At 67.6% G+C, this 908386-nt stretch carries 817 protein-coding genes, 6 tRNA genes, 3 rRNA genes, 2 other RNA genes, 17 pseudogenes and 2 riboswitches (2 of these 847 cut by a window edge); of the genes and pseudogenes, 359 read left to right on the top strand and 486 right to left on the bottom strand.

Translation table 11 applies throughout. From position 1 onward, the window contains the following. Nucleotides 1-62, top strand: a protein-coding gene (locus BTH_RS19615; RefSeq protein WP_085952878.1) for an IS3-like element ISButh2 family transposase; it begins 1149 nt to the left of the window's first position. Within the gene, nt 1-62 belong to an annotated coding region that runs on past the window's edge; the region does not span the whole gene. Here the strand turns inward: BTH_RS19615 and BTH_RS19610 are convergent. From BTH_RS19610 to BTH_RS33775, 3 genes are all read right to left on the bottom strand, one after another. After that, a complete protein-coding gene (locus BTH_RS19610; protein ID WP_127446400.1) occupies nt 54-863 on the bottom strand; it encodes a hypothetical protein in 810 nt (269 codons plus the stop codon). The two genes, BTH_RS19615 and BTH_RS19610, sit on opposite strands and share 9 nt — an antisense overlap. A 344-nt stretch (nt 864-1207) precedes the next feature. After that, on the bottom strand, nt 1208-1456 hold the full coding sequence (locus BTH_RS33780) for a hypothetical protein (protein WP_127446401.1): 249 nt from the start codon (nt 1454-1456) through the stop codon (nt 1208-1210). A gap of 284 nt (nt 1457-1740) precedes the next feature. After that, entirely contained in the window at nt 1741-2430 is a 690-nt protein-coding gene (locus BTH_RS33775) for a hypothetical protein (RefSeq protein ID WP_127446402.1), read from the bottom strand. Between the two features lie 233 nt (nt 2431-2663). On the opposite strand from BTH_RS33775, the gene tnpA (BTH_RS19600) reads away from it, so the two are divergent. Genes tnpA (BTH_RS19600) through BTH_RS35895 form a run of 4 tightly spaced genes read left to right on the top strand, consistent with a single transcriptional unit; the run spans nt 2664 to nt 5857 of the window. Continuing rightward, nucleotides 2664-3071, top strand: a complete 408-nt coding sequence (gene tnpA / locus BTH_RS19600) for an IS66-like element accessory protein TnpA (protein ID WP_009888727.1) — start codon at nt 2664-2666, stop codon at nt 3069-3071. After that, entirely contained in the window at nt 3068-3415 is a 348-nt protein-coding gene (tnpB, locus tag BTH_RS19595; RefSeq protein ID WP_009889515.1) for an IS66 family insertion sequence element accessory protein TnpB, read from the top strand. Before tnpA (BTH_RS19600) ends, tnpB (BTH_RS19595) begins: the two co-directional genes overlap by 4 nt. 29 nt (nt 3416-3444) lie before the next feature. Next, entirely contained in the window at nt 3445-5016 is a 1572-nt protein-coding gene (tnpC, locus tag BTH_RS19590) for an IS66 family transposase (protein ID WP_009889500.1), read from the top strand. Nucleotides 5017-5062: 46 nt separating this feature from the next. Then, nucleotides 5063-5857 (top strand): TniQ family protein, encoded by a 795-nt coding sequence (locus BTH_RS35895; protein ID WP_080511475.1) that lies wholly within the window; start codon nt 5063-5065, stop codon nt 5855-5857. 267 nt (nt 5858-6124) lie between these two features. On the opposite strand, the gene tnpC (BTH_RS19585) is transcribed toward BTH_RS35895, so the two are convergent. The 11 genes from tnpC (BTH_RS19585) to BTH_RS19540 form a co-directional block, all read right to left on the bottom strand. Continuing rightward, nucleotides 6125-7648, bottom strand: a complete 1524-nt coding sequence (gene tnpC / locus BTH_RS19585; protein WP_407637878.1) for an IS66 family transposase — start codon at nt 7646-7648, stop codon at nt 6125-6127. 77 nt (nt 7649-7725) lie between these two features. Beyond that, nucleotides 7726-8073 (bottom strand): IS66 family insertion sequence element accessory protein TnpB, encoded by a 348-nt coding sequence (gene tnpB / locus BTH_RS19580; protein WP_009889515.1) that lies wholly within the window; start codon nt 8071-8073, stop codon nt 7726-7728. A 103-nt stretch (nt 8074-8176) separates the two neighbouring features. Further along, nucleotides 8177-9748, bottom strand: a complete 1572-nt coding sequence (gene tnpC / locus BTH_RS19575; RefSeq protein WP_011402069.1) for an IS66 family transposase — start codon at nt 9746-9748, stop codon at nt 8177-8179. 29 nt (nt 9749-9777) lie between these two features. Next, complete coding sequence (tnpB, locus tag BTH_RS19570; RefSeq protein ID WP_011402068.1) at nt 9778-10125, bottom strand: IS66 family insertion sequence element accessory protein TnpB; 348 nt, start codon at nt 10123-10125, stop codon at nt 9778-9780. Beyond that, nucleotides 10122-10529: an IS66-like element accessory protein TnpA gene (gene tnpA / locus BTH_RS19565; protein ID WP_009888727.1), complete on the bottom strand. Its 408-nt coding sequence runs from the start codon at nt 10527-10529 to the stop codon at nt 10122-10124. The genes tnpB (BTH_RS19570) and tnpA (BTH_RS19565) overlap by 4 nt, the downstream gene beginning before the upstream one ends. 182 nt (nt 10530-10711) lie before the next feature. Next, nucleotides 10712-11311, bottom strand: a complete 600-nt coding sequence (locus tag BTH_RS35250; protein WP_009889514.1) for an HAD family hydrolase — start codon at nt 11309-11311, stop codon at nt 10712-10714. 24 nt (nt 11312-11335) lie between these two features. Next, nucleotides 11336-14098 carry an ATP-dependent helicase gene (locus BTH_RS31510; RefSeq protein WP_011402067.1) on the bottom strand — a complete coding sequence of 921 codons (2763 nt, stop codon included), beginning with the start codon at nt 14096-14098 and terminating at the stop codon, nt 11336-11338. A 126-nt stretch (nt 14099-14224) separates the two neighbouring features. Next, on the bottom strand, nt 14225-15556 hold the full coding sequence (locus tag BTH_RS33765) for a hypothetical protein (protein WP_127446404.1): 1332 nt from the start codon (nt 15554-15556) through the stop codon (nt 14225-14227). Continuing rightward, nucleotides 15547-15975, bottom strand: a complete 429-nt coding sequence (locus tag BTH_RS33760; protein WP_127446405.1) for a hypothetical protein — start codon at nt 15973-15975, stop codon at nt 15547-15549. The genes BTH_RS33765 and BTH_RS33760 overlap by 10 nt, the downstream gene beginning before the upstream one ends. A 43-nt stretch (nt 15976-16018) precedes the next feature. Continuing rightward, entirely contained in the window at nt 16019-16495 is a 477-nt protein-coding gene (locus tag BTH_RS33755) for a DUF7665 family protein (RefSeq protein WP_127446406.1), read from the bottom strand. Then, nucleotides 16492-17118 (bottom strand): hypothetical protein, encoded by a 627-nt coding sequence (locus tag BTH_RS19540; RefSeq protein ID WP_009889505.1) that lies wholly within the window; start codon nt 17116-17118, stop codon nt 16492-16494. The genes BTH_RS33755 and BTH_RS19540 overlap by 4 nt, the downstream gene beginning before the upstream one ends. Before the next feature lie 78 nt (nt 17119-17196). Here BTH_RS19540 and BTH_RS35720 point away from each other — a divergent pair, with 78 nt between their 5' ends. From BTH_RS35720 to tnpC (BTH_RS19525), 6 genes are all read left to right on the top strand, one after another. Further along, nucleotides 17197-18084, top strand: coding sequence for a helix-turn-helix transcriptional regulator (locus tag BTH_RS35720; protein ID WP_326924348.1), 888 nt, complete (start codon nt 17197-17199; stop codon nt 18082-18084). A gap of 135 nt (nt 18085-18219) precedes the next feature. Then, nucleotides 18220-19161, top strand: a complete 942-nt coding sequence (locus BTH_RS31500) for a toll/interleukin-1 receptor domain-containing protein (RefSeq protein WP_080511473.1) — start codon at nt 18220-18222, stop codon at nt 19159-19161. Nucleotides 19162-19631: 470 nt separating this feature from the next. Then, on the top strand, nt 19632-20063 hold the full coding sequence (locus BTH_RS33750; protein ID WP_127446407.1) for a hypothetical protein: 432 nt from the start codon (nt 19632-19634) through the stop codon (nt 20061-20063). A 49-nt stretch (nt 20064-20112) separates the two neighbouring features. After that, a complete protein-coding gene (gene tnpA, locus BTH_RS19535; RefSeq protein ID WP_009888727.1) occupies nt 20113-20520 on the top strand; it encodes an IS66-like element accessory protein TnpA in 408 nt (135 codons plus the stop codon). Continuing rightward, nucleotides 20517-20864 (top strand): IS66 family insertion sequence element accessory protein TnpB, encoded by a 348-nt coding sequence (gene tnpB / locus BTH_RS19530; protein ID WP_009889515.1) that lies wholly within the window; start codon nt 20517-20519, stop codon nt 20862-20864. Before tnpA (BTH_RS19535) ends, tnpB (BTH_RS19530) begins: the two co-directional genes overlap by 4 nt. Nucleotides 20865-20893: 29 nt before the next feature. After that, entirely contained in the window at nt 20894-22465 is a 1572-nt protein-coding gene (tnpC, locus tag BTH_RS19525; protein ID WP_009889500.1) for an IS66 family transposase, read from the top strand. Nucleotides 22466-22692: 227 nt separating this feature from the next. Here the strand turns inward: tnpC (BTH_RS19525) and BTH_RS19520 are convergent, their stop codons facing one another. Next, nucleotides 22693-24075 (bottom strand): hypothetical protein, encoded by a 1383-nt coding sequence (locus tag BTH_RS19520; RefSeq protein ID WP_009889492.1) that lies wholly within the window; start codon nt 24073-24075, stop codon nt 22693-22695. A 405-nt stretch (nt 24076-24480) separates the two neighbouring features. On the opposite strand from BTH_RS19520, the gene BTH_RS34560 reads away from it, so the two are divergent. Next, nucleotides 24481-24927, top strand: a complete 447-nt coding sequence (locus BTH_RS34560) for a hypothetical protein (RefSeq protein ID WP_154659999.1) — start codon at nt 24481-24483, stop codon at nt 24925-24927. Nucleotides 24928-25141: 214 nt separating this feature from the next. On the opposite strand, the gene BTH_RS19515 is transcribed toward BTH_RS34560, so the two are convergent. Further along, complete coding sequence (locus BTH_RS19515; RefSeq protein ID WP_009889490.1) at nt 25142-25567, bottom strand: winged helix-turn-helix transcriptional regulator; 426 nt, start codon at nt 25565-25567, stop codon at nt 25142-25144. A gap of 267 nt (nt 25568-25834) precedes the next feature. Between BTH_RS19515 and BTH_RS19510 the strand changes: the two genes are divergently transcribed. Next, the gene (locus tag BTH_RS19510) at nt 25835-26842 is read left to right on the top strand and encodes a zinc-dependent alcohol dehydrogenase family protein (protein ID WP_009889489.1); all 1008 of its coding nucleotides are present in this window, start codon (nt 25835-25837) and stop codon (nt 26840-26842) included. A 55-nt stretch (nt 26843-26897) separates the two neighbouring features. On the opposite strand, the gene BTH_RS19505 is transcribed toward BTH_RS19510, so the two are convergent. The 6 genes from BTH_RS19505 to BTH_RS19480 form a co-directional block, all read right to left on the bottom strand. Continuing rightward, a complete protein-coding gene (locus BTH_RS19505; RefSeq protein ID WP_009889488.1) occupies nt 26898-27917 on the bottom strand; it encodes a hypothetical protein in 1020 nt (339 codons plus the stop codon). A gap of 490 nt (nt 27918-28407) precedes the next feature. Beyond that, nucleotides 28408-28923 (bottom strand): hypothetical protein, encoded by a 516-nt coding sequence (locus BTH_RS19500; RefSeq protein ID WP_009904186.1) that lies wholly within the window; start codon nt 28921-28923, stop codon nt 28408-28410. A 116-nt stretch (nt 28924-29039) separates the two neighbouring features. After that, entirely contained in the window at nt 29040-29864 is an 825-nt protein-coding gene (locus tag BTH_RS19495) for an OmpW/AlkL family protein (RefSeq protein WP_009889485.1), read from the bottom strand. A gap of 78 nt (nt 29865-29942) precedes the next feature. Beyond that, complete coding sequence (locus BTH_RS19490) at nt 29943-31196, bottom strand: DUF2957 domain-containing protein (RefSeq protein WP_009889484.1); 1254 nt, start codon at nt 31194-31196, stop codon at nt 29943-29945. 59 nt (nt 31197-31255) lie between these two features. Continuing rightward, a complete protein-coding gene (locus tag BTH_RS19485; RefSeq protein WP_009889482.1) occupies nt 31256-32854 on the bottom strand; it encodes a DUF2957 domain-containing protein in 1599 nt (532 codons plus the stop codon). Between the two features lie 733 nt (nt 32855-33587). Next, nucleotides 33588-34034 carry a winged helix-turn-helix transcriptional regulator gene (locus BTH_RS19480; protein ID WP_009889480.1) on the bottom strand — a complete coding sequence of 149 codons (447 nt, stop codon included), beginning with the start codon at nt 34032-34034 and terminating at the stop codon, nt 33588-33590. 285 nt (nt 34035-34319) lie between these two features. On the opposite strand from BTH_RS19480, the gene BTH_RS19475 reads away from it, so the two are divergent. The 7 genes from BTH_RS19475 to BTH_RS19445 all read left to right on the top strand — a co-directional run bounded on the left by BTH_RS19475 (nt 34320) and on the right by BTH_RS19445 (nt 41823). After that, nucleotides 34320-35552 (top strand): MoaF-related domain-containing protein, encoded by a 1233-nt coding sequence (locus tag BTH_RS19475; RefSeq protein WP_080511470.1) that lies wholly within the window; start codon nt 34320-34322, stop codon nt 35550-35552. A gap of 148 nt (nt 35553-35700) precedes the next feature. After that, nucleotides 35701-36279: a helix-turn-helix domain-containing protein gene (locus tag BTH_RS19470; RefSeq protein ID WP_009889478.1), complete on the top strand. Its 579-nt coding sequence runs from the start codon at nt 35701-35703 to the stop codon at nt 36277-36279. After that, entirely contained in the window at nt 36276-36803 is a 528-nt protein-coding gene (locus BTH_RS19465) for a GNAT family N-acetyltransferase (protein WP_009889467.1), read from the top strand. The genes BTH_RS19470 and BTH_RS19465 overlap by 4 nt, the downstream gene beginning before the upstream one ends. A 344-nt stretch (nt 36804-37147) precedes the next feature. Then, entirely contained in the window at nt 37148-37762 is a 615-nt protein-coding gene (locus BTH_RS19460; RefSeq protein WP_009889466.1) for a LysE family translocator, read from the top strand. A gap of 354 nt (nt 37763-38116) precedes the next feature. Then, nucleotides 38117-39253 carry a glycerophosphodiester phosphodiesterase gene (locus tag BTH_RS19455; protein ID WP_009889465.1) on the top strand — a complete coding sequence of 379 codons (1137 nt, stop codon included), beginning with the start codon at nt 38117-38119 and terminating at the stop codon, nt 39251-39253. Between the two features lie 130 nt (nt 39254-39383). Next, the gene (locus BTH_RS19450) at nt 39384-40826 is read left to right on the top strand and encodes an MFS transporter (protein WP_009889464.1); all 1443 of its coding nucleotides are present in this window, start codon (nt 39384-39386) and stop codon (nt 40824-40826) included. 202 nt (nt 40827-41028) lie between these two features. Beyond that, the gene (locus BTH_RS19445; RefSeq protein ID WP_009889462.1) at nt 41029-41823 is read left to right on the top strand and encodes a sulfite exporter TauE/SafE family protein; all 795 of its coding nucleotides are present in this window, start codon (nt 41029-41031) and stop codon (nt 41821-41823) included. Nucleotides 41824-42120: 297 nt separating this feature from the next. Here the strand turns inward: BTH_RS19445 and BTH_RS19440 are convergent, their stop codons facing one another. The 3 genes from BTH_RS19440 to BTH_RS19430 form a co-directional block, all read right to left on the bottom strand. Beyond that, on the bottom strand, nt 42121-43962 hold the full coding sequence (locus BTH_RS19440; RefSeq protein ID WP_009889459.1) for a S10 family peptidase: 1842 nt from the start codon (nt 43960-43962) through the stop codon (nt 42121-42123). A 604-nt stretch (nt 43963-44566) separates the two neighbouring features. Continuing rightward, nucleotides 44567-46663 (bottom strand): D-(-)-3-hydroxybutyrate oligomer hydrolase, encoded by a 2097-nt coding sequence (locus BTH_RS19435; protein WP_009889457.1) that lies wholly within the window; start codon nt 46661-46663, stop codon nt 44567-44569. A gap of 120 nt (nt 46664-46783) precedes the next feature. After that, complete coding sequence (locus tag BTH_RS19430) at nt 46784-47152, bottom strand: BON domain-containing protein (RefSeq protein ID WP_025369802.1); 369 nt, start codon at nt 47150-47152, stop codon at nt 46784-46786. Nucleotides 47153-47564: 412 nt separating this feature from the next. Between BTH_RS19430 and BTH_RS19420 the strand changes: the two genes are divergently transcribed. From BTH_RS19420 to BTH_RS19410, 3 genes are all read left to right on the top strand, one after another. Beyond that, complete coding sequence (locus BTH_RS19420; protein WP_011402059.1) at nt 47565-48899, top strand: TAXI family TRAP transporter solute-binding subunit; 1335 nt, start codon at nt 47565-47567, stop codon at nt 48897-48899. Nucleotides 48900-48996: 97 nt separating this feature from the next. Further along, nucleotides 48997-49635 (top strand): 2-hydroxychromene-2-carboxylate isomerase, encoded by a 639-nt coding sequence (locus tag BTH_RS19415; RefSeq protein ID WP_009889447.1) that lies wholly within the window; start codon nt 48997-48999, stop codon nt 49633-49635. Between the two features lie 73 nt (nt 49636-49708). Then, nucleotides 49709-50656, top strand: coding sequence for a LysR family transcriptional regulator (locus BTH_RS19410; protein WP_009889446.1), 948 nt, complete (start codon nt 49709-49711; stop codon nt 50654-50656). Nucleotides 50657-50727: 71 nt separating this feature from the next. Here the strand turns inward: BTH_RS19410 and BTH_RS19405 are convergent, their stop codons facing one another. The 8 genes from BTH_RS19405 to xdhA all read right to left on the bottom strand — a co-directional run bounded on the left by BTH_RS19405 (nt 50728) and on the right by xdhA (nt 62073). Further along, complete coding sequence (locus BTH_RS19405) at nt 50728-51828, bottom strand: FecCD family ABC transporter permease (RefSeq protein ID WP_009889445.1); 1101 nt, start codon at nt 51826-51828, stop codon at nt 50728-50730. Continuing rightward, entirely contained in the window at nt 51825-52859 is a 1035-nt protein-coding gene (locus BTH_RS19400; RefSeq protein ID WP_009889443.1) for an ABC transporter substrate-binding protein, read from the bottom strand. The genes BTH_RS19405 and BTH_RS19400 overlap by 4 nt, the downstream gene beginning before the upstream one ends. After that, nucleotides 52853-53644: an ABC transporter ATP-binding protein gene (locus BTH_RS19395; protein ID WP_009889441.1), complete on the bottom strand. Its 792-nt coding sequence runs from the start codon at nt 53642-53644 to the stop codon at nt 52853-52855. Before BTH_RS19395 ends, BTH_RS19400 begins: the two co-directional genes overlap by 7 nt. Before the next feature lie 41 nt (nt 53645-53685). Next, a complete protein-coding gene (locus BTH_RS19390; RefSeq protein ID WP_009889439.1) occupies nt 53686-55959 on the bottom strand; it encodes a TonB-dependent receptor in 2274 nt (757 codons plus the stop codon). Nucleotides 55960-56411: 452 nt separating this feature from the next. After that, complete coding sequence (locus BTH_RS19385) at nt 56412-56816, bottom strand: nuclear transport factor 2 family protein (protein ID WP_009889438.1); 405 nt, start codon at nt 56814-56816, stop codon at nt 56412-56414. Between the two features lie 189 nt (nt 56817-57005). Then, nucleotides 57006-57788, bottom strand: coding sequence for a substrate-binding domain-containing protein (locus BTH_RS19380; protein ID WP_009889437.1), 783 nt, complete (start codon nt 57786-57788; stop codon nt 57006-57008). 373 nt (nt 57789-58161) lie between these two features. After that, nucleotides 58162-60525 carry a xanthine dehydrogenase molybdopterin binding subunit gene (gene xdhB / locus BTH_RS19375; protein ID WP_009889436.1) on the bottom strand — a complete coding sequence of 788 codons (2364 nt, stop codon included), beginning with the start codon at nt 60523-60525 and terminating at the stop codon, nt 58162-58164. A gap of 30 nt (nt 60526-60555) precedes the next feature. Then, nucleotides 60556-62073, bottom strand: a complete 1518-nt coding sequence (xdhA, locus tag BTH_RS19370) for a xanthine dehydrogenase small subunit (protein WP_009889433.1) — start codon at nt 62071-62073, stop codon at nt 60556-60558. Between the two features lie 293 nt (nt 62074-62366). Between xdhA and BTH_RS19365 the strand changes: the two genes are divergently transcribed. Further along, complete coding sequence (locus BTH_RS19365) at nt 62367-63581, top strand: MFS transporter (protein WP_009889432.1); 1215 nt, start codon at nt 62367-62369, stop codon at nt 63579-63581. Nucleotides 63582-63659: 78 nt separating this feature from the next. Here the strand turns inward: BTH_RS19365 and BTH_RS19360 are convergent, their stop codons facing one another. Continuing rightward, entirely contained in the window at nt 63660-64550 is an 891-nt protein-coding gene (locus BTH_RS19360) for a DMT family transporter (protein WP_009889430.1), read from the bottom strand. A gap of 132 nt (nt 64551-64682) precedes the next feature. Here BTH_RS19360 and BTH_RS19355 point away from each other — a divergent pair, with 132 nt between their 5' ends. Beyond that, nucleotides 64683-65639 (top strand): helix-turn-helix domain-containing protein, encoded by a 957-nt coding sequence (locus BTH_RS19355; protein ID WP_038707897.1) that lies wholly within the window; start codon nt 64683-64685, stop codon nt 65637-65639. Nucleotides 65640-65663: 24 nt separating this feature from the next. On the opposite strand, the gene BTH_RS19350 is transcribed toward BTH_RS19355, so the two are convergent. Next, on the bottom strand, nt 65664-66878 hold the full coding sequence (locus tag BTH_RS19350) for a pyridoxal-phosphate-dependent aminotransferase family protein (protein WP_009889427.1): 1215 nt from the start codon (nt 66876-66878) through the stop codon (nt 65664-65666). Nucleotides 66879-67770: 892 nt separating this feature from the next. On the opposite strand from BTH_RS19350, the gene BTH_RS19345 reads away from it, so the two are divergent. From BTH_RS19345 to BTH_RS19325, 5 genes are all read left to right on the top strand, one after another. Next, a complete protein-coding gene (locus tag BTH_RS19345; RefSeq protein ID WP_009889425.1) occupies nt 67771-68751 on the top strand; it encodes a LysR family transcriptional regulator in 981 nt (326 codons plus the stop codon). Nucleotides 68752-68797: 46 nt separating this feature from the next. Next, complete coding sequence (locus tag BTH_RS19340; protein ID WP_009889423.1) at nt 68798-69802, top strand: 2-hydroxyacid dehydrogenase; 1005 nt, start codon at nt 68798-68800, stop codon at nt 69800-69802. A gap of 534 nt (nt 69803-70336) precedes the next feature. Further along, complete coding sequence (gene bluB, locus BTH_RS19335; RefSeq protein WP_009889421.1) at nt 70337-70996, top strand: 5,6-dimethylbenzimidazole synthase; 660 nt, start codon at nt 70337-70339, stop codon at nt 70994-70996. Between the two features lie 115 nt (nt 70997-71111). Next, nucleotides 71112-72281 (top strand): MFS transporter, encoded by a 1170-nt coding sequence (locus BTH_RS19330; protein WP_009889419.1) that lies wholly within the window; start codon nt 71112-71114, stop codon nt 72279-72281. Between the two features lie 251 nt (nt 72282-72532). Then, nucleotides 72533-73702 (top strand): MFS transporter, encoded by a 1170-nt coding sequence (locus tag BTH_RS19325; RefSeq protein ID WP_009889417.1) that lies wholly within the window; start codon nt 72533-72535, stop codon nt 73700-73702. Between the two features lie 361 nt (nt 73703-74063). Here the strand turns inward: BTH_RS19325 and fahA are convergent, their stop codons facing one another. The 6 genes from fahA to BTH_RS19295 are packed head-to-tail and all read right to left on the bottom strand — an operon-like array spanning nt 74064 to nt 80976. After that, entirely contained in the window at nt 74064-75371 is a 1308-nt protein-coding gene (gene fahA / locus BTH_RS19320) for a fumarylacetoacetase (RefSeq protein WP_009889416.1), read from the bottom strand. After that, on the bottom strand, nt 75368-76702 hold the full coding sequence (gene hmgA / locus BTH_RS19315; protein ID WP_009889415.1) for a homogentisate 1,2-dioxygenase: 1335 nt from the start codon (nt 76700-76702) through the stop codon (nt 75368-75370). The genes fahA and hmgA overlap by 4 nt, the downstream gene beginning before the upstream one ends. 18 nt (nt 76703-76720) lie before the next feature. After that, nucleotides 76721-78076, bottom strand: a complete 1356-nt coding sequence (locus BTH_RS19310) for an MFS transporter (RefSeq protein ID WP_009889414.1) — start codon at nt 78074-78076, stop codon at nt 76721-76723. Continuing rightward, entirely contained in the window at nt 78073-78303 is a 231-nt protein-coding gene (locus tag BTH_RS19305; RefSeq protein WP_004538687.1) for a DUF2783 domain-containing protein, read from the bottom strand. The genes BTH_RS19310 and BTH_RS19305 overlap by 4 nt, the downstream gene beginning before the upstream one ends. A gap of 35 nt (nt 78304-78338) precedes the next feature. Beyond that, the gene (locus BTH_RS19300) at nt 78339-80000 is read right to left on the bottom strand and encodes an FAD-dependent oxidoreductase (RefSeq protein ID WP_009889413.1); all 1662 of its coding nucleotides are present in this window, start codon (nt 79998-80000) and stop codon (nt 78339-78341) included. A 19-nt stretch (nt 80001-80019) separates the two neighbouring features. Then, on the bottom strand, nt 80020-80976 hold the full coding sequence (locus tag BTH_RS19295) for an MBL fold metallo-hydrolase (protein ID WP_009889411.1): 957 nt from the start codon (nt 80974-80976) through the stop codon (nt 80020-80022). A gap of 259 nt (nt 80977-81235) precedes the next feature. On the opposite strand from BTH_RS19295, the gene BTH_RS19290 reads away from it, so the two are divergent. Continuing rightward, nucleotides 81236-82042, top strand: a complete 807-nt coding sequence (locus BTH_RS19290) for an EAL domain-containing protein (RefSeq protein ID WP_009889409.1) — start codon at nt 81236-81238, stop codon at nt 82040-82042. 171 nt (nt 82043-82213) lie between these two features. Here the strand turns inward: BTH_RS19290 and BTH_RS19285 are convergent, their stop codons facing one another. Next, a complete protein-coding gene (locus tag BTH_RS19285; protein ID WP_009889407.1) occupies nt 82214-82621 on the bottom strand; it encodes a GFA family protein in 408 nt (135 codons plus the stop codon). Between the two features lie 206 nt (nt 82622-82827). Further along, complete coding sequence (locus tag BTH_RS19280; RefSeq protein WP_009889405.1) at nt 82828-83619, bottom strand: IclR family transcriptional regulator; 792 nt, start codon at nt 83617-83619, stop codon at nt 82828-82830. Between the two features lie 76 nt (nt 83620-83695). Here BTH_RS19280 and BTH_RS19275 point away from each other — a divergent pair, with 76 nt between their 5' ends. Next, nucleotides 83696-84883 carry an acyl-CoA dehydrogenase gene (locus tag BTH_RS19275; RefSeq protein ID WP_009889403.1) on the top strand — a complete coding sequence of 396 codons (1188 nt, stop codon included), beginning with the start codon at nt 83696-83698 and terminating at the stop codon, nt 84881-84883. Between the two features lie 215 nt (nt 84884-85098). On the opposite strand, the gene BTH_RS19270 is transcribed toward BTH_RS19275, so the two are convergent. Beyond that, nucleotides 85099-85737 carry a peroxiredoxin gene (locus BTH_RS19270; RefSeq protein WP_009889399.1) on the bottom strand — a complete coding sequence of 213 codons (639 nt, stop codon included), beginning with the start codon at nt 85735-85737 and terminating at the stop codon, nt 85099-85101. 330 nt (nt 85738-86067) lie between these two features. Between BTH_RS19270 and BTH_RS19265 the strand changes: the two genes are divergently transcribed. The 3 genes from BTH_RS19265 (at nt 86068) to BTH_RS19255 (ending at nt 87398) form a co-directional block, all read left to right on the top strand. Continuing rightward, nucleotides 86068-86370 (top strand): DUF883 family protein, encoded by a 303-nt coding sequence (locus BTH_RS19265; protein WP_009889398.1) that lies wholly within the window; start codon nt 86068-86070, stop codon nt 86368-86370. Nucleotides 86371-86497: 127 nt separating this feature from the next. Next, entirely contained in the window at nt 86498-86887 is a 390-nt protein-coding gene (locus BTH_RS19260; protein ID WP_009889397.1) for a phage holin family protein, read from the top strand. A gap of 103 nt (nt 86888-86990) precedes the next feature. Beyond that, a complete protein-coding gene (locus tag BTH_RS19255) occupies nt 86991-87398 on the top strand; it encodes a DUF3318 domain-containing protein (protein WP_009889396.1) in 408 nt (135 codons plus the stop codon). Between the two features lie 82 nt (nt 87399-87480). Here BTH_RS19255 and BTH_RS19250 read toward each other — a convergent pair whose 3' ends face one another. The 7 genes from BTH_RS19250 to glyA all read right to left on the bottom strand — a co-directional run bounded on the left by BTH_RS19250 (nt 87481) and on the right by glyA (nt 92218). Continuing rightward, nucleotides 87481-87933, bottom strand: a complete 453-nt coding sequence (locus tag BTH_RS19250) for a type IV pilin protein (RefSeq protein WP_011402046.1) — start codon at nt 87931-87933, stop codon at nt 87481-87483. Between the two features lie 17 nt (nt 87934-87950). Beyond that, nucleotides 87951-88454, bottom strand: a complete 504-nt coding sequence (locus BTH_RS19245) for a pilus assembly protein (RefSeq protein ID WP_011402045.1) — start codon at nt 88452-88454, stop codon at nt 87951-87953. A 95-nt stretch (nt 88455-88549) separates the two neighbouring features. Further along, nucleotides 88550-89335, bottom strand: coding sequence for a type IV pillus assembly protein (locus BTH_RS19240; protein WP_009889391.1), 786 nt, complete (start codon nt 89333-89335; stop codon nt 88550-88552). Next, the gene (locus BTH_RS19235) at nt 89332-89742 is read right to left on the bottom strand and encodes a hypothetical protein (RefSeq protein ID WP_009889389.1); all 411 of its coding nucleotides are present in this window, start codon (nt 89740-89742) and stop codon (nt 89332-89334) included. The genes BTH_RS19240 and BTH_RS19235 overlap by 4 nt, the downstream gene beginning before the upstream one ends. Continuing rightward, nucleotides 89739-90299 carry a GspH/FimT family pseudopilin gene (locus BTH_RS19230; RefSeq protein WP_011402043.1) on the bottom strand — a complete coding sequence of 187 codons (561 nt, stop codon included), beginning with the start codon at nt 90297-90299 and terminating at the stop codon, nt 89739-89741. The genes BTH_RS19235 and BTH_RS19230 overlap by 4 nt, the downstream gene beginning before the upstream one ends. A gap of 185 nt (nt 90300-90484) precedes the next feature. Beyond that, nucleotides 90485-90964 (bottom strand): transcriptional regulator NrdR, encoded by a 480-nt coding sequence (gene nrdR / locus BTH_RS19225; protein WP_009889383.1) that lies wholly within the window; start codon nt 90962-90964, stop codon nt 90485-90487. Between the two features lie 6 nt (nt 90965-90970). Further along, nucleotides 90971-92218: a serine hydroxymethyltransferase gene (gene glyA / locus BTH_RS19220; RefSeq protein WP_009889382.1), complete on the bottom strand. Its 1248-nt coding sequence runs from the start codon at nt 92216-92218 to the stop codon at nt 90971-90973. Between the two features lie 146 nt (nt 92219-92364). Next, nucleotides 92365-92465, bottom strand: a riboswitch (ZMP/ZTP riboswitch). 207 nt (nt 92466-92672) lie between these two features. On the opposite strand from glyA, the gene BTH_RS19215 reads away from it, so the two are divergent. The 9 genes from BTH_RS19215 to BTH_RS19175 all read left to right on the top strand — a co-directional run bounded on the left by BTH_RS19215 (nt 92673) and on the right by BTH_RS19175 (nt 99155). Then, on the top strand, nt 92673-93419 hold the full coding sequence (locus BTH_RS19215; RefSeq protein WP_009889381.1) for an SDR family NAD(P)-dependent oxidoreductase: 747 nt from the start codon (nt 92673-92675) through the stop codon (nt 93417-93419). Nucleotides 93420-93504: 85 nt separating this feature from the next. Continuing rightward, nucleotides 93505-93996 (top strand): tol-pal system-associated acyl-CoA thioesterase, encoded by a 492-nt coding sequence (gene ybgC, locus BTH_RS19210; RefSeq protein WP_009889380.1) that lies wholly within the window; start codon nt 93505-93507, stop codon nt 93994-93996. Nucleotides 93997-94174: 178 nt separating this feature from the next. Next, nucleotides 94175-94852 (top strand): protein TolQ, encoded by a 678-nt coding sequence (tolQ, locus tag BTH_RS19205; protein WP_006025431.1) that lies wholly within the window; start codon nt 94175-94177, stop codon nt 94850-94852. 10 nt (nt 94853-94862) lie between these two features. Further along, the gene (gene tolR / locus BTH_RS19200) at nt 94863-95312 is read left to right on the top strand and encodes a protein TolR (protein WP_009889376.1); all 450 of its coding nucleotides are present in this window, start codon (nt 94863-94865) and stop codon (nt 95310-95312) included. Next, the gene (tolA, locus tag BTH_RS19195) at nt 95309-96313 is read left to right on the top strand and encodes a cell envelope integrity protein TolA (RefSeq protein WP_009889375.1); all 1005 of its coding nucleotides are present in this window, start codon (nt 95309-95311) and stop codon (nt 96311-96313) included. Before tolR ends, tolA begins: the two co-directional genes overlap by 4 nt. Nucleotides 96314-96409: 96 nt before the next feature. Continuing rightward, entirely contained in the window at nt 96410-97711 is a 1302-nt protein-coding gene (gene tolB, locus BTH_RS19190) for a Tol-Pal system beta propeller repeat protein TolB (protein WP_009889374.1), read from the top strand. Between the two features lie 17 nt (nt 97712-97728). Continuing rightward, nucleotides 97729-98241 carry a peptidoglycan-associated lipoprotein Pal gene (pal, locus tag BTH_RS19185; RefSeq protein ID WP_009889372.1) on the top strand — a complete coding sequence of 171 codons (513 nt, stop codon included), beginning with the start codon at nt 97729-97731 and terminating at the stop codon, nt 98239-98241. A gap of 19 nt (nt 98242-98260) precedes the next feature. After that, entirely contained in the window at nt 98261-99010 is a 750-nt protein-coding gene (gene ybgF, locus BTH_RS19180) for a tol-pal system protein YbgF (RefSeq protein WP_009889370.1), read from the top strand. Between the two features lie 69 nt (nt 99011-99079). Further along, nucleotides 99080-99155: transfer RNA gene (locus tag BTH_RS19175), tRNA-Lys, on the top strand. 648 nt (nt 99156-99803) lie between these two features. Here BTH_RS19175 and BTH_RS19170 read toward each other — a convergent pair. From BTH_RS19170 to BTH_RS19150, 5 genes are all read right to left on the bottom strand, one after another. Next, a complete protein-coding gene (locus BTH_RS19170; protein ID WP_011402039.1) occupies nt 99804-100724 on the bottom strand; it encodes a DMT family transporter in 921 nt (306 codons plus the stop codon). A gap of 103 nt (nt 100725-100827) precedes the next feature. Further along, on the bottom strand, nt 100828-101961 hold the full coding sequence (locus tag BTH_RS19165; RefSeq protein WP_009889363.1) for an aminotransferase class V-fold PLP-dependent enzyme: 1134 nt from the start codon (nt 101959-101961) through the stop codon (nt 100828-100830). A 1-nt stretch (nt 101962) separates the two neighbouring features. Further along, a complete protein-coding gene (locus tag BTH_RS19160) occupies nt 101963-102928 on the bottom strand; it encodes a proline dehydrogenase family protein (protein WP_009889361.1) in 966 nt (321 codons plus the stop codon). Next, a complete protein-coding gene (gene gntB, locus BTH_RS19155) occupies nt 102929-103921 on the bottom strand; it encodes a guanitoxin biosynthesis L-arginine gamma (S) hydroxylase (RefSeq protein ID WP_009889359.1) in 993 nt (330 codons plus the stop codon). It abuts the gene before it with no gap. 721 nt (nt 103922-104642) lie between these two features. Beyond that, a complete protein-coding gene (locus BTH_RS19150; RefSeq protein WP_009889358.1) occupies nt 104643-104876 on the bottom strand; it encodes a flagellar transcriptional regulator FlhD in 234 nt (77 codons plus the stop codon). A 719-nt stretch (nt 104877-105595) separates the two neighbouring features. On the opposite strand from BTH_RS19150, the gene galU reads away from it, so the two are divergent. Next, nucleotides 105596-106480 (top strand): UTP--glucose-1-phosphate uridylyltransferase GalU, encoded by an 885-nt coding sequence (gene galU, locus BTH_RS19140; protein ID WP_009889355.1) that lies wholly within the window; start codon nt 105596-105598, stop codon nt 106478-106480. 249 nt (nt 106481-106729) lie between these two features. Here the strand turns inward: galU and BTH_RS19135 are convergent, their stop codons facing one another. From BTH_RS19135 to BTH_RS19075, 13 genes are all read right to left on the bottom strand, one after another. After that, complete coding sequence (locus BTH_RS19135; RefSeq protein ID WP_009889350.1) at nt 106730-107665, bottom strand: KpsF/GutQ family sugar-phosphate isomerase; 936 nt, start codon at nt 107663-107665, stop codon at nt 106730-106732. 106 nt (nt 107666-107771) lie between these two features. Beyond that, a complete protein-coding gene (locus tag BTH_RS19130) occupies nt 107772-108323 on the bottom strand; it encodes a KdsC family phosphatase (protein WP_009889348.1) in 552 nt (183 codons plus the stop codon). Further along, nucleotides 108320-109165: a 3-deoxy-8-phosphooctulonate synthase gene (kdsA, locus tag BTH_RS19125; protein WP_009889346.1), complete on the bottom strand. Its 846-nt coding sequence runs from the start codon at nt 109163-109165 to the stop codon at nt 108320-108322. The genes BTH_RS19130 and kdsA overlap by 4 nt, the downstream gene beginning before the upstream one ends. Nucleotides 109166-109247: 82 nt before the next feature. Beyond that, nucleotides 109248-110393 carry a glycosyltransferase gene (locus BTH_RS19120; protein WP_009889344.1) on the bottom strand — a complete coding sequence of 382 codons (1146 nt, stop codon included), beginning with the start codon at nt 110391-110393 and terminating at the stop codon, nt 109248-109250. After that, complete coding sequence (locus BTH_RS19115; RefSeq protein WP_009889342.1) at nt 110390-111334, bottom strand: glycosyltransferase; 945 nt, start codon at nt 111332-111334, stop codon at nt 110390-110392. Before BTH_RS19115 ends, BTH_RS19120 begins: the two co-directional genes overlap by 4 nt. Then, nucleotides 111331-111861 (bottom strand): serine O-acetyltransferase, encoded by a 531-nt coding sequence (locus BTH_RS19110; protein WP_009889340.1) that lies wholly within the window; start codon nt 111859-111861, stop codon nt 111331-111333. The genes BTH_RS19115 and BTH_RS19110 overlap by 4 nt, the downstream gene beginning before the upstream one ends. A gap of 1 nt (nt 111862) precedes the next feature. Next, entirely contained in the window at nt 111863-113059 is a 1197-nt protein-coding gene (locus tag BTH_RS19105; protein WP_009889339.1) for a capsular polysaccharide biosynthesis protein, read from the bottom strand. A 32-nt stretch (nt 113060-113091) separates the two neighbouring features. After that, nucleotides 113092-114336, bottom strand: a complete 1245-nt coding sequence (locus BTH_RS19100; RefSeq protein ID WP_161654384.1) for an oligosaccharide flippase family protein — start codon at nt 114334-114336, stop codon at nt 113092-113094. Nucleotides 114337-114426: 90 nt separating this feature from the next. Continuing rightward, entirely contained in the window at nt 114427-116667 is a 2241-nt protein-coding gene (locus tag BTH_RS19095; RefSeq protein WP_009889338.1) for a polysaccharide biosynthesis tyrosine autokinase, read from the bottom strand. A gap of 41 nt (nt 116668-116708) precedes the next feature. After that, nucleotides 116709-117143: a low molecular weight protein-tyrosine-phosphatase gene (locus tag BTH_RS19090; RefSeq protein ID WP_009889337.1), complete on the bottom strand. Its 435-nt coding sequence runs from the start codon at nt 117141-117143 to the stop codon at nt 116709-116711. Further along, nucleotides 117140-118330 carry a polysaccharide biosynthesis/export family protein gene (locus BTH_RS19085; RefSeq protein WP_011402034.1) on the bottom strand — a complete coding sequence of 397 codons (1191 nt, stop codon included), beginning with the start codon at nt 118328-118330 and terminating at the stop codon, nt 117140-117142. The genes BTH_RS19090 and BTH_RS19085 overlap by 4 nt, the downstream gene beginning before the upstream one ends. Before the next feature lie 64 nt (nt 118331-118394). After that, complete coding sequence (locus BTH_RS19080) at nt 118395-119462, bottom strand: sugar transferase (RefSeq protein WP_009889332.1); 1068 nt, start codon at nt 119460-119462, stop codon at nt 118395-118397. 234 nt (nt 119463-119696) lie between these two features. Continuing rightward, complete coding sequence (locus tag BTH_RS19075) at nt 119697-120629, bottom strand: helix-turn-helix domain-containing protein (protein ID WP_025369790.1); 933 nt, start codon at nt 120627-120629, stop codon at nt 119697-119699. Between the two features lie 910 nt (nt 120630-121539). Between BTH_RS19075 and BTH_RS19070 the strand changes: the two genes are divergently transcribed. The 3 genes from BTH_RS19070 to BTH_RS19060 all read left to right on the top strand — a co-directional run bounded on the left by BTH_RS19070 (nt 121540) and on the right by BTH_RS19060 (nt 124888). After that, entirely contained in the window at nt 121540-122112 is a 573-nt protein-coding gene (locus BTH_RS19070) for a phosphatase PAP2 family protein (RefSeq protein ID WP_025369789.1), read from the top strand. Nucleotides 122113-122461: 349 nt separating this feature from the next. Next, the gene (locus BTH_RS19065; protein WP_025369788.1) at nt 122462-123673 is read left to right on the top strand and encodes a membrane protein; all 1212 of its coding nucleotides are present in this window, start codon (nt 122462-122464) and stop codon (nt 123671-123673) included. 42 nt (nt 123674-123715) lie between these two features. After that, nucleotides 123716-124888 (top strand): sialidase family protein, encoded by a 1173-nt coding sequence (locus tag BTH_RS19060; RefSeq protein ID WP_009889326.1) that lies wholly within the window; start codon nt 123716-123718, stop codon nt 124886-124888. A 111-nt stretch (nt 124889-124999) separates the two neighbouring features. Here BTH_RS19060 and BTH_RS19055 read toward each other — a convergent pair whose 3' ends face one another. Then, entirely contained in the window at nt 125000-126760 is a 1761-nt protein-coding gene (locus BTH_RS19055) for a hypothetical protein (RefSeq protein ID WP_227739565.1), read from the bottom strand. On the opposite strand from BTH_RS19055, the gene BTH_RS35235 reads away from it, so the two are divergent. Both BTH_RS35235 and BTH_RS19050 read left to right on the top strand, forming a co-directional pair. Then, nucleotides 126749-127084, top strand: a complete 336-nt coding sequence (locus BTH_RS35235) for a hypothetical protein (protein WP_223297035.1) — start codon at nt 126749-126751, stop codon at nt 127082-127084. The genes BTH_RS19055 and BTH_RS35235 overlap by 12 nt on opposite strands. Nucleotides 127085-127367: 283 nt before the next feature. Further along, nucleotides 127368-129011 (top strand): hypothetical protein, encoded by a 1644-nt coding sequence (locus BTH_RS19050; RefSeq protein ID WP_009889323.1) that lies wholly within the window; start codon nt 127368-127370, stop codon nt 129009-129011. A 77-nt stretch (nt 129012-129088) separates the two neighbouring features. Here BTH_RS19050 and BTH_RS19045 read toward each other — a convergent pair whose 3' ends face one another. Genes BTH_RS19045 through BTH_RS19015 form a run of 7 tightly spaced genes read right to left on the bottom strand, consistent with a single transcriptional unit; the run spans nt 129089 to nt 143211 of the window. Next, nucleotides 129089-129781, bottom strand: a complete 693-nt coding sequence (locus BTH_RS19045) for a GNAT family N-acetyltransferase (RefSeq protein ID WP_009889321.1) — start codon at nt 129779-129781, stop codon at nt 129089-129091. Between the two features lie 8 nt (nt 129782-129789). Next, entirely contained in the window at nt 129790-131112 is a 1323-nt protein-coding gene (locus BTH_RS19040) for an aminotransferase class I/II-fold pyridoxal phosphate-dependent enzyme (RefSeq protein ID WP_009889319.1), read from the bottom strand. A gap of 39 nt (nt 131113-131151) precedes the next feature. Next, the gene (locus BTH_RS19035) at nt 131152-132066 is read right to left on the bottom strand and encodes a UDP-3-O-acyl N-acetylglycosamine deacetylase (RefSeq protein WP_009889317.1); all 915 of its coding nucleotides are present in this window, start codon (nt 132064-132066) and stop codon (nt 131152-131154) included. Beyond that, on the bottom strand, nt 132063-139694 hold the full coding sequence (locus tag BTH_RS19030) for a type I polyketide synthase (protein WP_011402028.1): 7632 nt from the start codon (nt 139692-139694) through the stop codon (nt 132063-132065). The genes BTH_RS19035 and BTH_RS19030 overlap by 4 nt, the downstream gene beginning before the upstream one ends. Further along, the gene (locus BTH_RS19025; protein WP_009889313.1) at nt 139691-141226 is read right to left on the bottom strand and encodes an LTA synthase family protein; all 1536 of its coding nucleotides are present in this window, start codon (nt 141224-141226) and stop codon (nt 139691-139693) included. The genes BTH_RS19030 and BTH_RS19025 overlap by 4 nt, the downstream gene beginning before the upstream one ends. Before the next feature lies 1 nt (nt 141227). Further along, nucleotides 141228-142013 (bottom strand): SDR family NAD(P)-dependent oxidoreductase, encoded by a 786-nt coding sequence (locus BTH_RS19020; protein WP_009889312.1) that lies wholly within the window; start codon nt 142011-142013, stop codon nt 141228-141230. Further along, nucleotides 142006-143211: a capsule biosynthesis protein gene (locus BTH_RS19015; protein ID WP_009889311.1), complete on the bottom strand. Its 1206-nt coding sequence runs from the start codon at nt 143209-143211 to the stop codon at nt 142006-142008. Before BTH_RS19015 ends, BTH_RS19020 begins: the two co-directional genes overlap by 8 nt. Nucleotides 143212-143696: 485 nt before the next feature. Between BTH_RS19015 and BTH_RS19010 the strand changes: the two genes are divergently transcribed. From BTH_RS19010 to BTH_RS18995, 4 genes are read left to right on the top strand one after another with little or no spacing between them, the layout of a single operon-like run. After that, entirely contained in the window at nt 143697-144848 is a 1152-nt protein-coding gene (locus BTH_RS19010; protein ID WP_009889309.1) for a capsule polysaccharide export protein, read from the top strand. 12 nt (nt 144849-144860) lie between these two features. Next, nucleotides 144861-145655 (top strand): ABC transporter permease, encoded by a 795-nt coding sequence (locus tag BTH_RS19005; RefSeq protein WP_009889307.1) that lies wholly within the window; start codon nt 144861-144863, stop codon nt 145653-145655. Continuing rightward, nucleotides 145652-146305: an ABC transporter ATP-binding protein gene (locus tag BTH_RS19000; protein ID WP_009889305.1), complete on the top strand. Its 654-nt coding sequence runs from the start codon at nt 145652-145654 to the stop codon at nt 146303-146305. Before BTH_RS19005 ends, BTH_RS19000 begins: the two co-directional genes overlap by 4 nt. A gap of 28 nt (nt 146306-146333) precedes the next feature. Then, nucleotides 146334-147629, top strand: a complete 1296-nt coding sequence (locus BTH_RS18995) for a glycosyltransferase family 4 protein (RefSeq protein WP_009889304.1) — start codon at nt 146334-146336, stop codon at nt 147627-147629. Nucleotide 147630: 1 nt separating this feature from the next. On the opposite strand, the gene BTH_RS18990 is transcribed toward BTH_RS18995, so the two are convergent. The 7 genes from BTH_RS18990 to BTH_RS18960 form a co-directional block, all read right to left on the bottom strand. Continuing rightward, the gene (locus BTH_RS18990) at nt 147631-148749 is read right to left on the bottom strand and encodes a glycosyltransferase family 4 protein (RefSeq protein ID WP_009889303.1); all 1119 of its coding nucleotides are present in this window, start codon (nt 148747-148749) and stop codon (nt 147631-147633) included. Continuing rightward, nucleotides 148746-149639 carry an NAD-dependent epimerase/dehydratase family protein gene (locus BTH_RS18985; protein WP_009889301.1) on the bottom strand — a complete coding sequence of 298 codons (894 nt, stop codon included), beginning with the start codon at nt 149637-149639 and terminating at the stop codon, nt 148746-148748. The genes BTH_RS18990 and BTH_RS18985 overlap by 4 nt, the downstream gene beginning before the upstream one ends. Nucleotides 149640-149642: 3 nt before the next feature. Beyond that, nucleotides 149643-150680 carry a GDP-mannose 4,6-dehydratase gene (gene gmd, locus BTH_RS18980; protein WP_009889299.1) on the bottom strand — a complete coding sequence of 346 codons (1038 nt, stop codon included), beginning with the start codon at nt 150678-150680 and terminating at the stop codon, nt 149643-149645. 80 nt (nt 150681-150760) lie between these two features. Beyond that, entirely contained in the window at nt 150761-152410 is a 1650-nt protein-coding gene (locus tag BTH_RS18975; protein ID WP_223297034.1) for a glycosyltransferase family 4 protein, read from the bottom strand. 110 nt (nt 152411-152520) lie between these two features. Then, the gene (locus BTH_RS18970; RefSeq protein WP_009889296.1) at nt 152521-153759 is read right to left on the bottom strand and encodes a glycosyltransferase family 1 protein; all 1239 of its coding nucleotides are present in this window, start codon (nt 153757-153759) and stop codon (nt 152521-152523) included. After that, nucleotides 153756-156017 carry an FkbM family methyltransferase gene (locus BTH_RS18965; protein ID WP_009889294.1) on the bottom strand — a complete coding sequence of 754 codons (2262 nt, stop codon included), beginning with the start codon at nt 156015-156017 and terminating at the stop codon, nt 153756-153758. The genes BTH_RS18970 and BTH_RS18965 overlap by 4 nt, the downstream gene beginning before the upstream one ends. A 263-nt stretch (nt 156018-156280) precedes the next feature. After that, a complete protein-coding gene (locus BTH_RS18960; protein WP_025369785.1) occupies nt 156281-157474 on the bottom strand; it encodes a polysaccharide biosynthesis/export family protein in 1194 nt (397 codons plus the stop codon). 195 nt (nt 157475-157669) lie between these two features. On the opposite strand from BTH_RS18960, the gene BTH_RS18955 reads away from it, so the two are divergent. The 5 genes from BTH_RS18955 to BTH_RS18935 all read left to right on the top strand — a co-directional run bounded on the left by BTH_RS18955 (nt 157670) and on the right by BTH_RS18935 (nt 164423). Next, the gene (locus BTH_RS18955; protein WP_009889290.1) at nt 157670-158821 is read left to right on the top strand and encodes a glycosyltransferase family 4 protein; all 1152 of its coding nucleotides are present in this window, start codon (nt 157670-157672) and stop codon (nt 158819-158821) included. Continuing rightward, the gene (locus tag BTH_RS18950) at nt 158822-160852 is read left to right on the top strand and encodes a capsular polysaccharide biosynthesis protein (protein ID WP_009908794.1); all 2031 of its coding nucleotides are present in this window, start codon (nt 158822-158824) and stop codon (nt 160850-160852) included. A 100-nt stretch (nt 160853-160952) separates the two neighbouring features. Further along, nucleotides 160953-162383 (top strand): mannose-1-phosphate guanylyltransferase/mannose-6-phosphate isomerase, encoded by a 1431-nt coding sequence (locus BTH_RS18945; RefSeq protein WP_009889285.1) that lies wholly within the window; start codon nt 160953-160955, stop codon nt 162381-162383. Between the two features lie 266 nt (nt 162384-162649). Continuing rightward, nucleotides 162650-163486 (top strand): class II glutamine amidotransferase, encoded by an 837-nt coding sequence (locus BTH_RS18940; protein WP_009889283.1) that lies wholly within the window; start codon nt 162650-162652, stop codon nt 163484-163486. Between the two features lie 109 nt (nt 163487-163595). Further along, the gene (locus BTH_RS18935) at nt 163596-164423 is read left to right on the top strand and encodes a mechanosensitive ion channel family protein (protein WP_009889282.1); all 828 of its coding nucleotides are present in this window, start codon (nt 163596-163598) and stop codon (nt 164421-164423) included. A gap of 294 nt (nt 164424-164717) precedes the next feature. Here BTH_RS18935 and BTH_RS18930 read toward each other — a convergent pair whose 3' ends face one another. Further along, nucleotides 164718-165398: a VTT domain-containing protein gene (locus BTH_RS18930; RefSeq protein WP_009889281.1), complete on the bottom strand. Its 681-nt coding sequence runs from the start codon at nt 165396-165398 to the stop codon at nt 164718-164720. A gap of 184 nt (nt 165399-165582) precedes the next feature. Here BTH_RS18930 and mutL point away from each other — a divergent pair, with 184 nt between their 5' ends. Both mutL and miaA read left to right on the top strand, forming a co-directional pair. After that, entirely contained in the window at nt 165583-167622 is a 2040-nt protein-coding gene (mutL, locus tag BTH_RS18925) for a DNA mismatch repair endonuclease MutL (protein ID WP_009889279.1), read from the top strand. Next, nucleotides 167619-168593 carry a tRNA (adenosine(37)-N6)-dimethylallyltransferase MiaA gene (miaA, locus tag BTH_RS18920; protein WP_009889277.1) on the top strand — a complete coding sequence of 325 codons (975 nt, stop codon included), beginning with the start codon at nt 167619-167621 and terminating at the stop codon, nt 168591-168593. The genes mutL and miaA overlap by 4 nt, the downstream gene beginning before the upstream one ends. 24 nt (nt 168594-168617) lie before the next feature. Here the strand turns inward: miaA and BTH_RS18915 are convergent, their stop codons facing one another. Both BTH_RS18915 and purM read right to left on the bottom strand, forming a co-directional pair. Then, the gene (locus BTH_RS18915; protein ID WP_009889275.1) at nt 168618-169010 is read right to left on the bottom strand and encodes a YybH family protein; all 393 of its coding nucleotides are present in this window, start codon (nt 169008-169010) and stop codon (nt 168618-168620) included. Between the two features lie 244 nt (nt 169011-169254). Next, nucleotides 169255-170310, bottom strand: a complete 1056-nt coding sequence (gene purM / locus BTH_RS18910) for a phosphoribosylformylglycinamidine cyclo-ligase (RefSeq protein ID WP_009889273.1) — start codon at nt 170308-170310, stop codon at nt 169255-169257. Nucleotides 170311-170614: 304 nt separating this feature from the next. Between purM and hda the strand changes: the two genes are divergently transcribed. The 6 genes from hda to panB all read left to right on the top strand — a co-directional run bounded on the left by hda (nt 170615) and on the right by panB (nt 175712). Next, nucleotides 170615-171340: a DnaA regulatory inactivator Hda gene (gene hda / locus BTH_RS18900; protein ID WP_009889270.1), complete on the top strand. Its 726-nt coding sequence runs from the start codon at nt 170615-170617 to the stop codon at nt 171338-171340. A 21-nt stretch (nt 171341-171361) separates the two neighbouring features. Next, nucleotides 171362-172048: an HAD family hydrolase gene (locus BTH_RS18895; protein WP_009889268.1), complete on the top strand. Its 687-nt coding sequence runs from the start codon at nt 171362-171364 to the stop codon at nt 172046-172048. Next, a complete protein-coding gene (pcnB, locus tag BTH_RS18890; protein ID WP_009889266.1) occupies nt 172045-173589 on the top strand; it encodes a polynucleotide adenylyltransferase PcnB in 1545 nt (514 codons plus the stop codon). Before BTH_RS18895 ends, pcnB begins: the two co-directional genes overlap by 4 nt. Nucleotides 173590-173624: 35 nt before the next feature. Continuing rightward, nucleotides 173625-174152 (top strand): 2-amino-4-hydroxy-6-hydroxymethyldihydropteridine diphosphokinase, encoded by a 528-nt coding sequence (gene folK, locus BTH_RS18885; RefSeq protein WP_009889265.1) that lies wholly within the window; start codon nt 173625-173627, stop codon nt 174150-174152. Continuing rightward, entirely contained in the window at nt 174149-174832 is a 684-nt protein-coding gene (locus BTH_RS18880; RefSeq protein ID WP_009889263.1) for a deoxynucleoside kinase, read from the top strand. Before folK ends, BTH_RS18880 begins: the two co-directional genes overlap by 4 nt. A gap of 64 nt (nt 174833-174896) precedes the next feature. Further along, a complete protein-coding gene (gene panB, locus BTH_RS18875) occupies nt 174897-175712 on the top strand; it encodes a 3-methyl-2-oxobutanoate hydroxymethyltransferase (RefSeq protein WP_025369782.1) in 816 nt (271 codons plus the stop codon). A gap of 175 nt (nt 175713-175887) precedes the next feature. On the opposite strand, the gene BTH_RS18870 is transcribed toward panB, so the two are convergent. The 5 genes from BTH_RS18870 to grpE form a co-directional block, all read right to left on the bottom strand. Further along, entirely contained in the window at nt 175888-177897 is a 2010-nt protein-coding gene (locus BTH_RS18870; protein ID WP_009889260.1) for a chorismate-binding protein, read from the bottom strand. Between the two features lie 31 nt (nt 177898-177928). Continuing rightward, nucleotides 177929-179059, bottom strand: a complete 1131-nt coding sequence (gene dnaJ / locus BTH_RS18865; protein ID WP_009889258.1) for a molecular chaperone DnaJ — start codon at nt 179057-179059, stop codon at nt 177929-177931. Between the two features lie 263 nt (nt 179060-179322). Then, on the bottom strand, nt 179323-181275 hold the full coding sequence (gene dnaK, locus BTH_RS18860; protein WP_009889255.1) for a molecular chaperone DnaK: 1953 nt from the start codon (nt 181273-181275) through the stop codon (nt 179323-179325). Nucleotides 181276-181420: 145 nt separating this feature from the next. After that, nucleotides 181421-181852 (bottom strand): thioredoxin family protein, encoded by a 432-nt coding sequence (locus BTH_RS18855; protein WP_009889252.1) that lies wholly within the window; start codon nt 181850-181852, stop codon nt 181421-181423. Nucleotides 181853-181861: 9 nt separating this feature from the next. Continuing rightward, nucleotides 181862-182398, bottom strand: a complete 537-nt coding sequence (gene grpE, locus BTH_RS18850) for a nucleotide exchange factor GrpE (protein WP_009889250.1) — start codon at nt 182396-182398, stop codon at nt 181862-181864. 357 nt (nt 182399-182755) lie between these two features. Here grpE and BTH_RS34555 point away from each other — a divergent pair, with 357 nt between their 5' ends. Continuing rightward, nucleotides 182756-182917 (top strand): hypothetical protein, encoded by a 162-nt coding sequence (locus BTH_RS34555; protein ID WP_009904044.1) that lies wholly within the window; start codon nt 182756-182758, stop codon nt 182915-182917. On the opposite strand, the gene BTH_RS18845 is transcribed toward BTH_RS34555, so the two are convergent. The 3 genes from BTH_RS18845 to hrcA form a co-directional block, all read right to left on the bottom strand. Beyond that, nucleotides 182889-183296 (bottom strand): RNA-binding S4 domain-containing protein, encoded by a 408-nt coding sequence (locus BTH_RS18845; RefSeq protein ID WP_009889248.1) that lies wholly within the window; start codon nt 183294-183296, stop codon nt 182889-182891. The two genes, BTH_RS34555 and BTH_RS18845, sit on opposite strands and share 29 nt — an antisense overlap. Nucleotides 183297-183301: 5 nt before the next feature. Next, a complete protein-coding gene (gene hemH, locus BTH_RS18840) occupies nt 183302-184369 on the bottom strand; it encodes a ferrochelatase (RefSeq protein WP_009889245.1) in 1068 nt (355 codons plus the stop codon). 220 nt (nt 184370-184589) lie between these two features. Then, nucleotides 184590-185612, bottom strand: a complete 1023-nt coding sequence (gene hrcA, locus BTH_RS18835) for a heat-inducible transcriptional repressor HrcA (protein WP_009889243.1) — start codon at nt 185610-185612, stop codon at nt 184590-184592. Nucleotides 185613-185743: 131 nt separating this feature from the next. Here hrcA and BTH_RS18830 point away from each other — a divergent pair, with 131 nt between their 5' ends. Further along, complete coding sequence (locus tag BTH_RS18830; RefSeq protein WP_009889241.1) at nt 185744-186643, top strand: NAD kinase; 900 nt, start codon at nt 185744-185746, stop codon at nt 186641-186643. A 30-nt stretch (nt 186644-186673) separates the two neighbouring features. Beyond that, nucleotides 186674-188323: a DNA repair protein RecN gene (recN, locus tag BTH_RS18825; protein WP_009889240.1), complete on the top strand. Its 1650-nt coding sequence runs from the start codon at nt 186674-186676 to the stop codon at nt 188321-188323. A 247-nt stretch (nt 188324-188570) separates the two neighbouring features. On the opposite strand, the gene glnE is transcribed toward recN, so the two are convergent. Further along, on the bottom strand, nt 188571-191348 hold the full coding sequence (gene glnE, locus BTH_RS18820; RefSeq protein ID WP_025369780.1) for a bifunctional [glutamate--ammonia ligase]-adenylyl-L-tyrosine phosphorylase/[glutamate--ammonia-ligase] adenylyltransferase: 2778 nt from the start codon (nt 191346-191348) through the stop codon (nt 188571-188573). A gap of 180 nt (nt 191349-191528) precedes the next feature. Here glnE and BTH_RS18815 point away from each other — a divergent pair, with 180 nt between their 5' ends. The 4 genes from BTH_RS18815 to BTH_RS34550 all read left to right on the top strand — a co-directional run bounded on the left by BTH_RS18815 (nt 191529) and on the right by BTH_RS34550 (nt 198420). Further along, entirely contained in the window at nt 191529-195722 is a 4194-nt protein-coding gene (locus BTH_RS18815; RefSeq protein ID WP_009889237.1) for a YhdP family protein, read from the top strand. Nucleotides 195723-195767: 45 nt separating this feature from the next. Next, nucleotides 195768-196595 carry a carbon-nitrogen hydrolase family protein gene (locus tag BTH_RS18810; protein WP_009889236.1) on the top strand — a complete coding sequence of 276 codons (828 nt, stop codon included), beginning with the start codon at nt 195768-195770 and terminating at the stop codon, nt 196593-196595. A 107-nt stretch (nt 196596-196702) separates the two neighbouring features. Further along, nucleotides 196703-198199, top strand: a complete 1497-nt coding sequence (gene tldD, locus BTH_RS18805) for a metalloprotease TldD (protein WP_009889234.1) — start codon at nt 196703-196705, stop codon at nt 198197-198199. Beyond that, on the top strand, nt 198199-198420 hold the full coding sequence (locus BTH_RS34550; protein ID WP_009908781.1) for a hypothetical protein: 222 nt from the start codon (nt 198199-198201) through the stop codon (nt 198418-198420). The genes tldD and BTH_RS34550 overlap by 1 nt, the downstream gene beginning before the upstream one ends. Here the strand turns inward: BTH_RS34550 and BTH_RS34545 are convergent. Next, complete coding sequence (locus tag BTH_RS34545; RefSeq protein ID WP_162473138.1) at nt 198331-198612, bottom strand: hypothetical protein; 282 nt, start codon at nt 198610-198612, stop codon at nt 198331-198333. The two genes, BTH_RS34550 and BTH_RS34545, sit on opposite strands and share 90 nt — an antisense overlap. Here BTH_RS34545 and aroG point away from each other — a divergent pair. Next, nucleotides 198611-199684, top strand: a complete 1074-nt coding sequence (gene aroG, locus BTH_RS18800) for a 3-deoxy-7-phosphoheptulonate synthase AroG (RefSeq protein WP_009889232.1) — start codon at nt 198611-198613, stop codon at nt 199682-199684. The genes BTH_RS34545 and aroG overlap by 2 nt on opposite strands. Nucleotides 199685-199939: 255 nt before the next feature. Here aroG and hmpA read toward each other — a convergent pair whose 3' ends face one another. Further along, nucleotides 199940-201148, bottom strand: coding sequence for an NO-inducible flavohemoprotein (gene hmpA, locus BTH_RS18795; protein ID WP_009889230.1), 1209 nt, complete (start codon nt 201146-201148; stop codon nt 199940-199942). A gap of 120 nt (nt 201149-201268) precedes the next feature. Next, a complete protein-coding gene (locus tag BTH_RS18790) occupies nt 201269-201820 on the bottom strand; it encodes a cob(I)yrinic acid a,c-diamide adenosyltransferase (protein ID WP_009889228.1) in 552 nt (183 codons plus the stop codon). A 162-nt stretch (nt 201821-201982) separates the two neighbouring features. Here BTH_RS18790 and BTH_RS18785 point away from each other — a divergent pair, with 162 nt between their 5' ends. From BTH_RS18785 to proC, 6 genes are all read left to right on the top strand, one after another. Continuing rightward, entirely contained in the window at nt 201983-203392 is a 1410-nt protein-coding gene (locus BTH_RS18785; RefSeq protein ID WP_009889226.1) for an FAD-binding oxidoreductase, read from the top strand. A gap of 64 nt (nt 203393-203456) precedes the next feature. After that, nucleotides 203457-204950 (top strand): FAD-linked oxidase C-terminal domain-containing protein, encoded by a 1494-nt coding sequence (locus tag BTH_RS18780; RefSeq protein ID WP_009889224.1) that lies wholly within the window; start codon nt 203457-203459, stop codon nt 204948-204950. Nucleotides 204951-205051: 101 nt separating this feature from the next. Next, the gene (gene glcE, locus BTH_RS18775; RefSeq protein ID WP_009889223.1) at nt 205052-206140 is read left to right on the top strand and encodes a glycolate oxidase subunit GlcE; all 1089 of its coding nucleotides are present in this window, start codon (nt 205052-205054) and stop codon (nt 206138-206140) included. A 6-nt stretch (nt 206141-206146) separates the two neighbouring features. Further along, nucleotides 206147-207373, top strand: coding sequence for a glycolate oxidase subunit GlcF (gene glcF, locus BTH_RS18770; protein WP_009889220.1), 1227 nt, complete (start codon nt 206147-206149; stop codon nt 207371-207373). A 151-nt stretch (nt 207374-207524) separates the two neighbouring features. Then, complete coding sequence (locus tag BTH_RS18765) at nt 207525-208223, top strand: YggS family pyridoxal phosphate-dependent enzyme (protein ID WP_009889218.1); 699 nt, start codon at nt 207525-207527, stop codon at nt 208221-208223. Nucleotides 208224-208257: 34 nt separating this feature from the next. Further along, a complete protein-coding gene (gene proC / locus BTH_RS18760) occupies nt 208258-209070 on the top strand; it encodes a pyrroline-5-carboxylate reductase (RefSeq protein ID WP_009889216.1) in 813 nt (270 codons plus the stop codon). Nucleotides 209071-209297: 227 nt separating this feature from the next. Here the strand turns inward: proC and ubiA are convergent, their stop codons facing one another. From ubiA to recG, 7 genes are all read right to left on the bottom strand, one after another. Beyond that, a complete protein-coding gene (ubiA, locus tag BTH_RS18755; RefSeq protein WP_009889214.1) occupies nt 209298-210161 on the bottom strand; it encodes a 4-hydroxybenzoate octaprenyltransferase in 864 nt (287 codons plus the stop codon). Between the two features lie 592 nt (nt 210162-210753). Beyond that, nucleotides 210754-211242, bottom strand: coding sequence for a non-specific DNA-binding protein DpsA (dpsA, locus tag BTH_RS18740; RefSeq protein ID WP_006025329.1), 489 nt, complete (start codon nt 211240-211242; stop codon nt 210754-210756). Between the two features lie 170 nt (nt 211243-211412). After that, nucleotides 211413-211577 carry a hypothetical protein gene (locus BTH_RS18735; protein ID WP_011402012.1) on the bottom strand — a complete coding sequence of 55 codons (165 nt, stop codon included), beginning with the start codon at nt 211575-211577 and terminating at the stop codon, nt 211413-211415. 103 nt (nt 211578-211680) lie between these two features. Then, nucleotides 211681-213867 (bottom strand): catalase/peroxidase HPI, encoded by a 2187-nt coding sequence (katG, locus tag BTH_RS18730; RefSeq protein ID WP_009889205.1) that lies wholly within the window; start codon nt 213865-213867, stop codon nt 211681-211683. 157 nt (nt 213868-214024) lie between these two features. Next, nucleotides 214025-214162 carry a hypothetical protein gene (locus BTH_RS34540; protein ID WP_165981614.1) on the bottom strand — a complete coding sequence of 46 codons (138 nt, stop codon included), beginning with the start codon at nt 214160-214162 and terminating at the stop codon, nt 214025-214027. A 167-nt stretch (nt 214163-214329) separates the two neighbouring features. Continuing rightward, nucleotides 214330-215289, bottom strand: coding sequence for a hydrogen peroxide-inducible genes activator (locus BTH_RS18725; protein WP_009889204.1), 960 nt, complete (start codon nt 215287-215289; stop codon nt 214330-214332). A 120-nt stretch (nt 215290-215409) separates the two neighbouring features. After that, complete coding sequence (recG, locus tag BTH_RS18720; protein WP_011402011.1) at nt 215410-217989, bottom strand: ATP-dependent DNA helicase RecG; 2580 nt, start codon at nt 217987-217989, stop codon at nt 215410-215412. 148 nt (nt 217990-218137) lie between these two features. On the opposite strand from recG, the gene queA reads away from it, so the two are divergent. The 5 genes from queA (at nt 218138) to secF (ending at nt 224302) form a co-directional block, all read left to right on the top strand. Then, entirely contained in the window at nt 218138-219211 is a 1074-nt protein-coding gene (gene queA / locus BTH_RS18715; protein ID WP_009889200.1) for a tRNA preQ1(34) S-adenosylmethionine ribosyltransferase-isomerase QueA, read from the top strand. Between the two features lie 271 nt (nt 219212-219482). Next, entirely contained in the window at nt 219483-220667 is a 1185-nt protein-coding gene (gene tgt / locus BTH_RS18710; protein ID WP_009889199.1) for a tRNA guanosine(34) transglycosylase Tgt, read from the top strand. A 214-nt stretch (nt 220668-220881) separates the two neighbouring features. Continuing rightward, the gene (yajC, locus tag BTH_RS18705) at nt 220882-221208 is read left to right on the top strand and encodes a preprotein translocase subunit YajC (protein ID WP_009889197.1); all 327 of its coding nucleotides are present in this window, start codon (nt 220882-220884) and stop codon (nt 221206-221208) included. 106 nt (nt 221209-221314) lie between these two features. Continuing rightward, the gene (gene secD / locus BTH_RS18700) at nt 221315-223336 is read left to right on the top strand and encodes a protein translocase subunit SecD (RefSeq protein WP_011402009.1); all 2022 of its coding nucleotides are present in this window, start codon (nt 221315-221317) and stop codon (nt 223334-223336) included. 15 nt (nt 223337-223351) lie between these two features. Then, on the top strand, nt 223352-224302 hold the full coding sequence (gene secF / locus BTH_RS18695; RefSeq protein WP_009889195.1) for a protein translocase subunit SecF: 951 nt from the start codon (nt 223352-223354) through the stop codon (nt 224300-224302). Nucleotides 224303-224386: 84 nt separating this feature from the next. Here the strand turns inward: secF and BTH_RS18690 are convergent, their stop codons facing one another. The 4 genes from BTH_RS18690 to BTH_RS18675 all read right to left on the bottom strand — a co-directional run bounded on the left by BTH_RS18690 (nt 224387) and on the right by BTH_RS18675 (nt 227711). Next, entirely contained in the window at nt 224387-225670 is a 1284-nt protein-coding gene (locus BTH_RS18690) for an MFS transporter (protein ID WP_009889193.1), read from the bottom strand. 259 nt (nt 225671-225929) lie between these two features. Then, on the bottom strand, nt 225930-226508 hold the full coding sequence (locus BTH_RS18685; RefSeq protein ID WP_009889191.1) for a YceI family protein: 579 nt from the start codon (nt 226506-226508) through the stop codon (nt 225930-225932). A gap of 67 nt (nt 226509-226575) precedes the next feature. Then, nucleotides 226576-227136: a YceI family protein gene (locus BTH_RS18680; RefSeq protein WP_009889190.1), complete on the bottom strand. Its 561-nt coding sequence runs from the start codon at nt 227134-227136 to the stop codon at nt 226576-226578. A gap of 11 nt (nt 227137-227147) precedes the next feature. Further along, nucleotides 227148-227711 (bottom strand): cytochrome b, encoded by a 564-nt coding sequence (locus BTH_RS18675; protein ID WP_009889188.1) that lies wholly within the window; start codon nt 227709-227711, stop codon nt 227148-227150. Between BTH_RS18675 and BTH_RS35710 the strand changes: the two genes are divergently transcribed. From BTH_RS35710 to BTH_RS18620, 9 genes are all read left to right on the top strand, one after another. Then, nucleotides 227710-227910, top strand: coding sequence for a hypothetical protein (locus BTH_RS35710; protein ID WP_009908771.1), 201 nt, complete (start codon nt 227710-227712; stop codon nt 227908-227910). The two genes, BTH_RS18675 and BTH_RS35710, sit on opposite strands and share 2 nt — an antisense overlap. 65 nt (nt 227911-227975) lie before the next feature. Then, nucleotides 227976-228632 carry a paraquat-inducible protein A gene (locus BTH_RS18665; protein ID WP_009889187.1) on the top strand — a complete coding sequence of 219 codons (657 nt, stop codon included), beginning with the start codon at nt 227976-227978 and terminating at the stop codon, nt 228630-228632. Next, nucleotides 228629-229291 (top strand): paraquat-inducible protein A, encoded by a 663-nt coding sequence (locus tag BTH_RS18660; protein WP_009889186.1) that lies wholly within the window; start codon nt 228629-228631, stop codon nt 229289-229291. Before BTH_RS18665 ends, BTH_RS18660 begins: the two co-directional genes overlap by 4 nt. Beyond that, nucleotides 229284-230939, top strand: coding sequence for an intermembrane transport protein PqiB (locus BTH_RS18655; RefSeq protein WP_009889184.1), 1656 nt, complete (start codon nt 229284-229286; stop codon nt 230937-230939). The genes BTH_RS18660 and BTH_RS18655 overlap by 8 nt, the downstream gene beginning before the upstream one ends. Beyond that, complete coding sequence (locus BTH_RS18650) at nt 230936-231730, top strand: PqiC family protein (protein WP_009889181.1); 795 nt, start codon at nt 230936-230938, stop codon at nt 231728-231730. Before BTH_RS18655 ends, BTH_RS18650 begins: the two co-directional genes overlap by 4 nt. Nucleotides 231731-232493: 763 nt before the next feature. Further along, a complete protein-coding gene (locus BTH_RS18645) occupies nt 232494-234608 on the top strand; it encodes a site-specific recombinase (protein ID WP_009889178.1) in 2115 nt (704 codons plus the stop codon). Nucleotides 234609-234714: 106 nt separating this feature from the next. Next, the gene (locus BTH_RS18640) at nt 234715-236007 is read left to right on the top strand and encodes a THUMP domain-containing class I SAM-dependent RNA methyltransferase (protein WP_009889177.1); all 1293 of its coding nucleotides are present in this window, start codon (nt 234715-234717) and stop codon (nt 236005-236007) included. A gap of 726 nt (nt 236008-236733) precedes the next feature. Continuing rightward, a complete protein-coding gene (locus BTH_RS18630; RefSeq protein ID WP_009889174.1) occupies nt 236734-237126 on the top strand; it encodes a VOC family protein in 393 nt (130 codons plus the stop codon). A gap of 220 nt (nt 237127-237346) precedes the next feature. Next, nucleotides 237347-238033, top strand: coding sequence for a helix-turn-helix transcriptional regulator (locus BTH_RS18620; protein WP_009889170.1), 687 nt, complete (start codon nt 237347-237349; stop codon nt 238031-238033). Nucleotides 238034-238315: 282 nt separating this feature from the next. On the opposite strand, the gene BTH_RS18615 is transcribed toward BTH_RS18620, so the two are convergent. Genes BTH_RS18615 through BTH_RS18605 form a run of 3 tightly spaced genes read right to left on the bottom strand, consistent with a single transcriptional unit; the run spans nt 238316 to nt 241248 of the window. Further along, nucleotides 238316-239770 carry an NAD(P)(+) transhydrogenase (Re/Si-specific) subunit beta gene (locus BTH_RS18615; protein WP_009889168.1) on the bottom strand — a complete coding sequence of 485 codons (1455 nt, stop codon included), beginning with the start codon at nt 239768-239770 and terminating at the stop codon, nt 238316-238318. Continuing rightward, the gene (locus BTH_RS18610; RefSeq protein WP_009889161.1) at nt 239767-240096 is read right to left on the bottom strand and encodes an NAD(P) transhydrogenase subunit alpha; all 330 of its coding nucleotides are present in this window, start codon (nt 240094-240096) and stop codon (nt 239767-239769) included. The genes BTH_RS18615 and BTH_RS18610 overlap by 4 nt, the downstream gene beginning before the upstream one ends. A 12-nt stretch (nt 240097-240108) precedes the next feature. Continuing rightward, the gene (locus BTH_RS18605; RefSeq protein ID WP_009889159.1) at nt 240109-241248 is read right to left on the bottom strand and encodes a Re/Si-specific NAD(P)(+) transhydrogenase subunit alpha; all 1140 of its coding nucleotides are present in this window, start codon (nt 241246-241248) and stop codon (nt 240109-240111) included. A 242-nt stretch (nt 241249-241490) separates the two neighbouring features. Between BTH_RS18605 and BTH_RS18600 the strand changes: the two genes are divergently transcribed. The 3 genes from BTH_RS18600 (at nt 241491) to BTH_RS18590 (ending at nt 244919) form a co-directional block, all read left to right on the top strand. Next, a complete protein-coding gene (locus BTH_RS18600) occupies nt 241491-242000 on the top strand; it encodes an NUDIX hydrolase (protein ID WP_009889158.1) in 510 nt (169 codons plus the stop codon). After that, a complete protein-coding gene (gene mnmA / locus BTH_RS18595) occupies nt 241997-243157 on the top strand; it encodes a tRNA 2-thiouridine(34) synthase MnmA (protein WP_009889157.1) in 1161 nt (386 codons plus the stop codon). The genes BTH_RS18600 and mnmA overlap by 4 nt, the downstream gene beginning before the upstream one ends. 121 nt (nt 243158-243278) lie before the next feature. Next, a complete protein-coding gene (locus BTH_RS18590) occupies nt 243279-244919 on the top strand; it encodes an FMN-binding glutamate synthase family protein (RefSeq protein WP_009889156.1) in 1641 nt (546 codons plus the stop codon). Between the two features lie 295 nt (nt 244920-245214). Here BTH_RS18590 and BTH_RS18585 read toward each other — a convergent pair whose 3' ends face one another. Continuing rightward, nucleotides 245215-245826, bottom strand: a complete 612-nt coding sequence (locus BTH_RS18585) for a glutathione S-transferase family protein (protein ID WP_009889154.1) — start codon at nt 245824-245826, stop codon at nt 245215-245217. 462 nt (nt 245827-246288) lie between these two features. Here BTH_RS18585 and BTH_RS18580 point away from each other — a divergent pair, with 462 nt between their 5' ends. From BTH_RS18580 to BTH_RS18530, 10 genes are all read left to right on the top strand, one after another. Further along, nucleotides 246289-247698: an aminopeptidase P N-terminal domain-containing protein gene (locus BTH_RS18580; RefSeq protein ID WP_009903988.1), complete on the top strand. Its 1410-nt coding sequence runs from the start codon at nt 246289-246291 to the stop codon at nt 247696-247698. A 43-nt stretch (nt 247699-247741) separates the two neighbouring features. Further along, on the top strand, nt 247742-248935 hold the full coding sequence (locus BTH_RS18575; RefSeq protein WP_009889151.1) for a UbiH/UbiF/VisC/COQ6 family ubiquinone biosynthesis hydroxylase: 1194 nt from the start codon (nt 247742-247744) through the stop codon (nt 248933-248935). A 207-nt stretch (nt 248936-249142) separates the two neighbouring features. Then, the gene (dusB, locus tag BTH_RS18570; RefSeq protein WP_009889150.1) at nt 249143-250210 is read left to right on the top strand and encodes a tRNA dihydrouridine synthase DusB; all 1068 of its coding nucleotides are present in this window, start codon (nt 249143-249145) and stop codon (nt 250208-250210) included. Further along, the gene (locus BTH_RS18565; protein ID WP_004194052.1) at nt 250207-250440 is read left to right on the top strand and encodes a Fis family transcriptional regulator; all 234 of its coding nucleotides are present in this window, start codon (nt 250207-250209) and stop codon (nt 250438-250440) included. The genes dusB and BTH_RS18565 overlap by 4 nt, the downstream gene beginning before the upstream one ends. 44 nt (nt 250441-250484) lie before the next feature. After that, the gene (gene purH, locus BTH_RS18560; protein ID WP_009889147.1) at nt 250485-252050 is read left to right on the top strand and encodes a bifunctional phosphoribosylaminoimidazolecarboxamide formyltransferase/IMP cyclohydrolase; all 1566 of its coding nucleotides are present in this window, start codon (nt 250485-250487) and stop codon (nt 252048-252050) included. A 471-nt stretch (nt 252051-252521) separates the two neighbouring features. Then, nucleotides 252522-253064 (top strand): crossover junction endodeoxyribonuclease RuvC, encoded by a 543-nt coding sequence (gene ruvC, locus BTH_RS18550; protein WP_009889144.1) that lies wholly within the window; start codon nt 252522-252524, stop codon nt 253062-253064. A gap of 91 nt (nt 253065-253155) precedes the next feature. Next, nucleotides 253156-253737, top strand: coding sequence for a Holliday junction branch migration protein RuvA (ruvA, locus tag BTH_RS18545; protein ID WP_009889142.1), 582 nt, complete (start codon nt 253156-253158; stop codon nt 253735-253737). Nucleotides 253738-253836: 99 nt separating this feature from the next. Further along, the gene (ruvB, locus tag BTH_RS18540; RefSeq protein ID WP_009889140.1) at nt 253837-254907 is read left to right on the top strand and encodes a Holliday junction branch migration DNA helicase RuvB; all 1071 of its coding nucleotides are present in this window, start codon (nt 253837-253839) and stop codon (nt 254905-254907) included. A gap of 25 nt (nt 254908-254932) precedes the next feature. Then, entirely contained in the window at nt 254933-255886 is a 954-nt protein-coding gene (locus BTH_RS18535) for an oxygenase MpaB family protein (protein WP_009889138.1), read from the top strand. Nucleotides 255887-256008: 122 nt separating this feature from the next. Continuing rightward, nucleotides 256009-257151, top strand: coding sequence for a ParB/Srx family N-terminal domain-containing protein (locus BTH_RS18530; RefSeq protein WP_009889136.1), 1143 nt, complete (start codon nt 256009-256011; stop codon nt 257149-257151). 108 nt (nt 257152-257259) lie between these two features. Here the strand turns inward: BTH_RS18530 and BTH_RS18525 are convergent, their stop codons facing one another. The 4 genes from BTH_RS18525 to BTH_RS35230 all read right to left on the bottom strand — a co-directional run bounded on the left by BTH_RS18525 (nt 257260) and on the right by BTH_RS35230 (nt 259929). Further along, entirely contained in the window at nt 257260-257922 is a 663-nt protein-coding gene (locus BTH_RS18525; protein WP_009889134.1) for a histidine phosphatase family protein, read from the bottom strand. Nucleotides 257923-257956: 34 nt separating this feature from the next. Then, nucleotides 257957-258415 (bottom strand): D-aminoacyl-tRNA deacylase, encoded by a 459-nt coding sequence (dtd, locus tag BTH_RS18520; protein ID WP_004200499.1) that lies wholly within the window; start codon nt 258413-258415, stop codon nt 257957-257959. A gap of 88 nt (nt 258416-258503) precedes the next feature. Continuing rightward, complete coding sequence (tyrS, locus tag BTH_RS18515; protein ID WP_009889128.1) at nt 258504-259745, bottom strand: tyrosine--tRNA ligase; 1242 nt, start codon at nt 259743-259745, stop codon at nt 258504-258506. Continuing rightward, nucleotides 259699-259929, bottom strand: coding sequence for a hypothetical protein (locus BTH_RS35230; protein ID WP_080511463.1), 231 nt, complete (start codon nt 259927-259929; stop codon nt 259699-259701). Before BTH_RS35230 ends, tyrS begins: the two co-directional genes overlap by 47 nt. Between BTH_RS35230 and BTH_RS18510 the strand changes: the two genes are divergently transcribed. Continuing rightward, entirely contained in the window at nt 259915-261069 is a 1155-nt protein-coding gene (locus tag BTH_RS18510; RefSeq protein ID WP_025369774.1) for an anhydro-N-acetylmuramic acid kinase, read from the top strand. The genes BTH_RS35230 and BTH_RS18510 overlap by 15 nt on opposite strands. An 85-nt stretch (nt 261070-261154) precedes the next feature. Here the strand turns inward: BTH_RS18510 and BTH_RS18505 are convergent, their stop codons facing one another. After that, nucleotides 261155-261853 (bottom strand): glutathione S-transferase N-terminal domain-containing protein, encoded by a 699-nt coding sequence (locus BTH_RS18505; RefSeq protein WP_009889125.1) that lies wholly within the window; start codon nt 261851-261853, stop codon nt 261155-261157. A gap of 4 nt (nt 261854-261857) precedes the next feature. Then, nucleotides 261858-262562, bottom strand: a complete 705-nt coding sequence (locus BTH_RS18500; protein ID WP_009908758.1) for a glutathione S-transferase family protein — start codon at nt 262560-262562, stop codon at nt 261858-261860. A gap of 107 nt (nt 262563-262669) precedes the next feature. On the opposite strand from BTH_RS18500, the gene BTH_RS18495 reads away from it, so the two are divergent. Next, nucleotides 262670-263545: a helix-turn-helix transcriptional regulator gene (locus BTH_RS18495; RefSeq protein WP_009889123.1), complete on the top strand. Its 876-nt coding sequence runs from the start codon at nt 262670-262672 to the stop codon at nt 263543-263545. Between the two features lie 133 nt (nt 263546-263678). On the opposite strand, the gene erpA is transcribed toward BTH_RS18495, so the two are convergent. From erpA to rplM, 3 genes are all read right to left on the bottom strand, one after another. Beyond that, complete coding sequence (gene erpA / locus BTH_RS18490; RefSeq protein WP_004194247.1) at nt 263679-264047, bottom strand: iron-sulfur cluster insertion protein ErpA; 369 nt, start codon at nt 264045-264047, stop codon at nt 263679-263681. Between the two features lie 206 nt (nt 264048-264253). Next, complete coding sequence (gene rpsI / locus BTH_RS18485) at nt 264254-264646, bottom strand: 30S ribosomal protein S9 (protein ID WP_009889100.1); 393 nt, start codon at nt 264644-264646, stop codon at nt 264254-264256. A gap of 11 nt (nt 264647-264657) precedes the next feature. Then, nucleotides 264658-265086: a 50S ribosomal protein L13 gene (gene rplM, locus BTH_RS18480; protein ID WP_004522094.1), complete on the bottom strand. Its 429-nt coding sequence runs from the start codon at nt 265084-265086 to the stop codon at nt 264658-264660. Between the two features lie 669 nt (nt 265087-265755). On the opposite strand from rplM, the gene BTH_RS18475 reads away from it, so the two are divergent. After that, nucleotides 265756-266178 carry an OsmC family protein gene (locus BTH_RS18475; protein ID WP_009889090.1) on the top strand — a complete coding sequence of 141 codons (423 nt, stop codon included), beginning with the start codon at nt 265756-265758 and terminating at the stop codon, nt 266176-266178. A 115-nt stretch (nt 266179-266293) separates the two neighbouring features. On the opposite strand, the gene rnpB is transcribed toward BTH_RS18475, so the two are convergent. The 3 genes from rnpB to pyrC all read right to left on the bottom strand — a co-directional run bounded on the left by rnpB (nt 266294) and on the right by pyrC (nt 269011). Beyond that, an RNA gene (gene rnpB, locus BTH_RS29225) (RNase P RNA component class A) lies at nt 266294-266705 on the bottom strand. A 124-nt stretch (nt 266706-266829) separates the two neighbouring features. Beyond that, complete coding sequence (locus BTH_RS18470; RefSeq protein WP_009908757.1) at nt 266830-267675, bottom strand: DUF3025 domain-containing protein; 846 nt, start codon at nt 267673-267675, stop codon at nt 266830-266832. A gap of 277 nt (nt 267676-267952) precedes the next feature. Further along, nucleotides 267953-269011: a dihydroorotase gene (gene pyrC, locus BTH_RS18465; RefSeq protein ID WP_009889088.1), complete on the bottom strand. Its 1059-nt coding sequence runs from the start codon at nt 269009-269011 to the stop codon at nt 267953-267955. 191 nt (nt 269012-269202) lie between these two features. On the opposite strand from pyrC, the gene BTH_RS18460 reads away from it, so the two are divergent. Then, nucleotides 269203-270117 carry a class II glutamine amidotransferase gene (locus tag BTH_RS18460; protein WP_019255597.1) on the top strand — a complete coding sequence of 305 codons (915 nt, stop codon included), beginning with the start codon at nt 269203-269205 and terminating at the stop codon, nt 270115-270117. A 240-nt stretch (nt 270118-270357) separates the two neighbouring features. Here the strand turns inward: BTH_RS18460 and BTH_RS18455 are convergent, their stop codons facing one another. From BTH_RS18455 to BTH_RS18430, 6 genes are all read right to left on the bottom strand, one after another. Then, nucleotides 270358-271083 carry an amino acid ABC transporter ATP-binding protein gene (locus tag BTH_RS18455; protein ID WP_009889086.1) on the bottom strand — a complete coding sequence of 242 codons (726 nt, stop codon included), beginning with the start codon at nt 271081-271083 and terminating at the stop codon, nt 270358-270360. Further along, nucleotides 271080-271757, bottom strand: a complete 678-nt coding sequence (gene gltK, locus BTH_RS18450; RefSeq protein WP_009889084.1) for a glutamate/aspartate ABC transporter permease GltK — start codon at nt 271755-271757, stop codon at nt 271080-271082. Before gltK ends, BTH_RS18455 begins: the two co-directional genes overlap by 4 nt. Continuing rightward, nucleotides 271757-272497, bottom strand: coding sequence for an amino acid ABC transporter permease (locus BTH_RS18445; RefSeq protein ID WP_009889083.1), 741 nt, complete (start codon nt 272495-272497; stop codon nt 271757-271759). Before BTH_RS18445 ends, gltK begins: the two co-directional genes overlap by 1 nt. Before the next feature lie 82 nt (nt 272498-272579). Next, entirely contained in the window at nt 272580-273473 is an 894-nt protein-coding gene (locus BTH_RS18440) for a glutamate/aspartate ABC transporter substrate-binding protein (protein ID WP_009889082.1), read from the bottom strand. A gap of 221 nt (nt 273474-273694) precedes the next feature. Beyond that, nucleotides 273695-274999, bottom strand: a complete 1305-nt coding sequence (locus tag BTH_RS18435) for a Glu/Leu/Phe/Val family dehydrogenase (RefSeq protein ID WP_009903968.1) — start codon at nt 274997-274999, stop codon at nt 273695-273697. A gap of 330 nt (nt 275000-275329) precedes the next feature. Continuing rightward, nucleotides 275330-276280 (bottom strand): LysR substrate-binding domain-containing protein, encoded by a 951-nt coding sequence (locus tag BTH_RS18430; RefSeq protein WP_009889077.1) that lies wholly within the window; start codon nt 276278-276280, stop codon nt 275330-275332. Nucleotides 276281-276796: 516 nt separating this feature from the next. On the opposite strand from BTH_RS18430, the gene BTH_RS18425 reads away from it, so the two are divergent. Both BTH_RS18425 and purB read left to right on the top strand, forming a co-directional pair. Next, nucleotides 276797-278203 (top strand): MFS transporter, encoded by a 1407-nt coding sequence (locus tag BTH_RS18425; protein WP_009889076.1) that lies wholly within the window; start codon nt 276797-276799, stop codon nt 278201-278203. A gap of 107 nt (nt 278204-278310) precedes the next feature. Then, the gene (gene purB / locus BTH_RS18420; protein ID WP_009908754.1) at nt 278311-279699 is read left to right on the top strand and encodes an adenylosuccinate lyase; all 1389 of its coding nucleotides are present in this window, start codon (nt 278311-278313) and stop codon (nt 279697-279699) included. Between the two features lie 109 nt (nt 279700-279808). Here the strand turns inward: purB and BTH_RS18415 are convergent, their stop codons facing one another. From BTH_RS18415 to edd, 4 genes are all read right to left on the bottom strand, one after another. Then, a complete protein-coding gene (locus tag BTH_RS18415) occupies nt 279809-280330 on the bottom strand; it encodes a gluconokinase (RefSeq protein WP_009889071.1) in 522 nt (173 codons plus the stop codon). Between the two features lie 13 nt (nt 280331-280343). Further along, a complete protein-coding gene (locus BTH_RS18410; protein WP_011401989.1) occupies nt 280344-281705 on the bottom strand; it encodes a GntP family permease in 1362 nt (453 codons plus the stop codon). Nucleotides 281706-281927: 222 nt separating this feature from the next. After that, complete coding sequence (gene eda / locus BTH_RS18405; RefSeq protein WP_009889068.1) at nt 281928-282554, bottom strand: bifunctional 4-hydroxy-2-oxoglutarate aldolase/2-dehydro-3-deoxy-phosphogluconate aldolase; 627 nt, start codon at nt 282552-282554, stop codon at nt 281928-281930. A 19-nt stretch (nt 282555-282573) separates the two neighbouring features. Then, nucleotides 282574-284427, bottom strand: coding sequence for a phosphogluconate dehydratase (gene edd / locus BTH_RS18400; RefSeq protein ID WP_009889067.1), 1854 nt, complete (start codon nt 284425-284427; stop codon nt 282574-282576). 297 nt (nt 284428-284724) lie between these two features. Here edd and BTH_RS18395 point away from each other — a divergent pair, with 297 nt between their 5' ends. Next, a complete protein-coding gene (locus BTH_RS18395) occupies nt 284725-285693 on the top strand; it encodes a MurR/RpiR family transcriptional regulator (protein WP_009889065.1) in 969 nt (322 codons plus the stop codon). Nucleotides 285694-286016: 323 nt separating this feature from the next. On the opposite strand, the gene BTH_RS18390 is transcribed toward BTH_RS18395, so the two are convergent. The 9 genes from BTH_RS18390 to bamE form a co-directional block, all read right to left on the bottom strand. Further along, entirely contained in the window at nt 286017-286439 is a 423-nt protein-coding gene (locus BTH_RS18390; protein ID WP_009889063.1) for a CopD family protein, read from the bottom strand. A 17-nt stretch (nt 286440-286456) separates the two neighbouring features. After that, nucleotides 286457-287773 (bottom strand): glutamate-5-semialdehyde dehydrogenase, encoded by a 1317-nt coding sequence (locus tag BTH_RS18385; RefSeq protein ID WP_258007037.1) that lies wholly within the window; start codon nt 287771-287773, stop codon nt 286457-286459. An 85-nt stretch (nt 287774-287858) separates the two neighbouring features. Next, nucleotides 287859-288947: a DNA polymerase III subunit delta gene (gene holA, locus BTH_RS18380; protein WP_009889059.1), complete on the bottom strand. Its 1089-nt coding sequence runs from the start codon at nt 288945-288947 to the stop codon at nt 287859-287861. 45 nt (nt 288948-288992) lie between these two features. Then, nucleotides 288993-289544 carry an LPS assembly lipoprotein LptE gene (gene lptE, locus BTH_RS18375; protein ID WP_025369770.1) on the bottom strand — a complete coding sequence of 184 codons (552 nt, stop codon included), beginning with the start codon at nt 289542-289544 and terminating at the stop codon, nt 288993-288995. Between the two features lie 43 nt (nt 289545-289587). Beyond that, entirely contained in the window at nt 289588-292182 is a 2595-nt protein-coding gene (gene leuS / locus BTH_RS18370; protein ID WP_025369769.1) for a leucine--tRNA ligase, read from the bottom strand. A 172-nt stretch (nt 292183-292354) separates the two neighbouring features. After that, nucleotides 292355-292891 (bottom strand): ExbD/TolR family protein, encoded by a 537-nt coding sequence (locus tag BTH_RS18365; RefSeq protein ID WP_009889055.1) that lies wholly within the window; start codon nt 292889-292891, stop codon nt 292355-292357. A 40-nt stretch (nt 292892-292931) separates the two neighbouring features. After that, a complete protein-coding gene (locus tag BTH_RS18360; protein ID WP_009889053.1) occupies nt 292932-293639 on the bottom strand; it encodes a MotA/TolQ/ExbB proton channel family protein in 708 nt (235 codons plus the stop codon). A gap of 19 nt (nt 293640-293658) precedes the next feature. Then, nucleotides 293659-294456 (bottom strand): 4-hydroxy-tetrahydrodipicolinate reductase, encoded by a 798-nt coding sequence (dapB, locus tag BTH_RS18355; RefSeq protein WP_009889051.1) that lies wholly within the window; start codon nt 294454-294456, stop codon nt 293659-293661. 80 nt (nt 294457-294536) lie between these two features. Then, complete coding sequence (gene bamE, locus BTH_RS18350; protein WP_011401984.1) at nt 294537-295340, bottom strand: outer membrane protein assembly factor BamE; 804 nt, start codon at nt 295338-295340, stop codon at nt 294537-294539. A gap of 153 nt (nt 295341-295493) precedes the next feature. Here bamE and fur point away from each other — a divergent pair, with 153 nt between their 5' ends. After that, nucleotides 295494-295922: a ferric iron uptake transcriptional regulator gene (gene fur / locus BTH_RS18345; RefSeq protein WP_009889047.1), complete on the top strand. Its 429-nt coding sequence runs from the start codon at nt 295494-295496 to the stop codon at nt 295920-295922. Nucleotides 295923-296048: 126 nt separating this feature from the next. Here fur and BTH_RS18340 read toward each other — a convergent pair whose 3' ends face one another. From BTH_RS18340 to BTH_RS18330, 3 genes are all read right to left on the bottom strand, one after another. Beyond that, entirely contained in the window at nt 296049-296573 is a 525-nt protein-coding gene (locus BTH_RS18340) for an ureidoglycolate lyase (RefSeq protein ID WP_009889045.1), read from the bottom strand. Between the two features lie 13 nt (nt 296574-296586). Beyond that, nucleotides 296587-297597: an allantoicase gene (alc, locus tag BTH_RS18335; RefSeq protein ID WP_009908744.1), complete on the bottom strand. Its 1011-nt coding sequence runs from the start codon at nt 297595-297597 to the stop codon at nt 296587-296589. 114 nt (nt 297598-297711) lie between these two features. Further along, on the bottom strand, nt 297712-299034 hold the full coding sequence (locus BTH_RS18330; RefSeq protein ID WP_009889043.1) for a C4-dicarboxylate transporter DctA: 1323 nt from the start codon (nt 299032-299034) through the stop codon (nt 297712-297714). Between the two features lie 244 nt (nt 299035-299278). On the opposite strand from BTH_RS18330, the gene BTH_RS18325 reads away from it, so the two are divergent. Next, a complete protein-coding gene (locus BTH_RS18325; protein WP_009889041.1) occupies nt 299279-299971 on the top strand; it encodes a FadR/GntR family transcriptional regulator in 693 nt (230 codons plus the stop codon). A gap of 339 nt (nt 299972-300310) precedes the next feature. Here the strand turns inward: BTH_RS18325 and cynR are convergent, their stop codons facing one another. Next, nucleotides 300311-301246, bottom strand: coding sequence for a transcriptional regulator CynR (gene cynR, locus BTH_RS18320; RefSeq protein WP_009908743.1), 936 nt, complete (start codon nt 301244-301246; stop codon nt 300311-300313). A gap of 116 nt (nt 301247-301362) precedes the next feature. Here cynR and BTH_RS18315 point away from each other — a divergent pair, with 116 nt between their 5' ends. The 3 genes from BTH_RS18315 to BTH_RS18305 all read left to right on the top strand — a co-directional run bounded on the left by BTH_RS18315 (nt 301363) and on the right by BTH_RS18305 (nt 303983). Then, nucleotides 301363-302067 carry a carbonic anhydrase gene (locus BTH_RS18315; RefSeq protein WP_009889036.1) on the top strand — a complete coding sequence of 235 codons (705 nt, stop codon included), beginning with the start codon at nt 301363-301365 and terminating at the stop codon, nt 302065-302067. A 72-nt stretch (nt 302068-302139) separates the two neighbouring features. Continuing rightward, on the top strand, nt 302140-302610 hold the full coding sequence (gene cynS / locus BTH_RS18310) for a cyanase (protein ID WP_009903946.1): 471 nt from the start codon (nt 302140-302142) through the stop codon (nt 302608-302610). 173 nt (nt 302611-302783) lie between these two features. After that, a complete protein-coding gene (locus tag BTH_RS18305; protein WP_009908742.1) occupies nt 302784-303983 on the top strand; it encodes an MFS transporter in 1200 nt (399 codons plus the stop codon). A 128-nt stretch (nt 303984-304111) separates the two neighbouring features. Here BTH_RS18305 and gap read toward each other — a convergent pair whose 3' ends face one another. Continuing rightward, on the bottom strand, nt 304112-305122 hold the full coding sequence (gene gap, locus BTH_RS18300) for a type I glyceraldehyde-3-phosphate dehydrogenase (protein ID WP_009889029.1): 1011 nt from the start codon (nt 305120-305122) through the stop codon (nt 304112-304114). A 90-nt stretch (nt 305123-305212) separates the two neighbouring features. Next, entirely contained in the window at nt 305213-307285 is a 2073-nt protein-coding gene (tkt, locus tag BTH_RS18295; protein ID WP_009889028.1) for a transketolase, read from the bottom strand. A 218-nt stretch (nt 307286-307503) separates the two neighbouring features. Between tkt and speE the strand changes: the two genes are divergently transcribed. Genes speE through BTH_RS18275 form a run of 4 tightly spaced genes read left to right on the top strand, consistent with a single transcriptional unit; the run spans nt 307504 to nt 309923 of the window. After that, nucleotides 307504-308361, top strand: a complete 858-nt coding sequence (gene speE / locus BTH_RS18290) for a polyamine aminopropyltransferase (protein WP_009889027.1) — start codon at nt 307504-307506, stop codon at nt 308359-308361. 39 nt (nt 308362-308400) lie between these two features. Continuing rightward, nucleotides 308401-308817, top strand: a complete 417-nt coding sequence (locus tag BTH_RS18285) for a VOC family protein (protein ID WP_009889026.1) — start codon at nt 308401-308403, stop codon at nt 308815-308817. Then, nucleotides 308814-309584: a 16S rRNA (uracil(1498)-N(3))-methyltransferase gene (locus BTH_RS18280; RefSeq protein ID WP_009889024.1), complete on the top strand. Its 771-nt coding sequence runs from the start codon at nt 308814-308816 to the stop codon at nt 309582-309584. The genes BTH_RS18285 and BTH_RS18280 overlap by 4 nt, the downstream gene beginning before the upstream one ends. A 3-nt stretch (nt 309585-309587) precedes the next feature. Next, the gene (locus BTH_RS18275; protein WP_038707881.1) at nt 309588-309923 is read left to right on the top strand and encodes a hypothetical protein; all 336 of its coding nucleotides are present in this window, start codon (nt 309588-309590) and stop codon (nt 309921-309923) included. Between the two features lie 331 nt (nt 309924-310254). Here BTH_RS18275 and BTH_RS18270 read toward each other — a convergent pair whose 3' ends face one another. The 3 genes from BTH_RS18270 to BTH_RS18260 form a co-directional block, all read right to left on the bottom strand. Beyond that, complete coding sequence (locus BTH_RS18270) at nt 310255-310818, bottom strand: barstar family protein (protein ID WP_009889020.1); 564 nt, start codon at nt 310816-310818, stop codon at nt 310255-310257. 16 nt (nt 310819-310834) lie between these two features. Next, entirely contained in the window at nt 310835-311266 is a 432-nt protein-coding gene (locus tag BTH_RS18265) for a ribonuclease (protein ID WP_009889018.1), read from the bottom strand. Between the two features lie 327 nt (nt 311267-311593). After that, nucleotides 311594-313900: an NADP-dependent malic enzyme gene (locus tag BTH_RS18260; RefSeq protein WP_011401982.1), complete on the bottom strand. Its 2307-nt coding sequence runs from the start codon at nt 313898-313900 to the stop codon at nt 311594-311596. A gap of 201 nt (nt 313901-314101) precedes the next feature. Here BTH_RS18260 and thiL point away from each other — a divergent pair, with 201 nt between their 5' ends. From thiL to BTH_RS18245, 3 genes are read left to right on the top strand one after another with little or no spacing between them, the layout of a single operon-like run. Further along, a complete protein-coding gene (gene thiL / locus BTH_RS18255) occupies nt 314102-315103 on the top strand; it encodes a thiamine-phosphate kinase (protein WP_009889015.1) in 1002 nt (333 codons plus the stop codon). Next, nucleotides 315093-315689, top strand: a complete 597-nt coding sequence (locus BTH_RS18250) for a phosphatidylglycerophosphatase A family protein (RefSeq protein WP_025369765.1) — start codon at nt 315093-315095, stop codon at nt 315687-315689. Before thiL ends, BTH_RS18250 begins: the two co-directional genes overlap by 11 nt. Nucleotides 315690-315732: 43 nt before the next feature. Beyond that, entirely contained in the window at nt 315733-316233 is a 501-nt protein-coding gene (locus BTH_RS18245) for a CinA family protein (protein WP_009889004.1), read from the top strand. A 146-nt stretch (nt 316234-316379) separates the two neighbouring features. On the opposite strand, the gene pyrF is transcribed toward BTH_RS18245, so the two are convergent. From pyrF to mpl, 17 genes are all read right to left on the bottom strand, one after another. Beyond that, a complete protein-coding gene (gene pyrF, locus BTH_RS18240; protein WP_009889001.1) occupies nt 316380-317207 on the bottom strand; it encodes an orotidine-5'-phosphate decarboxylase in 828 nt (275 codons plus the stop codon). Nucleotides 317208-317298: 91 nt separating this feature from the next. Then, nucleotides 317299-318372, bottom strand: a complete 1074-nt coding sequence (locus tag BTH_RS18235; protein WP_011401981.1) for an aldose 1-epimerase — start codon at nt 318370-318372, stop codon at nt 317299-317301. A 46-nt stretch (nt 318373-318418) separates the two neighbouring features. Then, nucleotides 318419-319234, bottom strand: a complete 816-nt coding sequence (locus tag BTH_RS18230) for an SDR family NAD(P)-dependent oxidoreductase (RefSeq protein ID WP_009888997.1) — start codon at nt 319232-319234, stop codon at nt 318419-318421. 29 nt (nt 319235-319263) lie between these two features. After that, on the bottom strand, nt 319264-320268 hold the full coding sequence (gene araH, locus BTH_RS18225; RefSeq protein WP_009888996.1) for an L-arabinose ABC transporter permease AraH: 1005 nt from the start codon (nt 320266-320268) through the stop codon (nt 319264-319266). A 114-nt stretch (nt 320269-320382) separates the two neighbouring features. Next, on the bottom strand, nt 320383-321894 hold the full coding sequence (gene araG, locus BTH_RS18220) for an L-arabinose ABC transporter ATP-binding protein AraG (protein WP_009888994.1): 1512 nt from the start codon (nt 321892-321894) through the stop codon (nt 320383-320385). Nucleotides 321895-322000: 106 nt separating this feature from the next. Then, a complete protein-coding gene (locus BTH_RS18215) occupies nt 322001-323008 on the bottom strand; it encodes an arabinose ABC transporter substrate-binding protein (protein ID WP_009888991.1) in 1008 nt (335 codons plus the stop codon). Nucleotides 323009-323137: 129 nt separating this feature from the next. After that, nucleotides 323138-323917, bottom strand: a complete 780-nt coding sequence (locus BTH_RS18210; protein ID WP_025369762.1) for an SDR family oxidoreductase — start codon at nt 323915-323917, stop codon at nt 323138-323140. Beyond that, a complete protein-coding gene (locus BTH_RS18205; RefSeq protein WP_009888986.1) occupies nt 323914-324603 on the bottom strand; it encodes a 2-dehydro-3-deoxy-6-phosphogalactonate aldolase in 690 nt (229 codons plus the stop codon). Before BTH_RS18205 ends, BTH_RS18210 begins: the two co-directional genes overlap by 4 nt. A gap of 42 nt (nt 324604-324645) precedes the next feature. Beyond that, nucleotides 324646-325659: a 2-dehydro-3-deoxygalactonokinase gene (locus tag BTH_RS18200; RefSeq protein WP_009888985.1), complete on the bottom strand. Its 1014-nt coding sequence runs from the start codon at nt 325657-325659 to the stop codon at nt 324646-324648. Further along, the gene (locus BTH_RS18195) at nt 325656-326573 is read right to left on the bottom strand and encodes an IclR family transcriptional regulator (protein ID WP_009908735.1); all 918 of its coding nucleotides are present in this window, start codon (nt 326571-326573) and stop codon (nt 325656-325658) included. Before BTH_RS18195 ends, BTH_RS18200 begins: the two co-directional genes overlap by 4 nt. 264 nt (nt 326574-326837) lie before the next feature. Continuing rightward, on the bottom strand, nt 326838-327239 hold the full coding sequence (locus BTH_RS18190; protein WP_009888981.1) for an EF-hand domain-containing protein: 402 nt from the start codon (nt 327237-327239) through the stop codon (nt 326838-326840). Between the two features lie 90 nt (nt 327240-327329). Then, nucleotides 327330-328964: a S10 family peptidase gene (locus BTH_RS18185; protein ID WP_009888980.1), complete on the bottom strand. Its 1635-nt coding sequence runs from the start codon at nt 328962-328964 to the stop codon at nt 327330-327332. Nucleotides 328965-329419: 455 nt separating this feature from the next. After that, entirely contained in the window at nt 329420-330190 is a 771-nt protein-coding gene (mtgA, locus tag BTH_RS18180) for a monofunctional biosynthetic peptidoglycan transglycosylase (RefSeq protein WP_009888978.1), read from the bottom strand. A gap of 20 nt (nt 330191-330210) precedes the next feature. Continuing rightward, complete coding sequence (gene aroE, locus BTH_RS18175) at nt 330211-331083, bottom strand: shikimate dehydrogenase (RefSeq protein WP_009888976.1); 873 nt, start codon at nt 331081-331083, stop codon at nt 330211-330213. Further along, nucleotides 331080-333152, bottom strand: a complete 2073-nt coding sequence (locus BTH_RS18170) for a ribonuclease catalytic domain-containing protein (protein WP_009888974.1) — start codon at nt 333150-333152, stop codon at nt 331080-331082. The genes aroE and BTH_RS18170 overlap by 4 nt, the downstream gene beginning before the upstream one ends. A gap of 115 nt (nt 333153-333267) precedes the next feature. Beyond that, complete coding sequence (locus BTH_RS18165; protein WP_009888972.1) at nt 333268-333837, bottom strand: YqiA/YcfP family alpha/beta fold hydrolase; 570 nt, start codon at nt 333835-333837, stop codon at nt 333268-333270. Beyond that, nucleotides 333834-335246 carry a UDP-N-acetylmuramate:L-alanyl-gamma-D-glutamyl-meso-diaminopimelate ligase gene (mpl, locus tag BTH_RS18160; protein WP_011401977.1) on the bottom strand — a complete coding sequence of 471 codons (1413 nt, stop codon included), beginning with the start codon at nt 335244-335246 and terminating at the stop codon, nt 333834-333836. The genes BTH_RS18165 and mpl overlap by 4 nt, the downstream gene beginning before the upstream one ends. 193 nt (nt 335247-335439) lie before the next feature. On the opposite strand from mpl, the gene BTH_RS18155 reads away from it, so the two are divergent. From BTH_RS18155 to BTH_RS18110, 10 genes are all read left to right on the top strand, one after another. Then, a complete protein-coding gene (locus tag BTH_RS18155; protein ID WP_009903923.1) occupies nt 335440-336096 on the top strand; it encodes a hypothetical protein in 657 nt (218 codons plus the stop codon). Further along, a complete protein-coding gene (locus BTH_RS18150; RefSeq protein WP_009888967.1) occupies nt 336089-336649 on the top strand; it encodes a TlpA family protein disulfide reductase in 561 nt (186 codons plus the stop codon). The genes BTH_RS18155 and BTH_RS18150 overlap by 8 nt, the downstream gene beginning before the upstream one ends. A 195-nt stretch (nt 336650-336844) precedes the next feature. Beyond that, nucleotides 336845-337297, top strand: coding sequence for a type II 3-dehydroquinate dehydratase (aroQ, locus tag BTH_RS18145; RefSeq protein ID WP_009888965.1), 453 nt, complete (start codon nt 336845-336847; stop codon nt 337295-337297). Between the two features lie 66 nt (nt 337298-337363). Further along, nucleotides 337364-337837, top strand: a complete 474-nt coding sequence (gene accB / locus BTH_RS18140; protein ID WP_009888964.1) for an acetyl-CoA carboxylase biotin carboxyl carrier protein — start codon at nt 337364-337366, stop codon at nt 337835-337837. An 85-nt stretch (nt 337838-337922) separates the two neighbouring features. After that, nucleotides 337923-339290 (top strand): acetyl-CoA carboxylase biotin carboxylase subunit, encoded by a 1368-nt coding sequence (gene accC / locus BTH_RS18135; RefSeq protein WP_009888962.1) that lies wholly within the window; start codon nt 337923-337925, stop codon nt 339288-339290. A 2-nt stretch (nt 339291-339292) separates the two neighbouring features. Further along, nucleotides 339293-340195 (top strand): 50S ribosomal protein L11 methyltransferase, encoded by a 903-nt coding sequence (gene prmA, locus BTH_RS18130; protein ID WP_009903922.1) that lies wholly within the window; start codon nt 339293-339295, stop codon nt 340193-340195. Between the two features lie 47 nt (nt 340196-340242). After that, nucleotides 340243-341583, top strand: coding sequence for a DUF3426 domain-containing protein (locus BTH_RS18125; RefSeq protein WP_011401973.1), 1341 nt, complete (start codon nt 340243-340245; stop codon nt 341581-341583). A 67-nt stretch (nt 341584-341650) separates the two neighbouring features. Then, nucleotides 341651-342154 carry a thiol peroxidase gene (gene tpx / locus BTH_RS18120; RefSeq protein ID WP_009888957.1) on the top strand — a complete coding sequence of 168 codons (504 nt, stop codon included), beginning with the start codon at nt 341651-341653 and terminating at the stop codon, nt 342152-342154. Between the two features lie 105 nt (nt 342155-342259). Continuing rightward, nucleotides 342260-343198, top strand: coding sequence for a carbohydrate kinase family protein (locus tag BTH_RS18115; RefSeq protein ID WP_009888955.1), 939 nt, complete (start codon nt 342260-342262; stop codon nt 343196-343198). Nucleotides 343199-343221: 23 nt separating this feature from the next. Then, a complete protein-coding gene (locus tag BTH_RS18110; protein ID WP_004194406.1) occupies nt 343222-343695 on the top strand; it encodes a glycine zipper 2TM domain-containing protein in 474 nt (157 codons plus the stop codon). 247 nt (nt 343696-343942) lie between these two features. Here the strand turns inward: BTH_RS18110 and BTH_RS18105 are convergent, their stop codons facing one another. From BTH_RS18105 to BTH_RS18080, 7 genes are all read right to left on the bottom strand, one after another. Continuing rightward, nucleotides 343943-344539, bottom strand: a complete 597-nt coding sequence (locus BTH_RS18105) for a histone H1-like DNA-binding protein (protein WP_009888946.1) — start codon at nt 344537-344539, stop codon at nt 343943-343945. 28 nt (nt 344540-344567) lie between these two features. Beyond that, nucleotides 344568-344894, bottom strand: coding sequence for a hypothetical protein (locus tag BTH_RS31380; RefSeq protein WP_009903916.1), 327 nt, complete (start codon nt 344892-344894; stop codon nt 344568-344570). A gap of 78 nt (nt 344895-344972) precedes the next feature. Further along, nucleotides 344973-346187 (bottom strand): ribonucleotide-diphosphate reductase subunit beta, encoded by a 1215-nt coding sequence (locus tag BTH_RS18100; protein ID WP_019255325.1) that lies wholly within the window; start codon nt 346185-346187, stop codon nt 344973-344975. 366 nt (nt 346188-346553) lie between these two features. Then, on the bottom strand, nt 346554-349541 hold the full coding sequence (locus BTH_RS18095) for a ribonucleoside-diphosphate reductase subunit alpha (RefSeq protein WP_009888943.1): 2988 nt from the start codon (nt 349539-349541) through the stop codon (nt 346554-346556). Between the two features lie 459 nt (nt 349542-350000). Continuing rightward, nucleotides 350001-350588, bottom strand: a complete 588-nt coding sequence (ampD, locus tag BTH_RS18090; protein WP_009888942.1) for a 1,6-anhydro-N-acetylmuramyl-L-alanine amidase AmpD — start codon at nt 350586-350588, stop codon at nt 350001-350003. Next, nucleotides 350585-350905, bottom strand: coding sequence for a PP0621 family protein (locus BTH_RS18085; RefSeq protein ID WP_009888941.1), 321 nt, complete (start codon nt 350903-350905; stop codon nt 350585-350587). Before BTH_RS18085 ends, ampD begins: the two co-directional genes overlap by 4 nt. Before the next feature lie 13 nt (nt 350906-350918). Continuing rightward, on the bottom strand, nt 350919-351818 hold the full coding sequence (locus BTH_RS18080) for a cytochrome C assembly family protein (protein ID WP_009888940.1): 900 nt from the start codon (nt 351816-351818) through the stop codon (nt 350919-350921). Nucleotides 351819-351905: 87 nt separating this feature from the next. On the opposite strand from BTH_RS18080, the gene ffh reads away from it, so the two are divergent. After that, on the top strand, nt 351906-353273 hold the full coding sequence (gene ffh, locus BTH_RS18075; RefSeq protein WP_009888939.1) for a signal recognition particle protein: 1368 nt from the start codon (nt 351906-351908) through the stop codon (nt 353271-353273). A 97-nt stretch (nt 353274-353370) separates the two neighbouring features. Next, nucleotides 353371-353922 carry a hypoxanthine-guanine phosphoribosyltransferase gene (locus tag BTH_RS18070; RefSeq protein WP_009888934.1) on the top strand — a complete coding sequence of 184 codons (552 nt, stop codon included), beginning with the start codon at nt 353371-353373 and terminating at the stop codon, nt 353920-353922. Between the two features lie 154 nt (nt 353923-354076). On the opposite strand, the gene BTH_RS18065 is transcribed toward BTH_RS18070, so the two are convergent. Then, complete coding sequence (locus tag BTH_RS18065; protein WP_009888931.1) at nt 354077-354679, bottom strand: MarC family protein; 603 nt, start codon at nt 354677-354679, stop codon at nt 354077-354079. 31 nt (nt 354680-354710) lie between these two features. Next, nucleotides 354711-356447 (bottom strand): proline--tRNA ligase, encoded by a 1737-nt coding sequence (locus tag BTH_RS18060; RefSeq protein ID WP_009888930.1) that lies wholly within the window; start codon nt 356445-356447, stop codon nt 354711-354713. A gap of 218 nt (nt 356448-356665) precedes the next feature. On the opposite strand from BTH_RS18060, the gene BTH_RS18055 reads away from it, so the two are divergent. Further along, entirely contained in the window at nt 356666-357316 is a 651-nt protein-coding gene (locus tag BTH_RS18055; protein WP_009888929.1) for an RNA pyrophosphohydrolase, read from the top strand. Between the two features lie 85 nt (nt 357317-357401). Further along, nucleotides 357402-357959: a CNP1-like family protein gene (locus tag BTH_RS18050; protein WP_009888927.1), complete on the top strand. Its 558-nt coding sequence runs from the start codon at nt 357402-357404 to the stop codon at nt 357957-357959. 206 nt (nt 357960-358165) lie between these two features. Here BTH_RS18050 and proB read toward each other — a convergent pair whose 3' ends face one another. The 4 genes from proB to rplU form a co-directional block, all read right to left on the bottom strand. Further along, nucleotides 358166-359284, bottom strand: a complete 1119-nt coding sequence (gene proB / locus BTH_RS18045; protein WP_009888926.1) for a glutamate 5-kinase — start codon at nt 359282-359284, stop codon at nt 358166-358168. Between the two features lie 84 nt (nt 359285-359368). Further along, nucleotides 359369-360487, bottom strand: a complete 1119-nt coding sequence (gene cgtA / locus BTH_RS18040; RefSeq protein ID WP_011401969.1) for an Obg family GTPase CgtA — start codon at nt 360485-360487, stop codon at nt 359369-359371. A 184-nt stretch (nt 360488-360671) separates the two neighbouring features. Continuing rightward, entirely contained in the window at nt 360672-360935 is a 264-nt protein-coding gene (gene rpmA, locus BTH_RS18035) for a 50S ribosomal protein L27 (protein ID WP_004194025.1), read from the bottom strand. Nucleotides 360936-360963: 28 nt separating this feature from the next. Further along, the gene (gene rplU, locus BTH_RS18030) at nt 360964-361275 is read right to left on the bottom strand and encodes a 50S ribosomal protein L21 (protein WP_004194344.1); all 312 of its coding nucleotides are present in this window, start codon (nt 361273-361275) and stop codon (nt 360964-360966) included. A 221-nt stretch (nt 361276-361496) separates the two neighbouring features. On the opposite strand from rplU, the gene BTH_RS18020 reads away from it, so the two are divergent. The 9 genes from BTH_RS18020 (at nt 361497) to BTH_RS17980 (ending at nt 369351) form a co-directional block, all read left to right on the top strand. Beyond that, nucleotides 361497-362489 carry a polyprenyl synthetase family protein gene (locus BTH_RS18020; protein WP_009888814.1) on the top strand — a complete coding sequence of 331 codons (993 nt, stop codon included), beginning with the start codon at nt 361497-361499 and terminating at the stop codon, nt 362487-362489. 41 nt (nt 362490-362530) lie between these two features. After that, nucleotides 362531-362607 (top strand) — tRNA-Pro (locus tag BTH_RS18015). Between the two features lie 229 nt (nt 362608-362836). Further along, a complete protein-coding gene (locus BTH_RS18010; RefSeq protein ID WP_230589002.1) occupies nt 362837-364045 on the top strand; it encodes an HlyC/CorC family transporter in 1209 nt (402 codons plus the stop codon). 106 nt (nt 364046-364151) lie between these two features. Further along, nucleotides 364152-365423: a GspE/PulE family protein gene (locus BTH_RS18005; protein WP_011401968.1), complete on the top strand. Its 1272-nt coding sequence runs from the start codon at nt 364152-364154 to the stop codon at nt 365421-365423. Next, the gene (locus BTH_RS18000; RefSeq protein ID WP_011401967.1) at nt 365420-366637 is read left to right on the top strand and encodes a type II secretion system F family protein; all 1218 of its coding nucleotides are present in this window, start codon (nt 365420-365422) and stop codon (nt 366635-366637) included. Before BTH_RS18005 ends, BTH_RS18000 begins: the two co-directional genes overlap by 4 nt. 44 nt (nt 366638-366681) lie before the next feature. Further along, the gene (locus tag BTH_RS17995; RefSeq protein WP_009888805.1) at nt 366682-367596 is read left to right on the top strand and encodes a prepilin peptidase; all 915 of its coding nucleotides are present in this window, start codon (nt 366682-366684) and stop codon (nt 367594-367596) included. Nucleotides 367597-367599: 3 nt separating this feature from the next. Further along, nucleotides 367600-368211, top strand: coding sequence for a dephospho-CoA kinase (gene coaE / locus BTH_RS17990; RefSeq protein ID WP_009888803.1), 612 nt, complete (start codon nt 367600-367602; stop codon nt 368209-368211). Between the two features lie 149 nt (nt 368212-368360). Next, nucleotides 368361-369116: a cell division protein ZapD gene (gene zapD / locus BTH_RS17985; protein ID WP_009888802.1), complete on the top strand. Its 756-nt coding sequence runs from the start codon at nt 368361-368363 to the stop codon at nt 369114-369116. A gap of 31 nt (nt 369117-369147) precedes the next feature. Beyond that, the gene (locus BTH_RS17980; protein WP_009888798.1) at nt 369148-369351 is read left to right on the top strand and encodes a DNA gyrase inhibitor YacG; all 204 of its coding nucleotides are present in this window, start codon (nt 369148-369150) and stop codon (nt 369349-369351) included. A gap of 129 nt (nt 369352-369480) precedes the next feature. Here the strand turns inward: BTH_RS17980 and BTH_RS17975 are convergent, their stop codons facing one another. From BTH_RS17975 to secA, 4 genes are all read right to left on the bottom strand, one after another. After that, a complete protein-coding gene (locus tag BTH_RS17975; protein WP_009888797.1) occupies nt 369481-369930 on the bottom strand; it encodes an NUDIX domain-containing protein in 450 nt (149 codons plus the stop codon). Next, nucleotides 369927-370796 (bottom strand): ATP-binding protein, encoded by an 870-nt coding sequence (locus tag BTH_RS17970; RefSeq protein WP_004194150.1) that lies wholly within the window; start codon nt 370794-370796, stop codon nt 369927-369929. The genes BTH_RS17975 and BTH_RS17970 overlap by 4 nt, the downstream gene beginning before the upstream one ends. 19 nt (nt 370797-370815) lie before the next feature. Further along, on the bottom strand, nt 370816-372057 hold the full coding sequence (argJ, locus tag BTH_RS17965; RefSeq protein WP_009888795.1) for a bifunctional glutamate N-acetyltransferase/amino-acid acetyltransferase ArgJ: 1242 nt from the start codon (nt 372055-372057) through the stop codon (nt 370816-370818). Between the two features lie 155 nt (nt 372058-372212). Beyond that, a complete protein-coding gene (gene secA, locus BTH_RS17960) occupies nt 372213-375005 on the bottom strand; it encodes a preprotein translocase subunit SecA (RefSeq protein ID WP_009888793.1) in 2793 nt (930 codons plus the stop codon). 589 nt (nt 375006-375594) lie between these two features. Between secA and BTH_RS17955 the strand changes: the two genes are divergently transcribed. Continuing rightward, complete coding sequence (locus tag BTH_RS17955) at nt 375595-376074, top strand: DUF721 domain-containing protein (RefSeq protein WP_009888792.1); 480 nt, start codon at nt 375595-375597, stop codon at nt 376072-376074. A gap of 337 nt (nt 376075-376411) precedes the next feature. Here the strand turns inward: BTH_RS17955 and lpxC are convergent, their stop codons facing one another. From lpxC to coq7, 18 genes are all read right to left on the bottom strand, one after another. Then, complete coding sequence (gene lpxC / locus BTH_RS17950; protein ID WP_009888790.1) at nt 376412-377329, bottom strand: UDP-3-O-acyl-N-acetylglucosamine deacetylase; 918 nt, start codon at nt 377327-377329, stop codon at nt 376412-376414. A gap of 241 nt (nt 377330-377570) precedes the next feature. Then, complete coding sequence (locus BTH_RS17940; protein WP_009888789.1) at nt 377571-378077, bottom strand: peroxiredoxin; 507 nt, start codon at nt 378075-378077, stop codon at nt 377571-377573. Nucleotides 378078-378265: 188 nt separating this feature from the next. After that, a complete protein-coding gene (gene ftsZ, locus BTH_RS17935) occupies nt 378266-379462 on the bottom strand; it encodes a cell division protein FtsZ (RefSeq protein ID WP_004194380.1) in 1197 nt (398 codons plus the stop codon). 109 nt (nt 379463-379571) lie between these two features. Continuing rightward, a complete protein-coding gene (ftsA, locus tag BTH_RS17930; RefSeq protein WP_004194020.1) occupies nt 379572-380804 on the bottom strand; it encodes a cell division protein FtsA in 1233 nt (410 codons plus the stop codon). A 26-nt stretch (nt 380805-380830) separates the two neighbouring features. Then, nucleotides 380831-381583, bottom strand: coding sequence for a cell division protein FtsQ/DivIB (locus BTH_RS17925; RefSeq protein WP_009908722.1), 753 nt, complete (start codon nt 381581-381583; stop codon nt 380831-380833). Between the two features lie 20 nt (nt 381584-381603). Further along, the gene (locus BTH_RS17920; protein WP_009888783.1) at nt 381604-382542 is read right to left on the bottom strand and encodes a D-alanine--D-alanine ligase; all 939 of its coding nucleotides are present in this window, start codon (nt 382540-382542) and stop codon (nt 381604-381606) included. A 1-nt stretch (nt 382543) separates the two neighbouring features. Then, entirely contained in the window at nt 382544-383941 is a 1398-nt protein-coding gene (gene murC / locus BTH_RS17915; protein ID WP_009888782.1) for a UDP-N-acetylmuramate--L-alanine ligase, read from the bottom strand. Further along, nucleotides 383938-385041, bottom strand: a complete 1104-nt coding sequence (murG, locus tag BTH_RS17910; RefSeq protein ID WP_009888781.1) for an undecaprenyldiphospho-muramoylpentapeptide beta-N-acetylglucosaminyltransferase — start codon at nt 385039-385041, stop codon at nt 383938-383940. Before murG ends, murC begins: the two co-directional genes overlap by 4 nt. After that, nucleotides 385038-386330, bottom strand: a complete 1293-nt coding sequence (ftsW, locus tag BTH_RS17905; protein WP_009888780.1) for a putative lipid II flippase FtsW — start codon at nt 386328-386330, stop codon at nt 385038-385040. Before ftsW ends, murG begins: the two co-directional genes overlap by 4 nt. Continuing rightward, nucleotides 386327-387841, bottom strand: coding sequence for a UDP-N-acetylmuramoyl-L-alanine--D-glutamate ligase (gene murD / locus BTH_RS17900; RefSeq protein WP_009888779.1), 1515 nt, complete (start codon nt 387839-387841; stop codon nt 386327-386329). Before murD ends, ftsW begins: the two co-directional genes overlap by 4 nt. Nucleotides 387842-387866: 25 nt before the next feature. Next, on the bottom strand, nt 387867-389036 hold the full coding sequence (gene mraY / locus BTH_RS17895; RefSeq protein ID WP_004194370.1) for a phospho-N-acetylmuramoyl-pentapeptide-transferase: 1170 nt from the start codon (nt 389034-389036) through the stop codon (nt 387867-387869). Nucleotides 389037-389050: 14 nt separating this feature from the next. Then, nucleotides 389051-390457, bottom strand: a complete 1407-nt coding sequence (gene murF, locus BTH_RS17890; protein ID WP_009888765.1) for a UDP-N-acetylmuramoyl-tripeptide--D-alanyl-D-alanine ligase — start codon at nt 390455-390457, stop codon at nt 389051-389053. Continuing rightward, nucleotides 390454-391998, bottom strand: a complete 1545-nt coding sequence (locus BTH_RS17885; RefSeq protein WP_009888763.1) for a UDP-N-acetylmuramoyl-L-alanyl-D-glutamate--2,6-diaminopimelate ligase — start codon at nt 391996-391998, stop codon at nt 390454-390456. The genes murF and BTH_RS17885 overlap by 4 nt, the downstream gene beginning before the upstream one ends. Further along, nucleotides 391995-393839: a peptidoglycan D,D-transpeptidase FtsI family protein gene (locus BTH_RS17880; protein ID WP_009888762.1), complete on the bottom strand. Its 1845-nt coding sequence runs from the start codon at nt 393837-393839 to the stop codon at nt 391995-391997. The genes BTH_RS17885 and BTH_RS17880 overlap by 4 nt, the downstream gene beginning before the upstream one ends. Continuing rightward, a complete protein-coding gene (gene ftsL, locus BTH_RS17875) occupies nt 393836-394165 on the bottom strand; it encodes a cell division protein FtsL (RefSeq protein ID WP_009888760.1) in 330 nt (109 codons plus the stop codon). The genes BTH_RS17880 and ftsL overlap by 4 nt, the downstream gene beginning before the upstream one ends. After that, nucleotides 394162-395103, bottom strand: coding sequence for a 16S rRNA (cytosine(1402)-N(4))-methyltransferase RsmH (rsmH, locus tag BTH_RS17870; RefSeq protein ID WP_009888758.1), 942 nt, complete (start codon nt 395101-395103; stop codon nt 394162-394164). The genes ftsL and rsmH overlap by 4 nt, the downstream gene beginning before the upstream one ends. A 23-nt stretch (nt 395104-395126) precedes the next feature. Beyond that, entirely contained in the window at nt 395127-395555 is a 429-nt protein-coding gene (mraZ, locus tag BTH_RS17865) for a division/cell wall cluster transcriptional repressor MraZ (RefSeq protein WP_004194130.1), read from the bottom strand. A 386-nt stretch (nt 395556-395941) separates the two neighbouring features. Beyond that, nucleotides 395942-396568 carry a 2-polyprenyl-3-methyl-6-methoxy-1,4-benzoquinone monooxygenase gene (gene coq7, locus BTH_RS17860; protein WP_009888740.1) on the bottom strand — a complete coding sequence of 209 codons (627 nt, stop codon included), beginning with the start codon at nt 396566-396568 and terminating at the stop codon, nt 395942-395944. Between the two features lie 280 nt (nt 396569-396848). Between coq7 and BTH_RS17855 the strand changes: the two genes are divergently transcribed. Continuing rightward, entirely contained in the window at nt 396849-398009 is a 1161-nt protein-coding gene (locus tag BTH_RS17855; protein WP_009888738.1) for a porin, read from the top strand. A 236-nt stretch (nt 398010-398245) separates the two neighbouring features. On the opposite strand, the gene BTH_RS17850 is transcribed toward BTH_RS17855, so the two are convergent. The 3 genes and pseudogenes from BTH_RS17850 to tnpC (BTH_RS17840) form a co-directional block, all read right to left on the bottom strand. Then, on the bottom strand, nt 398246-399919 hold the full coding sequence (locus BTH_RS17850) for a long-chain fatty acid--CoA ligase (RefSeq protein ID WP_009888736.1): 1674 nt from the start codon (nt 399917-399919) through the stop codon (nt 398246-398248). Between the two features lie 139 nt (nt 399920-400058). Beyond that, nucleotides 400059-402134, bottom strand: a complete 2076-nt coding sequence (locus BTH_RS17845) for a molybdopterin-containing oxidoreductase family protein (protein ID WP_009888735.1) — start codon at nt 402132-402134, stop codon at nt 400059-400061. A 128-nt stretch (nt 402135-402262) separates the two neighbouring features. After that, a pseudogene (gene tnpC / locus BTH_RS17840) lies at nt 402263-402844 on the bottom strand (IS66 family transposase); the annotation flags it as partial. Between the two features lie 64 nt (nt 402845-402908). Here tnpC (BTH_RS17840) and BTH_RS17835 point away from each other — a divergent pair. Next, nucleotides 402909-404168: an IS256 family transposase gene (locus tag BTH_RS17835; protein WP_009891862.1), complete on the top strand. Its 1260-nt coding sequence runs from the start codon at nt 402909-402911 to the stop codon at nt 404166-404168. Here BTH_RS17835 and tnpB (BTH_RS17830) read toward each other — a convergent pair. The 7 genes from tnpB (BTH_RS17830) to BTH_RS17800 all read right to left on the bottom strand — a co-directional run bounded on the left by tnpB (BTH_RS17830) (nt 404138) and on the right by BTH_RS17800 (nt 410333). Further along, nucleotides 404138-404470 (bottom strand): IS66 family insertion sequence element accessory protein TnpB, encoded by a 333-nt coding sequence (tnpB, locus tag BTH_RS17830; protein WP_349675176.1) that lies wholly within the window; start codon nt 404468-404470, stop codon nt 404138-404140. The genes BTH_RS17835 and tnpB (BTH_RS17830) overlap by 31 nt on opposite strands. A gap of 50 nt (nt 404471-404520) precedes the next feature. Further along, nucleotides 404521-404928, bottom strand: coding sequence for an IS66-like element accessory protein TnpA (gene tnpA, locus BTH_RS17825; RefSeq protein ID WP_009888727.1), 408 nt, complete (start codon nt 404926-404928; stop codon nt 404521-404523). A gap of 188 nt (nt 404929-405116) precedes the next feature. Then, nucleotides 405117-405230: ribosomal RNA gene (gene rrf, locus BTH_RS17820) — 5S ribosomal RNA — on the bottom strand. Nucleotides 405231-405347: 117 nt separating this feature from the next. Then, nucleotides 405348-408227 (bottom strand): 23S ribosomal RNA (locus BTH_RS17815). A 323-nt stretch (nt 408228-408550) separates the two neighbouring features. Then, nucleotides 408551-408626, bottom strand: a tRNA-Ala gene (locus tag BTH_RS17810). Between the two features lie 35 nt (nt 408627-408661). Further along, nucleotides 408662-408738, bottom strand: a tRNA-Ile gene (locus BTH_RS17805). Between the two features lie 64 nt (nt 408739-408802). Continuing rightward, nucleotides 408803-410333: ribosomal RNA gene (locus BTH_RS17800) — 16S ribosomal RNA — on the bottom strand. The 16S, 23S and 5S rRNA genes sit together here with 2 tRNA genes alongside, the layout of an rRNA operon. Before the next feature lie 612 nt (nt 410334-410945). Here BTH_RS17800 and BTH_RS17795 point away from each other — a divergent pair. Further along, nucleotides 410946-412163, top strand: a complete 1218-nt coding sequence (locus BTH_RS17795; protein ID WP_009908715.1) for a DUF2863 family protein — start codon at nt 410946-410948, stop codon at nt 412161-412163. On the opposite strand, the gene BTH_RS31335 is transcribed toward BTH_RS17795, so the two are convergent. Beyond that, on the bottom strand, nt 412160-412345 hold the full coding sequence (locus BTH_RS31335) for a hypothetical protein (protein ID WP_127446437.1): 186 nt from the start codon (nt 412343-412345) through the stop codon (nt 412160-412162). The genes BTH_RS17795 and BTH_RS31335 overlap by 4 nt on opposite strands. 21 nt (nt 412346-412366) lie before the next feature. On the opposite strand from BTH_RS31335, the gene BTH_RS17790 reads away from it, so the two are divergent. The 3 genes from BTH_RS17790 to BTH_RS17780 all read left to right on the top strand — a co-directional run bounded on the left by BTH_RS17790 (nt 412367) and on the right by BTH_RS17780 (nt 414733). Next, nucleotides 412367-413206: a response regulator transcription factor gene (locus BTH_RS17790; RefSeq protein ID WP_009892122.1), complete on the top strand. Its 840-nt coding sequence runs from the start codon at nt 412367-412369 to the stop codon at nt 413204-413206. A gap of 66 nt (nt 413207-413272) precedes the next feature. Next, nucleotides 413273-413947 (top strand): energy-coupling factor ABC transporter permease, encoded by a 675-nt coding sequence (locus BTH_RS17785; RefSeq protein WP_009892125.1) that lies wholly within the window; start codon nt 413273-413275, stop codon nt 413945-413947. 162 nt (nt 413948-414109) lie between these two features. Further along, on the top strand, nt 414110-414733 hold the full coding sequence (locus BTH_RS17780) for a BspC domain-containing protein (RefSeq protein WP_009892127.1): 624 nt from the start codon (nt 414110-414112) through the stop codon (nt 414731-414733). Nucleotides 414734-414925: 192 nt separating this feature from the next. Here the strand turns inward: BTH_RS17780 and BTH_RS17775 are convergent, their stop codons facing one another. Then, nucleotides 414926-416080, bottom strand: coding sequence for a M14 family metallopeptidase (locus BTH_RS17775; protein WP_009892128.1), 1155 nt, complete (start codon nt 416078-416080; stop codon nt 414926-414928). A gap of 42 nt (nt 416081-416122) precedes the next feature. Next, the gene (gene yaaA / locus BTH_RS17770) at nt 416123-416905 is read right to left on the bottom strand and encodes a peroxide stress protein YaaA (protein WP_009892130.1); all 783 of its coding nucleotides are present in this window, start codon (nt 416903-416905) and stop codon (nt 416123-416125) included. A 57-nt stretch (nt 416906-416962) separates the two neighbouring features. Between yaaA and BTH_RS17765 the strand changes: the two genes are divergently transcribed. Beyond that, the gene (locus BTH_RS17765; protein ID WP_011401956.1) at nt 416963-417640 is read left to right on the top strand and encodes a PIN domain-containing protein; all 678 of its coding nucleotides are present in this window, start codon (nt 416963-416965) and stop codon (nt 417638-417640) included. Between the two features lie 39 nt (nt 417641-417679). Next, complete coding sequence (locus tag BTH_RS17760; RefSeq protein ID WP_009892133.1) at nt 417680-418852, top strand: pyridoxal phosphate-dependent aminotransferase; 1173 nt, start codon at nt 417680-417682, stop codon at nt 418850-418852. A gap of 185 nt (nt 418853-419037) precedes the next feature. Here BTH_RS17760 and BTH_RS17755 read toward each other — a convergent pair whose 3' ends face one another. Beyond that, nucleotides 419038-419694: a glutathione S-transferase gene (locus BTH_RS17755; protein ID WP_009892134.1), complete on the bottom strand. Its 657-nt coding sequence runs from the start codon at nt 419692-419694 to the stop codon at nt 419038-419040. A gap of 244 nt (nt 419695-419938) precedes the next feature. Here BTH_RS17755 and BTH_RS17750 point away from each other — a divergent pair, with 244 nt between their 5' ends. Genes BTH_RS17750 through BTH_RS17735 form a run of 4 tightly spaced genes read left to right on the top strand, consistent with a single transcriptional unit; the run spans nt 419939 to nt 423858 of the window. Further along, on the top strand, nt 419939-420730 hold the full coding sequence (locus BTH_RS17750; RefSeq protein ID WP_009892136.1) for an oxepin-CoA hydrolase, alternative type: 792 nt from the start codon (nt 419939-419941) through the stop codon (nt 420728-420730). A gap of 8 nt (nt 420731-420738) precedes the next feature. After that, nucleotides 420739-421452 carry a histidine phosphatase family protein gene (locus tag BTH_RS17745; RefSeq protein WP_009892137.1) on the top strand — a complete coding sequence of 238 codons (714 nt, stop codon included), beginning with the start codon at nt 420739-420741 and terminating at the stop codon, nt 421450-421452. Between the two features lie 27 nt (nt 421453-421479). Next, nucleotides 421480-422586: a phosphotransferase gene (locus tag BTH_RS17740; RefSeq protein ID WP_009892139.1), complete on the top strand. Its 1107-nt coding sequence runs from the start codon at nt 421480-421482 to the stop codon at nt 422584-422586. Nucleotides 422587-422631: 45 nt separating this feature from the next. Next, on the top strand, nt 422632-423858 hold the full coding sequence (locus BTH_RS17735) for an acyl-CoA dehydrogenase family protein (protein ID WP_009892140.1): 1227 nt from the start codon (nt 422632-422634) through the stop codon (nt 423856-423858). Between the two features lie 207 nt (nt 423859-424065). Here BTH_RS17735 and BTH_RS17730 read toward each other — a convergent pair. The 29 genes and pseudogenes from BTH_RS17730 to BTH_RS17590 all read right to left on the bottom strand — a co-directional run. Further along, nucleotides 424066-424452: pseudogene (locus tag BTH_RS17730) on the bottom strand (hypothetical protein); the annotation flags it as partial. 69 nt (nt 424453-424521) lie between these two features. Then, the gene (locus tag BTH_RS17725) at nt 424522-425004 is read right to left on the bottom strand and encodes a MaoC family dehydratase (RefSeq protein WP_009892143.1); all 483 of its coding nucleotides are present in this window, start codon (nt 425002-425004) and stop codon (nt 424522-424524) included. Then, nucleotides 425001-425459 carry a MaoC family dehydratase gene (locus BTH_RS17720; protein WP_009892144.1) on the bottom strand — a complete coding sequence of 153 codons (459 nt, stop codon included), beginning with the start codon at nt 425457-425459 and terminating at the stop codon, nt 425001-425003. The genes BTH_RS17725 and BTH_RS17720 overlap by 4 nt, the downstream gene beginning before the upstream one ends. A gap of 40 nt (nt 425460-425499) precedes the next feature. Then, nucleotides 425500-426633, bottom strand: a complete 1134-nt coding sequence (locus BTH_RS17715) for an acyl-CoA dehydrogenase family protein (protein ID WP_009892145.1) — start codon at nt 426631-426633, stop codon at nt 425500-425502. 11 nt (nt 426634-426644) lie between these two features. Continuing rightward, nucleotides 426645-427841 carry an acyl-CoA dehydrogenase family protein gene (locus tag BTH_RS17710; protein ID WP_009892146.1) on the bottom strand — a complete coding sequence of 399 codons (1197 nt, stop codon included), beginning with the start codon at nt 427839-427841 and terminating at the stop codon, nt 426645-426647. Between the two features lie 60 nt (nt 427842-427901). Next, nucleotides 427902-428324, bottom strand: a complete 423-nt coding sequence (locus BTH_RS17705; RefSeq protein WP_009892148.1) for a DUF1178 family protein — start codon at nt 428322-428324, stop codon at nt 427902-427904. Nucleotides 428325-428467: 143 nt separating this feature from the next. Further along, entirely contained in the window at nt 428468-429058 is a 591-nt protein-coding gene (locus BTH_RS17700; protein WP_009892150.1) for an NUDIX domain-containing protein, read from the bottom strand. Nucleotides 429059-429094: 36 nt separating this feature from the next. Further along, nucleotides 429095-429400 carry a DUF2818 family protein gene (locus tag BTH_RS17695; RefSeq protein ID WP_009892152.1) on the bottom strand — a complete coding sequence of 102 codons (306 nt, stop codon included), beginning with the start codon at nt 429398-429400 and terminating at the stop codon, nt 429095-429097. Then, nucleotides 429400-430857, bottom strand: a complete 1458-nt coding sequence (nuoN, locus tag BTH_RS17690) for an NADH-quinone oxidoreductase subunit NuoN (RefSeq protein ID WP_009892154.1) — start codon at nt 430855-430857, stop codon at nt 429400-429402. Before nuoN ends, BTH_RS17695 begins: the two co-directional genes overlap by 1 nt. Nucleotides 430858-430896: 39 nt before the next feature. Further along, entirely contained in the window at nt 430897-432387 is a 1491-nt protein-coding gene (locus BTH_RS17685) for an NADH-quinone oxidoreductase subunit M (RefSeq protein ID WP_009892156.1), read from the bottom strand. A gap of 15 nt (nt 432388-432402) precedes the next feature. Beyond that, nucleotides 432403-434451, bottom strand: coding sequence for an NADH-quinone oxidoreductase subunit L (nuoL, locus tag BTH_RS17680; protein ID WP_009892157.1), 2049 nt, complete (start codon nt 434449-434451; stop codon nt 432403-432405). A gap of 17 nt (nt 434452-434468) precedes the next feature. Further along, a complete protein-coding gene (gene nuoK, locus BTH_RS17675; RefSeq protein WP_004185739.1) occupies nt 434469-434774 on the bottom strand; it encodes an NADH-quinone oxidoreductase subunit NuoK in 306 nt (101 codons plus the stop codon). An 18-nt stretch (nt 434775-434792) separates the two neighbouring features. Further along, entirely contained in the window at nt 434793-435449 is a 657-nt protein-coding gene (locus BTH_RS17670) for an NADH-quinone oxidoreductase subunit J (RefSeq protein WP_009892164.1), read from the bottom strand. Nucleotides 435450-435570: 121 nt separating this feature from the next. Beyond that, nucleotides 435571-436059, bottom strand: a complete 489-nt coding sequence (gene nuoI, locus BTH_RS17665; RefSeq protein WP_009892165.1) for an NADH-quinone oxidoreductase subunit NuoI — start codon at nt 436057-436059, stop codon at nt 435571-435573. A gap of 15 nt (nt 436060-436074) precedes the next feature. Continuing rightward, complete coding sequence (gene nuoH, locus BTH_RS17660) at nt 436075-437139, bottom strand: NADH-quinone oxidoreductase subunit NuoH (protein WP_009892166.1); 1065 nt, start codon at nt 437137-437139, stop codon at nt 436075-436077. Beyond that, a complete protein-coding gene (gene nuoG, locus BTH_RS17655; protein WP_009892167.1) occupies nt 437140-439470 on the bottom strand; it encodes an NADH-quinone oxidoreductase subunit NuoG in 2331 nt (776 codons plus the stop codon). A gap of 85 nt (nt 439471-439555) precedes the next feature. Continuing rightward, nucleotides 439556-440866: an NADH-quinone oxidoreductase subunit NuoF gene (nuoF, locus tag BTH_RS17650; protein WP_009892168.1), complete on the bottom strand. Its 1311-nt coding sequence runs from the start codon at nt 440864-440866 to the stop codon at nt 439556-439558. Then, on the bottom strand, nt 440863-441348 hold the full coding sequence (gene nuoE / locus BTH_RS17645) for an NADH-quinone oxidoreductase subunit NuoE (RefSeq protein WP_004185492.1): 486 nt from the start codon (nt 441346-441348) through the stop codon (nt 440863-440865). The genes nuoF and nuoE overlap by 4 nt, the downstream gene beginning before the upstream one ends. A gap of 161 nt (nt 441349-441509) precedes the next feature. Beyond that, nucleotides 441510-442763, bottom strand: coding sequence for an NADH-quinone oxidoreductase subunit D (locus tag BTH_RS17640; RefSeq protein ID WP_009892172.1), 1254 nt, complete (start codon nt 442761-442763; stop codon nt 441510-441512). 9 nt (nt 442764-442772) lie between these two features. Next, the gene (locus BTH_RS17635; protein WP_009892174.1) at nt 442773-443375 is read right to left on the bottom strand and encodes an NADH-quinone oxidoreductase subunit C; all 603 of its coding nucleotides are present in this window, start codon (nt 443373-443375) and stop codon (nt 442773-442775) included. 20 nt (nt 443376-443395) lie between these two features. Beyond that, nucleotides 443396-443875, bottom strand: coding sequence for a NuoB/complex I 20 kDa subunit family protein (locus tag BTH_RS17630; protein ID WP_004186402.1), 480 nt, complete (start codon nt 443873-443875; stop codon nt 443396-443398). 62 nt (nt 443876-443937) lie between these two features. Then, complete coding sequence (locus BTH_RS17625) at nt 443938-444297, bottom strand: NADH-quinone oxidoreductase subunit A (protein ID WP_004186624.1); 360 nt, start codon at nt 444295-444297, stop codon at nt 443938-443940. 154 nt (nt 444298-444451) lie between these two features. Then, nucleotides 444452-444536, bottom strand: a tRNA-Leu gene (locus BTH_RS17620). 110 nt (nt 444537-444646) lie between these two features. Continuing rightward, nucleotides 444647-445024, bottom strand: a complete 378-nt coding sequence (secG, locus tag BTH_RS17615; RefSeq protein WP_009892180.1) for a preprotein translocase subunit SecG — start codon at nt 445022-445024, stop codon at nt 444647-444649. 78 nt (nt 445025-445102) lie between these two features. After that, entirely contained in the window at nt 445103-445903 is an 801-nt protein-coding gene (gene tpiA / locus BTH_RS17610; RefSeq protein ID WP_009892184.1) for a triose-phosphate isomerase, read from the bottom strand. 59 nt (nt 445904-445962) lie between these two features. Further along, the gene (locus BTH_RS17605) at nt 445963-446982 is read right to left on the bottom strand and encodes an NAD(P)H-quinone oxidoreductase (protein WP_009908707.1); all 1020 of its coding nucleotides are present in this window, start codon (nt 446980-446982) and stop codon (nt 445963-445965) included. 115 nt (nt 446983-447097) lie between these two features. Further along, the gene (gene pnp / locus BTH_RS17600; RefSeq protein ID WP_009892189.1) at nt 447098-449239 is read right to left on the bottom strand and encodes a polyribonucleotide nucleotidyltransferase; all 2142 of its coding nucleotides are present in this window, start codon (nt 449237-449239) and stop codon (nt 447098-447100) included. A gap of 300 nt (nt 449240-449539) precedes the next feature. Then, complete coding sequence (rpsO, locus tag BTH_RS17595) at nt 449540-449809, bottom strand: 30S ribosomal protein S15 (protein WP_004185828.1); 270 nt, start codon at nt 449807-449809, stop codon at nt 449540-449542. Between the two features lie 105 nt (nt 449810-449914). Further along, on the bottom strand, nt 449915-451210 hold the full coding sequence (locus BTH_RS17590; RefSeq protein ID WP_025404075.1) for a branched-chain amino acid ABC transporter substrate-binding protein: 1296 nt from the start codon (nt 451208-451210) through the stop codon (nt 449915-449917). Nucleotides 451211-451540: 330 nt separating this feature from the next. Here BTH_RS17590 and BTH_RS17585 point away from each other — a divergent pair, with 330 nt between their 5' ends. The 3 genes from BTH_RS17585 to BTH_RS17575 all read left to right on the top strand — a co-directional run bounded on the left by BTH_RS17585 (nt 451541) and on the right by BTH_RS17575 (nt 454712). Next, nucleotides 451541-452053, top strand: a complete 513-nt coding sequence (locus BTH_RS17585) for a hypothetical protein (protein WP_038707867.1) — start codon at nt 451541-451543, stop codon at nt 452051-452053. 435 nt (nt 452054-452488) lie between these two features. Then, entirely contained in the window at nt 452489-453124 is a 636-nt protein-coding gene (locus tag BTH_RS17580; RefSeq protein ID WP_009892200.1) for a carbonic anhydrase, read from the top strand. Between the two features lie 52 nt (nt 453125-453176). Then, nucleotides 453177-454712, top strand: a complete 1536-nt coding sequence (locus BTH_RS17575) for a SulP family inorganic anion transporter (protein ID WP_009892202.1) — start codon at nt 453177-453179, stop codon at nt 454710-454712. Nucleotides 454713-454849: 137 nt separating this feature from the next. Here the strand turns inward: BTH_RS17575 and BTH_RS17570 are convergent, their stop codons facing one another. From BTH_RS17570 to BTH_RS17545, 6 genes are all read right to left on the bottom strand, one after another. Next, a complete protein-coding gene (locus BTH_RS17570) occupies nt 454850-456397 on the bottom strand; it encodes a 2-isopropylmalate synthase (RefSeq protein WP_009892203.1) in 1548 nt (515 codons plus the stop codon). Nucleotides 456398-456758: 361 nt separating this feature from the next. Next, the gene (gene pssA / locus BTH_RS17565; RefSeq protein ID WP_009892204.1) at nt 456759-457631 is read right to left on the bottom strand and encodes a CDP-diacylglycerol--serine O-phosphatidyltransferase; all 873 of its coding nucleotides are present in this window, start codon (nt 457629-457631) and stop codon (nt 456759-456761) included. Between the two features lie 16 nt (nt 457632-457647). Beyond that, the gene (locus tag BTH_RS17560; protein ID WP_009892205.1) at nt 457648-458298 is read right to left on the bottom strand and encodes a phosphatidylserine decarboxylase; all 651 of its coding nucleotides are present in this window, start codon (nt 458296-458298) and stop codon (nt 457648-457650) included. A gap of 121 nt (nt 458299-458419) precedes the next feature. After that, nucleotides 458420-459436 (bottom strand): ketol-acid reductoisomerase, encoded by a 1017-nt coding sequence (ilvC, locus tag BTH_RS17555; protein ID WP_009892208.1) that lies wholly within the window; start codon nt 459434-459436, stop codon nt 458420-458422. Nucleotides 459437-459518: 82 nt separating this feature from the next. Next, the gene (gene ilvN / locus BTH_RS17550; protein WP_004186134.1) at nt 459519-460010 is read right to left on the bottom strand and encodes an acetolactate synthase small subunit; all 492 of its coding nucleotides are present in this window, start codon (nt 460008-460010) and stop codon (nt 459519-459521) included. A gap of 111 nt (nt 460011-460121) precedes the next feature. After that, on the bottom strand, nt 460122-461885 hold the full coding sequence (locus BTH_RS17545) for an acetolactate synthase 3 catalytic subunit (protein ID WP_009892211.1): 1764 nt from the start codon (nt 461883-461885) through the stop codon (nt 460122-460124). A gap of 384 nt (nt 461886-462269) precedes the next feature. Between BTH_RS17545 and BTH_RS17540 the strand changes: the two genes are divergently transcribed. The 11 genes from BTH_RS17540 (at nt 462270) to BTH_RS17490 (ending at nt 472160) form a co-directional block, all read left to right on the top strand. Beyond that, nucleotides 462270-462830, top strand: coding sequence for an RNA polymerase sigma factor (locus BTH_RS17540; protein WP_009892212.1), 561 nt, complete (start codon nt 462270-462272; stop codon nt 462828-462830). Continuing rightward, nucleotides 462827-463249: a DUF3619 family protein gene (locus BTH_RS17535; protein WP_009892213.1), complete on the top strand. Its 423-nt coding sequence runs from the start codon at nt 462827-462829 to the stop codon at nt 463247-463249. Before BTH_RS17540 ends, BTH_RS17535 begins: the two co-directional genes overlap by 4 nt. 30 nt (nt 463250-463279) lie before the next feature. Beyond that, a complete protein-coding gene (locus BTH_RS17530; RefSeq protein ID WP_025369477.1) occupies nt 463280-464029 on the top strand; it encodes a DUF3106 domain-containing protein in 750 nt (249 codons plus the stop codon). Between the two features lie 6 nt (nt 464030-464035). Further along, complete coding sequence (locus tag BTH_RS17525) at nt 464036-464548, top strand: RDD family protein (protein WP_009892215.1); 513 nt, start codon at nt 464036-464038, stop codon at nt 464546-464548. A gap of 90 nt (nt 464549-464638) precedes the next feature. After that, nucleotides 464639-465577 (top strand): UDP-2,3-diacylglucosamine diphosphatase, encoded by a 939-nt coding sequence (locus tag BTH_RS17520; protein WP_009892217.1) that lies wholly within the window; start codon nt 464639-464641, stop codon nt 465575-465577. Nucleotides 465578-465598: 21 nt separating this feature from the next. Next, the gene (locus tag BTH_RS17515) at nt 465599-466633 is read left to right on the top strand and encodes a glycosyltransferase family 4 protein (RefSeq protein ID WP_009892218.1); all 1035 of its coding nucleotides are present in this window, start codon (nt 465599-465601) and stop codon (nt 466631-466633) included. Nucleotides 466634-466641: 8 nt separating this feature from the next. Continuing rightward, on the top strand, nt 466642-467187 hold the full coding sequence (locus tag BTH_RS17510; RefSeq protein ID WP_009892219.1) for a diacylglycerol kinase: 546 nt from the start codon (nt 466642-466644) through the stop codon (nt 467185-467187). 235 nt (nt 467188-467422) lie between these two features. After that, nucleotides 467423-468142, top strand: coding sequence for a TetR/AcrR family transcriptional regulator (locus BTH_RS17505; RefSeq protein WP_006025081.1), 720 nt, complete (start codon nt 467423-467425; stop codon nt 468140-468142). Beyond that, nucleotides 468139-468726 carry a TIGR00730 family Rossman fold protein gene (locus BTH_RS17500; protein ID WP_009892221.1) on the top strand — a complete coding sequence of 196 codons (588 nt, stop codon included), beginning with the start codon at nt 468139-468141 and terminating at the stop codon, nt 468724-468726. Before BTH_RS17505 ends, BTH_RS17500 begins: the two co-directional genes overlap by 4 nt. A gap of 356 nt (nt 468727-469082) precedes the next feature. Continuing rightward, on the top strand, nt 469083-469841 hold the full coding sequence (locus tag BTH_RS17495) for an SDR family oxidoreductase (RefSeq protein WP_009892223.1): 759 nt from the start codon (nt 469083-469085) through the stop codon (nt 469839-469841). Nucleotides 469842-470249: 408 nt separating this feature from the next. Continuing rightward, nucleotides 470250-472160 (top strand): ArnT family glycosyltransferase, encoded by a 1911-nt coding sequence (locus tag BTH_RS17490; protein ID WP_009892225.1) that lies wholly within the window; start codon nt 470250-470252, stop codon nt 472158-472160. A gap of 290 nt (nt 472161-472450) precedes the next feature. Here BTH_RS17490 and BTH_RS17485 read toward each other — a convergent pair whose 3' ends face one another. From BTH_RS17485 to BTH_RS17385, 19 genes are all read right to left on the bottom strand, one after another. After that, on the bottom strand, nt 472451-473794 hold the full coding sequence (locus BTH_RS17485) for an MFS transporter (protein WP_009892231.1): 1344 nt from the start codon (nt 473792-473794) through the stop codon (nt 472451-472453). Between the two features lie 215 nt (nt 473795-474009). Beyond that, the gene (locus BTH_RS17480) at nt 474010-475404 is read right to left on the bottom strand and encodes an amidase (RefSeq protein ID WP_009892233.1); all 1395 of its coding nucleotides are present in this window, start codon (nt 475402-475404) and stop codon (nt 474010-474012) included. A gap of 347 nt (nt 475405-475751) precedes the next feature. Then, nucleotides 475752-476393 (bottom strand): DUF924 family protein, encoded by a 642-nt coding sequence (locus BTH_RS17470; protein ID WP_009892237.1) that lies wholly within the window; start codon nt 476391-476393, stop codon nt 475752-475754. Then, complete coding sequence (locus tag BTH_RS17465; RefSeq protein ID WP_009892239.1) at nt 476390-477121, bottom strand: alanyl-tRNA editing protein; 732 nt, start codon at nt 477119-477121, stop codon at nt 476390-476392. The genes BTH_RS17470 and BTH_RS17465 overlap by 4 nt, the downstream gene beginning before the upstream one ends. 109 nt (nt 477122-477230) lie before the next feature. Next, a complete protein-coding gene (locus BTH_RS17460; RefSeq protein WP_009892241.1) occupies nt 477231-477641 on the bottom strand; it encodes a group II truncated hemoglobin in 411 nt (136 codons plus the stop codon). A 76-nt stretch (nt 477642-477717) separates the two neighbouring features. Further along, nucleotides 477718-480327, bottom strand: a complete 2610-nt coding sequence (locus tag BTH_RS17455) for an ABC transporter permease (RefSeq protein WP_009892243.1) — start codon at nt 480325-480327, stop codon at nt 477718-477720. Next, complete coding sequence (locus BTH_RS17450; protein WP_009892245.1) at nt 480324-480941, bottom strand: DUF4126 domain-containing protein; 618 nt, start codon at nt 480939-480941, stop codon at nt 480324-480326. The genes BTH_RS17455 and BTH_RS17450 overlap by 4 nt, the downstream gene beginning before the upstream one ends. 180 nt (nt 480942-481121) lie before the next feature. Continuing rightward, nucleotides 481122-481442 carry a quaternary ammonium compound efflux SMR transporter SugE gene (gene sugE, locus BTH_RS17445; protein WP_009892247.1) on the bottom strand — a complete coding sequence of 107 codons (321 nt, stop codon included), beginning with the start codon at nt 481440-481442 and terminating at the stop codon, nt 481122-481124. A 246-nt stretch (nt 481443-481688) separates the two neighbouring features. Next, on the bottom strand, nt 481689-481985 hold the full coding sequence (locus BTH_RS17440) for a putative hemolysin (protein WP_009892248.1): 297 nt from the start codon (nt 481983-481985) through the stop codon (nt 481689-481691). Between the two features lie 364 nt (nt 481986-482349). Continuing rightward, nucleotides 482350-483048, bottom strand: coding sequence for a two-component system response regulator KdpE (kdpE, locus tag BTH_RS17435; protein ID WP_009892252.1), 699 nt, complete (start codon nt 483046-483048; stop codon nt 482350-482352). Beyond that, a complete protein-coding gene (locus BTH_RS17430) occupies nt 483041-486148 on the bottom strand; it encodes a sensor histidine kinase (RefSeq protein WP_009892254.1) in 3108 nt (1035 codons plus the stop codon). Before BTH_RS17430 ends, kdpE begins: the two co-directional genes overlap by 8 nt. A gap of 244 nt (nt 486149-486392) precedes the next feature. Continuing rightward, on the bottom strand, nt 486393-486974 hold the full coding sequence (kdpC, locus tag BTH_RS17420) for a potassium-transporting ATPase subunit KdpC (RefSeq protein ID WP_009892258.1): 582 nt from the start codon (nt 486972-486974) through the stop codon (nt 486393-486395). Nucleotides 486975-486986: 12 nt separating this feature from the next. Beyond that, nucleotides 486987-489098, bottom strand: a complete 2112-nt coding sequence (gene kdpB / locus BTH_RS17415; RefSeq protein ID WP_009903825.1) for a potassium-transporting ATPase subunit KdpB — start codon at nt 489096-489098, stop codon at nt 486987-486989. A 67-nt stretch (nt 489099-489165) separates the two neighbouring features. Further along, nucleotides 489166-490974 carry a potassium-transporting ATPase subunit KdpA gene (gene kdpA / locus BTH_RS17410; protein WP_009892260.1) on the bottom strand — a complete coding sequence of 603 codons (1809 nt, stop codon included), beginning with the start codon at nt 490972-490974 and terminating at the stop codon, nt 489166-489168. After that, nucleotides 490971-491063 carry a K(+)-transporting ATPase subunit F gene (gene kdpF, locus BTH_RS17405; RefSeq protein WP_004550719.1) on the bottom strand — a complete coding sequence of 31 codons (93 nt, stop codon included), beginning with the start codon at nt 491061-491063 and terminating at the stop codon, nt 490971-490973. The genes kdpA and kdpF overlap by 4 nt, the downstream gene beginning before the upstream one ends. Then, nucleotides 491060-491398, bottom strand: a complete 339-nt coding sequence (locus BTH_RS33710; protein WP_127446436.1) for a hypothetical protein — start codon at nt 491396-491398, stop codon at nt 491060-491062. The genes kdpF and BTH_RS33710 overlap by 4 nt, the downstream gene beginning before the upstream one ends. Nucleotides 491399-491489: 91 nt before the next feature. Then, nucleotides 491490-492464 carry a quinone oxidoreductase family protein gene (locus BTH_RS17395; protein WP_009892266.1) on the bottom strand — a complete coding sequence of 325 codons (975 nt, stop codon included), beginning with the start codon at nt 492462-492464 and terminating at the stop codon, nt 491490-491492. Nucleotides 492465-492722: 258 nt separating this feature from the next. Next, nucleotides 492723-493115 carry a methylglyoxal synthase gene (locus BTH_RS17390; protein WP_009892268.1) on the bottom strand — a complete coding sequence of 131 codons (393 nt, stop codon included), beginning with the start codon at nt 493113-493115 and terminating at the stop codon, nt 492723-492725. Between the two features lie 208 nt (nt 493116-493323). Beyond that, nucleotides 493324-494103 (bottom strand): SDR family oxidoreductase, encoded by a 780-nt coding sequence (locus BTH_RS17385; protein ID WP_009892270.1) that lies wholly within the window; start codon nt 494101-494103, stop codon nt 493324-493326. A 234-nt stretch (nt 494104-494337) separates the two neighbouring features. Between BTH_RS17385 and upp the strand changes: the two genes are divergently transcribed. The 9 genes from upp (at nt 494338) to rng (ending at nt 502353) form a co-directional block, all read left to right on the top strand. Beyond that, nucleotides 494338-494988, top strand: a complete 651-nt coding sequence (upp, locus tag BTH_RS17380; RefSeq protein WP_009892273.1) for a uracil phosphoribosyltransferase — start codon at nt 494338-494340, stop codon at nt 494986-494988. Between the two features lie 283 nt (nt 494989-495271). Then, nucleotides 495272-496000: a YebC/PmpR family DNA-binding transcriptional regulator gene (locus tag BTH_RS17375; protein ID WP_009892278.1), complete on the top strand. Its 729-nt coding sequence runs from the start codon at nt 495272-495274 to the stop codon at nt 495998-496000. Nucleotides 496001-496110: 110 nt separating this feature from the next. After that, nucleotides 496111-497388: a phosphoribosylamine--glycine ligase gene (purD, locus tag BTH_RS17370; RefSeq protein WP_009892280.1), complete on the top strand. Its 1278-nt coding sequence runs from the start codon at nt 496111-496113 to the stop codon at nt 497386-497388. Between the two features lie 127 nt (nt 497389-497515). Continuing rightward, a complete protein-coding gene (gene hemF, locus BTH_RS17365) occupies nt 497516-498439 on the top strand; it encodes an oxygen-dependent coproporphyrinogen oxidase (protein WP_009892282.1) in 924 nt (307 codons plus the stop codon). After that, complete coding sequence (locus BTH_RS17360; protein WP_011401940.1) at nt 498436-499188, top strand: nicotinate-nucleotide adenylyltransferase; 753 nt, start codon at nt 498436-498438, stop codon at nt 499186-499188. Before hemF ends, BTH_RS17360 begins: the two co-directional genes overlap by 4 nt. A gap of 4 nt (nt 499189-499192) precedes the next feature. Continuing rightward, nucleotides 499193-499657: a ribosome silencing factor gene (gene rsfS, locus BTH_RS17355; RefSeq protein WP_009892287.1), complete on the top strand. Its 465-nt coding sequence runs from the start codon at nt 499193-499195 to the stop codon at nt 499655-499657. Nucleotides 499658-499715: 58 nt separating this feature from the next. Beyond that, nucleotides 499716-500186: a 23S rRNA (pseudouridine(1915)-N(3))-methyltransferase RlmH gene (gene rlmH, locus BTH_RS17350; protein WP_009892289.1), complete on the top strand. Its 471-nt coding sequence runs from the start codon at nt 499716-499718 to the stop codon at nt 500184-500186. Nucleotides 500187-500237: 51 nt separating this feature from the next. Then, nucleotides 500238-500870, top strand: a complete 633-nt coding sequence (locus BTH_RS17345; protein WP_009892291.1) for a Maf family protein — start codon at nt 500238-500240, stop codon at nt 500868-500870. 16 nt (nt 500871-500886) lie between these two features. After that, nucleotides 500887-502353, top strand: a complete 1467-nt coding sequence (gene rng, locus BTH_RS17340) for a ribonuclease G (RefSeq protein WP_009892293.1) — start codon at nt 500887-500889, stop codon at nt 502351-502353. A gap of 156 nt (nt 502354-502509) precedes the next feature. On the opposite strand, the pseudogene BTH_RS31305 reads toward rng, so the two are convergent. Continuing rightward, a pseudogene (locus BTH_RS31305) lies at nt 502510-502602 on the bottom strand (translation elongation factor 2); the annotation flags it as partial. Between BTH_RS31305 and BTH_RS17335 the strand changes: the two are divergent. Then, complete coding sequence (locus BTH_RS17335; RefSeq protein WP_009892294.1) at nt 502567-503955, top strand: uracil-xanthine permease family protein; 1389 nt, start codon at nt 502567-502569, stop codon at nt 503953-503955. The pseudogene BTH_RS31305 and the gene BTH_RS17335 overlap by 36 nt on opposite strands. 185 nt (nt 503956-504140) lie before the next feature. On the opposite strand, the gene BTH_RS17330 is transcribed toward BTH_RS17335, so the two are convergent. Both BTH_RS17330 and plcR read right to left on the bottom strand, forming a co-directional pair. Further along, a complete protein-coding gene (locus tag BTH_RS17330) occupies nt 504141-505517 on the bottom strand; it encodes a pectin acetylesterase-family hydrolase (RefSeq protein WP_025369481.1) in 1377 nt (458 codons plus the stop codon). 71 nt (nt 505518-505588) lie between these two features. Further along, nucleotides 505589-506302 carry a phospholipase C accessory protein PlcR gene (gene plcR, locus BTH_RS17325; RefSeq protein ID WP_011401938.1) on the bottom strand — a complete coding sequence of 238 codons (714 nt, stop codon included), beginning with the start codon at nt 506300-506302 and terminating at the stop codon, nt 505589-505591. Nucleotides 506303-507237: 935 nt separating this feature from the next. Here plcR and BTH_RS17320 point away from each other — a divergent pair. The 3 genes from BTH_RS17320 to BTH_RS17310 all read left to right on the top strand — a co-directional run bounded on the left by BTH_RS17320 (nt 507238) and on the right by BTH_RS17310 (nt 508986). Further along, nucleotides 507238-507531, top strand: a complete 294-nt coding sequence (locus BTH_RS17320) for a hypothetical protein (RefSeq protein WP_009892299.1) — start codon at nt 507238-507240, stop codon at nt 507529-507531. A gap of 566 nt (nt 507532-508097) precedes the next feature. Further along, a complete protein-coding gene (locus BTH_RS17315) occupies nt 508098-508427 on the top strand; it encodes a TfoX/Sxy family protein (protein ID WP_009892301.1) in 330 nt (109 codons plus the stop codon). 94 nt (nt 508428-508521) lie between these two features. Then, on the top strand, nt 508522-508986 hold the full coding sequence (locus BTH_RS17310) for a lipocalin-like domain-containing protein (protein ID WP_009892303.1): 465 nt from the start codon (nt 508522-508524) through the stop codon (nt 508984-508986). A 66-nt stretch (nt 508987-509052) separates the two neighbouring features. On the opposite strand, the gene BTH_RS35215 is transcribed toward BTH_RS17310, so the two are convergent. Further along, complete coding sequence (locus tag BTH_RS35215; RefSeq protein ID WP_009892304.1) at nt 509053-509466, bottom strand: MFS transporter; 414 nt, start codon at nt 509464-509466, stop codon at nt 509053-509055. Between the two features lie 79 nt (nt 509467-509545). Further along, nucleotides 509546-509779: pseudogene (locus BTH_RS35210) on the bottom strand (MFS transporter); the annotation flags it as partial. Nucleotides 509780-510113: 334 nt separating this feature from the next. Between BTH_RS35210 and BTH_RS17300 the strand changes: the two are divergent. The 6 genes and pseudogenes from BTH_RS17300 to BTH_RS17275 form a co-directional block, all read left to right on the top strand. Further along, a pseudogene (locus BTH_RS17300) lies at nt 510114-511093 on the top strand (LysR family transcriptional regulator); the annotation flags it as partial. Nucleotides 511094-511353: 260 nt separating this feature from the next. Then, nucleotides 511354-512247, top strand: coding sequence for an RNA polymerase sigma-70 factor (locus BTH_RS17295; RefSeq protein ID WP_009892307.1), 894 nt, complete (start codon nt 511354-511356; stop codon nt 512245-512247). A gap of 456 nt (nt 512248-512703) precedes the next feature. Next, on the top strand, nt 512704-513156 hold the full coding sequence (locus BTH_RS17290) for a carboxymuconolactone decarboxylase family protein (protein ID WP_009892309.1): 453 nt from the start codon (nt 512704-512706) through the stop codon (nt 513154-513156). A 578-nt stretch (nt 513157-513734) separates the two neighbouring features. After that, the gene (locus BTH_RS17285) at nt 513735-514724 is read left to right on the top strand and encodes a photosystem reaction center subunit H (RefSeq protein ID WP_025369483.1); all 990 of its coding nucleotides are present in this window, start codon (nt 513735-513737) and stop codon (nt 514722-514724) included. Further along, nucleotides 514721-515983, top strand: coding sequence for an MFS transporter (locus BTH_RS17280; RefSeq protein ID WP_009892312.1), 1263 nt, complete (start codon nt 514721-514723; stop codon nt 515981-515983). Before BTH_RS17285 ends, BTH_RS17280 begins: the two co-directional genes overlap by 4 nt. A 268-nt stretch (nt 515984-516251) precedes the next feature. Beyond that, nucleotides 516252-516809 carry an FUSC family protein gene (locus BTH_RS17275; protein WP_009892313.1) on the top strand — a complete coding sequence of 186 codons (558 nt, stop codon included), beginning with the start codon at nt 516252-516254 and terminating at the stop codon, nt 516807-516809. A gap of 240 nt (nt 516810-517049) precedes the next feature. On the opposite strand, the gene BTH_RS17270 is transcribed toward BTH_RS17275, so the two are convergent. Then, complete coding sequence (locus BTH_RS17270; RefSeq protein ID WP_009892315.1) at nt 517050-517433, bottom strand: RcnB family protein; 384 nt, start codon at nt 517431-517433, stop codon at nt 517050-517052. Between the two features lie 433 nt (nt 517434-517866). Here BTH_RS17270 and BTH_RS17265 point away from each other — a divergent pair, with 433 nt between their 5' ends. Continuing rightward, nucleotides 517867-518631, top strand: coding sequence for a glycosyltransferase family 2 protein (locus BTH_RS17265; protein ID WP_009892318.1), 765 nt, complete (start codon nt 517867-517869; stop codon nt 518629-518631). A gap of 275 nt (nt 518632-518906) precedes the next feature. Here the strand turns inward: BTH_RS17265 and rfaQ are convergent, their stop codons facing one another. The 7 genes from rfaQ to dnaE all read right to left on the bottom strand — a co-directional run bounded on the left by rfaQ (nt 518907) and on the right by dnaE (nt 530666). After that, entirely contained in the window at nt 518907-520082 is a 1176-nt protein-coding gene (gene rfaQ, locus BTH_RS17260) for a putative lipopolysaccharide heptosyltransferase III (RefSeq protein ID WP_009892320.1), read from the bottom strand. 85 nt (nt 520083-520167) lie between these two features. Then, on the bottom strand, nt 520168-521415 hold the full coding sequence (locus BTH_RS17255) for a glycosyltransferase (protein WP_009892321.1): 1248 nt from the start codon (nt 521413-521415) through the stop codon (nt 520168-520170). Beyond that, nucleotides 521412-522710 carry an O-antigen ligase family protein gene (locus BTH_RS17250; protein WP_025369486.1) on the bottom strand — a complete coding sequence of 433 codons (1299 nt, stop codon included), beginning with the start codon at nt 522708-522710 and terminating at the stop codon, nt 521412-521414. The genes BTH_RS17255 and BTH_RS17250 overlap by 4 nt, the downstream gene beginning before the upstream one ends. Beyond that, nucleotides 522710-523852, bottom strand: coding sequence for a glycosyltransferase family 9 protein (locus BTH_RS17245; RefSeq protein WP_009892324.1), 1143 nt, complete (start codon nt 523850-523852; stop codon nt 522710-522712). The genes BTH_RS17250 and BTH_RS17245 overlap by 1 nt, the downstream gene beginning before the upstream one ends. Nucleotides 523853-524168: 316 nt before the next feature. Next, nucleotides 524169-525260 (bottom strand): glycosyltransferase family 4 protein, encoded by a 1092-nt coding sequence (locus BTH_RS17240; protein WP_009892326.1) that lies wholly within the window; start codon nt 525258-525260, stop codon nt 524169-524171. 53 nt (nt 525261-525313) lie between these two features. Then, nucleotides 525314-527104, bottom strand: a complete 1791-nt coding sequence (gene msbA, locus BTH_RS17235; protein ID WP_009892328.1) for a lipid A export permease/ATP-binding protein MsbA — start codon at nt 527102-527104, stop codon at nt 525314-525316. Nucleotides 527105-527141: 37 nt separating this feature from the next. Then, nucleotides 527142-530666 carry a DNA polymerase III subunit alpha gene (gene dnaE, locus BTH_RS17230; RefSeq protein ID WP_009892329.1) on the bottom strand — a complete coding sequence of 1175 codons (3525 nt, stop codon included), beginning with the start codon at nt 530664-530666 and terminating at the stop codon, nt 527142-527144. Between the two features lie 324 nt (nt 530667-530990). On the opposite strand from dnaE, the gene BTH_RS17225 reads away from it, so the two are divergent. Together BTH_RS17225 and gluQRS are read left to right on the top strand one after the other, a co-directional pair. Beyond that, a complete protein-coding gene (locus BTH_RS17225; RefSeq protein WP_009892331.1) occupies nt 530991-531881 on the top strand; it encodes a sulfurtransferase in 891 nt (296 codons plus the stop codon). A 42-nt stretch (nt 531882-531923) separates the two neighbouring features. After that, nucleotides 531924-532817 (top strand): tRNA glutamyl-Q(34) synthetase GluQRS, encoded by an 894-nt coding sequence (gene gluQRS, locus BTH_RS17220; RefSeq protein ID WP_009892332.1) that lies wholly within the window; start codon nt 531924-531926, stop codon nt 532815-532817. A 294-nt stretch (nt 532818-533111) separates the two neighbouring features. Here the strand turns inward: gluQRS and BTH_RS17215 are convergent, their stop codons facing one another. The 5 genes from BTH_RS17215 to BTH_RS17195 form a co-directional block, all read right to left on the bottom strand. Then, entirely contained in the window at nt 533112-534557 is a 1446-nt protein-coding gene (locus tag BTH_RS17215; protein WP_009892334.1) for a DEAD/DEAH box helicase, read from the bottom strand. 517 nt (nt 534558-535074) lie between these two features. Then, a complete protein-coding gene (locus tag BTH_RS17210) occupies nt 535075-535461 on the bottom strand; it encodes an MliC family protein (protein WP_009892335.1) in 387 nt (128 codons plus the stop codon). Nucleotides 535462-535516: 55 nt separating this feature from the next. Then, a complete protein-coding gene (locus tag BTH_RS17205) occupies nt 535517-535681 on the bottom strand; it encodes a DUF6726 family protein (protein WP_009892336.1) in 165 nt (54 codons plus the stop codon). 127 nt (nt 535682-535808) lie between these two features. Continuing rightward, the gene (gene purT, locus BTH_RS17200; RefSeq protein ID WP_009908677.1) at nt 535809-537023 is read right to left on the bottom strand and encodes a formate-dependent phosphoribosylglycinamide formyltransferase; all 1215 of its coding nucleotides are present in this window, start codon (nt 537021-537023) and stop codon (nt 535809-535811) included. 320 nt (nt 537024-537343) lie between these two features. Continuing rightward, nucleotides 537344-537535, bottom strand: a complete 192-nt coding sequence (locus tag BTH_RS17195) for a hypothetical protein (RefSeq protein WP_009908676.1) — start codon at nt 537533-537535, stop codon at nt 537344-537346. Nucleotides 537536-537757: 222 nt separating this feature from the next. On the opposite strand from BTH_RS17195, the gene BTH_RS17190 reads away from it, so the two are divergent. Further along, the gene (locus BTH_RS17190) at nt 537758-538321 is read left to right on the top strand and encodes an META domain-containing protein (RefSeq protein ID WP_009892340.1); all 564 of its coding nucleotides are present in this window, start codon (nt 537758-537760) and stop codon (nt 538319-538321) included. Nucleotides 538322-538477: 156 nt separating this feature from the next. After that, complete coding sequence (locus tag BTH_RS35205; RefSeq protein WP_009892342.1) at nt 538478-543832, top strand: DNA translocase FtsK; 5355 nt, start codon at nt 538478-538480, stop codon at nt 543830-543832. A gap of 240 nt (nt 543833-544072) precedes the next feature. Here the strand turns inward: BTH_RS35205 and BTH_RS17180 are convergent, their stop codons facing one another. Both BTH_RS17180 and BTH_RS35200 read right to left on the bottom strand, forming a co-directional pair. Then, the gene (locus BTH_RS17180; RefSeq protein WP_009892344.1) at nt 544073-545248 is read right to left on the bottom strand and encodes a lactonase family protein; all 1176 of its coding nucleotides are present in this window, start codon (nt 545246-545248) and stop codon (nt 544073-544075) included. Between the two features lie 56 nt (nt 545249-545304). Beyond that, a pseudogene (locus BTH_RS35200) lies at nt 545305-545528 on the bottom strand (hypothetical protein). Between BTH_RS35200 and BTH_RS17175 the strand changes: the two are divergent. Then, complete coding sequence (locus BTH_RS17175; RefSeq protein WP_009892345.1) at nt 545484-547316, top strand: glycoside hydrolase family 15 protein; 1833 nt, start codon at nt 545484-545486, stop codon at nt 547314-547316. The pseudogene BTH_RS35200 and the gene BTH_RS17175 sit on opposite strands and share 45 nt — an antisense overlap. Nucleotides 547317-547534: 218 nt before the next feature. Then, complete coding sequence (locus tag BTH_RS17170; RefSeq protein WP_009908669.1) at nt 547535-549004, top strand: polyhydroxyalkanoate depolymerase; 1470 nt, start codon at nt 547535-547537, stop codon at nt 549002-549004. 132 nt (nt 549005-549136) lie between these two features. Here the strand turns inward: BTH_RS17170 and bspR are convergent, their stop codons facing one another. Then, nucleotides 549137-549769, bottom strand: coding sequence for a T3SS transcriptional regulator BspR (gene bspR / locus BTH_RS17165; protein WP_009892347.1), 633 nt, complete (start codon nt 549767-549769; stop codon nt 549137-549139). 257 nt (nt 549770-550026) lie between these two features. Here bspR and rsxB point away from each other — a divergent pair, with 257 nt between their 5' ends. Both rsxB and nth read left to right on the top strand, forming a co-directional pair. Then, nucleotides 550027-550875: an electron transport complex subunit RsxB gene (rsxB, locus tag BTH_RS17160; RefSeq protein WP_009892348.1), complete on the top strand. Its 849-nt coding sequence runs from the start codon at nt 550027-550029 to the stop codon at nt 550873-550875. A 4-nt stretch (nt 550876-550879) separates the two neighbouring features. Further along, complete coding sequence (nth, locus tag BTH_RS17155; protein WP_009892349.1) at nt 550880-551524, top strand: endonuclease III; 645 nt, start codon at nt 550880-550882, stop codon at nt 551522-551524. A 201-nt stretch (nt 551525-551725) separates the two neighbouring features. Here the strand turns inward: nth and BTH_RS17150 are convergent, their stop codons facing one another. Beyond that, nucleotides 551726-552658 carry a DMT family transporter gene (locus BTH_RS17150; RefSeq protein WP_009892350.1) on the bottom strand — a complete coding sequence of 311 codons (933 nt, stop codon included), beginning with the start codon at nt 552656-552658 and terminating at the stop codon, nt 551726-551728. A 335-nt stretch (nt 552659-552993) separates the two neighbouring features. Between BTH_RS17150 and BTH_RS17145 the strand changes: the two genes are divergently transcribed. Then, the gene (locus BTH_RS17145; RefSeq protein ID WP_011401918.1) at nt 552994-553545 is read left to right on the top strand and encodes a DUF1841 family protein; all 552 of its coding nucleotides are present in this window, start codon (nt 552994-552996) and stop codon (nt 553543-553545) included. A gap of 453 nt (nt 553546-553998) precedes the next feature. Here the strand turns inward: BTH_RS17145 and BTH_RS17140 are convergent, their stop codons facing one another. Both BTH_RS17140 and BTH_RS17135 read right to left on the bottom strand, forming a co-directional pair. After that, nucleotides 553999-554367 (bottom strand): c-type cytochrome, encoded by a 369-nt coding sequence (locus BTH_RS17140; protein ID WP_009892353.1) that lies wholly within the window; start codon nt 554365-554367, stop codon nt 553999-554001. Nucleotides 554368-554407: 40 nt separating this feature from the next. Continuing rightward, a complete protein-coding gene (locus BTH_RS17135) occupies nt 554408-554767 on the bottom strand; it encodes a c-type cytochrome (protein ID WP_009892354.1) in 360 nt (119 codons plus the stop codon). 232 nt (nt 554768-554999) lie between these two features. Between BTH_RS17135 and BTH_RS17130 the strand changes: the two genes are divergently transcribed. The 5 genes from BTH_RS17130 (at nt 555000) to BTH_RS17110 (ending at nt 560569) form a co-directional block, all read left to right on the top strand. Beyond that, nucleotides 555000-555842, top strand: coding sequence for an AAA family ATPase (locus BTH_RS17130; protein WP_009892355.1), 843 nt, complete (start codon nt 555000-555002; stop codon nt 555840-555842). 212 nt (nt 555843-556054) lie between these two features. Continuing rightward, a complete protein-coding gene (locus BTH_RS17125; RefSeq protein WP_009892357.1) occupies nt 556055-557230 on the top strand; it encodes a vWA domain-containing protein in 1176 nt (391 codons plus the stop codon). 82 nt (nt 557231-557312) lie between these two features. After that, nucleotides 557313-558530 (top strand): benzoate/H(+) symporter BenE family transporter, encoded by a 1218-nt coding sequence (locus BTH_RS17120; protein ID WP_009892358.1) that lies wholly within the window; start codon nt 557313-557315, stop codon nt 558528-558530. 308 nt (nt 558531-558838) lie between these two features. Continuing rightward, on the top strand, nt 558839-559792 hold the full coding sequence (gene tal / locus BTH_RS17115; RefSeq protein ID WP_009892360.1) for a transaldolase: 954 nt from the start codon (nt 558839-558841) through the stop codon (nt 559790-559792). Nucleotides 559793-560134: 342 nt separating this feature from the next. Beyond that, nucleotides 560135-560569 carry a VOC family protein gene (locus BTH_RS17110; RefSeq protein ID WP_009892361.1) on the top strand — a complete coding sequence of 145 codons (435 nt, stop codon included), beginning with the start codon at nt 560135-560137 and terminating at the stop codon, nt 560567-560569. Nucleotides 560570-560687: 118 nt separating this feature from the next. Here BTH_RS17110 and mctP read toward each other — a convergent pair whose 3' ends face one another. The 7 genes from mctP to BTH_RS17075 form a co-directional block, all read right to left on the bottom strand. Then, nucleotides 560688-562238, bottom strand: a complete 1551-nt coding sequence (gene mctP, locus BTH_RS17105; protein WP_009892362.1) for a monocarboxylate uptake permease MctP — start codon at nt 562236-562238, stop codon at nt 560688-560690. Further along, entirely contained in the window at nt 562235-562474 is a 240-nt protein-coding gene (locus BTH_RS17100) for a DUF3311 domain-containing protein (RefSeq protein ID WP_009892363.1), read from the bottom strand. The genes mctP and BTH_RS17100 overlap by 4 nt, the downstream gene beginning before the upstream one ends. Before the next feature lie 238 nt (nt 562475-562712). After that, the gene (locus BTH_RS17095; protein ID WP_009892364.1) at nt 562713-563636 is read right to left on the bottom strand and encodes a spermidine synthase; all 924 of its coding nucleotides are present in this window, start codon (nt 563634-563636) and stop codon (nt 562713-562715) included. Between the two features lie 226 nt (nt 563637-563862). Further along, on the bottom strand, nt 563863-564339 hold the full coding sequence (locus BTH_RS17090; RefSeq protein ID WP_009892366.1) for a DNA-deoxyinosine glycosylase: 477 nt from the start codon (nt 564337-564339) through the stop codon (nt 563863-563865). Next, nucleotides 564339-564941 (bottom strand): chorismate--pyruvate lyase family protein, encoded by a 603-nt coding sequence (locus BTH_RS17085; protein ID WP_009892367.1) that lies wholly within the window; start codon nt 564939-564941, stop codon nt 564339-564341. Before BTH_RS17085 ends, BTH_RS17090 begins: the two co-directional genes overlap by 1 nt. Next, nucleotides 564941-566839 carry a molecular chaperone HtpG gene (htpG, locus tag BTH_RS17080; RefSeq protein ID WP_009892368.1) on the bottom strand — a complete coding sequence of 633 codons (1899 nt, stop codon included), beginning with the start codon at nt 566837-566839 and terminating at the stop codon, nt 564941-564943. The genes BTH_RS17085 and htpG overlap by 1 nt, the downstream gene beginning before the upstream one ends. A 135-nt stretch (nt 566840-566974) precedes the next feature. Further along, complete coding sequence (locus BTH_RS17075; RefSeq protein WP_009892369.1) at nt 566975-568429, bottom strand: PLP-dependent aminotransferase family protein; 1455 nt, start codon at nt 568427-568429, stop codon at nt 566975-566977. 147 nt (nt 568430-568576) lie between these two features. Between BTH_RS17075 and BTH_RS17070 the strand changes: the two genes are divergently transcribed. The 7 genes from BTH_RS17070 to BTH_RS17040 all read left to right on the top strand — a co-directional run bounded on the left by BTH_RS17070 (nt 568577) and on the right by BTH_RS17040 (nt 576832). Next, complete coding sequence (locus BTH_RS17070; RefSeq protein ID WP_009892370.1) at nt 568577-569260, top strand: VOC family protein; 684 nt, start codon at nt 568577-568579, stop codon at nt 569258-569260. A gap of 54 nt (nt 569261-569314) precedes the next feature. Further along, a complete protein-coding gene (locus BTH_RS17065) occupies nt 569315-570223 on the top strand; it encodes a DMT family transporter (RefSeq protein ID WP_009892371.1) in 909 nt (302 codons plus the stop codon). Between the two features lie 60 nt (nt 570224-570283). Next, nucleotides 570284-571465, top strand: coding sequence for a PLP-dependent aminotransferase family protein (locus BTH_RS17060; protein WP_009892372.1), 1182 nt, complete (start codon nt 570284-570286; stop codon nt 571463-571465). A 64-nt stretch (nt 571466-571529) separates the two neighbouring features. Continuing rightward, on the top strand, nt 571530-571988 hold the full coding sequence (locus BTH_RS17055) for a RidA family protein (protein WP_009892373.1): 459 nt from the start codon (nt 571530-571532) through the stop codon (nt 571986-571988). Nucleotides 571989-572004: 16 nt separating this feature from the next. Next, on the top strand, nt 572005-572889 hold the full coding sequence (locus BTH_RS17050; RefSeq protein WP_009903654.1) for a PhzF family phenazine biosynthesis protein: 885 nt from the start codon (nt 572005-572007) through the stop codon (nt 572887-572889). A 219-nt stretch (nt 572890-573108) separates the two neighbouring features. Next, the gene (locus tag BTH_RS17045) at nt 573109-575469 is read left to right on the top strand and encodes a bifunctional diguanylate cyclase/phosphodiesterase (protein ID WP_011401913.1); all 2361 of its coding nucleotides are present in this window, start codon (nt 573109-573111) and stop codon (nt 575467-575469) included. A gap of 154 nt (nt 575470-575623) precedes the next feature. Next, nucleotides 575624-576832, top strand: coding sequence for a chromate transporter (locus BTH_RS17040; RefSeq protein ID WP_009892376.1), 1209 nt, complete (start codon nt 575624-575626; stop codon nt 576830-576832). 336 nt (nt 576833-577168) lie between these two features. Here BTH_RS17040 and BTH_RS17035 read toward each other — a convergent pair whose 3' ends face one another. The 3 genes and pseudogenes from BTH_RS17035 to BTH_RS17025 all read right to left on the bottom strand — a co-directional run bounded on the left by BTH_RS17035 (nt 577169) and on the right by BTH_RS17025 (nt 579306). After that, a complete protein-coding gene (locus tag BTH_RS17035) occupies nt 577169-578191 on the bottom strand; it encodes a histone deacetylase family protein (RefSeq protein ID WP_009892377.1) in 1023 nt (340 codons plus the stop codon). 278 nt (nt 578192-578469) lie between these two features. Then, nucleotides 578470-578673: pseudogene (locus BTH_RS17030) on the bottom strand (M20/M25/M40 family metallo-hydrolase); the annotation flags it as partial. Nucleotides 578674-578850: 177 nt separating this feature from the next. Continuing rightward, a complete protein-coding gene (locus tag BTH_RS17025; protein ID WP_009892379.1) occupies nt 578851-579306 on the bottom strand; it encodes a multidrug/biocide efflux PACE transporter in 456 nt (151 codons plus the stop codon). A 105-nt stretch (nt 579307-579411) separates the two neighbouring features. Here BTH_RS17025 and BTH_RS17020 point away from each other — a divergent pair, with 105 nt between their 5' ends. Then, nucleotides 579412-580296, top strand: a complete 885-nt coding sequence (locus BTH_RS17020) for a LysR family transcriptional regulator (RefSeq protein WP_009892380.1) — start codon at nt 579412-579414, stop codon at nt 580294-580296. Between the two features lie 96 nt (nt 580297-580392). Here BTH_RS17020 and BTH_RS17015 read toward each other — a convergent pair whose 3' ends face one another. The 5 genes from BTH_RS17015 to BTH_RS16995 all read right to left on the bottom strand — a co-directional run bounded on the left by BTH_RS17015 (nt 580393) and on the right by BTH_RS16995 (nt 588396). Then, nucleotides 580393-580851, bottom strand: coding sequence for a CopD family protein (locus BTH_RS17015; protein WP_009892381.1), 459 nt, complete (start codon nt 580849-580851; stop codon nt 580393-580395). Between the two features lie 493 nt (nt 580852-581344). Then, complete coding sequence (gene parC / locus BTH_RS17010) at nt 581345-583663, bottom strand: DNA topoisomerase IV subunit A (RefSeq protein ID WP_009892382.1); 2319 nt, start codon at nt 583661-583663, stop codon at nt 581345-581347. A gap of 58 nt (nt 583664-583721) precedes the next feature. Continuing rightward, nucleotides 583722-585704, bottom strand: a complete 1983-nt coding sequence (gene parE / locus BTH_RS17005) for a DNA topoisomerase IV subunit B (protein ID WP_009892383.1) — start codon at nt 585702-585704, stop codon at nt 583722-583724. A 180-nt stretch (nt 585705-585884) separates the two neighbouring features. Then, nucleotides 585885-587831, bottom strand: a complete 1947-nt coding sequence (locus BTH_RS17000) for an ATP-binding cassette domain-containing protein (protein WP_009892384.1) — start codon at nt 587829-587831, stop codon at nt 585885-585887. A 157-nt stretch (nt 587832-587988) separates the two neighbouring features. Continuing rightward, a complete protein-coding gene (locus BTH_RS16995; protein WP_009892385.1) occupies nt 587989-588396 on the bottom strand; it encodes a DUF4399 domain-containing protein in 408 nt (135 codons plus the stop codon). Nucleotides 588397-588548: 152 nt separating this feature from the next. On the opposite strand from BTH_RS16995, the gene BTH_RS16990 reads away from it, so the two are divergent. Next, nucleotides 588549-588731, top strand: a complete 183-nt coding sequence (locus tag BTH_RS16990) for a rubredoxin (RefSeq protein WP_009892386.1) — start codon at nt 588549-588551, stop codon at nt 588729-588731. Between the two features lie 192 nt (nt 588732-588923). Here the strand turns inward: BTH_RS16990 and BTH_RS16985 are convergent, their stop codons facing one another. The 8 genes from BTH_RS16985 to BTH_RS16950 form a co-directional block, all read right to left on the bottom strand. After that, complete coding sequence (locus BTH_RS16985; RefSeq protein WP_156530057.1) at nt 588924-590258, bottom strand: sigma-54 dependent transcriptional regulator; 1335 nt, start codon at nt 590256-590258, stop codon at nt 588924-588926. 120 nt (nt 590259-590378) lie between these two features. Further along, entirely contained in the window at nt 590379-591785 is a 1407-nt protein-coding gene (locus BTH_RS16980) for a hypothetical protein (protein ID WP_009892388.1), read from the bottom strand. Between the two features lie 87 nt (nt 591786-591872). Then, a complete protein-coding gene (locus BTH_RS16975) occupies nt 591873-592709 on the bottom strand; it encodes a hypothetical protein (RefSeq protein WP_011401910.1) in 837 nt (278 codons plus the stop codon). A 6-nt stretch (nt 592710-592715) separates the two neighbouring features. Further along, nucleotides 592716-593426 carry a C39 family peptidase gene (locus BTH_RS16970; protein WP_011401909.1) on the bottom strand — a complete coding sequence of 237 codons (711 nt, stop codon included), beginning with the start codon at nt 593424-593426 and terminating at the stop codon, nt 592716-592718. A 63-nt stretch (nt 593427-593489) separates the two neighbouring features. Next, nucleotides 593490-594932, bottom strand: a complete 1443-nt coding sequence (locus BTH_RS16965; protein WP_011401908.1) for a hypothetical protein — start codon at nt 594930-594932, stop codon at nt 593490-593492. A 24-nt stretch (nt 594933-594956) separates the two neighbouring features. After that, the gene (locus BTH_RS16960; RefSeq protein ID WP_009908652.1) at nt 594957-595565 is read right to left on the bottom strand and encodes a hypothetical protein; all 609 of its coding nucleotides are present in this window, start codon (nt 595563-595565) and stop codon (nt 594957-594959) included. Next, nucleotides 595562-596038 (bottom strand): hypothetical protein, encoded by a 477-nt coding sequence (locus tag BTH_RS16955; protein WP_009908651.1) that lies wholly within the window; start codon nt 596036-596038, stop codon nt 595562-595564. Before BTH_RS16955 ends, BTH_RS16960 begins: the two co-directional genes overlap by 4 nt. Before the next feature lie 84 nt (nt 596039-596122). Beyond that, a complete protein-coding gene (locus tag BTH_RS16950) occupies nt 596123-596482 on the bottom strand; it encodes a hypothetical protein (protein ID WP_227739571.1) in 360 nt (119 codons plus the stop codon). A gap of 33 nt (nt 596483-596515) precedes the next feature. Between BTH_RS16950 and BTH_RS16945 the strand changes: the two genes are divergently transcribed. From BTH_RS16945 to BTH_RS16935, 3 genes are all read left to right on the top strand, one after another. Continuing rightward, the gene (locus BTH_RS16945; RefSeq protein WP_009892395.1) at nt 596516-596725 is read left to right on the top strand and encodes a hypothetical protein; all 210 of its coding nucleotides are present in this window, start codon (nt 596516-596518) and stop codon (nt 596723-596725) included. A gap of 386 nt (nt 596726-597111) precedes the next feature. After that, nucleotides 597112-597186 (top strand) — tRNA-Arg (locus tag BTH_RS16940). Between the two features lie 169 nt (nt 597187-597355). Further along, nucleotides 597356-598552, top strand: a complete 1197-nt coding sequence (locus BTH_RS16935) for a tyrosine-type recombinase/integrase (RefSeq protein WP_025404073.1) — start codon at nt 597356-597358, stop codon at nt 598550-598552. Nucleotides 598553-598703: 151 nt separating this feature from the next. On the opposite strand, the pseudogene BTH_RS31260 reads toward BTH_RS16935, so the two are convergent. The 6 genes and pseudogenes from BTH_RS31260 to BTH_RS34535 all read right to left on the bottom strand — a co-directional run. Then, nucleotides 598704-599051, bottom strand: a pseudogene (locus BTH_RS31260) (DUF2514 family protein); the annotation flags it as partial. A 39-nt stretch (nt 599052-599090) separates the two neighbouring features. Continuing rightward, on the bottom strand, nt 599091-600350 hold the full coding sequence (locus BTH_RS16925; RefSeq protein WP_009891862.1) for an IS256 family transposase: 1260 nt from the start codon (nt 600348-600350) through the stop codon (nt 599091-599093). Then, nucleotides 600316-600561, bottom strand: coding sequence for a hypothetical protein (locus BTH_RS31255; protein ID WP_080511450.1), 246 nt, complete (start codon nt 600559-600561; stop codon nt 600316-600318). The genes BTH_RS16925 and BTH_RS31255 overlap by 35 nt, the downstream gene beginning before the upstream one ends. Continuing rightward, nucleotides 600558-600977: a glycoside hydrolase family protein gene (locus BTH_RS16920; protein WP_009892398.1), complete on the bottom strand. Its 420-nt coding sequence runs from the start codon at nt 600975-600977 to the stop codon at nt 600558-600560. Before BTH_RS16920 ends, BTH_RS31255 begins: the two co-directional genes overlap by 4 nt. Before the next feature lie 6 nt (nt 600978-600983). Next, nucleotides 600984-601256, bottom strand: a complete 273-nt coding sequence (locus tag BTH_RS16915) for a hypothetical protein (protein ID WP_009892399.1) — start codon at nt 601254-601256, stop codon at nt 600984-600986. Between the two features lie 115 nt (nt 601257-601371). After that, on the bottom strand, nt 601372-601512 hold the full coding sequence (locus BTH_RS34535) for a hypothetical protein (RefSeq protein WP_009892400.1): 141 nt from the start codon (nt 601510-601512) through the stop codon (nt 601372-601374). Nucleotides 601513-601542: 30 nt separating this feature from the next. Between BTH_RS34535 and BTH_RS33690 the strand changes: the two genes are divergently transcribed. Beyond that, a protein-coding gene (locus BTH_RS33690; protein WP_099005207.1) for an IS5 family transposase occupies nt 601543-602300 on the top strand; the annotation gives its coding sequence in 2 pieces (ribosomal slippage) (nt 601543-601858 and nt 601858-602300; 759 coding nt in all). Nucleotides 602301-602312: 12 nt separating this feature from the next. Here BTH_RS33690 and BTH_RS16905 read toward each other — a convergent pair. From BTH_RS16905 to BTH_RS16895, 4 genes are read right to left on the bottom strand one after another with little or no spacing between them, the layout of a single operon-like run. Then, the gene (locus tag BTH_RS16905; protein WP_009892403.1) at nt 602313-602951 is read right to left on the bottom strand and encodes a hypothetical protein; all 639 of its coding nucleotides are present in this window, start codon (nt 602949-602951) and stop codon (nt 602313-602315) included. Between the two features lie 31 nt (nt 602952-602982). After that, complete coding sequence (locus BTH_RS16900) at nt 602983-604452, bottom strand: hypothetical protein (protein ID WP_009892404.1); 1470 nt, start codon at nt 604450-604452, stop codon at nt 602983-602985. Then, on the bottom strand, nt 604376-604942 hold the full coding sequence (locus tag BTH_RS31245; RefSeq protein WP_009892405.1) for a hypothetical protein: 567 nt from the start codon (nt 604940-604942) through the stop codon (nt 604376-604378). Before BTH_RS31245 ends, BTH_RS16900 begins: the two co-directional genes overlap by 77 nt. Before the next feature lie 3 nt (nt 604943-604945). Beyond that, the gene (locus tag BTH_RS16895) at nt 604946-605548 is read right to left on the bottom strand and encodes a hypothetical protein (protein WP_009892406.1); all 603 of its coding nucleotides are present in this window, start codon (nt 605546-605548) and stop codon (nt 604946-604948) included. Between the two features lie 102 nt (nt 605549-605650). On the opposite strand from BTH_RS16895, the gene BTH_RS16890 reads away from it, so the two are divergent. Then, the gene (locus tag BTH_RS16890) at nt 605651-606871 is read left to right on the top strand and encodes an ISL3-like element ISBma1 family transposase (RefSeq protein WP_011400919.1); all 1221 of its coding nucleotides are present in this window, start codon (nt 605651-605653) and stop codon (nt 606869-606871) included. A 64-nt stretch (nt 606872-606935) separates the two neighbouring features. Here BTH_RS16890 and BTH_RS16885 read toward each other — a convergent pair whose 3' ends face one another. From BTH_RS16885 to BTH_RS35890, 5 genes and pseudogenes are all read right to left on the bottom strand, one after another. Further along, the gene (locus tag BTH_RS16885) at nt 606936-607394 is read right to left on the bottom strand and encodes a hypothetical protein (RefSeq protein WP_011401905.1); all 459 of its coding nucleotides are present in this window, start codon (nt 607392-607394) and stop codon (nt 606936-606938) included. A 66-nt stretch (nt 607395-607460) separates the two neighbouring features. Then, nucleotides 607461-607841 (bottom strand): phage capsid protein, encoded by a 381-nt coding sequence (locus BTH_RS16880; protein ID WP_009892409.1) that lies wholly within the window; start codon nt 607839-607841, stop codon nt 607461-607463. A 3-nt stretch (nt 607842-607844) separates the two neighbouring features. Next, nucleotides 607845-608609, bottom strand: coding sequence for a hypothetical protein (locus tag BTH_RS33685; RefSeq protein WP_127446435.1), 765 nt, complete (start codon nt 608607-608609; stop codon nt 607845-607847). Between the two features lie 99 nt (nt 608610-608708). Then, nucleotides 608709-609737, bottom strand: coding sequence for an AAA family ATPase (locus tag BTH_RS16870; RefSeq protein WP_009892411.1), 1029 nt, complete (start codon nt 609735-609737; stop codon nt 608709-608711). A gap of 21 nt (nt 609738-609758) precedes the next feature. After that, nucleotides 609759-609863: pseudogene (locus BTH_RS35890) on the bottom strand (toprim domain-containing protein); the annotation flags it as partial. Nucleotides 609864-609983: 120 nt separating this feature from the next. Between BTH_RS35890 and BTH_RS16865 the strand changes: the two are divergent. Then, entirely contained in the window at nt 609984-610244 is a 261-nt protein-coding gene (locus tag BTH_RS16865; RefSeq protein WP_009892412.1) for a hypothetical protein, read from the top strand. 120 nt (nt 610245-610364) lie between these two features. On the opposite strand, the pseudogene BTH_RS16860 reads toward BTH_RS16865, so the two are convergent. Then, nucleotides 610365-610535: pseudogene (locus tag BTH_RS16860) on the bottom strand (transposase); the annotation flags it as partial. On the opposite strand from BTH_RS16860, the gene BTH_RS34530 reads away from it, so the two are divergent. From BTH_RS34530 to BTH_RS16840, 5 genes are all read left to right on the top strand, one after another. Continuing rightward, the gene (locus BTH_RS34530) at nt 610513-610656 is read left to right on the top strand and encodes a hypothetical protein (protein ID WP_009892413.1); all 144 of its coding nucleotides are present in this window, start codon (nt 610513-610515) and stop codon (nt 610654-610656) included. The pseudogene BTH_RS16860 and the gene BTH_RS34530 overlap by 23 nt on opposite strands. 66 nt (nt 610657-610722) lie before the next feature. Next, nucleotides 610723-611085, top strand: a complete 363-nt coding sequence (locus tag BTH_RS16850; RefSeq protein ID WP_009892414.1) for a hypothetical protein — start codon at nt 610723-610725, stop codon at nt 611083-611085. A gap of 8 nt (nt 611086-611093) precedes the next feature. Further along, nucleotides 611094-611351, top strand: a complete 258-nt coding sequence (locus BTH_RS31235; RefSeq protein WP_009892415.1) for a hypothetical protein — start codon at nt 611094-611096, stop codon at nt 611349-611351. An 88-nt stretch (nt 611352-611439) separates the two neighbouring features. Next, a complete protein-coding gene (locus BTH_RS16845; protein WP_025369510.1) occupies nt 611440-611664 on the top strand; it encodes a hypothetical protein in 225 nt (74 codons plus the stop codon). Nucleotides 611665-611854: 190 nt separating this feature from the next. Beyond that, the gene (locus tag BTH_RS16840; RefSeq protein ID WP_009892417.1) at nt 611855-613006 is read left to right on the top strand and encodes a serine hydrolase; all 1152 of its coding nucleotides are present in this window, start codon (nt 611855-611857) and stop codon (nt 613004-613006) included. 99 nt (nt 613007-613105) lie between these two features. Here the strand turns inward: BTH_RS16840 and eco are convergent, their stop codons facing one another. Continuing rightward, complete coding sequence (eco, locus tag BTH_RS16835) at nt 613106-613645, bottom strand: serine protease inhibitor ecotin (RefSeq protein ID WP_011401901.1); 540 nt, start codon at nt 613643-613645, stop codon at nt 613106-613108. A 171-nt stretch (nt 613646-613816) separates the two neighbouring features. Here eco and BTH_RS16830 point away from each other — a divergent pair, with 171 nt between their 5' ends. Next, nucleotides 613817-614185 (top strand): hypothetical protein, encoded by a 369-nt coding sequence (locus BTH_RS16830; RefSeq protein WP_009892419.1) that lies wholly within the window; start codon nt 613817-613819, stop codon nt 614183-614185. A 515-nt stretch (nt 614186-614700) separates the two neighbouring features. Here the strand turns inward: BTH_RS16830 and BTH_RS33680 are convergent. After that, complete coding sequence (locus tag BTH_RS33680) at nt 614701-615072, bottom strand: hypothetical protein (protein WP_009892420.1); 372 nt, start codon at nt 615070-615072, stop codon at nt 614701-614703. A gap of 158 nt (nt 615073-615230) precedes the next feature. Here BTH_RS33680 and BTH_RS16820 point away from each other — a divergent pair, with 158 nt between their 5' ends. From BTH_RS16820 to BTH_RS16805, 4 genes are all read left to right on the top strand, one after another. After that, a complete protein-coding gene (locus tag BTH_RS16820) occupies nt 615231-615611 on the top strand; it encodes a DUF5594 family protein (RefSeq protein ID WP_009892421.1) in 381 nt (126 codons plus the stop codon). A 210-nt stretch (nt 615612-615821) separates the two neighbouring features. Next, the gene (locus BTH_RS16815; RefSeq protein WP_009892422.1) at nt 615822-616325 is read left to right on the top strand and encodes a YbhB/YbcL family Raf kinase inhibitor-like protein; all 504 of its coding nucleotides are present in this window, start codon (nt 615822-615824) and stop codon (nt 616323-616325) included. A gap of 118 nt (nt 616326-616443) precedes the next feature. Then, a complete protein-coding gene (locus BTH_RS16810) occupies nt 616444-617817 on the top strand; it encodes an MFS transporter (protein WP_009892423.1) in 1374 nt (457 codons plus the stop codon). A gap of 545 nt (nt 617818-618362) precedes the next feature. Beyond that, nucleotides 618363-618974: a glycine zipper domain-containing protein gene (locus BTH_RS16805; protein ID WP_009892424.1), complete on the top strand. Its 612-nt coding sequence runs from the start codon at nt 618363-618365 to the stop codon at nt 618972-618974. Nucleotides 618975-619136: 162 nt separating this feature from the next. Here BTH_RS16805 and BTH_RS16795 read toward each other — a convergent pair whose 3' ends face one another. The 3 genes from BTH_RS16795 to BTH_RS16785 all read right to left on the bottom strand — a co-directional run bounded on the left by BTH_RS16795 (nt 619137) and on the right by BTH_RS16785 (nt 621470). Further along, on the bottom strand, nt 619137-619730 hold the full coding sequence (locus BTH_RS16795; protein ID WP_009892426.1) for an AAA family ATPase: 594 nt from the start codon (nt 619728-619730) through the stop codon (nt 619137-619139). After that, complete coding sequence (gene otsA / locus BTH_RS16790) at nt 619723-621141, bottom strand: alpha,alpha-trehalose-phosphate synthase (UDP-forming) (protein WP_009892427.1); 1419 nt, start codon at nt 621139-621141, stop codon at nt 619723-619725. Before otsA ends, BTH_RS16795 begins: the two co-directional genes overlap by 8 nt. A 131-nt stretch (nt 621142-621272) precedes the next feature. Beyond that, complete coding sequence (locus BTH_RS16785) at nt 621273-621470, bottom strand: hypothetical protein (protein ID WP_009892428.1); 198 nt, start codon at nt 621468-621470, stop codon at nt 621273-621275. A 287-nt stretch (nt 621471-621757) separates the two neighbouring features. On the opposite strand from BTH_RS16785, the gene BTH_RS16780 reads away from it, so the two are divergent. Next, nucleotides 621758-622309: a hypothetical protein gene (locus BTH_RS16780; RefSeq protein WP_025369512.1), complete on the top strand. Its 552-nt coding sequence runs from the start codon at nt 621758-621760 to the stop codon at nt 622307-622309. Then, the gene (locus BTH_RS16775; protein ID WP_009892430.1) at nt 622306-622812 is read left to right on the top strand and encodes a hypothetical protein; all 507 of its coding nucleotides are present in this window, start codon (nt 622306-622308) and stop codon (nt 622810-622812) included. The genes BTH_RS16780 and BTH_RS16775 overlap by 4 nt, the downstream gene beginning before the upstream one ends. Before the next feature lie 185 nt (nt 622813-622997). Here BTH_RS16775 and BTH_RS16770 read toward each other — a convergent pair whose 3' ends face one another. Next, nucleotides 622998-624338 carry an ABC transporter ATP-binding protein gene (locus BTH_RS16770; RefSeq protein WP_009908627.1) on the bottom strand — a complete coding sequence of 447 codons (1341 nt, stop codon included), beginning with the start codon at nt 624336-624338 and terminating at the stop codon, nt 622998-623000. Between the two features lie 53 nt (nt 624339-624391). Beyond that, nucleotides 624392-626149, bottom strand: coding sequence for an ABC transporter permease (locus tag BTH_RS16765; RefSeq protein WP_009892433.1), 1758 nt, complete (start codon nt 626147-626149; stop codon nt 624392-624394). Nucleotides 626150-626643: 494 nt separating this feature from the next. On the opposite strand from BTH_RS16765, the gene BTH_RS16760 reads away from it, so the two are divergent. Beyond that, entirely contained in the window at nt 626644-626910 is a 267-nt protein-coding gene (locus BTH_RS16760) for a double-stranded DNA-specific endonuclease (RefSeq protein ID WP_009892434.1), read from the top strand. A 63-nt stretch (nt 626911-626973) separates the two neighbouring features. Here BTH_RS16760 and BTH_RS16755 read toward each other — a convergent pair whose 3' ends face one another. After that, a complete protein-coding gene (locus BTH_RS16755) occupies nt 626974-628287 on the bottom strand; it encodes an ATP-binding protein (RefSeq protein ID WP_009892435.1) in 1314 nt (437 codons plus the stop codon). After that, nucleotides 628271-628996, bottom strand: a complete 726-nt coding sequence (locus BTH_RS16750; RefSeq protein WP_009892436.1) for a response regulator — start codon at nt 628994-628996, stop codon at nt 628271-628273. The genes BTH_RS16755 and BTH_RS16750 overlap by 17 nt, the downstream gene beginning before the upstream one ends. Before the next feature lie 242 nt (nt 628997-629238). Here BTH_RS16750 and BTH_RS16745 point away from each other — a divergent pair, with 242 nt between their 5' ends. Further along, entirely contained in the window at nt 629239-629784 is a 546-nt protein-coding gene (locus BTH_RS16745) for a periplasmic heavy metal sensor (RefSeq protein WP_009892437.1), read from the top strand. A gap of 216 nt (nt 629785-630000) precedes the next feature. Here BTH_RS16745 and BTH_RS16740 read toward each other — a convergent pair whose 3' ends face one another. Next, nucleotides 630001-630699 carry a pirin family protein gene (locus tag BTH_RS16740; RefSeq protein ID WP_009892438.1) on the bottom strand — a complete coding sequence of 233 codons (699 nt, stop codon included), beginning with the start codon at nt 630697-630699 and terminating at the stop codon, nt 630001-630003. 387 nt (nt 630700-631086) lie between these two features. Between BTH_RS16740 and BTH_RS16735 the strand changes: the two genes are divergently transcribed. The 4 genes from BTH_RS16735 (at nt 631087) to BTH_RS16720 (ending at nt 634275) form a co-directional block, all read left to right on the top strand. Next, entirely contained in the window at nt 631087-631863 is a 777-nt protein-coding gene (locus BTH_RS16735) for an ABC transporter substrate-binding protein (RefSeq protein ID WP_009903541.1), read from the top strand. A gap of 210 nt (nt 631864-632073) precedes the next feature. Beyond that, nucleotides 632074-632763 (top strand): ABC transporter permease, encoded by a 690-nt coding sequence (locus BTH_RS16730; protein ID WP_009892440.1) that lies wholly within the window; start codon nt 632074-632076, stop codon nt 632761-632763. Continuing rightward, on the top strand, nt 632760-633473 hold the full coding sequence (locus tag BTH_RS16725) for an ABC transporter permease (protein WP_009907008.1): 714 nt from the start codon (nt 632760-632762) through the stop codon (nt 633471-633473). Before BTH_RS16730 ends, BTH_RS16725 begins: the two co-directional genes overlap by 4 nt. A 22-nt stretch (nt 633474-633495) precedes the next feature. Further along, on the top strand, nt 633496-634275 hold the full coding sequence (locus tag BTH_RS16720) for an ABC transporter ATP-binding protein (RefSeq protein WP_038712887.1): 780 nt from the start codon (nt 633496-633498) through the stop codon (nt 634273-634275). A gap of 70 nt (nt 634276-634345) precedes the next feature. Here the strand turns inward: BTH_RS16720 and BTH_RS16715 are convergent, their stop codons facing one another. Further along, nucleotides 634346-634843: a GNAT family N-acetyltransferase gene (locus BTH_RS16715; RefSeq protein ID WP_009892444.1), complete on the bottom strand. Its 498-nt coding sequence runs from the start codon at nt 634841-634843 to the stop codon at nt 634346-634348. Between the two features lie 91 nt (nt 634844-634934). On the opposite strand from BTH_RS16715, the gene BTH_RS16710 reads away from it, so the two are divergent. Both BTH_RS16710 and BTH_RS16705 read left to right on the top strand, forming a co-directional pair. After that, nucleotides 634935-635915 (top strand): LysR family transcriptional regulator, encoded by a 981-nt coding sequence (locus BTH_RS16710; RefSeq protein WP_009892445.1) that lies wholly within the window; start codon nt 634935-634937, stop codon nt 635913-635915. 613 nt (nt 635916-636528) lie between these two features. Next, nucleotides 636529-637617 carry a porin gene (locus BTH_RS16705; RefSeq protein WP_009892446.1) on the top strand — a complete coding sequence of 363 codons (1089 nt, stop codon included), beginning with the start codon at nt 636529-636531 and terminating at the stop codon, nt 637615-637617. A 256-nt stretch (nt 637618-637873) separates the two neighbouring features. Here BTH_RS16705 and BTH_RS16700 read toward each other — a convergent pair whose 3' ends face one another. After that, on the bottom strand, nt 637874-638212 hold the full coding sequence (locus BTH_RS16700) for a P-II family nitrogen regulator (RefSeq protein WP_004193987.1): 339 nt from the start codon (nt 638210-638212) through the stop codon (nt 637874-637876). A gap of 60 nt (nt 638213-638272) precedes the next feature. Further along, nucleotides 638273-639958: an NAD+ synthase gene (locus tag BTH_RS16695; RefSeq protein WP_009892449.1), complete on the bottom strand. Its 1686-nt coding sequence runs from the start codon at nt 639956-639958 to the stop codon at nt 638273-638275. 146 nt (nt 639959-640104) lie between these two features. Here BTH_RS16695 and BTH_RS16690 point away from each other — a divergent pair, with 146 nt between their 5' ends. From BTH_RS16690 to BTH_RS16680, 3 genes and pseudogenes are all read left to right on the top strand, one after another. Beyond that, the gene (locus BTH_RS16690; RefSeq protein WP_009892451.1) at nt 640105-641283 is read left to right on the top strand and encodes a GNAT family N-acetyltransferase; all 1179 of its coding nucleotides are present in this window, start codon (nt 640105-640107) and stop codon (nt 641281-641283) included. 727 nt (nt 641284-642010) lie between these two features. After that, a complete protein-coding gene (locus tag BTH_RS16685) occupies nt 642011-643405 on the top strand; it encodes a DHA2 family efflux MFS transporter permease subunit (RefSeq protein ID WP_038707844.1) in 1395 nt (464 codons plus the stop codon). Between the two features lie 96 nt (nt 643406-643501). Further along, a pseudogene (locus BTH_RS16680) lies at nt 643502-643960 on the top strand (GIY-YIG nuclease family protein); the annotation flags it as partial. 199 nt (nt 643961-644159) lie between these two features. Here BTH_RS16680 and ppa read toward each other — a convergent pair. Continuing rightward, nucleotides 644160-644687: an inorganic diphosphatase gene (gene ppa / locus BTH_RS16675; protein ID WP_009892455.1), complete on the bottom strand. Its 528-nt coding sequence runs from the start codon at nt 644685-644687 to the stop codon at nt 644160-644162. Nucleotides 644688-644847: 160 nt separating this feature from the next. Between ppa and BTH_RS16670 the strand changes: the two genes are divergently transcribed. The 3 genes from BTH_RS16670 to BTH_RS16660 all read left to right on the top strand — a co-directional run bounded on the left by BTH_RS16670 (nt 644848) and on the right by BTH_RS16660 (nt 648481). Continuing rightward, nucleotides 644848-646287 carry an aldehyde dehydrogenase family protein gene (locus tag BTH_RS16670; protein ID WP_009892456.1) on the top strand — a complete coding sequence of 480 codons (1440 nt, stop codon included), beginning with the start codon at nt 644848-644850 and terminating at the stop codon, nt 646285-646287. 90 nt (nt 646288-646377) lie between these two features. Beyond that, nucleotides 646378-647136, top strand: coding sequence for an SDR family oxidoreductase (locus tag BTH_RS16665; RefSeq protein ID WP_009892457.1), 759 nt, complete (start codon nt 646378-646380; stop codon nt 647134-647136). A gap of 37 nt (nt 647137-647173) precedes the next feature. Next, nucleotides 647174-648481 carry an MFS transporter gene (locus tag BTH_RS16660; RefSeq protein ID WP_009892458.1) on the top strand — a complete coding sequence of 436 codons (1308 nt, stop codon included), beginning with the start codon at nt 647174-647176 and terminating at the stop codon, nt 648479-648481. A gap of 132 nt (nt 648482-648613) precedes the next feature. Here BTH_RS16660 and BTH_RS16655 read toward each other — a convergent pair whose 3' ends face one another. Genes BTH_RS16655 through hemC form a run of 3 tightly spaced genes read right to left on the bottom strand, consistent with a single transcriptional unit; the run spans nt 648614 to nt 652777 of the window. After that, nucleotides 648614-649804 carry a heme biosynthesis protein HemY gene (locus BTH_RS16655; protein WP_009892459.1) on the bottom strand — a complete coding sequence of 397 codons (1191 nt, stop codon included), beginning with the start codon at nt 649802-649804 and terminating at the stop codon, nt 648614-648616. Nucleotides 649805-649808: 4 nt separating this feature from the next. Continuing rightward, complete coding sequence (hemDX, locus tag BTH_RS16650) at nt 649809-651788, bottom strand: fused uroporphyrinogen-III synthase HemD/membrane protein HemX (protein WP_009892460.1); 1980 nt, start codon at nt 651786-651788, stop codon at nt 649809-649811. Further along, nucleotides 651788-652777, bottom strand: a complete 990-nt coding sequence (gene hemC, locus BTH_RS16645) for a hydroxymethylbilane synthase (RefSeq protein WP_009892462.1) — start codon at nt 652775-652777, stop codon at nt 651788-651790. Before hemC ends, hemDX begins: the two co-directional genes overlap by 1 nt. A 318-nt stretch (nt 652778-653095) precedes the next feature. Between hemC and ppc the strand changes: the two genes are divergently transcribed. Beyond that, nucleotides 653096-656080 carry a phosphoenolpyruvate carboxylase gene (gene ppc, locus BTH_RS16635; RefSeq protein WP_025404072.1) on the top strand — a complete coding sequence of 995 codons (2985 nt, stop codon included), beginning with the start codon at nt 653096-653098 and terminating at the stop codon, nt 656078-656080. A gap of 275 nt (nt 656081-656355) precedes the next feature. On the opposite strand, the gene BTH_RS16630 is transcribed toward ppc, so the two are convergent. Then, nucleotides 656356-657111 carry a class I SAM-dependent methyltransferase gene (locus tag BTH_RS16630; protein ID WP_009892466.1) on the bottom strand — a complete coding sequence of 252 codons (756 nt, stop codon included), beginning with the start codon at nt 657109-657111 and terminating at the stop codon, nt 656356-656358. A 187-nt stretch (nt 657112-657298) separates the two neighbouring features. Between BTH_RS16630 and BTH_RS16625 the strand changes: the two genes are divergently transcribed. Then, nucleotides 657299-658114, top strand: a complete 816-nt coding sequence (locus tag BTH_RS16625; protein ID WP_009892467.1) for a helix-turn-helix transcriptional regulator — start codon at nt 657299-657301, stop codon at nt 658112-658114. A 136-nt stretch (nt 658115-658250) separates the two neighbouring features. Here BTH_RS16625 and BTH_RS16620 read toward each other — a convergent pair whose 3' ends face one another. Continuing rightward, nucleotides 658251-659261 carry a Csu type fimbrial protein gene (locus BTH_RS16620; protein WP_025369517.1) on the bottom strand — a complete coding sequence of 337 codons (1011 nt, stop codon included), beginning with the start codon at nt 659259-659261 and terminating at the stop codon, nt 658251-658253. Between the two features lie 392 nt (nt 659262-659653). On the opposite strand from BTH_RS16620, the gene BTH_RS16615 reads away from it, so the two are divergent. The 5 genes from BTH_RS16615 (at nt 659654) to BTH_RS16595 (ending at nt 665831) form a co-directional block, all read left to right on the top strand. Next, nucleotides 659654-660172: a Csu type fimbrial protein gene (locus tag BTH_RS16615; RefSeq protein ID WP_011401892.1), complete on the top strand. Its 519-nt coding sequence runs from the start codon at nt 659654-659656 to the stop codon at nt 660170-660172. Between the two features lie 7 nt (nt 660173-660179). Continuing rightward, nucleotides 660180-660890, top strand: coding sequence for a fimbrial biogenesis chaperone (locus tag BTH_RS16610; protein WP_009892470.1), 711 nt, complete (start codon nt 660180-660182; stop codon nt 660888-660890). Nucleotides 660891-660930: 40 nt separating this feature from the next. Further along, complete coding sequence (locus tag BTH_RS16605) at nt 660931-663459, top strand: fimbria/pilus outer membrane usher protein (RefSeq protein WP_009892471.1); 2529 nt, start codon at nt 660931-660933, stop codon at nt 663457-663459. Between the two features lie 255 nt (nt 663460-663714). After that, entirely contained in the window at nt 663715-665124 is a 1410-nt protein-coding gene (gene argH, locus BTH_RS16600) for an argininosuccinate lyase (RefSeq protein WP_009892473.1), read from the top strand. A 32-nt stretch (nt 665125-665156) separates the two neighbouring features. Further along, entirely contained in the window at nt 665157-665831 is a 675-nt protein-coding gene (locus tag BTH_RS16595) for an HAD family hydrolase (RefSeq protein WP_009892474.1), read from the top strand. Nucleotides 665832-665968: 137 nt separating this feature from the next. Here the strand turns inward: BTH_RS16595 and BTH_RS16590 are convergent, their stop codons facing one another. The 5 genes from BTH_RS16590 to apbC form a co-directional block, all read right to left on the bottom strand. Further along, entirely contained in the window at nt 665969-666685 is a 717-nt protein-coding gene (locus BTH_RS16590) for a lysozyme inhibitor LprI family protein (protein ID WP_009892475.1), read from the bottom strand. 2 nt (nt 666686-666687) lie between these two features. Next, nucleotides 666688-668967 carry an arginine/lysine/ornithine decarboxylase gene (locus tag BTH_RS16585; protein WP_009892476.1) on the bottom strand — a complete coding sequence of 760 codons (2280 nt, stop codon included), beginning with the start codon at nt 668965-668967 and terminating at the stop codon, nt 666688-666690. Nucleotides 668968-669069: 102 nt separating this feature from the next. Continuing rightward, on the bottom strand, nt 669070-669639 hold the full coding sequence (gene dcd, locus BTH_RS16580) for a dCTP deaminase (RefSeq protein WP_009892477.1): 570 nt from the start codon (nt 669637-669639) through the stop codon (nt 669070-669072). A gap of 104 nt (nt 669640-669743) precedes the next feature. Then, nucleotides 669744-670283, bottom strand: coding sequence for a superoxide dismutase [Cu-Zn] (gene sodC / locus BTH_RS16575; RefSeq protein ID WP_009892478.1), 540 nt, complete (start codon nt 670281-670283; stop codon nt 669744-669746). Nucleotides 670284-670415: 132 nt separating this feature from the next. Further along, on the bottom strand, nt 670416-671504 hold the full coding sequence (gene apbC, locus BTH_RS16570) for an iron-sulfur cluster carrier protein ApbC (RefSeq protein WP_009892479.1): 1089 nt from the start codon (nt 671502-671504) through the stop codon (nt 670416-670418). Between the two features lie 376 nt (nt 671505-671880). Here apbC and BTH_RS16565 point away from each other — a divergent pair, with 376 nt between their 5' ends. After that, the gene (locus BTH_RS16565; protein ID WP_009892480.1) at nt 671881-672528 is read left to right on the top strand and encodes an OmpA family protein; all 648 of its coding nucleotides are present in this window, start codon (nt 671881-671883) and stop codon (nt 672526-672528) included. 493 nt (nt 672529-673021) lie between these two features. Next, nucleotides 673022-675178 (top strand): methionine--tRNA ligase, encoded by a 2157-nt coding sequence (metG, locus tag BTH_RS16560; protein WP_025369520.1) that lies wholly within the window; start codon nt 673022-673024, stop codon nt 675176-675178. A 257-nt stretch (nt 675179-675435) separates the two neighbouring features. Here metG and BTH_RS16550 read toward each other — a convergent pair whose 3' ends face one another. From BTH_RS16550 to BTH_RS16535, 4 genes are all read right to left on the bottom strand, one after another. Continuing rightward, complete coding sequence (locus BTH_RS16550) at nt 675436-676449, bottom strand: methyltransferase (protein WP_009892482.1); 1014 nt, start codon at nt 676447-676449, stop codon at nt 675436-675438. Further along, on the bottom strand, nt 676446-677156 hold the full coding sequence (locus BTH_RS16545; protein ID WP_011401888.1) for a hypothetical protein: 711 nt from the start codon (nt 677154-677156) through the stop codon (nt 676446-676448). Before BTH_RS16545 ends, BTH_RS16550 begins: the two co-directional genes overlap by 4 nt. A gap of 322 nt (nt 677157-677478) precedes the next feature. Next, a complete protein-coding gene (locus tag BTH_RS16540; RefSeq protein ID WP_009892485.1) occupies nt 677479-681582 on the bottom strand; it encodes a translocation/assembly module TamB domain-containing protein in 4104 nt (1367 codons plus the stop codon). A 13-nt stretch (nt 681583-681595) separates the two neighbouring features. After that, nucleotides 681596-683413: an autotransporter assembly complex protein TamA gene (locus BTH_RS16535; protein WP_025369522.1), complete on the bottom strand. Its 1818-nt coding sequence runs from the start codon at nt 683411-683413 to the stop codon at nt 681596-681598. 208 nt (nt 683414-683621) lie between these two features. On the opposite strand from BTH_RS16535, the gene BTH_RS16530 reads away from it, so the two are divergent. From BTH_RS16530 to panD, 4 genes are all read left to right on the top strand, one after another. Beyond that, entirely contained in the window at nt 683622-683810 is a 189-nt protein-coding gene (locus BTH_RS16530; RefSeq protein ID WP_009892487.1) for a DUF3460 family protein, read from the top strand. A gap of 4 nt (nt 683811-683814) precedes the next feature. Beyond that, complete coding sequence (locus BTH_RS16525; RefSeq protein ID WP_006024892.1) at nt 683815-684690, top strand: segregation and condensation protein A; 876 nt, start codon at nt 683815-683817, stop codon at nt 684688-684690. Between the two features lie 568 nt (nt 684691-685258). Continuing rightward, nucleotides 685259-686098 carry a pantoate--beta-alanine ligase gene (gene panC, locus BTH_RS16520; RefSeq protein WP_009892491.1) on the top strand — a complete coding sequence of 280 codons (840 nt, stop codon included), beginning with the start codon at nt 685259-685261 and terminating at the stop codon, nt 686096-686098. Nucleotides 686099-686151: 53 nt separating this feature from the next. Then, a complete protein-coding gene (panD, locus tag BTH_RS16515) occupies nt 686152-686538 on the top strand; it encodes an aspartate 1-decarboxylase (protein WP_009892492.1) in 387 nt (128 codons plus the stop codon). 96 nt (nt 686539-686634) lie between these two features. On the opposite strand, the gene BTH_RS16510 is transcribed toward panD, so the two are convergent. The 3 genes and pseudogenes from BTH_RS16510 to BTH_RS16500 form a co-directional block, all read right to left on the bottom strand. After that, nucleotides 686635-687258 (bottom strand): ParA family protein, encoded by a 624-nt coding sequence (locus tag BTH_RS16510; protein WP_009892493.1) that lies wholly within the window; start codon nt 687256-687258, stop codon nt 686635-686637. A gap of 230 nt (nt 687259-687488) precedes the next feature. After that, nucleotides 687489-687905 (bottom strand): DoxX family protein, encoded by a 417-nt coding sequence (locus BTH_RS16505; RefSeq protein WP_009892494.1) that lies wholly within the window; start codon nt 687903-687905, stop codon nt 687489-687491. A gap of 360 nt (nt 687906-688265) precedes the next feature. Beyond that, a pseudogene (locus BTH_RS16500) lies at nt 688266-689872 on the bottom strand (cobyric acid synthase). Nucleotides 689873-689899: 27 nt separating this feature from the next. On the opposite strand from BTH_RS16500, the gene cobU reads away from it, so the two are divergent. Genes cobU through BTH_RS16480 form a run of 4 tightly spaced genes read left to right on the top strand, consistent with a single transcriptional unit; the run spans nt 689900 to nt 693369 of the window. Then, nucleotides 689900-690457 (top strand): bifunctional adenosylcobinamide kinase/adenosylcobinamide-phosphate guanylyltransferase, encoded by a 558-nt coding sequence (gene cobU / locus BTH_RS16495; protein WP_009892497.1) that lies wholly within the window; start codon nt 689900-689902, stop codon nt 690455-690457. After that, nucleotides 690451-691395, top strand: a complete 945-nt coding sequence (gene cbiB, locus BTH_RS16490; RefSeq protein ID WP_009892498.1) for an adenosylcobinamide-phosphate synthase CbiB — start codon at nt 690451-690453, stop codon at nt 691393-691395. Before cobU ends, cbiB begins: the two co-directional genes overlap by 7 nt. Then, entirely contained in the window at nt 691388-692440 is a 1053-nt protein-coding gene (gene cobD / locus BTH_RS16485) for a threonine-phosphate decarboxylase CobD (protein WP_009892500.1), read from the top strand. The genes cbiB and cobD overlap by 8 nt, the downstream gene beginning before the upstream one ends. 5 nt (nt 692441-692445) lie before the next feature. Beyond that, nucleotides 692446-693369 carry a cobalamin-binding protein gene (locus tag BTH_RS16480; protein WP_009892501.1) on the top strand — a complete coding sequence of 308 codons (924 nt, stop codon included), beginning with the start codon at nt 692446-692448 and terminating at the stop codon, nt 693367-693369. Between the two features lie 186 nt (nt 693370-693555). On the opposite strand, the gene cobC is transcribed toward BTH_RS16480, so the two are convergent. The 6 genes from cobC to BTH_RS16450 all read right to left on the bottom strand — a co-directional run bounded on the left by cobC (nt 693556) and on the right by BTH_RS16450 (nt 699944). Then, entirely contained in the window at nt 693556-694146 is a 591-nt protein-coding gene (cobC, locus tag BTH_RS16475) for an alpha-ribazole phosphatase (protein WP_009892502.1), read from the bottom strand. Next, nucleotides 694131-694889: an adenosylcobinamide-GDP ribazoletransferase gene (locus tag BTH_RS16470; protein WP_009892503.1), complete on the bottom strand. Its 759-nt coding sequence runs from the start codon at nt 694887-694889 to the stop codon at nt 694131-694133. Before BTH_RS16470 ends, cobC begins: the two co-directional genes overlap by 16 nt. A gap of 6 nt (nt 694890-694895) precedes the next feature. Then, complete coding sequence (gene cobT / locus BTH_RS16465) at nt 694896-695951, bottom strand: nicotinate-nucleotide--dimethylbenzimidazole phosphoribosyltransferase (protein WP_009892504.1); 1056 nt, start codon at nt 695949-695951, stop codon at nt 694896-694898. Between the two features lie 43 nt (nt 695952-695994). Then, nucleotides 695995-696825: an ABC transporter ATP-binding protein gene (locus BTH_RS16460; RefSeq protein WP_009892505.1), complete on the bottom strand. Its 831-nt coding sequence runs from the start codon at nt 696823-696825 to the stop codon at nt 695995-695997. Beyond that, a complete protein-coding gene (locus BTH_RS16455; RefSeq protein ID WP_025404071.1) occupies nt 696822-697823 on the bottom strand; it encodes a FecCD family ABC transporter permease in 1002 nt (333 codons plus the stop codon). The genes BTH_RS16460 and BTH_RS16455 overlap by 4 nt, the downstream gene beginning before the upstream one ends. Before the next feature lie 78 nt (nt 697824-697901). Continuing rightward, the gene (locus BTH_RS16450; RefSeq protein WP_011401882.1) at nt 697902-699944 is read right to left on the bottom strand and encodes a TonB-dependent receptor plug domain-containing protein; all 2043 of its coding nucleotides are present in this window, start codon (nt 699942-699944) and stop codon (nt 697902-697904) included. 67 nt (nt 699945-700011) lie between these two features. After that, nucleotides 700012-700274, bottom strand: a riboswitch (cobalamin riboswitch). Nucleotides 700275-700476: 202 nt separating this feature from the next. On the opposite strand from BTH_RS16450, the gene BTH_RS16445 reads away from it, so the two are divergent. From BTH_RS16445 to BTH_RS16430, 5 genes are all read left to right on the top strand, one after another. Continuing rightward, complete coding sequence (locus tag BTH_RS16445) at nt 700477-700827, top strand: hypothetical protein (RefSeq protein ID WP_009892508.1); 351 nt, start codon at nt 700477-700479, stop codon at nt 700825-700827. Next, complete coding sequence (locus BTH_RS16440) at nt 700824-701138, top strand: cell division protein ZapA (RefSeq protein ID WP_006024874.1); 315 nt, start codon at nt 700824-700826, stop codon at nt 701136-701138. Before BTH_RS16445 ends, BTH_RS16440 begins: the two co-directional genes overlap by 4 nt. Nucleotides 701139-701220: 82 nt before the next feature. Further along, nucleotides 701221-701402: non-coding RNA, 6S RNA (gene ssrS / locus BTH_RS31200), on the top strand. Nucleotides 701403-701477: 75 nt separating this feature from the next. Next, nucleotides 701478-701939 carry an EVE domain-containing protein gene (locus BTH_RS16435; RefSeq protein WP_009892509.1) on the top strand — a complete coding sequence of 154 codons (462 nt, stop codon included), beginning with the start codon at nt 701478-701480 and terminating at the stop codon, nt 701937-701939. A 202-nt stretch (nt 701940-702141) separates the two neighbouring features. Continuing rightward, a complete protein-coding gene (locus BTH_RS16430; protein ID WP_009892510.1) occupies nt 702142-702879 on the top strand; it encodes an SIMPL domain-containing protein in 738 nt (245 codons plus the stop codon). A gap of 372 nt (nt 702880-703251) precedes the next feature. Here the strand turns inward: BTH_RS16430 and lgt are convergent, their stop codons facing one another. Both lgt and BTH_RS16420 read right to left on the bottom strand, forming a co-directional pair. Next, complete coding sequence (gene lgt, locus BTH_RS16425) at nt 703252-704142, bottom strand: prolipoprotein diacylglyceryl transferase (protein WP_009892511.1); 891 nt, start codon at nt 704140-704142, stop codon at nt 703252-703254. A 106-nt stretch (nt 704143-704248) separates the two neighbouring features. Beyond that, nucleotides 704249-705253, bottom strand: a complete 1005-nt coding sequence (locus tag BTH_RS16420) for a LysR substrate-binding domain-containing protein (RefSeq protein WP_025988546.1) — start codon at nt 705251-705253, stop codon at nt 704249-704251. 135 nt (nt 705254-705388) lie between these two features. Here BTH_RS16420 and ilvD point away from each other — a divergent pair, with 135 nt between their 5' ends. Beyond that, nucleotides 705389-707062 carry a dihydroxy-acid dehydratase gene (gene ilvD, locus BTH_RS16415; protein WP_009903380.1) on the top strand — a complete coding sequence of 558 codons (1674 nt, stop codon included), beginning with the start codon at nt 705389-705391 and terminating at the stop codon, nt 707060-707062. A gap of 197 nt (nt 707063-707259) precedes the next feature. After that, a complete protein-coding gene (locus tag BTH_RS16410) occupies nt 707260-707583 on the top strand; it encodes a c-type cytochrome (RefSeq protein ID WP_011401880.1) in 324 nt (107 codons plus the stop codon). 143 nt (nt 707584-707726) lie between these two features. Here BTH_RS16410 and BTH_RS16405 read toward each other — a convergent pair whose 3' ends face one another. The 3 genes from BTH_RS16405 to BTH_RS16395 are packed head-to-tail and all read right to left on the bottom strand — an operon-like array spanning nt 707727 to nt 710394. Beyond that, nucleotides 707727-708401, bottom strand: a complete 675-nt coding sequence (locus tag BTH_RS16405) for a DUF2486 family protein (protein ID WP_009892516.1) — start codon at nt 708399-708401, stop codon at nt 707727-707729. 21 nt (nt 708402-708422) lie between these two features. Then, nucleotides 708423-708839 carry a DNA polymerase III subunit chi gene (locus tag BTH_RS16400; protein WP_009892517.1) on the bottom strand — a complete coding sequence of 139 codons (417 nt, stop codon included), beginning with the start codon at nt 708837-708839 and terminating at the stop codon, nt 708423-708425. Between the two features lie 43 nt (nt 708840-708882). Beyond that, the gene (locus tag BTH_RS16395) at nt 708883-710394 is read right to left on the bottom strand and encodes a leucyl aminopeptidase (protein WP_009908597.1); all 1512 of its coding nucleotides are present in this window, start codon (nt 710392-710394) and stop codon (nt 708883-708885) included. Between the two features lie 120 nt (nt 710395-710514). Between BTH_RS16395 and lptF the strand changes: the two genes are divergently transcribed. Genes lptF through BTH_RS16380 form a run of 3 tightly spaced genes read left to right on the top strand, consistent with a single transcriptional unit; the run spans nt 710515 to nt 713182 of the window. After that, nucleotides 710515-711612, top strand: coding sequence for an LPS export ABC transporter permease LptF (gene lptF, locus BTH_RS16390; RefSeq protein ID WP_009892519.1), 1098 nt, complete (start codon nt 710515-710517; stop codon nt 711610-711612). 3 nt (nt 711613-711615) lie between these two features. After that, nucleotides 711616-712767 carry an LPS export ABC transporter permease LptG gene (gene lptG / locus BTH_RS16385; protein WP_009892520.1) on the top strand — a complete coding sequence of 384 codons (1152 nt, stop codon included), beginning with the start codon at nt 711616-711618 and terminating at the stop codon, nt 712765-712767. Nucleotides 712768-712795: 28 nt separating this feature from the next. After that, complete coding sequence (locus BTH_RS16380) at nt 712796-713182, top strand: sirohydrochlorin chelatase (RefSeq protein ID WP_009892521.1); 387 nt, start codon at nt 712796-712798, stop codon at nt 713180-713182. Nucleotides 713183-713391: 209 nt separating this feature from the next. Here BTH_RS16380 and cobA read toward each other — a convergent pair whose 3' ends face one another. From cobA to BTH_RS16350, 6 genes are all read right to left on the bottom strand, one after another. Next, nucleotides 713392-714165, bottom strand: a complete 774-nt coding sequence (gene cobA, locus BTH_RS16375) for a uroporphyrinogen-III C-methyltransferase (RefSeq protein WP_009892522.1) — start codon at nt 714163-714165, stop codon at nt 713392-713394. Between the two features lie 59 nt (nt 714166-714224). Next, a complete protein-coding gene (locus tag BTH_RS16370) occupies nt 714225-715541 on the bottom strand; it encodes a sulfate adenylyltransferase subunit 1 (protein WP_009892523.1) in 1317 nt (438 codons plus the stop codon). 22 nt (nt 715542-715563) lie between these two features. Then, the gene (gene cysD / locus BTH_RS16365) at nt 715564-716529 is read right to left on the bottom strand and encodes a sulfate adenylyltransferase subunit CysD (RefSeq protein WP_009892525.1); all 966 of its coding nucleotides are present in this window, start codon (nt 716527-716529) and stop codon (nt 715564-715566) included. A gap of 81 nt (nt 716530-716610) precedes the next feature. Then, nucleotides 716611-717360: a phosphoadenylyl-sulfate reductase gene (locus BTH_RS16360; protein ID WP_009892526.1), complete on the bottom strand. Its 750-nt coding sequence runs from the start codon at nt 717358-717360 to the stop codon at nt 716611-716613. Further along, a complete protein-coding gene (locus tag BTH_RS16355) occupies nt 717357-717899 on the bottom strand; it encodes a DUF934 domain-containing protein (RefSeq protein WP_009892528.1) in 543 nt (180 codons plus the stop codon). Before BTH_RS16355 ends, BTH_RS16360 begins: the two co-directional genes overlap by 4 nt. Nucleotides 717900-717921: 22 nt before the next feature. Continuing rightward, nucleotides 717922-719601 (bottom strand): nitrite/sulfite reductase, encoded by a 1680-nt coding sequence (locus tag BTH_RS16350; protein WP_009892529.1) that lies wholly within the window; start codon nt 719599-719601, stop codon nt 717922-717924. A 219-nt stretch (nt 719602-719820) separates the two neighbouring features. Here BTH_RS16350 and BTH_RS16345 point away from each other — a divergent pair, with 219 nt between their 5' ends. Next, a complete protein-coding gene (locus tag BTH_RS16345) occupies nt 719821-720762 on the top strand; it encodes a CysB family HTH-type transcriptional regulator (RefSeq protein ID WP_009892530.1) in 942 nt (313 codons plus the stop codon). Between the two features lie 11 nt (nt 720763-720773). Beyond that, a pseudogene (locus tag BTH_RS35190) lies at nt 720774-720890 on the top strand (branched-chain amino acid ABC transporter substrate-binding protein); the annotation flags it as partial. 1182 nt (nt 720891-722072) lie between these two features. Here BTH_RS35190 and BTH_RS16340 read toward each other — a convergent pair. The 3 genes from BTH_RS16340 to BTH_RS16330 all read right to left on the bottom strand — a co-directional run bounded on the left by BTH_RS16340 (nt 722073) and on the right by BTH_RS16330 (nt 726057). Continuing rightward, nucleotides 722073-723104, bottom strand: coding sequence for a LacI family DNA-binding transcriptional regulator (locus BTH_RS16340; protein WP_011401878.1), 1032 nt, complete (start codon nt 723102-723104; stop codon nt 722073-722075). 115 nt (nt 723105-723219) lie between these two features. After that, complete coding sequence (locus BTH_RS16335) at nt 723220-724230, bottom strand: TRAP transporter substrate-binding protein (protein ID WP_011401877.1); 1011 nt, start codon at nt 724228-724230, stop codon at nt 723220-723222. A gap of 42 nt (nt 724231-724272) precedes the next feature. Next, nucleotides 724273-726057: a TRAP transporter large permease gene (locus BTH_RS16330; RefSeq protein WP_009892534.1), complete on the bottom strand. Its 1785-nt coding sequence runs from the start codon at nt 726055-726057 to the stop codon at nt 724273-724275. A gap of 12 nt (nt 726058-726069) precedes the next feature. Between BTH_RS16330 and BTH_RS33650 the strand changes: the two genes are divergently transcribed. Continuing rightward, entirely contained in the window at nt 726070-726264 is a 195-nt protein-coding gene (locus tag BTH_RS33650; RefSeq protein ID WP_127446434.1) for a hypothetical protein, read from the top strand. A gap of 11 nt (nt 726265-726275) precedes the next feature. On the opposite strand, the gene BTH_RS16325 is transcribed toward BTH_RS33650, so the two are convergent. From BTH_RS16325 to BTH_RS16315, 3 genes and pseudogenes are all read right to left on the bottom strand, one after another. Beyond that, nucleotides 726276-726524, bottom strand: a complete 249-nt coding sequence (locus BTH_RS16325; RefSeq protein ID WP_025369530.1) for an EexN family lipoprotein — start codon at nt 726522-726524, stop codon at nt 726276-726278. A gap of 4 nt (nt 726525-726528) precedes the next feature. Then, nucleotides 726529-726972, bottom strand: a pseudogene (locus tag BTH_RS16320) (LysR substrate-binding domain-containing protein); the annotation flags it as partial. 5 nt (nt 726973-726977) lie between these two features. Next, nucleotides 726978-727520 (bottom strand): annotated as a pseudogene (locus BTH_RS16315) (integrase arm-type DNA-binding domain-containing protein); the annotation flags it as partial. Nucleotides 727521-728121: 601 nt separating this feature from the next. Between BTH_RS16315 and BTH_RS34525 the strand changes: the two are divergent. Next, the gene (locus tag BTH_RS34525; protein WP_011401874.1) at nt 728122-728265 is read left to right on the top strand and encodes a hypothetical protein; all 144 of its coding nucleotides are present in this window, start codon (nt 728122-728124) and stop codon (nt 728263-728265) included. 154 nt (nt 728266-728419) lie between these two features. Here BTH_RS34525 and BTH_RS16310 read toward each other — a convergent pair whose 3' ends face one another. Then, nucleotides 728420-728977 carry a helix-turn-helix domain-containing protein gene (locus tag BTH_RS16310; RefSeq protein ID WP_009892540.1) on the bottom strand — a complete coding sequence of 186 codons (558 nt, stop codon included), beginning with the start codon at nt 728975-728977 and terminating at the stop codon, nt 728420-728422. A gap of 131 nt (nt 728978-729108) precedes the next feature. On the opposite strand from BTH_RS16310, the gene BTH_RS16305 reads away from it, so the two are divergent. The 3 genes from BTH_RS16305 to BTH_RS16295 all read left to right on the top strand — a co-directional run bounded on the left by BTH_RS16305 (nt 729109) and on the right by BTH_RS16295 (nt 731573). After that, entirely contained in the window at nt 729109-729891 is a 783-nt protein-coding gene (locus BTH_RS16305; protein WP_009892541.1) for an aldolase, read from the top strand. Between the two features lie 81 nt (nt 729892-729972). Beyond that, a complete protein-coding gene (locus BTH_RS16300; protein WP_009892543.1) occupies nt 729973-730869 on the top strand; it encodes a dihydrodipicolinate synthase family protein in 897 nt (298 codons plus the stop codon). A 14-nt stretch (nt 730870-730883) separates the two neighbouring features. Next, nucleotides 730884-731573 (top strand): MOSC domain-containing protein, encoded by a 690-nt coding sequence (locus BTH_RS16295; protein ID WP_009892544.1) that lies wholly within the window; start codon nt 730884-730886, stop codon nt 731571-731573. 34 nt (nt 731574-731607) lie between these two features. Here BTH_RS16295 and BTH_RS16290 read toward each other — a convergent pair whose 3' ends face one another. Further along, nucleotides 731608-732528, bottom strand: coding sequence for an alpha/beta fold hydrolase (locus BTH_RS16290; RefSeq protein WP_009892545.1), 921 nt, complete (start codon nt 732526-732528; stop codon nt 731608-731610). A 114-nt stretch (nt 732529-732642) separates the two neighbouring features. Between BTH_RS16290 and BTH_RS16285 the strand changes: the two genes are divergently transcribed. Continuing rightward, entirely contained in the window at nt 732643-733539 is an 897-nt protein-coding gene (locus tag BTH_RS16285) for a LysR substrate-binding domain-containing protein (RefSeq protein WP_009892547.1), read from the top strand. Nucleotides 733540-733741: 202 nt separating this feature from the next. Continuing rightward, a complete protein-coding gene (locus BTH_RS16280; protein WP_009892549.1) occupies nt 733742-734704 on the top strand; it encodes a LysR family transcriptional regulator in 963 nt (320 codons plus the stop codon). 471 nt (nt 734705-735175) lie between these two features. Here the strand turns inward: BTH_RS16280 and copC are convergent, their stop codons facing one another. Next, nucleotides 735176-735547 carry a copper homeostasis periplasmic binding protein CopC gene (gene copC / locus BTH_RS16265; protein WP_025369531.1) on the bottom strand — a complete coding sequence of 124 codons (372 nt, stop codon included), beginning with the start codon at nt 735545-735547 and terminating at the stop codon, nt 735176-735178. A gap of 147 nt (nt 735548-735694) precedes the next feature. On the opposite strand from copC, the gene BTH_RS16260 reads away from it, so the two are divergent. Both BTH_RS16260 and BTH_RS16255 read left to right on the top strand, forming a co-directional pair. Further along, nucleotides 735695-736417: a pseudouridine synthase gene (locus BTH_RS16260; protein ID WP_009892553.1), complete on the top strand. Its 723-nt coding sequence runs from the start codon at nt 735695-735697 to the stop codon at nt 736415-736417. A gap of 115 nt (nt 736418-736532) precedes the next feature. Next, nucleotides 736533-736721, top strand: a complete 189-nt coding sequence (locus tag BTH_RS16255) for a hypothetical protein (RefSeq protein WP_009892554.1) — start codon at nt 736533-736535, stop codon at nt 736719-736721. Here the strand turns inward: BTH_RS16255 and BTH_RS16250 are convergent. Next, entirely contained in the window at nt 736714-737790 is a 1077-nt protein-coding gene (locus tag BTH_RS16250) for an NAD-dependent epimerase/dehydratase family protein (RefSeq protein WP_009892556.1), read from the bottom strand. The two genes, BTH_RS16255 and BTH_RS16250, sit on opposite strands and share 8 nt — an antisense overlap. A 28-nt stretch (nt 737791-737818) precedes the next feature. On the opposite strand from BTH_RS16250, the gene BTH_RS16245 reads away from it, so the two are divergent. The 3 genes from BTH_RS16245 to BTH_RS16235 all read left to right on the top strand — a co-directional run bounded on the left by BTH_RS16245 (nt 737819) and on the right by BTH_RS16235 (nt 740777). Further along, the gene (locus BTH_RS16245) at nt 737819-738850 is read left to right on the top strand and encodes a CDP-6-deoxy-delta-3,4-glucoseen reductase (RefSeq protein WP_009906811.1); all 1032 of its coding nucleotides are present in this window, start codon (nt 737819-737821) and stop codon (nt 738848-738850) included. A gap of 277 nt (nt 738851-739127) precedes the next feature. Continuing rightward, a complete protein-coding gene (locus BTH_RS16240) occupies nt 739128-740312 on the top strand; it encodes an acetylornithine transaminase (protein WP_009892560.1) in 1185 nt (394 codons plus the stop codon). A gap of 6 nt (nt 740313-740318) precedes the next feature. Next, nucleotides 740319-740777 carry a GNAT family acetyltransferase gene (locus tag BTH_RS16235; protein WP_009892561.1) on the top strand — a complete coding sequence of 153 codons (459 nt, stop codon included), beginning with the start codon at nt 740319-740321 and terminating at the stop codon, nt 740775-740777. Nucleotides 740778-740972: 195 nt separating this feature from the next. On the opposite strand, the gene BTH_RS16230 is transcribed toward BTH_RS16235, so the two are convergent. The 8 genes from BTH_RS16230 to BTH_RS16195 form a co-directional block, all read right to left on the bottom strand. Continuing rightward, nucleotides 740973-741641 carry a DUF2278 family protein gene (locus BTH_RS16230; protein ID WP_009892562.1) on the bottom strand — a complete coding sequence of 223 codons (669 nt, stop codon included), beginning with the start codon at nt 741639-741641 and terminating at the stop codon, nt 740973-740975. A 309-nt stretch (nt 741642-741950) separates the two neighbouring features. After that, entirely contained in the window at nt 741951-742667 is a 717-nt protein-coding gene (locus BTH_RS16225; protein ID WP_009892564.1) for an ABC transporter ATP-binding protein, read from the bottom strand. After that, nucleotides 742667-743440, bottom strand: coding sequence for an ABC transporter ATP-binding protein (locus BTH_RS16220; protein ID WP_009892565.1), 774 nt, complete (start codon nt 743438-743440; stop codon nt 742667-742669). The genes BTH_RS16225 and BTH_RS16220 overlap by 1 nt, the downstream gene beginning before the upstream one ends. Before the next feature lie 62 nt (nt 743441-743502). Then, nucleotides 743503-744672: an ABC transporter permease subunit gene (locus tag BTH_RS16215; RefSeq protein ID WP_009892566.1), complete on the bottom strand. Its 1170-nt coding sequence runs from the start codon at nt 744670-744672 to the stop codon at nt 743503-743505. A 10-nt stretch (nt 744673-744682) separates the two neighbouring features. Next, entirely contained in the window at nt 744683-745633 is a 951-nt protein-coding gene (locus tag BTH_RS16210) for a branched-chain amino acid ABC transporter permease (protein WP_009892567.1), read from the bottom strand. A gap of 223 nt (nt 745634-745856) precedes the next feature. After that, nucleotides 745857-746348: a hypothetical protein gene (locus BTH_RS16205; protein WP_011401867.1), complete on the bottom strand. Its 492-nt coding sequence runs from the start codon at nt 746346-746348 to the stop codon at nt 745857-745859. Between the two features lie 285 nt (nt 746349-746633). After that, nucleotides 746634-747614, bottom strand: a complete 981-nt coding sequence (gene ispH, locus BTH_RS16200) for a 4-hydroxy-3-methylbut-2-enyl diphosphate reductase (RefSeq protein ID WP_009892570.1) — start codon at nt 747612-747614, stop codon at nt 746634-746636. Between the two features lie 2 nt (nt 747615-747616). Next, nucleotides 747617-748072 carry an FKBP-type peptidyl-prolyl cis-trans isomerase gene (locus tag BTH_RS16195; protein ID WP_009892571.1) on the bottom strand — a complete coding sequence of 152 codons (456 nt, stop codon included), beginning with the start codon at nt 748070-748072 and terminating at the stop codon, nt 747617-747619. A gap of 137 nt (nt 748073-748209) precedes the next feature. On the opposite strand from BTH_RS16195, the gene radC reads away from it, so the two are divergent. The 4 genes from radC to nadB all read left to right on the top strand — a co-directional run bounded on the left by radC (nt 748210) and on the right by nadB (nt 751467). Continuing rightward, a complete protein-coding gene (radC, locus tag BTH_RS16190; RefSeq protein ID WP_011401866.1) occupies nt 748210-748998 on the top strand; it encodes a RadC family protein in 789 nt (262 codons plus the stop codon). A gap of 281 nt (nt 748999-749279) precedes the next feature. Continuing rightward, on the top strand, nt 749280-749513 hold the full coding sequence (gene rpmB, locus BTH_RS16185; protein WP_004186391.1) for a 50S ribosomal protein L28: 234 nt from the start codon (nt 749280-749282) through the stop codon (nt 749511-749513). A 17-nt stretch (nt 749514-749530) separates the two neighbouring features. Then, nucleotides 749531-749698, top strand: coding sequence for a 50S ribosomal protein L33 (rpmG, locus tag BTH_RS16180; protein WP_004185395.1), 168 nt, complete (start codon nt 749531-749533; stop codon nt 749696-749698). A 56-nt stretch (nt 749699-749754) separates the two neighbouring features. Further along, a complete protein-coding gene (nadB, locus tag BTH_RS16175; protein WP_025369533.1) occupies nt 749755-751467 on the top strand; it encodes an L-aspartate oxidase in 1713 nt (570 codons plus the stop codon). 174 nt (nt 751468-751641) lie between these two features. Here nadB and nadC read toward each other — a convergent pair whose 3' ends face one another. From nadC to purN, 6 genes are all read right to left on the bottom strand, one after another. Continuing rightward, nucleotides 751642-752526: a carboxylating nicotinate-nucleotide diphosphorylase gene (nadC, locus tag BTH_RS16170; RefSeq protein ID WP_009892586.1), complete on the bottom strand. Its 885-nt coding sequence runs from the start codon at nt 752524-752526 to the stop codon at nt 751642-751644. Then, nucleotides 752523-753659, bottom strand: a complete 1137-nt coding sequence (gene nadA / locus BTH_RS16165) for a quinolinate synthase NadA (RefSeq protein WP_009892589.1) — start codon at nt 753657-753659, stop codon at nt 752523-752525. The genes nadC and nadA overlap by 4 nt, the downstream gene beginning before the upstream one ends. A 167-nt stretch (nt 753660-753826) precedes the next feature. Next, nucleotides 753827-755023, bottom strand: a complete 1197-nt coding sequence (locus tag BTH_RS16160; RefSeq protein ID WP_009903348.1) for a DesA family fatty acid desaturase — start codon at nt 755021-755023, stop codon at nt 753827-753829. Between the two features lie 197 nt (nt 755024-755220). Beyond that, nucleotides 755221-756573: a mechanosensitive ion channel family protein gene (locus BTH_RS16155; RefSeq protein WP_009892594.1), complete on the bottom strand. Its 1353-nt coding sequence runs from the start codon at nt 756571-756573 to the stop codon at nt 755221-755223. Nucleotides 756574-756588: 15 nt separating this feature from the next. After that, entirely contained in the window at nt 756589-757851 is a 1263-nt protein-coding gene (locus BTH_RS16150) for an RsmB/NOP family class I SAM-dependent RNA methyltransferase (RefSeq protein WP_009892596.1), read from the bottom strand. Then, complete coding sequence (gene purN / locus BTH_RS16145) at nt 757848-758510, bottom strand: phosphoribosylglycinamide formyltransferase (protein ID WP_009892597.1); 663 nt, start codon at nt 758508-758510, stop codon at nt 757848-757850. Before purN ends, BTH_RS16150 begins: the two co-directional genes overlap by 4 nt. A gap of 124 nt (nt 758511-758634) precedes the next feature. Here purN and BTH_RS16140 point away from each other — a divergent pair, with 124 nt between their 5' ends. The 5 genes from BTH_RS16140 to dut all read left to right on the top strand — a co-directional run bounded on the left by BTH_RS16140 (nt 758635) and on the right by dut (nt 764857). Further along, complete coding sequence (locus tag BTH_RS16140) at nt 758635-759627, top strand: bifunctional riboflavin kinase/FAD synthetase (RefSeq protein ID WP_009892598.1); 993 nt, start codon at nt 758635-758637, stop codon at nt 759625-759627. Nucleotides 759628-759741: 114 nt separating this feature from the next. Further along, a complete protein-coding gene (ileS, locus tag BTH_RS16135; protein WP_009908562.1) occupies nt 759742-762579 on the top strand; it encodes an isoleucine--tRNA ligase in 2838 nt (945 codons plus the stop codon). Further along, nucleotides 762580-763080, top strand: coding sequence for a signal peptidase II (gene lspA / locus BTH_RS16130; RefSeq protein ID WP_009892600.1), 501 nt, complete (start codon nt 762580-762582; stop codon nt 763078-763080). A 61-nt stretch (nt 763081-763141) separates the two neighbouring features. After that, nucleotides 763142-764353 (top strand): bifunctional phosphopantothenoylcysteine decarboxylase/phosphopantothenate--cysteine ligase CoaBC, encoded by a 1212-nt coding sequence (coaBC, locus tag BTH_RS16125; protein ID WP_009892602.1) that lies wholly within the window; start codon nt 763142-763144, stop codon nt 764351-764353. Nucleotides 764354-764410: 57 nt separating this feature from the next. Continuing rightward, entirely contained in the window at nt 764411-764857 is a 447-nt protein-coding gene (dut, locus tag BTH_RS16120) for a dUTP diphosphatase (protein WP_009892605.1), read from the top strand. Between the two features lie 98 nt (nt 764858-764955). On the opposite strand, the gene BTH_RS16115 is transcribed toward dut, so the two are convergent. The 5 genes from BTH_RS16115 to clpS all read right to left on the bottom strand — a co-directional run bounded on the left by BTH_RS16115 (nt 764956) and on the right by clpS (nt 770851). Further along, nucleotides 764956-765759, bottom strand: coding sequence for a COG4705 family protein (locus BTH_RS16115; RefSeq protein WP_009892606.1), 804 nt, complete (start codon nt 765757-765759; stop codon nt 764956-764958). A gap of 167 nt (nt 765760-765926) precedes the next feature. Beyond that, on the bottom strand, nt 765927-766661 hold the full coding sequence (locus tag BTH_RS16110) for a hypothetical protein (protein WP_009892608.1): 735 nt from the start codon (nt 766659-766661) through the stop codon (nt 765927-765929). Between the two features lie 99 nt (nt 766662-766760). After that, nucleotides 766761-768140: an amino acid permease gene (locus BTH_RS16105; RefSeq protein ID WP_009892609.1), complete on the bottom strand. Its 1380-nt coding sequence runs from the start codon at nt 768138-768140 to the stop codon at nt 766761-766763. A 99-nt stretch (nt 768141-768239) separates the two neighbouring features. Next, nucleotides 768240-770540 (bottom strand): ATP-dependent Clp protease ATP-binding subunit ClpA, encoded by a 2301-nt coding sequence (gene clpA / locus BTH_RS16100; RefSeq protein ID WP_009892610.1) that lies wholly within the window; start codon nt 770538-770540, stop codon nt 768240-768242. Further along, a complete protein-coding gene (gene clpS / locus BTH_RS16095; RefSeq protein ID WP_009892611.1) occupies nt 770537-770851 on the bottom strand; it encodes an ATP-dependent Clp protease adapter ClpS in 315 nt (104 codons plus the stop codon). The genes clpA and clpS overlap by 4 nt, the downstream gene beginning before the upstream one ends. A 530-nt stretch (nt 770852-771381) precedes the next feature. Here clpS and BTH_RS16090 point away from each other — a divergent pair. Further along, the gene (locus tag BTH_RS16090; protein ID WP_004196460.1) at nt 771382-771585 is read left to right on the top strand and encodes a cold-shock protein; all 204 of its coding nucleotides are present in this window, start codon (nt 771382-771384) and stop codon (nt 771583-771585) included. A 111-nt stretch (nt 771586-771696) separates the two neighbouring features. Here the strand turns inward: BTH_RS16090 and BTH_RS16085 are convergent, their stop codons facing one another. Both BTH_RS16085 and icd read right to left on the bottom strand, forming a co-directional pair. Beyond that, the gene (locus BTH_RS16085; protein ID WP_009892613.1) at nt 771697-773292 is read right to left on the bottom strand and encodes a multicopper oxidase family protein; all 1596 of its coding nucleotides are present in this window, start codon (nt 773290-773292) and stop codon (nt 771697-771699) included. A 161-nt stretch (nt 773293-773453) separates the two neighbouring features. Next, nucleotides 773454-774713 (bottom strand): NADP-dependent isocitrate dehydrogenase, encoded by a 1260-nt coding sequence (gene icd, locus BTH_RS16080; RefSeq protein ID WP_009892614.1) that lies wholly within the window; start codon nt 774711-774713, stop codon nt 773454-773456. Nucleotides 774714-774977: 264 nt separating this feature from the next. Here icd and BTH_RS16075 point away from each other — a divergent pair, with 264 nt between their 5' ends. The 4 genes from BTH_RS16075 to fusA all read left to right on the top strand — a co-directional run bounded on the left by BTH_RS16075 (nt 774978) and on the right by fusA (nt 779121). After that, nucleotides 774978-775556, top strand: coding sequence for a pseudouridine synthase (locus BTH_RS16075; RefSeq protein WP_009892615.1), 579 nt, complete (start codon nt 774978-774980; stop codon nt 775554-775556). 260 nt (nt 775557-775816) lie between these two features. Beyond that, the gene (locus tag BTH_RS31180) at nt 775817-776032 is read left to right on the top strand and encodes a hypothetical protein (protein WP_080511442.1); all 216 of its coding nucleotides are present in this window, start codon (nt 775817-775819) and stop codon (nt 776030-776032) included. 195 nt (nt 776033-776227) lie between these two features. Further along, nucleotides 776228-776743: a DUF192 domain-containing protein gene (locus tag BTH_RS16070; RefSeq protein ID WP_011401863.1), complete on the top strand. Its 516-nt coding sequence runs from the start codon at nt 776228-776230 to the stop codon at nt 776741-776743. A 263-nt stretch (nt 776744-777006) separates the two neighbouring features. Then, nucleotides 777007-779121 carry an elongation factor G gene (fusA, locus tag BTH_RS16065; protein ID WP_009892620.1) on the top strand — a complete coding sequence of 705 codons (2115 nt, stop codon included), beginning with the start codon at nt 777007-777009 and terminating at the stop codon, nt 779119-779121. Between the two features lie 352 nt (nt 779122-779473). On the opposite strand, the gene BTH_RS16060 is transcribed toward fusA, so the two are convergent. Continuing rightward, nucleotides 779474-780319: an aldo/keto reductase gene (locus tag BTH_RS16060; protein ID WP_009892622.1), complete on the bottom strand. Its 846-nt coding sequence runs from the start codon at nt 780317-780319 to the stop codon at nt 779474-779476. A 167-nt stretch (nt 780320-780486) separates the two neighbouring features. On the opposite strand from BTH_RS16060, the gene BTH_RS16055 reads away from it, so the two are divergent. Continuing rightward, entirely contained in the window at nt 780487-781233 is a 747-nt protein-coding gene (locus BTH_RS16055; RefSeq protein ID WP_009892624.1) for a GntR family transcriptional regulator, read from the top strand. Between the two features lie 19 nt (nt 781234-781252). Here the strand turns inward: BTH_RS16055 and BTH_RS16050 are convergent, their stop codons facing one another. Continuing rightward, nucleotides 781253-781762 carry a hypothetical protein gene (locus tag BTH_RS16050; protein WP_223297016.1) on the bottom strand — a complete coding sequence of 170 codons (510 nt, stop codon included), beginning with the start codon at nt 781760-781762 and terminating at the stop codon, nt 781253-781255. On the opposite strand from BTH_RS16050, the pseudogene BTH_RS16045 reads away from it, so the two are divergent. From BTH_RS16045 to BTH_RS16035, 3 genes and pseudogenes are all read left to right on the top strand, one after another. Next, nucleotides 781730-782200, top strand: a pseudogene (locus tag BTH_RS16045) (helix-turn-helix domain-containing protein); the annotation flags it as partial. The gene BTH_RS16050 and the pseudogene BTH_RS16045 sit on opposite strands and share 33 nt — an antisense overlap. Before the next feature lie 510 nt (nt 782201-782710). After that, nucleotides 782711-784150 (top strand): multidrug transporter subunit MdtD, encoded by a 1440-nt coding sequence (mdtD, locus tag BTH_RS16040; protein ID WP_009892629.1) that lies wholly within the window; start codon nt 782711-782713, stop codon nt 784148-784150. Between the two features lie 515 nt (nt 784151-784665). Further along, nucleotides 784666-785940 (top strand): EAL domain-containing protein, encoded by a 1275-nt coding sequence (locus tag BTH_RS16035; RefSeq protein ID WP_009908555.1) that lies wholly within the window; start codon nt 784666-784668, stop codon nt 785938-785940. Nucleotides 785941-785998: 58 nt separating this feature from the next. Here BTH_RS16035 and BTH_RS16030 read toward each other — a convergent pair whose 3' ends face one another. Beyond that, nucleotides 785999-786604, bottom strand: coding sequence for a class I SAM-dependent methyltransferase (locus tag BTH_RS16030; RefSeq protein ID WP_009908554.1), 606 nt, complete (start codon nt 786602-786604; stop codon nt 785999-786001). Between BTH_RS16030 and BTH_RS16025 the strand changes: the two genes are divergently transcribed. Beyond that, complete coding sequence (locus BTH_RS16025) at nt 786594-786908, top strand: hypothetical protein (RefSeq protein ID WP_223297017.1); 315 nt, start codon at nt 786594-786596, stop codon at nt 786906-786908. The two genes, BTH_RS16030 and BTH_RS16025, sit on opposite strands and share 11 nt — an antisense overlap. A gap of 156 nt (nt 786909-787064) precedes the next feature. Here the strand turns inward: BTH_RS16025 and BTH_RS16020 are convergent, their stop codons facing one another. Then, entirely contained in the window at nt 787065-788087 is a 1023-nt protein-coding gene (locus BTH_RS16020; protein ID WP_009892634.1) for a 2-dehydropantoate 2-reductase, read from the bottom strand. A gap of 9 nt (nt 788088-788096) precedes the next feature. Beyond that, complete coding sequence (locus tag BTH_RS16015) at nt 788097-788624, bottom strand: DUF962 domain-containing protein (RefSeq protein ID WP_011401860.1); 528 nt, start codon at nt 788622-788624, stop codon at nt 788097-788099. Nucleotides 788625-788708: 84 nt separating this feature from the next. On the opposite strand from BTH_RS16015, the gene BTH_RS16010 reads away from it, so the two are divergent. Together BTH_RS16010 and chrA are read left to right on the top strand one after the other, a co-directional pair. Next, nucleotides 788709-789509 (top strand): Crp/Fnr family transcriptional regulator, encoded by an 801-nt coding sequence (locus tag BTH_RS16010; protein ID WP_009892637.1) that lies wholly within the window; start codon nt 788709-788711, stop codon nt 789507-789509. A gap of 296 nt (nt 789510-789805) precedes the next feature. Next, nucleotides 789806-791017, top strand: a complete 1212-nt coding sequence (chrA, locus tag BTH_RS16005; protein WP_009892639.1) for a chromate efflux transporter — start codon at nt 789806-789808, stop codon at nt 791015-791017. A 399-nt stretch (nt 791018-791416) separates the two neighbouring features. On the opposite strand, the gene BTH_RS16000 is transcribed toward chrA, so the two are convergent. After that, the gene (locus tag BTH_RS16000) at nt 791417-792466 is read right to left on the bottom strand and encodes a hypothetical protein (RefSeq protein WP_223297018.1); all 1050 of its coding nucleotides are present in this window, start codon (nt 792464-792466) and stop codon (nt 791417-791419) included. Between the two features lie 10 nt (nt 792467-792476). On the opposite strand from BTH_RS16000, the gene BTH_RS35185 reads away from it, so the two are divergent. After that, entirely contained in the window at nt 792477-793022 is a 546-nt protein-coding gene (locus tag BTH_RS35185; RefSeq protein WP_227739569.1) for a hypothetical protein, read from the top strand. Nucleotides 793023-793146: 124 nt separating this feature from the next. Here the strand turns inward: BTH_RS35185 and sodB are convergent, their stop codons facing one another. Continuing rightward, the gene (gene sodB, locus BTH_RS15995) at nt 793147-793725 is read right to left on the bottom strand and encodes a superoxide dismutase [Fe] (RefSeq protein ID WP_009892644.1); all 579 of its coding nucleotides are present in this window, start codon (nt 793723-793725) and stop codon (nt 793147-793149) included. A 192-nt stretch (nt 793726-793917) separates the two neighbouring features. After that, the gene (gene xseA, locus BTH_RS15990) at nt 793918-795300 is read right to left on the bottom strand and encodes an exodeoxyribonuclease VII large subunit (protein WP_025404070.1); all 1383 of its coding nucleotides are present in this window, start codon (nt 795298-795300) and stop codon (nt 793918-793920) included. Nucleotides 795301-795754: 454 nt separating this feature from the next. On the opposite strand from xseA, the gene lpxK reads away from it, so the two are divergent. The 5 genes from lpxK (at nt 795755) to BTH_RS15965 (ending at nt 799752) form a co-directional block, all read left to right on the top strand. Then, the gene (lpxK, locus tag BTH_RS15985) at nt 795755-796783 is read left to right on the top strand and encodes a tetraacyldisaccharide 4'-kinase (protein ID WP_025369540.1); all 1029 of its coding nucleotides are present in this window, start codon (nt 795755-795757) and stop codon (nt 796781-796783) included. Then, the gene (locus BTH_RS15980) at nt 796764-796970 is read left to right on the top strand and encodes a Trm112 family protein (RefSeq protein ID WP_009892651.1); all 207 of its coding nucleotides are present in this window, start codon (nt 796764-796766) and stop codon (nt 796968-796970) included. Before lpxK ends, BTH_RS15980 begins: the two co-directional genes overlap by 20 nt. A gap of 170 nt (nt 796971-797140) precedes the next feature. Next, complete coding sequence (gene kdsB, locus BTH_RS15975) at nt 797141-797932, top strand: 3-deoxy-manno-octulosonate cytidylyltransferase (protein WP_009892653.1); 792 nt, start codon at nt 797141-797143, stop codon at nt 797930-797932. Nucleotides 797933-798140: 208 nt separating this feature from the next. Further along, nucleotides 798141-798803 (top strand): adenylate kinase, encoded by a 663-nt coding sequence (gene adk / locus BTH_RS15970; protein WP_009892654.1) that lies wholly within the window; start codon nt 798141-798143, stop codon nt 798801-798803. Between the two features lie 190 nt (nt 798804-798993). Beyond that, on the top strand, nt 798994-799752 hold the full coding sequence (locus tag BTH_RS15965) for an SDR family NAD(P)-dependent oxidoreductase (RefSeq protein WP_009892655.1): 759 nt from the start codon (nt 798994-798996) through the stop codon (nt 799750-799752). Between the two features lie 250 nt (nt 799753-800002). Here BTH_RS15965 and BTH_RS15960 read toward each other — a convergent pair whose 3' ends face one another. The 3 genes from BTH_RS15960 to BTH_RS35480 all read right to left on the bottom strand — a co-directional run bounded on the left by BTH_RS15960 (nt 800003) and on the right by BTH_RS35480 (nt 802625). Next, the gene (locus BTH_RS15960) at nt 800003-800845 is read right to left on the bottom strand and encodes a SirB1 family protein (protein WP_009892659.1); all 843 of its coding nucleotides are present in this window, start codon (nt 800843-800845) and stop codon (nt 800003-800005) included. Between the two features lie 9 nt (nt 800846-800854). Next, nucleotides 800855-802405, bottom strand: coding sequence for a murein biosynthesis integral membrane protein MurJ (gene murJ, locus BTH_RS15955; protein WP_009892661.1), 1551 nt, complete (start codon nt 802403-802405; stop codon nt 800855-800857). 94 nt (nt 802406-802499) lie between these two features. After that, entirely contained in the window at nt 802500-802625 is a 126-nt protein-coding gene (locus BTH_RS35480) for a hypothetical protein (protein ID WP_258007057.1), read from the bottom strand. 184 nt (nt 802626-802809) lie between these two features. Here BTH_RS35480 and rpsT point away from each other — a divergent pair, with 184 nt between their 5' ends. After that, complete coding sequence (gene rpsT, locus BTH_RS15950; RefSeq protein WP_004189743.1) at nt 802810-803088, top strand: 30S ribosomal protein S20; 279 nt, start codon at nt 802810-802812, stop codon at nt 803086-803088. A 234-nt stretch (nt 803089-803322) separates the two neighbouring features. Here the strand turns inward: rpsT and BTH_RS15945 are convergent, their stop codons facing one another. Next, nucleotides 803323-804543: an ISL3 family transposase gene (locus BTH_RS15945; RefSeq protein WP_025404069.1), complete on the bottom strand. Its 1221-nt coding sequence runs from the start codon at nt 804541-804543 to the stop codon at nt 803323-803325. 81 nt (nt 804544-804624) lie between these two features. Beyond that, nucleotides 804625-804948, bottom strand: a complete 324-nt coding sequence (locus BTH_RS15940; protein ID WP_009903291.1) for a DUF3579 domain-containing protein — start codon at nt 804946-804948, stop codon at nt 804625-804627. Between the two features lie 430 nt (nt 804949-805378). Here BTH_RS15940 and argF point away from each other — a divergent pair, with 430 nt between their 5' ends. Then, complete coding sequence (gene argF / locus BTH_RS15935) at nt 805379-806308, top strand: ornithine carbamoyltransferase (protein ID WP_009892669.1); 930 nt, start codon at nt 805379-805381, stop codon at nt 806306-806308. A gap of 170 nt (nt 806309-806478) precedes the next feature. Here the strand turns inward: argF and murB are convergent, their stop codons facing one another. Beyond that, nucleotides 806479-807528: a UDP-N-acetylmuramate dehydrogenase gene (gene murB, locus BTH_RS15930; protein WP_009892671.1), complete on the bottom strand. Its 1050-nt coding sequence runs from the start codon at nt 807526-807528 to the stop codon at nt 806479-806481. 137 nt (nt 807529-807665) lie between these two features. On the opposite strand from murB, the gene BTH_RS15925 reads away from it, so the two are divergent. Further along, nucleotides 807666-808151 (top strand): YajQ family cyclic di-GMP-binding protein, encoded by a 486-nt coding sequence (locus BTH_RS15925; RefSeq protein ID WP_009892673.1) that lies wholly within the window; start codon nt 807666-807668, stop codon nt 808149-808151. A 235-nt stretch (nt 808152-808386) separates the two neighbouring features. Here BTH_RS15925 and BTH_RS15920 read toward each other — a convergent pair whose 3' ends face one another. From BTH_RS15920 to ybaK, 3 genes are all read right to left on the bottom strand, one after another. After that, on the bottom strand, nt 808387-808671 hold the full coding sequence (locus BTH_RS15920; protein WP_009892675.1) for a hypothetical protein: 285 nt from the start codon (nt 808669-808671) through the stop codon (nt 808387-808389). Continuing rightward, nucleotides 808668-809276, bottom strand: a complete 609-nt coding sequence (gene plsY, locus BTH_RS15915) for a glycerol-3-phosphate 1-O-acyltransferase PlsY (protein ID WP_009892677.1) — start codon at nt 809274-809276, stop codon at nt 808668-808670. The genes BTH_RS15920 and plsY overlap by 4 nt, the downstream gene beginning before the upstream one ends. Nucleotides 809277-809385: 109 nt before the next feature. Continuing rightward, nucleotides 809386-809877 carry a Cys-tRNA(Pro) deacylase gene (gene ybaK, locus BTH_RS15910; RefSeq protein WP_009892679.1) on the bottom strand — a complete coding sequence of 164 codons (492 nt, stop codon included), beginning with the start codon at nt 809875-809877 and terminating at the stop codon, nt 809386-809388. Nucleotides 809878-810018: 141 nt separating this feature from the next. On the opposite strand from ybaK, the gene BTH_RS15905 reads away from it, so the two are divergent. Beyond that, nucleotides 810019-811581, top strand: a complete 1563-nt coding sequence (locus tag BTH_RS15905) for a class I adenylate-forming enzyme family protein (RefSeq protein ID WP_009892681.1) — start codon at nt 810019-810021, stop codon at nt 811579-811581. Nucleotides 811582-811737: 156 nt separating this feature from the next. On the opposite strand, the gene xerD is transcribed toward BTH_RS15905, so the two are convergent. The 3 genes from xerD to queG form a co-directional block, all read right to left on the bottom strand. Further along, entirely contained in the window at nt 811738-812739 is a 1002-nt protein-coding gene (gene xerD, locus BTH_RS15900; protein ID WP_009892683.1) for a site-specific tyrosine recombinase XerD, read from the bottom strand. Then, the gene (locus tag BTH_RS15895) at nt 812739-813206 is read right to left on the bottom strand and encodes a methylated-DNA--[protein]-cysteine S-methyltransferase (RefSeq protein WP_009892684.1); all 468 of its coding nucleotides are present in this window, start codon (nt 813204-813206) and stop codon (nt 812739-812741) included. The genes xerD and BTH_RS15895 overlap by 1 nt, the downstream gene beginning before the upstream one ends. A gap of 70 nt (nt 813207-813276) precedes the next feature. Further along, nucleotides 813277-814506: a tRNA epoxyqueuosine(34) reductase QueG gene (queG, locus tag BTH_RS15890; RefSeq protein WP_009892685.1), complete on the bottom strand. Its 1230-nt coding sequence runs from the start codon at nt 814504-814506 to the stop codon at nt 813277-813279. Between the two features lie 17 nt (nt 814507-814523). On the opposite strand from queG, the gene BTH_RS15885 reads away from it, so the two are divergent. Then, complete coding sequence (locus BTH_RS15885; RefSeq protein ID WP_009892686.1) at nt 814524-815078, top strand: bifunctional tRNA (adenosine(37)-N6)-threonylcarbamoyltransferase complex ATPase subunit type 1 TsaE/phosphotransferase; 555 nt, start codon at nt 814524-814526, stop codon at nt 815076-815078. Beyond that, entirely contained in the window at nt 815072-816616 is a 1545-nt protein-coding gene (locus BTH_RS15880; protein WP_009892687.1) for an N-acetylmuramoyl-L-alanine amidase, read from the top strand. Before BTH_RS15885 ends, BTH_RS15880 begins: the two co-directional genes overlap by 7 nt. Nucleotides 816617-816706: 90 nt before the next feature. On the opposite strand, the gene BTH_RS15875 is transcribed toward BTH_RS15880, so the two are convergent. Then, nucleotides 816707-817591, bottom strand: coding sequence for an O-acetylserine/cysteine exporter (locus tag BTH_RS15875; protein WP_009892689.1), 885 nt, complete (start codon nt 817589-817591; stop codon nt 816707-816709). Between the two features lie 199 nt (nt 817592-817790). On the opposite strand from BTH_RS15875, the gene BTH_RS15870 reads away from it, so the two are divergent. Together BTH_RS15870 and trxA are read left to right on the top strand one after the other, a co-directional pair. Further along, nucleotides 817791-818672 (top strand): pirin family protein, encoded by an 882-nt coding sequence (locus BTH_RS15870; protein ID WP_009892691.1) that lies wholly within the window; start codon nt 817791-817793, stop codon nt 818670-818672. Nucleotides 818673-818725: 53 nt separating this feature from the next. After that, on the top strand, nt 818726-819574 hold the full coding sequence (gene trxA, locus BTH_RS15865) for a thioredoxin (protein WP_009892692.1): 849 nt from the start codon (nt 818726-818728) through the stop codon (nt 819572-819574). Nucleotides 819575-819836: 262 nt separating this feature from the next. Here the strand turns inward: trxA and tcdA are convergent, their stop codons facing one another. Beyond that, on the bottom strand, nt 819837-820703 hold the full coding sequence (gene tcdA / locus BTH_RS15860) for a tRNA cyclic N6-threonylcarbamoyladenosine(37) synthase TcdA (RefSeq protein ID WP_009892694.1): 867 nt from the start codon (nt 820701-820703) through the stop codon (nt 819837-819839). A 133-nt stretch (nt 820704-820836) separates the two neighbouring features. Between tcdA and pdxH the strand changes: the two genes are divergently transcribed. From pdxH to BTH_RS15845, 3 genes are all read left to right on the top strand, one after another. After that, entirely contained in the window at nt 820837-821481 is a 645-nt protein-coding gene (gene pdxH, locus BTH_RS15855; RefSeq protein WP_009892695.1) for a pyridoxamine 5'-phosphate oxidase, read from the top strand. Nucleotides 821482-821608: 127 nt separating this feature from the next. Continuing rightward, nucleotides 821609-822829, top strand: a complete 1221-nt coding sequence (locus BTH_RS15850) for an SAM-dependent methyltransferase (RefSeq protein WP_009892696.1) — start codon at nt 821609-821611, stop codon at nt 822827-822829. 26 nt (nt 822830-822855) lie between these two features. Then, nucleotides 822856-824373, top strand: coding sequence for a DUF72 domain-containing protein (locus BTH_RS15845; protein ID WP_009892697.1), 1518 nt, complete (start codon nt 822856-822858; stop codon nt 824371-824373). Nucleotides 824374-824598: 225 nt separating this feature from the next. On the opposite strand, the gene msrA is transcribed toward BTH_RS15845, so the two are convergent. Next, nucleotides 824599-825156, bottom strand: coding sequence for a peptide-methionine (S)-S-oxide reductase MsrA (gene msrA / locus BTH_RS15840; RefSeq protein WP_009892698.1), 558 nt, complete (start codon nt 825154-825156; stop codon nt 824599-824601). A gap of 344 nt (nt 825157-825500) precedes the next feature. Between msrA and BTH_RS15830 the strand changes: the two genes are divergently transcribed. Further along, on the top strand, nt 825501-826016 hold the full coding sequence (locus BTH_RS15830) for a flavin reductase family protein (RefSeq protein WP_009892700.1): 516 nt from the start codon (nt 825501-825503) through the stop codon (nt 826014-826016). On the opposite strand, the gene BTH_RS15825 is transcribed toward BTH_RS15830, so the two are convergent. Further along, nucleotides 826003-826506 (bottom strand): Lrp/AsnC family transcriptional regulator, encoded by a 504-nt coding sequence (locus BTH_RS15825; RefSeq protein ID WP_009892701.1) that lies wholly within the window; start codon nt 826504-826506, stop codon nt 826003-826005. The two genes, BTH_RS15830 and BTH_RS15825, sit on opposite strands and share 14 nt — an antisense overlap. 128 nt (nt 826507-826634) lie before the next feature. On the opposite strand from BTH_RS15825, the gene kynB reads away from it, so the two are divergent. The 3 genes from kynB to kynA all read left to right on the top strand — a co-directional run bounded on the left by kynB (nt 826635) and on the right by kynA (nt 829599). Continuing rightward, nucleotides 826635-827276, top strand: coding sequence for an arylformamidase (gene kynB / locus BTH_RS15820; protein ID WP_009892702.1), 642 nt, complete (start codon nt 826635-826637; stop codon nt 827274-827276). 45 nt (nt 827277-827321) lie between these two features. Beyond that, a complete protein-coding gene (gene kynU, locus BTH_RS15815; protein WP_009892704.1) occupies nt 827322-828572 on the top strand; it encodes a kynureninase in 1251 nt (416 codons plus the stop codon). 103 nt (nt 828573-828675) lie between these two features. After that, nucleotides 828676-829599, top strand: a complete 924-nt coding sequence (kynA, locus tag BTH_RS15810) for a tryptophan 2,3-dioxygenase (RefSeq protein WP_009892705.1) — start codon at nt 828676-828678, stop codon at nt 829597-829599. Between the two features lie 51 nt (nt 829600-829650). On the opposite strand, the gene BTH_RS15805 is transcribed toward kynA, so the two are convergent. From BTH_RS15805 to mdlC, 4 genes are all read right to left on the bottom strand, one after another. Next, nucleotides 829651-831105, bottom strand: a complete 1455-nt coding sequence (locus BTH_RS15805; protein WP_009892707.1) for an MFS transporter — start codon at nt 831103-831105, stop codon at nt 829651-829653. Between the two features lie 601 nt (nt 831106-831706). Then, on the bottom strand, nt 831707-832639 hold the full coding sequence (locus BTH_RS15795; protein ID WP_011401846.1) for a ketopantoate reductase family protein: 933 nt from the start codon (nt 832637-832639) through the stop codon (nt 831707-831709). 12 nt (nt 832640-832651) lie between these two features. After that, nucleotides 832652-834103 (bottom strand): aldehyde dehydrogenase, encoded by a 1452-nt coding sequence (locus BTH_RS15790; RefSeq protein WP_009892710.1) that lies wholly within the window; start codon nt 834101-834103, stop codon nt 832652-832654. Nucleotides 834104-834196: 93 nt separating this feature from the next. Beyond that, the gene (mdlC, locus tag BTH_RS15785) at nt 834197-835816 is read right to left on the bottom strand and encodes a benzoylformate decarboxylase (protein WP_009892712.1); all 1620 of its coding nucleotides are present in this window, start codon (nt 835814-835816) and stop codon (nt 834197-834199) included. A 103-nt stretch (nt 835817-835919) separates the two neighbouring features. On the opposite strand from mdlC, the gene BTH_RS15780 reads away from it, so the two are divergent. The 5 genes from BTH_RS15780 to BTH_RS15760 all read left to right on the top strand — a co-directional run bounded on the left by BTH_RS15780 (nt 835920) and on the right by BTH_RS15760 (nt 842622). Then, nucleotides 835920-836831, top strand: coding sequence for a LysR family transcriptional regulator (locus BTH_RS15780; protein WP_009892714.1), 912 nt, complete (start codon nt 835920-835922; stop codon nt 836829-836831). Between the two features lie 175 nt (nt 836832-837006). Next, nucleotides 837007-838398 carry a D-arabinitol 4-dehydrogenase gene (gene dalD, locus BTH_RS15775; protein WP_011401844.1) on the top strand — a complete coding sequence of 464 codons (1392 nt, stop codon included), beginning with the start codon at nt 837007-837009 and terminating at the stop codon, nt 838396-838398. 95 nt (nt 838399-838493) lie between these two features. Next, nucleotides 838494-839975, top strand: coding sequence for a xylulokinase (gene xylB / locus BTH_RS15770; protein ID WP_009892718.1), 1482 nt, complete (start codon nt 838494-838496; stop codon nt 839973-839975). An 88-nt stretch (nt 839976-840063) separates the two neighbouring features. After that, nucleotides 840064-841011 carry a sugar-binding transcriptional regulator gene (locus tag BTH_RS15765; protein WP_009892719.1) on the top strand — a complete coding sequence of 316 codons (948 nt, stop codon included), beginning with the start codon at nt 840064-840066 and terminating at the stop codon, nt 841009-841011. 309 nt (nt 841012-841320) lie between these two features. Beyond that, on the top strand, nt 841321-842622 hold the full coding sequence (locus BTH_RS15760; RefSeq protein ID WP_038707828.1) for a haloacid dehalogenase-like hydrolase: 1302 nt from the start codon (nt 841321-841323) through the stop codon (nt 842620-842622). A 177-nt stretch (nt 842623-842799) separates the two neighbouring features. Here BTH_RS15760 and BTH_RS15755 read toward each other — a convergent pair whose 3' ends face one another. The 8 genes from BTH_RS15755 to BTH_RS15720 all read right to left on the bottom strand — a co-directional run bounded on the left by BTH_RS15755 (nt 842800) and on the right by BTH_RS15720 (nt 851107). Next, on the bottom strand, nt 842800-843912 hold the full coding sequence (locus tag BTH_RS15755) for an ABC transporter ATP-binding protein (protein WP_009892722.1): 1113 nt from the start codon (nt 843910-843912) through the stop codon (nt 842800-842802). 60 nt (nt 843913-843972) lie between these two features. Further along, on the bottom strand, nt 843973-844671 hold the full coding sequence (locus BTH_RS15750) for an HAD family hydrolase (protein ID WP_009892723.1): 699 nt from the start codon (nt 844669-844671) through the stop codon (nt 843973-843975). Beyond that, entirely contained in the window at nt 844668-845525 is an 858-nt protein-coding gene (locus tag BTH_RS15745) for a carbohydrate ABC transporter permease (RefSeq protein WP_009892724.1), read from the bottom strand. The genes BTH_RS15750 and BTH_RS15745 overlap by 4 nt, the downstream gene beginning before the upstream one ends. Then, the gene (locus BTH_RS15740) at nt 845522-846466 is read right to left on the bottom strand and encodes a carbohydrate ABC transporter permease (protein ID WP_009892725.1); all 945 of its coding nucleotides are present in this window, start codon (nt 846464-846466) and stop codon (nt 845522-845524) included. Before BTH_RS15740 ends, BTH_RS15745 begins: the two co-directional genes overlap by 4 nt. Nucleotides 846467-846572: 106 nt before the next feature. Beyond that, nucleotides 846573-847898: an ABC transporter substrate-binding protein gene (locus tag BTH_RS15735; RefSeq protein WP_009892726.1), complete on the bottom strand. Its 1326-nt coding sequence runs from the start codon at nt 847896-847898 to the stop codon at nt 846573-846575. A gap of 50 nt (nt 847899-847948) precedes the next feature. Further along, nucleotides 847949-849382, bottom strand: a complete 1434-nt coding sequence (locus BTH_RS15730) for a D-tagatose-bisphosphate aldolase, class II, non-catalytic subunit (protein WP_009892727.1) — start codon at nt 849380-849382, stop codon at nt 847949-847951. After that, nucleotides 849370-850326, bottom strand: coding sequence for a sugar kinase (locus BTH_RS15725; RefSeq protein ID WP_009892728.1), 957 nt, complete (start codon nt 850324-850326; stop codon nt 849370-849372). The genes BTH_RS15730 and BTH_RS15725 overlap by 13 nt, the downstream gene beginning before the upstream one ends. A 4-nt stretch (nt 850327-850330) precedes the next feature. Beyond that, nucleotides 850331-851107, bottom strand: a complete 777-nt coding sequence (locus BTH_RS15720) for an L-iditol 2-dehydrogenase (RefSeq protein WP_009892730.1) — start codon at nt 851105-851107, stop codon at nt 850331-850333. A gap of 275 nt (nt 851108-851382) precedes the next feature. Here BTH_RS15720 and BTH_RS15715 point away from each other — a divergent pair, with 275 nt between their 5' ends. The 4 genes from BTH_RS15715 (at nt 851383) to BTH_RS15700 (ending at nt 854644) form a co-directional block, all read left to right on the top strand. After that, nucleotides 851383-851847, top strand: a complete 465-nt coding sequence (locus BTH_RS15715; RefSeq protein ID WP_009892731.1) for a Fur family transcriptional regulator — start codon at nt 851383-851385, stop codon at nt 851845-851847. Nucleotides 851848-851943: 96 nt separating this feature from the next. Then, nucleotides 851944-852915: a metal ABC transporter solute-binding protein, Zn/Mn family gene (locus BTH_RS15710; RefSeq protein ID WP_009892733.1), complete on the top strand. Its 972-nt coding sequence runs from the start codon at nt 851944-851946 to the stop codon at nt 852913-852915. Between the two features lie 36 nt (nt 852916-852951). Then, complete coding sequence (locus BTH_RS15705) at nt 852952-853860, top strand: ABC transporter ATP-binding protein (protein ID WP_009892734.1); 909 nt, start codon at nt 852952-852954, stop codon at nt 853858-853860. Continuing rightward, nucleotides 853820-854644, top strand: a complete 825-nt coding sequence (locus tag BTH_RS15700; protein WP_025987609.1) for a metal ABC transporter permease — start codon at nt 853820-853822, stop codon at nt 854642-854644. The genes BTH_RS15705 and BTH_RS15700 overlap by 41 nt, the downstream gene beginning before the upstream one ends. 142 nt (nt 854645-854786) lie before the next feature. On the opposite strand, the gene fghA is transcribed toward BTH_RS15700, so the two are convergent. Next, nucleotides 854787-855647, bottom strand: a complete 861-nt coding sequence (gene fghA, locus BTH_RS15695) for an S-formylglutathione hydrolase (RefSeq protein ID WP_009892737.1) — start codon at nt 855645-855647, stop codon at nt 854787-854789. Nucleotides 855648-855660: 13 nt separating this feature from the next. Continuing rightward, complete coding sequence (locus tag BTH_RS15690) at nt 855661-856767, bottom strand: S-(hydroxymethyl)glutathione dehydrogenase/class III alcohol dehydrogenase (RefSeq protein ID WP_009892738.1); 1107 nt, start codon at nt 856765-856767, stop codon at nt 855661-855663. Nucleotides 856768-857190: 423 nt separating this feature from the next. Between BTH_RS15690 and BTH_RS15685 the strand changes: the two genes are divergently transcribed. Continuing rightward, entirely contained in the window at nt 857191-858225 is a 1035-nt protein-coding gene (locus tag BTH_RS15685) for a GlxA family transcriptional regulator (protein ID WP_009892739.1), read from the top strand. Nucleotides 858226-858446: 221 nt separating this feature from the next. On the opposite strand, the gene BTH_RS15680 is transcribed toward BTH_RS15685, so the two are convergent. Then, complete coding sequence (locus BTH_RS15680) at nt 858447-859871, bottom strand: xylulokinase (protein ID WP_009892742.1); 1425 nt, start codon at nt 859869-859871, stop codon at nt 858447-858449. Nucleotides 859872-860271: 400 nt separating this feature from the next. On the opposite strand from BTH_RS15680, the gene BTH_RS15675 reads away from it, so the two are divergent. After that, nucleotides 860272-861645, top strand: a complete 1374-nt coding sequence (locus BTH_RS15675) for a nucleobase:cation symporter-2 family protein (RefSeq protein WP_009892744.1) — start codon at nt 860272-860274, stop codon at nt 861643-861645. A gap of 470 nt (nt 861646-862115) precedes the next feature. Here the strand turns inward: BTH_RS15675 and oprB are convergent, their stop codons facing one another. Genes oprB through BTH_RS31150 form a run of 4 tightly spaced genes read right to left on the bottom strand, consistent with a single transcriptional unit; the run spans nt 862116 to nt 868323 of the window. Continuing rightward, nucleotides 862116-863675: an efflux RND transporter outer membrane subunit OprB gene (gene oprB / locus BTH_RS15670; RefSeq protein WP_011401835.1), complete on the bottom strand. Its 1560-nt coding sequence runs from the start codon at nt 863673-863675 to the stop codon at nt 862116-862118. Nucleotides 863676-863678: 3 nt separating this feature from the next. Continuing rightward, nucleotides 863679-866879, bottom strand: coding sequence for an efflux RND transporter permease BpeB (gene bpeB / locus BTH_RS15665; RefSeq protein ID WP_009892746.1), 3201 nt, complete (start codon nt 866877-866879; stop codon nt 863679-863681). Between the two features lie 15 nt (nt 866880-866894). After that, nucleotides 866895-868157 (bottom strand): efflux RND transporter periplasmic adaptor BpeA, encoded by a 1263-nt coding sequence (gene bpeA, locus BTH_RS15660; RefSeq protein WP_011401834.1) that lies wholly within the window; start codon nt 868155-868157, stop codon nt 866895-866897. Nucleotides 868158-868176: 19 nt separating this feature from the next. Beyond that, nucleotides 868177-868323 (bottom strand): hypothetical protein, encoded by a 147-nt coding sequence (locus BTH_RS31150; protein WP_009903138.1) that lies wholly within the window; start codon nt 868321-868323, stop codon nt 868177-868179. Between the two features lie 243 nt (nt 868324-868566). On the opposite strand from BTH_RS31150, the gene bpeR reads away from it, so the two are divergent. After that, on the top strand, nt 868567-869202 hold the full coding sequence (bpeR, locus tag BTH_RS15655; RefSeq protein ID WP_009892749.1) for a TetR family transcriptional regulator BpeR: 636 nt from the start codon (nt 868567-868569) through the stop codon (nt 869200-869202). 187 nt (nt 869203-869389) lie between these two features. Here bpeR and BTH_RS15650 read toward each other — a convergent pair whose 3' ends face one another. From BTH_RS15650 to BTH_RS15625, 6 genes are all read right to left on the bottom strand, one after another. Beyond that, nucleotides 869390-870118 carry a CoxG family protein gene (locus BTH_RS15650; protein ID WP_009892751.1) on the bottom strand — a complete coding sequence of 243 codons (729 nt, stop codon included), beginning with the start codon at nt 870116-870118 and terminating at the stop codon, nt 869390-869392. Nucleotides 870119-870145: 27 nt separating this feature from the next. Next, nucleotides 870146-870505, bottom strand: coding sequence for a DUF427 domain-containing protein (locus BTH_RS15645; RefSeq protein ID WP_009892753.1), 360 nt, complete (start codon nt 870503-870505; stop codon nt 870146-870148). Between the two features lie 130 nt (nt 870506-870635). Further along, nucleotides 870636-871058: a carboxypeptidase-like regulatory domain-containing protein gene (locus BTH_RS15640; RefSeq protein ID WP_009892754.1), complete on the bottom strand. Its 423-nt coding sequence runs from the start codon at nt 871056-871058 to the stop codon at nt 870636-870638. 165 nt (nt 871059-871223) lie between these two features. Next, the gene (locus BTH_RS15635) at nt 871224-872711 is read right to left on the bottom strand and encodes a DegQ family serine endoprotease (RefSeq protein ID WP_011401833.1); all 1488 of its coding nucleotides are present in this window, start codon (nt 872709-872711) and stop codon (nt 871224-871226) included. Nucleotides 872712-872929: 218 nt separating this feature from the next. Continuing rightward, entirely contained in the window at nt 872930-874246 is a 1317-nt protein-coding gene (locus tag BTH_RS15630) for an ATP-binding protein (protein ID WP_009892756.1), read from the bottom strand. A 3-nt stretch (nt 874247-874249) separates the two neighbouring features. After that, on the bottom strand, nt 874250-874912 hold the full coding sequence (locus BTH_RS15625; protein WP_009892758.1) for a response regulator: 663 nt from the start codon (nt 874910-874912) through the stop codon (nt 874250-874252). A 183-nt stretch (nt 874913-875095) separates the two neighbouring features. Here BTH_RS15625 and dacB point away from each other — a divergent pair, with 183 nt between their 5' ends. From dacB to BTH_RS15610, 3 genes are all read left to right on the top strand, one after another. After that, entirely contained in the window at nt 875096-876634 is a 1539-nt protein-coding gene (dacB, locus tag BTH_RS15620) for a D-alanyl-D-alanine carboxypeptidase/D-alanyl-D-alanine endopeptidase (RefSeq protein ID WP_025369549.1), read from the top strand. 310 nt (nt 876635-876944) lie between these two features. Next, nucleotides 876945-877856: a sterol desaturase family protein gene (locus tag BTH_RS15615; protein ID WP_009892762.1), complete on the top strand. Its 912-nt coding sequence runs from the start codon at nt 876945-876947 to the stop codon at nt 877854-877856. Between the two features lie 90 nt (nt 877857-877946). Further along, a complete protein-coding gene (locus BTH_RS15610; RefSeq protein ID WP_009892763.1) occupies nt 877947-879086 on the top strand; it encodes an SGNH/GDSL hydrolase family protein in 1140 nt (379 codons plus the stop codon). A 308-nt stretch (nt 879087-879394) separates the two neighbouring features. On the opposite strand, the gene BTH_RS15605 is transcribed toward BTH_RS15610, so the two are convergent. From BTH_RS15605 to BTH_RS15565, 10 genes and pseudogenes are all read right to left on the bottom strand, one after another. Then, nucleotides 879395-880420 (bottom strand): L-threonylcarbamoyladenylate synthase, encoded by a 1026-nt coding sequence (locus BTH_RS15605; RefSeq protein WP_009892764.1) that lies wholly within the window; start codon nt 880418-880420, stop codon nt 879395-879397. Between the two features lie 11 nt (nt 880421-880431). After that, on the bottom strand, nt 880432-881628 hold the full coding sequence (locus BTH_RS15600; protein WP_009892765.1) for a 5-(carboxyamino)imidazole ribonucleotide synthase: 1197 nt from the start codon (nt 881626-881628) through the stop codon (nt 880432-880434). Between the two features lie 78 nt (nt 881629-881706). Then, the gene (purE, locus tag BTH_RS15595; protein WP_009892766.1) at nt 881707-882225 is read right to left on the bottom strand and encodes a 5-(carboxyamino)imidazole ribonucleotide mutase; all 519 of its coding nucleotides are present in this window, start codon (nt 882223-882225) and stop codon (nt 881707-881709) included. A gap of 35 nt (nt 882226-882260) precedes the next feature. Next, nucleotides 882261-883151, bottom strand: a complete 891-nt coding sequence (locus BTH_RS15590; RefSeq protein WP_009892767.1) for a phosphoribosylaminoimidazolesuccinocarboxamide synthase — start codon at nt 883149-883151, stop codon at nt 882261-882263. A 187-nt stretch (nt 883152-883338) separates the two neighbouring features. Further along, on the bottom strand, nt 883339-884403 hold the full coding sequence (gene fba, locus BTH_RS15585) for a class II fructose-bisphosphate aldolase (protein ID WP_004190157.1): 1065 nt from the start codon (nt 884401-884403) through the stop codon (nt 883339-883341). 283 nt (nt 884404-884686) lie between these two features. Then, entirely contained in the window at nt 884687-886123 is a 1437-nt protein-coding gene (gene pyk / locus BTH_RS15580) for a pyruvate kinase (RefSeq protein ID WP_009892775.1), read from the bottom strand. Further along, nucleotides 886102-886381, bottom strand: a pseudogene (locus BTH_RS35695) (hypothetical protein). Before BTH_RS35695 ends, pyk begins: the two are co-directional and overlap by 22 nt. 71 nt (nt 886382-886452) lie before the next feature. Continuing rightward, nucleotides 886453-887646: a phosphoglycerate kinase gene (locus tag BTH_RS15575; protein WP_009892777.1), complete on the bottom strand. Its 1194-nt coding sequence runs from the start codon at nt 887644-887646 to the stop codon at nt 886453-886455. 276 nt (nt 887647-887922) lie between these two features. Further along, entirely contained in the window at nt 887923-888246 is a 324-nt protein-coding gene (locus BTH_RS15570; RefSeq protein ID WP_009892778.1) for an AzlD domain-containing protein, read from the bottom strand. Continuing rightward, the gene (locus BTH_RS15565) at nt 888243-889004 is read right to left on the bottom strand and encodes an AzlC family ABC transporter permease (protein WP_009892779.1); all 762 of its coding nucleotides are present in this window, start codon (nt 889002-889004) and stop codon (nt 888243-888245) included. Before BTH_RS15565 ends, BTH_RS15570 begins: the two co-directional genes overlap by 4 nt. Nucleotides 889005-889226: 222 nt before the next feature. On the opposite strand from BTH_RS15565, the gene BTH_RS15560 reads away from it, so the two are divergent. From BTH_RS15560 to BTH_RS15535, 6 genes are all read left to right on the top strand, one after another. Continuing rightward, the gene (locus tag BTH_RS15560) at nt 889227-890150 is read left to right on the top strand and encodes a branched-chain amino acid transaminase (protein ID WP_009892780.1); all 924 of its coding nucleotides are present in this window, start codon (nt 889227-889229) and stop codon (nt 890148-890150) included. Nucleotides 890151-890215: 65 nt separating this feature from the next. Further along, nucleotides 890216-890413, top strand: a complete 198-nt coding sequence (locus BTH_RS15555; RefSeq protein WP_004197553.1) for a zinc-finger domain-containing protein — start codon at nt 890216-890218, stop codon at nt 890411-890413. Between the two features lie 127 nt (nt 890414-890540). Next, the gene (gene waaF / locus BTH_RS15550) at nt 890541-891581 is read left to right on the top strand and encodes a lipopolysaccharide heptosyltransferase II (protein WP_011401829.1); all 1041 of its coding nucleotides are present in this window, start codon (nt 890541-890543) and stop codon (nt 891579-891581) included. A 131-nt stretch (nt 891582-891712) separates the two neighbouring features. Then, nucleotides 891713-892159: a nuclear transport factor 2 family protein gene (locus BTH_RS15545; protein ID WP_004189144.1), complete on the top strand. Its 447-nt coding sequence runs from the start codon at nt 891713-891715 to the stop codon at nt 892157-892159. 19 nt (nt 892160-892178) lie between these two features. Further along, nucleotides 892179-893213, top strand: coding sequence for a hydrolase (locus BTH_RS15540; protein ID WP_009892784.1), 1035 nt, complete (start codon nt 892179-892181; stop codon nt 893211-893213). Further along, on the top strand, nt 893206-893823 hold the full coding sequence (locus tag BTH_RS15535; RefSeq protein ID WP_009892785.1) for a DUF2946 family protein: 618 nt from the start codon (nt 893206-893208) through the stop codon (nt 893821-893823). The genes BTH_RS15540 and BTH_RS15535 overlap by 8 nt, the downstream gene beginning before the upstream one ends. A 242-nt stretch (nt 893824-894065) precedes the next feature. Here BTH_RS15535 and BTH_RS15530 read toward each other — a convergent pair whose 3' ends face one another. Further along, nucleotides 894066-895784: a M48 family metalloprotease gene (locus tag BTH_RS15530; protein ID WP_009892787.1), complete on the bottom strand. Its 1719-nt coding sequence runs from the start codon at nt 895782-895784 to the stop codon at nt 894066-894068. Nucleotides 895785-895922: 138 nt separating this feature from the next. On the opposite strand from BTH_RS15530, the gene moaC reads away from it, so the two are divergent. After that, entirely contained in the window at nt 895923-896417 is a 495-nt protein-coding gene (moaC, locus tag BTH_RS15525; protein WP_009892788.1) for a cyclic pyranopterin monophosphate synthase MoaC, read from the top strand. A 180-nt stretch (nt 896418-896597) separates the two neighbouring features. Here the strand turns inward: moaC and BTH_RS15520 are convergent, their stop codons facing one another. The 10 genes from BTH_RS15520 to recA form a co-directional block, all read right to left on the bottom strand. Continuing rightward, a complete protein-coding gene (locus tag BTH_RS15520) occupies nt 896598-896963 on the bottom strand; it encodes a TonB family protein (RefSeq protein WP_009892790.1) in 366 nt (121 codons plus the stop codon). 240 nt (nt 896964-897203) lie between these two features. Next, a complete protein-coding gene (locus tag BTH_RS15515) occupies nt 897204-897674 on the bottom strand; it encodes a DUF2501 domain-containing protein (RefSeq protein ID WP_009908511.1) in 471 nt (156 codons plus the stop codon). A 522-nt stretch (nt 897675-898196) separates the two neighbouring features. Further along, complete coding sequence (locus tag BTH_RS15510) at nt 898197-899984, bottom strand: PglL family O-oligosaccharyltransferase (protein ID WP_009892793.1); 1788 nt, start codon at nt 899982-899984, stop codon at nt 898197-898199. A 240-nt stretch (nt 899985-900224) separates the two neighbouring features. Continuing rightward, nucleotides 900225-900848 carry a pilin gene (locus BTH_RS15505; protein ID WP_009892794.1) on the bottom strand — a complete coding sequence of 208 codons (624 nt, stop codon included), beginning with the start codon at nt 900846-900848 and terminating at the stop codon, nt 900225-900227. Nucleotides 900849-900962: 114 nt separating this feature from the next. Then, nucleotides 900963-901676, bottom strand: coding sequence for a TerC family protein (locus BTH_RS15500; protein ID WP_009892795.1), 714 nt, complete (start codon nt 901674-901676; stop codon nt 900963-900965). 151 nt (nt 901677-901827) lie between these two features. Beyond that, nucleotides 901828-902709, bottom strand: a complete 882-nt coding sequence (gene sucD, locus BTH_RS15495; protein WP_009892797.1) for a succinate--CoA ligase subunit alpha — start codon at nt 902707-902709, stop codon at nt 901828-901830. A 146-nt stretch (nt 902710-902855) separates the two neighbouring features. After that, entirely contained in the window at nt 902856-904037 is a 1182-nt protein-coding gene (sucC, locus tag BTH_RS15490) for an ADP-forming succinate--CoA ligase subunit beta (RefSeq protein WP_258007048.1), read from the bottom strand. 63 nt (nt 904038-904100) lie between these two features. Then, nucleotides 904101-904712, bottom strand: a complete 612-nt coding sequence (locus BTH_RS15485; RefSeq protein ID WP_011401826.1) for a DUF2889 domain-containing protein — start codon at nt 904710-904712, stop codon at nt 904101-904103. 284 nt (nt 904713-904996) lie between these two features. Further along, on the bottom strand, nt 904997-905974 hold the full coding sequence (gene recX / locus BTH_RS15480) for a recombination regulator RecX (protein WP_011401825.1): 978 nt from the start codon (nt 905972-905974) through the stop codon (nt 904997-904999). Further along, nucleotides 905974-907044 carry a recombinase RecA gene (gene recA, locus BTH_RS15475; RefSeq protein WP_009892802.1) on the bottom strand — a complete coding sequence of 357 codons (1071 nt, stop codon included), beginning with the start codon at nt 907042-907044 and terminating at the stop codon, nt 905974-905976. The genes recX and recA overlap by 1 nt, the downstream gene beginning before the upstream one ends. A 205-nt stretch (nt 907045-907249) precedes the next feature. On the opposite strand from recA, the gene BTH_RS15470 reads away from it, so the two are divergent. Together BTH_RS15470 and BTH_RS15465 are read left to right on the top strand one after the other, a co-directional pair. Beyond that, nucleotides 907250-907993: a response regulator transcription factor gene (locus BTH_RS15470; RefSeq protein WP_025369554.1), complete on the top strand. Its 744-nt coding sequence runs from the start codon at nt 907250-907252 to the stop codon at nt 907991-907993. 29 nt (nt 907994-908022) lie between these two features. Next, a protein-coding gene (locus tag BTH_RS15465) for a sensor histidine kinase (RefSeq protein WP_009892804.1) crosses the window boundary here: on the top strand, nt 908023-908386 show its beginning. The gene runs 1190 nt beyond the window's last position; the window shows 364 of its 1554 coding nt (coding positions 1-364); its start codon is at nt 908023-908025; its stop codon lies beyond the right edge, outside the window.

The following is a 908386-nucleotide window of genomic DNA, read 5'->3' as shown; positions in this document are numbered from 1 at the left end:
CGCTGAAATACCGCTCGCCTCGCGAGTTCCGGCGCTCGATGGATTCAGCAACCTTAGTGTGAAGCTGTGTCCGGGATTACAGGGTCAATTCCATTGTCCGTGCTGTACAAACTCTGGCTGGTCGCATTGACTGAGCCTGTCATCAACGTACATCCGGCAGGCGACACGGCTTCGAACACCTTGGCATGTGCAAAGCGGCCCGGCCGGAACGTGTCCGCCACCACGTACGTCGTATCTTCGGGAAGTTCGTTGTGATCCTTGTCGAACGGCGCTATGCGGCCCGGCAAGCTCAACCCCACACGCAGGATCTGAGCTCCGCTGTCCCCGGCCAGCTGCGCCACGGCACTGGCGTCGCAGTCGTGATACGGTGCAAGCACGGTCAATTGATGTACAGCGCCGAGGTCAGCACATCGTGTGGAAAACTGGTTCGCGACGGGCTCGGTGAGCGTGTGCACGAGCCAGACGCTTTGATTCGCGCGGGCCTCCGGGCTGCCGGATGAAGCTGCAACGCGGGCCCGGCGGGCGTAGCCCCCCAACAGTTCACGCGTCTCCCCGGTCAGCCCTTCACGCGCAGCAAACGCGGCCATGAAATCTGCAAACTGCTGAAACACCAAGGGGTGTTCAAGCGAATTCACGGCGTCGACGACCTCGAGGTTTTGCGCCTGACCAGCAAATGTCAGGTTTCCGCTTCCCACGACAAGGACGTCTCCGCCGTCCTCCCGCTCCATGTAGGCCAACTTCGGATGAAAGAAGCCGCCGGATTTCATGAACACCGGAACTATGCGATACGCATTGCCTGCGTACAGGCTGCCGGACTCATCTGTAGAGCGGCAAGCCTGCCGCGAATCAATCAGCACCTCCACACTTTCGCACCCGCTCAAGCGAAGAACCGGGAGGCAAAACGCCTCAAACCAACCGGGGCTGAAAGTGAATGTCGTAAAGAGGACTCTTCTGGGACGGACCTCATCCAGAAGTGCCATTAGTCGCGTCTGCCCCATGCCCAGCCCCGTGGAAATAGCCTTCAGGCCTATTGAACTAGTCGGGCAAGTTTATACGGCCGGCTCTGCTGGCGGAAGCTCGCTGCACAACAGCTGCAACATGTCGACCACGCACCATACAAACCTTTGCCGGGGTCGTTTAAGGTTGGGCAACCTGTACTGGGAGGCTGAAGCCGTCTTTGCTGAACAGAGGCGACCGCAAACCGTTGCTATCGAGCAGGAGAAAAATAGGAAGCGTTGGTGAAAACGTTTGGTCCGTAGATATCGCTCTCGATCTGCATAAGAACTGCGTCGATGGCAGTCGGAGTAGTGTGACTTTGCACGGACATCTTGAACGCATCGTGAAACGGTTTGCAGCGTTGCCCCTCGGCTATCTCCGTTCGGAAATCGTCAAGCAACTGGCTCAGATGTTCGGTGGCCTCCTGTCGGCCGAGTGGAGTGCGCGGAGTCTGGTTCATGGAAACGATCCTCAGTGCCGCCCAGACCGAATATGCTCCACGGTGTATCTCATCGTTTATACCCGTGGAAACGATTCCGATTATAAGAATCAGACGGTTTCTCGGAAGAAATCTGAATTTGCCCATCCATGTTGCCTTAACAAACGGCGAGAGCGTCGCACCAGCGTCTGCGCGGACTATGATATTCGGTGCAAGACGTGACAATACGGCCCCTGTTTCGACCCCTAGTTCAGGCACGAATTGATAACCTTCTGTTGTAGGAAATGCGAATATGGTCTGTCCAGTCATTTCCGAGTCAACCCATCAACAGCCGCAGTGAAGAACGAGTCGAGCGCCGTATCGTCATCGCGAAGAGAGATTTGAAATATCTGAATGTTGACATTCAGGTGCGAATGCAGATTAGCCAGAACGCCGGCGTATCGCTTAAGCAGGCCATCTCTTTCGACCTCGGGTACTTTGTCAAGCTTGTTGACGACGAACAGCACGCGAGCGAGGTTATCATTGGTACGGGAAACAACACTGATGAATCGTTGCCATAGGCTTGGCCCCTCGCGAAGAATCGAAAGGAACTTCTCGATCGCGGCGATGTGTTTCGCAGGATCGCGATGATCGACCATAACCACGAGAACTCGCGGATTGTTTTTGAAATAGGCTTCAGCCCATTGTTCGGGAACTTCCCCGGGGACATCGATCGTTTTTACATACTCAACACCCTGAATCCGCTTGGCCAAGTCATTCCGCAAACGTCGGGAGTCCACGTTGACCTTGAGCGTTCGATTAAAATCCAAGAATACGTTCGGAGCCGCGACATCATATTTTGAGAGAAGCGTCGTTTTACCTACCTCCGCGATACCAATTGGCAAAATTCCGTTCTTGACCTTCTGGCGCCATGCGCGGTAGGCACTTAGCCCTTCGTTGATCGCCTCATCCTGGAGCGCCTCGAATACCTTGTTCTTCCCCGATTTGCTGGTCATGTTCGACTCCGTTCTGTTTTTAGGATTATCACGTACGTAGGTGCTTCTCTAGGGCATTGCATCAGTGTCCCAAGCAAGATTGCCGCACCTGTGCGGATACTGTTCACGATACAAGCCTCACAAGCTATCTGAAGACTTGTCGCCTACTAGTAAGCGAGTCGCCGGTACCGTCTCGACGGTGTGAATGAATGTTGCCAGAGTAGACCCCACCACGGCGAGTAGCGGGGACCACAGTGTCAACAGAAGCACCGAAGAGAACTTCACGCAAAGGCATTCCTAATCACCCCGTCGAATTTCGACGGAAACTCGCCAAGCTGGCCTGCGAACCGGGCGTATCCGTAGCGCGGCTGGCGATGGAACACGGGGTGAACACGAACTTGTTATTCAAATGGCGTCGCGCGTTGCGTGCCGGCGAATACGATTCTGTGGGATTTTTGCCGGTCACATTGGAAGCGCCAGCGCCACAGATCGAGCGACCGACTGCGACCGTGGCGCCGACGCCGGTGATCGGCGCTGCCGCGATGGGCGCCATAGAGATCAACGTCGGTAACACTCGTGTGCGGATCGAGGGCTCGCCCAACGAGGGCACGTTGCGGCTGGTGCTGCGCATGTTGCGCAACACACCGGAATCGGCAGCATGATCGGGCTGCCCAGCCGCACAAAGGTCTGGCTGGCCGCGGGTGTGACTGATATGCGTTCAGGCTTCAACAGCTTGGCCGCGAAGGTCCAGACCGTATTGGAACGCGATCCCTTCAGCGGCCACGTGTTCGTGTTCCGAGGCAAGCGCGGCGATCTGGTCAAAGTGCTGTGGTGGAGCGGCGACGGCATGTGTCTTCTGATGAAACGCCTGGAACGGGGCCGATTCGTTTGGCCACGCGCCGACGGTGGCGTTGTCTGCCTGAGCCAAGCCCAACTGTCGATGCTGCTCGAAGGTATCGACTGGCGCCAGCCGATACGAACGACCGAGCCGACATCGGCGTTGTAAACCCGTCGGCCGCCGCGTAAACTGCCGGCATGACCGCGGCCAACGCCTATCCGGACGACATCGAAGCGCTCAAAGCCATGCTGCTCGAGCGCGATGCTCGCATTGGGCATCTCGAGGACGTAGTCGAATCGCACAAGGCGGCGAACGCCACCGCCAAGGCAGAGATCGAGCATCTGAAGCTGCTGATTGCGAAGCTGCGCCGCATGCAGTTCGGTCGCAAGTCGGAGAAGCTCGATCGTCAGATCGAACAACTCGAACTGCGTCTGGAAGAACTCGAAGCGGACGAAGGCGCGGCTCCGATCGAAATCCCGAAGACACCTCGTACCGCGCCGGAACAGTCGCCTCGCAAGCCGCTGCCCGAGCATCTGCCACGTGAAGAGCAAACGCACTTGCCGCAATCGACCGAGACGTGCTCGGAATGCGGCGGCAAGCTCAAGCTGCTAGGCGAAGACGTCTCCGAACAACTTGAATATGTACCTGCGAGCTTCCGCGTAATCCGTCATGTGCGGCCCAAGTTCGCCTGCGCGTGCTGCGATCACATCGCGCAAGCAGCAGCGCCGAGTCGTCCCATCGAGCGCGGCCTGGCGGGCCCTGGACTACTCGCGCACGTGCTGGTCTCGAAGTTCGCAGACCACATCCCGCTGTATCGGCAGTCGGTCATGTATGCGCGTGAAGGCGTCGAACTCGACCGCTCGTTGCTCGCGAAGTGGGTCGGCCACGGCGCGACGCTTTTACAACCACTGGTCGATGCATTACGCCGTCATGTGATGACCGGGACGAAGCTGCATGCCGACGACACGCCGGTCCCAGTGCTCGAACCGGGCAACGGCAAGACGAAGACTGGCCGCTTGTGGGTCTATGTGCGTGACGATCGATCGTCAGCCGATATGACGCCGCCAGCGGTGTGGTTCGCTTACACGCCGGATCGCAAAGGCATCCATCCGCAACAACATCTCGAGACGTTCAGCGGCACGCTGCAAGCGGACGCCTATGGCGGCTACCAGGCTATCTACGAGACCGGACGCGTGAGGGAAGCTGCCTGCTGGGCGCATGCCCGACGCCAGTTCTATGAGCTACACGCTGCGCGCCCGAACGCATTGAATACCGAAGCGCTCGAGCGTATCGGTGCGTTGTACAAGATCGAAGACGCGATACGCGGCAAACCGCCCGACGAGCGTCGTGCGTATCGAGAAGCACATGCCCGACCGCTTCTCAGTCAGCTTCACGCCTGGCTCACCGCCACGCTGGAGACACTCTCAAAGAAATCCGATACGAGTCGGGCGATTCTCTATGCGCTGAACCGATGGGAAGCGCTCACACGCTATTGCGACGACGGCCAACTCGAGATCGATAACCTGCCGGTCGAGCGAGCGTTGCGTGGAGTGGCCATCGGGAGGCGGAATTACCTGTTCGCCGGTGCCGACTCCGGCGGCGAGCGCGCTGCCGCGATCTATAGCCTCATCGGAACGGCGAAGCTCAACGGCATCGATCCCGAGGCGTATCTGCGCTTCGTCCTTGCCCGCATTGCTGATCACGCAATCAATCGTGTCGATCAGCTCATGCCGTGGGCCATAGCTGATCAACTCCGCGACGACAGCTGACATCAAGATCCCGTCGTCAAGACGGCGCTGCCGACACGCTTACAGTATGCCGACGACCTCCAACTCTTTATTGCTCGCTCCAGATCCGATCTCAGGGGAGTCGCCTTCATCGTGGCTTCAGCGATTGAGCCTAATGCATGCCGTCAGCACTCGGACGCTCCTGCGCTCCATGGGGATTCGGCATGTAGGAGATCCCGATGTCGACCTTACTCCGCACGTGTATTCAACCCTGGTACAGGGAACAAATGTCTCTGAAGCCTGCGTTGATCATCTTGCAGGGATTTATCAGCACGTGAGCGAAAAGCGATACCGCGGCATCCTGTTACGCGACGATCAGCGACAGCCAGCGTACAGGTTCTGTCCACAATGTCTCGCCGGGGACGAAGTTCCTTTCCTGCGAGTTAGCTGGAGGTTTTCCGACTGGAAAATCTGCCCAGAACATCACATTCGAATGTGCTATCGATGCGCCACGTGCCTTTCGCCGTTTCCGGCTCTGCGTCCACCGCGGCGCTTCTACGTACCCGACCTGAGATCCTGTTCGAATTGTGCTGGTGACCTTACTTTGCATCCGGTCAACCACATAGCAAACGAGGAAACCGCCGCCTTAACGAAAACGCAACGGGCTCTTGCAAGCGCCTTCCTGCTTGGCCGCTGCTTCATCAAGGGGAACCCCAACGAACTCCCTCTGCATTACTTGGTAACGCTGATGGGCTTGGGTCACGTTGAAGCACACGGAAGGGTTAAATCGCGAAGCGCACCGCAATTTCGATTTTTCCCCACAAAGCGTGACCGGAGGAAACTAGCATTTTCCTGCGATCCGAGCATGGGTCTGCCGGTTTAGTGAACGGCCGCTTCTCGTAGCGCAATAGGTTACGCAAAATACATCGCCCGAAGTGCTCGGAACTATCTTTTAACGTAGCGACGTCATCGCCAGACCGAAACTTGGCGCAAGCCACCATGACTGCAGGCGCATCTTAATCCCTTTAGCAACATCTACGTCGAATCCACCACCGGTGACTGTGACGCGCGCGCGTGATTTGATGATATGCCAAGCGGGCGTAAGCGGTAAGCGTGTCGGCAGCGCCGTCTTGACGACGGGATCTTGATGTCAGCTGTCGTCGCGGAGTTGATCAGCTATGGCCCACGGCATGAGCTGATCGACACGATTGATTGCGTGATCAGCAATGCGGGCAAGGACGAAGCGCAGATACGCCTCGGGATCGATGCCGTTGAGCTTCGCCGTTCCGATGAGGCTATAGATCGCGGCAGCGCGCTCGCCGCCGGAGTCGGCACCGGCGAACAGGTAATTCCGCCTCCCGATGGCCACTCCACGCAACGCTCGCTCGACCGGCAGGTTATCGATCTCGAGTTGGCCGTCGTCGCAATAGCGTGTGAGCGCTTCCCATCGGTTCAGCGCATAGAGAATCGCCCGACTCGTATCGGATTTCTTTGAGAGTGTCTCCAGCGTGGCGGTGAGCCAGGCGTGAAGCTGACTGAGAAGCGGTCGGGCATGTGCTTCTCGATACGCACGACGCTCGTCGGGCGGTTTGCCGCGTATCGCGTCTTCGATCTTGTACAACGCACCGATACGCTCGAGCGCTTCGGTATTCAATGCGTTCGGGCGCGCAGCGTGTAGCTCATAGAACTGGCGTCGGGCATGCGCCCAGCAGGCAGCTTCCCTCACGCGTCCGGTCTCGTAGATAGCCTGGTAGCCGCCATAGGCGTCCGCTTGCAGCGTGCCGCTGAACGTCTCGAGATGTTGTTGCGGATGGATGCCTTTGCGATCCGGCGTGTAAGCGAACCACACCGCTGGCGGCGTCATATCGGCTGACGATCGATCGTCACGCACATAGACCCACAAGCGGCCAGTCTTCGTCTTGCCGCTGCCCGGTTCGAGCACTGGGACCGGCGTGTCGTCGGCATGCAGCTTCGTCCCGGTCATCACATGACGGCGTAATGCATCGACCAGTGGTTGTAAAAGCGTCGCGCCGTGGCCGACCCACTTCGCGAGCAACGAGCGGTCGAGTTCGACGCCTTCACGCGCATACATGACCGACTGCCGATACAGCGGGATGTGGTCTGCGAACTTCGAGACCAGCACGTGCGCGAGTAGTCCAGGGCCCGCCAGGCCGCGCTCGATGGGACGACTCGGCGCTGCTGCTTGCGCGATGTGATCGCAGCACGCGCAGGCGAACTTGGGCCGCACATGACGGATTACGCGGAAGCTCGCAGGTACATATTCAAGTTGTTCGGAGACGTCTTCGCCTAGCAGCTTGAGCTTGCCGCCGCATTCCGAGCACGTCTCGGTCGATTGCGGCAAGTGCGTTTGCTCTTCACGTGGCAGATGCTCGGGCAGCGGCTTGCGAGGCGACTGTTCCGGCGCGGTACGAGGTGTCTTCGGGATTTCGATCGGAGCCGCGCCTTCGTCCGCTTCGAGTTCTTCCAGACGCAGTTCGAGTTGTTCGATCTGACGATCGAGCTTCTCCGACTTGCGACCGAACTGCATGCGGCGCAGCTTCGCAATCAGCAGCTTCAGATGCTCGATCTCTGCCTTGGCGGTGGCGTTCGCCGCCTTGTGCGATTCGACTACGTCCTCGAGATGCCCAATGCGAGCATCGCGCTCGAGCAGCATGGCTTTGGGCGCTTCGATGTCGTCCGGATAGGCGTTGGCCGCGGTCATGCCGGCAGTTTACGCGGCGGCCGACGGGTTTACAACGCCGATGTCGGCTCGGTCGTTCGTATCGGCTGGCGCCAGTCGATACCTTCGAGCAGCATCGACAGTTGGGCTTGGCTCAGGCAGACAACGCCACCGTCGGCGCGTGGCCAAACGAATCGGCCCCGTTCCAGGCGTTTCATCAGAAGACACATGCCGTCGCCGCTCCACCACAGCACTTTGACCAGATCGCCGCGCTTGCCTCGGAACACGAACACGTGGCCGCTGAAGGGATCGCGTTCCAATACGGTCTGGACCTTCGCGGCCAAGCTGTTGAAGCCTGAACGCATATCAGTCACACCCGCGGCCAGCCAGACCTTTGTGCGGCTGGGCAGCCCGATCATGCTGCCGATTCCGGTGTGTTGCGCAACATGCGCAGCACCAGCCGCAACGTGCCCTCGTTGGTAAGCGTGTCGGCAGCGCCGTCTTGACGACGGGATCTTGATGTCAGCTGTCGTCGCGGAGTTGATCAGCTATGGCCCACGGCATGAGCTGATCGACACGATTGGTTGCGTGATCAGCAATGCGGGCAAGGACGAAGCGCAGATACGCCTCGGGATCGATGCCGTTGAGCTTCGCCGTTCCGATGAGGCTATAGATCGCGGCAGCGCGCTCGCCGCCGGAGTCGGCACCGGCGAACAGGTAATTCCGCCTCCCGATGGCCACTCCACGCAACGCTCGCTCGACCGGCAGGTTATCGATCTCGAGTTGGCCGTCGTCGCAATAGCGTGTGAGCGCTTCCCATCGGTTCAGCGCATAGAGAATCGCCCGACTCGTATCGGATTTCTTTGAGAGTGTCTCCAGCGTGGCGGTGAGCCAGGCGTGAAGCTGACTGAGAAGCGGTCGGGCATGTGCTTCTCGATACGCACGACGCTCGTCGGGCGGTTTGCCGCGTATCGCGTCTTCGATCTTGTACAACGCACCGATACGCTCGAGCGCTTCGGTATTCAATGCGTTCGGGCGCGCAGCGTGTAGCTCATAGAACTGGCGTCGGGCATGCGCCCAGCAGGCAGTTTCCCTCACGCGTCCGGTCTCGTAGATAGCCTGGTAGCCGCCATAGGCGTCCGCTTGCAGCGTGCCGCTGAACGTCTCGAGATGTTGTTGCGGATGGATGCCTTTGCGATCCGGCGTGTAAGCGAACCACACCGCTGGCGGCGTCATATCGGCTGACGATCGATCGTCACGCACATAGACCCACAAGCGGCCAGTCTTCGTCTTGCCGTTGCCCGGTTCGAGCACTGGGACCGGCGTGTCGTCGGCATGCAGCTTCGTCCCGGTCATCACATGACGGCGTAATGCATCGACCAGTGGTTGTAAAAGCGTCGCGCCGTGGCCGACCCACTTCGCGAGCAACGAGCGGTCGAGTTCGACGCCTTCACGCGCATACATGACCGACTGCCGATACAGCGGGATGTGGTCTGCGAACTTCGAGACCAGCACGTGCGCGAGTAGTCCAGGGCCCGCCAGGCCGCGCTCGATGGGACGACTCGGCGCTGCTGCTTGCGCGATGTGATCGCAGCACGCGCAGGCGAACTTGGGCCGCGCATGACGGATTACGCGGAAGCTCGCAGGTACATATTCAAGTTGTTCGGAGACGTCTTCGCCTAGCAGCTTGAGCTTGCCGCCGCATTCCGAGCACGTCTCGGTCGATTGCGGCAAGTGCGTTTGCTCTTCACGTGGCAGATGCTCGGGCAGCGGCTTGCGAGGCGACTGTTCCGGCGCGGTACGAGGTGTCTTCGGGATTTCGATCGGAGCCGCGCCTTCGTCCGCTTCGAGTTCTTCCAGACGCAGTTCGAGTTGTTCGATCTGACGATCGAGCTTCTCCGACTTGCGACCGAACTGCATGCGGCGCAGCTTCGCAATCAGCAACTTCAGATGCTCGATCTCTGCCTTGGCGGTGGCGTTCGCCGCCTTGTGCGATTCGACTACGTCCTCGAGATGCCCAATGCGAGCATCGCGCTCGAGCAGCATGGCTTTGAGCGCTTCGATGTCGTCCGGATAGGCGTTGGCCGCGGTCATGCCGGCAGTTTACGCGGCGGCCGACGGGTTTACAACGCCGATGTCGGCTCGGTCGTTCGTATCGGCTGGCGCCAGTCGATACCTTCGAGCAGCATCGACAGTTGGGCTTGGCTCAGGCAGACAACGCCACCGTCGGCGCGTGGCCAAACGAATCGGCCCCGTTCCAGGCGTTTCATCAGAAGACACATGCCGTCGCCGCTCCACCACAGCACTTTGACCAGATCGCCGCGCTTGCCTCGGAACACGAACACGTGGCCGCTGAAGGGATCGCGTTCCAATACGGTCTGGACCTTCGCGACCAAGCTGTTGAAGCCTGAACGCATATCAGTCACACCCGCGGCCAGCCAGACCTTTGTGCGGCTGGGCAGCCCGATCATGCTGCCGATTCCGGTGTGTTGCGCAACATGCGCAGCACCAGCCGCAACGTGCCCTCGTTGGGCGAGCCCTCGATCCGCACACGAGTGTTACCGACGTTGATCTCTATGGCGCCCATCGCGGCAGCGCCGATCACCGGCGTCGGCGCCACGGTCGCAGTCGGTCGCTCGATCTGTGGCGCTGGCGCTTCCAATGTGACCGGCAAAAATCCCACAGAATCGTATTCGCCGGCACGCAACGCGCGACGCCATTTGAATAACAAGTTCGTGTTCACCCCGTGTTCCATCGCCAGCCGCGCTACGGATACGCCCGGTTCGCAGGCCAGCTTGGCGAGTTTCCGTCGAAATTCGACGGGGTGATTAGGAATGCCTTTGCGTGAAGTTCTCTTCGGTGCTTCTGTTGACACTGTGGTCCCCGCTACTCGCCGTGGTGGGGTCTACTCTGGCAACATTCATTCACACCGTCGAGACGGTACCGGCGACTCGCTTACAAGCGGGCAAGCCAATTGCGTCACTAGTTCGGTCGTCAATCCTTTTCGAGAGTCGCACAAGAGCTGCGACACGGTCGCGTCGTACCACTTGCCGCTGACTATATAGCTAGCATGCTCGTCAATTGTCGCAAAGTTCTAATGGTCGGCACCGGACGCCTCGATACTCCGGCCCTATCAAGATGAATTGCTCGCATACCAAAATTTGTTGCACCAACGTAGTCGGTGGAAAACGTATCTCCGACCATCATGGCGTCAGCGGGAGAGACGCCCGTCTTGTCGCAGATCCACGCGAAAGTGTGCGGATCGGGCTTGAGATATCCGAGCTCAAACGACCATGCACAATGCACGCGGAACGGAAGCGTGCACAACAGAGCTTCCGCGTAAGGTTGCGCCAAGTTCGACACGATACCGATCTTTATGCCTGCGGCGTTCAGTTTCATCAAGCATTCCTCTGCGTCCGAAAACAACCGAATACCGTCAAGTTCGAGTGCCAATTCTGCTTCGAGAGACTCGAGATCGACCGATCCAGACGCGAACTCCGCAGCTGCGGCGCGTAGCCCCAACGGCCGCGTCATCACAGTGTGAAGCACATCTCTGGGTCTGCGACATGCTCGTGCCAGCTTGACGAACGGTTGCGTCTTCGCCTTAAGTTCACAGAGAGTGCCAAATGCGTCGAATAAGATGGCATCAACAGACATTTGCGACGCTGCCCCTCTTCTTGACTAGCTCTTATTGACAGCGGCCGAGCAAAGGTTGCAGTAGTCGCACGCTCCGCAAGCTTTCTTGCCAGGCTTTGGTGGCAATTGATTTCGCCGCAGTGCCGTAGCAGCCGCGAGTACGTCCCGCCTCACGTCGTCGGTGAAATCTCCATCGACAGATCGTCGTTTTTGTCGTTGATTGTCAAGCTCGTAAATCTCGACATAGTCGGCGGGTCGCCCAGTAAGCTCCTTATAACCTAGCGCATAAATATGGAGTTGTGTTTCGGTAACTGCTTCAGCCTGTGCCCGGTCATTCGACTTCAGGTCAACGATAGTGACTTCGTCAGTATCCATTCTCCGTACCAAGTCGATTCTTCCAGCCACTGAAACGCCATCGCCAAGAGCAATCTCTATCGCCTTCTCAGAAAACTCCAAATTGTTGAACTCAGCCGCATTTTTCCGAATGTATGCAGCCACGACTTTCACAGCGGCGCTCTTCAACTTGTCCTTCAAATCCGGATAGGCATATGGTGCCCGCAAGTGGCGCTCGATCAATTCTTCGGCTTCGCGGGAGTCAATGGTCTCTCCGCGCAACGCACGTGCGTGAACCTCGGCCAAGGCGTCGTGCAGCGACTTTCCGTACCCCAAGGCCTCGTCGAGCGGCGCGTTGAATCCGTAGAGGATGCGCAGCTTGAACTGATAGGGACACTCAAAGAAGTACTTTACATCCGAGAACGACAACGTGACGTTCGCTACCGATGCCTTAGGCGCTGGCGTCAGTTGCTGTCGGGTAGCGTAATTCTGAACTCGCCGTTTCACGTATTTCGATGCCAAGACCTCATTGTAGAAATCCGACGCCACTTGCGCCGTGCGGTTACCCTCATGTGGTGCCCACGTCATGTGCAAATACTTCTGTGCGCGTGTCACCGCAACGTAGAAGAGTCGTCGCTCGTCGTCAGCGCCTCCCCGATAGCGAGCGGCATTGGAAAATGCTTCAGAGGGCAGAAGATGCCAAGCGTTTCGCCCGCCACCACCCTTTGCCGGAAAGCGATTCTTTACCAATTGAGGAATAAATACTACCGGCCACTGGAGCCCCTTTGCCTGGTGCACGGTCATGATGCGGACGGCATCGGGACTAACAAAACCGTTATCTTGCCATCCCTCCGGGTACGCATTTTCGGCATGGAAACGCAGAAAGCCCGCAAAGCTCTTGTATTTCTCTACCGGATCGGAATGAAAGTGAATGCTTTCGAAATCGGAGATCGCCTGGCTAAACTTTCCAAGGTTGTAGAAGACGATCTCGCCACGGCCGCCTGGTACTCGTTCCTCTCGCAGTTCGGACTTCTCCATAAAAGCGATAAACTGCCGCTGCAGGTTGTAGACCTTGAACTGCCCTATTTCCGCGTCCTGCATGTCTACGCGAGCCTCGGCTGCCGCTGCAATAGCACCTTCAAGGGCATGCTTGGTGATGCCAAGGTCAGCACGTTGCCAGGCAGCACGCAACTCGTTCATCTCTATCTCGCCTGCCAAAAAATAAAAAAGCTGGCGTGCTGCCTCCACCTCTTCCTTCTGAAAAAGGTTGTCCATACCGGTGATGACATATGGCACCCTCACCGCATCCAACGCGGCTGTCACTGCCGGTGCGTCTCGCCTTACGGATCGAAGCAACACCGCCATGTCGGACCATGAGATACCGCGTTCACTACTACTTTCATGGACAACAACTCCCCGCAGAGCCATGCAAGTCTTTGCAATATATTCTGCCTCTTCCTCAGGTGAGTCGAACCCGAGCGCTACGATGTCACCATCTTCATAGGATTGCGCATGTGTAGCTTTCATCTCCTTCGGCAAGCGGTGGTTTAGATGACTGATGAATTCACGAGCCAGTGCTACGACACCTTCGCTCGAGCGAAAATTCTCTTCAAGCCGCACTTGCGTCACATCGTTGTATCGGCGATCAAAGGTGAGAATGTTTTGTACTTCGCTACCTCGCCACTGGTAGATCGTCTGATCGTCATCGCCGACCACACAAATGTCAGCGCCAAGTTGACGTAGTTCCGCAACTATCGCCTCCTGGACTGGATTGACATCTTGATATTCGTCGACGATCACATGCTTGACACGCAGCGCTAATCGCTCCCGTAGCTCTCTATTCCGCGTTAGCTCTGCCACAGCACGATTTAGGATTCCAGAGTAATCTAGATATCCTTTCTTGTCAGTTAGATCCTCGTAGATCTTGAGGTGCGAAGCGACAGTGTTGTCCTCGAGGAGGGCCTCATCACATGGATGATCCTCGCGCAGGATCGCCAACGCAGATACGTAGTTCCGAGTGTCGGTATAACGCTTGAGCGGTTTCCCATCCAGCGTCGTGCTTTGCGTTAGACCAGATGCCTTCGAGTGGCGATCGACAAACAGTGCCTGCTGGACGTCGTTGAGAACCTCGTACTTCATGTACTGAGGTACCTCCGACTTAAGCAACTCCAAACAATAGCCATGGATGGTGCCGACGTACATATCAGCCAGGCCTGTAACGTTGCCGATTTGCTCGTGACAACGGGTATGTATGCGCTCCTTGAGTTCCGCTGCAGCCTTGTCCGTAAACGTAAACGCAACAATGTTCTCGGGATGGCAGCCAGCGCCTCCCACGGAAATAGGCTGCAGCAATCTTACAACCCGTTGAGCGACAACCTCTGTCTTACCGGAACCTGCGCAAGCAATTAGCTGCAGGTTTCCATTCACGTGGTCAATTGCGGCGATTTGGCTTTTCGTGAACTTCGAGCGATCCATTTCTCCCCCGTTTGCCCAACTTGTACTACTGGTTATGCTACCCGGCATGTCGCCAAAGAGCCAGAGTTCACGATCAGTTGGCACGTGCGATAGCGTTGAGATCAAGAATGATTGAGAGATTAATTATCAGTCAGTTGCCGCGTTCCCAGCGTGACACGCGCCCCTCGCATCAACATTAACCGTCGGTGCCACTCTGCGCGAGCTCAACGATGAAAGCTTGCCGACCTCGGCCGACGGGCAACCGCATCCGGACGTTATTGCTATAACGCGAGCAATTGCGACAACCGCGGCCAAGGCACTGACATATGGCGCGGCTACGCTTGCGCCGGCAACCTCTGCCGCGCCGCAGCGGCCGATTTCTCTTTGAAGATCTCGATACGCCTGCTCTTCTGGAATTTCATTGGCAACGTCGCGATCACTTTGGTTGGCGAAGTGCTCACTTATCCGTCGAGCACTATCGAAAACGCTAACACGGTATCGATCAAAGTCCGCTGCTGTTCGGCCCAATCCCGCATCAACAATGCAATCAAAACCAACGTTAGCCAACTGCTTGCGCGGTTCGACTTTATCGACACCACAAAGCGCGACGCGCGGATCACCATCGTCGAGTCGGTCCGCTGCAACAAGTAGGCGATCAATGCGCCTGACGTTAAAGCCCTTCGCCAGCGCCCATTGCTCGGCTACTCTCGTCTTCAAGACCCCATAGGTTCCATCGCCGACGAGTACGGAAGTTGCCCAATTTTCTTCGGTGATCTTGTCTCGATCTTGAAGAACGAGCGAAACTTCATTCGGATCTCCGTAAGGCAGCATCATCAGCGTCCAAAGGAACGCCTGCCCAAGATTTCCCAGGCCAATTAGCCACAATGCACCCGGAAGAAAAATATCGGAAAAACATGGGGCGTCCTCATGCCCATCGGTCGTCGGCCAAAGATCAATTTCCGATTTCAGCTCGTAACATCGGCTCCGCTCCGCCTCAAAGGCCCGACCGACAGCGAGCGCGCCGGCCGCAATCCCCACGAGTGGGTTATCTCCACGTTCACAGCCACACGCCCCCGCATCGTCCGTGCCGGCCCGCCACTCATCCCACCAGACGCCTACGGACCAACAATCTCTGCGCACCTCCGCGGCCCCAACTATGATCGTGCGCGACGCTGCGCCATCGAAATCGCCTGCTCCGAGTTTTTCCGCCGCCTCGCCAAGACTGGATGATCCCAGCGGTAGTGGACAATTGATTGGTTGCCCTAGTGAGCCGACCACGCGAACACCGCCGACAAAGGTGCGACGGCCTACCGACACTGCTGTCAAAACTGCTGCGTGGGCTGCGGGCGAGGTAGCATCCGGCCCAACAACCACCTCGAGTGTCAGGGCCCTCAATCTTGTCTGCGCCTCGTCGAACGTTACCCCTTCGCTATCGACAAGTATCTTTGCAAGACGCGATATATAGCGATCTAACGCCATTTTGGCCACCATCCGACGTGAAATGGAGAAGGACGTTCGAAGCTGCGATCACGCCAACGACATGATCCCAGATATTGGTGAACGCCAATTGCGCCGGGGTGGCTCGCTCTGGCCGCATAGTCAGGAAGGATGATTGCGACGTGGCCGACTTCTGCCACGACGGGGTTGGCCTGATCCGATGGACTTTGCTGGAAGCGACCGGGATGAACATGGACGTCCGCGACGACGCTCCTGCCCGTTTTCCTGCAGTGCGTCCAGAGATCGCCGAGCCGGCGTCCGTCGATTTCAACAATACCGGTACGTAGCGCATTCGGGTCGATGTCATCGTAGAAGACGAACTCTTCGATGATCCGCTCCTTACCATTCGTACCCAATAGAAATGCACCGCTCTCGCGCCAACCGCCTGCACGCCGTTTCAACTCAGCGACGCCAGCATTCCAGACGGCTGAATCGCAAAATATTTCAGGCCGTGGCCCGAGCGCGAATCGCGCGAGCGTTACTATTAAGGATGCCATATAGATCCTCGAAAATGAACGCCAGACGGCGATCCGAACGCCATGCCAGATGTGGGTATGCGCTAGCGTTGTTGTTATGGGGGCCGGTCAATCGTTCCCAAGGTCGGTAGACGGTGTCGGAACTCCACTGTTGAAAACTGATTTCTACGCGCCGATTCCCCCGCGGACGCATTGCTCCTGCGAGCGACTGATTCGATTTGTGGTCCCAGATTCGCACCATCGGCGGCTGGCCGGGGTAGTTGGATAGCTCGGCCCGAAAACCGTACTCGCTCGGCGCGCCATCGGGCTCAGTCGCAGAAATCACGAAGTCAAGTGTTGGAAATTTGTGCTCGAGGATCCGCCACCAGCCAGATTCACAGCCGCTGACAATCCCTCCGCCCCGGAGATCGGCCTCGACGCGGCCAGCGCTCGGATCTGCAATCACCGGAAGGCTCCGTTGGCTATGTCGCCGCGGACAAGATCGAGAGCGAGGTTGTCGTGATGCTCGGCAAGGTGCCCGATATGCTCTGTCGACGGCAGCTCCTCCTTTTGACCGTGGAGCACCAGCTCAAACTCGACAGCCATACTCGGGTCGATGTTGAAAGCCCTGATCGCCCAGGCAAGGACATCCTCAACGGTTGCGTGCCGCTTGAAATCGTGGCGAAGCTCGTGAGCCTGGTAATAGACTGTTACCGCGACGGCACTGGAATGATGGACATGATGGCGGCGCCGATACGGATACTGCGCGTCTACAACGATCTCCGTCAGCCCCTCTTCCTCGCCTTCGCGAACGAGCACCAACTCCTCGATCGAGCAACCGCGTTCCCTAGAAAAGACCTGAAGAATCGTCGTTACGCTTTCTCCCCTCCGAAGCACAATGACGCGCTCATCGGAGCGGCCTGCCTTCACCGGCACGGAGTAGCTGTCATCGCTGAACGCCCCATCAGCCAGGCGGCCGAGGCCGATTCGTTCCGTTTCGCTGGTACTCATCTTCACACCTTTCAAATTTATTTCGGTGGTGCGTACCAACCCGGACAGGTCGATTCGCCTCTCGACCAAGCAGAACATGATCGATGCGATGAATGTAGCAGATCATTTTGATGATGTAAACAGAGCTTTTTGATTCATGTTGCCCATCACTATGAAATGCGCCATCCTACGGCCGATATACAGGAGACTTCTATGTCCAGTGCCCAAGAGGAGCGACTCAGATTCATCGACTTCCGACTGATGTTCCTTGGTGACGTCAGCCGGCAGGACCTAACCGACCGCTTCGGCATCTCAGAGCCCGCAGCAACTAGGGACCTCACGCAATACAGGGAGCGTTGCGCCGCCAACATGGAGTACAGCCATGTACAGCGGGCCTACCTCCGGAACTACAACTTTGCGCCACTGTATGACCATGAGAGCACTGAAGCCTTGGCAATGATCGCGCACGGCCACCTCGCACTTCCTCGGCGGGAAAGGAAACCCCTTCTTCGATGTGACCTTCCGATCCAGTTAGATAGTCCGGATTCAATGGTGGTATCAACAATCACGAGAGCGATAAACCACCAACATGTCATCTCAATTGACTATCGATCGCACAGTAGTGGCGAAACGCGACGCCAAATTGTTCCATTCGCCCTGGTGGACAACGGCCTCCGGTGGCACATTCGGGCCTACGATCGCCGAAGACTGCGATTCTCAGACTTCGTTATCTCTCGGATCAGCAATCCAACAATCGAAGAATCTGTCGTCCTAACCCACGAGCGATGGGAACATGACATTCAGTGGAACCGGATCGTGGAACTAGAACTTGTGCCACATCCGAAGCGCCCACACCCCGAGACGACGCTATTCGAGTACGGCATGGTCAACGGAATTTCTCGGCTCCGAGTCAGAGCCGCCGTTGCGGGCTATTTCCTACGCCGATGGAACGTTGACTGTTCTCCCGACCATTGTCTCGAGGGGAACGAGTATCAATTGTGGCTAAAAAACAGAGAAACACTGTATGGCGTAGAAACACTAGAGATAGCGCCTGGCTACCTCTGATCTTCTCAGCAGTGCGCCGAAGCGGCGAAGGCGGTGGATAGCTTACGGTGCCATTTGGCACTTTAAAGCCCCCGAGTTCCACAAGTGTAATTATTTTATGAAACATACGCGTAGGATCGTCTACAAGGCAACGCTATGACCAATGAACAAGAAAAAATACCCGCCTTCATCTCCTATGCATGGGGTGGCCCCTACGACAAAAAGGATTGGTTGCGCAGCGATATCATCACAAACCTCGAAGGCGCAGGGTTTTCGGTCTTCTGGGACCGTGACAGCATACCAATCGGCCATTCCATATTTCAAGAAATAGAAAACACACTAAATAAGGCACCACTTAACGTAATTTGCATTTGTGACTCCGACTACATCGCATCGGCCAACAAAGAAAATTCCGGATTGCATGTCGAGCTCGAAATGCTACAGCATCGGAATAGAAAATCTGGCGTAAAGATCATTCCCGTCATAATTGAGGAATCGATTAGCCACCTACTACCTCAACCGCTTGCCGGGCGACTTTACGTGGACTTGATATCCCTCCATAAAGAAGGAATAACTCTAGGCCCAACGGTGACATCGGCTGTGCTAGGTGCGAGTCAATCTCAAATCAGAGTCGAGATTGCCGCACGCCTTAGGGAAGCGGCGATATGGGAGAAAGCTCGCCTCTATTTTCAGCACCGGCCGTATGAGATTCACGGAGAAGCAAGTTCACATCGTGTATTCTGTAGCCCCGGCGAACTACTCCTTCCTCCTAGGTGGATGTATAAGGATCCGAGATGGTCGTACCGAGTTTTGGATTGCCAGGACAAGTACCATCCGGCGCATGGGATATGGCACTGGGACTGGTGGACGCCCGGAGCGTCAATGTGCACTTTAGGCGCGGCAATTTGCTCGGCATTCTTCCCGCATAAGTGGAACGAGTGCACCGAAGATCTCATCAAAGGTGGCGAAATCATAGCGCAACGAATTGTAAGCTTCGTCAAATCCACGGAGCCTTTGGATATGAACTGGAGTAATTTCGTCCAAGTAATGCTATCGGATGCCGGCAGCATGGAAGCGCTTGAACGTCTTCTGTCATAACGATGACCTAGTCCACACGTTTGGCACCATAAGCCCTAATACGCCACCGCCTGTTGCTCAAATTGGCCGCGAGGAAGCGCTCTGGCTAGGCTAAAGGGACCGTCAAAAATGCCGTTATCTTTGCTGCCACGACTGCAATTTCCGCAAGATGCATCATTTTCCTATTTCTAGCGAGCCAGCGGCTCCGTTGACCCACTAAAGGAAGAGAGGCCACTGCTGCTCGATCCATGAGACGATACCCCACGAGAGCACCTGCGATTCACCGGCGACCGCAAAGTCGCTCCGCTTAGGTTCCGGGACGCATCGCCTTGTTCCTGTCAACATCGTGATCCGCCGCAACCCGCATGCACTGCATGTCTATGCGCTTGCAGGTAGCAATTTCCTGACATAGTGTGCTGCTATTCCAAGACGTTGGCGCTGCAACGCAAAAGCGCCGCGACACAATTCTAATTGCTACGGTAGAAGAGACCATGACCAAACAAGCCATTACTATCGACTTAGCCGCCGGAGATCTTAATAGCACCGTAAAGGCGAGCAATCTCATCCAGAAAAGAGCCTACGAGCGCCTTCACGCACAGATTCAAGCCGACCTGTTGAGCGCAAGAAATTTACGGTTGAGCAATAACGGTGAACCGCGAGGACATACCGTGCTCAACGAGGCATATCCGCCAGGCAGCGGCCTCGTCTATTTCGTTGACGGCACGCGGGGTGCCGGCAAGTCAACATTCCTGAGCACCGCGTTCGCAGAGATTCCAAGTTATCGGGAAAACGACGAAGCCCGCCGGGTCAGGTTGATGCAACTGGCCTACATCGACCCTAGTCGAATTGAACAAAATGAGCTTATCCTTTTATCGGTGCTCAATCACCGTAAGCGAGTCGCCGGTACCGTCTCGACGGTGTGAATGAATGTTGCCAGAGTAGACCCCACCACGGCGAGTAGCGGGGACCACAGTGTCAACAGAAGCACCGAAGAGAACTTCACGCAAAGGCATTCCTAATCACCCCGTCGAATTTCGACGGAAACTCGCCAAGCTGGCCTGCGAACCGGGCGTATCCGTAGCGCGGCTGGCGATGGAACACGGGGTGAACACGAACTTGTTATTCAAATGGCGTCGCGCGTTGCGTGCCGGCGAATACGATTCTGTGGGATTTTTGCCGGTCACATTGGAAGCGCCAGCGCCACAGATCGAGCGACCGACTGCGACCGTGGCGCCGACGCCGGTGATCGGCGCTGCCGCGATGGGCGCCATAGAGATCAACGTCGGTAACACTCGTGTGCGGATCGAGGGCTCGCCCAACGAGGGCACGTTGCGGCTGGTGCTGCGCATGTTGCGCAACACACCGGAATCGGCAGCATGATCGGGCTGCCCAGCCGCACAAAGGTCTGGCTGGCCGCGGGTGTGACTGATATGCGTTCAGGCTTCAACAGCTTGGCCGCGAAGGTCCAGACCGTATTGGAACGCGATCCCTTCAGCGGCCACGTGTTCGTGTTCCGAGGCAAGCGCGGCGATCTGGTCAAAGTGCTGTGGTGGAGCGGCGACGGCATGTGTCTTCTGATGAAACGCCTGGAACGGGGCCGATTCGTTTGGCCACGCGCCGACGGTGGCGTTGTCTGCCTGAGCCAAGCCCAACTGTCGATGCTGCTCGAAGGTATCGACTGGCGCCAGCCGATACGAACGACCGAGCCGACATCGGCGTTGTAAACCCGTCGGCCGCCGCGTAAACTGCCGGCATGACCGCGGCCAACGCCTATCCGGACGACATCGAAGCGCTCAAAGCCATGCTGCTCGAGCGCGATGCTCGCATTGGGCATCTCGAGGACGTAGTCGAATCGCACAAGGCGGCGAACGCCACCGCCAAGGCAGAGATCGAGCATCTGAAGCTGCTGATTGCGAAGCTGCGCCGCATGCAGTTCGGTCGCAAGTCGGAGAAGCTCGATCGTCAGATCGAACAACTCGAACTGCGTCTGGAAGAACTCGAAGCGGACGAAGGCGCGGCTCCGATCGAAATCCCGAAGACACCTCGTACCGCGCCGGAACAGTCGCCTCGCAAGCCGCTGCCCGAGCATCTGCCACGTGAAGAGCAAACGCACTTGCCGCAATCGACCGAGACGTGCTCGGAATGCGGCGGCAAGCTCAAGCTGCTAGGCGAAGACGTCTCCGAACAACTTGAATATGTACCTGCGAGCTTCCGCGTAATCCGTCATGTGCGGCCCAAGTTCGCCTGCGCGTGCTGCGATCACATCGCGCAAGCAGCAGCGCCGAGTCGTCCCATCGAGCGCGGCCTGGCGGGCCCTGGACTACTCGCGCACGTGCTGGTCTCGAAGTTCGCAGACCACATCCCGCTGTATCGGCAGTCGGTCATGTATGCGCGTGAAGGCGTCGAACTCGACCGCTCGTTGCTCGCGAAGTGGGTCGGCCACGGCGCGACGCTTTTACAACCACTGGTCGATGCATTACGCCGTCATGTGATGACCGGGACGAAGCTGCATGCCGACGACACGCCGGTCCCAGTGCTCGAACCGGGCAACGGCAAGACGAAGACTGGCCGCTTGTGGGTCTATGTGCGTGACGATCGATCGTCAGCCGATATGACGCCGCCAGCGGTGTGGTTCGCTTACACGCCGGATCGCAAAGGCATCCATCCGCAACAACATCTCGAGACGTTCAGCGGCACGCTGCAAGCGGACGCCTATGGCGGCTACCAGGCTATCTACGAGACCGGACGCGTGAGGGAAGCTGCCTGCTGGGCGCATGCCCGACGCCAGTTCTATGAGCTACACGCTGCGCGCCCGAACGCATTGAATACCGAAGCGCTCGAGCGTATCGGTGCGTTGTACAAGATCGAAGACGCGATACGCGGCAAACCGCCCGACGAGCGTCGTGCGTATCGAGAAGCACATGCCCGACCGCTTCTCAGTCAGCTTCACGCCTGGCTCACCGCCACGCTGGAGACACTCTCAAAGAAATCCGATACGAGTCGGGCGATTCTCTATGCGCTGAACCGATGGGAAGCGCTCACACGCTATTGCGACGACGGCCAACTCGAGATCGATAACCTGCCGGTCGAGCGAGCGTTGCGTGGAGTGGCCATCGGGAGGCGGAATTACCTGTTCGCCGGTGCCGACTCCGGCGGCGAGCGCGCTGCCGCGATCTATAGCCTCATCGGAACGGCGAAGCTCAACGGCATCGATCCCGAGGCGTATCTGCGCTTCGTCCTTGCCCGCATTGCTGATCACGCAATCAATCGTGTCGATCAGCTCATGCCGTGGGCCATAGCTGATCAACTCCGCGACGACAGCTGACATCAAGATCCCGTCGTCAAGACGGCGCTGCCGACACGCTTACTCCCGAAGCGCTCGGACCGGCGCCGGCAAGCTGGCGCCCCGCCCTCGCCCATATCGCCGGCCGAACGACGGCCGCGTTGCGAAAACGACAGGGCGGCATGGGGTCGCCGCCATGCCGCCCCGCATTACCTTCCGGCTAACTACGACGGGAGCGGACCGCTATCCGGCCGGGACGCGCCGCGCCATTACTTGGGCAGCGCACCGGCGAGCGTCGCGATCGCCGACGAGACGGGTGCGAGCGGATTCGATGCCGCAGCCGTCGACTTCGACGACGACATGCTCAGGTTCGGCAGCGACGCCAACACCGCGCCGACCGACGAGCCCGCCGAATTGACGACCGTGCTCGCCGCGGCGGCCCCCGTCGTCAGCAGCGAACCGGTCGACGCGGCCGTGCTGCCGAACGCATTGCTGCCGGACGTCAGCACCTTGCCGGTCGAGGCCGCGCCCGAGCTCATCAGCGCGGAGCCGACGCCTCCGAGTTGCGAGCCCGCCGCGACGCCGGCGCCGGCCGCGCCCGTCAATGCGCTCGCGACGCTACCGATCACGGCAGCCGGGTTGCTGCCTGCGACCGTTGCAATCGCGCCCGCCGCGTTGTTCGCCGCGCTCGTCAGGGCGCCTGCCGGATTGCCGGCGGGCAGCGCGTTCACGAGGCCGCCGATCGCGCCCGCGACCGGATTGCCGTTTGCCGCCCCCGCGAGCGTGCCTGCGACGTTGTTTGCCGCTCCCGTCAATGCAGCCGCCGGGTTGGCAGCGGAAAGTGCGTTCGCCAGGCCGCTCGCGGCACTCGTGATCGGCGTGATCGGATTGCCGCCGATCGCGTTCGCGAGCGTGCCGACTATGTTATTCACGACGCCCGGCAGAGGATTGTTGCTGGCCAGATTCGTCAGCGTGCCGACCGCGTTGTTCGCTGCGCCCGGCAGTGGGTTATTCGCCACTGCGTTTTGTAGCGTGCTCACCGCGTTGCTCAGCGCGCCCGGCAGCGGGTTGCTGCTCGCCAAATTCGCCAGCATGCCGACCGCATTGTTCGCGACACCGGACAGCGGGTTGTTCGCCGCTGCGTTTTGCAGCGTGCTCACCGCGTTGCTCAGCGCACCCGGCAACGGGTTGCTGCTCGCCAGATTCGTCAGCGTGCCGACCGCGTTGTTCGCTGCGCCCGACAGCGGGTTATTCGCCGCTGCGTTTTGCAGCGTGCTTACCGCGTTGCTCAGCGCGCCCGGCAACGGATTGTTGCTCGCCAGATTCGTCAACGTACCGACCGCGTTGTTCGCCACGCCCTGAACCGGATTGTGGCTCGCCGCGTTCGCGAGCGCGCCAGCCAAGTTGTCGAGTGCGCCGTTGCTGAGCGATGCATCGGCCGAACCGAGCACGCTCGCATGGATCGATCCGTGTTGCGCTCCGCCTGCAAGCGCCAACGTCGCGCCGCCCGAGCCGGTGCCGGCAAGGTCGGCCACCGAAGCGGAAATCGGAAGCGTGTTCAACGCGCCCGCGACGGCCGGCGTCGCAGCCGCGACCCCAAATGCAACCGCAGCAGACAGTGCAATGCTCGTCAACTTGAAGCTTTGTTTCATATGTGACCTCGTGTGGATGGGTACCGCCGTCATTACGGCGTCGAGGTCATCGCACGGAGCATGCCAGCATGCGTGCCGGATCGATCGCGCACCATTTTCTTCAGAAAACCGAACCCGAGACGAATTTAATTTCCCCTCTCATCGCACAAAGAGAATAGTTGACCAGATCCCATGCCACCGTTACGCAAGCCGTAACGTAACAATTCACTTCATTCCGTTACATTCAATGTTCAAACGCCCATTTTTTCATGGCATACATCAACTTCTGAAAAATACAATGAAAATTCAATAAAAAATCCTATTGATATGTCACTTCATAGCCGTCTATCAGCTTGTTCACGCGAACGGCCGTGGAGCCGAAGCAAGGATCGCCTGCCACCTCCTCACCGCGACGATCGATCAAGAATGGCCAACGCGCCGAGCAAGCCAACGCGCTTCCAGCCGCGTTCTGCAAGGATTGATTCATTTTCGTCAGACTTGAACGCCTATCCCGGCGCACACGCCACAACGACCTCGGACGCCGACGCACACCGCCAAGTACGTGGCGCCGCCAATGCAATCGCACGTCATGCGCTCTGCGATCCAATGCATCGATCATTTCCTTTCATATATGAATATCAATACATTTCACACAATATTCACTTCTTCATTAATTTCAAAAAATCCCCCTCCGAAATGAATAATGCGCTGCGAGCCAAAGACTCTTTGGATCGTGCGCGCGCGCAAAAAATTCGAATGAACTCGTGGCCGTTCATGAAGCGGACATCTTCATCGGGTCGGCATCGAGCGCCGAGCGCCTGGCCCCGATCCGGAGGCATCGCTGCCAACGACGAGACAGGAAGCCCGCGTTGAAGATCTCGGCCGAAGTCGGGAGCATCCACGACATGCTCGTCGTGGACGTCGATCCCGCATGCGGCTCTGAAAGAAAGAAATGGGCCGACGGCTCAAACGCGCGAGCCAGGCGAGCGTTGCATGAAGTCGCCAGCGCGCCAACACTGGCCAGCCGGAAAACCACCCATCGATCCGGGCGAAGGCACACCCCGGCCGATTCGCGCCCGCCGGCGCGCTACACGGCCTTCATCGCGCCGGCCGTGCGTTTGCGCGACTGAGTCGGTGCGTCGCACGTCGCTGCATCGCGTGCAGACTCGGCCGAACCGGCGCCCGACTGATGCGTCCGATACGCGTCGCCCCATTCGCGCAAGCTGATCAGTACGGGCGCGAGCGTCGTGCCAAACGGCGTCAGTTCATATTCGACCTTCGGCGGCACCTGCGGATAGACGTGGCGCGCGACGATGCCGTCCGCCTCGAGTTCGCGCAATTGCAGCGTCAGCATTCTCTGCGTCGTGTTCGGCATCAGGCGCGTGAGCTCCATGAAGCGCTTTTTCTCCTTCAAGAGATGAAACAGGATCACGGGCTTCCACAATCCGCCGATGACGGAAAGGGTCACCTCGACGGAACACCCGCTCTTGCTGTCGGAACGCTTCGGTCGCATCGCGCTTACCTACAAAATTGATAGTACCGGCGTTAATTGTACGTTCTTGCATCAAAGGAAGTACGTGCGGACAATTTGCCCATCCGCCGCCGATCTCAGGGCGGCCGAATGCGGCGCGCGTGCCGTCCGGCGCGATTCGCGCACGCACGTGTGCGGCACGCGCGGCGTAGGACACGCATGCGCGCCGGCGTTCCCCTGCCGCCATTCGGAACGCATCGGCCGCACACCACGCGGCGCGCTCGCTCACCACTCACCGGAGTCGAATCGATGAAAGCCATCATGTTGCGTCAGCCCGCCGGCCTCGAGCACCTCGAACGCGTGACGCTCACCGATCCTGGCGCGCCCGCCGCGGGCGAAATCCGCGTTCGCATTCACGCGAGCTCGCTCAACTATCACGATCTCGGCGTCGTCACCGGCAGGCTGAGCACGGCCGACAAGCGCATTCCGATGTCGGACGGCGCGGGCGTTGTCGAAGCGATCGGCGAAGGCGTCACGGAGTTCGCGGTCGGCGACGCGGTCGTGTCGACCTTCTTCCCGCAATGGCTCGACGGCGGGCCGAGCACCGCGGACTTCGCGACGGTGCCGGGCGACGGCGTCGACGGCTACGCGCGCGAGACGGTCGTACGCCCAGCGCATTGGTTCACGCACGCGCCGAAGGGCTACACGCACGAGGAAGCCGCGACGCTGACGACGGCGGGCCTCACCGGCTGGCGCGCGCTCGTCGTCGACGGCCGCTTGAAGGCTGGAGACAGCGTGCTCGTGCTCGGCACGGGCGGCGTGTCGATCTTCGCGCTGCAGTTCGCGAAACGCATGGGCGCGACCGTGATCGCCACGTCGTCGTCGGACGAAAAGCTGGAGCGCGCGCGCCAGCTGGGCGCGGATCACGTCGTCAACTACCGTCGCGACGCAAACTGGGCCGCGAAGGTGCTCGAGCAGACAAACGGGCGCGACGTCGACCACGTGATCGAAGTGGGCGGCCCGGACACGCTCCCGCAATCGATCCAGGCGTGCAGGATCGGCGGCCATATCGCGCTGATCGGCGTGCTGACGGGGATTGCCGGCCCCGTGCCGACCGTCGCGCTGATGGCACGCCAGCAGAACCTGCAAGGCCTGATCGTCGGCAGTCGACGACATCAGATCGACATGGTGCGTGCGATCGACGCAACCGGCATCAAGCCGGTAATCGATCGCACGTTCGCGCTCGACGACATCGCCGATGCGTTCAGCCACCAGGCGGCCGGCAAGCACTTCGGCAAGATCTGCCTGTCGATCTGAGCGAAGCGGCGCGAGCGGCCCGCGACGCCCGCGCCGGCCATGCGCCTTACGACGCTCAGCGCATCGGCCTGCGCCTCGTGTGAACGATCGGATTGTGCCGCGACGTGAAGCTCATCGACGCGCCCAATCGCCCCAACGCGGCCTCCCCCGCGTCGCCGATCCCGCTGCGCGCGGGCGACGCAAGAAGCATGTCGAGCCAAGCGCTCAGCGCGTCGCGATGAAACCGAGCGCAGATGGACGCCACGGCCTCGGGCGCCGCGATCATCACGCCCGCGAGCAGGTAATACGCCCAGAAGCTGCCCGCGCCCGTCAGACGATCGAGCCGGCAAACGGCGAGCGCGGCGAGCAGGCCTTCCGTCGATGCGAGATCCCGGCGCTTGCATAGAATCGCGGCGGCGACGCCGTTGTGCTCGCCACCGTATGCGTCGATCGTGATCGGCGCATTCGTCGCGAGCGCCGCCGAAAACGCCGCCAACGCCGCCAACGCTTCGATGGGCCTCTCGTGCGCGCCCCACATGCGTCCGATCGCGCGGTCGATCACGCGCGCCGCGGCAGGTCCTTCGAAGCCGACGATGCCGCGCATCGCGTCGTCCGCGGCTTCGCCATCCATCGCGAACGCGCGCCCGATGCCGAGCTCGATCGAATCGAGCGCGGCCCAGCCGACTCCGGGATCGCCGTAGCCGAGCGCGTCGGCGGCGCCGTGCGCGCTGTCGAACACGGCCTTCGAACCCGGCAGGTAGCGCTCGACGGCCACAAGCAGCCGTTTCGTCGGCGTGCGCGCCAAAGCTTCGTATTCGGCGGCGAGCGCCGTGTCGGCGGGCGGGCCGTCGCCTCGCAGCGCCGCGAGCAGTTCGTTCAGGAGGCCGGCGTCGGCCGGCGGCCCGCGCCGCGCATGCACGCCCGCTCTCGCGAGCATGTTACGCGCGGCGGTCGCGACGCGCGCTTCGCGGCTTTCCGCCGCAGCGGATGCGAAACGCTCCGCGTGATCGAGAAGATGCCGAAGCCATGCTGCCGTGCGCAAGCTGCCGAGCGACAGGCCTTCGGCATCGACGCGATGATTATGGTTGTCAGGCATGGGTCATCCGAGAAATAACGATGCGAATCGTGTCCGCACTCGGGCGACGGCAACTGTCGCTGCACGTCGCGCGCGAGCCGCCTTCGCCCATGCGTCGAAGGCCAGGCTCCGCGCGGCGCGTCGATGCTCGAACGCGTCGCCCCATTCTTTTCGACGACGGCCGGCGCGCGCCCGCTTCGCACTCGATCGGGCTCCGAAGCATCGGCACGACGGTCCTCTCGCCTGCTGCTCGTCCTGCATGCCGGCGCGCAACCCGCGCACGCACACGCGACGCGCATCGCGGCCCCACGCGCCTGCCCCTTCAGCGCGATCGCGATGCTCGCCGGGCCGCGCATCCCGACATGACGGCATGCGCGGCAGCCCTCGCGTCAGGCGACGTTCCCGTCGCTCGTCGTCTTGCGAACGCGGCGGCTCCTGGCAGCCGCGTTCGCTTGATGCACGTGAAGCGACTCATGATCGACAAGCCGCCTCACGCCGAAACCGTGACGAATTACTGAACGTGGAACTTCGGCGACGTCACGACCGTCCCCGTCACCTTGCAATCGGGCGTCAGCACCGCGTTGCTGAAGGTCAGCGACGAGTTCGCGTCACTCCACGCCGTCACGATCTTGCTCGGGCCGCACTGGCCGAGCAGCGACACGTTGACCTGCGCGTTGTTGATCGTCAGCTGCGTTGCGCTGTCGGCCTGCCCCGTCCACGGATTCATGCCGCTTGCACTGCCCTTGATGAGACTGCACAGGCTGTTGGTGCCGGTAAACGTCGTCGACGTGATGTTGACGATACCCGCGGGCGTGATCGTGCCGTTGAACGTCGCGACGCAGTTCGCGCTGATCGATCCCTTGGACAGCAGCGTTTCGTAGGGAGCCGACGTCGCCGAGAACGGCTCGCCGTTCGGGTTCATCGGCTGCCCGTCGACGCGGGACACGGTGACGGCGAGTGCGGGCGTAGCTGCGGCCGCTGCGAATGCCAACGCGACAACGAACGGAACAAATTTTCGGTTACGCATGGATCTGCCTCACTTGACGAATGGCGGCTTGCCGCCGGTGGCGTGACGTTGCGGCCGACGAATCTCGGTCCGCTCGGTCACAGGAAGCCCGGGCGCCGGCATCGCACGCCCGCGGCTCAGAACTTGTAGGAAATCCCGACGAACGTGATGAGCGGATCGGCCTTCAGCTTCGTGCGCGTCGTCGCGAGCGTCGTGCCGTCGGCGGCCTTGATGACGAGCGACGAGTACGTCTTGAGCGGCATGTACGACAGCGTCGCCGTCAGCGCCCAGTTTTTCGCGAACGCGTAGCTCGCGCCGACGTTGTAGACCGGCGTGAACGACGACGACGCCTTGCCCTCGACCGACGTCGGCCCCGGCTTGCCGGCGCCCGCGGCGAGCACGCTGCCGAGGTTGTCGTTGATGTCCTTCGCGAAATTGCCGTTGAGCTCGATGTTCGAGAACCAGCTGTATGCAACGCCGATCCCGACGAACGGCCGGAACTTCGCGGTCGGCGAATTGAAGTAGTAGTTCAGGATGATCGTCGGGCTCCATTGCCGCGCGTTCTTCACGGCGGGCTGGTTCGCGGGATTGCCGAGATCGACGCTGCCGAGCGAGCCCGACGGGCCCGGCGGCTTGATGACGCCGTGCCCCGTCAGCGCGAATTCCGGCGGAATCCCGAGCACGGACGTCACCGCGATATGATCGGTGAAGAAGTACGTGAACGTGAGGCCTACCGTGTCCGCATTGTTGACCGTGAGGCTCGTGCCCGGCGACGTGAACGAACCGGGCAGCCGCAGCGGCCCGTTGATCGGAGAATTCACGACGTTGGTGGTCAGGCCGTTGGTCGAATCCTGCGGCATCACGTGGAGCCAGCCGAGCGTCGCGACCACGTCGCCCGCCTGCTGCGCGAAAGCGCCCGTCGATGCACCGGCAACGACGCACGCGGCAATCAGCTTCTTCATGAGGTCTCCTGATACTTCAATCGTGCGATGCGCGCCCGCGGGCAGCGTATCGCCTGTGTCTCCTGTTCTGCGCGATGCTCACTGCACGAAAGCGCCCACCGTGAAGTACGGGTTGTTGGCGTCGCTCATGTCGAGGAATCCGAATACGCCGCCCGTGAAGATGAACTTGCCGGTAGGCGGGCCCGACGCCGCATTGGTCTGGACCGTCGTCACGACGCCCGGCACGGCCTGCGTGTAGTCGAGATTGAGCGCGCGCGTGAGCGCGACCTGCGATGCGTGGAACGGGTCGAGCAGCGTCGCCTGCGCGCCGACGAGCGCGGTCGCGCGGTAGTCGAGGAGGCTGTCGACGCCCGTGTACTCGCCGTCTTGCGAACCGGAAGCGATCGTCGTCTGCGGGCTCAGAATCGAGATCCCCGATTCGTCGTCGGCGACGGGTGCGCCTTGCGTCAGATCGGCGTTCGCCGCGCCGGTGCGAATGAAGATCGGCACCAGCTGATTGCGCAGCTTGCCGACGATCAGGATGCCCTTGCCCGCCTTTGCCGGATCGAGCGAAGCGAGCGTCGGCGGAACCTGCGGCTGATAGTTGAGCGACTGGAACACGGGCGCGTCGGCGCGCAGCGTCAGCTTCTGATTGACGGTCGCGCTCGACGCGAGCGGCTGGCCGCCGTTCTTCCTGCCGAAGTTGTCGGTCTCGACGTACGTGCCGTCCGCGTTGATCGTGACCTTCGCGTCCACGGCCGCCGGCGCGAAGTTCTGCGACGGTACCTGGTGGTAGCCGAGCTGATTGTAGTTGCCCGCGATCTTGGAAAGATCGGTTTCCTGATCGGAGAAGCTGATGAACGGATAGTACGGGAACGTCGTCTTCGGAATCTGCCCGACGCCGATCACGCCGCCGAATTGAATCGTCGCGCCGGGAATCGCGCCGCCTAGCACGCCCTCGCCAAGGAACACGCGTGCGGGACGGTTCGGATCGAGGCTCGCGTCGTTCAGCCGGAACGTACACTGGTTGAGCTTCGCGGTCGGCAGGCCCGTCTCGTCCGTCAGCGTTCCCGTCACGATGTTGTTCGGCGGCGCGTCGCGGGTCGGCTGCACGGTGCCCGTCGCCGCCGGCACCGGCGACGCGAGATAAGTGATCTGGAAGGTCATCTTCGTCGTATCGAGCTGCACGCGAACCAGTTCGCCCGAACCGGAGCCGCCCGTAAACACGGTGCTGTAGTCGATCGTCTTCGGGCACAGCCGGACGACCGGCGCGGGCGGCGGATCGTCGCCGCCACCACAGGCTGTCAGGACGGGAGCCAGTACGGCGGCAGCCAGCGATTTTCTCCAATACATAGGAATCCTCGATATTTTGAAGTCTGCGACGGCGCCCCGCGCCGCCGCGAAGTCATGCGTTACTGAACGAAAGCGCCGACTGTGAAGAACGGGTTGTACTGACTGTTGTTGACGACCATCCCGTAGACGTTGCCGACCTTGATGAGCCAGCCGTAATCGCCCTTCCTGAAGATCGCGACCGAGCCCGCGCTGCCTTGCGCGTTGAAGTCGCGCGTCGCCGTGACCTTGATCTTGCCGGGCGTCGCCTGCGTGTAGTCGAGCGAGAACTGCGAACTCACCGCCGACGTCATCGGGTCCAGGAACGCGGCGGTCGCCCCCTGAAACAGCGTCGACGTGTAGTTCGCCGCGAGCGTCGACACGGCCGAGCCGTCCGTGCAATTGCCTGCGGACGGATAGAAGAAGCCGTTGCGATACGCGCCGGGCAATTCGGGATGAGGCACCGTGTTGTCGAACGCGGAACCGCTGTTGGCGGGGGCGGTCGAGTTGCCGCCGAAGCTCACGACGCCGCACGCGACCGCGCTCGTCGCGCCGATGTAGCCGCCTTGCAGCGAATTCGCCGCGATCGGCGTGACGGGCGCGAGCACCGAAATGCCGATCTCCGCGTCAGCGACCGATCCGAGCGGATTGGCCGAGTCGACGTTCGCGTAGCCGACGCGAATGACGACGGGCACGAGCTGGCCGTTGAGCTTGCCGACGATCATCACGCCCTGCGCCTGGCTCGGCGTCAGGATCACGAGCGGCTGCCCCTGCCCGGCGGACGGATACGGCTGGTTCGGCTGCGGATGGCTCACGAACACGTTGTCGGACGTGCCGTCCGCATTCTGGCGCAGCGTCCACGGCGTGCCCGTCGTGCGACACGAGTAGTCGCTGCCCGGCGTGATCGTGCACGAACCGTCCGCGTTGAGCGTCTGCGTCCAGTTCACGACGTCCGGCTGCCAGCCTTGCGGCGCCGCCGTCTGGAACGACGTGCCCGTCGGTTGCAAATGCACGCCGACTTCGTTGTAGACGCCCGCCACTTTCGTGAAATCCGTTTCGGTGTCCGTAAAACCGATGAACGGATAGAAATCGAATGTCCGCGACGGCACCGTGCCGATCGTGAGCCCCGGGAACAGTTCGAGGCCCGGAAATGCAATCGTCGCGCCCGGAATCCCGCCGCCCACGACGCCCATGCCGACGAACAGCATCGGCGGATCCGCGCGATTGATCGTCACCGAATACGCGCCGTCGCTCGTCACGCCGTTGTCGAGCACGAACGCGCAGCGATTCTGCTCGGCGGTCGGCAGCCCGGTCGCGTTGTGGAACGTGCCGCTGATCGTGAGGCCGGCGCGCGTATTGTTGATCTGCCCCGCCGACGTCGGCACCGACGATGCGATGAACTGCATCTGGTAAGTCTTCTTCGCCGTATCGAACTTGACCTTCACGTATTCGCCGCTGCCCGAGCCGCCCGTGTACGTCGTCGAGTAATCGAGCGCATCGGGACACAGCTTCGTCACCGTCGGCGGCGTCGTGCTCGGGCCGCTCGGCGGACACGAGCCGCCCGAGCACTGCCCGACCTGGATCGGACCAGGATCGTCCCCGCCGCCGCAACCTGCGACGAACGGCATCGCGGCAACCACGCAGGACAGCAAGGCCGCGCGAAGATTAGGAATGCAAAGCATTTCCCCTCCTTTTTTGATCAAATGCAGTCTCGTCGGCATAGCGTGATCGCCCGCCGGCTGGTTGGTATTTCGATGTCGCCGGCGACGACGCCGTAATTCGCGACGCCCGCCCGCAAGCGCGGTCAGCGCGTATTCACCGCGCAAAACTCAATGCGCGCGACGATTCGCGGCGCGGCATGACAATGCGGCGCCCGCGAGCGGAAATTGAATGAAAAATCGACGGCTAATTGGCGATGCGATTGCGCGGGGAAGCAATGCGCGCGAGGACTGCCCGAATGGGAATTTGAAAATGCGACTGCCCCGCCGATCCCTCGTATGTGCGTATCATCCTTAGTCTCCGTAAGTACGCTCGTAGTTATCGTGCTGCTTTATTTGCCATGACTATGATCCGATGAATGGGCCGTGTAAATCGACGCATGGTTCCAAACATTCAGATCTCGACAAACCTCGACCATTCAACGTTCTCAACGTTTTTTCAAACATCGTACCAAGTGATGTCAAATTCCGATCGAACAGCTTTCGCGCCGCTTTCTCGCCAGCATGATGAATGACGCAGCGCACCAAGGCAACCCTTTTCGCACTTTTCTCTCGTTTCACACGATAGAGGAAACAATGGCGATGATTCGATTCGCTTGAAAAGCGTCCGGTGGGAATAAAAAATCACATCGTCGCGGCATTTATTTTCTCGATTTTCCGCGACGTCGATGCCGATGCGCCGAACGCTGCTGATCACTCAGGCGCCCACGCAAGCCTGCCGGGCGTCGTAGGCCGTGCGTGCATCGAGCACGGCGTCGATGTGCGTTTCCGCCCACACGATGATCGGCGAGATCGAGCGCGCGAGCGTGTGGCCGAGCGGCGTCAACGCATATTCGACCGACACCGGCACCGTCGCATAGACGGTGCGTGCGACAAGCCCGTCGCGCTCGAGCCGCTTGAGCGTTTGCGACAGCACCTTCTGCGACAGACCTTCGATATGCCGCAGCAGCGCGTTGAAGCGCAGCGGCGCGTGCGACAGCAGCGCAAGGATCAGGACGGTCCATTTATCCGCGATGCGATCGAGCACGAGCCGCGTCGGGCATTCCGACGCGTACACGTTGCCCTTGAGCGGCGCGTCGAGAAGCGATGGTTTCCTGTCGGTAATCTGCTCACCATGGGGTGCGTTCTTTCGCATCGTTGCCATCCAGTCTATAGTTTCCACCGGTAACTACCTGCACCGTAGATACTAGCACCGTTTGCTCGACGGTCCGGTTCCATGTCGCACCGCGTATCGCCACATGCGGCAAGGCTTTCACGGCGACCGGCGGCATCAACGCTCACGCGTCGGCTCATCGATTCGTTTTGCTAACTTTCTTTCAGCGAGGTGATGCGCCCGGAAACCGATCCGACGATACTGTCCCGCTTCGACGCCGTCGCCTTGCTTGCTCGCGTCGCCCTTACAACGCCAAGACCTCTCAGGGAATCCTTCATGTTCTTACGCTCTCTCGTGGCGCTCGCCGCCGCAGCCGCTTCGATGCTCGGCGCGGCTCCCGCGCACGCGACCGGCGCCAGCGCGCCGCTTCAGATCGACGTCTACAATCCCGGTGAAAAAAGCCTCTTTGCCGTCTCGTCCGAGATCGTCACGGGCAAGACCGGCACGATCCTCATCGACGCACAGTTCCAGCGCAACGACGCCGAGGCGCTCGTCAACAAGATCAAGGCGACCGGCAAGCCGCTCAAGCTCGTCTATGTGAGCCACAGCGATCCGGACTACTACTTCGGCCTCGACACGATCAGGGCCGCGTTCCCGGACGCGAAGATCGTCGCGACGCCGCAGACGGTCGCCGCGATCAAGGCGAACAAGGACGACAAGCTCGCGTACTGGGGGCCGATCCTGAAGGACAACGCGCCGCGCGCGCTCGTCGTGCCGCAGCCGCTTGACGGCGACCGGCTGACGCTCGACGGCCACGAGTTGCGCATCGTCGGCCTCGACGGCCCGTCGCCGGACCGCACGTTCGTGTCGATCCCGTCCGCGCATGCGGTCGTCGGCGGCATTCCGGTCGCGGCGAACATCCATGTATGGATCGCCGATACGCAAACGCCGGAGTCGCGCCGCAACTGGATCAAAACGCTCGACCGGATCGCGGCGCTGCGCCCGTCGCGCGTCGTGCCCGGCCACTATCTGGCCAATCCGGACGGCAGCGAGCCGAACACGCTCGCGTCCGTGAAGTTCACGCGCGACTACCTGGTCGCGTTCGAGACGGAAGCCGCGAAGGCGAGAAATTCCGGAGAACTGATTGCCGCGATGAAGGCGCGCTATCCGAACCTCGCTGACGTGTCGTCGCTTGAAATGAGCGCGAAAGTCATCAAGGGCGAGATGCAATGGCCCGTCGTCGGCACGGCGTCCGCATTCCCGGCCGCGGGCAAGAAGGCGCTCGTGCAGTTCGGCGACATCCGCTTTCGCCTCGACTTCAAGGACGACCACACGATGACGTTCGTCGGCACGTCCGGCCAGTATCAAGGCGCGACCGACACCGTCGAATACAAGGCGACGCAGATCCGGCCGCAAGTGTTCATGGTCTATTGGCACGAGCCGAAGAGCGGCGACAACGTCGTGCATGTCGAAGACTTCGAGAACGGCGTCGTCTACACGAACATCGCGCACCGCAACGGCGAATTCCAGCACCTGAAGGGAACGATTCGCATCGAGGACGCGAAATAAACCCGCGTCGGCCGGCCGCACCGCCGCCGGCCGTGCGGTTACTTCCCGAAGCGGCGCCCCCTCTCCGCCCGCGCGGCGCACAAGCGTGACGTTCGTTCGCTCATCCGGCATCTAGTATCCTGGACTTTATTCCAGCATACTGGATCATATGGACGTCAACCAACTGATCGCGCGCCGGGTGCGCGCCCTTCGGGATCTTCGCGGCTACTCGCTCGACGCGCTCGCCGAGCGCAGCAAGGTGAGCCGCTCGAACATCTCGCTCATCGAACGCGCGCAGAGCAGCCCGACCGCCGTCGTGCTCGAGCGGCTCGCGAGCGCGCTCGGCGTGTCGATCGCGTCGCTGTTCGAGCGCGATCGCGCCGCGTCGCCGCTCAGTCGCGCGGCCGAGCAGCCGGTCTGGAAAGACCCGGCGTCGGGCTACGTGCGCCGCAGCCTGTCGCCCGCGGCGCCCTCGCCGCTGCAACTCGTCGAGGTCAAGTTTCCGCCCGGCGAGCGCGTGGCATACGACAGCGGCGAGCGCAGCGCCGATTTCCATCAGCAGGTCTGGATGCTCGAAGGCGAGATGGACATCACGAGCGGCGACGAAACGTGGCGCGTCGCGGCCGGCGACTGCCTCGCGATGCGTCTCGACCGCCCGGCCATCTTTTTCAATCCGGGCCGCAAGGCCGCGCGTTATGTCGTCGCGCTCGGCGCGGCGAATGCCGTCCGTACCGGGAGACACGAATGAGCGATGCGATCGACACGCGATGCGTCGGGCCGCACGAGGCGGCCGCATGCATCGACGCGCTGTCCGACGTGCTGATCGATTGCGTCGAAGGCGGCGCGTCGGTGAGCTTCATGGCGCCGCTCCCGCGGGACAAGGCCCGCGCTTTCTGGCGCGACGTCGCCGAGAGCGTCGCGCGCGGCGAGCGCACGCTCTTCGTCGCAGAAGACGCCGACGGCCGCATCGTCGGCACTGTCCAGATGATCACGCGCCTGCCTGAAAACCAGCCGCATCGCGCGGACGTCGCGAAAATGCTGGTTCATCGCGCCGCGCGGCGCCGCGGCGTCGCGCAGCGTCTGCTCGCCGCGCTCGAAGACGCCGCACGCGCGGCCGGCAAGACCATCCTCGTGCTGGATACGGTGACGGGCGGCAACGCCGAGCGGCTCTACGAGCGCGCGGGATGGCAGCGCGTCGGCGTCGTGCCGGATTACGCGCTGATGCCCGACGGCGCGCCGTGCGCGACGACGTTTTTCTACAAGAGGATCTGAACGGCGGCTCGCGGCTTCTTTGTGGCGCCTTCGTGGCTGCTTTGCGGCTTCTTTGCGGCTTCTTCGCGCCATTGCGCCCACTTCTCGCCGCACGCCGTGCGGGTTTCCGAAGCCGCGCCGCCCCCCAGCCGCCATCTTTCGATTGCCCGACACCGCGGTCGTGCTTTAAGCTCGCCTGAACGGCCGTTTCATCTGCGGATTGCGCCGTGCGCGATGTACGTTGCGTAACGCACGTTCCGTTTCCACGAGCATCGGCGCGCCGCCGCCGAAACGCGCGTCGGCCGTGTCGGGCCGGCTAGCATCGGCAGCCGCCGGCCCCGCGCTTCCTCGACGAGCGATTCCCCATGACGGTCAACCCCACTCTCGCCTTCATCGCGACGTGCATCGGCTTCGGCTTCATTCCGGGCCCGGCGCTGCTGCAAACCGTATCGCTAACGTTGCAGCACGGCCGCCGCGCGGGTGTGCTGTCGGCGCTCGGCATCCACCTCGGCGCGTTCTTCCAGATCTGCGCGGTCGCGATCGGCGCGGTCGTCGTGCTCGACACGTCGCCGTGGCTCTATCATGCGCTGCGCGTCGCGGGCGGCGGCTATCTGATCTGGCTCGGCATCCAGCGCATCCGCGCGCGCGCCGACGACAGCGGTGCGCCGTCCGCCGTGCCGAAAAACGTGATCTCGTCGAGCGCGCTCATCGAGGCGTCGAATCCGAAATCGGCGCTGTTCTATCTGTCGTTCCTGTTGCAGTTCGTCGACCCGTCCGCTTCGCTCGACGTCGGCTGGCAACTCTTCCTGCTCGGCGCGGGCGCGAACCTGCTGTTCTCGCTGGCCGATCTGACCTGCATCGCGCTCGCGCATCCGCTGCGCAAGCGCGCGGCGCCGGGCGGCGCCGCGATGACGATCGGGCGCTATCTCGCAGGCGCGCTCTTCATCGCGCTCGGCGCCGTCGCGATCGTCGAGCGCTGACGCGTGCGGGCGATCGAGCCGCGTCCCGCGCATCGCCGCCGACGCTCCGACGCTCCGACGCTCCGACGCTTCGGCTGCGGCCGGAACGGCGTCGCGCGCCCGTGCACGCCGACAGCGCCCCTCCCCCTCCACGCTACCGCGCCGCCGCAACGCGCCGCACGTCGATTCCGACGATGAGCGCGCGGCGTCCGGCATGACGCCGCCGGCACGGCGTACAAAAATAGACAGCTAAAAGTAATACATATGTAATCATTCGCTGCGACGATCGCATCCCGTCCGGCCGCGCGTGGAATCCGCCGCGCCGCCGCAACCTCTTTTTCCCCTGGCTCGCTTTCGTTTCACAAGATCGACGACATGTTCTTCAAGCGCTCGTTCGCTTTCTCCCCGGTCGCGCTCGCGTGCGCGGCGACGCTCGCGCTCGCCGCCTGCGGCGGCGACGACTCCGACTACACGCAGCCGATCTCCGCGAAGGTGCAGGTGGTCGGCCATCGCGGCGCGAGCGCGCTGCGCCCCGAGCACACGCTCGCGTCGTACCGCAAGGCGATCGAGGACGGCGCGGACGTGATCGAGCCGGACCTCGTCGCGACGCGTGACGGCGTGCTCGTCGCGCGCCACGAGAACGAGATCTCGGGCACGACGAACGTGTCGGCGCTGCCGCAGTTCGCGAGTCGCAGGACGACGAAGACGATCGACGGCGCGCAGCTCACCGGCTGGTTCACCGAGGACTTCACGCTCGCCGAGCTGAAGACGCTGCGCGCGCGCGAGCGCATCCCGCAGATCCGCCCGGCGAACACCGCGTACAACGATCAGTTCGAGATCCCGACGTTCGACGAGATCGTCGCGCTTGCGAAGCAGATGTCCGCGCAGGTCGGCCGCACGATCCACCTCTATCCGGAAACGAAGCATCCGACCTACTTCCAGTCGATCGGCCTGCCGCTCGAAGACCGCCTCGTCGATGCGCTGCGCAAGGACCCGTACACCGCGCGGGACGCAACCGTCTACATTCAGTCGTTCGAAGTCGCGAACCTGAAGGCGATTCGCGCGCGGATCGGCTCGAGCCAGCCGAACTGGAAGCTCGTGCAGTTGATGGACGAGCCGAAGCAGCGGCCGTACGACTTCGTGAAGGCGGGCGACCCGCGCACGTACGGCGACCTGTCGACGCAAAGCGGAATGCGCGAGATCGCGACATATGCGAACGGCGTCGGGCCGTACAAGACGTCGATCATCCCGGTCGGCCCGGACGGCGCACTGCAGCAGCCGACCCGCTACGTGCGCTTCGCGCACGAGGCGGGGCTCGTCGTGCATCCGTATACGTTCCGGCCCGAGAACAACTTCCTGCCGGCGCCGCTGAAGGACGGCGGCGCGGCGAGCGCGCGCAACACGGCGGGATCGGTGCGCGAGATCCAGGCGTATCTGCGTGCGGGCATCGACGGCTTCTTCACCGACGATCCCGCGGTCGGCCGCACCGCGGTCGACACGTTCCGCCGGTAAGTTCGTCTCGCATGCGGGCCGCGCACCGCCGCGGCCCGCGCGGAAACAAGATTCGCCTGTCAGCAACCGGCAGGAAGGCGGCTCACAACACGCTTACAATGCAGCCTCCCACCCTCCGGAGTCGTTCTCGATGACACACGGCCTGCACGGACCGAAGCGCTGGTATGCGCTCGTCGTTCTCTGTCTGGGCGTGCTGATGATCGTGCTCGACTCGACGATCGTCAACGTCGCGCTGCCGTCGATCGGCGCGGATCTGCACTTCACCGAAACCGCGCTCGTCTGGATCGTCAACGCCTACATGCTGACGTTCGGCGGCTGCCTGCTGCTGGGCGGCCGGCTCGGCGACCTGTACGGTCAGCGCCGGATGTTCCTCGCCGGTCTCACGCTCTTCACGCTCGCGTCGCTCGCCTGCGGGCTCGCGCACACGCAGTTCGTGCTGATCGCCGCGCGCGCGGTGCAGGGGCTCGGCGGCGCGGTCGTATCGGCCGTCGCGCTGTCGCTCATCATGAATCTCTTCACCGAGCCGGGCGAGCGCGCGAAGGCGATGGGCGTCTACAGCTTCGTCTGCGCGGGCGGCGGCAGCCTCGGCGTGCTGCTCGGCGGCGTCCTCACGAGCGTGCTCAGCTGGCACTGGATCTTTCTCGTCAATCTGCCGATCGGCGTTGCCGCCTACGCGCTGTCCGCCGCGCTGCTGCCGAAGGTGCGCGCGCCGGCGGCCGATGCGCGGCTCGACGTCGCGGGCGCGATCGCCGTGACGGCTTCGCTGATGCTTGCCGTCTACGGCATCGTCAACGGCAATGAAGCGGGCTGGCTGTCGACGCAAACGATCGCGACGCTCGCGGGCGCGGCCGCGCTGCTCGCGGCGTTCATCGCGATCGAGACGCGCGTCGCGCATCCGCTGATGCCGCTCGCGCTCGCCGCGCGGCGCAACGTCGCGGTCGCGAATGCGATCGGCGTGCTGTGGGCGGCCGCGATGTTCGCGTGGTTCTTCCTGTCCGCGCTCTACATGCAGCGCGTGCTCGGCTACGGCCCGCTCCAGGTCGGCCTGGCGTTTCTGCCCGCGAACCTGATCATGGCCGCGTTCTCGCTCGGCCTGTCCGCGAAGATCGTGATGCGCTTCGGCATCCGCCGCGCGATCGGCGCCGGGCTCGCCGTCGCGACCGTCGGCCTGGCCCTCTTCGCGCGCGCGCCCGCCGACGGCGGCTTCGTCGCACACGTGCTGCCGGGCATGATGCTCGTCGGCGTCGGCGCGGGCGTCGCGTTCAACCCGGTGCTGCTCGCCGCGATGAGCGACGTCGCGCCGAGCGATTCGGGCCTCGCGTCGGGCATCGTCAACACGTCGTTCATGATGGGCGGCGCGCTCGGCCTCGCGGTGCTCGCGAGCATCGCGTCCGCGCGCACCGACGCGCTCGCCGCCGCGCACGCGGCGCTGCCCGTCGCGCTCAACGGCGGCTATCGCGCCGCGTTCGCCTGCGGCGCGGCGTTCGCCGCGCTGGCCGCCAGTTTCGCGCTCGCGCTGCGCATCCGCGCACAGTCGGACGCCGCGGCCGAGCTGCACGGCGCCGCGCACTGAGCGGTGCCGTGCAGGAGGCGCCGAAGCACGGCGCCGCTCAGCCATCGCGGGCGGAACGCTTGACCCGACGCTCGCGGCCGCCCGTCGCCTCGGCCGCGCGCGCCTCGATCTTTTTGCGCTTTCCCGCATCGATCCGCGAGTTTTGCGACAATGCGAGATTCCATTCGCGCCGTCGCTTTCAAACGCCTAACGTTCTCCGCCGATGTCGTTGCCCCATATCGATCTGCTGTACTCCCTGTCCGGCGTCTTCGTCGGTTTTCTCGTCGGCTTGACGGGCGTCGGCGGCGGATCGCTGATGACGCCGATCCTCGTGCTGCTGTTCAACGTCCACCCGGCGACGGCGGTCGGCACCGACTTGCTCTACGCGGCGATCACGAAGGCGACGGGCACCTTCGTGCATGGGCTCAAGGGCACCGTCGAATGGCGGATCACCGGGCGCCTCGCGGCGGGCAGCGTGCCCGCCGCCGCGATCACGCTGTGGCTCCTGCATTCGCACGGCATGCACTCGCAGGCGACCAGCCGGATGATTCAGCTCGTGCTCGGCGCCGCGCTGCTGCTCACGTCGCTGTCGCTGCTGTTCCGCCCGCAACTCGCCGCGTTCGCCGCGAAGCGCACGCGCGCGCTGCCGCCCAGCCCGGCGCGCACGCTCGCCGCGACCGTGCTCACGGGCGCCGTGCTCGGCGTGCTCGTGTCGCTGACCTCGGTCGGCGCGGGCGCGATCGGCGTGACGGTCCTGCTGCTGCTCTACCCGGCCCTGTCGACGACTCGCATCGTCGGCTCCGACATCGCGCACGCGGTCCCGCTCACGCTCGTCGCGGGCGTCGGGCACTGGATGCTCGGCTCGGTCGACTGGGCGATCCTGGTGTCGCTGCTGATCGGGTCGGTGCCCGGTATCGTCGTCGGCAGCCATCTGTCGACGCGCGCGCCCGAAGGGCTGTTGCGCCGGATTCTCGCGACGACGCTCGTCGCGGTCGGCGCGAAGCTCGTGCTGTCCTGACGCCCGGCGGCGCGCATCGAGCGCTCGCCGGCATACGGCGCGTGCGCGCTTCGCCGCCGCGCTTCACCGCCGCCCGTCGCGTCCTTCCCTCCTTCGCGCCCCGCTCACGTCGTTCGTCCCGCTCGACGCCGCCGGCGAGCCGCCGCACCGCCACGTCGCCGCTCAAAAAAAAACGCCTCGCGAGCGCCATGCGCGCGGGAGGCGAAGATCGCCGCGAAACAGCCGTTCGCGCAAACCGCGCCGCCCGCCGCCGTCACACGGCAACGGGCAGCGCGGCCGAAAACGGCCAGCCTCGCATCACTGCCCTTGCTGTTGCTTCTGTTGCTTTAACTGCAGCGCCTTCTGCTGACGCAGCAGCACGCGTTGCAGCGCCTTGCGATCCGTGAGGATGCCGTCGTAGAACGTCGCGAGATCCGCCTTCATCGCGATCCGCGAGTTATCGTTCAGATAGATCATGTGGCCCGACGGATAGTATTTCATCGTCAGGTTCGCCGACTTGATCGACGGATCGAGCGGCATCTGCTGCAGCGTGAGCTCGGTCTGGTGGAACGGCGTCACCGCGTCGAAATAGCCGTTCGCCGACAACACCTTCAGGTCCGGATTCAGGCTCATCGTCGCGGCGAGATCGCCCGCCGTATACAGCGTATTGCCGCCGCCGCGGTTCGCGCCCGTCGGGTCCGTGTGGCTGAAGTCCCAGTTGTTGAACACCTGGTCGTTCAGATCGACGAACGACGACGTCGACACGTACTTCAGGTCGTTGTTGATGTAGTCGTTCCACAGCACCGTGTACGCGCCGCCGACGTTGCTGATCGACGGATCGTTGCTGCCCGAGTTCGGCAGGATGTACGGCGCGATGCCCTTGCCCGTGTAGTTCGCGCGCCCGTCGTACTGGCCGATCTGGACGCCCGGCACGAGCGTCAGGAAGAACGTGTACGGCGGGTTGTCGTCGGACGACGGCACGTTGCCGAGCGCGGCCGGATTGCCGAACGTCTGGATCAGCGAAACCGGATCGGTGCCGATGTACGCGCCCATCTGCTGCGCGGCCGCGAGGTTCAGGTTCAGCCGCACGTTGACGAAGCCGCCGTCCTGCGGATTCGGCGCCTGCGCGAGCGGCGCGAGCACGTTGTCCGCGTAGCTGCGCGCCTGCGCCATGTACGCGTCCAGATCGGCCGGTTTCGGGCTGATGGTCGTCTTGTTCCAGTAGAACGCATCGGCCGCGAGCGTCGGGAAGATGCCGATCGCGCTCACCGCGTTCGCGTAGTCGAGAATCGACGACTGGAGCGTGATCCCGTTCAGCTCGATGCCGTCCTCATGCAGCACCCACGACGTCACCGCGCTGCGCGCCGTGCCGTACGACTCGCCGAACAGGAACTTCGGCGAGTTCCAGCGCGCGTACTTCGTCAGGTAGCGCTGGATGAAGCGGTCGATCGAGTGCGCGTCCTGGTCGACGCCCCAGAAATCCTTGTTCTTCGCCGGTGCGATCGCGGCCGAGTAGCCGGTGCCGACCGGGTTGATGAACACGAGGTCCGAGCGGTCGAGCAGGCTCTCGGGGTTGTCGCGCAACCGGTACGGCGCGGGCGGCGTGAAGTTCGGGAACGACGACTGCAAGCGCTTCGGTCCGAACGAACCGAGCAGCAGGTACACCGACGACGAGCCCGGGCCGCCGTTGTAGAAGAACGTAACGGGGCGCGGCTTGCTCGGATTCGGATTGTCGAGCGTGTATGCGACGTAGAACATCTTCGCGTTCGGCTTCGACGTGACCGGATCGATCGTCACGAGGTGGCCGGCCGTCGCCGTGTAGGTGAGGATCTGGTCGCCGATCTTCACCTGCCGGTGCACGACCGCCGCGCCCTCCGTCGCGTCGGTGACCGCGTCGTTCGGCCCGGTGCCGTAGACATCGTTGTCGATATACGGTTGATCCGGCGGGAGCGCCGCATTATTCGCCGCGCCGGCGGCTGTCGCGTTCGTCGACGTGCTCGTGTTTGCGACGTTCGCGGCCGCGAGCGACGGGCCGCCGCCGCCGTCGTCGCCGCCGCACGCGGCGACGAGCAGCGCGGCGAGCGCGGCAGCGGCGACCGGCCGTGCCGCCCTGCACAATCCAAGCGCGAAACCGTCTTTCAAGGACTTCTGTATCTTCATTATTGCCCTCTCGAATAGAACGATAAATTCCGCCGATTGAAACGGATGATTTCATCGACGCGCCTCGCCAGGAATGCGACCGTTATGCGACGCGCACCCCGAGCATTTTCTCCGTGCGCAGCATCAGTGCACGGCACTATTTATCCGCCCGAATTTCCGATTCGACGTACTGGAATCAATTCCAGAATAAAACCGGCAATCGCGATGCCGATCGTGCGGGACGCCCCCTGCGTTCCGAGTAGACAAACCCGCCCCTGCGCACAGCCGGGCGGCCGCACGCATTGTTTTTCCCGAAAAAATAATCTTCCCTTCGATTTTCGATTAATCACCCACCAGGAATTCGGCGTGATTTTTCGAAGACCGAAAAATGTTTTCGAAAGGATTATTTAATAGAACGGAAATATATAAGCCACCTGTAATTTTTAAAAATAGGATCAAATACCGGCGCATATTAGAAGCGCCGGTCTGCAACGTAAAGTAAGAATTTGTTACAGAGAAACCGGCGAATCGCGCCTTTGCGGCGAAGGCTCGCCGGCCCATGAAAAACGGCCGGCCGCACGTATGTGCGGGCCGGCCGTCGTGACCAGCGAGCGCGCGCGGCGCGTCAGAGCGGCACGTCGATCACCCCCGCGTTCACGGTGATCGCGTTCGAGCCCGGCGACTGGACGATCGGCGGCAGATTCGCCGTCGACAGCGCGGGCGCGGCGCCCGGCACGCCGCCGCGCGGCACCGTGCGGATCACCTGCGACGGCGGCAGCGGCGCGCCGCTCTTCAGGTGATTCCACATCAGGTTGAGCGCCTGTTCGTCGTAGTAGTGAACCGGCACGAAGCGCGTGTCGAAGCCGGGCACCGACAGGAACGCGTCGAAGTGCTGGCCGTTCGTCACTTCGTAGAACGACAGCTGGCTCGCGCGGCCCTCGGTCGCGCTGTTTTGCGCGACATACGCGCGCGACGCGTGATTGACGGGCACGAGCGCGTCGCTGCGGCCTTGCACGATGATCGCCGGCTTGCGCTGCAGATTCGCGGCCACGCGCACCGCGTCGACATTCGCGCCGATGCCGAGCTGGTTCGCGGTCCACAGCTGGCGCAGGCAGAACGCGCCCGCAAAGCTCGCGTCCGGCGTCGCAAGCCGGTGGTCGACGCCGCCCGACGCGCCGTTGAACACGAGATTGATCCCGTTCGTCGGCGGCACGCCGTTGCCCGCGCCGAACAGGCTCGTCATCGGCGACGTGGCGGGCGGAGCAACGGCGCCCGTCACGGAGTTCGTCGTCGCGAAGCTGAAGTTGCAGAGGTTATCGGTGACGCGCGAGCGCGTGTAAGCGTTCGCATACGTAACCGCGATCGCCGGAATCGCCTGCGAATCCCACATCGGCGCCTGCAGCAGGTCGGAATCGGCGAGGTAGCCGGCCGCGTGCAGTTGCGCGAGCGCGTCGTTCGCCTGGCTCGCCGTATCGGCGCCCGACACGAGCCCGGCCGCCGCGAGCGTCGCGCAGCGCTGCACGCGAATCGACTGCGTGAGCCCGACGGGCAGCGCGCTGAGATAAGGCGCGCCCACCGCGGCGACGGCCGCCGCCGCGCATGGTTGCAGCAGGTTCGCGAGCGTCGCGTAATCGGCGAGCGGCCGGCCGAACGACGGCGCAGGCACGCCGCCCTGCTCGACGGTCACGCCCGGCGTCATGCGCACGTTGATCTGCGGCTCGCCGACGACGACCGCGGTGATCCAGCCTCGCGTGTCCTGCTCGGCTGCCGCGAGCGCCGCTGCGCCGCCGTTGCTGACCGATGCGGCGATCGTCGTGATGTCGCCCGGCCGATAGCGGACGCCGTGCCGCGCGCCGTCGATGGCGGGACCGAACTGCTCGTTCAGCGCCCAGTATGCGAACTCGACCGCCTGCAGCGTCACGCGCCCCCAGTCCTGCTCGGGATTCTGCTGCGAATGCGCATGTTTGTACGCGTAGCGGTTCGGAAACGCGCTGTTGAACGCGGCGAGCGCGCTGCTCGATTCGCTCGCGGTGAAGAGGCTCGCGCTGCCCGCGCTCGATGCGCTCGCGAGCGTGCCGTCGATCAGCGTGACGACGCCCGTGCCGATCTCGTGCGCGCCGTTGCCGCCGCCCTTGTCGTTGTACGCGACCGCGCAGCCGCGCTTCAGCCCCCACTCGCCCGCCGCGGCGATCGCGCCGTAGACGCCGCGCGAGCCCGACGACGTCGCCGTCACGATGCACGGATTCGCCGGATCGAAGCTCGCCGGCACCTGCACGAGCAGCGTGACGTTCTTGCGTCCGCTGCCGTCGTCGGAGTACGCGAGATATTCGGTGCCGGCAATCTTGCCTTCGCCGAGCGTATCGTTGCCCGCGAGGTCGACGTTCGGCCCCCAGAAGCGCCCGTAGCCGCCGTTCGGCGTGATGTCGACGAGCGCGCGGTAGTTCGAGTAGATCGCAAGACGCCGCAGTTCCGCCGCGGTCGGTTGCGCCGGGTTCGCGAAGCCGGGCCGCGTGTCGCTGCCGAGGCCTGTCTTGCCGAGCCCCGCCGTCAGCAGATCATCGCTCGCGCCGTCGTAGGCCGTCTTGCGCACGTTGCCCGAGACAAAGCCGGGCAGCGTGTTCACCTGCGCGTTGTCGTCGCTGTGGCATGCGCCGAGCAGCACGCCGAGAAGCGCGAGCGCCGGCAGCGACGCGCGCCTCGATCCGCCCCTGATCGTCGTCATTGTTGCCCCCAGTCTGCCTGATTGGTTCGAATCGCCCGCTCGCCGGGCGGCGCGCGCCGCGCCCAGGCACGGCCGGCGCGCGCGGCGGGCGGCGTCGTTGCGCCGCCCGCACGATCGCCGTCACTGCGGCTGCACGGACAGCTTGTTGTTGACCGACACGACGCCCGCGACGCCCTTCGCCGCCTCGACCGCCTTGTCGATCTGCGACGCGTCCGGCACCGAGCCCCCGAGCGTCACGACTCCGCCTCTCGCGCGCACGGTGATGTTCGACACGTTCACGCCATTCACCTTCGAGATCGCCTTGCGCACCGCGTAGCCGAGCTTGCGGTTCGATTTGCGCGCGGCCTTCTCGGCGGCCTTCGACGCGTTCTGCGCGGCGGCGGGCCCGCTCGCCTCGGCCGCGGCGCCGCTCCCCTGCGCGAGTGCGTTGCCGCACGCGAGCGCCGCGACGATCATGCCTGCGACAGCCTTCGATACGATCGGTTTCATGCGTTCTCCTGATTCTGGTTGTTTCGACGGGAACCGCGACAGCAAGCGATGCTCGGTCATCAAGCGGACCGCGATGCGACGCCGCACGACGGCTGCGCGAGATGTTGCGGGAAAAGCGCCGGCCCGGATGCGAACCGGCGCGCGGCGGGCCGATGCCGGCTGGCGTCGCGCCGGGTCGCGTCGCCGCGACCGAAGGACGCGCGGCGGACGGCGCGGCCGATGCGGCGAAGGCGGCCGCCGCAGGCGCCCACGCGGCCGTTGTTCGACAGATGAACGCGAACGCATGGCGGCCTTGCACAATGTAATCCACTCCACGCATGCGCGCCAAGTTCTCGCGCTGCGGCGCGGCGCTGCCGCGGCGACGCCGAACTCGGGTACCATCGCCGCGAACAGATCGCCCGCCTTCAGCCTCATGAAGCCAGAACCCACCCGCCGTTACCGGCCGCATCGCATCGTCGCGCGCTTCGTCGCGGTGTCGTGGCGCGATCTCGCGATGTCGATCGGGCCGACCGTCGTGCTCTCGGCGGCCGCGATCTGGCTCGCGATCGCGCTGATCCAGCCCGCGCCGCCGACATCGCTGACAATCTCCGCGAGCCCGCCCGGCAGCACGAACTGGCGCGCGGCGCAGCGCTACAAGCAAATCCTCGCGAAGAACGGCGTGACGCTCGACGTGCTCGAATCCGAGGGCTCGGCCGAGAATCTCGCGCGGCTGTCGGACCCGGCGCGGAAGGTCGACGTCGGCTTCGTGCAGAGCGGCATCGAGCGGAAGGAAACGCACGAGGGTCTCGTCTCGCTCGGCAGCGTCGGCTACGTGCCGCTCGCGATCCTCTATCGCGGGCCCGTGATCGAGCGGCTGTCGCAGTTCAAGGGCAAGCGGCTCGCGCTCGGGGCCGAAGGCGCGGGCGCGCACGAGCTCGGCCTCGCGCTCCTGAAGATGAACGGCATCGCGCCGGGCGGCTCGACCGCGCTGCTGCCGCTGTCCGGCGAGGACGCCGCACGCGCGCTGACCGAAGGCCGCATCGACGCGGCGTTCCTGTCCGGCGACTCGACGCAGATCCCCGTGATGGCGAAGCTGTTCCGCGCGCCCGGCGTGCATTTCTATTCATTCACGCAAGCCGAGGCGTACACGCGGCGCTTCCCGTACCTCACCGACATCACGCTGCCGATGGGCGTGTACGATCCGGGCACGAACCTGCCGCCGTCGGACATCCACACGCTGTCGCCGACCGTCGAGCTGATCGCGCGCGACACGCTGCATCCCGCGCTGTCGGACCTGCTCATCGAGGCCGCGCGCTACTACAAATCCGGCAAGACGTTCCTCTACCGAAAGCTGCCGTTCTGGGTGGCGAGCCTCGCCGATCGGCTGCTCTTCATCGTCGTGCCGCTCATCGTGGTGCTGATTCCGGGGCTGCGGCTCGTGCCGGCGCTGTACGGCTGGCGCGTGCGTTCGCGAATCTACCGATGGTACGGCGCGCTCATCGCGCTCGAGCGCAGCGCGCTCGGCGAGCACACCGCGCAAGAGCGCGTCATGCTGCTCGACAGGCTCGACGACGTCGAGGAATCGGTCAACCGGATGAAAATGCCGCTCGCGTATGCCGGCCAGTTCTACGTGCTGCGCGAACACATCGGCTTCGTGCGCGAACGGCTGCTCTCGCGCGAGTACGAAACGCCCCAATCCGCCTCGCCGGCCGCGCGGAAATCCGCCGGCGCGCCGCCCGCCGATTCGCGCCCGCCCGGCGACGCTTGAGCCGAAAATCCGTCGCGGCGGCTGCATTTGACCGCGCCGCCGCGTAACATTCAACAAAGAGGCCGCGCGTTGCGTCCTATTCCTCAGGAGACTCTCCATGACCGTCGGCCTCGACGCCTCCCAACCGATATGGTTCTACGACTTCCTGTCGCCGTTCTCATATCTGCTGCTGGAGCAACACGACAAATGGCCCGGCATCGCGTTCGCGCTCACGCCGGTGGCGCTCGCCGAGCTGCATCGCCACTGGGGCCCGCGCTCCGCATACGGCGTGCCCGCGAAGCGCGTCTTCACTTATCGGCACGCGCTCTTTCGCGCCGAGCAGCTCGGCATCCCGTTCAGGATGCCGCCCGCGCATCCGTTCGATTCGACGCGCGCGCTGCTGCTCGCGATCACACTCGATTCGGATGTCCAGGCGATCCGCGAGATCTTCCGCTTCATCTGGCGCGAGGGGCGCGACCCGTCGGCGCCCGACAACTTCGCCGAGCTGTGCGGCCGTGTCGGCATCGCGCACGACGACAGCCGGCTCACGTCGGACGAAACGCTCGCGCAACTGCGCCGCAACACCGACGACGCGATCAGCCTCGGCGTGTTCGGCGTGCCGACGTTCTGGCTGAACCGCCAACTGTTCTGGGGCGAGGACGCGCTGCCGATGGTGCTCTATTGCGCGCGCACGCCGAGCTGGCTCGAATCGAGCGAAGTCCGGCGCATCAGCACGCTGCCGTCCGGGCTCGCATGACGCCGCCCGCCGCGCCGCCGCGCGGGGGCGCAACGCACGGCGCGCGAGCCTGACGTTGCCCTCCCCGCTGCAGATGCAATCGGATCGAGACCGCGCCGCGTCGCTCGACATCTGGCTCGTGCGCGTGCTGCGCACGCTGCTCGTCGAGCGCAGCGTGACGCAGGCCGCGCTGCGCCTGAATCAGACGCAGCCCGCGATCAGCGCCGCGCTGCGCAAGCTGCGCGACGCGCTCGGCGACCCGCTCCTCGTGCGCGGCAAGACGGGCATGGTGCCGACCGAGTATGGCGCGTCGCTTCTCGGCGCGGCCGAGCGCGCGCTGCGCGACGTCGACTTCGTCGCGACGCCGCACGGCCCGTTCGATCCCGATACCGCGCGCCGCACGTTCCGGATCGCCGCGCCCGACTACCTGAACGACTTCTTCATGCCGACGCTCGTCGCGCGCTTTCGCGCGGCCGCGCCGCACGCGCGCATCGAAATCGATTCGCTGAACCCTTCGCTCGATCACGCGGCCGCGCTCGATTCGGGCGCGCTCGATCTCGTGATCGGCAACTGGCCGAAACCCGATCCGCGCTTCGTGCGCGCCGACCTGTTCTCGGACACGGTCGTCTGCCTGATGCGGCGCGATCATCCGCTCGCGCGCGCGCCGCTCACGCGCGACGCGTATGCGAACGCCGCGCATCTCGCGCCCGCGCCGTACATCGGCGCGCGGCACAACGTGATCGAGCTCGGCCTCGCGCGGGCGGGCATCGCGCGGCGCGTCGTCGCGACGCTGCCGTACTTCGGGCTCGTGCCGCAGGTGCTGCTTCAATCGGATTTGATCTTCACGACGACGCGCCGCTTCGCGATCCACTACGCGCAACTGCTGCCGCTCGTCGTCGTCGCGCCGCCCGTGCCGTTTCCGCGCATCCGCTGCTATCAGTTGCGTCACCCGGCGCCCGATCGGCCGACCGACGTCGATTGGCTGAGCGCACTGATGGCCGATGTGTCGGCCGAACTGACTTTGCGCGGAAAGCGGCGCTGAGAGCCGGCGAACGCGGCGCGCGCGATCGCGCCATGCGACGCGCGACGCCTCGATTCGCCGCGCGCCTGCGCTCACCGCCGCCGCATCAGCACAACGAAGAACGCGCCGCCGAGCCCCGCGGTCACGATGCCGATCGGCAGATCCTCCGGCGCGGCGAGCGTGCGCGCGGCGACGTCGGCCCACACGAGCAACGCCGCGCCGCTCAACCCGGCGACCGGCAGCAGCCGGGCATGCTCCGCACCGACGAGCCGCCGGCACAGATGCGGCGTCACGAGCCCGACGAAGCCGATCGCGCCGCTCACCGCGACCATCGCGCCCGTCGCGAACGAAGCGATCACGAACACCTCACGACGCATCCGCGCGACGGGCACGCCGAGCGACACCGCCGCGACGTCGCCCGACATCAGCGCGTTTAGTTCGCGCCGGCGCGCGAAGAGCAGCAGCGCCGCGAGCGCCGCGCAGCATGCGGGCGCGGCGAGCAGATCCCAGCGCGCGAGCCCGACGCCGCCCAGCATCCAGAACAGCACGGACGACGCGGCGCGCGGATCGCCGAGATACAGCAGCAGGTTCGCGAGCGCGGTCATCATGAACGACACCGCGACGCCCGCGAGCAGCAACCGGTCCGCCTCGAGCCGGCCGCGCCGGTATGCGAGCGCGATCACGAGCGCGGTGGCGGCGAGCGCGCCCGCGAACGCCGCGAACGACAGCGTGAACGGCCCGAACGCGGCGCCGAGGCCGAGCGTCGCCGCCACCGCGCCAAGCATCGCGCCCGAGCTCACGCCAAGCAGGTGCGGGTCGGCGAGCCGGTTCGCGGTCGCCGCCTGCAGCGCGACGCCGACCATCGCGAGCGTCGCGCCGACGAGCGCCGCGAGCAGCGCGCGCGGCAATCTGATCTGCCAGACGATGCTGTCTTCGGCGAACGATGCGCCGCTCCGGGCGAGCGTGTCGGCAGCATGCGCGTGGGCGACATGCGCATTCGTGACGCGCAGGTCCGCGAGATGCGACAACACGATCGCGACGACCCGCGCCGGCGCGATCGTCGTCGCGCCGAGCGCGGTCGACGCGACGATCGAAATCGCGACGAGCACCGCAAGCGCGGGCAGCACGAGCCGCACGCGCCATCGACGGCCGCGCGATGCCGGCGGTGCGTCGGCGCGCGCCGCGCCGCTCATCGCGCGGCCTTCGCGAACGCGCGCGGATGCAGGCCGCGCGCGATCGTCTCGACGGCCGCCGCGTTCTCGACGCCGGGCGTCGCCGCATCGTACGGAATCACGATGAAGCGGCGCGCGCGAATCGCCTCGACTTGCGCGAGCGCGGGCTGGCTCAGCAGGAACTGTTTCTTCTGCTCGGCCGTCACCGCCGAATAGTCGACGATCACGATCGCCTGCGGATCGCGCGCGACGACGCTCTCCCAGCCCACCTGCGTCCAGCCGCGCGGCACGTCGTCCATCACGTTGCGCCCGCCCGCCGCCGCGATCAGCGCGGTGGGCATCGCGAGCGCGCCCGCCGTCATCGGCTTGTCGGTGCCGCTGTCGTAGACGAACACGCGCGGCGGCGTCTTGACGCGCGCCGAGCTCGCGAGCGTGCGGCGCACCGCGTCGACGCGCGCGCGCATCGCGCCCGCGACCTGCGCCGCGCGCGCGTCCACGCCGAAGATCCGGCCGAGATTCGTCAGATCGCGATAGACGTCGTCGAGCGACGCCGGCGGCCGCCGCATCACGAGCGAGCACGATTCGGTCAGCTCATACGTTCGAATCCCGAATCGTTCGAGCGACGCGGGCGTGACCGGCCCGCCCGGATGCATCCCGTAGTTCCAGCCGGCGAAGTAGAAATCGGCGCGCGCATCGACGAGCGCTTCGAGCGACGGATAATGCGTCGCGAGCTCGGGCACGCCCGCGAGCGCCGCACGCAGCCGCGCATTGCCGGTCTTCCAGCCGGCGATGCCGGTGTAGCCGGCCATCCGCGCCTTCAGGCCGAGCGCGATCATCATCTCGGTGAGGTTCACGTCGTTGCTCACCGCGCGCGCGGGCGCGCGCTCGAACGTGACGTCGCGCCCGCAACTGCGCACCGTCACCGGGTACGCATGCGCCCGCGCCGCCGTCGCGACGGTTGCGGCCGCCGCCAGCGCGGCGGCCGCGAACGGCAGCGTGAACGCGGCGCGCAAGGCCGGCGCGCCGCGCGCGGCGGCTTTTCGTTTCAACATCGTTCGGCATCCTCCGGATAGATCAGCGTGACGCGCGGTCGCCCCGATACCGGGTGCGCGTCGACGATCGCGTCGACGCCGAACACGTCGGCGATGAGCGCGCGCGTCAGCACGTCGGCGGGCGCGCCGCTCGCGACGATGCGCCCGCCCGCGAGCACGTGCAGCCGGTCGCAGTACGCGGCGGCGAGGTTCAGATCGTGGATCGTCGCGAGCGTCGTCACGCGCAGCGCGCGCACGCGCGCGAGCAGTTCGAGCTGATGGCGCACGTCGAGATGATTGGTCGGTTCATCGAGCAGCAGCAGCGCCGGCTGCTGGACGAGCGCGCGCGCGAGCAGCGCGCGCTGCTTCTCGCCGCCCGACAACGACGCGAAGCCCCGCTCGCGCAGCGCCCACAGATCGACGTCGCGCAGCGCGGCTTCGACGACGCGCGCATCGTCCGCGGTGTCCGCGTCGAACAGGCGCTTGTGCGGCGTGCGGCCCATGCGCGCGAGCTCCTCGACCGTCAGCCCGAAATCGTCCGGCGCCTCCTGCTGCAGCACCGCGATGCGCTGCGCGCTCCAGCGCGGCGGCGCGCGCCACACGTCCCGCCCATCGAGCGTCACGGTGCCGGCATGCGGCCGCGCGAAACGGAACGCGCAGCGCAGCGCGCTCGTCTTGCCGCTGCCGTTCGGGCCGATGAGGCCCGCGAGCTCACCCGCGCGCACCGTCAGCGACAGTTCGCGCAGCAACGCGCCCGCGCCGGCGGGCGACCAGCTCAGGCGTTCGATGTCGAGGGTCGCGGACATGGGCATGCGTGCGTCGTCGAGCGTCGGGATGCGCCGCCGCGCTAGAAGCGCAGCGTCGCGACGAGCTCGGCCGAACGCGACGGGCCGAGCAGCCATTGCGCGCCGCCGTTCGACGTCGACGCCGCGTACGTACGGTTCGCAAGGTTGCGCGCGTAGAGCGCGAGGCCGACGTCGCGCGTCGCCTGCCACGCGAGCGACGCGTCGAACACCGTGTACGACGGCACCGGCACGCGGTTCGCGTCGTCGCCGTAGCGACGGCCGACGTAACGCAAGCCCGCATTCGCGCGCCAGCCTGGCGCGAACGCCCAGCCGATCCACAGGTTCGCGGTCTGCCGCGCGATGTCGTGCGGCACGTTGCCCGCGCGCTGCACGACCGTGTCGCCGACGCGCTGGCCGAACGCGTCGTAACGCGCGCGCAGCAACGCCGCGTTTGCGTCGATCGTCACGCCGCCCGGCAGACGCACGCCGCCCGCGAGTTCGACGCCGCGCGACGACTGGCGGCCGATCTGCTGCGCGCGCGCCGGATTCAGCGGGTCGACGCTGACGAGGCCGCGCTTGACGATGTCGTAGACGGCGAGCGTCCAGTACGCGCGAGCGTCGTCGATCTCGTGCTTGACGCCCGCTTCCCATTGGCGCCCGGTCGCGAGCGTGTAGTTCGCCTGCGACGCCGGCAGCGTGACGAGCGAGCCCACGCCCTCCGCGCCCGTCGTGTATTGCGCGTACGCGGTCAGGCCCGGCGCGATCTCGTAGACGAGCCCGCTGCGCCAGCCGGTGTGCGCGAACGTCTTGTCGAACGCGCCGCCCGCGACCAGATCGTCGCGGTGAAACGACAGATGGTCGTAACGCAGCCCGCTCACCCACGCGAGCCGCGGCAGGACCTCGAGCCGGTTCTCGATGAACGCCGCCGCCTGATGCGTGCGCGTGCGAAAGCGCGGCAGCGTCGGATCGGGGCTCGCGAACGCGCCGGGATCGAAGCCGGCGGCGGCGACGGTCGATTCGCCGCGATACGGCGCGTTGTTCGCGCCGTCGAACGCGATCTGGTTGAACTCGGCGCCGACCACGAGGCGGTTCGCGCGGCCGAACACGCGCGAATCGATGCGTGCGGTGAAGCGCTCGCCGAACTGCCGCTCGCGATGGAAGATCTCGAGATAGTCGCTGCGCGCGACGGTGCGCGCCGCCGCGTCGAGCGCGTACGATTCCGCGTTGCGCCAATGGCGGCGCGTCGCGAGATAGTAGAGCTGGGCGTCGAGCGTCACGCCGTTGCCCGCGCGATAGGTCGCGGCAAGCCGCGTCCAGGTATCGTGGTAAGCGATCGTCGCGTCGCCGACGTTGTAGTTGCGCTCGCGCAGCGCGCGGTCGAGCACGCCGTTCGCCGCCGGCACGCCGAAATAGGTCGCCGGCTTCTGGCGGCCGTAGTCGTAATCGAGCGTAATCGACAAACGCGAATCGACATCGAGCTTCAGCGCGCCGCCGACGGCCGTCGCGTGCGCGTCGCCGCGCTCGACGAAGCCGCGCGTGCGCTCGTCGCTCAGATGGAAACGATAAGAAAGACGCGGGCCGAGCGCGCCCGTCGTGTCGAGCGCCACGCGCTTTTCGCCTTGCGTGCCGATGCTCGCCTGCAGCGTCGTCGATCGTTCGCGGCGCGGGCGCCGGGTCACGACATCGACGACGCCGCCGATCGCCCCTTCGCCGTGCAGCACCGACGCCGGCCCGCGCAGCACCTCGATGCGCTCGGCGGACCACGTCGAGAACGGGAACGTGACGGTGCCCGCGCCGGGGTAGAGACGCACGCCGTCGACGAGCGTCGTCACCGATTCCTGGCCGGCGAAGCCGCGCACGCTGAGCGCCGTGCCGCCGTTGCCGGGCGCCGCGGCCGTGCTGAAGCCCGTCGCGCGCGTGACGGCGTCGACGATCGTGCGATCGCCGCGCGCGGCCATCTGCCCGGACGTGATCGCCTCGACGCTCGCGGGCATGTCGAGGCTCGCGAGCTTCAGGCGCGAGCCGGCCGTGAGCGGCGTGGACAGCGGCGATGCGTGCGCCGCGTCGCTCGTCACGCGCACGGTCGGCAGTTCGCGATGCGGGTCGCGCGCGGATTCGGCCGGGTCCGCGTCGGCGGCGAGCGCGCCGGACGCCGTCACCGCGCACGCGAGCGCGGTGACGCAGCGCTCGACGGCCGTCGAGCGACGCGACGCGGCGGCGAGGCACGCGTGCGGGCCATGCGCGGCAGGCGCGCCGTGAGCGGCGCGGGCGGCCGCCGCCGCGAAGCTGCGCTCGAACGCGCGACGGCGCGACGGTGCATGCTGCGCCCGGCTCATCGACGGATTGCCTCGTCCACCGCCCCCGCCCGAGCGCACGCCGCACGCTCCACTGTCGTCGGCGCCACGCGGCCCCGAACGTTTCCCGCCCGCTTCGCTCTGTTCACTGCTCGTCGACTCCCGCAACCTCGATGGCATCGCGCGCGCGGCCGAACGCCGATCATCGGCATGCGAGGACCCGGGTCCCGCTTGCATCGGCGTCGCGCACGCACGGCTGGACGCAGGCGCCACGCGCACGTCACGATCGAATCGCGACGGCTTACGGTTCGCCTACACAGCGGGGACGATGATATAACATATCATCCGACTTTTGCAGCGAGGATCGGCAGGATCGAGGCGGCCCGCGCGTTCAGCGCTGGTCGATCGGCGCTTGCCGGACCGGCACGCGCCGCCCGGATTGAAATGCGAACGGCATGCGGCGAGAGAACCGCGCGCGCATTGGCGCGGATGATTCACGCCGCGCAGAACGTCTCCTGCAGATGCGTCCAGCGCACCGCGCCCGTCTGCGGGTCGCGCTCGAACACGGCGGTCGAGCGGCGCGTCGGCAACGCGCCCGTCGTGTCGGTTTGGAACTCGCAGTAGCTGATGACGCCGTGCGCCGCGTCCGCGACGAGCGCATGCATCTCCGAAAACGCGATCTTCAGGCCGGGCTTGCAGCCGGCGAGCCGCGCGAACAGCGCGCGCGTGGCGGCGCGATCGTAGGCGGCGCCGTCCGTGCCGATCATCGTGAAATGCGGCGCGAAGCGCGCCATCAGCGCATCGAGCGCCGCGGGCCCGGACACGTCACCCGAGAGCCAATTGCCGATCGCGTCGCAGCCGGCAGCGATTTCGTCGAAATACGGTTGATGCGCTTGCATGGATCTCCCTCGTTGACGCGCCGGACAGCGCGCGAAATCGCGAGTTTACGCGAAGCGCGCGTCCGACGCCGCATGCGACCGGCCATCTGCCGGCAACCGGCGAAGACGTTTCACGCCGCGTATCGCCCGTCGCGCGGCGCGCGGCGATCGTCGCGCGGCGCGCGCCGCCGCGCCCGGCCAAGCCGCGGATCAGCGCGCCGGCACCGGGTCGAGCCCCGTCTTGCGCACGTCGTCGGCAGAAGCCGGAGACGCCAGATAGTCGAGCAGCGCGCGCGCCTCGCGCGGACGCTTCGCGCCGACCGGAATCCCGCCCGCGAAGCGCGTGACCGATTGCAGCGGCTCCGGGAGCTTGCCGACGAACGTCACGCCCGGCACCGGCAGCAGCTCGCTCACCTGCTGGAAGCCGAGCGCATAGGTGCCGTCGGCGACCTTCGACGCAACCGGCACGCGCGGCACCATCGTTGCCTTCGGCTTAACCTCCGCCTCGACGCCGAGCCGCTTGAACAGCTCGTTCTGTACATAGACGCCGCTCGCGCTGTCCGAGTACGCGACCGACTTCGCTTGCAGCAACGCGGCCTTCAGCGCGGCGGGCGTGCCGATGTCGGGGGCGGGCTCGCCCGCGCGCACGACCGCGCCGATCCGCGAATCCGCGAGCTCGACGCGCGAGCCCGGCTCGACCTTGCCCTCGCGGATCAGCTTGTCGAGCGCATAGCCGACCATGATCACGACGTCGGCCGGCTCGCCGCGCGCGAGCCGGTTCGGAATCGCCTCGGGCGTCGCGCCCATCGACGGGCCGTACGCGATGTCGAGCCTGTTGCCCGTCGCCGCTTCGAACTTCGGCGCGAGCAATTGGTACGCGGCCGTGAAGCCGCCGGAATTCATCACGTGCAGTTCGGCCGCATGCGCTTGCGCGAGCGCGGCGGCTGCGGCCAGCAGCGCGGCGCCGATGCGCTTCGTCAGGGTATGTCTCATCGTTGTCGTCGTTTTCGATCGAGGTTGGGGAGAAAGCGACGATCATCTTCGCGGAAACCAGTTCCGCTGAAAAGTGCAGGTTTGTACGGAACGGTTCACTTTGGAGAACGCTTGCCGCCTTGCCATTCGCCGCTCGCCGCTCGCCGCCTGGCGCGCCATTCGCGCGGCGGACGCGAAATGCACGGACGCGATGCGGCGCGACGCAATGCAATGCGAGACGGCGCGTCACGATGCGGCGCAAACGACGCGATGCGGCAACCGTCTCACCGCGCGTCTCCTAAGCCTTGCGGCTGTCGCGCTTTCCCTGCTGACCGTGCTTGCCGCATGCGCCGACGCGCGCCGCCCACGCCCTCCGCCGCGCCCCCGCCCCGCATCACGCGCCCGCCCGCGCGGCGCGCACCGCCTGCACCGCGCGCAGGATCGACTCGCCCGTCGCGGGCGCGGCGAGCGGCGGATTGATCGCGTAATCGCCCACCGCCGCAACCGCGTCGCGGATCGCGAAGAACACCGAGAACGGCAGCAACAGCGGCGGCTCGCCGACGGCCTTCGACCGGTGAATGCTGTCCTCCGCGTTGCGGTTGTCGAACAGCTTCACGCGGAAATCCGGCGGACAATCGTTGACGGTCGGAATCTTGTAGGTCGACGGTGCGTGCGTCATCAGCTTGCCGCCATCGTTCCACCACAATTCCTCGGTCGTGAGCCACCCCATCCCCTGGATGAACGCGCCCTCGACCTGCCCGATGTCGAGCGCCGGATTCAGCGACGCGCCGACGTCATGCAGCGCATCCGCGCGCAACACGCGCATCTCGCCCGTCAGCGTATCGACGACGACTTCCGACACCGCCGCGCCGTACGCGTAGTAGAAGAACGGCCGCCCGCGCAGCGTCGCCTGATCCCAGTGCAGCTTCGGCGTCGCATAGAAGCCGTCCGACCACAGCTGCACGCGCGCGCGATACGCCTGCGCGGCGAGCGCCTCGAACGGCACGGCCGTCTCGCCGACGCGCACCTCGTCGCGCGCGAAGCGCACGTCCGCCGCTCGCGCGTTGCCGCCGCCGAAATGCTCGGCCGCGAACGCGGCAAGCCGCTCGCGCAACTGGCGCGCGGCGTCCTGCGCGGCCTTGCCGTTCAGGTCCGAGCCCGTCGACGCCGCCGTCGCCGACGTGTTCGCGACCTTGCTCGTGTCGGTCGCCGTCACGCGAATCCGCGCGAAGTCCACGCCGAGTTCGTGCGCGACGACCTGCGCGACCTTCGTGTTGAGCCCCTGGCCCATCTCGGTGCCGCCGTGGTTCACGAGGATCGAGCCGTCGGTGTAGATGTGGACGAGCGCGCCCGCCTGGTTGAAATGCGTGACGTTGAACGCGATGCCGAACTTCACCGGCGTGAGCGCGATGCCCTTCTTCAGCACCGGGCTCGCCGCGTTGAACGCGCGCGTCGCCGCGCGGCGCGCGCGATACGCGCTCGTCGCCTCGAGCTCGGCGATCAGCTCGGGCAGCACGTTGTCCTCGATCGTCTGCCCGTAGGGCGTCACGTTGCGCTCGGTCTTGCCGTACAGGTTCGCGCGGCGCACGTCGAGCGGATCGCGGCCGAGCGCGCGCGCGACGCTGTCGATGATGTACTCGATCGCGAACGCGCCCTGCGGGCCGCCGAAGCCGCGAAACGCGGTGTTCGACTGCGTGTTCGTCTTCCCGCATCGGCCGACGATCGACACGTCGGGCAGCCAGTACGCGTTGTCGAAGTGGCACACGGCGCGCGTCATCACGGGCCCCGACAGATCGGCGGAAAAGCCGCAGCGCGACGTCATGTCGACCGAGACGCCCTCGATCACGCCCGCGTCGTCGTAGCCGACGTCGTAGCGATAATGGAAATCGTGCCGCTTGCCGGTGATCATCATGTCGTCGTCGCGATCGGGGCGCAGCTTCACCGGGCACTGCAGCTTCCAGGCGGCGAGCGCGGCGCAGCACGCGAACAGGCCCGATTGCGATTCCTTGCCGCCGAAGCCGCCGCCCATGCGCCGGCATTCGACGAGCACGTCGTGCGACGCGAGCCCCAGCACGTGCGCGACGAGGTGCTGCATCTCGCTCGGATGCTGCGTCGAGCTGTACACGTGCATCGCGCCGTCTTCTTTCGGCACCGCGTAGGCGATCTGCCCTTCGAGATAGAACTGCTCCTGCCCGCCGAGCGTCAGCTCGCCCGCGTCGCGATGCACGGCGCGCGCGATCCGTTCGGCCGCGTCGCCGCGCGCGAGCGTCATCGGCGGCAGCACGTACGAATCGGCCGCGCGCGCCGCCTGCGCGGTCAGGATCGCCGGCAACGCTTCGTATTCGATCTGCGCGAGGCGCGCGGCGCGGCGCGCGGCGTCGTGCGACGCCGCGACGACGACGAACATCGGCTGCCCGACGTACTGAACGACGCCGTCGGCGAGCACCGGATCGTCATGGACGATCGGCCCGCAATCGTTCGCGCCCGGAATGTCGGCCGCGGTCAGCACCGCGACGACGCCCGCCGCCGCGCGCACCGCGTCGAGCCGCATCGACGCGATCCTCGCGTGCGGCTTCGCGGACAGGCCGAGCGCCGCGTGCAGCGTGCCGGCGACGAGCGGGATGTCGTCGGTGTAGGTCGCGCGTCCGCTCACGTGCAGATGCGCGGATTCATGCGGACGCGACACGTGGACTTGCTTGAACGCGTCGCGCTCGGCGTTCGCTGCGACGCTCAGGAAAGGTTCGGCTTGCTGATTCATGATGCGATGGCTCCGCTGGGCGTCGATCGGTCAGGAAGCGGCCGGCTCGGCGGCGACTTCGCGCACGTTCACGGCCGACGCGGGCAGCGGATCGAGCGGGCGGGTCTCCAGCCAGAAGCGGTACAGCAGGTTCTTCGCGGTCTCGAGCCGATACGCGCGCGTCGCGCGCATGTCGGTGAGCGGCGCGTAGTCGTCGCCGAGCGCGCGCATCGCGGCGAGCGCGGCGGCCTCGTCCCAAACGGCGTCGGCGAGCGCGGCTTCCGCGCGCAATGCACGCTTCGGCGTCGCGGCCATCCCGCCGAACGCGATGCGCGGCGCGCGGATCGCGTCGCCGTCGGCAACGAACGCGAACGCCGCGCAAACGGCCGAGATGTCGGAGTCGAAGCGCTTCGACAGCTTGTACGTGCGAAACCGCAGGTTCGCGCGCGCGCCGGTGCGCGTGGGCACCTTCAGCGCGACGACAAGCTCGTGCTCGGCCATGTCCTTCTTCTGATAGCCGACGTACAGATCCTCGAGCGGCAGCTCGCGCGTCGCGTCGCCGCCGCGCAGCACGACCCGCGCGCCGAGCGCGATCAGGCCCGGCATCGAATCGCCGATCGGCGAGCCGTTCGCGACGTTGCCGCCGATCGTCCCCGCGTTGCGGATCGGCAGCGACGCGAAGCGCTTCCACATCTCGGCGAGCTCCGGATAGTGCGCGGCGAGCGCCGCATACGCGGCCTCGAGCGTCGCACCCGCGCCGATCTCGATCCAGTCGTCGCGCTCGACGATGCGGCGCAGCTCGGGCACCTGGCCGACATACAGCACGTCGCCCAGATCGCGCAGTTGCTTCGTCACCCACAGGCCGACATCGGTGCTGCCCGCGAGCACGCGCGCGGCGGGCTTCTCGGCCTTCAGCCGCGCGAGCGCGTCGAGCGTGCGCGGCGCGTCGAACGCCTGGCCCGCGTGCGCGTAGTGGAACGTGTCGTCGCGGCGCAGCGCCTGCAGCGTGCGTGCGAGCGCGGCGACGTCGACGGGAACCTTCGGCGGCGGCGCGTCGAACATTCGCACGGCCGCGTCGACGATCGGCCGATAGCCGGTGCAGCGGCACAGGTTGCCGGTGAGCGCGTCGGCGATCTGCGCGCGCGACGGCGTCGTGCGATCGGCGCGCTGCGCGTCGTGCCCGTGCTGCTCGTAGAGCGCCCACATCGACATCGCGAAGCCCGGCGTGCAGAAGCCGCACTGCGAGCCGTGACATTCGACGAGCGCGTCCTGCACCGGATGCAGCGCGCCGTCCGGCTGGCGCAGGTCCTCGACGGTGAAGAGCGCGCGGCCGTCGAGCGTCGGCAGGAACTGGATGCACGCGTTGACCGCCTTGAACGCGACGCCGCCCGCCTCGTTCAGCTCGCCGACGACGACCGTGCACGCGCCGCAGTCGCCCTCCGCGCAGCCTTCCTTCGTGCCGGTGCAATGCGCGTCCTCGCGCAGGTACTGGAGCACCGTGCGGGTCACGTCCGCGCCGCTGACTTCGCGGATCGCCCGGCGATGATAGAAACGGATCGGCTCACTCATGTTGCGTCGTTCTCGTTGCATCGTTCTCGAAAATGGGGACACGTCACGACGGCGGCGGCGCGCGACGCCGGGGAACGGCATGCGAACGGCCGCCGCAGCCGTCGTCGTCATGTTTCGCACGCTATCACCGTCAAATTCCGGAACCCATAGCCGAGCGCGCATGCGGCTCATATCGCTGCGGCGATATGCCGCTTTGCAGGACACTGAACTAAGCGGTACCTGCAAGAAAACCGGTTCCATGCAAAAATTCGGCTTTCGCATCAAGTGGATGCGCGTTTTCGTTCCCGCCCCCAATGTCAGCCGATTCCGCCTCTTCCCCACGCAACGCATTCGCCACGACGCTGCAGATCGTCTCCGTCGTTTCGTTCACGTTCGTCTGCTATCTGACGATCGGCCTGCCGCTCGCGGTGCTGCCGGGCTTCGTTCATGACGAACTCGGCTTTTCGGCGATCGTCGCGGGCGCGGCGATCAGCGTGCAGTATTTCGCGACGCTCGCGTCGCGGCCGCTCGCCGGCCGCTGCGCGGACACGCTCGGCCCGAAGCGCACCGTGCTGCGCGGGCTCGCCGCGTGCGGCGCGAGCGGCGCGCTGCTGTTGTCCGCGTTCGCGTTCGCGCGCTGGCCCGCCGCGAGCATCGTGCTGCTCGTCGCGAGCCGGCTCGTGCTCGGCGTCGGCGAGAGCCTCGTCGGCACGGGCGCGATCCTGTGGGGCATCGGCCGCGTCGGCGCCGCGCACAACGCGCGCGTCATCTCGTGGAACGGCATCGCGACATACGGCGCGCTCGCGATCGGCGCGCCCGTCGGCGTCGCGATCGCTCATGCGCTGATTCCCGCCGTGCTCGGCGTGCTCGTGATCGCGCTCGCGGCGCTCGGCTACTACCTCGCGCGGCTGATCGCGCCCGTGCCGCTCGTGCACGGCGAGCGGATGTCGTACGCAAGCGTGTTCACCCGCGTGCTGCCGCACGGCCTTGGCCTCGCGCTCGGTTCGGCCGGCTTCGGCTCGATCGCGACGTTCATCACGCTCTATTACGCGTCGCGGCACTGGCCGAACGCCGCGCTGTCGCTGACCGTGTTCGGCACGCTGTTCATCGGCGCGCGCCTGCTGTTCGCGAATACGATCAAGACGCACGGCGGGTTCCGCGTCGCGATCGTGTCGTTCGCGTTCGAATGCGCGGGCCTCCTGATGCTGTGGCTCGCGCCCGTGCCGCACGTCGCGCTCGTCGGCGCGGCGTTGACGGGCTTCGGCTTCGCGCTGATCTTTCCCGCGCTCGGCGTCGAGGCGGTCGCGCTCGTGCCGCCCGCGAGCCGCGGCGCAGCGCTGTCCGCGTATTCGGTGTTCCTCGATCTGTCGCTCGGGATCACGGGGCCGCTCGCCGGTTACGTCGCGGGCGCGTTCGGCTATGCGCAGGTGTTCCTGTGCGCGGCCGTCGCGGCGGCGGCGGGCGTCGCGCTGTCGGCGGCGCTGTATCAGCGGCAGGCGCGCCTGTCGGGCAGCGGCGCGGCCGCTTGAGGTCGCTTGAGGCCGCTTAAGGTCGCCCGAACGGCCGGCCGGCGGCGCCGCGTCCGGCGGCGGCCGCGCACCATCCGCTCAGGCGGTGCGCACGAAGAACCGGCGCGTCAGATCGAACGCAACCAGATTGCCGGCGACGACGAGCATCAGCCCGGCGACCGCGACGGGCGACCACCGGTACCCCTCGAACACGGTCGACACGGCAAGCGCGACGATCGGGAACAGCACCGTGCAATAAGCGGCGCGCTCGGGCCCGATCCGGCCGACGAGCGTCAGGTACGCCGTAAACCCGATCACCGAGCCGGGCACCGCGAGATAGACGAGCGCGGCGAGATAGCGCGGACTCGTGTCCGGCGCGAGCGGCAGGCCGGCCGCGATGCTGCCGGCGGTCAGGATCGTCGCGCCGATCAGCATCGCCCAGCCGTTGGTCGCGAGCGGATGCAGCCCCATTGCCTGCATCCGGCTCGACAGCAGATTGCCCGCCGAGAAGCACATCGTGCCCGCCAACGCGATCGCCAGGCCGATCCAGGTCGCGCGATCGTCGACGTGCCCCGCCATCTGCTGCCAGAACAGGCATCCGATACCGGCCAGCCCGAGCAAGGCGCCCGCGATCGCGGACTGCCGCAGCGGCCGCCCCATGAACAGCCGCCCGTTGATCGAGTTCAGGAGCGGCGCGGTCGAGAACACCACCGCGACGAGGCCGCTCGGCACGACCTGCTCCGAGTAGTAGAAGCACAGGAAATTGAGGCAGAAGAGCGCGAAGCCCTGCGCGACGAGAAAACGCCATGCATCGCGCGGCGGCAGGATCGGCCTGCGCATCGCGCGCAGCAGCACGAACATCGCCGCGGCCGCGAGCCAGAAGCGCCATGCAATCGACACGGGCGGCGGCACGCTGCCCAACTGCCATTTGATCGCGATCCAGGTGGTGCCCCAGATCAGCACGGTGACGACGTAAAGCGACAGATTCATGGCGAAAGCGAAGCGAAGACGAAACGGGACTTCGACTATGCCGCCCCGCTTCCGGCGCGGATTGTCTGGAATTGCGCTCTTTTGCGCACGGCCGGGCCGCGCACGCGCGTGCGCGCTTATACTCGCTCCACCATGCACGCGCCCTCCTCGCCTTCGCTCGATGCCCGCCTGTCCGTGCCCGTCGCCGATTTCGTCGGCGGCGAAGTGCCGTTCGGCCTGCAGTCCGTCTGTCGGACGCTCGCCGAGGCGAACGCGAGGCTCGAGCGCTTCGCGTGGCTCGGCGATCACCTCGCGATCGCCGAATGGACGCGCGTCACCGAGGAAAGCGAAACGGTGTATGCGCAGCCGGGACATCACACGCTATCGTGCTACCTGGACGGCGGCTACCGCACCGAGCGGCAGAAAATCGCGCGCTACGGCGCGCCGAGCCTGCTGTGCGCGCTGCCGGGCGACCACGAATCGCGCTGGTGGGTGCGCGGCGAGATGCACTTCGTCCACCTGTACTTCCTGCCCGAGCACTTCGCGCGGCGCGCCGTGCGCGAGCTCGACCGCGAGCCGCGCGAACTGAAGCTCGCCGATCGCACGTATTTCGAGGATGCGCGCGTCGCCGCGCTATGCCGCTCGCTCGCGCTCGAGCACTGGGACGACGCCGACGGCCGGCTGCGCGTGAACGAAACCGCGCACGAGGTGCTGAGCCTCCTGCTGCGCGGGCAAAGCATGACCCACGCCGACGCGCCGTTCAAGGGCGGGCTCGCGCCCGCCGTGCGCCGCCGCGTGCGCGACTACATCGACACGTACCTGACGCAGCCGATGACGCTCGGCGAGTTGGCCGAGATCGCGTCGCTATCCGAATACCATTTCTCGCGGATGTTCCGCGTGTCGTTCGGCCGCGCGCCGCATGCGTGGATCGCCGAGCAGCGCCTTGCCCGCGCGCGCACGCTGCTGCGCACGACGTCGCTGCCGCTCGCGCAGGTGGCCGCGCAGTGCGGCTACGCGAACGCCGTGCATCTCGGGCACCGCTTTCGCGACGCGCACGGCGCGACGCCGGGCATGTACCGCCGCGCGATGCAGGCCGCCCAGGCTCGATAGACGGCCGCGGGCATCGCGCCGAGGCTACGCGGCGCGCCCCGACAACGCCTGCTCGAGCGCCGCGACGCCGGCCGGCAGGTCGACGCCCACCTTCAGATCGACCATCGTGCGGCCGAACGCGTGCAGCGTGCGGAACAGATTGTGCTCGCGGCACTGCTCGCCCATCTGGCCGATCCGCACGATCGGCAGGCCGAACGAGCCCGAGATCTCGACCTGGTACTGCTTCGAGATATGCCCGCAGATGAGCCCCGGCGTGAGCCCTTGCGGCGCCGCGATGCCGACGACCGAGTTCAGCCGGCACGATTCGGGCGCGTACAGCTCGAGCCCCATCCCGGTGATTCCCGCCTGCAGCGCGAGCGAGCAGCGCAGGTGCCGCGCGAAGCGGTTCTCGAGCGTCTCCGCGCAGACGAGCCGCAGCGCCTCGTGCAGCGCGAGCACGCCGGACACGGGCGCCGTGTAGTGGTAGCCGGCGTTGTGCCAGAAGTTCTCGGCGAGCGCCATGTCGAGGCACCAGTGCGTGTTCGGCTCCGGGCGGCTCTTCATCCGCTCCCACGCCGCGTCGGAAAACGCGATCAGCGACACGCCCGGAATCGACGACAGCCCCTTCTGCCCGCCCGTGATCACCGCGTCGATGCCCCACGCGTCCATGTCGAGCGGCATCGTCGACAGCGTGCAGACCGCGTCGACGACGACGAGCGCGCCCGCCGCCTTCGCGATCGTCGCGATCTCCTTCAGATGGCGGTTCCACACGGTGTTCGACGTCTCGCCATGGACGATCGTGACGATCTCGGGGCGCTCGCGCGCGATCGCATCGGCGATCTCGTCGAGGCTCGCGACCGAGCGGTCCGGCACGTCGATCGTCGCGACGCTCGCGCCGACGCGCATCGCCATCTCGGCCATCCGCGCGCTGAAGAATCCGTTCTTGATCGACAGCACCTTCGTGCCGGACCACGCGAGATTCGAAACGGCCATTTCCATCGCGGCGGAGCCCGGCCCGGCGACGCCCAGCACCCACTTCGTGCGGGTCTGGAACACGTAGCGGGCCATTTCCTTTACCTGCTCGATGATCTTCGCCATCGTCGCGCCCAGGTGGTTGATCACGATCGTGTTCGCCTTCGCGACCGCGGCGGGAATCGGCACGGGGCCGGCGCCCATCATGAGGAGCGGTTCTTCGGGCAGGATCGCGTCGAGCGGGACGACGACGGGGCGGGGAATCGGCGAGTGATCGGTCGTGGACATGGGCGGGCGCGGAACAACGGGTTGGAAAAAGCGGTGATCGATCGATCATTCCGCGAACCGTTGCAATGCGCAAGTGTTTTGATCGATGCGTGCTTCGGATGCTTGCGCGCCGTCGGATCGGCCCCGCCCGCGCGTACGGCCCGCCCGGCCGGACGCGGCGCCGGCGGCGACGGACGACGGACGACCGAAGGCGCGGCGGGCGCCCGCCCGGCCAGGCCGCCCTGCGACATCTCAGAGGTTGACACGCGCCGCGCCCGCTCCGCCCCCATCCGGGCGCCGCACGCTTTCGCGCGACGCGCATCGGAAAATTCCGGCCTGCCCGGCCCGAATAGGCCAAAATGGCATCAAATCGACTCCCCATTAAATCGAAAAATCATTTTTTGCAAGCCGGTCCGTCAAACTTTCCGTAAAAGCTTGCATTAACCATTCGATGCGGTGCAGCAAATCCATTTGTTCCGCACCGGAAAAGAACCGCGCGCCTCATTGCAATTCGCACACAAAAATACCCAAAAAAAATACGCGAGCGGCATCCCGCGCGCGGCGCACCGCACTCCGAACCAGCGGAGTCCCGAAATGGAAACGGTCCCGCGCCGGCGCGCCGCCAGGCCGCCTTGCCGGGATTAAAACCGGCGCAATCGGCGAATATCACGCACGCGAATCGCGGAATCGGTTCACGCCCCATAAATAGGGATCGCCGGGGCCGGCGGCCGATTTATTACATTCGGGATGAAATAATTATTTAGTTGACTGATGCTGTCAGCTTATTGAACAATTTGCCCAGCCTTCGATGATTCGTTATTTAAGACAAGCCCTGTGCTGATCCGACAGCCGCGGCTCGCCATGATCGAAGGCGAAAAACACAACATAATCATTTAATGGGCCAACGAAAGCTATGAACCAAATCCAGACCATGCGTGTCTTCGTATGTGTTGCCGAACTGCAGAGCTTCCGCCGGGCGGCGCGGAAACTCGGCGTATCGAATGCGCTCGTCACGCGTTCGATCGCGATGCTCGAAACACATCTGAACACGCGTCTCATCCATCGCACGACACGCAATCTGTCGCTGACGGAAGCGGGCATCCGCTACCTCGACGGCTGCCGGGCGCTCCTCGAGGAATTCGATCAGCTCGAGGCGTCCGTCGAGCGAGCGGTGCACGAGCCCGTCGGCACGTTGCGCGTCGCCGTGTCCGGGCTGCTGTCGCCCGGCCGGATCACCCCGCTCGTCGACAGCTACCGGCGCCAGTACCCGAAGGTGCGCGTGCAGTTGACGCTGACCGAGGGGCAGCTCGACGTGATCGAAGCCGGCTACGACGCGGGCCTCGTCACGGGCGGCCGCCTCGACGGCAACCCGGCGCTCATCGGTCATCCGCTGATGCCGAACACGCTCGCGCTCTGCGCGGCGCCCTCGTACATCGAGCGGCACGGCGCGCCGCACCGCCCCGACGATCTCATCCGCCACGCGTGCATCGCGCTGCCGGCCGGCCAGCATGCATCGACCTGGCGCTTCGTCGATCCGGACCACTTCACGCACGTCGTGTCGCTGCAGCCGGTCTATACGGTCAACAGCGCGTCGATGGTGCGCGCGGCGACGCTCGCCGGCACCGGCATCTCCGTGCTGCCGGAAAGCTACATCGCCGATGCGCTCGAAAGCGGCGAGCTCGTTCGGATTCTCGGCGATTACCGGATCGACGATCCCGACACGCAGTTGTCCATCGTCTATCCGAACCGCCAGTTCCTGCCGGCGCGCACGCGCAGCTTCGTCGAGCACGCGCTGTACCACCTCGGCGGGCAGAAGACCGAGACGAACGGCCACTACTTCATGCGCGAAGCCGGCACGGCGAAGCGCCCGGACGTCGTCGCCGGGCTCCAGTGACGCCCGGCTGAAGTAAACTGACGCGCACCTTTACCGGAGGCCAAGCGTGCGCGTGATTCTTTTCAGCAGCCGGCAGTACGACCACGATTCGTTCGATGCCGCCAACCAGTCGTTCGGCTACCGGCTGCATTTCCAGCCTTCCCATCTCGACGCGGAAACGGCCATCCTCGCCCGCGGCTACGAGGTCGTCTGTCCGTTCGTCAACGATACGCTCGACGCCGCCGTGCTCGAAACGCTCGCCGCGGGCGGCACGCGCGTGATCGCGCTGCGCTCGGCGGGCTTCAACCATGTCGATCTGGCGGCGGCCGCCCGGCTCGGGCTCACCGTCGTGCGCGTGCCCGCCTACTCGCCGCATGCGGTCGCCGAGCACGCGGTCGCGCTGATCCTCGCGCTCAACCGCCGCCTGCCGCGCGCCGTCGCGCGCACCCGCGAAGGCGACTTCTCGTTGAACGGGCTGCTCGGCTTCGATCTGTTCGGCAAGACGATCGGCGTGATCGGCACGGGGCTCATCGGCAGCGTGTTCGCGCGAATCATGACGGGCTTCGGGATGCGCGTGCTCGCGCATTCGCTGCCGCCGCACGACGACGCGCTGATCGCGCTCGGCGTGCGCTACGTGCCGCTCGACGCGCTGCTCGCCGAATCGGACATCGTGAGCCTGCACTGCCCGCTGATGCCCGCGACCCACCACATGATCGACGCCGACGCGCTCGCGCGGATGAAGCCGGGCGCGATGCTGATCAACACGAGTCGCGGCGGCCTCGTCGACACGCAGGCGCTGATCGACGCGCTGAAGACGGGCCAGCTCGGCCATCTCGGGCTCGACGTCTACGAAGAGGAAAGCGGGCTCTTCTTCGAGGACCATTCCGACCGTCCGCTGCAGGACGACGTGCTCGCGCGGCTGCTCACGTTCCCGAACGTGATCGTCACGTCGCACCAGGCGTTCTTCACGCGCGAAGCGCTCGCGGAGATCGCGCACGCAACGCTGTCGAACATCCGCGCGTGGCAGGACGGCGCGCCGCAGAACGTCGTCGACGCCGGGCGGCAGGGCTAACGGCAGGCGGAAACGAACGGGCGCGGCGCGCGGCCGTGCGCAGGCGCGCCGGTTCGGTGAGCCGGGTGAGGCCGGCGGCCGCGCATTGTGTGCCGTGTGCCGCGTGTGTTGCAGCGCCCGCTGCGCGATCGCCGGGAATTCGGGCGAGCTTCTGACATCCCGGCGAAATTCGGCGGCATTGCGCATTCGCCCCGTAGTGCGTGGCGCGTGGCTCGACGACCGCGCATCGATTTCCTCCGAACCTCCGGGACGGCCGGCGCGCCCGCGCAATGTCGCGGTCCGTCGTCCGGCCTTTGGCCGGCATTCGGCCGACTCTCGCCAGACTTTTTCCCGGCAGCCCCCCGAATCGCCCAGTTGGTCTCTCCGGCCCAGCCGCCCCGTCTCGCCCGCCTTCCCCGAAGCCCGGCCGCTCCGACCAAACGCTTCAGACCGAACCCCGCCGAACCGGCCCTCGTCGGCCGCCCCCTTATTGGCGCGCCGCGAGAGTCTGCTATCGTTGCGGCGATTCGCCTCCACCCGCTTCGCCAGTTCACCATGCGTTTCGACGAACCCGCGATCGCCGCCGTCTACCGGGCGATCTTCGAGCGGCGCGACATGCGCCATTTCACGTCCGCCCCGGTCGATCCCGACGTGCTCGCGCGCCTGCTGCGCGCCGCGCATCACGCGCCGAGCGTCGGCTTCATGCAGCCGTGGCGCTTCATCCGCGTGACCGACCCCGCGCTTCGCAAGCGCATCCACGCGCTCGTCGACGCCGAGCGCCGCGCGACCGCCGACGCGCTCGGCGAGCGGCACGACGAGTTCATGCGGCTGAAGGTCGAGGGCGTGCGCGAATGCGGCGAGCTGCTCGTCGTCGCGCTCGCCGACGGGCGCGAGCGGCACGTGTTCGGCCGCCGCACGCTGCCGGAAATGGATCTCGCGTCGGCCGCCTGCGCGATCCAGAACATGTGGCTCGCCGCGCGCGCCGAAGGGCTTGGGATGGGCTGGGTGTCGCTCTTCGACGTCGACGCGCTGCGCCAACTGCTCGCGATGCCCGACGGCGCGAAGCCGATCGCCGTGCTGTGCCTCGGCCACGTCGACGCGTTCTACGCGAAGCCGATGCTCGAGCAAGAGCGCTGGGCCACACGGATGCCGCTCGAAGCGTGCCTGTACGAGAACGCCTGGGATGCCGCGCCGACGTCTGCGCGCAACACCTGATCGGGCCCCAAACGCCGGGGTTTTCCCTGAGATAGAATCGCGGCTGTTCCGCTCGCTTCCATCGGCGCGCCGCATCCCGCGACGCCGGACGCGGCGTTCCTCCCGCGAGTCCTCCATGCCGCTGCCCCTCTTCGCCCTTGCCGTCGCCGCGTTTGGTATCGGTACCACCGAGTTCGTCATCATGGGCCTGCTGCCGAACGTCGCGCGCGACCTCGGCGTATCGATTCCGGCGGCGGGCATGCTCGTGTCCGGCTATGCGCTCGGCGTGACGATCGGCGCGCCGATCCTCGCCGTCGTCACCGCGAGAATGCCGCGCAAGGCGGCGCTTCTCGCGCTGATCGGCGTGTTCATCGTCGGCAATCTCTTTTGCGCGATCGCGCCCGGCTACGCGACGCTGATGATCGCGCGCGTCGTCACCGCGTTCTGTCACGGCGCGTTCTTCGGGATCGGCTCGGTCGTCGCGAGCAGCCTCGTCGCGCCGAACAAGCGCGCGCAGGCGATCGCGCTGATGTTCACCGGCCTGACGCTCGCGAACGTGCTCGGCGTGCCGCTCGGCACCGCGCTCGGCCAGGCGTTCGGCTGGCGCGCGACGTTCTGGGCCGTCACCGCCATCGGCGCGCTCGCGGCGGCGGCGCTCGCCTTTTGCGTGCCCAAGCGCCTCGAGATGCCCGCGGCCGGCATCGCGCGCGAGTTCGGCGTATTGCGCAATCCGCAGGTGCTGATGGTGCTCGGCATCAGCGTGCTCGCGTCGGCGAGCCTTTTCACCGTGTTCACGTACATCACGCCGATCCTCGAGGACGTGACGGGCTTCACGCCGCGCCAGGTCACGCTCGTGCTGCTGCTGTTCGGCCTCGGCCTGACGGTCGGCGGCACCGTCGGCGGCAGGCTCGCCGACTGGCGGCGCATGCCGTCGCTCGTCGCGACGCTCGCGTCGATCGGCATCGTGCTCGCCGCGTTCGCGGGCACGATGCGTGCGCCGCTGCCCGCGCTCGTGACGATCTTCGCATGGGGCGTGCTCGCGTTCGCGATCGTGCCGCCGCTACAGATCCTGATCGTCGATCGTGCGAGCCACGCGCCGAATCTCGCGTCGACGCTCAACCAGGGCGCGTTCAACCTCGGCAACGCGCTCGGCGCGTGGCTCGGCGGCACCGCGATCCACGCGGGCGTGCCGCTCGCGAAACTGCCGTGGGCGGGCGCCGCGCTCGCGATGGCGGCCCTCGCGCTCACGCTGTGGTCCGCGTCGCTCGAGCGGCGAACGGTTCCAGCGCCAGCCGAATGCGCGTGACGCGCAGAGAGCGCGTGGCGCGCGTCACGCATGGGATGCATGACATGCGCGACGCACACGCCACTCGCGGCGCGGCGTCGCCTACGCCACGCACGCGTGCACCGGCATCCGGCGAACGGCGGGCGAGCGATCACGTGGAGATTGCGCGGCGGAGCGCGCATCGCTTGCCGGCTTGAATGGCCCGGAATCGCGCGAAATGAGGCTGAATGGCGCGACGCCAAGCCGTCCGCCGGTGTAGCATCACGGCCGTTATGAAGACCATCCTCACCCGCGATTTTCTCGCACTCATTCTCAGCGTTGCCGTCGTCGGCCTGGGCACGGGCGCGACGCTCCCCCTCACCGCGCTCGCGCTCACCGAAGCGGGCCACGGCACCCGCGTCGTCGGCATGCTGACCGCCGCGCAGGCAGGCGGCGGCCTCGTCGTCGTGCCGTTCGTCGCGGCGATCACGAAGCGGCTCGGCGGGCGGCAGGTGATCGTCGCGTCGGTGATCGCGCTCGCCGCGGCGACCGCGCTGATGCAGTTCACATCGAGCCTCGTCGTCTGGGGCGTGCTGCGCGTCGTCTGCGGCGCCGCGCTGATGCTGCTCTTCACGATCGGCGAGGCCTGGGTCAACCAGCTCGCCGACGACGCGACGCGCGGGCGCGTCGTCGCGATCTATGCGACGAACTTCACGCTGTTCCAGATGGCGGGGCCCGTGCTCGTGAGCCAGATCGCGGGCATGACGCACGCGCGCTTCGCGCTGTGCGGCGCGCTCTTTCTGCTCGCGCTGCCGTCGCTCGCGTCGATCCGCAAGACGCCCATCGCCGACGAGCCGCATCACGACGCGCACGATCTCTGGACGCGCGTGATGCCGAAGATGCCCGCGCTCGTCGTCGGCACCGCGTTCTTCGCGCTGTTCGACACGCTCGCGCTGTCGCTGCTGCCGCTCTTCGCGATGGCGCGCGGCGTCGCGAGCGAGGCGGCCGTGCTGCTCGCGGCGATCCTGCTGTTCGGCGACACCGCGATGCAATTTCCGATCGGCTGGCTCGCCGACAAGCTCGGCCGCGAACGCGTGCACATCGGCGCGGGGTGCGTCGTGCTCGCGTTGCTGCCGCTCATGCCCGTCGTCGTCGCGACGCCGTGGCTCTGCTGGCCGCTCCTCTTCGTGCTCGGCGCGGCGGCGGGCAGCGTCTACACGCTGTCGCTCGTCGCGTGCGGCGAGCGCTTCCGCGGCTCGGCGCTCGTGACCGCGAGCTCGCTCGTGTCGGCGTCGTGGAGCGCGGCGAGCTTCGGCGGGCCGCTCGTCGCGGGGGCGCTGATGGAGCAGTTCGGCGGCGACGCGCTGATCGGCGTGCTGATCGTGTCGGCGATCGCGTTCGTCGGCGCGGCGCTGTGGGAGCGGCGCGCGTTGCCGGCGCAAGCTGTCCGGCAGGAGCGGTGACGCGATGCGGTGATCGCGTCGAGCACGCCGAGGCGTTCCGACACGCACGCCGCGCGAGGCGCCCGCCATCGATGCGCGACGCGAATCCTTCACGCGAATCCGTCGCGCGGGACGCGTCGAGCGAAACAGCGCGCCCGCGTCGGTGCTCGCCACGGTCCGCCCGCGTCGCGCCGCGCCGGGCGACACCGAGCCCAAGCGCGCCGCCGTATCGCGAAACCGGGACATGATGCCCAAACAACGCGGGCGCTTGCGGCCTCGAAGCCGCAAGCGCCCGATTCGATGACCGCGCGCAGCTTTCCGCGCCACCCTTTCGCGACGTCGATCGCACAAGGCGGCGCGGCCCGCCGCGCGCCCTACCGCGTCACCGGCTCAACGCCGGCAGAATCTTCCCGACGCACGTGCCGAAGCCGACGCGATACCCGTCGCCCTGACACCAGCCGGCAAGCGTCAGCTCGTCGCCGTCCTCGATGAACGCGCGCGTGCCGCCGCCCGCGAGCGCGACGGGCTCCTTGCCGTTCCACGTCAACTCGAGCAGGCTGCCGAACGAATCCTTCGTCGGCCCGCTGATCGTGCCCGAGCCCATCAGGTCGCCGACCCGCGTGTTGCAGCCCGACACCGTGTGATGCGCGAGCTGCTGCGCCATCGTCCAGTACATATACCGAAAGTTCGTGCGCGCGATCGTCGTCGCGCCGGCCGCGCCTTGCGGCTTCAGCCGCACCTCGAGCTCGACGTCGAACGCATGCTCGCCGCCGTGGCGCAGATACGCGAGCGGCTCCGGCGCCTGCTTCGGCTGCGCGGTGCGGAACGGCTCGAGCGCGTCGAGCGTGACGATCCACGGCGAGATCGACGTCGCGAACGTCTTCGCGTTGAACGGCCCGAGCGGCACGTACTCCCATTGCTGGATATCGCGCGCGCTCCAGTCGTTGAGCAGCACCATCCCGAAGATGTGCGACTCCGCGTCCTCGCACGCGATCGGCTCGCCGAGCGCATTGCCGCGCCCGACGATGAAGCCCGTCTCGAGCTCGATGTCGAGCTTGCGGCACGCGCCGAACACCGGGCGCTCGCTGTCGGGCAGCTTCAGTTGACCGTTCGGGCGGCGCACCGGCGTGCCACTCACGACGACCGACGACGCGCGGCCGTTGTAGCCGATCGGCATCTCCGACCAGTTCGGCAGCAGCGCGTTCTTCGGATCGCGAAACATCGAGCCGACGTTCGTCGCGTGCTCCTTCGACGAGTAGAAATCGGTGTAGCCGGGAATGTCGACGGGCAGATGAAGCGTCGCGTCGCGCTGCGCGACGAGCACCCGTGCACGCAGCGCCGTGTCGTCGCGCAGCCGCGCGCAGCCTCGCTCGAAAAGCGTGCTCAGCTGAATGCGCACGCTGCGCCACGCGTCGCGGCCGAGCGAGATGAAATCGTTCAGTGCGGGCCGCTCGAACACGGCCGCCCCGCCCTCGACCGTCAACAGCCCCGCGCGCGCAAGCTCGGCGAGGTCGACGATCTGGTCGCCGAGCGCGACGCCCGCGCGGCGCGACGGGTTGCGCGCATCGCTGAAGACGCCGAACGGCAGGTTCTGGATCGGGAAGTCGCACGCGGCGTCGTTCGCCGCATCGAGCCAGCTCTTGCGGGAAGGATCGAGGCTCGCGCGCAGCGCGTCGGAAATAGCGCTCATCGTTGCTCCGGATTGAAATGTTTCTTGAGGCCTTGCCAGCATTCGAAGTAGTTCGCCTGCAGTTGCGCGGTATCGAGCGCGAAGCGCGTCGGCCGGATCAGCGTGCGGGTCTCGAACATGAACGCCATCGTGTCGCCGACCTTGTTCGGCCTCGACGTATCGATCGCCGACGCCTTCTCGAACGTGTCCGCATCCGGCCCGTGGCCCGACATGCAGTTGTGCAGGCTCGCGCCGCCCGGCACGAAGCCTTCCGCCTTCGCGTCGTAGACGCCGTGCACGAGCCCCATGAACTCGCTCGCGACGTTGCGGTGGAACCACGGCGGGCGGAACGTATCCTCGGCCGCGAGCCAGCGCGGCGGGAAGATCACGAAGTCGATCGCGTCGACGCCCGGCGTATCGCTTTGCGACTGCAGCACGAGGAAGATCGACGGGTCCGGATGATCGTAGCTGATCGAGCCGATCGTGTTGAAGTGACGCAGGTCGTACTTGTACGGCGCGTAGTTGCCGTGCCATGCGACGACGTCGAACGGCGAATGGTCGATGTCCGCGCGCCAGAGCCGGCCGTTCAACTTCGCGACGAGCTCGAACGCGCCTTCGCGATCCTCGTACGACGCGTTCGGCGTCAGGAAGTCGCGCGGATTCGCCAGGCCGTTCGAGCCGATCGGCCCGAGATCCGGCAGCCTGAGCAGCGCGCCGAAGTTCTCGCAGACATAGCCGCGCGCGCGCCCGTCGGGCAGCGCGACCGCGAAGCGCACGCCGCGCGGAATCACCGCGATCTCGAACGGCTCGACGTCGAGCCGTCCGAGCTCCGTCATGATGAAAAGCCGCCCTTCCTGCGGCACGATCAGCAGTTCGCCGTCCGCGCTGTAGAAGAAGCGCTCGCGCATCGAGCGGTTCGCCGCGTACAGATGGATCGCGCAGCCGCTCATCGCGGCGGCCGAGCCGTTGCCCGCCATCGTCACCCAGCCGTCGACGAAATCGGTCGGCTGCGCGGGCATCGGCAGCGGGTCCCAGCGCAACTGGTTCGGCGGCGTCGGCGGCACGTCGCCCGAATCGCCGAAATCGGCGACGATCCGGCGCTCGCCGGACACGAGCTCGAACGGCCGATGCACGGCGGCGGGCCGGATGCGGTACAGCCACGAGCGGCGGTTATGGCCGCGCGGCGCGGTGAACGCGGTGCCGGACAACTGCTCCGCGTAGAGCCCGTACGGCGCGCGCTGCGGCGAGTTGCGCGCGTGCGGCAGCGCGCCCGGCAGCGCCTCGGTCGCGAATTCGTTCGCGAAGCCGCTCTGATAGCCGGCTTCGCCCGGTTTCGAAAAATCCAGTGTCATGATTGTCGTTCTCTCCATTCAAGCGACGTTCGGCGCGGCCGTGCCGCGCCGCCGCGTCACGCTCGCGAGGCCGATCACGAAGACGGCCGAGCACAGCACCGGCACGGCCGCCGCGTGAAAGAGCGCGTCGTTCGACCAGCCGAGCGCGATCAGCTGCCCGCCGACGAGCGGCCCGAGCACGGAGCCGACGCGGCCCACGCCGAGGCTCCAGCCGATGCCCGTCGAGCGCAGCGACGTCGGGTAATAATGGCCCGCGAGCGCGTTGACCGCGGGCTGTCCGCCAACGACGCAAAAGCCGCCGACGAACACGGCTGCGAGCAGCCAGTAAAACGCATGCGCGACCGAGCCGATCAGGCCGACCGCGATCGCCGCGCACGCGAAGCAGGCGAACAGCACGCGCACGAAGCCGTACCGTTCGATGAACCGGCCGAGCGACAGCGTGCCGATCACGCCGCCCGTCTGCAGCACGGTGCCGACGATGACGGCCGTGCCGCTCGCGTAGCCCGCGTCGCGCATCACGGTCGGCAGCCAGTTCGACAGGAAGTACAGGTCGATCAGGTTCATGAAGTTGATCGCCCAGAGCAGCAGCGTGACGCTCGCGCGCCCCGAGCGGAACAGCTCGGCGACGGGCGCGCCCTGCGGCCCCGCTTCGCGCACGACGAGCCGCGTATCGGGCGAGACCGCGAGCTGCGGCGCGAACTTCGCGAGCCACGCGCGCGCCGCGTCGTGCCGGCCGCGCAGCACGAGCAGTTGCGGCGATTCGGGCAGGCGCGCGGCCATCGCGGCCGCGAGCGCGAGCGGCACCGCGCCGCCGACGAAGAACACCGCGCGCCAGCCGAACGCCGGAATCAGCGCCGCGCTGACGAAGCCGCCCAGCGCCGCGCCGGCCGTGAAGCCGCACGACACGATCATCATCCGCTTCACGCGGTGCGCGCCCGGGCTGCATTCACCGACGAGCGCCATCGCGTTCGGCATGATGCAGCCGAGCCCCAGGCCCGTGACGAAGCGCAGCGCGATCAGCGTCGGAATCGATGTCGCGAACGGCGTCGCGAGCATCGTCAGCGCGAAGAACAGCGTCGCGCCGATCAATACCGGCCGCCGGCCGATCCGGTCGGCGAGCACCGACAGGCCGAGCGCGCCGAGCAGCATCCCGAACAGGCTCGCGCTGAAGACGGGCCCGAGCGCCTGCTTCTTCACGCCCCACTCGGCGATCACGCTCGGCGCGACGTAGCCCATCGCCTGCGCATCGAAACCGTCGATCACGAGGCACAGCCCGCACAGCGCGAGCAGCATCGCGTGAAACGCGGGCCGGTGCGTGTCGTCGATCACGCGCTCAACTTCGAGCACGCGCGCGGCACTCGCCGCCGCGCTCATTGCAGCGCGGGCGCGCCGGGCGCGCCTTCGAGCACGGCCGCGCCGCTGCGCGCGAGCGCCATCGCTTCGCGCAGCACGTCGAGGTCGCCGATCTGGTTCGCGAGCAGCAGGATCAGCTTCGCGTTGACGAGCTGGCTCTCGCTGTCGGGCAGATCGCGGTGCATGTCGATCAGCGCTTCGTAGAACGCGTCCGGATCGGGCAGGCGCAAGCGGGTGTCGAGGTGCATCGGGTGTCTCCTGGTCTCGTTCGTTGGTTTTCCGCTCACGCGCGGCAGATCGCGCGGGCGAGCGCCGCGCGCACCGCGCTCGCTTGCGCCGTGCGAAAGCGCGCGCACACATGCTGGTCCGGACGCAGCAGATAGAACGTGCCGGGGCGCGCGTCATAGCGCTGCGCGGCGAGCCCTTCGCTGTCCTCGATCACGTCGACGCCCTCGACCGCGCGCGCCTCGCCCTTCGGCACGACGAGCACGGGCGCGACCGGCGGCGCGAGGCCGCGCGTCGCGGCGACGAGCTCGCCCGCGTCGCCGATCGAGCCGAACAGGATGCCGACGAAGCCGCCCTTCAGATGCTGCAGCAGCCAGCCGGGCTCGCCGTTCGCGAGCACGGGTGCATCGGGCGCGACCGCGCCCGGCGCCGGCGCGCGCTCGAACGTCTCGCCCGCGCGATCGGGCGTGTTCAGCGGCGAATCGGCGAGCACGGCCGGCACCGATAGCCGGCCGCTGTTGACGAGCCTGCGCGCGAACTCGCAGTCGCGCGCGAGCTTGAGCGTCGCGTCGCGGAACACGCGCGAGATCGGGCTCTTCGGCGTGATGAAGTCGGTCGAGCGGGTCGAATTGCGGATGTTCTCGTCGGCGGCGAATTCGCGCTCGCGCGCATACGTGTCGAGCAGACGGTCGGGCGCGCGGCCGTCGAGCACGAGCGCGAGCTTCCACGCGAGGTTCTCCGCATCCTGCACGCCGCTGTTCGCGCCGCGCGCGCCGAACGGCGACACGCCATGCGCGGAATCGCCCGCGAACAGCACGCGGCCGTGGCGGAAGCTGTCCATCCGCTGGCAGCGGAACGTATAGACGCTCACCCATTCGAGCTCGAACTCGACGTTCGGCCCGAGCAGCGCGCGCACGCGCGGAATCACGCGCTCCGGCGCCTTCTCCGCGACGGGATCGGCGTCCCAGCCGAGCTGGAAATCGATGCGCCACATGTCGTCCGGCTGCCGGTGCAGCAGCACCGATTGATTGCGATGGAACGGCGGATCGAACCAGAACCAGCGCTCGGCCGGGAACGGCGCCTTCATCTTCACGTCGGCGATCAGGAAGCGGTCCTTGAACGTGCGGCCGTGGCTGTCGAGCCCCATCATCGCGCGCAGCGGGCTCTTCGAGCCGTCCGCCGCGATCACGTAGCGCGCGCGCAGCGTGTACGGGCCCTCCGGCGTGTCGACGTCGAGCTCCGCGTGCTCGGGCGTCTGCCGAATGCCCGTCACGCGGCTCTTCCAGCGCAGATCGAGGTTCGGCAGCTCGAGCGCACGCTCGGCCAGATAGCCTTCGACGTAATACTGCTGCAGATTGACGAACGCGGGCCGCGCGTGCCCGGCTTCCGGCAGCAGGTCGAACGCGTAGATCAGCTCGTCCTGCAGGAACACCTTGCCGACATGCCAGCTCACGCCCTTTTGCGCGACCCGCTCGCCGCAGCCGAGGCGATCGAAGATCTCGAGCGTGCGCTTCGCGAAGCAGATCGCGCGCGAGCCGCTCGACAGCGTGTCGTCGTCGTCGAGCAGCACGACGGGCACGCCGTGCTGCGCGAGATCGATCGCCGCCGCGAGCCCGACGGGCCCCGCGCCGACGACGACGGCCGGATGCGGCTCGCCCGCATCGGCAAGCGCCGCGCGCGGACGATAGTCGAACTTCAGCGTCTGATAATCGATGGTCATGATCGCCGCCCGCCGTGCTTCAGCCTTCGAGGGTCCGCCACATTTCCTTGTCGCGCTCGGCCGTCCAGATCCGCGGATCCGGATATTGCGTGGCCTCGTCGAACGCGCGCGTCACGTCGAACGGCATGCAGTGATCGAAGATCACCCAGTCGCCGAACTTCGGCTTCAGTTGCGCGTAGGTTTCCTTGTAGATCGCGTTCAGGTCCCGGCCCTCGGCCGCTCCGGCTTTCACCTTCGCGTACAGCTCGCTCACGAACGCGCGCGTGCCCGCGAGGCCGTCGGCCACTTCCTGCGGCGTCTTCAGCGCCGCGCCGCGCCCCGGCACGAGCTTCTCGGGCGCGAGCGCCGCGATCGCGTCCAGCGTCGCGGGCCAGTCCTGGAAGTACGCGTCGCCCGCGTACGGCGTCGCGCCGTATTCGACGAGGTCGCCCGACAGCAGCACCTTCTCCTGCGGCAGCCAGACGACCGTGTCGCCCTTCGTGTGGCCGCGGCCGAGCTGCATGATCCTCACCTCGAGCTTGCCGAGCCAAAGCGTCATCTCGCCCTTGAACGTGAGCGTCGGCCACGTGAGGCCCGGCACCGACTCGACCGAGCGGAACAGGCGCGGGAAGCGCTCGATCTCGCTCTTCATGTCGGCCGCGCCGCGCTCGACGATCAGGTCGTACGTGTCCTGGCTCGCGATCACGTGATCGGCGCCGTACGCGGACGCGCCCAGCACGCGCACCGCGTGGTAATGCGTGAGCAGCACGTACTTGATCGGCTTGTCGGTGACTTCGCGAATCCGGCGGATCACATCCGCGGCCATCACGGGCGTCGCCTGCGTGTCGGCGACGAGCACCGCGTCGTCGCCGACGATGATCCCCGTGTTCGGATCGCCTTCCGCCGTATAGGCGTAAGCGTGCTCGGACAGCCGCTCGAACGTCACCTTCTTCTCGGCCAGATCCGCCTGCGATGCAAATTTCTTGTCACCCGCCATCTGTCGCTCCTTGCTCCGTATTGAGGGATGCGCGCCGCTTTCGCCGGACAAGCGGCGCGCGTGATTGCTTGATCTGCGTCAACATCACGATTTACGAATGGTAAAACCAATTACGATTAGTGAAATCAACGTATACCCTAATCGATCGCGCGGAACCGATATCGATATGAGCAACTCACGCGAGCCAATCGCGCGCGGCGCTGCTACTATCGTTCATATACGGCGGCCGTTTCGGCCGCCTTTCTTCCTTCCGGAGTCCATGGTTCCGCCCACCATTCCCGAGCTCGTCGCCCGCGCGGGCAAGCTTCCGTTCCTTTGCGACCACCTCGCGCTCGAAGACGGCGTGCAAGGCGCGTATGCGCATCTGCGCGATCGGAAGCTGGAGAGCGTCTACGAGCCGATCTACGACGTGTCGATGCCAGGCGCGCCGCAATCGACATCGCTGTCGGACGCGATCGAGCGCTACGGCGACGAACTCGGCTTCCAGGCGCTCACGCACGCGGGCGGCGCGCCGTTCGATCCGATCGACGCCGTCGCCGACGATCAGGAGCTCGTCGCGCTCGACCGGCTCGCGCGCAGCCTGCATGCGATCAACTTCTTCGGCGCGCAGCGGCACGGCCTGCTGTTCCTGCGCGTGCACGAGCGGCTGCTGAAGAGCGTCAAGTACGACCACGGCAAGCACTTCTCGACCGTGCTCAAGGGGTTCGGGCTGCCGCCCGAGCGCGTCGTGATCGAGCTGCCGGCGGCGGCCGTCGCGCACAAGACGTTTCTCGGCTATCTGACGAAGAGCTATCAGCATTACGGCTTCAAGGTCGCGGACAAGCTGCCCGATCCGGGGCGCATCCTTGCCGTCGAATCGGACATGGCGCGGCCCGACTACATCAAGATGGACGCCGCGATCGCGCTGCGGGAAGGGATGGTGAAGGCGCTCGTCGGCTATGCGCAGCGCGTGCGCATTCCGCTCATCTTCGATCGCGTCGTCGACGAGACGCAGTTCGAGCTACTGCGTCAGTACGACGTGCGGCTCGTGCAGGGGCCGGTGTTCTCGCAACCCGCCGCGGTCTGACGGAGTTCGGGCGATGCCCGGCAGCCGCGCCGCAGGGCGCGAGCGACACATCCCCGCCCGCGCGCGCGAAACACGCGCCACTCGTGCGCCGCAACGCAGTTCGCAAGCCTCGCGCCCGATCATCATCGCCCGGCCGCGCTCGCGCGATGCCGGTTCAAGCGCGGCGCCGGCTCAGTGGTCGCCATCGTCGCGCACCGGCAAACCGCCCGCCACTGCGAGGCCGGGAATGCGGCTCGCGTACCACGTATGCGCTTTCGGCACGATCGCCGACGGGTCGTCGAGCGTCGCGTAATTGACCTCGACCGTCGAAGGCGCGGCCGAGCGCCGGTATTCGAGCTGCGCGCCGCACTGCGCGCAGAAGCGCCGCTCGCCCCATGCGCTCGACGCGAACACGCGCGGCTCGCCCTTCACGTACTCGAGGGCACCGATCGGCACCGTCGCCCACGCGAGCACGGCGGCGCCCGTCGTCCGCTGACACAGCCGGCAATGACAGAATCCCGCGTCGTCCGGCGTGCCGGCGATCCGGTATCGAATCGCGCCACACGCGCACCCGCCTTCCAGCCATTCCGAGCTCGACATCGCGAACCTCCTGTTCACGTGGCATAGGCATGCTGCGATGGAAAACGGCATCTACGATACAACCGGGCGCGGTCGCCCGCGGCCTTGCGTCGCGACAAGCGACGTCGAAGCGGACAAAGATGGCCGCGCCGCCCATGCGCGGCATCGAATTACGGCGGCGAAGCGGCGGCGAAGCGCGGCCCCGCGAGCGGCGCTCGCGCGCCCGCTCAGCCCAGCTCCCCGAGCCGTCGAGCGAGCGCCTTCAGCTTCGGGCCGATCCGGTTGCGGAACACCTCCTCGCCCATCGACGACGCCGGCCCGCTACAACTGAGAATCAGCCGGCGCCCTTCGCGCGGTTCGCGAAACGGCACGGCTGCCGCGTTCACGTCGTCGTGCCAGTCGCGAAACGAGTAGCAACAGCCGTCGACGGTGAATGCGTCGACCGCCCGCTCCGCCGCCTCGACAAGCGCCGCCCCCGCCCGCCCCTTCCCCGCCGTCCTGCGCAGCTCGGCAAGGAGCGCCGCGCGCGCGTCGGGCGGCTGTACGGCGAGATACGCACGCCCCATCGAGCTCGTCAGCATCGACAGCCGCGACCCCGATGCGAGCCCGAGCGTGAGCGCCGTCTCGCTGCGGATCGTCTCCAGGTAAATCATGTCGAGACCGTCGCGGCAGCCGAGCGACACCGCCGCGCCGATCTCGCGCGCGAGCGCCTGCATGTGCGGCCGCGCGAGCGCGAGCGTGTCCGAGCCCGCGAGCAGCGCGTAGCCGAGCGACAGCACGCCGGCATCGAGCGCGTACTTGCCGAGCGCGTCGTCGTAACGCAGATAGCCGAGCACAGTGAGCGTGTACGCGAGCCGGTTGACGGTCGCCTTCGGCAGCCCGGTGCGCTCGACGAAGTCGCGATTGCCGAGCATCGTTTCGCCTGGCCGGAACGCGCGCAACAGATCGAGCCCCCTGGCGAGGGCGACGACGAACTTGCGTTCGTCGAGCGTGTCGGCATCGATGGTCGAAAAATTCATGCGGTGATACACTGGGGCCAATTTGCAAAACATTGTTCCGCATAGCGGAACTACAGTCAAGCGAGGAGATGACGAGATGGCTGCCGCAACCTTCCATTGGGACGATCCGCTGCTGCTCGACCTGCAGCTCAGCGACGACGAGCGCATCGTGCGCGACGCCGCGAACGCTTACGCGCAGGGCAAGCTCGCGCCGCGCGTGACGGAAGCGTTCCGCCACGAGACCACGGATGCGGCGATCTTCCGCGAAATGGGCGAGGTCGGCCTCCTCGGCCCGACGATTCCCGAGGCGTACGGCGGCCCCGGCTTGAGCTACGTGAGCTATGGGCTCATCGCGCGCGAGGTCGAGCGCGTCGATTCGGGATACCGGTCGATGATGTCGGTGCAGTCGTCGCTCGTGATGGTGCCGATCTTCGAATTCGGCTCCGACGCGCAGAAGGAAAAGTACCTGCCGAAGCTCGCGACGGGCGAGTGGATCGGCTGCTTCGGCCTGACCGAGCCGAACCACGGCTCCGATCCGGGCAGCATGGTCACGCGCGCGAAGAAGGTGCCGGGCGGCTACGCGCTGTCGGGCTCGAAGATGTGGATCACGAATTCGCCGATCGCCGACGTGTTCGTCGTCTGGGCGAAGCTCGACGAGGACGGGCGCGACGAGATTCGCGGCTTCATCCTCGAGAAGGGCTGGAAGGGCCTGTCGGCGCCGGCGATCCACGGCAAGGTGGGCCTGCGCGCGTCGATCACGGGCGAGATCGTGCTCGACGAAGTGTTCGTCCCCGAAGAGAACATCCTGCCGAACGTAAAGGGCCTGCGCGGGCCGTTCACGTGCCTGAACTCGGCGCGCTACGGGATCGCGTGGGGCGCGCTCGGCGCGGCGGAGTCGTGCTGGCACACGGCGCGCCAGTACGTGCTCGATCGCAAGCAGTTCGGCCGTCCGCTCGCCGCGAACCAGTTGATCCAGAAGAAGCTCGCGGACATGCAGACCGAGATCACGCTCGGCCTGCAGGGCGTGCTGCGGCTCGGCCGGATGAAGGACGAATGCACCGCCGCCGTCGAGATCACGTCGATCATGAAGCGCAATTCGTGCGGCAAGGCGCTCGACATCGCCCGCCTCGCCCGCGACATGCTGGGCGGCAACGGCATCTCGGACGAATTCGGCGTCGCGCGCCACCTCGTGAACCTCGAAGTGGTGAACACGTACGAAGGCACGCACGACATCCACGCGCTGATCCTCGGCCGCGCGCAAACGGGAATTCAGGCGTTCTTCTGAGTTTTGCGAACGTCGCGCGGATGCGGCACCGGCGTTCTCTTCGCCAACGCGCCGAGCCAGAGCCGGCGCGGCCGCGCGGACGACGCGCGGCACCCGTGCGCGGATGCGCCCGCGCCGCCGAAGCGGCGCAGCAAACGAAAAAGCCCCGGCATGATCGCCGGGGCTTTTTCGTCATATGACCTTCGTGACGCGCCGATGCGCGGCGCGCAAACCGCTTACTTGTTCGGCTGCGGCGTCAGGCGCAGGTACGGACGCACAGCCTTGAAGCCCTTCGGGAAGCGTTGCTTCAGTTCTTCCGGATCCTGCAGGGACGGCACGATCACGACATCGTCGCCGTCCTTCCAGTTGCCGGGCGTCGCGACCTTGTAGTTGTCGGTCAACTGCAGCGAATCGATGACGCGCAGCACTTCGTCGAAGTTGCGGCCGGTGCTCGCCGGGTAGGTGATGATGAGGCGCACCTTCTTGTTCGGATCGATCACGAACAGCGAACGCACGGTCAGCGTCTCGTTCGCGTTCGGATGGATCATGTCGTAGAGTTCCGAAACCTTGCGGTCGCCGTCGGCGATGATCGGAAAGCCGACGCTCGTCGCCTGCGTGTCGTTGATGTCGTCGATCCAGCCCTTGTGCGACTCCACGCTGTCGACCGACAGCGCGATCACCTTCACGTTGCGCTTCTCGAATTCGCCCTTGAGCTTCGCGGTCAGGCCGAGCTCCGTCGTGCACACGGGCGTGTAGTCGGCCGGATGCGAGAACAGGACGCCCCAACTGTTGCCAAGCCATTCATGGAATTTGACGCGGCCGAGGCTCGAATCCTGCTCGAAATCCGGCGCGATGTCGCCAAGACGTAGACTCATGTTGCAGCTCCTTGAACTTGCATGGGTTGGGCGCCCGAATACAGAACGCATCCGGACAAGCTTTAAGCTTAAGTGATCCCGCGGCCGGCGCGAACGATTATTCCGTCAGATATTCATGCCTTTTTATCATTTTCGCCGGGTGCGATTTGACAATCCTGGAAACTTTTTCGTTCCGGAACGGCTCTCTATTGTCTCGACAAGTCGTTTACCATCATGCTACTCAAGCGCGATCTTGCGCTGCCTGCGTGCCGTGCCGCCGCACCCGCGCGCAGGCACGGGTTTCGCTACGATGTCCGTAGCACAACCCGCCTCGGCAAGAAGGGAGTCGCAATGTCTGAAGTCAACAAGGAGAAACTGATGTCGGATATCAAAACTGTTCTCGCGGACGCGGAAGACCTGCTGAAGCAGGCCGCGAGCAGCACGGGCGACCGTGCGACCGAGCTGCGCGAGAAAGCGCTCGCGCGTCTGAAACAGGCGAAGGAGAAGGCAGCCGACGTTCAGGTGGTCGTCGTCGAGAAGGGCAAGAAGGCGGCACGCGCCACCGACGATTACGTGCACGAGCACCCGTGGACGTCGATCGGCGTCGCGGCTGGCGTCGGCGTGCTGATCGGCCTTCTGATCAATCGCAAGTAACGCGGCTCGCCACCGCGAGAGACAGCCCCCGGCCCGGCCGCCTCCGCGCGACGGCCGGGGCCATGTGCTTCGGCCCGCTCCGGTCCGTTGCGGTACCGGCCGCTCTTCGCGCGCAAGCGCCTCTTCCATGACGACAGAAACTTCATCGCACCAGTCCGGGCACGGACCGCTGCGCCGCCTGCTCGGCTCGGTGTTCGCTCTCCTGCAGACCCGGCTCGAACTCGTCGGCATCGAGCTCGCCGAGGAGAAGGAACGCCTGATGGGCGTGCTCTTTCTCGGGATCGCCGCGATGATGCTCGCGACGATGGCGCTCATCAGCCTGACGGCGCTCATCGCGATCGCGTTCTGGGATACCTATCGCTGGCAATCGCTCGCCGCCATCACAGCGCTCTACGCGCTCGGCGCATTCGCCTGCTGGCTGAAAGCGCGCTCGGGATTGCGCAACGCGCCCGTCGTATTCGAAGCGACGCTGAACGAACTCGAAAAGGACCGCGAGCTGTTCCGCGGCAAGCCGTGAACGCGTGGCAGCGTTCTCCCTCTTCTCGCCCATTTCTCGTCGACGCGCCATGAGTCACTCCGTTCCGGAACAACGATTCCACACCGCTTCGCAAAAGCGGCACATGAGCGCGGCCCAGTACCGCGCGCTGCGCAAGGAACTGCTGATCCTGCGCTCCGACGTCGAGCGCCTCGAACTCGCGCAAGCGGGCGCCGAGCTGCGCCAGTCCGTCACGCATTTCAAGTGGTTGAAGCTCCTCGTGCCTGGGGTATCGGGCGGATCGCTCGGCAAGTCGGCGAGAAACGTGAACGCGACGCTCGGCGCGCTCGTCAGCCAGTATCCGCTATTGAGCTCGCTCGCGTCGGTCGCGCTCGCGAAGCCCGTGCGCGCGCTGTTGCGCGCGAGCGCACGCCCGGCGCTCAAATGGGGCGCCGTCGGCTTCGCGGTTTGGGAGGCCTACCAGATCTGGAGGCAGGCGAAGAACAGCGACGGCGCATCCGACGCCGAGGCTCGGCAACGCACACGCCCATGACGCTTGTCGGCCGGACTGCGGACCCGATCACGCCGACCGTCCGGTTTCCGGCGTCGAGCGACCGGTTCTCGACGCGCCACATCTAGCTGGCTCGCCAGCACACATCGGCTCCCAGCACGCCTTCATCGAAGGCGGCGCCTCCGGCCGCGCGATTCCCCCGCGTGCCGTCCGCGTGCAGCACATAGACGCCGCATCTATCGCCCTGCATCGCGCCGTCGGCGGCAGGACTCGCCTCCAGTGCATATCCGCCGCGCGCGTCGTCGAGCGTGATCCGCAACACGTAGACAACCCGACCGGAATCGGGCGCCCTGTTCATCCCGTCCGGTAATGCGGCGGGCGGCGCATCGCCGAACGCGTCCACGTATTGAGCGGCGCGATACAGCGCGGCAATCGCGGTCAGCCGGTTCCCTCGTTCGACATGACTGCGATACGACGGCACGGCAAACGCCGCGAGCACGGCCACGATCGCGAGCGCGACGACCACTTCGATCAATGTGAAGCCCCGCAAGCGCGAGCTGCGTTCGATACACGACATCGCCGTTCCTCCGCCTTCTATGCCGGCCGGCCCACGACCCGGCGCCACCGGCGTTCGACGCGTCCGCTCTCGATCGCAATCTGCAATTGCAGCCACTCGACCGTATCGCGCGCCGCGCCCACACCGCGCGCGGTCACGAGGTAGGCGCGCGCGTCGGGGCGCGCCGGCAACCTCCACGCTTCGATCAAGCAACTTGGCGCCTGCGCCGCGCCCGGCCATCCGGCGTACGGCCTGAATGCGCCGATGCCGTCGAATGCACCCGGTTGCCGCCAGCCGCTCGGCTCATGCGTCGGCGCCGTGCCGCCGCTTGCCGATGGTAACGGCGCCGCGCCGCTCCGCAGTGCGTCCGCGCATGCTTCGAGCGCCGCATCCGCCGCACGGAATGCAATGAATCGGCTCGCGACGTTCGTCGTGCGCCGGACCTCCGTCGTCGCGATCTCGAACCACGCAAGCGACATGACGAGGAGCGAGGCCGTCAAGGCAAGCACGCCCGGCAGCGCGATGCCCCGCGAACCGCGCATCAGCGGCTCGCGCCGCCGCTGCGGCGCATAGTGCGGCGTCGAACGCCTCGGAACCGTCCGTGGTCGCCCCGCATTCAGCCCGGCGATGGAGCGCATCATGCGCCCGCTCGATTACGGACCGCAACATATCGCCGAAGCGATAGTCTCGCGCGAGTGTCCGGCGCGCTCGCCGCTCGCCCCTCGCAGTCGACGTAACGCGCCGCGCGCCCCGTGCGCATGCCCCGCACTTGCACGCAAACGGAAACGGCGGTCACATCGGTCCAATCGTCGGCAGACAAGGCCTGCGCATCGATCCACCGTGCGGCGCCGTGCAACCGGTAGCGCAGACGCAAGCGCTCGACACCTTCGACGAGCGGCTGCGCGATGCCGGGCCTGCCGCTGCCTTCGCAATAAAGTTCAGGTTCGCCCGTCGATGCGCTGACGCGTGCGTAGAAACGGTTGACGATCAGCGGCTGCGCGTCGGCCACGCCGACACCTTGGCCGAGACAGTCCGTCGCCCGCCCGCTCGCCGTCGGCCACGTGGAAACGCCGTCTCCCACATAGCGAACGACGAGGCCATCGGAACCGCTTGCCAGCGAATCGCATGCAAGCTGCCCGTCGGCGCCGACGGGGCGCCCCGCAGCGCAGCCGAACAGCCCCGGCACAGAGCGCGCATCAAGCGCATCGAGCGGCACGAAACCCGCCAACTGGATCTGTTGCGAGATCAGCGCGAGCGCCGCCTGCGCCGCGTCGCGCAGGCGCGCGGCATCGGCCGCCGCCGAATAGGCTGCGCGCTGCACGCGATAGAGCGTCATCGCGGCAAGCAAAATCATCAAGCCGAGCGCCATCGCGATCATCACCTCGATCAGCGTGTGCGCGCGCCAACGTGTTGCTCCCATCATTGGTGATCCGTCGATGCATAAGCGAGCGTCACGCACGGCTTCGCGACATCTTGGGCCGCCGTGACATCGCCGTCGCAATGCCGCGGCCCCGCGGCGCCCGCCCCCAACCTCTCCCATTCGACCCGTACACTCGAAATACCCGCACCTGAGCCCGTCGCTACGAGCTTCCCGTGGCGCAATCCGGACATCGACGCATCCCAATCGACGCCCGACAGTGCCCCGGCTCGCGCCATCTCGGACCACGAATCGGCAACGATCATCGCCTGCTCGCGCGCCGCGGCGTCACGCTCGCCTCGCATCGCCGCGAGCAATGCGGCGACCACACCAAGTGCCGCGACCGCGAGCAGCGCGCACGCGATCGCCGCCTCGAGCAACGTGCTCCCACGCATCGACCGAGAGCGCATCATGCCGCCGCCCCGCAGCCGCCCTCGAAAAACCGCACGCGGCCGCCCGCCGCGATCCGCAGGCAACGACGCCAGCGGTCGCCGCGCCACGCGCCCGATGCGTCACTCGGTGCAAATTCGAAACTCCGGAAGCCGCCGATCACCTGGCCTGCGGGCGGCGTGAATATGACGTCGACAGTCGCCCCCGTCACGGCGACTCGGGCATCACGCGCGATACGGCGCAACACGCGCATGCCGCGCTCGCCATCCGAGACGGCGACGGCCCAGCCGCATGACCAGTCGGTCGTCCCGTCATCGCACGGCCGTCCCGCCGCAATACAGTTCGCGGCCGCGGCGCTGCGGCAGAGCACCACGCGCGCGCCGAGCCTCACCGCCTCGCCGCGCGCATAGGCAAGCGATGCGCCGAACACGCGCGCACGCGCGTCGACCCGGTCGCGCATCCGAGCGCCCGCGAACGTCGGCACGCTCAGTACCGCGACAAGTGCGACGATCACGAGCGCGACCATCAATTCGACGAGCATGAAACCCGCCACCGCCCGACTGCCACGCTCCGATCGCATCGCCCTCTCCTGGAACCCGATGCGCCGACTCTACGCGTGCCGGCGAACGCCGACCATCCGCCGAACGGCCGAGTCGCGCGCCGCAATCGAACGCACGACAATCGCCCAGGCGAGCACGCACACCGCGTGCTCCGCAGGAGAAACGAATGGACTGGGAAACGAAACGGGAAACGGAATGCGCGAACTCAGCGCTTGCGCGGCGGTTTCGCGGGTGCCGCGCGGCGGAACTCCTCGATCACGTCCGCGAATTCGGAGACGTCTTCGAACCGACGGTAGACAGACGCGAAACGCACGTAGGCGATCGTATCGAGCTGGCGCAACTCGTTCATCACGAGTTCGCCGAGCTTTTCGCTGCGGACTTCGCGCTCGCCGGACGCGAGCAACTGATATTCGATGCGGGCGACCGCCGCGTCGATCGCATCGGCCGCAACCGGGCGCTTGCGCAGCGCCAGTTTCATGCTGGCGACGATCTTGCGGCGGTCGAATTCGGTGCGGCTGCCGTCCTTCTTCACAACGGCCGGCAACGCCAGCTCGACCCGCTCGTACGTCGTAAAACGTTTGTCGCAGGCCGAGCAGCGCCGACGCCGGCGGATCGCGGCGCCGTCTTCCGACACGCGCGAATCCACCACTTGCGTATCGTCGTGCCGGCAGAACGGGCAGCGCATGGCCGATCAGCGATAGACCGGGAAACGCTTGGTCAGGTCGGCGACCTGCGCGCGCACGCGCTCGATCGTCGCCGCGTCTTCCGGATGCTCGAGCACGTCGGCGATCAGGTTGCCGACCAGTTCGGCTTCCTGCGGACCGAAGCCGCGCGTCGTCATCGCGGGCGAGCCGAGACGCACGCCGCTCGTCACGAACGGCTTCTCCGGATCGTTCGGGATCGCGTTCTTGTTGACCGTGATGTGCGCATTGCCGAGCGCCGCTTCCGCGGCCTTGCCGGTAATGTTCTTCGCGCGCAGGTCAACGAGCATCACGTGGCTTTCGGTGCGGCCCGACACGATGCGCAGGCCGCGCTTGACGAGCGTCTCGGCCAGCACGCGCGCGTTCTCGATCACCTTCTGCTGGTATTCCTTGAATTCCGGCGACAGCGCTTCCTTGAACGCGACGGCCTTCGCCGCAATCACGTGCATCAGCGGACCGCCCTGGATGCCCGGGAAGATCGCCGAGTTGATCTGCTTCTCGTACTCGGCCTTCATCAGGATCACGCCGCCGCGCGGGCCGCGCAGGCTCTTGTGCGTCGTCGTCGTGACGAAATCGGCGTGCGGCACCGGGTTCGGGTAGACGCCAGCGGCGATGAGGCCCGCGTAGTGCGCCATGTCGACCATCAGGTACGCGCCGACCGCCTTCGCGATCTTCGCGAGACGCTCGAAATCGATCTTCAGCGCAAACGCCGAAGCGCCGGCGACGATCAGCTTCGGCTTGTGCTCGTGCGCAAGCTTATCGGCGGCTTCGTAGTCGATGTCTTCGTTCTCGTTCAAGCCGTAGCTCACGACGTTGAACCATTTGCCCGACATGTTGACGGGCGAGCCGTGCGTCAGGTGGCCGCCATGCGCGAGGCTCATGCCCATGATCGTATCGCCCGGCTTGAGCATCGCGAAGAACACGCCCTGGTTCGCCTGCGAGCCGGAGTTCGGCTGCACGTTCGCGGCTTCGGAGCCGAACAGCGCCTTCACGCGGTCGATCGCAAGCTGCTCGACGATGTCGACGTATTCGCAGCCGCCGTAATAGCGCTTGCCCGGGTAGCCTTCCGCGTACTTGTTCGTGAGCTGCGAGCCTTGCGCCGCCATCACGGCCGGGCTCGTGTAGTTCTCCGACGCGATCAGCTCGATGTGCTCTTCCTGGCGGACGTTTTCCTGCTGGATCGCTTGCCAGATCTCGGGATCGACGTTCGCAATGGTGCTTTGGGCTCTGTCAAACATACGGTTTCCGTTAAGTGTGTACAGGTTGACCGAAGTGGCCAAGTAACGTCGCGCAGCCGGCAGCGCAACCGGCTCGACGCGGCGGAGGAATTCCGAGGAACGCGAGGCGGGACAGCCACCGGCAAAGCACGCAACGCGGCGCGCACAACGGCTGCCCAGGCGAACGGCAAAAGCGACGCCCCGCGCTTCACGGTGGGATGCTCCACCTTGACCCCGAAAGGTCGTATCGCCAGTCACGCAGGGGGTATTGAGCACGCTAGTTTATTGGATGCGCCATGAATAGGCAACCGCGTGCGGCAGTCCCCACCTATATTAGGGGACAAATCCATGAGGGGCGCCGGGCGGGGGTTTGCCGCGAGCGTCGCAGACGGGCGCGCCGCTCCTTGCCGCACCGCCGCGATGTCAGTAGGCTAACGAGTTCCCCCCAGCAAGCATCGTTTTAGGAGCTGCAGCAATGATCGTGTTCGTCACCGGTGCGTCGGCAGGTTTCGGCGCCGCCATCGCCCGCGCCTTCGTCAAGGGCGGCCACCGCGTCGTCGCCTCCGCTCGCCGCAAGGAGCGCCTCGATGCGCTCGCCGCCGAGCTCGGCGGCGCCCTGCTGCCGATCGAGCTCGACGTGCGCGACCGCGCGGCCGTCGAGGCCGTGCCGGCCGCGCTGCCTGCGGAATTCGCCGCGATCGACGTCCTCGTCAACAACGCGGGCCTCGCGCTCGGCGTCGAGCCCGCGCATCGGGCGAGCCTCGACGAGTGGCAGACGATGATCGACACCAACTGCTCGGGCCTCGTCACGGTCACGCGCACGCTGCTGCCCGGCATGGTCGAGCGCGGCCGCGGCCACATCTTCAACCTCGGCTCGGTCGCGGGCAGCTATCCATACCCGGGCGGCAACGTCTATGGCGCGACCAAGGCGTTCGTGCGCCAGTTCAGCCTGAACCTGCGCGCCGACCTGATCGGCACGCCGCTGCGCGTCACCGATATCGAACCGGGCCTCTGCGGCGGCACCGAATTCTCGAACGTGCGCTACCGCGGCGACGACGAGAAGGCGGCGAACGTCTACGCAAACGTCCAGCCGCTCACCGCCGAGGACATCGCCGACACGATCTACTGGATCGCAACCCGTCCCGCGCACGTGAACATCAACACGATCGAGATGATGCCTGTCGCGCAGGCGCCCGCCGGTCTCACCGTCCATCGCGGCTGATCGCGCCGCCGGGCCGTATAGGCGGCCCGGCGAAGGCAACATTCCGTTACGAATCAGGGGAATCGGGGTCGCCTGTTCCGGTAGAATGCGCGCCATGATCGAACCCAGCCGACAGCCCGACGCGGCACCCGACTTCGCGTGGCCGGTCCGCGTGTATTACGAGGACACCGACGCCGGCGGCATCGTCTACTACGCGAATTACCTGAGATTCTTCGAACGCGCGCGCACCGAGTGGCTGCGCGCATGCGGAATCGACCAAAGCCGGATCGCCGACGAAACGGGCGCGATTTTCATCGTCCGCCAAGCGGACCTCGACTATCGCGCGCCGGCGCGGCTCGACGACACGCTGCAAATCATCTGCAGAATCGCGCGCATCGGCCGCGCGAGCGTCGAATTCGAACAACAGGCGTGGCGGGCAGACACGCTGCTCGTCGCGGCCGACATTCGGATCGGCTGCGTCGACCGCTCGGCGTTCAAGCCGACCGCGATCCCGGCCCCCGTCTTCGCCGCACTCGAACGCGGGCCGGCCATAAAGCCGGCAAGCCGTGTCAACGGCGCATGCGTGAGTGCCGTTTAGACAAAGCCGATGAACTCGACCCCATGATCCGCCACTAAGCAGGATTCGGCGGAGCGTTTCCGGCGACGCACCGCGCGAGCGCGGCGCGCAGCCGACCGCTCCACCCGGACGCCGCCGGAGCGCGCCGGCCGGGCGCATTCTGGCCAGGCCTCCCCGAAGGGACGTTACACAAACCTCTATGAACACTTCTCAAGACCTGTCGATCATTTCCCTCGTCCTCAACGCGAGCGTGCTCGCCCAGGCGGTGATGGGGCTTCTCCTCGTCCTGTCGCTGATGTCGTGGACGTTCATCTTCCGCAAGTGGTTCGCGATCCGCCGCGCCCGCGCGCAGACCGAGCGCTTCGAGCGCGACTTCTGGTCCGGCGGCGACCTGCAGGCGCTGTACCAGAGCGCCGCGAACAACCGCCACACGATCGGAGCGCTCGAGCGGATCTTCGAATCGGGGATGCGCGAGTTCCTGAAGGCAAAGGAAAAGCGCCTGAACGATCCGGCGCTGCTCCTCGATGGCGCGCGCCGCGCAATGCGCGCATCATTTCAGCGTGAGATGGACGTCCTCGAATCGAATCTGTCGTTCCTCGCGTCCGTCGGCTCGGTGAGCCCGTACATCGGCCTGTTCGGCACCGTCTGGGGGATCATGAACTCGTTCCGCGGCCTCGCGAACGTTCAGCAGGCAACCCTCGCGAACGTCGCGCCGGGCATCGCCGAAGCGCTCGTCGCGACCGCGATCGGCCTGTTCGCCGCGATTCCGGCCGTCGTCGCGTACAACCGCTACGCGCACGACATCGACCGCCTCGCGATCCGCTTCGAAACGTTCATCGAAGAGTTCTCGAATATCCTGCAGCGCCAGGCGCAATAAGGAGCACGCGATGGCCGGCACTCCCATTCGTTCCAGCATGCGCGGCGGCCGCTCGCGCCGCTCGATGGCCGACATCAACGTCGTGCCCTACATCGACGTGATGCTCGTGCTGCTCGTCATTTTCATGGTGACGGCGCCCCTCGTCGCGCCGTCGATCGTCAATCTGCCAACCGTCGGCAACGCCGCGCCCCAGGAGCAGACGCCGCCCGTCGTCATCAACATCCAGGCCGACGGCAAGATGAGCGTCCGCTACAAGGGCGATTCGGGCGCGTCGCAGGAAGACACGATGACGAAGGCCGAGCTCGACAGCTTCATCGCTGCGCGCCAGGCCGACCATCCGGATCAGCCCGTCGTGATCGCGGCCGACAAAACGGTTCAATATGACGCGGTGATGACCGTGATGTCCGATCTGAAGGCGCGCGGCGTGAAGCGCGTCGGTCTGCTCGTCAAATCGCAATGAAGCCTCGCCAGCCGCGCACCGCCGCCTATCCGCCCCGGCCGCCGCGCGAGCGCGGCACAGGCCGCGCGTTCCTGCTTGCCGCGCTGATGCACGTACTGCTCGCGCTTTTCCTGTACCACGGCGTGCATTGGCAGAACAGCACGCCGGCCGGCGCGGAGGCCGAGCTGTGGACGTCGGTGCCGGATACGTCGACGCCGCAGCCGGTGCCCGCGCCGCCCGTGAAGGTCGCTCCTCCCCCGCCGCCCGTGAAGAACGAGGAAGCGGACATCGCCCTGCAGCAGAAGCGGCGCGAGCAGCAGGCCGCAGCCGAACGCGAGGCGCAGCTCGAGGAGCAGCGGCGGCAGCAGCAGTTGAAGGCGCAACAACTCGCCGCGCAGCAGGCCGCCCAGCTCGCCGCACAAAAGGCCGTCGAGCGCGAGAAGCAGAAGCAGGCCGAGAAGCTCAAGCAGCAGCAGCAGTTGGCGGAACAGCAGCGCAAACTCGAACAGCAGAAGCTCGAGCAACAAAAGCTCGAACAGCAGAAGAAACAGGAACAGCTCGCCGCGCAGAAGAAGGCGGACGCCGAGAAGGCTGCGAAGGCGGCGGCCGCCAAGGCGAACGCCGCGGCGAAAGCAAAGCTCGACAAAGAGCGCCAGGCGCGCCTCGCGCAATTGCAAGGCATGGCGGGCGGCGGCTCGGGCGGCGGCGAAGGCCTCGCGAAGAGCGGCACGGGCACGGGCTCGGGCGGCAACGCCGCGTCGCCGGGCTATGCGGACAAGGTCCGCCGGCGCGTCAAGCCGAACATCGTGTGGGCGGGCGAGCGCGACAGCCTCGTGACCGTCGTGGCGATCCGCTGCACGCCGTCGGGCGACGTGCTCAGCACGTCGATCCGCCGGTCCAGCGGAAATTCGGGGTGGGATCAGGCGGTCATCAGCGCGATCCAGGCATCGGTGCCCCTGCCGCCCGATACCAACGGTCGCACCCCATCCGAGATTACGATTACCTTCAAGGCGGCGGAATGAGCGCGTTTGCGCTTACACTCCCGCCGTCGCACCGGGAACGAATCGGGTATTTTTGAGTCTCTGCGGTTGCGCAGCGTACATACGGGAACAGGAAGCATGAGTTTGATGACGAAGCTAGGTTTCAGGGCACTGGTGGCCTCGTGTCTGATTGCCGCGGGCGGTGCCGCCCACGCGCAGGTGAATGTCCTGATCACAGGCGTCGGCTCCACCCAGTTTCCGATCGCCACCGCGAATTTCGTCAACGAAGCGAGTCTGCCGCAACAGGTCACGTCGATCGTGCGCGCCGACCTCGCGAGAAGCGGCAAATTCACCAACGTCGACGCGGGCGGCACGCCCGTGCCGGAAACGGCGTCGGTCGATTTCGGCGCGTGGAAGGCGAAAGGCGCGAATGCGTTCGTCGCGGGCAGCGTGAGCCGCGAGCCGAACGGCCAGTACAAGGTCAACTTCATCCTCTACGACACCGTCAAGCAGCAAAGCCTCGGAGGGCTGTCGCTGACGACGTCGAACGACAACGAGGGGATGCGCAAGACCGGCCACAAGATCGCCGACTACATCTACCAGAAGCTGCTCGGCGTGCGCGGCGTCTTCAACACGCGCCTGTCGTACGTGCAGCGCACGGGCAACGTCTACAAGCTGCTGATCTCCGATTCGGACGGCCAGAACGCGATTCCCGCGCTGACGAGCAAGGAACCGATCATCTCGCCCGCGTGGTCGCCGAGCGGAACGAAGGTGGCGTACGTGTCGTTCGAGCTGAGGAAGCCCGTCGTGTACATTCACGATCTGCCGACGGGCCGCCGCTACGTGATCTCGAACCAGAAAGGCAACAACAGCGCACCCGCATGGTCGCCGGACGGTCAAACGCTCGCCGTCGCGCTGTCGCTCACGGGCAATACGCAGATCTATTCCGTCAGCTCGACAGGCAGCGGGCTGCACCGCCTGACGCGCAGCAGTTCGATCGACACCGAGCCGTTCTACTCCCCTGACGGCAAGTGGATCTATTTCACGAGCGATCGCGGCGGCGCGCCGCAGATCTATCGGATGCCCGCCGGAGGCGAGAGCGCTGGCGCCGCTCAGCGCGTGACGTTTACCGGCAGCTACAATACGAGTCCGCGCATCAGCCCGGACGGCAAGCTGCTTGCGTACATCTCGCGCACGGGCGGGGGCTTCAAGCTGTACGTTCAGGATCTGCAAACGGGTGCGGCGAATGCCGTCACCAACACGACGCGCGACGAATCGCCGAGCTTCGCGGCGAACGGTCAGTACATTCTGTACGCTACGCAATCGGGGGGCCGCAGCGTGCTGGCTGCCGTTCCGTCCGACGGCAGCGCGCCGCCGCAGATCTTGTCCGTTCAGGGCGGCGCGATTCGCGAGCCGTCCTGGGGGCCCTTCATGCAATGACCACAAGGAGAGTAACCATGATGTCGAAAAAACTTCGTCTCGCGTTCGCGATGCTGATGATCGGCGCGCTCGCCGCGTGCAAGTCGGGGGTGAAGCTCGACGAACACGCGAACCAGGGCGGCGCCGTCAGCACGCAACCGAATCCCGAGAACGTCGCGCAAGTGACCGTCGATCCGCTGAACGATCCGAACAGCCCGCTCGCGAAGCGCAGCGTCTACTTCGATTTCGACAGCTACTCGGTGCAGGACCAGTACCAGCCGCTGCTGCAGCAACACGCGCAATACCTGAAGAGCCACCCGCAGCGCCACATCCTGATCCAGGGCAACACCGACGAGCGCGGCACGAGCGAGTACAACCTCGCGCTCGGCCAGAAGCGCGCGGAAGCGGTGCGTCGCGCACTGTCGCTGCTCGGCGTCGGGGATTCGCAGATGGAAGCCGTGAGCCTCGGCAAGGAAAAGCCGGTCGCGCTCGGCCACGACGAAGCGTCGTGGGCGCAGAACCGCCGCGCGGACCTCGTCTATCAACAGTAAGTAACGGAAGAATCGCTGTATGACGCACCGTTTTTCCTGGCTGCGCACGGCCGCCGCGCTGTGCGTGGCAGGTGCGGCCCTCGCGGCCGCGCCGGCGCACGCGGGCCTCTTCGACGACGACGAGGCCCGCCGTGCGGTGCTCGACTTGCGCAGCAAGTCCGACAGTCTCGCGAGCCAGCTCGCCGCCGCGCAACGCACGATCCTCGATCAAACCAACCGTCTCGACCAGCTGAACCAGCAGGTCGCGACGCTGCGCGGCGAGAACGAGGATTTGACGAACCGTCTGACAACGCTCGAACGCCAACAGAAGGAGTACTACACCGATCTCGATACGCGCCTCAAGAAATTCGAGCCGCAGAAGACGACGGTGGACGGCGTAGAAGGCACGGTGCAGCCGGGTGAAACGGACGCGTTCAACGCGGCGTCGCAGCAGTTCCGCAACGGCAACTTCAAGGGCGCTGCGGCTTCGTTCCGCGCGTTCATCGCCAAGTACCCGCAAAGCCCCTATCAGCCGACCGCGCAATACTGGCTCGGCAACGCGCAGTACGCACTGCGCGACTACAAGGGGTCGACTGCGACATGGCAGGGACTCGTGAAGAACTATCCGCAGCACCCCCGTGCCGCGGATGCGCTGATCGCGATCGGCACCAATCAACTCGAGCAAGGCCAGAAGGCGGCCGCGAAGAAGACCCTCGAGCAGGTCGTGTCGCAGTTCCCCGGCTCGAATGCGGCGGAAACGGCGCAGAGCAAGCTGGACGCGATCAAGTGACGACGTACGACGCGACCGGCCGAAGGGTTGACACCCCTGCCGAAGGGTCGCTATAATTTCGCCTCTTTTGGGTCGTTAGCTCAGCTGGTAGAGCAGCGGACTTTTAATCCGTTGGTCACTGGTTCGAATCCAGTACGGCCTACCAAGAAAATCAAGGGCCTGGCGTTCGCGCCGGGCCCTTCTCGCATCTGCGGCGTCTACGCTGAGCGCCGCATCAGCAACGCCGAAGAGACGCTCATCGTCGAGTCGCCCGTGCTTGTTCCGACGCAGGGTCGCACGCCTCGTGCTCGACGCTTCTCCCGCTCCAGAGAAACACGCGCCACTCACGTTGACGACAAGCGACGCGGCCGGTTGCGCTGTTGCGCTTCGCGCCATTCGGCTGCGTCAACGGGCACGCGCGCCGTCGTCCCGATTCGCATCGCCGCGAACGCCGGCGCGCCGCAACGAGATGCCCGTCCGATGAGCAACGCATGGCTCGACTCTTCGAAACGACGCGCCCGAACGAATCTCCGCTTTCCACGCAGCCGCCCCGCCTTCCAGGCTCACATCGCCTCGACCGCAAACGTCGCCCAGCGTATGACATAGACAGCCACGGCCAGCGCGAGCGCAATCAGCCCGCCTTCGATCAACGCAATGCCTGCCGACACGAATCGATTCATGTTCACGAGCCCCTCCGCATGGCATGAATGCCGTTCGATTGTTGCCCGGGTTCTTGCGCAGCGAGCGCGCCCATCGGCGCAACGCGATTCGATCTCAGCGAATCAACGTGGATTCCGCGCCGACGGATACGGATTCATGCACCTCTTCTCGACGGCTGAACGCCCGCCGTCTTGCCGATCTTGCCGCGCGCATTGACCAACGCAACGCCGATCAACGTGATGCCGCCGCCCAACAGCGTGATCAGCAACGGCTGCTCGCCAAGCCAGACCCAACTGATCAGGATCGAAAGCGGCGGCGACAGATACAGAAAACTCGTGACCTGCGAGGCGGGCGCCCGCCGCAGTGCGAAATTCCACGCGATGTATCCGACGAAAGTCGGCGCGATGCCAAGCCATGCCAATGCGGCGAGCCGGGCGTGCGACGCATCGCCGATTGCGGCGGCGAGATGCGGCGCGCCGAACGGCGCGGCGGCGACGGTCGCCGCGGCGAATGCCGCCGCCGTCACGCCGAGCGATCCGACGCGACTGAGGATCGGCTTGAGCCCCACCGAATAGATCGCGAGGCCCGCAACGCTCACGAGCACCCATAGCGCCGCCGGCTCCATCCTTAACCCCTGCCCGCTCGTGACGACGACCAACGCGACGCCCGCAAGCGCGATCATGAAGCCCGCCGCCTTGATCATCCCGATCGATTCGCGCAGCCAGATCGCGGACAACAGTGCGGTCGCCCCCGGTGACAGCGCGATGAGAATCGCCGCGGTGCCGCTCGGAATACGCGTCTCCGCGTAAGCGAGACAGAGGTGATAAACCGTCAATCCGAGAATGCCGAATATCGCGATTCTCGGCAGATCCCGCGCGGCCGGAAGCGCAAAGCGCTTGACCACCCATAACACCGCAAAACTGATCGATGCGACCAGCAATCGCGAAAAGGCGATCTCGCTGGGCGTAAACGCGCCCAAGCAGTAAGCGATGGCGGCATACGAAGAAGACCACGTCAACAAGGCAATGCCGATAGCTCCTAAAGCCCGGCCATCGAGGCGTCCGTTTGTTTCCATCCGTTTGATGTTCCTGTGATGCGGCGAGTGAAATGCTTGTTATGTATCGATGCCGATTCGATGAATAATGCGCGTCCCCTGATTCACCGAAGCAGCGTGCGCGTCACGTCGAACTGAAAAGCGCCCGCTCGAGGTCGTCGATATCGGACATCGCGTTCGTGCAATGCACGGATAAACGAATGGCCGATTCGTATCCGCGTGCGCCCAGATAGAGCGGCGTATGACTGCCCGCGATTTTCCATGCATTGATTCGATGTGATCTTAAATGATTAACGAGTTCGATGGGCGTCCGATCTCGATGCACGAAGCTCACGATCCCGCTGTGAACCGATCCCGGATGAAGCAACGTCACGTCGCCGCGAGCGGCGAGCCGCTCGCAAAGCGCCGCGTAGATCCGTCGGGCGGCATCGAGATCCCGGCCGCGCGCCTCGTCGACGGCGACCTTCAGCCCCATCGACGCCGCCAGATGCATTTCGCTCAATTCGAGCCGACGCGCGCTGTCGTCGTGCAATCGATGCCGGTCGAGCGCCAGCACTTCCGCCGCATGCAGATCGATCGGATGATCGCCCAAACGGTCGAGCCAGCGTTGCGACACGATCGCGAAGCCGGTGCCCCGCGGCCCGCGCAGAAACTTGCGGCCTGCAGCCGTCAGCAGGTCGCAGCCGATTCGCTGAACATCGATGTCGAGCTGGCCGGCGGACTGGCAGGCATCGACCGCGTAAAGCGCATGCGGACTCGCGTCGCGAAGGATGCGCCCGATCCGCTCGACCGGCAGCACGATGCCGCACCCCGAAGGGACATGAACCACGCTCGCGAGGCACAACGATTCACCGGCGTGCGTTTCGATCCATTGCAGATCGAGATCGCCGTTATCGAGCAGCGGCACGACTTCCAGTTCGAGCGCATGCCGCGCGCACAGCTTCTGCAACGCGAGCAGGTTGCCCGCATATTCGTACGGCGTCGTCCACACCTTGCCGCGGCCGCGCCACCCGGCGACGGCATTCACGCACGTCAGCCATGCCCGCGTGCCGCTGTCGAAAAGCGCGACGCTGCTGCTCGACCGCGCGTTCAGCAACGACGCCAAGCCGGCTCTCAACGCGTCCAGCGTCTCGGCGTGCAGGCGCTCGGCCTCGTACGCGCCGTGCTCGAACTCGGCGTTCAGGTAGGCGGTCATCGCGCGAATGACCGCCGGCGACGCCAGTCCCGCGCCCGCGGTATTGAAATGAATCGGGCGCATCTCAGTATTCGCCGCCGAATACGATGCGCGACGGATCGTGGATATCCGCAAGCGCCTGCAGGACGGTCTCCGGCGCTTCGGCGAGGCGATGAAGGAAATGAAGATACCAGTTGTCGCCGAACGTGCCGTAGACGCGGCACTTCACGCCGTCGCGACGGAGATCGCGCAGCCGGGTCGGCTGCACGCCGTGCAGCATCTCGATTTCCGCCCTGTCGGCCAGCAGCCCGTCGCGCATCAGGCGTTCGATGAGCGCCGGGTCCTGCGTCGCGAAGCTGCGGTCGATGCCGGCGTCCGTCATGCGGCGCGCCAATTCGGCGTAGCGGTCGTCCAGCGCGGGAGAGCGCGGCAGCGCCCGCTCCGGGATTTCGTCATAGACGCCCTTGACGAGCCGGATCTTGCGCCCGGTCCGCAGCACTGCGTCGAGATCGTCCGGCGTGCGGTGCAAATATGCCTGCAGCGTAATGCCGATATTCGCGTGCGAGGCGGCGAGGCGGTGGAACACCGACAGAATGTCGTCGACCATCGGGAAGCGCTCCATGCTGAGCGTCACGAACGCGCCCTTCTCGTCCGCGGCGGCGACGATGCGCCCCGTCACCTCGCACGCGAGATCGGGAGCGATCAGCAAGCCGACGTTGCTGAGATCGAAATTGAGTTCCGTGCGCCGCCCCAGCCCGCCGTGCGGCAACAGGTCGATCAATTGCAGATACTGCGCTTCGATGCGCCGGACCTCGTCGCGATCGGTGACGTTTTCGCCGACGTATTCGAGACCGACTTCGTATCCTTTCCCGGCCAGCAGGCGCATCCGGTCAACCGCGGTTCCGGCGTCGCCGGCGACGATGTAGCGGCTCGCCGGCACTTGCAGCCATTCGCGCAATGCGGTTCCTTGCCGGAAACGCTGCGAGTATTGCGGATTCGCGGCGAATCCCTTCAATGCGGCTGCGGCGAGCGTTTTGATTTCGTTGTTCATTCAGGCACCTTGTCGGGAAGCTACGGGAGCATCGAGGGGAGCGGAAACGCGGATCTCGTCGAGAATCGAGCGCATGACGGATATTCGTCCGGACGGTGCGGTGAAAATGCCGCCCAGCGCGCGATTGGCCGCCGCATAAGCGGGATCCTCCATCAGGATCGCGTGCGCGCGCCTAAGATTCCAGAACGGAATACCCGCGAGCAAATGGTGAACGAGGTGATAATTGTCACCATGCATGCCCACGAACGCACGCTCGATCAAAACGGGAAAGCGGTTACGCGTGATCGTCAGCGTGCTGCGAGTCGTGCGGATCACGGGATAATGCTCCGAAATTTCGGAAAACCACCCAATCACCTGGAATGTCGTGATGATTGGAACGATCCAGAAAACGACATAACCCAGCGGGCCGACCGCGACATAAAAGGCCGCGAAAATAGCCGCCTGCGTCAGCACCAGTTGCGCCAGTTCTTTTTTCGCTCGCGATATTTCTCCGAGCCGGTTCATCAACAAATATCTAAGATAGCCGGCGACATTGAGAAGCAGGATGGTCTTGACAATGAACCGCGTGACGAAATCGAGACGGTCACGCACGTCGAACAGGCCGCTTTCGATGTAATGGATGTAATCGGGATCGCGTCGCGCGTCGCCGAGAAAGGTGTGATGGTCGAGCACGTGCGATTTGACGTAAGCCCGGTGGCTTTGGAAGATCGGATAACCTGCAAGCCAGCGCCCGAACAGATCGTTCAGCGCGCGGTTGCGCATGAATGTCTTGTGGCAGGACTCGTGCAGCAAGGAAGCGAGCGCCCGTTGCCGCGACCCGATCACGAGCAGCGAGAGCGGGTAGCACCACATCGACCAATATGTCGCATAGACGGCCGCCGCGATACAGAGATAATCGCCGGCCAGTTCCAGCGGCCCGCGCCAGTTATTCAGGGTGAATAAAGGCCTCAAGCGCTCGCGGATTTCTTTTGAGAACACGTGCTTTTCTATCATGGACATTCCTGTTCTTAATTACTTCTTCTAGGCACTTCCCGATGACACCGACACAAGATCGAAAATCGATTTTCCCGACAAATTCCATTCGGAAATCAAACAAATAGCCAAGGCGAATATTACATATTTAATATTGACAATTAAACATCGAATTAGTCGACATTCGCTCGGTTCTTCGTCTAATAGTCGAACGATTTCGACACTTCGACGAAATTGCGTCGAGACAGTAAATATTTCCGGCCGGAACTGCAATCGAAGCGCGTACGGCGACACAGTCATCGACGTTCGCGCCGGATGTGCGCCCGGATAGCGCCTCGGCCGCAGCGCGAGTCCCGACTGACGACCATTTTTCGCGCACGACGGCCCGCGACCGCGCCGATTCGCGGCACCGGCGATGCATCGCATCGGGGCTCGCGCCGTGCGTAGCGGCAAAATCGCGAACAGACAGTACGGGCGGGTTACGAGCGCGCGGCCATGCGCGTCGCGAGAGAAGCGGCCGATAAGCGAAGATGCCGGCGGCCGCCGCAACGGAGCGGTCTGCTCCCGTGCGAAACCGTGCGGCGGCTGCGATGAATTGGTTGGGCGTCGATGCCGGCGCAAGCCGTGCGCGAGACGCGTTGTCCCGCTCGCCCGGAGCGCGTGCGCGCCCGCGCATTGGAGACGCTACCCGACGAATCCCACGCGCGGGCGCGGCTCGCCTTTCGCCGATCGGATCGGCCCGTCAGGCCCGCCCGGGCATCGCGTCGGCGCGAAGCCGGCAAACGAGTTCGCCGTTGTCCGCGAGACGTTCGAGTTGAGCCGGTGTCATCGTGACGAGGCGAATCGCGAGTTCGTTCGAAATGCCGAGTATCGCCCGGGCACGGTCGGCGTCCTCGCACAGCAAACGACGTACGAGCTGGAGATACCGCTGATTGAATTCCGCGATCTCCTCGAACGCGTCTTTTTCTTCTTCCATGCCTGCCTCGTTTCGATGACGAACGCGCGCGTCCGCAAACGTTCTCGCAAGCGCGCTCGTCGGCCCGACACGCCACTTGCCGGCGCAGATTAACGTATGCAAGCCGCGCCCATCCGACATCATCCCGCCGCATTCCGCCAAATGACGGTCGGCAAACGCACGCGCCGCGCCGTCGAATGTTCGCGAGCATCAACGCCGTCGCCCCGCGACACCGTCAACGCCGCTTCCCGCTCGCGTCGGCATGCGATCCGCACTCGACTTGCAGTCGCCATCGGTCAATTGCTACGTCGAATCGGACACAACGATAGGCGCGCTCGCGCGTCCGCCCTCATACTCGCTTCCGGCCAGCCGCTCCCCCGGGCGGCGAACCTTCCGTTCACTCGGAATTGGCCTGCCTGCACGCGCCGTTGCAGGCGGGCGCTTTTTCCTTCACGTCGAACCCGATGCTGCGTGACGCGCTCACATCGAACGCCGAACGCATTGATCGCGAACATCGTCGCGCCCGCAGCACGTCTCTTCGCATTCGCCCCATCCATGTTTGATCGAATCGATATCGTCAGAAGTCTGTCCGATCGAACCTATATTTAGCGCAACCAAACAATTCAAAGCGCCCTACCATCGCTTTACGCGCGTGCATCGCCGGCGTCGCTCGTTCTCGACCACGAGCAGCCACCTCGCACGCAAACGTTTAACTTCTTCGATGGAAGGTTCGACGCTCGATGTTGAAAGTCACCAAAGCCGTATTCCCCGTCGCCGGCCTCGGCACCCGCTTTCTGCCCGCAACGAAAGCGAGTCCGAAGGAAATGTTGCCGGTCGTCGACAAACCTCTGATTCAATATGCGGTCGAGGAAGCGATCGCCGCAGGCATCACCGAGATGATCTTCGTCACGGGCCGTAGCAAGCGCGCGATCGAGGATCACTTCGACAAGTCATACGAGATCGAGGCCGAACTCGAGGCGCGCGGCAAGGAAAAACTGCTGTCGCTCGTGCGCAGCATCAAGCCGCGGCACGTCGACTGTTTCTACGTGCGCCAGGCCGAGGCGCTCGGGCTCGGTCATGCGGTGCTGTGCGCGCAGAAGCTCGTCGGCGACAGCCCGTTCGCCGTCATCCTCGCGGACGATCTGCTCGACGGCCGGCCGCCCGTGCTGCGGCAGATGATCGACGTGTTCAATCACTATCACACGTCGGTCATCGGCGTCGAAGAGATCGCGCCGCAAGATTCGAAGTCGTATGGCGTGATCGACGGCAAGCGCTGGGAGGACGATCTCTTCAAGCTGTCGGGCATCGTCGAGAAGCCCGATCCCGCCGCCGCGCCGTCCAATTTCGGCGTCGTCGGCCGCTATGTGCTGACGCCGCGCATCTTCGATCATCTGCGCGCGCTCAAGCCCGGCGCCGGCGGAGAACTGCAATTGACCGACGCGCTGCAATCGCTGCTGAAGGACGAGCAAGTGCTCGCGCATCGTTACGACGGCACACGCTTCGATTGCGGCAGCAAGATCGGCTATCTGAAGGCGACGGTCGAGTTCGCGCTGCGTCACCCCGAAGTCGCGACGGAATTCGAGCGGTACCTGAGCGAGCGTTTCCCGGAGCTCGTCGCGGCGTGACCAATCGCGCACCGTGCGCGCGCGGCCCATGTGCGCGTGCGACGCGCGGCTTGCGCCGCCCGTTTCCGGCGGCGCAAGCGACGCGCGCGCGCCCGTCAGGCCGACGAACGTTCAGCGCGCGCCGCGCCGACGCAGGCGAGCCGGCTCCAGGCCGCTTCGCACGGCGTCTCGCGCGGCTTCCGACTGTTTCCGACGGCGCTAGATACTTCGCAATCCGATATAAACGTCCGGACGCCGTCGAGAAGCCCCCTATTTCTTGAATACGCCGACGACGTCTTCGCCGTCGAACACCAACAGCGCGTTGATGCGCCGCGTCTCCATCATCAACAACGCGTCTTCTACACGCGTGCCGAGCGGCACCATCGCCGGGTCCTTCGACATCAGATCGGATGCGACTCGCCGGAACAGCGTGTCGCCATACGCCTCGACCGCGCGGCGGACATCGCCGTCGGTGATGATCCCGAAACCCGTTTCACGCCGCACGATCGCGAGCCCGAGCCGGCCGCGCGTCATCACCTGCAGCACGTCGATCGCCTGCGCGCGTTCGTCGACGAACGGCAAATCGCCGGCGGCCATCTCGTCGTCGACTTTCGACAACAGACGCCGGCCGAGCGAGCCACCCGGATGGAAGCGCGCGAAATTCTCCGGGCGAAAGCCGCGCGCCTTCATCAGCGTGACGGCAAGCGCGTCGCCCATCGCAAGCGCGGCCGTGGTCGACGACGTCGGCGCGAGCTGAAGCGGACACGCCTCCTGCTCGACGCCGGCGTCGAGATGACTGTGCGCCGCCTGCGCGAGCGTCGATCGCGCGTTGCCCGTCAGCGCGACGAGATAATTCCGGTTGCTCTTCAGAAACGGAATCAGCTTGATCACTTCGTCGGTTTCCCCCGAATACGAGATCGCGAGGAACGTGTCGGCCGGCGTCACCATGCCGAGATCGCCGTGATACGCCTCGCCCGGATGCATGAAAAAGCTCGGCGTTCCGGTGCTCGCGAGCGTCGCGGCGATCTTTCGCCCGATGATTCCGGATTTGCCCATGCCGCAAACGACCACGCGGCCGCTCGAACGCAGGATCGCGTCGACCGCGTCGCCGAACGATTCGTCGACACGGGCGGACAGACCCGCGAGCGCGCGCGACTCGATGTCGAAGACTTGCCGCGCGGAATCAAGATAGTTGTAATCGTTCATCTGGGAGCCGCCGTAAGCGATGAAGGTGTTTGGAAACCGTCGCGCGCGCCGCCGCGTGAGCGGCATGAACCCGGCGGCCGGTACGGCAACGTGATGCGCGGGGCCGTCATTGGACGACGGCATGTCGTGCCCATTGGTCGAGCAACGGCCGATACGCGTCGTCGAGCGACAGCCCCGAGCGCAACAGCACGTGTTCGGCGACTTCGCGCGCGGCGCCCTCGCCGCCCGCGCGCGACACGACGTAATCGACGCGCCGCTTGACGAGCGCGTGCGCGTCGGCGGGCGCATACGAAACGCCGACCAAATCGATCACGGGCAGATCGTTCACGTCGTCGCCGACGTACGCGATCGCATCGTCGGCGAGCGCCTCTTCCGACTTGATGCGCGCATAGCCGGCGCGCTTGTCGTCGCAGCCCGACACGAACACGTCGAAGCCGAGCTGCCGCGCGCGCCAGGCGAGCGCGTCGCTGCTGCGTCCCGACAGAATGCCGCTGCGAATGCCGTGCGCGCGCAGCAGCGCAACCGCAATGCCGTCCTTCGCGTGAAAGCTCTTCATGAACTCGCCGTCACCCGTCACCTGCAGCCGGCCGTCGGTCAGCACGCCGTCGACGTCGAACAGCACGAGCCGAATCGCCCCGCGATAGGCACACGCGCTCATCGAATGTCGAGCGCCGGCATGCGCTTGACGAGATCGTCGATCGCCTTCATCTGCGACAGAAAACCTTCGAGCAGAGGCAGCGGCAGCGCGCTCGGCCCGTCGCAGCGCGCGCGCTCGGGATCGGGATGCGCTTCGACAAAGAGCCCGGCGATGCCGACCGCGACGCCCGCACGCGCGAGATCGAGCACTTGCCGACGCCGGCCGCCCGACGCCTCGCCGAGCGGATCGCGGCATTGCAGGCTGTGCGTGACGTCGAAGATCACCGGGCAGCCGCCTGTCGCCTCGGCCATCTGCCGGAAGCCGAGCATGTCGACGACGAGATTGTCGTAACCGAACGAGCTGCCGCGCTCGCACAGCATCACGCGATCGTTGCCGGCTTCGAGACATTTGGACACCACGTGCTTCACCTGCGTCGGGCTCATGAACTGCGGCTTCTTCACATTCACCGGCTTGGCCGCCTTCGCGATCGCGACGACGAGATCGGTCTGCCGCGCGAGAAACGCAGGCACCTGCAGCACGTCGGCGACTTCGGCGACGGGTGCGGCCTGTTCGACCTCGTGCACGTCGGTGATCACCGGCACGCCGAAGCGCGCCTTCACCTCGGCGAGAATCTTCAGGCCTTCGTCGAGCCCGACGCCGCGATACGAATGAATCGACGAGCGGTTCGCCTTGTCGAACGACGCCTTGAACACGAACGGAATGCCGAGCTTGCGCGTCACCGCGGCGTATTCGCTGCACACCTCGAGCGTGAAGTCGAGACTCTCGAGCACGTTGATCCCGCCGAACAGCACGAAAGGCCGGTCGTTGCCGGCCGTGATGCCGGGGCTGATTGCTACGTTCATAGGTCAAATCTCCAAATGAACCGTCCCGTGCGCGCAACGCGCCGATTCCGCGCGGCGAGCTCGCGTTCGGGACGGCGAATCCTCATGATGCGCGCGCAAGCCGCGACGCATAGACCAGCGTCAGTTGCCGGAAGAAGCGCGCCTCGCCGAAACGTTCGCGTGCTTCCTTACTCGCCGCGGTTGCGAGACGCGCGCGCAGCGCCGCATCGCGGTCGATCGACGCGAGCAGTTCGACCGCGTCGTCGGCGCCGCGAAATATCGCGCCGGTTTGCAAGTGCCGTATGACGTCGACGTTTCCCGCGCATGCCGACGCGACGACGGGCAAACCGAGCAGCATCGCCTCGATGACCGACACGGGCATGCCCTCCCACGACGACGTCGACAAATACACGTCCATGCGCCGCAATCGCGCGGCGACTTCGGCGCGGCCGAGCCAGCCTGCAACCTCGACGCCCGCGTCGCGCAACTGCGCCTTGAGCGCGGCATCGCCGTCGCCGATCCACGTGAAGCGCATGCGCGAGCCGCGCAGGCGGCGCGCGATCTCGGCGAACAGCTGCGGATTCTTCTGCACGCGAATGCCGCCGACCGTCACGATCCGCAACACCGACCCGCGCGCGTCTTCCGGCTCGCCGGCGTCGCGCTCGGGCATCGCGCCGACCGCGTTCTCGATCACGACCGCCGGTCGCCGCAAGTGCGCGCGCACCGCTTCGCGCTCGCTGGCCGAGCACGCGATGTAGAGGCATCGCTTCACGCACGCGATCCGTTCGAGCGCGACGAACGCCGATCGCTTGAGCGCCGAGATGTCGCGGCGCATGAACGAGATGCAGTGCGGGCTATAGAAAAGCGCGGCGCCGCGCAACGCGAAAAGCGACGCGATTCTTCCGAGGAATCCCGCGAACGACGAATGCAGATGCACGATGTCCGGCCCGATGCCGACCAGCGTGCGTCGCAACTCGAGCAACATCGGCAGCAGCGGCACGCCTTTCATCTGAATGTGGCGCAGCTTGACAGTCGCATCGAACAACGCGTGAAAATCCGCGGGCGTGTCGGGCCGAAGCGAATAGACGACGTGCACGTCGTGTCCGTCTCGCGCGAGGCGGTTCGCGATCAGGCACACCATCAACAAGGTGCCTGTCGCGCTCGATTCGAGGATCTGCACGATCTTCATTCGCGGACGGCCGTCGGCCGCTGCATCGCGACGTTGCGTATCGACGCCGTCGATCGTCATCGCGCACCTCGCTGCGAGGATGCCGCCTCGATGTGCGCGAGCACTCCCGATTGCGCGATCACCGACGTCCATCCCAGGCGCTTCAGCCGCGCGGGATCGTTGCGTTGCGCGCGCAGTTGCGCAAGGGGCAGCAGCTCGTCGAATATCGCCGCGCCCGTGACGTGCGCACGAATGCCGAGCGCCGTCACCGCATCGACGTTCGACGGCGCATCGTTGCAGACGATCTTCTTGCCGAGCGCCGCGTATTCGAGCAGCTTCGTCGGTGTCTGAAAGCAGTGCGGACGGTGATACGGGAAGTAGCAGACCGCATACTCGGAGCGCTGCACGATCTTCAGCGCGTCGCGCTGCGGCACGCGGCCGACGAACGCAATGCCGTCGACGGCCCGGAACGCGTCGTAAATTTCCGGCTCGGGCTGCCCGACGAGCACGAGCGAATCGCGCGTCGTGCGCGGTGCGTCGCGATATGCGGCCAGCACGTTGTGAAAGCCGCGCTCGCGGCTCATCTCGCCGATATAGCAGAATCGGCCGGTGGGGCCTTCCCCCGCTGGCTCGCTCGCGATCCCGAAGATCCAGTCCGGCACGCCCATCGGCAGCAGCAGCGAAGGTATTCCGTCGCGGAACGCCATCGCGCCGCGCATCCGCTCGTTCTGGAAGATCCGCAGATCCGGCTTTGCGTTCAGTGCGCGCTTGACCGTGTCCTTGATCGCCGCGAGCCTGCCGACCGACAGCGACCGATAGTCATGAATCACAAACCGCGCGGGCGGCAGCGACTGGTAGAAGCCCATGATGCACCACAGGATGCAGCGGCTCCTGTCGCCGAAGCGAGCATATGCGCTCGCGTCGCCTTCATGGACGTCGAAGCCGCGCCGGCCGAGAAAGTCGCGGTACGCGGCGATTTCCGGGTAATTCGCCTTCCCCGGATGGAGGATGAATACTTTCATGCTGCGCTCTTCTCCTTCTCGAGCACGCGCGCCGGCACGCCCACTGCGACGCCGCCGTCCGGCACGTCCCGCAGCAGCACGGCGCCTGCGCCGATGCGCGCGCGATGGCCGATCCGAATCTCTCCGAGCGCGATGCTGTGCGCACCGAACTCGACGTCGTCGCCGACAGTCGGCACGCCGCTGTATGAGCCGTCCGGCCGCAGCGTATTGCCGATCGTCACGCCGTGACGCACCACGCAACGCTCCCCGATCTCGCAATAGCCGTTGATGACGAGCCCCGTGCCGTGATACAGCGTGAGGCCCTTGCCGATCTTCGTCTTGACCGGAATCTCGACGCCCATGATCCAGTCGCAAACCACGATGTAAAGCGCGATCACCGGCGCACCGAGCGCGAGCGTCAGCTTGCTGCGGCACGCGAGATAGTTCGCGATCCGGAAGAACACGACGACGCAGCGCGTCTTGAAGAACGCGTTGCGCCGGCAATCCTCGGCGATCGCGCCGATTGTCTGTTTCAGCGTCGTGCGCATGTCAGTGTTTCATCGAAAATACGTTTCTCGCGGCGCGCGGCGCGATGTCCTCTTTGCCGAAGTAATCGATGCCGTCGATCAGAAACGCGTGGATGTACTTGAGCAGTCTCACGCGATCGAACTCCTTGTAGAAGCAGCGGCCGAGCGACATGACCGGCTTGCCGTACAGCAGCGCCTCGAGGCCGACTGTCGAATTGATCGTGACGACCGAATGCGCGTGCTTGATCAGATCGGTGGTCGGCGACGTGACGAGATCGAAGTGGTAGACCTGCTGCATCCGCACCACCTCGTCGATCACGGCCGCGTCGCACTCGGCCGGATGCAGCTTGACGATCAGATCGGCGCTGACGTTCGCCGCATGCTCGAACGCCAGTTGGATCGCCTTCAGGTTGTCGACGTCCGAATGCAGCTTGATCTGCGTGTCCCCCGACACCTGCAGCGGCAGGAACACGTAGCGCAGCGCCGACAGCTCCTTCACCGTCAGCGCTTTCGCCTGGGCCGGCGCACTCGCGCCGTTCGTCGCCCGCACCGTGTTCAAACGTTTGCGCGCCACGCCTTGCGTGGCAAGCTTCAGCGCATAGTTGACGGCCGACACCGCCTTGCGCGCCGAAGACGTGCGCGACTGCGGCAGCGGCCTCGACTTGTACTGCTCGTAGCGTGCGAGCCAGCGGCGATGCTCGTCTTCCGTCGGCATCGGCAGGCCGTCGATGACGGCCGGATTGCGACTGATCGACGACAGCGCGTTGACGCCGAGCCGGTCGACGAACAGCTTGTCCGGCAGGTTCGAGATCTCGACGAATTTCGTCGGAACCCCATGCGCCGCGCACGCATGCGCGACCGCACGGCAAACGAGCTGCTGGCCGTTCCACATCAGGCACTGCGAGACGCAATAACGGCGGAACACGCCGGACATCACGGCGAAGACCGCGGCTGCGTCGGCGCGCGCGAGCCCGGACGCCATCTGTCCGTTCAGCACCTCGATCGACGCATCGGAGCGAATCGCGGCCGGCGCATCGCGCGCGCCGGACACGCTCGCGCCGCGCCGCAGATAGACCGACCGCAAACCCGCGCCCAGCGCCATCAGATGCGCGACCGGCTCGCTCGTTGCGAACAGAAAGTCGAACTCCTGTCTGACCGCCTTCACGAGCCGCGCGGCAAAGTAGTAACGCTCCATCGAATCGACGACGACGACAATCATGATCTGCGCTCAACGAAGAAGTGGAAAAAACGTCATGCCCCGGCGCGCCGGCGCGACACGCTGCCGTTCATCACGCCGAATGTCAGCGCGATGCCGGCGATCATCAGCACGGCGCCCGAGAACGAAAACAGGCGCACGCTCGCAAGCGCCGATAGCCCCGTGAGCTTCGCCGTGCCGAGCGCACCGGCGAGCACGATGCCGGAGCCGAGCTGAAACAGGAAATCGATGCGTTGCGCGCGCGCCGCGAGGAAGATCTGCGACAACGGCACATAGATCATCTGGAACGCGAAAAGCGGGATCATGCATTGGAAGAACGCGATCGCGCCGCTCCAGCGCGCGCCGAAGAACAGCTCGACGAGCGGAGCGAACAGCAACGCGCCCCCCGCCGCATAGCCCGCCGCGAGCAGCGCAAGCGAACGCGCGTACGTGCCGAACACCTTCGGCACCAGCGCATGCGCATCGTCTCTCGCCATCGCGGCCATCGCGTCGCGCCGGAACACGCCGCCCAGGCTCTGCGCGATCAACGACACGGGAAAGAAGCCGAGCCGATACGCCGCCGCGAAATAACCGGCGCTCTGTGCGTCGAACCAATGCGGAATCACGATCGCGAGCGCATAGGTCAGCACCGAACCGCACAGCGTCGACGGCAGGATGTATTTCGCGAACCGGCTGTGCTCGACGAAGAACGCACGCGTCACCGCGAACGAATAGCCGCGCCGCTTGCCGTGCAGCACGACCGCGAACAGCATCAGCAGCGCGACCGACACCGTGACCGCCGCGTATGCGCCGAACGCATCGACCGGCCCGAACTCCACGCCGAACCTCGGCGCGAATGTCGAGGCGAGAACGCAGACGAGAAACGCCCCGTTGACGGCGATCCGGCTCGCGGCGATCCAGCCGTAGCGCCGCAGACTATTTAGATAACCGCCCGCGGCGAGTTGAACGAACACCGCGAACCCGTATGCGGCGACGACGTACAGGTCCGCGCGGCCCGCGATGAAGACCGCCGCGCCGCCCGCCGTGACCACGGCCGCGCCGAGCGCCATCACGTTGACGAACGCGTTGAACGAATCGGCCGGACTGTCGCTCACGCATGCAAGCTCGTAGCGGCACGCGAGCAGCGTGCCGGCGAACGTCGCCAACGCGAGCAGGTAGTTGAAGCGGCCCAGCGCCTCCGGTCCCTCGAAGCGCCCGATCAGCGAAATGCAGCCGAAGAGCGCAATCTGACCGGCGACGACGCCGCACAGCGACACGATCGAATCGCGGGCGCGAATCATCGCCTTGCCTCCGCATGCGCGCCGGCGCATCGCTCGCCCTCCGGCATGACCCGGCGCCTGCCGTCGCGTCCGCCCGCCCCGAGGTGTGCGTCACGCATCGTGCTTCGCGCCGTATTCGTACGCGACGTAGCGATAGCCGCCGTACTTCGAGCCATAGCCGTACTGCCCGAGCCGCGGATTGATGCCGTTGAACACGACGCCGCTCAGACGCACGCCGTTCTGCGCGAGCCGCTTCGCGGATTCCGCGATCTCGCCGAGCTTCGTCGAGCCGGCGAGCGCGACGAGGAACGCGGTGCCCGCCGTCGCGGCGAGAATGCCCGTGTCGGCCACCGCAAGCACCGGCGGCGAATCGATCAGGACAACGTCGTAATGCTTCGAGAATTCGCCGATCAATTCGGGCAAGCGCGGATGGAGCAACAGCTCGGCGGGATGCTTCGGCATCGCGCCCGTCGAAATGAAATCGAGTCCGACGATCACATCGCGGTGCAGCACCTCGTCCGGCTGCGCCGATCCCGCGATCAGCTCCGAAAAGCCCTTGCCGCGAGCGAGGCCGAGATAGTCGTTCAGATGTCCCTTGCGAATGTCGCCGTCGATCAGCAGCACGCGCTTGCCCGCCATCGTCAGCACCGCGGCGAGATTCGCCGACACGAACGACTTGCCGACACCCGGCGCGGGCCCCGCGATCACGACGACGTTGTTCCTCGCGTCGAGCATCGCGAACTGCAGCGCGGTGCGCAGGCTGCGCAGGCTTTCGACGGCCGGCTCGTCCGGATGCGCGACGGACAGCAGCGACAGGGCGCGCTCCCTGCGCTTCGCGCGCTCGGTCAGCGCCCGCTGCTGATCGCTGCGCGGCACGGTCGCATAGACGTTCAGGCCGAGACGGCGCTCGATCTCGTTCGGATCGGAAATGCCATGGAACAGCATCGAGCGGCCGACCGCCGTGCCGCAACCGGCGAGCACGCCGAGCAGCAGCGACGCGAGCGCGACGAGCGCCTTCTTCGGCTTGACGGGCACTTCCGGCACCGCCGCCGTATCGACGAGCCGCACGTTGCCGACCTTGCCCGCGCGCACGAGCTGCAACTGCTGCATGTTGTTCAGCAGCGCCGTATACAGATCGGTATTGACCTTCACGTCGAGCATCAGCCGCACGAGCTGCTGCTGCAGATCCGGCAACCGCTTGATCTGCTGCTCGGCCGCACCGCGATAGCCGTCGAGCGCGGCGATCTGCTGATCGATTGCGATGACGCTCGGATGCTTCGGCGTGAAGCGCGACAGCGCCTCCTGCCGTTTTTGCCGCAATTCGAGCAGACGCGTCTTCGCATCGGCCGACTGCGCGAGCGCGAGCTTCGCCTCTTCGGTCAGATCGACGGTGCCGTGCTCGTCGCGCAGCTTCGTGAGCCGCGCCTCGGAATCGGTCAACTGCCGCTTGAGCGCCGGCAGCTGTCCGTTCAGGAACTCGAGCGATTGCGCGGCTTCCGCCGATTTGCGCTGAATGTTCTGCGCGATGTACTGCCGCCCGATTTCATTGAGCGCGCTGCTGACGAGGTCGGGGTCAGTGTCGCGCAGGCTCGCGACGACGACGTCGGACTGCTTGACGCGCTCCTGCACATCGAGGTTGTCCTGCAGATCCTCGATCGTTCGCAAACGCGAATGGCGTACGAGCACAAACGTCGCGCCCGGCTTCGCGGCAACCGCGTCGACGCGCAACACGATCGCCCCGCCCTTCGCCGAAAAGCGTTCGAGCGTGCCGATCGCACCCTCGACATTGCGTTCGAGATCGCCGCCGGCGAGCCGATAGCGGCGCGCATCGAGCATCGTCAGCTCGAACGTGTCGCCTTCCATCGCGCGCGGCACGTCGAACGTCGCGACGTTGATGCGCTCCTGGCCCCACGCGTAGCCGCCGAAGCCCGCGAGCCCCGGATTCGACAGCCCTTCGCTGCGGCGCGCGAGCCAATTGCCGATCACCGGAAAGCGCTTCGGCTTCGCGTCGATGAAGAGCTTCAGATTGTCGACGGCGCGCGACACGACGAGCCGCGACGCGAGAATCTGCGTTTCGGCCGCCGCGGACGACTTCACGTCGAAGAGCGAAGACACGTCGCCGAGCAGACTCTTCGCCGCTGACGTATCGGGGCTGTCCTCGACCTGGATCAGGATGTCGGCCTGATAGACGGGCTTGCTGAGCACCGCATACGCGACGCCCACGACGAAGCAGCCGAGCGCGATCGCCGCGATCAGCCAGCGGCCTTCGATCAGGATGTCGAGAACGGCGACGAAATCGGTGTCGCCTTCGCTGTCGGCGAGCGCCGATGTGCCGGTTGGATTGGGATTCATCTGTGGGGTCTCGAAGATTCGGTTCTACGCGCCGCGCGCGCTCACACGAGCCGCAGCCGCGCCAGCCAGCCGTTCACGCCAAGCTCTAGGAGCCGCGCGGACCGCTCGAATACGAAGCGCGGTTGGCGATACGGATCGTGGACGTCGAAGTTCTCGTGCTCGCCGATGCGAAACACCTTGCCGCGCGCGAGCGGATGCCGTTCCTCGACGAGCCGCCGCTGACCGTGGTCCATCACGAGAATCAGGTCCGCCGTCGCGCACTGCGCGCGCCCGAGCTGCTGCGCGCGATGCGCGGACAGATCGATGCCGCGCTCGCGCATCACGTCCTGCGCGAGCGGCGCGGCCGGCAGCCCGACGAGCGCGTTGAAGCCCGCCGACGTCACCGTACGCCCAGGCAGCGACGCCGCGAAGAGCGCGGCCGCCATCGGGCTGCGGCAGAGATTGCCTTCGCAGACGACGAGAATCGAGTCGATCATTTGGTCACGACCGCCGCGGTCAGGCCGGCATTGACGGCGGGCAGCAACAGACTGAGCACGCGGCTGAAGCGCACGAGCCCGTTGCCGTCGACATAGACGATGTCCTTCGGCTCCAGCTCGAACTGGTTCGCGAGCACCATCGCGACGGGCGAGCTCGCGTCGAGCCGATAGACGTGCGGCTTCGCGTCGAGCGAGCCGCGGATCACGTATAGCTGCGCGGCGTCTGCCGTCGTCGCGTTCAGGCTGCCGGCCTGCGACAGCGCATCGCTCAGCGTCAAGCGGCCGTTGCGCATCGGCAGCGCGGTGACGGGCTTGTTGACCTCGCCCATCACGAACACGCCGCTTTCGTCGCGCGGCGGGATGCGCAGCAGGTCGCCGTCCTCGAGAACGAGCCGCGAAGGATTGCTCCCTTGCGCGGCGCCCGACAGATCGATCCGCCGCTCGGCGCCGCCGCGCACGAGCGTCACGCGGCTCTGGTCCGCGCTCGCCGAAAAGCCGCCCGCGCGGCTCACCGCATCGTACAGCGTCATCGGAATGTCGTTGAGCGCCTGCGAGCCGGGCGTACGCACTTCGCCTTCTATGTAGACCTGCTTCGCGCGAAACGATGCGATGCGCACCGTCACCTGCGGATCGCGAAACGTCTGTGCAAGCTTGCGCGCGAGTCGCGCCTGCACCTGCTCGGGCTTGAGCCCGGCAACAGCGATGCGCCCGACGTACGGAAACTGCAGCGTGCCGTCCTGATCGACGACGAAACCCGCCGGCGCATCGGCCGCGCGCGCCGCCGTCTGCTGCTGCGTGCCGAGCGCCGCCGCAAGCTCGGGATGATCCCAGACCGTGATCTGCAGCACGTCGCCGCGCCCGATCGTGTAGGCGGACGCCGGCGACGCGAGATCGGACGCGCGACGCGGCAGCCGCTGCGCGTCGCGCAGCGTGCGGATCAGATTCAGATCGATGTCCGTGATCGGAACCGGCAACTGCTCGCCGCGCGACTCGCCGCCTGCCGCGGCCGGCGCGCCCGACACCGGCACGCTCGCCGGCTGCTTCATCCGCATGCCCGGCGCGACGCCGCACGCACTCAATGTCGCGAGCGCCGCGCACAGCGGCACCCATCTCGTCAACCCACGCACGCGCGCGCCGTACGTGCGTTCCGGCGGCGCGACGCCGCCAGCTTCCCCCAGACTACCCATCTACACCTCTATCCATTTTCTAGCTCCGGCCTGTTCCGGCCGCCGATCGCCGCACGAAGCACGCTCAATACGCGCCCGATCCGCGCAGGACGACATTGACCGTCTTCAGCAGGATGGTCAGGTCGCGGCGAAGCGACCATTCCTTCACGTACGACACATCGAGCGAAACGCGTGTCGCGTAACTGGTATCGTTGCGGCCGCTCACTTGCCAGAGGCCGGTCATGCCGGGCTTGGCGGCGAGGTAATAGCGAACGTCGTCGCCGTAGCGCGCGAGTTCCGCCTCGACGATCGGCCGCGGCCCGACGAGGCTCATCTCGCCCCTCACGACGTTCATCAACTGCGGCAGCTCGTCGAGACTGCTTCGACGCAGGAAGCGGCCGATCGGCGTGATCCGCACGTCGTTCTTCAACTTGAATTCGCGCTCCCATTCCGCGCGCGCTTGCGGATCGCGCTCGAGCAGCGACTTCAGCACCGCATCGGCGTTCATCACCATCGAACGGAACTTCAGGCACTTGAACGGACGGCCGTCGCGCCCGATGCGCACGTGTCCGAACACGGCCGGCCCGCCGTCGCGCTTGACGAGGAAAGCGATGACGGCAAGCGCGGGCGCCAACAGCGCGATCAGGCACGATGCGGCGGCGATGTCGAACACGCGCTTGACGATGCGCTTTCCGATGCCCGACGTGCGCATGCGCTGCGCGACGTGCCCCACCTGATCGAGCGTCGCGGCCTTCACCTGCCGGCTCGCGCGTTCGACAAGGCCGAAGATCGCGAGCGTCACCGCGCGAAAGATCAGGAGCCCGATGCCCGTCGTCACGGTCCAGTAGACGAACCAGGCGCTCGACAGGATCTGCGCGCGATGCAGCACGTACAGCAGCACGACGGTGCCGCCCTGCACGACGAGCCACGCGAGCGCCGTTCGGCTGATCAGATGCACGGGCGAGCGCCGCCGGGACGCCTCGTAGATCCCGCACGCGGGAAAGACCGACAACGAAAGCGCGGCGGCGAACGCCACCAGCGTGCCGTCGAAGATCTCGGCATGCGGGCCGCCCGACGCCTCGATCAGAATCGGAAGAAACGCGCCGAACACGATCACCGCAATGTCGACGACTCTGGGAAATATCGCTGGCATAAGTGAACCTCAGTTGCGATTCGTCAATAATTTGATTCGCACTTCTACATTCATGCCGAACGTTTTTCTCGCATTCGGCACTCATTGCGTCATTTCATCGATGCATCGGACTCCGAATCTGGTCACGCTCGCCCGTCTTCCCGAAACGACGATCGAGCGCCGCCCGCGGCTTCGCACGCGAGCGTGGCGAAACGGACGCTGGGGAATGAAGCGGCGGACGCGGCGTGCCGCTTGTTATGAAACCGATCCGCTCAGCCGCGCAACCAATTCGCCGCACGCGAGATCCGCGTCCGCGCTTCGGCTGCGCTCGACCGCGCGATACTCGGTCGGCGACATCGACAAATGCTGGCGAAACAGCTTCGCGAGACGGTCGCCGCTGCCGAGACCTGTGCGCCGCGCAATCTTGTCGACCGGAAGATCGGTATGCACGAGCATGTGGCACGCGTGCTCGAGCCGCACCTTCTGGACGAATTCGGACGGCGTCACGCCGATTTCCTGCTTGAAGCGGCGCAGGAAATTGCGCTCGCTCATCGCCGCCGCATGCGCGGTATCGGCGATCGAAATGCGGTTGGCGCTGTTGTCGCGCAGTTGCTGGACCGAGGCGCGAATCAGCTTGCTCGCGCGCGCCTCGCGCGCGGTGAATCTCGATTCGGCCGGCCGCGCGCTCAGCGCCGGGCACAAGCGTTCGGCAACCTCGTGTGCGGCGCTATCGCCGCAATCGTGCCGGATAATCGCGAGCGCGGCCGAGAACGCCGCCCGCTCCGCCGCCGTCGGGCGGGCTTTCTCGGTGGAGGCGGCGCCCGAGAGCATCGCGTCGATCGACAGGTCGTCCGCCGCCGCATCGCCGCCGTCGAGCGCCGCGAGCCCCATCAGGCGCCGCTTGCCGCCCGATGCTCGGACGTGAGCGCGCGCGCTGCGCAACCACTCGGATACCGTCGCGTCGTCACGATCGCACGCGCCCGGCTCGCCGATCGCAAAGATCGCATGCACGCTCTCGATCGCGTGCTCGTGCAGCGGCTGGGTCCAGACGGGAATGCCGGACGACGAATACACGGCACCGCCCGCCGCCGACAACAGAAGCATCTCGTAGCCGCCGCCGGAATCCTCGCCGGTGTGCCGAAAGCGGTTGGCAAGATTGAAGATCTCCGCCATGCGTCCGGCCTGCATCAACGAAAAGCCTCCAAACAAGACGACAGCGATCCCTTTTCGGTAGCACACGCCTCCGAAAGCTGCACCACGACTCACGTGTGCTCCCATCCGACCAATGTTGAACGCGCATTCCATGCCGCCGGCCCTTTCACTCATTCAGCAATGTCTATTCTGCGGCGCATCATATTCCTTCAAATCGCTGCAACAATCTTTCTGTCCGATTACGACGCCATGTTGGCGGATTGAATCTGGACATCGATTCCATCATTTATCCGCCGCGCCAATTCGAATGGGTGCGAGCATTGCACCAGAGGTTCACGCATGAGCTTGTCGAATTCGGACGGCCTTTCGGCTACCGAATCACCGGTGACGGGTAGCGCGTCCGATAAGGACGGCGGATAAGGACAAATGCGCCGATGGCCGCGTTGCGCCTGCCGCAGGGCCGAATTCGGCATGCGAATCGGAATGGCGGAATCCGCCGCATCGACATCGCGCGACCTCGCGCCGGCGCGTCGCGCGGCCGTTTCCATTCAAGGGGGAATATAAGCGCGCCGCACGCCGAACTTGCCGAACCGCGCGCCGCTGCCGCGACGACTTTATCGAATTCGCCGCCGGACCGCATGTCTTTTTACATTTGGAATTGAACTTACATTACCGATGTGAGATTCGGCTATTGCATATTTTTCCGATATCGTTCTCGCGCTTTTCGATAATTGCTGACCAACGTCCATTTCTCATCATGCACAATGCACGATCGCCGCACTTCGGAATTTTCCCATTTACACGTCGCGATACCGCATGCGCGCCAATTAGCGCGATTCGCCCGGATCGGACAAATGACGCACTCGCGCACTCATGCGGCGCGAAACTGCGGGCGTTCGCATCGCCGCCTTACAATACGGCGTTCTTTTTCAGGTGAATGCAAGCGATGTGGCCTGCGATCAGCAATCTCGGCGATGCCGCCTTGACGCTTCCTCTTTCCGTCGTCTGCGGCGCGTGGCTCGTCCGCTCGTCGCCCGAGCGGCGCTACGCCGTTTCTTGGCTCGCGTTGCTCGCGGCCGGCATGCTCGTCGTCGGATTGACGAAGATTCTCTACGCGGGTTGCGGCGTGCAGATTCGCGCGATCCACTTTCGCGTCGTCAGCGGGCACACGATGCTCGCGTCGGCGGTGTGGCCGATGGCGCTGCTGCTCGGCCTGCAATGGCTGCGCTCGGACGCGACGCTGGCGGCAGGCCTCGCGCTTGCCGCGCTGATCGGCACCGCGCGCGTGTTCGACGATGCGCATACGGTGTCCGAGGTCATCGCCGGCTGGGCGCTCGGCGCGCTCGTCACGCTGTCGTTCGTGCGCTGGAGGGGCGCGCCCGCGATGTCGCGACGCCTGCGGCCTTACGCGTTCGCGTCGCTGCTCGCGGCGCTGGCGATTGCCTATGGGCGGCACGCGCCGATTCAGACGGCGATCGAACAGTATTCGCCGTTCCTGTGCAGCCAGTTCCCGTGGTGACCGCCCGTCACGGCCACAGCAAGTCGCCCGCCGCCAAAACCCTGTGCGGATCGGACACGCGCACGTGCAACGGCGCACGCGTCGCTATACTTTCAGGCACAGCGCCGCATCGGCGCAGGGCGCGCACCGGCTGAGCGTGGCTTACGGCGCGCGTCACCAGTCAAATGCGCAGAAGCGCTGCGCTCCGTGCGTCGCGCACGAGCCGCGCATGCGGCGTGCGACGCGTACGGCGGGTGCACTCATGCGCCGCGACGCGCTGAAGCGCGGCCGCGCAACGCGCGCGTTCGATGCGCGGCGTTCCGGCGACGCCGACCTGCCGCGCGCACGACTGACGAACCACGGAGCCTTCATGCGACGCGCGAGCGTTCCCACCCTGCTCTTCGCCGCCAGCGCCTGCTTCTTCTCGCTGAACGCGTTCAGCGTGCGCGCGACCTTCGCCGCTTACGCATTGCTCGCGCTTCTCGCGCTGTTGCGCGCGCCGACGCTGTTCGCGCGCCAGCAACGTCTGCCCGCAATCGCCGCTTACTGGACGCTTTGCGTGAGCATCGCATTCATCGTGTCGGCGTTCGGCGATTTCTACGCGAACTTCTTCGTCAAGTTCGTGCTGATCGAAACCTACGTCGCACTCGCGTTCTGGATGTTCGCAAGCGGCGTGCTGTCGATGCGCTCGCTCGAACGGACGTGCGAGACACTGATCTACGTGCACGCGGCGTTCTTCGTCGCGCAACTCGGCTGCTACCTCGCCTTAGGCCATTTCATCGATTTCGACAGCTACATCCGCGAGAGCGATTCGGAAGCGCTCTACGCGACGAAGGCGCTGAGCGACAGTCTCATCTCGATCCGCGCGCTCGGCCTCTATTCGGAGCCGTCGTTCTACGCGATGACGGTCGTGCCCGCGGGCACCGTCCTGTTGCTCGCGAAGCGGCGCATGACGGCCGCGACGATCGTCGCGTTCGCGACCGCGCTGCTGTCGTTCTCGATCGCGGCGATCCTCATCTGCGCGCTGCTCGGCGGCGTGCACTTCCTCACAGGACGCACATCGATGCGGATCAAGCTCGTGATCGCCGCGGTCGCGCTCGCGATCGCGCCCGCGATGTACGGCGTGTACGACAAGCGCGTCAATCAATCCGCCGACTACGACGCCGTCGGCAGCCGCACGCTCGTGCTGCGCGAGCTGAGCGAGCGTGACGCGCTCGCCGACGTGTTCGGCAGCGGCCTCTTCTGGGACGAACGGAACAACGTCGGCAAGACGCACTTGCGCGGCTACCAGGTGCGCGACAGCTCGTTCTACGTGTATCTGCTGTTCGCAACCGGCATCGCCGGTGTCGCTGCGTTCTTCGGCACGTTGTTCATGCTGTTCGGCAAGCGTGGCCGCCGGTGCCTGCTGCTGTATCTGCTGCCGCTCCTCCTCTTCAAGTTTCACGCGCTATACGGCATGCTGTGGCTCACGCTGCTGATGTTCGTCGTCGTCGCCGGGCATGCCGAGCGCTTGCCCGAGCGCCGCGAACGGCCTGGTACCGGTACCGGCTGGCTGAGCGCGACCGGAGCATCGGGCCCCTAGCGTTTGTCGCGCACACGCGCCGATACGCAAAGGAGAATGTCGATGACAACCCGCTGGATGCTGGCCTGCCTGTTCTGCGCGTGCGTCGTTGCATCGTCGGCCGCGCAAGTGCCGCCCGCCGCGCCGCCCGGCCACATCGTCGCGCACAGCGCGGCCGCGACGCGCGTGTTCCTCGGTTCGCCGTCGCTCGCGATCCTGCCTGACGGCACCTACGTCGCGTCGCACGACATGTTCGGCCCGGCCGCGCTGCCCGACGAAGTGCACGTGTTCGCGTCGCACGACAAGGGGCTGACCTGGGAAAAGCTGAGCGTCGTGACCGGCCAATACTGGTCGTCGCTCTTCGTCGTCGACGGCGCGCTCTACCTGATGGGCACCGATCGCTCGATGGGCACTCCGGTGATCCGCCGCTCGATCGACGGCGGCGCGACGTGGACGACGCCGAGCGATGCGCTGACCGGACGCTTCGACGTGAGCGGCCGCTACATCACCGCGCCCGTGCCGGTGCTCGTCGAGCGCGGCCGCGTATGGCGCGCGTTCGAAGTGATCGAAGGCGGCGACCTGCGCTCGCTCGTGATGTCCGCGCCCGCCGACGGCGATCTGCTCGACACGCGCAACTGGCGCGCGACGAAGCCGCTGCCGTCCGACCATGCGTGGCTCGACAACAACTTCCTGACGTGGGAAGAAGGCAGCGTCGTCGCGACGGCCGATCGCGAGCCGGCCGTCGTGCTGCGCGTGAACACGAAGCACGGTCCGGAGAAGGTCGCGCTCGTTCACATGCAGGCGGACGGCTTATCGCTGTCGTTCGATCCGTCGCACGATTTCATCGATTTTCCCGGCGGCGGCAAGAAGTTCACGATCCGGTTCGATGCGCGCTCGGGCCGCTACTGGTCGCTCGCGAACGCGGTGCCGAACGCCGACGGCAGCGCGAATCTCGAGCGCGTGAGAAACACGCTCGCGCTGACGTCGTCGCCCGACCTGCGCCACTGGAGCGTCGAGCGCGTGCTGCTGCAAAGCGCCGATGCGCAACGGCACGGCTTCCAGTACGCGGATTGGCAATTCGAAGGCGACGACATCGTCGCGGTCGTGCGCATGGCGTTCGACGACGGCGAAGGCGGTGCGCACAGCCAGCATGATTCGAACTACGTGACGTTCTTGCGGGTGCGCGATTTCAGGCACGCGGAGGCGAACGAGCGCGACCAGGCCGCTTCGGATTGACGGCCGCGATACGCAAGCTGCGATATGCGGGCCGCGATGCGGGCGCCGGAGCGCGATACGATGCGATCCGGTTCGGCAATACGAAGCAGCGGCGCGGCGCACGCGCGGAGTTCAGCCGGCGGCCACCGCGAGCGCCATGTCGGCGTACCGGTTCTCGAATGGTTCGATCCTGAGCGTATCGACGCGCACGCTCGCGCACGCCGGCACCCACACGCGAACTTCGAGATCGCTGACCGGCGTCGCCAGTTCGAAATCGAACTCGGCGATCGGGCCATCCTTCCCGCCGGGCGTCACGTCGTGACGCATCAGCACCTGCGTGCCGTGGCCCCATATGATGTCCATCCAGCCGCCGTCCGTCGCATCGCACCGGCCTTCGAGGCTCACGACATAACGGCCCGCCGGCAGCGCCGCGTAAGGTCCGAACAGCAGGAAGCCTTCCTGCCCCGTGCTCGCCATCGCACCCGAATCGCGCAGCCCCACGCGCGTGTGCAGGCGAATATCGGCGCCTCGGTAAACTCTCGCGGCGTTGGCATGCGTCACAGCGCATTCGAGCGACAACGGCACGAACCCGAGCGCGTCGAATCCGCCCTGGCTGCCGGCCATCGGCATCGCGACGAGGCGAAAATCGCCGCAAGTGCTCGGCGCGACGACGCGCATCGGCAGCGGCATCGTCGTGCCCGGCGCGAAGAGATCGACGGGCAGCGGCATCGGCGCCGGATCGGACGCGACGATGCGCCCGGCATCGTCGAGCCAGCGATACGACAGATGGATCGGATTCCGGCTCGAGTTGACCCACGTCTGCGTCGACGCGTTCTCCAGCAACACGGGCAACTCGAAGGCTTCGCCCGCCGTCAGCGGACCGAGCGTCACGTCGGTGCGCAAGCTGCCGCCGGCGTCGCGCGGCACGGCGGACACGGCGTCGCTCACGCGCTGGCATTCGAAGTCCGCGGGGAGACTCGCGTAACCCGCGCTCGGCACCGCACGCGGCACCTCGACCTGGAACGCCACGAGCTTCTCGTAGTGCGCGAGCTCGCTCGTCCGATCGCTGCCGCTATCGGAAAACATGAACCCGGCGACGTAGCGCCCTTCCGGCAGGTTCGCGCCGAGGTAGAAACCGATGCGATAGGTGCCGCGCTGCAGGCCGACGAGCCGCCGGTTCAGCAGCGAGTTGCTGCTGCCGAACGCCCAACGCTCGTCGCTATCCGTGATCTGGATGCCGACGCCCAGTTCGGCGACGTCCCTGTCGATCGAGAACACGACGCTGAAGCGCATGATCTGGCCGTGCGAATATGTATCGCCGCCCAGCAGCGTCGCCGACACGAGCGAAAACTCCGGCGCCGCGAACGCACGGCTCGCGACGGGCTCGTACGGCTGCCAGCGCGCGGTTTGCGGCACGGGAATGATCTCGCGCCGCGCGCGCTCGCGCTGCCGGCGCTCGCGCAACACGCGGTAGAACTCGAGGTCGAGCGCGTTCAGCGCTTCGAGACGCTCGCGCAGCGCCGCCTCGATCTGTCCGACCGCGGGCCGCTGCCGCGTCGCATTCACGGTCTCGATGCGCTCCGGCGCCGGCAAGCCGATCAGCGCGGCGACATCGGCGAGAAACGTCGGCATGTCTTCGAAGAAACCCACGACGTCGTACTGCTCGACGCTCGCGAGCGCCGCGGCGAGCTTCTCGTCGTCGCGGCGCGCCTGCGTGTCGCCGATCGCGGCGAAGTGCTCGACGTACGGATTGCTCAGCGACTCGACGAAATTCGACTCGAACGATTGCGCGATCGACGCACGGAAATCGCCACCCGGATCGGCCGCCAGCGCGATGAAGCGCTGCGCCTGCTCCCACAGCCCCGGCAACTGCTCGGCGTCGTGGTTATTCATCAGAAAAAAGAGCCAGGAAATCGCGCGGTCAATCGGCTCGCGAAAGCATGTCAAGTATTGATAACGCGGATCGAGCGACGAGCCGCGAAAATCGATGTGCGCGGAAATGACCGAATACTCGCCGCCGTATCGCCGAATCAGATCGCGATGTCGGCCAATCAGGTTCGGCGTCACGCAGCCCGCGCCAAGCGCGTTGCCCAGCCACGCATTGACCGCCTGCCCGGCGGTCTTGGGCAAATGATCGAAAATGACGCGGCCACCGAAAACCCGCCGTTGCTCCTTCATCGTGGGCAATCCCCTCTTCTCTTTTCTGGCCGCGCATGATCGGCGGTATCCGCCGAAATTCTGACACAAAAATATGTCGCTTCATCGGCCGCAAACGCATCGATTTCGACGGGTGTCGACACGCGACGTCGAGCGATGCCGGTCCGCACTTGCGTCACGAAAACGCGCGACGTCCCGGTGGCGGCCCGTCGCGCGGTTCGCCGCGTTCGCCGCGCGTCGACGACGCGGCAACGGTATCGAAAGACGGCTGTCCTATCATCGCGAAGCGTCGCCCTCCCGCGCCGCCGAGATCGCCGTTCAATCCGTGCACAGGAACCGCAACATGAGACACGCCGCACTGGCCGTTCTGGTTTCACTGAGCGTCGCGCCCGCGCTCGCGGCGGCACAAGTCGCATCGCCCGCTGACTCCGCGTCGACGGCAAGGCCGCCCGCCGCAGCCGGCCGCCCTCAGCCCGACGCGCCGGGCGACGTGCGATTTCGGCAAAAAGGCGCGGGCAGCGTGCCGCGCCCGCTCGCCGTCAAGCTCGCGGACATCATCAACGGCGCCGATTTCGGCATGCTGTGCAACGGCTCGAACGACGACGCGGCCGCGCTCAACCGCGCGCTCGCGTATGCGGCGAGCGTCGCGCCCGCCGTCGTGAATCTGCCGCTGTCGGGCACCCGCTGCGTGATCGCGGGCACCGTCACCGTGCCGGAGAACGTCACGCTCGCCGGCGCGCGCGGACAGCGCGCGAGCCTCGCCGCCGGCGCGGCGAATCTGAGCCCGATGATCTCGCTCGCCGGCAACGGCGCGGCGATTCGCGATCTCTACATCAACGCCAGCGCGGCGGGCGCCAACTCGCGGGGCGCGACGATCGCGGTCAGGAACGTCGTCGCGCCGGTGATCGCCGGCGTCTATATCCAGGGCCCGTTCATCGGCATCGATCTGAACGGCAATCAGGCGCTCGTCGAGCAGACGATCGTCAACGGCGTCAAGGGCGCGGGCAGCGTCGGAATCCGGATCGGCGCGCTCACGGCTCACGCGGAGACGACCGACGCGCGCATCGCGCGCACGACCGTCATCGGCGATCGCGCCCAGCCGGGCGACGCCGCGATGCAGATCCTCGACGCGGGCGGCCTCCTCGTCTCCGAGTCCGACATGTTGTTCACGAAGATCGGCACGCAGATCGCCCCCGGTGCGAATCAGTCGGTCGCGTGGGCGAGCCTGAACAATACGTACGTCGGCGATACGAACGCGATCAACGCGCTGGAGATCGACACGCGCGCACCGAGCGCACGCGTCGAAGGCCTCGAATGCAGTGCGTGCTGGACCGCGTCCGCGCAGTCAGACAACATCCTGATCGCGAACACGGGCGGCGGGCTCGTGTCGGAGATCCATTTCAACGGGCTGCGCAACTACAACGGCGCGTCGAACGGCGCGAACGTCAAGGCGGGCACGTTCGTCACGTTCGACGCAAGCCGCTTCTGCGGCAACGGCCGCGGCGGCGGCGCGGCGGCGAACATCGTCTACGGCCCGAACGTGAGCGCGTACGCGGTGCGCAACTCCGAGCTCGGCGGCAGTTGCGGCGGGCTCTTCAAGGCGGCGCCACGGCACGGCATCGTGCTTGCCGGCAACAACGCGGGCGGCCTCGTCAGCGGCAACGACTTCAGCGGCTCGCGAACGCCGATCTCCGGCGCGCCGACTGGCGACAGCATCGTGTCGTCGAACCTCGGCATCGACACCAAACCCGTCACGATCGCAAGCGCCGCGACGATCGACGTGCATACCACGCCCGTCGTGCTGCTGACCGGCAACGCGAAGATCCGCGCGATCGAGCCGACATGGAACGGACGCACGCTGAAGCTGATTCCGACGAAGGGCACGGCGAGCTTCGCGACGGGCGGCAATCTTTGCAACGCGGCGACGGCCGCGCAGAACGCGCCGGTGGACGCGTACTTCAACGGGAGCTGCTGGAATCTGAAGTAGATCGGCCGCGCGAGCGGCGCGGCAACGTGCGCGCGAGGTTCAGGCTTCAGCGCGCGACGCGTGCCAGCGGCGGCACATCACCGCGGCGCGCCGCCGAAGCGCATCCTCACCGACGCGAGCTCGGGCGGCAGACGCGCGGACCGCGGCCGCGAGCGCGGCGTCTCGACGAAGCCGAGACGCTCGTAGAGCGAGCGGGCGCGCACGTTGCTCGTCAGCACGTCGAGCACGACCTCCCTGCCCGGCTCCGCGCGCAGCACACCGCCGCGCATCGCATCGTCGAACAGCGCGCTGAACGCGCCGCAGCCGCGCACGCGCGCATCGGTCGCGCAATGCGCGATCAGCGTTTGCGAGCGTTTCGGCGCAGGCAGCTCGCTTTCGAGCACGAGCCCGCGCAACAGCATCCGGACCGTGCGCGCGACGCCGAAGAAGCGCAGCAGCATCCACGCGACGTGCAGATCGTCGAAAGCCGTCGCGCGCCCGTCGTGCGCGGCGAGCACCGCGCTCACCCCACCGTCCTCGCCAACCGCGACGCGATGTCGCCGCCACGAAAAGCGCCCGTGCTTCGACGCGAACGCGAACGCAAGAAACGCGACGCATCGCGCGGGCGGCTCGCCGAGGAAATAGCCGAATTCGCGCACGCCGGATTCGAACACGAGCGGCGCACACGCGTGCGCGTCGCTCGCGGCGGCCGCGCGAAAACGCCACGGCGACGGGCGCGGCGCCGCTTCGCTCGAAGCGCGGAGCGCGCTGGCGACGGGCGGAATCGCCATTGCCGCGATCAGCGCGCGAGCCGCACGAGCGCCGCGATCGTGCGCTCGATCTGCTCGGGTTCGTGCGTCGAGCAGATGAAAAAGCGCAGCCGCGCGGCCTTCTCCTCGACGGCCGGATAGAAGATCGGCTGCACGTTGATGCCTTCGTCGAAGAGCGCGTTCGCCCATTGCGCGGCCTTCAGCGAGCTGCCGGTGATGACGGGCACGACCGCGTAACCTTCGCTCGTGCCCGTGTTGAGGCCGGCCTCGCGCGCCTGCGTGAGGAACTGCAGCCCGCGCTCGCGCAGCGTCGCGATCCGCTGCGGCTCGGCCTGCATGCGCTCGAGCGCGGCGAGCGACGCGGCCGCGAGCACGGGCGACAGCCCGACGCTGTACAGGAAGCCCGGCGCGAGATGGCGCAGGATGTCGATGAGCGGCTGGCAGCCGGCGATGAAGCCGCCGCACCCGGCGAGCACCTTGCTCAGCGTTCCCATCCACAGATCGACGTCGGCGGACGGCACGCCGCAGTGCTCGCGGATGCCTTTGCCATGCTTGCCCAGCACGCCGAGCGAATGCGCTTCGTCGACCATCAGGAACGCACCGTAGCGCTGCTTGATCTCGACGAAGCGTGCGAGGTCCGGCATATCGCCGTCCATGCTGTAGAGCCCCTCGATCGCGACGAGCACGTGCCGGTATTCGCGCCGCGCGCGCGCGAGCAGCGCGTCGAGCGCGCGCCAGTCGTTGTGCGCGAAGCTCAGCCGCTTCGCACCGCTCAACTGCGCGCCCTGCACGATGCTGTTGTGCGCGAGCGCGTCGTGCACGACGAGGTCGCCCGGGCCGAACAGCGCGCCGATCACGGTCACGTTCGTCGCGTGGCCGCTCACGAACGCGACGCAGTCGTCGGTCTCGTAGAACGACGCGAGGCCGCGCTCGAGCTCGCGCTGCACGGGCCGCTCGCCCGCGACCATCCGGCTCGCCGACGCCGACGTGCCGTAGCGATCGATCGCCTCCTTCGCGCGCGCCGACACGACAGGGTCGCCCGCGAGGCCCAGGTAGTTGTAGTTCGCGTAGTTCAGGTATTCGCGCCCGCCGATGTGCGTCGTCGCGCCGGCGACGCCCTCGTGCACGCGAAAGAACGGCGATTCGACGCGCAGCTTCTCGCCCATCTCACGGATGATCTTGACCTGCTGGTATTGCGGCATCGCCTCGAACCAGCTGCGCGGATCGCCCGTCGCCTGGAGAGTGGCGGAAAGCGGCGCGCGACGCGCGGCGCCGTCGTCGGACACGCGGTCCAGTTGCCGCTTCAGTGCTTTCGCCGCGAGTTGCTGGCGCAGGTGATCACCCAGTCCCATCTGAACAAGTCGCCTGTTTTTGTCGATGAAGCTCACATATTACGCGACGAACTCGGCCCATTCCCAGGCGCCAGCGGTAGACAGCAGCGCCTCGATCAGCCGGAAGTTCATCTCATGGCTCGGCCGGAACGCCGATACGCGGCCGAGCAGCGGCGCGCCGGCGAGCGCGAGATCGCCGACCAGGTCGAGCACGCGGTGGCGAACGAACTCGTCCGGCTGCCGCAAGCCGCCGACGACACGCGAGCCGACGATCGACGCGGTGCACGACGGCCGCGCGCCGCGCAGGATCGGCACGCCGCGCAAGTAGCCGGCGACGATCGCGGGAATCGCCCATTTGATTCGCCCGTATGAGCGCGACGGCGCGATCTCGGCGGCGAACACGTCGGGCGTGAGCACGCCGCCCCAGTGCATGTCGCCAAAGCCTTTCAGATCATTGCGCACGCTGAGCTCGTAGCGCGCGGCGGGCTCGACGCGCATCTCGCGGCGCGCGGCGCCGTCGCCGTCCGTCACGACGACGGGCTTCAGCACGCGAATGAAGCGCTTCGGCGCCGGCAGCGCCACGCGGCCGCACGCGCGCAGCGCGTCGACCCACGGCAGCGCGCTGCCGTCCAAAATCGGCACTTCTTCCGCATCGAGCTCGACAATGGCGTGATCGATCTCGCACGCGAGCAGCGACGCGAGCAGATGCTCGACCGTGCGCACGCCGACACCATCCTCATTGCGCAGCATCGTGCAAAGCGGCTGCGCGCGGCGCAGCGCCGGGCCGGCCGCGAGCGTCGCGAGCACGCGCCCGTCCCACACGCGCCTGAACACGATGCCGCGCGCATGCGCGCCGCCGTCGGCGGGCGCGATCCGCACGCGCACGCGCCGCCCGGTGTGCAGCCCGTGGCCCGACAGCGCGAGCTCGCGCGCGAGGGTGCCTTCGCGCGCCTGCCAGCCGGCCGGCGCGCTCATGCGGTCACCAGCGTTTTCGGCGTGGCCGGCGCGGCGTCGGCGGGCTTGCCGTCGCCGACATTCAGCGCCCGGCGCGCATCGCCGTCGAGCGCATGCTGCGCGGCGACCGCGGCGCGCCGCGCATCGTCGCCCTCGCCCGCGCCCGGCTGTCCGGCCGCCGGGCCCGAAATCATATCGACGATCCGCCCCGCGAGCGAATGCACGGTCGCGCCGTCCGCAATCGACATCACCGACAGCTTGACCTCGAACGTCTCCTCGACCGCCATCCCGAGCTCCATCCCCATGAGCGAATCCATGCCCATCTCGAGCACCGACTTGTCGAGCTCGATCCGCTCGGGCGACAGATGCAGGATGTGCGCGATCTGCGCGCGCAGATTCTCTTCGACGAGCCCGACCGCCTCGTCGCGCGCGAGCGCCGCCACATGCGCGCGCAACCGCGTGCCGCCGTCGCGCGCGGGCTCGTTCGCGCCGCGCGCGCGCAGCAGCGCGTAGCGGCGCGCGTCGGCCGCGGGCATCCCGCGCGACACTGCGTGCCAGTCGAGCCGCACGACGGCCTCGCCCGCGTCCGCCGCGAGCAGCACGCGCTCGAGCGCGGCGAGCGCCTCGCCGGACGTGATCGACACGCCGCCGATGCGCGTCTGCAGCGCCTCGCGCGTGTCGGCGTTGCGTGCGAGAAAGCCGACGTCCTCGAGCGGCCCCCACGCCATGAACGTGCCCGGCAGCCCCGCCTCGCGGCGCTGCTCGACGAGCGCCTCGACGAAGCTGTTCGCGGCGACGTAGCTCGCCTGCCCTGGATTGCCGAGATAGGTCGTCGCCGACGAATAGACGACGAAGAAGTCGAGCGCGCGCTCGCGCGTCGCGCGATGCAGGTTCCACGCACCCGCGACCTTCGGCGCGAGCACCGCGGCAAAACGTTCGTCGTCGAGATTGCGCACGAGCCCGTCGTCGATGTGCATCGCCGAGTGCAGCACGCCCTTGAGCGGCGTGCCGCGCGCGTCGATCTCGCCCATCGTGCGCGCGAGCGCCGCCGCATCGGTCGCATCGCACGCGACGACGTGCGTCGCGACGCCGAGCTCGCTGCGCCACCGCTCGACTTCGTCGCACAGCGGTTCCGCAAGCGCGCCGCCGCGGCTCGCGAGCGTCAGATGCCGCGCGCCGCGCGACACCATCCAGCGCGCGCTCGCGAAGCCGAGCCCGCCCGTGCCGCCGACGACGAGATACGCGGCATCCGGATCGAGCCGCAGCGACGGCGCCTGCTCGGGCGCGACGCCGCGCGTCGGCGCGGGCGTGCCCGCCGGATACGTGACGAGCACCTTGCCGATCTGCCGCGCCTGCTGCATGCAGCGGAACGCGTCCTCGACGCGCGCCGCCGCAAATGCGCGATACGGCAGCGGATGCAACGCGCCTTCGGCGAAGAGCGCGATCACGTCGCCGAACAGGCGCGCGGTCAGGTCGGCGCGCACGCCCATCAGTTGGTCTGCGTCGATGCCGAAGTAGCTGATGTTGTTGCGAAACGGCCTCAGGCCGATGTAGCTGTTCTCGTAGAAATCGCGCTTGCCGAGCTCGAGGAAGCGGCCGAACGGGCGCAGCGTGTCGATGCTGCGCACCATCGCCTCGCCCGCGAGCGAGTTGAGCACGATGTCGACGCCTTCGCCGTTCGTCAGCGCGAGGATCTCGTCGGCAAACGACAGGCTGCGCGAATCGAGCACGTGATCGGCGCCGATGAGCCGCACGAACTCGCGCTTCTCGTCGCTGCCCGCGGTCGCGAACACTTCGGCGCCGAAGTGGCGCGCGAGCTGGACGGTCGCGATGCCGACGCCGCCCGCCGCGCCGTGCACGAGCACGCGCTCGCCGCGGCGCAGCCGCGCGAGCTCGGCGAGCGCGTAGTACGCGGTGAAGAAGGTGGTCGGAATCGTCGCCGCTTCCTCGAACGACAGCCGTGACGGCTTGTGCGCGATAGCCGCCGCGCGCGTCACGACGCGCGTCGCGAACGACGCGCTCGCGAAGCCGAGCACCGCGTCGCCGGGAGCGAAGCCGCTGACGTCGCGGCCGACGCGCATGACGCGCCCCGCGAGCTCCATGCCGATCGTCGCGCCGGCAAAGCCCGCTTCGACCGCCTCGTCGGACAGCAATCCCATCGCGTACATCACGTCGCGGAAGTTCAGGCCGGTCGCGACGGGCTCGATCTCGACCTCGTCGGGCTCGAGCTCGCGCGCGGGCTGCTCGAACCATTCGAGATTGCGCAGCGATCCCGGCACGTCGAACGCGAGCGCGGCCGGCGGCCGCTCGCCGGTCGCGCCGGCCGCGCGCGCATCGCGCTGCGCGGCGCTCAACATGCGCGGCACGAAGCGCCCGCGCGGCGTGAGCAGCACCTCTTCCTCCGCGTCGTCGGCGAGCAGCTCGCGCACGAGCGCGTCGAGCGGCGCGTCGCAGTCGGGATGCACGTCGATCAGCCGGCACGACAATTCGGGATGCTCGTTCGCGAGCACGCGGCCGAGCCCCCAGAGGCCCGCGTGCGTCGGATCGAGCGGCGCCTCGAGCGCGAACGGCGCGCCGCCGCGCGTGACGATCGACAGCCGCACGCTCGCCGTCGCGCCGACGACGCTAAGCTCGCGAACGAGCCGCGCGAGCGCGACGACGCCCGTTCGCTGCGCGCGCATCATCGCGGCGCCGTCGACGTCGGCATCGTCGGCGGGCGGCGCATGAGGCGCGACGAACACCAGGTGATGCGGCTGCGCGGACAACGCGAGCGCGACGATCTCGGCCATTCGCTGCAGCGACACGGCCTCCGCATAGCAGCCGGCGCTCGCGAGCGCGCCGGCGAGCGCCGAGCGCGCGTCGCCGTCGTCGCCTGTCGCGACGAGCCAGCGCCGCGCGTACGCGGCGGTATCCAGGCTGTCCCACACGCCGCCGTCGAGCGCCTCGCGCGCGTCGCCCGACTTCGCCGCGGGCTTGCGCGCGACGAGGAGCGTCGGCGCGCCCTCGAGATCGAGCGATTGCTCGAGATGGCGCGCGACGTCGCGAAATCCCGCATGCGCGAGCAGCGACTGGATTTCCGCAGGCGCAAGCGGCGCGGCTTGCGCGGCGCCCGCCGCGAACGAAAACACGATGTCGGAGAAACGGCTGCCGCGCGCCTCCGCGAGCACGACGATGCCGCCCGGCGCGAGCCGCTCGAACACGATGCTCAGGAATGCGAGCGGGTCCTGCTGCGCGGCGAGCGCGCGATCGATCAGCACGAGGTCGTAAGGCGTGTGGTCGTCGTTCGCGATCGCGACGCCCTCGCCCGCCTGCAGCGCGACCGTCTGCACCGAAGGATGCGCGGCCGCGTCGAAGCCCGCCAACTGCTGCGGCGTGCCGGCGATCGTATAGTCGCAGCGCGCGGCGCACGGCGCGGCGCCGACGGGGCGCAACACGTCGCGGCCCGGCGCGCCGATCTCCAGCACGCGCAGCCGGCGCGGCTCGCGCCACGCGGCAAGCGCCTGCCCGATGCACGCCTCGATCAGCCCGTGCGCGTGACTCCACGTCGGCGATGCATCGTGGAAGTGATCGACGAGACTCGCGCCCGTCGGCGACAGCACCTGCGCGGCGGCCGTCTCGCCGCGCAGCACGGCGGGCAGCGCCGCGCCGCAGTGCGCGAGCAGCGTGAGCTCCGCGACATGCGCGGGCGATTCGGCGAGCAGGCCGCGCCACAACTCGTCGAGCGCGGGCAGCGACGCGCACGCCGCGTCGTTGCGCACGAGGCGCGTGCCCGCCCATTGCGCGAGCCCATCCTCGACGAGCATCGACGCGAGACGCGCGACGAGCCCCGCGCGCTCGTCGGCGGGCGGCACCGGCTGCCGGAACGCGTCGATCGCATCGAGCGCGCGCAGCGCATATGCGCTCGCGAGCACGTCGAAGAGCGGCAGCATCTCGGTCAGATGGCTCATGCGTCGCGCGAGATCCTCGCGCGACGCGAGCATCGCGGCCGCGCTCTCGACAAGCCGCGCCGGCGCGGACAGCGCGCTTGCGTCGAATGCCGAAGGCAATGGCCTCGCATCGAGCGCGTAGACGAAACGCGCGGGCGGATTCGACCGGCGGCCGACGAAATCGACGCGGCGGAACCGGCACGCGGCGAGACGCGCGACGGTCGCGCCGCCCGCGTCGAGAAAATCGAACGACGCGACGATCGAATGCGGATTGCGCCGCTCGATGCGTGCGAGCACGCGCGCGACGACGTCGCCGCGCAGGAAATCGACGCGGCCGATGCGCACCGGCACGTACGCGGCGCGTTGCGTGCGCGCGTCGAGGCCGCCTTGCGCGAGCAGCGCGAAAAGCGGATGGAAGCCGCTGTCCATCAGCGCCGGATGCAGCAGGTACGCGGCAAGCCCAGCGGCGTCGCCGCATGCGGATGGCGCCGCGACGTCGGCGAGCGACGCGTCCCCCGCGATCCGCAGCGCGCGCACCCAGCGAAATGCGGGGCCGTATGCGAGGCCGAGCGCGGCTGCGCAGTCGTACAGCGCGTCGGCGTTCGACGCGGGCTGCGCGTAGAGGCGTGCGAGCGTCTCGGATGACGCGGCGCTGGACGCATCGAGCGTATTGCCGCTCGCGAGCAGCCGGCCGACGACATTCTCGACCCAAGGCGCATCGGACATCCGCTCGCGCGTCTCGATCCTGAACGACGCGGTGCGCGGCTCGATCGTGAAGCGAAACAGCTTCGCCTGTTGCGGCTGAAACACGACGGGCGCGCGAATCTCGAGATTCTCGAGCGCGCAATCCGATGTGCCGAAGAACGCGCACGCGGCGGCGAGCGCCATCTCGACATAGCCCGCGCCGGGAAACGTGACGCCGCCGTCGACGACGTGATCGGCGAGCATCGGCACGCGCGCGGGATCGAGCTGGTTCTCCCACGCGAACGCATGCTCGCGCAGCCGGTAGCCGAGCAGCGGATGCGCGCGGCGGCGATTGACGAGATCGTAGCCTTCGGGGCTCGGATCGAGCCAGTAGCGCTCGCGCTGCCACGGATAGGTCGGTAGCGCGACGCGCGGCGTATCGGGCGCGAAGCGGTCGGGATCGATACGCGCGCCGTGCGCGAGCGCGGAGGCGATCGTCTGGCGCAGCATCTGCGCGCCGTCCTGCTGGCGCTTGAGCGTCGGCAGCGCCGTGCCGGCGAGCTTCATCGCCGTGAGCGTCTGCTTCACGTACGTGCGCAGGATCGAATGCGGCGATATTTCGATGAACAGACGAATGCCTTCGGCCGCGATCGATGCGATTGCGTCGCCGAAGCGCACCGGCTCGCGGATATTGCGCCACCAGTAGTGCGCGTCGAGCGCGTCGCCCGCCAGGCGCCCGCCCGTGACCGTCGACACGAATGCGCCCGTGCCCGCGCTCGGCGCAAGGTTCGCGAGCTGCTCGAGCACGACGGGCTTGATCCGCTCCATCTGCTGGCTGTGGAATGCGTAATCGAGATCGAGCAACTGAAAAAACTGGCCGTTCGCGCGCAACGCCGCCTCGATCGCCTGCAGCGCGTCGAGCGGGCCCGCGAGCGTCACCGACTGCGGACTGTTCATGCCGGCGATCTCGACGCTCGCATCGAGCGCGAGCTGCGCGATCAGCGCGCGCGCGGCGTCCTCGCCGATGCCCGCCGCGGCCATGCGCCCGCTGCCGCGGGTCAGCGCCTGCGCGCGGCTGCGAATCTTGATCACGCGCACCGCGTCCGCGAGCGACAGCGCATCCGCCGCCCATGCGGCGGCGATCTCACCGACGCTGTGGCCGGCAACGCTGTCGAAGCGCACGCCGCGTGCGTCGAGCACGCGCACGATGCCGACCTGGATCGCGAACAGCAGCGGCTGCGCGTGTTCGGTCGCGGCGAGCCATTCGGCGCTCGCCCCCGCGCACATCACGTCGACGAGCGACGCGCTGCCGTCCGCGCACCACCATGCGTCGACTTCGCCGAGCGCGGCGCGAAATACCGCATCTTCCGCGTACAGTTGCCGGCCCATTCCCGCCCATTGCGAGCCGTTGCCGGAAAAGAGAAGCGCGACCCGCGCATCGGCCTCGGCCGCATGCGCGCGCGCGACGCACGCGGGCGCCGCCGCGCCCTGCGCGAGCGCGGCGAGCGCCTCGCGGCCGTCGGCGGCGCTCGCGGGCGCGACGACCGCGCGCTCTTCGAACCACTGCCTGCGCCGCACCGCGTTCGCAGCGAGCGCGCGCCATGCGCAACCGTCGTCGATGCGCTGAAGATAGCGCGCGGCCAGCGCCGCGAGCGCCTGCGGCGCGCGCGCGGTGAGCACGAGCGGCGGCGGCGCGCCTTCGTCTTCGGCATCGACGTCGGCGTGCGCCGCTTCCCGAGCGCACCGCGCGGGCGCTTCCATCAGCACGACGTGCGCGTTCGTCCCGCCGAAGCCGAACGAATTGACGCCGATCGCAAGCGGCGCGCCGCGCGCATCGAGCGGCGTCAGGCGATCGACGACGCGCAGCCGCCCGCCCGCGAAATCGATGTTGGGATTCGGCGTATCGAAGTGCAGCGAACGCGGCACCGCGCGGTGTTTCAGGCAGCACACGGCCTTGACGAGGCCCGCCATTCCGGATGCGGTTTCGAGATGGCCGATATTGGTCTTCACCGAGCCGATCAGCAGCGGATCGTGCGCGGGGCGGCGCGCGCCCGCGACTTCGATCAGCGCGCGCGCCTCGATCGGATCGCCCACCGCGGTGCCCGTGCCGTGCGCCTCGAGATACGCGAGCGACAGCGGATCGACGCCCGCGCGCTCGTACACGTCGCGCAGCAGCGCCGCCTGCGTGGCGGTGCCGGGCACGCTGATGCCGCCCGGCGAATAACCGTCCGAGTTCACGCCGGAGCCGGCGATCACCGCGTGGATCGTGTCGCCGTCGGCGAGTGCGCGCTCGAGCGGCTTGAGCAGCACGAACGCGCCGCCTTCGGCGCGCACGTAGCCGTCGCCCGTCGCGTCGAACGCACGGCAGCGGCCGCGCGGCGACAGCATCGACGCCTTCGAGAAGCTGACGAAGCCGAACGGATGCGCGAGCAGGTTCACGCCGCCCGCGAGCGCGAGTTCCGCGTCGCCCGCTTGCAGCGCCTGGATCGCCTGATGCAGCGCGACGAGCGATGACGAACACGCGGTGTCGATCGACATGCTCGGCCCGCGCAGGTCGAACAGATAGGACACGCGGTTCGAAGCGATGCTGAGCGTGTTGCCCGTCGCCGAATACGGATCGACCGAGCTCAGGTCGTCCATGCTGCGATTGCCGTAGTCCGGGCTCGCGACGCCCACGTACACGCCGCAGTTGCGCCCGCGCATGTCGGCGGGCCGCACGCCCGCATCCTCGAACGCTTCCCATGCGAGCTCGAGCAGCAGGCGCTGCTGCGGGTCCATCTGCGTCGCCTCGCGCGGCGAAATGCCGAAGAACGCCGCATCGAAACCGGCAACATTGTCCAGCACGCCCGCGGCGAACGTGTAGCTTTTACCCGGCTCGCGTTTCGACGGATGCTGATAGAAGTCCGTGCCGAACCGCTCGGCGGGCACCTCGGTGACCGCGTCGCGCTCGTCGCACAGCAGCTTCCAGAACGCATCCGGATTCTCTACGCCACCGGGAAAGCGACACGCCATCCCAACAATTGCAATCTTTACATTCATCGTTGTGTCGTTTTTTCCGATGCATTCGCCGCGGGGCTGCTCGCCTCCTGCGCTTCGGTCGCGCGAAGCAGGATCAGACCGAGCTCTTCGACACGCGCATCGCGTCGACGGGCGTCCGGCGCGCCGAAATTCCGCCAGATGAAGTAGTCGCTGCGCTCGGGCGCAACGCCCAGCTTACCGAAAACATGCGGCAGCGCCGGGACATGATCGCCGTAGAAACACACGACCGTGTCGCGCCGTCGAGCGCGCAGATGCTCGAGCAGTCGCCCGATCATTGCATCTGCATTTGCGACGTGACGCAAGTAAACCGTCAAATCGCGCCATTCGTCGCCGTCGCCGAGCGCATGGCGCGCGCGCGACTCGCCCGGCTCGACCGCCTCCAGATGCAGCGGGCCGTGGTTCTCCATCGTCATCGCGAACGCGAAGAGCGGCTTCGCGCGCGGCGCGTCGAGCTCGGCGATCAGCGCGTCCGCGACTGCCGCATCGGCGACGTACGGGCCCGCGCGCGGCGCGTCGGCGAAATGGCGGATGTCGAGGAAACGCTCGAAATGCATCAGCGGGAACACGCGGTCGCGACCGAAGAAATCCGCGTAGTACGGATGGATCGCGACCGTCCGGTAGCCGCCGCGCCGGAACCAGCCGGCAAGCGAATCGCACGCGCGGCGCAGGAACGCGTACGGATAAAAGCGCGCATAGCCGAGCCGCTCGGACGCGAGCCCCGTCAGCATCGCGAATTCGGTGCGCATCGTGTTGGCGCCCCACGCGGGCACCGCAAGCTCGCCGTAAAACGCCGACTCGCGTCGCGCGCGATCGAAATGCGCGAAGAGCGACGGCTCGATGCCTGCGGCCGCACGCCGCACATCGAAAAACGATTCGCTCTGGATCACGATCACATCGGGAAACGCGGCGGCCCGGCCGTCCGCGAACGGGCTCGCCGCCGCCGCGCGTTCGAACGCGCGCAGCGTCGCGGGCCGCAGCCCGTTCAGCAAATAGGCGACGAACGTCGCGAAGAAACCGTGGCGCCGCTGGTCCGCGCTCGCGTCGAGCGTGAGCGCGAGGCGTCTCGCGAGCGCGCAACCGCAGGCGAAGCACGCGAGAACCGCGGCGGCCGCCGCAGCGAACGGCCTCGGCGCGAGCGGCGTCTCGGCCGCGTAGCCGGCCGCGAGCAGCGCGACGCCGGCCGCGATCGCGGCCACCTTGCCCGCGCTCAGGAACGGCAGATACAGGCGCGGATGCGAGAACAGCTGGCTGAAGAGGCTCAGATCCGTGAACACGAACGGCTCGCGCAGCGATTCGTGCTTCGCGTTGCTCACGACGGCCATCAGGCCGACGAGCGCGACGGCAACGAATGCCGAGAACAGCACGCGCGCCGTGACGAGCAGCACGCAGCTCGCGACGAACGCGAACGCGAGCACGTGCAGCGCGGCGGCCGCGATCGGCCTGCGCCACGGCGCGCGCGGCGTCGCAAGCGCATCGAGGGCGAACGACAGCGCGGCCGCGATCGCGAAGATGAGCGCGAGCCCGCCGCTCACGCTAGCGCTCCTTGCGCGGCAGATACGACAGCCTGCCGAGAATCGCATCAGCGAGCGCGGCGGGCAGGAACGCCAGCACGCGCATGCCGAGCGCGAGCAGCCCTGGAAAAGCGATCTCCGCGCGCCCGGCCGCGAGCTTCGCGCGAATGTGGGCGGCCGCCCTGTCGGCGGACCACAGGAACGGCTTGTCGCCCGGAAACACGTCGCTCATCGCGGTCTTCACGAAGCCCGGCAGGATCACCGACATGCCGACGCCGTCGCGCGCCAGCAACGGACGAACCGAATCGGCATAGGCCTTGATCGCCGCCTTGCTCGCGCAGTAGGCGGGCGAGATCGCCATGCCGCGCAGCGCGGCGAGCGAGCTCACCATCGCGATGCGGCCGCGGCCGCGCGGCCGCATCCGCGCAACCGCCGGCAGCACCGCGTGCAGCGCGCCGTAGAAATTGGTGTCGACGACGCTCGCCGTGCGCTCGAGCTCTTCCCAGTCGGACGCGGACGCGAGCGTGCTCGCGACGCCCGCGTTCGCAATCAGCAGATCGATCGGATGCGCGTCGTCGAACGCCCAGAGCCATGCCTGTGCGCGCTCGGCGTCGCGCACGTCGAACTGCCCGACGACGACCTCGGCCCCGCGCGCGCGGCACGCCTGCGCGCATGCGTCGAGCCGCGCCGCGTCGCGCCCGACAAGCCCGAGCACGACGCCCGGCGCCGCATACGCGAGCGCGAGCGCGCCGCCAAGCCCCGCGCTCGCGCCCGTGACGACGACATGATGCGGCGCGGCGCTAGTCACGCGCCGCCTCGAGCCGTTCGAGCGCGCCCGCCGTCGCCATCTCGATGCCGGTGCGCGTGTAGAAGTCGCCGTTGATCTGGGTGTGATGCATCACGTAGTCGAGAAACGCTTGGTACAGAGTCATGTCGGGCGGTCCGGCCTGCGTCCAGAAATCCTCGAGGCTGCCTTGCCACGTCAGCCCCGGCATCGCGTATACCGCGCTGCCGAGCGCGATCAGCGGACGGCAATGATGCAGCGCCGACAGCCCCACCGTGCTGTTGACGACGACAACGCCCGCCGCATGCTCGAGCAGCGTCGGCAAATGGCCGGCATCGATGAAGCGCAGGCGCTTCGCGATGTCCAGCTCGGCCGCCAGCTTGCGCGCGAAGCGCCGATAATCGATCAATCCCGTGTCGAGCGGATGGTTCTTGATGACGAGTACGGCATCGGAACGCGCATGCCGCGCAAACGAGCGCATCACCCGCTCGATCGCGTCGCGGATGCCGTCGAACGGCGAATGGACGACGATCTGCGCGTCCGAGCCCAGTTGCAGCGGAAAAAAATAATAGGCGCATTTCGATTCGAGCAACGCCCGCACCACCTTCTCCGCCTCGCCGTGATGGCGGCTCTGCTGGAGCGCGCGCACGGCGAGTCCCGCATATTCGACGAAGCCGTTCCGCGGACGATGGCTGCTGTAATGCGGGAAGCGGCTTGCGTAAAACGCGTTCGCACTACGATACCGGATATCGTGGAACGCGCGCTCGTAAAGGTTGTAACCGGTCGGCCGCCCCGGCTGGCTCGGCGGCGTGGCGCCGCGCTGCTCGAGATACCAGGCCGGATCGCGCGACAGCCGTGAGCGCCCGTTGACGCCGTACCGTTCGAGCGTCAGCCAGTGCGGGCGGATGTAGCCCTCCTCGAACACGTGCGTGCGCAGCCCGCAGGCATGCGCGACCGGATGCATGTGCCGATGGATTTCACGACAGTCGCCGAACATGACTACATCGGTCACTCCCTCCGTTCGGACTGCTTGCAAGTACCACTCGGGCAACGCGTCGGGCTCGTCCCGATAGTCCCAGGCCGCGACCGCCCCGCCATACAAAAGATCGCCGCCGCAGAAATTGACCCGGCGCACCGCGTGCCCCCGCGTCGACAATGCTTCGGACAATCGGCTGAAAAACGATGAAGCCGTGCCTTGCAGCACAAGAAATGAGCGAGGCATCGAAAAAATGTCAACCGGCGAAATGAGTCGCCCAGGGGCAAATATTTTCTCCCCCTCGAACGAACACTTTATGAATATTGAAATATTGCGGCAGGCGGTTCGGCCACTCTCTTCTTGGGAGCGATGAATATAGCACTCCGCCAAAAAAAGCAAAACAGAAGGCGCGAGCCGGCGACGGGCTATTGCACAAATCTGACGTAGAGGGCGCGGAGATGGCGCATTTCACCCTCGCTGGCTATAATCAGCCGCCCCCTTGGCCACCCGCTTCCCGCCAGCCTGGGCGGCAGCAGAAACATGCTTGCCGAATGTCGTCCGTGCGCGGTTCAATGCTGCAGCGAGCGCTCGAATGGGCGGAACATGCCCTCGTTCATGCCATGGCGTTGCGTGACCGCGTCATTTGATCGAAATCGCTCTTGCGCCGAAAGGCGAATGACGTAAGTCTTTTGACAGAACGCCAAGAGCCAATCAGCTTGGATGGAAGGAAGTTGGAAAACGTATCTGGCAGCGCCTCGGCCCCGACGGCCGGAAAGCGGACGAACCTCATCGGGCGACTCAAGGGACTCAACAAGCTCTTCGTTCTGACGGTGGCCGCCCCCACTCTCGTCGCGACCCTCTACTACGGCCTCATCGCCTCCGACATCTATGTGTCCGAATCGCGCTTCGTCGTGCGCAGCGCGCAGCGCGCGGCGCAGCCGAGCGTCGTCGGCGCGCTGTTGCAGGGCACGGGTTTCGGCCGCGGACAGGACGACACGTATCCCGTCATCGACTACATCCAGTCGCGCGACGCGCTCGCGGCGCTGAACCGCGACAACTACGTGCTCGACGCGTACTCGAAGCGCGGCGACATCATCGGCCACTTCAACGCAACGCTCGACGGCAGCTTCGAATCGCTGTGGAAGTACTACGGCAAGCGGATCGTGAACGTGAATCTCGAGCCGTCTTCGGGGATCGCGACGCTGCAGGTGCGCGGCTACACGGCGGACGACGCGCAGAAGATCAACACCGAGCTGCTCGACCTGGGCGAGCAGCTCGTCAACCGGATGAACGAGCGCGCCGCGAAGGACACCGTAAGCTTCGCGCAGCGGCAAGTCGACGCAGCCGCCGCGAAGGCGAAGGAAGCGGCGGTCGCGCTCGCCGCGTACCGAAACTCGAACGCCGTGTTCGATCCAGAAAAGCAGTCCGCGCTGCAGTTGCAACAGGTGACGAGCCTGCAGTCGCAACTTTTCTCCGCGCAGACGCAACTCCGGCAACTGCAACTGATCTCGCCGCAGAACCCGCAAATCTCGGTCCTGAAGAACAGCATCTCGGAGCTCGAGAAGCAGATCAAGGAAGCAACGGGCGGCGTCGCGGGCGGAAAGAACTCGCTGTCGAACAAGGCGGCGAGCTACACGCGGCTGCAACTGGATTCGCAGTTCGCCGACAAGCAGCTCGCCTCCGCCCTCGCGGCAATGGAAACCGCGCGCGCCGAGGCCCAGCGCCAGCAGCTCTATCTGGAGCGTCTCGTCCAGCCGAACAAGCCGGACATCGCGATCGAGCCGAAGCGGCTCAAATCGATCTTCGAGGTATTTGCGCTCGGCATGATCGCATGGGGCATCCTGAGCCTCCTGCTCGCCGGCGTGCGCGAGCACCACGACTGAGACCGGCCGGCAATGGCACATCACGACACTCCGTTCGCCCGTTCGCTCGCGATCCAGGCGCGCGTCGTCGGCGCGCTGCTGATGCGCGAGATCCTGACGCGCTTCGGCCGCCACAACATCGGCTTCCTGTGGATCTTCTTCGAGCCGATGATGTTCACGCTCGGCGTGCTCGGCCTCTGGACGATGACGAAAGCGACGCACGGCTCGACGCTGCCGATCACCGCGTTTGCTGTGACGGGCTACTCGCCCGTGCTGCTGTGGCGCAACTGCGCGAACCGCTGCGCGCTCGCGATCTTGCCGAACCAGGCGCTCCTCTATCACCGCAACGTGCGCGTGATCGACTTCTTCTTCGCACGCCTGCTGCTCGAGATCTCCGGTGCGACGATGTCATTTACGTTCCTGACGATCTTCTTCATCATCGCGGGCATGATGCATCCGCCCGAAAACATGATGATGATCCTCGGCGCATGGCTGCATCTCGCCGTGTTCGGCTCCGGCCTCGCGCTCATCATCGGCGCGCTGTCCGAGCGCAGCGAGGCGGTCGAGCGTATCTGGCACACGGTCGCCTACCTGATGTTTCCGCTGTCGGGCTCGATCTTCATGGTGTCGTGGCTGCCCGAGAAATTCCAGAAAGCCGTGCTGTTGCTGCCGATGGTGCACGGCACCGAAATGCTGCGCGGCGGCTACTTCGGCTCGCTCGTCACGCCGCACTACAGCATCCGCTACATGGTGTTCAGCGACTTGATCCTGCTGCTGATCGGCCTGTACTGCGTGCGCGACGCGGGCCGCAAGGTGGAGCCGGAATGATCGAGCTCGAGCGGGTCTGCAAGGACTATCACACGCGGCAAGGCATGCGCCGCGTGCTGAACCGGATCGACCTGCGCGTGAAGCAAGGCGAGAAGGTCGGCATCCTCGGGCGCAACGGCGCCGGCAAGTCGACGCTGATCCGGATGATCAGCGGTGCGGAGTTGCCGACGGAGGGCCGCATCCGGCGCAGCATGAACGTGTCCTGGCCGCTTGCGTTCGGCGGCGCGTTCCAGGGCAGCCTGACCGGCATGGACAATCTGCGCTTCATCTGCCGCGTCTACGGCGCCGATCCGAAGGCGGCCGAACCGTTCGTGCAGGAATTCTCGGAGCTCGGCTACTACCTGCGCGAACCGGTCAAGAGCTACTCGGCCGGGATGCGCGCGCGTCTCGCGTTCGCGATCTCGATGGCGATCGAGTTCGACTGCTTCCTGATCGACGAGATCGTCGCCGTCGGCGACAGCCGCTTTCACGCGAAGTGTCACCACGAGTTGTTCGAGCAGCGCAAGGATCGCGCGCTCATCATCGTGAGCCACGACGCGAGCTACATCCGGCAGCATTGCGACCGCGCATCCGTGCTGATCGAAGGCAAGCTGCATTCGTTCGACTCGGTCGAAGATGCGTACACGTTCTATCAGGAAAGCACCGCATGATGACGCGCGCCGCGCCGGCGTCCGAAGCTTGAGCCGGACGCTGAAAGCCGCCGTCCTGCAATCCGCCGCGATCTGGGGCGCGCCGCGCCTCGCGCGCGCGGCGCGGCGCGCGGTGGGCGCATGCGGCCGCGAAGCGGCGTGCTCGCCCGATGCGCAGCGGCGGCAACTGCTCGTCGACGTGTCGATCATCGCCGCGCATGACGCGGGCACGGGTATTCAGCGCGTCGTCCGCTCGCTCCTCACGCAATTGCTGCGCTCGCCGCCCGATGGCTTCGACGTGCGCCCGATCCGCGCGACGCGCAAGACGCGCTATCGCTATGCGGACCGCTTTCTCGCGCCGAATGCGGGCGAGCCGCAGCGCACCGCGCCGCACGCGCCGGGCGAAATCGTGCGCGTTCGGAACGGCGACGTATTCTTGGGCCTCGACCTGACGAGCCGCATCGTAGCGCGACGGCAGCGCGACCTGCTCGCGTGGAAGCGGCAAGGCGTGCGCTGCGCGTTCATCGTCTACGATCTGCTGCCGCTCCAGCATCCGCACTGGTTCACGCCACGCGCGCGGCGTTCGTTCCGGCATTGGTTGTCGACGCTCGCCGTGCATGCGGACGAGCTCTGGTGCATCTCGCGCACCGTCGCACGGGAAACCGGCGAGTTGATGCGGCGCCGTTTCCGCTTGACGAGCGCGGACATCGCGATCCGCTCGTTCGACCTCGGCGCGGAAACGCTCGGTCAAGCTCACGCCGCGCCGGCATCGACGCCCGCGCAATCGGGGCCGTGCCGTGGCGCCGCGCGTCCGCTGCTGCTGATGGTCGGCACGATCGAGCCTCGCAAGGGACACGCGCAGGTGCTCGATGCGTTCGATGCGCTGTGGCGCGACGGCGCCGAGGTCACGCTCGTCGTCGTCGGCGCGCCCGGCTGGCACGTCGAGCCCATCGTGCAGCGCCTGCGGCGGCACGTGCAGAACGGCAAACAGCTGTTCTGGCTGCACGACGCGGACGACGTCCGCCTCGAAGCCCTGTACGCGCAGGCGGACGGGCTCGTGATGGCCTCCGAGGCCGAGGGCTTCGGGCTGCCGATCGTCGAGGCGGCGCGCCACGGCAAGCCGCTATTCCTGCGCGAGCTCGACGTGTTCAGGGAAGTCGCTGGAAACCATGCGACGTACTTCCGCGCAACGGACGGCGGCGCGCTCGCGCGTGAACTGTCGGCGTGGCTCGCGCGGCTAGCGGCCGGCACCGCGCCGACGAGCACCGGAATCGAGCCGATCACGTGGTCGGCGAGCGCCGATCAACTGAAAGCGCTCGTCGCGACGCTCGCCGAAGCCTCCTGATTCACGCGAAGCGGCGGCATACGTCGAGCGTTCGGCGCGCGCACTGCGCCCACGTCGTTTCGCTCGCGACCTCGAGCCCCCGCTCGATCGCCGCCGCCCGCCATGGTTCGTCGCACATCACATGCTCGATGCCGGCTCGCAACGCGTCGTGATCGCCCGGCTCGACGAGCCACGCGGCGCCGCCCGCGACCTCCGGCAGCGACGAGCAGTTCGATGTGAGCGTCGGCACGCCGCTCGCGAGCGCTTCGAGCACGGGCAGCCCGAATCCTTCGTAGCGCGACGGAAAAAAGAATGCGTGCGCGCCCGCGTACAACAGCGGCAACGCCGCTTCCGGCACGAAGCCGAGATAGCGCAGCCACCCTTGCCGTTCGCCGCGCGCAATGCCCTCGCGCAACGCATCGCTCAGCCAGCCCTCGCTGCCGGCGAGCACGAGCGGGTAGCGCGCGCGCAGCGCCGCCGGCAGCGCCGCATAGGCGGCGAGCAGCGCGTCGATCCGCTTGCGCGGTTCGAGCGTCGACACGCACAGCGTATAGGCGCCGGGCGCGAGACCATATTGCGCGAGCGGCCCGACGAGCGGCGCGCGCTCGCGGCGCCCGAATTCCGGCGCCACACCGAGGCGCACCGACGTGATCTGCGCGAGCGGCCAGCCGAAGCGGTCGGCCACCTCGCGACGAATCGCTTCGGAATCCGTGATGATGTGCGCGGCGCGCGCGAGCGTCGACGCGAAGCCGCGCTCGAAGTGGCGGATACGCTCGACCGGATGTGTTTCCGGATACTTCAAGACCGACAGGTCGTGCACGGTGACGACGCCGCCCTCGACCCAGTCCGGCAAGAAATAGTTGGGGGTATGAAACACGTGCCCACGAATCGCGCGCTGCTCGCGCCACTGGCGCAAGCCGGCCGACACGCGCGGCCACCAGCCTTTGCGGCGCGCGGCGCGCCCTCTCGGCGGCCCATCGAGCAAGAGTCGCGGATCGCCGACCCACTGGCCCGCGAAGAAATAGCGAATCGACTCGAGCCCGCTGTCCGGCATCGAATAGTGCTTCGCGAGCTCCCACGTATAGCGCCCGATTCCGGTCAGCGGCGGCACGATCGCGTCCACCGCGAGAATCAGCTTCAAGCGGTACGCTCCAGCATCCAGGCGAGCGTGTCGCGCAGCGGGATCGCCAGCGGCTCGCCGATCGCGTCACGCAGCTTCGCGCCGTTGCCGATCAGCTTGCGAACTTCGTTCGCGCGCACGAAATTCGGATTGACGCGAATTTCAGGCCGGTAGCCCGTCAGTTCCTCGGCCATCGCGAGCACGTCCTGCAGCGAATAACCGACGCCCGAGCACACATTGAACGTCTCGCCGGCGAACGCGCCGCCGATGAGCTTCTCATAGGCGGCGGCCACCGCGCGCACGTCCGAGAAATCGCGAATCACGTCGAGATTGCCGAGTTCGAGCACGGGCGCGCGCGAGCGAAAGTGCGACACGATCTTCGGCAGCAGGAAATTGGCCGCCTGACCGACGCCCGTGTAGTTGAACGGCCGCGCGACGACGATCGGCAACCGGTCGCACCAGAGCTTCGCGACGAACTCCATCGACAGCTTGCTGACCGCGTAATCGTTCGCGGGCGCGGGCGGCACCGACTCGTCGATCCATTCGCGATCGGTGTTGCCGTAAACGTTGGCGCTGCTCGCGAGCAGCACCGAGCGCGGCGCGTGAGACGACGACGCCAGCGCATCGAGCAGGTTCCGTGTACCGACGACGTTGGTTTGATAGATCGCGCTCGCGTCGTCGTGCGCGACGAATGCGATCGCGGCCAGATGCACGAGCGCATCGGGCCGTTCTCGCTCGAAGACTTCCGCGAGCTGGCCGCGATCGAGCAGATCCGCGACGTGCGCGCGCCATTCGAGCTCGACGCCCGTCCGATGGACGATGCCGCACACGTCGTGCCCGCTCTGCGTCAGCCGCCGGGCGAGATACCGCCCGGTGAAGCCGCCGATCCCGGTAATCAGAACTTTTGCCATAAATCAGAAGGAAAACCCTGTTTCATTGCGCCGGATGTCGGCCTCGACCATCATCTGGCACAACTGCTCCAGTGTCGTGGCCGGCGCCCACCCGAGCTCGTCGCGCGCCTTCTTCGGATCGCCGATCAGCAGATCCACTTCGGCCGGCCGATAGAACTTCGGATTGATCCTCACGATCGTCTTGCCCGAGCCCAGGTCGATCCCGACTTCGTTTTCTTCGCGGCCTTCCCATGCAAGCTTGAAGCCCGCCGCGCGCGCCGCCATGCCGACGAAGTCCCGCACCTTCTCGGTCCGGTTCGTCGCGAGCACGTAGGTATCGGGCTTGTCGGCCTGCAGCATCCGCCACATCCCTTCCACGTATTCCTTCGCGAAGCCCCAGTCGCGCTTCGCGTCGAGATTGCCTAGCTCGAGCACGTCGAGCTTGCCGAGGCGGATCTTCGCCATGCTGTCGGTGATCTTGCGCGTGACGAATTCGCGGCCGCGCAGCGGCGATTCGTGATTGAACAGAATCCCGCTGCAGCCGAAGATGTTGTAGCTTTCGCGATAGTTGACCGTGATCCAGTGCGCATAGAGCTTCGCGACGCCGTATGGGCTGCGCGGATAGAACGGCGTCGTCTCCGTCTGCGGAATCGCCTGCACCTTGCCGAACATCTCCGACGTGCTCGCCTGATAGAAGCGGATCGCCGGATTCACGATCCGGATCGCCTCGAGCAGGTTCAGCGGGCCGATGCCGGTGATCTCCGCGGTGGTGACGGGCTGGTCGAACGATACGCCGACGAAGCTTTGCGCGGCAAGATTGTAAACTTCCGTCGCGCCCGTCGTCCGCAGCAGGCGGATGCTCGCGCTCAGGTCGGTCAGATCGTATTCGACGAGATGGAGATTCGGATGAGCGCCGATGCCGAGCTCCTCGATGCGCCAGAAGTTGACCGAGCTGGTGCGGCGATAGGTGCCGTGAACCACATAGCCCTTGTCGAGCAGGAGTTGAGCGAGATAAGCCCCGTCTTGGCCCGTGATGCCGGTGATAATTGCAATGACGCTCATTGTTGACTCACTAGATTGGTGTCCATCATGCCCGGCGCGGCCGGACGAAGCACTCGCCGGGCCGACGCGCTCGATACCTTCTACCGCTTCGTTATTTCCATTCTCGTCAGTTGCATCTGCGTACCGTGATCGATGCAGCGCACCTCGAAGTCGTCCAGGTGCTGTTTCACGTCGATGTCGAACTCGACGACCAGCGATTCGGCATCGCTGCGCGCGCGCGGCACGCGCACGTCGCCGCGCCAGAGGCATTGCCTTCCTTCGTTCGCGACGAAGTCGAACGACAGGTTCGCGTCCTTCTCCTCGTCCGGCGTGCCGAATATCTTCACCGTATAGTCGCCGGCCGTCATCGCGCGGTGCGGGCCGAACATCAGGAATCCGTCGTTGCCCGTGCCCTTCAGGCCCGAGCCTGCATGCACGCCGATCTGCGTGCTGCAGTCGTAGCCCGGATAGATGACGGTGCGCGCGTCCGCGCCCGCCGCCGCGATGCCGTCGATCACCTGCTTCACGACCTCGGCCGTGCCCGTCCACGTGCGCACGCGATACCCCTTCTTCACGCGCTGCTCGACCTCGTGAATCTTTGCGGGCGTCGAACACCATTCGAGAATCGCGTCGGCCCACGCCTGCACATCCCACGCGGGCAGATAGCGGACGAGATCGCCGCCCACTTCGGGCAGCGAGCCCTGATCGGAGCTCAGCACCGCCTTGCCCATCGCGAGCGCCTCGCCGACGGGCAGCCCCCAGCCCTCGTACAGCGACGGGTAGGCGCAGAAGAACGCGTGCTTGTACAGTTGCATCAACTCGTGATCGGTCACGTGATTGAGCTGCACGATCAGATCGCGCGTCAGCGGATCGAGCTCGATGTCCTTCAGCAGATCGCCGACGCCCCAGCCCGGCATCCCGACGAACACGAGCTTCGGCAGCTTGCGGCCGTGGCCTTCCCGGCACAGCCGGTGATACGCGCGGTAGAGGATCTCGTGATTCTTGCGGCGCTCGATCGTCGACACGAACAGGATGAACGGCGTTCTCAGCACCTCCTGCACTTGCGGCCCGACGTCGCCGTCGCCCGTCGGCACGTTGTCGCCGAGCGGAATCACGTGCGACGGGCGGATCGGCGAGCCGATCCGGTTGCAGAGATCGAGGTAGTCCTTCTTCGTCTGCTCGGAGATGCACAGCACCGCGGTCGAGCCCCACGCGAGAAAGTTGAAGTACTCCTTGAAGCGGCTCGACACGTCGCCTACGCAGTATTGTGGAAACAGCACAGGAATCAGGTCATAGCAGCACGTGATCACATGGATGCCCTTCTTCTTGCGCAAGTTGTAGAACTCGGACGAATACGACTGATCCCAGTCGAGACCGATCGATACGAGGATGTCTCCCGCCGCGGGCGTGAGCCGGTACTGCTGGTCGCCGACCGGCACGTCGAGCCGGACGTTCTGCGCGCCGTCCCGCGCCGGCGACCGCTTGCCGAACAGGTCGAGCGCGCGATACAGGAAGCGGCGCGACAAATCGAACGATTCGGTGCGCGGCAGCATCATGTCGACGGCGTCGTCGATCTCGGCCGTACGCCCGATGGCAGGCTCCGTCCACTCGATGAATTGCCCCTCACGCCACACGCACTTCCTGAAGCGATGCTTGCCGTACATCGCTTCGAGCTCCTTGCACAGCGCCTGCTCGACGCGAACGATGCCGACGGGCGGACGATTCCAGTTCGCACTGGTCGTGACATTCATCCAAATCAGTGGGGCATTCTTTTGCGACATGCGTGATCCTTGGGTTCACTACCGGATGCCGCCGCCCGCGAACCGGCGGCGTCGTGGCGAATCGGCACGGTCTGCGTGCTTCAGCTCTGGCTTTGCAATTCGCGCTGCGGCTTCGGCGCGGACGACGCGCGCGGCGCGAGGCCCGCGACGTAGTCGACGAGCCCGCGCAGCGTCTCGTCCCACAGCACCGATGCGCGCGCGGCACGCTCGTCGTGCGTGAGCCGCAACGGCGGCGCGGCCATCGATTCGCGCAGCGCGGCGACGAAGCCGCGGCTGTCGTCGGCGATCGATACGCCGCGCGCGTTCGCGAATGCATCGAAGCCGCGCATCGCAACCGACGTCGCCACGATGTTCTTGCCGGCCCACAGCGCCTCGGCCGTCTTCAGATTGGTGCCGCCGCCATGCGTGATCGGCAGGATGATCGTGTGCGCGATCGAAAGCAGGCCCTGCAGGCACTCCTCGGATACGACGCCCGCGGAGATCGTCGCGCGCGCGAGGCCCGCCGTGCGATGAAAGCGCGGATCCGCGACGATCGAGGGGCCGACGCCGCCGACGAGCACGAGCGACTCGTCCGGCGCGATGCAGCCGACACCCGAGCCGAACATCTCGAAGAAGCCGGTGATGTTGGGCGGATGCGCGGAGCCGCACAGCAACGCGACCTTGCGATGCTGCGCGATCCGGTTCGCCTGCGCGAGACCCTCGGCCGTCGTCGTGCGGCGCGCGACGCCGTTCTGCGCGAGGACGCACTTCGCCGACGTGCGAGTCTGCATCCACGCGAGGTCCTCCCGCGACACGCCGCACACGCCGTGCGCTTCGCGCAGCGCCTTCAGTTCGGTCTCGAGGATCAGCTCACGCGCCTTCGCCGCGGCGTCGAGGTTCAGATATTGCGCGACGATGTCGTGGCGAAGCTGGCTCTCGATGTTCTCCGAGCTGTAGAGGAGCACGGTCTTGCTCAACTTTCTTTCGGACACGAAACGTTTCGCGAAATCGAAAAGCCACGGGTTCTCGATCAGGATCAGATCCGGGTCCGGTTCGATCAGGCTCGCGAGCGAGTCGTACGCGCCGCGGTCGTCCGCGAACAGGCGGCCGATCGCCCAGTCCTCCATCAGCAGCGGATTGTCGATGTACTCGCGCATCGGCTCATGTCCGGGATACGGGCAGAAACCTTCTTCCGGCGCGTACTGGTCGCTGCCGAGCACGCCGGCCGTCTGCACCCGGTGCCCCGCGTCGCGCAGCACCCGCACGATGTTCGCCACTCGATGCTGGCCGCCGTGCGCAGGCGTTCCGATGGGATACGTGCTGAGCGTCAGGATCTTCATTTGCCGCTCCCCGTTCCTTGCGATTTGATCGACGATTCCACGTAGCCCTGATAGTGCTGCTGCATCTCCTCTCCCATCCGGATCAAGTGATTTTCGAGCGCGCGGAGATCCTTCAGGTGACGATTCACGCTGAAAAAGAAACACGTGCCCTGAATCAGGCCGCCGATCACGGGAATGCCGAACAGCTTGTTCACGAAGACCGCGCCCTTCAGATGCGCGATCTTCGCGCCGCGCTTGCGGGCCTCTTTCGATTTCTGGATGTCCGACAGGATCTGAATCTTGCTCACGCCCGCCCTGACGCGGCTCAGATAGTGCCGCTCGCCGTATTCGTCCGGTTCGCGGTTCAACAGCGCGAGATACGCGGCACGCACGAAATTCCTGTCGTGCAGCGAAAGAAAATCGTCGAGGTTGTACTTCCCGTCTTCCCGAACGACGAATTCCGGCTGGAAATTTATTTTCAACATTTTCATGCGATCCACACGATGTTTCGCCGAAGCCGCGTCGCACTTCGCTTCGATCGGCGCCGCGAGATAGCGCACGTCGAGCTTCGGGCCGCGGCCCACGAAGGAAAACGCTCTCGCAAACCAGCCTCGCGCCCGCTCCGCACGCCCGAGGCGATATCCTTCCCACAGGTATTCCGCGTTCCGCTCGGCGAGCGCGTGAGCGTGACGCGCATGGGCATCGGCTTCGGCCTCGTACTTCGATCTCAGCTCGTCGTATTCGCCGTTGCGCCGGTCGAGCCGCGACTGCAAGAACGATAAATCGCTTGCCGCCTGCTGCTCGCGACGAATCCGCTGCCCTTCGGATTCTCGCAGCAAATTCTCGTATCGCTGGGCCAATGTTGTTTTTTCCTGCTCCAGATCGCGTACGAAGACTTCGTGCCGCATCTCGAGCGCCGCGCGCGCCGCCTGCAAACGCTCGACGGCCGCGCGCTGCGTCTCGCGTTCATCCAGGTGCGCACGGCGCAGCTCCGCGAGCGTCAGCGCATGAACCGCCGCGAGCCGCGAACGCTCCGCCTCCGCTTCCTTACGAAGCGACAGCGCTTGCCGCGCAAGCTTGTCCTCGGTTTGCGCATCGCGCTGCCGCAGCGCTTCCGAATGCAAGCGAATCTCGCTCTGCGCACTCTGCATCGCATCGGCGAGACGGCGCTCGTGCTCGACGCGCGCCGCCTGCCATTCGCGCTCTCGCCGCGCATGCTCGCTTGCCTGCGCAGCGAGTGCAGCGTCGGCCTTCGCGGACGCTTCGAGCAGTTGCCGCCGCGCATCCTGCTCGCGCAGCACCGCACTCTTGAGCGTATCCTCCAATTTTGTCCGGAGTAAGGCATGCTCGTACGATCGCTCCCGGTCGCGAGCCGCCCATTGCTGCTCCTGCTGACGGAATGCCTGCTCGGCCGCCACCGCCTTTTCCAGCGTCACGCGCGCCTGCTCTGCGCTGCGCGCGCTCGCCGATTCGAGTTCGTCGTTCAGCGCGAGAATGCGCGCCCGGCTATCCTCGTCGAGCCGCCGCAATTCGGCCTGGGCCGCATCGAGCGCCGCCCGATCGCGCTCGACGATTTGGCGATGAAATGGCGCATTCGATTCGCCGCTCAGCGCGAAATCGTCGAATACGTTCGGCGGCGCATGAAACGCCTGCTTGAGCTCGCCGTGCCGCTCCGAAACGTAATATCTGTTTAAGCCGTCAAAATAGACCGCGCAATACCCAAGCCCGACGAGCGTCGATTCCCATTCGTCATGGCGCTCGATCTGCGTCATCGGCCATGTGCTTTCGACGACGACGATCCACGGGCGCTCGCTCGCGCCGTTCCAGCTCTCGAGCACCTGCCGCTCGAATCCTTCGACGTCGATCTTCAGCCAATGAATGTCGCGGCCCGCGCCCAATTCGAAGATCGATTCGAGCGTCGTGCACGGCACGACGATTTCGCGCGACTCGAAGCCGCGCTCGCGATGCTGGGCGGCAATGTCCGGGGCTGCGGTCGAAATGCCGGTCCCCGGAATTTCGTAAAACCGTAAAACGTCGTTCTGATTCGCGACGGCCGCCTGAATCACGGTCTCGTCCGGCCGGTGCTGCCGCAGCGCTTCGGCGTAGCGCGGCACGGGCTCGACGTGAATACCGCGCCAGCCGCGCTCGTAGAAAAGGAGGCTGACGGAATCGACGCGCGGGTCCTGCGCGCCGATATCGATGTAGAAGCCGTGCTCGACATGCGCGAGCGCGCGCCACAACATCACGTCTTCGAAATTTTGTGCGTAAGAAGTAATCATCGGACCATGAACTCGAAGCGTGCTGCTCTCTGCTCTGGATAGATGCTGATCATGACGTGCAGGCTCGCTTGCCGCCCGGCCCCGACGGCCGCGCATTGCGACGAACGCCCCGAGGCCTCGCGCATTCGGACCGCCGTACGTCCTCCGTCCAACGCGTTGCCATATCGTCGCCGCCCGCTGCTGATGCCAAACGGGCCGTTCGCATCGCGCGCGCCGCAAACGGCGTCGGCACCTACGGCCGCCGCGTCGCGCGCGTTACATACTTACTTGAAGGTCTGGACGCCCGTCACGACAGGATACGCGACCGAGAACACGAGATTCAGGAACTTCTGCAACTCGGCGATCGGTGCGTTCGATACGTAAAGCAGGTCCTTGTTGTCCATCATGAAACTTTGGGCGACAAAAAAAGAACTCGGATCGCGCAGGTTCACCCGGTAGACGACGGGCACCTTGCCGTCGGCCGTCGTGCGCACCGGCGTGTTCGGCCACTTGAGCGCGTTCGCGTCCTCGAGCCGGAAGATGAAGACCCCGGTTGCATCGGAGCGCGCATCCTGCAGGCCGCCCGCCCGCGCGAGCGCCTGCGCGAGCGTGATGCCCTGCGCCTCGAAATTGATTTCCTCGTTCTTGCCGGTCGCGCCGAGCGCCGTGAAGCTGTACGGCTGGAACAGCGCCGTCACGACGTCCCCGGCGCGCAGCGGCACGTTCTGCCGCGGATCGCGAATCACCGACTCGAGCGGCAGCGACGCGACGACGTTGCCGCGCGTCACCTGAATCGTGATCTTGTCGACGGGCTGGCGCACGCCGCCCGCCGCCGCGAGCGCATCGAGCAGCCGCTCACCGCGCGCGGACAACGGCATGCGGTCGCTCTTCGCGACGTCGCCGACGATCGTCACGTAGGAGGTTGCATTGCGCGACAACTTCACGAGCACCTGCGGATCATGCGCGATGTTCTTCAGCCGCGCCGCGATGATGCGCTGCAGTTCGGCCGGCGTATGGCCCACGGCCTTGATCTGCCCGGCGAACGGGACGTTGATCGTACCGTCGCCGTCGATCACCTGATCGGGCAGCACTGTCACCTTCGCGTTGGTTGCACCCGCCTTGGCGTCGCTCGTCTGCGCGACGCCGAACAGCGTCGCGGGCGGCGCCTCCCAGATCGATACCTCGATGGTGTCGCCAACGCCGAGTTGCTGCTGGAAGCGCGCATCGTTGCCGAGCAATGAGGAAAAATCGCCGTGGCGACGCTCGGTGTAAAGCTGACGCGCAACGCCGTCGGTCACGTCGACAACCTGAATGGCGGGAAGATTCGCCCGGACCTGGGCTTCGTCCTGCGAGTGGCTCGGCGCCCGATCGATCTGAAATCGGCTGGGGCCCGAGCTGGCGATGCTCGAACAGCCTACGAGCAAGGCTGCGCTGACTGCAAGCGCGACATAGGAAGCACTGCAAGACAAACGTGACATGTATCGTTGAGCCCCAGATGTAGGCGAAGGCGAAAATTGTCGCACTTTTGGAGATGCAATAGAATATTTCAGCATCAACTGTCTCCTATTGCAAACGCACTCCGGAAAAAGGCCAGCCGCGCGCGAATAGTTGTCCGATTGCACGCGTAAAGATCATCCAAGCGATTCGTATTCTCATCGAAAGATTGCATCCCTGTGACACATATTTACCTGGACGTCACACGCCTGATAAGCCGGTGCTACAAGGGGCTGCTTCCGACGGGGGTCGATCGCGTCGGCCTCGCGTACGTCGAGCGGTACGGCGCCCGCGCGCGCGGCATGCTGAGCGAATACGGCTTCTCCGCCGTGCTAAGCGAAGCCGATTCGCAGCGAGCGTTTGCAATGCTGCTCGCGCAGCGCCCGGACCGGCGCTACATCGCGCGCCTGCTCGCCCGCACGTGGACCGTCGACCGGCTGCGGCCCGCGCCCGCCGGCTCGACGCTACTGCACACGAGCCACACCGGAATGGAATACCCGCGCTATTACCAGGCGATGCGGCGAAGAGGCGGCCGCGCGGTATTCATGGTCCACGACCTGATTCCGTTGACGCACGCGGAGTACAGCCGCCCGGGCGTCGACTGCGTGCACCGCAGGCGAATCCACACTGCCCTTCGTCACGCCGACGGCCTCATCGCGAATTCGCAGGCGACGCTCGACTCGCTCGCGCAGGAGGCGAAACACGCGGCGCTCGCGCTGCCGCCCGCCATCGTCGCGCCGCTCGCGGGCGGCACCGAGCCGCAACCCGCGCGGGCCGCGCCGCTCGCGTCGCCGTACTTCGTGATGCTCGGCACGATCGAGCCGCGCAAGAATCACTGGTTCATGCTGCATGTGTGGCGCAGGCTCGTCGAACGCCTCGGCGACGCCGCGCCGAAACTCGTCGTGATCGGCCGGCGCGGCTGGGAATGCGAAAACGTGATCGACATGCTCGAGCGTTGCGCAAGCCTGCGCGGCGCGGTGATCGAGCAATCCGATTGTTCGGATGACAAACTACATGCATGGCTGCAGCACGCGCGCGCGCTGCTCTTCCCGTCGTTCGTGGAAGGCTACGGCATGCCGCTCGTCGAAGCGCTCGCGTCGAACGTGCCCGTGCTCGCGAGCGAGCTTCACGTGTTTCGCGAAATCGCGGCCAACGTTCCCGATTATCTTGATCCGCTCGACGGTCCCGGGTGGCTCGCCCGCATCGAAGCGTACGCGCGCGCGGACAGCCCCGAGCGGCGCGCGCAGCTCGATCGCATCGCCGGCTTTCGCGCGCCGACCTGGGCGACGCATTTCGATATCGTCGACCGCTTCATCGCATCGCTGGGTTAGATGGCCGCGCCCACCGCCCCCCGATTCGACTTGCGCGGCATTACGCGCGGCTCACGGCTCGCGAGCTGGCTCGCGCGCCGATCGAATTGCCTGTGGCTCGATCACTGGAGCGGGCGTGCCGCGCTGCGCGTCGCGCGCATCGCCGGCATCCGTGCGCGCGCCGCGTGGCCCGGACCGATCGCGGCGCCCGACGCGCGCGGCGCGCCGCTGCGCTCGTGGTTCAGCGTACCGGCCGACGCGAGCGGCCCTCGGGCGCTCGCCGACGCGATCGCCGATGCGCTTGCCGCACATCCGTGCGCCGGCAGCAACCCCGAAATCGCCGCACTGATGCAACGCGTATTGCGCGCCGACGCATTGCATTTGCGCGGACGCGCAGCACGCGCGCCCGTCGCGATCGACATCGCCACGCGCCGCACGCGCGTGCTGCTGATCGACGAGCGACGCACGACATCGGCGAACGTTCATGCGTCCGCGCACGGGCGTTCGAACGATTTCGAAGCGATGATGCAGGCGGCGCGCGCCGCGCATCCGGATGCGGCATTCTGGATGATCCGAAGCGGCGACGTCGCGACGGGCCGCTGGCTATCCGCGGCTTCGAACGCGCTGCCGCACGGCGTGCAACTCGTCGCGCCGCCGTATTCGCTCGCCGACTTGCTGCGGCACATCGATCACGTCTACGTCGTCGACGCGTCCGAGGGCATGAGCGCGCTCCTCGCCGGCGTTCGCACGCATGTATTCGGGACACCGTACTATGCGGGCTGGGGCCTCACCGACGATCGCCGCGCGCTGCCCGGTCGTGGCGCGCGCCCGACGCTCGGCGCGCTGTTCGAAGTCGTGTTCGTGCGCATCGCACACTACCTCGATCCCGCGACGCACGCGCCGGGCAGCCTGTCCGCCGTGCTCGACGGCATCGAGCTCCAGCATGCTGTCGCGCAGCGGTTCAAGGATCTCGAGCGAATCGTCGGCGTGCGTTTCCAGCGCTGGAAACGGCCGTTCGCGACGCCGTTCCTCGCCGCAGGCGGGGGCAGACTGCGCTGGACGCGTGCGCCCGCGGCCGTGCGCGCGAACGAATGCGCGGCGTTCTGGGGAGCGCGCAGCGCGCAAGGGCTCGCTCCCGGCGTCGCGCACGTGCGCATCGAGGACGGCTTCATCCATTCGCTCGGACTCGGCTCCGACATGAACGCGCCGTATAGCCAGGCGATCGACCGGCGCGGACTTTATTTCGACGCGAGCCGGCCGAGCGATCTGACGACCCTTTTCAACGAAGCCGATTTCACCGACGCCGAGCTCGCGCGCGCGGCCGCGCTCCGCGAACGCATCGTGCGCCACGGCATCACGAAGTACAACCTCGGGCGCCGCGCGCCGGCGTGGACGCGGCCTGCGGGACGGCCGGTCGCGCTCGTGCCCGGGCAAGTCGCCGACGACGCGTCGATCCGCCTCGGCACGCGCGCGCTCGCCACGGCCGACGCGCTGCTGCGCGAAGTCCGCGCGCGCCGCCCCGATGCGTTCATCGTCTACAAGCCGCATCCGGACGTGCTATCGGGCAATCGCGACGGCCTCGTCGACGCGCGGCGGCTCGCCGACGTCGTCGATGCCGAGTCCGATCTGCTGTCGCTGATCGAGGCGGCCGACGAAGTGCATACGCTCTCGTCGCTGGCGGGCTTCGATGCATTGTTGCGCGGCAAGACCGTCTACACATACGGATTGCCGTTCTATGCGGGATGGGGCCTGACGCGCGACGCGCTCGCGCCGCTGCCGTGGCGCGAGCGCGCGCTGACGCTCGACATGCTGACCGCCGGCGCGCTGCTGCGCTACCCGTTGTACTGGGATTGGCGGCTGCGCATGTTCACGACGCCGGAGGCCGTCGTCGAGCAGCTCGCGACGCCGGCCGCGCGGCCGCTCGGGCGGGTGCGCGGCAATCGCGCGCGGCCGTTCCTGAAGGCTGTTCGTTGGACGCGTAATGTACTATCGCATGCCGGATGGCGAATCGCGCAGCGGATCGCGCCTCGAAGAGATCGCCCGGACAGTTGAAAATCGGCCGGCACACAGCAACGAATCGGTGCATCGACGAAATCGAAATCCATCGGCTCGGCGCAACGAGCGAGCCTAGCTTTCCAATCTGAGGTCCTTCATGAACATCCATCCGGTGATCCTGTGCGGCGGCAGCGGCACACGCCTGTGGCCGATGTCGCGCGGCGGCTATCCGAAGCAGTACCTGAAGCTCGCGGGCAACACCACGCTCGTCCAGCAGACCGCGCTGCGCGTGCGCGATGTCGAGGGCGTCGGCGCGCCGATCGTCGTCACGAACAACGAGCAGCGCTTCCTCGTCGCCGAACAGTTGCGCCAGGTCGGCATCACGCCTTCGTCGATCGTGCTCGAGCCGATGGGCCGCAACACCGCGCCCGCGATCGCGATTGCCGCCCTCCTCGCGCTGCGCGAGTCGCCCGACGCGCTTCTGCTCGTGCTGCCGTCCGATCACGTGATCGATAACGAAACCGCATTCGTCGACGTCGTGAAGACGGCGGCGAGCGTCGCGTCCGACGCGCATCTCGTCACGTTCGGCGTCACGCCCACGCAAGCGCATACGGGCTACGGCTACATTCGCCGCGGCGAAGCGTTCGCGGGCGACACGCGCGTCTATCGCGTCGACGCATTCGTCGAGAAGCCGGATGCGCCGGCGGCCGAGCGCTTCATCGCGGACGGCGGCTATTACTGGAACAGCGGGATGTTCATGCTGAAGGCATCGACGTATCTCGACGAGTTGCGCCGCCACGCGCCCGACATCGCGAACCAGGCCGAGCTCGCGCTCGGCGCGGCAAAGCGCGACCACGATTTCCTGCGGCTCGACCCCGAAGCATTCGGCGCGAGCCCGAACGTGTCGATCGACTACGCGGTGATGGAGAAGACGGAGCGCGCAGCCGTCGTGGCCGCCGCGAACCTCGGCTGGAACGACATCGGCTCGTGGAGCGCGCTCGCCGACATCGCGGCCACCGACGCGCAGCGCAACGCGCTGATCGGCGACGTGTACACGGACGCGGTCGAGAACTCGTACATCCGCGCCGAGCACCGGATGGTCGCCGCGCTCGGCCTCGACAACATCGTGATCGTCGAGACCGCGGACGCCGTGCTCGTCGCGCATCGCGACCGCGCGCAAGACGTGAAGAAGGTCGTCGAATGGCTGAATGCCTCGGGCCGCCGCGAATCCGTCACGCATCGCCGCGTGATCCGGCCGTGGGGCGCGTACGAAGGCATCGACCAGGGCGAGCGCTTCCAGGTAAAGCGCATCGTCGTCAATCCGGGCGCGCAGTTGAGCCTGCAGATGCACCATCATCGCGCCGAGCACTGGATCGTCGTGAAGGGCACCGCGCTCGTCACGAACGACGGCAAGGAGATCATCCTGACCGAAAATCAGTCGACCTACATTCCGCTCGGCACGACGCACCGGCTGAAGAATCCCGGCAAGATCCCGCTCGAGCTGATCGAAGTCCAGTCCGGCTCGTATCTCGGCGAAGACGACATCGTCCGCTTCGAGGACACGTACGGACGCACGTCCGCGACCTGACGCGACCTGGCGCGATGAGCCGCGCGCGGCGCTTCGCGCGAGCGCCGGCAAGTGGCGACGGATCGCAATGAAAGCGCCATATGACGCCGATCCGCATGCGCACGCATGCGGATCGTTCCGTTTTGCTCGCGGCGTCCGGCAATCTCCCGCCGCCCGCGCGGCGCGCGCCGCAAAAATCGGCTAGGCTTCGCACAGCGCAATCTGCACGGCCGATCCCGCGATCATGGCGACGGGTCCGCCGCGCGCATTCGACGGAGGTGCTCACGATGTGCCGCTGGCTCGCCTACACCGGCAATCCGATTCCACTCGAAACCGTGCTGTTTCGCGCGAAGCATTCGCTGATCGACCAGAGCCTGCATTCGCGGATGGGCGCGACGACGACCAACGGTGACGGCTTCGGCATCGGCTGGTACGGAGAACCCGACGAAATCCCGTTCATCTATCGCTGCGTGAGTCCCGCCTGGAACGACCGCAACCTGCGCGAAGCCGCGCGCGCGATCCGCTCACCGCTGTTCGTCGCGCACGTTCGCTCGGCCACCGACACGCCCGTGCAGGAAACCAACTGCCATCCGTTTCGCCGCGGCCGCTGGCTGTTCGCTCACAACGGCCTGATCCGCCGCTATCACACGCTGCGGCGCGACCTGATGATGCGCATCGATCCCGCGCTCTTCGCGTCGATCGAAGGATCGACGGACTCCGAAGTGATGTTTCATCTCGCGCTTACGTTCGGGCTCGAGCACGATCCGCTGACCGCGCTCGAGCGAATGGCGGGCGCGATTGAAGACGCGGGCGCGCAGCATCGCGTCGACGCGCCGCTCAACATGACGGTCTGCGCGACGGACGGCGAGCAAATCGTCGCGGTCCGCTACTCGAGCGAGCACGACTCGCGCTCGCTCTTTCACAGCACGTCGTTTCGCCATCTGCACGAGCTCTATCCGCACGACCCGCGCATCCGCGCGATCGGCGACGATGCGTTCCTCGTGTTGTCCGAGCCGCTCGTCGACTTGCACGACGCGTGGGAAAAGATCCCCGAAAGCACCGCGATCATTGCGCGCCGCGGCGACATCCGGCAGCTTCCCTTCAAGCCGCGTCGCTCGACATAGCCCGCCGCGCATGCGGCGAAGGTTGCTCCATCGCCGCGAGTCGGTTATAAAAGGCCCCTTTCGCGTGGCTTCACGGCCGCCTCCGTTCAATTCATTTGGAGACCTCAACGTGGATCTCGCCTCCGTGCAAACCTTCATCGTCACTCGCGGCATCGACTTCGGCCTGCAGGTCATCGCGTCGATCGCGCTCTGGATCATCGGACGCTGGGCAATCCGGGTCGTCACGAACCTGATGGGCAAGATCATCCGCAGGAGCGGAAAAGTCGACTCCACGCTGTCGCACTATCTGGAATCCGTCGTGAGCGTGCTGCTCACGGTGCTGCTGATCCTTGCGATCCTGCAGGTGTTCGGTGTGCAGACGACTTCGTTCGCCGCGCTGCTCGCGGGCCTCGGCCTCGCGGTCGGCACCGCTTGGGGCGGCCTGCTCGCGCACTTCGCGGCCGGCGTGTTCATGCAGGTGCTGCGCCCGTTCAAGGTCGGCGACGTGATCTCGGCGGGCGGCGTGACGGGCACCGTCAAGGAGCTCGGCCTCTTCGGCACGACGATCATCACGGCCGACAACGTCGTCACGCTCGTCGGCAACAACAAGATCTTCTCCGACAACATCGCGAACTACAGCGCGACGCCGACGCGCCGCGTCGATCTGACGGCGAAGATCGCACACGGCGTCGACGCGGCCGACGCGATCCAGCGGCTGACGGCGGCGCTCGAGCTGATTCCGAACGTCGTCAAGCATCCTGCGCCCGACGTCGGCGTGCTGTCGTTCACGCCGGAAGGCCCGCTGCTGTTCGTGCGTCCGTCCACGCAGCCCGCCAACTACTGGCAAGTGTATTGCGACACCAATCGCGCGATTCTCGACACGTTCCGCGAAGCCGGCTATCCGACGCCGGAAACGCCGATCGCGCATCGAACGGCCGCCGACGTCGCGAAGCACTGACGCCGCGACGCGGCGATGCCGCGCGGGCGCCGCGCCGCGATGACGCGTGCGCGCCGGCCCGCTCGTTTCATGCGGATGCGCCCGCCTCGTCCAGGCGGGCGCATCCGCTTTTGGCGCACGTTTCGAGTCGCATCGGTCGCGCGACGGCAAGCCGGCCACGCTTCGCGTCGGCACGAGCCGTGCGCCGCGCGAAAAAAAACGGCGTGGCTTGCCGCCACGCCGTTGCGATCCTTCACGCGATGCCGCGCGCGCCGCGACACCGCTCGCCGCTCGCACGCGGGCGGCGCACGCAGGTCAGCGGTTCGCCTGCGTCTTCTGCGCGCCCGGCTTGCGGCGCAGCAACTTCCACAGCGCGCCGATCGCGACGGGAATCACCGCCGCGCCGATCCCGACGAGCACGATCACGTTCAGGTAATGACGAATGAACGGGATGTTGCCGAAGAAGTAGCCGAGGAGGACGAGAAGCAGCACCCAGATCAGCGCGCCGATCACGTTGAACAGCTGAAAGCGCGCGAAGCGCATCGCCGACGCGCCCGCGACGAACGGCGCGAACGTGCGCACGACCGGGATGAAGCGCGCGAGCACGAGCGTCTTGCCGCCGTGCCGCTCGTAGAAATTGTGGGTCTTCAGCAGCGCGGCGCGATCGAGAAAGCGTTCCAGCCCCGGAATGTGCGTATTGAAGACCTTCGGCCCGATCGCACGGCCGATCAGATAGTTGACCGTATTGCCGCCCACCGCCGCGACGAGCAGCAGCACGATGAGGCCCGCGAGCGTCATTTCGCCCGTCGCCGCGAACGCGCCCGCGATGAAGAGCAGCGAATCGCCCGGCAGGAACGGGAAGATCACGAGCCCCGTTTCGCAGAAAACGATCAGGAACAGCACCAGATAGACCCAGGCGCCGTACTGCCGGATGAAATCGCCGAGAAATGCATCGATGTGCACGACGAGACTGACGAAATGAAGCAGCGTTTCCAAATGCGTTTCCTTGGTGTCGGTGACGAAGTGAGCGCGCGCCGGCCTCAAAGGGGCCGGAAGCAAAAAAAGCAACGCTGTCATGATACCGAAAGTGCCTTAAGCGACCGTGAAATTTGGCCGACGAGCGACGTCGCGCACCGAACCCGGCAAGCGGTGCGTCGCGCGGCCTCGCTATAATTCCGCCATGTCCGAATTCACTGATTCCGCCGCGGGCCGCTCGGCCACGTCGCCCGCCGACGCATCCTCGTCCGCCTTGCGCCGTCTGCGCGCGATCCAGCCGCTGCCCGACCAGTTGATCAGCCAGATCGCGGCGGGCGAAGTGGTCGAGCGGCCCGCGTCCGTCGTCAAGGAGCTCGTCGAGAACGCGCTCGACGCCGGCGCGGGCACGCTGCGCATCCTGCTCGACGAAGGCGGCGTCAAGCGCATCTCGATCACCGACGACGGCTGCGGAATTCCCGCCGCCGAGCTGCCGCTCGCGCTGATGCGCCACGCAACGAGCAAGATCCGCTCGCTCGCCGAGCTCGAGGCGGTCGCGACGCTCGGGTTCCGCGGCGAGGCGCTCGCGTCGATCGCATCGGTGGCCGAAATGTTCATCACGAGCCGCACCGAGGACGACGCGCACGCGACGCGCATCGACGCGCAGACAGGCGTGCTCGCGCCCGCGGCCGGCACGCGCGGCACGACGATCGAAGTGCGCGAGCTGTACTTCAGCACGCCCGCGCGCCGCAAGTTCCTGAAGAGCGAGCAGACCGAATTCGGCCATTGCCTCGAAATGATCCGCCGCGCGGCGCTCGCGCGGCCGGACGTCGCGATCTCGGTGCTGCACAACGGCCGCGCGGTCGAGCACTGGAACGCGAGCGAGCCCGCCGCGCGCGTCGCGAAAATTCTCGGCGACGGTTTCGCGACCGCCCACCTGCCGCTCGACGAGCGCGCCGGACCGCTCGCCGTCTACGGCTGCGCGGGGCTGCCGACCGCGAGCCGCGGCCGCGCGGACCAGCAGTACTTCTTCGTCAACGGCCGCTTCGTGCGCGACAAGCTGCTCACGCACGCGGTGCGCGCCGCGTACGAGGACGTGCTGCACGGCGACCGCTACCCGTCGTACGTGCTGTTCCTCGATCTGCCGCCGGAAGCCGTCGACGTAAACGTCCATCCGTCGAAGATCGAGGTGCGCTTTCGCGATTCGCGCTCGATCCACCAGTTCGTGTTCCACGCTGTGCAGCGCGCGCTCGCGCGGCATGCCGGCGCGTCGCCGGAGACGACGGCGGGCGGCCACGCCGCGCACCTGTCGCCCGTCGAGCCGGCGCAGGCCGGATCGCCGGCCGCGCCGAGCGCGTCGTTCGTCCGCCCGGACGCCGCGGCAGCAGGCGCGGGCGTCGGCCATCCCGCGCCCGGCAACACGTGGCTGCGGCAATCGCGGATGACGCAGGGCACGCTGCCCGTCGCGCAACCGCTCGCGCTGTACGACGCGCTGTTCGGCCGCAAGGATTCGGGCGCGGGCACGCCGCACGGCACGACGGGCGTGCTCGAGGCGCGCGACGCGCCGGATGCGCCTGGCGCGCCGCTCTTCGCGAGCGCGCCGGGCGGCGCCGCGATGCCCGCGTTCTCCGCGGCGGGCGCATCCGATCCCGCGATGCACGACGAGCAGCCGCTCGGCTTCGCGGTCGGCCAGATCCACGGCATCTACGTGCTCGCGCAGAACGCGCGCGGCCTCGTGATCGTCGACATGCACGCCGCGCACGAGCGGATCCTGTACGAGCAGTTCAAGCGCGCGCTCGCCGATCGGACAGTCGCGGTGCAAACGCTGCTGATTCCGGTGTCGATGACGGCGACCCCCGTCGAGGTCGGCACAGCGGAAGAAGAACGCGAGACGCTCGACGCGCTCGGCTTCGATCTCGCGGTGCTTTCGCCCACGACGCTCGCGATTCGCGCGGTGCCGGCGCTCTTGAAGGACGCCGATCTGCAGGCGCTCGCGCGCGCGGTACTCGCCGATCTGCATGCGTTCGGCGGCTCGCGGGTGTTGACCGAGCGCCAGCACGAACTGCTCGGCACGCTCGCGTGCCATCACGCGGTGCGCGCGAACCGGCGTCTCACGCTCGACGAGATGAACGCGCTGCTGCGGCAGATGGAGGCGACCGAGCGCGCGGATCAATGCAACCACGGCCGGCCGACCTGGTATCAACTGACGCTCGGCGATCTCGACAAGCTCTTCATGCGCGGCCAATGAGCGAATCCAACGCAGCATCCGTGCGCACGGTCGCGTGCCTGCTCGGCCCGACCGCGTCCGGCAAGACGGCCGCCGCGCTCGCGCTCGCCGCGCGCCGGCCGATCGAGATCGTTAGCGTCGATTCGGCGCTCGTCTACCGCGGCATGGACATCGGCACCGCAAAGCCGACGCGCGAAGAGCGCGCGGCCGTGCCGCATCATCTGATCGACATCGTCGACCCGGCCGACGCGTACTCGGCCGCCGGATTTCGCGCCGATGCGCTGCGCGTCGTCGCCGAGATCGCCGCGCGCGGCCGCACGCCGCTCCTCGCGGGCGGCACGATGCTCTATTACAAGGCGCTGACGCAAGGGCTGAACGACCTGCCCGCGGCCGATCCGGACGTGCGCGCGACGCTCGACGCCGAAGCGGCGCGCGACGGCTGGCCCGCGCTGCACGCGCGCCTCGCGAGCGTCGATCCGGCAACGGCCGCGCGGCTCGCACCGAACGATGCCCAGCGGATCCAGCGCGCGCTCGAGGTGTATCTGTTGACGGGGCGGCCGATGTCCGCGCTTCTCGCCGCGCCGCCGCGCAACGACGACGCGGCGGCGGGCCTGCGGTTCGTGCCGGTCGCGCTCGAGCCGTCGGATCGCGCGGTGCTGCACGCGCGCATCGCCGCGCGCTTCGACGCGATGCTGGAAGCGGGTTTCATCGACGAAGTCGAGCGCCTGCGCCGGCGCGACGATCTGCATCTCGGGCTGCCGTCGATGCGCTGCGTCGGCTACCGGCAAGCGTGGGAGTATCTCGAAGGCGTGACGGACTACCGGATGATGCGCGACAAGGGCATCTTCGCGACCCGTCAGCTCTGCAAGCGGCAGCTCACGTGGCTGCGCGCGATGCCGGCGCGGATCGTCGTCGATTGCTGTGCGCAAGACGCGACCGCGCGCGCGGTCGACGCGCTCGAACGGGTGCTCGACGGCCGCACGCCGGCCTGATGCGCGCCCTGCGGCGCGGGCGCTTCAGGCGGCCGACGCGAGCAGGTTCGCGTCGCGCACAAGCCGCCAGCGGCCGTCCGACTTGCGCAGGATCGTTAGCGTATGTCCGGCGCGGCGCACGGTTTCGCCGGTGGGCGACGTCACGTCGATCTCGATGAAGTTGCGCAGATACGCCCAGTCGCCCAGCACACGCAGTTCGTCGATGCGGTAACGGCCGTCGATCCGCGGCGCCGGATTCGCCGCATTGGCGTCGCGCGACGCGGCGGCGAACGCGGCCTTGTCGAACGGCGGCCGGCCGGGCGTCATGAAGATTGCGTCGTCGGCGATCAGGTCCAGCACCGTCGTCAGATCGCCGCGGCGGCTGGCGACAAACCAGGTCTCGATCAGTTGGCGGATTGCGTGTTCGTCTTCGGTCATCATCGCTCCTTTTGTCGACCGCAGTTGGCGCTTTAGCGCTTACTGCGGTCCCATGCAAGGCTATCGACCGCAGTTGGCGCTTTAGCGCACTGCATGCAACCCATGCGCCACCATCAACCGCAACCGACGCGCCAGCCCTTGCTCCGCCCCCATGCCCCGCCGCCCTTCGCGGCGCGCGGCCAGAAAAAAAGCCGCCCGGATCGGCTCCGAGCGGCTTTCGAGATCGTCTCGACGGTGCGGTGCGTCAGACCACGACCGTCTGCGCCTCGCCTTCGCGGCTTGCGCGCACGGTGCCGATCTTCCACACCTGCTCGCCCGCTTCGGTCAACTGGCGGAGCGCTTCGTCGGCATCGGCGGCCGACACGATCACGGCCATCCCGATCCCGCAGTTGAACACGCGGTGCATCTCCGCATCGGCGACGCCGCCGTGCTGCTGCAGCCACTGGAAGAGCGGCGGCAGCGGCCACGCGCGCTGGTCGAGTTCGGCCGTGAGGCCGTCGCGCAGCACGCGCGGAATGTTCTCGACGAGGCCGCCGCCCGTGATGTGCGCCATCCCCTTCACCGCGATCTTCTCCATCAGCGCGAGGAGCGGCTTCACGTAGATGCGCGTCGGCGCCATCAGCGCGTCGGCGAGCGAGCGGCCGTGGAAATCGGCAGACAGGTCCGGATTCGCGCGCTCGATGATCTTGCGCACGAGCGAGAAACCGTTCGAATGGATGCCGCTCGACGCGAGGCCCAGCACGACGTCGCCCTCGGCGATCGCGCTGCCGTCGATGATCTTGCTCTTCTCGACCGCGCCGACCGCGAAGCCCGCGAGATCGTACTCGCCGTCCGGGTACATGCCCGGCATCTCGGCCGTCTCGCCGCCGATCAGCGCGCAGCCCGCCAGCTCGCAGCCCGTCGCGATGCCCTTGACGACGGTCGCGGCCGTCTCGACGTCGAGCTTGCCGCACGCGAAATAGTCGAGGAAGAACAGCGGCTCGGCGCCCTGCACGAGGATGTCGTTCACGCTCATCGCGACGAGATCCTGGCCGACCGTATCGTGTTTGTTCAGATGAAACGCGAGCTTGAGCTTCGTGCCGACGCCGTCCGTGCCCGACACGAGCACGGGCTCCCGGTACTTCTTCGGCACCTCGAACAGCGCGCCGAACCCGCCGATGCCGCCGAGCACGCCGTCGCGCAGCGTTTTCTTCGCAAAGGGCTTGATCTTGTCGACGAGCGCGTCGCCCGCGTCGATGTCGACGCCCGCGTCACGGTAGGACAGACCCTGGGCGTCGGGAGCGGATTTCGGAGGATTCATGGGGGAATGCGAGAAGGTCGGTAAAATGCGATTTTACCCGAAGCCGGCCGGGCGGCCGGAATTCCCCGCACCGATTCTTCAGGGAAAGCAACTTGCCCCGCGTTATGCCGCCATCGTCACCGTTTTCGCTGCTCGAGCGGCCGCGCCGCCGCCTGCTTCGCGCGGGCCGCCCGCGCGCCGCGCACCCGTTGCGCTCAAGCGCGCGCCGGGCGGCCGCGCTTGCCGCGGCCGGCACGCCCGGCCGCTCGCCGACGACGCCGCGCCGCCGCCCTTCGGGCACGCAACACCGGACCTGATTCGCACCGTGACTGTATCCCGTCAACTGACGCTCGACCTCGGCACCCCGCCGCCCGCGACGTTCGACAACTTCTACTCGGGCACGAACGCCGAGCTCGTCACGCGCCTGCGCGAGCTCGATCTCGCGCTCGCGGCCGGCCCGGTGGCCGACCGCACGTTCTACGTGTGGGGCGAGGCGGGCAGCGGCCGCAGTCATCTGCTGCAGGCGCTCGTGCACGACACGACTTACGGCCACGCGCGCTACGTGAGCCCGCAAGGCGGGCTCGACGCGCTCGCGTTCGATCCGCGCGTGTCGCTGTACGCGGTCGACGATTGCGACGCGCTCAACGACGCGCAGCAGATCGCGCTCTTCAACCTGTTCAACGAAGTGCGCGCGCACCCGATGACGGCGCTCGTCGTGGCGGGCCCCGCCGCGCCGCTCGCGCTCGACGTCCGCGAGGACCTGCGCACCCGCCTCGGCTGGGGGCTCGTGTTCCATCTCGCGCCGCTCACCGACGAAGGCAAGGCGGCCGTGCTCAAGCACGCGGCGAAGGAGCGCGGCATCGCGCTCGCCGACGACGTGCCTTCGTACCTCCTCACCCATTTCCGCCGCGACATGCCGAGCCTGATGTCGCTCCTCGACGCGCTCGACCGCTTCTCGCTCGAGCAGAAGCGCGCGGTGACGCTGCCGCTGCTGCGCGCGATGCTCGCCGCGCCGGAGCGCGACGAGCCCGCGCCGGGCCGGTTCAAGTAGCTTCAAGTAAAATGCGCATCCATGACTAATCTGGCACTTTTCGACCTGGATCACACGCTGATTCCGACCGACAGCGATCACGAGTGGGGCCGCTTCATGGTCCGGCTCGGCATCGTCGACGCGGACAGCTTCTCGCGTCAGAACGACCGCTTCTACGCCGACTACAAGGCCGGCAAGCTCGACATCCACGCGTACCTGAGCGCGATGCTCACGCCGCTCGCGAAATACTCGCGCGCGCAACTCGCGCAGTGGCACGACCAATACATGCATGAGGTGATCCGGCCGGCGATGCTGCCCGCCGCGATCGAGCTCGTGCGCCGGCATCAGGACGCAGGCGACCTCTGCTGCATCGTCACCGCGACGAACGAATTCATCACGCGGCCGATCGCGACCGCGTTCGGCGTCGATACGCTGATCGCGTGCGAAGTGGAAACCGTCGACGGCCATCCGGACTCCGCGTTCACCGGCCGCCCGACGGGCACGCCGAGCTACCGCGAAGGCAAGATCACCCGCACGCAGGCGTGGCTCGCGTCGCTCGGCAAGCGCTGGGACGATTTCGACCGCAGCTACTTCTACAGCGATTCGCACAACGACATTCCGCTCCTCGAAAAAGTCACCGACCCGATCGCGACCAATCCCGACGACACGCTGCGTGCATACGCACGCGAGCACGGCTGGCGCATCCTCGACCTCTTCCAACCGTCGTGATCAAAAAACTCATCCGCAAGCTGCTCGGGCAGGACGCCCGTACGGCGCAAGACGCGCCGCCGGCCCCGGCCGGCCCGATCGAGGCCGCGCCCGCCGCGCCGAGCCGCGCGAAATCCGCGCGCGGCGCCGCGAAGAAAACCCGCAACGGCGAGCCGACCATCGTGCACGCGAACGCGCACGGGATCGATCCCGCGCTCATCTCGAAAAACGCGATCCGCGTCACCGACACGCTGCAGCAAGCCGGCTTTCGCGCGTTCATCGTCGGCGGCGCGGTGCGCGACCTGCTGCTCGGCATCGCGCCGAAGGACTTCGACGTCGCGACCGACGCGACGCCGACCGAGGTCCAGCGCCTGTTTCGCCGCGCGCGGCTGATCGGCCGGCGCTTCCAGATCGTCCACGTGCAGTTCGGCCAGGAACTGATCGAAGTGTCGACGTTCCGCGCGCTCGTCGACACGCCGCAGGAGCCGCCCGCCGACGCCGCGCCCGCGAAGCGCCTGAAGCGCGACGAACTCGACCGCCGCACGCACGCGGTCGACGCGAGCGGCCGCGTGCTGCGCGACAACGTGTGGGGCGAGCAGCACGAAGACGCGGCGCGCCGCGACTTCACGATCAACGCGATGTACTACGATCCGGCGTCGCAGACGGTGCTCGACTACCACGACGGGATGGCCGACATGCGCGCGCGCCTGTTGCGGATGATCGGCGATCCGGCGACGCGCTACCGCGAGGACCCGGTGCGGATGCTGCGCGTCGTGCGCTTCGCGGCGAAGCTCGGCTTCGACATCGAGGAGAAGACGCGCGAGCCGATCAAGGAGCTCGCCGATCTGATCAACAACGTGCCGGCCGCGCGCCTGTTCGACGAAATGCTCAAGCTCCTGCTGTCGGGCCACGCGCTCGCATGCCTGAAGCAGTTGCGCAAGCAGGGGCTGCACCACGGGCTGCTGCCGCTCCTCGACGTCGTGCTCGAACAGCCGCAGGGCGAGAAGTTCGTCACGCTCGCGCTGAACAACACCGACGCGCGCGTGCGCGCCGGCAAGCCGGTGTCGCCCGGCTTCCTGTTCGCGACGCTCCTTTGGCACGACATGCGCCAGCGCTTCGAGCAATACACGGCCGACGGCGAATTCCCGGTGCCCGCGCTGCATCGCGCGATGGACGACGTGATCGACATGCAGACCGAGAAGCTCGCGATCCACAAGCGCTATTCGGCCGACATGCGCGAGATCTGGGGATTGCAGCTGCGCCTCGAGAAGCGCAGCGGCCGCAGCGCGCTGCGCCTCCTGGAACACCAAAGATTCAGAGCGGGGTATGATTTCCTCCTGTTACGCTGCGAATCCGGCGAGCTCGATCCGGGCGTCGGACAGTGGTGGACGGATTTCATCGACGGCGATGCCGCGACGCGCGAGGCGCTCCTCACGCAGGGCGGCAGTCGCGAGAAGTCGCCGCGCAAGCGGCGCCGCCGCAGCGGACGCAGCCGCCGGACGGCCGACGGCGCCGACAGCACGGAAGGCGCCGCGCGCGGCGAGTCCGACGCGAACGACTGACGCTTGCGCCGTCGAACGACGTAGGAAGGAAAGCCATGACGGTCGCTTATCTCGGGCTGGGGGCCAACCTCGGCGATGCGCGCCAGGCCTTGAAGGACGCAGTGGTCTGCCTCGCCCAGCAGCACGCCATCACGGTGCTCGGCAAGTCGAGCCTGTATCGCACGGCGCCCATCGACGCGGGCGGCGGCGACTACTACAACTGCGCCGTGAAGATCGACACGACGCTCGCCGCGCGCGCGCTTCTCGCGCTCTGCCAGAAGATCGAGCACCACTTCGGCCGCGAGCGGCCGTACCGCAACGCGCCGCGCACGCTCGACATCGACATCCTGCTCTACGGTGAACAGGCGATCGACGAACCCGACCTCGTCGTCCCGCATCCGCGCCTGACCGAGCGCGCGTTCGCGCTCGTGCCGCTCGTCGAGATCGAGCCGACTCTCGCCATTCCCGCGCGCGGCCGCGCCGACGAATTCCTCGCCGGCGTCGCGCATCAGCGCATCGAGAAAGTCCAGACCTGCCAGTGCCTGGCGATGCGGGCCGCCGCCGAAAAGAACCGCTGCCGATGAACTCGACACCGCTTACCGTCACCGCCCCCGACTGGCGGCCGCCGTGCCGCTACCTCGCGATCGAAGGGCCGATCGGCGTCGGCAAGACGACGCTCGCGACGCTGCTCGCCGAACGCTGGTCGATGCGTGCGCTGCTCGAACGCCCGCAGGACAACCCGTTTCTCGAACGCTTCTATCGCGACACCGCGCGCTACGCGCTGCCGACGCAGCTCGCGTTCGCGCTGCAGCGCGAACGCCAGGCGGGCGAGATCGCCGCGGCTTACGAAGCAAACATGCCGATCGTCGCGGATTTCATGCCGCAGAAGAACGAAATCTTCGCGCGGCTCACGCTACCCGACGACGAGTGGCAGCTGTACCGCTCGCTCGCCGCGCACCTCGCCGCGCCGGCGCCCGCGCCCGACCTCGTCGTCTACCTGCAGGCGAGCCCCGAAGTGCTGTTTTCGCGAATCCAGAAGCGCGGCGAGCCGATGGAACTGCAGATCGGCGACGCGTACCTGCGCTCGCTCTGCGACGCATACAACGAATTCTTCTATCACTACGACCGCACGCCCGTGCTGACGGTCGCCGCCGAGCACCTGAACCCGCTCGACTCCCCCGACGATCTTGCGCTGCTCGTCGATCGCATCGCGTCGATGCGCGGGCGCAAGGAATTCTTCGTCAAGGGCGGCAGCGCGCGCTGACCGACGCGCGCACCGTCGCCGAGCGCGGCGCCGCCCTTTTCCTCACCATCGAATCGGACCTCCCATGACCTACCTTCAGGAATCCAGCCGACCGGCCGTGACGGTGCCCAAGCTGCAGGCGATGCGTGAAGCCGGCGAGAAGATCGCCATGCTCACCTGCTACGACGCGAGCTTCGCCGCCCTCCTCGATCGCGCGAACGTCGACGTGCAACTGATCGGCGATTCGCTCGGCAACGTGCTGCAAGGCCAGACGACGACGCTGCCCGTCACGCTCGACGACATCGCGTACCACACCGCCTGCGTCGCGCGCGCGCAGCCGCGCGCGCTCATCGTCGCGGACCTGCCGTTCGGCACCTACGGCACGCCCGCCGACGCGTTCGCGAGCGCGGTGAAGCTGATGCGCGCGGGCGCGCAGATGGTCAAGTTCGAAGGCGGCGAATGGCTCGCCGAAACGGTGCGCTTCCTCGTCGAGCGAGCGGTGCCCGTGTGCGCGCACGTCGGCCTCACGCCGCAATCGGTGCACGCGTTCGGCGGCTTCAAGGTACAGGGAAAGACGGAAGCGGGCGCCGCGCAATTGCTGCGCGACGCGCGCGCGGTCGAAGAAGCGGGCGCGCAGCTCATCGTGCTCGAGGCCGTGCCGACGCTCGTCGCGGCGGAAGTCACGCGCGAGCTGTCGATCCCGACGATCGGCATCGGCGCGGGTGCGGAATGTTCCGGCCAGGTCCTCGTGCTGCACGACATGCTCGGCGTGTTCCCCGGCAAACGCCCTCGCTTCGTCAAGGATTTCATGCAGGGACAGCCGAGCATCTTCGCGGCCGTCGAGGCTTACGTGCGCGCGGTGAAGGACGGCAGCTTCCCCGGGCCCGAGCATTCGTTCTGACGGCGCGGCCGGTTCGCCCCCCCGCGCGCGCAGTCGCCTGCGGAATGCGGCGGCCCGCCGCACTTCGCGAAGCTCAACAAAAATGCGGCATCCGCACGTGCGGGATGCCGCATTTTTTTGCGAGCCGAAGCGCGGGTGACGCGATGCGCGCCCGTCCGATCGCTTCTTCGCGCGCCTATCGCCGCGCCGCCGCTTCGGCGGCCCGCACGAGCCGCGCGGGCACCGCGCCGCGCAGCGCGTTCGTCAGCATCAGCGCGTCGGCGCGCAGCACGTCGTCCAGCGTCATCACGCGCTCGGACGCCTGCCATGCCGGATCGTCGAGCAGCGCGCCGCGCATCACGCCCGGCAGCACGCCCGACGACAGCGGCGGCGTGAACCAGCGCCCGTCCAGCTTCACGAACACGCTCGTCCGCCCGCCTTCCGTCAATTCGCCGCGCTCGTTGAAGAACAGCATGTCGAACGCGCCGCGCGCCTGCGCGTCTTTCCACGCGCGATCGTAATCGGCGCGGCGCGTCGTCTTGTGCGCGAGCAGGAAGTCGCCCGAGCGCATCGGCGCGAAACCGTGCTCGTGCGCGAGCAGCACCGTAACCGCGTCGCCCGCGAGCGGCGCAAGCGGCGCGGCTGTGATGTCAAGCGCGCCGTCCTTCGCGAGCGCGACGCGACAACGATGCTCGCCGTCGGCAAGCTGCGCGCAGCGCGCTTCAATGCGCCGCTTCGCGGCGGCCTCGTCGAACGCGAAGCCGAGCGCATCGGCGCTCACACGCAACCGCGCGAGATGACGGCCGAGATGGCGCACGCCCGCGTCGCGCGCCGCGTGCATCGTCTCGAACAGCTGGAAGCCGGGATCGGCATCGGTCAGGAAACGCGCCTTCAATTCGCACTCCGCGTATTCGTCGGCGGCGACGCTGTCGAGCACGATGCCCGCGCCGACGCCCATCGAGCCCCGCCTCGCGCCATCGGCCGACGGCGCGTCGAGCGTCAGCGTGCGGATCGCGACCGACAGGCAGAAGTCGCCGCACGCGCCGGCCGGGCTCGCCGTGCTGGCACGCTTCGGCGCCTGCTCCGGCGCGGCTTCGCCCGCGCGCGCGCCGCCCGAAGCCGCGCCTGACGCCGCGCCCGCCGCACGCTCCGGCGCGAACGCGCCTGCCGCGCGTGCGGCAGGCGCCCCGCCGTCCGCACACGCATCGAGCCAGCCGATCGCGCCCGTATAGAGCCCGCGCGGCGTCGTCTCGATCGCGTCGATCAGTTGCATCGTCCGGTGCTTCGGCGCGCCCGTGATCGAGCCGCACGGAAAGAGCGCGCGCAACACGTCGGCGAACGTCGCGCCGTCGACGATGCCCGCCTCGACCGTCGACGTCATCTGCCACACCGACGCATACGGCTCGACCGAGAACAGCGCCGGCACCGTCACCGATCCGGTGCGCGCGATGCGCGCGAGGTCGTTGCGCAGCAGATCGACGATCATCACGTTTTCAGCGCGGTTCTTCGCATCATTCGCGAGAAACCGGGCCGCAGCCGCATCCTCGCGCGGATCGTCCGAGCGAGGCGCGGTGCCTTTCATCGGCCGTGCGCGCAGCAGCGCGCCCGACTTCTCGACGAACAGCTCGGGCGAGCACGACACGACCCACGCGCCGCCCGGCAGCGCGACGAGCGCGCCGTAGCGCACCGGCTGGCGTGCGCGCAGGCGACGGTACAGCGCGAGCGGCGCGCCGAACGCATCGAAGTGCAGCCGGTACGTGTAGTTGATCTGATACGAGTCGCCCGCGCGCAGCGCATCGTGCACGGCGGCGATCGCCGCGTCGAACGCATCGCGCGCGATGCTCTTCGTCACGTGCGCGACGCCCGCAGCCGACGGCTGCGCCGCACCGCCGTCGCGCGACGCGAGCCATGCGTCGGCCTCGTCGCGCGACAGCATCTCGCATCCGGCGAACAGCAGGAACCGCAGCGCACCGCCGCCCCGCTTGCCGAACTGCAGGTCGCGCCCGAACTCGTAGTCGCCGAGCACGACCGCGTGCAGCCCGCGCCGCGCATCGTCCGCGACGGCCGCGCACACCGCGTCGAGCCCGGCCGGATCGACGCATACGCGCTCGTGCGAGAAGCCCGAATACAAACGACTCGACCGCGCCAGCGCGGTCGAGTCGCAATCGTCGAAGAGCGCGAAAACCGCGCCCGCCTCGTCAGTCATCCTGCATCACCTGCGCACTGCGCGCCGAGCGTCACTCGAAGAAGCTCTTCACGCGATCGAACCAGCTCTTGCTCTGCGGGCTGTGACGCGGGCCGCCTTCCGCGAGCGACTTCTCGAACTGCTTGAGCAGATCGCGCTGCTGATCGGTGAGCTTCACGGGCGTCTCGACCTGCACATGCACATACAGATCGCCCGCGATGCTCGAACGCAGCCCCTTGATGCCCTTGCCGCGCAGACGGAACGTCTTGCCCGACTGCGTGCCTTCCGCCACCGTGAACGATGCGCGTCCGGCGAGCGTCGGCACTTCGATCTCGCCGCCGAGCGCCGCCGTCGTGAACGGGATCGGCATCTGGCAGTGCAGATCGTCGCCGTCGCGCTCGAACACCGGGTGCGGCTTGATGTGGATCTCGACGTACAGGTCGCCGGACGGCCCGCCGTTGATGCCCGGCTCGCCGTTGCCGGCCGAGCGGATGCGCATGCCGTCGTCGATGCCCGCCGGAATCTTCACTTCGAGCGTCTTGGTTTCCTTCACCTTGCCCGAGCCGTGGCAGTGCACGCACGGCTCCGGGATGTAGGTGCCGGTGCCGTGGCACTTCGGGCAGGTCTGCTGAATGCTGAAGAAGCCCTGCGACATCCGCACCGTGCCCTGGCCGTGACAGGTCGGGCAGGTTTCGGGCTTCGTGCCCGGCTTCGCGCCCGAGCCGTGGCAGATACCGCATGACGCCCAGCTCGGCACGCGGATCTGCGTGTCGTACCCGTGCGCCGCCTGCTCGAGCGTGATCTCCATGCTGTAGCGCAGGTCCGCGCCGCGGTACACCTGCGGGCCGCCGCGCCCGCGGCCGCCCCCCGCCGCCTGGCCGAAGATGTCGCCGAAGATGTCGCCGAACGCATCGGCGAAGCCGCCGAAACCTTGCGCGCCGGCCGCCCCCATGTTCGGATCGACGCCCGCATGGCCGTACTGGTCGTACGCCGCCCGCTTCTGGCTGTCCGACAGCATTTCATAGGCTTCCTTCGCTTCCTTGAAATGCTCTTCCGCATCCTTGCTGTCCGGATTGCGGTCGGGGTGGTACTTCATCGCGAGCTTGCGATATGCCTTCTTGATTTCGTCGTCGCTCGCATTCTTCGCGACGCCCAGAACCTCGTAGTAATCCCGTTTCGCCATATCGTTTCAATGCCGCCGCGCGAAGCGCGCGCAACGGCTCCTCTCGCTTCCAGTAAAGTCTTGCGACTGGTTGAGCGCCGCGCCCGCCGGCCCGCAGAAGCCGGCCGGCGCGGCGCTCGCCATAAAACAAATGTGCCCGGAGAGCCGCGAGGCCCGCCAGGCGCAAGTATGATCCGCCAATTCGGCAGTGAAGAAACGGACCCGGCAAACCGCGCCGCGCGCCCCGATCGAGAGCGCCCGGCGCGACCGACCACGCCCCGGCTTCAGTCCTTCTTCACTTCCTTGAAGTCGGCGTCGACGACGTCATCGGCCGTCTGCGCGCCGCCTTGCGCCGCACCTTCGGCCGCCGCCGCGCCGGCCGCACCCGCGGCGCCCGCCTGCTGCGCCTGCATGTCCGCGTACATCTTCTCGCCGAGCTTCTGCGACGCGGTCGCGACCGTTTCGATCTTCGCATCGATCGCCGCCTTGTCGCTCGACGCGTTCTTCAGCACGTCCTCGAGCTCCTTGAGCGCCGCTTCGATCTTCTCCTTCTCGCCCGCCTCCAGCTTGTCGCCGTACTCGGTGAGCGCCTTCTTCGTGCTGTGCACGAGCGCGTCGCCCTGGTTGCGGGATTCGGCGAGCTCACGCAGCTTGTGGTCTTCCGCCGCGTTCGCTTCCGCGTCCTTCACCATCTTCTCGATCTCGGCTTCGGACAGGCCCGAGTTCGCCTTGATCGTGATCTTGTTTTCCTTGCCGGTCGCCTTGTCCTTCGCGCCGACGTGCAGGATGCCGTTCGCGTCGATGTCGAAGGTCACTTCGATCTGCGGCACGCCGCGCGGTGCGGGCGGAATGCCTTCCAGGTTGAACTCGCCGAGCAGCTTGTTGCCCGCCGCCATCTCGCGTTCGCCCTGGAACACCTTGATCGTCACGGCGCCCTGGTTGTCGTCCGCCGTCGAGTACACCTGCGAGTGCTTCGTCGGGATCGTCGTGTTCTTGTTGATCATCTTCGTCATCACGCCGCCGAGCGTCTCGATGCCGAGCGACAGCGGGGTCACGTCGAGCAGCAGCACGTCCTTGCGGTCGCCCGACAGCACCTGGCCCTGGATCGCGGCGCCCACGGCCACCGCTTCGTCCGGGTTCACGTCGCGGCGCGGGTCCTTGCCGAAGAACTCCTTCACCTTCTCCATGACCTTCGGCATGCGGGTCTGGCCGCCGACCAGGATCACGTCGTCGATGTCCGACACCTTGACGCCCGCATCCTTGATCGCGATACGGCACGGCTCGATCGTGCGCTCGACCAGGTCCTCGACCAGCGCTTCCAGCTTGGCGCGGGTGATCTTCAGATTCAAGTGCTTCGGGCCCGACGCGTCGGCCGTGATGTACGGCAGGTTGATTTCGGTCTGCTGGCCCGACGACAGCTCGATCTTCGCCTTCTCGGCCGCTTCCTTCAGGCGCTGCAGCGCGAGCACGTCCTTCGACAGGTCGACGCCCTGCTCCTTCTTGAACTCGCCGATGATGTAATCGATGATGCGCTGGTCGAAGTCCTCGCCGCCGAGGAACGTGTCGCCGTTGGTCGACAGCACTTCGAACTGCTTTTCGCCGTCGACGTCCGCGATCTCGATGATCGACACGTCGAACGTGCCGCCGCCCAGATCGTACACGGCGATCTTGCGGTCGCCCTTCTCGGCCTTGTCGAGGCCGAACGCGAGCGCGGCCGCGGTCGGCTCGTTGATGATCCGCTTGACTTCGAGGCCCGCGATGCGGCCCGCGTCCTTCGTCGCCTGGCGCTGGCTGTCGTTGAAGTACGCCGGCACCGTGATCACGGCTTCCGTGACCGGCTCGCCGAGGTAATCCTCAGCGGTTTTCTTCATCTTGCGCAGCACTTCGGCCGACACCTGCGGCGGCGCGAGCTTCTCGCCGTGCGCTTCGACCCATGCGTCGCCGTTGTCCGCCTTGATGATCGAATACGGCATCAGGCCGATATCCTTCTGCACTTCCTTCTCTTCGAAGCGGCGACCGATCAGGCGCTTGACCGCGAAGAGCGTGTTCTTCGGGTTCGTCACCGATTGACGCTTGGCCGGCGCGCCGACGAGCACTTCATTGTCGTCCATGTACGCGATGATCGACGGCGTGGTGCGCGCGCCTTCCGAGTTCTCGATGACCTTGACCTGGTTGCCTTCCATGATCGCGACGCACGAGTTCGTGGTGCCGAGGTCAATACCGATGATCTTTCCCATTTTTCCTAATCTCCAGAAATCCTTGTTCGCTGCGGCATCGGCGGGTGGCTGCCCGCCTGGCCGCGCCAGATTCGACTCTGCACTCGAAATGAGTGCGGCCGCATCGTTTTCAAGATCCCGAAGTCGATGCGGCCATTAAATTTTTTCAATCGGCCGGGCGACCTGCTTTGCCCTCACCCGCGCCCGCATTCCCAGCCACGGCCTGCGCCTTCGCGCGCGCCGCGGCGACAGCCGCCTCGAACTGCGCGAGCCCGTGCCAGCCGGTCGCCCGGCCGAGCCGCTTGCCGCGCCAAAAGAAGAACCAGGTCGGCACGCCGTGCAGCACGAAGCGCCGCGCGAGCTCGCGGTGCGCGTAGACGTTGCCGTGGAACCACTTGAGGCCGAGCGCGCGAATCGCGTCCGGGTTCGCGAGCATCGCCTTCTTCGCGATTTCGCAGTTGAAGCAGTCAGCTCCCCAGAAGAACACGACGGCGAGCGCGTCGCCCGCGCTCGCGAGCCCGGCGTCGAAGTTCGCGGCGTCCAGCTCCTGCATGTCGAACGCCGCGAACGCGGTCACGTCGACGCCCGTGCCCGCCATCGCCGCCCCTTACTTCGGCTGCGCGACCGTCACGAGCGCCGGGCGCAGCACGCGGTCGGCGATCGTGTAGCCCTTCTGCAGCACGGCGACGACCGTGTTCGGCTCCTGGTCGGCGGGCACCATCGAGATCGCCTGGTGCAGATGCGGATCGAATTTCTCGCCGACCGGGTTGAGCGCCGCGACGCGGCCCTTCTCGAGCGCGCTCGTCAGCTGGCGCAGCGTGAGCTCGACGCCTTCGCGGACCTTCGCGAGATCGCCCGACGTGTCGCCCACCGCCGCCTCGAGGCTGTCGAGCACGGGCAGCAGGTTCTCGGCGAAACTCTCGATCGCGAACTTGTGCGCCTTCGCGACGTCGTCCTGCGCGCGGCGGCGCACGTTCTCGGTTTCCGCCTTCGCGCGCAGGAAGCTCTCCTGCAACTCGGCGATCTTGGCTTGAGCCTCGGCGAGCGCGGCTTCGGCAGCCGGCGCCGCGTTTTCCGCGGCCTGCGCCTCGCGACCGGTTTCTTCAGTCGTTTGGTCAGTCGGGTTCTCTTGCGTGTTTTCCATATCGCTAGAAAGTCGATTTAGAGGTTAAAGCCAAAACGGCAGCCGGTTCCGCGCCTGTTCACGCGAGCGGCCGGCGCCGCACAATATCGGTGCAAATGGGGCCCCAGGCGGCGATTTCAAGAGGGAATTCCACCGCCGTCGCGCCCTGCCGGCGATGCCGCGCCGCCGCTCGGCGGGCGACGGCCGGGATTCCGGCCGAAACGGCCTGTAACAACCCTTACCGACCGTTCGCTGGATCGCAACAGTGGGCTGAACTACACTTGCGACAAGCGCGTCGGGTGCCGCGTACCCCCTGTCCCGACAGCGCCCGACACCGGACCCGAGGCCCTTTCACCCGTCTTCTCGAGGGGGAGTACCGTGAAACTGACCTTCGCCATTTCGGCAGTCGCGCTGGTACTCATCGCCGGCACGACGACCATTTGCCTATCGGGCGCCGTCACCGATCGCACGACGGAATACGGCAGCGCCCGCGCGACGTTCGATCAGCTGTTCAGCTCCCATCCGAAAACCTGTCGATAATCCGGCGGTCCCGCTTCGTCGGCCGTCCGTGCAGCTCTGCCGAAGGCTCCCGGAAATGCCGGCGCCGCTCGAGTTCCGCAAGACGCTTCGCCCGCCCCGCTTCCGTCTCCGCGTAGAGCGTCTGCGCAACGCTCGCCGGCCCGCGCACGTCGCACACGCCGAGCACGTCGATTTCCCAGACGACGTGCTCGATCGTCACGTCGACCCGGTCGCCGACGCGCACGTCCTTCGCCGGCTTGACGGCCGCGCCGCCGATCTTCACCCGCCCTTTCTCGACGGCTTCGGCCGCGAGCGAGCGAGTCTTGAAAAAGCGCGCGGCCCAGAGCCACTTGTCGATGCGCAGCCGCGCGCCGGGTTCGGTCGAGATCTTGAAATTCATGGCAATCAGGTCACGGCTTCCGGCGCCGTCGCGACGCGCACCGGCCAGCCTTGCAGGTTTTCGGCGGCGATCTCGCCGAGCGCCGCGATCCACGCGTGCGACGCGTTCAGGCAAGGAATCCGGTGGAACTCCTTGCCGCCGCCATGCAGGAACTCGTCGCGCACTTCCATTCCGATCTCCTCGATCGTCTCCAGGCAGTCGGCGGTGAAGCCCGGGCAGAACACGTCCGCGCGCCGCACACCCGCCGCGCCGAGCTCCTTGAGGGTCGGCGCAGTATAAGGCTGAAGCCACTCCGCCTTGCCGAAGCGCGACTGGAACGTGACCCGGCACTCGAACGTCGTCAGGCCGAGCGCGGACATCAGGAGCGCGGCCGTCTGCTGGCATTGGTCGTGGTACGGATCGCCGAGATCGAGCGTTCGCTTGGGCACGCCGTGAAAGCTCAGCACGAGCTTGTCGCCCGAATCGAATGCCGGCCTGCCGTGCGCCGCCCAATACTGGCGAACCTGCTCGGCGAGCGCATGGATATAGGCCGGGTGATCCGCGTAGTGGCGCACGGTGCGCACCTCCGGCTGGTTGCGCATCCGGCCGAGCGCGGCGAACGCCGCGTCGAACGCGGTGGCCGTCGTCGAGGCCGAATATTGCGGATACATCGGCAGCAGCAGCACGCGCTCGGCGCCCGCGCGCTTCAGTTGCGCGAGCACGTCGGCGATGCTCGGCGTGCCGTAGCGCATCGCATAGTCGACGATCACGCGGTAGCCGTTCGCCGCGAACAGCGGCTTCAAGCTCTCGACCTGGCGCTCCGTATAGACGCGCAGCGGCGAGCCCTCGGGCAGCCAGACGGCCGCGTACTTCTTCGCGGACGCGCGGCCGCGCAGCGGCAGGATCAGCGTGCGCAGGATCACCTGCCAGACGAGTTGCGGGATCTCGACGACGCGCGGATCGGACAGGAACTGCGCAAGATAGCGGCGCACCGCGCGCGGCGTCGGCTCGTCGGGCGTGCCCAGATTGACGAGCAGCACGGCGACGCGGTGGGCGGCCGACGCGTGCGACGGCGGTTCGAGGTCAAAGCGCATGGAAAGAGCGTGCCGGGGCACCGAATCGAACGACACTCATTATAGCGGGGCGGCCGGGCGCCACCACTCGGCCGTCCGGCCAATTGCGCGGCGCCCGGCGGGCCGGCACGATGACGATGACGGATTCGAGCGGGAAACGAGCGGCAGGAGCGGCGTCGGACGCCGCAACAAGCGTGCTGAAAAGTATGACGAAATGGCGATGAACGGCGGATGGAACCGGTTACTGCTGGCTGAGCGTCAGCGACAGGAGGCGCGCGGTAATGTCGACGATCGGAATCACGCGGTTGTACGCCATCCGCGTCGGGCCGATCACGCCGAGCGTGCCGACGATCTTGCCGTTGACCTCGTACGGCGCGGTCACGACGCTCATCTCGTCGATCGGCACGAGCGTCGACTCGCCGCCGATGAAGATCTGCACGCCCTGCGCGTGACTCGACACGTCGAGCAGTTGCAGCAGGCTCGTCTTCTGGTCGAACACGTCGAACAGCTTGCGCAGGCGCGCCATGTCGGACGACAGGTCCGCCACTTCGAGCAGGTTGCGCTCGCCGGAGATCAGCACGGTCTCCTCGTCGGCGGGCTCCTCGGTGCTCGCCGTGACGGCCGCGTGCATCAGCGCCGTCATGTCGCCGCGCAACTCGTCGATTTCCCCGCGCAGCCGGCGGCGCACCTCGTCGAACGACAGGCCGGCGAAGTGCGCGTTGATGTAGTTCGACGCCTCGGTGAGCTGCGCGGGCGAGTAGTCGCGCTGCGTCGCGATCATGCGGTTCTGCACGTCGCCTTCGGGCGTCACGATGATGAGGAGAATCCGCTTGTCCGACAGGCGCAGGAACTCGATCTGCTTGAACACGTGGCTGCGGCGCGGCGTCAGCACGACACCCGCGAACTGCGACAGGTTCGACAGCACGCTCGCCGCGGCCGCGACGACCTTCTGCTGCGGCTCGCCCGCCTGCAGCGTGGTCTGCACGAGCCGCGTGACCGCGTCGGAATCGATCGGCGACTCGACCGTGAGCATCGTGTCGACGAACAGCCGGTAGCCGCGCGGCGTCGGCACGCGCCCCGCCGACGTATGCGGGCTCGACACGAGGCCGAGCTCCTCCAGGTCGGACATCACGTTGCGGATCGTCGCCGGGCTCAGCTCGAGCCCGGAATAACGAGACAACGTGCGCGATCCGACCGGCTGACCGTCGGCGATATACCGCTCGATCAACGTCTTGAGGAGGGTTCGTGCGCGTGGATCTAACATGATGGAAAATTTTAGCGCAACCGGGCGGCGCCCGCGAGCGCCGCTTGCGCGCCGCCCGTCCCGCGCCCGTTTTGCCGGCCGGCCGCCGGCGGGCGGTTCTTTTCGTCATCGAGCTATGGTGTAATGCCGGCATGAAAATCGGCCACCAATTCCATACCGTCGCGCTCGTCGGGCGCAGCAACACGCCCGGCATCGCCGAGCCGCTCGCGTCGCTCGCCGCGTGCATCGCGAAGCGCGGCTTCGAAGTCGTGTTCGAGGCGGACACCGCGCAGGCGCTCGGCAGCACCGGCTACCCGGCGCTCACGCCCGCCGAGATCGGCGCGCGCGCCGACGTCGCGGTCGTGCTGGGCGGCGACGGCACGATGCTCGGCATCGGCCGCCAGCTCGCGCCGTACAAGACGCCGCTCATCGGCATCAACCACGGCCGGCTCGGCTTCATCACCGACATCCCGGCGTCCGACATGCAGGAAGTCGTGCCGATGATGCTCGCGGGCAGCTACGAGCGCGAGGAGCGCACGCTGCTCGAGGCGCGGATCGTGCGCAACAACGAGCCGATCTACCACGCGCTCGCGTTCAACGACGTCGTCGTGAACCGCAGCGGCTTCTCCGGGATGGCCGAGCTGCGCGTGTCGGTCGACGGCCGATTCATGTACAACCAGCGCTCGGACGGCCTCATCGTCGCGACGCCGACGGGCTCGACCGCATACGCGCTGTCGTCGCAGGGGCCGATCCTGCATCCGCAGCTGCAGGGCATCGTGCTCGTGCCGATCGCGCCGCACGCGCTGTCGAACCGGCCGATCGTGCTGCCGGACGATTCGAAGATCGCGATCCAGATCATCGGCGGGCGCGACGTGAACGTGAACTTCGACATGCAGTCGTTCACCGCGCTCGAGTTGAACGACACGATCGAAGTGCGCCGCTCGAAGCACACGGTGCCGTTCCTGCACCCGGTCGGCTACAGCTATTACGCGACGCTGCGCAAGAAACTGCACTGGAACGAACACCCGTCGAACGAAGAAGACGACGAATAAATCCCGACGCCCCCCTTCCGACCGACACCCATGCTCCGCCACCTCTCGATTCGCGATTTCGTCATCGTCGCCGCACTCGACCTGGAATTCGACAGCGGCTTCACCGTTTTCTCAGGCGAAACCGGCGCCGGCAAATCGATCCTGATCGACGCGCTCGCGCTCGCGCTCGGCGAGCGCGCCGACGCGAGCGTCGTGCGCACCGGCAGCGGCCGGGCCGACATCAGCGCCGAATTCACGCCGCACGACCGCGTCGCGCGCTGGCTCGACGAGCACGCGTTCGATGCCGACGACACGGTGATGCTGCGGCGCGTCGTCGACGCGAACGGCCGCTCGCGCGCATTCATCAACGGCACGAGCGCGACGCTCGCGCAGCTGCGCGAAGTGGGCGAGATGCTCGTCGACATCCACGGCCAGCATGCGCACCAGTTACTGATGCGCGCGGACGCGCAACGCGAGCTGTTCGACACGCACGCGGGGCTCGCGGCGGACGCGGCCGCGGTCACGCGCGGCTATCGCGCATGGCGCGACGCGACGCACGCGATCGACGCCGCGCAGGCGCACGAGCGCGAGCGCCAGCTCGAACGCGAAAAGCTCGCGTGGCAGCTCGCCGAGCTCGACAAGCTCGCGCCGCAGCCGGGCGAATGGGACGAGATCAGCGCCGAGCACAAGCGGCTCACGCATTCGGCAAACCTGATCGACGGCGTGCAGGGCGCGCTCAACGCGATCTCGGAATCCGACGACGCGATGCTCACGCAGTTGGGCGCGATCGTGTCGAAGTTGAGGAGCCTCGCCGAATACGATCCCGCGCTCAACGACGCGCTCGCGTCGCTCGAACCGGCCGAGATCCAGTTGCAGGAGGCGTCGTACTCGCTGTCGCACTATGCGCAGCGTCTCGACCTCGATCCGGACCGGCTCGCGCAGGTCGAGACGCGGCTCGACGCGCTGCATTCGACCGCGCGCAAGTTCCGGCTGCCGCCCGAGACGCTGCACGGCGAGCACGAGGCGCGCCGCGCGCAGCTCGCCGAGCTCGACGCCGCCGCCGACCTGAGCGCGCTGCAGGCGATCGCCGACAGGGCGAAGGACGCGTATCTCGCCGACGCGAAGAAGCTGTCGAAGGCGCGCGCGCAGGCGGCGAAAGCGCTCGGCGCGGCGGTGACGACGGGCATGCAGGAATTGTCGATGGCGGGCGGCAGCTTCGAGGTCGCGCTCGTGCCGCTCGCCGAAGGCGGCGCGCACGGGCTCGAGCAGGTCGAGTTCCGCGTCGCGGGTCATGCGGGCGTGCCGCTGCGGCCGCTCGCGAAGGTCGCCTCGGGCGGCGAGCTCGCGCGGATCAGCCTCGCGCTCGCGGTGATCGCGAGCGCGGCGAGCCCGACGCCGACGCTCATCTTCGACGAAGTCGACACGGGCATCGGCGGCGGCGTCGCCGAGGTGGTCGGGCGGCTGCTGCATCAGCTCGGCCAGATGCGGCAGGTGCTGTGCGTGACGCACCTGCCGCAGGTCGCCGCGCGCGGCGATCATCACTTCCAGGTCGCGAAGGGCGAGGACGGCGAAGGCGGCACCGTGTCGACGGTCGTGCCGCTCGATCGCGCGAGCCGGATCGAGGAAGTCGCGCGGATGCTGGGCGGCCTCGAGATCACCGCGACGACGCGCAAGCACGCGAAGGAAATGCTGACCGCGTGACGCAGCGCGCGCCGGCCGCGACGGATTCCGCGCGGCCGCGGCGGCCGGCTCGGCCGCCCGCGCGACCTCGGGCACATCGTCGCCCGCGTCGCCCGGGCTTCCGCCGCGCGCAGACGGATCGCGCGACGAAATCGCGCGAAAACCGGCACGCGGCGGCGGCCGGCTCCCCCCGCGTCGCGAGCGTCGCGCGGCGGCCGCGTTCAGGCGCCCCGCGCGGGCCGTGCTTCGGCTTCCGCCGCGCTTGCCGCTACGCGCCGAACGCGCGCTCCCACAACGCGACCACGGCCCGCCGCTCGGCCGCGACCCGCTCGGGCTCGACGCGCGCCTTCTCCATCCCGTCGAGCCGCAGCCGGTGCTGGAGCTTCCGGTAGGTCCGGTACGCGGCGCCGACCGTCTCCGCCTCCGCCTCGCTCATCAGCCCGAAGCGCGACACCTCGCGCAGCAGCGCGATGTTGCCGGTGTTGCGGATCATCTCCGGCTGCTGCGCCGCATGCAGCAGCACCCAGTACTGGACGACGAACTCGATGTCGACCATCCCGCCGCGGTCGTGCTTCAGGTCGAACAGCTCGGTCGTGTTCGGGTGCCCGGCAAGCACCTTCTCGCGCATCTCGACAATCTCCTTCGCGAGCACCGCCGCGTCGCGCGGCGTCGTCAGCACCTGCACGCGAATCGCCTCGAACGCCGCGCCGATCCGCGCGTCGCCCGCGCTGTAGCGCGCGCGCGTGAGCGCCTGATGCTCCCAGACCCACGCGGTGTTCGCCGCGTCGCCCTCGCGCAGCTGGTAGCGGCGGAACGCATCGAGATCGGTGACGAGCAGGCCCGCCTCGCCGTTCGGCCGCAGCCGCAAATCGATGTCGAACAGCGTGCCCGCGCCCGTCGCGGTCGTGAGCCATGTGATCAGACGGCGCGCGAACGTCGTGTAGACGTCGGCCGCGCGCTCGTCCGGATCGTCGTACAGGAAGATCAGATCGAGATCGGACGCGTAGCCGAGCTCCTTGCCGCCCAGCTTGCCGTACGCGATCGCCGCGAAGCACGGCGTGTCGCGATGGCGCTTCGCGAGTTGCGACCAGACGACTTCGATCGTCACGTCGAGCATCGCGTCGGCGAGCTCCGACAGGCGGTCGCTCACGTGCTCGACCGACAGCCGGCCGGCCAGATCGAGCAGCAGGATCCGGAACACCTCGGCCTGATGCGCGTGGCGCAGCAGGTCCATCTGATGCTCGGCGCCGTCGGCGGCCGCGAGCCGCCGGCGCAGCGCGTCCTTGAACGCCGGCCAGTCGAACGGGCTGTCGATCGCCTCGTCGTCGAGCAGTTCGTCGAGCAGTTGCGGATGCCGAATCAGATAATCGCCGCCCCAGCGCGTCGCGCCGAGCACCGACAGCACGCGCCGCAGCGCGGCCGGATATTCGGTCAGGAGCGCGAGATACGCCCCGCGCCGGCCAACCGTCTCGAGCAACTCGAAGCAGCGCACGACGGTCTCGTCGCGATGCGCGGCGTCGATGCCGGGCGCCGCCTCGAGCGCGCGATGCGCGACCCGGTCGAAACGCACGCGGCTCGATTCCGGCAGCCCCGCGTAGCGCGACGAGCGCCACACCGCCTGCAGCCGCGCGAGCACGGCCGCCGGATCGGCGAAGCCGAGCTCGGCCAGTCGCCCGACGAGCGCGTCGTCGGCGCCGTCGTCGGCGAGCGCGCTGCTCCAGATGCAGCCCGCCGCCTGTTCGTCCTCGCGCCGCGCGCCGCCGCCCGCCTTGTCGGCGAACACCTGATCGAACTGCGCCTCGACGAACGCGCGATGCCGGTCGAGCTGGGCGATCAGCGCCGCGTAATCGGCGAAGCCGAGCGACGCGGCGAGCGCCGCGCGCTCGGCCGGATCGACGGGCATCGCGTGCGTCTGCGCGTCGTTGCGGTATTGCAGCCGGTGCTCGAGCGTGCGCAGGAACAGATAGGCATCCGTCAGCCCCGCGCGCACTTCCTCGGCGATCAGCCCGCTCGCGCTCGCATGGCGCAGCACGGCGAGCGTCGGCTGCACGCGAAAGCCCGCGTCCTGCCCGCCGCGGATCAGCTGGAACACCTGCGCGCTGAACTCGATCTCGCGGATTCCGCCGCGGCCGAGCTTGATGTCGTCGGCCTTGTCGGGCCGCATCGTCGCGCGCCGCCGCGCCTCCTGGCGAATCTGCTCGTGCAGCGAGCGGATCGCGCCGATCACGCCGAAATCGAGATAGCGCCGGTAGACGAACGGCTTGACGATCGCATCGAGCTGCTGCGCGAGGCGGCGCGCGGCGGCGCTCTCGCACTCGGTCACGAGCCTGCCCTTGATCCACGCGTAGCGCTCCCATTCACGCCCCTGCACGTAGAAATATTCCTCCAGCATCCCGAGGCTGCAGACGAGCGGGCCGGAATCGCCGTTCGGGCGCAGCCGCATGTCGACGCGAAACACGTAGCCGTCGGCCGTCGCCTCGGACAGCACGCCGATCAGGCGCCGGCCGAGCCGCGTGAAGAACTCGTGCACGGAAATCGGCGCGCGCGCGCCGCCCGCCGTCTCGCCGTCGTCCTCGTAGACGAAGATCAGATCGACGTCCGACGATACGTTCAGCTCGCGGCCGCCGAGCTTGCCCATGCCGACCACGCCGAGCGCGAGACGCTCGCCCGACGGGCCGCGCGGCTCGCCGTACTGCGCCTCGAGCTCCGCGGCGAGCAGCGCGACCGCGCGCTGGATCGCCGCCTCGGCGAGGTCGGTCATCGTGCCGGTGACTTCGGCCACGTCCGCGCGCCCCGACAGGTCGCGCTCGGCGAGCGCGCCGAACGCCTCGCCCCGCAGCTGCCGCAGCGCCTTTTTTAGCGCGTCCTCGGACGGCGACGGGCCGCTTTGCGCGAGCAGTTCGTCGAGGCGCGCGTCGAGCGCCGCGCGCGCGACGGGCGCGGCCGCCCACGCGGCGATGCGCTCGGCGAGCGCCGGCCGCGCCGCAGCCGCGCGCGCGAGATAGTGCGAATAGGACAGGGACAGCAGATCGGTGGCGTCGGTCATCGTCAAGCGCGCGTTGCGCGGTGAAAGGCCGCGAGCCGCCGCGCGCGGACAGCGCGCAACGCGGCGCGCGGCCGGCCGGACGGCCCGCACGGACGGCGTGGCGAAAGCCGTCGGCAAGGACCCGTGTGATACATTTGAACGTCAGTCCGCAAAACTACCATATCGCCGCCCCTTCGCCGCATGTCCGACCGTCAGGATTCCGCCGCAACGACCGAAGCCGGACCTCCGCAGCACCATCACCCGGTTCTGCGTCGCGTGTTCAAGGGCGTGCTGGCGATCGCGATCGCCGCGTACTTCATCGCGGCCGCCGCCTTCCTCGGGCTGCGCTACCTGCTGCTGCCCCGCATCGACGAGTACCGCCCGCGCATCGAGGCGTTCGTGTCGCAAAAGCTCCACGCCGAGCTGCGGATCGGCCGGCTCGCGCCGCACTGGTCAGGCATGCAGCCGGGCGTCGACATCAGCAACCTGACGATTCGCGGCCGCGACGGCCGCGTCGCGCTATCGGTTCCCCATGCGACGGCCGCGCTGTCGTGGCGCTCGCTCGCGCGCTTCGCGCCGACGCTGTCGAGCCTCGTCGTCGACGATCCGGACCTGCTGACCGAGCGCCACGCGGACGGCTCGCTGTTCGTCGCGGGCGTCGCGGTGCCGACGACGAAGACGGGCGCCGACGACACGTTCAGCGCGTGGCTGCTCAAGCAGGAGGCGATCGTGCTGCGCGGCGGCACGCTGCGCTGGCGCGACGCGCAGCACGACGCGCCCGAGCTCGCGCTCAAGGGCATCCGGATCGCGGTGCTCAACGACGGAATCGTCCACCGGATCGCGCTGCAGGCGCCCGCGAACGGCACGCTGTTCCACGGCCCGCTCGACTTTCGCGCGCGCTTCGTCCACAAGGCGCTCGCGCCGATCGGCAAGCCGTCGAACTGGACGGGCGACGCGTATCTGTCGACAGGCCCCGTCGACCTGCCGACGCTCGCGCGCTACGTGAACATCCGCCTCACCGCCTATGCGGGCCGGATCGACAACGCGATCTGGGCGCATTTCGGCGACGGCCACCTGTACAGCGCGGGCGGCGAGCTGCGCGGCTACGACGTCGCGCTGCGCGTGCGCCCGACGCAGCCGCGGCTCGACATTCCGGTCGCGCGCTTCGGCTGGGATCTCGCGATCGATCCGAAGCGCGACTACACGCTGCATCTGTCGCGGCTGCACGCGGAGCTCGGCCAGCCGCCGCTGTCGGACGGCACGCCGCTGTCTCGCGCGCTCGCGCTGCATACGCTCACCGCGCGCTACCGCGTGCCGAGCGTCGACGAAGGCCAGTTGCTGAGCGTATCCGGCGACCGCGTCGATCTCGGCATCCTCGCCGAATTCATCCGCGGGTTGCCGCTGCCGGCGCGGCTGCGCAACGAGCTCGTGCGCTTCGATCCGCGCGGGCTCGTCGCGAACTACGCGATCGAGGTCGAGCGCGCGAAGCCGGCGAGCCCCGAGTTCGTCGACGAGGAACGCCGGAGCGGCACCGCGCCCATCATCCGCTACCGGTTCCAGGGCGACTTGCAGGGGATCAGCTTCGAGGCGCAGGAGCCGCCGCCCGGGCTCTCGCCGCACGGCCATCCACGCGCGGGGATTCCGGGCGTCGAAAATCTGTGGGGCCACGTCGACGCCAACGAAAAAGGCGGCGCGGCGCGCTTCGACACGGTCGGCGCGGCCGTCACCGTGCCCGGCGTGTTCGACGAGCCGCGCCTCGCGTTCGACAAGCTGCGCGGCCGCGCGAACTGGACCATCACGCCCGCGCCGGGCGAGCGGCACGCGCGCGTCGACGTCGCGGTGCCCGAGTTCTACGTCGAGAACGCCGACGCAGCGATCGCGGTGGCGGGCAGTTACACGAACCCCGGCCACGGCCGCGGCTCGCTCGATCTGAAGGCCGACTTCGAGCGCGCCGCGGTCGCGCGGATCACCCGCTACCTGCCGACAAGCCTGTCCGATCACCTGCGCCTCTATCTCGGCCACGCGCTGCAGGCGGGCCAGGTGAGGAAAGGCGCGACGATCGTCGCGAAGGGCCCGCTCGAGACGTTCCCTTACGAGCACGATCCGAAGGCGGGCGTGTTCCACATCGTCGCGCCCTTCACGGGCGGCACGTTCGAGCCGACGCCGCAGCCGCCGCGCACGCTCGCGAACGGCACGCCGAACGTGTGGCCCGCGCTCGACGGCATCGACGGCGTGTTCGAGCTCGAGCAGAACCGGCTGCGCTTCGACATCGACCGCGCGCGCTACAAGGGCGTCGCGCTCGCGAAGGTGACGGGGCGCATCGACGATCTCGGCAACCCGACGCATTCGCCGCTCGTGATCGAGGGCCGCGCGCACGGCCCGCTCGCCGACCTGCTCGACTACGCGAACCACAGCGCGGTCGCCGGGATGACGGGCCACATCGGCAACCTCGTGCGCGCGCAGGGCCCGGCGACGCTCGCGCTCAAGCTGACGATCCCGCAGCACGTCGCGCATCCGCACGTCGGCGTCGACGGCGCGCTCGGCTTCGCCGGCAACACGCTCGAGGCCGACGGCGTGCCGCCCGTCACGCGGCTGCGCGGCAACGTGCGGTTCACGCAGCACACGGCGAGCATCGACCGGCTCACCGCGCGCTTTCTCGGCGGCGACGTGCGCGCGCGCGGCGCGCTGTCGGAGACCGGCCGCTACGCGTTCGACGTCGACGGCCGGCTGTCGCTCGACGCCGCGCGCGGGCTGAACCTGCGCGGCGCGGCGGCGGCCGCGCTCGAGCGCGTGGTCGGCGACGCGCCGTACCGGCTCGCCGTGCACGGCGCCAAAGGCGGACTGCCCGACATCACCGCGAACTCGGATCTCACGGGCGTCGCGCTCGACTTCCCCGCGCCGTTCGCGAAGCCGGCCGGCACGCCGATGCCGTTCAGCTTCGTGCTCGCGCCCGATCCGCAGGCGAGCGGCAAGCCGCTCGAGCGGGCCGACCTGACGCTCGGCCCGCTCGCGGCGACCTACCTGCTCGACGTCGAGCGCGGGCAGCCGGTGCGCGCGGTGCGCGGCGCGCTCGGCATGAACCGGATGCCCGACATGCCGCAGGAAGGCGTGAGCGCGGCGATCGACGCGCAAGAGCTCGACGCCGACGCATGGCAGGCGTTCGCGCAGGGCTTCGGCAAGTCGCCCGCGGCGCGCGAGAAGCCGGCCGCGTCGCCCGTCGATCTCGCGAGCTTCGCGCCGAAGCGCTTCGCGCTGCACTTCGGCACGCTGAAGCTGCTCAAGCGCAACTGGGAGAACGTGATCGTCGGCGCATCGCACGTCGACGACCTCTGGCAGGCGAACGTCGCGTCGAACCAGGTGTCGGGCTACCTGTCCTGGGCGCCCGGCGGCGGCCCGACGGGCGCGGGCGTGCTGAGCGCGCGGCTCGCGAAGCTCGTGATTCCCGAGAGCGCCGAGCACGATCTCGTCGGCCGCGCGATCGATCTGCCGACGCCCACCAACCGTGCGATGCCGGCGATCGATCTCGTCGTCGACCAGGTGGTCGCGCGCGGCCACGACATCGGCCGGCTCGAGGTCGACGCGCGCAACATCGACGAGAACGGCATCCCCGTCTGGCAGCTCGACAAGCTCGAGCTCGCGAACCCGGCCGCGAAACTCACCGCGACCGCGAACTGGCGCACGTCGCGGCGCGCGCTCGCGCGCGGCGTCGAAGAGAACGACGCGCCGCGCCGCACGGTGTTCGACTTCACGCTCGCGATCGACGACGCGGGCGCCCTGCTCGAGCACGTCGGCCTGCCGCGCACGGTCGAGAGCGGGCGCGGCACGCTGTCGGGCAAGGTCGCGTGGCGCGGCGGCCCGACCGCGATCGACTATCCGACGCTGAACGGCCGTCTGTCGCTCGACCTCGCGCACGGCCAGATCCTGAAGGTCGACCCGGGCGCGGCGAAGCTGCTCGGCGTGCTGAGCCTGCAAAGCCTCGCGCGCTTCATGACGCTCGATTTCCGCGACGTGATCGGCAAGGGCCTGCCGTTCGAGACGATCACGGGCACGGGCAGGATCGACAACGGCATCGCGCGCACGCAGGACTTCGAGATGAAGACATCGCCCGCGAAGGTGACGGTGACGGGCCAGGTCGATCTCGCGCACGAGACGCAGGACCTGAACGCGCACGTCGCGCCGAAGGTGAGCGCGAGCGCGGCCGCGATCGGCGCGGCGATCATCAATCCGTTTCTCGGCTTGGGCGTGCTCGCCGCGAACCTCGCGCTGTCGCAGACGCTCGCGCACGCGTTCGCGGTGGACTACGCGATCACCGGTTCGTGGGCGCATCCGCACATCGAGCGTGTCGGCGGCGATCGGGGTAAGATGAACTTCGCGCCCGCGGCCGTCGAGCACTGACGCGGCCGCCGGGCCCGCACCCTTTTTTCGGCTAACGAATCCGTCATGACCGATCGCCATGCTTCAGCCTCGCCGTTCCCGGTTGCCGCGCTGCAGATGGTCAGCACGCCCGATCGCGAGCGCAATCTCGCCGAAGCCGGCCGGCTGATCGCCGACGCGGCGGATGCGGGCGCGCGGCTCGTGCTGCTGCCCGAGTACTTCTGCTTCATGGGCCACCAGGACACCGACAAGCTCGCGCTCGCGGAAGCCTACCGGGACGGCCCGATCCAGCGCTTTCTCGCCGAGCGCGCGAAGGCGCACGGCGTCTGGGTGATCGGCGGCACGCTGCCGCTCTCGGCGCCCGAGCCGTCGCGCGTGCTGAACACGACGCTCGTGTTCGATCCGCAAGGCCGCGAGGCCGCCCGCTACGACAAGATCCACCTGTTCAACTTCGAGAAGGGCGACGAATCGTTCGACGAGGCGCGCACGATCCGTCCGGGCGACGCGGTGCGCACGTTCGACGCGCCGTTCGGCCGGGTCGGGCTGTCGGTCTGCTACGATCTGCGCTTTCCGGAGCTGTACCGGCGGATGGGCGACTGCGCGATGATCGTCGTGCCGTCGGCGTTCACGTACACGACGGGCCGCGCGCACTGGGAGACGCTGCTGCGCGCGCGCGCGGTCGAGAACCAGTGCTACGTGCTCGCCGCCGCGCAAGGCGGCAAGCACGAGAACGGCCGCCGCACGTGGGGCCACAGCATGCTCGTCGACCCGTGGGGCGAAGTCGTCGCGGTGCGCGACGAAGGCGCGGGCGTCGTCGCGGGCGAAATCGATCCCGCGCGGATCGCCGACGTGCGGCAGAGCCTGCCCGCGTGGCGGCACCGCGTGCTCGCGTGAGCGCCCCGCCGCCCCGCCCTTGAAGAACGGCCGCTGCGATCCATTTGCCCGGAAAGAAGAAAGCGCGTCCGACAACCGTTTCAGAATTTGAGAATCCCCGAATCCGCATGAACATCATCGAACCCGGCATCCCCCAAGGGGACCTCCTTCAGGGCGTGCGCAATCTCGCGCTCGCGAAGGACATCCTGCTCACGCCGTACGGCCTCGACGAAGCCCTTCTCACGCGCACGCTCGCCGACATCTTCACGCATCGCGTCGACTACGCGGACCTGTACTTCCAGGCCACCCGCAGCGAGGCGTGGAGCCTCGAGGAAGGCATCGTCAAGTCGGGCAGCTTCAGCATCGACCAGGGCGTCGGCGTGCGCGCGGTCGCGGGCGAGCGCACCGCGTTCGCGTATTCGGACGACCTGTCGCCCGACGCGATCCGCCAGGCGGCCGCCGCGACGAAGGCGATCGCCGCCGCGGGCGGCGGCAAGCATAAGATCCGAGCCGCTTCGTCGTTGAAGGGCATCTCGGGCCGCGACCTGTACCTGCCCGCCGATCCGCTCGCGTCGCTCGACGCGACCGCGAAGGTGAAGCTCCTCGAGCGCGTCGAGCAGATGGCGCGCGGCCGCGACCCGCGGATCACGCAGGTCATGGCGGGGCTCGCCGGCGAATACGACGTCGTGCTCGTCGCGCGCAGCGACGGCGCGCTCGCGGCGGACATCCGCCCGCTCGTGCGCGTGTCGGTGACGGTGATCGCCGAGCACAACGGCCGCCGCGAGATCGGCTCGGGCGGCGGCGGCGGCCGCTTCGACTACGGCTACTTCACCGACGACGTGCTCGCGCGCTACGTCGACGACGCGGTGCACGCGGCGCTCGTCAACCTCGACGCGCGTCCCGCGCCGGCGGGCGCGATGACGGTCGTGCTCGGCCCGGGCTGGCCCGGCGTGCTGCTGCACGAGGCGATCGGCCACGGGCTCGAGGGCGACTTCAACCGCAAGGGCTCGTCGGCGTTCGCGGGCCGCATCGGCGAGCAGGTCGCCGCGAAGGGCGTGACCGTCGTCGACGACGGCACGCTGCCGAACCGCCGCGGATCGCTGAACATCGACGACGAAGGCAACCCGACGCAGTGCACGACGCTCATCGAGGACGGCATCCTGAAGGGCTACATCCAGGACACGCTGAACGCGCGGCTGATGAAGATGCCCGTCACCGGCAACGCGCGGCGCGAATCTTACGCGGCGCTGCCGATGCCGCGGATGACGAACACGTACATGCTCAACGGCGACAAGGACCCGCGGGAGATCATCGAATCGGTCAAGCACGGCCTGTACGCAGTGAACTTCGGCGGCGGCCAGGTCGACATCACGAACGGCAAGTTCGTGTTCTCGGCGTCCGAGGCGTACATGATCGAGAACGGCAAGGTCACGTATCCGGTCAAGGGCGCGACGCTGATCGGCAGCGGCCCGGAATCGCTCAAGTACGTGAGCATGATCGGCAACGACATGCGGCTCGACACGGGCGTCGGCGTCTGCGGCAAGGAGGGGCAGAGCGTGCCCGTCGGGGTCGGCCAGCCGACGCTGCGGCTCGACAACATGACGGTGGGCGGCACCGCGTCGTAATGCGGCGTTGCCGCATCGCGGCGCAGACAATTCGCGCGAATCGAGTGCATCGCGCGGATTGTCCGCATTTTCAGCGCCGCAGGATTGCAAGGCGGCCCTCGACCGGGTATAAATCTCTGTCTCGCATCGCTTCATTGACACATCGCATTTCCGCCATGTCCGCAAAGTTTTACTTTTACTTTTTTTGGCATCTCAGGCCGCTGGCGGATCGAGAGGAGTGATGGCGCGCGAAGCGCAACCGAATTCCCGAAAAACCGCCGGCGAACCCGGCGGTTTTTTTTCGCCCCGCCGGTTCGCAAGCGCGGCTTGACGGCCCGATCCACCAGCTTTCCCGAATCACCGATTTGTCGAATTGAACCGCCAGCCGCACCCGCGCACGCCGGGCGGCGCACCGAACCGGAGAACTCAAGCATGCCCCCGCACAATACCGACGACGTCCGCATCCGAGAACTGAAGGAGCTGACTCCGCCCGCCCACCTGATCCGCGAATTCGCGCTCGGCGAGGCGGTGTCGGAGCTCATCTACAACGCGCGCCAGGCGATGCACCGGATTCTGCACGGGATGGACGATCGCCTGATCGTCATCATCGGACCGTGCTCGATCCACGACACGAAGGCGGCGCTCGAATACGCGGGCCGGCTCGTCAAGGAGCGCGAGCGCTTCGCGAACGAGCTCGAGATCGTGATGCGCGTGTACTTCGAGAAGCCGCGCACGACGGTCGGCTGGAAGGGGCTCATCAACGATCCGCACCTCGACAACAGCTTCAAGATCAACGATGGCCTGCGCACCGCGCGCGAGCTGCTGCTGCAGATCAACGAGATGGGGCTGCCCGCCGGCACCGAGTACCTCGACATGATCAGCCCGCAGTACATCGCCGACCTGATCTCGTGGGGCGCGATCGGCGCGCGCACGACCGAATCGCAGGTGCATCGCGAGCTCGCGTCGGGGCTGTCGTGCCCGGTCGGCTTCAAGAACGGCACCGACGGCAACGTGAAGATCGCGGTCGACGCGATCAAGGCCGCGTCGCAGCCGCACCATTTCCTGTCGGTGACGAAGGGCGGCCACTCGGCGATCGTGTCGACGGCCGGCAACGAGGACTGCCACGTGATCCTGCGCGGCGGCAAGGCGCCGAACTACGACGCCGACAGCGTGAACGCCGCGTGCGCGGACATCGGCAAGGCGGGCCTCGCCGCGCGCCTGATGATCGACGCGAGCCACGCGAACAGCTCGAAGAAGCACGAGAACCAGATCCCCGTGTGCGCGGACATCGGCCGCCAGATCGCGGCGGGCGACGAGCGCATCGTCGGCGTGATGGTCGAGTCGCACCTCGTCGAAGGCCGCCAGGACCTGAAGGAAGGCTGCCCGCTCACGTACGGGCAGAGCATTACCGACGCGTGCATCAACTGGGACGACAGCGTGAAGGTGCTCGAAGGGCTCGCCGAAGCGGTGAAGGCGCGCCGCGTCGCGCGCGGCAGCGGCAACTGATCGCGGCGGGCGGCACGGCGAAGCCGGCGGGCGCATCGCCACGCGCTGCTTCGCGCGCCGCGCCCGCCTTCCCTGTGCCGTGTCCCGCGCGCGACGAAGCGCAACCGCGCGCGGCGCACGAGAACGCGGGCCCAAACCGGCCTGACGCGACTCCGGCACCGTTCCGGGCGAGCATTGCCCAAGAAAAAGCCCGACGCGTTGCGCCGGGCTTTTTCGTTCTGCGTCAGCGAACGCGTGCCGTTCGCCGATGTTCCTTCATTCGAGCGCGCCCGAGCCGAAGATTTCCGTCTGCACGCGCTCCGGCGCGACGCCGAGCGCGACGAGCGCATCGCGTTGCTGCTTCATGAACGCAATCGGCCCGCAGATGTAGTAATCGGCGTCCGGCACGAGCGCGTGGCGCTCGAGCGCGGCCGGCGTGATCCGGCCTTCGTAGTCGTGATCGACGCCGACCCGGTCGTTCGGGCCGACTTCCTCGTAGAACACCGTGCGCTTCACGTTCGGATGGGCATCCGTCGTGTCGTTCAGCCAGTCGCGAAACGCGTGCACGTTCGCCGACCGGCAAGCGTGCAGGAACCGCACTTCGCGCTCGCTGCCCGACGCGACGAGCGTCGACGCCATCGACATCATCGGCGTGATCCCGACGCCGCCCGAAATCAGCACGACAGGCGTCGACGCGTCGCGGTTCAGCGTGAAATCGCCCATCGGCGCGGTGACTTCGACGATCGAATCGACGTCGACGCCGTCGTGCATCAGCGTCGACACCTTGCCCGCCGGCACTTCCTCGCTGCGCCCCGCTTCGCGCTTGACCGAGATGCGCAGCCACTTGCCGTGGGGCGCGTCGGACAGGCTGTACTGCCGCGGCTGCTCGACGCCCATGTCGCCGACGAAGCGCTTCACCGAGATGTACTGGCCCGGCGCGAACTCGGGCGCCGCGCCGCCGTCGGCGGGCGTCAGGTAGAACGACGTGATCTCGTCGCTCTCGCGCACCTTCTTCGCGACCTTGAACGGACGGAAACCGCTCCATGCGGCGTTCTCGTACAGGTTCGCCTCCGCGCCGATCAGGATCGTCGCCAGTTGGCCGTACGCGATGCGCCACGCTTCGAGCGTGTGCGCGTCCACCGCGTCGCCGAGCACCTCGACGATCGACGCGAGCAGGTTCTCGCCGACGATCGGATAGTGCTCCGGCCGGATGTTCAGGCTCGCGTGCTTGTGCGCGATCCGCGACACGGCACCGCCGAGCGCGCCGAGATTGTCGATGTTCGCCGCGTACGCGTAGACCGCCTTCGCGAGCGTCTCCGGCTGGCTGCCCGTCTTCTGGTGCGTCTGGTTGAAAACGTTCTTCAGTTCGGGGTGGCGTCCGAACATCCGCTGATAAAAATGCTTCGTGATCGTCGCGCCGTGCTCCGCGAGAACCGGGGCGGTCGCTTTCACTCGGGCCATTTGCTCGGCGGTCATCTGCGTCATGAAAGTATTCCTCCGTTAAACATTCTCAAACGATACATCTTTATGGGCGCGCGCCCGGCGGTCAAATTGTCGCACCTCGCCACAACAGGCCCGCGATTGCAATGATGCGCATCAACGCGTTCAGTGCGCTCGCGTACGGTCCCACAGCACGTCGGCGCCGCCCGCCGCGCGGTTCAGCACCCGCGCGAGCACGAACAGCAGATCCGACAGCCGGTTCACGTAGCGGCGCGGCGCCGCGTTGAGCGGCTCGCTCGCGCCGAGCGCGACGATCGATCGCTCCGCGCGCCGGCAGACGGTCCGGCACACGTGCGCGAGCGCCGCGCCGCGCGCGCCGCCCGGCAGGATGAACTCCTCGAGCGGCGGCAGTTGCCCGTTGTAGTGCGCGAGCCAGCCGTCCAGGCGCGCGAGATGCGCGTCGGTGATCGCCGCGTGCCCCGGAATGCACAGCTCCCCGCCCAGATCGAACAGATCGTGCTGGATCGCCGAAAGCGCCGCGCGGACGTCGTCCGGCAGCGGCTCGGCAAGCAGCACGCCGATCTGCGAGTTCAGTTCGTCGACGTCGCCGATCGCCGCGATCCGCGCATCGTCCTTGCGCACGCGGCTGCCGTCGCCGAGGCCCGTCGTGCCGTCGTCGCCCGTGCGGGTCGCGATCTTGCTCAAGCGATTGCCCATCGTTCCTCCCGTCGTTGGCCGTTGGCGGCGGCGCGCGCCGCGTCGGTGAATTCCCTATTATCGCAGCCGCGTTCGAGGCGGCGCGCATCCATTCGAGCGTAGAATGATCCGGCCCGCCTCGCCGCGGCGCGCGCCATAAAGATCTGCCCCCAGGAGACTCGCTTGAACCACCCCGCTCCGCCGCCGCATCGCCCGCTTCCCACCGCCTTCGTCGACGCGCTCGCCGCCCGGTTCGGCGCGCGCATGTCGGTCGCGCAGGCGGTGCGCGCCCATCACGGCCGCGACGAGTCGCCGTTCGATCCGCAACTGCCCGACGCCGTCGTGTTCGCGCACACGGCCGACGACGTGCGCGACGTCGTCCTTCTCTGCGCGCGGCACGACGTGCCGCTGATCCCGTACGGCGTCGGCTCGTCGCTCGAAGGCCATCTGCTCGCGGTGCGCGGCGGCGTGTCGCTCGATCTGTCGGAGATGAACCGCGTGCTGTCGATCGACGCCGACGATCTCACCGCGACCGTCGAGCCCGGGCTCACGCGCCGCGCGCTGAACGACGCGCTGCGCGACACGGGCCTCTTCTTCCCGATCGATCCGGGCGCGGACGCGAGCATCGGCGGGATGACCGCGACGCGCGCGTCGGGCACGAACGCGGTGCGCTACGGCACGATGCGCGAGAACGTGCTCGGCCTCACCGCCGTGCTCGCCGACGGCCGGGTCGTGAAGACGGGCACGCGCGCGCGCAAATCGTCGGCGGGCTACGATCTCACGCGGCTTTTCGTCGGCTCCGAAGGCACGCTCGGCGTGATCACCGAGATCACGCTGCGCCTGCACCCGCTGCCCGAGGCCGTGTCGGCCGCCGTGTGCGCCTTCCCGTCGATGAGCGCCGCCGCGCGCACCGTGATCGAGACGATTCAGATCGGCGTGCCGATCGCGCGCGTCGAATTCGTCGACGCGCTCGCGGTGCGCGCGATCAACCGCAACGCGCAGCTCGGGCTCGCCGAGGCGCCGACGCTCTTCTTCGAATTCCACGGCACCGAATCCGGCGTGCGCGAGCAGGCTCAGCAAGTCGAGGCGCTCGCCGAGCAGAACGGCGGCCAGGGCTTCGAATGGGCGACGCGGCCCGAGGATCGCACGCGCCTCTGGTCCGCGCGCCACCACGCGTATTTCTCGATGCTGCAACTGAAGCCCGGCTGCCGCGCGGTGACGACCGACGTCTGCGTGCCGATCTCGCAGCTCGCCGCGTGCGTCGAGGAAACCGAAGCCGACCTGAACGCGTCGTCGCTGCCGTGCCCGATCGTGGGCCACGTCGGCGACGGCAACTTCCACGTCGCGATCCTCGTCGATCCGGCCAAGCCCGAGGAGCTCGCCGAAGCCGAGGCGCTCAACGACCGGATCGTCGAGCGCGCGCTGCGCATGGGCGGCACCTGCACGGGCGAGCACGGCGTCGGGCTGCACAAGATGCGCTTTCTCGCGGCCGAGCACGGCGAGAACGCGGTCGACGCGATGCGCGCGATCAAGCGCGCGCTCGATCCGCGCAACCTGATGAACCCCGGCAAGATCTTCACGATCGACGCATGAAAGCGACGGCGCCCGCAACGGGATCGAACGACCGCGCGCCGCGCGCCGCGCAACAGGAGGAGAAATGAACGCCCCCGCCGAACTGTCGGCCGATCTGCGCGCGCAGCGCCAGCGCGAAGTCGTGCAGGCGCTGATGGCCGTGCTGCCGACCCACTGCCTGCTGCATCGCGACGAGGACACGGCCGCGTACGAATGCGACGCGCTGTCCGCATACCGCCGGCTGCCGCTCGCGGTCGCGCTGCCGGAGACCGAATCGCAGGTGCAGCGGATCGTGCAGATCTGCCGGCGCATGGACGTGCCGATCGTGCCGCGCGGCGCGGGCACGAGCCTGTCGGGCGGCGCGCTGCCGATCGGGCACGGCGTCGTGCTGTCGCTCGCGCGTTTCACGCGGATCGTCGAAGTCGATTCCTATGCGCGCACGGCCACCGTTCAGCCCGGCGTACGCAATCTCGCGATCTCCGAGGCCGCCGCGCCGTACGGCCTCTACTACGCGCCCGACCCTTCGTCGCAGATCGCGTGCACGATCGGCGGCAACGTGTCCGAGAACTCGGGCGGCGTCCATTGCCTGAAATACGGGCTCACGTGCCACAACGTGCTGCGCGTGCGCGGCGTGACGATCGACGGCGAGATCGTCGAATTCGGCTCGCTCGCGCCCGACGCGCCCGGCCTCGATCTGCTCGCCGTCACGATCGGCAGCGAAGGCATGTTCATCGTCGTCACCGAGGTCACGGTGCGCCTGATTCCGAAGCCGCAGTGCGCGCAGCTCGTGATGGCGAGCTTCGACGACGTCGTCAAGGGCGGCGAGGCCGTCGCCGCGATCATCGCGTCGGGCATCATACCGGCCGGCCTCGAAATGATGGACAAGCCGGCGACGCAGGCGGTCGAGGCGTTCACGCACGCGGGCTACGATCTCGACGCGGCCGCGATCCTGTTGTGCGAATCGGACGGCACGCAGGAGGAAGTCGCCGAGGAGATCGTGCGGATGACCGCGGTGCTGCGCGAGCACGGCGCGACGCGCATCCAGGTGTCGCGCAGCGAGGCCGAGCGGCTGCGCTTCTGGTCGGGCCGCAAGAATGCCTTCCCGGCCGCGGGCCGCATTTCGCCCGACTATTACTGCATGGACGGCACGGTGCCGCGCCGCGCGATCGGGCCGCTCCTCGCGCGCATCGAGCAGATGGAGACGAAGTACGGGCTGCGCTGCATCAACGTGTTCCACGCGGGCGACGGCAACATGCACCCGCTCATCCTGTTCAACGCGAACGACGCCGACGAGCTGCACCGCGCGGAGGCGTTCGGCGCGGAGATCCTCGAAACCTGCGTCGAATTCGGCGGCACGGTGACGGGCGAGCACGGCGTCGGCGTCGAGAAGCTGAACTCGATGTGCGTGCAGTTCTCGCGCGAGGAGTGCGACGCGTTCTTCGCGGTCAAGCGCGCGTTCGATCCGCCCGAGCTGCTCAATCCTGACAAGGGGATTCCAACCCGCGCGCGCTGCGCCGAATACGGCCGGATGCACGTGCGCGGCGGGCTGCTGCCGCGTCCGGACCTGCCGCGCTTCTGACGCCGCCGTGCGGGCCTGAAGGGATCGTAGGGGTTCGGCCCGACTGTGCGATCGCGCCGCCCCGGTAAAATCGCCCGAAACGAACAACGAAACACAACGCCATGGAAGAGGACGACATCGTCGCAGGCTGGGCCGCGCGCATCCGCGACGCCGCGGCGAGCGGCCGCGCGCTGCGCATACGCGGCGGCGGCACGAAGGACTGGTACGGCCAGACGCTCGACGGAGAGATTCTCGATACGCGCGCGCATCACGGGATCGTGGCATACGACCCCGCCGAGCTCGTCGTCACCGCGCGCGCGGGCACGTCGCTCGCCGAGCTCGAGGCGACGCTCGCCGAGCGCGGCCAGATGCTGCCGTTCGAGCCGCCGCATTTCGGGCGCGGCGCGACGGTGGGCGGCGCGGTCGCGGCGGGCCTGGCCGGCCCGCGCCGCGCGACGACGGGCGCGCCGCGCGATTTCGTGCTCGGCGTGACGATCCTGAACGGACGGGGCGACATGCTGCGCTTCGGCGGACAGGTCGTGAAGAACGTCGCGGGCTACGACGTGTCGCGGCTGATGGCGGGCTCGCTCGGCACGCTCGGGCTGATGCTCGAGCTGTCGATCAAGGTGCTGCCCGTCCCGGCCGCCGAAATCACGCTGAAATTCGACATGAGCGCGACCGACGCGGTGCGCAAGCTCAACGAATGGGCGGGCCGCCCGTTTCCGCTGTCCGCGAGCGCGTGGCGCTACAGTACGCTCGTGCTGCGCCTGTCGGGTGCGGAAGCGGCCGTGAAGAGCGCGAAGACCGTGCTCGGCGGCGAAGCCGTCGACGCGGTCGAGGCCGAGCGCTTCTGGGAGGGCGTGCGCGAGCAGAACGACCCGTTCTTCTCGTCGCTCGCGCCGGGCCACGCGCTCTGGCGGCTGTCGCTGCCGTCGATCACCGAGCCGATGCACCTGCCCGGCACGCAGATGATGGAATGGGGCGGTGCGCAGCGCTGGTGGATCACCGACGCCGACGCGCAGACGGTACGCATGAGCGCGAAGCAGGCGGGCGGCCACGCGACGCTCTTTCGCGCGAGCGAAAGCTACGACAGGAGCGCGGGCGTGTTCACGCCGCTGCCCGCGCCGCTGATGAAAATCCACCGCGGCCTGAAGACGGCGTTCGATCCGGCGCGCATCTTCAACCGCGGCCGGCTCTACCCCGATCTCTAAAGTGCGATGCAGACGAACCTCGCCGATTTCATCCGCCACACGCCCGACGGCGACGACGCCGACGCGATCCTGCGCAAGTGCGTGCACTGCGGCTTCTGCACCGCGACCTGCCCGACCTATCAATTGCTCGGCGACGAACTCGACGGCCCGCGCGGACGCATCTACCTGATCAAGCAGATGCTCGAGGGCGCGGAGGTCACGCGCAGCACGCAGCAGCATCTCGACCGCTGCCTCACATGCCGCAGTTGCGAGACGACCTGCCCGTCGGGCGTCGAGTACGGCCGGCTCGTCGACATCGGCCGCAAGGTCGTCGAGACGAAGGTGTCGCGGCCGCTCGCGCAGCGGATCGTGCGGCGCCTGCTCGCGAGCTTCGTGCCGAACGCCTCCGTGTTCGCGCCCGTGATGCGGCTCGGCCAGCACGTGCGGCCGCTGCTGCCGAAGCGGCTGCGCGACAAGGTGCCGCCGCGCGCGCGCCTGCTCGCGTGGCCGACCGCGCGGCGCGAGCGCCGCGTGCTGATGCTCGCGGGCTGCGTGCAGCCGTCGATGATGCCGAACATCAACATCGCAACCGCGCGCGTGCTGGATGCGCTCGGCATCGAGACCGTGGTCGCGCCGGAAGCCGGCTGCTGCGGCGCGATCCGGCTGCATCTCGGCTATCACGACGAAGCGCTCGACGACGCGCGCCGCAACATCGACGCGTGGTGGCCGCACGTCGAGCGCGGCGTCGACGCGATCGTGATGAACGCGTCCGGCTGCGGCGCGACGGTGCGCGAGTACGCGCACCTGCTGCGCGGCGACGCGGCGTACGCGGACAAGGCGCGCCGCATCGTCGAGCTGACGAAGGACGCATCCGAGCTGCTCGGCGGCTTCGAGGCCGAGCTGATCGCGCTCACGCGCCGGCGCGGCATCCACACGGTCGCCTATCATCCGCCGTGCACGCTACAGCATGGCCAGCAGTTGCGCGGCAAGGTCGAGCGGCTGCTGGAGGCGCTCGGCATCGAAGTGCGGCTGCCCGCCGACAGCCATCTGTGCTGCGGGTCCGCAGGCACCTACTCGCTCACGCAGCCGTCGCTCGCATACAAGCTGCGCAAGCAGAAACTCGCGAAGCTGCAGGCGACCGAGCCGCAAATGATCGTATCGGCGAACATCGGCTGCATCGCGCATCTGCAAAGCGGCACGCCGGTGCCCGTCGTGCACTGGGTGCAGCTCGTCGAGAATCTGCTGTACGGTTGACGGCGCGCGACGGGCGGCGCTTCGCGCCCGTCCGTCGTTCGCGGCGATCATCCGCGCCGGTTGTCAGCGCCGGTTGTCCGTATAATTCCCGCATCCGTCGCGCGCCGCGGCACGCCGTCCGGCGCGCGTCTCATGTTTCATTCGTCCCGCCATGCCCGATCTCGCCGCCCGCCTCGCCTCCGTTCAACGCCGCATCGACGAAGCCGCCCGCGCGGCCGGCCGCGAGCCGCGCGCGGTCACGCTGCTCGCGGTGTCGAAGACGTTTCCGGCCGACGCGGTGCGCGCCGCCTACGCGGCCGGCCAGCGCGCGTTCGGCGAGAATTACGTGCAGGAGTCGATCGACAAGATCGATTCGCTCGCCGATCTTCGCGCCGAGCTCGAGTGGCATTTCATCGGCCCACTGCAGTCGAACAAGACGCGCCCCGTCGCCGAGCGTTTCGACTGGGTGCATACGATCGACCGGCTCAAGATCGCGCAGCGCCTGGCGGAGCAGCGGCCCGCGCACCTGCCGCCGCTGAACGTCTGCGTGCAGGTGAATATCAGCGGCGAGGCGTCGAAGAGCGGCGTCGCGCCCTCGGACGCGGCCGAACTCGCGCGCGCGATCGCCGCGCTGCCCGCGCTGCGGCTGCGCGGCCTGATGGCGATCCCCGAGCCCGCGGCCGACCCCGAGGCGAAACGCGCGCCGCACCGCGCGCTGCATGCGCTCTTCGAGCAACTGCGCGCGGACGGACTCGCGCTCGACACGCTGTCGATGGGCATGTCGGACGATCTCGAGGCCGCTGTCGCCGAAGGCGCGACGATCGTGCGCATCGGCACCGCGATCTTCGGCGCGCGCGACTACGCCCACTGAACCCACCACCTTTCCCTCAACGGTCTCATTCATCATGAAAATCGCATTCATCGGCGGCGGCAACATGGCGGCCGCGTTGATCGGCGGACTCGTCAGGCGCGGCGTCGCGGCGAGCGAGCTGCTCGCCGTCGACATCAACGAAGATGCGCGTCAGCGCGCGCAAGCGCAATTCGGCGTGCGCACGGCGGCCGCCATCGACGCCACGCTCGCCGGCTACGACGCGATCGTGCTCGCCGTGAAGCCGCAGGTGCTCAAGGAGATCGCGACCGCGCTCGCGCCGCATCTGTCGACACAGCTCGTCGTCAGCATCGCGGCCGGCATTCGCGGCGCGGACCTGTCGCGCTGGCTCGGCGATTACGCGCGCGTCGTGCGCACGATGCCGAACACGCCGGCGCTCGTCGGCCTCGGCGTGACCGGCCTGTCCGCACTGCCGGGCGTCGACGCGGCGGGCCGCGATCTCGCATCGAAGGTGCTCGGCGCGGTCGGCGAGACGGTCTGGTTCGACGACGAATCGCAGCTCGACGCCGTCACCGCGATCTCGGGCAGCGGCCCCGCGTACGTGTTCTATTTCATCGAGGCGCTGCAGGAAGCGGCGCGCCAGCTCGGCATGAACGACGAGCAGGGCCGCGCGCTCGCGGTCGCGACGTTCGCGGGCGCCGCGCAGCTCGCGGTGCAGTCGGGCGAGCCCGCGAGCGTGCTGCGCGAGCGCGTGACGTCGAAGGGCGGCACGACGGCGGCCGCGCTGGCGTCGTTCGACGCGCAACACGTGAAGGACTCGATCGTGCGCGGCGTGCTCGCCGCACAGGCGCGCGCGAAGGAAATGGGCGACGAGCTGGGCGCTGCGTAACCGGCGGCTCGCCGAATCCGGGCGCGGCTCGCCGAATCCGGGTTCGTTGTGCGCGCGCCGCGCTCGCGCCGTCCTTCTTCTCTGCTCGGCGAGACTTGCCCGATCGCCCGCGGCGCTCATGCGGAAACGGGGCCCGCGCACGGCGTCGGCGCACAAAAAGAGAAAGCGGCCTGACGGCCGCTTTCCGTTCTCTGCCGCGCGAACGGACAAAGCCGCCGCCGCGGCGCCTACAGCGCACTCAGCGCGTAATGCGCGGCGATCCCCGCAAAAAGCGCGCCGCCGAGCCAGTTGTTGTGCCGGAACGCGGCGAAGCACGCCATCCGCTCGCGGTCCTTGATCAGCGTGTAATGGTAGATCGAGCAGCCGGCAGCCGCCGCCCAGCCCGCCCAGTAAGGCCAGCCGAAATGCTGCGTCACGCCCACCCACACGTAGATGCCGAGCATCGCCGCGTAGCAGAGCATGATCGCGAGCACGTCGTAGCGGCCGAACGTGATCGCCGACGTGCGCATGCCGATCTTCAGGTCGTCGTCGCGATCGACCATCGCGTACGCGGTGTCGTACGCGACCGACCAGAACACGTTGGCGGCCAGCAGCATCCATGCGAGCGCCGGCACCGTGTCCTGCACGGCCGCGAACGCCATCGGAATCCCGAAGCCGAACGCGATGCCGAGATACGCCTGCGGAATCGCGAAGAAACGCTTCATGAACGGATAGGTGGCCGCGACGAACACCGCGACGACGGACAGTTCCTTCGTCAACGCATTGAGCGGCAGGATCAGCAGAAACGACACGAGCGCAAGGCCGACCGCGATCGCGACCGCCTCCCATGCTCGAATCTTGCCCGACGTGAGCGGCCGCTCGGCTGTGCGCTTCACGTGGCGATCGAAATCGCGATCGGCGTAATCGTTGATCGCGCAGCCGGCCGAGCGCATCAGCAGCGTGCCGAGCACGAAGATGACGACGAGCGACGGCGCAGGATGTCCGTCGGACGCGATCCACAGCGCATTGAGCGTCGGCCACAGCAGCAGCAGGCTGCCGATCGGCTTGTCCATCCGGATCAGCCGCAAATAGAGGGGAAAACGGGCGAGCATCGGCGAGAACGGGCGGCGGGCCCGGAAACGTAACCCCGGCATTGTAGAACCGCACGGGATTTGCGGCAAAAACGCGGAGCGGCGCTATTGCCCTTTTTTGTCGATTCCGCCAGCGTTCGCACGTGCGCCCCGCCCGACCGCTTCGCTCGAATCGCGCAGGCCGCCCGCGCGCATGCGCGCGGCGCAACGCTTGGTCGGCACGACAAGCGGCGCGGCGCCCGCGCAATGGACACGCGGCGACCTCACGCCGAATGGGCTCACGCGCGACGCGCTCGCTCGCGGCGCGGCGCAGGCGCCCGCGCCCATCGGCACACGCTCACTCATCGTCCGCGCCGAGCCTGTCGACGAGCGCATCCTCCGGCTGCAGCACGCGCCCGCCCCGCGTGCGCGGCATCATCGGCGCGACGGGCTGCAACGCGTCCGGGCGGCCGGCAAGACATCCATCGGCTCGCTAGCCGCACGCAACAAAGCCTCCCGCGGCCGGGCCGCAAGAGGCTTCCATCGAACCGGTCGAATCGGTCGAATCGAGCCGAACCGCGATCGGCGCGCGCAGCGGCTTGGCGCCCGCCGCCCGCCGCTCGTCATGCTTGGTTCACGCCAGCAGCGAGCGCAGCATCCACGCGGTCTTCTCGTGCGTCTGCAGACGTTGCGTCAGCAGATCGGCGGTCGGCTCGTCGCTCGCCGCGTCGGCGTCCGGGAAGATCGCGCGCGCGGTGCGCACGACGGCCTCGTGCCCTTCGACGAGCTGGCGAATCATGTCCTCGGCGGCCGGCACGCCGTCCGCCTCCGGGATCGACGACAGCTTCGCGAATTCGCGATACGTGCCCGGCGCGACGACGCCGAGCGTGCGGATGCGTTCCGCGACGAGATCGACGGCGAGCCACAGTTCGTTGTACTGCTCCTCGAACATCAGGTGCAGCGTGTTGAACATCGGGCCCGTCACGTTCCAGTGGAAATTGTGCGTCTTCAGATACAGCGTGTACGTATCGGCAAGCAGGCGGGACAGTCCTGCCGCGATCTTCTTGCGGTCCTTGTCGCTGATGCCGATGTTGATCTGGGTTGCGTTGCTTTTCTTGGCCATCCTCGAAACTCCTTGTTCGATGGTTCGAACCGGCGAAAATGCATCGAAAAATCCGCACGCCTGATGCGACATGCGCGTCTGCGACATGCGCGTCCGCGATCTGCACGTTCAGTGCCGCACCAGTTTAACGTAGATCGCGATCGTCCAAATTGCGCGAAACGGATGCGCGCTCAACCACCCGCCGCGGCCGCGACGTGACGCGCGGCCTGGGCGACCAGCACGGCCGCGCCGCCGCCCGCGATCGCGAAACCGGCGAGCCGCCGCAACATGGCGGCGCTCGCGCGCTTGGCCGGCGCCGCGAGCGCCACGCGCATCTCGAGAATCATTTGCGTCATGATCGTCACTCCTTGAAACGATGGCGGCGGCACGGCGGAAAACGGCCGGCCATCCGGCCGGCCGCTCCCGTTCCATTGCCGCTGCGGCGGCGCGACGCCGCGATCAGGCGAGGTCGAAGCGGTCGAGGTTCATCACCTTGTTCCAGACCGCGACGAAATCGCGCACGAACTTCTCCTGCGCGTCCGCGCTGGCGTAGACCTCGGCGAGCGCGCGCAGTTGCGAATGCGAGCCGAACACGAGATCGACGCGCGTGCCCGTCCACTTGAGCGCGCCCGTCGCGCGGTCGCGCCCTTCGAACACGTCCGCGTCCGCCGACGCCGGCTTCCACTCGGTGCTCATGTCGAGCAGGTTCACGAAGAAGTCGTTGGTCAGCGCCTGCGCACGCGCGGTGAACACGCCGTGCCGGCTCTGCCCGGCGTTCGCGCCCAGCACGCGCAGGCCGCCCAGCAGCACCGTCATCTCCGGCGCGCTCAGCGTCAGCAGTTGCGCCTTGTCGACGAGCAGCACCTCGGCGGGCACCCGGTACTTGCCCTTCAGGTAGTTGCGGAAGCCGTCCGCGAGCGGCTCGAGCACGGCCATCGATTCGACGTCGGTCTGCTCCTGCGACGCATCCATGCGGCCCGGCGCGAACGGCACCGTCACCGCGTGGCCCGCGTTCTTCGCGGCCTGCTCGACGCCGGCGCAGCCGGCCAGCACGATCAGATCGGCGAGCGACACCCGCTTGCCGCCCGACTGCGCGCCGTTGAACGTCCGGCGGATCGCTTCGAGCGTCGCGAGCACCGTCGCGAGTTGCTCGGGCTGGTTCGCTTCCCAGTCCTTCTGCGGCGCAAGGCGAATGCGCGCACCGTTCGCGCCGCCGCGCTTGTCCGACCCGCGGAAGGTGGACGCCGCCGCCCACGCGGTCGACACGAGCTGCGACACGGACAGCCCCGACGCGAGCACCTGCGCCTTCAGCGCGGCGACGTCGGCGGCGTCGATCAGCGGATGGTCGACGGCCGGAATCGGGTCCTGCCACAACAGCTCCTCGGCCGGCACTTCCGGGCCGAGATAGCGCGCGCGCGGGCCCATGTCGCGGTGGGTGAGCTTGAACCACGCGCGCGCGAACGCATCGGCGAACTCGTCGGGGTGCTCGTGGAAGCGGCGCGAGATCTTCTCGTACGCCGGATCGAAGCGCAGCGACAAGTCGGTCGTCAGCATCGTCGGCCGATGCTTCTTCGACGGATCGAACGCGTCCGGAATCACCGCGTCGGCGTCCTTCGCGACCCACTGGTGCGCGCCCGCCGGGCTCTTCGTCAGTTCCCATTCGTAGCCGAACAGGTTCTCGAAGAAGTTGTTGCTCCACTGCGTCGGCGTCTTCGTCCACGTGACCTCGAGGCCGCTCGTGATTGCGTCCGCGCCCTTGCCCGTGCCGTACGCGCTCTTCCAGCCGAGGCCCTGCTCCTCGAGGCCCGCGGCCTCCGGCTCGGGGCCGACGTTCGACGCGGGCCCCGCGCCGTGGGTCTTGCCGAACGTATGGCCGCCCGCGATCAGCGCGACCGTCTCTTCGTCGTTCATCGCCATGCGCGCGAAGGTGTCGCGAATGTCGCGCGCCGCCGCGACCGGATCGGGATTGCCGTCCGGGCCTTCGGGATTCACGTAGATGAGGCCCATCTGCACGGCGGCGAGCGGGTTCTCGAGTTGGCGATCGCCCGAGTAGCGGCTGTTCGGGCCGCCGCTCAGCTCCAGCCAGATCTTTTCCGAGCCCCAGTAGACATCCTCGGGCTCCCACGTGTCCGCGCGGCCGCCCGCGAAGCCGAAGGTCTTGAAGCCCATCGATTCGAGCGCGACGTTGCCCGTCAGGATCAGAAGGTCGGCCCACGAAATGCTGCGGCCGTATTTCTGCTTGATCGGCCACAGCAGCCGGCGCGCCTTGTCGAGGTTCGCGTTGTCGGGCCAGCTGTTGAGCGGCGCGAAGCGCTGCTGCCCTTCGCCCGCGCCGCCTCGGCCGTCGGCCGTGCGGTAGGTGCCCGCGCTATGCCACGCCATGCGGATGAACAGGCCGCCGTAGTGGCCGAAATCGGCCGGCCACCAGTCCTGCGACGTGGTCATCAACGCGTGGAGATCGCGCTTCACCGCCGCGAGGTCGAGCTTCTCGAACGCTTGCGCGTAGTTGAAATCCCTGTCCATCGGATCGGACAGCGACGAGTGCCGATGCAGGGCGCTCAGGTCCAGCTGATCGGGCCACCAGTCCCGGTTCGACGTGCCGTTGCCTGCGGCGTGATGGAACGGGCACTTCGCTTCATTCGACATGCGATTTCTCCTTTGTTCGTGTACGCCCGCCTACGCGGCCCGGCATCGAAGCCGGGCATCGTTCGGTAAGCGACTTTGCGGGGAAACAAACAGGTTGATCCCTCCTGCGTGCGACGCGACGCGTGGCGCGAAAAAGCGGGCCGGCGCCCGGCGGCGCTCAGCCGCCACAGGCGCGGTCCGCGAGATAGGCGACCGCGATCGGACGCAGGCTCCGGATGGCAGCCCTGGCACGATCAATGACCGTCACGCGCGGTGCAATGTTCCGCCGCGCGCGCGGCAATGCCGGTTGCATCATGACATCCTCCCTTGACGCTTGCAGTTACCGTCCGGCGGCGTTGCGCCGATCCATGGGAAGCATTCTATATATAGCTATCGATATATGTAATTTGATAAATTTTATATATCCGATAGGCAAAAATAAACGGGGCCGCAAGGCCCCGCCCGGGCGGATGCGCGGCGCGCTCAATTCACCGTAGCCGGGATGTCGAGCTTCGCCACGCCGGGCAACTCGCATGCGGCGATCGCCTCGCTGATCGCGTCGATCGCCGGCATCCGCGTGAAGCTCTTGCGCCACACGAGCACGACGCGCCGATCCGGCACCGGGTCCTCGAACGGCACGTAGGACAGCAGGTCCGCGTCCGGTCCGCTTGCATGCGGCCCCACCTCGGCGACCGACATCCGCGGCAGCACCGTGATCCCGACGCCGCTCGCGACCATGTGGCGGATCGTCTCGAGCGACGAGCCTTCGAACGTCTTCTGAATGCCGTCCGCCGTCTGCGAAAAATGCATCAGCTCCGGACATACGCCGAGCACGTGGTCGCGGAAGCAATGGCCGTTGCCGAGCAGCAGCATCGTCTCCTGCTTCAGGTCGGCCGCGTCGATCTTGCGGCGCGTCCCCCATGGATGCCCGGTGGGCAGCGCGACGACGAACGGCTCGTCGTACAGCGGCCGCACCATCAGGCCGGTTTCGGGAAACGGCAATGCCATGATCGCCGCGTCGATCTCGCCCTGTTTGAGCAGCTCGAGCAGCTTCAGCGTGTAGTTCTCCTGCAGCATCAACGGCATTTGCGGCACGCGGCGAATCATCTGCTTGACGAGCGTCGGCAGCAGATAGGGCCCGATCGTATAGATCACGCCGAGCCGAAACGGCCCGATGAGCGGATCCTTGCCCTGCTTCGCGATCTCCTTGATCGCGAACGTCTGCTCGAGCACGCGCTGCGCTTGCGTGACGATCTGGTCGCCGATCGGCGTCACGCTCACCTCGCTCGCGCCGCGCTCGAAGATCTGCACGTTCAACTCGTCTTCCAGCTTCTTGATCGCGACCGACAGCGTCGGCTGGCTGACGAAGCAGGCTTCGGCCGCCCGGCCGAAATGGCGCTCGCGCGCGACCGCGACGATGTACTTCAGTTCAGTAAGCGTCATTGCAAGTTAATCAATCATTTAATGACGATAGATTAAATTTATACACTGGTTTGGGCCGATTCGCCAACCTTCGCCGAAAAGATCCGCTGTCGCGGCGCGCGCGGCCGCCACGCCGAACGCTCAAGCCTTCAGGTACTGCTCGCGCGCGCCGAGCCAGCGCGCGAGATGCTGCGCGACGACGTCCGGATGGCCGGCGATGAGGTGCGCGGCCGCGTCGCGCGCCGGCTCGATCAGCCAGCCGTCGTTTTCCAGATCCGCGAAGCGCAGCATCGCCGCGCCGGACTGGCGCGCGCCGAGAAACTCGCCGGGGCCGCGAATCTCCAGATCGCGGCGCGCGATCTCGAAGCCGTCGGTCGTCTCGCGCATCGTCTTCAGCCGCGCGCGGCCCGCGATCGACAGCGGCCCGCTATACATCAGCACGCACACCGACGCGGCGGTGCCGCGCCCGACGCGCCCGCGCAACTGGTGCAATTGCGCGAGCCCGAAGCGCTCGGCGTGCTCGATCACCATCAGCGACGCGTTCGGCACGTCGACGCCGACTTCGATCACCGTCGTCGCGACGAGCAGTTGCACGTCGTTGCGCGAGAACGCGTCCATCACGGCCGCTTTCTCCGCGGGCGCGAGCCGGCCGTGCACGAGCCCCACCTTCAGCTCGGGCAGCGCGGCGGCGAGCGTCTCGTAGGTCTCGACGGCCGTCTGCAACTGCAGCGTCTCGCTTTCCTCGATGAGCGGGCATACCCAGTACACCTGGCGGCCCGCGAGCGCCGCCTCGCGCACGCGCCCGATCACCTCGTCGCGGCGCGCATCCGACACGAGCCGCGTGAGGATCGGCGTGCGGCCGGGCGGCAACTCGTCGATCGTCGACACGTCGAGATCCGCGTAATACGTCATCGCGAGCGTGCGCGGGATCGGCGTGGCCGACATCATCAACTGGTGCGGCTGAAAGCCCGCCGCGCCGTCGGCCGCGTTCGCCGCCTTCGCGCGCAACGCGAGGCGCTGCTCGACGCCGAAGCGGTGCTGCTCGTCGACGATCACGAGCCCGAGCCGCGCGAATTCGACGGTGTCCTGAATCATCGCGTGCGTGCCGATCACGAGCCGCGCGGTGCCGAGCGCGGCCGCCTCGAGCGCCGCGCGCTTGTCCTTCGTCTTCAGGCTGCCGGCGAGCCACGCGACCGACACGCCGAGCGGCTCTAGCCAGCCGCGCAGCTTGCGCGCGTGCTGCTCGGCGAGGATTTCGGTCGGCGCCATCAGCGCGGCCTGGTAGCCCGCGTCGATCGCCTGCGCGGCGGCCAGCGCCGCGACGACCGTCTTGCCGCTGCCGACGTCGCCCTGCAGCAGGCGCTGCATCGGGTGCGGCTGCGTGAGATCGTGCGCGATCTCCGCGACGACCCGCTCCTGCGCGGCCGTCAGCGTGAACGGCAGCGCCGCGTACAGGCGCGCGGACAGCGACGCGCCATCGTCGCGCGCGCGGCGCGGCATCGCGGGGGCGGCGCGCGTGCGGCGCTCCTCGTGCGCGCGCTTGAGCGACAGTTGCTGCGCGAGCAGCTCGTCGAACTTGATGCGCGTCCAAGCGGGGTGCGTGCCGTCGATGAGCGCGGTCTCGTCCGCGCCGACGCCCGGGTGATGCAGAATCCGCACGGCATCGGCGAGGGACGGCACGTCGAGCGGCTGCAGATACGCACGCGCGACCTCCGGCGGCAACAGCTCGGGCAGCGGCGTGCGGGTCAACGCATTGTCGATCGCCTTGCGCAGATACGCCTGCGACACGCCCGCCGTGCTCGGATAGACGGGCGTGAGCGCCTGCGGCAGCGGCGCGTCCTCGTCGACGACCCTCACGCTCGGATGCACGATCTCCAGGCCGAAGAAGCCGCCGCGCACGTCGCCGCGCACGCGCAGCCGCTGGCCGACCGCCATCTGCTTGACCTGCGAGCCGTAGAAGTTCAGAAAGCGCAGCACGAGCTCGGCGCCGTCGTCGTCGCGCAGCTTCACGAGCAACTGGCGGCGCGGCCGGTACGCGATCTCGTTGTCGAACACGACGCCTTCCGTTTGCGCGGTCTCGCCCGGCAGCAATTCGCGCATCGGCGTGAGCGTCGTCTCGTCCTCATAGCGCATCGGCAGATGCAGGACGAGGTCGATGTCGCGCGTCAAGCCGAGCTTCGCGAGCTTGTCGGCAGTCTTCAGGGACTTCGGCGCGGCCTTGGCGCCGGCTGCGTCGGCCGCGGCCTTGGATGCGGCTTTCGATGCGGACTTCGCCGCGCGTTTGGCGGGCTTCGCGTCGCCGGCGGGCGCCGCGTCGTCTTGCATCGCGCGCGGCGCGCGAGCCGCCTGGGCGGCGGCCGGCACGACGCGGCCGTCGGCCGTGCGGCCGCGCGGCGTCGAAGCCGTCGACGACCGCACGCCGGCTTCGGCGCCGAATTCCGCCCAGGCCGCCGCGTGAGGCGGCTGCCCGGGCGCCGCATCGAACGGGGCTGCGGCATCCGCGGCGCCCCGGCTGCCCGGTGCGTCGCTCACGCTTGACGCACGGGTCTCGCGCACCTTCGTCGCGCGGCGCGCCCGATGCGGCGCGCCCGCGTCCGTCGCGTCCGTCGCGTGCGCCCCAGCGGGCGCGGCGCGGGTCGCGGCGTCGCCCGACGCGGCGTCGTCGGCGAATGCGTCGGCTTCGGCGGGATCGGCTACGGAACGGCGAACGGGCACTGGCATCGGTCGGAAGGCTAGCAAGTACAATAGCGGCTTTCACGTCGCCCCAACGAGCGACGCCGGCCAAGCCGCGCAACCCCGCCATCATAGCGGCTCGCGCGTGCCGCGACGCGCTTTGTCCGTCAGGCCGGCCGCCCCGGCCCCGTTTCGCATGCTCACGCTTTCCGATTTCGATTTCGATCTGCCGCCCGAGTTGATCGCGCAAACCGCGCTGCCCGAACGCAGCGCGAGCCGCCTGCTCGAGGTGGACAACGCGAGCGCGCCGCCGCGCCTCGTCGACCGGCGCTTCGCCGAATTGCCCGCGTGCGTCGCGCCGGGCGACCTGCTCGTCTTCAACGACACGAAGGTTCTGAAGGCGCGCTTCTTCGGCCGCAAGGCGAGCGGCGGCAAGATCGAGGTGCTGATCGAGCGCGTCACCGGCCAGCGCACCGCGCTCGCGCAGATCCGCGCGAGCAAGAGCCCCGCGCCCGGCACGACGCTCACGCTCGCCGACGCGTTCGACGTGACGGTCGGCGAGCGCGTCGAGCCGTTCTTCACGCTGCACTTCCCCGACGATTGCCTCGTGCTGATCGAACGCCACGGCCGGCTGCCGCTGCCGCCGTACATCGAGCACACGCCCGACGCGACCGACGAGGCCCGCTATCAGACCGTGTTCGCCGCGAATCCGGGCGCCGTCGCCGCGCCGACGGCCGGCCTGCACTTCGACGACGCGGTGCTCGCCGCGCTCGATGCGCGCGGCGTCGAGCGCGCGACGCTCACGCTGCACGTCGGCGCGGGCACGTTCCAGCCGGTGCGCGTCGAGAACATCGCCGAGCACAGGATGCATCGCGAGTCGTACGAGCTGACCGACGCGCTCGTCGAGAAGATCGCCGCCACCCGCGCGCGCGGCGGCCGCGTGATCGCGGTCGGCACGACGTCGATGCGCGCGCTGGAGGCGGCCGCGCGCGACGCGGACGCCGCCGGCCGGCCGCTCGCCGCGACGCGGGCGGAAACCGACATCTTCATCACGCCGGGCTACCGCTTTCGTGTCGTCGACCGGCTCGTGACGAATTTCCACTTGCCGAAATCGACGCTGCTGATGCTCGTGTCCGCATTTGCCGGCGTCGACACGATCCGCGCCGCGTACCGGCACGCGATCGATGCGCGCTACCGCTTCTTCAGCTACGGCGACGCGATGCTGCTCACGCGGCGCGACGCGGCCGAGGAAACGCACGGCGGCGGGTAAGCGCGGCGGATTCGGAGGGTCGGAGATTTGTCGGCTTGGCAGTTCGGCGGCTCAGCGGCTCAGCGGCTCAGCGGCTCAGCGGCTCAGCGGCTCAGCGGCAAGGTAACGCCCATCGCGAGCCGAACCGCCTCGCTTCACCTTTTTTCCATCGCGGCAAGCCGCCGGCTCGCCGCGCCTGCAACATGCGCCGGAGTTGTCGATCCGGAGTCAGCGCTCGAGCGCATACTCCGGTCCCGTGCAAAGCGCTTCCGGTGGCAAGGAGTCCAACCAGATGACGACCGAAGGTCCATCGCACGATACGCCCACGGGCATTCGCCCGCATAACGGCCTGAAATTCGAACTGCTGACGACCGACGGCCGCGCGCGCCGCGGCCGCGTGACGCTCAATCACGGCGTCGTCGAGACGCCGATCTTCATGCCGGTCGGCACGTACGGCACCGTGAAGGCCGTGCAGCCGCGCGAGCTCGACGAGATGCGCGCGCAGATCATCCTCGGCAACACGTTCCACCTGTGGCTGCGCCCCGGCCTCGAGACGATCGACGCGCACGGCGGGCTGCACCGCTTCATGGGCTGGAACAAGCCGATCCTCACCGATTCGGGCGGCTTCCAGGTGTTCTCGCTCGGCGATCTGCGCAAGATCACCGAGGAAGGCGTCACGTTCGCGTCGCCGATCAACGGCGACCGGCTGTTCCTGTCGCCGGAAGTGTCGATGCAGATCCAGAAGACGCTGAATTCCGACATCGTGATGCAGTTCGACGAATGCACGCCGTACGCGACGAACGGCGTGCCGACGACGCACCGGGAAGCGGCCGAATCGATGCGGATGTCGCTGCGCTGGGCGAAGCGCTCGCTCGCCGAGTTCGAGCGCCTCGGCAATCCGAACGCCCTGTTCGGCATCGTGCAGGGCGGCATGTACGAGGACCTGCGCGACGAATCGCTCGCCGGGCTCTCGGAACTCGGCTTCCACGGCCTCGCGATCGGCGGGCTGTCGGTCGGCGAGCCGAAGGAGGACATGATGCGCGTGCTCGAGCACGTCGCGCCGCGCCTGCCCGCCGACAAGCCGCACTACCTGATGGGCGTGGGCACGCCGGAGGATCTCGTCGCAGGCGTCGCGGCGGGCGTCGACATGTTCGACTGCGTGATGCCGACCCGCAACGCGCGCAACGGCTGGCTGTTCACGCGCTTCGGCGACGTGAAGATCCGCAACGCGACGCACAAGAATTCGCTCAAGCCGCTTGACGAGACCTGCGGCTGCTACACGTGCCGACATTTCTCTCGCGGCTACCTGCACCATCTGCATCGCGTCGGCGAGATTCTCGGCGCGCAGTTGAACACGATCCACAACCTGCACTACTACCTCGAGCTGATGCGCGAGATCCGCGAGGCGATCGAGACGCACACGTTCGAGGCGTTCCAAAAGCGCTTCGCGCAGGACCGCGCGCGCGGCGTCGACTGACGGGGCGCGACGGCGCATCGCGCGGTCGCGCCGCGCATGCCGGCCGCCGCGCCTGCCCCGCAAAACCTTACAATCATCTTTCGCAACACGCGCGAACGCTGCCGGATCGAAGTTAACAGCTTGAAACCAAAGCGCATTTGCGCCGCTGTCGCGGTTAGGGCCGGTGGTAGAATAACCGGCTTATTTTTCGATCTTCCCTAACGGAGAGACCAACGTGTCGTTCATTTCCAATGCCTATGCGCAAGGCGCAGCGGGCGGTGCCGAATCGAGCCTGATGAGCTTCCTGCCGCTCATCCTGATGTTCGCGGTGCTCTACTTCATCATGATCCGTCCGCAGATGAAGCGGCAGAAGGAGCATCGCAACATGCTCGCCGCGATGGCGAAGGGCGACGAAGTGGTGACGAGCGGCGGGCTCGTCGGCAAAGTGACGAAGGTCTCGGAAGCGTACATTGGCGTCGAGATCGCCGAAGGCACCGAGATCACCGTGCAGAAGTCGGCCGTCACGACCATCCTGCCGAAGGGCACGATCAAATCGCTGTAAGCCCCGCCCCGCGTCCGGCCGCCCGGCGCCCGCGCAGCGAAGCGCGCGGCCGAGGCCGGCGCCGGACGCGGCGCCATTCCAGCCAACCATCCCGTTCGGCCCCCTCATGAATCGTTATCCAATCTGGAAATATGTGGTGATGGTCGTGGCGCTCGCCATCGGCTTTCTGTACACATTGCCCAACTTCTTCGGCGAAGCGCCGGCGGTGCAGGTATCGAGCGGCAAGGCCACGGTCAAGCTCGGCGCCGATACGCTCGCGCAGGTCGAGGCAGCGCTGAAGGCCAACCAGGTCGCGGCCGACGACGTCACGTTCGACAACTCCAGCGCCAACGCGACGATCCGCGTGCGCCTGAAGGACACCGACACGCAGTTGCGCGTGAAGGACATGCTGCAGAAGACGCTGAACGCCGATCCGAACGATCCGCAGTACATCGTCGCGCTGAACCTGCAGAGCGCGTCGCCGCGCTGGCTGACCGCGCTGCACGCGCTGCCGATGTATCTCGGCCTCGATCTGCGCGGCGGCGTCCACTTCCTGCTGCAAGTCGACATGACGGGCGCGCTGACGAAGAAGCTCGATTCCGACGCGTCCGACGCCCGCACGCAGCTGCGCGACAAGGGCATCCGCGACGGCGGCGTCGCCCGCGTCGACCAGACTGTCGTCGCGAACTTCGCCGACCAGGACACCGCCGAGCAGGCGCGCAAGCTGCTCGTCTCGTCCGTCTCCGAACTCCAGTGGGCGACGCAGCCGGGCGGCGGCGGCTATCAGGTCGTCGGCACGTTCACGCCGGCCGTCCAGAAGGCCGTCGAGGAAGCGGCGCTCAAGCAGAACCTGACGACGCTGCACAACCGCGTCAACGAGCTCGGCGTGTCCGAGCCGATCCTCCAGCAGCAGGGCAACGACCGCATCGTCGTCGAGCTGCCGGGCGTGCAGGACACCGCGAAGGCGAAGGACATCATCGGCCGCACGGCGACGCTCGAGGCGCGCCTGGCCGATCCGCTCAACACGCATCCGAATCCCAACGATCCGGTGCCGCCGGGCGAGGAACTGTTCACGCAGGGCAACCAGGTGCCGGTGCTGCTCAAGAAGCAGGTGATCTTCACGGGCGACCGCATCATCGACGCATCCGCGGGCTTCGACGAGCATCAGCGTCCGTCCGTCAACATCCGCCTCGATTCGGCGGGCGGCCGCGCGGTGCGCGCGGTGTCGCGCGAGAACATCGGCAAGCCGATGGCGATGGTGCTGTTCGAGAAGGGCAAGGGCGAAGTGCTGACCGTCGCGACGATCCAGTCGGAGCTCGGCGACCGCTTCCAGATCACGGGCCAGCCGACTCCGCAGGCCGCCGCCGATCTCGCGCTGCTGCTGCGCGCGGGCTCGCTCGCCGCGCCGATGGACATCATCGAGGAACGCACGATCGGCCCGAGCCTCGGCGCGGACAACATCCGGATGGGCTTCCATTCGGTGATCTGGGGCTTCGTCGCGATCGCCGTGTTCATGATCGCGTACTACATGCTGTTCGGCGTCGTGTCGGTGCTCGGCCTGTCGGTGAACCTGCTGCTGCTCGTCGCGGTGCTGTCGCTGATGCAGGCGACGCTCACGCTGCCCGGCATCGCGGCCATCGCGCTCGCGCTCGGCATGGCGATCGACTCGAATGTGCTGATCAACGAGCGCATCCGCGAAGAACTGCGCCGCGGCGCATCGCCGCAGATCGCGATCCAGGAAGGCTATGCGCATGCATGGGCGACGATTCTCGATTCGAACGTGACGACGCTGATCGCGGGCCTCGCGCTGCTCGCGTTCGGCTCGGGCCCGGTGCGCGCGTTCGCGATCGTGCACTGTCTCGGCATCCTGACGTCGATGTTCTCCGCAGTGTTCTTCTCGCGCGGCCTCGTGAACCTCTGGTACGGCGGGCGCAAGAAGCTGCAGTCGCTCGCGATCGGCCAGGTGTGGCGCCCCGCCGAGGCCGGCGCCGCGCCGCAGCTCGGCCAGGACGCGCGCGCGAACGCGCCGCAGCCCGGCGCACGCGTGGCCGCGCCGAAGCAGCCGGCGGGCGCGCCGCGCACCGGCAAGCCGGTCGCGCGCCGCCGCTCGGGCCCGGGCGTGCCGCCCAAGCAGGGCTCGTCCAACTAAGCGCCGGAGACGCACATGGAATTTTTCCGCATCCGTAAAGACATTCCGTTCATGCGGCACGCGTTGGTCTTCAACGTGGTCTCGCTCGTGACGTTCCTCGCCGCCGTGTTCTTCCTGTTCCATCGCGGACTGCATCTGTCCGTCGAATTCACGGGCGGCACGGTGATCGAAGTGCAGTATCAGCAGACCGCGCAGCTCGAACCCGTGCGCGCGACGCTCGGCACGCTCGGTTACGCCGACGCGCAGGTGCAGAACTTCGGCACGTCGCGCAACGTGCTGATTCGCCTGCCGCTCAAGCAGGGCCTCACGTCCGCGCAGCAGAGCGACCAGGTGATGGCCGCGCTGAAGGCGCAGAACGCCGACGTCGCGCTGCAGCGCGTCGAGTTCGTCGGCCCGCAGGTCGGCAAGGAGCTCGCGACCGACGGCCTGCTCGCGCTCGCGTGCGTCGTGATCGGCATCGTCATCTATCTGTCGTTCCGCTTCGAATGGAAGTACGCGGTCGCCGGCATCATCGCGAACCTGCACGACGTCGTGATCATTCTCGGCTTCTTCGCATTCTTCCAGTGGGAGTTCTCGCTGTCGGTGCTGGCGGCGGTGCTCGCGGTGCTCGGCTACTCGGTCAACGAATCGGTCGTCATCTTCGACCGGATTCGCGAGACGTTCCGCCGCGAACGCAAGATGACCGTGCAGGAAGTGATCAACCATGCGATCACGAGCACGATGTCGCGCACGATCATCACGCACACGTCGACGGAAATGATGGTGCTGTCGATGTTCTTCTTCGGCGGCCCGACGCTGCACTACTTCGCGCTCGCGCTGACGGTCGGCATCATGTTCGGCATCTATTCGTCGGTGTTCGTCGCCGGCTCGCTCGCGATGTGGCTCGGCATCAAGCGCGAGGACCTCGTCAAGGAGAAGAAGTCCGCGCACGATCCGAACGATCCGAACGCAGGCGCGCAGGTATAAGCGCCCTGCCCGCACGACAAGGCCGGTTCCTCGCGAACCGGCTTTTTTTCGTCCGCCGTTCTTTTGCCCGCCGGACGCCGCGCGTCAGCGGAACCCGAAGCGCCGCCGCAGCGCGACGAGCGCCGCGATGCTCACGAGCGCGGCGAAGATCAGGTAGAAGCTCGGCGCGGCCTTCGTGCCCGTCGCGCGGATCAGCCACGCGATGATGAACGGGCCGAATCCGCCGAAGATCGTCACCGCGACGTTGTACGCGAGCGACATGCCGGTCGTGCGTGTCCGAACCGGAAAGATCTCGGACAGCAGGCCCGGCAGCGCGGCGAAATAGCCGGTCATCAGGAATGCGAACGCGATCTGCACGGCGATCAGCGCGCCGAACGTCGGATGCGCGGCGAGCCATGCGAACGCCGGATAGATCAGCACGAGGATCGCGAGCGCCGGCACGAACATCGTTCGCACGCGGCCGTGACGATCGGACCAGTGGCCGACCACCGGTGCGAAGCCCATCTGGATCACGCCGACGGCGAGGATCGCCGCGAACGCGGACGACGGCGCGAGCTTCAGTTCCTTGACACCGTATGTCGGCATGAACAGCACGAGATAGGTCGCGACGGTGCCGAGCACGACCGCGCCGATCGCGGCGGCAAGCCGCCCCTTGTGCGCGGCGAACGTGTCGCGCAGCGGGTTCGCGGCGGGCTCCGATGCGAGGAATTCGGGTGTCTCGTCGACCTTCGAGCGGATGTAGTACGCAACGGGCCCGAGCAGCAGCCCGAAGCAGAACGGCACGCGCCAGCCCCACGACGCCATCTGCGCGGGCGTGAGCCACGCGTTGAGCGCCGTGCCGAAGATCGCCGCGAGAAGCGTCGTGAGCCCCTGGCTCGCGACCTGCCAGCTCGAGAAAAAGCCGCGCCGCCCCGGCACGTGCTCGGCGAGGAACGCGGTCGCGCTGCCGAACTCGCCGCCCGCGGAAAAGCCCTGCATCAGCCGCGCGCCGACGAGCATGAGCGGCGCCGCGATCCCGATCGTCGCGTAGGTCGGCAGCACCGCGATGACGAGCGTGCCCGCCATCATCAGCAGGATCGACAGCGTGAGCGCGGCCTTGCGGCCGTGGCGGTCCGCGTACGCGCCGAGCACGATCGCGCCGAGCGGACGCATGAAGAACGACACGCCGAACGTGCCGAGCGTCAGCAGCAGCGACACGGCGTCGTTGCCGGCGGGAAAGAACAGTCGCGAGATCGTGACCGCGAAGAAGCCGTAGACGACGAGATCGAACCATTCGAGCGCGTTGCCGATCGACGCGGCGGCGACGGCCCGCCACACGCGCGGGGAGACGGTATCGGCCGCGGGCAAGGCCGCGTCGGCTGCGTGCATGGTGTCTCCTGATCGTTGTCGTCGATGTCCGGCGCGGGCCGCCCTGCCTGCCCGCCCGCGCCGGGCGCACGCGCGAGAGCGGCGCGGAATCGGACAGCGCACGCCGGCGGCGAATGCCGACGACAGGTGCGCACGATTATAGGCACGCGCCACACGCGCCCCAAAAAAAACCGCCGCGCCCGATACGGGACGCGGCGGTTCGTCGGCGCGACGCGGCGGCCGCGCATCGCACGCGGCGCGCGGCGGCTTCGCGAAACGCTTACTGCTTGACTGCTTCGGCCGTGATGAGCAGCTTCGTCTTCATCTTGAAGCCGTACTGCTTGCCGTAGTCGAGGCCGAAGTCGTCGCGGTTGAACTCGCCGACCGCGTCGACGCCGCACACTTCCTTCTTCAGCATCGGATGCGGCATGCACTTGAACGAATCGATCTTCAGCGTCACGGGCTTCGTCACGCCGTGCAGCGTCAGGTTGCCGACGACCTCGGCCGGCTTGTCGCCTTCGAACTTGATCGTGCCCTTGTAGGTCGCGTCCGGATACTTCGCCGAATCGAAGAAGTCGGCCGTCTGCAGGTGCTCGTCGAGCTTCTGGCTGCCGGTCGCGATCGATGCGACCTTCGTCGTCACGTCGACGGTGCCCGTCTTCGCCGCGCGGTCGAGCGTCACGGTGCCGCTCGACTGGTCGAACTTGCCGCGCCACACCGACAGGCCGCCGAAGTGATCCGCCTCGAAGCTCGGATACGTGTGGCTCGGGTCGAACTGGTACGTGGCGGGCGCCGCATGCGCCGAGAACGACAGGGCGGCGGCGAGCGCGCCCGCCGCGATCATCAGTTGCTTGTTCAAATCAATCTCCTTATGACGGCGCCGCGCTCAGAGGCGGCGCGAGGGGTGGTGCGAACCGCCGCGCGCGTTACTTCGCGGCGACGATGTGAAACTTGATCTGCACTTCGTCGGCGACGACCGACGTGTCCTTCCATTCGCCCGTGCCGACGTTGAACGTCGAGCGCTTGATCGGCAGCACGCCGTCGAAGACCTGCGCGGCGCCGCTCTGCGTGACCGTCACGGGCACGGTCACGGGCACCGTCTTGCCCTTGATCGTCAGCTTGCCGGACACGTTGTACTTGTTGCCGCCCGCGGGCGCGATCGCGGTCGATACGAAGCTCGCCTGCGGATACGTCTTCGCGTCGAACCAGTCCTTGCCCGCGACCTGATCGTTGTACATCTGGTCGCCGAGATCATAGCTCGCGACGTCGATCGTCATCTGCGCGCTGCCCTGCGCGGCTTTCGCCGGATCGAACTTGATCTGCGCGGAAAACTTCTTGAACACGCCTTCCGTCGGCACGTTCATCTGCTTCGAGACAGCCGACACCTTGCTCTTCGCGACGTCGACCTGCGCGAGCGCGGCGCCCGACACGGCGACCGAAGCGGCGGCGAACACCGCGAGCATGTAGCGGTAAAACGAGACTTTCATAACGGTCCTTGTTATTTGAGGAAGGGAAGCATCCGCGACAGCACGCCGTCGCGGTCGAACCACTGGTGCTTGACGACCGCGGCGACGTGCGCGGCGACGAGCGCGAGCAGGCCGTAGTTGAGCAGCACGTGCGCCGCCTTCAGCGTTTCCTTCAGCGCGGGGTCCGGGTCGATCAGGCGCGGCAGCGGCACGAGCCCGAGATAGACGACCGGAATGTTCGCGGCCGAGCTGTACAGGTAGCCCGTCACCGGAATCACGAGCATCAGCACGTAAAGGAGCCCGTGCACCACGTGCGCGCCCGCGCGCTGCCACGCCGGCATGCCGGCCGGCATCGGCGGCGGCACGTGAGTCGCGCGCCAGAGCACGCGCACGATCGCGATCGCGAACACCGTCACGCCGATCCACTTGTGCCACGAGTAATATTTGAGCTTCGCCGGCGTGAAGCCCGGAATGCTCGTCATTACCCAGCCGAGCGCGAAACCGCACACGATCAGGAGCGCGATCAGCCAGTGGAGCGCGATCGCGGTGCGCGTGTAAGCTGCTGCGGGCGCAGCCGACGACGAATACGATGCCATGAATTCCTCAGTTGAGCGAAAAGCCGCGCCGGCGCTGCCGCATGAGCCGTCCGACGCATGTTACGGCCGCCATGCTACCGCAACCGCCGGCGAATCGCAGAATCCCGAAACGGCCGCCGCCGCCGTGCCGGCCAGCCGGCGCGCGGCCGGCGCCATCCGGCCGGCATCGACGCTTGACACTTCGGAAATCGCGTTTTGATAAGATTGGCGCGGGTTCCGGCCCTGTGAACGCGTCGCTGCGACGCCGCGCAACCGCCTTTCCATATGGACAGAAACACCCTGATTGCCTGCCACGAATGCGACGCACTGTTGCACAAACCGCGCCTTAGCGGCAAGGACACCGCCCGCTGCCCGCGCTGCGACGCGCTGCTTTACCGGAGCGGCTCGGCGCAGGTGGACCGTATCTGCGCGCTCACGACGGGCGCGCTGATCACGTTCCTGATCGCGCAGGGCTTCCCGATCCTCGAAATGGACGTGAACGGCATGCGCGTGCAGACGACGCTCTTCGGCGCGCTCGAGGCGATGTGGAATCAGGGGATGCCGCTCGTCGCGGTGATGGTGTTCTGCTCGACGCTGCTGTTTCCGCTCGTCGAGATGTCCGCGCTGCTCTACGTGCTCTTTCCGCTGCGCTCGGGCGCGGTTCCGCCCGGCTTCAACGGCGTGCTGCGCGCGATCCAGTTCGTGCGCCCGTGGGGGATGATCGAGGTGTTCATGCTCGGCATCCTCGTGACCATCGTCAAGATGGTGAGCCTCGCGCGCGTGGTCCCCGAGGCCGCCCTCTTCGCGTTCGCGGCGCTCACGCTGATGCTCGCCGTGGTCGTGATGTTCGATCCGCGCACGCTGTGGGACGTCGCCGATTCGCTGCGCGGGCGCGCGGCCGGCGCGGCGCCCGGCCCGACCGACGAGGCGGGCGCGCGATGACCGAAATCGTTACCGCCGCGCGCGCCGGCATGGCAAGCTGCCATGCATGCGGCCACGTGCAGAAACTCGCGCGGCCGTCGCCGGCTTCGCCCGGCTCGCACGACAGGCCCGAGCACTGCGCGCGCTGCGGCGCCGCGCTGCACTCGCGCACGCCGGACAGCATCGCGCGCACGCTCGCGCTGCTGATCGCCGCCGCGATCCTCTACATTCCGGCGAACCTGCTGCCGATCATGCGCACCGCGTCGATCGTCGGCTCGCAGGAAGACACGATCATGAGCGGCGTCGTCTATTTCTGGACGTCGGGCGAATGGCCGCTCGCCGTCGTCGTGTTCGTCGCGAGCATTCTCGTGCCGATGATGAAGCTCGGCGTGCTCGCGATCCTCGTCTACACCGCGCAGCGCCGCTCCGCGTGGCGGCCGATGCAGCGCACCAAGCTCTACCGGATCGTCGAGCGGATCGGCCGCTGGTCGATGCTCGACATCTTCGTCGTCACGCTGACGGTCGCGCTCGTCCATTTCCGCTCGCTCGCGGTGATCACGGCGGGCCCCGGCGCGCTCGCGTTCGGCTCCGTCGTGATCCTGACGATGCTCGCGTCGATGCAATTCGATCCGCGTCTCATCTGGGACAACGTAGAAAACTCAGGGAATCCTCATGAATAGACCGCAAGGCCCGCAACACGACCCGAACGCGGCCCCTCCCACCCCGCCCGGCGGCGAGCCGCCGGTACTTCCCGAGCCCGTGATCACGCGGCGCTCCGGCTGGCTGCCGTCGCTCGTGTGGCTCGTGCCGCTCGTCGCCGCGCTGATCGGCATCGGGCTCGTCGTCAAATCGGTGCTCGAGCGCGGGCCGGAGGTCACGATCAGCTTCAAGAGCGCCGAGGGCCTCGAGCCCGGCAAGACGCAGGTCAAGTACAAGGACGTCGAGATCGGAATGGTCAAGACGATCAAGCTGTCGAAGGATCTGTCGCACGTGCTCGTCGAGGTTCAGTTGAAGAAGGAAGCCGAGAACTTCGCCGTGAAGGGCACGCGCTTCTGGGTCGTGCGCCCGCGCATCGGCGCGACGGGCGTGTCGGGGCTCGGCACGCTGCTGTCGGGCGCGTACATCGGCGTCGACGCGGGCCGCTCGGAAGAGACCGAGAAATCTTTCACCGGGCTCGAAACGCCGCCCGCCGTCACGGGCGACCAGAAGGGCACGCAGTACGTGCTGCGCGGCGATTCGCTCGGCTCGATCGACATCGGCTCGCCGGTCTACTACCGGCGCGTGCAGGTGGGCCAGGTCGTCGGCTTTTCGCTCGACAAGGACGGCACGGGCGTCACGTTCCGCGTGTTCGTCAACGCGCCTTACGATCAATACGTCGGCCTGAACTCGCGCTGGTGGCAGGCGAGCGGCGTCGATCTGCGGCTCGATTCGAGCGGCTTCAAGCTGAACACGCAGTCGCTCGCGACGGTGATCCTCGGCGGCATCGCGTTCCAGTCGCCGCCGAACCAGACAGCCGGCTCGCCCGCGCCGAACAACATGACGTTCCGCCTGGGCGCCGACGAAGGCGACGCGATGCGCGAGCCGGACGGCGAGCCGGTGCAGGTCGTGATGAACTTCAATCAGTCGCTGCGCGGGCTGTCGGTGGGCGCGCCCGTCGACTTCCGCGGCATCGTGCTCGGCCAGGTGACGAACATCGGCATCGATTTCGATCCGAAGACGAAGAACTTCACGATGCCGGTGACGATGAACGTCTACCCCGACCGGCTCGGCCGGAAGTTCCGCGAGGCGGCGCAGGACAAGGGCTACGCGGCGCGGCGCGAGATGCTGTCGCGGCTCGTCCAGCACGGGCTGCGCGGCCAGCTGCGCACGGGCAACCTGCTGACGAGCCAGCTGTACGTCGCGCTCGACTTCTTCCCGAAGGCCGCGCCCGCGAAGATCGATCTCGCCCGCGAGCCGGTCGAGCTGCCGACCGTGCCGAACACGCTCGACGAACTGCAGCTGCAGGTCGCCGACATCGCGAAGAAGCTCGACAAGGTGCCGTTCGACCAGATCGGCACGAACCTGAACAGCGCGCTTGCGAACGCGGACAAGCTGTTCAAGCGGCTCGACACGGAAGTCGCGCCCGAGGCGCGCGACACGCTGTCCGCGGCGAAGCAGACGTTCACGACCGCGGAAGCGACGCTGCAGCAGGATTCGCCGCTGCAATCGGACGTGCGCGGCGCGCTGAAGGAGCTCACGCGCACGCTGCAGTCGCTCAACGCGCTCGCCGACTACCTCGAACGGCATCCCGAATCGCTGCTGAAAGGCAAACCAGGAGATCAGAAATGACCGCACGCTCGCTCCAACCGGCGCGTGTTTCGCGCGCCGCGGCTGCCGCGGCTGCCGTTACCGCGGCGGCCACGCTCGCGGCCTGCTCGTCGTCGCCGCCCGCACACTTCTATACGCTCGACGCGACGGCCGCCGGCGCCGGCGCCGGCGCCGCACGGACCGTCAGCGCGAATCCCGCGTTCCTGATCCAGGTGCCGGCCGTCGACGTGCCGGAGCAGGTCGCGAAGAATCAGTTCGTCGTGCAAAAAAACGCCGCGCAGGTCGACGTGCTCGAGCAAGAGCGCTGGGCATCGCAGCCCGCCGACGAGATCCGCCGCGCGCTATCGTCGGCGCTCACGCGACGGCTCGACACGATCGACGTCGCGAACGCCGCGTATCCGGCGGGCGTGCCCGTCTACCGGGTCAGCGTGAACGTCCAGCGCTTCGAGTCGTGGCCGGGCAGGCACGCGGCGCTCGCGGCCGTCTGGAGCGTGCGCGCGCTGCCGAGCCAGGCGGTGATGACCTGCCGCACCGACGTCGTCGAGCCGGTGCAGGCGGGCTACGACGCGCTTGTCGCGGGCCATCGGCGGGCGATCGGCGCGCTGGCCGACCAGATCGCGGCCGGCGTGCGCGCGATCGCGGCCGCGCGCGCGAATGACGCGACGAACGGCGCGGCGGCGAAAAAGGCGTCGGCTGCGCCAAAACATGCGGCGGCCGACGATTCGGCCGCACTCGCGCCTCCCGTCGCGCGCTGTCCGGCGGGGCCGGCCGCGGCGGCGGCGGAATCGCAGCATGGCGGCGACGCGCGGTGACGCCCGCGCCGGCCGCCGTGACGCCGGTGCGGGCCGCCGGGGAACACGCGCGATCGGCGCGCGCGGACGGACTCGGCAGCGGCAGCGGCAGCGGCAGCGCCGTATGATCCGATCGGTCCGACGGATAGCGGCGGTGGGATAACGGCGGTGGAGCTGGCGGAAGCGGCGCAAGTCGCTCGGTCGACAGCCGGAAGCCGCGGGCGCGGCCGATCGCCGCAGATCGCCCGCCCCAGCCATCGCCGAGCCGGTCGGGCCGCCCCGACGGGCGTCCGCGGCCCGGCGTTTCCTCGGCGCGCCGAACCCGGCAGGAAGCCGCGCCCGTCGGTCCGTCTGTCGGTCCGTCTGTCGGCCCGCTCGACCCAGCGCCCGCGCCCGGCCGCCGGGTGGCCCGAAGGCCCGGAAGCCCGAAATCCGTGTGCCCCGTGCCCCGTTTGACATTGTTTTTCGATTCGACTGAGGAACCGACGCCGCTGCCGACAGTCGCCTTGCGTTTTTCGCGTCGATTGACGATCCTACGCACCTTCCGGCGGGCCGGGGCCATCATGCGCGCGAAGCGGCGCCGCCCCGCCGTCGTCCCGGACCACCGTGCCGGTCCGTCATCGCGCCGCGCGCCGCGGCGCCGCGCATTCGAAGAGCGCCGCGGCGCCAGAACGGCTGCACGATCGCCCAAGCCGCCGCGCGCGAGCCGCCCCTTGCGCCGCGCCGCCGGTTTGCGCAGCATCCCCACAGAACCCTGCCCGTAGGGGCGCCCGATATTCCGCTTATGTTCGATTCCCTGACGACCCTGATCAAGAAGTGGCGCGCGTCGCGCAGCGCAAGTCATCAGCTCGACGCGCTCCTCGCGACGGCCGACGCCGACGCGCCTTACGCGGAGCGCGCCGAATGGCTGATCGAGCTCGCGCACTGGCTGCATCGCGACGGCGCGATGGCCGCCGCCCCCTCGCAGGCCGAGTCCGGCGAGCGCACGTTCACCGCGCACGCGCGGCTGCGCTACGTGTTCCACGTGCTCGACCGCAATCCCGAATGGAAGACGAACGTCGCGCGCCTGCTGCGCGGCGTGCTGCGCGAAAGCGACGGCATCTCGCTGTTGTGCGACGCGGGGATGCCCGTGCATTCGGGCTTCTTCGGCGCGCTCGTCGAACGGATCGATTCGTCGCTGATCCCGCCCGCGCCGAACCGCCGCGAGCTCGCCGCGCTCTTCACGCTGATGTTTCCGTCGCCGGCCGACGCGCAGTGGATCGACGCGCTGCCCGACGATCTGCTCGCGCGCCTGGCCGATCTGTTCGCGTTCGACGTGACCGACAAGGAGCGCCACCAGCCCGGCTCGTTCTCGCGCGACCTGCTCGCCGCGCTGCACAACCTCACCTGCCAGATCAGCTCGACGGGCCTGTCGCAGACGGTGCGCAGCCGCCTGTCCGACGAGGATGCGCGCACGCCGCTCGAGGCGCAGCCGTTCTACCGGCTCACGCGCGCGATGCTCGCCGTCGAGACCGCGCAGGCCGCGCTCGACGACGGCGGCGACGCGAGCAAGCTGCTGCACGAGGTCAACTATCTGCGCGTGCTGCTCGACGAGTGCCGCGTGTCGATCGACGACGTGTTCTCGCACCTGTACCGCAACGGCGTATCGGTCGACATCGTGTTCCAGGTCGAGCGCATGCGCATGCGCATCCTGCGCGCGGAGACGCTGCTGAACGCGTGGATGGCGCGCGACGACCTGCGCGGCCTCGCGCGCCTGACGGCCGAGCTCGTCGACGCGAACCAGAACAGCCAGAGCGTGTCGCACCTCGTGCGCAGCAACTTCGCCCTGTTCGCGCGCAAGCTCGTCGAGACGAACGCGGACACGGGCGAGCACTACATCTCGCGCGGCCGCGCCGAATATCTGAAGATGCTGCGCATGGCCGCGGGCGGCGGCCTCGTGACGGTCGCGACCGTCTGCATCAAGTTCGGAATCACGGGCGCGCACCTGCAATCGATGCTCGAGGGCCTGCTCGCCGGCATCAACTACGCGGCGAGCTTCATGCTGATGCACTTCCTGCACTTCACGCTCGCGACGAAGCAGCCGGCGATGACCGCGCCGACGATCGCGCGCGAGCTCGACGGCACCGGCCACGAAGAAGGCGTGAAGCAGTTCGTGTCGTCGGTGATCGCGCTGATTCGAACGCAGGCGGCCGCGATCTGCGGCAACGTGCTCGTCGTGCTGCCCGTGTGCTTCGCGGTGCAGATGTTCGCGAGCGGCGTGCTGCATGCGAACCTGATCTCGCCGGAGAAGGCGCACGCGACGCTGAAATCGTTCTCGCTATTCGGCCCGACGCCGGTCTACGCAGCGCTCACGGGCGTGCTGCTGTGGGCGTCGAGCCTGCTCGCCGGCTGGGCCGACAACTGGTTCGTGCTGCATCGCGTCGGCGATGCGCTCGCGTACAACCGCCGCCTGCGCATCACGCTCGGCGTCGCGGGCGCGGCGAAGCTCGCGCATTTTTGCCGCTCGAACGTCGCGGGCGTCGTCGGCAACGTCGGGCTCGGGCTGATGCTCGGCCTCGTGCCGGCGATCGTCAGCGCGTTCGCGTTCTCGTTCGAGGTGCGGCACGTGACGCTGTCCGCCGGCTCAATCGGCGTCGCGCTCGGCGTGCTCGGCAAGGAGACGCTGCGCTCGGCCGAACTCTGGTGGGCGGTCGCGGGCGTCTTCAGCATGGCGATCCTGAACGTCGCGGTGAGCTTCGCGCTCGCGTTCACGATGGCGGTGCGCTCGCGCAGCCTGCGGCCGACGAAGGTGCGCGCGCTCGTCGCCGCGATCGGCCGCGCGGCGCTCGCGCGGCCGGCGAGCCTCGTGTGGCCGCCGCGCGGCGCCGGCGGCGCGGCGGGCGAATCCCGCGCGCACTGAGCGCCGGGCCGGCGGCCGCGCGACGGACGCAGCCGCGCGACGGCGTGACGATCCGCGCGCGCACCCCGCGTACAATGGCGTACTTTTGCACGCGACAGCCCGCCTTATGTCCTCGCCGACCCTATTCGACTTCTTCGCTCCCTGCCCGCGCGGCCTCGAGGCCGCGCTCGCCGCCGAGCTCGCGGAAATCGCCGCGCGCCACGCGATCGCGCCGTACGACGCGGGCGCGCAAGTGCCGGGCGGCGTCCATTTCCGCGGCGGCTGGGCGGCCGGCATGGCGGCCAACCTGCATTCGCGGATCGCGAGCCGCGTGCTGCTGAAGATCGCGCATCGCCCATACCGCAACGAGCAGGACGTCTATGCGCTCGCGCTCGAGCAGCCGTGGGAGCGCTGGTTCGCGTCGACTCAGACGCTGCGCGTCGACATCACCGCGATCAAGTCGCCGCTGAAGAGCCTCGAATTCGCGACGCTGCGCGTGAAGGACGCCATCTGCGACCGCCTGCGCGACAAGACGGGCGCGCGTCCGAGCATCGACACCGCGCAGCCCGACGTGCGCGTGTTCGCGTTCCTGACGGCGGGCGACTGCACGCTGTATCTCGACACGTCCGGCGAGCCGCTCTTCAAGCGCGGCTGGCGCCTCGACAAGGGCGCGGCGCCGCTGCGCGAGAACCTCGCGGCCGGCATCCTGCGCCTGACCGGCTGGACGCCCGGCACGCCGCTCTACGATCCGATGTGCGGCAGCGGCACGTTCGTCGCGGAAGCCGCGCAGATCGCGCTCGGCGTGGCGCCGGGCGTCGAGCGCCGCTTCGGCTTCGAGAAGCTCAAGCAATACGACATCACCGCGTGGCAGGCGCTGAAGGTCGCCGCGCTGGACGCGAAGCGCGTGGCGCGCGGCAAGCGCGACGATCTGCTGATCTTCGGCAGCGACATCTCCGGCGACATGCTCGAGAAGGCGCGCGCGAACCTCGAGCGCGCGGGCGTGCCGTCGCTGTGGCTCAAGCAGATCGACGCGCGCAACATGACGCCCCCCGTCGCCGCGCCCGGCGTGATCGTCACGAACCCGCCGTACGGCGAGCGGATCGAGGTGCGCGGCCGCGGCCCGCGCGGCGACGTGCGCGAGACGGGCAAGAGCCGCGGCGGCGGCGACGCGTTCCGCCGCACGCACGCCGATTCGCCCGACGGCGAGTTCTTCCGCGCGCTCGGCGACGCGCTCAAGCAGCGCTTTGCCGGCTGGCAAGCGTTCATGCTGAGTTCGGACCGCAGCCTGCCGGGCCAGTTGCGGCTGCGCGAATCGGCGAAGACCCCGCTGTTCAACGGCGCGCTCGAGTGCCGGCTGTTTCGCTTCGACCTGATCGCGGGCAGCGTCCGGCAGCGCCCGGCGACGGCCGACGGCGAGTAGCGCGTCGCGCGTTTGCGGCGCGTTTGCGGCGCGTCTGTCGCGCATCCGTCGCACCGCGTTCGCGCGGGCCTCGCGACGGCGGCGCAAACGTCTGCATCTGCCTCACTCGTCGTGTGACGGCCGGATCGGCGCGGCGCGGCCGCGCGCGCGGCGCCGCCGCCCGCATCGACGACCGCGCGCGAGCGCCAACGTGCCGCGTGCATCGGTGAGCGCGCGGCTGCCGGTCGGCACGACGCATGCGTCGGCACGTTGCGGCATGTCGCGGCAGGTCCCGCTCCAACCTCGGTGCGCGAGCCGTGCCGTGCCCGCGAACCGGCGGCCGCACGCGCCGGCGCGGCGCCCCACCCTCACCGCCCCGCGCACGCTCCCGCCACGCCGCCGGCGCGTGCGGCCGCCCCATCTCGAGCAGCGCCTTCAGGCTCGACGACACGACGGCCCGCCCCATCCCGATCCCAAGGCGGTCCATGCCCGAATCCGGTACGACCGAATCCGGTACGAGACTCGACCGCACCGGCAACGGCGCGCCGCCGCGTGCGCGTCGCGTTCCAGGCCCGCCGGCTGTCGGTCGGCATCGCCTCGTCGTGCGGCCTGGCGCGCGCATCAAGCGCCGTTACGCTGCTGACAATACGTTGTCAGCAGGCTCCGCGCACACTGCGAAGCCGTCGCGCCGCGACGCAGGTTTGGCGGAACGGATTCCCCCGCCCATCAACGTACAAGGAGCTTGCAATGACTACCGCAAAGAGCGAAAGCGTGATCGCCTGGTTCGACATTCCGTCGGTCGATTTCGACCGCGCGATCCGCTTCTACGAAACCGTGCTGCAGACGGCGTTGCAGCGCGAGGTGATCGGCGGCGTGCCGACCGCGGTCTTCGTGCATCCGGAAGCGGCCACGGGCGGCGCGGTCGTCTACGATCCGCAGCGACTGAAGCCGGGCGCGGACGGCGCCGTCGTCTACCTGAACGCGAACGGTCCGGTGACGGCCGCGCTCGAACGCGCAAAGCGCGCGGGCGGCAGCGTGCAGGGCTCGGTGATCGAGCTGCCGAACAACTACGGCTATATCGGCTACCTCGTCGACACCGAAGGCAATCGCGTCGGCCTGCATTCGCTCAAGTGCAACTGAGCGCGCCGCCGCGCGAGCGCCCGCTTGCGCGGGAGGGCGAGACGGCTGCCGCGCGCGCCTCGATGCGTCGCGCGCGCGGACGGGCGGCGGCGCACGCGCAGCCGTTCGGCGCAACAATCGCGCGCATGGCGCCGACTACGAAAATCGCGCGCGCCCGCCGTCGCGCGCGGCGCTATCATCGCGGCATTCCCAACCTCGCCGCCCCACCCGGAGCCTCGCGATGACGCGCCGCGCCGACCGCCTGTTCCAGATCGCCGAATTGCTGCGCGGCCGCCGCCTGACGACCGCGCAGCAGCTCGCCGACTGGCTGTCGGTGTCGCCGCGCACCGTGTATCGCGACGTGCGGGACCTGCAACTGTCGGGCGTGCCGATCGAGGGCGAAGCCGGGATCGGCTATCGCCTGAACCGCGCGGCGAGCCTGCCGCCCCTCACGTTCACGGCCGAAGAGCTCGCCGCGCTCGCGGCGGGCGCGCGGATGCTCGAAACGTGGGGCGGCGCGCGCTTTGCGGGCGGCGCGCGTTCGGCGCTCGCGAAAATCGCGTCGGCGATGCCCGCCGACAAGCGCGCGACGCTCGACCGGCTCGCGGTGTTCGCGCCGTCGTTTCACATCGACCGTGCGTTCTCGGAGAAGGTGGATGCGCTGCACGAAGCGGTCGACGGCCGCCGCGTCGTCAGCTTCGCGTACTGCGACCGGCTCGGCGCGCAGACGACGCGCCGGGTGTGGCCGCTCGGGCTCGTGTATTGGGGCGGACGCTGGACGATCGGCGCGTGGTGCGAGCTGCGCGAGGACTTCCGCACGTTCGACATCGCGCGCATGAACGAGGTCGCGGTGCACGGCCCGTTTCCCGATCAGGAAGGCAAGCGGCTCGCCGACTATCTGCGCAAGGCGAACGCACCCGTGCGCTGAGCGCGGCGAGGCCGCTTCGCGCGCGATGTCGAACGTGCGCGGCGCACCTCGCACGCGCGGAGCGAACACGGAACGGACGCCGGTGCGAGCCCGGCGTGGCCCGCACGCCCGACACGCCCGCCGTCACGCTGCGCAAGCCCCCGCCACAAAAGGAAAAGCGCCGAATCGGCGCGCTTCCCTCCAAGGGCCGCAAGCCGACCGGCGCAATTCACAACTCACAACTCGCGATCCGCGAAGCGTCGAACGCCCGCCCGTGGGCGGGCCGAGCGTCCGCCCACGGCGTCACTCGACCGACTTCACCATATCCTCGATGACCTTCTTCGCATCGCCGAAGACCATCATCGTCTTGTCCATGTAGAAGAGCTCGTTGTCGAGGCCCGCATAGCCCGCCGCCATCGAGCGCTTGTTGACGATCACCGTGCGCGCCTTGTACGCCTCGATGATCGGCATCCCCGCGATCGGCGATTTCGGATCGTTCTTCGCGGCCGGATTCACCACGTCGTTCGCCCCGAGCACGAGCACCACGTCCACCTGCCCGAATTCGCCGTTGATGTCCTCCATTTCGTGGACGATCTCGTACGGCACCTCGGCCTCCGCGAGCAGCACGTTCATGTGCCCCGGCATCCGCCCCGCGACCGGATGGATCGCGTAGCGCACGTCGATGCCCTTCTCGACGAGCTTGTCGGTGAGCTCCTTCAGCGCGTGCTGCGCGCGCGCGACCGCCAGCCCATAGCCCGGCACGATCACGACCGATTCCGCGTTGCCGAGCATGAACGCCGCATCCTCCGCCGAGCCCGACTTCACCGGCCGCTGCTCCTTCGCGCCGCCCGCCGTCGCCGCGGCCGCATCGCCGCCGAAGCCGCCGAGGATCACGTTGAAGAACGAGCGGTTCATCGCATGGCACATGATGTACGACAGGATCGCGCCCGACGAGCCGACGAGCGAGCCGGCGATGATCAGCATCGCGTTGTTCAGCGAGAAGCCGATGCCCGCCGCCGCCCACCCCGAGTACGAGTTCAGCATCGACACGACGACCGGCATGTCCGCGCCGCCGATCGGGATGATGATCAGCACGCCGAGCGCGAACGCGATCGCCGTCATGATCCCGAACGGCAGCCACGATTGCGTGACGAAGAACAGGATGCCGAAGCCGAGCATCGCGAGCGCGAGCATCAGGTTGATCAGATGCTGGCCGGGATAGACGACGGGCGCGCCCTGGAACAGCCGGAACTTGTACTTGCCCGACAGCTTGCCGAACGCGATCACCGAGCCCGAGAACGTGATCGCGCCGACGAACGTGCCGATGAAGAGCTCGATCCGGTTGCCGTACGGGATGAAGTTCGGCAACGTCGCGTCCTGCGGCACGAGGCCGAACGCCTCCGGCTCCGCGACCACCGCGATCGCGATGCACACGGCCGCGAGACCGATCAGCGAGTGCATCGCCGCGACGAGCTCCGGCATCTTCGTCATCTCGACGCGCGCGGCGATCACCGCGCCCACCGCGCCGCCGATCACGAGCGCGCCGAACACGAGCCCCAAACCGAGCGGCAGGTTCGCGCCGAGCCACGCGGCCTGCTTCGCGATCAGCGCGACGGTCGTGAGGATCGCGATCGCCATGCCGACCATGCCGAATAGATTGCCTCGTCTAGCGCTCTTCGGGTTCGACAGCCCCTTCAGCGCCTGGATGAAGCACACCGACGCAACGAGATACAGCAGCGTGACGACATTCATGCTCATCGCGCGCCCTCCTTCGCGTGGCCGGCCTTCTCTTTCGGCTCCTTCTTCTTGAACATCTCGAGCATGCGCCGCGTGACGAGGAAGCCGCCGAACACGTTGACCGCCGCGAGCGCGACGGCGATCGTGCCGAACGCCTTGCCGACGCCGCCGAGCGTGAGCGCCGACGCGAGCATCGCGCCGACGATCACGATCGCCGAAATCGCATTCGTCACCGCCATGAGCGGCGTGTGCAGCGCGGGCGTCACGTTCCACACGACGTGGTAGCCCACGTACACCGCCAGCACGAAAATGATCACGTTGATGACCGTGTGATTGATGATCTCCATGGCCTCCTCCCGTTATTTGCGCACGACTTCGCCGTCGCGGCACAAGAGTGTCGCGGCGACGATGTCGTCCGAACGATCGATGTTGAGCGCGCCTTCCTTCGTGACGATCAGCTTCAGGAAGTCGAACAGGTTGCGCGCGTAGAGCGACGACGCGTCGGCGGGCACCATCGCAGCCAGGTTCGTGTGGCCGGCGATCGTCACGCCGTGATGGACGATCACCTGATCGGCGACGGTGAGCGGACAGTTGCCGCTCTTCCTGCCGTCGAATTCGGGGCCGCGGCCCGCCGCGAGATCGACGAGCACCGAGCCCGGCTTCATCGACTGCACGGTTTCGACGGAGATCAGCGTCGGCGCGGGCCGGCCGGGAATCAGCGCGGTCGTGATCACGATGTCGGCCTGCTTCGCGCGCTCGTGCACGAGCGCCGCCTGGCGTCCGAGCCACGACGCCGGCATCGGCCGCGCGTAGCCGCCGACGCCTTGCGCCGCATCGCGCTCTTCTTGCGTTTCGTAAGGCACGTCGAGGAATTTCGCGCCGAGCGATTCGATCTGCTCCTTGACGGCCGGACGCACGTCGGACGCCTCGATCACCGCGCCCAGGCGCTTCGCGGTCGCGATCGCCTGCAGGCCCGCGACGCCCGCGCCGAGCACGAGCACGCGCGCGGCCTTCACGGTGCCCGCGGCCGTCATCAGCATCGGAAAGAAGCGCGGATACAGCGCCGCGGCGACGAGCACCGCCTTGTAGCCGGCGATGTTGGCCTGAGACGACAGCACGTCGAGGCTCTGCGCGCGCGTCGTGCGCGGCGCGGCCTCGAGCGCGAAGCCCGTGACGCCCGCGGCCGCCAGGCGCGCCGCCTGCTCCGCGTTGAACGGCTCGAGCATGCCGATCAGAACCGAGCCTCGCTTCAGTTGCCCGCACTCCGTGTCGGTCGGCGCCTGGACCTTCAGCACGATGTCCGCGCCGAACGCGGCGGCGGCGTCGGCCAGCTCCGCGCCGGCCGCCGCATACGCGTCGTCCGGAAAGCTCGCGCCCGCGCCCGCGCCGCGCTCGACCGTCACGCGGTGGCCGGCCGCAGCGTATTTCTTGACCGTCTCCGGCGTCGCGGCCACGCGCGCCTCGTTCGCCCGCGTTTCGGCAGGCACTCCGATATGCATCGTCGATCCCTCCTCTTCGTTTGTTCTACTGCGACGGCGAGCCGGACGACTGACATACCGGCTCGAAGGCAACGGCTGTTTCAGGCGCCACTTTAACCGAAAGCGGTGACGATTCAGCAATGCGACCCCTTCCCGGTGGCCGCGCCTGTGCGCATCGGCAACGCCCGGAGTTGCGCCGGGGTCGGAACCGCGCTATACGCGCACTCGGCAGCGGCGCGACGCAACCGGTAAAATGCGCGGCTATGAAACCCGAAATCTGGACCCCGCACGTGACGGTCGCCGCGATCGTCGAACGCGACGGGCGCTTTCTCGTGATCGAGGAGCACACGTCGTCCGGCCTGCGCATCAACCAGCCGGCCGGCCACCTCGAAGCCGGCGAGACGCTCGTCGAGGCCGTCGCGCGCGAGACGCTCGAGGAAACCGCGCATCCGTTCGAGCCCGACGCGCTCGTCGGCGTGTATCTCGCGCACTATGCGCGCCCGGCAAGCGTCGGCGCGACCTACCTGCGCTTCACGTTCTGCGGCCGCGCGGGCGACGCGCTCGCCGGCCGCGCGCTCGACGACGGCATCGTCCGCACGCTGTGGATGACGGCCGACGAGCTGCGCGCGTGCGAGGACCGCCACCGCTCGCCCTCGGTGATGCGCTGCGTCGACGATTACCTCGCCGGCCGCCGCGTGCCGCTCGATTTCGTGCATACGCATTCGGTCGCGCCGTATCGCGCGGCCCCGGATCATCAGGCGGTGGGCAAATGACGAAGCGTCGAGTCGTGGTGGGCATGTCGGGCGGCGTCGATTCGTCGGTGACCGCGTGGCTGCTGAAGGAACAGGGTTACGACGTCATCGGCCTCTTCATGAAGAACTGGGAGGACGACGACGACGGCGAATACTGCTCGACGCGGCAGGACTGGATCGACGTCGTGTCGGTCGCGGATCTGATCGGCATCGACGTCGAGGCCGTCAACTTCGCCGCCGAATACAAGGACCGCGTGTTCGCCGAGTTCCTGCGCGAATACTCGGCGGGCCGCACGCCGAACCCGGACGTGCTGTGCAACGCGGAAATCAAGTTCAAGGCGTTCCTCGATCACGCGATGTCGCTCGGCGCGGAAACGATCGCGACCGGCCACTACGCGCGCGTGCGCGAGCGCGACGGCCGCTTCGAGCTGCTGAAGGCGTTCGATCATACGAAAGACCAGTCGTACTTCCTGCATCGCCTCAATCAGGCGCAGTTGTCGAAGACGATGTTCCCGCTCGGCGAGATCCCGAAGACGAAGGTGCGCGAGATCGCCGCGCAGATCGGCCTGCCGAACGCGAAGAAGAAGGATTCGACCGGCATCTGCTTCATCGGCGAGCGCCCGTTCCGCGATTTCCTGAACCGCTATCTGCCGACGCAACCCGGCCCGATGAAGACGCCCGACGGCAAGACGGTCGGCGAGCACATCGGCCTCGCGTTCTATACGTTCGGCCAGAGGAAGGGCATCGGCCTCGGCGGCAGCAAGGACGGCAGCGGCGAGCCGTGGTTCGTCGCGGCGAAGGACATCGCGTCGAACACGCTGTACGTCGTGCAGGGCCACGATCATCCGTGGCTGCGCTCGCGCGAGCTCGTCGCGGGCAACGTGAGCTGGGTCGCGGGCGAGCCGCCCTCCGACGGCGCGCGGTGCGGCGCGAAAACCCGCTATCGGCAGGCGGACGCGCCGTGCGCGTTCAGCAGCGCCGCGCCCGGCGAGGCGGCGGGCGGCGAGCGCTTCTCGCTCGTGTTCGACGAGCCGCAATGGGCGGTCACGCCCGGCCAGTCGGCGGTGCTGTACGACGGCGACGTGTGCCTCGGCGGCGGGATCATCGAAGCCGCGGCGACGGGACGCCCCGACGCCGCGCCCGCGAGCTGCGAGAGCGCGCTCGCCGAAGCGCGCTGAACCCCGATCGGTTTAGACTTGCGGCACGCGAGGCACGCCGCGCCGGCAAGGCGCCGTGCGCGCGCGCCGCCTCGCCGTTCGTCGACGCATGGCGGCATCCGAAAAACGATATGGAGTCCCCATGCTTTCTCGACGCTATCTCGCGATGTGGTGCGCGGCCGCCCTGTTCGCGGCCGTCGCCGTGCTCGCGGCGCGGCATACGATCTCGTGGCTTTGGATCGCGCCCGTCGCCGCGCTCGTCGCGCTCGGCCTGTACGATCTGAACCAGGACCGCCACGCGATCCTGCGCAACTATCCGCTCTGGGGCCATCTGCGGTTCCTGTTCGAATTCATCCGCCCGGAAATCCGCCAGTACTTCGTCGAGGACGACACCGACGAAAAACCGTTCTCGCGCGCGCAGCGCAGCCTCGTCTACCAGCGCGCGAAGAACGTCGCCGACAACCGGCCGTACGGCACCGAGCTCGACGTGAAGGCGGTCGCGCACGAATGGATCAGCCATTCGCTCGCGCCGACGAAGCTCGACGGGCACGATTTCCGCGTGCGCGTCGGCGCGACGCGCAAGCAGCCCTACGACATCTCGATCTTCAACATCTCGGCGATGAGCTTCGGCGCGCTGTCGGCGAACGCGATCCGCGCGCTCAATCTCGGCGCGAAGCAAGGCGGCTTCGCGCACGACACGGGCGAAGGCTCGCTGTCGAAGTATCACCGCGAGCACGGCGGCGACATCATCTGGGAAATCGGCTCCGGCTACTTCGGCTGCCGCCGCGACGACGGCACGTTCGATCCCGACAAGTTCGAGAAGCAGGCGCGCGATCCGCAGGTGAAGATGATCGAGGTGAAGCTGTCGCAAGGCGCGAAGCCCGGCCACGGCGGCGTGCTGCCCGCCGCGAAGATCACGCCCGAGATCGCCGAGACGCGCGGCGTGCCGATGGGCAAGGATTGCGTGTCGCCCGCCGCGCATTCGGCGTTCTCGACGCCGCGCGGGCTGCTCGAATTCGTCGACCGGCTGCGCGAGCTGTCGGGCGGCAAGCCGACGGGCTTCAAGCTGTGCGTCGGCCATCCGTGGGAATTCTTCGGAATCGCGAAGGCGATGCTCGAGACGGGCATCGTGCCCGACTTCATCGTCGTCGACGGCGCGGAGGGCGGCACGGGCGCCGCGCCCCTCGAATTCACCGATCACGTCGGCGTGCCGCTGCAGGAAGGGCTGCTCCTCGTGCACAACACGCTCGTCGGGATCGGACTGCGCGATCGGGTGAAGCTCGGCGCGAGCGGCAAGATCATCACCGCGTTCGACATCGCGCGCACACTCGCGATCGGCGCGGACTGGGTGAACTCGGCGCGCGGCTTCATGTTCGCGGTCGGCTGCATCCAGGCGCAGCACTGCCACACCGACCGCTGCCCGACGGGCGTCGCGACGCAGGACCCGGTGCGCCAGCGCGCGCTCGTCGTGCCGGACAAGGCGGATCGCGTCTACAATTTCCATCGCAACACGCTGCACGCGCTGCAGGAACTGGTGCAGGCGGCGGGGCTGTCGCACCCGTCCGAGCTGCGCGCGCATCACATCGTGCAGCGCGTCGCGCCGCACGAAGTCCGGCTGATGTCGCAACTGCTCAAGTATCTGGAACCGGGCGCGCTGCTCAACGGCGGCCATTGCGGCTTCTCGCTGTACGAGACGTGGTGGCCGCTCGCGCGCAGCGATTCGTTCTCGCCCGGCGAAGGCGCGTATGCACGCGTCGGCAAGGGTGCGCGTGCGGGCGCTTGAGCCGGACCGGCGCATCGCCGCGGCGGTGCGCGTGGCTGCGCGCGGCAATGCGATCGGCCGCACCGCCGCGATGCAATCGGTGCAATCGGTGCGGCCGATGCCGCGCCTGGCGATGGCCGGCGGCGAGGTGCGGCCCGATAAAATGCGGCCCGATACGCAGCGCGCCACGCCGCGGGCCGCGACGCGTTCGGCTCGCACGCACGCGGCCCGGCTCGCCGCGAGGGCTCCGCGCGCGCCCAAACGAAAAACGCCCCGGACGGGGCGTTTTTTCATCGTCGCCGCGCGCGGCGGTGCGTCACTGCGGCACCGTGTCGATGAACGGCTGACGCTGAGCCAGCTTCGCGAAATGCTTGTCGAGATTCGGATGGCGCTCGCGCCAGTTGATCTCGGGCATCCGGAAATCGAGGTAGCCGAGCGTGCAGCCGAGCGCGATGTCGGCGAGCGTGTAGTGATTGCCGACGCACCACGTCTTACCCGCGAGGCCCTGCGACATCGCGACGAGGCCGTCGTCGATCTTGCGCTGCTGGCGCGCGATCCACGCTTCGCTGCGATGCTGCGGCTCGCGCTGCGTGTGCTCGATGCGAATCGCGACCGCCGCGTCGAGCACGCCGTCGCCGAGCGCCTCCCAGCACCGCACCTCGACGCGCTCGCGTCCCGACGGCGGGATCAGCTTGCCGACGGGGGAAAGCGTGTCGACGTATTCGCAGATCACGCGCGAGTCGAACACGGCCGCGCCGTCTTCCATCACGAGGCACGGCACCTTGCCGATCGGATTCGACGCATGGATGTTCGTATCCGGCGCCCAGACATTTTCGAGCTCCAGCTTGTAGTCGATCTTCTTTTCAGCGAGCACGATCCGCGCCTTGCGGACGAACGGGCTGCTGAGCGAACCGATTAATTTCATCATCTGTCTTCTGTCGGGAATACCGCCCGAGAGTATACGTTGTCGCCGATCATAACCGGCCGTTGCGCATTCGTTGATAATCGGCCGTCCGGCCTGTGGATGGTTTGCAACAATCGCGCCCGCCCCGTGAGCCGGGCAACGGAGATGAAGCAGCGGTGGCAGCCGCGCGCGGTTTCGCTTCGATCGCGTTCGATCGAAGCGCGTGCGATGGGGTCGTGCGGTTGGCTCGACTTGTGCCGATCGGGCCGCAAGTTCGCCCGGCGCCGTTCATGCCGGCGCATGCCGGCGGGCGCGGCGCTCGACGAAGCGCACGGCTGCAATCGCGCGCCTCCCCTGCGCGCGCGGCGCATCGTCATGCCGCGGCGCCCCCGAAGCGCGCGCTCGCCGCGCCGCGCCGCGCCGCGCGCGCATGATCGCCGCCCCACCCGCCGCGCGCGCCCCGCGCGACGGCGCTACAATCGCGTGATGAATCAGCCGACCGAACCCGCCATCGCCCTCGACGTCTACCGCCAGCGCCGCGACCGCGTGCTGGCCTCGCTGCGCGCACGAGGCGGCGGCGTCGCGATCGTGCCCACCGCGCCGGAAGTCCCGCGCAATCGCGACAGCGATTATCCGTACCGGCACGACAGCTACTTCTATTACCTGACGGGCTTCGCCGAGCCCGACGCGCTCCTCGTCCTCGACGCGTCGGCGGCAGGCGACGCACCGCGCTCGATCCTGTTCTGCCGCGCGAAGAATCCCGAGCGCGAGATCTGGGAAGGGTTCCATTTCGGCCCCGAAGCCGCGCGCGATGCGTTCGGCTTCGACGCGGCGTTCCCGTACGACGCGCTCGACGCCGAGATGCCGCGCCTCATCGCCGACGCGCCCGCGCTCCACTACCGCTTCGGCGCGTCGGCGGCCTTCGACAGCCGTCTGAACGGCTGGCTCGACGCGGTGCGCGCGCGAGCGCGTGCGGGCGTCGCCGCGCCGGGCGCCGCGTTCGATCTCGGGCCGCTCGTCGACGACATGCGGCTCGTCAAGGACGCGCACGAGCAGGCGACCATGCGCCGCGCGGCCGACATCTCCGCGCTCGCGCACCGCCGCGCGATGGCCGCGTGCCGCCCCGGCATCCGCGAATACGAGCTCGAGGCCGAGCTGCTCTACACGTTCCGCCGCCACGGCGCGCAGTCGCCCGCGTACGGCTCGATCGTCGCGACGGGCGCGAACGCGTGCGTGCTTCACTATCCGGCCGGCAACGCAATCGTCAACGACGGCGACCTCGTCCTGATCGACGCCGCGTGCGAGCTCGACGGCTACGCCTCCGACATCACCCGCACGTTTCCGGCGAACGGCCGCTTCTCGGGCCCGCAGCGCGCGCTCTACGACATCGTGCTCGCCGCGCAGGAAGCGGCGATCGCGGCGACGCGCGCGGGCACCTCGTTCGACGCGCCGCACGACGCCGCAGTGCGCGTGCTTGCGCAGGGCATGCTCGACACGGGGCTCGTGCCGAAGGCGCGCTTTGCGAGCGTCGACGACGTGATCGCCGAGCGCGCGTACACGCGCTTTTACATGCATCGCACCGGCCACTGGCTCGGAATGGACGTGCACGACTGCGGCGACTACCGCGAACGCGGCGCGGCGCGCGACGACGACGGCGCGCTGCCGTCGCGCGTGCTGCATGCGGGCATGGCGCTCACGATCGAGCCGGGCCTGTACGTGCGCCCGGCCGACGACGTACCACAGGCATTCTGGAACGTCGGCATCCGGATCGAGGACGACGCGTTCGTCACGCCGACGGGATGCGAGCTGATCACGCGCGGCGTGCCGGTGGCCGCCGACGAGATCGAGGCGCTGATGCGCGACGCGCAGGCGCCGAGCCCCCGCCCGCAGCCGTGATCCGCGCGCGCTGCTTCCTACCGAGATCCACGATTCAAGAACGATGACGACCGCCGCCTCCACGCCCGCTTTCGACTTCGACATCGCGATCGTCGGCGCCGGGCCGGTCGGGCTCGCGCTCGCCGGCTGGCTCGCGCGCCGCAGCGCGACCCGTGCGCTGTCGATCGCCCTCATCGACGCGCGCGAGCCCGACGCGAGCGCGAACGATCCGCGCGCGATCGCGGTGTCGCAAGGCAGCCGGATGCTGCTCGACACGCTCGGCTGGCCGGGCGACGCGACGCCGATCGAGCACATCCACGTTTCGCAGCGCGGCCACTTCGGCCGCACGCTGATCGATCGCGACGAGCACGACCTCGCCGCGCTCGGCTACGTCGTGCGCTACGGCTCGATCGTGCAGGCGCTCGCCCGCGCGGTGCGCGGCACGCCGGCGCACTGGCTCACGTCGACGGCCGCGCATTCGCCGGCGCAAGACGCCGACGGCGTGACCATCACGCTCGACACGCCGCAAGGCCCGCGCACGTTGCGCGCGCGCGTGCTCGTCAACGCGGAGGGCGGGCTCTTCAACGATCGCAAGCGCAAGCTGACCGACAGCGCGCAGAGCCGCGACTACGGGCAGACGGCGCTCATCGGCACCGTCACGGTCTCGTCGCCGCGGCCGCGCGTCGCATGGGAGCGCTTCACCGCCGAAGGCCCGCTCGCGCTGCTGCCGCTCGGCGGCCCGCAGCAAGCGGACTACGCGCTCGTCTGGTGCTGCGCGCCGGACGTCGCGCGACGTCGCGGCGAACTGTCCGACGACGCGTTCCTGCACGAGCTCGGCGCGACGTTCGGCTCGCGAATGGGGCGCTTCACGCGGATCGCCGGGCGCGCGACATTCCCGCTCGGACTCGCCGCGGCGCAAACGCTCGTCGAAGGCCGGATCGCGATCGTCGGCAACGCCGCGCAAACCTTGCATCCGGTCGCGGGCCAGGGGCTCAACCTCGGACTGCGCGATGCGCATACGCTCGCCGAGACGCTGTCCGAGCACGGCGCGACGCCGCTCGCGCTCGCGACATTCAACGCGCGCCGCGCGCTCGACAGGCGCATGACGATCGGCGCAACCGACACGCTCGCGCGCCTGTTCACCATCGATTCGCGGCCGCTCGCGATGCTGCGCGGCGCGGCGCTCACCGCCCTCGAATTCGTGCCGCCGCTGAAAACGGCGATCGCGCGGCAGATGATGTTCGGGCAGCGCCGGTAAGCGCGGCGCTCACGCGCGCGCCGCGTCGCAGCTACCGCGCTTCGCAGGCACGCACGATGCGGCATCCCGCTTTCACGCAAGATTCATCGGCGATTTAACGATTGCCGACAGTTGCCTAATTCGGCGGCACCGGCGGTTACGGTAAAATGCGCGTTTTCCCTTTCGCCGACTCCCCGCCCGCGCCCCGCGCGGGCGGCTCCCATTGCGATGCCCGTCCTAGGCTCTCACGTCCTGCGCAACAACCTGTTCGTCGCCCCGATGGCGGGCGTCACGGACCGGCCGTTCCGCCAGCTCTGCAAGCGGCTCGGCGCGGGCTATGCGGTGTCGGAGATGGTCGCGTCGAACGCGCAGCTGTGGAAGAGCGAGAAGACGATGCGCCGCGCGAACCACGCGGGCGAGGTCGAGCCGATCGCGGTGCAGATCGCGGGCGCCGATCCGGCGATGATGGCCGAGGCCGCGCGTCACAACGTCGCGAACGGCGCGCAGATCATCGACATCAACATGGGCTGCCCGGCGAAGAAGGTTTGCAACGTCGCCGCCGGCTCGGCGCTGCTGCAGAACGAGCCGCTCGTGCAGCGAATCGTCGAGGCGGTCGTCGACGCGGTGGGCACGGGCCCTGACGCCGTGCCCGTCACGCTGAAGATCCGCACCGGCTGGGACCGCGAGCACAAGAACGCCGTCAAGATCGCGAAGCTCGCCGAGGCGGCCGGCATCTCGATGCTGACCGTGCACGGCCGCACCCGCGCGGACCTGTACCGCGGCGACGCGGAATACGACACGATCGCGGCCGTGAAGGCCGCCGTGCGCATTCCTGTCGTCGCGAACGGCGACATCACGTCGCCGCAAAAAGCGAAGGCCGTGCTCGACGCGACGGGCGCCGACGCGCTGATGATCGGCCGCGCCGCGCAAGGAAGGCCCTGGCTCTTTCGCGAAATCGATCATTTCCTGCAAGGCGGCGAGCTCCTGCCGCCGCCGCGCATCGACGAAATCCGCCAGGTGATGAACGAGCACCTCGAGGATCACTACGCGTTCTACGGCGAATTCACGGGAGTCCGTACTGCGCGCAAGCACATCGGCTGGTACACTCGCGGCCTTTCCGGCGCAAATGGGTTCCGGCACCGGATGAACACGCTCGAAACCACCCGCGAGCAGCTTGCCGCCGTCAACGAATTCTTCGACGCGCAACAGGCGCTGTCCGACCGCCTCGTCTATGTGAACGACGAAGACGGCGGCGGCCGCGACGAGCCGGACGATTCTAACCAGTTAGCAGCATGAGCAAGCACAACATCGAACAATGTGTCCGCGACAGCCTGGACGGCTACTTCCGGGATCTCGACGGCTCCAATCCGCACGACGTCTATGAAATGGTGATGTCGTGCGTCGAAAAGCCTATGCTCGAAGTCGTGCTCGAACAGGCGGGCGGCAACCAGTCGCTCGCCGCGGAGTACCTCGGCATCAATCGCAACACGCTGCGCAAGAAGCTGCAGCAGCACGGCCTGCTGTAGGCGGCCGCCCCGTCCCCGTTTTCCTGGCTATTGGTGGTTCCATCATGATCAAGCAAGCGCTCATTTCCGTTTCCGACAAGACCGGCATCGTCGACTTCGCGAAAGCGCTGTCCGGGCTCGGCGTCAAGCTGCTGTCGACGGGCGGCACCGCGAAACTGCTCGCCGACGCGGGCCTGCCCGTCACCGAAGTGGCCGACTACACCGGCTTCCCGGAGATGCTCGATGGACGCGTGAAAACGCTGCACCCGAAGGTGCACGGCGGCATCCTGGCGCGCCGCGACCTGCCCGAGCACATGCAGGCACTCGAAGCGCACGGGATTCCGACGATCGACCTGCTCGTCGTGAACCTGTATCCGTTCGTCCAGACGATCGCGAAGGACGACTGCACGCTTGCCGACGCGATCGAGAACATCGACATCGGCGGCCCGACGATGCTGCGCTCGGCGGCGAAGAACCACCGCGACGTGACGGTCGTCGTCGATCCGGCCGATTACGCGGTCGTGCTCGACGAGATGAAGGCGAACGGCAACACGGTCGGCTACAAGACGAATTTCCGTCTCGCGACCAAGGTGTTCGCGCACACCGCGCAGTACGACGGCGCGATCACGAACTACCTGACGAGCCTCGGCGACGATCTGCAGCACGGCTCGCGCAACGCGTACCCGGCGACGCTGAACCTCGCATTCGACAAGGTGCAGGACCTGCGCTACGGCGAGAACCCGCACCAGAGCGCGGCGTTCTATCGCGACGTCGCAACGCCCGCCGGCGCGCTCGCGAACTACCGCCAGTTGCAAGGCAAGGAACTGTCTTACAACAACATCGCTGATTCGGACGCCGCGTGGGAATGCGTGAAGACGTTCGACGCGCCCGCGTGCGTGATCATCAAGCACGCGAATCCGTGCGGCGTCGCGGTGGGCGCGGATGCGGGCGAAGCGTACGCGAAGGCGTTCCAGACCGATCCGACCTCCGCGTTCGGCGGCATCATCGCGTTCAACCGCGAAGTCGACGAAGTCGCGGCTCAAGCGGTCGCGAAGCAGTTCGTCGAAGTGCTGATCGCTCCGTCGTTCTCGGAGGCGGCGAAGCAGGTGTTCGCGGCAAAGCAGAATGTGCGCCTGCTCGAGATCGCGCTGGGCGAAGGCCATAACGCGTTCGACCTGAAGCGCGTCGGCGGCGGCCTGCTCGTGCAATCGCTCGATTCGAAGAACGTGCAGCCGCGCGAGCTGCGCGTCGTCACGAAGCGCCACCCGACGCCGAAGGAGATGGATGACCTTCTCTTCGCGTGGCGCGTCGCGAAGTACGTGAAGTCGAACGCGATCGTGTTCTGCGGCAACGGGATGACGCTCGGCGTCGGCGCGGGCCAGATGAGCCGCGTCGATTCCGCCCGCATCGCGAGCATCAAGGCGCAGAACGCCGGCCTCACGCTGGCGGGGTCCGCCGTCGCATCGGACGCGTTCTTTCCGTTCCGCGACGGCCTCGACGTCGTCGTCGCGGCGGGCGCAACCTGCGTGATCCAGCCGGGCGGCTCGGTGCGCGACGACGAGGTGATCGCCGCCGCCGACGAGCACAACATCGCGATGGTGATGACGGGCGTGCGCCACTTCCGTCACTGATTCGCACGACGCATCGTTTTCGGCAAAACCCGGCGGTCGCTCACCGCCGGGTTTTTCATCGGCCGAGCGGCGGCGATGCGTCATGCGGCGATCGTTTGCCGGAGCGACCGCGCCGCGGCACGGCCCGCGTTCTCGGCGGCCGTCGTCGTTCGCGGCGGGGCGGCTCCTTGCGGCGATTGCCCGCCGCCGTTCGCCGCGAAGTTCGTTCGAAGCGGTACGCCCGGCGATCGCTCGCAGCGGTCGCGCGTGCAACGCGGGCCCGCCATCAGAGGCAACGGCGCATCGAACATGCGGAATCGCGATGTCGAACCGTTCGGCGGATGCGCGTCGTTCGCGCACCGTTTCGGCGTTCGGCCGCAAACCGCGCACCGCGTCCACCAATTGCCATCGCGATTGCGTCGCCCCCCCGCCTTCGCCGGAATTCGGCGTCATTCGTGTAGTATCGGTCGCAGTCAGCTTTTCCGTTTCTCCATGCGAATCCTCGGCATCGACCCCGGCTTGCGCGTCACGGGCTTCGGCGTGATCGACGTCAGCGGCCACCGGCTCGCGTACGTCGCAAGCGGCGTGATCAAAACGCCCACCGCCGACCTGCCCACGCGGCTCGGCACGATCTATGACGGCGTCTCGACGCTGATCCGCGAGCACACGCCCGACCAGGCGGCGATCGAGAAAGTGTTCGTCAACGTCAACCCGCAATCGACGCTGCTCCTCGGCCAGGCGCGCGGCGCCGCGATCTGCGGGCTCGTATCGGGCGGCCTGCCCGTCGCCGAGTACACGGCGCTGCAACTCAAGCAGGCGGTGGTGGGCTACGGACGCGCGACGAAAGAACAGATGCAGGAGATGGTCGCGCGGCTGCTGAGCCTGTCCGGGTTGCCCGGCACCGACGCGGCCGACGCGCTCGGAATGGCGATCTGCCACGCGCACGGCGGCAACACGCTGAACACGCTCGGCGGCATCGCACCCGCGCTCGCGAAGAAGGGGCTGCGCGTGCGGCGCGGACGGCTCGTCGGGTGACGCGCGTTCGTGCGGCGAGCGGCGGCGCGCACCGCCGCCCGCGCGCCGCGGTGCGCTACACTCGCGCTTTCCGTTCCGTCCCGCACTCGCCATGATCGGTCGCATCGCCGGCACCCTCCTCGAAAAGAATCCTCCGCGCATCCTCGTCGACTGCAACGGCGTCGGCTACGAAGTCGACGTGCCGATGAGCACGTTCTACAACCTGCCTCACACGGGCGAGAAGGTCGTGCTGCTGACCCAGTTGATCGTCCGCGAGGACGCACACCTGCTGTACGGCTTTCTCACGCCGCAGGAGCGCTCGACGTTCCGCGAGCTGCTCAAGATCACGGGCGTGGGTGCGCGGATGGCGCTCGCCGTGCTGTCCGGCATGAGCGTCGCCGAACTGTCGCAAGCGGTCACCCTGCAGGACGCCGCGCGCCTCACCCGCGTGCCGGGCATCGGCAAGAAGACGGCCGAGCGCCTGCTCCTCGAACTGAAGGGCAAGCTCGGCGCCGATCTCGGCCCGCTCGCCGGCGCGGCCTCGCCTTCCGACCACGCGGCCGACATCCTCAACGCGCTCCTCGCGCTCGGCTACTCGGAAAAGGAAGCGCTGGCCGCGATCAAGAACGTGCCGGCCGGCACCGGCGTGTCCGAAGGCATCAAGCTGTCGCTCAAAGCGCTGTCGAAGGCGTAACGGCGCGCCCTCGAATACAGCTTCGCATGCCGGGCGCCGCCCGGCGACTCGGCCGTTCGGCCAGGTTGGCCGGGGCACGCCGCGCGGTACAATGGCCGCATGATCGAAACCGACAAACTCGCCGCCGAGCGGATCATTGCCGCCACGCCCGCGTCTTCGCACGAAGAGGCTTTCGAACGCGCGCTGCGCCCGCGCCAGCTCGACGAATACGTCGGCCAGGAGAAGGTGCGCGATCAGCTCGAGATCTTCATCGAAGCCGCGAAGCGCCGCGCCGAAGCGCTCGACCACGTACTGCTGTTCGGCCCGCCCGGCCTCGGCAAGACGACGCTCGCGCACATCATCGCGCGCGAAATGGGCGTGAACCTGCGCCAGACGTCCGGCCCCGTGCTCGAACGCGCGGGCGATCTCGCCGCGCTCCTCACGAACCTCGAAGCGAACGACGTCCTCTTCATCGACGAGATCCACCGCCTGTCGCCCGTCGTCGAGGAAATCCTGTATCCGGCGCTCGAGGATTACCAGATCGACATCATGATCGGCGAAGGGCCGGCCGCGCGCAGCGTGAAGCTCGACCTGCAGCCGTTCACGCTCGTCGGCGCGACGACGCGCGCGGGCATGTTGACCAATCCGCTGCGCGACCGCTTCGGCATCGTCGCACGGCTCGAGTTCTACGACGCCGAACAGCTGTCGCGCATCGTGCGCCGCTCGGCCGCGCTGCTGAACGCTCAGATCGATCCGGCCGGCGCGCTCGAGATCGCCAAGCGCTCGCGCGGCACGCCGCGGATCGCAAACCGCCTGCTGCGCCGCGTGCGCGACTACGCGGAAGTGAAGGCGGACGGCAACATCACCGCGGCCGTAGCAGACGCCGCGCTCGCAATGCTCGATGTCGATCCGGTCGGCTTCGATCTGATGGACCGCAAGCTGCTCGAAGCGATCCTGCACAAGTTCGACGGCGGCCCGGTCGGCGTCGACAACCTCGCCGCCGCGATCGGCGAGGAACGCGACACGATCGAGGACGTGCTCGAGCCGTATCTGATCCAGCAGGGCTTCCTGCAACGCACGCCGCGCGGCCGCGTCGCGACGCTCCTCACATACCGGCATTTCGGGCTCGCCACGCCCGACGCCGCGAGCCCCGTGCGCAATCTCTGGGACACGCCCGACGCCGAGCGCTGACGCCCCTGCCCAGACGAGCCGCCCCATGTCCGCCCCGCTTCACGACCGCCCCGCACGTTCGCCGCTCGGACATCCGCTCGTCGAACGCGTGCGGGCGCGCGTCGCGGGCGGCGTCACGCATCTGACGACGGGCAGCGGCCCATCGCTCGACTACTCGTCGCCGCCGGGCGACCCGGGCCTTTTTGGCCCCGACGCGGTGTGCTGGAAAGTGCATGCCGATTTTACGTCGATGATGACGGGCGGCATCTCCGCGCTGCTGCTGCAGGCGCTGCACCCGCTCGCGCTCGCGGGCGTCTGGGATCATTCGACGTTCCGCACCGACATCCTCGGCCGCCTGCGCCGCACCGCGACGTTCATCGCCGGCACGACGTACGGCAGCCGCGCCGACGCGCTGAAGCTGATCGAGCGCGTGAAGGCGATCCACGAGACCGTCGTCGGCACGGGCCTCGACGGCCGCCCGTATCGCGCGAGCGATCCCGCGCTGCTTACATGGGTGCACGTCGCCGAGGTGTCGAGCTTTCTCGCCGCGCACCTGCGCTACGTGAACCCGCTGCTGCCTGGCGCCGATCAGGACCGCTATTACGCGGAAACCGCGCGCGTCGCCGAGTTGCTCGGCGCGACGAACGTCCCGAAGACGCGCGCGGACGTCGCCGCGTACTTCGCCGCGATGCGCGCCGAGCTCGAAGCGAGCGAGCGCACGCACGAGGTGGTGCGAATCCTGACGAACGTGCCCGTCCCGAAGCCGGCAATGCGCCCCGCCGCCGCGCTGATGTTCAACGCCGGCGTCGACCTGCTGCCCGCATGGGCGCAGCACACGCTCGGCCTGTCGTCGCTTGCGCCGGTGCGCCGCGCGCTCGTTCGGCCCGGCGTGCGAATCGTCGCGCCCGTGATCCGCTGGGCGCTCGTCAATGGCGTATCGAAGCGCGCGCGCCGGCGCGTCGCCGCCCGGCCCGAGCAGCCGGATCGCAGCGGCACATAGCCAAACCCGTCGAATTCATTTCAAATAGCTGTCACATCGATTCGCGATGCTGACGCTTCCTCGCTCGTGCGTCGATCGCACGCCGCCAACCCCGGCCAACCCGTCGTCGATCCCCATCGCTCATGCCGCATCCGATCTTCCGCCTCGCCGCCGCGTTCCCGCTTGCCGTCGCGCTCGCCGCCTGCGGCGGCGACGGCGCCGCGCCCGTTTCCCCGCTTGCAGCCGTCGATGCCGGCAGCGCCGGCGCCGCGCCGGGCAATACGGCGAATGCCGGATCGAGCGCCGGCACCCCGTCGCCCACAACGCCCGCCTCCACGCCGGGCAAATGGAAAAACACGCGCACGGGCGACATGCTCGACGTCGCGCTCGGCGAGTTGCGTCCGACGCAAGGCGCGCTCGGCTACGACCAGATCTACTACAAGCTCGGCCGCTACGAGCGGCAGCCCGACAAGAAGTTCGACGATTTCTGCGCGGACGAAGGGCTCGGCGGCATCGCGCCGGACGGCTACACCGCGCAATCGACGCTGCGCGACGCGGCGAGCTACGCGTGCGCGACGAGCGCCGACGCACGCGATCGCACGGTGCTCAATCCCGTCGTGATCGGGCCGAACGGCGACACGCTGTACGTGACGGACGGCCACCACGGGCTATCGACCTACTACGAGACGCCTGACGGCGGTGCGGCGTTGCGCGTGCACGTGGTCGTCAAGGACAATCTCGGCGACTACTCGGGCGCGGCGTTCTGGCAGCAGATGCAACGCCGCAGCTACACGCGCCTGAAGGACGGAGACGGCCGGCCGATCGCGCCGGACCAGTTGCCCGCCGGCCTCGGCCTGAAGCTCGGCATGCAGGACGACCGCTACCGGTCGCTCGTCTATTTCACGCGCGACATCGGCTACGCGAAGCCCGCGCAAGCAACCGACTATCTCGAGTTCTACTGGGCCGACTGGCTGCGGCAGCAGCCGGAGACGTTCTCGCTCGCCGGCTACGACCTCGCGCGCGCAGGCGCGACCGATCCCGATCCGGCTAACGCCGATACCGGCTATCTGAATGCGGTGTGGAACGCGTCGGCGCGGATGGTCGCCTCGACCGATCCGGTGATCGACGGCAAGACGGGCGCCGATCTCGGCCGCGCCGACCAGATCAACGGCGGCAAGAAATACAGCAAGGGGGAATTCGACAAGCTGCGCCAGCCGATCACGGCCGACAAGCCGGGCAAGATCGCGTACGCGCTCGATTACAGGTCGCGCCACGGGCTGCGCTGACGCGCGGCGCCCGCCGTGGCCGCGGCGGCCACGCGCCCCGACGAGCCCGCCCGCCCATCGGCCGCGCTCACGCCCGCACGCGCCAGCCTCGCGACGACGCGACGATCGTCACAGCACCTTCCGATCACCGTCGTCGTCGCTCGCGACGCTCAGGTGATCGACATCGGCCCAGCGCACGACGCGCGCGCGGCCGTCGTCGTAATCGACGATATTGACGCTCGTATTCAGCAGCGAATGCTGGCGCGGCGCGTCGAGCGGCAGATCGTTCGCGAACCGGTACACGCAGTCGAGCACGCCGCCGTGCGCGACGCACGCGATGCGCCCGCCCGGATGTGCGGCGACGATCCGCTCGACCTCGTGCAGCACGCGATGATAGAACGCGCGGTGCGACTCGCCGCCTTCCGGCTCGAAGCCGGGGTCGCGCGTCTGCCACTGCGCGAACGCGTCGGGAAAGCGCGCCTCGATCTCGGCGCTGTCGTGCCCCTGGAACACGCCGTACGCGCGCTCGCGAAGCCCCTCCCGCAGCACGAGCGGCAAGCCGAGCGCGTCGGCCGTCGGCTGCGCGGTCTGCCGCGCGCGCGCCAAATCGCTCGTGTAAATCGCGTCGATCCGCGCGCCGGCGCGCGCCTCGCCCGCGAGCCGCCCGGCCAGTTGCCGCGCCTGCGCGAGCCCCGTGTCGGCGAGCGGAATGTCGATGTGGCCTTGAATCCGCTTGATGCGGTTCCAGGCCGTCTCGCCGTGGCGAATGAAGAGGACTTGCGTCGTGGGCATCGGTGCGGTCTCGAATCGGAGCGTCAAGGGCGCATCAGGCGCGCGTCTGCAACCAGAACGTCACGGGGCCGTCGTTGACGAGCGACACCTGCATGTCGGCGCCGAATTCGCCCGTCGCGACGATCGGGTGACGCTCGCGTGCCCGGCGCACGAAGTAGTCGAACAGGCGCTCGCCCTCGTCGGGCGGCGCGGCCGGCGTGAAGCTCGGGCGCAGGCCGCTGTTCGTGTCGGCGGCGAGCGTGAACTGCGACACGAGCAGCAGGCCGCCCGCACGTCCCGCGCCGTCGAGGTTCGACACGGGCAGGTTCATCTTGCCCGCCGCGTCGCTGAACACGCGGTAGCCGAGCACCTTCGCGAGCAACTTGTCGGCGGCCGCCTCGGTGTCGCCGCGCTCCGCGCAGACGAGCGCGAGAAGGCCCGGGCCGATCTCGCCCGTCACGCGCTCGCCCACGCGCACGTCGGCGCGCTTCACACGCTGGATCAATGCGATCATGCGTGCGCCAGCGTCACGTGCGCGGCGCGGCCGCGATGCATGCCGCGCGCGGCGCGCGGCATGCCCGGCCAAGCGGCGATGCGCGCGCTCATGCGGTGAGCGTCACGCGCGCGAAGCGGCGCTTGCCGACCTGCACGACGAATTCGCCCGCGTCAACCTTCAGCGCCTTGTCGGACACCGTCGCGCCGTCGATCTTCACGCCGCCCTGCTCGATGTTGCGCAGCGCCTCGCTCGTCGACGGCACGAGCCCCGCCTGCTTCAGCAACTGGCCGATCGCAAGCGGCGCGCCTGCGAGCGTCACGGTCGGGATGTCGTCGGGTACGCCACCCTTCGCACGGTGATTGAAATCCTCGAGCGCGCGTTCGGCATCGGCCTGCGAATGAAAGCGCGCGACGATCTCCTGCGCGAGCATCACCTTGAAGTCTCGCGGGTTGCGCCCGCCCTCGGCCTCGCCGCGCAGCCGCGCGATCTCGTCGAGGCTGCGGAACGACAGAAGCTCGAAGTAGCGCCACATCAGCACGTCCGAGATGCTCATCAGCTTGCCGAACATGTCGTTCGGCTTCTCGCCGATGCCGACGTAGTTGCCCTTCGATTTCGACATCTTCTCGACGCCGTCGAGGCCTTCGAGCAGCGGCATCGTCAGGATGCACTGCTGCTCCTGCCCGTACTGCTTCTGCAGCTCGCGGCCGACGAGCAGGTTGAATTTCTGGTCGGTGCCGCCTAGCTCGAGATCGGCGTTCAGCGCGACCGAGTCGTAGCCTTGCATCAGCGGATACAGGAATTCGTGGATCGAGATCGGGATGCCGCCCTGGAATCGCTTCGTGAAATCCTCGCGCTCGAGCATCCGCGCGACCGTGTAGCGCGACGCGAGCTTGATCATCCCGTCCGCGCCGAGCGGCATCGACCATTCGCTGTTGTAGCGGATCTCGGTCTTCTCGCGATCGAGCACGAGCGCGGCCTGCTCGAAGTAGGTCTTCGCGTTCGATTCGATCTGCTCGCGCGTGAGCGGCGGCCGCGTCGCGTTGCGGCCCGACGGATCGCCGATCAGCGACGTGAAATCGCCGATCAGGAAGATCACCGTATGGCCGAGATCCTGCAGCTGGCGCATCTTGTTCAGCACGACCGTGTGGCCGAGGTGGATGTCGGGCGCCGTCGGATCGAGGCCCAGCTTGATGCGCAGCGGCTTGCCCGTCGCCGCGCTTCTCGCGAGCTTCTGCGCGAACTCTTCCTCGATCAGCAGCTCGTCGACGCCGCGCTTCGTGACGGCGAGCGCATGGCGGATTTCATCGGTGATCGGGAAGGCGGGCTTGGAAGTGGGATCGGTGCTCATCGGTGCAAGAGGAAGGAATGTCGCAAAAAGAGCGATTTTCCCATAAGTTGTGCGCGAGCCGCTTAACGGCGCGCGCGCTTGCGCGGATAATCGGCGGCAACGGCGCGCGACGGGCCTTCCGCGCGCCCCCAACCTCGATTCCGGAGCGATCAACGTGACGCCCAAGCGCATGCAAACCGGCCATCCGGCGGATGGCGTGTACCTCGGCCTGATGTCGGGCACGAGCATGGACGGTGTCGACGGCATCACCGTGCGCTTCGAGACGGGCAAGCCGCCCGCCGTGCTGTCCGAGGCGTTCGTCGGCTTCGCCGACACGCTGCGCGACTCGCTCTTCGCGCTGCAACAGCCGGGCGACGACGAGATCGAGCGCGAGGCGCTCGCGGCGAACGCGCTCGCCGCGCGCTACGCGGCGTGCTGCCACGAAATGCTGCGCGCGGCGGGCCTTTCGCCCGACGACGTGCGCGCGCTCGGCGTGCACGGCCAAACGGTGCGCCACCGGCCGGAGCGCGGCTACACCCGGCAGATCAACAACGCGGCGCTGCTCGCGGAGCTGACCCGCATCGACGTGATCGCCGATTTCCGCAGCCGCGACGTCGCCGCGGGCGGCCAGGGCGCGCCGCTCGTGCCGGCGTTCCACGCGACGATGTTCGGCTCGCCCGACGAGACGCGCGTCGTCTGCAACCTGGGCGGCATCAGCAACATCACGATCCTGCCCGCCGCGCGCGACGGACGGGACGAACGGAACGACGCGGTGCGCGGCCACGATTGCGGCCCGGCGAACGCGCTGATCGACGCGTGGGCGCTGCGTCACCTGAAGCGGCCGTTCGACGAGGGCGGACGCTTCGCGGCGCGCGGCACGGTCGACGAAACACTCCTCGCCGCGCTGCTCGACGAGCCGTACTTCCGGCAAAGCGCACCGAAAAGCACCGGGCGCGACCTCTTCAACGCCGACTGGCTCGACGCGAAGCTCGCCGGGTTCCGCGGCCTCGCGCCCGAGGACGTGCAGGCGACGCTCACCGCGCTGACCGCGGCGAGCGTCGCCGACGAGATCGCGAGGCATGCGCACGACTGCCGGGCCGTCTACGTGTGCGGCGGCGGCGCGCGCAACCCGGTGCTGCTCGACGCGCTCGCGACGGCGCTCGCGGCGCGCGGGCTCGACGCGCCCGTCGCCACGACGGCCGCGCTCGGCGTGCCGCCGCAGCAGGTCGAATCGCTCGCGTTCGCGTGGCTCGCGTACCGGTTCAACGCGCGTGCGCCGGGCAACGTATCGGCCGTCACGGGCGCGGCGGGCGAGCGCGTGCTGGGCGCGCTCTACCCACGCTGACGCGGCGGCTCGGCCGCCATCCGCCCGCCATACCTCACGACTCGACGCACCGGGCGGCGGCGAAACCGCCGCCCGGTGCGCCTCATCAGCGAACCGTGCTCGCGTCCTGCCCGAACAACACGCTGCGCGACTGCTGGTCGACGGTCGGCGCCGCGTTGATTTCCTTCGCCCGGGCGTAGGCGCGCACCGTGGCCGGCCGCTCGGCTACCCGCGCGAACCACGCGGCCAGGAACGGAAAATCCTCGAGACGCTGCCGCTGCCGCTCGTGCGGCACGATCCACGGGTAGCTCGCCATGTCGGCGATCGAATACTCGTGCGCGATGTACTCGCGCCCGTCCGACAGATGCTTGTTCAGCACGCCGTACAGCCGCGACGTCTCCTTCACGTACCGCTCGATTGCGTACGGCAGCGGCTCGGGCGCGTACTGCACGAAATGATGATTCTGCCCCGCCATCGGGCCGAGCCCGCTCACCTGCCAGAAGAGCCACTGCAGCGCCTCGTTGCGGCCGCGCAAGTCGGCCGGGATGAAACGCCCGATCTTGTCCGCGAGATACAGCAGAATCGCGCCGGATTCGAAGATCGACAGCGGTTCGCCGCCGTCGGCGGGCGCATGGTCGACGAGCGCCGGAATGCGGTTGTTCGGCGCAATGCGCAGGAAGTCCGGCTCGAATTGCTCGCCGCGGCCGATGTTCACCGGCACGATCCGGTACGGAAGGCCGGCCTCCTCCAGGAACATCGTGATCTTGTGGCCGTTCGGCGTCGTCCAGTAGTAGAGATCGATCATCGCGTCAGGCCCCCGCCCCGGCCTCGGCCGCGAACCGCGCGTTCTGCGGGAACAGCACACGGCGCGCCTCGTCGTCGAACTCCAGCTTGAACGCATGGCGCGTCTTCAGCGCATCGGCGCGCTGCGCGGCCGGACGCGCATTGATCTCGTCGACGAGACGCTTCACGTTCGGCAATTGCGCCCACGCATCGTCGCCCAGCACGCGCGGGATCGCCCGCGCCCAGCCCCACACCGCCATGTCGGCGATCGTGTAGCGATCGCCGACCATGTAGCGGCGGCCGGCGAGGCGCTCGTCGACGATGCGCCAGTGGCGCCACGCCTCGAAGTCGTAGCGGTTCACCGCGTACGCCTTCGGCTCCGGCGCGAAATGCTTGAAATGAACCGCCTGCCCGCAGTAAGGGCCGATCCCCGTCGCGACGAACATCAGCCATGACAGCAGTTCGCCGCGCGCGGCGGGCGTGTCGCCCGGCAGGAACTGGCCGGTTTTCTCGGCGAGATACAGCAGGATCGCGTTGCTGTCGAACACGGTCGCATCGCCATCGACGATCGCGGGCGTCTTCGCGTTCGGATTGATCGCCTTGTACGCATCGCTGTGCTGCTCGCCCTTGCGGGTATCGACGGGCACGAATTCGTACGGCAAGCCGGCCTCCTCGAGGAACAACGCGATCTTGGCCGGGTTCGGCGACGGGTGATAGAAGAATCGGATCATCGACTGGGTCCTCCTCGTCATGCGTGACAGTGAGCGGAGTTGCCAATGTAGCGCATGCATTGAGACAATATGCGTCGATAAATCCCAATCGCTTGACCAATCGTCCCATGAACGATCGTTTGAAGGGCCTCCTCGCCCGTTTCGAACTGCACGCCCGCGTATTCCACTTCGGCACGCTGCCCGGCGCGTCGACCTTCGACATCTGCGCGGACGGTTTTCACATGCACCTGGTGCGCACGGGCGCAGTCTGCGTGACGGGCGGCACGCTCGGCCTTCACGCGGTGCCCGAGCCAAGCGCGGTCTTCATCGGGCGGCCCGGCAAGTACCGGATCGAGGCGCGCGGCGATGCGCCCGTCGAGATCTTGTCCGCGGCGATCGAGTTCGGGCTCGGCGACGAAAATCCGCTGTTGCGCGGCCTGCCCGATCTGCTCGCGATTCCGCTGGCGTCGATGTCGCCGCTCGACGGCGTCCAGCAAGCGCTGTTCGCCGAGGCGAGCGCGCCCGCGTGCGGGCACGACACGGTGATCAACCGGCTGACGGAGGTGCTCGTCGTGCAATTGCTGCGCTTCGTGATGCGCAACCGGCTGGTCGCGAGCGGGTCGCTCGCCGGGCTGTCGGACGCGCGGCTCGCGAAGGCGCTGAATGCGGTGCACGCGGACCCGGCCCTGTCATGGTCGCTCGAGCGGATGGCCGCGATCGCCGGCATGTCGCGCTCGCGGTTCGCCGCGCACTTCGCGGACACGGTCGGCCTGCCGCCGGGCGAGTACCTGCTTCAGTGGCGCGTCGGGCTCGCGAAAACGCTGCTCAGACGCGGCTATGCGGTCAAGGAAATCGCGCCGGAAGTCGGTTACGGCAGCGCGAGCGCGCTGACACGCGCATTCGCGCAATGCACGGGACACGCGCCGACCGATTGGCTCGCGCGCGCGAGCGACGCGCCGCGCGCAACCGGCACGATGCCGGACATCGACGTGCGGGCGGCATGAGCGAACCAAAGGAAGAAAGGACGAAGCCGAATGGACGCAAACTCGGCGCACGTCGGCGGCGGCTTCGCCGCGCGTGCCGTCCATATGCAAAAAACGGGGCATCTAGCCCCGTTTTTGTCGCATCTGCGTGCGTTCAGACCGAGAACGACGAGCCGCAACCGCAGGTCGTGGTCGCGTTCGGGTTCTTGATGACGAATTGCGCGCCGTTCAGATCGTCCTTGTAGTCGATCTCGGCGCCGACGAGATATTGATAGCTCATCGCGTCGACAAGCAGCACGACGCCGTTCTTGTTGAGCACGGTGTCGTCCTCGTTGACTTCCTCGTCGAACGTGAAGCCATACTGGAAACCGGAGCAGCCGCCGCCTTGCACGAATACGCGCAGCTTGAGGTCGGGGTTGCCCTCTTCGTCGATCAGTTGCTTGACCTTGTCGGCCGCCGCGTCGGTGAAGACGAACGGAGCCGGCATCTCGGTGGTTGCCGCGGATTCGGTAACAGCGTTCATGCGAACTCTCCAAAAAACCATTGCCTGCTATTGTAGGACTGATCCGCAGATCGTGCTGACGCAGGCGAAATCAAGACGCGCGCCGCCGTTTTTCGCGCATTCGTTGCGCCAACGCAAGCCGCGCACACATAAAAAAACCGCCAGCGCGAAAACTGGCGGTTTTTCTTGCAGCGATGCCGCCCAAAGGCGGCGTGCAGCGCGAGCGATTAACGCTTCGAGAACTGCTTGGCGCGGCGTGCCTTGTGCAGACCAACCTTCTTACGCTCGACTTCACGGGCGTCGCGCGTGACGAAGCCTGCGTTCGACAGCGACGGCTTCAGCGTCGCGTCGTAGTCGATCAGCGCGCGGGTGATGCCGTGGCGCACCGCGCCGGCCTGCCCCGTTTCGCCGCCGCCCGTCACGTTCACCTTGATGTCGAACGTCTGCGCGTGGTTCGTGAGTTCCAGCGGCTGACGCACGATCATCAGCGACGTTTCGCGCGAGAAGTAGTCAGCGATAGGCTTGCCGTTGACGATGATGTCGCCCTTGCCAGCCTTGATGAAGACACGAGCGACTGCGCTCTTGCGGCGGCCCGTACCGTAGTTCCAGTTACCGATCATGTGGGCTCCCCTTAGATCTCGAGCGCCTTCGGCTGTTGAGCCGAATGCGGATGCGTGGCTTCAGCGTAGACCTTCAGCTTCTTGATCATCGCGTAGCCGAGCGGGCCCTTCGGCAGCATACCCTTGACCGCCTTCTCGAGCGCGCGGCCCGGGAAGCGTTCCTGCATCTTGCCGAACGTCGTTTCATAGATGCCGCCCGGGTAGCCCGAGTGACGGTAGTACTTCTTGTCCAGCGTCTTGTTGCCCGTGACCTTCAGCTTGCTCGCGTTGATGACGATGATGAAATCACCGGTGTCGACGTGCGGGGTGAACTCGGGCTTGTGCTTGCCGCGCAGACGGCGTGCCACTTCGCTGGCGACACGGCCGAGAACCTTATCCGTCGCGTCAATCACGTACCATTCGCGCGTCACCTCATGGGCTTTTGCGGAAAACGTCTTCATGATCGATCCAAAATTGATTGCTTGTGCCCAAACGTTCTTTCCTGCTTGTCTGCTCTTGGCAGGCGCTTCGTGGCGCGATGCAGGCTCTCCCTGTTCTTTTTCCGTGGGCATGAATGCGGAAAAGCCCTGAATTATAAAGGAATTCGAATCGGCTGGTCAAAGAAATCCGACATTCGCCGTTTAGCGGCCCAGACGCAGCATGCATCGCGAGCGCGAAGCGGCCGACGCGAGGCCATCGGAGCTTGCACCGGACGAAAAAAAGCCCGAACCAGCGGTTCGGGCTTAATCCACCAAAGGAGGAGGGTGGAGGAGACATGCGGAGATTGCCGCAACGCGACAACCAATGATCGTCATTATACGAACCGGGCGTCGACAGCACAAGAAAAACCGCATGGAGAAATTCAATCTCATGATGCGAAAAACGCACCAACTCCAACACCGCCAAATTTTTCCTTTTGAATCAAAAGGATAATGATATCCATCGGATCAAACGGATTTTCCGTCTAGAGCAAAACCCCTAAAGATCGGAGGGCGATCGGCATCGCCCGGACCGCGCGTCGCATCCGGCCCGGCGCCGTTTTCACCGGTCTTGCAGCGCATCAGCCGCCAGTTGCGGGCGGGGCTACAATGCCGGATTACAACCGAATCAAGCAACGCTGGAGCTCGCGCATGGAATGCAAAGTAAGCTGGATGGGGCAAGACGGCATGGCATTCGCCGCCCAGACGGGCAGCGGCCACCTCGTCACGATGGACGGCGCGCCCGAAGGCGGCGGACACAATCTTGCGCCGCGTCCGATGGAGATGGTCCTCGTCGGCACGGGCGGATGCACGGCCTATGACGTCGTGCTGATCCTCAAGAAGAGCCGCCAGGAAGTCACCGGCTGCTCGGTGACCCTGCAGGCCGAGCGCGCGAGCGAGGACCCGAAGGTGTTCACGAAGGTGCACTTCCACTTCACGGTGACGGGCCGCAACCTGAATCCCGCGACCGTCGAGCGCGCGATCAACCTGTCGCACGACAAGTATTGCTCGGCGTCGATCATGATCGCGAAGACGGCCGAGCTGTCGCATTCGTTCGAGATCGTCACCGCGTAACGCGATCGCGCGCATCACTGCGGCGCTGAGGCGCGAGCGCGCTGCAGCGTGGCCGCGCGGATCGAGAAAAAGAAAAAGCCGGCGCCGCATCGGGCGCCGGCTTTTCGTCATCGGGCGGCAAAGCGGGCCGATAAGCCGGATTCTGTGCGAGCCGCTCGCCTTGAGACGCGCGGCCCGTGGCAGCCATTCCTCTAGGCGCGCCATTGCTGACGCGCTCAAGCTTCCTACCCGCGAACGAGACGGGGGCACCGTCCTGCATCCGAAGATGCGCGTCCGCCTACTTGGAATTGCTCCGGGTGGAGGTTACCGTGCCGGTCTGCGTCGCCGCAGCCGCGGTGCGCTCTTACCGCACCGTTTCACCCTTGCCTGATCCCGGCTTGCGCCGGGCCATCGGCGGTTTGCTTTCTGTTGCCCTGTTCCGCGTGTCGCCACGGATGGCCGTTAGCCATCACCCTGCCCTGTCGGAGTCCGGACTTTCCTCGCCCTTCGCGGCGAACCGCGAAGGCCGCGACTGCCTAGCCTGCTTTGCGAGCAGGATTCTAGCACCGCGGAGCGTCGCCCGCTCGCGGCGACGGCCTTCCCTGCCGCGACGATCCGCGCGGATCGAACGCCAGCGCATGCGCGGTTGCGGGCTGGAGGCGCCGGCGCGCGTCACGCCTCTCGCGCACGTCGGCCGCTGCGAAACACCCGCGGATCGTCGTAGAAAGACGGTGATGCGTTCGCCGGCCACCAGCCGGGCACGCCGAGCACCGGCAGCGGCGCGAAGCCGCGGCTCGTCGGCTCGGTCGAGACGAGCGCCGCCGCGACGCGCTCGTCGAGCCATGCGCGGCGCTGCTCGTCGCGCCAGTCGAAGTACGCGGCCGGCACATCGACGATCCACGCGTGCGCGGTGCAGCCTTTGTACGGATCGACGAGCTTTTCGGCGAGCGCATGACCGACGATCCGCGCGTCGCAGCGCGAGCCCCATGCGTCGCGCGACGCGCGCATCAGCGTCGGCCAGTCGAAGCCGCGCAGCGCGGCGGCGAGCGCCGGGTCCGACGTCGCGAAGAGCGCACCGCTCTCGTCGAACAGCGTGAGGGCGTCGCGGACGCCGCCGCGCGCGGAGCCGACGCCCGCCGCGTCGATCGCCGCAGCCTGGCGCGCGTTGAGCGCCGCCTTGATGCGCGGATACGCGAACCAGACGAGCGCATTGAAGAAATCGTGCAGATTGTGGCGGGTCGGCACGGCCCCCGTTTCGGCGATGTGCGTCTCGTACGCGACGCCCGCCGGCAGCGTCGCCTGTTCGATGAAACGCAGCGGCAAGCCGCGGCCCGTCGCGAGTCGCTCGGCACGGGCGTCATCGTTCAGCATGCGCAGCCATGCCGCTTCGCCCTGCCGCGCGGCGGGCGCCCATCGCCCGCCGCGATCGGCGAACGGTGCGAGCCACGGCGCGGACCAATCGATTCGGTCGAAAGAGGGTCCGTCACCGTCGGGATGCGATTCGCGTCGACGGCTCAATGCACGCGAGGCGCGAGACGCGCCCGGACCGCAATCGACCGCCGTGCGATCCGGGTGTGCGGACCCGCGTCCACCGTGCGGATCGCCCGGACCGGACGACGCCCCCGGCCGGTCGGCAAAGCCGGCTGCGCCAAAACGACGCCGACGATCGGCCTCGCCGGCCGGCCGCCGCACGCCGCTCATGCGGCCCCGGGGGCTCGCGTCGTCCGGCTCGCTCATCTCGTCGACACCCGATCCGCCGCGCGCGGCAACCCGGCCGGCCGCCGCGCCACGAGCGTCAAACGAGCCGCCAGCCGATCGGCTCGCCGCCGCGCAGCGGCACGACGGGGCCCGCGCCCGCGTCGATCTCGCGCGGCAGCTCCCACGTCTCGCGGCGCAGCGTCACCGTCTCGGCGCTGCGCGGCAAACCGTAGAAGTCCGCGCCGAAGAAGCTCGCGAAGCCTTCGAGCTTGTCGAGCGCGCCCGCCTGATCGAACGCCTCCGCGTACAGCTCGAGCGCGTGCAGCGCGGTGTAGCAGCCCGCGCAGCCGCACGCGGCCTCCTTCGCGCCCTTCGGGTGCGGCGCGCTGTCGGTGCCGAGGAAGAAGCGCGGATTGCCCGAGCTCGCCGCCGCGACGAGCGCGACCCGGTGCGTCTCGCGCTTGAGCACCGGCAGGCAGTAGTAATGCGGGCGAATGCCGCCCACGAACATCGCGTTGCGGTTGTACAGCAGATGGTGCGCGGTGATCGTCGCGCCGATCTGGCCGGGCGCCGCGTCGACGTCGCGCACGTAGTCGGCAGCGTCCTTCGTCGTGATGTGCTCGAACACCACCTTGAGCCCCGGCAGCGCGCGGCGCAGCGGCTCCATCACGCGATCGATGAACGCCTTCTCGCGATCGAACAGATCGATCGACGGGTCCGTCACCTCGCCGTGCACGAGGAGCGGCATTCCGACTTCCTGCATCGCCTCGAGCGTCTTCGCGCATTTGCCGAGCAGATCGGTCACGCCAGCGTCCGAGTTCGTCGTCGCGCCCGCCGGATACAGCTTCACGCCGTGCACGAAGCCGCTTTCGCGCGCACGGCGGATCTCGTCGGCGGGGGTGTTGTCGGTCAGGTACAGCGTCATCAGCGGCTCGAACGTCATGCCGGCCGGCAGCGCGGCCAGGATGCGCTCGCGGTACGCCTGCGCCTGCGCGGTCGTCGTGACGGGCGGCTTCAGGTTCGGCATGATGATCGCGCGGCCGAATTGGCGGGCGGTGTGCGGCAGGACGGCCGCGAGCATCGCGCCGTCGCGCACGTGCAGGTGCCAGTCGTCGGGGCGCGCGAGGGTCAGCGAGGCGGGAGCGGAAGCATTCATGGTGTCGTGGGAATGGCGCGCGGCGAGAAGCGATGCGCGCGGCGGCGCCTGACTGACGGCAAACCGCAACACGGAACCGCGCGCGCGCGGTTTTCGCCTTTTGCCGCTTGGGGCTCGGTGATATGCTTGAAGCCGACATTGTACCGGTTCCGTCCGGTGTACTCCCCGCCAGCCTCAGCCGCACCCGCGATATGTGCCAACTCTTCGGAATGAACTGCGCCGAACCGACGGACGTGACGTTCTCGTTTACCGGCTTCGCGGCCCGCGGCGGGCTCACCGATCATCATGCCGACGGCTGGGGCATCGCGTTCTTCGAGGACAAGGCCTGCCGCCTGTTCATCGACCAGCAGTCGTCCGCGACGTCGCCCATCGCCGAGATGGTCAAGCGCTACCCGATCAAGTCGAAGAACACGATCGCGCACATCCGCAAGGCGACGCAAGGGCACATCCTGCTCGAGAACTGCCATCCGTTCATGCGGGAGCTGTGGGGCCGCCACTGGATCTTCGCGCACAACGGCGATCTGCACGAATACTCGCCCGATCTCGAAGGCAGCGTCTATCAGCCGGTTGGCACGACCGACAGCGAAAAGGCGTTCTGCAAGCTGATGCAGGGCCTGCGCGAAGCGTTTCCGAGCGCGCAGCCGCCGCTGCCCGAGCTGTTCGAGCAGATCGGCGAGCTCACGCGCGACATCACGCGGCACGGCGTCTTCAACTTCCTGATGTCGAACGGGCAGGCGCTGTTCGCGCATTGCTCGACGCGCCTGCACTACCTCGTGCGGCGCTGGCCGTTCTCGACCGCGCACCTGATCGACGAAGACATCTCGATCGACTTCGCGAAGTACACGACGCCGGAAGACCGCGTCGCGGTGATCGCGACACAGCCGCTCACCGACGACGAAGTGTGGACCGCGCTCGAGCCGGGCGAACTCGTGATGTTCCAGTGCGGCGACGTCGCGGCGACAATGCGCATTCCGGTGCCGGAAGCCGTGCTCGAGAAGCTGCGCGATCCGTCGCTCGACGCCTCCGCGTCGGCGCCGCGCCGGGCGGCCGCGCTCGCGGCGAGCGGCGAGGCCGGCGATCTCGGCGACGATCCGGTCGATTTCTGAGCGCGTCCGATTGCCGGCCGCGCGAACGCTGCGCGAGCGGGAACGCGTGCGCCGCACGCCGGGCATGCGCCTCGCGCCTGCGCCGCCGCGACTCTGAGCGCAACGCAATGCCGGCCGAAGCCGATCAAGGCCGTTCCCGGCCGCGCAAGCGATCGACAAAAAAGGCCGCCCGGCTCACGCCGGACGGCCTTCTTCGCACCAGGGGCGACGCCGCGCACCCGCACGGCGGCGCTCCTGCGATCAATGCAGGATCTTCGCGAGAAAATCCTTCGCACGATCCGACTTCGGATTCGCGAAGAACGCTTCCTTGCGGTCGTCCTCGACGATCAAGCCCTTGTCCATGAAGATCACGCGATGGGCAACCTTCTTCGCGAAGCCCATCTCGTGCGTGACGACCATCATCGTCATCCCTTCCTGCGCGAGCTCGACCATCACGTCGAGCACCTCGTTGATCATCTCGGGATCGAGCGCGGAGGTCGGCTCGTCGAACAGCATCGCGATCGGGTCCATCGACAGCGCGCGCGCGATCGCCACACGCTGCTGCTGGCCGCCCGACAACTGGCCCGGATACTTGTGCGCGTGCGCCTTCAGGCCCACGCGATCGAGCAGCTTCATCCCCTTCTCGGTCGCCTCGTCCTTGCGGCGGCCGAGCACCTTGATCTGCGCGAGCGTCAGGTTCTCCGTGATCGACAGATGCGGAAACAGTTCGAAGTGCTGAAACACCATCCCGACCTTCGAGCGCAGCTTCGACAGGTTCGTCTTCTTGTCGCCCACCGACTGCCCGTTCACGAGGATCTCGCCCTGCTGGAACGGCTCGAGACCGTTCACGGTCTTGATGAGCGTCGACTTGCCCGAGCCCGACGGCCCGCACACGACCACCACTTCGCCCTTCTTCACTTCCGTCGTGCAGTCCGTCAGCACCTGAAACTGGCCGTACCACTTCGACACGTTCTTAATGGAAATCATCTTGTGACCTTTTTCTGGAGACCTTTGACCAACGCGGATGCGACCGAGCACACGACGAAATAGCATGCGCCGGCGAACAGGATCATCTCGACGCTCGTGCCGTCGCGATCGCCGATGTTCGCGGCCGTGCGGAAGAAGTCCGCGAGGCTGATCACGTAGACGAGCGACGTATCCTGGAACAGCACGATCGCCTGCGTGAGCAGCAGCGGCACCATGGCGCGGAACGCCTGCGGCAGGATCACGAGGCGCATCGCCTGCGCATAGTTCATGCCGAGCGCGAACGCGGCGTTCACCTGCCCGCGCGGTACCGCCTGGATGCCCGCCCGGATGATCTCCGAATAATACGCGGCTTCGAACAGCGAGAAAGCGACCATCGCCGACGCGAGCCGGATGTCGATCGTCGGCGACAGCCCGAGCACGCCCTGCAGCAACTGCGGCACGATCAGGAAGAACCACAGCAGCACCATCACGAGCGGAATCGAGCGGAACACGGTGACGTAGCCCTGCGCGAACCACGCGAGCGGCTTCACGCCGGACAGGCGCATCAGCGCAAGCAGCGTGCCCCAGACGATCCCGACCACGATCGCGAGCAGCGTGATCTTGAACGTGACGATCGCGCCCGTCCAGAGCGTCGGCAGCGAGCCGGGGATACTACTCCAGTCGAACTGATGCATCACTTGCCTCCGATGTAGCCGGGCAGCCGGGACTTGCTCTCGACCCAGCGCATGAACGCCATCACGATCAGGTTGATGACCACGTACGCGAGCGTGACCGCGATGAACGACTCGTAGGTCTGCGCGGTGTAGTCGACGAGCTGCCGCGCCTGCGCGGACAGGTCGAGCAGACCGATCGTCGACGCGACGGCCGAGTTCTTGAAGATGTTCAGGAATTCGGACGTGAGCGGCGGCACGATGATCCGGTACGCGACGGGCAGGAGCACGTAGCGGTACGTCTGCCATTGCGTGAAGCCCATCGCGAGGCCGGCCGCGCGCTGGCCCTTCGGCAACGCGTTGATGCCGGAGCGCACCTGCTCGCAGACGCGCGCGCCCGTGAAGAGGCCGAGACAGACGATCGACGCGGTGAAGAATTGCGTGCCGGGCGGCAACTGCTTGATCCAGGTGCCGATCGACACGGGCAGCAGTTCGGGCACGACGAGGTACCAGACGAAGAACTGCACGATGAGCGGAATGTTGCGGAAGATCGATACGTAGACCGTCCCGATCGCCGAAAGCCATTTGTTCGGCACGGTGCGCAGCACCCCGAACAGCGAGCCGACGACGAGCGCGATCACCCACGCGGCGAGCGACACCTTGACCGTCACCCAGAATCCCGACATCAGCCAGCCGAGATAGGTGGTGGGTTCGCCCGTCGAAACGGGGCTCAGGAAGATGCCCCAGTTCCAGTGGTAAGACATAGCCAGACTCCAACAAAAAGAAACGGAAGAAGCCGGGCCTCTTCCGTTTCGTCAGCGCGTGTTAGCTCGAACGGCCGTCCGCTCAGTCGAGCGCCTTGTCGTTCGGGTTCGCGTAGAGCTTCTTCATCTCGTCGGAGAGCGGGAAGTTCAGATTCAGGCCCTTCGGCGGAATCGGATTCTCGAACCACTTCGAATAGATCTTCGCGGCTTCGCCCGACTTCTCGACCTGCGCGATCGCGTCGTCGACCACCTTCTTGAACGCCGGATCGTCCTTGCGCATCATGCAGCCGTACGCTTCCTGAGACTGCGGCTTGCCGACGATCACCCACTCGCCCGGCTGCTTCGCCTTCGCGCGCTCGCCCGCGAGCAGCGCGTCGTCCATCATGAACGCGACCGCGCGGCCCGTCTCGAGCGTCTGGAACGACTCGCCGTGGTCCTTCGCGCTGATGATGCTCATCCCCATCTGGTTCTTGTTGTTCATTTCGCGCAACAACCGCTCGGACGTCGTGCCCGCCGTCGTGACGACGGTCTTGCCCTTCAGGTCGGCGAAATCCTTGATGCCCGAATCCTTCTTCGTCATGAGGCGCGTGCCGATCACGAAGATCGTGTCCGAGAACGCCGCTTGCTTCTGGCGATCGAGATTGTTCGTCGTCGAACCGCACTCGATGTCGACCGTGCCGTTCTGCACGAGCGGAATCCGGTTCTGCGACGTCACCGGAATGTTCTTCACCTGCAGGTTGGGCAGATTCAGCTTCTTCTTGACCGCGTCGACGACCTTCATCTGGAAGTCGCGCGAATAGCCGACGACCTGCTGATTCTGGTCATAGTACGAGAACGGAATCGACGATTCGCGGTGCCCCAGCGCAATCACGCCCGTGTCCTTGATTTTTTTCAGCGTGCCCGTTTCCTGGGCGATGGCGCCGCCGGCGAAAGTGCTCAGCGCCGCGACCATCAGCATTGCTTTCGGGAATTTCATCATCGTTGTCATCTCCTTGGCGAAAACCCGCGCCAGTTTATCAAAGTAATTTTTATGAAAGTAATGGTAGTTAACCACACTCCTGTCCGGGCGGCAGGCGTGTTTCGACCTGCGTTCGGCGCCCGGATGCGCACGCGGGCGGCACCGGAGCCGGTGCCGCCCGCGAGTGAATCACGACGCGGCCTCCAACCTGCGCGTCGCCGATCGCTCCAACCCGTCGATCAGGGGTACAGACCGCGCATTTCGCGCGCCATCAGGATGCGTTTGCACGCGACGATGAACGCCGCCGTGCGCACCGACACCTTGTGCTCTTCGGCCACCGCCCACACGCCGGCAAACGCCTCGCGCATCACGCGCTCGAGACGGTGGTTGATCTCGTCTTCGGTCCAGAAGAAGCTCGAGAAATCCTGCACCCACTCGAAGTACGACACGGTCACGCCGCCCGCGTTCGCGATCACGTCGGGGATCACGAGCACGCCGTTCGCGCTCAGGATGTCGTCCGCGGCCGTCGTCGTCGGGCCGTTCGCGCCTTCGACGATGATCTTCGTGCGGATCTTCGACGCGTTCTTCTCGGTGATCTGGTTTTCCAGCGCGGCCGGAATCAGGATCTCGGTCTCGACGGTCCAGAACTCGTCGTTCGGCATCGGTTCCGCGCCTTCGAAGCCCGCGACGCCGCCCGTGCGGCCGACGTGGTCGAGCAGCTTGGCCGTGTCGACGCCAGCCGGCTGGTGGATCGTGCCCGTGTGATCCTGCACCGCGATCACCTTCGCGCCCGCTTCCTGGAACAGCTTCGCGGCGATCCCGCCGACGTTGCCGAAACCCTGCACCGCGATGCGCGCGCCTTCGATCTCGACACCCTTCTTCTTCGCCGCCTCGCAGCCGACGACGAACACGCCGCGGCCAGTCGCTTCCTTGCGGCCGAGCGAGCCGCCGAGCGAGATCGGCTTGCCGGTCACGACGCCCGTGGCCGTCTGGCCCTGGTTCATCGAGTAAGTGTCCATCATCCACGCCATGATCTGCTCGTTCGTGTTGACGTCAGGCGCGGGAATATCGGTGTTCGGGCCGATGATGATGCCGATTTCGCTGGTGTAGCGACGCGTTACGCGCTCGAGCTCGCCACGTGAGAGCTTGCGCGGATCGACGCGGATGCCGCCCTTCGCGCCGCCGTACGGCACGTTCACGGCCGCGTTCTTCACCGACATCCAGGCGGACAGCGCCATCACCTCGGACAGCGTCACGTCCTGGTGGTAACGCACGCCGCCCTTGCCCGGGCCGCGCGACACGTTGTGCTGCACGCGATAGCCCTCGAAATGCGCAACGGTGCCGTTGTCCAGCTCGATCGGCACATCGACGATCAGGATGCGCTTCGGGCGCTTCAGCGTCTCGATCCAGCGCGACAGGGAGCCGAGGTACGGCGCGACGCGATCGACTTGCTGCAGGTAGTTGCCCCAGGGGCCGAGATCGTCCGCGTGCAGGTACGACGGAATGGACTGCGCGACGGACGGGGACTGCGATTGCGAAGACATGGAATCTCCAACGGTCGAAGAATGCGCACATTGTCGAAAAAGCGAATTTCGAAATCCAATGCCGTTTGCTTATTCGATTATGCGTTTCGTGCATGATCGGGCTTTTGCGCGAAAAACCGTGCGTTCGCCGTGCGAACCGCTGCAATCCCGATGCGATTGCGCCGAGCAGCTTTCGTGCGCGGGCGCCGCGCGGGCCGAACGGGCCGGTGCGGGCAAGCGCCGCGCAGACGATGCGGCCCGATGTAGCGATTGCCGCCCCCCGCCGAAAAGCCGCACGGGCGAACCGTGCTGGGCGTCAGGGCCATGGCATGGCCGGGGCCGCAGCGACTGTCAGGCGGCCGCGCCCAGTTCCTCGCGCACGACATCCCACAGCGCGCGCACGAGTTTTTGCCGCGGCTCGTCGCCCTGCACCGCGAGCTTGTCCCGGTACAGGCGGATCTCCATTGTCAGCGTAAACGGCTCCGCGGCGCCCTTCACCGCACGGCCGAGTTTCACGAGGCGGCCGCCCGCGAGCGCATCCTCGACCGCGCTGTGCGGCAGAAAAGCAACGCCGTGCCCAGCGAGCGCCATCGCCTTCAGCGCCTCGGCCATGTCGGTCTCGTAGACCTTGTCGAGAAAGAGCGGCGCGCGCGCGTTCGCGATGATCACCTCGGTCATCCGGCCGAGGTACGCATTGGGCGTGTACGACAGATACGGCACGGGCGCATCGGCCGTGCCGGGCAGCGCATAGCGCGCGCGGCCGCCGCGGCCGGGCGCCGAGAACGGGCTGATCGGCTCCGCGCCGAGCGTCAGCATGTCGTAGCGGGCCGGATCGAGCGCGACGGGATGGCTCGGATGGTGATAGCCCATCACGAGGTCGCAGCCGCCCTCGACCAGCGAGAGCACCGCATCATGCACGTTCAGCGCACGCAGCCGGGTATGCACCTGCCCCATCTTCGCCTCGATCCGCTGCAGCCAGCGCGGGAAGTACGTGAGCGACAGCGTGTGCGGCACCGCGAATTCGATCGTCGGCACGGGCGCGCCAACGTGGCCGCGCAGCAGCGTGCGCGCCTCGTGCGCCTGCGACAGCATCACGAGCGCCTGCTCGTAGAACACCTGGCCCGCCTGCGTGAGACGGGTCGGGTACACCGAGCGATCGATCAGCTCGGTCGCGAGCCACGCTTCGAGCGCCTGGATCCGGCGCGAAAACGCGGGTTGCGACACGTGCCGAAGCTCGGCCGAGCGGCTGAAGCTGCGCGTTTCCGCGAGCGACACGAAGTCTTCGAGCCATTTGAGTTCCATGCGTGCCTTTGCTGCGCAAAGCGAGTGCGAGGGAAGAATCACGCATTTTAACGGTCGGTGGCGCAGATCGCCCGGCGCGTCGGAGCGTCGGAGCGTCGGCGCATGGACGCATGGGCGCGCACGGGCCGAAGCCCCCCCTGTGGCGCACGCGTCGGCAAACGGCCCGGGGCCGCGGGCGCCTCGCCATACCCTACGCTTGATTCTTCACACATTTGCGCACCGCACCAATGCCGCGCGCACGCACAGGCGCAGTGCCGCGCGGCGCTCGCGCGCGCCTGCCGCCGGTGCGCGCGAGCGCCGCGCCGCCGCGCGCCCGCCCGTCACCCGCCGCTTTCATCGCTTGCGCCGCCTTTCCCGCCTGCCTTGCCCGGCGTGCGTTCGCGTCGTTGGGAGCAAATACATGCACGCCATTGGCATGAAGCTTGCGGAACAGCGCACCGGCCGTCCCGCGCAGCGCGGAGCGGCTCGCCTCTTTCCCACCATCCGCCGTCGACCGGCATACGTGAGGCTTCACCGATGGATACTCTGCGCACCTCCCTTCGAAGCGGCAACTGGCGCTCGCTTCTCGCGTGCTTCCTCTACTTCGATACGGGCTTCACCGTCTGGGTGCTGTACGGCCCGCTCGCGCCGTTCATCAGCAAGGACATCACGATGACGGCCGCGCAACAGGGCTTCCTCGTCGCGGTGCCCGTGCTCGCGGCGGCCATCCTGCGCGTGACGCTCGGCAACCTCTATCAGTCCGCCGACGGCCGGCGCATCGCGCTGATGGGCGTGCTGCTGTCCGCGCTGCCCGCCGCCGTGCTGCCGTTCGTGCCCGGCACGCCGTCATACACCCTGCTCCTCGTACTCGGCGTGTTCCTCGGGATCGGCGGCGCGAGCTTCGCAGTCGCGCTGCCGATGGCGGGCAGCAGCTATCCGCCGAAGGTGCAGGGCCTCGTGCTCGGCCTCGCCGCCGCGGGCAACATCGGCGCAGTGCTCGACGGCTTCATGTTCCCGCACATCGCGGCCGCGCTCGGCTGGAAGTTCTCGACGGCCGCCGCGCTGCCGCTCCTCGCGATCGCGGGCTTCGCGCTCTTCGCGTGGGCCGACGACCGCGGCGAGAAATCGGGCAGCGCGAAGCGTGCGTTCGGCGCGTTCGCGCTCACACTTGCCGGTCTCGTCGCGCTCGTGCTCGCCGTGCATGCGGGCGTGTTCGGCACGGGCAAGACAGGCGTGCTGCTGCTGCCCGTCATGGGCGCGCTCCTCGCGATCGCCGTGCTCCCCGGCCGCTATCGCGCAGTGCTCGCGGAGCGCGACACGTGGGTCATCATGCTGATCTACAGCATCACGTTTGGCGGCTTCGTCGGCATGTCGTCTTACGTGACGCTGCTTCTGACGACGCTCTATCAGATGCCGAAGATCGAAGCGGGCCTCTTCATGTCGCTGCTCGCGTTCCTCGGCGCGATCGTGCGCCCGTTCGGCGGCCACCTCGCCGACCGCATCACCGGCGTGCGCGCGCTGATGGTGATCCTCGCCGCGATCGCCGCGGCAGACTTCGCGTTCGCGGCCGTGATGCCGCCGCTCGCGGGCGGCATCGCGCTCCTCGTGTGCCTGTACGTCGCGTTCGGCCTCGGCAACGGCTCGACGTTCCAGCTCGTCCCGCACCGCTGGAAAGGCAAGACGGGCCTGCTGTCCGGCATCGTCGGCGCGGCGGGCGGCATCGGCGGCTTCTATCTGCCCGTCGTGATGGGCATCGCGAAGGAAAGCACGGGCAGCTACCAGCTCGGCTTCGCGACGTTCGGCGCGCTCGCGACCTGCGCGCTCGTCGCGCTCGCGATGCTGCGCGCACAGTGGCTGCGCTGGGCCGCGCCCGAGCTCGCCGCGGCCGAGCCGGCCTCGGGCACCGGGATGCCGATCGGCGGCGCGGCGCGCGTCGGCGACTGAGATTTTCCGGCAACGGCGCGCGGCGGCCGGGCGGCCGCGCGCCGATGGTAAAATTCGCGGTTCTCCCCTTCACGTTCGAACCGCGGCCGCGAGCCTCAAGCCCGATCATGTCCGACACCCGTCCCGATACCCTTTTCGCCCTCACCGCGCTTTCGCCGATCGACGGCCGCTACGCCAGCAAGACCGAAGCGCTGCGCGACTGGCTCTCCGAAGCCGCCTTCATGCGCCACCGCGTCACCGTCGAGGTGCACTGGCTGATCGCGCTGTCGCGCGCCGGCTTCGCCGAAGTGCCGCGCTTCTCCGAAGCCGCCGAACAGTTCCTGCTGCAGCTCGTCGAGCGCTTCACCGCGCACGACGCCGCACGCATCAAGGAAATCGAGCGCGTGACGAACCACGACGTGAAAGCCGTCGAGTACTGGCTGAAGGAATCCGTCAAGGGCCAGACCGAACTCGAGCGCGCGAGCGAATTCATCCACTTCGCGTGCACGTCGGAAGACATCAACAACACGTCGCACGGAATGATGCTTGCCGGCGCGCGCCAGCACGTGATCCTGCCCGCGCTGCGCACGGTGCACGGCCGCCTCGTCGCGCTCGCGCACGCGCACGCCGGGCAACCGATGCTCTCGCGCACGCACGGCCAACCGGCCAGCCCGACGACGCTCGGCAAGGAAATCGCGAACGTCGCGGCGCGCCTTGCGCGCGCGATCGAGCGCATCGAGAAGGTCGAGATCCTCGGCAAGATGAACGGCGCGGTCGGCAACTTCAACGCTCACCTGTCCGCCTATCCGGAATTCGACTGGGAAGCGTTCTCGCGCGACGTGATCGAGAACCGCCTGAAGCTCGCGTTCAACCCGTACACGATCCAGATCGAACCGCACGACTACATGGCCGAGCTGTTCGACGCCGTGGCGCGCGCGAACACGATCCTGCTCGACCTCGACCGCGACGTGTGGGGCTACATCTCGGTCGGCTACTTCAAGCAGAAGACGAAGGCGGGCGAAATCGGCTCGTCGACGATGCCGCACAAGGTCAACCCGATCGACTTCGAAAACTCGGAAGGCAACCTCGGCCTCGCGAACGCGACGCTGCGCCACCTCGCCGACAAGCTGCCGGTGTCGCGCTGGCAGCGCGATCTCACCGATTCGACGGTGCTGCGCAACATGGGCGTCGCGCTCGGCTACTCGCTGCTCGCGTACGACTCGCTGATCCGCGGCCTCGACAAGCTCGAGGTGAACCCGCAGCGCCTGAACGAAGATCTCGACAACTGCTGGGAAGTGCTCGCCGAGCCGGTGCAGACGGTGATGCGCCGCTACGGCATCGAGAACCCGTACGAGCAGTTGAAGGAACTGACGCGCGGCAAGGGCATCACGCGCGAGGCGCTGCAGCAGTTCATCGGCACGCTCGCGATTCCCGAGGACGCGAAGGCGCGCCTGCTCGCGATGACGCCCGCGTCGTACATCGGCAAGGCGGCCGAGCTCGCGAAACGCATCGCGTAACGCGCGTCGTCGACACGATGAAGAAAGGCGCCCTGCAGTTCGCAGGGCGCCTTTCTTTTTGCCGCCACAGCGCGGCGATCGGCGGCGGCCGCGTCGCGGCCGCGCGGCGTCACTGCTGCTGTTGCTGCTGTTGCTGCCGCTCGCGGGCGAGCTCGCTCATCACGCGCTCGACGATCTCATCGGGCGACAATTCGATGCTGACTTCGATCGCCTCGTCCGGGCCCGGCTCCTCGAGCGTATCGAGCTGGCTTTGCAGCAGCGACGGATCGAAGAAGTGCCCGGTGCGCGTCTTCAGCCGCTCACGCAGCACGTCGAACGAGCCCTTCAGATAGACGAAGCGCACGTCGCGATCGTTGCCGCGCAGGATGTCGCGGTACGCGCGCTTGAGCGACGAGCACGTGAACACCGCGGTCTCGCCCGCGCGCCGCCTCGCCTCGATGGCCTCGCGAATCGAGCGCAGCCACGGCCAGCGGTCCTCGTCGGTCAGCGCAATCCCGTGGTGCATCTTTTCCTTGTTGGCGGCGCTGTGAAACGCGTCGCCGTCGGTATAGCTGCACGACAGGCGTTGCGCGAGCATTTCGCCGATCCGCGACTTGCCCGCGCCCGACACGCCCATTGCGATCAGAATCATTGACTACCCCTTGTTACAGAACCGCGCTCAGCACCAACGTGAAGGTGAGACCGAGCACCGAGATGATCGTTTCGAGCAGCGTCCATGTCTTGAACGTCTGGCCCACGGTCATCCCGAAGTACTCCTTGATCAGCCAGAAGCCGCCGTCGTTCACGTGCGAGAAGATCAGCGAGCCCGAGCCCGTCGCGAGCACGAGCAGCTCCGGCCTCACCGTGACGCCCGACGCCGCCGCGATCGGCGCGACGATCCCGCACGCGGTCGTCATCGCCACCGTGGCGGAGCCCGTCGCGAGGCGAATCAGCGCCGCGACGAACCAGCCGAGCAGGAGCGGCGACAGATGCGCGTGCGTCGCGGTCGCGACGATCTGCTGCGAGATGCCGCTGTCGCGCAGGATACCGCCGAAGCCGCCGCCCGCGCCGACGATCAGCGTGATGCCCGCGATCGGCGCGAGGCAATCGCCGCAGAACTTCTGAATCTGCTCACGATTAAAGCCTTGCAGCTTGCCGAACGTGAAGAAGCTCACGAGCACGGCGATCAGCAGCGCGACGTCCGAATTGCCGGCGAAGCGCAGCAGGTTGTTCGGCAGCGACTTCGGCGCGAACACGAGATCGGCCCAGCTGCCGACGAGCATCAGCACGACGGGCAGCAGGATCGTGAACAGCGTAATGCCGAAGCCCGGCAGCTCGCGCTTCTCGCTCGGCGCGCGCGTCTCGACGAATTGCGACGCGAGCGGATTGTGCTCCGGCAGCTTCACGAACTTCGAGATCGTGAGCGCGAAGAGCGGCCCCGCGACGATCGCGGTCGGCACGCCGACGATGAGGCCGTACGCGATCGTCTTGCCGATGTCGGCGCCGTACTGCTGCACGGCGAGGAGCGCCGCCGGGTGCGGCGGAATCAGCCCGTGCACGACCGACAGGCCCGCGACCATCGGCAGCCCGACGACGAGGAGCGACTTGCCGGTGCGCTTCGCGACGTTGAACGCGATCGGGATCAGGAGCACGAAGCCGACTTCGAAGAACACGGGCAGGCCGACGATGATCGCGACGAACATCATCGCCCAGTGGATGTGCTTCTCGCCGAACCAGTCGATCAGCGTGGTCGCGATCCGCTCGGCGCCGCCCGACTCGGCCATCATCTTGCCGAGCATCGTGCCGAGGCCGACGACGATCGCAATGTGGCCGAGCGTGCCGCCCGTGCCTCCCTCGAACGACTTCACGATCTTGTCCATCGGCATGCCGACCACGAGGCCGAGACCGAGCGACACGATGATCAGCACAAGGAACGGATAGACCTTGTAGCGCGCGATCATCAGGATCAGCACCGCGATCGCGACCACGGTGTAAATCAGCAGCATGCTGCCTTGGACAGCCCCCATGTAGCACTCCTCCTTGGGATGTATCGGGCCGGACGCGGCGAGCCGCCGTCCGACTATGCAGGTCTCCGAAACGAGGCGGCTCGCCGCCCGTCGGGACGCTGAATTCTACTTTTGTTTACCAGGCCGCGATAGAACCGGTTCCATAAGCAAAAACCCTCGAAAAACAACCAGATCGATTGTTTCGTCCGAAGGTTTTCCACGTGCGGCCACTCGATCCTGCGTTCAGCGTGCGAGAGCGCTCGCCGCCTGCGCGAGGCGCGTGACCTCGGCCCAGTCCTGCGCGGCGAGCGCCGCCTTCGGCGTGAGCCACGAGCCGCCGACGCACACGACGTTCGGCAGCTTGAGGAAGCTCGGCGCGGTCTCGGCGGTGATGCCGCCCGTCGGGCAGAACTTCAGCGCCGGGAACGGGCCGTGAAACGCCTGCAGCATCGGCACGCCGCCCGCCTGCTGCGCGGGGAAGAACTTCACGATCTCGTAGCCGAGCTCGAGCGCGACGATGATGTCGGTCGGCGTCATCACGCCGGGCAGAAGCGGCAAGCCGGCATCGACGGCCGCCTCGTGCATCTGCTTCGTGAGGCCGGGCGACACGCCGAACTTCGCGCCCGCCTGCTTCGCGAGCGCGCATTGCTCGGGCTTCGTGATCGTGCCGACGCCGACGACGATGTCATCGGCGAGCTCGCTCGCGCGCTTGATCGCTTCGAGCCCGGCCGCGGTGCGCAGCGTGATCTCGAGCACCTTCACGCCGCCCGCGTGCAACGCGCGCGACACCTGTTCGCCCTGTTCGACCGAATCGAACGCGAGCACCGGAATCACCGGGCCCAGCTTCACGATCTCGCCAATCGTCTTCATCAATGCAACTCCTTTTCGCTTATGCGGTGACGTGGGCCGTTTCGCCCACCAACGCGCCGAACACCGACGCGCCCTGCTCCGCCGGCGCGGCCGCCGCGCGGAACACGCCGAACAACTCACGGCCGAAGCCGACTTCGTTTTCCGCCTGATGCGCGGGCTGCGCGACCGCGCGCGCCGCCCACGCCTCGTCGTCGATCTCGACATCGAGCACGCCCGCTTGCGCGTCGATCACGATCGTATCGCCCGTGCGCACCTTGCCGAGCGGGCCGCACAACAGCGCCTCGGGCGACACGTGGATCACGGCCGGCACCTTGCCCGACGCGCCCGACATCCGGCCGTCCGTCACGAGCGCGACGCGAAAGCCCTGGTCCTGCAGCACGCCGAGGAGCGGCGTCAGCCGGTGCAGCTCCGGCATCCCGTTCGCACGCGCGCCCTGGAAGCGCACGACGGCGACGAAGTCGCGCTTCAGTTCGCCCGCGTCGAACGCGGCCTGCACGGCTTCCTGCGAATCGAACACGATGGCGGGAGCCTTCACCTGGCGGTGCTCGGGCGCGACCGCCGAGATCTTGATCACGCCGCGCCCGAGCCTGCCTTGCATCAGGCGCAGCCCGCCGTCCGGCTGGAACGGCGCGGCGATCGGCCGCAGCACCTTGTCGTCCGCGCTCACGGCGACGCCGTCGACCCACTTCAGCTCGCCGTCGATCAGGCGCGGCTCCTTCGTGTAGTGCGCAAGCCCCTTGCCCGCGACCGTCGTCACGTCTTCGTGCAGCAGGCCGCCTTCGAGCAGGTTGCGCACGAGGAACGCGATGCCGCCCGCCGCGTGGAAATGGTTCACGTCGGCCTTGCCGTTCGGGTAGATCTTCGCGAGGAGCGGCACCGCGGCCGACAGCGCGTCGAAATCGTCCCAGTCGATCAGGATGCCCGCGGCGCGCGCGATCGCGACGAGGTGCAGCGTGTGGTTCGTCGAGCCGCCCGTGGCGAGCAGCGCAACGATCCCGTTTACGATCGCGCGCTCGTCGATCACGTGGCCGATCGGCGTGTACTCGCCGCGCTCGGCCGTGAGCTCGAGCACGCGGCGCGCGGCCTCGGCCGTCAGCGCGTCGCGCAGCGGCGTGTGCGGATGGACGAACGCGGCGCTCGGCAGATGCAGCCCCATCACCTCCATCAGCATCTGGTTGCTGTTCGCGGTGCCGTAGAACGTGCAGGTGCCGTGGCCGTGATATGCGGCCGATTCCGCCTCGAGCAGCGCGTCGCGGCCCACCTGGCCCGTCGCGAACTGCTGGCGGATCTTCGCCTTGTCGTCGTTCGACAGGCCGCTCGTCATCGGGCCGGCCGGCACGAAGATCGTCGGCAGGTGGCCGAACTGCAGCGCGCCGATCAAGAGGCCGGGCACGATCTTGTCGCAGATGCCGAGACAAAGGGCCGCGTCGAACATGTTGTGCGTGAGCGCAACGGCCGTGCTCATCGAGATCACCTCGCGCGAGAACAGCGACAGCTCCATCCCCGCGTTGCCTTGCGTGACGCCGTCGCACATCGCCGGCACGCCGCCCGCGAACTGCGCGACGCCGCCGCGCTCGCGCGCGGCGGCCTTGATGATGTCGGGAAAGCTCTTGTACGGCGCATGCGCGGACAGCATCTCGTTGTATGCCGACACGATGCCGATGTTCGGCTCGCGGATCGCCTTGATCGCGAACTTGTCGTGGCCTTCGAGGCCCGCGAAGCCGTGCGCGAGGTTCGCGCACGACAGCGCGCCGCGCGCCGGGAAATGCCCTTGCGCGGCGTCGATGCGGGCGAGATAGGCTTGGCGGGTCGGACGGCTGCGCGCGATCACGCGCTCGGTGACGGACGCAAGAGTGGGGTGCAGCGTGGCCATGCTGGGCGCTCCTCACATGAGCCGGACGAGGCCGGCAAGCTGGAATCGTGGGGACGTCCGTGTCGTCGGACGAACGGCGCGAGTTTAGTAGAAAAACTACACACTCGCAATCTCGCAGCGCAGCAAAACAATCGATGATGCATCGTTATAGCCTGCAAATACGGCACAATTATTTAGCGTTAACCCTGACATCCGATAAGCTGCATCGCATCAGTCGCTAGAAAATTCTTGTAGATTTTCTACAAAACAATCGCGATACTAGTGTTCGCCCTGCCATTTCACGCCCCCTTTCGCACCATGCTCCCCCGTATCGAGGCGATTCGCGCCCAGCTCCGCCCGTCCGAGCGCAAGCTCGCCGACTTCGTGCTCGCCGTGCCGCGCGAGGTGCTCGATCTGTCGATGACCGAGCTCGCCGCCCGCGCGGGCGTGAGCCAGCCGACGATCGCGCGCTTTTGCCAGGCGCTCGGCTGCAGCGGCTTTCGCGAGTTCAAGATCCGGCTTGCGCAAAGCGTCGCGCCGGGCGTCGCGTCGGTGTATCGCAACGTCGAGCCCGACGAGCGCGCGCCGGGCATCATCGGCAAGGTGTTCGACCGCACGATCGGCGCGCTGATCGAGGTGCGCAACAGCCTGTCGGCAACGAGCGTCGCCGACGCGATCGAACTGCTCACGCGCGCGTCGCGCATCGAGTTCTACGGCGCGGGCGGCTCGGGCATCGCCGCGCAGGACATCCAGCACAAGTTCTTCCGGCTGGGCGTGCCGAGCGTCGCGTATTCGGACCCGCACACGTTCTCGATGTCGGCCGCGCTCCTCGGCGCGAACGACGTCGTCGTCGCGATCTCGAACACGGGGCGCACGCGCGACATCGTCGACGCCGCGCGCGCGGCGCTCGCGTGCGGCGCGAAGGTGATCTCGATCACGCACAGCCATTCGCCGCTCGCGCAACTGTCGACGGTGAGCCTCGCGTCGAACGTCGCCGAGGAAACCGACGTGTTCTCGCCGATGACGTCGCGGATGTCGCATCTCGCGATCGGCGACATCCTCGCGGTGGGCGTCGCGCTGCGGCGCGGCCCCGAACTCGTCGACCGGCTCGGCCGCGCGAAGGAGGCGATCACGCGGCGGCGGATCGGCATCGACGCGAAGGCGGGGAAGGAAACGGGGAAGGACGTGGCGAAGGATGCGACGGGCGATGCGCCGAAAGCCGCCGGCGGACAGCATCCATCGGAAAAGACGCGCATCGCGCGCGACGTCGAAGACGTGAGGGATTAGACGGCCGGACGCGCAAGCCGCGTTCGAGCAACGGTTGGAATCACCACGAGCGTGAAGAGCGTGATTCGCGACCAAGACAGCGATTCCCGATTGCGACGAAGGCCTTGGGCTTGTGGCGCCGGGAATTCGGGCGCACACGCACACGCACACGCAAACAAGACACCGCCCGACCGCCGCGCGCACCGAACGGGCGATCCGCCCGCTCCGCTGGTACGCCCACGCAACGCCAAATGAAAAACCCCGGCCGCAACGGCCGGGGCTCTGTCATCGGACCAGCGCGTCCGCCGACGCCGAAACCGCGACGGCCAGCGCGCCGCCCGCGCTCAAAACGGCTTGATCACCGCAAGCGCGACGGCCGCGAGCATCCCGAGCACCGGCAGCTCGTTGAACACGCGGTACCACTTGTCCGAGCGGCGGTTCTCGCCGCGCTCGAACACCTTCAGCAGATGCCCGCAGTACGCGTGATAAACGACAAGCAGCAGCACGACCGCGAGCTTCGCGTGCACCCAGCCCTGCCCCTGCCCGATGCCGATCACGAGCCACAGCCACAGCCCGCACGCGAGCGCGGGCACCGCGATGATCGTCATGAAGCGAAACAGCTTGCGCGCCATCGCGAGCAGCCGCCGGACCGCGGCGGGATCGGATTCCATCGCGAGGTTCACATAGATGCGCGGCAGATAGAAGAGCCCCGCGAACCACGATGCGATCAGCACGATATGAAAGGTCTTGACCCAGAGCATCGCCATCGATCATTCCCCCTTCGTTACTGACGCCCTTCGCCGTGCCCGAGCACCACGTACTTCAGCGACGTGAGCCCTTCGAGCCCGACCGGGCCGCGCGCATGCAGCTTGTCGTTCGAGATGCCGATCTCCGCGCCGAGACCGAATTCGAAGCCGTCCGCGAAGCGCGTCGACGCGTTCACCATCACACTCGCCGAATCGACTTCGCGCAGGAAGCGCATCGCGCGGTCGTGATCCTCGGTGACGATCGCATCGGTGTGATGCGAGCCGTACTCGTTGATGTGCTCGATCGCGGCGTCGATGCCGTCGACGATCTTGATCGCGAGCACCGGCGCGAGATATTCGGTGCGCCAGTCTTCATCGGTCGCGTCGACGAGCGGACCGACGCCCGCCGCCTCGAGCACCGCGCGCGCGTCGGCGTCGACGCGCAGCTCGACGCCCTTCTCGCGATACAGCCGGCCGAGCGGCGACAGCACCGCGGGCGCGATCCCGCGCGCGACGAGCAGCGTCTCCATCGTGTTGCAGGTGCCGTAGCGATGCGTCTTCGCGTTGTCGCAGACAGTGAGCGCCTTCGTCACGCTCGCGCGGTCGTCCACGTACACGTGGCAAATGCCGTCGAGGTGCTTGATCATCGGCACGCGCGCCTCGTTGATCAGCCGCTCGATCAGGCTCTTGCCGCCGCGCGGCACGATCACGTCGACATATTCGGTCATCGTGATCAGCCTGCCCACCGCCGCGCGATCGGCCGTCTCGACGACCTGCACCGTGTCCTGCGGCAGCCCCGCCTCGGCGAGCCCTTCGCCGATCAGCTTCGCGAGCGCGGTGTTCGATTCGAGCGCTTCCGAGCCGCCGCGCAGGATCGTCGCATTGCCGGACTTCAGGCACAGCGCGGCCGCATCGATCGTCACGTTCGGGCGCGACTCGTAGATGATCCCGATCACGCCGAGCGGCACGCGCATCTGGCCGACCTGGATTCCGCTCGGGCGGTACTTGAGGTTGCTCATCTCACCGATCGGGTCCGGCAGCGTCGCGACCTGGCGCAGCCCTTCGACCATCGTCTTCAGCGCCTTGTCCGACAGCGTCAGGCGATCGACGAACGCCGCGTCGAGGCCCTTGTCCTTCGCGCGCGCGACGTCGCGCGCGTTGGCCGCCTTCAGCGCGCCAGCGTCGCGCTCGATCGCCCGCGCGACCGCTTCGAGCGCGGCATTCTTCGCCGCGGTGGACGCGCGCGCGATCGAGCGCGAGGCACGCCGCGCGCGGCGGCCGACGTCCGTCATGTACTGATCGATATCCATCGTGAGACTCGCAATGCAAGCCGCGTCGAGCGGCGAAAAAACGATTGTCGGAAAACGGGGGCGCCGGGCACCGCGTCGGCGCTCGCGCTGCCGGTTCACGCCGATTGTAAGCGCCGGCGCGAAAGCGCGCTCAGGCCGGCCGGCGCGGTGCGTCGCCGGCCGGCCCGGACGCGCGCGCGACGGTCATCGCGAGCTGGAACAGGCCGTCCCACGGATCGGGCGGCGGCTCGCCGCGCGCCGCGCCGCGCGATACGGCGGAAAGCCCCTTGACCTGCCGGTCGAGCCGCGCGGCGAACGCGAGCGCGTGCTCGAGCGCCGCCTCCGAGACGCGCGCGAGCGCCGGCCCGACGAGCCGCTCGCGCGCCCCCCATACGCGGTTCTCGCGCACGAGCACGGCAAGCGGCTTGCCCGCCGCGACGCCGCGCTTGATCCGAAGCAGCGTGCGCAACTCCTCGACGACCGCCCACAGCACGAGCACGAGCGCCTCGCCCTCGCCCTTCAGGCCGTCGATCATCCGCGAAAGCCGCGCGGCGTCGCCCGCGAGCATCGCCTCGTTGAGCTTGAACACGTCGTAGCGCGCGACGTTCAGCACCGCGTCGTGGATCTGCTCGAACGTCAGCGTGCCCGCCGGATACAGCAGGCCGAGCTTCTGGATTTCCTGATGCGCGGCGAGCAGGTTGCCCTCGACACGCTCGGCGACGAACGCGAGCGCGCGCCGCCCGTCGTCGCCCGGCGCGACCCGCTGCCCCTGCAGCGCGAGCCGCTGGCCGATCCAGTTCGGCAACTGCGCGCGCTCGACGGGATCGACCTTCAGCGCGACGCCGCCGTTCACGAGCGCCGTGAACCACGCGGACTTCTGCGTCGCCGAATCGAGCCGCGGCAGCGTGACGAGCATCAGCGCATCCGGGTTGTCCGCGCCGGCGAGCGTCTTCAATGCGTCGGCGCCATCCTTGCCCGGCTTGCCGGACGGAATCCGCAGCTCGACGAGCTGCCGCTCGCCGAACAGCGACATCGCCTGGCTCGCGCCGATCAGCGTGCTCCAGTCGAAGCCGCGCTCGACGGTGTGCACCGAGCGCTCGGTGAAGCCCGCCGCGCGCGCGGCGGCGCGGATCTTGTCGCACGCCTCCTGCGCGAGCAGCGGCTCGTCACCGTAGACGACGTACAGCCCGGCGAGCCCCTTCGAGAGATGCGGCTCCAGCGCGTCAAGTCGCAGTTGCATCGGTTCGTGCGTCGATCGTTGAGGAGGAGAGGAAAAACGCGGCGATCACAGCGGCGGCGGCGGCAGCGGCGCGCGCGGCGCAACGGCCGGCACGCCCTTGCCCGGCTCCGGATGCAGCGTGCGGACGATCGCGAGGCGGCGCATCAGCTGATCGATCGCGTCGTTCTGCATGTCGTTAAACAGGATCTCGGCTTCCTGCGCCTTCGCGTTCGTGTACTGCGCGCTGTACGTCATCGCGCGATTGAGCGCGATCACCGAAGGCGGGATCAGCGCTGTGCCGTCCTTGGCCAGAAGCGTGTAGTTCAGCGAGTAGTTGAGCTGATATTCCTGCACCATGCCGTACCGGTCGAGCGTCAGCGTGCCCTGGCCGCGCGATTCCGCGAGGTTCAGCACCGCGTCCGCCTCGTCGGGCGTCTTGACGATCTTCGTATCGCTGCCGGCCTCGACGAGGCGCGTGAGCCGCGCGGCCGCGGCAGGCGGCGCGCCGGCGATGAACAGGCGCTTGAACGCGTAGTCCTGCTGCCCGCGCAGCTTGAAACCGCACGCGGACAACAGCACCGCGCTGCCCACGAGCATCAAAAACGATCTGCGGATCACCTTCGCTCCTTGCTGATGCATGCCAGCCCCGCCGCGCGCGCCGTCAGACGACGACGTTCACGAGACGGCCCGGCACGACAATGATCTTCTTCGCCGGCTTGCCTTCGGCGAATTTCGCGAACATCTCGTCGGCGACGGCCGCCGCCTCGATCGCCTCGCGGCTCGCGTCCTTCGCCACCTTCAGCGCGCCGCGCACCTTGCCGTTGATCTGCAGCACGAGCTCGATCTCGGCCTGCTCGAGCGCGGCCTCGTCGACCTTCGGCCACGGCGCGTCGAGAAGCGGGCCAAACTCGTCCGCGTAGCCGAGCGCCTTCCACAGCTCGTACGTGACGTGCGGCACGACCGGATACAGCACGCGCAGCAGCACGCCATAGGTCTCGCGCAGCACGGCGGGCGTCGCGCCCTTCGCGCCTTCGATCGCGTTGAGCATCTTCATCGCGGCCGACACGACCGTGTTGTACTGCAGGCGCTGGTAGTCGAAATCGGCCTGCTTCAGCACGCCGTGGATCTCGCGGCGCAGCGTCTTGTCCGCTTCGGCGAGTTGCGCGACGTCGAACGGCGCGCGCACGGCGAGCGCTTCGCGGTTCGCGAAGCCGAACGCCCACACGCGGCGCAGGAAGCGGCTCGCGCCGTCGACGCCCGCGCCCGACCACTCGAGCTGCTGCTCGGGGGGCGCCGCGAACATCGTGAAGAGGCGCGCGGTGTCGGCGCCGTAATGGTCGATCAGCATCTGCGGATCGACGCCGTTGTTCTTCGACTTCGACATCTTCTCGATGCCGCCCAGCACGACCGGCTGCCCGTCCGCCTTCAGCACCGCGCCGACGGGGCGCCCCTTGTCGTCGAACGACACGGTGACGTCGGCCGGGTTGTACCAGGTCTTCTTGCCCGCCGCGTCCTCGCGGTAGAACGTCTCGTTGAGCACCATCCCCTGCGTGAGCAGGTTCTTCGCCGGCTCGCCGAACGCGACGAGGCCGAGGTCGCGCATCACCTTCGCCCAGAAGCGCGAGTACAGCAGGTGCAGGATCGCGTGCTCGATGCCGCCGATGTACTGGTCCATCGGCATCCAGTAGTCGGTGCGCGCGTCGACCATCGTCTGCGCGTCGGGCGCCGCGTAGCGCGAGAAGTACCACGCGGAATCGACGAACGTGTCCATCGTGTCCGTTTCGCGCTTCGCCGCCGCGCCGCACTTCGGGCACGCGCAGTTCAGGAACGCGTCGGATTTCGCGAGCGGGTTGCCCGTGCCGTCCGGCACGAGGTCTTCCGGCAGCACGACGGGCAGGTCCTGTTCCGGCACCGGCACGTCGCCGCACGACGGGCAGTGGATGATCGGAATCGGCGTGCCCCAGTAGCGCTGGCGGGAAATGCCCCAGTCGCGCAAGCGGTACGTGATCTGCTTGTCGCCGAAGCCGCCCGCCTTCAGGTCGGCCGCGATCGCGTCGACGGCCGCGTCGTACGCGAGGCCGTCGTACTTGCCGCTGTTCACGCACACGGCGCGCGTCTTGTCGCCGTACCACTCCTGCCACGCGTCGGTCGAGTACGTCTCGCCCTCCACGGCAATCACCTGCCGGATCGGCAGGCCGTACTTCTTCGCGAACGCGAAGTCGCGCTCGTCGTGCGCCGGCACGCCCATCACCGCGCCCTCGCCGTAGCTCATCAGCACGTAGTTGCCGATCCACACCTCGACCGGTGCGCCCGTGAGCGGATGCGACACCGAAAAACCCGTCGCGACGCCCTTCTTCTCCATCGTCGCGATGTCGGCCTCGGCAACGCCGCCGCGCTTGCATTCGTCGATGAACGCCTGCAGTTCCGGCTTGTCCTGCGCAAGCCGCGCGGCGAGCGGATGCTCGGCCGCGATCGCGCAGAACGTGACGCCCATGATCGTGTCCGCGCGCGTCGTGAACACGCGCAACAGCTTCTTCTCGCCGTCGAGCTCGTACGGGAAGCCGAAGTTCACGCCGAAGCTCTTGCCGATCCAGTTCTGCTGCATGATCTTCACGCGCTCGGGCCAGCCGAGGCCGTCGAGATCGTTCAGCAGTTCATCGGCGTACTGCGTGATCCGCATGTAGTACATCGGGATCTCGCGCTTCTCGACGAGCGCGCCCGAGCGCCAGCCGCGCCCGTCGATCACCTGCTCGTTCGCGAGCACGGTCTGGTCGACCGGGTCCCAGTTCACGGTGCCGGTCTTCTTGTACGCGATGCCCTTCTCGAGCATCTTCAGGAACAGCCACTGGTTCCACTTGTAGTAGTCGGGCTTGCAGGTCGTGACCTCGCGCGACCAGTCGATCGCGAGGCCCATCGACTGCATCTGCTTCTTCATGTACGCGATGTTGTCGTACGTCCACTGCGCGGGCGGCACGCCGTTGGCCATCGCGGCGTTCTCGGCCGGCATCCCGAACGCGTCCCAACCCATCGGCATCAGCGTGTTGTAGCCGTTCATCCGCAGATAGCGGTACATCACGTCGTTGATCGTGTAGTTGCGCACGTGACCCATGTGCAGCTTGCCCGACGGGTAAGGCAGCATCGACACGCAGTAGAACTTCTTGCGGTTCGCGTCTTCCTTCGAGCGGTAGGCATCGGCTGCGCGCCAGTCGCTCTGGGCGGCGGCTTCGACGTCGGCGGGTACGTATCTTTCGTGCATGGTGTGGTTCGGGCTGGGCTTTGAGCGGCGCGCGACGCAAGGTGCCGAGCGCACGCGCGCTCGAGTGGATCGAAAGTCGCGCTTCCCCGGCGGCCGCGGGCGGCGCGGGGAAAACGTCGATTATACCGTCCGCGCCGGCCGGCACGGCCGTTGGCGCGGCCACGGGCGACGATCAGCGCGGCGCGGGTATCGCGGGCGGCGACGGCGACGGCGACGGCGGCTGCGGCTGCGGCGGGCGTTGCGCGGCGCGCGGCGGCGAAGGTCGCGCCGGCGGCTTCGCGGACGCGTCGGGCTTTCCCGACGCGTCGGTGACGAAGCCGATCCGCGCGACGCCCGCCTGCTGCGCCGCGCCCATCACCTGCGCGATCGTGTCGTAGCGGGTGTCGCGCGCGGCGCGCAGATGCAGCTCCGGGTCCTTGCCGTTTGCCGCCGCGTCACGCAGCCGCGCGGCGAGCGCATCGAGAGCGACGGGCGCGTCGTTCCAGTACAGCTTGCCCGCCGCGTCGATCGACACCGTGATCGTCTCCGGCGTCTCGCGCGCGGGCGCCGCCGCGACCTTCGGCAAATCGAGCCGGATCGCGTGCGTCAAGAGCGGCGCGGTGAGGATGAAGATGACGAGCAGCACGAGCATCACGTCGATGAGCGGCGTCATGTTGATGTCCGCCATCGGCTGCGACGTATGCTGGTGATCGAGTCCGCCGAACGCCATGCCGCCCTCCTCGCTGCGTGTATCGGATCGACGCCGCGGGCTAGGCCGCGGCGGCCGGGTTGTCGGCGGGGGCCGCGGCCGGCTCGCCGCAGACGAACACGTGCAGATCGCGCGCGAAGCCGTCGAGCTCCTCGACGAGCTGGCGCACGAGCCGCCCGAGGATGTTGTACGCGAGCACCGCCGGAATCGCGACGACCAGGCCGAACGCGGTCATGATGAGCGCCTCGCCGACCGGGCCGGCAACGTTCTCGATCTGCGCCTGCCCGCTCGCCGCGATGCTGCCGAGCGCGTGATAGATCCCCCAGACGGTGCCGAGCAGGCCGACGAACGGCGCGGTGCTGCCGATCGACGCGAGCAGCACCTGGCCGAATTCGAGCCTGCGCTGCGAAGCGCGCAGCGCGTGGCGCAGCGCGCGCAGCACGCGCTCGCCGCGCTCGACGCGCGCGGAGAGCGCATGCGGCTCGATGCGCGACGCGGCGTCCGCATCGCGCGCGGCCTCCGCGAGCGGCAGGAACACGCGCTCTTTGTCGGCCGCGCGCAGCGCGGCGAGGCCGTCGTCGAGCGTCGCCGCGCGCCAGAACGCGGCGAGCGCGGCGGGCCCCTGGCGCTTCGCGCGCACGAGCACCCACGCCTTCACGAGCAGGAAGCACCAGCTCGCGATCGACATCGCGAGCAGCACGTAAGCGACCGCGTGCGTGACGGCGTCGCCGCTCTCGAGGTAATGGAGGATGCCGGTCGGGGTCGCCATCGATGCCCGGAAATGGCGCTCAGCGCAGGCCGAGCACGTCCTGCATGTCGAAGAAACCGGCGTCGCGGCCGGCGAGGAAGCGCGCGGCGCGCAGCGCCCCTTGCGCGTATGACACGCGGCTCGCCGATTTGTGCGTGATCTCGATGCGCTCGCCGATGCCGGCGAAGAGCACCGTGTGATCGCCGACGATGTCGCCGCCGCGGATCGCCGAAAAACCGATCGTCGACGGATCGCGCTCGCCCGTCACGCCGTGGCGGCCGTAGACCGCGCAATCGTCGAGCGAGCGGCCCGTCGCGGCGGCGATCGTCTCGCCCATCATCAGCGCGGTGCCGGACGGCGCGTCGACCTTGTGCCGGTGATGCGCCTCGATGATCTCGATGTCGTAGCCCTGCGCGAACTGCTTCGCCGCGAATTCGAGCAGCTTCATCGTGACGTTCACGCCGACGCTCATGTTCGCCGAGAACACGAGCGCGATCTTCTCGCCCGCCGCGCGCAACTGCGCCTTCTGCGGCTCGCTGAAGCCCGTCGTGCCGATCACGAGCTTCACGTCGTGGCGCAGCGCCGCGTCCAGGTGGACGAGCGTGCCCTCGGGGAGCGTGAAGTCGATCAGGTAATCGGCTTCGGCGCACACGCGCTCGATATCGTCGGTGAGCGCGACCCCGGTCTGCTTGCCGAGGAACGCACCCGCGTCCTGGCCGAGCTGCGGCGAGCCCGTGCGGTCGAGCGCGCCGACGAGCGTCGCGTCGGGCGCGGCGAGCACCGCTTCGATCAGCATCCGGCCCATCCGGCCTGACGCACCAGCAATCGCAATCTTCATGGACGACATGCGCTACCTGCTTGCTACGAATGAAAGACGGGCGGCGCGCGCCGCCCCGGTTTGGCCCGGACTGCGCCGGATCAGCCGCCGGCCCCCTGCGCGCCGGATGCGGGCGCGGGCGCCGTGAGCGGCTGGTTCGGCAGGCTGTCGGCGCCCTGCGGGCCGACCGGCAGGCTCGCGCCGCCTTGTGCGGACGGCGGAGGCGGACGATGGAACTGGAACTGCGGCTGGATCGCGGGCGCGGCGCCGGGCGGCAGGCCGCCCGGGGTCGGCGCGTTCGGCGCCATCTGCGCGGACGGCGAGAAACGGGCCGCCGCGCCGCTTTGGCCGGACACCTGCGCGGTCGCGCGGTTCGCCGCGCGCGCCGCCTGTGCGTTCGCGTCGTTCTGATCCATCGCTTGCGCGGCTTCGGGCGCCGATGCAGGCGCGGCGGCGACTTGCGGCGCGGACGCGGCGCTCGCGGCCGCAGCCGCCTTGCGCGCCTTCTTGCCGCGGCGGTCGCCGTCGATGTCGGCGAGCAGATCGAGCTCGGACGGCAGGTTGTCCGCGCCCGTCCAGCCAGCGAGGCGATCGCCCGCGAAATTCACCACGAGATCGCGCTGCTGAACGACCGATGTCGAGCCGCGCTTGAAGTAGAAGACGTAATCCCAGCGATCCGCATGGAACATGTCGGTCAGCAGCGGCGTGCCGAGCAGCGCGCGCACTTGCTCGCGCGACATGCCGACCTGCAGTTGCGACGCCTTTTCCTGCGACACGAAGTTGCCCTGGACGACGGTGATCCGATACGGCGTGATGCTCTGCGCGATCCGCTGAGTCACGCTGTCGTACGACGAGCAGGCGGCCAGTCCGACCACGGCGGCAGCTGCGATGACGGTGCTCCGCACGCGGCTCCTCTGAAGTTGCAAAAGCGATCTTGGAATCATGTCCCTCACCGTGCTGGCCCTTGTCCAAGGCCGCGCGAGAATGTCACAGATGACTGAAAAGGCGAAAAGCCGGTACTATTGAAGCCCTGCATTGTACTCTAGGGACGCCTAGCCATGACCAATCCGACCGATCTCAAAAACATCGGGCTCAAGGCCACCCTACCGCGCCTCAAGATTCTCGAAATTTTCCAGCAAAGCCCGGTTCGCCACCTGACGGCAGAAGACGTCTATCGCAACCTGCTGCACGAGGAACTCGACATCGGCCTCGCCACCGTTTACCGCGTGCTCACCCAGTTCGAGCAGGCGGGCCTGCTGTCGCGCAGCAACTTCGAATCCGGCAAGGCCGTGTTCGAGCTGAACGAAGGCTCGCACCACGATCACCTCGTGTGCCTCGATTGCGGCCGCGTCGAAGAGTTCTTCGACGCCGAGATCGAGACCCGCCAGCAGGCGATCGCGAAGGAACGCGGCTTCAAGCTGCAGGAGCATTCGCTCGCGATGTACGGCACCTGCACGACGGAAAACTGCCCCTATCGCAAACACTGAGGCAAGCGCGGAGCGCGCTTCCGAACGCGCGCGGCGCGGCCCACGCGCCGCGCATGCGAAAGGCCCGGCCGGCGCAAGCCTGACCGGGCCTTTTTGCGTCGCCCGCGCGACGCGCCGTCAAGCGCGTCAGGCAGCGCTCGCGTGCGCGTCGTCCGCGACGAGGCGCCAGCGCGCGTCGAGCGCGATCTCGTCACAGTTCGGCTGCGCGCCGCCGCGGTCGATCACGACGAAATCGCTGACCGCGTCGAGCGCGAGGAGCGGATGGTGCCAGACGCCTTTCGCGTAATTGACGCCTTGCCAGCCGAGCGCGAGAAACGCGCGCATCCGGGTCGGATCGAATTCTCCGGCCGGCGCGACGACGAGCGCATAGCGCGCGACCGCCGCGAGCGGCACGAACGCCTGGCTGCCGAGCGGGTGCCGCTCCATCATGTCGATCTCGATCGGCCATGCGCGCGGCTGAGCGCGAAAGAGGCTCACGAGCGGCTGCCCGCCCGCCTCCGTGACGTCGATCGACGCAAGATCGTGAAAGCGCTCGGTCGTCCCGCCGTTGATCAGGAAGCGGCGTGCGCCCGCCAGTTCGATCACGTCGCCGAACGGCGCGAACGCTTCCCGCGTCAGGCGCTCGAGGCGCAGGGTGTGCAGCGTCTGCATGCGCGGCCTCCCGTTATGCGAGTTCGCCCCAGAGGCGCAGCCGCGACACGCCGCCGTCCGGATGAATGTTCAGGCGTACGTGCGTGACCGCGCCGAGCGCCGCGAGCTCCGCCTCGAACGTGTGCACGCTGTCCATCCGCAGCGGCTGCTCGCCGAGCAGCGCCGGCCAGAACATCGCCTGCGTGACGAGCGACGCATCGGTGCCGCCCGCGACGCGCGCCGCCTGCAGCGAGCAGCGGTCCGGGAAATTGCCCTTGAAGTGCGCGGTATCGACTTCGACCCTGCGAATCACGCCCGGCCGCGCGAGCGCGATGATCGCCCAGTCGTTGCCGGGCTCGCGGCGCCGGCGCGTCTCCCAGCCGTCGCCCATGTTCACGCCGCGCCCGGGCATCAGCATGCGCGACGCGGGGCCGAAGTGCTCGTTGTTCGCGGCGACGAGATACGCGCCGTTCTCGATCGCGGCCAGATCGACGAGCTCGCCGCGCGCCGCGCGGCTCCAGTCGCGCTGCGGCTGGCCGTACACGCGCAGCCGCGCGAGCCCGCCGTCCGGATACAGGTTCACGCGCAGGTGCGTATAGGCGCGAGGATTGCTCACGTCGACGTAGTGATGCTGGTTGCCCGCGAGCGTCGTCGCCGGCACGAGCGTCTCCCAGACGGCGTCGTCGGGCGGCGTGTCGGCGTCCGACACGCATGCGTCGATCGACGCGGCGGGCGGGAAATTGCCGGTGAAGTGGCTCGTGTCGAGATCGACGCCGTACACGACGCCCGGCCGCGCGAGCCGCACGACGCAGAAGTCGTAGCCCGTCGTGCGCTTGCGGCGCGTCTCCCAGCCGTCCATCCACTTGCCGTGGTCGTCGTACTTGCCGGGAATGAACACGGCGGGTTCCGGATCGAGCATCCGCTCCTTCGGCGCGAAGAATTCGTCGCTCGCGAAGAGCGCCTTCGCACCGAGGCGCGGATCGGCGAGATTCATGTAGCGGCGCGTGAACGCAGGGGCGTTCGGATCGAGAATCGGGGCGGCCATGTCGTCTCCTGTTGTTGGATGTGTGTCCGAAAAGCTGAAAAACCGAAAACCTGAAAAACGAAGCGCCGGCGCGACCTGCCGCGCCGGCGCGCGATAATGCCGGGCGGCGCCGCGTCAGAGCGCGTGCGCGCCGCCGTCCGCGATCGCGCCGTTCGAGCGCTCCTCGCCAGCCGGCACGTAGCGCAGTTCCTCGTCGAGCACGCGCTGCGCGCGGGCGCGATCGATGTCGCGCTCCCACACCGCGACGACGATCGTCGCGACGCAGTTGCCGAGCAGGTTCGTGATCGCGCGCGCGATGCCGACGAACCAGTCGACGGGCAGGATCAGCACGAGGCCGAGCACGGGCAGCGCGGGGATCGCCGACAGCGTCGCGGCGAGAATCACGATCGCCGAGCCCGGGATGCCGTGCGCGCCCTTCGACGTGACGAGCGACACGAGCAGCACGACGATCAGATCGTGCACCGACAGCGGCGTGTTGGTCGCCTGCGCGATGAAGAGCACGGCGAGCGTCAGGTAGATCGAGAAGCCGTCGAGGTTGAACGAGTAGCCCGTCGGAATCACGAGGCCGACCGTCGAATCCTTCACGCCCATCCATTCGAGCTTGCGCATCACCTGCGGCAGCACGGCGTCCGACGACGCGGTGCCGAGCACGATCAGGAGCTCTTCGCGCAGGTAGCGGATCAGCTTGAACACCGAGAAGCCCGCGAGCTTCATCACCACGCCGAGCACGACCGCGACGAACACGACGCAGCTCGCGTAGAACACGATCACGAGCAGGCCCAGTTGCTTGAGCGACGCGACGCCGTACTTGCCGGTCGTGAACGCGATCGCGCCGAGCACGCCAAGCGGCGCGAGCTTGATGATGAAGCCCATCACGCGGAAGAACACCTGCGCGAACTCGTCGATCAGCGTGTTCACGCGCTTCGCCTTGTCGCCGAGCAGCGACAGCGCGGAGCCGAACAGCACCGAGAACACGAGGATCTGCAGGATGTCGCCCTTCGCGAACGCGTCGAACGCGGTCTCGGGGATGATCTTCAGCAGGTAGCCCGCCGTATCCTTCAGGCTCTGCGCGTTCTTCGCGTATTCGGCGAGCGATGCGGGGTCGAGCGTATGCAGATCGACGTTCATCCCGACGCCCGGCTTCGTCAGGTATGCGAGCAGGAGGCCGATGCCGAGCGCGAGCGTCGTCATCGCCTCGAAGTAGACGACGGCCTTCAGGCCGACGCGGCCGACCTTCTTCAGATCGCCCGCGTTCGCCATGCCGCTTACGACGACGCAGAACACAATCGGCCCGATCACCATCTTGATCAACTTCAGGAACCCGTCACCCAACGGTCGCAGCGACTGCGCGAAGTGCGGGAAGAAAGCGCCGAGCGCCACGCCGATCAACAGCGCGATGACCACCCGACCAAACAGCGAATTGAGAAACTTCGACACGGCGTTCTCCCATCACAACGGTTGCGGATTCGTCTGTTCATACTGGTCCGACCAGTACTGTTATGGACGATAGTAGGAAGCCGATATAGTCGAGTCAAGGACGCCATAAATAGGGATTACCCGCGCCTTTTCGCGGTGATTTCGCGGGCGCGGCACGCGCCGGATCATCGCTTTCCCGGAGCCGGGGCGCGCGGTGGCGGGGCGGGTTTACAATGCCGGTCAGACCGCGCAATCGATCCACTGCATGAAGAACGTTCCACATACCGTCACCGACGCCGCCATCGCCACGATCCGCGACCGGATCGAGCGCGGCTACTATCCCGTCGGCAGCCTGTTGCCCGCGCAACGCCAATTGTCCGAGGAACTGGCGATCAGCCGCGCGTCGCTGCGCGAGGCGCTGTCGACGCTCGAAGCGCTCGGGATGCTGCGCATCCGCCCCGGCAAGGGCGTGTACGTCGAGCGCGCGCAGGCGAGCGCCGCGCACGCTTGGCGCTTCGCCGAGCAGTCGTCGCTGCCCGATACCTACCAGATGCGCTACGCGCTCGAAGGCTTCGCCGCGCGAATGGCCGCGCTCGCCGTCAGCGAGCACGATCTCGCGTGGTTCGAGGAAAACGTCGCCGCGCTGCAAGAGGCGCTTGCGAACGACGAGCTCGACAGCGCGTCGCAACTCGACTTCGATTTCCACATGCGGATCGTCAGCCTCGCCGGCAACGCGGCGATCGAATCGATCCTGCGCGGCAGCGCGGACATCATGAAGGAAAGCCAGCGGATGCCGTTCTATCGGCGCGAGCTCGTGCTTTCGACGTATCGCGAGCATCGCGCGATTCTCGACGCGCTGATCGCGAAGGACCCGGCCGCCGCGGGCGCGGCGATCGAAGCGCACATCTCGAACGCCGCGCAGCGCGCGGGCGTGTTCTTTCCAACGCCGAAGCGCTGACGCGGCGCGTTCGCGCTTGTGCTCGTGCTCGTGCTCGTGCTCGTGCTCGTGCTCGTGCTCGTGCGATCGATACCGGGCTCGGGCGTGCCGCGTGCGCGAGCCTGCGCGACATTCTGCATCCCCGGTCGATTTCCACGCGTTCGCTGAAGCGTCCGGGGCGACCGCGCGCCATCGAACGGCGAACGGAAATCGCGCTGCGCATGCCGCATGATGCTTCGCATTCCAGAGTTTTCGCCTCGACATGCGCCGCGCGCGTCGACGCCGCCCCGCCTAGCGCCGAACGTCGTGCGCCGCCGGGACGATCGCGCACCGCGGCGCGGACCGCCTCGCGCCTCGCGGCTACTCGCCGCTCGACGGCATACTGCCTCGCGCCCTCGCCCCGCCGCGATTTCCGATTTCGTGCCGCCTCGCCAGCACGTGATCGACGAACGCCCGCATCGCCGCGCTTCGATACCCGCCCTTGCGCATCAACAGCGCGGCCGTGCGGTGCGGTAGCGGCGGTTCGAGCCGGATCGCGCACAAGTCGTCGCGACGCTCGGCGATCGCCGACGGCAGCACCGTCGCAACCCGTCCGCCGCGCACCATCTCGAGCATCGTGCTGATCGAGTTCACCTCGATCGCGACGTGCGGCGTCACGCCGTTGCTGCGGAAGTACTCGTCGACCTTGCTGCGCGTCGCGAATGCGCGGCTCAACAGGATCAGCGGCTCGTCGGCGGCCGCCTCGGGCGAAAGCGGCTTGCGTCGACGCGCGTGGCGATGGCCGCGGCCCACAACGAGTGCAAGCGTCTCGACCCAGAGCGGCGTCGCTTCGATTTCCGGCGACTGCATCGCATCGAACGCGATCCCGACGTCGAGCTCGTCGTCGGCGAGAAGCGGCTCGATCTGCTCCTGCGGCATCTCGCGGATCGTCAGCTTCAGGTTCGGATAGCGCGCGTTGAAGCCGTCGATCAACCAGCCGATCAGATACGCGGAGAAAGTCGGCGTCATCGCGAGCCGCAACGAGCCGCTTTGCAGATTCTCGACGTCGTGCACCGCGCGCCGCCCGGCCTCGAGCTGCTGCAACGCGGCGCGCGCGTGCCGCGCGTACGCGGCGCCGAATTCGGTCAATCGCACCGCGCGAGCCGAGCGGTCGAACAGTTGCACGCCGAGCGCGCCCTCGAGTTGCCGGATCTGCTGCGACAGTGTCGGTTGGGACACGTGCAACGATTCGGCCGCGCGCGTGAAGTTGCCCTGCTCGGCGACGGCGAGAAAATAGCGGATGTGTCGGAGCAGCATCGTGTCCAAGATATTGGCGTTGCCTATGCGAACAATAATAAACCGGTCTTGGACGCTATGAATCGTTTGCCTCATTCTTCGGTCGTCGGCTCTCGCCGCCGAGCAAGGAGCACACGATGCAGGACATCATCGAAGGATTTCTGAAGTTCCAGCGCGACGCGTTCGCGCCCCGCACGGCGTTGTTCCAGCGCCTCGCCACGGGCCAGCAGCCGCGCGCCCTCTTCATCTCGTGCTCGGACAGCCGCCTCGTGCCCGAGCTCGTCACGCAGCGCGAGCCGGGCGACCTGTTCGTGATCCGCAACGCGGGCAACATCGTGCCGTCGTTCGGCCCCGAGCCCGGCGGCGTATCGGCGTCCGTCGAATACGCGATCGCGGTGCTCGAAGTGGCCGACGTCGTCGTGTGCGGCCACTCGGACTGCGGCGCGATGCGCGCGATCGCGTCGTGCGCGTGCCTCGACCACCTGCCCGCCGTGCGCGGCTGGCTGCGCTACGCGGACGCCGCGAAATGCGTAAACGATGCGCGCGAGCACGCAAGCGAGCAGGAGCGCGTCGATTCGCTGGTGCGTGAAAACGTCGTCGCGCAACTCGCGAACCTCAACACGCATCCGTCGGTGCGGCTCGCGCTCGAGCAAGGGCGCCTCGCGCTGCACGGCTGGGTGTACGACATCGAAACCGGCTCGATCGACGCGCTCGACGGCGCGACGGGCCGCTTCGTCGCGCTCGCCGAGCATCGGCACGTGCATGCGACGCCGCCGCGATTCGATCACGGCATCACGCACGAGGCATCGCGCGTGATGCACGGCGTGGCGCGCGGCGTGTGACACGCGCCGCCGCCGCGCGTCGCGCTTGCCGTTCCCGTTCGCTGTTCCAATCCCTCACCGCAAGGAGCCCGCATGACCCAATCGCAATACAGCCAGTGCGCGCGCGATGCGCTCGCCGAGCGCATCGTCGACACGAAGACGCGCAAGCACCTCACGTTCGAGCAGATCAACGAAGGCACCGGCCTGAGCGTCGCGTTCACGACGGCCGCGCTGCTCGGCCAGCATCCGCTGCCCGCGGACGCCGCGCGCGTCGTCGCCGCGAAACTCGACCTCGACGACGACGCGGTGCGCCTGTTGCAGACGATTCCCGTGCGCGGCAGCATCCCGGGCGGCGTCCCGACCGATCCGACGATCTACCGCTTCTACGAAATCGTGCAAGTGTACGGTTCGACGCTCAAAGCGCTGATTCACGAGCAATTCGGCGACGGCATCATCAGCGCGATCAATTTCAAGCTCGACATCAAGAAGGTCGACGATCCGGACGGCGGCTCGCGCGCCGTCATCACGCTCGACGGCAAGTACCTGCCGACGAAGCCGTTCTGAACGCCGCACCGACACGCGGCTCGACGCGGCGGGCCGGCCTTGCGCGGCTCGCCGCACGGATCGGTCGCTGCCGGTCACTGCCGTTCGCTTCGGTCACTTCGGTCAGTTCGGTCACTTCGGTCGCTTCGTTCGTTGCGTTCTTTCCGACTCCGTCCATCTTCGCCACGCGCCTCATGAATTCCGTCACCGCCACTCCGCCCGCGCTGACGCGCGGAATGACGCTGCTGTTCGCATGCGCCTGCGGCATCGTCATCGGCAATCTCTATTATTCGCAGCCGCTCCTCGCCGCGATCGCGGCGAGCTTCGGGCGCAAGCCCGCCGAGCTCGGCTATCTCGTCACGCTGACGCAGCTCGGCTACGCGGCGAGCCTCCTCGTCGTCGTGCCGCTCGGCGACGTCGCCAATCGCCACACGCTGATCGTGCGGCTGCTGATCGCCAACGTCGTGGCGCTCGTCGCGGTCGCGTCGAGCACGCGCTACGGCTTCTTCATCGCGGCGAACGTGTGCGTCGGCTTCGTCACGTGCTCGACGCAACTGCTCGTGCCGTTCGCCGCGTCGCTCGCCGACGACGCGTCGCGCGGCCGCGCGGTCGGCACCGTGATGAGCGGCCTGCTGCTCGGCATCCTGCTCGCGCGCGTCGCGTCGGGCGCGATCGCCGACTGGCTCGGCTGGCGCGCCGTCTACGCGATCGCGGCGCTGACGGTGCTGCTGCTGGCGGGCGTGCTCGCCGCGAAGCTGCCGAAGGATTGTCGCGACGCGCGCATCGACTACGCGGCGCTGATGAAATCGCTCGCCGCGCTCGTGCGCACGCAGCCATTGATCGCGCTGCGCTGCGCATACGGCGCGCTCGTGTTCGCCTGCTTCAGCCTGCTGTGGACGGGCCTCACGTTTTTGCTCAGTCAGCCGCCTTACGGCTATACCGAAGGCCGGATCGGCCTGTTCGGCATCGTCGGCGCGGTGGGCGCGCTCGCCGCGGCGTCGGCGGGGCGGCTCGTCGATCGCGGGCGCGGCAATGCGGCAACCGGCCTCTTCGCCGCGGCGGTGCTCGCGTCGTTCGCGCTGATCGCGGCGGGCGAGCAGTCGCTCGCCGCACTGATCGTCGGCATCCTGGTGCTCGACGTCGGCGTGCAGGGCCTGCACATCTCGAACCAGAGCGTGATCTATACGCTTGCCGGCGACGCGCGCAGCCGCGTCACGACGATCTACCTGACGAGCTACTTCATCGGCGGCGCGCTCGGCTCGGGTGCGGCGGGCGCCGCATTCGGCATCGCCGGCTGGCGAGGCGTCTGCCTCGCGGGCGCGGTCCTGTCGGGCCTGCTCGTCGTGCTGTGGGGCGCGTCGCAGCGCATCGGCGCTCGGCAGGCCGCGCAGTAGCGCCGCCTGCCGCCGGCTCGCGGGGCGGGCCATGCGATGCCCGCGGCGACAAAAAAGCCCGGCCGGCATGAAGCCGGACCGGGCTCGATCGCGACGCAGGCCGCCTCGCGGCGCCCGCGCGCGCGGGATTACTTCGCGTTCGCGAGCGCGATCGCCGTATCCAGCATGCGGTTCGAGAAGCCCCACTCGTTGTCGTACCAGCTCGACACCTTCACGAGACGACCCGACACCTTCGTCAGCGTCGCGTCGAACGTCGACGAAGCCGGGTTGTGATTGAAGTCGATCGACACGAGCGGCGCATCGTTGTAGCCGAGGATGCCCTTGAGCGCGCCTTCCGACGCTTCCTTCATGATCGCGTTGACTTCCTCGACCGTCGTGTCGCGCTTCGCGATGAACGACAGGTCGACGATCGACACGTTGATGGTCGGCACGCGAATCGCGTAGCCGTCGAGCTTGCCGTTCAGCTCCGGCAGCACGAGGCCGACGGCCGCCGCCGCGCCCGTCTTCGTCGGGATCTGGCTATGCGTGGCCGAGCGCGCGCGACGCAGGTCTTCGTGATAGACGTCCGTCAGCACCTGGTCGTTCGTGTACGCGTGGATCGTCGTCATCAGGCCGGTCTCGAGGCCGATCTTGTCGTTCAGCGGCTTGACGAGCGGCGCGAGGCAGTTCGTCGTGCACGATGCGTTCGAGATCACCGTGTGCTCCGCTTTCAGCACGTCGTGGTTCACGCCGTAGACGATCGTCGCGTCGACATCCTTGCCGCCCGGCGCCGAGATGATCACCTTCTTCGCGCCGCCCTTCAGGTGCGCGCTCGCCTTTTCCTTCGACGTGAAGAAGCCCGTGCATTCCATCACGACGTCGACGCCCAGCTCGCCCCACGGCAGCTCGGCCGGATTGCGGTTCGCGAGCACCCGGATCTTGTCGCCGTTCACGACGAGGTAGTCACCGTCGACCGACACTTCGCCCGGGAACTTGCCGTGCGCGGTGTCGTACTGCGTCAGGTGCGCGTTGGTCTTCGCGTCGCCCAGATCGTTGATCGCAACGATCTCGAGATCGTGCTTCTTGCCGTTTTCGTAGAAAGCGCGCAGCGTGTTGCGGCCGATGCGGCCGTAACCGTTGATTGCAACGCGAATCGTCATGATGTATCTCCTGATGGCTGAAAAAATACTTCGTGCAGCTTCACGCGCGCCCGGCCGGCGCAGGGCACGGCCGCCCGGGCGTCGATTGGGTTACGCGAGCACCGCCTTCGCCGTTTCGATCACGTGCTCGACAGTGAAGCCGAAATGCTTGAACAGCACGCCGGCCGGGGCCGACTCGCCGAACGTGTCGATGCCGACCACGCCGCCTTCGAGGCCCACGTACTTGCGCCAGAAATCGGTGACGCCCGCTTCGATCGCGACGCGGCGCACGCCGTGCGGCAGCACCCGCTCGCGGTACTCGGCGTCCTGGCGGTCGAACACGTCGCTCGACGGCATCGACACGACGCGCGCGGCGATCCCCTGCTGCGCGAGGGGCTCGACCGCCTTCATCGCGAGCTCGACTTCGGAGCCCGTCGCGATCAGGATGATCTTGCGCGCGACGATTTCTTCGTCCCAGTCGCGCAGCACGTAGCCGCCCTTCTCGACGTTCGCGAGCTGCGCATCGGTGCGCGCGTTGAACGCGAGGTTCTGGCGGCTGAAGATCAGGCACGACGGGTGCTGGTGCGCGACCGCGTAGGTCCACGCGACGGCCGTCTCCACCGTGTCCGCCGGACGCCAGACGTCGAGGTTGGGAATCAGGCGCAGGCTCGCGACATGCTCGACCGACTGGTGCGTCGGGCCGTCCTCGCCGAGGCCGATCGAATCGTGCGTGAACACGAAGATCGACGGCACCTTCATCAGCGCGGCGACGCGCAGCGCATTGCGGCTGTAGTCGGAGAACGTGAGGAACGTGCCGCCGAACGGCTTGTAGCCGCCGTGCAGCACGAGGCCGTTGATCGCGGCGCTCATGCCGAATTCGCGCACGCCGTAGTTGATATGGTTGCCCCACTGGACGCCCGGGCCGTCCGCATTCGCGCGAACCGCCTTCGACGCCTTCCAGTTCGTGAGGTTCGAGCCCGTCAGGTCCGCCGAGCCGCCGAGCAGCTCGGGCAGCACGGCGGCGAGCCCCTCGATCGTCTGCTGCGACGCCTTGCGCGTCGCGACCGTCTCGCCGCGCTCGTTCGCGCCGGCGACGATCGCCGCGGCCTTCGCGGCCCAATCGGCCGGCAGCGTGCCCGCCATCCGGCGCTCGAATTCGGCCGCTTCGGCCGGGTACTTCGCGCGGTATTGCGCGAACGCCGCGTTCCAGTCGTCTTCGCTGCGCTTGCCCGCCTCCTTCGCGTCCCATGCCGCATAGACTTCCTGCGGAATCACGAACGGCGCCCACGTCCAGCCGAGCGCCTCGCGGGTCTTCGCGATTTCGTCCGCGCCGAGCGGCGCGCCGTGCACGTCGTGGCCGCCCGCCTTCGTCGCCGCGCCGTTGCCGATGCGCGTCTTGCAGCAGATGAGGCTCGGCTTGTCCGAGCGCTTCGCCTTCGCGATCGCCGCGTCGATCGCGTCGACGTCATGGCCGTTCACGTTCGGAATCACGTTCCAGCCGTACGCCTCGAAGCGCTTCGGCGTGTCGTCGTGGAACCAGTTGACGACGTCGCCGTCGATCGAGATCCCGTTGTCGTCATAGAGCGCGATCAGCTTGTTGAGCTTCAGCGTGCCCGCGAGCGAGCAGGCCTCGTGCGAGATGCCTTCCATCAGGCAGCCGTCGCCGAGGAACACGTACGTGTGGTGATCGACGATCTTCGCGTCGTCGCGGTTGAACTCGGCGGCGAGCAGCGCCTCGCCGAGCGCCATGCCGACCGCGTTCGCGAGGCCCTGGCCGAGCGGGCCCGTCGTCGTCTCGACGCCCGGCGTGATCCCGTATTCCGGGTGGCCCGGCGTCTTCGAATGCAGTTGCCGGAAATTCTTCAGCTCTTCGATCGGCAGATCGTAGCCTGTCAGGTGCAGCAGCGAGTACAGCAGCATCGAGCCGTGGCCGTTCGACAGCACGAAGCGGTCGCGGTCGGCCCAATGCGGGTTCGTCGGGTTGTGCTTCAGGTGGCGCGACCACAGCGCGACGCCGATCTCGGCCATGCCCATCGGCATGCCGGGGTGACCGGAGTTCGCTTGCTGGACGGCGTCCATCGCGAGCGCGCGGATCGCGTTGGCCATCAAGGTGGTGGAGGCGGGAGACGAAGTCGTCATGTCGAGTCCGGAGAACGAGTCGAGAAAACGGGGCACGGGCGGCATCCGAAGCTCGCGGGCAAACCGTTCCCGGCGCGCGGTGCGGCGCCGGCGGGACGCGATGCGGACGAGCAGACGGACGAGGCTGCAAAGCGGGTCATTTTAACAGATGCCCTTCGGGCAAGCCTTGTCGGAATCCGCCCGTGCGCACGGTTTCTCGGCCATCTCGCCACCCTCTATAATTCAGACCATCGGAACCGCCCCGCCAGCACGCGCCCGCCGCCTTGAGCACCACCCTCCTCTTCCACCCGACCCCCGACGTCGCCTATGGCTTCCCGAACGCCCGGAGGCTCGCGCGCATCGAATCCGCGCATCAGGAGATCGAGGTCTGGGAAACGTCGCTGCTCGGGCGGCTCTTCACGCTCGACGGCCGGCCGATGACGTCGGTCGGCGACGAGTTCGTCTATCACGAATGCATGACGCATCCGGCCGCCCTCGCGCATCCGGCGCCGAGGAAGGCGCTCGTGCTGGGCGGCGGCGACGGCGGCGCCGCGCGCCAGCTCCTGCGGCATCCGTGCATCGAGCGGATCGTCGTCGCGGAACTCGACGCCGCCGTCGTCGACATGGCCCGCCGCTTTCTCGGCGACGTTCACCAGGGCGCGCTCGACGATCCTCGCGTCGAGCTCGTGATCGGCGACGCCGCGCGCTACGTCGACCACGCGTGCGAGCACTTCGACCTCGCCGTATTCGACCTCACGCCGCCCGATTCGCCGGCGGCGGGCCTGTACACGCCCAAGTTCTACACGCGCCTGAAGCGCATCCTGACGCCGCAAGGCGCGGTGTCGCTGCATCTGGGCTCGCCGCTCTATCACGAAGCGCGCGTCGTCTCGCTGCTCGCCGGGCTGCGCGCGAGCTTCGCGGTCGTCGCGCCGCTCTGCGCGCACGTGCCGCTGTATGGCTCGCCATGGCTGATGGCGATCGCGAGCGACGCGCTCGACGCGGCCTCGCTGTTCTCGCACGACGTCGAGGCGCGGCTCGCCGAACGGCGCATCGAAGGCTTGCGCTTCTACGACGCGAAGCTGCATCCCGCGCTCTTCACGCTGCCGCACGCGCTGCGCGATACTCTCGGCATGCATCGCTAAGTTCGGCGAAGCATCCGCCTTTCCCGCAGGAGAACCCGCATGACCGACCCACGGCCGGCCGACGTGCCCTGGTTGACCCCCTATCTGACGGTGCGCAGCGCGCACGCGTCGATTCAGTTTTTTAGCGACGCGTTCGGCTTCGAGAAGCGCGATTTGATCGACGAAGACGGCGCGATCATGCACGTCGAGATGTCGTATCGCGGCCAGCTGATCGTGATGTTCGCGCCCGAGGGCGCGTTCGGCTCGACGGCGCGCACGCCGAAAAGCGCGGGCGCGATCGCGCCGCAGTCGTTCTATCTCTATGTTGACGACGTCGATGCGATCTACCGCCGCGCACTCGACGCAGGCGCAAAATCGCTGAGCGCGCCGCAAGACCAGTTCTGGGGCGATCGCTTCGCGCAGATCGAGGATCTCGACGGATACCGCTGGGCGCTCGCGCGGCGCATCGCCGCATGAGCGGCGTCACCACCACGACCGCCGCGGTGCCGCGCTTTTTCGTCGACGCGGCGCTGCGAACCGGCGCCACGCTCCCGCTGCCGGCCGACGTCGCGCGTCACGCGCAGGTGCTGCGGCTGCAGCCGGGCGACGCGCTCGCGCTGTTCGACGGCACGGGCGGCCAGTATCGCGCGCAACTCGTCGAAATCGACAAGCGCGGCGCACTCGCCCGGATCGACGCGTTCGACCCGGCTGAGGCGGAGCCGCCGTACCGCGTGACGCTCGCGCAGGGCATCGCGGGCGGCGACAAGATGGACTGGGTGATCGAAAAGGCCGTCGAGCTCGGCGTCGCGGCGGTTGCGCCGCTGTCGACCGCGCGCGGCGTCGTCAAGCTGTCGGGCGAACGCGCGGACAAGCGCGTGTCGCACTGGCGAGGCGTCGTGCGCGCGTCCTGCGAGCAGTGCGGCCGCAATCGCGTGCCGGGCGTCGCGCCGGTGCGCGGCTTCGACGCGTGGCTCGATGCACTGCCCGACGCGCCGGCCGCGGGCGAACTGCGCTTGCTGTTGTCGCCGCGGGCGAGCGTGCCGTTCGCGTCGCTGCCCGACGCGCCGCCCGCCGGCGACGTCACGTTGCTGATCGGCCCGGAGGGCGGGCTGTCGCCCGACGAGGAGCAGGCCGCGCGCGCGCGCGGCTTCGCCGCGCTGTCGCTCGGCCCGCGCGTGCTGCGCACCGAGACGGCGGGCGCCGCGGTGCTCGCCGCGCTCGCGGCGCGCTGGGGCGGATGGTGACTCGTGGCGCCCGCCCCGGTGCGCGTCAATCGGCCGCGCCAGATTCACGTTCGGGCCGGCGACGTCCGCCACGACGCATGCGTAATCCACGGTCGCGATTTCCCGCCCGTCGGCGCCATCGTCAAGCGTGCGGCGCGGCGCGCCGGTCGCCTCGCACCGCGAACGCTCGAGCGCCCGGACGGACGAATTGAGCGGCGCATCGATGGCCGGCCGAACGCATCCCGATACGCCGGCGGCATCGGCGGCGTCAGCCGCTCGAGCAGCTCCGTGCAGCCGCCCGAACAGGTCGGCCGGCAATGGCGCCGCCGCTTGCCCGCTGCCGGCAGCAGCCTGTGCTGACTCGTTGAATTGCGCGATCTTCGCGGCATCATCGTTGATGAAGACGCCCAGATCGCCTGCTCAGGCGTAAGCGACACGACGCGCAAGATGAAAATGGCGCGTGTAAGAATGGGGCATGAAACGATGGATGGCCTTCGGCCGGTTCGACGAGCGACCGCCCGGCAGGAATGATGCGCCGCGCGCACCGAACCGCGCCTTTCCCGAAAAATGGCGCATGATGAAAGGCCGTTGACGGGTGAACACGGGCAACTGCCGCCCGCTTGCGGAGAGTGGCCGCAGGCGCAAAAAGCCCGCTCGAAGGCGGGCTTTAGGCGGGCCTTGCAGCCCGGAATTACGCGAACGAGTAGAAGACCCGGAACGCGACCTTGCGCTCTGCCCAGAATTCCGCCGCTTCGCGGAACACGTCGAGCAGCGTCTCGCGCCCTTCCTTGTCGAACTTGTGCGCGATCGGCAGCGCCTCAAGCACGATCACGAAGCCGGGCTGAGCGCCCGCCTTGTGGACGAGGTCGGTCAGGCAGTCGTACAGCGCATCGTAATTCTTGCCGAAGTGCTTCGGAAACAGGAACGACGTCGCGATCGTCTCCAGCACTTCCTGCTTCGATTGGGCATTCCCGCAATATGCATACAGGAAATGCTGGCCGAGCTGATTCGCTTCGTCGGCAAGATCCTGCACGCGAAATGCACGGATCGACTGCACGAGATTCGGTCGCACGGTCGCAAAAAGGCTCATAGGCTCCTCGATGGATGAAAGCCCGGGGCTGGCCGCGCCGTCAGGCGCTCCGCCGGCGTGCGCCGTCATGCGCATCTGCATGACGCGCTGGAACAGGTTGCCGTCGCCGGCCGCGAACAGGTCCGCCGCAGCCGACGTATCGCGCGCGTAGGTGTTGTCGCTCATGCCGCTCATCCCGAAGTCAATCAACGATACGTTTGAAACTGTTGTAGTGGTCGTCGGTGTAATAACAATTGTCGACGCGCCTCAAGGGACCGCCACAGACGATGCGCCGCGCGCCGCGATTGCGGGCTCGCGGCGTCGGCACCGTGTACTCGTGGTAATAGCCGCGCCGCATCTTCGGCAAGATCCGTTCGTAGTTGCCGAATACCGCGCCGTCTTTCTCGTACGGATAGGGGCCGCCCACGGCGATCAGGCGCAGCGTGGCCGCTGCCTCGCGCGGCAGACGGGACGCGGGGACCGTATCGACCTGCGCCGCCGCCCCGTTGACCGCGGCGGCTTCCCGTGCGTATGCGGCGGAAACCAGACTGCCCGGCGAAGCGCCGATGTTGCCCATCGCGAGGATCGCGAAGACGGACGCGAGCGCGCCGTTGCGGAGCCACTTGCGTGCCATAAACGAAGGTTCCCGCTGTTAAATCAATAAGTTGACGACCAAGAAAGGCGTAAGCGTAGCGCTAATGCACGCGGGAATCAATGCTCGTTAGGAAAATGAAAGGATGAGATGGCACTCATTTGCGTTATTTTTAACTTTTACAGGATAAAATAACGTTCATGAGGTAAAATTGCCGTGACGGCGTCAGCTGCGGCGGGTTTCTGCCTCCTCGCCGCCTCTTGCGGCCCAAGGGTGGCGTCGTCGGCTTCGGGAAGGCGCTTATCTCCGCCATGCCCGACGGCGCGCCCGCAATGGGCGCGCCGTTTTTTTATCGTTCGATAACTTCGCTCAACGCGCTGCGTTCACGTCGGCAACCAGCAGCGCCGTCATGTTGACGATCCGGCGCACGGTCGCCGATTCGGTCAGCACATGCACGGGCTGCGCGGCGCCGAGCAGAATCGGCCCGATCGCGATGTTGTTGCCGGCCGCCGTCTTCAACAGGTTGTACGCGATGTTCGCCGCATCGATGTTCGGCAGCACGAGCAGGTTCGCTTCGCCCTCGAGCGTCGATTCGGGCAGGATCTCCTTGCGCAGCGCGGCGTCGAGCGCGACATCGCCGTGCATCTCGCCGTCGACTTGCAGCTCCGGCGCGCGTTCGTGCAGGATCGCGAGCGTATCGCGCATCTTCTGCGCGGAAGGCGCATTGCTCGTGCCGAAGTTCGAGTGAGACAGCAGCGCGACCTTCGGCTCGATGCCGAAGCGGCGCACTTCCTCCGCCGCCATGATCGTGATTTCGGCCAGTTGCGCCGGGGTCGGATCGACGTTCACGTGCGTGTCGACGAGGAAAATCTGGCGGCCGGGCAGCACGAGCGCGTTCATCGCGCCATAGACGCTGCAGCCGGCGCGCTTGCCGATCACCTGATCAATGAAGTGCAGGTGGCGGTGCGTCGTGCTGATCGTGCCGCAGATCATCCCGTCCGCTTCGCCCTTCTTGACGAGCATCGAGCCGATCAGCGTCGTGCGGCGGCGCATCTCCACGCGCGCGAGCTGCTCGCTGATCCCCTTGCGGGCCATCATCTTGAAGTAGGTTTGCCAGAAATCGCGGTAACGCTCGTCGTGCTCGGTGTTGACGATCGTGAAATCGACGCCCGGCGTGAGACGCAGGCCGTAGCGCTGGATACGGTGCTCGATCACGGCGGGTCGACCGATGAGGATCGGCTTCGCGAGCTTCTCGTCGACGACGATCTGCACCGCGCGCAGCACGCGCTCCTCCTCGCCCTCCGCGAACACGACCCGCTTCTTCTCGGCGGGCGCGCTGCGCGCGATCTGGAACACCGGCTTCATCGTCGTGCCGCTGTGATAGACGAACTGTTGCAGATGAACCTTGTACGCCTCCATGTCCTCGATCGGACGGGTTGCGACGCCGCCGTCCATCGCCGCCTGCGCGACCGCGGGCGCAATCTTCACGATGAGGCGCGGATCGAACGGCTTCGGAATCAGATATTCCGGACCGAACGACAGATCCTGGATACCGTACGCGGTCGCGACGATGTCGCTCTGCTCGTGTTGCGCGAGCTCGGCGATCGCGTTGACGGCGGCGATCTCCATCTCGCGGGTGATCGTCGTCGCGCCCACGTCGAGCGCGCCGCGGAAAATGAACGGGAAGCACAGGACGTTGTTGACCTGGTTCGGGTAGTCGGTGCGGCCCGTCGCGAGCACCGCGTCCGGGCGAGCCTCGAGCGCCACTTCCGGCAGGATTTCAGGGGTCGGATTCGCGAGCGCGAGAATCAGCGGGCGCGCGGCCATCGTCTTCACCATGTCGGCCTTCAGCACGCCGGCCGCCGACAGGCCGAGGAAGATATCCGCGCCGCCGATCACTTCCGACAGCGTGCGCGCATCGGTTTCGCGCGCGAAACGCTCCTTGTCCGGGTCCATCAGCTCGGTGCGGCCCTTATAGACGACGCCCGCGAGGTCCGTCACCGTGATGTTCTCGAGCGGTAGGCCGAGATCGACGAGCAAATCAAGGCACGCGAGCGCCGCCGCGCCCGCGCCCGACGCGACGAGCTTCACCTCCTTGATGCTCTTGCCGACCACTTTCAGCCCGTTCGTGACCGCCGCCGCGACGACGATCGCCGTGCCGTGCTGGTCGTCGTGGAACACCGGGATCTTCATGCGCTTGCGGCATTCGCGCTCGACGATGAAGCAGTCCGGCGCCTTGATGTCCTCGAGGTTGATCCCGCCGAACGTCGGCTCGAGCGCGGCGATCACGTCGACGAGCTTGTGCGGATCGGACTCGTTGAGCTCGATGTCGAACACGTCGATCCCGGCGAACTTCTTGAAGAGCACCGCCTTGCCTTCCATCACCGGCTTCGACGCGAGCGGGCCGATGTTGCCGAGGCCGAGCACCGCGGTGCCGTTCGTCACGACGCCGACGAGGTTGCTGCGCGCGGTGAAGCGCGCGGCGTTCAGCGGATTCTCGACGATCTCCTCGCACGCGAACGCGACGCCCGGCGAATAAGCGAGCGCGAGATCGCGCTGGTTGATCATCTGTTTGGTCGGCGCGATCGCGACTTTGCCCGGCGTCGGGAATTCGTGGTAATCGAGAGCGGCTTCGCGGAGTTTATCTTTCGATGAGGAGGAGGACGAGGTGGACATGTGTCTCTACGGGGGGTCTGCGGATTAGAATACCTGTTCGACGCATTGTAGCGCCAATCCCACACGTAAAATCGCCGATTAGGGTTCGACAGCCGCGACCGAAACGCCACGAATCGGCCGCGCGCAGGCCGCCGCGCCGCCTGGCCGCGGCCCGAAGCGCCTTACAATGAACGTCATCTCAACGCTCGGACATCCGCGCCCGTGGCCCATTCTCCCCTCTCGGAATTCTCGTTGATCGACCGCTTCTTCGCGCGCCGCGCGAAAGGGCCGCACGCGCGCGCCGCGCTCGGCATCGGCGACGACTGCGCGCTGCTTGCACCAGAACCGGGCAAGATGCTGGCGATTTCGACGGACATGCTGGTCGAAGGCCGGCACTTCCTCGCCGACGTCGATCCGCGCGCGCTCGGCCACAAGACGCTCGCCGTCAATTTGTCCGACCTCGCCGGGATGGGCGCCGCGCCGCGCGCGTTCACGCTCGCGTGTGCGCTGCCGCGCGCCGATGCCGACTGGCTCGACGCGTTCTCCGACGGCCTCTTCGCGCTCGCGGACCGCCACGGCTGCGAGCTGATCGGCGGCGACACGACGAGCGGCCCACTCAACCTGTGCGTCACCGTGTTCGGCGACGTCGCGTCCGACGCGGCGCTGCGTCGCGACGCCGCACGCGACGGCGACGACGTCTGGGTATCCGGCACGCTCGGCGACGCGCGCGCCGGCCTCGGCGTGATCCGCGGCGAATGGCGCGCGGGCGAGCGCGAGGCGGCCGCGTTCCGGCGCGCGCTCGAGTGGCCGCAGCCGCGCGTCGCGCTCGGCGTCGCGCTCGCGGGCATCGCGCATGCGGCGCTCGACGTGTCCGATGGCCTCGCGGGCGATCTGCCGCACATCCTCGAGCGCTCGAACGTGCGCGCCGACGTGAACGTCGACGCGGTGCCCCGCTCGGCCGCGCTCGCGACGCTGCCCGCCGACGTGCAGCGCCGCTGCATGCTCGAAGGCGGCGACGACTACGAACTGTGCTTCACGGCCGCGCCGTCCGCGCGCACCGCGATCGACGCGGCCGGCGCGCGCGCGGGCGTGGCCGTCACGCGGATCGGTACAATACGCGGCTTGTCCGCGCCGACGGACGCGCGCGCCGTCACGTGGCGCGACGCGTCGGGCGCGCCGCTTTCGCTCACGCTGCACGGTTTCGATCATTTCCATGTCAACTGACCCGACGCCCCGTCCGGCCGACTCCGCCGGCCAGCCCGGCCAGGCGCCCATGCCGGCGCCCTCGCCCGCAACGCAGCAGGACCCGCAGAAGATCGCGCGCCGCCGCGCGACGGTGCGGTTCATGTTCTCGCATCCGGTGCACATCGTGTCGCTCGGCTTCGGCAGCGGCCTCGCGCCGTTCATGCCCGGCACGTTCGGCACGCTGTTCGGCTGGCTCACGTTCGTCGCGCTGAACCGCTACCTGACCGTGCCCGAATGGTGGGCGCTCATCGTCGCCGGCTTCGTCGCCGGCATCTGGATGACGGGCTTCACCGCGAAGAGAATGGGCATCGCCGATCCGGGCCCCGCGGTGTGGGACGAGATCGTCGCGATCTGGCTCGTGATGCTGCTCGTCACGCCGGCGACGTTCGTCGAGCAGCTATGGGCGTTCGTCGTGTTCCGCTTCTTCGACATGGTGAAGCCGCCGCCCATCCGCTATTTCGACCGGAATTTGAAAGGCGGCTTCGGCATCATGTTCGACGATCTGATCGCCGCGCTGATGACGCTCTTCGTGATCGCGCTGTGGCGCTCGTTCGGCGTGCGATGACGCCGCGCGCCCGTTCGTCCCCGCTCGCACCGGAACTTCCCGCATGCCAACCGATTCCGTCGTCCACCAGCTCGCCATCCGCGTCGGCAACAAGCTGCGCGACGAGCACCTGACGCTCGCCACCGCCGAATCCTGCACGGGCGGCATGATCGCGACCGCGATCACCGACATCTCCGGCAGCAGCGGCTGGTTCGAGCGCGGCTTCGTCACCTATTCGAACGCCGCGAAGATCGAGATGATCGGCGTGCCCGCCGACCTGATCGACAAGCACGGCGCGGTCAGCGAGCCCGTCGCGCGCGCGATGGTCGAGGGCGCGCTGCGCAACAGCCGCGCGCAGGTCGCGCTCGCCGTCACCGGCATCGCCGGGCCGGGCGGCGGCTCCGAGCACAAGCCCGTCGGCACCGTGGCGTTCGGCTGGAGCAACCGGCTGCACACGGCGGTCGAGACGCTCGTGTTCAAGGGCGATCGCGAGCAGATCCGCGTGCAGGCGGCCGCGCACGCGCTGCGCGGCCTCATCAAGCTGATCGACGAGCAGGAACGCTAAAGCGCGCCGCCGGCGCCGTCGAATCGGGCCGGTGAGGCGCGATGAAACGCGATCCGCGGGATGCGCGCGACGCGCGCCGCCGCGTCGAATGAACGGCGGCGCACGACGCCCGGCATCGCGCGGCGGGCGCCGGCGGGCGCGGCCGCTCAGCGATGCGCGTTGATCGCGTCGCGGGTCTGCTCGGCGGCGCGCGCGGCCGCTGCGGCGAAGTCTTCGTCGCGGCTCGCGTACAGGATCGCGCGCGACGAGTTGATCATCATGCCCGTGCCGTCGGCCGTGCGGCCCGCGGCGACGGTCGCGGCGACGTCGCCGCCCTGCGCGCCGATGCCGGGAATCAGGAGCGGCATGTCGCCGACGATCCCGCGCACGAGCTCGATCTCTTTCGGGAACGTCGCGCCGACGACGAGCGCGAGCTGCCCCGTCTTCGCATTCCACTTGTTCGCCGCGAGATCGGCGACGATCTGATAGAGCGGCCGGCCGCCCGTCTCGAGGAACTGCAGGTCCGAGCCGCCCGGATTCGAGGTGCGGCACAGCACGATCACGCCCTTGTCCTCATAGGCGAGGTACGGCTCGATCGAATCGAAGCCCATGTACGGGTTGACCGTGACCGCGTCCGCGCGATAGCGCTCGAACGCCTCGCGCGCGTATTGCTCTGCGGTGCTGCCGATGTCGCCGCGCTTCGCGTCGAGGATCACGGGCAGGCCGGGATGCTGCAGATGGATGTGCGCGATCAGCCGCTCCAGCTGATCCTCCGCGCGATGGGCGGCGAAGTACGCGATCTGCGGCTTGAACGCGCTCGCGAACGGTGCGGTCGCGTCGACGATCTCGCGGCAGAAATCGAAGATCGCATCGGGCTGGTTTTCGAGGTGCGCGGGAAACTTGGCCGGCTCGGGATCGAGACCGACGCACAGCAGCGAATTCGTGCGCTGCCAGGCGGCGCGCAGCGATTCGATGAAGGTAGGCGTGGAAGACATGGCGCTCACTCGCGGCTTGGCGGTTGGGAAGGCGCGTATTTTACCCGCGTCGCGGCGGGCAATCGCGACTGCGGGCGCGCGAGCGCCCGCGCTATGCGATCGCGCGCCGCTTCGATTCGCGGGCGACGGGCGCCGCGCGCGCGTCGGTGCGCGCGACGGTGAAGCGAAAGCGCCGCATCAGGCGTTCGCCGGGCGCGAGCAGCGTCATCCCGTGCGCGGCGCCGCCGCCCGGCAGGTTCACCGCGTCGATCGGATGATCGACCGGCTCGAAGCAGAAGAACGGCTCGCCGGGCGGCGTATACAGCACGTAGCAATCGGCGTCGGCCGCGATCGTGAGCCCGAGCCGGCGTTGCGGCCACGCGATCGTCGCGCCGCCGCCCCAGCCGGTGAACGCGTGATTGACGAGCGTGCCCGGCAACGGATACGCGATGCCGAAGCGCCACGCGGCCGGCGTGCCGACATGGCGCGACGGCAACCAGTCGGGCGTCGACAGCCACACCCCGCTCGCGGCGGCCGCGAGCTCGGTCGACGCGTCGCGCACGATGAACGGATGCACGCCGAGCCCGAACGGCAAGCGCATCGCGCCCGTATTCTCGATGCCGAGCGCGATCGTGAGCGTCGCGCCGTCGAGCGCATAGACCTGCGTCGCGCGATATGCATACGGCGCGCCGCCGCTGCGGTCGAGCGACAGACATAGCTGCGTATCGGTCGCATCGTCGAGCTGCCAGCGCGCGAGCCAGCCGTCGCCGTGAATCGGCAGCGGCTCGGTCGAGCGATTGCGTGGCACGCGCACGAGCCGGCCGTCGCACTCGAAGCGTCCGCCGCCGATGCGGTTCGAATACGGCAGCAGCGAATAGCACGCGAGATCGTTCGGATCGGTGCGTGCGCCGGGCGCGTCGCAGCGGCGGAAGATCGGCGTGAGCGCGCCGTCGCCGCGCCAGTCGAAACGCGTGACGCCGCCGCCCAGATGCGGCGCGACATCGAGCCGCAGCATGTCGTTCGAGAGCGTCGCGATCGCCGTTTCGGTGACGCCCGCGCCGCGCGCGATCCGCGACGTCTGCGGCCCCGGGCTCACCAGATGCGCGGCGGCCGCGCGCCGCGCGGTGCGCGTCTGCAAGGTTTGCGCCGCGTCGGTGGCCGTGGGTCGAGATTGCGTCGCCGTCATGATTCGGTCCTCCTGCTTTCGTCACGCTTCGTCATCCGAACGAATGCTATGCCCAGCCGCCGTCGACGACAACGTCCTGCGCGGTGATCATCCGGCTGTCGTCCGCCGCGAGAAAGAGCGCCATCCGCGCGAGGTCGCCCGGAAGCAGCTCCGCGTCGATGCACTGCCCCGCCTTGATCGCCGCGCGGCCCGCGTCGTCGAGCCACAAGCGACGCTGCTTGTCGGTCATCACCCAGCCGGGCACGAGCGTATTCACGCGAATGCCGAACGGCCCGAGCTCGCGCGCGAGCGCGCGCGTGAGCCCCTGCACCGCCGCCTTCGCGCTCGCGTAGACCGGATAGCCGGCGTTCTTCAGCATCCAGCTGATCGAGCCGAGATTGACGATCGAGCCGCCGCCCAGCCGCTTCATGTCGTCGATCACCGCCTGCGCGGCGAAGAACTGATGGCGCAGGTTCACCGCGATGCACGCGTCGAACGAATCGGGCGTCACGTCGGCGATCGCGTGGCGCACGTCGTTCGCCGCGTTGTTCACGAGCGCCGCGATCGGGCCGATGCGCGCGCGGATCGCTTCGATCGCGCCGCGCAGCGCGGCGATGTCGGTCAGGTCGCACGCGACGAACACCGGTTCGTGCGCGGCGTCGGCAAGCCGCGCGGCGAGCGCGCGCGCGGCTTGTTCGTCGAGATCGACGAACGCGACGCGCGCGCCCTGCCGCGCGAAGTGTTCGACGAACGACGCGCCGATGCCCGTCGCGCCGCCCGTGATCAGCACCGCGCGCCCGGCGAGGCTCGGGTAGCGTGCGTAACGCTCGTCTTGCGCGCTGCGCGCGCCGTTCGATTCGCGATGCGAGGCAATGTCGCTCATCTGTTCGTTCCCGGAAATGGACGATGCACTCAATCGCGCGCGCCGCGATTCTTCAACTGGTCGAGCAGCACGGCGGCGAGCAGGATCGCGCCGCGCACCAGATATTGATAGAACGCATCGATGTTGAGCAGGTTCATCACGTTCTCGACGGTGCCCATGATCAGCACGCCGATCACGACGCCCGAGATCGACGCCCGCCCGCCCGCGAGCGACACGCCACCCAGCACGCACGCCGAGATCACGTTCAGCTCGAAGCCCTGTGCGGCGTTCGGCTGGCCCGACGTGATCCGCGACGCGAGGATCACGCCCGCGAGCGCGGTCACCGCGCCCTGGATCAGGAAGATGTAGACGCGCGTGCGCTCGACATTGATCCCGGCGAGCCGCGACGCTTCCGGATTGCCGCCGATCGCGAGCGTGTTGCGGCCGTACACGGTCTGGTTGAGCAGCACGCCGAACACGACGAAGCACGCGAGCGTCACCCAGATCGGCAGCGACACGCCAAAGAGCGTGAGCCCGCCGAGCGCGATGAACGTCTCCGACGATACGCCGACCGCCTGCCCCTTCGACACGATGAAGCCGAGCCCGCGCACGATCTCCATCATCGCGAGCGTCGTGATCAGCGCGTTGATCCGCAGATACGCGATCACCGCGCCGTTGACGAAGCCGATGACCGCGCCCGCCGCGACCGCCGCGGCGATCGCGACGAACGTGTTGTCGGTCGCGTTGAGCACCATCGCGCACAGCACGCCGGCGAACGCGACCGTCGAGCCGATCGACAGGTCGAAATCGCGCGACGCGAGGCAGAACATCATCGTGCACGCGACCATCCCGATCTGCGAGATCGACAGCGCGAGCCCGAGCATGTTGTCGATCGAGAAGAAATGATCGACCGTCAGCGACATCGCGACGAACATCGCCGCGAAGATCGCGACGAGACTGTAGTCGGCGACGTGCTGCCGCCAGCGCTGCCGGCCCTCGGCCGGCGCGACCGCCGCATGCGCCGCGGCTTGTGGAAGATTCTCTCTCGCTTGCATGTCGTTTGCTCCTCTGCCGGGCGGCGTGGCCGCCCTCGTCTCCAATCGTCGAATTCGTCGTTCCGCGCTTCGCGAAACGTCATCGTGCGGCGCGTCGCGCCGATCGCGCGCTCGTCACGCCGCGTGCGCGATCGCCCCCTGCGGCAGCGCGAGATTGAGCACCGCCTCTTCGTTCGCTTCGCCGCGCGCGAGCTCGCCCGCGATCCGACCTTCACGCATCACGACGATGCGATCCGATACGCCGAGCACCTCCGGCAGCTCGGACGACACCATCACGATCGCGCAGCCGCGCTTCGCGAGCTCGTAGATCACGCCGTAGATCTCGTGCTTCGCGCCGACGTCGATGCCGCGCGTCGGCTCGTCGAGGATCACGACCTTCAGATCCGGCTCGGCGAGCCAGCGCGCGAGAATCGCCTTCTGCTGATTGCCGCCCGACAGGAAACGGATCTTCTGCCGGCGGTTGGGCGTCTTGATCTTCAGCAGCTTGATGAAGCGCTCGGCCGTCTCGGCCTCGCGCTTGAGGTCGAGAAATAGCCCCGCGCGCAGCGCATGGCGGCGACAGCTGATGTTGATGTTCTCGGCGACCGACGCGTGCGCGACGATCCCCTCTTCCTTGCGATCCTCGGGACACAGCACGATCCCGTGGCGAATCGCGTCGCGCGTCGAGCGGATGTCGAGCGGCTTGCCGTCGAGCGTGAGCGCGCCGCCCGTTCTGCGGTCCGCGCCGTAGATCACGCGCATCAGTTCGCTGCGCCCCGCGCCGACGAGCCCGAAGAAGCCGACGATCTCGCCCGCCCGCACGTCGAAGCTCGCGCCCGAGCGCAGCGCGTCGCCTTCGAGCGCGCGCGCCGACAGGCGCACGTCGCCGAGCGCGCGCGGCTCGTAGTGATAGATGTCGCTGATCTCGCGGCCGACCATCTGCCGCACGAGCGTCTCGCGCGGCACCTGCGCGAGCGACGCGTGCGACGCGACCTGCCTGCCGTCGCGAAAGATCGTGCATGCGTCGCAGAGCCGGTAGATCTCGTCCATCCGGTGCGAGATGTAGATGAGCGCGCGCCCGTCTCGACGCAGATCGTCGACGAGCTTGAACAGCACCTCGGTCTCGCGGTGCGACAGCGAGCTCGTCGGCTCGTCGAGCGCGATCACGCGCGCGTTTCGCATGAGCGCCTTGCAGATCTCCACCATCTGCCGCTGCGCGATCGACAGCCGCCGCAGCTTCGCCTGCGGGTCGAGATCGACGCCCATCGCGGCAAGCCGCTCGCGCACGAAGCGTTGCGCCGTGTGCTTCCTGACCCAGCCGAGCGCGCTCGGCAGCCGGCCGAGCAGCAGGTTCTCGGCCACCGTCAGATCGGGCACGTACTGCAGTTCCTGATGGATCACCGCGACGCCCGCCGCGATCGACGCGGCCGCGCTCGGAAAGCGCATCGCCTGCCCGTCGACGAGCACGCCGCCCGAATCGGGCTGATATTCGCCGCCGAGAATCTTGAGCAGCGTCGACTTGCCCGCGCCGTTCTCGCCCATCAGGCCGTGCACCTGCCCCGCCTGCACGTCGAACGAAATGCCGTCGAGCGCGCGCACGCCGGGAAAGACCTTGCCGATATTGTCAAAACGCAGTGCCGCAGCCACGTCGCCTCCGTTTCCTGCCGTGCTGGTTGCCTTATTGCCCTATCGCCTGCCCGCCGCGTCGCCCGCGCGCACCGCGCATCGCGCGACGCGCGCGGGCGAGCTTCCCCTACTTCGCCGCGAGCCCCATCGTCTCGCGCACCTGCGCGACGTTCTCGCGCGTCGCGAGCATGCCCGTCGTGAGCGTGAGCGGCGGCGGCGCCTTGCCTCGCGTGATCCACGCATACATCAGCTCCGACGTCTCTTCGCCGTGTCGCTTCGGGCTGATGATCACGGTGCCGAAGAAGCCCGTCGGCTGCGGCTTCTTGAACTCGCTGAGCGCCGAGTCCGACCCGCCGATGCCGATGCCGATCATGTCCGCCGCCTTGAAGCCGCGCCCTTCGGCCGCGCGCACAGCGCCGAGCACCGCCTCGTCGTTCAGGCCGTAGGCGACCCAATGCTTGAACTTCGGATTCTTCGTGAGCGCGATGTTCGCCGCGTTGAACGCGTTTTCGGTATCGGTCTTCGCCTGCGGCGCGGCGATCACGTTCGCCTTCGGAAAGCCCGCGGCGACGAGCGCGTCGGTCGCGCCCGCCGTGCGGTCGTGCGCGGTCGGCAACTGCTCGTACGTGATGTCGATCGCGCCGACTTCGTTCATGTTCCAGCCGCGCTTCTTGATCTCGGCCGCGATCCCGCCGCCGACCTGCTTGCCGATGTCGTACGCGGAAATGCCCATGTGCGGGACCGATTCGATCGGCTTGCCCGCGCCGTCGACGAGCCGGTCGTCGACCGTCATCATCTTCAGGCCGTGCGACTTCGCCTTCGCGACGATGCCCGGCCCGAGCTTCACGTCCGGCGTGCAGATGATGAAGCCCTGCGCCTTCTGCGCGGCGAGATTGTCGATCGCGCTCATCACCTTCTCGCCGGACGGCGCGCCGATCTTCACGAGCGTGAAGCCCTTGTCCTTCGCGGCGATCTCGGCGAATTTCCATTCGTCCTGGAACCACGGCTCCTCGGGCTGCTTGACGAGGAAGCCGATCTTCACGGGCTCGGCCGCGTGCGCGGACAGGCCCGCCGCCGCGACCGCCGCCGCTGCCGCTGCCGCTGCCGCCAGCGTGATGAACGTTCTGCGTTTCATGTTGCTTGTCTCCTTGTTGTCTCCGTCGCCGGAGCCGTCGGCCGCTTCGTCGTCTCGACGCGGCGCGTGCGACCGTCGCGCGCCGCCTTCGCGCGTATGCGCCCCTCGCGGGCGCACCGCGCGAGTGAATCAGTCGTGGTACAGCACCGATCGGCCGCCGTCGATCGTGATGCAGCTCGCGTTGATGAACGGCGCCTCGTCCGATGCGAGAAACACCGCGGTCATCGCGACTTCGTCCGCACGCCCGATCCGCTTCATCGGCTGCAGTGCGAGCGTTTCGCGGCGCGCGGCCTCGGGGTCGGGCTGCGCGTTCCACCAGTCATGTGTCGATTGCGTCTCGATGTAGCCGGGCGCGATCGCGTTCACGCGCACGTTGCGCGGCGCATATTCGACGCCGAGCGCGCGCGTGAGGCCCAGCACGCCGTGCTTCGCGACCGGGTACGGAAAGCAGCCCGGGATGATCTTGAACGCGTGCGTCGACGCGATGTTCACGATGCTGCCCCGACCGCGCTCGACCATGCCCGGCAGCGCCGCGCGGCAGCCGTGCCAGACGCCGTCGAGATCGATCGCGAAGCAGCGCCGCCAGTCTTCTTCGGCAAGCGCGAGCGGATCGCCGAACACGTTGACGCCTGCGTTGTTGACGAGCACGTCGAGCGGGCCGAACGCGCGCTCCGTGCACGCGAGCGCCGCCGCGACCGACTCGGCTTGCGCGACGTCCGCTGGCACCGCGAGCACGCGCGCATCGGCCACGTCGCGCGCGATCGCGTCGACGGTTTCGTCGGCGAGCGCCGCGTCGAGCTCCGCAATCGCGACGGCCGCGCCTTCGCGCGCGAACGCACGCGCGATCGCCGCGCCGATGCCGCGTCCCGCGCCCGTCACGAGGGCGACCTTGCCCGCGAGCCGGTTCACCGCGCCGCTCCCTTTCGGGCGATCCGCCATCCGTTGACGAACGCCTGCGCGCGCGCGGCCGTGACGGCGGGCGTCTGCCCGGGCGCGTACAGCGCCGAGCCGAGGCCGAAGCCGTTCGCACCCGCCGCGAGATACGGCCCCATGTTCTCGGGCGTGATCCCGCCGACCGGCACGAGCGGCACGCGCGCGTCGATCACCGCACGCCACGCCTTCACCGCCTGCGTGCCGAGCTGCTCGGCGGGAAACATCTTCAGCACGTCCGCGCCGTTCGCGAGCGCGGCGAACGCCTCGGTCGGCGTTGCGACGCCGGGCGCGCATCCGATGCCGAGCGTCTTCGCACGGCGCACGACGTCGCCGTCCGCATGCGGCATCACGATCAGCTCGCCGCCGGCGCGCACGACTTCGTCGACGTATTCCGCGCGCAGCACGGTGCCCGCGCCGACGATCGCATCGGCGGGCAGCGCGGCGTGCAACGCGGCGATGCTGTCGAACGGATCGGGCGAATTGAGCGGCACCTCGACGACGCGAAAACCCGCTTCGTACAGCGCGGCGCCGTGCGCCGCCGCCTCGTCGGGCGCGACGCCGCGCAGGATCGCGATCATCGGGCACGCGTCGAACGCGCGCATCAGCGCGCGATGCGGCGCATACGGCGCGGGAAAACGCAGTGCTTCGGCATCCATCGGCATCTCATCCCCTCCAGCCACTTCGTGTCGTCACGCGCTTCGCGCCTATTGCGGCGCGACGGGCGCGTCGCCTGGCGCGCCGACGAGCCCCGCCTGCACCGCGATGCGCCAGAGGCCGTGCTCGGACGCCCGCTCGACGATGCGCGCATCGCCGCAATCGAATTCGGCGAGCGCGCGACAGTAGCGGCCGCACAACGCGCCGTCGCCGACGAGGCGCGGCGCGAGCGCGGCGAGCGACGCGCGCTGGCCGTCGAGCAGCGCATCGAGCGCATTCAGCTCGTGACCGATCAGCAGTCCGGACAAATAGTCGCCCTGCGCTTGCGGTGCGAGCTGCCCGGTGAGGCCGAGCGTGCGCGTGCTGAACAGCGTCGCGAGCAATCCTTCGCTGCGCTTGCGCCGCGCGATCCGCACGCCGCGCGCGAATGCGGCCCAGTCCGGCGCGTCGCTCGCCTGCATCGTGCGGCCGAGGATCGTGTGCCCGCGCAGCGCGGCGAACAACTCGCCCGTCATGTAGGTCCGGAACCATTCGATGCGCCCGCCCCGCACCCACGCCCATTTCGCGTGCGTGCCGGGCAGCCCGATCAGCGTGCCCGCGCGTTCGGCCGCGAGCGACGGCTCCGCCGCGAGCGCGCCAACGATCTGCGTTTCCTCGCCGCGCATCACGTCCGGCAGCTCGCCCGGTTCGAGCGCCCCCGGCACGATCGCGAGCGCAAAGCCGCGCGCGGTGCGAAATCGCACGAGACTCGACGCGAACGTGTCGGCGGCCGCCGGCATCGTCACGTAAGGCGCCTCGCGCCAGCCCTGCGCGCTGCCGACCATGCCGGCCGCGAGCGCGGGCACATGCGGCGCGCGGTCGAGCCATGCGCCGCACGCACGCTCGAACGCGGCGTCGAACGTCTGCGACGGCGACGCGCCCGGCGCATCGGGAAGGCTCATCACGCCCGCGGCGAGCGCGCGCGTATCGAGCACCGAGCCGTCTGCGGCGAACAGATACGCGCGCAACGACGTCGTGCCCCAGTCCAGCCCGATCAGCGCGGGCGTGTTCGCGTGCGCGGTCATCGCTTGATCCTGCGCGTCGCCTGCGGCGCGCTCCAGCCGAGATCGGCCGAGATCGCGCGCGCGCCGCGCTGCACGAGCGGCACGAGCTCGTTCATCCGGTCGAGCGACATGTACGGAATCGTGCTCGCCACCGACAAAGCGGCGACGATCGCGCCCGACGCGTCGCGCACCGGCGCGGCGACGCAGCGAATCGACGTTTCGTTTTCCTCGAGATCGAACGTGTAGCCGCCCGCCGCATAGTGCGCCATCCGCTGCAGGAACGTGCCGACGTCCGGGCGGCGATCTGGCTTGAAGTTCACGCCCGCGAGCGCGCGCTTGGACGCATCGAACAGCGCGCGCCACGTGTCGGGATCGAGATCGAGCATCATCGCCTTGCCGATCCCCGTCGACGCGAGCGGCATCCGGTGGCCGATCCGCGAGCGCATCTCGAGGCCGCGCGTGCCGGGAATCTTGTCGATGTAGAGCACGTCGTCGCCGTCGCGCACGCCCAGATGGATCGTGTCGAGCGTCGCTTGTGCGAGCGCCTCGAGATGCGGGCGCGCGACCGCCGTGAGCGGCATCTGCTCGAGTGCGATCGTGCCGAGCTCGATCAGCTTCGGGCCGAGCAGATAGCCGCCCTGCACCTGGCGCAAATAGCGCGCTTGCACGAGGCTGCTGACGAGGCGGTGCGTCGTGCTGCGCGTCGTGCCGAGCGCGGCGCCGATCGCGCGCATGTCGCGCGCGCCTGCCGCGACCGCCTCGAGAATCGCGAGCCCGCGCAGCAGCGTTTGCGTGCCCGCCTGCTGCGCGGCGAGATCGAGCGGCGTGCTCGTCGCGCCGATGCTGTCGGCGAGCGTCGCGTCGGGCAGGTCCGACGTGTCGGAATGGTCGGCTGTCGCGCCGTTCAAGGCAAGCGTCATGGGCGTTTTGTTCATGGTGCGATGAACTCCGGCGAACCAGACGCGCGCGCCGACGATTTCCGGCGGCCGCGCATCTGCCGAAGCGTTTCGATGTGCTTCGGATTGTAGAGGGGCGTGCTGCAAGCTCCAATATTTGAATGTCGCTCTCATATATTGGGAATCCAGATCATACTCGCGAGCCGGCCGCACGCATGAAAAAACGGGCCGAGCCGATTGCCCGGCTGAGCCCGTTCGATGCGCGCCCCGTGCTCGCTTTGGGGTTGGCGATGTGCGGTCGGCTTACTTCTGCGTCGCGCTCTGTGATTGGATGTAGCGCTGCACGTCGGAAAACGACACGCGACCGGTGTGGTTCGCGTCGATCTGCTTGAAGTTCTTCGCGACATAGCCGAGGCCCGCCGCCTTCGCCTGTGCCTCGGTCAGCCCCGTGTTGTCGGCGTCGGCCGCCGCGAACTGGCGCTGCAGCTTGCGCACGACCTGCGCGTGCAGCGCGGCGCCCGACGTCTGCGTGCCGGTCGTCGGCTTGCGCGCGGCGGGCGGCACGTAGGGATCGCCGAGTTGCGCCTGCGCATGGCGATCGGGTTGCGCAGCGCTCGCGGCCTGCTGCGAGAACGCCGTCTGCGTGAAGAGCGCGAGGCCTGCGACAACGAGCGCGGACCACGCGAATGACGATTGGATTTTCATATCAGCTCCGATGAGAAATGGGGTCCTCACGTCCCGCCCGCGCGGCGCGTGTTGCGCATCGCGCGGCGGGCGCTGCGGCATCGTTCGGCGTCATCGCGCGGCGGGCGTCGCCGCATAGAACGTCGCCAGATCGGCTTTTTCCTGCGGCCGGGACGTATCGTCCAGGTAAACCATGTGCCCGCCCTGGTAGTCCTTGATCGTCAGGTTAGGCTGCGCGCCGAGACGGCCGAGATCGAGTTCCGTCTGATAGAACGGCGTCGCGATGTCGTGATAGCCGTTCAGCGACAGCACCTTCAGCGCGGGATTGAGCGTGAGTGCCGCGGCCAGATCGGGGATCGTGTCGGGCAGATCGAGGCCGTCGTGGCTCCAGTCCCATGAGGCAATCGCGTTGCTCTGCACAGCATAGGCCGATTTCGCCGTGTACTTGAGCACGTTCGGCAAATAGGCGCCGATCGTATCGGTGAACGGCTTCGTGATGAAAGTGCTCGACGGGTCGCCGTCCGAAGCGAGCGGGCTGTTCGCCGGCACGTTCACGCGCGCGTCGTAGCGGCCGATCAGCGTGCCCGGAATCAGCGCGAGCTGATAGCTGTTGTCATACGAAGTCGGCAGCAGGTTGAAGTTCGCGCGCCAGAGCGGCACGGTCGCGCCCGTTGCGTTCGACATCGTCGTGACGAGGCCGGGCGACGGCTGCGTGTGGTTCGCGAGATATGCGTCCACGGCCGGCGAATAGGTGCCCGCCGTGAGCAGACGCATCTGGTCCGCATACTGCGGCAGGTTCGCCGGGTTCGGATTGTCGAGCTGATAGTACGCGCCGACCGCGCCGTAGCTCGGCACGAAGCCCGCGCAGCTCACCGTGCTCGATCCGTTGCTCGAATTGCCGACGGAATTGCTCGCCATGTCGCAGTTGCTGTTGTAGTTGAGGATCGACGATTGCAGCACGATTCCGTCGAGCTTCACGCCCGCCGTCTCGAGCAGGTTCGCGAGCACGTCGGTGCGCGGCGTGCCGTACGATTCGCCGAACAGGTACTTCGGCGAATCGTTGCGCTGATTCACCTGCAGATAGCGGATCACGAAATCGCGAAATGCTCCGGCATCCTGATCGACGCCCCAGAACGTCTGGTTCGTGTTCGGCGCGATCGCCTCGGAAAAACCCGTGCCGATCGCGTCGACGAACACGAGGTCGGTCGTGTCGAGCAGCGTCTCCTGGTTATCGACGAACGGGAACGGCGTCGGGCTGTTCGCGTTCGGGTCGCCTGTCACGAGACGCTTCGGCCCGAACGAGCCGAGATGCAGCCAGACCGTCGACGAGCCGGGGCCGCCGTTGTAGAAGAACGTGACGGGACGCTTGCCGGGCGGCTGGTTGTCCACCGTGTACGCGACGTAGAAGAACGACGCTTCGGCCGCGCCGCTTTGCAGGTTGCGCGCGCTCAGGTGGCCGGCGGTCGCGGTGTAGTTGATCGCCTTGCCGTTCACCGTGATCTGGTGGTGCGTGATCGCCGCGTTCTCGGTCACGGCGGAAGGCGATAGCGAGGCGCTCGCGCTCGACGAATAACGATTGGGGTCCCGGTAGGGTTTGTCCGTGCCCGGCGAGGCATCGATGCTGGTCGAACTATCCGCGCTAGCCGCGGCGCTCGCGGTCGAACCGACGTCATCTCCATTACACGCTGCGATGAGCAGCGAAGAGAATACTGCGGCTAATAGCAGCTGCGTTTTACGTGCTGGCATAGTCGTCTTCCTTCTCTCGTGTTGTTTTCTTGAGCGGCCGAATAGGCGCCCCCACCTTGCTCGATCGGCCCGATAAGCCAAGGCGTCGGCCAATATACGCGACAACTTTCGATTTGAAAAACGACGAAACATTTGAAAGAAATTCGCCTTACTTTATTCTTTCATGCGCGATTTTCCATTTGAATGAAATCGGCACGGAATCGGGCTCTTGAGCAGCGATTTGTCAATCCGATTTCGCCAAAACCGACAGTCGAACGGATTTTTTATTGTTCGCTTCGCACTGCGCGTCAAAATTGATCTCGCGATCGAAATAAATCGAGGAATTACCCGAATTCGAAACGTATCGATTTTGAAAGATTTGTGGAAAGCGTGAATATCGGGATGATGCGCCGCATGAAAGCACGCGCCCGGCCGCCGGGCGCGCATGCGGCGGGCGCGCGTCGCGCGCGCCGCGCTCACTGCGACGCGGGCAATTCCGCCGCGCCCATCCGCCGCGCGATCACGCTCGCGCGCTGCGCGAGGTAAGGCGAGCTGCGATGCGCGTCGAAGTACTTCGGATTGGGCAGCATCACCGCGAGCCGCGCCGATTGCCATGCGGAAAGCCGGCTCGCGGGAATCCGGTAGTAGTACTGCGCGGCGGCCTCCGCGCCGTACACGCCGCGGCCGAACTCGACCGAATTCAGATAGATCTCGAAGATGCGCTCCTTGTCGAGCAGCGTTTCGAGCATCCACGTGATGATGAGCTCCTGCCCCTTGCGGATGTAGCTGCGCTCGCCGGACAGGAACAGATTGCGCGCGAGCTGCTGCGTGATCGTCGAGCCGCCCGACACGATGCGCCCGCGCGCGCGGTTCTTCTCCCACGCCTGCAGGATCGCGTCCACTTCGTAGCCCGAATTGTTCGCGAAGTCGGCGTCTTCGGACGCGATCACCGCGCGCTTCAGGTTCCGTGAGATCTTGTCGTACGGCACCCACCGATGCCGGATCGGCACAGCGGGCTGCGCGTTCGACAAGCGCCACGCGTCCGCGCGCATGAACGCGCTCGAACCCGGATCGATCACCGACCACGCCGCGATCTGCGCGACGTAATAAAGCTGCGTCGCGAGCCATGCGCCCGCAAACACGCCGCCCGCATACGCGAGCCAGCGCGCGACGCCGCGTTTGCGCGTGCGCGCCGCGCCGCGCGACGGCGCGTAGCCCGGGCCGGGCGAAACGGGACTGTTGCGCATCCCGCCTTCGCCTCTCGCGCTCAGTGCGCCGCCGACGCCGCGAGTGCGGCGCGCAGCGCGGCGAGCACGGGCGCGCCGTCGGGCCGCACGCCGCGCCAGAGATAGAACGATTCCGCTGCCTGCTCGACGAGCATTCCGAGCCCGTCCGCCGTGCGCGCGCCGAGCGTCGCCGCATGCTCCATGAAGACGGTCGGCCGCGCGCCGTACATCATGTCGTACGCGAGCGTCGCCGGGCAGAACGCCGCGGCGTCGCACTCGGGCAACGCCGCGTCGAGACTGCCCGCCGTCGCGTTGACGATCACGTCGTACGGCTCGCGCGCGACCCGCTCGGGCCCGCCGCCCGCGAGCACGCAGCCCGCGTCGTGCGCCGCTTGCGTGAACTGGCCGACGAGTTCTTCCGCCTTGCTCGCGGTCCGATTGACGATCGTGAGCGACGCGGGCCCGCGCTCGAGCATCGGCAGCACGACGCCGCGCGCCGCGCCGCCCGCGCCGAGCAGCAGGATCCGCGCGCCCGTCAGGCTCACGCCGAGATTCGTCTCGATGTCGCGCACGAGGCCGACGCCGTCGGTGTTGTCGCCGAAGATGCCGTCCGCATCGAAGCGCAGCGTGTTGACAGCGCCCGCCGCCGCCGCGCGCGGCGACAGCGTATCGGCAAGCGCGTAGGCCTCGAGCTTGAACGGCACGGTGACGTTCACGCCCCGGCCGCCCTGCGCGGTGAATTCGCGCACCGTGGCCGCGAAGCCGTCGAGCGGCGCGAGCAGATGCGTGTATTCGATCGCCTCGCCCGTCTGCTCGGCGAAGCGCGCATGAATGAACGGCGATTTACTGTGCGCGACCGGATTGCCGATCACCGCGTAGCGATCGCGCACGAGCGGTTCGACGGCCGCGCTCATTTCGACTGTTCCTCGCCGTTCGCCGGCGATTCGCCATTGCCGCCGCCGCTCGCCTCGGCGAGCGCTTCCGCTTCGCTTTCCGCCGATTCGTCGGCGGCGTCGAGCAGCACGTCGTCGGCCGCGCCGGCGTCCTCTTCATCGTCCGACGGCTCGCCGCCCGACACCGTCGGCGCATCGAGCACGCTGAGAAGCCGCACCGACGCCTCGATCGTCAATTCGTCGACCGACATCACATCGAGCAGCACCCGCGTGCCGCGCGCATGCACGCCGAGCGCGGGCACGTGCAGCAGCAGCGGCACGTCGTCGAGGCGCACGAGCTCGCCCTTCACGACGGTCGCGCTCACCTGCTTGCGGCCTTCCTGCTTGATCCAGCGCAGGCACCAGAAATACTCCATCCGGCGCTGGTGGTCGGCGTATGCGGCGTACGTGTCGTCGAAACCCTGCACGACCGCGTACAGATCCGCGTCCTTCTGCTTGAACGGCGCGGCGAGCTTCGCGGTCACGCCGTGCTGCACGCACGCGAGCAGTTGCCACTGATTGACGAGGTCGACGTAACGGCGCAGCGGCGACGTGCTCCACGCATACTGCGGCACGCCGAGCCCCTCGTGCGGCGCAGCGCTCGTCTGCATCCGCGTGCGCTTCGGCCCGCTCGGCATGCCGAACGCGCGCTGCGTGCGATAGATGCCGGGCACGCTGTGATCGTGCAGGAACGCGCCCCACGTCGAGTTCGCGAGAATCGCGAGTTCCGACACGATCAGATCGAGCGGCGACCCGCGCCGGCGCGGCGTGATCGACACGCGCTCGCCTTCGACATAGAAGTTGTAATCGGTATTGCGCTGCACTTCGCGTTTGAGCCCGTAGCCCGCGCGCGCGACCTGGCGCCGCTCGAAGAGCGCCTGCGCGAGCGGCCAGAGCACCGCGATATCGTCCTTGTGCGGATAGTCGCCCGTGCCCGCCGCGAGCGCGTCTTCCGTGACGAGCCCGTCGAGCGTGTTGTGCCGCAGGTTGCTCTTCACATAGACGAATTCGGCCCGCGTCTCGTTCGCGACGATCTCCTGCGTGTCGCGCTTCACGATGATGTACAGCGACAGCGCCGGGCGGTAGCCGCCCTCCTTCAGCGTGAACACGTCGACCACGTCGTCCGGCAGCATCGTGATCTTGTCGCCCGGCATGTAGACGGTCGACAGCCGCGCGCGCGCGATCGCATCCACCGCGTCGCCGCGCACGACGCCGAGCGCGGGCGCCGCGATGTGCACGCCGATGCGCACGCGCCCATCGGACAGATGCTCGACGGAGAACGCGTCGTCGATCTCGGTCGTCGTGACGTCGTCGATCGAGAACGCGTCGACGTCCGCGCGCGGCAGGTCGTCGGGCAGCTTGCCGACCGTGACGGGCGGAAAGCCCGTGCCGTGCGGGAAGTACTCGGCGAGAAAGCGCGCCTCATGCAACGCGCGCGCCGACGGAATGCCGCCGCAGTCGAGCAGGAGACGCGCGGGCGACACGCCGCGCGCGAGCGCCGCCGCATCGAGCGCCTTGTATTCGATCGAGTTCTTGTCCGGCCTCGTCAGCAGGCCGAGCGCCTTGCCCGCGAACGCGTCGGGCAGCCTGCCCGCCTTCAGTTCCTCTTCGTAGCCGGCCTGCACGAGCGCCTGCTGGCGCTTGCGCTCGAGCGCGGCGAGCGCCATTTTCAGCTGCTCCTCGGGCGCGCGCTGATACTGGCCGCGCCCCTTGCGGCGGAAGTAGACGGGCGCGCCGTGCAGGCGCAGCACGAGCGCCGCGCGCTCGACGGGGCCGTAGCTCGCGCCGAAATACTCGTCGGCGAGCGTTGCATACGCGAATTCCTCAGCGGGCGCGCACTCCCACAGAAAGTCCAGATCGATCTGCTGGGCGGCTTCATCCGCCTGCTGCATCAGTTCGCCCGCGGCGGGCTTCTCGAATTCGATCAGCACATCCTTCGCGCGCACCTTCGCGCGCCGGCCGCCCGGCAATTCGACCTGAAACGCGTCGCCCTGGCGCGACAGCACGCTGCCCGCCTTGAAACTGCCCGATTCCTCGAAGAAAACGTTCACTCAGTACTCTCGTCTTTCGTTCAGACTGCCGCGCGCCGCGCTTCGCTTCGGAAGCCGTCGACGCCGCGTGTGGTGTATAGGGTGCCGCGCACCGGATCTCGCATCCGGCGCGCGGCTATCCGGCGTCACAAAATGCGAGAACGTCGTCGATATAGTCGGCAAACTCACTGATCCCGTGATCGCTGCCTTCGATGACGCGGGTTCGCGCGCCCGGATAGCGCGCAAGCATCTCGCGGTAGTCGAGCACCTCGTCGCCCGTCGCCGCGAACAAATAGTAGCGCTCGGGCCGCGAGATCGCCGCGACGTGCAGCGCGTTCAGCTCGTCCAGATGATGCGGCTCGACGACGATCGTGCCGCCGCCGTGCCACAGCGGCTGCTCGCCGAGATGGCGGCGCAGATCCCGCTGCGGCTGCGTCGCGGGATTCAGCAGCACCGCGCGCCAGCCGTGCTGTTCCGCGAGCCATGTCGCGTAATAGCCGCCGAGCGAGCTGCCGATCACGGTGACGCGTTGCGCCGGCGCGCCGGCGACTTCCGCCTCGGCGGCCGCGATCGCGGCGAGCGGCGCGACCGACAGCGCCGGGCAGCGCCATTCGTGCGCACGGCCGAGTTCGTCGAGCCGCGCAGCCAGCGCGCGCGCCTTGAACGACTGCGGCGACGAACGAAAGCCGTGCAGATACAGGATCACATGCTGCCCCGGGCCGGCGCCGCGTCGCCACGCGCAGACAGCGCGTCGAGCAACTTCTGGTGGACGCCGCCGAAGCCGCCGTTGCTCATCACGAGCACGTGGTCGCCCGGCCGCGCCGACACCGTCACGGCCTTCACGAGCGCGTGCAGATCGTCGAAAGCGCGCGCCTTGTCGCCGAGCGGCGCGAGCGCGTCCGGCAGGCTCCAGCCGAGCGCGTCGCGGCCGCTCGGCGCGCCGTAGCCGAATACGAGATCCGCATCGGCGAGGCTCGCCGGCAGCTGCGCCTTCATCACGCCGAGCTTCATCGTGTTCGATCGCGGCTCCAGCACGGCGAGGATGCGAGTATTTTCACGACCGATGCGCGCGCGAAGCCCGGCGATCGTCGTCTCGATCGCGGTCGGGTGATGTGCGAAATCGTCGTAGACAGTCACGCCGTCGACGCTGCCGCGCACTTCCATCCGGCGCTTGACGTTGCGAAACGTCGCGAGCGCCGTGGCCGCCTGCGCGGGCGGCACGCCCACGTGACGCGCGGCCGCGATCGCCGCAAGTGCATTCATCCGGTTGTGTTCGCCTTGCACGTGCCAGTCGACGGCGCCGACGCGCTCGCTGCGCCAGTACACGGCGAAGCGCTCGTCGGCCGGCACGCCGTCCTCCGCGGGCAACGCCTGCCACCCGCCGTCGACGCCGAAGCGCTCGACATCGCTCCAGCAACCGCGCGACAGCACGCGCTCGAGCGCGTCTTCACGGCCGTTCGTCACGAGCCGGCCGACGCTCGGCACCGTGCGCACCAAATGATGAAATTGAGTCTCGATCGCGGCAAGATCTGGAAAGATATCGGCATGATCGAATTCGAGGTTATTCAGGATCGCGGTTCGAGGCCGGTAATGGACGAATTTCGAACGCTTATCGAAGAACGCCGTGTCGTACTCGTCCGCCTCGATCACGAAGAAGCTCGAATCGGTGAGCCGCGCGGACACACCGAAGTTCAGCGGCACACCGCCGATCAGGAAGCCCGGATTCAGGCCGGCGTCTTCGAGAATCCACGCGAGCATCGAACTCGTCGTCGTCTTGCCGTGCGTACCGGCGACAGCGAGCACCCACTTACCTGCAAGCACATGCTCGCCAAGCCATTGCGGTCCGGACACGTAAGGCAACCCTCGATCGAGGATCGCCTCCATCAGCGGGTTGCCGCGCGACACCACGTTGCCGATCACGAACAGATCGGGCTTCAGGTCGATCTGTTCCGCGCCGTAGCCCTCGATCAGCCGGATGCCCTGCGCCTCGAGCTGCGTGCTCATCGGCGGATAGACGCCTGCGTCGCAACCGGTCACCGTATGGCCCGCCGCGCGGGCGAGCACGGCCAGACCACCCATGAAGGTGCCGCAGATGCCGAGAATGTGGATATGCATAGAGCTTCGCGCCGCATGGGCGTAGTCGAATCGGAGACCGGCCGCGCATTGCGCCGGTTGCCGGAAAAACATGCGCGACGCGGCGCGCGCGACGCCGCGCAAAGGGAGCTATTGTAACTGAGGCCCCCGACGCGAACGACGGTTGACGCAACCGCCAGGTCGCCCGGCACCGATCTAGTATGATTGCCGGATCATGTCTCGCAAAACCCTACTCGACCCGCGACGCGTGCGCGACGAAATCGCGCTCGCCGCGGCACGCCTGATCGCGGAAGACGGCCTCGACTACGCCGCCGCGAAGCGCAAGGCAGCGCGCCAAGTGCTCGGCGACAACCGAATTGCCGGAGAATGGCTGCCGGATAACGACCAGATCGAGGAAGAACTGCATGAATACCTCGCGCTGTTTCAGGGCGACACGCAGCCGGCCGAACTGCGGCGGCTTCGGGTCATCGCGCTCGCGTGGATGGAACGGCTCGCGCCGTTCCATCCGTATATTGCGGGCGCGGTGCTGAACGGCACCGCGAACGCGCATTCCGACATTCATCTGCAGACCTTCTGCGATAACCAGAAGGATGTCGCGATCTATCTGCTGAACCAGAACATCCAGTACGACGTCTCCGAAACGCGCCATTTCGCGGGACGCGGCGACGTCGAGACGCTCAGCTTCCTGTGGCGCGAAGCGCGCGGCGCGGAACCCGCCGGCATCCATGTTGCACTGTATACAAGCGACGACCTGCGCGGCGCCGTGAAGGCGGACGCCCGCGGGCGTCTGTCGCGGGCCGATGCGCAAGCGCTGCGTGCACTCGTCGACGCGTCGCCATCCTCACCAACCGAATCTCGAACCGATGAATAGCAAAGGAATTTTCGCAGGCATCGTGATCGCGGCCGCCGCGATCGCCGGCGGCCTCGCCGCCGGCCATTGGGTACGCGGCAACGCGGCGGGCAGCACGCCTGCCGGCGCACCGGCAAGCGCGCCCGCCGCGAGCAGCGCGGTCGACACGCTCTGGGCCGCGTCGTATCCGGATGTCGACGGCAAGCCGCAGCGGCTCGCGGCATTCAAGGGCCAGAAGCTCGTCGTCAATTTCTGGGCGTCGTGGTGCGGCCCCTGCGTCGAGGAGATGCCCGAGCTCGTGCGGCTTTCGCGCGAATACGAGAAGAAAGGCGTGCGTTTCATCGGAATCGGCGTCGATTCCGAGCAGAATGTGAAGAACTTCCTGAAGAAGGTGCCGGTCGATTATCCGATCGTCATTAGCGGCTACGGAGGCGCTGATCTAGCCCGGAATTTTGGCAATACCGCCGGCGCACTGCCTTTTACCGTCGTCATCGACGAAACCGGCAAGGTTCGCGAGACAAAATTGGGGCAAATTCATCCGGACGAACTGAAACGCACGCTCGATACGCTCTGATCGAGCCTGGCCGGCTGCCGGCCGTTGGCGGAATTTAAAATCCGGTTAGCGCCACTTTGCGTGAAGTTGACGGATTCTGGCTGCACCAACGTGCCGACGAGCGCTCGCCGGGCCCCTTATCCATTCGGCAAAACTAGACAAATTTCTCTAATTGGCGATAAAGTTCGCGCAATTCCGCAGAAAAAGAAGCGACCTATGACACGATTGCTGGTGCTGCACGGCCCTAACCTGAACCTTCTCGGCACCCGGGAACCGGAGGTGTACGGTCGCGTGACGCTCGAGCAGATCGATCAGGCGCTGGCCGCGCGGGCGCAGGAGGCAGGTGCCGAGCTGGAGTCGTTCCAAAGCAACCATGAGGGCGCGCTCGTCGATCGCGTCCAGGCAGCGAGAAGCGACGGCACCGAGTTCATCCTGATCAATCCGGCCGCGTATACGCACACGAGCGTCGCGATCCGGGATGCGCTCGCGGGGGTCGGGATTCCGTTCGTCGAGATTCATCTGTCGAACGTGCACCGGCGCGAGCCGTTCAGGCATCACTCCTATTTCTCCGATCAGGCCGAAGGCGTGATCTGCGGCCTCGGCTGGAAAGGCTATCTGTACGCGCTCGAATACGCGCTCGACAAGCTGCAAGGCGCGTCGCGCGGCTGATTTTCAAGAACTCGATTCAGCGCCGGTCCCGAACCGGCGTTTCACGTATTGAAAGGGGAACTCCCGATGGACCTTCGCAAGCTGAAAACTCTGATCGACCTCGTCTCCGAATCCGGCATCTCCGAGCTGGAAGTCACCGAAGGCGAAGGCAAGGTGCGCATCGTCAAGAACGCGCCGCCGGTCTATGTGCAGCCGTCGGCCGGCTTCGCGCCGCAGGTGAGCGCCCCCGCCCCTGTACTGACGGTGCCGACCGAAGGCGCAGGCGCTGCGGCGCCTGCAGCGGCGCCCGCGGCCGCCGCGCCGCAGGGCCACGTCGTGACGTCGCCGATGGTCGGCACGTTCTACCGCGCGCCGTCGCCGGGCGCCGATCCGTTCGTCCAGGTCGGCGACACGGTCAAGGAAGGCCAGACGCTTTGCATCATCGAAGCGATGAAGCTGCTGAACGAAATCGAATCGGACAAGGCCGGCGTCATCAAGGAAATCCTCGTCGAGAACGGCCAGGCCGTCGAATACGGCCAGCCGCTTTTCGTGATCGGCTAAGACCCGCCGCGCGGCGCGCCCGCCAGCGACGCCGCTCCTCTCAAGGCGCGCGCTCGCGCGCCCATCGAAGAGACGAATACTCGCTATGTTTGAAAAAATCCTCATTGCCAACCGCGGGGAAATCGCGCTGCGCATTCAGCGCGCGTGCCGTGAGCTCGGCGTCAAGACGGTGGTCGTCTATTCCGAGGCCGACAAGGAAGCCAAGTACGTGAAGTTAGCCGACGAAGCGGTCTGTATCGGCCCCGCTCCGTCGAATCTGAGCTATCTAAACATGCCGGCCCTGATCAGCGCGGCCGAAGTCACCGACGCCGAGGCGATCCACCCGGGCTACGGCTTCCTGTCGGAAAACGCCGATTTCGCCGAGCGTGTCGAGCAGTCGGGCTTCACGTTCATCGGTCCGCGCCCGGACACGATCCGCATGATGGGCGACAAAGTCACCGCGAAGCAGACGATGATCCGCACCGGCGTGCCCTGCGTGCCGGGCTCGGACGGCGCGTTGCCGGATGATCCGAAGGAGATCGTGAAAATTGCGCGCTCGGTCGGCTATCCGGTGATCATCAAGGCGGCGGGCGGCGGCGGCGGACGCGGGATGCGCGTCGTCCACACCGAAGCGGCGCTCGTGAACGCGGTCAACATGACGCGCGAGGAAGCGGGCCGCGCGTTCGGCAATCCGCAGGTCTATATGGAGAAGTTCCTCGAAAATCCGCGCCACATCGAGATCCAGGTGCTCTCCGATTCGCACAAGAACGCGGTCTGGCTCGGCGAGCGCGACTGCTCGATGCAGCGCCGTCACCAGAAGGTGATCGAGGAAGCGCCCGCGCCCGGCATCGCACGCCGCCTGATCGACCGGATCGGCGACCGCTGCGCGGACGCGTGCAAGAAGATGGGCTACCTCGGCGCGGGCACGTTCGAGTTCCTGTACGAGAACAACGAGTTCTACTTCATCGAGATGAACACGCGCGTGCAGGTCGAGCATCCGGTGACGGAGCTGATCACGGGCGTCGACATCGTCCAGGAACAGATCAAGATCGCCGCGGGCGAGAAGCTGTCGTTCCGCCAGCGCGACATCCAGTTCCGCGGCCACGCGATCGAATGCCGGATCAACGCCGAAGATCCGTTCAAGTTCACGCCGTCGCCGGGCCGGATCACGTCTTGGCACACGCCGGGCGGCCCGGGCATCCGCGTCGATTCGCACGCGTACAATGGCTACTTCGTCCCGCCCAACTACGATTCGATGATCGGCAAGCTGATCGCCTACGGCGCGACGCGCGAGCAGGCGATCAACCGGATGCGCATCGCGCTGTCGGAAATGGTGGTCGAAGGCATCCTGACCAACATCCCGCTGCATCGCGAGCTGATGCTCGACTCGAAGTTCGTCGAAGGCGGCCCGAGCATCCACTATCTCGAGAACCGGCTCGCGCAGAAGCTGCAGGCCGCGCCGGAAGAAGCGTAATCATGAGCTATCGGGAACTCGTCGCCGAGTTGCCCCGCGAGCACGCGGAGGCGCTGTCCGACGCGCTCGTCGAGCTGGGCGCGCTGTCGGTGTCCGTCGAGGATGCCGATGCCGACACGCCGGACGAGCAGCCGCTCTTCGGCGAACCTGGTCTCGTGCCCGAGCGCACGGCGTGGCAGCACTCGCGCGTGATCGCGCTCGTCGACGCCGCGCAGGACCCGGCGGTGCTGCTCGCCGCCGCCGCGAACGAAGCCGGCCTCGCCGAGACGCCGCGCTTCGAGTTGCGCGAAGTCGAAGAGCAGGACTGGGTGCGGCTCACGCAATCGCAATTCGACCCGATCCACATCGGCGAGAAGATCTGGGTCGTGCCGTCGTGGCACGACGCGCCGGAGCCCGATGCGCTCGTGCTTGAGCTCGATCCGGGCCTAGCGTTCGGCACGGGCAGCCACCCGACGACGCGCCTGTGCATGGAATGGCTCGAGCAGACGGTTCAGCCCGGCCAGACGGTGCTCGATTACGGCTGCGGCTCGGGCATTCTGGCGATCCTTGCAAAGAAGTGCGGCGCGGGCAACGTGACCGGCATCGACATCGATCCGCAAGCGGTCGAAGCGGCGCGCCAGAACAGCGAGCGCAATCGCGCGGACGTCACGTACGGCCTGCCCGACGACTGCCCCGCAGGCGAATTCGACATCGTCGTCGCGAACATCCTGTCGAATCCGCTGAAGCTGATGGCGTCGATGCTTACGTCGAAGGTGAAGCCGGGCGGGCGCATCGCGTTGTCGGGCGTGCTTGCGCGGCAGGCGGACGAAGTCGCGAGCGTCTACGCCCGCTATGTCGACATTGCCGTCTGGCGCGAACACGAAGGTTGGGTATGCCTCGCCGGAACGCGGCGGGAAAGCCATTAGAATAAGCGCTGTCCTTCACTCAGGCCCCGCTGGCTGCCCGGCTGACCATGCTCCTCGCGACGCGCTGCCCTCACTGTGAAACCGTCTTCCGCCTGCAACGGGAACAGCTTGCGCTGCACGACGGTCTCGTGCGCTGCGGCCATTGCCGGCAAGTGTTCGACGCGGCGCGCGCGCTCGTGCCCGCCGAACCGGAAGCGGCCGCTGCGCAAGCAGCGCCGCATGCGCCGGAGCAGCAGCCGGCGCCGCCCCGGCGCCTGTTCGACGCGACCTCTCCCGATCGCCGTCCGCTCGAAGCCGGTCATCGCGATTTCGCACCGGGCGCCTGGGACATGTGGGCGCCCTGGCTCGACGGCGCGGTCGATCCGAAACTGCAGATGACGAGCACGAGCGTCAGCACCGCCTCCGACGGCGCGGTCGCGACATCCGCCGCCGCGGACGAAGCGCGCAACGCCGAATCCGATGCGCCCACGCAGCAAGCGCGCAAAGCGTCCGATACGCAAGCCGCACTTGCGCCTCGGCCCGGCGAGCGCACGACACACGCGTCGCCCGAAACCGGCACCGGTGCGCACGCCGCCCGAACGTCCGAAGCCGATCCGCCCGCCGCCGGCGCGCGTGAATTTCCTCCGCCGCCGCCCCCGACGCTCGATCTCGATCGAAGCGCCACCGCGAAGCGCGAGCCCGACGCCGCGCGCGCGTCCGCCCCGCCGCCCCGCGACGCGGTCGAACCCGTGCTCGCATCGCCCGCGGACGCAGCAGCGGCGCTTGACCGCGCCCTCCATGATCACGAGCCGCACTTCGGCGCGGCGGCGCCGTCCCGAGCGAGCGCCGAACCGTTCGCCGCGGCGCCCGACGCCGACAACCGAGAGCATTTCGCGATGACCCGCGAAACGCGGACGAACGCCGCACGCGGCGGCTTCGCGCGCGCGCTCGGCGTGAGCATCGCATTCGCGCTCGCTGCGCTGCTCGCCGCGCAGCTTGCGTGGTGGCAGCGCGAAACGATCACGATCTACTGGCCGTCGACCGAGCCGCTCTTCAAGCAGGCGTGCGCGACGCTCGGCTGCACGGTCACGCCGCCGCGCGCGATCGACGGCCTGCGGCTCGACGCGTCCGACCTGCGCCAGCTCGACGGTCCGCGCCTTCTCGAGCTGAAGGTGCCGCTCACGAACCGCTACCGCGTCGCGCTCGCCTATCCGTCGATCGAGCTCACGCTGCTCGACGAAGCGAACAACATCACCGCGCGCCGCGTGCTCGCGCCGCGCGATTACGTGCGTCCCGGCACGCGCGTCGAAGCGGGCATGCCCGCCGGCGCGACCCAGACGATGATCGTGCGGATCGATACGGACGGCGTCGCCGCGTCGAACTTCCGCGTCCAGATCTTTTATCCGTAACGCGCCGCGACGCGGCGCGCGGCCTCAACCCGTGCGCCGCATCGGCGCACACACTTGGAGCACGAACATGAGCAAAGTCACGCTGGGTGGCAACCCGATCGACATCGCCGGCACGTTCCCGACGGTCGGCTCGCAGGCCCCCGACTTCAAGCTGGTCGGCAAGGACCTCGCCGACGTGTCGCTCGCGACCTTCGCGGGCAAGCGCAAGGTGCTGAACATCGTCCCGAGCCTCGACACGCCGACCTGCGCGACGTCGACCCGCAAGTTCAACGAAGCGGCGAGCAAGCTCGACAACACGGTCGTCGTCGTCGTGTCGGCGGACCTGCCGTTCGCCGCAACCCGCTTCTGCACGACAGAGGGCCTCGCGAACGTCGTCACCGCATCGACGTTCCGCGGCGGCCGCGCGTTCGCCGACGCGTACGGCGTGAACGTGACGAGCGGCCCGCTCGACGGCCTGACCGCACGCGCGGTCGTCGTGATCGACGAGAACAATAAGGTGACGCACACCGAGCTCGTCGGCGAGATCAAGAACGAGCCGAACTACGACGCCGCGCTCGCCGCACTGAAATAAGCCGCACCGAACGGCCACGGCGCGCCGCGCCCGCCTGACTGCCCGCGCGGCGGGCGAAAGACGCGACGCGGCCGCCCTCCCACCCTCTCTACAGGAACGCACACCTTGGCTACGCTGATTTGCGGTTCGATCGCCTACGACAACATCATGACCTTCGAAGGGCGCTTTCGCGAGCACATCCTGCCCGACCAGGTGCACCTCATCAATCTGAGCTTCCTCGTGCCGACGATGCGTCGCGAATTCGGCGGCTGCGCGGGCAACATCGCGTACGCACTGAATCTGCTTGGCGGCGACGCGCGGATGATGGGCACGCTCGGCGCGGTCGATGCGCAACCGTACCTCGATCGCATGGATGCGCTCGGCCTGTCGCGCGAGTACGTGCGCGTGCTGCCCGACACGTATTCGGCGCAGGCGATGATCACGACCGATCTCGACAACAACCAGATCACCGCCTTCCACCCGGGCGCGATGATGCAGTCGCACGTGAATCACGCCGGCGAGGCGAAGGACATCAAGCTCGCGATCGTCGGCCCGGACGGCTTCCAGGGGATGGTCCAGCACACCGAGGAGCTCGCACAGGCGGGCGTGCCGTTCATCTTCGATCCGGGCCAGGGCTTGCCGCTCTTCGACGGCGCCACCTTGCGCCGCAGCATTGAACTTGCGACTTACATTGCTGTCAACGACTACGAAGCGAAGCTGGTGTGCGACAAGACGGGCTGGTCCGAAGACGAAATCGCCAGCCGAGTTCAGGCGCTCATCATCACGCGCGGCGAGCACGGCGCGACGATCCGTCACCGCGACGGCACCGAGCAGATTCCGGCCGTTCGTGCGGAACGGGTCATCGATCCGACCGGCTGCGGCGACGCGTTCCGCGGCGGCTTGCTGTATGGGATCGAGCACGGCTTCGACTGGGCGACGGCCGGGCGCCTCGCGAGCCTGATGGGCGCACTGAAGATCGCGCACCAGGGTCCGCAAACGTACGCGCCGACCCGCGCGGAAATCGATGCGCGCTTCGAGACCGCGTTCGGCTATCGTCCGAAGTGAATCTTGTTTGGAGAAGATGAAACATGTTGACCAGGAAAACCCTCACGCTCGCCGCGATGCTGACCGCGACGGTGACGCTCGCAGGCTGCTTCACGCCGCCGGGTTCCGCCGACGTTTATAGCGTCGGCCAGGCGCAGCGCGAACAGACCGTGCGGATGGGCACGGTCGAAAGCGTCCGCGCGGTTCGGATTCAGGGCGACGGCGGCGGCAGCGCGCTCGGCACGCTCGGCGGCGGCGCGCTCGGCGCGGTCGCTGGCAGCGCGATCGGCGGTGGACGCGGCTCGGTGCTGACCGCGATCGCGGGCGGTATCGCCGGCGCGGTGGCCGGCAACGCGGTCGGCCAGGGCCTCAGCTCGGCGAACGGCGTCGAAATCACCGTGCGTCTCGACAACGGCGATCTGCGCTCGATCACGCAAGCGGCAACGCCCGAAGTGTTCCGCGCGGGCGAACGCGTGCGACTGCTGTCGAGCGGCGGCGTGACTCGCGTCACGCACTGATCGGTCGCGGCGCGAGCGGCCGCGTCCGGCGCGCCGACACATGACGCGGCGCGTGCCGCGCGAACGAAAACGCATGCGCACGAATGCGCATGCGTTTTTTTGTGTGCGCCCCTGGGCGCGCGCAGCGCGCGGCGGCCTGCCGCCATGAAAAAATCCCGCCACCGGCAAACCGATGACGGGATCTCGATCGAGTAGGACTACTCGATTCAGGACACGACGAGGGTGTCCGACTGTGCGCAGCGAGTCGTTACGGACGGCTGCCGGTCGGGAACGGCCATGCCGCTGCCGGGTTGAGCGCGGTCTTCACGCCCGATGCCGGAGCAACCGATGCCGTCGACGCCGTCGTAGCCGGCGCAGCCTTCTTCACGACAGCCTTCTTCGGCGCAGCCTTCTTCGCGGCAGCCTTCTTCGCGGGCGCGGCCTTCTTGGCTGCAGCCTTCTTCGCGGGCGCAGCCTTCTTGGCGGCAGCCTTCTTCGCCGGCGCGGCCTTCTTCGCCGCGACCTTCTTCACGGCGACTTTCTTCGCGGCAGCCTTCTTCGCCGGCGCCTTCTTCGCTGCAACCTTCTTCGCTGCAACCTTCTTCGCCGCGACCTTCTTCGCCGCGACCTTCTTCACGGCGACTTTCTTCGCAGCAACCTTCTTCGCCGGCGCCTTCTTCGCTGCAACCTTCTTCGCTGCAACCTTCTTCGCCGGGGCTGCCTTCTTCGCCGCAACCTTCTTCACGGCGACCTTCTTCGCAGCAACCTTCTTCACCGCTGCCTTCTTCGCCGGTGCAGCCTTCTTAGCAGCGACCTTCTTCACGGCAGCCTTCTTGGCCGCCGGTTTCTTCTTGGCAAGTGCCATCATTTTCTCCTTCAGGTTCAGATGAGAGTCAGTTCAAACTACACCCTTCGTCAAAACCCGCTTCCCGCGGACGTTTTTCAGGACGTGCGCTGCGAAGCGGGCTATTCATCGGCGTACGCGGATGACGCTTGCTTACGCTAATGAATACGGTATGGCGCGCCGTGCCTCTTGGCACCGCGCGCCAAATCAAGTCGGCAGCCGGCGCGCCCTGCGCCGCCGCCCCTAATCGCTTGATCGAGCCGGCGGCCGCTCGGCCGCCCGCCTTTTCCGGAGGGAAGTTTGCCCATCCCACTGAAGGGTTCGCAAAGTGCCTGTCGTGTACTTGGGCCATTGAGGCGCCGGACATGCTTTGCATCAGGCGTGCTTGCTCCTAAACCTTGTGCCGGGCACGGTGCCCGGCATCCACATCGTTACTCGTCGGCTGCGCGTCGGGTCATTCCCACGACAGCGCACCGCCCGTCTGATACTCGATCACCCGCGTCTCGAAGAAGTTTCGCTCCTTCTTCAAGTCGATCATCTCGCTCATCCACGGGAACGGGTTTTCCTCGTTCGGGAACAGCGGATCGAGGCCGATCTGCTGGCAGCGGCGGTTGCTGATGAAGCGCAGGTAGCTCTTGAACATCGATGCGTTCAGGCCCAGCACGCCGCGCGGCATCGTATCTTCCGCGTAGCGGTACTCGAGATCGACGGCGTGCTTGAACAGCTCGCGGATCTCGGCGCGGAACTCCGCCGTCCACAGGTGCGGGTTCTCGAGCTTGATCTGGTTGATCAGGTCGATCCCGAAGTTGCAGTGCATCGATTCGTCGCGGAGGATGTACTGGTATTGCTCCGCCGCGCCCGTCATCTTGTTCTGACGGCCGAGCGCGAGAATCTGCGTGAAGCCGACGTAGAAGAACAGGCCTTCCATGATGCACGCGAACACGATCAGCGACTTCAGCAGCTTCTGATCGGCTTCCAGCGTGCCCGTCTTGAAGGCCGGATCGGTCAGCGTATGGATGAACGGAATCAGAAACTCGTCCTTCGCGCGGATCGACGGCACCTCGTGGTACGCGTTGAAGATCTCGCCTTCGTCGAGGCCGAGCGATTCGACAATATATTGGTACGCGTGCGTGTGGATCGCCTCTTCGAACGCCTGGCGCAGCAGGAACTGCCGGCACTCCGGCGCGGTGATGTGGCGGTACGTGCCGAGCACGATGTTGTTTGCCGCGAGCGAATCGGCCGTCACGAAGAAGCCGAGGTTGCGCTTGACGATCCGGCGCTCGTCTTCCGTCAGGCCGTTCGGGTCCTTCCAGAGCGCGATGTCGCGGGACATGTTGATTTCCTGCGGCATCCAGTGATTCGCGCAACCGGCCAGGTACTTCTCCCACGCCCACTTGTACTTGAACGGCACGAGCTGGTTGACGTCGGTCTGGCCGTTGATGATGCGCTTGTCGGCGACATTGACCCGCGCTTCCGAAGCGACGGCGGCCGACGCATTCGGCGCCACGGCGAAGTCTCCCGCGAAGATGTCGCGGGCCGACGAAGCTTGATGAGCGGCAGGCACCGCAGCCTGCAATCCGACAGCCATTCCTGCGGGGTCGCGCATCGCGTTGTGCTGCGCTCCGCTCGCGGGAGTTACGGCAGTCTTCTCGTCATCCCAGTTGAGCATAAATTCTCACCATCAATTTAGATCGGTTTGTACCATCTTTTCCTGAGCGATAAAAGGGTTCGCTCACGAAAAATCCTTTTTTCGATTCGCGTTGCGACCTCGATACAACACTTTGAGCAACGCATCGTCGTTCATGCGGAGCGCGACGTGCGCCGCGCGTGATTCGCGAGGTGCGCTCGACGCATCGAACGCGGATCGAAACGCGACGTCGTCGGGGATGTTTCGATCACTCTCGCCGCTGCCTGCAACGCGCGTGCTGCGTTACAGATTCCTTATCATTTTTTTAGTAGAGAGCGGCGCGCACTTCAACCTTTATCGGTCTTCGTCGCACGCCGCTCGCACACATCTCGCGCTACGCGCGCCGCATCACTGGCACGCTTCGCACTCTTCGAAGCCCGGATCGCCCGGACGCATCGTGCACACCGGACCGTCCGCCTCGATCGGCGCCGCGTTCATCGCGCCCGACGGCGCATCGCCGCCCGTTGCGCCGAAGCCGCCCGCCGCGCCCTGCGCGCCGCCCGCCGCCCCGCCGCTCGTGCCGCCCGAAGTCGGCACCGCGTTCAGCGCGCCGTGCGCGACCGTCGATTTCTCGACGTGCGTCGCCGCCATCGTGCGCAGGTAGTACGTCGTCTTCAGGCCGCGCAGCCAAGCGAGCTTGTAGACCTCGTCGAGCTTCTTGCCCGACGCGCCCGCCATGTAGATGTTCAACGACTGCGCCTGGTCGATCCACTTCTGGCGGCGCGACGCCGCCTCGACGAGCCACTTCGGATCGACTTCGAACGCGGTCGCGTAGATCGCGCGCAGATCGGCCGGGATGCGGTCGATGCGCGACAGCATGCCGTCGAAGTACTTCAGGTCGGCGACCATCACCTCATCCCACAGGCCGCGCTCCTTCAGGTCGCGCACGAGATACTCGTTGACGACCGTGAACTCGCCCGACAGGTTCGACTTCACGTACAGGTTCTGGAAGGTCGGCTCGATGCACGCCGACACGCCGATGATGTTCGAGATCGTCGCCGTCGGCGCGATCGCGACGCAGTTCGAGTTGCGCATGCCGAACGAGTCGATCCGCGCGCGCAGCGCCGGCCAGTCGAGCGTCGCGCTCGTGTCGACTTCGACGTAGCCGCCGCGGGCTTCCGTCAGCAGCTTCAGCGTGTCCTGCGGGAGGATGCCGCGATCCCACAGCGAGCCGCGGTAGCTCGAGTAGCGGCCGCGCTCCTCGGCGAGCTCGGTCGACGCCCAGTACGCGTAGTAGCAGACCGCTTCCATCGAGCGATCGGCGAACTCGACCGCCTCGTCGGAAGCATACGGCGTGCGCAGCAGGTGCAGGCAGTCCTGGAAACCCATGATGCCGAGGCCGACCGGGCGGTGCTTCAGGTTCGAGTTGCGCGCCTTCGCGACCGCGTAATAGTTGATGTCGATGACGTTGTCGAGCATGCGCATCGCGACGCTGACCGTGCGCTTGAGCTTCTCCTCGTCGAGCGCGTAGCTGCCGTCGGCCTGCTTCGCGAGGTGCGCGACGAGGTTCACCGAGCCGAGGTTGCAGACGGCGATTTCGGTGTCGCTCGTGTTCAGCGTGATTTCCGTGCACAGGTTCGACGAATGGACGACGCCGACGTGCTGCTGCGGCGAGCGCACGTTGCACGGATCCTTGAACGTGATCCACGGGTGGCCCGTCTCGAACAGCATCCCGAGCATCTTGCGCCAGAGCTGCTGCGCCGGAATCTTCTTGTAGAGCTTGATCTCGCCGCGCGCGACCTTCTCTTCATAGCCGACGTAGGCCGCCTCGAACTCCGCGCCGAACTTGTCGTGCAGGTCCGGGCAGGTCGACGGCGAGAACAGCGTCCAGTCGGCGCCTTCCATCACGCGCTTCATGAACAGGTCGGGAATCCAGTTCGCCGTGTTCATGTCGTGCGTGCGGCGGCGGTCGTCGCCCGTGTTCTTGCGCAGCTCGAGGAATTCCTCGATGTCGAGGTGCCACGATTCCAGGTACGCGCACACCGCGCCCTTGCGCTTGCCGCCCTGGTTCACCGCGACGGCCGTGTCGTTGACGACCTTCAGGAACGGAACCACGCCTTGCGACTTGCCGTTCGTGCCCTTGATATGCGAGCCGAGCGCACGCACGCGGGTCCAGTCGTTGCCGAGGCCGCCCGCGAATTTCGACAGCAGCGCGTTGTCCTTCAGCGCCTCGTAGATGCCGTCGAGATCGTCCGCGACCGTCGTCAGGTAGCACGACGACAGCTGCGAGCGGCGCGTGCCCGAGTTGAACAGCGTCGGCGTCGAGCTCATGAAGTCGAAGCTCGACAGCACGTTGTAAAACTCGATCGCGCGCGCCTCGCGGTCGATCTCGTTCAACGCGAGGCCCATCGCGACGCGCATGAAGAACGCCTGCGGCATTTCGATGCGGGTGCCGTCGACGTGCAGGAAGTAGCGGTCGTACAGCGTCTGCAGGCCGAGGTAGCCGAACTGCAGGTCGCGGCTCGCGTCGAGCGCGTCGCCCAGGCGCTTCAGGTCGAACTGCAGCAGCTTGTCGTCGAGCAGTTCGGCTTCGACGCCGCGCTTCAGGAACTGCGGGAAGTACTCGGCGTAGCGCGTCGACATTTCCGCCTGCGTCACCTCCTCGCCGAGGATCTCGCGGCGAATCGTGTGCAGCAGGATGCGCGCCGTGACCTGGCTGTACGCCGGGTCCTTCTCGATCATCGTGCGCGCGGCGAGAATCGCCGAGTCGTAGACCTGCGTCATCGGCACGCCGTCGTACAGGTTCTTGACCGTTTCAGCGACGATCGGCTCGGGACTCACCGCGTCGCCCAGGCCTTCGCACGCCGACACGATCAGCGCGCGCAGCGCGTTCAGGTCGAGCGCGCGCATGACGCCGTTGTCCGTCACGTTGATGCTGCCGCCCGTCGGCGATTCGACGGCCGCCGCCTCGCCCGCGTGGACGCGCTCGAGGTGACGCTTCTCGCGATACAGCACGTACGCGCGCGCGACGTTGTGCTCGCCGCCGCGCATCAGCGCGAGCTCGACCTGATCCTGAATGTCTTCAATATGGAACGTGCCGCCGTTCGGACGGCTGCGCACGAGCGCGCGCACGACGGTTTGCGTCAGTTGCTCGACGAGCTCGCGCACGCGTGCCGACGCCGCGCCCTGGCCGCCGTTGACGGCAAGGAACGCCTTCGTCACCGCGATCGCGATCTTCGACGGTTCGAACGACACCACGCTGCCGTTGCGGCGAATCACCTTGTAGTCGGCGTACGTCGCCTGCGACGCAAGTGCCGGCGCGCCTTGTGCGCCCCCGGCGAGAGGGCGATTCGCCGCGCTCTCGAATTGGGACGTCGCGTTGTCGGTGGTTTGCATGGGCAAAACTCCTGGTGTTGGGTGATGCGGCAAGGAACCGCGGATTAAAACGAACGGTGCGCCACAAGGTGCGCGGACGGTAAGACGCGGAAGAAGCGGCGGCGGCACCGGTCGGGCCCGCGCGATACGCTCGATTCGACATTGGCCTTCATCATGCGTACGCGCCCCTGGCTGCACTTTTCCACGCGGGTCGCAGCGCGCCGGACCGCCGGCCGGATGCGCCGCTCTGAGAATGTCGCGGGCCGGCGGCAACGCCGGGACCGCGATCGGGAGCGGAAAACGCCCCCGACCGACACACTATATGTAGTGCCGAACTGCTCGATTGGCCCAAAGTATAGTGGAGCCAAGCTGAAGCGCCAAAGGAAAAATTTGCTCTCGATCTATTGACAAGTGCGATACGCCGACACGACAAGGCATGCCCGGCGAAACAATGCGGCGCGCGTCAAAAAGACCCCGCACTCAGTGCTTCCGGTAGGGAAAATATCGAGACGGAAAACCGGCTTCGTCGGCGAAACGTTGCCAGTCGAAGTGCGGGCCGGGATCGGTCTTGCGTCCGGGCGCGACGTGCTCGTGGCCTGCGAACGCGTCGATCGGGTAATGCGCGGCGAGCGAGCGAGCGAGCGCGGCGAGCGTCGCATATTGCGCCGCGTCGAACGCGACGTCGTCCGCACCCTCGAGCTCGATGCCGATCGAAAAATCGTTACAACGCTCGCGGCCGAAGAAGCTCGACACGCCCGCGTGCCATGCACGCGCGCCGCACGACACGAACTGGATCAGCGTGCCGTCCCGCCTGATCAGGAAATGCGCGGAAACCCGCACGCCGCGCAGATGCGCGGCGTAGTACGGATGCGCATCGCAGTCGAGACGATTCTGGAACAGCTCGACGATCGCATCGCCGCCGAACTCGCCCGGCGGCAGACTGATGTTGTGGATCACGACGAGCGAAACGGCCGCGCCGTCGGGCCGCGCTTCGAAATTCGGCGACGGCTCGCGCCGCGCGCCGTCGACCCAGCCGTCGGCATCGACGGCGAAGCGCGCCTCGCTCATTGCCCGCTGCGGCTGCCCGAGTGTGCGGCGTGACGCGCCGCGTGCTCCGGACTGCAGAAATACTCGCCGCCCGCGGCGACGGCGTCGCTCTTCGGCGCATGCACGCCGCATTCCGCGCAGCGGACCATCGGCTCCGGCAGCGCGGCGTCGCGCGCGCGGCCCGCATGTGTCGCGCCGCCCGTGCCGGGCGCGGAATCGGCCGTGTGCCCCGCGCCGCCGGCGAAGGGGCCGTCGCCGCGCGCCTGCGCCTGGCGAATCTTTCTCGCGACCCACGAGCTCGCGAAGAACAGCACGATGAGAAGAAGGATTTGTCGCATCGAGATCAGGTGTTCAAACCACGGAACGGTGCAGCAGCACCTCGAGAACGAAACGGCTGCCGACGTACGCGAGCAGCAGCGCGACGAACGACGCGAGCACCCAGCGCGCCGCGCCGCGGCCGCGCCAGCCGGACGCCTTGTGCGCGACGAGGAGCCCGCCGAACATCAGCCAGGACAGGATCGCGAACACGGTCTTGTGATCGAGCTTGAGCGCGCGCGCGTCGATCTGCTCGCTGAACAGGATGCCCGTGGCGAGCGTCAGCGTGAGCAGCACGAAGCCCGCGCCGATCAGGCGGAACAGCAGCTTCTCGAGCGTGAGGAGCGGCGGCAGCGTATCGAGCCAGCCGGCAACCCAGCCCGACGAGTCGCGCGACCCGTCGTGCCGCAGCGCGTGCAGGCGCCGCTCGACCATCAGCATCAGCACCGCGTGCAGCGCCGCGATCGCAAAGAGTCCGTACGCGATGTTCGCGATCAGGAAGTGCACCTTGAAAAGCGGCGCCGCCGCATACGGCAACACGCGCACGCCGCCGAACGCGAGCGGCAGGAGCGACGCGACGCCCGCGAGCGGCAGCACGAGAAGCCCCATCCCGTCGAGCGGGAAAAAGAAGCTCTCGATCCAGTAGATGCCGGCGCCGAGCCAGAACATCGCCGACAGCGCGAACGCGAAGCCGAACACCATCGCGTCGTGCGGGAAGATCGTCATGTGCAGCAGCACTCCATGCGCGAGCAGCGCGACGCCGAGAACCGTGCGCCCGAGCCCGCCCATCCCGCCCGAAGCGGATTCGCGCGCGCACGGAGCGGCCGGCACGCTCGCGACGAGCGGACGCGCCGCGCCGACGCGGCGCGCGCGCCAGCCGGCGACGGCAAGGCCGCCGTACAGGAGCGCGGTGAGGGCATACAGTACAATATCCATGTTCGAAGTTTACACTAGGCCCCCTACCCGCGACGGTCGGCTTTTTGTCCCACTCGCGCCTGCGGGCTTCACTGTCCATCGCTCCCCATGCTCGACAATCTCACCCAACGGATGGCGCGCGTCGTCAAGACGCTGCGCGGCGAGGCCCGGCTCACCGAGGCCAACACCCAGGAGATGCTCCGCGAGGTGCGGCTCGCGCTCCTCGAAGCCGACGTCGCGCTGCCCGTCGTTCGCGACTTCATCGCGAAGGTCAAGGAAAAGGCGCTCGGCGAGGACGTGATCGGCAGCCTGTCGCCCGGCCAGGCGCTCGTCGGCGTGGTCCAGAAGGAGCTGACCGCCGTGATCGGCGGCGACTACGAAGGCAAGGCCGCCGAGTTGAACCTCGCCGTGACGCCGCCCGCGATCATCCTGATGGCAGGCCTCCAGGGCGCCGGCAAGACGACCACCGTCGGCAAGCTCGCGAAACTCCTGCGCGAGAAGTACAAGAAAAAGGTGCTCACGGTGTCGTGCGACGTCTATCGCCCCGCCGCGATCGCGCAGTTGAAGACGGTGAGCGAGCAGGTCGGCGCCGACTTCTTCCCGTCGACGCCCGACCAGAAGCCCGTCGACATCGCGAACGCGGCCGTCGACTGGGCCAAGCGCCACTATCACGACGTGCTGCTCGTCGACACCGCGGGCCGCCTCGGCATCGACGAGGCGATGATGCAGGAGATCGCCGCGCTGCACGCGGCGCTCAAGCCGGTCGAGACGCTCTTCGTCGTCGACGCGATGCTCGGCCAGGACGCCGTCAACACCGCGAAGGCGTTCAACGACGCGCTGCCGCTCACGGGCGTCGTGCTGACGAAGCTCGACGGCGACTCGCGCGGCGGCGCCGCGCTGTCGGTGCGCCACGTGACGGGCAAGCCGATCAAGTTCGTCGGCGTGGCCGAGAAGCTCGACGGCCTCGAAGTCTTTCACCCGGACCGGATGGCCAACCGGATCCTCGGGATGGGCGACATCCTCGCGCTCGTCGAGGAAGCGCAGCGCGGCGTCGACATCCAGGCCGCGGAAAAGCTCGCCAACAAGGTGAAGAAAGGCGGCGACTTCGACCTGAACGATTTCCGCGCGCAGATCTCGCAGATGAAGAACATGGGCGGGCTGTCGTCGCTGATGGACAAGCTGCCCGCGCAGTTCCAGCAGGCCGCCGCAGGCGCCGACATGAGCCAGGCCGAAAAGCAGATCCGCCGGATGGAGGGCATCATCAATTCGATGACGCCCGCCGAGCGCGCGAAGCCCGAGATCATCAAGGCGACGCGCAAGCGCCGTATCGCGGCGGGCGCGGGCGTGCCGGTGCAGGAGGTCAACCGGATGCTCAACCAGTACGACCAGATGCGCACGATGATGAAGAAGTTGAAGGGCGGCAACCTGCAGAAGATGATGCGCGGCATAAAGGGCATGATGCCCGGCATGCGCTGATTCGCCGCGGCGCCGCGCACGGGTATATGCTCTAGCGCGTGGCGTCGCATTGTTTCATTCTTATTGGCATCCCAGACGAGACCGCTCGCCAAACCTCATGAATCGAGAAGAAGCCCTCCACATTTTCCAACACTCCGAAGAGATCGTCTCCGCCGGCGAAGTCAACGGTTCGATCGGCCGGATGGCCGAGGAGATCCGCGGCCAGATCGGCGAGGAGTTTCCGCTCGTGCTGTCGGTGATGGGCGGTGCGGCGGTGTTCACCGGCATGCTGCTGCCGCACCTCGATTTCCCGCTCGAGTTCGACTACATCCACCTGACGCGCTACCGCAACACGACGAAGGGCAGCCCCGAAATGCACTGGCGCGTCGCACCGCGCGAATCGGTGAAGGACCGCATCGTGCTCGTGCTCGACGACATCCTCGACGAAGGCGAAACGATGGCCGCGATTCGCGACCGCATCCTCGAGATGGGGGCGAAGCGCTTCCTGTCCGCCGTGCTGTGCGAAAAGACGCTGGCGAAGGCGAAGCCGCTGCATCCGGATTTCTGCGGGTTCGCGGTGCCCGACCGCTACGTGTTCGGCTGCGGGATGGACGCGAAGGGGTACTGGCGCAACCTGCCGACGATCCGCGCCCTGACGGCCGACGTCTGACGACGCCCCGCGCGGCAGCCCCGGCTACCTCGCGCACGCAACAAGAAAGCGGCTCGCGCATCATGCGCGAGCCGCTTTTCTTTATCAGGCGCCTCCTGGCTGACTGGGCGCCCGACGGCGGCGCACAGCGTCGGCCGGCCACCCTGGCGGCGGGTCACAACTGGTGAACGAACGCGCGGATGCCCGCCATCATCATTTCGACGGAAATCGCGACGAGCACGAGCCCCATCAGCCGCTCGAACGCGATCACGGTGCGCTCGCCGAGCCGCTGCTGAATCCGCTCGGCAAGCACGAGCGTGATCGCGCAAACGAGCATCGTCACGGTCAGCGCGCCCGCCCACTCGAGCGTCTTGCCGGGCGCCTGCGACGTGAGCAGCATCACCGTCGCGAGCGCCGAGGGTCCGGCGAGCGCCGGAATCGCGAGCGGCACGATGAATGGCTCGCCGCCCGCGCGCGGATCGTTGCCGAGCGCGCCGTCCGGGTGCGGAAAGATCATCCGCAGCGCGATCAGAAACAACACGATCCCGCCGCCGATCCGCAGCGACAGGTCGGTGAGGCTCATCATCCGCAGGAAGCGGTCGCCGACGACCATGAAGAACAGCAGGATCACGAACGCGATCGCGACTTCGCGCAGGATCACCTTCACGCGCCGCTCGCGCGGCACATCCCGCAGCGCCGCGATGACGAGCGGGATGTTGCCGAGCGGATCGGTGATGAGGATGAGGAGCACCGTCGCCGACAGGAAGTTCGACTCCAACGCGCTACTCCGCTTCGTCGACGGCCGGCGATCAGCGGGCGAGCGCCGCGCGGACCTTCTCAGCGACCGCCGTCGCGGCCGAATCGGCGGGCAGCAGCGTCGCTTCGGCGTCGCGGCGGCCCTGGTACTCGATCTTGCCGTCCTTCAGGCCGCGCTCGCCGATCACGAGGCGGTGCGGCACGCCGATCAGCTCCCAATCCGCGAACATCACGCCCGGACGCTCGCCGCGATCGTCGAGGATCACGTCGATGCCCGCGGCGGCGAGATCCGCATAGAGCTTGTCGGCCGCTTCGCGCACCGCGTCGCTGCGGTCGTAGCCCATCGGGCACAGCACGACCTCGAACGGCGCGATCGCCTCGGGCCAAATGATGCCCTTGTCGTCGAAATTCTGCTCGATCGCCGCGCCGAGAATCCGCGTGACGCCGATCCCGTAGCAGCCCATCACCATCGGCTGCGCCTTGCCCGATTCGTCGATGAACGTCGCGCCCATCGCGTCCGAGTACTTGGTGCCGAGTTGGAACACATGGCCGACTTCGATGCCGCGGCAGATGTCGAGCACGCCCTTGCCGTCCGGCGACGGGTCGCCCGCCTTCACGTTGCGAATGTCGGCGATCACGGGCTCCGGCAGATCGCGGCCCCAGTTCACGCCGGCGATGTGGTAATCGACCTCGTTCGCGCCGACGACGAAATCGCTCATGTTCGCAACCGTGCGATCAGCCACCACGCGCACCGGCTTCTTCGTGCCGATCGGGCCGAGATAGCCGGGCGGCGTGCCGAACCACTCGACGATTTCCGCCTCGGTCGCGAAGCGATAGCCGGCCAAGCCCGGCAGCTTCGCCGTCTTGATCTCGTTCAGGTCATGGTCGCCGCGCAGCATCAGCAGCCAGACCGTCGGCTCGGCGCCTTCGTTGTCGGTCGCGAGCACGATCGACTTGATCGTGCGTTCGAGCGGAATGCCCATCAGCTCGGCAACCGCCTCGCACTTCGCCTTGCCGGGCGTCGCGACCTTTTGCATCGCCTCGGCGGGCGCCGCGCGGCTCGCGAGCAGCGGCAGCGCCTCGGCCGCCTCGACGTTCGCCGCGAAGTCGGATGTCGGGCAATAGGCGATCGCGTCCTCGCCGGTATCGGCGATCACGTGAAACTCGTGCGAGCCGCTGCCGCCGATCGAGCCGTTGTCGGCCGCGACCGGACGGAACTCGAGACCGATCCGCGTGAAGATCCGCACGTACGCGTCGTACATCTTCTTGTACGACTCCTTGAGGCTTTCGTGATCCTTGTCGAACGAATACGCGTCCTTCATGATGAACTCGCGGCCGCGCATCACGCCGAAGCGCGGACGAATCTCGTCGCGGAACTTCGTCTGGATCTGATAGAAGTTCACCGGCATCTGCCGGTAGCTCTTGATCTGGTTGCGCGCGATATCCGTGACGACTTCTTCGTGCGTCGGCCCGATCACGAATTCGTTCTGCTTGCGGTCCTTGAAGCGCAGCAGCTCGGGACCATACTGCTCCCAGCGCCCCGATTCCTGCCACAGCTCGGCGGGCTGCACGGCGGGCATCAGCAGCTCGATCGCGCCCGCCCGGTTCATCTCCTCGCGCACGATCGCCTCGACCTTGCGAATCGAGCGCAAGCCGACCGGCAGATAGTTATAGATGCCGCCGGCGACGCGACGGATCATGCCGGCTCGCACCATCAGCTTGTGGCTGACGATCTCGGCGTCGGCGGGTGCTTCCTTCAGGGTGCCGATAAAGAAACGGGAGGCTTTCATGCGAACGGTTCCATGAGCAGCGGCCAACGCGGGCCGCCCGAAAAAAGTCTAAAGGTGAATTAACGGCTGCGCCCGGCAGTATGCGGCGCAGATGACATACCAGACAAATCGGGGACAGTGTAGTTGACGCGCCCCGCCCGGATTCGCTCCGTTCCGGTGCGCAACGCCCGTTATCTGTTTATAATCAAAGCAATTTTAAAGGATTCGAAGGTGGTTGTATGCTGGATCGTGAAGGCTTTCGCCCGAACGTCGGCATCATCCTCTTGAACGCGCACAACGAGGTGTTTTGGGGCAAGCGGCTCCGCGAGCATTCCTGGCAGTTTCCGCAAGGGGGCATCAAGTACGGCGAGACCCCGATGCAGGCGATGTACAGGGAACTGCACGAGGAAACCGGGCTGCTGCCGGAACACGTCAAGATCATCGGCCGCACTCGCGACTGGTTGCGTTATGAGGTGCCAGACAAGTTCATCAAGCGCGAAGTGCGCGGCCATTATCGCGGCCAGAAGCAGATCTGGTTCCTGCTGCGCATGGTCGGCCGCGATTGCGACATCTGCCTGCGGGCGACGGACCATCCGGAGTTCGACGCGTGGCGCTGGAACGAATACTGGGTGCCACTCGACGCGGTGATCGAGTTCAAGCGGGATGTGTATCAGTTGGCGTTGACCGAACTGTCGCGTTTCCTGCGCCGCCCGGCGCAGCGCACCGACAAGTCGCGCGGTCCGCGCGCGCCGCGCTATCCGCGCGTCTCGAACGGGCACGCGGCATCGGAGACACCGGCCGTGATCGATGCGTCGGCGGTCTGTTCGGAAGTCGAGCCGGGCGCGAGCACGCTCGACGAAATCCCTCCCCGCCTGATTCTGCGCGACTGACGCGCAGGCACGTTCGACGGGAATGAAAACGCATGACCGGGCGCGGCATTGAAGGATGCCGCGCCTTTTTTACGAGGCACCCATATTGAAAGCGATTGCTCTTGCCGCCGCGTCGATTGCCGCGGCCGCCGCGCTGGCCGGCTGCGCACATTCGAACACCCCGTCCAACAAGGACGACAGCGAGTTCGTCTACCTGCTCGACCGTCAGCCGCAGTGGACTGAAAACAAGGTCGAGAAGCTGCCGCCGCTGCCGCAAACGAGCGATCTGCTGCCGTTCAACGTATCGCAAAACACGCCGCTCAAGTTCTTCGTCGATTCGAAGTCACTCGACGTCGGCACGGACGGCGTCGTTCGCTACATCGTCGTCGTGACGAGTCCGGCGGGCGCGCGCAACGTCAATTACGAAGGCATTCGCTGCGACACCTACGAATGGCGCCAGTACGCGGGCCTGAACGCCGACCACGACGGCTGGGACCGCACGATCGAGACCGACTGGCAGCGGATCGAGAACGGCGAGCTGAATGCGTACCACGCGGCGCTCTATCAGGACTTCTTCTGCGCGAACAAGATGCCGGCGGCCAAGCGTCCGACGATCATCGAGAACATCCGCTACAACCGAACGCAACTCAATCAGATCCGCTGATCGGGTGCGGCGCGCTGCGCCGTCGCCTGCGCAGCACGCCGGCGGGTGCGAAATGTCTACGCGCGTCGATACGCGTAGACATGCGCGAGCGCGCCGAGACTGACCGCCAAGAAGCCGCGGCGCGGCAGGATGGCGAATGGCAAAAGCCTGCGGGTATTTTGCCATTCGCCGCCGCACCGGCCGGGGCGCAACGCGGCACGCCGCCGTCAGACGAGCACGAGATTGTCCCGATGGATCAGTTCAGGCTCGAGCATGTAGCCGAGCACCGCTTCGATTTCGCCGCTCGGCTTGCGCTGGATCAGCTTCGCTTCGGCGCTGCTGTAATTGGTGATCCCGCGCGCGACTTCGCGGCCTGCATCATTGACGCACGCAATCACTTCGCCACGCGCGAACACGCCCTGCACGGCGACGACGCCGATCGGCAACAGGCTCTTGCCGCCTGCCGTCAGCTTGTCGACCGCGCCCGCATCGATAACGACGTGGCCGCGCACCTGCAGGTGATCCGCCATCCACTGCTTGCGCGCCGCCATCCGAGCGGTACGCGCGATCAGTTGCGTGCCGATCGCCTCGCCGGACGCGAGCCGCAAGAGCACGTCGCGCTCGCGACCGCTCGCGATCACCGTGTTCGCGCCGCTGTGCGCAGCGCGCTTCGCCGCGAGAATCTTCGTCAGCATGCCGCCGCGGCCGATGCTCGAGCCCGCGCCGCCCGCCATCGCTTCGAGCTCCGGCGCCCCGGCGCTTGCCTCGGCAACGAGCGTCGCGCCCGGGTCCTTGCGCGGATCGGCCGTGAAAAGCCCCTGCTGATCGGTCAGGATAATGAGCGCGTCACCTTCGATCAGGTTCGCGACGAGCGCGCCTAGCGTGTCGTTGTCGCCGAACTTGATTTCGTCGGTGACGACGGTGTCGTTCTCGTTGATGATCGGCACGACGCCGAGCCGCAGCAGCGTGAGAAGCGTCGAGCGCGCGTTCAGGTAGCGTTCGCGGTCAGCAAGATCGGCGTGCGTGAGGAGAATCTGCGCGGTGCGGATTCCGTGCTCGGCAAAACGGCTTTCATACACCTGCGCGAGCCCCATTTGCCCGACCGCCGCGGCAGCCTGCAGCTCGTCGATCTCGCGCGGCCGCCTGCTCCAGCCCAGGCGCTGCATTCCTTCCGCGATCGCCCCCGAGCTGACAAGCACCACTTCCTTGCCCTCGTTGCGCAGCGCGGCGATCTGGGCAGCCCATCGGCCGATGGCGTCATGATCGAGCCCGCGGCCATCGTTGGTGACGAGGCTCGAGCCGACTTTCACTACCAAGCGCTTCGAATCGGCGATGATCGAACGCATCGTACGCTGTCTCCTTGAGTGATGCGCGATTGAATCTCGTACGCCGGGCGAGTCGCCCGGCGCCATTCGCGATGGACGCGGCGCTCAGGGCGCGTCGGCTTCGCGCTCGTGCGGCTCGCCGCCTGCGCCCGACGCGTCGCGAAAGCGCACGTCCGAAGCCAGATCCTCGGCGAGCTCGGCGCGATGCGCATCCGAATGCTCGGCGAGATAATCGTAGATCGCATAGACAAGGCCTTCGCAGCCCTGCCCCGTCAGCGCGGAAATCTCGAACACGGGGCCCGTCCAGCCGAAGCGCTCGATGAAATCGACGACGCGCGTGCGGCGCTCGTCCTCCGGCACCATGTCGAGCTTGTTCAACACGAGCCAGCGTGGCTTCTGATACAGCGATTCGTCGTACTTGCGCAGCTCGCCGACGATCGCCTTCGCCTCCGCGACGGGATCGACGCTTTCATCGAACGGCGCGAGATCGACGAGATGCAGCAGCAAACCCGTGCGCTGCAAATGCCGCAGAAACTGATGGCCGAGGCCCGCGCCTTCCGCCGCGCCTTCGATCAGACCCGGAATATCGGCGATCACGAAGCTCTTGCCCGGCCCGACGCGCACCACGCCGAGATTCGGCGCAAGCGTCGTGAACGGATAATCGGCGATCTTCGGCTTCGCGTTCGACACCGACGAAATGAACGTCGATTTGCCCGCGTTCGGCATCCCGAGCAGGCCGACGTCCGCGAGCACCTTCAGTTCGAGCTTCAGCATGCGCCGCTCGCCCGGCTTGCCGTCCGTCTTCTGGCGCGGCGCGCGGTTCGTGCTCGACTTGAAATGCAGGTTGCCGAGGCCGCCCGCGCCGCCCTTCGCGACGAGCACCTTCTGGTCGTGCTCGGTCAGATCGGCGATCAGCTCGCCCGTATCCATGTCGTTGATGACGGTGCCGACCGGCATGCGCAGCGTGACGTCGTCGCCGCCCTTGCCGTAGCAATCCGAGCCGCGGCCGTTCTCGCCGTTGCGCGCCATGTGCTTCTTCGCGTACCGGTAGTCGATCAGCGTATTGATGTTGCGATCCGCGATCACGTACACGCTGCCGCCGCGGCCGCCGTCGCCGCCGTCCGGTCCGCCGAACGGAACGAATTTCTCGCGGCGCATCGACGCGCTGCCATCGCCCCCGTCCCCGGCGATGACCTCGATTCGCGCTTCGTCAATGAACTTCATCCGTCACTCCGTCCAGTATGTGCTGCCATTCCCGCTATTGTGCCGCGCGGCGCCTCGCTTGACCAATCGGCCGAACGGCCGAGGCGCGCGCCGAATGCCTGCGCGCAGGACGCGCGCAAAATAAAAAAGGCCCCGCTGCTACCGCGGGGCCTTTTCTTGGCTACGAAGCCCGTCGCGCCTGAACTCAGGCAGCGGCCGGAACGACGACGACCGTGTGCTTCTTGGCCGCGCCCTTCGTCGTGAACTTCACGTGGCCGTCGACCAGCGCGAACAGCGTGTGGTCCTTGCCCATGCCGACGTTTTCGCCCGCATGCATGCGCGTGCCGCGTTGACGCACGATGATGCCGCCCGCGTTGATCGCCTGGCCGCCATACACCTTGACGCCGAGACGCTTCGACTCGGAGTCGCGGCCGTTCCGGGACGAGCCGCCTGCTTTTTTGTGTGCCATCTGATTGCTCCTTTACCGAGGGAGGCGCTTACGCGTTGATCGCGTCGATGCGCAGCTCGGTGTAGTTCTGGCGGTGGCCGCCGTGCTTTTGGTAGTGCTTCCGGCGACGCATCTTGAAGATGGTGACCTTGGCATGACGACCGTGAGATACGACGGTAGCCTTGACGGAAGCCCCACTGACCAGCGGCGTACCGAACTGAATCGATTCGCCTTCGCCCACTGCGAGAACCTGGTCGAGCGTGATTTCTGCGTCAATGTCTGCCGGTATCTGTTCTACTTTCAGTTTTTCGCCAACGGCAACCTTGTACTGCTTGCCGCCGGTTTTTATGACCGCGTACATTGAGAACCTCACTCTGGATCCATTTTTCCGTGCACCGTGCGCGGAAAACGCGTGATTATACATAGAGTTAGCACTTCAGTCAAAGCGCACCCGCGTCTGCCGCGCCCGACCGTGGCGCGGACATCGGCCGAACGGCCGAAAAACGCGCGATGACGTCGCACGACAGCCCGGCTCGACGGCGATTCGCCTTATAATCCGCGGCACTACCCATTTCCATGATCATGTCGTCGACTGCCTCCCCCTCCCTCAGCGCCGCCCACCTGCTCACCCCGATCGCAAGCGACATGGAGCAGGTGAATCGCGTCATCCGGCAAAGCCTCGCGTCCGACGTGCTGCTGATCAATCAGATCGCCGAGTACATCATCGGCGCGGGCGGCAAGCGGCTGCGGCCGGCGCTTCTCCTGCTCGTCGCGGGCGCGCTCGGCGAACACACGAGCCAGAAGCACGTGCTCGCGGCCGTCGTCGAATTCATCCATACGGCGACGCTGCTGCACGACGACGTCGTCGACGAATCCGAGCTGCGGCGCGGCCGCAAGACCGCGAACGCGCTGTTCGGCAATGCGGCGAGCGTGCTCGTCGGCGATTACCTTTACTCGCGCTCGTTCGAGATGATGGTGGGCGTCGGCAAGATGCGCGTGATGGAGATCCTGTCCGAGGCGACGACGATCATCTCCGAAGGCGAAGTGCTGCAACTCTTGAACATGCACGATGCCGACGTCGACGAAGCCCGCTACATGCAGGTGATCCGCTACAAGACGGCGAAGCTGTTCGAGGCCGCCGCGCGGCTCGGCGCGGTGCTCGCGGGCGCCGACGCGCCGACGGAAGCCGCCGCCGCCGAGTATGGCCGCCGCATCGGCACCGCGTTCCAGATCATGGACGACTGGCTCGACTATGCGGGCACCGCCGAAGCGATGGGCAAGAACGCCGGCGACGATTTGCGCGAAGGCAAGCCGACGCTGCCGCTCATCTATCTGATCGAACGCGGCACGCCCGAGCAGTCGACGCTTGCCCGCGAAGCGATCGAGCACGGCGGCACCGATCGCTTCGACACGATCTTCGACGCGATCACGCGCTCGGGCGCGCTCGACCATACGCTCGAATGCGCTCGCCAGGAGGCTCAAGCGGCCGCAGCAGCAATTTCCTCGTTCCCCCCTTCCATTTTCAAAGAGAGCCTGCTAGAATTATGTTTTTACTCGACGTCACGCCAGTCTTGATCTAGACCGAAGCGACGAATCAGTACGAATCGAGTTCAAATCGGGGTGTAGCTTAGCCTGGTAGAGCGCTACGTTCGGGACGTAGAGGCCGGAGGTTCGAATCCTCTCACCCCGACCAGATTTGCTAAAAACCGCGCACACGATGCGCGGTTTTTTTTTGCGCGGCGGCGCTGCGCGGACAATGCAGCGCCGTACGCGAACCGGCCGCCCCCCTCTGCTATAGTCTTTTCCATTCCTGTCATTCACCGACTCTGCGACGCGTGGACCAAATTCCCTTATGGGCGCAAATCGGCGCCGTCTTTCTGCTTCTCCTCTGCTCCAGCTTCTTCTCCATTTCTGAAACCGCGATGATGGCGCTCAACCGCCATCGGCTCAAACATCTCGCGGCCCGCGGCGCGCTCGGCGCAAGAACGACCCAGCGCCTCCTCGCGCGAACCGACCAGTTGCTGAGCGTGATCCTGATCGGCAACAACCTGTTCAACACGATCATCCCGGTACTGACGACGTCGATCGCGCTGCACACGTTCGGCCACGACAACTTCGTGCTGTCGATCGCGACCGGCATCGTCGCGTTCCTGATCATCGTGTTCGCGGAAATCACGCCGAAGATCGTCGGCGCGACGTACCCGGAGCGGATCGCATTGTCGGCGAGCGTCGTGATCGCGCCGCTGATGCGCGTGATGATGCCCGTCGTGTGGTTCGTCAACACGCTGTCGGGGGCGATCCTCGCCGCGTTGCGAATCAATACGAAGGCGGGCCGCGACCAGCGGCTGTCGACCGAGGAACTGCGCTCGCTCGTGCTCGAATCCGGCAGCTTCATGCCGACCAAGCACCGCAGCATCCTGCTCAACCTGTTCGATCTCGAGAACATCACTGTCGACGACGTAATGATTCCGCGCCGCCAGATCGAAGCGCTCAACATCCTCGCGCCGCTCGACGACGTGCTGCACCAGCTCGAGACCTGCTATCACAATCGACTCGTCGTCTACGAGGGCGACATCGACCGCGTGCTCGGCGTGCTGCACGTGCGCAAGACGCTCGCCGCGTTCCACAACCAGGAGTTCGACCGCGAGACGCTGCGCGAGCTGCTTGCGGAACCGTACTACGTGCCGGCCGGCACGCCGGTGTTCCAGCAGTTGCAGTACTTCCAGGAGAGCCGGCACCGCACCGCGCTCGTCGTCAACGAGTACGGCGAGCTGGAGGGGCTCGTCACGCCGGAGGACATCATCGAGGAACTGATCGGCGAATTCACGACGACGATGCCGCGCAGCGAGAACTCGAAAAGCGGCTGGGACGCGAACGGCGAATGCATCGTCGCGGCCAGCATGCCGCTGCGCGAGTTGAACCGCTGGCTGCACCTCGGCCTGCCGACCAACGGGCCCAAGACGCTCAACGGCCTGATCCTCGAAGAGCTCGAGGAAATTCCCGAGGACGACGTCTGCCTGAAGATCGGCGACGTGATGATCGAAGTGATGCGCACCGAGGATCAGGGCGTGCGCACGGTCAAGCTATTCAAGCCGCGCACGCCGCGCGGAGGGCGTGCGCCCGGCGCGTGATGCGCGATGCGCGGCGCGGTTGGCCGATCGACCGACTGTCGGCCGCGCGCTCGACGCGCGATGATCGTTTCATCGTGTCGAGCAGGCGGCCGCGAGGCCGGTTCCGATGTCCCCCCCCTCCAACGCCTCTTTTCCTTCCGCGCGGCAGGCAACACCCGCCACCGGGGCATCCGTGCCTCCCCGGCTGCGCCATCCCGAACGTGTCGATGACGCGCCCGCCGTGGGCATCGTCGCCGATATGCTGCGTGCGGCGCACGAGCGCGACGCGTCCGATATCCATGTCGAGCCCTGCGAATCCGGCTGGCGGGTGCGCCTGCGGATCGACGGCGTGCTGCACGAATTCGCGCGGCCGCCGGCTCATTTGCGCGACGCGTGCGTGACGCGCATCAAGGTGCTCGCGCGGATGGACATCGCCGAGCGCCGCGTGCCGCAGGACGGCCGGCTGCGGCTCGCGCTCGCGCCGGGGCGCGCAGGCGACTACCGCGTGAGCTCGCTGCCGACGCTGCATGGCGAGAAGCTCGTGCTGCGGCGTCTGGAGACGCTGCCCGCCGATCTGTCGCTCGCCGCGCTCGGCTTCGACGCGGCTCAGGCAAGCGGCGTCGAGGCGGCGATCGGCGCGCCGCACGGTCTCGTCCTTGTCACGGGGCCGACGGGCAGCGGCAAGACGCTGTCACTGTATTGCTTCCTGCAAATGCTGAACGACGTATCGCGCAACGTCTGCACGGTCGAGGACCCGGCCGAGATCGAGCTCGACGGGATCAATCAGGTCGGCGTGCGTGAAAAGGCGGGCCTGACCTTCGCAGTCGCGCTGCGCGCATTCCTGCGTCAGGACCCCGACGTGATCATGGTCGGCGAGATACGCGATGCGCAAACCGCCGATGTCGCGCTGAAAGCCGCGCAGACGGGCCACCTCGTGCTGTCGACGCTGCATACGAACGACGCGCCCGCCGCGGTGGCTCGCCTGCTCGATATCGGTGTCGCGCCATACAACCTCGCCGCCGCGCTGCGGCTCGTGACGGCGCAGCGGCTCGTGCGGCGCCTGTGCCCCGCTTGCCGCGCGCCGTCGGACACGTCGCCCGCCGCGCTGCGCGCCGCAGGACTCGCCGCCGCGCCGATCGACGCCGGCTGGCGCCCGTATGCCGCGACGGGATGCCCCGCGTGCCATGGAATCGGTTATCGGGGGCGCATCGGCATCCATCAGGTGATGCCGCTGTCCGCCGAGTTGCGCAATCTGATCGCCGCGTGCGCGAGCAGCGCCGAACTCGCGCGGCAAGCATGCGCCGAAGGCATGACGAGCCTACGCGATGCTGCGCTTGCCCGCGTTCGCGACGGCACGACGAGCTTGAGCGAAGCGCTCGGCGCAACGGAGGCCCCATGAGCCCGCATAGTCCGGCCGCGCCGCTCGAGGCCCGGTATCGTTGGACGGGCGTGACGACCGACGGCGTGCGCCGCCGCGGCATGCTGGTCGCCGTCAATCCGTCCGCCGCACGCGCGGCGCTCAAGCGCATCGGCGTCACCGTGCTGCACATCGAAGCCCGTGGCAACGCGCCGCAGCCCACCGCACGGGCCGGCGAGGTCACGCGTTTCGCACGGCAGCTCGCGGGACTCTTGCATGCGGGGCTCGCGCTTGCGCCGTCGCTCGAACTGCTCGCGCAAGCGACGCGCCGAAACGAAATGCCACGCATCGCGGCAGGCCTCGCACGCGAGATCGTTGCGGGACGGCAGTTCTCCGCCGCGCTGCGCCGCTACCCGCGCCAGTTCGATCCGTTTTTCTGCCAACTGGTCGCGGTCGGCGAGACGGCGGGCGCGCTCGCCGCCGTGCTCGCCCGGCTCGCCGACGATCGCGAGCGTGCAGCAGCACAATATGCCCGCGTCAGGGGGGCGCTCGCTTACCCGGTCGCCGTGCTGCTGGTCGCGCTCGCGATCACTGCGGCATTACTGATCTGGGTCGTGCCGACGTTCGAGCAGATCTTCGCGGGCTTCGGCGCTGCACTGCCCGCGCCGACCCGTTTCGTCCTCGCGCTGTCGGCCGGCGTGACGCGCTGGAGCGCGCCTGTCGCCGCAGCCATGCTACTCGCCGGCGTTGCCGCTCGTCGCGCGGTGCGCCGCTCCGCGATCGCACGCGTCGCGCTCGCGCAGGCGCTGCTACGCGCGCCATTCGCCGGGCCGCTCGTGCAGGCGCTCGCCGCCGCCCGATGGAGCCGCGCGCTCGGCACGCTGCTCGCCGCCGGCACGCCGCTCACCGACGCATTCACCGCACTGTCGAACGCGACCGGCAACCCACGCTTCGATCTCGCGACAGCCCGCATCGCCGCACGTCTGCAGCACGGCGAGCGGCTCGCCAGCGCGATGCGCGCAGAAGACTGCTTTGCCGACGATCTCGTCCAGCCGATCGCCGTCGCCGAGGAATCGGGCACGCTGGACACGATGCTCATCGACGTCGCGACGCTCTACGATCGCCGCGTCGACGAACAGATCGGCGCGCTCGCGAACCTGTGCGAACCCGTCGTGATCGTCGTGCTGGGCGCGCTGATCGGCGCACTCGTCGTCGCGATGTACTTGCCGATCGTCCAGCTCGGCAACGTGGTGTAGCATCGCAGCCGAATCCGACTCCATTTGCGATGCCAACCGCCTCGATGACGCCCAATCCGTTCCTTCCCGGCCCGCCCGAGCACGCGGCAGCAACCGGGCCGCTCGCCGCGTTCGCGGCGCTCCCCACGGGCATGCAGCTTGCGTTCGCGATCGTGCTCGGTCTCGTCGTCGGTAGCTTCATCAACGTCGTCGCCCACCGGCTGCCGATCATGATGAAGCGCGCGTGGCTCGCGGAAATCGCCGAAGCGACGGGCGAGCCGTGCGCCGACGACGGCCTGCCCGCGCGCTACAACCTCTGCGTGCCGCGCAGCGCGTGCCCGCATTGCGGCCATGTGCTGAGAGCGTGGGAAAACGTGCCGGTCCTGAGCTATATCGTATTGCGCGGCCGCTGCCTGCGCTGCCGTGCGCCGATCGGCGTGCGCTATCCGCTCATCGAGCTCGCGAGCGGCGCGCTCGCCGCCGGCGCGCTCGCGCTTTTCGGGCCGAGCGGCGCCGCGCTCGCCGCGTTCGGCCTGTGCGCGGCACTCCTCGCGATGAGCGCGATCGACATGCAGACGGGCTTTCTCCCCGATTCGCTGACGCTGCCGCTCCTGTGGGCGGGGCTGTGCGTCAATCTGTGGGGCACGTTTGCGAGCCTGCGCGCCGCGGTGGTCGGCGCGATCGCCGGCTATCTGTTCCTCTGGTGCATTCTGTGGCTCTTCAAATTGCTGCGGGGCATCGAAGGAATCGGCTATGGCGACCTGAAGCTCCTTGCCGCGCTCGGCGCATGGCTCGGCTGGGAAGCACTGCCGCAAGTCGTGCTGATCGCCGCGGTCGCCGGCGCGGCGGTGGGCCTCGTCGCAACCTGGCGTGGCCGCATGCGCTTCGAGGAGCCGCTGCCGTTCGGCCCGTTCCTTGCGGCGGGCGGCGCCGCGACCCTCTTTTTCGGCACGCCGTTCTACCTGCTGCTAGGAGGCTGAACCATGTTCTCGGTGGGATTGACGGGTGGGATCGGCAGCGGCAAAACGACCGTCTCCAATCTGTTCGGCGCGCTCGGTGCAACGATCGTCGACACCGATTTGATCGCGCACCGCATCACCGCGCCGCACGGCCTCGCGATGCCATTCATCGAGCGCGAATTCGGCGCACAGTTCGTCGCGGCCGACGGTTCGCTCGATCGCGCAAAGATGCGCGCGCTGATCTTCAGCGACGAATCCGCGCGCAAGCGGCTCGAAGCGATCACGCATCCGCTCATCCGCGAGGAGACCGAACGCGAGGCGGGCGCGGCGCACGGCGCGTACGTCGTCTTCGTCGTGCCGCTGCTCGTCGAATCGGGAACGTGGGAGGCTCGCGTCGACCGCGTGCTCGTTGTCGATTGCGACGTCGAGACGCAAATCGCGCGCGTGATGTCCCGCAACGGCTTCGCCCGCGAGCAGGTGGAAGCGATCGTCGCGCGACAGGCGTCGCGCGACGCGCGTCTCGCCGCCGCGGACGACGTGATCGTCAACGATAATGCGTCGCTCGACGAGCTCGCAGCCGAGGTCGCCGCACTGCACCAACGCTATCTCGGATACGCGGCAGCCGCACCAAATTGACGAGCTTGCTGCGTGCATGTTGCGTCCGGCGCACGAAACCGCGCGGCGCGCCGGACACCTCCGAAAAATGGCGCGATTGCTAGGGTAGACAGTGGGCATTAGAATGTCCCTGCAATTTTGGTCATCCCCAACGCGAGAGGCGAGCGCGCTTGATTCTTTACGAGTATCCGTTCAACGAGCGAATCCGCACGCTGTTGCGTCTCGAAGATTTGTTCGAACGCTTCACGTTCTTCGTGGCTCAAGAGGACGCGAGAGAGCATCATGTCGCGCTGACGACGCTGTTCGAAATCTCCGAAGTCGCGGGCCGCGCAGATCTGAAATCGGATCTGATGAAGGAACTCGAGCGCCAGCGTCAGACGCTCGCGCCGTTTCGCGGCAATCCCGGCATCGAGCAGAACGCGCTCGAAGCCGTGCTCGGCGAAATCGAGCAGACGCTCGCGAACCTCGCGCAAATGCAGGGCAAGACCGGCCAGCATCTGATCGACAACGAGTGGCTCGCGAGCATCCGTAGCCGCGCGGTCATTCCCGGCGGCACCTGCAAGTTCGATCTCCCTTCGTACTACGCGTGGCAGCAGTGGCCCGCCGAGCAGCGCCGCCAGGACATCGCGAAGTGGTCGATGCCGCTCCTGCCGCTGCGCGACGCGGCGATGATCGTGCTGCGTCTTGCGCGCGAATCGGGGCAAGCGTCGAAGGTGATGGCGATGCAGGGCAGCTATCAGCAGATGTTGTCCGGCCGCACGTACCAACTGATGCAGGTGCGCGTGCCGCCCGAGCTGCGCGTGATTCCCGAAGCGAGCGCGAACAAGTACATGCTGTGGGTGCGCTTCACCGCGCAAGACGGCGACGTGCGGCCGCGCGCGGTCGACATCGACGTGCCGTTCCAGCTCACGCTCTGCAATCTGTAACGGCGGCCTCGTGCCGCATCGATCGATCCATATGGTTACCGTCGTGAAATGCCCGTCCTGCGGCAAGGAAGTGCGCTGGACGCCCGAAAACCGTTTTCGCCCATTCTGTTCCGCCCGCTGCAAGCAGCTCGATCTCGGCGCCTGGGCGGCGGAGAAATACCGGATCGGCGGAACGGACGACGAAGCGCCGTCCGAAGACGACGCCGGCAATCGCGAGGGCGACGGCCGCGGCTGACCGCCCGTCACCGCGGCAGACGCCCGGCCGAGTGCGGTCAGGCAGCGAGCCGCTCACGGGGGAGCGCAGCCGATCATCGGCCCGATAAGACTGGATGAACGGCTGCGGAGCCGAAGGCTCCGCGCATGTTTATCGCTGCGCCGCCCCCTGCTCGCGCGCGAGCAGATCGAGCACGGGCAGCGCGGCGGGCAGCAGCGGAGCGACGTCAACGGGCAGATGCTGCCAGACGAACGCCTGGCCTTCGCGGCTGTGCGGCTCGCCCGTCCAGCCCGTCACCTTGCAGAAGTACAGGCGAACGTACGCGTGCGGATAGTCGTGCTCGAGCGTATGCCAGCGATGGCATTCGGTCACGTCGATGCCCAGTTCCTCGTGCAGTTCCCGGGCAAGCGCCTCCTCGACACTCTCGCCCGCCTCGAGCTTGCCGCCCGGAAATTCCCAGTAGCCCTCGTAAGGCTTGCCGGGCAGCCGCTGCGCGAGCAAATATCGGCCGTCCGGCTGCACCAGCACTCCGACCGCCACCTCGGTGACCTTGCGGCCCGCGTCGGCGGGCGCCGCCGCTTTCGCGACTTCGATACTCATACGTTCTCCTTGCGGCCCGCGCGGTCGCGCGCGAACTGCCATGCGACCCGGCCGGAGCGCGAGCCGCGCTCGAGCGCCCAGACGAGCGCGTCGCCGCGCGCCGCCTCCACTTCGGCGGCGTCGCAGCCGAAATGCCTGAGCCAGTGGCCGACGATCGTCAGATAGTCGTCCTGCTTGAACGGATAGAAGCTGACCCAGAGGCCGAAACGCTCCGACAGCGAGATCTTCTCCTCGACGACCTCGCCCGGATGGATCTCGCCGTCCGGCAGATGCTTGTACGTCTCGTTGTCGCTCATGTACTCGGGCAGCAGATGGCGGCGGTTCGACGTCGCGTAGATCAGCACGTTGTCGGACTGCGCGGCGACCGACCCGTCGAGCGCGACCTTCAGCGCCTTGTAGCCCGATTCGCCTTCTTCGAACGACAGATCGTCGCAGAACACGATGAAGCGCTCGGGACGCGCCGAGATCAGCTCGACGATATCGCCCAGATCGTGCAGATCGTCCTTGTCGACTTCGATGAGCCGCAGCCCGTCGGCCGCATACGCGTTCAGGCACGCCTTGATCAGCGACGACTTGCCGGTGCCGCGCGCGCCCGTCAGCAGCACGTTGTTCGCCGGCTTGCCGTTCACGAACTGGCGCGTGTTCTGCTCGATCAGCGCTTTCTGGCGATCGATGTTCCGCAGATCGTCGAGCGAGATCGTCGAACGCGCGGCGACGGGCTGCAGATAGCCGCGCCCCTGGCGCTTGCGCCAGCGGAACGCGAACGCGGCAGCCCAGTCGACCGCTGCCGGCGGCGGCGGGAGAATCGCTTCGAGGCGCCCAAGCAACGCCTCGGCGCGGGTAAGGAACTGCTCGAGTTGATCCATGATGTCGCGCCCCCGTCGCTTACGAACGATAGTCGGCGTTGATGCTGACGTAATCGTGCGACAAATCGCAAGTCCAGATCGTCGCTTGCGCATCGCCGCGGCCGAGCAGCACGCGCACGGCGATCTCGCTTTGCTTCATCACGCGCTGGCCGTCCTCTTCGAGATACGCGGGATTGCGGCCGCCCGCCTTCGCGACGAGCACGTCGTCGAGATACAGATCGATCTTGCCGACGTCGAGATCCGCGACGCCCGCGTAGCCGATCGCCGCGAGAATCCGGCCGAGGTTCGGGTCCGACGCGTAGAACGCCGTCTTCACGAGCGGCGAATGACCGATCGCGTACGCGATCTGGCGGCATTCGGCTGCGCTCTTGCCGCCGTCGACCGTCACCGTAATGAATTTCGTCGCGCCTTCGCCGTCGCGCACGATCAGCTGCGCAAGCGCTTGCGCAACGGCGGTCACCGCGTCGCGCAACGCCGCGTACGCGGGCGAATCGGTCGACGCGATCTCGGGCAGGCTCGCCTTGCCGGACGCGATCAGGATGAACGAGTCGTTCGTCGACGTATCGCCGTCGATCGTAATGCAGTTGAACGAGCGATCGGCCACTTCCTTCACGAGCGCATCGAGCACGGGCTGCGCGACCTTAGCATCGAACGCGAGGAAGCCGAGCATCGTCGCCATGTTCGGCTTGATCATCCCGGCGCCCTTGCTGATGCCCGTCAGCGTGATCGTGTGGCCGTCGATCGCCACCTGGCGCGACGCCGCCTTCGGCAGCGTGTCGGTCGTCATGATCGCCTGCGCGGCGTCGTGCCAGTTCGCGGCCGCGCAGTTCGCGAGCGCGGCGGGCAGGCCGGCCTTCAGACGGTCGATCGGCAGCGGCTCGAGGATCACGCCCGTCGAGAACGGCAGCACCTGCTCGGGCGCGATGCCCGCGAGGCGCGCGAGCTCCGCGCACGTCTCGCGCGCATGCGCGAGACCCGGCTCGCCCGTGCCCGCGTTCGCGTTGCCCGTGTTGACGACGAGCGCGCGAATGCCCGCGCCGCCCGCGCGCACCTTCGCCAGATGCTCGCGGCAGACCGTCACGGGCGCCGCGCAGAAGCGGTTCTCGGTAAACACGCCCGACACGGTCGCGCCCTCGTCGATGGAGACGACGAGCACGTCCTTTCGGTTCGGCTTGCGAATGTTCGCCTCCGCCCAGCCGAGCGTCACGCCGGCGACGGGATGCAATTGCGCGGGATCGATCGAGGGAAAATTGACAGCCATCTGAAGCACCTGCCCGAAGGAAAATGCCGGCATTCGAGCCGGCATCGATTGGATTGAAGAACCGGCGGCCGCTCACGCCCCGCCGCGCATCACACCTCGAAAAATCTCGCGCACAGACGACGCGGCGCGCTTATCGCGCGCCGCCTTCGATCACGTCAGCTCAGCTTGCCGTGACAGTGCTTGTACTTCTTGCCGCTGCCGCATGGGCACGGATCGTTGCGTCCGACCCGCGGCACTTCGCCCGCCGGGCCGCTGTGGCTCATCGCGTGGCCGACCATCTCGGCCGTCGCGTCCGCGACCACCGCGCCCCCCGCCGACGCGGCGGCGGCCGCCGCGAAATCGGCGTGCTGGAACTCGACGTTGCCGAGCTGGCCGCCCTGCTCCTCGATCTGCTCGGCCGCCTCCTCGAGCTGCTCGGGCGACTGGATCTGCACGTTCATCACGATCCGCGTGACTTCCTGCTTCACCGCGTCGAGCATCGCCGCGAACAGTTCGAACGCCTCGCGCTTGTATTCCTGCTTCGGGTTCTTCTGTGCATAGCCGCGCAGATGGATGCCCTGACGCAGATGGTCGAGCGCCGCGAGGTGCTCGCGCCACAGCCGGTCGAGCGTCTGCAGCATGATCGAGCGCTCGAACGCGCTGAACGATTCGCGGCCGACCAGCGCGACCTTCGCTTCGTAGTGCTCGTCGGCGGCCGTCGTGACGGCGTCGAGAATCTCGTCCGCGTTAATCGACGACGACTCGTTCACCATTTCCTGGATCGCGAGGTCGAGTTGCCAGTCGTTGCGCAGCGTCTCCTCGAGCTCGGGCAGATCCCACTGCTCCTCGATGCTGCCCGCCGGCACGAACTGGCGGACGACTTCCGAGATCACGCCGTGACGCATCGCGCCGATCGTTTCGGCGATGTCGTGTGCTTCGAGCAATTCGTTGCGCTGCTGATAGATCACCTTGCGCTGATCGTTCGACACGTCGTCGTATTCGAGCAGCTGCTTTCGGATGTCGAAGTTGCGCGCCTCGACCTTGCGCTGCGCGGATTCGATCGAGCGCGTGACGATGCCCGCCTCGATCGCCTCGCCCTCCGGCATCTTCAGGCGATCCATGATCGCGCGCACGCGGTCGCCCGCGAAGATGCGCAACAGCGGATCCTCGAGCGACAGGTAGAAGCGCGACGAGCCCGGATCGCCCTGCCGGCCCGCACGGCCGCGCAGCTGATTGTCGATCCGGCGCGACTCGTGGCGCTCGGTGCCGATGATGTGAAGACCGCCCGCGGTCTTCACCTGCTCGTGCAGCGTTTCCCATTCGTCGTGCAGCTGCTGGATGCGGCGCGCCTTTTCGTCGGCCGGAATCGCCTCGTCGGCCTCGATGAACGCCGCCTGCTTCTCGACGTTGCCACCGAGCACGATGTCGGTGCCGCGGCCCGCCATGTTCGTCGCGATCGTGACGCGCTTCGGCCGGCCCGCCTCCGCGACGATCGCCGCCTCGCGCGCGTGCTGCTTCGCGTTCAGCACCTCGTGCGGCAGGCCCGCCTGCTTGAGCAGGTGCGACAGCAGCTCCGAGTTCTCGATCGACGTCGTGCCGACGAGCACCGGCTGGCCGCGCTCGTAGCACTCGCGGATATCGCGGATCACCGCGTCGTAGCGCTCCTTCGCGGTCTTGTAGATCTGATCCTGCTTGTCGATCCGCTTCGGCGGCCGGTTGGTCGGGATCACGACCGTCTCGAGGCCGTAGATCTCGTTGAATTCGTACGCCTCGGTGTCCGCCGTGCCCGTCATGCCCGAGAGCTTCGCGTACATCCGGAAGTAGTTCTGGAACGTGATCGACGCGAGCGTCTGGTTCTCGCTCTGGATCTTCACGTGCTCCTTCGCCTCGACCGCCTGGTGCAGGCCGTCGGACCAGCGGCGGCCCGGCATCAGGCGGCCCGTGAATTCGTCGACGATGATCACTTCGCCGTTCTGCACGACGTAGTGCTGATCGCGATGGAAGAGCGTGTGTGCGCGCAGCGCCGCGTACACATGGTGCATCAGCGTGATGTTCTGCGGCGCGTAGAGGCTCTCGCCGTCGCCGATCAAGCCCCATTCGGCGAGCATCCGCTCGGCCTTCTCGTGGCCCGACTCGGTCAGGAACACCTGGCGGCCCTTTTCGTCGAGCGTGTAATCGCCCGGCTTCTCGACGCCCGTGCCGTCCGCCTTCTCCTCGCCGATCTGGCGCTCGAGCAGCGGCGGCAGCGCGTTCATCCGCACGTACAGCTCGGTGTGATCCTCCGCCTGGCCCGAGATGATGAGCGGCGTGCGCGCCTCGTCGATCAGGATCGAGTCGACTTCGTCGACCACCGCGAAGTTCAGCGGCCGCTGCACGCGCGCGTCGGTCTCGTAGACCATGTTGTCGCGCAGGTAGTCGAAGCCGAATTCGTTGTTCGTGCCGTACGTGATGTCGGCCGCGTACGCCGCCTGCTTCTGGTCGTGCTCCATCCCCGACAGGTTGATGCCGACGGAGAGCCCGAGGAAGTTGTAAAGACGGCCCATCCACTCGGCGTCGCGCTGCGCGAGGTAGTCGTTGACCGTCACGACGTGCACGCCGCGGCCCGCGAGCGCGTTCAGATACGCGGCGAGCGTCGCGACGAGCGTCTTGCCCTCGCCCGTGCGCATTTCGGCGATCTTGCCGTAATGCAGCACCATGCCGCCGATCATCTGCACGTCGAAGTGGCGCATCTTCAGCACGCGGCGGCTCGCCTCGCGGCACACGGCGAACGCCTCGGGCAGGAGCTTGTCGAGCGACTCGCCGGCCGCGATGCGCTGACGGAACTCCCCTGTCTTGCCGCGCAACTGGTCGTCCGTCAGCTTCTCGATCTGCGTTTCGAGCGCATTGATCGTCGCGACGGTCTTTTGGTATTGCTTGACGAGCCGCTGGTTGCGGCTGCCAAAAATTTTCTGAAGAAAACCGGTTGTCATCGGATCGGGTGTGCGTCGGTGCAACGGCCCCGGAGCGGTGAACGCCCTCCCCGGCGCGCCGAGCCTCGGCGGCTTAGCGTAGAAGTGAATTCAAACGTCGAATTTTAGCACGCGCACCAAGGCGCGCCGGTGTCGGCGGCGGGCAACGCCGTGCGGCGCGGCCGGGCAAACAGCCGAAGTTCGCCGGCGGACGGGGCGGCGCGGCGCGATCGGCCGCAGGACGGCGCGGGAGTGCGAATCGCCTCCCGCCTCCCGCCGCTCGGGCGAAGGCGTGCGATCCTTCGCCGCGTGCGGTTCTCGACCAGTCGAGAGAACGGCACATCGAAAGGCGGCGCGAACGATCGGCGTACGTCGCCGCGCCCCCGCGTTTGGCGTCGGCGTTCGGGGTCGGAAGACGGGCTTCGGCTGCCGCCTTATCGGGGAAACAAGAAATGTCGATGGGCCGGAGGCTTGCGCCACGGCCGGCTACAACGGCAAACGGCAAACGATACCCGCGGCCGCCCAACGACATCGCGGTACAATCGGCGCATCGCTCCACCATCCGGTCGCCCGTCATGCGCCCCATCACGCGGCGCTGCCGACTTTTCTCATGAACCGACCGCCGAAGCAGCTATTTCGCCCCAACGACTGGTCGCGGCCGCGAGCGGCGGCCGACGTCCTCCAGCGCACCGACGCGTTCGCCGCACTGCGCGCGGGCGTCGAGCAGGTCGCGGCGCTGAAGCGGGATCTGGCCGCGCTGCTCCCCGATTACCTGGCGAACCATGTCGAGCCGGGCTTCATCAAGGACGGCACGCTCACGCTGTTCGCCGCGCACAACGCACTCGCCGCACGGCTGCGGCAAGTCGAGCCGCGGCTCCTATCCGATCTGCAGGCGCGCGGATGGGCGGTCGCCACGCTGAAAGTGCGCGTGCGCCCGCAGCCCGCGCCCGAGCCACCGCGCGTGAAGCAGGCTCGGATGTCGACGGCCGGCACCGATGCGCTGCGCCAGCTCGCCGATGCGCTCGAGCCGTCGCCGCTGCAGAACGCGCTTGCGCGCATGGCCGCGCGCCACGCGAAAACGCCTCGCTGATCCGTCCCGCCGCGCGCAAGCCATACGCGCCCGCCGCCCGCCACACGACGCAGCCGCTTCGCCGGACCGCTCCCCGTGCGCGGTTGCGCGCGCCGATGCGCGGCCCGTTGACGCACGCGGCGAGTGCGCGCAATCGGCAACCGACGCGCGCCGCAGCCATCGCCTTCGCCGCGCCATGTCGCGACACCCCGATATCCACCATGCGGCCAAATAGAGCGGCGGCTCTGCAACGGGTGCGCCGGCCCGCGCGGCCCGGCGAACATGCCCGACGCAATAAAAAAAGCGGCCCGCAGGCCGCCTTCTTGTCGTCGTCTTGCGTACGCGACGCGTCAGCGCATCACGCGAATGCCGTCTGCGCGTCGAAGCCGAAGCCCGTCGGCGCCGCCTTCGGATCGTCGAACGTCACGATCTCGTAGGCGTCCTCGTGCGCGAGCAGCTCGCGCAGCAGCGCATTGTTCAGCCCGTGGCCCGACTTGTACGCGGTGTACGACGCGAGGAGCGGATGGCCGACCACGTACAGATCGCCGATCGCGTCGAGCATCTTGTGCTTGACGAACTCGTCGTCGTAGCGGAGTCCGTCGTTATTGAGAATCCGGTATTCGTCGAGCACGATCGCGTTGTCCATGCTGCCGCCGCGCGCCAGCCCGAGCTCGCGCATCATCTCGACCTCGTGCGCGAAGCCGAATGTGCGCGCGCGCGCGATCTCGCGCACGTACGACGTGTTCGCGAAGTCAACCTCGAGTTCCTGGCCCGTCTTGTCGACGGCCGGATGGCGGAAATCGATCGTGAACTTCAGCTTGAAGCCGAAGTAGGGATCGAGACGCGCGAACTTGTCGCCGTCGCGAATCTCGACGGGCTTCGTCACCTTGATGAACTTCTTCGCCGCGTTCTGCTCTTCGATGCCGGCCGACTGGATCAGGAACACGAACGACGCCGCACTGCCGTCCATGATCGGGATTTCCTCGGCCGTCACGTCGACGTAGAGGTTGTCGATGCCGAGGCCCGCACACGCCGACATCAGATGCTCGACCGTCGACACGCGCGCGCCGTCCTTCTGCAGCACGGACGCGAGCCGCGTGTCGCCGATCGACAGCGCCGAAGCCGGAATGTCGACGGGCGTCGGCAGATCGACGCGCGAGAACACGATGCCCGTGTCCGGCGCCGCGGGGCGAAGCGTCAGTTCGACCTTGCGGCCCGAGTGCAGGCCGATGCCGACAGTCTTGACGATCGATTTGATGGTGCGCTGCTTCAACATGGTCACAGTCTTCTTGATTGAGGATATCAATCAGGAGTTTTATTCGATAGGCGAGATTATAGCGTAAATCCCTATTTCGCGTCGCGATGATCGGCGTTTCAAACTGTTTCGACGCATTACCCTGCGCAAATGCGAGACGGGCCGACGCCCGGAACGGAGGCGTTCCCGGTCGTCGACCCGTGTTACAACCGCGTGTCGGGCGCGCCGCGGCGTTGCCGAAAGACAACGTCGCACGCGTCGTTCAGCGCGTCAAACTGGCCAGCACGCTGGCCGCATCGCTCACTTCGAACTTGCCCGGCGCTTCGACGAGCAGCGTCTTGACCACGCCGTCGTCGACCACCATCGCGTAGCGCCGGGAGCGAATCCCCATGCCACGCGCGGACAGGTCCTGCGTCAGTCCCAGCGCATGAGTGAAAGCCGCGCCGCCGTCCGCCATCATGCGCACCTTGCCCGCGGTGTGCAGATCGCGTCCCCAAGCGCCCATCACGAATGCGTCGTTGACGGCAACGCACCAGATCTCGTCGATGCCCGCCGAGCGCAACCGCTCGGCCTGCGCGACGTAGCCCGGCACATGCTGCGCCGAGCAGGTCGGCGTGAACGCGCCCGGCAATCCGAAGATCACCACGCGCTTGCCCGCCGTCTGCTCGCGCACGCCAAAGGCGTTCGGCCCCAGCGTGCAGCCCGCGCGTGCGTCGTCGAGATACTCGAAGATCTGCACGTCGGGCAGCGTGTCGCCCACTTGAATCATGCCTGGTCCTTCATAGCGATACGTACGTCCGCAACAGACGACACGGCCCAACCCGGCCTCGCTCGAGCGAAGCGGGCGACTTTCCCGGCCCGGCGTCGCGAGCGACGCGGCCTGTCGTCAGCCGTTTCATCCGTCACGTCGGCTCGTGCCGCGCGCGATACCGCGCGGCGCGTTGCCTCGCGCGCGCGTCAGTCGGCCTGCTTGCGCAGGAACGCCGGAATGTCGTACGTGTCGACACCCTTCTCCTGCAGCGCCTGCACGTGCGACGCGGCCGTCTCGCGCGAATTGCGCCACACGGCCGGCGTATCGAACGCGCCGTAGTCGCCCGTGCTCACGTGATGCGAAGCCGCGTAGCCCTGCGGCGCCGCGCTGATCGGCTGGTTGTCCGTGCCGGTGCGCAGCAGCGTCATCGGCGCCGACTGCTGCTTCTTCGCCGCGCGGCCGAGGCCCGTCGCGACGACGGTCACGCGCAGCGCGTCGCCCATCGCGTCGTCGTACACGGCGCCGAAGATCACGGTGGCGTCGTCGGCCGCGTAGCTCTTGATCGTGTTCATCACTTCGCGCGTTTCCGACAGACGCAGCGAGCGGCTCGACGTGATGTTGACGAGCACGCCGCGCGCGCCCGACAGATCGACGCCTTCGAGCAGCGGGCTCGCGACCGCCTGCTCGGCAGCCAGGCGCGCGCGATCGACGCCGGCGACCGTCGCCGTGCCCATCATCGCCTTGCCCTGCTCGCCCATCACCGTCTTCACGTCCTCGAAGTCGACGTTCACGAGGCCATCGACGTTGATGATCTCGGCGATGCCCGCGACCGCGTTGTTGAGCACGTCGTCAGCGCACTGGAAGCACTTGTCCATCTCGGCGTCGTCGCCCATCACCTCGAACAGCTTGTCGTTCAGGACGACGATCAGCGAGTCGACGTGATCCTCCAGTTGCTGCGAACCCGCTTCCGCGACGCGCATCCGCTTGCCGCCTTCGAACTCGAACGGCTTGCTCACGACGCCGACGGTCAGAATGCCCATCTCCTTCGCGATCTGCGCGACGACGGGCGCCGCGCCCGTGCCGGTGCCGCCGCCCATGCCGGCCGTGATGAACACCATGTGCGCGCCGCGCAGCGCGTCGGCGATCCGCTCGCGCGCCTCCTCGGCCGCAGCACGGCCCATCTCAGGCTTCGCGCCGGCGCCGAGGCCGGTGTTGCCGAGCTGGATGACGGACGGCGCGCGCGAGCGCGACAGCGCCTGGGCGTCGGTGTTCATCACGACGAAATCGACGCCCTGCACCCCCTTGTTGATCATGTGCTGCACCGCGTTGCCACCCGCACCGCCAACGCCGATCACCTTGATGATCGTGCCGTTGGTTTCGGTTTCCAGCATTTCGAATTCCATTGTTGCCTCCGTCAAGAAAAGAACCGCTACTCGGCCGTTATTCGGCGGAAGATCGGGCAACCCTCCGTCGCGCGCCGGCCGCCGGCACCGGCGCGAATTTCGAAAACGGTTAGAAGTTGCTGAGGAACCACTCCTTCATCCGCGAGAAGATCTGCCCCGCGGAACCGGATTGCACGGCGACCTTGCGCCCGCGCATCCGTTGAGCGCTGCCCTCGACGAGCAGCCCCATCGCCGTCGAATAGCGCGGATTGCGCACGACGTCCGAGAGCCCGCCCGCATATTCCGGCGCGCCGATGCGCACCGGCTTCAGGAAAATGTCTTCGCCCAGCTCGACCATGCCGGGCATCATCGCAGCCCCGCCCGTCAACACGACACCGGAACTGAGTAACTCTTCGTAACCGGACTCGCGCACGACCTGCTGCACGAGCGAGAACAGCTCCTCGACGCGCGGCTCGATGACGGCCGCGAGCGCCTGCCGCGACAGCGTGCGCGGGCCGCGTTCGCCCAGGCCCGGCACTTCGACCATTTCGTCCGGATCGGCGAGCGCCTGCTTCGCGATCCCGTAGCCGACCTTGATGTCTTCGGCGTCGGGCGTCGGCGTGCGCAGCGCCATCGCGATGTCGCTCGTGATCTGGTCGCCCGCGATCGGAATCACCGCCGTGTGGCGAATCGCGCCTTCGGCGAAGATCGCGATGTCCGTCGTGCCGCCGCCGATGTCGACGAGCACGACGCCCAAGTCCTTCTCGTCTTCCGTCAGCACCGCAAGCGACGACGCGAGCGGCTGCAGGATCAGGTCGTTCACCTCGAGCCCGCAGCGGCGCACGCACTTGACGATGTTTTGCGCGGCGCTCACCGCGCCCGTCACGATGTGCACCTTCACCTCGAGGCGGATGCCGCTCATGCCGATCGGCTCGCGCACGTCTTCCTGGCCGTCGATGATGAATTCCTGCGTGAGGATGTGCAGCACCTGCTGGTCGGTCGGGATGTTGATCGCCTTCGCCGTTTCGATCACGCGCGCGACGTCGGTCTGCGTGACTTCCTTCTCCTTGATCGCGACCATCCCGCTCGAGTTGAAGCTGCGGATGTGGCTGCCGGCAATGCCGGTGAAGACGTTGGTGATCTTGCAGTCGGCCATCAGCTCGGCTTCTTCGAGCGCGCGCTGAATCGATTGAACGGTGGCCTCGATGTTCACCACCACGCCTTTCTTCAGCCCCTTCGACTCGCTCTGGCCGAGGCCGATGACCTCATAGTGGCCTTCGCCCTTCAGCTCGGCGACGACGGCCACCACCTTCGACGTGCCGATGTCGAGGGCAACCAGCAGATCCTTGTAGTCTTTGCTCATAGAGTGCTCTTGCGTGTGATGTCGTGTTACTTCTTGCCCTTGTCGGTGTCGGTCAGGAACCGCATGCCCGCCGCGCGGATCGCGAATCCGTTCGGATAGCGAAGATCCGCGTACTCGATGTCGCTGCCCCAGCGCTGCGTAACCGACGGCCAAGCGGCAACGAGACGCTGAATCCGGTCGGGCAGCGTGTCGCTGTTGCGCTCGCGGCCGAGCTCGACCTGCATGCCGTTCGACAGCTTCACCGTCCACGCGTAGCGCGGCGACAGCGTCACTTCCTCCGGGCTCGCGTGGATCGGCGCGAACCATTTCGCGAAGTCGCGATAGCGCGCGACGACTTCCTTCGCGCTGCCGTCGGGGCCGTCGAACGACGGCAGCTCCGCATCGAGCTCGCCCTGGTTCGCGGTGAAGAGCTCGCCGTCGACGCTCACGAGCTGATCGTTGCCCCACGTCCCGAGCGGCTTGTACTCCTCGAGCGTCACGGCGAGCGCGTTCGGCCACACCCGGCGCACGCTCGCGTGGCGCACCCACGGCATCTGCTCGAACGCGACGCGCGCGAGATCGAGATCGACGGTGAAGAAGTTGCCCTTCAGCCGCCCGACGACGCCCGCGCGCACGGTCGGCGCGTTGATGTGCTCGGTGTCGCCGTCGATGCGGATCTCGCGCAGCGCGAACGCCGGGCGCTGGATCAGCCAGTAGCAGCCGGCCGCCGCCAACACGAGCAGCAGCAGCGCGTACAACGCGCTGGCGGCAAGGTTGAGTTGGCGAACGTTATTCCACATGGTTCAAGTCCGGTCCTGCATCAATCGAGCGTGAGCGACAGCACTTTCACCACCAGCTCCGAATAGCTGATGCCGACCGCGCGCGCCGCCTTCGGCGGCAGCGAGTGATCGGTCATCCCCGGCGCGGTGTTCACTTCGAGGAAATACGGGTTGCCTGCGGCATCGAGCATGAAATCCGCGCGCCCCCAATCCGTGCAGCCGAGCACGTCGAACGCGCGGCGCGCGATGCGCTTGAACTCGGCTTCCTTTGCCGCATCCAGGCCGCACGGAATCAGATATTGCGTGTCGTTCGCGATGTACTTCGCGTGATAGTCGTAGAACTCGCCCGCAGGCACGATCTTGATGAGCGGCAAATCGAGATCGGCGGCGATGCACGCGGTGTATTCGCCGCCGCCTTCGATGCTCTTCTCGACGATCACGATCTTGTCGTGCTTCGCCGCTTCTTCCAGTGCGGCGGGCAACGCATCGGCGCTTTTCACCTTCTCGACCGCGACGCTCGAGCCCTCGCTCGCCGGCTTCACGAAGAGCGGCATGCCGAGCTTCGCGACGATGTCCTTCGCGCGCGCCGCGTAGTCGTCCCCGCGCATCACCGTCTCGAACGGCGGCGTCGGAATGCCCGTCTGCTGCCAGACGAGCTTCGTGCGGAACTTGTCGAGCCCGAGCGCCGAGCCGAGCACGCCGCTGCCCGTGTAGCGGATGCCGTAGAAATCGAGCGCGCCCTGGATCTGACCGTTCTCGCCGTAACCGCCGTGCAACGCGTTGAACGCGCGCACGAAGCCTTCGTCCTTGAGCGCAGCGAGCGGCCGCTGCGCCGGATCGAACGGATGCGCGTCGATGCCTGCGTCGCGCAAGCCCTGCAGCACCAGCCGGCCGGAGTTCAGCGACACATCGCGCTCGGCGGATTCCCCGCCGAGCAGCACCGCCACCTTGCCGAAACGTTTCGGATCGATCCCGCTCATGTCATCCCTTCTGTTGCGTGTCCTGCGCGAGCTTGCCCGGCACCCCGCCGATCGAGCCCGCGCCCATCGTGATCACCACGTCGCCGGCGCGCGCGAGCTTCGCGAGCGCGTCCGGCACCTCGTCGACCGTCGCGACGAATACCGGCTCGACCTTGCCCGCCGCGCGCAGCGCGCGCGACAGCGCATCGCCGTTCGCGGTCGAAATCGGCGCCTCGCCGGCCGCGTACACCTCGGTCAGCACCAGCGCGTCGACCGTCGACAGCACGTTGACGAAATCGTCGAAGCAGTCGCGCGTGCGCGTGTAGCGATGCGGCTGGAAAGCGAGCACGAGCCGGCGGCCCGGGAACGCGCCGCGCGCCGCCGCGATCGTCGCCGCCATCTCGACCGGATGGTGGCCGTAGTCGTCGATCAGCGTGTACGCGCCGCCGCCCGCGGCCGGCATCTCCCCGTAGCGCTGGAAGCGCCGGCCCACGCCGTTGAATTCCGCGAGCGCCTGCTGAATCGCCGTGTCGGCCACGTCGAGATCGGTCGCGATCGCGATCGCGGCGAGCGCGTTCTGCACGTTGTGCAGGCCCGGCAGGTTCAGGACGACGGGCAGCGGCTCGCGCCCCTCGCGCAGCACCGTGAAGTGCATCCGGCCGTCGCGCGCCTCGACGTTCTCCGCGCGCACCTGCGCATCCGCCGCGAAGCCGTAGCGCACGACGGGCTTCGAGATCAGCGGCACGATCTGCCGCACGTTCGGGTCGTCGATGCACACGACGGCGCTGCCGTAGAACGGCAGCCGCTGCGTGAATTCGATGAACGCCTGCTTGAGCCGCGCGAAATCGTGGCCGTAGGTGTCCATGTGATCGGCGTCGATGTTCGTGATGACCTCGATCACCGGATACAGGTTCAGGAACGACGCGTCCGACTCGTCGGCTTCCGCGACGATGAAGTCGCCCGTGCCGAGCCGCGCGTTCGCCCCGGCGCTCGTGAGACGCCCGCCGATCACGAACGTCGGATCGAGCCCGCCCGCGGCGAGCACGCTCGCGACGAGGCTCGTCGTCGTCGTCTTGCCGTGCGTGCCGGCGATCGCGATCCCCTGCTTCAGGCGCATCAGCTCCGCGAGCATCACCGCGCGCGGCACGATCGGCACGCGCAGGCGGCGCGCGGCGAGCACCTCCGGGTTGTCCGAGCGCACCGCGGTCGACACGACCACCGCGTTCGCGCCCTCGATGTTCGCCGCGTCGTGGCCGATCGACACGCGCGCGCCGAGCGCCTCGAGGCGCTCGGTCACCGCGTTGCGCGCGAGATCGGAGCCGCTCACCTGATAGCCCAGGTTCACGAGCACTTCGGCGATGCCGCTCATGCCCGCGCCGCCGATCCCGACGAAATGAATGTGTTTGACGATGTGTTTCATTGCTTTCCTTCCAGGTTCGCGCCCGCCACCGCCGCGCACACGCGCGCGACTTCGTCGGTGGCATCCGGCTTCGCGAGCGAGCGCGAACGTTCGGCCATCGCCGCGAGCGATTCCCGCGACTGGCCGCGCAGCCAGTCGGCGAGCAGCTCGGCCGACAGGTCGCGTTGTTGCACGAGCACCGCCGCGCCTTGCTCGGCAAGGAACTCGGCGTTGGTCGTCTGATGATCGTCGACGGCGTGCGGGAACGGCACGAACAGCGCCGCGACGCCGACCGCCGCGATCTCCGCGACCGTCATCGCGCCCGAACGGCAGATCACGAGATCCGCGCTCGCGTACGCGGACGCCATGTCGTCAATGAACGGCACGAGTTCGACGTCGCTGCCGCAAGCCAGGCCCGCGGCTTCGTAGTTCTCCTTCAGCACGTCGATGTGTTTCGCGCCCGCCTGATGCACGACCTGCGGCCGCTCGCTCGGCGCGAGAAGCGCGAGCGCGCGCGGCACGACTTCGTTCAGCGCGGCCGCGCCGAGACTGCCGCCGACGACGAGCAGCTTCAGCTTCCCGCTGCGCGCCGCATAGCGTGCTTGGGGCGGTTCCGTGCGCGCAAGTTCCGCGCGAATCGGATTGCCTGTCCATTCGGCGTTCGGCAGCGCGCCGGGGAACGCGACGAGCACGCGCTTCGCGAGCTTCGCGAGCACCTTGTTCGTCAGGCCGGCGATCGAATTCTGCTCGTGCAGCACGAGCGGCCGGCCCGTCAGCACGGTCACGAGGCCGGCCGGGAACGTGATGTAGCCGCCCATGCCGAGCACGACGTCCGGCTTCACGCGGCGCAGCGCGCGCAGGCTCTGCGCGCATGCGCGCAGCAGGTTGAACGGCAGCGCAAGCTTCGTCGCGAGGCCCTTGCCGCGCAGCCCGCCGAAGCGCACGTACTCCATCGGAATCCCGTGCTTGGGCACGAGCGTCGCTTCCATGCCGGCCGGATTGCCGAGCCACACGACGCGCCAGCCCTGCGCCTGCATCCGGTGCGCGACCGCGAGCCCGGGGAACACGTGCCCCCCGGTGCCGCCCGCCATCACCATCAGTGTGCGCGGCGTCGAGGTCATACCTTCCCTCCCCGCATCAACACACGATTCTCATAATCGACGCGCAGCAGCACCGCGAGCGAGATGCAGTTCAGCAGGATGCCGGACCCGCCGTAGCTCACGAGCGGCAGCGTGAGACCCTTGGTCGGCAGAAGGCCGAGGTTCACGCCCATGTTGATGAACGCCTGCGCGCCGAACCAGATGCCGACGCCCTTCGCCATCAGCCCCGCGAACGTACGATCGAGCGCGAGCGCCTGACGGCCGATCTCGAACGAGCGGCGCACGATCCAGTAGAACAGCAGGATCACGACCAGCACGCCGACAAAGCCAAGCTCTTCGCCGATCACCGCGAGAATGAAGTCGGTATGCGCTTCCGGCAGGTAGTTGAGCTTTTCGACACTGCCGCCCAGACCGACGCCGAACCATTCGCCGCGCCCGAACGCGATCAGCGAGTGCGTGAGCTGGTAGGCCTTGCCCTGCGCGTAGCGTTCGTCCCACGGATCGAGGTACGCGAAGATCCGCTCGCGGCGCCACGGCGACAACCAGACGAGCATCGTGAACGTACCCACCGCCGTCGCGACGAGGCCGCCGAACAGCTTGCCGTTCACGCCGCCCAGGAACAGCACGCCCATCGCGATCGCGGCGACCACCATGAACGCGCCCATGTCCGGCTCGAGCAGCAGCAGCGCGCCGACGAGGCCGACCGCGAACGCCATCGGCAGGAAGCCCTTCGCGAAGCTCTGCATGTACTCCTGCTTGCGCACCGTGTAGTTCGCCGCGTAGATCGTCACCGCGAGCTTCATGATTTCCGACGGCTGCATGTTCGTGATGCCGAGCGGAATCCAGCGGCGCGCGCCGTTCACGCCCTTGCCGATGTGCGGAATCAGCACGATCACGAGGCCGACGAGCGCGATCAGGAAGAGATGCGGCGCGTACTTGTCCCACGTCGATACCGGCACGCGGAACGCGATCACCGCCGCGACGAACGCCACGACGAGCGACACGCAGTGGCGCAGCAGGAATGCGTAGTCGTGATACGACGCGTACTTCGGCGAATCCGGCATCGCGATCGACGCCGAGTACACCATCACGACGCCAAGCCCGAGGAGCGCGATCGACACCCACAGCAGCGAGTAGTCGAAGTCGAGCATCCGCGAACGGGTAGGACGCGCGCCGTTGACGACGCTCGCGAGGCCGCCCGCCGCGGCGCGCGCGCCCGAGGCCGCCCGCGCGGCGGTGCGCGGCGCGGCGCCGCCTCCCGCGTCACGGGCGCCATTGAAACGGGAAACGAGGCGATCGGACCAGCTCATAGCGTCGTTCCTTTTTCCAAAGCGATGTCTTCGACCGCGCTGCGGAAAACGTCGGCCCGATGCGCGTAATTGCGGAACATGTCGAGGCTCGCGCATGCGGGCGACAGCAGCACCGCATCGCCCGGCTGCGCGAGCGCGCCCGCCGCGCGCACCGCGCTTTCGAGCGTCGCGTGATCGGCGAGCGGCACGCCCGTGTCGGCGAGCGCTTCGCGAAGCGCGGGCGCGTCGCGGCCGATCAGCATCACCGCGCGGCACCAGCGCGCGACGGGCGCCGCGAGCGGCTCGAAATCCTGGCCCTTGCCGTCGCCGCCCGCGATCAGCACCGCGCGCTGCGCAAGGCCGTCGAGCGCCGCGACCGTCGCGCCGACGTTCGTGCCCTTGCTGTCGTCGACATAATCGACGCCGTCGAGCGTCGCGATCACTTCGACGCGATGCGGCTCGCCGCGATATTCGCGCAGGCCGTGCAGCAACGGCGCGGCAGGCAGGTCGATCGCGCGCGCGAGCGCATAGGCGGCCAACGCATTCGCCGCGTTGTGCAGCCCGCGAATGCGCAGCGCGTCAGCCGGCATCAGGCGCTTGAGCGCGATGTCGGGCGGATTCGCCGCTTCCTGCTTGCGGCGGCGCGACGGCGTGGCGGGCGCATCGGCCGCGTCGCGATCGACCGCCTCGACGAGCCACGCGATGCCGTTTTCGCGCAGCAGGCCGTAATCGCCATCGGCGGCGGGCTCGTTCAGGCCGAACGTGATCGCGCGCGGCGCGTCGGCTGCCGCGGCGGGCGGCGCGAACTTCATCACTTCGGCATCGTCGCGGTTGAGCACGCGCACCGTGCGCGGCCCGAAAATCCGGCCCTTCGCGGCTGCATACGCGGCGAAGCCGCCATGCCAGTCGAGATGGTCCTGCGTGATGTTGAGGATCGTCGCCGCGTCGGGCGCGAACGTGTGCGCGGTGTCGAGCTGGAAGCTCGACAGCTCGAGCACCCACACGTCAGGCAGCGCCGCCGCGTCGATCGCCTCGGTCAGCTTGTCGAGCATCGCCGGGCTGATGTTGCCCGCGACCGCGACCGTCTTGCCCGCACGCTCGCACAGCAGGCCCGCGAGGCTCGTCGTCGTCGTCTTGCCGTTCGTGCCGGTGATCGCGATCACCTTCGGCGCATAGCCGTTCGCGCCGAGCGTCGTGAGCGCCTGCGCGAAGAACTCGAGCTCGCCCCACACGGGAATGCCCCGCTCGCGCGCGGCCGCGACGAGCGGCGCGAGGTCTTCCGCGAGCGGCGACAACCCGGGGCTCAGCGCGACGAGCTCGATCCCGCCGTCGATGAGCGCCGGCGAAAACGCGCCGCCGACGAATTCGGCGTCGATGCCCGCCGCCGTCAGCGCGGCAAGGTTGGGCGGCGTCTCGCGCGTATCGGCGATGCGCAACCGGCACCCGTGCCTCGCGCACCACCGCGCGATCGCGAGGCCCGATTCGCCGAGCCCCAACACGAGCACCATCGGCCGCTGCCGATCTCCGAACATCTCGCCAAACATCCTTACCTTCCCTTTACCGCAGCTTGAGGGTGGACAAACCGAACAGGCACAGCATCAACGTGATGATCCAGAAACGCACCACCACCTGTGTTTCCTTCCAGCCCGACAACTCGAAATGGTGATGCAGCGGCGCCATCTTGAAGATGCGCCGCCCTTCGCCGTAACGCTTTTTCGTGTACTTGAACCACGTGACCTGCAGCATCACCGACAGCGTCTCCGCGACGAAGATGCCGCCCATGATGAACAGCACGATTTCCTGGCGCACGATCACGGCGACCGTGCCGAGCGCGCCGCCCAGCGCGAGCGCGCCGACGTCGCCCATGAACACCTGCGCCGGGTGCGTGTTGTACCAGAGGAACGCGAGCCCCGCGCCGCCCATCGCCGAGCAGAAGATCAGCAGCTCGCCCGCGCCCGGAATGTGCGGGAACAGCAGATATTTCGAATAGACGGCGCTGCCCATCACGTATGCGAACACGCCGAGCGACGCGCCGACGAGCACGACCGGCATGATCACGAGGCCGTCGAGCCCGTCGGTGAGATTCACCGCGTTGCTCGCGCCGACGATCACGAAATACGTGAGCGCGATGAAGCCCCATACGCCGAGCGGATAGCTGATCGATTTCAGGAACGGCAGCATCAGGTCCGCGCGCGCGGGCAGCCCCATCGACAAGCCGCTGCGCACCCACGCCATGAACAGGTCGAACACGCGCACGTTGTTCGCCTCGGACACGCTGAACGCGAGATAGACGGCCGCGAAGAGGCCGATCACCGATTGCCAGAAGTACTTTTCGCGCGACGACATGCCGCGCGGGTCCTTGTAGACGACCTTGCGATAATCGTCGACCCAGCCGATCACGCCGAAGCCGAACGTGACGAGCATCACGATCCAGATGAAGCGGTTCGTCAGATCGCCCCAGAGCAGCGTCGCGACCGCGATGCCGATCAGGATCAGCACGCCGCCCATCGTCGGCGTGCCCGATTTCACGAGGTGCGTCTGCGGGCCGTCCTTGCGCACCGCCTGACCGACCTTCATCTGCGTGAGCTTGCGGATCACCCACGGGCCGCAGACGAGACCGATCACGAGCGCCGTGATGGTGGCCATCACCGCCCGGAACGTCAGGTACGTGAACAAGCGCAAAAAGCTTGCGTCACCTTGCAGCCATTGCGCCAACGCCAGCAGCATGCTTACTTCCTTCGTCAGTGTGCGCCGGGCGCTGCGCCCGACGCGGTTTCGTTCGCGAGCGCGTCGACCACGCGCTCCATCTTCATGAACCGCGAGCCCTTCACGAGCAGCGTCGCGTGTGCGCCGAAGTGCTCGGCGACGAGCGCGGCGACCAGCGCCGCCGCGTCGTCGAAATGCCGCGCGGACGCGCCGTACGCCTCGCACGCGGGCAGCGTCGCCGCGCCGAGCGCGAAGAGCGCATCGATCCCGCGCTCGCGCGCATACGCGCCGATCTCGCGGTGGAACGCCGGCCCTTCGTCGCCGACCTCGCCCATCTCGCCGATCACGAGCACGCGCGGCGCCGAGCACGCGGCGAGCACGTCGATCGCGGCGCGCATCGAATCGGGGTTCGCGTTGTAGGTGTCGTCGATCACCGTCGCGCCCGCGAGCGAACCGAGCGCCGCGTGCGTCACCTGCAGCCGCCCCTTCACCGGCGCGAACGCCTCGAGCCCCGCCTTGACCGCCGCGAGCGGCACGCCGGCCGCGAGCGCCGCCGCGGTCGCGGCGAGCGCGTTGCGCGCGTTGTGCTCGCCGAGCGCATAGAGGCGCACGTCGACGCGGCCGTCGGGCGTGTCGATCGCGAGCCGGCTGCCGTCGAGCACGCCCGTCACCGCGGCGGGCGTGTCGCGCCCGAGCCCGTGCAGCGCGAAATCGACGATCCGGTTGCCGGTCGCCGCGACGCGCCAGATGCCCGCATACGCGTCATCGGCCGGAAACACCGCGACGCCGTCCGGGCCGAGTGCATGGATGACGGCCGCGTGCTCGAGCGCGACCGCCTCGACCGTCGCCATGAATTCCTGATGCTCGCGCTGCGCGTTGTTGACGAGCGCGACCGTCGGCGCGGCGATTTTCGCGAGCGCGTCGGTCTCGCCCGGGTGGTTCATTCCAAGCTCGACGACCGCGAGCCGATGCGCGGCGTTCAAGCGCAGCAGCGTGAGCGGCAGGCCGACGTCGTTGTTGAAATTGCCTGCGGTGGCAAGACGCGCGCGCACGCCGACCGCCGCGGCGAAAATCGACGCGATCATCTCCTTCACGGTCGTCTTGCCGTTGCTGCCCGTCACCGCGACGAGCGGCATCGAAAAGCGCATCCGCCAGCCGTGCGCGAGCGCGCCGAGCGCGGCGCGCGTATCGGCCACCTTCAGCGCGGGCAGATTCCATTCGCCCGTGCTGCGCGACACGATCGCGGCGCTCGCGCCGCGCGCGGCGACGTCGCCGACGAAGTCGTGCGCATCGAAACGCTCCCCCTTCAGCGCGACGAACAGATCGCCCGGCCCCGCCGAGCGGCTGTCCGTCGACACCCGCTCGAACGACGCGCGCTCGTCGCCGAGCACGGTCGCGCCGGGGATCATCGCTGCGGCTTCGCGCAAGGTCAGCATCGTCATTCGCCGCCTCCGCGAGTCTGCGTCGTGCGCGCGGCGAGCGCGAGGCGCGCGTGATCCTGATCGGAGAACGCACGCTTCTTGCCCATGATCTCCTGCGTCGCCTCGTGCCCCTTGCCGGCGAGCAGCACGACGTCCTCGCGCGCGGCGCCGCGCACGGCCTGCAGGATCGCGCTCGCGCGGTCCTCGACTCGGCGCGCGTTCGCGGCGTCCCGCATGCCGGCGACGATCTGATCGATGATCTTCTGCGGCTCCTCGCTGCGCGGGTTGTCGCTCGTCACGACGACCTTGTCCGCGAGCCGCTCGGCGATCGCGCCCATCAGCGGGCGCTTCGTCGCGTCGCGGTCGCCGCCGCAGCCGAACATGCAGACGAGCTCGCCGCCGCGCGCCTGCGCGATCGGGCGCAGCGCTTCGAGCGTCTTCTCGAGCGCGTCCGGCGTGTGCGCGTAATCGACGACGACGAGCGGCTCGTCGTTCTGCAGCCGGCCGCCGAGCCGCTGCATCCGGCCGTTGACCGATTCGAGCCGCTCGATTTCGGCGAGCGCCGCGTCGAACGGCACGTCGGCCGCGAGCAGCGTGCCGAGCACCGCGAGCAGATTGCTCACGTTGAACGTGCCGAGCGTGCCGACCTCGACGTCCGCTTCGCCCCACGGCGAAGTCACGCGAAACGCGGTGCCCGTCGCGGTCGCGCGGACGTTCGTCGCGACGAGCTCGCGATCGGCGTCGGCGCCTTGCGCCGGCGCATCGATGCCGTACGCGATCGTCCTCACGCGGCCGACGAGATTCGCGAGCAGGCGGCGGCCGGCCGGATCGTCGCGATTGACAACCGCGCAATGCAGCCCGCGCCAGGCGAAGAGCTTTGCCTTCGCGGCCTCGTAGGCGTCGAACGTGCGGTGGTAATCGAGGTGATCCTGCGTGAGGTTCGTGAACACCGCGACGTCGAACGCGGTGCCGTTCACGCGCCCCTGATGCAGCGCATGCGACGAGACTTCCATCGCGACCGCCTGAGCGCCCGCGTCGCGCAGTTGCGCGAGGCTGCGCTGCAGTTGCGGCGCATCGGGCGTCGTGAAGCCCGTGTGGACGAGCTGGCCGGGCATTCCGCTGCCGAGCGTGCCGATCACCGCGCACGGCTCGCGCAACGCTGTGAGCGCGGCCGCGATCCATTGCGTGCACGACGTCTTGCCGTTCGTGCCCGTCACGCCGACCGCGAACATCGCGTCGCTCGGATCGCCGTACCAGCCGCTCGCGATATCGCCCGCGAGCGCGTCGAGCGCGGGCACGGCGAGCGACGTCGCCGGGTCGAGGCCGGCGGCCGGGAAACCTTCGGGCTGATACAGCACGGCGGCCGCGCCGCGCGCGAGCGCGTCGGCAATGAACGGACGATTATCCGCGCCGTCGACCGCATAGGCGACGAACACGTCGCCCGCCTGCAGGCTGCGCGTGTCGGCGTGCAATTGCGCGCCGGACGCGACGTGCGCGCGCAGCCACGCAAGCGCGGCCGCGATCTGCTGGTGCGCCGGATGGGAACTGCGCGCGGCGCTCATCGAACTACTCCAGGACGGTTGTGTGTCGTGCTCGACACGATCATGTGTTTCGCCGGCGCATTCGCGGCCAGCTTCTGCGCAGCGGCGGCGTTCGCCGTATCGTCAGACACGACGAGCTGCTTGACCGGCATGTTGGGCGGTACATTCAGCGCGCGCAGCGTATCGCCGACGATCGCGGAGAACACGGGGCCTGACACCTGGCCGCCGAAGTGGCCGCCCACCGTCGGCTCGTCGACCGACACGGCGACGACGATGCGCGGATTCGGCATCGGCGCCATCCCGACGAACGACGCACGATACTTCTTGTGATCATAGCCGCGGCCGACCTGCTTGTAAGCAGTGCCGCTCTTGCCGCCGACGCGGTAGCCGGGCACCGCCGCATTCGGCGACGTACCCTGCGGCGACACGACGGATTCGAGCATCGTGCGCACTTCACGAGCCGTCGTCGGCGAGAAGATGCGCGGCCCGGTCGCGGGCTGCGCGTCGTTCGTCTTGAAGATCGTCACGGGCATCAGCTCGCCGTCGTGCGCGATCGCGGTGTACGCGCGCGCAAGCTGGAACAGCGACACCGACAGGCCGTAGCCGTACGACATCGTCGCCTGCTCGATGCGCCGCCAGCTCTTCCACGGACGCAGCCGGCCCGCCGCCGCGCCGGGAAAGCCAACCTTCGGCGCCTGCCCGAGCCCAATGCCCGTATACATATTCCACATTTCCTCGGGCTTCATCGTCATCGCGATCTTCGTCGCGCCGATATTGCTCGATTTCTGGATCACGCCGCCGACGGTCAGCGTGCCGAAGCCCGAATCGTCGGTGATCGGCGCGCCGTCGAGCACGAAATGGCCGTTACCCGTCTCGACGAGCGTGTTCGGCGTCACGCGATGCAAGTCGAGCGCGAGCGACACCGTAAACGGCTTCATGATCGAGCCCGGCTCGAACACATCGGTCAGCACGCGGTTGCGCAGTTGCTCGCCCGTCAGGTGCGAGCGGTCGTTCGGGTTGTACGTCGGATAATTGACGAGCGACAACACCTCGCCCGTCTGCACGTCGACCACCATCGCCGCGCCTGCTTTCGCGTGGAACTTCTCGACCGCATCCTTCAGGTTCGTATACGTGATGTACTGGATCTTGCTGTCGATCGACAGGTCGACGTCGGTGCCGTTGTGCGGCGGCACCTGCGCATCGACGTCCTCGACGATATGGCCGACCCGGTCCTTGATCACGTGGCGGCTGCCCGGCGTGCCGACGAGCAGCTTCTGGTCGGCGAGCTCGACGCCCTCCTGCCCTTCGTCCTCGACGTTCGTGAAGCCGATCAGGTGCGCGGTGATCTCGCCTTCCGGATAGAAGCGCTTGTATTCGTTGCGCTGATAGATGCCCGGGATGTCGAGCTTCGCGACCTCGGCGGCCACGTCGAGCGGCACCTGGCGCTTCACGTAGACGAACGACTTGTCTTCCGACAGCTTCGCCTTCAGCTCCTTCGTCGTCATTCCGAGCAATTTGCCGAGCGCGTCGAGCTTGTCCGCGCCGAGATCGTCGGGCACGTCGGCGGGAATCGCCCAGATCGCGCGCACGGGCAGGCTCGTCGCGAGCACGAGGCCGTTGCGATCGAGGATCTTGCCGCGCGTCGCCGGCAATTCGAGGGTGCGCTGATAGCGGCTTTCGCCCTGCTTCTGATAGAACGCGTTGCCCGGGCCCTGAATCCAGAACGCGCGCATCGCGAGCGCGACGAACGCGATGAACAGCATGAACACGACGAGCTTCGAGCGCCACATCGGCAGATGGACCGACAGCACCGGGCTCGAGGCGAACTTCACGCCTTGCGTGTGCTTTGAAGCGGGCTTCATCGCGCGCCTCCCTGCGGCGCGGCGGATGCCGGCAGCGGCGCGTCGACCGCCTTCGCCGCGCCGGGCGAGAGCGTCAGATATTGGGTGCGCCCCGTCGTGATCGGCTGCATCTTCAGCGAGCTCGTCGCGAGTTGCTCGATGCGCGACGTCTTCGACAGCGCGCTCTGCTGATATTGAAGCTGCGCGTAGTCCTGCTGGAGCTGATGCTCCTGCGATTGCGCGCGCTGCAATTGAATGAAGATCTGCCGCTGCTGGTTCGTCGAATTGACGACCGACAACGCGCATCCCATCACGATGATCAGCAGGAAGATATTGAGGCGGCTCATGGCGCGACGCGCTCCGCGATGCGCATCACCGCCGAACGGGCACGCGGATTGGCCGCGACTTCTGCGTCGCTCGGAAACATGCGTCCAAGCAGCTTGAGCGGCGGGCTGGGCAGGTCGACCGCGCGGATCGGCAGTCGGCGGTCGACCGCAGGCGCGCTTGCGTGCGTCTGCAGGAATCGCTTGACGATCCGGTCCTCGAGCGAATGAAAGCTGATGACCACCAGCCGCCCCCCTTGCTCCAACAACGACAGTGCTGCCTCTAGAACGACTTGCAGGTCCGCAAGCTCTTGATTGACGTGAATCCGTATAGCTTGAAAGGTGCGGGTTGCCGGATCCTTGCCCTTCTCACGGGTCTTGACGACGTGACCCACGATTTGGGCAAGCTCGCCCGTGCTGTCGAGAGGCCCGAGACGGTCGGACTCTGCCCGGCGAGCAACAATCGCCTTTGCAATCTGAAAAGCAAACCGTTCTTCCCCATAATCTCGTATCACCTCCGTCAATTCCTGCACCGACGCCCGCGCAAGCCACTCGGCCGCCGATTCGCCGCGCGTCGGGTCCATCCGCATGTCGAGCGGCCCGTTCGCGCGAAAGCTGAAGCCGCGCTCCGGGTCGTCCACCTGCGGCGACGACACGCCCAGATCCAGCAGCACGCCCGATACCCGCCCTACCCCACGCGCGTCGAGCGCACCCTTCATCGCCGCGAAGCTGTCGTGGACGATCTCGAAGCGCGCGTCCTCGATGCCGCTCGCCGTCTCGATCGCGCGCGGATCCTTGTCGAATGCGATCAGACGCCCCGCATCGCTCAAGCGCGCGAGCACCGCGCGGCTATGACCGCCGCGCCCGAACGTGCCGTCGACATACACGCCGTCGGGCCGCGTCACGAGCGCATCGACCGCCTCATCCAACAGCACCGTGCGATGCTGCAATTCGTTTCCCATCGCGGGCGTCTTCCTCACCGCAATCAGAACGTGAAATTCTTCAGCGCTTCGGGCATGCCCTGCGCCATCGCCGCCTGCTCCTTCGCGGTGTAGGTCTGCGCGTCCCACAACTCGAAGTGACTTCCCATTCCCAGCAACATGACTTCCTTTTCCAGCCCGGCCGCCATCCGCAGCTCGGGAGACACCAGAATCCGGCCCGCGCTGTCGAGATCGACGTCCATCGCGTTGCCGAGAAAAATACGGCGCCACCAATGCGCATCCATCGGCAACGCGGCGATCTTCGCGCGGAACACCTCCCACTCCGGGCGCGGAAACAGCAACAGGCAGCCGTCCGGGTGCTTGGTCACAGTCACCCGTCCTTCTGCCTGTCCTTGCAGCGCTTCGCGATAGCGGGACGGCACCGACATCCGTCCTTTCGCATCGAGCGTCAGCGCCGACGCCCCTTGGAACACTTTTCCGCTCTCCCGATCAGGGCACCGAAGCCCCTGCACAATGCTGAGAATCTAGCCGGAAAAGCCCGGCAAATCACACAAAAATACACTTTCTCACACTGTCTCCCACTTTAGAGGAACGCCTATGGGCGGTCAAGGGAGCGGGCCGTTTTTTTGACGAATTTTGTTAGTCAGAACAAGGACTTACGCTCACCTCCTCAAGCCGCCCCTCATGCCAAAAAACGTTATAAATGAATGGGCTAGTGCATCTTGTGAAAGTGGTACATGAAAAGCGCGCCCCAGGTGGGCGCGGCGGCAGGCATTTCGGAGGGGGAAAAGCGCGGGAGGAGAGGCGGGTATCCGTCGTCTGCCGGGACGTCGCGAATGCGGCCGTCCCGGCGCATGTCTCACAGATAGTATGCAGTGCTTGTCATGACTTTGGATGCGGCGCGCATCAGCATGCGCGCCGGCATCGGCAGCTCGATGCCGCCCGCGTCGGTCGCCGTCTTGCCGTGCTTGACTTCGTCGGCGCGCATCTGCTCGACGATCGCGCGCGACTCGACGTCGGCAGCCGGCAACTCCGATAAATGGCTGTCGAGATGGCTCTCGACCTGCCGCTCCGTTTCGGCCATGAAGCCCAGGCTCACCTTGTCGCCGAGGCGTCCGGCAACGACGCCGATCGCGAGCGCGCCCGCATACCACAGCGGGTTCAGCAGGCTCGGCCGCGAATCGAGATCCTTCAAACGATGCGCGGTCCACGCGAGATGGTCCTCCTCCTCCCGCGCCGCATGCTCGAACATTTCCTTGAGCTCGGACGAAGACGTCGCGAACTTCTGCGCCTGATAGAGCGCCTGCGCGCAGACTTCGCCGACGTGATTCACCCGCATCAGCCCGGCCGCATGCTTGCGCTCGGCGGCGGAAAGCTCGGCAGGCGCCGCCGCGGCGGGCTGGGGCACCGGGCGGCTCATTCGGCTCACGCCCGCAATCGAGCGCAGGCCCCGGTCAAATTCAGAGATCAACTCGTCAAACAGCATCACGTTTCTCCGTGCGGGCACTTTGCACGCAGTAAGGAATTCGTAACAATTTTATTGCGGCTACCCACCACGGTAGCGCTCGGAAATAGCGGTTAACCCGTGATTTTAACCATTGTTGCGTAAAGGAAACATGGAAGACGCGTGTACCGCTCTTTCTCTTTGTCCCAAAAAGCCCTTTTGCTACATTACGAGCGGCTTCATTCGAAGTTCACGCGGGTATCGCCATCAAAAACAACCATCGGCCCGCCACAATAAATTTGTCATCCTTGGAGATCTTTTAATGAAAAAGTCGCTTCTCGCGCTCGTCGCGCTGAGCGCGTTTGCTGGCGCGGCTCACGCGCAAAGCAGCGTGACGCTGTACGGCATCATCGACGAAGGCTTCAACATCAATACCAATGCAGGCGGCAAGCACCTGTACAACCTGTCGAGCGGCGTTTTGCAGGGTAGCCGCTGGGGCCTGCGCGGCACGGAAGACCTGGGCGGCGGCCTGAAGGCACTGTTCGTCCTCGAAAACGGCTTCGACGTGAACTCGGGCAAGCTGAATCAGGGCGGCCTCGAATTCGGCCGTCAGGCCTACGTCGGCCTGTCGAGCAGCTTCGGCACCGTCACGCTCGGCCGTCAGTACGACTCCGTCGTCGACTTCGTCGGCCCGCTGGAAGCAGGCGACCAGTGGGGCGGCTACATCGCCGCTCACCCGGGCGATCTCGACAACTTCAACAACGCGTATCGCGTGAACAACGCAGTCAAGTTCACGAGCGCGAACTACGGCGGCTTCACGTTCGGCGGCCTGTACAGCTTCGGCGGCGTCGCCGGCGACTTCAGCCGCAACCAGACCTGGTCGCTCGGCGCAGGCTACACGAACGGCCCGCTCGTGCTGGGCGTCGGCTACCTGAACGCGCGCACGCCGTCGACGGCCGGCGGCCTGTTCGGCAACAACACGACGTCGAGCTCGCCGGCGGCCGTGACGACCCCGGTCTACGCAGGCTACGCATCGGCCCACACGTACCAGGTGATCGGTGCGGGCGGCGCCTATTCGTTCGGCGCGGCGACGGTCGGCGTCACGTACTCGAACATCAAGTTCATGAACTTCGCGAGCACGGTGTTCCCGAACCAGACCGCGACGTTCAACAACGCGGAAATCAACTTCAAGTATCAGCTGACCCCGACGCTGCTCGCCGGCGCGGCGTATGACTACACGCAAGGCAGCAAGATCGCCGGCGCGTCCGCGGCCAAGTACCACCAAGGCTCGGTTGGCGTCGACTACTTCCTGTCGAAGCGCACCGACGTCTACGCGATCGGCGTGTATCAGCACGCTTCGGGCAACGTGATCGAAGCCGACGGCAACACGGTCGGCCCGGCAACCGCCGCGATCAACGGCCTGACGCCGTCGTCGAACCGCAACCAGTTCACCGCGCGCGTCGGCATCCGCCACAAGTTCTAATAAGCGGGTAACACTCTGCAGTCGTTTAAAAGGCGCCTTCGGGCGCCTTTTTTATCGACCCGACGGCTGGTAAGGAACCGCTCGGCTTGGAATCGGACGGCTGTCCGGAAGAGGAGCGCGAGCCACCCGAAAGAATGCGCCCCGGCTCGCGGCGAACGATTGCGGCGCATCCGCGAGCCCGCCGCGTCGAACCGAGCGGCGAAGCCCGCCCGGAGCAACGGCGACGGCCGCGCGCGTTATGCCTTGCCGTCGCGCAACTCGCGCCGCAGGATTTTTCCGACGTTGGTCTTCGGCAGATCGGCGCGGAATTCGACGTACTTCGGCCGCTTGTAGCCGGTGAGCCGGTCCTTGCAGTACGCGAGCAGATCCTTGTCGGTGAGCGCCGGGTCCTTCTTGACGACGAAGAGCTTCACCGCCTCGCCCGAATGCTCGTCGGGCACGCCGACCGCCGCGACTTCGAACACGCCCGGGTGCGATGCGACGACATCCTCGACCTCGTTCGGGTACACGTTGAAGCCCGACACGAGAATCATGTCCTTCTTCCGGTCGACGATCTTCACGTAGCCGCGCGCGTCCATCACGCCGACATCGCCCGTCTTGAAGAAGCCGTCCGGCATCATCACTTTTTCGGTTTCGTCCGGGCGGTTCCAGTAACCCGCCATCACCTGCGGGCCGCGGATGCAGATCTCGCCCGGCTGGCCGAGCGGCACGTCGTCGCCCGCGTCGTCGCGAATCGCGATCTCGGTCGACGGCAGCGGCAGGCCGATCGTGCCGCTGTATTCGGTTGCCGTGACCGGATTGCAGGTGGCGACGGGCGACGTTTCCGACAAGCCGTACCCCTCGACGATCGGCGTCTTCGTCTTCTCGTACCAGCGCTTCGCGACGTTTTCCTGGATCGCCATCCCGCCGCCGTTGGCGACCGCGAGCTGCGAGAAGTCGAGCTGATCGAAGTCCGGATGGTTGAGCAGCGCGTTGTAGAGCGTGTTGACGGCCGGAATCGTGATGATCGGGTAGCCCTTCAGCTCCTTGATCATGCCGGCGATGTCGCGCGGATTCGGGATCAGGATCCCCGTGCCGCCCGTGCGCAGCGTCAGCAGCCCGCAGACGGTTAGCGCGAACACGTGATAGAGCGGCAGCGCGATCACGGTGATGAACTGCTTGACTTCGGGACGCTTCGAATGCGCAGGCTCGTGCCAGGCCTGCGCCTGCAGCACGTTCGACACGATGTTGCGATGAAGCAGCGTTGCGCCCTTCGCGACGCCCGTCGTGCCGCCCGTGTACTGGAGGAACGCGACGTCGTCGGGCGCGGGCTTCGCCGGCTTGAACGTCTGCCGACCGCCCGCGGCGAGCGCCGCGTTGAAGCGCGTGTACGAAGGCAGGCTCCACGCCGGCACCATCTTCTTCACGCGACGCACGACGTAGTTGACGAGGATGCCCTTCAGGCCGAGCAGATCACCCATCGCGGCGACGACGACATGCTTGACCGACGTCTTCGCGATCACCGATTGCAGCGTCGTCGCGAAGTTCTCGAGAATCACGATCGCCTCGGCGCCGCTGTCCTTCAGTTGATGCTCGAGTTCCCGCGGCGTGTAGAGCGGATTGACGTTGACGACCGTGTAGCCCGCGCGCAGCACCGCAGCGATCGTCACCGGATACTGCAGCACGTTCGGCATCATGATCGCGACCCGCGCGCCGCGCGGCAGGCCGCGGGACTGGAACCACGCGCCGAGCTTGCGCGACAGCGCGTCCAGCTCGCCGTACGTAATCGCCTTACCCATACAGATGAACGCCTGCCGATCCCGATAAAGGCCGAAGCTCTCTTCGAGAAGATCAGGAACAGACGAATACTGGGACGCGTCGATTTCGGCCGGGACACCGGGCGGGTACGATTTCAGCCAAATTTTGTCCATGCGGCGCGTCTCCTCACTGATTTTCGAATGGTCGTGCTAAAAAATGGCATCGTAACGGGTCGGCCCGGTCCAGACAACCGGGTTAGACACTCCTTTCCACTTTGCGTAAGGATGCCGTGAGGGACGTCGTCGAATTGCGTCACGCGTGTTCGACCTCGACCAGACAGTCATAAAAAGTCGCGCCGCGGCCCAGATCCGTAAGAGCCTGGCTCGTTAGCTGATTTGCGTTGCGCCCGTCCGGCGCGAGCTTTTTCCACCAGATCGACAGGCCAACGACAACCCCTTCGCGTGCGCGATCGGTCAGGCGGGCTCTGGCCTGTAGCGAACCGCGATCGTTGAAGATGCGCACCGGGTCGCCGTCGGCGATGCCGCGCCGTGCGGCATCGTTCGGATGGATGTCGAGGTGCGGCTCCCCTTCCGTTGCGCGCAGGCTCGCGACATTGACGAACGTACTGTTCAGGAAATGGCGGGCCGGCGGCGAGATCATCGCGAGCGGATAGCGGGCGGCCAGTTCTGGCGAACCGTCCGTCGACTCGTGCGGCGGCAGGTAGTCCGGCAACGGATCGAGCCCCATTTCTGCGAGCCGTTCGCTATAGAACTCACACTTGCCGGACGGCGTCCGAAAGCCGCCGTTCGCAAACGGCGCATCGGCAAGCTTCAGCTTGAGCCAACCCGCCTGTTTGAGGGTGTCCCAGTCGCTTTGCAGCAATTCATCGCGCCAGCGCAACGACGTGCGAGCGAGCGTTTCGTCATCGTCGTACAACGCCGGCTCGTCAAGCCCCATACCGCGCGCGATGCCGCGGAAAATTTCAGTGTTCGGCCGCGCGTCACCGACCGGCGCAATCGACGGCAGGTTCGCCATCACGTAGGTGTGCCCATACGATTTATGGACATCGAGATGCTCGAACTGCGTCGTTGCGGGCAGCAGAATATCGGCGTAATCGGCGGTATCTGTCTTGAAATGCTCGAGAACGACCGTGAACAGATCCTCTCGCGCGAAGCCTGCGGCGACTTTCTCCGAATCGGGTGCGACCGCGACAGGGTTCGAGTTATATACGACGATCGCCTCGATCTTGGGCCCGAAGTCGGGATCGCCGGGATGCAGCAACGCGTCGCCAATTGCGTTCATATTGATCGAACGTGGCAGCTTGTTCGGCCAATCTGGCAGCAAATCGGGACGGCCGATAGCTGCGGCGTCCACGGGCGCCCACTCTGACGACGATAGGAGCAAGCCGCCGGCACGGTCGCGCCATGCCCCCGTGAGCGCCGGCAGACAGGCGATCGCGCGAACGGCGTTGCCGCCGCCGCGCACGCGCTGCATGCCGTAATTGAGACGAATCGAAGCCTTGCGCGTGCGTCCGTAGAGGCGCGCCAACTCGACGACTTCGTCGGCCGTCACACCGCAGATTTCGGCCACGCGCTTGGGCGGATAGATCAGCGCGCGTGCTTTCAACGCATCGAAGCCGAGCGTGTGGTCGCGAATGTAGTCTCGATCAAGAAAGCCCTCTTCGATCAACACGTGCATGATGCCGAGCGCGAGCGCGCCGTCCGTGCCCGGCTTCAGCGCGATGTGCTGATGACATTTTTCCGCTGTCAGCGATCGATACGGATCGATCGCGATCAACCGTGCGCCGCGACGCTTCGCTTCTTGTGCGCGTGTCCAGAAATGCAGACTGGAGGCGATCGGATTCGCGCCCCAGATCAGGATCAGTTCGCTTTCCTCGAAGAATTCGAAATGCATCCCGACGCTGGCACCGTACGTGTAGCGCAGCCCTGCCGCACCGGCCGCCGAGCAGATCGTCCTTTCGAGGCGCGTTGCGCCGAGCTTATTGAAGAAGCGCTGAGCAATGCTTTCACCCTGAATCAGCCCCATCGTTCCTGCATAGCTGTAGGGAACAATGGCTTCCGGCGCTCGGCGAGCAATTTCCGCCAGGCGCTCCGCCACCACTCTGTTCGCCTCGTCCCAACTGATTGGCTCGAACTGGCCTTCCCCTTTCCTGCCGATTCGTTTGAGCGGCACCGTAAGCCGTTCCGGGTGATGGACGCGCTCCGCATATCTGCTGACCTTGGTGCAAAGGACGCCTTGAGTCGGTGGATGGTCTGGATCACCGGCAACCTTGATGGCTTTGCCGTTCTCAACCGTGACACGAATTGCGCACGTATCGGGACAATCATGCGGACAAGTTGCGCGGGCGAATTGTGCGGGGGTGGTCATGTCTTATTACGCCGTTTTTATCGATTGGGCAATTTTACGCTCGGCGGATACGGAAATTTTTTATCCGAGCTGGTGGCGAGGCGACGTAAGCGTGTCGGCAGCGCCGTCTTGACGACGGGATCTTGATGTCAGCTGTCGTCGCGGAGTTGATCAGCTATGGCCCACGGCATGAGCTGATCGACACGATTGATTGCGTGATCAGCAATGCGGGCAAGGACGAAGCGCAGATACGCCTCGGGATCGATGCCGTTGAGCTTCGCCGTTCCGATGAGGCTATAGATCGCGGCAGCGCGCTCGCCGCCGGAGTCGGCACCGGCGAACAGGTAATTCCGCCTCCCGATGGCCACTCCACGCAACGCTCGCTCGACCGGCAGGTTATCGATCTCGAGTTGGCCGTCGTCGCAATAGCGTGTGAGCGCTTCCCATCGGTTCAGCGCATAGAGAATCGCCCGACTCGTATCGGATTTCTTTGAGAGTGTCTCCAGCGTGGCGGTGAGCCAGGCGTGAAGCTGACTGAGAAGCGGTCGGGCATGTGCTTCTCGATACGCACGACGCTCGTCGGGCGGTTTGCCGCGTATCGCGTCTTCGATCTTGTACAACGCACCGATACGCTCGAGCGCTTCGGTATTCAATGCGTTCGGGCGCGCAGCGTGTAGCTCATAGAACTGGCGTCGGGCATGCGCCCAGCAGGCAGCTTCCCTCACGCGTCCGGTCTCGTGAGCCTATCCGAATGTTTGTGTGTGAGGCATAAACTGATGGCCAAGGAGCCACTTTATGCCACGCAAACGCAAGGAAGAAGTGACGATTGAACCGGGCAAGGGCTTGAACCTGGACCCGGAACTGATCAAGCAACTGGTACCCGGAACGCTGGATCGGGCAACGATCAACGAGCAGCTCGCCGCGCTCAAGAAAGCAATCTTCGAACGCGCGCTGGGCGGCGAACTGACCCACCACCTCGGCTACGAGAAGGGCGATGCCAAGCCGGCAGGCCGCACGAACCACCGCAACGGCACCAGCCGCAAGCGCATCACGACCGACGACGACCTGCTCGACGTCGAGATTCCGCGCGACCGAGAAGGCACCTTCGATCCGGTGCTGATCGCCAAGGGCGAGCGACGCTTCACCGGCTTTGACGACAAGATCATCGCGATGTACGCACGCGGCATGAGCGTGCGGGAGATTCAGGGTTTCCTGCTGGAGATGTACGGCATCGAGGTGTCGCCGGACTTCATCAGTACGGTGACCGATGCCGTGATCGACGAAGTGCGCGAATGGCAGCAGCGGCCGCTCGAGCCGATGTACCCGGTCGTGTTCTTCGACGCCTTGCGAGTCAAGATCCGCGACGAAGGCGTGGTCCGCAACAAGGCGATCTACCTGGCGCTGGGCGTGCGCCGCGACGGCACACGCGACGTGTTGGGCCTTTGGATCGAGCAGACCGAGGGGGCCAAGTTCTGGCTGCGGGTGGTGAACGACCTTAAGCTGCGCGGCGTGCAGGATATCCTGATCGCCGTGGTCGACGGCCTGAAGGGCTTCCCGGAAGCGATCAACACGGTGTTCCCGGAAACGACGGTCCAGACCTGCATCGTGCATCTGATCCGGAACTCACTGGACTTCGCCAGCTGGAAAGACAGGAAATCGGTCGCAGCGGCGCTCAAGGAGGTCTATCGGGCACCGTCGGCCGAAGCGGCCGCCGTGGCGCTGGAAGCGTTCGATACGAGCCCGTGGGGTACGAAATACCCTCCGATTGCCGCGCTCTGGCGCCGAGCCTGGGATCAGGTGATTCCGTTCTACGCCTTCGCGCCTGACATCCGGAAAATTGTATATACGACCAACGCGATCGAGTCGCTGCACATGCAGCTTCGGAAGATCATCAAGGCGCGCGGCCACTTCCCGTCGGACGAGGCCGCGCTCAAACTGATCTGGCTGGCGCTGCGCAACGTCGTTGCCAAGTGGACCGGCTCCCGGCACGATTGGAAGAGTGCCATGACTCAGTTCGCACTGCTTTACCCGGAACGATTCAACATTGGAGTCTGAATCTCAACCCGCCTCACACACGAAATTCCGGATACCCCCGGTCTCGTAGATAGCCTGGTACCTTCGAGCAGCATCGACAGTTGGGCTTGGCTCAGGCAGACAACGCCACCGTCGGCGCGTGGCCAAACGAATCGGCCCCGTTCCAGGCGTTTCATCAGAAGACACATGCCGTCGCCGCTCCACCACAGCACTTTGACCAGATCGCCGCGCTTGCCTCGGAACACGAACACGTGACCGCTGAAGGGATCGCGTTCCAATACGGTCTGGACCTTCGCGGCCAAGCTGTTGAAGCCTGAACGCATATCAGTCACACCCGCGGCCAGCCAGACCTTTGTGCGGCTGGGCAGCCCGATCATGCTGCCGATTCCGGTGTGTTGCGCAACATGCGCAGCACCAGCCGCAACGTGCCCTCGTTGGGCGAGCCCTCGATCCGCACACGAGTGTTACCGACGTTGATCTCTATGGCGCCCATCGCGGCAGCGCCGATCACCGGCGTCGGCGCCACGGTCGCAGTCGGTCGCTCGATCTGTGGCGCTGGCGCTTCCAATGTGACCGGCAAAAATCCCACAGAATCGTATTCGCCGGCACGCAACGCGCGACGCCATTTGAATAACAAGTTCGTGTTCACCCCGTGTTCCATCGCCAGCCGCGCTACGGATACGCCCGGTTCGCAGGCCAGCTTGGCGAGTTTCCGTCGAAATTCGACGGGGTGATTAGGAATGCCTTTGCGTGAAGTTCTCTTCGGTGCTTCTGTTGACACTGTGGTCCCCGCTACTCGCCGTGGTGGGGCCTACTCTGGCAACATTCATTCACACCGTCGAGACGGTACCGGCGACTCGCTTACGGGGCGGTATGGAGGTGGCGTCGGCAGAGGGATGAGAGGGGTGTGGTGGGTGGGGATAAAAAGCAAAACCCCCGCCTGGTTGGGCGGGGGTTTTGGCAAGGGGAGCCTGACGATTACCTACTTTCACACGGGCAATCCGCACTATCATCGGCGTAGAGTCGTTTCACGGTCCTGTTCGGGATGGGAAGGGGTGGGACCGACTCGCTATGGTCATCAGGCAAAGAGGGATGTTCTGCTGGGCAGGCCAACAGAACCAATCTGGGAAGAAGCAGTAATATTGGGTTGTGTGTATCGCACACGAGAATCAACAAGATCTGGCAAGGCAGACTTGTTATAGGATCAAGCCTTACGGGCAATTAGTATCGGTTAGCTGAACGCATTACTGCGCTTACACACCCGACCTATCAACGTCCTGGTCTCGAACGACCCTTCAAGGGGATCAAGTCCCCGGGGAAGTCTCATCTTAAGGCGAGTTTCCCGCTTAGATGCTTTCAGCGGTTATCTCTTCCGAACATAGCTACCCGGCGATGCGACTGGCGTCACAACCGGTACACCAGAGGTTCGTCCACTCCGGTCCTCTCGTACTAGGAGCAGCCCCCTTCAAACTTCCAACGCCCACGGCAGATAGGGACCAAACTGTCTCACGACGTTTTAAACCCAGCTCACGTACCTCTTTAAATGGCGAACAGCCATACCCTTGGGACCGGCTACAGCCCCAGGATGAGATGAGCCGACATCGAGGTGCCAAACACCGCCGTCGATATGAACTCTTGGGCGGTATCAGCCTGTTATCCCCAGAGTACCTTTTATCCGTTGAGCGATGGCCCTTCCATACAGAACCACCGGATCACTATGACCTGCTTTCGCACCTGCTCGACTTGTCGGTCTCGCAGTTAAGCACGCTTATGCCATTGCACTATCAGCACGATTTCCGACCGTACCTAGCGTACCTTCGTACTCCTCCGTTACGCTTTGGGAGGAGACCGCCCCAGTCAAACTGCCTACCATGCACTGTCCCCGACCCGGATCACGGGCCAAGGTTAGAACCTCAAACAAACCAGGGTGGTATTTCAAGGACGGCTCCACCGAAACTAGCGTTCCGGTTTCATAGCCTCCCACCTATCCTACACAGATCGGTTCAAAGTCCAATGCAAAGCTACAGTAAAGGTTCATGGGGTCTTTCCGTCTAGCCGCGGGTAGATTGCATCATCACAAACACTTCAACTTCGCTGAGTCTCGGGAGGAGACAGTGTGGCCATCGTTACGCCATTCGTGCAGGTCGGAACTTACCCGACAAGGAATTTCGCTACCTTAGGACCGTTATAGTTACGGCCGCCGTTTACCGGGACTTCAATCAAGAGCTTGCACCCCATCATTTAATCTTCCGGCACCGGGCAGGCGTCACACCCTATACGTCCACTTTCGTGTTTGCAGAGTGCTGTGTTTTTATTAAACAGTCGCAGCCACCAGTTTATTGCAACCCCTTCACCCTCCTGGCGCAGGCCAGTCAAGCTACCAGGGCGTACCTTATCCCGAAGTTACGGTACCAATTTGCCGAGTTCCTTCTCCCGAGTTCTCTCAAGCGCCTTAGAATACTCATCTCGCCCACCTGTGTCGGTTTGCGGTACGGTCATCGTTAGACTGAAGCTTAGAGGCTTTTCTTGGAACCACTTCCAATTGCTTCGCTCCCGAAGGAGCTCGCGCCACACCCTTGAATCCTGCGCCCGGATTTGCCTAAGCGCCTTCTCCAATGCAGCGACCGGGACTTCCAACACCCGGACAACCTTCCGCGATCCGTCCCCCCATCGCATCTAACAATGGTGCAGGAATATTGACCTGCTTCCCATCAGCTACGCATTTCTGCCTCGCCTTAGGGGCCGACTCACCCTACGCCGATGAACGTTGCGTAGGAAACCTTGGGCTTACGGCGAGGGGGCCTTTCACCCCCTTTATCGCTACTCATGTCAGCATTCGCACTTCCGATACCTCCAGCACCCTTTACAAGGCACCTTCGCAGGCTTACGGAACGCTCTCCTACCATGCGTGCAAGCACGCATCCGCAGCTTCGGTATATGGCTTAGCCCCGTTACATCTTCCGCGCAGGACGACTCGATCAGTGAGCTATTACGCTTTCTTTAAAGGGTGGCTGCTTCTAAGCCAACCTCCTGACTGTTTTAGCCTTCCCACTTCGTTTCCCACTTAGCCATATTTGGGGACCTTAGCTGGCGGTCTGGGTTGTTTCCCTCTTGACACCGGACGTTAGCACCCGATGTCTGTCTCCCGTGATTGCACTCTTCGGTATTCGGAGTTTGCTATGGCGGGGTAATCTGCAATAGACCCCCCAACCATGACAGTGCTCTACCCCCGAAGGTGAGACACGAGGCACTACCTAAATAGTTTTCGGAGAGAACCAGCTATTTCCAGGTTTGTTTAGCCTTTCACCCCTATCCACAGCTCATCCCCTAACTTTTCAACGTTAGTGGGTTCGGACCTCCAGTACGTGTTACCGCACCTTCATCCTGGCCATGGATAGATCACCTGGTTTCGGGTCTACGCCCAGCAACTGAACGCCCTATTCGGACTCGCTTTCGCTACGCCTGCCCTATTCGGTTAAGCTTGCTACTGAACGTAAGTCGCTGACCCATTATACAAAAGGTACGCCGTCACCCCTTTCGAGGCTCCGACTGTTTGTATGCATGCGGTTTCAGGATCTATTTCACTCCCCTCCCGGGGTTCTTTTCGCCTTTCCCTCACGGTACTGGTTCACTATCGGTCGATCACGAGTATTTAGCCTTGGAGGATGGTCCCCCCATCTTCAGACAGGATTTCACGTGTCCCGCCCTACTTGTCGTACACCTAGTTCTTTCATACTGTTTTCGCCTACAGGGCTATCACCTGCTATGGCCGCACTTTCCAGAGCGTTCGGCTAACAATACAAATAAAGAGTACAGGCTCTTCCCATTTCGCTCGCCACTACTTTGGGAATCTCGGTTGATTTCTTTTCCTGCGGTTACTTAGATGTTTCAGTTCACCGCGTTCGCCTCACATAGCCTATGTATTCAGCTATGGATACTCCATTCGGAGTGGGTTTCCCCATTCGGACATCTACGGATCAAAGCTCGTTTGCCAGCTCCCCGTAGCTTTTCGCAGGCTACCGCGTCCTTCATCGCCTGTGATCGCCAAGGCATCCACCACATGCACTTGTTCGCTTGACCCTATAACGAGTCTGTCTCTCGATCATCGTTAGCGCTTGAGCGCTTACGATGATCCGATACACAGTACGCTACAGGTTGAGTTCTCGCGTTGTGCCGTATTCCAAAATCGAGCCGAACATGAAGTTCGAATCATCTTGAGATACATCGATACAATCACAACCCGGATAGTTTCCACGTCCATCTCATTAGACGCTTCCGCTATCCAAATTACTTACTTCTTCCAGATTGTTAAAGAACGACAGCCGATACAGTTTCCTGCATCACTCTGACTGGCTCAATCGCCAATGCTTAATGCTCGCTTCCAAGCACTTACCATTGAGGATTGGTGGAGGCAGACGGGATCGAACCGACGACCCCCTGCTTGCAAAGCAGGTGCTCTCCCAGCTGAGCTATGCCCCCATACAGAGACACTCAGGTTTATTCCGCCAGACAATTGGTGGGTCTGGTTGGATTCGAACCAACGACCCCCGCCTTATCAAGACGGTGCTCTAACCGACTGAGCTACAGACCCCTGAGTCTGTCCTAATTTACAGCCGATAAGCGTGAGCGCTCAACTTCGCGGATTTAAGCTCGAGAAAGGAGGTGATCCAGCCGCACCTTCCGATACGGCTACCTTGTTACGACTTCACCCCAGTCATGAATCCTACCGTGGTGACCGTCCTCCTTGCGGTTAGACTAGCCACTTCTGGTAAAACCCACTCCCATGGTGTGACGGGCGGTGTGTACAAGACCCGGGAACGTATTCACCGCGGCATGCTGATCCGCGATTACTAGCGATTCCAGCTTCATGCACTCGAGTTGCAGAGTGCAATCCGGACTACGATCGGTTTTCTGGGATTGGCTCCCCCTCGCGGGTTGGCGACCCTCTGTTCCGACCATTGTATGACGTGTGAAGCCCTACCCATAAGGGCCATGAGGACTTGACGTCATCCCCACCTTCCTCCGGTTTGTCACCGGCAGTCTCCTTAGAGTGCTCTTGCGTAGCAACTAAGGACAAGGGTTGCGCTCGTTGCGGGACTTAACCCAACATCTCACGACACGAGCTGACGACAGCCATGCAGCACCTGTGCGCCGGTTCTCTTTCGAGCACTCCCGCCTCTCAGCAGGATTCCGACCATGTCAAGGGTAGGTAAGGTTTTTCGCGTTGCATCGAATTAATCCACATCATCCACCGCTTGTGCGGGTCCCCGTCAATTCCTTTGAGTTTTAATCTTGCGACCGTACTCCCCAGGCGGTCAACTTCACGCGTTAGCTACGTTACTAAGGAAATGAATCCCCAACAACTAGTTGACATCGTTTAGGGCGTGGACTACCAGGGTATCTAATCCTGTTTGCTCCCCACGCTTTCGTGCATGAGCGTCAGTATTGGCCCAGGGGGCTGCCTTCGCCATCGGTATTCCTCCACATCTCTACGCATTTCACTGCTACACGTGGAATTCTACCCCCCTCTGCCATACTCTAGCCTGCCAGTCACCAATGCAGTTCCCAGGTTGAGCCCGGGGATTTCACATCGGTCTTAGCAAACCGCCTGCGCACGCTTTACGCCCAGTAATTCCGATTAACGCTCGCACCCTACGTATTACCGCGGCTGCTGGCACGTAGTTAGCCGGTGCTTATTCTTCCGGTACCGTCATCCACCCCGGTTATTAGCCAGGATGATTTCTTTCCGGACAAAAGTGCTTTACAACCCGAAGGCCTTCTTCACACACGCGGCATTGCTGGATCAGGCTTGCGCCCATTGTCCAAAATTCCCCACTGCTGCCTCCCGTAGGAGTCTGGGCCGTGTCTCAGTCCCAGTGTGGCTGGTCGTCCTCTCAGACCAGCTACTGATCGTCGCCTTGGTAGGCCTTTACCCCACCAACTAGCTAATCAGCCATCGGCCAACCCTATAGCGCGAGGCCCGAAGGTCCCCCGCTTTCATCCACAGATCGTATGCGGTATTAATCCGGCTTTCGCCGGGCTATCCCCCACTACAGGACATGTTCCGATGTATTACTCACCCGTTCGCCACTCGCCGCCAGGCCGAAGCCCGCGCTGCCGTTCGACTTGCATGTGTAAGGCATGCCGCCAGCGTTCAATCTGAGCCAGGATCAAACTCTTCAGTTCAATTCCTGTTACTGTTTTCGGTTGTTTCCAACCGGTCGCTCACTCAAAGCTGACAGGTCATATGAATTGCTTCATAAACCTGACTTACTTTAGTGTGAGACTCTTGATACTTTTGCTTGCGATCCGAAGATCGTCCGCTTACATCAAGCGCCCACACTTATCGGCTGTTCATTGTTAAAGAGCACATCTGCGAGAAAACTTTCCTACTCAACTCCGTCTTCTCAGCAGCGCTGCGTTGTCAGCAGCAGAGAAACGAGATTATGATCACTTATTCGCAGCACGTCAACAACTTTTTTACTACCGTGTCGCGCAGCGTCTGGATCATCGCTTCACGCTCTCGGTCGCAACCACCGCCGACCGCACTACCCGAGCCGTGAAACTTCCCGCCTCCCCTTCGCGCTGCGTTCTCCGTAGCGCGAAAGAGGCGTGATTGTAGGCATAAGCGACGCACCCTGCAAGAGGGTTTCGTAAATTTTTTTGCTCCCCATATAGTCCCACCCGGAGCGCGCTCACCTATCTTTATAGAGAAGGCTGCCGAAAGACCAGCAAACCGCTGAACAAACGCGGAACGGACTAAAATGACAGGTTCCTCGCATCCAACCATGTCAATCTATGCGCCAGCGAACCGCTAAACGCCTCCCTCCCGATGCCGACAAACTGGTCGGTCTGTCGCTCGCGCTGTTTGCGTCCGGCAGCCGCGTCGAAGATCGCTTCTGGGAAGCCAAGCTCGACGCCTTGCTCGCAAAGATCGTCCGCAATGGCAACCAGACCACGCTCGACGCCGCGCTCGATCATCTCCAGCAGAATCACCCGGACGCCTACGGCGCCCTCGCCGACATGGCCGAGACGCACAGCGAATCCCTGTCTGTCGAGCATGACGGCAAGCCGTACGAAGCGCTCCTCGTCGCGATCCCCGTACTCGCGTGGACCCGGTACATGATTCCGTCCGGCGCGCTCAAGACCGAGATCGCCGACGTGTTGCGTACCCACTTGCAAGCGCACGTGCTCGCGCAAGGCACGCTCGTCGCGATGGCGCCCTTTCTCTACAGCATCGATCAACTGCCGCGCCATCATGTCGAAACTTACCGCCTCGCGCAGCAGCTCGCGCATGCGGCGCTCGGCAACCATTCGGTCAAGCTCAATTACGGCGACCTGCCCGAGACGTCGCCGATTCTGGCCGACCCGCGCTTCCTGCTCGCCGTCGTCGCCGCACCCGCCGGCACCCCGCTCTTTCGCTGGCAAGAGGAGGAGCACGGCTCACGGATCGAGCGCGGCCAATGCCTTGAGCAGTGGGCCGCACAGGGCGGCGTCAACCTGTCCGCCGCGCTCCCCGGCTGCGAATTCGAGTGCCTGCTGCCCGACGCGTATTACTCCGCGTGCCGCGATGCCGACGAGCGAATCCGTCCGCACACCGTACGCACCGCGATCCGCTATCTGTTCGACACGATCGGCGCCGCGCCGCAAGAACTGCGGGCCGTGATCGCGGGCTTCGGCGAGCACCGGATCGACGAATATCGCGTCGCATTCACTCGCCGCGGAAGCAACGACGTCATCTATGGCGTCGTCTGGCCGCTCTACGGCCGCGAGAATGGCGAGGCATCAGTCGACGAGGCGACGCTCGAAGCCGAGGCGCCCGCCGACGGACCGCTCGAAGAAATCGCCTCGCTGCTGAAGGAGGCGGGCGTGACCGACATCCGTCGCCACGCCGGCCGATTCGAGCCCGAATATTGCGACGATTGCGGCGTTCCGTTGTACGCCGATCCGCTCGGCGAGATCGTCCATGCGGAGATGCCGGAGGACGCGACGCCCGCGCAACCGCACTTCCATTAAAGTCCGCCCAGCGCCGCGCCATCAGGCGCGGGCGTTTCGTCGAAGGCCGCCTCGAGCTCCCGCTCGAGGCGGCCTTCGCGTTTTGGTTTGTCTGAATTTTTCTTATGCCTTTCAGCCAGGCCGACATTTTGTAACGCTTTTGTCATTATTGAGGAGATGGCACTCGTCGTTTTCTCGATCAATCGGATAAGCGGAGGCATAACATGAGGTTTCTGGTGCTCAATTCGGACGCAGAGCGTCGCGACGGCTTGAAAACCCTGCTGCGTCAAATCGACCGACATGCCGGCTACAACGACGCCAAGGACTGGCGGCAGGCGCAACGGCTCATCAAGCAGCAAGGCTTCGACTTGATCGCGGTCGACTGGCAGGACATCAAGCGGCTCGGCGATCTGCACGCGCTTTGCCAGGCTTGCGCGCCCACGCCCGTCGCGGCGCTCACCGACGACGCGTCGCCCGAACACGCACAGGCGCTCTTCAATGCCGGCGTACTCGGCGTCATTCCGCGTTCCACGCGCCCGCACCTCATCGTTCGCGCGCTCGAAATGGTGCTGCTAGGCGGACACTACGTGCCGCCGAGCGCCCTGAACCTCACCGAGCCGATTGCGCGCGCGAGGGACGGCCGTGTCGACGCGATCGTCAGCCAGTTGCCGCGCAGGAAGCGCTCGCCTTGCAGCCTGCTGTCGCCGCGACAAGCCCAAATCATGCGCTTCGTTCACATGGGCAGCACCAACAAGATGATCGCGCGCACGCTCGGCATCAGCGAAGGCACGGTCAAGATTCATCTGGCCAGCATCTTCCAACAGTTAGGTGCGACAAATCGCGCCGCCGCGGTCGCGATTTACAACGGCTGGCTCCCGCCGCATCTCGAAGTGCTGCTATCCGCACGCGAGACTTCGCCGAAACCCGTACACGGCGCGGCCGGCCCCGTGCCGCTGCGCCCCGCGAATTCGCGGCATCCGTACCCGCTCGCCGCCGAAAACGAATCGTCTGCCCAGCCGCTCGTCGCGGCAGAACCGGACGCGCCGTTCAAAGCGAACGAATAGCCGGTAAAACCCGCGTAGAGGGTGAATCCATTCCCATCTTTTGTATTCAACGAGTAATATAAAAACATGGGTTTCCTCTACACGCCGCTTCCGTTCTGGGTCGCTGTCGGTGGCTGGATCGCCGCCGTGGGGCTGCTCGCCCTCGCGCTGTGGAAACGCCCGTTCGGCCGTCTGCAGGACGCGACGCTGCAGCACGTGTGGCTCGCGCTCGTGACCACGATCACGGTGCTGTGGGCATCCAACGCGTGGCTCGACGACGGCCTCGTCATGCATCTCCTCGGCGCGACGCTGCTCGTCACGCTGTTCGACTGGACCCTCGCGCTCGTCGGGATGGCGGCCGTGATCGGCATCGCGGCGATCGTGTTCGATGCGACGTGGCAAGGCGTCGGACTCACCTACCTCGTCTATGGCGCACTGCCCGTCGTCGTATCGACGCTGCTGCAACGCGCCGCGCTCGCGTGGCTGCCGCACAACCTGCCCGCGCTCATCGTCGGCCAGGGCTTCGTATCGCCCGCGATCGCGGTGGGCGTCGTCGCAGCGGCGGCGGCCGGCGTGCAGATCGCGATCGCCGAGGGCACGCTCGTCGTCGTGCCGTCCGGCTATGCGTTGAACGCATTGCTGCTCGCGCTCGGCGAGGCGTGGTTCACCGGCATGGCGACCGCGCTGATCGCCGTCTATCGGCCCGCGTGGGTCACGACCTCCGACGTGCGCCGCTACCGTCTCGGCGGGCCGCGCGCGTGAGCCCGGCCGCCTGACCGCCGGCGCGGCCCCGCTCGCACGCCACGTGCCATACGGACAATCGCTCTACTGCGCCGCCGAAAAATTACGCTAAGATGGAACCCTGCTCTTCATCGGGCATCTCACGTGCCTGGTGTCTCTATCGCGCTTATCTCATACCTCTAGATGGACAGCTTTCCCGCCTCGCTTCGCCTGCTCGGCGCGCTCGGCAAGCTGACGGCCTGTGTCGCGGGCCTGTCGCTCACGTTCGCCGCGCCCGCGTTCGCCGACTTGCTCGACCAACGCGCCGAACTCATCAACAAATACGTCAACGAAATGCATGCCGATCCGCTCGTCGCGGATTGCGCCGCGCACGGCAACTTCATCGCCAGCACGTCGAGCGCGTTCGATCACGTCGAATTTCCGCCGAACGCATTCGAAAGCGGCAACGCATCGATCACGCCCTGGAACGACTCGTTCGACGAAGGCAAGCAGCGCGTGAAGGTCGACAACATCGTGACCGTCGAGGGCCTCGGCGTGCGCAGCAGCGGCGGCGATCCGGAACATCTGAAGTTTCGCTGCGGCTACGTCGGCACGCAAATGCTCGCGTTCAGTTGGAACGATCCGGTGCCGCCCGCCAAGCCGCGCGTCGAACGCGCGACATCGCCGAAGAAGAAACTGCGTGCTCACTCGGGCAAAGGCAAGGTCAAGGCGAAAGCGACGGGCAAAGGCGGCAAGCGCGCGGCGTCGACGAAGAAATCGAGCACGAAGAAGAAAGCCGTGAAGAAACGCTCGACGCGCAAGTCGTGACGCGACCGGCCGGGCACCGTACCGACCGCCGGACAGGACCGACGTCGGCGGCGCCGACCAACGCGTAGAACGCGCCACCATTGGCCCATCGGCCGGACGCAAAAAAGCCGGAGCGCGGCGATGCCGCTCCGGCTTTTTCATGCGCGCCCGATGCGCGCATCCGCCGCACCGGGACGAGCGCTCAGGCCGCGCTCAGGCGAAAGCCCTCACGTGCTCGAGGATCGCGCCCAGCGCCGCCGCGCCGAGCGACGCACTGCGCGCGCCGCTCCAGCCGGCATGCTCGTCGGGCAGATTCGCGTTGTCCTTGAACGGCATTTCGAGCGTCAGCGACAGGCAGCCGAACCGATGCCCGATGTACTTCGACGCGAGCTTGAGCGCATCTTCCTTGTACTTGCCGGGCGGATAGCCATGCTCGTCCTGGAAATCGGGGCTCGCGCGCTTGAACGCGTTGATGAATGCGCTCTGCTCGACGCGCTGCCGCTCGGTGAAGCCGGGCAGCATCTCGGAGCCGGCCGCGAATACGTACGGCAGATCCTCGTCGCCGTGGATATCGAAGAACAGATCACAGCCGATCGAATGAATCGCATCGCGCACGACCAGCACTTCGGGGCTGCGCGCGGCGTCCGGCTCCATCCATTCGCGATTCAGGTTCGCGCCCGCCGCGTTCGTGCGCAGGTTGCCGTGCACGCTGCCGTCCGGGTTCATGTTCGGCACGATGTAGAACGTCGCATGTTCGTACAGCTTGCGCGCGACCGGATCGCCCGACCAGTCGCCCCAGCCGACGAGCCGCTTCACGAGCCCTTCGACGAACCATTCCGCCATCGATTCTCCCGGATGCTGGCGCGCGATGATCCACACCTTCTTCTTCGCGACGCCCGCGTCGTCGGGCGTGCCGAGCACGACGAGCGACATCGGCCGCCCCTCGACCGTGCGGCCCAACTCGACGACGCTCGCTTGCGGCATCTGCTGGACTGCGCCGAGAAACTCCGAATGGCGTTCTTCGCCGTACGGCTCGAAATACGCGTAATGGATGCTGTCGAAATCGGGCGTATGGTCGATCGTCAGCACCTGGCCGTCGTACGACGTCGGCACGCGGAACCAGTTGACCCGGTCGTAGCTCGCGACCGCGCGATAGTCGCGCCAGCCCGCCGGATACGCGCAGTCGTTCGCGTTCTCGAACGTCATCACGCAACGCTCGCCGCGCGCGCCCGTCAGCCGGAAGTAGAACCACTGCGCGAACTCGGAACGATTGTCGCCGCGCACGCGCAGCCGGATCGCGTCCGCGCGCTCGCACGACACGACGTCGATCGCGCCCGCGTCGAAATTGCTCGTTATCGACAGAGTCATTGCATCTCCTGGTTGCGACAGCCGCTTCGGGCCGCCGGACATTCAAGCGCCAGCACGGCGGCGAAACACGAAGGTGTCGTCGTTCGACGCCGCTTCGTCGAACGCATAGCCTTCCGATGCGAAATCCTTCAGCACGTCGGGCGAACCGATCCGCCCTTCGACGACGTAGCGCGCCATCAGCCCGCGCGCGCGCTTCGCGTGGAAACTGATGATCTTGTAACGGCCGTCCTTCCAGTCCTCGAACACCGGCGTGACGACGCGCGCGTCGAGCAGCTTCGGCTTCACCGACTTGAAGTACTCGGCCGACGCGCAATTGACGAGCACGCGCGACGCGCCTTCGCGCGTCTTCAGCTCGGCGTTCAATGCGTGCGTGATCCGCTCGCCCCAGAATGCGTACAGATCCTTGCCGCGCGCGTTCGTGAAGCGCGTGCCCATTTCGAGCCGGTACGGCTGCAGCAGATCGAGCGGCCGCAGCAGCCCGTAGAGCCCCGACAGCACGCGAACGTGCCGCTGCGCGTAGTCGAGATCGTCGGGCGACAGCGAGCGCGCGTCGAGGCCCTCGTACACGTCGCCGTTGAACGCGAGCACCGCCTGCTTCGCGTTCGCCGGCGTCGACGTGCGCGACCAGTCCGCGTAGCGCTGGAAATTCAGCCGCGCGAGCGGGTCCGAAATGCTCATCAGCGTGCCGATCTGCTGCGGCGACAGCCGGCGCAGCTCGTCGATCAGCGCGGCCGCGTCGTCGGCGAACTGGGGCAGCGTGTGATGGGAAACGTGGGGCGGGGTTTCGTAGTCGAGCGATTTCGCCGGGGAGAGAACGATTATCATAGAGGCTCGCCGGCACGCCGTGCCGCGCAGTCAGACGAAAACCACCGATTGTAACGAATGCCCAGCTCCGACGCTCCCCGCGCCGGTCGCCGCGTAGTGCTCGATTCGAACGTCTGGATCGACATCCTCGTGTTCGACGACCCCGACGCCCGCCCGATCCGCGATGCCCTCGAAACGGGCGCCATCACGGCGCTCATCGACGTCCGCTGCCTGATCGAGCTCGAGCGCGTGCTCGACTACCCGCAGTTCAAGGCGCGCGAGGTCGACAAGGCCGCCGCGCTCGCCACGGTCGCGCGCCTGTCGGTACGCGTCGCCGGGCCCGGCCGCGGCGATGCGCGCGCGGCCGCCGCGACGGACGCAGGCGCGAATGCCTCGCCCGCGCTCGCCGCGTCGCCGGAACGCGTGCCCGACGCCGGCGATGCGCTGAACGGCTCGGACGTGCAGCACGCTTCGGACGCGCAAGCGGGCCGCGCGCGTCCGTCGCCCCCCGCCGACGCGGCCGCGCCTTTTCCGGCCGACGACGCGCCGCCGCGACCACTGCCGAAGTGCCGCGACCGCGACGACCAGAAATTCCTCGAACTCGCTTATGCGGCGCGCGCCGACTGGCTCGTATCGAAGGATCGCGCACTGTTGAAGCTCACGCGCCGCACCGAGCGCGACTTCGGATTCCGGATCGCGCAACCCGCGCCGTTCGCCGCCAGCGCGCTCGCGACCAACGCCTCCAAGCCGGCGTAAGCGACGCGCCCGCCCCAACCCCTTTTTGCGCCAGCCACGATGAACGCACCGCACGACATGCCTACGACGCCCACTCTCCTCTCGCGCCTGCCCGACGTCGGCACGACGATTTTCACGGTCATGAGCGCGCTCGCCGCGGAAAAGGGCGCGGTCAATCTCGGCCAGGGCTTTCCCGATTTCGATTGCGATCCGCGCATCGTGGACGCGGTCGCTCGCGCGATGCGCGACGGCCGCAACCAGTATCCGCCGATGGCGGGCATCGCGCCGCTGCGTGAAGCGATCGCCGACAAGATCGCGCGGCTCTACGGCCACCGCTACGATGCCGCGACCGAGATCACCGTGACGGCGGGCGCGACGCAGGCGCTCCTGACCGCGATCCTGTGCGCGGTGCATCCGGGCGACGAGGTGATCGTGATCGAGCCGACCTACGACAGCTACCTGCCGTCGATCGAGCTGGCGGGCGCGACGCCCGTGTTCGTCACGCTGAACGCGCCCGACTACGCGATTCCGTTCGACAAGCTCGCCGCGGCGATCACGCCGAAGACGCGTGCGATCCTGATCAACACGCCGCACAATCCGACGGGCACCGTGTGGCGCGAGGCTGACATGCGCGCGCTCGCGGACATCGTGCGCGGCACCCATCTGCTGATCGTGTCCGACGAGGTCTACGAGCACATGGTCTACGACGGCACGCGCCACGAGAGCGTCGCCCGCTATCCGGAGCTCGCCGCGCGCAGCATCGTCGTGTCGAGCTTCGGCAAGACCTTCCACGTGACGGGCTGGAAGGTCGGCTACGTCGCCGCGCCCGCGCCGCTCACGGCGGAGTTCCGCAAGGTGCACCAGTTCAACGTGTTCACGGTCAACACGCCGATGCAGTTCGGCCTCGCCGATTACCTGCGCGACCCCGAGCCGTATCTGACGCTGCCCGCGTTCTATCAGAAGAAGCGCGACTTCTTCCGCGCGGGGCTCGCGAACACGCGCTTCAAGTTGCTGCCTTGCGCGGGCACGTATTTCCAGTGTGTCGATTATTCGACGATCAGCGATCTGCCGGAAGCGGAGTTCGCGAAATGGCTGACGACCGAGATCGGCGTCGCCGCGATTCCGGTGTCGGCGTTCTATCACGAGCCGCATGAATCGGGCGTCGTGCGCTTCTGCTTCGCGAAGCGCGAAGACACGCTCGCCACCGCGCTCGAACGGCTCGCGCGCCTGTAGCCCTCGGCAACGCGGCGCAGGCGTCATGCGCGCCGCCGCGAAACCGCCCGCTCGACGCGCCGCGCCAAGACTCGATCGGGCAGCCGGTCGATCCATCGAGCGGCCCGCGCCGCCAATCCGCCACCCACACCGCCGATGCGGGCCGGCGCGCGTCGCGCGCCGCCGCACGCATCACGCCCGTCGCATCAACCCTGCTTCGCCAGCCCCGCGATGAACGCCTTGCGCTCCTCGCTCACTCGCTTCGCGGCCGGCCGCTCCTCCTCGATGCGCTTCACGTATGACTTCCAGTCGATCCCGGCGTCGGCGATGAAATCGCGGCCATAAATCGCCTTCGTCGCGAGCGCGGTGATCGGAAAATGGACGAACGCGGCGATGTCGGCGATGCAGAACGTATCGCCGAGCACGTAAGGCGAGAATCTCGCAAGCCGCTTGAAGCCGTCGAGCGCGCGCGGCATGCGCTCCTCGACGTGCGCCTTCGTGCCGTCGCTCACCTTGCCGCCGAAGAATGCCTCCGGAAACAGCTCGCGCGCGTTCCATTCGACATACAGCTCGAGCACCGTCATGATCTCGCGCGCCTTCGCGGCGTCGAACGGGTCGGCCGGGAAAATGCGTTTGTCCGGGTGGCTCGCGGCGAGATATTCGACGATCGCCTGCGATTCGCTGAGCGCGCCGCGCTCGGTCAGCAGATACGGCACCTTGCCGAGCGGCGTGTCGGCGAAGCACGCGGGATCCTTGATCGGGACATTGACGAGCGTCTCGTCGAACGGAATGCCGTGCTCGATCAGGACGAACTTGACCTTGTTGTAGTAATTGGACACGGGAAAACCACACAGCCGCAGCATCAAAGTCTCCTTTGTCTTGAGAAATGGGCCGCGCGCGACGCGTCCCGCGCGGCATGACGCCGAAAAGCACGTTCATGCTAGTCTAAAGCAACTTCGAAGCGCGCCGCGACTTTTGCGCCGCCGCGCATTTCGAGCATGGCCTCAAAACATGCCGGCCAAGCCGGCCGGGACGATGTCCGATCGCGCGACGCACAGGCGCGGCGCATCGCTCCCGACGCCCGTCGAATTCAAGGAGACTCACTGCATGAGCGCAGAACTGCTCGCGTCGCGCCCGCCGGAAAGCGAATCGACGCTCGTCCTCACGCTGTCCAATCCCGGCGCGCGCAACGCGCTGCATCCCGACATGTACGCCGCCGGCCTCGAGGCGCTGAACACGGCGGAACGCGATCCGTCGATTCGAGCGGTCGTGCTGACGGGCGCGGACCGCTTCTTCTGCGCGGGCGGCAACCTGAACCGGCTGCTCGACAATCGCGCGAAGCATCCGTCCGTGCAGGCGGCAAGCATCGATCTGCTCGGCGAATGGATCACCGCAATCAACACGGCGACGAAACCCGTGATCGCGGCGGTCGAGGGCGCGGCCGCGGGGGCGGGCTTCTCGCTCGCGCTCGCATGCGATCTGCTCGTCGCCGCCGACGACGCGAAATTCGTGATGTCGTATGCGCGCGTCGCGCTCACGCCGGACGGCGGCGGCTCGTGGTTCCTCGTGCGTGCGCTGCCCCGCGCACTCGCGGCCGAGATCCTGTTCGAAGGCAAACCGGCCGCCGCGACGCGGCTGCACGAGCTCGGCGTCGTGAACCGGCTGACGAAGCCGGGCGCCGCGCGCGACGAGGCGATCGCCTGGGCCGACGAGCTCGGCAGGATGTCGCCGAACGCGCTCGCACGAATCAAGTCGCTGATCGCCGACGCGCAGACGCAGCCGCTCGCCGCGCATCTCGCCGCGGAGCGCGATCACTTCGTCGCGTCGCTGCATCACGCGGACGCGCTCGAAGGCATCACCGCGTTCCTCGACAAGCGCGCCCCCGTCTACAAACGCTGACGCCCGCCATGTCCTATCAATTGCCGAAACGCCGCCGCATCTACCTGATGCGTCATGGCGACGTCACCTACTTCGACGCGAGCGGCCGCCCGTTCGATCAGGACGCCGTGCCGCTCAACGAGCGCGGCCGGATGCAGGCGGCCGCGGCCGGACGCGCGTTCGCCGAGCAGAACGTGCGCTTCGACCGCGTGATCGCGAGCGGACTGCCGCGCACGATCGAAACCGCGCAGCGCGTGCTCGCCGAAACCGGCCAGCGGCTCGACATCGACATCGAACCCGCGTGGCGCGAAATTCGCGGCGGCTTCCTCGCAGACATTCCGCCCGAGGAGCAGGAAGCCGCGTTCCTGCGTGTGCTCGACGGCATCGTCGCCGAGCACACGCGCTTTCTCGGCGGCGAGACGATCGGCGAGCTGATCGACCGCGTGCTGCCGCCGCTCGCCGCGCTGCGCGCGGACCCGGCGTGGGACACCGTGCTGCTCGTGCTGCACGGCGGCGTGAACTGTGCGCTGCTGTCGCACGCGACGGTGCCCGGGCACCGGCTCTTCATCGGCACGCTGTCGCAGTCCGCGGGCTGCATCAACGCGCTCGACGTCGGCGAGCGCGACGACGACTGGGTCGTGCGGCTCGTCAATTACTCGCCGCCCGAAGCGCTGCACCGCGACGTGCGCAACACGACGATGGAAGTGCTGTATCACCAGTTCTTGCAAAGCACGCGCGTGTAGGCGCATCGCGCGGATCAGGGGGACACGATGGAAGCCGAGCACGATCCGAACTCCCGGCAAACCGATTACGCCGCGTTCGAAGGCACGCGCCCCGTCGGCGATGCGCAACGCTTCGACGTCGACGCGCTCGCCGCGTGGCTCGCCAAGCATGTCGACGGCTTCGCCGGCCCGCTCGCCGTCGAGCAGTTCAAGGGCGGCCAATCCAATCCGACGTTCAAGCTCGTCACGCCCGCGCGCAGCTACGTGCTGCGCGCGAAGCCCGCGCCCGCGGCGAAGCTGCTGCCGTCCGCGCATGCGATCGAGCGCGAGTATCGCGTGATGGCCGCGCTCGCGAACACGGACGTGCCCGTCGCGCCGATGCTCGCGCTCTGCGACGACGAGAGCGTGATCGGCCGCGCGTTCTACGTGATGGGCTTCGTCGACGGCCGCGTGCTGTGGGACCCGTCGCTGCCCGGCATGACGCCCGCGGAGCGCGGCCGCCATTACGACGAGATGAACCGGGTGATCGCGGCGTTGCATTCGATCGACCCGCAGGCCGTCGGGCTCGCCGATTACGGCAAGTCCGGCAACTATCTCGCGCGTCAGATCGCACGCTGGAGCAAGCAGTATCTCGCGTCGGAAACCGAGCCGATCGATGCGATGCATCGGCTGATCGACTGGCTGCCTCAGCATCTGCGGCCCGAATCCGAGAACGGCGCGCGCGTGTCGATCGTGCACGGCGACTACCGGCTCGACAATCTGATCTTCGATCCGCACGCGCCACGCGTGCTCGCGGTGCTCGACTGGGAACTGTCGACGCTCGGCGATCCGCTCGCCGATTTCGCGTACCACTGCATGGCGTGGCACGTCGCGCCCGAAAGCTTTCGCGGCATCGCGGGGCTCGATCTGCGCGCGCTCGGCATTCCCGACGAAGCGCATTACGTCGCGCGCTATTGCGAGCGCACGGGCCTCACGATGCCCGACAACTGGCATTTCTATCTCGCGTACAACATGTTCCGAATCGCCGCGATCCTGCAGGGCATCATGAAGCGCGTCGTCGACGGCACCGCATCGAGCGCGCAGGCACTCGATGCCGGCCGCCGCGCGCGGCCGATGGCCGAGCTCGCGTGGCGCTACGCACAGCACGCGCGCTAGCCGCGCGCCCTCCTTTCACCGAACCGATCGATCAGCGAGGCAGCCATGCATTTCGATTACGCCCCGAAAGTCGAAGCGTTGCGCGCACGGCTCAACGCGTTCTTCGACGAGCACATCTATCCGAACGAGCGCGCGTTCCATGAAGAAATCGCGCTCAACCGGCGCGCCGGCAACGCATGGCAGCCGGTCGCACTGATCGAGACGCTGAAGGCGAAAGCGCGCGCCGCGGGCCTGTGGAACCTGTTTTTGCCCGATTCGACGCGCGGCGCCGGCCTCACGAATCTCGAATACGCGCCGCTTTGCGAAATCATGGGCCGCGTGCCGTGGGCACCCGAGGTCTTCAACTGCAATGCGCCCGATACCGGCAACATGGAAACGCTCGAGCGCTACGGCACCGATGCGCACAAGGCGACGTGGCTCGAGCCGCTGCTCGACGGCGCGATCCGCTCGGCGTTCCTGATGACGGAGCCCGAAGTCGCGTCGTCGGATGCGACGAATATCCGCACGCGCATCGAACGCGACGGCGAGCACTACGTGATCAACGGCCACAAGTGGTGGTCGTCCGGCGCGGGCGACCCGCGCTGCAAGCTCTACATCGTGATGGGCAAGACGAACCCCGATGCGCCCCGCCACGCGCAGCAGTCGATGATTCTCGTGCCGTCGGACGCGCCCGGCATCACCGTGCGCCGGCCGCTGAACGTATTCGGCTACGACGACGCACCGCACGGCCACATGGAGATCACGCTCGAGAACGTGCGCGTGCCCGCGTCGAATCTGCTGCTCGGCGAAGGGCGCGGCTTCGAGATCGCGCAAGGCCGGCTCGGACCGGGCCGCATCCATCACTGCATGCGGCTCGTCGGGCTCGCGGAGCGCGCGCTCGAGCTGATGTGCCGGCGCGCGTCGGAGCGCGTCGCGTTCGGCAAGCCGGTCGCCGCGCAGACAGTCACGCAGGAGCGGATTGCCGAGGCGCGCTGCATGATCGAGCAGGCGCGGCTCCTCACGCTGAAGACCGCTTATATGATGGACACCGTCGGCAACAAGGGGGCGCGCGGCGAGATCGCGATGATCAAGGTGGTCGCGCCGAACATGGCGTGCCAGGTGATCGACTGGGCGATCCAGGCGCACGGCGGCGGCGGCGTCAGCGACGACTTCCCGCTCGCCTATGCGTACGCGAGCGCACGAACGCTACGCTTCGCGGACGGGCCGGATGAGGTCCACCGCAACGCGATCGCGAAACTCGAGCTCGCACGCCACGCGCCGTCGCCGGCCTGACACGCGCGCCGCGCGGCGAAACGAGAAACCGGCGGGCGACGGCGCGCGGCCCGCCGCCCGCCGTCCCGTTTGTCTCATTCGCACTGCAACACACCGCGCTTGCTTCGGTTGCCGCGCGGCTGCGGCATGCAGCCCCGAACGTTCTTCAAGGGAAGGATCGCGATCGGCCGCCGCGTCGGCCAACAAACCGCGCCTGCGCCCAAGCCGTCATACGCGGCCGCCGCGTGACGAGCCCGACGCGGCGATGCCCGCCTTCGACGCGGACGGCGTCGGCGCCTGCCGCCAGCACTCTCGCCCCCGCGGCATGCGAGCGGCGTTCGCCACGGTGATCGTCAGGCCGTCCGTCGCGCAATAGCCTGCCGGCGACGCGAGCGCGGCGCCGTCCAGCGTATTCTCGACATGCTCACGATCGTGGCCCGCCGCGCAGCCGGGCGCCTGCTGCAACGCGATCGGCGTGCCGCCGATCGACGCGAGCGCATTGCGCGACACGCGCAGCCGGCAAACGTCGCCGAGCGCTCGCACGCCGGCGTACCTGCCCTGGGAAATCTGGTTGGCGGTCACCGCCACGCTGGTCGCTCCGCACGACCGCGTATCGAACGATGAGTTTCCAAAGGATCGCCTGTCCGTGCACGAGATCGCACACATGCGCCGCGCGAACCCCGTTCAGAAATAATGCAGCGTGATGAATTCGGCTGCGCAGGCCGGCACCGGCTGCCCGCCCAACTCGACCTCCACCGACACTGCCCAGACCGCCTGCACGCCGCCCTGCTTCGCCGGCCCCGTCTCCTTCACTGCGAAGAGCGCGCGCACGCGCGAACCGACCGGCACCGGCTTCAGGAAACGCACGCGATTCAGGCCATAGTTCACGCCCATCCGCTGTTCGAAGCGCAGCGTGCCGGTCATCAGCGCCGGAATCAGCGACAGCGTGAGAAAACCATGCGCGATCGGTCCGCCGAACGGCGACTCGCGCGCGGCACGCTCGGGATCGACGTGAATCCATTGATGATCGCCGGTCGCATCGGCGAACCGGTCGACGCGCGCCTGGTCGACGTCGATCCAGCCGCTCGCGAGCGGCGCCGCGCCGACGCGCGCATGCAGCGCGTCGGCCGACGCGACGACCGGCAGTTCGTTCGCGCTCGCCGTCATGCGCTCCCCTGCGGCGACCGCAACCCGAAGATCACCTTCGAGCGCACCGTGATGACGATCTCGCCCTCTTCGTTGACGCCTTCCCATTCGGTCGTCACGATCCCGCGGTCCGGCTTGCTCTCGGACAGCCGCTTGTCGAGAACCTTGCTGTACATCGTGATCGTGTCGCCCGCGCGCACCGGCTTGATCCATCGAATCCCCTCGATGCCCGGCGAGCCCATGCTCGTCGAGCCTTGGAGCACGTTGCGCACGAGCATGCCCATGAACACCGAGCACGTATGCCAGCCGCTCGCGACGAGCCCGCCGAACATCGACGACTTCGCCGCTTCCGCGTCGACGTGAAACGGTTGCGGATCGTAAGCCTGCGCGAACGTGACGATCTCGTCGGCCGTGAATCGATGCTTGCCGACTTCGGTTCTACCGCCGACTTCCAGGTCTTCGTAACTGATACCCATCGAGCTTCTCCGTGAAATGAAACGGGCGGGCGCCGCCCGCTCAGGCATCCTGCAGCGCCGCGAAATCCGGCAGCGACGCGAAACGCGCGAGGTGATGATCGACGTCGCCGAGCGTCGTTTCGATGATCGACAGACGCTTGAAGAGATGCGCGGCCGCGACCTCGTCCGTGACGCCCATTCCGCCGTGCAACTGCACCGCCTGCTGACCGACGAAGCGCGCGGCCTGCCCGACGCGCGCCTTCGCCGCCGACACCGCCTTGCGGCGCGCGTTCGCGTCGCCGCTCGCGTAGCGCACCGCCGCGAGATAAGTGAGCGAGCGCGCCTGTTCGGCGTGGATCAGCATGTCGACCATCCGGTGCTGCAGCGCCTGGAAACGCGCGATCGGCATGCCGAACTGTTCGCGCGTCTTCGTGTAGTCGAGCGTCGCGCGGTTGAGCGCGTCGAGCGCGCCGATCGCTTCGCCGCACAACAGCACGATTCCATAGTCGGCGATCCGCTTGAGCGCGGCCGCGTCGCGCTCGCCGCCCGCGAGCGCGCGAGCGGGCGTGTTCGACAGGCGGATCGTCGCCGCGCGCTGGCCGTCGATCGTCCGATAGTCGACGATGTCGACGCCTGCCGCGCCGCGCTCGATCGCGAAGAGGCCGATCGCGCCGTTCGGCAGCCGCGCGGGCGCGATCAGCACGTCCGCCTGCGCGCCGTGCCGGACGACCGACTTGACGCCCGTCAGCACGAATTTGTCGCCGACCGGCCGCGCGACGGTCGCGATCGCGAACAGGTCGTGGCGTGCGCGCGGCTCATGGAACGCGACCGCGAGCTTCGCGTCGCCCTGCGCCGCGCGCTCGAGGAGCGCCGCGTCCTCGCCGGCGCCCGAACCCGCGACACGCAGCGCCTCGATCCCGACGGCCGTCGCCCAATAAGGCTCGACGACGAGCGCGCGCCCAAGCTCCTGCGTCGCGACGAGCATGTCGACTGCGCCGCCGCCGAAACCGCCGTGCGCTTCCGGCACGGGCAGCGCGGTCAGGCCCAGCTCGGCGAACGCGCGCCACTGGTCGGCCGACACACCCGCGTCCGAATGGACGATCGCGCACCGTGCGTCGAAGCCGTAGCGCTCATCGAGATAGCGGCGCAGCGCATCGGCGAATTGCTGTTGTTCTTCGCTGAAGGTGAAGTTCATGGCGCGGCTCCTTACAGTCCGAGAATCATCTGCGCGATGATGTTCTTCTGGATTTCGTTCGAACCGCCGTAGATCGACGTCTTGCGGTAGTTGAAGTAATGCGCGGCGAGCGGCGCCGCGTCGTCGTCGCCGGCCGCGCTGTGCTCGCGCTCGCCCTCCAGGAAGGCCGCGTCGAACGGCGCGGCGAGCGGCCCGATCGCGTCGACCATCAGCTCGGTCAGCGCCTGCTGGATCTCGGTGCCCTTGATTTTCAGCATCGATGCCTCCGGCCCCGGCCCGCGCCCGCTCGCCTCACTGCTGACGACGCGCAGCACCGTGACTTCGAGCGCCATCAGCTCGACTTCGAGCGCGGCGATCTTCGCGGCGAACACGGGATCGGCGATGAGCGGCTTGCCGTTCTTGTGCTCGCGCGACGCGAGGCGTTTCAGGAAATCGAGCTCGCGCTTCGATGCGCCGACCCGAGCAATGCCGGTGCGCTCGTGCCCGAGCAGATACTTCGCGTAGGTCCAGCCGCGATTTTCGTCGCCGACGAGATTCTCGACGGGCACCTTCACGTCCTCGAAGAACACTTCGTTGACTTCGCGATCCTCGTCGAGCGTGACGATCGGGCGCACCGTGATGCCCGGCGATTTCATGTCGATCAGCAGGAACGATATCCCTTCCTGCTTCTTCGCGTCGGGATCGGTGCGCACGAGGCAGAACATCATGTCGGCGTACTGGCCGAGCGTCGTCCAGGTCTTCTGGCCGTTGACGACGTAATGATCGCCGCGGCGCTCGGCGCGCGTGCGCAGCGAAGCGAGGTCCGAGCCCGAGCCGGGCTCCGAGTAGCCCTGGCACCACCAGTCGGTGCCGTCGAGGATGCGCGGCAGATAACGGCGCTTTTGCGCTTCGCTGCCGTACTTCATCAGCACCGGCGCGACCATCGACACGCCGAACGGCAGCACGGGCGGCGCGCCGATCCGCGCGCACTCCTCTTCCCAGATGTGGCGCTGCGTCGCGTCCCAGCCGGGCCCGCCGTACTCGACGGGCCACGCGGGCGCGGACCAGCCTCGCGTGCCGAGCAGCCGGTGCCAGCTCGCGAAGTCGTCGCGATTCAAACGCTTGTGGTTGAGAACCTTATCGCGCAGCGCGCGAGGCAGATTCGCCTCGAGCCACGCGCGGACTTCGGCGCGAAACGCGTCGTCGGCGGGGGAATAATCGAGATCCATGCGCAGTGTCTCCTCTGACCGCGCCGGCCGCCTGCGGGCCGCGCAGCGATCAGCGGTCGATCACTGCAGGGGCTCTTTCAGCGCGGCGGGAACCGGCAGCGGCATCACGTCGATGCCCTCTTCGGCCAAGGCTTGCGCGTCTTCGGGCGTGGTCACGCCGCGAATGCTGCGCGCGGGCGCTTCATTGTAGTGAATGCGCCGCGCTTCCTCGGCGAAGCGCTCGCCCACGTTCTCGGTCTTCGCGAGCACCTCGCGCAGCGCGCGCAGCGCCTGGGCCTGAAGCGCGCGCGGATCGGCCGGCCGCGCCTGCGACGCACCCGACAGATTCAGGCGCGGCGCGGACGGCATGCGGCTGACCTCGGTCGCCCCGCACACCGGACATTCGACCAGCTTGCGGGACAACTGCGCTTCGAACTCATCGGCCGATGCGAACCAGCCTTCGAACCGATGGCCATGCGGGCACTGTAAATCGAGGACCTTCATGCTGAATCAGGGCGTGCTGCCAGTGTATCGCAAATGGAAATTTTTTGAACGGTCGTGCTAAATTCAGTCCGAAAAAGAACACGATCGAGCCGGCCGACGGCACCGATTGTATCCCTTCGCAAAATCGGCCGCTCGGCGCGCTGCTACGGCCGGATCACACTGCCGAGCGGCCATGCGCCCGACATCGCCTTCTCGAGCCACATCGTGCCGATGATCGTCTTCACGTCGGTGATCTGGCCGGTGCGCACCCATTCGAGCAAGTCCGGCAGCGTCGCCGTGAACGTCTCGAGGAACTCGCCGTCGTCGAGCTTGCGCTCGCCCGCCGTCAGGCCGCGTGCGAGGTAGATGTCGATGAATTCGGTCGAATACGAAATGATCGGATGAATGCGCGTGAGAAATACGTATTCGCGCGCGGTGTAGCCCGTTTCCTCGCGCAATTCGCGAACCGCGCAGGCGAGCGCGCCTTCGTCCGGATCGAGCTTGCCCGCCGGAAATTCAGCCATCACCTTGCCGATCGGGTAGCGATACTGGCTCTCCATCAGCACACGGCCGTCGTCGAACAGCGGGATGACCATCACCGCGCCCGGATGCGTCACATATTCGCGCGTCGCGTGCTTGCCGTCCGGCAAGCGAACCGTATCGCGCTTGACCTTCAGGAACGAGCCGTCGTAGACAGGCTCGCTTTCGATGCAAGTTTCGGTGAGGGTGGCGTCGTGATTCGGCAAGTCGGCCATCGGCGGCTCCGCGGTGGGGCGCGACGGCCTACGCCGTCAACGCCGTTTGACGAGATACTGGAACGTGAAGCCGGGAAACGCAAACACCACGAAGAGACTGAAAGTGATCGCGTAAAACTGCCAGCCCTGTTCGAAGCGATTGCCGGCGCGCGATTCGAGCCAGAAGCCCAACGCGCCGACGACGAAATACAGCACGATCATTTCGCCGATCCGAACCCATGCGCTCTTTTTCGCCGTCGCCCCGCTTTTCAGCGGCACGACGGCGAACAGGCGCTGATTCAGGAACGGCAGGTTGGCGCCCACGAGCGCCAACAGCACGATGAACCAGCCGGCGGCCGACATTACAGCGGCAGCGTGTGGCTGATGGCCTGCAGGCAGATCGTCATCAGCGGGCCCGGCACGATGCCGAGCACGACGACTGCGAGGCCGTTGAGCACGAGGATCGCGCGCTTGCATGCGTCGCCCGCGATCGGCGTCGTGTCCTGCGGCGCGTCGAAGTACATCAGCTTGACGATGCGCAGATAGTAGAACGCGCCGAACAGCGACGTGATGACGGCGAGCACCGCGAGCCACGTGAGGCCGGCGTTGACCGTCGCCTCCAGAACGGCGAGCTTCGCGTAGAAGCCGACCGTCGGCGGAATGCCGGCAAGCGAGAACATCATCACCATCATCACGAACGCGAACACCGGGCTGCGCTTGTTGAGGCCCTTGAAGTCGTCGAGCGTTTCCGCTTCGAAATCGCGGCGCGCAAGCAGCATCACGACACCGAACGAGCCGAGCGTGGTCACGAGGTAGACGATCGTGTAGAACATCGCCGAGCTGTAAGCGCTCGCCGCCGACGACGGATTGCCGTTGACGACGCCCGCGAGCAGACCGAGCAGCACGAAGCCCATGTTCGAGATCGCCGAGTACGCGAGCATCCGCTTGATGTTGCGCTGGACGATACCGGTAATGTTGCCGACGATCAGCGACAGCGCGGCGAGGATCACGAGCATTTCCTGCCAGTCGACCGCGAGCGGCAGCAGGCCCATCACGAGGAAGCGCAGGCCCCACGCGAACGCCGCGACCTTCGGGCCGCCGCCGACGAAGAGCGTCATCGCGGTGGGTGCGCCCTGGTAGACGTCCGGCACCCACATGTGGAACGGCACGGCGCCGAGCTTGAACGCGACGCCCGCGACGATGAAGATCACGCCGAACAGCAGCACCGCGTCGTTGATGCGGCCCGATGCGACCGCCTTCAGCACTTCGTTCAGCTCGAGCGAGCCCGTCGCGCCGTACAGCATCGAAATCCCGTAAAGCACGAAGCCCGAAGCGAGCGCGCCGAGCACGTAGTACTTCATCGCCGCTTCGCTCGACTGCGCGCCGTCGCGACGCAGCGCGATCACCGCGTACAGCGACAGCGACATCAGCTCGAGGCCGAGGTACAGCGTGAGGAAGTTGTTGCCCGAGATCATCACGAGCTGGCCGAGCAGCGAGAACATGCCGAGCAGGAACACGTCGCCGCGGAACAGGTCGCGATCCTCGAGGTACTTGCGCGAGTAGACGAGTGTCACCGCGAAGCCGATCGACACGACCGCCTTCATCGCGCTCGCGAACGAATCGACCACGACCATCCGCGAGAAGAAGTAATACTGCTGCGGATCGAAGGCTTGCAGTGCGAACCACACGCCCGCCGCCGCCGACGCGACGACCGCGATCAGATACGTGAGGCGGCGGCCGGCTGCGCCGACGAAGGTGTCGTTCAGCCAGGCGACGATGATGGCGGCCATCACCAGCGCATCAGGCAACAGGACATTCATAGGTGCGTTTTGCATGATCTTTGTATCCTCCGCTCGGGCTTACTGGGCCAGCGGCAGTTTCGACTGCGCGACGTGGGAGAGGAGGTTTTCCACGGAAACGTGCATCACGTCGGTGAAGGGCTTCGGATAGAGGCCCATCAGCAGCGTGAACGCGGCGAGCACGGCGAGCATCGTGAATTCGCGACGGCTGATGTCCGACAGCTTCGCGACCTTGTCGCTCGTCACCGCGCCGAAGTACACGCGCTTGTACATCCACAGCGTGTACGCCGCGCCGAGAATCAGCGTGAACGCCGCGCCGAACGCGATCCAGAAGTTGTACTGAACCGCCGCGAGGATCACCATGAACTCACCGACGAAGCCCGACGTGCCCGGCAGGCCGCAGTTGGCCATCGAGAACAGCATCGCGAACGCGGCGAACTTCGGCATCACGTTGACGACGCCGCCGTAATCGGCGATCTGGCGCGAGTGCAGGCGGTCGTACAGCACACCGATGCAGAGGAACATCGCGCCCGACACGAAGCCGTGCGAGATCATCTGGACGATCGCGCCCTCGACGCCGAGCTGGTTGAAGATGAAGAAGCCGAGCGTGACGAAGCCCATGTGCGCGATCGACGAATAGGCGACGAGCTTCTTCATGTCCGCCTGCACCATCGCGACGAGGCCGATGTAGATCACCGCGGTCAGCGACAGCGCGATCACGACGGGCGCGAAGAAGTGGCTCGCGTCCGGCGTGATCGGCAGCGAGAAGCGCAGGAAGCCGTACGCACCGAGCTTCAGCATGATCGCGGCCAGCACGACCGAGCCGCCCGTCGGCGCTTCGACGTGCGCGTCCGGCAGCCAGGTGTGCACCGGCCACATCGGCACCTTCACCGCGAACGCGAGGAAGAACGCGATGAAGAGCAGCACCTGCGGCGTCATCGCGATCTTCGCGTTCTGCCACGTCGCGAGATCGAACGAGTGCGTCTGCGTGTACAGGTAGATCAGCGCGACCAGCATCAGCAGCGAGCCGGCGAGCGTGTACAGGAAGAACTTGAACGCCGCGTACACGCGGTTCGGGCCGCCCCACACGCCGATGATGATGTACATCGGGATCAGCGTCGCCTCGAAGAACACGTAGAACAGCAGGCCGTCAGCCGCCGAGAACACGCCGATCATGATCCCCGACAGGATCAGGAACGCGGCGAGATACTGCGACACGTTCTCGGTGATCACCTCCCAGCCGGCGATCACGACGATCACCGTGATGAGCGCGGTCAACACGACGAACCACATCGAGATGCCGTCGACGCCCAGGTGATACGAGATGTTGAAACGTTCGATCCAAGTCGTTTGCTCGACGAACTGCAGCGCGGCGGTGCTCGAGTCAAAGCCCGTGATCAGCGGAATCGTCACGGCCAGGCCCGCGAGCGAGCCGATCAGCGCGATCCAGCGCGCCGCGCCGGGATTCTTGTCGGAGCCGACCGCGAGCACGACGAGGCCGAACACGATCGGCAACCAGATCGCGGTACTGAGAATCGGAAAAGAGTGCATTAGTCGTCCCCCGCCTTATTTGCCGCCGAGCGTTACAAACAGGGTCAGGAGCCCCAGCATGCCGATGATCATGGCGAACGCGTAGTGATAGATGTAACCGGATTGGAGGAAGCGGATCACGCCGGCGAACCAGCCGATGAAGCGCGCGCTGCCGTTGACGAGGCCGTCGATCACCACGACGTCGCCTTCCTTCCACAGACCGCGGCCGATCGCGATCGAGCCCTTCGCGAACACGACCTCGTTGATCTTGTCCATGTAGTACTTGTTGTCGAGCAGCGTGTAGATCGGGCCGAACGCACGACGGATCGCAGCCGGCAGATCCGGGCGCTTCAGGTACAGGAACCACGCGACGACGACGCCCGCGAGCGCGAGCCACACGGGCAGGCCCGACACCGAGTGCAGCCCCATCGCCGTCCAGCCGTGGAATTCCTCCGCCATCTCGGCGAGCGCCGGGTGGTTCTGGCCGATGAAGATCACCTTGTCGAACGCGACGCCGTGCTGGAAGAAATCGCCGTACAGCATCGGGCCGATCGCGATCGCACCGATGATGACCGACGGAATCGCAAGCAGCACGAGCGGCACCCAGACGACCCAAGGCGTTTCGTGCGGCTCGTGCGCATGGCCGTGGCCGTGGTCGTCGTCATGGCCGTGATGCGCGGCCGATTCGGCGCCGTGGTTGTTGCCGAACGCCTTCGGATGGCGGAAACGCTCCTCGCCGTGGAACACGAGGAAGTACATCCGGAACGAGTACAGCGCCGTGACGAACACGCTCGCGACAACCGCGAAGTACGCGAAGCCCGAGCCCGGCAGGTGCGACAGCTTCACCGCGTCGATGATCGAGTCCTTCGAGTAGAAGCCCGAGAAGAACGGCGTGCCGATCAGCGCGAGCGAGCCGACGAGCGACGTGATCCACGTGATCGGCATGTACTTGCGCAGGCCGCCCATGTTGCGCATGTCCTGATCGTGGTGCATGCCGATGATCACCGAGCCCGCGCCGAGGAACAGCAGCGCCTTGAAGAACGCGTGCGTCATCAGATGGAACACGGCGACCGGGTACGCGGACACGCCGAGCGCGACCGTCATGTAGCCGAGCTGCGACAGCGTCGAATACGCGACGACGCGCTTGATGTCGTTCTGGACAATGCCGAGGAAGCCCATGAAGAGCGCCGTGATCGCGCCGATCACCGTGATGAACGACAGCGCGGCGTCGGACAGCTCGAACAGCGGCGACATGCGGGTGACCATGAAGATGCCGGCCGTCACCATCGTCGCCGCGTGAATCAGCGCGGAGATCGGCGTCGGGCCTTCCATCGAGTCGGGCAGCCACACGTGCAGCGGGAACTGTGCGGACTTACCCATCGCGCCGATGAAGAGGCAAATGCAAGCGACGGTCAGCAAACCCCACTGAGTGCCCGGAAAATTCAGCGCCGCGAGCTCCGCGCGCTTCGCGAACACTTCGCCGTAGTTCATCGAGCCGGCGTACGCCAGGATGAGGCCGATGCCGAGCAGGAAGCCGAAGTCGCCCACGCGATTCACGAGGAACGCCTTCATGTTCGCGTAGATCGCGCTCTCACGCGTGAAGTAGAAGCCGATCAGCAGGTACGACACGAGACCCACCGCTTCCCAGCCGAAGAACAGCTGCAGGAAGTTGTTGCTCATCACGAGCATCAGCATCGAGAACGTGAACAGCGAGATGTACGAGAAGAAGCGCTGGTAGCCGTCCTCTTCCGACATGTAGCCGATCGTGTAGATGTGCACCATCAGCGACACGAACGTGACGACGACCATCATCATCGCGGTCAGCGTGTCGACGAGGAAGCCCACCTCGAGCTTCAGCGAGCCGACGTTCATCCATTCGTAGACCGTCGCGTTGTAGCTCGCGCCGCCCAGTACCTGGAAGAACACCATCGCGGAAAGAATGAACGAGACCGCGACGCCGAGAATCGTCACGCGATGTGCGCCCTTGCGCCCCACCGCATTGCCGAACAGCCCCGCGATCAGCGAGCCGGCCAGCGGAGCGAGCGGAATCGCCAGCAGCAGGTTTTCATTGAGTGTCGTTGACATAACAGCGTTGCCTGAAATTAACCTTTGAGCTGATCGAGATCCTCGACATTGATCGTGTCGAGCTTGCGGAACAGAGTCACCAGAATCGCGAGGCCGATTGCGGCTTCCGCCGCCGCGACCGTCAACACGAAGAACACGAAGATCTGGCCGTGGACGTCGCCCAGGTAGTGCGAGAACGCGACGAAATTGGTGTTCACCGCGAGCAGCATCAGCTCGATCGCCATCAGGATGATGATGATGTTGCGGCGGTTCAGGAAAATCCCGACGATCGCGATCGCGAACAGGATCGCGCCGAGCACGAGGTAATGAGCCAAGGTCAACATAGATTCTTCTCCTCTCGCTTAGCCGTTGCTCGAGCCCGACGCGGCGTCGCTCGCGGCGGCTTCCGTCTGCGGCTTGTCGGCTTGCATCTTCACGAGACGCACGCGATCCTCGCGGCGCACCTTCACCTGCTCGGACACGCGCTGGCGCTTGCTGTCCTTGCCCTTCTGCGCGGTCAGCGCGACCGCCGCGATGATCGCGACGAGCAGCACGAGGCCCGCGATTTCGAACGCGAAGATGTAATCGGTGTAGATCACCTTGCCGATCAGTTTCGTGTTCGGCATGCCGGCGAGCGCGCCCGCGGCCATGTCGCGCACGGGCGAGCCCGTCGCGCCGTAGCCGCGCCAGAGGATCAGCGCCGTCTCGACGACGATGATCGCGCCCACCACGGTCGCCATCGGCACGAAGCGCTTGAAGTCACGGCGCAGCACGTCGATGTTGATGTCGAGCATCATCACGACGAAGAGGAACAGCACCATCACCGCGCCCACGTAGACGAGCACCAGCAGGATCGCGAGGAACTCGGCCTCGAGCAGCATCCAGATCGCGGCCGCGTTGAAGAACGCGAGCACGAGGAAGAGCGCAGACGCCACCGGGTTGCGCGATGTGATCACCTTCAGCCCCGACACCACGAGGAGCAGCGAGAAGATGTAGAAGAGTACGGTCGTGAAGTCCATGATTACCGGTTCATCATTAGGCCATTGTCAGGCGCGGTTGGCTGGCACCGCCGGGCGTGCCGCGGCGCTGCCGCGACTTGCCGGCCCGCTCGCCGGGCCGGCGTATCGGATTCCCGAAGGATCACCGATACCGCGCGTCGGCGGCCTTCGCGGCCGCGATCTCCTTCTCGTAGCGATCGCCCACCGCGAGCAGCATTTCCTTCGTGAAGTACAGATCGCCGCGCTTCTCGCCGTGATACTCGAGAATCTGCGTCTCGACGATCGAATCGACCGGGCAGCTCTCTTCGCAGAAACCGCAGAAGATGCACTTCGTCAGGTCGATGTCGTAGCGCGTCGTGCGACGGGTGTTGTCCGCGCGCGTCTCCGATTCGATCGTAATCGCCATGGCCGGGCACACCGCTTCGCACAGCTTGCACGCGATGCACCGCTCCTCGCCGTTCTCGTAGCGGCGCAGTGCGTGCAGCCCGCGAAAGCGCGGCGAAATCGGCGTCTTCTCCTCGGGGAACTGCACGGTGAACTTGCGCTTGAACGTGTAGCGTCCGGTCAGCGCGAGCCCCTTGAGCAGCTCGGTCAGGAAGAAGGTCTTAAAAAACTGTTGGATTGCCGTCATGATTTCGTCCGCCCTTTATTTCCAGATATTCAGCGGCGACATCATCCAGAAACCGACCACGATCACCCAGAACACGCAGACGGGCAGGAATACCTTCCAGCCGAGGCGCATGATCTGGTCGTAGCGGTAACGCGGGAACGTCGCACGGGCCCAAATGAACACCGACAGCAGCGCGAAGACTTTCAGCACCAGCCAGAAGATGCCCGGAATGAACGACAGGAATTCGAACGGCGCGTCCCAGCCGCCGAGGAACAGCGTCGCCGCGAGCGCCGAGATCACGATCATGTTGATGTACTCGGCGAGGAAGAACAGCGCGAACGCCATCCCCGAGTAGTCGATCATGTGACCAGCGACGATCTCCGATTCCCCTTCCACCACGTCGAACGGGTGGCGGTTCGTTTCGGCGATGCCCGAGATGAAATAGATGACGAACACCGGCAACAGCGGCAGCCAGTTCCACGACAGGAAGTTCACGCCGTGGCCCGCGAAGAAGCCATGCTGCTGCGAGCCGACGATCTCCGACAGGTTCAGGCTGCCCGCCGTCATCAGCACGAGCACCAGCGCGAAGCCCATCGAAATTTCGTACGACACCATCTGCGCGGCCGCGCGCATCGCGCCGAGGAACGCGTACTTCGAGTTCGACGCCCAACCGGCGAGAATCACCGCGTAGACGCCGATCGACGAAATCGCCATCGCGTACAGCAAGCCGGCGTTGATGTTCGCGAGCACCGCGCCCGCCTGGAACGGAATTACCGCCCACACCGCGAACGCCGGCACGACCGTCATCACGGGCGCGATCAGATACAGCCAGCGGCTCGCGGCCGTCGGATGAATCACTTCCTTGAGCAGCAGCTTCAGCACGTCGGCAATCGGCTGCAGCAGGCCCGCGGGGCCGACGCGGTTCGGACCGAGACGCACGTGCATCCAGCCGATCAGCTTGCGTTCCCACAGAATCAGGTACGCGACGCACAGCAGGATCACGACGGCGACGACGAGGATGCGCACGAGCGCCCACACCGTCGGCCATGCGACGCCGAGAAGCTGGGCTCCGCCCGAGTTGATCGTATCGAACAAGCTCATTTACGCCTTCTCCACCACCAGTTCACCGGACAGGCTGCCGAGCGCTGCGCCGGCAGGCGTGGCCGCCGACACGCGAACGACGGCTTCCGCAAGATTCTCGTCGCGCACGGCCGGCAACTGCACCGTGCGATCGCCCTGGCGCACGCGCACCGCGTCGCCGTTCTTCAGGCCGAGCTTGTCGAACAGCGCGGCGGGCAGGCCCGCCTTGTGCGCCGTCTTTGACGCGGCCGTCAGGTGCAGTGCGCCCGCGCGGCGCGACAGCGCGTCGGCATGATAGATCGGCACGTCGGCGAGACGCTCGAGCGCGCCGTTCGCGGCCTGCGCAACTGCACGCGCGGGCGCCGCCGACGTCTTGTTCGACAGGCGCGGCGCGATCTCGCCGTCGCCGAGCGCGGCGAGGCGCACTTCTTCCGACGTCTCGTACTCGAAATTCGGCAGGCCGAGCAGGCTGCCGAGCACGCGCAGCACCTTCCATGCGGGGCGCGTGTCGCCGAGCGGACGCACGACGCCGTTGAACGACTGCGCGCGACCTTCCGCGTTCACGTAGGTGCCGGCCGTTTCGGTGAACGGCGAGATCGGCAGCAGCACGTCCGCGTAATCAAGGCCGTACTTGAACGGCGACAGCACGACGACCGTCTCCGCCTGCTTCAGCGCGGCGAGCGCCTGCGCGGGATCGGCGGTGTCGAATTCAGGTTCGACATTGAGAAGCACGTACCCCTTGCGCGGCTGCGCGAACGCGTCGCGCGCGTTCAGGCCGTTCGCGCCGGGCAGCGCGCCGACAAGGTGCGCGCCGACCGTGTTCGCCGCTTCCGTCAGGAAGCCGAGCGTCGCGCCCGTGTTGTCGGCGATCCACTGCGCGATTGCATGGATCCGCGCGAACTGCGGATGCTGGACGGCGCTGTTGCCGAGCAGCACGGCGCGGCGCTCGCCATTCGCGAGCGATTGCGCGACCGCGCGTGCGGCGTCCGACGCTTCGACGCCCGCGAGCGCATCCGGCAGCGCGACGCCGCGCGCCTGCGCGACGGCGGCCGCGACGCCCGCGAGCGCATCGAGCCATGCCGACGGCGCGGCGACGATGCGCTGCGCGGTCGGGATCAATGCGTCGTCGCTCGTAGCGTGCAGGAAATGCAGTTTCGCGCCGTTCTTCGCCGCCTGGCGCAGACGCGCCGCGAAAAGCGGATGATCGCGGCGCAGGAACGAACCGACGACGAACGCGGCATCGACGGCCGACAGATCGGCGATCGGCATGCCAAGCCACGGCGCGCCTTGCGCGGCGGCGGAGAAATCGGCCTGACGCAGACGGAAATCGACGTTCGGCGTCTTCAGCTCGTTGGCGAGCTGCTTGAGCAGGAACAGTTCCTCGACCGTGCTGTGCGCAGTCGCGAGCGCGGCGAGCGCGGCCGGGCCGTGCTCGTCGGCGATGCCCTTCAGGCCGCGTGCGACGTATTCGAGCGCGGTTTGCCAGTCGACTTCGCGCCACTCGCCGCCCTGCTTGATCATCGGCTTCGTCAGGCGCTCTTCGCTGTTCAGGCCTTCATACGAGAAACGATCCTTGTCCGAGATCCAGCACTCGTTGACGGCTTCGTTTTCGAACGGCAGCACGCGCATCACGCGGTTGTTCTTCACCTGCACGACGAGGTTCGCGCCGACGGAATCGTGCGGGCTCACCGACTTGCGGCGCGACAGCTCCCACGTGCGGGCGCTGTAGCGGAACGGCTTGCTCGTCAGCGCGCCGACCGGGCACAGGTCGATCATGTTGCCCGACAGCTCGGAGTCGACCGTCTTGCCGACGAACGTCGTGATTTCCGAGTGCTCGCCGCGGCCCAGCATGCCGAACTCCATCACGCCGGCGATTTCCTGGCCGAAGCGCACGCAGCGCGTGCAGTGAATGCAGCGCGACATCTCTTCCATCGAGATGAGCGGGCCGACTTCCTTGTGAAACACGACGCGCTTTTCTTCCGCGTAGCGCGACGTCGACTTGCCGTAGCCGACCGCGAGATCCTGCAGTTGGCATTCGCCGCCCTGATCGCAGATCGGGCAGTCGAGCGGATGGTTGATGAGCAGGAACTCCATCACCGACTGCTGCGCCTTCACGGCCTTGTCAGAGTTGGTGTGGACGATCATGCCGGCCGACACGGGCGTCGCGCAAGCAGGCACGGCCTTCGGCATCTTCTCGACTTCGACGAGGCACATCCGGCAGTTGGCCGCAACCGACAGCTTCTTGTGATAGCAGAAGTGAGGGATGTACGTGTCCGCCTTGTGCGCAGCCTGGATCACCATGCTGCCTTCGGGCACCTCGACCTTCTTGCCGTCTATTTCAAGTTCAACCATGATGGTGAATGGTCCTTAACCTATTACCGCTCGCCCGCGTCCGCTCGACCGGGCGCTCGAATTCTGCAATCGGGTTGCGCCGTCGTCAGGCGGCGGCCGCATGCGCGTGGCCGCCGACCATGCAGTGCTTGTGCTCGACGTGGTACGCGAATTCGTCCCAGTAGTGCTTGAGCATCCCGCGCACCGGCATCGCCGCCGCGTCGCCGAGCGCGCAGATCGTGCGGCCCATGATGTTCTCCGCGACCGAGTTCAGCAGGTCCAGGTCTTCCTGGCGGCCCTCGCCGTGCTCGATGCGGTTCACGACGCGATACAGCCAGCCCGTGCCTTCGCGGCACGGCGTGCACTGGCCGCACGACTCTTCGTAATAGAAGTACGACAGGCGCAGCAGCGAGCGCACCATGCAGCGGGTCTCGTCCATCACGATCACCGCGCCGGAGCCGAGCATCGATCCCGCCTTCGCGATCGAGTCGTAGTCCATGTCGGTCTGCATCATGATGTCGCCCGGGATCACCGGCGCGGACGAGCCGCCCGGAATCACCGCCTTGATCTTCTTGCCGCCGCGCATCCCGCCCGCGAGCTCCATCAGCGTCGCGAACGGCGTGCCGAGCGGCACTTCATAGTTGCCCGGGCGCTCGACATCGCCCGACACCGAGAAGATCTTCGTGCCGCCGTTGTTCGGCTTGCCCATCTCGAGGTAGTTCTGCGGGCCGACGGCGAGCAGGAACGGCACCGCCGCGAACGTCTCGGTGTTGTTGATCGTGGTCGGCTTGCCATACACGCCGAAGCTCGCCGGGAAAGGCGGCTTGAAGCGCGGCTGGCCCTTCTTGCCCTCGAGCGACTCGAGCAGCGCCGTTTCCTCGCCGCAGATGTACGCGCCGTAACCGTGGTGCGCGTGCAGTTCGAACGAGAAGTCAGAGCCCATGATCTTCTCGCCGAGGAAGCCCGCGCGACGCGCTTCGTCGAGCGCCGCCTCGAAGCGCCGATACACCTCGAAGATCTCGCCGTGGATATAGTTGTAGCCGACGGTGATGCCCATCGCGTACGCGCCGATCGCCATGCCCTCGATCAGCGCATGCGGGTTCCAGCGCAGGATGTCGCGATCCTTGAACGTGCCCGGTTCGCCTTCGTCCGAGTTGCAGACGAGATATTTCTGCCCCGGGAATTGACGCGGCATGAAGCTCCACTTCAGGCCGGTCGGGAAGCCCGCGCCGCCGCGGCCGCGCAGCCCCGACGCCTTCACGTCGGCGATCACCTGCTCGGGCGGGATCTTTTCTTCGAGGATGCGGCGCAGCTGCTTGTAGCCGCCGCGCGCGACGTAGTCTTCGAGATGCCAGTTCTCGCCGGTGAGGCCGGCGAGGATCAGCGGTTTGATGTGACGATCGTGGAGGGACGTCATTTCGAGAGCTCCTCAAGCAGCTGGTCGATCTTCTCGCGGCTCATGAAGCTGCACATTTTGTGATTGTTGAGCAGCAGCACCGGCGCATCGCCGCACGCGCCGAAGCACTCGCCTTCCTTCAGCGTGAACTTGCCATCCGGCGTCGTTTCGCCGAAATCGATGCCGAGCTTCTGCTTCAAATAGTCGGCCGTCGCCTCGGCGCCGCCGTGCGGCCCGAGCTGGCACGGCAGGTTCGTGCAGAGCGTGATCTTGTGCTTGCCGACGGGCGCGAGCTCGTACATCGTGTAGAACGTCGCGACTTCCTGGACCGCGATGGCCGGCATGCCGAGATAGTCCGCGACGAACTGCATCAGTTCGGGCGACAGCCAGCCATGCTCTTCCTGAGCGACGGCCAGCGCCGACATCACAGCGGACTGTTTCTGATCGGCGGGATACTTCGCGATCGCTCGATCGATTTCTTTCAGGCCTTCAGCTGAGATCATTTTCAGACACGACTCATTCAATTCCTACCGCACGAACAACCTGCCGCATGATCGATGCGGCAGACCTGGCGCTCACTTTTGACAGCTTGTTGCGACGGCGCACTCGAATGCGCGCCGCTTGTGACTCGCCGCTCGATCGGGCCGACCGAGCGGCGCGACCGTCAGCGGTCGATTTCGCCGAACACGATGTCCTGCGTACCGATGATCGTGACGGCGTCGGCGATCATGTGCCCCCGCGCCATTTCGTCGAGCGCGGACAGATGGGCATAGCCCGGCGCGCGAATCTTGAGCCGGTACGGCTTGTTCGCGCCGTCCGACACCAGATAGATGCCGAACTCGCCCTTCGGATGCTCGACCGCGGCGTACGCCTCGCCTTCGGGCACGTGGAAACCTTCGGTGAAGAGCTTGAAATGGTGGATCAGATCCTCCATGTTCGTCTTCATGCCGACACGCGACGGCGGCGCGACCTTGTGATTGTCGGTGATCACGGGGCCGGGATTCTCGCGGAGCCACTCAATACATTGTTTCGCGATACGCGTCGACTGGCGCATCTCCTCGACCCGCACCAGATAGCGGTCGTAGCAATCGCCGTTCACGCCCACCGGGATGTCGAAATCGATGCGGTCGTACACCTCGTACGGCTGCTTCTTGCGCAGATCCCATGCAATGCCGGAGCCGCGGATCATCGGGCCCGTCAGGCCAAGCTGCAGCGCGCGCTCAGGCGAAACGACACCGATGCCGACGAGACGCTGCTTCCAGATCCGGTTATCGGTCAGCAGCGTTTCGTATTCGTCGACGCACTTCGGGAAGCGCGTGAAGAAATCGTCGATGAAATCGAGCACCGAACCCGAGCGCGCCTCGTTCATCTTCGCGAGCGCACGCTCGTTTCGAATCTTCGACGCTTTGTATTGCGGCATCGCTTCCGGCAGATCGCGATAGACGCCGCCCGGGCGATAGTACGCCGCGTGCATGCGCGCGCCGGACACCGCCTCGTACACGTCCATCAGGTCCTCGCGCTCGCGGAACGCATAGAGGAACACCGCCATCGCGCCGACGTCGAGCGCGTGCGCACCGATCCACATCAGGTGGTTCAGCACGCGCGTGATTTCGTCGAACAGCACGCGGATGTATTGCGCACGCTCCGGCACCTCGATGCCGAGCAGTTTCTCGATCGCGAGCACGTAGCCGTGTTCGTTCACCATCATCGACACATAGTCGAGACGGTCCATGTACGGCACGGACTGGATGAACGTCTTGCTTTCGGCAAGCTTCTCGGTTGCGCGGTGCAGGAGGCCAATGTGCGGATCGGCGCGCTGGATCACCTCGCCGTCGAGCTCAAGCACGAGGCGCAGCACGCCGTGCGCGGCCGGGTGCTGCGGACCGAAGTTGAGCGTGTAGTTCTTGATTTCAGCCATGACGCCCCCTTAATGTTTCAGACCGCCATAGCGATCCTCGCGGATCACGCGCGGCGTGATTTCGCGCGGCTCGATCGTCACCGGCTGGTACACGACGCGCTTCTCTTCCGGGTCGTAACGCATTTCGACGTAGCCGGAAACCGGGAAATCCTTGCGGAACGGATGACCGATGAAGCCGTAGTCGGTAAGGATGCGGCGCAGGTCGGGGTGGCCTTCGAACACGATGCCGTAGAGGTCGAACGCTTCGCGCTCGTACCAGTTCGCCGAATTCCAGATGTCGACGACCGACGGTACGATCGGCAGATCGTCGTCGGGGGCGAACACGCGCACGCGCAGGCGCCAGTTGTTCGCGACCGACAGCAGGTGCAGGACGGCGGCGAAACGCGGGCCGTCATAGGCGCCGTCGCCATAGGTCTGATAGTCGATGCCGCAGAGGTCGATCAGTTGCTCGAAGCCGAGCGAGCGATCGTCACGCAGTTGCTTCGCGACTTCGAGGTAATCGCTCGCCTTCACGACGAGCGTGAGCTCGCCAACCGCTTCGACGAGGCTCACCGCGCGCGCGCCGAGCGCGGCTTCGAGGTTCGCCTTGAGGGTCTCGATTTTGCTTGCCATGTTGTGGGGTGCTCGATGCTTTATTGACGGGCGATGGTGCTCGTGCGGCGGATCTTCGCCTGCAGCTGGATCACACCGTAGACAAGCGCCTCGGCGGTCGGCGGGCAGCCGGGCACGTAGACGTCGACGGGCACGATCCGATCGCAGCCGCGCACCACCGAGTACGAGTAGTGGTAGTAGCCGCCGCCGTTCGCGCACGACCCCATCGAGATCACCCAGCGCGGCTCGGCCATCTGGTCGTAGACGCGGCGCAGCGCGGGCGCCATCTTGTTGCAGAGCGTGCCCGCGACAATCATCACGTCGGACTGGCGCGGGCTCGGACGGAACACGACGCCGAACCGGTCGAGGTCGTAGCGGGCGGCGCCCGCATGCATCATTTCCACTGCGCAGCACGCGAGCCCGAACGTCATCGGCCACAGCGAGCCCGTACGCGTCCAGTTGATCAGCTTGTCAGCCGTCGTGGTGACAAACCCTTCCTTCAAGACCCCTTCGATACTCATTTGCTTTCCACTCCAGACAGGCGGCGACGCGTGGCCGCCCATGCAAACCGGCGATTAGCCCGTCACTCCCAGTCGAGGCCGCCCTTCTTCCAGATATAGGCAAAGCCGAGCAGGAATTCGAGCAGGAAAATCATCATTGCGATGAAACCGGGCCAGCCGATTTCGCGCAGGGCGACGCCCCACGGAAACAGGAATGCGGTTTCGAGATCGAAGATGATGAACAGAATCGCAACGAGGTAGTAGCGCACGTCGAACTTCATGCGCGCATCCTCGAACGCCTCGAAGCCGCACTCGTAGGGCGCGTTCTTCTCGCTGTCGGGCTTGTTGGGACCGAGGATCTTGCCGATGCTGACCAGCGCTATACCTAAACCAGTGCCCACCAGGAGGAACAACAAGACGGGGTAATAGGCTGCGAGGTTCAAGGCTATCCTCTATTGGTTGGTTCCGAGCGTTCCGGAGAATAACACCGTTCCGGGGAAAGGATCATTTCGGACTACCGGAGAACCCAAGCTGAGCGCAAGGGTAGCCCAGAAATGAAAAATGCCAGCCACACGAAGCGGCTGGCATTGAGTAACTTGGTGCCGACGGCGAGACTCGAACTCGCACAGCTTTCGCCACTACCCCCTCAAGATAGCGTGTCTACCAATTTCACCACGTCGGCACTGCATGCAACCCGGGAAGAAACTTCGTATCCCGCGAATCGCTTCAAGAATTAAATTCTAACCCGGTTCCCCGAATTGTTCAACGCACAAAAGTGATTTTTCAAAAAATTTATTTCGGCACGTCCTGACCCGGCGCAGACGCGGCCGATACGGCAGCCGGCGCGGATGCAGCAGGTGCCTGCGATGCGGCAGCCGCCGAAGCCGCGGGCGCGGGCGCCGCGCCGAGCACGCCGACCGACGGCGCCGACTTGTACGAACCGAGGTAGGTCAGCGCGAGCGTCGCGACGAAGAAGATCGTCGCCAGGACAGCCGTCGTGCGCGACAGGAAGTTCGCGGAACCGGTCGCACCGAAGAGGCTGCCCGATGCGCCGCTGCCGAACGCCGCGCCCATGTCGGCGCCCTTGCCATGTTGCAGCAACACGAGGCCGATCACGCCGAGTGCGGACAACAATTGAACCACAATGATCAAGACTTTCAGATACGGCATACATTCACCTGTTTGGTTTCAAGCAGCCCGCGCACCTGCCGGCCGCCCCGATATTCTTCACACGCGTCTCGCGAACGCTTACTTCGCTGCCCGGCAGATCGCCAGGAAATCCCCGCTCTTCAACGACGCGCCGCCAATCAGGCCGCCGTCGATGTCCGGCTGGCCGAACAGCTCGGCAGCGTTGTCGGCCTTCACGCTGCCGCCATACAACAGCGACACGTGCCCGGCGCCCTTCGCCGCGAGCCGTCCGCGCAGGAACGCATGCACCTGCTGCGCCTGCTCGGCCGTCGCGCTCTTGCCCGTGCCGATGGCCCATACGGGCTCGTATGCGACGACGATGCGCGCCGCCTCGTCCGGCGACAGCACCGCGAGCACCGCATCGAGCTGCGCGCCGACCACCTGCTCGGTCGTGCCCGCTTCGCGCTCGGCAAGCGTCTCGCCGACGCACACGATGGGCGTCAACCCCGCAGCGAGCGCGCGCCGCGCCTTCGCCGCGACGGTCTCGTTCGATTCGCCGTGATACGCGCGGCGCTCCGAGTGCCCGACGATCGCGTACGCCGCGCCGAACTCCGCCACCATGCCGGCCGCGACTTCGCCGGTGTAGGCGCCCTGCTCGTGCGCGGACACGTCCTGCGAGCCCCACGAGACGCGACCGCCCTGAAGCTGAGCCTGCGCCTGCGCGAGATATGGGAACGGCACGCACACGCCGATGGCGACGTTGTCATGTACCGCTTGCGCGCCCTGCGCGACTTCCGTCAGCAATGCCTGGTTGCCGCTCAGGCGACCGTGCATCTTCCAGTTGCCGATCACCCGCTTGATTCTCTGTTTCGACATCGTTTGTCTCGTCATGGACGCGCCGAGGCCGGGCGTCGTGTTCATCTGGCGAAGCGAACCCGCGATTTTACTGCGACGCTCAAGAACCGGTCAAACGACCGATGTCAAGCGTTCGCACCCCAATCCAGCACGATCTTGCCGACGTGTTCGCTGCTTTCCATCAGCGCATGCGCATCGGCGGCCTGTGCGGCCGGCAGCACGCGATAGACGACGGGCTTCACATGGCCGCCCTCGATGAGCGGCCACACGCGCGCCTTCAGTTGCGCGGCGATGCGCGCCTTGAATTCGACGGGGCGCGGCCGCAGCGTCGAGCCCGTGATCGTGAGACGTCTCCGGAGGATCTCGGCCACGTTGATTTCCGACTTCGCGCCGCCGAGGAGCGCGATCACGACAAGCCGCCCGCCGTCCGCGAGCGCCGTCAACTCGCGCGCCACGTACGCTCCCGCGACCATGTCGAGAATCACGTCGACGCCGCGATCGTGCGTGAGCGACTTCACGACCTCGACGAAATCCTCGGTCTTGTAGTTGATCGCGCGCTCCGCGCCGAGCGCTTCGCAAGCGCGGCATTTATCGTCGGTGCCCGCGGTCGCGAACACGCGAAAGCCGAGCGCATGCGCGATCTGGATCGCCGTCACGCCGATGCCGCTCGAGCCGCCCTGCACGAGGAACGTTTCCAGCGCGCCGCCTTCGCCCGCGCCCAGTTGCGCGCGATCGAACACGTTGCTCCAGACCGTGAAGAACGTCTCGGGCAGCGAAGCGGCCTCGACGTCGGTCAACCCCTTCGGCACCGGCAGGCACTGCGCGAGCGGCGCCGCGACGTATTGCGCGTAGCCGCCGCCCGCGAGCAGCGCGCAGACGCGCTCGCCCACCTTCAGCCCGAACGGGTTCGTCGCGGGATCGGACAGATCGCCGCCGACGATCTCGCCCGCCACCTCGAGACCAGGCAGATCCGACGCGCCGGGAGGCGGCGCGTAAGCGCCCTTTCTCTGGAACACGTCCGGGCGGTTCACGCCAGACGCCGCCACCTTGATCAGCACCTCGCCGCGCTTCGGCTCCGGCTGCGGCCGCTCCGTCAGCTTCAGCACGTCAGGCGCGCCGAATTCGGTGATTTCGATCGCTTTCATGCACGTCGCTCCAAGATCGTGACGGGTTTGCGCGCGCGATGCGCGCCCCGCAAACCGGCCCATCCTGTGAAAAACGGCCGGCGCGCGTTCGCGCTGCCGGCCGTTGCCTTGCCGCTTACTGCTGCGGCGGCGTATCCGTCTGCCCAGCCGCCTCGTTCAGCAGCGCCTTCGCCGACAAACGCACGCGCCCCTTCTCGTCCGTCTGGATCACCTTGACCTTCACCTGCTGACCTTCCTTCAGGTAGTCGTTGATGTCCTTCACGCGCTCGTTGACGATCTCGGAGATGTGCAGCAGACCGTCCTTGCCCGGCAGCAGGTTCACGATCGCGCCGAAATCGAGGAGCTTCAACACCGTGCCTTCGTACACCTGACCGACTTCGATCTCGGCCGTGATGTTCTCGATGCGCTTCTTCGCTTCGGCCATGCCTTCGCTGTTCGTGCTCGCAATCGTCACGACGCCGTCGTCGGAGATGTCGATCGTCGTGCCGGTTTCTTCCGTCAGCGCGCGGATCACCGAACCGCCCTTGCCGATCACGTCACGGATCTTTTCCGGGTTGATCTTGATCGTGATCATGCGCGGCGCGAATTCGGACAGCTGCGTGTTCGCACCCGCGACCGCTTCCTTCATCTTGCCGAGGATGTGCATGCGGCCTTCCTTCGCCTGCGCGAGCGCGACCTGCATGATTTCCTTCGTGATGCCCTGGATCTTGATGTCCATCTGCAGCGCCGTCACGCCTTCCGCCGTGCCGGCCACCTTGAAGTCCATGTCGCCGAGGTGATCTTCGTCGCCGAGGATGTCGGTCAACACCGCGAACTTGTTGCCCTCGAGGATGAGGCCCATCGCGATGCCCGCGACGTGCGCCTTCATCGGCACGCCGGCGTCCATCAGCGCGAGGCAGCCGCCGCACACCGACGCCATCGACGACGAACCGTTCGACTCGGTGATTTCCGACACGACGCGGATCGAGTAGCCGAATTCGTCGGCGCTCGGCAGGCACGCGACGAGCGCGCGCTTCGCGAGCCGGCCGTGGCCGATTTCGCGACGCTTCGGCGAGCCGACGCGGCCCGTTTCGCCGGTCGCGAACGGGGGCATGTTGTAGTGGAGCATGAAGCGGTCGCGGTACTCGCCTTCGAGCGCGTCGATGATCTGCTCATCGCCCTTCGTGCCGAGCGTCGCGACCACCAGCGCTTGTGTCTCGCCGCGCGTGAACAGCGCCGAGCCGTGGGTGCGCGGCAGCACGCCCGTGCGGATCTCGATCGGGCGCACGGTGCGGGTGTCGCGGCCGTCGATGCGCGGCTCGCCGCTCAGGATCTGGCCGCGGACGATCTTTGCCTCGAGGTCGAACAGGATGTTGCCGACGGTTGCCTTGTCGGCCGCGACCGTGCCGGCCGCCAGCGCCTCTTCCTCCAGCTTCGCCGAGGTTGCCGCGTACACTTCCTTCAGCTTCGTCGAGCGCGCCTGCTTGTCGCGGATCTGGTAGGCCGCCAGCAGTTCCGGCTGCGCGAGCTCGGTCACGCGTGCGTTCAGCGCCTCGTCCTTCGGCGCCGGCTGCCAGTCCCACTCGGGCTTGCCGCCTTCGCGCACGAGTTCGTGGATCGCGTCGATCGCGGTCTGCATCTGCTCATGGCCGAACACGACCGCGCCGAGCATCACGTCTTCCGGCAACTGATCGGCCTCGGACTCGACCATCAGCACCGCGCGCTCCGTGCCCGCGACGACGAGGTCGAGGCGCGACGCCTTGATCTGCTCGCGCGTCGGGTTCAGCACGTATTCATTGTTCACGTACGCGACGCGCGCGGCGCCGACCGGGCCGTTGAACGGCAGGCCGGACACGGCGAGCGCAGCCGATGCGCCGATGAGCGCCGGGATGTCCGCCGGGACTTCCGGGTTCACCGACAGCACGTGAATCACGACCTGCACTTCGTTATAGAAACCTTCCGGGAAGAGCGGGCGCAGCGGCCGGTCGATGAGGCGCGACGTCAGCGTTTCGTGCTCGGACGGACGGCCTTCGCGGCGGAAGAAACCGCCCGGGATCTTGCCGGCCGAGTAGGTCTTCTCGATGTAGTCGACAGTGAGCGGGAAGAAATCCTGCCCCGGCTTCGCCGACTTCGCGCCGACGACGGTCGCGAGCACGACGGTGTCCTCGACGTCGACGAGGACGGCGCCGCTAGCCTGGCGCGCGATTTCGCCGGTTTCGAGGCGCACCTTGTGCTGGCCCCACTGGAATTCCTTCACGATTTTATTGAACAGAGACATGGTCGCTCCTTTTCGTTCGTTGTCGGACGCCGTGCGCGGACGAGGCCGGCACGGCGGCGGCGCGACCGGGCCACATGGGAAGAGGTGTGTTTTTTATGCCATTCCAGCGCCTTGCTCGCCGCCCGGCGTCGAGCGGGACGCGAACAGCGCGCTGGAATGACACAAAGCTCAACCCTTGTGCGCCTGGCCGGTTGTGGGCTTCGACAGCCCGGCGGCAAGCATCGTGCTTGCCGCGAAAAAACAAAATGCCTGTATCAGCAGACTGACACAGGCATCTTGCTGAGGCGAGCAACGCCCCGATTACTTACGCAGACCCAGCTTCTCGATCAGCGCGCGGTAACGGTCGGCATCCTTGCCCTTGAGGTAGTCGAGCAGCTTGCGACGGCGGCTCACCATGCGCAGCAGGCCGCGGCGGCTGTGGTGGTCCTTCGCGTGGGTCTTGAAGTGACCCGTCAGTTCCGTGATGCGCGCCGTCAGCAGTGCGACCTGCACTTCGGGCGAGCCCGTATCGTTGGCGCCGCGCGCGAACTGAGCAACAACTTCCGACTTCTTGATATCAGCAACAGACATTTGATTTCCTTTCGACTGAACAGGCGGACACGGAAGAAAGGCCGTGCCGTGATTTACAACCGGCGCGCATTGTAGCACAAGTCGCACGGCCGGCGAACCTCGCCTTCAGGGGCGTTTCATACGGCACGCGGCGGCGGCGGCGGCGGCGGCGGGCGCCGCGCCCGGCGAAGGCGGCACCTCGAGCACCGTCCGGAACCCATAGCCCGACCCCACATTGTCGAAACGCACGCCCGGCGCGCCGGCGCGGTCCATCTCGATCACATAAAGGGGTTGGATCAACTGGTGGTCGGCCGCGCGCATCTGCACCGGATGGAATCCGTCGTCGTACCGCATTCCTTCGAGCGCCTTCGCGACCGCGACCGGATCGGCCGAACCCGCACGCGTCATCGCCGCCGCGACCATCTCGATCATCTCGCTCATGCGCCGCACCGGGTAGTCGTCCTGCGGCGCCGGAAAGCGCGCGCGGAACGCCCGGTAGAACGCATCGGACTGCGCGCCGCCCGCGTTCGGATGCCAGTCGGCGACCGCGAGCACCCGCTTCACGCCCGCTTCGCCGAGCGCGGCGGGCGCGTCCAGACTGTTGCCGTAGAACGTGTAGAACTTGGTCGCGAGCCCCTGTTCGCGCGCCGCCCGCACAAGCAGCGTCAGATCGTTGCCCCAGTTGCCCGTCACGACCGCGTCCGCGCCGCTCGCGCGAATCTTCTCGACGTACGGAGCGAAGTCCTTCACGCGGCCGATCGGATGAAACTCATCGCCGACGACCGCGATGTCCGGCCGGCGCGCCTTCAGCGCGACGCGCGCGAGCGCGCTGACGTCGTGCCCGAAACTGTAGTCCTGATTGAGCAGGTAGACCTTCCTGACCGTGCGATCGCGCGCGAGCACGTCGGCCAGCGCGTCCATCCGCATGCCGGCGTGCGCGTCGAAGCGGAAGTGCCAGAAGCTGCAATCCCGGCCCGTCAGCGCGGGATCGTCGGCCGAATAGTTGAGGAACAGCGCACGGTGCTCAGGGTCACGCGCGTTATGCTTGTCGAGCGCGGCGACGAGCGCCGCCGCGACGGCCGAGCCGTTGCCCTGCGCCACGAAACCGATCCCCTTGTCGGTCGCCGCACGCAACTGGACGAGCGCCTCCTCGACGCCGCCCTTGCTGTCGAGCACGACGAGCTCGAGCGGATGGGCGCCGTCACGCAGCCGCACGCCGCCTTGCGCATTGACGCGCTCGATGCCGAAGCGCAGATTGCGCGCGACAGCCGCTCCCGCATTCGCGAACGGCCCCGACATCCCCTCGACGAGCGCGATCCGGATCGGCTCGCCCGTCGCACCGGCCGCCGCCGGCGACGGCAGCATCGTCAGGGATAGCGCCGCCGATGCGGCGGCGGCAAAACGCATCCAGTAGGAAGACATTGCGTGGTTTCCTGCGTAGTCCGTTCGTCGAGCGCAGGATCATAGGCGAGCCCATGGCGCGCGGGCAAGCCGCGAGACGCACGGCCGCACCGGCGGCCAGGCCCCATGGCGAGCACGCGCGAATGCTCATCGACCGTCCGGACGGTCGGATAGGCGATTCGCCCGCGGCACCCTCACCTGCTCCCGATTGCGATGCATGTCGCGCGCCGCGCGCGGAGTCCGCCGAGCCGCGCCGGAACGCCCGGCGCGCGCACGCCACTGCGCAAACTTTTCCGATTCCGCGCGCGCACGCGCACGCGCGCCGTGATAAAACGTCGCCATCCCCGCCTCATGGAGAAACGTATGTCCGCTCGTCTCCCGGTTCTGTTCGCTTGCGCGGCGGCGCTCCTCGCCGGCTGCGCGCAGCCGTGGCAACAGTTTCGCGCCGGAGATGACTCGTCGGCGATCGTCGCCCGGATGGGGCCGCCGCGCGAAGTCTACGACCTGCCGAACGGCGGCAAGCGCCTGATGTGGCCAACGCAGCCGATGGGCGAAATCACGACGGCCGCCGACATCGACGCCCACGGCCGGATCGTCAACGTGCGGCAAGTGCTGCAGCCGCTCGAGTTCTACCGCGCCGAGATCGGCAAGTGGACCAAGACCGATGTGCTCGTGAACTTCGGCCGCCCTGTCGAGACGTCGTACTTTCCGCTGATGAAGCGCGAAGTGTGGACGTACCGCTACCTCGAAGACAACGTCTGGTACATGCTCTACAGCTTCTACTTCGACGACAACGGCATCCTGCGGCTCACGCAGAAGACCCCCGACCCGCTGCACGACCCCGATCGCCGCACGCTGTTCTGACATCCCCCGCCGCCGGCCGCCCGGCCGGCGCATCCCCCGAGGTCATTTGGCGCGCCCGGGGTCTTAAATGATTTTTTTATCATTTACTCGTTATCTATTTAAAATTTTTGTCATCTTTCTTGGCGCGCCAATATTGTTCCGCCACGTCAACGAAATCAAAAACAAAACATCCGCCGCCCCCCTCTTCGCCCCGCTGGACGGGCGTCTCACGCCCATTTCGGTGCGACATGCACCCTTTACGACAGCTCGACATTCGCGATTGGTGCAATCATTCCGACCTTAAAAATAATTTGCAACAGAATATTTCAAATTGAACTTCCGATTACAAGTTCCCCCTAATATCACTCACAACAACCTTTCAGTTTAGAAAGCCATTGATTCTGCGACGATGCATCTTTGCGTCGCCGCCATCGCACGCATAAGAAGGAATCCTGAATGAATCGCCCGAAAAGCATGCTTGTCGCCAATATCGCCTGGGCTCGCGAGACGTCCGAGCGCTCGCCCGACTTCTTCGACGCGCTGTCGCGCGGCCAGAACCCGCGCGTACTGTGGATCGGCTGCGCCGACAGCCGCGTGCCGGCGGAGGCCATCACACAGAGTGCGCCAGGCGAACTATTCGTTCATCGAAACATTGCGAACATCTTCGAGCCCGACGACGACAACTGCGCAAGCGTGCTCGAATATGCGGTCAAGGTACTGAAGGTCGACCACGTGATCGTGTGCGGCCACTACGGCTGCGGCGGCGTGCGCGCGTCGCTCTTGCCGCCGTCGCCCGAGCTGCCGCACGTGAACCGCCGGATCGCGCCGCTGTGCGCGCTCGCCGGACGCCATCGCGCTGTACTCGACGGCGTGCCGCCCGACGAGGCCGCCGACCGGCTCGCCGAGCTCAACGTGCTCGAACAGGTCCGCCTGCTGCGCAACTCGCCGATCATCCGCGACGCCGCCCCCGCCCCGCTCGTGCACGGCTGGATCTTCTCGCTCGCCGACGGCCGCCTCAAGGAGCTCGCATCTGGCTATGCGGCGGCCGTTCAGGCGCCGCAAGCCGAACGCGCGGAAGCCGCGGCCGCCTGACCGGCCGGTGCCGCCCCCCCCTAAAGTCTCAACCCGTTTTTCTCCGATCACTATGAAGAATCTACGCGCTTCCTTTTCCACGTTTCCGCGCGACTTCGTGGCCGGCATCGTCGTGTTCCTCGTCGCGCTGCCGCTCTGCCTCGGAATCGCCAACGCATCCGGCGTAGAGCCGTTCGCGGGCCTCGTGGCCGGCATCATCGGCGGCCTCGTCGTCGCCGTGCTGAGCGGCTCGCCGCTGTCCGTCAGCGGCCCCGCCGCGGGCCTCGTCGTGATCGTCGTCGACGGCATCGCGCAGCTCGGCAGCTTTCAGACGTTCCTGCTCGCCGTGCTGCTGTCGGGTGTCATCCAGTTCGGGTTCGGCCTGCTGAAGGCCGGCCGGTTCGCCGCGTACGTGCCGTCGCCCGTGATCAAGGGCATGCTTGCCGCGATCGGCATCCTGCTGATCGTCAAGCAGGTGCCGTTCGCGCTCGGCCTGTCCGGCGACGGCGATGCGCCGGGCCATGCGATATTCGCGTCGGGCGCGATCGCGATCGCGTCGCTCGCGCTCCTCGCCGCCTGGGACACGCGCGCGATGCGCCGCTTCGCATTCGTGCGCCTCGTGCCCGCGCCGCTCGCCGTCGTGATTCTCGGCATCGGCGCCACGGTCCTGCTCGGCTTCGTCGCGCCGAATCTCGCGCCGCCCGCCGAGCACCGGGTCGCGCTGCCCGAGCTCGCATCGTTCGCCGCGCTCGGCGACGCGCTGAAGACCTCCGACCTCGGCCCGAACTTCTCGTACCTGCTGAGCCCGGATGTCTGGCGCATCGCGCTCACGCTCGCCGTCGTCGGTAGCCTCGAGACGCTCCTGAGCCTCGAAGCGGTCGAGCAGATCGATCCGAAGCGCCGGCCTTCGCAGCCGAACCGCGAACTGAAGGCGCAAGGCGTCGGCAATCTCATTTCGGGGGCGATCGGCGGCCTGCCGATCACTTCGGTGATCGTGCGCAGCTCGGTCAACGTGAACGCGGGCGCGCAGAGCCGGATGTCGGCGATCGTGCACGGCGTGATGCTCGTCGTCAGCGTGTTCGCGCTCACCGGGCTCCTGAATCTGATTCCGCTCGCGAGCCTGGCGGCAATCCTCATCCATACGGGCTTCAAGCTCGCGAAGCCGGCGCTCTTCACGTCGGTCGCGAAGCAGGGTCCGGGCGCGTTCCTGCCGTTCGCGGCGACGATCGCGGGCGTGCTCGCGATCGACCTCCTCGCCGGCATCGCGCTCGGCCTCGCGTGCTCGGTGTTCGCGGTCGCCTGCGCGAACCTGCGCAGCCCGGCGACGCTCGCGCAACACGACGACCACTACCTGCTGTCGTTCCGCAAGGATGTGTCGTTCCTCGGCAAGGTCCAGATCAAGCACCATCTCGCGCAGATTCCGGATCGCGCGGTCGTCATCATCGACGCGACCCGCGCCGACTACATCGACCACGACGTGCGCGAGATGATCGACGCGTTCGTCGCAGAAGCGCCGCTGCGCGAGATCACCGTCGACTACCGGCGTCAGGTTCATCACGAGCGCGGCGCGGGCTTGCGCTGGTTCTTCCGCAGTCCGACGGCGCAGTAAGCGCCGCAGTCGACGCATGAGCCGGTGTGCGCCGGCCCGTCGCGGCGCAAGCAAAAACGCCCCGCGCGGCCTTCGGCCCGCGGGGCGTCGTTCATTCGCGGCGCGGCGGGCATGCCGCCGGGCGCGCGAGGCGCGCACTACGCGCGTTGCGGATTCAGCTTGTCGGCGTTCGAATACAGCTTGTTGAGCGCGGCGATGTACGCCTTCGCCGACGCGGCGACGATGTCCGGATCGGTGCCGACGCCGTTGACGATCCGCCCGCTCCTCGACAGACGCACCGTCACCTCGCCCTGCGCCTGCGTACCCGTCGTGATCGCGTTGACCGAATACAGCAACAGCTCGGCGCCGCTGCCGACCTCGGTCTCGATCGCGTTGAACGTCGCGTCGACGGGGCCGTTGCCGCTCGCCTCGCCCGCCACCTCGTCGCCGTCGACCGCGAACACGACCTTCGCCTGCGGCCGCTCGCCCGTCTCCGAGCGCTGCGCGAGCGACACGAACTTGTAGTGCTCGTGCTCCTGCGCGAGCGCCGATTCCTCTTCGGTGACGATCGCGATGATGTCCTCGTCGAAGATCTCGGCCTTGCGATCGGCAAGATCCTTGAAGCGCGCGAACGCGGCGTTCAGCTCGGCTTCGCTGTCGAGCGACACGCCGAGCTCCTGCAGGCGCTGCTTGAACGCGTTGCGGCCCGACAGCTTGCCGAGCACGATTTTGTTCGCGGTCCAGCCCACGTCTTCCGCGCGCATGATCTCGTAGGTGTCCCGCGCCTTCAGCACGCCGTCCTGGTGGATGCCCGACGCGTGCGCGAACGCGTTGGCGCCGACGACCGCCTTGTTCGGCTGCACGACGAAGCCCGTGATCTGCGACACGAGCTTCGACGCCGGCACGATCTGCGTCGTGTCGATGCCGAGATCGAGGCCGAAGTAATCCTTGCGCGTCCTCACGGCCATCACGATTTCCTCGAGCGACGTGTTGCCCGCGCGCTCCCCGAGACCGTTGATCGTGCATTCGACCTGGCGCGCGCCGCCGATCTTCACGCCGGCGAGCGAGTTCGCGACCGCCATCCCCAGATCGTTGTGGCAGTGCACCGAGAAGATCGCCTTGTCCGAGTTCGGGATGCGCTCGCGCAGCGTCTTCACGAGGTTGCCGTACAGCTCCGGCACGCCGTAGCCGACCGTATCCGCGATGTTGATCGTGGTCGCGCCCTCGGCGATCACGGCCTCGAGCACGCGGCAGAGGAAGTCCATGTCCGAGCGGCTGCCGTCTTCCGGCGAGAACTCGATGTTGTCGGTGAACTTGCGCGCGAAGCGCACCGCAAGGCGCGCCTGCTCGTACACCTGATCGGGCGTCATCCGCAGCTTCTTTTCCATGTGCAGCGGCGACGTCGCGATGAACGTGTGAATCCGGAAACTGTTCGCGGGCTTGAGCGCATCCGCCGCGCGCTGGATGTCCTTGTCGTTCGCGCGCGCGAGCGAGCAGATCGTGCTGTCCTTCACTTGCGACGCGATCGTCTGAATCGCGTCGAAATCGCCGTTCGAGCTGGCCGCGAAGCCGGCTTCGATCACGTCGACCTTCATCCGCTCGAGCTGCTTCGCGATGCGGATTTTCTCTTCCTTCGTCATCGACGCACCGGGCGATTGCTCGCCGTCGCGCAACGTCGTGTCGAAAATGATCAGCTTGTCTGTCATGGGGACTCCAGGTGTCGAATGGGGAAACACACGTGATGAAGCTCGCGCCACCGCAGGCGACGCTAGACAACAGACGAAGCTCGACGGAGGGCGAAAACGGTCAGCGCGGCAGGCGCGCTAGGGCTAGCGCGCGTAGCGGCGCACCGGCTAGAAGAGGGAAGAGGCGGGAAAATGCGGTCATGCCGAAGAATATAGCGGCATTCCCCGCCGCGCGCAATCGGCACCTTTCTCGAGGGCCCGCACGCGGCGGCGCACGGCGTGCGGGCAAAAGAAACGGCGGCCTGGCGGGCCGCCGTCGTCGGTGCGTCCGGCGCGAGATCCGGACTCGTCCCCCGGCGCCGTCCCGGCCGGGAGACGCCCGTCAGTGCTCGCGCTGCGACGAGCGCGCCGGATTCGCTCGGCCGCGCACCGCCATATAGGCCCAGAACACGTAGCCGGACAGCCCGTACAGCACAAACAGGCCGAACAGCATCAGCGGCGGATCGGACGACACGAGCACGAACGCGACGACGACGAGCAGGATCGCCGCGAACGGCACCCGGTGCCTCACGTCGAGCGCCTTGCCGCTGTAGAACGGCGCGTTCGACACCATCGTCACGCCTGCGTAGATCGTCAGCACGAACGCGACCCACGGCAACCAGCCGAGCTTCATCGGCACGCGGTTGTCGGTCGCGAGCCACACGAAGCCCGCGATCAGCGCCGCGGCGGCCGGGCTCGGCAGCCCCTGGAAGAAGCGCTTGTCGACGACGCCGATGTTCGTGTTGAAGCGCGCGAGCCGCAGCGCGGCGCCCGAGCAGTAGACGAACGCGGCGAGCCAGCCCCAGCGCCCCAGATCCTTCAGCACCCACTCGTACATCACGAGCGCGGGCGCGACGCCGAACGACACCATGTCCGACAGGCTGTCGAACTGCTCGCCGAACGCGCTCTGCGTGTGCGTCATGCGCGCGACGCGGCCGTCCATCCCGTCGAGCACCATCGCGGCGAAGATCGCGATCGCGGCGGTCTCGAAGCGCACGTTCATCGCCTGCACGACGGCGAAGAAGCCGCAGAAGAGCGCGGCCGTCGTGAACGCGTTCGGCAGCAGATAGATGCCGCGCGTTCTCAGGAACTGCTGGCGCGCGGCGCGCCGGCTCTCGACGGGCGCGACGTCCTGCGCGACCGATTTGTTGTGACGAAACGACCGCGGCCACGGAGCATTGCCGTTGCGCGGCCGGCGCGGTTTGAATGCGGCCATCGATACGCCTTCCCGATTACTGTTGTTCGGGCAGCTCGGCGAGGATCGTCGACGATGCGGACACCTTCTCGCCGATCGACACGCGGGCACGGCTGCCCTTCGGCAGATACACGTCGACACGCGAGCCGAAGCGGATGAAACCATAGCGCTGGCCGCGCGACAGCGGCTCGCCCGCGCGCACGTAGCAGAGAATCCGGCGCGCGACGAGGCCCGCGATCTGCACGGCCGTCACGGTGTGGCCCGAACCCGTCTGGATCACGACCGCGTTGCGCTCGTTCTCGGCCGACGCCTTGTCGAGGGCGGCGTTCAGGAACGCGCCCGGGAAATACTCGACCTTCTGCACCGCGCCGTCGACGGGCGAGCGCTGCGAGTGCACGTTGAACACGTTCATGAACACGCTGATCTTCAGCGCTTCGCGATTCGCATACGGATCGTGCGCCGTTTCGACCGCGACGATGCGGCCGTCGGCCGGGCACAGCACCGCGTTCGCCTGCGTCGGAATCGCACGCGGCGGATCGCGGAAGAACTGGACCACGAAGACGAGCAGCAGCCAGAACGGCCATGCGAGGCCGAATCCGCCGACGGCATGGATCAACAGCGCGACGACAGCCGCGATCGCGATGAACGGCCAGCCTTCGCGCGCGATGATCGGATGAGGATAGTTCATGGTTCGTTCTTCGGTGAATTGCAAAGCCCGTAGGATAGCAAAAGCCGCCCTCGGCTCCGGTGCCTTCGGGCGGCTTTTTGATGCCGACCCTCGATTCGAGGGCCGGATGCCGATGCGCAGCTTAGTTCTTCGACTGGTCGACGAGCTTGTTCTTCGCGATCCACGGCATCATCGCGCGCAGTTTCGAGCCGACCTGCTCGATCTGGTGCTCGGCCGTCAGGCGGCGGCGCGACTGCAGCGTCGGCGCGCCCGCCTTGTTCTCGAGGATGAAGCTCTTCGCGTACTCGCCCGTCTGGATGTCGGTCAGGCACTGCTTCATCGCCTTCTTCGTCTCTTCGGTGACGACGCGCGGGCCCGTCACGTACTCGCCGTATTCGGCGTTGTTCGAGATCGAGTAGTTCATGTTCGCGATGCCGCCTTCATAGATCAGGTCGACGATCAGCTTGAGCTCGTGCAGGCACTCGAAGTACGCCATTTCCGGCGCGTAGCCCGCTTCGACGAGCGTCTCGAAACCGGCCTTGATCAGCTCGACGGTGCCGCCGCACAGCACGGCCTGCTCGCCGAACAGGTCGGTTTCCGTCTCTTCGCGGAAGTTCGTCTCGATGATGCCGGCACGGCCGCCGCCGTTCGCCGCCGCGTACGACAGCGCGATGTCGCGCGCCGCGCCCGACTTGTCCTGCGCGACCGCGATCAGGTGCGGCACGCCGCCGCCCTGCGCGTACGTGCCGCGCACCGTGTGGCCCGGCGCCTTCGGCGCGACCATGATCACGTCGAGATCCGCGCGCGGGATCACCTGGCCGTAGTGGACGTTGAAGCCGTGCGCGAACGCGAGCGTCGCGCCTTCCTTGATGTTCGCGTGCACTTCCTGCGCGTAGACCGCGGCGATCTGCTCGTCGGGCAGCAGCATCATCACGACGTCCGCGCCCTTCACCGCTTCGGCGACTTCCTTGACCGCAAGGCCGGCGTTCTCGGCCTTGCTCCACGACGCGCCGCCGCGACGCAGGCCGACCGTCACGTTCACGCCGCTGTCCTTCAGGTTCAGCGCATGTGCATGGCCCTGCGAGCCGTAACCGATGATCGTCACCTGCTTGCCCTTGATGAGGGAGAGATCGGCGTCCTTGTCGTAGAAAACTTTCATGATTGTTCCTTCGCTAATTCAGTGAAATTCGTAAGTGAGGCCGGGCTCTGACGGCATACCCGGCTCGTTCGTCGCGGCGGCGTCAGACCTTTAGAATGCGCTCGCCGCGGCCGATGCCCGAGCTGCCGGTGCGCACGGTTTCGAGAATCGAGCCCGCGTCCAGCGCCTGAATGAATGCGTCGAGCTTGTCGCTCGCACCCGTCAATTCGATCGTGTAGGTCTTCTCGGTCACGTCGATGATGCGGCCGCGGAAAATGTCCGCCATCCGCTTCATTTCTTCGCGCTCCTTGCCCACTGCCCTGACCTTGATGAGCATCAGCTCCCGCTCGATGTGTGCACCGTCGGTCAGGTCCACCACTTTCACCACCTCGATCAGGCGGTTCAGATGCTTCGTGATCTGTTCGATCACGTCGTCGGAGCCGATGGAGACGATGGTCAGGCGCGACAGCGACTGGTCTTCGGTCGGCGCCACCGTCAAGGTTTCGATGTTGTAGCCGCGTGCCGAGAACAGACCGACGACGCGCGACAGCGCGCCCGGTTCGTTTTCCAGCAGGACGGAAATGATGTGTCTCATGTTCGCTTCTTCCAGAATAATCCCGTGTCGTTGCGTATCGCGCGGCGCTCCCCGCGTGCCGCGCCGCCCTTCGTGAAGGCGGCCGCCCGCGGCCTCGAGCGCATCGCGCCGTTACAGATCTTCCGATCCGAGCAGCATCTCGGTGATGCCCTTTCCGGCCTGTACCATTGGCCAGACGTTTTCGGTCGGGTCGGTCTGGAAGTCGAGAAACACGGTGCGGTCCTTCAGGCGCAGCGCTTCCTTGAGCGCAGGCTCGACGTCCGCGGATTTTTCGATGCGCATCCCGATATGGCCGTACGCCTGCGCGAGCTTCACGAAATCCGGCAGCGCATCCATGTACGAATGCGAATAGCGCTTGCTGTATTCGATCTGCTGCCACTGGCGGACCATGCCGAGATAGCGGTTGTTCAGCGAAATGATCTTCACCGGAGTGTCGTACTGCTTGCAGGTCGACAGCTCCTGGATGCACATCTGGATCGAGCCCTCGCCCGTGATGCACAGCACGTCGTCGTCCGGATGGGCCATCTTGACGCCCATCGCTGCCGGCAGGCCGAAGCCCATCGTGCCGAGGCCGCCGGAATTGATCCAGCGACGCGGCTTGTTGAAACGATAGAACTGCGCGGCCCACATCTGGTGCTGCCCGACGTCCGAGCACACGAACGCATTGCCGTCTGTCAGCTCCCACGCCTTCTCGACCACGTACTGCGGCTTGATGATCTCGCTTTCGCGGTCGTACTTCAGGCAGTCCTTCGCGCGCCAGCCCTCGATGTCCTTCCACCATTGCGCGAGCGCGTCGGCGTCGGGGCCGTGCTCGGCCGTCTGCAACTGCTCGATCAGATCCTTCAGCACTTCCTTCACGTCGCCGACGATCGGGATGTCGACCTTCACGCGCTTGCTGATCGACGACGGATCGATGTCGATGTGGATGATCTTGCGCGGACGCGAAGCGAAGTGCGCCGGATCGCCGATCACGCGGTCGTCGAAGCGCGCGCCGATCGCGATCAGCACGTCGCAGTGCTGCATCGCCATGTTCGCTTCGTACGTGCCGTGCATGCCGAGCATGCCGAGGAATTTCCGGTCCGACGCGCGATAGCCGCCGAGGCCCATCAGCGTGTTCGTGACGGGATAGCCGAGCAGATCGGCGAACTGGTTCAGCTCGCGCGACGCATCGGCGAGGATGATGCCGCCGCCCGTGTAGATGTACGGGCGCTTCGCGGACAAGAGGAGCGACACCGCCTTGCGGATCTGCCCCGAGTGGCCCTTCGTGACCGGGTTGTACGAGCGCAGCGACACGTTCTTGACGGGTTCGTACTCGCACGGCGTCTTCGAGATGTCCTTCGGGATGTCGATGAGGACCGGGCCGGGCCGGCCGGTGCGCGCGATGTAGAACGCCTTCTTGACGGTTTCCGCGAGCTCGCGCACGTCCTTCACGAGGAAGTTGTGCTTCACGCACGGCCGCGTGATGCCGACGGTGTCGCACTCCTGGAACGCGTCCTGGCCGATCGCCGCGGTCGGCACCTGGCCGCTGATCACGACGAGCGGGATCGAATCCATGTAGGCCGTGGCGATGCCCGTCACCGCGTTCGTCACGCCCGGGCCGGACGTGACGAGGCACACGCCGACCTTGCCCGTCGAGCGCGAGTACGCGTCCGCGGCGTGCACGGCTGCCTGCTCGTGGCGCACGAGCACGTGTTGAATCTTGTCTTGCTTGTACAGCTCGTCGTAGATGTAGAGGACCGAGCCGCCAGGGTAACCCCAGATGAATTCGACGTTCTCGTCGGCCAGTGCCTTCATGAGCACGGTGGCGCCGATGGAGCCGGTTTTCTGAGGGGAAAGGGATTCCGACGTGGAGAATTCCGCGCTGGGCATGTTCATCTTTGACCTTTCGAATTTTCGGCAAAAAATTGATCGGGTGCTCTCTGCCGGGCTTGTGGCTCGGGTTCAAGCGGCGCGTCCAGTTGAAAGGCGGGCTTCATGGGCCGGCCTCAAATGTGACCATCACTTATGTTGCGAACTGGCAACGATAGCGGCTCGCCGGCAGGCGGTCAAGCGGAAAATCCCGCGGCGCATCAACCGCCTCGCGCTCGGGCGGCGAACGCCCGGCCGGGCGCGGCGGCAAACCGCCGCGCTCGGCCCTTGCGGCGGCCCGGCAGCCCGAACAGGATGCCGTGCGCCGCGAAAATTTGTTAGCATCCGCGAGTTTTACGAATTTTCTTCGATCTTTTCACGCCGCAAGAACGCAGCGCAGACCTTCACGGAATGGCATCAGACAAGGAACTCGCGGACTTTCTGGCGGGCGTCGAAAGGCGCGCGTTCAAGCAGGCTGCATACGCGGTGCGCGACGACGACGCGTCGCTCGACATCGTGCAGGACGCGATGATCCGGCTCGCGGAGAAATACGGCGACCGCCCGGCCGCCGAACTGCCGCTGCTTTTTCAACGGATCCTTCAGAACGCGATCCACGACTATTTCCGCAGACAAAAGGTGCGCAACACCTGGGTCAGCCTGTTCTCGTCGCTGAACAACACCGACGACGACGAGTTCGACCCGCTCGAGACGCTCGAGTCGGCGGATGGCGACGGCGTCGAGAGCGGCGAGACGCGGCTCGAGCGCGAGCAGGTGCTCGCGCTCATCGACGATGAAATCCAGAAGCTTCCGGCGCGTCAACGGGAAGCCTTCCTGATGCGTTATTGGGAGGATATGGATGTCGCCGAGACAGCCGCCGCCATGGGGTGTTCGGAGGGCAGCGTCAAGACGCACTGCTCCCGGGCCACTCATGCATTGGCGTCGGCGCTCAAGGCCAAAGGAATCACGCTATGAGCTCCGCTCCCGCTACGAAAGAAGAAGTCGATTTCGCCCTCAAGGTGCGTCGCGCGCTTGACGAGCGCGCGGCCTCGCTGCCCGACGCGACGACGGACCGGCTCGCCGCCGCGCGCCGCGCCGCGCTCGCGCGCAAGAAGCCCGACGCCGCGATCGTGCTCGTGCCGGCGCTCGCCGGCAGCGCCGGCACGCTTGAGCTGCGCCCGCCCGGCGAGCCTCGCAAGTCGCTCGCGCGCCGGCTCGCGCGCGCGTGGCCGCTCGCGCTGCTGCTCGCGGGGCTCATCGGCATCGCGTACTGGGAAGACATGCAGCGCACGGCGGAGCTCGCCGACATCGACGCCGCGATGCTGAGCGACAACCTGCCTCTTACCGCGTACCTCGACCACGGGTTCAACGCGTACCTTTCGCACACTCACTAACGTCAACGCATCAAGAAGAGGAACGCACGGGTGAGTCAAAAACGGGGATTGGCAGTCTTTTTCGGTTGCGTGATCGCGCTGGTCGTCGCGTACGCCGCCACCTACCCGCGCTTTCACCCACAACCGGCCGCGGTGACGGCGGCGAGCGCGCCGGCGATCGCGCCGGCCGCGAGCGCGCTGTCGACCGACTTCCCGCCGCTGCCGCCGTCGAGCCCGCTCTCCTGGGCGCGCCTCACGCCCCAGCAGCACATCGCGCTCGCGCCGTTCGCGAATCAATGGGATTCGTTCAGCGACGAGCGCAAGCGCAAATGGCTGAAGATTGCGGCGCGCTTCCCGAAAATGTCGCCTGAAGCGCAAAAACGGCTGCAGGAGCGGATGACCGAGTGGGTCCGGATGACGCCCGAGCAGCGGCGCGTCGCGCGCGAGAACTACCTGGTGTCGAAGGACCTGTCCGCGCAGGCGCGCGAAAAAGCGTGGAAGGCTTACCAGCAGCTGTCGCCCGAGCAGAAGGAGAAGCTCGCCGCGGCCGAGCGCCGACGCCGGCCGACCGTCGTGAGCGCGCCGCCCACCGGCAAGACCGACCGCGACATCAACCGGCTCGTCAACGCGCACGGCCGTCATCCGGCGAGCGCGCCGGCCGCGAGCATCGCGCCGCCCGCGGCGAGCGCGCCCGCCGCGGCGCCCGTGCCGGCGTCGCCCGCGACGACGGGCGCCGCCACCCTGCCCGCGCCGACGCCCGTCTCGCCGTCCGAGGCGCCGTCGCTCTTCAACGGCTCGTAAGCCTTCGTGACGGCGTCCACGCTCCCGTTCGAACCGTCGCGTGCGCCGAGCGTGCGCCGCCGGCTCGCCGCCCTCGCGTACGAAGGCCTGCTGCTCTTCGGCATCGCGTTCTTCGCCGGCCTCGCGTTCGGCGTGACGCTGCAGCAGCGCAACGGCCTCGATCATCACAACCTGCTCGCCGGATGGATCGCGCTCGTCGTCGGCGCATACTTCGTCTGGTTCTGGACGCACGGCGGCCAGACGCTGCCGATGAAGACCTGGCGGCTGCGCGTCGAGACGGCGCGCGGCGCGCCGCTGTCGGCAGGCCGCGCGCTCGTGCGCTACGCGCTCGGCTGGCTGTGGTTCCTGCCGCCCCTCGCGCTGCATCCGCTCGCGGGCTTCTCCGTGCCGCGCACGATCGCCGCGACGGCCGTGTGGTTCGTGCTGTGGACGCTCGCGGCGCGCCTGCACCCGAGCCGCCAGTTCCCGCACGATCGCCTCGCCGGCACCCGCATCGTCGACGTGCCCCGTCGCGGCTGATTCCCCGTAATAAGAACGTCTCGTGACTGTCATGGCACAGTCACGCCCGCATGGCGCAATGCCGATAACGTCAATCGGCGCGAGTCATGCATGGGCAAAAAAACGTCCGCGACTTCCTTCTTTCGTGATCCCGCTGGCCTGCACGCCGCCAGCGCCTTCCTGTCCGGCTCGGCGGCGAGCGACACGCTCGCGCCGGCCCGCCCTCCCACCGCGAGCGCCACGCGGCACGACGACCATGAGAGCGCCTCGCAACGCTACCGGACGATCTGGCTGTCGGACATTCATCTCGGCACGAGCGGCTGCCAGGCTGGCTATCTGCTCGACTTTCTCAAGCACAACGAATCGGAATATCTGTACCTCGTCGGCGACATCATCGACGGCTGGCAGCTCAGAAAAGGCTGGTACTGGCCGCAGGCGCACAACGACGTGGTGCAGAAGATCCTGCGCAAGGCGAGAAAGGGCACGCAAGTCGTCTACATCCCCGGCAACCACGACGAAGCCGCGCGCCAGTTCTGCGATCTCGCGTTCGGCGAGATCCATGTGCGCGGCGAGGCGTTCCACACGACGCTCGCAGGCAAACGTTTGTGGATCGTCCACGGCGACCTGTTCGACGGCGTGATCCAGCACGCGAAATGGCTCGCCTATCTCGGCGACACGCTGTACACGCTGATCCTCGTGCTCAACCGCTGGTTCAACCGGATCAGGAGCCGCTTCGGCTTCCAGTACTGGTCGCTGTCGCAATACCTGAAGCACCAGGTGAAGAACGCCGTGAACTTCATTTCGTCGTTCGAAGCGGTGATGACCGACGAAGCGCGCCGCCGCGGCTGCGACGGCGTCGTCTGCGGCCACATCCACAAGGCCGAGATCCGCGACATCGACGGCGTGCTGTACTGCAACGACGGCGACTGGGTCGAGAGCCTGTCCGCGCTCGTCGAGACGATGGAGGGCGAGCTGAAGGTCGTCTACTGGACCGTGATGCGCACGCCGCCCGCCGCGCTGTCGCGCAAGACCAAAGCCGCCACCGCCTGATCCCCCAGAGGACTGCCTGCGATGAAAATCATGATCGTCACCGATGCGTGGGAGCCGCAAGTCAACGGCGTCGTGCGCACGCTCAAGAGCACCGCGCGCGAGCTCACCGCGCTCGGCCACCGCGTCGAGCTCGTCACGCCGCTCGAATTCCGCACGGTGCCCTGCCCGACCTATCCCGAAATCCGTCTGTCGATCCTGCCATACCGGCGGCTGCGCGAGCGCCTGAACGCGTTCGAGCCGGACGCGCTGCACATCGCGACGGAAGGCCCGCTCGGCCTCGCCGCGCGCCGCTACGCGCGCGCGCGCAAGCTGCCGTTCACGACCGCGTACCACACGCGCTTTCCCGAATACGTGCAGGCGCGCTTCGGCGTGCCGCTCGCGGCGACCTATCGCTTCCTGCGGTGGTTCCACGGCGCGTCGCTCGCGGTGATGGCGCCGACGCCCGTCGTCAAGGACGACCTCGAGCAATTCGGCTTCGACAACGTCGTGCTGTGGACGCGCGGCGTCGATCTCGACATCTTCCGGCCGATGGAGTCGAAGGTGCTCAACACCGCGCGGCCGATCTTCCTGTATGTCGGCCGCGTCGCGATCGAGAAGAACGTCGAGGCGTTCCTGAAGCTCGACCTGCCAGGCTCGAAATGGGTCGCGGGCGAAGGGCCTGCGCTCGCCGAGCTCAAATCGCGCTATCCTGAGGCGAATTACCTCGGCGTGCTGACGCAGGCGGAGCTCGCCAAGGTATACGCGGCGGCCGACGTGTTCGTGTTCCCGAGCCGCACCGACACGTTCGGTCTCGTGCTGCTCGAGGCGCTCGCGTGCGGCACGCCCGTCGCCGCCTATCCGGTGACGGGGCCCGTCGACGTGCTCGGGAACGGCGGCGCCGGCGCGATGAACGAGGACTTGCGCGAAGCGTGCCTCGAGGCGCTGAAGATCGATCGGCGGCACGCGCGCGAGTGGGCCGAGCGTTTCTCGTGGCGCGCGGCGTCCGAGCAGTTCGCGTCGCACCTGAAGCCGCTGCCGAAATCCGCCAGCCCACATACCGAAGGCGCAGCCGTTTGAAACCAGCCATGCGCGCGAAAGCGCCTCCTGCCAGTTCGCCGCGAAAGCCGGCCGCACATGCCGGCGCGGCGCGTGCCGTCCACGTGCGCCTCGCGCCGTCTGAAACGCACGAGCCCCCCGAGCCGCACGAGCCGCTCGGCCCGGACGATCCGCTCGCGCTGCCGCACAACCCGTACAAGGGCAATCGCGGGCTGATGCGCGCGTGGTACGCGCTCAAGAATTCGTACAACGGCTTTCGCGTCGCGATCCGTGAAGAGAGCGCGTTCCGGCAGGAGCTCACGCTCGCGGCGATCATGCTGCCGATCGCCGCGTTCGTGCCCGTCGAGCCGGCGTCGCGTGCGCTCCTGATCGGCACCGTGCTGCTCGTGCTGATCGTCGAGCTGCTGAATTCGAGCGTCGAGACGGCGATCGACCGGATCTCGCTCGAGCGCCACGAACTGTCCAAGCGCGCGAAGGATCTCGGCAGCGCGGCCGTCACGGTCGCGCTCTGCGCGTGCGTGACCACCTGGGGCCTCATACTCGGCCCCCTCGTCTGGCACCGGCTCGCCGGCTAGACGCGTCGCGGCGGCGGAAGCCGGCCGGCGAGCGCGGCGGCGCGCGCCGCGGCGTCCCGCAGTTGTGTGCGACGCAGCACCGCCGGGTATGCCCCGATGACGAAATACGCCGGACGCGCAAGGTAGCGGTTTATAATCGGCTGACAGCCTTCAAAACAGCAACCCGAGCCGGACTACGATTCACGCAGCAATATTGGCAGCGCCCGCCTGTCCGGCAAACACAGGGCCGGACGACATGGAAGCGAAACCTCCCCGCCGCACGCGCGAACGGATTCTTGAGTTGTCGTTGAAACTCTTCAACGAGATCGGCGAGCCGAACGTCACGACGACGACGATCGCCGAGGAAATGGAAATCAGCCCAGGCAACCTGTACTACCATTTCCGCAACAAGGACGACATCATCAACAGCATCTTCGCGCAGTTCGAGCAGCAGATCGAACGGCGCCTGCGTTTTCCCGAAGATCATCGGCCGACGATCGACGAAACGTGGTCGTACCTGCAGTACATGGCCGACTTCATGTGGACCTATCGGTTCCTCTATCGCGACCTGAACGATCTGCTCGCGCGCAACCGCACGCTCGAGACGCACTTCAAGCAGATCATCAGCCACAAGGTTCGCTTCGCGCGCGAGATGTGCGAGCTGCTCGCGGCCGACGGCGAGCTCGTCGCGACGCCCGCCGAGATCGAGGTGATCGCGACCAACATGGCCGTGATCGCCACCTACTGGCTGTCGTATCAGTACGTGATGCATCCGCGCAAGTACAACGACCAGGACGCGATCCGCGAGGAGTTGCACCAGGTCAGCATGCATGTGATCTCGGTGATCGCGCCGTATCTGCGCGGCCGCTCGCGGCAGATCTTCGACGATCTCGTATCGGGCAAGCTGCCGAAGCGCGAGTTCCACGATTACCTGCCGCCGCGCGACGGTTCGCCGCGCAAGGACGCGAAGCAATGAAGAGCGTCTGCGTGTATTGCGGTTCGGCCAACGGCGTGAAACCCGTCTACGCGGAAGCGGCGCGCGCGTTCGGCCGCGCGCTCGCGAACGCCGGCCTCACGCTCGTCTACGGCGGCGGACGCGTCGGCCTGATGGGCGTGATCGCCGACGAGGTGATCGCGTCGGGCGGACGCGCGATCGGCGTCATCACGGAGCTGCTCTACGACAAGGAAGTCGGCCACACCGGCTTGACCGAGCTGCACGTCGTGCCCGACATGCATCATCGCAAGAAGATGATGGCCGAGCTCGCGGACGCGTTCGTCGCGATGCCGGGCGGCGCGGGCACGCTCGAGGAGTTCTTCGAGGTCTACACGTGGGCGCAGCTCGGCTATCATCGCAAGCCCGTCGCGCTCTACAACGTCGACGCGTTCTACCAGCCGCTCATCGCGCTCCTCGAGCACACCGTCGAAGAAGGCTTCATGCAGCGCACGTATTTCGATGCGCTGTGCATCGACGCCGCGCCCGATGCGCTCATCGATCAGCTCGTCCGGTATCGTCCGCCCGCGCGCGACAAATGGACGTTCGTGTCGGAGCAGGAAGCCTGAGCCGGCGCGCCGCGCCGTTGACGCGCGGCGTGAGCGCGCGAGTGGCCTCGCCCGGCCTTTGCTGATGCGGCGGCGCGCGCTCGACGCTTCGTGCGCATCGCGTCTGCCGGGGCGTTTGGCCGGGTCTGCAGGTCTGCCGGGTCGTTTGGCCGCCTCGCCCAGTGGCTCCGTTTAACCACTTCGTTAGCCACTTCGTTTAACCGCCCCGCTCGACCGCTTCGCCCGGCTGTTCCGTTGCGCAGCATCCGGCCGCGACGCGTGCAGTCGCCCACGGCCGCGTAGCACGGGGCCTGTCGCGGCGCTCTTTTCCCTTTTCCGCCCGAACGCGCGTGCCGCCCGGGTCGAGGTCCAAGCTGATGACGAACCCGCCAGCCAAAGCCGTCCTCATCACCGGCGCGAGCCGCGGCATCGGCCGCGCAACCGCGCTTCTCGCCGCCGCGCACGGCTGGTCGGTCGGCATCAACTACGCGCGCGACGCGGCAGCCGCCGAAGCAACCGCCGACGCGGTGCGCGCCGCCGGCGCGCAAGCGTGCATCGTGCGCGGCGACGTCGCGAACGAAACCGACGTGATCGCCATGTTCGACGCGGTGCAGTCCGCGTTCGGCCGGCTCGACGCGCTCGTCAACAACGCGGGAATCGTCGCGCCGTCGCTGCCGCTCGCCGACATGGACGTCGCACGCCTGAAGCGCGTATTCGACACCAACGTGCTCGGCGCGTATCTGTGCGCGCGCGAAGCCGCGCGGCGGCTGTCGACCGATCGCGGCGGCATGGGCGGCGCGATCGCCAACGTCTCGTCGATCGCCGCGCGGCTCGGCTCGCCGAACGAGTACGTCGACTATGCGGGTTCGAAGGGCGCGGTCGACACGCTGACGCTCGGCCTCGCGAAGGAGCTCGGCCCGCGCGGCGTACGCGTGAATGCGGTTCGCCCGGGCCTCATCGCGACCGAGATCCATGCGAGCGGCGGCCAGCCCGGCCGTGCCGAGCGACTCGGCGCGCAGACGCCGCTCGGCCGCGCAGGCGAAGCAGACGAGGTGGCCGAGGCGATCGTCTGGCTGCTGAGCGACGCCGCGTCGTACGTGACGGGCGCGCTGCTCGACGTCGGCGGCGGGCGCTGACGCGCGGCCGGCGGCGCATCGGGCGCGCCGCTGTCGGCCGGCGGGCGTCGCTCGCGTGCGAACCAGGCCATCCCGCGCATCAGGGCACCGAACTTTCAGGCATCGGACGACTTCACCGCCCCCATCCGCCCGCCCATCGCCCGCCGCATTCCTTCCGGCAAGCCGCCGCGCCATCCGGGCCCGCGATGTTTCGCGGTACGAAAGTTCGCCGCGCCCGCATACAAAACTTCACAATTCTCCGCACTCTTTAAAGCTTTTCTCAACAATTCGCGTAAACGTTCGTAACAGTCCCGTGGTTTACTAACGGCAACTGCGGCGAACGCCGCGCATACCGCTCCCGCCCGCTCGCGGCCCGAAATCGGCCGGGCCCACGCAGTCCGGCCGCCACACACGAAGAGATCACCCAGCATGCAGGGAAATGCCTCGCCCGGCGGCCGGCGCACGCCCGCTTCGGCGCATCGCGCCGGCTCGCCCGACAATCACTCGCACTCGCCGCCCGCCGTGGCGCTCGCGGCCGCCGCGCCCGGCGCCGCGGGAACGGCCGGCGAGCGCGCCGCCGGATCGGGCGGCGCGGATGCAATCCGCACGCCGCTCGCCGGATTGCGCGTGTGGCTCGTCGCCGCGGCCGTGCTTTGCGCGTACCTGTTGCCGGGCATCCTCGGCCACGATCCGTGGAAGCAGGATGAAACCTACACGTTCGGCATCATCCAACACATGCTCGAAAGCGGCGACTTCGTCGTGCCGACCAACGCGGGGCAGCCGTTCCTCGAAAAACCACCGCTGTACGACTGGGTCGCCGCCGGCCTCGCGTGGCTCTTTTCCCGCTACCTGCCGCTGCACGACGCCGCACGGCTCGCGAGCGCCCTCTTCGCCGCGCTCGCGTTCGGCTTCACCGCGCGCGCCGCGCGCATCGCGACCGGCGCCGCGCGCTGGCTCGAACTGCCGGTGATCGGCACCGTCGCGCTGTGCGCGGGCTCGCTCGTCGTTATCAAGCATTCTCACGACCTGATGACCGACGTCGCGCTGATGGCGGGCACCGCGATGGGCTTTTGCGGGCTGCTCGAACTCGTGATCCGGCACGCCGGCGGCGCGAGCCGCGCCGCCCCCGGCCGGCAGCCCGCGAGCCGCTGCGCGGCCCCCCTGTTCGGGCTGGGCGTCGGCGTCGCGCTGATGTCGAAGGGCCTGTTCGTGCCGCTCGTGTTCGGCGCGACGCTCGCCGCAACGCTCGTTCTCTACCCGACCTGCCGCAGCCGCGCGTTCTTCCGCTCGCTCGCGATCGCCGCGCTCGTGTGCGCGCCGTTCGCGCTGATCTGGCCGACCGCGCTGTTCCTGCGCTCCGAATCGCTGTTCCTCGTCTGGTTCTGGGAAAACAACGTCGGCCGCTTCTTCGGTTTCTCGGTGCCGACGCTCGGCGCCGAAAACGACAAGCCGCTCTTCATCTGGCGCGCGCTGCTGACGCTCGGCTTTCCGGTCGCCCCGCTCGCGCTCGTCGCGCTCGCGCGCAGCCTCTGGCGCGACTGGCGCGCGCCGCACGTCGCGCTGCCGCTCGCGTTCGCGGGCGTCGGGATGGTCGTGCTGCACATCTCAGCGACGTCGCGCCAGTTGTACATCCTGCCGTTCATCGCGCCGCTCGCGCTCGTCGCCGCGCAAGCGATCCCGCGCCTGCCGCAGCGACTGCATACCGCGTGGGACCATGCGAGCCGGCTGCTGTTCGGCACGGCCGCGGCGCTCGTGTGGATCGTCTGGTCGCTGATGTCCGATCGCAACGGTCCGCGCGTCGGCTTGCAATGGCTCGGCCGCTGGCTGCCGCTCGACTGGACGATGCCGATCGAGCCCGCGCTCGTGCTGTCCGCGCTCGCGATCACGATCGGCTGGGTTGGCCTGATGCCGTCGCTGCGGCTTGCGGGCAAGTGGCGCGGCGCGCTGTCGTGGGCGATGGGCGCGCTCGTCGCGTGGGGGCTCGTCTACACGCTGCTGCTGCCGTGGCTCGACGTCGCGAAGAGCTATCGTTCGGTGTTCGAAGATTTGAATCGCCGGCTCGCGCTCGAATGGAACGACGGCGACTGCATGGCGAGCGTCAATCTCGGCGAATCGGAAGCGCCGATGCTCTACTACTTCTCCGGCGTGCTGCACCAGCCCGTCGTCCGGCCGAACGCGAGCGCCTGCACGTGGCTCATCGTGCAGGGCACGCGTGCGAACCCGCCCGCGCTCGACGTCGAATGGAAGCCCTTCTGGGCAGGCGCCCGGCCGGGCGACGATCAGGAAATGCTGCGCGTCTACGTGCGCACGCCGGCCGCGGCCGCCATCGCCCGTCCTTGACGCCCGCCGCGCGACGGCCCAAGCCGTCGCGCAGGGTCTTTTCCCGGCGAGCAAGCGCGGCACTCGCCGTCGCCGGTTCGCGCCGGCTCTCGTGCAATTCGGACATGCCGGTGCGGCTCGGCCACGCCGCCGCGAAATCCGGCTTGGCGCGCGATCAGCGCGATCAGCGCGGCCGGCGCGGCCGGCGCGGCCAGCAGACGCGTCGTCCAGCCGGCCGCCTTGCGGCCCTCTCCCTCAGGCTACCGCCGGCACAACAACGATCGAAGCCGACGCGGTGTGTGGACGCCGCGCTAACGCGTGTTGCGCCCGCTCGGCCAGGTCTCGACGGCAAGCCACCCGGCCGCGATGCAGATCGCGTTCGCGACGAGCAGATAGCCGGCGGGCGCCATCGGATTGCCGGTGGTGCCGATGAGCCAGGTGACGATGCTCTGCGCGGTGCCGCCGAACAACGACACCGCGACGGCATAGACGATCGAGAACCCGGTCGAGCGCACGCGTTGCGGGAAGCTCTCGGCGATCAGCACGATGAGCGCCGCGCCGCTCATGCCGTGCAGGCCGGACAGCACGGTCAGCGTGGCGAGAAACACTGCGGGCGTCGGACGCGAAACGATCAATTGCAACGCCGGGAAGATCAGCAGCAGCAACAGCACGCGCGGCCAGATCAGGACCGCCCGGCGTCCGACTCGATCCGACAGGCTGCCGCCCGCGAGCGAGCCCACGGCAAGCGCGGCGCCCGTCGCGAACGTCGCGAGCATCGCGACGCCGCCCGGCAGATGCAGCTCGGTCAGCGCAAACGTCGTCATGTAATTGAGGAAATACTGCGTGATCGTGCTGCCGAGCAGGATCATCAGGCCGACCGCGATCGGCCGCCGATGCCGCGCGTTCAGCTCGTGCAGGATGGCGCGCGTCGAGCCGTATGCACGGTGCGCGTCGATCGTGTCGGACAGCCGGCGGCGGATGTAGACGCCGATCGGCAGCACCAGCAGGCCGAGCGCGAACGGCACGCGCCAGCCCCACGCGTACAGGTCGGCTTCGGGCAATGCAAGCGTGAGCGCGTAGCCCGCGAGCCCCGCCGCGAGCCCCGCGAAACCCTGCGTCGCGACCTGCCAGCACGCGTACGCGCCGCGCCGCTCGGGGGGAGCGGCTTCGAGAATGTAGGTCGTCGCGGGCCCCGCCTCGCCGCCCCACGCGAGCCCCTGGATCAGCCGCGTGACGACGAGCAGGATCGGCGCCGCGACGCCGATCGTTTCGTATCCCGGCAGCACGGCGATCGCCCCCGTGCCGACCGCCATCATCACGAGCGTCAGCATCATCGCGGGCTTGCGGCCCGCCCGGTCCGCATATGCGCCGATCACGAGCGCGCCGAGCGGACGCACGACGAAGCCGAGCCCGAACACGGACACCGCAAGCAGCAGGCTCACGAACGGGCTCTTCGCCGGAAAAAACGTGTGGCCGATCATCACCGCGAAAGTCGCGTAAGCGCCGAAGTCGAAGAACTCCACCGCGTTGCCGAGCGCAACCGCCGCGACGTTGCAGCGGACTGCGGCGCGCGACCCAGCCGTGCCGGCCGCGTCGGCTGCGCCGGCCGGATGCCGGGGCGCCGGTGGACAAGCGGATTCAAGCAGGTCTTCCATGAAGCGTCCTTGATCGAAGCGACGACGAAACCGGCCGCGGGCGCGGCGCAAACCGTACAAACCGTACAGGCTGCGCAAGCCGCGCGAGCGTCACGCACGGCGGAACCGCAGGCGGTATCACGATGAACAGGCAAGCAAACGAAAAGGCGGCGAAGGAACCGGCTGCACACGCACGGCGGCACGGCGGCACGCGGCGCGCCGCGCATTCAGCCGCGTCAGCGCGGCGCCGCCGGCCAGCGCGGCATCTCGCCTCGCCACGCCTCGTACGCGCGGCCGAGCTGCAGCACGAGCCGGTCGGCAAAGCGCGGCCCGACGATCTGCAGGCCGATCGGCATCCCATTGCGCGCGAAGCCGCAGTGGATCGACAACGCCGGCTGCTCGCCCATGTTCCACGGAACCGTGAACGCGATGTGCTCGAACGGCCGCGCCGGATCGTCGGTCGGCCCCGCCCACTCGGCCGGGAAGCCGGTGACGACGTTGGTCGGCGACAGCACCGCGTCGACCGACTGGAACAGCCGCGCAGCCGCCGCGCGCATCTCGAACGTCGCGCCGAAGCCGCGCACCGCATCGACGCCGGACACCGTCGCGCCCTGCCCAGCCCACGCGACGATGTACGGCAGGATGCGCTCGCGCGCCACGTCCGGCAGCCGCTCGAGATCCGCCCACAGCCGCGCCTGCCAGAAACGGTCGAGCCCGTCGAGCATCGCGCGCGACAGCACGGGCGGCGCCGCGACGATCCGCGCGCCGTGCGCGGCAACGCGCTCGGCCGCCGCGTCCACCGCGGCGAGGATCTCCGCCTCGGGCTCGATCCCGCAGCCGGCGTCGAGCATCAGGCCGATCCGCATTCCCTTCACGTCGGCGGGCGTAATCGACCAGTCGATCGCCTCGGGCGGCAGGCTCGTCGCGTCGCGCCAGTCCGGCCGCGACAGGAAGCGCATCAGCAGCGCGGCATCGTCGATCGTGCGCGTCATCGGCCCCGCGCAGCGGCCCGTGTAGTACGGATCGATCGGAATCCGCCCGTTCGACGGCTTGAAGCCGACGATGCCGCACCAGCCGGCCGGCAGCCGGATCGACCCGCCGATGTCGGTGCCCACGTGCAGCGGCCCGTAGCCTGCGGCCGCCGCCGCGGCCGCGCCGCTGCTCGAGCCGCCCGGATTCAGATCGAGCCGCCACGGGTTGCGCGTGATGCCGTACAGGCTCGACAGCCCCGACGACAGCATCGCGTAATCGGGCACCGTCGTCTTGCCGATCACGACCGCGCCCGCCTCGCGCAGCCGCGCCGCAGCGGGCGCGTCGGCAACCGCGGGCGGCGCGTCGGCGGCCGCGGCCGAGCCCTGCGCCACCCGATCGCCCTGTGTCGCGATCAGCTCCTTGATCGTCACGGGCACGCCGTCGATCTCGCTGAGCGGCACACCCGCGGCCCAGCGGCGCGTCGACGCGAGCGCCTGCTCGCGCACCTGCGCCGGATCGAAGCGGCACAGCGCATTCAGATGCGGCTCCCACCGGGCGATGTGATCGAGCAGCGCGTCCGCGTAGTCGGCGGGCGTCACGCTGCGGTTCTTGAACCGTTCGGCGAGCGAGCAAGCGCTCAGGTCGAGCAACTCGGACATCGTATCGGCCTCGCAAGGTTGGAGACGGGGGTCAGGCCTTCGCCCGTGACCGCCCGTCGTCGATGGAACTCACGATAGCGACGCAATCATGGCGATGCATCGCGCGATCGAAGGCGAATCGCCTGCGCACGCTTCGATCGCCCGCGCGCCGCGGCGAACCGCGTCGTTCGCGGCTCCGGCGGCCGGGCCTCGCATCAGCCCCGCATCGGTCCCGCATCGGACATGCATCGGACATGCATCGAACGCGCGTCGAACATGCGCCGGCGCGCGGCACGAACCGGCGTTCCGCGCGCGACGGCACGAGCGCTTCGGCATCGCCGCCCGCCTGCGCTCTCGCCGATGCCCCCTCAGAACGACGAGCCCGGCTCCTTCAGGAACGCGACTTCCGCATCCGTCGACGGTCGGCCGAGAATCGCGTTCCGATGCGGAAAACGCCCGAAACGCTCGATCACGACCGCGTGGCGCAGCGCGTAGTCGTGATAGCCCGCGCAGCCCGCCTCGTCCTTGATCTGCGCGCAAAGCCGCACCGCCTCGCGCTGGCTGTCGGGCGACTCGTCATGCTCGAACGGCAGATACGCGAACGCGCGGTGGTGACCCGTCGGCAGCGCGCGGTCGCCGCCCGACGCGACCAGCGCCTTCGCATGCGCGAGCGCCGCGCGATCGGCAGAGAACGCGAGCGGCGTACCCCGATGCATGTTGCGCGAGAACTGGTCGAGCACGACGATGAGCGCGAGCGCGCCGAGCGGCGTGCGCGCCCATGCGTCGAGCTCGCCCGCCCTCGCCGCGTCCGCGAGCGCGCCGAATCGCTCGCGCAGTTGCGCGTCGAACGCCGGGCCGCCGCCGAACCACATCTTGCGCGCCGTGCCGAACGCCGGATCGTCCGGCGCGCCGAACCAGAAATCGAGCACATCGCGCGCGCGCGGATCGAGCGCCGCCCGATCGCGCGCCGCGGCTTCGCGCGCGCCGCCGTTCGCGTGCGGGGCCGTCATGCGAGCTCCAGCACGAGACGCCGCGTGCGCGCGCTTTTCTTCTCGAGCTTCGCGACGCGCAGCGCGCCGATCTCCGCCGTGTTGCGCACATGCGTGCCGCCGCACGGCTGCAGATCGACGCCTTCGATCCGCAACAGGCGCACGCGCCCCAGCCCCATCGGCGGCTTCACGCTCATCGTGCGCACGAGTTCCGGGCGCGCGGCCATTTCGTCGTCGGTGATCCATTCGGTCGTCACCGGATGCGCGCCGCCGACGAGCTCGGCAAGACGCGTCTCCACCTGCTCGCGATCGATCGGCTCGACCGTCGCGAAATCGATCCGCACGTATTCGGCGGTCACGCTGCAGCCGTCGACCGGGTACGGCAGCACCGCGCACAGCAGATGGCTCGCCGTGTGCAGCCGCATCCGGCGGTGCCGCGGCGCCCAGTCGATTTCGGCGACGACCGCATCGCCCGGCTTCACGCCCGAAGCGAGCGGCGCCTGCCCCGGCGCAAGCACGTGCACCGCGTCGTCGGGCGTCGCGCCGTCGAACTTCGCCTTGCGCGTGTCGGCAACGACGAGCGCCGCGCCGCCCGCGAGCGTCAGGGTGCCGGTATCGCCCGCCTGGCCGCCGCCGAGCGGGTAGAACACGGTTCGATCGAGATGGATGCCGGCTTCGTCGACGGCGGTGACAAGCGCGTCGCAACGCGTCAGATAAGCGTCTTCGCGAAAGAGAGCTTGAGTGGCCATGGGGCGTCTCGGATATCGTTATCGGTGATCGGGCGATCAGTATGCGGTGCGCCGCGCGCGCCGCGACAGGCGCAATTGCGCGCGGCGCGCACTGAAGCGTACCGGAATTTCAACCGGGACGGTTCCGCATCCAGTCGGCCGTGTCGTAAAACGAGTGCATCAGCCGCTCGCGCAGCGGCTCGTCGAGCCCCACGTCCTGCATCGCCCACGCGATGCAGCGCAGCCATTGGTCGCGCTCGGACGAAGCGATCGGAAACGGCAGGTGCCGCGCGCGCAGCCGCGGATGGCCGAAGCGCTCGATGTAGTGATCGGGCCCGCCGAGCCAGCCGCACAGGAACCAGAACAGCTTGTCGCGCGAGCCGTCGAGCGTCGGCGGATGCAGCGCGCGAATGCCGGCGAATTCGGGCTCGAGGTCCATCAGATCGTAGAAACGGTCGACGAGCTCGCGCACGCGCGCCTCGCCGCCCACGAGTTCGAACGCCGTCGGCTGCGACGGCGCGTCATCGGTAACATCGGTCATACGGGAATCGGTCGAATCGAAAAACAAACCAGGAAATGGACAAGCGGATCGCCCGAAGATACCGCGAGCGCGCGCTTCATGCATCGCGCAGCGATTGCAGCGCCGGCCTGCGCAGCACGCCGCGCAAGCCGAGCCACCCCGCCGCGCCCGCGCACGCGACGCCCGCCGCGATGCCGGCCGGCACGAGCCACGGATCGGGCGCGAGCTGGAAATCGAACACGCGCGACGCGAGCACCGCGCCGACCGCGAGCGCGCCCGCCGCCGCCATCGCGCCCGCGAGCACGCCGACCACGACGAACTCCGCGCGCTGCACGGCGACGATCTGCTTGCGCGACGCGCCGAGCGCGCGCATCAGCGCGGCCTCGCGCACGCGCTCGTCGCGCGAGCCGGCTAGCGCCGTATATAGCACGAGCACGCCCGCCGCGAGCGTGAAGCCGAACAGGAACTGCACCGCGCCGACCACCTGCAGCAGCACGCGCTCGAGCTGCGCGAGGATCGGCCCGACGTCGATCGCCGTCAGGTTCGGATACCGCGCGATCAGGCCGTCGAGCACGCGCTGGCGCGGGGGCGGCAGATGGAAGCTCGTGATGTAGGTGGCCGGAAAATCGCGCAGCGCCGCGGGCGGCATCAGCACGAAGAAGTTCACGCGGAACGTGCCCCAGTCGAGCTTGCGCACGCTCGTCACCGGCGCGTCGACGGTCAGGCCCGTCACGTCGAAGCGCAGCGTGTCGCCCGGCTTCACGCCGAGCGTCTTCGCGAGCCCCGCCTCGATCGAGATCTGCGGCACGCTCGATGCGCCGAACCAGTCGCCCGCGACGAGCCGGTTGTCTTCGGGCAACTGCGTCGTGTAAGACAGGTTGAATTCGCGGTCGACGAGGCGGCGCGCTTCGTCGCGCTTGTAGTCGTCCGGGTTCACCGGCTTGCCGTTCACCGCGACGAGCCGCCCGCGCACCATCGGCGACAGCGCCGGATTCACGATGCCGCTCGCCGCGAGATAGCGGACGACGTCGTCGCGCTGGTCGGGCTGGATGTCGATCAGGAATTGGTTGGGCGCGTCGGGCGGCGTCGACCGCCGCCAGCCGGCGACGAGATCGTTGCGCGTGATCGCGATGAGGAGCAGGCACATCAGGCCGATCGCGAGCGCGGTGATCTGCAGCGCGCTCGCGGCGCCGCGCCGGTCGAGCGACGCGAGCGCGTAGCGCCAGCCGAGCCCCGCCGCGACGCGGCCGTCGCGCACGACGCGCGCGAGCGCGAACAGCGCGAGCCGCGCGACGAGCGCGAACAGCACGAGGCTGCCCGCGAAGCCGCCCGCGACGATCGCGCCGAGCGTCAGGTTGCCCGCCGCCGCGATCAGGAGCGCCGCGAAGAGCGCGATGCCCACCGCGTAGCCCAGCCACGCGACACGGCCGGCGTCGCCCCATTCGCGGCGCAGCACGCGCGCGGGCGGCACGCGCGTCAACGGCGCGAGCGGCGGCAGCGCGAAGCCGAGCAGCAGCACGAGCCCAGCCGCGATGCCGATCGCCGCGGGCCACACGGACGGCGGCGGCAGCACGACGTCGATCAGGCTGCCGAGCGCGCGCAGCAGCGCGAGATGGCCGACGTAGCCGAGCGCCGCGCCCGCCGCGCCGCCCGCGACGCCGAGCAGCGCGAATTCGATCGCGAACAGCGCGGACAGCGCGCGGCGGCTGGCGCCGAGGCATCGCATCGCCGCGCAGCCGTCGAGATGGCGGCGCATGTAGCGCTGCGCCGCCATCGCGATCGCGACGGCCGCGAGCAGCGCCGTCAGCAGCGCGACGAGCGTGAGGAAATGGCGCGCGCGGTCGAGCGTCTGCCGCACCTGCGGCTGTCCCTCCTGCAGCGATTCGAGCGCGACGCCACGCAGCTTGCCGCCATCGACGCGCGCATGCGCGTAGCGCGCGAAGCGCCCGACGGCGGCATCGTCGCCCGCGACGAGCAGGCGATAGGTGACGCGGCTGCCGTAGCCGGTGAGCCCCGTCGACTCGAGCTCGTCCGCGCGCAGCATCACGCGCGGCGAGAAATTGACGAACGAGAAGCCACGGTCGAGCTCGCGGGTGATCGCCGCGCCGATCGCGAACGTGCGGCCGCCGACGCGCAACGCATCGCCGACCTTCAGATGCAGCGCGTCGAGCAGCGACGGATCGACCCATACGGCGCCGGGAGCCGGGATCGAACCGGCGGCGCGGCCGGGCGCGTTCGCGCCGGGCGCGATCTCGACCGCGCCGCGCAGCGGATAGCCCGCCGACACGGCCTTCACGGCCGCGAGCCGCACGGGCGGCGAGCCGCTCGCTCCGGACGCGGCGGCGGGCGTGCCGGATGAGTCGGGCGCATCGGCCGCGCCGACCATGCTCGGGAAGATCGCGGTCGTCGCGGTCGCGAGGCCGAGCGATCGCGCCTCGCGCGCGAATGCCGGATCGACCGGATGATCGGCCCGCACGACGAAATCCGCGCCGAGCATCCGGCGCGCGTCGCGCTCGAGCCCCTGGCGCAGCCTATCGGCGAGAAAGCCGACGCTCGTGAGCGCCGCGACGGCGAGCACGAGCGCGAGCGCGACGAGCGTCAGCTCGCCCGCGCGCCAGTCGCGCAGCGTCATCCGCCCCGCCTGGCGCAGCAGATCGACTGGGCCGAAGCGGCGGCCGGCCGGAATCGCTTTGCCCGCCGCCGTCAATCGCGCTTGCTCCCGATCGAATTCAGCCGCGACACCATGTGGTTCGCCATCCCGCGAAAGCCGCCCGACACGCCGCGCCAAAGGCGCGGCAACGCCCACGCGGAAAACGCGAGAAAGCCGATCATCAGCGCGATGAACACGAGCGGCACGAAGAACGCGAGCACGAGGCCGCCGACCGTGAGGCCGTCTTCCGTCGTCGACGCGATCCAGTTCGAGATCGGTTCCGGCGACAGGTTGATGAGCGCGCGCGTGCCCGCCTTCGCGATGTGCGCGGAGCCGGCGAGCGTGCCGCCCGCGAGGCCCGCGAGCACGAGGAGCGTGGGATCGGCGTGGCCGAGCGACGCCGCCGCGAGCACCGCGCCCGCGGGAATCCGGATGAACGTGTGGACCGCGTCCCACAGCGAGTCGAACGCGGGAACCTTGTCGGCAAGGAACTCGGCGACCGCGAGCACGGCCGCCGCGCCGATCACCCACGGCGACGTCAGCACCGCGAGCGTGTCGGGCAGGTGGATGAGGCCGACGCGCGCGAACACGCCCGCGATCAGCACGGTGAGATAGAGGCGCAGGCCGCTCGCCCACGCGAGCCCCGCGCCGAGCGAAATGGCTTCGACCATGTGCCGCCTCCTTGCGCAATGCGCGCGGTTCGAGGGCGGCGCGCGCCCGAGTCCGGGCGAAGCGGCCCATCGACCCGCCGGCCCCGCCGGTTCGCGCGCGGCGGCGGGACGTTGTCAGATGGATTCCGCTTCATTATAGACGCGCGACGCACGCCACCGCCGCAGCGACAAACCCTGCGCTCAGCCGGCCGACGACAGTTTCAGGCCGATGAGCCCGACGACGATCAGCGATGCGCTCGCGATACGGGCGAACGTCGCCGCTTCGCCGAGCATCACGATCCCGAAGATGAACGCGCCGACGGCGCCGATGCCCGTCCAGACCGCGTACGCGGTGCCGAGCGGCAGCTCGCGCATCGCGACGGCGAGCAAGCCGAAGCTGCCGAGCGCGGTGACGATCGTGAAGATGGACGGACCGAGGCGCGTAAAGCCCTCGGACGATTTGAGACCGGCCGCCCACGCGATTTCGAGCAGACCGGCGATGAGAAGCCACAGCCAAGGCATGCGGAGACTCTCCGTGAATCAAATGGGGTCGTCCCCGTTGGACATCGACGGCCCGGGGTCGTCCCCGGGCAGCGGAAGTATAACAACAGGCTTACAGCCTTGCCGAGCGGGCTCGCGGCGGAAGGCCGGCCGCGCCGGCGACGCCCGCGCGCCTCGTCCGCGCCCGTGCCGGCGTGCGGGCCCATGCCCATCTCCTCGCCCGCTTCCGCATCGAACGTGCCGGCGCGAAAGCGCGACGCGCCGCCGTCACTTCGACGCGGGCTTCGTGCCGTGCTGCGCGATCGGCCAGCCGTGCGCGTCGAGCTGCACGCAACGATCGTCGCGATAGAGCGCCCATTCGTCGCATTCGCGTCCGTCCTTGAACGCGCAGATTCCGAACTGGCCGCGCGGGCCGTCGTGGATCACCACCTTGCCGCCCAGCTTTTCGCAATTCACCGACGCGGGATTCGCGAGCGTGGCCGACTGATTCGGCGGCAACGGCTGCGCGAACGCCGTCGCGGCGGCGGCGCCCAATGCACAACCGAACAGCAGACGGACGAACATGGCTGACCTCCTCATGGCGTTTGACGAGCATTCAGCATAAGAGAAAAACGCTCGACGCGGCGTCGGGCGCGATCGATTGAATGCTCGGTGCGCACCGAAAACGGGCAGGTCCCGCGCTCGAATGCTTGCGATTCGCGGCCCGAGCGGCGCGCGTTCGGGCACGGCGACGGTCGAGGACGCTGCGCGACGACGAATGACGACGAACGACGATGAGCGGCACGCGCCGAACGACGAATGACGAACGCGGAACGGCGGCGAGCGTGCGGCGATTGCCGGATGACGAGCGGAAATTGGAGATCGGCGAACGACGGACGAGGCGCCGCGAGCAGCGGCGCCCGAATGCGCGCCGGTGCCGCCCCATGCGTCAGCCCGCGCCGACGAGCCGGTAGCCGACGCCCGTCTCGGTCACGATGTGCTGCGGCTGCGCGGGATCAGCCTCGAGCTTTTGCCGCAAATGCGCCATGTAGATTCGCAGGTAGTGGTGGCTCTCGACGTGTGTCGGCCCCCAGACGTTGCGCAACAGCTGGCGGTGCGTGAGCACGCGGCCCGCGTGCCGCACGAGCGTCGCGAGCAGCCGGTACTCGAGCGGCGTCAGATGCACGACCTCGCCGCCGCGCCATACCCGCCGCAGCGCGAGGTCGACGCTCACGTCGCCGAACTTCACGACCGGCGATTCGGCCGCGCCGCCCTGATTGCGCCGCCGCAGGTGCGCGCGTATCCGCGCGAGCAGCTCGGAAACGCCGAACGGCTTCGTCAGGTAGTCGTCCGCGCCCGCATCGAGCGCGGCCACCTTCTCCTCCTCGTGCGTGCGCGCCGACAGCACGATCACCGGCATTTCGGACCAGCCGCGCAGTTCGCGGATCACGTCGAGGCCGTCGCCGTCCGGCAGCCCGAGATCGACGATCGCGAGGTCGGGCTTGCGGGTCGCGGCCTCGATGAGGCCCTGGCGGCCCGTTTCGGCGTCGAATACCGCGATGCCCTCTTCCTCCAGCGCGCTGCGCACGAAACGGCGGATCTGTTTTTCGTCTTCGATCAGAACGACGGTGACGGTCGGTTCACTCATGGGCATGCGGATGTTCGTTGGATACGGGCGACGGCGCTCCCTCGGCGCGGCGCGGCGCGGAAGACGCCGCAGCGGCTTGGCCGGACGCCGGGCGGGCAGGGTCCGCAGCCGCGTCGGGCGCGCGATCGCCGGCCGTGCGACCGCCGCTCTCGCGTTCGCCGGCCGTGCGCTCCTCGGCGTCGAATTCTCCCGCCGCACGCGCAGCGGCGAAGCGATCGCCGAACACGGAGCGCGAACCCGCACCCGCCGGCGGCTCGCCCGCCGACGGCCCGCCGGCGGCCGCTTCATCTGCGCCCCCCGCCGCTGCGCCCGCCGCGCCTGCCTCGCCCGCTTCGTCGTCCGGCGCGTCGTCGCCGGCGCCGGGTTCGGGCGGCGGCGTGTCGACGGGCAGCGTGAACCAGAAGCGCGCGCCCTCGACCTTGCCATCCGGCCCGAGCCGGTTGAGCGCGCCGATTTTACCGCCGTGCGCGTCGACGATCGCGCGGCAGATCGCAAGCCCGAGCCCGATGCCGGGCGTCGCCGATTCCTTCTCGCCGCGCGTGAACTTCTCGAAGATCCGCGCCTCCATGCCGGCCGGCAGCCCCGGGCCGTGGTCGTCGACGAACACGCGCACGAACGGCCGGCTGTCGTCGACGATGCGCTCCGCGCCGATCTCGATCGGCGTGTCGAGCGGCGTGTATTTCGCCGCGTTCTCGAACAGGTTTGCGAAAAGCCGCTCCATCAGCACCGCGTCCGTCTGCAGGAGCGGCAGATCGGCGGGCAGCCGCACGCGCGCCGGATGACGCGCGAGCACGCGCTTGCACGCGGCGAGCGCCGCGCCGACCGTCTCCTCGAGCAGCGACCACTGGCGCTTCAACTGCAGGCTGCCCGCCTGCAGGCGCGCCATGTCGAGCAGGTTCGTGACGATCCCCGTCATCCTGAGCGCCTCGTCGTGGATCGATTCGACGAGTTCGTCCTCGCGCGCGGACGAACCGCCGCCGCGCGCGTTCGCGAGCATCGACGACAAGCCGACGATCGCCGTGAGCGGCGTGCGCAGATCGTGCGAGATCGCCGACAGCAGCGAGTTGCGCAACCGCTCCGATTCCATGTTGACGAGCGCGTCGCGCGCGATCTCGACGTAGTGAACGCGCTCGACCGCGAGCGCGATCTGCGCGGCGAACGCGTCGAGCATCCGCTGCTGCTCGGGCACCTCGAGCTCGCCCGGGTCCTTCGTGACGACGGCGAGCACGCCGCGCGTGCGCATCGGCGCCTTCAGCGGCAGATAAAGCGCGGTGGCCGCGGGCAGCGTGTCGGTGCCGTGCCCGGCCGGCTTCTGCTGGTCGTACACCCATTGGCCGACGTCGATGTCGAGCGCCGCGCCCGTGATCGTCACCGCCTCGTCGGGATTCTCGATCTTCTGCTGGATCTTGTCGCCGCTGTCCGGCAGCAGGATCGCGACGCGCGCGCGGAACACCTCGGACACGTGGCGGCTGCCGATCTCGACGATCTGCTCGGCCGTGAGCGCCGCCCCGAGCTCGCGCGCCATCGCGTACATCGCGCTCGTGCGCCGCTCGCGCCGCTGCGCGATCGTCGCGCCGCGCGTAAGGCTCGACGTCAGATGGCTGATGACGAGCGACGTGAGCAGCATCCCGAAGAAGGTCAGCAGATACTGCGTGTCCGTCACGGAAAACGACATCCGCGGCGGCACGAAGAAGTAGTCGAATGCGGCAACCGACAGGAACGACTGCACGACGCCCGGCCCGCGCCCGAGACGCACCGCCGAGAACACGACGCCGAGCAGGTACAGCATCACGAGGTTCGTCAGGTCGAGATGGCCCTGCAGCAGGTTCGCGACGCCCGTGATCAGCGCGCAGATCGCGGCCGCGTAGCCGTAGTTGCGCGGCGGCGAGCGGCCGTCGACGACGCTCGAGAGTGTATCGCGCCACGCGCGCGCGCCCGCATCGAGCGGCGTGCGCGCGTCCTCGCCCGCCGATGCGCGGATCAGCATCAGGTCGACGTCGCCCGCGCGCTCCGCGAGCCGTTCGCCGAACGGGCGCGAGAAACGGCGCAGGAAACCCGTCTTCGACGAGCCGCCCGCGACGATCTTCGACGCATTGCGCACCTGCGCGTAGCCGATCAGCGCGGCGACCGCGTCCGCGCCCGTGAGCGTCGCCGTCTCGGCGCCGAGCTCGGCCGCGAGCTTCAACGCGTTGAGCGTGCGCTGCCGGAGCGCGTCGGGCAGCCGCGCGAGCCGCGGCGTCTCGACGTACACCGCGAGCCAGTCGGCCTTCAGGCTCGCCGCGAGGCGAGCGGCCGCGCGCACGAGCGTCGGCGCCTCGGGGCCCGGGCCCACGCACACGAGCAGGCGCTCGCGCGCCTGCCAGATCCGCTGGATCGAGCGGTCCGCGCGGTACTCGCGCATCTGCGCGTCGACGCGGTCGGCCGTGCGGCGCAGCGCGAGCTCGCGCAGCGCGATCAGGTTGCCCTTGCGGAAAAAATTGCGCACCGCCCGCTCGGCCTGCTGCGCCATGTAGACCTTGCCTTCGCGCAGCCGGCTCAGCAGTTCCTCGGCGGGCAGGTCGACGAGCGTGACTTCGTCGGCGACGTCGAACACGCGGTCGGGCACGGTCTCCCACACGCGGATGCCCGTGATCGCGCCGACCACGTCGTTCAGGCTCTCGAGATGCTGGACGTTGACGGTCGTGTAGACGTCGATGCCCGCGTCGAGCAACTCGTACACGTCCTGCCAGCGCTTCAGGTGGCGCGCGCCCGGCACGTTCGAGTGCGCGAGCTCGTCGACGAGCACGAGCTGCGGCTTGCGCGCGAGCGCCGCGTCGAGATCGAACTCGCCGATCGTGCGGCCGCGGTACTCGATCTGCATGAGCGGCAGCACGTCGAGCCCGTCGAGCAGCGACGCCGTCTCGCTGCGCCCGTGCGTCTCGACGATGCCGACGACGACGTCGACGCCCTCCTGCTTGCGCGCGCGCGCGGCGAGCAGCATCGCATAGGTCTTGCCGACGCCCGCCGACGCGCCGAAGAAGATCTTCAGCTTGCCGCGCTGCTGCTTTTCCTCTTCCCGCTGGATCTTGTCGAGAAGCTGGTCAGGATCGGGACGATTCATGCGAGGCCGAAGTCTCCGGTTGGCGGCTGAACTTCATTGTCGTTCGAAAACACCCGCAAAGGAAAGGACGACGTGTCGAACACGTCGTCCGGAGTTCGGGGCCGCGCCAGCGGCGGCATGCGCGACGCCGGTTTCACGGCGTCCTTGCCGCGGCCCTCGCCCACACGCCAAACCGCGCCGCGCGTTCGCCGCGGACGCGCCGCGCGCGCGGGCGGCGCGGGCGGCGCGCTTGCGGCGCATCGCGTCACTGCGCGGTCTGCGCGGCGTCGAGCGCGAGATTGAGTTTCAGCACGTTCACGCGCGGCTCGCCGAGCACGCCGAACTGGCGGCCCGCCGTATTGTCGGCGACGAGGCGGCGCACGTCGGCCTCCGGCATCTTGCGCGCACGCGCGACGCGCGCGACCTGGTAGTCGGCCGCGGCCGGACTGATCTCGGGATCGAGCCCGCTCGCCGACGCCGTCACGAGATCGACGGGCACGGGCTGCGACAGATCGGTGCCGGCCGCCTTCAGCGCGTCGAGCCGGCCCTTCACCTGGTCCTTCAGCGAAGGGTTGAGCGGCCCGAGATTCGAGCCGCCCGAGCCCGCCGCGTTGTACGGCATCGGGCTCGTCGCCGACAGGCGGCCCCAGAAGTACTGCGGCGCGTCGAACTGCTGGCCGATCAGCGCGGAGCCCACGACCTTGCCGTCCTTCTCGATGAGGCTGCCGTTCGCCTGCGACGGGAACACGGCCTGCCCGAAGACCGTCATCACGGCCGGATACGCGAGCCCCGTGACGGCGGCCAGCACGACGAACACGACGATGAGCGGACGAAACAGTGATTTCATGACGATGTTCCTTTAAACCCAGCCGAGCGCGGCGAGCACGACGTCGATCAGCTTGATGCCGACGAACGGCACGAGAATCCCGCCCAGGCCGTAGACGAGCAGATTGCGGCGCAGCAGCGTCGCGGCGCCGAGCGGACGATACTTGACGCCCTTGAGCGCAAGCGGAATCAGCAGCACGATGATGAGCGCGTTGAAGATCACGGCCGACATGATCGCGGACGCGGGCGTCGCGAGATGCATCACGTTCAGCGCGTTCAGCTGCGGATAGGTCGTCGCGAACGCGGCCGGAATGATCGCGAAGTACTTCGCGATGTCGTTCGCGATCGAGAACGTCGTGAGCGAGCCGCGCGTCATCAGCATCTGCTTGCCGATCTCGACGATCTCGATGAGCTTCGTCGGATTCGAGTCGAGGTCGACCATGTTGCCCGCTTCCTTCGCGGCCTGCGTGCCGGTGTTCATCGCGACGGCCACATCCGCCTGCGCGAGCGCCGGCGCGTCGTTCGTGCCGTCGCCCGTCATCGCGACGAGCCGGCCCGCCGCCTGGTGCTCGCGAATCGTCGAGAGCTTCGTCTCGGGCGTCGCTTCCGCGAGGAAATCGTCGACGCCCGCCTCCGCCGCGATCGCCGCCGCGGTCAGCCGGTTGTCGCCCGTCACCATCACGGTCTTGATGCCCATCTTGCGCAGTTCCGCGAAGCGCTCCTTGATGCCGCCCTTCACGATGTCCTTCAGCTCGATCACGCCAAGCACGCGCGCAACGTCCCCCTGCTTCTCGGCGACGACGAGCGGCGTGCTGCCGCGGCGCGCGACGTCCGTCACCGCGTTCGTCACCTCGGCGGGAAAGCGCCCGCCGTAGCTCTCGACATACTTCTTCACCGCGTCGGCCGCGCCCTTGCGAATCTCGCGGCCGGGCGCTCCGGCGGAAGGCCCGTTGGGGAACAGATCGACACCGCTCATGCGCGTTTGCGCGGAAAACGACAGGAACACCGCATGCAGCGCGCCCATGTCGCGCTGGCGAATGTTGAAGCGCTCCTTCGCGAGCACGACGATGCTGCGGCCCTCCGGCGTCTCGTCGGCGAGCGACGACAGCTGCGCGGCGTCGGCGAGCATCGCTTCGGTCACGTCGGGCGCGGGCACGAACGCCGACGCCTGCCGGTTGCCGAGCGTGATCGTGCCCGTCTTGTCGAGCAGCAGCACGTCGACGTCGCCCGCCGCCTCCACCGCGCGGCCCGACGTCGCGATCACGTTCGCCTGCATCATCCGGCTCATGCCGGCCACGCCGATCGCGGACAGCAGCCCGCCGATCGTCGTCGGAATCAGGCACACGAGCAGCGCGACGAGCGCGGTGATCGTCACGACGTGGCCCGCCTTCATCGCGTCGACCGAGAACATCGAGAACGGCAGCAGCGTCGCGGTGGCGAGCAGCATCACGATCGTCAGCGCGACGAGCAGGATCGTGAGCGCGATCTCGTTCGGCGTCTTCTTGCGCTTCGCGCCCTCGACCATCGCGATCATCCGGTCGAGGAACGCCTCGCCCGGGTTCGCCGTCACCTTGACGACGATCCAGTCGGACAGCACGCGCGTGCCGCCCGTCACCGACGAGAAGTCGCCGCCCGATTCGCGGATCACGGGCGCCGATTCACCGGTGATCGCCGATTCGTCGACCGAAGCGACGCCCTCGATCACCTCGCCGTCGGCCGGAATCGTGTCGCCCGTCTCGACGAGCACGACGTCGCCGCGGCGCAGATCCGACGCCGTCGTGATGCGCACGGGCGACTTCGGATGCGGCTCGTTGAGCTTCTTGGCCATCACGTCCTTCTTCGCGCTGCGAAGCGACGCGGCCTGCGCCTTCGAGCGGCCCTCGGCGAGCGCCTCGGCGAAGTTCGCGAACAGCACCGTGAACCACAGCCACAGCGCGACCGCGAGAATGAAGCCCGCGGGCGCCTCGGCCTGCCCCATCAGCGCGGCGATCCAGAGAATCGTCGCCAGGAGGCTGCCGACGTACACGCAGAACATCACCGGGTTGCGCAACTGCGTGCGCGGCGTGAGTTTCTTGAACGAATCGACGATCGCCGGGCGCACGAGCGCCGGGTCGAACATCGATCGCGTAGCGGAATGTTGAGTCATTGCAATCCTCAGATGCGCATCGCCGGTCGTCCGGCTTTGCGCGAGTCCTCTCGTGTCGTATGCGCGTTCAATGCGCGCCGACGAACAGCATCAGGTGTTCGACACCCGGGCCGAGCGCGAGCGCCGGCACGTACGTGAGCGCGCCCACGAGCAGCACCGTGCCGAGCAGCAGCACGACGAAAAGCGGCCCGTGCGTCGGCAGCGTGCCGCTCGTCGCGGCGATGCGCTTCTTCGCGGCGAGCGAGCCCGCGATCGCGAGCACCGGCACGATCGTGCCGAAGCGGCCGAACCACATCGCGATCGCCGTCATCCAGTTGTAGAACGGCGTGTTCACCGAAAGCCCCGCGAACGCGCTGCCGTTGTTGTTCGCGGCCGAGCTGAACGCATACAGGATCTCCGAGAAGCCGTGCGGGCCGGGGTTCGCGATGCCCGCGCGCCCCGCCGCGGCGAGCACGGCGATCGACGTGCCGACGAGCACGAGGAACGGCGTGAGCAGCACGACGATCGACACCATCTTCATCTCGTACGACTCGATCTTCTTGCCGACATACTCGGGCGTGCGGCCGATCATCAGGCCCGCGACGAACACCGCGAGCAGCGCGAACACGAGCATCCCGTAGAGGCCGGAGCCGACGCCGCCGAAGATCACCTCGCCCAGTTGCATCAGCAGCATCGGCACGAGGCCGCCGACGGGCGTGAGCGAATCGTGCATCGCGTTCACGGCGCCGCACGACGCGGCCGTCGTCGCGACGACGAAGATGCCCGTCTGCGCGATGCCGAAGCGCGTTTCCTTGCCTTCCATGTTGCCGCCCGCCTGCAGCGGGCTCGCCGTCTGGTCGACGTTCATCGATGCGAGCACCGGCGTGCCGCCCTGCTCGGCGCTCACCTCGACGCCGATCGCCACCGCAAGCGCGACCGTCATCGCGGCGAGCACCGCGATGCCCTGCCGGCGATCGCCGATCATGCTGCCGAACACGAGGCAGAGCGCGGCCGGAATGATCAGGATCGAGAAGATCTCGAGGACGTTCGAGAACGGCGTCGGGTTCTCGTACGGATGCGAGGAGTTGCCGTTGAAGAAGCCGCCGCCGTTCGTGCCGAGCATCTTGATCGCTTCCTGCGAAGCGACCGGGCCCATCGCGAGCGTCTGCGCCTTCACGGGCGTTTGCACCGTCACCGGGTTGCCCTGCGCGTCCTTCACCGGGTTGCCGTGCGCGTCGAGCTTGGGCGCCGCGTAGGTCGTCGTCTGCAGCGCGGGCACGTCCTGGTATGCCTTCATGTTCTGGATCACGCCCTGGCTCATCAGCAGCGCGGCAACGATCGCCGCCATCGGCACGAGCACGTAGAGCGTCACGCGCGTCACGTCGACCCAGAAGTTGCCGATCGTCTGCGCGGTGTGGCGCGCGAAGCCGCGAATCAGCGCGATCACGACGACGATGCCCGTCGCCGCCGACAGGAAGTTCTGCACGGTGAGGCCGAGCATCTGCGCGAGATAGCTGACGGTCTGCTCGGGCGTGTAGTCCTGCCAGTTCGTGTTCGTCACGAACGACACGGCGGTGTTGAACGCGCCGTCGGCCGTCATCGGGCCGAAGCCTTGCGGATTGCCGGGCAGCCCCCCCTGCACGCGCAGCAGCGCGTACAGGAACAGCACGCCGAGCGCGTTGAACGCGATCGTCGCGAACGCGTACTGCCTCCAGCTCATCTCGGCGCGCGGATCGATGCCCGCGAGCCGGTACAGCACGCGCTCGAGCGGGCCGAACACGCGCACGACGGCCGACGAGCCGTCCATCACGCGCGTCAGATAGCGCGAGACCGGCACCGCCGCCGCGATCAGCACGGCGATGAGGATCGCCGCCTGCAACAGGTTGTTCGCGTTCATTCGATGTCCTCCGCGCGCAGCAGCGCATAGACGAGATACGCGAACAGCAGGAACGTCGACGCCCCCGCCAACCACAGCATCCAACTCATGAACGCCCCCCGCGACCGTATTGCGCCAGCTTCTCGCAACCGGCGATCAGCGCGACGATCAACCCCGTGAAAAGCGCCAGACCGCCTATGTAAACCGCATCCATTTTTGTTTCTCCGTGTTCCAAATCGGACCGGTGAAACGTTAGAGGATCGCGCGTAAAGGGCAGGTCAAAGGTTCGCGCAGGGGTGTAAAAAGCGCGTAAACGGCGGCCGCGCGGCGCGAAGGCGCGCGCGATCGCCGTGTTCGTCCGGAATCTGGATTTGGGCGCCGGCGTGCGCGGCGCGATCGGGCGCTTCGCCGTTCGCGCATCGGAGGCCGGCGCGTGCGGCGACACGCCGTTGCAAACGGCGGCCGGGCGCGCCGGCGCGCGAAGCGCGACAGGCGCGCGGACTCGGGTCGCGGGCGCGCCCGGGCCCGCCGCGAAGTCAGGGCAGCAGGATCGTCGAGCCCGTGGTGCGCCGCGCCTCGAGATCGCGGTGCGCCTGCGCGACGTTCTCGAGCGGATGGCGCTGCTGGATGCTCGTCTTCACGCGCCCGGATGCGAGCACGTCGAACAGCTCGGCCGCATTGCGATCGAGATCCTCGCGCTTCGCGATGTACGAGAACAGCGTCGGCCGCGTGAAGAACAGCGAGCCGCGCGACGAGAATTCCTTCGAGTCGATCGGCGGCAGCGGCCCGGACGCGTTGCCGAAGCTGACGAACAGGCCGAGCGGCGCAAGGCAGTCGAGCGAGCCGATGTACGTGTCCTTGCCGATCGAGTCGTAGACGACAGGCACGCCCGCGCCGTTCGTGATTTCCTTCACGCGCTCGGTGAAATTCTCGCGCGTATAGACGATCGGGTGATCGCAGCCGTGCGCCTTCGCGAGCGCGGCCTTCTCGTCGGAGCCGACCGTGCCGATCACCGTCGCGCCGAGCGCCTTCGCCCACTGGCAGACAAGGAGGCCGACGCCGCCCGCCGCCGCGTGGATCAGGATCGTGTCGCCCGGCTTGACCGCGTACGTGCGGCGCAGCAGATACTGCGCGGTCAGGCCCTGCAGCATCACGGACGCCGCGTCCTCGTAGCCGATCGCATCCGGCAGCTTCACGAGCTTCGCGGCGGCCAGCACGCGCTCCTGCGCATACGCGCCCGGCGGCTGCGCGACGTACGCGACGCGGTCGCCGGGCTTGAGCGTCGTCACGCCGTCGCCGATTTCGGTGACCTCGCCCGCCGCCTCCATGCCGAGACCGCCCGGCAGCGGCTGCGGGTAGAGGCCGGTGCGGAAATAGACGTCGATGTAGTTGAGGCCGACCGCGTGCTGCTTGATGCGGACTTCGCCCGGCTGCGGCGCGCCGACGTCGACGTCGACCCATTTCATGACTTCCGGGCCGCCCGGCCGGTCGTAACGAATTGCCTTCGGCATGCTGGCTTCTCCTGGTTGCGATGCGCGTTGAGTTCGTAATCGGCTCGCGCGCCCGGGCGATACGGCGGGCACGCGCCATGGCGTGGACGAGCGCGACGCCCGCGGTCGGCGGGCACGGCGGCGCGCCTGCGTCGCGACGCACGATTGTCGCGCGTCGCGCGAACGCCTGCAGGGCCCGGCTTCGGCGCGCATCGGGCGCGCGACGACGCAAACGCCGACTTCAGCCTGGCCGAGCCGCCCGCGCGCGGCCGCCGGCGCTCACGCTTTCACCGGCAGCCGGCGCGCCAGATCGTCGAGCAGCACGCGCGCCGTCGCGACGTTCGTCGCGACCGGCACGTCGTGCACGTCGCAGGCGCGCACGAGCGCGGTGATGTCGGGGTCGTGCGGCTGCGCGGTCATCGGATCGCGCAGGAAGATCACGATGTCGACGCGCCCGTCGGCAAGCTCCGCGCCGATCTGCAAGTCGCCGCCGAGCGGCCCCGACAGCTTGCGCTCGACATCGAGCCCGTGCGCCTGCGCGATCCGCCCGCCCGTCGTGCCCGTCGCGACGAGCCGGCATTGCGCGAGCGCCGCGCGGTACGCGCCCGCGAGCGCGACGATTTCGTCCTTCTTCGCATCGTGCGCGATCAGCGCAATGCGGGGTGTGCTCATCTGTGCTTCCTTTTCTGCTGATCAATCGACGCAAGCCGAATGCGCGCGCCGATCGCGGCCCACGCCGTCGGACCTCATCGAATTTCGTCCGCTCGCCGCCGCTTGCGAGCGCTCGCGCCCGGGCGACGCCGAACGGGCAACGCCGGCCGGCGCGCGGGCATGCCGCCCCGCTACTTTACGGGCTCCCGGCGACCGGCTCAAATCGGTTTCAAAACGTGCCGGGATACGCGCCGCCGTCGAGCAGCCAGTTCTGGCCGGTGATGTAGCCCGCGTGGACGCTGCACAGGAACGCGCACGCCGCGCCGAACTCGTCGGGCGTGCCGAGGCGCTTCGCCGGGATTTCCCTCGTGCGCCGCGCGCGCAGTTCGTCGACGGTCGCGCCCTGCGCCTTCGCCGCGGCGGCGAGCGTCGTCGCGATCCGGTCGGTGTCGAAGAGGCCCGGCAGCAGGTTGTTGATCGTCACGTTGTGCTCGGCGACCTTGCGCGCGAGTCCGGCGACGAAGCCGGTGAGCCCCGAGCGCGCGCCGTTCGACAGCGCGAGCACGTCGATCGGCGCCTTCACGGCCGAGCTCGTGATGTTGACGATGCGCCCGAAGCGGCGCGCGATCATCCCGTCGATGCTCGCGCGAATCAGCTCGATCGGCGTCAGCATGTTCGCCTCGAGCGCGCGAATCCAGTCGTCGTGCGAGAAATCGCGGAAGTCGCCGGGCGGCGGGCCGCCCGCGTTCGTCACCAGAATGTCCGGCTGCGGGCACGCGGCGAGCGCGGCGGCGCGCCCTTCGGGCGTCGTGATGTCGCATGCGACGGCCGTTACGTCGGCGCCCGTCCTCGCGCGAATGTCGGCCACGGCGGCCTCGAGCGTCTCGCGCGTGCGCGCGACGATCACGAGCCGCGCGCCCTCGGCGGCGAGCGCCTGCGCGCAGCCGCGCCCGAGGCCCTTGCTGGCCGCGCACACGAGCGCGGTCCGTCCTGCGATTCCCAGATCCATTGAACGTGTTCCTTGTCGATGCCTGCGTGACGAAAACCGTCGCTGGCGCGGCCGCGCGACGCCGCGCGCTCGCGGCCGAGCCGGCTGCGGCCGAACGCGCGCCCGGAGCGCGCACGAAACGCCGATAATATCCGGATCGCGCGCGCCCATCTTCGGTAAACTTGCGGCTGTCGCGCGCGCGGCGTGCCGCCCCGGCACGCCCGCCGTCCCAGAATCCTTTGAGCCGCCGCTTCCATGAAACAGGACAGCCGTTTTCCGAATCTCTTCATCCTCGACCATCCGCTGATCCAGCACAAACTCACGCACATGCGCGACAAGGACACGTCCACGCGTACGTTCCGCGAACTGCTGCGCGAGATCACGCTGCTGATGGGCTACGAGATCACCCGCAACCTGCCGATCACGACGAAGCGGGTCGAAACCCCGCTCGTCGAGATCGACGCGCCCGTGATCGCCGGCAAGAAGCTCGCGATCGTGCCCGTGCTGCGCGCGGGCGTCGGCATGTCGGACGGGCTGCTCGAGCTGATTCCGTCGGCGCGCGTCGGCCACATCGGCGTGTACCGCGCCGACGACCACCGCCCGGTCGAATACCTGGTGCGGCTGCCCGACCTCGAAGACCGGATCTTCATCCTGTGCGACCCGATGGTCGCGACGGGCTACTCGGCCGCGCATGCGATCGACGTGCTCAAGCGCCGAGGCGTGCCGGGCGAGCGGATCATGTTCCTCGCGCTCGTCGCCGCGCCCGAAGGCGTGCAGGTGTTCCAGGACGCGCACCCGGACGTGAAGCTCTATGTGGCGTCGCTCGACTCGCACCTCGACGACCACGCGTACATCGTCCCGGGCCTGGGCGACGCGGGCGACCGCCTGTTCGGCACGAAGAACTGACCGCCCCCGCGAGCGAAACCGGCGACCGCAGCCGGCGCATGGCGCGCCCCGCCGCGCTCGCGCGCGGCTCGCCCCGGCACGCGAACGATTCGCGGACGATTCGCAGCCGCGCCCCGGGGTGTCGTTCGGCCGCCGATCGGCGCATCGGCGCGTGATAAAATCTCGTTCCACTCGACAACGCGCGGTCCAAGCGGCATTCGCCCGCTCACGCGGCCGCCGGACTCAACGACAGACACATTGCTAGACGCCGGCGCGGGATGCGCGCGGGCGCACGGAGAAAAGTATGGCTGGTCACTCGAAATGGGCCAACATCAAGCATAAGAAAGCGGCGGCCGATGCGAAGCGCGGCAAGATCTGGACGCGCCTCATCAAGGAAATCCAGGTGGCCGCGCGCCTCGGCGGCGGCGACGCGAACTCGAACCCGCGCCTGCGCCTCGCGGTCGACAAGGCAGCCGACGCGAACATGCCGAAGGACAACGTGAAGCGCGCGATCGACCGCGGCGTCGGCGGCGCGGACGGCGCGAACTACGAGGAGATCCGCTACGAAGGCTACGGCATCGGCGGCGCGGCGATCATCGTCGACACGCTGACCGACAACCGCACCCGCACGGTCGCCGAAGTGCGCCACGCGTTCTCGAAGTTCGGCGGCAACATGGGCACCGACGGTTCGGTCGCGTTCATGTTCGATCACGTCGGCCAGTTCCTGTTCGCGCCGGGCACGTCGGAAGACGCGCTGATGGAAGCGGCGCTCGAGGCGGGCGCGAACGACGTCAACACGAACGACGACGGCTCGATCGAAGTGCTGTGCGACTGGCAGGAATTCTCGAAGGTGAAGGACGCGCTCGAAGCCGGCGGCTTCAAGGCGGAGCTCGCAGAAGTGACGATGAAGCCGCAGAACGAGATCGAGTTCACCGGCGAGGACGCGGTGAAGATGCAAAAGCTCCTGGACGCGCTCGAGAATCTCGACGACGTGCAGGACGTCTACACGAACGCCGTCGTCATCGAGGAATGAGCGTTGCGCGGCCGCCCTTCCGTGCGAAAGACGGCGGCCGCGGCCGTTTCTCGCGGCCGGCCCGCCTCGCGCGCGCCGGCCGCCCTATTTTCTAGTCTGCGGGGAATCCCATGAAACTACTCGTCGTCGGCTCCGGCGGCCGCGAACATGCGCTCGCCTGGAAGCTCGCCCAGTCGCCGCGCGTCCAGCTCGTCTACGTTGCGCCCGGCAACGGCGGCACCGCGCAGGACGAGCGCCTGAAGAACGTCGATCTGAGCTCGCTCGACGATCTGGCCGATTTCGCCGAATCCGAGGGCGTCGCGTTCACGCTCGTCGGCCCGGAAGCGCCGCTCGCGGCGGGCATCGTCAACCATTTCCGCGCGCGCGGCCTGAAGATCTTCGGCCCGACGAAGGAAGCGGCGCAGCTCGAAAGCTCGAAGGATTTCGCCAAGGCGTTCATGAAGCGCCACGGCATTCCGACCGCCGACTACGAGACGTTCACCGACGCGGCCGCCGCGCACGCGTACATCGATTCGAAGGGCGCGCCGATCGTCGTGAAGGCCGATGGCCTCGCGGCGGGCAAGGGCGTCGTCGTCGCGATGACGCTGGAGGAAGCGCACGCCGCCGTCGACATGATGCTCTCCGGCAACAAGCTCGGCGACGCGGGCGCGCGCGTCGTGATCGAGGCGTTCCTCGACGGCGAGGAAGCGAGCTTCATCGTGATGGTCGACGGCAAGCACGCGCTCGCGCTCGCGTCGAGCCAGGATCACAAGCGCCTGCTCGACGAGGACCGCGGCCCGAACACGGGCGGCATGGGCGCGTACTCGCCCGCCCCGATCGTCACGCCGCAGATGCATGCGCGCGTGATGCGCGAGATCATCATGCCGACCGTGCGCGGGATGGAGAAGGACGGCATCCGCTTCACGGGCTTCCTGTACGCGGGCCTGATGATCGACCGCGACGGCAATCCGCGCACGCTCGAATTCAACTGCCGGATGGGCGACCCCGAAACGCAGCCAATCATGGCGCGCCTGAAGAGCGATTTCTCGAAGGTCGTCGAGCAGGCGATCGCGGGCACGCTCGATGCGGTCGAGCTCGAATGGGACCGCCGCACGGCGCTCGGCGTCGTGCTCGCCGCGCACGGCTACCCCGATGCGCCGCGCAAGGGCGACCGGATCAACGGCATCCCGGCCGAAACGGCGCATTCGGTGACGTTCCACGCGGGCACGACGTTCGACGGCGACAAGCTCGTCACGTCGGGCGGGCGCGTGCTGTGCGTCGTCGGCCTCGCGGATTCGGTGCGCGGCGCGCAGCAGGCCGCGTACGAAACGATCAACCAGATCAACTTCGAGGGCATGCAGTATCGCCGCGACATCGGCTACCGCGCGCTCAATCGCAAGACGGTCTGACGCGCGCGCGCCGCTTCTCGCGCACCGGCTTTCGGCCGGCGCGCCCTCTCCTCTGCCGGGGTTCGCTAGAATGCCCGGCAGAAGCATTTTTCGACGGCGTCCGTCACGCGGATGCCGCCCCACATCGATGACCGATTCGACTTACGACGTCAACCGAGTACGCGCGTACCTGCAAGGGCTGCAGACGCGCATAGCCGACGCGCTCGGCGCCTTCGACGGCACGCCGCTTTCCGCCGACGCGTGGCAGCGCAGCCCCGGCGAGCGGCTGCGCGGCGGCGGCTGCACGCGCATTCTCGAGGAAGGCGGCTTCTTCGAGCGCGCGGGCATCGGCTTTTCCGACGTCGCGGGCGACGCGCTGCCGCCTTCGGCGAGCGCGTCGCGCCCGCAGCTCGCCGGGCGCGGCTTCGAGGCGCTCGGCGTGTCGCTCGTGCTGCACCCGCGCAACCCGTACTGCCCGACCGTCCACATGAACGTGCGGATGCTGATCGCGACGAAGCCGGGCGAGGCGCCCGTGTTCTGGTTCGGCGGCGGCATGGATCTGACGCCGATCTACGGCTTCGAAGAGGATGCGCGGCACTTCCATCGCACGTGCCGCGCGGCGCTCGATCCGTTCGGCGCCGAGCTGTACCCGCGTTTCAAGAAGTGGTGCGACGATTATTTCTTCCTGAAGCACCGCAACGAAGCGCGCGGCATCGGCGGCATCTTCTTCGACGACTTCTCGGAGCTCGGCTTCGAACGCTCGTTCGAAATGCTGCAAAGCGTCGGCGACGCGTTCCTGCCGTCGTACCTGCCGATCGTCGAGCGCCGCCGCGACATGCCGTACGGCGAGCGCGAGCGCGCGTTCCAGACGCAACGGCGCGGCCGCTACGTCGAATTCAACCTGGTGTTCGACCGCGGCACGCTGTTCGGGCTGCAAAGCGGCGGCCGCACCGAGTCGATCCTGCTGTCGATGCCGCCGACGGCGGGCTGGCGCTACGACTGGCACCCGGCCCCGGACACGCCGGAAGCCCGCCTCTACAGCGATTTCCTCGTGCCGCGCGACTGGGCATGAGTCGCTCCGCCACCGGCCGAGTGGCCGCTCCGCAAGGCTTTGCGCCAAACGCCGAGCCCGCCGGCCTGCCCGCGCTGCCGCGCCGCATCGGCATCCTCGGCGGCACGTTCGACCCGATTCACGACGGCCATCTCGCGCTCGCGCGCCGCTTCGCCGACGTGCTGCGCCTGACCGAGCTCGTGCTGATGCCGGCCGGCCAGCCCTATCAGAAGCAGGACGTGTCGGCGGCCGAGCACCGGCTCGCGATGACCCGCGCGGCGGCGGGCTCGCTCGTGCTGCCGGGCGTGGCCGTCAGCGTCGCGACCGACGAGATCGAGCACGCCGGGCCGACCTACACCGTCGAGACGCTCGAACGCTGGCGCGAGCGTCTCGGCGCCGACGCGTCGCTGTCGCTGCTGATCGGCGCGGATCAACTCGTGCGCCTCGACACGTGGCGCGACTGGCGCCGCCTCTTCGACTTCGCGCACGTATGCGCGGCGACGCGGCCGGGCTTCGACTTCGCGGCGGCGTCGCCCGCCGTCGCGGCGGAGATCGCGAGCCGGCAGGCGAGCGCGGACGTGCTGCGGGCGACGCCCGCCGGACGTCTTCTGATCGACACGACGCTCGCGCTCGACGTCGCCGCGACCGACATCCGCGCGCACCTGCGCGCCTGCATCGCGCGCCACGCGCAGGTACCCGACGCATCGGCCGAGCACGTGAGCCCCGCCGTCTGGGCCTATATTCTCCAACACCGTCTCTACCATCCCTGATTCCATGGACATTCGCAAACTCCAGCGCGTGATCGTCGACGCTCTCGAAGACGTCAAGGCGCAAGACATCAAAGTTTTCAACACGAGCCATTTGACCGAGCTGTTCGACCGCGTGATCGTCGCGTCCGGCACGTCGAACCGACAGACGAAGGCGCTCGCGTCGAACGTGCGCGACAAGGTCAAGGAAGCGGGCGGCGATGTCGTCAGCTCCGAGGGCGAGGACACGGGCGAATGGGTGCTCGTCGACTGCGGCGACGCGGTCGTCCACATCCTGCAGCCGGCGCTGCGCCAGTACTACAACCTCGAGGAGATCTGGGGCGACAAGCCCGTGCGGATGAAGCTCGGCGGCCCGGCGGCGAACGCGCGCGGCGCGCGCGCGGCCGAAGGCGCGGATGACGACGAGCCGGACGAAGACGGGGCCCCCGCGACCCGCCCGGCCCGCAAGACGACGGCCGCGCGCCGCCGCTGAACGCGCCGCGCGCCGTCTTGTCACGTTCATTGCAGTCGCTTTCCTTGCTTTCGCCGTCATGAAACTGCACATCGTCGCGGTCGGCCACAAGATGCCCGGCTGGATCGCGACCGGCTTCGACGAATACGCGAAGCGGATGCCGCCCGAGCTGCGGATCGAGCTGCGCGAAGTGAAGCCCGAGCTGCGCTCGGGCTCGCGCACGGCCGACAGCGTGATGGCCGCCGAGAGGCAGCGGATCGAAGCCGCGCTGCCGAAGAACGCGCGCGTCGTCGCGCTCGACGAGCGCGGCCGCGACTGGACCACGATGCAGCTCGCACAGGCGCTGCCCGCATGGCAGCAGGACGGACGCGACGTCGCGTTCGTGATCGGCGGCGCCGACGGGCTCGACCCGCAGCTCAAGTCGCGCGCCGAGCTGCTGCTGCGCGTGTCGAGCCTCACGCTGCCGCACGGCATGGTCCGCGTGCTGCTCGCCGAGCAGCTTTACCGCGCGTGGAGCATCACGCAGAATCACCCCTACCATCGCGCGTAGCGGCCGTCGTCCCGACGCGCCGCGCACGCGCTCATCGAGACTACCGAGAAGATGCCCGACCGCACCGCCGCCCCGTCCTACCCGTTCGTCTACCTCGCCTCGCAAAGCCCCCGGCGCCGCGAACTGCTCGACCAGCTCGGCGTGCGCTACGCGCTGCTCGCGCCCACGCCCGATGAGGACGCCGAAGCGCTCGAAGCCGAGCTGCCGGGCGAGGCGCCCGACCATTACGTGCTGCGCGTGTGCGTCGCGAAGGCGGAAGCCGCACGCGCGCGGCTCGTCGCGAGCGGCAAGCCTGCCGCGCCCGTGCTCGTCGCCGACACGACGGTGACGCTCGACGGCGCGATCCTCGGCAAGCCCGCCGACGCAGCCGACGCGCTCGCGATGCTCGCGCGCCTCGCCGGCCGCACGCACGACGTGCTGACGGCGCTCGCCGTGATCGACGCGACGGGCGAGCTGATGCCGCCCGCGCTGTCGCGCTCGGCGGTCCGCTTCGCCCCCGCGACGCGCGACGCGCTCGCGCGCTACGTCGAAACCGGCGAGCCGTTCGGCAAGGCGGGCGCGTACGCGATCCAGGGGCGCGCGGCCGAATTCGTCGAGCGAATCGACGGCTCCCATTCAGGTATCATGGGTCTGCCCCTTTTTGAGGCCGCGGCGCTGCTGCGCGCGGCGCACGTCGCCTTCTGAACCGCCCTATCGCACCATGAACGAAGAGATCCTGATCAACATCACGCCGCAGGAAACGCGGGTCGCGCTCGTCCAACAAGGCGCGGTGCAGGAGCTTCACGTCGAGCGCACGCTGTCGCGCGGACGCGTCGGCAACATCTATCTCGGCAAGGTCGTGCGCGTTTTGCCGGGCATGCAGTCGGCGTTCATCGACATCGGGCTCGAGCGCGCGGCGTTCCTGCACGTCGCCGACATCTGGCAGCCGCGCGCGGGCGACGCGCCCGCTGCCGCGGCGCACCATCCGATCGAGAAGATCGTGTTCGAGGGCCAGACGCTGATGGTCCAGGTGATCAAGGACCCGATCGGCACGAAGGGCGCGCGGCTGTCGACGCAGATCAGCATCGCGGGGCGCACCCTCGTCTACCTGCCGCAGGAGCCGCACATCGGCATCTCGCAGAAGATCGAAAGCGAGGCCGAGCGCGAGGCGGTGCGCGCGCGGCTGACCGCGGTGATCCCGGCCGACGAGAAAGGCGGCTACATCGTGCGCACGATCGCCGAGGACGCGACGTCCGACGAGCTCGCCGCCGACGTCGCGTACCTGCGCAAGACGTGGGCGACGATCGTCGCGCAGGGCCAGCGGGTGCCGCCGACGAGCCTGCTGTATCAGGATCTCGACCTCGCGCAGCGTGTGCTGCGCGACTTCGCGAACGACGACACGACGCGCATCCAGGTCGATTCGCGCGAGACGCACCAGCGGCTCGTCGATTTCGCGGCCGAGTTCACGCCGGCCGTGAGCCCGAAGCTGCACCACTACACCGGCGAGCGGCCGCTGTTCGACCTGTACAACATCGAGGCCGAGATCCAGCGCGCGCTGTCGCGCCGCGTCGACCTGAAGTCGGGCGGCTACCTGATGATCGACCAGACGGAAGCGATGACGACGATCGACGTGAACACGGGCGGCTACGTCGGCGCGCGCAACTTCGACGACACGATCTTCAAGACGAATCTCGAGGCGGCGCACACGATCGCGCGGCAGCTTCGGCTGCGCAATCTCGGCGGGATCATCATCATCGATTTCATCGACATGGAGAACGCCGAGCATCGCGACGCGGTGCTCGCCGAGCTGAAGAAGGCGCTCTCGCGCGACCGCACGCGCGTGACGGTGAACACCTTCTCGCAGTTGGGGCTCGTCGAGATGACGCGCAAGCGCACGCGCGAATCGCTCGCGCACGTGCTGTGCGAGCCTTGCCCGACGTGCCAGGGCAAGGGCCAGGTGAAGACGTCGCGCACCGTGTGCTACGACATCCTGCGCGAGATCCTGCGCGAGTCGCGGCAATTCAATCCGCGCGAGTTTCGCGTGATCGCGTCGCAGCAGGTGATCGACCTCTTTCTCGACGAGGAGTCGCAGCATCTCGCGATGCTGATCGACTTCATCGGCAAGCCGGTGTCGTTGCAGGTGGAGTCGAATTTGAGTCAGGAGCAGTACGACATCGTGCTGATGTAGGCCTGTCCGGCCGCACCGCGCTTACGCCCGACGCCTCGCGCGGCGGCGCGGCCCGATCCCCGCTGCGCACGCGGCCGCCATCGATGCCGGTGATGCGCCGCACCGGGCGCGCGCGGCTCACGGGCAAACCGACCGCCGGACCGCCACCGTCTGCCGGCCGCCGTCACCGCTTCCGTTAAAATCCCGCCTTTCCACCGCACCGGCTCTTTCGCGATGCAACCCGCCCCCCTTGCCCCACCCGCTTCCCACGGCGCCGACCACGCCGAATCGGCCCACGATCTCGTCTACGGCCCCGACGATCGCCCCGCGCCGACGGTCGCCTTCGTCGCCGCGCTGCAACATCTGCTCGCCATCCTCGTGCCGATCGTCACGCCCGGCCTGCTGATCTGCCAGGCGCTCGGCGTGGCGAGCCGCGACACGACGCTGATCGTGTCGATGTCGCTCGTGATCTCCGGCATCGCGACCTTCGTCCAGTGCAAGCGCTTCGGCCCGCTCGGCGCCGGCCTGCTGATCGTCCAGGGCACGAGCTTCAACTTCGTCGGCCCGCTCATCGCAGGCGGCAGCCTGATGGTCAAGCAAGGCACGCCCGTCGAAACCGTGATGGCCGCGATCTTCGGCGTCGTCATCGCCGGCTCGTTCGTCGAGATGGCCGTGTCGCGCATCCTGCCCTTCGTCAAGCGCCTGATCACCCCGCTCGTCACCGGCATCGTCGTGCTGCTGATCGGCCTCACGCTGATCAAGGTCGGCCTCGTCAGCATGGGCGGCGGCTACGGCGCGATCGCCAAGGGCAGCTTCGGCAGCGCCGAAAACCTGACGCTGTCGGGGCTCGTGCTCGGCACCATCATCGTGCTCAACCGCGTGCCCGTCGTCTGGGTGCGCAGCACCGCGCTCGTCATCGCGCTCGCGATCGGCTATCTCGCGGCCGCCGCGATGGGCCGCCTCGACTTCACCGGCGCGCGCGAAGCCGCGCTGTTCCAGATCCCGACGCCGCTGCACTTCGGCCTCGGCTTCTCATGGTCACTCTTCGTGCCGATGCTGATCATCTATCTCGTCACGTCGCTCGAGGCGATCGGCGACGTCACGGCCACGAGCAAGATCTCGCGGCAGCCCGTCGAGGGGCCGCTGTGGATGCGCCGCATCAAGGGCGGCGTGCTCGTGAACGGCGCGAACTCGCTGCTCGCCGGCGTCTTCAACACGTTCCCGAGCTCCGTCTTCGCGCAGAACAACGGCGTGATCCAGCTCACCGGCATCGCGAGCCGCCATGTCGGCATCTGGATCGCGGGCATGCTCGTGCTGCTCGGCCTGTTTCCCGTCGTCGCGGGCGTCCTGCAAGCGGTGCCCGAGCCCGTGCTGGGCGGCGCCGCGATGGTGATGTTCGGCGCGGTGGCCGCGTCCGGCATCAACATCCTCGCCGGCATCCGGCTAGACCGCCGCGCGCTGCTGATCATCGCCGTCTCGCTCGCCCTCGGGCTCGGCGTGTCGCAGGTGCCGGAGATTCTCGCGAACCTGCCGCACGCGCTCAAGAACGTGCTCGAATCGGGCGTCGCGACAGGCGGCATCTGCGCGCTCGTGATGAACTGGTTCCTGCCCGAGAAGAAATGACGCGCCGCGGCGCGACAACCGCTCGCGAAACGAGCCGACCGCCGCCTTGCGCGCGTATGCGCTCACGCCCGCAACCCGCGCACGGCGCAGCGGGCGTATTGCTCGCGCGCGAGGCAAACGCCGCCGCAACGCGATAGCGTCGCGCACGCCGGACGATTCGCGCCGCCGGCTTCCGCGCCGCCCGTTCAGGATCGATGTCCGGAAACCGGCCCGGCTTCGCCGGTCAGGTTGAAGATGCTGTCGATCCACGCAAGAAAGGTCGAGAACGTGAAGTCCGACCATTGCTCGGTCCGGTATGCCTTCATGACGGGCGCGTCCGCCGGGTCCTGTTGATTGAGCAGATCGGCGACGAACGTGCCGACGTCCGCGTCGATGCCGTTCTCGTGGATGCCCGATCCCGTGAAGCTGACGGCCGTCACCTGATGGTTGCCCATGAAGTCGTCGCGCGCCCACGGGATGAAATAGCCGAAGTTCGGCAACGGATTCAGCATCTGCTTCAGATCGCTCAGTTCGCGGTCGAACATCGCGAGCGACAGTGCGTCCTTGGTCGCGTCGTCCGGCGCCGCGATCACCGCCGGCACGAAAGGACGGTAATGGTAGGCCGCGATGATCCTGTCGCGCCGGTACGTCGTATAACCGAAGCGATCGTGCGGATAGGTCGCCGATAGCGCCGCATACGCGCTGCCCATGTTGCCCGGATCGAAGTTGCGGGTCAGCTGGCTGTTGATCGTGATCATGCCGTCAGGCGCCGTCATCCCCCATTCGTCGCGCACCTTGTCGTACAGGCCGACGGACGGGTACGCCGCCGGGTCGGCGCCGAAGCGCGTATTGAAAACGGTGCCCGCGTCGTCGAGCAGCGAGCTGTGCCGTTGCGGCTGCAACGTGGCGCGCAGCGTCGCGTAGTTGCCGAGGGTGCCGTAGCCGCCCGCGCTCGTTCCGTACACGAGCAGCCGGCTCGGCTTGCCGAATCCGTGATCGACGAGCCACTGCGCGATCACCCGGACGTTTTTCAGGCCGCTGTAGTGTTGAATCCGCCAGTCGCCCGACGGCGACACATAGCTGCGCACCGCACTGCCCATATGGATGTCGCCCGTGCAGTACGGAACGAACACCTGCGTCCACTCCTGCGTCTCGACCTTCGGCTCGCCGACGAGGATGTGCGCGAGGTCCATCCGCGTCATCAGCGGCGATAGGAACGACGACTTCAGGCTCTGCTGCACGGTGCCGTTCACGTAGTTGTGGGGGATGCCGTCGGGATTGAACGCGCCGAGCCCCGCCTCGGCTCCGGTCGCGGTTTCGGTGCAGGTGCCGTGATCCCAGCATGCGCCGCCCGGCTCCATCATGTAGAGCAAATTGTCCGATTGCGCGCGATTGATATAGAAGCGCATCGGCGTGCCGTTGCCGCACGACGCGCCGCTGCTTTCCGGCAGCGTCACTTCGTACCACGAATAATAGGGAATCGACGGGTCCTGCGTCGCCGCAGCGGCTGCATCGGCATCGACGGCCGCCACGCTCAGCAGGCCGGCAACGCACAGGCATTCGAGACATTCGCGAACGGACATGCTCTCCTCCATCGGTATCGATCGGTTGTCCGCGGCGCGCGCACTCGAACGGCAACGCGGCCGCGGTTCGCTCAGCGGGTATCGGATCGGGACGTCTGGTCGAACAGTTGAACGCGCAGCGCCTGCAAGCGTTGCGCGATGACGGCCTGTTGCTGATCGGGATCGGAGCCGCTCGCCTGAACCTGCCGGACGATGTCCCGGCTCTGCCGCGCATAGGCCAGATAACGCGGATCGCTGGCGGGCGACGGCCCCACGGTCTGCCGGGCGTACGCGTCCCACTGCTGCCGCATCGACTGGATGGCCGCGCCGCGCGTGTCGGAATCCGCCGTTGCGTCCGCAAGCAATGCGGCACTGAGCGCCTCGGCCTGCACGGGAACAATTTCGTTGCGCGCGACGTGTTCGGGCAGTTCCGCAAGAATCTGACGGGCCAGGCGCGCCCGCTCCGCGGCCGGCATGCTGTTCCTGCCTTCGCCGTATGCCGCGATCCGGTCGCGAAAGCGGGTGAATGCGACGATGCGCTGCAGTTGCGCCTGCGCATCGTCGCGGCCGGCGAGACTCTTTCGCAGTGCGGCGAGATCCAGCCTGCGCTCGGAGGGGCCGGCATCGGCCCGCGTCTCGTCTGCCGCATCCGCAAGCGCACCGCCGCGCGCGTCGGACACCGCGTCGGATCGCACGGGCCGGGCGACGGCCGTCTGCGACGGCGATACGTATCGCCATCCTGCCACCGCCACGCCGATCATCGCCAACAGCAATGCGATCCGCCAAAGCGCTTTCGATTTTTTCACGGCGTCTCCTCATCGGGCCGTCGCGACGCTTCACTGTTTGCTTCCGTGTAGGTTCTATGTCGAAACATACCCATGGTCAAAGAGCGACCTAGAAGCGGCCCACTAATCGACAAAAGACGAATCGAACGCCCGCATTGCCTGCATTTTTCGGTACACCGCGATCGTCGACGACGCGCGCGCCTCTGCCCTCCCGCGTTGGCTCGCCACAACCGCGGGCCTCCGACTCGCGACTTCGTTCGATCGAATGCGGCCGACGTTCGTTGTCCCAACGATGCGCATAGGCGCGCGCACGGCAAGCGACGGCCGTCATGTGACAATCCGCCCGATTGATCGGCCTCCGCCGGAGGCACCGCCCGGCGCCGCACCGGAACTGCCGAACGGTGCCATCGGCGCGGGCTGCACGCCGCCTGTCGCGCGTCGCCTGTCGCGCGTCGCCTGTCGCGCGTGCCGTCGCGCGGCCCGCCGAGTTCGATTCGGTGTTCGATCCGCTCCGCTTCGAGCGGAACGCCATCGTCGCCGCCAATCCGGCCGTCGTCGTCCGGCGGCGACAGGTCGCCCCACGCCACGCTTCGAGAAAATTCGGGGCGCATAGCGTCTCCTGCCGCGAACGAATCCGTCGCGCAGCATGCGACGTGCCCGCGCGACGCGGCGGCGGCCGGGCGGCGGGTAACGGGAGGACGGCTGGCTGGCGGCCAGCCGGCGGCGCGATGGTCGAACGGCAGCCGACGCGCACGGCCCGCGGCGCGCCCGTGACGACGGCGACGATCGCGGTCCATGTCGCCCTCGTTCCGCCACCGCCCTCGCCCCCGCCTCGCACGCTGCGCCGCACGCGCCGCCGCGCTTCGCATCGCCTAGAATTTCCTTCAAAGGACAACGACCAAATGACGGCCGCGCAACGGGCGCAGTGCATGCCGGGCGCGGCCTGGGAGACAGCCATGTCCGAGCCGCCGCTTCCGTCTCGACAGGTCGATTACGAAGGCTTCGAGATCCACGTGTCGCCGACCCCGACGCAAACCGACGCGAACCGCTACACGTACGCCGGCTATGTGTGCCATCCGGGGGCCGATCCGGCCCTGCCCGGCCATACGGTGCCGTTTCACGCGGATGGCGAAGAGAGCTTTCGCAGCGCCGACGAGGCGTTCCACGAAGCGGTGTCGATCGGCCGCAGCATCGTCGACGGCACGCATCCGGATCTATCGGTGTTGTCGCTCGTCACCCACGGCTATTGACGCCGCGCGACCAGCGCCGCGGCGGAGGCGATGCCCGCCCGCTGCGGCGGCGTTCGGTGGCGAGTGCCGTTTGGCGTTTGGCGTTTGGCGTTTGGCGTTTGGCGTTTGGCGTTTGGCGTTTGGCATGTTGGGAGCATCGTCGGCATCGGGCGGCTGGCATTTGATCGCCGCGTGCCCTTTGCGGTACGCAGCACGCGGTTCGCGGTTCGCGGTTCGCGGTTCGCGGTTCGCGGTTCGCGGTTCGCGGTTCGCGGTTCGCGGTTCGCGGTTCGCGGTTCGCGGTTCGCGGTTCGCGGTTCGCGGTTCGCGGTCGATGATCGACTATCCCGCGCGCGCCGAGCAGCGCTTTTTCGTCGACCGCCCGGGACGACATCACTCGCCCCCGGCTTCGCCGTCAAGCCGCGCGGCCCGCCGCGAGCGAGCACTCGCCGCGCGAACGCCCCCCACCGCGCGCGCGTCCATTTGCGCCGCGCCGTCCACGCACTACGATGAAGCATGCCGGCGTGCGTCTGCACGTTTGCCGGCGCGGGCCGCACGCCGCGTCCCGCCAGGAACGAAACCGTCGAATGGCTCGCGATCCCGGACTCGAAGCGCTCGTCGAAGACGAACTGAAATACGAGCACAACGTCGTCGCGAAAGCGATGTTCGGCGGCCGGGCTTGGCTGCTCGGCGGCCACCTGCTGTGCTGCGCACGCGGCGATGGCCTGCTCGTCAGGCTCGGCAAGGACAATGACGGCTGGGCGCTGCAGCGCCCGGGCATCGTCCGGATGACTTCGCGCGGCAGGCCGATGCAGGGCTGGGTGCGCGCCGCGCCCGCCGCGTACGGCAACGACGCGTTGCGCCGCAGCCTGATCGCCGCGGCGCTCGAGTTCGTCCGCTCGCTGCCGCCGAAGTAGCAGGCGGGCGCCGCCGGCATGGCCGCGCCCGCCGTCGCCCGCACCCGCGCGCGCGGCGGTGCGTGTCGGCGGCGATTCGCACGAGGAGCCTTCGATGAACGAAGCACGCAACCTCAGGCAACGACTGCTCGGCGCATGGACGCTCGAGTCGTACGTCGAGATCGACGCGCAAACCGGCGTGCGCGACGCGCCGTTCGGCGATGCGCCGCTCGGCTTCATCGTCTATACGGCCGACGGCTACATGTCCGCGCAGTTGCAAGCGCGCACCCGCGCGCCGTTCTCCGGCGACGATCCGTATCGCGGCACCCCAGCCGAATACGCGCGCGCGGGGCGCACGTACCTTGCGTACGCGGGACGGTTCTTCGTCGACGAAGCGACGTGCGCGCTGTCGCACGAAATGGCCGTATCGCTGTTCCCGAACTGGCTCGGCCGGATTCAGACGCGCATCGTCGAGCCGACCGGCGACGCGCTGCATCTCGGCACGCCCACGCCGCTGCGGCTGAACGGCGCGCTCAAGCACGCCCGGCTCGTCTGGCGGCGTGCGGCGCCGAACGGATGACGCCGCGCGACGAGCGAGGGCGAGCACCGTCAATGGACTCCGGCTCGCGCGCCGCCGATTCGCGCGTCATCCGGCGGCTCGCGTGCCCGCCGCACTCGCAGCAGCACTCGCAGCAGCACTCGCAGCCGCACTCGCGCGCGGCTCGCCCGCATACCGCCGCGAAATGCCAAATGCAATCAGCGCGGCGACCGTCAGCGCCGCCGACGTCGGCGCGAGCAGGCCGACGCCCCATGTGTCGGCGACGCGCCCGCCGAGCGCCGAACCGAGCGAGATGCCCGCGAAGATGCCCGACGAATTGAGCGCGAGCGCCATCCCCCGGCAATGCGGCTCGAGACCAACGACGCGCCGCAGTTGCGACGGATAGAACAGGTCCTGCATCAGCGCCCAGGGCATGAGCAGCGCGAGCGCCGCAACGAGCCGAGCGTCGCCTCCGAAGCCGGTCGCCGCGAGCGCGGCAAGGCACGCGAACACCGCGAGCATCGCGGACCGTGCCGGCGATCCACGCGGCGCTGCCGAGCGCGACGGCGGCGAGCCAGCCGAGCGCCTGCGCGATCCACGCCGACAACGGCGCGCTGACGACGCTCGACAACGTCACGCCGGCGAACACGATCGCGAGCGCCTTGCCCTGCCGCTCGGCCGGCGCGAGCCCGGCGCCGACCGCCGTCGCGACCGGGCTCACCGCGCCCGCGCCGATGCCCGCGACGATCCGCGTCGCGAGCAGCCAGCCGAAGCTCGGCGCGAGCGCGCCGGCGAGCGTCGCGAGCGACGTCGTCAGCAGGCCGGCGATCAGCACGCCGCGCCGGCGACGGATGCCCGATCAGCATTTGCAGCACCGGCGCGCCAAGCGCGAACGCGATCGAGAACGCCGCCATCAGCAGCGCCGCGCGCCCCGGCGCGATCCGCCAGTCGGCGGCGAGCGACGGCAGTACGCCCACGACGCCGTACGACATGCTGCCCGTCGCGAAATTGGCGCTCGCGAGCGCACGCAGCGCGTGACGCTCGGTTTCGTGCGTCTTCATCGCATGCCCCTCGAAAGTCCGGTCGCGGCCACCGAAACCGCGTCTCGCGACAGTCTGCGCATCCCGTTGATATATTTGAAATCGATTCTTCGTATTGGAGCCATTTACATGGGAAATATGTCGGCCGAATGGCGCGGCGCCGACCTCGCGCTGCTCGCCGCACTCGACGTGCTGCTCGAAGAGGCGAACGTGACGCGCGCGACCGCGCGGCTGCATTTGAGCCAGCCGGCGTTGTCCGCGCAGCTCGCGAGGCTGCGCGAGCTGATCGGCGATCCGCTGCTGCTGCCCGCGAAGAACGGCCGCGGCATGGTGCCGACCGCGCGGGCGCTCGCGCTGCAGGGCCCGTTGCGCGGCGCGCTGCGCGAGTTGCAGGCCGCGCGCTGCGTCACGGCGCCGCGTTCGATCCCGCGACCGACGAACGCACGTTCCAGATCGTCGCGAGCGACAACGGCTTCGTGATGGCGGGCCTCGATCTCGTGCGGCGCGTCGCGGCGCATGCGCCGGGCGTGCGCCTCGCGTTCCGCAATGTGCCCGCCAACGCCGCGGGCGCACTGCTCGAGCGCGGCGAGGCCGATCTGCTGATCGCAGCCGATTTCGCGGTGCCGCGCGCGACGATCGCACGCCCGCTGCTGCGCGAGCGCTACGTGATGGCGCAGCGCCACGGGCATCCGCGCGGCCTCGCGCCGCCCGATCTCGACGCGTACTGCGCGCTTCGCCACGTGATCGTGTCGGGCGACGGCGGCGGCCTGCGCGGCTTCATGGACGAACGCCTGCACGCGCTCGGACGCTCGCGGGTCGTCGCGGTATCGGTGCAGCAGTACCATCTCGCGCCGCTCGTGCTCGACGCAACCGACTATGTGTGCGCGCTGCCCGAGCGCTTCCTGCTGCGCTTCGCCGACCGGCTCGATCTGCTGCCGCTGCCCATCGAAGTCGACGGCTTCACGCTCTCCGCCGCGTGGCACCCGCGGCTGCACGCCGATCCCGCGCATCGCTGGCTGCGCGGCGCGCTGTTCGCCGCCGTGGGCGCACGCACGGAAGACGGGCCGGACATGGCCCCGGCTCGGGCTTCGAGCGACGGCGCGCGCGCGCGGCATGCGGCGGGCCGCGCACGGACAACGCGCCGGCCCCCGAGCCGGCCGCGCCATCGGACGACGACACGCACGCGGCATGAGCGCGCGCGGCATACGCGAAGCGGCGCGCCGGCACCGTGCGCAGCCCAAGAGCGGCGGGCTTCGGCTGTCGCGGCGCCCGCTGCTGTCACAAACACGTCGCCTGCTTCGTCTTGATCGTTCGAACCGTCAGTTATTCAAGCAGGCCCTCAAGCACGCTTTCGAGCCAACCCGAGAACATGACCGAAACCTCTCGTCCGACACCGTCCGATGAACCGTTCGCCGCGCTACGCCCGCGCCTCTTCTCGATCGCGTACCGAATGCTCGGCACGCGCGCCGACGCCGAAGACGTGCTGCAGGACGCCTGGCTGCGCTGGCATCAGGCCGACCGCGACGCGCTCGACTCGCCCGAGGCGTGGCTCGTCACGGTCGTCACCCGGCTGTCGATCGACCGGCTGCGCGCCGCGAAGGCGCAGCGCGACACCTATGTCGGCTGGTGGCTCCCCGAGCCGCTCGTCGACGTCGACGAGCGCACGCCCGAGACCGCGGCCGAATTCGCCGACGATCTGTCGGTCGCGCTGCTGTGGGTGCTCGAACGCCTGTCGCCCGAGGAACGCGCGGCGTTCCTGCTGCGTCAGGCGTTCGAGCGCGACTACGCGGAAATCGCGCAGTTGCTCGACAAGAGCGAGGCTGCCTGCCGGCAGCTCGTCCACCGCGCGTCGACGCGCGTGCAGCAGGAACACCGGCGCTTCGACGTATCGCGCGACCGGCACCGGCAACTCGTCGAGCGCTTCGCGCAGGCCTCGGCAAGCGGCGAGCGCAGCGCGATCCAGGCGCTGCTCGCGGACGACGTCGAGCTCGTCGGCGACGGTGGCGGCAAGGTGCCGTCGTTCTTCAAGGTGCTGCGCGGCGCGCTCCGGATCGCGAATCTGTACTGGGTCGTCGGCAGACGCCATGCCGGGCGGATCGAGTACCGGCTCGCGCAGATCAACGGCGAGCCGGGCCTGCTGCGCTTCATCGACGGACAGATCGAATCGGCGCAGGCGTTCGTCACCGACGGCGCGCGGATCGTCGCGATCTACGCGGTGCGCAATCCGGACAAGCTCGCGCATATCCCGGCCCGTCACGCGTGACGATCCGTGACGCGGCGCGTCGGGCCCCACGTAGGGCGCGGTCTCGCGCGTCACGCCGTGCTTTCGCGCTGCCCGTTGCATTGCGTCGCGCTTCGCGGGGCGTTCCCCCGCCAGGTCGCGTGGCGTTCGTCGCGGCTCCGCGCCGTTGAGCCGGGCACGGCCCCGTCCGGCTCGGCTCCGCGGGCTTGGCTCGATCCGGGCTCGGCACGCCGCGCTCCCGGCCCGGAGCCGCTTCGCGTCTCCACGATCCGCCCGGATCGCCTCGGCTCGGCTCGTACTCGCATGGTATGGCACGTATCGAAGACAACCGCATCGTCCGAACGGCCAACGGCTTCGACCCGCGCCGCGCCGACGTGCATCGCGTGTTCGCGCCAACCTGTCACAAACGCGCGACGCGTCACGTCTTGTAGGCAAGCGGGCCGCATCGGGCGGCCCCGCCTTCAGAGGAAATCGATCATGTCGCACGCTCCCCGCCTTCCGTATCCGAAGCTCGCAACAAAGCCGTTCAACGCACTGCTCCATCTGTCCGAAACCGTGTGGAGCGGCTCGCTCGGCAAGCGACTCGTCGATCTGGTGTTCCTGCGCGTGTCGCAGATCAACGGCTGCGCATACTGCATCGACATGCACTGGCGCGATCTCGTGAAGCTCGGCGTCGACGAGCGGCATCTGAACGCGGTCGCCGGCTGGCGCGAGGCGCCGTTCTTCGACGCGCGCGAGCGCGCCGCGCTGCAATGGGCGGAAAGCGTCGCGCGGATTCCGCACGCGGACCCGAGCGACGAGGCATTCGCGCAGTTGCAGGCGCACTTCTCCGATACCGAGATCGCCGAGCTCGGCTTCGCGATCGCGACGATCAATGCATGGAATCTGCTGAATGTCAGCTTCAGGAATCCGATTCCGGAGACGGTGTAAGCGGACGCCGGGCACCCGCCCGGCGCGGCGCGGCGCGGCGCGGCGCTCAGAGAATGGCGCCCGACGTTCGGGTTCCGGGTTCCAGGCGTTCGACGTTCGGCGTTCGACGTTCGACGTTCGACGTTCGACGTTCGACGTTCGGCATTGAATTCCGGGCGCCCCGCGCCCGAGTTCCGCAAGCCTTTCGCCCCAGGAGAACGATCGACGCGCCGCCTGCGCCACGCCGAGTGCCGAGCCCAGCCCCCGTCGCGGCGACCGCCGCCGCATGCCGCCGCCCGCGACGGAATCGACCGACGGGAAACGCCAAACGACAAGCGGCACATGGCGGCGAAAGACAAAAGACGATTCGCCCGCCACCCGCCGCCCCGATCGACGCAAACCCTCCCTTTCCCCCACCGCCCCGCACGGGCGTACCATTCGATTCAAACGTCCGCCCGGCCCGTCATGGGGCACCGTTTCGCGGCCCGTATTCTTCACAGGTTAAACTCTGTCCTCCCGCGATGCCCTTCGGGCGTCAGCCATCATCGCCGGCGGCGCGCCCATGCGGCCTGCCCCCCGTCCACATGGAGTATTTCTTGATGAGCGGCGGATTCCCGCGTTCTGCCTTCCGTCTCCCCCGTCCCGTCGCCACCGCGGCACCCGTCGTCCTCGCCATGTTCGCGCTGTCCGGTTGCGCGCTGTTGCGCGCGCCGCAAGCGCCCGCGCCCATCGTCGAGGCGGTCGCCGTGCCCGTCGAGCCGGCGAGCGAGCCCGTCGCGGCGCCCGAGCCCGCGAGCGCGCCCGAGCCCGTCGAAACCACGGCGCCGAAGAAGCCGCATCGCGAGGCCGCACCGCGCCGCAAGCCCGCGCGTGTCGCGCCGCCCGTGCCCCGGCCCGCGCCGCCCCCCGCGCCGCTCGTGACGACGCGCGCGATCGAGCGCAGCCAGGTGCACGCGCTTCTCGACAGCGAGGTGCGGCGCAGCGGCAAGGTGATCGGCCGCGCGGTCGACATGACGGCCGACGCCGCCGGCGCGCCGCGCGAGATGCTCGTGAACCTGCAAGGCTTCATGGGAGTCGGCGACCGCAAGGTCAGCTTCCCGTGGAAGCTGTTCCGTTTCACGCCGGGCGGCAAGCAGGAGCCGATCGTCCTCGACATGCCGGCCACCGCGGGACTCGCGCCCGCCGATCGCCCGAAGACGGTGCCGCTCTCGGGCTCCGCGCAGGCAGGCGCCGAGCCCGGCCAGATGCGGATCATCGACGCCGACGTCGAGCGTCCGAACGGCGCGAAGGTCGGCCGCGTCGTCGACGTGCTGATCGGTCGCGACGCGCAGCCGCAGGCGGTCGTGCTCGACGTCGGCGGCCTCGTCGACCCGGACCGGCACACGATAGCCGCGAACTGGTCCGCGCTGCGCTTCGCGCCGAGGGACAAGTCGCTGCGCGCGCTGCTCGACCTGAGCGACGCGCAATTGAGGGCGTCGCCGCCCTATGCCGGCGACAAGCCGATCCTCGCCGTCTCGCCTGCGGCCCCCGCCGCGCCCGCCGCCCCCGCTGCCGCACCGGCCGCCGCTCGAGCAGGGGCGAAACGATGACGGTCCGGCATGCAGTCAGCGCGCGGAGCCTGCGCGCCCTCGACTGGCTCAACTTTTTCGTCGCGAACGTGCAGACGGGCTTCGGGCCGTTCATCGCGTCGTATCTCGCCTCGCACAAGTGGACGCAGGGCGAAATCGGCATGGCGCTGTCGATCGGCACGATCAGCGCGATGGTGAGCCAGGTGCCGGGCGGCGCGGCTGTCGACGCGCTGAAGAACAAGAAAGGCGCGGCCGCGTGGGCGATCGCCGCGATCATCCTGTCCGCGGTGCTGCTCGCCGCGAGCCCGACCGTCGTGCCCGTGATCGCGGCCGAGGTGTTCCATGGCTTCGCGAGCTGCATGCTCGTGCCGGCGATGGCGGCGATCTCGTTCGCGCTCGTCGGCCGCGAGAGCCTCGGCGACCGGCTCGGCCGCAACGCGCGCTGGGCGTCGCTCGGCAGCGCGGTCGCGGCGGGCCTGATGGGGCTCACGGGCGAGTACTTCTCCGCGCGCGCGGTGTTCTGGCTGACGGCGGCGCTCGCGCTGCCCGCGCTCGTCGCGCTCGCGATGATCGAGCCGACGCACCATCATCATCACGCGGCGCCGCGCGCATCCGCGCCGCGCGACGGCACCGACGAAGACGAAGAGCGCGAAACGCTGCGCGAGCTGCTGCGCGACAAGCGGATGCTGATCTTCGCCGCGTGCGTCGTGCTGTTCCACCTGTCGAACGCGGCGATGCTGAACCTCGCCGCGGGCGAAGTGACGGCGGGCATGGGCGAGAACGTGCAGCTCGTGATCGCCGCGTGCATCATCGTCCCGCAGGCGATCGTCGCGATGCTCTCGCCGTGGGTCGGCCGCTCCGCGCAGCGCTGGGGCCGCCGGCCGATCCTGCTGCTCGGCTTCGCCGCGCTGCCGCTGCGCGCACTGCTGTTCGCCGGCGTGTCGAGCCCGTACCTGCTCGTGCCCGTGCAGATGCTCGACGGCATCAGCGCCGCCGTGTTCGGCGTGATGCTGCCGCTCATCGCCGCCGACGTCGCGGGCGGCAAGGGGCGCTACAACCTGTGCATCGGGCTCTTCGGCCTCGCGGCGGGCGTCGGCGCAACGCTCAGCACCGCGCTCGCAGGCTTCGCGGCCGACCACTTCGGCAACGCGATGAGCTTCTTCGGGCTCGCCGCCGCAGGCGCGCTGGCGACGCTGCTCGTATGGTTCGCGATGCCCGAGACGCGCGATGCGACGCTCGCCGAAGACGCGCAGCGCCCGAGCGCCGAGCCGGCGCAGTGACGCGCCGACAGCCGCTGCGGCGTTGCACGCGGTGCGATGCAGGGCGCGCCGGCGCATCCGCATGAGGATGCGTCTGCGATGCGGTCGATGCGGTCGATGCGGTCGATGCGGCAGCGAGCATCTCCCGCGGCGGCCATCGTCGCTCGCCGATACTGCGCCGCCGTTGCGCCGCGCGCTCGACGGGACGCGGCGGCCGACGCGCGCCGCCGCGTTCGTCCTCCGCTGAACCGGCGGGCGGCGCCCCTTCCCCGCTCCCAGCCTGACCGAGATGGAAACCATCAAAGCTTTCAACGACGCGCGCCGGCAGATCCAGGAATCGGTGCTCGACCTGTTCAAGGGCCTGTCGCTCAAGGAGCGCCTGCTGCAGGGCGTGCTGATGGCCGTTCAGGCCGCGAGCGGCGCATGCCTCGCGTATGGAATCGGCCGCGCGCTGCACACCGAGCAGGCCGTATGGGCGGCGATCACCGCGATCGCGGTCACGCAGCACAACTATGCGGACACGATCAACCTGTCGCGCGATCAGTTCATCGGCGCGATGGTGGGCGGGCTGATCGGCTTCGCCGGCGCGGCGACGGGCGCCGGCCACTTCGTCGCGTACGCGGTCACGATCGTGGCCGCGATCATCTGCTGCTGGTGTCTGAACGTCGGCAGCGCGGCGCGGCTCGGTGCGATCACCGCGACGATCGTGCTGCTGTTTCCGGGCGAAGGCCCGCTGTGGGACATTCCGCTCGTGCGGCTAGGCGAAGTGACGCTCGGCACCGCGTGCGCGATGGCGGTCGGCTGGACGATGTCGCGAATTGAGCGACGCTGGTTCGCGAAGCATTGACGCCGCGGCCAACGAGAGAAAACGGCAAGAGCGAAAACGGCGACATGCGAGAAAGGCGCTGCGCCGAGCAGCGCTGAACGACACTGCGCCACGCGACGCTCCGATTCGCCGCCATCGCCGGCATGGCGTCGGCGAGCCGCACCGAACCCGCCGGCAGACGGGATGTGCGAGGCATCCGTATCGGCCGCCGCGCCCTGTGTCGCGGAAAACGGCGATCGGCATGCCTCGCGACGGCCCGGCTTACGGTCCGATCTGGAGAATGACGCCCGTCGAGATGCGCACGAGCAGGTAGTCGCCGCCGATCCCGACCCAGTGATAGCCGCGCGGCGGCGGCGACAGGTGGTACCCGCGCCAGTCGTCGATCACGTACTGGCGGTCCCGGTATTCGTCCGGCAGACGATCTCCGCGGTGCCAAGCGGCGTTTTCGTCGCCGCGGTGCTCGCCGGGACGCGGGCCGCCGTATTCGCCGCGCTTGCCGTGATCGCCCCCGACATGCCTGCCGGGAGGCGGCCCGTGGCGTTCGTCGCCCGGTCCGCCCCGGCCATGAGGTTGAGCGGCGGCGAGCGATGACACGAGCGCGCCGGCAGCGAGCATCGAAATCCACAGCGTACGATGTGCTTTCATCGAATCTCTCCGTGAAAAGGCGCAACCGGCTGTCGGTGCCGGGCGCATAGAAAAAGGTAGCACATCGCGCCGAATCCGCCGGAACTCGCGGGTCGAGAGGCAAAAACGCCTGAGGCGGCACAAATCGTCGATTCGACGGCGATGCCGCTATCGGATCGCCGCAGCCGGCTTTCTGTTCCCGCCCTGTCTTCCGTCTCCGATCTTCCGCTCCGCCGCCCCATCGATCCTCCGATCGTTCAAGGCTTGTCCCGTTCGAGTCGTTCGCAGTTCGCGCTCGCCGGTATCCGGCGAGCCGGCGCGGTGATCGCGTCTGCTTTGCCGGACCCGCACGGCACGCCAGCCCCAGCGGGTTGCGCAATCGCACCGGCTGCCGAAGAACGGCACGCGGGTATACTCGCGCTCACCGCCCCTCAAGCATTCGGACACCGCTTTCATGGCAGAACCCACTCTCGGCGTCGCCCTCATTGCTCACAACGCCGCGGCCCGGCTGGCCGAATGCCTCGACGCACTGGCGTTCGCCGACGATATCGTCGTCGTCGACGGCGGCAGCACCGACGCGACGGTCGACATCGCGAAAGCGCACGGCGCGCGCGTGATGGTCGCCGCCGACTGGCCGGGCTTCGGGCCGCAGAAAAATCGCGCGGTGGCCGCGCTCGACACCGACTGGGTCCTGTCGATCGACACCGACGAGATCGTCACGCCCGAGCTCGCCGCCTCGATCCAGGCGGCGATACGCGCGCCGCGCGCGCCGGTCTATGCGCTCGACCGGCTGTCGAGCTTCTGCGGCAGTTGGGTGCGCCACAGCGGCTGGTACCCTGACTGGTTGCCGCGGCTTTTCAAACGGGGCGCGGCACGCTTTTCCGACGATCTCGTCCACGAGCGGCTCGTGTTCGACGAGCCGTCCGCGAAGCTCGACGGCAAACTGCTGCACTACTCGTACGAAGACTTCGAAACCGTGCTGCGCAAGCTTGACGCATATTCGAGCGCGGGCGCCGCACAGCGGCGCGCGGCAGGCAAGCGCGGCGGATTGGCGAAGGCCATCGGACGCGGGGCGTGGGCCTTCGTGCGCACCTATCTCCTGCGGCGCGGCTTCTTGGATGGACGGGCCGGCTTCATGATCGCCATGTTCAATGCCGAAACGGTCTACTACCGCTTCCTGAAACTCGGATTTTCTCAGCGGCAAGAGACGCGCGACTGACACGCGGAAAATCCGCGCCGACGAGGCGACCGGATAGCCCGTCGACACATGCGCCCGCTGCGCGGGCGGAATCGGCGCCGTGCCGCACGACACGGCCAACCTCACCGCATGCGTGCGCGCGCCGCGCTCGATCCTCGTACCGGCTCGGTCGCGCGATGCGTTCGCCGCACGCGCGATCCGCCCGACGCTCGATCGTCCACACACAGCGAAACAAATCACATCGCTGACGTCGCGGCACACTGCGACGCACCGGTTTGATTCGGGGAGCCGCTGCCCTACTTGCCCGCCTTGAGCCGGCTGACGTCGACCGACATCGCAATGCCAGTAGTCTGCGCGCTCGCCGCATCGAGTCCGAGCATCGCGGCCGCAGCGCCGATCACGCGGGCCGACGGCAATTCGGTCAGGCATCGACTCCAGCTGTCCAGATGGCGGTCGCAACCTTCGAGCTTGCACGGCACGCAATCGCCTTCGCCCTGCAGCAAATACACGTTGCCGCACCGCTGCGAGCCTCGCAGCGGCCACGGCTCGCTACCGGCCGGCCAATGCGCGGGCCACGGGCCCCAGCGCGTCGGATTCGACGGCCCGAAGAGGGCGATCGTCGGAACGCCGCAGGCAGCGGCAACGTGCGTTGCGCCGGTGTCCGGGCCGATGAAGAGCCGCGCGCGCCGGAACATCTCGGCGCTCTCGCCGAACGACAGTTTGCCTGCCATGTTCAACACGGGCTCGCCCGCCGCTTGCGCGATCCGCGCCGCATAGTCGCACTCGGCCTGCGCGGGACCGCCGCTCAGCGCAACCGCAAGCCCCCGGCTGCGCGCCCAGCGCACGAGATCAACCCAGCCGTCCTCGCGCCAGCGCTTGTAGCGAAACATCGGATACGGATGCAACACGACGTACGGCTCGTCGCGCAGCAGCGCGGATGTCCCGTACAGCTTCGCATCGAAGCGCGCATGTGCGGCGGGATCGTCGCCGATACCGGGCGCGACGACGTCGGCGCACGGCGTCACGCCGAGCGCGCCGGCAAGCGACAAATTGCTCGTGACAGTATGGACGTCGCGATGCTCGTCGAGCACGACACCGTTCAGGATGAAGCGCGTGAGCCGCGTGAGCCGCTCGGGATCGACGAGCCCGATCCGCCTGCGACCCGCGAAGAACGCGTAGAAGCGCGCGCGATCGGAACTGATCGCAGCGCACGCGAGATCGTACTTGCGCCAAATGCGCAGCGCGTCGGCAATGCGCTCTTTCGGTCGCGCACGCTGCGCGACCGTGATCACACGGCGGATATCGGGATTGTGCTCGAGCACGCCTTCGGTGCCCTGAAACACGATCATGTCGATCTGCGCGTCGGGCCAGCGCGCCTTCAGCGAGCGGACGAGCGGCGTCGTCAGCAGCACGTCGCCGAGGCGGCGCGTACAGGACACGAGGATGGTGCGCGGCGGCCGGAGGAGCGTCAACGAAGCGGTCACGGTGAAGGCATGAAGAAGAGCGACTGGACATTTTAGCGAATTCGCGCCGCGCGCCCTGGCGGCGCGGGCGCGCTCAAGCCGACTCGAGCAATTGCGCGGCGAGCGCCTGCATGCGCGCGTTCGCCGCATGCGGGCCGAACGACTGGATCTTGCGCGACGCGTGCGCGACCAGCGCCGCGCGCAGCACATCGTCAGAGAGCATGCGCTCGATCGCATCCGCGAGCGCGTCCGCGTCGCCGGGCGGCACGAGCAGCCCGCCTCGGCCGCCGTCGAGCTGATCGCGCGGCCCCGTCGGGCAATCGGTGGAAATCACCGGCGTGCCGAGCGCCATCGCCTCGCCGAGCACCATCGGCATGCCCTCGTAGCGGCTGCTCAGGACCAGCATGTCAGCCGCGCGCACGTACGGAAACGGGTTCGCGCAGAAGCCCGCGAACTGCACCGCATCGCGCAGCCCGAGCTCCACAGCCAGCGCCTCGAGCACGCCGCGGTCCGGACCGTCGCCCAATAGCACGAGGCGCGGGGCATCGGCACGGCGCGCGCGAACTTTTGCATACGCACGCAGCAAGGTCCGATGGTCCTTCTGCCCTTCATCGAGCCGCGCGACCGATACGATGAAACGCCCGGCCGGCAACTCGGCCGGCTCGTCCGCCCGCACGCGCAGCGCCGCCGGATCGATCACGTTCGGCAGTGCGGTGACGACGACGCGGGTATTCGCGAAGAGCGGCTCGGCTTCGCGCCGCATGGCGGGCGTGAGCACCGCGAGCGCCGCGTAACGCTCATACTGACGAACGCGGCGCGCCATGTACGCCGCGCTCTTGTCGCCGAAGCGCGCGGCGAAGCTGTAATGGCTGACGCCGATCCACGGCTTGTCCCCCCCTCCGGCAATGCCGCGCAGCGAAAAATCGAAATCGCAGACCACATCGTAGCCGCGCGCGAGCCGCAGGAAACGACGGGCGACGATCGGCCGGATCAGCGCATGCGTCGACGCCTTGTGCAACAGCTTCTCGCCGCCGTGCAGCTTGCGCACGCGCTCGCGCTGGTGGAGCACATGCATCCACGGCTGCGGGGCGAGCACCTGCAGCGCGACGTCGGGCGGAATCGCCTTCGCGCACCAGGTCGTCAAATCCGGCGTCGGATACGTGACCGACAGCCCGACCTCGAACACTCGGCGATCGAGCGCGTTGAGCCACGCGAGCAGCGCAGTCTCCGTGCCGCCCCGGCCGAAATCGTTGATGTGAAACAGGATGCGCACGCGGCGGTCGCCCGGGAGGGCGACGTCCGACGCAGCGTCCCGCGTGCGGGGCATGACGGGTGTCGTCATCGTGCGTCTCCGTCTTGCGACACGCGCGGTACGCGCGCCTCGCGTTCACCTTGACCGAGCAGGAAACCCGCAAACGACCAGAACGCGAGCATCGTCGTCTGCCACATGAAATCGTCGACCGTGTTCTTCGCGATCATCCCGACGACGAGTGCGAGCCCCGCCGCGGACACGGCCGGCGCATCGCGCCTGAGCCGCCAGAACGCGGCCGCGAGACTCAAGAACAGCATGGTCTCCAGCGCAACACCGATATAGCCTGTCTGCAGCCACGTGTTGAGGAACAGGTTGTGCGCATGCGTGAGCGCCTGCGGCTCGATCCGCAGCAGGAGCGGCGGCGCGTCGACCGCGTACGCATGTCCGGGCAGCGGCTTGCCGAAGCCGACGCCGAGCCACGCGTGCTGCTTGCCCTGCTCGGCATAGAACGCCCAGAGCTTCGGGCGCGTGTCGGACGACAGCGTGTCGCCGAGCGCGTTGAGTTCGCCCGGCACGTAGACCCGCTGGCCAGCGACCGTGATATCGCGCGCCGCCGACGATGCCGAAGCGGTTGCGGCGGACGCGGATGGATCGCGCTCACGCGCACTGAATTCGAGCAGCCCGAGCGCGGCGGCGCCAAGAACCGCGATCGCGACAACGCTCACGCCCAGTCGGCGACGATAGAGCGGATAGAACGCGACCACGAGCGTCGCCCCCGCCGCCGGCCAGAAAAAGCGATTCAGGCTCGCGAGCCCGACGAAACCGCAAGCGAGGAGCCCGATCACGCCGATCACGCGCCAGCGAGCCCGCATCAGCAGCGCGACGAAGAGCGGCATCGCGAACACGGCGAGCGTGCTCGTGTGGCCGACGCGGTTGTAGAAGCGAATCGGAAAGGTGTTCGGCGTCGGCGGCTGCAGGTGCCCCCAGTAGAGCGCGCTGAGGAGCGCGAGCAACACACATGCGACCCACACGACGAGCGCCGGCCATTCGGGACGCTTCACGCGCGAGCCGAACAACCAGAAACCCCAGAACGTGACGAGCGGATACAGCACCTCATCGAACCACGCGCGCAAACTGATGCGTGGATACAGCGACCAGCCGACCGCCGCGAGACTCCACGCGGCCCACACGACGATCGGCAAAACGAGCGGCCAATGCCGGAACGGCGGCCGGCTCGCGGACAGGATGCCGGCAAGCGTGCCGACGCCGATCAACGCAAGCGTCGTGTTGACGACTCCGTTCATGTGTCCGAACATCACGCCGAACATCAGCGTGGGACAAGCGATCCAAAGCACGCGCTCGACGCGCGATGTCATTATCGTCATCAACGTGAACTTGACGGCGCAAGCGCCAAAACGTTTTGCAGCGCACGATGCACCGCATCCACTGAAAGACGCCCCATGCAGTCCGCATGATCGCCGCACCACGCGACGCACGTTGCCGCATTCCGGTCGCAGCGCCGTACCCACGCGACATGACGTCGGAAAATCGATGGCTGATCGCGGCACGGCATGTCCGCAATCGTCAACGCGACGAACGGCGCGTCCTGCCAATAGCGGCCCGCGCCGTGGATACCGGCGTTGCCGGGGCCGAACAGCGCGACGGTCGGCACACCGACGAGACGCGCGAGATGCGCAATGCCGGTATCGGGGCACACGACCGCCTGAGCGCCCGCGAGCACGTGCCATAGATCGGCGAGGCCGAGCCGGCCTGCAAGATTCGGCTGTGCGGGATTGGGGGCGATCTCGGCCACGAGTTCGATTTCGCTCGGCCCGCCGCTCCAGACGGGCAGATAGCCTTGCGCCTCGATGCGGCTCGCGAGCTCGAGCCAGCGTGCCGAAGGCCAGCGCTTGACTGCCGTGCTCGCCCCCGGATGGAGCACCACGTAGGGGCGATCGCGCAACGCGGCGGGCAGCGGCGCGCGGGCCTGCGGCGCCGGCCAGTCGGACGAGCGGTAGAGGCGCGGCGCCGGCCCTTCGACGAGCGCCGCGGCGAAGTCTGCCCAGGCGGCGGGCGCGTCCGGATACGGAACGGGTTCGTCGACCGGCCAGTTCTTCCATGCGGGCGCGTCGCCCGCATGCGCGACGATCCAGCGACAACCCGCGCCGAGCGCAAGCCAACTGTGGCGATTGTCGCCCGCGACGATGCCGAGATCGTACGGCCCCGACACAAGAAGACGCTTGACCGACGCGCCGTCGCGCGGATCGAACGCGAACGCCTCGACGCCGAACGGCTTGCTCGCGTAGAGCGGTGCAATCGCCTTCGGGCACGCCAGCACGATCTGCGCATCCGGGTACTGCTCGCGCAGCTTCGCGACGAGCGGCGTCAACAGCAACGTGTCGCCGAGCAACAGATGATGCGCGATCAGGATGCGCCGCGGATGCGCGGGCCTGCGCCGCAACGGCTTGAGGGCGAGCCTCGGCAGCGCTCGCGAGAAGATGTGGATCCGGCCGTGGAGTCTGCTCATTCGATTAGATCACCGGCTGATCGATTCCGTCACTTGATATGCGATGCGCCGGAGGCCGGCCGGGAGCCGTTTCGTCATGCAGAATTTCCACGATTCATATTGCGGGGGGACTGAACAGAGCGCGCCGTGGCCCTCGCGGGGCATTCGCGAAACCAACGCGCATTCCTCGTCACCGGGCCCAAGTACGCGACTCGGCCCGCGACGCATTGCAGTGCGCGCGGGCCAAGCTGAGCTTGCGAAGTATACCATTCGGCCCGGACGCTTCCGGAGCCAATATCCTGATGAAAGGCCGCGCCGAGCGACGGGTGAACGTACGTCATCGCCCTCCGTTACGCCTGTCGCTCGCGGCCTCCGCGGCCAGATCGAGCAGTTGCGCGACGTGACGCGCGACGCTCGGATCGTACTGGATCGCTGCACGCGCCGCCGCGCCCGATTCGACGCGTACCGCGCCCGCCCTCACTCGCCGCACGGCTTCGTCGAGCATCCCGCGTAGCCCCGCCGCGTCGCCGGGCGCAAACACGAGCTTCGCGGACGGCGCGATCGCGTCGCAACAGCCGATGTTCGACGGCAGGATGACGGGCGTGCCGCACATCACCGATTCGACGCCGACGAGCCCGAACGGCTCGTATTTCGACGCGAGGATCGTGAAATCGGCGGCACGGTAGCCGTCCTCGATGTCCTTCACGTAGCCGACGTAGCGCAATCGCTCCGACGTTCTCTCGGGCGGCCGGCCGGCGACGGCGACGACGACGCGCGGCCCAGCGTCACGCAGTATTGCTTCGATGAGCGGCAGCCCCTTGCGTTCGTGGCTGCTCGACGGGAACAGCAGCACGACCTCGTCGTCGGCAAAGCCGAAGCGCGTGCGCAGCTCGGCGCGGCGCACTGCGTCGACGGGCGTGAAGCGCGCGGCGTCGACGGGCGGGAACAACACGCGGATCTTGTCGTCGGAAAGCCCGTAGAAACGGCGCAGTTCGTCGCGCATCAGCATCGAATGCGCGACGACGAAACGCGCGCGCGCGTATTGACGGCGTTCGAGCGCGATCTGGCGGCGATCAGAGAACGTCGGCATGCGGCCGATCGCATCCAGAAAGCCGAGGTGCGTACCGCCACAGATCGCAATATCCGACGAGTCGACGCGGTTGCAGCCGATCAGCACGTCGACGGGCGCCGCGCGGCGTGCCGCGCGCAAGCGCCATGAGAACCATGCGTCGCGACACTTGCCGGGCAGGAACGATACGTTGATCCGGCGCGGCTCGACACACTGGTATTCCGGCACCGACGAATCGAACGATCGCGCAAAAACCAACGGCCGGACCCCGGCGTCGGCAAGGCCGCGCGCGAGATCGATCGCATAGCGCTCGAGCCCGCCGCCGTACTTGAGCGCGTTGCATGACAGGCCGATGGTCATCGAATGGCGCCCTGTGCGCTCGCCGGGTGACTGTCCGGCACGACGCGCGCCGCTCACCCCGCGTCCTGCTGGAACTGGATGCGATGCAGATGCGCGTACAGCCCGCCCTGCTCGAGCAGTTCGCGATGACTGCCGCTTTCGACAATCTTGCCGCCTTCGAGCACGAGAATCCGATCCGCGCGCTCGATCGTCGACAGGCGGTGTGCGATCACGAGCGTCGTGCGCCCCTTCATCAGCGTCTCGAGCGCCGCCTGCACGTGCCGCTCGGATTCGGAATCGAGCGCGGACGTCGCCTCGTCGAGAATCAGGATCGGCGCATCCTTGTAGATCGCGCGGGCAATCGCGAGCCGTTGGCGCTGACCGCCCGACAGCCGCATCCCGTTGTCTCCCACGAGCGTGTCGATGCCGTCGGGCATCGCGGTGACGGTCTCCCACAGATTCGCCGCGCGCAGCGCCGCCTCGACGCCGTCGCGCTCGGGCGTCTGGCCGTACGCGACGTTCGCGGCGATCGTGTCGTTGAAGAGCACGACGTCCTGACTCACCATCGCGATCTGATTGCGCAGGTCGTGCAAGCTGTACTCGGGCAGCGCGACGCCGTCGACGCGCACCGTGCCCGACGACGGATCGAAGAAGCGCGGCAACAGATTGACGAGCGTCGTCTTGCCGCTGCCCGACGGTCCCGCGAGCGCGACCATCTCGCCCGGCGCGACGGTAAACGACACGTCGTCGAGCGTCTGCCGACCGTCGCGCGATATCCCGTACGAGAACGACACATGGCTGAACTCGATCGCACCCGATGCGCGCGCGAGCGGCTTGCCGCCCCCTTCGGGTTCGCGCGGCTCGTCGATCAGCCCGAAGATCAGCTCAGCCGCCGTCATCCCGCGCTGCAACGGCTGGTTTACGTCCATCAGGTGCTTGAGCGGCGAGATGATGAGCAGCATTGCGGTCACGAACGCAACGAAGCCGCCGACCGTCGTCTGGTCGTTCGATGACTGGACAACCGCGATCGTCAGCACGACCGCGAGCGCTATCGACGCGAGAAACTGCGTGAGCGGCTGGGCGAGGCCGCCCGACACCGTCATGCGCATCGAATAGCCGCGCAGCTTGCGGCTCAACTCGTTGAAGCGCCCGATCTCGTACGACTCGCCGTTGTGAACCTTGACGACCTTGTAGCCGCCGACGGTCTCCTCGACGATATACGCGAGCTGGTTCGTGAGCGTCTGGTGCTCGCGATTCAGGCGGCGCAGCCGGCGGTTGATCTTGCCGACGAGCCAGCCGATGCACGGCAACAGGATCGCGACGATGAGCGTCAAGCGCCAGTTCAGATAGAACAGATAGCCGAGCAGGAAAACGACCGTCAGCGAATCACGCACCAGCGTGATCATGACGCCCATCAATACGCTCAACACCTGGTTCACTTCGAACACGACTGCGTTGATCACCGTGCTCGCCGTCTCGCGCTGGAAGAACGACACGCCCGTGTGAATCATCCGCTCGAACATCTGGATGCGTAGATCGAGCAGGATGCGGTTCGACACGTACTGCAGCAGATAGCCGGACGCGTACTGGGCGATCGCGCGCGCAAGCGCGAGGCCGACGACCGCGGCGGGCACGTACAGTTTCGTCGTCATGTCGCCCTTCGAGCCGAAACCGTGATCGAGCAGCGGCTTGAGTAGCGCGGGAATCCCGGCTTCCGTCGCGGCGACCGCGGCCATCGCGAGCACGCCGGCGACGAGCACCCAGACGAGCGGCTTGACGTACGGCCAGAGGCGGCGCATCACGACGGCAGGCGACGACGCATCCTGGCCGCCGATCGGTTTGCTTAGGGTAGGCTTGACGCTCAAAATGCCCTCAAAAGAATCCGGAAAACGTGCAGGAGGATCAGTAGACGATCTCGACGACGCTGCCGCCGAACGCCGCGCGCAGATCGGCGAGCAGCGTGTCGCTCGGCTTCACGCGCCATGCGTCGCCCAAGTGCATCTCGCCTTGCGCGCGCGCATTACGGTATGCGATCCGCACGGCGAGGCCGTTCGGCATCACCGCCTGCGCGCGGCGCCCGCCGTCGCGGCCGCCGCGCGGCGCCGGCGCCTCGACGGGCGGCGCGTCGTCGGGTTTCGCGACGTGCGCTTCGAGCACGCGGCGCAGCGCCGCCGCGTCCGCGTTGCCGTTCATCGTCATCCGCACCGCCTGCGCGTAACGGCTGCGCGCGCGCTCGAGATCCATCACCGAATCGGCGGTGAAGCGAATCCCCCCCGTGAACGCGTCATTGCGCGCCTGCCCCTGGACGATCAGCAGCTCGTCCTCCTTGAAAAGCGCCCGGTTCGCGTCGAACTGCTCGTTGAACACGGTGACTTCGCATTGGCCGGTGCCATCGTCGAGCAGCGCGATCACCATCTTGCCGCGCTGCGTCATCTGCGTGCGCAGCGACGCGATCACGCCGGCCACCACCTTGTCGCGCCCTTCCTTCAACTCGCCGAGCTTCTGGCGCACGAAACGGCGCACCTCGTCGCGATACGCGTCGAACAGGTGGCCGGACAGATAGAAGCCGAGCGCGGCCTTCTCTTCCTGCAGGCGGCGCTTGTCGTCCCAGGCGGGCTCGTCGACGAGCGCGTGCTGGTGCGCGGGCACGCCGCCGATGTCGAAAAGGCCCGCCTGCAGCGCGTTCGCGGCCGCCTGCTCGGCGGCCTCCATCGCGAGCGGCACCGACGCGAGCAGTTGCGCGCGGTTCGCGTGCAGCGAATCGAGCGCGCCCGCGCGGATCAGCGCCTCGATCGTGCGGCGGTTCACGACGCGCCGGTCGATCCGCTCGCAGAAATCGAACAGATCGGCGAACGGCTTTTCCTCGCGCGCGCGCAGGATCTCCTCGATCGCGTTCTGGCCGCTGCCCTTGATCGCGCCGAGGCCGTAGCGGATCGTGCGCGAAGGCTTGCCGTCGGCTTGCGCGACCGGCTCGAAGCGGTAGTGCGACTGATTGATGTCGGGCGGCAGCACGGCGAGGCCGTTGACGACGCAATCGTCGAACAGGATCTTCACCTTGTCGGTGTCGTCCATCGCGAGCGTCATGTTGGCCGCCATGAATTCGGCCGGATGGTGCGCCTTCAGCCACGCGGTGTAATACGCGAGCAGCGCGTACGCGGCCGCGTGCGACTTGTTGAAGCCATAGCCCGCGAACTTCTCCATCAAGTCGAAGATCTCGTCGGACTTCTCGCGCGTGAGGCCGTTCTTCGCCGCGCCCTCCGCGAAGATCTCGCGATGCTTGGCCATTTCCTCGGGCTTCTTCTTGCCCATCGCGCGGCGCAGCAAGTCCGCGCCGCCGAGCGAGTAGCCGCCGATGATCTGCGCCATCTGCATCACCTGCTCCTGATAGACCATGATCCCGTAGGTCTCTTTCAGGACAGGCTCGACGCGCGGATCAGGATAGTCGACCTTCTCGCGCCCGTGCTTGCGCGCGCAGAAGCTCGGGATCAGATCCATCGGGCCCGGACGGTACAACGACACGAGCGCGATGATGTCCTCGAAGCGGTCGGGCTGCGCGTCCTTCAGCATCCCCTGCATGCCGCGGCTTTCCAGCTGGAACACGGCGACCGTGTTGGCCTTCTTGAGAATCTGGAACGACGCCGGATCGTCGAGCGGCACCTGCGCGAGCGACCAGTTCTCCTTGCTCGGATCGAGACGGCGGATGTAGCGCTCGGCCCAGTCGAGGATCGTGAGCGTCGTCAGCCCCAGAAAGTCGAACTTCACGAGGCCGACGGCTTCGACGTCGTCCTTGTCGTACTGGCTGACGACGCCGCCGTCGTCGCCCTGCGTGTAGAGCGGGCAGAAGTCCGTCAGCTTGCCGGGCGCGATCAGCACGCCGCCCGCGTGCATGCCGACGTTGCGCGTCAGGCCCTCGACGCGCTGCGCGAGATCGAGCAACTGGTGGACTTCGTCCTCGTTGTCGTAGCGCTCCTGCAACAGCGGCTCTTCCTTCATCGCGTCGGCGATCGTCACGTGCTTGCCCGGCTTGAACGGGATCAGCTTCGCGACGCCGTCGGTGAACATGTAGCCGAGATCGAGCACGCGGCCGATGTCGCGCACGGCCGCCTTCGCGGCCATCGTGCCGAAGGTGGCGATCTGCGACACCGCGTCCGCGCCGTACTTCTCCTTCACGTACTGGATCACGCGGTCGCGCCCGTGCTGGCAGAAGTCGATGTCGAAGTCCGGCATCGACACCCGCTCCGGGTTCAGGAAGCGCTCGAACAGCAGGTTGTAGCGCAGCGGATCGAGATCCGTGATGCCGAGCGAATACGCGACGAGCGAGCCCGCGCCCGAGCCCCGCCCGGGGCCCACCGGCACGCCGTTGTTCTTCGCCCAGTTGATGAAGTCCGCGACGATCAGGAAGTAGCCTGGGAAGCCCATCTTCTTGATCGTGCCGCACTCGAAATCGAGACGCTGGTTGTACTTGTCGCGCTGCGCTTCACGCTCGGCCTCGTCCGGATAGAGCTGCGCGAGGCGCTTCTCGAGCCCTTCCTGCGACAGCTGCACGAGGTAGTCGTCGAGCGACATACCGTCGGGCGTCGGAAAGAGCGGCAGCTTCGGCTTGCCGAGCTCGAGCGTCAGGTTGCAGCGCTTCGCGATCTCGACCGTGTTCGCGAGCGCCGAGGGCAGATCGGCGAACAGCGCGGCCATGTCGCCCTGCGTGCGGAAGAACTGCTCGGTCGTGAAGCGCTTCTGACGGCGCGGATTCGCGAGGATATCGCCTTCCGAGATGCACACGCGCGCCTCGTGCGCGGTGAAATCGTCGGCCGTCATGTATTGCAGCGGATGCGTCGCGACGACGGGCAGCTTCAGCTCGGCCGCGATCGTCACCGCCTGCTGGATGTACGCTTCCGCGCCCGGCTGGCCGTAGCGCTGCAATTCGAGATAGAAGCCGCCCGGAAACACCTGCGCCCAGCGCTGCGCGTGGCGGCGCGCGGCCGCCTCGTTGCCCGCCGCGAGCGCGAGGCCGATATCGCCCTGCTGCGCGCCGGACAGCGCGAGCAGCCCGTCGGCGAGCTCGCCTTCGAGCCAGCTCGCGTCGAGTTCCGCGCGGCCGCGGTATTGGTTCGTGAGCCACGCCTTCGACAGCAGTTCGCAGAGATTCAGGTAGCCGCGCTTGTTCTTGACGAGCAGCAGCAGCCGCGACGGCTTGTCGCGATCGTCGCGGTTGGTGATCCAGACGTCGCAGCCGGCGATCGGCTTGATGCCCGCGTCGCGGGCTTCCTTGTAGAAACGGACGAGACCGAACGCGTTGCCGAGGTCGGTCAGGGCGAGCGCGCCCTGACCGTCTTCGGCCGCCGACTTGACGATATCGTCGAGACGCACGATGCCGTCGGCAATCGAGAATTCGGAGTGGACGCGGAGATGAACGAAACGGGGATCTGACATGGGCGCTATTGTAGCCGCCCCGGGGGCCCGGCATCGTTCGCGGCGGCCAAAAAAACGCCGCGCCGGCCGTTCGGCCGAGTGCCGGCGCGGGCCCGCGGGCGGCGAAGCCACGCGCGAAGGCGATCCGCCGGCTTGCCAGAAGCGGCTCCGCCACGTTGCCGTGCGACGCCGTCGCGCGCCGTCCTTTCGGCCAACTGCGGATAGCCGCGCGGTTTGCGGGATAATACGGTTTTTCCGTTTTCGTCCGCTTGCGCCCGACCGCCCGCCGCGCCCGTTTCGCGCGGCCTCGCCGTCGGGCCGCAGCCGCCTCACCGTCCGAACCTCATGACCACCGTCAATCTCGCCGCCTACCGTTTCGTCTCGCTCGACTCGATCGAGCAATGGCGGCCGCTCATCACCGCGCGCTGCAACGCGCTCGGGCTGCGCGGCACGATCCTGCTCGCGCCCGAAGGAATCAACCTGTTCATCGCGGGCTCGCGCGGCGCGACCGATGCGTTCGTCGATTACCTCCGCCACGATCCGCTGTTCGAAGGCAAGTTCGCGGATCTGCCGTTCAAGGAAAGCCTGTCCGATTCGCAGCCGTTCCGCCGGATGCTCGTGCGCCTGAAGCGCGAGATCATCACGATGAAGAAGCCGGCGATCAAGCCGGAACTCGGCCGCGCGCCGTCCGTCGACGCGCGCATGCTGAAGGCGTGGCTCGACCGGGGCCACGACGACGCGGGCCGCCCCGTCGTGATGCTCGATACGCGCAATGCGTTCGAAGTCGACGTCGGCACGTTCGACAATGCGCTCGACTACCGGATCGACAAGTTCAGCCAGTTTCCCGGCGTGATCGAGGCGAATCGCGCGGACCTCGAGGGCAAGACCGTCGTGTCGTTCTGCACGGGCGGCATTCGCTGCGAGAAGGCGGCGATCCACATGAAGGACGTCGGCATCGAGAACGTCTACCAGCTCGAAGGCGGAATCCTCAAGTATTTCGAGGAAGTCGGCGGCGCGCATTACCACGGCGACTGCTTCGTGTTCGATTACCGCACCGCGCTCAACCCGCAACTCGCGCCGACGGCCGACGTCACATGCTTCGCATGCCGCGCGGTCGTGCCGGCCGACGCGCAACAATCGCCGCTGTACGTGCCCGGCAAGTCCTGCCCCGCATGCCATCCGGGCGACCAGGGCCGGCGCGCGGACCATCGCGCCGACCCGGCGCACGCAGCGTGACGCCGCGCGCGCTCTGATCCGCTACGCCGCGCGTCGCATCGGATGACACGCTATCGCGGCCGCTTCGCGCCGTCGCCCACCGGCCCCCTGCACTTCGGCTCGCTCGTCGGCGCGCTCGCGAGCTGGCTCGACGCGCGCGCGTGGGGCGGCGCGTGGCTCGTGCGGATCGAGGACATCGACGGGCCGCGCACGGTGCCCGGCGCAGCCGAAGCGATTCTCGCGACGCTGCGCGGCTTCGGCTTCGTTCCCGACGAGCCGGCCGTCTGGCAAAGCGCGCGCGTCGCGCACTACGAAGCGGCGCTCGCGCGGCTCACCGCTGCAGGGCTCGTCTACCCATGCGGCTGCTCGCGCAAGGAGATCGCCGATTCGCTGCGCGCCGCGCACGAGCGGCACACGACGCTCGCGTATCCCGGCACCTGCCGCGCGGGCCTGCACGGCAAGGCCGCGCGCGCATGGCGGCTGCGCGTGCCGGACGGCGCGGCGGCCGTCATCACGTTCGACGATCGCTGGCAGCGCGCGCAGACCCAGGATCTCGCGACCGAAGTCGGCGACTTCGTGCTCAAGCGCGCGGACGGACAATGGGCGTATCAGCTCGCGGTCGTCGTCGACGATGGCGATGCGAACATCACGCACGTCGTGCGCGGCGCCGACCTGCTCGACTCGACCGCTCGCCAGATTTACCTGCAGCGCTGCCTCGGACTGCCGACGCCGCGCTATTTGCACGTGCCCGTCGTCGTCGATGCGAACGGCGAAAAGCTCAGCAAGCAGACGGGCGCGGCGGCGCTCGATCCCGCCGCCCCGCTGCCCGCGCTCGCCGCGGCCGCGCGGCATTTGGGGCTCGCGCTCGACGGCGCCGCGTGCGTGTCGCTCGACGCGTTCCAGCCGGCCGCGATCGCCGCGTGGGACGCGCGCTTCGGGCCGAACGCGCGTCGCTGAGAGCCCCCCGGCGGGCCTCGGCCGCCTCTTCGCTTCGGCAGTCTCCCGGCTGCGCCGTGCGCGATCGCCGATTCGCGGACATCACGCGCCCCCGTCGCCGCGCCACCGCCCGCGCCTCGCCGAACCGGGCGATTCCACCCCGATCCCGGCCGCGACCGCGGCCCTTCGCCGTCACGGCTCCGATCACCCTGCCGCTCACCGCCTGCGCAAAAAGAAAGGGCGGATGCCTGCGCGTCCGCCCCTCGTCTCATCGGTTCCGCGCCGCGTTTCCGGCGCCCGACGTCCGATTCCGCATCAAGACGACGTCTTGCGCGGCATCCCGAAGCCGCCCAGCAGCGCGGCGAGCGGCTGCTTCGGCGCCTTTTTCTCCGGCTGCGCCGGCTTCGCCTCTTCCGGCTGGTTAGCGGACGACGACGGCACGTACGGCTTCAGGAAGAAATCGTCGATCGGCGCTTCGCGGCGCGGATGATGCGCGCGCTCGCCGCCCGCCGAGCGGCGGCCGGCCGATGCGCCGCGGCGCTCGTCGCGCTCGCGTTCGCGGCGGCCGCCGCGCTCGTCGTGGCGATGGCGCGGCAGGTCGAGCTCGAGCGTTTCGAGCGACAGTGTCCGCTTGATCAGCTTCTCGATGTCGGCGAGTTGCTTGCGCTCGTTCGGGCTGCACAGCGACAGCGCGTCGCCCGACGCGCCCGCGCGCCCGGTGCGGCCGATCCGGTGCACATAGTCTTCCGCATTGAACGGCAGATCGAAGTTGATGACGGCCGGCAGTTCGGCGATGTCGAGGCCGCGCGCGGCGACGTCGGTCGCGACGAGCGCTTCGATCTCGCCGCGCTTGAACGCGTCGAGCGCCTGCATCCGCTCGCTCTGCGAACGGTCCCCGTGAATCGCGGCCGCGACGATGCCGTCGCGCTCGATCTGGCGCGCGAGGCGGCTCGCGCCGATCTTGCTGTTGCAGAACACGATCACCTGCTTGAGCGAGCGATCGCGGATCAGCTTGACGACGGCCGCCTGCTTGTCGCCTTCGGCGACGTCGTAGACGATCTGCGTGACGGTCGACGCGGCCGCGTTGCTGCGCGCGACCTCGATCGTCTGCGGATTGCGCAGGTAGGTCGACGCGAGCTTCTTGATCTCGGGCGAGAACGTCGCCGAGAAAAGCAGCGTCTGACGCTCTTTCGGCAGCAGGTTCAGAATTCGCTGCAGATCGGGCAGGAAACCCATGTCGAGCATCCGGTCCGCCTCGTCGAGCACGAGGATCTGCACCTGGCCGAGATTCGCGGTCTTCTGCTGAACGTGGTCGAGCAGGCGCCCGGGCGTCGCGATCAGGATCTCGACGCCGCGACGCAGTTCGGCCATCTGCGGGTTCATGTCGACGCCGCCGAACACGACGGCGCTGCGCAGCGGCGTGTGCTTCGCATACGCATGCACGTTCGCGGCGACCTGGTCGGCAAGCTCGCGGGTCGGCGTGAGAATCAGCGCGCGCACCGGGTGGCGCGCCGGCGACGCGCTCGTGTTCGCCTGCGGCAGCAGCCGCTGGATGATCGGCAGCGAGAAGCTCGCGGTCTTGCCGGTGCCGGTCTGCGCGGCGCCCATCACGTCGCGGCCGGACAGCACGACCGGAATCGCGTTCGCCTGGATCGGCGTCGGCGTCGTATAGCCCTGCTCGGCAATCGCTCTCAGGATCTCGGCGGCAAGGCCGAATTGATCGAACGTCGCGTCGACAGGCTTGGCAACAGAATCGGACATGGTGGCGTTTCGCTCAAAAGGCGCGGCGGGACATCCAGCGCACGACCTGCTCGCTCGCGAGACAGGCGACGCAACCCACTTCGGAATGAACACGAAGCCGCGGCGCGCCGCAGGGCGCCGCCGGCGCTTGAGGCCATCCGGGCCGCGCGCGAGGCTTCGTCCGGCAGGAGCGCCGGCAGAAAGGGCGTTATTGTAGCATCCCTCGCGAATCGGCTCGGTCGGCGGGCAGGCATCGGCGATCGGCTCGGCCCGGCCGCCGATGCGTGCCACGGCGCGGCGGCCGTCCCGTCATGCGCGCCGCCGTGCGATGCGGCGCATTCGCCGGTCCGGCGACGCCGCCCGGTCGCGGACTCGCCTTGCCGAAGCGTTTCGCGCAGCGGCGTGTTTCGGGCACGCCGCCGCGTCGATGCTTCGACCGCCCCCGCGCCGCCGGCCCGGCCCCACGCGAGAGCGCAGCGGACGCGCGGAACAAGCTCACCCGCCGCGGCGCCGGCAAAGCCGACGCACGCCCCGGCGCTCAGCCGTTCCCGCGCTTCTTGCGAATCTCGCTGCAGTCGCCCAGCACGGGCGGCGCGTTCTCGCCCGCGATTTCGTCGTACAGGTTCGCGTCGCGCCCCTTCGTCCACCAGACGTAGCGGCCCGCCTGATAGCGCACGCCCGACGCCGATACGGTGTCGACGAACAGCAGCCGCATGCCGTTGACCGGCACGAGCGCGAAGCTCTGGCCGTTGCCCGCGCGCCAGTACGACACCCGCACCGGCTTCGGCTCGTTCGCGCACCGATAGACGACGGTGTCGCGCGCGTCGGCGTCGATCTCCTCGACGGTCAGCCGCGCCGCATGTGCGGCGCTAGCGGCGGCGCACAGACCGGCGATGCCGATCGCCGTCAGCGTTTTCTTGTTCATGTCCTTCCTCGTCAAGCGATGGGGGCGAGCCGCGCGAGCGCCGCGCGCCGCCCCCTCAATCCGGATCGATGACGCCCGCGCACGCGTCGGTCGGCGCGGCCGCGACGTGGCCGACCAAGGGCACGATCTTCAGCCCCGCCGACGCAACCCGGCACGGCGCGGCGGCGAGCCCGCAGCCCGCCGTTGACGCGCACCATGCAACGATCAACATCCACTTCATTGCAACCTCCTCGTCCGGCCTCGCCGCGCGCAAGCGCGCCGCATCGGGCCGGCAACCACGACTGCTGCGAACGCAGCGGCTCACGGCGCGACCGGCACGATCCGGTCGCAGCGCACGCCGCCGTTCGTCAGCGCGCGGACACGGGACGCACCGCGGCGGCCGCCCGCTTCGCGCGCTCGCGCGCTTCGTCGACGTTCGCGCCCGTCGCGAGCGCGACGCCCATCCGGCGCTTCGCGAAGCTCTCGGGCTTGCCGAACAGCCGCAGGTCGGCGCCCGGCACCGCGAGCGCGTCGCGCACGCCTTCGAATGCGATGCCCGCCTCGTCGAGCCCGCCGTAGATCACGGCCGACGCGGCGGGCGTCGCGAGCGCCGGCTCGACCGGCAGGCCGAGGATCGCGCGCGCATGCAATTCGAACTCCGACTGGCGCTGCGACGCGAGCGTCACGAGCCCCGTGTCGTGCGGGCGCGGGCTCACCTCGGAGAACCAGACATCGTCGCCGCGCACGAACAGCTCGACGCCGAAGATCCCGCGGCCGCCGAGCGCGCTCGTCACGCGATGCGCGATGTCGCGCGAGCGTTCGAGCGCCTTCGCGCTCATCGGCTGCGGCTGCCACGATTCGACATAGTCGCCCGCGACCTGCACATGCCCGATCGGCTCGCAGAAATAGGTGCGCGTCTTGAGGCTCGCCGGATCGATCGCGCGCACCGTGAGCTGCGTGATCTCGTAATCGAACTGCACGAAGCCCTCGACGATCACGCGGCCGTGATTCACGCGCCCGCCCGCCATCGCGTACTGCCACGCGGGCTCGACGTCGGCGTCGCTCCTCACGACCGACTGCCCCTTGCCCGACGACGACATCACGGGCTTCACGACGCACGGAAAACCGATCTGCGCGACGGCCGCCCTGAACGCGTCGAACGACTGCGCGAACGCGTACGGCGACGTGGGCAGCCCAAGCTCCTCGGCCGCGAGCCGGCGGATGCCCTCGCGATTCATCGTGAGCTGCGTCGCGCGCGCGGTCGGGATCACCTCGGCGACGCCCGCCGCTTCGATCTCGGCGAGCGCGTCGGTCGCAATCGCCTCGATTTCCGGCACGACGAGATGCGCACGCTCCGCGTCGACGAGCGCGCGCAGCGCGTCCGGGTCCGTCATGTCGATCACGTGCGCGCGATGCGCGACCTGATGCCCGGGTGCGTTCGGATAGCGGTCGACGGCGATCACTTCGACGCCGAGCCGCTGCAACGCGATGATGACTTCCTTGCCCAACTCGCCCGCGCCGAGCAGCATGACGCGCGTGGCGGACGGCGAAAGCGGCGTGCCGAGCCGCTGACCGATCTGCATGAGATTTCCCGCTGGATGATGGATGGCGAAAACGACTTGCGATGCTAACACGCGAGGCACGCGCGCCGCCCGTCGCCCGGGCCTCGCGCGACGGGTCGCCGGCCGGCGCGGCCTGACGCGCGCGAGCGGCAGGCCGCGCGCGTTGCGCATGCGCTCGGCATCGCGCCCCGCGCATCGAAACGGCCGGCGAAACAGACGGCGAAACGGCCGGTTCATCGCAGTCGCAGCTACGACGCGTGGGAGCCGGGATCGCCATCTCGCGCCTCCTGCGTTCCCCATGACCGCCGCGTCGCTCGGCGGTCATCGCAACGCCCGCGGCTTCAAGCGCGCTCGCCGCGATCAGCCGGCCCGCGATCCGCCGACAGCGCATCCGGCGCCGCGAACTCCGAGACCTTCCCATTGCCGGGCAATGCGCCGCCCGGCACGTCGACGACCTCCGCGGCAAGCGCCATGAGCACGACGAACACGACGAACACGATGAGCCCAACGAGCCCGACGAGCGCAACGCGCACGCGCCGCCTTTTCCCTCGCTCGCCGCGTCTTGCGGCAATTGCGCGCCGACCGTTCGCGACGCGCCGCATTGCCGCCGAATCGAGCAAGAAACACGTCGCATCATCGCCGAGAAACGCATGAACGAACGCGTGCGGCGACTGTCCGCTCGCGTCCGACGACGCGAGTGCGTTACCCTTACGGCTTCGCCCGCAACATTGAAGAATTCGAAGAGGAACGAGGTCATGTTCAATTCATCCGCAGCCGCGCGCATCGCAGCCGCGCACGTGCGCCTTCGCATCGTCCGCTCGCTGCGCGCGCCGCTCGGCGCGCTGACCGTCGCCGCGCTTCTCGCCGCCTGCACGATGCCGACTCATCCCGATTCGGGCGCCCCCGCCCCTGATCCGTTCAATCCCGCGACGATCCAGCTGATCGACGACACGAGCTGGGAGCTCGTCGGCTGGCGCAACGCCGACGGCTCGGCGCGCGACATCCCGCACGGCGACAACGGCGAGCCGATCAAGCTCGCGCTGTCGACGAAAACGGGCGTGCGGCGCGCGGCCGGCTTCTCGGGCTGCAACCGTTACATGGGCACCTACGACGTGAAGAACGGCGTGCTCGCGTTCGGCCCGCTCGCCGGCACGCGAATGGCGTGCGTCGCTCCCGCGCGCGCCGCGCTCGAGCGCGACTACCTCGCCGCGCTCGGCCACATCTCGAAGGCCGGCGTGCAGATGCGCGCCCCGCAGCAGCTGATCATCATCACCGACGACGGCGCGACGCTGACGTTCGCGCGACGCGACAGCGAGTAAGCGCCGCGCGCGGCGCGGCGAACGGCCCTGCCGGCGAACCGGGCGGCAGGCGCGATCCGCCGCGCCGCGCTCGCACCGCTCCCGAGTACATCTACGTCGACCGGTTAAACTCGACGGCGTCGCGCGTCGCGCCCCGTCCTCCTCCTGTTTCTGAGCATGCAAACGGTAGTCCTCGGCTGGTTCGGCTTCTCGGCCGTCTGGTTCATTCCTCTTTTCTGGCGGCTCGTCAAGGCGTCGCTGCCGGGCGGCGGCGGCCTCGCGGGCCCCGGCTCGATCCGGCTATGGCTCGGCTTCTTCTGCGTGCTGATCGCGAGTTGCACGCTCGCGACCGCGCTGTCGGGCAACGCGGCGACGAACGCGCTCGGCCACGCGCTCGCGGGCGGCTTCGAGCACGTGTTCGGTCACGTCGGCACCCCGTTCGCGATGGTCGCGCTGTTCGTCGTCGGGCTGCCGTGGCTCGTCGGCGTCCGCTGGCGGCAGGTGAACACATGGCTCGACGCGTCGTTCGGCATCCGCTTCGCGCGCGAGCGCGGCGACGAGGAATCGCGCGGCGTGGCGGACCTGCCGCGCGCCGCGTTGCACCGCGACGACGACCGGCGGGTGCGCCGCGCGGCCGACGTACAGCCGACGACCGCGCACACGGTCAACTCGATGGCACCGCGCCAGAACGGCCGTTATGCGCGCCCGACGCTCTGGAAGCCGAACGACGCGCAGCGCGGCGACCGGCGCAACGCGCCCGCGGGCGGCGCGGCGCGCGCCGCGGTCGAACCGACCGCGCCCGCCGGCTGGCTCAAGCCGGGCACGCAGTCGCGGGGCGCGTCATCGGCGGCGGTGGCGGCGGGAGCGATGGCAGCCGGCGTCGCGAAAGCAGCCCACACCGGCTCGTCGACGGCCGGCTTCGCAAAAACTGCCGGCACCATCGCGTCGGCGAGCGAGCCGGCGAAAACGGCGGGCATCGCGACGCCCGCCAACGGCGCGCCAAAGGCGGCCAATCCGGCGCCAGCGCCGAGCGGCATGCCGAAGGCCGCGAGTCTCGCGATGCCGGGAAGCGGCGCCATGAAAACGCAGGCGCCCATTCCGGCCACGCCCGCGACGACCGTCGCCGCGAAGCCTGCCTCGGCGACGACGCCGTCGGGCGGACTTTCGAAGGCGTCGAGCGTCGCCGCATCGACGGGCGGAACGGCCGCGCCGCTCGGCGCCCCCGTTTCGTCGGCGACCTCCCCCGCCGCGTTCGCGCCGGCCGCGATCGGCATCGCGAAGCCGATCGGATCGACCGCCGCCGTCGCGGCGATCGGCAAACGCGCGCAAGCGCGCCCGGCCACGCCCGATCCTCGCTTCGCGCCGCGCCGCCCGGCGACGCAGGCCGCCGTGTCGGCGGCCCGCAACCGGCCGATGACGTTCACGCCGTCGCGACAGGCAACCGTCGCGGCGCGCAACGGCGTCGCGGCGACGCCGCAACCCGTGGCCCGCTCGCAGACGGCGGCACCGGCTGCCGAGATCGCGCGCAAGCGGCCGGCCGCCCCGGCGCGCGCGCCGCTCTATGCGTGGAACGAGAAGCCCGCGGAACGCATCGCGCCCGCGGCGAGCGTGCACGAGACACTGCGCTCGATCGAGGCAAGCGCCGCGCAATGGACCGCGCTGGCGGGCGCGACGGGCGCGGCCGCCGCGCCGGAGGCGGCGTGCGAACCCGCGCTTGCCCCGGCCGCGCGGTCGGGCGATGCGGCAATGCAGGCAGCGTCGGGCATGCACGCGCCGACGACCGTGGAAACCGCCGCCGTCGCGATTCCTGCGGGCACCGCAACGGCGGTGCCGCCGGTTGACGATCGGGTTGCGCCGGACATCGCCGCCGACGTCACCTGCGCGGCCGAGGACGGCGCAGCCGAAGCGGTCGAAGCAGTCGAAGCGGTCGAAGCGGTCGAAGCGGTCGAAGCGGCAACGGTACCCGCGACGCCTGCCGTCATCGGCTCCAGTGCGATCGCGAACGCTCGCGCGGCTGCGTCGGCCGTCGCCCCCGCTTCCGGCGGCGTCGGCACGCGTATCGCGCATGGCCACGAAACGCGCCTGTCCGTCGAGGCGGCGCCGACGGCCACCGAAGATGCGCGTCATGCCGACGCGTCGTTCGCACTCGACGCCGCCGCCGCCGGCGCGGCCGTCGGAAACGCTGTTCCTGGCGTCGACGTCGCCGCCACCGTCGACGAATCGGCAAAGCAAAGCCCCCTGCCGTCCGCCGCCCCGGCGAGCGGTGCGGCCGCGCCCCTGGCGGCATCGGCCACATCGAGCGGCGCGGCCGCCACGCAACCGGTCGCTGCGGCAACACCGGCGCCGACGGCAACGTCCGAAACCTCCGACGCCACCGATGCAAAGGATGCGATCGGCGCGGCCGATACGAAGCCGCAGGCCGTCGTCGCGCAGCATGCACCGGCAATCGCCGCCGCCGACCGGCCGCCGTCGACGGTGCACCCCGCGAGTGCCGCCGCCGTCGCGAACGATAACGCACGGCATCCCGTCGCCGCGCCGGCTTCGCCGTCCGCTGCCGCAGCCGCGATTGATGCCGCCGCCCAAGCCCCGAAGACGAACGCCGGCGCGATAGATCGCCAGTCGATCGGAGCCGTGAGCGGCGAGACCGCCCACGCCGTTGCGCAGCCGGCCGTCGCCGCCGCTTCGCATGCGGCGGCGCGTGTGTCGCCCGCGATCGCCGACCTGCGGCATGCGCTCGCGCCATGGGAGGACGCGCGCGATACCGCCGCCGCGGCCGCGACTTCCGCACCCGCGCCAACCGAATCGCGCGCGCAACCGCAATCGCCGCAAGGCACGACTCAAAGCGTGGCGGCGCCCGCCCCTGACAAGACCGAGGCAGCCGCATCGAACGGCTCGACCGTCCCAAGCGCGTCTGCTTCGGCCGTGTCGCCGGCAGCCCCGGCGACGTCGAGCGCCGCGGCGGCGCCGGTCGCTCCTGCATCGTCCGCCACGCAAACGTCGACAGGCAACGCGGCAGGCGCAGCCGGCATCGCCGGGGCCGCATTCGGCATGCTCGACGCGGCCCGCGCAGCCGCCGCGACGGCGTCGGCCGCAGCGGCAAGCGCGAGCGCCACGACGCCGGCTGTCGGCACGCCCGGGGGCGATCGAGCCGCGTCCACCGCCGCGGCTGCTTCGTCGGCCGGCGCACCGGGCATGGCCGCGCCGAATGCCGACGCTGCCGACGCCGCCGGCTCGGCCGGCGCGCTGCCGAACGTGTCGAATGCGACGCCGTCCGGCAGCACCAAGCCGAGCGCCGCTTCGTCAGGCGTCGCCGTGACTGGCACCGCCGCGCCGAGCCCCGTCTCACCGAACGTGGCGTCCGCTCTTCCCGTCGCATCGAATTCGATCGCGCCGCCCGCCGGCGCGCCGGCTGTCGCGCCCGCCGCAAGCATTCCGGCGCTTGCGCCGACAGGTGTCGCGCCCTGGGTGGCCTCCTCGACGATCAGCGTCTCGCCGAGCGTCGCCCCCGCATCTGCCGTCGGGTCGACCGCGATCGCGTCGCCCGCCCGCGCACCGGCCGCCGTGCCGCCCGCGAGCACGCCGGCCTTCGCTTCGACGGGCATCGCGCCCCCGATCGCGGCCGCGCCCGCGCAGCCCGCCCCGACGCAGCCCGCCATCGCCGCGCCCGCGCCGGTCCCGCCCGGCCATGCACCGAATCCGTCGGCCGGGCCGGGCTTTGCCGCGCCATACGGCGCGGCACCGAGCCAACTCGCGCCGTCCGCGGCGGCTCCCGCTGCCGGCGGGCCTGCCGTCGCGACACCCGGCGGCGTCGCGCCGTCCATCGTCGCGCCGAGCGCGCCCTTGCCGAGCGCGACGCCGTTGCCGCACGCCGCCGCGCCGGAAGTTGCGGGGACCACGGGAAGCGCCGCCGCGCCGGGCACGCCGCAAGCGCCTGCCCCCGCCACGCCGACGCCGCCCGCCTCCCCGCAGCCGCACGCCGCGCCCGTCCCCGCCGCCGTGCCCGCCCGCCCGCCCGCGCCGAACGCGTTCGAGTTCCACGCGCCCGCCGCGTCGAACGTCGAGTTGCCGACGCTCGACCTGCTCGAGCCCGCCTCCGACGCGATCGAAGCGATCTCCGACGAGCACCTCGCGCAAACCGGCCAAATCATCGAGCAGCGCCTGCAGGAGTTCAAGGTGCCGGTGACGGTCGTCGGCGCGTCGGCGGGCCCCGTGATCACGCGCTTCGAGATCGAGCCCGCGCTCGGCGTACGCGGCAGCCAGATCGTCGGCCTGATGAAGGACCTGTCGCGCGGCCTCGGCCTCACGTCGATCCGCGTCGTCGAGACGATTCCCGGCAAGACCTGCATGGGCCTCGAGCTGCCGAACGCGAAGCGCCAGATGATCCGCCTGTCGGAAATCCTCGCGTCGCGCCAGTATCAGCACTCGGCGTCGCAGCTCACGATCGCGATGGGCAAGGACATCACCGGCAACCCGGTCGTCACCGATCTCGCGAAGGCGCCGCACATGCTCGTCGCCGGCACGACGGGCTCGGGCAAGTCGGTCGCGATCAACGCGATGATCCTGTCTCTGCTGTACAAGGCGACGCCCGAGGACGTGCGACTCATCATGATCGACCCGAAGATGCTCGAGCTGTCGGTCTACGAAGGCATCCCGCATCTGCTCGCGCCCGTCGTCACCGACATGAAGCTCGCCGCGAACGCGCTCAACTGGTGCGTCGGCGAGATGGAGAAGCGCTACCGGCTGATGTCCGCGCTAGGCGTGCGCAATCTCGCGAGCTTCAACCAGAAGATCCGCGACGCCGCCGCGAAGGAAAAGAAGATCGGCAACCCGTTCTCGCTGACGCCGGAAGACCCCGAGCCGCTGTCCACGCTGCCCCTCATCGTCGTCGTGATCGACGAGCTCGCCGATCTGATGATGGTCGCCGGCAAGAAGATCGAGGAGCTGATCGCGCGGCTCGCGCAGAAGGCGCGCGCGGCCGGCATCCATCTGATTCTCGCGACGCAGCGTCCGTCCGTCGACGTGATCACGGGCCTCATCAAGGCGAACATTCCGACGCGCGTCGCGTTCCAGGTGTCGTCGAAGATCGACTCGCGCACGATTCTCGATCAGATGGGCGCCGAATCGCTGCTCGGCCAGGGCGACATGCTGTTCCTGCCGCCCGGCACCGGCTACCCGCAGCGCGTGCACGGCGCGTTCGTCGCCGACGAGGAAGTGCACCGGATCGTCGAATACCTGAAGCAGTTCGGCGAGCCGCAGTACGAGGAAGGCATTCTCGACGGGCCGAGCGCGGAAGGCGGCGCGCAGGACCTGTTCGGCGAAGCGCCGGATGCGGAAGCCGATCCGCTCTACGACGAGGCGGTCGCGTTCGTCGTGCGCACGCGGCGCGCGTCGATCTCGTCGGTGCAGCGGCAGTTGCGCATCGGCTACAACCGCGCGGCGCGGCTCGTCGAGCAGATGGAGGCGGCCGGCCTCGTGTCGCCGATGGGCATCAACGGCAGCCGCGAAGTGCTCGCGCCGCCGCTGCCCGAGTAAGCGCGGCGGGACGCGGCTTCGATGCCGCCGCGCCGCGCGACGCAGCGCGGCAAGAGAAAACCCCTCGTCCGTGCGCACAGTGCGGCGGCGAGGGGTTTTTGATGATTGGCCGATCGACGTGGACGATCTGCCGATCGAAGCGGTCGCGGCGCATGTATTGCCTCGAGCTCGACCGCGCCGATCCGGCGTGCCGGCCACGCCGACGCTCACGCGCGCGCCGCGCCGTCCGGCGTCACGGCGTTACTGCACCGGCACGAACTTGAAATCGACCGGCTTGTCGATCTTGATCTGCGCCGGATTCGGCTCGAGGCGGCCGCTCGCGACATCGCGCCGGAACACGAACACGCTGTCGCTATCCTGGTTGCCGACGATGAGCCACTTGCCGCTCGGATCGATCGCGAACTCGCGCGGCGTCTTGCCCAGGCTCGACTGCCGGCCGACGAGCTTGAGCTTGCCGTCGGCCGCGTTCACCGCGTAGATCACGATGTCGTTCGCGTCGCCGCGATTGGTCGCGTACAGAAAGCGTCCGTCCGGCGACAAATGCAGCGCGCCGCCGCCCACCTTGCCCGCGAATCCCGGCGCCGTCATCGGCACGGTCTCGACATGCGCGAGCCGGCCGTCGTCATAGCGATACACATCGACCGACGCGTTCAGCTCGCTGGTCACGTACGCGAACCGCCCGTTCGCGCTGAACACCAGATGGCGCGGGCCCGAGCCCGCCTTCACGAGCGTGTAGCGCGACTCGGTCGGGCCGATGAGGCCGCGGCTGCCGTCCGGGGTGTAGCGGTACGAGTAGAGCTTGTCCACGCCGAGGTCCTGCACGAACAGGTACTTGCCGTCCGGCGAGAACACGGTCGAGTGGACGTGCGCGCCGTCCTGCCGCCCCTTCACAGGGCCCGAGCCCTCGTGATGCACGTTCAGCACCGCGGCGCCGAGCGCGCCCGTCGCCTCGACCGGAAACACCGAGAAGCTGCCGCCCGGATCGGACGCGACCGAATAGTTCGCCGCGACGAGATATCGTCCGTCCGGCGACAGGCTCAGATAGCACGGGTCGTTGCCTTCCGACGACACGCGGTTGACGAATTTGAGCGCGCCCGTCTTCGCGTCGAAGTCGAACGCGCTGACGCCGCCGCGCACGCTCGCGGGGCCGGCGTCGCCCGGCAGCTCGTTGACCGCGTACACGTGGCGGCCGTCGCGGCTCGCGACGAGGTACGACGGGTTCTCGGTCTTCGCCGACGACACGGGCGTCGCGCGGCCCGAGTCGGTATCGAAGCGATACACGTAGATGCCGTCGCTGCCCGAGCCCGTGTAGGTGCCGACGAGCAGGTTGTACACGCCGCCCGCGGGGCCGGCGCTTGCGTCCTGCGCGAATGCGGGATTGCCGAAAAGCGGCAGCGCGAGCGCGAAACCTTTCATCCAGTGGCTCAACCTAAGCGGGAAAGCGAACGACGAAGGCGCGTGAGCGCGTCGGGTCATCGGAACCTCCTTGCATCGATCTGTCTCAAGTGATGTGATGTTGCGAAGCGCGGGCCGCCCTGACGCCCGCGTCGCGCCGTCCGCCGAGTATACGGGCCCGTGCTTGCCGCCGTACAGCGCGGCGCGCAAGTGCCCAGATCGTGAAACGACAAGGATTGCTGGAGGATCGCCGCCCATGCCCGCCCTCATCGAAGACTACGCCCTCGTCGGCGACGGCCACACGGCCGCGCTGATCTCCCGCGACGGCTCGGTCGACTGGCTGTGCTGGCCCCGTTTCGATTCCGGCGCGTGCTTCGCGGCGCTCGTCGGCACCCCGGAGAACGGCCGCTGGCTCGTCGCGCCCGCCGACGACGTGCGCGTGAGCGCGACGTCGCGCCGCTACCGCGGCGACACGCTGATCCTCGAAACCGACTACGAGAGCGACGAAGGCGCCGTCACCGTGATCGATTTCATGCCGCCGGGCAGCGGCTGGTCGGAGCTCGTGCGGATCGTCGTCGGCCGGCGCGGCGAGATGAAGATGCAGATGCAGCTCGTGTTGCGTTTCGACTATGGCTTCTCGGTGCCGTGGGTCACGCGGCTGCCGCGCGAGGCGGGCGTGAAGGCGATCGCCGGCCCGGACACGGTCGTGCTGCGCACGCCCGTGCAGCTGTCGGGCGAGAACCTGCATACGGTGGCCGAATTCACGGTGAAGGCGCAGGAGCGCGTGCCGTTCTCGCTGTCCTACGCACCGTCGCACCTGAGGCTGCCGCCCGCGCGCGAGCCGCTGTCGATGCTCGCGCGCACCGAAAACTACTGGCTCGAATGGTCGGCGCGGTGCCCGGTGCGCGGCCGCTACGCGGCCGCCGTGCGCCGCTCGCTGATCACGCTGAAGGCGCTCGCGTACGAGCCGACGGGCGGCATCGTCGCCGCGCCGACGACGTCGCTGCCCGAGCAGTTGGGCGGCACCCGCAACTGGGACTACCGCTACTGCTGGCTGCGCGACGCGACGATCACGCTGCTCGCATTGATGCGCGGCGGCTACTACGACGAGGCGCGCGCGTGGCGCGCGTGGCTCGGCCGCGTGATGGCCGGCTCGCCGGAGCAGATCCAGATCATGTACGGAATCGCCGGCGAGCGGCGCCTGCCCGAAATGGAGCTCGACTGGCTGCCGGGCTATCACGATTCGCGCCCGGTGCGCATCGGCAACAACGCGGCCAACCAGTTGCAGCTCGACGTGTTCGGCGAAGTGATGTCCGCGCTGCATGTCGCGCGCGTCGGCGGCCTGCAGGCGGACGACACGGTCTGGTCGGTCCAGACGACGCTGCTCGCGCACCTCGAGAAGATCTGGCGCGAGCCGGACGAAGGCATCTGGGAAACGCGCGGCGGCCGCCGGCATTTCACGTTCTCGAAGGTGATGGCGTGGGTCGCGTTCGAGCGCGCGATCAAGTCGGCCGAGATGTTCCGGCTGCCCGCGCCGCTCGAGCGCTGGCGCGCGGTGCGCGACGAGATCCACGCGGACGTCTGCGCGAACGGGTGGAATCCGCGCATGCGCGCGTTCACGCAAAGCTACGGCAGCGACGCGCTCGACGCGAGCGTGCTGATGCTGCCGCTCGTCGGCTTCCTGCCGCCCACCGATTCGCGCATCGCGGACACGGTCGACGCGATCGAGCGCAACCTGATGCACGACGGCCTCGTGCTGCGCTACCACACGTCCGAATACGACGACGGCCTGCCGCCCGGCGAAGGCACGTTTCTCGCGTGCAGCTTCTGGCTCGTCGACAATCTCGCGCTCCTCGGCCGCATCGACGACGCGCACGCGCTCTTTCGCCGCCTGCTGTCGCTCACGAACGACCTCGGCCTGCTCGCCGAGGAATACGATCCCGCGGCGCGCCGCCAGGTAGGGAATTTCCCTCAGGCGTTCTCGCACGTCGGGCTCGTGCACACGGCGTTCAACCTGATGCATCACGAAGAGGAAATGCTGCGCGCGGCCGGCCAGCCTACGGCGGCGGACGCGGTCGCCGGACGCTAGGGCCGGTGCACGTTTGCGCGACAAACGTAAGACAAGGTCAGATGTCGAGGCAACGCTCGGAAATGCGGGTATGCTGCGTTGCGACACCCCCGAATGTCCGATATGATCAGTCGCGACTGATTCGATCTGACTAGCGAATCGCTCCGATTGCTGACTCACACGGCACGCCGCGACGCCCCGCGCCGCCTTCGCGCACCGTTCTCCCACCGGGAGCTCGCATGCTTTACCAATTTCACGAATTCCAGCGGGCGATGCTGAGCCCGCTGACCGCCTGGGCGCAAGCCGCATCCAAATCGTTCGCGAACCCGTCGAGCCCTCTTTCGCTCGTGCCGGGCGCGACGCGCCTCGCGGCGGGCTACGAATTGCTGTACCGGCTCGGCAAGGATTACGAGAAGCCCGAGTTCGGGATTCACCAGATCGTCAAGGACGGGCACAACATTCCGATCGTCGAGCAGACGATCATCGAGAAGCCGTTCTGCCGGCTGCTGCGCTTCAAGCGCTACGCGGACGATTCGGGCGCCGTCGGGCAACTGAAGGACGAGCCCGTCGTGCTCGTGTGCGCGCCGCTGTCGGGCCACCACGCCACGCTCTTGCGCGACACGGTCCGCACGCTGCTGCAGGACCACAAGGTCTACATCACCGACTGGATCGACGCGCGAATGGTGCCGGCCGAAGTCGGCCCGTTCCACCTCGACGACTACGTCGACTACATCCAGGAATTCATCCGCCATATCGGCGCGCGCAACCTGCACGTGATCTCGGTATGCCAGCCGACCGTGCCCGTGCTCGCGGCGATCTCGCTGATGGCGAGCCGCGGCGAGGACACGCCGCTCACGATGACGATGATGGGCGGGCCGATCGACGCGCGCAAGAGCCCGACGTCGGTGAATTCGCTCGCGACGAACCGCTCGCATTCGTGGTTCGAGAACAACGTGATCCACACGGTGCCGGCGAACTATCCGGGCGAAGGCCGCAAAGTCTATCCGGGCTTCCTGCAGCACACGGGCTTCGTCGCGATGAATCCGGAGCGCCACGCGCAGTCTCACTGGGACTTCTATCAGAGCCTGTTGCGCGGCGACGAGGAAGACGCCGAGGCGCACCGCCGCTTCTACGACGAATACAACGCGGTGCTCGACATGGCGGCCGAATACTATCTGGACACGATCCGCATCGTGTTCCAGGAGTTCCGCCTCGCCGAAGGCACGTGGGACATCCACGGCGAGCGCGTGAAGCCGGCCGACATCCATTCGACCGCGCTGATGACGATCGAAGGCGAACTCGACGACATCTCGGGCAGCGGCCAGACGCATGTCGCGCACGAGCTGTGCACGGGCATCCCGCAGGCGCACCGGCGCAGCCTTACCGCCGAGAAGTGCGGCCACTACGGCATCTTCTCGGGCCGCCGCTGGCGCACGATCATCTATCCGCAACTGCGCGATTTCATCCGCGAGCATGCGTCGCAGCCGAAGAAGCCGGCGCCGCAGGCCGGCCCCACGCCGACTTCGCCTTCCACGCCGCGTCAGTCGACGTCGGGCCGCGAAACGGCGAGCGCCGCGCCCGCGAAGGCGGCCGCGCTCAGGCTGACGAGCGCGAAGCGCCCTGCCGCGAAAACCCGCGCGGCGAAGCCGGCCGCCGCCAAGCGCGCCGCGACGAAGGTCGCATCGGCGCGCGCGCGCAAGGTCGCCTGACGCGCGCCGTCCGCCTCGCGCGCCGCCGGACAGCGCGCCGCTTCGCGCGACCGAGCGCGAGCGGCGCGCAATTTTCTGGGGCGGCGCGACATCTTCGCGCCGCGCTCGGCCGCATCCGGGCGCCCGGCCCGCTCAGCGCCTCAACAGAAACGCCAGCAGCAACTCGGTGTTCATCTTGATCATCTCGGCACGCTCCTGCTGCACGCTGAAATCGCGCCCGAATATCGCGGCGAGCGTGAAGCGGTTCGACACCATGTAGTAGCCGAGCCCCGATAACGTCACGTAGAACCGCAGCGGATCGATGTCGGTGCGAAAGAGCCCCGCCTTCTGACCGCGCTCGAGCACGCCGTCGAGCGTCTTGACGATCGGCGAGATCATCTCGCGGATGCGCGTCGATTTCTGCAAATAGCGCGCCTCGTGCAGGTTCTCGTTGTTGAGCAGGCGCAGCAGATCGGGATGATCGCGGTAATAGTCCCACACGAAATGCGCGAGCCGCGTGATCGCCTCGACGGGCGCGACGCCGTCCAGGTCGATCGTCCGCTCGGCCTCCATCAACGCGGAAAACGCATATTCGAGCACTGCGGTGAACAACAGCTCCTTGCTGCCGAAGTAGTAATAGAGCATGCGCTCGTTGGTTTCGGCGCGGCGCGCGATCTGATCGACTCGCGCACCGAACAGCCCCCCTGTCGCGAACTCTTCGGCCGCCGCGAGCAGGATCCGGCGCCGGGTTCCCTCTGGGTCTCTTTTGATTTTTGGCTGATTCATAGTGGCGTTTTGCTATGTGAGCCGCGTAGTCCGGCTCGCGCCGCAGGCCCCGCGTCGATCGCCGGCGGCGTGAACGGGCGCGCCATCGTTAAGGGACACCCTGCTATAGTCAAGCAAAAAAGCGTTTTGATTATGGCACATGCGTTGTTAAGCGCAATGCGAAAAATCGGCGATAATCGTCGTTTCGAGAAATATCCCGGCCGCGTTCGAACGCCCGGCTGCCGCGCCGCGCGCACGCGCCTGCCCACGTAGTCACTGTGACCGATTCCAAGACCCTCGCGGATCGCATCGAAGATCTGCTTCCCCAGACGCAATGCACGAAGTGCGGCTACGAAGGCTGTCGTCCGTACGCGGAAGCGATCGCCGCCGGCACCGCAGGCTACGATCAGTGCCCGCCGGGCGGCGCCGAAGGCGTCGTCCGGCTCGCGACGCTGCTCGGCAAGCCCGTGATCCCGCTCAATCCGGAGCACGGCGTCGAACGCCCGCGCCCCGTCGCGCTCATCGACGAGCAGCTTTGCATCGGCTGCACACTGTGCATGCAGGCGTGCCCCGTCGACGCGATCGTCGGGGCGCCGAAGCAAATGCACACGATCGTCGCCGAGCTCTGCACCGGCTGCGACCTGTGCGTGCCGCCGTGCCCCGTCGACTGCATCGCGATGATACCTGTGACGGGCGAGCAGACAGGCTGGGACGCGTGGTCGCAACAGCAGGCCGACGCCGCGCGCGCGCGGCACGATGCGCGCCTCGCGCGCCAGAAGCGCGAACGCGAGGCGGCCGAGGCGCGGGCGGCGGCGCGCCGCGCCGCAAGCGCCGCCGCGGCCGCCCCTGCGCCCACCGCAGCCGCCTCCGCGGCGCCGGCCGCCGACGATCCGGAAGCGAAGAAGCGCGCGATCATTGCCGCCGCGCTCGAACGCGCGCGCAAGAAGAAGGAAGAACTCGCCGCACAGGGCGCGGGGCCGAAGAACACCGAAGGCGTGAGCGCCGCGGTGCAGGCGCAGATCGATGCGGCCGAAGCGCGGCGGCGCCGTCTCGCCGGGCAGCGCGATCGCGAAGACGATGCGCGCCCCGCGAGCGACACGTCGCCGACCCCGAAAACGGAACCGTGACCGCATGAACGCCAACAAACGACGCGCGATCTTCGAAACGCTGCAAAGCCTCAATCCACATCCGACGACCGAGCTCGAATACACGACGCCGTTCGAACTGCTGATCGCGGTGATGTTGTCCGCGCAGGCAACCGACGTGTCGGTCAACAAGGCGATGCGCAAGATGTTCCCGGTGGCGAACACGCCGAAGAAGATCGTCGCGCTCGGCGAGGAAGGCGTCGCCGATTACATCAAGACGATTGGCCTCTTTCGGACGAAGGCGAAGAACGTCGTCGCGGCAAGCAAGCTCCTGCTCGAACGTTACGACGGCGAAGTGCCCGCCGATCGTGAAGCGCTCGAGAGCCTGCCGGGTGTCGGCCGCAAGACCGCGAACGTCGTGCTGAACACCGCATTCGGTCAGCCGACGATCGCCGTCGACACGCATATCTTCCGCGTCGCGAACCGCACGGGACTCGCGCCCGGCAAGGATGTGCGCGCGGTCGAAGCGGCGCTCGAGAAGTTCACGCCGAAGGAGTTCCTGCACGATGCGCATCATTGGCTGATCCTGCACGGACGCTACGTGTGCAAGGCGCGCAAACCCGAGTGCTGGCACTGCGCGATCGAGCCGCTTTGCGAGTACAAGCCGAAGACGCCCGCGCCCATGCAGTGACGCAAGCGGGTCGCCCGCGATGCGGTGCGCGGCGGGCACGAATCGCCGCCGGCATCCGAGGGCCGGCCGGGCCGCAACGGCGCTTGCCGCGAAGCCGCACGTTCATCGCGCATTCGCATTCTGCATGCCGATCGGCGAAGTCCGCCCGCCGCCTCAGCGGCCCCTATCCAAACCGACACCCTCGCTGCTTGCCCGCTCGCCTTACGCGCTCGCGATCGTCGTCGGCTCCGCGCGGTCGGACGAACTGCCCGCGCGCACGAGCCACAGCACCGCCACGAGGATCGCGACGCCGCCCATCCATTGCAGCGGCGTCAGCGTCTCGCCGAACAACGCGGCGGCAAGCGCCACCGTCACGACGGGCTCCAGTGTCGACAGCATCGACGTGCGCGCCGCGCCAAGCCGCGCGAGACCGGCGAAGAACGCGAGCATGGCGGCGACGGTCGACACGAGCGCGATCGCGACGAGCGCGGCCCAGCCCGACGCCGCGCGCGGCCAATGCGGAGGCGCATCGAACACCGTCGCGCGTGCGAGTGCGAGCACGACGAGCGTCGCGGCCGCGGCGCAACAAATGATCGCGACGGTCGCGAGCGGATCGACGCCGCGCGCCGCCTTCGCGCCGACGACGATGTACAGCGAATAGACGACCGCCGCGCCGAGCGCGAGCGCGATGCCGAGCGGCTCGCCGCGGCCGCCGCCCACCATTAGCGCCGATCCTGCGACGCACAGCGCGAGCGCGACCGCCTTCGCGCGCGTGAGCCGCTCGCCGAGCCACCAGGCGGCGAGCAGCGTGACGAACGCCGGATACAGATAGAGCAGCAGCGCGACGAGGCTCGCCTGCGCATGTTGCAGCGCACTGAAATAGCACAGCGACTGGCCGACGTAGCCGAGCGCGCCCATGCCGATGATCGCGGCGAGCGCGCGGCCGCGCGGCCAGCGCACGCGCCGCCGCCGCGCGACGGCGACGAGCAGCGCGCCCGCGATCGAGAAGCGGACGATCAAAAGGCCGAGCACGTCGGCGCCGCCCGCGTAGGCGTAACGGCCGAAGATCGCCATCGCGCCGAACGCGGCTGCCGACAACGCGACGTACAGCGCGCCGCGTCGTGCGGCACAAGAGGTTTCGGCGGCGAAAGCCATGGCGCTGAAGCGAGTAGTGAAAGCGCTCGATTCTAACGAGCTTCGAATCGCCGCATAAGCGGTATTTGTGCCGAATCCGTTGCGAGCCGCGATGCGCGCCGTGGCGGATCTCACGTCGAACGGCGAGCGTGCCGCACGCCCGCCGCGCAGCCCATCGCATATCGCCGCGCCGCCATTGCGCCGGCGACGCTCGCCGCCTGACGACGCTCGCCGCCTGACGATGCCCGCCGCCTGACGATGCCCGCGCGCCGACGCATCCGCGCGCGGGCCCCGCACAGGCGCACGCGGCTCCTAAGCCGACGCCTCACGCCCCCGGCTGTCCGCGCGCCGCTTCGTTGCATCACCGCTTCGTTGCGCCATCGCGTCGGCGCGCTTTCGGCAGCCCTGCCGCGGGCGGCGTAAAATACGCGCTCGCGGGCCGCAGCGGCCCGTCAAACGCCCTGCCTTACATCATGTTCAATCCGAGCCGCGACGACGTGCGTCGCTTCTTCATCGACACCTGGCGCAAGCAGCGCTCGGGCGAGATTCTCACGCCGCTCGAAGCAATGGCCGCCGACTGGATCGTCGAGCATCCCGAATATCACGCGGAACTCGAGGACGCCGAGCGCTCAGCCACGCACGACTACACGCCCGACGAAGGGCGCACGAATCCGTTCCTCCATCTTTCGATGCATCTCGCGATCAGCGAGCAATTGTCGATCGACCAGCCGCCCGGCATCCGCGCCGCGCACGAGAAACTGGCCGCCCGCTGCGATTCGGCGCACGACGCGCAGCACGCGATCATGGCGTGTCTCGGCGAAACGATCTGGGAAGCGCAGCGCACGAACACGCCGCCCGATTCCGACGCCTATCTGCAGCGAATCCTCCAACGCGCGTCGCGCGGCTGACGCGGCACTGACGCGGCGGCGCTTCGCTTCGACGTCGAATTCCGCGCGCCGTTCTCGCCAAGTCGCGTCGCCCGCTCGCATCGTTCCGCCGCCCGATGCCGTCTCACCGCGCGCGTCCGCCCGGTCCGCCGGCGCACGCATCGCACCGCGGCCGGATGAACGAATCCGCCGCACGGCATACTCCGCGCATTCGTCCGTGGACGACGAACCGCGAGCACCGCACGCCAATCGCGTCATGCGAACGCTCGAACGTCTGCGATCGCGTCGCTCGCATCACCCGCCGCTCCGCGATCATCGCGCATGCGTCGCGCTCGCGACCTCTTCGCCCGCCATCGCGCACCGATCTGCAACCCACGCGCGCACCGGACAAAAAAATGCCCCGCACGAAGCGGGGCATTCTTCGGGGCGCACGCCGCGCGCGAGCGAACGCGCGCGACGCCGGCGTATCGGACGTTACTTCTTGAACACGAGGCTGCCTTGCAGCGATTCGAGGTACGCGGCGATGTCCTTCATGTCGGCGACGGACAGGCTCTGCACCTGCGCCTGCATGATCGCGTTGTTGCGGCCGAGGAGCGGATTCGTCAGGCCCATCTGATACTGGCGCATCGCCCAGACCAGATAGTCGGCGTGCTGCCCCGCGAGGCGCGGATATTCGGCGTTGATCGGATTGTCGAGCTTCGCGCCGTGGCAGGCCGCGCAGTTGTGCGACTCGACGAGTTCCTTGCCCTTCGCGACGTCCGCCGCATGCGCGGTGCCGATCGCGAAGCCGGCTGCGAGCGCGAGCGCCGCCGCCGTCTTGAGTGCCGTCTGAGGCTTCTTCATGGATGCTCCTATCCCGGTGCTGAGGTCAGCAAGCGCGAGCTTACTTGTAGGGATTGTTCTTCGAATCGGGCTTTTGCGCGGCGTAGTAGGACGCGAGATCGGCGATGTCCTGATCCGTCAGCGATTCGGCGATCGCGTTCATCGACGGGAAATGGCGATCCTTCTTCCGGTAGGCCTTCAGCGCATTCTCGAGATAAACCTGGTTCTGGCCGCCGAGGAGCGGCACCCGGTAGACCTCCGGGTAGGCCACGCGGTAGCCGTCGATGCCGTGACAGCCGATGCACATCGCGGCCTTGCTCGCCCCGTCCTTCGCGCTGCCGACCACACCGGCCGCCTGCGCGCCGGCGGCGAGCGCCGCGAGCGCTGCAGCGACAACGACATGTTTGCCGAATTTATTCATAGCTCTTGTAACCTAGCTTGAGGGGAAACTGGCGCCCGCAAAGGCAACGGCCGGCGCCGTTTTACTTGTGAGGCCGCCACGCAGGCCAAAAAAACGGCCAGATTGTACCGCGTCGCCGGGGAATGCGTCCACCATGCGGCTCCGCCGAATGCGCCCCGCACGATACACCGGCCGCGCGAAGCCCGCGGCGCTTCTGACTTATACTGGGTTTTTTCGCCGGAAGCTCGCCGCCATGCGTTTCGAAGGTTCCTCGCACTACGTCGCGACTGACGATCTGAAGCTTGCCGTCAACGCCGCGCTCACGCTCGAGCGCCCGCTCCTCATCAAGGGCGAGCCCGGCACGGGCAAGACCATGCTCGCCGAGGAAGTCGCGGCGGCGCTCGGCATGCCGCTCCTCCAGTGGCACATCAAATCGACGACGAAGGCGCAGCAGGGCCTTTACGAATACGACGCGGTGTCGCGCCTGCGCGATTCGCAGCTCGGCGACGAGCGCGTGAAGGACATCGCGAACTACATCGTGAAGGGCGTGCTGTGGCAGGCGTTCGAGGCCGAGCGCCCGAGCGTGCTGCTCATCGACGAGATCGACAAGGCCGACATCGAATTCCCGAACGACCTGCTGCGCGAGCTCGACCGGATGGAGTTCCACGTGTACGAGACGCGCGAGACCGTGCGCGCGCGGCACCGCCCGCTCGTCATCATCACGTCGAACAACGAGAAGGAACTGCCCGACGCGTTCCTGCGCCGCTGCTTCTTCCACTACATCCAGTTTCCCGATCCGTCGACGATGCAGAAGATCGTCGAGGTTCACTATCCGGGCATCAAGCAGGACCTGCTGCGCGCGGCGCTGGAGAGTTTCTTCGGGCTGCGCGATGTGTCGGGGCTGAAGAAGAAGCCGTCGACGTCCGAGCTGCTCGACTGGCTGAAGCTGCTGCTCGCGGAGGACATCCCGCCCGACGCGCTGCGCTCGAAGGACCAGAAGCAGATCGTGCCGCCGCTCGCGGGCGCGCTGCTCAAGAACGAGCAGGACGTGAGCCTGTTCGAGCGGCTCGTCTACATGAACCGCCACAACCGCTAGACGCACGCAAGCCGCGAGGAGACACGCGAAATGAGCCGCCGCCATCCAGCCGCCATGCGAGCGGGCGATCGTCGCGCGACGTACCGCGCCGCACGCTCGCCGCGCGCTTCGGCGCACTGCGCGGGCGCGCTGCGGCCCGCCGGCGGCGCGCAGCGCGCCGGTCCGCCGCCGCTCGGCCGCGCGGCTCGCCGAGACGGCGCGAGGGCCCGCCGATGCTGATCGATTTTTTCTATTCGCTGCGCGCGGCGAAGCTGCCGGTGTCGGTCAAGGAATACCTGACGCTGCTCGAGGCGCTGAAGGCGCGGGTGATCGAGCCGTCGCTCGACGCGTTCTACTTTCTCGCGCGCATGACGCTCGTGAAGGACGAGCAGTACTTCGACAAGTTCGACAAGGCGTTCGGCGCGTACTTCCACGGCGTGTCCGCGCTGCCCGCGGACGCGTTCGACATCCCGCTCGACTGGCTCGAAAAGCGCCTGCAGCGCGAGCTCACGCCCGAGGAAAAGGCGCAGATCCAGTCGCTCGGCGGCCTCGACCCGTTGATGGCGCGCCTGAAGCAGTTGCTCGACGAGCAGAAGGCGCGCCACGAAGGCGGCAACAAGTGGATCGGCACGGGCGGCACGTCGCCGTTCGGGCACGGCGGCTACAACCCGGAAGGCATCCGGATCGGCGGGCCGTCGAACGGCAACCGCACCGCGGTCAAGGTGTGGGAGGCGCGCGCATATCGCGATTACGACGACTCGGTCGAGATCGGCACGCGCAACATCAAGATCGCGCTGCGACGGCTGCGCCGCTTCGCGCGCGAAGGCGCGGCCGAGGAGCTCGACTTGCCCGGCACGATCCGCAGCACGGCCGCGAACGCCGGCTGGCTCGATCTGCGGATGGTGCCCGAGCGCCACAACAACGTGAAAGTGTTGATGCTGCTCGATGTCGGCGGCTCGATGGACGACCACATCAAGCGCACCGAGGAACTCTTCTCCGCCGCGAAGGCCGAGTTCAAGCACCTCGAGTTCTACTACTTCCACAACTGCGTGTACGACCATCTGTGGAAGAACAACCGCCGCCGCCACGCGGAGCGCACGCCCACCTGGGACGTGCTGCACAAGTTCACGCCCGACTACAAGCTGATCTTCGTCGGCGACGCGACGATGAGCCCGTACGAGGTGCTGCAGCCGGGCGGCTCGGTCGAATACAACAATCCCGAGGCGGGCGCCGTGTGGCTGCGCCGTCTCGCCGATCAGTTCCCGCACTACGCGTGGCTCAATCCGGAGCCCGAGCGGCTATGGGAATACCGCCAGTCGATCGCGATCATCCGCGACGTGCTCGGCGACCGGATGTACCCGCTCACGCTCGCGGGCCTCGAATCCGCGATGCGCACGCTAAGCAAGTGACGCGCCCGCCGCGCGCGTTGCCCGCCGATTCCGCCGTTTTTCAACGCCTCACCTTCACCGTCTCAGACCCGACGTTTCACCGATGAGCAGTCAGCCTCCCGCCTCCAATCTGTCGCCCACCGTCGCGCGGCCGGGTTTTCTCGCCGACACGTCGCCGTCCACGCTCGTCGCGGGCTTCGTCGCGATGATGACGGGTTACACGAGCTCGCTCGTGCTGATGTTCCAGGCGGGCCGCGCCGCGCACCTGAGCGACGCGCAGATCTCGTCATGGATCTGGGCGCTGTCGCTCGGCATGGCCGTGACGACGATCGGGCTGTCGATGCGGTATCGCGCGCCGATCGTCGTCGCATGGTCGACGCCCGGCGCGGCGCTCCTCGTCGCGTCGCTGCCGGGCGTCGCGTATGCGGACGCGATCGGCGCATTCGTCGTCTGCGCGCTGCTGCTCGCCGCCGTCGGCGCGAGCGGCCTGTTCGACACGCTGATGCGCCGGATCCCGTCCGGCATCGCCGCCGCGCTCCTCGCCGGCATCCTGTTCGAGATCGGCATCGAGATCTTCCGCGCCGCGCAGTTCCAGACCGCGCTCGTGCTCGCGATGTTCTTCACGTACCTGATCGTCAAGCGCGCGGCGCCGCGCTATGCGATCGTCGCGACGCTCGCAGCGGGCGTCGCGACCGCAGGCGCGCTCGGCCTGCTCGATTTCAGCCGCTTTCACGTCGCGCTCGCGCGGCCCGTGTTCACGATGCCGTCGTTCTCGATCTCGGCGATCGTGAGCATCGGCATTCCGCTCTTCGTCGTCGCGATGGCGTCGCAGAACGTGCCCGGCATCGCGGTGCTGCGCGCGGACGGCTACGACACGCCGTCGTCGCCGCTCATCGCGACGACGGGCATCGCGTCGCTCGTGCTCGCGCCGTTCGGCTCGCACGGGATCAACCTCGCGGCGATCACGGCCGCGATCTGCACCGGCCCCGAGGCGCACGACGATCGCGCGAAGCGCTACACGGCGGCCGTGTGGTGCGGCACGTTCTACCTCGTCGCGGGCGTGTTCGGCGCGACGATCGCCGCGCTCTTCGGCGCGCTGCCGAAGGCGCTCGTCGTGTCCGTCGCCGCGCTCGCGCTGTTCGGCTCGATTATGAGCGGCCTCACCCACGCGATGCAGGACGCGCGCCAGCGCGAAGCGGCGCTCGTCACGTTCATGGTGACGGCGTCGGGCCTCACGCTGCTGTCGATCGGCTCGGCGTTCTGGGGGCTCGTCGCGGGGGTGCTCACGCAGGCGATTCTCAACGCGCGCCGCGCCACCTGACGTCCGTCGGGCCCGCGGCGGAATCGGGCGCGGTTCGCGCGCGCTCCGCGTATTTCGCCTCCGGGCCGCGCCGCTCGCGCGCCGCGGCGGCCATTCGACGCTCATCCCGATGCGCCGCCGGAATCCGCGCGCGTCCGGCGCGGGCGTCACGCCCGCCCGCGCACGAGCGTTCGGCACCGGTTCCGGTTTCAGGCCTAGAATGGAGGGTCCGGCGGCCCGCGCCAAGCGCGCCGCCCAGCATCGCCCCGCGCCCTGCCGCGCGGTCGCCCTCACCGAACCGGCGCGCTGCGCCTCGCTTTCGACCCGTCATGACTACCGCACTCGACCAGCTCAAGCAATACACGACCGTCGTCGCCGACACGGGCGACTTCCAGCAACTCGCGCAATACAAGCCACAGGACGCGACGACGAATCCGTCGCTGATCCTGAAGGCCGTCCAGAAGGACGCGTACCGGCCGATCCTCGAGAAAACGGTCCGCGACCACGCGGGCGAATCGGTCGGCTTCATCATCGACCGCCTGCTGATCGCATTCGGCACCGAGATCCTGAAGCTGATCCCGGGCCGCGTGTCGACCGAGGTCGACGCGCGCCTGTCGTTCGACACGCAGCGCTCGATCGACAAGGGCCGCGAAATCATCAAGCTCTACGAAGCGGCGGGCATCGGCCGCGAGCGCGTGCTGATCAAGCTCGCATCGACGTGGGAAGGCATCCGCGCGGCCGAAGTGCTGCAGCGCGAGGGCATTCGCTGCAACATGACGCTGCTGTTCTCGCTCGTGCAGGCCGCCGCGTGCGCGGAAGCGGGCGCGCAGCTGATCTCGCCGTTCGTCGGCCGGATCTACGACTGGTACAAGAAGCAAAAAGGCGCCGAGTGGGACGAGGCGAAGGACGGCGGCGCGAACGATCCGGGCGTGCAATCCGTGCGCCGCATCTACACGTACTACAAGCAATTCGGCTACGCGACCGAGGTGATGGGCGCGAGCTTTCGCACGACGAGCCAGATCACCGAGCTCGCCGGCTGCGACCTGCTGACGATCAGCCCCGATCTGCTGCAGAAGCTGCACGACAGCGCCGAGACGGTCGCGCGCAAGCTGTCGCCGGACGCCGCGAAGGATGCGCAGCTCGAGCGCGTCGCGATCGACGAATCGTCGTTCCGCTTCCAGTTGAACGACGACGCGATGGCGACCGAGAAACTCGCCGAGGGCATTCGCCTCTTCTCGGCGGACGCGGTGAAGCTGGAGAAGATGATCGACGCGCTGCGCTGACGCGCGCGGGCTCCGATTCGCGGCGAGCGTATGGCGAACGTTCGTCCCGCGCTTCGGAACCGGTATCTTGTTTGACGCGCGATTCGGCGCGCCGCCTCGCGAAGCGGCGCCCGCCGAATCGCGTAGCGTCGCCGCGCGCCTGGGCGCCCGCCTGCCCGGTCGGCGCGAATCTTCCGGGGTCCTGTTCAATTACGATCGCCCCGCCCCCGCGCGCGCTCCCGGCCCGGCCCCGGCCGTTGTGGCCCTTTCCACCGATTCCCGCCGCTGTCACCCGAACGCACTACAATCGTGCGCACGGGCGCGCCTGCGCCCGATTTCCGCCCCAGAATCAAGGAGACGACGATGCAAGTACAACCGTATCTGTTTTTCGGCGGCCGCTGCGACGAGGCGCTGAAATTCTACGGCGACGCGCTCGGCGCAAAAGTGAACTTCCTCGCGCGCTACAAGGACGCGCCGCCGAATCCGCAGCGGCCGACGCCGCCCGAGATGGCCGACAAGGTGATGCACGCGAATTTCCAGATCGGCGATTCGGTGCTGATGTGCTCGGACGGCGACTGCACAATGGGCAACCAGCAAGTGCACGACGGCTATTCGCTGTCGCTCGACCCGAAGAGCGTCGAAGACGGCAAGCGCATGTTCGACGCGCTGCTCGCGGACGGCGGCGCGGTGACGATGCCGTTCGAGAAGACGTTCTGGGCGCTCGGTTTCGGCATGCTGCGCGACAAGTTCGGCGTGCACTGGATGATCAACGTCGAAGATCCGACCATGAAGAAGTGAACGCTTCGGAAGCCGAAGCGTTCGGGTCGGCGCTCGGCCGGCCGACGCACGACGCCCGCGGCGCGATGCGCGCCGCGGGCGTTTTCACTTGCGCGTCAGACCGACGCGAAACCGCGCGTCAGCTCTCGACGACGTCGAGATAGTCCTCCGGCCGCGTGCGGTCCTCCGCATGCGCGATCCCGAGCATGCGAACGAGCGCGCTGACGGCGATCGACACGACGAGATTCACGGCCAGCGCCCAGACGGCCGCGTAGCCCGGAACCGCATGGCCGAACAGATGGATCGTGAAGATCGAACTCGCGAGCTTCAGCGAGATCGCCATCCACGTGCCGCAGACGAGCCCCGCCGCCCAGCCGATCAGCAGCCCGCGATAGTCGAGCACGCGCGTATAGAGGCCGAGCACGATGGCGGGCAGCGTCTGGATGATCCAGATCCCGCCGAGCAACTGCAACTGGATCGCGTAGGTGAGCGGCAACCCGAGAATGAACGCGACCGCGCCGACCTTCACGATCAGCGACACGAGCTTCGCGACGTGCGTTTCCTGATCGTGCGTCATGTTGCGATTGACGAACTCGCGATGGATGTTGCGCGTGTACAGGTTCGCGGCGGCGATCGACATGATCGCCGCCGGCACGAGCGCGCCGATCCCGATCGCGGCGAACGCGACGCCGACGAACCACGACGGGAAAAAGTGCAGGAACAACGCCGGCACCGCGAAATTCGGGCCGAACGCCTTGAAGTACGGCGCGTATTCCGGCATATCCTTCACGCCCGACGCGAGCGCCATGTAGCCGAGCAGCGCGAGCAGGCCGAGCACGAACGAGTACGCGGGCAGCATCGCCATGTTGCGGCGGATCGTGTTGCCCGACGACGACGACAGGATCGCCGTCACCGAATGCGGATACAGGAACAGCGCGAGCGCCGAGCCGATCGCGAGCGTCGTGTATGCGCTGAAGCCGTTCAGGCTCGCTGCGTCGGGCGCCTTCAGCAGCAGCTTCGCGCTCGGCACCGCGCCGAAGATGTGCCCGAAGCCGCCGAGCTTCGCCGGAATCACGATCACCGCCGCGGCGATCGTGATGTAGATCAGGATGTCCTTGACGATCGCGATCATCGCGGGCGCGCGCAGCCCCGACGTGTACGTGTACGCGGCGAGGATCGCGAACGCGATGATGAGCGGCAGGTCGCCGACGAAGCCCTGGGTGTCGAAGCCGAGCCCGCCGATCACCACTTCGATGCCGACGAGCTGCAGCGCGATGTACGGCATCGTCGCGACGATGCCCGTCACCGCGACGGCGAGCGCGAGCGAGCGGCTGCCATAGCGCGCGCCGACGAAGTCGGCGGCCGTCACGTAGCCGTGACGCTTCGCGATGCTCCAGAGCTTCGGGAACACGACGAATGCGAACGGATAGATGAGGATCGTGTAAGGCAGCGCGAAGAAGCCCATCGCGCCCGCGCCGAACACGAGCGCCGGCACGGCGACGAACGTGTACGCGGTATAGAGGTCGCCGCCGAGCAGGAACCATGTGACGATCGTGCCGAAGCGCCGGCCGCCGAGGCCCCATTCGTCGAGATGCGCGAGGTCGCCGCGCCGCCAGTTCGCGGCGAGAAAGCCCATGATCGTCACGCCGACGAAGAACAGCACGAAGACGAAGGTCGCGGTCAGGTTCATTTGCCGTCTCCCCGCGGAGCGCTCTTCCAGCAGTTCTTCGTCTTCTGGTAGACGAAGGCCGTGATCACGGCGCTAACGAACACCCACAGCAGTTGATACCAGTAAAAAAACGGGAATCCGAACCATTGCGGCTCGACCTTGTTGTACGACGGCACCCAGACCATCGCGACGAGCGGCAGGACCAGCAACCAGAGCCAGCGTTTGGCGGCCCGGTTGGCGTCGGCATCGTGAGCCATGACGTCTCCTCTTCACATCCCGGTTATTGATATGTTCTGAACGGGTACGGCGGTGCGAGAGGAACGACACGACGGATAGGTATGTTGCGACTCCCCTGGCGTCGCCCAGTATAGGAGTCGAAAAAACGGCGGCAAACGAGGGCGAACCCGAAGCCCGCCCGGGCCGCCTCGCGCGCGGGCCGCGCGGCGGCTCGCACGACGGCGCGGGCGGCCTGAGCCGCCGTCCCGCGCTTTGGCGTCAGATCGTGAAGAGGTCGGCGCGCTCGCCGAACGACGCTTTCAATCCTTTCACCCACGAGCGGGCGGGCAAGCGCAGCTCGGCTTCGATCAGCTTCGCGCGCTCGGTCAGTTGAGCGAACGATACCGACAGCGGCGGGCCGGAGAACGCGAGCGCGATCCGGTTGCCGTCGTGCACTTCGGGCAGCGCGATCACGCGCTGGTCGAACGCGGCGTTCAGGTGCCTCATGTTGCGCACGAAGCTCGGGTGATCGCCGAACAGGTTGATCGTCGCGACGCCCGCGTCGGCGAGGCAAGCGCGCGCCGCACGATAGAACGCGACGCTGTCGAGCACCGGGCCGCGCGCGGTTGCGTCGTACAGATCGATCTGCAGCGCGCCGATCGTGCCGCGATTCTTCGAATCATTGACGAAATCCCACGCGTCCGCTTCGTGGACGGTCAGGCGCGCGTCGTCGGGCGGCAGCTCGAACATCGAGCGCGCGGCGACGATCACGGCCGGATTCAGCTCGACCGCCTCGACGTGCGCGCGCGGCAGGAAGCGATGCGCGAACTTCGTCAGCGCGCCCGTGCCGAGCCCGAGTTGCACGACGCGCGTCGGCGTTTCGAGGAAGAGCAGCCACGCCATCATCTGCTGCGCGTACTCGAGCTCGATGTGATACGGCTTCGACAGGCGCATCGCGCCTTGCACCCACTCGGTGCCGAAGTGCAGATAACGCACGCCGCGCTCTTCGGAGAACGTGACGGGCGCGAAGCGCGGCTTGCGCGGCGCGTCGAGAACGGCAACGCCGTCGAAATCGTCGTCGAGCTCGGCGCGGCCGCGCTTCGCGCGTGCCTGCTTGAGCTTCTCGGAGCCGTTGAGCGGCGACGGCTTCGCGCGCTGGAACCCGCGCGCCTCGGCGGACGCGCGCTTGATGAGTCGGGTCATGGATGAGTCTCTTGCTGATGTGGCTGTTTGAGCGAACGAGAGGATAGCACTCGCGGGATCGCACGCAGGCGAACCGCTTGCTTGCTCGCCGGATGCGGCCGCCTCGCGCATCGCGATGCGCAGCATGACGAAACGATGCGAAACGAGGTGGAGCCGCGCGAATTGGGGCAAGAACGATCGTGAAACGCGCGGCCTGCGACCCGCGTCGCGCGTCGCGCGTCGCGTGTCAGGCGACGATGCGCTGCCAGCAAGCCCGCTTCTGCTCGAACGACAGCGTCGCATTCGCCGGACTCGACGAAGGCAGCACGAGCGTATCGAACCCCGCCGCGCGTATCGTCGGCTCGAAGCGCCCCGCCGTCTTGCCGTTGAAGCATACCTTCGTCAACTTCGGCGCGACTTCGCGCAGCGCATCGAAGTCGTTCGGCTTCGCATGGCGGATCGCCGAATCGAGACTGCCTTCGCGATGGCATGCGGCGAGCACGTCCCAGATGCCGAAGCCGTGCGCGAGCACGCGCGCAAGCCGCGCGTCGTAGGGCAGCGCATGAAGTTGCGCCTCGTCGAGCACGACGCCCAACAGACGCCAGAACTGGTTGCGCGGATGCGCGTAGTACTGCGCGGCCGCGAGCGACGCCTCGCCGGGAAAACTGCCGAGAATCAGCGTGTGCGTGTCGGGCGACACGACGGGGGGAAAACCGCGCAGCATCACGCCCCCTCGAAGTCGCGCGCGCGGCGCTCGCCGTGCGCGTCGAGATGCCGCCACAGCGCAGGCAGCATGCATTCGGTCACCATCAGCGGCGTGCCGCGCCGCTCGAACACCGAGCGGCGCGCCGCGAACGCGTGCGGCGTCGCATGCCCGGGCGAAAGCGCGTGCGACGCGAGCGCGAACAACGGATGCCCGGCGATCACGCGCCGGCTCACGAGCGCCGAACGCGTCACCTCCGGATCGCTATAGAGCAATTCCGCGAGCGGGCGCGTGCGCAGCCGCCGCATCGCCTGCCACACGCCCTTGCTCGCGGCGAGCGGCGCGATGCTGTGCGCGGCGACGAACGGCGTGCCGTCGACCGCGAGCACGACTTCACGCACCCACACCGGCGCGCGCGGCGCGCATGCAAGCGCGCCGCGCTCGTCGGCCCACGGCGTCGCGACCGCCTCGCGCGTCACGCGCACCGTCACGCGGCCGAGCCGCGCGAGGTGCGCGGTCAGCGAGCCGCCGCGCGTGAGCCAGTCCTTCTGCGCGCCCGACGCGCCGGGGCGCGGCGTCTCGCGCCAGTGCGCATCGGCCGCGTCGAAACGCATCCGCGCCATCACGCCGCGCGCGACAGCAACAGCGCGTTGGTCCGCTTCACGAAGCTCGCCGGGTCCTCGAGCGCGCCGCCTTCGGCGAGCAGCGCCTGATCGAACAACAGATGGCACCAGTCGCCGAAATCCGCGCCGTCGGCCTTCAGCGCCTTGACGAGCGGATGCTCCGGATTGATCTCGAGAATCGGCTGGAACGACGGCGCGTTCTGGCCCGCCGCCTTCAGCATCCGCTGCAGGTAGCCGCTCATGTCGTTGTCGTCCGCGACGAGGCACGACGGCGAATCGGTCAGCCGGAACGTGACGCGCACGTCCTTCACCTTGCCGCCGAGCGTTTCCTTCATCTTGTCGACGACAGGCTTCATCGCCTCGCCCGTCTCTTCCTGCGCCTTCTTCTCGTCGTCGTTCAGCGCGCCGAGATCGAGATCGCCGCGCGCGACGCTCGCGAGCGGCTTGCCGTCGAACTCGTGCAGGAACGACAGCATCCATTCGTCGACGCGATCGGTGAGCAGCAGCACCTCGACGCCCTTCTTGCGGAACACTTCGAGATGCGGGCTGTTCTTCGCGGCCTGCCACGTGTCGGCCGTCACGTAGTAGATCTTCGTTTGCTCGGGCTTCATCCGCGCGACGTAATCGGCGAGCGCCACGTCCTGAGCGTCGGTGTCGCCGTGCGTCGACGCGAAGCGCAGCAGCTTCGCGACGCGCTCGCGGTTCGCGTGATCCTCGCCGACGCCCTCCTTCAGCACCTGGCCGAACGCGCTCCAGAACGTCTTGTACTTCTCCTTGCCCGCATCGTCCTCGGCGTTCGCGAGCTCCTCGAGCATCGACAGCGCGCGCTTGGTCACGCCTTCGCGGATCGCCTTCACGTCGCGGCTTTCCTGCAGGATCTCGCGCGACACGTTCAGCGGCAGATCCGACGAATCGACCACGCCCTTGATGAAGCGCAGGTACTGCGGCAGCAGTTGCTCGGCGTCGTCCATGATGAACACGCGCTTCACGTACAGCTTGAGGCCGCCGCGATAGTCGCGGTTCCACAGGTCGAACGGCGCGTGCGACGGCACGAACAGCAGTTGCGTGTATTCGCTGCGGCCCTCGACACGGTTGTGCGTCCACGCGAGCGGGTCCTGGTGATCGTGCGCGACGTGCTGGTAGAACTGCTTGTACTGCTCTTCGGTGACGTCGCTCTTCGCGCGGGTCCACAGCGCGCTCGCCTGGTTGACGGTCTCGTCCTCGTCCTTCTCGACCATCTCGCCCTTTTCCTGATCCCACTCTTCCTTCTTCATCAGGATCGGCAGCGCGACGTGATCCGAATACTTCTGGACGATCGATTTCAGCCGATACGACGACAGCAGCTCGTCCTCGCCTTCGCGCAGATGCAGCGTGATCGTCGTGCCGCGCGCGGCGCGCTCGATCGTGTCGACCGAGAAGTCGCCTTCGCCCGCGCTCTCCCAGCGCACGCCCTCGGACGCGGGCAGGCCCGCGCGGCGCGTCTCGACGGTGATCTTGTCCGCGACGATGAATCCCGAGTAGAAGCCGACGCCGAACTGGCCGATGAGGGCCGCGTCCTTCTGCTGGTCGCCGGAGAGCTTCGAGAAGAACTCCTTCGTGCCCGAGCGCGCGATCGTGCCGAGGTTCGCGATCGCCTCGTCGCGGCTCATGCCGATCCCGTTGTCGTCGATCGTGAGCGTGCGCGCGGCCTTGTCGAACGACAGGCGGATGCGCAGGTTCGGATCGCTCTCGTACAGCGCGTTGTTTTCCAGAGCCTCGAAACGGAGCTTGTCAGCGGCGTCGGACGCGTTGGACACGAGTTCGCGCAGGAAGATTTCCTTGTTGCTGTAAAGCGAATGAATCATCAGGTGGAGGAGCTGCTTGACCTCTGCCTGAAAGCTCATGGTTTGCTGAGTCATCTTGATTTACCTGTTGATTGCGTCAATACGACAGACAGTTTCGATTCACGACCCCATCGGAGCCGGCGCGCGACGGCGGCGTGCCACGCGCCGCAACGCTCGACCGCGCCCCATGTTGGGGCGCATGCGGACATTTCAAGAGGCGCGGCGGTTCACGCTGTCGAGATAGCGGCCGAGGAACGCGGGCAACGCGGGATCGCCGCAGTTCGCGACGTTAAAGCGCGTCCACGTCGAAGGCGACTGCTGCGGCGAGAAGAGGCTCCCCGGCGTGAGCAGGAACCCCTCCTCGTGCGCGGCCGCGGCGAGCGCGTCCGAATCGACGCCCGTGTCCGCCCACAGGAACATCCCCGCCGCCGGCATCGTGAAGAGCCGCATGCCGGTGCGCTCGAGCATCCGCGCGGTCTTGTCGCGCACGCCGTCGAGCCGCGCGCGCAGCCGCTCGACGTGGCGCCGGTAATGCCCTTCCGTCAGCACCTTGTACAGCACGCGCTCGTTGAGCTCGGGCGTCGTCATCCCGACGAGCATTTTCTGATCGGTCAGCGCCTTCGCAAGCTCCGGCGCGCACGCGATGTAGCCGACTCGCAGGTTCGCCGCGAGCGTCTTCGAGAAGCTGCCGAGGAAGATCACGCGCTTGAGCTGATCGAGGCTCGCCAGGCGCGTCGCCGGATAGCTCGGCGGGCACAGGTCGCCGTAGACGTCGTCCTCGACGACGAGGAAATCGTACGCCTCCGCGAGCCTCAGAATCCGGAACGCCTGCGCGGCCGACAGCGACGTGCCCGTCGGATTGTGCAGCACCGAGTTGATCACGAGCATCTTCGGGCGCCACATCTGCACGAGGGTCTCGAGCGCGTCGAGATCGGGGCCGTCGGGCGTGTACGGCATCCCGACGAGCTGCGCGCCCTGCGACGCGAAGCGGCCGAACATCTGAAACCAGGCCGGATCGCCGACGATCACCGCATCGCCCGGCCGCACGCAGTGGCGCGCGATCAGGTCGATCGCCTGCGTGATGCCGGACACGAGCACGAGTTGCTCGGGCGTCGCGCCGATCTCGATTTCGGCGAGGCGCGTCTGAAGCTGCTGCCGCAGCGGCAGGAAGCCCTGCGCGCTGCCGAAACCGAGCATCTGCGCGCCGGACTGACGGCCGAGCGCGCGCAACGCGCTCGTGATCAGCTCGCCGTCGAGCCAGCGGCCCGGCAGGTAGCCGAGCCCCGGCCCCTTTTCCGGGCTGACCGTGTGCAACATGTTGCGCAGCAGCCAGACGACGTCGATCGTGTTGTGCACGGGCTGCGCCCGCCCGCCGCCGGACGCGCCGGCGGGCTGCGGCCCCGGCGCGCGCTCGCGCACGTAGAAGCCTGAGCCGCGCCGCGAATCGAGATAGCCCTGCGCGACGAGCCGCTCGTACGCCTCGACGACCGTGAAGCGCGACACGCTCTTGTCGATCGCGAGCTTGCGGATCGACGGCATCCGCATGCCGGGCCGGAACACGCGCTCGTCGATCCGGCGGCGCGCCCACTGCACGAGCTGATCGACGAGCGTGAGCGTCGCGGTATCGTGCGGCGCGGGAATCTGCGCAAGCGGGACGGTGGACATCGCGGGCCTCCAACTGTACCGAAGAGTATCGCGGCGATTGTACCGTTACTGTGCCGGTCGCCGCGATTACAGTTTTTCGGCGGCGATGCGGCGCGGTGGCGCACGCGCGCGTTGAAAACCGGTTCCGATGTCCTTGCATTTCGTCCGATGGCAGCCCACTCACTGAAACTCGATCATCTCGTCGTGGCCGCGCGCACGCTCGAAGAAGGCGTCGCGTACGTCGCCGACACGCTCGGCATCGAGCCCGCGGGCGGCGGCGCGCATCCGTCGATGCGCACGCACAACCGCCTGTTCGGCCTGTGGGGCGGCGCGTATCTCGAAGTGATCGCCGCCGACCCCGGCGCGCCGCGGCCCGCCGACGGCCGGCCGCGGCCGTGCCTGTTCGGCCTCGACGCCCCGGCGACGCACGCGCGCCTCGAGCAAGGCCCATACCTCGCGCACTGGGTCGCGCGCGTCGACCGCCCGCGCCAGCTCGAGCTGTGGCAGCGCCAATATCCGGCGCGCATCGCGCGCGTCGTGCCGATGACGCGCGACGATTTCGGCTGGCGGCTGACGGTACCCGACGACGGCGCGCTGCCCGCGTGGCGAGGCGCGGGCGACGGCGTGCTGCCGTCGCTGATCCAGTGGAACGACGCGCGCCACCCGTCCGATGCGCTGCCGCACGGCGGCGTCGCGCTGAAGGCGCTGAAAGCCGCGCATCCGCACGCGGACACGGTGCGCGAGCAGCTCGCGTGGCTGAACGCCGCTCACCTGCTCGACCTGGATGCGGGCGAGACGCCCGCGCTCGCCGCCGAGTTCGACACGCCGAAGGGCGCGCGCACGCTGCGCTAGCGCGGCCCGCCCCGCCCTCCGACAGAAACCCGACATATCGATGGAGACACTTCAATGGATTCGCGCGAAACCCGCGGCATGCTGCTCGGCCTGATCGGCGTGATGATCTTCAGCCTGACGCTGCCGATGACGCGCATCGTCGTCACCGAGCTCCATCCGCTCCTGAACGGACTCGGGCGCGCGCTCGCCGCGTCCGTGCCGGCCGGGCTGCTGCTGTGGCTGCGCCGCGAGCGCCGGCCGACCCGCGCGCAACTGAAGAGCCTCGCCGTCGTGTCGGCGGGCGTGATCATCGCGTTTCCGGTGTTCTCCGCATGGGCGATGAAGACCGTGCCCGCCGCGCACGGCGCGGTCGTCAACGGATTGCAGCCGCTCCTCGTCGCGCTGTATGCGGCGTGGCTCGCGCGCGAACGGCCGTCGAAGGCGTTCTGGGCGAGCGCGGCGCTCGGCAGCGCGCTCGTGATCGCGTTCGCGCTGCGCGACGGCGGCGGCGCGCTGCAGCCGGGCGACCTGCTGATGCTCGTCGCGGTCGGCATCGGCGCGCTCGGCTACGCGGAAGGCGCGCGCCTCGCGCGCGAGATCGGCGGCTGGCAGGTGATCTGCTGGGCGCTCGTCGTGTCCGCGCCGTTCCTCGTGTTACCCGTCGGCTGGCTCGCCTGGGCGCACCACGCGGCGCATCCGGGCCCCGTGTCGACGCGCGTGTGGCTCGCGTTCGGCTACGTGACGCTGTTCTCGCAGTTCATCGGCTTTTTCGCGTGGTACGCGGGCCTCGCGATCGGCGGCATCGCGCGCGTCGGTCAAGTGCAGCTGTTGCAGATCTTCTTCACGATCGCGTTCTCGGCGCTGTTCTTCGGCGAAACCGTTTCGCCGTCGACCTGGCTGTTCGCCGCCGCCGTGATCGCGACCGTCGTGCTCGGCCGCCGCGCCGCCGTGCGCCGCGCGCCGCTACCGGCTCGCGCCGTGTGATTTGACGAGCGATAATCGACGCTTTCATCCGAACGACCCATGACACCGACCGAGGAGACCATGAATCCGAGCGATCTCAAGCCGCCCCAATGGACCCTGTCCGAACGCGCACGCAAGCTCACGAGCTCGGCGATCCGCGAAATCCTGAAAGTGACCGAGCGCCCCGAGGTGATCTCGTTCGCGGGCGGGCTGCCCTCGCCCGCGACGTTCCCCGCCGAGCGCATGCGCGAAGCCGCCGACCGCGTGCTGCGCGATTCGCCCGCCGCCGCATTGCAGTACAGCGCGACCGAAGGCTTCCTGCCGCTGCGCGAATGGATCGCCGAGCGCTATCGCGTGCGCACGACGCAGGTGCTCGTCACGACGGGCTCGCAGCAGGCGCTCGACCTGCTCGGCAAGGTGCTGATCGATCCGCAAAGCCGCGTGCTCGTCGAGACGCCGACCTACCTCGGCGCGCTGCAGTCGTTCTCGCTCTACGAGCCGATCTACGTGCAGGTGCCGACCGACGACGCGGGCCTTGTGCCCAACGCGCTCACGCCCGAGCTGACGAAGGATGCGCGACTGTTGTACGCGCAACCGAATTTCCAGAATCCGACGGGCCGCCGCCTGAGCGTCGAGCGCCGCCGTGCGCTCGCCGCCTTCGCGCAGACGAGCCCGTTCCCGGTGCTCGAGGACGATCCGTACGGCGCGCTGAACTACGCGGGCGAGCCGCTGCCGACGATGCTGTCGATGGCGCCCGATCACGTCGTCCATCTCGGCACGTTCTCGAAGGTGCTCGCACCCGGCCTGCGGATCGGCTATATCATTGCGCCCGAGGAGCTGCACTTCAAGCTCGTGCAGGCGAAGCAGGCGACGGATCTGCACACGCCGTCGCTCACGCAGCGCATCGCCTACGAAGTGATCCAGGACGGCTTCCTCGATGCGCACATCCCGACGATCCGCAAGCTCTACGGCGCGCAGTGCGAAGCGATGCTCGCGTCGCTCGCGCGGCACATGCCGGAAGGCGTGAGCTGGAACCGCCCGGAAGGCGGGATGTTCATCTGGGTGAAGCTGCCCGCGCAGATCGACAGCATGCGGCTCCTCGATGCGGCGGTCGCGAACAACGTCGCGTTCGTGCCGGGCGCGCCGTTCTTCGCGAACGATGCGCAGCAGAACACGCTGCGGCTGTCGTTCGTCACGGTGCCGCCGGAGAAGATCGAGGAAGGCGTCGCGCGGCTCGGCAAGCTGTTGCGCGAGCGTCTGTGACGCCTTTCGTCCGTTCACGCATTCACGATTGATTGACTCACGAACTCACGAGGATACGAATCACATGGCAAACGTCTACGACAAACTGAAGGAACTCGGCATCGAGCTGCCGGTCGCGGGTGCGCCCGCCGCCGCCTACGTGATGAGCGCGCAAAGCGGCAACACCGTCTATCTGTCGGGCCACATCGCGAAGAAGGACGGCAAGGTCTGGGCCGGCAAGCTCGGCCTCGACGTCACGACGGAGCAAGGCAAGGAAGCCGCGCGCGCGGTCGCGATCGACCTGCTCGCGACGCTGCACGCGCACACGGGCGACCTGAACAAGATCAAGCGCATCGTCAAGGTGATGAGCCTCGTCAACTCGACGCTCGAGTTCACCGAGCAGCACATCGTGACGAACGGCGCGTCGGAGCTGATCGCCGAGGTGTTCGGCGACGCGGGCAAGCACGCGCGCTCGGCGTTCGGCGTCGCGCAGATCCCGCTCGGCGCGTGCGTCGAGATCGAGCTGATCGCCGAAGTCGCGTAACGCGATGGCAACCGCGATGGCCGTCGCTCCGGGCGCGGTGCGCTTCAAGCAGGTCGACGTGTTCACGTCGGTGCCGTTCAAGGGCAATCCGCTCGCCGTCGTATTCGACGCGCACGCGCTGTCCGACGCCGACATGCTCGAGATCGCGCGCTGGACCAACCTGTCCGAGACCGCGTTCCTCGTCGCGCCGACCGATCCCGCCGCCGACTATCGCGTGCGCATCTTCACGCCGGGCGGCGAGTTGCCGTTCGCCGGCCATCCGACGCTCGGCGCCGCGCACGCGTTTCTCGACGCGGGCGCGCAGCCGCGCGTGCCCGGGCGGCTCGTCCAGCAATGCGGCGCGGGGCTCGTCGAGCTCGCCGAGCGTGACGGCGGCTGGGCGTTCGCCGCACCGCCCGCGCGCGTGACGCCGCTTGCCGAGCGCGAGTGGCCCGCGCTCGCGGCCGCGCTGCGCACCGGCGCGATCGATTTCGACGTGCCGCCGCAGGCGGTCGACAACGGCGCGCCGTGGCTCGTCGTGCGGCTCGCGTCGGCCGCCGACTGCCTCGCGCTCGCGCCGGACCACGCGGCCCTCGCGCCGATCGTCGCCGCGCTCGGCGCGGCCGGCCTCGCCGCATACGGCCCGCATCCCGCCGACGGGCCGGCGACGTTCGAGGTCCGCTGCCTGATGACGGGCGAGGCGTTCGGCGCCGGCGAAGACCCGGTGACGGGCAGCGCGAATGCGGCGATCGCGGGCGTCCTCGCGCAAGCGGGCCGCCGCCCGGGCCGCCGCTATACCGCGCGCCAGGGCACGGCGCTCGGCCGCGACGGCCGCATCTCGGTCGATTACGACGACGCCGGCAAGATCTGGATCGGCGGCGCCGCCGTCACGCTCGTCGACGGCGCCATCCGGCTGCGCTGAGCGCCGTTTTCGCCCGGCCGCGCCGGCCGCGCGACCGAGGCCCCGCGCGGGCCGCGCGCGGGGCCGCACCCTCTTCCCCCGGTTAGCGATATCCTGCCCACGCTAAATCAAAGACCGACCATTCAGTAATATCGGGCCTCGTCTATTGTCTTCTTTATCGGCCCGTTTACTCGGTTATCCTGTCGGATCGCCCATGCGCGCAAGGACACCTTTCGTCCGATGAGTTCGTCTCGGTCACACGCCGCCCGCGCCGCGCGGCCGGTGCGCGCGACACGCAAGTCGCGCCGCCGGCGCGCGCTGTTCGCGATCCCGCTCCTCGGCACGCTGGCGCTCGCGCTGCTGTGGGTGGCCATCATCGCGCGCCTGTCCGTCGAGAAGGAAAGCGCGTTCCGCGACGCGGGCGCGTCGGCCGCGATCCTGTCGACGGCGCTCGAGCAGCACACGGTCAAGGCGATCCATCAGGTCGACCAGATCACCCGCTTCGTCAAATACGAATTCGAGAAGTCGCCCGCCCGCTTCAATCTCGCGCGCACGGTCGAGAAAGGCGTCGTGCCGAGCGACACGCTGATCCAGGTGTCCATTCTCGATGCGCGCGGCCGGCTGATCGCGAACACCGCCGAGTTGCATCCGAAGCCGATCGACCTGTCCGACCGCGAGCACTTCAGGGTGCACATGCAGCGCAACGACGACGATCTCTACATCAGCAAGCCGGTGTTCGGCCGCGTGTCGCGCCACTGGACGCTGCAGATGACGCGGCGCCTGAACCATCCGGACGGCTCGTTCGCCGGCGTCGTCGTCGTGTCCGAGGACCCGACCTACTTCACGAACGACTTCTACAACAACGCGACGCTCGGCAAGGACGGCGTGATCGCCGTGATCTCGGATACCGGCGCCGTGCTCGCGCGCAGCACGGGCTCCACGCAGAAGTCGCCCGGCACGTTCTCGGCGTCGGGCGTCTATCCAGTGTCGGAGCGCGCGTCGGGCATCTATGTCGATCCGATCGACGGCATCAGGCGCATCGTGTCGTATCGCCATCTCGACGGCTATCCGCTCGGCGTGATGGTCGGCCTGTCGCAGGCGGAAGAATTCGCCGACTATCACCACACGCGCAACGTCTACCTGCTGATGACGAGCTTCATCACGCTCGCGATGCTCGCGTTCTTCGGCGTCGCGACGGGCCTGATCGGCAAGCTGCTCGGCCGCGAGCGCGAAATGACGCAGCTCGCCGAGTTCGATCTGCTCACGGGGCTCGCGAACCGCTACGCGACGCTGCGCAGCCTGCGCAACGACGTCGCGCTGCCGTCGAACCTGTCGCGCCTCGCGATCCTGTTCATCGATCTCGACAATTTCAAGACCGTCAACGACACGCTCGGCCACAACGCGGGCGACATCGTGCTGCAGATGACGGCCGCGCGCCTGTCCGACGCGGTGACGAACGAAGGCGCGCTCGCGCGCATCGGCGGCGACGAGTTCGTCGTCGTCGTGAAGGGCGAGAACGTCGAGCGGCGCGCCGAGCGCCTCGCCGAGGCGATCGTGCGGATGTTCGCCGAGCCGTTCGACGTGCGCGGCAGCTCGTTCGTGCTGCACGCGAGCATCGGCATCGCGCTGCATTCGGTCGAGAACGAGAGCGAGATCGACCTGCTGAAGAAGGCCGATCTCGCGATGTACAGCGCCAAGGACGCGGGCAAGAACTGCTACCAGTTCTATGCGCCGCACCTGTCGCATCGCGCCGATCACCTGATGCGCTGGGAGCAGCAGTTGCGCGTCGCGCTGTCGGACGGGCAATTGTTCCTCGCCTACCAGCCGAAGATCGATCTCACGTACCGCTGCATCACCGGCTTCGAGGCGCTCGTGCGCTGGGACCATCCGGAGCACGGCGTGATCTCCGCGAACGAATTCATTTCGATCGCCGAATCGACCGGGCTCATCGTTCCGATCGGAGACTTCGTGATCCGCACCGCGTGCGAGCAGCTCGCGCGCTGGCGCGACGAAGGCCACGACAAGCTCACGCTCGCCGTCAACATCTCGCCCGTGCAGTTCTGGCGCGGCGACCTGATCGACACGATCTCGCGCGCGCTCGTCGAGACCGGGATCGAGGCGCGCCGCCTCGAGCTCGAGATCACCGAGACCGCGATGATGGAATACCCTGAGCTCGTGTCGGAGAAGATCGTCGCGCTGAAGAAGCTCGGTATCCGCGTCGCGCTCGACGATTTCGGCACCGGCTATTCGTCGCTGTCCTATCTGCACCGCTTCTCGGTCGATACGCTGAAGGTCGACCGGTCGTTCATCCAAGCGATTCCGGCCGACCGCAGCGTGTGCGTGATGGTGTCGTCGATCGTGCACCTAGCGCGCTCGCTCGGGCTCACGGTCGTCGTCGAGGGGACGGAGACCGAAGAGCAGATCGCGTGGCTCGCCGCGCTCGGGCGCATCGAGGCCCAAGGCTTCCTGTTCTCGCGGCCGGTGCCCTCCGACGGCATTCCGGCCCTGCTCGCGCGCTTCGGCGTCTGCGGCGGCGACCGCGCGTCCATGGCCCGCCGCGACGCCGCGAGCCCCGCCAAACAGTCGTTCGGCAGCGACTAAACGGCGCCCCCGATCTGCGCCGCGACGGCGTGCGCCGGGCCATGCGCCGCCTACTCGTTTTTGCTCATACAACGAACGAATTTCCGGGTGCACAATGAAACGTGCGACGCACACGTGGCCGCGCGTGCGGCCGCGAGCGCACTGGACACCGACCATGACAATCGCAAGCGCGCAAGCCGCCTATTGCGGCGATCGGGAATCGCTGTGGGCATTGTTCAAGACCGTGACGGGCGTGTCCGCCGTGTCGTGGGGCGGTCTTGCGATGATGGCTCAGCTCGAGCGGCATTACGTCGAGCATGAGCGGCGAATCGATCCGCTGTCGTTCGCCGATCTCGTCGCGCTCGCGTGGATGATGCCCGGCCCCGTCGGCTGCAACGTCGCGGTCCAGGTCGGCCACGCGCTGCGCGGCCGCGCGGGCGCGTGGATCGCCGGCATCGCGAGCGTGCTGCCGTTCTTCGCGGCGATGACGGTGTTCGCGATCTTCTATCAGACGCCGCTCGTGCGCTCGCTCGCGTCGCCCGTGCTGCTGCATCACTTCTCGATGGTGCTCGCCGCGCTGATCGGGCTCACCTGGTTCAGGCAGGTCCGCGCGCTCGTTCACGCGCCGCTCGAACGCGCGATCGCCGCGCTCGCGACGGTGCTGCTCGGGCTTGCGCACAGCCCCGCCGCGTTCGTCGCGATCCTCGCCGCCGCGTTCGGGGTCGGCTGGCTCGCGAGCGGCCGGCGGCAAGGCGAAGCGCTGCGGCTCGCGCTGCGCGCGCGGGAATGGCGGCTGCTGGCGTCACTCGCGCTCCTGATCGCGCTGTTCGCGCTGCCGTTGCCGATCAAATACGAATCGTCGCTGCTCTGGCCGCGGCTCGCGGGCGCCGGCATGACGCTCTTCGGCGGCGGCTTCTCCGCGCTGCCCGTGCTGAAATCGCTGTTCGTCACGCGCGCGACGGGCATCACCGAGCAGGACTTCATGCTCGCGTTCACGCTATCGCCCGTGTCGCCCGGACCGCTTCTGAACGTCGTGCCGTTCCTCGGCTATCTCGAGGACGGCTGGCGCGGCGCGCTGCTGTCGACCATCGCGTTGTTCGTGCCGTCCGGCTGTCTCGTCATCTTCGCGCGGCAGCACGTCGAACGGCTGAAGCTGCATCCTCGCTTCGCGAGCGGCATGCGCGTGCTGCGCGCGGCCACCACCGCATTCCTCGCGATCGCGGCCGTGCGCCTTGTCGCGAAAACGCCCGCCGAGCCCGTGTATTGGGCGACAGGCGCGATCGCGTGGCTGTGCCTCGCGCGATTCAAGGTACCCGTCTATGCGCTGTACGGCGCGGTGGCGGCGGCGTGCGGCGTCTGGCTGTTCCTCGCCGCGCACGGATGAGCGCGCTTCGCCCGAGTGGCGGCGTGCCGGCCGGGCGCGCCGATGTCGCGCCTGGCTGCCGAGCTTTGCCGCGCTTCGTCGCCGTGCTGGATGGCAGCGCTCGGGTGTTGCATTCGATCGCCGCACGTCACCCCGCGGCCGTTGCCCCCTGACGTTCCGCTCGCCACTGCCCGCTCGTCGTGCCGCTACGGTGCGCTCCACCGCTTTGCCGCTTTGCCGCTTCTCGCGCCGCTACCGCTTCGCATGCGCAGCTCGATGCGCGTCGCCACAACGCATGTCGCGCCGAACGCACGTTGCCGGCCGCACGCCTTCGGCTGCGTGCGTCTCGACGCCGCATCAAGCGCCCATCGCGCCGAATCCGTCGAAGAACGACCGCGCGTTCGCCTCGAGGCGCTCGATGTGATAGCCGCCCTCCTGCACGATCACGGTCGGCAGCCGCAGCGCGCCGATCAGGTTGCCTAACCGGCCGAAACCCGGCGTCGTCACAGCAACCTGCGATTGCGGATCGTCGCGATAAATGCCGAAGCCGAACGACAGCACAAGCGCATCCGGCGCGAAGCGCCGCAGTTCGCGCAGTGCATCGTCGGCGCGCTCGAAGAACGCCGCCTCGCCCGAGCCGTGCGGCATCGGCAGATTCACGTTGTAGCCGTAGCCGTCGCCCGAGCCGCGCTCGTCGTCGAAGCCCGCCACGGCCGGATAGAAGTTCGTCGGATCGCCGTGGATCGACACGTACGGCACGTCGCGCCGCGCGTAGAAGATCTCCTGGATACCCTGCCCGTGGTGCATGTCGGCGTCGAGGATCGCGACGCGTGCGTGGCGCGCGCGCAGCGCCTGCGCAGCGATCGCCGCGTTGTTCAGATAGCAGAACCCGCCCGCGGCGTCCGCGCGCGCATGGTGGCCCGGCGACCGGCACAGCGCGTACGCTTCGGGCGCGCCGTCGCGCACCGCCGCCGCGGCGAGCGCGCTCTGCGCGGACCCGTACGCGGCCCGCCACGTGTGCTCGCCGGCCGGGCGACTGCCGTCCGCGAGATGGCGGGCGGCTTGCGCAAGCATGCCGCGCAGCGCGTTCGGCGCTCGCACGAAGATGTTCAACATCGCTTCATCGCCCCAGTCCTGCGGCATCTTCTTCCATTCGCGATGCACGGTCTCGAGAAAGCGCAGGTAGCTCATGTCGTGCACGGCCGCGATCGGCGCGATGCCGAAGTCGTCCGGCTCGCGCACGGAAAAACCCATCGCGAGCGCGGCCGCGACGAGTTGCGCCGCGCGCTCGGGCACCTCCTGCGGCGTGCGCATCCTGCCGCGCGAAAAGTACGTGCGCGGATGATGCAGCGATTGGTCGGGATGGAAGTACGTCAGCATCTCGATTTCCTCGGGTCGCATGGGCGGAGAGCGGGTCGCCCGTTATCGGTTTGTGGGGGGCGGGCCGCATTCGGCGTTCGGCGTTCGGCGTTCGGCACTCAGCGTTCAGCACCGGCGTCCGCCTTCGATGGCCGGCGCTCCAAGCCGGAACATGCATGACGCTCGCGCAATCATCGAATCGGCATCGCTCTCGCCGCGGCCCATCGCATCGACGAGAGCCGGCCGGTTCGACGCGCCGCCTTCCGGTCCCCAGCCCCTGACATTCGCCGCACCCGCACTCATCGCCCGGCGATGCCCGCACGATCGCGCACCGCGCCGAGCAGCACGTTCGCGCCGCGCGTCGCGTCGCCGGGCAGCACATCCTCGGCTTCGCTGTGCGACAGTCCACCGACGCACGGAATGAACACCATCGCACTCGGGCAATGCTTCGCCAGATGAATCGCGTCGTGCCCGCCGCCGCTCACGGTCCGCGCGCGCCGGTATCAGTCAACGCTTCGATGCGGCACGACGCGCATTCGCGCGTCACGCCCGGACCGGCCGTGCCTATACCGGTGGTGCCTATACCGGCCGTGCCTATACCGGCCGCACCAAAAACAAAAGCCGGCATCGCGCCGGCTTTCGAAAGGGACCATCGAAGAAGATTCGGATTCCGATCATCGTCAGGCCACCACCCTTTGCGCAATCCAGCGTGCGCGCAGCCGGTCGTAGCCGAGATTGAACAGGAACGTGTACGGCAGGAAGAACAGCAGAATGCCGAAATCGAGCAACAGCGCCTCGAGCAGGCTGATCTCCAGCCACCACGCGGCGAGCGGCAGGGCCATCGCGACGAGGCCGAGCTCGAATGCGATCGCGTGCGCCGCGCGCACCGCGAGCGTACGCGTCAGCCGGTAGCGGCGCTCGATCCGCTCGAACAGCGCATTGAACGTGACGTTCCACCCCATCGCGATCACCGATACAGCCGCCGTCAGCGCCCCCACATGCACGAGCGAAAGACCCAGCACCCAACTGACGATCGGCGCGCAGATCACGATCGCGGTCACTTCGAACGTGAGCGCGTGCACGAGGCGCTCGGTCAGCGTCTTCCCCGGCACGAGTTTGGCCATTTGCATTTGCATGTGAAGCTCCATCAGTCAACGAGATGGCACCATTTTCATCGGATTAACCGTATTCATCCAGTTTGATATGATCGGTTTTTCCGATACATCAAAGGAGCATTCGCGATGCGCCACTCTCCGGAAGCGCTGCTCGCGTTCGCCGAGGCCGCGAACCTCGGCTCGTTCTCGGCCGCCGCGCGCAAGCTCGGCAAGCGGCAATCGACCGTCAGCGAAGCGATCGCGAACCTCGAGATCGATCTCGGCGTCACGCTGTTCGATCGCTCGACGCGCCAGCCGACGCTGACCGACGCCGCCCGCGCGCTGTTGCCCGAAGTCCAGCGCGTGCTCGAGGCGAGCGAGGCGATCGATCAGGTCGCCGCGCGCCTCGCGGGCGGCGAGGAAGCGCGCCTCACGCTCGTCGTGTCGGACACCTATCAATCGAGCCGGTACGAGGAAACGCTCGCGGCGCTCGACCGCCGCTTTCCGACGCTCGAATTCGAATGCCAGATCGCCGAGCACGACGACGTGCTCGACCTGATCCAGCAAGGCCGCGCACAGCTCGGGCTGATGGCGGCGCGCAGCACCTACCCGCCCGACATCGGCACGGCGACGGTCGCCGAGCGCTCGGAAATCGGGCTCTACGTCGGCCCGCAGCACCCGCTCGCCGCGCATGGCGACGCCGAAGTGCCGCTCGCCGCGCTGCACGACGCGCGCGAGCTGCGCCTGAATACCTACGTCGCGCCGCGCGGCGAGCGGATCGAAACGGGGCTCGTCGCGGGACGGCGCTGCTGGCTCGCGCCGAGCTACCTGCAATTGATGGAAATGGCGGTGGCGGGCTTCGGCTGGGCGGAACTGCCGCGCTGGATGGTCGAGCACTTCGCGCGCGAGCGGCTCGTCGAGCTCAATGCGCGCGGCTGGCCGCGGCGCGTGCCGGTGGATGCGGTGTGGTCGCGCGGCCAGCCGCTCGGGCCAGCCGGCTCATGGCTGCTGGAGACGATGCTCGCCGCATGATGCGCGCGGCGGCGATTGCGACGGCCGCGACTGCTGCAGCGGCCGTGAACGAGACCGGCTGTGCACGGCGCGCCCGCGCACGTCAGAAGCCGCACGTCAGAAGCCGCGCGACAGCACGGCCGCGCCGATCGTCACGACGCCGAGCACGAGGTTGACGATCACGAGCAGGCGCACCGCATTGACCGCGCGCGCGCCGTCCGGCCAGTTCTGCGCCTGCACCGCGCGGCGGATGCGCGGGAACAGCGCGAAGCGGATATGCCCGTAAATCAGCATCATCACGACGCCGAGCCCGGCCATCGCGTGCAGCGGCCACGTCGCATGCGCGCCGCCGAATTGCATGAGCAGGAACCCGCCCGTGAGCAGAATCACGATCACCGAGCCCGCGACCCAGTTGAAGAAGCGGCCGAACACGGCCTCGACGAGCGGCAGGCGCAACTGCGGCGACAGGTCCGACAGCGCGGGACGCAGGCAGAAGTTCGCGAACGCCATGCCGCCGACCCACACGGCAACCGCCAGCAGATGAAGAAACAAGGCAACGGCGATAGCGTGAGACATGATGGGGGATCCTTTTTAGTTTTCGGGTGACCGGTGCGCTGCTGGAACGCACCGCGCGCGAGACGTCGATCGCGTTCGACAGCCGTGACGCATGGCGGTTCAGCGCAATGTGCGCGGGTTGTGTTTTATCGGTGCGCAGCCTTAGCGGCGTGTCGTTCGCTCGTTCGCCCCGATTGCGTGCGAACCGGCGATGCGCGGGTTCGAATGCCGAGCGATTGGGGGCAAGCGCGATGGGCGTGTAAGTTTGTGTCGGCGCGCGGCACGCACCGCCCTAGTCCCGATCGAAAAAGATGACGAACGATGACAAGAGGCGATGCGCGCGGCTCGCGGCAGCGTACTCCGTCACGGCTTGCCAACCGCAAACTCGGTCGACGCTCGCGGAGCGGAGCGGCGCAAAGCAAAGGCCTCGCTCACCGACGCCCGCCCGACGCGCCGCCCTAGCGCGCCGCCCGGCTCACGCCCCGTCAGCGCGGCTCCGCGCGGCCCGGCAAGCTCAGCCGAGCACCGGGCGCAGCCCGCTCACCTTCAGCCGTGTGTCCGGCGCACGCCCCTTGCGCGCCCGCTTGCCGACGTGCGGCTCGAGCGCGCCGCCCGCGAGCGCCTCTTCCTGCGCCTTGCCTCCGCGGCCCGTGCCCGTCAGCACAACGCCCGCCGCGTCGATCGCAAGCGCCTGCACGAGCGTTTCCTTCGCGTCGAGCGCCATCAGGATCACGCCACGCCCGCCGCCCGAGAGCGTCTTCATCTCGTCCATGCCGAACACGAGCAGGCGCCCGCCGCTCGACAGGCACGCGACCTGCGACGCATCCGGCAGCACCGGCATCGGCGCGAGCGGCGCCGCGCCCGTGTCGATCGTCATGAACGACTTGCCCGCCTTCACGCGGCTCACCATGTCGCCGATCTTCGCGATGAAGCCGAAACCGTTGCTCGACGCGAGCAAGAGCGGCTGCTCGGCGGGCGCCGCGAAGTAGTGCAGCAGATGCGAGCCCGATTCGAGCTCGATCAGCGACGTGACGGGCACGCCGTCGCCGCGCCCGCCGGGCAGCACCTGGACGGCCACCGAATACACGCGGCCCGTGCTGCCCCATGCGATCAGCGTGTCAGGCGTGCGGCACTGGAACGCCGCGTACAGGCCGTCGCCCGCCTTGAACGAGAAGCTCGCCGGATCGAGCCCGTGGCCCTTCAACGCGCGCACCCAGCCCTTCTGCGACACGACGACCGTCACCGGCTCGTCGACGACCTTCGCCTCGAACGTCGCGCGCTTCTCCTGCTGAATCAGCGTGCGGCGCTCGTCGCCGTACTGCTTCGCATCGGCCTCGATCTCCTTGATCATCAGCCGCTTCATCGCGCTCTCGTTCGCGAGCAGTTCCTCGAGCTTCGCCTTCTCCGCGCGCAGCTCTTCAAGCTCCTTCTCGATCTTGATCTTCTCGAGCCGCGCCAACTGGCGCAGCCGGATTTCGAGAATGTCGTCGGCCTGCCGCTCGGTGAGGCCGAACGCGCTGATGAGCGCGGCCTTCGGCTCATCGGCCTCGCGGATGATGCGGATCACCTCGTCGATGTTCAGGAAGACGATCATCCGCCCTTCGAGGATGTGGATCCGGTCGTTCACCTTGCCGAGCCGGTGGCGGCAGCGCCGCGTGACGGTGGCCTGGCGGAACCGCACCCATTCGCCGAGGATCGACGCGAGCCCCTTCTGCGCGGGCCGCCCGTCCTCGCCGATCATCACGAGATTGAGCGCCGCGTTCGATTCGAGGCTCGTGTGCGCGAGCAGCGAGTTCACGAATTCGGTCTGATCGATCGTGCGCGTCTTCGGCTCGAACACGAGCCGCACGGGGGCGTCCTTGCCCGACTCGTCGCGCACCGCGTCGAGCAAATCGAGCATCGTCTTCTTCGTGTTGATCTGCTCCTGCGTGAGCGTCTTCTTGCCCGCCTTGAGCTTCGGGTTCGTCAGTTCCTCGATTTCCTCGAGCACCTTCTGGCACGACGTGTTCGGCGGCAATTCGGTGACGACGAGCTGCCACTGGCCGCGCGCGAGATCCTCGATCTTCCAGCGCGCGCGCACCTTCAGGCTGCCGCGGCCGGTTTCGTACGCGGCGGAAATCTCCGCGTCGCTCGAGATGATCTGGCCGCCGCCCGGAAAGTCCGGCCCCGGCACGAGCTGCATCAGCTCCGCGTGCGGCAGCGCGGGATGGCGGATCAGCGCGACCGCGGCGGCCGCGACCTCGCGCAGGTTGTGCGACGGGATCTCCGTGGCAAGACCGACCGCGATCCCCGACGCGCCGTTCAGCAGCACGAACGGCAGCCGGGCCGGCAACAGCTTCGGCTCGTCGAACGAGCCGTCGTAGTTCGGCATGAAGTCGACCGTGCCCTCGTCGATCTCGTCGAGGAGGAGCTTCGCGATCGGCGTGAGGCGCGCTTCGGTGTAGCGCATCGCCGCCGCGCCGTCGCCGTCGCGCGAGCCGAAGTTGCCCTGCCCGTCGATCAGCGGATAGCGCATCGAGAAATCCTGCGCGAGACGCACGAGCGCGTCGTACGCGGACTGGTCGCCGTGCGGGTGATACTTGCCGAGCACGTCGCCGACGACGCGCGCGGACTTCACGGGCTTCGCGTTGTCGCCGAGGCCCATCTCGTTCATCGCGTAGAGAATCCGGCGCTGCACGGGCTTCTGGCCGTCGCTCACGTCGGGCAGCGCGCGCCCCTTGACGACGCTCACCGCGTAGTCGAGATACTGGCGCTCCGCGTAGCGGCCGAGCGTGAGGAAATCGCCCTCGGGCGCGGCCGGCTCGGCGAAAAGATCGGGAGTATTGTCGTCCATCTAGATTTCGTGTCCGTATATGCGATGCGTGCGTAGCCGGGCGCGCGCCCGGCCGCGCTCAGATATCCGCTTCGACTTCGTTGCCCTTTTCCTCGAGCCAGTTGCGGCGCGCGGCGGCTTCGCCCTTGCCCATCAGCATCGTCATCCGCGCCACCGTCGCCTCGAAGTCGAGCTCGCCGAGCGCGACGGGCATCAGGCGGCGCGTGTCGGGGTTCATCGTCGTGTCCCACAGCTGCTCGGCGCTCATCTCGCCCAAGCCCTTGAAGCGGCTGATCGTCCATTGCGATTCGCGCACGCCGTCCTTGCGCAGCTTGTCGAGGATCGCCTCGAGCTCGCCCTCGTCGAGCGCGTAGAGCTTCTGCGCGGGCTTCTTGCCGCGCGCGGGCGCGTCGACCCGGAAAAGCGGCGGCCGCGCGACGAACACGTGGCCGCGCTCGATCAGTTGCGGGAAATGCTTGAAGAACAGCGTGAGCAGCAACACCTGGATGTGCGCGCCGTCGACGTCCGCGTCCGACAGGATGCAGATCTTGCCGTAGCGCAGGTTCGACACGTCGACGCTGTCGTCCGGGCCGTGCGGATCGACGCCGATCGCCACCGAGATGTCGTGCACCTCGTTGTTCGCGAACAGGCGGTCGCGCTCGGTCTCCCACGTGTTGAGCACCTTGCCGCGCAGCGGCAGGATCGCCTGATATTCCTTGTCGCGGCCCATCTTCGCCGAGCCGCCCGCCGAATCGCCCTCGACGAGGAAAAGCTCGTTGCGCGCGATGTCCTCGGTTTCGCAATCGGTCAGCTTGCCGGGCAGCACCGCGACGCCGGAGCTCTTCTTCTTCTCGATTTTCTGGCCCGCGCGCGTGCGCGCCTGCGCCTGCTTGATCACGAGCTCCGCGAGCTTCTTGCCGTGCTCGACGTGCTGATTGAGCCACAGCTCGAGCGCCGGGCGCGTGAACGACGACACGAGCTTCACCGCGTCGCGGCTGTTCAGGCGCTCCTTGATCTGCCCTTGGAACTGCGGATCGAGCACCTTCGCCGACAGCACGAACGACACGCGCGCGAACACGTCCTCCGCGAGCAGCTTCACGCCCTTCGGCTGCAGGTTGTGCAGCTCGACGAAGCTCTTCACCGCCTGATAGAGGCCGTCGCGCAGGCCGGATTCGTGCGTGCCGCCCGCGGGTGTCGGAATCAGGTTCACATACGACTCGCGCACGAGCGAGCCTTCCTCGCTCCACGCGACGACCCACGACGCGCCCTCGCCCTCGGCGAACGTGTCGTCGCCCGAGCGCGAATCGGCGAAGCGCTCGCCTTCGAAGAGCGGGATCAGGAGCTCGCTGCCGTTCATCTCGTCGAGCAGATAGCCGCGCAGGCCATCCTCGTATTTCCAGCTCTGCCGCTCGCCCGTCTTCTCGTTGACGAGCACGACCTCGACGCCCGGCAGCAGCACCGCCTTCGAGCGCAGCAGCCGCTGCAGTTCCCCGAGCGGCAGGTTCGGCGAATCGAAGTACTTCGGATTCGGCCACACGGTCACGCGCGTGCCGGATTTCTTCTCGCCGCGGCCCGCACCTTGCGTCGCGAGCGGCTTGACGACGTCGCCGTCGGCGAAGCCGAGCTGCGCGATCTTGCCGTCGCGCCAGACGGTCACGTCGAGCCGCGTCGCGAGCGCGTTCGTCACCGACACGCCGACGCCGTGCAGGCCGCCCGAGAACGTATACGCGCCGCCCTTCGCCTTGTCGAACTTGCCGCCGGCGTGCAGCCGCGTGAACACGATCTCGACGACGGGCACCTTCTCCTCCGGATGCAGCCCGAACGGAATGCCGCGCCCGTCGTCCTCGACGGACACCGATTGATCGGGGTGCAGCGTGACCGTGATCTGCTTGCCGAAACCGCCCAACGCCTCGTCGGACGCGTTGTCGATCACTTCCTGGATGATGTGCAGCGGATTCTCGGTGCGCGTATACATGCCGGGCCGCTGCTTGACGGGCTCGAGGCCCTTCAGCACCTTGATCGATGCTTCGCTATAGGCCGCTGCGGGCTTTTTCGTGGACATAGAAGCTCAGGTTCGTCATTCACCTTGACGTTATCCCCAGCTCGTGTGGATAACGTCGTGGACAAAACGTTGAATTCGATAAAAATCCGAGTCGAAACAATGGCGTGCTCGCATTGCTTCGAAAGCGGGCGGCATGCCGCCCGGAACGCGGCGTATTTTACTGGTTCCGCAACGGCGAACTCATGAAGGCTTACGTTTGGCTTCGAGCGCCTCCCAGCGTTCGAGCGCGGCGAGCAGTTCGTCGTCGAGCGCCGCGAAGCGCTCGGTCAGGCGCGCGCCCTCCTGCGGGTCCTTCGAGAAGATCGAGCCGTCCTCGAGCTGCGCGCCCACCGCCTTCTGCTCGGCCTCGAGCGCGGCGATCCGCTCCGGCAGCGCGTCGAGCTCGCGCTGCTCGTTGAACGACAGCTTCACCGTGCGCTGCGCGTTGCGGCCCGCCGCGCTCTTCGGCGCGTCGTCCTTCGCGGCCGCCGGCTCCTTCGCCGCGCGCTTGCCCGCCTCCTCGTCGGCGATCCGCTGCGCGCGCTCGCGCTGGATCTGCCAGTCGGTGAAGCCGCCGACGTATTCGCGCCACAGGCCGTTGCCCTCCGACGCGATCACCGACGTGACGACGTTGTCGAGAAACGCGCGGTCGTGGCTGACGAGCAGCACCGTGCCGTCGTAGTCGGACAGCAGTTCCTCGAGCAGCTCGAGCGTCGGGATGTCGAGGTCGTTGGTCGGCTCGTCGAGCACGAGCACGTTCGCCGGCCGCGCGAACAGGCGCGCGAGCAGCAGGCGGTTGCGCTCGCCGCCCGACAGCGACTTGACGGGCGAGCGCGCGCGCTCGGGCGCGAACAGGAAGTCGCCGAGATAGCTCATCACGTGCTTGCGCACGCCGCCGATCTCGACCCACTCGCTGCCGGGGCTGATCGTGTCGGCAAGGCTCTTTTCCGGATCGAGCTGCGCGCGCATCTGGTCGAAGTACGCGACCTGCAGGTTCGTGCCGATGCGCACCGTGCCCGCATCCGGCGTCAGCTCGCCGAGAATCAGCTTGAGCAGCGTCGTCTTGCCCGCGCCGTTCGGGCCGACGAAGCCGATCTTGTCGCCGCGCATCACCGTGCTCGAGAAGCGGTCGACGACCGTGCGCTCGCCGTAGCGCTTCGTCACGTCGGTCAGCTCCGCGACAATCCGGCCCGATTTCTCGCCCTGCGCGACGTCGAGCTTCACGTTGCCCTGCGCGTTGCGGCGCTCCGCGCGCTCGCGACGCATCTGCTCGAGCCGCGCGACGCGGCCGACGCTTCGCGTGCGCCGCGCCTCGACGCCCTTGCGAATCCACACCTCCTCCTGCGCGAGCAGCTTGTCGAACTTCTCGTTCTCGACGCGCTCGACTTCGAGCTGCTGCGCCTTGCGGGTCTGATACGCGGAGAAGTTGCCCGGATACGACAGCAGGCGGCCGCGATCGAGCTCGACGATGCGCGTCGCGACGCGATCGAGGAACGCGCGGTCGTGCGTGATGAAGAACAGGCCCGCGCGCTGCGCGACGAGCAGTTCCTCGAGCCAGCGGATGCCGTCGAAATCGAGATGGTTGGTCGGCTCGTCGAGGAGCAGCACGTCCGGCTGCACGACGAGCGCGCGCGCGAGCGCCGCGCGCTTCTGCATCCCGCCCGACAGCGCATCGATCCTCGCGTCGCCGTCGAGCCCGATCTGCGCGAGCGTCGTCGCCACCCGCGTGCGCCAGTTCCACGCGTCCGTCGCGTCGAGCGACGATTGCAGCGCGTTCATCCGCGCGAGCAGCGCGTCGTGCTCGGCGCCTTCGGGCGTGTCCGCGAGCCGGTGCGCGATCTCGTCGTATTCGGCGAGCAGCGCGCGCGTGTCGGCGAGCCCCGACGCGACCGCGTCGAACACCGTCTGTCCCGCGACGAATTCCGGCTCCTGCGGCACGTAGACCGTCACGAGATGCTGCTGCCGCGTGACGAGGCCGTCGTCGGGCTTCGCCAGATCGGCGACGATCTTCAGCAGCGACGACTTGCCGGCGCCGTTGCGGCCGATGAGCCCGACGCGCTCGCCGGCTTCGAGCGAAAAATCCGCGTGATCGAGCAGCGCGACGTGGCCGAACGCGAGTTGCGCGCCGGTAATGGAATAAAGCGACATGGGGAAGACGGCGGAGAAAAATCGGAAGCGCCCATTGTACCGGGGGCGGCGCAGGACGCCGATACGGCACAATGGCCTGGCGCGAGAATCCGGTGGCGAGCCGTGCCGCGCGCGAGGACCGGGCCCGGCCCTCGCATGCTCCGCGGCCGAACGGCTTTTACTTGACGTTGACGATGATCGTCTGGCTCAGCTCCGGGCCGTAAGAGCGATGCGCGCCGTCGCCGAGCTGCAGCGTGAGCGTGTGGCGGCCGGGCGGCAGCTTCACTTCGGCTTCGGTCTGGGCCTTGCCGAAGTGCAGCGAGCGTTCGCCGGCGGGGATCACGTCGCCCTTCGGAATGGGCCTGCCGTCGATCAGCAGGTGATGATGGCCTGTGTCGGGCGTCATGTCGCCCGCGGGCCGAAGCGCCATGTCGCCTTCGAGACCGAATTTCACGTGGACGGGGTTCGTGACGGACGCGCCGTCGGTCGGCTCGACGAAGTACACCCTCGCTTCCGCGTGCGCCGAGGCGGACGCGAAGAGCGCGGCCGCGGTGAACGCGCCGGCCAGCCATTTGTTGTAGAGCATCGCTCTCTCCTTTGGGGTTGAAAGGCTATCGAAGGATACACCGCGGGCGGGCGAACGCGACAAATCCGGTACCATTGCGCCTTTCGCCGCCCGATGCGCCGCGTTCGCGCGATCCGGCGACGCCGAATGCAATGGTTCTTCAAGAGTTCAACATGAGCGAAGTGGTCGAATACAAGAGCTGGGTCTGCCTGATTTGCGGCTGGGTCTATAACGAGGCGGAAGGCTTGCCGGACGAAGGCATCGCGGCCGGCACCCGCTTCGCCGACATTCCGGACAACTGGCGCTGCCCGCTGTGCGACGTCGGCAAGGAAGATTTCGTCGTCGTGGAGTTCTGAAGCCGGCGATCCGGCCGCCGCGACGCGCAGGCGGACGTCGCGCAAAACGTCTTTGCCATGCTCCGCCCTCGCCGTGCGCCGGCCGGCAGGCGGTTCGATCGAATCGAGCGGCCGGCTTGCCATTCGCACCGCTCTGCCTATCCGACACGAAATCGGATTCCCGGCCTCCTGGGCTTCGAATTCACTCCGAGACTACTCGACCGAACACGCGGGCAACCCGTACTTCGCCATCAGCCGGCTGAGCGCCGTGCAAGACACGCCGAGTTCGGTCGCCGCTTCCGCCAGGTGGCCGCGATGCCGCAGCAACGATGCCTCTATCGCGCGGTGTTCCGCGATATCGCGCGCCTGCGCAAGCGTCGTCGCGTGTTGCGTCACGAACTGCGCGAGGTCGAGATCGGCGGCCGATATCAGGCAACTGTCAGACAGCACGATTGCGCGGCGGATCCGGTTGATCAGTTCGCGCACGTTGCCCGGCCACGAGTAGCGATACATCGCTTCGATCGCGCATGACGTAAAGCCGCGAATCTGGCGCGCGCTGTCCCCTCCGAACTTGTGCAGCGCGCGATGCGCGAGGATCTCGATGTCCTTGCCGCGCGCCCGCAGCGCGGGGATGTCGAGCCTCAGGACGCACAGCCGATGATACAGGTCTTCGCGGAATCGGCCTTCCCGTATTGCCGCCTCGATGTCGACGTGGGTCGCGGAGACGATCCGTACGTCGACGGGAATGGGCTCACGCCCGCCGAGACGCTCGATCTTGCCTTCCTGCAGGAAACGCAGCATGCTCGCCTGGCTTTCGAGGGGCATGTCGCCGATCTCGTCGAGGAACAATGTCCCGCCCGCCGCCGCCTCGACCCGGCCGATCTTGCGTTGATTCGCGCCGGTGAATGCGCCGCGCTCGTAGCCGAACAATTCGGATTGCAGCAGATTGGGCGGGATGGCGCCGCAATTGATCGCGACGAACGGCGCCTTCCCGCGCGCCGAACGCTCATGGATCGCAAGCGCGCTGAGTTCCTTGCCTGTGCCGGATTCGCCGGAAATGAACACCGTCGCGTCGGTCAGCGCGATTTTGCGAATCGTCCGGAACAGTTGCTGCATCGCGTCGCACGCGCCCACCATCTCGTTGCTTTCCGCCTGTGGAAGCCAAGCGTCGCTGTCGAGATCGCAGAGCGCGACCATCCCGTATGCATGGTCGACGAGATAGTCGAAAAGCGCTTCAGGCGGCAATTCCTTCGCGTAATCGAAGCAGAACTGGCGGATCAGCCGCCGGATCTTCGCATCGTTCAACCGGTTGTCGCCGGCAATGGCGATCCAGCCGACCTGCTGATGCGCCAACAGGGTCTCGAGCGTCGGCAACTCGCGTGAAGCAATACCTTCGAAATCGACGATGCCGACTTGCGGCCGGTTGAGTTTCAGGCGGCGCGCCGCGTCATTCGCGCAGCGTTCGACGTGCACGCTCCACCGGCGCGCGCGCAAGTGCTCGACCAGCGCGTCATCCGGATTGCGCGACACGTAGACGAGAGATCGCAAAACGAGTTCATCGGCGTCCGCATCAGACCTCACGACGGCAAGGCGCGGCGTGTCGTCGGGCAACGCGTGATCAGGAGGAGTGCGGACGTCATGCATGATGGGTTCTCGCGGAATAGTGCGTCAGAACGTGTACGGGAAACGCACGCCGACGACGAAATTTGGCGCGTCGGGCGTCAGGCCGACCGCGACGGATGCATTCATCGTCAGATGTTTGTTGAATACGTGATTGAGGCCGAAGATCAGCGTCGACGCGACCGTCTGACTGCCGGGCACCTTCTGCCAGCCCTGCCCCGGCGCTTGCGTCTTCGTCTGCGGCTCGATCGCCATCGTGTATGCGAGGCTTGCCGAATCCCGCTCCGAGAACGCCAGCGCAACCCCGCCGCCGAACTGGACGATATCGCCGAGCTTGACCTTCGCCGGCTGCGTCTGGCCGACGACCGACGAAATGTCGGAGAACGACCGGGCAACGTTGTACGTGTACGAAACGCTGCCGAACAGGACCACCGGGTCGTAGGTCTTCAGCGCGGACAGTCCCGCCGTGATGCTCCAGAATCCCGTGCCGGTCGGCAGCTTGTCCGGTGCGACAAGATTGGTGTTGTTCGGATCGACCTGCTGCAACTTGACGCCGAACGGTGACGTTCCCGTCGGCGCTTTCACACGCAGGCTGCCGACGATATCGGGCAAGTTCTGCGATTCCTTGAGAAACTGATAGTAGATGCCGAAATTCACGTCGCCGAGCGCATGCGAATTGACGGTCGAATCGGATAGCGTGCTCGCCGCACCGCCCGCTCCCCCGACGATGAAGCTACTGTTGCGGTACAGGTAGGGAACGTCGACATCGACGCTGATGCGCTCGCTAAGCCCGTAGCGAACATCGACGTCCGTCATGATTTGATGCGACTTCGTTTGCCCCAGATTCAGATTCCCGAGGAAGATCGCATCGAGTGCGAGAAACCCGGACAACTGCAATTGACGGCGATCGTAGTAGGTATCGCTGATCCCCCAATCGATTGTCAGCTTGTGGTCGAAGAGCGGCGCGTGCTCGCGCTGAACGACGGCATTCTCGGCATCGGTGCGCGTCGGCTGCGCGGATTTGTTGACGTTGCCGATCGTGCTCGCGGCTCCGCCCGGGGCCGGCGTCGAACCGCCCGCGCCGGCGTCGGCCCCGGCAGGGGGCGGCGGCGTCACGGGCACGCCGGTTGCCGTTCCCGTTCCCTGGCCCGCGGAAGGCGAGATCGGCGTGTATTGCGCGACAGTCGCGGGCGCGATCCCCACACCGTCACTTTCGTTCGGCAAGCCCCGTCCGCGCTGCGCCATCTGCAGATCGACTAGCTGGCGTTCGAGCGCATCAATGCGGCGCTGCTGTGAGTCGACCATCCGTGTGAGCGTCGTGAGCCGATCGTTCAGCGTCTGGTCGGCCAGCGCCTGCGCGTTCGCCTCCTGAGCGAACGCGAGTAGCGCGATGGCGGCCGGAATGGCGGCGAGCGCGTGGCGTGCCCCATCTTTCCTCACAATTTCGCAATGCATGACCTAACCCCCCGGTGGTCCCGGCCCCGCACCATGCGCGGCCGAATGAAAGCGATTGCCGCGTTTCGCAAGCACGCGGCGGCCACGTCATCTTCTTGGAACGACGCCGTTTTGCAGCGCTTGCAGGATGCCCGTCTGCCGGATCAACGCCGGCGACATCTGTTGCGTCTGCAATTGCAACTGCAGGCGATTTGACGCGAGCTGTCCGTTTCCGGCTATTTGCAGCAGTTGAGCAATGGAACCCGACTGCAGTGCGCCTGCGGGCGTGATGGTTTGCGAAGCGAGCCCGGCCGGCGTCTGCAGCGTGAGCGACACGCCATTGTTCGCGAATGCGATGCCGGCCTTGATGGTGCCGGTCGAATTGGCCGCATACGCGGCGGAACTCGAAGTTGCGCCGGGCAGCATCGCGGGCGCCGCCTTGCCCGCGCTGAAATCGACGAGCGCCGCATTCCCCCCGCTATTGCCGTTGCCGGCAACCTGCGTGACCTGCGAGATGCCGTTGACCGATACGGTCTGGCCGCCGGTGACAAGCGCGTTCGGATTCGCGCCGCTCGATTGCGCGCGAGCGCCGTCCGCGTTGGCAACCTTGGCGAGCGTCATCGTCTTCGCGGTCAACTGGTTCGCCGCGTTCGCCGTCACGACGAGCGCGCCTTGCGCGACGGCGAGCGCGCCGTTCGGCAACTGCCACTGAGAGAGCAGATTCAACGTGAAGCCCGAGATCATCGATGCGTCGGCGTACTTGCCGGTTTGCCGCGCAAGCACGTCATCGTCAACGGGCTGAATCGAAATGCGCGAAGCGAGCGCGTCGCGCGCGAACGGAAGATCTTGCGATGCGGGCATGTTCCCGGCCGCAAAGGCGCTACTGGCGATGCAATACGTCGCGGCACACCATGCGAAAGTAGACGTCGAGAAAAAACGTTTCATGACGAGTCAGAAAAGATCTGCCTTGATCAAGCCGAATTCGACGAAGGGAATCGCAGCCGTGCCCGTATTGAGCGCTTGCTCACGGAGCTTGAGGGCAAGCGATTCGTTATGCTGCAACAGAGGAGAATCCTCCCTGAATGGTTTGCCTAGCACGGCGAAGACGAGACCGTTCCAGCTCTTCAAAAAATCCCGCTCGAGCACGATGCGATTGCCGAGCGCGGGGTCGGCAAGAAAGATCCGTCCGTTCTCGGCATGCTTGACAATGACGAAGTGCTCGTAGCCGTCGATGTTCATCAGCACGAGCACGGGAATCCGCAATCTGTAAAGTGCCTCGATGCCGACGCGAAAACCGCGTCCACGCAAGCCGAGCGTCTCGACGAATTTCTTCATGTCGAGCATCGAGAAGCCATGCTTGACGACGACTTCCGGTTCGGAAAATGCCATCATTCTCCGAATCATTTCGGTTTCCGGAATATCGATGCCATATCCGTATTTGAGAAGCGTCGAGAGCGCAGCCGATCCGCAACTGAAATCGAACTGCTGACTCACGACGTCGCGATAACGGATCTCGCGCATCGAATGCACCGATTTGATGATAGGCGAGCCGACAAACGAATAAGCGTCGATTGTGGCTTGCGCGCGCGCCGTCAAACTGGGCGCGCCGATAGCGATTGCGATGGCGAGCGATGCCAGTGTCGGCCGAACGTTCGCGAGCATGCTGGTCTCCCGGTGCGCGTCGCGCCGCAGGCACGGCGGCGCGACGCGCATTCTCCCGATGCTTCAATGGCCGCTGTTGAGCGCGGCGATCGCGAGCCCGTTGTGCTGCAGGTTGCCGACGCCGCCGGCGATGTTCACGCCGATGTTGCCGGTCGCCCCCGTCAGCGTGTTCGCGCCCAGCATCGCCGTTCCGACGAAGCGACCGCTCACTTGCGCGGACGCGATTTGCGAGTTGTCGTCGGTGGCGATCATCGCAACGGTCTTGGCCTTCGCGGGATCGATGGTGGTCATCGCGCCGGCGAGGCTGTTGTTCTGTACGTTGCCGATACCCGACGCGACATTCACGCCGACGTTGCCCGACACGGCGGCGAGCGAGCCGTCGCCGATCGACGCATTCAGGTTGAAGTCGTTGACCCTCGCCTGCCCGCTGGACGATTGTTTGCTGAAGATCTGCGCATTGCCGAACACGTTGCCCACATCGACCGACGCGAGCGCGACGTCGTTGCTCTGCGCGTTGTCGATGCCTTCGGCCACGTTCACGCCCAGGTTGCCCGTCACGCCGGTTGCGGCCTTGTCGCCCGTCGTCGCGGTGAGCGTGCCCGCCTGCCGCGTGTCGACATATTGCGTAACGCTACCGGTCTTCGTCACGTCGACGGAACTGCGCGTGTCGTTGTAGTTCCACTTCGACTGCTTCGAGAACGATGCGCTTGCAGTCTTGTTCATCGCCCCGCTCGACGACGAACTCGCCGACGTGTCGCTGTGGCTCGCGCTCCATGACGAATCGGAGGCCGAGCTCGTCGAGTCGGTGCTCGACTTCTTGGTCGCATCGTACGCGCCGTATTGGCCGGAGTACGTCTGCTTGCCCCAGTTCAGATGCGCCGATCCGGAGATGCTGGCGGTCACGCTCTCGTTCTCGCTGCCGTTCGCGCTGAAGCCATGCGGCACCGGCACGAAACTCTTCGCGACGCTGAAGGATTCCTTTTCCGACGCCGAGAGATTCGCGCCGCCGGAAACCGACGCCGTGCCGCCGTTGCTGGCCAGGCCGATCTTGCTCGTCGTCACGCTGAGCGAGCCGTTGGCCGCCGACGACGATGCCGATTGCGAACCGCTGCGGCTCCAGCTGCTCGAATCGCTGGTGGAGGACGAGGATTTGGCCGTCTTGTACGACGCGTCGAACGCCGACGACCGGCCGGCCATGTAGGAAGCGCTGCCGTGATCGGAAACGCTCCTGAATTCGTTGTTGTAGGTGGTCGTTACCGCCCCCTTCGTATAGCTCTGATAGAGCGGATCAAGCGACACCCGCGACAGCGTCACCATCTGGTTGTTGTTGATCACGGCGCCGGCGGTGCTCGATACGCTGACGCAACCGAACAGCCCGACCGCGCCGAACATTTGGACATGTTCGATGACGCCGGTCACGTTGTAGAGATAGGGATTGGATGGAGCGGCGAACACCGAACCAGTCGCCGACGCGAGGACTGCTGCTGCAATGAGAGTGCGTTTCATCATATGCTCCAATATCGATGCGCGTTAGTTAAAAAGCGTGCCCGCCGGGGGACGAAGCACGAAGCTGTTTGCCGTCGCGTTGCCGGCTCCAGCAGTCTGGTTGACCTGAACGATCCCGCTGACATTCTTGAAGGCGCTGTTGCTGATCGACGCTTGCCGCATGTCGTGCGCCTCTGACCACTGTCTCAGGCCGCCCTGCCTGGAAATCGCGTCGGATAGCTCCCTATCCGACGCGATTTCCACTCCCGCGCCCAGCGTCCCGACAGCAACGCTATTGCGCTGAAGATTCGCGGAGCCGGCACTCTGATTGACGAGCACCGCTCCCGTGATGTTGGAAAATGCCGAGCTTTCGATGCTCGCCGTGGCGGAGCGGGTGGACGCACGCGCGAGCGCCGCCTGCGCCGAGCCGGCCACGCCGACACTCGGCGCGCCCATGCCGAGCGCGATCTGATTCGCTTGCGCGTTGTCGAGACCAGCGGTCTCGTTGACGCTGATTGCCCCCGCCGCGTCGATCGCGGCATTCGCGCCTATCGCCGCATGCGCGGATACGGCCGGGATGTTCTGCGCGTACGTGACGTGCACGACCGCAGCAAGCAATAGCGCGGCGCTCATCGAAGCGCGAAGCCGGCTCATTTGAGCGCTCCCAGAGCGCTCGTCAATGGCGCGACGGCGTTCGTCACGGAACCCGCGATCATTCCTCCAATGCCGGACGCGGACGCAACGCCCGCGGTCGGACCGTGTGCGAGGCCATTCGACGCAATGTTGCCCGTCAGCACCTGGGTCACCGCCGCAATGCCGGCATTCGCCGCAAGCCCGTTCGGCGCGATTCCGCTCGAGCCGTGCGCATTGGTCAGGTCGAGATCGGACACCACGGTGGCCATCGTCGGATCAAAGGCGCTGGCGGGAAATGTCGTCGCGCGCACCGCGACCGGATCTTGATCCTTCGGTACGGGCCGGTAGGCAATGCGCGGCGTGACCGTCCGCTCGACGATGATGTCTCCCGGATTGACGCTCTGCTGCGCAGACGCGTTTGCTCCGACGATTCCGAACAACATGGCCGCCATCATCAGGCGTTTCAATCTCGACACCAGTGCGTGCGAATTCATGACAGTTCCTTGCTTGCCGAGCCGCAGAGCGATAACGGTCAGCTCAGGCGACTTGAAAGAATCGAGCGATGGGTGGTCACTCGCCTATTGCCTCGTGAAGCTGACCTGGTTGTTCTGCGTCGCGCGCGGAATGTCCGAGGGAATCGGGATCTGCGGGACGGGCGGAGGAAATTCGTCCCACAACGTGACGCGATTTCCGATTCCGCCCAGAAGCACGTTCGGCGCAGACACCACCATTGGAGTCGCGCCGAGAGCCCGGCCGCGCTGCGCGGCGAGGGTGCGTTCATCGAGCTGATCGCGAAACACCGAGGGCATGTCGATCGCCGAAGCAACCGGCTCGGCGTCCGGCATGGGCAGAACCTGCGCGTGCGCGACGCGCAACGCGAGTACGGCGACCAATGCGCCTACCAACAAGGGGAGCGATGCTCCGAACCTGGCTTGCATGGCATTTCTCCTGTTTGTACGGCTTATAGAAAAATGCATGCCAACCGGCCTTATTTCCTTGCGGAGCAAGGATTCCGTCGCGAAACGCTGTTTCCGCGACTCGACGAACTGCTCGAAAACGTCTCAGAAGTGAAATACAGACACGATGCAACCGCCTTCGCGCACGCCATGCCGAAGACCCGCATCGGATACGGTCCGGAGAAGCCAATTGCGCTGTGGGGGATGACGGCGCGCAAAGCATAAGCGTATGGAGGGACGCCGGTTGCCCGCCGAGCGCGCCCCTCCGCTTGCCGATGCCGGTCTCGATATCGCGAGCTCCGGCTTCGGCGGCCTCCTTTGTTTGGAAAGTCTTTGATATACTTCTTTGTTCTCGTCGACGGGCCTGAGTTCGCCGGCGATCGCAGGTCTTCAGGATCGAAGCCATGCATCACCCCGTCGGTGGACTGTTGCAACGCGGCTGTCACGCACGCAGCGACAAGATCAACTTGTCGCTGCGAGGGGATTAAACAACGCTTCATTGCCCGTCATTTCGCTTCATTCGCGAGCGGGCGAAAATCCCGAAGATGCGGGCGGGGCAAGGCTAAACGCTTGATTCATATTGCGCCGATCCATCCCGCTCAAACTATCCGCTCCCCGTAGTTCAATGGATAGAACAAGCGCCTCCTAAGCGCTAGATACAGGTTCGATTCCTGTCGGGGGGACCAGCTAGGTTCCCAAAGCCTCCCAAGATTTCCCAAAAAGCCCCGCAAAGCCTTGCTCTGCGGGGCTTTTTGCTGCCATCATTGCCCAAGACTGCCCAGTACAAGCCAAGCACCTTGGGGGTATCAGTGGGGATATACCCCGAAGTGCTCGGCGCCGATACCCCAACGCAAAATGCCGAAGCAAACCGATCCTCTCACTGACTTGAAGGTGCGCCGCGCGAAGCCTGCCGAGCAGCCTTACCGTCTTGCTGACGGCAAGGGGCTTTATCTCCAGGTCATGCCGAACGGCTCCCGGTACTGGCGCATGAAGTATCGGTTCGATGGAAAAGAAAAGCTCGCGTCGTTCGGCGTCTACCCCGAAGTGTCGTTGGCCCAGGCACGACAAGCCTGTCTCGCTGCACGGAAGCTGTTGGCCGCGGGAACCGACCCGACCGAGCAGAAGCGCGAGATCAAGCGGGCCCGGGCTATCGAGGCGTCATCGTCCTTCGAAGCCGTCGCGCGGGAGTGGTTCGAGTCGCAGAAAGATGGCTGGACGGAGGTCTACGCAAACAAGGTGATTAATTCGCTTGAGGTCGACGCGTTCCCGCGGATCGGCTCCAAGCCGCTGCGCGACATTGAGGCGCCTGACATGCTTGAGATCGTGCGAGCGATCGAGGCACGGGGCGTTCGTGAAACAGCTAAGCGGGTACTGCAGCGATCGCGGGCCGTCTTCCAGTACGGCATCATGACCGGGCGATGCTCACGCAATCCTGCTGCCGACATCGATGCCGAAACCGTTCTGAAGAAGGGCCAGGGCGTCAAGCACATGGCACGCGTGAAGCCCGTCGAAATCCCGCAGCTCATGCGCGACATTGCCGCCTACTCCGGCGATCGGGTCACGCAACTCGCCCTTCGGTTCATGGCACTGACCTTCACGCGAACAACCGAGATGATCAATGCCGAATGGGACGAGTTTGACGAGCGTGCGGCCGAATGGCGTATCCCGCCCGATCGAATGAAGATGCGCGATCCGCACATCGTGCCGCTGTCGCGACAAGCGCTAGAGGTGCTTGCCGCCTTGCGCGAGCTCAATGGCAACCAACGGCTTGTGTTCTACAGCGTCCAGGGCCGAAGCCACATCTCGAACAACACGATGCTCTATGCGCTCTACCGCATGGGCTACAAGTCGCGGATGACGGGGCACGGCTTTCGCGGCTTGGCCGCGACCGTGCTTCGCGAGCTCGGTTACAGCCGGGACGTCGTCGACCGCCAACTCGCCCACGCAGAGCGAAACCAGGTCACCGCAGCTTACGTACACGCGGAATACTTGCCCGAGCGCCGGAAGATGATGCAGCACTGGGCTGACTATCTCACCCAAACAGCCAATTGACGGGGCAGGAAAATGGACGAGCAGACCGCACGAACGATTCTTCGCCAAGCCGACGGACACATCGATTGGAATAACGCTCGCGATTGCCCAGCGTGGCATCTCAGCAAAATCTATCTCGAGGGTCGCTTCACGTCTGACGAGCTTCGCGCAATCATTGAATTTGAGCGGAAGCTCGGGTGACGATCAGCGCGTCGTAGTCGCGTTCGCACTGCTGGCCGGCGATGCGGGCTCGGTCAGCGTACTCTGCCAGTTCGCCCGCGCGCTGGTCAGCGCGGCCGAGCACGTCGGCAAGCAAATCGAGGGCGTCGCCGGCTGCCGGGCTTCCGGCGGCAGCGGCGGGATGGTGGGCGGCTGCGACGAGCTGGTCGACGCGCTGCTGCAGGCTGCCAGCGGCAGCGCGAGCAGCAAAAGCATCCGCGAGAGCGGCCGTGCGTTGGTGGTTCGCATGGTTTGCGATCTCCGATTGTGCCGCGGTGCGGCGTTGTTCTTCGGCGCGCGCGGGGGTATCCGGAATTTCGTGTGTGAGGCGGGTTGAGATTCAGACTCCAATGTTGAATCGTTCCGGGTAAAGCAGTGCGAACTGAGTCATGGCACTCTTCCAATCGTGCCGGGAGCCGGTCCACTTGGCAACGACGTTGCGCAGCGCCAGCCAGATCAGTTTGAGCGCGGCCTCGTCCGACGGGAAGTGGCCGCGCGCCTTGATGATCTTCCGAAGCTGCATGTGCAGCGACTCGATCGCGTTGGTCGTATATACAATTTTCCGGATGTCAGGCGCGAAGGCGTAGAACGGAATCACCTGATCCCAGGCTCGGCGCCAGAGCGCGGCAATCGGAGGGTATTTCGTACCCCACGGGCTCGTATCGAACGCTTCCAGCGCCACGGCGGCCGCTTCGGCCGACGGTGCCCGATAGACCTCCTTGAGCGCCGCTGCGACCGATTTCCTGTCTTTCCAGCTGGCGAAGTCCAGTGAGTTCCGGATCAGATGCACGATGCAGGTCTGGACCGTCGTTTCCGGGAACACCGTGTTGATCGCTTCCGGGAAGCCCTTCAGGCCGTCGACCACGGCGATCAGGATATCCTGCACGCCGCGCAGCTTAAGGTCGTTCACCACCCGCAGCCAGAACTTGGCCCCCTCGGTCTGCTCGATCCAAAGGCCCAACACGTCGCGTGTGCCGTCGCGGCGCACGCCCAGCGCCAGGTAGATCGCCTTGTTGCGGACCACGCCTTCGTCGCGGATCTTGACTCGCAAGGCGTCGAAGAACACGACCGGGTACATCGGCTCGAGCGGCCGCTGCTGCCATTCGCGCACTTCGTCGATCACGGCATCGGTCACCGTACTGATGAAGTCCGGCGACACCTCGATGCCGTACATCTCCAGCAGGAAACCCTGAATCTCCCGCACGCTCATGCCGCGTGCGTACATCGCGATGATCTTGTCGTCAAAGCCGGTGAAGCGTCGCTCGCCCTTGGCGATCAGCACCGGATCGAAGGTGCCTTCTCGGTCGCGCGGAATCTCGACGTCGAGCAGGTCGTCGTCGGTCGTGATGCGCTTGCGGCTGGTGCCGTTGCGGTGGTTCGTGCGGCCTGCCGGCTTGGCATCGCCCTTCTCGTAGCCGAGGTGGTGGGTCAGTTCGCCGCCCAGCGCGCGTTCGAAGATTGCTTTCTTGAGCGCGGCGAGCTGCTCGTTGATCGTTGCCCGATCCAGCGTTCCGGGTACCAGTTGCTTGATCAGTTCCGGGTCCAGGTTCAAGCCCTTGCCCGGTTCAATCGTCACTTCTTCCTTGCGTTTGCGTGGCATAAAGTGGCTCCTTGGCCATCAGTTTATGCCTCACACACAAACATTCGGATAGGCTCGCGCGCGCGGCCTCGACAGCCGCCATAGTTGCCTTTTGCTCGACGGCCGTCGTCGCACGTACGCCGTCTCGGTGTCCTTTGAAGTAGCCGCCCGCCGAACCGATCACGGCGGCGACGACCACGGCGAGCCAGAATCGCGGATCGATCCAGATCATGCGCCCTCCCGCATCATCTTCGCGAGCCGCGTCGCGCGCGCGCCGACCTGCGTTGCCCACAGGCTGTCGAGCATCTCCGCTGCCGCCATGGCCCAGTCACCACGTTGCGCTGCTGCAAGGAAATTGCGAAACCCGAGCAACCGGCCCTGCATGTTGAACGCCATATTCATCATCACGCGCTGGCGCACGGGATCAAGCTGGCGCCACCACGATAGATTGCGATCAAGCCACACCTCAGTTTCGACCACATCGTTCTGATACATCAGATCGATCTCGTTGTCGCGAAACCCCTTGTCGGTCAGATTCCGCCCGATGCCGCCACTGACCTTGCCGACGGTGTCGGTATAGATGCGCGCGCGGCGCCCTTCGTCGTTCGTGAGTTCTAGTTTGAGCTTCACCGGATCGTAGTCGCTCATCGCCTTTCACTCCACAATCTGGCCGCCGGCGCGCGCGTATGCTGCGCGCAATTGCACATCCCGATCCTCGTGGACGCCACCGAGCGTTGACCATGTGACCGCGGCGCATGCCAGCGCGTCCGCGAGGCGCCCCGCATCGATCAGCGCGAGCGCGCCGCTCGCCGCGAGCAGTTCGAGCGCGTATCGATCCTGCTCGACCGGCGCGAAGGCGCGCGCGCCCTTCCCAGTCAGGTAGGCCGCCCACGTCCCCGCCGTCGCGCGGTAGCGGCCCGCCTGCATGGAATGAAGCGGTAACGCCGGGTCGTCGACCTCGGGATACGCGCCGTAGTCCTCGTCCGCCTTCTTGAAGTACTGTGGCCGCGACGGCGTCGAGTGACCGAGCAGATCGTAGCCGTCACCCCTCGACAGGCCCCTGCAAACGGATACCGCCGAGCCTTCCCTTGATGCTGTCGTTCGCGTGAAAGCGGAACTGCGTCACGTTGACGTCGCCGCATGCGGACAGCAGCACCGCGCAATCCTCGTAGGGCGTGTTCACACTACATTAGTTTGAGGTTATGCTTCGGAGATGGAAATCTCCGAAGCCCAATTCAAGCAGATCGAACATTGCCTGCCGCGACAGCGTGGCAATGTGAGCCTGTCGAACCTGCAAGTGCTCAACGCGATCCTTTATGTGGCCGAGCACGGATGTAAATGGCGCGGCCTGCCACCACGTTTCGGCCGCTGGCACACGATCTACACGCGCATGAACCGTTGGTCTCGCAACGGTGTACTGGACCGAGTGTTCACGGAGTTGCAGCGCGCGCAGATCATTCGCGTTCGGATTGAAGCGGTATCGCTGGATAGCACGATCGTGAAGGTTCATCCTGACGGCACCGGTGCGTTAAAAAAAATGGACCTCAAGCCATCGGCAAGTCTCGCGGAGGATGGACAACCAAGATTCATATGGTTGCCGCGGATGCTCGAACAGCCATAACGTTCGCACTGTCGCCCGGTCAAGCCGGCGATGCGCCGCAGGGACGTGCACTGCTCGAACGCCTGGGGCCGCCGAATCGGCCGCTGCACCTGCTGATGGACAAGGCGTACGAAGGTAACGAAACCCGACAACTCGCGCTCGATCTCGGCTTCATCCCGGTCGTCCCTCCGTTGAGTACGCGCGTCGAGCCTTGGGAATACGACCGGGAAATGTACAAGCGTCGTAACGAAGTCGAGCGGCTGTTCCGTCGATTGAAGGGTTTTCGTCGCATCTTCTCGCGCTTCGACAAACTCGACTTGATGTTCATTGCCTTTATCAACTTCGCCCTGATTATCGAAGCCCTTCGATAGTGTGAACACGCCCTAGCCGAAGATGCGCAGCCCGAAAAGCTCATGGTTTCCGCCGAGGTTCGCGAAGATGCCGTTCCAGCACGAAGAGATCCAGATGTTCCGCGCGGCGAATGCGAAACAACCGTTGAGCTGGATCGCGTCGGCACCACTTACCGGCGTTCCGTCGTAGGACAGGTGGATGTCGTTGATGCTGACGTCGGAGCTCCCCGCCGGCACGACGAAGATCGGCTGATCAAGCGCGGTCTGCTGCAGCGTGCCCGCCCATCGCGTATTGCTCGCGATCTCCTTCTGAATTGGGACCGTCAACGGGCCGTTGATCTTGATGATGTCGCTGTTCGTGCGGCAGTCGAAAAGGAACTTGCCGAACGCGGTGTTGAGCCCGTTCTGCATCTGCTGCGTGTTCCATGCCGGCGACTTCGTCGGAAAGACACCCATCTGCTTCGATGAAATAAAGCTGTGGCTACGCAGCTTGAAACGCGTGCCGTCGATCGATGAAATGAGGCACGAGCCTCCGTCGTCAGGGGTCGACGTGTCGCCGCGGTCGGGATAGTAATCGCCACCACCGCCGTCGCCGGCCACGTCGTAACCGAGCGCAAAAACGGCGGTTACGGTGCCGGGTGTCAGGCGCACCATTGCGATGCTGTCGACCACTGGCGCGATCACGTAGCGTTGCGGATCATGATCAGCCCGTGTTGACGGTGAAGTGGCGCAGGATCGCGAGGACGTACCAGTCGTAAGGCTGGTCCTGCGTGAGCGTGATTTCGGACGACGCACCCCATCCGAACTCCGTGATGTCCTTGTCGCCGGTAAAGGGTTGCGGCGCCTTGTCGAGCACCTTCTCGCCGAACTCGCGGAACGGAATGATCTGGCCGTTGACGAGGCAGCGGATGCTGTTGAGAAAGCGCAGGATCACGCGGCCGGTGCGCTGCTGGTTGCCCTGCGACGTGCCGAGGCCGCCTGACAAGTTCGGCGTCAGCGTGACGATCGTGCTGTCGTAATGCAGGCCGATCTCGAACAGTTTCGCGGTGCGCGGCAGCGTCACCTGACCGCCCGTAACCGTGAACTGCCCCATGTAGACGCCGTCGGCCTTCACGTCGCACGTCTTGCCCTCCAGTGCACCGAGATTCGTCCATACCTCGCCGCCAGTGTCGCTTGTTCCGACGATTGCGGAATCCGTCTGAACTGCGGCGTCGAGTCGCTCGACGTACTGCACCGTCGCGCCGTTGATCGTGCGCTGCACGACCGCGAATAGCACGTCTCCCTCATCCCCGGGGATGCAACAGACCGACTTGAACAGGCCGTCCGTCACATGCCGCGCGAACCCGCACACGTTCTCGTCGCGGTCGTACGTCATCGAGACGAGCACGCCATCGGCGCGCACCATCCACACGACCGGCGTCGGCTCTGCCTGGAACGCGACGTCGACGATGCCCGACTCGGTCACGTGCGCGGCCAGACGCGTGAGGTTCTGTGATCGGTACGCATCCGTGTTCAGGTCGTACGTCATCGCGCGGACCTTCTTCCCGGCACGCTGCACGTACACGATCTCGTTGCCGACGCGCACCGGCCGCGCGCGCGCGCATCCGTAGACCGACTGGCTGTCGACGTTGATGTTGGTCGGCGTGATCGCGCCCGCGCTGCCGCCGGTCACTGTGAATTCCTCGCCCTGCGTGAGGGCCGCGAGGATCTTCGCTGATGCCAGGTGCACGGTCTGGTTCACCTGATCGGATGCCATGTCGTACCCGAATGCCTCGCCGTCTTTCGTGCCCGGCGTGAAGTCGAGGTATAGGCCGATGCCGCTCGCCCACACGCGCATCGGATAGCCGGTCGAGCCGGCCGCGTACAGGCGCTGCTTGAAGAGGCTCACGGCCGCCGGATATCCATCGATCGAATTCCACATCGAGGACTTCAACGCCCAACCCGAAGCAGGGGCAGTCAGGGTCGACGCGAGTTCGCGCTTGATCACGCCAAAGATTCGAGACGCGCTCTCGAACGCGATGAGTTGCACGAGACCGCCATTGATCTCGACGTAGCTTCCGACGTCCTGCGCTCGCCACGCCTGACCAACACCGTACTCATAGACTGCGCCAAGCGTGCCGCCGGAGATCAGTTGGCCGCCGAAGCTGAACGTGAACGTGAAGTCGCTCGGCACCGAGGATACGGTGTATAGCCCATCGATGCCCGAGCCCTGGAACCCGGACAGAACAACGCGCGTGCCGACCACGTACCCGTGCGCGCCGTTGGTCGTGACGGTGCGCGATGAACATCGTGTCGCTGTTCTGCGTGTATTCGAGTTCGAACAGCTGCGACGCCGACCACGGGGTTGCCAGTTCGATCGGCACGCCGCTTTGCTGAATCTGGCCGCTGTCGGTATAGAACCGCGCATAGGCGTCGCCGAGTTCGACAAAGTACGCCTGCGACTTGCTGAATACGAACGGCACGAGCCGCGTCGCACCGGTCGTTTTCGTGGCCGCCACCTGGCGAAAGCCGAACCGGCGCCGAGCGCCGCCCTCGATCTGCGGAATCGCGTTCAGCATCGTCTTCACACCATTCGCGTAACGGTCGAGATCGATGTGTCCTTCGAGCGGCGGCGACAGCTCGCCGGCGTTCAGGTTCGACTGGATCGTGGTGATTTTTGCCATGACTTACCGCCCCGGCGCGCGGCCCGGCGCAGTCGTGTAGCTCGACAGACGCGACTCCAGCAGCGGAAAATCGCCGATCGTTTCGGTATCGTCGTCCTGCCCGTTGATCGCCTTCGCCTGCTTCAGGATCGTCGAGAACTCGGTAGTCGCGGTTTGCGTCATCGCGGCCGATTGCGTGATCGGATACGCGAGGCGCATCTTCATCGCGGCCGTGACCACGTCGACGAGCGTCGATTCCCACGTGGTCTCAATCTCGTTGCGGAAGATGTAGACCAACGGCAGCGCCTGGACGAACGTGAGGATGCGCTGCCCCTCTGCCGTGAAGTTCAGGGGGCACCGCGCGCTGCCGACCTGTATCGTCTTCAGCCAGTCGGACGGCAACTGGAACTGATACGGGTAATCGAATGCCGGCGCGTCGGCGAGCGGCGCGAGCACGACGCGCTTCGTGCACGAGTTCCACGGATGTGCGCGCAGCACCGCATCACGCACTTCCGGATACAGGTTCGAGCAGACCATCGCGCGGTCGGTCGGCTCTGTGAAAGATGCGATCGGCTTGTCGCCGAGCTGGAGCAATGCGTTCGAGCAGATCGAAATGCTGCTGGTCATGGTCGGTCCTCAAACAAAAAAGGTTCATCGCAGAAAACCGTGGAGCCTTGGAGAACGATTGCGTAACCTGACGCCTGATTTTATGGATGTCAGGAGGCGGAATTGCTCGATCGCAAGGCACTTCAGGCACTAGGTTGCTGGACAGGCTATCGGCTGGAGCGGGTGGAGTGGCCGCAGGGCGATAGCCGCACGCTGTCGCTCTACCTGAAGCCGGTCAGTCGGATCATGTACTGCGAGCAATGCGGTGCGCGTTGCCAGCAGATTCATGAAACGACCGTACGGCGGGTACGTGATCTGCCGTTGTTCGAGTACCGGGTGGTGCTGCACGTGCCTCGACGCCGAGTCTGGTGCGAACGCTGCGGCGCAGCGCGGCTGGAGAAGCTGGACTGGCTGGGCCGCTACCAGCGGGTGACGGAGCGGTTTGCCCAGGCCTGCGAGAAGTTGCTGCAGGCCGCCAGCGTACAGGCCGTGGCGGCCTTCTACGATCTGGGCTGGCACACGGTCAAATCGATCGACAAGATGCGCTTGCGCGCGCGCGTGGCCGAACCGGACTGGTCGACGATCCGTTATCTGGCGATGGACGAGTTCGCGCTCCATAAAGGCCATCGCTACGCCACGGTGGTGGTTGATCCGATCGGCCGGCAGGTCCTCTGGGTTGGGCCCGGACGGTCACGCGAGACGGCGCGCGCCTTCTTCGAACAACTCCCCGAAGGCGTGGCCGAGCGCATCGAAGCGGTCGCAATCGACATGACCACGGCCTATGAGCTGGAGATCAAGGAACAGTGCCCGCAGGCGGAAATCGTCTTTGACCTGTACCACGTCGTGGCCAAGTACGGTCGCGAGGTGATCGATCGGGTACGGGTGGATCAGGCCAACCAACTGCGACATGACAAGCCGGCCCGCAAGGTTCTGAAGTCCAGTCGCTGGTTGCTGCTGCGCAACCGTCATAACCTGAAGCCAGAACAGGCCGTGCATCTGAAGGAACTGCTGGCGGCCAATCAGTCGCTGTTATGCGTCTATGTGCTGCGCGACGAGCTCAAACGGCTCTGGTTCTACCGCAAGCCGGCCTGCGCGGAAAAGGCTTGGGGGCAATGGTTCGAACAGGCTCAGCAAAGCGGGATCGCCGCCTTGCAAAAGTTCGCCCAGCGCTTGCAGGGTTACTGGCACGGAATCGTGGCCCGCTGCCGCCATCCGCTCAATACCAGCGTCGTCGAAGGCATCAACAACACGATCAAGGTCATCAAGCGCCGAGCTTACGGGTACCGCGACGAGCAATACTTCTTCCTCAAGATCCGCGCCGCGTTCCCCGGGATTCCGCGATGAACCACAAAAAAGCCGGGAGCAAGCGCCCCCGGCATCCGTCACAACCGCGCCGGGATGGCGCGGGTCAGTCGTTCACGTAGTGGACCGTGACAGCGATCAGCTGGCCCGGCGATGCCGGCGTCGCGGCGCCCGCGATCGTGCCGTAGACGTCGCTTTCGTACGGCGTGATGTACGTCTGCCCGTTATTCACTAGCGAGCCGGTCAGCGCCGAAACGCCCTGCGCCGCGTTGATTGCCGTCGCAGCCGAGAGACCTGCGGGCACCGCATCCGACTTGTCGCTCGTCTTGCGAACGCCGATCGCGAGCGTGGACGAAGCCGTGCCCGCTGCGTTGTTGATCGTCACGCCCGTGATGCGCGAGCCGCCCGGGATGCGGCCGAAGTAGATCGTGTCGTTGATCGCGCCTGCGACGGACGTGACCTGGCCGAACATGATCCGCGAGCGGCCGCCGGTCTCGTTCGGCTGCAGCTTCGCATTCGGCGCGCCGAGAACCTTCGCCATCTGTACCGAGTTGGTTTCTGCCATGATGTGCTCCTGTTTCGTGTCGAGATCGATGCAGAGCGACGCGTGGCGCCGCCCGTCACATCACGCTCAGAACTGGTAGTCGATCGTCACGACCTTCTTCTCGTCCGTGCGCACTGCGCCGTACGACTCGCCGATGTAGATCTGGATCGCGTTGCGCTTGTCACGGCGCGGGCCGATGTCGATGTCGCGGTTCAGGCCGACACCGAACTGCGTCGACGACTTCGCATACGCGCACGTGGTCTTCACCGTGCCGTTCGTCGCGAGCGCTTCGTACGGCACCCACGTGAAGCCGAGCCAGTGACCCGACAGCTTGCCGTCCTGCAGCATCTGCACGGCCATGAAGTCGGCGGACGTGAGCGTCGTGTCGCTCAGGATGTAGTCGGCCCGCCGCACGTCTTCGAGGACGCGGAACCAATCGACGGCGCGGGCGGGCTCGACTCGGGTCATGCGTTACAGCGCTCCCACGAGTGCGCGCAGCTTCGTTTGCAGGTCGCCGAGCACGATCGCCTCGCCGGCTTCGAGCTTCTGCAGCAGCGACTGCGCGTGCGGCTTCGCTTCCGTGGCGGCGTTGTACAGCCCCTGCCACTTCGCGACCTCGGCGTGCGCGTCGGTGAGCTGCTGCTCGAGCGAGGCGATTTCAGAACGCAAGGCATCCGCCACGGTGCCGACGCCGAGCGATGCACCCTGCGCAGACGATGCAGTGTCGCTTACGGATTGGCCGCCCGCAGGCGACGCACCGACGTTTCCCGCGTCACCACCATCGAGGGCTACACCACTCTCCGTCAGGCTCTGCGAGGCATCCACGCTGCCCGTCGCATTCGCGGGCGTCGAAGCGGCCGCGCCCAGGGCAGCGCTCGGCTCCCCCGACGCCGCGACCGCCGGCGTGTCAGCGGAGGTCGCGAGGGTTGATGCGCTCGATGACGATTCGCCCGTGCTGGTCGCGGAAGACGTGGAGACAGCCGAATCCGCAGCGGATGATGTCGACGCTGACGTCGAAAGCGTTGCGCTCGAATCGCTCGTCGAAATCGGCATGGAACTGTCGGAGCCATTCGCGGCCGACTCCCCCGTCGTGGCCGTGCCGACCTCCGTATCGAGTGGTGCATTTTGCGGTATAGCGACCGCGTTTTCTGCACCACCAGCCGCCAAAGCCGTATCGGACGGTGCGGTTTGCGGTACAGGCTCGGTGCTGCTCGGTGCTGCGTTGATGTCGCTCATGCTGCTCTCCGTTGGTGCTGCTGGTTGTCGCGGCCGATCTGGCCGATGGGTGTGGCAATGAGCAAATCCCGCCCGGCCGTAGAATCGAGGTCGCAACAACTACCGAAACCACCTTGAAGGGGATTCACATGGGGAAAAGTCTGAACAGGCCTGGCGACTGGGCGACGCTGCAGGTTTCTGAAACGGCAGATAGACGTGCGGCTGCCGGTACGAACTGGTGCTGAACTGCTGAGCGGCTCGGTTGAAGAACAACGCGAGCTTCCGCTGTTGCACGTCGCCGTTCCGTTGCTTGTGGAGCTGCAGGTAGGCATCGGGCTCGTCGTCGCCGTACTCGACCTCGTGCTTCTGCGCCGACCAGACGCTGAACACGTTGTCGGCCGCATCGGTAATCACGCCAGCACCGGCAACGTCCTGCTTCCCGGGAATGTGCTTCTCGTCTTGGCTCTTCCGGGGATGCGCTACCAGATGCACGTGCGTGCCATTTGCTCGAGCCCAGTTCGCGAGCATCCGCATCGCGTCCTTCTGCGCGGTGATTGCACCGGGCCCGTCCGACTGAACGTTGGTCATCATCAGGCTATCGATCACGCAGTGACGAATGCCGTAGCGCTTGTAGGCGTAGGTGAACACGGTCAGCAGGCGTTCGATCGACGCGGTACCGACGACGGCGAATGACCACATGCGATCACGCAACCACTCGGCCATAGCGTCGAGGTATTCCGGCGTCGGCCGATCCAGCCCGCCCAGCTGCTTCGCGATCCGTTTGCCCTGCCGAACCGGCGTCATCTCGCCCGAGAACACACAGGCTCGTTCACCTTGGTTCATCAGGCCGAGCAGCACCTGGTTGAGCAACAGCGACTTCCCGTGACCGTTGTATCCGGACCAGACCGTAATCTCGCCCTGGCGGAACTCGAACCACGGCTCGCTGCGCCCGCAGAACGACAGGAACGGATCGTGGGCATCGTCCGAAGCCGGGTAGAACAGCGCCTTGACTCCGCTCCAGAACTCCGAGATCGACTTCAGCTCGTCCGGGTCGAACGTGCGGCCGGCGTCCATGCAACGTTGAAAATCCTCCTGCGTCGCGCCGGACAGCAGGAAGTCGTTCGCGTCCTTCGCGCCGTCGAACGTCACGCAGCGGCACCGCTCGAGGCCCAGACGGTTCGCGACTTCACGGGCCCCCTTCTTGCCCGCGTCGTCGTTGTCGTAGCAGAGGAAAATCTCGCTGAACTGTTCGAGCCGTGACCAGTCGTTGTCGATCCACTGGTGATTACCAACAACACAGATACAGTTCGATCAGTTGCGCGCCCATCTTATGAAACAGCCGACCGCGAAGATTCCGGGAACCAACATCGAGTATTACGGCACGGTGGACGTCCGATGAGAACGCTCTTGCGCCTCGCCATCGCGGCCGTTTTGACGCCCTTCGTTTTCTTTGGGCTTTCCCGCATCGACCCGCTCGCGCATTGGGTCGGCAGTGATGAGGCGTGGAACCTGCTCGGTCCGCTGTTCCGTTTGTTCGAAGTGACCGGGATCGAAGGAGAAGAAAACGTCTTGCTGGCTGTGCTGCTCGTCGCAAGCTTTTTCGTCGCCGGCCTCGTCGTGCTGCTCGCCTCGAGACTGCGCCGCTCGCGCGCGTAGCAGTCACTTAGGCGCCGCTACCATGTCGCCTGCGGGATAGAGTTGCAACATCGCGCGCGCGGCTTCGGCGTTCGACGAAATGCTCCGACTGGGCTGGGCCGCGGTGAGCGCCTACGGCTAGACCGCCTCGATCGCTTCGGGGAAGCCGCGCAACCCATCGACCACCGCGATCAGGATGTCGTGCAAGCCGCGGTTCTTCAGCTCGTTGAAGACCTTCAGCCAGAACTTGGCGCCTTCGGTTTGCTCGATCCACAAACCCAGTACTTCCTTGCGGCCGTCGGCGCGGCTGCCCGCCTATTTCGCGAGCCGCGGCCTGTCGATCGCCGCGACCGATGCGCCCGTGGAAATCGGCGAAATCGGCGAGCAGGTCGGCTGGACGAAGTCGCTCGAGCACTGCAGCTCGCGCGATTAGCTGCGCTATCCGGAGATCGTCTCCGGCGAGCGGTTCGACCGTCACGTGTCGCACCGGACCTGCGACATGACCGCGATCGACCAAGATCTCACCGGCTTCGACTTCACGTGGTCGTCGTGCTGCTTCGAGCAGATCGGGTCGCGGCAAACGGGCCTGCGGTTCGTCGTCGACAGCGTCGAGCAGACGCTGTACGACCGCGGCATCGCGTACTACGCGATCGAATTGAATCTGTCGCCGAACAAAGGCACGCTCGATCATGGGCCCGTCGTCTTCTATCGGGAGCGCGACATGCGCGCGCTCGTCGAGCGTCGAGCGTCGAGCGTCTGCGAGACCTCGGGCACGAGGTGCAGCCGTTCGTCGCCGCGCCGGATTCGCGTTATCTCGATTCGTGCGTCGATCTGCCGCCGTACCGGCAAGCCCCGCATCTGAAGCAGTGGATGGCGGCGCACGTCGTGACGTCGGCCGGCATCGTCGTGCGGAAAAACGGGCTGCGCGACAAGCGCGAACAGTCCGGCGCCGATATCGGAGCGACAAGGCCGCGCCGCCATCGGCATCCGTCCATTGCGCCGGCAAGCGCGACGCGTGCCTTGCAACACCGCGAGCTTTGCTGCGATGATTACCACCGATCCGGTGTGCGGGATGCGGCACGCGCACGCGAATCCGCCGGCGACCCAACGTCGCCTCCGACGATGTGAGGCCGCATTTGCCGGCGATGCGTCGAACGCCGCCCGCCCCCCCACGCTCTGTCCGCATGCGGTGGGTCATGAAATGTTCCGACTCGAAATGAAAGCCACTCCGCCCGACCCCGCTGCCCCCAAACGCCGACGCCCGTCGAACCTCACGCTCAACATCTTCGCCGTGCTGATCGGTGTCGTCACGTTCGGCCTCGGCGCGGCGTGGGTAGTCTACACGTGGCTCGTCGACCGCGAAGCCCCGTATTTCGCGATTCCGCTCGTGTTCTCGGTGCCGGTGATCGTCGCCGTCGCCGTGCGCAGCATCTGGGAGTAACGCGCATTCGCCTGCGAAGGCGGCGCATCGCACCCGCCGCTATTGGCCGCGGCTCACCCTTGTTCTCGCCGCATCGCCCGTCGATGCCATCGAAGCCTCCGAAATCGCCGCCGCCGCGAATTTCCCGGCCGCTTCGCTGTCCTACCGCGCAACACGCTCGTCCGATTCCCCCGTATCCCGCTCGTCCCCCATGCCATTCACACCGCATCGCCCAAGCCCCCGCCTGTTCCTCGTCCGTCTGCTGTTCGTCGTCTGCGTTTTCTGGATTTCGTCCGTGGTGAGCGTCGCATTCGCGTCGCCCGCCCGCGCGGCGGGCGCGAACTGCGCGCGTGCATCGGTCGCGCACGGCCACGCGTGCCGCGTCGCGCGCCACGCTCACACGAAGCGCACGAAGCACGCGAAGCGCACCACCCACGCACGGCATCATGCGCCGCACGTGAAGCACAAGCGCGTGGCCATTCCGCGGAAGACCGGGCATCGCGCGCGCACGGCCGCGCATTCGCCTCATCCGAAGCGCAAGCGCCCGCGCACGCCGCGCCGCGCCGTCGTCGCGGCCGCGAAGCCGCAATTGCTCGCGCGCTGCGGCTATACCGCCGCGTCGCGCCATCTGCTGCGCTCGCGCGCGATCTACGTCGTCGACGAACGCACGGGCACCGTATTGATCGAGAGGAACGCGAATTGCGTCGTGCCGATCGCGTCGGTCACGAAGCTGATGACGTCGATGGTCGCGCTCGACACGCGCGCGCCGATGTCGCGCCCGCTGCGCGTGAGCGCGCAGGACCGCGACTACGAGAAGTTCACGGGATCGCGCCTGAAGGTCGGCTCGGTGCTGCCGCGCCGCGACATGCTGCACATCGCGCTGATGTCGTCGGAAAACCGCGCGGCGGCAGCACTGTCGCGCGACTATCCGGGCGGGCGGCCCGCATTCGTCGCCGCGATGAACCGCAAGGCGCGCACGCTCGGCATGAAGCACACGCATTTCGTCAACGCGACCGGGCTGTCGCCGCGCAACGTGTCGACGGCGCGCGACCTGTCGCGACTCGTCGCCGCGGCGAGCCGCTATCCGCACATCAAGTCGTTCTCGACCGATACGTCGAAGACGGTCTTCCCCGGGCGCGGCCAGTTGCACTACGTGAATTCGGACGCGCTCGTGCGCGCGGGCGACTCGAGCATCGTGCTGCAGAAGACCGGCTTCATCAACGAAGCGGGCCACTGCGTGGTGCTTCGCTACGCGGTGCGCGGCCGGCCGGTCGACATCGTGCTGCTCGGCGCGCCGGGGCCGCACGATCATGTCGCCGACGCGGCGAAGATCCGCCGCTGGCTCACGTGCTCGATGCGGTGACGCCGCCACGGCGCGGCCGCCGCCGAGGCGTCGCGACGCGATCCGCGCGCGACGCCTCGCGCCATGATCGCCGCGGATCGTGGCGATCGGCTGCGCCGCTTACTTCTCGACCGCGCGCGCCACTTCGTTCGACCCGTACCACAGCCGGTAGCGCACCTCGAACTCCTTCGGCACGTACACGACGATCGGCAGACGGCTGTTATAGCGAAGCAGATAACCGCTGCCTCGCACCGGCACGAACGCCTCCTGCGGTTCCTGGCCCGGACAGGCCATCAGCGTGGCGGCCGGCCCCTTCGCATCGGCGAGCACGTAATACGGATAACCCCAGCCTTGCACCGTTTCGTGCTTGAGGTCGCCGCCGAACCAGTGCTGATTGCAATCGACCTTGATCGTCTTGCCGACGACGAGTTCGACGCGAATGTCTTCTTCCAGCTTTTCGGCGGGCAGCACGATGACCTCGCGCTTCTGCCCCGCCTGGGCGGCCGGGAACATCTTGATGTCTTCCGCGGACGGCTTCGGCGACGATGCGGCGTCGGCGCCCGCAGCGTGCGTCGACGTGCTCGCCGCCGACGCGGCGGCGGAGAATCCGGCGAATGCGGCGCATGCCGCCCAGGCCGCCAAGCGAGAAGCTGATTTCATACAGTGCTCCTGAAGAAGAGTGTTGAATGGAACAAAAGCGCGATGCGCGGCCGGCTTCCGCGCCTCGACCGCTTACGTGATTGTAATGTGCCGACACAATTCGCTTCGCACGGAGGCGGTCGGCACACATCACAATGAAAACGACAGGCAATCAGGGAGAAGGAGCAAACCATGCTGAAACTCGTCGCTTTGCTCGGAGCCGCGGCGCTCCTGGCCGGTTGCGTCGCCGTGCCGGACGACGGGTACGGCTATGGCTACGCGCAGCCGTACTATCCGGGCGGCTATGCGTATGGACCGGGGTACGCGCCCGTGTACGGAACGGTGAACATCTGGGGCGGCGGCGGATGGCGCGACCGCGATCATTGGCGCGGCGGCGACGACCGCTGGCGCGGCGGCAACGGCTGGCACGGCGGGCGCGGCAACGACTGGCGTGGCGGGCAAGGCGGCCGTGGCCCGGCCGGCGGCCGCAACGTCCGCGACGGCAACGATTGGCCAAGTGGCGGCGACCGCGGCGGCGGCGGCCGCGGCGGACGGCACTGATCGACGCAAGCCGCGGATTTGCAACCAGTTGTATCGAACATGTGATGCGGCGGGGCCATCGCGAAGTGTTACGACAGGCTTCACGAGCACGCTGTCGTGCCGGTTCGTGATCGGCGTTTCGCATATCGGAGACGCCGTTGCCATGACTGACCGATGCGCCGCCCCGTTACGCTCTTCCAGCGCCGATGCGCTCGACCGCGGCGCGCGCATGGGCCGCATGGGCCGCGCGTCACGCGTCACGGCTCCGATGCCGCATCGTCGCCGAGGGGCGGCACCGCTACGAATGCGGCGGTGATTCACGCGATCCCGGCGGCGTTTCGTCGAACCACGGCGGTTCTCGTCTCCATCAAATCATCGAAGGCGGCAAGGCCGGCTCGCGCGATTCGGCGCGTGCCCACGCGCGTTGCGCCGAAGAGGCGCGTCACCGGCCCGCCACCCGGCCGAGCGCGTCGATACGCCCATCCGCGCATTGGCTCTCCCACTCGTCGAGCCGATGCGGCAGCGCGCGGCCATGCTCACCATCCGGCAGGCTGCGGTTGCGCGTAGCCGTATCCGCGATAGCCATCGTCATCGTATGCTTGCGCGCCGCAACCGACGTATGCGCGCCGATAAGAGTCATAGCAATAGCCCGCGGGCTGGCCGCCGTACGGGGGCGCCGGCCGATATTGCGCCGGCTGATAGGCAGGCGCCTGATACACCGGAGCAGGATAAGCGGGCGCCGCATAGGCGACTGCCGGCGCGGGATTCAGCGCGGACGTCACGATCGCCCCCAGCACCGCGCCGCCGATCAGCGCACCGACGATGTCGCCGCCGCGATCGTGCGCGCTCGCGGGCCCCGCGAGCGCGAGGCTGCCCGCCGTCAACAGAACTGCCGCGATCTTCTTCATGATGGACTCCGTCGAACGTGATGCATGACGAGGGCCATTGTGGGCACCGTCGGCCGTAATAGATGCAGCAAGTGGTAACGCGGCATTACGCGCGTCGCGCCCTCGCTCGTGCACGCATGCGCCGTGCTACGATTTTCGGCACAAAGGAGACGCCGTCGATGAGCCCAGACACTGCCCGCCGATTCGATACCGAGTTCGCGCCGCGCATTGCGCGCGCCATCGCCGATTTGCTGACCCATCGGGCGAACACCGAGGTCGTCGGCTACGGCGGCCATGGCCATCCGACGCAGGTGCGGATTGCCGCGCCGCCCGCCGAGCACGTGCGCGGCTACGCACACCCGCTGAACATCGCGCTCACGTGGGACATCGATGAGATCGAGCGCCTGATGGCGGAGGACGGCGCCGCGCGCTTCGAGCGCTATCTGGCGGCGCTGCCGCGCAAGCTGCCCGCGTGGGAAAACGCGCGCGGCATCGACTTCGGCTCACGCACGCAGACCGATGCACTCGTGCTGCTCGGCGGGCTCGACTTCGAGGCGTGAAAGCGGCGCGCGACCGCGGGCGAGCCGTATCGCACGATGCGTCGACGGTATCCGGCACGGCATGAGGCGGTGAAGCGGTGAGGCGGCGCGCGCCCCGACTTCACGATTCGAACGCCGGTGATACACTCGACCGGCTCACGCCGACGCTCGCGCGCGTTCGTCGCCGCGACGCGCAGGCGCCACTCTGTCGAACTTCACAAGGAGGCCCCCATGGCTGATTTCCGGCTTTGGACTGACGAGTTTCCGGCCAACGGCTTCATGCCGAAGGCGCAAGAGTACAAACACGAAGGCTTCGGCGTCGACGGCGGCAACCGCTCGCCCGCGCTCCACTGGGAAGGCGTGCCCGCCGATGCGAAAAGCCTCGCGCTCACGGTCTACGATCCCGATGCGCCGACGGGCAGCGGCTTCTGGCACTGGACCGTCGTCAACATCCCGGCCGGCACGACGAGCCTGCCGCAGAACGCGGGCGCGGCGGGCAGCGCGACGCTGCCCGCAAGCGCCGTGCAGGTGCGCAACGACTACGGCGACGAAGGCTTCGGCGGCGCCGCGCCGCCGCGCGGCGACAAGCCGCATCGCTACGTCTTCCGACTGCACGCGCTGAAGGTCGACTCGCTGCCCGTCACGAAGGACACGACCAACGCGGTCGCCCGCTTCATGATCCATCTGAACGAAATCGATTCGGCCACTTACACCGGCCTCTACGAACTGAAGTAAGCCGTCCCGGCCGGGCATTCCGCCCGGCCCTTCGCCGCCGGCCGCGCGACTCGGCGCGCATGCCGGCGGCCGCGTCCGCAACGTACTCGCCGCCCCTCGCCTCGCCATCGCCTCCGTCATGAACGCCGACTCCGGACTGCCGCTCCCGCAACGCTACTGGGCGATCGTTTGCGTCGCGCTGGGCATCACGCTCGCCGTGCTCGACGGCGCGATCGCGAACGTCGCGCTGCCGACGATCGCCCGCGATCTGCGCGCCTCCGACGCCGCGTCGATCTGGATCGTCAACGCGTACCAGCTCGCCGTCACGATCTCGCTGCTGCCGCTCGCGTCGCTCGGCGACCGGATCGGCTACCGGCGCGTCTACATCGCGGGGCTCGCGCTCTTCACCGCGGCGTCGCTCGGCTGCGCGCTGTCGAGCACGCTGCCCGCGCTCGCGACGCTGCGCGTGATCCAGGGCTTCGGCGCGGCCGGCATCATGAGCGTCAATACCGCGCTCGTGCGGATGATCTATCCGTCGTCGCAGCTCGGGCGCGGCGTCGCGATCAACGCGATGGTCGTTGCGCTGTCGTCGGCCGTCGGGCCGACCATCGCGTCCGCCGTGCTCGCCGTCGCGCCGTGGCCGTGGCTCTTCGCGATCAACGTGCCGATCGGCGTCGCCGCCGTGTACGGCAGCCTGCGCGCGCTGCCCGTGAATCCGGGCCGCGACGCGCCGTACGATTTCGTCAGCGCCATGATGAACGCATGCGTGTTCGGGCTGCTGATCGTGTCCGTCGACGGGCTCGGCCACGGCGAAGATCGCGTGAGCGTCGCGCTCACCGCGCTCGCGGCCGTCGTGATCGGCTACTTCTTCGTCAGGCGACAGCTGACACAGCCTGCGCCGCTCTTGCCCGTCGATCTGCTGCGCATCCCGATCTTCGCGCTGTCGATCAGCACATCGGTCGCGTCGTTCACGTCGCAGATGCTCGCGTTCGTCGCGCTGCCGTTCTGGCTGCAAAACACGCTCGGCTTCTCGCAGGTGCAGACGGGGCTCTACATGACGCCGTGGCCGCTCGTGATCGTGGTCGCCGCGCCGCTCGCGGGCGTGCTGTCCGACCGCTATTCGGCGGGCGCGCTCGGCGGCGTCGGCCTCGCACTCTTCGCATCGGGCCTGCTCGCGCTCGCGACGATCGGCGCGCACCCGACGCCCGTCGACATCGTGTGGCGCATGGCGCTGTGCGGCGCGGGCTTCGGGCTTTTTCAGTCGCCGAACAATCGCGCGATCCTGTCGGCCGCGCCGCGCGAGCGCGCGGGCGGCGCGAGCGGGATGCTCGGCACCGCGCGGCTCACCGGGCAGACGTTCGGCGCCGCGCTCGTCGCGCTGATCTTCGGCGTCGCGCCGCAGCACGGGCCGACGATCGCGCTCTACACCGCGACGGCGTTCGCCGCCGTCGCGGCAACCGTGAGCCTGATGCGAATCCGCGCGCAGCGCGACACGACCACCGCGGCAAACTGAGCGCCGCGAAGCCGGTCACTGGCGGCCACAGGCACCGCTAGCGGCCATCTACGCCAACGCGTGGCGGCACATGTCAGCACATGTCGACGCGCGGCGGCTGGCGCGCGAGCGACGGCACACCGTGCCGCAGTGCCGCACGACGGCTCCGACGGCGTTCGCCGCAGCTTCGCCGGCCGGCATCGCCTGCTCGTTTCGCATCGACTTCCGGCAATCCGCCACCCGGACGCAACGCGTCCCGCACACCCGCCACTTTCGCAGCCTCGCGCGGCCGCGTCGATTCGGCCATTCGGGCGACCATCCCGCCGCGCGCAACGGGGCGGTATCCACCGGCCGCACGATCCCGCCCCATACTCCCCGTCCGTCGTCGTCCGTCGTCGTCCGTCGTCGTCCGTCGTGGCGCGCCGGAATCCGCACGCGCCCCCGCCGCCGCCAGCACTCCGCACGGCGCCGGCTGTCCAATACATGCCCGCGCCGCAAGCCGAGCGCATTCGCCGTTCGGGCGACGGGCATTCGGATGGCCTTCACGCCACCGTCAGGAGGGCGCCATGTCATTGATCGTCGCAGCACGCTTCACGACGCAGCGCGCCGCCGAGGCCGCCGCCCAGCGGCTTCTCGACAGCGGTTTCGTCGCCGAGGATGTCAGTCTGTTCTTCGTCAATCCGCGCGGCCAGCACGCACCGCGATGGTCCGAACACCCGTTCCGCGCGGCCCATCCGGCCGCGCACCCGATCGCTGCGATGCAGCACGCAAGACACGGCACGACGATCGGCGCGGTCGCCGGCGCGATCTGCGGCGTCGCGCTGTTTTCGCTCGTCACGCCGTCGCTCGTCGTCGCGATCTGGGCGGCGGGCGTCGGCGCGTTTCTCGGCGGATGGGTCGGCGGGATGATGCATAAGGAAGACTTCGCGCACATGCACGTGCGCGAGTTCGCGCACGACGCGATTCATCACGAGACGCGCGCGTCGGGGATGCTGGTCGCCGTGCACGTGACGGCCGATTCGCAGGCCGATGCCGCACGCGTGCTCGCCGATGCGGGCGGCGCCGACATCGAGCGCGCGACCGGCCGCTGGCAGTCGGGCCGCTGGGCGGACTTCGATCCGACCCGCGCGCCCGAGCCGTTCGACGGCGCACGGCAGCCCGCTCACCGTCACGCGTGAACGACGGCGGCCGCATCGAACGAAGGGCCGAGATGACGGCGGGGATCGGGAAGACACGCGAAGCCGAAACGGAAAAGGCGCCGGACCGATGCGAGATCGACCGGCGCCGTCGACGTCGACGTTCGATGCCTCGAGAAAAAGTGCGGCCCCGCGCGGCGACGGTCACGCCGCCGCGACGGCATCGAGCACGAAGCGACAGCGCTCGTCGACGCTCGCACGCGGCAATTCGACCAGCCGATAGCCGCACGCCGCATACGCGTCGACCATCGCATCGTAGGTGCGCACGGCCTCGGCGTAATCCTGCCTGCGTTCGGCGTCCCGCGCGTAGATCTCCGGCCACGGCGGCGCGATGAACGCGTCGCGACGATAGCGGAACCGCTCGGCGGCCGCGACGAGATACGCGGGCACGGGCAGCGCGGACAGTTTCAGATAGCCGATCACGTCCGGTACGCCTCGGTCGAAGAACACCGGCCCGTGCTCGCGCCGCGCGAGGTGGTGCGAACGCATCTCCCAGCCGAGCATCATTTCGGCGAACGCCGCGCGGTCGCGCCACGGCAGCGCGTGGCCGCCGATCGCCACCTGATCCCGGATCACGCCGCGCCCGGCTTCGTGCGAGCGCGCGTAGCCGCGCGCCGCGAGCGCGTCGATCAACGTGCTCTTGCCCGAGCCGGGCCCGCCCGTGATCACGAAAAAGCGCGCGAGCGCCGCGTCGGCCCGGGCGCCGTCCGTGCTCGCGTCGACGCCCGCGTCAAGCATTCGCGACACGCCTGCCCGCGCGCTGCGTGACGGACGCGGCCGTCGCGACACTGCGCAGATCCGCGAGGAACGAATCGCGCCACACCGACAGATCGTTCTTGCGTAGCCGCGCGATGTTCTCCGCGTGACGCGCCTGCCGCTCCTCGAGCGGCATCGCAAGCGCGCGCTCGAGCGATTCGGCCATCTGCGACAGATCGAACGGATTCACGAGCAGCGCGCCCGGCAGTTCGGCCGCGGCGCCCGCGAACTCGGACAGCACGAGCACGCCCGGATCGTTCGGATCCTGCGACGCGACGTACTCCTTCGCGACGAGGTTCATCCCGTCGCGCAGCGGCGTCACATAGCCAACCTGCGACAGCCTGAACAGCGCCATCAGCAGATTGCGCTCGTACTTGCGGTTCAGGTACTGGATCGGCGTCCAGTCGAGTTGCGCGAAGCGGCCGTTGATGCGCCCCGCCTCGCCCTCGAGCGTCTGGCGGATCCGCTGATAGGTCTGCACGTCGGAGCGGGTCGGCGGCGCGATCTGCACGAGCGACACGCGGCCCTGCCAGCCGGGCGCGTTCGCGAGCATCCGCTCGAACGCCTGAAAGCGCTCGACGAGGCCCTTCGAATAGTCGAGTCGGTCGACGCTGATCACGAGCTTACGCTCGCGCATCGTGTCGCGCAGCGCCTTCACCGCCTTGCGCGAGCCGTATTCGACGGCCGCCTTGCCGATCGCGTCCGGATAGATGCCGATCGGATACGCGGCGACCTTCACGACGCGGCCGTGCGCATGCAGAATCCCGTCCTCGCTCGACGTGCCGAGCCCGCGGCGCTCGATGTAATCGACGAACGCCTGCTTGTCGCCCTCCGTCTGCAAGCCGACGACGTCGTACGCGCACATGAACTTCATCAGCTCTTCGTGCGGCGGTACGGTCCGCAGGACCTCGGGCGACGGGAAAGGAATGTGCAGGAAGAAGCCGATCGGATTCTTCACGCCGAGCTCGCGCAGGCAGTGCGCGAACGGCAGCAGGTGATAGTCGTGCACCCAGATGATGTCGTCGGGCTGCACGAGCGCGCGCAACTGCTTCGCGAGCGCGCAGTTCACGCGCAGATAGCCCGCATATTCCTGACGGTCGAAGCGCGCGAGATCCCCGCGATAGTGGAACACGGGCCAGAGCGTGGCGTTCGAGAAGCCGCGATAGTACTGGTCGTAGTCGCGGCGGGTCAGGCCGACGGTCGCGTAAGTCACGTTGCCGTCCCGCTCGATCGCGGGCTCCTCGGGCGCGCCGGCGATCTCGCCGTTCCAGCCGAACCAGACGCCGCCCGTCTCCTTCAGCGCGTCGAGCACGCCGACCGCCAGCCCGCCCGCCGTCGGGCGCGCATCCTGGCCGGCCGCCACGCGATTCGATACCACGATCAATCTGCTCATTACGGCTTACCCTCCTGTATCAGATTGCCCGGCGAGCGGGAAAACGGCATTCCCGTCGAATCGGGCAAGTCGCATGCCACCTCGCGACGTGTCAAACGTTAAAAATGCAAGCAGTTGCAACAACGACGGCCTCACGCGTCCTGCTCCGAACCGAGATCGCGTTGATAGTCGAGCCCTTCCGGGCGTGTGCCGCCTTGGTTGTGATCGCCGTCCGAAGGCGTATCGGGCGTGGCGCCGGCAGGCGCGGGAGAGGTCGGGGCATTGGCCGGCCGCGACGGGCCGGTGCCGGCGTCGCGCCCGCGATGCTCGGGGCGCTTGGAACGGCGCATGGCAGGGTGTCTCATGATCGGAGCGGCGCGAGGCCGTCGGTGAAACAGTCCATAGCTCTTTAGTCTAGGATCGCCGCACGAGGTTCACGGTAACAATTACATTCAATTTGTAACGATTCGACCCCGATCCGACGCTTTGCACCACAATGTCGCCGCGCGCGCTCGGCGTGCGCGACAGCCGTTTTGTCAATTGTTTGCATTTCTCGTCGGACAATTGCAGAACAATGGCGTTCTACGTACGCTCGCTGCGCGGCGCGCGGCGCACGAAGACAGGACCGCATTCAGGGATGAATCATCGCATCGCACGGCCGACGCGCCGTTGGGCTACATGGGCGGCGCTCGGCGCCGCCGCCTGCTCGACGCTGCTGTCCGGCTGCAATTCGCTCTATAGCGAAGGCGCGACGGCAGGCGCCGGCATCGCAGGCGCCGCCGTTGCCTCGAAAGTCACCAACAACGCCGCCGTCGCGACCGGCATCGGCTTGGGCGCCGTCGCGGGCGCGCGGGCAGGCGTCCAGTACACGCAGCGCGTCGCGCACCGCTATTCGCAGGCGCAGATCGCCTCGGCGGCGGGCCCGCTCGACGTCGGCGGCGTCGCGCCGTGGTCGACGCACCACTCGTTCCCGATCGAGGACGACGAGCACGGCCGCGTGACCGTCAGCCGGCTCATCAGCGTCGGGCCGCTCGACTGCAAGGAAATCGTGTTCTCCGTCGACATCGACGCGAAGGGCAACGCCCCCGCGCAATCGGGCTTCTACGTCGCGACGATCTGCCGGGACGGCCCCGCATGGAAGTGGGCGTCGGCGGAACCCGCGACCGGCCGCTGGGGAGCGCTGCAATGAGCGTGAACACGCGCGCGGCGCTGCCGCTCGCGACGGCGCTCGCGCTCGCCGCGGCGGCGCTCGGCCTGTCCGGCTGCGGCTCGGTCGGCGCGGCGAGCGGCGCGCTTGCGGGCGCGGCGACGGGTCTCGTCACCGCGAATCCGGCCATCGGCGTCGGTGTCGGCATTGCGGTGCAGGCAGCGACCGACGAAGCCGTCAACCGGACGATGAAGCAGCTCCACAAGAATCAACAGGACGCGATCGCGCAGGCGGCGGGCGGCCTCGCCGTCGGCGAGGCGCGCGCGTGGCAGGTGAAGAACCGGGTGCCGCTCGAAAACGGCGAAGGCGAGGTGCGCGTGACGCGCGCGTTCCAGACGCCGCTCGCGCTTTGCAAGGAATTCGCGTTTTCGGTGAAGGATGGCGCCCGCGCCGACTGGTATCTCGCGAGCGCGTGCCAGGATGCGCAGGGCTGGCAATGGGCGTCGGCGGAGCCGGCCGTCGAACGCTGGGGCACCCTGCAGTGACGCGGGCCAGGCGGCCAAGCGATCGCGGCCGCTCGAAAAACGCCTCTCACGGACAACGAATCGTACACTGAAGCAACAAAGGCCCGCGCGGCGAACACGGCAGCGATGCCGTCGTATCGACCCGTGCAGCCCTCTGCCGCTCGAACCGCACAGCTCGGCGACCGGGCCGCAGCGGCCCGCCGCCGTCAGGACTCGACGTCCTCAAGACTGAAGATCTCGGTCTGATCGTTGTACGAGAAGATCTCGCCGTAGCGGCCCCAGTCGATCACCGCGTCGAGCGTTTCCTCGGCCGCGCCGTCCGACAGGAAGTCCTCGAGCTCCTGCTCGAAGCGCACGCGCGGCGCACGGTGCCCGGGCCGCTCGTTCAGCACCTTCTTGATCCGCGCGGCAAGCGGCACATGGCGCAGCAGATGCTCGGCGAACATCATCTTGCGCTCCTGCGTGCCGAACTCGGCGAACACGCGCCCCGGCGGCGTCAGGAACACGTCGCCCTCGCGCACGTCGGCAAAGCCCAGGTACTGCAGCACTTCGGCGATCGGGAACAGATCGTCGACCTCGAGATGCAGCGTGCGCGCGATTTCCGGCATGTCCGCGCGGCCATGGTACGGCGGCGCGGCGAGCGTCTCGATGAGGCCCGCCATCAGGTTCGTCGAAACCTGCGGCAGCCAGCTGCCGAGCTCAAGCCCCTTCTTCGTCGCCTCGCCCACCTGGCGCGCGGTCATCTTCGCGTAGATGTCGTCGACGAGCCGCCGGAACGCAGGGTCGAGCCGGTTGCGCGGATGCTTGAACGGCACCTTGATCTCGGCGATCACGCGGCCCGGATTCGACGACAGCACGAGAATCCGGTCGCACATGAACACCGCTTCCTCGATGTTGTGCGTGACGATCAGCACCGATTTGATCGGCATGCGGCCCTGCGTCCACAGATCGAGCAGGTCGGTGCGCAGCGTCTCGGCCGTCAGCACGTCGAGCGCGGAGAACGGTTCGTCCATCAGGAGCAGCGTCGGATCGACGACGAGCGCGCGCGCAAAGCCGACGCGCTGGCGCATGCCGCCCGACAGCTCGCGCGGATACGCATTCTCGAAGCCGTCGAGACCGATCAGGTCGATCGCGGCGAGCGCGCGCTCGCGCCGCTCGCGCGCGCCCACGCCAAGCGCCTCGAGCCCCGCCTCGACGTTCTGCAGCACGGTGAGCCACGGAAACAGCGCGAAGGTCTGGAACACCATCGCGACGCCTTCGGCCGGGCCGGACAGCGGCTTGCCGAGGTAGGTGACGTCGCCTCCCGTCGGCTCGATGAGCCCGGCGATGATCCGCAGGAGCGTCGACTTGCCCGAGCCCGACCGGCCGAGCAGGCCGACGATCTCGCCTTCGCGCAGCGACAGGTTCGCGCCGTCGAGCACGAGCAGTTCGCCCTGCGTCTTGTTGAAGCCGCGGCTCACGTTCTCGACGCGCAGGATTTCCTCGCCGGCCCGCGGCGGCGCGGGCGGCGTCTGGGCGGGGGCGTTGACAGCATTCGGGTTTTGCATCGCGTTTCGCTCTCGGTCGGTCTCAATCGGCTGACATCGGTCTCAAATCAGTCTCAATCGAGACGCAGCTTCGCTTCGGCGTACGCGTACAGCGGACGCCACAACAGGCGGTTGAACAAGGTGACGAACAGGGACATCACGGCGATGCCCAGGATGATCTTCGGGTAGTCGCCCGCGGCCGTCGTCTGCGCGATGTACGCGCCGAGGCCGTGCGCCTCGATCTTGGTGTCGCCCCACTGGACGAACTCCGACACGATGCTCGCGTTCCAAGCGCCGCCCGACGCGGTGATCGCGCCCGTCACGTAATACGGGAAGATGCCGGGCAGGATCGCCTGCCGCCACCACTGCCAGCCGCGGATGCGGAAATTGGTGGCCGCCTCGCGATAGTCGTTCGGATAGGCGGTCGCGCCCGCGATCACGTTGAACAGGATATACCACTGGGTGCCGAGCACGATGAGGGGCGACAGCCAGATGTCCGCGTTCAGGTGAAAACGCGCGATCACGATCACGAACACCGGGAACAGCAGGTTCGCCGGAAACGCCGCGAGGAACTGCGCGAGCGGCTGCGCCTTCTCGGCGATCGCGGGCCGCAGGCCGATCCATACGCCGATCGGCACCCAGACGAGCGACGCGATCGCGATCAGCAGCGCCACGCGCAGCAGCGTGATCAGCCCGAGCACGAACACGTGGCCGACCTCGGCAAGCGTCACGCCCGTCTTCACGTACGCGAACACGCGCCACGCAACGTAGAGCGTGCCGACGATCACGGCGATCGCCCACGCGATGTCCGCCGCGCGCGACGCCTTCTTCTCGACGCGCGGCATCGAGAAGCGGACCGCGTCGAGCGACGGCACGCGCAGCGGAATCCGCGCGAGCCGCGCGAAGAACCAGCCTGCGGGCACGAGCAACTGATGGATGAGGCGCGTGCGGCGCACGAGGTCGAGCAGCCACGATTCGGGCGCGTTGCCCGAGCTCGTCGTCTCCATCCGGAACTTGTCCGCCCACGCGACGAGCGGACGGAACAGGAACTGGTCGTACGCGAGGATCACCACCGTCATCGCGAGAATCACCCAGCCGACCGCGCCGAGGTTCTTCTCGACGATCGCCTGCGCAAGATAAGCGCCGATGCCGGGCAGCGTGATCGTGTGGTTGCCGACCGTGATCGCCTCGGACGCGACGACGAAGAACCACCCGCCCGACATCGACATCATCATGTTCCAGATGAGGCCCGGCATCGAGAAAGGCACTTCGAGCTTCCAGAAGCGCTGCCACGCGGTCAGGTGAAAGCCGCGCGACACTTCGTCGAGATCGCGCGGCACCGTGCGCAGCGACTGGTAGAAGCTGAACGTCATGTTCCACGCCTGGCTCGTGAAGATCGCGAAGATCGCCGCCAGCTCGGCGCCGAGCACGCGGCTCGGGATCAGCGCGAGGAAGAACGTGACCGTAAACGAGATATACCCGAGCACCGGCACCGATTGCAGGATATCGAGGATCGGCACGAGCACCATCCCCGCGCGGCGGCTCTTCGCGGCGAGCGTGCCGTAGACGAGCGTGAACGCGAGCGACGCGACCATCGCGGCGAGCATCCGCAGCGTCGTGCGCAGCGCGTACTCCGGCAGGTTCGCCGGATCGAGCGAAATCTTCTGCGTGCCGAGGGTCGCGATGGGCGCCATCGTCTCGTGAAAGCCGATCGCGGCCATCGCGATCACGCAGATGATGAGCGGAAACGCGACGAAATCCCAGCGGTTCGGCAGGACGCGCCACGCGGATGCGTTGGCGGTCCGGTTCGGATCGAAGAATCCGAGATCCATCAGGCGCCCTCCCCGGCAAGGCCGTGCGAATCGATAAATGAGGCCAGAAAGCGAATGTGAATCATGGCAAGGCGCGCTTACGCGGTAATTCGTTTTGACTGCAAGTGCCGGGGAAGCCGCCGCGCCTCGGGGCGCCGGCGTTTCGCTCGCGAAGCGGGGATCGCCCGGCCACGCGACGGCACGACACTACTACATCCTGTATTTCAGGCACAACCTTCCGGACGACGAACTGTGGAAATCCGGCCCGGCCGCGCGCAACGGGCCCGGAACGGGCGGGCGGCGGGCGAATCTGCGAGAAGTGGCGGTGCGCCGGCTGGCCGCTGCTGCGCCGCAACGCCGAATTATGCCGCGATCCGGCCCTGCCGTGAACCCGCCTTCGCGGATGCGCGACGCACGGCGCCCGCGGGCGAGGCTTTCGCCGACGAACGGACGCGCCGAAGCGGGTATGATCGGTATTTGCCCCGAGCGGGCCGATGGTCAATCAGGAGGAATGAATGGCAGGAAATCTGGTTATCGTGTGCCGGGACCAGGACGCCGACGCGTTCGATCAACTGATGCAGGAGTACGGCTCGTTCCAGACGCGGCTGTCGTCGACGGCCTGGTATCTGAACATGAACATCGTGCCGGAGACGCTGCAGGAGGACATCCTCGACCGTCTCGGCAAGTACACGACGCTTTACATCTTCGAGGCGACGAGCGTCACCTACAACACGATCGACAGCAACGCCGCCGAGACGCTCAGCACGCTCTTCGGCGAGTGACCCGCCGCCCGCGGCGCGGCAGCGGCGGGCGCCGCGAATCCCGCGCCGTCCCGCCGCGGCGCGTCAGGATGCCGCCGCCTGCGGCTCCGCCTTCGGCACGACGTCGAACGCAAACGTCATCGCGACCCGCAGGCCCCCTTCTTCCCGGTTGCCGATCTCGCAAGTGCCACCCGTGCGCTGCACGAGCCGCTCGACGATCGCGAGCCCGAGGCCGCTGTGCCCGTTGCCGCCGCGCGCCGGATCGAGCCGCACGAACGGACGCGTCGCGTCCGCGAGATCGCGCGGCGCGATGCCCTTGCCGTGGTCGCTGACGGCCAGCGTGTAGCCCGCCGCGGTGCGCGCGGTCGAGATCACGACGGGCGGCGCGCCGTATGCGTGCGCATTGTCGAGCAGGTTCGACAGCACCCGGTCGAGCGTCGCCGCCGGCAGGCGAAAGCCCGGCCCCGCCGCGAGCTCGGTCCGCACGCCGGGCGCGTTCGGCGACACGGCGCGGTACGTGCGTGCGATCCGCTCGCACGCCTGGTCGACGGGCACGGCCTCGCTGCGGTCGACGTCGCCGTGCGCGAACACAAGGAATTGATCGACGATGTGCGTCATCGAATCGACGTCGCGCACGACGCCGTCGCGCAGCCGCGCGTCGTCCATCATCTCGGCGCGCAGCCTCATCCGTGCGAGCGGCGTGCGCAGGTCGTGCGCGACGCCCGCCAGCATCACCGCGCGGTCGTTCTCCGCGCGCGACACCTGCTGAACCATCTGGTTGAAGCCGTGCGTGAGCTGGCGCAGCTCGCGCGGCCCGCGCTCGGGCAGCGGCGGCACCGCCATTCCGCGGCCGAAACGCGCGACCGCGCGCGCGAGCGAGCTGAGCGGCTGCTGCAACTGCCATGCGGCGAAGAGCGCCGCCATCACCGCGGCCGAGAAGATCAACGCGAGCCAGAGCACCATCCGGTCGAGCGAGCGCGGCGGCCGCAGCGGCTGAACCGGCACGACGATCCAGTCGCGATCGGTCGGCTGCTTGACCCACAGCACGGGCGGATGGCCCGGCCTGCCGATGCGCACCTGCGAGCCGGCCGGCAGGCGGTCGCGCAGGTCGTCCGTGAAACGCTTGAGCGGGGTCGGCAAATCCAGGTTCGCGTCGGGCACGTCGCCGCTGTCCGGCGCGACGAGCCGCACTCGCGACGGCAGCGGCTGGTCGGGCGAGCGCTCCGCGTGCTGGCGCACCGCGTCGACGAGGAACGCCGCCTCCTCGACCGCATAGCGTGTCTGGAACTGATTGCGCTCGAGCCGGATCGCGAAGTACCACGCGAAGTGCGACAACAACAGCACGCCGACGACGAGGAGCGCGAGCCGCCCGAACAGCGAATCAATGGGTTTGCGCATGAGCCTCGCCGTTCGGCACGAACACGTAGCCGCGCCCGCGCACCGTCTGGATGAAACGCGGCGTCGACGGATCGGTTTCGAGAATCCGGCGCAGGCGCCAGACCTGCACGTCGATCCCGCGGTCGGTGCCGTCGTACTCCGGGCCGTGCAGCAACTCGAGCAGGCGCTCGCGGGTCAGCGTGCGCAGCGCATGGTTGACGAAGATCTTCAAGAGCGCGAATTCGCTGCTCGACAGCGTCGCCGGCTTGCTGTCGACCGACAGCGTGCGCGACTGGAAGTCCAGCACGAAGCGGCCGAACGCGTACGGCTCACGCTGCTCGGGCGCCGCCGCCGACGGCGTCGTGCGGCGGCGGCGCAGCACCGCCTGCGCGCGCGCGAGCAGCTCGCGCGGGTTGAACGGCTTGCCGAGGTAATCGTCCGCGCCGAGCTCGAGGCCGACGATCCGGTCGACGTCGTCCGCGCGCGCGGTCAGCATGATCACCGGAATGTCGTCGCCCGCCGCGCGCAACTGGCGCAGCGCGGTGAGGCCGTCGACGCCCGGCATCATCAGATCGAGCACGATGAGATCGGGGCGCTCGCGCTCGAGGCGCTTCTCGAGCGACGCGGCGTCGTGCAGCACCGATACCTCGATGCCCTGCCGCACGAGGTAATCGCGCAGCAGATCGCGCAGTTCTTGGTCGTCGTCGACGATGAGGATCTGAGTAGTCATGGCGTGGAGTTTACCGTGCGGGTTGATGAGGCTGAGCGAAACAATTTGCTGCAAGGGTTACTGCGGATTACCGCGCAAGCGAAGTGTAATGCGCGGTAATCGCGGCGGCGGCGCGCGTAACACGGGTGCGGCAGCGTATGGCTACGCTGCTCATTACCGGATGTCGGCGGGCGCCGGGGCGCGAACGCCCAGGCGCCGAGCCGGCCGCAGCACCGGATTTTTCCCGATACAGGAGTTGCTCGATGTACAAGAAGACTTCCCGCCTCGCCATCGCCGCCGCCGTGCTCGCCCTGTCGTTCAGCGCCGTCTCGCGCGCCGCGCCGCCCGACATGCCGCCGCCGGGCGGCCCGGGCCAGCATCACCGCATGGAAGGCGGCCCGTTCATGATGATGCAGCAAATCCACGGCAAGCTGAACCTGAGCGCCGCGCAGGAGCAACAATGGCAGGCCGCCGTCAACACGATGAAGCAGAACCGCGACGCGATGCGCAAGAGCCACGACGCGCTGCGCCAGCAGTTCCAGGCGCAGCAGAACCAGCCGATCCTCGACCTGAACGCGCTGCACGCGGCGCGCCAGCAGGCCGAGCAGCAGAACGCGCAGTTGCGCGAGCAGACGGCTTCCGCGTGGCTCGCCTTCTATAACGGCCTGGACGACCAGCAGAAGACGACGGTCAGCACCGCGCTCAAGCAGCAATTCTCGAAGATGGAAGCGCGTCGCGCGAAGATGAAGGAGCGCTGGGAGCAGCGGCGCGCGGCGAAGGGCGCGTCGGCGCCTGCGCCGCAGCAGTGACGCCGGGCGGCGCGCCCTCGCGGCGCCCGCCGAACCGGCGGCTCCGCCGCTCGCCGTCGAGACGAACGGGCGCCGCGTCCGGCTCACGCCCGGTCGCGGCGTTGTCGCATCGATGCGGCCCTGCCCGCCGCGTTCGCGCCGCGCCCTCTTCCTCCCGCGCCCCGGCGGGCCCCACCCGCATCCGGGCTGCGTGAGGCCGCGACCGCGCCCGCCGCGTCACGCGAGATCGAACAGCAACACCTCCGCATGCTCGCCGCGCTCGAACACGACGGTCCCGACGTCGGCGATCCGCGCGCCGTCGCCCGCCGCGAGCGCCTCGCCGTTCACCTCCACGCTGCCGCGCGCGACATGCACGTACGCGCGCCGGCCGGCCGGCAGCGCGAACTCGGCGCGCTCGGCGCCGTCGACGAGCGCCGCATAGATCGACGCGTCCGAGCGCACCGACACCGCCCCGTCGCGCCCGTCGGGCGACGCGACGAGCCGCAGCCGGCCGCGTTTGTCGACGTCGGCGAAGCGCGCCTCCTGATAGCCGGGCCGGCCGCCCGGCTCGGTCGGCAGCAGCCAGATCTGCAGCAGATGCAGCGGCGCGTCCCGCGACGCGTTGTATTCGCTGTGCACGATCCCCGTGCCCGCGCTCATCCGCTGCACGTCGCCCGCCCGGACGATCGAGCCGTTGCCCATGCTGTCGCGGTGCGCGAGCGCGCCTTCGAGCACGTACGTGACGATCTCCATGTCGCGGTGCGGATGCATGCCGAAGCCGCGCGTCGGCGCGATGCGATCGTCGTTCAGCACGCGCAGCGCGCCGAAGTGCACGTGCTCGGGATCGCGATAGTCGGCGAACGAAAAGCTGTGGCAAGTATCGAGCCAGCCATGATTGGCATGGCCGCGATCGCCCGCGCGGCGGATCTCGAACATGACGCCTCCCACTGAGAAATATCGACAGCCTCGAATGTAGAGGTCGCGTGCACCTGCAACAATCCGGCGTGAATGCACCGGTTCGTTGCGCCGATCCATGCAATCGTCCGCGCGATTCGCGCGCGCTGCCGCGCCGGCGAGCAAAGCGAGGCCGACGCGCCCGCCCGGCGCGCGTCGCGCTCGCCCGCATCGTTTCTGCTGGGCCGCGGCCGGCGTTCGGGTAAAATACCGCGCTTTTGGCCGCCGTCGACGGCGCTAGGCCCCCAGGCCGAGCCGAGCCGAGCCGATATCGACGAACGCGAATTTTGGCCGCCTAGAATACGCCCGGCGCGCGCATGCCCGGACGCATCCGGCCGCGCGGCCGGGGAAGTCAGGAAGAGGAACGACATGAAGAAGCTCGCCTTGTGCGCAGCCCTCGCCCTTGCGGCGGGCGGCGCCTTCGCGAAGGAATGGAAGACCGTGCGGATCGGCGTCGACGCCAGCTATCCGCCGTTCGAATCGACCGCGCCGAGCGGCGAGATCGTCGGATTCGACGTCGATCTCGCGAACGAGGTCTGCAAGCGGATCAACGCGAAGTGCACATGGACGCCGCAGGATCTCGACGGCATCATCCCCGCGCTGAAGGCGAAGAAATTCGACGTGATCGTGTCGTCGCTGACCGTCACCGACAAGCGCCGCGAGCAGATCGACTTCTCCGACAAGCTGTACGACGCGCCCGCGCGGATGATCGCGAAGGCGGGCTCGCCGCTCCTGCCGAGCGTCGAGTCGCTGAAAGGCAAGCGCGTCGGCGTCGAGCAGGGCTCGACCCAGGAGACTTTCGCGAAGGCGCACTGGGAGCCGAAGGGCGTGACGATCGTGTCGTACCAGAACCAGGATCAGGTGTACGCCGATCTCGGCTCGGGCCGTCTCGACGCGACGCTGCAAGACGAGTTCCAGGCCGACTACGGCTTCCTGCGCACGCCGCGCGGCAAGGGTTTCGCATGGGCGGGCCCGGCCGTGAAGGACCCGAAGACGCTCGGCGACGGCACCGCGATGGGCTTGCGCAAGGACGACGCGGACCTGAAGAACGCGATCAACCGCGCGCTCGCGTCGATGCACAAGGACGGCACGTACGACAGGCTGTCGCGCAAGTACTTCCCGTACAGCGTCTATTCGGCGAAGTAAGCGCCGAGCGGGCCGCGCCGAGTGACCGGCGCGCGGCCCGCGCAGCACCAGCGGTCGACACCACGCGCCGCAATGCGCCGCCGCCCTGCCCGATCGCAGGCGACGGCGCGGCCCGCGAAAGCGGAACGGCGATGATACGCACGGGGCGTCTCGCGCAACACGCGGGGCGCGTCTTTCGCGGCGCGCACGACGCGCCGTCAAGGACTACATATGTTTCTTCAAGGCTACGGCCCGCTGATACTCTCCGGCACCTGGCAGACCGTCAAGCTCGCGGTGCTGTCGCTCGCGCTGTCGTTCCTGCTCGGCCTCGTCGGCGCGGCGGCGAAACTGTCGAGGAACCGCATCTCGAACGGCATCGGCACGCTCTACACGACGCTCATCCGCGGCGTGCCGGACCTCGTGCTGATGCTGCTTCTCTTCTACAGCCTGCAGATCTGGCTGAACCAGTTCACCGACCTGATGAACTGGGATCAGATCGACATCGATCCGTTCGCGGCCGGCGTGCTCGTGCTCGGCTTCATCTACGGCGCGTACTTCACCGAGACGTTCCGCGGCGCGTTCCTGTCGGTGCCGCGCGGCCAGCTCGAGGCGGGCAGCGCGTACGGGATGACGGACTGGCAGGTGTTCGCGCGGATCATGTTCCCGCAGATGATGCGCTTCGCGCTGCCCGGCATCGGCAACAACTGGCAAGTGCTCGTGAAGTCGACGGCGCTCGTGTCGATCATCGGCTTGGCCGACGTCGTGAAGGCGTCGCAGGACGCGGGCAAGGGCACGCTGCGGTTCTTCTTCTTCACGCTGCTTGCGGGCGCGATCTATCTCGCGATCACGACGATCTCGAACTTCGTGCTGATGTGGCTCGAGAAGCGTTATTCGACGGGCGTACGCAAGGCTGACCTATGATCGAACTGATCCAAGAATACTGGCGCAATTACCTGTATACGGACGGGTATCGCTTCACCGGCCTCGCGATCACGCTGTGGCTGCTCGTCGTGTCGATCGGGATCGGCTTCTGTCTTTCGGTGCCGCTCGCGGTCGCGCGCGTGTCGAAGAAGAAATGGCTCGCGGGCGCCGTCTGGCTCTATACGTACGTGTTCCGCGGCACGCCGCTCTACGTGCAGCTGCTCCTCTGCTACACGGGCCTCTATAGCCTGCAGGCCGTGCGCGGCACGCCGATGCTCGACGCGTTCTTCCGCGACGGGATGAACTGCACGCTGCTCGCGTTCACGCTGAACACCTGCGCGTACACGACCGAGATCTTCGCGGGCGCGATCAAGTCGACGTCGTACGGCGAGATCGAGGCGGCCCGGGCTTACGGGATGTCGACCTTCACGCTGTATCGCCGGATCGTGCTGCCGTCGGCGCTGCGCCGCGCGCTGCCGCTCTACAGCAACGAAGTGATCCTGATGCTGCACGCGACGACGGTCGCGTTCACGGCGACCGTGCCCGATATCCTGAAGATCGCGCGCGACGTCAATTCGGCGACCTACATGTCGTTCCATGCGTTCGGCATCGCCGCCCTCCTCTATCTCGCGATCTCGTTTACGCTCGTGTGGCTGTTCCGCCGCGCCGAGCGCCGCTGGCTCGCGTATCTGCGCCCGCAAGGCAAATGAGTTTCGCCCGGACATGCCTCAGATGAACACCCAGATGCACAAGCTCTTCGTCGACGATCTCCACAAGCGCTACGGCAACAACGAAGTTTTGAAGGGCGTCTCACTGCGCGCGAACGCGGGCGACGTGATCAGCGTGATCGGCTCGTCCGGCTCGGGCAAGAGCACGATGCTACGCTGCATCAACTTCCTCGAGCAGCCGAACGCGGGCCGCATCTTCGTCGACGGCGAGGAAGTGCGCACCGCGCAGGACAAGACAGGCGCGCTGAAGGCCGCCGATTCGAAGCAGCTCCAGCGCGTGCGCACGAAGCTCGCGATGGTGTTCCAGCACTTCAATCTGTGGGCGCACATGAACGTGCTGGAGAACGTGATGGAAGCGCCGGTGCACGTGCTGGGGATATCGAAGCGCGAGGCGGAGGATCGCGCGCGCGAATATCTGGAAAAAGTGGGCCTGGCGCCGCGCGTGGAGAAGCAATATCCGTCGCACCTGTCGGGCGGGCAGCAGCAGCGCGTCGCGATTGCGCGGGCGCTGGCGATGCACCCGGACGTGATGCTGTTCGACGAGCCGACGTCGGCGCTCGATCCGGAGCTGGTCGGCGAAGTGCTGAAGGTGATGCAGAAGCTCGCGGAGGAAGGCCGGACGATGATCGTCGTCACGCACGAGATGGGCTTCGCGCGCAACGTGTCGAATCACGTGATGTTCCTGCATCAGGGGCGCGTCGAGGAAGAAGGCGCGCCCGCCGACGTGTTCGGCGGCACGAAGAGCGAGCGCCTGAAGCAGTTCCTGTCGGGCAGCCTCAAGTAAGCGCATCGGGCGCCGGGCGGCCGGAAGCCGCGCACGGCGCGCCGCCCTCCCCTGCGGCGCCATCGCATTGTCAGATCGCGTTCGCAGGCGCTGCGCCCGCGAACGCGCGCAGCGCGTCGCCCGCGAGCCGGTAGCGCACCCATTCGCTCTGCGCGCTCGCGCCGATCGTCTCGTAGAAGCGAATCGCGGGCGCGTTCCAGTCGAGCACACTCCATTCGAAGCGCCCGCAGCCGCTCTCCACCGCGATCCGCGCGAGTGCGTGCAGCAAACGCTTGCCCGCGCCCACGCCGCGAAAACGCGGCGACACGTACAGATCCTCGAGATACAACCCCTGTCGGCCTAGCCACGTCGAATACGAGAAAAAATAAACCGCGAAGCCGGCCGGCTCGCCGTCGACCTCGCAAATCAGCGCATGTGCGGGCGGCGCCCCGCGAAACAGGCTCGCATCGATCGATTCGACCGTCGCGACCACCTGGTCCTCGGCCCTTTCGTAGATCGCGAGTTCGTTGATGAAGCGCAGGATCAGCGCGGCGTCGTCCGCCGCGGCTGCGCGAATCCGGATATCCATGTGGCGGCCCTCCAGGCCTGATCGTGATGAAACGGCGCACCGCGCATGACGCTGGCGCGATCGAAAACGTCATGCTACGTTCGAAGCGATCATGCACGAAGTGCATTTTCTTCATCATCGGTTGAACATCATGCACCCCTTGTTGCGCCGCCTCGATCTGAATCTGCTGCTCGTCTTCGACGCACTCTTTCGCCGCCGCTCGGTCACGGCCGCGGCGAACGAGCTCGCGCTCAGCCCGTCCGCGCTGAGCCATGCGCTCGCACGGCTGCGCGATGCGCTCGGCGACGAGCTGTTCGTGCGCTTCGGCAACGAGATGCAACCGACCGTGCGCGCGGAAGACATGGCGGGCTGGGTCGGCGAGGCGCTCGACGTGCTGTCCAAAGGCATGCAGCGCGCGCACCGCTTCGAGCCGCAGCGCAGCACGCGCACGTTCGTGTTCGCCGCGACCGACTACACCGCGTTCGCGGTGCTGCCCGCGTTCATCTCGACGATGCAGCGCGTCGCCCCGCAATTGCGCTTTCGCATCGTCTATTCGGGCCGCAAGATCGCGACCGAGGATCTCGCGGCCGGCCGGATCGACTTCGCGCTCGGCTATCACGAGGAAACGGGCGTGGTCGCGCCCGGCATCGAAAGCTTCGACTGGTTCACCGACGACTACGTCGTGATCGCGAGCGAGCGCCATCCGTCGGTCCGGCGGCGCCTGAGCCTCGCGCAGTATCTGGCGGCGCGACACGTCGTCGTCACGCCGTGGAACGAGACGCGCGGCGTGATCGATCACGTGCTCGACCGGCTCGGCCTCGAGCGGCAAGTCGCCGTGCAGTTGCCGACCGTGCTCGCGGCGCCCTTCATCGTCGCCGATTCGGAATTGCTGATGACGGTGCCGCGCCATGCGGCGGAGGTGCTGCAGCACGCGGCGCCGATCCGGCTCTTCGCCGCGCCGTTCGAGATCCCGCGTTACACGGTGAAGGTGTATTCGCACGCGAAGCACGCGCGCACCGACGCGCATCGCTGGATTCGCACGCAATTGTTCGACGCCGCGCCTGACACGCCGCCCGCGCGCGGTGCGCGCTGACACGGCAGACCGAGCCGCGCTTGCCCGATTCCCCGCGGTCATGCCATCGCGCCATCACACCGCCCGGCACACTGTCGCCCGCCTTGCGCCGGGTTGCGAACCGGCACGCGCATGCGGTCCGCCGTCGTCGTTTTCATGACGAATTCCTGACACCAGCAACGCAAGCGCACCTACCTGCACGATTTTCCAGAGTCAATAATGGCAATCCTTGATCCATGTCGTCCGATTCCGTGCGTGCCTTGATGGGCAAGGCATCCGGCCGTTTCGGCGATGGCCGTCCGGCGCGATGCCGCACACGTTTATGGCAATTTGGCGACATGTGCTAGTCAAACAACGATTTTCATCGCCACAAAAGTGTATTTTTGCTAAATTAGTAACCAAAGTAGCAAAACGAAAGTCATGAAATGTAGTTTTACTTCATGACGACAGGAGACCCCGGCAGGCCTTCCCCGGCCACACGGGCCCGCACAACGGCACTCCCGTCCGCTCGCTCACGTGCGTCGCCGAACCGGCTGCACGCGGTCTCTCTGGTTACCCCAATTTTGTCCGGCGCATGAAGCCGGACATCTTGTGCAGTTCTGGGTTGACTTTTTGACAGGGTATGGAGGAGATGATGAAGAAAGTTATGCTCGCGGCGGTACTGGCGACTGCCGGAGTGGCGGCTCACGCTCAAAGCAGCGTGACGCTGTACGGCCGTCTGGACGCCGGCATCGAATACATGAACGGCCTGCCGAGCGCGAACGGCGGCAGCGCGAGCCGCTGGCGCGCGGAAAGCGGCAACTGGGGCACGAGCCTCTGGGGCTTGAAGGGCTCCGAGGACATCGGCGGCGGCAACAAGATCGTGTTCCAGTTGGAAGGCAGCTTCGACACGATGAGCGGCAACGGCCCGGGCGGCGGCAGCCTCTGGAATCGCTGGGCGACGGTCGGTATCTCCAACGACGCATACGGTACCCTGCTGCTCGGCCGCGAGCTCGCGATCGCGAACGGCGTGTGGGACTTCGACCCGTTCGGCCAGTCGTCGTGGTCGACGGCATCGCTCGTGCGCGGCCGCAACTGGAACAAGACCAGCAACAACATTTCGTATCAGTCGCCGAAGTTCTACGGCTTCGACGTCTACGGCCAATACGCGCTGTCGAACGCGACGAACTGGAACGGCAACGGCTCGACGAACCAGGGCCGCAGCGCGGGCCTGCAGCTCACCTACACGACGTCGCTCTTCCAGATCCGCGGTCTCTATGACGAAGCGCGCGATCCGACCAACGGCAAGCTCGACGACGTGTTCAACTACTCGCGCGAATACTTCGCCGGCGTGAACGTGTTCCTCGGCCAGTTCAAGCTGCAGGCGGCATACCAGGCGTCGCACGCGGACGGCGGCCCGGCGGTGAACAACGGCATCACGACGACGCAGCAAGTCTGGGGCGGCGTCACGTGGCAGGCAACGCCCGCCGCCGCGCTGATCGCGGCCGTCTATCACGTGAACGCGAACCACGGCGGCGGCAACGCGAACATCTTCACGGTCGGCGGCTCGTACAACCTGTCGAAGCGCACGCTGCTCGACGTGCAGGTCGCGACGGTGCGCAACAGCAAGACCGCGAACTTCGGCCTGAACGCGAACCCGGCCGGCACCGACATCTCGACCGGCAATCCGAAGTTCGGCGGCAGCCAAACGGGCGTGTACGCCGGCATCCAGCACCTGTTCTGATCATATGAGCCGGATCGTTTGAACCGATAGTCTTTTCACGCTGCTGCGAGAGGCGCGTACCGGTGCGATACCCCTGGGTGTCGCACCGTTTTTTTTATTCTGCGCGGCTTCGGGCGGACGTGTGCGCCACTGTCCCGCGAGCGCGACGCATGCATGCCCGCGCGCCGCGCAAGCACCGAGCCGCCGAAGCCGCCGATCGCGCCGCGCGGGTGCGCGCCCGGGCGTGCCCAAGCGTGCCCGAACGGCGGGCGCGGCCTCAGACGGCCGCTTCGTTCTCCTCGCCCGTGCGGATACGGATCACGCGCTCGACGTCCGACACGAAGATCTTGCCGTCGCCGATCTTGCCGGTGCGCGCGGCGCCGATCACCGCATCGATCACCTGATCGACGAGATTGTTCGCGACCACCACTTCGATCTTCATCTTCGGCAGGAAATCGACCACGTATTCTGCGCCGCGATAGAGCTCCGTGTGCCCCTTCTGGCGGCCGAAGCCCTTCACTTCGGTCACGGTGAGCCCCGTCAGGCCGACTTCGGCGAGCGCTTCGCGCACTTCGTCCAGCTTGAACGGCTTGATGATGGCGGTGATGCGTTTCATGATGTGCCCCTTGCTTCGAATGATTGAAAGTCGTCAGCCGATTCTACGCCGCGCACCGCGTCAGTCGATGCTCTCGACGAAGCGCGACGTGATCGGATAGCGCCAGTCGCGCCCGAACGCGCGGTGCGTGACGCGAATGCCGACGGGCGCCTGCCGGCGCTTGTATTCGTTGATCTTGATGAGCCGCGTGACGCGCTTCACGTCCGCCTCCGAATAGCCCGCCGCGACGATCTCCGCGAGCGGCCGGTCCTCCTCCATGTACATGCGCATGATCGCGTCGAGCACATCGTACGGCGGCAGGCTGTCCTGGTCGGTCTGGTTCTCGCGCAGCTCGGCCGACGGCGCGCGCGTGAGAATCCGCTCGGGAACGATGTCGGGCTGGCCGTATTCGGCCGCCGCGTTGCGGTAACGGCAGAGCCGGTAGACGAGCGTCTTCGCGATGTCCTTGATCACCGCGAAGCCGCCCGCCATGTCGCCGTAAAGCGTGCAGTAGCCGACCGCCATCTCGCTCTTGTTGCCCGTCGTCAGCACGATCGAGCCGAACTTGTTCGACAGCGCCATCAGCAGCGTGCCGCGAATGCGCGCCTGGATGTTCTCCTCCGTCGCGTCTTCGGCGAGGCCCGCGAACTCGGCCGCGAGCGACGCGCGGAACGCATCGAACATCGGCGCGATCGCGATCTCGTCGTAGCGCACGCCGACGCGCCGCGCCATGTCGGCCGCGTCGGTCGTCGAGATGCCGGCCGTGTAGCGCGACGGCATCATCACCGCGCGCACGCGCTCGGCACCGAGCGCGTCGACGGCCACCGCGAGCACGAGCGCCGAATCGACGCCGCCCGACAGCCCGATGATCGCGCCGGGGAAACCGTTCTTGCCGATGTAGTCGCGCACGCCGAGCACGAGCGCGCGATACACCTGCGCCTCGACGCTGAGCGCCGGCGCGATAGCGGCGGGCAGCGCTCGCGCGCCGTCGAACTCGACGATCGCATTGCCCTCCTCGAACTGCGGCATCTTCGCGACCAGCTCGCCCGCGCCGTCGAGCACGAAAGAGCCGCCGTCGAACACGAGCTCGTCCTGGCCGCCGACGAGATTCACGTAGACCATCGGCAGGCCCGTTTCGCGAATCCGCGCGCGCAGGATGTCGATGCGCACCGCGTCCTTGTTCATGTGGTACGGCGAGCCGTTCGGCACGATCAGCACCTGCGCGCCCGCCGCCTTCGCGAGCTGCGCGGCCGACGCATGCCACACGTCCTCGCAGATCACGACGCCGAACTTCACGCCGTTCAGCTCGAATACGTACGGCGCGGCGTCGGTCGCGAAATAGCGCTTCTCGTCGAACACCTCGGTGTTCGGCAAGTCCTGCTTGCGGTACGTGCCGGCGACCTCGCCGCCGACGATCAGCGATGCCGCGTTGTACGTGTCGACCGGCGGGACGCCGCGCTCGATCGCACGGTTTGCATTACCATCGGCGCTTGGTGCGCGCAGCGGGTGGCCGACGAGCACCGCGAGCCCGGCGAACGGCTTGAGTTGCGCGGCGAGCTCGGCGAGCGCCGCGTCGGACGCCGCGTAGAACGCGGGGCGCAGCAGCAGATCCTCGGGCGGGTAGCCGGACAGCGCGAGCTCGGGCGCGATCAGGAAGTGCGCGCCGGCATCGTGCGCGGCTTGCGCGGCGGCGACGATCTTGGCGACGTTGCCGGCGAAATCGCCGACGGTGACGTTGAGTTGGGCAAGTGCGATACGGGTCTTCATCACGGGATCAGCGCGGCCTCCTCGGGCCACGGCGCGAACGGCTTTGATCAAACGCACGGGCGGCGCGGCGCGGCAACGCGCGAGAGCCGACCTTGCAGACGGGTACGACCGGAACAACCGGGTACGAACGAAACGGATTCGAATCGTTGAAACACGAACGTTGCGATTATCGCATGGGCATCCTCGCGTCTCCGCTCGACGCGAACGCCGCCGAATGGGACGCGCTCGTCGCGCGCGCGCCGCGCCCGACGCCCTTCCTGAAGCACGCGTTCCTGAGCGCGCTGCACCGCGCGGGGTGCGCCGTCGACGACACCGGCTGGGCGCCGCGCTTCGTCACGCTCGCCGACGGCGCGACGGGCGCGCTCGTCGCGGCCGCGCCCGTCTACGCGAAGCGCCATTCGTATGGCGAATACGTGTTCGACTGGGCGTGGGCCGACGCGTACCAGCGCAACGGTCTGCCGTACTATCCGAAGCTGCTGTGCGCGGTGCCGTTCACGCCCGTGCAGGGCAGCCGGCTCCTCGCCGTCGATGACGACGCGCGCCGCCGGCTCGCCGCGACGCTCGTCGCGCTCGCCGAGCAGAGCGACGTGTCGTCGCTGCACGTGCTGTTTCCGACGGGCGACGAGGCACGCGCGCTCGCCGACATGGGGATGATGCTGCGCGAAGGCGTGCAGTTCCACTGGCTGAACGACGGCTATCGCGACTTCGACGCATTCCTCGGCACGCTCGAGCAGAAGAAGCGCAAGAACATCCGCGCGGAGCGCCGCAAGGTCGCCGACGCGGGCGTCACGTTCCGGCGCGTGCGCGGCGAGGACGCGACCGACGCCGACTGGCGCTTCTTCACGCGCTGCTACCGGCAGACGTACCGCGAGCACTTTTCGAGCCCGTACCTGAATCTCGAATTCTTCCGCGAGATCGGCGCGACGATGCCGGAGAACCTGCTGCTCGTGATCGCCGAGCGCGACGGAAGACCGATCGCGAGCGCGCTCGCCGTCTACCAGCGCGGCGCGTCGGGGGGCGGCACGCTGTACGGCCGCTACTGGGGCGCGCTCGAACACGTGCCGTGCCTGCACTTCGAGACCGCATACTACCAGTTGCTCGAATTCTGCATCGACGAGCGGCTCGACGCGTTCGAAGGCGGCGCGCAGGGCGAGCACAAGCTCGCGCGCGGCTTCATGCCGACCGTCACGCATTCCGCGCACTGGCTCGCGCATCCGGCATACGCCGATGCGCTCGGACGCTTCCTCGCGCAGGAGACGAACCAGATCCACGCATATGTCGACGAACTGCGCGAGCACAATCCGTTCAGGGACGGCGGGCGCTGACGGCGATGCGCACCCTCGCGCGCGCGTCGCCCCGCGCCGGCGTCCGAAACGGCATCGCCATTCGTCTCACACAACAGGCTATGCGGGATATTTGATTATCATTCGTTCCGATTCGGAAATCGAAAGGTTATTCGGTTGCAATATTGCGGCGAGATCTCCTAGACTTTCATCACACTTAATGTGTGAAGAAATGGAGAGAAACGAATTTCATTCGATTTCGTCCCTGTTTCCGATTTTCAGGATCTTTATTCCGAAAATCGCCAAATAACTTTCACATTCCAGGGCCAACCGGCAGCTTCACCCTTCGGCGCACCGCCTGTCGCGGTCGGAGAGGATGGGGAGACATTCTGATCTTTTGGTTGACGATCTTCACGCAGATTATCAATTGGGAGTATTGAATGAATCCTTTCAGCCTGCCGATTATAAATGGCGCGCGCCATCCATTCTTATCGCCCGACATCAGCCCCGATACGCCGCTTGAAATGGCGGCTCCGAAACCGGCGCGAACGCGCAAGCCATCGGACCGTCCGCCCGCGTGCGCGCGCCGAGCGGCCCGCGCAGCGGAAGCCGCTCCGGCCCCAGACCTGCCGCTCGCCGCGCGCTTCGGCACGCGCGCCCACTGACCAACGCCCCCGACGACCTCGGGCCAGCGCTGCGCGCCGCCCGAGGCGGCGGGGCTTGCGCCGCGCGCCAGCCGCGACGCACCCAATCTCATCGGGCCGCACTCATGCTCAATGCCTCTTCCCGAACGACACTGCTGTGGATCGTCGCCACCGCTTTCTTCATGCAGTCCGTCGACACGACCATCGTCAACACGGCGCTGCCGTCGATCGCCCGCGCGCTCGACCAGGACGCCCTCTCGATGCACGGCGTCGTCACCGCCTACACCCTGACGATGGCCACGCTCACGCCCGCGTCCGGCTGGCTCGCGGATCGCTTCGGCACGCGTCGCGTATTCTTCGCCGCGATTGTCGTGTTCGCGCTCGGCTCGCTGTGCTGCGCGGCCGCGGCGAGCGCGACGCAGCTCATCTTCGCGCGGGTGCTGCAAGGCGTCGGCGGCTCGATGCTGCTGCCGATCGGCCGGCTCGCGGTGCTGCGCGGCGTCCCCGGCGACGAATACGTGGCCGCCCTCGCGTTCGTGTCGACCTTCGGCCAGATCGGGCCGATCCTCGGCCCAACGCTCGGCGGCTGGCTCACGCAATCGATGTCGTGGTACTGGGTGTTCCTCGTCAACCTGCCGATCTGCGCGGTCGGACTCGCCACCGTCCACCGCTACATGCCGCGCGACAAGCCGACCGATCCCCCGCCGTTCGACTACACCGGCTACACGCTGCTGTCGATCGCGATGATCGCCGGCTCGCTTGCGATCGACGCGCTGTCCGACGGCGGCTATGCCGACTGGACCGCCGGCATGATCGCGATCGCCGCGGCCGCGGCGATCACGTATGTCGCCTACGCGCACTGGCGCCCGAACCCGATCTTCCGGCTCAAGCTCTTTCGCGAACCGAACTTCGCGGTCGGCCTCGCCGGCAACCTGGTCTCGCGGATCGGCATCGGCGCGACGCCCTTCCTGCTGCCGCTGATGATGCAGCTCGAATTCGGCTATTCTCCGTTGCGCTCGGGGCTGATGCTCGTTCCAGCCGCCATCGCGGGCGTGATCGCAAAGCCGTGGATCGCGCCGCTCGTTCGCCGCTACGGCTATCGCACGTTCCTGTTCGTCAACACGTTGATCGTCGGCGCCGTGATCGCGCTGTTCGCGGCGATCGGCCCCGATACGCCGCTCGTCGTCGAACTGGCGCTGATCGCGATCTTCGGCGCGATCAACTCGATTCAGATCGCGGCGATGAACAGCGTGACGCTGAAAAGCCTGCCGCACCGAGACGCGGCGAGCGGCAACAGCCTGTATTCGATGGTGCAGATGCTGTCGATGGGGCTCGGCGCGTCGGTGGGAAGCGGGCTCACGAGCCTGTTCGGCGCGCAGACCGGCTCGTCGCTGCTCGGCTTCAAGCTGAGCTTCGTCTGCGTCGGCGCGGTGACGCTCGCGTCCGCGGCGATCTTTCGGCGGGTCCAGGACCCGCGCGTGACGCGCACGCAATCCGGCCACGCGGTCGCGCAGCGTTAGCGGCGTCGCGACGGCCTGCGCCGACGAGCCGGCAGGCGAATCGCGCGCGCCGCCCGTTTTCTGCGAAACTGGCGGCTTCGCATCACGCCACCTTTCATGTCCTGGTACCTGTATCTGATCGAATGCGCGGACGGCAGCGTCTACACCGGCATCACGACCGACGTCGCCGCACGCTTCGCGCAGCACGCGCAAGGCAAGGGTGCGCGCTACACGCGCGCGCGCAAGCCGAAGGCCGTGCTCGCGTCATTCGAGCTCGCCGATCGATCAAGCGCGTCGCGCGCCGAATATCGGGTCAAACGGCTGACGCCGATGCAAAAGCGCGCGCTCGCGGACGGCTCGCTCGCGCTCTCGTCGGTGCTGCCGGCCACGGACGACGCAGCCGCACGCCTCGTGGACGACGATTGCGCGGCGCCGGAGGCCGGCACCGCCGCAATGGCGACGGCCGAAGCCGCGCCCCCGATCGACGCGGCGGCGACGGCGGCGGCGGCGGACGATGCGGCCGCCGCGCACCGCGCGGTCAAGCCGCCCGCGAAGCCGAAGAAGGCCGCGAACGCGGCGAAGATATCGGGGCGGACGGCGACCGGGTCCTCCTGAACTCCAGCGGCTTCAATAAGCTCGGAACCCGCGCAACCGCTCCGCCCGTGCGTCCGCCCCGCGGGAACGCGCGCAAAACAAAACCGCGCGGCCTCGTCACGAGACACGCGCGGTTTTTTCTCTCAACCGGCATTCGCCGCGGCGAGCGCCGCCCGATGACTTACTTCTTGAAGTTCGCGACGCCGTCGGTGATTTCCTTGTGCGCGGCTTCGATGCCGTCCCAGCCCTCGACCTTCACCCACTTGCCCTTCTCGAGCGCCTTGTACTGCTCGAAGAAGTGCTTGATCTGATCCATCAGGTATGCGGGCACGTCGTCGATCGACTTGATGTTGGCCGTCATCGGGCAGACCTTGTCGTGCGGCACCGCGACGAGCTTCGCATCGACGCCCGATTCGTCGGTCATCTTCAGCATGCCGAGCGCGCGCGCGCGAACAACCGAGCCCGCGAGCAGCGGAAACGGCGTGATGACGAGCACGTCGACGGGATCGCCGTCGCCCGACAGCGTCTGCGGAATGAAGCCGTAGTTCACCGGGTAGCGCATGCCGGTGCCGATGAAGCGGTCGACGACGAGGAGGCCGAGCTCCTTGTCGGCTTCGTACTTGACCGGCTCGCTTTGCGCCGGGATCTCGATGATCACGTTGAAGTCTTGCGGCAGATCCTTGCCGGCCGGAACATTGCTGAAGCTCATGAGCGTTCTCTGAAGTTCGGATGGGAATCGGGACGGATGGCGTCCATGCGGCCGCCTCCGATGGAAAGCGCATTATAGCCAATCGCCCGATGGCGCTTGCGCCACGTTCGGCCGATAATCGGGCGACGATCAGACAACGCGCGAACAGCCGGGAGCGGGCATGGAAGAAGCGAAGCACTTCATCGCGGGCGCATGGGCGCCGCCCGCGGGCGGCGAGACGATCGCCGTGATCGATCCGTCCGACGGCGAGCCGTTCGCGCGGCTTGCGCGCGGCACCGCGCCCGACGTCGACGCGGCCGTGCGCGCGGCGCGCGCCGCATTCGACGGCCCGTGGGGCGCGGTCAGCGCGGCCGAGCGCGGGCGCGCGCTGTACCGGCTGTCGATGCTCGTCGCCGCATGCCGAGAGGAGCTCGCGCTCACCGAGTCGCGCGACACCGGCAAGCCGCTCACGCAGGCGCGCGCGGACGCCGACGCGCTCGCCCGCTACTTCGAGTTCTACGCGGGCGCGGCGGACAAGCTGCATGGGCAGACGCTGCCGTACCGCGACGGCTACACGGTGCTCACGCTGCGCGAGCCGCATGGCGTGACGGGTCACATCGTGCCGTGGAACTATCCGATGCAGATCCTCGGGCGCAGCGTCGGCGCTGCGCTCGCCGCAGGCAACGCGTGCGTCGTCAAGCCCTCGGAGGACGCGTGCCTGTCGGTCCTGCGCGTCGCGACGCTCGCCGCCGAAGCCGGCCTTCCGGCGGGCGCGCTCAACGTCGTGACGGGTTACGGCCACGAAGCCGGCGCGGCGCTCGCGCGCCATCCGGGCGTCGACCACATCTCGTTTACCGGCTCGCCGGACACCGGCCGCCTCGTCGCGCAGATGGCGGCCGAGCACCATGCGCCCGTCACGCTCGAGCTCGGCGGCAAGTCGCCGCAGATCGTGTTCGCCGACGCGGACCTCGACGCCGCGCTACCCGTGCTCGTGTCCGCGATCGTGCAGAACGCCGGCCAGACCTGCTCGGCCGGCAGCCGCGTGCTGATCGACAAGGCAGTCTACGAGCCGCTCGTCGAGCGGCTCGCGACCGCGTTCAACGGGCTGAAGGTCGGCCCCGGCCAGGCCGATCTCGATTGCGGGCCGCTCATCAGCGCGAAGCAGCAGCGGCGCGTGTGGGATTTCCTGTCCGACGCGCAGCACGACGGCATCGCGATGGCCGCGCACGGCGAAGTCGTGCCGGACGCGCCCGAAACGGGCTTCTATCAGGCGCCCGCGTTGCTGCGCGACGTGCCGCACACGCACCGGCTCGCGCAGGAGGAAGTGTTCGGCCCGGTGCTCGCCGCGATGAAGTTCGCCGACGAGGACGAAGCGCTCGCGCTCGCGAACGGCACGCCCTACGGGCTCGTCGCCGGCATCTGGACGCGCGACGGCGCGCGGCAGATGCGGCTCGCGCGCAAGCTGCGCGCGGGACAGGTGTTCGTCAACAACTACGGCGCGGGCGGCGGCGTCGAGCTGCCGTTCGGCGGCACCGGGCGCTCCGGCTACGGCCGCGAGAAAGGTTTCGAGGCGCTGTACGGCTTCACCGTGCTGAAGACGATTGCGCTCAGACACGGCTGAATCGGGCGGCGCGGCGCGCATGCGTGTCGCGCCGCCCGCCGCCGTCGAGGCGGCGCCCCGGCATTCACGACAAAATCCAGGAGACAACCGATGCGGCTCAGCGGCAAGACGGCCGTCGTCACGGGCGCAGGCTCGGGCTTCGGCGAAGGCATTGCGAAGACGTTTGCACGCGAAGGCGCGTGCGTCGTCGTCAACGATCTGAATGCGGCGGCGGCCGAGCGCGTTGCGGGCGACATCGCGCTCGCGGGCGGCCGCGCGCTCGCCGTCGCGGGCGACGTGTCGCGCGGCGAAGACTGGCAGACGCTGCGCGACGCCGCGCTCGACGCGTTCGGCAGCGTGCAGGTCGTCGTCAACAACGCGGGCACCACGCACCGCAACAAGCCGGTGCTCGACATCGCCGAAGCCGAATACGACCGCGTGTACGCGGTCAACATGAAGAGCCTCTTCTGGAGCGTGCAGACGTTCGTCCCGCATTTCCGCGCCGCGGGCAGCGGCGCGTTCGTGAACGTCGCGTCGACGGCGGGCGTGCGGCCGCGCCCGGGCCTCGTCTGGTACAACAGCACGAAGGGCGCGATGATCACCGCGAGCAAGACGCTCGCCGTCGAGCTCGGAGCCGACCGGATTCGCGTGAACTGCGTGAACCCGGTGCTCGGCGAAACCGGCCTCACGAGCGAATTCATGGGCGTGCCCGACACGCCGGAGAACCGCGCGCGCTTCGTCGCGACAATCCCGCTCGGCCGCCTGTCGACGCCCCAGGACATCGCGAACGCGGCGCTCTATCTCGCGTCCGACGAAGCCGCGTTCGTCACCGGCATCTGCGTCGAGGTCGACGGCGGCCGCTGCGTCTGAGCGCCGAACACTAGACAACACACCAGAGGAGACAGTCATGGCCCGTACCATGCCGGCGGCCACGCCGGGCGCGCCGTCCGCTTTCGAGGCGGCCACTTATCGCAAGGTTTCGTGGCGTCTCGCGCCGCTCCTGCTGCTCTGCTACGTGGTCGCGTATCTCGACCGCGTGAACGTCGGCTTCGCGAAACTGCAGATGGCGTCCGACCTGCACCTGTCCGACGCGGTCTACGGCCTCGGCGCGGGCATCTTCTTCGTCGGCTACTTTCTGTTCGAAGTGCCGAGCAACGTGATCCTGCACAAGGTGGGCGCGCGCGTGTGGATCGCGCGGATCATGGTCACGTGGGGCATCATCTCGGCGCTGACGATGTTCGTGTCGACGCCCGCGATGTTCTACACGATGCGCTTTCTGCTCGGCGTCGCGGAAGCCGGCTTCTTCCCCGGCGTGATTCTCTACCTGACCTACTGGTATCCGGCGCACCGCCGCGGCCGGATGACGACGCTCTTCATGACGGCCGTCGCGCTGTCGGGCGTCATCGGCGGCCCGATCTCCGGCTACATCCTGAAGACTTTCGACGGCGCGAACGGCTGGCAGGGCTGGCAGTGGCTGTTCCTGCTCGAAGGCGTGCCGTCGATGCTCGTCGGCATCCTGCTGCTGTTCGCGCTCGACGACGGGATCGCGAAGGCGAAATGGCTCGACGACGACGAGAAAGCGCTGCTGTCGCGCAACGTCGCCGCCGAGGAGGCGCGCAAGGAGGACCTGCCGCTTTCCGTCGTGTTCACGAGCCCGCGCGTATGGCTGATGGGTCTCATCTACTTCTCGTTCGTGATGGGGCTCTACGGCGTCGGCTTCTGGCTGCCGACGATCATCAAGTCGACGGGCGTGACCGACGCGTTCTCGATCGGCCTTCTGTCCGCGGTGCCGTACGCGGCGGCCGTCGTCGCGATGCTCGTGACCGCGCACAGCGCGGACCGCCGCCGCGAGCGGCGCTGGCACCTCGCGATTCCGGCGGCGGCGGGCGCGCTCGGGCTCGTGCTGTCGGTCGTCTGGGCGCACGACACGGCGCTCGCCATGCTCGGCCTGACGATCGGGACGATGGGCATCCTGACGACGCTGCCGCTCTTCTGGAGCCTGCCGACCGCATTCCTCGGCGGCACGGCCGCCGCGGCGGGCATCGCGATCATCAATTCGGTCGGCAACCTCGCGGGCTTCCTGAGCCCGTATCTCGTCGGCTGGCTCAAGCAGGCGAGCGCATCGAACGACGCGGGAATGTACATGCTCGCCGGGTTCCTCGTGCTGGGCGGGCTGCTCGCGCTCACGGTGCCGAAGTCGCTCGTCGACATCTGATTCGATACTCGGCCCTCGATACGCGTTGCGGCACCCCAACGAAAACGGCGGCCGTCGAGGCCGCCGTTTTTTCGATTCCACCGCCTGCCGTCGCGCATCAAGCACGCCGGAAAGCGCCTGCTGCCCGAGCGCTCACACGACCGTGATCGCGAGCGCGCTTTCGCGATAGTGCTGCGCGGCCTTGTCGGTTTCGCCGAGGTGCTCGAACAGGCGCGCGAGCGCGCGATGCGCGCGAATCTTGAGCGGCTCGTCGTCGGCAAGCTTCAGCGCCGATTCGAGGAACGATTGCGCCTTGCCCCACAGTTGCTGCTGCTGGCACAAGCGGCCGAGCGCGAACAGCAGGTCCGCGTCGTCCGGACGCTCGCGTCGCCAGCCCTCGGCCTTCTGGATCAGCGGCAGCGCGTCAGCGCCCGCCGTATCCGGATAGCGGCGCAGCAGGCGCGCGTTCCAGTTGTGCGCGAGCGCGTCCTCGACGATCCGCCGCGCTTCCTGACGGCGCTCGAGCGCGATCAGCAGTTCGGCGGCGAGATCCGCGAGGCGCGGCGACTGCCGCTCGGTGGCCGACAGCGTCTGCCACACTTCGAGAAGCGCGTCCGCGTCGTGCCGGCGATCGCGCAGCAGATGCTCGGCCGCTTGCTGGCGCAGCCGCACGGCCGCGGCCGGGTGCAGCGCCTCGCGCTTTTCGAGCGCCTTCGCGATCTTCAGCACCTCGCTCCAGTTCTTGTTCTGCTGCTGCGCGCGCAGCGCGATCTGCTGCGCGTGGATCCGCTTGCCGCCCGACGCCTGCATCTCGGCGAGCGCGGCGAGCGCGCCCTCGGCGTCGCGCCCGTCCGCGCGCATGTCGGCCGTCGCGAGCAGGCGCGCGTCCTGCCATTCCTGGCCGTTCACCTTCGCGAGCCATTCGTCGCGCCGCGCGTACTCGTGCATCCGGTGCGTCGCGGCCGCGGCGATGAGGCTCGCCGCGGCCTGGTTCGCGTCGACCGCGAGCGCATCGCGCGCGGCCTTCTCCGCGCGCGAGAAGCGGCCCGCGTAGAGGTTCGCGAGCGCATCGCGCAACGAAGCATGCGCGCGCTCGTTGCGCATCCGCGCGCGATACGCGGCCACGCGCTGCGGCATCCGCCACACGTTGCGCACGATCCGCATCAGCGCGTACAGCGCGATGAACGCGACGATGATCGCGAGCACGAAGAAGTTCAGCGACACGTCGATGCGATACGGCGGATAGACGATCAGCACCTGGCCGGCATCGAAGCGCCCGACCGTCGCGAGCGCCGCGGCGATCGCGAACAGCACGGCGAGCCAAATGATTCCACGCAGCGTCATGGCGTCAACCCCGGCTCTTGAACTGTTGAACCGCGTTCAGGCTCGTGTTGAGGTTCGGCACCGCGACCGTGAGCGACGCGGCGTCGACCTGCTTGAGCAGATCCTGAACGATCCGGGTGTCCTTCGACGCGCCGTCGAAGTAGCGCGCGACGGCCGCCTGCGCGGCATGCAGATCGGATTTCATCGCGCTGTCGTCGCGCGCGAGCAGCGACAGCCGCGCGCTCAGAAGCCGCAGCTTCACGTTCTCGCGCACGAAGTAGCCTTGCTCGGGCGACGCGAGCATCGCGTCCGCTTGATCGATGCGGCGCACTTCGACGAGCGACTTCAGTTGCGCGCCGATGCCCGCCGAAAAGCCTCGCCACCACGCCTTCCAGCGCGGCTCGCCCGCCGCCGCGGCCGCCTGCTCGGCGCTCGCGGCAACGTCGGGCTTCGCCTGCGCGTGCGGCGCGAGCACTTCGCCCGCGAGCGGCAGCGTGTCGATTTTCGCGATTGCGTCATCGAGCTTGATCGCAAGCCCGGTGAGGTCCGCCGACGGCGCGGCCTTCAATCGTTCGATGTCCTGTGCGATCGCCTTGCGCACGACGACGGCCTGCGCGCTCTGCGACGAAGCGAGCCGCGAATCGGCGTTTTGCAGCGCGATCAGCGCGAGCTGCGTGTTGCCCGTCAAGAGGAGCTGCTGGCTCGCGCTCGACAGCATCTGGCCGACTTCCTCGATCATCCATGCGTCGCGGTTGCGCGACAGGTCCTGATATTGCTGCTGCAACGCGGTCTGCGCGGTTTGCGCATCGGCGAGCTTGCCTTCGAGCTGCGACAGTTGCGAATCCGCCTGACGCACGCTCGCGAGCGCCTGATCGGTCTTCGTGCGCAGCTCGGCCGTCTGCGCGTCGAGCACCTTCTGGCGCTCGAACGCATGCTGGTCGAGGCGGTCGACCTTGCGGTTCAGCGCATAGCCGCCGACGCCCGCCGCGGCCGCGATCACGACGACCACGAACCACAGCGCCGCGCTCGAGCCGCTGCGCCGCGCTTTCGTTTCAAACGGCGTAAACGGTTGATTCCGCGGCGCATCGGGGGCCGCAGCCTGTTTGGAAGAGACGTCTTTGGTATCGTTGGTGTCTGTCATGCGAGAAGGCATCGGTGCGGCTGTCGCCGGTTGATCGGCCTGATCGGCCAACGTACGAAAGGTGCGGACGATACGCTCATCGCCCGCGCCGGACAGCGTAATCCTATCAAAACCGAGTGCGCGCGCGGTCTCGACGATCCTCGGATGCGGCGCGACGAACTGCGCACGCCTGAGCGCGTCGATCTCGGTTTCGTTCAAATGCTCGTGCGCGAGCTCCTGCAGATTGCGCACGCCTTCCGAGCTCGTCACGAGCCACGCGTGCGGCGCGCCCGACAGCAGCGCGTGCACGCGCTCCCACGTGCCGATCGAGGGCTCCGGGCTCACGCGCCGATACGCGGCGACGAGCTCGACTTCGGCGCCCGCTTCGCGCAGGCGCTCGGCGAGCCATTCGCGTCCGCCGTCGCCGCGCACGATCAGCACGCGCTTGCCGGCGAGCTTCGCCTCGCCGTCGAACGCGCGCGCGATCTCGGCGAACAGGCTCTCGGAATCGTAGTGCGGCTCGCCGCCGTCGTCGGGCGCGCGCGGCGCGATCACACGATGCGCGGGCACGGCGACTCCGTGCCGCGCGAGCGCGGCGACGCTGCCCGGCCCGACGACGCCGATCGGCAGCGGATGCGGCCAGATCGCGCCGAGCCGCGCGAGCGCGCGATCGATCGCGTTCGGCGACACGAACACGACGAGCGCGTACGCATCGAGCCGCGCGAACGCCTCGGCGAGCGGCGCGTCGTCGGCAAGCGGCGCGATGTCGATGAGCGGAAAGTCGAGCGTGTCGATGCCCGCTGCGGCGAGTTGCGCCGCGAGCGCCGCCGACTGTCCGTCGGGACGCGTGAGCACCGCGGTGAACGTGCGCGGCGCGCCCGCCATCACGCGCCGCCCTTCTGCGCTTGCGCGCTCGCCGCGACGAGCGCGTCGACGATCGCGCGCGCGCCCTGCCGCTCGAGCTCGTCGGACACCGCGCGGCCGAGCGCGAGCGCGTCGGCGGCCGTCGCCGCGCGCGACTGCGCGCGCGCGGCGAGCACGCGCGCGCCGTCCGTCGTCGACACGCTGCCCGTCAGGTGCAGCTCGTCGCCGCGCCACACCGCGTGCGCGGCGAGCGGCACCTCGCAGCTGCCGCCGAGCGCGCGCGACACCGCGCGTTCGGCCTCGACCGCGAGCGCGGTCGCATGATCGTGCAACGGCGCGAGCCACGCGGCGACGTCCGCGCGGCCTGCGGCGATCTCGATGCCGAGCGCGCCCTGGCCTGCGGCGGGCAGGCTGTCTTCGACGTCGAGCAACGCGCGGATCCTCGCGGCGAGACCGAGGCGCTTCAGGCCCGCGGCGGCGAGAATGATCGCCGCGTAATCGCCGCGGTCGAGCTTCGCGAGCCGCGTGTCGAGATTGCCGCGCAGCGGCCGCACGTCGAGCCGCGGATAGCGCGCGCGCAGCATCGCCTCGCGGCGCAGGCTCGACGTGCCGACGACGGCGCCCGCCGGCAGCGCGTCGAGCGACGCGTAATCGTTCGACACGAACGCGTCGCGCGGGTCCTCGCGGCTCATCACGGCCGCGAGCGCGAAGCCCGCGGGCAGCTCCATCGGCACGTCCTTCAGCGAATGCACGGCGAGATCCGCGCGGCCGTCGGCGAGCGCGCTCTCGAGCTCCTTCACGAACAAGCCCTTGCCGCCGACCTTCGACAGCGTGCGATCGAGAATTTGATCGCCGCGCGTCGTCATCCCGAGGATTTTCACGTCACAAGCTGGATATAATTTGCGCAGCGCATCACGCACATGCTCGGCTTGCCACATGGCGAGGCGGCTCTCGCGCGACGCGATCGTCAGCGTCGCGGGCAGCTCGGCCGGAAGAGTCTCGGAGTTCATTGCAGGGACATCGAAAGGCGGGATTAGGAACAGACTATGGTAGCACGCGCATCTCGCGCGACCGCCCGCCTGGCGGGCTGCGCGAGCGGCCCGCACGGTCTGCGTCAAGATCCCGAACGGTCGTTCGGTTCGAGAAGGCATCCGGCATCCGCGAGCGGGTCCGGTCCGCCGCCGCCGCATCGCTCGCCGCGTCGCCCGGTTTCGTCGACCGACGCACCCGCGCGCGCCGTGCAGCGCGCGCCGCCGCATCGCTTGATCGCGCTCGCTGTTGCTGGACCGCAGTTCCCGTTCACTCGTGCTTTCCCAAGGAAATCGATCGTGAAGTCTTCCGGATCGGCGCGCGCGACGCGCCGCAATGCTGTCTCGTCCTCCTCCGCCCCGGCGAACGCCGAGCTCCCCGCCCGCCGCGCCGCGAAAACCGCGCGCAAGCCCAACGGCGCCGCCGCGCGCACGATCGCGCCGACGAATGCCGCATCCGCGAAACCGCACGGCCGCACGCGCGAAGACAAGGATCGCCCGCTGTTCGAGGACATCCGCTATCTGGGCCGCCTGCTCGGCGACGTCGTTCGCGAGCAGGAAGGCGACGCCGTGTTCGACGTCGTCGAGACGATCCGCCAGACCGCCGTCAAGTTCCGCCGCGAGGACGACAAGACCGCCGCGCAGACGCTCGAGAAGATGCTGCGCAAGCTCACGCCCGAGCAGACGGTGAGCGTCGTGCGCGCGTTCAGCTATTTCTCGCACCTCGCGAACATCGCCGAGGACCGCCACCACAACCGCCGCCGCAGAATCCACGCGCTCGCGGGCTCCGCGCCGCAGGCGGGCACCGTCGCGTACGCGCTCGACAAGCTCAGGCAGGCGGGCGACGCGTCGTCGAAGACGATCAAGCAGTTCTTCGAGGGCGCGCTGATCGTGCCCGTGCTGACCGCGCACCCGACCGAAGTGCAGCGCAAGAGCATTCTCGACGCGCAGCACGACATCGCGCGGCTGCTCGCCGAGCGCGACCAGCCGCTCACCGCGCGCGAGCGCGCGCACAACGAGGCGCTGCTGCGCGCGCGCGTGACGACGCTCTGGCAGACCCGGATGCTGCGCGACGCGCGGCTCACCGTCGCCGACGAGATCGAGAATGCGCTGTCGTACTACCGCGCGACGTTCCTCGACGAGCTGCCCGCGCTCTACACGGACATCGAGGAGGCGCTCGCCGAGCACGGCCTGCCCGCGCGCGTGCCGGCGTTCTTCCAGATGGGCAGCTGGATCGGCGGCGACCGCGACGGCAACCCGAACGTCACCGCCGCGACGCTCGACGAGGCGATCAATCGCCAGGCGGCGGTGATCTTCGAGCATTACCTGGAACAGGTGCACAAGCTGGGCGCGGAGCTCTCCGTGTCGAACCTGCTCGTCGGCGCGAGCGACGCGCTGAAGGCGCTCGCGGCCGCGTCGCCGGACCAGTCGCCGCACCGCGTCGACGAGCCGTACCGCCGCGCGCTGATCGGCGTCTACACGCGGCTTGCGGCAAGCGCGCGCGTGCGGCTCGGCGAAGGCGCGGTGCCCGTGAGGAGCGCGGGCCGCGGCGCCGCGCCCGTGCGCGCCACGCCGTATGCGGACGCCGAGGAATTCGTGGCCGACCTGCGCGTGCTGACCGATTCGCTCGCCGTGCATCACGGCGAATCGCTCGCGACGCCGCGCCTCGCGCCGCTCATGCGCGCGGCCGAGGTGTACGGCTTTCATCTCGCGAGCATCGACTTGCGGCAAAGCTCGGACATCCATGAAGCGGTGATCGCCGAGCTGCTCGCGCGCGGCGGCGTCGAGCCCGACTACGCGGCGCTGCCCGAAGCGGACAAGCTGCGCGTGCTGCTCGCGGCGCTCGCGGACCCGCGGCCGCTGCGCTCGCCGTATCTCGACTACTCGGACCTCGCGAAGAGCGAGCTCGGCGTGCTCGAGCGCGCGCACGCGATCCGCGCGCAGTTCGGCGCGCGCGCGGTGCGCAACTACATCATTTCGCATACCGAGACGGTGAGCGACCTCGTCGAAGTGCTGCTGCTGCAGAAGGAAACGGGCCTCTTCGAGGGCACGCTCGGCGCGCCGCACGCGAACGCGCGCAACGGCCTGATGGTGATTCCGCTCTTCGAGACGATCGCCGACCTGCGCAACGCGTCCGACATCATGCGCGAATTCTTCGCGCTGCCGGGCGTGGGCGAGCTGCTCGCGCACCAGGGCCACGAGCAGGAAGTGATGCTCGGCTATTCGGACAGCAACAAGGACGGCGGCTTCCTCACGTCGAACTGGGAGCTCTACCGCGCGGAACTGGCGCTCGTCGATCTGTTCCACGAGCGCGGGATCAAGCTGCGCCTGTTCCACGGCCGCGGCGGCACGGTGGGCCGCGGCGGCGGCCCGACCTATCAGGCGATTCTGTCGCAGCCGCCCGGCACGGTGAACGGCCAGATCCGGCTCACCGAGCAGGGCGAGGTGATCGCGAGCAAGTTCGCGAACCCCGAGATCGGCCGGCGCAATCTGGAGACGGTCGTCGCCGCGACGCTCGAGGCGACGCTCGCGCCGCACAGCAACGCGCCGAAGCAGTTGCCGGCGTTCGAGGCGGCGATGCAGACGCTGTCCGATGCGGCGATGGCGTCGTACCGCGCGCTCGTCTACGAGACGCCCGGCTTTACCGACTACTTCTTCTCGTCGACGCCGATCACCGAGATCGCCGAGCTGAACATCGGCAGCCGCCCCGCGTCGCGCAAGCTGCAGGACCCGAAGCACCGCAAGATCGAGGATCTGCGCGCGATTCCGTGGGGTTTCTCGTGGGGCCAGTGCCGGCTGCTGCTGACGGGCTGGTACGGCTTCGGCGGCGCGGTAGCCGCGTATCTCGACGGCGCGCCGGACGCGGCCGAGCGCGGCAAGCGCGTCGCGCTGCTCAGGAAGATGAACAAGACCTGGCCGTTCTTCGCGAACCTGCTGTCGAACATGGACATGGTGCTCGCGAAGACCGATCTCGCAGTCGCGTCGCGCTACGCGCAGCTCGTCGCCGACAAGAAGCTGCGCAAGCACGTGTTCGAGCGGATCGTCGCCGAATGGCACCGCACGGCGAGCGCGCTCGCCGAGATCACCGGCGCGCAAGCTCGGCTCGCCGCGAATCCGCTCCTCGCGCGCTCGATCAAGAACCGCTTCCCGTACCTCGATCCGCTGAACCACCTGCAGGTCGAGCTGATCAAGCGGCACCGCGCGGGCGACACGAACGCGCGGCTGCGGCGCGGGATCCACCTGACGATCAACGGGATCGCGGCCGGCCTGCGCAATACGGGCTGAGCGCGAGCGGGCCTCGCTCGCGCGGACGGCGTCGCGCCGGGCGCGGGGTCCCGCATCGAAACGAAGACGGCCGCGCGCGAGCGCGGCCGTTTTACTGTGGCCGGACGGCTCGGACGGAGGCGCTCGCGCGGCGGCGAGACTTGCGATCGGCGCGACGCGGCCGCCGCCGCGCGGCAACGGCGATCACGCGAGCCGGCGCACGGCTTGCGCGACCGAACCGGGCCGGCTTCTCCCGGCTCGCCCTTCGCCGCCCTTCGCCGCCCTTCGCCGCCGCCTCAACGCGCGTCGATCATCAACGCATCGAGCTTGAACGAGCCGTCCGGCTGCACGTCGAAATACGCGCGCACCTCGTCCGGCGCGTCCGCCCACAACGCGCGGATCGCGTTCGCACGCACGTCGGGCGTCCTCATGCGCGCGACCCAGCCGTCGAACCCGATCGACAGGCGCCAGCGCTCGCGCACCCGCGCGACGAAGCCCGCCCGCGCAAAGAACGCGAGCCACTCGTCCGCGCGGTAATCGCGCACATGCGACGCGTCGCGCAACACCTCCACCGTTTGCAGATGCGTGTCGACGAGCGGATGATCGGCGCCCGCGATGTCGACGAACAGCGCGCGGCCGCCCGGCTTCAGCACGCGGCGCGCTTCGGCGAGCGCGCGCGGCACGTCGCGCCAGTGGTGCGCGCTCATCCGGCTCACGATCCAGTCGAACGACGCATCGGCGAACGGCAAGCGCTCGGCCGCGCCCTGCTCGATTCGCACGCTCGCGAGGCCGCGCTCTCGCGCCGCCGCCTCGACCGTCGCGAGCATCTGCGGCGCGAGGTCGTACGCGATCACCTCGGTCGCGCCGCCGCGCGCGGCGGCGAAGCTCGCGTGGCCCGCGCCGCAGCCGAGATCCAGCACGCGCGCGCCGGGCGTCGCGCCGATCTCGGCGGCAAGCGTGTCGAGATCGGCGCCCGTCGCATGGACGGCGCTCGTCAAATAGGCGGATGCGGTCGTGCCGAACGCGGCGGCAACGCGATCGTGATGCTTCATCGGCGAACTCCTTGTCACGTGGGGATCTGAGGCGGCCGGCCGACTGCGTCGGCCGTCATGAGCCGCTACAATAGAGTCCGATTGGTACCGGTACAAGCCAAGCAATTATCCTGGTATCCGCTCCACCAGCCTGTCGGCCGGAGCGCCGCATTTCCGTTCGTTCTCACGCATTGCCGATTCGACCCAGATGAGCCGTCCGCCCGCCCCGCCGTCTTCCCTCGATTCCACGCCCGCCCGCGCGCTCGGCGAGTTCATCCGCGCGCATCGCGAGCGGCTGACGCCGCAGGCAGTCGGCCTGCCGCCCGGCCCGCGACGCCGCACGCCCGGGCTGCGCCGCGAGGAAGTCGCGCAGCTCTGCGGCGTGAGTCCGACCTGGTACACGTGGATCGAGCAGGGCCGCGAAGTGTCGGCGTCGGCCGACGCGCTCGCGCGCATCGCGGTCGCGCTGCGGCTGTCGCGCGCCGAGCGCGCGTATCTGTTCGAGCTCGCCGCGCAGCGTGATCCGGCCGAGCCCGAGTTCGCGGCGAGCGACGTGCCGGATACGCTCGTCGCCGCCGTGAAGCTGATCGCGACGCCCGCGTACGTGCTCGACCGCCAATGGAACGCGCTCGCGTGGAACGACGCGGCCGCGGCGCTCTTCACCGGCTGGCTCGACGGCGAGCGCGACGAGCGCAACCTGCTGCGCTTCACGTTCGCCTCTCCCGCGGCGCGCGCGCTGATCGTCGATTGGGAGACGCGCGCGCGGCGGCTCGTCGCCGAATTCCGCGCGGACACGATCCGCCATCTGAACGACGCGCCCACCCGCGCGCTGATCGATTCGCTGCTCGCAGAAAGCGACGCGTTCGCGCACTACTGGGCGTCGCAGGATGTCGGCGAGCGCGAAGGCGGCGAACGCGCGTTCGACCATCCGCGCGAAGGCCGCGTCGTCTACCAGCAAATGACGCTCAAGCCCGCGCACCGCGATGACCTGAAGCTCGTCGTGCTGGTTCGGGAAGACGCCTGACGGCGCGAAACCGCGCCTGCCTTCGGCCGCACGCGTACGATCCGCCGCGCCGCGTCCCGCCGCGCGCCGAGCCGGGCCGAGCCGGGCCGAGCCGGGCCGAGCCGAGCCGAGCCCGCCGGAAGCCGGGCGGACCGCGTCAGAACGTGATTGTCGCGGTGATCGTGTCGCTGTAGGTGCCCGGCGCGGGCGTCGTCTGCACGGGCACCTGGCCGTACACGGTGAGCGACTGCGACAGCCCGCTTCCCGTTCCCGTCGCCGTCGACGTGCCGGCCGTGCCGTCGCCCCAGATCGTCGAATGCGCGGCGTCCAAATACAGCTGATAGTTGACCGCCCCGCCGCCACCCGCGGGCTGCATCGCGCGCGCGGCGACGTTGCCGCTCGCGCCGCCGTTCAGCGCGATCTGGAACGCGTCGCCGTTCGTGCACTGCGCGCTGATCGTGCCCGTCGCCGTCAGCGCGCTCTGGATCAAGCCCGTCGAACCGAACGCGACGTCCGTCGCGCTGATGAAGCAGTTGTTGACGACAGCCGCGTTCACTGTGAACGGAAACGTGCCTGCCGACGCTTGCGACGCACATGGCGTTGCCGTCAGCGAATAGAAATTGTAATTGAGCGACGTCAGCGTGCCGCCGAACGTCTGCGAATAGACGGTGCTTGCGTTGCCGACAGTCGGCACGGTCGGCTGGTTCGACGCGATCTGGCCGTAGATCGTGACGTTTGCGTTCGCGGTGGTGCCGGACCCGGGCTTCACGAGCGTGAACGAGATCGGCGTCGTGCCGTCATATGTCGAGCCCCAGCTCAGCGTGTGCCCCGAATCCTGGTAGAGGTCATATTGCATCTGATTCGCCCCGTTCGTCAGATAGCGCGGCGGCGGGCTGCCGAGGTTGAGGCACACGAGCACGTTCGGCGTCGACGTGCTGGCCGACCACGTGCACGTGACCGTCATCGTCGCGGTCGTCGACACGGCGGCGAGCGTGATCGGATCGACCGAGCCGAAATCCGGCGCGGGCGACGTGACCGAGCACGTCTCGGCGCGCGCGGCTCCCCACGGACAGGCCAGCAGCCACATGAGAAGCATCGCTAACAGCCATTGTTTCGAATCGCGCTGCCTGATATTCGTTATCGTCATTTTTTGACGCATCTCAAGCATTCGGGCCGGCTTCAGTATAACCATCATGACGCGCGGTGCATTCGATTGACGGCAATAGGCCAAAAGAAGCTCGACCGACACTGATACGCGATGAAGCCATTCAAGCATCGCCCGTATCCGGCAGGCCGCGCCCGATGGCCGCCGGCGGCCGTGCGGCTTTCACGAATTTTCCGTCGCCGTTCGGCAGTGTATCGGGTTCAATGCGTCAGTTTATCTCCCGATCATTAACCGCTATTTTCCCGTTGCCGGGAATGAAATCGTCGGCTAGGCTTATTAGGAACGCAAAAGAATGTCTTCGGCTTATCGCGCGCTCATTGAATGGCGCGCCTAATAGTTCGACGCTTTCGGCATAACAGCGACAAAAAAACAACCATAGCTACGGAGCGATTGCGATGCATGCCCTTCAACGCCCGCTATTGTCGGCTCTCGCCGCCACCATTCTCGTCGCGACGCCGTCGTTCCGTCCCGCAACCGCCGCAACCGCCACGGCCACCTTCACCGTCTCGCTGACGGTCCAGGCCAACTGTACGATTTCCGCCAATGCGCTGTCGTTCGGCACGAACGGCGTGCTCGCGACGGCCGTCAATCAGCAAACGACGCTGTCCGTCTCCTGCTCGAACACGACCTCCTACAACGTCGGGCTCGACGCGGGCAGCGTGTCCGGCTCGACCGTCTCGAGCCGCCTGCTCGCCGGCACGACGACGGGCAACACCAGCACGACGGTCGGCTTCCAGCTCTATCAGGACTCGGGCCACGCGACGGTCTGGGGCAACACGGTCGGCACCGACACGGTGAGCGGCACCGGCAACGGCACCGCGCAGACGCTCAACGTGTACGGCCAGGTGCCCGCCCAAACGACGCCGAAACCCGATACCTACCAGTCGACCGTCACCGCCACCGTCACGTTCTGAACCGTCCGTGACGACATCCGTGCGCCGCTGGCTGGCCGCGCTCGCCATCGCCGGCGCCGTCGCGCCCGCGAGCGGCGCAACGCTGCAGATTTCGCCCGTCACGGTCGAGATGGCGGCCGGCAACCCGGCGGCCGGCGTCACGCTGAGCAACCCCGGCGCGCGGCCGATCTACGGGCAAGTGCGCACATTCCGCTGGACGCAGGAACACGGCGACGACGTGCTCGCCCACGCGGCGGAACTCGTCGCGAGCCCGCCGCTGCTGCAGATCGGCGGGCAAAGCGAGCAGCTCGTGCGGCTCGTGCGGCTCGCGCACGACAAGCCGACCCGCGAAGAAAGCTATCGCGTGCTGATCGACGAGCTGCCGACGCCAGACGCGCCCGTCGTCAACGGCATCGCGATCCGGCTGCGCTACTCGATTCCCGTGTTCGTCGCACCCGATGCCGCGCTCGGCCCGCCGAAGCTCGCCTGGAGCGTCGTGCGCGGCGCGACGGGCTGGTTCCTGCGCGTGACGAACGGCGGCGAGCGGCATGCGCAGCTCGCATCGGTGCGGCTCGTCGACGACGCGGGCAAGACGTACGAGATCGCTCCCGGCCTCCTCGGCTACGCGCTCGCCGGCAGCATGCGGCAATGGCCGTTGCGCCTCGACGCGGCGCACGTCCGCAAGGTGCGCGCGACCATCAACACCCGACCTGTGGAGGCGGACGTGAGCCCGCCTTGACGACACACTCCGAACGCTCCTACCAACCCCTCGCTCGAACGTGCCGACAGTCCGCCTCGCGCACCGCTCGACGGACCTTGGGCGACATCGACGGTTCGTCGGGCTGACGATCGCGCTCGCCGCAGCGACGTTCGCCGCAGCGGCGGCGAGCCGGGGCGCGTGCGCGCGAAGCACGGCGGCGCCGACGCAAGCCGGCGACGGGAGCGTAGATGCGGGCGCGCATGCGGCGGCCGCGCGCGCGGCCGCCGCCTCGGCGAACACCCGGGCCACGCTCGCCGCAGCCGCCGCGCCGCCCGCGCGCTCCGCGTCGCCCGGCCCGACGACGAACCTGCCCGCCCCCGGCGCCGGCGCGAGCGTCCCGGCGAGCGACCTGTATCTCGGCGTCTCGCTGAACGGCCAGCCGACTCATTTGATCGTGCACTTCGCCGTCGCCGACGGCCGCTTCTACGCGAGCCAGGACGACCTGAACGACATCGGCATCGCGACGTCGCGGCTGCGTCAGCCGGCAAACGCGCTCGTCGCGCTCGATGCGCTCGACGGCCTGCGCTACCGCTACGACGCCGCGCGCCAGACGATCGACCTCGACGCGCCCGACTCGCTGCGCATCCCGCACACGTTCGACACGCGCGCGCTCGCGCCGACGCTGCCCGCGAGCGCGGGCCGCGGCGCGGTGCTGAACTACGACCTCTACGCCCAGACGGCCGACCGCGCGGGCGCGGCGCTCTGGCACGAGGCGCGCTACTTCGATCCGGCGGGCGTCTTCAGCAGCACGGGCGTCGCGTTCTTTCAGCGCGGCGGCCAACGCTACACGCGCTACGACACGTCATGGAGCATGTCCGATCCGAAATCGCTGACGACGACGCAGTTCGGCGACACGATCTCGTCGTCGCTCGCGTGGACGCGCTCGCTGCGCCTCGGCGGCCTGCAATGGCGCAGCAACTTCGCGCTGCGCCCGGACCTCGTGACGTTCCCTGTGCCGACGCTCGCGGGCACGGCCGTCGTGCCGTCGACGGTCGATCTGTACGTGAACGGCGTGCGCCAGTTCAGCGGCGACGTGCCGAGCGGCCCGTTCGTCATCAACAGCGTGCCGGGCATCACGGGCGCGGGCAACGCGACCGTCGTCACGCGCGACGCGCTCGGGCGCACGATCGCGACGTCGCTGCCGCTCTACATCGATACGCGGATGCTCGCGCCCGGCCTCGCGAGCTACTCGATCGAGGCGGGCTTCCTGCGGCGCGCGTGGGGGCTGCGCTCGTTCGACTACGCGCGCCGCCCGGCCGTGAGCGCGACCGCGCGCTACGGCGCGAGCGACAGCTTGACCGTCGAGGCGCACGCGGAGGCGACGCCCGGCCTCTACAACGCCGGCGCGGGCGCGCTGGTCCGGCTCGGCGGCGCCGGCGTCGCGAGCGCGTCGGTCGCGCAGAGCGCGGGGCGCCTCGCGGGCACGCAGGCGGGGCTCGGCTATCAGCTCGTGCTCTCGCGCTGCTCGATCGACGCGCAAACGCTGCGCGCGTTCCGCGATTACGGCGACCTCGCCGCGCGCGACGGCACGCCGGTGCCGAGCGCGACCGATCGCATCACGCTGTCGCTGCCGTTCATCCGCTCGCAGACGCTCGCGATCAGCTACATCGGCCTCAAGTATCCGGGCCTGCAGTCGTCGCGGATCGGCTCGGTGTCGTACTCGGTCAACGTCGGCAGCCAAGCGTCGATCAACGTCAGCGCGTTTCAGGACTTCCATCAGCGCGACTCGCGCGGCGTGTTCATGAGCCTGAACGTCGCGCTCGGCAACCGGACGTCGATCAACGCGAACGTCGGCCGGCAGAACGGCGAGACGGTCTTCAACGTGAACGCGATGCGCGCGCCCGACTACGGCGGCGGCTTCGGCTGGAGCGCGCAGGCGGGCGGCGCGGGCGGCATGCGCTACGGCCAGGCGCAGGCGCAATACCTCGGCCGCGCGGGCGAGGCGACGGCGCTCGCGCAGACGACCGCGGGGCATCAGAACGCGGCGCTCGACGTGACGGGCGCCGTCGTGCTGATGGACGGCCGCGCGCTCCTCGCACGGCGCATCGACGACGGCTTCGCGCTCGTGTCGACCGACGCTTCGCCGGGCGTGCCGGTGCTGCACGAGAATCGCGTGATCGGCACGACCGACGGCAACGGCCATCTGCTGATCCCGGATCTCAACGCGTACCAGAACAACCGGATCGGCATCGACACGCTGAAACTGCCGCTCGACGCGCGCGTATCCGGCACGGTCGTCAACGTCGTCCCGCAGTCGCGATCGGGCGTGCTCGCGCATTTTGCGATCACGCGCGAACAGTCGGCGTCGATCGCGCTCGAGGACGCGTCCGGCGCGCCGCTGCCGCCCGGGCTGTCGGTCACGCATCGCGAGAGCGGCGCGAGCACGATCGTCGGCTACGACGGGCTCACGTTCGTCACGGGCCTCGGGGCCGTCAATCATCTGGAGATAGCGGGCCACGGCAAGCGCTGCGCGGTCGCGTTCGACTACACGCGCCCGGCCGACGGCTCGCCGACGACGATCGGGCCGCTGACCTGCGACCTGAAGTAGCGTCCGTGAAACGACGTCCGCGAAGCACCGCCCGTCACGTGAGGCCCGCGAGGCGCCGCCCGCGACGTGACGCCCGTGAATTAACGCGCGCGGCCCAACGCGCGGCGAGCGCGCCTCCCCGCCGGCGCGCGTCAATCGCCGCGCACGGTCTCGCCGCCGCGGCCCTGCCTGCGGCGGCCGGCCGCCCGTCGAATGCTAGAATCCGCGTTGTCCGTTCGCGGCGCGCGCCGCTCCACTCCCCTTCTAAGAATCGCCATGACGTCCCAACTGCACAAAAAGGGCGAGGCCTGGTCGGCCCGCTTTTCGGAACCGATGTCCGAGCTCGTCAAGCGCTACACGTCGTCGGTTTTCTTCGACAAGCGGCTCGCGCTCGTCGACATCGCCGGCTCGCTCGCGCACGCGGGCATGCTCGCCGCGCAGAAGATCATCAGCGCCGACGACCTCGCCGCGATCGAGCACGGGATGGCGCAAATCAAGGGCGAGATCGAGCGCGGCGAATTCGAATGGCAGCTCGATCTCGAAGACGTGCACCTGAACATCGAGGCGCGCCTGACCGCGCTCATCGGCGACGCGGGCAAGCGCCTGCACACGGGCCGCTCGCGCAACGACCAGGTCGCGACCGACATCCGCCTGTGGCTGCGCGGCGAGATCGACCGGATCGGCGGCCTGCTGAACGACCTGCGCGGCGCGCTGATCGATCTCGCCGAACAGAACGCGGACACGATCCTGCCGGGCTTCACGCACCTGCAGGTCGCGCAGCCCGTCACGTTCGGCCATCACCTGCTCGCGTACGTCGAGATGTTCTCGCGCGACGCCGAGCGCATGCGCGACTGCCGCGCGCGCGTGAACCGCCTGCCGCTCGGCGCGGCGGCGCTCGCGGGCACGAGCTATCCGATCGACCGCCATGCGGTGGCGAAGACGCTCGGCTTCGACGGCATCTGCGCGAACTCGCTCGACGCGGTGTCCGATCGCGACTTCGCGATCGAATTCACGGCCGCGGCCGCGCTGGTCATGACGCACGTGTCGCGCTTCTCGGAAGAACTCGTGCTGTGGATGAGCCCGCGCGTCGGCTTCATCGACATCGCCGACCGCTTCTGCACCGGCAGCTCGATCATGCCGCAGAAGAAGAACCCGGACGTGCCCGAGCTCGCGCGCGGCAAGACGGGCCGCGTGAACGGCCACCTGATGGCGCTCCTCACGCTGATGAAGGGCCAGCCGCTCGCGTACAACAAGGACAACCAGGAAGACAAGGAACCGCTGTTCGACACGGTCGACACCGTCGCCGACACGCTGCGGATCTTCGCGGAGATGGTCGCGGGCATCACCGTGAAGCCGGACGCGATGCGCGCGGCCGCGCTGCAGGGCTTCTCGACCGCGACGGATCTCGCCGACTATCTGGTCAAGCGCGGGCTGCCGTTCCGCGACGCGCACGAAGCGGTCGCGCACGCGGTGAAGATCTGCGACGCGCGCGGCATCGATCTCGCGGACCTGACGCTCGACGAAATGAAGCAGGAACTGCCGAACGTCGCGCATCTGATCGGCAGCGACGTGTTCGACTATCTGACACTCGAAGGCTCGGTTGCGAGCCGCAGCCATCCGGGCGGCACCGCGCCTGACCAGGTGCGCGCGGCGGCGAAGGCGGCGCGCGCGGCGCTCGGCAAGTAAGCCGCCGCAGCGCCCGCCTCACGGACAGCCCCATGTTTTCAGCGGCGATCTTCGATATGGACGGCCTGCTCGTCGATTCCGAGCGGACCATCATGAACGCATGGATCGACGTCGCGCGCGCGCACGGCGCCGCGCTGTCGGCGGCCGACTATCTGCAGATCGTCGGCCGCTCGTTCCGCGAAGGTCAGACGATCCTCGCCCGCCTGCTCGGCGACGACACGTTCCGCGCGGTGTCCGCACAGGTGCGCGCGCAACTCGCGGCGCCGCAGCCGCATCCGAAATTTCCGCTGAAGGCGGGCGCGCAGGCGCTCTTGAGCGCGCTCGCCGATGCGGGCGTGCCGTGCGCGGTGGCGTCGTCGTCCGCGTGCGACGTGATCCGCACGCGGCTTCACGCGGTCGGCGTGCTCGGGCATTTCGCCGCGATCGCGGGCGGCGACGAAGTGGCGCGCGGCAAGCCCGATCCAGCCGTCTACCGGCTCGCGGCTGAGCGGCTGAACGTGAGCGCGCCCGCGTGCATCGCGTTCGAGGACAGCGATTTCGGCGCGCTCGCCGCGGCGCGCGCGGGCGCATCCGTCGTCACCGTGCCGGATCTGAAAGCGCCAACGCCCGAGATCGTCGCGCTGAGCCTGCGCGTGCTCGATTCGCTCGATGATGCGGTCGCGCTCGTGCCTGCGTGGTTCGATCCGCGCGCCGCGCAATCCCTGTGAGCTCGCGCGAAAACGGCGCGGCGCACCGCCGGCCCGCGCGCGCAATCCAGGCTCTGGGGAAGAATCGGGCGAGCGTCGCCGCCGGCCGTTGAAGGCATGCGCGCGGAACGCGGGCGTGACGCCCGCCCGCGCGGCGCTCAGCGATTGTTGACGGTCTCGGAGAACCGCTTGAGCGTCGCGACGCGCGCGCCGATCAGATCGACGCGCTCGCCCTCGCTGACGAGCGGCGTCATCGCGTCGCTGAACGCCGCCCACTCGCGCTGCGCGGCGACGAGCGTCTGCCGCGAATCGGCGGGCATCCGCGCGCGCAATTTCTCGTAATAGCGGTTCATGTCGAAGAGCGCGTGCTCGCACGCGGCATCGCGCATGCAGGGCCGCACGCGGTGCACGGCGCCCTTGCCGCCGCCCGGCTGCGCGTAGCGGTCGGCGGCGCCGCGCAGCGCGAGCGCGCGCTCGCGCACCGGCTGCAGCCGCATGTCGGCGCTCGCCATCGCGTACATCGTCCCTTGCGTCGTCTCGTAGACCGCGCGCACCAGATGCGCCTCGTCCTTGCGCCACGCGAGCCAGCGGCGCTGGCTTTCCTGCCAGCCGCGCCGCGCGTCCGCGGGCGCGGTCTTCACGAGCCGCTGGTACGCGGCGTCGACCTCGCCCTGCCACTGCTGCCGCGCCTCGTCCATGCACTGGATCTGGCCCGCCGTCGAAGACCGGTCGCGCCGCGCGAGACACTGACGCATCGCGACGTCGATCGGATCGGCGGCGGCGACTTCGGCGTGCGCCGCACCCGCCGCCGCCGCGAGCCATCCGGCGAGCGCGACGGCGGCAAAGCGCGCGAGCGTCTTGCGGACTGCCGTCATCGTCAGTCGCGCACGCAGTCGACGTAATACTCGATGCGCCCGTTCATCTCTTCCGCGACGAGACCGTGGATGTCGGTGTGGAAGCCCGGGAAGCGCTCGTTGAAGTCGCGCGCGAACCGCAGGTAGTTGACGATCGTCTTGTTGAAGCGCTCGCCCGGGATCAAAAGCGGAATGCCCGGCGGATACGGCGTGAGCAGGATGCTGGTCACGCGGCCTTCGAGCTCGTCGAGCGGCACGCGGTCGACCTCGCGGTGCGCCAGCTTCGCGAACGCATCGGACGGCTTCATCGCCGGCTCCATGTTCGACAGGTACATCTCGGTCGTGAGCCGCGCGATGTCGTTCGCGCGGTACACGTCGTGGATCTGCGTGCAGAGATCGCGCAGGCCGACGCGCTCGTAGAGCGGATACTGCGCGACGAACTCGGGCAGCACGCGCCAGAGCGGCTGGTTGTTGTCGTAGTCGTCCTTGAACTGCTGCAGCTCGGTGACCATCGAGTTCCAGCGGCCCTTCGTGATGCCGATCGTGAACATGATGAAGAACGAGTACAGGCCCGTCTTCTCGACGATGATCCCGTGCTCGGCCAGATACTTCGTGACGATCGCGGCCGGAATGCCGGTCTCGCCGAATTCGCCGTCCACGTCGAGCCCCGGCGTGATGATCGTCGCCTTGATCGGGTCGAGCATGTTGAAGCCTTGCGCGAGCGGGCCGAAGCCGTGCCAGCGGTCGTTCGGCTTGAGCAGCCAGTCGGCGCGCGAGCCGATCCCCTCTTCCGACAGATTGTCCGGGCCCCACACGCTGAAGAACCAGTCGTCGCCGTACTCGGCGTCGACCTTGCGCATCGCGCGGCGGAAGTCGATCGCCTCGGCGATCGATTCCTCGACGAGCGCGGTGCCGCCCGGCGGCTCCATCATCGCGGCCGCGACGTCGCACGACGCGATGATCGCGTACTGCGGGCTGGTCGACGTATGCATCAGGTACGCCTCGTTGAAGCGGTGCTTGTCGAACGTGCGGTTCTCCGAATCCTGCACGACGATCTGCGACGCCTGCGAGATGCCCGCGAGCAGCTTGTGCGTCGAGTGCGTCGCGAACACGAGCGCGCCGGTGCGCGGGCGGCCCGCGCCGATCGCGTGCATGTCCTGGTAGAACGGGTGGAATTCCGCGTGCGGCAGCCACGCTTCGTCGAAGTGCAGCGTGTCGACGAGATCGCCGAGCAGGTCCTTGATCTGCTCGACGTTGTAGACGACGCCGTCGTACGTGCTCTGCGTGATCGTGAGAATCCGCGGCTTCGCGTTCGGGTTTTTCGCGAGCGCCTCGCGCGCGAACGGATTCGCCTCGATCTTCTTGCGGATGTTCTCCGGCTTGAACTCGTCGCGCGGAATCGGCCCGATGATGCCGAAGTGGTTGCGCGTCGGCGTGAGGAACACGGGAATCGCGTGCGTCATCGTGATCGCGTGCAGGATCGACTTGTGACAGTTGCGATCGACGAGCACGATGTCGCCTGGCGCGACCGTCGCGTGCCAGACGATCTTGTTCGACGTCGACGTGCCGTTGGTCACGAAGAACAGGTGATCGGCGCTGAAGATCCGCGCGGCGTTGCGCTCGGACGCGGCCACGGGGCCCGTGTGGTCGAGCAGTTGGCCGAGCTCGTCGACCGCGTTGCACACGTCCGCGCGCAGCATGTTCTCGCCGAAGAACTGGTGGAACATCTGGCCGAGCGGATTCTTCAGGAACGCGACGCCGCCCGAGTGGCCCGGGCAGTGCCACGAGTACGAGCCCTCGTCCGCGTACTTGACGAGCTCCTTGAAGAACGGCGGCGCGAGCGAATCGAGATAGACCTTCGCCTCCCGGATGATGTGGCGCGCGACGAACTCCGGCGTGTCCTCGAACATGTGGATGAAGCCGTGCAGTTCGCGCAGGATGTCGTTCGGCAGGTGGCGCGACGTGCGCGTCTCACCGTACAGGAAGATCGGGATGTCCGCGTTGCGGCGGCGCACTTCGGTCACGAACGCGCGCAGCTCGATGATCGCGGTCGCGAGCTCGGGCAGCTCGCCGTCCGCGCCGAGCTCGCCGAGCATCAGCTCGTCGTCGTCGATCGACAGGATGAAGCACGACGCGCGGCTCGACTGCTGCGCGAACGAGGTCAGATCGCCGTAACTCGTCAGACCGAGCACCTCGACGCCTTCCTTCTCGATCGCCTCGGCCAGCGCCCGGATGCCGGAGCCCGAAATGTTCTCGGAGCGAAAATCTTCGTCGATGATGACGACGGGAAAACGAAACTTCATGGGCGATTCTCCAAAAAGAACGACCGCGGCGCGGGGGGCTGTTCATGCCCCGGCGCAGCGGTCACCCGGACTGGCGATAGGTCAGACCGATATGCAAGCAGATCAGGTTTTCGGCAGCGTGACACCGCGCTGACCCTGATACTTGCCGCCGCGGTCGGCATACGACACGTCGCAGACTTCGTCGCTCTCGAAGAAGAGCACCTGCGCGACGCCCTCGTTCGCGTAGATCTTCGCGGGCAGCGGCGTCGTGTTCGAGAATTCGAGCGTCACGTAGCCTTCCCACTCGGGCTCGAACGGCGTCACGTTGACGATGATCCCGCAGCGCGCGTACGTCGACTTGCCGAGGCACACGGTCAGCACCGTGCGCGGAATGCGGAAGTACTCGACGGTGCGCGCGAGCGCGAACGAGTTCGGCGGGATGATGCACACGTCGCCCTTGAAATCGACGAACGAGCCTTCGTCGAAGTTCTTCGGATCGACGATCGTCGAATTGATGTTCGTGAAGATCTTGAATTCGTCCGCGCAGCGGATGTCGTAGCCGTAGCTCGACGTGCCGTAGCTGACGATCCTGCGGCCGTCCTCGGCGGCGCGAACCTGATCGGGCACGAACGGCTCGATCATCTTGTGCTCTTCGGCCATGCGCCGAATCCACTTGTCGGACTTGATGCTCATAAAAAGGCGCCGGAAAACGCTGCGTATCGGGAAGGAAGCCGCCGGACGGTCCGACGGCCACGAAAGGCGCACATTTTACGCGATCGCGAACGCACCGACTCGCGTCATTGCCGCACGACGCCGCACGCGAGCGCGGGGCCCGCGCCGTGCTGCGGGAACGCCGGGTCGCCCGGGTCGCGATGCACGAGCACCGAGCGGCCGAGCACCGAGCGCACGCCGTCGAGCGCGACGTCCGGCGCGGTGATGAAACCCGCCGCGACGCCGTTCGCATCCGCGTGGATGTTGCCGAGGTCGCCGCCGACGCGCGCGCCCGCCCGCAGCCGGTCGGCCGCGGGTGCGAACACGACGCCCGCGCTCGAGCCGTCGGCGGCGTTGCAATCGCCGCGCTCGTGGATCTGCAACGCGTGGTCGCTGTTGGGCGGCAGGCCCGCGAAGTTGTACGTGACCTGCACGCCGTCCGGGCGTTCGGCAAGCGTCACCGTGCCGCGCGCCTGATTGCCGACGGTCGGCTGGAGCAGCGCGTCGGCGCGCTTTTCGTGTTGCGATGCGAATGTAGTGCAGCCGGCCAAAAGGCCGATGGCAGCCAGGACAAGCGGCGCATTGAGCGCGAGCCACCCCGGCACGCCGTCGAGTCGTCGTTTCATGCGATCCTCATGCCGGGCGGAACGCTCTGGCGAGCGCCCGCCGGGCCGGTAAGGGGGACCTTCGGGAAAGTCGTCATGATACCGTGACTCGCGGCGCCGCAAACACCGCACGACGCGGGCCGGCGCGGGATTTTACGTATTTTGAACAACGATCGTCGGAAACTTCGACGACATGTCCCGCGCGCGCTCGGCGATTGCGATCGCGACGCCGCGCGCGATCGCGCGGTAGCGCTCGGCGAGCTTGCCGCTCGGGTCCGCGACGACGGTCGGCACGCCGCTGTCCGCCTGCTCGCGAATCCGGATGTCGAGCGGCAGGCTGCCGAGCACGGCAACCCCGTATTCCTGCGCCATCCGCTCGGCGCCGCCCGCGCCGAACACGTGCTCCTCGTGCCCGCAGTTCGAGCACACGTGGATGCTCATGTTCTCGACGATGCCGAGAATCGGAATGCTGACCTTCTCGAACATCTTGAGGCCCTTTTTCGCGTCGAGGAGCGCGATGTCCTGCGGCGTCGTGACGATCACGGCGCCCGTCACCGGCACGCGCTGCGCGAGCGTGAGCTGGATGTCGCCCGTGCCGGGCGGCATGTCGACGATCAGGTAGTCGAGATCGCGCCAGTTGGTCTGGCGCAGGAGCTGCTCGAGCGCCGACGTCGCCATCGGGCCGCGCCACACCATCGGGTTGTCCTCGCCCACCAGAAAGCCGATCGAGTTCGCCTGCAGCCCGTGGCCGACGAGCGGGTTCATCGACTTGTTGTCGGGCGACTCCGGCCGTTCGTGGATGCCGAGCATCGTCGGCAGCGACGGACCGTAGATGTCGGCGTCGAGAATGCCGACCGACGCGCCTTCCGCGGCAAGCGCGAGCGCAAGATTCACGGCCGTCGTGCTCTTGCCGACGCCGCCCTTGCCGGACGCGACCGCGACGATGTTCTTCACGTTCGGCAACAACTGCACGCCGCGCTGCACCGCATGCGCGACGATTTCCTGCGATACGTCGACGCGCACGCCGCGCACGCCCGGCACTGCGGCGAGCGCGGCGGCGATGCGCGCGCGCGCATCGTCGAACTGGCTCTTGGCCGGATAGCCGAGCACGACGTCGACGGACACGGCGTCGCCGTCGATCGCCACGTTGCGGATGCCGCGGTGCGCCGCATACGGGCGGCCGGTGTTCGGGTCGACGACTGCCGCGAGTGCGGCGTCGACGAGCGCCCTGTCGATACTCATCGAAACTCCGTGGGAACGTCGCTTAAAATCGCCCAAAAGGTCAATAACCTTCAAATATCCGGGCGCAAAGCGAGAAAAGTGAAAGAATTTATTGCACGCCATTGCGTAAAGCCGACTTGCGGCGCAATCTTCGCGGGCGGCGCGCCTCGGGGCCACATCGGTGGCCACACCGCCTATATTGTAGAGGCTGGGGCGCGCCCGGTCCGAACAGCCATCCTGGCGAACGGGGCTTGTCGCAATGAAGACGGCCCCGGCACCTGACGCCGGACGGATCGAGGCGCTCGCGCGCCTGCATGATCGTCGGCGCGCGGGTCGCCCCCGCCGAAAGAGCAGTTCTTTTTTGTTCTTGTCGAGTCACTCAAGAGAGGAAACCAAGATGAATACCAAAATCGCGACGCGCTTGTCCGTTTTCGCTCTCGCCGGCGCCCTGCTGGCGGGTTGCGCAACCCAGCAAGGCACGAACACGGCGGTCGGCACCGGCACGGGCGCCGCACTCGGCGCGGGCATCGGCGCGCTGGCTGGCGGCGGCAAGGGCGCGGCGATCGGCGCCGGCGTCGGCGCGCTCGTCGGCGGCGTGACGGGTTACAACTGGCAAGCGATCAAGAACAAGCTCGCGCCGTCGGCGCAGCAGACGGGCACGCAGGTCACCGAGCAGCCGGACGGCTCGCTCAAGCTGAACGTGCCGAGCTCGGTCACGTTCGCGACCGACCAGTACGCGGTCACGCCGGCCTTCACGCCGCTCCTGAACGACCTCGCGACGACGCTGAACCAGAACCCGCAGATCACCGCATCGGTCGTCGGCTACACCGACAGCACGGGCTCGGCCGCGCACAACCAGACGCTGTCGCAGAATCGCGCGCAAAGCGTCGTGAACGCGCTCGCGCAACGCGGCGTCGCGGCAACCCGCCTGTCGGCGCAAGGCATGGGCGCGTCGAACCCGATCGCCGACAACGCGACGGAAGCCGGCCGCGCGCAAAACCGCCGCGTCGAGATCTACCTGCGCGCACCGCAAGCCGCGCAGTAAATCCGACCCACTCGGAGAATGGCGCGCCGAGCCCCGCCGGACAAGGCATTCGAGGCAGCTTGTAACAACTCGAAAAAATTTTCGAACTTCTTGCGAGCGGCGTAGTCTGTCTTTACGGTACGTGACTGGTGCTGCCGGCGCGTCACCATTCTCCTCTTGTCGTTGTTGCTCCGGGGCAAAGTCCGCCCCGGTTTTTTTTGCCCGCGTTTTTTGTCCGCGCATTCGCACGCTGCAACGCAACATCCCTTCCGTCTCTCCGGCGCTGTTCGGCACCGCATTGCCGGCATCAATCTAGCCGCCCCGTCCAAATCTTTCAATTCGCAAGTTATTACGCTTCGTGACATCCGCGCGAAGCGCCGCCGCCGTGCGCGAGACCGCCGCCCCGCGCGGCGAGTGCGGCCGCACGCGGCCCGCCCGCACGTCGGCGGCCGGCCGCCCTGCTAGAATCGCAGCTTCCCTACGATTTTCCGCAAGCAGTCCCTTCAGAGACCCTATGTCCGCATCCGACCTCCACCCCGTGCAGGCCGGCGCGCCGCAAGGCCGCCGCCAGATCCTCGTCACGTCCGCGCTGCCCTATGCGAACGGGCAGATTCACATCGGCCACCTGGTCGAGTACATCCAGACCGACATCTGGGCGCGGACGATGCGAATGCATGGCCACGAGATCTACTACATCGGTGCGGACGACACGCACGGCACGCCCGTCATGCTGCGCGCCGAACAGGAAGGCGTGAGCCCGAAGCAGTTGATCGAGCGCGTGTGGCGCGAGCACAAGCGCGATTTCGACAGCTTCGGCGTTTCGTTCGACAATTTCTACACGACCGATTCGGACGAGAACCGCGTGCTCAGCGAGAAGATCTATCTCGCGTTGAAGGAGGCGGGGTTCATCGCCGAGCGCGAGATCGAGCAGGCGTACGACCCCGTCAAGCAAATGTTCCTGCCGGATCGCTTCATCAAGGGCGAATGCCCGAAATGCCACGCGAAGGATCAGTACGGCGACAGTTGCGAGGTGTGCGGCACGACGTACCAGCCGACCGACCTCGTCAACCCGTACTCGGTCGTCTCGGGTGCGACGCCCGTGCGCAAGACGTCGACGCACCACTTCTTCCGCCTGTCCGACCCGCGCTGCGAGGCGTTCCTGCGCGAATGGGTGAGCGGCCTCGCGCAGCCCGAGGCGACCAACAAGATGCGCGAATGGCTCGGCGACGCGGGCGAGGCGAAGCTCGCCGACTGGGACATCTCGCGCGACGCGCCGTACTTCGGCTTCGAGATTCCCGGCGCGCCGGGCAAGTACTTCTACGTGTGGCTCGACGCGCCCGTCGGCTACTACGCGAGCTTCAAGAACCTGTGCGAGCGGCGCGGCCTCGATTTCGACGCGTGGATCAGCAAGGATTCGACGACCGAGCAGTATCACTTCATCGGCAAGGACATCCTGTACTTCCACACGCTGTTCTGGCCCGCGATGCTCGAGTTCTCGGGCCACCGCACGCCGACCAACGTGTTCGCGCACGGCTTCCTGACGGTCGACGGCGCGAAGATGTCGAAGTCGCGCGGCACGTTCATCACCGCGCAGAGCTACATCGACGCGGGCCTGAACCCCGAATGGCTGCGCTACTACTTCGCCGCGAAGCTGAACGCGACGATGGAAGACATCGACCTGAACCTCGAGGACTTCCAGGCGCGCGTCAATAGCGACCTCGTCGGCAAGTACGTGAACATCGCGAGCCGCGCGGCCGGCTTCCTGATCAAGCGCTTCGACGGCCGCGTGCAGGCGAGCGCGACGAATCATCCGCTTCTCGTGACGCTGCGCGACGCGATCCCGCAGATCGCCGCGCACTACGAGGCGCGCGAGTACGGCCGCGCGCTGCGCCAGACGATGGAGCTCGCGGATGCGGTCAACGGCTATGTCGACACCGCAAAGCCGTGGGAGCTCGCGAAGGACCCGGCGAACGCGGTCGCGCTGCACGAAACCTGCACTGTGAGCCTCGAGGCGTTCCGCCTGCTGTCGCTCGCACTCAAGCCCGTGCTGCCGCGCGTCGCGGAAGGCGTCGAAGCGTTCCTCGGCATCGCGCCGCTCACGTGGGCCGACGCGAACAAGCCGCTGTCGTCCGAGCAGCCGATCCGCGCGTATCAGCATCTGATGACCCGCGTCGATCCGAAGCAGATCGACGCGCTCCTCGCGGCGAACCGCAGCTCGCTGCAAGGCGCCGCGGCGGCCGACGCGGCCGGCGCGACGAACGGCAACGGCGCGAAGGCCGCGAAAAGCGCGAAAGCCGCGAATGCAGCGAGCGCCGACGACGAAGCATCGCCGTTCATCTCGATCGACGATTTCGCGAAGATCGATCTGCGCATCGCGAAGATCGTCGCGTGCCAGGCGGTCGAAGGCTCGGACAAACTGCTGCAGCTCACGCTCGACGTCGGCGAGGAGAAGACCCGCAACGTGTTCTCCGGCATCAAGTCCGCGTACCAGCCCGAGCAGCTCGTCGGCAAGCTGACCGTGATGGTCGCGAACCTCGCGCCGCGCAAGATGAAGTTCGGCCTGTCCGAGGGGATGGTGCTCGCCGCGTCGGCAGCCGACGAGAAGGCCGAGCCGGGCCTCTACATCCTCGAGCCGCACAGCGGCGCGAAGCCCGGCATGCGCGTGAAGTAAGCGCGCATCGCCGCGACGCTTCCGCAAGGGCCGCGCAAGCGGCCCTTCGCGCTTTGCGCGAGTGCCGGCGCCATCGCATCGCGCGAGGTCACGACATCAAGCGAAGCCACGAAGTTGCGAGGCCGCCGAATCGCACGAGGTCGCCCTCCGCCTCCGCTCTCCGCTCTCCGCCCTCCGCGCAATGCGCGTGATGCGATGCCGCGCGCTTCGCGAGCGTCACCCGCCCCTCACGCCCGCGACGCCGACGCGCGCCGCCGTCACGGCTTCACCCCCGTCACGAGACTGGAATACCCGAAACTCGGAATCGTCTCGATCGACGCGAAACCTGCGTCGGCGAGCATCGCCGACACCTCATGCGACGTGTACTGCTCGCCCTGCGTCCAGCCGATCATCATCAGGCTGTATCCTGCCGCGGCGAGCGGCCCGCCCTTGTCGTCGCGATACAGCACCTCGTGCACCACGATGCGCCCGCCGCGCGGCAGCGCATCGAAGCTCTTGCGCGCGAGCGCCGCGTTCCTGTCGGCCGGCCAGTCGTGAAAGATGTTCGAGTAGAAATGCAGATCGGCCGCCGGAAACGGATCGCGCCACATGTCGCCCGGATGCAGCGTGACGCGCTCGCGCCAGCGCGCGTCGACGAACGTCGCGCCGAGCTCGCAGACGGCCGGCAAATCGAACAGCACCGCGTGCAGCGACGGCCACGCGGACAGCGCGCCGACCGCGTTCGCCCCCGAGCCGCCGCCGACGTCGAGCATCACGCGATGCCGCGCGAGGTCGAGCTTCGTCGGCCACACCATCGCGTGCGACGCACTCAGGCTTTCCATCGCGCGCATGAAGCGCATGCCGAGTTCCGCATGCTGCTGATGCGAATCGAAGATGTCCGTCTCGCCATACGCGCGCGGCGCATCGCGCCGCAGCGCGGCTTCGAGGCCGGCGATCGAGAATGTGTCGCCGTTGTCGTACATCAAGTCCCAGAACGCGCCGAAATACTGACGGCTCGCCGGCAGCAGCAATTCTTGCGCGCGCGCGGTCAGCGCGAAGCGATCGCCGTCGCGCCGCACGAAGCCGAGCGCGACCGATGCGTTGACGAGCGCCTCGGCGGGCCGCCGCGCAAGACCGAGCGCGGCGCCGATTTCGCCGAGCGTGCGCGCGCGCTCGCCCAGCCGGTCGAACAAGCCCAACCGATGCGCGATCAGCATCGCCGGATAGACGAACAGATTCGCCGCGACGTCGAATGCGGCGGCGTCGTCGTAGCGGGGAAGCGCGCGCGTCATGGCGTTTCCTGCACGAACGGCGGCATCGCGACGCGGTCGATCTCGCGTGCCGCTTCGTGCGTCCAAGCGGCGAATGCGTCGAACACCCGGTCGACGAGCGCGACGCAGCGCCGCCGCTTCGCAGCGTCGAGCTCGATACCGGTCCATTGCGCATGCTCGCCGTTGCGCACGTGACCATTCTCGCGCGCGAAGTGATACGCGCCCATGTATCGCAGCTCGCGCCCCGTCTGCGCCTGCACCTCGTCGGCGAGCCGCGTCGTGAGCGCGAACAGCACGTGACCGGTTTCCTCGATCGCCTCGACGATCGCCAGCCGCTCGACACCGTCGGCCGCGTCGACGATCGCGCACAGCTCGTACATCAGCAAACGGCAGCGGTGCGTGTCTTCGCTCCATAGCGTGCGCAGCGCATCGGTCATCGTGGTCGCGCGGCTCCAGCCGAGCTTCTCGATATCCTCGAGGAACCACGTCCAATGATGATCGTCTTCGCGCGTGTGCGCGTTGACGCGCGCCTGATGCGGATCGTCCGTCGGCTCCTTGCGCAGCAGATAGCGATTCAGATCGCCGAACGCCATGACGAAGAATGCGAACGCGGGCATGAAGCCAAGCCGCACTTGCGGCGGCACGCGCTCGTCGCGCAGCGAGGCGAAGAGCGGCAGCGTCGCGTACCACTGCTTTCGGCGCATGATGTGGGTCAGCACGGTTTTCATCGGTATGCGCCCTCGTGTCGATGCCGTTTCGTCGACGATATTTTCCGTCTGCATCACGAACGATCGCGGCGGCGACACGCGTCGACGCACGCGCGCGATACCGTGCGAAAAGCGGCAGTGATCTTCCCCGTGAACATCGCTGCATCGGGCGTGCGCGCTCACGCGCGCGTCGGCCGCCGACGCGACGACGTGAAGATCGACTTCCTCAAATTAGAATATTTCGGATGAATGTCAAGCGGGGCGCGAACGCGCGCCGCACGCCCTGCGCACGTCGCGCGCGGCGGCAAGCGCCGGCCGCGCGAGGCCGGCGCTTGCCGCATTATCACCAGCGATCGAAGCGCCGCGTGTAGTTGAGGTCGACGCCCTGGAACGTGCCGCCGTAAGCGGAGATCGCCCAGAACCGCGTGAGGTTGATCGTGGCCTTGAACGCGTTGCTCGCCGACTGCAGCCCCTGCTCGTAGCCGAGCACGAAGCGTTCGTTGATCGCCTTCGACACGAGCACGACTTGCGGATCGGTCAGCCCGACATCGCTGCGGCCGACCGACACCTCGTCGAGCCCGACCGTCTGCGCGACGCGCTTGCCGGTCGCGCTGCCGAGCAGCGCGAGCGCCGTCGTCATCGCGTTCTGCTGGCCGAGGTTGTTGCCCTGGTCCGTGCCGTGGCCGAACAAGAGCCACGACAGCTTCTCGTTGTCGTTCACGTTCGGCTCGGACACGAGCTTCACGCTCGGCGACTGCACGGTGCCCGTCACCTGCACGCCCGCCTCGACCTCCTGGTTGCGGCGCATCGCGAGGATGTTGATGCCCGGATTCGACACCGGCCCGTTGAACGTGAAGAAGCCGTTCTCGATCGCGAGCTTGCGGCCGAACGACGTGTACGTCGAGCCTTCCGTCACGCGCACGTTGCCGACCGCGCGCAGCGGCACGCCGGGCGCGCTCATCACGGTCACCGTGCCCGCGAGCCGCAAGTCCGCGCCGTGGCCCTTGAAGCGGAAGTCGCGGCCGAGCCCGATGTCGATGTTCGCGCGCGGCGCGAGCGACGGCGCGGGCTTGTCGGTCGCGGGCGCGGGCTTCGCGATCGCGGTGCCCGTCTTCGTCCCGCCGCGCTCGAGGCTGCCCGGGCGCACGATCACGACGTCGTCCGACAGATGCGGCTCCGCCTCCTCCGGCAAGTCGAACAGCGCGCGATCGACGGTGAACTTGCCGTTGATCGCGATGCCGCCGCGCGGCGCGTCGTTCTCGACGACCGCCTTGCCCGACAGCGACAGCTTGCGGTCCGGCGCGGCGAAGAGCTCGAGCTTGTCGGCGACGATGCTCGCCGTCAGGTCCGGCTCGCTGCCGTCGAGCCGCACGCGGCCGATCGCGCGCAGCGTGCCGTCGCCGCCGTGGAACTCGACCTGCTGAAACTCGACGAGGTTTTCGGTCAGCTTCACGCGCACGATCCCGTCCTTCAGTTGCACGCCCTGGTCGACGAGCGTCGCCGACAGGTTATCGCCCGTCAGCATGCCCGAGAGCTTCGGTTTCGCGGGCGTGCCGGCGACGCTCAGCTTCAGCGCCGCGCGCCCGTCGAGCAGGTAGCTCGGGCCGAACAGCCCGCCCGTCGATTGGAGCGCGGGCACGTCCGCGTCGATGCGGCCCGTGAGCGGCCCGTCCTCGGCCACGCCGAACACGCCGTCGCGCAGCGCGAACGGCACCACGACGTTCGCGTCGAGCGTGCCGATGCGCGTTGCCCGCGCGAGCGCGGTCGCGTTCAGCCGGTTGCCGGGCGCGAATGCCGCACGCGCCGACAAAGCGGTGATGCCGAGCGAGGCGACGCCGCGCCCGGTCTCGACCGTCACGTCGCCGCTGCGGCGCTTGATCTGCGCGTAGCCCGCGGCGGTGTCGCCGAGCGTGATGTCCCAGTCGCCGTCGAGGATCAGGTCGGTGCGCAACGGCGAGCGTTTGCCTGTGAGCTCCGCGCGGATTTCCAGCGCGCGCGCGACCGACAGGTTCGTGATCGCGCCCGCCGTGCGCAGCTTGCCGCGCTCGAGCGCGAACGACTTCAGATCGAGCGTCGCGCCCTCGACGGACAGCTTCGCCGCGCCGAGCGTCACGCGCTGCGCGCCCGCCGAGATCGTGAGCGGCGCGTCGAGCGAGATCGATGGCGTGCCGAGGTTCGACAGTCGCGTGACGGTGCCGTCCCAGCGCATGCCGTCGCGCGCCTCGACGATGCCCCCGTTCGCCGCGACCGCAAGATTGATCACGCGCCCTTCGGCGATGCCGACCGCGGCCGCGTCGAACGTATGCTTCGCGCGCGTGCCGTTCAGGTGCGCGGACAGCGTCTTCAGGCTGATCGCGCCGAGCGCGATGTCGTTCGCATCGGCGGTGAACACGAGCGCGCCCTTCGCGCCGTCGCGAATATCCACGCGGCCCTGCGCCGCGCCGATCCGGTTCGAGCCGAACACGACGCCCGTCGCCGTGTAATCGGCGATGACGTTCGGGTGGGCGAACGATCCGGTCAGCTCGCCGTTCGCGCGCACGAGGCCCGCGAGGCCGAAGCCGAGGCGTTCGAGCTGCGGCGCGTCGACCTTGAAGCGCAGCCTGTCGCCGGGCGCGCCGAAGCTGCCGCGCAAATCGACCTGGTTGCCCGCGATCGACAGGTTCGCGCTGCTCGGCAGGACCCGCGCGCCCGCCATCTGCACGGTGCCTTCGCCCGTCATCGGCAGGCCGTCGTAGACGCTGTCGCCGAGCTTGAACTGCGCCTTCGTCGAAAAGCCGGGCGCGAGCGCGCCCGTTGCGGCGAGCGTGCCGTTCACGCGCGCCGTGCCCGCACGCGGGCCGCCTGCCCGCGCGGTTATCGCGCCGCCCTTCGCGGGCTGCTTGCCCCTTGCGTTGCGCACGCCCTTCGCGCCGCTCGCGCCCTTGCCGCCGCCCGCCTTCGCGCCGGACGGCGCGCCGCTCGCCGCCAGCGCGAGCGGATCGAAATCGACGAGCTTCGCCTTCAGGTCGTACGTCGAGCGCGCATCGTGCTTGAGCGTGCCGGCGAGCTCGATGCGCCCCTTGCCCGCCGTCACGCGCGCGTCGGCGATCGTCGTCTGCTTCGCGTCGAATCTGATCTTCGCCTTCGCGCCGAGCGCGAGCTTCGCGTCCGCGAGATCGAAGTCGATCGTCTGCGCGCCCGGCTCGAGCGCGACGCCGACGGGCCCCGCGAGCCGCATCGGCCGCAGCGCGGCGACGAATGCGTTCAGATCGAGATTCGCCACCTTCAGATCGAACTTGCCGCGGCCGTTCGCGAGCGCGCCGCCTCCCGTCACGCTGCCGTCGCGGATCGTGCGCACGGCGAGCGCGTCGATGCGCTGCGCGTGCGCGTCGAGCCGCACGTTCGCGTGCGCGTCGACGAGCGGCAGCCGCTCGTCGCCGAGCGCGCCGGGCTTCGCGTTGACGATCGACACCGGCCCCGCGACGACGAACGCCTTCGGCGTCTTCGGGTCCGGCGCCGCCGGCTCGAGCTGCGCGCGCACCGCGAGATCGGCGACGGGCGCGCCGGGCGACAGCGCCCGCGGATTCACGTGATCGAACACGATCGACGCGCGCGTGAGCGGCACGTCCGAAAACGGCGCGGCCTCGACGTGCGCGCGGCCGGCGAGCTTCATTCCCGACGCGTCGAGATCCGCGACGAGCGCCTCGAGCGAGCCGGACACCCGCGCGCGCGCATCGACGGGCTCGCCCGACAGCTTGCCCGCATAGGTCGCGCCGCCGTCGATCGCGAACGGCCGCACGCCGTCGAGCCGCACGTTCGCGGTCAGCGCGCCGAACGGCGTATCGAGGCGCTCGAGCGTCGCGTCGTGACGGCGGCCGTCGCTCGCGCCGCGAAAAATCAGGTTGTCGAGCTCGGTCGTCGAGCCGGCTTCGCGGATCAGCAGCTTGTCGAAGCGCAGATCGTCGATCACGAGCTGCAGCGGCAATTGCAGATCCTTCGGCATCACCGTCGGCGAAGGCGGCGAAGGCGCGACGCGCACGTCGATCGTGCCCGCGCGCAGCGACGCGATCGACAAGCGCCACGGCGCGCGCGTGAGCGCCCAGCGCCCGGCGACCCGGTCGATCCTGACTTCGGTGCCCGTGCCGTCGGGGCTCGTCCACGCGAGCTGCCTAATGCGCACGCCGGTCGCGAGCGCGCCGCCTTCGAGGGTGCCCGCAAGCCGCCCGCCGAGCAGCCTGACGGCCGCGTGCCACGCAAGCTGCGTGCCGCGCTCGGTCGTCGCGGCGGCGAAGAGCGCGCCCGCCGTCGCGGCGACGAGCACGACGAGCGCGAGCGTCGTCCACGCGAGCGCGGCGAGCGCGCGCGCGCCGCCCGAGCGGCGCCTGTTCGGCGCGGGCTCGCGCGGGCCGCCGGGCGCGCCTCGGTCAGGCGCGTCGGGGGAGGTCGGTTCGGATACGTCCTTCGTCATGCCAAATGAAAAATCAGAATGCAATGCCGAGCGTCAGGTACGGACGCACGCTCTTGTTCTTCAAGCCGTAAGCGAGATCGAAATTGACGGGGCCGACCGGGCTGCGCCAGCGCACGCCGAGGCCCGCGCCCGGATAGAACACCTTCTCGCCCCATGCGTCGGTCGCCGTGCCGATGTCGAAAAACGTCGCCGCGCCCCAGTCGCGGTTGAACCAGTGCTGGTATTCGGCCGTGCCCGTCATCAGATACTTGGTCGGCAGCACCGAGCCGTCGACGGAGTGGCCGATGCTCTGATAGCCGTAGCCGCGCACCGAGTTCGAGCCGCCCGCGCGAAACAGGAGCGACGCCGGCACGCCCGATGAGCCGCCGCTCGTGAACACGCCGCCCAGCTCCGCGCGAAACACGAACAGGTCGCGCTTGCCGATCGACACGTATTGCTGGCCGCGCGCGTAGCCGCGGATGAACGTCTGGTCGGTCAGCACGCCCTTCACCGCGAAGCCGGCTTCCGCGTGGATCAGGTTGCCCGAGCGCGGAAACAGCGGATCGTCGACGTTGCGGCGCGTCCACGCCCATTGCGGGACGAGCGCGCGGCTCGTCGTCGGGCCGGCGCCGTTCTGGTCGAGCCGGTCCTGATAGAGCATCAGCGAGTACGAGTAGTCGATGAACTGCCCGGTGCGCGCGCGCTGCGCGCCGACGCGCGCGCTGTAGATCCGCGTGTCCGACACGTTCGTGTTCGTATAAGACGCGAGGATGCTGTTGGTCCACGCGCGCGGCCCCGGCGGCATCGACAGCTGGACCTGCCCGTACTGCTGGATCTGGTCGACCCGCCCCGACACCGACAGCGGCCACGCGGAGCCGAACGTGTCGAGATACGTATAGGAACCCTGAATGTGCGGCCCCGTGTCGGTCGCGTAGCCGATCCCGCCGCGCACGCTGTTGTACGGGTACTCGCTGACCTTCACGTGAACGGGCGAGTCGAGCGGGCGCGCGACGTCGTCGGAGACGTCGATCGCGACGCTCGCGTAGTACGGCGTGTTCTGCAACTGCCGCTGCAATTCGGTGATGCGTTTCGCGTCGTAGATCTCGCCCGCCGCCAGCGGATTCACGTTGTGCACGATCTTTTCCGGATAGCGACGCACGCCGGACACGTCGAGCGCGCCGATCGTAAACGTCGGCCCGCTGTCGAGCGTGACCGCGAGCGTCGCCTTTCGCGTGCGCGGATCGATGCGCGCCTCCGATGCGGTGATCTTCGCGCCGAGATAGCGGCGCGACTGCAGTTGCTTGAGCGCCGCGTTCTTCGCGTCGTCCCAGCCGGACTGTGTAAACGGGTCGCCCGGCTTCAGCGAGAACGCAATGCGCGTCGCCGTCTCCTGCTTCGGGTCCTCGCTCGAAACCGGGCCTTCGAACTTCAGATCGACCGCCGACACGAGCGTTTGCGCGCCCGGATCGACCGACACCGTCACGCGGCGCTCGCCGCCCGCCGTGCGCACGTCGGTGCGCACGGCGGCCGAGAAGTAACCGGCCGTCGCGGCGAGCTCGCGCACCTGCTGCGGCGTCGCGGTCACGAGGAATTCGAACTGGTCTTCGCTCAGGTCTTCGCGCTTCGCGAAACGGGCGATGTCGAGATGCTGCTTGAGCAGGCTCTTGACCGAGCGCGGCGCGTCGATCTCGACCGCGTATTTCGCGAACGCGGACTGCGCGAGCACGGCCGCGCAGCCCGCAAGCAGCACGCGCAGTCCGCGCCGCGCAAATGCCCGCCATCCGTGCGCGCGGCGCGTCGCGCCGCGCGCAGCGCGCGAAAAAGCATGCTGTCGTGATACCCGCCCTGCCAAACAAGACCTCCGTTGCAAGATTTTCGTCGGATCAAAGCCGTCATTTGAACACAGCGCGGCGCGCGCGGAACGCGCTTTCGGCCACATTGACGCATGACGCTCGCGCTTTCGACGCCGTTTGCCGCCGGCTGTTCCCCGCGTTGCGGTAAAATCCCGTCGATCGTACCCGCGGGCGCGCCGCGCCCGGCTCAGAACGGAAAGCCAAGCCATGCCGTACCAGTCCGATATCACGCAATTCCTGAACCAGTTGAAGCAGCAAAAGCCGACGCTCGAAGAAGAACAGCGCAAGGGCCGCTCGCTGCTGTGGGACAAGCAGCCGATCGACCTCGAGGAGCGCGACGCGCAGCAGCGCTCGCGCGTGCGCCAGAATCCTTACGTCTACTACCAGAACTTCTGACGCCGTGAGCGCCGCCGACGAGGCCAGCGCCAGCGCGCAGCCCGAGGACGCGATCGCCGCGCCCGCCGGCGCGGATTCGACGCCCGACACGGTCGACGGGGTCGCGGCGTTCGCTCGCCTGTACGGCGAACCGCTCTTCAAGCTGCCGCAGGATCTGTACATCCCGCCGGACGCGCTCGAAGTCTTTCTCGAAACGTTCGAAGGTCCGCTCGACCTGCTGCTGTACCTGATCCGCAAGCAGAACTTCAACGTGCTCGACATTCCGATGGCGGAAGTCACCGCGCAGTATCTCGGCTACGTCGACCAGATCCGCGAATCGAATCTGGAGCTCGCGGCCGAGTACCTGCTGATGGCGGCGATGCTGATCGAGATCAAGTCCCGCATGCTGCTGCCCGTGAAGAAGGCGGACACGGGCGAGGAAGCGGAGGACCCGCGCGCCGAGCTCGTGCGGCGCCTGCTCGAATACGAGCAGATGAAGCTCGCCGCGCAGCGTCTCGATCAACTGCCGCAGCTCGGCCGCGATTTCCTGCGCGCCGAGGTGTACATCGAGCAGAGCATCACGCCGCGCTTCCCCGACGTGAACGCCGACGACCTGCGCGCCGCATGGGCCGACGTGCTCAAGCGCGCGAAGCTCGTCCAGCATCACAAGATCTCGCGCGAGGAGCTGTCGGTGCGCGAGCACATGAGCCTCATCCTGCGCAAGCTGCAGAACGCGCGCTTCATGGAGTTCGCCGATCTGTTCGACACGTCGCGCGGCGTGCCCGTCGTCGTCGTCAACTTCATCGCGATGCTCGAGCTCGCGCGCGAATCGCTCGTCGAGATCACGCAGGCCGAGCCGTTCGCGCCGATCTACGTGCGGCTCGCATATCTGCCGGCTTGAGCGCGTTTCGCGCGGCGCTTGTCGCATCGCGCGAACGCCGCGATCGGGCGGCGAAGCGCCTGCCGCGCGTCTCCCGCCCTTTCTTGCGCTTCGGCGCGTCGCGCGCGAGCGCGCACGACGCGGATTCGACCGTGTCCGCGCGAGTCGGCACACGCGCCGTTCATTTGATCTGACGATTCAGCGGGCAACGCGCGGCGGCGGCTCGCCGCGCACCGATACGCGACGACACGCCGCGATCGACGCCGCCATGCCGTATGCGCAGGCAAAGCGGCTATAAGCGGCTATGAGTGTGGGCGCAGCGGGGCGTGGATTGGACGGGCGCGCGGCTCACGGCGCCGGCGTCGACAAAACGCCACCGCCGCCGTCGCGGCCTCGTCCCATTCGATTGCGTCCGCACTGCCGCGCCGCCGCCGATTAAAGTGAACGATCGTGCTTTTATCGATGCGCTAAAACGGCAAATCCTCTACAATCGCCGACGCTCGACGCCCTGCGCGTTCCGGCCACGACGATCCCGACCACGCCGCCCTCGCGCGGCCAACGCGCGCACCGCGCGAGGAACCGCCCACTCATGAAAGTCATCAGCTCGATCCAGGAACTGCGCGACCAGTTGCGCGGCCAGAACCGCACGGCGTTCGTGCCGACGATGGGCAACCTGCACGAGGGGCACCTGTCGCTGATGCGGCTCGCGCGCCAGCACGGCGATCCGGTCGTCGCGAGCATCTTCGTGAACCGGCTCCAGTTCGGTCCGAACGAGGACTTCGACAAATACCCGCGCACGCTGCAGGAAGACATCGAGAAGCTGCAGAAGGAAAACGTCTACGTGCTGTTCGCGCCGACCGAGCGCGACATGTACCCCGAGCCGCAGGAATATCGCGTGCAGCCGCCGCACGACCTCGGCGACATCCTCGAAGGCGAGTTCCGCCCCGGCTTCTTCACGGGCGTGTGCACGGTCGTCACGAAGCTGATGGCGTGCGTGCAGCCGCGCGTCGCCGTGTTCGGCAAGAAGGATTACCAGCAGTTGATGATCGTGCGTCGGATGTGCCAGCAGCTCGCGCTGCCCGTCGAGATCGTCGCGGCCGAAACCGTGCGCGACGCCGACGGCCTCGCGCTGTCGTCGCGCAACCGCTATCTGAGCGAAGCCGAGCGCGCGGAGGCGCCCGAGCTCGCGAAGACGCTCGCGCGGGTGCGCGACGCGGTGCTCGACGGCGAGCGCGATCTCGCGGCGATCGAGCGGCGCGCGGTCGCGCACCTCTCCGCGCGCGGCTGGCAGCCCGACTACGTGTCGATCCGCCGACGCGAGAACCTCGTCGCGCCGAGCGCGGCGCAAATCGAAGCGGGCGATCCGCTCGTCGTGCTCACGGCGGCGAAGCTCGGCGCGACGCGCCTCATCGACAATCTGGAAATCTGACGGCCGGCCACGCCGCCGACCGCCTTTCGTCTGGTAGCACCAAGGGAGCCATCATGCAGCGCCACATGCTGAAATCGAAGATCCACCGCGCGGCGGTCACGCACTGCGAGCTGCATTACGAAGGCTCGTGCGCGATCGACGAGGATCTGCTCGAAGCGGCGAACATCGTCGAGAACGAGCGGATCGACATCTGGAACATCAACAACGGCGAACGCTTCTCGACGTACGCGATCAAGGGCGAGCGCGGCAGCGGGATGATTTCGCTGAACGGCTCGGCCGCGCGCCGCGCGCAATTGGGCGACCTCGTGATCATCGCCGCGTTCGCGATGATCGACGAGGAAGAGCTGAAGGCGGGCTGGAAGCCCGATCTCGTGTTCGTCGACGAAGGCAACAAGATCAAGGGCAGCCGCGATCACGTGCCGACGCAGAACTGGACGTAACACCTCATCCGGCCGGCCGCGGCGGGAATGGCGCCGCCGGCCCGCGTGCGGCGCGGCGCACGTCGGACCGCGTGCGCGCCCGGCGCGGATGAGCGCCTACTTCCGCGCCCACTCGACGATCGGTCCCCACTGTTCGAGATCCTTGTCGACGCGGCTTTTCGCGACGTCCCACAGCGTGAGGCCGTGCGCGGCGAGCTGCACGTAGTTCTGCGTGTCGCGCAGATAGCCGAGCACGGGCAGATCGAGCCCTTCCACGAAGCGATGCAACTGATCGGCCGAGCGCGTGCGCGCGTCGACCCGCATCCCGACGACCCCCACCTTGATCGCGCCCTTCTTCACCGCCTTCTCGCTCGCGAGGCGCTCGAGGAATTGCTGGGTCGCGAGGATATCGAACATCGACGGCTGCAGCGGCACGATCACGCTGTCGGCGAATTCGAGCGCGACGTTCATCCGGTTGCCGTGCAGGCCGGCCGGCGTGTCGACGATCGCGTATTCGAGGCCGCGCGGCGGCTTCGACGGCGAATCGGGATCGAGCGCCCAGGTCTCGATCGCGGGCAGCCCGGCCGGCCGCAGGTCGAGCCATGCGTGCGCCGACTGCTGCCGGTCGAGATCGGCGAGCGCGACCCATGCGCCCTGCGCCGCGAAATACCCCGCCAGATTGGTGGACAGCGTGCTCTTGCCGACGCCGCCCTTCGGATTCGCCACCACGATCACCGTCATGAATTCCCCCGAAGAAGCCGCGGCGCGATGCCCGGCACAGGCGCCGCGCCGCGAAAAATGCGGATACAGGGAGCGATGATATCGGCAAATGCGTCTGCACCGAAACGGGTTCGTCCGGCGGCGTCCGAACGGATGGCGTCAAATCGGGGCCGCGCGCTCGGCGCGCCGCTTGCCGCGTCGCGGTGAGGCGGCTTGCCGCCCGGCGGAACGGGCGGCCGGCCGAGCGCCGCTTACGCAGTCCGGCCCGCAACGCCTCGCGCGCCGCCGAGCGCGAACGCACCGGCGCCGACGAGCGCCTGGACGACGAGCGTGACCGCCCAGAACGCCGGATACTCCCAGCCGCCGTGCGGCGCGGCGAAGCTCCAGCCGTTCGGGAAATGCGTCATCGTCGCGCCGAGCATGAAGGGCAGCAGCACGAGCGACGCAAGCCGCACCTGCACGCCGGCAAGGAGCGCGAGACCGCCGACGAGCTCGACGAACGTCGTCAGATAAGCAAGCCAGCCCGGCAGGCCGACCGATGCGAAAAACTGCGCGGTGCCGGGCAGCGTGAACACGAAAACCTTCTGCGCGACGTGCGCGAGATACAGCACGCCGAGCGCGACGCGCAGCAATGCGGCACCGATGCCGTTCAAGCAGTTCGAATCCATGTCGGGTTCCTTGTTTCGAAGTTTGAATGGAACGAACTCTATTCGAGTCGCTTCTGATGAAAAATGGCTTGATCGGCTTACATTATTTCTAAACAAGAATGAATTGCCGTACCGGACGCAGGTGATGAATCAAAGGGATCGCGCCCTTTTTTCTAGCCTTTTGATCGTGCCGTCAGGCAGGCCGGAGCCCGCCGCGCCTTGGCCCGTTGCGGCGGTGCCTCGGTGCCTCGGTGCGTCACGCCCGGACCGGTGCGCGCCGCGCCGCCCTCGAAACCGAAACCCCGCGCGTCGCCCTCGGCGCACCGCCCGCACGCCCGGCGCAAGCGCGGCGGCGACGAGACCGTCACGCAGCCGTGCCCATCACGCGAACGCCGCAAACACGCGGTCGACGTCGAGATGCTCGGCGAGCGTGTCGGCGAGCCGTTCGAGCGACGCCTCGCGCAGCGCCGGATAGTCGACCGGCTCCGCGCCGTCGAGCCCCGCCCATTCGAGCAGCGCCGCGCATGCATCGGGCGTGTCGAAGAGCCCATGCAGATAGGTCGCGAGAATCTGCCCGTCCGCCGACACCGCGCCGTCCGGCCGCTCGCCGCCATCCGCCCCCGCGAGCATGAGCGCGGGCGACGCGAGCGCCGGCCCGTTGGTCCGCCCCATGTGGATCTCGTAGCCGGCGACGCGCGCACCGCCCCCGATCGCGAGCCGCCCCGCCGCGTTCACGAGCGTCTTCTCCGGCATCAGCGTCGTCGCGTAGTCCAGAACGCCGAGGCCCGCGCCCGCCGCGCCCTCCACGCCGTGCGGATCGTCGAGCGCGCGGCCGAGCATCTGCATGCCGCCGCAGATGCCGATCACCTTGCCGCCGTAGCGCAGATGGCGCTTGATCAGCGCGTCCCAGCCGGCGTCGCGCAGCCACGCGAGATCGGCGAGCACGTTCTTCGAGCCGGGCAGGATCAGCAGATCGGCATCGGGCACGGGCCCGCTCTTCCAGTAAGCGAAGTCGACGCGCGGATGCACGCGCAGCGCATCGAAATCGGTGTGGTTGCTGATCCGCGGCAGCGCCGGCACGACCACCCGCAACACGCCCGCGTCGCGCCGCGGCGCCGACGTGCGCGCGCTCGCGGGCAGCATGTCCTCCGCGTCGAGCGTGAGCCCGTGCAGGTAAGGCAGCACGCCGAGCACGGGCTTGCCGGTCTGCGCCTCGAGCCAGCGCAACCCCGGCTCGAGCAGCGCGGGATCGCCGCGAAAGCGGTTGATCACGAAGCCGCGCACGCGCGCGCGCTCGCTGTCCGACAGGCACGCGAGCGTGCCGACGAGATGCGCGAACACGCCGCCTCGGTCGATATCGGCGACGAGCACGACCGGGCAGTCCACGGCTTCCGCGAATCCCATGTTCGCGATGTCGCCTTCGCGCAGATTGATCTCGGCGGGGCTGCCCGCCCCTTCGACGACCACCGCGTCGTACGCGCCGCGCAGCCGGCCATACGATTCGAGCACCGCCTGCATCGCGGTCGGCTTGTAGTCGTGATACGCGCGCGCGCTCAGGTTCGCGCGCGCCTGGCCGTGGATGATCACCTGCGCGCCGCGATCGCCCGTCGGCTTCAGCAGCACGGGGTTCAGATCGGTATGCGCGTCGATGCCGGCCGCGAGCGCCTGCAGCGCCTGCGCGCGGCCGATCTCGCCGCCGTCCGCCGTCACCGCGCTGTTGAGCGCCATGTTCTGCGGCTTGAACGGCGCGACGCGCGCGCCCGCGCGGCGCGCGAGCCGGCACAGGCCCGCGACGAGCGTGCTCTTGCCCGCGTCGGACGTCGTGCCCTGGATCATCAGCGCGCCGCGCGGCCGGTTGGCGTTGGCGTTGGCGTTGGCGTTGGCGTTGGCGTTGGCGTTGGCGTTGGCGTTGGCGTTGGCGTTGGCGTTGGCGTTGGCAATCATCGTGAACGAAGGGCGCAGCGCGCGGCAAATGGCGAAGGCCGCATTATCGCGCGGGCCGTTACAATCACGCGATGACTCCGCGCGACCTCACCTTCGTTCTCGGCGGCGCGCGCTCGGGCAAGAGCGCGCACGCCGAACGGCTCGCCGCCGCAGGCGGGCGGCCCGTCACCTACATCGCCACCGCCCGCGTCGCCGACGACGAATTCGCCGAGCGCATCGCGCATCATCGCGCGCGCCGGCCGGCCGACTGGGCGCTCGTCGAGGCGCCCGTCGAGCTCGCGCGCGCGATCGCCCGGCTCGACGACGCGAGCGCGTGCGTGCTCGTCGACTGCCTGACCCTCTGGCTCACGAACCTGCTCTGCCCGGCCGACGGCCCGGGCGTCGACGACGCGCGCTGCGATGCATACGTCGCCGAACTCGAGGCGGCGCTGCGCGCGAGCCGCGCGCAGGTCATCGTCGTCAGCAACGAGATCGGCTTCGGCGTCGTGCCGCTCGGCAAGGAGACGCGCCGCTTCGTCGATACGCTCGGTCGCGTCAATCAGCGCATCGCGGCGCTCGCGACGCGCGTGACGCTGTGCGTGGCCGGCCTGCCCGTCACGATCAAGCCCGAGGGCGAGCCGCGATGCTGATCCTGTCGCTGCCCGCCGTCGCCTTCCTCGCGGTTGCCGGCTGCGTCGTCGACAAGCTCGTCGGCGAGCCGCGCACCGCGCATCCGCTCGTCGCGTTCGGCCGGCTCGCCGCGCGCGTCGAGCGCGCGCTCAACACCGGACGCCGCGGCCGGCTCGCGGGCCTCGCCGCGTGGCTCGCCGCCGTCGCGCCGCCCGTCGCGCTCGCCGCGTGGTTCGTCGCGACGCTGCCGTGGCCGCTCGCCGCCGCGCTGCATGTCGCGCTGCTGTGGTTCGCGCTCGGCGCGCGCAGCCTCGCCGAGCACGTCGCGCCGATCGCCGCCGCGCTGCTGCGACGCGACCTCGCGGCCGCGCGCATGCTGACATCGCGCATCGTGTCGCGCGACACGAGCGACGCCGACGAGGCGGCGCTCGCGCGCGCGGCGGTCGAATCGGCGCTCGAGAACGGCAACGACGCGATCTTCGGCGCGCTCTTCTGGTTCGCGATCGCGGGCGGCCCGGGCGCGCTGCTGTTCCGGCTCGCGAACACGCTCGACGCGATGTGGGGCTATCGGACGCCGCGCTTCGCTCGCTTCGGCTGGGCGGCCGCGCGCATCGACGACGCGCTCAACTGGGCGCCCGCGCGTCTCACCGCGGCGAGCTACGCGCTCCTTGGCGACACCGCGAACGCATGGCGCTGCTGGCGCACGCAGGCGCGCCACTGGGACAGCCCGAACGCAGGCCCCGTGATGGCCGCGGGTGCGGGCAGCCTGAACGTCGTGATCGGCGGCCCCGCCGTCTATCACGGCGCGATCGAGGAGCGCCCCGTGCTCGGCGCGGGCGAACCCGCGGCGCCCCCGCACGTCGCGGCGGCGCTGTCGCTCGTCGCCCGCACGATGATTCTCTGGCTCGCGCTGCTGATCGCGGGCGCGGCACTATCGATCGCGACGCATCATGGCTGACGCGCCGATCACGCACGGCGGCAATCTGCACGAAGCCGCCCTTCGCCACGGCATCCCGCGCGACGCATGGCTCGATCTGTCGACGGGGATCAATCCGCACGGCTATCCGGTGCCGCCCGCGCCCGCCGACGCGTGGCGCCGGCTGCCGGAGGACGACGGCGTGCTCGCCGCGCATGCGGCGCGCTACTACGGCGCGCCGGACGCCGCGCACGTGCTGCCCGTCGCCGGCAGCCAGGCGGCGATCCGCGCGCTGCCCGCGCTGTTCGAGCGCGGCACGGTCGGCGTCGCGCCGCTCGCATACAGCGAGTACGCGCCCGCGTTCGCGCGCCACGGCCATCCGAGCGCGCCGCTCGACTGCCGTGCCGACCAACTGCCGGCGGCCCTCACGCACGCGATCGTCGCCAATCCGAACAATCCGACCGCCGAGCGCGTCGACCGCGCACGGCTGCTGCGCTGGCACGCGCAGCTCGTCGCGCGCGGCGGAGCGCTCGTCGTCGACGAGGCGTTCGCGGATGCCGACACGCACGCGAATGCGTCGCTCGCGCCGGACACGCACCTCGACGGCCTCGTCGTGCTGCGCTCGGTCGGCAAGTTCTTCGGGCTTGCCGGCGTGCGCGCGGGCTTCGCGCTCGCCGCGCCCGCGCTGCTCGCGCGGCTGCGCGACGCGCTCGGCGCGTGGACCGTCAGCGGCCCCGCGCGTCACGCGGTGCTCGCCGCGTTCGCGGACTCGGCGTGGCAGCACGCGACGCGCGAGCGGCTCGCGCACGACGGCGCGCGCCTCGCCGCGCTGCTGCGCGCGAACGGCTTCGTCATGCACGCAACGCCGCTCTTCAGTTGGAGCGCCGATCCGCGCGCGCATGCGCTGCATGACGCGCTCGCCGCGCGCGGAATCTGGACGCGCTACTTCGCGCACGCGCCGAGCGTGCGCATCGGGCTGCCCGCCGGCGAAGACGAATGGCGGCGGCTCGAGCGCGCGTTCGCCGAATGCGTGCCGACGCTGCCCGTCGCCTCGCCGCATCCGTCCGGATCGACGACACGAGATTGACGCCCATGCGCCTCGCCCTCTCCCGCGCGCTCCTCGCCGCGATCTTTACCGCATGCGCCTGCGCGCTTGCGCCCGCCGTCGCGCACGCGGAGCTCGCCGTCACCGACGACGCAGGCCACACGATCACGCTCGCCGCGCCCGCGCGGCGCGTCGTGAGCCTCGCGCCGCACGTGACCGAGCTGATCTACGCGGCGGGCGGCGGCGCGAAGCTCGTGGGCGCGGTGTCGTACAGCGATTACCCGCCCGCCGCGAAGGCGATCCCGCGCGTCGGCTCGAACCAGGCGCTCGACCTCGAACGGATCGCGGCGCTCAAGCCGGACCTGATCGTCGTCTGGCGTCACGGCAACGCCGGGCGCGAGACCGAGCGGCTGCGCGCGCTCGGCATCCCGCTCTACTTCAGCGAGCCGAGACATCTCGACGATGTCGCCGCGTCGCTCGACAAACTGGGCACGCTGCTCGGCACGCGCGAAATCGCGGCGGCGGCGGCGAACGCCTACCGGCAGCAGATCGCGCGGTTGCGCGCGCGCTACGCAGGCAAGCCGCCCGTCACCGTGTTCTTTCAGGCCTGGGACAAGCCGCTCATCACGCTGAACGGCGGTCACATCGTCAGCGACGTGATCGCGCTGTGCGGCGGCCGCAACGTGTTCTCGCAACTGCAGCCGGTCGCGCCGTCCGTCACCGACGAAGCTGTGCTCGCGGCGAATCCGGAAGCGATCGTGACGACGGCGGCCGGCGCGACCCCGACGCGCGACGCACTACCCGACTTCACGCGCTGGCGCGCGTGGCCGAAGCTGACCGCGGTCGCGCGAGGCAATCTGTTCGCGATCGACGGCGATCTGCTGACGCGGCCCGCGCCGCGCATCGCGCAAGGCGCCGAGCAACTGTGCCGGGATCTCGACGTCGCGCGCGCGCGGCGGCCCAAACCGTGAGCGCGGCGCGCGCTCGCCAACTCGGCCGAACGAAAATCACGCTCGTGGCAGGCCGGTCGGCCGGTGCTTGAAAGGCCTGCGCCCAAAAGGGCCGCGCTCGAGAACATGCCGGCATCACCGCAAGCACCGCGCGCGGGCCCGCTTGCCGATCGCGTGCGAAGGCCCCAATACACGGGCTCGCGCGCGTCACCCGTCCCAATGCGCGAGCCGCCAGTCGCGATCGCCGTCGCGCCGCAACCACACGATGCCGCCCATCGCGATCGGCCGCGCGAGCAACGCTTCGAGCGGCACGTCGAGCGCATGCGAGGCCAGCGCGCGCATCACGCCCGCATGCGTGACGACCCAGCTAGCGCTCGCCGAAGCGGCAAGCGCCGCGAGCGCCGGCCGAACGCGCGCGACGAACTGCGCGGCGCTCTCGCCGCCGTGCTCGCGCGAGTGCATCAGATCGGCGCTCCATCGATCGAGCGCGTCGCGGCCGATCGCGTCCCAGCTTCTCATCTCCCACGCGCCGAAGTCGATTTCGCGCAAGCGCGAATCGATCTCGACCGGCACGCGCATGTCGTCGGCCAGCACGCGCGCGACGTTCGCGCAGCGCGCGAGCGGGCTCGACCACACGCGCGACGCGCGCGCGGCGGGCGCGGCGCCGAGCGCGCTCAAACGCCGCAGGATGGCGGCGGCGCCCGCCGCCGCGCCCGCCGCGAGCGGCACGTCGCTGCTGCCGTAGCAGACGCCCGCGTCAACGGCGACGGCCGGATGGCGAATCAGGACGACATCCATCCGAGCATCACCAGATAGATCGAAAGCTCGAACACCTGCTGCGCGAAGCCGAGGCAATCGCCGGTATAGCCGCCGATGCGCGCGCCGAGATAGCGCGCGATGCCCGCGCGCAACACGAGCATCGCCGCGAGCGCGAGCGCGCCCGCGCGCCAGTTCGGCCAGAACAGCCACGGCAGGCCGAGCGCGGCCGCGAACGCGAACGCGCCCGCGCGCATCCGATGCGCGACCGGCCGCGCCTTGCCTTCGGCGCGCGCGTAGTCGAGCGTGACGAGCAGGCTCGCGGCGAGCGTGCGGCTCCCCGCATGCGCGGCGATCATCGTCCACGCGGCGCGCGCGGGCGGCATCGCGGCGAGCGCCTGCCATTTCAGCGCGAGCGCGACGACGAGCGCCGCCGCGCCGAACGTGCCGATCCGCGAATCGCGCATGATGCGCAGCACGTCCTCGCGCGTGTAGCCGCCGCCGAACGCATCGCAACAGTCGGCGAGGCCGTCCTCGTGCAGCGCGCCCGTGGCGACGAGCGTCGCCGCGATCGACACGAGCGCCGCGACGCCCGGCGGCCACACGCGCGACGCGGCAAGATGCACGGCCGCGGCAAGCGCGCCGACGCACACGCCGACGAGCGGAAAGTAACGCGCCGCATGCGCGAGATCGACTGCCGCGCCGCTGATCGCGCGCGGCACCGGCACGCGCGTGAAATAACCGAGCGCGACGACGAAGTAGCGCAGTTCGGCGAGCGGATTCATCGCGCGTCACGCATCGCGGTTCGCGACGCCGGCCGACTCGAAGCTCGCCATCTCGTTGACGAACGCCGCCGCCGCGCGCACGAGCGGCAACGCGAGCGCGGCGCCCGTGCCCTCGCCGAGGCGCAGATCAAGCGCGAGCAACGGCTCGCCGCCGAAGTGCTCGAGCATGCGCCGATGCCCCGCTTCGTTCGACACGTGCGAGAACACGCAGTATTCGCGCACCGCGGGCGCGAGCGCGTCGGCCACGACGAGCGCCGACGTCGCGATGAAACCGTCGACGAGGATCGCCATGCGCGCGCGCGCCGCCTCGATGAACGCGCCCGCGATCATCGCGATCTCGAAGCCGCCGAACGCGGCGAGCACGTCGAGCGGCTCGACCGCGTCGGCGTGCCGCTCGAGCGCGCGCCCGAGCACCGCGCGCTTGTGCGCGAGGCCCGCGTCGTCGAGGCCGGTGCCTCGGCCGACGCACGCATCGATCGGCACGTTCAGCAGGCGGCTCATCACGCACGCGGCCGCCGACGTGTTCGCGATCCCCATCTCGCCGAAGCCGATCACGTTGGTGCCGAGCGCCGCGTGATGCAGCACGCGCGCGGCGCCCGCGGCGAGCGCGGCGAGCGCCTCGTCGCGCGACATCGCGCGCTCGTGCGCGAAGTTGCGCGTGCCGCGCGCGATCGCGGCGCCGACGAGCTGCGGCGAATCCGGCAGCGGCGACGCGACGCCCGCATCGACGATCTCGAGCTCGAGGCCCGCGACGCGCGAGAACGCATTGATCGCCGCGCCGCCCGCGACGAAATTCGCGACCATCTGCGCGGTCACCGCCTGCGGATACGGGCTCACGCCTTCGGCCGCGATCCCGTGATCGCCGGCGAACACGATCATCACGGGGCGCGCGACGCTCGGCGCGCTCGTGCGCTGGATCATGCCGAGCTGCAGCGCGAGCGCTTCGAGGCGGCCGAGGCTGCCGGGCGGCTTCGTCTTGTGATCGATGATGCGCGCGAGCGTCGCGCGCAGCGCGGCGTCGTCGAGCGGCTCAATGCTCGGCAGGGAGAAGGTGGAGGTCATCGGTTCGTCTCGTGGATGAAATGGGGCGCGCGATGCGCGTCGATCAGGTGATGCGGGAACGATCGTGCGCGGCGGGCCACGCGGGCACGAGCGCCTCGTGGCCGTCGCGCTCGATCAGCACGAGCGGGTAGCCGAACGCGCGGCTCGCGCGCTCGGGCGTCAGCACATCGCGCACCGGGCCCGCGTGCGCGCCGCCGCGGCCGTCGAGCAACAGCGCGTGCGTCGCGAAACGGCGCGCGAGATTCAGGTCGTGGCACGAGAAGATCGCGGTGCGCTCGCCCGCGCGCAGCCAGTCGGCGAGCGCGGCGAGACAGTCGATCTGATGGTGCAGGTCGAGGTGCGCGAGCGGCTCGTCGAGCAACAGCAGCGGCGCGTCCTGGCACAGCGCGGCCGCGAGCGCGACGCGTTGCCGCTCGCCGCCCGACAGCGTCAGCACGTCGCGCGCGGCGAACGATTCGAGCCCGAGCCGCGCGAGCGCCGCGTGCGCGGCCGCGCGGTCGTCGGCGCGCTCCCAGCCCCAGCCCGTCAGATGCGGAAAGCGGGCGAGCAGCACGGTATCGAACACGCTCGCGCTGAACGCGTCGTGCAGCGTCTGCGCCATCAACGCGCGCCGCTTCGCGAGCGCTTCGGGCCGCCAGTCGGCGAGCGGCACGCCGTCCGCCTCGACGTGCCCGGCGGCCGGCCTCGCGAGCCCCGCGAGCGTCGTGATCAGCGTCGTCTTTCCCGCGCCGTTCGGCCCGGCGACGCACCACAGCTCGCCCGGATAGAACGTGTGCGTGAAGTCGTCGAGCAGCGTGCGCGCGCCCGCCTTCAGCACGAGACGCTGCGTGCCGTAGCGGGGCGAGCGCGACGTCGGCGCGTCGTGCTCCGTCATCGCGCGGTCCTCCGCAGCAGCATCCACAGGAAGAGCGGCACGCCGATCAACGCCGTCATCACGCCGACCGGGAGCTGCGCGGGCGCGATCGCCGTGCGCGCGAACAGGTCCGCGGCCATCACGCCCGCGCCGCCCGCGAGCATCGCGGCGGGCAGCAGCATCCGCTGATCGTTGCCGAACGCGAGCCGCAGCGCGTGCGGCACGACGAGCCCGACGAAGCCGATCGTGCCCGCCGTCGTGACGGCCGCGGCCGCCGCGAGCGACGCGATCAGATAGACGCGCAGCCGCAGCCGCGCGACCGGCACGCCGAGCGCGGCCGCCGCCGCCTCGCCGCGCAACAGCACGTTCAACTGCGGCGCGACCGGCAGCGCGACGCACGCGGCGGCGGCGAGCGCCGCCAGCGCGAACCACGGCGACGCCGCGGCACTCAAGTCCCCCGACAGCCAGAACAGGATGCCGCGCAAGCGCTCGTCGGGCGCGATCGCAAGCATCAGCGTGATGAGCGCGAACCAGCCGGCCGAGATCACGACGCCCGTGAGCAACAGGCGCGGCGACGCATCGCGCGGCTCGCCGCGCCACAGCTCGCGTCGCGCGAGCCCGAGCACGAACGCGATCGATGCGAGCGCGCCCGCGAACGACGCGAAATCGACGATCCACCACGCGCCGCCCGCGATCATCGCGACGAGCGCGAACGCGGCCGCGCCGCCCGACACGCCGAGCACGTACGGCTCGGCGAGCGGATTGCGCAGCAGCACCTGAAGCAGCGCGCCGGCGAGCGCGAGGAGCGCGCCGCAACCGAAGCCCGCGAGTGCGCGCGGCAGCCTGAGCGTGCGGACGATGTCGGCCGCGAGCGGATCGGCGCCCGCGCGGCGGACGAGCGCCGCGAGCGCGTCGGCGGGCGTCATCGGCACGCTGCCGAGCGTGAGCGACGCAACCAGTACCGCGCACGCGACGAGCGCGAGCGCGGCCCAGATCGCGGCCGCCCGCGCCGCATGCATGCCGGCGCCGCGCGCCCGCGGCCTCATGCGACCTCCCGCGCGCGGCCGCGCGCGCCGCGCCGGCGACGCGGCCGGCCGTCAGCGCTGCTGCCAGCCGAGCGTGACGTAGGCGCCGCGGCGCGGCGTGTTGTATGCATAGGCAAGCTCGTAGTCCTTGTCGAACAGATTGTCGATGCGCGCGCTCACGTACCACGACTTCGTGATGTCGTAGCGCGCGGACAGATTGACGACGCCGTATCCGCCGAGATGATCGCCGAAATCGTCGCGCGGCCCGCTCACGAGCCATTCGCCGCCGACGCGCCAGCCGCCGAGCGAGCGGTGCGCCGAGATCGACGCGAAGCGCCGCGCGCGTCGGTTCAGATCCTGGCCGGCGGTTTCGTCGATCGGGTTCTGCAGCGTCGCGGCCACGCGCACATCGGTCTTGCCGACATGCCCCTGCCACGATCCCTCGACGCCCTGCACCTTCGCGCGGCCGACGTTCTGCGCGACATAGTATGGGCCGCTCGCGCCGGGACGATAGTCGATCAGGTTCGTGTAGCGCGTCTGAAACGCGGTGACGCGCACGACGCCCACCGCATCCGACGCATACTGCACGGCCGCCTCGACCGAATGGCTGCGCTCCGGCTTGATCGCCAGGTTGCCCGCGTTCGGATAGTACAGATCGTTGAAGCTCGGCGCGCGAAACGCGCTCGAATAGCTCGCCGACACCTTCCAGCGCTCGGTGACGTCGAACCCGTAGCCGAGAAAGTAGCTGTTCGCGCCGCCGAAATCGGAGTACTGGTCACGGCGCACGTTCGCCTGGAACTGGCTGTCGCCGAGGCGTCCGGTATAGCCGAGCCAGCCGGAATTCACATGGCGGTCGGGCGCCGAATACCTGTTCGATTCGAACGACTGGTCGAGCCGCTCGTACCCCGCCTGGATCTTGTGCCCGCGCGCGACCGTGAAATCGTTCTGCCACGTGTACTGACGGTTGCCGGAATTGAAGTGGTCGGTGTATGCGCCGTTCAGCGCCGACTGGCTGCGGTCCTTGCCGCTCGACACGTTCACGCGCGTCGTCCACCAATCGGCGAGCTTGCCGTTCGCGAACGCGGACAGTTGCTGAACGCGGCTGTACAGGTCGTTCAGATCGGTCGGCGAGCCGTACGCGTCGTCGTAGCTGTTGCGGCCGTTCGCCTGGAAGTACGTGACGCCCGCATCCCACTTGTCGCTGAACCGGTGCCGCAGCGACGCGGACGCGCTCTCGCTCAGAAAACCGTTCGCGTTCGGATTCGCCTGCGGCTTGCGCGCGGGATCGAGCGCGGAGAAACCGTCGGTCTTCAGCCGCGCGAGCGACACGCTGAACGTCGTCTTGCCGTCCTCGTCGAGTCGGCCCGACGCGCCCGCGCTTTGCGTCTGCGTGTGATAGCTGCCGTAGCCCACGGAGAAATCGAAGCGCGGCGGATGATTGCCGCCGTTCTTCGTGAACACCTGCACGACGCCGCCGATCGCACCCGACCCGTACAGCGAAGACACGTTGCCGTTCACCACTTCGACGCGCTCGATCTGATCGAGCGGCAACTGGTCGATCTGCGCCCGGCCGAGGCTCGCCGAATCGATGCGCACGCCGTCGATCAGCACGAGCGATTGCGTCGACTGCGCGCCGCGCAGGAACAGGCTCGCGCTCGCGCCCGGCCCGCCGTTGCGCACGATCTGCGCGCCCGGCGCGAGCGCGAGCAGGCCGGGCAGATCGGTCGCGCCGCTGTCGGCGATGTCCTGCGCATCGAAGAGCGTCGTCTGCGGAATCGCATCGGCGAGCTTCTGCTGCCCGCGCTGCGCGGTAACGACGATCGGCGCGAGCGGCTCGACCGATGCCGGGCGCGAGCGCGCCGGCGATGCCGAGAGCGCTTCCGATGCGCCGGAGGCCGCGAACGCGAACGATGCGGCATTCGCCGAAGCGGCGGGCGTCGTCGACATCGCGGCATCCGCCGCAGGCGCCGCGGCGGCGGACGGCGACGCAGCCGACGCGTAAGCGGCGGGGTAAGCGGATGGGGGCGGCGACGCCGCGGCGTCGCCTCGCGCGAGCGCGATGCATGGCAGCCCGGACAGAGCGGCGAGCGCTGCGCGCACGAGTGGGGTTCGCATGAACGAAGATCCTGTTGAGGCACTGCGGAGCCCGCTTCCCCGCAGGCCCGCATCACGGAGACGAACGCGTCCGTCTCCCCGCCTCGGCCGGTATCCGGGCTGGCGACGTCACCGCCTCGCCTTCCCGCGCGCAATGCGCAGTGGCACGGCGCCGGCGGCCGGCCGAAGCGGCCGTGCCGACGCATCGAGAGTGCGGCTTGCATCGGGTCCGATGCGATCGCTTACCGTTGCGGGGGCAGCGCAGGTTGGCTCGGTCCCGGCGGACATCGCGCCCTGCTTCCCGTTTAACCGCGCGCGAAGCGCGCGAGCACCGAGGCGGCGCCAGTTTAGGAGTGCGCGCGACGCAGCGTCAAGGCGCCGCGCCGACGCAGCGCAAGAAACGTCGCGCCGCGTATCGGCGAGACGACCGGCATCAACGAACGACGAAGATATTTCACGGCGAGAAGCGGGGGTGTTACGTCTAGAAACGTTACAGATATCGGAAACTTGCCTGTTCCGCGCTAAAATGCTGGGTCTTTAGAGGACGCAGCACATGCTCAACGAACTCGAAACCCTATCTCAAAACATCGGCCGTCTGATCGCGCTGAATCAACGCCATCAAACGGAACGGCTCGCGCTCGAGGAGCAGGTCGCGCAATTGCGCAGTGAAGCGCAGGCGTTGCACGCTGAACTCGAGCAACTGCGCGACGAGCGCAATGCACTCGCGGCCGAGCGCGACACGCTATCGGCGAAGATCGACGACGCGCAAGTGAAGCTCAACGCAATCCTCGAGAAACTGCCGCGCACGAAAAGCGTGCCGGATGCGGAAAACCAGCTCGACCTGCTCGCGCCGCAGGCGAACGATAACGGCGAAGGCGCGACGGGCCACGGAGAACACGCATGAGCACGAAGCAGATCGAAGTATCGATTCTCGGCCAGTCGTACCGTCTCGCCTGCTCGGCCGAAACCGAGGCGGCGCTTCTCGAAGCGGTCGCGCGCGTCGACGCGGAAATGTCGAAGATCCGTGCGAACAGCTCGGTGCGCGGCACGGATCGCATCGCGGTGATGGCCGCGCTGTCGCTCGCGTCGGAGTTGCTCAGGCTGCAACAGAGCGTGCGTCACGGCGAGGCGTTCCCTGCGGAAGAAATCCGGCGTACAATGCGCCAAATGAATGAACAACTCGGTGCGGTGCTCGCACAGCACGAGGTGCAGTAAACAAGTTTCACCGGGTTCGGCCAATGCTTGATCCATCGCGTTCAAGCCGCTGAATCCAAAGGTGATTCGAACAGTCAAGTCAGCTTCCCTGCCTGGTTCGCCAAGGTCATATATTCCTTGAACCAATGCCATGTGCACGGTTGCGGAAATTTGTAGCACGGGCGCGCGCGTCACTCTGTCTGATGTACCCGAAGTGCTGCTAACTGCGACCAATTCTGAACCTCAGGTTCAGGATGCCGGCCTAGCGGCTAAGGCGGGGGCCTATTCAACGGCATCGGGCGAGTCCCGATGCCGTTTCCTTTTGTGCGGCCTTTACATTGCGTCGAGTCATTCCGATCCATGCGCTACTGGCTGATGAAATCCGAACCGGACGAGGCGAGCATCGACGACCTCGCTGCCGCCCCCGACCAGACCTTGCCGTGGACCGGCGTGCGCAACTATCAGGCGCGCAACTTCATGCGCGACACGATGCAGATCGGCGACGGCGTGCTGTTCTATCATTCGAGCTGCCCCGAGCCCGGTATCGCGGGGCTCGCGCAAGTCTCGTCGACGCCCTACCCCGATCCGACGCAATTCGATCCGCAAAGTCCGTACCACGATCCGAAGTCGACGCGGGAATCGCCGCGCTGGGTGCTCGTCGACGTGCGCTTCGTCAGGAAATCGCCGCTCGTTCCCCTCGCCGCGTTGCGCGAGCACGATGCGCTCGCGGACATGCGCGTGCTCGCGAAGGGCAACCGGCTGTCGATCACGCCCGTCACGCCGGACGAGTGGCGCTTCATCACGCAGCGCCTGATGAAATGACGTGGCCGGCCGCCGCGTCAAACATTGTCAGAGCCAGCGCGCAAAGCCGCGCCGGCCGGAACCTCCGTCCGCTTTCGACGGCCTAACGGGCGCATCGACGGATGCCGTGCCGCGTCCGTCGGGCGGTTCGAAAGAAGCGCGGCGTCCGTCCGCGCGCCGCACGCCCCCAAATGCGTGCGCGCTTACGCTCAAGGAGTCAACAATGACGAAAAAATCCGCTCTAGCCGTTGCCGCCACGCTCGCGGCGGCGCTGCCGATCGCTCTCGCGCTCGCCCCGTCCGCCGCGCATGCGCAAAGCATGGGGCAGATACAGCCGCCCGCGGGCGTGCTGTCGCTGTCCGCGCAGGCAAGCACCGACGTCCCGCAGGACGTCGTCGACATCACGCTGTTCTACGAACAACAGGCGAAGGACCCGGGCACGCTCACCGCCGAGCTGAACAGACGCGCGGATGCGGCGCTCTCGCAGGCGCGCGGCGTCACGGGCGTCACGGCCCGCACGGGCGAATTCTCGGTGTCGCCGAGCGTCGACCGCGACGGCAAGATTTCCGCCTGGCGCGGCCGCACCGAGGTCGTGATCGAGTCGCACGACTTCGCTGCCGCGTCGAAGCTTGCCGGCCAGCTAAGCCCGGCGATGCAGGTGGGCAACGTCGCGTTCTCGCTGTCGCCCGAAGCGCAGCGCGCAGCCGAGCAGAAGCTCACCACCGAAGCGATCAAGGCGTTCCGCGCGCGCGCCGAGGAAGCGACGCGCGCGTTCGGCTACAACAACTATTCGATCCGTGAAGTCAACGTCGGCAGCGGCCGCAGCGTGCAGCCGTATCCGCGAATGTTCGCGATGGCCGCGCCCGCGATGGACAGCACGAAGATGAACGCGCCGATCGCCGTAGAAGGCGGCAAGACGACGGTGACCGTCAACGTGAACGGTTCGGTGCAGATGAAGTGACGCGCCGAAGGCGGCGCGTGGGCGCGCCGTTCGCAGTCGATGCAAAAACGCCGGCTCGTCGCCGGCGTTTTTCATTGCGTGCCCCGCGCGTCGGGATTGGCGATCCTGTGTCGCATGTACTCGGCCGAGCGGCCGAGCGCGCGCCTGCCGCGCGTCGTACGAGCGATCGCACATCGCTGCTTCGTGCTTCGTGCTTCGTGCTTCGTGCTTCGTGCTTCGTGCTTCGTGCTTCGTGCTTCGTGCTTCGTGCTTCGTGCTTCGTGCTTCGTGCTTCGCAGCCAGCATACCGGCGCGCTTGCCTCCCGCGTCGCACCGCCTTCATTCCGCCGTCGGACGGCCGCGCAACCTCGCGCAACCGCCCGCCCGGAACGATCAGGCCGCCTTCGCGGCGCCGCCGCGCCGATACGCCCAGATCATCATCAGCACGCCCGCGACGATCATCGGCAGCGACAGCCACTGCCCCATCGACAGGCCGAACGTCAGCAGGCCCAGGAAGTCGTCCGGCTCGCGCGCGAACTCCACCGTGAAGCGCGCGGCGCCGTAGCCGATCAGGAAGAGCGCCGAGATCGCGCCCATCGGCCGCGGCTTGCGCGAGAAGAACCACAGCACGAAGAAGAGCGCGATGCCTTCGAGCGCGATTTCGTACAGCTGCGACGGATGCCGCGGCAGCATCTGGTGCGCGAGGAACACCTCGTTCAGATTCCACTTCGCGGCAATGTCCTGGTGTGCGGCGAGCCACGCGGCGTCGTCGCGCGACGCACCCGGGAACAGCATCGCCCACGGCGCATCGGGGCTCGTCACGCGGCCCCACAGCTCGCCGTTGATGAAGTTGCCGAGCCGCCCGGCCGCGAGCCCCGTCGGCACCATCGGCGCGACGAAATCGGTCACTTCGAGCCAGTGTCGCTTGCGCTGCCAAGCGAACAGCGCCATCGCCAGCGTGACGCCGAGAAAGCCGCCGTGGAACGACATTCCGCCCTCCCACACGCGGAAGATGTCGAGCGGGTGCGAGAAGTAGTAGTCCGCCTTGTAAAACAACACATAGCCGAGCCGGCCGCCCAGCACGACGCCGAGCACGCCGTAGAACATCATGTCGTCGATGTCCTTCGCGCTCCAGCCTTGCGCAGCGACGTGCGGCAGCTTGAGGCGCAGCCGCCCGACGACGATCGCGAGGATGAAGCCGACGAGATACATGAGCCCGTACCAGCGCACCGCGAGCGGGCCGAGGTGGATCGCGACGGGATCGAAATTCGGATGAATGATCATGAGTTAGCGTTGAAGGTTCTGAATCGATACGGCATGCCCGGCGACGTCCGCCGCCACCGCGAAAACGCGTTGCGACCGCGATTCGACGCACGCGCCGCACGAACGTTCACGGCCGCGTCGCCGCACGCCCGCCCGCGCCCGGCGTCGAATCCGGCCGCGAGGACGGCGCGGGCCGCGCCGCGCCGCGCACGACGTCGATGAAGCCCGCGAGCACCGGACTCACGTCGTCCGTGCGCCACACGAGGCCCGTTTCGACGACGGGCGCCGGATCGGCGAGCGCGCGGTAGACGACGCCCGTGCGCCGCAGGTTACGCAGCGATTGCGGCACGAGCGCGACACCCATGCCCGCGGACACGAGGCTGACGATCGTCTGCATCTGGATCGCCTCCTGGCCGATGCGCGGCGCGACGCCCGCCGCGCCGTAGCAGCCCGTAATGATGTCATAAAAGCCGGGCGCCAAACGACGCGGAAAGATGACGAGCGGCAGCGACGCGATGTCGGCGATGCGCACCGGCGCGTCCCCCGCCGCCTCCGCGGCGTCGGCCGGCATCGCGACGACGAGCGGCTCGCGCAGCACCGGCAGATACGACAGCGACGCCGCATGCCGCGGCGGCACGGGCGGAATCACGAGCCCCGCGTCGATGCGGCCCGCGACGAGCTCCTCGATCTGCACGTCGCTCGTCGCCTCGGTCAGTTGCAGCCGCACGTGCGGATAGCGCGCGCCGAACTCGCGCAACAGTTGCGGCAGCAGCCCGTAATCGGCCGTCGATACGAACGCGAGCGCGAGCGATCCCGCCTCGCCGCGCGCGAGGCTCTGCGCGAGCGGCGGCAGCGCGTCGGCCGCGGCGATCAGCCGCCGCACGTCGGGCAGCAGCGCCGCGCCGACCGCGGTCAGCTCGACCGAGCGCTTGGTGCGCGCGAACAGCGCGACGCCGAGCGCGTCCTCGAGCGCGCGGATCGCCTGCGACAGCGGCGGCTGCGTCATCGAAAGCCGCTCGGCGGCGCGGCCGAAGTGTCGCTCGTCGGCGACGGCGACGAAATAGCGCCATTGGCGCAGATCGGGGGTCAAATCAGGCTCCGCATCGTCGTCGGCACACCGATTAATATGCATGCCGACCTAATAGGCGATGAATAATATATTGGACATTCTCTAACAGAAACTGCATTCTTGCCCACCTGAGCCGGATCGCGCCGATGCAGCGCGCCGCGCCGCCCCACAGTCAACCAGTCGATGATGGAGTCCCCCATGTCGTACAACCGCCGCTCGAAGAACATCACGCAAGGCGTGGCCCGTTCGCCGAACCGCTCGATGTATTACGCGCTCGGCTATCAGAAGGACGATTTCGACAAACCGATGATCGGCGTCGCGAACGGCCACTCGACGATCACGCCGTGCAACGCGGGCCTGCAGCGCCTCGTCGACGCGGCCGTTTCCGCGGTCAAGCAGGCGGACGCGAATCCGCAGACGTTCGGCACGCCGACGATCTCCGACGGCATGTCGATGGGCACCGAAGGGATGAAGTACTCGCTCGTGTCGCGCGAGGTGATCGCCGATTGCATCGAGACCTGCGTGCAGGGCCAATGGATGGACGGCGTCGTCGTCGTGGGCGGCTGCGACAAGAACATGCCGGGCGGCATGATCGCGCTCGCGCGCATCAACGTGCCGGGCATCTACGTGTACGGCGGCACGATTCGCCCGGGTCACTGGAAAGGCAAGGATCTGACGATCGTGTCGGCGTTCGAGGCGGTCGGCGAGTTCACCGCGGGGCGCATGTCGCAGGAGGATTTCGAAGGGGTCGAAAAGAACGCGTGCCCGACGACGGGCTCATGCGGCGGCATGTACACCGCGAACACGATGAGCTCGTCGTTCGAGGCGCTCGGCATGTCGCTGCTGTACTCGTCGACGATGGCCAATCCCGATCAGGAGAAGGTCGATTCGGCGGCCGAGTCGGCGCGCGTGCTCGTGGAGGCGGTGAAGAAGGATCTGAAGCCGCGCGACATCATCACGAAGCAGGCAATCGAGAACGCGGTGTCGGTGATCATGGCCACGGGCGGCTCGACGAACGCGGTGCTCCACTATCTGGCGATCGCGCACGCGGCCGAGATCGACTGGTCGATCGAAGACTTCGAGCGCATCCGCAAACGCGTGCCGGTGATCTGCGACCTGAAACCCTCGGGCCAGTACGTCGCCACCGACCTGCACGCGGCGGGCGGCATTCCGCAAGTGATGAAGCTGCTGCTCGACGCGGGCCTGCTGCACGGCGATTGCATGACGATCACGGGCCGCACGATCGCCGAGGAGCTGAAGGACGTGCCGAGCGTGCCGCGCGCCGACCAGAAGGTGATCTACCCGATCGACCAGGCGCTGTACAAGGAAGGCCACCTCGCGATCCTGAAGGGCAACCTCGCCGAGGACGGCGCGGTCGCGAAGATCACCGGCCTGAAGAACCCGGTCATCACCGGCCCGGCGCGCGTGTTCGACGACGAGCAGAGCGCGCTCGCCGCGATCCTCGACGACAAGATCCGTGCGGGCGACGTCGTCGTGCTGCGCTACCTCGGCCCGCAGGGCGGCCCGGGTATGCCGGAGATGCTCGCACCGACGTCGGCGATCATCGGCAAGGGCCTCGGCGAATCGGTCGGCCTCATCACGGACGGCCGCTTCTCGGGCGGCACGTGGGGGATGGTGGTCGGCCACGTCGCGCCGGAAGCGTTCGTCGGCGGCACGATCGCGCTCGTGCAGGAAGGCGATTCAATCACGATCGACGCGCACAAGCTGCTGCTGCAGCTGAACGTCGACGACGCCGAGCTGGCGCGCCGCCGCGCCGCGTGGAAGCAGCCGGCGCCGCGCTACACGCGCGGGGTGCTCGCGAAATATGCGGCGCTCGCCCGCCCGGCGAACAAGGGCGCGGTGACGGGCTGACGCACGGCAGCGCGCCGGCCCCGAAGCCGGCGCGCGCTGCGTGCGCGCATCGCAACGCGACGGCGGCGCCACGATGGCGCCACGGCGGGACGACAAAAAGCGACAAGACGAAGAAGGGGGCGCGACGTACTCGCGCCCCCTTTCCTTTATATAATGCGCGCACCGCCAAGCCGGACGCTGCGCCGGCGGAGACCAGCATGAACAGAACGACTTTGCGCCTGATGGCAATCGCGCTCGTTGCCGCGGCCGCAAACGCGCGCGCGCAACAGGCCGACGGCCTCGCGCTTGCGCAACGAAAGAACTGCATGGCCTGCCATGCGATCGACAAGACGTTGATGGGGCCGTCATTCCACGCGATCGCCGACAAATACGCGGCGCGCGGCGATGCCGCCGCCTATCTCGCGCAGACGATCGTCAAAGGCAGCGTCGGCGTGTGGGGCAACGTGCCGATGCCCGCGAACACGCAATTGACGAGCGCCGAAGCCGGCACGCTCGCGCACTGGATTCTGTCGCGCAAATAAGCCGCTCGCATCGAAACGCGCCGCCGGCCGCACAGGGCATCCCGTTGCGCGCGCAACGCGGCGACGCCGGCACGCTTCGCATCTCACACTACGCGTGACGAGCCACACACCAGATGATGGCGGGCAAGCCGGCCGGCTTGCCGTTATCCGCTATCGCGCTGCGTGGGCGCGTTGCGGCGCGCGAGCGCCGCGCCGACTTCCTCCGTCACCCAGCCGGCAACCTCCGTCTCGAGCGCGAGCGCGACCTCGCGCGCGATCTGGCCGACAAGCCAGCCCGCATGGTCGTGCAGCGCGTCACGACAACGCGCCTCGATGAGATCGCGGCCCTCTCCCGCCAGATAGCGGGTCATGCGGCCCTTCAGCCGCTCGGCGATCTGCCGCGCTTCGAGGTCCGCGGCGAACGACGGCGCGGCCTGCGCGACCTCGGGCACCGACGACGCCAGCGCGGCAGGCGGCTCGAGATCCGGCGCCGGATGCGCGGCGGGCAACTCGTCCGCGTACGTCACGCTCGCCGCGTAGGCGGTCGGCAGTTCGGCCGCGAGCGGATCGGGCGCGGGCATGAACGACGACTCCGCGCGCATCGGCGCGCTCGGCGAACCGACGGGCGCAAGCGCCGCATCGCGCGCCACGGGAGCCGCCACATCGTCCGCATCGAACTTGTCGGCCTCGCGGGCCTCGTGGACCTCATGGGCCCGAGTCCCGGCGGCGGGCTCGCCCGAGTCCGCACGCTCCGCGACGGACGACCGCGCGAGCGCCGGATTGCCGGGCACGAGCACGTCGGTCAGCACGGGGATCGACGATTCGTTGGCTTCGACCACGTTGTCCTCCGTCCGCTCGGGCTAGCCGCCCTGCTTGTGATTGTTGAGCGCGTAACCACGGTCGCGGTAGAACCGGTACCGGTCGCGGCCGGCCGCGAGCTCGTCGGGCGCGTTGCCGACCACCTCGAGCAGGCGCTCGAAGCGCGCGAACTGCGCCGGCACCTGCGCGCCCAGGTTCAGCAGGATTCCGTGATGCGGCGCGCGCTCGAGATCCGCGGTCAGCACGATCGGCGTGCTCGCCGCATGCGCGTTGTCGACCGCGCAATGCGGAATGAAATCGAGCGGCGAGAACGTCCACAAACGCTCGTCGAGCGCGCGCAGCCGCGCGGGCTCCGCGCACACGACGACGGGCTGCCCCGCCTGATACGCCTTGCGCAGCAGCCGGCACGCGTATGCGAGCGAATCGCCGACGTTCGTATGGAAATCGATCCGCGTCATCGCTCGCCGCGCCCTGCCGCGCCGTTTGCCGAACCTTGCGCCATCACGCGCCGGCGCGGTCGATCAGGAATTGCGCGAGAAGCGGCACGGGACGGCCCGTCGCCCCCTTCGCCGCGCCACTCTTCCACGCGGTGCCCGCGATGTCGAGGTGCGCCCACGGATAGTTTTCCGCGAAGCGCGACAGGAAGCACGCGGCCGTCACGCTGCCGGCCGGGCGTCCGCCGATGTTCGCGAGATCCGCGAAGTTCGACTTCAGCTGATCCTGATACTCGTCGTCGAGCGGCAGGCGCCACGCCGGGTCGCCCGCCTCGCGCGACGCGTCGAGCAGTTCGCCCGCGAGCGCGTCGTCCTTCGAGAAGAGGCCGGTGTTGTGATGGCCGAGCGCGATGATGCACGCGCCCGTCAGCGTCGCGACGTCGATCACCGCGGCCGGCTTGAAGCGCTCCGCGTACGTGAGCGCGTCGCACAGGATGAGACGGCCTTCCGCGTCGGTGTTGAGCACCTCGATCGTCAGGCCCTTCATGCTCGTGACGATATCGCCCGGCTTGTTCGCGTTGCCGGCCGGCATGTTCTCGCAGGTCGGCACGATCGCGACGACATTGATCTTCAGGCCCATTTCGGCGACCGCGCGGATCGTGCCGAGCACCGAGCCCGCGCCGCACATGTCGTACTTCATCTCGTCCATGCCCTCGCCCGGCTTCAGCGAAATGCCGCCCGAGTCGAACGTGATGCCCTTGCCGACGAGCACGACGGGCGCCGCCTTCGCAGCCGCGCCCTGATAGTGCAGCACGATGAACTGCGGCGGCTCGACCGAGCCCTTCGCCACCGACAGGAACGAGCTCATCTTGAGCGCCTGGATCTGCTTGAGGCCGAGCACGTCGGCTTTCAGGCCCCAGTCCTTCGCGAGCTTCTTCGCGGTGTTCGCGAGGTAGGTCGGCGTGCAGACGTTGCCCGGCAGATTGCCGAGGTCGCGCGTGAGGTCCATCCCGTTCGCGAGCGCGACCGCCTGCTTCGCGGCGATCTTCGCTGCCTTCTCGTCGGCCGGATCGACGCTGAACACGATGCGCTTGAGCGCCGGCGCGCTCGCGTCCGGCTTGCTCTTCATCTGCGTGAACTTGTACGTCTCATTGCGCAGCGCGAGAATCGCCGCGCGCACGCCCCAGTCGGACGCGCGCTCGGGCACGGGCAACTGCGCGAGCGTGAAGGTGACCTGGACCACTTTCGTGCCGAGCAGCGCGCGCCAGGCGGCCTTCACCGCGTCGTTGTAGGCTTTCTGGCTGAAAGCATCCTGCTTGCCCAGGCCGACGAGCAGCACGCGCGACGCGCCGATTCCCGAAACCTCGTGCAAAAACAAGGTCTTGCCGAGCTTGCCGTCGATGTCGCCCGCCTTGATCACGCGCGAGACGAGGCCCTTCGCCGCTTCGTCGATGTCGAGCGCCGCGCCGGACAAGGTTTGCGCCTCGAACACGCCCAGCACGATGCAGTCCGATTTCCCCGTCAGGAAACCCTTCGCCGAGCCTTTGCTCCAATCACAGCCTTTTATGCTAAAGTCCATCGCGCTTGTCCTCGGATAAAATCTGGGCTAAGGATGAAAGCCGCAATTATCCGCTATTTTTCCCGTGCGGCGTGAGCGCCCCCCACTCGTGCGCTGTTTCCCGCCCTCTTCGCATCAATAATGATCTTCGAACGCTCCCTCCAGCGCGAGCTTGCGTATACCGCCGGCGCCGTCTTCATGGTGCTGCTCACGATCATGCTGACGTCGATGATGATCCGCATCGTCGGCTACGCCGCGTCCGGCGAGGTGAATCCGAAGGACGTGCTGGTCCTGATCGGCCTCACCGTGATCGGCTATCTCGCGATGATCCTCGTCGGCACGCTGTTCGTGTCGATCCTGTTCGTGCTCACGCGCTGGTACAAGGATTCCGAGATGGTCGTCTGGCTCGCGTCCGGCGTGAGCCTCACGCGGCTCATCAAGCCGATCGGCGTGTTCGCGACGCCGATCGTGATCCTGATCGCCTTCTTCGCGTTCGTCGGCTGGCCGTGGTCGAACCAGCAGAGCAAGCTCATCAAGGCGCGCTTCCAGCAGCGCGACGAGGTGTCGCTCCTCGCGCCCGGCCAGTTCCGCGAGTCCGCGGCGAACCACCGCGTGTTCTTCATCGAGAAGATGTCGCCCGACCAGGCGAAGGTGCAGAACGTGTTTGTCACGACGACCGAGCACGGCAAGGTGAACGTCGTCGTGTCGCAGACGGGCCACACCGAGACGATGAAGAACGGCGACCGCTTCATCGTGCTCGAGAACGGCCGCCGCTACGACGGCGTGCCCGGCCAGCCGAACTTCAAGATCATGGAGTTCGAGCGCTACGGCGTGAAGATCCAGAGCAAGCAGGTCGTCAGCCAGCCGACGACCACCGGCACGTCGACGCCCGATCTGCTGCGCAACCCGACCAACCAGAACCTCGCCGAATTCGCGTGGCGCGCCGGGCTGCCGCTCATCGCGATCAACCTGATGATCCTCGCGATCCCGCTCGCCTATCAGAACCCGCGCCGCGGGCGGACCGTGAACCTCGTGATGGCCGTGCTGATCTACCTCACCTATTCGAATCTGCTGAACGTCGTCCAGTCGCAAATGGAGCGGGGCAAGATTCCGTTCGGCCTCGGGCTCATCGGGCTGCACGCGATCATCGCCGGAGTCGTCGCGTTCCTGTTCTGGCTGCGCGTGCGCAACCGGCCCCTCTTCTCGCGCGCCGCGTTCGGCCGCTCGCAGGGGGCCTGACCGATGCGTCTCTACGAGAAGTACTTCGCGCGGCAGATCTACGTCACGTTCATCTTCGTGCTGTTCGCGTTCTCAGGGCTGTTCTTCTTCTTCGATCTGATCAGCGAGCTGAACTCGGTCGGCCACGGCAACTACAAGTTCGGCTACGCGGTGCTGCGCGTCGCGCTGCAGGCGCCGTCGCGCTTCTATGAGATCATTCCGGTCGCCGCGCTGATCAGCGCGATCTACGTATTCGCGCAGATGGCCGCGAACTCGGAATTCACGATCTTCCGCGTGTCCGGCCTCGCGACGAACCAGGCGCTGCGCTCGCTCGTGAAGATCGGCGTGCCGATCGTCATCGCGACCTACCTGATCGGCGAATTCATCGGCCCGTACTCGGATCAGTTGTCCGAGCGCGTGCGGCTCGAGGCGCTCGGCTCGTCGGTGTCGACAAACTTCGCATCGGGCGTCTGGGTGAAGGACACGCTGACCGCGCGCGACAACGGCGAGCCCGTCACACGCTTCGTCAACGTCGGCACGCTGTCGCCCGACTCGACGATCAGCGACGTGCGCATCTACGAATTCGATTCCAAATTCAACCTGCAGAACGTGCGGATCGCGAAGAGCGGCCGCTATCAGCCGCCCGGCCACTGGCTGCTGACCGACGTCACCGACACGCAGCTCACGAACCTCGCGGGCAACGGCGCGACGGCGCCCAACGATACGCTCAACCCCGTGTATCGCGCGCAACAGGTCACGCTGCCGCAGTATTCGCTGCGCTCGGACCTGACGCCGCAGATCCTGTCGGTGCTGCTCGTGTCGCCCGAGCGGATGTCGCTTTTCAATCTGTTCCGCTACATCCAGCACCTGAAGGAGAACCAGCAGGACACGCAGCGCTACGACATCGCGCTGTGGCGCAAGCTGCTGTATCCGTTCGCGGTGTTCGTGATGCTCGTGCTGTCGCTGCCGTTCGCGTATCTGCATACCCGCGCGGGCGTCGTCGGCGTGAAGGTGTTCGGCGGGATCATGCTCGGCATGAGCTTTCAGCTCTTCAACACGCTGTTCTCGCACATCGGCACGCTGAACACGTGGCCCGCGCCGCTCACCGCCGCGCTGCCCGGCTGCATCTATCTCGCGCTCGGCCTCTTCGCGCTGAAGTGGGTCGATCGGCACTGAGCGCATACGCGCATCATCGGAGGGCGCGATGAATCGACACGGAATCGTCCTTTTCGGCCACGGCGCGCGCGACGCGCGCTGGGCCGAGCCGTTCGAGCGCCTCGCGGCGAAGCTGCGCGCGGCGCGCGGCGCCGATGCGAGCGTCGCGCTCGCGTTTCTCGAATTGATGCAGCCGTCACTCGTCGAGGCGACGGCCGCACTCGCCGCGCAAGGCTGCGACGTGATCACCGTGATTCCGGTGTTCTTCGGCGAGGGCGGCCACGTTCGACGCGACCTGCCGCAACTGATCGACGCGTGCCGCGCCGCGTATCCGGCCATCGACATTCGCTGCGCGACCGCGGTCGGCGAGGACGATGCGGTGCTCGATGCGATCGTCGCGTACTGCATGCGCACGAGCGCGCCCCCCGCGCATTGACCGCTCGCCGCTCGCGGCAGCCCTGGGCGACGGCATAAAAAAACGCCGGCTCATCGCCGGCGCATCGTTCGTTTCGCGCCTATCGCGCGATTCAGTCGTATCTTCCGCCCGTGTCGCGCCGCCCGCCCGGCTCGCGCGCGCTTCCCGCGCCGAAGGCCGCGCGCCGTGTGCGGGCGAGCCGCTTCGCCGGCACACCCGGGCACGCCGCATCAAGCCGCGTTGCGCATCCCTCGCCTGTTCGGTTCGTCGCGCGACGCCTCGTCCGCAAGCTGCGGCGCACGCTCGGCGAACGCGTCGCCGATCATCAGCAGGCTCGGCTGCGCCGGATCGAGCCACGCCTGCGCCGCCCCCGCCGCCATTTCGGCGAGCGTGAGCGTGAGCATGCGCTCGCGCGGCGTGCTGCACGCCTCGACGATCGCCACGGGCGTCGCGCCCGCGCGGCCCGCGTTGATCAGTTGCTGCGCGATTCCGGGCGCGCTGTCGCGGCCCATGTAGTAGACGAGCGAATCCGCGTTCACCTGCTCGCGAATCTCGTCGCTGCCGGGCGCGCGGCTCTTCGTCGCGAACGCGACGCTGCGCGCGACGCCGCGCAGCGTCAGCGAGCGCTTGAGCGCCGCGGCGCTCGCGAGCGCCGCAGTGATGCCCGGCACGACTTCGTAATCGATCCCGGCCGCTTCGAGCGCACGCATTTCCTCGTCCGCGCGGCCGAACAGCATCGGATCGCCCCCCTTCAGCCGCACGACGACCGCGTGTTCGCGCGCCGCGTCGACGATCTGCTTGTTGATGAAGTGCTGCGCGGTCGAGCGCTGCCCGCAACGCTTGCCGACCGCGATCCTGCGCGCGCGCCGTGCGTAGTCGAGCATCGCGGGCTCGATGAGCGCATCGTGCAGCACGACGTCGGCTTCGGCGAGCAGGCGCGCGCCGCGCACCGTGATGAGGTCCGCCGCGCCCGGCCCCGCGCCGATCAGATACACCTTACCCATTTGCATCGATCCCCTTCGTGCACGTGTGCCGGCGGGCGCCGCCGATGCGGCGCGCGACGTCACGCGGAAAACGCACGAATCATACCCGCTGCGACCGTGTGATGGGTCGCCTCGTCGATCAGCACGAACGCGCCCGTGCCCGGATGCGCATCGTACGTGTCGCAGACGATCGGCTTTTGCAGCGTCAACGCGACGCGGCCGATATCGTTCATCTTCAGATCGTGGCGATCGGTTGCGTGCGACAGCGTGTGCACGTCGAGCACCTGCTTGACCGCGCCGACCTTCGTGAACACGGTGTTCGTCGTTTGCTTGAGCAAATACTTGCGCTGCGGCGAAAGCGGCGTCTCGTCGAACCAGCAGAGATCCGCCTCGAGCTTCTTCGCCGGTTCGACGGGCTGCGCGCGCGGCACGAACGTGTCGCCGCGCGACACGTCGACGTCCTCGGCAAGACGAATCGTCACCGCCTGGCCCGCGAACGCGTGATCGACGGCCGCCGTGCCGCCCGGCACCGGCGCGATGATCTCGGCGACCGTCGCCGTGCGGTTCGACGGCAGCACGGCGATCTCGTCGCCCACCTTCACCTCGCCCGCCTCGATGCGGCCCATGTAGCCGCGGAAATCGTCGGCCGAGCTGCCGTCCTGGCGCGCGACCCACTGCACCGGGAAGCGCAGCGCGTCATGCGCCTGCGTCTCGACGGGCAGCGTCTCCAGCACGTTCAGGAGCGGCTCGCCCGCGTACCACGGCATCCGCTCGCTCGCCGCGACGATGTTGTCGCCCTTCAGCGCCGATACCGGCACGAAGCGCACGTTCGCCAGGCCGAGCTGCTGCGCGAGCTTCACGTACGCGTCGCGAATCTCGTTGAAGCGCGTCTCGCTGTAGTCGACGAGATCCATCTTGTTGATCGCGACGATCACGTGCTGCAGACCGAGCAGCTTCACGATCGCGCTGTGGCGCTTGGTCTGCGGCAGCAGTTGCGCGGCGCCGTCTTCGAACGTCACGCGCGTCGCGTCGACCAGGATGATCGCCGCGTGCGCGGTCGACGCGCCCGTCACCATGTTGCGCGTGTACTGCTCGTGGCCCGGCGTGTCGGCAATGATGAACTTGCGCTTCGCGGTCGCGAAGTAGCGGTACGCGACGTCGATCGTGATGCCCTGCTCGCGCTCGGCCTCGAGGCCGTCGGTGAGCAGCGCGAGGTCGAGCTCGTCGCCGACCGTGCGCTTGTTCTTCGCGCGCGACAGCGCGGAAAGCTGATCGGACAGCACCGCCTTGCTGTCGTACAGCAGCCGCCCGATCAGCGTGCTCTTGCCGTCGTCCACGCTGCCCGCCGTGATGAACCGCAGTACGCCGAGGTCTTCGTTGTTCTCGATGATGCTCATGATGGATATGTCCTCGCGTGCGTCAGAAATAGCCCTGCTTCTTGCGCTGCTCCATCGCGGCCTCCGACGCCTGGTCGTCCATCCGCGTCGCCCCGCGCTCCGTGATCTCCGTCACCGCCGTCTCCGCGATGATCTTCTCCACGTCGTCGGCGTCGCTCTCGACCGGGCACGTGCACGAGATGTCGCCCACCGTGCGGAACCGCACCAGCGCCTGCTCGCTCGTCTCGCCCTCGCGCATCGGCGTGAGCGGCGTCACCGGCACGAGCAGCCCGTTGCGCCGCACGATCTCCCGGCGGTGCGCGTAGTAGATCGACGGCAGCTCCAGCCGCTCGCGCGCGATGTACTGCCACACGTCGAGCTCCGTCCAGTTCGAGATCGGGAACACGCGCAGGTGCTCGCCCCGGTGCAGCCGCGCGTTGTACAGGCTCCACAGCTCCGGGCGCTGCGCCTTCGGGTCCCACTGGCCGAATTCGTCCCGAAACGAGAAAATCCGCTCCTTCGCGCGCGCCTTCTCCTCGTCGCGCCGCGCGCCGCCGATCATCGCCGTGTAGCCGTGCCGCTCGATCGTCTCGAGCAGCGTGACCGCCTGCGCGGCGTTGCGCGAATCCGTCTCGCGGCGCAGCACCACCGTGCCGCGCGCAATCGAATCCTCGACGTGGCCCACCACCAGCTGCGCGCCGATCTCCTTCGCGCGGCGGTCCCGAAAGTCGATCACCTCGTCGTAGTTGTGGCCCGTGTCGATATGCACGAGCGGAAACGGCAGCGTGGTCTTGCGGTTCGCGCCGAGCCCGAACGCCTTCAGCGCGAGATGCAGCACGACGACCGAATCCTTGCCGCCCGAGAACAGCAGCGCCGGCTTGCTGCATTCCGCGACGAGCTCGCGCAGGATGTGGATCGACTCGGCCTCGAGCCAGTCGAGATGGCCCATCCGGCCCGACGACGCGCCGGCGGACGGGGCAAAAGCGGATTGTTCGAGCGTCGTGCTCATGATTACGGTCCTTGTCTGGGTTCGTGCCGCCGGGCTTGCCGGCGGCGCAATCTGACTATCTTATTATGTGCCGGGCCCGGATCAGGCGGAAGCCGATTCGGCTCCGGCCGACGGCACCGGCGCGATCGTGATGTGCAGCCCGCACTCCTTCGTGTCGCGCGACTCCCACCACCAGCGGCCCGCGCGGCTGTCCTCGCCGGGACGGATCGCGCGCGTGCACGGCTCGCAGCCGATGCTCGGATAGCCGCGCGCGTGCAACGGATTGACCGGCACGTCGAACGCCTTCAGGTAAGCCCACACGTCGCTTTCGGTCCAGTCGGCGAGCGGGTTGTACTTCGCGATTCCGCGCGCGGCGTCGCGCTCCTCTTCGTGAAGCTCCGCGCGCGTGACCGACTGCTCGCGCCGCTGGCCCGTCACCCACGCGTCGACGCCCGCGAGCGCGCGGTTCAGCGGCTCGACCTTGCGGATCTCGCAGCAGCGCTTGCGTAGCTCGACGCTTTCGTAGAACGCATTCAGGCCGTGCTCGGAGACATATGCGTCGATCGCGTCCTGCCTCGGATGGAACTGCTCGATCTCGTAGCCGTAGCGCTCGCGCACGCGCTCGATCATGCCGAGCGTCTCCGCATGCAGGCGGCCCGTATTCAGCGAAAAGACCCCGATCGCGACGCCCTTCGACAGGATCGCATGCGTGATCAGCATGTCCTCGGCAGCGAGGCTGCTCGCGAGCTTGACCTCCGGATGACGCTCGGCGATCCGCGCGAGCAGCGCGTCGAGCCGCTCGATCTTTCCGGCGAGCGCCGGGCTCAGCAACGTTGCGTCGGCGGCGCTCATGCGCTCACCTTCGCTTCGGCCGCCGCCGCGCGGCGGCGGAACAGCGGCGCCGGCTCGTCGAATGCGCTCTGGTAGCGCTGCGAGAACTCGCCGAACGCGTTCAGCGCGTCGTGGATGTTCTTGTCCGCGCGCACCGCGAACGCATCGAAGCCGCAACGCGACATGTAAAGGAGCTGATCGCGCAGCACGTCGCCGATCGCGCGCAACTCGCCCTTCCAGCCATGACGCTCGCGCAGCAGGCGCGCGATACTGTAGCCGCGGCCGTCCGCGAAGCGCGGAAATTCGACGCCGATCACCGCGATGCGGCCGAAGTCCGCGGCGAGATCGGCGGGCTCGCTGTCGGGCGCGAGCCACACGCCGAGCTCTTCCTTCGCCTTCGTGGCGACGAGCGCGTCGCGCGCCGCCTGCCACAGCGCGAGCGGCACGAGCACCTTGCCGGCGGGCAGCGCGTCGAGCGCGGGCAGCGTGCCGTCTTCGGCCGCGCGCACGACCTGCCACGCGTCGTCGATCACTTCGCGATTCTTGATAATCAAAGCCATCTGCAGATTCCTCTACGCTGGGTTACGCGTGCGCGGTCTGGCGCGCCGCGTAGACGCGCTCCTTGAACGGCGCGATGCCGATGCGATCGTACGTGTCGATGAAGCGCTCGCCGTCGATGCGCGACTCGACGAACGTGTCGATCAGCTTCGAGATCACGTCGGGCACCTCCTCCGCGGAGAACGACGGGCCGATCACGCGGCCGAGGCGCGCGCCGCCCGCGCCCGTGCCCTGCTCGCCGCCGAGCGACACCTGATACCACTCGGCGCCGTCCTTGTCGACGCCGAGAATGCCGATGTTGCCGACGTGGTGGTGTCCGCACGAGTTCATGCAGCCCGAGATGTTGAGCGACACGTCGCCCAGGTCGTACACGTAGTCGAGATCGTCGAAGCGCTGCTGGATCGCGAGCGCGATCGGAATCGACTTCGCGTTCGCGAGCGAGCAGAAGTCGCCGCCCGGGCACGCGATGATGTCGGTCAGCAGGCCGACGTTCGGCGTCGCGAAGCCGGCCGCCTTCGCCTTTTCCCATACCGCGAACAGATCGCGCTTCTTCACGTTCGCGAGAATCAGGTTCTGCTCGTGCGACACGCGCAGCTCGCCGAACGAATAGGCGTCGGCCCAGTCGGCGACCTGCTCCATCTGCTCGGCGCTCGCGTCGCCGGGCGCGACGCGATGGTTCTTCAGCGAAAGCGTGACGGCGGCGTACCCCGGCACCTTGTGCGGCGCGACGTTGCGCTCGACCCAGCGCGCGAACGCGCGGTTCTCGAGCAGATGCTGCTCGAACGACGCGTCGGTGTCGGCGAGCTTCTCGTAGGCGGGCGGCTGGAAGAACTGCGACACGCGGTCGACTTCGGCTTGCGTGAGCGTCGACGGGCCGTCCTTCAGATGCTGCCATTCCTCTTCGACCATCTGCGAGAACTTCGCAGGCGACAGCGCCTTCACGAGGATCTTGATCCGCGCCTTGAACAGGTTGTCGCGGCGGCCGAAGCGGTTGTAGACGCGCAGCGCCGCCTCGCAATAGGTGAGGAGGTGCTGCCACGGCAGGTTCTCGCGGATAATCGCGCCGACGATCGGCGTGCGGCCGAGGCCGCCGCCCGCGAGGATGCTAGCGACCACTTCGCCCGCCTCGTTCTTCTTCAGGTAGACGCCGAGATCGTGGATCTGCACGGCCGCGCGGTCTGCCTTCGAGCCGGACACGGCGATCTTGAACTTGCGCGGCAGCCACGCGAATTCGGGATGGAACGTCGACCATTGGCGCAGGATCTCGGCCCACGGACGCGGATCGATCTCCTCATCCTGAGCCACGCCCGCGAACTGGTCGGCGGTGATGTTGCGGATGCAGTTGCCGGACGTCTGGATCGCGTGCATCTGCACCGACGCGAGCTTCGCGAGGATCTCGGGCGTTTCCTCGAGCTTCACCCAGTTGTACTGGATGTTCGAGCGCGTCGAGAAGTGGCCGTAGCCGCGATCGTGCTCGCGCGCGATGCGTGCGAGCATGCGCAACTGGACGCTGCGGAGATTGCCGTAGGGAATCGCGATGCGGTGCATGTACGCGTGGCGCTGCATGTACAGGCCGTTCTGCAGCCGCAACGGACGGAACTCGTCCTCGCTCAATTCGCCGGACAAGCGGCGGCGGACCTGGTCGCGGTACTGCGCGACGCGCTCGTCGACGATCGTCTGATCGTACTGGTCGTACTGGTACATTCGGGGACCCCAGGGTTTGCTCGATATGACCGCGCGGCGTCCTAGCCACGCCGCGCCCGAATCCTGCACCGTCCGCGCCGAGTCGGCCATCCGCCCGGCCGGTCATGTGCAAATGACGATTACAGATATCCATATTTGAAAAACACGGGGCAATCGTAATAAACTCCCCTTATATTTCAAACGACTAAAAAATTCTGTTGATATGCGGAAGGGTTATAAATGAACCTGCACCAATTTCGCTTCGTGCGCGAGGCCGTCCGGCAGAATTTCAATCTCACGGAAGCCGCGAAAGCGCTGTACACGTCGCAGCCGGGGGTATCGAAAGCCATCATCGAGCTTGAGGACGAACTCGGCGTCGAGATCTTCACGCGCCACGGCAAACGCGTGCGCTCCCTGACCGAACCGGGGAGGATCATCCTCGCATCGGTCGAGCGGATCCTCCAGGAGGTCGAGAGCCTTAAAAGGGTCGGAAAGGACTACGCGGCGCAGGACCAGGGCAACCTGACGATCGCCGCGACGCACACGCAGGCCCGCTACTCGCTGCCGGCCGCGATCGCCGAGTTCAAGAAACGCTTCCCGAAGGTGCATCTGTCGATCCTGCAGGGCAGCCCGACGCAGGTCGCCGAAATGGTGATCCACGATCAGGCGGACCTCGCGATCGCGACGGAGGCGATCGCCGACTACAAGGAACTCGTGTCGCTGCCCTGCTTCCAGTGGCACCACACGGCCGTCGTGCCGGCCGATCACCCGCTCCTCGAGCGCAAGCCGCTGTCGCTCGACGATCTCGCGCAGTTTCCGCTCATCACGTACGACGACGCGTTCGCGGGCCGCAAGAAGATCAACCAGGCGTTCGCGCTGCATCGCCTCACGCCCGACATCGTGCTCGAGGCGATCGACGCGGACGTGATCAAGACCTACGTCGAGCTCGGGCTCGGCGTCGGCATCTTGGCCGACGTCGCGTTCAACCCGGAGCGCGACCGCAATCTGCGCGCGATTCCGGTCGGGCACCTGTTCGGCAGCAACGTGACGCGCGTCGCGCTCAAGCAGGGCGCGTATCTGCGCGGTTATATCTACACGCTCGTCGAGCTGCTGTCGCCGACGCTGAACCGCAAGCTCGTCGAGACTGCGCTCAAGGGCGAGGCCGAGACCTACGAGCTGTGACGCCGGGCCGCGCGCGCTGCCCGCCGGCCGGCCTTCCGGCGAAGCGGGCGACGCTCGCGTTCGTCGTCGCACGCGAGGCAAAATACGGGCGCGACCCGGTCACGCAGTTCGCGGGCGACGCAGCGGGCAGGCGTGATGCGCATCGTGACGCATGGCGCTTGATCTGTCTGAGCCAGGGAACCCTCGAACCATCCCATGTTCCGCATCGGCATGCGGGATGCTTGCCCGCAAGGGGGATTTCGGTAATAATTTGCGTTTTCGCCGCGCGCAATCGCATGTGCGGCGCAGGTTTGCCTAGGTGGTGAAATTGGTAGACGCAGGGGACTCAAAAATAGGTACTTTTACCTATGGTTAGCTTGGGTTCATCGTCCGCAAAGCCATGACAGACAAGGGTTTGTAGGAAATCTCGGCTCCTGAGCGAAAAGCCAGCTTTTCGAGCTAGGAGCCAATCAGGAGCCGGTACGGCGCGTACTGGCTCAAAGTAGGTCGCAGTAGGTAGTGCTGTAACATCGCGTCATGCCCGAGTGGTGAAATTGGTAGACGCAGGGGACTCAGACCAAATTTGAGCCCTCTCGAAGAAATTCTTGAGGTGAAGCCCGTCAAACTCGGTGAAGGCCCTGGACGATTCAGTCCGAGCTAATGCCGAGCCAAGCCCTCAGATCGAAAGATCCAAGGGAAGGTGTAGAGAGCAGACGGCGGGCACCTAAGGCAAGGCGGTAACACGCGGCGCTATGGTGAAGGCGTGCTCCAGACCACGAACGCCGCTTCTTCGGAAGCGTCGGCGGCGAAAGCCGAAGTGGGAAGAAAATCCCCCGCCGCAAGGCGTGCCGGTTCGATTCCGGCCTCGGGCACCAATTCAAGAAAAGCCGCCTCTGCTCATGCAGAGGCGGCTTTTTCTCGTTGGTAACCAGTCGATATCGATCGTCGCACGAAGGGACTACAATCCTGACGCACTCCGACCTGAAACGCCCGACCATCCACAAACTGACCGACCAAGTCCTAGCGAAGGTGCGCGAGGAGATGGGGGCAGTGTTGAAGAAACGCGACGCGCGTGCGCGACGTGCTGCCTCAGCAGCACGACGCCCCGCCGCAATGGGCAGGGGATGCGGTGGGCGGCGCCCAGTCCGCCTGCTGCGGCTTGCTGCGCGATGAGGTCAGGTCGAGTGTGCCGTTCTTGCGCTCGCCATATGAAATGAAACCCACGACATTAGGGAAGTCCGCATTAACTCCGATCAGCGCGACACAAATATACGCGGGCAAACAGAACACCTACTTCCGAGCCCGATGACCTGACGTGGGTGGACATCGAGTCATTCTGCTTCGACGCTTAAATCCTGACCCACGTGCGTGACAAAGCGAGTCTGTAAACGCATTTCCGTCGCATTGCCCGTGCCTTCGATCATGTGTATCAGCATGCGCATGGCTTCCTGCCCGATGCGCCGGGTCGGTTGCTCGACCACGGGTAGTGGCGGATCGAGAAAGGCCATCCACGGTAAATTGTCGAAGCTTACGATTTCCACGTCCGGCCCATAGCGCAAGCCTAGAACGTTCAGCGCCTGCATGGCCCCTTCGGTGATCCGATGGCTCGACGTCAGCAATGCCGTGGGGCGATCCGCACCCGTGAGCACTTTGATCGCCCCGTCGCGGCCGTTGTCCGCGCGTACGCCACCTGCGGCGATCCACTCCTGGCGGACCGGCAGGCCCGCCGCGGACATTGCGGCGCGAAAGCCCTTCAACCGTTCACGCGACGTCATCAGCCCCGCGCTGCCAACGATCGCGCCGATGCGCGTATGGCCGCGTGCGATCAGATACTCGACCGCGGTGCGCGCGCCTCGCACATTTTCGGACAGCACCGCGCCGCAGCCCGGAATCCGCAGCTCGCGATTGACCGCCACAATTGGAAACGTCTTCGGCAGCTCGGTGCGCAGGTAATCGTGCTCTCCCTCGCTCGGCGCAAGAATCAGCCCGTCGACGCGCCGCTCGAAGAATTGCCCTACCGCCTCGCGTTCGCGCACAATGTCTTCGGCCGTATTCGCGAGCAACACCGAATAACCCTTGTGTCTCGCCTCGGATTCGACGCCACTCGCCACCTCGGCAAAAAACACGTTTTCGATATCGGACACAATGAGGCCCACGACATTCGAGCGTTTCGATCGCAAACTGCCCGCCAGGCGGTTGGGGCGATAGCCTAGCCGACGGCAGACATCGAGCACCTTCTCGCGCGTTTCCGCGCTGATTTCATCGTATCCGTTGATGGCACGCGACACGGTCTGGTATGACACCTCGGCTTCGCGCGCCACGTCCTTCAGCGTCACCGTGTGCGAATGACTCTTGCGTCCCATGACTCTTTCCTGGTTATCCGCAGAACGATACCCGACTCCGATCTCGCCGCCAACCTGCGCCGGTCCGACGGCCAGTGCGCACCCGCTCCAGGATCACCGCGCCGCCGCAGCTTCGTCATGCCAGCGTGCCAACGACTTTCTCCAGCATCGCAAACGGCGCCACGCCGTAGCTGTCGCGCCATTGCCGGTAGAGGCCCGCGTCGCGCACCGCGCGCCGGAACGAATCGCGGTCCGGATCGACGAGGGTCACGCCTTGCGAACGTAGCCGTTGCTTGAGACCGCCCTCGCCGTTCGCGATGTCCGCGCGCGCGAACAGCGCGGCTTCGTTCAGGTACTGGGACGCGATCGCCTGAAGATCCTTCGGCAGACGCCGCCACGCGGCGCCATTCACGACCAGCTCGAACGGCGTCGGTTGATGGCTCGTTAGCGAAACAATCTTTGCGGCCTCATAGTATTTCGCGTTTTCGATCGTGACGAGCGGACCCTCCGCGCCATCGACGAGCCGCGTTTGCAGCGCGGTATAAACGTCGCCGCTCGGCACCGGTGTCGGCGCGGAACCAAGCGACTTGAACAGCGACTGGTCGATCGCGGCCGCCGGTACACGCAGCTTCAGGCCCTTCATGTCCGCCGCGCTGTGCACCAGCTTCTCACTCGTGAACAGATGACGGAAGCCGGCGTCCCATCCCTTCTCCATCACGTGCAGCCCGGTCTTGCGCTCAATTTCCGCGTGAATGGCGCGGCCGAATTCGCCGTCCATCGCGCGCCATAGCTCGTCATAGCCGGCGAACGCGAACGGTAGACCGGCGAGCGACGCGGCCGGCACGATGTTGCCCAGAATGATGTCGCCTTGCAGCGTCATCTCCAACGCGCCCGAACGTACCTGCGCGACCATCTGCGTATCGCTGCCGAGCTGGCTGTTCGGATAGATTTCGAGGACCATCCGGCCGCCCGACGCATTGGCGATCTTATCAGCCGCCTCCACCGCGCGAATGTGCTGCGGATGCGTAATCGGTTGGTCGTGTCCGAGCTTGTACGTGAATTCCGCGGCGCGCGCGGCGCGCGGTACAACGGTCACCGCGGCGATGCCCGCGACCACGCCCACGAAAGCTCTGCGATTCATGCTCATGATGTGTCTCCTCACCGTTCCGTAATTGTTCGTATCACACCCTCAAACCGCGACTGTGGACAACCACGGCACGGCGGCGATCACCACTAGCGCCGCCAGCAGCGCGCCGAGGTATGGCAGCATCGCGGTGGCGCCCCGATCCGGATCGCACTTGCCGACCGCGCATGCACCGTAGTAGCCGACGCCGATCGGCGGCGCGAACATGCCGATGCTCATTGACAGCACGACCACGATTGCATAGTGAATGCCGTCGATATGAAGCTGCAGCGCGATCGGAAACAGCAGCGGCCCGAACAGCACGATCGCGGGAATGCCTTCGAGTAGTGCTCCGAGTGTGATAAACAGCGCAATTGACAGCGCCATGAAGGTCACCTTGCCACCGGGCGCGTGCTCCAGCATCCGTGCAAGCGCACTGGCAAAGCCTGCCTGCGTCAGCGCCCAGCTCATCGCGGTCGCCATCGCGATCATCAGCATGATCGCCCCCGTGAGCACTGCGGTTTCACGCAGCATCGGATAGAGCTTGTGCCAATTGAACTCGCGATGCACGAGTATGCCGACCGCGAGCGTATACACGATGCCGACCGTGCTGACCTCGGTCGCGGTCGTGATGCCCTCGACAACGAAGTAACGGATCATGAACGGCAATACGAGCCCCGGCAAAGCGGCGAAGAATACGCGCCAGCGTCGCGCACCGTGACCACGTTCGAATACGGCGGTTGCGGGATGCACAGGCAAGGCTGCCGCGGCTCGTGACGTCGTCGTCGCGTCGGCGCGCTCGCTGCGCCGCCTCGCGCGCAGCAGCGTGACCGCGATCAGACCTAGCGACGCGACCACTGCCGGCATCAGCCCGCCGATGAACAAAGACTGGATCGACAGATTGCAGACCGTTCCGACGATGATCAGCACGAGGCTCGGCGGAATCAGCTCGGCCATCGCCGCCGACGTGGCGAGCAGCGCAATCATTTCGGCGCGCTGCTGTCCGCGCCGCTCCATTTCGGGAAAAAGCACCGGTGTCACTGCGGCCATGTCCGCGAGCTTCGATCCGGAAATACCAGAGACCAAAAACATCGCCGCCACCAGCACGACGTTCAGGCCGCCGCGCGTGCGACCGACAAACATCGCGATCAGTTCGACAAGCCGTCGCGCAATGCCGGTCGCCTCCAGCAGCAGCCCGAGCAGCACAAACATCGGAATCGCGAGCAGTACGAGGTTGGTCATGCCGTCTGTCATCTGACCGATCACGATGCTTAGCGGCACGTGCGTGACGACAAGAAGGTAGCCGACTGTCGCCGCGCCGAACGCGAATGCGATCGGCACACCGATCGCAATGGCGGCACCGAGCAGCACGACGAAATCGAGCACGAGATTCAGGTTGCCGAGTATCGCCATGGCATCGCGCGCAAGCCAGCCGCCACCGATCAGCGCAGCCAGCAGCGCGAGCGCGATGCACACGTGCGCGCGCCGGCTAGCGACAAGCCGCATGAACGCTGACATCGCGATGCAGAGGAACCCTACGATCACGCCGGCGAGATCGACGGTGCGCGGAATCTGTAGCGCCGGCATCATGTCGATCGCCTCCTGGCCGAAATAGCTCGTCGCGAAGAAGTCGCCATTGCCGAGTGCCGTCATCATCCGGTGCAGCGTCAGCTCGAACGGGCAAGCCGGATCGGACAGGAAGTTGGCGACACCGCGCAGCGTTTTGTCCCCGCCCGCGTAGAGCACATGCAGGATCGCGCCGACCAGCAGTGCGTGCGAGGTCTTCTCCCAATGGTTGCGCTTCTCCAGCGCACCTTCGGGATCGACCAGAATGTCCGCGATGTTCTGCACGTCACGCACTTCATGCGCGCCGCGCCGGACTTCGAGCAGCGGGTTGTAGGCGGCCGATTGGCGTCAGGTCAAGAGGCGGTCAAAGACCGTTATCGGCAGAAATATCGAGAAAAAAGCAAGATTTCGCGCAAAGGCGAACGAATGAAAAACGCCGCAAGCAAAGGCGCATTGCGGCGTATCAAGCTGGAAGATCGAAGTTTTAGATGAATCGGCAACGATTAGAACTTCGGCGCATCCTTCGGCGGGGTGTACGGCGCTTTGCCATTGCCCAGGAACTGCCGGTTCGTTGCCTCGGCCACGCGGTTGCAGAGTTCGTCGCCAAGTGTGACACGATCTTTCTTGCACTGCTGGCGCAGTTCCTTCAAGTGCTCGGGATTGGCTACGAGGGAATCCACCGTTTCGGTCGGCTTGGATTTGCCGCAGGCCGTCAGCAATGCAACGAGCAGAATCAGCATGATCGGTTTCACGGCGCTATTCCTCCCTCGCGTCGGGATCAAATGATACGACGGCCTTCTTTGCCGCAAGTGATTCAAGATTGCTTACTCGCTCAATGAAACGAGCCAGCACCTGCGACGGTTCATTGTCGGAACGCAGCAGATAGGTCGTGAGCATGGGAGCGCGTCCAGCCAGCGGCCGTGCGACGATACCCGGCTCTCTGCTGGCCACAATCTGCGAGGTGCCCGCCAGACCCAAGGCGAAGCCTGCTGACACTAAGGCCATCATCAAGTCGATGGATGCGACCCATTCGGCAACGATCGGCTCTCGATCCACGCGGCGCAGAATACGATCCACTTGGCGAGCAAAGCCCTCGCAGGCGTGTGGGTCGCCCAGTACCAACGGGTAGTGCAGCACTTCTTCCAGTGGCAAATATTTATGCGCCAGCAGCGGATGCCGAGCCGGCACCGCTACCATTAACGTTAGCCCCATACCTCGGCCATGTTGAACATCTTGCGGATGCAGGACAGAACCCGGTTGGCCGTGACCGGAATTTTCGCCAGATCGCGCATCAGAGTCGTTATATGTTGTCGGGTTACGTCGGGTACTTTGAGCTTGCCCAGCATCGGCACGATGAAACGGTCGATCTGGTCTTGGTAAGTATCAACGGTGCTCGGCTTGTTGCGAGGTCTGGAGTATTCCTCCATGAACTGGGTACACAACTCTTTGACGGTAGGCGACATACGCGCAGCCAGTTTCGCGGCACTCGGATCGTTGCCTTTCCGCACATCAGCCAGCCAGTCCTGCGCGATCGAGCGGGCCTGCTCGACGGTCAACTCGCCGAATTGGCCGATTTTCGGCTTGCGGCGCTCGCCCCAGTTCGTGCGGTACTGGAGCATGAAGACCTTGCGCCCGTGGGCGGTGACTTTGCAGAGAAATCCGGGGACAATGGTGTCCCGCAGTTCGTAATCTTTGCCGGTGACTTCAGCCGCATCAACAGCGGATTTTGTGAGCTTGATCTTGGCCATGACGCCTCCTAGTTCGAGATCGAACGCAGGAACCAGCCAGGAGCCACGGCATCGGAAAGTGTGCCGCAATCGGTCTGGTCTAGGCGTAAGGTTAGACGGGACTAACCTCTTGGAAAACCAAGCCCAGCAAGGCTTAGCAGGTTCCAGCGTAGTCCGATGCTATAGGAGGCTGCCAAACTCAAAATCCCCCGCCGCAAGGCGTGCCGGTTCGATTCCGGCCCTGGCACCAGTAACATCGAAGCATCGCGGCGGCGCCGTCGATGCTCACTACAGCACAGACCGACGACGGACATGCTCCGCTTCGTCGACCACTGCCATCGAGCCCCGACTGATCCAATCAGCACGGGGCTTTTTCATTTGCTTCGCCGGGTGCGGCTCCGCCGACGGGGCCAAGCCGTGCCACGCGGCGCACCCTTGCAACCCATCAAGGTAATGACGCACATCAAACGCCGCGCGCCTGCTCGCCTGCGGCCCGAATTGGTGTCTCTCCGGAAGAAATCGCCGGCTTACCCGCCAAAAGTTTCGCCGTACGCAAATATCTGGGACCGATACAGCACGGAACTATTACAATTCCCCTTCAAACGTATGATGAATGCAATAGATGCAAGGCATTGTTTTATCTCTTAAACACACGCTCTCGCTCGAAAACGTGCTGCTGGGATTGGGCGGTCTCGTCGCGGCAGGCGGCCTGGCGTACGCGATCCGGTCGATCCGGCGCTTCATGAAGATCGGCAACGACGAATAAGCCCTCGCTAACCGACGATTCGCGTCCGGCCGATCGGCACGGCGCATTCACCAGTCCATCCTCCGTGCCACGCGCCGCCGGACGCCCCCCGCCCGTCGCGCATCGCCTTTCTCCTCCCGATTGACCGCCGCTTGCGCGGACGCGCCCACAGCCGCTACCGCGCGCCGTCGTGCACGCCCTCGTCGTCGCTCACGACGACGAGCACTTCCGCCTGCGTCACGCCGACGCTGCGCATCCGGTGCGGAATCAACGCGTTGAAATACACCGAATCGCCCGTCTTCAGCTTGATCGTCTCGTTCGGGAACTCGATCTCGACACTCCCCTTGTGGACGAACAGCATCTCCTCGCCTTCGTGCTCGCGAAACGCCGAGCTCACGTAATCGCGCGGTGGATGCACGACGAACGGCAACAGCTTCTTCGGCGCGACGCCCGCCGCGATGCTCTCGTACGTGCGCGCACTCGCCGCGCTGCCCATCGGCGCGCGCTGCGCCGCCCGCGTGACCGTGATCAATTCGCGGTCCCGGCTCTCCGAGAACAGTTGCTCGACGTCGACCTGCAGCGCCTTCGACAGCTTCAGCGCAACCGCGATCGACGGCACGCTGAGGCCGCGCTCGACCTTCGACAAATAGCTCTTCGTGAGACCGGCCGCTTCGGCCAGCACGTCGAGCGTCCATCCCTTCTGCTTCCTCAGCAGCTTCAGGCGAATCGTCATGACGGCGAATGTCTTTTGAAAAACAGATTGTATCTCATGACACTTCGTGTCATATAATCGACCTTGTGTTTTGCGTGCGGCGCAGCGCCGCATCGCACACATCGCACATTCGTTCACGACTTGGAGGCTGCATGGTCGACACATTGAAGATGGGCAAGGCCGAGCTCGTCGCGCTCGCGCAGCGGCGGCTCGACAACGAAATCAAGGACAGCGGATGGACCGCGCGCGAAAAGCTCGCGCTCACGTGCCGGATTCTGTTCGACGACGGGCATGACTCCGGCCTCGCCGGGCAGATCACGTGCCGCGCCGACACGCCGAACACGTACTACACGCAGCGCCTCGGACTCGGTTTCGACGAGATCGCCGAATCGAACCTGCTGCAGGTCAATCAGGATATCGAAGTGATCGTCGGCCAGGGCATTCCGAACCCGGCGAACCGCTTCCACACATGGATCTATCGCGCGCGTCCGGACGTCAACTGCATCATCCACACGCATCCGGCGCACGTCGCCGCGCTATCGATGCTCGAGACGCCGCTCGTCGTGTCGCACATGGACACCTGTCCGCTCTACGACGATTGCGCGTTCCTGAAGGACTGGCCGGGCGTGCCCGTCGGCAACGAGGAAGGCGAGATCATCTCGAACGCGCTCGGCGCCAAGCGCGCGATCCTGCTGTCCCATCACGGCCAGCTCGTCGTCGGCAAGACGATCGAAGAGGCCTGCATGCTCGCGATCCTGATCGAGCGCGCGGCGCGGCTGCAACTGCTCGCGATGGCCGCGGGCGCGATCGAGCCGATTCCGCCCGCGCTCGCGACCGACGCGCGCGACTGGATCTCGACGCCCAAGCGCGACGCGGTGACGTTCGCGTACTACGCGCGCCGCGCGCTGCGCCATCACCCCGACTGCCTCGGCTGATCCGCCGAGGCGCCCGCGCGTCGGGCCGGCGACAAGCCGCCGACGCACCGACCACAACGAACATTCGGAGCACCCCAACTCATGTCCCACGCATTGCAAGGCATCATCGCCTACCCCGTCACGCCCTTCTCGCCCGACGGCCAAGTCGACACGGCCGCCCTCGGCGCGCTCGTCGAACGCCTGATCGCAAGCGGCGTGCACGGCATCGCGCCGCTCGGCAGCACGGGCGAGAGCGCCTATCTGTCCGACGCCGAATGGGAGGCCGTCGCGTCCGCCTCGATTCGCGCCGTCGACCGCCGCGTGCCGACCGTCGTCGGCATCTCCGATCTCACCACGGCGAACGCGGTGCGCCGCGCGAAATTCGCCGAGCAGGCGGGCGCGGACGCGGTCATGGTGCTGCCCGTGTCGTACTGGAAGCTCGACGACGAAGCGATCATCGGCCACTATCGCGCAATCGGCGACGCGATCGGCATTCCGATCATGCTGTACAACAACCCGGCGACGAGCGGCATCGACATGTCGCCCAAGCTGATCGCGCGCATTTTCCGCACGGTCGACAACGTGACGATGGTCAAGGAAAGCACGGGCGACATCAAACGCATGCACCGGCTCGCGCAACTGAGCGACGGCGCGATCCCGTTCTACAACGGCAGCAATCCGATGGCGCTCGCCGCGCTCGCGGCCGGCGCGGCCGGCTGGTGCACAGCCGCGCCGAACCTGAACGCGCGTCTGCCGCTCGCGCTGTACGAAGCGATGCGCGCGGGCGATCTCGACACGGCCCGCGCCGTCTTCCACCGGCAACTGCCGCTCTTGCAGTTCATCGTCGCGGACGGGCTGCCCGTCACGGTGAAGGCGGGGCTGCGGCTCGCGGGCTTCGACGCGGGCGAGCCGCGCAAGCCGCTGCGCCCGCTCGGCGAAGAGCGCACGCGCGAGCTCGCCGCGATTCTCGACGCGCTGCGCGACGCAGCGCACGCGTGAATGGAACGGCGCGCATGCATTCGCCGCACGCGAAACTCGATGCGCTGCTGATCGGCGCAACGCGGCCGCTCGCGGGCACGCCGCACGCGAGCGCGATCGACAAGCAACCGGTACGCGAGCGCCTATGGCTCGCACGCACGGGCTTCGCCGGCGACGAGCAGGCCGATCGCAAGCATCACGGCGGTCCGGACAAGGCGGTCCATCACTATGCGTTCGACCACTATCCGCTGTGGATCGCCGAGATCGGCCCGCGCGATGTGCTCGCTCGGCCCGGCGCATTCGGCGAGAACCTGTCGACGCGCGGCGTCACCGAGCGCGACGTGTGCCTCGGCGACGTCTTCACGCTCGGCGGCGCGACGCTGCAGGTGTCGCAATCGCGGCAGCCGTGCTGGAAGCTCAACGCACGCTTCGGATTCCAGAAGATGTCCGCGCGCGTGCAGCAGAGCGGGCGGACCGGCTGGTACTACCGCGTGCTCGACGAAGGCTGGGTGGAGCCCGACGGCGAGCTCGCGTTGCGCGAACGGCCGCATCCGCAATGGCCGCTGTCGTGCGTGCTCGACGTGCTGTACCGGCGCACGCTCGACGCCGGCGCGCTCGAAGCGCTGTCGCGCATCGATGCGCTGCCGCCGTCGTGGCGGCAATTGTTCGAGCGGCGGCTGAAGGCCGGCGCGGTCGAGGATTGGACGAAGCGGCTCGACGGATGAGATGAACGCGCGACGCAGCGGCGAAGCCGGCCGATCACCGGTCGACCGGCGATCCCCGGCGCGCGCAAGCGTTAGCGCCGAACGCGACGATCGCGTCGGCCACGCGCGCCGCCGCCTCGCGCTGCGGGAAATGACCGACGCCGTCGAGCACGGCGCGCTCATAGCGTCCGGCGAAGAAGCGCTCGCGCGCGGCGGAGCTGTCCGGATGATTGCAGGTGTCCGCGCCGCCATGCAGCACGAGCGACGGCACGGACAGCACGGGCGCGGGATTCAGACGCGCTTCGTCGCCGGCATATGCGGCATCGCCGTCCGCGAAGCCCCAGCGGTGCCGATACGAATGCAGCACGACGTCCGCCCAATCGGGCCCGCCGAACGCGTCGGCCGCTTCGTCGAAGTCCTCCGGCGCGTACCAGCCGGCCGGCGCCCACGTGTCCCACATCGTCCGCGCGAACGCGCGGCGATCGTCACGCACCGCCCGCTCGCCGCGCGGCGTCGCCATGAACCAGTGATACCAGTAATTGCGTGCCTGCTGCAGCGACAGCGACTGATTCGGATCGTTCGTCCCGTAACCGACCGACAGCATCACGAGCCCCGACGCCACCCGCTCGCGCAGCCCGCACGCGTTCGCGGCGGCCCGCGCGCCCCAGTCGTGTCCGACGAGCACCGGGCGTTCGAGCCGCAGCGCATCGACGAAATCGAGCAGATCGCGCCCAAGCGCCGCGAGTTGCCCGCTGCGCGGCGTCGCCGCGTCGCGAAAGCGGGTCGGCGCAAAGCCGCGCAGCGCGGGCGCGAGCACGCGATAGCCCGCGTCGGCGAGCGCCGGCGCGACCGCTTTCCAGCACGCGGGGCTATCCGGCCAGCCGTGCAGCAGCACGGCGGTGCGCGCCCCGTCCGGGTTCCATTCGAGATACGCGACGTCCAGCAGCGGGGTCGTCGCAAACAGATAGTCGGGCATCGGGGTCTCCGTCGAGCGTCAGGTCGGTGATGTCGATCGTAGCCCGAGCTCTCGTCACGATTCTCAAGGAATCGTCATCTATTATTCGACTATCTCGTTGAATGAGTGATCCATATGAATGCGCCGTCGGACTCGGCAGCAATGTCGCTCGACATCGTGCTGCTGCGCACTTTTCTCGAAGTCGCCGACAGCCGCGGCTTCGCGCCTGCCGCCGAGCGGCTCGCGCTCACGCCGTCGGCGGTCAGCGGGCACATCAAGCGGCTCGAGCAGGCAACGGGCGCCGTGCTGCTCGCCCGCACGACGCGGCGCGTCGAGCTCACGCACGCGGGCGAGACCCTTTATGCATACGCGCGCAACATCGTCGAGCTGGAACGCGAGGCGCGTGCGCGGCTGCGCGGCTCGCCGCTGCTCGGCCGGCTGCGCGTCGGCGCGTCGGAGGATTTCGCCGGCGCGTGGCTGCCGCAGGTGCTGCATGCGTTCGGCCGCCTGCATCCGCGCGCGACGATCGAGCTGAAGGTCGGCGTCACCGCGGATCTGCTGCGACAGCAAGCGTCGGGCCGCCTCGACGTCGTGTTCGGCAAGCACTGCAGCCGCATCGACGACAAAGCCGGCGAGCTGCTATGGGAAGAACCGCTCGTGTGGGCATTCGCGTCCGACGCCGCGCTCGACGCGAACGACGCGTTGCCGCTCGCGCTCTTTCCCGAGCCCTGCGTGTACCGCGAGGCGGCGCTCGCCGCGCTGAGCGACGCGTTGCGGCCATTTCGAATCGCATTCGAGAGCGGCAGCATGGCGGGCTGCGTATCGGCCGCGCTCGCGGGATTCGCCGTCACTGTCGTCGCGCGCAGCCAGTTGCGCGACGGCCTGCGCGAATGCGGGCCAAACGACGCGCTGCCCGCGCTGCCCGCCGCGCGCTTCCATGCGTTCGCGCATCGGCCGACGCCCGCCGGCGCCGCGCTGATCGAGGCGGTGCGCGAAACCGGACGCCGCCGCCGCTTCATGTCGACGCATTGACGCGCGGGCGCGAGCGAATGCGCAATCGATCGAGACGTCCGTCTCGCCATGAATCGCCAATACGCGGCGGCTGAAGCGGGATGAACGGTCGGCAACGAAGCGATGAAAATCGACGAGCACGGGAATAAGAAAATCCCGCGAGTTCGAAAACAAGCCGCGGATATACTAGGATTCATCCATTCAAAATCTCGTCCAAACGTCCATGCGCGAGGTCAATCGTTTCTCCGAGATGGCCGTATTCGTTCAGGTGATCGAGTCGTGCGGATTCTCCGCGGCGGGACGGCGGCTCGACATGACGCCGTCGGCGATCAGCAAGTTCGTTCAACGGCTCGAGACGCGGCTTGGCGTGCGCCTGTTGAATCGCACGACGCGCAAGCTGCAGCTCACGCCCGAAGGCGCCGCGTTCTACGAACGCTGCGTGCGCATCCTCGAAGACATCGCCGACGCCGAACGCGAAGCGACGCATGGCGCGATTCCGCAAGGACGCGTGCGGATCAATTCGCACGTGCCGTTCGGCAAGCATCATCTGATGCCGCTCGTGCCCGAGTTCCAGCGCCGCTACCCGGACATCACGCTCGACATCGTGCTGTCGGACGCGGCCGCCGGCCCGCTCGACGACCGCAGCGACATCGCGATCCGCTCCGGCTCGCTCGACGATTCGCGGCTCGTGATGCGCCGGCTCGGCGGCAGCCGGATGATCGTCGTCGGCTCGCCCGCGTATCTCGAGCTCAACGGCATGCCGGCGACGCCCGACGATCTCGATCGCCACAACTGCATCGGCCTGAGCGGCAACGCGAAGGCATGGCCGTTCGCCGCGACGGAAGGCCAGCGCCTGCTGCAGTGGGGCGGCAACCTGCTGCTCGGCGACAACGAAAGCATCCGCGAAGCCGCCGTCTCCGGGCTCGGGCTCGCGCGGCTCGCGCGCTTTCACGTCGACGCGGACCTCGACGCGGGGCGCCTCGTGCCGGTGCTCGAAGCATTCAATCCGGGCGACGAGGAGGAGATCAACGCGGTGTTCGTCGGGCCGAGCGAACACCTGCCGATGCGCGTGCATGCGCTACTCGAGTTCCTGAAGGAGCGGATACGGATCGGGCCGCGCGCCGCCGGCGATCGCAGCGACGCGCCGATGCTCGGCGCACGCGCCGTCGTCACGCGGCTGCGCTGAACGCGTCGCCGCCGATGCGCTCCGGCGTGTCGTCGCGCGGATGAACGTGCGTGCGCATGCGCACGCGATGCGCACCCAAAGCGCCGATCGCGCCAACCCGCGTCTGGGTCCGTTCGGCGGCGGAAAAACGACGAAAGGCTCGCCGCGCGCTGTCGGACACATTCACGGCCTCCCGCGCGCAAGCCGCATCGCACGCGCAGCCGCCAGACCGGAATGCGGCAAGCGCGCGCGATTGATTCGCGTCGGCGAATCTCACTGTCGCCTCGATGCTCGAGTGCGCGATTCCGTTTTCATTCGACCGTTTTCATATCGACGCGATGAAACGATTCGAATCGATCTGGAAGCATCGCTGCCACGCAACCGGCGCAGCGCCGAGCGGTCTCGAACGACGAATTGCGGCGAATCGGCAAAATCCCGTCCCGGCGCATGCCGCCGCGCATCGGAACACCGCGGCGGCCCTTCGCCCCGCGCTTATTTCACGGTGAAGGTATAGCGGCCCTGCGTGCGGTGGCCGTCGGTTGCGACCGCCACCCACTTGACCGTATACGCGCCGGCTTGCAGCGGCTTGAGCGCGACCGACATGCGCTTGCGATCGTGCGCGGCGACGACCGCCTTCGCGGCCTGGGCCGGCGCGCCGGCGGCGTCGACGACGACGATCGAGCTGAACGCGGGCTCGAGCGTCTCGGTGAAGTCGATCGACACGGCCTGAGGCGCGGCCACCGCGGCATTCGCGGGCGGATCAGTCTTTTCGGGTTTCGCGTGCGCGAACGCAACGCTCGACAGCGCGAGTGCGAGCGCGGCGGCGAGGCCGCGCCGCGCGACGGAAGTGATCGTCATGGTCATCGTTACCTTCGTTCGAACGAGCAATGGCGGTCGCGAGCGCGCGACCGCAGGCCCCGAGCTTAACAGCCCTCGCGCGGGCCTGCGCTCGGCCGCGCGCCGGCCGTTCGCCCGTTGCGCGTTCGATGCGCTTGGTACAATGCGCGCGCCATGGATCTCGAAAGCATTCTGTTCACGCAAGGCTTCGGGTCGCGCCGCCAATGCCGCGCGCTCGTCGAAGCGGGACGCGTCGCCGTCGGCGGCGCGACGTGCGCCGACGCGCACACGTCATTCGACACGGCCCGGCTCGTGTTCGAGGTCGACGGTGTCGCGTGGCCGTACCGCGCGCGCGCGTACGTCGCGCTCAACAAGCCGGCGGGCTACGAGTGCTCGCGCGAGCCGCAGCATCATGCGAGCGTGTTCAGCCTGCTGCCGCCGCAGTTCGCCGAGCGCGGCGTCCAATGCGTCGGCCGCCTCGATCAGGACACGACGGGCCTGCTGCTGCTGTCCGACGACGGCCAGTTCGTCCACGCGTACACATCGCCGAAACGCAAGGTGCCGAAGACCTACGTCGCGACGGTGCGCCACCCGCTCGACGACGCGCAGCTCGACGCGCTGCGCGCGGGCGTGCTGCTTCACGGCGAGCCGAAGCCGATCGCCGCGCTCGCCGCCGCCGCCCGAGGAGAACGACTCCTCGAAATGACGATCGCCGAAGGGAAATACCACCAGGTGAAGCGGATGGTCGCCGCCGCGAGCAATCGCGTCGACGCGTTGCATCGCTCGCGCATCGGCGGCTTCGCGCTGCCCGAGGATCTCGCCGAAGGCGCCTGGCGCTGGCTCGACGAGCGCGATCTCGCCGCATTGCGCGACACGGCAAAAACCCTATCAGGGTAAGCGAGAAGGGCCGCCACTCGGCTTCCCCAGCCATGCTGCCGCGCAGCATGGCAGCGTCATCAAGCCCCGCTATACTCGAAGCAAACCACAATACATTCCGGGTTTGGGGGACAGCATGACCATCGACAATCCGATCGAAATTTCGTCCGTGATGCTGGCGTTCGCGGCGCTTGGCGCGATCATCATCGGCGGGCTGCTCACCGCGATGCATCTGAAGCACAAATATCATCCGAATCTGATCGGCGCGCTGATCGGCGCGCTGCTGTGCTTCCTGCTGATCGAGGCGCTGCCGTCGATCACTTGACCGGGCGCGGCGCGGGCATGGTGCGCAGGAAGTCATCGACGCTCGGATAACGCAGCGCGATGCGCAATTCGCGCTTCATTCTCGCGTTCGCGAGCCGCCGCGACTCGCGCATGAACGACAGCAGCATCGGCTCGAGCTGCCGTTCCGCTTCGGCGCGCGCGATGCGCGGCGGGCTGCGCAGGCCGAACGCGCGCGCGACCCGCTCGAAATAGTCCCCCATCTTCAGCTCGGTGTCGTCGCTCGCATGAACGACCCGCGCGGGCTTGCCTCGCGCAGCGGCGCGCAGCAGGATCGACGCGAGATCGTCGGCATGGATATGGTTCGTATAGACGTCGTCGGCCTCGATCAAGGCCGGCGTCCCTTTCTCGAGCCGCGCGAGCGGCAGCCGGTTCGCCGCGTAGATGCCGGGAATCCGCACGATGCGCGCGGACAGCGCGCCGCGCGCGGTCGCACGGCGAAGCTGGCGCTCGGCCGACACGCGCCGCTGCGCGCGCGGATTCGCGGGCCGCACCGGACGCGTTTCGTCAACCCGCGCGCCGCCGCAATCGCCGTAGACGCCGCTCGTGCTCGCGTAGACGACGACGGGACGCGACGGGGCGTCGGGTACAATAGCCGATGCTTGAAAACGAGGCCGCGCCGATCTGGCGGCGGCCCACCCCGCGCGCAGCCTGCCGTATGCCGGCGCGAGCTGACGCGGCCGCCGCGGCGACGCGAGCGCGGCGACGAGCGCCTGCGTTCGGCGATCGACGTGGCCCGTGGCCTGCGGCGGCGCGAGGTGCAGCACGACATGCGCGACGCGCGCGATCCGCTCGAGCGTCGCGCGCGCGTCCAGATCGCCGACAACTGGCACGACGCCCGCCGCCCGAAGTTCGGCGCAGCGCGAACGCCGGCTCGTCAGCGCGATGACGCGCAGGTTCTCGTGCCGCGCGCGCAACTGCGCCGCGCAGCGCATGCCGACATCGCCGCAGCCGACGATCAATACGCGCGGCCGGCGCAGGATTCGTGTCGCAATCATGGTGTATCGGTTGATCCGTAGGAATGCATTGTAGCCGCCGTGCACGCGTTGCACGGTCCCCACTTTTTGTTCTCAACGACTTATGGCTTTTAACGTAACCCTCAAGCAAAGCGGCCGGCAGTTCCAGGTCGAGGCCGACGAAACCGTGCTCGCGGCGGCGCTGCGTCAGAACGTCCATCTGCCCTACGGCTGCAAGAACGGCGCGTGCGGATCGTGCAAGGGCACGATCGTGCAAGGCCAGTTCGAGCAGGGGCCGCATTCCGCATCGGCGCTGTCGAACGACGAGCGCACGCGCGGCCTCGCGCTCCTGTGCTGCTCGAAGCCGCAGAGCGACCTCGAAGTCGATGTGCGCGAGATCGCGGGCGTCGACGGCGTCCAGGTGAAGAAGCTGCCGTGCCGCGTCGCCGCGCTCGAGCGCCGCGCGGACGACGTGATCGTGCTGAGGCTGCAGTTGCCCGCGAACGAGCGCCTGCAGTATCTGGCCGGCCAGTACATCGAGTTCATCCTGAAGGACGGCACGCGCCGCAGCTATTCGATGGCGACCGCGCCGCACGAGGAAGGGCCGATCGAGCTGCACATCCGCCACATGCCGGGCGGCAAATTCACCGACCACGTGTTCGGCGCGATGAAGGAGCGCGACATCCTGCGCTTCGAGGGCCCGCTCGGCACGTTCTTCCTGCGCGAAGATTCGGACAAGCCGATCGTGCTGCTCGCCTCCGGCACGGGCTTCGCGCCGATCAAGGCGATCATCGAGCACGCGCACCACGTGAAGCTCGCGCGCCCGATGACGCTCTATTGGGGCGCGCGCCGCAAGAAAGATCTGTATCTGCTCGACGCCGCCGAGCAATGGGCGAAGGAAATCCCGAACTTCAAGTTCGTGCCGGTGCTCTCCGAGCCCGACGCGAGCGACGCATGGACCGGCCGCACGGGCTTCGTGCACCGCGCGGTGATCGAGGATCTGCCCGATCTGTCCGGCCACCAGGTGTACGCATGCGGCGCGCCGGTGATGGTCGAATCCGCGCAGCGCGACTTCACGCAACATCATGGCCTGCCCGCCGACGAGTTCTACGCGGACTCGTTTACGAGCGCCGCGGACCTCGCGCATCCGGTCTGAACGCCGCGCGGCCCCGGAAAAACCGCCGCGACACGGAATTGTCGCGTCGCAGCGGTTTACTTGGGGCCGCGTGATGCCTTATGCTTGCGCACATGAACCGCTTCCAGTCCGCTTCCCGACGTCGCCGCTCGCCGCTCCGCACGGATGCCGCCGGCTCGTCACGGACTCGCGCGTAACCGCTTCCCCGTTACGCAAAAGCTGTTCGAACCACCAAGCCACGGCATCCCGTGGCTTTTTTTATTGTCCTTTCGCCGCCCCCCCGCTGGAGCCTGCCGTTATGCCGCTGAACGACTACCCGATCGACTCGCTGATGTACATCACGAACCGCCCCGACATCGTGTTCACGCACGGCAAGGGCTCGTGGCTCTACGACCACACCGGCAAGCGCTACCTGGATTTCATCCAGGGCTGGGCGGTCAACTGCCTCGGCCACTGCAACGACGGCCTCGTCCAGGCGCTGCAGGCGCAGGCCGAAAAGCTGCTGAACCCGTCGCCCGCGTTCTACAACGAACCGATGGCGAAACTCGCGGGCCTCCTCACGCAGCACAGCGTGTTCGACAAGGTGTTCTTCGCGAACAGCGGCGCCGAGGCGAACGAGGGCGCGATCAAGCTGGCTCGCAAATGGGGCCGCAAGTTCAGGAACAGCGCGTACGAGATCATCACGTTCGACCACAGCTTCCACGGCCGCACGCTCGCGACGATGTCGGCGAGCGGCAAGGCCGGCTGGGACACGATCTACGCGCCGCAAGTGCCGGGCTTCCCGAAGGCCGAGATCAACAACATCAACTCGGTCGAGCGGCTGATCAACGACAAGACCGTCGCCGTGATGCTCGAGCCGATCCAGGGCGAAGGCGGCGTGATCCCGGCGACGCGCGAATTCATGCAACAGTTGCGCGCGCTGACGAAGCAGCACGACCTGCTGCTCATCGTCGACGAAGTGCAAAGCGGCTGTGGTCGCGCCGGCACGCTGTTCGCGTACGAGCTCGCCGGCATCGAGCCGGACATCATGACGCTCGGCAAGGGCATCGGCGGCGGCGTGCCGCTCGCGGCGCTGCTGTCGAAGGCGGACGTCGCGGTGTTCGAGGCGGGCGACCAGGGCGGCACCTACAACGGCAACCCGCTGATGACCGCGGCGGGGCACGCGGTGATCTCGCAGCTCGTCGCGCCGGGCTTCCTCGAAGGCGTGCGCGCGCGCGGCGAATACCTGAAGCACAAGCTGCTCGAACTGTCCGACGAGCGCGGCTTCGGGGGCGAGCGCGGCGAAGGCCTGTTGCGCGCGCTCCTGCTCGGCAAGGACATCGGCCCGCAGATCGTCGAGAAGGCGCGCGACATGCAGCCGGACGGCCTGCTGCTGAACGCCGCGCGCCCGAACCTGCTGCGCTTCATGCCAGCCCTGAACGTGACGAACGACGAGATCGACCAGATGATGGCGATGCTGCGTTCGGTGCTCGATTCGCTCTGATCGCGCATGTCGGCCGAGATCGTCTCGGACGGCGTCGCGATCCGCCCGTTCGAGCGCGGCGACACCGATGCCGTGCTCGCGGTGTGGCGCGACGCGTTCCCTTCGTATTCGGACGCGAGCGCGCCACACCGCGATCCGCGGCGCTCGATCGAGCTCAAGCTCGCGACGCAGCCCGAGTTGTTCTTCGTCGCGATCGCCGGCGGGCGCGTCGTCGGAACCGTGATGGCCGGCTACGACGGCCATCGCGGTTGGCTGTATTCGCTGGCCATCGAGCCTTGCGCGCGGCGGTTCGGCATCGGCCGTGCGCTGCTCGCGCATGCGGAGGCGGCGCTCGCCGCGCGCGGCTGCCCGAAGGTGAACCTTCAGGTGCTGCCGGGCAACGACGACGCGTGCCGGTTCTACGAAGCGCTCGGCTACTGCGCGGAGGAGCGCATCTCGTTCGGCAAGCGGCTCGCGACGGATTGACGTCGCGGATCGGCGTCGCGCGGCGCCGCCGTATTGCTGCTCGTCATGCGCCGCCGCCCACCGTCATGCATGACGGGCGCACACGTTCGCGCGCACGCCGAACCTGACCCGGCCGCTATCGTCGGCGTGCCGGCCATCGGCGCGCAGGCTCGCGAACCGCACGCACGCGGCGCACCGCCGCTCGTTCGCGCCTGCCTACGAAATCGACCCCGCGCCCGGCAGCGGATTGCCGAGGCCGTCGGTCGGCACCGCCTGCTGCTCGAACGCCGCGAAGTATGCGGCCCATTGCTCGCCGCCGAGATCGACGAGGAGCGCGCCGTCCTGCCACACGTCGTTGTGATCGTTCGCGTCGTCGCTCGGCCGATGCTGGAAATGCGGCCCGGACGATCCCTGGTTCATGTGCGTATCGTGTATGCCGTTGCCTTCGACATACGTGCGACCGAACACGTACAGGTCGAGGTTCTGCTGATGCGCGGCGTCGACGAGCCGCAACACCGACGGAATCGGTTCCGGATGCTCGGTGCCGTCCATCACGTCGCTCATCCGCCAGGCGCCCGTTTCGTTCAGGACGTCGCTGCGCACGTAATCGAGCGCCGGCAGCGCATTGCCGCCAGTCAGGTCCGTGTAGCCTTCCGCCGCGGCGGCAAGCGTCTGCGTAACCGGATGATGGAAATCGTAGACCAGCTTGTACTTGAGCAGATCGTCCGCATCGTTGGTGCCGACGTTGATCGCGACGTCCCAGTCGCCGTCGGCCAGCGCGAGTGTCAGATGGACGTGATACTGCGTCTCGTTCGCGCGCGCCGCCGCCTTCAAACCCGCAACCGCTTTGATCTTCGCTTTCACGAAACCGTAATCGAGGCTCATGTGCGTCTCCGTTCAAGGGTAGCGCACACATTGTGCCCGAGTTGCGCGCCGGTTTTCGATAGACCGATCGGCGAACGCGGGTCGCCGCGCATCGCGGTGCCGCCGGCCTCGCGTCAGCGCATCCTGTCGCGCGCCGTCGCTTCGCGCGGCGGGCGACAGCCGTCCGCGCGCAGCCGCCGCCATCGCCACCGCGCCGCCCCGGCAAAGCAAACGGGGCCGCCGAAAAACCAAAAGCCGTCACGGCGAACCGTGACGGCTTCATGAACGCCGCAACCGCGCGATCCGCGCGCGGCCGGCATCGATCGACGCTTACTCGCCCAGATACGCGGCGCGCACCTTCGGATCGTCGAGCATCTGCTTCGCGTCGCCTTCCATCGTGACCGTGCCCGAGTCCATCACGTAGCCGCGGTCCGCTGCCTGCAGCGCGAGGCGCGCGTTCTGCTCGACGAGCAGCACCGTGATGCCCTCCTTCGAGATCTCGCGCACCACCTCGAAGATCTTCTCGACCATGATCGGCGAGAGCCCCATCGACGGCTCGTCGAGCAGCAGCAGCTTCGGCTTCGACAAAATCGCGCGCGCCATCGCGAGCATCTGCTGCTCGCCGCCCGACAGCGTGCCCGCGAGCTGCGATGCACGCTCCTTCAGGCGCGGGAAGAAGCCGAACATCCGCTCGACGTCCTTCTTGATCTGCTCCTTGTCGTTGCGCAGGTACGCGCCCATCTGCATGTTCTCGACGATCGACATCCGCGCGAAGATCCCGCGGCCTTCCGGCACCATTGCGAGGCCGCGCTTGAGCAGCTCGTGCGGCGGCACGCCCTTGATCGACTTGCCGTCGTACTCGATGTCGCCCGCCGAGTACGGCTTCAGGCCCGTGATCGCCTTCATCGTCGTGGTCTTGCCCGCGCCGTTCGCGCCGATCAGCGTGACGAGCTCGCCCTGACGGACTTCCATGTCAACGCCCTTGACGGCCTGGATGCCGCCGTAGTTGACCTGCAAGCCCTTGATTCTCAACATTGCCGCTGCCATCAGTGCACCCCTGCGCCGAGATATGCCTCAATCACCTTCGGGTTCTTCTGCACGTCCTGTGGCAGACCCTCGGCGATCACCTTGCCGTAATCGAGCACCGTCATCCGGTTGCACAGCCCCATCACGAGCTTCACGTCGTGCTCGATCAGGAGAATCGTCCGGCCGTCCGAGCGGATCTTGTCGAGCAGGCGCGTGAGCTCGACCTTCTCGGTCGCATTCATCCCGGCCGCCGGCTCGTCGAGCGCGAGCAGCTTCGGATCGGTCGCGAGCGCGCGTGCGATCTCGAGCCGGCGCTGGTGGCCGTACGACAGGTTGCGCGCGGTGTAATCCGCGTACTGCAGCACGCCGACGTAGTCGAGCAGCTCGATCGCGCGCTCCTTGATTTCGCGCTCTTCCTTGCGCTCGGCGGGCGTCTGGAACACGGCGCCCAAGAGGCCGTGCTTCGTGCGCACATGGCGCCCGACCATCACGTTCTCGAGCGCGGTCATCCCGCCGAACAGGCGAATGTTCTGGAACGTGCGCGCGATGCCCGCCTTCGCGACCTGGTGCACGGCGGTCGGCGTGTATTCCGTGCCGTCGAGCTTGAACTCGCCGGAATCCGGCGTGTAGAGCCCCGTGATCACGTTGAAGAACGTGGTCTTGCCCGCGCCGTTCGGGCCGATCAGGCCGTAGATCTGGCCTTCGCGGATCTCGAGGCCGACGTCGGACAGCGCCTGCAGGCCGCCGAAGCGCTTGTTCACGCCTTTGACGGACAGTCGAATTTGTTCGCTCATTACCTTTTCTCCTGTGTCGACCGGCGCTCGCGCGCTGGCGCTGGGCGCCGGTCCCACGTCCTTTACGCGCGCACCGGCTTCTTGCCGCCGCGCTTCGCCAGTTTCGCGATCCTGTCCTCATGCTTCGGCGCGGGCCACAGGCCTTCCGAGCGATACAGCATGATGACCACCATCGCGAGGCCGTAAAGGGCCTGGCGAATCACCTCGGTATCGACGATGTCGTGGCCGAACAGCATGTGCTGCAGCGGGCTCATCGTCGAGCGCAGGAACTCGGGGAACACGGCGAGCAGGACCGCGCCGAGGATCACGCCCGGGATGTGGCCCATGCCGCCCAGCACGACGCACGCGAGCACGACGACCGACTCCCAGAACGTGAACGATTCCGGCGACACGAAGCCCTGGAACGCGCCGAACATCGCGCCCGACAGGCCGCCGAACGACGCGCCCATCGCGAACGCGAGCAGCTTCACGTTGCGGGTGTTGATGCCCATCGCCTTGGCGGCGATTTCATCTTCGCGGATCGCGGCCCATGCGCGGCCGATCCGCGAGTGCTGCAGGCGCGTGCAGACCCAGATGACGAGCAGCGCGCAAAGCACGAACAGGTAGTAGTACATGTACACCGACGGCAGCGAAAATCCGAAGATCTGGTGCGTCTGCGACAGGTTGAACCCCGCGATCGTGACGGGATCGATGCCGGTGATGCCCTGCGGCCCGTTCGTCACGTTGACCGGACGGTCGAGGTTGTTCATGAAGATTCGGACGATCTCGCCGAAGCCGAGCGTGACGATCGCGAGGTAGTCGCCGCGCAGGCGCAGCGTCGGCGCGCCGAGCAGGATGCCGAAGACCGCGGCGAGCGCCATCGCGATCGGCACGATCAGGAAGAACGGCACGTGCAGGCCGGCTGGAAACGCGTGCGCGATCCAGTCGAAGTTCGACGTCAGGTGCGGCGAGCTCAGGAGCGCCGCGGTGTACGCGCCCACCGCGTAGAACGCGATGTAGCCGAGGTCCAGCAGGCCGGCGAAGCCGACGACCACGTTCAAGCCCAGCGCGAGCATCACGTACAGCATCGCGAAGTCGAGCACGCGGACCCAGTAGTTGCCGCCCGCCGCGCCGATGACGAGCGGCGCGGCGATCACGAACGCCGCGATCAGGATGCTGATGGTGGCGGTCTTCGCCGGATGGCGCTCCTCGACGAGCGAAGCCGACGTTTCGATCGGTTGAATGGATGTCATGTTGTTCTCCTTACGCGCGATCGGCGACACGTTCGCCCAACAGGCCCGACGGCCGGAACACGAGCACGATGATGAGCACGATGAACGCGAACACGTCCTGGTAATTGCTGCCGAACACCCCGCCCGTCAGGTTGCCGATATAGCCCGCGCCCAGCTGCTCGATGAGGCCGAGCAGCACGCCGCCCACCATCGCGCCGCCGAGGTTGCCGATCCCGCCCAGCACCGCGGCCGTGAACGCCTTCATGCCGGGGATGAAACCCATGTAGAAGTGAACGTTGCCGTATTCGGAAGCGATCATCACGCCCGCGAGCGCCGCGAGCGCGGAGCCGATCATGAACGTCGCGGAGATCACGAAGTTCGGGTTCACGCCCATCAGGCTCGCCGTGTTCGGGTTCTCGGCGATCGCGCGCATCGCACGGCCGAGCTTCGTCTTGTGCACGAGGAGGAGCAGCCCCGCCATCACGAGGAACGCGACGATGATGATCGTGATCTCGGTCATCGAAATCACCGCGCCCGGATTATTCGCGCCCGCCTGGATCACGTTGATCGGATCAGTGGGCAAAAGCTGCGGGAACGGCAGCGGATTGCGCGACCAGATCATCATCGCGGCCGTCTGCAGCAGGATCGACACGCCGATCGCGGTGATGAGCGGCGCGAGGCGCGGCGCACGGCGCAGCGGCCGGTACGCGACGCGCTCGATCGTGAAGCCGACGCATGCGCAGACCACCGCGGCGATCACGAGCCCGATCGTCAGCGTGGCGACGTGGCCGAGCTCCGGAAAGTGGTTCTGCAGCACCGTGATCGCGGAAAGCGCGACCATCGCGCCCACCATCAGCACGTCGCCGTGCGCGAAGTTGATGATACCGAGAATGCCGTACACCATCGTATAGCCCAACGCGATGATGGCGTAGACACTGCCGAGCACCAGTCCGTTGAGGATCTGCTGGACGAAAATATCCATTTAAAGCTCCTTGGCCCGTGCTGCTGGATGCGCGCTCAGCCATGCGGATAAGCGATGGAATCGCGCGATCTCAACGACACTGCGGGTACTTGAATCAATACCGGTAAGGTGATGCCGGCCCGGCACGGACGATGCGGACTGTACGACCGCGCGCCCTGCCGGGGCGGATACGAAAACGGCACCGCACTGAAGCTTCGGTGCCGTCGCGAGTCCCGTCTGTAATTCACGACTTGAGGACGGTGTGCTGGGCCTCCTTGAAGTCGTAGAGCGTCCATGCGCCAGCCTTCGCGCAGCCGACGCGGCCGCGCATGACAGCGGCCGCCTCGGGGGCGGACGCCGTCATCGGCTGCGGCACGTCGAATGCTTCGCTCGGGATGGCGCGCCTCGTGGTGTCGGCGATCGCGCGCACTGCGTCGCTTGCGATCGGCGCGCGTCGGGACGGTCCCGCCATGCGGCGGACGGCCGTCCGCCGCGCGACCGGCCCGCCGATGCCGACGGATGCGACGACGTCGATGCGCGCGCGCTTGATCCGAGTCGGCTTCGCGGCGAAATTCGCCGCAGGACGTCCGGCCCCAGCGACGATCACGTCGCTCGGGGAAACGGCCGGGGCTGTCGCGGCCTGCGCCGCCGCCCTGCCGTCGCGTCCGTCGGCGGCCGCTGCGAAAAGCGCAACCGCAGCGTCGACGGGCCCGGCGTAAACCAACTCCAGATGCATCGAATAAGGTCTCCAGCGCCTTGCCAAAACCATGTTTCAAAGGCCATCAGGCCTGAAAACGGGCGCATTGTAACTCTATTTATAGGACGACCAATATTCCTGATTCGACAGGGTTTTCCTGCATTGCAACCTTTTTTGAGAGCGGGGTTCCCGGCGATATTGCAACCGGGTTGCACATATTTGACGCCGGATGGTTGCTCTCCGGAAAATCGCGCACATATCGCGCGCAAAAGAAAAGCGCGCCCGGGGCGCGCTTTTGCATTGCGACGGAAACGAAACCGGCGATCAGGCGGCGGAAGACAGATTCAGGCCGCGCGGCAACGGGAACGACACGTTCTCCTCGATGCCCTCGAGCGCCCGCACGTTGGTCACGCCGAGCTCGCGCAAACGCGCGATCACGGCCTGCGCGAGCACTTCGGGCGCCGACGCGCCCGCGGTCACGCCGATCCGGCGCTTGCCGGCCACCCAGGCCGGGTCGATCTGCTCGGGCGCGTCGACCATGTAGGCGGCGACGCCGCGCTTCTCGGCGACCTCGCGCAAACGGCTCGAATTCGAGCTGTTCGGGCTGCCGACGACGATCACGACGTCGCATTGCGGCGCCATGAACTTCACCGCGTCCTGGCGGTTCTGCGTCGCGTAGCAGATGTCCTGCTTCTTCGGCTCGCGAATCGCGGGAAATTTCGCCTTGAGCGCGCCGATGATCTCGGCCGCGTCGTCGACGGACAGCGTCGTCTGCGTGACGAGCGCGACGCGCTCCGGATCGGGCAGTTCGAGCTTGAGCACGTCCTCGACGCTCTCGACGAGATGCATGCCGCGCTCGACCTGCCCCATCGTGCCTTCAACCTCCGGATGGCCCTTGTGGCCGATCATCACGATGTCGACGCCTTCCTGGCGCATCTTCGCGACCTCGACGTGCACCTTCGTGACGAGCGGGCACGTCGCGTCGTAAATGCGCAGCCCGCGCACGGCCGCCTCGTCGCGCACCGCCTTCGATACGCCGTGCGCGCTGAAGATCACCGTGTTGCCGGACGGCACTTCCTCGAGTTCCTCGACGAAAATCGCGCCCTTCTTTTTCAGGTCCTCGACGACGTACTTGTTGTGCACGATCTCGTGGCGCACGTAGATCGGCGCGCCGTGCATCGCGATCGCACGCTCGACGATCTCGATCGCGCGATCGACGCCCGCGCAGAAACCGCGCGGCTGGGCGAGCAGAATCTCGGCGTCGGCCGCGGCGACCTGGCCGGACAACGTATCGGTGGAGCTCATGATTACAGAATCCCGATGATTTTCACTTCGAACGTGAGCGCCTGGCCCGCGAGCGGATGGTTGAAATCGAAAAGCGCGGAGGTCTCGCCGATCTCCTTGAGCACGCCCGCGTAGCGGCCGCCGTCCGGCGCGTTGAATTCGATCAGATCGCCCGGCGCGAAATCGTCGCCGACCATGCCGTTCTCCCGCAGCGTCGCGAGCGACACGCGCTGGATCATGTCCGGATTGCGCGGCCCGAACGCTTGCTCGGGCGCTAGCCGGAAAGTCGAATGGTCGCCCGCCTTGAGGCCGATCAGAATCTCCTCCAGCGACGGCGCAAGCTGCCCCGCGCCGAGGAGGAGCGTGGCGGGCTTCTCGGAGAACGTGTTGACGATGTCGGCGCCGTCGGCAAGGGCGAGCCGGTAATGAAGCGTGACGTGCGAACCGGGCTTCACTTCTGCAAGGTCGATGAGGCTCATGGGGTACTCGTTCAATCGGCGCCCGAAAACGGCGGGCGGCGCAGCGCAAAGCCCATATTGTAAGTCACCTCGGCGATCGAAGCGGAATGCCGGCGCGATTCGCCTTGCGAGCACGCAGGATATTGGAGGTCAACAGCATGCAATACGAGATTGTCTCGGCCGGCGAAAACGTCGGCGACGAACCCGAGCGCGAGCGGCCCGTCGCGCAGGCCGCCGCAGCACCCGGCATTCCGCGGCCCGCCGCATTGCCGGCCGCGGGCGCAGCGCGCCGCGGCCGCGATCTGCCGCGCGAGCGCCTGCTTGCGCGCGGCCCGGCCGCGCTGTCCGACGCGGAGCTCGTCGCGCTCCTGCTCGGCTCGGGCCTGCCCGGCCACGACGTGTTCGCGCTCGCGCACACGCTGCTCACGCGCTTCGGCTCGCTGCGCGCGCTGCTCGACGCGGCGCCCGACGATTTCAAGGGCCTGCGCGGGATCGGCCCCGCGCGCACCGCGATCCTCGTCGCCGTCGTCGAGCTCGCGCGCCGCGCGCTCGCCGAGAAGGCCCGCGAGCGGCCGCTCGTCGATTCGCCGGGCGCGGTCGACGATTATCTGCGGCTCCTGATCGGCACGCGGCCGCGCGAAGTGTTCGTCTGCCTTTTTCTCGACGCGCGGCACCGGCTCGTGCAAACGGAAGAAACCGCGCACGGCTCGCTCACGCGGATGGCCGTCTATCCGCGCGAAATCGTGCGGCGCGCGCTCGCGCTGAATGCGGCTGCGCTCATCGTCGCGCACAATCACCCGTCGGGCGCGGTGCGGCCGAGCGCCGCGGACCGGCACCTCACGCGCGTGCTGCGCGACGCGCTCGCGCTCGTCGACGTCCAGTTGATCGATCATTTCGTCGTCGGCGCGAACGATACGTTTTCGTTCGCGCAGGCGGGCTGGATCTAGCGCGCCGCGCACAACGCGCCGCACGCACGGCCGGGCCCCAGCGCCCCGCGACATCCGCATGCGAAATTGGGTTTGATTTTCCTGAAGTTTTTCTGTTAGAATCGCCGTCTGTCTTTTTTCCAACCAGTTCTGAAGCCGCTGAAGCGGTCTCGTGGCAGGTCGTCAGGCCAACCACGGATCGGAGGCGCTTTTCCCGGCAAGGCCGAAACTCACGCGGCCATGCGAGGAAGAGAACCTTCACCGGCGATCGAACCCGAATTCAGCGTATTAGGAGTGCTCTCATGGCACGCGTATGCCAAGTAACTGGGAAAGCGCCGATGAGCGGCAACAACGTTTCCCACGCCAACAACAAGACGAAGCGTCGCTTCCTGCCGAATCTGCAAAACCGCCGGTTCTGGGTGGAAAGCGAAAACCGTTGGGTGCGTCTGCGCGTCTCGAACGCCGGCCTGCGCCTGATCGACAAGAACGGCATCGATTCCGTGCTCGCTGACCTGCGCGCACGCGGCGAAGCCTAAGTCCAAGGAGCACGAACATGGCGAAAGGCGCACGCGACAAGATCAAGCTCGAGTCCACCGCTGGCACGGGCCACTTCTATACGACCACGAAGAACAAGCGCAACATGCCGGAAAAGATGGAGATCATGAAGTTCGATCCCGTCGCCCGCAAGCACGTGGCGTACAAGGAAACCAAGATCAAGTAATTCTCCGGTTTCAACGAGCCTGACGACGACGAAAAGCCCCGCAATCGCGGGGCTTTTTGCGTTGGCGGGCACGCAAGCGTTTCTCCGACGCGGTATGCTCTGCCCTTTCCGCCGCATTGCGCATGGCGGAAAAGATAAGACAAAACGCGCAAGAAACGGAGATGCAGATGAATTTCGATGTGGCGATCGTGGGCAGCGGCCTCGCCGGTCTGTCGGTCGCGCTCAATCTCGCTCAAACGCGCCGCGTCGCGCTGATCGCGAAGCGCTCGATGATGGAGGGCGCGAGCGACTACGCGCAAGGCGGCATCGCCGCAGTGCTCGATTCGGCGGACAGCGTCGAGAATCACGTGAACGACACGCTGATCGCAGGCGGCGGCCTGTGCGACGAAGCCGCGACGCGCTACATCGTCGAGCACGGCCGCGAGGCAATCGAATGGCTGATCTCGCAAGGCGTGCCGTTCACGAAGGACGACGCCGCCGAACTCGGCTTTCACCTGACGCGCGAAGGCGGCCATAGCCATCGCCGCATCATCCACGCGGCCGACGCGACGGGCCACGCGGTGCTCGCGACGCTGTCCGAGCGTGCCCGCACGCATCCGAACATCACGTTCTTCGAGGATCACCATGCGATCGATCTGATCACGTCCGATCGCCTCGGGCTACCTGGCCTGCCGGGCCGGCGCTGCGTGGGCCTCTACGCACTCGACGTGCAGACGGGCCGGACAGTGACGATCGAGGCGCCGCACACGGTGCTCGCGACGGGCGGCGCGGGCAAGGTGTATCTGTACACGACGAACCCGGACACGGCGACGGGCGACGGCATCGCGATGGCGTGGCGCGCGGGCGCGCGCGTCGCGAACATGGAGTTCATCCAGTTCCATCCGACGTGCCTGTTCCATCCGTACGCGAAGTCGTTCCTCATTTCCGAGGCCGTGCGCGGCGAAGGCGGCCTGCTCAAGCTGCCGGACGGCACCCGCTTCATGCCCGCGCACGATCCGCGCGCGGAACTCGCGCCGCGCGACATCGTCGCGCGCGCGATCGACTTCGAGATCAAGAAGCGCGGGATCGATTGCGTATATCTCGACATCAGCCATCAGCCCGAGGCATTCCTGCGCGAGCATTTCCCGACGATCTACGCGCGCTGCCTCGAGTTCGGCATCGACATCTCGAAGGAGCCGATCCCGGTCGTGCCGGCCGCGCACTACACGTGCGGCGGCGTCGTCACTGATCTGGCCGGGCGCACCGATATCGCGGGCCTGTACGCAGTCGGCGAGACGTCGTACACGGGCCTGCACGGCGCGAACCGTCTCGCGAGCAATTCGCTGCTCGAATGCCTCGTGATCGGCCGCGCGACCGCCGAGTCGATCGAAGCCGCCGGCTACGATTCGGCGACGCACGGCCCGCTGCCCGCATGGGACGAGAGCCGCGTCGCGGACGCCGACGAGGAGGTGGTCGTCGCGCACAACTGGGACGAACTGCGCCGCCTGATGTGGAACTACGTCGGCATCGTGCGCACCGACAAGCGCCTCGAGCGCGCGCAGCATCGGCTCAAGCTGCTGCGCGACGAGATCCACGAGTATTACGCGCACTTCCGCGTGAGCCGCGATCTGCTCGAGTTGCGCAATCTCGTGGACGTCGCGTCGCTGATCGTCGACGGCGCGCGGGCACGCCACGAAAGCCGCGGGCTGCACTACAGCCGCGACTGGCCGCACGCATTGCCGAAGGCGCTGCCGACCGTGCTCACGCCGTCGCGGCGCATGCCGAAGTAACGACGGCCGGCCGTGCGGCATGCCTCGCATCCGCGCGCGATACGCGACAAAAAAGGCCGCCCGCGCGTCAAGCGCCGGCGGCCTCGCCTTTGGCTCATGCCTTTGGCCTATGTCTTCGGCCCGCTTCTCTGCCCCGAGCGCACGCCTGCGCGATGCACGCGCGCGCCCGTCACGTCACTCGACGATACGCATCGAATAATCGATCGCGCGCACGTCCTTCGTCAGCGCGCCGATCGAGATTCGATCGACGCCCGTCTCGGCGATCGCACGCACCGTATCGAAATTCACGCCGCCCGACACCTCGAGCACCGCGCGGCCCTCGGTGATGCGCACCGCGTCGCGCATCATATCGAGCGTGAAATTGTCGAGCAGCACCGATCGCGCACCGTGCGCGAGCGCCGTGCGAAGCTGGTCGAGCGTTTCGACCTCGATCTGCACCGGCACGGCGGCGTTCAACGCGAACGCCGCGTCGAGCGCCTCGCCGACGCCGCCCGCCGCCGCGATGTGATTCTCCTTGATCAGGATGCCCGCGTAGAGCGCGAGCCGCTGGTTCGCGCCGCCGCCCACGCGCACCGCGTACTTCTGCGCGAGCCGCAGGCCCGGCAGCGTCTTGCGCGTGTCGAGAATGCGCGTGCGCGTATCGGCGATCCGGTCGACGTAGCGGCGCGTCGCGGTCGCGACGCCCGACAGCAGCTGCAGGAAGTTGAGCGCGTTGCGCTCGGCCGTCAGCAACGAACGCGCGGGGCCGCGCAGTTCGCAGACGGTCGAATCCGCCGTCATCCGGTCGCCTTCGCGATAGCGCCAGTCGACCTCGATCGACGGATCGACCGCGCGCACCACCGCGTCGAACCACGGCACGCCGCACAGCACGGCCTCCTCGCGCACGATCACGCGCGCGCGGCGCGGCGCGCCGTCCGGCACGAGGCGCCCGGTCTGATCGCCGCCGCCGACGTCCTCGGCGAGCGCATCGGCCACGTTGCGCGCGATCGCCGCGTCGAACGCGGCGCCGTATTCGCGCGAGATTTCAGCGAAAAGCGGAGACATCGCGCCGTTCGTCATGCCGCCCCCACGTTCGCGAAGAGTTGCTGATCGCGCAGCAGATCGCCGCTCGCCTGCACGCGCTGCTTGTGGCGCGCGGCGAAATCGAGCATCCGGTCGATCGGCACGCGCGCGCGCTCGGCGATCGCCGCATCGACGAAGATCTCGTTGTGACCGCGCTCGAGCACGTCGGCGAGGTTCGACAGCACGTTCATCGCCATCCACGGGCAGTGCGCGCAGCTCTTGCACGTCGCGCTGTTGCCGGCCGTCGGCGCCTCGATGAAGGTCTTGCCGGGCGCCGCGAGCCGCATCTTGTGCAGGATGCCGAGATCGGTCGCGACGATGAATCGCTGAGCGTCGAGCTTCACGGCCGCATCGATCAACTGCGTCGTCGAGCCGACGACGTCCGCGAGCGCGACGACGCCCTCCGGCGATTCCGGGTGCACGAGGATCTTCGCATCCGGGTATTCGTTGCGCAGCAAGTCGAGCTCGATGCCCTTGAACTCGTCGTGCACGAGACACGAGCCCTGCCACATCAGCATGTCCGCGCCCGTCTTCTTCTGGATGTAGCCGCCGAGGTGGCGGTCCGGCGCCCAGATGATCTTCTCGCCGCGCGCGTGCAGATTGGCGACGATCTCAAGGCCGATCGACGACGTGACCATCCAGTCGGCGCGCGCCTTCACCGCGGCGCTCGTGTTCGCGTAGACGACGACCGTACGGTCCGGATGCGCGTCGCAAAACCGGGAAAACTCGTCGACCGGGCAACCGAGATCGAGCGAGCACGTCGCGTCGAGGTCGGGCATCAGCACGCGCTTGCCCGGGCTCAGGATCTTCGCCGTCTCGCCCATGAAACGCACGCCGGCGACCACGAGCGTCTGCGCGCCGTGGTCGCGCCCGAAGCGGGCCATCTCCAGCGAATCGGCAACGCAGCCGCCCGTCTCGTCCGCGAGTTCCTGCAGCTCCGCGTCGACGTAATAGTGCGCGACCAGCACGGCCTTCTCGCGTTCGAGCAACGCCTTGATCCGCGCCTTCAGCGCCTCGCGCTCGCCGGCAGCGAGCGGCGCGGGCACCTTCGCCCACGCCTCGCCCACGCCGCAGGCCGCCCCTGCCGCGAGCGGGCGGTCGTACTCGACGGGTTTGATCGCCGATTGCATCCTCATCTCCTGTCGACCGGAGTTAGCGCTTGGCGCATGCTCTGGTTCCATGCAAAGTTCAATCTGCCGATAGGCTGCCGTCGCCAAACGGCGGCCCAAAAGAAAAAACCCCGCCAGCGCGGGGTTTGTGACGTCCTGAAATTCTAATCGATTTCGGCGCGGACGACTCAGGCGTAGCGGCGCAGACGCGTCGCGAACTCTTGCAGCGCCTTGATGCCGCTTTGCTCGGCGCGATGGCACCAATCCTGCAGCTGCGCGAGCAACTGGTCGCGCGACGCGTTCGAGCGCTCCCAGATCGCGGCGAGTTCCGTGCGCAGCTGGAAGAACGTATGCAGTTTCTGACTGTTCGCGAAGATCTCCGGCAGCATCCGCTTCTGCGGCTCGTCGAGGCCCGCCTCTTCCTTGTGGAACCACTTGCGCGCGCCGCGCATCAGCTGATACTTCTCGCGCGCGCCCAGTTCCTTCAGGTGCACGAGCTCCTGCCTGTACGCGCGCTTGAGCGTCTTCGCGTAGCGCGCCATCACCTCGTAGCGGTTCGACAGCACGGCCTGCAGCGTTTCCTGGTCGAGCACCGTCTTGCGCGCGGCGAGGCGCGGCGTCGGCGCGATCTTCTTCACCTTCGCGAGCCCGAACGCCGACATGATGCGGATGTACATCCAGCCGATGTCGAACTCGTACCACTTGTTCGACAGCTTCGCCGACGTCGCAAACGTATGATGGTTGTTGTGCAGTTCCTCGCCGCCGATCACGATGCCCCACGGGAACAGGTTCGTGCTCGCGTCGGCCGCATTGAAGTTGCGATAGCCCCAGAAGTGGCCGAGGCCGTTGACGACGCCCGCCGCCCAGAACGGAATCCACACCATCTGGACCGCCCACACGGTGAGGCCGACCACGCCGAACAGCGCGACGTCGATCACCATCATCAGGCTCACGCCGAGAATCGGATACTTCGAGTAGAGATTGCGCTCGAGCCAGTCGTTCGGCGTGCCGTGGCCGTACTTGCGCATCGTCTCTTCGTTCTTCGCCTCCGCGCGATACAGTTCGGCGCCTTCGAGCAGCACCTTCCAGATGCCGCGCGTCTGCGGGCTGTGCGGGTCCTCCTCGGTCTCGCACTTCGCATGGTGCTTGCGATGGATCGCCGCCCACTGGCCCGTCAGCATGCCCGTCGTCATCCACAACCACAGGCGGAAGAAGTGGCTCATGACCGGATGCAGATCGAGCGCGCGGTGCGCCTGGCAGCGATGCAAATAGACCGTCACGCCGACGATCGTCACGTGCGTGACGGCGAGCGTGAACAGCACGACCTGCCACCACGAGAAACGCAGAAGCCCGTTGGAAAGGAAATCGAGCAGGGAATTCAACAAGGCAGTTACCTGTGGAAGTAGTAGGGACGCCGGCTCAAATGACCTGCGTCAAGAAAATGAAAGCATACCGCACAGTAGGACGGAATTTTACTGCATCCGTTCCAAGTCTTTGTAAAAAATGAATATTTTTTGCGGCGGCGCAATACGCGCGCGCGGATTTTCAGGTTGAACGGGCGCGCGGCGGCGCCCGCCCGGCGCTACGCGTCCTGCCGCTGCCGCTCCGCCGCCGGGCCGTGCGCGCCGGCCGCGGGCGCGATGGCGTCCGGCAGCCCGATCACGCGCACCTCCCGCTGCGGGAACGGAATCGAGATTCCGTGTGCGACAAAAAGTCGCCAGATGTTCCGATTGACCGCCGAGCGCACGCTCGCCGTCCCCTTCGCCGCGTCGGCGATCCAGAAGCCGAGCTCGAGGTCGATCCCGTCCGCGCCGAAGCCGACAAGATAAGGCGTCGGCGCCGGGTCCTCGAGCACGCGCTCGACGCCCGTCGCCGCGTCCGCGAGCAGCGCCATCGCCTGCTCGACGTCCGATGTGTACGCCACCTGAACCGCGACCTTCGCATAGCCGCGCGTCAGGTACGACGACTGGTTCTGCACGACGTCGGTGATGAGCTTCTCGTTCGGAATCAGCGTCTCGTTGCCGTCGAGGCCGCGCACGACCGTATAGCGCGTGCGGATCTGCGTGACGACGCCCTGCAGGCCGCCGACGTTGATCGCGTCGCCGAGCCGCAGCGACCGGTCGAGCAGGATGATGAAGCCCGACACGTAGTTGCTCGCGATCTTCTGCAGGCCGAAGCCGAGCCCGACGCCGAGCGCGCCGCCGAACACGCCGAGCACGGTCACGTCGATGCCGACGAGCGACAGCCCGATCAGCACCGCCGCGAAGATGAGCAGCGCGCGACCGACGCGCGAGAGCACGACCCGCAGGTTCGCGTCGAGCGAGCGCGCGCGCATCAGCCGCTCCTCGAGCACCGAGCCGAGCCACATCGCGACGACGAGCGTCACGCAGATCCACAGCGCGCCCGACACGACCGACAACAGCGTGAGGCGGGCGTTCGCGACGCGGAACTGGACGCTGTCGAGCCAGACGAGCACGTCGCGCTGGATGCCGAGCACCGTGAGCGCCATCGCGATCCACACGACGATCGACACGAACTTCTCGACGATCGACAGCCACGCGTGCGTGTGGCCGTCGCGCGCGAACACGCGGCGCGCGACGAAGAACAGGATGTAGATGAGCCCGATGCCGAAGAGCGGCACGAGCGCGAGCTGCAGCAGCGACGTCGGCATCAGCTCGTCGAACGCCGTCTCCGCGACCCACATGAACACGCCGCCGACGAGCGGGAACAGCGCGCGGTTCAGGCTGAGCGCGCCCGGGCCGGGCGCGCGGCCGGCCGTGCGGCGGCGCGCGTCGATCCGGCCGCGCAGATAGCGCGCGACGAGCCACGCGAGCGCGAGCGAGCCGAGGAACGCGACCGCCTGCCAGATCATCGCCGGCTGGCCGAAGTCGTGTGCGACGGCCGCGAGCCGTCGCGTGAGGTGATTCGTGACCATGCGCGAGCCCGCCCGTTACTGCGCGCGCCGCTCGAGCACCGCGGCGAAGAAGCCGTCGGTCGCGTGGCGATGCGGCCAGAGCGACAGATAGTCGCCCGTGTCGAGCGCAATCCGCTGCTCGGCGAGCACGCGGCTCGCCGGCACCAGCGCGAACTCCGGATGCGCGGCGAGGAATTCGGACACGATCGCCTCGTTCTCCGCCTCGAGCACGCTGCAGGTCGCGTAGACGAGCCGGCCGCCCTTCTTCACGAGTCGCGCGGCGCTCGCGAGGATCGACGCCTGCTTCGGCGCGAGCTCGTCAACCGTCTCGCGCGACTGGCGCCACTTCAGGTCGGGATTGCGGCGCAGCGTGCCGAGGCCGCTGCACGGCGCGTCGACGAGCACGCGGTCGATCTTGCCCGCGAGCCGCTTGATCTTCGCGTCGTGCTCGCTGTCGATCAGCACCGGGTTCACGTTCGACAGGCCGCTGCGCGCAAGGCGCGGCTTGAGCTTCGCGAGCCGCTTCTCGGACACGTCGAACGCGTACAGGCGCCCCGTCGAGCGCATCATCGCGCCGAGCGCGAGCGTCTTGCCGCCCGCGCCCGCGCAGAAATCGACGACCATCTCGCCGCGCCGCGGCGCGACGAGCGAGCACAGCAGCTGGCTGCCCTCGTCCTGCACCTCGATCTGCCCTTCCTCGAACAGTTTGAGCTTCGTGAGCGCCGGCTTGCCGACGACGCGCACGCCGAACGGCGCGAACGGCGTCGCGCCGGCATCGATGCCCGCCGCGCGCAGGCTGTCGATGACCTCGTCGCGCGTCGCCTTCAGCGCGTTCGCGCGCAGATCGAGCGGCGCCGGATAGTTGACGGCCGCGGCGAACTGCGCAAGCTCGTCGGCGCCCATGCGCTCGGCAAGCGCCTGATGAATCCAGTCGGGCAGGTTCGTGCGCACGCGCAGCGGCAAGCTCGCGGGATCGATCTTCGCGACGTGGTCGAGCCACGCCCACTCGGCGTCCGACACGAACGGCTTCACCGCCGAGCGGCCGACCGTCTGCATCAGCCCGAGCAGCACCAAGCGCCGCGCCGGCGCGCCAGTGCCGCTTTCGGCAAGGTGTGCGTACTCCATCTTCCGCCGCAGCACCGCAAACACCGCTTCGGCGATCACGCCGCGCTCGGCGTGGCCGAGCTTCGGATGCGCGCGGAAAAAGCGGCTCGTCGTCACGTCGGCCGGGCCGGCGAATTTCAGGACGTCGGCAAGGAGCGCCTCGGTCTGGCCAATCAGGAAACCGTGCAGCTTCATACGCCCTCGCTCGTCGACGTGTCGATCGCATCCGCGAACAGCCAGCGCGCCTCGTTGGGCGCGACGACGGCGCGCCCCGCGTCGAGACGCAGCTTCCCTTCGACGAACCAGCGCACCGCGCGCGGATACAGCACGTGCTCGGCGGCGAGCACGCGCGCAGCGAGCGCATCGGCGCCGTCGCCCGCGACGACGGGCACGGCCGCCTGCGCGACGATCGCGCCGCTGTCGAGCTCCGGAATCACGAAGTGGACGGACGCGCCGTGCAGCGCGACGCCCGCGTCGAGCGCCTGCTGGTGCGTATGGATGCCCTTGAAGCTCGGCAGCAGCGACGGATGGATGTTCAGCATCCGGCCCTCATATTTGGCGACGAAGGCCGGCGTGAGAATGCGCATGAAGCCGGCGAGCACGACGAGATCGGGGGCAAAGCGATCGACCTCGGCGGCGAGCGCCGCATCGAAGCTGTCGCGGCCGTCGAACGCGCGGTGGTCGACGACGGCCGTCGCGATGCCGTGCGCGGCCGCGAATTCGAGGCCGGCTGCGCCCGGACGATTGGAAATCACGGCGGCAACCTCGGCAGGCCAGCCCTCGCGCGCGCAAGCGCGTACGATGGCCTCCATGTTGCTGCCGCGGCCGGAAATCAGGATGACGATTTTTTTCATCCGCGGATTTTACCATTCGCCCCCGCCGTTTCCGGCATCCTGAGCCGCCCGGCCGCCCGAGCGTTTATAATCTTTTGCTTTGCGGCATCCGGCCGCGCTTTCCCCCACGCTGTCACCCGCTATCGTGAAAGTCTTTCGCGGCCTGCCCAACGCCGAGAGCCGCGCCCCGTGCGCGCTGACGATCGGCAACTTCGACGGTGTCCATCGCGGCCACCAGGCCCTGCTCGCGCGCGTGCGCGCGGCGGCGGACGCGCGCGGGCTGCCCGTGTGCGTGATGACGTTCGAGCCGCACCCGCGCGAGTTCTTCAATCCGGCGAGCGCGCCGCCGCGCATCGCGATGCTGCGCGACAAGCTCGAGGCGCTGCGCGAGCACGGCGTGGACCGCGTGGTCGTCGAGCACTTCAACCATACGTTCGCGAGCCAGTCGCCCGAGACGTTCGTCGAACGCACGCTCGTCCACGGGCTGCACACCCGCTGGATCATGGTCGGCGACGATTTCTGCTACGGCGCGAAACGCGCGGGCGATTTCGCGTCGCTGAAGGCGGCGGGCGAGCGCTTCGGTTTCGAGGTCGAGCAGATGGAAACGCTCGCCGACGCCGACGGCGCGCGGTTCTCGAGCTCAGGCGTGCGCGCCGCGCTCGCGGCGGGGGATCTGGACGCGGCCGCGCGAGCGCTCGGCCACGGCTACGCGATCAGCGGCCATGTCACGCACGGCCTGAAGCTCGGCCGCGACCTCGGCTTCCCGACGTTGAACCTGCCGATCGCGCACAAGCGTCCCGCGCTGTCCGGCATCTTCGTCGTCCGCGTGCACGGCATCGGGCCCGAGCCGCTGCCCGGTGTCGCGAGCCTCGGCGTGCGCCCGACCGTCGACGATTCCGGCCGCGTGCTGCTCGAGGTGCATCTGCTCGACTGGCACGGCGACGCGTACGGCAAGCTCGTGCGCGTCGAATTCCTGAAGAAGCTGCGCGACGAGGCGAAATTCGTCGATCTCGAGACGCTCTCGCGCGCGATCGCGCAGGACGTCGTCGATACGCGCGCGTACTTCGCCGAGCACGGCCGTGCGCCGGGCAGCCGCGCAACCGGCTTCGCGACGTCGGCCACCGACCGAATTAGCTGATCGACGCGGCGAGCGCACCGTGCGCTCACGTCCTGCGCGCCGCCGAAAGCCGCCGCCGCGCCTCACCGATTCCACAACGCGCGAGCGTCCCCAAGATTTCACAGCGATCCCGACATGAGCAACAAGAAAGCCGACTCGAAACCGCAGGCCAAGTATCCGGTCAACCTGCTCGACACGCCGTTCCCGATGCGTGGCGACCTCCCGAAGCGCGAGCCGCAATGGGTGAAGGACTGGGAGGCGCGCGGCGTCTACGAGAAGATCCGCGCGACGAGCCAGGGCCGCCCGAAATTCATCCTGCATGACGGCCCGCCGTACGCGAACGGCGATATCCACCTCGGCCACGCGGTCAACAAGATCCTGAAGGACATGGTCGTGAAGTCGCGCAACATGGCGGGCTTCGACGCGCCGTACGTGCCCGGCTGGGACTGCCACGGGATGCCGATCGAGATCCAGATCGAGAAGCAGTTCGGCAAGTCGCTGCCCGCCGCCGAGGTGATGGCGAAGGCGCGCGCATACGCGACCGAGCAGATCGAGAAGCAGAAGGCGGGCTTCAAGCGCCTGGGCGTGCTCGGCGAGTGGGGCAATCCGTACAAGACGATGAACTTCCAGAACGAGGCGGAGGAAATCCGCGCGCTCGGCAAGATCATCGAGAAGGGCTACGTGTATCGCGGCCTGAAGCCGGTGAACTGGTGCTTCGATTGCGGCTCGGCGCTCGCCGAGGCGGAGGTCGAGTACAAGGACCGCACCGATCCGACGATCGACGTGCTGTTCGCGTTCGCCGAGCCCGAGAAGACCGCGCATGCGTTCGGCCTGGCCGCGCTGCCGCGCGCCGAAGGCGGAATCGTGATCTGGACCACGACGCCGTGGACCATCCCCGCCAACCAGGCGCTCAACCTGCATCCGGAGATCGTCTACGCGCTCGTCGACACGGAGCGCGGCCTGCTCGTCATGGCCGAGGAGCGTGTCGAGGCGTGCATGAAGGACTTCGGCCTCACGGGCCGCGTGGTCGCGACGACGCGCGGCGACAAGCTCGCGAACCTGCGCTTCCATCATCCGCTCGCCGCCGCGCACCCGGGTTACAAGCGCACGTCGCCCGTCTATCTCGGCGACTACGTGACGACCGACACCGGCACGGGCATCGTCCACTCGTCGCCCGCGTACGGCGTCGAGGATTTCACGTCGTGCAAGGCGCACGGGATGACCGATTCGGACATCATCAACCCGGTGATGGGCGACGGCCGCTACATCGAATCGCTGCCGCTCTTCGGCGGACTCACGATCTGGGACGCGAATCCGAAGATCGTCGACGCGCTGAAGGCGGCCGGGTCGCTGCTGCGCAACGAGCACTACTCGCACAGCTACATGCACTGCTGGCGCCACAAGACGCCGATCATCTACCGCGCGACGTCGCAGTGGTTCGCCGGCATGGACACGCAGCCTGCCGACGGCGGCAAGACGCTGCGCGAGACCGCGCTCGACGCGGTCGACGCGACCGCGTTCTATCCGTCGTGGGGCAAGCAGCGCCTGCACGCGATGATCGCGAACCGCCCCGACTGGACGCTGTCGCGCCAGCGCCAATGGGGCGTGCCGATGGCGTTCTTCGTGCACAAGGAAACGGGCGAGCTGCATCCGCGCACGCTGGAGCTGCTGGAGGAAGTCGCGAAGCGCGTCGAGCAGCAAGGCATCGAGGCGTGGCAGACGCTCGACGCGCGCGAGCTGATCGGCGACGACGCGAACCTGTACGAAAAGAACCGCGACACGCTCGACGTGTGGTTCGATTCCGGCACGACGCACTGGCACGTGCTGCGCGGCTCGCACAAGGATCAACTGCAGTTCCCGGCCGACCTGTATCTCGAAGGCTCGGACCAGCACCGCGGCTGGTTCCATTCGTCGCTGCTGACCGCGTCGATGCTCGACGGCCGCGCGCCGTACAAGGGTCTCCTCACGCACGGCTTCACGGTCGACGGCGAAGGCCGCAAGATGAGCAAGTCGCTCGGCAACGGGATCGATCCGCACGAAGTCGCGAACCGCCTCGGCGCGGAAATCATTCGCTTGTGGATCGCGTCGACCGACTATTCGGGCGAGCTCGCGATCTCCGAGGAAATCCTCAAGCGCGTGACGGAAGGCTATCGTCGAATCCGCAACACGCTGCGCTTCCTGCTCGCGAACCTGTCGGATTTCGACTACGCGAAGGACGCGCTGCCCGCCGAACAATGGCTCGAGATCGACCGCTACGCGGTCGCGTTCTCCGCGCAGCTGCAGGCCGAGCTGCTCGCGCACTACGAGAAGTACGAGTTCCACCCGGTCGTCGCGAAACTGCAGACGTTCTGCTCGGAAGATCTCGGCGGCTTCTATCTCGACGTGCTGAAGGATCGCCTGTACACGAGCGCGCCGGCGTCGAAGGCGCGCCGCTCCGCGCAGACGGCGCTCTACCACGTGACGCAGGGCCTGTTGCGCGTGCTCGCGCCGTTCCTGTCGTTTACGGCCGAGGAAGCGTGGCGCGTGTTCCTGCCGCAAAGCGAGACGATCTTCACCGAGACCTACTACGCGTATCCGGAAATCGCGAACGCCGACGCGCTCGTCGCGAAGTGGACGCTGCTGCGCGACGTGCGCGGCAACGTGACGAAGGCGCTGGAGGAAGCGCGCGCCGCGAACCGGATCGGCTCGTCGTTGCAGGCGCAAGTCGAAGTGCGCGCGTCGGGCGCGCGCTACGACGCGCTCGCGAGCCTCGGCGACGACCTGAAGTTCGTGCTGATCACGTCGGCGGCGACGGTCGTGAAAGTCGACGCGCAAAGCGACGAAAGCGTCGAAGTCGCGGCGTCGAAGTACCAGAAGTGCGAACGCTGCTGGCACTACCGCGAGGACGTCGGCGCGCATGCCGATCATCCGACGCTCTGCGGCCGCTGCTTCTCCAACCTGTTCGAAAACGGCGAAACCCGGAGCGCTGCGTAAATGGCGAAGACCCTGTCGAAATCCTCGGGCGGCGCGCTTGCGCCGTGGCTCGGCATCTCGCTGATCGTGATCCTGTTCGATCAGTTGACGAAGATCGCCGTGCTGAAGACCTTCGCGTACGGCGCGATGCATCAACTCACGCCGTTCTTCAACCTGACGCTGATCTACAACCGCGGGGCCGCGTTCGGCTTTCTCGCGACCGCGGGCGGCTGGCAGCGCTGGGCGTTCACCGCGCTCGGCATCGGCGCGACGCTCGTGATCTGCTATCTGCTCAAGCGCCACGGGCACCAGCGCCTCTTCAGCCTGTCGCTCGCGCTGATTCTCGGCGGCGCGCTCGGCAACGTGATCGATCGCCTGATCTACGGTCACGTGATCGACTTCCTCGATTTCCACGTCGGCGCGTGGCACTGGCCCGCGTTCAACCTCGCCGACTCCGCGATCACGGTGGGCGCGGTGCTCCTCATCTACGACGAGTTGCGTCGCGTGCGCGGCGCGCGCTAGGCGCATACACTTCGCGCAGGGGCCGGCGCGCGCCGGCCCCACGTGCTTTCGGAGGCCTCAGTTGGCACACGCAGAACTCGCAGGAAAACACCTCGTCCTCGGCCTCACGGGCGGCATCGCCTGCTACAAGATCGCCGAGCTCACGCGCCTCTTGACGAAGGCGGGCGCGACCGTGCAGATCGTGATGACCGACGCCGCGACGCAGTTCATCACCCCCGTCACGATGCAGGCGCTGTCCGGCCGCCCCGTCTACACGAGCCAGTGGGACGCGCGGATGCCGAACAACATGGCGCACATCGATCTGTCGCGCGAAGCCGACGCGATCGTGATCGCGCCCGCGTCGACCGATTTCCTCGCGAAGCTCTCGCACGGCTTCGCCGACGATCTGCTGTCGACGCTGTGCATCGCGCGCGACTGCCCGCTCCTCGTCGTGCCGGCGATGAACCGCCAGATGTGGCAGAACCCGGCGACGCAGCGCAACGTCGCGCAACTGCGCCGCGACGGCGTCGCGGTGCTCGGCCCCGATTCGGGCGCGCAGGCGTGCGGCGAGATCGGCGACGGCCGGATGCTCGAGCCGGAAGCGATCTACGAAGCGATCGTCACGCATTTCCAGCCGAAGGTGTTCGCGCATCGCCGCGTGCTGATCACGGCCGGCCCCACCTTCGAGCCGCTCGATCCGGTTCGCGGCCTGACGAACCGCTCGAGCGGCAAGATGGGCTTCGCGCTCGCGCGCGCCGCGCAGCAGGCGGGCGCCGACGTGCATCTCGTCGCCGGCCCCGTTCACCTGCCGACGCCGTGGGGCGTGTACCGCGAGGACGTGCGGACCGCGCAGCAGATGTACGACGCGGTGATGAACGCGGTGCCGGACGCGGACGTGTTCATCGCGGTCGCCGCGGTCGCCGACTGGCGCGCCGCGCAGCCCGCCGAGCACAAGATCAAGAAGACGGCCGACCACAAGATGCCGGCGCTCACGTTCGTCGAGAACCCGGACATTCTCGCGAGCGTCGCCGCGCTGCCCGATGCGCCCTACTGCGTCGGCTTCGCGGCGGAAAGCGGCGATCTCGACGTGCACGGCGAGGAAAAGCGCGTGCGCAAGAAGGTGCCGCTGCTGATCGGCAACCTCGGGCCGCTCACGTTCGGGCTCGACGACAACGAAGTCGTGCTGTTCGAAGCGTGCGGCGCGACGCGGCTGCCGCGCGCCGACAAGATGACGCTCGCGCACGCGCTCGTCGCCGAGATCGCAAAGCGCCTGCCCGACGCGAGCCTCATCTGACGCGTCGCCGCGCCGCTCATCGTTCAACTCTCAACTCTCGCCACCGATTCTCGCCGCATGAAACTCGACCTGAAGATTCTCGACGCGCGCATGCGCGACTACCTGCCGAAGTACGCGACGACGGGCAGCGCGGGCCTCGACCTGCGCGCGTGCCTCGACGCGCCCGTCACGCTGAAGCCGGGCGACACGGCGCTCGTGCCGACCGGCCTCGCGATCCATCTCGCCGATCCCGGCTACGCGGCGCTGATCCTGCCGCGCTCGGGCCTCGGCCACAAGCACGGCATCGTGCTCGGCAACCTCGTCGGCCTCATCGATTCGGACTACCAGGGCGAACTGATGATCTCGACATGGAACCGCGGCCAGACCGAGTTCGTGCTGAACCCGTTCGAGCGCCTCGCGCAACTCGTGATCGTGCCGGTCGTGCAGGCGACGTTCAACATCGTCGGCGATTTCGCGCAAAGCGATCGCGGCGCGGGCGGCTTCGGCAGCACCGGCCGCCACTGACCGAAGCCCCGGACCGGGCCGCGCGGGGGCCTCGCGCGGCCCGGCAGCCCCACACGTGCTCGCCTGCCGTCTCACTCCCGCTTCCGTCGCGCCGCCGCTCACTCCTCGAGCGCGGTCCGCTCACGCCAGTCGAGGCTCGGCTGCCGCGCCAAGTTCGTCGCCCTCGCCCGCTTCCACCGCTTCGCTTCGCCGAGCGTCGCATGAATCACGAGCGCGATCAGCGCGCCCGCGAGAATCGCCGATGAGCCGACGGTGCCAAAACCCAGCCCGCCCTGCGCGACGGGCTTCGTCAACAGATCGCCGACCGTCGCGCCGAACGGACGCGTGAGCACGAACGCCGCCCAGAACAGGAACACCTTCGACACGTTCGTGAAGTACGCGGCAAGCACGATCGCCGCGAGCAGGCCGCCGATCAGGAACGCGCCGCCCGCGAAGCCGAGGCCCGAGCTGTCTGCGAGAAAGTCGCCGAGCGCGGTGCCGAGCGTGTTCGAGAACAGGATCGCGATCCAGTAGAGCACCTCGACCTTGCGCGTGCGGATCTCGGTGACCGCGAGCGATTCGCCCTGCAGACGCCACACCGCGAAGATCGTCAGCAGGATCGCGACGAGGATGCCGGAGCCCGCCGCATAGCCGAGGCCGAGCGTGCGGTCCATGAAGTCGGACATCGTCGTGCCGGCGGTGCTCGTCGCGACGATCACCGCCCAGTAGATCGCCGGGCGGTAGCGCGTCGTCGCGAGCTGTGCGGCGAGCGTGACGATGAAAATCGAGAACAGGATCAGCGAGCTGTACGCATAGCCGACGTTGAGCGTCATCGACAGCAGATCGCCGCCGGTTTCGCCCAGCGTCGTCGCGCAGATCTTCATTACCCAGAATGCGAGCGTGATCGCCGGGAGTTTGTTCATGCGAGCCCTCGAAGGATTTCGGACCGGTTCAATCGCCGCAGTGCGGCACGAGATCCGAATGCTAGAGGGCGGCCGCTTAAGAGAGTGTTAACCCGCATGCCTGGCGTGCTGACAACGATCGATCGGCATGTGCGCGCGCGAAGAACATGCCGCTTTCGGCATGCGCGTTATCTCTGTTTGCGCAGGATTCCTTCTGGATTCGCGCCCGGAATGAAACAATCGCGCGCCGATACGACGAGATAGTCGCCCAGACGTCGCACGTCGAGATCGCACACGCCGTCCGGCACCTGCATGCGCGACAGCATCGCTTCGTCGTCCGACACGGGCCGCAAGCGCAGCAGCATCTCGACGCGCGACTGTGCGCCGCTCGCGAACGAATAGCTGATGCGATCGCCGTGCACGATGAGCCGACGCGCGCCCGCGCTGCCGCGCCAGCGGCCGTCCCACGCGGATGGCGGCGCGAATTTCTTCACCTGCCGCAGATGCGAGCGCACGAGCCATCCGGACGTCTCGACGCCCGCGCCGTCGATGTACGTCGCATGCACCATCCCGCCCTGCCACATGTCGCCGTCCGCCGTTTCGCTGACGACGACCTCGCGCCCCCTCGCAACGTAGCGGCCGCTATTCGTGAAGTGGAACGACACGCCTTGCGCGTCCGATTCGCGCGTGAAGAACGGCGTCTTCGGCGCTTGCACGCTCGCGAGCCATGGCGTCGTATCGAGCGGCGGCACAGCGGCGCCGCTCGAAGCCGCGAACGCGGCGCCGAGCGGCGAGGCGAACACCGCGCCGATCAGCGCGACGCACCTCGCCGCGCGCGCGAGCGCACGCCCGAGCGAGCATGCCTGCGCAACGGCCTTTGCATGGTCGACATCGGATGCCCCGCTCGTCTTACTCGTTGTCATGCGGCCTCCCGCCAGATGTGTCGACTTACTCGCTGCGCCGTCGCGAACTCGCGTCGCATCACGATCGCGATGCGATTCACGCGCCTCACGCCGCGCGAACTAACGCGCGTGCCGCGCGCGGTAATGCAGCCGGTAAGCGAGCGTCAGCAGCACGACGAACGCAACGCCGACCATCATCGTCATTCTGAACTCGCGCGTAAACGCGGTCGTCACGAGCACCGCGCCCACGAGCGCCGCGCCCGTCAGGCTGCCCGCCGGATGCAGCCACATCCGGAACGCGGGGGTGGGGCCGCGATAGCGCGCGCGGAAGCACAGATGCGTGACGAAGATCATCAGCCAGGTGAACAGCGCGCCGAACATCGCGATCGCCATCAACAGCGTGAACGCGGCCTCCGGATACAGCGCGACCAGCACGGCCGCGACCGCGACGCCGCTCGACGACACGACGAGCGCCGCCAGCGGCACGCCGTTCGCCCCGACGCGCCCGAACATCGCGGGCGCGAGCCGCGCGCGCGACAGGCTGAACATCATCCGCGTCGTCACGTACAACTGGCTGTTCATCGCGGACAGCGCGGCAACGAGCACGACGAAGTTGATGACGCCCGCCGCATACGGCACGTGCGTCGCGGCCATCACCTTGACGAACGGGCTCTCGTCGGTGCCGGCCTGCGTCCACGGCACGATCGCGAGCATCAGCGCGAGCGTGAGCAGATAAAACAGCACGAGGCGGAACACGGTCGATCGAAACGCGCGCGATACCGCACGCTGCGGATCGCGCGCTTCGCCCGCCGCGATCGCGACCGTTTCGATGCTCATATAGCTGAAGATGGCGACGATCACCGCGACCCACACGCCCGAGAAGCCTTTCGGGAGAAAGCCGCCGTGCGCCGAATAGTTCGCGAAGCCGATGCCGGACGACGCGGGCGCCGTCGCGACGAAGTACGCGCCAAGCGCGATGAACACGACGATCGCGGCGATCTTCAGCATCGAGAACACATACTCGACGACGCCGTAGAGCGTGACGCTCGTCATGTTCACCGCAATCAGCGCGGCCGAAAAGCCGACGACCCAATACCAGCCCGGCACGCCCGGATACCAGTACTTCATGAAGACGGCGATCGCGCTCACCTCGGTGCCGACCGCGAACACGACGGCCGACCAGTACGCGTAGCGCACGAGAAAACCCGCGAGCGGGCCGACGTAATGCTCGGCATACGCGCCGAACGAGCCGGACGTCGGATGCGCGACCGTCATCTCCGCCAGCGCGCCCATCAGCAGCAGCGCGATCAGCGCGCCGATCGCATACGACACCAGCACGCCCGGCCCCGCGAGCCCGATCGCGAAACCGCTGCCCAGAAAGAGCCCCGTCCCAATCGCGCCTCCAATCGCGATCATCGCCATCTGCCCCGACGAGAGCCCGCGCCGCAGCCCCTTTTCGCGCTCGACGATCGAGTCGAACGTTCTTTGTTCTTGTGTCACACCAGACTCCTGCTTCAATACCGTGTATCTGCCGCGAATAAAACGAAACGGCGCGGAAGACCTCCCGCGCCGTTCATGCGAAACATTTTGGACCTGCGGCTATTCGACTTCCACCGCCTCTTCATTCGGCTTGCTCGGCGGCGTCGCCGTCTTGTCGAACGACAGCAGCACCTTGTCGTTCTCGTCGACGTCGACCGTCACGTGGCCGCCGTTCACGAGCTTGCCGAACAGCAGCTCGTCGGCAAGCGCACGCCGGATCGTGTCCTGGATCAGCCGCTGCATCGGCCGCGCGCCCATCAGCGGATCGAAGCCGTGCTTCGCGAGATGCTTGCGCAACGCGTCGGTGAAGAGCGCGTCGACCTTCTTCTCGTGCAGTTGCTCCTCCAGCTGGATCAGGAACTTGTCGACCACCCGCATGATGATTTCCTCATCGAGCGCACGGAAGCTGATCGTCGCATCGAGCCGGTTGCGGAACTCGGGCGTGAACAGGCGCTTGATGTCCGCCATCTCGTCGCCGACTTCGCGCCGCGTCGTGAAACCGATCGTCGCCTTCTGCATCGATTCCGCGCCCGCGTTCGTCGTCATGATGATGATGACGTTGCGGAAATCCGCCTTGCGCCCGTTGTTGTCCGTCAGCGTGCCGTGATCCATCACCTGCAGCAGCACGTTGAAGATGTCCGGATGCGCCTTCTCGATTTCGTCGAGCAGCAGCACGCAGTGCGGCTTCTTCGTGACGGCCTCGGTCAGCAAGCCGCCCTGGTCGAACCCGACGTATCCGGGCGGCGCGCCGATCAGGCGGCTCACCGCGTGACGCTCCATGTATTCCGACATGTCGAAGCGGATCAGCTCGATGCCGAGCGTGAACGCGAGCTGGCGCGCCACTTCGGTCTTGCCGACACCCGTCGGGCCGGAGAACAGGAACGCGCCGATCGGCTTGTCCATCTTGCCGAGGCCCGCACGCGCCATCTTGATCGAGGCCGCGAGCGCGTCGATCGCCGGGTCCTGGCCGAACACGACGCTCTTCAGATCGCGATCGAGCGTCTGCAGCTTGCTGCGGTCGTCCTGCGACACGCTCTGCGGCGGAACGCGCGCGATCTTCGAGATGATTTCCTCGATCTCGCTCTTGCCGATCGTCTTCTTCTGCTTCGATTTCGGCAGCACGCGCTGCGCGGCGCCCGCCTCGTCGATCACGTCGATCGCCTTGTCGGGCAGATGACGGTCGGTGATGAAGCGCGCCGACAACTCGGCGGCCGCCGACAGCGCGCCCGACGAATACTTGACGCCGTGATGCTCCTCGAAGCGCGACTTCAGGCCGCGCAGGATCGCAACCGTCTGCTCGACGGTCGGCTCGGTCACGTCGACCTTCTGGAAGCGCCGCGACAGCGCCGCATCCTTTTCGAAGATCCCGCGATATTCGGTGAACGTCGTGGCGCCGATGCACTTGAGCGTGCCCGACGACAGCGCCGGCTTCAGCAGGTTCGACGCGTCGAGCGTGCCGCCCGATGCGGCGCCCGCGCCGATCAGCGTGTGGATCTCGTCGATGAAGAGAATCGCGTGCGGCCGCTCCTTCAGTTCCTTCAGCACCGTCTTCAGACGCTGCTCGAAATCGCCGCGGTACTTCGTGCCCGCCAGGAGCGCGCCCATGTCGAGCGAATACACCTGCGCGTTCGCGAGGATGTCCGGCACCTCGCCGCGCGTGATCCGGTACGCGAGGCCTTCGGCGATCGCCGTCTTGCCGACGCCCGCCTCGCCGACGAGGAGCGGATTGTTCTTGCGGCGGCGGCAGAGCACCTGCACGACGCGCTCGACCTCCGACTCGCGCCCGATCAGCGGATCGATGCGGCCGTCCTTCGCCATCTGGTTCAGGTTCTGCGTGAACTGCGCGAGCGGCGTTTCCTTCTGCGCGCTCGCGTCCTCGCCTTCCGCGTTCGCGTCGGCGGGCTTCGCGGCTTCGCCGCCGCTCGTCTTCGCGATGCCGTGCGAAATGAAGTTGACGACGTCGAGGCGCGTCACCCCCTGCTGCTGCAGGTAGTAGACCGCGTGCGAATCCTTCTCTCCGAAGATCGCGACGAGCACGTTCGCGCCCGTGACTTCCTTCTTGCCGTTCGACGTCGACTGCACGTGCATGATGGCGCGCTGGATCACGCGCTGGAAGCCGAGCGTCGGCTGCGTGTCGACATCGTCGGTGCCGGGAACGGTAGGCGTGTTGTCGTGGATGAAGTTGCGCAGGTTCTGACGCAGATCCTCGATGTTCGCCGCGCACGCGCGCAGCACCTCGGCTGCCGTCGGGTTATCCAGCAGGGCCAACAAAAGATGCTCGACCGTAATGAACTCATGCCGCGCCTGGCGCGCTTCCATGAACGCCATGTGCAGGCTGACTTCCAATTCCTGGGCAATCATGCTTCCTCCATCACGCACTGCAGCGGATGCCCGGCCTGCCGCGCATGGGTAACGACTTGCTCGACTTTGGTCGACGCGATGTCTCGCGTATAGACCCCACAAACCCCCCGCCCTTCGCGATGCACCTTCAGCATAATCTGTGTGGCCGTTTCGCGATCCTTCTTGAAATACTCCTGCACGATCATCACGACGAATTCCATTGGCGTGAAGTCGTCGTTCAGGAGCACCACCTTGTACATCGAAGGCGGCTTGAGCTTCTGTTCCTTGCGTTCCAGGACGGTGCTGTCCTGCTTGTCCGGGATAATCGCCATACACCCATTCTAAACAACTCGGACAGGCCCGCAATCCTGTCGTTAACCGACTGACCAGCCGGCGCCCTCCCCGGCTCCCCACGCGCGGCAGCGTCCCTCTCACATCGAACCGGAGCCGGCTGCGGGGCCGGCTCCGGTTCGATGTGCAAGCATGCGGCATGCCGCCCGCGCATTGTGCATGGATCGAGTATCCCACAACGCGTAGAACCTCGAACGCGCGTCACTCGAGCCTGGTATGTGCGACGATTATGCGACTTTTCAAGTCCCCTCGCTCGCTCCGATGCTGCGAAGCAAAGCGGGATAAACCCTGAAAATGGGTTCTTTACAACGTCCCCGTATACGTCTAAAAATTTTCTTGACACTCAATTAAAGAGCGCCAACAATCAAGCTGGCACTTTTTTCAATTTGTCTTTGACAATCTGAAAGAGGCCGAGGTGAGCTTGTGAGGGGGGAACGGCTGCGTATGCCGGTCGTTTAGCTTTTCGAGCGTGCTCGTTGTAAGTAGCGACTGTGTGACAGGGGAAGTAGGTATGGCAACTGGTATTGTCAAATGGTTCAATGACGCGAAGGGCTTCGGTTTCATCACGCCCGACGAAGGCGGCGAAGATCTGTTTGCACATTTCTCGGCGATCAACATGCAGGGCTTCAAGACCCTGAAGGAAGGCCAAAAGGTCAGCTTCGAGGTGGTGCAAGGCCCGAAGGGTAAGCAAGCGTCGAACATCCAAGCTGCTTGAGGGCCGTCTGGATCAGAAATAGAAAACCCGGCTTCCAGCCGGGTTTTTTTTCGCCCGAGTGCCGCGGCGAACAACCATGCGCTCCACCACGGAACTCGGCCGCCGCCCATTTCAAACGACTTTCAGCGTTCCCATCATCCCGAGATCCTCGTGCTCGAGGATGTGGCAGTGAAACATTCGCTCGCCGCGCTCGGTCTGCGTCGTGAGAATCCGCACGCGCTCGCCCTTCCGAACGTTCACCGTGTCCCGCCACGCGCGATAGGGCTCCGGCGTCGTCTTGCCGCCGATCTCGCGCTCGACGACCTGGAATTGCGTGCCGTGCAGATGGAACGGATGGTCCATGTCGGTTTCGTTGCGAATCGTCCACGATTCGACGTCGCCGCGCCGGCTCGTCAATGTCGCGCGATGCGGCTCGAACGTCGCGCCGTTCACCATGAATCGCATGCCGGCCGGTCGGCCCCGCGCGTCCGCGCGCATCATCGCGTTCCTGTCCATCTGCTCGCCGAATGCGACTTCCTTGTGCGCGACCGGCTCGCCGAGCGCGGGCACCGCGCGCAGCCGGTCAGGCAGCGCGCGCGGCGCGGCGGACTCGAATGCGACGTCGGCAAGCGGCATCGCGGGATCGGGCGGCAGGCTGCCGTGCGCGGCGTCCGACATCGCCATCTTGCCGCGGTCGTACTCGAGCGCCGTCAGCACCGCGCGCGACGCGCGGTCGCCCGCGCGTGCGACGATCTCGGCGCGCTCGCCCGGCGCGAGCAGCAGCGACGTCACGTCACGCGGCGCCTCGAACAAGCCGCCGTCGGTGCCGATGTGCGCAAATGCTCTTCCGTCGTCAAACGCGATGCGCAAATAGCGCGCGCTGCACGCGTTCCACACGCGCCAGCGTTCGTCGCCGGTGAGCGCGATGCGCGGCCGCCGCGCACCGTTGACGAGCACGAACTGACCTTGGCGGCCGTTCATCCAGTCCATCATGTCGTTCGGCGCAATCGTGCCGTCGCGTGCAAGCTTCAGATCGGACACGAACAGATGCCGCTCGGGCCAGCCGGCGAGCGGATCGTCGGCCGCGCGCACGACGAACGGCCCCGCGAGTCCGCGAAACACCTGCTCGGCCGTCGCCATGTGCGGATGCGGGTGATACCAGTACGTGCCCGCGCTTCCTTTCGGCAGCGTGAAGCGATAGACGCGCGTCGCGCCCGGCGCGACGAGATCGGACGGATTGCCGTCCTGGTCGGGCGGCACGGGCAGCCCATGCCAGTGGATCGTCGACGGTTGCGGCAGCCGGTTGACGAAGCGAATCTCGACCGTATCGCCTTCGCGCACGTCGATGAGCGGGCCGACTGCGGGCCCTTGCGCGCCCGCGCCGAACTGCCAGAACACCGTCGGCGCGGCGCCCGGCAGAAGCGCGCGCCGGACGGGCTGCGCGACGAGCGTCGCACGGAACATGCCCGGCTCGCGGCTTTCGTTCGCGAGCACGCGCAGCGCGGCGAGCGGCGCGCCCGCGGGCAACGCGTCGGCGGCCGCGAGCGCGGGCGCCGTCGGCTTCGCGTGCCGTGCGCGCGCAGGCGCGGGCGACATGTCGGGCATGTCGTCCATCCCGTCCATCCCTTGCATGCCGTCCATCGCATGGCCCGCGGCGAGCGCGCCGCGCGCGAAGAGCGACGCGGCGGCGGCCGCCAGCGCGCTCGAAAGAAAATGTCTGCGCAACATCGATCGATTCCTGTGTCGCCGAAACGGAGGTTTCGACGATACACCAGCCGGCACACGCTGCGCACTACTTGCAAACGATGCGCGCGCCGCACCAAAACGAAACACCCCGGCGGGCACGCGGCCCGCCGGGGTGTCGCTCGACATCGGCTACGCCGACGCGCTTACTGCATGTTTTCGATCAGCACCTGACCGAAGCCCGAGCACGACACTTGCGTCGCGCCTTCCATCAGGCGCGCGAAGTCGTACGTGACGCGCTTCTGCTTGATCGACTTTTCCATCGCGGCGATGATGACGTCGGCCGCTTCGGTCCAGCCGAGGTGGCGCAGCATCATTTCGGCGGACAGGATTTCCGAACCCGGGTTCACGTAGTCCTTGCCTGCGTACTTCGGCGCCGTGCCGTGCGTCGCTTCGAACATCGCGACCGAATCCGACAGGTTCGCGCCCGGCGCGATGCCGATGCCGCCGACTTGCGCGGCAAGCGCGTCCGAGATGTAGTCGCCGTTCAGGTTCAGCGTCGCGATCACGTCGTACTCGGCCGGGCGCAGCAGGATCTGCTGCAGGAACGCATCGGCGATCGAATCCTTGATCACGATCTCGTTGCCCGTCTTCGGGTTCTTGAACTTCATCCACGGGCCGCCGTCGATCAGCACCGCGCCGAACTCCTTCTGGGCGAGCGCATAGCCGGCGTCACGGAACGTGCCTTCCGTGAACTTCATGATGTTGCCCTTGTGGACGAGCGTGACCGACTTGCGGTCGTTGTCGATCGCGTACTGGATCGCCTTGCGCACGAGGCGCTCGGTGCCTTCCTTCGACACGGGCTTGATGCCGATGCCCGACGTTTCCGGGAAGCGGATCTTCTTCACGCCCATCTCTTCCTGCAGGAACTTGATGACCTTCTTCGCCTGCTCGGATTCGGCCGCCCATTCGATGCCGGCGTAGATGTCTTCCGAGTTCTCGCGGAAGATCACCATGTTGGTCTTCTCCGGCTCGCGCACGGGCGAGGGAACGCCCTTGAAGTACTGAATCGGGCGCAGGCAGACGTACAGGTCGAGCTCCTGGCGCAGCGCGACGTTCAGCGAACGGATGCCGCCGCCGACCGGGGTCGTGAGCGGCCCCTTGATCGACACGACGTACTCCTTCAGCACCTGCAGCGTCTCTTCCGGCAGCCACACGTCCGGACCGTAGACCTTCGTCGCCTTCTCGCCGGCGTAGATCTCCATCCAGTGGATCTTCTTCTTGCCGCCGTACGCCTTCTCGACCGCCGCGTCGACGACCTTGATCATCACCGGCGTGATATCGAAGCCCGTGCCGTCGCCCTCGATGTAGGGAATGATCGGCTGATCGGAAACGTTGAGCGAGAAATCCTTGTTGACGGTGATCTTGTCACCGCCTTCCGGAACCTTGATGTGCTGATACGGCATGATCGACTCCAGTGATATGGCTGGGCTGGTGGGTATCTGGTTGTGCGCGGTCGGGCAAGCGCGGCGCCGGCCCTGCGTCCGCGACGGCGAGCCGCTATTCTAGCGCTCTCGCGGCGCGAGGCGGCGCGAATCAGGCACGCGGGACCCGCGCAAGTCTTATATAAGACAAAAGACTTGCCGTTCCGTATTATGCATTAAGATTCCGCCATTTGCCATAGAACGCGGCCCGCGTCGCGCCGCCCGTTTCCTCGCGAGCCTTGCCCCATGCGCCTCATCGCCCTCAACAAACCGTTCGGCACGATCTGCCAGTTCTCCCCGCACGAAGCCCGCGCGTCGCTCGGCGACTGGGTGAAGACGCCCGGCGTCTATCCGGCGGGCCGTCTCGATGCCGACAGCGAGGGGCTGCTTCTGCTCACCGACGACGGCGCGCTGCAGGCGAAGATCGCCGAGCCGCGCCACAAGCTCGTCAAGCGCTACTGGGCACAGGTCGAGGGCGCGCCCGACGCGGCCGCGCTCGCCGCGCTCGAGCGCGGCGTCGATCTCGGCGACTACGTGAGCCGCCCGTGCCGCGCGCGCTTCGTCACGCCGCCCGACACGCTCTGGCCGCGCACCCCGCCGATCCGCTATCGCGCGGCGATCCCGACCACCTGGATCGAGCTGGAGATCGCCGAAGGCAAGAACCGTCAGGTGCGGCGAATGACCGCGGCCATCGGCTTTCCGACGCTGCGCCTCATTCGCGTCGGCATCGGCGCGCTCGACGTGTTCGCGCTCGGCCTCGCGCCCGGCGAGACCCGCGAGCTGCCGCCGCGCGCGCCATGGGAGCGCGCAGTGCGGCACGGATGACAATTCGGCGGAACGTTTCGCCGTGCGTCAACCGACCGCGAACCCGACGCGTTAAACCACGCAGATGCCACTCCCAGCTATCCGGCATTGGCGACCGAGCCGCGGTCCCGTCGCTTGAGCGACACCCCGCGAACCGGCCGCCCGCAGCGCGAAGAGATTTTTCTCGATGCGTCTGTCAACCGAAAGGTGGATGGCACGTTAGACGACATGACTCCTATGCCGGGTCATTTGGTTAATTAACTAAAGCTGAGGAACACAACATGAACAAACTGATCGCCGCTCTGGTCGCTGGTCTCTTCGCAACGGCTGCTTTCGCGCAAGCTTCGGCTCCGGCCGCCGCTTCGGCTCCGGCTGAGAAGGCTGAAGCTGCTTCGGCACCGGCTAAGAAGGCCCACAAGAAGCACGCTCACAAGAAGGCGCACAAGAAGGCAGCGAAGGCCGAAGCCGCCAGCGCCGCTGAACCGGCATCGAACTAAGCAGAAAGCATTCTGTAAGACGCAGTCAAGAACAAGCTGTTGCCGTTCTTACGGCGTTGCAAGGCAGATCACCGCGAGGCGATCTGCCTTTTTGTTTTTGTTTCCGCTCGCCCGCGTGACGCCGCGTCCCATCTGCGCGCAACGCCGCGCTTCGCGTACCATGCGGGTCTCGAATTCCCGATAGGAGCCCTAGCCGTGCGATTTTCCCCGCGCTCTTCGCTCGCCCGACTCGTGCGAGCCACCGTCTTTCCGGTCGCGGTCGCGCTCGCGCTCGCCGCGGGCGGCATGCACGCCGCGTCCGCGCAAACCGCGCAGTTGCCGCCCGGCGCGAAGCAGCCGGACGAATTCCCGCGCGTGAAGCTGCGCGCCGGCATGTACGTGATCGACGCGGCCGTCGCGGCGAACGACGCCGATCGCGAGCAGGGCCTCATGTACCGCTCGCAGCTCGCGCCGAACGAAGGCATGCTGTTCGTGTTCAACGAGAACGCCGTGCATTGCTTCTGGATGAAGAACACGCTGATTCCGCTGTCGATCGCGTTCATCCGCGCGGACGGCACGATCACCGACGTCGACGAGATGAAGGCCGAGACGACCGACAATCACTGCCCGCGCAACAACGGCGTCTACGCGCTCGAGATGAACAAGGGCTGGTTCACCGCGAAGGGCATCAAGCCCGGCATGAAGATCGACGGGCTGCCGAAGCCGCAATGACGCCCGGCGCGCTTGGTCGATGCGCGCCGCCCGCCCCGCCCGACAAGCCGGCCGCGCGCCGGCTTTTTTACGCGCCGTTTTCGTGCACGGCCGGCGCGGCCCAACGGACGGAACACGCCCGCCACGCCGCGGGACTTGATCGCCGACGCATCGCCCGCATCTGCAAAAGCCACGAGCAAGCGCTATGCTTTAAGTCTCGCAAGAGCGACGGCGCCGGCCGCACCGGCCGAGCCGTTTTCGTCCAGAGCCACCAGGAGGTTCACGTGCCCCGCAAAACCCCCATCGAGCGCTATCGCAATATCGGGATCAGCGCTCACATCGACGCCGGCAAGACCACGACGACCGAGCGCATCCTGTTCTATACCGGCGTGAGCCACAAGATCGGCGAGGTTCACGACGGCGCGGCCACGATGGACTGGATGGAGCAGGAACAGGAGCGCGGCATCACGATCACCTCCGCGGCGACGACGGCGTTCTGGAAAGGCATGGCCGGCAATTATCCAGAGCATCGGATCAACATCATCGATACCCCGGGTCACGTCGATTTCACGATCGAAGTCGAACGCTCGATGCGCGTGCTCGACGGCGCGTGCATGGTCTACGACTCGGTGGGCGGCGTGCAGCCGCAGTCCGAAACCGTGTGGCGCCAGGCGAACAAGTACAAGGTGCCGCGCATCGCGTTCGTCAACAAGATGGACCGGGTCGGCGCCGATTTCTTCCGCGTGCAGCGGCAGATCGGCGAGCGCCTGAAGGGCGTCGCGGTGCCGATCCAGATTCCGATCGGCGCGGAAGAGCACTTCCAGGGCGTCGTCGATCTCGTGAAGATGAAGGCGATCGTCTGGGACGACGAAAGCCAGGGCGTGAAGTTCACGTACGAGGACATCCCGGCGAACCTCGTCGAGATTGCGCACGAGTGGCGCGAGAAGATGGTGGAGGCCGCCGCCGAGGCCAGCGAGGAACTGCTCGAGAAGTATCTGACCGATCACCACTCGCTCACCGAGGACGAGATCAAGGCCGCGCTGCGCCGGCGCACGATCGCCAACGAGATCGTGCCGATGCTCTGCGGCAGCGCGTTCAAGAACAAGGGCGTGCAGGCGATGCTCGACGCGGTGATCGACTATCTGCCGTCGCCCGCCGACGTGCCCGCGATCCTTGGCCACGATCTCCACGACAACGAAGCGGAACGTCATCCGAGCGACGACGAGCCGTTCTCCGCGCTCGCGTTCAAGATCATGACCGACCCGTTCGTCGGCCAGTTGATCTTCTTCCGCGTGTACTCGGGCGTCGTCGAATCGGGCGACACGCTGCTCAACGCGACGAAGGACAAGAAGGAGCGGCTCGGCCGGATCCTGCAGATGCACGCGAACGAGCGCAAGGAAATCAAGGAAGTGCGCGCGGGCGACATCGCGGCCGCGGTCGGCCTGAAGGAGGCGACGACGGGCGACACGCTATGCGACCCGGGCAAGCCGATCATCCTGGAGAAGATGGAATTCCCCGAGCCCGTGATCTCGCAGGCGGTCGAGCCGAAGACGAAGGCCGACCAGGAAAAGATGGGCCTCGCGCTGAACCGTCTCGCGCAGGAGGACCCGTCGTTCCGCGTGCAGACCGACGAGGAATCCGGCCAGACGATCATCTCCGGGATGGGCGAGCTGCACCTCGAGATCATCGTCGACCGGATGCGGCGCGAGTTCGGCGTCGAGGCGACGGTCGGCAAGCCGCAGGTCGCGTATCGCGAAACGGTGCGCACGGTGGCCGAGGACGTCGAGGGCAAGTTCGTCAAGCAGTCGGGCGGCCGCGGCCAGTACGGCCATGCGGTGATCAAGCTCGAGCCGAACCCCGGCAAGGGCTACGAGTTCCTCGACGAGATCAAGGGCGGCGTGATTCCGCGCGAATTCATCCCGGCGGTCAACAAGGGCATCGAGGAAACGCTGAAGAGCGGCGTGCTCGCGGGCTACCCGGTCGTCGACGTGAAGGTGCACCTCACGTTCGGCTCGTATCACGACGTCGACTCGAACGAAAACGCGTTCCGCATGGCCGGCTCGATGGCGTTCAAGGAAGCGATGCGCCGCGCGAAGCCGGTGCTGCTCGAGCCGATGATGGCGGTCGAGGTCGAGACGCCCGAGGAGTTCATGGGCAACGTGATGGGCGACCTGTCGAGCCGGCGCGGCATCGTACAGGGGATGGAGGACATCGCGGGCGGCGGCGGCAAGCTCGTGCGCGCCGAAGTGCCGCTCGCCGAGATGTTCGGCTATTCGACGTCGCTGCGCTCGGCGACGCAAGGCCGCGCGACCTACACGATGGAGTTCAAGCACTACGCGGAAACGCCGTCGAACGTATCGGAAGCGGTCATCAACGCGAAGCAGGTCGGGCGCGGCTAACGCGCGATGCTCGCCGAGTTCCGTTACTGAGCGAGCGTCCCGCGACGACGCCCGGCGCTGCCGCGCCGCGCGATCGATGAAAGAAAGCCCGTCCGGAAACGGACGGGCTTTTTTGCTGCGCGCGCGTCGCCCCGACATCGGCGAGGCCGCGATCGGGCGTTCACCGCCGCCGCCTCGTGACGATCGGCAACGCCGTCATGCTTGGCCCGCGCGAACCGCGTGCGCCGCGCAAGCGTTTCGGCGCGTTTCGCGGCATCGGCCGCGCGCGCCGTGGCGTCCGCGACGCACCGCCCGCACGCTGCGCGAGCAAGCCGCTGCCCGAGCCGGCCGCCTTGCCGCGGCGCGCACGGCGCTACAGCATTTCGAGCGGCCGCTTGCCACGCGGCGGCTTGAACCGCACATCGAGCCGCGCGAGCTCGTCCTCGCCCAGCACGAAATCGAGCGCCGCGCGGTTGTCGCGCACGTGTTCGACGCTGCCCGCCTTCGGAATCGCCAGCACGTTCGGCTGCCCGAGCACCCATGCGAGCGCGACGCGCGCCGGCGACACGCCGCGCTCGCGCGCGATCTCGTCGATCGCCGTGCGCCTGGGCAACCGCATGTGATCGATCGGGCTGTACGCCATCGCCGGCATCCCGCGCCGCGCGAGCCACGGCAGCAGATCGAACTCCGGGCCGCGGCGTGCGAGGTTGTAGAGGATCTGGTTCGTCGCGCACACCGCGCCGCCCGCTTCGGCGACGAGTGCCTCCATGTCGTCGACGTCGAAGTTGCTGACGCCCCAGTAGCGGATCTTGCCGGCGTCGCGCAGCGCTTCGAAGCCCGCGATCGTCTCCGCGAGCGGAACCGGGCCGCGCCAGTGCAACAGATACAGATCGACGCGATCGGTGCGCAAGCGTTTCAGCGTCGCCTCGCACGCGGCGACAACGCCCGCGCGGCTCGCATGATGCGGCAGCACCTTGCTCACGGTGAACAGCCGGTCGCGCACGCCGGCGAGCGCGTCGCCGACGAGCGTCTCGGTCGCGCCGTCGCCGTACATCTCGGCCGTATCGATGAGCGTCATGCCGAGGTCGACGCCCTCGCGCAGCGCGGCGATCTCGGCCGCGCGCTTCGCGGGCCGCTCGCCCATTTCCCAGGTGCCCTGCCCGAGCTTCGGTATGCGTTCGCCGCCGGGCAGCGCGACGGTTTCGAGCCTGCTGGTCATATCGTTCCTCGTCACGTATTCGAGCGCGGCGCGCGACGCGCACGGCCCGCGGGTGATTCGTCAGTGTAGCGATTCGACGCGCGCCGGGCGGCATCGCGCGCAAAACCCGGCTATAACCGCGGCACGCGATGTCTTAGAATGGCCGCATCGTTTTTTATGCCCACTCCATGAAGCCATCGACGGAAGACCGCTGGTCCGACCTGCGCCCCGACCCCGACAACGACACGCCGCTCTATCTGCAACTCGCCCGCAAGCTGGGCGACGCAATCCACGACAACCGCTGGGCCGCAGGCGAAGCGCTGCCTTCGGAACGACTGCTCGCGGAATCGCTCGGCGTGTCGCGAATCACCGCGCGCAAGGCGATCGCGCTGCTCGTCGAGCAAGGGCTCATCCGGCGCACGCAAGGCGCGGGCAACTTCATTCAGCCGCGCTACGAGGACCCGCTGTCGCGGCTGTCGAGCTTCAGCGAGATGCTCAAGCGCCGCGGCTTCACGCCGAGCTCCACGTGGCTGTCGCGCGACATCCAGCCCGCGAATCGCGACGAGGTGATCCAGCTCGGGCTGTCGCCCGCTGCATCCGTCACGCGCCTGAAGCGTCTGCGGCTCGCGGACGGCATCGTGATGGCCGTCGAAAACTCCACGTTCCCCGCCACGATCGTTCCCGATCCGCAGGCGATCGGCGATTCGCTGTACAGCTATCTCGAGCAGCGCGGCACGCCGATCGTGCGCGCGCTGCAGCACTTTCGCGCGGTCAACGCAACCGACGAGATCGCGCGGCAGATGGGCATCGCGCCGCACGAAGCGCTCCTCTTGATCACGCGAATCGGCTTCACGCACGATCAGCGCGCGATCGAACTCACCGACACGTACTGTCGGAACGATTACTACGATTTCGTCGTCGAGCTGCGCAAGTAAGCGGCATGCGCCGCGCGCGTCACGGCAGCCGGCGCGGCGCATCGTGGTTGCTCGGCACCGGCCCGCTTGGACGGCGCGGCGGCGTCGCCGGCAGTATCGGCGCATGCCGCACCGACACGCGAACCCGCCGCGCGCGGCCCGTCCGCATACGATCGCATTCGGCTGCGGGGAGCGCCGCCGCCGCGTTCGACGCCCCGGCGAGCGCACCGATTCGATCGGCCGACGGCAGGCACGGATCGCCGCCGTCGAGCTCGGCGCGTTCGGGCGCGGCCGGGTCGCCGCCCGCGAGAAGCCACAGACGCGTCGATGCGTGCAGGGGCGTCATCGCATCGGCATCGGCCTCGGCCCGGGCGAACATCGAAACGCGTCTAGAATGGCGCGCAGACGCATTCCATCCCGATTGCGAGCCGGCGCGCTCGACGAACGGCCGCCGCGCGAACGCGGCACGCGCATCGCCCCGCTCGTCCGTCCGCCCTTCGACCGAGGAACCGCCGCCATGTCCCGCTTGAGCGCGAACGAAGCCGCGCAACTGCTCGGCGTCAGCGTGCCGACCCTCTACGCGTACGTGAGCCGCGGCCTGCTGCGCTCGCGCGCCGACGGCGCGAGCAAGCGCCGCTATTACGACGACGCCGAGGTTCGCCGGCTCGCACGCCGCCGTGCGGATGCGAAGCGCGCGGGGAACGTCGCCGAGCGCACGCTCGACTGGGGCGTGCCTGTCCTCGAATCGCGCATCACGCCGATCGCGAACGGCACGCTGCGGTATCGCGGCCGCGACGCGATCGCGCTCGCGACGGCGGCGACGCTCGAAGAAGCCGCCGCGCTGCTGTGGGAATGCCCGCCCGCGCGCGTGCAGGCCGCGCCCGACGTCTTTTCGTCGTTCGACGCGGCCCGCTGGCTCGGCTGGCTCGATCCGTGGCGCGATCGGCCGCCGCTTGAGCGCGCGCTCGCGCTGCTGCCCGTCGCCGCGCTCGCGCTGTTCGCCGCCGGGCGCGTCGCCCGCTGGATCGCGCATGCGCTCGAGCAGCGCGCCGACGGCAAGCTGATCCGGCCGCGCGCGCGTTACGTCGGCGTCGACCACGCGGCCTGAGCGCGCCGCGACCGTCGCGCCGCGCGAGGCGGGCCGGACAGCGGCCGGCTCCGGATAGTCGAGCACGTCGGTGCGGATCGCGCGCACGGCCCGCGCAGCGGAGGAAGATCCTTCGATGTCCCGATGATCACCGCGAAGCGCGCGTCGCGCTCCATGCACGCTCGCACGCGTCGTCTCCCGCACTGCACCGGCGAGCGGTCGGCACGGCCCGGCCGCCTGGCCGGAACAGGCGCGGCAGACACGGATGACGCACGACACGCCCGCCCACGCGAGGCGAAAACGCAATCGGCCGCGCCGCGCGGGATGCGCGCGCCCGCCCGCTGCACGCATCGCGGGCTTTCCCTACAATGTCGGCTGCACGCCCGAACGCGCCCGCCGCGCCCCGCTTTCATGCTTCAAGCCCCGCCCGCCGCCGCCCCGAGCGAGAAGTCGCTGACCGTGATGCTGTGGCTCGTCGCCACCGGCTTCTTCATGCAGACGCTCGATGCGACGATCGTCAACACCGCGCTGCCGTCGATGGCCGCGAGCCTCGGCGAATCGCCGCTCCGGATGCAGTCGGTCGTGATCGCGTACTCGCTGACGATGGCCGTGATGATCCCCGTGTCCGGCTGGCTCGCCGACACGCTCGGCACGCGCCGCGTGTTCTTCTGCGCGATCCTGATCTTCACGCTCGGCTCGCTCTTGTGCGCGAACGCGCATACGCTGCCGCTCCTCGTCGCGTTCCGCGTGATCCAGGGCGTGGGCGGCGCGATGCTGCTGCCCGTCGGGCGGCTCGCCGTGCTGCGCACGTTCCCCGCCGAGCGCTATCTGCCCGCGCTGTCGTTCGTCGCGATTCCGGGCCTGATCGGCCCGCTGATCGGGCCGACGCTCGGCGGCTGGCTCGTGAAGATCGCTTCGTGGCACTGGATCTTCCTGATCAACGTGCCGGTCGGCGTCGCGGGCTGCATCGCGACGTTCTATTCGATGCCCGACGCGCGCAACCCGGCCGCGGGCCGCTTCGACCTGAAAGGCTACCTGCTGCTGACGATCGGAATGATCTCGATCTCGCTGTCGCTCGACGGCCTCTCCGATCTCGGCATGCAGCACGCGATGGTGCTCGTGCTGCTGATCCTGAGCCTCGCGTGCTTCGTCGCGTACGGCTTGTACGCGGTGCGCGCGCCGCAGCCGATCTTCTCGCTCGAGCTCTTCAAGATCCACGCGTTCAGCGTCGGCCTGCTCGGCAACCTGTTCGCGCGCATCGGCAGCGGCGCGATGCCGTATCTGATTCCGCTGCTGCTGCAGGTGAGCCTCGGCTACGACGCGTTCGAAGCGGGCCTGATGATGCTGCCCGTCGCGGCCGCGGGAATGTTCTCGAAGCGGATCATCACGGTGCTCATCACGCGCCACGGCTACCGCAAGGTGCTGCTCGCGAACACGATCATGGTCGGGCTGATGATGGCGAGCTTCGCGCTGATCAGCGACGCGATGCCGGCATGGCTCAAGATCGCGCAGCTCGCCCTCTTCGGCGGCTTCAACTCGATGCAGTTCACCGCGATGAACACGCTCACGCTGAAGGACCTCGGCACGGGCGGCGCGAGCAGCGGCAACAGCCTGTTCTCGCTCGTGCAGATGCTGTCGATGAGTCTCGGCGTGACGATCGCGGGCGCGCTCCTCGCGACCTTCACCGGCATGATGCGAAGCGTCACGCCAACGCACACGCTGCCCGCGTTCCATGCGACGTTCGTGTGCGTCGGCCTCATCACCGCCGCGTCCGCGTGGATCTTCGCGCAGCTGTCGCCGGACGTGCGCGGCGCCGCGCGCCGCAAGACCGATCCGTCCGAGCGCGCGTGACGCGGTGGCGCGCTCGCCGCGCGACGGGCTGCCGCGCGGCCGGCGCGGCGGCGGCAATGCGTTCGAGATGGCTGACGGGCGCGCGGGATTTCGCATCGACGACACCGAAGAAGCTGCGCGCGGCGGCTTCGGCGCGAAGTCCGCGCATGCGGATCGGCGCACGGCGAACACGCGCCTGCCCGGACGCCGAAACGTCCGGCCGTTCGAACGCTCGGGCGCCGGCGCATGCGCGCGCATCGATACCGGCTGTGTGCCGGGCCTTCGAGCGTCCGATTGTCGCAGCGCGGCCCGTCGCGCCACGATCCGGCGCATGTCCGGCCATGTCTCGCCGCATCCCGGCGAACCGCCCGGACGCCGCGCGCCACGCTCCCGCGCCGCCGCGACGCACGGCGCACCATGCGAGTGCATGAATTGCGCGCCGCGCGCGAAGCTGCGGCGCGCCGGCGCGCCTTTTTGCGCACGGTTCTTGCTCGCCTATTCTGTAGGTAAACTGACGGTTCTCGGGCAGCCGAATCATGAGCATGATCGACATCGATCCCCCCAGCTTCCAGTCGCCGCGCCCGATCGCGGGCGACGACGGCAACCGGCGCACCGTGCTGTACGGCGACTACACCGTGTTCAGCGTGTTCCAGCCGGTCTTCTCGGTGTCGCATCGACGTGCGATCGGCTACCACGCGTCGCTGCGCGCGCACGATTCGCAAGGCAACCAGGTGCCGTCGCACGACGTGTTCACGCAGGCCGCGCGCCGCGGCGATCTGCTCGAACTCGGCCGTCTCGCCGAATCGCTGCATCTCGGCAACTTCCACACGTTCGACAGCCATGACGAATGGCTCTTCCTGAGCCTGCACCCCGCCGCGCTGATGGACACCGTCTACGGCGACGCGCTCCTCGCGAACCTGAAGGCGCTCGGGCTGCCGCCGCAGCGCGTCGTGCTCGAGGTGCCCGAGCAGGCGGGCGGCGAGACGCCGCGCTTCGCGGCGATCGTCGACGGGCTGCGCAAGGCCGGCTTCCTGATCGCGCTCGGCGGCTTCGGCGCGAAGCACTCGAACATCGATCGCGTCTGGCACCTGCATCCGGACATCGTCACGCTCGATCGCGGAATCCTCGCGCAGGCGAGCGAGCACTCGCATCTCGAGCGCGTGCTGCCCGGCCTCGTGTCGCTGCTGCACGAATCGGGGCAGCTCGTGCTGATGGGCGGCATCACGACCGAGCGCGAGGCGCTGATCGCGCTCGAATGCGACGTCGATTTCGTGCAGGGGCAGTATTTCGCCGGACCGAGCGTCGAGCCGGTGCAGCCGCAGGTCGCGGCGGGCATCATGGACACGCTGTCGGCCGCGCTGCGGCTGCGCGTCGCCGAGCGTTCGCGCGCGCAGGAGGCGCGTCTCGCGCCGTACGTCGCCGCGCTGCTGCAGGCGAGCGCACTGTTGCGCGAAGGCCGCGACCTGACCGAAGCGTCGAAGGAACTGCTCGAGCTGCCGGAGGCCGCGCGCTGCTTCCTGCTCGACGCGTCGGGCCGGCAGATCGGCGACAACGTGCTGCCGCGCGTGCGCGCATCGCAGCGCGCGAAGCGCTTCAGTCCGCTCATGCATTCGGAAGGCGCGAGCTGGGAGCGCCGGCCATACTTCATCGAGGCGATGCGCGTGCCGGGGCGCGTGCATTTCACGCCGCCCTATCTGTCGATCAACGAAGCGCACCTGTGCGTGACGGCGTCGATCGCGACGCCCGCCGCGCAGGGCATGCAGGTGCTGTGCGTCGACATCAACTGGGAAGCCGCCGCGCACCGCGACTAGCGCGCGACGCCCGGGCGTCGAACGCCCGCCGCCCGAGCGTTCGCGCGTCCGACGCGCGTCAGCCAGCCGCAGTCGCGCGCCTTCTCGCGACGAGCCGGTGCACGCGCTTGCCGGACGATTCGCTCGTCTGCTCGTGCTCGAACAGCACGTCGCACGCATCGCCGAGCGCGGCGTGCACGCGTTCGGCATCGACCACCTCGTAAAGCCGCCCGCGCCCGTCGCGCAGCGCGTCGCCCGTCGTCACCCGCCAGCTCAGATACAGCGTGCCGCCCGGCGCGAGCAGCTCGACGAGCCGCGCGACGGCCGCGTCGACGGCCGAAGCCGGCAGATGCATGATCACCGTCTCGCACAGCACGTTGCTGAACGCGCCGGACGGCACGCCCGCGAGCGCCGGCAGCAGCGCCTCTTCGAAGCGCAGCGCCGGATGGCTGCGCCGCGCTTCGGCGACAAGCGACGCGCTGCCGTCGTAGCCGCGCGCGTCGAAGCCGCGGCTCGCGAGCCACGCGACGTCGCGCCCCGCGCCGCAACCGACGTCCGCAGTCGGTCCGGGCTTGAAGTAGCGTTCGAGCAGCGCATACATGTCGTCGGGCGCCGGTTGTTCGTCCCATTCGCGTGCGTAATCGGCCGCGTGGCGGTCGTATGCGTCGAGCGTCGTGCGATCCATCGTCATCTCCTCGGTTGACGGTCGCGCGCCGGCTCGTGGAAGGCGAGCGCGCGCCGCCGTCATGTTAATCGCGACGGACATTTCATGCCTCGTCCGTCGCAGCGGCGCGACGACCGAAGCGATGCGGCCGCGGCCACGCGGCCGGGATATCGGCCGGGATGACGGTCGGGATATCGGCCGGAGCCGGCGCGTCGTCGCGCCGATCGATCGCGTCGATGTCGGCGGATCGGTGCTCGCGTCGATCGCCGCCCGCGAACGCCTGCCGACGCCATCGGCAGGCGCGAGCCGGCGAGCGGCGACGTAGCGTCCGCGCGAACGGCGCTCGCCGAACGAGCGTCCCCGGCCGCCTCAAGCGATCCGCCGCGCCAACGCCGACGCCCGCACGGCAACCCGGCCACGCGTGCGCACATCGACGGCCTGCCCGCCGATGCGCGCAAAGCACCCGACGGCCGCCCCGGGGCTATCCCGCCCGCGCCGCGGCAAGCAATTCGGCGAGCAGCGCGTCGCCGCCCCACGCCGGCCGCGCGTGCGAGCGCTCCGCGTCGTGAGCCAGCGCGCAAAGGCGTGCGTTGACGGGCGCCGCGCGCCCGAGCCGCCCGGCAAGACGCACGATCTCGCCGTTGATCCACTCGACCTCGGTCGTCCGTTTCGCGGCCAAGTCGTCCGACATCGACGAACGCGCGAGCGGATCGATCTCGAGCATCTTCCGCCCGAGCCGCGCGAACAGCGGGTCCGGCACGCTCAGCAAGCGCGGCACCCACGCGGCCGGCAGCGGCGTGAGCCGCGCGGGACGGACCCCGGCCGCCGACAGCAGGCGCAGCGCCTCGATTTGCGCCAGCGCGAGACAGCGCCGATAGCTGCGCGCCGCGAGCTCTTCCTTCAGCGGCCGGTTCGCGAGCGCATTGATCGCGTTGTTGAGATTGAGCAGCAGCTTCGCCCATTGAACCGCGCGCATGTCCGCGCGCGGCACGAGCGGCAGCCCCGCACGCTCGAACGCCTCCGCGAAGCGCCGCAGCGCGGGCGCGGCCTCGACCTGCAATTCGCCCGCCGTGCCCTGATGGAATCCGCCCTCGCCGCGCGAGATCACGTTGAACGGCACCATGCCGGCGAGCACGGTCGCGCCGGGCAACGCGGCGCGCAGCACATCCGCGTTGCGCACGCCGTTCTGAAAGCTGACGACGACCGCATCGGGCCGCATGATGCGCGCGAGCGCGGCGCCGACGGCGGGCGTCGCCGCGGACTTCACGGTGACGAGCACGAGTTCCGCGGATGCGGCCGCCGCATCGGCCGTCGAGAACGCGATCGCGGACGGCGGCACGCGGGCGTCGCGCCCTCGGTAATCGGACAGCACGAGCCCGTGCGCGCGCAGCGCGTCGCCGATCCGCCCGCGGCCGATCAGCGCGACGTCGGCGCCGCCCGCGATCAGCCGGCCGCCGATATAGCAGCCGAGCGCGCCCGCGCCATAAACGCAAATCGTCGGCATCGGCGCGAGTCAGACGCGCGCGCCGCGCGTGCCGGCGCGCACCGGCCCGACGCGCCGCTCGACTTCGGCGCGCACTTCGCCGCGCAGCCCGGCGAAGAACGCGACTTCGGCGACGACGAACAGCGGACCGACGACGAGCCCGATCAGATCGTCGACGAACGCGGGCTTGCGCCCCTCGAAGTAGTGGCCGACGAACTGGATCACCCATCCGACGAAAAAGAGCCCGAGCCCCACGCCGAGCCAGAGCGCGGTCGTCTGCGCGGCGAGCGCGCGGCCGGCCCAGAGACTCAGCGCGAGCAGCACGGCCATCGCGATGCCGAAGCGCAGATCGAGCCGCAGGTAAAAGAGCGTGGCCGCGAGCGCGGCGAGCGCCGCGGGCGTGAGCGCGAGCGCGCCCCACGCGCCGAACGTCGGCCGCGACAGCAGCGCCGTCACAGCGACGACGATCATCGGAATGCCGACGAGATGCGTCGCGATGTTGCGCGCGTCGCGATGATAGGCCGCGTACTGCGCGAGTTGATCGACCAAGGTCCTCATCGTGTCCCCTCCTGATGCGAGTGAGCGCTATCATGCCCGTCACGCGACGTTTTCTCTGTCAGCTACCCGACACCGCGACGGCCGATGCATCCGCTCTTCGAACCCTACCGCCCCCAGCTCGACGCGCACCCGTGGTTCGGCGCGCTGCCCGCCGAGCTGCGCGATGCGCTCGCCGCGACCGCGGTGCCGCGCCGGCTCGCGGCGGGCCAGGTGCTGTTCCGCCGCGGCGACGCGCCGTGCGGGCTCTACGCGGTGCTGAGCGGCGCGCTGTCGGTGGGCGCCGTCGACGCGAGCGGCAAGGAAGCGCTCCTCACGGTGGCCGAGCCGATGACCTGGTTCGGCGAAATCGCGCTCTTCGACGAGCTGCCGCGCACGCACGATGCGATCGCGCTCGAAGACGCGTTGCTGATGCACGTGCCGCAAGCCGCGCTGCAGCAACTGCTCGACGAAACACCGCGCTACTGGCGATATCTTGCGCTCTTGATGGCGCAAAAGCTGCGCATGTCGTTCATGAACGTCGAGGCGCTGACGCTGATGCCCGCCGCTCAGCGGCTCGCGGCGCGCCTGCTGATGATCGCGGAAGGCTACGGCGGAATCAGCACGCGGCATCGGCGGATCAGGCTGTCGCAGGAGCGGCTCGGCGCGATGCTGTCGCTGTCGCGGCAAACGGCGAACCAGTTGCTGAAGGAGCTCGCGGCGCGCGGCGTCGTGAGGCTGCACGTCGGCGAAATCGAGATCGTCGATCTGAATGCGCTGCGCGCGGCGAGCGGCGCGGCGCATCGCGCGGAAGACGATCTGGCGGGCGCGGGCGATGCGCGATCGGACGGCGATGCGCACGGCGCCGGCGACGCCAGCCGCGCGCACGCCACGCGCCGCCGATCGTAGTCGCGTCGTCGCGCGAGCGGCAGTGGCAGCGGCGGATTCGGCTTGCGAATCGACATCGATCGAGATCGAGACCGAGACCTCGATCTTGAACGAGACCTAGACCGGGGCCGGCATCAGGACCGGAGAACCGGCATCGCACCCAGGACCGGCGAGAACCGGCGCCGTCGCCGACTTACCTGTCGCCGGCCGCATCGCCGCGCGCCGCCCGGTCCGGGCGACGATTTTCCTGCCGCGCTCGCGCGAGCCCGCTATCATCGCGCATCGCCCCAATCGCCCTCATAAGCAACCGCGATCGCATGCACGCATCCGCATCCCGCTCCGCCATCGGCCGCGCCTGGCCGGTCTTCGTCGCGTTCCTGCGCCTTGGCCTCACGTCGTTCGGCGGCCCGATCGCCCACCTCGGCTATTTCCGCGAAGAATTCGTCGTCCGCCGGCGCTGGCTGAGCGAGCGCAGCTACGCGGACCTCGTCGGCCTCTGCCAGTTCCTGCCCGGCCCGGCGAGCAGCCAGGTCGGCATCGCGATCGGCCTGTCGCGCGCGGGCTACGCGGGCGCGCTCGCCGCGTGGGCGGGCTTCACGCTGCCGTCCGCGCTCGCGATGATCGCGTTCGCTTACGGCATGGCCGGCGCGGCCGGTCACGCGCTCGCGCCGGGCGCGCTGCACGGGCTGAAGATCGTGTCGGCGGCCGTCGTCGCGCAGGCTGTCTGGGGCATGGCGCGCAATCTGTGCCCCGACGCGCGGCGCGTGACGATCATGACGGCCGCGACGGGCGTCGCGCTCGTCGTGCCGTCGACATGGACGCAGCTCGCCGTCATCGCGAGTGCGGCCTGCATCGGGCTGCTTCACGTCGATCCCGCGCGCGGCGGCGCACACGATCCGCTGCCGATCTCGCTCGGCCGGCGTGCCGGCGCGTGCTGCCTCGCGCTGTTCGTCGCGCTGCTGGCCGGCCTGCCGCTCGCCGCGTGCGCATCCGGCAGCCACGCGCTCGCGATCGTCGACGCGTTCTATCGCGCGGGCGCGCTCGTGTTCGGCGGCGGGCACGTCGTGCTGCCGCTGCTGCAGGCATCGGTGGTCACGCCCGGCTGGGTCGGCGGCCAGACGTTTCTCGCGGGCTACGGCGCCGCGCAGGCCGTCCCCGGCCCGCTCTTCACGTTTGCGGCGTTTCTCGGCGCGTCAATGAAGGATGCGCCGTCGGGCTGGCTCGGCGGCGCGCTCGCGCTCGTCGCGATCTTCGCGCCGTCGTTCCTGCTCGTCACGGGCGCGATTCCGTTCTGGGAGCGCTGGCGAACGAACGCGCGGATGCGGGCGGCGCTCGCGGGCGTCAACGCGGCCGTCGTCGGCCTCTTGCTCGCCGCGCTCTATCAGCCGGTGTGGACGGGCGCGATCCTCGCGCCGCGCGACTTCGTCGCGGCGCTCGTCGCGTTCGTCGCGCTGACGTTCTGGCGCGTGCCGCCGTGGATCGTGGTGATCGGCGCGTGCGCCGCGGGGTGGATCGTCTTTTCGGTTTGACGCGTTTCAGTGCGCCGGGCGCGCTGCGCGGGTTCGCCGGCCGCACGCTGAGCGCGGCAACCGGCTCGCCCCCGGGCAAATCACGCGCCGCCGCCGGACGATCGCGGACGCAACGGCGGCCGCGCATCCGCGCGCGCCGCTGCCGCCACCGCCGCCGCGCGTGCGTCGCCGTGCGGGTGACGGGACGAAGCGGCGAAATTCGCGAACGCAATGAACGCGCATCGCGCGGACATTCGTCGCGGCGCCCAACCGATGCGGGACGAGCCGGCGCGATCGCCTCGTTCCGCCCGCACCGCCGCCGCAGCCTGCGCGGACGAGCCGCGCCCCGAACATGAGCGCCCGGCGGCAAAGACGGAGTCCGGCGGGCGTGCGCCATCGCCCGCCGGACTCACGCGCCGATCAGGGGAACGCCTTCATCCCGAGCAACGCCGCGACCGCGAACCCGGAGACGTTCGTCTCCTGGTCCGGCGAGCCGGGGTAGTCGTGGATGCCGTGCGTCTGCGGATCGAGCACGTTGTTCACGATCCAGGGCAGTGTCGTCGACGGCGCCTGCATGCCTTGCGTCGGCGCGCCGAGCAGCAGGATCACGTTGGACAGCGCGTATGCGGGGTCGGTCGACGGCGAGCGGATGCTGCCGTCGGCGGCCGTCTGGTTGATCATCCACTGGATCGCGCCGATGCTCTGCGAATTCGCGCCGAACACCCACGGCAGGTAGCCCTGCGGGAAGATCGTGTCGATGCCGAGATCCGCGTCGAGCGGCGCGCCCGTGTCGCGGCCGACCGAGTAGCGCTGCGCGCTCGTCATGTAGAACTGCGACGGCACGTTGTTCTTCAGGAAGGCCGCTTTCGCCGCATAGTTCGGATTGTCCGGAAACAGCAGCGCGCCCGCGTTCATGCCGAGGTAGACGTCGCCCTGATCCGCTGCGTACTCGTACGGCCAGAACTGCCACGTGGCGCTGCCGACGGGCAGTTGCCACGAGCTGCCCGAGTAGCCGCTCGGATTGATGTTCTTCGCGAGCACGAAATCGAGCGCCGCGCGCGCATTCGCGCCGTACTGCGTGACGAGCGCCGTGCTGCCCGTCAGTTGCCGGTCGAGATAGAGCAGGTAGACGAACAGCGCGGACGTCGCATCCACGCCGCGTACGTCGGCGATCCCCGCGCCCGGCGACGTCGGAACCGGATCGTACGGCGGCGTCATCGAATAGGCATAGCGCCAGCTGCCCTGCCAGGCGGGATCGGTCATCTCCTCGCGCGCGGCGAGCCACGCGATGCCTTTCTCGAGGCCGCTCAGGTACTTCGCGTCATGCGTCGCGCCGTATGCGGCCGCTAGACCGATCAGCGCATACTCCATGTCGGAGTCCGTGTTGGCGGTGCCGGTGCCGGCCTCGTCCGGAATCGCGCCGTTGACATCCTGCTGAGCGAGGAGGAAATCCGCGATCTGCAGCGCCATCGTGCCCTGCGTGCTGGCGCTCGTGGTGCTCGTGGTGCTGCTGGTGGTGCCGCTCGTGCCCGTGGTGCCCGATGTGCCGGCGCTGCCCGTTGTGCCCGAGCCGTGCGGCGATTTGAAGGCGCTGACGCCGGGCGCGCCGCTGGAGCCATCGCCGCCGCAGGCGGCGGTCATCAGCGTCACGGATGCGCAAAGCGTTGCGCCGATCAAGATGCGAGTGCCTCGTGAGAGTGCCATGTTGTCTGTTTACCTTTTCCAGAAGCAAAGAAAAGTACCGCGCCCCCCCGGACGCGACGGCACGCCGAATGCCGGGCGACGGCGAAATCACCGCCGCCCGGCGAAATCGCGCATGGCGAACACCGCGCCACGCGCCGAAAAAAAACCGATGGAATCGCGCCCGCTCACGCGAAGCGCGCACCGAACGAGCGGCCTCGCCGGCCGCCGCGATTCGTTCCCCGACGAGCGGATGCGTTTCGCCCGTCGACGCCGGAATTCACGGCCGCCGGCCAATCCGCTGACGGAATGGCAGCCCGATGCAAGTAGGGTAGGCCCCCGTTAAAGACGAAAAAAAAGCCCTCCATCGGAGGGCTTTTTGTCGGGACTGATTCGAGATCTCGTCACTGCGTATCGCTCGATTTTTTGCGAACTGTCGTCGTAGGAAATGACGGATGCGAACGTGCGCGTTATGCGAAGTTCTTCGCGGCGAAATCCCAGTTCACGATGTTCCAGAACGCTTCGACGAACTTCGGACGCGCGTTGCGGTAATCGATGTAGTAAGCGTGCTCCCACACGTCGATCGTGACGAGCGGCTTGTCGGCCGTCGTGAGCGGCGTGGCCGCGTTGCTCGTCGACACGATGTCGAGCGAGCCGTCCGCCTTCTTCACGAGCCACGCCCAGCCCGAGCCGAACGTGCCGACCGCCGCCTTCGTGAACGCTTCCTTGAACGCGTCGAACGAGCCCCACTTCGCGTTGATCGCGTCGCCGAGCGCGCCAGTCGGCGCGCCGCCGCCGTTCGGAGACAGGCTGTTCCAGAAGAACGTGTGATTCCAGATTTGCGCGGCGTTGTTGAAGATGCCGCCCGACGACTTCTTCACGATCTCTTCCAGCGACAGGTTCTCGAACTCGGTGCCGGGGATCAGGTTGTTCAGGTTCGTCACATAAGCCTGGTGATGCTTGCCGTAGTGATACTGGATCGTCTCCTGCGAGATGTGCGGAGCGAGGGCGTCTTCAGCGTACGGCAACGGCGGGAGCGTATGAGCCATGATCGGTTCCTTCGATGTGTATGTAGGGAGGGCAGTGTTGGATGCCGCGGAACGCCCGATTGTAGGCGAGTCCGAATAACCCCGCAAACTCGCGGGCCTTTATCCGTCATATCCGAAAAATCGACGTCGACGCGGCATGCGCGACGCGCCAAACGGCGCGCGCGCACCGCGTGCCGCACGCGCGGCGCGTCTTCAGAACGTATCCGAAAGGCGCGGTTGCACGTCGGCGAGCGACACGTCGGCGGAGCCTTCCGCGAGATGCACGGTCAGCCGGCGCTGCGGCTTGAGCGCCGCGGGCGCGCGCACCGCGCGGCCCGTCTGCGTGTCGATGAGTGCGGCATAGCCGCGCTCCAGCGTGCGCTGCGGGCTCAGCACCTCGAGCCGCGCCGCGCATGCGGCGACGCGCGCGGTATCGCGTTCGACGCGTCGCCGCAGCGTCGCATCGAGCCTTTGCGCGAGCGTCGCGAGCACCTGCCGCGCGGGCGCGACGTCGGGCCGCGCGCGCTGCCAGCGCAGTTGCACGAGCGCGAAACGCGCGCGCGCATCGCGCACCGGCCGCGCGCCCGCCGCCGCGAGCCGCGCGGCGAGCTGTCCCACGTGCATGGACTGACGCTGCAGACGCTCGGCCGGGCTGATCAGCCGGCGCGCGAGCCAGTCGAGCTGTTGCGCGCGCGCATCGAGGCCGCGCCGCAGGCCGCGCGCGAGCGCGTTCTGCCGCTCGCCCAGCTCGCGCAGCAACAGCGCGCGCTGCGGGCTCACGAGCTCGGCCGCGCCGGTCGGCGTCGGCGCGCGCACGTCGGCCGCGAAATCGGCGATCGTGAAATCGGTCTCGTGGCCGACGCCGCACACGACAGGCACCTCGCTCGCCGCGATCGCGCGCGCGAGCGCCTCGTCGTTGAACGACCACAAGTCCTCGATCGAGCCGCCGCCGCGGCAGACGATCAGCACGTCGACCTCGCGCCGCGCGCTCGCGGTCGCGACCATCGCGGCGAGCTTCTCCGCCGCGCCCGCGCCCTGCACGGGCGCCGGATAGACGATCACCGGCACGTGCGGCGCGCGGCGCGCGAGCGTCGTCAGCACGTCGCGCAACGCGGCCGCCTGCAGCGACGTGACGACGCCGATCGCGCGCGGATGCGTCGGCAGCGCCCGCTTGCGCTCGGGCGCGAAGAGCCCTTCGGCCTCGAGCTGCGCCTTCAGCCGCAGGAACGCTTCGTAAAGCCGCCCCTGCCCGGTGCGCCGAACCGCCTCGACGTTCAGTTGCACTTCGCCGCGCGGCTCGTACATCGTGACGAGCGCGCGCACTTCGATCTTGTCTCCTTCGCGCGGCGTGAACTCCGCATGCTGCGCGCGGCCGCGGAACATCACGCAACGCATCTGCGCCTGCTGATCCTTGATCGAGAAATACCAGTGGCCGCTCGCCGCGCGCGTGAAGTTCGACACTTCGCCCGCCACCCACAGCAGCGGGAACGTGCGCTCGAGCATCGTGCCGATCGCGCGGTTGAGCGCGGACACGGGAATGACGCCGTCGCCGGCAGGCGCGCCGCCGGAGCCGGCGAAAGTGGTTTCGGAATGCATGGACGATCGGGAGATTTCGGGCGCCCAACGATAGACCGCCTCGGCGCGCACGGCAAGCCGCACGTGCGCGCCGCCCAGGTGTCCACACGGCGCGCGAAACAGGGACGGTGTTGTAACAATCGCCCCGAAACCCCTGATGATTTCGATCAAATATATGATTCCAATGGATTTTTTTCGAATCCAACCCGCCCCCCCGCCGACCGGAGGCCCGCCATATGGCCTCGCCGCACGCTTCGATGCGGAGTTTTTCACAGAGTTATCCACAGGCGGCTCGAATGCGCGGCGGCGAGGCGGGCGCCGCATGCGGCGCCCGCGCGACTTGCGGGCCGCGCGGCGGGCGCGCTAGAGTGCCGCCTTTCGAAGAGAAGACCGCGCGGCCGCCCGCCGCCATCCGGAGAAACGTGTTGACGAATCCGTCCTCAGCCGCGCCGCGCGGCGTCTCGTGTCTCGCGTCATGAGCGCTCGGCCGGGATTGCTCGCGCGCGCCGAAGCGCGCCTGACCCGCGAGTGGCAGCGCCGCGGCGCACTCGCATGGGCGCTCACGCCCTTCGCATGCGCGTTCGGCGCGATCGCCGCGCTGCGCCGCGCCGCCTATGCGCGCGGCTGGAAGGCGCGCGTCGACTGCGGCGTGCCCGTCGTCGTCGTCGGCAACGTGACGGTCGGCGGCACCGGCAAGACGCCCACCGTGATCGCGCTCGTCGACGCGCTGCGCGCCGCGGGCTTCACGCCCGGCGTCGTGTCGCGCGGCTACGGCGCGAAGATCGTCGCGCCGACCGCGGTCACGCCCGCGTCGGCGCCGCAGCAGGCAGGCGACGAGCCGCTCCTGATCGCGCGCCGCACGCTCGCGCCCGTGTGGGTGTGCCCGGACCGCGTCGCGGCCGTGCGCGCGCTGAAGGCCGCGCACCCCGAAGTCGACGTCGTCGTGAGCGACGACGGCCTGCAGCACTACCGGCTCGCGCGCGCAGTCGAGATCGTCGTGTTCGACCATCGCCTCGGCGGCAACGGCTTCCTGCTGCCGGCCGGGCCGCTGCGCGAGCCGCTGTCGCGCCGCCGCGACGCAACGCTCGTCAACGATCCGTACAGCCGCGCGCTGCCGCCGTGGCCCGACACGTTCGCGCTGTCGCTCGCGCCCGGCGACGCATGGCATCTCGCCCGGCCGTCGCGCCGCAAGCCGCTCGCGCAATTCGCGGGCGAGCGCGTGCTCGCGGCGGCGGGCATCGGCGCGCCGGAGCGCTTCTTCGCGACGCTGCGCGCGGCGGGCGTCACGCCGGCGACGCGCGCGCTGCCCGATCACTACGCGTTCGCCACGAACCCGTTCGTCGACGATCATTTCGACGCGATCCTGATCACCGAGAAGGATGCAGTAAAATTGGGGACTTCGTGGCGCGACGCTCGCATCTGGGTCGTGCCGGTCGAGGCCGCGCTCGATCCCCGCCTTATCGCTCTCGTTGTGGAGAAACTCCGTGGACGCACGTCTGCTTGAAATCCTCGTCTGCCCGGTTTGCAAGGGCCCGCTCCACTACGACCGCGGCGCGCAGGAGCTCGTCTGCAATGCCGACAAGCTCGCGTATCCGATCCGCGACGGCATCCCGGTGATGCTCGTCGACGAAGCGCGCCAGACCGTCGAAGGCACGCCGGTCGATCCGGCCGGCCCGGCCCAGGGCCGCTGACACCCGCGCACGCTCACGCGCTTGCGCGCCGCGCCATCTCGCACGGTGCCCGCCGTCTTCGCGCAAGCCGGGCGCGCGCGCCGAACCGCCGCCGCCCTGACGCGCCAACGCCGCTGCCCGCACGCCAAGCGGGCGCATTTTTCGAACCCTTTGCGCTTCGCGCCCGTCCGATGACCTCCCCGCTCCCTTTCGTCGCCGTCGTCCCCGCCCGCCTCGCATCGACCCGCCTGCCGAACAAGCCGCTCGCCGATCTCGGCGGCAAGCCGATGGTCGTGCGCGTCGCCGAGCGCGCGCGTGAGGCGGGCGCGCAGCAGGTGCTCGTCGCGTCCGACGCGCAGAGCGTGCTCGACGCGGTGCGCGAGCACGGCTTCGACGCGGTGCTCACGCGCGCCGACCATCCGTCCGGCACCGACCGCCTCGCCGAGGTCGCCGCGAAGCTCGGCTTCAGCGACGACACGATCGTCGTCAACGTTCAGGGCGACGAGCCGCTGATCGATCCGCAGCTCGTGTGCGACGTAGCGTCGCACCTCGCCGCGCATCCGTCGTGCGCGATCGCGACGGCCGCGCACCCGATTCACGAAGCGCACGAGGTGTTCAATCCGAACTACGTGAAGGTCGTGCTCGACGCGAACGGCGTCGCGCTGTACTTCTCGCGCGCGCCGATTCCGTGGTCGCGCGACGCGTACCTGCCGCACTGGCCGAACATCGCGGCGATGCCCGCGCCGACGTGCCCCGTCTATCGGCACATCGGCCTCTACGCGTATCGCGCGCGGTTCCTGCGCACGTACCCGACGCTCGCGCAGGCGCCGATCGAGGCGGCCGAGCAGCTCGAGCAGTTGCGCGCGATGTGGCATGGCGAGCGGATCGCCGTGCTCGTCACCGAGCACGCGCCCGAGGCCGGCATCGACACGCCGGCCGATCTCGAACGCGTGCAGGCCCTTTTTCGGTCTCGGGCCAAATAACCCATGGCATAATCGGGCGATTGTGCGAGCGATCCGCCCGCGCCGCTCACCGAGATTCACCCCAAGCCCGACATTCGCCGGCCGCCGCGCGTCGCATTCGACCCGCCGCAGTCAGACCGGCCGATCGCGCTTGCTGCAGAACCGCCGAGCCGCGCAGCGGGTCCCGTAGCGTCTCGCACCAGAGCATTCACATACCGGAGATATCACCATGCGTTTGATCCTGTTGGGCGCGCCCGGCGCGGGAAAGGGCACCCAGGCAAACTTCATCAAGGAAAAGTTCGGCATTCCGCAAATCTCGACGGGCGACATGCTGCGCGCCGCCGTGAAGGCCGGCACGCCGCTCGGCGTCGAAGCGAAGGCGTACATGGATGAAGGCAAGCTCGTGCCGGATTCGCTGATCATCGGCCTCGTCAAGGAGCGCCTGAAGGAAGCGGACTGCGCGAACGGCTACCTGTTCGACGGCTTCCCGCGCACGATCGCGCAGGCCGACGCGATGAAGGAAGCGGGCGTCGCGATCGACTACGTGCTCGAGATCGACGTGCCGTTCTCGGAAATCATCGAGCGGATGAGCGGCCGCCGCACGCACCCGGCGTCGGGACGCACGTACCACGTGAAGTTCAACCCGCCGAAGGTCGAGGGCAAGGACGACGTGACGGGCGAGCCGCTGATTCAGCGCGACGACGACAAGGAAGAAACGGTGAAGAAGCGCCTCGACGTGTACGAAGCGCAGACGAAGCCGCTCATCACGTATTACGGCGACTGGGCGACGCGCGGCGAGGAGAACGGCCTGAAGGCGCCCGCGTACCGGAAGATCTCCGGCCTCGGCGCCGTCGACGAAATCCGCGCGCGCGTGTTCGACGCGCTGAAGTGAATCGCGCCCGGCGCGCGCCGCGCATCCCGCGCCACGATGACGAAAGAACCGCCCTCTCCGGGCGGTTTTTTTTCGTCCGGTCGTTCGCTTCGCGCCGGGCTTCCGCGCTCGCTCGTACAATCGTCGCAACGCGCGCTTCACGACATTCGATCGACATTCATTCCAATCAATCCAAGGAGAAGGAGCAAACATGGAGATTCGCGACAACGTCTTCCTGATCACGGGCGGCGCATCCGGGCTCGGAGCGGGCACCGCGCGCCTGCTGACCGAAGCAGGCGGCAAGGTCGTGCTCGCGGACCTGAATCAGGACGCGGGCGAAGCGCTCGCGCGCGAGCTGGGCGGCGTGTTCGTCCGGTGCGACGTCGCGCGCGAGGAAGACGCGCAGGCGGCCGTCGCCGCCGCGACGAAGCTCGGCACGCTGCGCGGGCTCGTCAACTGCGCGGGCATCGCGCCCGCGGCGAAAACGGTCGGCAAGGACGGCCCGCACCCGCTCGAGCTGTTCGCGAAGACGATCACCGTGAACCTGATCGGCACGTTCAACATGATTCGCGTCGCGGCCGCTGCGATGGCCGCGAACGAGCCGGCGCCAACCGGCGAGCGCGGCGTGATCGTCAGCACCGCGTCGGTCGCCGCGTTCGACGGCCAGATCGGCCAGGCCGCGTACGCGGCGTCGAAGGCGGGCGTCGCCGGCATGACGCTGCCCATCGCGCGCGACCTGTCGCGCAATGCGATTCGCGTGATGACGATCGCGCCCGGCATCTTCGAAACGCCGATGCTGCTCGGCATGCCGCAGGAAGTGCAGGACGCGCTCGGCGCGATGGTGCCGTTCCCGCCGCGCCTCGGCAAGCCGGCCGAATACGCGATGCTCGTCAGGCAGATCTTCGAGAACCCGATGCTCAACGGCGAGGTCATCCGCCTAGACGGCGCGATTCGGATGCAGCCGAAGTAATGCGGCGGCGCACGCGGCCACAGCGGCGCCGCGTGCAGCACACCGCCGAGCGGACAAAAAACGCCTGCGGAATGCAGCGGCATCCGCAGGCGTCTTCATGCCGCTTGCCTGACGATCCCGTGATTCGGGGCGCGACATCGAAGCGCGGCGCTCGGCACGCTCGAGCGAACGCACGCGCGCGGCGCCCCGAGACAGGCGGCCTGCGGCGCGCGCCGGGGCCGTCGAGCGCCCCGCCCGGCCGCCATGCCGCTCAATCGTCGTCGTCGCGCTGCATTCGCTGCCGCAATTCGCTGACCTGCGCTTCGACGACCGTCGCATCGGCCGCGTCGGGACGCTCGCCGAGATACGTCTCCAGATCCTCGAGCGCGGGGCGCAGGTAGTCGAGACGCGCGTACGCGAAGCCGCGGTCGCGCACTTCGTCGAGCTGCCCGGGCAGCAGGATCACGAGCCGCTCCTGCACGCCGAGCAGCCGCTGCCAGCGTTCCGTCTGCAGATAGACGGCCTTCAGGTTGTTCAGCATTCGCGCGACGATCTCGCGCTCCGTCGCCGGCTGCAGCAGCGCGCGCAGCACGCTCGCCGTGCCGCCGCCGGCGTGCGCGACATACGGTTCGAGCATCTCGACGAGCTCCGATTCCGACAGCGAGCGCCCCGTCGTGGGATCGAGGATCGAATCGCCGTCCGGCAGCGCGATGCGCAGCAGGAAATGGCCGGGAAACGACACGCCGCGCGCCGGCACGCCGACCTGCTCGGCCAGTTCCAGATACAGCACCGCGAGCGTGATCGGAATCCCGCGACGGCGCTTGAGCACCATGTTCAGGTAGCTGTTGTCCGGATCGTAGTAGTCGTTGTGGTTGCACGCGAAGCCGAGTTCGCGGAAGAAGAAGTCGTTCAGGAGCGCGAGCTTGTCGCTCGCGCCGGCGCCGTCCGGCAGCCGCCTCGCGAGCCGCGCGGCGAGCGCGTCGAGCTCCGCGAGCACGCCTTGCAGGTCCACGTCGGGATAGGCGTCCTGCGCGAGCGACAGCGCCGCCTCGGTGAGCGGCAAGCCATCGTCTTCGGCGACGAGCGAACTGAAATAGTCGAGAACGCGAGTCATTGGGGTCCGTTACTTGGCGCGCCGTCTGAAGTATGCGTATTTGAAACCCATCAGCCACAACATACCGAAATATAGTGCAGCGAACAGAACGAGGCAGGCGGCCATCAACGCGATCCGATCGAGCGGCGCCGCGCGCATCGCGGTCCAGTCGAAGTTGATCGCGAGCCAGTGCATCACGCCGGCGAGCACGAGCGACGCGCCCGCGAGCTGCACGAAGAAGCGCAGCCAGCCGGGCGACGGCTGGTAGATGCCGCGGCGGCGCAAACCAATGAACAGGAGCAGCGAGTTCAGGCACGCGCCGACGCCGATGCTCAGCGTGAGCCCCGCATGGCCGATGATCGGCACGAACACGTAGTTCGACAGCTGCGTGACGACGAGCACGCCGACCGCGATCTTCACGGGCGTCTTGATGTCTTGCTTCGCGTAGAAGCCGGGCGCGAGGATCTTGATGAGGATGATGCCGACGAGGCCGATTCCGTACGTCGCGAGCGCGCGCGCGACCATCGTGACCGTATGCGCGTCGAACTTGCCGTAGTTGAAGAGCGTCGCCGTCAGCGGCTCGGCGAAGAAGAAGAGCGCGAGCGCGCTCGGCGCGGCCAGCAGGAACGTGACCCGCAACCCCCAGTCGAGGAGCGCCGAATACTCGGTCGAATCGGCATCGACGTGCGCCTTCGACAGGCTCGGCAGCAGGATCGTGCCGAGCGCGACGCCGAGGAGCGCGGTCGGGAATTCCATCAGCCGGTCCGCGTAATTGATCCACGACACGGCGCCCTGCCCGAGCCGCGACGCGATGTTCGTATTGATGATCAGCGACAGCTGCGCGACCGACACCGCGAACGTCGCGGGCACCATCTTCGCGAGCACGCGCTTTACGCCCGGATGCGCGAGCGCGCGCATCGGATTCACGCCGATCGAAGGCACCATGTCGATCTTCTTCAAGCCCGGCAACTGCGCCGCGAACTGCAGGACGCCGCCCGCGATCACCGCCCAGGCGAGCGCGTAGACGGGCACCTTCAGATGCGGCGCGACGAACACGGCGGCGGCGATGAACGCGACGTTCAGCAGCACGGGCGCGAACGCCGGCAGCGAAAAGCTCTTGTACGTGTTGAGCACGCCGGACGCGAGCGTCGTCAGCGAAATGAACACGATGTACGGGAACATGATCTGCGTCATCGCGACGGCGAGCGGAAATGCCTGCCCGTCCGTGCGCAGCCCCGATGCGACGACGAACACGACCCACGACGCGCCGGCGATCCCGGCGAGCGACAGGAACGCGAGCGCCCACGCGAGCACGGTCGACATCGCGTCGACGAGCGCTTTCGTTGCATCGTGCCCTTTCTGATTCTTGAACTCGGCGAGAATCGGCACGAACGCCTGCGAGAACGCGCCTTCGGCGGACAGCCGGCGCAGCAGGTTCGGAATGCGGAATGCGACGTAGAACGCGTCTGTGAATTGACTGGCGCCGAACGCACGGGCGATCAGCGTCTCACGGGCCAGTCCGGTCACGCGCGACAGCAGCGTGAAGCCGCTGACCGTCAGCAGGGCTCGGAATAGATTCATGGGGCGCTTATTATACGGACCTCGGGCGGCGGCAACCGATCCGGTCGAGCAAAAGCGGCATATCGGCATCGGCGTACCGGCATGAGGCGACCGTTCACGGGTGCGCCGGCGTCGGCATGTCGGAACAGGCGTGCCCGCCGCCGACGATCCGGCAGACGCGGCTTTTTCTTGCCACTCGCTTGATTTTGTTGTTATAATTGCCGGTTTCTGAGCCTGTCATACGCGTTTCGTAGCGTTTCGTGCGTCGCCCAAGCGTCGTTTCACGATCAAGCGCGTCGGCCGGCCTCGGTTAAAACCCACGTTTTTTTGCGCTTCCGGGCAATCGCTCCCGGAAGTCGGATCGAAAAGCAGCGCTTGGCCGTCAGGCTCCAAGCTCTGGGAACAGGACAGGATAAGGAACCGTCATGGCTAACTCCGCACAAGCACGCAAGCGCGCCCGTCAGGCAGCGAAGGCAAACTCGCACAACTCGGCGCTGCGCTCGAAATTCCGTACCGCGATCAAGGCCGTCCGCAAGGCGATCGACGCCGGCGATCAGGCGAAGGCCGCCGAGCTCTTCAAGGCCGCGACGAAGACGATCGACACGATCGCCGACAAGAAGATCGTTCACAAGAACAAGGCCGCTCGCCACAAGAGCCGCCTCTCTGCAGCCGTCAAGGGCCTGCAGGCACAAGCCGCGCAGTAAAGATCCGGCGCGCCCGCGAGGCGGGCGCCCTGTTTCCTCTGCGATCGACAAAAAGCCCGCTTCACGCGGGCTTTTTGCTTGGGGATTCTTGCGAGTTTTGCCTCTGGCGAGGCTCGCGCGCGCTTCGCCGCGATTCGCGCCGCTCGATCGCCGGCGACCGCATTCACGCCCGCATGCGTCGCGCGCCCAGCCCCGCCTCGTCGCCGAAACGCAGCCGCGCCGCTTATTTTTGGTTCATCGTGGAATTCCGGGGAATGCGGCGCGGATCTTGAGGAAGAAGTACTCCTCGTCGCGGTACCCATAAGCCCTGCGCTTGATGACCTTGATGGTGTTGTTGATGCCTTCAACGACGCTGGTGTTGAGCGGATGACGACAGCGAGTCACGATTCCGTGCCAGTACCCCTGCAAGCGCTGGGCGAACTTTTGTAGGGCGGCAATCCCGCTTTGCTGAGCCTGCTCGAACCATTGCCCCCAGGCCTTTTCCGCCCAGGCTGGCTTTCGGTAGAACCAGAGCCGTTTGAGTTCGTCGCGCAGCACGTAGACGCATAACAGCGACTGATTGGCGGCCAGTAACTCCTTCAGGTGCACGGCCTGATCCGGCTTCAGATTGTGGCGGTTGCGCAGCAGCAGCCAACGACTGGACTTCAGGACCTTCCGCGCCGGCTTGTCATGTCGGAGTTGATTGGCCTGATCCACCCGTACCCGGTCGATCACTTCGCGCCCGTACTTGGCCACGACGTGGTACAGGTCGAAGACGATTTCCGCCTGCGGGCACTGCTCCTTGATCTCCAACTCGTAGGCCGTGGTCATGTCGATCGCAACCGCTTCGATACGCTCGGCCACGCCTTCAGGGAGTTGTTCGAAGAAGGCTCGCGCCGTTTCCCGTGAGCGTCCTGGTCCGACCCAGAGCACCTGCCGGCCGATCGGATCGACCACCACCGTGGCGTAGCGATGGCCTTTATGGAGCGCGAACTCGTCCATCGCCAGATAGCGGATCGTCGACCAGTCCGGCTCGGCCACGCGCGCTCGCAAGCGCATCTTGTCGATCGATTTCACCGTGTGCCAACCCAACTCGTAGAAGGCTGCGACCGCTTGCACGCTGGCCGCTTGTAGCAGCTTCTCGCAGGCCTTGGCGAACCGCTCCGTCACGCGCTGGTAGCGGCCCAGCCACGCCAGCTTCTCCAGTCGCGGGCCACCGCAGTGCTCACACCAGACCCGGCGACGAGGCACATGCAACACCACCCGGTATTCGAACAGCGGCAGATCGCGCACTCGACGAACGGTCGTCTCGTGGATCTGCTGGCAGCGCGCCCCGCATTGCTCGCAGTACATGACCTTGCTGACCGGCTTCAGATACAGCGATAGCGTGCGCTCTTCTCCTTGCGGCCACTCCACCCGTTCCAACCGGTAGCCGGTCCAGCAGCCCAGTGCCTGAAGTGCCTTTCGATCGAGCAATTGCTTCCTCCGACATCCTTAGAATCAGGTGTCAGATTATGCAATCACTCGAAAACCCTCCACGGTTTCCTGCGTTGAACCTTATTTTTGCGCCTTGCTGTAATCGGGCAACTCGCACGCCTCGGTGACGACGAGATTGTTGTCCTTCGCGAAATTCATCACGAAATCGAACGCCATCGGCTCGATGTCGCGCAGCCGGGCATCGACGATCACGCACTTGAGATCGCCGAGCAGCGTCGGCCGCACGTAGCGCGAATATTGAAGGCGGGCATTGGGCCCGCTCGCCCCCGGACCGTAGCACGACATCACGCCCGCTAGACGCTCGGACCAGTCGCTCGGCCGAAACTTCTTCCCATCTTTCGTGATGCCCTGAATGAAATATTCGGTCGGGAGAGTTTCAGCCATGAGGGTACCCAAGTGACGGCCCAGCAGTGCGCCAGCGCAACTGCGCCTGGACACTTCGAACACAATGGAAGCGGTTTCGCGGCGGCTCGCGACGAGCCCGCCCGACCGTGCGCTCCGGCCCGCGACGCATCGTGCGAGAGGCAAGCCTCCGCGCGTTGGTCAACCGCATTGGTCGATTGTGTCCGGCAGACCAAGCATGAACCTTGCCCGCCGGGCTTGAGAAAACCTTGAAATTATACCGCAGCGCGCCATTGCGCGTCGTGTCGAGCACGCGCCGGGAATCGGCGCGGCGGCGCGCCGGGCGCCCGGCGGCCCCGCCGCGCGGCTCGTCAAAGCGTAAAAAATCCTTTATGCTGGTTCGAGTTATCACATCCGACGGCGGCGCCGTCCGGCGCGTTCGCCGCCGGTTGAGTCCGCCGTATTTCGTTTCATGACCGCCAAAACCATTCGTCACTACCTGCAGTTCAAGGATTTCTCGCTGGAAGACTACGAGTACGTGCTCGAACGCACGGGTATCCTGAAGCGCAAATTCAAGAACTACGAGACCTATCACCCGCTGCACGACCGCACGCTCGCGATGATCTTCGAGAAGAGCTCGACGCGCACGCGCCTGTCGTTCGAGGCCGGGATCTTTCAGCTAGGCGGCCACGCCGTGTTCATGAGCACGCGCGACACGCAGCTCGGCCGCGGCGAACCCGTCGAGGATTCGGCGCAGGTGATCTCGCGGATGGTCGACATCATCATGATCCGCACGTTCGAGCAGGACATCATCCAGCGCTTCGCCGAAAATTCGCGCGTACCGGTGATCAATGGCCTGACGAACGAGTACCACCCGTGCCAGGTGCTCGCCGACATCTTCACGTATTACGAGCACCGCGGCCCGATTCGCGGCAAGACGGTCGCCTGGGTCGGCGACGCGAACAACATGCTGTACACGTGGATCCAGGCCGCGCGCATCCTCGACTTCAAGCTGCAGCTGTCGACGCCGCCCGGCTATGCGCTCGACGCGAAGCTCGTCGATGCCGAAAGCGCGCCGTTCTACCAGGTGTTCGACGATCCGAACGAAGCGTGCAAGGGTGCGGATCTCGTCACGACCGACGTGTGGACGAGCATGGGCTTCGAGGCGGAGAACGAGGCGCGCAAGCGGGCGTTCGCCGACTGGTGCGTCGACGAGGAAATGATGTCGCACGCGAATTCCGACGCGCTCTTCATGCACTGCCTGCCCGCGCATCGCGGCGAGGAAGTAACGGCGGGCGTGATCGACGGCCCGCAAAGCGTCGTGTGGGACGAGGCGGAAAACCGTCTGCACGTGCAGAAGGCGCTCATGGAGTTCCTGTTGCTCGGGCGCCTGAACCACTGATTTGCCGGCGCGCACCGCGGCTGCGGCGCCGATCGGCACGCGACGCGGCGCCCGCGAAACGAGGCGCCCGCGCACTCGCCTTCGGCGCAAGAAGAAACCTCGCTGATCGACAGCGAGGTTTTTTTATCGCTAGACCGTCGATGCAGCCGCTGCGGGCGGCCGCAAGCCGCCTACAGGCATACCGGCTCCATCTCCAGTTCGACGCCGAAGCGTTCGAGCACGTCGCGCTGGATCGCACGCGCGAGCGCGAGCACGTCAGCGCCGGACGCGCCGCCGCGATTGACGAGCACGAGCGCCTGCCGGTCGTGGACAGCCGCCGCGCCAAGGGCGCGCCCCTTCCATCCGCAGCGATCGATCAGCCAGCCGGCCGCGAGCTTCATCCGGCCATCCGGCTGCGGATACGACGCGACGTCGGGCTCGCGCGCGCGCAGCGCGGCATACGCGTGTGCGTCGATCACCGGATTCTTGAAGAAGCTGCCCGCATTGCCCAGCTCGAGCGGATCGGGCAGCTTCGCGCGCCGGATCGCGACGACCGCGTCGAACACGTCGCGCGCGCTCGCGCGGCTCGCGTCGATTCCACGCGCGGCGAGCTCACGCGCGACGTCCGCGTAGCCGAGCCGCGGCGCCCACACCTTCGGCAACCGGAACGTCACCGACACGATCGCGAAACGGCCGCGCCCTTCCCGCTTGAAGAAACTGTCTCGATAACCGAACGCGCAGCGCGCCGCGTCGAACTCGACGATCTCGCCCGTCGCGAGCTCGACCGCGCGCAGCGACGCGAAACGCTCCTTCATCTCGATCCCGTACGCGCCGATGTTCTGGATCGGCGCCGCGCCGACCGTGCCCGGAATCAGCGCGAGATTCTCGAGCCCGGGCATGCCTTCGGCGAGCGTCCACTCGACGAACGCGTGCCAGTTCTCGCCGCCGCCCGCCTCGACGTACCAGGCGTCGTCGTCCTCGCGCGCGAGCGCGCGGCCACGGATCTCGTCGAGCAGCACGAGGCCGTCGAAGTCGCGCGTGAACACCACATTGCTGCCGCCGCCGAGCACGAGCGCATCGAGCCCCGCGACGCGCGGATCGCGCGCGAGCGACGCGAACTGCTCGGGCGAGCCGATCCGCGCCGCGACGCGCGCGCGCACGTCGAAGCCGAACGTGTTGTGCGCACGCAGCGAATAGTCGGAAAGCAATTGGACGGAAGAATCGGGACGGGACATCGGCATTCGCGGTTGCGCCGGCGCGCGGTCAAGTCCGCGGCCTTGGGCAAATGTAGGGGGCGCCGGTAAAATGGCGGTCAGCCCGCAATTATAGCGAGTGCCCGTACGCAGGCCGCGTGCGGCACGCTCTACAGGAGAATGCCATGCCATCGTTCGACGTCGTTTCCGAAGCGAACATGATCGAAGTGAAAAACGCAGTCGAGCAGTCGAACAAGGAAATTTCGACCCGCTTCGACTTCAAGGGCTCCGACGCGCGCGTCGAGCAGAAGGAGCGCGAACTCACGCTCTACGCCGACGACGACTTCAAGCTCGGCCAGGTCAAGGACGTGCTGATCGGCAAGTTGGCGAAGCGCAACGTCGACGTGCGCTTCCTCGACTACGGCAAGATCGAGAAGATCGGCGGCGACAAGGTCAAGCAGGTCGCGACGATCAAGAAAGGCGTGTCGGGCGACCTCGCGAAGAAGGTCGTGCGCATCGTGAAGGACAGCAAGATCAAGGTGCAGGCGAGCATCCAGGGCGATGCCGTGCGCGTGTCCGGCGCGAAGCGCGACGATCTGCAAAGCGTGATCGCGCTGCTGCGCAAGGAAGTGACCGATACGCCGCTCGACTTCAACAACTTCCGCGACTGACGCCCGGACGGGGCCCCGCGGGCAAGGTTGCCCGCGCCGTCCGCCCGCCGCACCACGCCGCCGCCGGCTCAGATGCGGCGTGGCGGCGATTGCAGCGTCGAGCGCCTCGCGGCGTTGCGGTCTCGCGGCGTATCGGGTTGCCTGACAACAGCGCGCAGCGTCCCAAGCAGTGGCGCAATCGAATGCGACGCTGGCAGCGGCGGCTGACCCGCGCCGCCGGCATGCTTTGCATCGCTCACGATTCGGCAGCCGGTTCGCGTCGTTCGCGCGATTGCGCCGCGACAGCGGCGCATGTTCCGGCGCGCCGCGTGCCTTTCGCGTCGTCACGCACGTCCCACACGCCGCTTGCACCGATTCGGCGCCAGCCGCTCGCGCACGCGATCGGCGCGCGAAACCCAAAACGCACGGCGTCCGGGCAAAACCGCCCCCTCCGCTCGATCACGCCTCTCCCGACGCGCCAGACGCCGGGCACGCGGTGCAGCCGGCTCATCCGCGTATCGCGGACGAGCGCGCGAATCACGCGTCCGTTTTCTTCTGCCCGATCCGGCTTTCCTCGCCGGCGAGCAGCTTCGAGATGTTCGAGCGATGTCGCCAGATCAGCAGCGCGCTCATCGCGATCACTGCCCACGCGACCGGATTGTTGCGCGTGCCGAACAGGAACACGTCGAAAACCGGCGCGAACACGGCCGCGACCAGCGCCGCGAGCGACGAATAACGGAAGAAGAACGCAATGATGAGCCACGTGAGCGCGGTCGCGAGGCCGAGCGCCGGATGCACGGCGAGCAGCACGCCCGCCGCGGTCGCGACGCCCTTGCCGCCCTGGAAGCGGAAGAACACCGGATACAGGTGCCCGAGGAACACCGCGATCGCCGCGAGCGCGACGCCGATCTCGCCGCCGATGCCGAAGTGCTTGACGAGCCAGACCGCGAGCCAGCCCTTGAATGCATCGCCGACGAGCGTGAGGATCGCCGCCTTCTTGTTGCCGCCGCGCAGCACGTTGGTCGCGCCGGGATTCTTCGAGCCGTACGAGCGGGGGTCGGCGAGCCCCATCGCGGCGCTGACGACGACGGCAAACGACACCGATCCGATCAGATAGGCGGCGACGGTAGCGAGCAGGATCTGCATGCGAAGGACTCTTGTTTCAACGTATGGGTTGGATGGATGGCCTCGATCGCGAAGCCGCGGCGGCGCTCATTCTACCGAAGCGGCGCGGCGCGCCATGCGGGTGAAACCCTCAGTCAACGCTCGCGCACTGCACGGGCCGCGCGCTCAGCAACGTCGTCAGAACGGCGGGGGCAAGGCTCACCAGATAGCCGCGCCGGCCGCCGTTCAGGTAGATCGACGGCAGATCGAGGATCGTCGATTCGACATAGACGGGCATCGCCTTCTTCGTGCCGAACGGCGACGTGCCGCCGACGAGGTAGCCCGAATGCCGGTTCGCGACCTCCGGCTTGCACGGCTCGACTCGCTTCGCGCCGATCTGCCGCGCGAGGTTCTTCGTCGACACCGTGCGGTCGCCGTGCATCAGGATGATGAGCGGCTTCGCGTGCTCGTCTTCCATCACGAGCGTCTTGACGACCGCGTGCTCGTCGACACCCAACTGCCGCGCCGATTCGGACGTGCCGCCGTGGTCGACGTATTCGTAGACGTGCTCGCCGAACGCGACGCCGTGGCGGCGCAGGAACTGGGTCGCGGGCGTTTCGGAAACGTGTTTGGATTTGCTCATGCGCGCATTTTAATTGCACGCGGCGCGCGGGACTATTGTCCGAATGGCAGATTGTCCGCGCGGCGCCCGCGTGGCACGATCGTCGCCACACGATAGGCGACGCGCGCGGCACCGCGCTCGCGCCGATTCATCGGAGAGACCATGACCATCGAGTTTTCCACCGGCGCGTCGATCGACGTCGACGCGCTGATCGACGCGTTGCCGCCGCGAATCGCGGCACTGCCCGCGCGCGTGGCCGACCGCGCGCCGGATCACGTCGCGCTGATCGAAGACACCCGCCGGCTCACGTATGCGCAACTCGCGCGCGCGATCGATGCCGCGGCCGAGCGGCTGGGCCGCCTAGGCGTGCGGGGCGGCGACCGCGTGATGATCGTCGCGGAGAACAGCGTCGCGCAGATCGTGCTGCTGTTCGCGGCAACACGGCTCGACGCGTGGGCGATCGTATCGAACGCGCGCCTCTCGGCGGCGGAGCTCGATGCGATCGCCGCGCACGCGCAGCCGCGCCTGATCGCATTCGTCACCGGCACGTCGCCCGACGCACACGCACACGCAGAACGCCGCGGTGCGCAACCGGCCGCGCCGTTCGAGTTCGACATCGGCGCGTGGTCGTACACGCTCGATGCGCGCGCGCGCGCGGAGCCGGTCGAAGCGGACGGCGCGCGCCAGTGCGCGGCGCTCGTCTATACGACAGGCACGACCGGCACGCCGAAGGGCGTGATGCTGTCGCACCGCAACCTGCTGTTCGTCGCGGCCGTGTCGAGCACGCAGCGGCGCGTCGCGCCCACCGACGTCGTCTACGCCGTGCTGCCCGCCTCGCACGTGTACGGGCTCGCGTCGGTCTGCCTCGGCAGCCTCTACGCGGGCGCGACGCTCAGGCTCGTGCCCCGCTTCTCGTCGCAGGCGCTGCGCCGCGCGCTCGCCGACGAGCGCGTGACGATATTCCAGGGCGTGCCTGCCATGCACGCGAAACTGCTCGAACATCTGCGCACGCACGGGCACGCATGGCACGCGCCGCATCTGCGCTTTGTCTACTCGGGCGGCTCGCCGCTCGACGCCGATCTGAAGGCGCGCGTCGAACGCGTCTACGGCCTGCCGCTGCACAACGGCTACGGGATGACCGAGAGCAGCCCGACGATCACGCAAACGCCGATCGACGCGCCGCGCACCGATTGCTCGGTCGGTGCGCCGATCCCGGGCGTCGCCGTACGTTTCTGCGCGGCGGACGGAACCGACGTGGCGCCGGGCGAAGTCGGCGAGCTGTGGGTGCGCGGGCCGAACGTGATGCTCGGCTACTACCGCGATCCGGAAGGCACGCGCGCGGCGGTCACGGCGCACGGCTGGCTGAAGACGGGCGACCTTGCGCGCGCCGGCGCCGACGGCGCGGTGACGATCGTCGGCCGTAGCAAGGAACTCATCATCCGTTCGGGCTTCAACGTCTATCCGTCCGAAATCGAGCAGGCGCTGAACGCACATCCTGACGTCGTGCAGTCGGCTGTGATCGGACGCGCGGTCGAAGGCAACGAGGAAGTGATCGCGTTCGTCGAGCTCGCGCCTAACGCGGCCGCAACCGAAGACGACCTGAAGCAGTGGTGCGCGGGCAGACTCACGCCGTACAAGCGTCCCGCGCAAATTCGCGCGCTCGACGCGCTGCCCGCCGCGTCGACGGGCAAGGTGCTCAAGCACCGATTGCGCGAAATGCTATGACGCGGCGCGGGCCGAGATCGCGCCGCCGATGCGCCGACGATCAGCGAGCTCACCGCGGCCCGAACAAGACCTGGGGCGCGGGCACACATCGTGTGCCGGCGCGCGATCCCGACGATCGCGCACGCGCGACGGCGCCCCGATCGCAACGGGCAAGCGTCACCCGCGCGGATGATGCGTCGCATGCAGCGCCTTCAACCGCTCGCGCGCGACGTGCGTGTAGATCTGCGTCGTCGAGATGTCGCTATGGCCGAGCAGCAGTTGCACGACCCGCAGGTCCGCGCCGTGATTCAGCAAGTGCGTCGCGAACGCGTGCCGCAGCGTGTGCGGCGACAGATGCGCGCGAACGTCCGCCTGCTGCGCATGGCGCTTGATGATGTTCCAGAACTGCTGGCGCGTCATGCCGTCGCCGCGCGCGGTGACGAACAGCGCGTCCGCCGCGCGCGCGCCGAGCAGCGCGGGCCGCGCGTCGCGCAGATAGCGTTCGATCCAGCCGTGCGCGACTTCGCCGAACGGCACGAGCCGCTCCTTCGAGCCTTTGCCCGTCACGCGCACCACGCCTTCGTTCAATCCGACCTCGACCGTCTTCAGCGTGACGAGTTCGCTCACGCGCAGCCCGCTCGCATACATCAGCTCGAGCATCGTGCGGTCGCGCAAGCCGAGCGGCGTGTCGACGTCGGGCGCGGCGAGAAGCGCCTCGACCTGGGCCTCGGACAACGTCGACGGAAACCGCGGCGCCTGCTTCGCGGACGCGATCCTGAGCGTCGGATCGACGGCCGCGCGGTGCTCGCGCACCGCCCAGCCGTAATAGCGGCGAAACACCGACAGCCGGCGATTCGACGACGTCGCCTTGCCATCGCTGCGCGCGGCGATGTAGCCCTCGAGCATCGGCCTTTCGGTGCGATCGAGACTTACCGCGTGCCGCGCGGCGAGCCACTGCGCGAACAATTGCAGGTCGCGCCGGTACGCGTCGAGCGTGTTGCGTGACAGCCCGTGCTCGAGCCACATCGCGTCGCAGAACAGATCGATCGACGTGCGGCTGTCGCGCCACGCCGGCGACGCGGCCAACTCGTCGGCCGGGCGATCGGCCGACGGCGCGGCCCCCCGGCCGGCGCCGCCGCTCGCCGGGCCGGGCGCGGGAATGCGTGCTGCGCGCGCCATCAGAACCGCACGCCCTCATGCGCGAGCAACCAGCGCTTGACCTTCAGGAAATAGCCTTCGTCGTCGTGGTTCGCGAAGCCGCCGATCCCGCCGGACGCGACGACGCGATGGCACGGAATCACGAGCGGAAAATAGTTCGCCCCGCAGGCCTGGCCGACCGCGCGCGGCGCGCTGCCGATCTGTTTCGCGATCTGCCCGTAGGTCAGCACGACGCCGGGCGGAATCGCGCAGATCGCGTTCCACACGCGATGCTGGAACGGCGTGCCGACTTCGGCGAGCGGCAAGTCGAAATGCGCGGATGCGCGCTCGAAATAACGCTCGATCTGACGCGCCACCCGCATCGCGAGCGTCGTGTCCGGCGCGACGCTCTTCATCGATTCGGGCAAGTAGACGATCTCGCGCACGACCGACGCGTCGGTGCGGATGCCGATCTTGCCGAATGGCGCATCGATTACTGCGTTGAACATCGTTCCCTCCTGAAAGGACGCGCCCGCGCAATGCGCGGGCCGCCCGCCAAACCGCCACTTTACGCCGCCTTCAGGCGGCGCGCAGCGCCCACTCGACGTGCTCGCGCACGAGCGCGGACACGGACGGGTCGCCCAAACGCGCATGCAGCGCCGCGACGATCGCCGCGCGCGCGCCGGGCTCGATGCGGCCGGGCGCGGCGCGCAGCGCGTTGCCGAGGCCGACCGCGAGATTGCGCAGCCAGCGCTCGTAGCCGATCCGGCGAATCGCACTGCCTTGCATCCGCTCGTCGAATTGCTCGGCCGTCCATTCGAACAACTCGACGAGCGACGCGCGATCGAGCCCGTGCCGCACGTCGAAATCGGCGACGGGCGCCGCCTGCGCGAACTTGTTCCAGGGGCAGACGAGCTGACAGTCGTCGCAGCCGTACACGCGATTGCCGATGAGGGGCCGCAGCGGCTCGGGGATGCTGCCGTGTAATTCGATCGTCAGATACGAGATGCAGCGCCGCGCGTCGACACGGTACGGCGCGACGATCGCGCCCGTCGGGCACGCGCCGATGCAGCGCGCGCAACTGCCGCAATGTGCGCCGGGCGTCTCGGGCGCGGCGTCCGGCGACGTCTGCGCGTCGGTCGGCAGCGGCACGTCGACGTAGATTTCGCCCAGGAAGAAAAACGAGCCCGCGTCGCGCTGCAACAACAGCGTGTGCTTGCCGCGCCAGCCGACGCCCGCCTTCTGGGCGAGCTCGACTTCGAGCACGGGCGCCGAATCGGTAAACACGCGATGGCCGAACGCGCCGATCTCGGCCTCGATCCGCTCGGCGAGCGTCTGCAGGCGGTTGCGCAACACCTTGTGATAGTCGCGGCCGCGCGCGTAGACGGACACGACGGCCGCCTGCGGATCGGCGATGCGCGCCGCCTCGCGCGCGCGCCAGTCGCGCCGCGCGCCACCCGAATCGAGCGCGTCGCCGAGCGTTTCGGCGGGCAGGTACGCGAGCCGCGCGGAGATCACGCGTCGCGTGCCGGCCACAAGTTCGGCCGGCCGCGCGCGTTTCATCCCATGTTTGGCCATATAATCCATTTCGCCGTGGCATCCGGCTTCCAGCCAGGCGGCGAGCCCCGCTTCGGCATCCGAGAGATCGGTATCGCTGATGCCGATCGCCCCGAAACCCAATTCGCGCCCCCAGGCCTTGATGCGCGACGCGAGCTCCGCGAGCCTCGCATCGTCAAGGCGAGACGGCGCCGCGCGCCCATCCTGCGAGGGGCGCGCGTCTGCGACTGCGAGTTCCGGAATTCGGTTCATCGCTCTATTTTACGAGAATGCCCGAGCAGCCTAGCCACGCGCACGCCGCGCCCCTCCTGCCCGCTCCGCTTGCCGAGCACACGCTCGCGCTCGCCGACGAAGCGGCGACGATCGCGTTCGGCGGACGCCTCGCGCACGCACTCGACGCGGTGCGCGCCGAGCGCGCCGCCGCGCACGCGTTCGACGGCCTGCAGATCCAGCTGTACGGCGATCTCGGCGCGGGCAAGACGACGCTCGTGCGCGCGATGCTGCGAGGCCTCGGCCACGCGGGCCGCGTGAAGAGTCCGACCTACACGCTTGTCGAGCCCTACGCGCTCGCACGCTCCGATGGGGAACTCGCGGTCTATCACTTCGATCTGTACCGTTTTAGCGATCCGGCCGAATGGGCCGACGCAGGCTTTCGCGAGTATTTCAATTCCGGCGCGATCTGCATCGTCGAATGGCCGCAACGGGCGGGCGCGCTCCTTGGCGTGCCGGATCTCGTGTTCTCGCTCGACGTGGACGGCGAAGGCCGCCGCCTCACCGCCCGGGCGTACAGCGCATCAGGAAAGGCATGTCTCGAAAGATGTTGATCAAACCGTTCCGCTCGATCGAATCGGCGGCCACCGCGACCCATAACTGGCGACGCCGGCAGATCCTGCGCGCCGGCGCGTCGACGCTCGTGCTCGGGCTCGCGCTGCCGCGCCTCGCGCACGCGAGCTCCGTGCTCGGCGTGCGCGTGTGGCCCGCGCGCGACTACACGCGCGTGACGATCGAATCGGATCAGCCGCTGCAGAACACGCAGCAACTGCTGCAAGGGCCGGACCGGCTCGTCGTCGACCTGAACGGCCTCGAGCTCGACCAGGCGCTGCGCGACCTCGTGTCGAAGATCGCGCCGAACGATCCGCAGATCCAGTCGGTGCGGGTCGGCCAGTATCAGCCGCATGTCGTGCGGATGGTGTTCGACCTGAAGGGCTCGGTGAAGCCGCAGGTGTTCACGCTGCCGCCCGTCGGCACCTACAAGTACCGGCTCGTGTTCGACCTGTATCCGGCCGTCGCGCCCGACCCGCTGTCCGACCTGATCGCGCAGACGGAGCGCAAGGAACAGCAGTTGAACGATACGCTGCGCGCGCAGCAGGCGCAGCCGCCGACGGCCGCGCTCAACGGCCCGACCGCCGCGCCGCCCGCCGCGACCGACAACAGCGATGCGTTCTTCCAGCGCTTCGCGCAGAACGGCACGCCGCCCGCGCACTCGCCGCGGCCGGCGCCCGCCAATCCGCCCGTCGCGCAGACGGCACCGCCCGCCGCGCCGCAGCGGCCCGCGGTCAAGCCGCCGCCCGTCGTCGCGCGCAAGAACGACGACGATTCCGGCGACGCCGACACCTACGCGTTCACCGCGCCGAAGTCCGGCCGCGGCACCGTGCGCCTGCTGACGGTCGCGATCGACCCGGGCCACGGCGGCGAGGACCCGGGCGCGATCGGCGGCGCCGGCACGTACGAGAAGCACATCGCGCTCGACATCGCGAAGAAGCTGCGCGCGAAGATCGACGCGGCGCCCAACATGCGCGCGATGATGACGCGCGACGCCGACTTCTTCGTCCCGCTGAACGTGCGCGTGCAGAAGGCGCGGCGCGTCGGCGCGGATCTGTTCGTATCGATTCACGCGGATGCGTTCACGACGCCGTCGGCGCGCGGCTCGTCGGTGTTCGCGCTGTCGGACCACGGCGCGTCGAGCGCGGCCGCGCGCTGGCTCGCGAACAAGGAGAACTCGTCGGACCTGATCGGCGGGATCAACATCAAGACGCAGGACGTCTCGGTGAACCGCGCGCTCTTCGACATGTCGACGACCGCGCAGATCCGCGATTCGCTGCGCTACGGCAATTACGTGCTGCGCGAAGTCGGCGGCATCAACAAGCTGCACAAGGGCTCGGTCGAGCAGGCGGGGTTCGCGGTGCTGAAAGCGCCCGACATTCCGTCGATCCTCGTCGAGACCGCGTTCATCAGCAATCCGGACGAAGAGCGGCGGCTCAACGATGACGCGTATCGCGACCAGATGGCCGACGCGATCTTCCGCGGGATCAAGCGCTATTTCGCGGCGAATCCGCCGCTCGCGAAGAGCCGGATGACGTAACCCGCGCGCGCGGCGCGGCGACGCCGTGGCCGCCGCGCCCCGAGTGCCGCCTTCCGGCTCGCGCGAGCGCGGGCCGGCCCTACCCCGCCATCACGACGCGGCCGCGAAAAAACGGCGCACGACGCGATCGCCGAATACGTTGACCGCGAGCCCCGCCATCACGAGCGCGGCGCCCGCGAGCTGCGCGTGCGTCAGCCGCTCGCCGAGCAGCAGCGACGACGACGCGAGGCCGACGATCGGCACGAGCAGCGAGAACGGCGCGACCTGCCCGGCCGGATAGCGCGACAGCAAGCGGCTCCACAGCCCGTAGCCGAGCAGCGTCGCGACGAAAGCGAGATAGACGACGGCGAAGATCGACGCGCCCGACAGCGACGTGAGCGCGGCCTGAATCCGCTGCGGCCCCTCGAACCAGTACGACAGCGCGAAGAACGGCACGGGCGGCACGAGGCTCGCCCACACGACGAGCGACACGAGATCGACCTTGCCGACCTTCTTCGTCACGATATTGCCGAGCGCCCACGACGCCGCCGCGCCGATCGTCAGCAGAAAGCCCGCGAGCGTCATGCCGCGGCCGCCCTGCACGGCGATCGCGACGAGCCCGACCGCGGCGATCGCGAGGCCCGCGAGACTCTGCGCACGCAGTCGCTCGCCGAGCACGAGCATCGCGAAGAAGAGCGTGAAGAACGCCTGCGCCTGCAGCACGAGCGACGCGAGCCCGGCCGGCATGCCGACGTACATCGCGGAAAAGAGGAACACGAACTGGCCGAGCAGGATCGTCGAGCCGTACAGCGCGAGAAGCCGCAACGGAATGCGCGGGCGGCGCACGAAGAACACCGCGGGCACCGCCGCGAGCAGGAAGCGCAGCCCGCCGAGCAGCATCGGCGGCACGCCGTGCAGCCCGACCTTGATCACGACGAAGTTCACGCCCCAAGCCAGGATCACCACCAGCGCCAGCAACAGGTCTTTCGGGGCCATCGTCGTCTCCTCGGTCTTTTTCGCGCGAATCGCCGAGTCTACCGGCGTTTCGCGAAGCTTGCAGGCGGCCCCGCGCACCTCGAACGCGCGCCGCCGCATCCGCCGAGACGCCGTCACTCCGCTACGCCGTTACAATGGGCCGCACATTCCGTATCCGCCACGCGAACGCGTCGAGCGTTCCGAACCGCCCCCGCCAGCCATGACCGACTCGATCAAAGCCATCCTGAAGCCGCACGTGCGCGACATCGGCAACCTGACCGTGCGCCGCACGCTGCCCGCGCTCACCGCGCGCACCGTCGGCCCATTCATCTTCTTCGATCACATGGGCCCCGCCGAGCAGCCGGCGGGCGCGGGCCTCGACGTGCGGGCGCATCCGCACATCGGCCTCGCGACCGTCACCTACCTGTTCGACGGCGCGATCCTGCACCGCGACAGCCTCGGCTCGGTGCAGAAGATCGTGCCGGGCGACGTCAACTGGATGACGGCCGGACGCGGGATCGTCCATTCGGAGCGCACGCCCGACGACGCGCGCGCGCGCGGGCAGACCGTGCACGGCATCCAGACCTGGGTCGCGCTGCCGCGCGAGCACGAGGCGTGCGAGCCGTCGTTCGAGCACCACGCGGCCGCGACGCTGCCGAAGCTCGAGCGCGACGGCGTCGCGCTGACGGTGATCGCGGGCGACGCGTTCGGCGCGCGCTCGCCCGTCACGACGTTCTCGCGCACGCTGTACGTCGCCGCCGTGTTCGCGGCGGGCGGCACGCTCGCGCTCGACGCCGATCACGAAGAACGCGCGGTGTATCTCGTCGACGGCGACCTGACGATCGACGGCATGCCGCTCGAGCTCGCGCAGATGGCGGTGCTCGCGCCCGGCGCGCGCGCGGCGCTCGCGAGCGCGGGCGGCGCGCGCGCGATGCTGCTCGGCGGCGACAAGCTCGACGGCGAGCGCTTCATCGAGTGGAATTTCGTCGCGAGCTCGCGCGACGCGATCGAGCGCGCGAAACACGCATGGGCGGCGCAGCAGATGGGAACGGTACCTGGCGAGACCGACTGGATTCCGTTCCCGGAGCGCCGCGCACATTGAAAAAACCTCCGCGCACCCTCACTGTGCATTCATCCAACATCGACGAGAACGCCATGGACACCACGCTCGCCACTTTCGAACGCGACGTCATCGAAGCATCGCTTGCCGCCCCCGTGCTGGTCGACTTCTGGGCGCCCTGGTGCGGCCCGTGCAAGACGCTCGGCCCGCTGCTCGAGAAGCTCGAGCAGGCGTACGAGGGCCGCTGGAAGCTCGTGAAGGTCAATGTCGACGAGAATCAGGAGCTCGCCGCGCACTTCCAGACCCGCAGCATTCCGCATGTGATCGCATTCGCGGGCGGACAGCCGGTCGACCAGTTCGTCGGCGTGCTGCCCGAAGGGCAGCTGCGTGCGTTCCTCGACCGCCTCGTGCCCACGCCCGACGAAGCCGAGCGGCAGGCCGCGCAGGCCGCGCTCGCCGAAGAGCGGATCGACGACGCGCTGTCGCACCTCGAAAACGCGCTCGCGCTGAACCCCGGCTACGACGAAGCGCGCCTCGATCTCGTCGAGTTGCTGCTCGCGCTGAACCGGATCGACGACGCCCGCGCGGAGGCCGCGCGCCTGTCGCCGCAGACGACGGGCGGCGCCGACGCGCGCTATCAGGCGATCAAGACGCGCTTCGACGCGCTCGATGCGACCGCCGACCTGCCGCCGACCGATGCGCTCGAAGCGCGGATCGCGAGCGACCCCGCCGATCTCGACGCGCGCTTCGATCTGGCGCAGAGCCTGATCGCGCGACGCGCGTACGATGGCGCGCTCGAGCAGTTGCTGGAGATCGTCCGGCGCGACCGGACGTTCGGCGACGACGTCGGCCGCAAGACGATGATTTCGGTGTTCGAGCTCGCGGCGGACCAGCCCGAGCTCGTGTCCGCGTGGCGGCGCAAGCTGAGCGCGGCGCTGAACTGACGAACCGATAATCCGACAATCCGACGAACCGACGACGACAGGCTTAGGCCGGAGCGGCCATGCGGCGGGTGCGCGTGATGCGCGTCCGCCGCTTTTTTCTTTCCGAACGGTTAAGCGACGGCTGCGCCGCGCGAAGACGATGCGAAGCCGGCGTTGCGCGCCGCGCGAGTCGTTCGTCCGCTCCCGGGAAACGCCGTTCCGGCACGCACGGCTCAGCCGCGGCCGCACCCGCGCCGCGACGGGCGTGCTCGCCGCCCGCGCGTTACCGCTGCGCCCGCGCGGCGAGCGCGCGCAGCGCATGCGCGGCCGCCGCGAATCCGAAGCTCGCGGTCACGCACACGCTCGAGCCGAAGCCTGCGCAATTGAGCCCGGTGGGCCCCGGCGCCTGCGCGTCGGTTGCCGCGTGCATCGCGACCTCGTCGACGTCGCACACGGCCGCCTCCGGATAGATCAGCGGCTCGTCCGAATACACGGCGCTCACCTTGAATTTCGCTTTCGGCCCGCGCGCAAAGCCGTGCTGCTTGCGTAACTGCGCGCGCACCTTCGACAGCAGCGGGTCCTGGATCGTCTGCGCGAGATCGTCGATCCGGATGCGGGTCGGATCGAGTTGGCCGCCCGCGCCGCCGACCGTCACGAGCGGCTGGCCGCGCGCGACGCACCACGCGATCAGCGCGACTTTCGTGCGCACGCTGTCGATCGCGTCGACGATGTAGTCGAAGCCGCCGCCGAGCAGCGTATCGAGATTGTCCGGCTCGACGAAATCCTCGATCTTCACGACGCGGCACGCCGAATCGATGAGCGCGATCCGCTCGGCCATCGCGTCGACCTTCGGTTTGCCGTAGTTGCCGTCGAGCGCGTGGATCTGCCGGTTCGTGTTGCTTTCGGCGACGTTGTCGAGATCGATCAGGGTCAGTTCCCCGACGGCGCTGCGCGCGAGCGCCTCAGCCGCCCACGAGCCGACGCCGCCGATGCCGATCACGGCGACGCGCGCGCGCTCGAACGCGGCGAGCGCGTTGGCGCCGTACAGCCGGGCGACGCCGCCGAAGCGCCGGGCGCGATCCGCGTCAAGCTCGCCGGATGGCTGCGGAGTAACATCGTGAAGCGTCGCAATGGCGTCGGTGCGAGACATACAAGCTGATCGAAAGGAAACGGATAGCCCGTTATTTTGCCTGATCGACCGGCGGCAATCACGCGCCGAACCACTGCAACGCAGGTTTTTTCCACCTTCGCTATACTGGCCCCGATTGAGCGTTCGCACACCAATGACGACACTTGCCGATCTCCGCACCAACTACTCCCGCGCGTCGCTCGACGCGGCGGACGTGAACCCGAATCCGTTCGTCCAGTTCGACGTCTGGTTCAAGGAAGCGCTCAGCGCGCAGTTGCCCGAGCCCAACACGATGACGCTCGCGACCGTCGACGAAGCCGGGCGGCCGTCCGCGCGGATCGTCCTCATCAAGGGCGTTGACGAGCGCGGCTTCGTGTTCTTCACGAACTACGAGAGCCGCAAGGGGCGCGAGCTCGCGCACAACCCGAACGCGGCGCTGCTCTTCTACTGGATCGAGCTCGAGCGGCAGGTTCGCATCGAGGGGCGCATCGAGAAGACGACCGAAGAGGAAAGCGACCGGTATTTCGCGTCGCGCCCACTCGGCTCGCGGATCGGCGCCTGGGCGTCCGAGCAGAGCGCGGTGATCGAAAGCCGCGCGCTGCTCGAGGCGCGCGAGAAGGAAATCAGCGCGCGCTTCGGCGAAAATCCGCCGCGCCCGCCGCACTGGGGCGGCTACCGTCTCGTGCCGAGCACGATCGAATTCTGGCAGGGCCGCCCGTCGCGGCTCCACGACCGCCTGCTGTATACGCGCGACGCCGCGTCGGCGAGCGGCTGGAGAATCGCGCGCCTCGCGCCGTAACGCGGCGCGCCCGCCCCCGCCCTGCCCGCGTTTCGTTTTGCTCGCGGGCGGCCGGCGCCTTCGCACGCCGGCCGCCCGCCCGACAACTTGGCTGTATTTCGTTTCAACGAACAAAAGGGGATTCCAAATGTTCTGGGAAAAGAAACTGGCACAGTGGGCGGACGAGGTGCGGGAGAAGTCGAACATACCGGCGCGCCTCGTCCTCTGGAACGGACAGCAACTCGATTTCGGCACGTTCGCGGCGCCGCAGGTGACGCTGAAGGTCAACAGCGCATCCGCGCTGCCGCTGCTGCTCGAGCCGAGCCTCGACAATCTCGGCGAGGCGTACGTGAAGGGCAAGATCGACATCGAGGGCAAGCTCGCCGACATCATCAACATCGGCTATTCGCTCGCGCGCAGCACGGTAACGAGCGCGAGCAAGCTCGCGCGCGTGAAGCGCTACTTCAATCACTCGAAGAATTCCGACAAGAAGGCGATCCAGTACCACTACGACGTGTCGAACGAGTTCTACAAGCTGTGGCTCGACGAGAACATGGTCTACTCGTGCGCCTACTTCGAGAACGGCGACGAAGACCTCGGCACCGCGCAGATCAAGAAGATCGACCACATCCTCACGAAGATTCGCGTGCAGCCCGGCCAGCGCCTGCTCGACATCGGCTGCGGCTGGGGCGCGCTCGTGCTGCGCGCGGCGGGCAAGTTCGGCGCGCGCTGCGTCGGCGTCACGCTGTCGCAAAACCAGTTCGATCTCGCGACCGAGCGCGTGAAGCGCGCGGGCCTCGAGAACCAGATCGAGATCCGGCTGCAGGACTATCGCGAAATCGACGGCCAGTTCGACCGGATCACGAGCGTCGGGATGTTCGAGCATGTCGGCCGCAAGAACCTGCCGCTCTATTTCTCGCGAATCCGCGAGCTGCTCGCCGACGACGGGATCGCGATGAATCACGGCATCACGTCGACCGACGCGGAAAGCGGCGAGACGGCGCTCGGCGGCGGCGAGTTCATCGACCGCTTCGTGTTCCCGGACGGCGAGCTGCCGCACATCAGCCTCGCGCTCGAGGCGGCGCAGCGCGGCGGACTCGAGGCGATTGACGTCGAGAGCCTGCGACGGCACTATGCGCGCACGCTCGACATCTGGACCGAGAACTTCGAGGCGAAGGCCGAGGTAGCCAGATCGCTCGTCGACGACGAGAAATTCCGCATCTGGCGCGTGTATCTGGCCGGCTGCGCGTATGCATTCGAGCACGACGACGTGTCGATCTTCCAGATCGTGTGCCGCAAGGCCGGGCAGAGCGCGAAGACGCTGCCGTGGTCGCGGCGCTACATGTACGAACACGCGCTGCCGCGCTGACGGGCAGCGCCTTTTTGCGATGACGGATGGGTGACGGCAGCACGCGGCGCAAACCTGCGCCGCCACGACAAGACGACGCGCGAAGCGATCAATTCGACCTGTTCGGCGGGGAACCGCTGCCGCCCGCGCCCGCGTCTGCGGATTCGGATTCGGCGGCTTCATCGGCCGGCGGATCGGGCGCCAAACGCAAGCGCGCGACGGCCGGCAAGCCGCGCGGCACATCGCGGGATGTCGCGGCGCCGCGCGATGCATTGCAGCGCGACGGCATCGCACGATCCTCCCGGCCTCCCGCAGACCCCGCGCCGGGCGCGAACGATCGCGCCAACGGCGAGAGCGATGGCACTGCCGACGCTCGCGCCAATTCGCATGCTCATTCCCACACCGGCACCCACGCGAAACCCGAAGCCGCGCCCGACGCCGGCGCCCGCGCCGGCGACGCTCCGCCGGCCGCCCCCGCCGGCTCCACCACCCCGCCCGACTCCGCCGCGACACCCGCGCTCCCCGGCTTCGACGCGCCGCCGCCTGCCGCCGTGCCGAAGAAGCGCGCGCGACGGCGCGGCGTCTCGCCCGCCGCGATCGCGGACGACGTCGCGGCCGCCGCGCGCGAGCTGCCGCCGCACGTACGGCTCGGCACGTCGTCGTGGTATTTCCCCGGCTGGAAGGGCATCGTCTATGGCGACGACTACGCGCAATCGAAGCTGTCGCGCGAAGGTCTCGAGGCATACGCCGCTCATCCGCTGCTCAAGAGCGTGAGCCTCGACCGCTCGTTCTACGCACCGCTCACCGTCACCGATTATTTGCGCTACGCGCAGCAGGTGCCGGACGATTTCCGCTTCGTCGTCAAGGCGCCCGCGCTCGTCACGGATGCGGTGCTGCGCGGCGCGCGCGGCGAGCCGACCGGCCCGAACCCGGCGTTCCTGAACGCGCAGCTCGCCGCCGACGAATTCGTGCGCCCGTGCCTCGAAGGGCTCGGCCGCAAGGCGGGTGCGCTCGTCTTCCAGTTCCCGCCGCTGCCCGGCACGCTGCTCGCCGATCCGGCCGCGCTCGTCGATCGCCTGAGCGCGTTCCTCGGCGCGCTGCCGCCGCTGCCGCACGGCCCTGACAATCCTGACGGCCCGCGCTACGCGATCGAGATTCGCGACGCGAGCCTTCTCACGCCCCGCTTCATCCGCGCGCTCGCGGCGGCGGGGGTGCGCTACTGCGTCGGGTTGCACGCGAAGATGCCGGACCCGCTGCGTCAGGCGGCGGCGCTCGCGCTCCTCGACGGCGAGCCGTCGGGCCCGCTGATCGTCCGCTGGAGCCTGCACAGCGGCTTCAAGTACGAACAGGCGAAGGCGAAGTACGAGCCGTTCGACCGGCTCGTCGACGAGGACCCGCATACCCGCACGGCGCTCGCGGAGCTCGCCGCGCGCTATGTGCTCGCCGGCCAGCCGGTGCTCATCACGGTGAACAACAAGGCGGAAGGATCGGCGCCGCTGTCGTGCATCGCGCTCGCGAAGGAAATCGCGGCCGCGTGCGCGCGCTGGCGCGGCGAGGCGGCGTAACGCACGGGGGCGCGCCGTGCGCCGCTTGGCAAACACCTTTCACGGCAGACGGCGGCACGAGGCACGCGACGCCGTCACGCGTCGCACGCCGGTCAGGACGATCGCGCGCGGCGGCACGCCAAGCCGCCCGCCGCCGGCGGGCGATACGCGCGCCGTCCAGGCCCGCCCGGCGCGCGATCACGCAACAGGACGCCGCGCGACGCACACGGGCGTCTCCGCATCGCGTCACGCGCCGCGCGACTTCAGCCGATGCGCGAACTTCTGCCGGAACTTCGCGAGCTTCGGGCCGATCACGACCGCGCAGTAACCCTGCCCCGGATTGCGCGCGTAATAGTTCTGGTGATACGCCTCCGCTGGCCAGTAGTTGTCGTTCAGCGGCTCGACCTGCGTGACGATCGGCGCGTCGTACAGCTTGTCGCGCTCGAGCGCGCGGATCACGTCGAGCGCGACGTCGCGCTGCGCATCCGAGCGCGTGAAGATCACCGACCGGTATTGCGTGCCGACATCATTGCCCTGCCGGTTCAGTTGCGTCGGATCGTGCGTCGCGAAAAAAATCTCGACGATCTCGCGATAGCCGATCCGGCTCGGGTCGAACGTCACGTTGACGACCTCCGCGTGGCCCGTTTCGCCGTCGCACACGTCGCGGTAGCCGGGATTGCGCGTATGGCCGCCCGCGTAGCCCGATTCGACGGCCGTCACGCCGTTGACGTCGAGGAACACCGCCTCCTGGCACCAGAAGCAGCCGCCGCCCAGCGTCGCGATTTCGTTCGTTGCTTCACTCATATCGGATTCCTTTCGTTCGTTACGTTCGTCGTGCGGCCCGCGCGCCGCGCCTGCCCCGGCCGCCGCCGCACACGGTTTGTGCCGCGTCCGCGCATCGCGCCGCCTTCGCGCTTTTCGTCGGCCGCGCCGCATCGCGACGCGCACGGCGTTCCGCGAAAAATGTGGCGCCGGCCACTCGCCGGGCGCGGCGGTCCGTCGCAGCCTTGCACGATTGCCGCTAAAATCGTCGCCAACCCGACGAATTTTCCGATGACTGCCCTGCTCACTTCCCGCCATTTCGCCCGCGGCGCCGCCGCCCGTTCCGCCCGCCGCCGCGCGCGCCCATCGCTCGAGGCCGTCACGCAATGAAACACGGACAGGCCAGCCCGCCAAATTTCGATGCCGCCGCGTTCCGCCAAGCGCTCGGTCAGTTCGCGACCGGCGTGACCGTGATCACGACGCGCGCGCCGTCCGGCCAGTTGATCGGCATCACCGCCAGCTCGTTCAACTCGGTATCGCTCGATCCGCCGCTCGTGCTGTGGAGCCTCGCGCACAAATCGGCGTCGATGTCGGTGTTCCGCACGAACAGCCATTATGTCGTCAACGTGCTGTCCGCGTCGCAGCACGATCTGTGCATGCGCTTCGCGACGCTCAAGGGCAACCGCTTCGAAGGCGTGTCGCACGCGCAGGGCGACTCCGGCATGCCCGTCCTCGACGGCGCGCTCGCGTGGTTCGAATGTCACAACCGCAGCCGCTACGACGAAGGCGATCACGTGATCTTCGTCGGCGAGGTCGAGCGCTGCGGCGTGCACCCCGACGCCGCAGCGCTCGCGCCGCTCGTGTTCCAGAGCGGCAGCTTCCACGGCCTCACACGGCTTTGACCGTGGGCCCCGTGCGCGCGAGCGCGACAGGCGGCCCCACGTCGTCCTTCAGCGTCTGCAGCACGATGTTCGAGCGGATGTCGAGCACGCCGGGCGTCTTGTACAGCTGATTCAGCACGAAATCGGAGTAGTGCTTCAGGTTGTGCGCGAGCACGCGCAGCAGATAGTGCGTCTCGCCCGTCACGACGAACGCGCCGACCACCTCCGGCCATTCGCGCACCGCTTGCGCGAAACGCTCGTGCCACTGCGTCTGATCGTTGCGCATCGACACCTGCACGAACGCCTCCAGCTCGAACCCGAGCTTCTCGCGGCTCAGGCACGCGCGATAGCGTTCGATCACCCCCTGCTCTTCGAGGAGTCGCATCCGCCGCAGGCACGCGGACGGCGACAGCGAAATGCGCTCGGCCAGATCGAGGTTGCTGATCCGTCCTTCCTGCTGAAGGACCGCGAGAATACGGCAATCGGTTGCATCCAGCGTGATCGCATGCATTTTTGGTCTCCGTTTTAGATCTGTTTCGAATTATCTGCCATATCGGTGGATTGTCCATGCTTATTTCGCAAGCACCTGCTCCGCAGGTTTGCCTATCATGCGAAACATTCGAGGCTTTTCGACAACGCATGGACACGATCTGGGACATCTCCCCGCCAATCGCCCCCGCGACGCCCGTCTGGCCGGGCGACACGCCCGTCGGCATCGAGCGGGTGTGGCGCATCGAGGCGGGCTCGCCCGTCAACGTCGCGCGCATCACGCTGTCGCCGCACACCGGCGCGCACGCGGATGCGCCGCTGCATTACGACGCCCATGGCGCGCCGATCGGCGCGGTGCCGCTCGACGCGTATCTCGGCCGCTGCCGCGTGATCCATTGCATCGGCGCGCATCCCGTCGTCTCGCCCGACGATGTGCGCGCGGCGCTCGCCGACGCGCCGCCGCGCGTGCTGCTGCGCACCTACGGCCAGGCGCCGCAGCGCGCGTGGGACAGCGCGTTCTGCGCGGTCGCGCCGCAGACGATCGATCTGCTCGCCGCGCACGGCGTGCGCCTCGTCGGCATCGACACGCCGTCGCTCGACCCGCAGGAATCGAAGACGATGGACGCGCACCGGCGCATTCGCGCGCACGGGATGGCGATTCTCGAAGGCCTCGTGCTCGACGAAATCGCCGCCGGCGACTACGAGCTGATCGCACTGCCGCTGAAATTCGCGACGCTCGATGCAAGCCCCGTGCGCGCGGTGCTGCGCGCGCTGCCCGACGCGCCGCGCTGAAGAAAAGCGGACGCGATCGCCCCTCCCCCAACCAGGTTCGACATCATGAAAACACGTGAAGAAGCGCTCGCGCTCGATCGCGACGACCCGCTCGCGCCATTGCGCGACCAGTTCGCGCTGCCCGCCGGCGTGATCTACCTCGACGGCAATTCGCTCGGCGCGCAGCCGCGCGCGTCGGCCGCCCGCGCGCAGCAGGTGATCGGCGCCGAATGGGGCGAAGGCCTCATCCGCAGCTGGAACACGGCCGGCTGGTTCGCGCTGCCGCGCCGGCTCGGCGACAGGCTCGCGCCGATGATCGGCGCGGCGCAAGGCGAAGTCGCGATCACCGACACGATCTCGATCAACCTGTTCAAGCTGCTCTCCGCGATGCTGCGGCATCAGGCCCGGCACGCGCCGAAGCGCCGCGTGATCGTGTCCGAACGCTCGAACTTCCCGACTGATCTGTACATCGCGCAGGGCCTGATCGCGCAGCTCGACCGCGACTACGAGCTGCGCCTCGTCGACGACCCGGCCGACCTGCCCGACGCGCTCGACGACGAAACCGCCGTCGCGATGATCACGCACGTGAACTACCGCACGGGCTACATGCACGACATGCCGTCCGTCACGCAGACGGTCCACCAGGCGGGCGCGCTGATGCTGTGGGATCTCGCGCATTCGGCGGGCGCGGTGCCCGTCGATCTGAACGGCGCGCTCGCGGATGGCGCGCTCGGCTGCACGTACAAGTATCTGAACGGCGGCCCCGGCTCGCCCGCGTTCGTCTGGGTGCCCAAGCGCCATCAGCAGGCGTTCGAGCAGCCGCTGTCCGGCTGGTGGGGCCACCGCGCGCCGTTCGCGATGCAGCCCGCGTTCGAGCCCGATCCGGGCATCGCGCGCTTTCTGTGCGGCACGCAGCCGATCGTGTCGATGTCGATGGTCGAATGCGGGCTCGACGTGTTCGCGCAAACCGACATGCACGCGATCCGCCGCAAGTCCCTCGCGCTGACCGACGCGTTCATCGCGCTCGTCGAAGCGCGCTGCGCGGGCCAGCCGCTCAGGCTCGTCACGCCGCGCGCGCATCATCAGCGCGGCTCGCAGGCGAGCTTCGAGCATCCGCACGGCTACGAAGTGATGCAGGCGCTGATCGCGCGCGGCGTGATCGGCGACTACCGCGAGCCGCACATCCTGCGCTTCGGCTTCACGCCGCTCTACACGCGCTTCGTCGACGTGTGGGACGCGGTCGAGACGCTGCGCGACATTCTCGAAACCGAAGCGTGGCGCGCGAGCGAATTCGCGACGCGCGCCGCGGTGACCTGAGCCCGCGCGAGCGCCGCGCGATCCGCGCGGCGGCGCTCGGCCGGTTGACCGCCCCGCGACGCCACACATTTATTCCATGGAGACAATCGTGAATTCAGGTCACATGCAGCCGCCCCGCGACGACGACGCGCCCCGCTGCCCGTTCGCCGGCGCTCACGCGCCCGACGCGCCGCACGTGAGCCCCGCCGCCGGCGAAGACGACGCGCAGGCCGGCTGGCATCGCGCGCAGCTCGACTTCTCGCAGTCGATGAGCTACGGCGATTATCTGTCGCTCGATCCGATCCTCGATGCGCAACATCCGCGCTCGCCCGATCACAACGAGATGCTGTTCATCATCCAGCATCAGACGAGCGAGCTGTGGATGAAGCTCGCGCTCTACGAGCTGCGCGCGGCGCTCGCGTCGATCCGTGACGACGCGCTGCCGCCCGCGTTCAAGATGCTCGCGCGCGTGTCGCGCGTGCTCGAGCAGCTCGTGCAGGCATGGAACGTGCTCGCGACGATGACGCCGTCCGAGTATTCGGCGATGCGGCCGTACCTGGGCGCGTCGTCGGGTTTCCAGTCGTACCAGTATCGCGAGCTCGAGTTCATCCTCGGCAACAAGAACGCGCAGATGCTGCGTCCGCATGCGCACCGGCCGGCGATCCACGCGCATCTCGAGGCGTCGCTGCAATCGCCTTCGCTGTACGACGAAGTGATTCGCCTGCTCGCGCGCCGCGGCTTTCCGATCGCGCCCGAGCGGCTCGACGCGGACTGGACGCAGCCGACGCGCCACGATCCGACCGTCGAGGCCGCGTGGCTCGCCGTGTACCGCGAGCCGAACGCGCACTGGGAGCTGTACGAGATGGCCGAAGAGCTCGTCGATCTCGAGGACGCGTTCCGCCAATGGCGCTTCCGCCACGTGACGACGGTCGAGCGGATCATCGGCTTCAAGCAGGGCACGGGCGGCACGAGCGGCGCGCCGTATCTGCGCAAGATGCTCGACGTCGTGCTGTTCCCCGAGCTCTGGCACGTGCGCACGACGCTGTAGCGCGCGCCCGCCGCACACACGCACGCGGGCGGGCGGCGAAGCGTCGGAACGTCAGGGGGCCGCGCGCGCGAGCTCGTCGCTCGCCGGCAGCCCGCCGCGGCGCAAGCGCGGAATGTGCCGGCGCAGCGCGAGCAACGCGAAAAGCACGACCGCCATCGCAACGGTCAGCATCGTCAGATACGCGTTCGCGCCGCCCGCCGAGATCACGTACGCGCCCGCGAACGCGCTCAGAATCGCGCCGACGCGGCCGAACGCGACGGCGCTGGCGGCGCCCGTCGCGCGCACGGGCGTCGGATAGATGTACGTGCAGAGCGCGTACATCGTCGATTGCACCGCGTTCACGAAGAAGCCGTGCGCGGCGAGGCCCGCGATCAGCCAGCCGGTGTGGCTTGCCGCATCGACGCCGAGCAGCCACGCGGCGCTCGCCGCGCCGCCCGCGCAGCAAAACGCGAGCGGCCAGCGCGAGCCGAAGCGCCCGATCGCGAACGCGCAGCCGAGCGCGCCCACGACGCCGCCGAGGTTGTACGCGGTAAGCCCGGAGCCCGCCACCGACACGCTCAAGCCTTGCGACGTCAGCATCGTCGGCAGCCAGCTGAATGCGCTGTAGACCGCGAGCAGGCACATGCAGAACGCACACCACAATGCGATCGTGTCGCGCGCGTAGGCGGCCGAGAACAGCGCGCGCACGCCGCGCCGCTGCCCTTCGTGCGCGCGCGCTTCGGCCAGATCGGTGAACGCGGTGCCCGCCGCGACGGGCCGCCCCATTCGCGCGAGCAGCGCGCCGAGCTCGCGCCAGCGCGCCGGATCGCGCGCCAGATAGCGCGGCGATTCGGGCAGCGCGCGCACGAGCAGCAGGCCGAGCGCGAACGGCAACGCGCCGCCGAGCCAGAACAGGCCGCGCCAGCCGTATGCGGGCAGCACCTCGTGCGCGAAAAGGCCGGCAAGCATCCCGCCCGCCGGCACGCAGACGATCGTCGCGGTCACCATCATCGTGCGGCGGCGCGCGGGCGTGTATTCGGCCGTCATCGTCGCCGCGGTGGGCAGCGCGCCGCCGATCCCGAGGCCCGCGAAGAAGCGCAGCGCGGCGATGGTCGCGACATTCGGCGCGAAGCCGATCGCGCAGGTCGCCGCGCCGAACACGAACACGCTGCCGATGATCGCCCAGCGCCTGCCGAAGCGGTCCGCGAACAGGCCCGCGCATGCGCTGCCGACGCCCATTCCGAACAGGCCCGCCGCGACGGCGGGCGCGAATGCATCGCGCGTGATCCCCCACTCCTTGATCAGCACCGGAATCGCGAAGCCGATCAACTGGCTGTCGAAGCCGTCGAGCACGATCGAGAACGCGGCGAGCAGCACCGCGACGCGCTGCATTGCGGTGAACGGGCCGTGGTCGAGCGTCGCGCCGATGTCGACCGCGAGCGGCGCGCTGCCGCGGCGGGCGCTCATGCGAGCCTCCGGCGCGCGCCGCTCGAGCGGCGGATGCGGCGGCGCGCCGCGGCGAAACACGGGGTCGGGGTGTGCTTCATGTCGTCTCCTGAATGTCCTCTGAGATCCTCTGGATCGGCGCGTCGCGTTGACCCGCCCCGCCCGGCCTTCTTCGAAACCGTTCGCGATGGCGCGGGCATGCCCTGCGGCGCGAGGGCTTCATCCGCCTCGCACGTTCGCCGCGCGGCGCGGGACGGCGAGCATCCGAGCGACCGCGCATTGATCTAGCGCAAGCTTATGAAGTTACGAATGGTAAAACCAATTTCGATTAGTTGAATTATTAGAAACCCTAACGACGGCCGGCAACGGTCGTCGCGCGGACAGCGGACGGCCGATGCATCCGCGCGGCACGAGTCGGTCCTGCGAACGCGGGCACGCCATGCCGGTCCGGCGAAGGACGATGCGCGCGCGATCGTCGAGATCGCCGGTGCGGCCGTCATCGCGCACTCGATCGACGAGCCGGCGCACCGCCGGTCATCGCGCCGCCATTCGCGTTTTCCGCACGCGTGCGTCGTCGCCGCGGCACCGCGATGCCGTCATGGCGTCCTGCCCTCATGGCGGCCGTGCGGACGCCTTCGCGCGATTTCGTTCGCGCCACGCCCGCTTCGTCGCATCCGCCGCGTTACCCCACCCGCGCGTCGATCAGCCTGACGAGCCGCAGCAGCGTCTCCACATGCGGGGTCGCGACGCCGAGCTCACGCGCCGCCGCGACCACCGCGCCGTTGATCGATTCGATCTCCGTGCGCCGCCCCGCGAGCACGTCCTGCAGCATCGACGGGCGATGGCCGCGATGCTCGCCGATCGCGTGCAGCACGTTCTCGCGCATCCTGCGCCCGTCGACTTCGATGCCCTTCGCGCGGGCGACCGCCGCCACTTCCGCGACGATCGCGATCGCGAGCGCCGGCCCGTCCTCGCGCGCGCCGAGCGCATCGACCGTGCAGCGCGTGACCGCGCACAGCGTATTGAGCGCCGCGTTGAAGCCCACCTTCTCCCAGATCGTCGCCCACACGCCCGCGTCGACCGTGCAGTTCAGGCCCGCGCGATCGAGCGCGTCCGCGCTCGCCTGCACGATCGGCCGCATCGCGCCGTCCGCGCTCATCAGCCTGACCCAGCCCGCGCCGTGCGAGCGCACGTGCCCGGGCCCGGCAAGATCGGCCGGCCACGTCGTCACGCCGACGAGAATCCGCTCGCGCGGCACGCATTCTGCGAGCACCTCGACATTGCCGAGCCCGTTCTGCAGCGTCAGCACGCACGTGTGCGGGCCGAAGAGCGCGCGCGCGCCCGCGAGCGCCGCGCGCGTGTGCAGCGTCTTCGTGAACACGATCACCAGGTCGGGCGGCGCGCCGGCGAGCGCCGCGACGCCGTCCGGCCGCAGCGCGGCGAGCCGCGCGACGCGCCGCTCGCCGCGATCGGTGTCGAGCCGCAGTCCGTCGCGCGCGATCGCGTCGACATGCGCGGCGTTCACGTCGACGAGCGTCACGTCGTGCCCGCCCTCGGCGAGCCATCCGCCGAACAGCGAGCCCATCGCGCCCGCGCCGAGCATCGCGATTTTCATCGTCGCCATCGTTCAGAACGGATAGTGGCGCGGCGCCGTCTGCACGGTGATCCAGCGCAGATCGGTGAATTCGGCGATGCCCGCTTTGCCGCCGAAGTGGCCGAAGCCGCTGTCCTTCACGCCGCCGAACGGCATCTGCGCCTCGTCGTGAACGGTCGGCCCGTTCACGTGGCAGATCCCCGATTCGATCCGCGCGGCGACGCGCATCGCCCGTGCGATGTCGCGGCTGAACACGGCCGACGACAGGCCGAACGCGTTGTCGTTCGCGCACGCGATCGCCGCCTCCTCGCCCGCGACGCGCACGATGCCCTTCACCGGCCCGAACGATTCCTCTTCGTAAATGCGCATCGCAGGCGTCACGCGGTCGACGAGCGTCGCGGGCATCAGCGTGCTCGCCGCCTTGCCGCCGCAAAGCAGCACCGCGCCTTTCGCGAGCGCGTCGTCGATGAGCGCGTTGCAGCGCTCGACGGTCTGCCTGTCGATCACCGAGCCGAGCACGACGGGCCCGTTGCGCGGATCGCCGAGCGGCAGCGTCGCGGCCTTGTCGGCGAGCTTCGCGACGAACGCGTCGGCGATCCGCTCGTCGACGATGATCCGCTCGGTCGACATGCAGATCTGCCCGGAATTCGCGAACGCGCCGAACGCGGCCGCCGCGACGGCCGCGTCGAGATCGGCGTCGTCGAGCACGACGAACGGCGCCTTGCCGCCGAGCTCGAGCACGGCGGGCTTCAGATGCTGCGCGCAACGCTCGGCGATGATCCGGCCGACGCGCGTCGAGCCCGTGAAGTTCACGCGGCGCACGGCCGGATGCGCGATCATCGCGTCGACGACCGCGCCGGCGTCGGCGGGCGCGTTCGTCACGAAGTTCACGACGCCGCGCGGCAGCCCCGCTTCGTGCAGCGCGTCGACGATGAGCCCGTGCGTCGCCGGGCACAGCTCCGAGCCCTTCAGCACGACCGTGTTGCCGCACGCGAGCGGCAGCGCGATCGCGCGCACGCCGAGGATCACGGGCGCGTTCCACGGCGCGATGCCGAGCACGACGCCCGCCGGCTGCCGCACGCCCATCGCGAGCGAGCCGGGCACGTCGGACGGAATCAGCTCGCCGCCGATCTGCGTCGTCAGCGCGGCCGCTTCGACGAGGCCGCTCGCGGCGAGCTCGACATTGAACCGCGCCCAGATCGCCGATGCGCCCGTCTCGGCCGCCATCGCGGCAACGAACGCGTCGCGCTTCGCTTCGAGCGCGGCGGCCGCCTTCAGCAGCAGCGCGCGGCGCGCGCCCGGGCCGAGCGCGGCCCACGGCGCGAACGCGGCGGATGCGGCGTCCACGGCCGCGCGCGCGTCGTCGGCGGTCGCGGCGCTCGCGCGCGTCGCGACCTCGCCGTCGAGCGGATTGCGGCGCTCGAACGTCGCGCCGCCCGTGGCCGAGCGGCGTTCGCCGCCGATCAACATCGAAATGTCCTGCATGCGGGTGTTCTCCTTCTGAGTGCTTTGCCGCGCTTCGCGACGCTCATGAACGCCATCGAGCGCAGTTCGTGGGGCTCGTGGGGCTCGCGCGCGTCACGCGATCTGCACGTCGACGACGACGGGCGCGGGCGACGCGAGCGCGCGTTCGAGCGCGTCGCGCAGGCGCGCCGCGTCGCTCACGCGCACGCCGTCGCAACCGAGCCCGCGCGCGAGCGAGACGAAATCGAGATCGGGCAGCGCGGTGCCCTGCACCGGCTCGTCGTCGCGAAAGCCGAACACGGGCGCGAACTCCTGCAGCGCCGCGTAGCGCGCGTTGTTCAGGATCACGAAGGTGACCGGCAATTTCAGGTGCGCGGCGCTCCAGAGCGCCTGAATCGAATAGAGGCTCGAGCCGTCGCCGATCAGCGCGATCACGCGCCGCCCCGGCGAGCCGAGCGCGACGCCGACCGCGGCCGGCATCCCGTAGCCGAGGCCGCCGCTGTCCATCGTGTAAAACGTGTCGACGCGCGAGAACGGCAGGTGCTGCTGCATCGCCGGCCGCGCGCTCGGCGCTTCCTCGACGACGATGTCGTCCGGGCCGCGCACGTCGGCGAGCGTCTGCAGCGCGAACGCCACCGGCATGCGCTCGCCCGGCGCGCCCGGGCCGGCGCGCTCGTGCGGCGCGCGCGGCGCGGGCATCGGCCGCTCGCGCGGCACGGGACGCGCGAGCAGGTCGCGCGCGGCAAGCCGCAGATTGCCGACGACCGCGTCGCCGACGGGCGTCCACGCGGCCACCGACGGATCGTCGACGAGCTGATGAAGCGTCGCGCCCGCGGGCACGTGCGGGCCGAAGCCTTCGACGTGATACGTGAAGACGGGCGCGCCGAACGCGAGAATGAAATCGTGGCCGGCGAGCCGTTCGACGATCCGCTCGCGCATCGGCGGCAGAAAGCCCGCGAAGAGCGGATGATCCTCGGGAAAGCTGCAGCGGCCCGACATCGGCGCGGCGTACACGCGCGCGCGGTGCCGCTCGGCGAGCCGCACCGCTTCGTCCCACGCCCCCGCGCGCGCCACCGCCGCGCCGACCACGAACGCCGGACGCTCGCTCGCGTCGAGCGCGTCGCCCAATCGCGCGAGCGCATCGGGCGCGGGCCGCACTTCGCTGCTCACCGTGCGCGCGGCGATGGGCTCGGCGGGGCGATCCCAGTCGTCGGCCGGAATCGATACGAACACGGGCCCGCGCGGCTCCTGCATCGCGACGTGGTACGCGCGGGCGATCGCGGCGGGCACGTCCTCGGCGCGCGCGGGCTCGATGCTCCATTTCACGTACGGCTTCGGCAATTCGGCCGCCTGCACCGACGCGAGAAACGGCTCGAACGGCAGGATCGAGCGCGCCTGCTGGCCGGCCGTGACGACGAGCGGCGTCTTGTTCTTGTACGCGGTGAACAGAACGCCCATCGCGTTGCCGACGCCCGCCGCCGAATGCAGGTTCACGACGGCCGCGTTGCCGCTCGCCTGCGCGTAGCCGTCCGCCATCCCCACCGCGACCGCCTCGTGCAGGCCGAGCACGTATTCGAAATCGGCGGGGAAATCGCGGAACATCGGCAGCTCGGTCGAGCCCGGATTGCCGAACACCTTGCGGATGCCGAACCGGCGCAGCAGGTCGATTACGGCGTCGCGAACCGTGTACGGCGCGTGCGCCGGCGCGTCGGCGCGAAGATCGGGGGGGGTCATGCGGGCGTGTCTCCTCAACGTCGTCGTCATTGGTTTCCACAGTATCGGCGGCGCACACATTCCTCGATACTGTATTTTCTGCAATAAGCCATTACACGACAGCATGACTTTCGACCTGCGCCAGTTGCGCGCCTTTACGACGATCGCCGCGAGCGGCAGCCTCGGCCGCGCGGCCGACGCGCTGCACGTCACGCAGCCGGCGCTGAGCCGCATCCTGAAGCGGCTCGAGGAGCAGATCGGCGCGCCGCTCTTCGAGCGCCATTCGAAGGGCGTGCAGCTCACCGCGATCGGCGAGGCGCTGCTGCCGCACGCGACGCTGCTGCAGCACGAGGCCGAGCACGCCCGCGAGGAAATCGACGCGCTGCGCGGGCTCGCGAGGGGCACGATCAAGGTCGGCGCGGTCGGCAGCATCGCGAGCCTCGTGCTGCCCGTGGCGATCGGGCGCGTGCTCGACCGCTGGCCGAACCTGCGCGTCGTGATCGTCGAAGGCGTGTGGGACCGGCTCGTCGATGCGCTTCTCACGCACGAGATCGACGTGGCGCTGAGCACGCGCGTGCCGGACACCGACGACATCGTCGCGACCGCCGACTGCCGATGGGACGACGTGAGCCACGTCGTCGCGGCGCCCGATCATCCGCTGCGCGCGGCGCGCGCGCCGCTCACGCTCGCCGGCACGCGCGCCGCGCGCTGGGCGATCCCGCCGCGCGGCACCGCGCCGTACGAGCAGATGCGCGCGGCGTTCGACGCGCAGGGGCTCGCGCCGCCCGACATCGCGGTCGAAACGCGCTCGGTGACGGCGCTCAAGAGCCTCGTCGCGCACGCGGGCTTCCTGAGCTGGATGGCCGAGCCGATGTACCGCGCGGAACGCCGCGCGCGCACGATCGACACGCTCGCCGTCGAAGGCGTCGCCGCCACCCGCACGCTGACCGCGTTCCGCCGCCGCCACGGAATCCTGCCCGGCCCGGCCGCGAAGCTGCTCGAACAGCTTGCGCTGCTGACCCGCGAGCCGTTCTGACGCCGTTGGGCGGCGCGCCGCGGCGCCGCGCCCGCGCATCGATTGGCGCGCCGCAACATCGAAAGCCCGCTCGATCGCCTTGACTTTCGCTCACCCGAATACGATCATTCGCTCATGTAAAGAGCAAATGATCTACAAAAATTCGGCCCGTCAGCCGGCCGACAGGAGACACGGGATGAGCAGTCCGTCCACCGCCGCGCCGGCGATCTTGCACATCGGCGTCGGCTCGTTTCATCGCGCGCATCAGGCGTGGTATCTGCATCGCGTCAATGAGGCGTCGCCCGCCGCCGAGCGATGGTCGCTCGTCGTCGGCGACATCCGCGACGACATGCGCGCGGCCCGCGACGCGCTCGCCGCGCAGCACGGCGTCTACACGCTGGAGACGGTCACGCCGCAAGGCGAGCGGGCGTACGAGACGATCCGCTCGATCGCGCGCGTGCTGCCGTGGTCGGCCGATCTGGCGGCGCTCGTCGACGCGGGCGCCGATCCGGCGTGCCGGATCGTGTCGTTCACGGTGACGGAAGGCGGCTATTACCTCGACGAGCACGACCGGCTCGACGCGGCGAACCCCGATCTCGCGGCCGACCTGCAAGGCGCGCGGCTCACGATCTACGGCGCGCTCGCGGCGCTCCTCGCCGAGCGCGTCGCGCGCGGCGCGGGGCCGATCACGCTGCTGAGCTGCGACAACCTGCGCAGCAACGGCGCGCGCTTTCGCGCCGGCATGCGCGAATTCCTGGCGCGGCGCGACCTCGTCGATCTGCTCGCGTGGTTCGACGCGAACGCCGCCTGCCCGAGCTCGATGGTCGACCGCATCACGCCGCGCCCGACGCCCGACGTGCGCGAGCGCGTGCGCGCGGCCACCGGCATCGACGACGCGTGCCCTGTGATGGGCGAGGCGTTCATCCAGTGGGTGATCGAGGATCGCTTCGCGGCCGGCCGTCCCGCGTGGGAGAAGGCGGGCGCGGCGCTCGTCGACGACGTTCATCCGTACGAGGAAGCGAAGATCCGGATCCTGAACGCGACGCACAGCTGCATCGCATGGGCGGGCACGCTCGCGGGCCACGCGTACATCCACGAAGGCACGCGCGACGCGGAGATCCGCCGCTTCGCGCACGCGTACGTGACCGACGACGTGATCCCCTGCCTCACGCCGAGCCCGCTCGACCTCGCGCGCTACCGCGACGTCGTGCTCGAGCGCTTCGGCAATCCGCACATCCGCGACACGAACCAGCGCGTGGCCGCCGACGGCTTCTCGAAGATTCCCGGCTTCATCGCGCCGACGCTCGCCGAAACGATCGCGCGCGGCGTCGAGCCGGCGTCGACCGCGGTGCTGCCCGCGCTCTTCCTGCGCTTCCTGCAGCGCTGGGCGCAACGCGCGCTGCCGTACGCGTATCAGGACGGCGTGATGGACGAGCGCGTCGCGCGCGCGATCGCGGGCGCGGAAGATCCCGTCGCCGCGCTCGCGGCGCAACGGCCGCTCTGGGGCGCGCTCGCCGGCACGCCCGCGCTCGAGCGCGCGCTGCGCGCGGGCCTCGCGCGCGTCGACGCGTGGCTCGCGAGCCGCTGAGCGCCGCCCGCATCGCTCGGGTCAAATCGCCATTGGCACGGCGGCGAGCACGCGGCTAAAGTAGCGGCTTCCCGTCGACGCACCGCTTTTCGCCCATGTACCTCGGCATCGATCTCGGCACCTCCGAAGTGAAGGTGCTGCTGCTTTCGCCCGACGGCGCCGTCGTCGGCACGGCGGGCACGCCGTTTACCGTCGAGCGCGCGCATCCGCGCTGGGCCGAGCAGCATCCGGACGACTGGTGGGCAGGCACGCTCGCCGCGCTCGCCGCGTTGCGCGCGCGGCATCCGCGCGCGTTCGCCGCAGTGCGCGGCATCGGCCTGTCCGGGCAGATGCACGGCGCGGTGCTGCTCGATCGCGACGATCGCGTGCTGCGCCCCGCGATCCTGTGGAACGACATGCGCAGCGCCGACGAATGCACGCAGCTCGAAGCGCGCGCGCCCGATCTGCACACGATCGCCGGCAATCTCGCGATGCCGGGCTTCACCGCGCCGAAGCTGCTGTGGGTCGCGCGCCACGAGCCCGACGTGTTCCGCCGGATCGCGTGCGTGCTGATGCCGAAGGATTATCTGCGCCTGAAGCTCACGGGCGCGAAGGTATCCGATCCGTCCGACGCGGCGGGCACGCTATGGCTCGACGCCGCGAAGCGCGACTGGTCCGGCACGCTCCTCGCCGCGGGCGGCATGACGCGCGCGCAGATGCCCGCGATCGTCGAGGGCAACGCGCCGTCCGGCACGCTGCGCGCGGACGTCGCGCGCGCGCTCGGGCTTGCGGAATCGACCGTCGTCGCGGGCGGCGGCGGCGACAACGCGACGAGCGCGCTCGGCATCGGCGCGACGCAGCCGGGCGACGGCTTCGTGTCGCTCGGCACGTCGGGCGTGCTGAGCGTCGTCGGCGACCGCTTCCGGCCGAACCCGGCGTCCGCTGTTCATGCGTTCTGCCACGCGATTCCCGACCGCTGGCAGCAAATGAGCGTCGTGCTCTCGGCGGCGAGCTGCCTGCGCTGGGTCTGCACGCTCACGTCGACCGACGAGCCGGCGCTCCTCGCCGACATCGCCGAGCTCGATCCGGCCGCCTGCGGGAACGCGCCGATCTTCCTGCCCTATCTGTCCGGCGAGCGCACGCCGCACAACGATCCGTACGCGCAAGGCGTGTTCTTCGGGATGACGCACGGCACCGATCGCGCGCTGCTCGGCTACGCGGTGCTCGAAGGCGTGACGCTCGCGCTCGCCGACGGCTTCGACGCGCTGATCGCGGGCGGCACGCAGACCGACGCGCTGTCGCTGATCGGCGGCGGCGCGCGAAGCGCGTACTGGGCGCAGTTGATCGCCGACGCGCTCGGCGTGCGCACGCGCCGCCACGGCGGCGGCGAGACGGGCGCGGCGCTCGGCGCGGCGCGGCTCGGCTGGCTCGCGGTGGGCGGCGAGCCGCGCGACGTGCTGGCGAAGCCACCGCCGCGCGACGAATTCGCGCCGAACGCGGCCCGTCACGAGGCGCTGCGCGCGCGACTCGACGCGTTCCGCGCGCTGTACCGGCACGTGCGGCCGCTCTTCGAGCCGACGCGCGCGCGGCTCGCGTGAGCGCGTTTGCGCTACAGTGCGAATTTTCCCGGCGCGCGACGGCCGGCCTGAAGCCCGTCGCGCGCGCCCGACCCGAGACTCCGCCACCGTGTCCAAGTCCTCCGAAAAACTCGATCTCGCGACGCGCGCCGCCTGGCTCTATTACGTCGCGGGCGATACGCAAAACGAAATCGCCGAGAAGCTGCAAGTGTCGCGCCCCGTCGCGCAGCGCCTCGTCGCGTTCGCGGTGGAGAAGAACCTGATCCGCGTGCGCGTCGACCACCGCATCGCCGACTGCCTCGATCTCGCCGCGCAGCTGTCGAAGCGCTACGGCCTCGCGATGTGCGAAGTCGTGCCGATCGACGGCGACGCGCCCGACGCGATCGACCGCAAGCTCGCGGTCGCCGGCGCGCAGGTGATGGAGCGCTACCTGAGCGAAGACAAGCCGATGGTGATCGCGGTCAGCAGCGGCCGCACGCTGAAGGCCGCCGTCGCGCAGATCGCGCAGCTCGAGCGGCCGCAGCACCGGCTCGTGTCGATGGTGGGCGCGATCGCGCAGGACGGCTCGTCGAACCCGTACGACGTCGCGCAGCACATCTCCGAGAAGACGGGCGGCAAGCACTTCCTGCTGCCCGCGCCGCTCTTCGCGGACAGCGAGACCGAGCGCGCGCAGTGGTGCAATCACCGGCTGTACCGGATCGTCGAGAAGCTGTCGGCGCAGGCGGACGTCGCGTTCGTCGGCGTCGGCAACATCGGCGCGCACTGCCCGCTGTTCGAGGACGGCTTCATCACCGAGGGCGAGTTGAACGAGATGGTCGAGCTCGGCGCGGTGGCCGAGATGCTTGGCCTGCCGATCGACGCGCAGGGGCGGCCGGTCGTCGCGTCGACGAGCACGCGCGTGACGAGCGTTGCGCTCGACGCGCCGCCGAAGCGCCCGACGATCGGCTTCGCGGGCGGGCCGCGCAAGCGCGCCGCGGTGCTCGCCGCGCTGCGCGGCAGATGGCTCTCGGGGCTCGTGACCGACGAGACCTGCGCGCGTGCCGCGCTCGCGGAGTAACGCTCTCGACGGGGCTTGCGCGCACCGGCCTGCGCAGCCGACGCAAACGCCGCCCCCACCCCGCAACGTGCCCCCGTCACGCGGCCGGCGACGCCGCCCGCCGCGCGCGCACCCGCCGCCACCCCGCTCGGCGAGGAGAACCTGGGCGCAGTCCCGCGCCGGTCGCATTTCGACATCCGGATGTCCGTTTTCGACGGGCGCGCCGTTTTATGGGCAACGATGCTGGGCGGCACCCGCCTCTCCCGGCGGATCGGCGGGCGGCACACGGCCAGCCCGGCCTCGGCGTGCGAATCCCCTTCGGAGAACTCGATGAAAACAGGACGTCGACACTTCGTGCGCTCGGTTGCGAGCGCCTCGGCCGCGCTCGCGGCCGCCGCATGGTCCCCCGCGCGCGCCGCATCCGACGTGCCCGGCACGTCCGCGGCCCCGCTGTCGCTCACGCCCGGGCGCTGGTCGCCGAACAACGTCGCGCGGCTGCGCGCGGTGCTCGCCGAGCACGGCGCAACGAGCCCGCGCTACCGCGCCGAGCGCCGCCCGTACGCGGTGTTCGACTGGGACAACACGAGCATCATGAACGACTGCGAAGAAGCGCTGCTGATGCACCAGATCGACGGGCTGCATTACCGGCTCACGCCCGGGCAGTTCTCCGCGATCCTGCGCCAGGGCGTGCCCGACGGCCCGTTCGACGCGAAGCTCGGCTATACCACCATCGACGGCAAGCCCGTGCGGATGGAGGACATCGCGGCCGATGTCGAAGCCGACTACCGGTGGCTGCACGCGAACTACCGCGGCCTCGCCGGCGACAAGCCGCTCGACGAGATCCGCCGCAGCGAGCAGTTCCGGGATTTCCGCGCGAAGCTGTACTTCATGTACGACGCGATCTGCGACACGTACCCGGTCGAGATCGGCTACAAGTGGATCATGTACTGGTACGCGGGGATGACGCGCGACGAGTTGCAGGCGATGGCGTTCGACAGCAACGTCGCGAACCTCGGCGACGCGCTGCGCAAGGTCACGTACGAAAGCTCGCGCGCGCTGCCGGGCCGGACGGGCGTGGTCGCCGCGACGCACTTCCACGGCATCCGCATCCACGAGGAAATCCGCGCGGTGATGGACACGCTGCGCTCGAACGGCATCGACGTGTACATCAGCACCGCGTCGCTCGACGACGTCGTGCGCGTGTTCGCGGGCCACGCGGCGTTCGGCTACGGCGTGCCCGCCGAGAACGTGATCGGCATGCGGCTCACGATGGCGGACGGCAAGTACGTGAACGAATACCTGCCGGACTGGCACTTCAACTACGGACCGGGCAAGACGGTCGGCATCCGCCGCGAGCTGCAGTCGAAGAAAGGCTACGGGCCGCTCCTCGTATTCGGCGACAGCGACGGCGACGCGTGGATGCTGCGCGACTTCGCCGATACCGCGGTCGGCGTGATCGTCAACCGGATGAAGCAAGGCGAGATCGGCCTCGACAGCCGCAAGGCGGCCGAGCAGATCGGCGCGAAGGACGCGCGGCTCGTGCTGCAGGGGCGCGACGAGAACACCGGGCTGATGGTCGCCGACGAGCGCTCGATCAAGTACGGCAAGCGCGAGCCCAGGCTGCTCGCGTGATCGCCGCGCGCCGGCGGCAGGCAGCGGCGCGCCGCGCATGCCGCGCGCCGTGCCGGCCTCGCGCATGCAACGGACCGCATGTGCGAGGCCAAGCCGAACCCGGCGCAGCGCATCGGTCCCGTCGGCCGATCGCCGCCCGCAAGCCGCGCGCGCGATGCGCACGGCCCCGCGGCCGCGTCACGCGGCCAGCGCGTGCCTCGGCTTGCGCTTGAACGCACGCCCGTGTGCGTCGAACAGATGGCAATGCTCGGGCTGCGCGCCGACGCGCAACTTCTCGCCCGCGCGATACGTGTCGAGCGGCGGAATGCGCGCGATCAGCCCGTCCGGCGCGGCGGCCGATTCCGCGTACAGATACGCGGCGTCGCCGAGCGATTCGACGGCCATCGTCCGCGCGACGACGCCGTCGCCGCCCGCAACGCCAACGTGCAGATGCTCGGGCCGGATGCCGACCGTCACGCGATCGCCCGCGCGCAGCGTGGCCGCGTCGACGGCCACGCGCTGCGCCTCGCCCGTCTCGAAGCGCACGAGCGCGCCGTCGGCCGACGCCGATTCGACCGCGCCCGCGAGAAAGTTCATCTTCGGCGAGCCGATGAAGCCCGCGACGAACTGGTTCGCGGGCGCGTGATACAGCTCGTTCGGCGTGCCGACCTGCTGCACGCTGCCCGCCGACAGCACGACGATCTTGTCCGCGAGCGTCATCGCCTCGACCTGATCGTGCGTCACATAGATCATCGTCGTCTTCAGTTCGTCGTGCAGCCGCGCGAATTCGAGCCGCATCTTCACGCGCAGCGCCGCGTCGAGGTTCGACAGCGGCTCGTCGAAAAGAAACACTTTCGGCTTGCGCGTGATCGCGCGGCCGATCGCGACGCGCTGCCGCTGCCCGCCCGAGAGCTGCTTGGGCTTCCTGTCGAGCAGATGATCGATGTGCAGGATCTGCGCGGCCTGCTTCACCGCGTCGTCGATCTCCTGCTTGTTCGCGCCCGCGAGCTTCAGGCCGAAGGCCATGTTGTCGTAGAGCGTCATGTGCGGATAGAGCGCGTACGACTGGAACACCATCGCGATGCCGCGCTTCGCGCTCGGCACGTCGTTGACCTTCGCGCCGTCGATCAGCAGCTCGCCGCCCGAGATGTCCTCGAGCCCGGCGATCATCCGCATCAGCGTGGATTTGCCGCAGCCGCTCGGCCCGACGAACACGACGAACTCGCCGTCCGCGATGTCGAGATTGACGTTGTGCAGCACCTCGTTGTCGTCGTAGCGCTTGCCGATATTGCGCAGGAGCACGCTTGCCATGATTTGTCTCCGTTCAGTTGTGCGGCCGCGCGGCGCATCGGGCGCGCGCGGCGCGATCGTTCAGTGCGGATCGAGCGCCCCCGTCTCGACCCATCGCGCGACGAGGCCGGGCAGCTCCCGCATGTCGTCGAACACGCGCCGCGCGCCGATTCCGCGCAGCGCGTCGACCTGCCGCGGCGACGCGTGGCCGCCGCCGACGAAGCCGAGCACCGTCATGCCCGCCGCCGACGCGGCCGTCACGCCGGTCGCGCTGTCCTCGACGACGAGGCATCGCGACGGCGCGACGCCGAGCGCATGCGCGGCGGCCAGATAGACGTCGGGGGCGGGCTTCGGGCGCGCGACGCCGTCCGCGCAGAACAGGCGCTCGCCGAAAAAACGCTTGAGGCCCGTGCGGCGCAGCGCGGCGTCGACGTAATGCCGGCGGCTGTTGCTCGCGCACGCGATCGTCAGATCGATCCGCGCGAGCGCCGCGTCGATGCCGTCGACGACCGGCGCCTGAACCGCCGCCGCCTCGACGCTGCGCCGAATCGCTTCGACATCCGAATCGGCGAGCGCGCGGCCCGTACGCTCGCTCGCACAGCCGAGCACGCGCTCGGTGCGCAGGCCGAGAAGCGGCATCACGATCGGCCGCACCGCGACGCCCGGCCAGCGCGCCTCGAGCTCGCGCACCAGCACGTCGGCCGCGATCGCCTCGCTGTCGATCAGCACGCCGTCGCAATCGCAGACGAGCGCGCGCGCGTCGTGCGCATGCGCCGTCATTTGACCGCCCCAAACGTGAGGCCGCGCACGAGCTGCTTCTGCGACAGCCAGCCGACGACGAGAATCGGCGCGACCGCGAGCAGCGACGCCGCCGACAGCTTCGCCCAGAAGAGCCCCTCGGGGCTCGAGTACGACGCGATGAACACGGTCAGCGGCGCGGCGTTCGAGCTCGACAGGTTGATGCTCCAGAACGCCTCGTTCCACGACAGGATCACGAGCAGCAGCGCGGTCGACGCGAGGCCGGGCAGCGCCATCGGCATCAGCAGATAGACGATCTCCTGCCACGTCGACGCGCCGTCGATGCGCCCCGCCTCGAGGATGTCCCTCGGAATCTCGTTGAAATACGTGAACGTCATCCACACGGCGATCGGCAGGTTGATCAGCGTGTAGACGATCACGAGCCCCGAGACGGTGTCGAGCAGGCCCGCGTCCTTCCACATCAGATAGATCGGCACGAGCACGCCGACGGACGGCATCATCTTCGTCGACAGCATCCACAGCAGCACCTTCTGCGTGCGCCCGCTCGGGAAAAACGCCATCGCGTACGCGGCGGGCACGGCGAGCAGCAAGCAGACCACGGTTGCGCCTGCCGAGATCAGCACCGAGTTCCACGCGAACGCGAAGTAGTTGCTGCGCGCGAACACCTCGCGGAAGCTGTCGAGCGTCGGCACGAAGAAGAGCGTCGAAGAATACGCCTGCTGCTCGGTCTTGAACGCGGTGATCGCCATCCAGAAGATCGGAAAGAACAGCGCGAGCGCGACGAGCCACGCAAGCAGGCCCGGCAGCGCGCGCCTCACCGCGCCGAGCGCGGCGGGCAGCCCGCCGCTTGAAGCCGATACGGTCAGATCGCTCATGCTTCGTACTCCCCTTTCAGATTTCGCGCGAGCATTCTCACGAGGAAGAACGACACGACGTTCGCGAGCACGACGGCGAGAATGCCGCCCGCCGACGCGAGCCCGACGTCGAACTGCTGCAGCCCGAGCGCGTAGATCAGGTACGACAGGTTCGTCGTCGCGTCGCCCGGGCCGCCGCCCGTCGTCGTGTAGATTTCGGCGAAGATCGACAGCAGGAAGATCGTCTCCATCATCACGACGACCGCGATCGCGCGCCTCAGATGCGGCAGCGTGATGTAGAAGAACATCGCGAACGGGCCCGCGCCGTCGATCCGCGCGGCTTCCTTCTGCTCCTGGTCGAGCGACTGGATCGCGGTGAACAGAATCAGGAACGCGAACGGCAGCCACTGCCACGCGACGATCATCACGATCGAGGCGAGCGGATACTGCGCGAACCAGTCGATCGGCTGCATCCCGAGCGCGAGCATCGCGCGCGCGACGAGCCCGTACACCGGATGCAGGATCATGTTCTTCCAGATGAGCGCCGACACCGTCGGCATCACGAAGAACGGCGCGATCGCGATGAGGCGCGCGATGCCCTGCCCGTAGAACTTGCGGTCGAACAGCACGGCCATCAGCACGCCGCCCGCGACCGTGATCGCGAGCACCGCGCCGATCAGCGCGAGCGTGTGCCAGATCGCCGGCAGGAACGACGGGTCGGTCGCGAGGAAGCGGTAGTTGTCGAGGCCGGCGAAGCCCTTGACGTCCGGATTCAGCAGGTTGTAGCGCGTGAGCGAGAACCAGATCGTCATCGCGAGCGGAATCGCCATCCACAGGAACAGCACGGCGACGGACGGCGTCGCGAGCCAGCGCGCCGGCTTGCCGCGCGCGCGCCCGCCCGCGGCGCGCCCCGCGTCGCTGAGCGGCGCCGAGTGAGCGAGAGGAAGACGTAAGTGACGCATGATCGGGACCACCTCTTTCGATGCGCGGGCGCGTGCAGCGCTTGCGCCCGCGTGACGGCGATGCCGCGCGCGCCGCGCCTCGTGCGGGCGCGGCGCGCGCGGCGCTTCACTTCCGGTAGCCGGCCTGGCGCACCGCGCGATCGGCCGCCGCCTGCCCCGCTGCAAGCGCCTGATCGACGCTCATCTGCCCCGCGACCGCGCCCGCGATCGCCTGGCCGACCACCGTGCCGAACGACTGGAATTCAGGAATCCCGACATACTGGATGCCGGTGTACGGCACCTTCTTCAGCGACGGGTCGTTCGGATCGGCGGTCTGAATCGCCTTGAGCACGAAGTCCGAGAACGGCGCGGCCGCCTTGTACTCGGCGCGCTGATACGTCGACTGGCGCGTGCCCGGCGGCACCGACGCCCAGCCCTCGTCCTTGCCGACCATCTCGACGTACTGCTTCGACGTCGCCCACGTGACGAACTTCTTCGCCGCATCCTGCTGCTTCGACGTCTTCGGAATCGCCAGCGCCCACGCCCACAGCCAGTGCGAACCCTTCGGCGTGACGGCCACCGGCGCCGCCGCGAAGCCGATCTTCTCCGCGACTTGCGACTGCTGCTTGTTGTACAGCATGCCCGCCGCGACTGTCGCGTCGATCCACATCGCGCACTTGCCCGACGCGGTGAGCGTCAGGTTCTCGTTGAAGCCGTTCGAGCTCGCGCCCGGCGGGCCGTTCTTCTTCAGCAGGTTCACGTAGAAGTTGATCGCCTTCTTCCACTCGGGCGACGTGAGCTGCGCGTTCCAGTTCTCGTCGAACCAGCGGCCGCCGAACGTGTTGACGAGCGTCGACACGTACGCCATGTTCTCGCCCCAGCCCGCCTTGCCGCGCAGGCAGATCCCGTACGTGCCGTTCGCGCGGTCGGTCAGCTTGTCGGCGAACTCGGCAATCTGGTCGTAGGTCGGCTGCTCGGGCATCGTCAGCCCCTTCGCCGCGAACAGGTCCTTGCGGTAGAACGTCATCGAGCTCTCGACATAGAACGGCAGCGCGTACAGCTGGCCGTTGTACGACAGCGAATCGCGCGCCGTCTTGATCACGTCGTTCAGGTCGTAGCCGGCGGGCAGGTTCGTCATCGGCGCGAGCCAGCCGCGCTTGCCCCACTGCGGGGCCTCGTACGTGCCGATCGCCATCACGTCGAACTGGCCGCTGCCCGTCGTGATGTCGGTCGTCGCGCGCTGGCGCAGCACGTTCTCCTCGAGGATCACCCAGTTGAGCTTGATGTCCGGGTTCGCCTTCTCGAACGCGGACGACAGCTTCTTCAGCTCGATCATGTCCGGGTTGTTGAGCGTCGCGATCGTCAGCGTCGCCGCGTGCGCGGCGAGCGCCGACGACACGAGCGCGGCGAGCGCGGCCGCGCGTGCGGCGGCGATGGACGTCTTTCGTTGCATGGCATGTCTCCTGTTTTGATATCGTGTGGCCGCCCGGCGGGCGGGCCGCTTCAAGCGCTTTGCTGCATTCCGCACGCGCGCGCATAGCGCGAGATCACGTCCCGGACCCGGTATCGCACCCACGCGAGCGGCTCGCGCGCGAGCTCGCCACGCCGGCAGGCCGCGTACACGTCGGGCAGCCACTGCGCGACGAGCGTCTCGGGCGGCGCGCGGCGCGCGAGGTTGTCGAAGAGGCGCTCGAGCGCCGCCGCAACCGCGGGCTGCAGCCAGTAATAGCGGATTCGGTCACTGTAGCTGAACTGGCGCGCGATCCGCTGCGCGAGCGCGTCGCCGCGGTAGTACGGCGCCCAGTACTCGGGACGCTCGCGCATCGCCGCGTCGATCACCTCGCGCAGTCGCGAGCGCTCGGATGCGTGGTCGATGAGTGCGTCCTCGATGTAGGTCAGCGCGAACAGCGCCTCGCGCAGCGCGAACGTCAGCGCCGGCCCAACCTTCAGGATCGCGAAGTGATCGCGCACCAGCGCCGCGAGCGCATCTTCTGTCTGGTAATCGGTCGAATGCGCTTCGAACACGAGCGACGGCGTGCGCAGGATGCTCGCGCCGAGCGCGGCGGCGCGCGCCGGATCGTAGTCGAGCACGCGGCGATCGTCAAAATCGACGCCAGGCTGCGCGACGATCGCGATCACGCGCGACCAGGCGTGCCGCAAGCCGTGCCGCTCGAACGCGTCCCGATGCGCGGCGAGCGTCGCGCCCACGCTCTGCGCGCGCGTGACTTCGATCCGCGAAAACGCGCCGCCGTCGGCGGCCGCTTCGTTGCGCGCCTCGAGCGCCTCGCGCGCCGGCGGATTTGCTTCGCCATCCGGATCGTTCGCCGCGCCGGCTGCCGCCGCGCTCACCTCGCCGCCCGGCGTCGGCACCTCGGTGCCGATCACGTAGACAGGCGACGCGCCCGCGGCCACGGCCGCCTCCTCGGCGGCCGAGCACAGCTGCGCGGCGCGCTCGGCGACCGTCTCGTCGGACAGCGGCGCGGCATCGTCCGCGCACGCCATGCTCGCGTCCAGATGGATCTTCGTGAAGCCGGCGGCGACATACGCGGCGACCATCGTCCGCGCCTCGCGCATCGCGTCGCGCGCGGCGAGATGCCGCCACGGATTCGGGCCGAGATGATCGCCGCCGAGTATCAGCGCCTGCGCCGGAAAGCCCGCATCGCGCGCGAGCGCGTCGACGTCGCGCCGGAAATCCGCGGGCGTCATACCGGTATAGCCGCCGCGGTGATTGACCTGATTGCAGGTCGCCTCCACGAGCAGCGGCGATTCGTCGGCGCGCGCCGCCTCGAACGCCGCCTCGAGCACGAGGCGATGCGCGCTGCACACCGAATAGATGCCGCTCGCGCGCCCCGCGCGATTCGCATCGAAGATCTCGCGCAACAACTGCACGTGGCCGCCCGCGCGCGGGCGTTCGGCAACCGCGCTCACGCCGCGCATCGCACACCCCGCTCGGCCAGAAAACGGTCGATGTCGTCCGGCATGCTGTTGCCCTCCATCGGCCCGACGCGCGACACCGCGAGCGCGCCCGCCGCATTCGCGCGCGCGAGCGCGGTCGCGACGGGCAGCCCCGCGATCAGGCACGCGACGAACGTGCCGCCGAAGCAGTCGCCCGCGCCCGTCGGATCGACTTCGGCCGTCTCGTACGCGGGCGCGGCGATGCTGCCCGTGCGATCGAACGCGGCGCTGCCCGCCGCGCCGCGCTTGAGCACGACGCGCTCGAGCAGCGGATGCGTCGCGAGCAGCCCCGCGATCGCGCGCTCGGGCGGCTGCGGTCCGCAGAAAAACGGCAGGTCCGCCTCGCTCGGCAGGAACAGGTGGCACGCGTCGAGCATGTCGCGCAGCGCCGCGCGCATCGGCGCGAACGCGAGCATCTCGGCGCGCACGTTCGGATCGAACGAAATCTTCGCGCCGACGCGCGCCGCCTCGATCACGCCGCGCTTGACCGCGGCGATCGCGCTCTCGCTCGTGAGCGACGAGCCCATCACGTGGAAGTAGCGGCAGCCGGCGAACATCGCGGCATCGACGTCGGCCGGCTCGAGGAGCGCGCTCGCGCTGCCTTCGATGCTGTAGACGAATTGCCGGCCGCCGGCCGCGTGATACGCGACGCACGCGATGCCCGTGGGCCGCGCGGCGCGGCGGATGCGCGCGACGTCGACGCCGTGGCCCGCGAGCCGCGCGACGATCGCGTCGCCGAATGCGTCGCGGCCGACGCAGCCCGCATACGCGACCGACGCGCCCATGCGCGCCGCCTGATCGGCGAAGATCGCGGGCGCGCCGCTCGGAAACGGGCCGGCGAACTCGCCCGGCGCGGCGAAACCCTGGCCGCGCTTCGCGGCGACGAATTCGGCGAGCAGCTCGCCTGCGGCGACGATCGCGGCCATGAGGTCAGCTCATCCAGTTGCCGCCGTCGACGTTCAGCGTCTGGGCGGTGATGTAGTCGGCGTCCGCCGATGCGAGAAAGAGCGCGGCGCCCGTCAGATCGTCGGGCACGCCCATCCGGCCGAGCGGCACCGCTTCGCCGACGAGCCGCTTCTTCTCGCCGAGCGGGCGGTTCTCGTAGCGCGCGAAGAGCGCGTCGACGTGCTCCCACATCGGCGTATCGACGACGCCCGGCGCGATGCCGTTCACGTTGATCCCGTGCTTGGCGAGCGCGAGCGCGGCCGATTGCGTGTAGCTCAGCACCGCGGCCTTCGTCGCGCAGTAGTGCGACACGAGCGCCTCGCCGCGGCGCCCCGCCTGCGACGACATGTTGACGATCTTGCCGCCGCGGCCCTGCTCCACCATGCGCCGCGCCACCGCCTGCATCAGGAAGAACATGCCCTTCACGTTGACCGCGAACAGGCGATCGAACACGTCCCACGATTCGTCGAGGAGCGGACGCATGTCGAAGAGCGCCGCGTTGTTGAACAGGATGTCGACGCCGCCGAAGCGCTCGACGGCTGCGGCGACGATGCGCGCGATGTCGTCGCGGCGCGTGACGTCCGCCGAAACGGCGATCGCGCGCCCGGCATGCGCGTCGACGAGCCGGGCGAGCGCGCCGTCGGCCGGCTTCAGATCGACGAGCACGCAGCGCGCGCCCTCTTCCAGATAGCGTCGCGCCACGGCTTCGCCGATACCGCTTGCCGCGCCCGTCAGGATCGCGACCTTCTCCTGCAGTCTCACTGGTGTCTCCGATTCGTTATACGTCGCGCCGCCGGCCGCCGGGCCGAGCGTTCGCTCATTAACCGATCATTTGCTCTGCTTGCGAACGAATGATCGACCACGAAACCGGCACTGTCAAGGCGGAAAATCGGGGTTTCGATGATGCGCCGCCGCATCGCGATCCCGGGGCGGCCCACGCGGGACAAGGGCGGAAGCCGACGTGCGCGGCGCGGGGATGCGGCGCGCCTGGATACGTTATATCATCACGCCATCTCCCCGCCCGAACGGTTCGCACGATGGCATCGACCCACTCCCTCGCCGCCCGCCTTTCCCGCGCCGACGCGTTCGCCGCCGAGCACGGCCTCGCGTGGACGCCGCTGCGCCGCCAGGTCTACGAGCGTGTGCTCGCCGCCGGCCGGCCGACCGGCGCGTACGATCTGCTCGCCGAGCTCGAGCCGCAGCGCGGCCGCGTGCCGCCGACGACCGTCTATCGCGCGCTCGAGTTTCTCGTCGAGCACGGCTTCATCCACCGGATCGAATCGAAGAACGCGTTCATCGCGTGCTGCGAGATCGGCAAGCCGCACGAAGGGCAGTTCCTGATCTGCGAGGAATGCGGCGACACCGTCGAGATTCCCGGCGGCGATCTCGCGAAGCAGCTGTCGTCGAGCCCGCCCGCGCACGGCTTCGAGGTGCATCGGCAGGTCGTCGAGCTGACCGGCCTGTGCGGGCAGTGCAAGACGAAGCACGCGCATCACGGCTGAATCCGTTCGCCGCTTTTTCCGGCCGCTCGGCTCGCTGCGCGGCCGGCCGCTGTTCCCGGCTTCTTCATGCCGCCAACCGAATCGAGGATAGACCGCATGTCCCTTGCCGCCACGTTGCGCGCGCCGCTGCGCACGTTTGCCTCTTCGCCCCGCGCGCCGCGCCCGGCGCTCGAACTACACGCATCGCCGCTGCTGCGCGCGGCGCGCACGCTTGCCGCCGGCATCGCCGCGCTCGCGCTCACGAGCGCCGCGTTCGCGCAGAACGCGGCGCTCAAGATCGTCGCCGCCGAGAACTTCTACGGCGACGTCGCGAAGCAGATCGGCGGCGCGCGCGTCGCCGTGTCGAGCGTGCTCAGCAATCCCGATCAGGACCCGCACCTGTTCGAGGCGAGCCCGAAGGTCGCGCGCGAGCTGCAGCACGCGGATCTCGTGATCTACAACGGCGCCGACTACGATCCGTGGATGGCGACGCTGCTGGCCGCGTCGAGGAATGCGAAGCGCGCGACCATCGTCGTCGCCGAGCTCGTCGGCAAGAAGGCGGGCGACAACCCGCACCTGTGGTACGACCCGGCGACGATGCCCGCCGCGGCGCGCGCGCTCGCCGCGGCCCTCGGCTCCGCGGACCCCGCGCACAAGGCCGAGTACGACGCGAATCTCGCGAAGTTCGTCGCGTCGATGAAGCCGATCGACGCGAAGCTGGCCGAGCTGCGCGCGCGCTACAAGGGCGCGAGCGTGACCGCGACGGAGCCCGTGTTCGGCTACATGGCCGACGCGATCGGGCTCGACATGCGCAACCAGCGCTTCCAGCTCGCGGCGATGAACGACACCGAGGCGAGCCCGGCCGACATCGCCGCGTTCGAGAACGATCTGAAGAAGCGCCAGGTGCGCGTGCTGATCTACAACAGCCAGGCGGTCGAGCCGATGACGAAGCGCATGCTCAAGCTCGCGCAGGACGCGCGCGTGCCGACCGTGAGCGTCACCGAGACGCAACCCGCCGGCAAGACCTTCCAGCAATGGATGCTCGCACAGCTCGACGCGCTCGCGGCGGCGCTCGGGCAGCGCCCGTAACGAACGTTTCACGACAGCAACGACATGACCCACCCCATGCATGCGCTCGAACTCGATCACGTGACGCTCGCGCTCGGCGGCCGCACGATCCTGCGCGACGTGAGCTTCGCCGTCGAATCGGGCGAATTCGTCGGCGTGCTCGGGCCGAACGGCGCGGGCAAGACGACGCTGATGCGCGCCGTGCTCGGCCTCGTGCCGGCGCAGTCCGGCGTGATTCGCGTCGCGGGCGAGCCCGTGGCGCGCGGCAATGCGGCGATCGGTTACATGCCGCAGATCCGCAGCGCGCTCGCCGGGCGGCGCGTGCGCGGCCGCGATTTCGTCGCGATGGCGGCGGACGGCCACCGCTGGGGGCTGCCGCGCGCGAGCGCCGCGGTCGCGGCCGACGTCGATCGCGTGCTCGATCTCGTCGGCGCGAGCGCGCTCGCGACGCGCCCGCTGTCCGAGCTCTCCGGCGGCGAGCGCCAGCGCCTGCTGCTCGCGCAATGCCTGCTCGGCGCGCCGAAGCTGCTGCTGCTCGACGAGCCGCTCATCAGCCTCGATCCGAACCATCAGCGCGGCGTCGTCGAGCTCGTTCGGCGCGTGCAGCGCGAGCTCGGCATCACCGTGCTGTTTTCCGCGCACGAGCTCAATCCGCTCCTGAACGCGCTCGACCGCGTGCTGTATCTCGGCAACGGCGTCGCGGCGCTCGGCACCGTCGACGAAGTGATCACGAAGCCCGTGCTGTCGCGCCTGTACGGCTCGCCGATCGACGTGATGCGCGTGAACGGGCGCATCTTCGTGATGTCCGGCGACGTCGAAGTCGAGAAGCACGATCACGGACACGAGGACGAGCACGACCACGATCATGGTCACGGGCATGGCCACGCGCACGGCCACGCGCACGGCCACGCGCACGGCCACGGGCATGCGCACTCACACGGCGGCGGGCACTCACACGATGTTTGAATACGAATTCATGATCAACGCGTTCGCGGCGGCGGGGATCGTCGCCGTGCTCGCGGGCATCGTCGGCTACTTCCTCGTGCTGCGCGGACAGACGTTCGCGGGCCATGCGCTGTCGCACGTCGGCTTCACCGGCGCGACGGGCGCGGCGCTGTTTGGCCTTTCGCCGATCTGGGGGATGCTCGGCTTCACGCTCGCCGCCGGCATCGGGATGGGCGCGCTCGGCGAGCGGCTCGCGGGCCGCGACGTCGCGATCGGCGTGACCCTGTCGGTCGCGCTCGGCTGCGGGCTGCTGTTCCTGCATTTCTATACGAGCTACGCGACGCAGGTCACCTCGCTCCTGTTCGGCAACGTGCTCGGCGTGAGCCACGCGACACTCGTCGTGCTCGCCGCGATCGGCGCGGTGAGCCTCGCCGCGCTCGCGGCGATCGCGCGGCCGCTCCTGTTCGCGTCGCTGCAGCCGGAGCTTGCGGAGGCGAAGGGCGTGTCGCTGCGGCTCGTGTCGGTCCTGTTCCTGTCGATCTGCGCGCTCGCCGTCGCCGCGTGCACGCAGATCGTCGGCGTGCTGCTCGTGTTCACGCTGCTCGTGGGGCCGGCCGCCGCCGCGCAGAACCTCGCGACCCGGCTGTCGACGGGCATCTGGCTCGCGGCCGCGTTCGCGCTCGGCGAAGCCTGGTTCGGCATCACGCTCGCGTACTACACCGATTGGCCGACGAGCTTCTGGATCACCGCGCTGTCGGCGCTCGTCTACGGCGCGAGCCTCGTCGGGAAACGGCATCACGCGTGACGCGCGCTCGCGCGCGAGGCGCGTCGCTCGAGCGTCGACAACAAGAAGCCCGCACCGCGCTTGCGAGCCGTGCGGGCTTCTTCCGTCATTCTCGCCGTTTTCGCTTGCCGCGCCGCTCGTCGTGCCGATCGCGCGCGCCGGCTCATCGGCCGAGCACGCGCGCGTGATGCTCGATGTGATCGGCGATGAACGTCGAGATGAAGTAGTAGCCGTGATCGTAGCCCGCGTGACGGCGCAGCGTGAGCGGCTGGCCCGCCGCGCGGCACGCGGCCTCGAACACGTCGGGGTTGAGCTGCGTCGCCAGGAACGGGTCGGCGAGCCCCTGATCGATCAGGATGCCTTCGGCGAACCGCTTCGCGCCGGCGCGCGCGACGAGCTCGCTCGCGTCGTGCTGCTGCCACGCTTCGCGGTCGGCGCCCAGATAGCCGGAAAACGCCTTCTCGCCCCACGGGCAGCGCGACGGCGCGGCGATCGGCGCGAACGCAGACACCGAGCGGTAGACGTCCGGATGACGCAGCGCGAGCACGAGCGCGCCGTGGCCGCCCATCGAGTGGCCGAAGATCCCGAGCCGCGCGCCGTCGATCGGCAACTCGGCCGCCGCGATCTCGCGCAACTCGCCGGCGACGTACGACTCCATCCGCCAGTGCGCGGACCACGGCGCCTCGGTCGCATCCAGGTAGAAGCCCGCGCCGACGCCGAAATCCCACGCATCCGCCTCGCCCGGCACGAGCGCGCCGCGCGGGCTCGTATCGGGCGCGACGAGCGCGACGCCGTGCTGCGCGGCGAAGCGCTGCGCGCCCGCCTTGATCGCGAACGTCTCGTCGGTGCACGTGAGCCCGGCGAGGTAGAACAGCGCCGGCACGCGGCCGCGCGCCGCCTGCGGCGGCAGGTACACCGAGAACTTCATCGGCAGTCCGATCGTCTTCGATTCGTGCCGATAGAAGCGCTGCTCGCCGCCGTGGCACGCATGCGAAGAAACGAGTTCGAGCATCGTCGTCCCCATGCAAGGCCCCCGATCAGTACAGCACGACCGAGCGAATCGATTCGCCCTTCTTCATCAGGTCGAAGCCGTCGTTGATCTTCTCGAGCGGCAGCGTGTGCGTGATCAGGTCGTCGATGTTGATCTTGCCTTCCATGTACCAGTCGACGATCTTCGGCACGTCGGTGCGCCCGCGCGCGCCGCCGAACGCGGAGCCCTTCCATTCGCGGCCCGTCACGAGCTGGAACGGCCGCGTGCTGATCTCCTCGCCCGCCGCCGCGACGCCGATGATGAACGACTGGCCCCAGCCCTTGTGCGTGCACTCGAGCGCCTGGCGCATCACCTTCACGTTGCCGATGCATTCGAACGAGTAGTCGGCGCCGCCGTCGGTCAGCTGCACGATGTGGTCGACCACGTTCTCGACCTCGTTCGGGTTGACGAAGTGCGTCATCCCGAACTTCCTCGCGAGCTCGACGCGCTTCGGGTTGATGTCGACGCCGATGATCTTGTCCGCGCCCACCATCCTCGCGCCCTGGATCACATTGAGGCCGATGCCGCCCAGGCCGAACACGACGACGTTCGCGCCCGCCTCGACCTTCGCCGAGTAGACGACGGCGCCCACGCCCGTCGTCACGCCGCAGCCGATGTAGCAGATCTTGTCGAACGGCGCGTCCTCGCGCACCTTCGCCACCGCGATCTCGGGGACGACGATGTAGTTCGAGAACGTCGACGTGCCCATGTAGTGGAAGATCGGCTTGCCGCCGATCGAGAAGCGCGACGTCGCGTCGGGCATCAGGCCGCGCCCTTGCGTCGCGCGGATCTTCTGGCACAGGTTCGTCTTGCGCGACAGGCAGAACTTGCACTCGCGGCATTCGGGCGTGTAGAGCGGAATCACGTGATCGCCCTTCTTCAACGTGCCGACGCCCGGCCCGACGTCGACCACGACGCCCGCGCCCTCGTGCCCGAGGATCGCCGGGAAGAGGCCTTCGGGGTCGGCGCCCGACAGCGTGTAGTAATCGGTGTGGCAGATGCCGGTGGCCTTCACTTCGATCAGGACCTCGCCCGCGCGCGGGCCCTCGAGATCGACCTCTTCGATCGTCAGCGGTTCGCCCGCCTTCCAGGCGATCGCGGCTTTCGTCTTCATGCGTGTTCTCCGGAGAAGTCACTGGGTGGAATGTCGCCAAGTGTATCCGCATGCGCGGCCGGGCCGGCGGCTGCGGCGCGGAAATTGGCAGGAATCGGCGGAACGTTGTCAGGCTCGGGCGGCCGTGCGGACGGCCGCTTCCGGGGTGTCGGGGGCGTGTTGCCATGCCGCCATGCGCCACCAGGGCGGCGCGCGTGCGGTTGCGTCGGGGTGTCGGGGTGTCGCCGCCAGCCGCTGCCGCTGCCGCTGCCGTGGCCGGCGCGTGGCGAGCCGCCCCGGTCCGCCGGCCGCGGGCTTTCCGCCGCCGGCGAAGATGCGCCGAGCGCGACGCCGGAGCGGCCGCCGCCCCGGCCGCCGCGATCGTCCGCGCCGATGAAGTGAGTTAAGATCGGCGCGGTCTCGGCAAGTCGATGGTGAAACGGCATGGCAGCGGAAATTCCCCTCCGGCATCGGACGACGGCCGTCGATGTCGTGATCTATCCGGGATTCAAGGCAATCGAGGCCGTCGGCGTCATCAACGTGTTCGACTACGCGAATGCGCGGCTCGCCGCCGCCGGGCTCGCGCCCGTCTACGATCTTCAGATCGCCGCGCCCGCGAAGGGCGCGGTCAAGTCCGACACCCTCATCGTGCTCGAAGCGACGAAGGCGCTCGACACGCTCGCCGTGCCGGACACGGCGATCGTCGTCGGCGCGCGCGACATCGAGCGTGCGCTGCGCGACACGTCGATGCTCGTCGGATGGTGCCGCGACGTGTCCGGCCGGATCGGCCGGATGGTCGGCCTGTGCTCGGGCTGCTTCTTTCTCGCCGAGGCCGGCATGCTGGACGGCCGCCGCGCGACGACGCACTGGAGCGTCGCCCCCATATTGCGGGCGCGTTATCCGGCGGTGAAGGTGGAGCCCGATGCGATCTTCGTGCGCGAAGGCAACGTGTGGACCTCGGCGGGCGTGACGGCCGGCCTCGATCTCGCGCTCGCGATGGTCGAGGAGGATCTCGGCCGCGAGATCGCGCTCGCCGTCGCGCGCGATCTCGTGATCTATCTGAAGCGCCCGGGCGGCCAGTCGCAATTCAGCGTGTATCTGGCGAGCCAGATGACCGCGCACGCGTCGATTCGCGACGTTCAGGACTGGATTCTGAACTCGCTCGACACGCGCCTGAGCATCGCGCAGCTCGCGAAGCGCGCCGCGATGAGCGAGCGCAACTTCATCCGCGTGTTCGTGCGGGAAACCGGCTATCGTCCGGCCGAATTCATCGAAATCGCGCGGCTCGAAAAAGCGCGCCGCATGCTCGAGCAGGAAGCGCTACCGCTGAAGTCGGTCGCCATGCGCAGCGGGTTTCACTCCGACGACCAACTGCGTCGCGTGTTCATGCGCCGCCTCGGCGTGACGCCCGGCGCGTATCGCGAGCGGTTCTCCGGCACCGGCGTGCGCGACGTGCGGGCGAGCGGCGACGCGGACTGACGCGTCGGGCGCGTCGGGCGCAGAAAATGCGACACGAGTTTCCGGCCAGGCGCCCTGCAAAACGCCCCGCGCGCGCGTAATCCGTCCGCCAGTCTCGGCGACGCGGCGGCAACGCAACTCACCGGACGCGCGCCACGCCTTCACGGCAACGCTCGCATCGCGCCGGTCGGCACGACGTCGATCCCGACATCGATCGGCCCCCGTCGGTGCGGCGTCCCCGCTCAACCGCCCGCGTCGAACCACCCTTCGGCCCGTCGATACAGCTCGATGAAGCGCGCGTGCCGCGCGGCGAGCGCCGTGTCGTGCGCCGGCGCGGCGACGCGCGTCGCGCGCGGCGCGAGCGCCGCGAGCTCCGCCGCGCGCCAGTGCCCCGCCGCGACGCCACCGAGCAGCGCCGCCCCGCGCGCGGCGGCGTCCGCGCCGTCGACCGCGTGCAACTCGACGTCGAGCGCATCGGCAAGCAACTGCCGCCAGCGCGGCTCGACCGAGCCGCCGCCCGCGAGCCGCAGCGCGCGCACGGACGAGCCGTCCGCTCGAATCGCGTCGAGCCCGGTGCGCAACGCGAACGCGACGCCTTCGAACGCCGCGCGCATCAGCGCGCCGCGCGTGTCGCCGAGCGACAGGCCAAGCCAGCCGCCGCGCGCGGCGGGATTCATCCACGGCGAGCGCTCGCCCGTCAGGTACGGCAGGAAGCTGATCCGCGGCGACGCGCTCGCGCCGAACGCGTCGTCGTACGCGGCGCGCCAGTCCGGATAGACGAGCCAGCCGCGCGCCGATTCGAGCGCGATCCCGACGTTCTGCATCGCGGCCATCGTGTAATAGCGCGCGCCGCTCGCCGCGCGATAGCGGTGCAGCCCCGCGCGGGGCGCGGCGCCCTGCGCGGTCAGCACGACGATCTGCCCGCCCGTGCCCGTCGTGAGCAGCGCGTCGCCGTCCTGCGCGAGGCCGCTGCCGAGCGCCGCGCACGGCGTATCGCCCGCGCCCGCCGCAAGCGCGATCCCGGCGGGCAGGCCGAGCGCGCGCGCCGCGTCGGCCGACAGCGCGCCGCACCGCGCGTCCGACGCGCACGGCGCCGCGAACAGCTCGCGCGGCAAGCCGAGCGAGGCGACGAGCGCGTCGTCCCACTCGCCGTCCGGGCCGGCGAGCGCAGTCGCGCACGCATCGGACGGGTCGCTCGCAACGTCGCCGCCCAACGCGACGCGCAGCCAGTCCTTCGGCTGCAGCGCCCAGCGCGCGGCGCGCAGCGTATGCGGCTCATGCGCGGCAAGCCACGCGAGCAACGGCCCCGCCATGCCGGGCGACACCGGATTCGGCGACGCGGGCCAGCGCGCGACGAGCGCGGTCGCGCGCGCATCGGGCCACAGCATCGCGGGCCTCAGCGCGCGTCCCGACGCATCGGTCAGCACGACGCCGTGCATCTGCCCCGAGAAGCCGATCGCGCGCACCCGCGCGCGTTCCTGCTCGGGCAACCGTTTCGCGGCGTCGACGAGCGCGCGCCACCACACGGCGACGTCGATCTCCGCCCAGCCGGGCTGCGGCGTCGCGACCGCGCACGCGGCGCCCGATGACGCGCACGCACGGCCGTCGCCGTCGACGATCGCGAGCTTGAGGGACCCGGTCCCCAGATCAATGCCGAGAAATCGCATAACGAAACATGGATTCGAATGAGCCGACGCCGATGATAACCGCCCCGAACATCGATGCTCACGCGCGCGGCGCGCATGGCCGGAATTCCCGCCCGAAGCGGCTGCGCGCGGGTAAACCCGCTGCGCCTGCCGCGCTTCGCGCGAAGCCACTATGCCGATGCGCCGATACAGACCATAAACCAGACGATATTTGGCGGCGTCGACCGATCAATTTTGGCTGGCGATAAAACGGCATCACTCACCCGCTCGCGCAGGCCCCCGAGATGAACGCATCGCTCCGACGCCCCCGGCGCGCATATCGACGCAGCGAAGCACGGAATAGAAACCTGTGCTCTTGTTGCGATTCGTCGATGCGCATAACGTTGAACCACCATCAAAACAAGATCATGGAGTGAGACAGATGCAATCGAACACGGTCCATCCGTGCGATGAGGTGTTGCCGTCCGGCAAGCTGCTGACGCTCGGGCTGCAACACGTTCTCGTCATGTATGCGGGCGCCGTCGCGGTGCCGCTCATCGTCGGCGGCGCGCTCAAGCTGCCGAAAGACCAGATCGCGTTCCTCATCAGCGCGGATCTGTTCGCCTGCGGAATCGCGACGCTGATCCAGACGCTCGGCGTGTGGCTCTTCGGCATCCGCCTGCCCGTCATCATGGGCTGCACGTTCGCGGCCGTCGGCCCGATGATCGCGATCGGCACGAACCCGGGCCTCGGCATTCTCGACATCTTCGGCTCGACGATCGCCGCGGGCGCGATCGGCATCGTGCTCGCGCCGATGATCGGCAAGCTGCTGCGGTTCTTTCCGCCCGTCGTCGTCGGCACCGTGATCTCGGTGATCGGGCTGTCGCTGATGGAAGTCGGCATCAACTGGGCGGCGGGCGGCGTCGGCAATCCGAACTACGGAGACCCGGTCTATCTCGGGCTGTCGTTCATCGTGCTCGCGCTGATCCTCGTCATCAACAAGTTCGGCCGCGGCTTCGTCGCGAACATCTCGGTGTTGCTCGGGATGGTCGCGGGCTTCGCGATCGCGTTCGCCGCGGGCCGCGTGAACACCGACGGCGTCGCGGCGGCGCCGTGGGTCGGCTTCGTCGCGCCGTTTCATTTCGGACTCCCGCATTTCGATCCGCTCGCGATCGCGACGATGGTGATCGTGATGTTCGTCACGTTCATCGAATCGACCGGGATGTTCCTCGCGGTCGGCGACATGGTCGAGCGGCCCGTCGATCAGGAAACGCTCGTGCGCGGGCTGCGCGTCGACGGGCTCGGCACGCTGATCGGCGGCATCTTCAATTCGTTTCCGCACACGTCGTTCTCGCAGAACGTCGGGCTGATCGGCGTGACGGGCGTGAAGAGCCGCTTCGTCTGCGCGACGGGCGGCATGATCCTCGTGCTGCTCGGGCTCTTTCCGAAGATGGCGCAGCTCGTCGCGTCGGTGCCGCCGTTCGTGCTCGGCGGCGCAGGCATCGTGATGTTCGGGATGGTGGCCGCGAACGGCGTGAAGGTCCTGTCGAAGGTCGACTTCGTGCACAACCACCACAATCTGTTCATCGTCGCGGTGAGCATCGGCCTCGGGCTCGTGCCCGTCGTGTCGCCGAACTTCTTCTCGAAGCTGCCCGCCGCGCTCGCGCCGATCCTCCATAGCGGAATCCTGCTCGCGTCGGTGTCGGCCGTCGTGCTCAATCTCGTGTTCAACGGGATGAAGGGCGAGAGGGACGCGCGCTGCGACATTCACAGCGCGGGCTGCGACTTCGACGGGCGGCCGGCCGATCTGCATTGAGCCGCGGACGCGCGGCGCGCGGGCGATCGAACAGGCGCGCCGCCTGTCGAATCGCCTCGCCGACCTCGCGTCTCGATCCGATCATTGAATTACGATCGCGCGGCGAACGCCGCCGCGAACCGGACGCAGACATCGCTTCGCGGTGAAGCGCGCGGCACAAGCCGTGCAGCGCGCCCCCGCCCTCGCATCGCATCGCGTTTCGCGGCATTTCTCGTCTTCCGACGCGCGACATCCGCTCCGCCGGCCGGACAGGCGCATGCGGCTTGTGCGCGGAATGCCGCAAGCCGCATCGCATCGTCGAGCGGCGCGACGCCGGCCGGGAGCGGACAGCAACGACCAGACAAAAAACCCCGCGCTCGAAAAGCGCGGGGTTTTCGCGTATGCATCGCGATGCGGCGAATTCGCTACCGATCGCGCGCCGCGCGGCGAACGAATCGGCTGCCTTCGTCCGTCGCGGCGCCGGCGAGCGCTCAGCCGGCCGCCGGCGCGCTGGCCGCCGCAGCGGGCGCCGCCGACGCCGACGCCGACGCCGGCGCAGGCGCTGCCGCCTTGCCGTAGTCGACAGGCGCATCCGCCGGGCGCGGCGTCTCGCCCGCGCGTTCGATCCAGCCGCCGCCCAGCGCGCGATACAGATCGACGAGGTTCGTCCAGCGCGCGAGCCGCGCGCTGATCAGTTGCTGCTGCGCCGAATACAGATCCGTCTGCGCGGTCAGCACCGACAGATAACTGTCGACGCCGTTCTTGTAGCGCAGGTCCGACAGATCGTAGCGGCGCTGCTGCGCGTGCTCGTTGCGCTCGAGCGCCGCGATCTGCTGATCGTACGTGCCGCGCGCGGCAAGCCCGTCCGACACCTCGCGGAACGCGCTCTGGATCGCCTTCTCGTAGTTCGCGATCTCGATGCGCTTCTGCACGTGCGCGAGATCGAGATTGGCGATGTTCTGTCCGCCCTCGAAGATCGGCAGCGCGATGCTCGGCGCGAACGACCACGCCGCCGTGCCCGCCTTGAACAGGCCGCCGAGCGTCGGGCTCGCGGTGCCGAACGCGCCGGTGAGCGAGATTTTCGGGAAGAACGCCGCACGCGCCGCGCCGATGTTCGCGTTCGCCGCGCGCAGCGTCTCCTCGGCCTGCATGATGTCGGGGCGGCGCGTCAGCAGATCGGACGGCAGCCCGGCCGGGATGTCGGTCAGCAGATTCTGCGCATTGAGCGGCAGGCCGGCCGGCAGATCGTCGGGCAGCGGCTCGCCGATCAGCAGCACGAGCGCGTTGACCGCCTGCGCGCGGGCGCGCGCCTGCGCCTGCTGGTTCGCGAGCGCGGTCTCGACGACCGTCTGCGCCTGCCGCAGATCGAGCTCCGAGCCGGTGCCGTTGTCGAACTGCAGCTTCGTCAGGTCGTACGACGCGCGCGCCGTCTTCAGCGTGTTCTCCGTGATCTGCAGCAGATCGTCGGTCGACAGCAGCGTCAGATACTGATCGGCGACGCTCGCGACGAGCGAGATCTCCGCGGCCTTGCGCGCCTGCGCGGTCGCGAAGTATTGCGCGAGCGCCTGATCCTTCAGGCTCTGCACGCGGCCGAACAGGTCGAGCTCCCACGACGCGGACACGCCGACATTGTAGGTCCGCGAGATGAGCGGCTGGCCGGTTACCGACACACCGGCCGGCGTGCGCTGGATCGTGCCCGTGCCGGTGCCGTCGAGCGTCGGGAACAGGCCCGCGCGCGTGATCCGATACTGCGCGCGCGACGCCTCGACGTTGAGCACCGACACGCGCAGATCGCGGTTGTTCTTCAGCGCGATCTCGATCAGCCGCTGCAGGCGCGGATCGACGAAGAACTCGCGCCAGCCGATGTCGACGGCCGCCTGGCCGTTCGCGCTGCGCGCGCCGGCCGCGGCGCCCGGCTGCGCGGCGTAGACGCCGTCGGTCGGGAACGCGCCCGACACGGGCGCGGCCGGACGCTCGTAGCGCGGCGCGAGCGTGCAGCCCGCGGCGAGCAGCGCGACTGCGAGTGCAGTCAAAGCATGTTTTCGCTTCATCTGTTAATCCTTCTTGCCAGCGTCGTCGCCGTGCTCCGGCTTGTCGTCACGGTGCATGTGCTCGTGCGCGAGGCGCAGCGCCTCGTCGGCGTCTTCCTTCTCGCCGCTGAACACAGCCCGCACCTTCACGAAGAACATCGGGATCATGAAGATCGCGAGGAACGTCGCGGTGATCATCCCGCCGATCACTCCGGTGCCGATCGCGTGCTGGCTCGCCGAGCCCGCGCCGTTGCTGATCGCGAGCGGCAGCACGCCGAGGATGAACGCGAGCGACGTCATCAGAATCGGACGCAACCGCAGCCGCGCCGCCTCGAGCGCCGCCTCGATCGGCCCCATCTTCTCCGTCTGCTGCAGCTCGCGCGCGAACTCGACGATCAGAATCGCGTTCTTCGCCGATAGGCCGACCGTCGTCAACAGACCGACCTGGAAGAACACGTCGTTCTCGAGCCCGCGCAGCGTCGCGGCGAGCAGCGCGCCGATCACGCCGAGCGGCACGACCATGATCACCGAGAATGGGATCGACCAGCTTTCATACAGCGCGGCGAGACACAGGAACACGACGAGGATCGAGATCGCGTACAGGATCGGCGCCTGCGAGCCCGACTGGATTTCCTGGAACGACAGCCCCGTCCACGAATAGCCGATGCCCGTCGGCAGCTTCTTCGCGAGCGTCTCCATCGCCGTCATCGCCTGGCCGGTCGACTTGCCCGGCGCGGCCTGGCCCTGGATTTCCATCGCCGAGATGCCGTTGTAGCGCTCGAGCTTCGGCGAGCCGTACGTCCAGTGGCCGGTCGCGAACGCCGAGAACGGCACCATCCCGCCCGAGCCGTTGCGCACGTACCAGATGTTCATGTCCTCCGGCGTCATCCGGAACGGCGCGTCGGACTGCACGTACACCTTCTTGATCCGGCCGTCGGTATCGAGGAAGTTGTTCACGTACTTCGACGCCCACGCGATCGAAAACGTCTGGTCGATCGCATCCGCGGTCACGCCGAGCGCGTTCGCCTTCTCGCGGTCGATGTCGACCTTGTACTGAGGCGTGTCGTTCAGCCCGTTCGGACGCACGCCTCGCAGCGTCGGGTCCTTCGCGGCCATCCCCAGCAACTGGTTGCGCGCGGCCATCAGCGCGTCGTGGCCGAGACCCGCGTTGTCGGTCAGCTCGAAGTCGAAGCCGGCCGCCGTGCCAAGCTCGGGAATCGACGGCGGGTTGAACGGAATCACGAGCGCGTCCTTGTAGCCCGCGTAGCGTCCGAACATCCGGCCGATCAGCGCCTGCACCTTCTGGCTCGAGCTCTGCCGCTGCGAGTAATCCTTCAGCTTGACGAACACGAGGCCCGAGTTCTGGCCGCGGCCCGCGAAGCTGAAGCCGTTCACCGTGAACGCGGATTCGACGATGTCCTTTTCCTGCGTGAGCAGGTAGTCGGAGATGTTCGCGAGCGTGCGCGCGGTCGTCTCTTGCGTCGAGCCCGACGGCGTCTGGACGATCACGAACATCAGGCCCTGGTCTTCGTCCGGCAGGAACGACTTCGGCAGGCGCACGAACAGCAGGCCGACCGCGACGATCACCGCGAGATAGATGATGAGCCAGCGGCCCGAGCGCTTGATCACGTGGTGCACGCCGACGTGATACTTGTCGCGGCTCGCGTTGAAGGTCCGGTTGAACCAGCCGAAGAAGCCCTTCTTCTCCTCGTGATGCCCTTGCGGGATCGGCTTGAGGATCGTCGCGCACAACGCCGGCGTCAGAATCAACGCGACCAGCACGGAGAGCACCATCGCCGAGACGATCGTCAGCGAGAACTGACGATAGATCGCGCCGACCGAACCGCCGGAGAACGCAACCGGCACGAACACCGCCGACAGCACCAGCGCGACGCCGACGAGCGCACCCGTGATCTGGCCCATCGCCTTGCGCGTCGCTTCCTTCGGAGACAAACCCTCCTCCGCCATCACCCGCTCGACGTTCTCGACGACGACGATCGCGTCGTCGACGAGCAGGCCGATCGCAAGCACGAGACCGAACATCGACAGCACGTTGATCGAGAAGCCGACCATCGACATGATCGCGAACGTGCCGAGCAGCACGACGGGCACCGCGATCGTCGGGATGATCGTCGCCCGCAGGTTCTGCAGGAACAGATACATCACGAGGAACACGAGAACGATGCCCTCGAGCAGCGTCTTCACCACCTCCTCGATCGACAGGCGCACGAACGGCGTCGTGTCGTACGGGTACTTGACGACGAGGCCGTGCGGGAAATACGCCGACATTTCGTCGATCTTCGCGCGCACCGCCTTCGCGGTCGCGAGCGCGTTCGCGTTGGTCGCGAGCTGGATGCCGAGCGCCGCGGTCGGCTGGCCGTTGTACTTCGTGTCGAAGTTGTACGTCTCGCCGCCCAGGCCGATCTGCGCGACGTCCTTCAGCCGCACCCGCGAGCCGTCCTGGTTCACCTTCAGCAGGATGTCGCCGAACTGCTCGGGCGTCTGCAGCAGCGTCGCCTCGGTGATCGTCGCCTGCAGCACGGTGCCCGGCACGGCCGGCGTGCCGCCCAGTTGGCCGCCCGCGATCTGCACGTTCTGCGCGGAGATCGCGCTCGTCACGTCGACCGGCGTGAGCCCGTAGTTCGTGAGCTTCGTCGGATCGAGCCAGATCCGCATCGCGTACTGCGAGCCGAACAGCGTGACGGTGCCGACGCCGTTGATCCGGCTGATCGGGTCCTTCACGTGCGACGCGACGTAGTTCGCCAGGTCGTACTTGTTCATGCTGCCGTCTTCGGAGTTGAAGGCGAGCACGAGCAGGAAGCTGCTGCTCGACTTCGTCACCGACAAGCCGAGCTGCTGCACCACCTGCGGCAAGATCGGCGTCGCGAGCGACAGCTTGTTCTGCACCTGGACCTGCGCGATGTCGGGATTCGTGCCAGGCGCGAACGTGATCGTGATCGTCGCGTTGCCCGAGTCGTCACTCGTCGACGACATGTACAGGAAGTTGTCGAGACCGCTCATCTGCTGCTCGATCACCTGCGTGACCGTGTCTTCGACGGTTTTCGCCGAAGCGCCCGGATAGTTCGCGGTGATCTGGATCGACGGCGGCGCGATCGTCGGATACTGGGCGATCGGCAGCGTGAAGATCGCCGCGACGCCGGCCAGCATCAGGATGATGGCGATCACCCACGCGAAGATCGGGCGATCGATAAAAAACTTTGCCATGAAGCAGGCCCCCTGTTATTTCGCGCTCGACGCGGCGGCAGCGCTCGACGGCGCGGCACCCGATGCGGCCGCGCTCGCCGCCGCGGCCTGGGCGGGCGAGCCGCCCGCGGGCGCGGCGCCGGACGCGCCGGACGCCGCGGCCGGCAATTGAGCTTCGGCGGTCTTCACGGTCATGCCCGGGCGCACCTTGTCGATGCCCTGCACGATCACGCGGTCGCCCGCCTGCAGGCCGCCTTCGACGACCCAGTTCTGGCCCTGCGTGCCGCTCGTCGTGAGCACGCGCGGCTCGACCTTGCCCTTGCCGTCGACGATCATCGCGACCGCCTGGCCCTTCGGATCGCGCGTGACGCCGATCTGCGGGACGAGGAACGCGTTGTCGTTGACGCCCTCTTCGATGCGCGCGCGCACGAACATGCCCGGCAGCAGCACGCGCTGCTTGTTGGGGAAGATCGCGCGAATCGTGACCGAGCCCGTCGTCTGGTCGACCGTGACGTCGCTGAACTGCAGCTTGCCCGGCTCCGAGTACGCCTTGCCGTCCTCGAGGATCAGCGTGACCTTCGCCGCGCCCGGACCCTCCGTCTTGATGCGCCCGCTCTGGATGTCCTGGCGCAGCTTCAGGCCGTCGAGGCTCGACTGCGTGAGGTCGACGTAGACGGGATCGAGCTGCTGGACGGTCGACATCAGCGTCGCCTGGCTCGCCTGCACGTACGCGCCCGGCGTGACCTGCGAGATGCCGACGCGGCCCGTGATCGGCGAGACCACGTCCGTATAGCCGAGGTTGATCTGCGCGGTGTCGACCGCGGCCTTGCCGGCCGCCACGTCGGCGGCGGCCTGCCCTTGCGTGGCCACCGCGTTGTCGTAGTCCTGCTTGCTGACCGCGTTCGCGGCGACGAGCACCTTGTAGCGCGCGACGAGCGCGTTCTGCGTCGCGAGATTCGCCTGCGCCTTCGCGAGCGTCGCCTTCGCGCTGTTCAACTGCGCGATGTACGGGGCGGGATCGATCTTGTACAGACGCTGGCCGGCCTTGACGTCGCTGCCTTCCGTGAACTCACGCCGCAACACGATGCCGTCCACCCGCGCGCGCACCTGCGCGACCAGATACGCGCTCGTGCGGCCCGGCAATTCGGAGACGACCGGCACGGCTTGCGGCTGGACGGTGACGACGCCGACTTCGGGCGTTTGAGGGGGCGGAGCCGATTCTTTTTTTCCGCACGCGGCCAGAAAAACGGCAGCCGTCGCGACAGTGATTAAGCGGTATGGAACCCGTTCGACGCGCATGGAGCGACCTCGTTTGTAACTAGATGAAATAAGTGCCGGCCTCGGGGACACAACACGAACGCGCCTTGCGACGCGGATCGGACAACTGAATTGCTTGACTGCGGATACAACAGCGGCACGCGACCGCCGTGCCGTGATGCCGCCGCGCGCGGTGCGCGCGGAACAACAATGAGGAGGGAAATCAGCAGAGACGGATATTAACTGATTGCCTCGAAGGCCATTCGGCCGTAAGCTGGCATTGTATATACATTCACGAATGTATGTAAAAGTCCTTTATGCATCGCACAATTTCTTACAATTACCAAGGTTTACGGCACGTAAGCAAAAAGGGCGTCCGTTGGACGACGCCTGCGATGCAACCCTTATTATTCACGCAATGACCCCGATCTTGCACACGATGAGCTGTTGAATGGCCAGACGCACGAAGGAGGAAGCGCTCGCGACGCGCGACCGCATCCTCGACGCCGCCGAGCACGTCTTCTTCGAGAAAGGCGTGTCGCACACGTCGCTCGCCGACATCGCCCAGCACGCGGGCGTCACGCGCGGCGCGATCTATTGGCATTTCGCGAGCAAGAGCGAACTCTTCGACGCGATGTTCGACCGCGTGCTGCTGCCGATCGACGAGCTGAAGGCCGGCACGGGCGAGCCGCACGCGGATCCGCTCGGCCGGGTCCGCGAGATCCTGATCTGGTGCCTGCTCGGCGCGGCGCGCGATCCGCAGTTGCGGCGCGTGTTCAGCATCCTGTTCATGAAGTGCGAGTACGTCGCGGACATGGGGCCGCTCCTGCAGCGCAACCGCGAAGGCATGCGCGACGCGCTGCGCAACATCGAAGCGGATCTCGCCCAGGGCGTCGCGAACGGCCAGTTGCCGGCCGATCTCGACACGTGGCGCGCGACGCTGATGCTGCATACGCTCGTGAGCGGCTTCGTGCGCGACATGCTGATGCTGCCGGGCGAGATCGATGCGGAGCGGCATGCGGAAAAGCTCGTCGACGGCTGCTTCGACATGCTGCGCACGAGCCCCGCGATGCACAAGGACGGCTGAGCGCGGCGCAACGATGCGCGCGGCGGCGCACGGAGCGCCCGCGTGCGCGGCAATCCGGCAGGAAGGAATGCAAAAAAGAAGGAGGGAAGCGCGGCACCCGCCCGCCGACCGCACGCGCGGTGGCCGTCGTACGGCGAATGGCCTCCCGACGAGGCGCGAAGCCGCGCTACGGCAAAATTCGCGCCGCTCAGCCGCCGTTGAACCAGCGCGCCGCGTACAGCAGCAGCGCGACGAAGAAGATCATCGCGGCCCACGCCCAGAGCGGCACCGGGTTCGATTCGCGATGATGCAGCGCGCTCGCCGCGCGCCCCGTCAACGCACCGCCCAGGTGCTGCGCGTGCGCGCGGCGCGCGATGCCCATGAACGCCGCCGGCCGCAGGAACACATGCTGCCGCTGCGGCGCGCCGTCGCGGGCGCGGTTCGGCGCGAGCCCGTGCTTCGCCTGCACCACCGCGCAGAATTCGTTGAAGAAATCGTCGGCGAGCTCGTGCAGCGCGTTCTTGATCTGGCGCCCCGGCAGCTCGGCGAGCGGGCCGGACGCCGTCGCCCACACCGCGTATTCGATCCGCGTCGACGGTGCGCCGTGGCTCGCGCCCGGCTCGTCGTCCGCGGGCGCGAGCACGACGTCGATCTGACCGCGCAGCGCGCCGATGCCGTCCGCGCGGGCCCGGAAGTTCAGCGTGCGCCTCGTGTGCGCCGGCTCCTCGTGGCGCTCGCCGACGACGTGCGCCCGCACGTCGTAGCGCGCGCGCAGCGGACCGAGCGGCACCGTCAGCGCAAGCGCATATTCGCCGCGCGCGAGCCGCGACAGCGACTCGCAATGATCGAGGCTCGCGCGCACGAGCGCGAGATCCTGCAGCGCATCCCAGACGACGGACGGCGCGAGCGGAATGTACAGCGCGTCGTTCAGTTCCATGATCGTCTCCCCCGATGAACCGCCGCGTCAGGACGTCACGTCGATGCGGTCGACGCGCTCGGCATCGAACGCCACGTACTGCCGGATCGCATCCGCGATCCCGGACGGCTCCTCGTAACTCCACGCGGCGTTCTCGATCACGCCGTCTTCGGTATGCAGATGGAAATAGGTTGCCGCCCCCTTGTGCGCGCAGTGTGCGACGCGATCGGACGGCACGAGCCGCGACATGTTGACATCGTCGCGCGGCAGATACTGGACGTCGGGCGCGCCCGCTTCCTTCAGCGTGTAGGCGGCAAGCGAATCGGCATAGGTGATCCCCCGATGGATCACGCGAACGCGATGGCGGTTCGGCTCGATCTCGATGCGATGGCCTGCGGCGTCGGACATCGGTTCCCCCCCGTGGCCGCCGCGCGCGACGCGCCGGCCGACAATAAGCATGGCCGCGGCGAAACGCCGCTTGTTATCGCATTATCGGCCAAACCGCCGCAAATTGCGCGGCGTCATCGCCGCAGCGGGGTCACTGCGCTTTCCACGAGAACGCCGCCTTCGCGCCGCCCTTCGCCGGCACCGTCACCGCGCGGGTCTGCTCGTTGCCGTTGTAGCTCGCATGCACGGTGTAGCGCCCCGGCTTCAGCCTGACGAGCATGTATGGACCGCGCGCATCGGTCTTCAGCACTTCGCCGCCATGCGCGTCGAGCACGGACACGTGCACGTCGGACAGGTACTCGCCGCCCGCGCCCGTGAAGCGCAGCGCGAGCGGCCAGTTGCTTTCGCTGCGCCGGAACGCGGTGGACTCGTCGAGCCCCACGCCGCCCGACACGAACCCGACGTCGCCCTGGTGCTGCACGTCGGGCAAGCCGGATTGCGCGTTCGCGACGCCCGCGAGGCCGAAAGCCAGCGCCGCCGCGATCAGGTGTTTGGAAATGGTCTGCTGTCGCATGATTCGCTCCTTGAATCTGCCAGCCGAAACCGGAGGCCCCGCAGGACCGCCGGCGAACATGACGGGCAAGGCAGGCCGCGCGATGAGGCGGACGGCCGTCTTGCCGCCCGCGCGCCGCGCCGCCGCGCCGGCCCGCCCGTCGCGCCGGGTGCGATGCGCCCCGGCTCAGCCCAGATCGACCGGCACGAAAATCTGGGCGTCGTCGCGCTGGATCAGCAGCGCAAGGCTGTTGCCCGCGCGCTTGACCGCGTCGCGCAATTGTTCGGCGCTCGTGACGGGCCGCCCGTTCACCGCGAGGATCACGTCGCCCGGCTGGATGCCCGCGCTTGCGGCGGGGCCCGTCGACTGCTGGACGACGAGGCCGTGCGTGAGCGACGTGCCGTTGCGCTCGCGCGGCAAAAGCGGCCGCACCGCGACGCCCAGGCGTCCCTGCTCGACGGGCTCGTCGGCGCCCGCCTTCGCCTGATCGTCGGCCAGCGACGCAAGCGTCACCGACACTGTCTTCTTCGACTTGTCTCGCCAGATCTGCAGGTCGGCCTTCGTGCCCGGCTTCATGCTCGCGATCTGCGCGGGCAACGTCGTCGAGTCCTGAACCGGCACGCCGTCGACCGCGAGGATCACGTCGCCCGGCTGCAGCCCCGCCTTCGCGGCCGGCCCCTTCGGGTCGACCGAGCTGACGAGCGCGCCGTCGGGCTTTTGCAGGCCGAACGAGCTCGCGAGCGTCTGGTTGAGCCCCTGCACCGCGACGCCGAGCCGGCCGCGGCTCACGTGGCCCGTCTTCACGAGCTCGTCCTTCACCTTCATCGCCTCGTTGATCGGGATCGCGAACGACAGGCCCTGGAAGCCGCCCGTCTGCGAGTAGATCATCGAGTTGATGCCGATCACCTCGCCGTTCAGGTTGAAGAGCGGACCGCCCGAGTTGCCGGGGTTCACCGGCACGTCGGTCTGGATGAACGGCGTGTAGTTCTCGTCGGGCAGCGCGCGCGACTTCGCGCTGATGATGCCCGACGTGACCGTGTTGTCGAACCCGTACGGCGAACCGATCGCGACGACCCACTGGCCGACCTTGCTCTGCGCCGGATCGCCGATCTTCACGGTCGGCAGGCCCGACGCGTCAATCTTCAGCACCGCGACGTCGGATTGCTTGTCGGTGCCGACGACCTTCGCCTTGTACTCGCGCTTGTCGGTGAGCTTCACCGTGACGACGTTCGCGCCGTCGATCACGTGCGCGTTGGTCAGGATATACCCGTCCGCGCTGATGATGAACCCGGAGCCCAGGCTCGTGCTCGGCTGGTCGTCCGGCTGCGGCTGGCGGCCACCGCCCATCCCGGGAACCTGCCCGTAGAAATGTCGGAAGAATTGGTAGAACGGATCTTCCGGATCGATCGGCAATTGCGGCGCTGCGCGGCGCTGCGCGACGCGCTGCACGACGTGCTTCGCGCTGATGTTCACGACGGCCGGCCCGTAGGTCTCGACCAGGCCGGAAAAGTCGGGGATGCCCGTCTTCGCGGCTGCCTCGGCCGGCATCAGCGCGGCGACGGCCGGTGTGATGATCTGCGGTTCCGCATGGCGGGTGCCCGCCACATACCCCGCCGACAACGCCGCGGCGACGGCCACGGCAACTGCGCCACGCGCAAGGATTCGGGTAGTCATCGATCGTTCTCCTCGTCTAACCGTTTGCAGCGTAGCGACCCTGACTTAAAGCAGGCTTAATCGGCTTCGGGAACCGCCAAACGGATAGGGTAAGCGAGAGGCCGCCGGGGCGATCGCGAACGCGGGGCGGATCACGGGCGCGGATCGGCGGGCTGGCGGCCGCGCGGGCATGCCGCACGCGAGGAACGCATGCGCCGCCCCCCGTGCGCGCGGGCCCGTCACGCGTCGCCCGCGCGCGGCAGCGAGACGCTGACGAGGAGCCCGCCCGCCGCCGCTTCGCCGAGCGTCACGGTCGCGCGCTGCTGCGCGGCCACCCGCTTGACGATCGCGAGACCGAGGCCGCTGCCCGAGACGTCGGTACGCGCCCGCGCGGACGTGTCGCGGTAGAAGCGATCGAACACGCGCTCTCGCTCGGCGGCCGCAATGCCGGGGCCGCTATCGCCGATCTGCACGCAGGCGCGCGCGCCGTCGCCACGCGTGAGCGACACGTCGATGCGCCCGCCCGGCGGCGTGTACTTCACCGCGTTGTCGAGCAGGTTGTTGAACATCACGCGCAGCGCGGCGGGATCGGCGTCCACGCTCGCGTCCTCGAGCTGCTCGAAGCCGAGATCGATGTCGCGCCGCTGCGCGAGCGGCGCATGCGCGGCGACGCATTCCTCGACGATCGCGCGCAGATCGACGCGCTCGCGCACCGTCGCGTCGCCGGGCTCCGCGCGCGCGAGCGCGAGCAGTTGCTCGGCGAGGCGCGTCGCGCGCGTGACCCCGCTTTGCAGATCGACGATCGCCTCGCGGCGCGATGCGTCGTCCTGCGCGCGTGCGACGAGCTGCGCCTGGATCTGCACGGCGGCGAGCGGCGTGCGCAGTTCGTGCGCGGCGTCCGCGACGAACGCCTTTTGCGTGTCGAGCGCGGCCGAAAGCCGCGCGAGCAGCCCGTTGAGCGCGCGCACGAGCGGACGCACCTCGAGCGGCAGCGGCGAATCGGGCAGCGGATCGAGCGCCTCGGGCCGGCGCGCCTCGACCGCGCGGGTCACGCGCTGCAGCGGCGCGAGCCCGCGCCCGACGATCATCCAGACGGCCGCGCCGAGGAACGGCAGCAGCACGATGAGCGGCCAGAGCGTGCGCAGCGCGACGCTTGCGGCGAGCCGGTTGCGCACCGACAGCGGCTGCGCGAGCTGCACGACGTTGTCGCCGACGATCGCGCCGTACACGCGCCACGCGCCGCGCTCGGTGCGCTCGGTCGAGAAGCCGAGTTCCGCGCGCGGCGCGATCGGCGCGCGCGGATGCGAGAAGTACATCAGCACGCCGTTGCGGTTCCAGATCTGGATCACGATCCCTTCGTCGCCGTTCGTCTGCGAGCCGAGCACCTGCGAGAACGGCTCGGACGGCAGCGCGGCCGCGATCTGCTGCAACTGGTAGTCGAACAGCTCGTTCGCGGCGGCGAGCGCCTGCCGGTAGATCATCCAGCCCGCGAGCCCCACCCCGGCCACGACGATCGCGAGCAGCCAGATCAGCAATTGATGGCGAATCGACCTCACGCGCTACGCTTCCTTCACGACCATGTAACCGAGGCCGCGGACGTTGCGGATCAGGTCCGAGCCGAGCTTCTTGCGCAGCGCGTGGATATAGACCTCGACGGTGTTGCTGCCGATTTCCTCGCCCCAGCCGTACATCTTCTCCTCGAGCTGGCTCTTCGACAGCACCGCGCCCGGGCGCGCGAGCAGCGCCTCCAGCAGCGCGAACTCGCGTGCAGAAAGCGCGACGGGCGCGCCGTCGAGCGTCACCTGGTGCGACGCCGGATCGAGCGTGAGCGCGCCGTGCCGGATCACCGATTCGCTGCGCCCCGACTGGCGGCGGATCAGCGCGCGCATCCGCGCGGCGAGCTCGTCGAGATCGAACGGCTTGACGAGGTAGTCGTCGGCGCCGGCGTCGAGGCCCTTCACGCGATCGGCGACGGCGTCGCGCGCGGTCAGGATCAGCACCGGCAGCGCGAGCCCGCGCGCGCGCAGCGTGCGCAGCACGTCGATGCCGTCGCGCTTGGGCAGCCCGAGATCGAGCAGCAGCAGATCGTACGCCTCGCCGCCGAGCGCGGTGAGCGCCGCGTCGCCGTCCTGCACCCAGTCGACCGCGCAGCCGTCGGCCTTCAGCGCCTTGCGCACTCCGTCGGCGATCATCCGATCGTCTTCTACCAGCAGTATCCGCATCCTGAAAAACGTCCGTCGCATGCGTTCGAGATGGCGAACATTGTAGCGCCGCCGCGCGCGCAAACGGACCTTCGGCCGATTTCGACGCTGCCCGCGCGCCGTTTTCTCTACAATGTGCGGCTTGCGTCGCGCGCATGCGCACGCCCCTTTTGCTCACGCCGCCCTCCGTTCCCGTATTCGTCGATGAATCACAACGCCGCCCGCATCGCCGCCTCGCCACGTCAGGCCCGTCCCGCCGCCCGCATGCCGCGCGCGCTCCTGCGCGGCGCGATGCTCGTCGCCGCGTGCGCCGCGCTCGCGTTCGCCGCGCCCGCCGACGCTCGCCGAAAGCCGAAGCCGCCGCGCTACCCCGCCGCCGTGTCGGCCGCGCGCAACGTGCTGCCCGCGTCGGTGCTCGTCGCGCTGCAGCGCGCGCGCGTGCCGGCGTCGAGCCTGAGCGTCGTCGTCGAGCGGATCGGCGACTCCACGCCCGTCGTCGCGTGGAACGCGAGCCGGCAGATGCAGCCCGCATCGACGATGAAGCTCGTGACGACCTACGCGGGGCTGTCGCTGCTCGGCGCCGACTATCGCTGGCGCACGAGCGCGTACGCGGACGGCGGCGTCGACGAGAACGGCACGCTGCACGGCACGCTGTACGTGAAGGGCACGGGCGATCCGAAGCTCGTGCCCGAGGAACTGATCGACCTCGTCAACAAGATCCGCCGCGCGGGAATCGTCAACGTCGACGGCGCGCTCGTGCTCGACAAGACCTTCTTCGCGCCCGAGACGCGCGACCTGCCGCCCCTCGACGACGACGCGAGCGCGCCTTACAACGTCGGCCCCGATCCGCTTCTCTACGCGTTCAAGGCGCTGTCGTTCACGGTGACGCCGACCGACAACGGCGCGGTCGCGGTCGACGTCGTGCCGCCGCTCGCGAACCTGACCGTCGACAACCAGTTGGTCGAAGGCCAGGGCTCGTGCGGCGCCGCGCGCCCGACGCTCGTGACCGACGCGAGCGGCGGGCTCACCGCGTCGTTCGCGGGCGACTATCCGCCGAGCTGCGGCCCGACGACGACCAACCTCGCGGTGCTGAACCATTCCGCGTTCTTCGCGCGCGGCTTCCTCGCGCTGTGGCGCCAGACGGGCGGCTCGTTCTCGGGCACGATCTCCGAAGGCAAGGTGCCGGGCCGCGCGCGGCCCGTTGCGTCGCACCACGGCCCGGTGCTGTCGAGCGTCGTGCACGACATCAACAAGTTCAGCAACAACGTGATGGCGCGCAACCTGTTCCTCACGATCGGCGCGGTCGAGCACCGGCCGCCCGCGACACCCGCGCAGTCGGCGGACACGATCCGCGCGTTCCTCGCGCACAGCGGGCTGCCGACCGACGGCCTCACGCTCGAGAACGGCTCGGGGCTCTCGCGCGACGAACGCGTGAGCGCGCTGTCGCTCGCCGACATGCTGCAGGCGGCGAACGCGAGCCCCGTCGCGCAGGCGTTCGTCGATTCGCTGCCGATCGCGGGCGTCGACGGCACGATGAAGAACCGGCTCGCGAACGCCCCCGTCGGCGGCAACGCGCACATCAAGACGGGCACGCTGCGCGACGTGCGCGCGATCGCGGGCTACGTCGCGTCGGCGGACGGGTCGAGCTATGTCGTCGTCAGCTTCATCAACGACGACCGCGCATCGGCCGCGCGCGCGGCGCACGACGCGCTGCTCGAATGGGTGTACGAAGGGCCGCGCTGATTCGCGGCCGTACGTGCGGCGGCGCGGCTTTCGCGCCGGCCGCGCGCGGCTAGGAACCGGTTCCGTCCCCGCCGACCCCCGCAGAATCCGCCCGCATTCGCCGCCGGTTTCCGCCGCTCAGCCGCCGCACGGCGGCCCGGCGCGCCGCACCATGTCGGCCGTCCGTCGAAGACTCCCTCTACGAAACACCCTCGCGCCCGGTACGCCGATTGCGTACCCTTTTGGCTGCAATTGACGTCGACGATCCGCGCGCGTGAACCAAACGCCGCACGCACCGGGGCGATCGAAGCACAACAAGAGGGAGACATTCATGCAATTCAACGTCGAATTGCTTCTGCTCGCGCTCGCGCCCGTCTTCCTGCTCTGCATCGGCTGGGAAGCGTGGCACCTCGCGCGCACGCGCCCCGGCGAGCACGTCTACAACCTGCGCGACACGCTCTGCAATGCGGCACTTGCGCTGATGCACCAGGGCGCGGACAAGATCGCGTGGATCTTCGTGATCCCGATCTATGCGTACTGCTACACGCACTACCGGCTCCTCACGTGGGACAACACGTGGGCGTCGTTCGCCGTGCTGTTCGTCGCGCAGGACCTGCTCTACTACGTGTTCCACCGCTGCAGCCACCGCGTTCGCTGGCTGTGGGCCGCGCACGTCGTCCATCATTCGTCCGAGCGCCTGAACTTCTCGACCGCGATGCGGCAAAGCCTGATGTACCCGGTCGCCGGCATGTGGGCGTTCTGGCTGCCGCTCGCGTTCCTCGGCTTCCCGCCGCAGCAGATCGTCGGCATCGTGCTCATCAACCTCGCGTTCCAGTTCTTCGTCCACACGCAGACGATTCCCAAGCTCGGCTGGCTCGAATACGTGCTCAACACGCCGTCGATCCACCGCGCGCACCATGCGCGCAACCCGCGCTACATCGACCGCAACTACGCCGGCGTGCTCGTGATCTGGGACCGCCTGTTCGGCAGCTACGTCGACGAGGACCCGCGCGATCCGCCCGAATACGGAATCGTCGAGCCGCTGCGGTCGAACAACCCGCTCGTCGCGACGTTCCATGAATGGCGGTCGATGGCGGCCGACGCGTTCGGCGTCGACGGCTGGCGCAACAAACTGCTTGCGCTTTTCGGTCCGCCCGAATGGGCGAGCGCTTATCATGCTCGGGTTGCGCACGCGCAGCCGCACGAGCCGTCCGCGCTCGCCGCCGCACCGCGCGAACGATAACGAAACCAGGCTTCACAACCATTGCGCCGAGCCGCGTCGCGGCCCGGCGCAGGCCATGCAACACAAGCATATCTACGAGGAGAGACCCGCATGAATCAGCTGCAACGACAACAACAACCCGCCGGCGCCGCACGCCGCCGCTTCTGGCGCGGCGCGCAGGTCGCGCTCGCGAGCGCCGCGTTCGCGCTCCTCGCCGCGTGCGGCGGCGGCGACAACAACGGCGCGTCGCAGCCGAGCGCCGGCGTGAACATGCAGGTCGTGTCCTTCGGCGACAGCCTGTCGGACGTCGGCACCTACTCGCCGCAGATCCTGATCGGCTTCGGCGGCGGCCGCTTCACGACGAATCCGGGCCAGGTGTGGACGCAGGACGTCGCCGCCTATTACGGCGGCACGCTCACGCCGGCGTTCGAAGGCGGCTTCGGCGTGCCGCTGCAGGCGGCAGGCGGCCTGGGCTACGCGCAAGGCGGCTCGCGCGTCACGCAGCAGCCGGGCATCGGCCACGCGGACGCGAGCGTCGCGAACGCCGATTACGCGCAGGCGACGACCGTGCCCGTCGCGACGCAGGTGCAGCAATACCTGCAGCAGCACGGCAGCTTCAACGCGAACCAGATCGTGCTCATCAACGGCGGCGCGAACGACATCTTCTATCAGGTGCAGGTCGCGCAGACTCAGGGCAATACGCCGGCCGCGCAGCTCGCCGCCGCGCAGCAGATCGGCCTCGCCGCGCAGCAGCTCGCGGGCGTCGTCCAGCAGATCGTCGCGGCGGGCGCGGCGCACGTGTTCGTCTCGAACGTGCCGGACATCGGCGGCACGCCGCTCGCGGTGTCGACGGGCCAGCAGGCCGCGCTCACGCAGTTGTCGACGGTCTTCAACAGCACGCTTGCCGCGGCGTTGAAGGCGCTGAACGTCGATCCCGCGAAGGCCGTGCTGATCGACGCGTTCACGTGGCAGGACGGCATCGCCGCGAACTATCAGGGCAACGGCTTCTCGGTGGCGAACACGGGCACCGCGTGCAACCTGCAGTCGATGATCGCCGCCGCGACGAAGGCGGGTGTCACGAACCCGACCGCGTTCGGCTCGTCGCTGTTCTGCTCGCCGCAGATGTACACGGCCGCGAACGCGGACCAGACCTACATGTTCGCCGACACGGTCCACCCGACGACGCGCCTGCACGCGCTCTTCGCGCAGTACGTCGAGCAGCAGATCGCGAAGGCGGGCGTCGGCAGGTAAGCAGCCGGCGCGCGAAGGGCGGAGCGTCTCGCGCGTGCCGCCCGGTTGCGACGCGGCGACGAATCCGCGCTTCAAATGAGAACGCCCGGTTCGCGTAATGCGAACCGGGCGTTTGTCATCGGAGCCGGCTCTGTCGTGCGTTTCGGCGTTTCGGCGTTTCGGCGTTTCGGCGTTTCGGCGTTTCGGCGTTTCGGCGTTTCGGCGTTTCGGCGTTTCGGCGTTTCGGCGTTTCGGCGTTTCGGCGGCCAGAGCATAACGAAGACATGCTCGGCTTCACCCGCCGAATCAGCCGCCGAACCGCCCGACGCTCACTCCTGCGCGTCGAACGCGGCCGCCGCACGGCCGAGCCGGTCGTTCACCGCGATCCATTCGACCGTATCCGGCAGCTTCTCGACGAGAATGCGCGCGACCTGCGCGCGGTCGAGCGCGCGCAGCAGCCCGTAGAGCTCACGCGCGTAGACTCGCGGGTCCTCGGGCGCCGCGACGAAATGCACGCCCTGTGCGTGCGCCCACGCGCCCGCGCGCGACACGCGCGCGACGAGCGCCACCGGTTTGCCGGCGTCGCGCGCGGCCGCGAGCAGCGGCTCGAGCCGCTCGAACGCCGCCAGCGCGAGCGGCGTGCGCGGTGCGTAATGCGCCTTCAACGTGCCGGACGCGCGCGGCGCGGTCGCATCGCTGCCGTCGGGCAGGCGCGGCGCGACGCCGAGCACATCGGCGATCTGCCGCGGGCTCACGTCGCCCGGGCGCAACAGCGCCGGAAAACCGCGCGACAAATCGAGAATCGTCGATTCGATCCCGACGTCGGACGGGCCGCCGTCGAGCACGCGGACGGCATCGCCGAATTCGTCGCGCACGTGCTGCGCGGTGGTCGGGCTCACGTGGCCGAAACGGTTCGCCGACGGCGCGGCGACGCCGCCGTGCCCGCCGCGACGCGCGTCGAACGCACGCAGCAGCGCCTGCGCGACCGGATGCGACGGGCAGCGCAAGCCGACCGAGTCCTGCCCGCCGCTCACCGCGTCCGGAATACGCGCGGCGCGCTTGAGGATCAGCGTGAGCGGGCCGGGCCAGAACGCGTCGATCAACTTCTGCGCGTCGGCGGGCAACGAATCGACCCAGTAGCCCGGATCGCTGCCCGGCGCGAGGTGGACGATCACCGGATGGTTCGCCGGCCGCCCTTTCGCCGCGTAGATGCGCGCGACGGCGGCCGGGTTCTGCGCGTCGCCGCCGAGCCCGTAGACGGTTTCGGTCGGAAACGCGACGAGTTCGCCCGCGTCGAGCAGCGCGGCGGCTTCGTCGATCTGCTCGTCGGTCGGAATCGGTCGATCGTTCGACATCTCGCGCTCCGTCAGTCGAGCGGAATGCGCAACAGCCGCGCGCACGCGGTCGCGCCCGCGACCGCTTCGTCGAGCGTCGCCGCGGTGAAGTTCACGTGGCCCATCTTGCGGCCGACCCGCGCTTCTTCCTTGCCGTACAGATGCAGCCGCGCGGTCGGCATCGCGGCGACCTGGTCCCACGGCGGCGTGACGGGCTCGCCCGACGCGCCGCTCGCGAACCATACGTCGCCGAGCACGTTAAGCATCGCGGCGGGCGAATGCTGGCGCGTGCTGCCGAGCGGCAGCCGCGTCATCGCGCGCACCTGCTGCTCGAACTGGCTCGTCTCGCACGCATCGACCGTGTAGTGGCCGGAATTGTGCGGCCGCGGCGCCATTTCGTTCGCAACGAGCGAGCCGTCTTCGAGCACGAAGAACTCGACGCACAGCACGCCGACGTAGTCGAGCGAATCGGCGATCCGCGCGGCCGCCTGCTGCGCGTCGCGCACGAGCGCATCGCTCGCGGCGGGCGCGGGCACGACGCTCAGCGACAGGATGCCGCCGTGGTGCGTGTTCTGCGCGAGCGGAAACACGGCGGACGCGCCGTTCGCGCCGCGCGCGATCAGCGCCGACACCTCGTATTTGAGCGGCAGGCGCTTCTCGAGCACGCACGGCACGCCGCCGAGCGACCCATACGCGTCGCGCGCTTCCTGCGCGGTCGCGACGCGCACCTGCCCCTTGCCGTCGTAGCCGAGGCGCGCGGTCTTCAGGATGCCGGGCAGCACCGCGGCGAGATCCGCATCGGCGAGCGCCGCGAGCTGCGCGGCCGACTCGATCACGACGTGCGGCGCGACCGGCACGCCCGACGCCGCGATGAAACGCTTCTCGGCGATCCGGTCCTGCGCGATCGCGACGCAGCGGCCGGCGGGCGCGACGAACGTCGATTGCGCGAGGAAATCGAGGCTCGCGGCGGGCACGTTCTCGAACTCGGTCGATACCGCGTCGCACAATTGCGCGAGCTCGGCGAGCGCGGCCTCGTCGTCGTATGCGGCGCGCAGATGCTTGTCCGCGACGGCGCCCGCCGGGCTCGTCGGATCGGGATCGAGCACGGCGACGCGGTAGCCCATCGCCTGCGCGGCGAAGCAGAACATGCGGCCGAGCTGGCCGCCGCCGACCATGCCGAGCCAGGCGCCCGGCAGGATCGGGGAATTCGGGTTGGGGAGTGCAGTCATGTCTAGGGTCGGTGGCGGCGGGCGGCGGCGCCCGCCGCGGTCAGGACGATCGATGTTGCAGGCGGCGGCGCGGCGGCCTCACAGCGGCGGCAGCGTCATCGCGTGCGCGGCCTCGTTCTGCCGCACGCGGAACGCGGCGAGCCGGTTCGCATAGTCGACCGACGTGCCGGACAGGATCGACACCGCGAAGAGCGCCGCGTTCGCCGCGCCGGCCTCGCCGATCGCGAACGTCGCCACGGGCACGCCTTTCGGCATCTGCACGATCGAGTGCAGCGAATCGACGCCTTTCAGATACTTGCTCGCGACGGGCACGCCGAGCACGGGCACGGTCGTCTTCGCCGCGAGCATGCCGGGCAGGTGCGCGGCGCCGCCCGCGCCCGCGATGATCGCGCGCAGGCCGCGCTCGCGCGCCTTCTCCGCGTAGTCGAACATCTCGTCGGGCATCCGGTGCGCGGACACGACCTTCGCCTCGTACGGCACGTCGAATTCCTGCAGGATCGCGACGGCATGCTTCATCACGTCCCAGTCGGAGCTGGAACCCATCAGCACGCCGACGAGCGGCGCGCTGTGCGTGTGGGCGGTCTGGACTTCGCTCATCGTGCGCTTCCTCGTTTCGGTGAATCGGACGATGGTCAGTCGAGCGTCTTGCCCGTGATGCGCTCGAGCGCTTCCTGATACTTCGCGCTCGTCTTCGCGACCACGTCGTCGGGCAGCTTCGGCGCGGGCGGCTCCTTGCTCCAGTTCTGCGCCTCGAGCCAGTCGCGGACGAACTGCTTGTCGAACGACGGCGGGTTCGTGCCGACCCGGTATTCGTCCGCCGGCCAGAAGCGCGACGAATCGGCCGTCAGCGCCTCGTCCATCAGGAACAGCTTGCCGTGCTCGTCGAGGCCGAACTCGAACTTCGTGTCGGCGATGATGATGCCGCGCGTGGCCGCGTAGTCGGCCGCTTCCTTGTACAGCTTGATCGAGATGTCGCGAATCGTCGCGGCCAGCTCGGTGCCGATGCGGCGCTCGGTTTCCTCGAACGAGATGTTCTCGTCGTGATGGCCCATCTCGGCCTTCGCGGCGGGGGTGAAGATCGGCTCGGGGAGCTTCTGCGCGTTCGAGAGGCCGGCCGGCAGCTCGACGCCGCACACCTTGCCCGTCGCCTGGTAGTCCTTCCAGCCGCTGCCCGCGAGATAGCCGCGCACGACCGCCTCGACGAGGATCGGCTCGAGCCGCTTGACGACGACCGCGCGCCCCTTCACCTGCTCGACCTCGTCGGCGGCGACGACCGTCTCGGGCGCGACGCCCGTCAGGTGGTTCGGGACGATGTGCGCGAGCTTGTCGAACCAGAAGTTCGCCATCTGGTTCAGCACGCGGCCCTTGTTCGGAATCGGCTCGCCCATGATGACGTCGAACGCCGACAGGCGATCGGTCGTGACGATCAGGAGCTTGTCGTTGCCGACCGCGTAGTTGTCGCGGACCTTGCCGCGACCGAGGAGCGGCAGCGAGCGCAGCGTGGATTCGTAGAGGGTAGACATCGTCTTTTCGCAGATAAGGAGCAAACAAAAAGGGAAACGCCGTTCCCCGCGGCTGGCGGGAACGGCGGCCTCGCAATACTTCGGCGAACCGGCCGGGCGGCTTGGCCCGGCGGGCCGGCCGGCTTCGGGACCGGACCGGACTTGCCCGGCCGGCCCGCGCGCGGGCCGGCCAGATCGTACTACAGACTCAACGCACCACTTGCGCGAGGTCGCCTGCCTTGTACTTCTCGGCGATCTTCTCGAGCGGCACCGGCTTGATCTTCGCCGCCTGGCCTTCGCAGCCGAACGCCAGATAGCGCGCGACGCAGATCTTCTTCGCCGCTTCGCGCGCGGGCTTCAGGTAATCGCGCGGATCGAACTTGCCAGGATTCTCGAACATGTAGCGGCGGATCGCGCCCGTGATCGCGAGACGCAGGTCGGTGTCGATGTTGACCTTGCGCACGCCGTGCTTGATGCCTTCCTGGATTTCCTCGACGGGCACGCCGTAGGTTTCCTTCATGTCGCCGCCGAATTCGCGGATTTCCGCGAGCAGGTCCTGCGGCACCGACGACGAGCCGTGCATCACGAGGTGCGTGTTCGGGATGCGCGCGTGGATTTCCTTGATCCGCTGGATCGACAGGATGTCGCCCGTCGGCTTCTTCGTGAACTTGTACGCGCCGTGCGACGTGCCGATCGCGATCGCGAGCGCGTCGCACTGCGTGAGCTTGACGAAATCGGCCGCCTGCTCGGGATCGGTCAGCAGTTGCTCGCGCGTCATCGTGCCTTCTGCGCCGTGGCCGTCCTCCTTGTCGCCCTTCATCGTCTCGAGCGAGCCGAGCACGCCGAGCTCGGCCTCGACCGTCACGCCGATCGAGTGCGCCATCTCGACGACCTTCCTCGACACGTCGACGTTGTATTCGTACGACGCGACCGTCTTGCCGTCGGCCTCGAGCGAGCCGTCCATCATCACGCTCGTGAAGCCGCTGCGAATCGCCGCCATGCAGACGGCGGGCGACTGGCCGTGATCCTGGTGCATCACGACGGGAATGTGCGGGTACGACTCGACCGCCGCTTCGATCAGGTGGCGCAGGAACGCCTCGCCCGCGTACTTCCGGGCGCCCGCCGACGCCTGCATGATCACGGGCGCGCCGACTTCGTCCGCGGCCGCCATGATCGCCTGCACCTGCTCCAGGTTGTTCACGTTGAACGCGGGCAGGCCGTAGCCGTTCTCCGCGGCGTGATCCAGCAGTTGACGCATTGATACGAGAGGCATTGTGGTACTCCTTGAATGAAAACCTTGCGCCCTACGCGGCGTCTTACGGCCCGTCCCGGCTTCGAAGGCGGGCGGGCCGGCGCGGCCGAGCGTCGAATAGCCGCATTTTATCGCGAAGCGCCTCCGATTCAGACCAAATGGCGGATTCGCTGGCAATTTGTTACGTCTTTCAGGTCGCCTTCAAGCGAAAAAAGCCGCGGGGCGTCGGACCCCGCGGCTTCCTCGTGACCGCGCAAGCGGCATGCCCGGCGAGCGAACGCGCCGCTCGGGCATCCGGCCGCTTTCAGTAGTGCTCGCCGACGCGCACGATCTTCAGCGTGTTCGTGCCGCCCGCCTGCCCCATCGGCTCGCCGACCGTCAGCACGACCATGTCGCCATGCGCGACGTAGCCGCGCCGCACGATCAGCTCGAGCGCCTGCTGCAGCGCGGAATCGCGATCGCTGTCGAAGTCGACGTGCAGCGGCGTCACGTTGCGAAAGAGCGCCATCGCGCGCTCGCTGCCGACTCGCGGCGTCAGCGCGAAGATCGGCACGTGCGTGTAGTGGCGCGACATCCAGAGCGCCGTCGCGCCCGATTCGGTCAGCGCGACGATCGCCTTCGCGCCCAGGTGGTACGCGGTGAAGAGCGCGCCCATCGCGATCGACTGGTCGATCCGCGTGAACGTGCGGTCGAGGAAATCCTTGTCGAGCTCGACGTGCTCGGATTTCTCCGCCTCGACGCAGATCGCCGCCATCGCCTCGATCGTCACGGCCGGATACTTGCCCGTCGCCGTCTCGGCCGACAGCATCACCGCATCGGTGCCGTCGAGCACGGCGTTCGCGACGTCCGACACCTCCGCGCGCGTCGGCACGGGCGCGTGGATCATCGATTCCATCATCTGCGTCGCGGTGATCACGAGCTTGTTCGACTCGCGCGCCATCCGGATCATCCGCTTCTGCAGCGCGGGCACGGCCGCGTTGCCGACCTCGACGGCCAAATCGCCGCGCGCGACCATGATGCCGTCCGACGCGTCGAGAATCTCCTGCAGCGCCGGAATCGCCTCGGCGCGCTCGATCTTCGCGATCATCTTCGGCTTGATGCCGTAAGGCGCACCCGCGATGTTCGCGAGCTGGCGCGCCATCTCCATGTCGGTCGCGTTCTTCGGGAACGACACGGCGACGAGATCCGCGCCGAGCGACATCGCGGTGCGGATGTCCTCCATGTCCTTCGCGGTCAGCGCGGGCGCCGACAGCCCGCCGCCCTGCCGGTTGATCCCCTTGTTGTTCGACAGATCGCCGCCCACCTTGACGGTCGTGTGAATCTCATCGCCGAACACGCGGTCGACCTTCAGCACGATCAGGCCGTCGTTAAGCAGCAGCACGTCGCCCGGCTTCAGGTCGCGCGGCAGATCCTTGTAGTCGAGGCCGACCCGCTCGTCGTTGCCGAGCTCGCACGTCGCGTCGAGGATGAACGGCTGGCCGGGCGTGAGCGTCGTCTTGCCCGCCTCGAACTTGCCGACGCGGATCTTCGGCCCCTGCAGGTCCGCCATGATCGCGATTTCCCGGCCGACCCGGCGCGCGGCCTCGCGGACCATCTCGGCCCGCTCGCGGTGATCGTCGGCGGAGCCGTGCGAGAAATTGAGCCGCACGACGTCGAGACCCGCGTGCATCATCTGCAACAGGACCTCCGGCGAGCTGGATGCCGGACCGATCGTGGCGACTATCTTGGTGGCGCGATGCATGAATCTCCTCGTCTGACTGAGTGAAAGCGCTGGATGTAACGCCGCGAGAGCCGAAGCCGCGCGGCCCAGCCGCCGCCGCTTCGGAACGCGCGCCGGTGCGTGCGCCCGGCGTCGCTTTGTCCGCGGGCGCCGGCGTGAACGGCCGGCGCCGCGTCGTTGATTCGGGTTCGGCGCGCCCGCCCCGGGCGCACCGCTTGACGGCCTGACGAAAGCCGCCGGGCCGGCGAGGCGCGCAACGCGCGTGCCCGCCGGCGTCACGCGGGCGGCTGCCGCCCGCGTTTATCGCGCGCCGCCGGCACCTGCTCGCGGCCGCGCGCGATGTCGCGTGCTTACGCGCGCGTTTCCAGCACTTCGACGGCGGGCAGCTTCTTGCCCTCGAGGAATTCGAGGAACGCGCCGCCGCCCGTCGAGATGTAGCTGACCTTGTCGTGAATCCCGTACTTCGCGATCGCGGCGAGCGTGTCGCCGCCGCCCGCGATCGAGAACGCGGCCGAATTCGCGATCGCGTCGGCGAGCGTCTTCGTGCCGTTGCCGAACTGGTCGAACTCGAACACGCCGACGGGGCCGTTCCAGACGATCGTGCCCGCCTTCTCGAGCTGGCCGGCGAGCGCCTTCGCGGTTTCCGGCCCGATGTCGAGGATCATGTCGTCGGCTTCGATGTCGGCGACCTTCTTCACGGTGGCGACGGCCGTCGGCGAGAATTCCTTCGCGACGACGACGTCGGTCGGGATCGGCACCGACGCGCCGCGCTTGCGGGCTTCGTCGATGATCGCCTTCGCCTCGCCGACGAGATCGGCCTCCGCGAGCGACTTGCCGATCGCGAGGCCCGCCGCGAGCATGAACGTGTTCGCGATGCCGCCGCCGACGATCAGTTGATCGACCTTCTCCGCGAGCGACTTCAGGATCGTCAGCTTCGTCGACACCTTCGAGCCCGCGACGATCGCCACCAGCGGGCGCTTCGGGTTGCCGAGCGCCTTGCCGAGCGCGTCGAGCTCCGCGGCGAGCAGCGGGCCCGCGCACGCGACGGGGGCGTACTTCGCGATGCCGTGCGTGGTCGCCTCCGCGCGGTGCGCGGTGCCGAACGCGTCGTTCACGTAGACGTCGCAGAGCTTCGCCATCTTCTGCGCGAGCTCGTCCGAGTTCTTCTTCTCGCCCTTGTTCACGCGGCAGTTCTCGAGCAGCACGACCTGCCCGGGCGCAACCTCGACGCCGTTCTCGACCCAGTTCGCGACGAGCGGCACGTCGCGGCCGAGCAGCTCGGCGAGGCGCTTCGCGACGGGCGCGAGCGAATCCTCGGGCGTGAACTCGCCTTCCGTCGGGCGGCCGAGGTGCGACGTGACCATCACGGCCGCGCCCGCGTCGAGCGCCGCCTGGATCGCGGGCACCGACGCGCGCACGCGCGTGTCTTCGGTGATGTTGCCGTGATCGTCCTGCGGCACGTTCAGATCGGCGCGGATGAACACACGTTTGCCGGAGAGCTTGCCTTCGGCGATCAGGTCGGTAAGACGCTTTACTTGGCTCATGGGACTGATGAAGGTTGATGAAGGAAGGCGGTTCGACGCGCGCGGGCTGCCGCGCCGGGCGCCTCGCGCGGCCCGCCGGCTTCGCGCGGCAGGGCCCGCGCGGCGCGCGCGCGAAAAAATTTTCCGGAAGGGGCCATTCTAGCCGATCCGCCCGGCGCGCTCCCCCGCCGCGCGGCGAATGCCTGCCGATTTCCCGCTATCCCGCGGCGAGGTGCGCCGTTGCGTCGCGCCTGCCGAGGCGAGCGCGCGACAGGCCGCAGGCCGGGTCGGAACCGCTCAGAACAGGACCCTCAGCGCGGTGAAGACGAGCATCCCGACGACGATCGTGCCGAGCATGCTGCGCCGCCACAGGAACCACGCGAGGCCGGCGGCCGCCGCGTAGAAGTCATGGTTGGACAGCGCGAACGAGATGCCCGCGGGCGTCTCGAGCACGTCGGGCAGCACGACCGCGACGAGCGCCGCGGCGGGCGCGTAGCGCAGCGAGCGCTGCACGCGCTCGGGCAGCACCGTGCGCTCGCCGCCCGCGAGAAAGAGCGCGCGCGTGATCGCGGTGACGAGCGTCATCCCGGCGATCGCGAGCCAGACCTGCCAGCCGCTCATTCGGCGTCCTCCGTATGCGTCGCGCGGCTCGCCGCGCGAATGCGCCGCCAGTCGGCGCGCTCGACGAACCAGTCGGCCACGCTGCCCGCCGCGAGCGCCGCGACCACCGCGAGCGGCAGCGCGAGCCGGTACGGCAGATCGAACGCGACGAGCGACACGATCCCGGCCACAGCGACGGCCGCGAGCGTCGAGCGGTTCGAGATCGCCGACACCATGATCGGGATCAGCGCGAGCGTGCCGGCGAGCGCGAGCCCCCAACTGTCGGGAAACGCGCTCGCGAGCGCGATGCCGGCGAGCGACGACGCCTGCCACGCGAGCCAGCTCGTGAGCGCCATCCCCCAGAAGTACGCCTCCTTGCCGGGCACGTGGCCCGCCGCGAAGCCCTGCTTCTGAAACAGCAGGTAGATCACGTCGCCGTTGAAATAGCCGATCGTGAGGCGCCGCCACAGCGGCAGATACGAAAAATGGGGCGCGAGCCCCGCGCTGAAGATCACGAAGCGCATGTTGACCATCGCGGCCGTCAGGAGAATCGTCCAGACCGGCAGCTTCGCGGCGAACAGCGGCAGCACCGCGAGCTGCGACGAGCCCGCGTAGACGAGGATCGTCATGCCGACCGCCTGCCCCGTCGTCAGCACCGACTTGCTCATCGCGATGCCGGTGACGAGGCCCCATGACAGGATCGCCATTAGCGTCGGCGAAAAGTCGCGGAAACCCTGCGCGAGGGCGAAACGGTCGGTGGCGGAAAGGCGAGCGAGCATCGGGGAGGCGCCGCGAAGGCGAAAAGCCGGACCGCTCGCGCGCGTCGCGCGCCGCCGTCCGTTATTTTTTCACGCAGATTGCGCGTCGATTATAGCGCCGGACCCTGTCGCCCCGACCGTTGCACGGACAAAAACGCTAAAATGAGCGTCTTTGCGACGCGGAGCCGTTTCGAGCCCCGCTCGCCCCTTCTGCGCATCCCCGCATCCACTAGGAGAAGACCTATGTCAATGGCCGATCGCGACGGCAAGATTTGGATGGACGGCAAGCTGATCGAATGGCGCGACGCCAAGATCCACGTGCTGACCCACACGCTGCACTACGGCATGGGCGTCTTCGAGGGCGTGCGCGCGTACAAGACGGCCGACGGCGGCACGGCGATCTTCCGCCTGAAAGAGCACACGAAGCGCCTGCTGAACTCGGCGAAGATCTTCCAGATGGACGTGCCGTTCGACCAGGAAACGCTCGAGGCCGCGCAGCGCGACGTCGTGCGCGAGAACAAGCTCGAGTCGTGCTACCTGCGCCCGATCATCTGGATCGGCTCGGAGAAGCTCGGCGTGTCGGCCAAGGGCAACACGATCCACGTCGCGATCGCCGCGTGGCCGTGGGGCGCGTACCTTGGCGAGGAAGGCCTCGCGAAGGGCATCCGCGTGAAGACCTCGTCGTTCACGCGCCATCACGTGAACGTGTCGATGGTGCGCGCGAAGGCGTCCGGCTGGTACGTGAATTCGATCCTCGCGAACCAGGAAGCGACGGCCGACGGCTACGACGAGGCGCTGCTGCTCGACGTCGACGGCTATGTGTCCGAAGGCTCCGGCGAGAACTTCTTCCTCGTGAACCGCGGCAAGCTCTACACGCCGGATCTCGCGTCGTGCCTCGACGGCATCACGCGCGACACGGTCATCACGCTCGCGAAGGAAGCCGGCATCGAAGTGATCGAGAAGCGCATCACGCGCGACGAGGTCTACACGGCCGACGAGGCGTTCTTCACCGGCACCGCGGCCGAAGTCACGCCGATCCGCGAGCTCGACAACCGCACGATCGGCAGCGGCGCGCGCGGCCCGATCACCGAAAAGCTGCAAAGCGCGTTCTTCGACGTCGTCAACGGCAAGAGCGCGAAGCACGCGGACTGGCTCACGAAGATCTGAGCCCGAATGCGGCGCGGCGCCACGCCGGCGCGCGCCGCTCGCCATCGCCATAACGAGAAAGCCCCATGAGTGAAATCAAGGAAATGCCGCTCATCGAACTGACGGCCAAGGATCTGCCCGCTTACTGCCCGAACCCCGCGATGCCGCGCTGGAGCGCGCATCCGCGCGTGTTCATCGACGTCTCGCACGGCGAGGCACGCTGCCCGTACTGCGGCACGCGCTACAAGCTGCGCGACGGCGAAGTGCTGCGCGGCCACCATTGAGCGCGCGGCGGCTTCACCGCCCGACGCGGCGCGCGCCGGGCAAGCGGCGCGGGCCGCCGCCGCTCCCCCGCAACCCGAGCGCGGCGCACGAGCGTCGCGCTTTATTACGACATCGGAAAACGACCTGATGCGTCGCGCGTTGGTTATCGCACCGAACTGGATCGGTGACGCATTGATGGCGCAGCCGCTTTTCGCGCTGCTGAAGAAACTGCATCCCCGCATCGTCATCGACGCCGTGGCGCCGGCCTGGGTCGCGCCCGTGCTCGAACGGATGCCCGAGATTCACGATGTCCACGCGACCGAGCTCGCGCACGGCAAGCTGCAGATGCTGCACCGCTGGCAACTCGCGAGCGATTTGCGCGACGTCGGCTACGACGCCGCGTACGTGCTGCCGAACTCGCTGAAATCCGCGCTGATCCCGTGGCTCGCCGGCATCCCGCTTCGGGTCGGCTACACGGGCGAGCATCGCTACGCGCTGCTCAACGTGCGGCACGCGAATCCGGGCAAGGCGCGCGAGACGCGCGCGCCGATGGTCCAACATTACGCGGCGCTTGCATACGCGCCCGGCGCGAAGCTGCCCGAATCGTTCCAGACGCTGCCGCCGCCGCGGCTCGAAGCGGACCTGAACGAGACGGCGCGCGTGTCCGCACGCTTCAATCTCGACACGCGCAAGCCGCTCGTCGTGTTCTGCCCAGGCGCCGAGTACGGCCCGGCGAAGCGCTGGCCGCCCGAGCATTTCGCCGCGCTCGCGCAAAGCGTGAGCCAGTCCTTTCCCTATACGCAGATCGTCGCGCTCGGCTCGCCGAAGGACGCCGCGGCCGCGCAGGCGATCGCCGAACGCGCGCCGAACGTACGCAGCCTCTGCGGCCAGACCTCGCTCACCGAGGCGTGCGCGCTGATCGCGCGCGCGAACGCGGTCGTCACGAACGATTCCGGGCTGATGCACGTCGCGGCGGCGCTGCGCCGGCCGCTCGTCGCGCTCTACGGGTCGACCGATCCGCGTCATACCCCGCCGCTGTCGGAGCTGGCAAAGGTACAATGGCTGCATCTCGAATGCAGTCCCTGCTTCGAACGCGAATGCCCGCTCGGCCACCTGAAGTGCCTGCGCGAGCTGAGCCCGGAGCAGGTGTTCGGCGATTTGCGCGGGATGCTCGTCGGACAGCGCTGACGTCCGCGGCCGCGAGGCCGCCCGTCGCGCGCCGCGCACCCGCACCCGATTCACCGCTTGAGCGGGCGGCCCCGTCGAAGACGAGGCCGCCTCGATGAAACGGCGCGCGCCGCGCGCGAGAGATAGACCCGATGCCACGTTTTGCCCGCCTCTTCGAAGCCGCCGCCGATACGCTGAACGCGTACTATCAGGCGGTCGCCGACGCCAACCTCGACGCGCTGATGGTCCTCTGGATCGACGAGGATTTCGCCAGTTGCATCTGGTCGGACGGCACGCACCTGCACGGCCTCGAGCAGATCCGAAGCGGGTTCGGCGCGCGGCTGTCGACGCAGCCCGTCACGATCGAGCCGCTCGACATCCGCGTCTACGACAGCCTCGGCACCGTCGTCTACACGGTCGCCGAAGCGCACCAGCAGGCCGATCTGACGGCCGAGCCGCAGATGGTGTTCACGACCTACGTGATGATCCACGAGCGCGGCGAATGGCGGATCGCCCACATCCACGCGAGCCCGATCCCCGAGCAGACGGCGACGCAGTTCGCCGCGAAGATCCGCCACGCGCAGGGGCCGCTCCACTGACCGACGGGCGTTTGCAGCGATGAGCACCGCACTCCCCCCGCTTCCCGCTGCCGACGAGACCGCCCGCCCGGCAGCCTCGTCCCTCTACCGCGCGCCGCTCTGGCTGCCGACGAGCCACGCGCAGACGATCGTCCCCGCGCTCTTCGCGCGCCGGCCCGACGTCGAGTACCGGCGCGAGCGCTGGGACACGCCGGACGGCGATTTCATCGACGTCGACTGGCTCGCGCCGGCGCCGGGCGCCGCGCCCGGGCCGCTCGCGCCGCTCGCCGTGCTGTTCCATGGCCTCGAAGGCAGCTCCGATTCGCATTACGCGCGCGTGCTGATGGCGGCCGCCCGCGCGCGCGGCTGGCACGGCGTCGTTCCGCACTTTCGCAGTTGCAGCGGCGAAATGAACCGGTTGCCGCGCTTCTACCACCTCGCCGACAGCGCGGAAGTCGACTGGATCCTGCAGCGGCTCGTGAAAAGCCATCGCGGGCCGCTCGTCGCGGTCGGCGTGTCGCTCGGCGGCAACGTGCTGCTGCGCTGGCTCGGCGAGCGGCGCGGCGACACGTCGATCGTCGCGGCGGCCGCGGCGGTGTCGACGCCGATCGACGTCCACGCGGGCGGCCGCGCGCTGTCGCAAGGCTTCTCGATGGTCTACACGCGAAGCTTCCTAAAGACGCTGAAATTGAAGGCGCTCGTGAAGCTCGAACAGTACCCGGGGCTTTTCGACAAGCAGGCGTTGCTCGCCGCGCGCACGATGCACGACTTCGACGACATCGTCACCGCGCCGCTGCACGGCTTCGTCGATGCGAACGACTACTGGACGCAGGCGACGACGCGCCCGCTCCTCGCGGCGATCGACGTGCCGACGCTGATCCTCAACGCGCGCAACGACCCGTTCCTGCCGGCATCGGCGCTGCCCGGCCCGCGCGACGTATCGCGCGCGGTGGTGCTCGACCAGCCCGAGCACGGCGGCCACGCGGGCTTCATGACGGGCCCGTTCCCCGGGCGTATCGACTGGCTCCCGGCGCGCATCTTCGAATTCTGCTCACGCTTCACCGATCATGGATGACATCGTCAAACAGGCGCTCGCCAAATGGCCGAACGTCCCGCACTGCACCGGATGGCTGCTGCTCGACCGGCGCGGCGGCTGGCGGATGCGCGACGACGCCGCGCAGGCGGCGGGCGCGCTCGGCTCGCCCGTGCGGCACCCGGCGCTCGTCGATTTCATCGCCCGCAACTACGAGCGCGACGAAGACGGCCAATGGTTCTTCCAGAACGGGCCGCAGCGCGTGTACGTCGAGCTCGCGTACACGCCGTGGATCGTCCGGCTCGCGGCCGCGCCCGCCGGCGGCGAGCCGGCGCGCGTCGCGCTGACCGACCATACCGGCCGCGCGTTCGAGCCGGCGCGCGCATGGCTCGACGATGCGGGCGGCGTGCTGTTCGCCGACCGCTCGACGCCGCCGCGTGTCGCCGCGCTGCACGATCACGATCTGGCGCGCTTCGCCGATTGCGCCGAACTCGACGACGACGGCGCGCACGGCGTGCTGCATCTCGGCGGCGGCGTGGACCTGCCGCTCGAGCCGATCCGGCGCGACGACGTTGCGCGGCGGTTCGGCTTCGTCGCAAGTCCGGCCGCGCGCGCGGGAAGGCAGACGAAGGACGGCAAGCCGGCGGACTGACGCGGGCGACGGGCCACGGGAGCGAATGGCGGGCGAACCGCGCGCCGTGCGCGGCCACTGCGCTTCGTCCGCCTCGTCCGCTTCGCTCGGCGCTCCCGATTTTTCAGGTGCTTCCGCGCCCTGCGCTTCATCCGGATTTCGTCCGGATTTCCCCGAATTTCGTCCGAAGATGCGCCGATCGGCAACCTGGCGAGCCGAACGCACGCGCAACCGCCGGCACGCCCCATGCGGACATCGCCGCGTCACCCGCGCCCGTTGTCATTGTCCTCTTCCCGTTCTTCCTTGTAGCGCGCCTCGAACTCGTGCAGCCGCGCGCTGATGATCGACTGCTCGTAGAAGCTGGCCGACTTGAGGTCGCGCGCCTCGCGCAATTGCCGGATCGCCGACGGCCACGCACCTTCAAGTGCGAACTTCTCCGCGAGCGCGCGGCGCTGCGTGACCGCATCGCCCTCGCCAAGGCTCGCCTGCGCGAGGTAGCGCCACCAGTCGGGTTGTCCGGGATCGCTGCCCGCTTCGGATTGCGCGAGCGTCTGCGCCTGCCCGTAGCGCCGCGCGGCAAGAAGCGCCTGCAGATGCGCGGCGATGGCCGCGTGCGAGCCAGGCCACCGCGCTTGCGCGGCGGCGGCGAGCCGCACCGCGTCATCCTCGCGGCCGGCGCGACGCGCGATCTCCGCCGCGAGCACATCGAGGCTCGGCGAGCTGCGCGCCGCCTCGCCCTCGCGCGCGGCCGTGCGCGCGAACGCATCGCGCGCCGCCGCAAGCGCGCGGTCCGCGTCGTCGTAGCGGCCGCCCAGCATCTCGCCGAGCGCGATCCCGTACCAGTTCGCCGCGACGTTCGGCGCGACCCTGTCGTCGAGTTCCGCGCGCATTCGCCTCACCTCGTTCGCGTAATCGGTCGCCGAGCGGTTCTGCAGCATCCGCAGGCGCGCGCGCACGAAACCGTATTCCGGCGACTGTCGCGGCTGCCGGTACGGCGCGCGCCGCGCGCGATCGTCCATGTCGGCGATCCGCTCGCCCGTCAGCGGGTGCGTGCGCGCATACGCGGGCACGCCCGCGTCGCCCATCGACGCGCGCTCGAGCCGCTCGAAAAAGCTCGGCATTCCATACGGATCGTAGCCGGCGCCCGCGAGCAGTTGAAAGCCGACGCGGTCGGCCTCGCGCTCGGCCGAGCGCGAGAACCGGAGCTGGCTGTCGACCGCGAACGCCTGGCCGCCCATCGCGATCGCGCTGCCGAGATCGCCGCTGCGCGCGAGAATGCCCGCGAGCACGCCGAACAGCATCGTCGCGAGCGCCGCGTAACCGCTCTTCTCGCTTGCGCCGATCATCCGCGCGATGTGCCGCTGCAGCACGTGCCCCATCTCGTGGCCGATCACCGACGCGAGCTCGGATTCCGTCTGCGTCGCCGCGACGAGCCCGCTGTTGATGCCGATGAAGCCGCCCGGCAGCGAAAAGGCGTTGATCTGCGAATCGCGCATCGCGAACAGATCGAAATCGGGCATGTAGCCGCCGATGAACTGCGCGGCGGCCGCCGCCGAGAGCTTCGCCGCGACCGAATTCAGGTAGTCGCGCACGAGCCAGTCGTCGAGATAGTCGGGGTCGCGCCGCACCTCGCGCATCACGCGCTCGCCGAGACGGCGCTCCGCCTGCGGCGTCAGCGAGCCGCCCGAGCCGTCGCCGAGATCGGGCAGTTGCAACGAGCGAAGCGGCGCGCGCAAACTGGGCGTGCCCGACGCCGGACCGGCGAGCCGGCTGTCCGCGCCGCCGTACGTGCCGAACACGCCGGCCGCAATGCCGGACGGCACCGTGGACAACGCCTCGCGCGCGAGCGGCGCCGCGTCCGCGGCACCGGCGGAAAGCGCGGGCTCGAGCGGCGGCGCATCGCTGCGCGACTGCGCGTGGCTGCCGGGCGGCAGTGCGAGCGCCGCGGACAGCAGGACGGCAAACGACGGTTTGACGCGCATGGACAAGGATCTGGGCGGCCGTGGCGTAATGGTTCGACGCAACGGCATCATTGTAACGGCGCGCCGGCCGCCGCTCGCACGCCGGAGCGTGGCGGCGAGCCGCGCTGCTATGATAGGCGCCCTCTAACGGAGCACGACATGTCTGGATCTGGGTTCACACACTTCGACGCCGCCGGTCACGCGCACATGGTCGACGTCGGCGACAAGCAGGAAACGAAGCGCATCGCGGTGGCGCGCGGCGCGATCCGGATGCTGCCCGACACGCTCGCGCTGATCCGCGAGGGACGCGCGAAGAAAGGCGACGTGCTCGGCGTCGCGCGAATCGCGGCGATCCAGGGCGCGAAGCGCGCCGCCGATCTGATTCCGCTCTGCCATCCGCTCGCGCTCACGCGCGTCGCGGTCGATTTCGAGTTCGACGACGCGCTGCCCGGCGTGCGCTGCAGCGCGCAGGTCGAGACGCTCGGGCGCACAGGCGTCGAGATGGAAGCGCTGACTGCCGTGCAGGTCGGGCTGCTGACCGTGTACGACATGTGCAAGGCGGTCGATCGCGGGATGGTGATCACCGAGGTGAGCGTGCGCGAGAAGCGCGGCGGGAAGTCGGGAGACTGGAAGGCGAACGACGCCGGCGCGTGATGCGGCCCGGCTGCGCCGACCACGCGCGCCTCATCTGAGCCGGGCGTGCGCATCGCCCGCGGCCGTCGACACACTCGAGGCCGCGAGCGGCGATCGCGCCGTCCCGGGACGGCGCAGCCGTCACTCGCCCGCCCCGCACTCGTCAGCACGTTCAATGCGCTCGGCGCGCTCCGATGAGCGTCACCGCGACGCCTTCGCCCGCGGCTCGAACACGAACGGCCGCGTCAGCGTGAACGGATACGGCTCGCCGCCGCGCGCGGGCGTCTGCGAACACACGATCCTCGACATCGCGTCGACAGCCGCGCGGTCCGCCGCGGCGTTACGGCTGCTCGTCGTCACCGTGACGTTCTCCGCGTTGCCCGATGCCGTGATCATCGCGCGCACGAGCACGGTCGCCCGACGCTCGAGCGGCTTCGCATTCTCGGGGTACGCCGCGACGGGCATCGTGCATTCGAGCTTCGCCGCGTCGCTCGGCGCGAACGCCGCACAGCCGGCGAGCAGTGACGCGGCAAGCGGCAGCGTCAGGTACGTCGAGTAGGTCTTCATGTTGGTTGTGGTCCGTCTACAGCGTCCGTCTCGCGAATCGCCGACAGGCGCGTCACGCGCCGCCAACCGATTCCGCGCCCCCGTTTCTCGTCGACGTTTCGCTCACGCGGGGTGCCTGCGCCAGGCAGCGAGCGGTCCCCGGAACTCGCCGGCACGCATTGCTTCGGCGGCGCGCGTTCCGATCCGCGCCGCTGTTCCGGCGACGACGGCCCGCTGCCCGCCGCGATCCGCCGACCGTGCTTACAACAGCGATTTCGCTTGCGACAACACCTTGTCGCACACCTGCTTCGTCAACTGCTGCTTGAAGCTTTGCCCGCCGCTCAGGTCGAGCGTGCGGCCGTTGCCGGCGTCGAGAATCCCGTTCGCGCCGCTTGAATACGCGCTGTCCGACGTGACGCCGCCGCCCAGCTTGCTCATCAGCGCATCCTTGACCGACGACGCGCCACCGTCACCGAGATAGTTGTTCTTGATGCAGAACTGCAGCAGGCCCGCGACGTTGCCGGAGCTGCCGGGCGTCAGCAGCGAGCCGGCCGACGCCGCGCCGCCCGCGCCGCCGAGATTGCCGAGCGCGCCGGCGATACCGCCCGCGCCGTTGCCCGCGTCGGCGCCTTGCTTGAGAAAATCGCCGAGCTGCGCATGCGCGGCCGAAAACGACACGATGCTGGCAACCAGGATGCCTGCTGCGGCAATACGATGCGTACGCGTTTTCATGGGCTTCCTCTCAGGGCGGAAAATCGGTCCGGTCGGTAAATCACGCGCCCAAGCATACCCGAACGACATCGCGTGCATACGCTCACGGCGGGGCGCGATGTGCGAACTCGGCGGAATTTAACACTGGTTAACGTCATCGGCGACAAGGCGAGAGGCATGCGGCGATTTCCGGACGATCTCGCCATGACTGCTCGCGTCGGTCGTCCGTGGCGGCGACGCAGTGTCGATGCGGGCGGCGCCGGCGATGCAAAGCGGAAAAGCGGCACGCGATTGCTCATGTTGACTGCCCGCATCGCGAAATGCCGGCCCGCTCGATCACACATCCGGCTTCGCGGGCCCTGCTTCACGCGTTTCGCGTCATGTTTCATTTGATGTGCGACGTGCGGTGTCCAAGATCCAAGGTCACCGCCATCATCGCCCCATCACGCCCCCGTTCGCCGCATCTTCCCGCCCCCTACAAAAAAACCGCCGCATCGAGCGGCGGTTTCTCAATCAATCGCTCGGTTTCGAGCCTCCCGGCAATCATTCGTCGCTGTCGTCTTCCTCGTCGTCGGCGGACAGGTTCGCCGCCGGCGTTCCGTACTTCGCGACGAGCGCCGTCTTGAACGACTTCAGCGACGGCTGCTCGTCGAGCAGCTTGTACAGCGCGGCAAGTTGCACCGGCCAGTCGTGCAGCTCTTCCGCGAACACGCGCAACCGCTCGACCGTATCGAGCGCGTCGGCCTCGCGGCCGTCGAGCGCCTGCAACACCGCATAGCGGCGCAGCACCGTCTCGCCGGGCAACAGCGCGATCGCGCGCTCGTGCGCGGCGAGCTTCGCCTGCAAGTTGTCGCGCGAAATCGCGAGCAGCGTTGCCGCGCCGTAATCGCCCCAAGCACCGAACAGGAACGACGGTTGCTCGCGGTATTGCTCGGCCGGATTCGTGCCGTAATACAACACTTCGGCCCGCTGGTAGTCGCGCAGCACCGGATACAGCGACGCGAGCCCCGCCACCGACAGCGCCGCGAACAGCGCGAACGCCGCACGGCCCGGCAGCATGCGCAGCGGCTTCGTCTCGAGCAGGCCGATCACGAACATCACAGGCAGCAGGAAAAACGTGTACTGCTGCGGATACTCGACGAGCGCGTGCATCAACACGATACCGACGAGCGCGAAGCCGAACACGCGGCTCTCGGCATGCGGCGCGCGCAGCGCACGCACGAACCACGCGACGAGCGCGACGAACAGCACGCCGAGACCGAGCAAGCCGGATTTCGCGAGCAGATCGATGAAGATGTCGTGTGAGTTGTTCGCGATCTCGACGCCGCCCAGCCTGCGCACGAGCTCGAACTGATGAATCGGGAATTCGCCCCAGCCGACGCCGAGCAGCGGATGCTCGCGGAACATCGTGAGGCCGTACTTCCAGAGCGCGAGACGCGGCGCGATCTGGCCGGCGTCGCGCATGCGCTCCGCAGCCGATTCCGCGAGACCGAGATGGTAGTGGGCATTCGCCCAGCGCACCGCGACGTTGACCGCGACGAACAGCGCGCCGAGCACGACGGGAATCACCCATGCGCGCGCGCGGCGCGCGGCCGGATCGCGCCGCGTCTGCGCGAACGCCATCCAGAAGCCGGCGACGACCATCACGCCGACCTGCAGCCATGGCCCCCGCGACACGGTGAGCGCGAGCCCGACGGACAAGAGCACCGACAGCGCCGCCCACGCGAGCGCCGGCATCCGCCGCGTCTGCACGAGATAGAGCGCGCCCGCGAGCGCGAACGCGATATAGGTCGCGAGATGGTTGGCCTGCGCCATGTTGCCGTACGGACGGCGGTCGACCGTCACACCGTACGACACGACGAACGGCGAGAACATCGTCTCCAGATGGAACAGTTGCACGAACTGGCACGCGACCGCGACGACGCCGCCGATGATCGTCGCGCCCGCGATCATTCGCGCGACCACGTCGACCATGTTCGCGCGCGCGAGCGCATAGCCGGCCTGCATCGCGACGAGCGCGCCGAGCAGGTAGCCCATCGCGAGCCAGTTCATCGAAGGCAGGCGCAGCGGCAGCAGCGCGATCTGCGCGAGCAATACCGCGCCGAATCCGAGCGGCGCAACGAGCGCCATCGGCGCCGCGAACGGTTGTCGGGCGCGCTCGGCTTTCACGAGCAGGACGACGCTCGCGCCGAGCACCCAATACAACGCGAACGCAGCGAATTCGGAATAGAAGGTCGGGATCGGGTAAGTATGATTCGTGATCGCGTACGGCAGGATCAGTGCGACGGCGAGCGCGATCAGCGATAAAGAACGCAGAAAAGAGGAAGGCATGAGCAAACCGGGTGTCAGCAACCGGCGCACTATACAAAAAAAACCTCCCGCTGTGCGGGCGCTGGCGCCCGGCGCACACGGACAACGTGGAACGCACCATCGCGGTGCAAGGGCGTCGCACCGCGCGCGGCTCCACCCGGCGGCGGATCGCCGCCATGTCGCGCAAGTCCCGTGCCCGGCGATCGCTCCGTCGCGTCGCCGGGCGGTTGCGCCGCTTCGTCGCGGCCCGCAGCGTTGACTTCACGCGCGACACTCGGGCGGCGCGAGCTTGCCTGCCAGCGTCGGCGCATCGGTCGGCATCGGTCCGGCGCCCGGTGCGGGCAGCGACGACGACGCCTTGTCGCCGGCAAAGCACTCCCACGTGATCGTCCCCGCCTGGATAACACCCTTCGACAGCGCAACCCGCGCCGTCGGCGTGTCCGCCTGATCCGGCACCGACGGCACGAGGACGAGCGTATTCGCGCCCGCCGCCGCGACGCGCGCCGTGAAGGCGATGGCGATCTGCCCCGTGTCGTCGTCGATGCGGATCGATTCGACGTTGCGCGTGGCGGGCGGCGACACATAGCCGCCCGAGAATCCGTTGCCGCTCGCCGCGTTCTCGGCGACCGCGAGCCGCGCGGATGCGGCGAGCGCGAGCCCCTCGCCGACCCGGCTGCGCGCGAGGTAATCCTGATACGCGGGAATCGCGTACGCGGCGACCACGCCGACGATCGCGAGCACGATCATCAATTCGATCAGCGTGAAGCCACGGCCGCGCATCATGCGCCGGGACGCGCGCCACGCCCGGCGCACGCCGCGCGCAGCGCGCCTGCATTGAGGCAAAAGCGGCGCAATCGCCAGTGAAACGGAAAGAACTTCGCTCATGACAGGCTCCGAAAACGAAACACGCCTGCCGAATCAGGCAGGCGTGTCGATCGTAGCCAGCGGACAGCAAACCGGGCAGTCGGCCGGATGGCCGACGCCGCGCTTGCGCATCGGTCAGTGGGAATTCGTCACGTTCGATGTCGCGCGCCGCTTCTTCAGCGCGTAGCCCGCGATCACGACGAAGAGCGCGCCCGCGGCGCTCGCGCCATAGATCGCGGCGGGCGTGTCGAGGAGCGGCCAGCGGTCGCCCGCCGGATCGTTCACCATCAGGCCGCCCGCGATCCAGCCGAGCAGCGCGGCGCCGAACGTGATGAAGATCGGAAAGCGGTCGAGCAGCTTGAGTACGAGCGTGCTGCCCCAGACGATGATCGGGATGCTGACGAGCAGGCCGAAGATCACGAGCGCGATCCGGTGGCCGGGATCCGCCTGCTCCGCCGCGCCCGCGATCGCGATGACGTTGTCGAGGCTCATCACCGCGTCCGCGATCACGATCGTCTTCACAGCCTCCCACAACTTGTCGGCGGGCCGGATGTTCTCGTGCGCGTCCTCGGCGGGCGCCACCAGCCGCACGCCGATCCACAGCAGCAGCACGCCGCCCGCGAACTTGAGGAGCGGCACGTCGAGCAGCAGCACCGCGAACGCGATCAGCACGACGCGCAGCGCGATCGCGCCGGCCGTCCCCCACAGCACGCCGCGCACGCGCTGCTGCACGGGCAGGTTGCGGCACGCGAGCGCGATCACGACGGCGTTGTCGCCGCCAAGCAGGATATCGATCACGACGATCTGGACGACGGCGCCCCAATGGAGCGAGGCAAAGAATTCGAGCATGAGAACGAAGCAGAGGAAGTGGGACCGGCGGGCGTCGGCGTGCGTTCCGCCCGCGACGGGCCGCCCGACGGGGGGCCTTACGAAACGATTGCGCGAGCATAACAAAAAACGCCGGCGGAACCGGCGTTTTTTGTGGCGATGGAACCGGCGCTTACAGCGCGGCCTTCAGCAGGCGGCCCATTTCCGACGGATTGCGCGTGACCTTGATGCCGCACGCTTCCATGATTTCCAGCTTCGCTTCGGCCGTGTCCGCACCGCCCGAGATCAGCGCGCCGGCGTGGCCCATGCGCTTGCCCGGAGGCGCCGTGACGCCCGCGATGAAGCCAACGACGGGCTTCTTCATGTTGTCCTTGATCCACTGCGCCGCGTTGGCCTCGTCCGGACCGCCGATCTCGCCGATCATCACGACCGCGTCCGTATCCGGATCGTCGTTGAACATCTTCATCACGTCGATGTGCTTCAGGCCGTTGATCGGGTCGCCGCCGATGCCGACCGCCGACGATTGGCCAAGGCCAAGCGCCGTCAGTTGCGCGACCGCCTCGTACGTCAGCGTGCCCGAGCGCGACACGACGCCGATGCGGCCCTTGCGGTGGATGTGGCCCGGCATGATGCCGATCTTCAGCTCGTCCGGCGTGATCGTGCCCGGGCAGTTCGGCCCGAGCAGCAGCGTCTTGCGGCCTTCGCGGCGCATGCGGTCCTTCACTTCGATCATGTCGCGCACGGGGATGCCTTCCGTGATGCAGATCGCGAGATCGAGATCGGCCTCGACCGCTTCCCAGATCGCCGCGGCGGCGCCCGCGGGCGGCACGTAGATGACCGACACGGTCGCGCCGGTTTCCGCCTTCGCTTCCTTGACGCTCGCGTAGATCGGAATGCCTTCGAAATCTTCGCCGGCGCGCTTCGGGTTCACGCCCGCGACGAACGCTTCGCGGCCGTTTGCGTATTCACGGCAGGCGCGCGTGTGGAACTGGCCGGTCTTGCCGGTGATGCCCTGCGTGATGACCTTCGTGTCTTTGTTGATCAGAATCGACATGTAATGACCTCTGTTCGATCGGCGTCGCGAAAAGAAACCGCGCCGCCATGCGTGTTCAATGTTGCGCTCGGAAAAACGCGGGACTGCCCGAGTCTTCCCGCCCCGCTTCGGGGCCTGGCGCGCGGCGCCAGGGATGCAGGCGCTCGTTACTTGCCCGCAGCAGCCGCGACGACCTTCTGCGCCGCTTCTTCCATGCTGTCCGCCGAGATGATCGGCAGGCCGGATTCCGCGAGCATCTTCTTGCCGAGGTCTTCGTTCGTGCCCTTCATGCGCACGACGAGCGGCACGTTCAGGTTCACCGCCTTCGAGCCGGCGATCACGCCTTCCGCGATCACGTCGCAGCGCATGATGCCGCCGAAGATGTTCACAAGGATGGCCTTCAGGCCCGGGTTCTTCAGCATCAGCTTGAACGCTTCGGTGACCTTCTCGGTCGTCGCGCCGCCGCCCACGTCGAGGAAGTTGGCCGGTTCGCCGCCGAACAGCTTGATCGTGTCCATCGTCGCCATCGCGAGGCCCGCGCCGTTCACGAGGCAGCCGATGTTGCCGTCGAGCGAGATGTACGCGAGGTCGAACTTCGACGCTTCGATTTCAGCCGGATCTTCTTCGTCCAGATCGCGGTACGCGACGATTTCCGGATGGCGGAACAGCGCGTTCGAATCGAAGTTGAACTTCGCGTCGAGCGCGATCACCTTGCCGTCGCCCGTCAGCACGAGCGGGTTGATTTCGGCGAGCGACGCGTCCGTTTCCCAGAACGACTTGTACAGGCCCTTCAGGATTTCCCGCGCTTGCGGAATCGACGCATCCGGCACGCCGATCTTCTTCGCGAGATCGTCGGCTTCGGCGTCCTGCAGGCCCGTCGACGGCTCGACCGCGACCTTGTGGATCGCTTCCGGCGTCTTTTCCGCGACTTCCTCGATGTCCATGCCGCCTTCGCTCGACGCCATCACGACGACCTTCTGCGACACGCGATCGATCACGATGCCGACATACAGTTCCTTCTTGATGTCCGCGCCTTCCTCGATCAGCAGACGGTTGACCTTCTGGCCTTCCGGGCCCGTCTGGTGCGTCTTCAGCTGCATGCCGAGGATCTGGTTCGCGTACTCGCGCACTTGGTCGAGCGACTTCGCGACCTTCACGCCGCCGCCCTTGCCGCGGCCGCCCGCATGAATCTGGGCCTTGACGACCCAGACCGGGCCGCCCAGCTCTTCCGCCACCTTGACGGCCTCGTCCACCGAGAACGCCGGCTTGCCGCGCGGTACCGCGACTCCGAATTTCCGCAGGATTTCCTTACCCTGGTACTCGTGAATCTTCATGCGTGATTCCTTCAGTCTGTGAGTTGGCTAAAAAAGTCGATTGACGATCGCTTCTTCTGACGATTCAAGCGTTCGCCCTCATTCCTTCGCACTGTCCGAGCCCTCGCGCGCGGGGCGGCTCGCGCCGTACCAACGCGGATAGAACTGCCGTACCGCTTCCCCGTCGAACCGCAGCGCGTGACAGCGGCCGAGCTGGAACGGCGGCTCGCCGGCCGCGCGGTTGCGCCCGTTCGCGCCGTCGCCCGACAACTCGTTCACGTTCCACACGTCGCCCGCGAACGCCTGAATCGCGGCCGTCGGCAACACCGCGCACAGCTCGGTCAGATGCGAGCAGCCGGCGACGCCGGACAGCAGCCGGGAGACGTCACGACGGAAATGGCGGAAAAGATTGAGTCCGATGAGGACGCGGTAGGCGGGTTTGGCGGCTTCGCATTGGCCTGGGTAGGGCACCCAGTCCGACGACGCATCGGCGTCGACGATATTCAGTTCCCGATCGATCGTCACGCGCAGCCAGAGCTCGTGGATCGGCAGGCCGTTCGGTCTGACGCCCGACGCCAGCGTGACGTCGCGAGGCTTGTGATCGGTCAGGCAGGCTTCGATGTCCCACAAGCCGTCGGCACGCTCGTAGGCTTCCGCTCGAATTGCGCGGCGATGGCGCAACTGTCGGGATACGGGCTCGGGTAGCGGCATGCGGAAAGTGAAGCCGAAGAGGGAAACTCGGCGATTCTAACATATCGTCCGCGCCTGCCCGGTCTGGCCCCGTGCGGGTTTCAAGGGGTTTGGGGAGATTGGGCGGCAATCGGCAATCGGCAATCGGCAATCGGCAATCGGCAATCGGCCGGGCATCGTAGCGGTTTGCACGGCCGTTGCAAGGCTTTCTCGCGAAACGCCCGCCCCGGCTCGATGGTCAGCCCGGACTTCAGCCGATGGAGACCAATCAGCGAAATCACGGCGATTGAGCGGGCTTGCCCCGCTCAATCGCCTCCGAATTCGTCGACGTCACCTTTCAGCAGCTTCGCGACCGTCGCGCTCGAGAAACCGCGCATCGCGAGAAAGCGCGCTTGCTTCGCGCGCTCCGCCGGCGTTTGCGGCGCCGCGCCGAACTTCTTGCGCCAGACCGCGTGCGCGCGCTCGAACTCGCTCTCGCGCAGCCGCGATCCGACGGACTCGACTAGCGCGTCGCCGACCGCGTGACGCTTCAATTCGCTGATGATGCGCGCAGATCCGACGCGCGACGCGCGGCGATGCACGAGACTTTCGGCGAACCGCGAATCGGACAGCCAATTTTCCCGCTCTAGCGCATCGAGCAGCGACTCGATATCGTCGCCTTCGCCCGCGTACGGCGCGAGCTTGCGCGCAAGCTCCGCGCGACTGTATTCGCGGCGCGACAAATAGGCGACCGCGCGCCCTTTCAGCGTCCGCGCCGGACGTTGCGATGCCGACGAGCGTTGCGCATCGTCCGACGCGGGCGATTCGGCATGGCGCGGCGATGCGCCTCGCCGCGACCGGCTCCCGGCCTGGCTCGTGCGCGTATAGACGTCGCCGGCGACTTCCCCCCGCTCTGCGGCGGACGAGAAACCCACCGCCGCACGCGAACGCTCCGCGGCGCGAGAGCCGCGAGCCCGGCCACCGTCAACCGCATCGCGACGCGCGTCGCCGCCGCCACCTGCGCGATCCGCACCATCCGCACTTGCCGGCGCACACCGCCGCGCGACATCGTGCGCATCGAACGATTCATATGGGTCGAACGGCTCGGCCGCTTCAAACGCAACCGATCGCCGAAAGGAAACGAGGGCATCGTCGGATGCCCTCGCTGCCGGGCGGCCGGCCGGCCGCCCCTCGCCCGAAACCGTCGGGTGCGTTTCACGTTCGGCGTGAGGTTCGTCGGCGGACACAGCCCGCGCACCGCGCCCCGCCTGTTGCGAATCCGCGCCCTGCCGGTTCTTGCGCATTACTCCTCTTCGTCCATGATCTCGGCTTCGGAACCGGCGTCCTGCGGCATCACGGCGACACCAAGCGACTCGCGAATGCGATTCTCGATCTCGCGCGCGATTTCCGGATTCTCACGCAGGAATTCGCGCGCATTGTCCTTGCCCTGGCCGATCTTCTCGCCGTTATAGCTGTACCATGCGCCCGCCTTGTCGACGATCTTCGCCTGCACGCCGAGATCGATGATCTCGCCCTGGCGCGAAATGCCTTCGCCGTACAGGATGTCGAAGATCGCCTCGCGGAACGGCGGCGACACCTTGTTCTTGACGACCTTCACGCGCGTTTCGTTGCCGATCACCTCGTCGTTCTTCTTGATCGAGCCGATCCGGCGGATGTCGAGACGCACCGACGAATAGAACTTGAGCGCGTTGCCGCCCGTCGTGGTTTCCGGATTGCCGAACATCACGCCGATCTTCATCCGGATCTGGTTGATGAAGATCACGAGGCAGTTCGTGCGCTTGATCGAGCCCGTCAGCTTGCGCAGCGCCTGCGACATCAGGCGGGCCTGCAGGCCGGGCAGCGCGTCGCCCATCTCGCCTTCGATTTCGGCCTTCGGCACGAGCGCCGCGACCGAGTCGATGACGATCATGTCGATCGAGCCCGAGCGAACCAGCGCGTCGACGATTTCAAGCGCCTGCTCGCCCGTGTCCGGCTGCGAGATCAGCAGCTCCGGCACGTTCACGCCGAGCTTCGACGCATACTGGACGTCGAGCGCATGCTCCGCGTCGATGAACGCCGCGGTGCCGCCGAGCTTCTGCATCTCGGCAACCACCTGCAGCGTGAGCGTCGTCTTGCCGGACGATTCCGGCCCGTAGATTTCGACCACGCGGCCGCGCGGCAGGCCGCCGACGCCGAGCGCGATATCGAGACCGAGCGAGCCCGTGGACACCACCTGGATATCCTCGACCGCCTCGCCGTCGCCGAGCCGCATGATCGACCCTTTGCCGAACTGCTTCTCGATCTGCGCGAGCGCGGCGGCAAGCGCCTTGCTCTTTTCGGCAGTCAGCCCGGAGCCTTTCTTGCTTTCTTCCATGAATCGTCCTTTGCTATGATGAGCAGCGTCTGATACGGACGCACCGGCTTCGACACGACCAGCAAGCCGTTAGGTGCGCGAATGCAGACACTGTATAAAAAAACAGTGGTTTATGCAAGCCCGCGTTGCAGGCAGGCATCGCCGCATATTTCGGAGACAGCCGCGCGCAGCGCCATTGCCGCGGAGCGGCAACCGGTTGCGCATCATGCGAATTCTCATCGCCGAAGACGACAGCATACTCGCGGACGGCCTCACCCGGTCACTCCGCCAATCGGGCTATGCCGTCGATCACGTGAGGAACGGCGTCGAGGCCGACACGGCCCTGTCGATGCAGGCTTTCGACCTGCTGATCCTCGATCTCGGCCTGCCCAGAATGCCCGGCCTCGACGTGCTGCGCCGCCTGCGCGCGCGCAATTCGAACCTGCCCGTGCTGATCCTGACGGCCGCCGACAGCGTCGACGAGCGCGTGAAAGGGCTCGATCTCGGCGCCGACGACTACATGGCGAAGCCGTTCGCGCTCAACGAGCTCGAGGCGCGCGTGCGCGCGCTGACGCGGCGCGGCGCGGGCGGCGGGCCGACCGTCGTGCGGCACGGCTCGCTGTCGTTCGACCAGGTCGGCCGGATCGCGTATGCGAACGACCGCGTGCTCGAGCTGTCCGCGCGCGAGCTCGGCCTGCTCGAAGTGCTGCTGCAGCGGATCGGCCGGCTGGTATCGAAGGAGCAGCTCGTCGATCATCTGTGCGAATGGGGCGAGGAAGTCAGCAACAACGCGATCGAGGTCTACGTCCACCGGCTGCGCAAGAAGATCGAGCCGAGCGGCGTGCGGATCACGACCGTGCGCGGCCTCGGCTACTGCCTCGAGAAGGCGGCGCCCGCGCCCGCGAGCGACGCGCCGACCGGCGCCGCGCCGCCGCCGGCCGAAGCCGGCGCGAGCCAGTCGCTGCGCTAGCGCCGCCCACGAGCGAGCGGCCGAAGGCCATGCCGGTCCGTTCCTTCCACGCCGCGCACCGTGCGGCCGCCGCGGCGCCCGATGCGGACGCCGCGCGCGACGCCCGCTACGAGAACCCGTTCGCGCCGCCGGACGAAACCGACCCCGCCGAAGGCCCTCGCCCCCGCTCGCTGTTCGGCGAGATTCTCGACTGGATGCTCGCGCCGCTCCTCCTGCTGTGGCCGATGAGCATCGCCGTCACCTATCTCGTCGCGAAGACGATCGCGAACGGCCCGTTCGATCGCGCGCTCGAAACCGACGCGTACGTGCTCGCGCGGCAGATCGCGCCGGTCAACGGCGTCGCCGAACTGAAGCTACCGCAGGCGACGCTCGACTTCCTGCGCGCCGACAACG

Source organism: Burkholderia thailandensis E264 (genome assembly GCF_000012365.1).
Lineage (GTDB): Bacteria > Pseudomonadota > Gammaproteobacteria > Burkholderiales > Burkholderiaceae > Burkholderia > Burkholderia thailandensis.
Note: the sequence above shows the minus strand (reverse complement) of the source record. Positions and strands in the feature narration are given on the sequence as shown.

Excerpts from the sequence above, each read along its gene's own strand:
- BTH_RS18005 (WP_011401968.1), top strand. The coding sequence starts at position 364,152 with ATGTCCCCCCCCTCCAACGCCTCTTTTCCTTCCGCGCGGCAGGCAACA.
- BTH_RS19270 (WP_009889399.1), bottom strand. The coding sequence starts at position 85,737 with ATGAGTCTACGTCTTGGCGACATCGCGCCGGATTTCGAGCAGGATTCG.
- BTH_RS18195 (WP_009908735.1), bottom strand. The coding sequence starts at position 326,573 with ATGAACAAAACGCCCATGACGCTTGCCTTGAACGGCGCGACAGCCGAC.
- BTH_RS17015 (WP_009892381.1), bottom strand. The coding sequence starts at position 580,851 with ATGTCTCACGCTATCGCCGTTGCCTTGTTTCTTCATCTGCTGGCGGTT.
- BTH_RS17710 (WP_009892146.1), bottom strand. The coding sequence starts at position 427,841 with ATGGATCTCGATTATTCCCCCGCCGACGACGCGTTTCGCGCCGAAGTC.
- BTH_RS16195 (WP_009892571.1), bottom strand. The coding sequence starts at position 748,072 with ATGAGCCTCATCGACCTTGCAGAAGTGAAGCCCGGTTCGCACGTCACG.
- BTH_RS18395 (WP_009889065.1), top strand. The coding sequence starts at position 284,725 with ATGCTCCCCCGTATCGAGGCGATTCGCGCCCAGCTCCGCCCGTCCGAG.
- rpsO (WP_004185828.1), bottom strand. The coding sequence starts at position 449,809 with ATGTCTGTTGCTGATATCAAGAAGTCGGAAGTTGTTGCTCAGTTCGCG.
- BTH_RS17345 (WP_009892291.1), top strand. The coding sequence starts at position 500,238 with ATGCCCGACCGCACCGCCGCCCCGTCCTACCCGTTCGTCTACCTCGCC.
- accC (WP_009888962.1), top strand. The coding sequence starts at position 337,923 with ATGTTTGAAAAAATCCTCATTGCCAACCGCGGGGAAATCGCGCTGCGC.
- purD (WP_009892280.1), top strand. The coding sequence starts at position 496,111 with ATGAAACTACTCGTCGTCGGCTCCGGCGGCCGCGAACATGCGCTCGCC.
- BTH_RS18280 (WP_009889024.1), top strand. The coding sequence starts at position 308,814 with ATGAGCGGCGTCACCACCACGACCGCCGCGGTGCCGCGCTTTTTCGTC.
- BTH_RS16865 (WP_009892412.1), top strand. The coding sequence starts at position 609,984 with ATGAGAACGCTCTTGCGCCTCGCCATCGCGGCCGTTTTGACGCCCTTC.
- BTH_RS15795 (WP_011401846.1), bottom strand. The coding sequence starts at position 832,639 with ATGAAAATCGCGATGCTCGGCGCGGGCGCGATGGGCTCGCTGTTCGGC.
- BTH_RS18640 (WP_009889177.1), top strand. The coding sequence starts at position 234,715 with ATGTCCTCGCCGACCCTATTCGACTTCTTCGCTCCCTGCCCGCGCGGC.
- BTH_RS18655 (WP_009889184.1), top strand. The coding sequence starts at position 229,284 with ATGAATAGACCGCAAGGCCCGCAACACGACCCGAACGCGGCCCCTCCC.
- icd (WP_009892614.1), bottom strand. The coding sequence starts at position 774,713 with ATGCCGTATCAGCACATCAAGGTTCCGGAAGGCGGTGACAAGATCACC.
- BTH_RS19230 (WP_011402043.1), bottom strand. The coding sequence starts at position 90,299 with ATGCGATCGGAGCGTGGCAGTCGGGCGGTGGCGGGTTTCATGCTCGTC.
- BTH_RS18285 (WP_009889026.1), top strand. The coding sequence starts at position 308,401 with ATGACCGACCCACGGCCGGCCGACGTGCCCTGGTTGACCCCCTATCTG.
- BTH_RS16230 (WP_009892562.1), bottom strand. The coding sequence starts at position 741,641 with ATGAGCCTCGATTACGGTTTCGTGAAAGCGAAGATCAAAGCGGTTGCG.
- BTH_RS17225 (WP_009892331.1), top strand. The coding sequence starts at position 530,991 with ATGACCACCGTCAATCTCGCCGCCTACCGTTTCGTCTCGCTCGACTCG.
- BTH_RS16780 (WP_025369512.1), top strand. The coding sequence starts at position 621,758 with ATGAATCATCGCATCGCACGGCCGACGCGCCGTTGGGCTACATGGGCG.
- BTH_RS15605 (WP_009892764.1), bottom strand. The coding sequence starts at position 880,420 with ATGTCGAACGATCGACCGATTCCGACCGACGAGCAGATCGACGAAGCC.
- BTH_RS16245 (WP_009906811.1), top strand. The coding sequence starts at position 737,819 with ATGGCTTTTAACGTAACCCTCAAGCAAAGCGGCCGGCAGTTCCAGGTC.
- galU (WP_009889355.1), top strand. The coding sequence starts at position 105,596 with ATGTTGAAAGTCACCAAAGCCGTATTCCCCGTCGCCGGCCTCGGCACC.
- htpG (WP_009892368.1), bottom strand. The coding sequence starts at position 566,839 with ATGACTCAGCAAACCATGAGCTTTCAGGCAGAGGTCAAGCAGCTCCTC.
- fba (WP_004190157.1), bottom strand. The coding sequence starts at position 884,403 with ATGCCTCTCGTATCAATGCGTCAACTGCTGGATCACGCCGCGGAGAAC.
- BTH_RS17605 (WP_009908707.1), bottom strand. The coding sequence starts at position 446,982 with ATGAAAGCGATCGAAATCACCGAATTCGGCGCGCCTGACGTGCTGAAG.
- bpeA (WP_011401834.1), bottom strand. The coding sequence starts at position 868,157 with ATGCGCGTCGAACGGGTTCCATACCGCTTAATCACTGTCGCGACGGCT.
- recX (WP_011401825.1), bottom strand. The coding sequence starts at position 905,974 with ATGCGCAAGAACCGGCAGGGCGCGGATTCGCAACAGGCGGGGCGCGGT.
- clpS (WP_009892611.1), bottom strand. The coding sequence starts at position 770,851 with ATGGCGATTATCCCGGACAAGCAGGACAGCACCGTCCTGGAACGCAAG.
- BTH_RS17025 (WP_009892379.1), bottom strand. The coding sequence starts at position 579,306 with ATGCAAATGCAAATGGCCAAACTCGTGCCGGGGAAGACGCTGACCGAG.
- BTH_RS18975 (WP_223297034.1), bottom strand. The coding sequence starts at position 152,410 with ATGAATGTCACGACCAGTGCGAACTGGAATCGTCCGCCCGTCGGCATC.
- BTH_RS17000 (WP_009892384.1), bottom strand. The coding sequence starts at position 587,831 with ATGTCGCTTTATTCCATTACCGGCGCGCAACTCGCGTTCGGCCACGTC.
- BTH_RS17520 (WP_009892217.1), top strand. The coding sequence starts at position 464,639 with ATGGGCAAAAAAACGTCCGCGACTTCCTTCTTTCGTGATCCCGCTGGC.
- BTH_RS17330 (WP_025369481.1), bottom strand. The coding sequence starts at position 505,517 with ATGTCCGTTCGCGAATGTCTCGAATGCCTGTGCGTTGCCGGCCTGCTG.
- BTH_RS16660 (WP_009892458.1), top strand. The coding sequence starts at position 647,174 with ATGGCCCGTACCATGCCGGCGGCCACGCCGGGCGCGCCGTCCGCTTTC.
- BTH_RS17265 (WP_009892318.1), top strand. The coding sequence starts at position 517,867 with ATGGCAGAACCCACTCTCGGCGTCGCCCTCATTGCTCACAACGCCGCG.
- fahA (WP_009889416.1), bottom strand. The coding sequence starts at position 75,371 with ATGAGCGCTATTTCCGACGCGCTGCGCGCGAGCCTCGATCCTTCCCGC.
- BTH_RS16785 (WP_009892428.1), bottom strand. The coding sequence starts at position 621,470 with ATGCGCCGTTCCAAGCGCCCCGAGCATCGCGGGCGCGACGCCGGCACC.
- BTH_RS18080 (WP_009888940.1), bottom strand. The coding sequence starts at position 351,818 with ATGGATATTGTACTGTATGCCCTCACCGCGCTCCTGTACGGCGGCCTT.
- BTH_RS16590 (WP_009892475.1), bottom strand. The coding sequence starts at position 666,685 with ATGACGGCAGTCCGCAAGACGCTCGCGCGCTTTGCCGCCGTCGCGCTC.
- ilvC (WP_009892208.1), bottom strand. The coding sequence starts at position 459,436 with ATGAAAGTTTTCTACGACAAGGACGCCGATCTCTCCCTCATCAAGGGC.
- BTH_RS18365 (WP_009889055.1), bottom strand. The coding sequence starts at position 292,891 with ATGGCGTTCGGCGGACTCGATCACCAGCATACGTCGCAGCCGATGGCG.
- erpA (WP_004194247.1), bottom strand. The coding sequence starts at position 264,047 with ATGAACGCTGTTACCGAATCCGCGGCAACCACCGAGATGCCGGCTCCG.
- nth (WP_009892349.1), top strand. The coding sequence starts at position 550,880 with ATGAACGCCAACAAACGACGCGCGATCTTCGAAACGCTGCAAAGCCTC.
- BTH_RS35710 (WP_009908771.1), top strand. The coding sequence starts at position 227,710 with ATGAATTCCTCAGTTGAGCGAAAAGCCGCGCCGGCGCTGCCGCATGAG.
- BTH_RS17920 (WP_009888783.1), bottom strand. The coding sequence starts at position 382,542 with ATGAGCGGGATCGATCCGAAACGTTTCGGCAAGGTGGCGGTGCTGCTC.
- BTH_RS19285 (WP_009889407.1), bottom strand. The coding sequence starts at position 82,621 with ATGTCGAGCTCGGAATGGCTGGAAGGCGGGTGCGCGTGTGGCGCGATT.
- BTH_RS17760 (WP_009892133.1), top strand. The coding sequence starts at position 417,680 with ATGAACGCACCGCACGACATGCCTACGACGCCCACTCTCCTCTCGCGC.
- BTH_RS18100 (WP_019255325.1), bottom strand. The coding sequence starts at position 346,187 with ATGCTCAACTGGGATGACGAGAAGACTGCCGTAACTCCCGCGAGCGGA.
- BTH_RS17215 (WP_009892334.1), bottom strand. The coding sequence starts at position 534,557 with ATGTCCGATTCTGTTGCCAAGCCTGTCGACGCGACGTTCGATCAATTC.
- BTH_RS16750 (WP_009892436.1), bottom strand. The coding sequence starts at position 628,996 with ATGACTACTCAGATCCTCATCGTCGACGACGACCAAGAACTGCGCGAT.
- BTH_RS19090 (WP_009889337.1), bottom strand. The coding sequence starts at position 117,143 with ATGATCGACTCGATTCTCGTCGTCTGCGAAGGCAATCTCTGCCGCAGC.
- BTH_RS31245 (WP_009892405.1), bottom strand. The coding sequence starts at position 604,942 with ATGGCAAAAATCACCACGATCCAGTCGAACCTGAACGCCGGCGAGCTG.
- BTH_RS19440 (WP_009889459.1), bottom strand. The coding sequence starts at position 43,962 with ATGAAGATACAGAAGTCCTTGAAAGACGGTTTCGCGCTTGGATTGTGC.
- BTH_RS31180 (WP_080511442.1), top strand. The coding sequence starts at position 775,817 with ATGAACAAACTGATCGCCGCTCTGGTCGCTGGTCTCTTCGCAACGGCT.
- BTH_RS15545 (WP_004189144.1), top strand. The coding sequence starts at position 891,713 with ATGCCACGTTTTGCCCGCCTCTTCGAAGCCGCCGCCGATACGCTGAAC.
- BTH_RS15790 (WP_009892710.1), bottom strand. The coding sequence starts at position 834,103 with ATGCAGGACATTTCGATGTTGATCGGCGGCGAACGCCGCTCGGCCACG.
- BTH_RS31255 (WP_080511450.1), bottom strand. The coding sequence starts at position 600,561 with ATGATCTGGATCGATCCGCGATTCTGGCTCGCCGTGGTCGTCGCCGCC.
- BTH_RS17725 (WP_009892143.1), bottom strand. The coding sequence starts at position 425,004 with ATGACGGCGAGCGCGAACGAACTGCCGGTCGTCGCGTCGGCCGACGCG.
- glnE (WP_025369780.1), bottom strand. The coding sequence starts at position 191,348 with ATGACCGACGCCACCGATCTGCTGTCCCTGTCCTATTCGCACTATCTC.
- BTH_RS16850 (WP_009892414.1), top strand. The coding sequence starts at position 610,723 with ATGACCGCGATCGACCAAGATCTCACCGGCTTCGACTTCACGTGGTCG.
- BTH_RS19495 (WP_009889485.1), bottom strand. The coding sequence starts at position 29,864 with ATGAAGAAGCTGATTGCCGCGTGCGTCGTTGCCGGTGCATCGACGGGC.
- BTH_RS16975 (WP_011401910.1), bottom strand. The coding sequence starts at position 592,709 with ATGAAACGTTTTTTCTCGACGTCTACTTTCGCATGGTGTGCCGCGACG.
- BTH_RS19295 (WP_009889411.1), bottom strand. The coding sequence starts at position 80,976 with ATGGCGGGTGACAAGAAATTTGCATCGCAGGCGGATCTGGCCGAGAAG.
- BTH_RS15700 (WP_025987609.1), top strand. The coding sequence starts at position 853,820 with ATGCGCACTCACACGGCGGCGGGCACTCACACGATGTTTGAATACGAA.
- BTH_RS16685 (WP_038707844.1), top strand. The coding sequence starts at position 642,011 with ATGCTCAATGCCTCTTCCCGAACGACACTGCTGTGGATCGTCGCCACC.
- BTH_RS15735 (WP_009892726.1), bottom strand. The coding sequence starts at position 847,898 with ATGCAACGAAAGACGTCCATCGCCGCCGCACGCGCGGCCGCGCTCGCC.
- BTH_RS19040 (WP_009889319.1), bottom strand. The coding sequence starts at position 131,112 with ATGGGACTGGGTGATCACCTGCGCCAGCAACTCGCGGCGAAAGCACTG.
- BTH_RS15750 (WP_009892723.1), bottom strand. The coding sequence starts at position 844,671 with ATGACGGCGCATGCGCACGACGCGCGCGCGCTCGTCTGCGATTGCGAC.
- yaaA (WP_009892130.1), bottom strand. The coding sequence starts at position 416,905 with ATGATAATCGTTCTCTCCCCGGCGAAATCGCTCGACTACGAAACCCCG.
- BTH_RS16925 (WP_009891862.1), bottom strand. The coding sequence starts at position 600,350 with ATGCCACGCAAACGCAAGGAAGAAGTGACGATTGAACCGGGCAAGGGC.
- BTH_RS15500 (WP_009892795.1), bottom strand. The coding sequence starts at position 901,676 with ATGCTCGAATTCTTTGCCTCGCTCCATTGGGGCGCCGTCGTCCAGATC.
- dpsA (WP_006025329.1), bottom strand. The coding sequence starts at position 211,242 with ATGGCCAAGAAAAGCAACGCAACCCAGATCAACATCGGCATCAGCGAC.
- kdpE (WP_009892252.1), bottom strand. The coding sequence starts at position 483,048 with ATGAGTGAACCGACCGTCACCGTCGTTCTGATCGAAGACGAAAAACAG.
- BTH_RS17255 (WP_009892321.1), bottom strand. The coding sequence starts at position 521,415 with ATGACGACACCCGTCATGCCCCGCACGCGGGACGCTGCGTCGGACGTC.
- BTH_RS17635 (WP_009892174.1), bottom strand. The coding sequence starts at position 443,375 with ATGGCAAGCAAAATCGAGACCCTCAAGGCGAACCTCGAAGCCGCGCTC.
- grpE (WP_009889250.1), bottom strand. The coding sequence starts at position 182,398 with ATGGAAAACACGCAAGAGAACCCGACTGACCAAACGACTGAAGAAACC.
- BTH_RS17510 (WP_009892219.1), top strand. The coding sequence starts at position 466,642 with ATGCGCGCGAAAGCGCCTCCTGCCAGTTCGCCGCGAAAGCCGGCCGCA.
- BTH_RS16480 (WP_009892501.1), top strand. The coding sequence starts at position 692,446 with ATGCGCCTCGCCCTCTCCCGCGCGCTCCTCGCCGCGATCTTTACCGCA.
- BTH_RS18500 (WP_009908758.1), bottom strand. The coding sequence starts at position 262,562 with ATGATCCGATTCTTCTATCACCCGTCGCCGAACCCGGCCAAGATCGCG.
- BTH_RS15940 (WP_009903291.1), bottom strand. The coding sequence starts at position 804,948 with ATGGCTGAAACTCTCCCGACCGAATATTTCATTCAGGGCATCACGAAA.
- cysD (WP_009892525.1), bottom strand. The coding sequence starts at position 716,529 with ATGAGCACGACGCTCGAACAATCCGCTTTTGCCCCGTCCGCCGGCGCG.
- BTH_RS35205 (WP_009892342.1), top strand. The coding sequence starts at position 538,478 with ATGCAAACGGTAGTCCTCGGCTGGTTCGGCTTCTCGGCCGTCTGGTTC.
- BTH_RS19330 (WP_009889419.1), top strand. The coding sequence starts at position 71,112 with ATGCCGCTGCCCCTCTTCGCCCTTGCCGTCGCCGCGTTTGGTATCGGT.
- BTH_RS17850 (WP_009888736.1), bottom strand. The coding sequence starts at position 399,919 with ATGGACAAAATTTGGCTGAAATCGTACCCGCCCGGTGTCCCGGCCGAA.
- BTH_RS17515 (WP_009892218.1), top strand. The coding sequence starts at position 465,599 with ATGAAAATCATGATCGTCACCGATGCGTGGGAGCCGCAAGTCAACGGC.
- BTH_RS15535 (WP_009892785.1), top strand. The coding sequence starts at position 893,206 with ATGGATGACATCGTCAAACAGGCGCTCGCCAAATGGCCGAACGTCCCG.
- BTH_RS17845 (WP_009888735.1), bottom strand. The coding sequence starts at position 402,134 with ATGACCACCCCCGCACAATTCGCCCGCGCAACTTGTCCGCATGATTGT.
- pal (WP_009889372.1), top strand. The coding sequence starts at position 97,729 with ATGATGTCGAAAAAACTTCGTCTCGCGTTCGCGATGCTGATGATCGGC.
- recA (WP_009892802.1), bottom strand. The coding sequence starts at position 907,044 with ATGGAAGAAAGCAAGAAAGGCTCCGGGCTGACTGCCGAAAAGAGCAAG.
- BTH_RS15555 (WP_004197553.1), top strand. The coding sequence starts at position 890,216 with ATGAGTGAAATCAAGGAAATGCCGCTCATCGAACTGACGGCCAAGGAT.
- purB (WP_009908754.1), top strand. The coding sequence starts at position 278,311 with ATGTCCGACACCCGTCCCGATACCCTTTTCGCCCTCACCGCGCTTTCG.
- BTH_RS17560 (WP_009892205.1), bottom strand. The coding sequence starts at position 458,298 with ATGAACTATCCTCATCCGATCATCGCGCGCGAAGGCTGGCCGTTCATC.
- BTH_RS16885 (WP_011401905.1), bottom strand. The coding sequence starts at position 607,394 with ATGGCAGAAACCAACTCGGTACAGATGGCGAAGGTTCTCGGCGCGCCG.
- aroQ (WP_009888965.1), top strand. The coding sequence starts at position 336,845 with ATGACACGATTGCTGGTGCTGCACGGCCCTAACCTGAACCTTCTCGGC.
- hemDX (WP_009892460.1), bottom strand. The coding sequence starts at position 651,788 with ATGGCGGGCGCGCCGCGCACGTTCACCGCGGTGCTCACGCGTCCCGAC.
- BTH_RS18205 (WP_009888986.1), bottom strand. The coding sequence starts at position 324,603 with ATGCCGATGGATGCCGAAGCACTGCGTTTTCCCGCGCCGTATGCGCCG.
- BTH_RS18960 (WP_025369785.1), bottom strand. The coding sequence starts at position 157,474 with ATGTCACGTTTGTCTTGCAGTGCTTCCTATGTCGCGCTTGCAGTCAGC.
- BTH_RS17975 (WP_009888797.1), bottom strand. The coding sequence starts at position 369,930 with ATGAGTATCGAAGTCGCGAAAGCGGCGGCGCCCGCCGACGCGGGCCGC.
- BTH_RS19030 (WP_011402028.1), bottom strand. The coding sequence starts at position 139,694 with ATGAATGTAAAGATTGCAATTGTTGGGATGGCGTGTCGCTTTCCCGGT.
- BTH_RS19135 (WP_009889350.1), bottom strand. The coding sequence starts at position 107,665 with ATGAACGATTACAACTATCTTGATTCCGCGCGGCAAGTCTTCGACATC.
- BTH_RS16110 (WP_009892608.1), bottom strand. The coding sequence starts at position 766,661 with ATGACAACGAGTAAGACGAGCGGGGCATCCGATGTCGACCATGCAAAG.
- pyrF (WP_009889001.1), bottom strand. The coding sequence starts at position 317,207 with ATGTCTTCCACGCCTACCTTCATCGAATCGCTGCGCGCCGCCTGGCAG.
- BTH_RS19445 (WP_009889462.1), top strand. The coding sequence starts at position 41,029 with ATGTCGTTGCCCCATATCGATCTGCTGTACTCCCTGTCCGGCGTCTTC.
- BTH_RS16285 (WP_009892547.1), top strand. The coding sequence starts at position 732,643 with ATGAATGCGCCGTCGGACTCGGCAGCAATGTCGCTCGACATCGTGCTG.
- cynR (WP_009908743.1), bottom strand. The coding sequence starts at position 301,246 with ATGCTGCTCCGACACATCCGCTATTTTCTCGCCGTCGCCGAGCAGGGC.
- mnmA (WP_009889157.1), top strand. The coding sequence starts at position 241,997 with ATGACGAAGCGTCGAGTCGTGGTGGGCATGTCGGGCGGCGTCGATTCG.
- BTH_RS18105 (WP_009888946.1), bottom strand. The coding sequence starts at position 344,539 with ATGGCACTTGCCAAGAAGAAACCGGCGGCCAAGAAGGCTGCCGTGAAG.
- BTH_RS19000 (WP_009889305.1), top strand. The coding sequence starts at position 145,652 with ATGATCGAGCTCGAGCGGGTCTGCAAGGACTATCACACGCGGCAAGGC.
- BTH_RS18095 (WP_009888943.1), bottom strand. The coding sequence starts at position 349,541 with ATGCAAACCACCGACAACGCGACGTCCCAATTCGAGAGCGCGGCGAAT.
- BTH_RS33685 (WP_127446435.1), bottom strand. The coding sequence starts at position 608,609 with ATGAGCGACATCAACGCAGCACCGAGCAGCACCGAGCCTGTACCGCAA.
- BTH_RS15485 (WP_011401826.1), bottom strand. The coding sequence starts at position 904,712 with ATGCCGCTACCCGAGCCCGTATCCCGACAGTTGCGCCATCGCCGCGCA.
- nadC (WP_009892586.1), bottom strand. The coding sequence starts at position 752,526 with ATGACGAACGGCGCGATGTCTCCGCTTTTCGCTGAAATCTCGCGCGAA.
- BTH_RS16935 (WP_025404073.1), top strand. The coding sequence starts at position 597,356 with ATGCCGAAGCAAACCGATCCTCTCACTGACTTGAAGGTGCGCCGCGCG.
- BTH_RS17020 (WP_009892380.1), top strand. The coding sequence starts at position 579,412 with ATGCGCCACTCTCCGGAAGCGCTGCTCGCGTTCGCCGAGGCCGCGAAC.
- secA (WP_009888793.1), bottom strand. The coding sequence starts at position 375,005 with ATGACAACCGGTTTTCTTCAGAAAATTTTTGGCAGCCGCAACCAGCGG.
- cobC (WP_009892502.1), bottom strand. The coding sequence starts at position 694,146 with ATGGATGTCGTCCTGATTCGCCATCCGGCCGTCGCCGTTGACGCGGGC.
- BTH_RS17125 (WP_009892357.1), top strand. The coding sequence starts at position 556,055 with ATGCTGATCGATTTTTTCTATTCGCTGCGCGCGGCGAAGCTGCCGGTG.
- BTH_RS17055 (WP_009892373.1), top strand. The coding sequence starts at position 571,530 with ATGGCAAACGTCTACGACAAACTGAAGGAACTCGGCATCGAGCTGCCG.
- secF (WP_009889195.1), top strand. The coding sequence starts at position 223,352 with ATGGAATTTTTCCGCATCCGTAAAGACATTCCGTTCATGCGGCACGCG.
- BTH_RS16955 (WP_009908651.1), bottom strand. The coding sequence starts at position 596,038 with ATGAATTCGCACGCACTGGTGTCGAGATTGAAACGCCTGATGATGGCG.
- BTH_RS17545 (WP_009892211.1), bottom strand. The coding sequence starts at position 461,885 with ATGAACATGCCCAGCGCGGAATTCTCCACGTCGGAATCCCTTTCCCCT.
- BTH_RS18725 (WP_009889204.1), bottom strand. The coding sequence starts at position 215,289 with ATGACGCTTACTGAACTGAAGTACATCGTCGCGGTCGCGCGCGAGCGC.
- BTH_RS19365 (WP_009889432.1), top strand. The coding sequence starts at position 62,367 with ATGTCAGCCGATTCCGCCTCTTCCCCACGCAACGCATTCGCCACGACG.
- BTH_RS18410 (WP_011401989.1), bottom strand. The coding sequence starts at position 281,705 with ATGGGGGCTGTCCAAGGCAGCATGCTGCTGATTTACACCGTGGTCGCG.
- BTH_RS18615 (WP_009889168.1), bottom strand. The coding sequence starts at position 239,770 with ATGAGCATGAATGTCGTCACGCTGCTGTATCTCGTTGCGTCGGTGTGC.
- BTH_RS16620 (WP_025369517.1), bottom strand. The coding sequence starts at position 659,261 with ATGCTTGAGATGCGTCAAAAAATGACGATAACGAATATCAGGCAGCGC.
- BTH_RS33650 (WP_127446434.1), top strand. The coding sequence starts at position 726,070 with ATGCGCGCCGCGCCGGACTTCGAGCAGCGGGTTGTAGGCGGCCGATTG.
- BTH_RS18525 (WP_009889134.1), bottom strand. The coding sequence starts at position 257,922 with ATGCCCACGACGCAAGTCCTCTTCATTCGCCACGGCGAGACGGCCTGG.
- BTH_RS15565 (WP_009892779.1), bottom strand. The coding sequence starts at position 889,004 with ATGCTCGCTCGCCTTTCCGCCACCGACCGTTTCGCCCTCGCGCAGGGT.
- BTH_RS18020 (WP_009888814.1), top strand. The coding sequence starts at position 361,497 with ATGTCGTCGACTGCCTCCCCCTCCCTCAGCGCCGCCCACCTGCTCACC.
- BTH_RS17280 (WP_009892312.1), top strand. The coding sequence starts at position 514,721 with ATGACGGTCCGGCATGCAGTCAGCGCGCGGAGCCTGCGCGCCCTCGAC.
- BTH_RS18250 (WP_025369765.1), top strand. The coding sequence starts at position 315,093 with ATGTCAACTGACCCGACGCCCCGTCCGGCCGACTCCGCCGGCCAGCCC.
- BTH_RS16970 (WP_011401909.1), bottom strand. The coding sequence starts at position 593,426 with ATGCTCGCGAACGTTCGGCCGACACTGGCATCGCTCGCCATCGCAATC.
- edd (WP_009889067.1), bottom strand. The coding sequence starts at position 284,427 with ATGGCCACGCTGCACCCCACTCTTGCGTCCGTCACCGAGCGCGTGATC.
- BTH_RS19120 (WP_009889344.1), bottom strand. The coding sequence starts at position 110,393 with ATGACGATCGACGGCGTCGATACGCAACGTCGCGATGCAGCGGCCGAC.
- nuoF (WP_009892168.1), bottom strand. The coding sequence starts at position 440,866 with ATGACGTCCCTCCACGATCGTCACATCAAACCGCTGATCCTCGCCGGC.
- BTH_RS17540 (WP_009892212.1), top strand. The coding sequence starts at position 462,270 with ATGGCATCAGACAAGGAACTCGCGGACTTTCTGGCGGGCGTCGAAAGG.
- tyrS (WP_009889128.1), bottom strand. The coding sequence starts at position 259,745 with ATGAGCACCGATCCCACTTCCAAGCCCGCCTTCCCGATCACCGATGAA.
- gmd (WP_009889299.1), bottom strand. The coding sequence starts at position 150,680 with ATGAGCGTCATTGCAATTATCACCGGCATCACGGGCCAAGACGGGGCT.
- BTH_RS17640 (WP_009892172.1), bottom strand. The coding sequence starts at position 442,763 with ATGGCTGAAATCAAGAACTACACGCTCAACTTCGGTCCGCAGCACCCG.
- BTH_RS15925 (WP_009892673.1), top strand. The coding sequence starts at position 807,666 with ATGCCATCGTTCGACGTCGTTTCCGAAGCGAACATGATCGAAGTGAAA.
- BTH_RS17765 (WP_011401956.1), top strand. The coding sequence starts at position 416,963 with ATGCCCAGCTCCGACGCTCCCCGCGCCGGTCGCCGCGTAGTGCTCGAT.
- BTH_RS15610 (WP_009892763.1), top strand. The coding sequence starts at position 877,947 with ATGAATCAGCTGCAACGACAACAACAACCCGCCGGCGCCGCACGCCGC.
- BTH_RS17060 (WP_009892372.1), top strand. The coding sequence starts at position 570,284 with ATGAATCCGAGCGATCTCAAGCCGCCCCAATGGACCCTGTCCGAACGC.
- BTH_RS17360 (WP_011401940.1), top strand. The coding sequence starts at position 498,436 with ATGAGTCGCTCCGCCACCGGCCGAGTGGCCGCTCCGCAAGGCTTTGCG.
- BTH_RS18155 (WP_009903923.1), top strand. The coding sequence starts at position 335,440 with ATGTCTCGCAAAACCCTACTCGACCCGCGACGCGTGCGCGACGAAATC.
- cgtA (WP_011401969.1), bottom strand. The coding sequence starts at position 360,487 with ATGAAGTTCATTGACGAAGCGCGAATCGAGGTCATCGCCGGGGACGGG.
- BTH_RS18510 (WP_025369774.1), top strand. The coding sequence starts at position 259,915 with ATGCAAACCGGCCATCCGGCGGATGGCGTGTACCTCGGCCTGATGTCG.
- BTH_RS19280 (WP_009889405.1), bottom strand. The coding sequence starts at position 83,619 with ATGAATTTTTCGACCATCGATGCCGACACGCTCGACGAACGCAAGTTC.
- cobA (WP_009892522.1), bottom strand. The coding sequence starts at position 714,165 with ATGGGTAAGGTGTATCTGATCGGCGCGGGGCCGGGCGCGGCGGACCTC.
- BTH_RS16295 (WP_009892544.1), top strand. The coding sequence starts at position 730,884 with ATGCATTCGCCGCACGCGAAACTCGATGCGCTGCTGATCGGCGCAACG.
- tpiA (WP_009892184.1), bottom strand. The coding sequence starts at position 445,903 with ATGAACACGACGCCCGGCCTCGGCGCGTCCATGACGAGACAAACGATG.
- BTH_RS19510 (WP_009889489.1), top strand. The coding sequence starts at position 25,835 with ATGAAAGCCATCATGTTGCGTCAGCCCGCCGGCCTCGAGCACCTCGAA.
- nuoL (WP_009892157.1), bottom strand. The coding sequence starts at position 434,451 with ATGTCAACGACACTCAATGAAAACCTGCTGCTGGCGATTCCGCTCGCT.
- BTH_RS16290 (WP_009892545.1), bottom strand. The coding sequence starts at position 732,528 with ATGCCCGACTATCTGTTTGCGACGACCCCGCTGCTGGACGTCGCGTAT.
- BTH_RS19415 (WP_009889447.1), top strand. The coding sequence starts at position 48,997 with ATGACCGTCGGCCTCGACGCCTCCCAACCGATATGGTTCTACGACTTC.
- nuoH (WP_009892166.1), bottom strand. The coding sequence starts at position 437,139 with ATGAGCTTGTTCGATACGATCAACTCGGGCGGAGCCCAGCTTCTCGGC.
- BTH_RS19475 (WP_080511470.1), top strand. The coding sequence starts at position 34,320 with ATGTTCTTACGCTCTCTCGTGGCGCTCGCCGCCGCAGCCGCTTCGATG.
- BTH_RS19105 (WP_009889339.1), bottom strand. The coding sequence starts at position 113,059 with ATGATTGTCGTCGTCGTCGATTCGATGGAGCGTTACTACTTTGCCGCG.
- BTH_RS17065 (WP_009892371.1), top strand. The coding sequence starts at position 569,315 with ATGGATTCGCGCGAAACCCGCGGCATGCTGCTCGGCCTGATCGGCGTG.
- BTH_RS34525 (WP_011401874.1), top strand. The coding sequence starts at position 728,122 with ATGCAAGGCATTGTTTTATCTCTTAAACACACGCTCTCGCTCGAAAAC.
- BTH_RS18845 (WP_009889248.1), bottom strand. The coding sequence starts at position 183,296 with ATGAATTTCAAGATCTCGACCGAACCCGGCGCGCGGCTGCGCATCGAC.
- BTH_RS17290 (WP_009892309.1), top strand. The coding sequence starts at position 512,704 with ATGTCGCACGCTCCCCGCCTTCCGTATCCGAAGCTCGCAACAAAGCCG.
- BTH_RS16730 (WP_009892440.1), top strand. The coding sequence starts at position 632,074 with ATGTTTCTTCAAGGCTACGGCCCGCTGATACTCTCCGGCACCTGGCAG.
- rlmH (WP_009892289.1), top strand. The coding sequence starts at position 499,716 with ATGAAACTGCACATCGTCGCGGTCGGCCACAAGATGCCCGGCTGGATC.
- BTH_RS16550 (WP_009892482.1), bottom strand. The coding sequence starts at position 676,449 with ATGACGCGCGCGCTTCCCCGCTACGACGACGCCGCCGCATTCGACGTC.
- queA (WP_009889200.1), top strand. The coding sequence starts at position 218,138 with ATGCTCACGCTTTCCGATTTCGATTTCGATCTGCCGCCCGAGTTGATC.
- mctP (WP_009892362.1), bottom strand. The coding sequence starts at position 562,238 with ATGAACCTGACCGCGACCTTCGTCTTCGTGCTGTTCTTCGTCGGCGTG.
- BTH_RS17970 (WP_004194150.1), bottom strand. The coding sequence starts at position 370,796 with ATGGATCAACTCGAGCAGTTCCTTACCCGCGCCGAGGCGTTGCTTGGG.
- BTH_RS16355 (WP_009892528.1), bottom strand. The coding sequence starts at position 717,899 with ATGGCTTTGATTATCAAGAATCGCGAAGTGATCGACGACGCGTGGCAG.
- BTH_RS16360 (WP_009892526.1), bottom strand. The coding sequence starts at position 717,360 with ATGAGCGCCGCCGACGCAACGTTGCTGAGCCCGGCGCTCGCCGGAAAG.
- BTH_RS17740 (WP_009892139.1), top strand. The coding sequence starts at position 421,480 with ATGGAAGCCGAGCACGATCCGAACTCCCGGCAAACCGATTACGCCGCG.
- trxA (WP_009892692.1), top strand. The coding sequence starts at position 818,726 with ATGGACACCACGCTCGCCACTTTCGAACGCGACGTCATCGAAGCATCG.
- BTH_RS19355 (WP_038707897.1), top strand. The coding sequence starts at position 64,683 with ATGCACGCGCCCTCCTCGCCTTCGCTCGATGCCCGCCTGTCCGTGCCC.
- kynB (WP_009892702.1), top strand. The coding sequence starts at position 826,635 with ATGGACACGATCTGGGACATCTCCCCGCCAATCGCCCCCGCGACGCCC.
- prmA (WP_009903922.1), top strand. The coding sequence starts at position 339,293 with ATGAGCTATCGGGAACTCGTCGCCGAGTTGCCCCGCGAGCACGCGGAG.
- BTH_RS16400 (WP_009892517.1), bottom strand. The coding sequence starts at position 708,839 with ATGACGCGGATCGATTTCCATACGAACGTCGGCGATTCGCTCGCATAC.
- xseA (WP_025404070.1), bottom strand. The coding sequence starts at position 795,300 with ATGCATTCCGAAACCACTTTCGCCGGCTCCGGCGGCGCGCCTGCCGGC.
- BTH_RS15690 (WP_009892738.1), bottom strand. The coding sequence starts at position 856,767 with ATGAAGACGAAAGCCGCGATCGCCTGGAAGGCGGGCGAACCGCTGACG.
- ruvA (WP_009889142.1), top strand. The coding sequence starts at position 253,156 with ATGATCGGTCGCATCGCCGGCACCCTCCTCGAAAAGAATCCTCCGCGC.
- BTH_RS18495 (WP_009889123.1), top strand. The coding sequence starts at position 262,670 with ATGAACGATCGTTTGAAGGGCCTCCTCGCCCGTTTCGAACTGCACGCC.
- ilvD (WP_009903380.1), top strand. The coding sequence starts at position 705,389 with ATGTCGTACAACCGCCGCTCGAAGAACATCACGCAAGGCGTGGCCCGT.
- lptF (WP_009892519.1), top strand. The coding sequence starts at position 710,515 with ATGATCTTCGAACGCTCCCTCCAGCGCGAGCTTGCGTATACCGCCGGC.
- BTH_RS17580 (WP_009892200.1), top strand. The coding sequence starts at position 452,489 with ATGAATCGCCCGAAAAGCATGCTTGTCGCCAATATCGCCTGGGCTCGC.
- coaE (WP_009888803.1), top strand. The coding sequence starts at position 367,600 with ATGTTCTCGGTGGGATTGACGGGTGGGATCGGCAGCGGCAAAACGACC.
- radC (WP_011401866.1), top strand. The coding sequence starts at position 748,210 with ATGCAATACGAGATTGTCTCGGCCGGCGAAAACGTCGGCGACGAACCC.
- BTH_RS18575 (WP_009889151.1), top strand. The coding sequence starts at position 247,742 with ATGACGACCGCCGCCTCCACGCCCGCTTTCGACTTCGACATCGCGATC.
- BTH_RS35720 (WP_326924348.1), top strand. The coding sequence starts at position 17,197 with ATGCGCCATCCTACGGCCGATATACAGGAGACTTCTATGTCCAGTGCC.
- coq7 (WP_009888740.1), bottom strand. The coding sequence starts at position 396,568 with ATGCTGTTTGACGAGTTGATCTCTGAATTTGACCGGGGCCTGCGCTCG.
- BTH_RS16615 (WP_011401892.1), top strand. The coding sequence starts at position 659,654 with ATGCATGCCCTTCAACGCCCGCTATTGTCGGCTCTCGCCGCCACCATT.
- ftsA (WP_004194020.1), bottom strand. The coding sequence starts at position 380,804 with ATGAGCAAAGACTACAAGGATCTGCTGGTTGCCCTCGACATCGGCACG.
- tnpB (WP_349675176.1), bottom strand. The coding sequence starts at position 404,470 with ATGCGTTCAGGCTTCAACAGCTTGGCCGCGAAGGTCCAGACCGTATTG.
- BTH_RS15530 (WP_009892787.1), bottom strand. The coding sequence starts at position 895,784 with ATGCGCGTCAAACCGTCGTTTGCCGTCCTGCTGTCCGCGGCGCTCGCA.
- BTH_RS19480 (WP_009889480.1), bottom strand. The coding sequence starts at position 34,034 with ATGGCAACGATGCGAAAGAACGCACCCCATGGTGAGCAGATTACCGAC.
- BTH_RS16350 (WP_009892529.1), bottom strand. The coding sequence starts at position 719,601 with ATGTACCAGTACGACCAGTACGATCAGACGATCGTCGACGAGCGCGTC.
- BTH_RS15510 (WP_009892793.1), bottom strand. The coding sequence starts at position 899,984 with ATGCCTTCCTCTTTTCTGCGTTCTTTATCGCTGATCGCGCTCGCCGTC.
- BTH_RS17040 (WP_009892376.1), top strand. The coding sequence starts at position 575,624 with ATGACAATCGCAAGCGCGCAAGCCGCCTATTGCGGCGATCGGGAATCG.
- BTH_RS18895 (WP_009889268.1), top strand. The coding sequence starts at position 171,362 with ATGACTAATCTGGCACTTTTCGACCTGGATCACACGCTGATTCCGACC.
- BTH_RS15520 (WP_009892790.1), bottom strand. The coding sequence starts at position 896,963 with ATGAAGACCTACTCGACGTACCTGACGCTGCCGCTTGCCGCGTCACTG.
- BTH_RS15965 (WP_009892655.1), top strand. The coding sequence starts at position 798,994 with ATGGAGATTCGCGACAACGTCTTCCTGATCACGGGCGGCGCATCCGGG.
- lptG (WP_009892520.1), top strand. The coding sequence starts at position 711,616 with ATGCGTCTCTACGAGAAGTACTTCGCGCGGCAGATCTACGTCACGTTC.
- BTH_RS17575 (WP_009892202.1), top strand. The coding sequence starts at position 453,177 with ATGAAGAATCTACGCGCTTCCTTTTCCACGTTTCCGCGCGACTTCGTG.
- BTH_RS18475 (WP_009889090.1), top strand. The coding sequence starts at position 265,756 with ATGGAATGCAAAGTAAGCTGGATGGGGCAAGACGGCATGGCATTCGCC.
- secG (WP_009892180.1), bottom strand. The coding sequence starts at position 445,024 with ATGCCGTATCTGAAAGTCTTGATCATTGTGGTTCAATTGTTGTCCGCA.
- BTH_RS17295 (WP_009892307.1), top strand. The coding sequence starts at position 511,354 with ATGACCGAAACCTCTCGTCCGACACCGTCCGATGAACCGTTCGCCGCG.
- BTH_RS17240 (WP_009892326.1), bottom strand. The coding sequence starts at position 525,260 with ATGACCATCGGCCTGTCATGCAACGCGCTCAAGTACGGCGGCGGGCTC.
- BTH_RS15680 (WP_009892742.1), bottom strand. The coding sequence starts at position 859,871 with ATGCGATTTCTCGGCATTGATCTGGGGACCGGGTCCCTCAAGCTCGCG.
- BTH_RS15705 (WP_009892734.1), top strand. The coding sequence starts at position 852,952 with ATGCATGCGCTCGAACTCGATCACGTGACGCTCGCGCTCGGCGGCCGC.
- BTH_RS18055 (WP_009888929.1), top strand. The coding sequence starts at position 356,666 with ATGCTGGATCGTGAAGGCTTTCGCCCGAACGTCGGCATCATCCTCTTG.
- lgt (WP_009892511.1), bottom strand. The coding sequence starts at position 704,142 with ATGATCATTCATCCGAATTTCGATCCCGTCGCGATCCACCTCGGCCCG.
- BTH_RS18125 (WP_011401973.1), top strand. The coding sequence starts at position 340,243 with ATGCTCCTCGCGACGCGCTGCCCTCACTGTGAAACCGTCTTCCGCCTG.
- BTH_RS15635 (WP_011401833.1), bottom strand. The coding sequence starts at position 872,711 with ATGACTACCCGAATCCTTGCGCGTGGCGCAGTTGCCGTGGCCGTCGCC.
- BTH_RS19050 (WP_009889323.1), top strand. The coding sequence starts at position 127,368 with ATGAGACACGCCGCACTGGCCGTTCTGGTTTCACTGAGCGTCGCGCCC.
- BTH_RS16950 (WP_227739571.1), bottom strand. The coding sequence starts at position 596,482 with ATGCAAGCCAGGTTCGGAGCATCGCTCCCCTTGTTGGTAGGCGCATTG.
- purE (WP_009892766.1), bottom strand. The coding sequence starts at position 882,225 with ATGAGCGAAGTCCAGACCGCCCACACGCACAGCGCGCCGCTCGTCGGC.
- BTH_RS18185 (WP_009888980.1), bottom strand. The coding sequence starts at position 328,964 with ATGCCAGCACGTAAAACGCAGCTGCTATTAGCCGCAGTATTCTCTTCG.
- BTH_RS16840 (WP_009892417.1), top strand. The coding sequence starts at position 611,855 with ATGCCATTCACACCGCATCGCCCAAGCCCCCGCCTGTTCCTCGTCCGT.
- rpmB (WP_004186391.1), top strand. The coding sequence starts at position 749,280 with ATGGCACGCGTATGCCAAGTAACTGGGAAAGCGCCGATGAGCGGCAAC.
- BTH_RS19305 (WP_004538687.1), bottom strand. The coding sequence starts at position 78,303 with ATGCACCTCGACACCCGCTTGCGCCTGCCCGATCCGGACGCGTTCTAC.
- BTH_RS16460 (WP_009892505.1), bottom strand. The coding sequence starts at position 696,825 with ATGACGGAGCACGACGCGCCGACGTCGCGCTCGCCCCGCTACGGCACG.
- BTH_RS18605 (WP_009889159.1), bottom strand. The coding sequence starts at position 241,248 with ATGCATATCGGAGTGCCTGCCGAAACGCGGGCGAACGAGGCGCGCGTG.
- BTH_RS17685 (WP_009892156.1), bottom strand. The coding sequence starts at position 432,387 with ATGCACTCTTTTCCGATTCTCAGTACCGCGATCTGGTTGCCGATCGTG.
- BTH_RS16215 (WP_009892566.1), bottom strand. The coding sequence starts at position 744,672 with ATGACATCCATTCAACCGATCGAAACGTCGGCTTCGCTCGTCGAGGAG.
- BTH_RS19005 (WP_009889307.1), top strand. The coding sequence starts at position 144,861 with ATGGCACATCACGACACTCCGTTCGCCCGTTCGCTCGCGATCCAGGCG.
- BTH_RS19390 (WP_009889439.1), bottom strand. The coding sequence starts at position 55,959 with ATGAGCCGGGCGCAGCATGCACCGTCGCGCCGTCGCGCGTTCGAGCGC.
- BTH_RS17210 (WP_009892335.1), bottom strand. The coding sequence starts at position 535,461 with ATGAACAAGAAAACGCTGACGGCGATCGGCATCGCCGGTCTGTGCGCC.
- BTH_RS17790 (WP_009892122.1), top strand. The coding sequence starts at position 412,367 with ATGAGGTTTCTGGTGCTCAATTCGGACGCAGAGCGTCGCGACGGCTTG.
- BTH_RS35480 (WP_258007057.1), bottom strand. The coding sequence starts at position 802,625 with ATGACAGGCTCAGAAACCGGCAATTATAACAACAAAATCAAGCGAGTG.
- BTH_RS15825 (WP_009892701.1), bottom strand. The coding sequence starts at position 826,506 with ATGCATGCGATCACGCTGGATGCAACCGATTGCCGTATTCTCGCGGTC.
- BTH_RS18360 (WP_009889053.1), bottom strand. The coding sequence starts at position 293,639 with ATGGCGACCCCGACCGGCATCCTCCATTACCTCGAGAGCGGCGACGCC.
- secD (WP_011402009.1), top strand. The coding sequence starts at position 221,315 with ATGAATCGTTATCCAATCTGGAAATATGTGGTGATGGTCGTGGCGCTC.
- BTH_RS16595 (WP_009892474.1), top strand. The coding sequence starts at position 665,157 with ATGTTTTCAGCGGCGATCTTCGATATGGACGGCCTGCTCGTCGATTCC.
- holA (WP_009889059.1), bottom strand. The coding sequence starts at position 288,947 with ATGCAACTGCGACTTGACGCGCTGGAGCCGCATCTCTCGAAGGGGCTC.
- BTH_RS34560 (WP_154659999.1), top strand. The coding sequence starts at position 24,481 with ATGGCCAACGCGCCGAGCAAGCCAACGCGCTTCCAGCCGCGTTCTGCA.
- BTH_RS16010 (WP_009892637.1), top strand. The coding sequence starts at position 788,709 with ATGCATCCGCTCTTCGAACCCTACCGCCCCCAGCTCGACGCGCACCCG.
- BTH_RS17880 (WP_009888762.1), bottom strand. The coding sequence starts at position 393,839 with ATGAAGCCCGCTTCAAAGCACACGCAAGGCGTGAAGTTCGCCTCGAGC.
- kynU (WP_009892704.1), top strand. The coding sequence starts at position 827,322 with ATGAAAACACGTGAAGAAGCGCTCGCGCTCGATCGCGACGACCCGCTC.
- BTH_RS16255 (WP_009892554.1), top strand. The coding sequence starts at position 736,533 with ATGACCATCGACAATCCGATCGAAATTTCGTCCGTGATGCTGGCGTTC.
- murD (WP_009888779.1), bottom strand. The coding sequence starts at position 387,841 with ATGTTCGGAGATCGGCAGCGGCCGATGGTGCTCGTGTTGGGGCTCGGC.
- BTH_RS16980 (WP_009892388.1), bottom strand. The coding sequence starts at position 591,785 with ATGCATTGCGAAATTGTGAGGAAAGATGGGGCACGCCACGCGCTCGCC.
- BTH_RS17440 (WP_009892248.1), bottom strand. The coding sequence starts at position 481,985 with ATGTTCGTCCGTCTGCTGTTCGGTTGTGCATTGGGCGCCGCCGCCGCG.
- BTH_RS17460 (WP_009892241.1), bottom strand. The coding sequence starts at position 477,641 with ATGACCGATGTTACCGATGACGCGCCGTCGCAGCCGACGGCGTTCGAA.
- tnpB (WP_011402068.1), bottom strand. The coding sequence starts at position 10,125 with ATGATCGGGCTGCCCAGCCGCACAAAGGTCTGGCTGGCCGCGGGTGTG.
- purH (WP_009889147.1), top strand. The coding sequence starts at position 250,485 with ATGATCAAGCAAGCGCTCATTTCCGTTTCCGACAAGACCGGCATCGTC.
- tnpC (WP_009889500.1), top strand. The coding sequence starts at position 3,445 with ATGACCGCGGCCAACGCCTATCCGGACGACATCGAAGCGCTCAAAGCC.
- BTH_RS18600 (WP_009889158.1), top strand. The coding sequence starts at position 241,491 with ATGAAACCCGAAATCTGGACCCCGCACGTGACGGTCGCCGCGATCGTC.
- BTH_RS17480 (WP_009892233.1), bottom strand. The coding sequence starts at position 475,404 with ATGTCCGAGTTGCTCGACCTGAGCGCTTGCTCGCTCGCCGAACGGTTC.
- BTH_RS16670 (WP_009892456.1), top strand. The coding sequence starts at position 644,848 with ATGGAAGAAGCGAAGCACTTCATCGCGGGCGCATGGGCGCCGCCCGCG.
- upp (WP_009892273.1), top strand. The coding sequence starts at position 494,338 with ATGAAACAGGACAGCCGTTTTCCGAATCTCTTCATCCTCGACCATCCG.
- dusB (WP_009889150.1), top strand. The coding sequence starts at position 249,143 with ATGCCCGTCCTAGGCTCTCACGTCCTGCGCAACAACCTGTTCGTCGCC.
- BTH_RS18565 (WP_004194052.1), top strand. The coding sequence starts at position 250,207 with ATGAGCAAGCACAACATCGAACAATGTGTCCGCGACAGCCTGGACGGC.
- gluQRS (WP_009892332.1), top strand. The coding sequence starts at position 531,924 with ATGACACGCTATCGCGGCCGCTTCGCGCCGTCGCCCACCGGCCCCCTG.
- ampD (WP_009888942.1), bottom strand. The coding sequence starts at position 350,588 with ATGAGCGAGGCGCGCTTCGCCGTCGATGCCGACGGCTGGGTCGACGGC.
- BTH_RS17120 (WP_009892358.1), top strand. The coding sequence starts at position 557,313 with ATGAGCAGTCAGCCTCCCGCCTCCAATCTGTCGCCCACCGTCGCGCGG.
- cynS (WP_009903946.1), top strand. The coding sequence starts at position 302,140 with ATGACCCAATCGCAATACAGCCAGTGCGCGCGCGATGCGCTCGCCGAG.
- BTH_RS17110 (WP_009892361.1), top strand. The coding sequence starts at position 560,135 with ATGCAAGTACAACCGTATCTGTTTTTCGGCGGCCGCTGCGACGAGGCG.
- sucD (WP_009892797.1), bottom strand. The coding sequence starts at position 902,709 with ATGTCGATTCTGATCAACAAAGACACGAAGGTCATCACGCAGGGCATC.
- BTH_RS16880 (WP_009892409.1), bottom strand. The coding sequence starts at position 607,841 with ATGACCCGAGTCGAGCCCGCCCGCGCCGTCGATTGGTTCCGCGTCCTC.
- BTH_RS17720 (WP_009892144.1), bottom strand. The coding sequence starts at position 425,459 with ATGGGTATCAGTTACGAAGACCTGGAAGTCGGCGGTAGAACCGAAGTC.
- BTH_RS17320 (WP_009892299.1), top strand. The coding sequence starts at position 507,238 with ATGTCCGAGCCGCCGCTTCCGTCTCGACAGGTCGATTACGAAGGCTTC.
- hemF (WP_009892282.1), top strand. The coding sequence starts at position 497,516 with ATGACCGATTCGACTTACGACGTCAACCGAGTACGCGCGTACCTGCAA.
- BTH_RS16035 (WP_009908555.1), top strand. The coding sequence starts at position 784,666 with ATGAGCATGATCGACATCGATCCCCCCAGCTTCCAGTCGCCGCGCCCG.
- BTH_RS18200 (WP_009888985.1), bottom strand. The coding sequence starts at position 325,659 with ATGACCGCGCACGCGAACACGCCCGCGCTGATCGGGCTGGACTGGGGC.
- ftsZ (WP_004194380.1), bottom strand. The coding sequence starts at position 379,462 with ATGGAATTCGAAATGCTGGAAACCGAAACCAACGGCACGATCATCAAG.
- rpsT (WP_004189743.1), top strand. The coding sequence starts at position 802,810 with ATGGCTAACTCCGCACAAGCACGCAAGCGCGCCCGTCAGGCAGCGAAG.
- tolQ (WP_006025431.1), top strand. The coding sequence starts at position 94,175 with ATGAACACTTCTCAAGACCTGTCGATCATTTCCCTCGTCCTCAACGCG.
- tcdA (WP_009892694.1), bottom strand. The coding sequence starts at position 820,703 with ATGTCTCGCACCGACGCCATTGCGACGCTTCACGATGTTACTCCGCAG.
- oprB (WP_011401835.1), bottom strand. The coding sequence starts at position 863,675 with ATGAAGCGAAAACATGCTTTGACTGCACTCGCAGTCGCGCTGCTCGCC.
- BTH_RS16085 (WP_009892613.1), bottom strand. The coding sequence starts at position 773,292 with ATGTTGCGCAGACATTTTCTTTCGAGCGCGCTGGCGGCCGCCGCCGCG.
- BTH_RS18660 (WP_009889186.1), top strand. The coding sequence starts at position 228,629 with ATGACCGAAATCGTTACCGCCGCGCGCGCCGGCATGGCAAGCTGCCAT.
- BTH_RS17250 (WP_025369486.1), bottom strand. The coding sequence starts at position 522,710 with ATGACGATAATGACATCGCGCGTCGAGCGCGTGCTTTGGATCGCTTGT.
- hemC (WP_009892462.1), bottom strand. The coding sequence starts at position 652,777 with ATGAACTCCGAGACTCTTCCGGCCGAGCTGCCCGCGACGCTGACGATC.
- BTH_RS17050 (WP_009903654.1), top strand. The coding sequence starts at position 572,005 with ATGGCCGTCGCTCCGGGCGCGGTGCGCTTCAAGCAGGTCGACGTGTTC.
- BTH_RS15640 (WP_009892754.1), bottom strand. The coding sequence starts at position 871,058 with ATGCGACAGCAGACCATTTCCAAACACCTGATCGCGGCGGCGCTGGCT.
- BTH_RS18765 (WP_009889218.1), top strand. The coding sequence starts at position 207,525 with ATGCCCGATCTCGCCGCCCGCCTCGCCTCCGTTCAACGCCGCATCGAC.
- BTH_RS19420 (WP_011402059.1), top strand. The coding sequence starts at position 47,565 with ATGAAGCCAGAACCCACCCGCCGTTACCGGCCGCATCGCATCGTCGCG.
- BTH_RS31235 (WP_009892415.1), top strand. The coding sequence starts at position 611,094 with ATGGCGGCGCACGTCGTGACGTCGGCCGGCATCGTCGTGCGGAAAAAC.
- BTH_RS18425 (WP_009889076.1), top strand. The coding sequence starts at position 276,797 with ATGGATACTCTGCGCACCTCCCTTCGAAGCGGCAACTGGCGCTCGCTT.
- proB (WP_009888926.1), bottom strand. The coding sequence starts at position 359,284 with ATGCGTTCGATCATCGCCGATTCGAAGCGCTTGGTAGTGAAAGTCGGC.
- BTH_RS16450 (WP_011401882.1), bottom strand. The coding sequence starts at position 699,944 with ATGCGAACCCCACTCGTGCGCGCAGCGCTCGCCGCTCTGTCCGGGCTG.
- BTH_RS19245 (WP_011402045.1), bottom strand. The coding sequence starts at position 88,454 with ATGCGCGGTTCGCGGGGCATCGCGCTGCCGGGCGTGCTTGCCTTGACG.
- kdsA (WP_009889346.1), bottom strand. The coding sequence starts at position 109,165 with ATGAACGTAGCAATCAGCCCCGGCATCACGGCCGGCAACGACCGGCCT.
- msrA (WP_009892698.1), bottom strand. The coding sequence starts at position 825,156 with ATGAGTGAAGCAACGAACGAAATCGCGACGCTGGGCGGCGGCTGCTTC.
- BTH_RS18945 (WP_009889285.1), top strand. The coding sequence starts at position 160,953 with ATGAACATCCATCCGGTGATCCTGTGCGGCGGCAGCGGCACACGCCTG.
- BTH_RS16715 (WP_009892444.1), bottom strand. The coding sequence starts at position 634,843 with ATGGATATCCGGATTCGCGCAGCCGCGGCGGACGACGCCGCGCTGATC.
- BTH_RS19060 (WP_009889326.1), top strand. The coding sequence starts at position 123,716 with ATGACAACCCGCTGGATGCTGGCCTGCCTGTTCTGCGCGTGCGTCGTT.
- BTH_RS18965 (WP_009889294.1), bottom strand. The coding sequence starts at position 156,017 with ATGATTACTTCTTACGCACAAAATTTCGAAGACGTGATGTTGTGGCGC.
- ffh (WP_009888939.1), top strand. The coding sequence starts at position 351,906 with ATGCTCGACAATCTCACCCAACGGATGGCGCGCGTCGTCAAGACGCTG.
- BTH_RS17245 (WP_009892324.1), bottom strand. The coding sequence starts at position 523,852 with ATGAGCAGACTCCACGGCCGGATCCACATCTTCTCGCGAGCGCTGCCG.
- xdhB (WP_009889436.1), bottom strand. The coding sequence starts at position 60,525 with ATGAATCAGCAAGCCGAACCTTTCCTGAGCGTCGCAGCGAACGCCGAG.
- BTH_RS16240 (WP_009892560.1), top strand. The coding sequence starts at position 739,128 with ATGCCGCTGAACGACTACCCGATCGACTCGCTGATGTACATCACGAAC.
- BTH_RS16710 (WP_009892445.1), top strand. The coding sequence starts at position 634,935 with ATGCACGAAGTGCATTTTCTTCATCATCGGTTGAACATCATGCACCCC.
- ybaK (WP_009892679.1), bottom strand. The coding sequence starts at position 809,877 with ATGAGCAAATCCAAACACGTTTCCGAAACGCCCGCGACCCAGTTCCTG.
- BTH_RS19410 (WP_009889446.1), top strand. The coding sequence starts at position 49,709 with ATGCAATCGGATCGAGACCGCGCCGCGTCGCTCGACATCTGGCTCGTG.
- kdpB (WP_009903825.1), bottom strand. The coding sequence starts at position 489,098 with ATGACTCAACATTCCGCTACGCGATCGATGTTCGACCCGGCGCTCGTG.
- BTH_RS16815 (WP_009892422.1), top strand. The coding sequence starts at position 615,822 with ATGGCTGATTTCCGGCTTTGGACTGACGAGTTTCCGGCCAACGGCTTC.
- BTH_RS19070 (WP_025369789.1), top strand. The coding sequence starts at position 121,540 with ATGTGGCCTGCGATCAGCAATCTCGGCGATGCCGCCTTGACGCTTCCT.
- hmpA (WP_009889230.1), bottom strand. The coding sequence starts at position 201,148 with ATGACGCAGATGACCGCCGAGCAAATGGCCCGAGTGAAAGCGACCGCC.
- recG (WP_011402011.1), bottom strand. The coding sequence starts at position 217,989 with ATGCCAGTGCCCGTTCGCCGTTCCGTAGCCGATCCCGCCGAAGCCGAC.
- BTH_RS15725 (WP_009892728.1), bottom strand. The coding sequence starts at position 850,326 with ATGGCCGCGATCGTCGCCGCAGGCGAGCTGCTCGCCGAATTCGTCGCC.
- bspR (WP_009892347.1), bottom strand. The coding sequence starts at position 549,769 with ATGAATCAGCCAAAAATCAAAAGAGACCCAGAGGGAACCCGGCGCCGG.
- BTH_RS18580 (WP_009903988.1), top strand. The coding sequence starts at position 246,289 with ATGAATCAGCCGACCGAACCCGCCATCGCCCTCGACGTCTACCGCCAG.
- dacB (WP_025369549.1), top strand. The coding sequence starts at position 875,096 with ATGAATCACAACGCCGCCCGCATCGCCGCCTCGCCACGTCAGGCCCGT.
- bpeB (WP_009892746.1), bottom strand. The coding sequence starts at position 866,879 with ATGGCAAAGTTTTTTATCGATCGCCCGATCTTCGCGTGGGTGATCGCC.
- panD (WP_009892492.1), top strand. The coding sequence starts at position 686,152 with ATGCAGCGCCACATGCTGAAATCGAAGATCCACCGCGCGGCGGTCACG.
- BTH_RS16370 (WP_009892523.1), bottom strand. The coding sequence starts at position 715,541 with ATGAGCATCATCGAGAACAACGAAGACCTCGGCGTACTGCGGTTCATC.
- BTH_RS15600 (WP_009892765.1), bottom strand. The coding sequence starts at position 881,628 with ATGACTGCACTCCCCAACCCGAATTCCCCGATCCTGCCGGGCGCCTGG.
- BTH_RS15710 (WP_009892733.1), top strand. The coding sequence starts at position 851,944 with ATGTCCCTTGCCGCCACGTTGCGCGCGCCGCTGCGCACGTTTGCCTCT.
- BTH_RS15570 (WP_009892778.1), bottom strand. The coding sequence starts at position 888,246 with ATGAGCGGCTGGCAGGTCTGGCTCGCGATCGCCGGGATGACGCTCGTC.
- ybgF (WP_009889370.1), top strand. The coding sequence starts at position 98,261 with ATGACGCACCGTTTTTCCTGGCTGCGCACGGCCGCCGCGCTGTGCGTG.
- dcd (WP_009892477.1), bottom strand. The coding sequence starts at position 669,639 with ATGAGCATCAAGTCCGACAAGTGGATTCGGCGCATGGCCGAAGAGCAC.
- BTH_RS15505 (WP_009892794.1), bottom strand. The coding sequence starts at position 900,848 with ATGAGCGAAGTTCTTTCCGTTTCACTGGCGATTGCGCCGCTTTTGCCT.
- BTH_RS18245 (WP_009889004.1), top strand. The coding sequence starts at position 315,733 with ATGCCAACCGATTCCGTCGTCCACCAGCTCGCCATCCGCGTCGGCAAC.
- BTH_RS17275 (WP_009892313.1), top strand. The coding sequence starts at position 516,252 with ATGGAAACCATCAAAGCTTTCAACGACGCGCGCCGGCAGATCCAGGAA.
- BTH_RS17980 (WP_009888798.1), top strand. The coding sequence starts at position 369,148 with ATGGTTACCGTCGTGAAATGCCCGTCCTGCGGCAAGGAAGTGCGCTGG.
- xdhA (WP_009889433.1), bottom strand. The coding sequence starts at position 62,073 with ATGAGTGAGCCGATCCGTTTCTATCATCGCCGGGCGATCCGCGAAGTC.
- BTH_RS33680 (WP_009892420.1), bottom strand. The coding sequence starts at position 615,072 with ATGAAGAAGATCGCGGCAGTTCTGTTGACGGCGGGCAGCCTCGCGCTC.
- BTH_RS16280 (WP_009892549.1), top strand. The coding sequence starts at position 733,742 with ATGCGCGAGGTCAATCGTTTCTCCGAGATGGCCGTATTCGTTCAGGTG.
- aroE (WP_009888976.1), bottom strand. The coding sequence starts at position 331,083 with ATGAGCGCGGCCGTCGAACCGCTCGTGCGCGATCGCTACGCGGTGATC.
- dnaE (WP_009892329.1), bottom strand. The coding sequence starts at position 530,666 with ATGTCAGATCCCCGTTTCGTTCATCTCCGCGTCCACTCCGAATTCTCG.
- BTH_RS35230 (WP_080511463.1), bottom strand. The coding sequence starts at position 259,929 with ATGGCCGGTTTGCATGCGCTTGGGCGTCACGTTGATCGCTCCGGAATC.
- aroG (WP_009889232.1), top strand. The coding sequence starts at position 198,611 with ATGCCCCCGCACAATACCGACGACGTCCGCATCCGAGAACTGAAGGAG.
- BTH_RS15715 (WP_009892731.1), top strand. The coding sequence starts at position 851,383 with ATGGCATCGACCCACTCCCTCGCCGCCCGCCTTTCCCGCGCCGACGCG.
- BTH_RS15780 (WP_009892714.1), top strand. The coding sequence starts at position 835,920 with ATGACTTTCGACCTGCGCCAGTTGCGCGCCTTTACGACGATCGCCGCG.
- sodB (WP_009892644.1), bottom strand. The coding sequence starts at position 793,725 with ATGGCTCATACGCTCCCGCCGTTGCCGTACGCTGAAGACGCCCTCGCT.
- BTH_RS19095 (WP_009889338.1), bottom strand. The coding sequence starts at position 116,667 with ATGAATCCCAATCCAACCGGCACATCGGCGCTCGCCGACAGCGAAGGC.
- BTH_RS18680 (WP_009889190.1), bottom strand. The coding sequence starts at position 227,136 with ATGAAAGTCTCGTTTTACCGCTACATGCTCGCGGTGTTCGCCGCCGCT.
- BTH_RS18950 (WP_009908794.1), top strand. The coding sequence starts at position 158,822 with ATGGCCGCGCCCACCGCCCCCCGATTCGACTTGCGCGGCATTACGCGC.
- BTH_RS16625 (WP_009892467.1), top strand. The coding sequence starts at position 657,299 with ATGAGCCGTCCGCCCGCCCCGCCGTCTTCCCTCGATTCCACGCCCGCC.
- bluB (WP_009889421.1), top strand. The coding sequence starts at position 70,337 with ATGCGTTTCGACGAACCCGCGATCGCCGCCGTCTACCGGGCGATCTTC.
- BTH_RS17715 (WP_009892145.1), bottom strand. The coding sequence starts at position 426,633 with ATGAACTTCACCTTCAGCGAAGAACAACAGCAATTCGCCGATGCGCTG.
- BTH_RS33775 (WP_127446402.1), bottom strand. The coding sequence starts at position 2,430 with ATGACCAGCAAATCGGGGAAGAACAAGGTATTCGAGGCGCTCCAGGAT.
- BTH_RS19400 (WP_009889443.1), bottom strand. The coding sequence starts at position 52,859 with ATGTTGAAACGAAAAGCCGCCGCGCGCGGCGCGCCGGCCTTGCGCGCC.
- BTH_RS18265 (WP_009889018.1), bottom strand. The coding sequence starts at position 311,266 with ATGGCACGCAAGTGGCTCCGCAACGGCGCGCTCGCGTCCGTCTTCGCG.
- BTH_RS15515 (WP_009908511.1), bottom strand. The coding sequence starts at position 897,674 with ATGAAAACGCGTACGCATCGTATTGCCGCAGCAGGCATCCTGGTTGCC.
- BTH_RS16305 (WP_009892541.1), top strand. The coding sequence starts at position 729,109 with ATGGTCGACACATTGAAGATGGGCAAGGCCGAGCTCGTCGCGCTCGCG.
- BTH_RS16845 (WP_025369510.1), top strand. The coding sequence starts at position 611,440 with ATGAAAGCCACTCCGCCCGACCCCGCTGCCCCCAAACGCCGACGCCCG.
- BTH_RS19515 (WP_009889490.1), bottom strand. The coding sequence starts at position 25,567 with ATGCGACCGAAGCGTTCCGACAGCAAGAGCGGGTGTTCCGTCGAGGTG.
- ftsL (WP_009888760.1), bottom strand. The coding sequence starts at position 394,165 with ATGAGCCGCCTCAATATCTTCCTGCTGATCATCGTGATGGGATGCGCG.
- tnpB (WP_009889515.1), top strand. The coding sequence starts at position 20,517 with ATGATCGGGCTGCCCAGCCGCACAAAGGTCTGGCTGGCCGCGGGTGTG.
- BTH_RS18665 (WP_009889187.1), top strand. The coding sequence starts at position 227,976 with ATGGACAGAAACACCCTGATTGCCTGCCACGAATGCGACGCACTGTTG.
- waaF (WP_011401829.1), top strand. The coding sequence starts at position 890,541 with ATGCGTCGCGCGTTGGTTATCGCACCGAACTGGATCGGTGACGCATTG.
- dut (WP_009892605.1), top strand. The coding sequence starts at position 764,411 with ATGAAACTCGACCTGAAGATTCTCGACGCGCGCATGCGCGACTACCTG.
- BTH_RS16510 (WP_009892493.1), bottom strand. The coding sequence starts at position 687,258 with ATGACGGTGATCGTGGTGGCGAATCCGAAGGGCGGCGTCGGCAAGAGC.
- BTH_RS15730 (WP_009892727.1), bottom strand. The coding sequence starts at position 849,382 with ATGCGCGGCGTGAGCGCGGTTGCCGAACGCCCGCGCGCGGGCGGCCAC.
- mdlC (WP_009892712.1), bottom strand. The coding sequence starts at position 835,816 with ATGACCCCCCCCGATCTTCGCGCCGACGCGCCGGCGCACGCGCCGTAC.
- BTH_RS17590 (WP_025404075.1), bottom strand. The coding sequence starts at position 451,210 with ATGTCTTCCTACTGGATGCGTTTTGCCGCCGCCGCATCGGCGGCGCTA.
- pssA (WP_009892204.1), bottom strand. The coding sequence starts at position 457,631 with ATGGCCGCATTCAAACCGCGCCGGCCGCGCAACGGCAATGCTCCGTGG.
- BTH_RS16765 (WP_009892433.1), bottom strand. The coding sequence starts at position 626,149 with ATGGATCTCGGATTCTTCGATCCGAACCGGACCGCCAACGCATCCGCG.
- parE (WP_009892383.1), bottom strand. The coding sequence starts at position 585,704 with ATGTCCACGAAAAAGCCCGCAGCGGCCTATAGCGAAGCATCGATCAAG.
- BTH_RS18000 (WP_011401967.1), top strand. The coding sequence starts at position 365,420 with ATGAGCCCGCATAGTCCGGCCGCGCCGCTCGAGGCCCGGTATCGTTGG.
- BTH_RS18390 (WP_009889063.1), bottom strand. The coding sequence starts at position 286,439 with ATGGCGATGCTCTGGGTCAAGACCTTTCATATCGTGCTGATCGCATCG.
- dapB (WP_009889051.1), bottom strand. The coding sequence starts at position 294,456 with ATGAAGATTGCGATTGCTGGTGCGTCAGGCCGGATGGGCCGGATGCTG.
- panC (WP_009892491.1), top strand. The coding sequence starts at position 685,259 with ATGAAAGTCATCAGCTCGATCCAGGAACTGCGCGACCAGTTGCGCGGC.
- BTH_RS35895 (WP_080511475.1), top strand. The coding sequence starts at position 5,063 with ATGCCGACGACCTCCAACTCTTTATTGCTCGCTCCAGATCCGATCTCA.
- BTH_RS19110 (WP_009889340.1), bottom strand. The coding sequence starts at position 111,861 with ATGCGCACGACGCTGAAACAGACAATCGGCGCGATCGCCGAGGATTGC.
- BTH_RS19490 (WP_009889484.1), bottom strand. The coding sequence starts at position 31,196 with ATGTATTGGAGAAAATCGCTGGCTGCCGCCGTACTGGCTCCCGTCCTG.
- nuoI (WP_009892165.1), bottom strand. The coding sequence starts at position 436,059 with ATGACGGCAATCCAACAGTTTTTTAAGACCTTCTTCCTGACCGAGCTG.
- cobD (WP_009892500.1), top strand. The coding sequence starts at position 691,388 with ATGGCTGACGCGCCGATCACGCACGGCGGCAATCTGCACGAAGCCGCC.
- BTH_RS17085 (WP_009892367.1), bottom strand. The coding sequence starts at position 564,941 with ATGGCGCGGATGCGTTTCGACGCGGCCGATGCGCACTGGCGCGAGACG.
- BTH_RS16965 (WP_011401908.1), bottom strand. The coding sequence starts at position 594,932 with ATGAAACGCACTCTCATTGCAGCAGCAGTCCTCGCGTCGGCGACTGGT.
- purT (WP_009908677.1), bottom strand. The coding sequence starts at position 537,023 with ATGCAGATCGGTCAGCGGCTCGGCACGCCGCTTTCGCCGTCCGCCACG.
- cbiB (WP_009892498.1), top strand. The coding sequence starts at position 690,451 with ATGCTGATCCTGTCGCTGCCCGCCGTCGCCTTCCTCGCGGTTGCCGGC.
- tnpC (WP_011402069.1), bottom strand. The coding sequence starts at position 9,748 with ATGACCGCGGCCAACGCCTATCCGGACGACATCGAAGCGCTCAAAGCC.
- tldD (WP_009889234.1), top strand. The coding sequence starts at position 196,703 with ATGAACATCATCGAACCCGGCATCCCCCAAGGGGACCTCCTTCAGGGC.
- tkt (WP_009889028.1), bottom strand. The coding sequence starts at position 307,285 with ATGCCGCCCGTGCCCCGTTTTCTCGACTCGTTCTCCGGACTCGACATG.
- BTH_RS19350 (WP_009889427.1), bottom strand. The coding sequence starts at position 66,878 with ATGTCCACGACCGATCACTCGCCGATTCCCCGCCCCGTCGTCGTCCCG.
- BTH_RS17190 (WP_009892340.1), top strand. The coding sequence starts at position 537,758 with ATGTTCAATTCATCCGCAGCCGCGCGCATCGCAGCCGCGCACGTGCGC.
- BTH_RS19075 (WP_025369790.1), bottom strand. The coding sequence starts at position 120,629 with ATGCAGGCCGGACGCATGGCGGAGATCTTCAATCTTGCCAACCGCTTT.
- BTH_RS18815 (WP_009889237.1), top strand. The coding sequence starts at position 191,529 with ATGTCCGACCGTCAGGATTCCGCCGCAACGACCGAAGCCGGACCTCCG.
- pyrC (WP_009889088.1), bottom strand. The coding sequence starts at position 269,011 with ATGAATGCTTCCGCTCCCGCCTCGCTGACCCTCGCGCGCCCCGACGAC.
- BTH_RS16795 (WP_009892426.1), bottom strand. The coding sequence starts at position 619,730 with ATGCTTGACGCGGGCGTCGACGCGAGCACGGACGGCGCCCGGGCCGAC.
- argJ (WP_009888795.1), bottom strand. The coding sequence starts at position 372,057 with ATGGCTGTCAATTTTCCCTCGATCGATCCCGCGCAATTGCATCCCGTC.
- BTH_RS17135 (WP_009892354.1), bottom strand. The coding sequence starts at position 554,767 with ATGAATAAATTCGGCAAACATGTCGTTGTCGCTGCAGCGCTCGCGGCG.
- nuoK (WP_004185739.1), bottom strand. The coding sequence starts at position 434,774 with ATGTTGACCTTGGCTCATTACCTCGTGCTCGGCGCGATCCTGTTCGCG.
- dnaJ (WP_009889258.1), bottom strand. The coding sequence starts at position 179,059 with ATGGCGAAACGGGATTACTACGAGGTTCTGGGCGTCGCGAAGAATGCG.
- BTH_RS16755 (WP_009892435.1), bottom strand. The coding sequence starts at position 628,287 with ATGCGCAAACCCATTGATTCGCTGTTCGGGCGGCTCGCGCTCCTCGTC.
- BTH_RS19405 (WP_009889445.1), bottom strand. The coding sequence starts at position 51,828 with ATGAGCGGCGCGGCGCGCGCCGACGCACCGCCGGCATCGCGCGGCCGT.
- BTH_RS19505 (WP_009889488.1), bottom strand. The coding sequence starts at position 27,917 with ATGCCTGACAACCATAATCATCGCGTCGATGCCGAAGGCCTGTCGCTC.
- BTH_RS17940 (WP_009888789.1), bottom strand. The coding sequence starts at position 378,077 with ATGATTCAAGTGGGCGACACGCTGCCCGACGTGCAGATCTTCGAGTAT.
- BTH_RS17495 (WP_009892223.1), top strand. The coding sequence starts at position 469,083 with ATGACGAACCCGCCAGCCAAAGCCGTCCTCATCACCGGCGCGAGCCGC.
- BTH_RS18590 (WP_009889156.1), top strand. The coding sequence starts at position 243,279 with ATGCTTTCTCGACGCTATCTCGCGATGTGGTGCGCGGCCGCCCTGTTC.
- BTH_RS17075 (WP_009892369.1), bottom strand. The coding sequence starts at position 568,429 with ATGTCCACCGTCCCGCTTGCGCAGATTCCCGCGCCGCACGATACCGCG.
- alc (WP_009908744.1), bottom strand. The coding sequence starts at position 297,597 with ATGGCCGCCCCGATTCTCGATCCGAACGCCCCTGCGTTCACGCGCCGC.
- pnp (WP_009892189.1), bottom strand. The coding sequence starts at position 449,239 with ATGTCTCTGTTCAATAAAATCGTGAAGGAATTCCAGTGGGGCCAGCAC.
- BTH_RS19235 (WP_009889389.1), bottom strand. The coding sequence starts at position 89,742 with ATGATGCGCTCTCGGTCGATGCGTGGGAGCACGTTGCTCGAGGCGGCG.
- BTH_RS17175 (WP_009892345.1), top strand. The coding sequence starts at position 545,484 with ATGCCCGCCCTCATCGAAGACTACGCCCTCGTCGGCGACGGCCACACG.
- BTH_RS17140 (WP_009892353.1), bottom strand. The coding sequence starts at position 554,367 with ATGAAGAAGCCTCAGACGGCACTCAAGACGGCGGCGGCGCTCGCGCTC.
- folK (WP_009889265.1), top strand. The coding sequence starts at position 173,625 with ATGACGGTCGCTTATCTCGGGCTGGGGGCCAACCTCGGCGATGCGCGC.
- BTH_RS17430 (WP_009892254.1), bottom strand. The coding sequence starts at position 486,148 with ATGAATCGTCCCGATCCTGACCAGCTTCTCGACAAGATCCAGCGGGAA.
- BTH_RS17270 (WP_009892315.1), bottom strand. The coding sequence starts at position 517,433 with ATGAAAGCACATCGTACGCTGTGGATTTCGATGCTCGCTGCCGGCGCG.
- panB (WP_025369782.1), top strand. The coding sequence starts at position 174,897 with ATGACCTACCTTCAGGAATCCAGCCGACCGGCCGTGACGGTGCCCAAG.
- BTH_RS19215 (WP_009889381.1), top strand. The coding sequence starts at position 92,673 with ATGATCGTGTTCGTCACCGGTGCGTCGGCAGGTTTCGGCGCCGCCATC.
- BTH_RS19165 (WP_009889363.1), bottom strand. The coding sequence starts at position 101,961 with ATGCGCCCGATTCATTTCAATACCGCGGGCGCGGGACTGGCGTCGCCG.
- BTH_RS16225 (WP_009892564.1), bottom strand. The coding sequence starts at position 742,667 with ATGGCAGCGGCAATGTTGAGAATCAAGGGCTTGCAGGTCAACTACGGC.
- BTH_RS15650 (WP_009892751.1), bottom strand. The coding sequence starts at position 870,118 with ATGGAACTGAACGACGCGCTGTACATTCCGCTCGCGCCGTCCGTCGTC.
- rsfS (WP_009892287.1), top strand. The coding sequence starts at position 499,193 with ATGGACATTCGCAAACTCCAGCGCGTGATCGTCGACGCTCTCGAAGAC.
- BTH_RS16015 (WP_011401860.1), bottom strand. The coding sequence starts at position 788,624 with ATGAGGACCTTGGTCGATCAACTCGCGCAGTACGCGGCCTATCATCGC.
- BTH_RS15875 (WP_009892689.1), bottom strand. The coding sequence starts at position 817,591 with ATGGCCCCGAAAGACCTGTTGCTGGCGCTGGTGGTGATCCTGGCTTGG.
- BTH_RS15625 (WP_009892758.1), bottom strand. The coding sequence starts at position 874,912 with ATGCGGATACTGCTGGTAGAAGACGATCGGATGATCGCCGACGGAGTG.
- BTH_RS17695 (WP_009892152.1), bottom strand. The coding sequence starts at position 429,400 with ATGTCGGCCGCCGGCTGGTTCATCGTGCTGTTGGCGCTCGTGGGCGCC.
- BTH_RS16705 (WP_009892446.1), top strand. The coding sequence starts at position 636,529 with ATGAAGAAAGTTATGCTCGCGGCGGTACTGGCGACTGCCGGAGTGGCG.
- parC (WP_009892382.1), bottom strand. The coding sequence starts at position 583,663 with ATGGACGACAATACTCCCGATCTTTTCGCCGAGCCGGCCGCGCCCGAG.
- BTH_RS18790 (WP_009889228.1), bottom strand. The coding sequence starts at position 201,820 with ATGGGCAATCGCTTGAGCAAGATCGCGACCCGCACGGGCGACGACGGC.
- BTH_RS16995 (WP_009892385.1), bottom strand. The coding sequence starts at position 588,396 with ATGCTCTACAACAAATGGCTGGCCGGCGCGTTCACCGCGGCCGCGCTC.
- BTH_RS17375 (WP_009892278.1), top strand. The coding sequence starts at position 495,272 with ATGGCTGGTCACTCGAAATGGGCCAACATCAAGCATAAGAAAGCGGCG.
- adk (WP_009892654.1), top strand. The coding sequence starts at position 798,141 with ATGCGTTTGATCCTGTTGGGCGCGCCCGGCGCGGGAAAGGGCACCCAG.
- BTH_RS18070 (WP_009888934.1), top strand. The coding sequence starts at position 353,371 with ATGAATCGAGAAGAAGCCCTCCACATTTTCCAACACTCCGAAGAGATC.
- BTH_RS19345 (WP_009889425.1), top strand. The coding sequence starts at position 67,771 with ATGAACCAAATCCAGACCATGCGTGTCTTCGTATGTGTTGCCGAACTG.
- BTH_RS15540 (WP_009892784.1), top strand. The coding sequence starts at position 892,179 with ATGAGCACCGCACTCCCCCCGCTTCCCGCTGCCGACGAGACCGCCCGC.
- BTH_RS19385 (WP_009889438.1), bottom strand. The coding sequence starts at position 56,816 with ATGCAAGCGCATCAACCGTATTTCGACGAAATCGCTGCCGGCTGCGAC.
- BTH_RS31500 (WP_080511473.1), top strand. The coding sequence starts at position 18,220 with ATGACCAATGAACAAGAAAAAATACCCGCCTTCATCTCCTATGCATGG.
- purN (WP_009892597.1), bottom strand. The coding sequence starts at position 758,510 with ATGAAAAAAATCGTCATCCTGATTTCCGGCCGCGGCAGCAACATGGAG.
- BTH_RS18235 (WP_011401981.1), bottom strand. The coding sequence starts at position 318,372 with ATGACGGCGACGCAATCTCGACCCACGGCCACCGACGCGGCGCAAACC.
- BTH_RS16440 (WP_006024874.1), top strand. The coding sequence starts at position 700,824 with ATGAGCACGAAGCAGATCGAAGTATCGATTCTCGGCCAGTCGTACCGT.
- BTH_RS17585 (WP_038707867.1), top strand. The coding sequence starts at position 451,541 with ATGGAGAAACGTATGTCCGCTCGTCTCCCGGTTCTGTTCGCTTGCGCG.
- BTH_RS17700 (WP_009892150.1), bottom strand. The coding sequence starts at position 429,058 with ATGGCCGACTTGCCGAATCACGACGCCACCCTCACCGAAACTTGCATC.
- ilvN (WP_004186134.1), bottom strand. The coding sequence starts at position 460,010 with ATGAGACACATCATTTCCGTCCTGCTGGAAAACGAACCGGGCGCGCTG.
- BTH_RS16030 (WP_009908554.1), bottom strand. The coding sequence starts at position 786,604 with ATGGATCGCACGACGCTCGACGCATACGACCGCCACGCGGCCGATTAC.
- BTH_RS16210 (WP_009892567.1), bottom strand. The coding sequence starts at position 745,633 with ATGGATATTTTCGTCCAGCAGATCCTCAACGGACTGGTGCTCGGCAGT.
- kdpA (WP_009892260.1), bottom strand. The coding sequence starts at position 490,974 with ATGAACGCGAACAACCTGTTGCAGGCGGCGATCCTCATCGCCGTGCTG.
- BTH_RS16805 (WP_009892424.1), top strand. The coding sequence starts at position 618,363 with ATGTCATTGATCGTCGCAGCACGCTTCACGACGCAGCGCGCCGCCGAG.
- tnpC (WP_009889500.1), top strand. The coding sequence starts at position 20,894 with ATGACCGCGGCCAACGCCTATCCGGACGACATCGAAGCGCTCAAAGCC.
- BTH_RS17855 (WP_009888738.1), top strand. The coding sequence starts at position 396,849 with ATGAAAAAGTCGCTTCTCGCGCTCGTCGCGCTGAGCGCGTTTGCTGGC.
- tal (WP_009892360.1), top strand. The coding sequence starts at position 558,839 with ATGACTACCGCACTCGACCAGCTCAAGCAATACACGACCGTCGTCGCC.
- BTH_RS15645 (WP_009892753.1), bottom strand. The coding sequence starts at position 870,505 with ATGTCCGACGCCGCAGGCCATCGCATCGAGATCGAGCCGAACCGCCAT.
- BTH_RS19255 (WP_009889396.1), top strand. The coding sequence starts at position 86,991 with ATGAGCGCGGCCCAGTACCGCGCGCTGCGCAAGGAACTGCTGATCCTG.
- BTH_RS18230 (WP_009888997.1), bottom strand. The coding sequence starts at position 319,234 with ATGAGCGACATTGCCTCGCATCGCGAATCGAACGGCGCGCGCAGCGCG.
- pdxH (WP_009892695.1), top strand. The coding sequence starts at position 820,837 with ATGACGACACTTGCCGATCTCCGCACCAACTACTCCCGCGCGTCGCTC.
- glcE (WP_009889223.1), top strand. The coding sequence starts at position 205,052 with ATGGAAGAGGACGACATCGTCGCAGGCTGGGCCGCGCGCATCCGCGAC.
- BTH_RS15740 (WP_009892725.1), bottom strand. The coding sequence starts at position 846,466 with ATGCGTCACTTACGTCTTCCTCTCGCTCACTCGGCGCCGCTCAGCGAC.
- BTH_RS16075 (WP_009892615.1), top strand. The coding sequence starts at position 774,978 with ATGCGCCTCATCGCCCTCAACAAACCGTTCGGCACGATCTGCCAGTTC.
- bpeR (WP_009892749.1), top strand. The coding sequence starts at position 868,567 with ATGGCCAGACGCACGAAGGAGGAAGCGCTCGCGACGCGCGACCGCATC.
- BTH_RS16155 (WP_009892594.1), bottom strand. The coding sequence starts at position 756,573 with ATGGTCACGAATCACCTCACGCGACGGCTCGCGGCCGTCGCACACGAC.
- BTH_RS17775 (WP_009892128.1), bottom strand. The coding sequence starts at position 416,080 with ATGACTCTGTCGATAACGAGCAATTTCGACGCGGGCGCGATCGACGTC.
- BTH_RS16820 (WP_009892421.1), top strand. The coding sequence starts at position 615,231 with ATGAGCCCAGACACTGCCCGCCGATTCGATACCGAGTTCGCGCCGCGC.
- sugE (WP_009892247.1), bottom strand. The coding sequence starts at position 481,442 with ATGCCTTGGCTGTGGCTTCTCATCGCCGGTCTGCTCGAAATCGCGTGG.
- BTH_RS17465 (WP_009892239.1), bottom strand. The coding sequence starts at position 477,121 with ATGGCCACTCAAGCTCTCTTTCGCGAAGACGCTTATCTGACGCGTTGC.
- mraY (WP_004194370.1), bottom strand. The coding sequence starts at position 389,036 with ATGCTGCTGGCGTTGGCGCAATGGCTGCAAGGTGACGCAAGCTTTTTG.
- BTH_RS16430 (WP_009892510.1), top strand. The coding sequence starts at position 702,142 with ATGACGAAAAAATCCGCTCTAGCCGTTGCCGCCACGCTCGCGGCGGCG.
- nuoG (WP_009892167.1), bottom strand. The coding sequence starts at position 439,470 with ATGGTTGAACTTGAAATAGACGGCAAGAAGGTCGAGGTGCCCGAAGGC.
- BTH_RS33780 (WP_127446401.1), bottom strand. The coding sequence starts at position 1,456 with ATGAACCAGACTCCGCGCACTCCACTCGGCCGACAGGAGGCCACCGAA.
- BTH_RS17750 (WP_009892136.1), top strand. The coding sequence starts at position 419,939 with ATGAGCGCAGAACTGCTCGCGTCGCGCCCGCCGGAAAGCGAATCGACG.
- BTH_RS34550 (WP_009908781.1), top strand. The coding sequence starts at position 198,199 with ATGCGGCGTTGCCGCATCGCGGCGCAGACAATTCGCGCGAATCGAGTG.
- BTH_RS18630 (WP_009889174.1), top strand. The coding sequence starts at position 236,734 with ATGACTACCGCAAAGAGCGAAAGCGTGATCGCCTGGTTCGACATTCCG.
- murJ (WP_009892661.1), bottom strand. The coding sequence starts at position 802,405 with ATGAATCTATTCCGAGCCCTGCTGACGGTCAGCGGCTTCACGCTGCTG.
- BTH_RS18445 (WP_009889083.1), bottom strand. The coding sequence starts at position 272,497 with ATGTCTTACCACTGGAACTGGGGCATCTTCCTGAGCCCCGTTTCGACG.
- BTH_RS16655 (WP_009892459.1), bottom strand. The coding sequence starts at position 649,804 with ATGACGCTGCGTGGAATCATTTGGCTCGCCGTGCTGTTCGCGATCGCC.
- BTH_RS19500 (WP_009904186.1), bottom strand. The coding sequence starts at position 28,923 with ATGCGTAACCGAAAATTTGTTCCGTTCGTTGTCGCGTTGGCATTCGCA.
- BTH_RS18650 (WP_009889181.1), top strand. The coding sequence starts at position 230,936 with ATGACCGCACGCTCGCTCCAACCGGCGCGTGTTTCGCGCGCCGCGGCT.
- BTH_RS18150 (WP_009888967.1), top strand. The coding sequence starts at position 336,089 with ATGAATAGCAAAGGAATTTTCGCAGGCATCGTGATCGCGGCCGCCGCG.
- BTH_RS19160 (WP_009889361.1), bottom strand. The coding sequence starts at position 102,928 with ATGAACAACGAAATCAAAACGCTCGCCGCAGCCGCATTGAAGGGATTC.
- murG (WP_009888781.1), bottom strand. The coding sequence starts at position 385,041 with ATGACCTCGACGCCGCGCACACTGATGGTGATGGCGGGCGGCACCGGG.
- mutL (WP_009889279.1), top strand. The coding sequence starts at position 165,583 with ATGTCCGAATTCACTGATTCCGCCGCGGGCCGCTCGGCCACGTCGCCC.
- BTH_RS17705 (WP_009892148.1), bottom strand. The coding sequence starts at position 428,324 with ATGAAGGTCCTCGATTTACAGTGCCCGCATGGCCATCGGTTCGAAGGC.
- BTH_RS16445 (WP_009892508.1), top strand. The coding sequence starts at position 700,477 with ATGCTCAACGAACTCGAAACCCTATCTCAAAACATCGGCCGTCTGATC.
- BTH_RS17470 (WP_009892237.1), bottom strand. The coding sequence starts at position 476,393 with ATGACGGCCCCGCACGCGAACGGCGGCGCGCGCGAAGCCGCGGCGCGC.
- BTH_RS17885 (WP_009888763.1), bottom strand. The coding sequence starts at position 391,998 with ATGAGCGCCGCGCGCAGTTCCCATCCGGCGCACCAGCAGATCGCGGCC.
- BTH_RS16700 (WP_004193987.1), bottom strand. The coding sequence starts at position 638,212 with ATGAAACGCATCACCGCCATCATCAAGCCGTTCAAGCTGGACGAAGTG.
- BTH_RS19130 (WP_009889348.1), bottom strand. The coding sequence starts at position 108,323 with ATGAGCGCGTGTGCCTATCGCGGGGCGATTCGGCTCGTGCTGTTCGAC.
- rplM (WP_004522094.1), bottom strand. The coding sequence starts at position 265,086 with ATGAAGACGTTTTCCGCAAAAGCCCATGAGGTGACGCGCGAATGGTAC.
- BTH_RS17180 (WP_009892344.1), bottom strand. The coding sequence starts at position 545,248 with ATGAAAGGTTTCGCGCTCGCGCTGCCGCTTTTCGGCAATCCCGCATTC.
- BTH_RS18260 (WP_011401982.1), bottom strand. The coding sequence starts at position 313,900 with ATGTCCACCTCGTCCTCCTCCTCATCGAAAGATAAACTCCGCGAAGCC.
- purM (WP_009889273.1), bottom strand. The coding sequence starts at position 170,310 with ATGAATCCTCCGAAATCCGCTCCCGACGCCCAGGGTCTGTCCTACCGT.
- rsmH (WP_009888758.1), bottom strand. The coding sequence starts at position 395,103 with ATGGGAAACGAATTGCAGCATCGCACGGTGCTGTTGGATGAGGCGGTC.
- apbC (WP_009892479.1), bottom strand. The coding sequence starts at position 671,504 with ATGAGTATCGACAGGGCGCTCGTCGACGCCGCACTCGCGGCAGTCGTC.
- lspA (WP_009892600.1), top strand. The coding sequence starts at position 762,580 with ATGGCGAAGACCCTGTCGAAATCCTCGGGCGGCGCGCTTGCGCCGTGG.
- argH (WP_009892473.1), top strand. The coding sequence starts at position 663,715 with ATGACGTCCCAACTGCACAAAAAGGGCGAGGCCTGGTCGGCCCGCTTT.
- BTH_RS16775 (WP_009892430.1), top strand. The coding sequence starts at position 622,306 with ATGAGCGTGAACACGCGCGCGGCGCTGCCGCTCGCGACGGCGCTCGCG.
- BTH_RS18085 (WP_009888941.1), bottom strand. The coding sequence starts at position 350,905 with ATGCGACAAATCCTTCTTCTCATCGTGCTGTTCTTCGCGAGCTCGTGG.
- BTH_RS17925 (WP_009908722.1), bottom strand. The coding sequence starts at position 381,583 with ATGTGGAATAACGTTCGCCAACTCAACCTTGCCGCCAGCGCGTTGTAC.
- BTH_RS16150 (WP_009892596.1), bottom strand. The coding sequence starts at position 757,851 with ATGAAGCTGCACGGTTTCCTGATTGGCCAGACCGAGGCGCTCCTTGCC.
- BTH_RS15745 (WP_009892724.1), bottom strand. The coding sequence starts at position 845,525 with ATGAGCGATCTGACCGTATCGGCTTCAAGCGGCGGGCTGCCCGCCGCG.
- dalD (WP_011401844.1), top strand. The coding sequence starts at position 837,007 with ATGAGCAGTCCGTCCACCGCCGCGCCGGCGATCTTGCACATCGGCGTC.
- BTH_RS17535 (WP_009892213.1), top strand. The coding sequence starts at position 462,827 with ATGAGCTCCGCTCCCGCTACGAAAGAAGAAGTCGATTTCGCCCTCAAG.
- BTH_RS19100 (WP_161654384.1), bottom strand. The coding sequence starts at position 114,336 with ATGATTCGCGCCCGCGATTCGATCGTGTCGCTGTGCGGCGTCGTCGCC.
- BTH_RS18530 (WP_009889136.1), top strand. The coding sequence starts at position 256,009 with ATGCCGCATCCGATCTTCCGCCTCGCCGCCGCGTTCCCGCTTGCCGTC.
- mdtD (WP_009892629.1), top strand. The coding sequence starts at position 782,711 with ATGCTTCAAGCCCCGCCCGCCGCCGCCCCGAGCGAGAAGTCGCTGACC.
- BTH_RS18305 (WP_009908742.1), top strand. The coding sequence starts at position 302,784 with ATGAATTCCGTCACCGCCACTCCGCCCGCGCTGACGCGCGGAATGACG.
- BTH_RS18060 (WP_009888930.1), bottom strand. The coding sequence starts at position 356,447 with ATGAAAGCCTCCCGTTTCTTTATCGGCACCCTGAAGGAAGCACCCGCC.
- BTH_RS16540 (WP_009892485.1), bottom strand. The coding sequence starts at position 681,582 with ATGACGAAGGACGTATCCGAACCGACCTCCCCCGACGCGCCTGACCGA.
- BTH_RS16340 (WP_011401878.1), bottom strand. The coding sequence starts at position 723,104 with ATGGGACGCAAGAGTCATTCGCACACGGTGACGCTGAAGGACGTGGCG.
- rplU (WP_004194344.1), bottom strand. The coding sequence starts at position 361,275 with ATGTACGCGGTCATAAAAACCGGCGGCAAGCAGTACAAGGTTGCCGTT.
- BTH_RS16630 (WP_009892466.1), bottom strand. The coding sequence starts at position 657,111 with ATGAAGCATCACGATCGCGTTGCCGCCGCGTTCGGCACGACCGCATCC.
- eda (WP_009889068.1), bottom strand. The coding sequence starts at position 282,554 with ATGAAGACGATTGGCGAGATCGTGAAGCTGGGCCCGGTGATTCCGGTG.
- nrdR (WP_009889383.1), bottom strand. The coding sequence starts at position 90,964 with ATGCGCTGCCCGTTCTGCCGGCACGACGATACGCAAGTGGTGGATTCG.
- BTH_RS19115 (WP_009889342.1), bottom strand. The coding sequence starts at position 111,334 with ATGAAAGTATTCATCCTCCATCCGGGGAAGGCGAATTACCCGGAAATC.
- BTH_RS17395 (WP_009892266.1), bottom strand. The coding sequence starts at position 492,464 with ATGCCGAAGGCAATTCGTTACGACCGGCCGGGCGGCCCGGAAGTCATG.
- pyk (WP_009892775.1), bottom strand. The coding sequence starts at position 886,123 with ATGCATCGCGCCACCAAGATAGTCGCCACGATCGGTCCGGCATCCAGC.
- BTH_RS15615 (WP_009892762.1), top strand. The coding sequence starts at position 876,945 with ATGCAATTCAACGTCGAATTGCTTCTGCTCGCGCTCGCGCCCGTCTTC.
- BTH_RS18970 (WP_009889296.1), bottom strand. The coding sequence starts at position 153,759 with ATGAAGATCCTGACGCTCAGCACGTATCCCATCGGAACGCCTGCGCAC.
- gntB (WP_009889359.1), bottom strand. The coding sequence starts at position 103,921 with ATGATAGAAAAGCACGTGTTCTCAAAAGAAATCCGCGAGCGCTTGAGG.
- BTH_RS15845 (WP_009892697.1), top strand. The coding sequence starts at position 822,856 with ATGGGTGACGGCAGCACGCGGCGCAAACCTGCGCCGCCACGACAAGAC.
- BTH_RS16545 (WP_011401888.1), bottom strand. The coding sequence starts at position 677,156 with ATGAAAACCGTGCTGACCCACATCATGCGCCGAAAGCAGTGGTACGCG.
- BTH_RS17500 (WP_009892221.1), top strand. The coding sequence starts at position 468,139 with ATGAAGAGCGTCTGCGTGTATTGCGGTTCGGCCAACGGCGTGAAACCC.
- BTH_RS16300 (WP_009892543.1), top strand. The coding sequence starts at position 729,973 with ATGTCCCACGCATTGCAAGGCATCATCGCCTACCCCGTCACGCCCTTC.
- BTH_RS18780 (WP_009889224.1), top strand. The coding sequence starts at position 203,457 with ATGAACGCCCCCGCCGAACTGTCGGCCGATCTGCGCGCGCAGCGCCAG.
- fghA (WP_009892737.1), bottom strand. The coding sequence starts at position 855,647 with ATGGGGACGACGATGCTCGAACTCGTTTCTTCGCATGCGTGCCACGGC.
- BTH_RS16455 (WP_025404071.1), bottom strand. The coding sequence starts at position 697,823 with ATGCATGCGGCGCGGGCGGCCGCGATCTGGGCCGCGCTCGCGCTCGTC.
- BTH_RS16435 (WP_009892509.1), top strand. The coding sequence starts at position 701,478 with ATGCGCTACTGGCTGATGAAATCCGAACCGGACGAGGCGAGCATCGAC.
- katG (WP_009889205.1), bottom strand. The coding sequence starts at position 213,867 with ATGTCGAATGAAGCGAAGTGCCCGTTCCATCACGCCGCAGGCAACGGC.
- BTH_RS16335 (WP_011401877.1), bottom strand. The coding sequence starts at position 724,230 with ATGAGCATGAATCGCAGAGCTTTCGTGGGCGTGGTCGCGGGCATCGCC.
- BTH_RS18315 (WP_009889036.1), top strand. The coding sequence starts at position 301,363 with ATGCAGGACATCATCGAAGGATTTCTGAAGTTCCAGCGCGACGCGTTC.
- BTH_RS17780 (WP_009892127.1), top strand. The coding sequence starts at position 414,110 with ATGGACAGCTTTCCCGCCTCGCTTCGCCTGCTCGGCGCGCTCGGCAAG.
- tnpC (WP_407637878.1), bottom strand. The coding sequence starts at position 7,648 with ATGCTGCTCGAGCGCGATGCTCGCATTGGGCATCTCGAGGACGTAGTC.
- BTH_RS17095 (WP_009892364.1), bottom strand. The coding sequence starts at position 563,636 with ATGACCCGACTCATCAAGCGCGCGTCCGCCGAGGCGCGCGGGTTCCAG.
- BTH_RS17835 (WP_009891862.1), top strand. The coding sequence starts at position 402,909 with ATGCCACGCAAACGCAAGGAAGAAGTGACGATTGAACCGGGCAAGGGC.
- BTH_RS19240 (WP_009889391.1), bottom strand. The coding sequence starts at position 89,335 with ATGATGGGAGCAACACGTTGGCGCGCGCACACGCTGATCGAGGTGATG.
- BTH_RS34540 (WP_165981614.1), bottom strand. The coding sequence starts at position 214,162 with ATGATGCAACCGGCATTGCCGCGCGCGCGGCGGAACATTGCACCGCGC.
- BTH_RS18270 (WP_009889020.1), bottom strand. The coding sequence starts at position 310,818 with ATGAGCGACAACACCTACGCGCGCGATACGTCGGCTGCGGCGGACCTG.
- BTH_RS18455 (WP_009889086.1), bottom strand. The coding sequence starts at position 271,083 with ATGATTTCCATTAAGAACGTGTCGAAGTGGTACGGCCAGTTTCAGGTG.
- BTH_RS16420 (WP_025988546.1), bottom strand. The coding sequence starts at position 705,253 with ATGCATATTAATCGGTGTGCCGACGACGATGCGGAGCCTGATTTGACC.
- BTH_RS19460 (WP_009889466.1), top strand. The coding sequence starts at position 37,148 with ATGACGGTCAACCCCACTCTCGCCTTCATCGCGACGTGCATCGGCTTC.
- ftsW (WP_009888780.1), bottom strand. The coding sequence starts at position 386,330 with ATGAGCTGGTCCGATCGCCTCGTTTCCCGTTTCAATGGCGCCCGTGAC.
- BTH_RS17570 (WP_009892203.1), bottom strand. The coding sequence starts at position 456,397 with ATGACAGACAAGCTGATCATTTTCGACACGACGTTGCGCGACGGCGAG.
- BTH_RS19300 (WP_009889413.1), bottom strand. The coding sequence starts at position 80,000 with ATGACCATCGATTATCAGACGCTGAAGTTCGACTATCGTCCGCGCGCG.
- BTH_RS15760 (WP_038707828.1), top strand. The coding sequence starts at position 841,321 with ATGAAAACAGGACGTCGACACTTCGTGCGCTCGGTTGCGAGCGCCTCG.
- BTH_RS17035 (WP_009892377.1), bottom strand. The coding sequence starts at position 578,191 with ATGCTGACGTACTTCCATCCCGACCAATCGCTGCATCATCCGCGCACG.
- tolR (WP_009889376.1), top strand. The coding sequence starts at position 94,863 with ATGGCCGGCACTCCCATTCGTTCCAGCATGCGCGGCGGCCGCTCGCGC.
- BTH_RS16735 (WP_009903541.1), top strand. The coding sequence starts at position 631,087 with ATGAAGAAGCTCGCCTTGTGCGCAGCCCTCGCCCTTGCGGCGGGCGGC.
- dnaK (WP_009889255.1), bottom strand. The coding sequence starts at position 181,275 with ATGGGAAAGATCATCGGTATTGACCTCGGCACCACGAACTCGTGCGTC.
- BTH_RS16090 (WP_004196460.1), top strand. The coding sequence starts at position 771,382 with ATGGCAACTGGTATTGTCAAATGGTTCAATGACGCGAAGGGCTTCGGT.
- rpmA (WP_004194025.1), bottom strand. The coding sequence starts at position 360,935 with ATGGCACACAAAAAAGCAGGCGGCTCGTCCCGGAACGGCCGCGACTCC.
- BTH_RS18985 (WP_009889301.1), bottom strand. The coding sequence starts at position 149,639 with ATGGCAAAAGTTCTGATTACCGGGATCGGCGGCTTCACCGGGCGGTAT.
- BTH_RS16395 (WP_009908597.1), bottom strand. The coding sequence starts at position 710,394 with ATGGACTTTAGCATAAAAGGCTGTGATTGGAGCAAAGGCTCGGCGAAG.
- ruvC (WP_009889144.1), top strand. The coding sequence starts at position 252,522 with ATGCGAATCCTCGGCATCGACCCCGGCTTGCGCGTCACGGGCTTCGGC.
- argF (WP_009892669.1), top strand. The coding sequence starts at position 805,379 with ATGACCGCCAAAACCATTCGTCACTACCTGCAGTTCAAGGATTTCTCG.
- BTH_RS16665 (WP_009892457.1), top strand. The coding sequence starts at position 646,378 with ATGCGGCTCAGCGGCAAGACGGCCGTCGTCACGGGCGCAGGCTCGGGC.
- BTH_RS16695 (WP_009892449.1), bottom strand. The coding sequence starts at position 639,958 with ATGAAGACCCGTATCGCACTTGCCCAACTCAACGTCACCGTCGGCGAT.
- BTH_RS19080 (WP_009889332.1), bottom strand. The coding sequence starts at position 119,462 with ATGCCAGCGATATTTCCCAGAGTCGTCGACATTGCGGTGATCGTGTTC.
- ppa (WP_009892455.1), bottom strand. The coding sequence starts at position 644,687 with ATGAGCTTCAGCAATGTTCCGGCCGGCAAGGATCTGCCGCAAGACTTC.
- BTH_RS18880 (WP_009889263.1), top strand. The coding sequence starts at position 174,149 with ATGAACTCGACACCGCTTACCGTCACCGCCCCCGACTGGCGGCCGCCG.
- BTH_RS17995 (WP_009888805.1), top strand. The coding sequence starts at position 366,682 with ATGACGCCCAATCCGTTCCTTCCCGGCCCGCCCGAGCACGCGGCAGCA.
- chrA (WP_009892639.1), top strand. The coding sequence starts at position 789,806 with ATGCACGCATCCGCATCCCGCTCCGCCATCGGCCGCGCCTGGCCGGTC.
- tnpB (WP_009889515.1), bottom strand. The coding sequence starts at position 8,073 with ATGATCGGGCTGCCCAGCCGCACAAAGGTCTGGCTGGCCGCGGGTGTG.
- BTH_RS18855 (WP_009889252.1), bottom strand. The coding sequence starts at position 181,852 with ATGGCGGGCACGGGCGTCGACGTGACCGCGTTCGCGGCGTTCGACATG.
- BTH_RS16810 (WP_009892423.1), top strand. The coding sequence starts at position 616,444 with ATGAACGCCGACTCCGGACTGCCGCTCCCGCAACGCTACTGGGCGATC.
- BTH_RS16000 (WP_223297018.1), bottom strand. The coding sequence starts at position 792,466 with ATGGCGCTGCAGATCGCGGATTTCCTCCTCGCTCAGCAGGATGTCAAC.
- BTH_RS18110 (WP_004194406.1), top strand. The coding sequence starts at position 343,222 with ATGTTGACCAGGAAAACCCTCACGCTCGCCGCGATGCTGACCGCGACG.
- BTH_RS16920 (WP_009892398.1), bottom strand. The coding sequence starts at position 600,977 with ATGAGCGACTACGATCCGGTGAAGCTCAAACTAGAACTCACGAACGAC.
- BTH_RS15755 (WP_009892722.1), bottom strand. The coding sequence starts at position 843,912 with ATGGCAAGCGTGCTCCTGCGCAATATCGGCAAGCGCTACGACGACAAC.
- rng (WP_009892293.1), top strand. The coding sequence starts at position 500,887 with ATGAACGAAGAGATCCTGATCAACATCACGCCGCAGGAAACGCGGGTC.
- BTH_RS15590 (WP_009892767.1), bottom strand. The coding sequence starts at position 883,151 with ATGTCTACCCTCTACGAATCCACGCTGCGCTCGCTGCCGCTCCTCGGT.
- BTH_RS18435 (WP_009903968.1), bottom strand. The coding sequence starts at position 274,999 with ATGTCTTCGCAATCGCAGTCCCCGTCCGTCGCGCAGTCCATTCCGTCG.
- BTH_RS18940 (WP_009889283.1), top strand. The coding sequence starts at position 162,650 with ATGTGCCGCTGGCTCGCCTACACCGGCAATCCGATTCCACTCGAAACC.
- BTH_RS15830 (WP_009892700.1), top strand. The coding sequence starts at position 825,501 with ATGAAACACGGACAGGCCAGCCCGCCAAATTTCGATGCCGCCGCGTTC.
- BTH_RS18645 (WP_009889178.1), top strand. The coding sequence starts at position 232,494 with ATGTTCGATTCCCTGACGACCCTGATCAAGAAGTGGCGCGCGTCGCGC.
- hmgA (WP_009889415.1), bottom strand. The coding sequence starts at position 76,702 with ATGACACTGGATTTTTCGAAACCGGGCGAAGCCGGCTATCAGAGCGGC.
- BTH_RS19170 (WP_011402039.1), bottom strand. The coding sequence starts at position 100,724 with ATGGAAACAAACGGACGCCTCGATGGCCGGGCTTTAGGAGCTATCGGC.
- BTH_RS31510 (WP_011402067.1), bottom strand. The coding sequence starts at position 14,098 with ATGGATCGCTCGAAGTTCACGAAAAGCCAAATCGCCGCAATTGACCAC.
- moaC (WP_009892788.1), top strand. The coding sequence starts at position 895,923 with ATGTCTGGATCTGGGTTCACACACTTCGACGCCGCCGGTCACGCGCAC.
- BTH_RS16720 (WP_038712887.1), top strand. The coding sequence starts at position 633,496 with ATGAACACCCAGATGCACAAGCTCTTCGTCGACGATCTCCACAAGCGC.
- eco (WP_011401901.1), bottom strand. The coding sequence starts at position 613,645 with ATGAAATCAGCTTCTCGCTTGGCGGCCTGGGCGGCATGCGCCGCATTC.
- BTH_RS16740 (WP_009892438.1), bottom strand. The coding sequence starts at position 630,699 with ATGTTCGAGATCCGCCGCGCGGGCGATCGCGGCCATGCCAATCATGGC.
- mtgA (WP_009888978.1), bottom strand. The coding sequence starts at position 330,190 with ATGCGCAACAGTCCCGTTTCGCCCGGCCCGGGCTACGCGCCGTCGCGC.
- BTH_RS18190 (WP_009888981.1), bottom strand. The coding sequence starts at position 327,239 with ATGAAAATCCAATCGTCATTCGCGTGGTCCGCGCTCGTTGTCGCAGGC.
- clpA (WP_009892610.1), bottom strand. The coding sequence starts at position 770,540 with ATGATTGCCCAGGAATTGGAAGTCAGCCTGCACATGGCGTTCATGGAA.
- BTH_RS17955 (WP_009888792.1), top strand. The coding sequence starts at position 375,595 with ATGAACCGACCGCCGAAGCAGCTATTTCGCCCCAACGACTGGTCGCGG.
- ubiA (WP_009889214.1), bottom strand. The coding sequence starts at position 210,161 with ATGCTCGCCCGTTTTCCCCTCTATTTGCGGCTGATCCGGATGGACAAG.
- nuoE (WP_004185492.1), bottom strand. The coding sequence starts at position 441,348 with ATGATCTCAGCTGAAGGCCTGAAAGAAATCGATCGAGCGATCGCGAAG.
- BTH_RS18535 (WP_009889138.1), top strand. The coding sequence starts at position 254,933 with ATGTCCGCCCCGCTTCACGACCGCCCCGCACGTTCGCCGCTCGGACAT.
- BTH_RS18585 (WP_009889154.1), bottom strand. The coding sequence starts at position 245,826 with ATGATGAAATTAATCGGTTCGCTCAGCAGCCCGTTCGTCCGCAAGGCG.
- BTH_RS17485 (WP_009892231.1), bottom strand. The coding sequence starts at position 473,794 with ATGGAAGACCTGCTTGAATCCGCTTGTCCACCGGCGCCCCGGCATCCG.
- BTH_RS19455 (WP_009889465.1), top strand. The coding sequence starts at position 38,117 with ATGTTCTTCAAGCGCTCGTTCGCTTTCTCCCCGGTCGCGCTCGCGTGC.
- BTH_RS31380 (WP_009903916.1), bottom strand. The coding sequence starts at position 344,894 with ATGCAAAGCATGTCCGGCGCCTCAATGGCCCAAGTACACGACAGGCAC.
- BTH_RS15880 (WP_009892687.1), top strand. The coding sequence starts at position 815,072 with ATGTTGATCAAACCGTTCCGCTCGATCGAATCGGCGGCCACCGCGACC.
- BTH_RS19015 (WP_009889311.1), bottom strand. The coding sequence starts at position 143,211 with ATGCCTCGCTCATTTCTTGTGCTGCAAGGCACGGCTTCATCGTTTTTC.
- BTH_RS15850 (WP_009892696.1), top strand. The coding sequence starts at position 821,609 with ATGTTCTGGGAAAAGAAACTGGCACAGTGGGCGGACGAGGTGCGGGAG.
- BTH_RS16725 (WP_009907008.1), top strand. The coding sequence starts at position 632,760 with ATGATCGAACTGATCCAAGAATACTGGCGCAATTACCTGTATACGGAC.
- BTH_RS17450 (WP_009892245.1), bottom strand. The coding sequence starts at position 480,941 with ATGGTCGAAGCCATTTCGCTCGGCGCGGGGCTCGCGTGGGCGAGCGGC.
- BTH_RS19470 (WP_009889478.1), top strand. The coding sequence starts at position 35,701 with ATGGACGTCAACCAACTGATCGCGCGCCGGGTGCGCGCCCTTCGGGAT.
- BTH_RS18325 (WP_009889041.1), top strand. The coding sequence starts at position 299,279 with ATGAAGAACGTTCCACATACCGTCACCGACGCCGCCATCGCCACGATC.
- BTH_RS16945 (WP_009892395.1), top strand. The coding sequence starts at position 596,516 with ATGCATGCCAACCGGCCTTATTTCCTTGCGGAGCAAGGATTCCGTCGC.
- ispH (WP_009892570.1), bottom strand. The coding sequence starts at position 747,614 with ATGAGCTCCACCGATACGTTGTCCGGCCAGGTCGCCGCGGCCGACGCC.
- BTH_RS15685 (WP_009892739.1), top strand. The coding sequence starts at position 857,191 with ATGGCAGCGGAAATTCCCCTCCGGCATCGGACGACGGCCGTCGATGTC.
- BTH_RS16220 (WP_009892565.1), bottom strand. The coding sequence starts at position 743,440 with ATGAGCGAACAAATTCGACTGTCCGTCAAAGGCGTGAACAAGCGCTTC.
- dtd (WP_004200499.1), bottom strand. The coding sequence starts at position 258,415 with ATGATCGCATTGATCCAGCGTGTGAAGCGCGCCGACGTGCGCGTGGGC.
- BTH_RS19380 (WP_009889437.1), bottom strand. The coding sequence starts at position 57,788 with ATGAGACATACCCTGACGAAGCGCATCGGCGCCGCGCTGCTGGCCGCA.
- kdpF (WP_004550719.1), bottom strand. The coding sequence starts at position 491,063 with ATGAGTTGGATGCTGTGGTTGGCGGGGGCGTCGACGTTCCTGCTGTTC.
- lpxC (WP_009888790.1), bottom strand. The coding sequence starts at position 377,329 with ATGTTGAAGCAGCGCACCATCAAATCGATCGTCAAGACTGTCGGCATC.
- araH (WP_009888996.1), bottom strand. The coding sequence starts at position 320,268 with ATGCAAGCGAGAGAGAATCTTCCACAAGCCGCGGCGCATGCGGCGGTC.
- glcF (WP_009889220.1), top strand. The coding sequence starts at position 206,147 with ATGCAGACGAACCTCGCCGATTTCATCCGCCACACGCCCGACGGCGAC.
- BTH_RS15870 (WP_009892691.1), top strand. The coding sequence starts at position 817,791 with ATGACCGACTCGATCAAAGCCATCCTGAAGCCGCACGTGCGCGACATC.
- BTH_RS18505 (WP_009889125.1), bottom strand. The coding sequence starts at position 261,853 with ATGATCGATCTCTACTACTGGACGACGCCGAACGGCCACAAGATCACG.
- kdpC (WP_009892258.1), bottom strand. The coding sequence starts at position 486,974 with ATGAAATCACTGTTTCGTCCGCTCATCGTCGTGTTCGTCGTGCTGGCC.
- BTH_RS16915 (WP_009892399.1), bottom strand. The coding sequence starts at position 601,256 with ATGCAGGCGGGCCGCTACCGCGCGACGGCGGGGACGTGGGCGGCCTAC.
- BTH_RS19290 (WP_009889409.1), top strand. The coding sequence starts at position 81,236 with ATGGTTCCGCCCACCATTCCCGAGCTCGTCGCCCGCGCGGGCAAGCTT.
- tolA (WP_009889375.1), top strand. The coding sequence starts at position 95,309 with ATGAAGCCTCGCCAGCCGCGCACCGCCGCCTATCCGCCCCGGCCGCCG.
- BTH_RS15885 (WP_009892686.1), top strand. The coding sequence starts at position 814,524 with ATGCCCGAGCAGCCTAGCCACGCGCACGCCGCGCCCCTCCTGCCCGCT.
- BTH_RS17735 (WP_009892140.1), top strand. The coding sequence starts at position 422,632 with ATGCATTTCGATTACGCCCCGAAAGTCGAAGCGTTGCGCGCACGGCTC.
- BTH_RS19310 (WP_009889414.1), bottom strand. The coding sequence starts at position 78,076 with ATGAGCGCGGCGGCGAGTGCCGCGCGCGTGCTCGAAGTTGAGCGCGTG.
- BTH_RS19260 (WP_009889397.1), top strand. The coding sequence starts at position 86,498 with ATGACGACAGAAACTTCATCGCACCAGTCCGGGCACGGACCGCTGCGC.
- BTH_RS17285 (WP_025369483.1), top strand. The coding sequence starts at position 513,735 with ATGAGCGGCGGATTCCCGCGTTCTGCCTTCCGTCTCCCCCGTCCCGTC.
- BTH_RS18735 (WP_011402012.1), bottom strand. The coding sequence starts at position 211,577 with ATGACGCAAATGATTCTCGAGATGCGCGTGGCGCTCGCGGCGCCGGCC.
- leuS (WP_025369769.1), bottom strand. The coding sequence starts at position 292,182 with ATGCACGAAAGATACGTACCCGCCGACGTCGAAGCCGCCGCCCAGAGC.
- BTH_RS17785 (WP_009892125.1), top strand. The coding sequence starts at position 413,273 with ATGGGTTTCCTCTACACGCCGCTTCCGTTCTGGGTCGCTGTCGGTGGC.
- BTH_RS17090 (WP_009892366.1), bottom strand. The coding sequence starts at position 564,339 with ATGCTGCGCGGTTTTCCCCCCGTCGTGTCGCCCGACACGCACACGCTG.
- murB (WP_009892671.1), bottom strand. The coding sequence starts at position 807,528 with ATGCCGATGTCCCGTCCCGATTCTTCCGTCCAATTGCTTTCCGACTAT.
- BTH_RS16895 (WP_009892406.1), bottom strand. The coding sequence starts at position 605,548 with ATGACCAGCAGCATTTCGATCTGCTCGAACGCATTGCTCCAGCTCGGC.
- BTH_RS18215 (WP_009888991.1), bottom strand. The coding sequence starts at position 323,008 with ATGAAACGCAGAACGTTCATCACGCTGGCGGCAGCGGCAGCGGCAGCG.
- BTH_RS17670 (WP_009892164.1), bottom strand. The coding sequence starts at position 435,449 with ATGGACTTCACGACCGTACTCTTCTACATCTTCTCGCTGCTCCTCGTG.
- BTH_RS17795 (WP_009908715.1), top strand. The coding sequence starts at position 410,946 with ATGCGCCAGCGAACCGCTAAACGCCTCCCTCCCGATGCCGACAAACTG.
- BTH_RS19085 (WP_011402034.1), bottom strand. The coding sequence starts at position 118,330 with ATGGGTAGTCTGGGGGAAGCTGGCGGCGTCGCGCCGCCGGAACGCACG.
- BTH_RS18415 (WP_009889071.1), bottom strand. The coding sequence starts at position 280,330 with ATGATTCTGATCGCAATGGGCGTGTCGGGCGCGGGCAAGTCGCGGATC.
- BTH_RS16345 (WP_009892530.1), top strand. The coding sequence starts at position 719,821 with ATGAACCTGCACCAATTTCGCTTCGTGCGCGAGGCCGTCCGGCAGAAT.
- BTH_RS19055 (WP_227739565.1), bottom strand. The coding sequence starts at position 126,760 with ATGAATAACCACGACGCCGAGCAGTTGCCGGGGCTGTGGGAGCAGGCG.
- xerD (WP_009892683.1), bottom strand. The coding sequence starts at position 812,739 with ATGGCGCGCGCAGCACGCATTCCCGCGCCCGGCCCGGCGAGCGGCGGC.
- BTH_RS16745 (WP_009892437.1), top strand. The coding sequence starts at position 629,239 with ATGTACAAGAAGACTTCCCGCCTCGCCATCGCCGCCGCCGTGCTCGCC.
- BTH_RS35215 (WP_009892304.1), bottom strand. The coding sequence starts at position 509,466 with ATGCTCGCGGTGTTCGCGTGCCTTGCCGCGCTCGCGGCGACCGGCTTC.
- lpxK (WP_025369540.1), top strand. The coding sequence starts at position 795,755 with ATGAGCGCTCGGCCGGGATTGCTCGCGCGCGCCGAAGCGCGCCTGACC.
- gap (WP_009889029.1), bottom strand. The coding sequence starts at position 305,122 with ATGACGATTCGCGTTGCAATCAACGGTTACGGCCGCATCGGCCGCAAC.
- BTH_RS19435 (WP_009889457.1), bottom strand. The coding sequence starts at position 46,663 with ATGACGACGATCAGGGGCGGATCGAGGCGCGCGTCGCTGCCGGCGCTC.
- cobT (WP_009892504.1), bottom strand. The coding sequence starts at position 695,951 with ATGACCTCCACCTTCTCCCTGCCGAGCATTGAGCCGCTCGACGACGCC.
- nuoN (WP_009892154.1), bottom strand. The coding sequence starts at position 430,857 with ATGAATGTCCTGTTGCCTGATGCGCTGGTGATGGCCGCCATCATCGTC.
- BTH_RS19250 (WP_011402046.1), bottom strand. The coding sequence starts at position 87,933 with ATGTCGTGTATCGAACGCAGCTCGCGCTTGCGGGGCTTCACATTGATC.
- BTH_RS19540 (WP_009889505.1), bottom strand. The coding sequence starts at position 17,118 with ATGTTCTGCTTGGTCGAGAGGCGAATCGACCTGTCCGGGTTGGTACGC.
- BTH_RS18915 (WP_009889275.1), bottom strand. The coding sequence starts at position 169,010 with ATGACCGAAGACGAACACGCAATCCGCCAACTGATCGAGACCTGGTTT.
- glyA (WP_009889382.1), bottom strand. The coding sequence starts at position 92,218 with ATGTTTGACAGAGCCCAAAGCACCATTGCGAACGTCGATCCCGAGATC.
- BTH_RS19035 (WP_009889317.1), bottom strand. The coding sequence starts at position 132,066 with ATGAGCGCGCCGGCCGGCTGGCAGGCGCGCGAAGGCACCCTCGCGCGC.
- rpsI (WP_009889100.1), bottom strand. The coding sequence starts at position 264,646 with ATGATCGGTAACTGGAACTACGGTACGGGCCGCCGCAAGAGCGCAGTC.
- BTH_RS16410 (WP_011401880.1), top strand. The coding sequence starts at position 707,260 with ATGAACAGAACGACTTTGCGCCTGATGGCAATCGCGCTCGTTGCCGCG.
- murF (WP_009888765.1), bottom strand. The coding sequence starts at position 390,457 with ATGACGATGCTGACCTTGCGCGAAGCCGCAGCGATGATCCCCGGCGCG.
- BTH_RS19485 (WP_009889482.1), bottom strand. The coding sequence starts at position 32,854 with ATGCTTTGCATTCCTAATCTTCGCGCGGCCTTGCTGTCCTGCGTGGTT.
- BTH_RS18810 (WP_009889236.1), top strand. The coding sequence starts at position 195,768 with ATGACCGATCGCCATGCTTCAGCCTCGCCGTTCCCGGTTGCCGCGCTG.
- BTH_RS33750 (WP_127446407.1), top strand. The coding sequence starts at position 19,632 with ATGACCAAACAAGCCATTACTATCGACTTAGCCGCCGGAGATCTTAAT.
- metG (WP_025369520.1), top strand. The coding sequence starts at position 673,022 with ATGTCCGCATCCGACCTCCACCCCGTGCAGGCCGGCGCGCCGCAAGGC.
- kdsB (WP_009892653.1), top strand. The coding sequence starts at position 797,141 with ATGACCTCCCCGCTCCCTTTCGTCGCCGTCGTCCCCGCCCGCCTCGCA.
- BTH_RS18460 (WP_019255597.1), top strand. The coding sequence starts at position 269,203 with ATGTGCCAACTCTTCGGAATGAACTGCGCCGAACCGACGGACGTGACG.
- BTH_RS16760 (WP_009892434.1), top strand. The coding sequence starts at position 626,644 with ATGGCAGGAAATCTGGTTATCGTGTGCCGGGACCAGGACGCCGACGCG.
- xylB (WP_009892718.1), top strand. The coding sequence starts at position 838,494 with ATGTACCTCGGCATCGATCTCGGCACCTCCGAAGTGAAGGTGCTGCTG.
- recN (WP_009889240.1), top strand. The coding sequence starts at position 186,674 with ATGCTCCGCCACCTCTCGATTCGCGATTTCGTCATCGTCGCCGCACTC.
- BTH_RS18830 (WP_009889241.1), top strand. The coding sequence starts at position 185,744 with ATGAAAATCGGCCACCAATTCCATACCGTCGCGCTCGTCGGGCGCAGC.
- BTH_RS17100 (WP_009892363.1), bottom strand. The coding sequence starts at position 562,474 with ATGGCTCACGATGCCGACGCCAACCGGGCCGCCAAACGCTGGCTCTGG.
- BTH_RS15575 (WP_009892777.1), bottom strand. The coding sequence starts at position 887,646 with ATGAGCCAAGTAAAGCGTCTTACCGACCTGATCGCCGAAGGCAAGCTC.
- BTH_RS18675 (WP_009889188.1), bottom strand. The coding sequence starts at position 227,711 with ATGGCATCGTATTCGTCGTCGGCTGCGCCCGCAGCAGCTTACACGCGC.
- mpl (WP_011401977.1), bottom strand. The coding sequence starts at position 335,246 with ATGCATATCCACATTCTCGGCATCTGCGGCACCTTCATGGGTGGTCTG.
- BTH_RS16205 (WP_011401867.1), bottom strand. The coding sequence starts at position 746,348 with ATGCATCTGGAGTTGGTTTACGCCGGGCCCGTCGACGCTGCGGTTGCG.
- BTH_RS17205 (WP_009892336.1), bottom strand. The coding sequence starts at position 535,681 with ATGAAGTGGATGTTGATCGTTGCATGGTGCGCGTCAACGGCGGGCTGC.
- hrcA (WP_009889243.1), bottom strand. The coding sequence starts at position 185,612 with ATGTTAGATCCACGCGCACGAACCCTCCTCAAGACGTTGATCGAGCGG.
- BTH_RS15470 (WP_025369554.1), top strand. The coding sequence starts at position 907,250 with ATGCGAATTCTCATCGCCGAAGACGACAGCATACTCGCGGACGGCCTC.
- BTH_RS19275 (WP_009889403.1), top strand. The coding sequence starts at position 83,696 with ATGGCTGCCGCAACCTTCCATTGGGACGATCCGCTGCTGCTCGACCTG.
- BTH_RS34545 (WP_162473138.1), bottom strand. The coding sequence starts at position 198,612 with ATGCTTGAGTTCTCCGGTTCGGTGCGCCGCCCGGCGTGCGCGGGTGCG.
- copC (WP_025369531.1), bottom strand. The coding sequence starts at position 735,547 with ATGACCATGACGATCACTTCCGTCGCGCGGCGCGGCCTCGCCGCCGCG.
- BTH_RS16990 (WP_009892386.1), top strand. The coding sequence starts at position 588,549 with ATGAGCGAAGTGGTCGAATACAAGAGCTGGGTCTGCCTGATTTGCGGC.
- BTH_RS15895 (WP_009892684.1), bottom strand. The coding sequence starts at position 813,206 with ATGTTCAACGCAGTAATCGATGCGCCATTCGGCAAGATCGGCATCCGC.
- rpmG (WP_004185395.1), top strand. The coding sequence starts at position 749,531 with ATGGCGAAAGGCGCACGCGACAAGATCAAGCTCGAGTCCACCGCTGGC.
- BTH_RS19450 (WP_009889464.1), top strand. The coding sequence starts at position 39,384 with ATGACACACGGCCTGCACGGACCGAAGCGCTGGTATGCGCTCGTCGTT.
- BTH_RS16565 (WP_009892480.1), top strand. The coding sequence starts at position 671,881 with ATGAATACCAAAATCGCGACGCGCTTGTCCGTTTTCGCTCTCGCCGGC.
- BTH_RS17170 (WP_009908669.1), top strand. The coding sequence starts at position 547,535 with ATGCTTTACCAATTTCACGAATTCCAGCGGGCGATGCTGAGCCCGCTG.
- sodC (WP_009892478.1), bottom strand. The coding sequence starts at position 670,283 with ATGAAACGACGACTCGACGGCGTGCCGGGGTGGCTCGCGCTCAATGCG.
- BTH_RS16060 (WP_009892622.1), bottom strand. The coding sequence starts at position 780,319 with ATGACCAGCAGGCTCGAAACCGTCGCGCTGCCCGGCGGCGAACGCATA.
- ileS (WP_009908562.1), top strand. The coding sequence starts at position 759,742 with ATGAGCAACAAGAAAGCCGACTCGAAACCGCAGGCCAAGTATCCGGTC.
- nadA (WP_009892589.1), bottom strand. The coding sequence starts at position 753,659 with ATGCAATCGGCGATCAAACCCGTCGAGTACGACCGCCCGCTCGCGGCA.
- BTH_RS16470 (WP_009892503.1), bottom strand. The coding sequence starts at position 694,889 with ATGAATCCGCTCGCCGAACTGCGCTACTTCGTCGTCGCGCTCGGTTAT.
- BTH_RS19045 (WP_009889321.1), bottom strand. The coding sequence starts at position 129,781 with ATGGCGATTCCGCCCGTCGCCAGCGCGCTCCGCGCTTCGAGCGAAGCG.
- BTH_RS16830 (WP_009892419.1), top strand. The coding sequence starts at position 613,817 with ATGCTGAAACTCGTCGCTTTGCTCGGAGCCGCGGCGCTCCTGGCCGGT.
- BTH_RS18870 (WP_009889260.1), bottom strand. The coding sequence starts at position 177,897 with ATGACTGACGAGGCGGGCGCGGTTTTCGCGCTCTTCGACGATTGCGAC.
- BTH_RS17070 (WP_009892370.1), top strand. The coding sequence starts at position 568,577 with ATGGCAGCCCACTCACTGAAACTCGATCATCTCGTCGTGGCCGCGCGC.
- BTH_RS18010 (WP_230589002.1), top strand. The coding sequence starts at position 362,837 with ATGATGGCGCTCAACCGCCATCGGCTCAAACATCTCGCGGCCCGCGGC.
- cobU (WP_009892497.1), top strand. The coding sequence starts at position 689,900 with ATGACTCCGCGCGACCTCACCTTCGTTCTCGGCGGCGCGCGCTCGGGC.
- BTH_RS19360 (WP_009889430.1), bottom strand. The coding sequence starts at position 64,550 with ATGAATCTGTCGCTTTACGTCGTCACCGTGCTGATCTGGGGCACCACC.
- BTH_RS17505 (WP_006025081.1), top strand. The coding sequence starts at position 467,423 with ATGGAAGCGAAACCTCCCCGCCGCACGCGCGAACGGATTCTTGAGTTG.
- BTH_RS17335 (WP_009892294.1), top strand. The coding sequence starts at position 502,567 with ATGCAACCCGCCCCCCTTGCCCCACCCGCTTCCCACGGCGCCGACCAC.
- BTH_RS35250 (WP_009889514.1), bottom strand. The coding sequence starts at position 11,311 with ATGTCTGTTGATGCCATCTTATTCGACGCATTTGGCACTCTCTGTGAA.
- BTH_RS18690 (WP_009889193.1), bottom strand. The coding sequence starts at position 225,670 with ATGCACGCAGCCGACGCGGCCTTGCCCGCGGCCGATACCGTCTCCCCG.
- BTH_RS16380 (WP_009892521.1), top strand. The coding sequence starts at position 712,796 with ATGAATCGACACGGAATCGTCCTTTTCGGCCACGGCGCGCGCGACGCG.
- gltK (WP_009889084.1), bottom strand. The coding sequence starts at position 271,757 with ATGCATCAGTTCGACTGGAGTAGTATCCCCGGCTCGCTGCCGACGCTC.
- BTH_RS17755 (WP_009892134.1), bottom strand. The coding sequence starts at position 419,694 with ATGCTGCGGCTGTGTGGTTTTCCCGTGTCCAATTACTACAACAAGGTC.
- BTH_RS16055 (WP_009892624.1), top strand. The coding sequence starts at position 780,487 with ATGAAGCCATCGACGGAAGACCGCTGGTCCGACCTGCGCCCCGACCCC.
- proC (WP_009889216.1), top strand. The coding sequence starts at position 208,258 with ATGAAAATCGCATTCATCGGCGGCGGCAACATGGCGGCCGCGTTGATC.
- BTH_RS16020 (WP_009892634.1), bottom strand. The coding sequence starts at position 788,087 with ATGCCGACGATTTGCGTTTATGGCGCGGGCGCGCTCGGCTGCTATATC.
- tpx (WP_009888957.1), top strand. The coding sequence starts at position 341,651 with ATGAGCAAAGTCACGCTGGGTGGCAACCCGATCGACATCGCCGGCACG.
- BTH_RS17315 (WP_009892301.1), top strand. The coding sequence starts at position 508,098 with ATGGCTCGCGATCCCGGACTCGAAGCGCTCGTCGAAGACGAACTGAAA.
- BTH_RS16530 (WP_009892487.1), top strand. The coding sequence starts at position 683,622 with ATGCCGTACCAGTCCGATATCACGCAATTCCTGAACCAGTTGAAGCAG.
- ybgC (WP_009889380.1), top strand. The coding sequence starts at position 93,505 with ATGCGCGCCATGATCGAACCCAGCCGACAGCCCGACGCGGCACCCGAC.
- BTH_RS15905 (WP_009892681.1), top strand. The coding sequence starts at position 810,019 with ATGACCATCGAGTTTTCCACCGGCGCGTCGATCGACGTCGACGCGCTG.
- BTH_RS16585 (WP_009892476.1), bottom strand. The coding sequence starts at position 668,967 with ATGAAGTTTCGTTTTCCCGTCGTCATCATCGACGAAGATTTTCGCTCC.
- BTH_RS17490 (WP_009892225.1), top strand. The coding sequence starts at position 470,250 with ATGCAGGGAAATGCCTCGCCCGGCGGCCGGCGCACGCCCGCTTCGGCG.
- BTH_RS16115 (WP_009892606.1), bottom strand. The coding sequence starts at position 765,759 with ATGAACAAACTCCCGGCGATCACGCTCGCATTCTGGGTAATGAAGATC.
- tgt (WP_009889199.1), top strand. The coding sequence starts at position 219,483 with ATGACGACCGAAGGTCCATCGCACGATACGCCCACGGGCATTCGCCCG.
- BTH_RS18430 (WP_009889077.1), bottom strand. The coding sequence starts at position 276,280 with ATGGAACTCAAATGGCTCGAAGACTTCGTGTCGCTCGCGGAAACGCGC.
- BTH_RS16235 (WP_009892561.1), top strand. The coding sequence starts at position 740,319 with ATGTCGGCCGAGATCGTCTCGGACGGCGTCGCGATCCGCCCGTTCGAG.
- plsY (WP_009892677.1), bottom strand. The coding sequence starts at position 809,276 with ATGCAGATCCTGCTCGCTACCGTCGCCGCCTATCTGATCGGATCGGTG.
- BTH_RS17385 (WP_009892270.1), bottom strand. The coding sequence starts at position 494,103 with ATGGATCTGGGAATCGCAGGACGGACCGCGCTCGTGTGCGCGGCCAGC.
- kynA (WP_009892705.1), top strand. The coding sequence starts at position 828,676 with ATGCAGCCGCCCCGCGACGACGACGCGCCCCGCTGCCCGTTCGCCGGC.
- queG (WP_009892685.1), bottom strand. The coding sequence starts at position 814,506 with ATGAACCGAATTCCGGAACTCGCAGTCGCAGACGCGCGCCCCTCGCAG.
- BTH_RS17745 (WP_009892137.1), top strand. The coding sequence starts at position 420,739 with ATGTCCTATCAATTGCCGAAACGCCGCCGCATCTACCTGATGCGTCAT.
- BTH_RS17150 (WP_009892350.1), bottom strand. The coding sequence starts at position 552,658 with ATGGCTTTCGCCGCCGAAACCTCTTGTGCCGCACGACGCGGCGCGCTG.
- BTH_RS18440 (WP_009889082.1), bottom strand. The coding sequence starts at position 273,473 with ATGAAATTCCCGAAAGCAATGCTGATGGTCGCGGCGCTGAGCACTTTC.
- BTH_RS19430 (WP_025369802.1), bottom strand. The coding sequence starts at position 47,152 with ATGAAACCGATCGTATCGAAGGCTGTCGCAGGCATGATCGTCGCGGCG.
- BTH_RS17310 (WP_009892303.1), top strand. The coding sequence starts at position 508,522 with ATGAACGAAGCACGCAACCTCAGGCAACGACTGCTCGGCGCATGGACG.
- BTH_RS17130 (WP_009892355.1), top strand. The coding sequence starts at position 555,000 with ATGCGTTTCGAAGGTTCCTCGCACTACGTCGCGACTGACGATCTGAAG.
- ruvB (WP_009889140.1), top strand. The coding sequence starts at position 253,837 with ATGATCGAAACCGACAAACTCGCCGCCGAGCGGATCATTGCCGCCACG.
- murC (WP_009888782.1), bottom strand. The coding sequence starts at position 383,941 with ATGAAACACATCGTCAAACACATTCATTTCGTCGGGATCGGCGGCGCG.
- BTH_RS17630 (WP_004186402.1), bottom strand. The coding sequence starts at position 443,875 with ATGAGTATCGAAGGGGTCTTGAAGGAAGGGTTTGTCACCACGACGGCT.
- miaA (WP_009889277.1), top strand. The coding sequence starts at position 167,619 with ATGAGCGAATCCAACGCAGCATCCGTGCGCACGGTCGCGTGCCTGCTC.
- BTH_RS16960 (WP_009908652.1), bottom strand. The coding sequence starts at position 595,565 with ATGAGCCGGCTTCGCGCTTCGATGAGCGCCGCGCTATTGCTTGCTGCG.
- BTH_RS16260 (WP_009892553.1), top strand. The coding sequence starts at position 735,695 with ATGGATCTCGAAAGCATTCTGTTCACGCAAGGCTTCGGGTCGCGCCGC.
- otsA (WP_009892427.1), bottom strand. The coding sequence starts at position 621,141 with ATGAGCAGATTGATCGTGGTATCGAATCGCGTGGCGGCCGGCCAGGAT.
- BTH_RS18340 (WP_009889045.1), bottom strand. The coding sequence starts at position 296,573 with ATGCAGACGCTGCACACCCTGCGCCTCGAGCGCCTGACGCGGGAAGCG.
- BTH_RS15560 (WP_009892780.1), top strand. The coding sequence starts at position 889,227 with ATGTCAATGGCCGATCGCGACGGCAAGATTTGGATGGACGGCAAGCTG.
- fur (WP_009889047.1), top strand. The coding sequence starts at position 295,494 with ATGACCAATCCGACCGATCTCAAAAACATCGGGCTCAAGGCCACCCTA.
- BTH_RS15960 (WP_009892659.1), bottom strand. The coding sequence starts at position 800,845 with ATGACTCGCGTTCTCGACTATTTCAGTTCGCTCGTCGCCGAAGACGAT.
- BTH_RS18610 (WP_009889161.1), bottom strand. The coding sequence starts at position 240,096 with ATGGAGATCATCAATCACACGGTCATCAACGTGATCATTTTCGTGCTG.
- BTH_RS18620 (WP_009889170.1), top strand. The coding sequence starts at position 237,347 with ATGACGCGCCGCGCCGACCGCCTGTTCCAGATCGCCGAATTGCTGCGC.
- BTH_RS19395 (WP_009889441.1), bottom strand. The coding sequence starts at position 53,644 with ATGTCCGCGACCCTCGACATCGAACGCCTGAGCTGGTCGCCCGCCGGC.
- hemH (WP_009889245.1), bottom strand. The coding sequence starts at position 184,369 with ATGCGCTTTGACCTCGAACCGCCGTCGCACGCGTCGGCCGCCCACCGC.
- tnpB (WP_009889515.1), top strand. The coding sequence starts at position 3,068 with ATGATCGGGCTGCCCAGCCGCACAAAGGTCTGGCTGGCCGCGGGTGTG.
- BTH_RS19325 (WP_009889417.1), top strand. The coding sequence starts at position 72,533 with ATGAAGACCATCCTCACCCGCGATTTTCTCGCACTCATTCTCAGCGTT.
- BTH_RS17045 (WP_011401913.1), top strand. The coding sequence starts at position 573,109 with ATGAGTTCGTCTCGGTCACACGCCGCCCGCGCCGCGCGGCCGGTGCGC.
- BTH_RS15675 (WP_009892744.1), top strand. The coding sequence starts at position 860,272 with ATGCAATCGAACACGGTCCATCCGTGCGATGAGGTGTTGCCGTCCGGC.
- tolB (WP_009889374.1), top strand. The coding sequence starts at position 96,410 with ATGAGTTTGATGACGAAGCTAGGTTTCAGGGCACTGGTGGCCTCGTGT.
- BTH_RS19520 (WP_009889492.1), bottom strand. The coding sequence starts at position 24,075 with ATGAAACAAAGCTTCAAGTTGACGAGCATTGCACTGTCTGCTGCGGTT.
- BTH_RS17390 (WP_009892268.1), bottom strand. The coding sequence starts at position 493,115 with ATGAGCACACCCCGCATTGCGCTGATCGCGCACGATGCGAAGAAGGAC.
- BTH_RS19065 (WP_025369788.1), top strand. The coding sequence starts at position 122,462 with ATGCGACGCGCGAGCGTTCCCACCCTGCTCTTCGCCGCCAGCGCCTGC.
- BTH_RS33765 (WP_127446404.1), bottom strand. The coding sequence starts at position 15,556 with ATGGCGTTAGATCGCTATATATCGCGTCTTGCAAAGATACTTGTCGAT.
- BTH_RS19265 (WP_009889398.1), top strand. The coding sequence starts at position 86,068 with ATGTCTGAAGTCAACAAGGAGAAACTGATGTCGGATATCAAAACTGTT.
- BTH_RS19150 (WP_009889358.1), bottom strand. The coding sequence starts at position 104,876 with ATGGAAGAAGAAAAAGACGCGTTCGAGGAGATCGCGGAATTCAATCAG.
- accB (WP_009888964.1), top strand. The coding sequence starts at position 337,364 with ATGGACCTTCGCAAGCTGAAAACTCTGATCGACCTCGTCTCCGAATCC.
- BTH_RS16310 (WP_009892540.1), bottom strand. The coding sequence starts at position 728,977 with ATGACGATTCGCCTGAAGCTGCTGAGGAAGCAGAAGGGATGGACGCTC.
- BTH_RS16505 (WP_009892494.1), bottom strand. The coding sequence starts at position 687,905 with ATGGATTCGAACTGCTTGAACGGCATCGGTGCCGCATTGCTGCGCGTC.
- BTH_RS16770 (WP_009908627.1), bottom strand. The coding sequence starts at position 624,338 with ATGCAAAACCCGAATGCTGTCAACGCCCCCGCCCAGACGCCGCCCGCG.
- BTH_RS19465 (WP_009889467.1), top strand. The coding sequence starts at position 36,276 with ATGAGCGATGCGATCGACACGCGATGCGTCGGGCCGCACGAGGCGGCC.